The 908,070-nt window shown below is 70.0% G+C and carries 846 protein-coding genes, 6 tRNA genes, 1 other RNA gene, 10 pseudogenes and 3 riboswitches (3 of these 866 running past the window's edge); of the genes and pseudogenes, 410 read left to right on the forward strand and 453 right to left on the reverse strand.

What is annotated here, in order from left to right; translation table 11 throughout:
• The 3 genes in view from K1T34_RS12930 to K1T34_RS12940 are tightly spaced (at most 60 nt apart) and all read left to right on the forward strand, a layout consistent with a single transcriptional unit that may run on beyond the window.
• On the forward strand, positions 1-825 hold the 3' portion of the coding sequence (locus K1T34_RS12930) for a bifunctional salicylyl-CoA 5-hydroxylase/oxidoreductase (RefSeq protein WP_220244511.1). Its footprint begins 1,527 nt before the window's first position; only the last 825 of its 2,352 coding nucleotides appear in the window; the start codon falls outside the window, past its left edge; the stop codon is at positions 823-825.
• Positions 822-1,961: an acyl-CoA dehydrogenase family protein gene (locus tag K1T34_RS12935; protein ID WP_220244512.1), complete on the forward strand. Its 1,140-nt coding sequence runs from the start codon at positions 822-824 to the stop codon at positions 1,959-1,961. Before K1T34_RS12930 ends, K1T34_RS12935 begins: the two co-directional genes overlap by 4 nt.
• Before the next feature lie 60 nt (positions 1,962-2,021).
• Positions 2,022-2,753: a dienelactone hydrolase family protein gene (locus tag K1T34_RS12940; protein ID WP_220244513.1), complete on the forward strand. Its 732-nt coding sequence runs from the start codon at positions 2,022-2,024 to the stop codon at positions 2,751-2,753.
• A gap of 153 nt (positions 2,754-2,906) precedes the next feature.
• Here the strand turns inward: K1T34_RS12940 and K1T34_RS12945 are convergent, their stop codons facing one another.
• Entirely contained in the window at positions 2,907-3,620 is a 714-nt protein-coding gene (locus K1T34_RS12945; RefSeq protein ID WP_220244514.1) for a DUF2306 domain-containing protein, read from the reverse strand.
• Between the two features lie 187 nt (positions 3,621-3,807).
• Between K1T34_RS12945 and K1T34_RS12950 the strand changes: the two genes are divergently transcribed.
• On the forward strand, positions 3,808-4,647 hold the full coding sequence (locus tag K1T34_RS12950) for a TIGR03619 family F420-dependent LLM class oxidoreductase (protein WP_220244515.1): 840 nt from the start codon (positions 3,808-3,810) through the stop codon (positions 4,645-4,647).
• On the opposite strand, the gene K1T34_RS12955 is transcribed toward K1T34_RS12950, so the two are convergent.
• The 8 genes from K1T34_RS12955 to K1T34_RS12990 form a co-directional block, all read right to left on the reverse strand.
• Positions 4,638-4,991 carry a nuclear transport factor 2 family protein gene (locus K1T34_RS12955; protein ID WP_220244516.1) on the reverse strand — a complete coding sequence of 118 codons (354 nt, stop codon included), beginning with the start codon at positions 4,989-4,991 and terminating at the stop codon, positions 4,638-4,640. The two genes, K1T34_RS12950 and K1T34_RS12955, sit on opposite strands and share 10 nt — an antisense overlap.
• 158 nt (positions 4,992-5,149) lie before the next feature.
• Complete coding sequence (locus K1T34_RS12960; RefSeq protein ID WP_220244517.1) at positions 5,150-6,556, reverse strand: GH1 family beta-glucosidase; 1,407 nt, start codon at positions 6,554-6,556, stop codon at positions 5,150-5,152.
• A gap of 13 nt (positions 6,557-6,569) precedes the next feature.
• Positions 6,570-7,586, reverse strand: coding sequence for an ABC transporter ATP-binding protein (locus K1T34_RS12965; protein ID WP_255638477.1), 1,017 nt, complete (start codon positions 7,584-7,586; stop codon positions 6,570-6,572).
• Positions 7,583-8,581, reverse strand: coding sequence for an ABC transporter permease (locus K1T34_RS12970; RefSeq protein WP_220244518.1), 999 nt, complete (start codon positions 8,579-8,581; stop codon positions 7,583-7,585). The genes K1T34_RS12965 and K1T34_RS12970 overlap by 4 nt, the downstream gene beginning before the upstream one ends.
• 3 nt (positions 8,582-8,584) lie before the next feature.
• The gene (locus K1T34_RS12975) at positions 8,585-9,565 is read right to left on the reverse strand and encodes an ABC transporter permease (RefSeq protein ID WP_220244519.1); all 981 of its coding nucleotides are present in this window, start codon (positions 9,563-9,565) and stop codon (positions 8,585-8,587) included.
• The gene (locus K1T34_RS12980; RefSeq protein ID WP_370643818.1) at positions 9,562-10,578 is read right to left on the reverse strand and encodes an ABC transporter ATP-binding protein; all 1,017 of its coding nucleotides are present in this window, start codon (positions 10,576-10,578) and stop codon (positions 9,562-9,564) included. Before K1T34_RS12980 ends, K1T34_RS12975 begins: the two co-directional genes overlap by 4 nt.
• A 108-nt stretch (positions 10,579-10,686) precedes the next feature.
• Positions 10,687-12,357: an ABC transporter substrate-binding protein gene (locus tag K1T34_RS12985; RefSeq protein WP_255638479.1), complete on the reverse strand. Its 1,671-nt coding sequence runs from the start codon at positions 12,355-12,357 to the stop codon at positions 10,687-10,689.
• Positions 12,358-12,557: 200 nt separating this feature from the next.
• On the reverse strand, positions 12,558-13,754 hold the full coding sequence (locus K1T34_RS12990) for an ROK family transcriptional regulator (RefSeq protein ID WP_220244521.1): 1,197 nt from the start codon (positions 13,752-13,754) through the stop codon (positions 12,558-12,560).
• A 121-nt stretch (positions 13,755-13,875) separates the two neighbouring features.
• On the opposite strand from K1T34_RS12990, the gene K1T34_RS12995 reads away from it, so the two are divergent.
• From K1T34_RS12995 to K1T34_RS13015, 5 genes are all read left to right on the forward strand, one after another.
• Positions 13,876-15,126 (forward strand): ROK family transcriptional regulator, encoded by a 1,251-nt coding sequence (locus K1T34_RS12995; RefSeq protein ID WP_220244522.1) that lies wholly within the window; start codon positions 13,876-13,878, stop codon positions 15,124-15,126.
• A 366-nt stretch (positions 15,127-15,492) separates the two neighbouring features.
• The gene (locus K1T34_RS13000) at positions 15,493-16,737 is read left to right on the forward strand and encodes a glycoside hydrolase family 16 protein (protein ID WP_220244523.1); all 1,245 of its coding nucleotides are present in this window, start codon (positions 15,493-15,495) and stop codon (positions 16,735-16,737) included.
• 467 nt (positions 16,738-17,204) lie between these two features.
• Complete coding sequence (locus K1T34_RS54685; RefSeq protein ID WP_370643690.1) at positions 17,205-18,305, forward strand: ricin-type beta-trefoil lectin domain protein; 1,101 nt, start codon at positions 17,205-17,207, stop codon at positions 18,303-18,305.
• Positions 18,306-18,307: 2 nt separating this feature from the next.
• The gene (locus K1T34_RS13010) at positions 18,308-20,179 is read left to right on the forward strand and encodes a ricin-type beta-trefoil lectin domain protein (protein ID WP_255638480.1); all 1,872 of its coding nucleotides are present in this window, start codon (positions 18,308-18,310) and stop codon (positions 20,177-20,179) included.
• A gap of 19 nt (positions 20,180-20,198) precedes the next feature.
• A complete protein-coding gene (locus K1T34_RS13015) occupies positions 20,199-21,563 on the forward strand; it encodes a chitinase (protein ID WP_220244524.1) in 1,365 nt (454 codons plus the stop codon).
• Positions 21,564-22,175: 612 nt separating this feature from the next.
• Here the strand turns inward: K1T34_RS13015 and K1T34_RS13020 are convergent.
• Entirely contained in the window at positions 22,176-22,883 is a 708-nt protein-coding gene (locus tag K1T34_RS13020; RefSeq protein ID WP_255638481.1) for a GntR family transcriptional regulator, read from the reverse strand.
• A 123-nt stretch (positions 22,884-23,006) separates the two neighbouring features.
• Here K1T34_RS13020 and K1T34_RS13025 point away from each other — a divergent pair, with 123 nt between their 5' ends.
• The 6 genes from K1T34_RS13025 (at position 23,007) to K1T34_RS13050 (ending at position 28,280) form a co-directional block, all read left to right on the forward strand.
• Entirely contained in the window at positions 23,007-24,281 is a 1,275-nt protein-coding gene (locus K1T34_RS13025) for an MFS transporter (protein WP_220244525.1), read from the forward strand.
• Positions 24,278-25,072, forward strand: coding sequence for a putative hydro-lyase (locus tag K1T34_RS13030; RefSeq protein ID WP_220244526.1), 795 nt, complete (start codon positions 24,278-24,280; stop codon positions 25,070-25,072). Before K1T34_RS13025 ends, K1T34_RS13030 begins: the two co-directional genes overlap by 4 nt.
• Complete coding sequence (locus K1T34_RS13035) at positions 25,063-25,812, forward strand: LamB/YcsF family protein (protein ID WP_220244527.1); 750 nt, start codon at positions 25,063-25,065, stop codon at positions 25,810-25,812. The genes K1T34_RS13030 and K1T34_RS13035 overlap by 10 nt, the downstream gene beginning before the upstream one ends.
• A complete protein-coding gene (gene pxpB, locus K1T34_RS13040; protein WP_220244528.1) occupies positions 25,812-26,411 on the forward strand; it encodes a 5-oxoprolinase subunit PxpB in 600 nt (199 codons plus the stop codon). The genes K1T34_RS13035 and pxpB (K1T34_RS13040) overlap by 1 nt, the downstream gene beginning before the upstream one ends.
• The gene (locus K1T34_RS13045) at positions 26,411-27,277 is read left to right on the forward strand and encodes a biotin-dependent carboxyltransferase family protein (RefSeq protein ID WP_220244529.1); all 867 of its coding nucleotides are present in this window, start codon (positions 26,411-26,413) and stop codon (positions 27,275-27,277) included. The genes pxpB (K1T34_RS13040) and K1T34_RS13045 overlap by 1 nt, the downstream gene beginning before the upstream one ends.
• 415 nt (positions 27,278-27,692) lie before the next feature.
• Positions 27,693-28,280 (forward strand): helix-turn-helix domain-containing protein, encoded by a 588-nt coding sequence (locus K1T34_RS13050; RefSeq protein WP_220244530.1) that lies wholly within the window; start codon positions 27,693-27,695, stop codon positions 28,278-28,280.
• Here K1T34_RS13050 and K1T34_RS13055 read toward each other — a convergent pair.
• From K1T34_RS13055 to K1T34_RS13075, 6 genes are all read right to left on the reverse strand, one after another.
• Positions 28,249-28,869: an alpha-ketoglutarate-dependent dioxygenase AlkB gene (locus K1T34_RS13055; protein ID WP_220244531.1), complete on the reverse strand. Its 621-nt coding sequence runs from the start codon at positions 28,867-28,869 to the stop codon at positions 28,249-28,251. The genes K1T34_RS13050 and K1T34_RS13055 overlap by 32 nt on opposite strands.
• A 188-nt stretch (positions 28,870-29,057) precedes the next feature.
• Complete coding sequence (locus K1T34_RS13060) at positions 29,058-30,137, reverse strand: alcohol dehydrogenase catalytic domain-containing protein (protein ID WP_220244532.1); 1,080 nt, start codon at positions 30,135-30,137, stop codon at positions 29,058-29,060.
• A gap of 218 nt (positions 30,138-30,355) precedes the next feature.
• On the reverse strand, positions 30,356-30,688 hold the full coding sequence (locus K1T34_RS53265) for a transcriptional regulator (protein WP_255638482.1): 333 nt from the start codon (positions 30,686-30,688) through the stop codon (positions 30,356-30,358).
• A gap of 74 nt (positions 30,689-30,762) precedes the next feature.
• Positions 30,763-31,584 (reverse strand): LLM class flavin-dependent oxidoreductase, encoded by an 822-nt coding sequence (locus K1T34_RS13065; RefSeq protein WP_220244533.1) that lies wholly within the window; start codon positions 31,582-31,584, stop codon positions 30,763-30,765.
• Between the two features lie 88 nt (positions 31,585-31,672).
• The gene (locus K1T34_RS13070; protein WP_220244534.1) at positions 31,673-32,356 is read right to left on the reverse strand and encodes a metal-dependent transcriptional regulator; all 684 of its coding nucleotides are present in this window, start codon (positions 32,354-32,356) and stop codon (positions 31,673-31,675) included.
• A 110-nt stretch (positions 32,357-32,466) separates the two neighbouring features.
• The gene (locus K1T34_RS13075) at positions 32,467-32,907 is read right to left on the reverse strand and encodes a GNAT family N-acetyltransferase (protein ID WP_220244535.1); all 441 of its coding nucleotides are present in this window, start codon (positions 32,905-32,907) and stop codon (positions 32,467-32,469) included.
• A gap of 45 nt (positions 32,908-32,952) precedes the next feature.
• On the opposite strand from K1T34_RS13075, the gene K1T34_RS53270 reads away from it, so the two are divergent.
• Complete coding sequence (locus K1T34_RS53270; protein ID WP_255638483.1) at positions 32,953-33,282, forward strand: hypothetical protein; 330 nt, start codon at positions 32,953-32,955, stop codon at positions 33,280-33,282.
• Position 33,283: 1 nt separating this feature from the next.
• Here the strand turns inward: K1T34_RS53270 and K1T34_RS13085 are convergent, their stop codons facing one another.
• On the reverse strand, positions 33,284-34,900 hold the full coding sequence (locus K1T34_RS13085) for an amidohydrolase (RefSeq protein WP_220244536.1): 1,617 nt from the start codon (positions 34,898-34,900) through the stop codon (positions 33,284-33,286).
• Between the two features lie 47 nt (positions 34,901-34,947).
• Between K1T34_RS13085 and K1T34_RS13090 the strand changes: the two genes are divergently transcribed.
• From K1T34_RS13090 to K1T34_RS13105, 4 genes are read left to right on the forward strand one after another with little or no spacing between them, the layout of a single operon-like run.
• Positions 34,948-35,691: an enoyl-CoA hydratase/isomerase family protein gene (locus K1T34_RS13090; protein WP_220244537.1), complete on the forward strand. Its 744-nt coding sequence runs from the start codon at positions 34,948-34,950 to the stop codon at positions 35,689-35,691.
• Positions 35,688-37,220 (forward strand): ATP-dependent acyl-CoA ligase, encoded by a 1,533-nt coding sequence (locus K1T34_RS13095; RefSeq protein WP_220244538.1) that lies wholly within the window; start codon positions 35,688-35,690, stop codon positions 37,218-37,220. Before K1T34_RS13090 ends, K1T34_RS13095 begins: the two co-directional genes overlap by 4 nt.
• On the forward strand, positions 37,217-37,864 hold the full coding sequence (locus K1T34_RS13100) for a TetR/AcrR family transcriptional regulator (protein WP_220247172.1): 648 nt from the start codon (positions 37,217-37,219) through the stop codon (positions 37,862-37,864). Before K1T34_RS13095 ends, K1T34_RS13100 begins: the two co-directional genes overlap by 4 nt.
• Positions 37,865-37,910: 46 nt before the next feature.
• Complete coding sequence (locus K1T34_RS13105) at positions 37,911-38,234, forward strand: hypothetical protein (protein WP_220244539.1); 324 nt, start codon at positions 37,911-37,913, stop codon at positions 38,232-38,234.
• Between the two features lie 106 nt (positions 38,235-38,340).
• Here the strand turns inward: K1T34_RS13105 and K1T34_RS13110 are convergent, their stop codons facing one another.
• On the reverse strand, positions 38,341-39,510 hold the full coding sequence (locus tag K1T34_RS13110) for an acyl-CoA dehydrogenase family protein (protein ID WP_220244540.1): 1,170 nt from the start codon (positions 39,508-39,510) through the stop codon (positions 38,341-38,343).
• 147 nt (positions 39,511-39,657) lie between these two features.
• Between K1T34_RS13110 and K1T34_RS13115 the strand changes: the two genes are divergently transcribed.
• A complete protein-coding gene (locus tag K1T34_RS13115; RefSeq protein ID WP_220244541.1) occupies positions 39,658-40,347 on the forward strand; it encodes a 4'-phosphopantetheinyl transferase superfamily protein in 690 nt (229 codons plus the stop codon).
• A gap of 31 nt (positions 40,348-40,378) precedes the next feature.
• Here the strand turns inward: K1T34_RS13115 and K1T34_RS13120 are convergent, their stop codons facing one another.
• Together K1T34_RS13120 and mihF are read right to left on the reverse strand one after the other, a co-directional pair.
• The gene (locus K1T34_RS13120) at positions 40,379-41,533 is read right to left on the reverse strand and encodes an isochorismate synthase MenF (RefSeq protein ID WP_220244542.1); all 1,155 of its coding nucleotides are present in this window, start codon (positions 41,531-41,533) and stop codon (positions 40,379-40,381) included.
• A gap of 91 nt (positions 41,534-41,624) precedes the next feature.
• Entirely contained in the window at positions 41,625-41,936 is a 312-nt protein-coding gene (gene mihF, locus K1T34_RS13125) for an integration host factor, actinobacterial type (protein ID WP_220244543.1), read from the reverse strand.
• 463 nt (positions 41,937-42,399) lie between these two features.
• Between mihF and K1T34_RS13130 the strand changes: the two genes are divergently transcribed.
• The 7 genes from K1T34_RS13130 (at position 42,400) to K1T34_RS13160 (ending at position 50,159) form a co-directional block, all read left to right on the forward strand.
• Entirely contained in the window at positions 42,400-44,028 is a 1,629-nt protein-coding gene (locus K1T34_RS13130) for a long-chain fatty acid--CoA ligase (RefSeq protein WP_220244544.1), read from the forward strand.
• A gap of 100 nt (positions 44,029-44,128) precedes the next feature.
• Positions 44,129-45,433 carry an ABC transporter substrate-binding protein gene (locus K1T34_RS13135; protein ID WP_220244545.1) on the forward strand — a complete coding sequence of 435 codons (1,305 nt, stop codon included), beginning with the start codon at positions 44,129-44,131 and terminating at the stop codon, positions 45,431-45,433.
• Between the two features lie 7 nt (positions 45,434-45,440).
• Positions 45,441-46,373: a carbohydrate ABC transporter permease gene (locus tag K1T34_RS13140; protein ID WP_220244546.1), complete on the forward strand. Its 933-nt coding sequence runs from the start codon at positions 45,441-45,443 to the stop codon at positions 46,371-46,373.
• Between the two features lie 29 nt (positions 46,374-46,402).
• Positions 46,403-47,185, forward strand: coding sequence for a carbohydrate ABC transporter permease (locus K1T34_RS13145; RefSeq protein WP_220247173.1), 783 nt, complete (start codon positions 46,403-46,405; stop codon positions 47,183-47,185).
• Between the two features lie 150 nt (positions 47,186-47,335).
• Complete coding sequence (locus K1T34_RS13150) at positions 47,336-47,815, forward strand: DUF4190 domain-containing protein (RefSeq protein WP_255638484.1); 480 nt, start codon at positions 47,336-47,338, stop codon at positions 47,813-47,815.
• Between the two features lie 161 nt (positions 47,816-47,976).
• Positions 47,977-49,704 (forward strand): TIGR03767 family metallophosphoesterase, encoded by a 1,728-nt coding sequence (locus tag K1T34_RS13155; protein ID WP_220244547.1) that lies wholly within the window; start codon positions 47,977-47,979, stop codon positions 49,702-49,704.
• 53 nt (positions 49,705-49,757) lie between these two features.
• Entirely contained in the window at positions 49,758-50,159 is a 402-nt protein-coding gene (locus tag K1T34_RS13160) for a PaaI family thioesterase (RefSeq protein WP_220247175.1), read from the forward strand.
• Here the strand turns inward: K1T34_RS13160 and K1T34_RS13165 are convergent.
• A complete protein-coding gene (locus K1T34_RS13165; RefSeq protein ID WP_220244548.1) occupies positions 50,156-50,944 on the reverse strand; it encodes a hypothetical protein in 789 nt (262 codons plus the stop codon). The genes K1T34_RS13160 and K1T34_RS13165 overlap by 4 nt on opposite strands.
• A gap of 121 nt (positions 50,945-51,065) precedes the next feature.
• Here K1T34_RS13165 and K1T34_RS13170 point away from each other — a divergent pair, with 121 nt between their 5' ends.
• The 3 genes from K1T34_RS13170 to K1T34_RS13180 all read left to right on the forward strand — a co-directional run bounded on the left by K1T34_RS13170 (position 51,066) and on the right by K1T34_RS13180 (position 54,154).
• Complete coding sequence (locus tag K1T34_RS13170) at positions 51,066-52,328, forward strand: peptidase C39 family protein (RefSeq protein ID WP_220244549.1); 1,263 nt, start codon at positions 51,066-51,068, stop codon at positions 52,326-52,328.
• Positions 52,329-52,433: 105 nt separating this feature from the next.
• Positions 52,434-53,531 (forward strand): S-(hydroxymethyl)mycothiol dehydrogenase, encoded by a 1,098-nt coding sequence (locus tag K1T34_RS13175; protein ID WP_220244550.1) that lies wholly within the window; start codon positions 52,434-52,436, stop codon positions 53,529-53,531.
• Positions 53,528-54,154, forward strand: a complete 627-nt coding sequence (locus tag K1T34_RS13180; protein WP_370643819.1) for a gamma-glutamylcyclotransferase — start codon at positions 53,528-53,530, stop codon at positions 54,152-54,154. The genes K1T34_RS13175 and K1T34_RS13180 overlap by 4 nt, the downstream gene beginning before the upstream one ends.
• Here the strand turns inward: K1T34_RS13180 and K1T34_RS13185 are convergent.
• Positions 54,147-54,851: a class I SAM-dependent methyltransferase gene (locus K1T34_RS13185; RefSeq protein WP_255638485.1), complete on the reverse strand. Its 705-nt coding sequence runs from the start codon at positions 54,849-54,851 to the stop codon at positions 54,147-54,149. The two genes, K1T34_RS13180 and K1T34_RS13185, sit on opposite strands and share 8 nt — an antisense overlap.
• Before the next feature lie 28 nt (positions 54,852-54,879).
• Positions 54,880-56,490, reverse strand: a complete 1,611-nt coding sequence (locus K1T34_RS13190) for an FAD-binding oxidoreductase (protein WP_220244551.1) — start codon at positions 56,488-56,490, stop codon at positions 54,880-54,882.
• 16 nt (positions 56,491-56,506) lie between these two features.
• On the opposite strand from K1T34_RS13190, the gene K1T34_RS13195 reads away from it, so the two are divergent.
• The 5 genes from K1T34_RS13195 to K1T34_RS13215 all read left to right on the forward strand — a co-directional run bounded on the left by K1T34_RS13195 (position 56,507) and on the right by K1T34_RS13215 (position 62,249).
• On the forward strand, positions 56,507-57,151 hold the full coding sequence (locus K1T34_RS13195; protein WP_220244553.1) for a TetR/AcrR family transcriptional regulator: 645 nt from the start codon (positions 56,507-56,509) through the stop codon (positions 57,149-57,151).
• Between the two features lie 110 nt (positions 57,152-57,261).
• Positions 57,262-58,797: a glycerol-3-phosphate dehydrogenase/oxidase gene (locus K1T34_RS13200; RefSeq protein WP_220244554.1), complete on the forward strand. Its 1,536-nt coding sequence runs from the start codon at positions 57,262-57,264 to the stop codon at positions 58,795-58,797.
• Positions 58,798-58,884: 87 nt separating this feature from the next.
• On the forward strand, positions 58,885-59,796 hold the full coding sequence (locus tag K1T34_RS13205) for an ABC transporter ATP-binding protein (protein WP_220244556.1): 912 nt from the start codon (positions 58,885-58,887) through the stop codon (positions 59,794-59,796).
• Positions 59,793-60,986 (forward strand): ABC transporter permease, encoded by a 1,194-nt coding sequence (locus K1T34_RS13210; protein ID WP_220244558.1) that lies wholly within the window; start codon positions 59,793-59,795, stop codon positions 60,984-60,986. Before K1T34_RS13205 ends, K1T34_RS13210 begins: the two co-directional genes overlap by 4 nt.
• Before the next feature lie 96 nt (positions 60,987-61,082).
• Entirely contained in the window at positions 61,083-62,249 is a 1,167-nt protein-coding gene (locus K1T34_RS13215) for a serine hydrolase (RefSeq protein ID WP_255638486.1), read from the forward strand.
• Between the two features lie 57 nt (positions 62,250-62,306).
• On the opposite strand, the gene K1T34_RS13220 is transcribed toward K1T34_RS13215, so the two are convergent.
• The 4 genes from K1T34_RS13220 to K1T34_RS13235 all read right to left on the reverse strand — a co-directional run bounded on the left by K1T34_RS13220 (position 62,307) and on the right by K1T34_RS13235 (position 66,806).
• Positions 62,307-63,647, reverse strand: a complete 1,341-nt coding sequence (locus tag K1T34_RS13220) for a deoxyribodipyrimidine photo-lyase (RefSeq protein ID WP_220244559.1) — start codon at positions 63,645-63,647, stop codon at positions 62,307-62,309.
• A 71-nt stretch (positions 63,648-63,718) separates the two neighbouring features.
• A complete protein-coding gene (locus K1T34_RS13225; RefSeq protein WP_220244560.1) occupies positions 63,719-65,035 on the reverse strand; it encodes a citrate synthase in 1,317 nt (438 codons plus the stop codon).
• Between the two features lie 191 nt (positions 65,036-65,226).
• Positions 65,227-66,168 (reverse strand): carbohydrate kinase, encoded by a 942-nt coding sequence (locus K1T34_RS13230; RefSeq protein ID WP_220244561.1) that lies wholly within the window; start codon positions 66,166-66,168, stop codon positions 65,227-65,229.
• A 41-nt stretch (positions 66,169-66,209) separates the two neighbouring features.
• Positions 66,210-66,806, reverse strand: a complete 597-nt coding sequence (locus K1T34_RS13235) for a TetR/AcrR family transcriptional regulator (protein WP_220244562.1) — start codon at positions 66,804-66,806, stop codon at positions 66,210-66,212.
• Between the two features lie 126 nt (positions 66,807-66,932).
• On the opposite strand from K1T34_RS13235, the gene K1T34_RS13240 reads away from it, so the two are divergent.
• Positions 66,933-68,078, forward strand: coding sequence for an acyl-CoA dehydrogenase family protein (locus tag K1T34_RS13240; protein ID WP_220244563.1), 1,146 nt, complete (start codon positions 66,933-66,935; stop codon positions 68,076-68,078).
• Between the two features lie 51 nt (positions 68,079-68,129).
• Here the strand turns inward: K1T34_RS13240 and K1T34_RS13245 are convergent, their stop codons facing one another.
• Genes K1T34_RS13245 through K1T34_RS13255 form a run of 3 tightly spaced genes read right to left on the reverse strand, consistent with a single transcriptional unit; the run spans position 68,130 to position 70,752 of the window.
• On the reverse strand, positions 68,130-69,350 hold the full coding sequence (locus K1T34_RS13245; RefSeq protein ID WP_220244564.1) for an amidohydrolase: 1,221 nt from the start codon (positions 69,348-69,350) through the stop codon (positions 68,130-68,132).
• 11 nt (positions 69,351-69,361) lie between these two features.
• Positions 69,362-69,844 (reverse strand): GNAT family N-acetyltransferase, encoded by a 483-nt coding sequence (locus K1T34_RS13250; protein WP_370643820.1) that lies wholly within the window; start codon positions 69,842-69,844, stop codon positions 69,362-69,364.
• Between the two features lie 2 nt (positions 69,845-69,846).
• The gene (locus tag K1T34_RS13255; protein WP_220244566.1) at positions 69,847-70,752 is read right to left on the reverse strand and encodes an aldose 1-epimerase family protein; all 906 of its coding nucleotides are present in this window, start codon (positions 70,750-70,752) and stop codon (positions 69,847-69,849) included.
• 88 nt (positions 70,753-70,840) lie between these two features.
• Here K1T34_RS13255 and K1T34_RS13260 point away from each other — a divergent pair, with 88 nt between their 5' ends.
• The gene (locus tag K1T34_RS13260; RefSeq protein WP_220244567.1) at positions 70,841-71,419 is read left to right on the forward strand and encodes a TetR/AcrR family transcriptional regulator; all 579 of its coding nucleotides are present in this window, start codon (positions 70,841-70,843) and stop codon (positions 71,417-71,419) included.
• Complete coding sequence (locus K1T34_RS13265; RefSeq protein WP_220244568.1) at positions 71,419-72,228, forward strand: MBL fold metallo-hydrolase; 810 nt, start codon at positions 71,419-71,421, stop codon at positions 72,226-72,228. The genes K1T34_RS13260 and K1T34_RS13265 overlap by 1 nt, the downstream gene beginning before the upstream one ends.
• Here the strand turns inward: K1T34_RS13265 and K1T34_RS13270 are convergent.
• The 11 genes from K1T34_RS13270 to K1T34_RS13320 all read right to left on the reverse strand — a co-directional run bounded on the left by K1T34_RS13270 (position 72,206) and on the right by K1T34_RS13320 (position 82,189).
• Complete coding sequence (locus tag K1T34_RS13270; RefSeq protein WP_220244569.1) at positions 72,206-73,576, reverse strand: APC family permease; 1,371 nt, start codon at positions 73,574-73,576, stop codon at positions 72,206-72,208. The two genes, K1T34_RS13265 and K1T34_RS13270, sit on opposite strands and share 23 nt — an antisense overlap.
• A gap of 38 nt (positions 73,577-73,614) precedes the next feature.
• Positions 73,615-74,145, reverse strand: a complete 531-nt coding sequence (locus K1T34_RS13275) for a hypothetical protein (protein ID WP_220244570.1) — start codon at positions 74,143-74,145, stop codon at positions 73,615-73,617.
• Between the two features lie 24 nt (positions 74,146-74,169).
• Entirely contained in the window at positions 74,170-75,510 is a 1,341-nt protein-coding gene (locus tag K1T34_RS13280) for an MFS transporter (protein WP_220244571.1), read from the reverse strand.
• A 294-nt stretch (positions 75,511-75,804) separates the two neighbouring features.
• On the reverse strand, positions 75,805-76,488 hold the full coding sequence (gene pdxH / locus K1T34_RS13285) for a pyridoxamine 5'-phosphate oxidase (protein ID WP_220244572.1): 684 nt from the start codon (positions 76,486-76,488) through the stop codon (positions 75,805-75,807).
• Between the two features lie 160 nt (positions 76,489-76,648).
• A complete protein-coding gene (locus K1T34_RS13290) occupies positions 76,649-77,266 on the reverse strand; it encodes a TetR/AcrR family transcriptional regulator (protein WP_220244573.1) in 618 nt (205 codons plus the stop codon).
• Between the two features lie 498 nt (positions 77,267-77,764).
• On the reverse strand, positions 77,765-78,463 hold the full coding sequence (locus K1T34_RS13295; RefSeq protein WP_220244574.1) for an urease accessory protein UreD: 699 nt from the start codon (positions 78,461-78,463) through the stop codon (positions 77,765-77,767).
• The gene (gene ureG, locus K1T34_RS13300) at positions 78,460-79,173 is read right to left on the reverse strand and encodes an urease accessory protein UreG (protein ID WP_255638487.1); all 714 of its coding nucleotides are present in this window, start codon (positions 79,171-79,173) and stop codon (positions 78,460-78,462) included. The genes K1T34_RS13295 and ureG overlap by 4 nt, the downstream gene beginning before the upstream one ends.
• A complete protein-coding gene (locus K1T34_RS13305; protein WP_220244576.1) occupies positions 79,163-79,849 on the reverse strand; it encodes an urease accessory protein UreF in 687 nt (228 codons plus the stop codon). Before K1T34_RS13305 ends, ureG begins: the two co-directional genes overlap by 11 nt.
• On the reverse strand, positions 79,849-81,570 hold the full coding sequence (locus tag K1T34_RS13310; protein WP_220244577.1) for an urease subunit alpha: 1,722 nt from the start codon (positions 81,568-81,570) through the stop codon (positions 79,849-79,851). Before K1T34_RS13310 ends, K1T34_RS13305 begins: the two co-directional genes overlap by 1 nt.
• Position 81,571: 1 nt before the next feature.
• Entirely contained in the window at positions 81,572-81,877 is a 306-nt protein-coding gene (locus K1T34_RS13315) for an urease subunit beta (protein WP_220244578.1), read from the reverse strand.
• Between the two features lie 9 nt (positions 81,878-81,886).
• Positions 81,887-82,189, reverse strand: a complete 303-nt coding sequence (locus tag K1T34_RS13320) for an urease subunit gamma (protein WP_220244579.1) — start codon at positions 82,187-82,189, stop codon at positions 81,887-81,889.
• A 304-nt stretch (positions 82,190-82,493) separates the two neighbouring features.
• On the opposite strand from K1T34_RS13320, the gene K1T34_RS13325 reads away from it, so the two are divergent.
• On the forward strand, positions 82,494-83,639 hold the full coding sequence (locus K1T34_RS13325) for a citrate synthase 2 (protein WP_220244580.1): 1,146 nt from the start codon (positions 82,494-82,496) through the stop codon (positions 83,637-83,639).
• A 57-nt stretch (positions 83,640-83,696) separates the two neighbouring features.
• On the opposite strand, the gene K1T34_RS13330 is transcribed toward K1T34_RS13325, so the two are convergent.
• Both K1T34_RS13330 and K1T34_RS13335 read right to left on the reverse strand, forming a co-directional pair.
• Positions 83,697-84,284 (reverse strand): TetR/AcrR family transcriptional regulator, encoded by a 588-nt coding sequence (locus K1T34_RS13330; RefSeq protein ID WP_220247179.1) that lies wholly within the window; start codon positions 84,282-84,284, stop codon positions 83,697-83,699.
• A 14-nt stretch (positions 84,285-84,298) separates the two neighbouring features.
• Positions 84,299-86,017 (reverse strand): SDR family oxidoreductase, encoded by a 1,719-nt coding sequence (locus tag K1T34_RS13335; RefSeq protein WP_255638488.1) that lies wholly within the window; start codon positions 86,015-86,017, stop codon positions 84,299-84,301.
• A 214-nt stretch (positions 86,018-86,231) separates the two neighbouring features.
• Here K1T34_RS13335 and K1T34_RS13340 point away from each other — a divergent pair, with 214 nt between their 5' ends.
• The 7 genes from K1T34_RS13340 to sepH all read left to right on the forward strand — a co-directional run bounded on the left by K1T34_RS13340 (position 86,232) and on the right by sepH (position 93,422).
• Positions 86,232-87,071, forward strand: coding sequence for an ABC transporter ATP-binding protein (locus tag K1T34_RS13340; protein ID WP_220244581.1), 840 nt, complete (start codon positions 86,232-86,234; stop codon positions 87,069-87,071).
• Positions 87,068-87,883: an ABC transporter permease gene (locus K1T34_RS13345; protein WP_220244582.1), complete on the forward strand. Its 816-nt coding sequence runs from the start codon at positions 87,068-87,070 to the stop codon at positions 87,881-87,883. Before K1T34_RS13340 ends, K1T34_RS13345 begins: the two co-directional genes overlap by 4 nt.
• Positions 87,880-89,052, forward strand: coding sequence for a sensor histidine kinase (locus K1T34_RS13350; RefSeq protein WP_255638489.1), 1,173 nt, complete (start codon positions 87,880-87,882; stop codon positions 89,050-89,052). Before K1T34_RS13345 ends, K1T34_RS13350 begins: the two co-directional genes overlap by 4 nt.
• Positions 89,049-89,672, forward strand: coding sequence for a response regulator transcription factor (locus K1T34_RS13355; protein WP_220244584.1), 624 nt, complete (start codon positions 89,049-89,051; stop codon positions 89,670-89,672). Before K1T34_RS13350 ends, K1T34_RS13355 begins: the two co-directional genes overlap by 4 nt.
• A gap of 24 nt (positions 89,673-89,696) precedes the next feature.
• Positions 89,697-91,043 carry a serine hydrolase gene (locus tag K1T34_RS13360; RefSeq protein WP_220244585.1) on the forward strand — a complete coding sequence of 449 codons (1,347 nt, stop codon included), beginning with the start codon at positions 89,697-89,699 and terminating at the stop codon, positions 91,041-91,043.
• 116 nt (positions 91,044-91,159) lie between these two features.
• Positions 91,160-92,287 (forward strand): phosphoserine transaminase, encoded by a 1,128-nt coding sequence (gene serC / locus K1T34_RS13365; RefSeq protein ID WP_220244586.1) that lies wholly within the window; start codon positions 91,160-91,162, stop codon positions 92,285-92,287.
• Between the two features lie 286 nt (positions 92,288-92,573).
• Positions 92,574-93,422, forward strand: a complete 849-nt coding sequence (gene sepH / locus K1T34_RS13370; RefSeq protein WP_220244587.1) for a septation protein SepH — start codon at positions 92,574-92,576, stop codon at positions 93,420-93,422.
• Here sepH and K1T34_RS13375 read toward each other — a convergent pair.
• From K1T34_RS13375 to K1T34_RS13385, 3 genes are all read right to left on the reverse strand, one after another.
• The gene (locus K1T34_RS13375) at positions 93,419-93,775 is read right to left on the reverse strand and encodes an MmcQ/YjbR family DNA-binding protein (protein ID WP_220244588.1); all 357 of its coding nucleotides are present in this window, start codon (positions 93,773-93,775) and stop codon (positions 93,419-93,421) included. The genes sepH and K1T34_RS13375 overlap by 4 nt on opposite strands.
• Before the next feature lie 18 nt (positions 93,776-93,793).
• Positions 93,794-94,390 carry a DUF2537 domain-containing protein gene (locus K1T34_RS13380; protein ID WP_220247181.1) on the reverse strand — a complete coding sequence of 199 codons (597 nt, stop codon included), beginning with the start codon at positions 94,388-94,390 and terminating at the stop codon, positions 93,794-93,796.
• A gap of 392 nt (positions 94,391-94,782) precedes the next feature.
• A complete protein-coding gene (locus K1T34_RS13385; RefSeq protein WP_220244589.1) occupies positions 94,783-95,586 on the reverse strand; it encodes an RNA methyltransferase in 804 nt (267 codons plus the stop codon).
• A gap of 226 nt (positions 95,587-95,812) precedes the next feature.
• On the opposite strand from K1T34_RS13385, the gene K1T34_RS13390 reads away from it, so the two are divergent.
• From K1T34_RS13390 to K1T34_RS13410, 5 genes are all read left to right on the forward strand, one after another.
• Positions 95,813-97,312: a glutamate-cysteine ligase family protein gene (locus tag K1T34_RS13390; protein ID WP_220244590.1), complete on the forward strand. Its 1,500-nt coding sequence runs from the start codon at positions 95,813-95,815 to the stop codon at positions 97,310-97,312.
• 63 nt (positions 97,313-97,375) lie between these two features.
• On the forward strand, positions 97,376-97,993 hold the full coding sequence (locus K1T34_RS13395; RefSeq protein WP_220244591.1) for a TetR/AcrR family transcriptional regulator: 618 nt from the start codon (positions 97,376-97,378) through the stop codon (positions 97,991-97,993).
• Between the two features lie 66 nt (positions 97,994-98,059).
• Positions 98,060-98,743: a heme oxygenase (biliverdin-producing) gene (locus K1T34_RS13400; RefSeq protein ID WP_220244592.1), complete on the forward strand. Its 684-nt coding sequence runs from the start codon at positions 98,060-98,062 to the stop codon at positions 98,741-98,743.
• A gap of 194 nt (positions 98,744-98,937) precedes the next feature.
• Entirely contained in the window at positions 98,938-99,561 is a 624-nt protein-coding gene (locus K1T34_RS13405; RefSeq protein ID WP_220244593.1) for a superoxide dismutase, read from the forward strand.
• Between the two features lie 99 nt (positions 99,562-99,660).
• Positions 99,661-100,473, forward strand: coding sequence for an arylamine N-acetyltransferase (locus K1T34_RS13410; protein ID WP_220244594.1), 813 nt, complete (start codon positions 99,661-99,663; stop codon positions 100,471-100,473).
• A gap of 281 nt (positions 100,474-100,754) precedes the next feature.
• On the opposite strand, the gene K1T34_RS13415 is transcribed toward K1T34_RS13410, so the two are convergent.
• The 3 genes from K1T34_RS13415 to K1T34_RS13425 form a co-directional block, all read right to left on the reverse strand.
• On the reverse strand, positions 100,755-102,014 hold the full coding sequence (locus tag K1T34_RS13415; protein ID WP_220247182.1) for an MFS transporter: 1,260 nt from the start codon (positions 102,012-102,014) through the stop codon (positions 100,755-100,757).
• 209 nt (positions 102,015-102,223) lie between these two features.
• Positions 102,224-102,655, reverse strand: coding sequence for a MarR family winged helix-turn-helix transcriptional regulator (locus tag K1T34_RS13420; protein ID WP_220244595.1), 432 nt, complete (start codon positions 102,653-102,655; stop codon positions 102,224-102,226).
• A gap of 118 nt (positions 102,656-102,773) precedes the next feature.
• Positions 102,774-104,240, reverse strand: a complete 1,467-nt coding sequence (locus tag K1T34_RS13425; protein WP_220244596.1) for an NCS2 family permease — start codon at positions 104,238-104,240, stop codon at positions 102,774-102,776.
• Positions 104,241-104,347: 107 nt separating this feature from the next.
• Here K1T34_RS13425 and K1T34_RS13430 point away from each other — a divergent pair, with 107 nt between their 5' ends.
• Positions 104,348-104,575, forward strand: a complete 228-nt coding sequence (locus K1T34_RS13430; protein ID WP_220247183.1) for a DUF2530 domain-containing protein — start codon at positions 104,348-104,350, stop codon at positions 104,573-104,575.
• A 34-nt stretch (positions 104,576-104,609) separates the two neighbouring features.
• Here K1T34_RS13430 and K1T34_RS13435 read toward each other — a convergent pair whose 3' ends face one another.
• Positions 104,610-107,423, reverse strand: a complete 2,814-nt coding sequence (locus K1T34_RS13435) for a sacsin N-terminal ATP-binding-like domain-containing protein (protein WP_220244597.1) — start codon at positions 107,421-107,423, stop codon at positions 104,610-104,612.
• An 8-nt stretch (positions 107,424-107,431) separates the two neighbouring features.
• Positions 107,432-109,648 (reverse strand): DUF3027 domain-containing protein, encoded by a 2,217-nt coding sequence (locus K1T34_RS53275; RefSeq protein WP_255638490.1) that lies wholly within the window; start codon positions 109,646-109,648, stop codon positions 107,432-107,434.
• 50 nt (positions 109,649-109,698) lie between these two features.
• Here K1T34_RS53275 and K1T34_RS13445 point away from each other — a divergent pair, with 50 nt between their 5' ends.
• From K1T34_RS13445 to K1T34_RS13455, 3 genes are read left to right on the forward strand one after another with little or no spacing between them, the layout of a single operon-like run.
• The gene (locus tag K1T34_RS13445; protein WP_255638491.1) at positions 109,699-110,496 is read left to right on the forward strand and encodes a glutaminyl-peptide cyclotransferase; all 798 of its coding nucleotides are present in this window, start codon (positions 109,699-109,701) and stop codon (positions 110,494-110,496) included.
• A 38-nt stretch (positions 110,497-110,534) separates the two neighbouring features.
• Positions 110,535-112,535: an MFS transporter gene (locus K1T34_RS13450; RefSeq protein ID WP_220244598.1), complete on the forward strand. Its 2,001-nt coding sequence runs from the start codon at positions 110,535-110,537 to the stop codon at positions 112,533-112,535.
• Between the two features lie 10 nt (positions 112,536-112,545).
• Positions 112,546-113,022 carry a DUF2771 family protein gene (locus tag K1T34_RS13455; RefSeq protein WP_220244599.1) on the forward strand — a complete coding sequence of 159 codons (477 nt, stop codon included), beginning with the start codon at positions 112,546-112,548 and terminating at the stop codon, positions 113,020-113,022.
• Between the two features lie 58 nt (positions 113,023-113,080).
• Here K1T34_RS13455 and K1T34_RS13460 read toward each other — a convergent pair whose 3' ends face one another.
• Complete coding sequence (locus tag K1T34_RS13460) at positions 113,081-113,467, reverse strand: cold-shock protein (protein ID WP_220247185.1); 387 nt, start codon at positions 113,465-113,467, stop codon at positions 113,081-113,083.
• Positions 113,468-113,598: 131 nt separating this feature from the next.
• Here K1T34_RS13460 and K1T34_RS13465 point away from each other — a divergent pair, with 131 nt between their 5' ends.
• On the forward strand, positions 113,599-113,829 hold the full coding sequence (locus K1T34_RS13465) for a hypothetical protein (RefSeq protein WP_220244600.1): 231 nt from the start codon (positions 113,599-113,601) through the stop codon (positions 113,827-113,829).
• Between the two features lie 3 nt (positions 113,830-113,832).
• Here the strand turns inward: K1T34_RS13465 and K1T34_RS13470 are convergent, their stop codons facing one another.
• Positions 113,833-114,438: an HAD family hydrolase gene (locus K1T34_RS13470; RefSeq protein ID WP_220244601.1), complete on the reverse strand. Its 606-nt coding sequence runs from the start codon at positions 114,436-114,438 to the stop codon at positions 113,833-113,835.
• A gap of 102 nt (positions 114,439-114,540) precedes the next feature.
• Between K1T34_RS13470 and K1T34_RS13475 the strand changes: the two genes are divergently transcribed.
• Positions 114,541-115,161, forward strand: coding sequence for a TetR/AcrR family transcriptional regulator (locus K1T34_RS13475; RefSeq protein ID WP_220244602.1), 621 nt, complete (start codon positions 114,541-114,543; stop codon positions 115,159-115,161).
• A 16-nt stretch (positions 115,162-115,177) separates the two neighbouring features.
• Entirely contained in the window at positions 115,178-116,146 is a 969-nt protein-coding gene (locus K1T34_RS13480; protein WP_220244603.1) for a R2-like ligand-binding oxidase, read from the forward strand.
• A 109-nt stretch (positions 116,147-116,255) separates the two neighbouring features.
• Here K1T34_RS13480 and K1T34_RS13485 read toward each other — a convergent pair whose 3' ends face one another.
• Together K1T34_RS13485 and K1T34_RS13490 are read right to left on the reverse strand one after the other, a co-directional pair.
• Positions 116,256-117,314: a hypothetical protein gene (locus K1T34_RS13485; RefSeq protein ID WP_220244604.1), complete on the reverse strand. Its 1,059-nt coding sequence runs from the start codon at positions 117,312-117,314 to the stop codon at positions 116,256-116,258.
• Between the two features lie 63 nt (positions 117,315-117,377).
• The gene (locus K1T34_RS13490; protein ID WP_220244605.1) at positions 117,378-119,036 is read right to left on the reverse strand and encodes an AMP-binding protein; all 1,659 of its coding nucleotides are present in this window, start codon (positions 119,034-119,036) and stop codon (positions 117,378-117,380) included.
• A gap of 133 nt (positions 119,037-119,169) precedes the next feature.
• Between K1T34_RS13490 and K1T34_RS13495 the strand changes: the two genes are divergently transcribed.
• The 8 genes from K1T34_RS13495 (at position 119,170) to K1T34_RS13530 (ending at position 125,768) form a co-directional block, all read left to right on the forward strand.
• On the forward strand, positions 119,170-119,937 hold the full coding sequence (locus K1T34_RS13495) for an ESX secretion-associated protein EspG (protein ID WP_220244606.1): 768 nt from the start codon (positions 119,170-119,172) through the stop codon (positions 119,935-119,937).
• Positions 119,938-119,976: 39 nt separating this feature from the next.
• Complete coding sequence (locus tag K1T34_RS13500; RefSeq protein WP_220244607.1) at positions 119,977-120,612, forward strand: DUF3558 family protein; 636 nt, start codon at positions 119,977-119,979, stop codon at positions 120,610-120,612.
• 504 nt (positions 120,613-121,116) lie between these two features.
• On the forward strand, positions 121,117-121,512 hold the full coding sequence (locus K1T34_RS13505; protein ID WP_220244608.1) for a hypothetical protein: 396 nt from the start codon (positions 121,117-121,119) through the stop codon (positions 121,510-121,512).
• An 88-nt stretch (positions 121,513-121,600) separates the two neighbouring features.
• Entirely contained in the window at positions 121,601-122,152 is a 552-nt protein-coding gene (locus K1T34_RS13510) for a hypothetical protein (protein ID WP_220244609.1), read from the forward strand.
• 100 nt (positions 122,153-122,252) lie between these two features.
• Positions 122,253-122,729 carry a hypothetical protein gene (locus K1T34_RS13515; protein ID WP_220244610.1) on the forward strand — a complete coding sequence of 159 codons (477 nt, stop codon included), beginning with the start codon at positions 122,253-122,255 and terminating at the stop codon, positions 122,727-122,729.
• Positions 122,729-124,192, forward strand: coding sequence for a hypothetical protein (locus K1T34_RS54455; protein ID WP_220244611.1), 1,464 nt, complete (start codon positions 122,729-122,731; stop codon positions 124,190-124,192). The genes K1T34_RS13515 and K1T34_RS54455 overlap by 1 nt, the downstream gene beginning before the upstream one ends.
• A 392-nt stretch (positions 124,193-124,584) precedes the next feature.
• Positions 124,585-125,382, forward strand: coding sequence for a PhzF family phenazine biosynthesis protein (locus K1T34_RS13525; protein ID WP_220244612.1), 798 nt, complete (start codon positions 124,585-124,587; stop codon positions 125,380-125,382).
• The gene (locus K1T34_RS13530) at positions 125,382-125,768 is read left to right on the forward strand and encodes a YccF domain-containing protein (protein ID WP_220244613.1); all 387 of its coding nucleotides are present in this window, start codon (positions 125,382-125,384) and stop codon (positions 125,766-125,768) included. The genes K1T34_RS13525 and K1T34_RS13530 overlap by 1 nt, the downstream gene beginning before the upstream one ends.
• Here the strand turns inward: K1T34_RS13530 and K1T34_RS13535 are convergent.
• From K1T34_RS13535 to K1T34_RS13560, 6 genes are all read right to left on the reverse strand, one after another.
• Complete coding sequence (locus K1T34_RS13535; protein ID WP_220244614.1) at positions 125,752-126,546, reverse strand: metallophosphoesterase family protein; 795 nt, start codon at positions 126,544-126,546, stop codon at positions 125,752-125,754. The genes K1T34_RS13530 and K1T34_RS13535 overlap by 17 nt on opposite strands.
• Before the next feature lie 37 nt (positions 126,547-126,583).
• Positions 126,584-127,378 (reverse strand): HAD-IIA family hydrolase, encoded by a 795-nt coding sequence (locus tag K1T34_RS13540; RefSeq protein WP_220244615.1) that lies wholly within the window; start codon positions 127,376-127,378, stop codon positions 126,584-126,586.
• A 105-nt stretch (positions 127,379-127,483) separates the two neighbouring features.
• Positions 127,484-128,560 carry a sulfate/molybdate ABC transporter ATP-binding protein gene (locus K1T34_RS13545; protein WP_220244616.1) on the reverse strand — a complete coding sequence of 359 codons (1,077 nt, stop codon included), beginning with the start codon at positions 128,558-128,560 and terminating at the stop codon, positions 127,484-127,486.
• A complete protein-coding gene (locus K1T34_RS13550) occupies positions 128,557-129,315 on the reverse strand; it encodes an ABC transporter permease (RefSeq protein WP_255638758.1) in 759 nt (252 codons plus the stop codon). The genes K1T34_RS13545 and K1T34_RS13550 overlap by 4 nt, the downstream gene beginning before the upstream one ends.
• A gap of 64 nt (positions 129,316-129,379) precedes the next feature.
• On the reverse strand, positions 129,380-130,186 hold the full coding sequence (gene modA / locus K1T34_RS13555) for a molybdate ABC transporter substrate-binding protein (RefSeq protein ID WP_220244618.1): 807 nt from the start codon (positions 130,184-130,186) through the stop codon (positions 129,380-129,382).
• Complete coding sequence (locus tag K1T34_RS13560; RefSeq protein ID WP_220244619.1) at positions 130,183-130,587, reverse strand: molybdopterin-binding protein; 405 nt, start codon at positions 130,585-130,587, stop codon at positions 130,183-130,185. Before K1T34_RS13560 ends, modA begins: the two co-directional genes overlap by 4 nt.
• A gap of 433 nt (positions 130,588-131,020) precedes the next feature.
• On the opposite strand from K1T34_RS13560, the gene moaA reads away from it, so the two are divergent.
• From moaA to K1T34_RS13575, 3 genes are all read left to right on the forward strand, one after another.
• A complete protein-coding gene (gene moaA, locus K1T34_RS13565; protein WP_220244620.1) occupies positions 131,021-132,094 on the forward strand; it encodes a GTP 3',8-cyclase MoaA in 1,074 nt (357 codons plus the stop codon).
• A 25-nt stretch (positions 132,095-132,119) separates the two neighbouring features.
• The gene (locus K1T34_RS13570; protein WP_220244621.1) at positions 132,120-132,371 is read left to right on the forward strand and encodes a MoaD/ThiS family protein; all 252 of its coding nucleotides are present in this window, start codon (positions 132,120-132,122) and stop codon (positions 132,369-132,371) included.
• A gap of 668 nt (positions 132,372-133,039) precedes the next feature.
• On the forward strand, positions 133,040-133,690 hold the full coding sequence (locus K1T34_RS13575; protein ID WP_220244622.1) for a transglycosylase family protein: 651 nt from the start codon (positions 133,040-133,042) through the stop codon (positions 133,688-133,690).
• Between the two features lie 143 nt (positions 133,691-133,833).
• On the opposite strand, the gene K1T34_RS13580 is transcribed toward K1T34_RS13575, so the two are convergent.
• The 4 genes from K1T34_RS13580 to K1T34_RS13595 all read right to left on the reverse strand — a co-directional run bounded on the left by K1T34_RS13580 (position 133,834) and on the right by K1T34_RS13595 (position 137,131).
• Positions 133,834-134,865 carry a molybdenum cofactor biosynthesis protein MoaE gene (locus K1T34_RS13580; RefSeq protein ID WP_220244623.1) on the reverse strand — a complete coding sequence of 344 codons (1,032 nt, stop codon included), beginning with the start codon at positions 134,863-134,865 and terminating at the stop codon, positions 133,834-133,836.
• Positions 134,862-135,335: a cyclic pyranopterin monophosphate synthase MoaC gene (gene moaC, locus K1T34_RS13585; RefSeq protein ID WP_220244624.1), complete on the reverse strand. Its 474-nt coding sequence runs from the start codon at positions 135,333-135,335 to the stop codon at positions 134,862-134,864. The genes K1T34_RS13580 and moaC overlap by 4 nt, the downstream gene beginning before the upstream one ends.
• 89 nt (positions 135,336-135,424) lie before the next feature.
• Positions 135,425-136,822: an NAD-dependent malic enzyme gene (locus K1T34_RS13590; protein WP_220244625.1), complete on the reverse strand. Its 1,398-nt coding sequence runs from the start codon at positions 136,820-136,822 to the stop codon at positions 135,425-135,427.
• A gap of 126 nt (positions 136,823-136,948) precedes the next feature.
• Positions 136,949-137,131 carry a hypothetical protein gene (locus K1T34_RS13595; protein ID WP_220244626.1) on the reverse strand — a complete coding sequence of 61 codons (183 nt, stop codon included), beginning with the start codon at positions 137,129-137,131 and terminating at the stop codon, positions 136,949-136,951.
• A 92-nt stretch (positions 137,132-137,223) separates the two neighbouring features.
• Here K1T34_RS13595 and K1T34_RS13600 point away from each other — a divergent pair, with 92 nt between their 5' ends.
• Complete coding sequence (locus K1T34_RS13600; RefSeq protein ID WP_220244627.1) at positions 137,224-139,464, forward strand: helicase-associated domain-containing protein; 2,241 nt, start codon at positions 137,224-137,226, stop codon at positions 139,462-139,464.
• 36 nt (positions 139,465-139,500) lie between these two features.
• Here K1T34_RS13600 and K1T34_RS13605 read toward each other — a convergent pair whose 3' ends face one another.
• The 7 genes from K1T34_RS13605 to K1T34_RS13635 all read right to left on the reverse strand — a co-directional run bounded on the left by K1T34_RS13605 (position 139,501) and on the right by K1T34_RS13635 (position 148,018).
• Positions 139,501-140,445, reverse strand: a complete 945-nt coding sequence (locus K1T34_RS13605) for a methylenetetrahydrofolate reductase (RefSeq protein WP_220244628.1) — start codon at positions 140,443-140,445, stop codon at positions 139,501-139,503.
• Between the two features lie 43 nt (positions 140,446-140,488).
• A complete protein-coding gene (locus K1T34_RS53285; RefSeq protein WP_255638492.1) occupies positions 140,489-142,207 on the reverse strand; it encodes a DUF742 domain-containing protein in 1,719 nt (572 codons plus the stop codon).
• Positions 142,208-142,210: 3 nt separating this feature from the next.
• A complete protein-coding gene (locus K1T34_RS13615; RefSeq protein ID WP_220244629.1) occupies positions 142,211-142,636 on the reverse strand; it encodes a roadblock/LC7 domain-containing protein in 426 nt (141 codons plus the stop codon).
• Between the two features lie 393 nt (positions 142,637-143,029).
• On the reverse strand, positions 143,030-143,638 hold the full coding sequence (locus K1T34_RS13620) for an ATP/GTP-binding protein (RefSeq protein ID WP_220244630.1): 609 nt from the start codon (positions 143,636-143,638) through the stop codon (positions 143,030-143,032).
• Complete coding sequence (locus K1T34_RS13625; RefSeq protein ID WP_220244631.1) at positions 143,619-144,383, reverse strand: DUF742 domain-containing protein; 765 nt, start codon at positions 144,381-144,383, stop codon at positions 143,619-143,621. Before K1T34_RS13625 ends, K1T34_RS13620 begins: the two co-directional genes overlap by 20 nt.
• 27 nt (positions 144,384-144,410) lie before the next feature.
• Complete coding sequence (locus K1T34_RS13630; protein WP_370643691.1) at positions 144,411-144,887, reverse strand: roadblock/LC7 domain-containing protein; 477 nt, start codon at positions 144,885-144,887, stop codon at positions 144,411-144,413.
• Complete coding sequence (locus K1T34_RS13635) at positions 144,884-148,018, reverse strand: nitrate- and nitrite sensing domain-containing protein (protein WP_220244632.1); 3,135 nt, start codon at positions 148,016-148,018, stop codon at positions 144,884-144,886. Before K1T34_RS13635 ends, K1T34_RS13630 begins: the two co-directional genes overlap by 4 nt.
• A gap of 707 nt (positions 148,019-148,725) precedes the next feature.
• Between K1T34_RS13635 and K1T34_RS13640 the strand changes: the two genes are divergently transcribed.
• From K1T34_RS13640 to K1T34_RS13655, 4 genes are read left to right on the forward strand one after another with little or no spacing between them, the layout of a single operon-like run.
• Positions 148,726-149,688, forward strand: a complete 963-nt coding sequence (locus K1T34_RS13640) for an ABC transporter substrate-binding protein (RefSeq protein ID WP_220247187.1) — start codon at positions 148,726-148,728, stop codon at positions 149,686-149,688.
• A 1-nt stretch (position 149,689) separates the two neighbouring features.
• A complete protein-coding gene (locus tag K1T34_RS13645) occupies positions 149,690-150,457 on the forward strand; it encodes an ABC transporter permease (protein WP_220244633.1) in 768 nt (255 codons plus the stop codon).
• The gene (locus tag K1T34_RS13650) at positions 150,454-151,281 is read left to right on the forward strand and encodes an ABC transporter permease (protein WP_220244634.1); all 828 of its coding nucleotides are present in this window, start codon (positions 150,454-150,456) and stop codon (positions 151,279-151,281) included. The genes K1T34_RS13645 and K1T34_RS13650 overlap by 4 nt, the downstream gene beginning before the upstream one ends.
• A gap of 22 nt (positions 151,282-151,303) precedes the next feature.
• Positions 151,304-152,161, forward strand: coding sequence for an ABC transporter ATP-binding protein (locus K1T34_RS13655; RefSeq protein WP_220244635.1), 858 nt, complete (start codon positions 151,304-151,306; stop codon positions 152,159-152,161).
• Between the two features lie 51 nt (positions 152,162-152,212).
• Here the strand turns inward: K1T34_RS13655 and K1T34_RS13660 are convergent, their stop codons facing one another.
• From K1T34_RS13660 to K1T34_RS13680, 5 genes are all read right to left on the reverse strand, one after another.
• Complete coding sequence (locus tag K1T34_RS13660; RefSeq protein WP_220244636.1) at positions 152,213-153,430, reverse strand: acyl-CoA dehydrogenase family protein; 1,218 nt, start codon at positions 153,428-153,430, stop codon at positions 152,213-152,215.
• A 44-nt stretch (positions 153,431-153,474) separates the two neighbouring features.
• Entirely contained in the window at positions 153,475-155,058 is a 1,584-nt protein-coding gene (gene mdlC, locus K1T34_RS13665; protein WP_220244637.1) for a benzoylformate decarboxylase, read from the reverse strand.
• A 35-nt stretch (positions 155,059-155,093) separates the two neighbouring features.
• Positions 155,094-156,011, reverse strand: coding sequence for an SAM-dependent methyltransferase (locus K1T34_RS13670; protein ID WP_220244638.1), 918 nt, complete (start codon positions 156,009-156,011; stop codon positions 155,094-155,096).
• A gap of 200 nt (positions 156,012-156,211) precedes the next feature.
• On the reverse strand, positions 156,212-157,072 hold the full coding sequence (locus K1T34_RS13675) for a helix-turn-helix transcriptional regulator (RefSeq protein WP_220244639.1): 861 nt from the start codon (positions 157,070-157,072) through the stop codon (positions 156,212-156,214).
• Positions 157,073-157,204: 132 nt separating this feature from the next.
• On the reverse strand, positions 157,205-158,845 hold the full coding sequence (locus K1T34_RS13680; protein ID WP_220244640.1) for a protease pro-enzyme activation domain-containing protein: 1,641 nt from the start codon (positions 158,843-158,845) through the stop codon (positions 157,205-157,207).
• A gap of 306 nt (positions 158,846-159,151) precedes the next feature.
• On the opposite strand from K1T34_RS13680, the gene K1T34_RS13685 reads away from it, so the two are divergent.
• From K1T34_RS13685 to K1T34_RS13695, 3 genes are all read left to right on the forward strand, one after another.
• Positions 159,152-159,787 (forward strand): SDR family NAD(P)-dependent oxidoreductase, encoded by a 636-nt coding sequence (locus tag K1T34_RS13685; protein ID WP_220244641.1) that lies wholly within the window; start codon positions 159,152-159,154, stop codon positions 159,785-159,787.
• A complete protein-coding gene (locus tag K1T34_RS13690) occupies positions 159,727-160,137 on the forward strand; it encodes an SDR family NAD(P)-dependent oxidoreductase (RefSeq protein ID WP_220244642.1) in 411 nt (136 codons plus the stop codon). Before K1T34_RS13685 ends, K1T34_RS13690 begins: the two co-directional genes overlap by 61 nt.
• Before the next feature lie 184 nt (positions 160,138-160,321).
• On the forward strand, positions 160,322-160,906 hold the full coding sequence (locus K1T34_RS13695) for a sigma-70 family RNA polymerase sigma factor (RefSeq protein WP_220244643.1): 585 nt from the start codon (positions 160,322-160,324) through the stop codon (positions 160,904-160,906).
• A 253-nt stretch (positions 160,907-161,159) separates the two neighbouring features.
• On the opposite strand, the gene K1T34_RS13700 is transcribed toward K1T34_RS13695, so the two are convergent.
• The 4 genes from K1T34_RS13700 to K1T34_RS13715 form a co-directional block, all read right to left on the reverse strand.
• Positions 161,160-161,900, reverse strand: a complete 741-nt coding sequence (locus K1T34_RS13700) for a GAF and ANTAR domain-containing protein (protein WP_220244644.1) — start codon at positions 161,898-161,900, stop codon at positions 161,160-161,162.
• 24 nt (positions 161,901-161,924) lie between these two features.
• Positions 161,925-162,662, reverse strand: coding sequence for a hypothetical protein (locus K1T34_RS13705; protein ID WP_220244645.1), 738 nt, complete (start codon positions 162,660-162,662; stop codon positions 161,925-161,927).
• A 67-nt stretch (positions 162,663-162,729) separates the two neighbouring features.
• A complete protein-coding gene (locus K1T34_RS13710; protein WP_220244646.1) occupies positions 162,730-163,407 on the reverse strand; it encodes a copper homeostasis protein CutC in 678 nt (225 codons plus the stop codon).
• 15 nt (positions 163,408-163,422) lie between these two features.
• Entirely contained in the window at positions 163,423-166,239 is a 2,817-nt protein-coding gene (locus K1T34_RS13715; protein WP_220244647.1) for a nitrate- and nitrite sensing domain-containing protein, read from the reverse strand.
• A 197-nt stretch (positions 166,240-166,436) separates the two neighbouring features.
• On the opposite strand from K1T34_RS13715, the gene K1T34_RS13720 reads away from it, so the two are divergent.
• Positions 166,437-167,402: an ABC transporter substrate-binding protein gene (locus tag K1T34_RS13720; RefSeq protein ID WP_220244648.1), complete on the forward strand. Its 966-nt coding sequence runs from the start codon at positions 166,437-166,439 to the stop codon at positions 167,400-167,402.
• 13 nt (positions 167,403-167,415) lie between these two features.
• On the opposite strand, the gene K1T34_RS13725 is transcribed toward K1T34_RS13720, so the two are convergent.
• Positions 167,416-168,381 (reverse strand): IS481 family transposase, encoded by a 966-nt coding sequence (locus K1T34_RS13725; RefSeq protein WP_220244649.1) that lies wholly within the window; start codon positions 168,379-168,381, stop codon positions 167,416-167,418.
• A 104-nt stretch (positions 168,382-168,485) separates the two neighbouring features.
• Complete coding sequence (locus K1T34_RS13730; protein WP_220244650.1) at positions 168,486-169,124, reverse strand: hypothetical protein; 639 nt, start codon at positions 169,122-169,124, stop codon at positions 168,486-168,488.
• A gap of 89 nt (positions 169,125-169,213) precedes the next feature.
• On the opposite strand from K1T34_RS13730, the gene K1T34_RS13735 reads away from it, so the two are divergent.
• A complete protein-coding gene (locus tag K1T34_RS13735) occupies positions 169,214-170,860 on the forward strand; it encodes a DNA repair helicase XPB (RefSeq protein WP_220244651.1) in 1,647 nt (548 codons plus the stop codon).
• Here the strand turns inward: K1T34_RS13735 and K1T34_RS13740 are convergent, their stop codons facing one another.
• Entirely contained in the window at positions 170,861-171,307 is a 447-nt protein-coding gene (locus K1T34_RS13740; protein WP_220244652.1) for a nitroreductase family deazaflavin-dependent oxidoreductase, read from the reverse strand.
• A gap of 660 nt (positions 171,308-171,967) precedes the next feature.
• On the opposite strand from K1T34_RS13740, the gene K1T34_RS13745 reads away from it, so the two are divergent.
• The 3 genes from K1T34_RS13745 (at position 171,968) to K1T34_RS13750 (ending at position 174,205) form a co-directional block, all read left to right on the forward strand.
• Entirely contained in the window at positions 171,968-172,729 is a 762-nt protein-coding gene (locus K1T34_RS13745) for a DUF4253 domain-containing protein (protein WP_220244653.1), read from the forward strand.
• Positions 172,730-173,016: 287 nt separating this feature from the next.
• On the forward strand, positions 173,017-173,142 hold the full coding sequence (locus tag K1T34_RS53290; protein WP_255638493.1) for a hypothetical protein: 126 nt from the start codon (positions 173,017-173,019) through the stop codon (positions 173,140-173,142).
• 217 nt (positions 173,143-173,359) lie between these two features.
• Complete coding sequence (locus tag K1T34_RS13750) at positions 173,360-174,205, forward strand: DUF72 domain-containing protein (RefSeq protein ID WP_220244654.1); 846 nt, start codon at positions 173,360-173,362, stop codon at positions 174,203-174,205.
• A 371-nt stretch (positions 174,206-174,576) separates the two neighbouring features.
• Here the strand turns inward: K1T34_RS13750 and K1T34_RS13755 are convergent, their stop codons facing one another.
• The gene (locus K1T34_RS13755) at positions 174,577-177,330 is read right to left on the reverse strand and encodes an AfsR/SARP family transcriptional regulator (RefSeq protein WP_220244655.1); all 2,754 of its coding nucleotides are present in this window, start codon (positions 177,328-177,330) and stop codon (positions 174,577-174,579) included.
• Between the two features lie 57 nt (positions 177,331-177,387).
• On the opposite strand from K1T34_RS13755, the gene K1T34_RS13760 reads away from it, so the two are divergent.
• The gene (locus K1T34_RS13760; protein WP_220244656.1) at positions 177,388-178,323 is read left to right on the forward strand and encodes an o-succinylbenzoate synthase; all 936 of its coding nucleotides are present in this window, start codon (positions 177,388-177,390) and stop codon (positions 178,321-178,323) included.
• A gap of 332 nt (positions 178,324-178,655) precedes the next feature.
• Positions 178,656-178,877 carry a PspC domain-containing protein gene (locus K1T34_RS13765; RefSeq protein ID WP_220244657.1) on the forward strand — a complete coding sequence of 74 codons (222 nt, stop codon included), beginning with the start codon at positions 178,656-178,658 and terminating at the stop codon, positions 178,875-178,877.
• A 330-nt stretch (positions 178,878-179,207) separates the two neighbouring features.
• Here K1T34_RS13765 and groL read toward each other — a convergent pair whose 3' ends face one another.
• From groL to K1T34_RS13795, 8 genes are all read right to left on the reverse strand, one after another.
• A complete protein-coding gene (gene groL / locus K1T34_RS13770; protein ID WP_220244658.1) occupies positions 179,208-180,836 on the reverse strand; it encodes a chaperonin GroEL in 1,629 nt (542 codons plus the stop codon).
• Between the two features lie 274 nt (positions 180,837-181,110).
• A complete protein-coding gene (locus K1T34_RS53295) occupies positions 181,111-181,407 on the reverse strand; it encodes an alkyl sulfatase C-terminal domain-containing protein (RefSeq protein ID WP_255638759.1) in 297 nt (98 codons plus the stop codon).
• Positions 181,302-181,979 (reverse strand): alkyl sulfatase dimerization domain-containing protein, encoded by a 678-nt coding sequence (locus K1T34_RS53300; RefSeq protein ID WP_255638494.1) that lies wholly within the window; start codon positions 181,977-181,979, stop codon positions 181,302-181,304. The genes K1T34_RS53295 and K1T34_RS53300 overlap by 106 nt, the downstream gene beginning before the upstream one ends.
• Complete coding sequence (locus K1T34_RS53305; protein ID WP_255638495.1) at positions 181,976-182,908, reverse strand: MBL fold metallo-hydrolase; 933 nt, start codon at positions 182,906-182,908, stop codon at positions 181,976-181,978. The genes K1T34_RS53300 and K1T34_RS53305 overlap by 4 nt, the downstream gene beginning before the upstream one ends.
• An 87-nt stretch (positions 182,909-182,995) precedes the next feature.
• A complete protein-coding gene (locus K1T34_RS13780) occupies positions 182,996-184,741 on the reverse strand; it encodes a protein kinase (protein WP_255638496.1) in 1,746 nt (581 codons plus the stop codon).
• Positions 184,742-184,810: 69 nt separating this feature from the next.
• Positions 184,811-185,017, reverse strand: a complete 207-nt coding sequence (locus K1T34_RS13785; protein ID WP_220244659.1) for a cold-shock protein — start codon at positions 185,015-185,017, stop codon at positions 184,811-184,813.
• Between the two features lie 101 nt (positions 185,018-185,118).
• Complete coding sequence (locus tag K1T34_RS13790) at positions 185,119-185,742, reverse strand: AIM24 family protein (RefSeq protein WP_220244660.1); 624 nt, start codon at positions 185,740-185,742, stop codon at positions 185,119-185,121.
• 1 nt (position 185,743) lies between these two features.
• On the reverse strand, positions 185,744-186,148 hold the full coding sequence (locus K1T34_RS13795) for an AIM24 family protein (RefSeq protein WP_220244661.1): 405 nt from the start codon (positions 186,146-186,148) through the stop codon (positions 185,744-185,746).
• Between the two features lie 75 nt (positions 186,149-186,223).
• Between K1T34_RS13795 and glp the strand changes: the two genes are divergently transcribed.
• Positions 186,224-187,429, forward strand: a complete 1,206-nt coding sequence (gene glp, locus K1T34_RS13800; protein ID WP_220244662.1) for a gephyrin-like molybdotransferase Glp — start codon at positions 186,224-186,226, stop codon at positions 187,427-187,429.
• On the opposite strand, the gene K1T34_RS13805 is transcribed toward glp, so the two are convergent.
• Both K1T34_RS13805 and K1T34_RS13810 read right to left on the reverse strand, forming a co-directional pair.
• Positions 187,344-188,633 carry an MFS transporter gene (locus tag K1T34_RS13805; RefSeq protein WP_370643821.1) on the reverse strand — a complete coding sequence of 430 codons (1,290 nt, stop codon included), beginning with the start codon at positions 188,631-188,633 and terminating at the stop codon, positions 187,344-187,346. The two genes, glp and K1T34_RS13805, sit on opposite strands and share 86 nt — an antisense overlap.
• On the reverse strand, positions 188,633-189,199 hold the full coding sequence (locus tag K1T34_RS13810; protein ID WP_255638498.1) for a helix-turn-helix transcriptional regulator: 567 nt from the start codon (positions 189,197-189,199) through the stop codon (positions 188,633-188,635). The genes K1T34_RS13805 and K1T34_RS13810 overlap by 1 nt, the downstream gene beginning before the upstream one ends.
• A 76-nt stretch (positions 189,200-189,275) precedes the next feature.
• On the opposite strand from K1T34_RS13810, the gene K1T34_RS13815 reads away from it, so the two are divergent.
• Positions 189,276-189,596 (forward strand): GlsB/YeaQ/YmgE family stress response membrane protein, encoded by a 321-nt coding sequence (locus K1T34_RS13815; protein WP_220244663.1) that lies wholly within the window; start codon positions 189,276-189,278, stop codon positions 189,594-189,596.
• Positions 189,597-189,662: 66 nt separating this feature from the next.
• Here the strand turns inward: K1T34_RS13815 and K1T34_RS13820 are convergent, their stop codons facing one another.
• The gene (locus K1T34_RS13820) at positions 189,663-189,839 is read right to left on the reverse strand and encodes a hypothetical protein (protein ID WP_220244664.1); all 177 of its coding nucleotides are present in this window, start codon (positions 189,837-189,839) and stop codon (positions 189,663-189,665) included.
• 250 nt (positions 189,840-190,089) lie between these two features.
• Between K1T34_RS13820 and K1T34_RS13825 the strand changes: the two genes are divergently transcribed.
• The gene (locus K1T34_RS13825; protein ID WP_220244665.1) at positions 190,090-190,803 is read left to right on the forward strand and encodes a phosphatidylserine decarboxylase; all 714 of its coding nucleotides are present in this window, start codon (positions 190,090-190,092) and stop codon (positions 190,801-190,803) included.
• A 4-nt stretch (positions 190,804-190,807) separates the two neighbouring features.
• Positions 190,808-191,806, forward strand: coding sequence for a CDP-diacylglycerol--serine O-phosphatidyltransferase (gene pssA / locus K1T34_RS13830; RefSeq protein ID WP_220244666.1), 999 nt, complete (start codon positions 190,808-190,810; stop codon positions 191,804-191,806).
• A 10-nt stretch (positions 191,807-191,816) separates the two neighbouring features.
• Here the strand turns inward: pssA and K1T34_RS13835 are convergent, their stop codons facing one another.
• Positions 191,817-192,452 (reverse strand): TetR/AcrR family transcriptional regulator C-terminal domain-containing protein, encoded by a 636-nt coding sequence (locus tag K1T34_RS13835; protein ID WP_255638499.1) that lies wholly within the window; start codon positions 192,450-192,452, stop codon positions 191,817-191,819.
• A gap of 74 nt (positions 192,453-192,526) precedes the next feature.
• Between K1T34_RS13835 and K1T34_RS13840 the strand changes: the two genes are divergently transcribed.
• Together K1T34_RS13840 and K1T34_RS13845 are read left to right on the forward strand one after the other, a co-directional pair.
• Positions 192,527-193,150 (forward strand): nitroreductase family protein, encoded by a 624-nt coding sequence (locus K1T34_RS13840; RefSeq protein ID WP_220244667.1) that lies wholly within the window; start codon positions 192,527-192,529, stop codon positions 193,148-193,150.
• 5 nt (positions 193,151-193,155) lie between these two features.
• Complete coding sequence (locus tag K1T34_RS13845) at positions 193,156-195,435, forward strand: AAA family ATPase (protein WP_220244668.1); 2,280 nt, start codon at positions 193,156-193,158, stop codon at positions 195,433-195,435.
• Positions 195,436-195,481: 46 nt separating this feature from the next.
• Here K1T34_RS13845 and K1T34_RS13850 read toward each other — a convergent pair whose 3' ends face one another.
• Both K1T34_RS13850 and K1T34_RS13855 read right to left on the reverse strand, forming a co-directional pair.
• The gene (locus tag K1T34_RS13850; protein ID WP_220244669.1) at positions 195,482-196,159 is read right to left on the reverse strand and encodes a LytR C-terminal domain-containing protein; all 678 of its coding nucleotides are present in this window, start codon (positions 196,157-196,159) and stop codon (positions 195,482-195,484) included.
• On the reverse strand, positions 196,156-196,464 hold the full coding sequence (locus K1T34_RS13855; protein WP_220244670.1) for a DUF3263 domain-containing protein: 309 nt from the start codon (positions 196,462-196,464) through the stop codon (positions 196,156-196,158). Before K1T34_RS13855 ends, K1T34_RS13850 begins: the two co-directional genes overlap by 4 nt.
• A 139-nt stretch (positions 196,465-196,603) precedes the next feature.
• Here K1T34_RS13855 and K1T34_RS13860 point away from each other — a divergent pair, with 139 nt between their 5' ends.
• From K1T34_RS13860 to K1T34_RS13875, 4 genes are all read left to right on the forward strand, one after another.
• Entirely contained in the window at positions 196,604-197,173 is a 570-nt protein-coding gene (locus tag K1T34_RS13860) for a peptide deformylase (RefSeq protein WP_220244671.1), read from the forward strand.
• 773 nt (positions 197,174-197,946) lie between these two features.
• A riboswitch (TPP riboswitch) is annotated at positions 197,947-198,078 on the forward strand.
• Complete coding sequence (thiC, locus tag K1T34_RS13865; protein ID WP_220244672.1) at positions 198,072-199,715, forward strand: phosphomethylpyrimidine synthase ThiC; 1,644 nt, start codon at positions 198,072-198,074, stop codon at positions 199,713-199,715. (Overlaps the previous riboswitch by 7 nt.)
• Positions 199,716-199,742: 27 nt before the next feature.
• Positions 199,743-200,561: a bifunctional hydroxymethylpyrimidine kinase/phosphomethylpyrimidine kinase gene (gene thiD, locus K1T34_RS13870; RefSeq protein WP_220244673.1), complete on the forward strand. Its 819-nt coding sequence runs from the start codon at positions 199,743-199,745 to the stop codon at positions 200,559-200,561.
• Between the two features lie 17 nt (positions 200,562-200,578).
• The gene (locus K1T34_RS13875) at positions 200,579-200,791 is read left to right on the forward strand and encodes a hypothetical protein (protein ID WP_220247898.1); all 213 of its coding nucleotides are present in this window, start codon (positions 200,579-200,581) and stop codon (positions 200,789-200,791) included.
• Between the two features lie 55 nt (positions 200,792-200,846).
• On the opposite strand, the gene K1T34_RS13880 is transcribed toward K1T34_RS13875, so the two are convergent.
• Positions 200,847-201,242 carry a helix-turn-helix domain-containing protein gene (locus tag K1T34_RS13880; RefSeq protein WP_220244674.1) on the reverse strand — a complete coding sequence of 132 codons (396 nt, stop codon included), beginning with the start codon at positions 201,240-201,242 and terminating at the stop codon, positions 200,847-200,849.
• Positions 201,243-201,333: 91 nt separating this feature from the next.
• Here K1T34_RS13880 and K1T34_RS13885 point away from each other — a divergent pair, with 91 nt between their 5' ends.
• Positions 201,334-202,257 carry an NADP-dependent oxidoreductase gene (locus K1T34_RS13885; protein ID WP_220244675.1) on the forward strand — a complete coding sequence of 308 codons (924 nt, stop codon included), beginning with the start codon at positions 201,334-201,336 and terminating at the stop codon, positions 202,255-202,257.
• A 62-nt stretch (positions 202,258-202,319) separates the two neighbouring features.
• Here K1T34_RS13885 and K1T34_RS13890 read toward each other — a convergent pair whose 3' ends face one another.
• Positions 202,320-203,339 carry a phosphatidylinositol-specific phospholipase C domain-containing protein gene (locus K1T34_RS13890; protein WP_220244676.1) on the reverse strand — a complete coding sequence of 340 codons (1,020 nt, stop codon included), beginning with the start codon at positions 203,337-203,339 and terminating at the stop codon, positions 202,320-202,322.
• Positions 203,340-203,452: 113 nt separating this feature from the next.
• On the opposite strand from K1T34_RS13890, the gene thiD (K1T34_RS13895) reads away from it, so the two are divergent.
• The 3 genes from thiD (K1T34_RS13895) to K1T34_RS13905 all read left to right on the forward strand — a co-directional run bounded on the left by thiD (K1T34_RS13895) (position 203,453) and on the right by K1T34_RS13905 (position 206,639).
• Positions 203,453-204,286, forward strand: a complete 834-nt coding sequence (gene thiD / locus K1T34_RS13895) for a bifunctional hydroxymethylpyrimidine kinase/phosphomethylpyrimidine kinase (RefSeq protein WP_220244677.1) — start codon at positions 203,453-203,455, stop codon at positions 204,284-204,286.
• A 519-nt stretch (positions 204,287-204,805) separates the two neighbouring features.
• A complete protein-coding gene (locus K1T34_RS13900) occupies positions 204,806-205,909 on the forward strand; it encodes an ISAs1 family transposase (protein ID WP_370643822.1) in 1,104 nt (367 codons plus the stop codon).
• 166 nt (positions 205,910-206,075) lie between these two features.
• Complete coding sequence (locus tag K1T34_RS13905) at positions 206,076-206,639, forward strand: dihydrofolate reductase family protein (RefSeq protein ID WP_220244678.1); 564 nt, start codon at positions 206,076-206,078, stop codon at positions 206,637-206,639.
• Positions 206,640-206,762: 123 nt separating this feature from the next.
• On the opposite strand, the gene K1T34_RS13910 is transcribed toward K1T34_RS13905, so the two are convergent.
• The 4 genes from K1T34_RS13910 to thiO all read right to left on the reverse strand — a co-directional run bounded on the left by K1T34_RS13910 (position 206,763) and on the right by thiO (position 209,417).
• Positions 206,763-207,194, reverse strand: coding sequence for a MarR family winged helix-turn-helix transcriptional regulator (locus tag K1T34_RS13910; RefSeq protein WP_220244679.1), 432 nt, complete (start codon positions 207,192-207,194; stop codon positions 206,763-206,765).
• A gap of 188 nt (positions 207,195-207,382) precedes the next feature.
• On the reverse strand, positions 207,383-208,138 hold the full coding sequence (locus K1T34_RS13915; protein WP_220244680.1) for a thiazole synthase: 756 nt from the start codon (positions 208,136-208,138) through the stop codon (positions 207,383-207,385).
• 2 nt (positions 208,139-208,140) lie between these two features.
• Positions 208,141-208,341, reverse strand: coding sequence for a sulfur carrier protein ThiS (gene thiS, locus K1T34_RS13920; RefSeq protein ID WP_220244681.1), 201 nt, complete (start codon positions 208,339-208,341; stop codon positions 208,141-208,143).
• Positions 208,341-209,417, reverse strand: coding sequence for a glycine oxidase ThiO (gene thiO / locus K1T34_RS13925; RefSeq protein ID WP_220244682.1), 1,077 nt, complete (start codon positions 209,415-209,417; stop codon positions 208,341-208,343). The genes thiS and thiO overlap by 1 nt, the downstream gene beginning before the upstream one ends.
• Positions 209,411-209,516: riboswitch (TPP riboswitch) on the reverse strand. (Overlaps the previous gene by 7 nt.)
• 30 nt (positions 209,517-209,546) lie before the next feature.
• Between thiO and thiE the strand changes: the two genes are divergently transcribed.
• On the forward strand, positions 209,547-210,212 hold the full coding sequence (gene thiE, locus K1T34_RS13930) for a thiamine phosphate synthase (RefSeq protein WP_220244683.1): 666 nt from the start codon (positions 209,547-209,549) through the stop codon (positions 210,210-210,212).
• Here thiE and K1T34_RS13935 read toward each other — a convergent pair.
• Positions 210,209-211,012, reverse strand: a complete 804-nt coding sequence (locus K1T34_RS13935) for a hypothetical protein (RefSeq protein WP_220244684.1) — start codon at positions 211,010-211,012, stop codon at positions 210,209-210,211. The genes thiE and K1T34_RS13935 overlap by 4 nt on opposite strands.
• A 155-nt stretch (positions 211,013-211,167) precedes the next feature.
• Here K1T34_RS13935 and K1T34_RS13940 point away from each other — a divergent pair, with 155 nt between their 5' ends.
• On the forward strand, positions 211,168-212,112 hold the full coding sequence (locus K1T34_RS13940; RefSeq protein WP_220244685.1) for a threonine/serine dehydratase: 945 nt from the start codon (positions 211,168-211,170) through the stop codon (positions 212,110-212,112).
• A gap of 3 nt (positions 212,113-212,115) precedes the next feature.
• Here K1T34_RS13940 and K1T34_RS13945 read toward each other — a convergent pair whose 3' ends face one another.
• Both K1T34_RS13945 and K1T34_RS13950 read right to left on the reverse strand, forming a co-directional pair.
• The gene (locus K1T34_RS13945) at positions 212,116-213,588 is read right to left on the reverse strand and encodes an MFS transporter (protein ID WP_370643823.1); all 1,473 of its coding nucleotides are present in this window, start codon (positions 213,586-213,588) and stop codon (positions 212,116-212,118) included.
• A 194-nt stretch (positions 213,589-213,782) separates the two neighbouring features.
• Positions 213,783-214,538, reverse strand: a complete 756-nt coding sequence (locus tag K1T34_RS13950) for a GntR family transcriptional regulator (RefSeq protein ID WP_220244686.1) — start codon at positions 214,536-214,538, stop codon at positions 213,783-213,785.
• A 164-nt stretch (positions 214,539-214,702) separates the two neighbouring features.
• On the opposite strand from K1T34_RS13950, the gene K1T34_RS13955 reads away from it, so the two are divergent.
• Both K1T34_RS13955 and K1T34_RS13960 read left to right on the forward strand, forming a co-directional pair.
• Positions 214,703-215,746 carry an SIS domain-containing protein gene (locus tag K1T34_RS13955; RefSeq protein WP_220244687.1) on the forward strand — a complete coding sequence of 348 codons (1,044 nt, stop codon included), beginning with the start codon at positions 214,703-214,705 and terminating at the stop codon, positions 215,744-215,746.
• A complete protein-coding gene (locus tag K1T34_RS13960; RefSeq protein ID WP_220244688.1) occupies positions 215,743-216,744 on the forward strand; it encodes an N-acetylglucosamine kinase in 1,002 nt (333 codons plus the stop codon). The genes K1T34_RS13955 and K1T34_RS13960 overlap by 4 nt, the downstream gene beginning before the upstream one ends.
• 107 nt (positions 216,745-216,851) lie before the next feature.
• On the opposite strand, the gene K1T34_RS13965 is transcribed toward K1T34_RS13960, so the two are convergent.
• Positions 216,852-217,520, reverse strand: coding sequence for a DUF3159 domain-containing protein (locus K1T34_RS13965; RefSeq protein ID WP_220244689.1), 669 nt, complete (start codon positions 217,518-217,520; stop codon positions 216,852-216,854).
• A 276-nt stretch (positions 217,521-217,796) separates the two neighbouring features.
• Here K1T34_RS13965 and K1T34_RS13970 point away from each other — a divergent pair, with 276 nt between their 5' ends.
• From K1T34_RS13970 to K1T34_RS13995, 6 genes are all read left to right on the forward strand, one after another.
• Positions 217,797-218,624 (forward strand): SGNH/GDSL hydrolase family protein, encoded by an 828-nt coding sequence (locus tag K1T34_RS13970; RefSeq protein WP_220244690.1) that lies wholly within the window; start codon positions 217,797-217,799, stop codon positions 218,622-218,624.
• Positions 218,625-218,709: 85 nt separating this feature from the next.
• Positions 218,710-219,450 (forward strand): OmpA family protein, encoded by a 741-nt coding sequence (locus tag K1T34_RS13975; protein ID WP_255638502.1) that lies wholly within the window; start codon positions 218,710-218,712, stop codon positions 219,448-219,450.
• A 5-nt stretch (positions 219,451-219,455) separates the two neighbouring features.
• On the forward strand, positions 219,456-219,902 hold the full coding sequence (locus tag K1T34_RS13980) for a LapA family protein (RefSeq protein WP_220244691.1): 447 nt from the start codon (positions 219,456-219,458) through the stop codon (positions 219,900-219,902).
• A gap of 93 nt (positions 219,903-219,995) precedes the next feature.
• Positions 219,996-220,472, forward strand: coding sequence for a hypothetical protein (locus K1T34_RS13985; protein WP_220244692.1), 477 nt, complete (start codon positions 219,996-219,998; stop codon positions 220,470-220,472).
• The gene (locus tag K1T34_RS13990; protein WP_220244693.1) at positions 220,469-221,353 is read left to right on the forward strand and encodes a hypothetical protein; all 885 of its coding nucleotides are present in this window, start codon (positions 220,469-220,471) and stop codon (positions 221,351-221,353) included. Before K1T34_RS13985 ends, K1T34_RS13990 begins: the two co-directional genes overlap by 4 nt.
• A 552-nt stretch (positions 221,354-221,905) precedes the next feature.
• Positions 221,906-222,556, forward strand: coding sequence for a DUF4190 domain-containing protein (locus tag K1T34_RS13995; RefSeq protein WP_220244694.1), 651 nt, complete (start codon positions 221,906-221,908; stop codon positions 222,554-222,556).
• Between the two features lie 677 nt (positions 222,557-223,233).
• On the opposite strand, the gene K1T34_RS14000 is transcribed toward K1T34_RS13995, so the two are convergent.
• The 8 genes from K1T34_RS14000 to K1T34_RS14035 all read right to left on the reverse strand — a co-directional run bounded on the left by K1T34_RS14000 (position 223,234) and on the right by K1T34_RS14035 (position 235,358).
• Positions 223,234-225,996: an AfsR/SARP family transcriptional regulator gene (locus tag K1T34_RS14000; RefSeq protein ID WP_220244695.1), complete on the reverse strand. Its 2,763-nt coding sequence runs from the start codon at positions 225,994-225,996 to the stop codon at positions 223,234-223,236.
• A 476-nt stretch (positions 225,997-226,472) separates the two neighbouring features.
• Positions 226,473-227,375, reverse strand: a complete 903-nt coding sequence (gene thpD / locus K1T34_RS14005) for an ectoine hydroxylase (protein ID WP_220244696.1) — start codon at positions 227,373-227,375, stop codon at positions 226,473-226,475.
• 64 nt (positions 227,376-227,439) lie between these two features.
• A complete protein-coding gene (locus K1T34_RS14010; protein WP_220244697.1) occupies positions 227,440-227,835 on the reverse strand; it encodes an ectoine synthase in 396 nt (131 codons plus the stop codon).
• Between the two features lie 27 nt (positions 227,836-227,862).
• A complete protein-coding gene (gene ectB / locus K1T34_RS14015; RefSeq protein ID WP_220244698.1) occupies positions 227,863-229,113 on the reverse strand; it encodes a diaminobutyrate--2-oxoglutarate transaminase in 1,251 nt (416 codons plus the stop codon).
• A gap of 38 nt (positions 229,114-229,151) precedes the next feature.
• Positions 229,152-229,655 carry a diaminobutyrate acetyltransferase gene (ectA, locus tag K1T34_RS14020; RefSeq protein ID WP_220244699.1) on the reverse strand — a complete coding sequence of 168 codons (504 nt, stop codon included), beginning with the start codon at positions 229,653-229,655 and terminating at the stop codon, positions 229,152-229,154.
• Between the two features lie 259 nt (positions 229,656-229,914).
• A complete protein-coding gene (locus K1T34_RS14025) occupies positions 229,915-233,271 on the reverse strand; it encodes a patatin-like protein (protein WP_220244700.1) in 3,357 nt (1,118 codons plus the stop codon).
• A gap of 49 nt (positions 233,272-233,320) precedes the next feature.
• Positions 233,321-234,565 carry a DUF445 domain-containing protein gene (locus K1T34_RS14030; protein ID WP_220244701.1) on the reverse strand — a complete coding sequence of 415 codons (1,245 nt, stop codon included), beginning with the start codon at positions 234,563-234,565 and terminating at the stop codon, positions 233,321-233,323.
• Between the two features lies 1 nt (position 234,566).
• On the reverse strand, positions 234,567-235,358 hold the full coding sequence (locus tag K1T34_RS14035) for an Abi-alpha family protein (protein WP_255638503.1): 792 nt from the start codon (positions 235,356-235,358) through the stop codon (positions 234,567-234,569).
• Between the two features lie 76 nt (positions 235,359-235,434).
• Between K1T34_RS14035 and K1T34_RS14040 the strand changes: the two genes are divergently transcribed.
• A complete protein-coding gene (locus tag K1T34_RS14040; protein ID WP_220244703.1) occupies positions 235,435-236,292 on the forward strand; it encodes a maleylpyruvate isomerase family mycothiol-dependent enzyme in 858 nt (285 codons plus the stop codon).
• A 54-nt stretch (positions 236,293-236,346) separates the two neighbouring features.
• Here K1T34_RS14040 and K1T34_RS14045 read toward each other — a convergent pair whose 3' ends face one another.
• From K1T34_RS14045 to K1T34_RS14060, 4 genes are all read right to left on the reverse strand, one after another.
• Positions 236,347-236,691: a lipopolysaccharide assembly LapA domain-containing protein gene (locus tag K1T34_RS14045; protein ID WP_220244704.1), complete on the reverse strand. Its 345-nt coding sequence runs from the start codon at positions 236,689-236,691 to the stop codon at positions 236,347-236,349.
• A 68-nt stretch (positions 236,692-236,759) separates the two neighbouring features.
• Complete coding sequence (locus tag K1T34_RS14050; RefSeq protein ID WP_220244705.1) at positions 236,760-237,896, reverse strand: dipeptidase; 1,137 nt, start codon at positions 237,894-237,896, stop codon at positions 236,760-236,762.
• A gap of 10 nt (positions 237,897-237,906) precedes the next feature.
• On the reverse strand, positions 237,907-238,512 hold the full coding sequence (locus tag K1T34_RS14055; protein WP_220244706.1) for an alpha/beta hydrolase: 606 nt from the start codon (positions 238,510-238,512) through the stop codon (positions 237,907-237,909).
• On the reverse strand, positions 238,509-239,474 hold the full coding sequence (locus tag K1T34_RS14060; protein ID WP_220244707.1) for a ring-cleaving dioxygenase: 966 nt from the start codon (positions 239,472-239,474) through the stop codon (positions 238,509-238,511). The genes K1T34_RS14055 and K1T34_RS14060 overlap by 4 nt, the downstream gene beginning before the upstream one ends.
• Before the next feature lie 94 nt (positions 239,475-239,568).
• On the opposite strand from K1T34_RS14060, the gene K1T34_RS14065 reads away from it, so the two are divergent.
• Together K1T34_RS14065 and K1T34_RS14070 are read left to right on the forward strand one after the other, a co-directional pair.
• Positions 239,569-240,021: a MarR family winged helix-turn-helix transcriptional regulator gene (locus tag K1T34_RS14065; RefSeq protein WP_220244708.1), complete on the forward strand. Its 453-nt coding sequence runs from the start codon at positions 239,569-239,571 to the stop codon at positions 240,019-240,021.
• 74 nt (positions 240,022-240,095) lie between these two features.
• Entirely contained in the window at positions 240,096-240,449 is a 354-nt protein-coding gene (locus tag K1T34_RS14070) for a VOC family protein (protein ID WP_255638504.1), read from the forward strand.
• A gap of 45 nt (positions 240,450-240,494) precedes the next feature.
• On the opposite strand, the gene K1T34_RS14075 is transcribed toward K1T34_RS14070, so the two are convergent.
• From K1T34_RS14075 to K1T34_RS14110, 8 genes are all read right to left on the reverse strand, one after another.
• Positions 240,495-240,992 carry an RNA polymerase sigma factor gene (locus K1T34_RS14075; protein WP_220244710.1) on the reverse strand — a complete coding sequence of 166 codons (498 nt, stop codon included), beginning with the start codon at positions 240,990-240,992 and terminating at the stop codon, positions 240,495-240,497.
• A 122-nt stretch (positions 240,993-241,114) separates the two neighbouring features.
• The gene (locus tag K1T34_RS14080) at positions 241,115-241,969 is read right to left on the reverse strand and encodes an amidohydrolase family protein (protein WP_220244711.1); all 855 of its coding nucleotides are present in this window, start codon (positions 241,967-241,969) and stop codon (positions 241,115-241,117) included.
• Between the two features lie 13 nt (positions 241,970-241,982).
• Positions 241,983-243,548 (reverse strand): benzoate-CoA ligase family protein, encoded by a 1,566-nt coding sequence (locus K1T34_RS14085; RefSeq protein ID WP_220244712.1) that lies wholly within the window; start codon positions 243,546-243,548, stop codon positions 241,983-241,985.
• A gap of 10 nt (positions 243,549-243,558) precedes the next feature.
• Positions 243,559-244,980: a benzoyl-CoA 2,3-epoxidase subunit BoxB gene (gene boxB, locus K1T34_RS14090; RefSeq protein WP_220244713.1), complete on the reverse strand. Its 1,422-nt coding sequence runs from the start codon at positions 244,978-244,980 to the stop codon at positions 243,559-243,561.
• A gap of 5 nt (positions 244,981-244,985) precedes the next feature.
• A complete protein-coding gene (gene boxC, locus K1T34_RS14095; protein WP_220244714.1) occupies positions 244,986-246,641 on the reverse strand; it encodes a 2,3-epoxybenzoyl-CoA dihydrolase in 1,656 nt (551 codons plus the stop codon).
• A 31-nt stretch (positions 246,642-246,672) separates the two neighbouring features.
• Positions 246,673-247,101, reverse strand: coding sequence for a hypothetical protein (locus K1T34_RS14100; RefSeq protein ID WP_220244715.1), 429 nt, complete (start codon positions 247,099-247,101; stop codon positions 246,673-246,675).
• A 65-nt stretch (positions 247,102-247,166) separates the two neighbouring features.
• Entirely contained in the window at positions 247,167-248,069 is a 903-nt protein-coding gene (locus tag K1T34_RS14105) for a GNAT family N-acetyltransferase (protein WP_220244716.1), read from the reverse strand.
• Positions 248,070-248,222: 153 nt separating this feature from the next.
• Complete coding sequence (locus tag K1T34_RS14110) at positions 248,223-248,666, reverse strand: MarR family winged helix-turn-helix transcriptional regulator (RefSeq protein ID WP_220244717.1); 444 nt, start codon at positions 248,664-248,666, stop codon at positions 248,223-248,225.
• 48 nt (positions 248,667-248,714) lie between these two features.
• Between K1T34_RS14110 and K1T34_RS14115 the strand changes: the two genes are divergently transcribed.
• Both K1T34_RS14115 and K1T34_RS14120 read left to right on the forward strand, forming a co-directional pair.
• Positions 248,715-249,179: a DUF1579 family protein gene (locus K1T34_RS14115; RefSeq protein WP_220244718.1), complete on the forward strand. Its 465-nt coding sequence runs from the start codon at positions 248,715-248,717 to the stop codon at positions 249,177-249,179.
• Positions 249,180-249,187: 8 nt separating this feature from the next.
• Positions 249,188-250,048 (forward strand): alpha/beta fold hydrolase, encoded by an 861-nt coding sequence (locus K1T34_RS14120; protein WP_220244719.1) that lies wholly within the window; start codon positions 249,188-249,190, stop codon positions 250,046-250,048.
• A 224-nt stretch (positions 250,049-250,272) separates the two neighbouring features.
• Here the strand turns inward: K1T34_RS14120 and K1T34_RS14125 are convergent, their stop codons facing one another.
• Positions 250,273-250,701, reverse strand: a complete 429-nt coding sequence (locus K1T34_RS14125; RefSeq protein ID WP_220244720.1) for a hypothetical protein — start codon at positions 250,699-250,701, stop codon at positions 250,273-250,275.
• Positions 250,692-251,447, reverse strand: a complete 756-nt coding sequence (locus K1T34_RS14130) for a 2-keto-4-pentenoate hydratase (protein ID WP_370643824.1) — start codon at positions 251,445-251,447, stop codon at positions 250,692-250,694. The genes K1T34_RS14125 and K1T34_RS14130 overlap by 10 nt, the downstream gene beginning before the upstream one ends.
• A 181-nt stretch (positions 251,448-251,628) precedes the next feature.
• Here K1T34_RS14130 and K1T34_RS14135 point away from each other — a divergent pair, with 181 nt between their 5' ends.
• From K1T34_RS14135 to K1T34_RS14145, 3 genes are all read left to right on the forward strand, one after another.
• Positions 251,629-252,132, forward strand: a complete 504-nt coding sequence (locus tag K1T34_RS14135) for a VOC family protein (protein ID WP_220244721.1) — start codon at positions 251,629-251,631, stop codon at positions 252,130-252,132.
• A gap of 37 nt (positions 252,133-252,169) precedes the next feature.
• Complete coding sequence (locus K1T34_RS14140; RefSeq protein ID WP_220244722.1) at positions 252,170-252,571, forward strand: CoA-binding protein; 402 nt, start codon at positions 252,170-252,172, stop codon at positions 252,569-252,571.
• Positions 252,572-252,647: 76 nt separating this feature from the next.
• Positions 252,648-253,205: an NUDIX hydrolase gene (locus K1T34_RS14145; RefSeq protein WP_255638505.1), complete on the forward strand. Its 558-nt coding sequence runs from the start codon at positions 252,648-252,650 to the stop codon at positions 253,203-253,205.
• A gap of 6 nt (positions 253,206-253,211) precedes the next feature.
• Here the strand turns inward: K1T34_RS14145 and K1T34_RS14150 are convergent, their stop codons facing one another.
• The 4 genes from K1T34_RS14150 to K1T34_RS14165 all read right to left on the reverse strand — a co-directional run bounded on the left by K1T34_RS14150 (position 253,212) and on the right by K1T34_RS14165 (position 257,864).
• Positions 253,212-254,612 carry a phosphocholine-specific phospholipase C gene (locus K1T34_RS14150; RefSeq protein ID WP_220244723.1) on the reverse strand — a complete coding sequence of 467 codons (1,401 nt, stop codon included), beginning with the start codon at positions 254,610-254,612 and terminating at the stop codon, positions 253,212-253,214.
• The gene (locus K1T34_RS14155) at positions 254,609-255,751 is read right to left on the reverse strand and encodes an NHL repeat-containing protein (RefSeq protein ID WP_220244724.1); all 1,143 of its coding nucleotides are present in this window, start codon (positions 255,749-255,751) and stop codon (positions 254,609-254,611) included. The genes K1T34_RS14150 and K1T34_RS14155 overlap by 4 nt, the downstream gene beginning before the upstream one ends.
• A 68-nt stretch (positions 255,752-255,819) precedes the next feature.
• Positions 255,820-256,488, reverse strand: coding sequence for a response regulator transcription factor (locus K1T34_RS14160; RefSeq protein WP_220244725.1), 669 nt, complete (start codon positions 256,486-256,488; stop codon positions 255,820-255,822).
• A gap of 2 nt (positions 256,489-256,490) precedes the next feature.
• Positions 256,491-257,864 (reverse strand): cell wall metabolism sensor histidine kinase WalK, encoded by a 1,374-nt coding sequence (locus K1T34_RS14165; protein ID WP_220244726.1) that lies wholly within the window; start codon positions 257,862-257,864, stop codon positions 256,491-256,493.
• Between the two features lie 235 nt (positions 257,865-258,099).
• On the opposite strand from K1T34_RS14165, the gene K1T34_RS14170 reads away from it, so the two are divergent.
• The 3 genes from K1T34_RS14170 to K1T34_RS14180 all read left to right on the forward strand — a co-directional run bounded on the left by K1T34_RS14170 (position 258,100) and on the right by K1T34_RS14180 (position 261,878).
• A complete protein-coding gene (locus K1T34_RS14170) occupies positions 258,100-258,873 on the forward strand; it encodes an IclR family transcriptional regulator (protein WP_255638506.1) in 774 nt (257 codons plus the stop codon).
• A 342-nt stretch (positions 258,874-259,215) separates the two neighbouring features.
• A complete protein-coding gene (locus K1T34_RS14175; RefSeq protein WP_220244728.1) occupies positions 259,216-260,898 on the forward strand; it encodes an L-lactate permease in 1,683 nt (560 codons plus the stop codon).
• 110 nt (positions 260,899-261,008) lie between these two features.
• Positions 261,009-261,878, forward strand: a complete 870-nt coding sequence (locus K1T34_RS14180; protein WP_220244729.1) for a nuclease — start codon at positions 261,009-261,011, stop codon at positions 261,876-261,878.
• An 11-nt stretch (positions 261,879-261,889) separates the two neighbouring features.
• On the opposite strand, the gene K1T34_RS14185 is transcribed toward K1T34_RS14180, so the two are convergent.
• Genes K1T34_RS14185 through K1T34_RS14195 form a run of 3 tightly spaced genes read right to left on the reverse strand, consistent with a single transcriptional unit; the run spans position 261,890 to position 263,973 of the window.
• Positions 261,890-263,140, reverse strand: a complete 1,251-nt coding sequence (locus K1T34_RS14185) for an RNA polymerase sigma factor (RefSeq protein ID WP_255638507.1) — start codon at positions 263,138-263,140, stop codon at positions 261,890-261,892.
• Between the two features lie 54 nt (positions 263,141-263,194).
• The gene (locus K1T34_RS14190) at positions 263,195-263,545 is read right to left on the reverse strand and encodes a YciI family protein (protein WP_220244730.1); all 351 of its coding nucleotides are present in this window, start codon (positions 263,543-263,545) and stop codon (positions 263,195-263,197) included.
• Complete coding sequence (locus K1T34_RS14195; protein WP_220244731.1) at positions 263,545-263,973, reverse strand: YciI family protein; 429 nt, start codon at positions 263,971-263,973, stop codon at positions 263,545-263,547. The genes K1T34_RS14190 and K1T34_RS14195 overlap by 1 nt, the downstream gene beginning before the upstream one ends.
• A gap of 137 nt (positions 263,974-264,110) precedes the next feature.
• On the opposite strand from K1T34_RS14195, the gene K1T34_RS14200 reads away from it, so the two are divergent.
• The 6 genes from K1T34_RS14200 (at position 264,111) to K1T34_RS14225 (ending at position 269,495) form a co-directional block, all read left to right on the forward strand.
• Positions 264,111-265,133: a small ribosomal subunit Rsm22 family protein gene (locus K1T34_RS14200; RefSeq protein WP_220244732.1), complete on the forward strand. Its 1,023-nt coding sequence runs from the start codon at positions 264,111-264,113 to the stop codon at positions 265,131-265,133.
• 4 nt (positions 265,134-265,137) lie between these two features.
• Positions 265,138-265,725 carry a dihydrofolate reductase family protein gene (locus tag K1T34_RS14205; protein ID WP_220244733.1) on the forward strand — a complete coding sequence of 196 codons (588 nt, stop codon included), beginning with the start codon at positions 265,138-265,140 and terminating at the stop codon, positions 265,723-265,725.
• A 184-nt stretch (positions 265,726-265,909) separates the two neighbouring features.
• The gene (locus K1T34_RS14210) at positions 265,910-266,761 is read left to right on the forward strand and encodes an SDR family oxidoreductase (protein WP_220244734.1); all 852 of its coding nucleotides are present in this window, start codon (positions 265,910-265,912) and stop codon (positions 266,759-266,761) included.
• A 67-nt stretch (positions 266,762-266,828) separates the two neighbouring features.
• Positions 266,829-267,587 (forward strand): maleylpyruvate isomerase family mycothiol-dependent enzyme, encoded by a 759-nt coding sequence (locus K1T34_RS14215; RefSeq protein WP_220244735.1) that lies wholly within the window; start codon positions 266,829-266,831, stop codon positions 267,585-267,587.
• A gap of 82 nt (positions 267,588-267,669) precedes the next feature.
• Positions 267,670-268,830 (forward strand): sensor histidine kinase, encoded by a 1,161-nt coding sequence (locus K1T34_RS14220; RefSeq protein ID WP_220244736.1) that lies wholly within the window; start codon positions 267,670-267,672, stop codon positions 268,828-268,830.
• Between the two features lie 14 nt (positions 268,831-268,844).
• Positions 268,845-269,495 (forward strand): response regulator transcription factor, encoded by a 651-nt coding sequence (locus tag K1T34_RS14225; RefSeq protein ID WP_220244737.1) that lies wholly within the window; start codon positions 268,845-268,847, stop codon positions 269,493-269,495.
• On the opposite strand, the gene K1T34_RS14230 is transcribed toward K1T34_RS14225, so the two are convergent.
• Positions 269,376-269,963 carry an RDD family protein gene (locus K1T34_RS14230; RefSeq protein ID WP_255638508.1) on the reverse strand — a complete coding sequence of 196 codons (588 nt, stop codon included), beginning with the start codon at positions 269,961-269,963 and terminating at the stop codon, positions 269,376-269,378. The two genes, K1T34_RS14225 and K1T34_RS14230, sit on opposite strands and share 120 nt — an antisense overlap.
• Before the next feature lie 157 nt (positions 269,964-270,120).
• On the opposite strand from K1T34_RS14230, the gene K1T34_RS14235 reads away from it, so the two are divergent.
• Together K1T34_RS14235 and K1T34_RS14240 are read left to right on the forward strand one after the other, a co-directional pair.
• Entirely contained in the window at positions 270,121-271,800 is a 1,680-nt protein-coding gene (locus tag K1T34_RS14235) for an alpha/beta fold hydrolase (protein ID WP_255638509.1), read from the forward strand.
• A 2-nt stretch (positions 271,801-271,802) separates the two neighbouring features.
• Positions 271,803-272,012, forward strand: a complete 210-nt coding sequence (locus K1T34_RS14240; RefSeq protein WP_220244739.1) for a hypothetical protein — start codon at positions 271,803-271,805, stop codon at positions 272,010-272,012.
• Here the strand turns inward: K1T34_RS14240 and K1T34_RS14245 are convergent.
• The gene (locus K1T34_RS14245) at positions 272,000-273,271 is read right to left on the reverse strand and encodes a cytochrome P450 (protein WP_220244740.1); all 1,272 of its coding nucleotides are present in this window, start codon (positions 273,269-273,271) and stop codon (positions 272,000-272,002) included. The genes K1T34_RS14240 and K1T34_RS14245 overlap by 13 nt on opposite strands.
• A gap of 48 nt (positions 273,272-273,319) precedes the next feature.
• On the opposite strand from K1T34_RS14245, the gene K1T34_RS14250 reads away from it, so the two are divergent.
• Both K1T34_RS14250 and K1T34_RS14255 read left to right on the forward strand, forming a co-directional pair.
• Positions 273,320-274,057, forward strand: coding sequence for an alpha/beta fold hydrolase (locus K1T34_RS14250; RefSeq protein ID WP_220244741.1), 738 nt, complete (start codon positions 273,320-273,322; stop codon positions 274,055-274,057).
• 21 nt (positions 274,058-274,078) lie between these two features.
• Entirely contained in the window at positions 274,079-274,900 is an 822-nt protein-coding gene (locus K1T34_RS14255; protein WP_220244742.1) for an acyl-CoA thioesterase II, read from the forward strand.
• Here K1T34_RS14255 and K1T34_RS14260 read toward each other — a convergent pair.
• Positions 274,869-275,420 carry a hypothetical protein gene (locus K1T34_RS14260; RefSeq protein ID WP_220244743.1) on the reverse strand — a complete coding sequence of 184 codons (552 nt, stop codon included), beginning with the start codon at positions 275,418-275,420 and terminating at the stop codon, positions 274,869-274,871. The genes K1T34_RS14255 and K1T34_RS14260 overlap by 32 nt on opposite strands.
• A 128-nt stretch (positions 275,421-275,548) precedes the next feature.
• On the opposite strand from K1T34_RS14260, the gene K1T34_RS14265 reads away from it, so the two are divergent.
• Positions 275,549-275,824, forward strand: coding sequence for a hypothetical protein (locus K1T34_RS14265; RefSeq protein WP_255638510.1), 276 nt, complete (start codon positions 275,549-275,551; stop codon positions 275,822-275,824).
• Between the two features lie 154 nt (positions 275,825-275,978).
• On the opposite strand, the gene K1T34_RS14270 is transcribed toward K1T34_RS14265, so the two are convergent.
• From K1T34_RS14270 to K1T34_RS14285, 4 genes are all read right to left on the reverse strand, one after another.
• On the reverse strand, positions 275,979-276,614 hold the full coding sequence (locus tag K1T34_RS14270) for a response regulator transcription factor (RefSeq protein WP_220244744.1): 636 nt from the start codon (positions 276,612-276,614) through the stop codon (positions 275,979-275,981).
• On the reverse strand, positions 276,611-278,197 hold the full coding sequence (locus tag K1T34_RS14275) for a GAF domain-containing protein (RefSeq protein ID WP_220244745.1): 1,587 nt from the start codon (positions 278,195-278,197) through the stop codon (positions 276,611-276,613). The genes K1T34_RS14270 and K1T34_RS14275 overlap by 4 nt, the downstream gene beginning before the upstream one ends.
• A gap of 140 nt (positions 278,198-278,337) precedes the next feature.
• Positions 278,338-279,264, reverse strand: a complete 927-nt coding sequence (locus K1T34_RS14280) for a polysaccharide deacetylase (protein WP_220244746.1) — start codon at positions 279,262-279,264, stop codon at positions 278,338-278,340.
• A gap of 85 nt (positions 279,265-279,349) precedes the next feature.
• A complete protein-coding gene (locus K1T34_RS14285) occupies positions 279,350-281,647 on the reverse strand; it encodes a penicillin acylase family protein (RefSeq protein ID WP_255638511.1) in 2,298 nt (765 codons plus the stop codon).
• Between the two features lie 292 nt (positions 281,648-281,939).
• Between K1T34_RS14285 and K1T34_RS14290 the strand changes: the two genes are divergently transcribed.
• From K1T34_RS14290 to K1T34_RS14320, 7 genes are all read left to right on the forward strand, one after another.
• Positions 281,940-282,737, forward strand: a complete 798-nt coding sequence (locus tag K1T34_RS14290) for a DeoR/GlpR family DNA-binding transcription regulator (RefSeq protein ID WP_220244748.1) — start codon at positions 281,940-281,942, stop codon at positions 282,735-282,737.
• A gap of 123 nt (positions 282,738-282,860) precedes the next feature.
• Entirely contained in the window at positions 282,861-283,823 is a 963-nt protein-coding gene (locus K1T34_RS14295; protein WP_220244749.1) for a cyclase family protein, read from the forward strand.
• Positions 283,824-283,940: 117 nt separating this feature from the next.
• Positions 283,941-285,032, forward strand: coding sequence for a hypothetical protein (locus K1T34_RS14300; RefSeq protein ID WP_220244750.1), 1,092 nt, complete (start codon positions 283,941-283,943; stop codon positions 285,030-285,032).
• Between the two features lie 11 nt (positions 285,033-285,043).
• A complete protein-coding gene (locus tag K1T34_RS14305; protein WP_220244751.1) occupies positions 285,044-286,573 on the forward strand; it encodes a sugar ABC transporter ATP-binding protein in 1,530 nt (509 codons plus the stop codon).
• A complete protein-coding gene (locus K1T34_RS14310) occupies positions 286,573-287,652 on the forward strand; it encodes an ABC transporter permease (protein WP_220244752.1) in 1,080 nt (359 codons plus the stop codon). The genes K1T34_RS14305 and K1T34_RS14310 overlap by 1 nt, the downstream gene beginning before the upstream one ends.
• A gap of 28 nt (positions 287,653-287,680) precedes the next feature.
• A complete protein-coding gene (locus K1T34_RS14315; RefSeq protein ID WP_220244753.1) occupies positions 287,681-288,808 on the forward strand; it encodes a substrate-binding domain-containing protein in 1,128 nt (375 codons plus the stop codon).
• Complete coding sequence (locus K1T34_RS14320) at positions 288,805-289,767, forward strand: cyclase family protein (protein WP_220244754.1); 963 nt, start codon at positions 288,805-288,807, stop codon at positions 289,765-289,767. The genes K1T34_RS14315 and K1T34_RS14320 overlap by 4 nt, the downstream gene beginning before the upstream one ends.
• Before the next feature lie 125 nt (positions 289,768-289,892).
• Here the strand turns inward: K1T34_RS14320 and K1T34_RS14325 are convergent.
• A pseudogene (locus K1T34_RS14325) lies at positions 289,893-290,192 on the reverse strand (hypothetical protein); the annotation flags it as partial.
• A gap of 438 nt (positions 290,193-290,630) precedes the next feature.
• Between K1T34_RS14325 and K1T34_RS14330 the strand changes: the two are divergent.
• Positions 290,631-290,703: transfer RNA gene (locus K1T34_RS14330), tRNA-Thr, on the forward strand.
• Between the two features lie 49 nt (positions 290,704-290,752).
• Here K1T34_RS14330 and K1T34_RS14335 read toward each other — a convergent pair.
• Positions 290,753-291,280 carry an NlpC/P60 family protein gene (locus K1T34_RS14335; RefSeq protein ID WP_220244756.1) on the reverse strand — a complete coding sequence of 176 codons (528 nt, stop codon included), beginning with the start codon at positions 291,278-291,280 and terminating at the stop codon, positions 290,753-290,755.
• Positions 291,281-291,795: 515 nt separating this feature from the next.
• Between K1T34_RS14335 and K1T34_RS14340 the strand changes: the two genes are divergently transcribed.
• From K1T34_RS14340 to K1T34_RS14365, 6 genes are all read left to right on the forward strand, one after another.
• Positions 291,796-293,301 (forward strand): threonine/serine exporter ThrE family protein, encoded by a 1,506-nt coding sequence (locus K1T34_RS14340; protein ID WP_220247200.1) that lies wholly within the window; start codon positions 291,796-291,798, stop codon positions 293,299-293,301.
• 83 nt (positions 293,302-293,384) lie between these two features.
• Positions 293,385-294,827: a trehalose-6-phosphate synthase gene (locus K1T34_RS14345; protein ID WP_220244757.1), complete on the forward strand. Its 1,443-nt coding sequence runs from the start codon at positions 293,385-293,387 to the stop codon at positions 294,825-294,827.
• A gap of 35 nt (positions 294,828-294,862) precedes the next feature.
• The gene (otsB, locus tag K1T34_RS14350; protein WP_220244758.1) at positions 294,863-297,400 is read left to right on the forward strand and encodes a trehalose-phosphatase; all 2,538 of its coding nucleotides are present in this window, start codon (positions 294,863-294,865) and stop codon (positions 297,398-297,400) included.
• A gap of 152 nt (positions 297,401-297,552) precedes the next feature.
• Complete coding sequence (locus tag K1T34_RS14355) at positions 297,553-298,083, forward strand: hypothetical protein (RefSeq protein ID WP_220244759.1); 531 nt, start codon at positions 297,553-297,555, stop codon at positions 298,081-298,083.
• Between the two features lie 60 nt (positions 298,084-298,143).
• Positions 298,144-298,764 carry an RNA polymerase sigma factor gene (locus K1T34_RS14360; protein ID WP_220244760.1) on the forward strand — a complete coding sequence of 207 codons (621 nt, stop codon included), beginning with the start codon at positions 298,144-298,146 and terminating at the stop codon, positions 298,762-298,764.
• Positions 298,761-299,903, forward strand: a complete 1,143-nt coding sequence (locus K1T34_RS14365) for a hypothetical protein (protein ID WP_220244761.1) — start codon at positions 298,761-298,763, stop codon at positions 299,901-299,903. The genes K1T34_RS14360 and K1T34_RS14365 overlap by 4 nt, the downstream gene beginning before the upstream one ends.
• Here the strand turns inward: K1T34_RS14365 and radA are convergent, their stop codons facing one another.
• Entirely contained in the window at positions 299,904-301,265 is a 1,362-nt protein-coding gene (gene radA / locus K1T34_RS14370) for a DNA repair protein RadA (RefSeq protein WP_220244762.1), read from the reverse strand. It abuts the gene before it with no gap.
• A 35-nt stretch (positions 301,266-301,300) separates the two neighbouring features.
• The gene (locus tag K1T34_RS14375) at positions 301,301-301,939 is read right to left on the reverse strand and encodes a hypothetical protein (protein WP_220244763.1); all 639 of its coding nucleotides are present in this window, start codon (positions 301,937-301,939) and stop codon (positions 301,301-301,303) included.
• 286 nt (positions 301,940-302,225) lie between these two features.
• On the opposite strand from K1T34_RS14375, the gene K1T34_RS14380 reads away from it, so the two are divergent.
• From K1T34_RS14380 to K1T34_RS14415, 8 genes are all read left to right on the forward strand, one after another.
• On the forward strand, positions 302,226-302,717 hold the full coding sequence (locus K1T34_RS14380; protein ID WP_033294400.1) for a CarD family transcriptional regulator: 492 nt from the start codon (positions 302,226-302,228) through the stop codon (positions 302,715-302,717).
• A gap of 64 nt (positions 302,718-302,781) precedes the next feature.
• Positions 302,782-303,465 (forward strand): 2-C-methyl-D-erythritol 4-phosphate cytidylyltransferase, encoded by a 684-nt coding sequence (locus K1T34_RS14385; protein WP_255638512.1) that lies wholly within the window; start codon positions 302,782-302,784, stop codon positions 303,463-303,465.
• A 5-nt stretch (positions 303,466-303,470) separates the two neighbouring features.
• Complete coding sequence (ispF, locus tag K1T34_RS14390) at positions 303,471-303,935, forward strand: 2-C-methyl-D-erythritol 2,4-cyclodiphosphate synthase (RefSeq protein ID WP_220247202.1); 465 nt, start codon at positions 303,471-303,473, stop codon at positions 303,933-303,935.
• A gap of 492 nt (positions 303,936-304,427) precedes the next feature.
• Positions 304,428-305,114, forward strand: a complete 687-nt coding sequence (locus K1T34_RS14395; RefSeq protein WP_220244764.1) for an HAD family hydrolase — start codon at positions 304,428-304,430, stop codon at positions 305,112-305,114.
• Between the two features lie 42 nt (positions 305,115-305,156).
• Positions 305,157-306,545, forward strand: a complete 1,389-nt coding sequence (gene cysS / locus K1T34_RS14400) for a cysteine--tRNA ligase (protein WP_220244765.1) — start codon at positions 305,157-305,159, stop codon at positions 306,543-306,545.
• 37 nt (positions 306,546-306,582) lie between these two features.
• Positions 306,583-307,542, forward strand: coding sequence for a 23S rRNA (guanosine(2251)-2'-O)-methyltransferase RlmB (gene rlmB, locus K1T34_RS14405; RefSeq protein ID WP_220244766.1), 960 nt, complete (start codon positions 306,583-306,585; stop codon positions 307,540-307,542).
• Positions 307,543-307,735: 193 nt separating this feature from the next.
• Positions 307,736-309,169 (forward strand): MBOAT family protein, encoded by a 1,434-nt coding sequence (locus K1T34_RS14410; protein ID WP_220244767.1) that lies wholly within the window; start codon positions 307,736-307,738, stop codon positions 309,167-309,169.
• Positions 309,170-309,223: 54 nt separating this feature from the next.
• Positions 309,224-309,730: a TFIIB-type zinc ribbon-containing protein gene (locus tag K1T34_RS14415; protein WP_220244768.1), complete on the forward strand. Its 507-nt coding sequence runs from the start codon at positions 309,224-309,226 to the stop codon at positions 309,728-309,730.
• Here the strand turns inward: K1T34_RS14415 and K1T34_RS14420 are convergent.
• Positions 309,727-310,377 carry a class II aldolase/adducin family protein gene (locus tag K1T34_RS14420; RefSeq protein ID WP_220244769.1) on the reverse strand — a complete coding sequence of 217 codons (651 nt, stop codon included), beginning with the start codon at positions 310,375-310,377 and terminating at the stop codon, positions 309,727-309,729. The two genes, K1T34_RS14415 and K1T34_RS14420, sit on opposite strands and share 4 nt — an antisense overlap.
• Before the next feature lie 130 nt (positions 310,378-310,507).
• On the reverse strand, positions 310,508-311,647 hold the full coding sequence (locus K1T34_RS14425; protein ID WP_220244770.1) for a hypothetical protein: 1,140 nt from the start codon (positions 311,645-311,647) through the stop codon (positions 310,508-310,510).
• A 396-nt stretch (positions 311,648-312,043) separates the two neighbouring features.
• Here K1T34_RS14425 and K1T34_RS14430 point away from each other — a divergent pair, with 396 nt between their 5' ends.
• Genes K1T34_RS14430 through K1T34_RS14440 form a run of 3 tightly spaced genes read left to right on the forward strand, consistent with a single transcriptional unit; the run spans position 312,044 to position 315,857 of the window.
• Positions 312,044-313,219, forward strand: coding sequence for a DUF445 domain-containing protein (locus tag K1T34_RS14430; protein ID WP_220247203.1), 1,176 nt, complete (start codon positions 312,044-312,046; stop codon positions 313,217-313,219).
• A gap of 42 nt (positions 313,220-313,261) precedes the next feature.
• Positions 313,262-314,485, forward strand: a complete 1,224-nt coding sequence (locus K1T34_RS14435) for a DUF445 domain-containing protein (protein ID WP_220244771.1) — start codon at positions 313,262-313,264, stop codon at positions 314,483-314,485.
• Positions 314,486-314,537: 52 nt separating this feature from the next.
• Entirely contained in the window at positions 314,538-315,857 is a 1,320-nt protein-coding gene (locus K1T34_RS14440) for a hypothetical protein (RefSeq protein ID WP_220244772.1), read from the forward strand.
• A gap of 1 nt (position 315,858) precedes the next feature.
• Here the strand turns inward: K1T34_RS14440 and K1T34_RS14445 are convergent, their stop codons facing one another.
• Genes K1T34_RS14445 through K1T34_RS14455 form a run of 3 tightly spaced genes read right to left on the reverse strand, consistent with a single transcriptional unit; the run spans position 315,859 to position 318,500 of the window.
• On the reverse strand, positions 315,859-316,743 hold the full coding sequence (locus K1T34_RS14445) for a metal ABC transporter permease (RefSeq protein ID WP_220244773.1): 885 nt from the start codon (positions 316,741-316,743) through the stop codon (positions 315,859-315,861).
• Between the two features lie 3 nt (positions 316,744-316,746).
• Entirely contained in the window at positions 316,747-317,583 is an 837-nt protein-coding gene (locus tag K1T34_RS14450; protein WP_220244774.1) for a metal ABC transporter ATP-binding protein, read from the reverse strand.
• A complete protein-coding gene (locus K1T34_RS14455; RefSeq protein ID WP_220247204.1) occupies positions 317,583-318,500 on the reverse strand; it encodes a metal ABC transporter solute-binding protein, Zn/Mn family in 918 nt (305 codons plus the stop codon). Before K1T34_RS14455 ends, K1T34_RS14450 begins: the two co-directional genes overlap by 1 nt.
• Before the next feature lie 196 nt (positions 318,501-318,696).
• Between K1T34_RS14455 and K1T34_RS14460 the strand changes: the two genes are divergently transcribed.
• From K1T34_RS14460 to K1T34_RS14475, 4 genes are all read left to right on the forward strand, one after another.
• On the forward strand, positions 318,697-319,797 hold the full coding sequence (locus K1T34_RS14460; protein ID WP_220244775.1) for a LacI family DNA-binding transcriptional regulator: 1,101 nt from the start codon (positions 318,697-318,699) through the stop codon (positions 319,795-319,797).
• A 130-nt stretch (positions 319,798-319,927) separates the two neighbouring features.
• A complete protein-coding gene (locus K1T34_RS14465; protein ID WP_220244776.1) occupies positions 319,928-320,419 on the forward strand; it encodes a carbonic anhydrase in 492 nt (163 codons plus the stop codon).
• A gap of 24 nt (positions 320,420-320,443) precedes the next feature.
• Positions 320,444-321,319, forward strand: coding sequence for an A/G-specific adenine glycosylase (locus tag K1T34_RS14470; protein WP_304504316.1), 876 nt, complete (start codon positions 320,444-320,446; stop codon positions 321,317-321,319).
• A gap of 107 nt (positions 321,320-321,426) precedes the next feature.
• Positions 321,427-322,380 (forward strand): N-acetylmuramoyl-L-alanine amidase, encoded by a 954-nt coding sequence (locus tag K1T34_RS14475; protein ID WP_220244778.1) that lies wholly within the window; start codon positions 321,427-321,429, stop codon positions 322,378-322,380.
• Positions 322,381-322,434: 54 nt separating this feature from the next.
• On the opposite strand, the gene K1T34_RS14480 is transcribed toward K1T34_RS14475, so the two are convergent.
• On the reverse strand, positions 322,435-323,187 hold the full coding sequence (locus K1T34_RS14480) for an alpha/beta fold hydrolase (RefSeq protein WP_220244779.1): 753 nt from the start codon (positions 323,185-323,187) through the stop codon (positions 322,435-322,437).
• Between the two features lie 112 nt (positions 323,188-323,299).
• On the opposite strand from K1T34_RS14480, the gene K1T34_RS14485 reads away from it, so the two are divergent.
• Complete coding sequence (locus K1T34_RS14485) at positions 323,300-324,718, forward strand: M1 family metallopeptidase (protein WP_220244780.1); 1,419 nt, start codon at positions 323,300-323,302, stop codon at positions 324,716-324,718.
• 96 nt (positions 324,719-324,814) lie between these two features.
• Here K1T34_RS14485 and K1T34_RS14490 read toward each other — a convergent pair whose 3' ends face one another.
• Positions 324,815-326,212, reverse strand: a complete 1,398-nt coding sequence (locus tag K1T34_RS14490) for an ATP-binding protein (RefSeq protein WP_220244781.1) — start codon at positions 326,210-326,212, stop codon at positions 324,815-324,817.
• Between the two features lie 28 nt (positions 326,213-326,240).
• Positions 326,241-327,428, reverse strand: a complete 1,188-nt coding sequence (locus K1T34_RS14495; RefSeq protein ID WP_220244782.1) for an FAD-dependent monooxygenase — start codon at positions 327,426-327,428, stop codon at positions 326,241-326,243.
• Between the two features lie 102 nt (positions 327,429-327,530).
• Here K1T34_RS14495 and K1T34_RS14500 point away from each other — a divergent pair, with 102 nt between their 5' ends.
• Complete coding sequence (locus K1T34_RS14500; protein ID WP_220244783.1) at positions 327,531-327,839, forward strand: antibiotic biosynthesis monooxygenase; 309 nt, start codon at positions 327,531-327,533, stop codon at positions 327,837-327,839.
• On the forward strand, positions 327,832-328,635 hold the full coding sequence (locus K1T34_RS14505; RefSeq protein ID WP_220244784.1) for a Sir2 family NAD-dependent protein deacetylase: 804 nt from the start codon (positions 327,832-327,834) through the stop codon (positions 328,633-328,635). Before K1T34_RS14500 ends, K1T34_RS14505 begins: the two co-directional genes overlap by 8 nt.
• Here K1T34_RS14505 and K1T34_RS14510 read toward each other — a convergent pair.
• Both K1T34_RS14510 and K1T34_RS14515 read right to left on the reverse strand, forming a co-directional pair.
• Entirely contained in the window at positions 328,622-329,059 is a 438-nt protein-coding gene (locus K1T34_RS14510; RefSeq protein ID WP_255638513.1) for an acetyltransferase, read from the reverse strand. The genes K1T34_RS14505 and K1T34_RS14510 overlap by 14 nt on opposite strands.
• Positions 329,056-330,018 carry an endonuclease/exonuclease/phosphatase family protein gene (locus tag K1T34_RS14515; protein WP_220244785.1) on the reverse strand — a complete coding sequence of 321 codons (963 nt, stop codon included), beginning with the start codon at positions 330,016-330,018 and terminating at the stop codon, positions 329,056-329,058. The genes K1T34_RS14510 and K1T34_RS14515 overlap by 4 nt, the downstream gene beginning before the upstream one ends.
• 182 nt (positions 330,019-330,200) lie before the next feature.
• On the opposite strand from K1T34_RS14515, the gene K1T34_RS14520 reads away from it, so the two are divergent.
• Together K1T34_RS14520 and K1T34_RS14525 are read left to right on the forward strand one after the other, a co-directional pair.
• Positions 330,201-331,178, forward strand: a complete 978-nt coding sequence (locus tag K1T34_RS14520; protein WP_220244786.1) for an ATP-binding cassette domain-containing protein — start codon at positions 330,201-330,203, stop codon at positions 331,176-331,178.
• Positions 331,175-331,972 (forward strand): ABC transporter permease, encoded by a 798-nt coding sequence (locus tag K1T34_RS14525; RefSeq protein ID WP_220244787.1) that lies wholly within the window; start codon positions 331,175-331,177, stop codon positions 331,970-331,972. Before K1T34_RS14520 ends, K1T34_RS14525 begins: the two co-directional genes overlap by 4 nt.
• Positions 331,973-332,055: 83 nt before the next feature.
• On the opposite strand, the gene K1T34_RS14530 is transcribed toward K1T34_RS14525, so the two are convergent.
• Complete coding sequence (locus tag K1T34_RS14530) at positions 332,056-335,226, reverse strand: BTAD domain-containing putative transcriptional regulator (RefSeq protein WP_220244788.1); 3,171 nt, start codon at positions 335,224-335,226, stop codon at positions 332,056-332,058.
• A gap of 160 nt (positions 335,227-335,386) precedes the next feature.
• On the opposite strand from K1T34_RS14530, the gene K1T34_RS14535 reads away from it, so the two are divergent.
• Both K1T34_RS14535 and pcp read left to right on the forward strand, forming a co-directional pair.
• On the forward strand, positions 335,387-336,832 hold the full coding sequence (locus tag K1T34_RS14535) for a M1 family metallopeptidase (RefSeq protein WP_220244789.1): 1,446 nt from the start codon (positions 335,387-335,389) through the stop codon (positions 336,830-336,832).
• 72 nt (positions 336,833-336,904) lie between these two features.
• On the forward strand, positions 336,905-337,534 hold the full coding sequence (pcp, locus tag K1T34_RS14540; protein ID WP_220244790.1) for a pyroglutamyl-peptidase I: 630 nt from the start codon (positions 336,905-336,907) through the stop codon (positions 337,532-337,534).
• Here pcp and K1T34_RS14545 read toward each other — a convergent pair.
• Together K1T34_RS14545 and K1T34_RS14550 are read right to left on the reverse strand one after the other, a co-directional pair.
• On the reverse strand, positions 337,512-338,504 hold the full coding sequence (locus K1T34_RS14545) for a hypothetical protein (protein WP_220244791.1): 993 nt from the start codon (positions 338,502-338,504) through the stop codon (positions 337,512-337,514). The genes pcp and K1T34_RS14545 overlap by 23 nt on opposite strands.
• A 65-nt stretch (positions 338,505-338,569) precedes the next feature.
• Positions 338,570-341,116, reverse strand: a complete 2,547-nt coding sequence (locus K1T34_RS14550) for an ATP-dependent Clp protease ATP-binding subunit (RefSeq protein ID WP_220244792.1) — start codon at positions 341,114-341,116, stop codon at positions 338,570-338,572.
• A 368-nt stretch (positions 341,117-341,484) separates the two neighbouring features.
• Here K1T34_RS14550 and K1T34_RS14555 point away from each other — a divergent pair, with 368 nt between their 5' ends.
• Positions 341,485-342,309 (forward strand): (2Fe-2S)-binding protein, encoded by an 825-nt coding sequence (locus K1T34_RS14555; protein ID WP_220244793.1) that lies wholly within the window; start codon positions 341,485-341,487, stop codon positions 342,307-342,309.
• 7 nt (positions 342,310-342,316) lie between these two features.
• On the opposite strand, the gene K1T34_RS14560 is transcribed toward K1T34_RS14555, so the two are convergent.
• Complete coding sequence (locus K1T34_RS14560; RefSeq protein ID WP_370643693.1) at positions 342,317-342,784, reverse strand: TIGR03086 family metal-binding protein; 468 nt, start codon at positions 342,782-342,784, stop codon at positions 342,317-342,319.
• Between the two features lie 168 nt (positions 342,785-342,952).
• On the opposite strand from K1T34_RS14560, the gene K1T34_RS14565 reads away from it, so the two are divergent.
• A complete protein-coding gene (locus K1T34_RS14565) occupies positions 342,953-343,768 on the forward strand; it encodes an AraC family transcriptional regulator (protein WP_220244794.1) in 816 nt (271 codons plus the stop codon).
• A 129-nt stretch (positions 343,769-343,897) separates the two neighbouring features.
• Here K1T34_RS14565 and K1T34_RS14570 read toward each other — a convergent pair whose 3' ends face one another.
• Positions 343,898-344,251, reverse strand: coding sequence for an Lsr2 family protein (locus tag K1T34_RS14570; protein WP_220244795.1), 354 nt, complete (start codon positions 344,249-344,251; stop codon positions 343,898-343,900).
• 151 nt (positions 344,252-344,402) lie between these two features.
• Entirely contained in the window at positions 344,403-345,911 is a 1,509-nt protein-coding gene (gene lysS / locus K1T34_RS14575) for a lysine--tRNA ligase (protein WP_220244796.1), read from the reverse strand.
• Between the two features lie 94 nt (positions 345,912-346,005).
• Between lysS and K1T34_RS14580 the strand changes: the two genes are divergently transcribed.
• Both K1T34_RS14580 and K1T34_RS14585 read left to right on the forward strand, forming a co-directional pair.
• Positions 346,006-346,770: a class I SAM-dependent methyltransferase gene (locus tag K1T34_RS14580; RefSeq protein ID WP_255638514.1), complete on the forward strand. Its 765-nt coding sequence runs from the start codon at positions 346,006-346,008 to the stop codon at positions 346,768-346,770.
• A gap of 194 nt (positions 346,771-346,964) precedes the next feature.
• The gene (locus K1T34_RS14585) at positions 346,965-347,279 is read left to right on the forward strand and encodes a multidrug efflux SMR transporter (protein ID WP_220244798.1); all 315 of its coding nucleotides are present in this window, start codon (positions 346,965-346,967) and stop codon (positions 347,277-347,279) included.
• Here the strand turns inward: K1T34_RS14585 and K1T34_RS14590 are convergent.
• Positions 347,276-348,136 (reverse strand): sigma-70 family RNA polymerase sigma factor, encoded by an 861-nt coding sequence (locus tag K1T34_RS14590; RefSeq protein ID WP_220244799.1) that lies wholly within the window; start codon positions 348,134-348,136, stop codon positions 347,276-347,278. The genes K1T34_RS14585 and K1T34_RS14590 overlap by 4 nt on opposite strands.
• An 80-nt stretch (positions 348,137-348,216) precedes the next feature.
• On the opposite strand from K1T34_RS14590, the gene K1T34_RS14595 reads away from it, so the two are divergent.
• Positions 348,217-348,960: an SDR family oxidoreductase gene (locus K1T34_RS14595; RefSeq protein WP_220244800.1), complete on the forward strand. Its 744-nt coding sequence runs from the start codon at positions 348,217-348,219 to the stop codon at positions 348,958-348,960.
• Here K1T34_RS14595 and K1T34_RS14600 read toward each other — a convergent pair.
• From K1T34_RS14600 to K1T34_RS14630, 7 genes are all read right to left on the reverse strand, one after another.
• Complete coding sequence (locus tag K1T34_RS14600; protein ID WP_220244801.1) at positions 348,957-349,730, reverse strand: type III pantothenate kinase; 774 nt, start codon at positions 349,728-349,730, stop codon at positions 348,957-348,959. The two genes, K1T34_RS14595 and K1T34_RS14600, sit on opposite strands and share 4 nt — an antisense overlap.
• Positions 349,731-349,791: 61 nt before the next feature.
• On the reverse strand, positions 349,792-350,286 hold the full coding sequence (panD, locus tag K1T34_RS14605; protein WP_220244802.1) for an aspartate 1-decarboxylase: 495 nt from the start codon (positions 350,284-350,286) through the stop codon (positions 349,792-349,794).
• Positions 350,287-350,298: 12 nt separating this feature from the next.
• Positions 350,299-351,207, reverse strand: coding sequence for a pantoate--beta-alanine ligase (gene panC, locus K1T34_RS14610; RefSeq protein WP_220244803.1), 909 nt, complete (start codon positions 351,205-351,207; stop codon positions 350,299-350,301).
• Positions 351,204-352,106 carry a Rossmann-like and DUF2520 domain-containing protein gene (locus K1T34_RS14615; RefSeq protein WP_220244804.1) on the reverse strand — a complete coding sequence of 301 codons (903 nt, stop codon included), beginning with the start codon at positions 352,104-352,106 and terminating at the stop codon, positions 351,204-351,206. Before K1T34_RS14615 ends, panC begins: the two co-directional genes overlap by 4 nt.
• A gap of 262 nt (positions 352,107-352,368) precedes the next feature.
• Entirely contained in the window at positions 352,369-353,475 is a 1,107-nt protein-coding gene (locus K1T34_RS14620; RefSeq protein ID WP_220247206.1) for a PrsW family intramembrane metalloprotease, read from the reverse strand.
• Positions 353,476-353,986: 511 nt separating this feature from the next.
• Positions 353,987-355,777, reverse strand: a complete 1,791-nt coding sequence (locus tag K1T34_RS14625; protein ID WP_220244805.1) for a DUF6779 domain-containing protein — start codon at positions 355,775-355,777, stop codon at positions 353,987-353,989.
• A 69-nt stretch (positions 355,778-355,846) separates the two neighbouring features.
• Positions 355,847-356,308 carry a DUF3180 domain-containing protein gene (locus K1T34_RS14630; protein WP_220244806.1) on the reverse strand — a complete coding sequence of 154 codons (462 nt, stop codon included), beginning with the start codon at positions 356,306-356,308 and terminating at the stop codon, positions 355,847-355,849.
• A gap of 61 nt (positions 356,309-356,369) precedes the next feature.
• Between K1T34_RS14630 and K1T34_RS14635 the strand changes: the two genes are divergently transcribed.
• Complete coding sequence (locus tag K1T34_RS14635) at positions 356,370-357,305, forward strand: MerR family transcriptional regulator (protein ID WP_220244807.1); 936 nt, start codon at positions 356,370-356,372, stop codon at positions 357,303-357,305.
• Positions 357,306-357,366: 61 nt separating this feature from the next.
• Here the strand turns inward: K1T34_RS14635 and folK are convergent, their stop codons facing one another.
• The 13 genes from folK to dacB form a co-directional block, all read right to left on the reverse strand.
• On the reverse strand, positions 357,367-357,861 hold the full coding sequence (gene folK, locus K1T34_RS14640; protein ID WP_220244808.1) for a 2-amino-4-hydroxy-6-hydroxymethyldihydropteridine diphosphokinase: 495 nt from the start codon (positions 357,859-357,861) through the stop codon (positions 357,367-357,369).
• Positions 357,858-358,217, reverse strand: a complete 360-nt coding sequence (folB, locus tag K1T34_RS14645) for a dihydroneopterin aldolase (RefSeq protein ID WP_220244809.1) — start codon at positions 358,215-358,217, stop codon at positions 357,858-357,860. The genes folK and folB overlap by 4 nt, the downstream gene beginning before the upstream one ends.
• On the reverse strand, positions 358,210-359,016 hold the full coding sequence (gene folP / locus K1T34_RS14650; RefSeq protein ID WP_220247207.1) for a dihydropteroate synthase: 807 nt from the start codon (positions 359,014-359,016) through the stop codon (positions 358,210-358,212). Before folP ends, folB begins: the two co-directional genes overlap by 8 nt.
• Positions 359,017-359,051: 35 nt before the next feature.
• Positions 359,052-359,678, reverse strand: coding sequence for a GTP cyclohydrolase I FolE (gene folE / locus K1T34_RS14655; RefSeq protein WP_220244810.1), 627 nt, complete (start codon positions 359,676-359,678; stop codon positions 359,052-359,054).
• A complete protein-coding gene (gene ftsH, locus K1T34_RS14660) occupies positions 359,650-362,049 on the reverse strand; it encodes an ATP-dependent zinc metalloprotease FtsH (protein WP_220244811.1) in 2,400 nt (799 codons plus the stop codon). The genes folE and ftsH overlap by 29 nt, the downstream gene beginning before the upstream one ends.
• A gap of 200 nt (positions 362,050-362,249) precedes the next feature.
• On the reverse strand, positions 362,250-363,074 hold the full coding sequence (locus tag K1T34_RS14665) for an ESX secretion-associated protein EspG (protein WP_220244812.1): 825 nt from the start codon (positions 363,072-363,074) through the stop codon (positions 362,250-362,252).
• A gap of 98 nt (positions 363,075-363,172) precedes the next feature.
• Complete coding sequence (locus K1T34_RS14670) at positions 363,173-363,976, reverse strand: ESX secretion-associated protein EspG (protein WP_220244813.1); 804 nt, start codon at positions 363,974-363,976, stop codon at positions 363,173-363,175.
• A gap of 165 nt (positions 363,977-364,141) precedes the next feature.
• Complete coding sequence (locus K1T34_RS14675; protein WP_255638516.1) at positions 364,142-365,551, reverse strand: hypothetical protein; 1,410 nt, start codon at positions 365,549-365,551, stop codon at positions 364,142-364,144.
• Between the two features lie 19 nt (positions 365,552-365,570).
• On the reverse strand, positions 365,571-365,936 hold the full coding sequence (locus K1T34_RS14680) for a hypothetical protein (protein WP_220244814.1): 366 nt from the start codon (positions 365,934-365,936) through the stop codon (positions 365,571-365,573).
• A 195-nt stretch (positions 365,937-366,131) separates the two neighbouring features.
• Positions 366,132-366,683, reverse strand: coding sequence for a hypoxanthine phosphoribosyltransferase (gene hpt, locus K1T34_RS14685; RefSeq protein WP_220247209.1), 552 nt, complete (start codon positions 366,681-366,683; stop codon positions 366,132-366,134).
• 2 nt (positions 366,684-366,685) lie between these two features.
• Positions 366,686-367,660, reverse strand: a complete 975-nt coding sequence (tilS, locus tag K1T34_RS14690) for a tRNA lysidine(34) synthetase TilS (protein ID WP_220244815.1) — start codon at positions 367,658-367,660, stop codon at positions 366,686-366,688.
• A complete protein-coding gene (locus K1T34_RS14695; protein ID WP_220247210.1) occupies positions 367,657-368,673 on the reverse strand; it encodes a zinc-dependent metalloprotease in 1,017 nt (338 codons plus the stop codon). Before K1T34_RS14695 ends, tilS begins: the two co-directional genes overlap by 4 nt.
• Before the next feature lie 91 nt (positions 368,674-368,764).
• Positions 368,765-371,650 carry a D-alanyl-D-alanine carboxypeptidase/D-alanyl-D-alanine-endopeptidase gene (gene dacB / locus K1T34_RS14700; protein ID WP_255638517.1) on the reverse strand — a complete coding sequence of 962 codons (2,886 nt, stop codon included), beginning with the start codon at positions 371,648-371,650 and terminating at the stop codon, positions 368,765-368,767.
• 171 nt (positions 371,651-371,821) lie between these two features.
• Between dacB and K1T34_RS14705 the strand changes: the two genes are divergently transcribed.
• Entirely contained in the window at positions 371,822-372,337 is a 516-nt protein-coding gene (locus tag K1T34_RS14705; RefSeq protein WP_220244816.1) for an inorganic diphosphatase, read from the forward strand.
• Positions 372,338-372,407: 70 nt separating this feature from the next.
• Here the strand turns inward: K1T34_RS14705 and K1T34_RS14710 are convergent, their stop codons facing one another.
• The 5 genes from K1T34_RS14710 to K1T34_RS14730 all read right to left on the reverse strand — a co-directional run bounded on the left by K1T34_RS14710 (position 372,408) and on the right by K1T34_RS14730 (position 377,874).
• Complete coding sequence (locus tag K1T34_RS14710; RefSeq protein ID WP_220244817.1) at positions 372,408-374,042, reverse strand: MDR family MFS transporter; 1,635 nt, start codon at positions 374,040-374,042, stop codon at positions 372,408-372,410.
• 123 nt (positions 374,043-374,165) lie between these two features.
• On the reverse strand, positions 374,166-374,492 hold the full coding sequence (locus K1T34_RS14715; RefSeq protein ID WP_220244818.1) for a hypothetical protein: 327 nt from the start codon (positions 374,490-374,492) through the stop codon (positions 374,166-374,168).
• Between the two features lie 858 nt (positions 374,493-375,350).
• Entirely contained in the window at positions 375,351-376,625 is a 1,275-nt protein-coding gene (gene glyA / locus K1T34_RS14720) for a serine hydroxymethyltransferase (protein WP_220244819.1), read from the reverse strand.
• A 123-nt stretch (positions 376,626-376,748) separates the two neighbouring features.
• Positions 376,749-377,267 carry a gamma carbonic anhydrase family protein gene (locus tag K1T34_RS14725; RefSeq protein WP_220244820.1) on the reverse strand — a complete coding sequence of 173 codons (519 nt, stop codon included), beginning with the start codon at positions 377,265-377,267 and terminating at the stop codon, positions 376,749-376,751.
• A 19-nt stretch (positions 377,268-377,286) separates the two neighbouring features.
• Complete coding sequence (locus tag K1T34_RS14730) at positions 377,287-377,874, reverse strand: TetR/AcrR family transcriptional regulator (RefSeq protein WP_220244821.1); 588 nt, start codon at positions 377,872-377,874, stop codon at positions 377,287-377,289.
• Between the two features lie 122 nt (positions 377,875-377,996).
• Between K1T34_RS14730 and K1T34_RS14735 the strand changes: the two genes are divergently transcribed.
• Positions 377,997-378,455, forward strand: a complete 459-nt coding sequence (locus K1T34_RS14735) for a GreA/GreB family elongation factor (protein WP_220244822.1) — start codon at positions 377,997-377,999, stop codon at positions 378,453-378,455.
• Between the two features lie 73 nt (positions 378,456-378,528).
• Here K1T34_RS14735 and K1T34_RS14740 read toward each other — a convergent pair whose 3' ends face one another.
• Positions 378,529-378,957 carry a hypothetical protein gene (locus K1T34_RS14740; protein WP_220244823.1) on the reverse strand — a complete coding sequence of 143 codons (429 nt, stop codon included), beginning with the start codon at positions 378,955-378,957 and terminating at the stop codon, positions 378,529-378,531.
• Positions 378,958-379,105: 148 nt separating this feature from the next.
• A complete protein-coding gene (locus K1T34_RS14745; RefSeq protein WP_220244824.1) occupies positions 379,106-379,465 on the reverse strand; it encodes a hypothetical protein in 360 nt (119 codons plus the stop codon).
• 156 nt (positions 379,466-379,621) lie between these two features.
• Here K1T34_RS14745 and K1T34_RS14750 point away from each other — a divergent pair, with 156 nt between their 5' ends.
• Positions 379,622-380,518 carry a hypothetical protein gene (locus K1T34_RS14750; RefSeq protein WP_220244825.1) on the forward strand — a complete coding sequence of 299 codons (897 nt, stop codon included), beginning with the start codon at positions 379,622-379,624 and terminating at the stop codon, positions 380,516-380,518.
• Positions 380,519-380,654: 136 nt separating this feature from the next.
• Here K1T34_RS14750 and K1T34_RS14755 read toward each other — a convergent pair.
• Positions 380,655-380,728 (reverse strand) — tRNA-Thr (locus K1T34_RS14755).
• Positions 380,729-380,863: 135 nt separating this feature from the next.
• Here K1T34_RS14755 and K1T34_RS14760 point away from each other — a divergent pair.
• On the forward strand, positions 380,864-382,543 hold the full coding sequence (locus tag K1T34_RS14760) for a hypothetical protein (protein ID WP_220244826.1): 1,680 nt from the start codon (positions 380,864-380,866) through the stop codon (positions 382,541-382,543).
• A gap of 71 nt (positions 382,544-382,614) precedes the next feature.
• On the opposite strand, the gene K1T34_RS14765 is transcribed toward K1T34_RS14760, so the two are convergent.
• From K1T34_RS14765 to topA, 6 genes are all read right to left on the reverse strand, one after another.
• Positions 382,615-383,814: a DNA polymerase III subunit delta' gene (locus tag K1T34_RS14765; RefSeq protein ID WP_220244827.1), complete on the reverse strand. Its 1,200-nt coding sequence runs from the start codon at positions 383,812-383,814 to the stop codon at positions 382,615-382,617.
• A complete protein-coding gene (locus K1T34_RS14770; protein WP_220244828.1) occupies positions 383,811-385,976 on the reverse strand; it encodes a dTMP kinase in 2,166 nt (721 codons plus the stop codon). Before K1T34_RS14770 ends, K1T34_RS14765 begins: the two co-directional genes overlap by 4 nt.
• 140 nt (positions 385,977-386,116) lie before the next feature.
• Positions 386,117-386,749, reverse strand: coding sequence for a hypothetical protein (locus tag K1T34_RS14775; protein ID WP_255638518.1), 633 nt, complete (start codon positions 386,747-386,749; stop codon positions 386,117-386,119).
• Between the two features lie 751 nt (positions 386,750-387,500).
• Positions 387,501-388,154 (reverse strand): ESX secretion-associated protein EspG, encoded by a 654-nt coding sequence (locus K1T34_RS14780; RefSeq protein WP_255638763.1) that lies wholly within the window; start codon positions 388,152-388,154, stop codon positions 387,501-387,503.
• A gap of 753 nt (positions 388,155-388,907) precedes the next feature.
• Positions 388,908-390,047, reverse strand: coding sequence for an MFS transporter (locus K1T34_RS14785; RefSeq protein ID WP_220244830.1), 1,140 nt, complete (start codon positions 390,045-390,047; stop codon positions 388,908-388,910).
• Between the two features lie 73 nt (positions 390,048-390,120).
• Positions 390,121-393,009, reverse strand: a complete 2,889-nt coding sequence (topA, locus tag K1T34_RS14790) for a type I DNA topoisomerase (RefSeq protein ID WP_220244831.1) — start codon at positions 393,007-393,009, stop codon at positions 390,121-390,123.
• A 316-nt stretch (positions 393,010-393,325) separates the two neighbouring features.
• Here topA and K1T34_RS14795 point away from each other — a divergent pair, with 316 nt between their 5' ends.
• A complete protein-coding gene (locus K1T34_RS14795; RefSeq protein ID WP_220244832.1) occupies positions 393,326-394,141 on the forward strand; it encodes a serine protease in 816 nt (271 codons plus the stop codon).
• Here K1T34_RS14795 and K1T34_RS14800 read toward each other — a convergent pair.
• Both K1T34_RS14800 and K1T34_RS14805 read right to left on the reverse strand, forming a co-directional pair.
• A complete protein-coding gene (locus K1T34_RS14800) occupies positions 394,138-394,857 on the reverse strand; it encodes a hypothetical protein (protein WP_220244833.1) in 720 nt (239 codons plus the stop codon). The two genes, K1T34_RS14795 and K1T34_RS14800, sit on opposite strands and share 4 nt — an antisense overlap.
• A gap of 70 nt (positions 394,858-394,927) precedes the next feature.
• Entirely contained in the window at positions 394,928-396,247 is a 1,320-nt protein-coding gene (locus tag K1T34_RS14805) for an MFS transporter (RefSeq protein ID WP_220244834.1), read from the reverse strand.
• Positions 396,248-396,299: 52 nt separating this feature from the next.
• Here K1T34_RS14805 and K1T34_RS14810 point away from each other — a divergent pair, with 52 nt between their 5' ends.
• The gene (locus K1T34_RS14810) at positions 396,300-396,755 is read left to right on the forward strand and encodes a MarR family winged helix-turn-helix transcriptional regulator (RefSeq protein WP_255638519.1); all 456 of its coding nucleotides are present in this window, start codon (positions 396,300-396,302) and stop codon (positions 396,753-396,755) included.
• Between the two features lie 93 nt (positions 396,756-396,848).
• Here the strand turns inward: K1T34_RS14810 and K1T34_RS14815 are convergent, their stop codons facing one another.
• Complete coding sequence (locus K1T34_RS14815; protein ID WP_220244836.1) at positions 396,849-397,433, reverse strand: hypothetical protein; 585 nt, start codon at positions 397,431-397,433, stop codon at positions 396,849-396,851.
• Positions 397,434-397,596: 163 nt separating this feature from the next.
• Positions 397,597-399,858: a sodium-translocating pyrophosphatase gene (locus tag K1T34_RS14820; protein WP_220244837.1), complete on the reverse strand. Its 2,262-nt coding sequence runs from the start codon at positions 399,856-399,858 to the stop codon at positions 397,597-397,599.
• A gap of 275 nt (positions 399,859-400,133) precedes the next feature.
• Between K1T34_RS14820 and K1T34_RS14825 the strand changes: the two genes are divergently transcribed.
• Entirely contained in the window at positions 400,134-403,226 is a 3,093-nt protein-coding gene (locus K1T34_RS14825) for a DEAD/DEAH box helicase (protein ID WP_220244838.1), read from the forward strand.
• 42 nt (positions 403,227-403,268) lie between these two features.
• Here K1T34_RS14825 and K1T34_RS14830 read toward each other — a convergent pair whose 3' ends face one another.
• The 8 genes from K1T34_RS14830 to ssd all read right to left on the reverse strand — a co-directional run bounded on the left by K1T34_RS14830 (position 403,269) and on the right by ssd (position 409,224).
• On the reverse strand, positions 403,269-403,889 hold the full coding sequence (locus tag K1T34_RS14830; protein ID WP_220244839.1) for a bifunctional DNA primase/polymerase: 621 nt from the start codon (positions 403,887-403,889) through the stop codon (positions 403,269-403,271).
• A gap of 421 nt (positions 403,890-404,310) precedes the next feature.
• Complete coding sequence (locus K1T34_RS14835; RefSeq protein WP_220244840.1) at positions 404,311-404,661, reverse strand: Rv3654c family TadE-like protein; 351 nt, start codon at positions 404,659-404,661, stop codon at positions 404,311-404,313.
• Positions 404,658-404,996 carry a TadE family type IV pilus minor pilin gene (locus tag K1T34_RS14840; RefSeq protein WP_220244841.1) on the reverse strand — a complete coding sequence of 113 codons (339 nt, stop codon included), beginning with the start codon at positions 404,994-404,996 and terminating at the stop codon, positions 404,658-404,660. Before K1T34_RS14840 ends, K1T34_RS14835 begins: the two co-directional genes overlap by 4 nt.
• Positions 404,996-405,160, reverse strand: coding sequence for a DUF4244 domain-containing protein (locus tag K1T34_RS14845; RefSeq protein ID WP_220244842.1), 165 nt, complete (start codon positions 405,158-405,160; stop codon positions 404,996-404,998). Before K1T34_RS14845 ends, K1T34_RS14840 begins: the two co-directional genes overlap by 1 nt.
• A 31-nt stretch (positions 405,161-405,191) precedes the next feature.
• On the reverse strand, positions 405,192-405,884 hold the full coding sequence (locus K1T34_RS14850; protein ID WP_220244843.1) for a type II secretion system F family protein: 693 nt from the start codon (positions 405,882-405,884) through the stop codon (positions 405,192-405,194).
• Positions 405,881-406,633 carry a type II secretion system F family protein gene (locus K1T34_RS14855; RefSeq protein ID WP_220244844.1) on the reverse strand — a complete coding sequence of 251 codons (753 nt, stop codon included), beginning with the start codon at positions 406,631-406,633 and terminating at the stop codon, positions 405,881-405,883. Before K1T34_RS14855 ends, K1T34_RS14850 begins: the two co-directional genes overlap by 4 nt.
• A gap of 52 nt (positions 406,634-406,685) precedes the next feature.
• Positions 406,686-407,822, reverse strand: a complete 1,137-nt coding sequence (locus tag K1T34_RS14860) for a TadA family conjugal transfer-associated ATPase (RefSeq protein WP_220244845.1) — start codon at positions 407,820-407,822, stop codon at positions 406,686-406,688.
• Positions 407,823-408,162: 340 nt separating this feature from the next.
• Complete coding sequence (gene ssd, locus K1T34_RS14865; RefSeq protein WP_220244846.1) at positions 408,163-409,224, reverse strand: septum site-determining protein Ssd; 1,062 nt, start codon at positions 409,222-409,224, stop codon at positions 408,163-408,165.
• Between the two features lie 557 nt (positions 409,225-409,781).
• Here ssd and K1T34_RS14870 point away from each other — a divergent pair.
• The 7 genes from K1T34_RS14870 (at position 409,782) to K1T34_RS14900 (ending at position 419,466) form a co-directional block, all read left to right on the forward strand.
• Complete coding sequence (locus tag K1T34_RS14870; RefSeq protein ID WP_220244847.1) at positions 409,782-410,627, forward strand: HAD family phosphatase; 846 nt, start codon at positions 409,782-409,784, stop codon at positions 410,625-410,627.
• 543 nt (positions 410,628-411,170) lie between these two features.
• On the forward strand, positions 411,171-412,994 hold the full coding sequence (locus tag K1T34_RS14875) for a glycoside hydrolase family 3 protein (RefSeq protein WP_220244848.1): 1,824 nt from the start codon (positions 411,171-411,173) through the stop codon (positions 412,992-412,994).
• Positions 412,991-414,250, forward strand: a complete 1,260-nt coding sequence (locus K1T34_RS14880) for an exo-beta-N-acetylmuramidase NamZ domain-containing protein (RefSeq protein WP_220244849.1) — start codon at positions 412,991-412,993, stop codon at positions 414,248-414,250. Before K1T34_RS14875 ends, K1T34_RS14880 begins: the two co-directional genes overlap by 4 nt.
• Positions 414,251-414,261: 11 nt before the next feature.
• Positions 414,262-416,028 carry a serine hydrolase domain-containing protein gene (locus tag K1T34_RS14885; protein WP_220244850.1) on the forward strand — a complete coding sequence of 589 codons (1,767 nt, stop codon included), beginning with the start codon at positions 414,262-414,264 and terminating at the stop codon, positions 416,026-416,028.
• 211 nt (positions 416,029-416,239) lie between these two features.
• Complete coding sequence (locus tag K1T34_RS14890; RefSeq protein ID WP_255638520.1) at positions 416,240-417,241, forward strand: MurR/RpiR family transcriptional regulator; 1,002 nt, start codon at positions 416,240-416,242, stop codon at positions 417,239-417,241.
• Between the two features lie 17 nt (positions 417,242-417,258).
• A complete protein-coding gene (gene murQ, locus K1T34_RS14895; RefSeq protein WP_220244851.1) occupies positions 417,259-418,188 on the forward strand; it encodes an N-acetylmuramic acid 6-phosphate etherase in 930 nt (309 codons plus the stop codon).
• A gap of 177 nt (positions 418,189-418,365) precedes the next feature.
• Entirely contained in the window at positions 418,366-419,466 is a 1,101-nt protein-coding gene (locus tag K1T34_RS14900) for a HoxN/HupN/NixA family nickel/cobalt transporter (protein WP_220244852.1), read from the forward strand.
• Here K1T34_RS14900 and K1T34_RS14905 read toward each other — a convergent pair.
• From K1T34_RS14905 to K1T34_RS14925, 5 genes are all read right to left on the reverse strand, one after another.
• Positions 419,453-421,240: a GAF domain-containing protein gene (locus tag K1T34_RS14905; RefSeq protein WP_220244853.1), complete on the reverse strand. Its 1,788-nt coding sequence runs from the start codon at positions 421,238-421,240 to the stop codon at positions 419,453-419,455. The genes K1T34_RS14900 and K1T34_RS14905 overlap by 14 nt on opposite strands.
• Positions 421,237-422,553, reverse strand: a complete 1,317-nt coding sequence (locus K1T34_RS14910) for an MFS transporter (protein WP_220244854.1) — start codon at positions 422,551-422,553, stop codon at positions 421,237-421,239. Before K1T34_RS14910 ends, K1T34_RS14905 begins: the two co-directional genes overlap by 4 nt.
• A 32-nt stretch (positions 422,554-422,585) precedes the next feature.
• Positions 422,586-423,359: a 3-hydroxybutyrate dehydrogenase gene (locus K1T34_RS14915; protein ID WP_220244855.1), complete on the reverse strand. Its 774-nt coding sequence runs from the start codon at positions 423,357-423,359 to the stop codon at positions 422,586-422,588.
• An 88-nt stretch (positions 423,360-423,447) separates the two neighbouring features.
• The gene (locus tag K1T34_RS14920) at positions 423,448-424,170 is read right to left on the reverse strand and encodes an oxidoreductase (RefSeq protein ID WP_220244856.1); all 723 of its coding nucleotides are present in this window, start codon (positions 424,168-424,170) and stop codon (positions 423,448-423,450) included.
• Entirely contained in the window at positions 424,167-424,673 is a 507-nt protein-coding gene (locus K1T34_RS14925) for a phosphoribosyltransferase (RefSeq protein WP_220244857.1), read from the reverse strand. Before K1T34_RS14925 ends, K1T34_RS14920 begins: the two co-directional genes overlap by 4 nt.
• Positions 424,674-424,787: 114 nt before the next feature.
• Here K1T34_RS14925 and K1T34_RS14930 point away from each other — a divergent pair, with 114 nt between their 5' ends.
• The 3 genes from K1T34_RS14930 (at position 424,788) to K1T34_RS14940 (ending at position 428,094) form a co-directional block, all read left to right on the forward strand.
• Positions 424,788-425,369, forward strand: a complete 582-nt coding sequence (locus K1T34_RS14930) for a GNAT family N-acetyltransferase (protein WP_220244858.1) — start codon at positions 424,788-424,790, stop codon at positions 425,367-425,369.
• Between the two features lie 94 nt (positions 425,370-425,463).
• Positions 425,464-427,443 (forward strand): acetate--CoA ligase, encoded by a 1,980-nt coding sequence (acs, locus tag K1T34_RS14935; RefSeq protein WP_220244859.1) that lies wholly within the window; start codon positions 425,464-425,466, stop codon positions 427,441-427,443.
• 150 nt (positions 427,444-427,593) lie between these two features.
• A complete protein-coding gene (locus K1T34_RS14940; RefSeq protein WP_220244860.1) occupies positions 427,594-428,094 on the forward strand; it encodes a DUF6319 family protein in 501 nt (166 codons plus the stop codon).
• 45 nt (positions 428,095-428,139) lie between these two features.
• On the opposite strand, the gene K1T34_RS14945 is transcribed toward K1T34_RS14940, so the two are convergent.
• Positions 428,140-428,475 (reverse strand): cupin domain-containing protein, encoded by a 336-nt coding sequence (locus K1T34_RS14945; RefSeq protein ID WP_220244861.1) that lies wholly within the window; start codon positions 428,473-428,475, stop codon positions 428,140-428,142.
• A 123-nt stretch (positions 428,476-428,598) separates the two neighbouring features.
• Here K1T34_RS14945 and K1T34_RS54690 point away from each other — a divergent pair.
• Positions 428,599-428,754 (forward strand): annotated as a pseudogene (locus K1T34_RS54690) (DUF2848 family protein); the annotation flags it as partial.
• A 115-nt stretch (positions 428,755-428,869) separates the two neighbouring features.
• On the forward strand, positions 428,870-429,595 hold the full coding sequence (locus K1T34_RS14955) for a VIT family protein (protein WP_220244862.1): 726 nt from the start codon (positions 428,870-428,872) through the stop codon (positions 429,593-429,595).
• A gap of 3 nt (positions 429,596-429,598) precedes the next feature.
• Here the strand turns inward: K1T34_RS14955 and K1T34_RS14960 are convergent, their stop codons facing one another.
• Positions 429,599-431,056, reverse strand: a complete 1,458-nt coding sequence (locus tag K1T34_RS14960; protein ID WP_220244863.1) for a peptide MFS transporter — start codon at positions 431,054-431,056, stop codon at positions 429,599-429,601.
• 209 nt (positions 431,057-431,265) lie between these two features.
• Between K1T34_RS14960 and nhaA the strand changes: the two genes are divergently transcribed.
• The 3 genes from nhaA (at position 431,266) to K1T34_RS14975 (ending at position 434,087) form a co-directional block, all read left to right on the forward strand.
• Positions 431,266-432,459 carry a Na+/H+ antiporter NhaA gene (nhaA, locus tag K1T34_RS14965; protein WP_220244864.1) on the forward strand — a complete coding sequence of 398 codons (1,194 nt, stop codon included), beginning with the start codon at positions 431,266-431,268 and terminating at the stop codon, positions 432,457-432,459.
• A gap of 60 nt (positions 432,460-432,519) precedes the next feature.
• Positions 432,520-433,017 (forward strand): phage holin family protein, encoded by a 498-nt coding sequence (locus K1T34_RS14970; protein ID WP_220244865.1) that lies wholly within the window; start codon positions 432,520-432,522, stop codon positions 433,015-433,017.
• A 149-nt stretch (positions 433,018-433,166) separates the two neighbouring features.
• Positions 433,167-434,087 (forward strand): alpha/beta fold hydrolase, encoded by a 921-nt coding sequence (locus K1T34_RS14975; protein ID WP_220244866.1) that lies wholly within the window; start codon positions 433,167-433,169, stop codon positions 434,085-434,087.
• Position 434,088: 1 nt separating this feature from the next.
• On the opposite strand, the gene K1T34_RS14980 is transcribed toward K1T34_RS14975, so the two are convergent.
• Genes K1T34_RS14980 through nth form a run of 4 tightly spaced genes read right to left on the reverse strand, consistent with a single transcriptional unit; the run spans position 434,089 to position 437,261 of the window.
• Entirely contained in the window at positions 434,089-435,273 is a 1,185-nt protein-coding gene (locus tag K1T34_RS14980; protein ID WP_220244867.1) for a MarP family serine protease, read from the reverse strand.
• A gap of 4 nt (positions 435,274-435,277) precedes the next feature.
• The gene (locus tag K1T34_RS14985; RefSeq protein ID WP_220244868.1) at positions 435,278-435,982 is read right to left on the reverse strand and encodes a CoA pyrophosphatase; all 705 of its coding nucleotides are present in this window, start codon (positions 435,980-435,982) and stop codon (positions 435,278-435,280) included.
• Entirely contained in the window at positions 435,979-436,581 is a 603-nt protein-coding gene (locus K1T34_RS14990; RefSeq protein ID WP_220244869.1) for a TlpA disulfide reductase family protein, read from the reverse strand. The genes K1T34_RS14985 and K1T34_RS14990 overlap by 4 nt, the downstream gene beginning before the upstream one ends.
• Complete coding sequence (nth, locus tag K1T34_RS14995; RefSeq protein ID WP_220244870.1) at positions 436,578-437,261, reverse strand: endonuclease III; 684 nt, start codon at positions 437,259-437,261, stop codon at positions 436,578-436,580. The genes K1T34_RS14990 and nth overlap by 4 nt, the downstream gene beginning before the upstream one ends.
• 226 nt (positions 437,262-437,487) lie before the next feature.
• On the opposite strand from nth, the gene K1T34_RS15000 reads away from it, so the two are divergent.
• The 4 genes from K1T34_RS15000 (at position 437,488) to K1T34_RS15015 (ending at position 441,681) form a co-directional block, all read left to right on the forward strand.
• Positions 437,488-437,739: a hypothetical protein gene (locus K1T34_RS15000; protein ID WP_204092841.1), complete on the forward strand. Its 252-nt coding sequence runs from the start codon at positions 437,488-437,490 to the stop codon at positions 437,737-437,739.
• 159 nt (positions 437,740-437,898) lie between these two features.
• Positions 437,899-438,573, forward strand: coding sequence for a Crp/Fnr family transcriptional regulator (locus K1T34_RS15005; RefSeq protein ID WP_204092840.1), 675 nt, complete (start codon positions 437,899-437,901; stop codon positions 438,571-438,573).
• A gap of 713 nt (positions 438,574-439,286) precedes the next feature.
• Positions 439,287-440,549 carry an MFS transporter gene (locus K1T34_RS15010; protein WP_220244871.1) on the forward strand — a complete coding sequence of 421 codons (1,263 nt, stop codon included), beginning with the start codon at positions 439,287-439,289 and terminating at the stop codon, positions 440,547-440,549.
• Between the two features lie 64 nt (positions 440,550-440,613).
• Positions 440,614-441,681: a DNA polymerase III subunit beta gene (locus tag K1T34_RS15015; RefSeq protein ID WP_220244872.1), complete on the forward strand. Its 1,068-nt coding sequence runs from the start codon at positions 440,614-440,616 to the stop codon at positions 441,679-441,681.
• A 96-nt stretch (positions 441,682-441,777) separates the two neighbouring features.
• Here K1T34_RS15015 and K1T34_RS15020 read toward each other — a convergent pair whose 3' ends face one another.
• Positions 441,778-442,761, reverse strand: coding sequence for an Lrp/AsnC family transcriptional regulator (locus K1T34_RS15020; protein WP_220244873.1), 984 nt, complete (start codon positions 442,759-442,761; stop codon positions 441,778-441,780).
• A gap of 101 nt (positions 442,762-442,862) precedes the next feature.
• Between K1T34_RS15020 and K1T34_RS15025 the strand changes: the two genes are divergently transcribed.
• Both K1T34_RS15025 and K1T34_RS15030 read left to right on the forward strand, forming a co-directional pair.
• A complete protein-coding gene (locus tag K1T34_RS15025; protein ID WP_220244874.1) occupies positions 442,863-443,714 on the forward strand; it encodes a VOC family protein in 852 nt (283 codons plus the stop codon).
• A 5-nt stretch (positions 443,715-443,719) separates the two neighbouring features.
• Entirely contained in the window at positions 443,720-444,922 is a 1,203-nt protein-coding gene (locus K1T34_RS15030; protein ID WP_220244875.1) for a carboxylesterase family protein, read from the forward strand.
• A gap of 60 nt (positions 444,923-444,982) precedes the next feature.
• Here K1T34_RS15030 and K1T34_RS15035 read toward each other — a convergent pair whose 3' ends face one another.
• The 7 genes from K1T34_RS15035 to K1T34_RS15065 all read right to left on the reverse strand — a co-directional run bounded on the left by K1T34_RS15035 (position 444,983) and on the right by K1T34_RS15065 (position 449,391).
• Positions 444,983-445,237 carry a glutaredoxin domain-containing protein gene (locus tag K1T34_RS15035; protein WP_220244876.1) on the reverse strand — a complete coding sequence of 85 codons (255 nt, stop codon included), beginning with the start codon at positions 445,235-445,237 and terminating at the stop codon, positions 444,983-444,985.
• A complete protein-coding gene (locus K1T34_RS15040; RefSeq protein ID WP_220244877.1) occupies positions 445,234-446,007 on the reverse strand; it encodes an MBL fold metallo-hydrolase in 774 nt (257 codons plus the stop codon). Before K1T34_RS15040 ends, K1T34_RS15035 begins: the two co-directional genes overlap by 4 nt.
• A gap of 3 nt (positions 446,008-446,010) precedes the next feature.
• The gene (locus K1T34_RS15045; protein ID WP_220244878.1) at positions 446,011-446,835 is read right to left on the reverse strand and encodes an NUDIX domain-containing protein; all 825 of its coding nucleotides are present in this window, start codon (positions 446,833-446,835) and stop codon (positions 446,011-446,013) included.
• 115 nt (positions 446,836-446,950) lie between these two features.
• Positions 446,951-448,096 carry a hypothetical protein gene (locus tag K1T34_RS15050; protein WP_220244879.1) on the reverse strand — a complete coding sequence of 382 codons (1,146 nt, stop codon included), beginning with the start codon at positions 448,094-448,096 and terminating at the stop codon, positions 446,951-446,953.
• Between the two features lie 37 nt (positions 448,097-448,133).
• Complete coding sequence (locus K1T34_RS15055; protein WP_220244880.1) at positions 448,134-448,763, reverse strand: hypothetical protein; 630 nt, start codon at positions 448,761-448,763, stop codon at positions 448,134-448,136.
• Positions 448,763-449,218, reverse strand: coding sequence for a RidA family protein (locus K1T34_RS15060; protein WP_220244881.1), 456 nt, complete (start codon positions 449,216-449,218; stop codon positions 448,763-448,765). The genes K1T34_RS15055 and K1T34_RS15060 overlap by 1 nt, the downstream gene beginning before the upstream one ends.
• A gap of 11 nt (positions 449,219-449,229) precedes the next feature.
• Complete coding sequence (locus K1T34_RS15065; protein ID WP_006238837.1) at positions 449,230-449,391, reverse strand: DUF4177 domain-containing protein; 162 nt, start codon at positions 449,389-449,391, stop codon at positions 449,230-449,232.
• A 163-nt stretch (positions 449,392-449,554) separates the two neighbouring features.
• Between K1T34_RS15065 and K1T34_RS15070 the strand changes: the two genes are divergently transcribed.
• From K1T34_RS15070 to K1T34_RS15080, 3 genes are read left to right on the forward strand one after another with little or no spacing between them, the layout of a single operon-like run.
• Positions 449,555-449,803 (forward strand): hypothetical protein, encoded by a 249-nt coding sequence (locus K1T34_RS15070; protein ID WP_220244882.1) that lies wholly within the window; start codon positions 449,555-449,557, stop codon positions 449,801-449,803.
• A 22-nt stretch (positions 449,804-449,825) separates the two neighbouring features.
• Positions 449,826-450,830 (forward strand): ArsA-related P-loop ATPase, encoded by a 1,005-nt coding sequence (locus tag K1T34_RS15075; protein WP_220244883.1) that lies wholly within the window; start codon positions 449,826-449,828, stop codon positions 450,828-450,830.
• Entirely contained in the window at positions 450,830-451,954 is a 1,125-nt protein-coding gene (locus tag K1T34_RS15080) for an ArsA family ATPase (protein WP_220244884.1), read from the forward strand. The genes K1T34_RS15075 and K1T34_RS15080 overlap by 1 nt, the downstream gene beginning before the upstream one ends.
• Positions 451,955-451,996: 42 nt before the next feature.
• Here the strand turns inward: K1T34_RS15080 and K1T34_RS15085 are convergent, their stop codons facing one another.
• Positions 451,997-452,293: a WhiB family transcriptional regulator gene (locus K1T34_RS15085; RefSeq protein WP_220244885.1), complete on the reverse strand. Its 297-nt coding sequence runs from the start codon at positions 452,291-452,293 to the stop codon at positions 451,997-451,999.
• A gap of 344 nt (positions 452,294-452,637) precedes the next feature.
• Between K1T34_RS15085 and K1T34_RS15090 the strand changes: the two genes are divergently transcribed.
• Positions 452,638-454,785: a transglycosylase domain-containing protein gene (locus K1T34_RS15090; protein ID WP_220247214.1), complete on the forward strand. Its 2,148-nt coding sequence runs from the start codon at positions 452,638-452,640 to the stop codon at positions 454,783-454,785.
• Between the two features lie 76 nt (positions 454,786-454,861).
• On the opposite strand, the gene K1T34_RS15095 is transcribed toward K1T34_RS15090, so the two are convergent.
• On the reverse strand, positions 454,862-455,314 hold the full coding sequence (locus tag K1T34_RS15095) for a hypothetical protein (RefSeq protein ID WP_220244886.1): 453 nt from the start codon (positions 455,312-455,314) through the stop codon (positions 454,862-454,864).
• Positions 455,315-456,197: 883 nt separating this feature from the next.
• Here K1T34_RS15095 and K1T34_RS15100 point away from each other — a divergent pair.
• On the forward strand, positions 456,198-459,725 hold the full coding sequence (locus K1T34_RS15100; RefSeq protein WP_220244887.1) for an SGNH/GDSL hydrolase family protein: 3,528 nt from the start codon (positions 456,198-456,200) through the stop codon (positions 459,723-459,725).
• A 214-nt stretch (positions 459,726-459,939) separates the two neighbouring features.
• Positions 459,940-460,416 (forward strand): hypothetical protein, encoded by a 477-nt coding sequence (locus K1T34_RS15105; RefSeq protein WP_220244888.1) that lies wholly within the window; start codon positions 459,940-459,942, stop codon positions 460,414-460,416.
• A 60-nt stretch (positions 460,417-460,476) separates the two neighbouring features.
• Here the strand turns inward: K1T34_RS15105 and K1T34_RS15110 are convergent, their stop codons facing one another.
• The gene (locus tag K1T34_RS15110; protein WP_220244889.1) at positions 460,477-462,480 is read right to left on the reverse strand and encodes a serine/threonine-protein kinase; all 2,004 of its coding nucleotides are present in this window, start codon (positions 462,478-462,480) and stop codon (positions 460,477-460,479) included.
• Positions 462,481-462,663: 183 nt separating this feature from the next.
• On the opposite strand from K1T34_RS15110, the gene K1T34_RS15115 reads away from it, so the two are divergent.
• Positions 462,664-463,632, forward strand: coding sequence for a metallophosphoesterase (locus K1T34_RS15115; RefSeq protein WP_220244890.1), 969 nt, complete (start codon positions 462,664-462,666; stop codon positions 463,630-463,632).
• A gap of 29 nt (positions 463,633-463,661) precedes the next feature.
• Positions 463,662-463,735: transfer RNA gene (locus K1T34_RS15120), tRNA-Pro, on the forward strand.
• A 123-nt stretch (positions 463,736-463,858) separates the two neighbouring features.
• Here K1T34_RS15120 and K1T34_RS15125 read toward each other — a convergent pair.
• Entirely contained in the window at positions 463,859-464,545 is a 687-nt protein-coding gene (locus K1T34_RS15125; protein WP_220244891.1) for a methyltransferase domain-containing protein, read from the reverse strand.
• A 40-nt stretch (positions 464,546-464,585) separates the two neighbouring features.
• Between K1T34_RS15125 and K1T34_RS15130 the strand changes: the two genes are divergently transcribed.
• The 3 genes from K1T34_RS15130 (at position 464,586) to K1T34_RS53320 (ending at position 467,388) form a co-directional block, all read left to right on the forward strand.
• Positions 464,586-466,427: a prolyl oligopeptidase family serine peptidase gene (locus tag K1T34_RS15130; protein ID WP_220244892.1), complete on the forward strand. Its 1,842-nt coding sequence runs from the start codon at positions 464,586-464,588 to the stop codon at positions 466,425-466,427.
• 86 nt (positions 466,428-466,513) lie between these two features.
• Positions 466,514-467,026, forward strand: coding sequence for a hypothetical protein (locus tag K1T34_RS15135; protein WP_220244893.1), 513 nt, complete (start codon positions 466,514-466,516; stop codon positions 467,024-467,026).
• 230 nt (positions 467,027-467,256) lie between these two features.
• Complete coding sequence (locus tag K1T34_RS53320; RefSeq protein WP_255638522.1) at positions 467,257-467,388, forward strand: hypothetical protein; 132 nt, start codon at positions 467,257-467,259, stop codon at positions 467,386-467,388.
• A gap of 15 nt (positions 467,389-467,403) precedes the next feature.
• On the opposite strand, the gene K1T34_RS15140 is transcribed toward K1T34_RS53320, so the two are convergent.
• On the reverse strand, positions 467,404-468,030 hold the full coding sequence (locus K1T34_RS15140; protein WP_220244894.1) for a TIGR03085 family metal-binding protein: 627 nt from the start codon (positions 468,028-468,030) through the stop codon (positions 467,404-467,406).
• A gap of 72 nt (positions 468,031-468,102) precedes the next feature.
• Here K1T34_RS15140 and K1T34_RS15145 point away from each other — a divergent pair, with 72 nt between their 5' ends.
• Positions 468,103-469,170, forward strand: a complete 1,068-nt coding sequence (locus K1T34_RS15145) for an NADH:flavin oxidoreductase/NADH oxidase (protein ID WP_220244895.1) — start codon at positions 468,103-468,105, stop codon at positions 469,168-469,170.
• Positions 469,171-469,250: 80 nt separating this feature from the next.
• Here the strand turns inward: K1T34_RS15145 and K1T34_RS15150 are convergent, their stop codons facing one another.
• The 5 genes from K1T34_RS15150 to K1T34_RS15170 form a co-directional block, all read right to left on the reverse strand.
• Entirely contained in the window at positions 469,251-470,642 is a 1,392-nt protein-coding gene (locus tag K1T34_RS15150; RefSeq protein ID WP_220244896.1) for a glutamate decarboxylase, read from the reverse strand.
• Positions 470,643-470,705: 63 nt separating this feature from the next.
• Positions 470,706-472,187, reverse strand: coding sequence for a hypothetical protein (locus K1T34_RS15155; RefSeq protein WP_220244897.1), 1,482 nt, complete (start codon positions 472,185-472,187; stop codon positions 470,706-470,708).
• 209 nt (positions 472,188-472,396) lie between these two features.
• Positions 472,397-472,873 (reverse strand): Dps family protein, encoded by a 477-nt coding sequence (locus K1T34_RS15160; protein ID WP_220244898.1) that lies wholly within the window; start codon positions 472,871-472,873, stop codon positions 472,397-472,399.
• Between the two features lie 49 nt (positions 472,874-472,922).
• Positions 472,923-473,345 (reverse strand): organic hydroperoxide resistance protein, encoded by a 423-nt coding sequence (locus K1T34_RS15165; protein WP_220244899.1) that lies wholly within the window; start codon positions 473,343-473,345, stop codon positions 472,923-472,925.
• Between the two features lie 132 nt (positions 473,346-473,477).
• A complete protein-coding gene (locus K1T34_RS15170) occupies positions 473,478-474,044 on the reverse strand; it encodes an NADPH-dependent FMN reductase (protein ID WP_220244900.1) in 567 nt (188 codons plus the stop codon).
• Between the two features lie 121 nt (positions 474,045-474,165).
• Here K1T34_RS15170 and K1T34_RS15175 point away from each other — a divergent pair, with 121 nt between their 5' ends.
• The gene (locus tag K1T34_RS15175; protein WP_220244901.1) at positions 474,166-475,227 is read left to right on the forward strand and encodes an alpha/beta hydrolase; all 1,062 of its coding nucleotides are present in this window, start codon (positions 474,166-474,168) and stop codon (positions 475,225-475,227) included.
• A gap of 73 nt (positions 475,228-475,300) precedes the next feature.
• Here K1T34_RS15175 and K1T34_RS15180 read toward each other — a convergent pair whose 3' ends face one another.
• Together K1T34_RS15180 and K1T34_RS15185 are read right to left on the reverse strand one after the other, a co-directional pair.
• Positions 475,301-475,825 carry a hypothetical protein gene (locus K1T34_RS15180; protein WP_220244902.1) on the reverse strand — a complete coding sequence of 175 codons (525 nt, stop codon included), beginning with the start codon at positions 475,823-475,825 and terminating at the stop codon, positions 475,301-475,303.
• 490 nt (positions 475,826-476,315) lie between these two features.
• Entirely contained in the window at positions 476,316-476,909 is a 594-nt protein-coding gene (locus tag K1T34_RS15185) for a TetR family transcriptional regulator (protein ID WP_220244903.1), read from the reverse strand.
• Positions 476,910-477,063: 154 nt separating this feature from the next.
• Between K1T34_RS15185 and K1T34_RS15190 the strand changes: the two genes are divergently transcribed.
• On the forward strand, positions 477,064-478,221 hold the full coding sequence (locus K1T34_RS15190) for an MFS transporter (RefSeq protein WP_220247215.1): 1,158 nt from the start codon (positions 477,064-477,066) through the stop codon (positions 478,219-478,221).
• Positions 478,222-478,236: 15 nt separating this feature from the next.
• Here the strand turns inward: K1T34_RS15190 and K1T34_RS15195 are convergent, their stop codons facing one another.
• On the reverse strand, positions 478,237-478,614 hold the full coding sequence (locus tag K1T34_RS15195) for a hypothetical protein (RefSeq protein WP_220244904.1): 378 nt from the start codon (positions 478,612-478,614) through the stop codon (positions 478,237-478,239).
• Between the two features lie 50 nt (positions 478,615-478,664).
• Positions 478,665-479,855: an RtcB family protein gene (locus K1T34_RS15200; protein ID WP_220244905.1), complete on the reverse strand. Its 1,191-nt coding sequence runs from the start codon at positions 479,853-479,855 to the stop codon at positions 478,665-478,667.
• Between the two features lie 175 nt (positions 479,856-480,030).
• Here K1T34_RS15200 and K1T34_RS53325 point away from each other — a divergent pair, with 175 nt between their 5' ends.
• On the forward strand, positions 480,031-481,545 hold the full coding sequence (locus tag K1T34_RS53325; protein WP_255638523.1) for a M48 family metallopeptidase: 1,515 nt from the start codon (positions 480,031-480,033) through the stop codon (positions 481,543-481,545).
• Positions 481,546-481,611: 66 nt separating this feature from the next.
• A complete protein-coding gene (locus K1T34_RS15210; protein WP_220244906.1) occupies positions 481,612-482,835 on the forward strand; it encodes a hypothetical protein in 1,224 nt (407 codons plus the stop codon).
• A gap of 49 nt (positions 482,836-482,884) precedes the next feature.
• On the opposite strand, the gene K1T34_RS15215 is transcribed toward K1T34_RS15210, so the two are convergent.
• Entirely contained in the window at positions 482,885-483,925 is a 1,041-nt protein-coding gene (locus tag K1T34_RS15215) for an aspartate-semialdehyde dehydrogenase (protein ID WP_220244907.1), read from the reverse strand.
• Positions 483,925-485,190 carry an aspartate kinase gene (locus K1T34_RS15220; protein ID WP_220244908.1) on the reverse strand — a complete coding sequence of 422 codons (1,266 nt, stop codon included), beginning with the start codon at positions 485,188-485,190 and terminating at the stop codon, positions 483,925-483,927. Before K1T34_RS15220 ends, K1T34_RS15215 begins: the two co-directional genes overlap by 1 nt.
• Positions 485,191-485,424: 234 nt before the next feature.
• Here K1T34_RS15220 and K1T34_RS15225 point away from each other — a divergent pair, with 234 nt between their 5' ends.
• Positions 485,425-486,021 carry a nitroreductase family protein gene (locus K1T34_RS15225; protein ID WP_220244909.1) on the forward strand — a complete coding sequence of 199 codons (597 nt, stop codon included), beginning with the start codon at positions 485,425-485,427 and terminating at the stop codon, positions 486,019-486,021.
• 123 nt (positions 486,022-486,144) lie between these two features.
• Positions 486,145-486,825 (forward strand): hypothetical protein, encoded by a 681-nt coding sequence (locus K1T34_RS15230; RefSeq protein WP_220244910.1) that lies wholly within the window; start codon positions 486,145-486,147, stop codon positions 486,823-486,825.
• Between the two features lie 67 nt (positions 486,826-486,892).
• On the opposite strand, the gene K1T34_RS15235 is transcribed toward K1T34_RS15230, so the two are convergent.
• A complete protein-coding gene (locus K1T34_RS15235) occupies positions 486,893-487,273 on the reverse strand; it encodes a hypothetical protein (protein ID WP_220244911.1) in 381 nt (126 codons plus the stop codon).
• Positions 487,274-487,517: 244 nt separating this feature from the next.
• On the opposite strand from K1T34_RS15235, the gene leuA reads away from it, so the two are divergent.
• Complete coding sequence (gene leuA, locus K1T34_RS15240) at positions 487,518-489,305, forward strand: 2-isopropylmalate synthase (protein WP_220244912.1); 1,788 nt, start codon at positions 487,518-487,520, stop codon at positions 489,303-489,305.
• A gap of 10 nt (positions 489,306-489,315) precedes the next feature.
• A complete protein-coding gene (locus tag K1T34_RS15245) occupies positions 489,316-490,287 on the forward strand; it encodes a YafY family protein (protein ID WP_220244913.1) in 972 nt (323 codons plus the stop codon).
• A gap of 168 nt (positions 490,288-490,455) precedes the next feature.
• On the opposite strand, the gene K1T34_RS15250 is transcribed toward K1T34_RS15245, so the two are convergent.
• The gene (locus K1T34_RS15250) at positions 490,456-491,355 is read right to left on the reverse strand and encodes an SDR family oxidoreductase (RefSeq protein ID WP_220244914.1); all 900 of its coding nucleotides are present in this window, start codon (positions 491,353-491,355) and stop codon (positions 490,456-490,458) included.
• A gap of 129 nt (positions 491,356-491,484) precedes the next feature.
• Between K1T34_RS15250 and K1T34_RS15255 the strand changes: the two genes are divergently transcribed.
• Positions 491,485-492,033 (forward strand): DedA family protein, encoded by a 549-nt coding sequence (locus tag K1T34_RS15255; protein ID WP_220244915.1) that lies wholly within the window; start codon positions 491,485-491,487, stop codon positions 492,031-492,033.
• Here K1T34_RS15255 and K1T34_RS15260 read toward each other — a convergent pair.
• On the reverse strand, positions 492,030-492,935 hold the full coding sequence (locus K1T34_RS15260; protein WP_220244916.1) for a LysR family transcriptional regulator: 906 nt from the start codon (positions 492,933-492,935) through the stop codon (positions 492,030-492,032). The two genes, K1T34_RS15255 and K1T34_RS15260, sit on opposite strands and share 4 nt — an antisense overlap.
• Positions 492,936-493,122: 187 nt before the next feature.
• Between K1T34_RS15260 and K1T34_RS15265 the strand changes: the two genes are divergently transcribed.
• A complete protein-coding gene (locus tag K1T34_RS15265; protein WP_220244917.1) occupies positions 493,123-494,031 on the forward strand; it encodes an EamA family transporter in 909 nt (302 codons plus the stop codon).
• Here K1T34_RS15265 and K1T34_RS15270 read toward each other — a convergent pair.
• The gene (locus tag K1T34_RS15270; protein ID WP_255638524.1) at positions 494,014-495,174 is read right to left on the reverse strand and encodes an MFS transporter; all 1,161 of its coding nucleotides are present in this window, start codon (positions 495,172-495,174) and stop codon (positions 494,014-494,016) included. The genes K1T34_RS15265 and K1T34_RS15270 overlap by 18 nt on opposite strands.
• Before the next feature lie 89 nt (positions 495,175-495,263).
• Here K1T34_RS15270 and K1T34_RS15275 point away from each other — a divergent pair, with 89 nt between their 5' ends.
• Positions 495,264-495,836: a TetR/AcrR family transcriptional regulator gene (locus K1T34_RS15275; RefSeq protein ID WP_220244918.1), complete on the forward strand. Its 573-nt coding sequence runs from the start codon at positions 495,264-495,266 to the stop codon at positions 495,834-495,836.
• On the opposite strand, the gene K1T34_RS15280 is transcribed toward K1T34_RS15275, so the two are convergent.
• From K1T34_RS15280 to K1T34_RS15290, 3 genes are all read right to left on the reverse strand, one after another.
• Positions 495,833-496,474: a DedA family protein gene (locus tag K1T34_RS15280; RefSeq protein ID WP_220244919.1), complete on the reverse strand. Its 642-nt coding sequence runs from the start codon at positions 496,472-496,474 to the stop codon at positions 495,833-495,835. The two genes, K1T34_RS15275 and K1T34_RS15280, sit on opposite strands and share 4 nt — an antisense overlap.
• Positions 496,475-496,555: 81 nt before the next feature.
• Positions 496,556-497,779 (reverse strand): RNA polymerase sigma factor, encoded by a 1,224-nt coding sequence (locus K1T34_RS15285; RefSeq protein ID WP_220247899.1) that lies wholly within the window; start codon positions 497,777-497,779, stop codon positions 496,556-496,558.
• Positions 497,776-498,165: a YciI family protein gene (locus K1T34_RS15290; protein WP_220244920.1), complete on the reverse strand. Its 390-nt coding sequence runs from the start codon at positions 498,163-498,165 to the stop codon at positions 497,776-497,778. Before K1T34_RS15290 ends, K1T34_RS15285 begins: the two co-directional genes overlap by 4 nt.
• 99 nt (positions 498,166-498,264) lie before the next feature.
• Here K1T34_RS15290 and K1T34_RS15295 point away from each other — a divergent pair, with 99 nt between their 5' ends.
• Positions 498,265-498,687, forward strand: coding sequence for a nuclear transport factor 2 family protein (locus K1T34_RS15295; protein WP_220244921.1), 423 nt, complete (start codon positions 498,265-498,267; stop codon positions 498,685-498,687).
• A 52-nt stretch (positions 498,688-498,739) separates the two neighbouring features.
• Here K1T34_RS15295 and K1T34_RS15300 read toward each other — a convergent pair whose 3' ends face one another.
• The 11 genes from K1T34_RS15300 to K1T34_RS15350 form a co-directional block, all read right to left on the reverse strand.
• Positions 498,740-499,861: an ABC transporter ATP-binding protein gene (locus K1T34_RS15300; RefSeq protein ID WP_220244922.1), complete on the reverse strand. Its 1,122-nt coding sequence runs from the start codon at positions 499,859-499,861 to the stop codon at positions 498,740-498,742.
• Entirely contained in the window at positions 499,858-500,853 is a 996-nt protein-coding gene (locus K1T34_RS15305; RefSeq protein ID WP_220244923.1) for an ABC transporter ATP-binding protein, read from the reverse strand. Before K1T34_RS15305 ends, K1T34_RS15300 begins: the two co-directional genes overlap by 4 nt.
• A 3-nt stretch (positions 500,854-500,856) precedes the next feature.
• Positions 500,857-501,792: an ABC transporter permease gene (locus K1T34_RS15310; protein ID WP_220244924.1), complete on the reverse strand. Its 936-nt coding sequence runs from the start codon at positions 501,790-501,792 to the stop codon at positions 500,857-500,859.
• On the reverse strand, positions 501,789-502,790 hold the full coding sequence (locus K1T34_RS15315) for an ABC transporter permease (RefSeq protein WP_220244925.1): 1,002 nt from the start codon (positions 502,788-502,790) through the stop codon (positions 501,789-501,791). Before K1T34_RS15315 ends, K1T34_RS15310 begins: the two co-directional genes overlap by 4 nt.
• A gap of 91 nt (positions 502,791-502,881) precedes the next feature.
• Complete coding sequence (locus tag K1T34_RS15320; protein ID WP_220244926.1) at positions 502,882-504,552, reverse strand: ABC transporter substrate-binding protein; 1,671 nt, start codon at positions 504,550-504,552, stop codon at positions 502,882-502,884.
• A gap of 280 nt (positions 504,553-504,832) precedes the next feature.
• A complete protein-coding gene (locus K1T34_RS15325) occupies positions 504,833-505,312 on the reverse strand; it encodes a uridine kinase (protein ID WP_255638525.1) in 480 nt (159 codons plus the stop codon).
• Between the two features lie 44 nt (positions 505,313-505,356).
• Positions 505,357-505,794 (reverse strand): DUF2304 domain-containing protein, encoded by a 438-nt coding sequence (locus tag K1T34_RS15330; RefSeq protein ID WP_220244927.1) that lies wholly within the window; start codon positions 505,792-505,794, stop codon positions 505,357-505,359.
• Positions 505,795-505,803: 9 nt separating this feature from the next.
• Positions 505,804-506,550 (reverse strand): glycosyltransferase family 2 protein, encoded by a 747-nt coding sequence (locus K1T34_RS15335; RefSeq protein ID WP_255638526.1) that lies wholly within the window; start codon positions 506,548-506,550, stop codon positions 505,804-505,806.
• An 18-nt stretch (positions 506,551-506,568) separates the two neighbouring features.
• Positions 506,569-508,545: a DUF6541 family protein gene (locus tag K1T34_RS15340; protein ID WP_220244928.1), complete on the reverse strand. Its 1,977-nt coding sequence runs from the start codon at positions 508,543-508,545 to the stop codon at positions 506,569-506,571.
• A gap of 79 nt (positions 508,546-508,624) precedes the next feature.
• Positions 508,625-509,926 carry a lipopolysaccharide biosynthesis protein gene (locus K1T34_RS15345; protein WP_220244929.1) on the reverse strand — a complete coding sequence of 434 codons (1,302 nt, stop codon included), beginning with the start codon at positions 509,924-509,926 and terminating at the stop codon, positions 508,625-508,627.
• Between the two features lie 8 nt (positions 509,927-509,934).
• Positions 509,935-510,954: a glycosyltransferase family 2 protein gene (locus K1T34_RS15350; protein ID WP_220244930.1), complete on the reverse strand. Its 1,020-nt coding sequence runs from the start codon at positions 510,952-510,954 to the stop codon at positions 509,935-509,937.
• Positions 510,955-511,027: 73 nt separating this feature from the next.
• On the opposite strand from K1T34_RS15350, the gene K1T34_RS15355 reads away from it, so the two are divergent.
• Positions 511,028-512,137, forward strand: coding sequence for a UDP-N-acetylglucosamine 2-epimerase (locus K1T34_RS15355; protein ID WP_220244931.1), 1,110 nt, complete (start codon positions 511,028-511,030; stop codon positions 512,135-512,137).
• A gap of 67 nt (positions 512,138-512,204) precedes the next feature.
• On the opposite strand, the gene recR is transcribed toward K1T34_RS15355, so the two are convergent.
• Entirely contained in the window at positions 512,205-512,801 is a 597-nt protein-coding gene (gene recR, locus K1T34_RS15360; RefSeq protein WP_220244932.1) for a recombination mediator RecR, read from the reverse strand.
• A 3-nt stretch (positions 512,802-512,804) separates the two neighbouring features.
• Entirely contained in the window at positions 512,805-513,167 is a 363-nt protein-coding gene (locus K1T34_RS15365) for a YbaB/EbfC family nucleoid-associated protein (protein WP_220244933.1), read from the reverse strand.
• Positions 513,168-513,263: 96 nt separating this feature from the next.
• On the opposite strand from K1T34_RS15365, the gene K1T34_RS15370 reads away from it, so the two are divergent.
• The gene (locus tag K1T34_RS15370; protein ID WP_255638764.1) at positions 513,264-514,124 is read left to right on the forward strand and encodes an N-acetylmuramoyl-L-alanine amidase; all 861 of its coding nucleotides are present in this window, start codon (positions 513,264-513,266) and stop codon (positions 514,122-514,124) included.
• A 174-nt stretch (positions 514,125-514,298) separates the two neighbouring features.
• Here the strand turns inward: K1T34_RS15370 and K1T34_RS15375 are convergent, their stop codons facing one another.
• Genes K1T34_RS15375 through K1T34_RS54695 form a run of 3 tightly spaced genes read right to left on the reverse strand, consistent with a single transcriptional unit; the run spans position 514,299 to position 516,984 of the window.
• Positions 514,299-514,607, reverse strand: coding sequence for a hypothetical protein (locus tag K1T34_RS15375; RefSeq protein WP_220244934.1), 309 nt, complete (start codon positions 514,605-514,607; stop codon positions 514,299-514,301).
• 55 nt (positions 514,608-514,662) lie between these two features.
• The gene (locus tag K1T34_RS15380; RefSeq protein ID WP_220244935.1) at positions 514,663-516,816 is read right to left on the reverse strand and encodes a DNA polymerase III subunit gamma and tau; all 2,154 of its coding nucleotides are present in this window, start codon (positions 516,814-516,816) and stop codon (positions 514,663-514,665) included.
• Between the two features lie 45 nt (positions 516,817-516,861).
• A complete protein-coding gene (locus K1T34_RS54695; protein WP_266118246.1) occupies positions 516,862-516,984 on the reverse strand; it encodes a hypothetical protein in 123 nt (40 codons plus the stop codon).
• Positions 516,985-517,008: 24 nt separating this feature from the next.
• Between K1T34_RS54695 and K1T34_RS54700 the strand changes: the two are divergent.
• Positions 517,009-517,182 (forward strand): annotated as a pseudogene (locus K1T34_RS54700) (ALF repeat-containing protein); the annotation flags it as partial.
• A gap of 152 nt (positions 517,183-517,334) precedes the next feature.
• On the opposite strand, the gene K1T34_RS53335 reads toward K1T34_RS54700, so the two are convergent.
• The gene (locus K1T34_RS53335; protein WP_255638528.1) at positions 517,335-517,466 is read right to left on the reverse strand and encodes a hypothetical protein; all 132 of its coding nucleotides are present in this window, start codon (positions 517,464-517,466) and stop codon (positions 517,335-517,337) included.
• A gap of 124 nt (positions 517,467-517,590) precedes the next feature.
• On the opposite strand from K1T34_RS53335, the gene K1T34_RS53340 reads away from it, so the two are divergent.
• Positions 517,591-518,457: a spermidine synthase gene (locus tag K1T34_RS53340; protein WP_255638529.1), complete on the forward strand. Its 867-nt coding sequence runs from the start codon at positions 517,591-517,593 to the stop codon at positions 518,455-518,457.
• A gap of 26 nt (positions 518,458-518,483) precedes the next feature.
• On the opposite strand, the gene ffs is transcribed toward K1T34_RS53340, so the two are convergent.
• The 3 genes from ffs to K1T34_RS15400 form a co-directional block, all read right to left on the reverse strand.
• Positions 518,484-518,578, reverse strand: an RNA gene (gene ffs / locus K1T34_RS15390) — signal recognition particle sRNA small type.
• Between the two features lie 28 nt (positions 518,579-518,606).
• Entirely contained in the window at positions 518,607-519,035 is a 429-nt protein-coding gene (locus K1T34_RS15395; protein WP_220244937.1) for a roadblock/LC7 domain-containing protein, read from the reverse strand.
• A complete protein-coding gene (locus tag K1T34_RS15400) occupies positions 519,032-521,506 on the reverse strand; it encodes a nitrate- and nitrite sensing domain-containing protein (RefSeq protein WP_220244938.1) in 2,475 nt (824 codons plus the stop codon). The genes K1T34_RS15395 and K1T34_RS15400 overlap by 4 nt, the downstream gene beginning before the upstream one ends.
• Positions 521,507-521,742: 236 nt before the next feature.
• Between K1T34_RS15400 and K1T34_RS15405 the strand changes: the two genes are divergently transcribed.
• Positions 521,743-522,666, forward strand: coding sequence for a serine/threonine dehydratase (locus K1T34_RS15405; protein ID WP_220244939.1), 924 nt, complete (start codon positions 521,743-521,745; stop codon positions 522,664-522,666).
• Here the strand turns inward: K1T34_RS15405 and K1T34_RS15410 are convergent.
• The 3 genes from K1T34_RS15410 to K1T34_RS15420 all read right to left on the reverse strand — a co-directional run bounded on the left by K1T34_RS15410 (position 522,653) and on the right by K1T34_RS15420 (position 526,886).
• On the reverse strand, positions 522,653-524,569 hold the full coding sequence (locus tag K1T34_RS15410; protein WP_220244940.1) for a glycosyltransferase family 39 protein: 1,917 nt from the start codon (positions 524,567-524,569) through the stop codon (positions 522,653-522,655). The genes K1T34_RS15405 and K1T34_RS15410 overlap by 14 nt on opposite strands.
• Positions 524,570-524,635: 66 nt before the next feature.
• On the reverse strand, positions 524,636-526,159 hold the full coding sequence (locus K1T34_RS15415; RefSeq protein WP_220244941.1) for a cell wall metabolism sensor histidine kinase WalK: 1,524 nt from the start codon (positions 526,157-526,159) through the stop codon (positions 524,636-524,638).
• Positions 526,137-526,886, reverse strand: coding sequence for a response regulator transcription factor (locus K1T34_RS15420; protein ID WP_304504318.1), 750 nt, complete (start codon positions 526,884-526,886; stop codon positions 526,137-526,139). The genes K1T34_RS15415 and K1T34_RS15420 overlap by 23 nt, the downstream gene beginning before the upstream one ends.
• 176 nt (positions 526,887-527,062) lie before the next feature.
• On the opposite strand from K1T34_RS15420, the gene K1T34_RS15425 reads away from it, so the two are divergent.
• The 4 genes from K1T34_RS15425 (at position 527,063) to K1T34_RS15440 (ending at position 530,800) form a co-directional block, all read left to right on the forward strand.
• The gene (locus K1T34_RS15425) at positions 527,063-527,692 is read left to right on the forward strand and encodes a hypothetical protein (protein WP_220244942.1); all 630 of its coding nucleotides are present in this window, start codon (positions 527,063-527,065) and stop codon (positions 527,690-527,692) included.
• Positions 527,693-528,709: 1,017 nt separating this feature from the next.
• The gene (locus tag K1T34_RS15430) at positions 528,710-529,861 is read left to right on the forward strand and encodes a sensor histidine kinase (RefSeq protein WP_220244943.1); all 1,152 of its coding nucleotides are present in this window, start codon (positions 528,710-528,712) and stop codon (positions 529,859-529,861) included.
• A 70-nt stretch (positions 529,862-529,931) separates the two neighbouring features.
• Positions 529,932-530,594 carry a response regulator transcription factor gene (locus tag K1T34_RS15435; RefSeq protein ID WP_220244944.1) on the forward strand — a complete coding sequence of 221 codons (663 nt, stop codon included), beginning with the start codon at positions 529,932-529,934 and terminating at the stop codon, positions 530,592-530,594.
• A gap of 11 nt (positions 530,595-530,605) precedes the next feature.
• Entirely contained in the window at positions 530,606-530,800 is a 195-nt protein-coding gene (locus tag K1T34_RS15440) for a hypothetical protein (protein WP_220244945.1), read from the forward strand.
• A 1-nt stretch (position 530,801) separates the two neighbouring features.
• Here K1T34_RS15440 and K1T34_RS15445 read toward each other — a convergent pair whose 3' ends face one another.
• Positions 530,802-531,251: a nitroreductase family deazaflavin-dependent oxidoreductase gene (locus tag K1T34_RS15445; protein ID WP_220244946.1), complete on the reverse strand. Its 450-nt coding sequence runs from the start codon at positions 531,249-531,251 to the stop codon at positions 530,802-530,804.
• 126 nt (positions 531,252-531,377) lie between these two features.
• On the opposite strand from K1T34_RS15445, the gene K1T34_RS15450 reads away from it, so the two are divergent.
• Both K1T34_RS15450 and K1T34_RS15455 read left to right on the forward strand, forming a co-directional pair.
• Positions 531,378-532,055, forward strand: coding sequence for a TetR/AcrR family transcriptional regulator (locus K1T34_RS15450; RefSeq protein ID WP_220244947.1), 678 nt, complete (start codon positions 531,378-531,380; stop codon positions 532,053-532,055).
• Between the two features lie 98 nt (positions 532,056-532,153).
• Positions 532,154-533,674, forward strand: coding sequence for a 3-hydroxyacyl-CoA dehydrogenase (locus K1T34_RS15455; protein WP_220244948.1), 1,521 nt, complete (start codon positions 532,154-532,156; stop codon positions 533,672-533,674).
• 64 nt (positions 533,675-533,738) lie between these two features.
• Here K1T34_RS15455 and K1T34_RS15460 read toward each other — a convergent pair whose 3' ends face one another.
• Positions 533,739-534,185, reverse strand: coding sequence for a cupin domain-containing protein (locus K1T34_RS15460; protein WP_220244949.1), 447 nt, complete (start codon positions 534,183-534,185; stop codon positions 533,739-533,741).
• Positions 534,186-534,341: 156 nt separating this feature from the next.
• The gene (locus tag K1T34_RS15465; RefSeq protein WP_220244950.1) at positions 534,342-537,326 is read right to left on the reverse strand and encodes a PQQ-dependent sugar dehydrogenase; all 2,985 of its coding nucleotides are present in this window, start codon (positions 537,324-537,326) and stop codon (positions 534,342-534,344) included.
• Positions 537,327-537,573: 247 nt separating this feature from the next.
• Here K1T34_RS15465 and K1T34_RS15470 point away from each other — a divergent pair, with 247 nt between their 5' ends.
• Positions 537,574-538,860, forward strand: a complete 1,287-nt coding sequence (locus K1T34_RS15470; RefSeq protein ID WP_220244951.1) for an alpha/beta hydrolase — start codon at positions 537,574-537,576, stop codon at positions 538,858-538,860.
• 62 nt (positions 538,861-538,922) lie between these two features.
• Here the strand turns inward: K1T34_RS15470 and K1T34_RS15475 are convergent, their stop codons facing one another.
• Positions 538,923-539,594: a L,D-transpeptidase gene (locus K1T34_RS15475; protein WP_220244952.1), complete on the reverse strand. Its 672-nt coding sequence runs from the start codon at positions 539,592-539,594 to the stop codon at positions 538,923-538,925.
• Between the two features lie 212 nt (positions 539,595-539,806).
• Here K1T34_RS15475 and K1T34_RS15480 point away from each other — a divergent pair, with 212 nt between their 5' ends.
• Positions 539,807-540,313, forward strand: a complete 507-nt coding sequence (locus tag K1T34_RS15480; protein WP_220244953.1) for a hypothetical protein — start codon at positions 539,807-539,809, stop codon at positions 540,311-540,313.
• A gap of 49 nt (positions 540,314-540,362) precedes the next feature.
• Here K1T34_RS15480 and K1T34_RS15485 read toward each other — a convergent pair whose 3' ends face one another.
• On the reverse strand, positions 540,363-541,247 hold the full coding sequence (locus K1T34_RS15485) for a serine/threonine-protein kinase (protein WP_220244954.1): 885 nt from the start codon (positions 541,245-541,247) through the stop codon (positions 540,363-540,365).
• A 9-nt stretch (positions 541,248-541,256) separates the two neighbouring features.
• Positions 541,257-543,008, reverse strand: coding sequence for an N-6 DNA methylase (locus K1T34_RS15490; RefSeq protein WP_220244955.1), 1,752 nt, complete (start codon positions 543,006-543,008; stop codon positions 541,257-541,259).
• A gap of 77 nt (positions 543,009-543,085) precedes the next feature.
• Between K1T34_RS15490 and K1T34_RS15495 the strand changes: the two genes are divergently transcribed.
• The 6 genes from K1T34_RS15495 to K1T34_RS15520 all read left to right on the forward strand — a co-directional run bounded on the left by K1T34_RS15495 (position 543,086) and on the right by K1T34_RS15520 (position 548,212).
• Positions 543,086-543,835 (forward strand): PP2C family serine/threonine-protein phosphatase, encoded by a 750-nt coding sequence (locus tag K1T34_RS15495; RefSeq protein WP_220244956.1) that lies wholly within the window; start codon positions 543,086-543,088, stop codon positions 543,833-543,835.
• Between the two features lie 57 nt (positions 543,836-543,892).
• Positions 543,893-543,977: transfer RNA gene (locus K1T34_RS15500), tRNA-Ser, on the forward strand.
• A gap of 588 nt (positions 543,978-544,565) precedes the next feature.
• Positions 544,566-544,826 carry a hypothetical protein gene (locus K1T34_RS15505; RefSeq protein WP_220244957.1) on the forward strand — a complete coding sequence of 87 codons (261 nt, stop codon included), beginning with the start codon at positions 544,566-544,568 and terminating at the stop codon, positions 544,824-544,826.
• A 4-nt stretch (positions 544,827-544,830) separates the two neighbouring features.
• Positions 544,831-545,079, forward strand: a complete 249-nt coding sequence (locus tag K1T34_RS15510; protein WP_220244958.1) for a hypothetical protein — start codon at positions 544,831-544,833, stop codon at positions 545,077-545,079.
• 26 nt (positions 545,080-545,105) lie between these two features.
• A complete protein-coding gene (locus K1T34_RS15515) occupies positions 545,106-547,847 on the forward strand; it encodes an FtsK/SpoIIIE domain-containing protein (RefSeq protein WP_220244959.1) in 2,742 nt (913 codons plus the stop codon).
• Entirely contained in the window at positions 547,844-548,212 is a 369-nt protein-coding gene (locus K1T34_RS15520; protein WP_220244960.1) for a hypothetical protein, read from the forward strand. Before K1T34_RS15515 ends, K1T34_RS15520 begins: the two co-directional genes overlap by 4 nt.
• Positions 548,213-548,216: 4 nt before the next feature.
• On the opposite strand, the gene K1T34_RS15525 is transcribed toward K1T34_RS15520, so the two are convergent.
• The 3 genes from K1T34_RS15525 to K1T34_RS15535 form a co-directional block, all read right to left on the reverse strand.
• Positions 548,217-549,326: a trypsin-like serine protease gene (locus K1T34_RS15525; RefSeq protein ID WP_220244961.1), complete on the reverse strand. Its 1,110-nt coding sequence runs from the start codon at positions 549,324-549,326 to the stop codon at positions 548,217-548,219.
• Between the two features lie 112 nt (positions 549,327-549,438).
• On the reverse strand, positions 549,439-550,029 hold the full coding sequence (locus K1T34_RS15530; RefSeq protein ID WP_220244962.1) for a hypothetical protein: 591 nt from the start codon (positions 550,027-550,029) through the stop codon (positions 549,439-549,441).
• 78 nt (positions 550,030-550,107) lie between these two features.
• Positions 550,108-552,606, reverse strand: a complete 2,499-nt coding sequence (locus K1T34_RS15535) for an endonuclease/exonuclease/phosphatase family protein (protein WP_220244963.1) — start codon at positions 552,604-552,606, stop codon at positions 550,108-550,110.
• A gap of 105 nt (positions 552,607-552,711) precedes the next feature.
• On the opposite strand from K1T34_RS15535, the gene K1T34_RS15540 reads away from it, so the two are divergent.
• Positions 552,712-553,749: a CapA family protein gene (locus K1T34_RS15540; protein WP_220244964.1), complete on the forward strand. Its 1,038-nt coding sequence runs from the start codon at positions 552,712-552,714 to the stop codon at positions 553,747-553,749.
• A 334-nt stretch (positions 553,750-554,083) separates the two neighbouring features.
• On the opposite strand, the gene K1T34_RS15545 is transcribed toward K1T34_RS15540, so the two are convergent.
• Positions 554,084-554,512, reverse strand: a complete 429-nt coding sequence (locus K1T34_RS15545) for a limonene-1,2-epoxide hydrolase family protein (protein ID WP_220244965.1) — start codon at positions 554,510-554,512, stop codon at positions 554,084-554,086.
• A gap of 9 nt (positions 554,513-554,521) precedes the next feature.
• Complete coding sequence (locus tag K1T34_RS15550) at positions 554,522-555,445, reverse strand: TauD/TfdA family dioxygenase (RefSeq protein ID WP_220244966.1); 924 nt, start codon at positions 555,443-555,445, stop codon at positions 554,522-554,524.
• Positions 555,446-555,759: 314 nt separating this feature from the next.
• Between K1T34_RS15550 and K1T34_RS15555 the strand changes: the two genes are divergently transcribed.
• Both K1T34_RS15555 and K1T34_RS15560 read left to right on the forward strand, forming a co-directional pair.
• Positions 555,760-556,059, forward strand: a complete 300-nt coding sequence (locus K1T34_RS15555) for a hypothetical protein (RefSeq protein ID WP_220244967.1) — start codon at positions 555,760-555,762, stop codon at positions 556,057-556,059.
• Positions 556,059-556,631 (forward strand): hypothetical protein, encoded by a 573-nt coding sequence (locus tag K1T34_RS15560; RefSeq protein ID WP_220244968.1) that lies wholly within the window; start codon positions 556,059-556,061, stop codon positions 556,629-556,631. The genes K1T34_RS15555 and K1T34_RS15560 overlap by 1 nt, the downstream gene beginning before the upstream one ends.
• A gap of 760 nt (positions 556,632-557,391) precedes the next feature.
• On the opposite strand, the gene K1T34_RS15565 is transcribed toward K1T34_RS15560, so the two are convergent.
• From K1T34_RS15565 to K1T34_RS15575, 3 genes are all read right to left on the reverse strand, one after another.
• Positions 557,392-557,868 carry an NUDIX hydrolase gene (locus K1T34_RS15565; RefSeq protein ID WP_220244969.1) on the reverse strand — a complete coding sequence of 159 codons (477 nt, stop codon included), beginning with the start codon at positions 557,866-557,868 and terminating at the stop codon, positions 557,392-557,394.
• Positions 557,869-557,873: 5 nt separating this feature from the next.
• Positions 557,874-559,103, reverse strand: a complete 1,230-nt coding sequence (locus tag K1T34_RS15570) for a helix-turn-helix domain-containing protein (protein ID WP_220244970.1) — start codon at positions 559,101-559,103, stop codon at positions 557,874-557,876.
• 206 nt (positions 559,104-559,309) lie between these two features.
• Complete coding sequence (locus K1T34_RS15575) at positions 559,310-559,660, reverse strand: GntR family transcriptional regulator (RefSeq protein WP_220244971.1); 351 nt, start codon at positions 559,658-559,660, stop codon at positions 559,310-559,312.
• A 180-nt stretch (positions 559,661-559,840) separates the two neighbouring features.
• Between K1T34_RS15575 and K1T34_RS15580 the strand changes: the two genes are divergently transcribed.
• From K1T34_RS15580 to K1T34_RS15620, 9 genes are all read left to right on the forward strand, one after another.
• Positions 559,841-560,086 (forward strand): helix-turn-helix domain-containing protein, encoded by a 246-nt coding sequence (locus K1T34_RS15580; RefSeq protein WP_220244972.1) that lies wholly within the window; start codon positions 559,841-559,843, stop codon positions 560,084-560,086.
• Between the two features lie 3 nt (positions 560,087-560,089).
• Complete coding sequence (locus K1T34_RS15585; RefSeq protein ID WP_220244973.1) at positions 560,090-560,527, forward strand: hypothetical protein; 438 nt, start codon at positions 560,090-560,092, stop codon at positions 560,525-560,527.
• Positions 560,524-560,913: a hypothetical protein gene (locus tag K1T34_RS15590; RefSeq protein WP_220244974.1), complete on the forward strand. Its 390-nt coding sequence runs from the start codon at positions 560,524-560,526 to the stop codon at positions 560,911-560,913. The genes K1T34_RS15585 and K1T34_RS15590 overlap by 4 nt, the downstream gene beginning before the upstream one ends.
• Positions 560,914-561,011: 98 nt before the next feature.
• Positions 561,012-561,350: a hypothetical protein gene (locus K1T34_RS15595; RefSeq protein ID WP_220244975.1), complete on the forward strand. Its 339-nt coding sequence runs from the start codon at positions 561,012-561,014 to the stop codon at positions 561,348-561,350.
• Positions 561,351-561,508: 158 nt separating this feature from the next.
• Positions 561,509-562,771 (forward strand): AAA family ATPase, encoded by a 1,263-nt coding sequence (locus K1T34_RS15600; protein ID WP_220244976.1) that lies wholly within the window; start codon positions 561,509-561,511, stop codon positions 562,769-562,771.
• A gap of 334 nt (positions 562,772-563,105) precedes the next feature.
• Complete coding sequence (locus tag K1T34_RS15605) at positions 563,106-563,447, forward strand: hypothetical protein (protein ID WP_220244977.1); 342 nt, start codon at positions 563,106-563,108, stop codon at positions 563,445-563,447.
• A gap of 456 nt (positions 563,448-563,903) precedes the next feature.
• On the forward strand, positions 563,904-564,182 hold the full coding sequence (locus tag K1T34_RS15610; protein WP_220244978.1) for a hypothetical protein: 279 nt from the start codon (positions 563,904-563,906) through the stop codon (positions 564,180-564,182).
• A gap of 377 nt (positions 564,183-564,559) precedes the next feature.
• The gene (locus tag K1T34_RS15615) at positions 564,560-564,784 is read left to right on the forward strand and encodes a helix-turn-helix domain-containing protein (protein ID WP_220244979.1); all 225 of its coding nucleotides are present in this window, start codon (positions 564,560-564,562) and stop codon (positions 564,782-564,784) included.
• Positions 564,785-564,799: 15 nt separating this feature from the next.
• On the forward strand, positions 564,800-566,164 hold the full coding sequence (locus K1T34_RS15620; RefSeq protein ID WP_220244980.1) for a site-specific integrase: 1,365 nt from the start codon (positions 564,800-564,802) through the stop codon (positions 566,162-566,164).
• An 87-nt stretch (positions 566,165-566,251) separates the two neighbouring features.
• Here K1T34_RS15620 and K1T34_RS15625 read toward each other — a convergent pair.
• The 3 genes and pseudogenes from K1T34_RS15625 to K1T34_RS15635 form a co-directional block, all read right to left on the reverse strand.
• A tRNA-Ser gene (locus tag K1T34_RS15625) sits at positions 566,252-566,338 on the reverse strand.
• Positions 566,339-566,383: 45 nt separating this feature from the next.
• Positions 566,384-566,809, reverse strand: a pseudogene (locus K1T34_RS15630) (nucleoside deaminase); the annotation flags it as partial.
• A gap of 23 nt (positions 566,810-566,832) precedes the next feature.
• Positions 566,833-567,315, reverse strand: coding sequence for a tRNA adenosine deaminase-associated protein (locus tag K1T34_RS15635; protein ID WP_220244981.1), 483 nt, complete (start codon positions 567,313-567,315; stop codon positions 566,833-566,835).
• Positions 567,316-567,391: 76 nt separating this feature from the next.
• Between K1T34_RS15635 and K1T34_RS15640 the strand changes: the two genes are divergently transcribed.
• Entirely contained in the window at positions 567,392-568,624 is a 1,233-nt protein-coding gene (locus tag K1T34_RS15640) for a M20 family metallopeptidase (RefSeq protein ID WP_220244982.1), read from the forward strand.
• A 422-nt stretch (positions 568,625-569,046) separates the two neighbouring features.
• On the opposite strand, the gene K1T34_RS15645 is transcribed toward K1T34_RS15640, so the two are convergent.
• Positions 569,047-571,104 (reverse strand): phosphocholine-specific phospholipase C, encoded by a 2,058-nt coding sequence (locus K1T34_RS15645; protein WP_220244983.1) that lies wholly within the window; start codon positions 571,102-571,104, stop codon positions 569,047-569,049.
• 152 nt (positions 571,105-571,256) lie between these two features.
• Between K1T34_RS15645 and K1T34_RS15650 the strand changes: the two genes are divergently transcribed.
• From K1T34_RS15650 to K1T34_RS15675, 6 genes are all read left to right on the forward strand, one after another.
• Positions 571,257-571,727 (forward strand): heme-degrading domain-containing protein, encoded by a 471-nt coding sequence (locus K1T34_RS15650; protein WP_220244984.1) that lies wholly within the window; start codon positions 571,257-571,259, stop codon positions 571,725-571,727.
• 105 nt (positions 571,728-571,832) lie between these two features.
• Positions 571,833-572,294: a dihydrofolate reductase family protein gene (locus tag K1T34_RS15655; protein ID WP_220244985.1), complete on the forward strand. Its 462-nt coding sequence runs from the start codon at positions 571,833-571,835 to the stop codon at positions 572,292-572,294.
• A complete protein-coding gene (locus tag K1T34_RS15660) occupies positions 572,291-572,893 on the forward strand; it encodes a dihydrofolate reductase family protein (protein ID WP_220244986.1) in 603 nt (200 codons plus the stop codon). Before K1T34_RS15655 ends, K1T34_RS15660 begins: the two co-directional genes overlap by 4 nt.
• Before the next feature lie 58 nt (positions 572,894-572,951).
• The gene (locus K1T34_RS15665; protein WP_220244987.1) at positions 572,952-573,854 is read left to right on the forward strand and encodes a dihydrodipicolinate synthase family protein; all 903 of its coding nucleotides are present in this window, start codon (positions 572,952-572,954) and stop codon (positions 573,852-573,854) included.
• Positions 573,855-574,030: 176 nt separating this feature from the next.
• A complete protein-coding gene (locus K1T34_RS15670; RefSeq protein WP_220244988.1) occupies positions 574,031-575,080 on the forward strand; it encodes an acyl-CoA desaturase in 1,050 nt (349 codons plus the stop codon).
• Complete coding sequence (locus K1T34_RS15675; RefSeq protein WP_220244989.1) at positions 575,077-575,265, forward strand: RGCVC family protein; 189 nt, start codon at positions 575,077-575,079, stop codon at positions 575,263-575,265. The genes K1T34_RS15670 and K1T34_RS15675 overlap by 4 nt, the downstream gene beginning before the upstream one ends.
• A gap of 6 nt (positions 575,266-575,271) precedes the next feature.
• Here K1T34_RS15675 and K1T34_RS15680 read toward each other — a convergent pair whose 3' ends face one another.
• Positions 575,272-576,231: an RNA polymerase subunit sigma-70 gene (locus K1T34_RS15680; protein WP_255638531.1), complete on the reverse strand. Its 960-nt coding sequence runs from the start codon at positions 576,229-576,231 to the stop codon at positions 575,272-575,274.
• Between the two features lie 208 nt (positions 576,232-576,439).
• Here K1T34_RS15680 and lysA point away from each other — a divergent pair, with 208 nt between their 5' ends.
• The gene (gene lysA / locus K1T34_RS15685; protein ID WP_220244991.1) at positions 576,440-577,777 is read left to right on the forward strand and encodes a diaminopimelate decarboxylase; all 1,338 of its coding nucleotides are present in this window, start codon (positions 576,440-576,442) and stop codon (positions 577,775-577,777) included.
• A gap of 19 nt (positions 577,778-577,796) precedes the next feature.
• Here the strand turns inward: lysA and K1T34_RS15690 are convergent, their stop codons facing one another.
• From K1T34_RS15690 to K1T34_RS15700, 3 genes are read right to left on the reverse strand one after another with little or no spacing between them, the layout of a single operon-like run.
• Positions 577,797-578,255, reverse strand: coding sequence for a dihydrofolate reductase (locus tag K1T34_RS15690; RefSeq protein WP_220244992.1), 459 nt, complete (start codon positions 578,253-578,255; stop codon positions 577,797-577,799).
• Positions 578,252-579,049 (reverse strand): thymidylate synthase, encoded by a 798-nt coding sequence (locus tag K1T34_RS15695; protein WP_220244993.1) that lies wholly within the window; start codon positions 579,047-579,049, stop codon positions 578,252-578,254. Before K1T34_RS15695 ends, K1T34_RS15690 begins: the two co-directional genes overlap by 4 nt.
• Before the next feature lie 15 nt (positions 579,050-579,064).
• Complete coding sequence (locus K1T34_RS15700; RefSeq protein WP_220244994.1) at positions 579,065-580,606, reverse strand: APC family permease; 1,542 nt, start codon at positions 580,604-580,606, stop codon at positions 579,065-579,067.
• A 336-nt stretch (positions 580,607-580,942) separates the two neighbouring features.
• Here K1T34_RS15700 and K1T34_RS15705 point away from each other — a divergent pair, with 336 nt between their 5' ends.
• The gene (locus tag K1T34_RS15705; protein ID WP_220244995.1) at positions 580,943-581,440 is read left to right on the forward strand and encodes an Lrp/AsnC family transcriptional regulator; all 498 of its coding nucleotides are present in this window, start codon (positions 580,943-580,945) and stop codon (positions 581,438-581,440) included.
• A gap of 423 nt (positions 581,441-581,863) precedes the next feature.
• Here K1T34_RS15705 and K1T34_RS15710 read toward each other — a convergent pair whose 3' ends face one another.
• A complete protein-coding gene (locus K1T34_RS15710; protein ID WP_220247221.1) occupies positions 581,864-582,367 on the reverse strand; it encodes a DUF6328 family protein in 504 nt (167 codons plus the stop codon).
• Positions 582,368-582,697: 330 nt separating this feature from the next.
• On the opposite strand from K1T34_RS15710, the gene K1T34_RS15715 reads away from it, so the two are divergent.
• The gene (locus K1T34_RS15715; RefSeq protein WP_220244996.1) at positions 582,698-583,267 is read left to right on the forward strand and encodes a superoxide dismutase family protein; all 570 of its coding nucleotides are present in this window, start codon (positions 582,698-582,700) and stop codon (positions 583,265-583,267) included.
• Position 583,268: 1 nt separating this feature from the next.
• On the opposite strand, the gene K1T34_RS15720 is transcribed toward K1T34_RS15715, so the two are convergent.
• Positions 583,269-583,670, reverse strand: a complete 402-nt coding sequence (locus tag K1T34_RS15720) for a pyridoxamine 5'-phosphate oxidase family protein (protein WP_220244997.1) — start codon at positions 583,668-583,670, stop codon at positions 583,269-583,271.
• Between the two features lie 60 nt (positions 583,671-583,730).
• Positions 583,731-585,293, reverse strand: coding sequence for a DUF2339 domain-containing protein (locus tag K1T34_RS15725; RefSeq protein ID WP_255638765.1), 1,563 nt, complete (start codon positions 585,291-585,293; stop codon positions 583,731-583,733).
• Between the two features lie 713 nt (positions 585,294-586,006).
• Here K1T34_RS15725 and K1T34_RS15730 point away from each other — a divergent pair.
• Positions 586,007-586,300, forward strand: coding sequence for a hypothetical protein (locus tag K1T34_RS15730; RefSeq protein ID WP_220244999.1), 294 nt, complete (start codon positions 586,007-586,009; stop codon positions 586,298-586,300).
• 243 nt (positions 586,301-586,543) lie between these two features.
• Here the strand turns inward: K1T34_RS15730 and K1T34_RS15735 are convergent, their stop codons facing one another.
• On the reverse strand, positions 586,544-587,494 hold the full coding sequence (locus tag K1T34_RS15735; protein ID WP_255638532.1) for a Gfo/Idh/MocA family protein: 951 nt from the start codon (positions 587,492-587,494) through the stop codon (positions 586,544-586,546).
• Positions 587,495-587,568: 74 nt separating this feature from the next.
• On the opposite strand from K1T34_RS15735, the gene K1T34_RS15740 reads away from it, so the two are divergent.
• Positions 587,569-588,123: an isochorismatase family protein gene (locus K1T34_RS15740; RefSeq protein ID WP_220245000.1), complete on the forward strand. Its 555-nt coding sequence runs from the start codon at positions 587,569-587,571 to the stop codon at positions 588,121-588,123.
• An 11-nt stretch (positions 588,124-588,134) separates the two neighbouring features.
• On the opposite strand, the gene K1T34_RS15745 is transcribed toward K1T34_RS15740, so the two are convergent.
• On the reverse strand, positions 588,135-588,653 hold the full coding sequence (locus K1T34_RS15745; protein WP_220245001.1) for a 3,4-dihydroxy-2-butanone-4-phosphate synthase: 519 nt from the start codon (positions 588,651-588,653) through the stop codon (positions 588,135-588,137).
• Positions 588,653-589,444 (reverse strand): alpha/beta fold hydrolase, encoded by a 792-nt coding sequence (locus K1T34_RS15750; RefSeq protein WP_220245002.1) that lies wholly within the window; start codon positions 589,442-589,444, stop codon positions 588,653-588,655. Before K1T34_RS15750 ends, K1T34_RS15745 begins: the two co-directional genes overlap by 1 nt.
• A 182-nt stretch (positions 589,445-589,626) precedes the next feature.
• On the opposite strand from K1T34_RS15750, the gene K1T34_RS15755 reads away from it, so the two are divergent.
• Both K1T34_RS15755 and K1T34_RS15760 read left to right on the forward strand, forming a co-directional pair.
• A complete protein-coding gene (locus tag K1T34_RS15755) occupies positions 589,627-591,951 on the forward strand; it encodes a GAF domain-containing protein (protein ID WP_220245003.1) in 2,325 nt (774 codons plus the stop codon).
• Positions 591,948-593,852, forward strand: coding sequence for a GAF domain-containing protein (locus K1T34_RS15760; protein ID WP_220245005.1), 1,905 nt, complete (start codon positions 591,948-591,950; stop codon positions 593,850-593,852). Before K1T34_RS15755 ends, K1T34_RS15760 begins: the two co-directional genes overlap by 4 nt.
• Here the strand turns inward: K1T34_RS15760 and K1T34_RS15765 are convergent.
• Positions 593,794-595,329, reverse strand: a complete 1,536-nt coding sequence (locus tag K1T34_RS15765) for an AMP-binding protein (RefSeq protein ID WP_255638533.1) — start codon at positions 595,327-595,329, stop codon at positions 593,794-593,796. The genes K1T34_RS15760 and K1T34_RS15765 overlap by 59 nt on opposite strands.
• Positions 595,329-595,910, reverse strand: a complete 582-nt coding sequence (locus tag K1T34_RS15770; protein WP_255638534.1) for an NADPH-dependent FMN reductase — start codon at positions 595,908-595,910, stop codon at positions 595,329-595,331. The genes K1T34_RS15765 and K1T34_RS15770 overlap by 1 nt, the downstream gene beginning before the upstream one ends.
• A gap of 151 nt (positions 595,911-596,061) precedes the next feature.
• On the opposite strand from K1T34_RS15770, the gene K1T34_RS15775 reads away from it, so the two are divergent.
• Genes K1T34_RS15775 through K1T34_RS15790 form a run of 4 tightly spaced genes read left to right on the forward strand, consistent with a single transcriptional unit; the run spans position 596,062 to position 599,701 of the window.
• Positions 596,062-596,859, forward strand: a complete 798-nt coding sequence (locus K1T34_RS15775; RefSeq protein ID WP_220245006.1) for an SDR family NAD(P)-dependent oxidoreductase — start codon at positions 596,062-596,064, stop codon at positions 596,857-596,859.
• A gap of 17 nt (positions 596,860-596,876) precedes the next feature.
• A complete protein-coding gene (locus K1T34_RS15780; RefSeq protein WP_220245007.1) occupies positions 596,877-597,650 on the forward strand; it encodes an alpha/beta fold hydrolase in 774 nt (257 codons plus the stop codon).
• Positions 597,651-597,662: 12 nt separating this feature from the next.
• On the forward strand, positions 597,663-598,424 hold the full coding sequence (locus K1T34_RS15785) for an SDR family NAD(P)-dependent oxidoreductase (protein ID WP_220245008.1): 762 nt from the start codon (positions 597,663-597,665) through the stop codon (positions 598,422-598,424).
• Between the two features lie 32 nt (positions 598,425-598,456).
• A complete protein-coding gene (locus tag K1T34_RS15790) occupies positions 598,457-599,701 on the forward strand; it encodes an LLM class flavin-dependent oxidoreductase (RefSeq protein WP_220245009.1) in 1,245 nt (414 codons plus the stop codon).
• 57 nt (positions 599,702-599,758) lie between these two features.
• Here the strand turns inward: K1T34_RS15790 and K1T34_RS15795 are convergent, their stop codons facing one another.
• Positions 599,759-601,108: an MFS transporter gene (locus K1T34_RS15795; protein ID WP_220245010.1), complete on the reverse strand. Its 1,350-nt coding sequence runs from the start codon at positions 601,106-601,108 to the stop codon at positions 599,759-599,761.
• A gap of 360 nt (positions 601,109-601,468) precedes the next feature.
• Between K1T34_RS15795 and K1T34_RS15800 the strand changes: the two genes are divergently transcribed.
• The 4 genes from K1T34_RS15800 (at position 601,469) to dusB (ending at position 604,373) form a co-directional block, all read left to right on the forward strand.
• Entirely contained in the window at positions 601,469-602,509 is a 1,041-nt protein-coding gene (locus tag K1T34_RS15800; RefSeq protein ID WP_220245011.1) for a zinc-binding dehydrogenase, read from the forward strand.
• 90 nt (positions 602,510-602,599) lie between these two features.
• Entirely contained in the window at positions 602,600-602,815 is a 216-nt protein-coding gene (locus K1T34_RS15805) for a hypothetical protein (RefSeq protein ID WP_220245015.1), read from the forward strand.
• Entirely contained in the window at positions 602,812-603,189 is a 378-nt protein-coding gene (locus tag K1T34_RS15810) for a hypothetical protein (RefSeq protein WP_220245016.1), read from the forward strand. The genes K1T34_RS15805 and K1T34_RS15810 overlap by 4 nt, the downstream gene beginning before the upstream one ends.
• A 38-nt stretch (positions 603,190-603,227) precedes the next feature.
• The gene (dusB, locus tag K1T34_RS15815; protein WP_220245020.1) at positions 603,228-604,373 is read left to right on the forward strand and encodes a tRNA dihydrouridine synthase DusB; all 1,146 of its coding nucleotides are present in this window, start codon (positions 603,228-603,230) and stop codon (positions 604,371-604,373) included.
• Between the two features lie 148 nt (positions 604,374-604,521).
• On the opposite strand, the gene K1T34_RS54460 is transcribed toward dusB, so the two are convergent.
• On the reverse strand, positions 604,522-606,159 hold the full coding sequence (locus K1T34_RS54460) for an FAD-dependent monooxygenase (protein ID WP_304504319.1): 1,638 nt from the start codon (positions 606,157-606,159) through the stop codon (positions 604,522-604,524).
• Positions 606,160-606,222: 63 nt separating this feature from the next.
• Here K1T34_RS54460 and K1T34_RS15830 point away from each other — a divergent pair, with 63 nt between their 5' ends.
• Both K1T34_RS15830 and K1T34_RS15835 read left to right on the forward strand, forming a co-directional pair.
• Complete coding sequence (locus K1T34_RS15830) at positions 606,223-606,825, forward strand: TetR/AcrR family transcriptional regulator C-terminal domain-containing protein (RefSeq protein WP_220245024.1); 603 nt, start codon at positions 606,223-606,225, stop codon at positions 606,823-606,825.
• Between the two features lie 52 nt (positions 606,826-606,877).
• Positions 606,878-607,426: an SAM-dependent methyltransferase gene (locus tag K1T34_RS15835; protein ID WP_220245025.1), complete on the forward strand. Its 549-nt coding sequence runs from the start codon at positions 606,878-606,880 to the stop codon at positions 607,424-607,426.
• 116 nt (positions 607,427-607,542) lie between these two features.
• Here the strand turns inward: K1T34_RS15835 and K1T34_RS15840 are convergent, their stop codons facing one another.
• Together K1T34_RS15840 and K1T34_RS15845 are read right to left on the reverse strand one after the other, a co-directional pair.
• Positions 607,543-608,187, reverse strand: a complete 645-nt coding sequence (locus K1T34_RS15840) for a hypothetical protein (protein ID WP_220245026.1) — start codon at positions 608,185-608,187, stop codon at positions 607,543-607,545.
• Positions 608,188-608,434: 247 nt separating this feature from the next.
• Positions 608,435-608,857, reverse strand: coding sequence for an Hsp20/alpha crystallin family protein (locus tag K1T34_RS15845; RefSeq protein WP_220245027.1), 423 nt, complete (start codon positions 608,855-608,857; stop codon positions 608,435-608,437).
• 155 nt (positions 608,858-609,012) lie between these two features.
• Here K1T34_RS15845 and K1T34_RS15850 point away from each other — a divergent pair, with 155 nt between their 5' ends.
• The 5 genes from K1T34_RS15850 to K1T34_RS15870 are packed head-to-tail and all read left to right on the forward strand — an operon-like array spanning position 609,013 to position 613,625.
• Positions 609,013-609,705 (forward strand): GntR family transcriptional regulator, encoded by a 693-nt coding sequence (locus K1T34_RS15850; RefSeq protein ID WP_255638766.1) that lies wholly within the window; start codon positions 609,013-609,015, stop codon positions 609,703-609,705.
• Complete coding sequence (locus K1T34_RS15855; protein ID WP_220245029.1) at positions 609,702-610,691, forward strand: ADP-ribosylglycohydrolase family protein; 990 nt, start codon at positions 609,702-609,704, stop codon at positions 610,689-610,691. The genes K1T34_RS15850 and K1T34_RS15855 overlap by 4 nt, the downstream gene beginning before the upstream one ends.
• Positions 610,688-611,611 (forward strand): PfkB family carbohydrate kinase, encoded by a 924-nt coding sequence (locus tag K1T34_RS15860; protein WP_220245030.1) that lies wholly within the window; start codon positions 610,688-610,690, stop codon positions 611,609-611,611. The genes K1T34_RS15855 and K1T34_RS15860 overlap by 4 nt, the downstream gene beginning before the upstream one ends.
• A 23-nt stretch (positions 611,612-611,634) precedes the next feature.
• On the forward strand, positions 611,635-613,098 hold the full coding sequence (locus K1T34_RS15865) for a cytosine permease (RefSeq protein ID WP_220245031.1): 1,464 nt from the start codon (positions 611,635-611,637) through the stop codon (positions 613,096-613,098).
• Positions 613,095-613,625: a cysteine hydrolase family protein gene (locus K1T34_RS15870; protein WP_220245032.1), complete on the forward strand. Its 531-nt coding sequence runs from the start codon at positions 613,095-613,097 to the stop codon at positions 613,623-613,625. Before K1T34_RS15865 ends, K1T34_RS15870 begins: the two co-directional genes overlap by 4 nt.
• Positions 613,626-613,680: 55 nt before the next feature.
• Here the strand turns inward: K1T34_RS15870 and K1T34_RS15875 are convergent, their stop codons facing one another.
• From K1T34_RS15875 to K1T34_RS15890, 4 genes are all read right to left on the reverse strand, one after another.
• Entirely contained in the window at positions 613,681-615,123 is a 1,443-nt protein-coding gene (locus K1T34_RS15875) for an amino acid permease (protein ID WP_255638536.1), read from the reverse strand.
• Between the two features lie 217 nt (positions 615,124-615,340).
• Positions 615,341-616,243: an SDR family oxidoreductase gene (locus K1T34_RS15880; RefSeq protein WP_220245033.1), complete on the reverse strand. Its 903-nt coding sequence runs from the start codon at positions 616,241-616,243 to the stop codon at positions 615,341-615,343.
• A 19-nt stretch (positions 616,244-616,262) separates the two neighbouring features.
• On the reverse strand, positions 616,263-616,787 hold the full coding sequence (locus K1T34_RS15885; protein ID WP_220245034.1) for a type VII secretion system-associated protein: 525 nt from the start codon (positions 616,785-616,787) through the stop codon (positions 616,263-616,265).
• Positions 616,777-638,985, reverse strand: coding sequence for a TcdA/TcdB catalytic glycosyltransferase domain-containing protein (locus K1T34_RS15890; RefSeq protein ID WP_220245035.1), 22,209 nt, complete (start codon positions 638,983-638,985; stop codon positions 616,777-616,779). The genes K1T34_RS15885 and K1T34_RS15890 overlap by 11 nt, the downstream gene beginning before the upstream one ends.
• 130 nt (positions 638,986-639,115) lie before the next feature.
• Here K1T34_RS15890 and K1T34_RS15895 point away from each other — a divergent pair, with 130 nt between their 5' ends.
• Both K1T34_RS15895 and K1T34_RS54465 read left to right on the forward strand, forming a co-directional pair.
• Positions 639,116-640,030 carry a hypothetical protein gene (locus K1T34_RS15895; RefSeq protein WP_220245036.1) on the forward strand — a complete coding sequence of 305 codons (915 nt, stop codon included), beginning with the start codon at positions 639,116-639,118 and terminating at the stop codon, positions 640,028-640,030.
• 84 nt (positions 640,031-640,114) lie between these two features.
• Positions 640,115-642,778, forward strand: a complete 2,664-nt coding sequence (locus K1T34_RS54465) for a hypothetical protein (RefSeq protein WP_220245037.1) — start codon at positions 640,115-640,117, stop codon at positions 642,776-642,778.
• A gap of 78 nt (positions 642,779-642,856) precedes the next feature.
• Here the strand turns inward: K1T34_RS54465 and K1T34_RS15905 are convergent, their stop codons facing one another.
• The 11 genes from K1T34_RS15905 to K1T34_RS15955 all read right to left on the reverse strand — a co-directional run bounded on the left by K1T34_RS15905 (position 642,857) and on the right by K1T34_RS15955 (position 660,858).
• A complete protein-coding gene (locus tag K1T34_RS15905) occupies positions 642,857-643,297 on the reverse strand; it encodes a hypothetical protein (protein ID WP_220245038.1) in 441 nt (146 codons plus the stop codon).
• Positions 643,294-643,692: a YbaB/EbfC family nucleoid-associated protein gene (locus K1T34_RS15910; protein ID WP_220245039.1), complete on the reverse strand. Its 399-nt coding sequence runs from the start codon at positions 643,690-643,692 to the stop codon at positions 643,294-643,296. The genes K1T34_RS15905 and K1T34_RS15910 overlap by 4 nt, the downstream gene beginning before the upstream one ends.
• An 11-nt stretch (positions 643,693-643,703) precedes the next feature.
• Positions 643,704-647,030 carry a right-handed parallel beta-helix repeat-containing protein gene (locus K1T34_RS15915; protein WP_220245040.1) on the reverse strand — a complete coding sequence of 1,109 codons (3,327 nt, stop codon included), beginning with the start codon at positions 647,028-647,030 and terminating at the stop codon, positions 643,704-643,706.
• Positions 647,031-647,061: 31 nt separating this feature from the next.
• Positions 647,062-650,040 carry a hypothetical protein gene (locus K1T34_RS15920; RefSeq protein ID WP_220245041.1) on the reverse strand — a complete coding sequence of 993 codons (2,979 nt, stop codon included), beginning with the start codon at positions 650,038-650,040 and terminating at the stop codon, positions 647,062-647,064.
• Between the two features lie 76 nt (positions 650,041-650,116).
• Positions 650,117-650,386, reverse strand: coding sequence for a type VII secretion protein EccB (locus K1T34_RS15925; RefSeq protein ID WP_220245042.1), 270 nt, complete (start codon positions 650,384-650,386; stop codon positions 650,117-650,119).
• A gap of 15 nt (positions 650,387-650,401) precedes the next feature.
• Positions 650,402-651,778 (reverse strand): type VII secretion integral membrane protein EccD, encoded by a 1,377-nt coding sequence (gene eccD / locus K1T34_RS15930; protein WP_255638767.1) that lies wholly within the window; start codon positions 651,776-651,778, stop codon positions 650,402-650,404.
• Between the two features lie 64 nt (positions 651,779-651,842).
• Positions 651,843-655,844 (reverse strand): type VII secretion protein EccCa, encoded by a 4,002-nt coding sequence (eccCa, locus tag K1T34_RS15935; RefSeq protein ID WP_220245044.1) that lies wholly within the window; start codon positions 655,842-655,844, stop codon positions 651,843-651,845.
• A gap of 28 nt (positions 655,845-655,872) precedes the next feature.
• A complete protein-coding gene (locus tag K1T34_RS15940) occupies positions 655,873-659,460 on the reverse strand; it encodes a WXG100 family type VII secretion target (protein ID WP_220245045.1) in 3,588 nt (1,195 codons plus the stop codon).
• Between the two features lie 48 nt (positions 659,461-659,508).
• Positions 659,509-660,081, reverse strand: coding sequence for an ESX-1 secretion-associated protein (locus K1T34_RS15945; RefSeq protein ID WP_255638537.1), 573 nt, complete (start codon positions 660,079-660,081; stop codon positions 659,509-659,511).
• 95 nt (positions 660,082-660,176) lie between these two features.
• Positions 660,177-660,476 (reverse strand): WXG100 family type VII secretion target, encoded by a 300-nt coding sequence (locus tag K1T34_RS15950; RefSeq protein ID WP_220245046.1) that lies wholly within the window; start codon positions 660,474-660,476, stop codon positions 660,177-660,179.
• Positions 660,477-660,519: 43 nt separating this feature from the next.
• On the reverse strand, positions 660,520-660,858 hold the full coding sequence (locus K1T34_RS15955) for a WXG100 family type VII secretion target (protein ID WP_220245047.1): 339 nt from the start codon (positions 660,856-660,858) through the stop codon (positions 660,520-660,522).
• A gap of 380 nt (positions 660,859-661,238) precedes the next feature.
• Here K1T34_RS15955 and K1T34_RS15960 point away from each other — a divergent pair, with 380 nt between their 5' ends.
• From K1T34_RS15960 to K1T34_RS53360, 6 genes are all read left to right on the forward strand, one after another.
• The gene (locus K1T34_RS15960) at positions 661,239-662,072 is read left to right on the forward strand and encodes an alpha/beta fold hydrolase (protein ID WP_220245048.1); all 834 of its coding nucleotides are present in this window, start codon (positions 661,239-661,241) and stop codon (positions 662,070-662,072) included.
• Between the two features lie 500 nt (positions 662,073-662,572).
• The gene (gene idi / locus K1T34_RS15965; RefSeq protein WP_220245049.1) at positions 662,573-663,157 is read left to right on the forward strand and encodes an isopentenyl-diphosphate Delta-isomerase; all 585 of its coding nucleotides are present in this window, start codon (positions 662,573-662,575) and stop codon (positions 663,155-663,157) included.
• A 93-nt stretch (positions 663,158-663,250) separates the two neighbouring features.
• Positions 663,251-663,925 carry a GGDEF domain-containing protein gene (locus K1T34_RS15970; protein WP_220245050.1) on the forward strand — a complete coding sequence of 225 codons (675 nt, stop codon included), beginning with the start codon at positions 663,251-663,253 and terminating at the stop codon, positions 663,923-663,925.
• A gap of 229 nt (positions 663,926-664,154) precedes the next feature.
• The gene (locus tag K1T34_RS54470; protein ID WP_266118249.1) at positions 664,155-667,577 is read left to right on the forward strand and encodes an LCP family protein; all 3,423 of its coding nucleotides are present in this window, start codon (positions 664,155-664,157) and stop codon (positions 667,575-667,577) included.
• 83 nt (positions 667,578-667,660) lie between these two features.
• Positions 667,661-668,332, forward strand: coding sequence for a phosphate signaling complex protein PhoU (phoU, locus tag K1T34_RS15980; protein ID WP_220245051.1), 672 nt, complete (start codon positions 667,661-667,663; stop codon positions 668,330-668,332).
• Positions 668,333-668,393: 61 nt separating this feature from the next.
• Positions 668,394-668,528, forward strand: a complete 135-nt coding sequence (locus K1T34_RS53360) for a hypothetical protein (RefSeq protein ID WP_255638538.1) — start codon at positions 668,394-668,396, stop codon at positions 668,526-668,528.
• A 75-nt stretch (positions 668,529-668,603) separates the two neighbouring features.
• Here K1T34_RS53360 and pstB read toward each other — a convergent pair whose 3' ends face one another.
• The 6 genes from pstB to K1T34_RS16010 all read right to left on the reverse strand — a co-directional run bounded on the left by pstB (position 668,604) and on the right by K1T34_RS16010 (position 674,487).
• Positions 668,604-669,380, reverse strand: a complete 777-nt coding sequence (pstB, locus tag K1T34_RS15985) for a phosphate ABC transporter ATP-binding protein PstB (protein ID WP_220245052.1) — start codon at positions 669,378-669,380, stop codon at positions 668,604-668,606.
• Positions 669,381-669,383: 3 nt separating this feature from the next.
• Positions 669,384-670,298 carry a phosphate ABC transporter permease PstA gene (pstA, locus tag K1T34_RS15990; RefSeq protein WP_220245053.1) on the reverse strand — a complete coding sequence of 305 codons (915 nt, stop codon included), beginning with the start codon at positions 670,296-670,298 and terminating at the stop codon, positions 669,384-669,386.
• Between the two features lie 2 nt (positions 670,299-670,300).
• Positions 670,301-671,221, reverse strand: a complete 921-nt coding sequence (gene pstC / locus K1T34_RS15995; protein WP_220245054.1) for a phosphate ABC transporter permease subunit PstC — start codon at positions 671,219-671,221, stop codon at positions 670,301-670,303.
• A gap of 198 nt (positions 671,222-671,419) precedes the next feature.
• Positions 671,420-672,550 carry a phosphate ABC transporter substrate-binding protein PstS gene (pstS, locus tag K1T34_RS16000; RefSeq protein WP_220245055.1) on the reverse strand — a complete coding sequence of 377 codons (1,131 nt, stop codon included), beginning with the start codon at positions 672,548-672,550 and terminating at the stop codon, positions 671,420-671,422.
• A gap of 223 nt (positions 672,551-672,773) precedes the next feature.
• Complete coding sequence (mshD, locus tag K1T34_RS16005) at positions 672,774-673,688, reverse strand: mycothiol synthase (protein WP_370643703.1); 915 nt, start codon at positions 673,686-673,688, stop codon at positions 672,774-672,776.
• 61 nt (positions 673,689-673,749) lie between these two features.
• Positions 673,750-674,487: a response regulator transcription factor gene (locus K1T34_RS16010; RefSeq protein WP_220245056.1), complete on the reverse strand. Its 738-nt coding sequence runs from the start codon at positions 674,485-674,487 to the stop codon at positions 673,750-673,752.
• 177 nt (positions 674,488-674,664) lie between these two features.
• Between K1T34_RS16010 and K1T34_RS16015 the strand changes: the two genes are divergently transcribed.
• The 6 genes from K1T34_RS16015 to K1T34_RS16035 all read left to right on the forward strand — a co-directional run bounded on the left by K1T34_RS16015 (position 674,665) and on the right by K1T34_RS16035 (position 677,911).
• Entirely contained in the window at positions 674,665-675,564 is a 900-nt protein-coding gene (locus K1T34_RS16015) for a DUF2993 domain-containing protein (protein WP_220245057.1), read from the forward strand.
• A 7-nt stretch (positions 675,565-675,571) separates the two neighbouring features.
• Positions 675,572-676,018: a thioredoxin family protein gene (locus K1T34_RS16020; RefSeq protein ID WP_220245058.1), complete on the forward strand. Its 447-nt coding sequence runs from the start codon at positions 675,572-675,574 to the stop codon at positions 676,016-676,018.
• Between the two features lie 102 nt (positions 676,019-676,120).
• Complete coding sequence (locus K1T34_RS54705) at positions 676,121-676,219, forward strand: putative leader peptide (RefSeq protein ID WP_360585614.1); 99 nt, start codon at positions 676,121-676,123, stop codon at positions 676,217-676,219.
• A gap of 81 nt (positions 676,220-676,300) precedes the next feature.
• On the forward strand, positions 676,301-676,732 hold the full coding sequence (locus K1T34_RS16025; protein WP_220245059.1) for a DUF4395 domain-containing protein: 432 nt from the start codon (positions 676,301-676,303) through the stop codon (positions 676,730-676,732).
• 33 nt (positions 676,733-676,765) lie between these two features.
• A complete protein-coding gene (locus K1T34_RS16030; RefSeq protein WP_220245060.1) occupies positions 676,766-677,602 on the forward strand; it encodes a sulfurtransferase in 837 nt (278 codons plus the stop codon).
• Positions 677,603-677,911, forward strand: a complete 309-nt coding sequence (locus tag K1T34_RS16035) for a DUF1416 domain-containing protein (protein WP_220245061.1) — start codon at positions 677,603-677,605, stop codon at positions 677,909-677,911.
• Between the two features lie 117 nt (positions 677,912-678,028).
• Here K1T34_RS16035 and K1T34_RS54710 read toward each other — a convergent pair.
• A pseudogene (locus tag K1T34_RS54710) lies at positions 678,029-678,430 on the reverse strand (MerR family DNA-binding transcriptional regulator); the annotation flags it as partial.
• Positions 678,431-678,487: 57 nt separating this feature from the next.
• Between K1T34_RS54710 and K1T34_RS16045 the strand changes: the two are divergent.
• From K1T34_RS16045 to K1T34_RS16060, 4 genes are all read left to right on the forward strand, one after another.
• Positions 678,488-679,102 carry an FABP family protein gene (locus K1T34_RS16045; RefSeq protein ID WP_220245062.1) on the forward strand — a complete coding sequence of 205 codons (615 nt, stop codon included), beginning with the start codon at positions 678,488-678,490 and terminating at the stop codon, positions 679,100-679,102.
• Positions 679,103-679,431: 329 nt separating this feature from the next.
• The gene (gene pxpB, locus K1T34_RS16050) at positions 679,432-680,040 is read left to right on the forward strand and encodes a 5-oxoprolinase subunit PxpB (RefSeq protein WP_220245063.1); all 609 of its coding nucleotides are present in this window, start codon (positions 679,432-679,434) and stop codon (positions 680,038-680,040) included.
• Positions 680,040-680,888, forward strand: a complete 849-nt coding sequence (locus K1T34_RS16055) for a biotin-dependent carboxyltransferase family protein (RefSeq protein ID WP_220245064.1) — start codon at positions 680,040-680,042, stop codon at positions 680,886-680,888. The genes pxpB (K1T34_RS16050) and K1T34_RS16055 overlap by 1 nt, the downstream gene beginning before the upstream one ends.
• A 5-nt stretch (positions 680,889-680,893) precedes the next feature.
• On the forward strand, positions 680,894-681,337 hold the full coding sequence (locus tag K1T34_RS16060; protein WP_220247230.1) for a hypothetical protein: 444 nt from the start codon (positions 680,894-680,896) through the stop codon (positions 681,335-681,337).
• Here K1T34_RS16060 and K1T34_RS16065 read toward each other — a convergent pair.
• The gene (locus K1T34_RS16065; RefSeq protein ID WP_220245065.1) at positions 681,319-682,164 is read right to left on the reverse strand and encodes an aminodeoxychorismate lyase; all 846 of its coding nucleotides are present in this window, start codon (positions 682,162-682,164) and stop codon (positions 681,319-681,321) included. The genes K1T34_RS16060 and K1T34_RS16065 overlap by 19 nt on opposite strands.
• Before the next feature lie 31 nt (positions 682,165-682,195).
• Between K1T34_RS16065 and K1T34_RS16070 the strand changes: the two genes are divergently transcribed.
• From K1T34_RS16070 to K1T34_RS16080, 3 genes are read left to right on the forward strand one after another with little or no spacing between them, the layout of a single operon-like run.
• On the forward strand, positions 682,196-683,362 hold the full coding sequence (locus K1T34_RS16070; RefSeq protein ID WP_220245066.1) for a folate-binding protein YgfZ: 1,167 nt from the start codon (positions 682,196-682,198) through the stop codon (positions 683,360-683,362).
• A gap of 49 nt (positions 683,363-683,411) precedes the next feature.
• Positions 683,412-683,978, forward strand: a complete 567-nt coding sequence (locus K1T34_RS16075; RefSeq protein ID WP_220245067.1) for an aerial mycelium formation protein — start codon at positions 683,412-683,414, stop codon at positions 683,976-683,978.
• Positions 683,975-684,913, forward strand: coding sequence for an asparaginase (locus K1T34_RS16080; RefSeq protein ID WP_220245068.1), 939 nt, complete (start codon positions 683,975-683,977; stop codon positions 684,911-684,913). Before K1T34_RS16075 ends, K1T34_RS16080 begins: the two co-directional genes overlap by 4 nt.
• Here the strand turns inward: K1T34_RS16080 and K1T34_RS16085 are convergent.
• Positions 684,894-685,790: a hypothetical protein gene (locus K1T34_RS16085; protein WP_220245069.1), complete on the reverse strand. Its 897-nt coding sequence runs from the start codon at positions 685,788-685,790 to the stop codon at positions 684,894-684,896. The genes K1T34_RS16080 and K1T34_RS16085 overlap by 20 nt on opposite strands.
• A gap of 207 nt (positions 685,791-685,997) precedes the next feature.
• On the opposite strand from K1T34_RS16085, the gene K1T34_RS16090 reads away from it, so the two are divergent.
• Positions 685,998-686,186, forward strand: a complete 189-nt coding sequence (locus K1T34_RS16090) for a DUF3073 domain-containing protein (protein WP_220245070.1) — start codon at positions 685,998-686,000, stop codon at positions 686,184-686,186.
• Between the two features lie 103 nt (positions 686,187-686,289).
• Positions 686,290-687,144, forward strand: a complete 855-nt coding sequence (locus K1T34_RS16095; RefSeq protein ID WP_220245071.1) for a 3-hydroxybutyryl-CoA dehydrogenase — start codon at positions 686,290-686,292, stop codon at positions 687,142-687,144.
• Positions 687,145-687,177: 33 nt separating this feature from the next.
• Here K1T34_RS16095 and K1T34_RS16100 read toward each other — a convergent pair whose 3' ends face one another.
• From K1T34_RS16100 to K1T34_RS16115, 4 genes are read right to left on the reverse strand one after another with little or no spacing between them, the layout of a single operon-like run.
• Positions 687,178-687,963, reverse strand: coding sequence for an ECF transporter S component (locus tag K1T34_RS16100; RefSeq protein ID WP_220245072.1), 786 nt, complete (start codon positions 687,961-687,963; stop codon positions 687,178-687,180).
• Positions 687,960-689,558 carry an ABC transporter ATP-binding protein gene (locus K1T34_RS16105; RefSeq protein ID WP_220245073.1) on the reverse strand — a complete coding sequence of 533 codons (1,599 nt, stop codon included), beginning with the start codon at positions 689,556-689,558 and terminating at the stop codon, positions 687,960-687,962. Before K1T34_RS16105 ends, K1T34_RS16100 begins: the two co-directional genes overlap by 4 nt.
• On the reverse strand, positions 689,555-690,631 hold the full coding sequence (locus K1T34_RS16110; protein ID WP_220247231.1) for a CbiQ family ECF transporter T component: 1,077 nt from the start codon (positions 690,629-690,631) through the stop codon (positions 689,555-689,557). The genes K1T34_RS16105 and K1T34_RS16110 overlap by 4 nt, the downstream gene beginning before the upstream one ends.
• Complete coding sequence (locus tag K1T34_RS16115; RefSeq protein ID WP_220245074.1) at positions 690,621-691,265, reverse strand: hypothetical protein; 645 nt, start codon at positions 691,263-691,265, stop codon at positions 690,621-690,623. The genes K1T34_RS16110 and K1T34_RS16115 overlap by 11 nt, the downstream gene beginning before the upstream one ends.
• Positions 691,266-691,278: 13 nt before the next feature.
• Positions 691,279-691,414: riboswitch (cobalamin riboswitch) on the reverse strand.
• Between the two features lie 43 nt (positions 691,415-691,457).
• Between K1T34_RS16115 and K1T34_RS16120 the strand changes: the two genes are divergently transcribed.
• From K1T34_RS16120 to K1T34_RS16130, 3 genes are all read left to right on the forward strand, one after another.
• Positions 691,458-692,354, forward strand: coding sequence for a Gfo/Idh/MocA family protein (locus tag K1T34_RS16120; protein WP_220245075.1), 897 nt, complete (start codon positions 691,458-691,460; stop codon positions 692,352-692,354).
• A gap of 257 nt (positions 692,355-692,611) precedes the next feature.
• Complete coding sequence (locus K1T34_RS16125) at positions 692,612-693,271, forward strand: VanZ family protein (protein ID WP_220245076.1); 660 nt, start codon at positions 692,612-692,614, stop codon at positions 693,269-693,271.
• Positions 693,272-693,463: 192 nt separating this feature from the next.
• A complete protein-coding gene (locus K1T34_RS16130) occupies positions 693,464-694,207 on the forward strand; it encodes a GNAT family N-acetyltransferase (protein WP_220245077.1) in 744 nt (247 codons plus the stop codon).
• Here K1T34_RS16130 and arfB read toward each other — a convergent pair.
• The 7 genes from arfB to K1T34_RS16165 form a co-directional block, all read right to left on the reverse strand.
• Positions 694,204-694,632: an alternative ribosome rescue aminoacyl-tRNA hydrolase ArfB gene (arfB, locus tag K1T34_RS16135; protein WP_255638540.1), complete on the reverse strand. Its 429-nt coding sequence runs from the start codon at positions 694,630-694,632 to the stop codon at positions 694,204-694,206. The genes K1T34_RS16130 and arfB overlap by 4 nt on opposite strands.
• Before the next feature lie 35 nt (positions 694,633-694,667).
• Positions 694,668-695,738 carry a phosphoribosylformylglycinamidine cyclo-ligase gene (purM, locus tag K1T34_RS16140; RefSeq protein ID WP_220245078.1) on the reverse strand — a complete coding sequence of 357 codons (1,071 nt, stop codon included), beginning with the start codon at positions 695,736-695,738 and terminating at the stop codon, positions 694,668-694,670.
• Between the two features lie 30 nt (positions 695,739-695,768).
• Positions 695,769-697,295 carry an amidophosphoribosyltransferase gene (purF, locus tag K1T34_RS16145; protein ID WP_220245079.1) on the reverse strand — a complete coding sequence of 509 codons (1,527 nt, stop codon included), beginning with the start codon at positions 697,293-697,295 and terminating at the stop codon, positions 695,769-695,771.
• Positions 697,296-697,520: 225 nt separating this feature from the next.
• Positions 697,521-697,892 (reverse strand): hypothetical protein, encoded by a 372-nt coding sequence (locus tag K1T34_RS16150; RefSeq protein WP_220245080.1) that lies wholly within the window; start codon positions 697,890-697,892, stop codon positions 697,521-697,523.
• Entirely contained in the window at positions 697,879-698,118 is a 240-nt protein-coding gene (locus K1T34_RS16155; RefSeq protein WP_220245081.1) for a DUF397 domain-containing protein, read from the reverse strand. Before K1T34_RS16155 ends, K1T34_RS16150 begins: the two co-directional genes overlap by 14 nt.
• Positions 698,119-698,545: 427 nt before the next feature.
• Complete coding sequence (locus K1T34_RS16160) at positions 698,546-699,424, reverse strand: helix-turn-helix transcriptional regulator (RefSeq protein WP_220245082.1); 879 nt, start codon at positions 699,422-699,424, stop codon at positions 698,546-698,548.
• Between the two features lie 186 nt (positions 699,425-699,610).
• Positions 699,611-699,991 carry a sterol carrier family protein gene (locus K1T34_RS16165; RefSeq protein ID WP_220245083.1) on the reverse strand — a complete coding sequence of 127 codons (381 nt, stop codon included), beginning with the start codon at positions 699,989-699,991 and terminating at the stop codon, positions 699,611-699,613.
• A 58-nt stretch (positions 699,992-700,049) separates the two neighbouring features.
• Between K1T34_RS16165 and K1T34_RS16170 the strand changes: the two genes are divergently transcribed.
• The 5 genes from K1T34_RS16170 (at position 700,050) to K1T34_RS16190 (ending at position 704,995) form a co-directional block, all read left to right on the forward strand.
• Positions 700,050-700,727: a type VII secretion system-associated protein gene (locus tag K1T34_RS16170; RefSeq protein WP_220245084.1), complete on the forward strand. Its 678-nt coding sequence runs from the start codon at positions 700,050-700,052 to the stop codon at positions 700,725-700,727.
• A gap of 211 nt (positions 700,728-700,938) precedes the next feature.
• A complete protein-coding gene (locus K1T34_RS16175) occupies positions 700,939-701,754 on the forward strand; it encodes a lysozyme (RefSeq protein ID WP_220245085.1) in 816 nt (271 codons plus the stop codon).
• Between the two features lie 172 nt (positions 701,755-701,926).
• Complete coding sequence (locus K1T34_RS16180) at positions 701,927-702,823, forward strand: lysozyme (protein WP_220245086.1); 897 nt, start codon at positions 701,927-701,929, stop codon at positions 702,821-702,823.
• A gap of 216 nt (positions 702,824-703,039) precedes the next feature.
• Positions 703,040-703,915: a hypothetical protein gene (locus tag K1T34_RS16185; RefSeq protein ID WP_220245087.1), complete on the forward strand. Its 876-nt coding sequence runs from the start codon at positions 703,040-703,042 to the stop codon at positions 703,913-703,915.
• 3 nt (positions 703,916-703,918) lie between these two features.
• The gene (locus K1T34_RS16190; protein ID WP_220245088.1) at positions 703,919-704,995 is read left to right on the forward strand and encodes a pentapeptide repeat-containing protein; all 1,077 of its coding nucleotides are present in this window, start codon (positions 703,919-703,921) and stop codon (positions 704,993-704,995) included.
• Here the strand turns inward: K1T34_RS16190 and K1T34_RS16195 are convergent.
• On the reverse strand, positions 704,976-705,548 hold the full coding sequence (locus tag K1T34_RS16195) for a TetR/AcrR family transcriptional regulator (RefSeq protein WP_220245089.1): 573 nt from the start codon (positions 705,546-705,548) through the stop codon (positions 704,976-704,978). The two genes, K1T34_RS16190 and K1T34_RS16195, sit on opposite strands and share 20 nt — an antisense overlap.
• Before the next feature lie 112 nt (positions 705,549-705,660).
• Entirely contained in the window at positions 705,661-707,943 is a 2,283-nt protein-coding gene (gene purL, locus K1T34_RS16200; RefSeq protein WP_220245090.1) for a phosphoribosylformylglycinamidine synthase subunit PurL, read from the reverse strand.
• A 143-nt stretch (positions 707,944-708,086) separates the two neighbouring features.
• Between purL and K1T34_RS16205 the strand changes: the two genes are divergently transcribed.
• A complete protein-coding gene (locus K1T34_RS16205; protein WP_220245091.1) occupies positions 708,087-709,715 on the forward strand; it encodes an ABC transporter ATP-binding protein in 1,629 nt (542 codons plus the stop codon).
• On the forward strand, positions 709,712-711,451 hold the full coding sequence (locus tag K1T34_RS16210; RefSeq protein WP_220245092.1) for an ABC transporter ATP-binding protein: 1,740 nt from the start codon (positions 709,712-709,714) through the stop codon (positions 711,449-711,451). Before K1T34_RS16205 ends, K1T34_RS16210 begins: the two co-directional genes overlap by 4 nt.
• 196 nt (positions 711,452-711,647) lie before the next feature.
• Here the strand turns inward: K1T34_RS16210 and K1T34_RS16215 are convergent, their stop codons facing one another.
• Entirely contained in the window at positions 711,648-712,943 is a 1,296-nt protein-coding gene (locus K1T34_RS16215; RefSeq protein WP_220245093.1) for a serine hydrolase, read from the reverse strand.
• An 83-nt stretch (positions 712,944-713,026) separates the two neighbouring features.
• Between K1T34_RS16215 and K1T34_RS16220 the strand changes: the two genes are divergently transcribed.
• Together K1T34_RS16220 and K1T34_RS16225 are read left to right on the forward strand one after the other, a co-directional pair.
• Entirely contained in the window at positions 713,027-713,632 is a 606-nt protein-coding gene (locus K1T34_RS16220; RefSeq protein ID WP_220245094.1) for a TetR/AcrR family transcriptional regulator, read from the forward strand.
• Between the two features lie 183 nt (positions 713,633-713,815).
• A complete protein-coding gene (locus K1T34_RS16225; RefSeq protein WP_255638541.1) occupies positions 713,816-714,457 on the forward strand; it encodes a TIGR02452 family protein in 642 nt (213 codons plus the stop codon).
• Between the two features lies 1 nt (position 714,458).
• Here the strand turns inward: K1T34_RS16225 and purQ are convergent, their stop codons facing one another.
• Positions 714,459-715,136 (reverse strand): phosphoribosylformylglycinamidine synthase subunit PurQ, encoded by a 678-nt coding sequence (gene purQ, locus K1T34_RS16230; protein ID WP_220245095.1) that lies wholly within the window; start codon positions 715,134-715,136, stop codon positions 714,459-714,461.
• On the reverse strand, positions 715,133-715,372 hold the full coding sequence (purS, locus tag K1T34_RS16235) for a phosphoribosylformylglycinamidine synthase subunit PurS (RefSeq protein ID WP_204092648.1): 240 nt from the start codon (positions 715,370-715,372) through the stop codon (positions 715,133-715,135). Before purS ends, purQ begins: the two co-directional genes overlap by 4 nt.
• A gap of 218 nt (positions 715,373-715,590) precedes the next feature.
• Here purS and K1T34_RS16240 point away from each other — a divergent pair, with 218 nt between their 5' ends.
• From K1T34_RS16240 to K1T34_RS16255, 4 genes are all read left to right on the forward strand, one after another.
• The gene (locus K1T34_RS16240) at positions 715,591-717,177 is read left to right on the forward strand and encodes a GMC family oxidoreductase (protein WP_220245096.1); all 1,587 of its coding nucleotides are present in this window, start codon (positions 715,591-715,593) and stop codon (positions 717,175-717,177) included.
• A gap of 111 nt (positions 717,178-717,288) precedes the next feature.
• The gene (locus tag K1T34_RS16245) at positions 717,289-718,155 is read left to right on the forward strand and encodes an alpha/beta fold hydrolase (RefSeq protein WP_220245097.1); all 867 of its coding nucleotides are present in this window, start codon (positions 717,289-717,291) and stop codon (positions 718,153-718,155) included.
• Positions 718,098-718,421, forward strand: coding sequence for a nuclear transport factor 2 family protein (locus K1T34_RS16250; protein WP_255638769.1), 324 nt, complete (start codon positions 718,098-718,100; stop codon positions 718,419-718,421). Before K1T34_RS16245 ends, K1T34_RS16250 begins: the two co-directional genes overlap by 58 nt.
• Complete coding sequence (locus K1T34_RS16255) at positions 718,418-718,699, forward strand: hypothetical protein (RefSeq protein ID WP_220245099.1); 282 nt, start codon at positions 718,418-718,420, stop codon at positions 718,697-718,699. The genes K1T34_RS16250 and K1T34_RS16255 overlap by 4 nt, the downstream gene beginning before the upstream one ends.
• 7 nt (positions 718,700-718,706) lie before the next feature.
• Here the strand turns inward: K1T34_RS16255 and K1T34_RS16260 are convergent, their stop codons facing one another.
• Genes K1T34_RS16260 through K1T34_RS16270 form a run of 3 tightly spaced genes read right to left on the reverse strand, consistent with a single transcriptional unit; the run spans position 718,707 to position 722,623 of the window.
• Positions 718,707-719,870, reverse strand: coding sequence for an alpha-hydroxy-acid oxidizing protein (locus K1T34_RS16260; RefSeq protein WP_220245100.1), 1,164 nt, complete (start codon positions 719,868-719,870; stop codon positions 718,707-718,709).
• Positions 719,871-719,930: 60 nt separating this feature from the next.
• Positions 719,931-721,427: an aldehyde dehydrogenase family protein gene (locus K1T34_RS16265; protein WP_220245101.1), complete on the reverse strand. Its 1,497-nt coding sequence runs from the start codon at positions 721,425-721,427 to the stop codon at positions 719,931-719,933.
• Positions 721,424-722,623 carry an MFS transporter gene (locus K1T34_RS16270; protein WP_255638542.1) on the reverse strand — a complete coding sequence of 400 codons (1,200 nt, stop codon included), beginning with the start codon at positions 722,621-722,623 and terminating at the stop codon, positions 721,424-721,426. Before K1T34_RS16270 ends, K1T34_RS16265 begins: the two co-directional genes overlap by 4 nt.
• Before the next feature lie 306 nt (positions 722,624-722,929).
• Here K1T34_RS16270 and K1T34_RS16275 point away from each other — a divergent pair, with 306 nt between their 5' ends.
• A complete protein-coding gene (locus K1T34_RS16275) occupies positions 722,930-723,856 on the forward strand; it encodes a DUF5937 family protein (RefSeq protein ID WP_220245102.1) in 927 nt (308 codons plus the stop codon).
• Positions 723,857-723,884: 28 nt separating this feature from the next.
• A complete protein-coding gene (locus K1T34_RS16280; RefSeq protein ID WP_220245103.1) occupies positions 723,885-724,520 on the forward strand; it encodes an MBL fold metallo-hydrolase in 636 nt (211 codons plus the stop codon).
• A gap of 43 nt (positions 724,521-724,563) precedes the next feature.
• Here the strand turns inward: K1T34_RS16280 and K1T34_RS16285 are convergent, their stop codons facing one another.
• The 17 genes from K1T34_RS16285 to K1T34_RS16365 all read right to left on the reverse strand — a co-directional run bounded on the left by K1T34_RS16285 (position 724,564) and on the right by K1T34_RS16365 (position 740,298).
• Positions 724,564-725,157, reverse strand: coding sequence for a TetR/AcrR family transcriptional regulator (locus tag K1T34_RS16285; RefSeq protein ID WP_220245104.1), 594 nt, complete (start codon positions 725,155-725,157; stop codon positions 724,564-724,566).
• Entirely contained in the window at positions 725,154-725,756 is a 603-nt protein-coding gene (locus tag K1T34_RS16290; protein ID WP_220245105.1) for a hypothetical protein, read from the reverse strand. The genes K1T34_RS16285 and K1T34_RS16290 overlap by 4 nt, the downstream gene beginning before the upstream one ends.
• Positions 725,756-726,223 (reverse strand): (2Fe-2S)-binding protein, encoded by a 468-nt coding sequence (locus K1T34_RS16295; RefSeq protein ID WP_220245106.1) that lies wholly within the window; start codon positions 726,221-726,223, stop codon positions 725,756-725,758. Before K1T34_RS16295 ends, K1T34_RS16290 begins: the two co-directional genes overlap by 1 nt.
• Complete coding sequence (locus tag K1T34_RS16300; RefSeq protein ID WP_220245107.1) at positions 726,220-727,038, reverse strand: xanthine dehydrogenase family protein subunit M; 819 nt, start codon at positions 727,036-727,038, stop codon at positions 726,220-726,222. The genes K1T34_RS16295 and K1T34_RS16300 overlap by 4 nt, the downstream gene beginning before the upstream one ends.
• On the reverse strand, positions 727,035-727,709 hold the full coding sequence (locus K1T34_RS16305) for an enoyl-CoA hydratase (protein ID WP_220245108.1): 675 nt from the start codon (positions 727,707-727,709) through the stop codon (positions 727,035-727,037). The genes K1T34_RS16300 and K1T34_RS16305 overlap by 4 nt, the downstream gene beginning before the upstream one ends.
• The gene (locus K1T34_RS16310) at positions 727,706-730,033 is read right to left on the reverse strand and encodes a xanthine dehydrogenase family protein molybdopterin-binding subunit (RefSeq protein WP_220245109.1); all 2,328 of its coding nucleotides are present in this window, start codon (positions 730,031-730,033) and stop codon (positions 727,706-727,708) included. Before K1T34_RS16310 ends, K1T34_RS16305 begins: the two co-directional genes overlap by 4 nt.
• Before the next feature lie 5 nt (positions 730,034-730,038).
• Positions 730,039-730,803: an SDR family NAD(P)-dependent oxidoreductase gene (locus tag K1T34_RS16315; protein ID WP_220245110.1), complete on the reverse strand. Its 765-nt coding sequence runs from the start codon at positions 730,801-730,803 to the stop codon at positions 730,039-730,041.
• Positions 730,804-730,813: 10 nt separating this feature from the next.
• Positions 730,814-731,608: an MBL fold metallo-hydrolase gene (locus K1T34_RS16320; protein ID WP_220245111.1), complete on the reverse strand. Its 795-nt coding sequence runs from the start codon at positions 731,606-731,608 to the stop codon at positions 730,814-730,816.
• Entirely contained in the window at positions 731,605-732,693 is a 1,089-nt protein-coding gene (locus K1T34_RS16325) for a zinc-binding dehydrogenase (protein WP_255638543.1), read from the reverse strand. The genes K1T34_RS16320 and K1T34_RS16325 overlap by 4 nt, the downstream gene beginning before the upstream one ends.
• Positions 732,690-734,084 (reverse strand): aldehyde dehydrogenase family protein, encoded by a 1,395-nt coding sequence (locus tag K1T34_RS16330; protein WP_220245112.1) that lies wholly within the window; start codon positions 734,082-734,084, stop codon positions 732,690-732,692. The genes K1T34_RS16325 and K1T34_RS16330 overlap by 4 nt, the downstream gene beginning before the upstream one ends.
• Positions 734,081-734,686 carry an SRPBCC family protein gene (locus tag K1T34_RS16335; protein WP_220245113.1) on the reverse strand — a complete coding sequence of 202 codons (606 nt, stop codon included), beginning with the start codon at positions 734,684-734,686 and terminating at the stop codon, positions 734,081-734,083. Before K1T34_RS16335 ends, K1T34_RS16330 begins: the two co-directional genes overlap by 4 nt.
• 74 nt (positions 734,687-734,760) lie before the next feature.
• The gene (locus tag K1T34_RS16340) at positions 734,761-736,296 is read right to left on the reverse strand and encodes a class I adenylate-forming enzyme family protein (protein WP_220245114.1); all 1,536 of its coding nucleotides are present in this window, start codon (positions 736,294-736,296) and stop codon (positions 734,761-734,763) included.
• A 269-nt stretch (positions 736,297-736,565) separates the two neighbouring features.
• On the reverse strand, positions 736,566-737,141 hold the full coding sequence (locus K1T34_RS16345) for a TetR/AcrR family transcriptional regulator (RefSeq protein ID WP_220245115.1): 576 nt from the start codon (positions 737,139-737,141) through the stop codon (positions 736,566-736,568).
• A 38-nt stretch (positions 737,142-737,179) separates the two neighbouring features.
• Entirely contained in the window at positions 737,180-737,887 is a 708-nt protein-coding gene (locus tag K1T34_RS16350) for a DUF2334 domain-containing protein (protein WP_220245116.1), read from the reverse strand.
• Between the two features lie 75 nt (positions 737,888-737,962).
• Entirely contained in the window at positions 737,963-738,484 is a 522-nt protein-coding gene (locus K1T34_RS16355) for an NADPH-dependent FMN reductase (protein ID WP_255638544.1), read from the reverse strand.
• 63 nt (positions 738,485-738,547) lie between these two features.
• A complete protein-coding gene (locus K1T34_RS16360) occupies positions 738,548-739,381 on the reverse strand; it encodes a patatin-like phospholipase family protein (protein WP_220245117.1) in 834 nt (277 codons plus the stop codon).
• Positions 739,382-739,413: 32 nt separating this feature from the next.
• Positions 739,414-740,298, reverse strand: coding sequence for a phosphoribosylaminoimidazolesuccinocarboxamide synthase (locus K1T34_RS16365; RefSeq protein WP_220245118.1), 885 nt, complete (start codon positions 740,296-740,298; stop codon positions 739,414-739,416).
• Positions 740,299-740,345: 47 nt separating this feature from the next.
• Between K1T34_RS16365 and K1T34_RS16370 the strand changes: the two genes are divergently transcribed.
• Positions 740,346-741,137 carry an S-adenosyl-l-methionine hydroxide adenosyltransferase family protein gene (locus K1T34_RS16370; protein ID WP_220245119.1) on the forward strand — a complete coding sequence of 264 codons (792 nt, stop codon included), beginning with the start codon at positions 740,346-740,348 and terminating at the stop codon, positions 741,135-741,137.
• Positions 741,138-741,203: 66 nt separating this feature from the next.
• The gene (locus tag K1T34_RS16375; RefSeq protein ID WP_220245120.1) at positions 741,204-742,448 is read left to right on the forward strand and encodes a S9 family peptidase; all 1,245 of its coding nucleotides are present in this window, start codon (positions 741,204-741,206) and stop codon (positions 742,446-742,448) included.
• Here K1T34_RS16375 and K1T34_RS16380 read toward each other — a convergent pair.
• The 8 genes from K1T34_RS16380 to K1T34_RS16415 all read right to left on the reverse strand — a co-directional run bounded on the left by K1T34_RS16380 (position 742,384) and on the right by K1T34_RS16415 (position 750,292).
• On the reverse strand, positions 742,384-743,742 hold the full coding sequence (locus tag K1T34_RS16380; protein ID WP_220245121.1) for an FAD-binding oxidoreductase: 1,359 nt from the start codon (positions 743,740-743,742) through the stop codon (positions 742,384-742,386). The genes K1T34_RS16375 and K1T34_RS16380 overlap by 65 nt on opposite strands.
• A 133-nt stretch (positions 743,743-743,875) precedes the next feature.
• The gene (locus K1T34_RS16385) at positions 743,876-744,616 is read right to left on the reverse strand and encodes an amino acid ABC transporter ATP-binding protein (protein ID WP_304504320.1); all 741 of its coding nucleotides are present in this window, start codon (positions 744,614-744,616) and stop codon (positions 743,876-743,878) included.
• Positions 744,613-745,383: an amino acid ABC transporter permease gene (locus K1T34_RS16390; protein ID WP_220245122.1), complete on the reverse strand. Its 771-nt coding sequence runs from the start codon at positions 745,381-745,383 to the stop codon at positions 744,613-744,615. The genes K1T34_RS16385 and K1T34_RS16390 overlap by 4 nt, the downstream gene beginning before the upstream one ends.
• Positions 745,384-745,389: 6 nt before the next feature.
• Complete coding sequence (locus tag K1T34_RS16395) at positions 745,390-746,166, reverse strand: ABC transporter substrate-binding protein (RefSeq protein ID WP_220245123.1); 777 nt, start codon at positions 746,164-746,166, stop codon at positions 745,390-745,392.
• A gap of 48 nt (positions 746,167-746,214) precedes the next feature.
• Positions 746,215-747,018, reverse strand: a complete 804-nt coding sequence (locus tag K1T34_RS16400) for an ABC transporter substrate-binding protein (protein ID WP_220245124.1) — start codon at positions 747,016-747,018, stop codon at positions 746,215-746,217.
• A gap of 220 nt (positions 747,019-747,238) precedes the next feature.
• A complete protein-coding gene (locus tag K1T34_RS16405) occupies positions 747,239-748,345 on the reverse strand; it encodes an alpha/beta fold hydrolase (protein ID WP_220245125.1) in 1,107 nt (368 codons plus the stop codon).
• 92 nt (positions 748,346-748,437) lie between these two features.
• Positions 748,438-749,865 carry an adenylosuccinate lyase gene (gene purB, locus K1T34_RS16410; protein WP_220245126.1) on the reverse strand — a complete coding sequence of 476 codons (1,428 nt, stop codon included), beginning with the start codon at positions 749,863-749,865 and terminating at the stop codon, positions 748,438-748,440.
• Between the two features lie 148 nt (positions 749,866-750,013).
• Complete coding sequence (locus K1T34_RS16415) at positions 750,014-750,292, reverse strand: hypothetical protein (RefSeq protein ID WP_220245127.1); 279 nt, start codon at positions 750,290-750,292, stop codon at positions 750,014-750,016.
• A gap of 92 nt (positions 750,293-750,384) precedes the next feature.
• Between K1T34_RS16415 and K1T34_RS16420 the strand changes: the two are divergent.
• Positions 750,385-751,086: pseudogene (locus tag K1T34_RS16420) on the forward strand (SDR family NAD(P)-dependent oxidoreductase); the annotation flags it as partial.
• A 4-nt stretch (positions 751,087-751,090) separates the two neighbouring features.
• On the opposite strand, the gene K1T34_RS16425 reads toward K1T34_RS16420, so the two are convergent.
• Genes K1T34_RS16425 through K1T34_RS16440 form a run of 4 tightly spaced genes read right to left on the reverse strand, consistent with a single transcriptional unit; the run spans position 751,091 to position 755,947 of the window.
• The gene (locus K1T34_RS16425) at positions 751,091-751,981 is read right to left on the reverse strand and encodes a DUF4380 domain-containing protein (RefSeq protein WP_220245128.1); all 891 of its coding nucleotides are present in this window, start codon (positions 751,979-751,981) and stop codon (positions 751,091-751,093) included.
• On the reverse strand, positions 751,975-753,123 hold the full coding sequence (dgoD, locus tag K1T34_RS16430; RefSeq protein WP_220245129.1) for a galactonate dehydratase: 1,149 nt from the start codon (positions 753,121-753,123) through the stop codon (positions 751,975-751,977). The genes K1T34_RS16425 and dgoD overlap by 7 nt, the downstream gene beginning before the upstream one ends.
• Positions 753,124-753,151: 28 nt before the next feature.
• Positions 753,152-753,856, reverse strand: a complete 705-nt coding sequence (locus K1T34_RS16435) for an SDR family NAD(P)-dependent oxidoreductase (protein WP_220245130.1) — start codon at positions 753,854-753,856, stop codon at positions 753,152-753,154.
• 33 nt (positions 753,857-753,889) lie between these two features.
• Positions 753,890-755,947 carry a glycoside hydrolase family 27 protein gene (locus K1T34_RS16440; protein ID WP_220245131.1) on the reverse strand — a complete coding sequence of 686 codons (2,058 nt, stop codon included), beginning with the start codon at positions 755,945-755,947 and terminating at the stop codon, positions 753,890-753,892.
• A 188-nt stretch (positions 755,948-756,135) separates the two neighbouring features.
• Here K1T34_RS16440 and K1T34_RS16445 point away from each other — a divergent pair, with 188 nt between their 5' ends.
• From K1T34_RS16445 to K1T34_RS16455, 3 genes are read left to right on the forward strand one after another with little or no spacing between them, the layout of a single operon-like run.
• Positions 756,136-757,080: a sugar kinase gene (locus tag K1T34_RS16445; protein WP_220245132.1), complete on the forward strand. Its 945-nt coding sequence runs from the start codon at positions 756,136-756,138 to the stop codon at positions 757,078-757,080.
• The gene (locus tag K1T34_RS16450) at positions 757,077-757,691 is read left to right on the forward strand and encodes a bifunctional 4-hydroxy-2-oxoglutarate aldolase/2-dehydro-3-deoxy-phosphogluconate aldolase (protein ID WP_220245133.1); all 615 of its coding nucleotides are present in this window, start codon (positions 757,077-757,079) and stop codon (positions 757,689-757,691) included. The genes K1T34_RS16445 and K1T34_RS16450 overlap by 4 nt, the downstream gene beginning before the upstream one ends.
• Positions 757,688-758,692, forward strand: coding sequence for a beta-propeller fold lactonase family protein (locus K1T34_RS16455; protein WP_220245134.1), 1,005 nt, complete (start codon positions 757,688-757,690; stop codon positions 758,690-758,692). The genes K1T34_RS16450 and K1T34_RS16455 overlap by 4 nt, the downstream gene beginning before the upstream one ends.
• Before the next feature lie 57 nt (positions 758,693-758,749).
• Here the strand turns inward: K1T34_RS16455 and K1T34_RS16460 are convergent, their stop codons facing one another.
• The 4 genes from K1T34_RS16460 to K1T34_RS16475 are packed head-to-tail and all read right to left on the reverse strand — an operon-like array spanning position 758,750 to position 763,905.
• Positions 758,750-760,804, reverse strand: coding sequence for an alpha-galactosidase (locus K1T34_RS16460; RefSeq protein ID WP_220245135.1), 2,055 nt, complete (start codon positions 760,802-760,804; stop codon positions 758,750-758,752).
• Positions 760,801-761,688 carry a carbohydrate ABC transporter permease gene (locus K1T34_RS16465; protein ID WP_220245136.1) on the reverse strand — a complete coding sequence of 296 codons (888 nt, stop codon included), beginning with the start codon at positions 761,686-761,688 and terminating at the stop codon, positions 760,801-760,803. The genes K1T34_RS16460 and K1T34_RS16465 overlap by 4 nt, the downstream gene beginning before the upstream one ends.
• Before the next feature lie 2 nt (positions 761,689-761,690).
• A complete protein-coding gene (locus tag K1T34_RS16470) occupies positions 761,691-762,596 on the reverse strand; it encodes a carbohydrate ABC transporter permease (protein ID WP_220245137.1) in 906 nt (301 codons plus the stop codon).
• A gap of 1 nt (position 762,597) precedes the next feature.
• Entirely contained in the window at positions 762,598-763,905 is a 1,308-nt protein-coding gene (locus K1T34_RS16475; protein ID WP_220245138.1) for an ABC transporter substrate-binding protein, read from the reverse strand.
• 164 nt (positions 763,906-764,069) lie between these two features.
• Here K1T34_RS16475 and K1T34_RS16480 point away from each other — a divergent pair, with 164 nt between their 5' ends.
• Complete coding sequence (locus K1T34_RS16480) at positions 764,070-764,774, forward strand: FadR/GntR family transcriptional regulator (protein ID WP_220245139.1); 705 nt, start codon at positions 764,070-764,072, stop codon at positions 764,772-764,774.
• Positions 764,775-764,777: 3 nt separating this feature from the next.
• Here K1T34_RS16480 and K1T34_RS16485 read toward each other — a convergent pair whose 3' ends face one another.
• The 3 genes from K1T34_RS16485 to K1T34_RS16495 all read right to left on the reverse strand — a co-directional run bounded on the left by K1T34_RS16485 (position 764,778) and on the right by K1T34_RS16495 (position 766,618).
• Positions 764,778-765,377 carry a TetR/AcrR family transcriptional regulator gene (locus tag K1T34_RS16485; protein ID WP_220245140.1) on the reverse strand — a complete coding sequence of 200 codons (600 nt, stop codon included), beginning with the start codon at positions 765,375-765,377 and terminating at the stop codon, positions 764,778-764,780.
• A 37-nt stretch (positions 765,378-765,414) separates the two neighbouring features.
• Positions 765,415-765,738, reverse strand: coding sequence for a hypothetical protein (locus K1T34_RS53370; protein ID WP_255638545.1), 324 nt, complete (start codon positions 765,736-765,738; stop codon positions 765,415-765,417).
• A gap of 370 nt (positions 765,739-766,108) precedes the next feature.
• Positions 766,109-766,618 carry a SigE family RNA polymerase sigma factor gene (locus K1T34_RS16495; RefSeq protein WP_220245142.1) on the reverse strand — a complete coding sequence of 170 codons (510 nt, stop codon included), beginning with the start codon at positions 766,616-766,618 and terminating at the stop codon, positions 766,109-766,111.
• A gap of 137 nt (positions 766,619-766,755) precedes the next feature.
• Here K1T34_RS16495 and K1T34_RS16500 point away from each other — a divergent pair, with 137 nt between their 5' ends.
• From K1T34_RS16500 to K1T34_RS16510, 3 genes are all read left to right on the forward strand, one after another.
• Positions 766,756-767,775 (forward strand): low specificity L-threonine aldolase, encoded by a 1,020-nt coding sequence (locus tag K1T34_RS16500; RefSeq protein ID WP_220245143.1) that lies wholly within the window; start codon positions 766,756-766,758, stop codon positions 767,773-767,775.
• Positions 767,772-768,350: an HAD family phosphatase gene (locus tag K1T34_RS16505; protein ID WP_220245144.1), complete on the forward strand. Its 579-nt coding sequence runs from the start codon at positions 767,772-767,774 to the stop codon at positions 768,348-768,350. The genes K1T34_RS16500 and K1T34_RS16505 overlap by 4 nt, the downstream gene beginning before the upstream one ends.
• 92 nt (positions 768,351-768,442) lie before the next feature.
• The gene (locus tag K1T34_RS16510; protein ID WP_220245145.1) at positions 768,443-769,255 is read left to right on the forward strand and encodes an SAM-dependent methyltransferase; all 813 of its coding nucleotides are present in this window, start codon (positions 768,443-768,445) and stop codon (positions 769,253-769,255) included.
• Between the two features lie 14 nt (positions 769,256-769,269).
• On the opposite strand, the gene K1T34_RS16515 is transcribed toward K1T34_RS16510, so the two are convergent.
• From K1T34_RS16515 to purD, 11 genes and pseudogenes are all read right to left on the reverse strand, one after another.
• Positions 769,270-770,184 (reverse strand): alpha/beta hydrolase, encoded by a 915-nt coding sequence (locus K1T34_RS16515; protein ID WP_220245146.1) that lies wholly within the window; start codon positions 770,182-770,184, stop codon positions 769,270-769,272.
• 156 nt (positions 770,185-770,340) lie between these two features.
• A complete protein-coding gene (locus tag K1T34_RS16520) occupies positions 770,341-770,526 on the reverse strand; it encodes a hypothetical protein (protein ID WP_220245147.1) in 186 nt (61 codons plus the stop codon).
• Between the two features lie 122 nt (positions 770,527-770,648).
• Positions 770,649-771,815 carry an aminotransferase class I/II-fold pyridoxal phosphate-dependent enzyme gene (locus K1T34_RS16525; protein ID WP_220245148.1) on the reverse strand — a complete coding sequence of 389 codons (1,167 nt, stop codon included), beginning with the start codon at positions 771,813-771,815 and terminating at the stop codon, positions 770,649-770,651.
• 44 nt (positions 771,816-771,859) lie between these two features.
• Positions 771,860-772,075 (reverse strand): annotated as a pseudogene (locus K1T34_RS16530) (transglycosylase SLT domain-containing protein); the annotation flags it as partial.
• A 1,704-nt stretch (positions 772,076-773,779) separates the two neighbouring features.
• Positions 773,780-774,088: pseudogene (locus K1T34_RS54715) on the reverse strand (WXG100 family type VII secretion target); the annotation flags it as partial.
• A gap of 59 nt (positions 774,089-774,147) precedes the next feature.
• Complete coding sequence (locus K1T34_RS16540; protein WP_220245149.1) at positions 774,148-774,459, reverse strand: hypothetical protein; 312 nt, start codon at positions 774,457-774,459, stop codon at positions 774,148-774,150.
• Positions 774,460-774,602: 143 nt separating this feature from the next.
• Positions 774,603-775,361, reverse strand: a complete 759-nt coding sequence (locus K1T34_RS16545; protein ID WP_220245150.1) for an ESX secretion-associated protein EspG — start codon at positions 775,359-775,361, stop codon at positions 774,603-774,605.
• Entirely contained in the window at positions 775,358-776,941 is a 1,584-nt protein-coding gene (locus K1T34_RS16550; protein ID WP_220245151.1) for a hypothetical protein, read from the reverse strand. The genes K1T34_RS16545 and K1T34_RS16550 overlap by 4 nt, the downstream gene beginning before the upstream one ends.
• A gap of 8 nt (positions 776,942-776,949) precedes the next feature.
• The gene (locus K1T34_RS16555; RefSeq protein WP_255638546.1) at positions 776,950-777,561 is read right to left on the reverse strand and encodes a DUF3558 domain-containing protein; all 612 of its coding nucleotides are present in this window, start codon (positions 777,559-777,561) and stop codon (positions 776,950-776,952) included.
• A complete protein-coding gene (locus K1T34_RS16560; protein ID WP_220245152.1) occupies positions 777,542-777,931 on the reverse strand; it encodes a PE domain-containing protein in 390 nt (129 codons plus the stop codon). The genes K1T34_RS16555 and K1T34_RS16560 overlap by 20 nt, the downstream gene beginning before the upstream one ends.
• 88 nt (positions 777,932-778,019) lie before the next feature.
• The gene (gene purD / locus K1T34_RS16565) at positions 778,020-779,285 is read right to left on the reverse strand and encodes a phosphoribosylamine--glycine ligase (RefSeq protein WP_220245153.1); all 1,266 of its coding nucleotides are present in this window, start codon (positions 779,283-779,285) and stop codon (positions 778,020-778,022) included.
• Positions 779,286-779,504: 219 nt separating this feature from the next.
• On the opposite strand from purD, the gene K1T34_RS16570 reads away from it, so the two are divergent.
• The 6 genes from K1T34_RS16570 to K1T34_RS16595 all read left to right on the forward strand — a co-directional run bounded on the left by K1T34_RS16570 (position 779,505) and on the right by K1T34_RS16595 (position 786,060).
• Positions 779,505-780,635: a glycerophosphodiester phosphodiesterase gene (locus K1T34_RS16570; RefSeq protein ID WP_220245154.1), complete on the forward strand. Its 1,131-nt coding sequence runs from the start codon at positions 779,505-779,507 to the stop codon at positions 780,633-780,635.
• Between the two features lie 95 nt (positions 780,636-780,730).
• On the forward strand, positions 780,731-781,717 hold the full coding sequence (locus K1T34_RS16575) for a serine hydrolase (protein ID WP_220245155.1): 987 nt from the start codon (positions 780,731-780,733) through the stop codon (positions 781,715-781,717).
• Between the two features lie 75 nt (positions 781,718-781,792).
• Positions 781,793-783,337 carry an amino acid permease gene (locus K1T34_RS16580; RefSeq protein WP_220245156.1) on the forward strand — a complete coding sequence of 515 codons (1,545 nt, stop codon included), beginning with the start codon at positions 781,793-781,795 and terminating at the stop codon, positions 783,335-783,337.
• Positions 783,338-783,459: 122 nt separating this feature from the next.
• Entirely contained in the window at positions 783,460-783,909 is a 450-nt protein-coding gene (locus tag K1T34_RS16585) for an alpha/beta fold hydrolase (RefSeq protein WP_220245157.1), read from the forward strand.
• Positions 783,909-784,382: an alpha/beta hydrolase gene (locus K1T34_RS16590; RefSeq protein WP_220245158.1), complete on the forward strand. Its 474-nt coding sequence runs from the start codon at positions 783,909-783,911 to the stop codon at positions 784,380-784,382. Before K1T34_RS16585 ends, K1T34_RS16590 begins: the two co-directional genes overlap by 1 nt.
• Positions 784,383-784,419: 37 nt before the next feature.
• Positions 784,420-786,060: a Na+/H+ antiporter gene (locus tag K1T34_RS16595; RefSeq protein WP_220245159.1), complete on the forward strand. Its 1,641-nt coding sequence runs from the start codon at positions 784,420-784,422 to the stop codon at positions 786,058-786,060.
• 44 nt (positions 786,061-786,104) lie between these two features.
• On the opposite strand, the gene K1T34_RS16600 is transcribed toward K1T34_RS16595, so the two are convergent.
• Positions 786,105-787,391 carry an adenylosuccinate synthase gene (locus K1T34_RS16600; RefSeq protein ID WP_220245160.1) on the reverse strand — a complete coding sequence of 429 codons (1,287 nt, stop codon included), beginning with the start codon at positions 787,389-787,391 and terminating at the stop codon, positions 786,105-786,107.
• Between the two features lie 74 nt (positions 787,392-787,465).
• On the opposite strand from K1T34_RS16600, the gene K1T34_RS16605 reads away from it, so the two are divergent.
• The 5 genes from K1T34_RS16605 to K1T34_RS16625 all read left to right on the forward strand — a co-directional run bounded on the left by K1T34_RS16605 (position 787,466) and on the right by K1T34_RS16625 (position 791,205).
• Entirely contained in the window at positions 787,466-788,137 is a 672-nt protein-coding gene (locus K1T34_RS16605; RefSeq protein ID WP_255638547.1) for a hypothetical protein, read from the forward strand.
• Between the two features lie 147 nt (positions 788,138-788,284).
• Positions 788,285-788,923, forward strand: a complete 639-nt coding sequence (locus K1T34_RS16610) for an HNH endonuclease family protein (RefSeq protein WP_220245161.1) — start codon at positions 788,285-788,287, stop codon at positions 788,921-788,923.
• Positions 788,924-789,031: 108 nt separating this feature from the next.
• Positions 789,032-789,244, forward strand: coding sequence for a hypothetical protein (locus K1T34_RS16615; protein WP_220245162.1), 213 nt, complete (start codon positions 789,032-789,034; stop codon positions 789,242-789,244).
• Positions 789,245-790,390: 1,146 nt separating this feature from the next.
• Positions 790,391-790,774: a MarR family winged helix-turn-helix transcriptional regulator gene (locus K1T34_RS16620; RefSeq protein ID WP_220245163.1), complete on the forward strand. Its 384-nt coding sequence runs from the start codon at positions 790,391-790,393 to the stop codon at positions 790,772-790,774.
• Positions 790,771-791,205 (forward strand): SRPBCC family protein, encoded by a 435-nt coding sequence (locus K1T34_RS16625; protein WP_220245164.1) that lies wholly within the window; start codon positions 790,771-790,773, stop codon positions 791,203-791,205. The genes K1T34_RS16620 and K1T34_RS16625 overlap by 4 nt, the downstream gene beginning before the upstream one ends.
• Position 791,206: 1 nt before the next feature.
• Here the strand turns inward: K1T34_RS16625 and K1T34_RS16630 are convergent, their stop codons facing one another.
• From K1T34_RS16630 to K1T34_RS16680, 11 genes are all read right to left on the reverse strand, one after another.
• On the reverse strand, positions 791,207-793,033 hold the full coding sequence (locus K1T34_RS16630; RefSeq protein WP_220245165.1) for a GAF domain-containing protein: 1,827 nt from the start codon (positions 793,031-793,033) through the stop codon (positions 791,207-791,209).
• 51 nt (positions 793,034-793,084) lie between these two features.
• On the reverse strand, positions 793,085-794,308 hold the full coding sequence (locus K1T34_RS16635; RefSeq protein ID WP_255638548.1) for a bifunctional 3,4-dihydroxy-2-butanone-4-phosphate synthase/GTP cyclohydrolase II: 1,224 nt from the start codon (positions 794,306-794,308) through the stop codon (positions 793,085-793,087).
• Positions 794,309-794,325: 17 nt separating this feature from the next.
• Complete coding sequence (locus tag K1T34_RS16640) at positions 794,326-794,811, reverse strand: flavin reductase family protein (protein WP_220245166.1); 486 nt, start codon at positions 794,809-794,811, stop codon at positions 794,326-794,328.
• A gap of 83 nt (positions 794,812-794,894) precedes the next feature.
• Positions 794,895-795,983 carry an LLM class flavin-dependent oxidoreductase gene (locus tag K1T34_RS16645; protein WP_220245167.1) on the reverse strand — a complete coding sequence of 363 codons (1,089 nt, stop codon included), beginning with the start codon at positions 795,981-795,983 and terminating at the stop codon, positions 794,895-794,897.
• 149 nt (positions 795,984-796,132) lie between these two features.
• Positions 796,133-796,846, reverse strand: coding sequence for an SDR family NAD(P)-dependent oxidoreductase (locus tag K1T34_RS16650; protein WP_220245168.1), 714 nt, complete (start codon positions 796,844-796,846; stop codon positions 796,133-796,135).
• Positions 796,843-797,643, reverse strand: a complete 801-nt coding sequence (locus K1T34_RS16655) for an alpha/beta fold hydrolase (protein ID WP_220245169.1) — start codon at positions 797,641-797,643, stop codon at positions 796,843-796,845. The genes K1T34_RS16650 and K1T34_RS16655 overlap by 4 nt, the downstream gene beginning before the upstream one ends.
• Positions 797,644-797,671: 28 nt before the next feature.
• Positions 797,672-798,790 carry an LLM class flavin-dependent oxidoreductase gene (locus K1T34_RS16660; RefSeq protein WP_220245170.1) on the reverse strand — a complete coding sequence of 373 codons (1,119 nt, stop codon included), beginning with the start codon at positions 798,788-798,790 and terminating at the stop codon, positions 797,672-797,674.
• A complete protein-coding gene (locus K1T34_RS16665) occupies positions 798,787-800,358 on the reverse strand; it encodes a long-chain fatty acid--CoA ligase (protein WP_220245171.1) in 1,572 nt (523 codons plus the stop codon). The genes K1T34_RS16660 and K1T34_RS16665 overlap by 4 nt, the downstream gene beginning before the upstream one ends.
• On the reverse strand, positions 800,355-801,392 hold the full coding sequence (locus K1T34_RS16670) for an LLM class flavin-dependent oxidoreductase (RefSeq protein ID WP_220245172.1): 1,038 nt from the start codon (positions 801,390-801,392) through the stop codon (positions 800,355-800,357). The genes K1T34_RS16665 and K1T34_RS16670 overlap by 4 nt, the downstream gene beginning before the upstream one ends.
• Positions 801,393-801,496: 104 nt before the next feature.
• Positions 801,497-802,501 carry a phosphotransferase family protein gene (locus K1T34_RS16675; protein WP_220245173.1) on the reverse strand — a complete coding sequence of 335 codons (1,005 nt, stop codon included), beginning with the start codon at positions 802,499-802,501 and terminating at the stop codon, positions 801,497-801,499.
• Entirely contained in the window at positions 802,498-803,778 is a 1,281-nt protein-coding gene (locus K1T34_RS16680) for an acyl-CoA dehydrogenase family protein (RefSeq protein WP_220245174.1), read from the reverse strand. Before K1T34_RS16680 ends, K1T34_RS16675 begins: the two co-directional genes overlap by 4 nt.
• Before the next feature lie 204 nt (positions 803,779-803,982).
• Here K1T34_RS16680 and ribB point away from each other — a divergent pair, with 204 nt between their 5' ends.
• Together ribB and K1T34_RS16690 are read left to right on the forward strand one after the other, a co-directional pair.
• Entirely contained in the window at positions 803,983-804,630 is a 648-nt protein-coding gene (ribB, locus tag K1T34_RS16685) for a 3,4-dihydroxy-2-butanone-4-phosphate synthase (RefSeq protein ID WP_220245175.1), read from the forward strand.
• On the forward strand, positions 804,627-805,289 hold the full coding sequence (locus tag K1T34_RS16690; protein WP_220245176.1) for an HAD family phosphatase: 663 nt from the start codon (positions 804,627-804,629) through the stop codon (positions 805,287-805,289). The genes ribB and K1T34_RS16690 overlap by 4 nt, the downstream gene beginning before the upstream one ends.
• Before the next feature lie 13 nt (positions 805,290-805,302).
• Here the strand turns inward: K1T34_RS16690 and K1T34_RS16695 are convergent, their stop codons facing one another.
• Positions 805,303-805,860, reverse strand: a complete 558-nt coding sequence (locus tag K1T34_RS16695) for a hypothetical protein (RefSeq protein ID WP_220245177.1) — start codon at positions 805,858-805,860, stop codon at positions 805,303-805,305.
• Between the two features lie 272 nt (positions 805,861-806,132).
• Here K1T34_RS16695 and K1T34_RS16700 point away from each other — a divergent pair, with 272 nt between their 5' ends.
• Positions 806,133-807,428 carry a PQQ-binding-like beta-propeller repeat protein gene (locus K1T34_RS16700; protein ID WP_220245178.1) on the forward strand — a complete coding sequence of 432 codons (1,296 nt, stop codon included), beginning with the start codon at positions 806,133-806,135 and terminating at the stop codon, positions 807,426-807,428.
• A 61-nt stretch (positions 807,429-807,489) separates the two neighbouring features.
• Here K1T34_RS16700 and K1T34_RS16705 read toward each other — a convergent pair whose 3' ends face one another.
• On the reverse strand, positions 807,490-808,368 hold the full coding sequence (locus K1T34_RS16705; protein ID WP_220245179.1) for a LysR family transcriptional regulator: 879 nt from the start codon (positions 808,366-808,368) through the stop codon (positions 807,490-807,492).
• Between the two features lie 184 nt (positions 808,369-808,552).
• Between K1T34_RS16705 and K1T34_RS16710 the strand changes: the two genes are divergently transcribed.
• Both K1T34_RS16710 and K1T34_RS16715 read left to right on the forward strand, forming a co-directional pair.
• Entirely contained in the window at positions 808,553-809,893 is a 1,341-nt protein-coding gene (locus K1T34_RS16710; RefSeq protein ID WP_220245180.1) for an MFS transporter, read from the forward strand.
• Positions 809,890-810,937 (forward strand): annotated as a pseudogene (locus K1T34_RS16715) (IS481 family transposase). Before K1T34_RS16710 ends, K1T34_RS16715 begins: the two are co-directional and overlap by 4 nt.
• Here K1T34_RS16715 and K1T34_RS16720 read toward each other — a convergent pair.
• Entirely contained in the window at positions 810,880-812,781 is a 1,902-nt protein-coding gene (locus tag K1T34_RS16720) for an FAD/NAD(P)-binding domain-containing protein (RefSeq protein ID WP_220245181.1), read from the reverse strand. The pseudogene K1T34_RS16715 and the gene K1T34_RS16720 sit on opposite strands and share 58 nt — an antisense overlap.
• Positions 812,782-813,123: 342 nt before the next feature.
• On the opposite strand from K1T34_RS16720, the gene K1T34_RS16725 reads away from it, so the two are divergent.
• Complete coding sequence (locus tag K1T34_RS16725) at positions 813,124-814,383, forward strand: MFS transporter (RefSeq protein ID WP_220245182.1); 1,260 nt, start codon at positions 813,124-813,126, stop codon at positions 814,381-814,383.
• Between the two features lie 208 nt (positions 814,384-814,591).
• The gene (locus K1T34_RS16730) at positions 814,592-815,884 is read left to right on the forward strand and encodes a GGDEF domain-containing protein (RefSeq protein ID WP_220245183.1); all 1,293 of its coding nucleotides are present in this window, start codon (positions 814,592-814,594) and stop codon (positions 815,882-815,884) included.
• Positions 815,885-815,928: 44 nt separating this feature from the next.
• Here the strand turns inward: K1T34_RS16730 and K1T34_RS16735 are convergent, their stop codons facing one another.
• From K1T34_RS16735 to K1T34_RS16745, 3 genes are all read right to left on the reverse strand, one after another.
• Positions 815,929-816,573 carry a TetR/AcrR family transcriptional regulator gene (locus K1T34_RS16735; RefSeq protein WP_220247242.1) on the reverse strand — a complete coding sequence of 215 codons (645 nt, stop codon included), beginning with the start codon at positions 816,571-816,573 and terminating at the stop codon, positions 815,929-815,931.
• Between the two features lie 76 nt (positions 816,574-816,649).
• Complete coding sequence (locus K1T34_RS16740) at positions 816,650-818,536, reverse strand: ABC transporter ATP-binding protein (RefSeq protein ID WP_255638771.1); 1,887 nt, start codon at positions 818,534-818,536, stop codon at positions 816,650-816,652.
• A 62-nt stretch (positions 818,537-818,598) separates the two neighbouring features.
• Positions 818,599-819,165 carry a TetR/AcrR family transcriptional regulator gene (locus tag K1T34_RS16745; RefSeq protein ID WP_220247244.1) on the reverse strand — a complete coding sequence of 189 codons (567 nt, stop codon included), beginning with the start codon at positions 819,163-819,165 and terminating at the stop codon, positions 818,599-818,601.
• A gap of 256 nt (positions 819,166-819,421) precedes the next feature.
• Between K1T34_RS16745 and K1T34_RS16750 the strand changes: the two genes are divergently transcribed.
• The 4 genes from K1T34_RS16750 (at position 819,422) to K1T34_RS16765 (ending at position 821,447) form a co-directional block, all read left to right on the forward strand.
• Positions 819,422-820,285, forward strand: a complete 864-nt coding sequence (locus K1T34_RS16750) for a LuxR C-terminal-related transcriptional regulator (RefSeq protein ID WP_220245184.1) — start codon at positions 819,422-819,424, stop codon at positions 820,283-820,285.
• Between the two features lie 70 nt (positions 820,286-820,355).
• A complete protein-coding gene (locus tag K1T34_RS16755) occupies positions 820,356-820,727 on the forward strand; it encodes a hypothetical protein (protein ID WP_220245185.1) in 372 nt (123 codons plus the stop codon).
• A 15-nt stretch (positions 820,728-820,742) separates the two neighbouring features.
• Entirely contained in the window at positions 820,743-821,129 is a 387-nt protein-coding gene (locus K1T34_RS16760; protein WP_220245186.1) for a hypothetical protein, read from the forward strand.
• 12 nt (positions 821,130-821,141) lie between these two features.
• Entirely contained in the window at positions 821,142-821,447 is a 306-nt protein-coding gene (locus tag K1T34_RS16765) for a hypothetical protein (protein ID WP_220245187.1), read from the forward strand.
• Here the strand turns inward: K1T34_RS16765 and K1T34_RS16770 are convergent.
• From K1T34_RS16770 to pdhA, 3 genes are read right to left on the reverse strand one after another with little or no spacing between them, the layout of a single operon-like run.
• Positions 821,437-822,780, reverse strand: coding sequence for a dihydrolipoamide acetyltransferase family protein (locus K1T34_RS16770; protein WP_220245188.1), 1,344 nt, complete (start codon positions 822,778-822,780; stop codon positions 821,437-821,439). The two genes, K1T34_RS16765 and K1T34_RS16770, sit on opposite strands and share 11 nt — an antisense overlap.
• A gap of 16 nt (positions 822,781-822,796) precedes the next feature.
• On the reverse strand, positions 822,797-823,789 hold the full coding sequence (locus K1T34_RS16775) for an alpha-ketoacid dehydrogenase subunit beta (RefSeq protein WP_220245189.1): 993 nt from the start codon (positions 823,787-823,789) through the stop codon (positions 822,797-822,799).
• Positions 823,789-824,994: a pyruvate dehydrogenase (acetyl-transferring) E1 component subunit alpha gene (gene pdhA / locus K1T34_RS16780; protein ID WP_220245190.1), complete on the reverse strand. Its 1,206-nt coding sequence runs from the start codon at positions 824,992-824,994 to the stop codon at positions 823,789-823,791. The genes K1T34_RS16775 and pdhA overlap by 1 nt, the downstream gene beginning before the upstream one ends.
• Before the next feature lie 352 nt (positions 824,995-825,346).
• On the opposite strand from pdhA, the gene K1T34_RS16785 reads away from it, so the two are divergent.
• The 4 genes from K1T34_RS16785 to K1T34_RS16800 all read left to right on the forward strand — a co-directional run bounded on the left by K1T34_RS16785 (position 825,347) and on the right by K1T34_RS16800 (position 829,702).
• Entirely contained in the window at positions 825,347-826,777 is a 1,431-nt protein-coding gene (locus K1T34_RS16785; protein ID WP_220245191.1) for a M20/M25/M40 family metallo-hydrolase, read from the forward strand.
• Positions 826,778-827,030: 253 nt separating this feature from the next.
• Complete coding sequence (locus tag K1T34_RS16790) at positions 827,031-827,954, forward strand: ABC transporter substrate-binding protein (RefSeq protein WP_220247245.1); 924 nt, start codon at positions 827,031-827,033, stop codon at positions 827,952-827,954.
• A 24-nt stretch (positions 827,955-827,978) separates the two neighbouring features.
• Complete coding sequence (locus K1T34_RS16795) at positions 827,979-828,932, forward strand: amino acid ABC transporter permease (protein ID WP_220245192.1); 954 nt, start codon at positions 827,979-827,981, stop codon at positions 828,930-828,932.
• On the forward strand, positions 828,929-829,702 hold the full coding sequence (locus tag K1T34_RS16800) for an amino acid ABC transporter ATP-binding protein (RefSeq protein ID WP_220245193.1): 774 nt from the start codon (positions 828,929-828,931) through the stop codon (positions 829,700-829,702). The genes K1T34_RS16795 and K1T34_RS16800 overlap by 4 nt, the downstream gene beginning before the upstream one ends.
• A 70-nt stretch (positions 829,703-829,772) precedes the next feature.
• On the opposite strand, the gene K1T34_RS16805 is transcribed toward K1T34_RS16800, so the two are convergent.
• The 4 genes from K1T34_RS16805 to K1T34_RS16820 form a co-directional block, all read right to left on the reverse strand.
• Positions 829,773-830,519: an ESX secretion-associated protein EspG gene (locus K1T34_RS16805; protein ID WP_220245194.1), complete on the reverse strand. Its 747-nt coding sequence runs from the start codon at positions 830,517-830,519 to the stop codon at positions 829,773-829,775.
• Positions 830,520-830,803: 284 nt separating this feature from the next.
• A complete protein-coding gene (locus K1T34_RS16810; protein ID WP_220245195.1) occupies positions 830,804-832,054 on the reverse strand; it encodes a hypothetical protein in 1,251 nt (416 codons plus the stop codon).
• Positions 832,055-832,057: 3 nt separating this feature from the next.
• The gene (locus tag K1T34_RS16815) at positions 832,058-832,678 is read right to left on the reverse strand and encodes a DUF3558 domain-containing protein (RefSeq protein WP_220245196.1); all 621 of its coding nucleotides are present in this window, start codon (positions 832,676-832,678) and stop codon (positions 832,058-832,060) included.
• Positions 832,679-832,681: 3 nt separating this feature from the next.
• On the reverse strand, positions 832,682-833,188 hold the full coding sequence (locus K1T34_RS16820; RefSeq protein WP_220245197.1) for a PE domain-containing protein: 507 nt from the start codon (positions 833,186-833,188) through the stop codon (positions 832,682-832,684).
• A 286-nt stretch (positions 833,189-833,474) separates the two neighbouring features.
• On the opposite strand from K1T34_RS16820, the gene K1T34_RS16825 reads away from it, so the two are divergent.
• Positions 833,475-835,775: an oxidoreductase gene (locus K1T34_RS16825; RefSeq protein WP_220245198.1), complete on the forward strand. Its 2,301-nt coding sequence runs from the start codon at positions 833,475-833,477 to the stop codon at positions 835,773-835,775.
• Positions 835,776-835,782: 7 nt separating this feature from the next.
• On the opposite strand, the gene K1T34_RS16830 is transcribed toward K1T34_RS16825, so the two are convergent.
• Entirely contained in the window at positions 835,783-836,349 is a 567-nt protein-coding gene (locus K1T34_RS16830; protein WP_220245199.1) for a hypothetical protein, read from the reverse strand.
• 152 nt (positions 836,350-836,501) lie between these two features.
• Between K1T34_RS16830 and K1T34_RS16835 the strand changes: the two genes are divergently transcribed.
• Genes K1T34_RS16835 through K1T34_RS16845 form a run of 3 tightly spaced genes read left to right on the forward strand, consistent with a single transcriptional unit; the run spans position 836,502 to position 840,535 of the window.
• The gene (locus K1T34_RS16835) at positions 836,502-838,346 is read left to right on the forward strand and encodes an NHL domain-containing thioredoxin family protein (RefSeq protein WP_220245200.1); all 1,845 of its coding nucleotides are present in this window, start codon (positions 836,502-836,504) and stop codon (positions 838,344-838,346) included.
• A 39-nt stretch (positions 838,347-838,385) separates the two neighbouring features.
• Positions 838,386-838,679, forward strand: coding sequence for a co-chaperone GroES (locus tag K1T34_RS16840; protein WP_220247246.1), 294 nt, complete (start codon positions 838,386-838,388; stop codon positions 838,677-838,679).
• Positions 838,680-838,702: 23 nt separating this feature from the next.
• Entirely contained in the window at positions 838,703-840,535 is a 1,833-nt protein-coding gene (locus K1T34_RS16845; protein ID WP_255638550.1) for a VanW family protein, read from the forward strand.
• 55 nt (positions 840,536-840,590) lie between these two features.
• Here K1T34_RS16845 and K1T34_RS16850 read toward each other — a convergent pair whose 3' ends face one another.
• From K1T34_RS16850 to mug, 4 genes are all read right to left on the reverse strand, one after another.
• The gene (locus tag K1T34_RS16850) at positions 840,591-840,866 is read right to left on the reverse strand and encodes a GlsB/YeaQ/YmgE family stress response membrane protein (RefSeq protein ID WP_220245201.1); all 276 of its coding nucleotides are present in this window, start codon (positions 840,864-840,866) and stop codon (positions 840,591-840,593) included.
• A gap of 229 nt (positions 840,867-841,095) precedes the next feature.
• Positions 841,096-842,940 carry an acyl-CoA dehydrogenase gene (locus K1T34_RS16855; protein WP_220245202.1) on the reverse strand — a complete coding sequence of 615 codons (1,845 nt, stop codon included), beginning with the start codon at positions 842,938-842,940 and terminating at the stop codon, positions 841,096-841,098.
• A gap of 159 nt (positions 842,941-843,099) precedes the next feature.
• The gene (locus K1T34_RS16860; RefSeq protein ID WP_220245203.1) at positions 843,100-843,888 is read right to left on the reverse strand and encodes a response regulator transcription factor; all 789 of its coding nucleotides are present in this window, start codon (positions 843,886-843,888) and stop codon (positions 843,100-843,102) included.
• A gap of 294 nt (positions 843,889-844,182) precedes the next feature.
• On the reverse strand, positions 844,183-844,731 hold the full coding sequence (mug, locus tag K1T34_RS16865; RefSeq protein WP_220245204.1) for a G/U mismatch-specific DNA glycosylase: 549 nt from the start codon (positions 844,729-844,731) through the stop codon (positions 844,183-844,185).
• Between mug and K1T34_RS16870 the strand changes: the two genes are divergently transcribed.
• Together K1T34_RS16870 and K1T34_RS16875 are read left to right on the forward strand one after the other, a co-directional pair.
• Positions 844,724-845,419 carry a trans-aconitate 2-methyltransferase gene (locus K1T34_RS16870; protein WP_255638551.1) on the forward strand — a complete coding sequence of 232 codons (696 nt, stop codon included), beginning with the start codon at positions 844,724-844,726 and terminating at the stop codon, positions 845,417-845,419. The genes mug and K1T34_RS16870 overlap by 8 nt on opposite strands.
• 45 nt (positions 845,420-845,464) lie before the next feature.
• Positions 845,465-845,641: a hypothetical protein gene (locus K1T34_RS16875; protein WP_220245205.1), complete on the forward strand. Its 177-nt coding sequence runs from the start codon at positions 845,465-845,467 to the stop codon at positions 845,639-845,641.
• On the opposite strand, the gene K1T34_RS16880 is transcribed toward K1T34_RS16875, so the two are convergent.
• Positions 845,582-846,223, reverse strand: a complete 642-nt coding sequence (locus tag K1T34_RS16880; protein WP_220245206.1) for a VanZ family protein — start codon at positions 846,221-846,223, stop codon at positions 845,582-845,584. The two genes, K1T34_RS16875 and K1T34_RS16880, sit on opposite strands and share 60 nt — an antisense overlap.
• Before the next feature lie 91 nt (positions 846,224-846,314).
• Entirely contained in the window at positions 846,315-846,446 is a 132-nt protein-coding gene (locus K1T34_RS53375; RefSeq protein ID WP_255638552.1) for a hypothetical protein, read from the reverse strand.
• A gap of 214 nt (positions 846,447-846,660) precedes the next feature.
• On the opposite strand from K1T34_RS53375, the gene K1T34_RS16885 reads away from it, so the two are divergent.
• On the forward strand, positions 846,661-848,349 hold the full coding sequence (locus tag K1T34_RS16885) for a bifunctional UDP-sugar hydrolase/5'-nucleotidase (RefSeq protein ID WP_220245207.1): 1,689 nt from the start codon (positions 846,661-846,663) through the stop codon (positions 848,347-848,349).
• A gap of 95 nt (positions 848,350-848,444) precedes the next feature.
• Positions 848,445-848,768, forward strand: a complete 324-nt coding sequence (locus K1T34_RS16890) for an MmcQ/YjbR family DNA-binding protein (RefSeq protein ID WP_220245208.1) — start codon at positions 848,445-848,447, stop codon at positions 848,766-848,768.
• 1 nt (position 848,769) lies between these two features.
• On the opposite strand, the gene K1T34_RS16895 is transcribed toward K1T34_RS16890, so the two are convergent.
• The gene (locus K1T34_RS16895; RefSeq protein WP_220245209.1) at positions 848,770-849,300 is read right to left on the reverse strand and encodes a GNAT family N-acetyltransferase; all 531 of its coding nucleotides are present in this window, start codon (positions 849,298-849,300) and stop codon (positions 848,770-848,772) included.
• Between the two features lie 9 nt (positions 849,301-849,309).
• Positions 849,310-849,687 carry a nitroreductase family deazaflavin-dependent oxidoreductase gene (locus tag K1T34_RS16900; protein WP_220245210.1) on the reverse strand — a complete coding sequence of 126 codons (378 nt, stop codon included), beginning with the start codon at positions 849,685-849,687 and terminating at the stop codon, positions 849,310-849,312.
• 114 nt (positions 849,688-849,801) lie between these two features.
• On the opposite strand from K1T34_RS16900, the gene K1T34_RS16905 reads away from it, so the two are divergent.
• From K1T34_RS16905 to K1T34_RS16925, 5 genes are all read left to right on the forward strand, one after another.
• Positions 849,802-850,452, forward strand: coding sequence for a hypothetical protein (locus K1T34_RS16905; protein ID WP_220245211.1), 651 nt, complete (start codon positions 849,802-849,804; stop codon positions 850,450-850,452).
• Between the two features lie 111 nt (positions 850,453-850,563).
• Complete coding sequence (locus tag K1T34_RS16910) at positions 850,564-850,911, forward strand: YciI family protein (RefSeq protein ID WP_220245212.1); 348 nt, start codon at positions 850,564-850,566, stop codon at positions 850,909-850,911.
• Positions 850,908-852,101, forward strand: a complete 1,194-nt coding sequence (locus tag K1T34_RS16915) for an RNA polymerase sigma factor (RefSeq protein WP_220245213.1) — start codon at positions 850,908-850,910, stop codon at positions 852,099-852,101. Before K1T34_RS16910 ends, K1T34_RS16915 begins: the two co-directional genes overlap by 4 nt.
• Before the next feature lie 113 nt (positions 852,102-852,214).
• Complete coding sequence (locus K1T34_RS16920) at positions 852,215-852,607, forward strand: nuclear transport factor 2 family protein (RefSeq protein ID WP_220245214.1); 393 nt, start codon at positions 852,215-852,217, stop codon at positions 852,605-852,607.
• On the forward strand, positions 852,604-852,918 hold the full coding sequence (locus K1T34_RS16925; protein ID WP_220245215.1) for an antibiotic biosynthesis monooxygenase: 315 nt from the start codon (positions 852,604-852,606) through the stop codon (positions 852,916-852,918). The genes K1T34_RS16920 and K1T34_RS16925 overlap by 4 nt, the downstream gene beginning before the upstream one ends.
• 6 nt (positions 852,919-852,924) lie before the next feature.
• On the opposite strand, the gene K1T34_RS16930 is transcribed toward K1T34_RS16925, so the two are convergent.
• Positions 852,925-853,200, reverse strand: a complete 276-nt coding sequence (locus tag K1T34_RS16930; protein ID WP_220245216.1) for a hypothetical protein — start codon at positions 853,198-853,200, stop codon at positions 852,925-852,927.
• Between the two features lie 87 nt (positions 853,201-853,287).
• A tRNA-Gly gene (locus K1T34_RS16935) sits at positions 853,288-853,361 on the reverse strand.
• 119 nt (positions 853,362-853,480) lie between these two features.
• Between K1T34_RS16935 and K1T34_RS16940 the strand changes: the two genes are divergently transcribed.
• Positions 853,481-854,677 carry an oxygenase MpaB family protein gene (locus K1T34_RS16940; protein WP_220247249.1) on the forward strand — a complete coding sequence of 399 codons (1,197 nt, stop codon included), beginning with the start codon at positions 853,481-853,483 and terminating at the stop codon, positions 854,675-854,677.
• Positions 854,678-854,761: 84 nt separating this feature from the next.
• The gene (dcd, locus tag K1T34_RS16945) at positions 854,762-855,343 is read left to right on the forward strand and encodes a dCTP deaminase (protein ID WP_220245217.1); all 582 of its coding nucleotides are present in this window, start codon (positions 854,762-854,764) and stop codon (positions 855,341-855,343) included.
• Here the strand turns inward: dcd and K1T34_RS16950 are convergent.
• Positions 855,340-856,527: an NAD(P)/FAD-dependent oxidoreductase gene (locus tag K1T34_RS16950; protein ID WP_220245218.1), complete on the reverse strand. Its 1,188-nt coding sequence runs from the start codon at positions 856,525-856,527 to the stop codon at positions 855,340-855,342. The genes dcd and K1T34_RS16950 overlap by 4 nt on opposite strands.
• 87 nt (positions 856,528-856,614) lie before the next feature.
• Between K1T34_RS16950 and K1T34_RS16955 the strand changes: the two genes are divergently transcribed.
• From K1T34_RS16955 to K1T34_RS16965, 3 genes are all read left to right on the forward strand, one after another.
• The gene (locus tag K1T34_RS16955) at positions 856,615-857,085 is read left to right on the forward strand and encodes a MarR family winged helix-turn-helix transcriptional regulator (RefSeq protein WP_220245219.1); all 471 of its coding nucleotides are present in this window, start codon (positions 856,615-856,617) and stop codon (positions 857,083-857,085) included.
• 63 nt (positions 857,086-857,148) lie between these two features.
• Complete coding sequence (locus K1T34_RS54475) at positions 857,149-862,503, forward strand: DUF11 domain-containing protein (RefSeq protein WP_220245220.1); 5,355 nt, start codon at positions 857,149-857,151, stop codon at positions 862,501-862,503.
• A gap of 274 nt (positions 862,504-862,777) precedes the next feature.
• Positions 862,778-863,440 carry a CAP domain-containing protein gene (locus tag K1T34_RS16965; RefSeq protein ID WP_370643706.1) on the forward strand — a complete coding sequence of 221 codons (663 nt, stop codon included), beginning with the start codon at positions 862,778-862,780 and terminating at the stop codon, positions 863,438-863,440.
• A 14-nt stretch (positions 863,441-863,454) separates the two neighbouring features.
• Here the strand turns inward: K1T34_RS16965 and K1T34_RS16970 are convergent, their stop codons facing one another.
• From K1T34_RS16970 to K1T34_RS16985, 4 genes are all read right to left on the reverse strand, one after another.
• Positions 863,455-864,459 (reverse strand): cation diffusion facilitator family transporter, encoded by a 1,005-nt coding sequence (locus K1T34_RS16970; protein ID WP_220245222.1) that lies wholly within the window; start codon positions 864,457-864,459, stop codon positions 863,455-863,457.
• Between the two features lie 27 nt (positions 864,460-864,486).
• Complete coding sequence (locus tag K1T34_RS16975; protein ID WP_220245223.1) at positions 864,487-864,900, reverse strand: DUF742 domain-containing protein; 414 nt, start codon at positions 864,898-864,900, stop codon at positions 864,487-864,489.
• A 299-nt stretch (positions 864,901-865,199) separates the two neighbouring features.
• Positions 865,200-866,075 (reverse strand): hypothetical protein, encoded by an 876-nt coding sequence (locus tag K1T34_RS16980; RefSeq protein WP_220245224.1) that lies wholly within the window; start codon positions 866,073-866,075, stop codon positions 865,200-865,202.
• A 207-nt stretch (positions 866,076-866,282) separates the two neighbouring features.
• Positions 866,283-868,544: a (Fe-S)-binding protein gene (locus tag K1T34_RS16985; RefSeq protein WP_220245225.1), complete on the reverse strand. Its 2,262-nt coding sequence runs from the start codon at positions 868,542-868,544 to the stop codon at positions 866,283-866,285.
• Between the two features lie 178 nt (positions 868,545-868,722).
• On the opposite strand from K1T34_RS16985, the gene K1T34_RS16990 reads away from it, so the two are divergent.
• From K1T34_RS16990 to K1T34_RS17000, 3 genes are all read left to right on the forward strand, one after another.
• Positions 868,723-869,049: a multidrug efflux SMR transporter gene (locus K1T34_RS16990; protein ID WP_220245226.1), complete on the forward strand. Its 327-nt coding sequence runs from the start codon at positions 868,723-868,725 to the stop codon at positions 869,047-869,049.
• Positions 869,046-869,606, forward strand: coding sequence for a TetR/AcrR family transcriptional regulator (locus K1T34_RS16995; RefSeq protein ID WP_220245227.1), 561 nt, complete (start codon positions 869,046-869,048; stop codon positions 869,604-869,606). The genes K1T34_RS16990 and K1T34_RS16995 overlap by 4 nt, the downstream gene beginning before the upstream one ends.
• 111 nt (positions 869,607-869,717) lie before the next feature.
• A complete protein-coding gene (locus tag K1T34_RS17000; RefSeq protein ID WP_220245228.1) occupies positions 869,718-870,158 on the forward strand; it encodes a GNAT family N-acetyltransferase in 441 nt (146 codons plus the stop codon).
• Between the two features lie 17 nt (positions 870,159-870,175).
• Here the strand turns inward: K1T34_RS17000 and K1T34_RS17005 are convergent, their stop codons facing one another.
• The 3 genes from K1T34_RS17005 to K1T34_RS17015 form a co-directional block, all read right to left on the reverse strand.
• A complete protein-coding gene (locus K1T34_RS17005) occupies positions 870,176-870,955 on the reverse strand; it encodes an IclR family transcriptional regulator (RefSeq protein ID WP_370643825.1) in 780 nt (259 codons plus the stop codon).
• A gap of 281 nt (positions 870,956-871,236) precedes the next feature.
• Positions 871,237-872,136 carry an amidohydrolase family protein gene (locus tag K1T34_RS17010; protein WP_220245230.1) on the reverse strand — a complete coding sequence of 300 codons (900 nt, stop codon included), beginning with the start codon at positions 872,134-872,136 and terminating at the stop codon, positions 871,237-871,239.
• Between the two features lie 159 nt (positions 872,137-872,295).
• A complete protein-coding gene (locus K1T34_RS17015; RefSeq protein ID WP_220245231.1) occupies positions 872,296-872,835 on the reverse strand; it encodes a YbhB/YbcL family Raf kinase inhibitor-like protein in 540 nt (179 codons plus the stop codon).
• A gap of 172 nt (positions 872,836-873,007) precedes the next feature.
• Between K1T34_RS17015 and K1T34_RS17020 the strand changes: the two genes are divergently transcribed.
• The 7 genes from K1T34_RS17020 to K1T34_RS17050 all read left to right on the forward strand — a co-directional run bounded on the left by K1T34_RS17020 (position 873,008) and on the right by K1T34_RS17050 (position 879,435).
• Positions 873,008-873,781: a DUF4097 family beta strand repeat-containing protein gene (locus K1T34_RS17020; protein WP_220245232.1), complete on the forward strand. Its 774-nt coding sequence runs from the start codon at positions 873,008-873,010 to the stop codon at positions 873,779-873,781.
• 21 nt (positions 873,782-873,802) lie between these two features.
• Complete coding sequence (locus K1T34_RS17025) at positions 873,803-874,045, forward strand: hypothetical protein (RefSeq protein WP_220245233.1); 243 nt, start codon at positions 873,803-873,805, stop codon at positions 874,043-874,045.
• Entirely contained in the window at positions 874,042-875,046 is a 1,005-nt protein-coding gene (locus K1T34_RS17030; protein ID WP_220245234.1) for an alpha/beta fold hydrolase, read from the forward strand. The genes K1T34_RS17025 and K1T34_RS17030 overlap by 4 nt, the downstream gene beginning before the upstream one ends.
• 185 nt (positions 875,047-875,231) lie before the next feature.
• Positions 875,232-877,094: a molecular chaperone DnaK gene (gene dnaK, locus K1T34_RS17035; RefSeq protein WP_220245235.1), complete on the forward strand. Its 1,863-nt coding sequence runs from the start codon at positions 875,232-875,234 to the stop codon at positions 877,092-877,094.
• Complete coding sequence (gene grpE / locus K1T34_RS17040) at positions 877,091-877,786, forward strand: nucleotide exchange factor GrpE (RefSeq protein WP_220245236.1); 696 nt, start codon at positions 877,091-877,093, stop codon at positions 877,784-877,786. Before dnaK ends, grpE begins: the two co-directional genes overlap by 4 nt.
• A 33-nt stretch (positions 877,787-877,819) precedes the next feature.
• Complete coding sequence (gene dnaJ, locus K1T34_RS17045; protein ID WP_220245237.1) at positions 877,820-878,995, forward strand: molecular chaperone DnaJ; 1,176 nt, start codon at positions 877,820-877,822, stop codon at positions 878,993-878,995.
• A 5-nt stretch (positions 878,996-879,000) separates the two neighbouring features.
• Entirely contained in the window at positions 879,001-879,435 is a 435-nt protein-coding gene (locus K1T34_RS17050) for a heat shock protein transcriptional repressor HspR (protein ID WP_220245238.1), read from the forward strand.
• Positions 879,436-879,734: 299 nt separating this feature from the next.
• Here the strand turns inward: K1T34_RS17050 and K1T34_RS17055 are convergent, their stop codons facing one another.
• The 3 genes from K1T34_RS17055 to K1T34_RS17065 all read right to left on the reverse strand — a co-directional run bounded on the left by K1T34_RS17055 (position 879,735) and on the right by K1T34_RS17065 (position 883,054).
• Entirely contained in the window at positions 879,735-880,442 is a 708-nt protein-coding gene (locus K1T34_RS17055) for a dienelactone hydrolase family protein (RefSeq protein ID WP_220245239.1), read from the reverse strand.
• A gap of 11 nt (positions 880,443-880,453) precedes the next feature.
• Entirely contained in the window at positions 880,454-881,626 is a 1,173-nt protein-coding gene (locus tag K1T34_RS17060) for a globin domain-containing protein (RefSeq protein ID WP_220245240.1), read from the reverse strand.
• Between the two features lie 252 nt (positions 881,627-881,878).
• On the reverse strand, positions 881,879-883,054 hold the full coding sequence (locus K1T34_RS17065; RefSeq protein ID WP_220245241.1) for a globin domain-containing protein: 1,176 nt from the start codon (positions 883,052-883,054) through the stop codon (positions 881,879-881,881).
• A gap of 374 nt (positions 883,055-883,428) precedes the next feature.
• Here K1T34_RS17065 and K1T34_RS17070 point away from each other — a divergent pair, with 374 nt between their 5' ends.
• The 4 genes from K1T34_RS17070 (at position 883,429) to clpB (ending at position 890,197) form a co-directional block, all read left to right on the forward strand.
• A complete protein-coding gene (locus tag K1T34_RS17070) occupies positions 883,429-883,914 on the forward strand; it encodes a MarR family winged helix-turn-helix transcriptional regulator (protein WP_220245242.1) in 486 nt (161 codons plus the stop codon).
• 36 nt (positions 883,915-883,950) lie between these two features.
• Entirely contained in the window at positions 883,951-886,041 is a 2,091-nt protein-coding gene (locus tag K1T34_RS17075; protein ID WP_220247250.1) for an MFS transporter, read from the forward strand.
• A gap of 279 nt (positions 886,042-886,320) precedes the next feature.
• Positions 886,321-887,508, forward strand: a complete 1,188-nt coding sequence (locus K1T34_RS17080) for an MFS transporter (RefSeq protein ID WP_220245243.1) — start codon at positions 886,321-886,323, stop codon at positions 887,506-887,508.
• A gap of 94 nt (positions 887,509-887,602) precedes the next feature.
• A complete protein-coding gene (clpB, locus tag K1T34_RS17085) occupies positions 887,603-890,197 on the forward strand; it encodes an ATP-dependent chaperone ClpB (RefSeq protein ID WP_220245244.1) in 2,595 nt (864 codons plus the stop codon).
• Between the two features lie 689 nt (positions 890,198-890,886).
• Here clpB and K1T34_RS17090 read toward each other — a convergent pair.
• A complete protein-coding gene (locus tag K1T34_RS17090; protein WP_220245245.1) occupies positions 890,887-891,573 on the reverse strand; it encodes an SDR family oxidoreductase in 687 nt (228 codons plus the stop codon).
• A gap of 58 nt (positions 891,574-891,631) precedes the next feature.
• Here K1T34_RS17090 and K1T34_RS17095 point away from each other — a divergent pair, with 58 nt between their 5' ends.
• Together K1T34_RS17095 and K1T34_RS17100 are read left to right on the forward strand one after the other, a co-directional pair.
• Positions 891,632-892,072, forward strand: coding sequence for a MarR family winged helix-turn-helix transcriptional regulator (locus K1T34_RS17095; protein WP_220245246.1), 441 nt, complete (start codon positions 891,632-891,634; stop codon positions 892,070-892,072).
• Between the two features lie 100 nt (positions 892,073-892,172).
• Positions 892,173-892,832 (forward strand): annotated as a pseudogene (locus K1T34_RS17100) (hypothetical protein); the annotation flags it as partial.
• Positions 892,833-893,173: 341 nt separating this feature from the next.
• Here K1T34_RS17100 and K1T34_RS17105 read toward each other — a convergent pair.
• Positions 893,174-894,070, reverse strand: a complete 897-nt coding sequence (locus K1T34_RS17105) for a hypothetical protein (protein ID WP_220245247.1) — start codon at positions 894,068-894,070, stop codon at positions 893,174-893,176.
• A gap of 55 nt (positions 894,071-894,125) precedes the next feature.
• Between K1T34_RS17105 and K1T34_RS17110 the strand changes: the two genes are divergently transcribed.
• From K1T34_RS17110 to K1T34_RS17160, 11 genes are all read left to right on the forward strand, one after another.
• Complete coding sequence (locus K1T34_RS17110) at positions 894,126-894,893, forward strand: SDR family oxidoreductase (RefSeq protein WP_220245248.1); 768 nt, start codon at positions 894,126-894,128, stop codon at positions 894,891-894,893.
• A gap of 76 nt (positions 894,894-894,969) precedes the next feature.
• On the forward strand, positions 894,970-895,713 hold the full coding sequence (locus tag K1T34_RS17115; RefSeq protein ID WP_220245249.1) for an ABC transporter ATP-binding protein: 744 nt from the start codon (positions 894,970-894,972) through the stop codon (positions 895,711-895,713).
• On the forward strand, positions 895,713-898,211 hold the full coding sequence (locus tag K1T34_RS17120; protein WP_220245250.1) for an FtsX-like permease family protein: 2,499 nt from the start codon (positions 895,713-895,715) through the stop codon (positions 898,209-898,211). The genes K1T34_RS17115 and K1T34_RS17120 overlap by 1 nt, the downstream gene beginning before the upstream one ends.
• 39 nt (positions 898,212-898,250) lie before the next feature.
• Entirely contained in the window at positions 898,251-898,814 is a 564-nt protein-coding gene (pyrE, locus tag K1T34_RS17125) for an orotate phosphoribosyltransferase (RefSeq protein ID WP_220245251.1), read from the forward strand.
• 80 nt (positions 898,815-898,894) lie between these two features.
• Complete coding sequence (locus tag K1T34_RS17130) at positions 898,895-899,443, forward strand: RNA polymerase sigma factor (RefSeq protein WP_220245252.1); 549 nt, start codon at positions 898,895-898,897, stop codon at positions 899,441-899,443.
• Complete coding sequence (locus tag K1T34_RS17135) at positions 899,434-900,000, forward strand: Asp23/Gls24 family envelope stress response protein (protein WP_220245253.1); 567 nt, start codon at positions 899,434-899,436, stop codon at positions 899,998-900,000. Before K1T34_RS17130 ends, K1T34_RS17135 begins: the two co-directional genes overlap by 10 nt.
• A complete protein-coding gene (locus K1T34_RS17140) occupies positions 899,997-900,365 on the forward strand; it encodes an Asp23/Gls24 family envelope stress response protein (protein WP_220245254.1) in 369 nt (122 codons plus the stop codon). Before K1T34_RS17135 ends, K1T34_RS17140 begins: the two co-directional genes overlap by 4 nt.
• Entirely contained in the window at positions 900,362-900,619 is a 258-nt protein-coding gene (locus K1T34_RS17145) for a hypothetical protein (RefSeq protein ID WP_220245255.1), read from the forward strand. Before K1T34_RS17140 ends, K1T34_RS17145 begins: the two co-directional genes overlap by 4 nt.
• A 131-nt stretch (positions 900,620-900,750) precedes the next feature.
• A complete protein-coding gene (locus tag K1T34_RS17150) occupies positions 900,751-901,188 on the forward strand; it encodes an Asp23/Gls24 family envelope stress response protein (RefSeq protein ID WP_220245256.1) in 438 nt (145 codons plus the stop codon).
• Between the two features lie 169 nt (positions 901,189-901,357).
• On the forward strand, positions 901,358-901,756 hold the full coding sequence (locus tag K1T34_RS17155) for a DUF2784 domain-containing protein (protein ID WP_220245257.1): 399 nt from the start codon (positions 901,358-901,360) through the stop codon (positions 901,754-901,756).
• 16 nt (positions 901,757-901,772) lie between these two features.
• Positions 901,773-902,429: an RNA methyltransferase gene (locus tag K1T34_RS17160; RefSeq protein WP_220245258.1), complete on the forward strand. Its 657-nt coding sequence runs from the start codon at positions 901,773-901,775 to the stop codon at positions 902,427-902,429.
• A gap of 154 nt (positions 902,430-902,583) precedes the next feature.
• Here the strand turns inward: K1T34_RS17160 and K1T34_RS17165 are convergent, their stop codons facing one another.
• Positions 902,584-903,051, reverse strand: a complete 468-nt coding sequence (locus tag K1T34_RS17165; protein ID WP_220245259.1) for a hypothetical protein — start codon at positions 903,049-903,051, stop codon at positions 902,584-902,586.
• A gap of 132 nt (positions 903,052-903,183) precedes the next feature.
• Between K1T34_RS17165 and K1T34_RS17170 the strand changes: the two genes are divergently transcribed.
• Complete coding sequence (locus tag K1T34_RS17170; RefSeq protein ID WP_220245260.1) at positions 903,184-904,206, forward strand: glycoside hydrolase family 76 protein; 1,023 nt, start codon at positions 903,184-903,186, stop codon at positions 904,204-904,206.
• Between the two features lie 728 nt (positions 904,207-904,934).
• On the opposite strand, the gene K1T34_RS17175 is transcribed toward K1T34_RS17170, so the two are convergent.
• Positions 904,935-905,801 (reverse strand): LacI family DNA-binding transcriptional regulator, encoded by an 867-nt coding sequence (locus K1T34_RS17175; RefSeq protein ID WP_220245261.1) that lies wholly within the window; start codon positions 905,799-905,801, stop codon positions 904,935-904,937.
• 107 nt (positions 905,802-905,908) lie between these two features.
• A complete protein-coding gene (locus K1T34_RS17180) occupies positions 905,909-906,937 on the reverse strand; it encodes a LacI family DNA-binding transcriptional regulator (RefSeq protein WP_220245262.1) in 1,029 nt (342 codons plus the stop codon).
• Positions 906,938-907,047: 110 nt separating this feature from the next.
• On the opposite strand from K1T34_RS17180, the gene K1T34_RS17185 reads away from it, so the two are divergent.
• Positions 907,048-908,070, forward strand: the 5' portion of a protein-coding gene (locus K1T34_RS17185; RefSeq protein WP_220245263.1) for a substrate-binding domain-containing protein. Its footprint extends 3 nt past the window's final position; the window shows 1,023 of its 1,026 coding nt (coding positions 1-1,023); the start codon lies at positions 907,048-907,050; its stop codon lies beyond the right edge, outside the window.
• Position 908,070: a 1-nt sliver of an ABC transporter permease gene (locus tag K1T34_RS17190; RefSeq protein WP_220245264.1), read on the forward strand. The gene runs 995 nt beyond the window's last position; just 1 of its 996 coding nucleotides falls inside the window; only part of the start codon is in view: it crosses the right edge, with 1 base visible at position 908,070; the stop codon falls past the right edge of the window. The genes K1T34_RS17185 and K1T34_RS17190 overlap by 4 nt, the downstream gene beginning before the upstream one ends.

Consider the following 908,070-nt stretch of genomic DNA (forward strand, 5'->3'; position numbering starts at 1 on the left):
CCGTTGCCGGACGGCAACTGGGAGGTCTGCGGACCGTCGCCGTTGCCGTACCGGCCGGACAGCCAGACGCCGCGTGAGCTGAGCGTCGAGGAGCTGGCGGAGATCCGTGAGCAGTTCGTGGCTTCGGCGCGCTCGGCGGCGCGGGCCGGGTTCGACCTGCTGGAGCTGCACTGTGCACACGGGTATCTGCTGTCGTCGTTCATCTCGCCGCTCACGAACCAGCGGACCGACGAGTACGGCGGCTCGCTGGAGAACCGGCTGCGGTACCCCCTCGAGGTGTTCGACGCGGTGCGCGAGGTGTGGCCGGCCGAGCGGCCGATGACGGTCCGCATCTCGGCCAGCGACTGGTACGACGGCGGGATCGAGGCCGACGAGGCCGTCGCCATCGCGACGGCGTTCGCCGAGCACGGGGCCGCCGCGGTCGACGTGTCGACCGGGCAGGTGGTGAGCGAGGAGAAGCCGAAGTTCGGCCGCAGCTACCAGACGCCGTACGCCGACCGGATCCGCAACGAGGTGGGGCTCAAGTACGGCACGGCCGTGATCGCCGTCGGCGCGATCTCCTCGTACGACGACATGAACGCGCTCATCCTCGCCGGCCGCGCCGACCTGTGCGCACTCGGGCGCACGCACCTCTACGATCCACAGTGGACGTTGCACGCGGCGGCGGAGCAGGACTACGTGATGCCGTGGCCGAAGCCGTGGGCGGCCGGGAAGCGCCGGCCGCAAACAGGGCGCACCGACGGGCCGGAGCCACGGCTGGAACTCGTACGCACCGGTGGGCACCAGACCGCGCACGCCCGCTGGCGACCGGAAAGGGATCGATGAACGCCTTCGCACTGACGCCGGAACAGCAGGCTTTCACAGCGTCCGTTCGCACCATCGCCACGGAACAGCTGCGACCGCTCGCCGAGGCCGGCGAAGAAGGCGCGGTGAACCGGCCGCTGCTCAAGGCGATGGGCTCGCACGGTCTGCTGGCGCGGCTGTTCCCCGGCGTCTCGGCGGGTAACCCGACGCGCCAGGCCGCGGCGTTCGACCTGTGCCTGCTGCGCGAAGCGCTGGCGACCGTGAACACCGAGGCCGAGACGGCGCTCGCGTTGCAGGGACTGGGAAGCTACCCCGTGCTGCAGTCCGGAAAGGACGAACAGGTCGCGCGCTGGCTGCCGGCCGTAGCAGCGGGCGACGCGGTGGCGGCGTTCGCGCTGACCGAGCCCGACGCCGGTTCCGACGCGGCCGCCCTGCAGCTGGCGGCCGAGCCCGACGGCGACGGCTGGCGGCTCACCGGACAGAAGATGTGGATCTCCAACGCACCCGAGGCCGACTTCTACACCGTCTTCGCGCGCACGACGCCGGACGCCGGCTCGCGGGGTGTGAGCGCGTTCGTCGTGCCGGGCGACCGCGCGGGCCTGTCCGGTGAGCACCTCGACCTGGTCAGCCCGCACCCGATCGGCACGCTGGAGTTCGACGGCGTGCGCGTGCACCGCGACGAGCTGCTGGGCGAGGAGAACCGCGGCTTCGCCGTCGCGATGCGGACGCTGGACCTGTTCCGGCCGAGCGTCGGGGCGTTCGCGGTGGGGATGGCGCAGGCCGCTCTAGACGCGACCGTGGAGTACACGGGCTCACGCATTGCTTTCGGTGGGCCGCTGGCGAAGCAGCAGACCGTGGCGCACACGCTCGCGGAGATGGCGACGCGGACGGAGGCGGCGCGGCTGTTGGTCTACGCCGCGGCTTCCGCGTACGACGCGGGCGAGACCGGCCTGGCCGGTCGGGCGGCGATGGCGAAGCTTTTCGCGACGGAGTCGGCGCAGTACGTCGTGGATTCCGCAGTGCAGCTGCACGGCGCGCGGGCGCTGCGGCGGGGGCACCTGCTGGAGCACCTCTACCGGGAGGTCCGGGCGCCGCGGATCTACGAAGGCGCGTCGGAGATCCAGCGGACGATCATCGCGCGGTCGCTGCGCTCCTGAAGTTTCCGCTCAGCGCGATATCCGTGCTCCTGTTCCGGGGCGGCCGGTAGTTTTGGCGACATGTCGAGGATCGCGGTCACCATCACCACTCCGGACGGCCTCTGCACGGCCACACTGCACACGCCGCTGAGCGCCGGCCCCGCGGTGATCCTGTACGCCGACGCGGCCGGGGTTCGCGAGACGTTCGCCGAGATGGCGGACCGGCTCTGCGCGCTCGGCTACGCCGTCCTCCTGCCGGACGGCTACTACCGCACGCCATACGCGCCATTCGACGTCACCACGGTGTTCAGCGTGCCCTCGGAACGCGAGCGGCTGACGCAACTCGCGCGGAGCGTGACGGCGGAGATGGCGGTGCGCGACACGGGCGCGTACCTCGACTTCCTGTCCGGGCGCAGCGAAGTCGCAGGCTCGCTGGTGGGGACGACCGGGTACTGCATGGGAGGGCGGTTTTCGCTGTGGGCCGCCGCGCGTTTTCCGTCGCGCGTCGCGGCCGCCGCTTCGTTCCACGGCGGCAACCTCGCCGCCGACGATCCCGACAGCCCCCACCTGCTGGCCGACCGGATCCGCGCGTCCGTGCTGGTCGCGGCGGCGCAGGACGACAGTGCGTTCCCTCCTGAGCAGTTCGAGCGGCTGCGTGGGGCGTTCGTCGGCGAGGGTGTTCGGCACACTCTGGAGACGTATCCCGCCAAGCACGGGTTCGCGGTGCCGGACAACGACACGTACGACAGTGCCGCGGCGGAACGTCACTGGACCGCGCTGGCCGGGCTGTACGCGGAGAATTTGCCGCGCTAGGGGCGGAAAAGCGGACCGGCGTCCTTGGCGGTGGGCTGCGTTCCGACGAGCCGGACGGTCACCGGCAGGAGCGCGGCCTGCGCCAGCCGGGTGCGCGTCGTCCTCACCGGCGTTCCTGGTCGGGTAGAGCAGGCCGAGTCGCATGGGCCGAGGCTAGGCGGCGACGGCCTTCTTCGGCTTGCGCTCCAGCCACAGCTGGGCGCCGACCAGCGCGACCGTCCAGCTCACCCACGCGGCGATGGCCGCGACGGACTGCATGAACGCGACCTCGCTGCCGCCGAACGTGGTGGCCATCTGGGGTTCCAGGATGATGATCGCGATCGGCGAGATGAGCCGGTTGAGGATGATCGACATGGTCAGCGCGAAGCTGCGGATCATCCAGCGGCGGTGGTCACCGAAGCGACGGTCGCGGGCGGCGCGGTAGCCGGCCCAGGTGCAGCCGATCCAGATGACCGCGAGCATGACGTCACTGGCTCGCGTGGCGGGGCCGAAGGGGCTGGCCGCGCCGATCGTCAGGGCCATCACGCCCGAGGGCAGCACGCCGCCGAAGACGTAGGCGCGGCCGGCGTAGCGGTGCACCACCGGGAAGCGGCGGCGGATCCACGGCCAGATCTGGACGACCGCGCAGATCATCGCGATCGAGCCGAACACCACGTGGCCCACGAGGAACCAGTAGTGCGCGCCGAACCCGGCCGGGGCCGGGACGCGCGACTGCGCCGGGTCGAGCGCGAGGTAGGGCGGCAGCGAGTACGCCAGGAAGGCCACCACGACCAGCCCCAGAACCCCGATCCACGGGCGGCGCTTCTTCGTCGTGCGCGGCTGCTGCGCCGGCACCCGCGGTGGTCGCAGATCCGTCCCCGCCGTCATGGCCACTCTCCCTCGATCGTCACCTGATGCTCTACGAACGTAGGTCCGGCGGGGGTGGCTCAACCATGGTGCGCGCTGGCGTCGGCGGGGTGGGGACAGCCTTACCCTCGGCCGGGTGATCTTCGGACTTGCCTTGACGCGCAGGGCAACGTTTAGCGTCTCCGCCATCCACTCGAGCGGAGGCACGATGCAGTTCGCGGTCAGCTACAACCCGGCGTTCCACGGGCTCGGGGGCCTCGTGGCCTTCGCGCGCCACGCGGAGACGTGCGGCTTCGAGGGCCTCCTCCTGCCGGAACACCTGGCCTCGCGCCCGGGCGTCAAGCTCGGCGGGTGGGAGATCCCGCCGACGCTGCCCTACGCCGACCCGCTCGAATGCCTCGCGCACGTCGCCGCGGTCACCGACCGGCTGCTGCTCGGGACCGGGGTGCTGCTGCTGCCGTACCACCAGCCGGTCGCGCTGGCCAAACGCCTGGCCACGCTCGATGTCCTGTCCGGCGGCCGACTGCGGCTGGTGACAGTCGGCGTTGGCGCGCTGCCACACGAGGCTTCGGCGGCCGGGGTGGACTACCGGACGCGAGGCCGTCGTGCGGACGAGGCGCTCGACGTTCTCCGTCTACTGTGGACGGGCGGCCCCGAAGGCGTGGGCCATCACGGCGAATTCGTCGAGTTCGACGACCTCTGCAGCTACCCCAAACCGGTCGGCACCATCCCGATTCGCGTGGGCGGGTCCAGCCACGCCGCCGCGCGCCGGGCCGGGTTGCGCGGTGACGGCTGGTTCCCGGGCGGCTCGCTCACCCCTGACGACCGCGTCGCCTTGTTCGACCTGGTCCGTGCGACCGCAGAGAAGGCAGGCCGCCGCACACCGGACTACACGCGCTGGGGCTCGACCGAGCTCACGTCAGAGGGCATCGACGCGCTGGCCGCCGAAGGCGTGACCCGCGTGGTCGTCTCGGCCGGGAGCGCCGATCCGCAGGAACGGCTCGACGAGCTGTCCGCGTTCGCCGAACGGTTCGCCCTTCACGCGTAACTGGCGTGGGCGGCGATCACCCGCCAGCCGTCCGACGTGCGCAGCCACGTGCGGGTGTAGCGCATCCGCGCGGTGAACGGCTCACCGCCGAGCGAACCCGACAGACGGCCGAGAAACCACGTGACGCCGGTCGTCCCTTCCGAGAACACCCGCAGGTCTTCCTCCACGAGCTCGGTCAGGACCTCGCTGCCGCTGCGGTGACCAGCCAGGTCGTCGGCCTTCGAAGCGACCGAGCCGAACGTGAAGATCAGGCGGTCGTCCAGGAGTTCGTCGAGCGCACCGACATCACCGGCCAGCTGCGCGGCCTGGAGGCGGTGTTCGGCGTCGAGCAAGGTCGGGTCCACGGGGCGGCTCCTTCATCGGGCGGGAGAACGCCATCGTGGCTTGGAAACCTGCCGCGCGAAGGGAAGTTCGCGCAGAGCCGAAGTCGTTCAGCCCCCAACCGCGGCGAAGGGCACCTCGACGAGAATCGAGGTGCCCTTCTCTTCACCCCCGGGGTGAGTCAGGAACCGCGGACCCGCCGCACCGTGTCGCGGTAGAACAGGCCGCTCTGCTTGATCGTGCGCACCTGCGTTTCGTAGTCGACGCGCACGAGGCCGAAGCGCTTGGCATAGCCGTACGCCCACTCGAAGTTGTCCAGCAGAGACCACGCGAAGTAGCCCCGGATGTCCGCGCCTTCCAAACGTGCGGCAGCCACCGCGGCCAGGTGCGAAGCCAGGTAGGCCGTGCGGCCCTCGTCGCGGACGAAACCGTCGGCGTCGGGCGCGTCGTCGAACGCGGAGCCGTTTTCGGTGATGTACAGGGGCAAACCGGGGTAGTCGCGGCCGAGGCGGGTGAGCAGCTCGGTGAACTTGCCCGGCAGGATCTCCCAGCCCATGGCCGTGGTCGGCTCGCCGAACGGCACCGCGCGCTGCACCGGGAAGCCGTCCTCGCCGACGGTGCGGCCCTGCTCGTCGATGCCGGAGTACTGCTGGCCGAAGTAGTAGTTCACGCCCAGGAAGTCCAGCGGGGTCGAGATGACCGCGAGGTCACCGTCCTCAATGGGCAGTGAAGAACCGCGAACCGCCAGGTCCGCAACAACATCCGCCGGGTACTCACCGCGCACCAAGGGATCGAGGTAGACCCGCACGCCCATGCCGTCGGCGTTGCGCGCGGCCTCGCGGTCGAGCTCGCTGCCGGACGCGGCGTCGGACGTGCCCATGTTGAGCGTGATGCCGAACTGCGTACCCTCGGGTGCGGCCTCGCGCATGCGCTGCGTGGCCAGGCCGTGCCCGAGCAGCAGGTGGTGGATGGCCTTCATGCCGGCCGCGAAGTCGCGCCGGCCCGGGGCCATCACGCCGTGCACGTAGCCGTGCATCGCGGAGCACCACGGCTCGTTGAGCGTCGTCCAGTGGCGCACGCGGTCGGAAAGCCGGTCGAACACCAGCATCGAGTAGTCGGCGAAGCGGTACGCGGTATCGCGCGCCGGCCAGCCGCCCGCGTCTTCGAGCTCCTGCGGCAGGTCCCAGTGGTACAGCGTGAGCCACGGCGCGAGGTCCTTGGCCAGCAGCTCGTCCACGAGCCGGTCGTAGAACCCGAGACCGGCCTCGTTGACCGGGCCCTTGCCGTGCGGCTGCACGCGCGGCCACGCGACGGAGAAGCGGTAGGTGTCGGCGCCGAGCTCCTTGACGAGCCCCACGTCCTCCGGCATGCGGTGGTAGTGGTCGCACGCGACGTCGCCGTTGTCGTTGTTGTCGATCGCCCACGGGACCTGGCAAAAGGTGTCCCAGATGGACGGTGTGCGCCCGTCTTCGGCCACCGCGCCCTCGATCTGGTACGCGGCCGTCGCCACGCCCCACCGGAAGTCCGGCGGCAGCGAGTCGATCAGCGCCTGCTGCTCGCGGGTCGCAGCGTCGGTGGTCTCGGTCAAGGGGTCTCCTTATCTACGACTTGACGGCGGCGACGGGGTCGGCCGGGTGCAGCCAGCACGCCACGGTGCGCGCGGAATCGTCACGATCGGCAGGCACGCCGAGCACTGGCACCTCGGTGGTGCAGCGGTCGAACGCGTGCGGGCACCGCGGTGAGAACGCGCACCCGACCGGCAGCGACCGCGGGTCGGGCGGCGAACCGGGGATGCCGGTGAGCTCACGACGCGGCCCGCGCAGCGCGGGGAACGAGTGCAGCAGACCGTCGCTGTACGGGTGCAGCGAATCGCGGTACAGGTCCACTCCGCGGGCCTGCTCCACGATCCGGCCGCCGTACATGATCGCGATGCGGTCGGAGAACTCCACCAGCAGCGACAGGTCGTGGGTGATGAACAGGACCGAGAAGCCCAGCCGCTCACGCAGTTCCACGAGTTGCGCCAGGATCTGGCGCTGCATCACCACGTCGAGCGCCGTGGTGGGCTCGTCCATGATCACCACACGCGGCTCCAGCGCCAGCGCCATCGCGATCATCACGCGCTGGCGCATGCCGCCGGAAAGCTGGTGCGGGTACGCGTCGAGCCGGTCGGCCGCGATGCCCACCAGGCGCAGCAGCTCACGGGCCCGGGCGAGCCGGGCCGCCTTGGTGCTGCGCGGATCGTGGGCCTTGATCACGTCCATCAGCTGCACCGACACCTTGTGCACCGGGTTGAGCGAGTTCATCGCGCCCTGGAACACAATGGACGTTTCGGCCCAGCGGAAGTCGCGCAACTGCTTGGGAGTCAGCTTCAGCACGTCGTACGGCTCGCCGTCACCGGGGTGGTAGACCACGCTGCCGCCGCGGATCACCCCCGGCGGCGGGAGCAGCCGGGTCAGGCCGTAGGCCAAAGTGGATTTTCCGCTGCCGCTTTCGCCGGCCAGACCGAGCACCTCGCCGCGGTGCAGCGTCAGGTGCACGTCCTGCACCGCGTGCACGGCGTCGGCGCCGAGGCCGTAGTCGACGTCCAGGCCCTTGATCTCGAGTACGGGTTCGATCATTGTTTCTCCCGGCCGAGCACAGGCGTGAAGCCGACACGCAGGCGCACCGTCTTGCCCTCGGCGTTCTTCGCCTTGGTCTTGCCGCTCGACCGAAGCCGCGGGCTCACGAACTCGTCGATGCCGAAGTTCAGCAGCGACAATGCGGTGCCGAGGATCGCGATCGCGAGCCCCGCCGGCACGAACCACCACCACGCGCCCTGCGCCAGCGCTTGCTGGCTCTGTGCCCAGAACAGGATCGTGCCCCAGTTCCACTCCGAGAAGCTCGAGACGCCGACGAACGCCAGCGTGATCTCGGACATCACCGCGAACACCACCGTGCCCACGAAGCTCGACGCGATCACCGCGGTGAGGTTCGGCAGGATCTCGAAGAAGATGATCCGCCACGTTGACTCGCCGCTCGCGCGGGAAGCCTCGACGTATTCGCGACGGCGCAAGGAAAGCGTCTGCGCTCGCAGGATCCGCGCGCCCCAAGCCCACGAGGTGAGGCCGATGATCACGGCCACCAGGTAGTCGCCGCCGCTGGGCAGCGCCGTGCCGATGATGATGATCAGCGGCAGCGCCGGGATCACGAGGAACACATTGGACAATGCCGACAGGCCTTCACCCGGCGTCCCGCCGAGATACCCGGACGTGACACCGACGATCACGGCGAGGATCGTCGCCACGATGCCGGCCGTGAGCCCCACGAGCATCACGCTGCGCGTGCCCACGATGACCTGGCTGAAGATGTCCTGACCGAGGTGCGTGGTGCCGAACCAGTGTTTGCCCGAAGGAGATTCGAGCAGGTCGTTGCTGCGCGCGGACGGGTCGAACGGCGCGATCCACGGCCCGATGATCGCGATGACCACGAAGAAGGCCAGCACCACGAGCCCGGTGATCGTCTTGCCGCCGGTCAGGAACCGGAAGCGACGGCGTTTGGCCGCGGGCCCGGCGATCGCGTCGGCCGGGAGCGGCTCGGGCGCGGCGGCCTTGAGGTCGGCTACGGGAAGTGCCACGGCTCAGCCCTCCTTCCGGGTGCGCGGGTCGAGCACGAGGTAGGCGACGTCGGCGAGGAGATTCGCCACCAGCACCGAGAGCGTGATGATGAGGAAGATGCCCTGCATCAACGGGTAGTCCTGCGAACCGACGGCCTGGAACAGCTCGTAGCCGACGCCGGGGTAGGAGAACACGATCTCCACCAGCAGCGTGCCGCCCACGATGAAACCCAGCGCCAGCGCGAAACCCGACACGCTCGGCAGCAGCGCGTTGCGGGCGGCGTAGCTCACCATCACGCGGCGTTCCTTGAGGCCCTTGGCGTGCGCGACGGTGATGTAGTCCTCCGACGCGACGGTGACCATCATGTTGCGCATGCCGAGGATCCAGCTGCCCATGGAGCTGATGAGGATCGTGATCGCCGGCAGCAGGCTGTGCTGGATCGCGCTGCCGATGAAGTCGCCGCCCCACCCGGGCACCAGGCCCGGGTCGTAGCCGCCGGACGCCGGGAAGAAGCTGCCCGGGCCGGCCAGCAGCGTGATCGCGATCAGACCGAGCCAGAAGTACGGGATGGACGACAGGAACGTGGTGACGGGCAGCAGACCGTCCACCCAGGACCCGCGCCGCCAGCCGGCGACGACGCCGAGGCCGGTGCCGATCAGGAAGCCCACCACCGTGGTGAACCCGACGAGGATGATCGTCCACGGCAGACTGTCGCCGATCACCTCGGACACGGGCGAGGGGAAGAAGGTGAACGACAGCCCGAGGTCGCCGCGGAAGAGCTGTGCCCAGTAGTGGAAGTACTGGGTGATCAGGCTTTCGTTCTTGTCGAGTCCGAACAGGACGTACAGCGACTGGATCGCGTCCGCGCTGAGCGTGCCCTGGTTCTTCGTGATGAGCGACTGCACCGGGTCACCCGGGATCAGCCGCGGGATGAAGAAGTTGATCGTGACGGCGGCCCACGCGGTGAACAGGTAGAAGCCGAGCCGTTGGAGCAGGTACCTCACGGGCGCACCGCCGAGTCGTACAGCCAGCACGCGGCCCAGTGGCCGGGGGCGTCGTCCACCTCGAACCGCGGCGGGAGGTCGGTTTTGCAGCGTTCCATCGCCACGGGACACCGCGGGTGGAACCGGCAGCCCGACGGCGGCGCGATCAGGCTCGGCGGCTCGCCGGAACCCTTCTCCTTCGGCGCTTCACCCGGTGCGGCTTCCGTGCCCGGGTCGAGCCGGTCGGGGTCGGGTGCGGATTCGATCAGCAGCCGCGTGTACGGGTGGGCAGGCTGCTGCGTCACGGTCTCGGAGTCGCCGCCCTCGACCATGCGCCCGGCGTACATCACCAGCGTCTCGTCGGCGAAGTAGCGCGCCGACGCGATGTCGTGCGTGATGTAGAGGATCGCGAGATGCAGGCGTTCCTTCAGGTCCCGCAACAGGTTCAGCACGCCGAGGCGGATGGAGACGTCCAACATGGACACCGGCTCGTCGGCCAGCAGTGCCTCGGGGTCGGCGCCGAGCGCCCGCGCGATCGCGACGCGCTGGCGCTGGCCGCCGGAAAGCTCGTGGGGGAACTTGTCGACGTAGCGCTCCGGCGGGGTCAGCTGCACCCGCGTGAGCAGCTCGAACAGCGCCTGCTCCAGGTCGGCGCCCGCACGGTCGTGGATTTTCAACGCCCGCGTGAGGTGGTAGCGCACGGTGTGCACGGGGTTCAGCGACGCGAACGGGTCCTGGAAGATCATCTGGACCTTGCGGCAGTAAGCCCGGAAAGCCCTGCCGCCCTTCACGGTCGTGGACTTGCCGTGCAGCCGGATGTCGCCGCTCGTGCGCGGGTAGAGCTGGGCGAGCAGCCGCGCCACGGTCGACTTGCCCGAGCCGGACTCGCCCACCAGCGCGGTCACGCGGCCGCGTCGCAGCACCACGTCGACGTCGTCGACGGCCTGGACGCTGCGGCGCCCCTTCGTGAGCACCTCGCGCCCGCGCTTGCGCACGGGGAAGTGCTTGGTCAGCCCGGAGGCCTCGAGCACGATCGTGTCCGAGGCCCCGGTTTCGATCTCGCCGGCCGGGGAGGCCACCCCCGCCTCGAGCGAGGCGGAGGTGGCTTCCCGGGTGGCCACTGCGTTGTCCTCGGCCATAGATCAGGCCGCGGGCTTCAGGTGCATGACGATGTCCAGCGCGTTGCGCAGGGTCGGCTGCGCGGGGCCGTACGGGTTGGCTTCGTCGGGCCAGCCCGTCCAGTTCTTCGTGCTGTACTCGCCGCCGGAGTTGGCCGCCATGAGCGGAACCATCGGCTGCTGGTCGATCATGATCTGCTGCAACGTGTTCATCGCGGTGGCGCGGCTCGCGTCGTCGGCGGCGTTGGCGTAGGTCTCGAGTGCCTGGGTCGCCTGGTCGTTCTTGAAGCGGCCGTAGTTGCCGTTGATGCCGCCCTGGCCGGTCGGCTTGTAGCGGTTGCCGTCCATCACGTCGCGGTACAGGTCATACGGCGTGGCACCGTCGTTGGTCCAGTGCAGCAGACCCTCGAAGTCACCCGTGTCGACGGACTTCGTCCACGCGTCCTGGTTCATCTTCTCGACCGTGGCGGTGATGCCGATCTGCGACAGGTTGTCCTTGATGATCTCGAGGTCGGTGATGTAGTCCGACCAGCCCGAGGGCACCGTGAGCTTGAGGGTCACCGGCTTGCCGCTCGGGTCCACGAGCTGGTTGCCGTTGTAGGAGAAGCCCGCGCCGGTGAGCAGCGACTTGGCGCCCGGCACGTCGACCTTCACGGTCTGGCCCTTGTACTGCGACGCGATGAACGAGTCGCCCGCCGGCGTCGGGATGCCGGTGACCTGGTCGTTCTTCGGGTAGAAGTAGCCGGCCTCGCCCTGGTTGAAGATGTCGTCGCGGTTGATGACCTTGTTGATCGCCTGGCGCAGCTTCGCGTTGTTCCACGGCGCCTTCTCGGTGTTGAACCACAGGCCGTGCACCGCGAGCTGGGCCGGGAACCACAGCTTGTAGTGCTGCGGGTCCTTGTTGACGTAGACGGTCTTGTAGTTCGGGATGAAGACGAAGCTCCACTCGGCCGCACCGCTGGTGAGAGCGGCGACCTGCGCGTTGTTGTCGTTGTAGGAGGTGTAACGGATCTCCTTGACCGCCGGCGCCTGCTGCCAATAGCCGGTGCGCTGGCTCACGGTGATCGTCTGCGGGGTGAACGACTTCAGCGTGAACGGGCCGGTGCCCACCGGGTTCTTCACGGTGTCGGTGGACGGGTCCTTGATCTGTGACCAGATGTGCTTGGGCACCACGATCGTCTGCAGGATCTTGACCTGGTTCACGAACTGCGAGGTGTCGAAGCCCAGGGTGACCTGGTTTCCGCTCGCGGTGATGTCCTTATAGGGCACCGAGTCGATGTTCAGCGCCTTGTTGTCGCGCAGCAGCTGGAACGTGTAGGCCACGTCGTCGCCGGTCATCGGCGTGCCGTCGGAGAACCTGACTCCGTCGCGGATGGTCAGGACCAGCTTCTTGTAGTTGTCCGACCAGTCCCACTTCGTGGCCAGCCACGGCTTGCCGGCTTCCTGCGGCTTCACGCGGTTGAGCATCACGAGGGGCTCGTAGATCACGTAGCGGTACCCGAGCGACGCAGCCGCCGAGGTCTCCAGGAACGGGTTGTTGTTTTCGGCCTGCGGGCCGTTCGGCATGCCGACGTTCAGCACGGCCGCGGCGTTGCCGCCGCCACCCGCACTGCTCGAGCCGCCGCCACAAGCGGCGAGCACCGCGGCTGCCACCACGGCGACGAGCGCTGCGACGACGGAGCGCTTCACTCGCATTCGTCCTCCTAGGTCCTGGTGCTGCGGATTCCGCCCGCGCTCGGAGAGCTCGGTCCGGCCGCGCGACAGGAGGGAGTCAACCCGGGTGACTCGGGTCACGTCAATAACACGGCGGTAACATTTTGTGCCTAAGTTTAAGTACTGAAAGAAAGGCTCACGCTCGGTGTCCGCCTGTCGATCTCCTTGCGGGGCAAGGAGATTCAGCCGGCTGAACGCCCGCCCGACGCCAGCAGCGCCGCGATCGGCAACGTCGCCGCACCCAGCGCGACGGCCTCCGGGCCCAGCTCCCCGAGCTCGACCACGGTCGCCTCGGCGAGGTACCCGAGCGCGTGCCGGGCGGCGGCGTCGCGGACGTGCGGCAGGATCGCCGGGCCCATGATCGCTCCCGCCGAGCCTGCCAGCACAACCCGGTCGGGCGCCAGGAGGTTGATCAGATTGGCGATACCGATGCCCAGGTATTCACCCGTCGCGGCGAGTGTTTCGGCAGCTGGACCAGACCTTTCGGCCAGCGCGACGAGCCGGGCGAGCCGGCTCTCGCTGTCCGCGCCGGGCAGCGGCTGGGCGCCCGGGGTCTCGGCGTAGTGGCGGACCACGGCCTCGGTACCGACGTACGCCTCCAGGCACCCGCGCGAGCCGCAGCGGCAGGCGGCGCCCGCGGCCTGCACCACGGTGTGGCCCCACTCACTGGTCGTGATGCCGGGAAAAGACCCACCGTCGGTGACGAAAGCGGCACCGACGCCCACGCCGAGCAGCGCGATCACGGCGCGGTCGGCACCGCGGCCCGCGCCGAGCCACATTTCGGCCTGGCCGAGCGTGCGGGCGCGGTTGTCGAGGTGCAGCGGCGCGTCGGCGAACTGTGCGTGAGCGCGCAGCAGGTCGGCGAAGGCGACGCCGGCCCAGCCGAGCGTGGGGGCGTGCACGATGCCGCCGTCACGCACCGCGCCGGGCACGCCGACGCCCACGCCGAGCACACGAGACGCACCGGCCGAAAGCACCTCGGCGACGCCGGCCCGCGCGAGCTCCACCACTTCCGCCGGGTCGGGGTTGCTGCCCGCGAGCGGGTGCTGCACGGTCGCGAGAGTCCCCAGCGCGCAGTCGAAGAGCCCGGCGCGCACGTGGGTCTCGCCGACGTCGACGCCCACGACCTGCCCGTACTCGGGCCGGACGCGCGGCAGCGTGCGTGGCCTGCCACCATCGGACTCGACGGAACCGGCCTCGGCCACCACACCGTCGCCGATGAGCTCCGCGACCACGTTCGTCACGGTCGCGGGACTGAGCCCGGACTCGGCGACGAGTTCGAGCCGGCTGACCGGCCCCCTCAGGTAGAGCGACGACAGGAGCGCCGCGCGGTTGTGCCGCCTCAGATCACGGGTTGTCTGCCGGAGCACCCTCGTCACCTGGGGGATTCTGCCAGACGTCCATATGTTCGGGACTTAGTTCACTAGTTAATACATGGCCACAACTTACGGTGATCAGGCATCCTGGTGCCGGGAGAGTTCGAGGCCAGATGGGTGTCACATGGCGACCAAGCGCACGACCGTCCGAGATCTGCGGCGGCACAACCGTTCCCTGCTGCTGTCGAAACTGTACTTCGACGGCCCGCTGTCGCGGCACGAACTGAGCCAGCTCACCGGCCTTTCGGCGGCAACGGTCAGCAACGTGACCGCCGAGCTCGGCGAAGAGCGGCTCATCACCGAGGCCGGCCTGGTCGAATCCGACGGCGGACGGCCGCGCGTGCTGCTGCGCGTGGACCCGGCGTACGGCTACGTCGCGGGCGTCGACATCGGTGAGACGGGCGTGCGCGTGGAGCTGTTCGACCTCGCGATGCAGCGGCTGGCCACGGTCGAACACGAGCTGTCACCGGCGCGTACCGAACCGGCCACGGTCGTCGCGGCCGTCGTCTCCGGGTTGCGCGAGGTGATCGCGTCCGCCGGGGCCGAGGAGTCGGCCGTGATCGGCGTGGGCGTCGGTGTGCCCGGCACGGTCGAGCAGGGCGAACGCGTGCTGGTGCACGCGCCCACCGTCGGCTGGGATTCCGTCGCGCTGGCCGACGACCTGCGCGCGGCCGGCATCGAGCTGCCCGTGTTCGTCGACAACGGCGCCAAAACCCAGGGCCAGGCCGAGATGTGGTTCGGCGCCGGGCGCGGCGCGCGCCACGCGGTGATCGTGCTCATCGGCTCGGGCGTCGGCGCGGCCGTGATCGCCGACGGCGCCACCTACCGCGGCTCCACCAGCAGCGCCGGCGAGTGGGGCCACACCACCATCGTCTACGGCGGGCAGGCCTGCCGCTGCGGTTCGCACGGCTGCCTCGAGGCCTACATCGGCGCCGAGGCCGTGCTCGCGCGTTACCGCCGCGCCCGCGGCAAGCCCGTGCCCGGCGAGACCGAGCAGGACCAGTTCGCCGCTCTCCTCGCGTCGGCCGACCGCTCGAAGTCGGCCCAGAAGGTGCTCGAGGAGACGGCCGGCTACCTCGGCGCCGGCATCGCGAACCTGATCAACCTGTTCAACCCCGAGCGCATCGTCGTCGGCGGCTGGGCCGGCCTCGCCCTCGGCGAGCGCCTGCTGCCGCTGATCCGCTCCACCGCGTCGGCCCACGCGCTGAGCCACCCGTTCGGCGAGACCACGATCCAGCTCGGGTACCTCGGTCTCGACGCCGTCGCGACGGGCGCCGCCACCCTGCCCGTCGCCGACCTGCTGGAACAGGGCGCCGATCCACGGCTTCTGGTCAAGCCGGCCCCCGTGATCCGCTCGGGCGCCGGCGCGGCCTAGGACCCCGCTGTCACCCAGCGAACACTTCCGAGAACCCCAGGTGACCGGCCGGTGATCACTGTCCGCGCCTCCGTCGATCACCTGGGCGGTAACCGGCGGCCCTTAATTCGGGTTGAAAAAATTCTCACATCCGCCATTGCCGCAGTGGTACGGACCATGCATACTGCTTTTACTTTGTTGCCAGGCACAACAAAGTAGTCCGATTAGTCCGACCCCTGCCGCCGCCCGCCTGCGGTCCACCTCCGGAGTGGACACGAAGCGCTCGGCCGAGAACCGCACGGTCCCCCGCCGTGCCCTCCTCCGCCCCACCGCGTTTTCGTGCTGCGCGTGAAAGCGCGGTCCCCTCCGCAAGAAGAGGTGACAATGATGTCCATCTCACGTTCTCTGAGACGTTCCCGCTGGGCCGGGCTCTTCGCGGCCGCTTCACTGCTGGCCGTCGGAGTGCAGGCGACGCCCGCCGTCTTCGCGCCCACAGAAGCCGCGGCGGCGACCAGCTTCACCGACGACTTCAACGGGTCCGCAGGCAGCCCCGCCGACGGTTCGAAGTGGAACTATGAAACCGGCGACAACGTCAACAACCACGAGCGCCAGTACTACACGTCCGGCACGAACAACGCCGCACTCGACGGCCAGGGCCACCTCGTGATCACGGCCAAGCGCGAGAACCCGGGCAACTACAACTGCTGGTACGGCCGCTGCGAGTACACGTCCGCGCGCCTCAACACCTCCGGCAAGTTCAGCCAGGCCTACGGCCACTTCGAGACCCGCATGAAGCTCCCTCGCGGCCAGGGCATGTGGCCCGCGTTCTGGATGCTCGGCGGCGGCAACTGGCCGACCGACGGCGAGATCGACGTGATGGAGAACGTCGGCTTCGAGCCCAACACCGTGCACGGCACCATCCACGGCCCCGGCTACTCGGGCGCGGGCGGCATCGGCGCCGGCTACAGCGGCCCCAACTTCTCCGACGACTTCCACACCTACGCCGTGGACTGGTCACCCAACAAGATCGTCTGGACGGTCGACGGCAACGTCTACCAGACCCGCACGCCGGCCGACCTCAACGGCAACCGCTGGGTCTACGACCACAACTTCTTCATCATCATGAACCTCGCCGTGGGCGGCTACTGGCCGGGCGACCCCAACGGCAGCACGCAGTTCCCGCAGCAGCTGGTCGTCGACTACGTGCACGTGACCACGAGCACCGGCGGCGGCACCACGCCGCCGAGCGGGCGCACCGGCACGATCACCGGCATCGGCGGCAAGTGCGTCGACGTCGCGGGCGCCAGCAGCGCCAACAGCACACCGATCCAGATCACCGACTGCAACGGCAACGCCGCGCAGAACTGGACCGTCGGCAGCGACGGCACCCTGCGGGCGCTGGGCAAGTGCATGGACGTCACCGCCGCCGGCACGAACGACGGCACTCCCGTGCAGCTCTACGACTGCAACGGTTCCGGCGCCCAGCAGTGGGTGGTCACCGCGGCGCACGACATCGTGAACCCGGCCGCGAACAAGTGCCTCGACGCCACGGGCAACAGCTCGGCCAACGGCACCCGCCTGCAGATCTGGACCTGCACGGGCACGGCCAACCAGAAGTGGACCGCACCCTGATCCACTGACACCGGCGATACGCGTTGCGCCACAACGAGTTCCCGGTGCTTTGAAAGCCGCCGCGCGGGGCTGCTCGCCTCCTCTCCCTCCTCCGGCAGCCTCGCGCGGTGTTCCACTCGGGTCCCCACCGGCTCCCCCGTTCGCCCGGGTGACGTGATCCCGACCGGATCGCGTCACCCGGAGCCCCGGATCCCCACCGGCCCGCCTCCACCCGAGGCACCGCCGGGGCTTCCGCGAACGCGCTCGGTCCGCCCGTTCCCCACTGGCCTGGTCCCCACCGGGCTTTTCTCCCCTCCCCAAAACCGCCCGACGACAGCCCCCGCCCTCCCAAGGGGGGCGTCCCCATCCCATTCTACCGGCGAGGTCTGACAAGAAGTGGCCAAGCGGTCACACAGGGTCAAGTTATCCACAACTCGCCTCGCCTGTGGACAACCGAAATCTCCCTTCCCCCCAAGGAGAACCCCACCGTGCGGCGATTCCTCGTCGCGTTGGCAGGCTGTTTCCTGCTGACGCTTTCCTTCCTGTCCGCAACCTCAGCCTCAGCGGCACCGGCGGCACCGGCGACACCGGCGGCTCCCGCTGCACTCGCCGCCGCGCCCACCGCGGCCCAGCTGCTCGCGAAGACCAACTCGTGCCAGCAGATCTCCAACGGCAAGTACAGCTACGACGAAGGCGGCGCGGCCACCGTGCCCGTCTGTCAGTCCAGTGGTGCGGTGTTCTTCAAGGCCGACATGGACATCGACTGCGACGGCCAGCGGACGACGCAGTGCAACGAGAACACCGACTGCTGCTTCTACCCGGACACGGCCTTCCACACGTCCACCGACCAGCCGTTGAACGCGGCGCAGCTGCCCTACATCGTGCTGCCGCAGCCAACGTCCACTTGGGACTACCGCCAGTACGGGATCGACGGTGGCTCGGTGGTCGCCGTCATCTACAACAACAAAGTCACCTACGCGGTCGTCGGTGACACCGGCCCGACGAGCATCATCGGCGAGGCCTCCTACGCCACGGCCGTGAGCCTCGGCATCGACCCCGACCCGAGCACCGGCGGCACCGAGGGCCCGGTCACCTACGTCGTGTTCCCGAACACGCACGTGAACCCGATCGAGAACCACAACACTGCGGTGAGCGTCGGCGAGTCGTCGGCGAGCACCTGGGTCGGCGGCGGCCAGACCGACCCGCCGACGGGCGGCGCCGGCCAGATCACCGGCCTCGGCGGCAAGTGCGTGGACATCGCGGCGGCCAACAGCGCCAATGGGACCGCCGTGCAGCTGTATGACTGCAACGGCACCACCGCACAGCAGTGGACCGTCGGCTCCGACGGCACGATCCGCGCGCTCGGCAAGTGCCTCGACGCCGCCGGCACCGCAAACGGCACCAAGGCCCAGATCTGGGACTGCACCGGCGGCGCGGTCCAGCGCTGGAGCCGGAACTCGACCGGCAACCTCGTGAACGCCGCCTCCGGCAAGTGCCTCGACGCCACGGACAACAGCTCCGCCAACGGCACCCGCCTGCAGATCTGGACCTGCGCCGCCACCGCCAACCAGAAGTGGACGGTGTCGTAGGCATGCGCAAACGCCACCTGCTCCCACTGCTCGGCGCGGCGGCCCTGACACTGTCCACAATGGCCGTCCCGATCGCGCAAGCGGCCAACGAAACCGTGAACGTCTGGCTCACCACGACCGACGACTCCCGGGGCGTGAACGTGACCCGTGGCCTGCAGCAGCAGGCGCCGGTCTCGTTCTCGGCCGGCACGGGCAGCGGTCAGCAGACGATCAACGTCAACGAGAACACCACATACCAGCAGTTCGAAGGCGGCGGCGCGTCGTTCACCGACACCGCGGCGTGGCTGATGAACTCCTCCGGCGCGCTGTCGGTGAGCACCCGCAGCTCGGTGATGCAGAAACTCTTCGACCCGAACAACGGGATCGGCCTGAGCTTCCTGCGCAACCCGATCGGCGCGTCGGACCTCGCCCGGTTCAGCTACACGTTCGACGACGTGCCCGCCGGACAGACCGACCCGAACCTCACCCACTTCTCGATCGCCCACGACCAGGCCGATGTGCTGCCGCTGACGCAGCAGGCCAAGCAGCTCAACCCGCAGATGAAAATCATGGTGTCGCCGTGGAGCGCGCCGCCCTGGATGAAGGACAACGACAGCTACAACCTCGGCTGGGTCGAGTCCCAGTACTACAACGCCTACGCCCAGTACTTCGTCAAGTACCTCCAGGCCTACCGCAGCGCCGGCGTGCCGATCGACTACCTCTCCGTGTCGAATGAACCGACGTGCTGCAACGGCTACCCGTCCACGAACTGGAACGGCTCCGGCCTGGCCTTCTTCACGAAGAACAACCTGCTGCCGGCACTGCACACCGCGGGGCTGCCCACGAAGGTCCTCGCGCTCGACTGGAACTGGGACCAGTACCAGGCGTACGCGGCACCGACCATGGACGACGCCGCGATCCGCAACGATCCGAACTTCGGCGGCATGGCGTGGCACGGATACGGCGGCAACGTCGCGCAGCAGACGACCGTGCACAATCAGTACCCGAACGTGAACGCGTACTCGACCGAGCACTCCGGCGGCACCTGGATCGCCAACCAGCAGGCCGAGGACATGAACAACATCATCGACTACACCCGCAACTGGAGCCGGTCGGTCACCAAGTGGAGCCTTGCCGTGGACCAGAACATGGGTCCGCACAACGGCGGCTGCGGCACGTGCACCGGGCTCATCACCGTCCACAACGGAGACTCGCGCAACGGCCAGGTCGACTACACCGTCGAGTACTACACGATGGGCCACCTCACCAAGTTCGTGAAGCCGGGCGCCGTGCGGATCGACTCGAACGACAACGCCACCGTGCGCAACGTCGCATGGAAGAACCCGGACGGGTCCAAGGCACTCATCGCGTACAACTCGGGCACGGGCAACCAGAGCGTGCGCGTGAACTGGGGCGGGCAGTCGTTCACCTACACGCTGCCGGGACACACCTCGGCGACGTTCACGTGGAACGGCACGCAGGCGGGCGGGGGCACCACCACGCCGCCGACCGGCCGCACCGGCCAGATCACGGGGCTGGGCGGCAAGTGCCTCGACGTCGCGGGCGCCAACAGCGCCAACGGCACCGCCGTCGACCTCTACGACTGCAACGGCACGGGCGCACAGCAGTGGACCATCGGCTCCGACGGCACGATCCGGGCGCTGGGCAAGTGCCTCGACGTCAGCGCGGCGTCCACAACGGACGGTTCGAAAGTCCAGCTGTACGACTGCAACGGCACCGGCGCACAGCAATGGACGGCCAACTCGTCCCGCGACATCGTGAACACCGCCGCCAACAAGTGCCTCGACGCCACCGGAAACACCTCGGCCAACGGCACGCGCACGCAGATCTGGACGTGCACCGGCGCGGCCAACCAGAAGTGGACCGCACCGTAACCCTCCCCAGGAGTCCCCGATGAGAAGAAGAGTCCTCGCGGCGATCGGCGGCCTGCTCGCCGCCTCCGCCGTCACCCTGATCCCGGCCGACGCGCAGGCGGCGACCGGGCAGATCACCGGCCTCGGCGGCAAGTGCGTCGACGTCGCCGGCGCGAACAGCGCCAACGGTTCCGCCGTGCAGCTCTACGGCTGCAACGGAACCACGGCACAGCAGTGGAACGTCGGCTCCGACGGCACGATCCGGGCGCTCGGCAAATGCCTCGACGTGGCCTCGGCGGCCACCACCGACGGCGCCAAGGTGCAGCTGTACGACTGCAACGGCACCGGCGCGCAGCAGTGGACGGTCAGCGCCGCCCACGACATCGTGAACACGGCGGCCGACAAGTGTCTCGACGCCACCGGCAACAGCTCCGCCGATGGCACCCGGCTGCAGATCTGGACGTGCACCGGCACCGCCAACCAGAAGTGGACCGCGCCATCTGGCGGCGGCGACACGACCCCGCCGCCCTCCGCCGGCGCGATGGCCGTGGCCCCGTACATCTACAACGGCTGGGGCGCGCCTCCGAATCCGACCACGATCATGAACGCGACGGGCGTGAAGTGGTTCACGCTGGCGTTCGTGCTGTCCAACGGCTACTGCAACCCGCAGTGGGACGGCGCGCGTGCCCTCACCGGCGGCGTGGACCAGGGCACGATCAACACCGTGCGCGGCGCGGGCGGCGACGTGATCCCGTCGTTCGGCGGTTACAGCGGCAACAAGCTGGAGTCCTCGTGCGGCAGCGCGGGTGAGCTCGCGTCGGCGTACCAGAAGGTGATCAACGCCTACGGCCTCAAGGCGATCGACATCGACATCGAGGCCGACGCCTACAGCAACCCGACGGTGCAGCAGCGCACCGTCGACGCGCTGAAGACCGTGCGCGCCAACAATCCGGGCATCAAGATCTACGTCACGTTCGGCACGGGCACCAGCGGCCCGGACTCGAGCCTGGTCAACCGCGCGGCGCAGTCCGGCTTCGCGGCCGACGGCTGGGTCATCATGCCGTTCGACTTCGGCGGCGCCGGGCAGAACATGGGCACCCTCACCACGCGTGCGGCCGACGGGCTGAAGAACGTCGTCAAGAACGCCTTCGGCTACACCGACGACAACGCCTACCGGCACATGGGCATCTCGTCCATGAACGGCATCACCGACCAGAACGAAACGGTGACTGTGGCGGACTTCACCACCATCCTGGGTTACGCGAACCAGCACCACCTGTCGCGGCTGACGTTCTGGTCGGCCAACCGTGACCGGCCGTGCACGGGTGGTCCGGACGACAGCTGCTCGAAGGTCTCGCAGCAGCCGTGGGACTACACCAAGGTGTTCGCCCGGTACGCGGGCTGAGGATCCGAAGTGGACTGACCCGCAGTTACTAATCCGGACAAAAGTAGGCCGACCCCCCGCGCGCCACGTAACCGTTGCTACGAAGCCATTCGGCCGTGACTGTGGTCGGATTGGTAACTATCGGCACAGTACGCAACGGCGGACCGTGATCTCCCCCCGGGGACCACGGTTCGCCGTTGCTCCACCATCTCCACCATCTCCTGGCCACGCACGCCGGATCGGGCACTGGGGGCGACCATCCCGATTCGGTCTTCGCGAAGGCGCCCACACCCCGTCTGGGGGTTCCGGGGCCTGGGGTGCCATCGCTTCACGCGACCTGCTGAAGACGTTAATCAGGTGTCCGCGATCTTGACACCACCCAGACTACGGACGACCCGAACGGCCACAATCGGGTGCCCATCCGCACGAAAGCACGCTATGTAAGCAAGTGCTTCATCCCTTTTCCGACGGAAGTAGTGCCGTTCCTGCGTCGCGGACGCGCAACCCGTGGCAAACGTTTTCCATGGCGCAGCACACACTTTTCCGTTGGGTCATGGCGATTTTCGGGCCCCTGACACGGATCTCGCCCCGGCGCTAAACCGCGCGCAGTCCGGTTTGGACCACCACTGTGAGCTACAGACTCGCGCCGTCCGCCGAACGCTCCGAGTACGCCTCGACGAGCTGCGCTTCGGCGTCGGAGAGGTAAGCCGCGAGCAGTTTTTCCGCGCGCCGGCCGTCCCCTTCCCCGAGCGGCCCGAGCAGTTCGCGGTTGCGCGGCAGGTAGCGCTCGTGGAACCGCCGAGGGTCGGCCATCACGTGGAACACCAGCCGCAGCTCGGCCGTGAGGCCCTGCATGAGCTCGACCACGCGCTCGCTCCCGGTCAACGCGACGAGCTCACTGTGGAACCGGATGTTCGCCGTGCCGAGGTCCTGCCAACGGCCGGTTTCGGCCGCTTCGTCACCCTCGGCGACCGTGGCCGTGATCTTGTCGTAGGAGGTCGGCCGCTCGGTGATCCCGCGGACCGCGGCGCACTCGACGAGCTTGCGGACGCGGTAGATGTCGCGCACGTCGTCGACCGTCGGCACGCGGACGAAGACGCCGCGGTTGAGCTCGTGGGTGAGCAGCCGCTCGTGCGTGAGCAGGCGGAACGACTCGCGCAGCGTGTTGCGCGAGACGCCCAGCGCGTTGCCGATGTCCTGCTCCGACAGCCGGCTGCCGGGCAGGAAGAAGCCCTCGGCGATGCGCGTGCGCAGCACTGCGGCGACCCGCTCCGCTGTGCTCGTGCGGCTCAGCAGGCCGCGGTCGGCTTCCAGGCCCAGCGGGCTCTCGTCGGTGACCACGTCGCCCAGCGTAGCCGCAGGGTTGAGAACAATAAAATGAGAGACTTGTGGAATTGTTCAACAATCCGTACGGTGACTGACATGTGACTCGTGCCACTATGAGACTCTCCCTGCGAGGTACCCATGAACACGAACGTGACAGCAGGCACCACGAGTGCGGCCCGGCCGTTCGAGTGGTTCCGCTCCCTCGGACCCAAGGGCAAGCGCGCCTTCTTCGCCGCCTTCGGCGGTTACGGGCTCGACTCCTTCGACTACCAGACCCTGCCGTTCGGTCTGGCCGCCATCACGGCGTACTTCGGCATCTCCTCGGGCGAGGCCGGCCTGCTCAGCACGACCACGCTGGTCGTCTCCGCGATCGGCGGCATCGGCGCCGGCGTGCTGGCCGACCGCATCGGCCGTGTCCGCACGCTGCAGCTGACCATCGCGCTGTACACGGTCTTCACGGTGCTCTGCGGTTTCGCACCGAACTTCGAGACGCTGCTGGTGTTCCGCGGCCTGCAGGGCCTCGGCTTCGGTGGCGAGTGGGCCGTCGGCGCCGCGCTGGTCGCCGAGTACTGCTCGGCGCGCTACCGCGGCCGGACCGTCGCGTTCGTGCAGAGCGCGTGGGCCGTGGGCTGGGGCCTACTGGTGATCGTCTACACCGTGCTGTTCAGCGTGCTCGACGACGCCGTCGCGTGGCGCGTGCTGTTCTGGGTCGGTGCGCTGCCGGCGCTGCTGGTGCTGTGGGTGCGCCGCCGCGTGGCCGACGCCGAGCACGTGACCGAACGCCGCCTGACGACTCTGAAGATCAAGGCGCGCGGTTCGCTCGCGGGCATCTTTCGCCCCGGCCTGCTGCGCACCACGCTCTTCGCGGCGCTGCTCGCGACCGGTGTCCAGGGCGGGTACTACACGCTGTTCACGTGGATGCCCCAGTACCTCAAGACCTCCCGCGGCCTTTCCGTGGTCGGCACCGGCGGGTACTTCGCGCTGCTGATCCCCGGCGCGTTCATCGGCTACGTCTGCGGCGGGTACCTCGCGGACCTGTTGGGGCGCAAGCGAACCTTCCTGCTGTTCTCCGTGCTGTCGGCGGCGCTGATCGTGCTGTTCGTGCAACTGCCCTACGGCGCCAACGGCCTCATGCTGCTGATCAGCTTCCCGCTGGGCTTCTCGACGTCGGCGATCTTCAGCGGCTTCGGCGCGTACCTCGCGGAGCTGTACCCGACCGAGGTCCGGGCGACGGGCCAGGGCTTCACGTACAACTTCGGGCGCGCGGTGGGCGCCGCGTTCCCCGCGGTGGTCGGGTTCATGGGCGCGGGCGGCGCGATCGCGCTCGGCGCCGTCGGGTACGCGATCGCCGCGCTCGCGTTGCTGGGCCTGCCCGAAACCCGCGGACGGGAACTGACCGGGATCGGGTCATGACCACGTTCCGCGACCCCGCCACGCTGACGCCCGCCGAGGCCCGCGCGCTCTTCCGCGCGGGCACCGAGCGACCGACCGAGGGCTGGGCGCGGGGCTACGCGCAGGCCAACCTGATCGCCGTGCCGCAGGACTGGGCCGAAGACGTACTGCTGTTCTGCGCGCGCAACCCGCGCGCGTGCCCGGTGCTCGACGTCAGCCGGCCCGGCGACCCAGGCTCGCGGCTCGCGCCAGGCGCCGACCTGCGCACCGATCTGCCGCGCTACCGCGTGTGGCACAACGGGGTGCTGACCGGCGAGGTCGGCGACGCGACGGGCCTGTGGCGCAGCGACATGGTGGCGTTCTCCATCGGCTGCACCTACTCGTTCGAGGCGCCGCTGGTCGCGGGCGGCGTGCCCCTGCGGAACCTGACACAGGGGCGCGGCGTCGCGATGTACGTGACCGACCGGCCGTGCACGCCGGCCGGGCGGCTGCACGGACCGTTGGTGGTGACGATGCGGCCGGTCCCGGCCGAACTGCTCGACGAGGCCGTGCGGATCACCTCCGCGTCGCCCTCGCTGCCCGGCGCCCCGGTGCACGTCGGCGATCCGGCCGCGCTGGGCATCGCGGACCTGGCGCGTCCCGACTTCGGCGACGCCGTGGACCTGGAACCCGGTGACGTGCCGGTGTTCTGGGCCTGCGGCGTCACCCCCCAGGCGGCGGTGATGGCTTCGCGGCCGCCGTTCGCCATCACGCACGCGCCGGGGTACATGTTCTTGACAGACCAGCGCGAGACGGGAGAGACATGGATCTGAACAGCGACCTCGGCGAAGGCTTCGGTGCGTGGCGGATGGGCGACGACGAGGCGATGCTCGACATCGTGACCAGCGCGAACATCGCGTGCGGCTTCCACGCGGGCGACCCCGGCGTGATGCGGCGGGTGTGCGCCCGCGCGGCCGAGCGCGGCGTGACGATCGGGGCGCACGTGGGGTACCGCGACCTCGCCGGCTTCGGGCGGCGGGCGCTGGACATCTCGCCTGCGGATCTCACGGACGACGTGCTGTACCAAATCGGCGCGTTGGACGCGTTCGCGCGGGCGGCGGGGTCTTCGGTGAAGTACGTGAAGGCGCACGGTGCGCTGTACAACACGGCGGCGGTGGATCCGGCGCAGGCGGCGGCGCTCGTGGAGGGCGTGCGGCAGTTCGGCACCGGGTTGGCGCTGTTGTGTCCCCCGGACTCGGAGATGCTGCGCGCGGCTTCGGCGGCCGGGGTGACCGGGTACGCGGAGGCGTTCGCGGACCGGGCTTACACGCCGGAGGGGCAGCTCGTGTCGCGCAAGCTGCCGGGTGCGGTGCTGCACGACGCCGACCAGGTCGCCGCACGGGCCACGGCCATGGCGACGACGGGTTCGGTGATCGATGTGGCCGGCGGGAAGCTCGACCTACGGGCGGTTTCCCTTTGTGTGCACGGTGATACGCCGGGGGCCGTGGACATCGCGCGGCGGATTCGCGCTTCGTTGACGGAGGCGGGGGTCACGGTGGAGTCGTTCGTGTGATGGCCGTGTTGCCGTACGGCGGTTCCGCGGTTCTCGTGGAGGCTCAGGACGTGCTCGGGTTGCAGGCGGCGTTGGAGTCGGATCTGCCGGCCGGGGTGGTGGAGCTGGTGCCGGCCGCGCAGACGCTGTTGGTGCGGTTCGATCCTGCGGTGGTGGAGGTGGCTTCGTTGACGCGGTTGTTGTCTTCGGTGTCCACTGTGGATGTTGTCACCGGCTCTTCGGGTGCTGTCACCGTGCCGGTGCGATACGACGGGGCGGATCTCGCCGATGTCGCGGAGGCTTCGGGGTTGTCGGTGCGGGAGGTCGTGTCCTTGCACAGCTCGGCTTCGTACGTGGTGTCGTTCTGCGGCTTCGCGCCGGGCTTCGCTTACTTGACGGGCCTGGATCCCGCACTGCACCTGCCGCGCCGTTCCGTGCCACGCACCCGCGTGCCCGCCGGTTCGGTCGCCATCGCGGGCGAGTACTCGGCGGTCTACCCCCGCCCGTCCCCCGGTGGCTGGCACCTGGTGGGAACGACTTCGCTGCCGGTCTGGGACGTCGAGCGCGACCCGCCCAACCGGCTCACACCGGGCACGCGCGTGCGGTTCGAGGCGGTGTGATGACCGGGAAGGTGGAACTGCTCGCGACCGGTCCCTTCGCGACCGTTCAAGACCTGGGCCGGCCCGGTCTCGCCGCCGTCGGGGTCGGGCGGTCGGGGGCGGCGGACCGTTCGTCGTTGCGGCTGGCGAACCGGCTGGTCGGCAATCCCGAGACGCACGCGGCCCTGGAAGTGACGCTCGGCGGGTTGCGGCTGAGGGTCTCCGAAGCCGCGTTGGTCGCCGTCACCGGGGCGGAGGTCGCGGTGCGGGCCGGGCGGCGGGCGGCCGCACCGAACGGACCTATCGTGCTGCGAGCCGGCGAGGAGCTGGTGGTGGGCACGGCCACCCGCGGCCTGCGCTGCTACGTCGCCGTCCGCGGCGGTTTCGACGTGCGGCCGGTGCTCGGCGCGCGGGCCACCGACACCATGGGCGGTCTCGGGCCGCCGCCCCTGGCTCCGGGCATGACCCTTCCGGTGGGGGACGTCGTCGCCGGGCAGCCGGTCGTCGACCTGGCTCCCCTGGCCCGGCTTTCGGAAGAACCGGTCCTGCGCGTCACCCCCGGGCCGCGCCTCGACTGGTTCACGCGGACCGCACTGTCCACTTTGGTCACCTCCCGCTACACGGTGACCGCCGACCTCGACCGCGTCGGCGTCCGCCTCGACGGGCCGCCGCTCGACCGCGCTCGCACCGGCGAGCTGCCGCCGGAAGCCGCCGTGCCGGGCGCACTGCAGGTGCCACCCTCTGGCGTGCCGATCCTGTTCCTCGCCGACCACCCCGTGACCGGCGGTTATCCCGTGCCCGCCGTCGTCCGCGAACCCGACCTCGACGTCGCCGCGCAGCTGCGGCCCGGTCAGCGCGTGCGCTTCGCGCTGAGCCGCGAAGGCTGACACCAGGCAGAACACCGCCAGTGACACCTCGAGCACCGCCATTGCCACCGACGCCGCGACGTCCGGCCCGGCCGTGGTCACGTCGAACCATGCATCGACCAGCAGGAGCGCCCCCGTGGCGGCCGCAGGGACAGGCGCGCGGCGATCGCCGCGCAGCAGCCACCAGCCCGTGAGCAGCAGGCCGACCGACTCCAGCACGTCGAGCCCCACCCACGCGAGCCGCCAGTGCTGCGCCGCATACGTGTCGGGCAGAGTCGCGGCCAAGATTCCCAGCCACGGCAGCAATCCCGCTCCGGCGAGCGCCGGCACCCAACCCCGCTTCATGACTTCCCCCTTCGTCCCGGCCAGGCTAGTCAATTGCAGAGACTTTTTGCAAACTTTTTCTGCAATGGTTCTCTGCACTACGCTGAGTGGCATGGCGGAACCACCGGAACAGCGGGTCCTCACCGGCCCCGACCTCAAGGCCCTCCAGAAGGCACTGGCCAACCCGGTGCGCCGCGACATCCTCGGCTACCTGGGCAAACACGGCGAAGCGAATTCGACGAGCGTCGCCAAGGCGCTCGGCGAGAGCACGGGCACCACGAGCTACCACCTGCGCAAGCTCGCCGAGCAGAAGCTGATCGCCGAGATCGAGGAGCGCTCGGCAGGCCGCGAACGGTGGTGGCGCTCGATGATGACCAACATCTACACCCCGCCCGGCCTCGAACTGACCGACGACGAGCGCACGGCCGCCACGCAGATCGGCGCGCTGAAGATGAGCCACGACCTCGACCTCGTCGTCCGCGCATACGCCGGCTACGACAGTTCGGAAGGCTGGAACCAGATCTACCGGGCCGGACTCACGCTCACCAAAGACCAGGTGGAAGCGTTTGCGACCGACTTCCGGGCGCTGCTGTGGAAGTACACGATCGAAGCGGAGCCAGGCGCGCGGGACATGGCCATCCGGCTCGTCGTGCTCCCGGAGGACAACCTCACAAACCCGACACCCGCAACGTCAGATTGAGCCGCCCCGTCAGGCCCAGCGCCGGGTCGGCCGTGCCGGGCAGGGTGCGCGGCACGCCGTGGTACGCCAGCCGCGAAGGGCCGCCGAAGACGAACAGGTCGCCGGAGCGCAGCTCGATGTCCGTGTAGGGCCGGTTGCGGTTCTCGGTGTTGCCGAAGCGGAAGACGCAGGTGTCGCCGAGGCTCAGGGACACGACCGGCTCCAGGGAGCGCTCGTCCTTGTCCTGGTGCTGGCCCATTTTGGCCGCGGCGTCGTAGTAGTTCACGAGTGCGACGTCGGGGTCATAGCCGGCGTGGTCGCCGTACGCCGAGGCCACCGCGCGCCGGCCGAGGTCGCCGAGCCAGGGCGGGAACGGTTCCACCGGCGAGCCGTCCTCACGGGTGCGGGAGTAGCGGTACGGGAGCCAGTGCCAGCCGAGGCAGACCATGCGGACGGACATCACGCCGCCACTGGGCAGGCGAGTCTGGCGGTAGCCGCGCCAGCCACGGCAGGACTCGATGAGCGAGCGCTGTTCGTCGAGGTCGAGCCAGTCGGGGACGTGGACCGCGCCAGGCGCGAGTTCGACCCGGGGACGTGGCAGCAGTTCCATCGCGAACATTGTCGCATCGCACAGGCAGGGCTCGGCAGACCGCAGGAGCTACCCGAAGGGTCCAGCCGGGTGCTCCTGCGGCGGTACCCCTCGCCGTAACCGCCGCCTCGACACTCCCACATTCATGTGTAACAGGCCAGGTGTCGATCAGCTACAAGATGGACACGTGACGCGACGGTCGAGGGTCATCACCGTGCGTCGCCCGAACTCGCCCGCCCGAACTCGACAACGGTCACGCCGGCTCGCGCGGGCACGGGGTCGTTCATCGCGACCAGTGCGGCCGGCACGTCGTCGAGGCCGATCCGGGTGCCGATCAGGCCCGCGAGGTCGATGCCCGACCGCTCGACCACGCTCAGCAACTCCGGGTACTCGTGCGCCTGCAGGCCATGGATGCCCACGATCTCCAACTCGCCGCCGATCACGCGGTGCATCGGGATCGGCGCGACGCCCTGCGCGGGCGGCATCAGGCCCGCCTGCACGTGGCGGCCGCGTTTGCGCAGGCTGCCGACCGACGCGGCGCAGGTGGCCGGCGAGCCCAGGCAGTCGAGTGACACGTGGGTGCCACCGCCGGTCAGCGACCGGACGTGCTCGGCCAGCGCCTCCGGCCCCTCGAACACGCCCGCGTCGACGCTCAGCACCGCACCCGACCGCTCCGCGAGCGCCCGCGCGGCCGGCGAGACGTCCACGGCCACGACCTTCGCGCCCGCAGCCGCGGCCAGCAGCACGGCGGAGATCCCGACGCCGCCGCAGCCGTACACGGAAACCCACTGGCCCGCACGCACACCGCCCTGCCGCAGCACCGCGCGGAACGCCGTGCCGAAGCGGCAGCCGAGCGCCGCGGCCTCCGCCGCCGACATCGCGTCCGGCAGCGCGACGAGGTTGGCCTGCGCGTGCTCGATCGCCACGAGCTCCGCGAACGACCCCCAATGGGTGGCTCCCGGCTGGAACTCGTCGTCGCAGATCTGCTGGTCACCGCGCGCACACTGCGCACAGCTACCGCACGCGCACACGAACGGCACCGTCACCCGCGCGCCGACCTCCCAGCCGCGCACGCCCGCACCGATCGCCGCGATCCGCCCCGCCAGCTCGTGGCCGGCGACGTGCGGCAGCTTCACGGCCTCGTCGTGGCCCTGCCACGTGTGCCAGTCGCTGCGGCACACACCCGTGGCGTCCACCGCGATCACCACCCCACCGGGCGGCGCCACCGGATCCGGCACCTCGACCACCTGGGGCAGCACCCCGAATTGCTCGATCACGACCGCACGCATGGGATTGATCGTAGAGATCGACGACCCGCGCACTCACGCCCTGCTCGGATTGCTCCTGCCGCGCGCTTCCGCCCTGCCCCAACCCCTCAAACCCAGCCCCGGCGCGAGATCGATGCATCGTTGGCCTCGGCTCCGCCGAGGGGCGCGAGATCGCCTTTGAGCGATCTCGCGCGTGGGTCAAGTCACGGCGGGCGGGTCGCTGTGTTCCAGCTGCGAATTCAGCGGTGCAACTGCGCGCGCGAGCGTGGGGGCCCGAGCAACCTGCGCAGGGAATTTGGCGGCACCCCGACGATGTCTTCCAAATTCCTTAGGGCCTGCAACGATTCCGGCCGCTCCGGGCGGCACCGGCCCGACTGCCAGTGGCTCAATGTCGCGAGACTCAGGGAAGTTCCCCTGCCACGCAACCGATATCTGATCCTGTCCAGTCCCAGCCCCCTCGCCCTGATTGCCGCTCGCAGGGCGTCCGCGAACGGGCCGGCCTCGAGCAGCCGCCCGAGATCCCGTTCCGCCGTTTCCGCCCTGTCCATCGTCGACGTTCGCTGACCGGTCATCGCACACGCTCCGAACCATGTCGCTTCCCGAAACCTCGGAGCGTAGGCCGGACTCCACATGATCGGAAGGGCACTCACCCGCCTGCGGAGAGAGAACGAGCGATCTCCGCCAAGGGTTCTGCGTAGCCGGAATTCACGGTGACGTAGGAAATCCCCCACCGTTCGCGCCACCGGAGAAGAGTTTCCCTTGCCACACCAGGGTTTTCCGGCAGAACCGTGACGGCGCCGCGCTCGGCGAGCTCGGGAACATCCACTCCGGTGTACTTCGCGATGTGGGGTGCCGGCGCATTTCCGACGGCTATCAGATTCACCGAAAGTTCGATCGCCCCGAATCGCGTGCCCGCCATTTCGTGAAAGTTGTCCACAATAGAATCGGCTTCGGATTCCGTGGTCCGGGGTGCCCAGGACAGAGTGACCACATCGGCCTCGCGCGCGGCGAGCGCGAGCATCTTCGGCCCGCCGCCGGCGAGCAGCAGGCGCGGCCGCTCGGGCGTCTCCTTCAGGAACGCGATGGTGTCGGCCAGGCGCGCGATGCGCTCACCCGGCGACGCGAACTCCCGGCCGAGGCCGCGTGCGAACGCACCGGCGCCGGGCCGCCCGACGCCCAGGCCGAGCTCGAACCGGCCGCCCGTCACGCGGTGCAACGTGGACACCTGCCAGCCTAGCTGGCGAGCGTCACGGAACGGGTCGGCGAGCACGAAGGTACCCAGCGTGAGGCGGCTGGTGACGGCAGCGGCCGCGGGCACGAGCGTGAGCGGGTCGGCGTCGCCGACGGGGTCGGTGGCAAGCAGGGTGTCGAGGCCGAGCTCCTCGATCCGGCGAGCCTGGTCGGTCCAGGCCTTGAGGTCGGGGGCGTACCCGGCGACGATCCCGAAGCGGAACGGTTTGATGGTCATGGCGACCATCGTCGGCGCCGGCGGGGGTAGCCCACATCCGCCGAGGAGCGACACCGGCGCGTACGCCCGTCAGCGCAGCGGCTCAGCCTCAGCGCACGGCGACGGACAGCGCTTGCGCGATCTCCTTGCCGATCGCGTGCGTCGCCGCGTCCGGCGGCTGGCCCACCTTCACGACCATCGGCCCGCCGAACGGCTGGCGCTCCACCACCTCGATGCGCTCACCCAGGCCGATGGCGTGCTCGGTGAGGTAGCGCAGCAGCTCCGGGTCCGTGTCCCACACGCGCACGATCTCGCCGACGGCGCCGGGCGGCAGGTCGTCCAGGATGCGCATCGGCACCTCCTCGACGCTGCCGTCGGGGGCCGGGATGGGGTCGCCGTGCGGGTCGCGCAGGGGGTTGCCGAGCTTGACGGCGATGCGCTCGACCAGCCGGTCGGACACCGCGTGCTCCAGCGCGTCGGCCTCCGAGTGGACCTCGTCCCAGGTGTAGCCCAGCTCGGAGACGAGGTAGGTCTCGATCAGCCGGTGCCGGCGCAACACCGAGCGCGCCAGCAGCCGCCCCTCGGCGGTCAGCTCGATACCCCGGTAGGGCACGTGGGCCACCAGCCCGAGCTGCGAAAGCTTCGTGACCATGCCCGACGCCGACGACGGGCTCACCTCGAGCCGTCCCGCCAGCGTCGCGTTGGTCACGGCCTCACCGCGCTCGACGAGCCCGTAGATCACGCGCACGTAGTCCTCGACCGACGACGACCTCCGGACGGAACCATCTTCCATACCGCATACGATACGGGCTCACCCCTCACCGTCCGGACGCCGTGGGGCGCCCGAATGTGGTTCAACGCTGAACGACTCGGTCCGGACCAGCGTGGTCCGGACAGCGGCACTCACGGCCGCCAGCGGTACCGGATCCAGCCTGGCACGGGCTCCGCGCCCAGCTGCGTGTAGAACGCCTCGGCCTTCTCGTTGCTCGCCTGCATGTCCCACTCGACGCGGCCGGTGGTGCGCGAACGCAGCTCGTCGAGCAGCTCGCGGCCCAGCCCGTGGCGGCGGTGTTCGGGGCGGATGAACAGGTCGTCGAGCCAGATCCCCGGCCGAGCTTCCCACGTCGAGAAGTTCCAGCTGCAGAACGCGAAGCCCGCGACCACGTCCGGGCGGTCCGGCAGCGTCGCGAGGACGACCCATGCCTTGGGCTCGGGCCCGAACAGGTACCCGCTCATCTCGGCGCGGTCGAGCTTCAGGTCGTGCTTGTCCTCGTACACGGCGTGCTCTTCGATGAGCGCGCAGATCTCTTCGGCGTCTTCGAAGACGGCGTCGCGGACGGGCATGCGAGGAACCCCAATCTTGTCGGTGGTGGCGGTTACGGTGCGGACATGAGCCCCGAAGACCGATTCGAGGACCTGATCGACGAGCTGCTGGGCGGCGAAGACGCCGAGGGCGTCGAGCCGCCGCGGCCCGGAAGCGGGTTCGGGTCGAGTGCCCTGCGCGTGGACAACCGCATCTTCGCCATGCTCGTGCGCGGGCACCTCGTGGTAAAGCTGCCGAAGCGCCGCGTCGACGCGCTGGTGGCCGAGGGCCACGGCGTGCGGTTCGACGCGAACAAGGGCACGCCGATGAAGGAGTGGTTCACGCTCGACCAAGAGTCGTCGCTCGACTGGCCCGCGCTGGCGCGCGAAGCGTGTGCGTTCGTCGGCAAGCGATAGGTCACGATGCCTCGTAGCGCAGTTCGCCGCCCACGGCGGTGGCGAGCACGCGGAGATCGTCCATAGTGTCCATAGTGGACAGCGGGTCACCCGAAAGGACTGCGAAGTCCGCCAGCTTGCCCGGATCCAGCGTGCCGAGGTCGTGTTCGGCGAAGGTCGCGTACGCCGAGCCGTAGGTGTACGCGCGCAGCGCCTCCTGCGGGGTGAGCGCTTCCTCGGGCGAGAACGGCGCGCCCGACGACGTGCGCCGGCGCACCATGTCGGCCAGGCCCAGCAGCGGCGCGCCGTCGACGACCGGACGGTCGGAGCTCGCGGGCAGCACGCAGCCGGCGTCGAGGACGCTGCGCAGGCGGTAGCACCACGGCACCCGTGACTCGCCGAGCGCCGCGCGCATGCCGTCGCCCAGCTCGTTCACGAACCGGCCCTGCGGCGACGCGATGAGCCCCAGCCGAGCCAGGCGCGCCAGCTCCGCCGGCTGAAGCACCGCGCAGTGCTCGACGCGGTGCCGGTGGTCCTCGCGCGGCGAAGCGGCCAACGCGGCTTCGTACGCGTCGAGCACCACGGTGATGGCGCGGTCGCCGATGGCGTGCGTCGCGATCTGCCAGCCGGCGTCGTGCGCAAGGCGGATCGTGCGGGCCAGCTCCTCCTCCGGCACCTGGAAGTAGCCGCGGTTGCCCGGCTCGCCGGCGAACGGCTCGTGCATCGCGCAGGTGCGCCCGACCAGGGAACCGTCGGCGAAGAGCTTCATCGGCCCGACGCGCAGCCACTCGTCGCCGAAGCCCGTGCGCAGGCCCAAGTCGAGGCCGAACCCGGCGCCGTCCGACAGGTCGTGGAGCACGCTCGCGGCCACCATCACCGTGCTCCGCACGCGCAGCACCCCGCGTTCGCGCGCCAGCTGGTACGCGGCCAGCTCGGCGGGCGTCTCCCCGACCAGCCCGCCGCCGATGCCGGCCTCCTGCACGCTCGTGATGCCCTCGGCCAGGAACTGCTCGCTCGCGCGGTCGAGGCCGCGGACCACGGCATCGATCGGCGCCGGGTAGGTCAGCGGTCGCAGCAGGAGCTGGGCCTGCTCGCGCAACAGCCCGGTCGGCGACCCGGAAGCGTCGAGCACCACGTCGCCGCCCACCGGCACGTGCGCGAGGTCGAGCTGGTGCAGCACGGCGGAGTTGACCACGGTCATGTGCCCGGACGTGTGCTTGAGCCGCACGAGCATCCCGGGCGCGGCGCGGTCGAGGCCGTGGCGGTCGGGGTGCGCGCCGCCGGCCAGCTTGTTCTGGTCGTAACCGCTGCCGATGACCCAGCTGCCGGCGGGCAGCTCCGCGGCCCGGCGCGCCACGGCGTCGTAGACCTCCTCGACGGTGCGGCAGTCGCTCAGCGCCACGTCGTCCAGGCCCATGCCGAACCACGCCATGTGGTTGTGGGCGTCGTGGAACCCGGGCACCACGTACGCGCCGCCGAGGTCGATCCGCCGGCGCGCAGACAGCGCCTCGGCGTCCTCGCCCAGCGCCACGACCCGGCCATGCAGCACGGCGAGCGCACTGTCCCCGGTGGCGCTGTCCCCGATGGCGCTGTCCCCGGTGAGCAGCCGGGCGTTCTCGTACACCGCGTCGACCCGCATGAACGAGACCCTATCGATCGATCGATCGAACGTCTAGGCTCGCTGCCATGAGCACCGTGGACCTCGCCGTCGAGGGCGGCATCGCACACATCCGGCTGAACCGCCCCGAGCGGCTGAACGCCGTGGCGCCCGTTCTGGTGGACGACTTCCTGACCGCGCTGGACGGCGTCGCGCGCAGCACCGCCCGCGTGGTTCTGCTGTCCGGCAACGGCCGCGCCTTCTGCGCCGGCCACGACCTCAAGGAGCCGACGTCGGAAGGCGACTCGCGGGCCCGGCTCGACCGGCTGCAGGACGTGACTCGCAGGCTGCGCGCGCTGCCGCAGCCGGTGATCGCCGCCGTGCACGGCTACGCGCTCGGCGCCGGCGCGGAGTTCGCACTCGGCTGCGACCTGGTACTGGCCGCCGACGACGCCGTGTTCGGCTTCCCCGAGGTCTCGCTCGGGCTGAGCGTGACGGGCGCGGCCTCGCGCCTGCTGCCGCTGCTCGTCGGGCCCATGAAGGCCAAGGAACTGCTCCTGCTCGGCGAGCGCTTCGACGGCCTGCGCGCCCACGACCTGGGTCTGGTCAACGCCGCCGTGCCCGCCGCCGAGCTCATGACACTGGCGCTGGGCTGGGCCGAGAAGATCGCGCACCACCCCGCCGAGGCCGCCACCATGGCCAAGCGGGCGCTCGACTCCGGCATCGACCACGCACTGGAATCGGCCCTGGAGCTGGAGGTCAGCCACGCGCTGATCACCGAGCACTCGGCCGCCGTGCGCGAGTCCACCGAGGCGTTCCGGAGCCGTGCGTGAAGACCCTGCAGCAGGCCGACACCCTCGTGGCGCTGCTCGACCGCGCCGCGCAGCTGTGGCCGGAGCGCACCGCGTGGGTCTTCGACGCGACGGGCGAGCGGTTCACCTTCGCCGACGTCGACGAGCGCAGCGGCCGGTTCGCCGCCGCGTTGCACGAGCTGGGCGTGCGGCCCGGCGACCGCGTGGCCGTGATGCTGCGCAACCAGCCGGAGTTCCCGCTGCTGTGGCTCGCGCTGGCGAAACTCGGCGCGGTGCTGGTGCCGGTGAACACGAACTACCGCGAGTTCGACGGCGCCCACGTGCTGCGCCACTCCGGCGCGCGGTTCGCCGTGGCGGCCGACGAGTTCGTGGAGCTGCTGGAGAAGATCGCGCCGGACACCGCCGTGGAGCGGGTGCTGACGCCGGCGGATCTGCGGGCTTCGGACGCGAAGCCGGTCACGAACGTCGTCGCCGAGCAGCCCGTGAACATCCAGTACACCTCCGGCACCACCGGCGCCCCCAAGGGCTGTGTACTGCCGCACCGGTACTGGACCACGCTCGCCGTCAGCCTCGCCACGGAATTCCCCGCCGTCGGCGAAGAAGACATCCTCCTGACCGCCCAGCCGTTCCACTACATCGATCCACAGTGGAACGTCGCGTTGGGACTCGCGAGCGGCGCGACACTCGTGGTGCTCGACCGCTTCCACCCGTCCACGTTCTGGGCCAAGGTGCGCGAGTACGGCGTCACGTGGTTCTACTGCCTCGGCCTGATGCCGACACTCCTGCTGCGCCAGCCGCCGCACGAAAACGACCGCAACCACCGCGTCCGCGCGATCTGCGCGTCGGCCATCCCGCGCGAGCTGCACGCCGAGCTGGAACAGCGGTGGGGCGCGCCGTGGTACGAGGCGTTCGGCATGACGGAGACCGGCGGCGACATCCGCGTGCCAGAGGCCGACCACGACGTCGCCGTGGGCACCGGCTGCATCGGCCGGCCCAGCCGCGACCGCGAGGTGCTGATCGCCGACGAGCACGGGAAACCCCTGCCGCGCGGGGAAACCGGCGAGCTGCTCATCCGTGGTATCGGCCTGATGCACGGCTACCACGACGACGCGCAAGCCACCGCGCGCGCGTTCGCCGGCGGCTGGTTCCACACGGGCGACCTCGCGAGCATGGACGCCGAGGGCCGCGTGTTCTTCGCAGGCCGCACCAAGGACATGATCCGGCGCAGCGGCGAGAACGTCTCGGCCGACGAGGTGGAACGCGCGCTGCTGCTGCACCCCGCTGTGTGCCTGGCGGCCGTGCTCGCGGTGCCCGACGAGCTGCGCGGCGAAGAGGTGAAGGCCTACGTCGTCTGCGAAGGCGAGGTGGCGCCCGAAGAGCTCGCCGAGTTCTGCGCCGAGAAGCTGGCGTACTTCAAGGTGCCGCGCTTCTGGGCGTTCGCCGACGGACTGCCGCGCACCCCGTCCGAACGCATCGCGAAGGGCGAGCTGCGCAAGGTGGCGGACCTGCGCGCGGGCGCATGGGACCGGACCACGGGGACGTGGCTGTGAGCAGCGGCGAGCGTGTGCGCGCGGCGGCGGTGAAACTGTTCGCCGCCAAGGGTTTCCACGGCACGGGCATCCGCGACCTCGCGAGCGAGGCCGAGCTGTCGTCGGCGAGCTTGTACCACTACATGGGCACCAAGGAGGACCTGCTCGTCGAGATCATGACCACCGCGTTGCGGCGGCTGCTCGACGCGGCGGACAAGGCCACCGCCGGCGCGGCCGATCCCGTGGCGCGCCTGCGTTCGCTCGTCGCGCTGCACGTGCTCGCCCACGCCGCGCGGCCCGCCGAAACCCGCGTGGTGGACAACGAAGTCGACGCGCTTTCGGATGCCGCGCGTACGCGAGTCGTCGCTCTGCGGGACGAATACGAGGGTCTGTGGGCGCAGGCGATCTCCGACGGCGTGGCGGCGGGCGTGTTCCACACCGCCCACCCGGCTGTGACGCGCCTGGCACTGCTGGAGATGTGCAGCGGGGTGGCGCGCTGGTACTCGCCGCTGGGGCCGTTGTCGCTCGAAGGGCTGGCCACGCACTACGCGGAGCTGGCGCTGGGCGCACTCGGCCACCCCATTGCCGTAGCTGTTCCCGATCTGCGACAGTGCCTGGAAGTGGTCGCCCAGGTGTGGGACATGCCTGTTCAGCCGGGGTTTTAGCGACCTACGCCTTGCTGATTGGGCGAACGTGGGGGACGCTCGAAGGGTGACTGAGCAAACGATCCAACTGGAACTGGACGACTCGGGTCTCGCACCTAGCCTGCCCGCTCCAACAAACCCCCGCGACCAGGTACAGGATGTGCCGTATCGCCCGGTCGAGTTCCGTGACGACGATCTGCCGACCGCACTCGAACGCTGTGCCGTGTGGCTGCGTCAAGCTCAGGAGTGGCTCGGTGAACCGCTCGACGTGCTGGCGATTCACCTCGACTACGACGACCGCCAAGGTTCTCCCTACTACGACGTGAAGGTGCTCTGCAACGAAGAGGACTTGGCCGGCGTCCCCATCGCCCTCCGCAACAGCAGCAAGTGATTCGCTGAGAACACCATTCATCCCCTGAAGGCCTCGTGGCCGGACCGCGCGTCCCACCACGAGGCCTTCACGGTTTTCATGCCGTTTTCACACTCGGCTTTACGGCTCAGCCGAGCGCGCCGCCGACCTTCACGTGGCCCTTGAGGAGGTTGCGCGCGATGGTGCGGCGCTGGATCTCGTCGGTGCCTTCGTAGATGCGCAGCAGCCGCAGCTCGCGGTACCAGCGCTCCACCGGCAGCTCGCGCGTGTAGCCCATGCCGCCGTGGATCTGCAGCACGCGGTCCACGATCTCGTTGGCCTTCTGGCCGCCGTAGAGCTTCGCCATCGACTGCGCGTGGCGCGAGTCCATCTTCTGGTCGACCTGCCACGCGGCGTGCAGCACGAGCCAGCGCAACGCTTCGAGCTCCACCCCGGAGTCGGCGATCATCCACTGGATCGCCTGGCGTTCGGCGATCTTCTGCCCGAACGTCTCGCGCGTGTTGGCGTGCTCGATGGCCATGGAGATCAGGCGCTCGCACGAACCGATCGCGCGGGCGGGCAGCAGGTAGCGGCCCTGGCCGATCCACTGCATCGCCAGTTCGAAGCCGCGGCCCTCCTCACCGAGGATCTGCGACTCGGGCACGCGCACGTCCTGGAACACCAGCGCCGCCGGGCCCCACTCGCCCATCGTGTCGATGTACTCGGACTTCCAGCCCATCTCGCGGTCGACGAGGAAGCAGGTGACGCCGCCGTTGGCACCCTTTTCCGGGTCGGTGATGGCGAAGACCATCACGAAGTCGGCTTCGTTGCCGCCGGTGATGAAGGTCTTCTCGCCGTTGATGACCCAGTCGGAGCCGTCCTTGCGCGCGGTGGTGCGGATGGCCTTCGCGTCGGAGCCGGCGCCGGGTTCGGTGATGGCGAAGCACGACTTGCGCTCGCCGGAGATCGTCGGCAGCAGGTAGGTCTGCTTCTGCTCCTCGTTGGCGTGGAACAGGATGTTGTCCGCGGCGCCGCCGAAGCGGAACGGCACGAAGGTGCGACCCAGTTCGGCCTCCAGCAGCGCGGCCATCACGGCCGAGAGCCCCATGCCGCCGTACTCCTCCGGCGTGAGCACGCCCCAGAAGCCGGATTCCTTGGCCTTGAGCTGCAGCTCCGTCAGCTCCTCGGCCGTAACCCCCGGCCGGCCGGCGCGCTCGCGGCGAAGCACCTCCTGCTCACGCGGCACGAGCTCGCGCTGCACGAACGTGCGCACCCAGTCGCGCACTTCGCGTTCTTCGGTGCTCAGGGTGAAATCCATCGAGTCGTCCCTTTCCAAGCCGTCCGGCTAAGCGCTTGCTTAGCCGAGGGTACCGCGTGGTCTTGGGGTCCCCCTAGTACCTGGCCGGTTACCGTGACAACGCGCCCCGGCGCCGGGAAGATCGAGGGTGGACGAGGAGGGTGCCAGGTGACGCAGATCGTGGTCCGGTGGTCGGAGCCGCTCGAAGCGGAGGACCGCTTCCTTCGGCTGCTCGACGAGCTCGAGCGCGGCCGCTTCGAGGCCTACCGGCTGGAGCTGGACAAGCGCCGTTTCCTGACCGGCCGCGTACTGGCGAAGACGCTCACGGCGGCGCGCCTGGGCGTGCCGGTGGAGTCCGTGGTCTTCGACGCCACCTGCGAGGACTGCGGCAAGCCCCACGGCCGGCCCCGCGTGCCCGGCTCGGACCTGACGTTGTCCATTTCGCACTCGGGCCAGCTGATCGGTGTGGCGGCCACGGACGGCGTGCCGGTGGGGCTGGACGTCGAGACCTCTTCGCGCCGGGCCGACAAGTCGCTCATCGAGTACGCCCTGAGCCCGGCCGAACAGCAGGCCGTGGCGGAGCTGCCCGAAGCCTCGCGATCCGCTGCCTTCTTCGTTTACTGGACCCGCAAGGAGGCCGTCATGAAGGCCACCGGCAAGGGCCTGAAGATCCCGCTGCAGAGCATCACGTTCTCGCCCTACGACGCACCGGCCGAGCTCGTGTCCTCCGGCGACCCGGCGCTGGACCCGGCTCGCACCCGGCTGGCGGACCTCAAGGCGGCCGAGGGCCACCGCGCGGCCGTGGCTGCCCTCACCACGGAGGCGCTGGAGGTCACCGAGGAGCACTGGCTCCCCTGAGTGCCCCGAGCAGGCGGTGGGGTGGGGTGAGTCAGTCGAGACCCATCGCGCCCAGCAGGGTCCGGAACTTCGCGATCGTCTCGTCGAACTCCGCCTGCGGGTCCGACGCCGGCACGATCCCGCCGCCCGCGTACAGCCGCATCGACGTGTCCGCCACCTCCGCGCAGCGGATCGCCACGGCCCACTCGCCGTCGCCCACCGCGTCGACCCAGCCGACGCTGCCGGCGTAGTAGCCGCGGTCGAAGGGCTCCAGCTCTTGGACCAGGTCGCGCGCGGCAGCGGTCGGGGTGCCGCAGATGGCGGGCGTCGGGTGCAAGGCCGCGGCGAGGTCGAGGGCGGTGACGGCGCGGTCGACGAGCTCGCCGGTGATGGCCGTGCGCAGGTGCCAGATGGCGGGCGTCGACACGAGCTCCGGGGCCGGCGGCACGTCGAGCTTGCGGCAGAACGGCCGCAGGGCCTCCACGACGTAGTCGATCACCACGGCGTGCTCTTCCTGGTCCTTCGCGGACGCCAGGAGGGCCTCGCCGTTGGCGCGGTCCGCGACGGGATCCGCCGAGCGCGGCATGGACCCCGCGTGCGGGGTCGTGAACACGGAGTCGCCGGCGCGGGAGAGCAGCAGCTCGGGCGTGGCGCCCACGAGCGTGCGCCCGCCGGGCAGCTCGGCGGCGTAGGTGAAGTGGCGCGGGTTGCCGCGGGCCAGGTTGCGCACGATCTTCTCGACCGGCACCGGCGAGGCGAACTCGAGCTCCAGGGCCCGGGCGAGCACGGCTTTGCGCAGGCCACGGTCGCGCAGGGCCGCCACGGCGGCCCGCACGTTGGCCTTGTGGCCCTCCTCGGACGGCACCTCACGGGTGACGCTCGGGGCGGGCAGCTCTTCCGACGCGGCGACAGCACTGCCTTCGCCCTCGGCCTGCGCCCGGTGGACCGTGCGCGGCAGGACGAGATGACCCGGCGTGGTCGTGCCCGGGCCGGTGTCGAACGGCAGCGTCCCGACCGCGAGCGGCACGCCCGAGCTGGTCAGCTCTTCGGCCACGGTCCTGGCCAGCCGCCGTGGATCGGTATCGGTCACGACGGCGACCGAACCCTGGGCGAGGAGCGCTCGCCGGGCCGTCGCGAACAGGAAGTCGCCACGCTGGTAGCGGACGGTTGTCTCGACCGGGGTCGCCGGTGCGGTACTGGTCGTCACCGCTCCAGCGTCCCAGGATCCGGGAGCTCCGCGGGGAAAGTGTTGCCGGAAGAACACCTTCGGCGCACTTCCCCCGCGGGAGACCGGGTTCTTACTTCAGCGCGTCGATAAGAGCTTCGCGCTGGCGCTCGCCGAGGCCCGCGGCCCGGCGGTCGGGGTCGATCCCCGCCTGCTCGAGCAGCGCGGCGACCTTGACCGCGCCCAGGCCGGGAACGGCCTTGAGCAGCTGGGTGACCTTCGTCTTCCCGATGGTCTTGTTCTCCTTGGCCTGCTTGAGCACCTTCTCGATGCTCGTGGTGCCGGACTTGATCGACGCGAGCAGCTCCGAACGCGCCTTACGCGCCTCTGCCGCCTTGGCGAGGGCGTCGGCGCGCTGCTCCGGAGTCAACGTGGGCAGAGCCAACGTAGTGTCCTTTCCTCTCAGGTCTCCGCTTACGCGGCCGACGGCTTTTCTCCGATGCTTGCAAGCGCAAGCGCTGGCCAGCCGTCTCTTACCACGGCCCCAGTAAACGCCACACCCTCGAAGAGCGCGCAACCGACACGCACTTATCACCCTCCGACCACCCGGTGGGCAAGTCACGAGATGACCCCTCGCGGCCTGCGGAAACGTCAGACGTCCCTCGTTTTCGACACCATTACCTCACCCGAATGAGGCTCTATTTCGAGACGGTTACGACGCCATTTTTTGTTGTCCCGCAAGGAAAAGTCCGGTATTAAGTTGATCATGGACGCAGGAGGCCGCCACCCGATACGGGGATGGCCGTGACCGAACGGTTGCCCGAGTTGACCATGCCCCCGCGTCCCGTCCGCCGTTAGAGTCGGCGGCACCCCAGTTCACCGGCGAACGAGCACCACGGGAGTCACCCATGTTGAGCACGATGCAGGACGGGCAGCTTTCGCTGGCGAAGCTCCTGCGGCACGGCACGAAGGTGCACGCGAAGAGCGAAGTCATCACCTGGACCGGTTCAGAAGCCCGCCGGGAGACCTACGCCGAGCTCGGGCAGCACGCCGCCCGCCTGGCCAACGCGCTGCGCACCCTCGGCGTGACCGGCGACCAGCGCGTCGGCACGTTCATGTGGAACAACGCGGAGCACCTGGCCGCCTACCTCGCGGTGCCGGCCATGGGCGCGGTGCTGCACACCCTGAACATCCGCCTGTTCCCCGAGCAGCTCACCTTCGTCGCGAACCACGCCGAGGACCACGTGGTGATCGTCGACGGCACGCTGGTGCCGCTGCTGGCCAAGCAGCTGCCGCACTTCACCACGGTCAAGCACGTGATCGTGGCCAACGGCGACGCCTCGACGCTGGAGGCGCCCAACGGCATCACCGTGCACTCCTACGATGAGCTGCTGGCCGCCCAGCCGAGCGAGTTCGACTGGCCCGAGATCGACGAGCGTTCCGCCGCCGCGATGTGCTACACGTCCGGCACGACGGGCGACCCGAAGGGCGTCGTCTACTCGCACCGCTCGATCTGGCTGCACTCGATGCAGGTCTGCATGACCGACAGCATGCGGCTGGCCCAGGAGGACACCGCGCTGGCGATCGTGCCGATGTTCCACGCGATGTCGTGGGGCCTGCCCTACGCCGCGATGATGGTCGGCGCGTCGCTGCTCATGCCCGACCGCTTCCTGCAGCCGGCCCCGATCGCCGCGATGCTGGCGGCCGAGAAGCCGACGTTCGCGGCGGCCGTGCCCACGATCTGGCAGGGCCTGCTCGCCCACCTCGATGCGAACCCGCAGGACATCTCCCACGTGCGCGAGGTCGTGGTCGGCGGGTCGGCCGCGCCGCCTTCGCTGATGCACGCGTTCGAGGAGCGCTACGACGTGCCGATCCTGCACGCGTGGGGCATGACCGAGACGTCGCCGCTGGGCAGCGTCGCGCGTCCGCCGGGCAGCGCGACCGGCGAGGAGCGCTGGGCCTACCGCTACACGCAGGGCCGGTTCCCCGCGTCGGTGGCCGCGCGGCTCATCGGCGACAACGGCGAGGAACTGCCGTGGGACAACGACGCCGTGGGCGAGCTCGAGGTGCAGGGCCCGTGGATCGCCGGCGCCTACTACGGCGGCAACGCCATCGACCCGGACAAGTTCCACGACGGCTGGCTGCGCACGGGTGACGTCGGCAAGATCAGCCCCGACGGCTACCTCACCCTCACCGACCGCGCCAAGGACGTGATCAAGTCCGGCGGCGAGTGGATCTCGTCGGTCGACCTGGAGAACCAGGTCATGGGCCACCCCGCCGTCGCCGAGGCGGCCGTGGTCGGGATCCCCGACGAGAAGTGGGACGAGCGCCCGCTGGTGACCGTCGTGGTGAAGGAAGGCCAGAGCGTGACGGCCGAACAGCTGCGCGACTACCTGACCGACAAGGTCGCGAAGTGGCAGCTGCCGGAGAACTGGACCTTCGTGGACGAAGTGCCCAAGACCAGCGTCGGCAAGTTCGACAAGAAGCGCATCCGCGCGTCCTACTCAGAGGGAAAGCTCGACATCTCACAGCTCTAACGGGTAATTCTCCGGCGAGTCGCGGATGATCCGGCGCCTGTCTTGAGAGAGTCTTGCGCTCTCAAGACAGGCGTCGGAGCGCGTCGGAGGAAGTACGGGGATGCAGTCACGCAGCAGGAGGTCGTTCCTCACTCTCGCGGGAACGGCAGCAGTGGGCGCGGTCGCGGCCGCGTGTGGTTCGAACACCGGGCGCCCAGGCGACCCGCCGCCGTCCACCGCGATGTCGGCCGGACCGCCGCCGTCGAAACCGGCCGCGAAGGTGACGCTGCAGCAGTGGTACCACGCGTACGGCGAAGACGGCGTGCAGGACGCCGTGCGCGGCTACGCGGCCTCGTACCCGGGCGCGACCGTGAAGGTGCAGTGGAACCCGGGTGACTACGACTCGAAGATCGTGACCGCGCTGCAGAACAGCGCCGTGCCCGACGTGTTCGAGGCCCAGGTGAAGATCGACTGGGTGCGCCAGAACCAGGTCGTGGCGCTCGACGACCTCATCGGCCCGGTGAAGAACGACTTCAGCCCCGCCGTGCTGGCCGCGCAGACCGTGGAGGGCAAGGTCTACGGCATCCCGCAGGCCACCGACACGCAGGTGCTCTTCTACCGCCCGAGCCTGCTGCAGGCCGCGGGCGTGCAGCCGCCGCAGACCGTCGACGAGCTGGTGGACGCCGCCGGCAAGCTCTCGCGCGACGGCGTGAAGGGCTTGTTCGTGGGCAACGACGGCGGCGTCGCCACGCTGACCGGCCCGCTGCTGTGGTCGGCCGGGCTCGACTACCTCAAGCCCGGCGGCCGCGAGGTCGGCTTCGACGACCCGCGCGCGGCCACCGCGCTGGGCAAGCTGCGCGCGTTGAACGCCAACAGCTCCCTGCTGCTCGGCGCGCCCACCGACTGGTCCGACCCGGGCGCGTTCATCGACGGCCTGTGCGCGATGCAGTGGACCGGGCTGTGGAACATGCCGAAGATCCGCGACGCGTTCAACGACGACTTCGCCGTGCTGCCCTTCCCCAAGCTGGACAACAGCGGCGCCCCTTCGGTGCCCGTGGGCGCGTACGGCGCGATGGTCAACGCGAAGAGCAAGCACGTGGCCGAGGCCAAGGCGTTCGTGAAGTGGCTGTGGGTCGACCAGACGACCGACCAGCTGGAGTTCGCCACGCGCTTCGGGTTCCACGTGCCGGCGCGCCAGAGCCTCATCGACAAGGCCGACACGCTGCGCTCGGGCCCGGCCGCCGACGTCGCGCGGTTCGTGAAGGAGAACAGCCACCTCGTCGGCGGTCCCGTGTGGACCCAGCAGGCGAACACCGCGCTGTCCGACGCGGTCGCGAAGATCGCCAAGGAGGGCGCCGACCCGGTGGCGCAGACCAAGGCGGCGGTGACGGTCGCGCAGTCCGAGCTGAAGCGCTTGTTCGGGTGAAGCTGCTTTGAAAGCCCCAGCCCGGAAGACCCGGGACACGCTGGCGTTCTGGGGGTTCGTCGGCCCGTTCCTGATCGGGCTGGCCGTGTTCGCGTACCTGCCGATCGGCTGGAGCGTGTACCTGTCGTTCTTCGACGCGCGCAACACCGTGACGCCGAGCGTGTTCGTGGGGCTGGACAACTACGCGCACATGCTCACCGACGGGCCGTTCCTGGCCAGTCTCGGCACGTTCAGTGTGTTCGCGGTGGTGATCGTGCCGCTCACGTTCGTGCTGTCGCTCGCGCTCGCGGTCGGCGTGCACCAGCTGAGGTTCGCGCGCGCGTTCTTCCGCTCGGTGTTCTTCCTGCCCTTCGCTTGCTCGTACGTGGTGGCTTCGCTGATCTGGAAGACGTCGCTGTTCTCAGGGGTGCGCTACGGCCTGGCGAACACCGTGCTGGGCCTGTTCGGCGCCGATCCGGTGGCGTGGACGGGCACGGTCGACCCGCCGCTGTACTGGATCGTGCTGGTGACCGCGCGGCTGTGGCTGCAGCTGGGCTTCTACATGATCCTGTTCCTCGCCGCGCTGCAACGGATTCCGGTCCGGCTCTACGAAGCCGCGTGGCTCGACGGCGCGAAGCCGGGCTGGCAGGTGTTCCGCTACATCACGCTGCCACAGCTGCGCGCGACTTCCGTGGCCGTGCTGCTGCTGAACCTGATCAACGCGTACCAGGCGTTCGACGAGTTCTACAACATCATGGGCGACTCCCGTGGTTATCCACCGTTCGCGCGGCCGCCGCTGGTGTACCTCTACTACACGTCGCTGGGTTCGGGCGGCCAGGACCTGGGCCGCGGCAGCGCGGGCGCGGTGCTGCTGGCGCTGCTCATCGCGCTCGTGACGTTGTCGCAGGGCAGGCTGTTCCGCTTCGACCGTGGTGCCCTCTCGTCAACGGCGCTGTCGTGAAGGCCGCATTGCGCTGGACGGCGCTGATCGTGGCGGCGGTGCTGTTCCTGCTGCCGTTCTACCTGCTGCTGCGCAACGGGCTCGCCTCGCGCGCGGAGATCACGGCTCCTGATTGGACGCTGTGGCCTCGGCAGGTGCACTGGGAGAACTTCACGCGCCTGTTCTCGCTGGAGGACGTGCCGTTCGCGCGAAGCCTGCTCAACTCCGCGGTCGTGGCGACGCTGCAGACGTCGGGGCTGCTGGTGATCTGCTCACTCGCCGGCTACGGGTTCGCCCGGATCCCTTACCACCACTCGAAAACCGTGTTCTACGCGGTGCTCGCGACGCTGATGATCCCGACGTCGGTCACGTTCGTGCCGAGCTTCGTCGTGGTGTCCACGCTCGGCTGGCTCTCGGACCTGCGCGGCCTGGTGATCCCGGGGTTGTTCAGCGCGTTCAGCGCGTTCCTGTTCCGCCAGTACTTCCTGGACTTCCCGCGCGAGCTGGAGGAAGCCGGCCGCGTCGACGGGCTCACGCGCTGGGGCGTGTTCCGGCGCATCGTGGTGCCCAACTCGCGCGGCTTCTTCGCCGCGATCGCCGTGATCTCGGTGATCGGCAGCTGGAACGCGTTCCTGTGGCCGCTGATCATCGCGCAGTCGCCGGACTCGTGGACGGTGCAGGTGGCGCTGTCGGGCCTGCTGACCTCACAGAACCCGCAGCTGAACCTGCTCTTCCTGGCCGCGGCGGTGTCGATCCTGCCAATCGTGCTGCTGTTCGCCTTCCTGCAGCGTTACCTCGTGCGCGGGGTCACGGAGTCGGGTGTGAAGGGCTGAGCCGCCGCGGCAGCGGCACCGGCGGCTGCAGCGGCATTCGGGCTGACGCGCCACCCGATCGCGGCGGGTCAATCCGCCGATTCCGCCCCCAACGACCACCGCATCCCCCATAAGCTCTTTGTACCCGACGCCCGGAACCTGGAGCACCCGATGACCGATCCGTACCAGCAGCAGCCGCGCCAAGAGGGCCAGTACTACGGCGCCGACGGTTATCCGACGCCCCAGCAGCCCCCGCAGCAGCCCTCGGCGCCGCTGCCCGTGCCGTACTCCGCGCCGTATTCGGGGCCGTACCCGACGCCGTACTCGGGACCGCAGCCCATGCCGTACGGGCCGTTCCCGGGTTACGTACCGCTGCGGACGAGCGGCATGGCGATCGCGGGGATGATCATCGGGATCCTCGCGCTGATCACGTTCTGGGTGCCGTTCTGGGACGTGATCGCGGCGTTCACCGCGATCGGGCTGTCGTGGGCGGGCATGGTGCAGGCGCAGAAGCCCGGCTACGCGGGCCAGGGCATGGGCATCGCCGGGCTCGTCTGCGGAATCATCGCCGCGATCCCCGCGGTGATCTTCCTGGTGCTGTTCTTCACGGCGATCGCGGCGACGAGTACGTCGTGCGCGTTCTACTGCTGAAACTTTGCTTCTGAACCCACCTTCGTCGGGTAGTCGAACCGCGGTACCTGTGACAGAGTCAGCCGCACTGTCACGGTGAATGTGAGCGGGATTCATGTTTCGTTCACCGGAGGTCCACCGCCGTCCGGCAGCGTGCTGGGCAGCCGACACCGGGAGCGAAGATGGCCCAGCTGACCAGGCGGACTTTCACCGCGGCGGGTGCCGCGGGCGTGGGGTTGCTGCTGTGCACCCCGACCGCCAACGCGCTGGACCGGGCGCTCAAGCGCACGGCCTCGCGCACCGTCAGCACCACGGGCACGACCCTCGAACAGGTCGCCGCAGCCGTCTCCCCCGGTACAGCCACGTACTCCCGCCTCACCGGCGGCCCGGGCTGGCCGCTCGTGGTCCGCGGCGACCTCACCGCGCCGAAGGACGGCCGCGACGACCGGCGGACGGCGCTGGGCGCGTTCGTGCAGTTCACCGACCTGCACATCACCGACACCGAGTCGCCCGCGCGGTTCGAGTACCTGCACCCGTACGTCAGCTCGGCGCACCGGCCGCAGGAAGCCCTCGGCACGGCCGCGACGAGCGCGCTGGTGCAGCGGGTGAACAGCGTCGCGAAGGGACCGTTCACCGGCCGGCCGTTCGACTTCCTCGTGACCACCGGCGACAACACCGACAACCACGAGCTGCTGGAGCTCGACTGGTTCCTGACCAGCCTCAACGGCGGCGCCATCACGCCGAACTCCGGCGACCCCAGCCGGTACGAAGGCGTGCAGGCCTCGGGCAACGACGCGTTCTGGAACCCGTCGACCCCGCTCGCCGACGACTACTCGAAGAAGGGCTTCCCGCAGCTGCCGGGCCTGCTCGAAGCGGGCATCGCGCCGTTCACCGCGCCGGGGCTCGACGTGCCGTGGTTCTGCACGTTCGGCAACCACGACGACAGCGTGGTCGGCACGCTGCCGGAAGGTATCCCGGGCATCGAGAGCTGGTACACGAGCCGGTACAAGGTGATCGGCAAGGACGAGGACACCGCGAAGAAGCTCGGCGCGGCCATCAACAGCGGCAAGAGCGTGCCGCTGATCGAGCTGTTCGGCGGCACCGGCACGATCCGCGAGGTCACACCCGACGCGCGCCGGCGGCCGTTCACCACGGCGGAGTTCGTGACCGCGCATCTCGAGTCCGGCAACACCGGTCCGGGTCCGGTCGGCCACGGCTTCTCGGCGAACAACGCCGACGGTCGCAACGTCTACTACACGTTCCGCATCGCCCCTGGCGTCACCGGCATCAGCCTCGACACCACCACGCTGGGCGGTTTCGCGGACGGTTCGATCGGGCTCGGCCAGTTCAACTGGGTGGAGTCGACGCTCAAGCGCAACTCCTCGACGTACTACGACTTCTTCGGCCGCAAGGTCGCCCAATCGGTGACCGACGAGCTGTTCGTGCTGTTCAGCCACCACACGAGCGACACCATGGGCAACCTCCTGCCCGACTCGCGCCACCTGCTGGAGCCGCGCCTGAACGGCGACACGTTCGTGGGGCTGCTCAACCGCTTCCCGAACGTCGTGGCATGGGTCAACGGCCACACGCACCTCAACAAGATCACCCCGCACGTCGGCAAGACGCCCGCGCAGAGCTTCTGGGAGATCAACACCGCCTCCCACGTCGACTTCCCGCAGCACGCCCGCATCCTCGAACTGGCCGACAACGGCGACGGCACTCTGTCGATCTTCACCACGCTGATCGAGGCTTCCGCGCCCTACGCGGTGGACTACTCCGCGCGCACGCCTTCCGCCCTGGCTTCGCTGTACCGCGAGCTGTCATACAACGACATCCACGTGGACCTGGGCCGCGTCGGCTCGGCGGGCGACCACAACACCGAACTGCTGCTCACCAACCCGCTCGGTTGATTACCTCCCGGGTAATCGACGCGCCTCCCCCCGGCTGCGGTTAGGTCATGAACATGACCGACGCCGAGGGCACTTCGCTGTTCCACCAGACCATGCCGTTCGCCTCCCGGCTCGGCATCGAAGCCCTCTCGCACGCCCCCGACCTGGTCCGCAGCCGGCTGGCGTGGTCCGAGTCGCTGTGCACCCTCGGCGGCGTCCTGCACGGCGGCGCGCTCATGTCCCTGGCCGACGCGACCGGCGCCGTGTGCGCCTTCCTCAACCTCCCTTCGGGCGCTTCGGGCACCACGACCCTGGAGTCGAAGACCAACTTCCTGCGCGCCGTCCGTTCGGGGCATGCGATCGCGTCGTCCCGCCCGCTCCACGCGGGCCGCCGCGTGGTCGTCGTCGAGACGGAAATCCACGACGACGAGGGCAAGCTGGTCGCGAAAGTGACCCAGACGCAAGCGGTGCTCTAGGCGGCCCAGGGGAGCCGGATGGCTTCGATCTCGGTGTCGTTGAGCAGTGCTTCGATCAGCCCTGGTGAGCCGACGACTTTGGTGCCCCAGAGGTCGTAGTCGGTGCAGAGGCACCACGAGCGGTCTTCGGCCCAGAGGTTGGACGGGCTGAAGTCGGTCTCGGGGTCGTTGTAGAGGACCGCGGCGTCGCCGAGGCGCCCGGTGAGTACCCGGACCGTTTCGCAGTCCTCGAACCCGCGAGTCGCCGGGCCGAAGAAGGCAACGCACGGGGTGTCGGGACCGCTGTGTTCGGCGAGGAGGCCGATCAGCCGGGTCCAGGTCTCGCGATCCAGGCTGCCCTCGGTGGGCGGAATGATGCCAAGGGGCCAGCTGCGATCTTTCTTGGCCGAGGAAAAGCACCGGAAACAGGGCAGCAGCCCTTCCGGCACGATCGGATCGCCGACGCGTTCGGCGAGTTCCGCCCAGCGCAGCCGCCTCCAGCCGGGTCCCGGATGCTCCGGACGGCCCAGTCCACCGCCCATGGTCACCGAGACGGCGTCGAGGTCGAGGTCGCCGATGATGTGCGGTTCGACGACGCCCTCGGCGATCTGCGCCTGGTGGCGTTCGTGATAGGTGATGTCCGCCGGGCCTCGCTCGTGCTCGTAGATGGCGTTGAGCACCCAGGCCGCGTCCGGCATCGCCGGCTGCATGAATCCGGTCAGGCCGTCTTCGCCGGACAGCTCGCGCAGCCAGTCGACAGCAGCGGCCGGCGCGGGTAGCCACAGGTCGGTGAACGAATTCAGCACATCTCATTGTCCCGGCGACCACCACCGATTTCACAGCCTTGCTCTGGTCGGCTCTTTACGAACCTGTCCCAACCGGCGAAAATCTTTCGCTATCACTGGGGTCTCGGGGACGGAGCACGGCATGCGGGTGCGGAGCTTGATCACGCTATTGTCCATCGCCATGGTGACGGCAGGAGCGACGCAGGTCGCCGACGCGGCGCCGGCGCACCCGGCGAACGACGAGGCGATCAACTACCACGAGTGGTCCGGCGGGACGTTCTACGCGGGCCGGCTCGACGGGCTGGCGCTGGGCCGCGACGGGCTGCGCATCACGCGGCCCGCGGGCACCGTCGAGCACACCGAGCCGGGGCTGGGCACGTCGAGGACCTACGAGTACGGCTCGTGGACGTCGCCGGTGTTCCGGCAGGGGTTCGACGCGACGCAGCTCATCGCGTCGTGGAACGCGCAGACGCCGGCGAAGACGTGGCTGGAGGTCGAGGCGAAGGGCCGCACGTCGGCCGGCGTCGAGACGACCTGGTACGTGATGGGCCGCTGGGCCAGCGGCGACACCGACATCCAGCGCACGAGCGTCGACGGTCAGAGCGACGACAACGCGTCGGTGGACGTCGACACGCTGGCCACGAAGACCGGCGTCACGCTGCGTTCGTACCAGCTGCGTGTGAGCCTCTACCGCGAGGCGGGCACGCGGGTGACGCCGACGGTGTCCACGCTGGGCGCCGTGACCTCGAACGTCCCGGACCGCTTCGACGTGGCGGCCACCAAGCCGGGCCGCGCGCGGGGCATCGAGCTGAAGGTGCCGGCGTACGCGCAGAACATCCACAAAGGACAGTTCCCGCAGTACGGCGGCGGCGGTGAGGCCTGGTGCAGCCCGACGTCCACCGAGATGGTCGCCGAGTACTGGGGCAAGAAGCCGACCGCGCAGCAGATGAGCTGGATCCCTTCGGACTACCTCGACCCGTCCGTCGTCTACGCCGCGCGCAACACCTACGACTACGCCTACGACGGCACCGGCAACTGGCCGTTCAACACCGCGTACGCCGCTTCGCTCGGCCTGCGCGGCCACATCACGCGCCTGCACGACCTCAACGAGCTCGAGGACTACATCGCCCGCGGCATCCCCGTGATCACGTCGCAGTCGTTCCTCTCCGACGAGCTCGACGGTGCCGGCTACGGCACGTCCGGCCACATCATGGTCGTCGTCGGCTTCACCCAGGCCGGCGACGTGATCGTCAACGACCCGGCCTCCAGCACCGACGCACGCGTCCGCAACGTGTACAAGCGCGACCAGTTCGAGAAGATCTGGCAGCGCACGAAGCGCTACACGGCCGACGGCAGCGTGGCGAGCGGGCCGGGCGGAGTGGTGTACATCGTGACGCCGGCCTGAACGGGCTTTCCAGGAGTGGAAACCGACGCATCGTGGTATGGCCACGCGTGCATGTTCCGTGATTAGCTGCCCCGGCAAAGCAAGGGTGCCGGAAAGGGTGAGCGCATGCCGTACGAGGTCCAGGGAGTCGTGTCCCGCGCGAAGGGCGAGCCGGTGGCGCTCGAGACCGTGGTGGTGCCGGACCCGGGTCCGGGCGAGGCGGTCGTATCGGTGCAGGCCTGCGGGGTCTGCCACACCGACCTGCACTACCGCGAGGGCGGGATCAACGACGACTTCCCGTTCCTGCTCGGCCACGAGGCCGCGGGTCGGGTCGACAAGGTCGGTGCCGGGGTCACGGACATCGCGCCGGGCGACTACGTGATCCTCAACTGGCGCGCCGTCTGCGGCACCTGCCGGGCGTGCAAGCGCGGCAAGCCGTGGTACTGCTTCTCCACGTTCAACGCCGAGCAGCCGATGACGCTCACCGACGGCACGAAGCTGTCGCCCGCGCTGGGCATCGGGGCGTTCCTCGAGAAGACGCTCGTCCACAGTGGACAGTGCACGAAGGTGGACGAGCGGGCCGAACCCGCCGTGGCGGGCCTGCTCGGCTGCGGTGTGATGGCGGGCCTCGGCGCGGCCATCAACACCGGCGCCGTGACGCGCGGTGACTCCGTGGCCGTGATCGGCTGCGGCGGCGTGGGCGACGCGGCCATCGCCGGCGCCAACCTCGCGGGCGCGACCACGATCATCGCCATCGACACCGACGACCGGAAGCTCGAGTGGGCCAAGGGCTTCGGCGCCACGCACACCGTGAACAGCAAGGGCCTCAGCCAGGACGAGGTGGTGGCGGCCATGCAGGACGCCACGCGCTCGTTCGGCCCCGACGTGGTCATCGACGCCGTCGGCCGGCCCGAGACGTGGAAGCAGGCCTTCTACGGCCGCGACCTCGCGGGCACCGTCGTGCTGGTCGGCGTGCCGACGCCGGACATGCGCCTGAACGACCTGCCCCTCATCGACTTCTTCGGCCGTGGCGGCTCGCTAAAGTCGTCCTGGTACGGCGACTGCCTGCCCTCGCGCGACTTCCCCATGCTCGTGGACCTGTACCTGCAGGGCCGCCTGCCGCTGGACAAGTTCGTGACCGAGCGCATCGGCGTCGGCGACGTGGAGCGGGCGTTCGAGCGCATGCACCACGGCGACGTCCTGCGCAGCGTGGTGGAGTTCTGAGGCTTTTCACCGACGCCGACTACCCGGCCGTCCCCTACCCCGGGGCACGGCCGGGTACGTCGTTCGTCCACCTCGACGGCGTCGGGTGGTCGCTGGACACCGCGCCGGCCGGCTGGCGCGACCGGCTGCCCGTGCTGGCGTACGGGTCCAACGCTTGCCCGTCGAAGATCACGTGGCTGCGTGACGAGCTCGGCCTGACCGGTCCCGTCGTGGCGGCTCGCGTGCGCTGCACCGGCCTGGCCGCGGTGTGGGCCTCGGGCCTGCGCAAGGTCGACGACCAGCGCCCCGCCACCCTCACCGCACTGCCCGACGTCGAACACCACTTCCTGTGGTTCGTCACGCCCGAGCAGCGCGCGGTCCTCGACGTCTGCGAAGGCCGCGGCACCCGCTACCACCTCGCCCAGCTGGACGGCTACTCCGTCGAGACCTCCGATGGCACGCGTGTCGAGGGTGTCCACGCCTACGTCGGCGCCTCCGCCGTCCGCTACCCACTCCTCGTCGACGGCCACCCGGTCCGCGTCGCCGACGTCGCCCAGTCCGAAGCCGCCCTCCTCCTCGGCGACCCGGCGGGTGAGCACGGCCTGAAGTGCACGATTGTGGAGCCGGAGCAGATCTTCACCTGACGCGCGGGTCGGGAATCGCCCGGATGGCGAGGAACCCGGTCGGCTCGCAGGAAAGCCGCTCGTACCGCACGGGATCCACCTCGGCCCCGGCGACCTGCGGCCGAGGCTCGACCAGCCGCTCGATCAGGAACCCCGCCTCCCGCAGCTCGGCGCACGTGTCCTGAAGCGGCGAGAGCCAGAACCGCACGTGCCAGCCGTTGACCCACGTCTCCTCCACCACGCGCGGCTCGAAGTAGTTGCCACCGTGGCGAAGCCAGTCGGCCGTCGGGTGTATCCGCGAGAGCACCAGCGCACCACCGGGCCGCAGCACGCGGTGCAGCTCACGCAACATCGCGACCCGGTCGTCCACGTACTCGAAAACCAGCGCCAGCAAAACGAGATCCACCGACGCGTCGGCCAGCCAGCCGAGTGGCGCGCCGAGGTCGTGCACGCGGAACGCCGCGCCCGGCACCCGCGCCCGGCTCAGCTCCACCATGCGCGGGCTCAGGTCGAACCCGGTCACGCGCGCGCCCCGAGCCGCCAGCTCTTCCGCGTACAGCCCGGGGCCGCATGCGGCGTCGAGCACGTCGCGGCCGGCGACGTCACCGAGCAGCTCCAGGCAGGCGGGGCGGTCGACGTGCGCGTTGTAGAACCCGTCGCGGGCGTGGTCGAGGAACTCGTCGGCGAACTGTTCGTACTGCGGGAACGATCCGATCATGCCGGTCAGTCTTCCGGCCGCGCCCGAATCAGCCGAGCAGTTTTCCCGGGTTCAGGATCCCCGTCGGGTCGACCACGGACTTCGCGGCGCGCAGCACGGACAACCCCAGCGAGCCGATCTCCGGCTCCAAGTAAGGCGCGTGGTCGGCGCCCACGGCGTGGTGGTGGGTGATCGTGCCGAGGCCGACGATCGCCTCCGAGGCGGCGTGCTTGGCGCGCTGCCATTGGCCGACGGGGTCGGCGTCGTCGCGGGAGGTGAGGACCGTGAAGTACAGCGAAGCGCCCGTCTCGTAGACGTGCGAAACGTGGCACATCACGATCGCGCGGCCGAGCGAAGCCACGAGGGCCGCCCGGACGGCGTCGTGCAGGTCGTCCAGCCGAGACCAGTACGCGGCGGTCTCCAGGGTCTCGACGCACACCCCCAGGTCCATCAACGCGTCGCGCTGGCGCGGGCCCGAGAACCGGCCGTGCCGCCACGACTCGCCGAGCGCGGTGCCGATGCGCAGGGCGCCCGCGCGACGCAGGAACCGCGTCGTGCGGTGGCGGCGGGCCTGCACGTCCCTTTCCCAGCCGACGATCAGCAGACACGGGTGCTTCACACCCCGCGCGGTGAGGTACGCCCGCAGCGCGGACGTCTTCAGGCCAGCGTTCAGCGCGAACGACACCGCCGTCTCGTCCACATCGGACAGTCGCGTGACGTCGGCCGTCGCGTGGTTCTGGGCGAGGGTGCGCATGGCCTCAGAACCAAGATCCCAGCCGTCGATCACCCAGCCTTCGTACCGGCGCGCGACAGGCACCGGCCGCACCCGCAGAGCAACCTCCGTGATCACACCCAGCGTGCCTTCGCTGCCCACCGCGAGCTGCCGCAGATCCGGCCCCGCCGCCGACGCGGGCGCGACCCCGAGCCGCCATTCGCCCTGGGGCGTCGCCACGCGCACGCCCGCCACCATGTCCTCGAAGCGGCCGTAACCCGCCGACGCCTGCCCAGCCGAGCGCGTGGCCGCGAACCCGCCGATGGTCGCTCGCTCGAACGACTGCGGCACGTGGCCGAGGGTAAACCCGTGCTCACCCAGCAGCCGCTCGGCCTCGGGCCCGCGCACGCCGGCCTGCAGCACGGCCAGGTGCGACTGCTCGTCCACCGACACCAGCGCGTCGAGCCGCACCAGGTCGAGCGCGATCACGGCTTCCTTGTCGCCGCGCAGCGCCGCGACGCCGCCGACCACCGACGTGCCGCCGCCGAACGGCACGACCCCCACGTCGTGGCGCACGCAGACCTCGAGCACGGCCTGCACCTGCTCGGGCGAAGCGGGCAGCACCACCGCGTCGGGCGCCGGCACCGAGTCGCCGAGCCGGCGGTGCAGCAGGTCCAGATAGGACAGACCGCCCGCGCGCTCGAGGCGCGAGTCGGCGTCGACCAGCACGTTCTCCTCGCCGACCACGGCCGAAAGGTCCTCGCGAGCCTGGCCGGGAAGGGCAGAACCGGTCAGGTTCGGGACGAAATCCGGCTTACGCCCTCGATCAGCACCCACCGGGCCGATACGCTGGCCGAGCCACCGGACCGCCCGATCGGGCAGCGAGGCGGTGCCAGCGCCGTCGCCGGTCCACGACTGCCGGATACGGTGGTTTATGAGATCACTCACGACTACAGTGTGACATATGGACGTCAAACGTCACTCCCCACCGGGAGAGACTCCCTCGGCCCTCGCGGGGGCCCGCAGCCGCCAGACCTCAGCGCGCGTTGCCGACGACGTGCTGCTCGACGCCGCGCGCGAGTGCGTGCTCGCGGTCGGTGTCCGGCGCACCACGCTCGCCGAGATCGCGCGCACCGCGCGCGTGAGCCGCATGACCGTGTATCGCCGGTTCCCTGACGTACGCAGTGTGCTCGCCGCGCTGATGACGCGCGAGTTCAGCGGGCTGCTCCAACACGCCAGCCACGCGGGCGACGACGCGGCCAACACCCGCGAGCGCCTCGTGCTCATCGCGGCGGCCGGCGTCAGCGCACTCGCGGCCGACCCGCTGTTCCGCACGCTGCTCGACGTCGACCCGGAGCTCGTGCTGCCCTACATCGTGGAGCGGCTCGGGGCCACGCAGATCTTCGCCGAACAGGTGCTGCGCCAGCTGCTCGAGGCCGGGCACCGCGACGGTTCCGTGCGCCAGGCCGAGGTCACCGCGCAGGCGCGCTCGATCCTGCTGGTCGTGCAGTCGTTCGCGTTCTCACTGCGGCCCGCCACCGCGGACCTCGACGAGCAGGCGTTGCTCGACGAGTTCCGGTACCTCGTCGACGCGGCCCTCAAGCCATGAGCACCGCCGACGTTCTCCTCCCCGCGGAGGCGGCATGAGCACCGCCGACGCACTCCTCCCCGCGGAGGCGGCATGATCACCGCCGACGCACTCCTCCCCGCGGAGGCGGCATGAGCACCGGCTCGCTGAACGCACGCCGGCGCGAGCGTGAGCTGGACCGGCTCACGAACGGTGAGCGAGTCGATGTCATAGTGGTCGGCGGCGGCGTCACCGGCGCCGGCATCGCGCTCGACGCGGCGGCCCGCGGATTGTCGGTCGCGCTGGTCGAGGCCCACGACCTGGCATTCGGCACGTCACGCTGGTCGAGCAAGCTCGTGCACGGCGGCCTGCGCTACCTCGCGAAGGGCGAGTTCGGCCTCGCGCACGAAAGCGCTGTCGAGCGCGGGATCCTGATGACGCGCACGGCGCCACACCTCACGCGCGCGATGCCGCAGCTGTTCCCCTTGTACCCCAGTACTTCCCGCCCGCAGCAGGCCGTGATCGCCACCGGTCTGCGCGCGGGTGACGCGCTGCGCCGGACCGCGCGCACGCCATCGTCGGTGCTGCCGAGGCCCCGGCAGATCCCGGTGGCCGAGGCCGTGGCGCTGGCTCCGGGCCTCGCGCCCGCCGGTCTGCGCGGCGCGCTGCTCGCCTATGACGGCGCCCTCGTCGACGACGCGCGCCTGGTCGTGAACCTCGCCCGCACGGCCGCGATGCTGGGCGCGCGGATCCTCACGCACGTGGAAGCCGTGTCGCTTTCGGGCACCGGCGTGCGCGTGCGCGAAGGCTCGGCCGAGTACGAACTCCACGCGCGCCAGGTCGTCAACGCGACCGGTGTGTGGGCGGGCACGCTCACCGACGCCGTGCGGCTGCGGCCGTCGCGCGGTTCGCACCTGGTCCTCTCGCCGGGCGCCGCCGCGGTGGGCGGGACGTCGGTGAACGTCGCCGTGCCCGGGGAGAGCAACCGGTTCGTCTTCCTGCTCCCGCAGGTCGACGGCCGCGTCTACTTGGGACTCACCGACGAGCCCATCGAGGGTGAGATCCCGCCGGTGCCCGAGGTGCCGGAGTCCGATGTGGACTTCCTGCTGTCCGTGGCGTCCTCCGTGCTCGCCCGGCCGCTGTCCCGCGCCGATGTGATCGGCTCCTACGCCGGCCTGCGCCCCCTGGTCGCCGGCTCCGCCGGCAGCAGCGCCGATCTTTCGCGCAAACACGCCGTGGTCACCGGCACCGACGGCGTACTCACCGTGGTCGGCGGCAAGCTCACCACCTACCGCCGCATGGCCGAGGACGCCGTCGACGCCACGCTGGTGCACTCGGGCCTGCACGCCGGCCCGTCGCGCACCTCGCGGTTGCCGTTGCTGGGCGCCGCCCCACGCGCCCGGCTGTCCCTTGTGGACGCTCCGGCCCGCCTGGTCGCAAAGTACGGCACGGAAGCTCCCCGCGTCGCCGCCCTCGGCGAGGTCGACCGGACGTTCGCCGCCCCGCTGTTCGACGGCACGCAGATCACCGCGGCCGAGGTCGTCTGGGCCGTCCGCCACGAGGGCGCGCTGGACGTCGAAGACGTACTCGAACGCCGCACCCGCCTGTCGCTCGTCCCCGCCGAAGCCGACGCCGCGCGCGCCCGCGTGGCGGAGCTCGTGGAGAAGGCCCTGGCCGGACTGTCCTGAACACCGGGAGAGGACCCGCGCCGTTCGCTAGAGTTGGCGACGCGCGGCTCACCACTGTCCACACAGGTGTTCGGAGAGGGGGCGGTTTTGCCCGGAGGAGCACTCGAGATCGACGCGATCTCCAAGCGCTACGGCCGCAAGCTCGCCCTCGACGGCGTGACGTTCGATGTGCGGCCGGGTGAGCTGTTCGGCTTCGTCGGCAGCAACGGCGCCGGCAAGACCACCACCATGCGCATCGCGCTCGGCGTGCTCGCCGCCGACTCCGGGGAGGTCCGGTTCGCGGGCGAGCCGGTGACGCACGAAACCCGCACGCGCTTCGGGTACATGCCCGAGGAGCGCGGTTTGTACCCGAAGATGAAGGTGCTCGACCAGCTCGTCTTCCTCGCGGAGCTCCACGGCCTGAGCACCAACGACGCCCACCGCGCCACCGAGCTGTGGCTCGCGCGGCTCGGGCTGGGCGAGCGCCGCAAGGACGAGGTGCAGAAGCTCAGCCTCGGCAACCAGCAGCGCGTGCAGCTCGCGGCCGCGCTCGTGCACGACCCCGACGTGCTGGTGCTCGACGAGCCGTTCTCCGGCCTCGACCCGATCGCCGTCGACGTGATGAGCGTGGTGCTGCGGGAGAAGGCGGCCACCGGCGTGCCCGTGGTGTTCTCCAGCCACCAGCTCGACCTGGTCGAGCGCCTGTGCGACCGCGTCGGGATCATCCGCGACGGGCGCATGGTCGCCGTCGGCACGGTCGAGGACCTCACGCGCGGCGCCGGCAGCCGGCTCGTGGTCACGGCGCCGGGCGCGCGGCCCGGCTGGGCGTCGACCGTGCCCGGCGCGCGCGTGGTCGAGTCTTCCGGCGCGACGACGGTGCTGGAGCTGGCATCGAGCGCCGACGACCAGGCCGTGCTCGCCGCCGCGCTGGCCACCGGGCCGGTCACGGAGTTCAGCCGGCAGCGGCGATCGCTGACCGAGCTGTTCCGCGACGCCGTCGCCCAGGGAGGCCCGGCGTGAGCCGCATCAGCGCCGTGCGGGCCGTGCGGCTCGTGGCGAAACGCGAGGTGAACACGCGGCTGCGCACGCGAGCGTTCGTGGTCAGCACGGCGGTGTTGTTGCTGCTGCTTGTCGGATATGTTGCGCTGCAGGCGTTTCTCCTCGGGTCCGCCACCACGACCAAGGTCGCGCTGACCGGTCAGGCACAAGGGATCGCGCAGCAGCTACAGCTGGCCGGGAAGGCCGGCGGGGAGACGATCGACGTGGTCACCGTCGCGTCCGAACAGGACGGTCTTGCGCAGGTACGCAGCGGCGACGTCGACGCGCTCGTGTCCGGCAGCGCCTCGCGGCTGCGGGTCACCGTTAAGTCTACTGTGAACCCGACGCTGCAGCACACCCTCGACGGGATCGTTCAGCAGCAGGTGCTCGACGCACAGCTCTCGGCCGCACACCTCGACCCGGTCGCCGTGCACCAGGCGGTGTCCGCGGCCCACGTCGACGTGCTGCCGCTGGAGCAACGCGATCCGCGGGCCGGGCAGAAGCTCGTGGTCGGCGTGGTGGTGGCGGTGTTGCTGTACCTGAGCATCATCACGTACGGGATGCTCGTGGCTCAGGGCGTGGTCGAGGAGAAGTCGAGCCGGGTCGTGGAGATCCTGCTGGCGGCCGTGCGGCCGTGGCACCTGTTGCTGGGCAAGGTGATCGGGCTCGGGCTGGTCGGGCTGGCGCAGCTCGGGATCCTCGCCGTGGTCGGGCTCCTCGCGGCGCTGGGCACCGGTGTACTGGGGTCGATCTCGGGCATCGCCGTCGGCGCCGTGGTGTGGGGCGTCGTGTGGTACCTGCTCGGTTTCCTGCTCTACGCCATGATTTACGGCGCGGCGGGCTCGCTCGTCTCGCGCCAGGAAGACACGCAGACGGTGGTGGCGCCGGTGAACATCGCGCTGGTCATCGGGTTCGTAGCGGGCATCAACCTCCTCACGCAGTCACCCGACGGCGCGGCGACGAAGATCCTCTCGCTCATCCCGCTGCTGTCGCCGATCCTGATGCCGGCGCGCATTGCCACGGGTTCGGCCGAGCTGTGGGAGATCGTGCTGTCACTGGTGTTGACGGCGGCGCTGATCGCCCTCGTGACGTGGGTCGGGGCGCGGATCTACCGCAACGGCGTGCTGCGCGTGGGCAGCCGGCTGAAGCTGCTCGAGGCCCTGCGCGGCTGACAGTGCACGAATGACCCCGCCCGGCTGACCCTTAGGTAGCCGAGCCCGGGTTTCTCCCCGATGGCAGGTCGTTCGCGAGTCGAAAGACTCGCTGTCATGAAGAGAAACCCGCTGATCCGCATCGCCGCGGCCGCGAGCGCCGCCCTCCTGCTCACCGCCGCCGTGACCCCGGCCGCGCTCGCCGAGCCCGCCGCGCCGGGACATTCAGCGCCGGCGCGGTCCACGCTGCCGCCGATGAACCCGGCCTCGCTGGCGGGCGCCATCGCCGGCCTGCCCAACGCCCAGGCCACCGGCGCGCTCGTGCAGGTCCGCGGCTCGGCCGGCGCGTGGAGCGGCGTCTCCGGGACAGCCGACCTGAGCACCGGGGCACCCGTCCCGGCGAACGCGCACTTCCGCATCGGCAGCATCACCAAGACGTTCACTGCTGTCGTCGTACTGCAGCTCGCCGCCGAGCACCGCCTCGACCTCGACGCGCCCGTTCAGCGCTACCTACCGGGCCTGCTGCCGGCGAACTACCCGCGGATCACCGTCGCGCAGCTGCTCAACCACACCAGCGGCCTGCCCGGCGTCGACCTGCCCGAGGATCCACAGTGGATCGTCGACCACCGCTACACCGTCTTCACGCCGCAGCAGGTGCTGGCCACGGCGTTCCAGCACGACCTGGTCTTCGCGCCCGGCACGAGCCAGCAGTACACGAACACCAACTACCTCGTCGCCGGGCTGCTCGTCGAGAAGCTCACGCACCACTCCTACGGCGACGAGGTGCGCGACCGCATCCTGCGCCCGCTCGGCCTGCGCGACACCTCCGTGCCCGGCAACGACCCGAACCTGCCCGCGCCGTACGCCCACGGCTACCAGCTCGTGAACGGGCAGCTCGTGGACCTGACCCGCATGAACCAGTCCATCCCCTGGGCCGCGGGCGAGATGATCTCCACCACCGCCGACCTCGACAAGTTCCTGATCGCCCTCTTCCAGGGCCGGCTGGTGCCGAAACCCGTGCTGCAGCGCATGTTCACCGTGCCGGCCGTGACCACCTTCGGCACCGACGACCCCGCGATCTACAGCCAGGGCCTCATGACCGAGACCGTCAACGGCGTCACCGTCTGGGGCAAGACCGGCAGCCGCTACGGCTACACCAATGGCATCTGGGCCACCCGCGATCTGCAACGCAGGGTCGTCTACTCGATTAACACGGCCGACAAGGACTTCGACGGCCAGCCGGAGATCGTGCAGAAGCTCGCGCTCGCGATCGCCGGTCTCTGACCCTGAGTGGACGGCCCGGTCCGGGGGTCCGGGCCGTCCACTCAGGACCTCAGAACTTCAAGAGCCCGTGATCGCCCCATACCGCTGCAATGCCACCTGCCGCTCGTGCGCGTGATCCACCAACGGCTCCGGATAGCCCGACGGCCGATCCTTCAGCTTGTGCACCGCTTTCCCCGCCACCCCACGCAGCTCCGGCACATAACGCCGTACATAATCGCCGTCGGGATCGAACTTCTCCCCCTGCGTGGTCGGGTTGAAGACGCGGAAGTAAGGCGCCGCGTCGGTACCCGAGCCTGCGACCCACTGCCAGTTCAGCTGGTTGGACGCGAGATCGCCGTCCACCAGATGACGCATGAAGTGCCGCGCGCCCCACCACCAAGGCAAGTGCAGGTCCTTCACGAGGAAGCTCGCGACGACCATCCGGACCCGGTTGTGCATCCAGCCCTCGGCCAGCAGCTGGCGCATGCCGGCGTCGACGATCGGGTAGCCGGTGCGGCCGGCGCACCACGCGTCGAACGCGTCCGAATCGGAGTCGTGGTCCATGCGGTCGAAGCGAGAGTCGTAGTTTTCACGGGCGGTTTCGGGGCGGTGCCACAGAACATCCGCGTGGAACTCGCGCCAGCACAGCTCCGAGCGCAGCGCCTGGGCGCCGTCGCTGGAATCACCCGACAAGTCGGCGAGCATCGTGCGTGGATGGATGGCGCCCCAGCGCAGGTAGGGCGACATCCGCGTGGTGCCCGGACGGTCGGGGCGGTCGCGGTCGGTGGCATAGGAACGCACGCCCGAGTCCAGGAAATCGTGCCAAACCGAGAGTGCCGCCGGTTCGCCGGGCGCAGGCAACGCCATCTCCCCGAGGTCCGGAAGTGCGGGGAGCTTCCGCGACGCAGCAGGCGTCACCCAGTCCACAAGGGACGCACCCGTATCCGCCGACCGCCGCCAGCCGTGCCGTGTCCACGCGCGGTGGAACGGCGTGAACACCCGGTACGGATCACCGTCCGGTTTGGTCACCCGCCCCGGCGCCACCGCGTAGGGCGACCCGGTGACCACCCACGAAATGTCGTGCTCCGCCAAGGCTTCCGCCACGGCGGCGTCACGGCGCCGGCCATAAGGACCGGCATCGGCGCTGACGTGCACCGCCGAAGCGCCCACCGACCGCGCCACCCGCACGACTTCCCGCACCGGATCGCCGTGGACCACCATCAGCCGGCCGTCCAGCGCGGCGTCCAGCGATTCCAGACACCCCAACAGAAACGCCCGTCTCGGCGCGCCCGATGGCTTCAGCAGCTTCTCGTCCAGCACGTACAACGCCAGCACCGGCTCGCCGGCCTCCGCGGCCGCCAGCAGCGCCGCGTGGTCGCCGAGCCGCAGGTCTCGCCGGAACCACAGCAGGCTCGTCATACCCGCCAACGCTAAACGCCCCGCCGTGCGGCTGCACGGCGGGGCGTTCAGAACAGTCCAGAGCGGGGAACTCAGCGCTCCGAGATCGACTTGTAGTCGCGCGACGCGTGACCGGTGTAGATCTGGCGCGGGCGCCCGATCTTGGTCTGCGGGTCGTTGATCATCTCGCGCCAGTGCGCGATCCAGCCGGGGAGCCGGCCGAGCGCGAAGAGCACGGTGAAGAACTTCGTCGGGAACCCGAGCGCCCGGTAGATGAGGCCGGTGTAGAAGTCCACGTTCGGGTACAGCTTGCGCTCGACGAAGTAGTCGTCGGAAAGCGCCGTCTCCTCGAGCTTCTTGGCGATGTCGAGCAGCTGGTCGCCGCCCGCGATCTTGCCGAGGATCTCGTCGGCGGTGTTCTTGATGATCTTCGCGCGCGGGTCGTAGTTCTTGTAGACCCGGTGCCCGAAGCCCATGAGCTTGACACCCTTTTCCTTGTTCTTCACGCGGTTCACGAACGAGGCGACGTCGCCGCCCTCGTCGCGAATGCCCTCGAGCATGTCGAGAACGGCCGCGTTGGCACCGCCGTGGAGCGGGCCGAACAGCGCGTTGATGCCCGCCGAGATGCTGGCGAACAGGTTCGCCTCCGACGAGCCGACCAGACGCACCGTCGACGTCGAGCAGTTCTGCTCGTGGTCGGCATGCAGGATGAACAGCAGGTCGAGCGCCTTGGCGACGGCCGGGTCCACCTCGTACGGCTCCGCGGGGAAGCCGAAGGTCATCCGCAGGAAGTTCTCCACCAGGCCCAGCGAGTTGTCCGGGTACAGCAGCGGCTGGCCCACGGACTTCTTGTACGCGTAGGCAGCCAGGGTCGGCACCTTCGCGAGCAGGCGGATGGTGGACAGCTCCACGTTGGGCTCGTCGAACGGGTTCAGCGAGTCCTGGTAGAAGGTCGACAGCGCCGAGACCGCGCTCGAGAGCACGGGCATCGGGTGCGCGTCGCGCGGGAAGCCCGAGAAGAAGGCCTTGAGGTCCTCGTGCAGCAGCGTGTGCCGCTGGACCTTCTCGGTGAAGTCGGCGAGCTGGGCCTCGGTGGGCAGCTCACCGTAGATGAGCAGGTAGGACACCTCGATGAAGCTGGACTTCTCGGCGAGCTGCTCGATCGGGTACCCGCGGTAGCGCAGGATGCCAGCATCACCGTCGATGTAGGTGATGGCCGACGACGCGGCACCGGTGTTCACGAACCCGGGGTCGTAAGTGATGTACCCCGTCTGCGCGAGCAGCTTCCCCAGCTCGATCCCGGGTGCGCCCTCCACCGGGTGGACGACCTTGAATTCGTGCTCGCCACTCGGCAGGCGCAGCGTCGCGGTTTCGCCGCCGGACTGCCCCGCATTCGTCGCGTCGGACATGCAGGTCCCTCTCACGTTGGCACGGGCCGGCGGCGCCTGTACGTTCCACAGGTAGCCACGTGTTCACGCGAGGAAACACGCGCCTCGCTGCACACCGCCCCGCTGGGGTATGAATTCCCCCCTACGCTAGTCGAAATAAGGGTGTGCGCGCAGCCGCTGCGTTGCCCTCAATAGCCCCTTTGGGACCAGGTTCACACGGTGGAAGCCATTTCCCGCGCCGTCGGCGGCTCCGCGCCGCTGCGCGAGACGGTGATCGAGGCCGCTTTCGCGGCGTAGCCGAGAGCCTCGCGCCACGCGTCGGCGTCGAGTGCGGCCAGGTCACGGACCTCGCGGGTGTGCAACCACGCCAGCAGCGCGCCCTGAACGGTGTCGCCCGCCCCGATCGTGTCGACCACCGGTACCCGCCGCGAAGGCACGTGGGCCAGCTCACCTGCGGCGGTGATCACGGACAGCCCTTCGGCGCCGCGGGTCAGGACGACCGCGTCCACACCGGACTCGACCCACGTCTTCGCGGCCGCCACCGGATCGGCTCCTTCGGTGAGCCACGCCGCGTCGTCGTCGGAGATCTTCAGCAACCGGACATCGGGCAGCCACGACGCGAACCGTGCGCGGTAGGCGGCCGGGTCGGCGATGAGCGCCTCGCGGATGTTCGGGTCGAGCGCGGTGAGCGTGCCGCGCGCGGCCTCTCGGCGCAGCATCGCTTCGTACGCGCTGGCGCCGGGCTCCAGCACCAGGCCGAGCGTGCCGAGCGAAAGGGCGGTGGCGTCGTCGGGCAGCGTGCCCGGGTCGGTCACGAGCCGGTCGGCCGTGCCCTCGACGTAGAAGGTGTAGCGAGCGGCACCCGTTTGGTCCAGTGCCACCACGGCGAGCGTGGTCGGCTCGTCGCCGCGCTGCAGCAGCGAGGTGTCCACGCCGGAGTCGACGAGCCGGTCGACGAGCGCGACACCGAACCGGTCGGTGGACACGCGGGACAGGAAGGACGCCGGCACACCGAGCCGCGCGGCGGCCAGCGCGACGTTGTAGGGCCCGCCACCCAGCCGTGGCAGCAGAGCGCGCAGCCCACCGTCCACATTGGAGTCCAGCAGTTCACCCGGAACGAGGTCGACCAGCGCCTCTCCACCCACCACGATCACGAGCGCGAGTGTAGAGGACGGTTTCGTGACAAATCCTGTCCTCAGTCCTTGTTCAACCCACCGAGGAGGAGCTCGCCGAGCGCGGTGAACGCCTCGGCGTCGGACACGTCGGTGCGGCGTCCGAGCACCCCGGTCTGGATGCCCTCGACGATCAGCCCCGTCATCTCGGCGACGAGGCGGGCGTGCACGTCGCGGAACACACCGTCGGCCACGCCCTTGTCGATGAACGCGCGGATGCGGCGGGCGGCGGCGCGGCTGTTGAGCTGGTAGGTGTCGCGGGCCGGCTCGAACTGCGCGATGTCGGTCATGAAGGCGGGCGACGCGCGGTTCAGGTGCTCCGAGACGCCGGCGAGGTACTCCCCGATCAGCTTGCGCGCGTCGTCGATGCCCTCAATGCGGGTCTCGATGCGCTTCGCGGCGCCCCTGAAGAAGTGGGCGACGACCTTCACCGCGAGCTGCTCCTTGCTGGGGGCGAGCGCGTAGAGGGTCGACTTGGAGCAGCGCAGGCGGGCGGCCAGGTCGTCGAGCGTGAAGCCGGCGAAACCCTCCGCGAGGAACAGCGCCTCTAGCTCGGCGAGCAACGCCTGCTGCCGCGCCGTCGGGCGACGTCGGGCTTCGGGGTCAGACGGTACTGCCATCGGGGGGCCACCAGCTTTCCTGATCGCGTCACTATCCCTCATTAACGCAGGACAGCTCCCACCTCCGTACGGTACTCTCAAACGGCCCCCAGTACTGTTTTCAGTACTCCTGCCACTGGAGGAGCCATGCCGGCGGAACGTTTGCTGCCCACCCCCGAGGCCGAGGACCTGCTCGCGCTGGTCAGGGAGATCGCGCGCGACGAGTTGAAGCCCCGCGCCGCGGCGGCCGAGGAGGCTGAGGAGTTCCCGCGCGACGCGTTCACGCTGCTGGGCAAGTCCGGGCTGCTGGGGCTGCCGTACGCCGAGCGCTGGGGTGGCTCCGACCTGCCGTACGAGGTGTATCTGCAAGCGCTGGAGGAGATCTCCGCCGCGTGGATGACCGTCGGCGTGGGGCTGTCGGTGCACACGATGTCCTGCTACGCGCTGGCCCACCACGGGTCCGACGAGCAGCGCTCCCGCTGGCTGCCGGACATGCTCGGCGGCGCACTGCTGGGCGCCTACGCCCTGTCGGAGACGCAGGCCGGCTCCGACGCGGCCGCTTTGTCGACCCGCGCGCGCCGCGACGGCGACGACTACGTGGTCAACGGCACCAAGGCCTGGATCACCCACGCCGGCGCCGCCGACTTCTACACCACCATGGTCCGCACGAGCGACGACGGCGGCCACGGCATCTCGTGCCTGCTCGTCGACGCCGCCACTGCCGGTCTGTCCGCGGCTCCTCGCGAACGCAAGATGGGCCTCACGGGCTCCCCGACGGCGCAGATGATCTTCGACAACGCGCGGGTGCCGGTCTCCCGCCGGATCGGCGACGAGGGTTCCGGCCTGAAGATCGCCCTGTCGTCACTGAGCTCCGGCCGCCTCGGCATCGCCGCGTGCGCCGTGGGTCTGGCGCAGGCCGCGCTGGACGAGGCCGTGGCCTACGCCAAGGGCCGCACCCAGTTCGGCAAGCCGATCATCGAGTTCCAGGGCCTGGAGTTCCTGCTCGCCGACATGGCCGCCACCGTCGAATCCGCCCGCGCGACCTACCTCGACGCCGCCCGCCGCCGCGACCGCGGCCTCGACTTCCAGCGTCAGTCGTCCGTTGCGAAACTCGTCGCCACCGACGGCGCCATGCAGGTGACCACCGACGCCGTCCAGGTCCTCGGCGGCGCCGGCTATACGCGCGACTTCCCGGTCGAGCGATACATGCGCGAGGCGAAGGTCCCGCAGATCTTCGAGGGGACGAACCAGATCCAGCGGATGCTGATCGCGAGGGCGCTGAAGGCTGCCTGACCCCCGCTTCGTGGGTGCTGCCGGCCGAAGCGGGCAGCACCCACGCGCAGGTCAGCGGGTTTCGCGGTACCGGCGGTCCGCCGCGACGCCCTCGCCCGTGGACTCGTCGTAGTGGTAGACATCGCGGCCCCGGACGAAGACGCGCAGGGCGCGGTTCATGACGTCCAGCGGGTCGCCCGACCAGAGGACCACGTCGGCGTCCAGGCCGGGCGCCAGGGAGCCGATGCGGTCGTCCAGGCCCAGCATCTCGGCCGGGTGCACGGTGAGCGAGCGCAGCGCCGTCTCGGGGTCCAGGCCGTCCTTCACGGCGAGGGCGGCCTGGTAGACGAGGAAGTTGATCGGCACCACGGGGTGGTCGGTGGTGATGGCGATCTTCACGCCCGCGCGCGCCAGGATGCCGGCCGAGCGCAGGGAGCGGTTGCGCAGCTCGACCTTGGACTTGGTGGTGAACAGGGGGCCCAGGATGACGGGCACGCCGCGTTCGGCCAGCAGGTCGGCGATGAGGTGGCCCTCGGTGCCGTGGTTGATCACGAGCTTGTAGCCGAACTCGTCGGCCAGCCGGATGGCCGTGACCATGTCGTCGGCGCGGTGCACGTGCTGGTCCCAGTACAGCTCGCCGTCGAGGACCTTCGACAGCGTCTCGTGCGTCAGGTCGACCTCGTGCGGCTTGCCTTCCGCGAGGGCGTGCTCGCGCTTGGCCTGATAGTTGCGGGCCTTCGTGAACGCCTCACGCAGGATCGCGGCCACGCCGAGGCGGGTCGACGGCGTCTGCTTCTTGTCGCCGTACACGCGCTTCGGGTTCTCGCCCAGTGCGCTCTTCACGCTCACCTGCTCGGCGAACGTCATGTCCAGGATGCTGCGGCCCCACGTCTTCACGCCGATGGTCTGGCCGCCGATCGGGTTGCCCGACCCCGGCTTGATCACCACGCTCGTGACGCCGCCGGCCAGCGCGTCGTCGAAGCCCGGCTCGTACGGGTCGATGCCGTCGACCGCGCGGAAGCGCGCGCCGTTCGGGTCGGTCATCTCGTTGGTGTCGTTGCCGGCCCAGCCTTCGCCGTCCTCGTGGACGCCGAGGTGCGCGTGCGCGTCGATGAAGCCGGGCAGAACCCAGCTGCCGGACGCGTCGACGAGCTCGGCGTCCTCCGGCACGTCCACGTCGGCGGCGGCGCCGACCTGGACGATCCGGCCGTCTTCGATGAGCACGGTGCCGTCTTCGATGGGAGCCGAACCGACGGGGACGACGTAGCCCCCCACAATCGCCTTAGAAGCCATAGTTTGACACGCTAACGAATTGCCGCCGGTGCCCGCTCGCGGGGTTTCTCCAGGTGGATGAGCTCGTAGTCCGCCTCGGGGCTGCGGTGGGTCTCGCGGTAGCCCAGCTTCGCGTACAGCCGCAGCGGCCCGGCGGAACGTTCGCCGGTGAACAGCCGGAACCGCGCGACCTCCGCAGGTGCCAGCTCCTCCGCCACGAGCAGCAAAGCCGTGCCGAGGCCCTCGCCCTGCCGGTCCGGCGCCACGGCCAGCCGGCCGACCTCGCCGACGTCGCCGTTCACCCGGACCCGCACCGTCGCGATCAGCCGCGAGCCGGCGCGCACGCCCCACACCGGCAGCGACGGGTCGGCGAGCGCCGCGCGCACGCTCTCCAACGGCTCCACCAGCGGCGGGAGCTCGAAGTTGTCGTGCGCGCGGGCCTCGCTGAGGTACGCGGCGCGCTGCAGCGTGAGCAGCTCACCGGCGTCGGCCCCGGTCAGCAGCTCGGGCGACACGGTCACGGAACGCGGATGCCCCAGCTGCCCGACCACGACGTCGCGGGCTCCAGCTCGATCAGGTCGGTGCCGGTGTTGAGCGCGTCGGCCGGGCAGGTCATCGGCTCGAGCGCGACAGCGCGGCCACGGCCGGTCAGGTCGTCGGGCGTGAACACCTGCACCCAGCGGAAGTCGGGGCCGGTCCAGACCACCAGCCGCTGGTCCTCGTACGAGAGCACGTGGTGGTGCGTGCCGTCGTCGGCCAGGGAAAGCGAGCCGAACGCCGTGTCGAGGTCGACGCCCGCAAGCACCCGGCCGCTGCGGAAGTCGTACTCGGTGTCCGCGACATCCTGCTCGTCCGCGTACGGCATCTGCTGGTCACCGACGTACGGGCGCACGCGCGAAGCCGGCAGCGTGAGCGTGAGCTCGTCGGTCGGCACGTCGCCGATGCGGAAGTACGGGTGCGTGCCCACGCCAACGCCGATGGGTTGCTCACCCTCGTTGCGGATCTCGTGCGTGATCGTGAGCTCGCGCGGCTGCAGTTCGTAGGTGATGGTGGCGCGCAACGGCACCGGCCAGCCCGGCTGCACCTCGACGTCGACCGCGAGCGTGATCGACGATTCCGCGTGCTCCAGCAGCTCCCACTCCTTGTGGCGAGTGAGGCCGTGGATCGCGTTGCCACGCGCGGCTTCCGTGATCTCCAGCTGCTGCATCTCGCCCTGGAACTCCCACTCGCCGCCCTTCGTGCGGTTCGGCCACGGGAGCAGCACCTGGCCGAGGCCCTTCGGCGGCATCTCATCGGCCGCGTACTCCTCGACGTAGGGCACGCCGCCGACCTCGAACGCACGCAGGCCGGCACCGATCTCGGTGACGATGGCGCGCGCGTTGCCGCGGGTGATTTCGAACTGCTCTCCGGTGGGGTTGGCCATGCCGCAGACATTACCGGCGGACACCACGTGGATGCGGCCGGTCAAACTAACTAGACCGGTCGTCATAGTTTGAGCTACGGTGAGCCGCATGGTCCGCCGCACCGACTCCCGCCGCCGCATGCTCGACTCCGCCGCCGAGCTGTTCCAGGCGCAGGGTTACCACGCCACCGGCCTCACGCAGCTCGTCGCCGCGGGCGGAGCCCCGAAGGGCTCGCTGTACTTCCACTTCCCCGGCGGCAAGGAGCAGCTGGCGGCCGAGGCCGTACGGCTGTCGAGCGAACGGGTGGCCGACGTGCTGACCGCCGTGGTCGCGGCCGCGCCGGATCCGGCGTCGGCGATCGACGCGGTGGTCGACGCCTTGGCCGCCTCGCTCACCGAGTCCGACTTCCGGCGCGGGTGTCCACTTGCGACAGTCGCACTGGAGGCCGCCGCGGAGAGCGAACCGATCCGCGAGGCCTGCCAGGACGGTTACGCCGGCTGGCACACGCGGCTGGCCGAGTACTTCACCGCCCAGGGTCTTGCGGTTGACCGCGCTGCCTCCCTGGCCACCGTGGTGCTCGCGTCGATCGAAGGCGCGCTGCTGTTCGCCAAGACCCGCCGCGACGTCACGCCTCTTCGCGACATCGCCGCCCACCTGCACACCACCGTCGAGAGGGAGTTCGCCTGATGCGCGTGCACCACCTGAACTGCGGCACCATGACCCCGATCGGCGGCCGGCTCGTCGACGGCCGCCCCGGCCTGTTCCGGCACGCCACACTCGTGTGCCACTGCCTGCTGCTCGAGACCGCCACCGGCCTCGTCCTGATCGAGACGGGCATGGGCACGCCCGCCGTCGCCGACCCGGAACGCTGGCTGGGCCGCCGGTTCCTCACCCTGTCGAAGCCCGTGTCCCGGGCCGAGGAAACCGCCGTGAGCCAGATCCGCGCCCTCGGCCTCGACCCGGCCGACGTGCGCGACATCGTGCTGACCCACCTCGACCTCGACCACGCGGGCGGCCTCGTCGACTTCCCGCAGGCCCGCGTGCACGTCTACGCGGCCGAGCTGGCGGCATACCACGCGGGCAACCCGCGGTACCGGCGCGCGCAGCTCGCCCACGGTCCACAGTGGACGCCCTACGAAGACGCCGGCGACGACTGGTTCGGCTTCTCCGCCGTCCGCGAGCTCGACGGCGTGCCCGACGTCGCGCTGATCCCCCTGGCCGGCCACACCACCGGCCACGCCGGCGTCGCCGTCCACACCGACACCGGCTGGCTCCTCAACGCCGGCGACGCCTACTTCTACCACTCCGAAATCGACGAACCGGCCCGGATCCCGCCGGGCCTGAAGCTTTTCGAACGGTTGGTGCAGACAGTGCCCGAGCAGCGCATCGAGAACCAGCAGCGCCTCCGCGAGCTGCGGCTGACGAGCGACGTCACCATCTTCGCCGCCCACGACCTCACCGACTTCGAACGCCTCAGCCGACCGGCTCACGCTTGACGTCGCGCCGGTCAAGACCCCGCTTGACCAGCCAGTTCACGAACCACAGCACCACACCCACCCCGAGCAGGATGGCCGCCACGCGGTAGTCGCTCGCCGGGCGGCCCGACAGTGGGCTCACGAGGTAGAGGCAGAAGATCGCCGCGAGCACGGGGATCACGGTGGGCGCGCGGAAGTGCTTGTGCGCCACCTTGTCCTTGCGCAGCACGAGCAGTGCGACGTTGACGATGGCGAACACCACGAGCAGCAGCAACGCCGTGGTGCCGCCGAGCGCACTGATGTCCACAAAGGACACCAGGAGGATCGCGATGGCGCTCGTGAAGATGATCGACACCCACGGCGTGCGGCGCGTCGGGTGCACGCGGCCGAAGACCGACGGCAGCACGCGCTCGTTGGCAAGGCCGTAGAGCAGGCGGCTGGCCATGAGCATGTTGATCAGCGCCGAGTTGATGACCGCGAACAGGCCGATGGCCGAGAAGATTTCGCGCGGGAAGCCGGGGGCGCCGACGTCGAGCACGGTGAGCAGCGCGCTGCTCTTGGCCGCGGCCAGGTCGTCGGCCGGGACGAGCAGCGAGGATGTGATGGACACCAGCACGTAGATCGTCGCCGCGATGACCATGCCCCAGAGCATCGCCTTCGGGAAGATGCGGACCGGGTCGTGGCATTCCTCGGCCATGTTCACGGAGTCCTCGAAGCCGACCATCGCGAAGAAGGCCAGCGAGGTGGCCGACGTGATGGCCACCAGCCACGTCTTGTCAGCCGTGTTGATCTCGACCAGCCGCGAAGGTTCGCCGTCGCCGTTGATCACGGCCCACACGCCGACGCCGATGATGATCAGCAGACCGGACAGTTCGATGCAGGTGAGCACCGCGTTGGCCTTCACCGATTCGCCCACGCCGCGGAAGTTGATCAGTCCCAGCGCGATCACGAACACGATCCCGACCAGCACCATCGGCAGCTTCACGAACGCCGCCAGGTACGTCGCACCGAACGCGACCGCGGCCGACGACGCCGACGTGATGCCGGAGCACATCACCGCGAACGCGACCATGAACGTCAGGAACGGCACCCCGAACGCCTTGTTCGTGTACAGCGCGGCGCCCGCGGCCCGCGGATACTTGCCGACCAGCTCCAGGTAGCTGAACGCGGTCATGAACGCGACCACGAAAGCCAGCAGGAACGGCAGCCACAGCGCACCGCCGACCCGGCCGGCGACCTGGCCGGTCAGCGCGTAGATCCCCGTACCGATGATGTCGCCGACCACGAAGAACAACAGGAGCTTCGGCCCCATCACGCGCCGGAGACCCGGTCCACCCACCTGCGGACCGTCCGCCTCAACGTCCGTCATGGGCGAATAGTCTGCCTTGTCCGGCCGCCTCGCGAAAGTCAGACGGCGGTGACAGCCGTTTTGACCAGCGGAACCATCATCTGCTGGGTCATCTTCACCGGACCGGTGTAGTTGACGAGCACGGGCACGCCCTTGGCGATCTTGGCCGTGGCGAGCGTCGCGGTCTTCTGCTCGTCGATGTAGTACACGGCGCCGTTGGCGAAGCCCGGCACGTCGACGGCGCCCGGCTTGGCCTTCTTGATCGCCGCGACCATCTCGGCCGGGTCGGCCTGGCGGCCCTCGTACCGGGTCACGGCCAGCGCGCCGGCCTGCTTGTCGCCGACGAGGTATTCGCAGCTCGTGGCCTTGCCCCCGTTGGCGGCGTTTTCCTGGTTCGGGCCGACCTTCGACGTCACGCCGGGGATCTTGATCGCGTTGCCGACCTCGCTGGCCGACAGGAGCGAGCACGTCGAACCCGGCGGCGCGGGCGTCGTGGAAGACGGTTTCGGCGGAGCGGCCTGCTGCTCACCCGAGGAGCAGGCAGTGAGCGCGGCGGCGGTGAGCAACAGGGCGACCGGGTAAACACGCATGCCCGGCATGTTAGGCCGTTCGGACTATTCTCCCGCGACCGGTTCGGCACCCTTCGCCGCGACCGGCTCCGGCTTGGCCTCTCCCGTGGGCGCGCGATAGCGCCAGAACGCGGGCAGCACCAGCATCGCCGCGAGCACCAGCACGATCACCAGCAGCCCACCGCCCGTCGCGGCGGCTTCGGTGCCCCACTCGGCGCCGGCCCAGCCGTGCGTCAGGTCGGCCAGCCGCGGCCCGCCCGCGACGACGACCGTGAACACGCCCTGGAGGCGGCCGCGCATCTCGTCGGTGGTGGCGGTCTGCAGGATGGCCTGGCGGTAGACGGAGCTGACCATGTCGGCGCCGCCTGCCAGCGCCATGAAGATCACCGCGAGCCACAGCGAGTGCGCGAGCCCGAACGCCGCGACCGCCGCGCCCCACAGGCAGATCGAGACCACGACGGCCACGCCCTGCCGCGAAACGCGGTGCAGCCAGCCGGAGAACAGGCCGATCAGCATCGCGCCGGCCGGGAGTGCCGCGTAGAGCAGACCCAGCGCCGGACCGCCGCCCGGCGGGTCGCCGAACGTCCGCTCGGCCATCTCCGGGATCAGCGCGCGCGGCATGCCGGCGACCATCGCGATGATGTCGGCGACGAACGACGCGAGCAGCACCTTCTGCTTGGCCAGGTAGCGGAACCCGTCGACCACGTCGCCGAACCCCGCGCGCCGCGACGGCCCGTTCAGCGGCGGGATCGGCGGCAGCCGCCACACGGAGATGAGCGTGATCAGCAACGCGCACACGTCGACGAGGTACAGCGTCGACAGGCCGATCACGGGGATCAGCGCCCCACCGAACAGCGGCCCGAACACCGCGCCGAATGTCGACATCGTCGTGTTCAGCGCATTGGCTGACGGCAGGAGTTCAGGGGGCACCAGCCGCGCGACGACGGCGCCGCGCGTGGGCATGTTGATCGCGAAGAACGCCTGGTTGGCCGCGAGCAGCACCAGCACGAGCGTCACGGAGCGGAAGTTCGCGAAGGCCTGCAACCACAGCAGCGCCGAGGAGACCGCCACACCGATGTTCGTGACCAGCAGCAGCTTCCGCCGGTCGACCGCGTCGGCGATCGCCCCGCCCCACAACCCGAACACGAGCAGCGGCACCAGCGCCACGGCCCCGGTCAGCCCCACATACCCGGACGACCCCGTCAGGTCGAACACCTGCTTCGGCACCGCCACCGCCGTCAGCTGCGACCCGACCGCGGTCACCGCCGTCGACATCCACAACCGCCGGAACGCCGGAATCTTCAACGGCCGCGTATCGACCACGATGCGCCCGAGGACTCCCCGCGCCCCCCGACGAGGGCGCGCCGCCCCCGGATCAGAACTCACGACTCACTATCTTAGCCGCGCTAACTATCGCCCCGCGGGTGATTTTGATCGCCGGACATTCGTCCGGAATGCCGCTTTCAGTAGATCTCACCCACCACAACCCGGCAGCCGAACCCACCTACCCCACGGCCATCGATGCACCCAACTCACCCGTGCACCCAGACCCGCCCCTGCACCTCGATCCCCGCGCCCTTCACAATCAAAGATCGGGGTGCCCACCGCTCACCGGAACGGCGACGTACCCACCCTAAGCAACCAGCAGCCACCCACCCACTCAGCCAAAGAAGCGATGGATCAGGGAGCCAACCTCTCCACCTGCCACCCATCATCCGTCCGCCTGAACCTCAACCGGTCATGCATCCGGTCTTCCCGCCCCTGCCAGAACTCAACGAAGTCAGGCCGGATCCGCCAGCCACCCCAGTGCGGCGGCGCCGGAATCTGCTCCACATCCCCGAACCGCCGCTCGATCCCGCGCAGCGCGTTCTCCAACGCCCGCCGGCCGTCGACGATCCGCGACTGCGGCGAAGCCCAAGCCCCAAGCTGAGACCCGCGCGGACGCTGCGCCCAGTACGCGGCCGTCTCCGCGGAGCCGACCTTCTCCACCTCACCCCGCACCGTGACCTGCCGCTGCAGCGAGTACCAGGGGAACGTGGCCGACGCGTACCGCGTGGCCGTGAGGTCGTGACTCTTCGCCGACGTGTAGTTCGTGTAGAACACCACGCCGCGTTCGTCCAGCCCCTTGCACAGCACCGTGCGCGACGAGGGGTGACCCTCGTGGTCCGCCGTGGCGAGGACCATCGCGTTGGGTTCGGCGACGCCTTCGGAGATCGCCTGGCCCAGCCAGTTCTGCAGTTGCTCGGTCCAGGTGGCCGCGAGCGCCGTCTCGTCGAACGGAGCGCCGTCGTAGGCCACCCGCATCCCAGGCAGCCGGACCACCGCGTCGGCTACGTCGGCCACCTCGTCGGTCTCCGGCATCATGGGCCCCAACCTCCGTACCCCTGGTGAGGGTGTCGACTCATCGGTATCCGGAGACGGTATTGGCTCCTCAGCTGCGGCGAAACCCACCGAACGGTGACTCCTGCCACCCTCACCGGACCGGGTGGCGTAACCCGCGGTTAACCCCGTGGCCCCGAATCGATCAAGATCGCGTAATCGCCGCCAGCATCAACCCCCGCAGCTCGGTGCCGACGGCCTCTACCGGCAACGGCGGTTCGTGCGCCTGCCATTCGCGCAGCAGACCCGTGGCGGCGCCGACGAGCGCGATCGCCGTGAGCCGGTAGTCCCGATCGGGCGCGGCGCCGGCTTCGGCCGCGCGGCGCGCCTCCGTCTCGATGAACGTGGCCCAGCGGTCCACCCACACCTGGTGCTGCGCCTCCAGCTCCGGGCTCACGCCCACGGCCTCGACGTAGTTCAGCCGTGGCATGCGCGGGTCGATGGTCACGGTCGCGACGAAGACGTCGAGCAGCTTCGCGATGCGCGTCATCGCGTCGGCGTCCTTGACCTCCTCCAGCGCGGCGGAGACGTGCGTGAGCGCGAGCGAGTTGATCCGGTCGTGCAGGGTCCGCAGCACCTCTTCCTTGCTGCCGAACTCCTCGTAGAAATTCCGGGTGGAGACCCCGGCACGAGTACACAACTGGGTGATCTTCGCCTGCCGGAAGCCCGTCGAGGTGAACAGCTCCAGTGCGGCCGTCAGCAGCCGCTCCCGGCGCTCGGCGCGTCTCTGCTCCGGCGGGACGCCACCGTAGGTACGGGCCACCGGCCCTCCTTCCCGCCGCGCGCCGCCCAGGGGCGGCACCGACGTCCATCTTGTGAAAATCCCAATTACCGATCGAACGGACGCGGGAGCGCTTGAAAATTGATTCCGGTAATCGCGGTGGCCACTCCGCCGAGCATTCACGAAACGCGGCCCACGCGCACGGTCCGGCGGACGGTCGCGCCGTCGAACCCGCGGCGATCACGGTATCGAGCAGCGGAACACCGGCTCGCGCAGGCCCCATCACAGGCGATCACCGAACGCTAAGTCGTTGCCACCCCTGGGAATCGTCCCTGCACCTCGCGCTTGAACATTGTTCTGCACCGGTGCGTCACGGCGGCACGCGCCGATCCGCGGTCCGGCGTGCGCGACACAGCGCGGACGCCGCCGCGCGCTCGGTACCGACGTGGACTGGCAGGGCTTCCCCTCGCTGGAACACCGTGTCGGCGTTCCCGGTCGACGTGCGCTGGCTGGGCACGAAGTTTTAGCAGCCCAAGCGTTTCAAGGCAACAGCCGCAAAGCAACCACGGCGTCTTCCGCCAGCGCCGTGGTGAGCGTGACCCCGACGGCCGGCGAGGTGCACGCCCACCAGTCGCCCGAAGCCGTGGGACGCGCGGGAAAACCCACCTCGAGGTCCGTCGCGAGCACCCGCTTGCCCGCCAGCACCGCCAGTCCGCCGTCCAGCGCGGGGTCGCCGATCGTCTGCGTCTGGCGCAGCAGCGGCACTCCGCCGCGGAGCACGTGCGTGGACGTGGTGAGCCGGCCGGGCCGTTCGCCCGCGCGGCCCAGTACCAGGACTTCCCGGGTGTGGAAACGGGAATTTTCCCCGAGCCTCGCGTGCAGCACGGCCACGTGGTCCGCGCGGGCGGTGACGACCGTCGGCTCGGGCAGGTAGGCCAGCGAACCACCGTCGGCCACCTCGATGTCCACAGTGGACGAACTGCGGCCACCGGACGGCCCCGGCAACGCGAGCGTCGCCGCCACCCCGGACAGCCGCAGCTCCGCGCCGGGCCCGACGCGGACGTCGAGCAGCAGCTCGTCGCCGCCCAGCGGCGCGGTGGCGGAGCTGACGAGGTGCACCACGGCTTGCCGCCCGGTGCGGCGGCGCGGGAACAACGTCAGCGGCGCCATCGAGCGCAGCTCACGCAGCACCGTGCGGCCGTCCTCGAAGCACGCGACCACCCGCGCGTGGGCCTTCACCCCGCGCGCACCGGCAGCACCGACCGCACCCACTGCGCGACGGCGTGCGCGTCCGGCGTGTCCACGAGCGACTGCGCGATGACCGGCAGCTCGCCGCGCATGCGGTGCGCGTCGGAGGTCATCACGTCGAGGTCCGCGCCGACGAGGTGGGCGATGTCGATCTTGTTGATCACCAGCAGGTCGGCCGTCGTCACGCCGGGGCCGCCCTTGCGCGGCACCTTGTCGCCGCCGGCGACGTCGACCACGAACACCTGGCTGTCGGCGAGGCCGCGGCTGAACACGGCGGTGAGGTTGTCGCCGCCGCTCTCGATGATGACCAGGTCCAGACCGGGGAAGCGCTCCTCGAGCTGCTCGACCGCGTCGAGGTTGGCGGTGATGTCGTCGCGGATCGCGGTGTGCGGGCAGGCGCCGGTCTGCACGGCCGCGATGCGCTCGGGCGCGAGGACGCCGGCCTTGCGCAGGAAGTCGGCGTCTTCGGTGGTGTAGATGTCGTTGGTGACCACAGCGAGGTTGAGCTCACCGCCGAGCGCGCGGCACAGTGCCGCCGTCAACGCCGTCTTGCCGCTGCCGACGGGCCCGCCGATGCCGATGCGGTAAGCGCGCCCAGCCGTCGGGGCGGGTTCGTAGTGGTCCGGTTCGGTCTCCGTCGGATCGAAGCTGACCGGATGGGCGTGACCGTGACCATGACCGTGGCCGTGTTCAGCTGGCAAAGAGACGCACCTCTTCCTCGTGGTGCCGGGCATGCGCCTCGGCGAACAGGTCCAACGCGGGTGAGCCCGGCGCGGGCAGGTCCGCCGGGTCCAGCCCGGCGACGCCGGCGGCGGCCCCGGCCACGGCGCGCACCTCGGCGCCGAGCCGGGCCACCACGGCGTTGACGGCGAACGGGTCGAGCCCCAGCAGCCGCACGGCCGCGCTCGCCGGCCCGCTCACGGCCAGGTACGCCACGGCCGCCGCGGCCTCGGCCGGCTCGCCACCGGCGATGCCCACCAGCGCTCCGCAGACGATCGGGTGGTGCGGCCGCGGCGTCTCGGCGAGCAGCGTGGTCAGCACCGGCGACGGCCACGCGACGGCCCCGGCCCGTGCGGTGCCCCGGCCCTGGGCCCGCGACGCCACGCGTTGGGCCGGAGAGGGCGTGCGCGCGTCGAGCTCCTGGTCGAGCCGCCGCCAGTGTCCACTATGGACGCCACGGCCGGCGGCGTGGGCCGAGGCCGCGGCGAACGCGGCCGACAGCGCGCCCGCCGTGCGCAGGCGGCTGAGCAGGAAGCCCGGCAGGTCGGCCTCGGTCCTCACGAGCTTGCGGCTCACGGCTTCCTCCAGGCCGCCGGAGTGCACGTGGCCGCCCCCGGGGAACCGGGAGTCGGCGAGGATCAGCGCTGAGAGGTCCATCAGAACAAGAAGTAGCGTTGGGCCATCGGCAGCTCCGTCACCGGCATCGGCTCGATCAGCTCACCGTCCACGAGCACCGCGAAGCTGTCGGGCTCCACGCGCACGTCCGGGGTCGCGTCGTTGAGCACCATGTCGGCCTTGGTCCGCACCCGCGTGTTCGCGACGGCGACCAGCGGCCGGTTGATGCCGAACGTCTCCGCGAGCCCCGAATCGAGGGCCTCCGGCGCCACGAAATGGAGACTCGACGCGGCGGCCACCCGCGGCACGGCGCCGAACATCGGCCGCCCCAGCACCGGCTGCGGAGTGGGGATCGACGCGTTCGCGTCCCCCATCGCCGCCCACGCCGGGAAACCGCCCTTGAGCACCACGTGCGGGCGCACGCCGAAGAACTTCGGTTCCCACAGCACGAGGTCCGCGAGCTTGCCGACCTCCACCGAGCCGATCTCGTCGTCCATGCCGTGGGCGATGGCGGGGTTGATCGTGTACTTGGCGACATAACGACGCGCGCGCAGGTTGTCGGCCGCGCCGTCGCCGGGCAGGGCGCCGCGGCGGCGTTTCATCACGTGTGCGGTCTGCCAGGTCCGGATGATCACCTCGCCGATGCGGCCCATGGCCTGCGAGTCGGAGCTCATCATCGAGATGGCGCCGAGGTCGTGCAGCACGTCCTCGGCGGCGATGGTGCTCGGCCGGATCCGGCTCTCGGCGAACGCCAGGTCCTCGGGCACCGACGGGTTGAGGTGGTGGCAGACCACGAGCATGTCGAGGTGCTCGTCGAGCGTGTTGACGGTGTGCGGGCGCGTCGGGTTGGTCGAGGACGGCAGGATGTGGGGCAGCGAGACGACCTGGATGATGTCCGGCGCGTGGCCGCCGCCGGCGCCTTCGGTGTGGTACGCGTTGATCGAGCGGCCGCGGATCGCCTCCACAGTGGACTCGAGGAAGCCGGCCTCGTTCAGCGTGTCGGTGTGGATGGCCACCTGCACGCCGGACTCGTCGGCCACGGTGAGGCACGCGTCGATGGCGGCGGGGGTGGTGCCCCAGTCCTCGTGCAGCTTGAACCCGCCGGCACCGCCGGCCAGCTGTTCGCGCAGAGCCTCGTGCCGGACGGTGTTCCCCTTGCCCAGCAGCAGGACGTTGACCGGGTAACCGTCCATTGCGGACAGCATGCGGCCAAGGTTCCACGCGCCGGGCGTGACGGTGGTGGCCTTGGTTCCCTCGTTCGGCCCGGTGCCGCCACCCACGAGCGTGGTCAGGCCCGCGGCGAGCGCGGTGTCCACGAGCTGCGGGCAGACGAAGTGCACGTGGCAGTCGATGCCGCCCGCGGTGAGGATCTTCCCGTTGCCCGACAGGACTTCCGTCGCCGGACCGATCACGAGCGCCGGGTCGACACCGTCCATCGTGTCGGGGTTGCCGGCCTTGCCGATGCCGACGATCCGCCCGTCGCGCACGCCGACATCGGCCTTCACCACACCCCAGTGGTCGAGGATCACGGCACCGGTGATGACCAGGTCGGGGGCGCCTTCCGCGCGCGTGGCCATGCCCTGGCCCATCGACTCGCGGATGACCTTGCCGCCGCCGAAGAGCACCTCGTCGCCGGAACCCGACGGGCCCATCGACCGGTCTTCGGTCACCTCGATGAGCAGGTCCGTGTCGGCCAGCCGGATCCGATCACCGGTGGTCGGACCGAACAATTCCGCATAACGCTCACGATCGATTCGGGGCATTTCAGAACTCCCCGGCATATTCGGTGCGCAACCCCGGCACCCGCCGGTTTCCCCGCAGCGGAACAAGATCGACTTCCCGCTCCACGCCGGGCTCGAACCGCACCGACGTCCCGGCCGGCACGTCGAGCCGGTGCCCTCGCGCGGCTTCGCGGTCGAACTCCAGACCCGGGTTCACCGCCGCGAAGTGGTAGTGCGAACCCACCTGCACGGGCCGGTCACCGAGGTTGCGCACGAGCAGCCGCGCCCTCTCCCGTCCGGGGTTCAGCTCCACGGGCTCATCGCCGGGAATGATCTCGCCTGGCCGCACGCGCTTCTCCTAGACGATCGGGTCGTGCACGGTGACGAGTTTCGTCCCGTCCGGGAAAGTGGCCTCCACCTGCACGGAGTCGACCATTTCGGGCACTCCGGAAAGCACCTGCGCACGCGAGAGCACGCTGCGTCCGCTCGATGCGAGCTCGCTCACGGAAAGCCCGTCGCGCGCCCCTTCGAGCACGTGGTCGGTGATCAGCGCGACGGCCTCGGGGTAGTTCAGCAGCACGCCGCGGTCAAGCCGGCGGCGCGCGACATCGGCGGCGACGTGGACCAGCAGCTTGTCGCGTTCCTGCGGGCTCAGGTGCATGCGACAGGTTGTATCACCGGGCCCGCCGCGTCGCCGGGTTCGGAAACACAGGATTTACCTCCGGTACACCGCGCGTCTTCGGGCTCGGTCACAGCCCGTTGCCGAAGAACTTGCCGCGACACGCCTTCCTGGACTGAATCGTTCTCGGAATCGTGACCGAAACCACCACATCTTTCATTGCCCACGGCTCGGCAGAGGAGCAAAGTTTGTCCAAACGTGCGATGAGGCGCGCCGAGTTGCGTGTATCCCGTCAGCGCGAGTGGTCAGACAAAGCCGGGGAAATGCGCATCGAAAGGTTCGCGAAGTGACTACCTCCACCATCAAGCAGACGAACTCCGACCAGGCCGACGACGGCTTCCGCCCCGGCCTCGAAGGCGTGGTGGCGTTCCGCACCGAAATCGCCGAACCCGACCGGGACGGCGGCGCGCTGCGGTACCGCGGTGTCGACATCGAGGACCTCGCCGGCAAGGTGAGCTTCGGGGACGTGTGGGGCCTGCTCGTAGACGGCCGGTTCGGCAACGGGCTCCCGCCTGCCGAGCCGTTCCCGCTTCCGGTGCACACCGGCGACGTACGCGTGGACGTGCAGGCGGCGCTGCCGATGCTCGCGCCGATCTGGGGTTACGAACCGCTGCTCGACATCACCGACGAGCAGGCCCGCGACCAGCTCGCGCGCGCGTCGGTGATGGCGCTGTCCTACATCGCGCAGTCGGCGCGCGGCATTTCGCAGCCGGCCGTGCCGGAGTCGAAGGTCGACGAGGCCGCGACGATTACCGAGCGCTTCATGGTCCGATGGCGCGGCGAACCGGACCCGGCCCATGTGAAGGCGCTCGACGCCTACTGGGTCTCGGCCGCCGAGCACGGCCTCAACGCGTCGACCTTCACCGCGCGCGTGATCGCGTCGACGGGCGCCGACGTGGCCGCCGCGCTCTCGGGTGCCATCGGCGCGATGTCGGGCCCGCTGCACGGTGGTGCGCCCGCGCGCGTGCTGCCGATGATCGAAGAGGTCGAGCGGACCGGTGACGCCGCCGGCCTGGTCAAGGGCATCCTCGACCGCAAGGAACGCCTGATGGGCTTCGGCCACCGCGTGTACCGCGCGGAGGACCCGCGCGCCCGCGTGCTGCGCCGCACCTGCCAGGAGCTCGGCTCCGAGCGCTACGAGGTCGCCGCGGCGCTGGAGCAGGCCGCGCTGACCGAGCTGCGCGAGCGCCGCCCGGACCACCCGATCGAGACCAACGTGGAGTTCTGGGCCGCCGTGATCCTGGACTTCGCGAAGGTGCCGCCGCACATGATGCCCGCGATGTTCTCCTCCGCGCGCACCGCCGGCTGGGCGGCGCACATCCTGGAGCAGAAGCGGACCGGCCGCCTCGTGCGCCCGTCGGCGAAGTACGTGGGCCCGGAGCCCCGCAAGCCCGAGGACGTCGAGGGCTGGGAAACCGTCACCAAGCACTGACCCGCGTTTGGCGTGAAGGGCACTTCGAGGGACTCTCGAGGTGCCCTTCACGCCGTTTCACGGGGAAACGCGCGCCGGATCGTGGGCGGCGGTCGTGGTGAGCATCGCCGTGAGCTGGTCGACGAGCCAGCCGTCGAGGATTTCGCGGGGCACGTCGCGTTCCTGAAGCCACGACAGCAGCGCGCCCTCGACCACGGCCGTCCAGCACCGCAGTGTGAGCAGCACGAGTGGCGACGGCTCGGCGAGGCCCAGCGCGTCGAGGATCAGCTCCACGGAGCGGTTGCGCACCTCGTCGATGGCCGCGTCCGTCTCCGAGGTCGCGATCACGGAACCGCTGCGGAGCAAGGCGACGTAGCCCGCGCGGTAGTGGTCGGCCACGTCGATGAGGCTCCGCACGGCCGTGCGCAGCCGGTCCTCCGGCGGCCCTTTCTCGAGGTGCGCGAGGCCGTCGACGAGGCCGTCGGTCACCGTGCGCAGCGCCTCGACCTGCAGTTCGCGCAGGCTCGGAAAGTAGCGGTAGAACAGCGGCCGCGACACCTCGGCGTGCGCGACGATGTCGTCCACCGTAACCAGTTCCGGGGCGCGGCTGCCGAACAGGTCCAGCGCGGCGGCGATCAGGTCGTCGCGCCGGGCCTGCGGGGTCATCCGGCGCGGGCGGCTCACGGGGTGACGTCCAGTTTCGCCGCCGCGCGCAGCAGGCCGGGCGTGAGGCGTGACAGGACCAGCGCGACCTTCGCCTCCGGCGTCGACGGCTGGATCGCGCGGTCGCGCTCGACGGCCCGCAGGATGTCGCGCGCCACCTTCTCCGGGCCGAAGCCGCGCCGCGCGTAGAGCTTCGTCGACGCCTTCTGCCGCCGCGCTTCCTCGTCCGGTGCGACGCCGACGAATCGCGTGGTGCTGGTGATGTTGGTGTTCACCAGACCCGGGCAGATCGCCGTGACACCGATGCCGTCACCCGCCAGTTCCGCCCGGAGCCCGACGCTCAGCGCGAGCACGGCGGCTTTCGTCGTGCCATACGCGGTGAGCACCTTCGACGGCAGGTACGCGGCGGCTGACGCGAGGTTCACGATCTGCCCGCCCTCGGCGCGCTCGACCATCATCGGCGCGAACGCGCGGCACCCGTGGATCACGCCCCACAGGTTCACGTCCACCACCTTCTCCCAGTCGGCGAGCGACGTGGCCAGGAACGGCCCGGACATTCCGATCCCGGCGTTGTTCACCACGATGTCGGGCACCCCGAACTCCGCGCGCACCTGCTCGGCGAACCGGGCCACGGCGTCGCCGTCGGCAGCGTCCACTGTGTACTCGCCGGCTTCGACACCCTTGTCCCGCACCAGCTTCGCCGTCTCCGTCGCCGCGACCTCGTCCACGTCGGTGACGATCACGTCGGCACCTTCGTCGGCGAACGCCAGCGCGGTCGCGCGCCCGATGCCACTGCCGGCCCCGGTGACGACCACAAGCTGGTTGGCGAAGCGGCCACGCCCGGCGTCGCCGACGCGAGCGCGTTTCAACGCCCGGCTCTCCTCGCCGCCCTCGACGTGGTCGATCAGCTCCGCCGTCGCCGAGGCGATGACGTCCGGATTGCTGCGGGCGATCCAGTGCGAACCGGTCAGCCGCCGCACGCGCAGGTCCGGCACCCAGCGCGAGATCTCCGTCTGCAGCGGCGTGGTCACGAACGCGTCGCGCGACGGCGCGAGCACCTGCACCGGCACGTCGGCCGAACGCGGCGCGGGCCGGGAAAGGCGCGTGAACATGTTGGCGCGGTACAGCTTCAGCCCGTGCACGGCGTCGGCCGTCGAGATGTGTCCCTCGGCCGGGTCCAGCCGGCGGATCAACGCGGGCACGATCCCCGAGCGCCAGCCCAGCTCCGGCACGAGCGGGAGCTGGAAGAGCAGGATGTAGTACGAGTGCAGGAATTGCCTCAGTGCACGCGGCAGACCCGACGGCCGCCGCAGCTGCGAGCGGAACCACGCACCGGCGTGATCGAGGCTCGGGCCCGAGATCGACGTGTACGACGCGATCCGCCCGCGCAGCTCGTCGCCGGTGACCGCGTGCCAGGTCTGGATCGAGCCCCAGTCGTGGGCGAGCAGGTGGACCTTGCCGGTCGGCTGCACGGCGTCGACGACCGCGGCGAGGTCGGACGCGAGCTGGTCGAGGAGGTACGCGCTGCGCGCCTTCGGCTTGTCGGACTCGCCCGCACCGCGCACGTCGTAGACCACGACGCGGTGGCGGCGGCCGAGCTCGGCGGCCACGCCGTCCCACATCGAGCCGTTGTCCGGGTAGCCGTGCACGAGCACGACCGTGGGTCCGTCCGCGGCGCCGGTCACGCGGACCGAGAGGCGGACACCGTCACTGGCGGTCACCTGCTTGTGAGACATTCTGTCATGTTAGACAATTTGTCAATAGGGGCGGTTCACCTCGGCGGCGGTTGCCGTCTGCCGGGCGTTCGTGCAGTGGGTGATCTCCGGGGTTCGCAACGGCGTTTTCGCTGGTTCCACGGGAAACACCGGCTCGTGTCCACCGTTCGGTGGACAGCCGGATTCCACTGGCCGGACGTTCCGCGGCGACACTGCGTGGCCGCAGGATTGAGCCATGACCACAGCAGTGAGGGTGCGCGGACTGCGCAAGGAGTACCCCGGCCACGTCGCCGTGGGTGGGCTCGACCTCGACATCCACCACGGCGAGGTATTCGCGCTTCTGGGGCCCAACGGCGCGGGCAAGACCACCACCGTCGAGATCCTCGAAGGACACCGGCAGCGCACGTCCGGCGAAGCCGACGTGCTCGGCGAAGACCCCGGCAAGGCCGGCCGTGCGTGGCGCTCCCGGCTCGGCATCGTGCTGCAGACGGCGACCGACGCGGCGGAGTTGAGCGTCACGGAAACCGTGCGCCACTTCGCGAAGTACTACCCCAACCCGCGAGACCCGGAGGCGGTGATCGACCAGGTCGGCCTCACCGAGAAGGCCGGCGCCCGCGTGAAGTCGCTTTCGGGCGGGCAGCGCCGTCGCGTCGACGTAGCGCTCGGCATCATCGGCCGACCCGAGCTGCTCTTCCTCGACGAGCCCACCACGGGGTTCGACCCGGAGGCGCGGCGGCAGTTCTGGGGCCTGATCGAAGGTCTCGCGAAGGAGGGCACCACGATCCTGCTCACCTCGCACTACCTCGACGAGGTGGAGGCTCTGGCCGACCGGCTCGTGGTGATCGCCGACGGCAGCGCGGTCGCGGAGGGGACCCCGGAAACGCTCGGGGGCCGCGGCCAGGCCGAGGCAATCGTGCGGTGGAGCGACGAAACCGGGGAGCACGAGGAACGCACCGCGTACCCGACGAAACTCGTCACGCAGGTGTCCGGTGGGACGAGGGAGCTCACCGGCCTCACCGTGACGCGCCCCAGCCTGGAGGACATCTACCTTGAACTGATCGGGGAGAAATCGTGACCACCGCACTCGCCCTCCCGGGCACCTTCACCCTCGGCGCCGCGCGAGGCAGCTTCGAGCTGCGGCAGTTCTTCCGCAACAAGGAACAGGTGGTCTTCACCTTCTCCCTGCCCGCGGTGCTGATGATCCTGCTCGGGTCCATTCTGGACGGACCGACCGGACAGGCCGGCGTCTCGTCGGGACAGCTGCTCGCCGCGAGCATGATCGGCGCGGGCATCGTGTCGACATCGTTCAACAGCGTCGGCATCGGGATCGCGGCCGACCGCGAGGTGGGCGCGCTCAAACGCCTGCGCGGCACGCCGATGCCCGCCGCGTCGTACTTCATCGGCAAGATGATCATGGTGCTCGTGACGAGCGTGGCGCAGACGGTGATCATGGCCGCGGTCGCGATGCTGCTGTTCGGGCTGAAGCTGCCGGCCGACGGCGAGAAGTGGGCCACGCTGGTCTGGGTGATGCTGCTGGGCGTGATCTCCTCGACGCTGCTCGGCATCTCGATCAGCTCGCTCACCCGCACCGCCAACGGCACGGTGGCCGTGGTGCAATTGGTCTACCTGGTGCTGCAGTTCATCTCGGGCGTGTTCGTCACGCCGATCACGCACCTGCCGAAAATCATGGTCGACATCGCGTCCTTCTTCCCGCTGAAATGGATCTGCCAGGGTTTCCGGTCGGTCTTCCTCCCGGAGGCGGCCGCGAGTCAGGAGATGGCGGGGTCATGGGAACTTCCGATGGTGGCGCTGGTGCTCGGCGCCTGGTGCGTGGCTGGGCTCGTGCTCGCGAGGCTCACGTTCCGGTGGACGAACGAAGCGAAGTGACACCCCCGGACGACGCGTGGGAGCGCTCGTTCTGGGTCTGGGAGGTGCTGTTCGCGGTCGTCTACCTGGCGACCGCCCTCCTGGTGTTCTTCGACGACGTCTCCCTGGCGGAGAAGGTGGTCGCGGAGACCGTGCTCGCGGCGCTGCTGCTCGGCTACTTCGCGGCGGGGCGCCGGATCGTGCGCACCGACGACAACCCCGTTCCCCGCGCTGCCGCGACGAGTGTGCTCGTGGTGCTCGTGGCCACGGCGATCTTCTCCGACACCACGGCCTCGTTCATCCTGTTCATGGCGTGCCCGATGCTGTTCATGCTGCAGGAGATCCGCCCGGGCATCGTGCTCACGACGGTGCTGATCCTGCTGGACCCGGTAGCCGCAGTCGTCCGTGGCGGCTGGGAGAACCCGAGCCTGCCGATCCTGCTGCCGATGACCGCGATCCTCGTGGTGTTCAGCGTGCTGGCGGGCAAGTTCACCACCGACGTCATCAAGCAGAGCGCCGCGCGCGCCGAGCTCATCCGACAGCTGGAAGACAGCCAGGCCGAGGTCTCGCGGCTCTCGCGCGAAGCCGGCACGGCGGCCGAACGCGAACGCCTGGCGCGCGAAATCCACGACACGCTGGCGCAGGGGTTCACCAGCATCGTCACGCTCGCGCAGGCCATCGAGTCCGAACTGGACACCGACCTGGTGGCGGTCCGCCGGCACCTCGCGCTGGCGTCGTCCACGGCCCGCGAGAACCTCGCCGAGGCCCGCGCGATGGTTGCGGCTCTCGCACCTTCGGACCTCGCGGCCGGGACCCTCACCAACGCGGTGCGCCGCGCGGCCGAGCGCCTCGCCGACGAAGCCGGCCTCCACGTCGAGTACGAAGTGGACGATCCCCTGCCACCGCTGGCCATGGCGTCCGAGGTCGTGCTGCTGCGCGGCGCGCAGGAGGCGCTGGCCAACGTCCGCAAGCACTCGGGCGCCGACTCGGTGCTGGTGCGGTTGTCCGCTGTGGACGGAACGGTACGGTTGCGCGTGCGCGACGACGGCCGCGGCTTCTCCCCCGACGCGCCCACCGAGGGCTTCGGCCTGCGCGGGATGCGCTCACGCGTCGAGCAGGTGGGCGGCCGGCTGAGCCTGCGCGGCGGCGCGGACGGCGGTACGGAACTCGAGCTGGAGGTACCCGCGTGATCACGATCATGCTGGTCGACGACCACCCCGTGGTGCGCGAAGGCCTGCGCGGGATGCTCGAGGCCGAGGCCGATCTGACCGTCGTCGGTGAGGCGGGCTCGGGCCACGAAGCCATCGCGCTCGACCGCGTGAAGCAGCCCGACGTCGTGCTGATGGACCTGCGCATGCCGGGTCTCGACGGCGTCGGCGCGATCCGCGGCATCCTCAAGGAGACGCCGAAGCGGCGGATCGTCGTGCTCACCACGTATGAGACCGACGCCGACATCCTGCGGGCCGTCGAGGCGGGCGCAGCGGGGTACCTGCTCAAGGACGCGTCCCGCGCCGAGCTGGCCGGCGCGATCCGGGCGGCGGCGCGCGGCGAGACGGTGCTGGCGCCGTCGGTGGCGGGCAAGCTCGTGAACCGCGTGCGGAACCCGGAACCCGCGTCGCCGCTGTCGGCGCGCGAGGTCGAGGTGCTGCGGCTCGTCGCGAAGGGACTGACGAACGCCGAAATCGGGCGCTCGCTGCACATCGGCGAGGCGACGGTGAAAACGCACCTGCTGCGGGTGTTCGGCAAGCTCGGCGTGTCCGACCGCACCGCGGCCGTGACCACGGCTCTGGACCGGCAGCTGCTGGGCTGAGCCGCGCGGGGCAGAATGGCCCGCATGCTCGCTTCCACCGAACTCGCCCTGTACCGCCGGCTCGCGCGGGAGCAGGCGTCCTCCCGCACGCCGTCCCTCGTCGCCGCCGTGGTGCGCGACGGGAACCTCGTGTGGTCCGGCGCGCGCGGCCGCGTCGGCTCCGCGCGCCCCGACGACGACACGCAGTACCGCCTCGGCTCGATCACCAAGACGATGATCGCCACGGCCGTGCTGCGCCTGCGCGACGAGGGCCGGCTCGAGCTCACCGACCCGATCGAGAAGCACCTGCCCGGCACGGCGTTCGCCACGGCGACGGTGGCGCAGCTGCTCTCGCACACCTCCGGCCTCACGTCAGAGTCGCCGGGCCAGTGGTGGGAACGCACGCCGGGCGGCGACTGGGGCGCGCTCGTGGCGAGCCTCGACAAGGACGCGACGAAACTGCGTCCCGGCTTCAAGTTCCACTACTCCAACGTCGGCTTCGGCGTGCTGGGTGAGCTGGTGGCGCGCCTGCGTGGGAAGCCGTGGTTCGACGTCGTGCGCGAGGAGATCCTCACGCCGCTGGGCATGACCCGCACAACGCCGCACCCCCAGGGCGCGCACGCGGAGGGCTTCGCCGTGCACCCGTTCGCCGACGTCCTGCTGCCCGAGCCCTCGCCCGACGCCGGCGCGATGGCCCCGGCCGGCCAGCTCTGGTCGACGGTCAAGGACCTCGGCCGCTGGACCTCGTTCATCGGCGGCCACACCGGTGGCGTGCTGAGCGAGGACACCGTCGCCGAGATGCGGATGATGAACACCGTCGACGACACCGAGGTCTGGACCACGGGCTTCGGCCTCGGCGTGATGGTGGTGCGCTACGAGGGCCGCCACCTCGCGGGCCACACCGGCTCGATGCCGGGCTTCCTCGCCGCGTCGCTCGTCGACCCGGCCACCGGCACCGGCGCGCTGTGCCTCACCAACGCGACCGCGGGCGTCGGCATCACGCAGCTGACCCTCGACCTGCTCACGATGACCGACGAGCTCGAGCCCGCGCTGCCCGACGAGTGGGAGCCGTCCACTGTGGACCCGGCACTGCTCGCGCTCACGGGCCTGTGGCACTGGGGCCCGACGCCGTACCACCTGCGCGTGCTGGGGTCGGACCTCATCTCGCTCGACCCCGCCAACGGCGGCGGGCGCGCGTCCCGCTTCCGGCCCACCGGCCCGGACACCTGGCTCGGCCTCGACGGGTACTACACCGGCGAGACCCTCACCGTCGGCCGCGACGCGTCGGGCACGGCGAACCACCTCGACCTCGCGACGTTCATCTTCACCCGCACCCCGTACGACCCCGCCGCGCCGGTTCCGGGCGGTGTCGACGAGAACGGGTGGCGCTGAGCGTTCCGGCCTGGGTGTGTCCCGTTCGCCGGGAGCGGCCGGGGTGTCCGATTCCACATGTCGGACACCTCCCCACCGCATTGAGCAGGCGCATCCCGACCTGAGAGACTGCCCACATGACCGACGCAGCGGAGTTGAGCATCCCCGAAGACCTCAAGCCGGCCGATGGGCGCTTTGGTTGCGGACCGTCCAAGGTCCGTGACGAGCAGCTCGCCAAGCTGGCTGAGTCCGGCCACACCTACCTCGGCACGTCGCACCGCCAGAAGCCGGTGAAGTCGCTGGTCGGGCGCGTGCGCGCGGGGCTGTCCGAGCTGTTCTCCCTGCCGGAGGGCTATGAGGTCATCCTCGGCAACGGCGGCACCACCGCGTTCTGGGACGCCGCCGCGTTCGGGCTCGTGCGCGAGCGCGCGCAGCACTTCACCTACGGCGAGTTCTCCTCGAAGTTCGCGAGCGTCACGAACAAGGCGCCGTTCCTCGCCGACTCGATCATCGTGAAGGCGGAAGCGGGCAGCGCGCCCGACATCGCGTACGAAACCGGTGCCGACCTCGTCGGCTGGGCGCACAACGAAACCTCGACCGGTGTCGCGGTGCCGGTGCGTCGCCCCGAGGGCAGTGACGGCGCCCTGGTCGCGATCGACGCGACGTCCGGCGCCGGCGGCCTGCCGGTGAAGGCCGAGGACTTCGACGTCTACTACTTCGCGCCGCAGAAGTCCTTCGCGTCCGACGGTGGCCTGTGGATCGCCCTCGCTTCGCCGGCCGCGGTCGAGCGCATCGGCGAGCTGGGCGGCGGCGACCGCTGGATCCCCGAGTTCCTGTCGCTCACCACAGCACTGGACAACTCGCGCAAGGACCAGACGTACAACACCCCGGCCGTGGCCACGCTCTTCCTGCTCGCCGACCAGATCGAGTGGATGAACGGCCAGGGCGGGCTCGCCTGGACGACCGCGCGCACGCAGGACTCGTCGAACCGGCTCTACGAGTGGGCCGAGAAGACCTCCTACACCACGCCGTTCGTGAAGGACCCGGACCTGCGCTCGCAGGTCGTGGGCACCGTCGACTTCGCCGACGAGGTCGACGCCGCCGCCGTGGCCAAGGTGCTGCGCGCCAACGGCATCGTCGACACCGAGCCGTACCGCAAGCTGGGCCGCAACCAGCTGCGCGTCGGCCTGTTCCCGGCCATCGACCCCGACGACATCACGAAGCTCACGCAGAGCATCGAGTACGTCGTCGAGCGGCTGGGCTGAGTTCTGTACTGCGGAGTTCCGCACCGCTGAGTTCCGTACGCGACGGGCCCCTCTCACTCCGGGAGGGGCCCGTCGTGCGTTGCGCGACGAACACGGAACACCACTCATTCGTGACGGAACGTGGTCGGCGTGTCCCACGGGTGCCCGGTGAGCGGGCCCGGGAGGATGACGGAGACCGTCGCCAAAAAGGTGACGGTTGGGTGATGCATCGGCGCGCCTCGCACGTCAAGCCGACGCGCCGTTCTAACGTGAGCACCCACAAAGGTGAAGATCGGGGAGGCGAGAAATGCGGGCGCTACGGGTGGTCGGTCTGCACGAGGACGGCAAGTCCATCGTGCTCGAGGACCCGGCGAGCCGTACCCGCTTCCTGCTCCCGGCCGATGAAACACTGCGAGCGGCGGCTAGGGGGGACATCGCCCGGCTGGGCCAGATCGAAATCGAGTTGGAGAGCCAGATGCGGCCACGCGAGATCCAGGCGCGAATCCGCGCCGGCGAGTCCGTCGAACAGGTCGCGAGCGGCGCCGGCGTCTCGGCGCAGCGCGTGGAGAGGTACGCCTACCCCGTACTGCTGGAGCGCTCGCGCACGGCCGACCTCGCCCAGAGCGCCCACCCCGTCCGCGAAGACGGCCCCGACGTGCAGACGCTCGGTGAGGTGATCGCGTACGCGTTCGGCGTCCGCGGCCACGACTACAGCCAGGCCCGCTGGGACTCCTGGCGCGGCGACGACGGCAAGTGGGTCGTCGTCCTGCAGTGGAAGGCCGGGCGCTCCGACAACCGCGCCCACTGGTCCTTCTCGCCCGGCGCCCACGGCGGCACCGTGCACGCCCTCGACGAGAACGCCGAGGTGCTGCTCAACCCCAACTCCTACCGCCCGCCGCGCACGGTCCGCGCCCTCGACCCGGCGCGTGACGCCGTCGTGCAGCCGACGCTGGACTCGGCCGAGGACGAGCGGCTGGCGATCGAGGCGCCCACCGAGCCGCACGAGGAGGACGACGACACCCGGGAGATCCCGCGCGTCCCGTCCGACGACGAGGCCGCCGACGACGACCAGCCGCGCGCGAAGCCCAAGAAGAACCACCCCATCGTGCCTTCGTGGGAAGACGTCCTGCTGGGCGTGCGTTCCCAGCGCGGCTAGTCCTCGAGGAGCACGGCCAGCGACTTCGGCGCGACCAGCCGGTAGGCGTCGCGCACGATGTGGTCGATCTCGGCCCAGTCGACGTCCACGTCAAGGCGTACGCCGAGCCAGCCGCGGTGCCCGACGTAGGGCGGGCGGAAGAAGCGTTCCGGCTCGGTGCGCACGAGATCCTCCTGCGCACCGGGCGGCGCCGGGCACCAGAAGCCCAGGCGCCCGTCGTCGTGGTGGTGGTTCGCGAACGTCACGAACGTCTTCTTGCCGCGCACGAACCACGTCGGCTCGCCGTGGCTGAGCCGTTCGGTCGCCTCGGGCAGGGCGAGGCACAGCTTGCGCAACTCGTCGAGGGGCGCCATCGGGCCAGTATCGGCCGGTCAGAGCACGATCGCCAGCACACCCAGCCACGCCGCGATGATCCCGGCACTCGCGCCGTAGACCGCCCACCGCACGATCGGCAGCCGCCGCCCGAGCCACAGCGACGGCCCGATCCCTGCGGTCACCACGACCGACGCCACCAGCGCGATCCACTTGTTCGTCTCTTGCGCGAGCGTTCCTGCCAACGCCAGCATCGCCACGGCCACGAGCACCGCGGCGAACGCCGACACCGTCAGCCCGGTCACCCAAGGCGTCGGCTCAGTCGCGGCTCCAGGCACCCCACGCCGCCGCGCCACCACGCGCGCGGGCGGGTCGATCACCGTCTCGACGCCGGACACCGGATCCACGAACCGCACCGTCGTCCCCATCACCGTCGCCAGCCGCCCGGCCAGCTGCCGCCCCCGCTGCGACACGACGGACGTCGCGACCTCCGCGTCGCCCCCCGCCCGCGACACCGCCGACGCGACGCGTGCCCACTCGTGCAGCGCCTGCGCCAGGTCCGGCCCGATCGCCAACCGCCGCGGGTCGACTTCGCGCGCACCCTCGCCACCCGGGCCGGCGAGCACCGCGCGCTCGCCCCGGATCCGCAGCTCCACTGACGTCCTCCCGCTGGGCATTTCCCACCTGCAGGTGCTTGCCCTCGAACGCGACTGCGTCTGCCCGCACCTGCCCGCAGCAGCGTAAGCCCCGCGAGCCTCCCGGCGGGACCGGCACCCGGCGCGGAAACCGACCGAAATCAGAGCCGCACGTCGAGCAGCTCCTCCACGGCCGCGGCGACCTCGAAGTCGTCCGACTCCGTCGCGTAGATCAACAACCGGCGAAATCCGGCTCACCCGAATGTTGATCACCGCGCGAAAATAGCCGCGCCGGCCCGCCGATGCCAGGGACTGCCGCGCGGGCGGGGCCGGATGGGCCACGGTCGTTGACCGATCGACATCTCCGCCTGTGGTTACCGGCGCGAAATGGGTATCCCGGAAAGGTGAGCACCTCAACGCGTGGCGGCGACCTCGTGGAACGCGACCGCGGCGGCGGTGGCGACGTTCAGCGAGTCGACGCCCGGCACCATCTCGATGCGCACGACCAGATCCGCGGCCGTGATCGCCTCTTCAGTGAGCCCGGGTCCCTCGGCGCCGAGCATCAGCGCCACCCGCTCGCCGACCTTCTCGCGCAGTCCGCGCAGCGGAACGGATCCCGGCCGCGGTGTGAGCGCCGCCACGGTGAAACCGCTTACCCGCAAGAGGTTCAGTCCGTCGGGCCACCCGTCCAGCGGAGCGAAGGGCACGCGGAGCACGTGCCCCATCGACACGCGCACGCTGCGCCGGTACAGCGGATCCGAGCAGCCCGGCCCGAGCAGGACACCGTCGACACCGAGCGCGGACGCGTTGCGGAAGATCGAACCGAGGTTCTCGTGGTCGCCGACCCCTTCGAGCACGGCGAGCACTTGCGCCCCGGCGATGATCTCCGAAACCGCAGGCGGCGCCGGACGATCGGCCACCGCCAGCACCCCGCGGTTGAGGTGGAACCCCACCACGGAAGCCATCGTTGCCGCCGAAGTCACGTACGCGGGCGCGTCGACGCCGGAAAGGTCGAGGTCACGCACCCGCCGTTCCACGCCGAGCAACGCGCGCAGGGGGTACCGCGAAGCGAGCATCCGCTCGACCACCACGGTGCCTTCCGCGATCACGAGCCCCCGCCCACCGGGACGGTCCGGCCGCCGGTCCGCAGTGGACAAGTCGCGGAAATCGTCGAGCCGGGGATCTTCGGGATCCTCGGTGAAGATCAGTTCAGCCACACCGCACAGTGTGACATCCGCATGCCGGGACCCCGCCCGGTACAAAGCTGGTCCGAACGACCGGATAACTCTGGTACGAATGGGCCATTTTTGCGGACAGTCAACCTCCCGTGACGGAGAGCACCAGTTTGGCCGCTAGCCCGGATGCGCCGCTCTGTGCGACGGTTGGCGGCCTGGCAGTCCCCGCCCGGACACCCGCGGACAGCAGCCAAGGAGCGCGTCAGACATGGGTACCGACCTTTCGGCGAAACCTTTCGACCAGCTGGACCGAGGACGGTACCGCCGCAAAGTCCAACGCTGTCTCGACACGCTCGCCCGGATGCTCACGGACGGCAGTTTTTCCTTTCCCCGCAAGAATATCGGGCTCGAAGTGGAGCTGAACCTCGTCGATGGGCAACTGCGCCCGTCGATGACCAACACCGCGGTGCTGGAAGCGCTCGACGACCCGTCGTTCACCACCGAACTCGGGCAGCACAACCTCGAGCTGAACGTGCCGCCGCGCCCGCTCGCCGGCGATTCGGCTCTGCAGCTGGAAGACGATCTGCGCGCGTACCTCGGCAAAGCGTCCGCCAAGGCCGCCGACGCCGGTTCGACGCTCGCGATGATCGGGATCCTGCCGACACTGCGTCAAGAACACTTCGACCAGAAATGGCTCACCAACAACGCGCGGTATTCGTCGCTGAACGACCAGATCTTCGCCGCGCGCGGTGAGCGAATCGCGCTTTCCATGGACGGCGCCGCGCTTCCGGGCGAACAGCCCGAAAGGCTGCGCAGTTTCGCGGAATCCATCCTGCCGGAAGCCGCGTGCACGTCGGTTCAGCTGCATCTCCAGGTGGCGCCTGAGGAATTCGCGGCGCACTGGAACGCGGCGCAGTGCCTCGCCGGCGTGCAGACGGCGCTGGCCGCCAACTCGCCCTTCCTGCTGGGCAAGGCGTTGTGGCACGAGACGCGCATCCCGCTGTTCCAGCAGGCCACCGACACCCGCCCGGAAGAGCTGAAGAACCAGGGCGTTCGCCCGCGGGTGTGGTTCGGCGAGCGGTGGATCACGTCGATCTTCGACCTGTTCGAGGAGAACGTGCGGTACTTCCCCGGCCTGCTGCCGCAGACCGACACGGAAGACCCGATCGAGACGCTGGAGTCGGGCCAGGCGCCGAAGCTCACCGAGCTGCGCATGCACAACGGCACGATCTGGCGCTGGAACCGGCCGGTGTACGACGTCGTCGACGGCCTGCCGCACCTGCGCGTCGAGAACCGCGTGCTGCCGGCCGGGCCCACGGTCGTGGACATCGTGGCCAACGCCGCGTTCTTCTACGGCGCCCAGCGCGCGCTGGCCGAGCAGGAGCGACCGGTGTGGACGCAGATGTCGTTCCAGGCCGCGGAGGAGAACCTCTACGCGGGCGCGCGCAAGGGCTTCGAGGCGCAGCTGTACTGGCCGGGCATCGGGTGGATCCCGCCCGACGAGCTCGCGCTGCGCGTGCTCCTGCCGCTCGCCCACGAGGGCCTGCGCCGCTCCGGCGTGTCCGACGAGGCCCGCGTGAAATACCTCGGCGTGATCGAACGGCGCTGCCTCGCGCGGCGCAGCGGCGCCACCTGGCAGCGCGACTACGTGCTGCGCGCGCAGGACCGCGGCGCCGACCGCGAGACGGCGCTCAACCGCATGCTGGGCCGCTACCTCGAGCTCTCGGCCGCCGGCGAACCCGTGCACACCTGGTCGCTCACCGACTGAGTACGAGCCCCCGTTCGGCCTTATGGTGGCTGGAGCAGGTCTCAGGCAGGCAGGGGAACAACGGTGCCGAAGGTACTCGGCGGCTCGCTCGAAGCGCACCGGCGCGAGGTTCGCGCGCGGGTGTTCGAGGTGCTGCGCGCGCAGCTGTACGAGCGTGGCTTCGACGCGATCACGCTCGCCGGCGTCGCCGCCGAGGCCGGGCTGGGCCGCACCGCGCTGTACAACCACTTCCCCGACAAGGAAAGCCTGCTCGTCGCGTTCGTCGAGGATGAGGCGGCGCGCTACGTCGAGCGGCTGCGCGCGGCCGTGGAAGCCGAGACGGACCCGATCGCGCAGCTGGCGACGTTCGTCCGGCTGCAGTTGCGCGTGCTCGCCGAGCACCACCTGCCGCCCGGCGGCGCGCTGGAGTCGGCGCTCGCACCCGCGGCCTACCGGCGCATCAGCGCCCACGCCGACCCGATCACCGGGCAGCTGCGCGCGGTACTGCTCGCCGGCGTCGACGCGGGCAGCTGGCCCGCGCAGGACGTGGACGTGGTGGTCCCCATGATCACCGCGGCGCTGGGGACGCGGCAGGTGATCGACGTGCCCGCCGAGCGGCTGGCCGGCGTGATCGAGGCGGCCGTGCGGTTCGTCTTGCAGGCTGTCGGTTCGAGTGAACTTCCGGATCACCGTCCGATTTAGGGTAGCCTAAGCCCTCGTCGTGGCCTACGCTCTATCTGACAGCTTGTCAGAAAGAGGGAGGCCGCCATGTCGGTGACCACTGAGCTCGAAGCCCGGCCGTTCTCCGGACGGCTGCGGGAGTCGACCAGGGGCGTGCACGAGCGGGCCAACCACTCCACGTACATGAACGCGCTGCTCGGCGGCGAGCTCTCGCTGGAGGGCTACACGCAGCTCGCGATCCAGTACTACTTCATCTACCAGGCCATCGAGCGCGTCAGCGACACGATGACCGGCGACGCCGTCGGCCGCGAGTTCGTGTTCGACGAGCTGCGCCGGCTGCCCGCGCTCGAGCGCGACCTCGCGCGCCTCGCCGGCCCGGCCTGGCGCACCGAGATCCGGCCGCTCGCCAGCACCGAGGCGTACGCCGCGCGCATCGCCGAGGCCTCGGCGTGGGCCGGCGGGTACGTGGCGCACCACTACACGCGCTACCTGGGCGACATCGCCGGCGGTCAGATCATCCGGCGGCTGCTGGAGAAGAACTTCGACCTCGCCGAGGCGGGCTCGCTGTTCTACCACTTCGACGAGATCGGCAGCGCACCCGCGTTCCGCGACCGCTACCGCGCGAAGCTCGACGCCGCCCCGTGGGACGACGACGCCCGCGCCCGGGTGATCAACGAGACACTGGTCGCCTTCGAGCACAACGTCGCCGTGTTCGACGAGCTGGCGCTCGAACTGGACCGCTACCGGCTCGCCGGACGCCCGGGCGGATGAGGCTGATCACAAGAAGTTGACCTCCAGTTTGGTGGAGGTACAAAGCTCGGTTTCGCACCGTGCCCACCCGGGTACGCCGTAGTCGAACGAGTGGGTCCACCCTGTGGCACGGAGGCCGCCCCCGGTCGCCGCGAACCCGGGTGTGCTACTAGGTTCGGTAGTAGGAACTTGTGTCGAAGACTGAAGGAGGGCCAATGGCCCGGTACAACCTGCCCGATCTCGACTACGACTACAGCGCCCTCGCGCCCCACATCTCGGGTCAGATCAACGAGCTGCACCACAGCAAGCACCACGCGACCTACGTCAAGGGCGCGAACGACACCCTCGACAAGATCGCCGAGGCTCGCGAAGCCGGCGACTTCAGCAACATCGTCGGTCTCGAGACCACGCTGGCCTTCAACCTGGCCGGCCACGCGAACCACGTCGTCTGGTGGAAGATCCTTTCCCCGGAAGGCGGCGACAAGCCGACCGGTGAACTGGCCGCGGCGATCGACGAGGCGTTCGGCTCCTTCGACAAGTTCAAGGCGCAGTTCACCGCCGTCTCCACCACGATCCAGGGCAACGGCTGGGGCGCGCTCTCCTGGGACCCGATCGGCAAGACGCTGATCACCCAGCAGCTGCGCGACCACCACAACAACCTGATCCTGCCGACCACGCCGATCCTGCTGGTCGACGTGTGGGAGCACGCGTTCTACCTGGACTACAAGAACGTGAAGCCGGACTACGTCAAGGCCCTGTGGAACATTTTCAACTGGGCTGAGATCAGCAAGCGCTTCGACAACGCCGTCGCCGGCGGCAACGGCCTGCTGCTCAGCTGAGCCTGCTGCTTCGGCAAAAGCGGGGTTCTCCTTCACGGAGGGCCCCGTTTTTCGTTTCTCGCTTGACTTCGAGTGCACTCCAGGTGTGAGGCTGGGGTCATGGACGTCGACGCCTACCTCGCCCGCCTCGACCTCGCATTGCCCGCCAAGGCCGACCTCGCGGCCCTGCGGCAGCTGCAGGAGCGCCACCTCGAACGCGTGCCGTTCGAAAACCTGAGCGTGCACCTCGGTGAACCCATCGAGCTGGCCGAGGAAGCGCTGTTCGACAAGATCGTGCGCCGCCGGCGCGGCGGCTTCTGCTACGAGCTCAACGGGCTCTTCTCGGCCCTGCTGCGCGAGCTCGGCTTCGACGCCGCGTTGCGCGGCGCGCAGGTTTTCACCGACGAGGGCGAGCCAGGGCCGCCGCTGGACCACGCGACCGTGGTCGTGAAGCTCGACGGCGAGCATTGGCTGGTGGACGTCGGCTTCGGCCGCTTCAGCCGTGGCCCGCTGCGCCTGTCGGCCGTGGAGGTCCAGTCCGATCCGGACGGCGAGTTCCTCTTCCTGGACGCCCCGTTCGGCGACGTGGACGTGGTCATGGACGGCACGCCCGTCTACCGCCTGGAGGCGCGCACGCGGCCGCTGACGGACTTCGTGCCGATGGCGTGGTGGCAGTCGACGTCGCCGCTTTCGGGCTTCACCCGGCGGCTCACGTGCTCGCGCCCGACCTCCCAGGGCCGCGTGACGCTGTCGGGGAACCGGCTGATCGAAACGGTCGACGGCGTGCGCAACGAGGTACTGCTGGGCACCGACAACGCCGTGCGCACCGCGTACCGCGTGTACTTCGGCCTGGAGCTCTCGCGGCTGCCGACCCCACCAGGTGGGCACCTCTTGACGGAGCCCTCGGCCGACCCGACCATGAACCCGTCATGAGCCGGTGAAGGACGCTTTGCCCGAGACCCTCGTTTGTGAACCCTCGTAAATGAACGGAGCCCCGCTCCTGGGGTTCCCAGGGCGGGGCTCCGTCCGTTCCCGAACTGACTGCCGCTCCCACCACGAAGCGGACACATATGAGGTTAGCCTAACCTCAGCAGCCCCGGCAAGCCCTCTCTTGCGGAGACCCACCTCTCACTCGTCCGGGGGAGGGCGTGAAAAGTCCCTGAAATGCTTGAAGGGCACCCCGGCGAACCGAGATGCCCTTCGAAAGCCGCAGGTCAGACGCGTTCGCGCTTGAGCACACGCAGGCCGTTGCCGAAGCGGCGCACGGGCAGCGAGACGCCGCCTCGCCGGATAAGCACCAGAGCGCACACCACGGCGGCAATCAGCGAGATCGCGCCGCCGATGTAGAACGGCGAGCGGCCGCCGAACGCGTCGGCCATCCAGCCGGTCATCGGACCGCCGATCGGGTTGCCGCCGATGAGCACCAGCACGTAGATGCCCATCACGCGGCCGCGCATCTCGGGCGAGACGGACGTCTGCACCAGCGCGTTGGCCGTGTTCAGGAACGTGATGGTGGCGAAGCCGAGCGGGATGAGGCCGAGGCCGAAGGTCAGGTAGGTCGGCATGAACGCCGTGACGAACTCGAACAGGCCGAGCAGCGCGCCGGAGATCAGCATGAGCCGCACGCGGGGCCGGCTCTTGATCCCGCGGCGCGCGGACAACAGCGCGCCCACGAAGGTCCCCACGGCGACGAGCGTGGACAACAGACCGTAACCGTCGGCCTGGGTGTGGAAGACGTTGGCGGCGACGATCGGCAGCGACGTGAAGTAGGTGATGCCGAACGTGCTGACGAAGAACATCAGCACCATCACCGTGACCAGGTCGGAGCGGTGGCGCACATAGCGCAGGCCCTCCATGAGCTGGCCCTTCGCGCGGGGGATCGCGGGGCCGCGGAAAAGCTTGGCGGGGTTCATCATCGCCAGCCCGGTGACCACGGCGATCGTGCTCACCGCGTTGGCGATGAAGAGCCAGCCGGTGCCCACCCAGGTGATCGCGAACCCGGCGATGGCCGGGCCGACGATGCGCGCCAGGTTGAAGATCGACGAGTTCAGCGCCACGGCGTTGGCGATCTGGTCGCGGCCCACCATCTCGGCCACGAACGACTGCCGCGTCGGCACCTCCATCGCCGAGGTGATGCCGAGCATCATGCACAACAGGTACACGTGCCAGATCTGCACGACACCGGTCAGATTCAGCACGCCCAGCAACGTCGCCTGCAGGCAGTTGACGCTCTGGATGAGGATCAGCAGCCGCCGCTTGTCCACGCGGTCCGCGATCACGCCGGCCTGCAGCGACAGCAGCAGTGTCGGCGTGAACTGGAACGCGACGGCGATCCCCAGTGCGACCGGGTTGTTCCCCGAGAGCTGGAACACCAGCCAGTCCTGGGCAATGCGCTGCATCCAGGTGCCGACGTTGGAGATGACCTGGCCGGTGAAGAACAGCCGGTAGTTGCGCACGCGCAGCGACGCGAACATGCCCTTGCCGCGCTTCGGCTCCGCGGGTCTGTCGGGTTCGGCCGGCTCCTTGCGCACGCGATCGGCGCCGTCGGGCAGGCTCGGGGTGCGCTGTGTTGGGGTGCCGGGTGGTCCGGAGACAGGCGGGCTGGCCGGCTGTGGCGCCGTGTCCCGGGTAGCAATGGGTTCGGTCGTACGCTCTGCTTCGCTACCCGTGGTCGCCACCGGTGTTAGTTCCCCGCCATCCTGTCGATGATCTCAGCGGCGCGGGAGAGCACTTCCAGCTCTTCCTCGCCGAGTTCGGCCAGTTGCCGATCCAGCCACGCCTCCCGGACGGAAATGGCCTGCTTCACGTAGGCCATGCCGCTGTCGGACAGCTCCACGATGGCCTGCCGGCCATCCGTCGGGTGCGGGCGCCGCTCGACGAACCCCATCTCCTCGAGCGCGGCGATGACCCTCGTCATCGAGGGCGGCTGGACGCCTTCCTTGGCGGCCAGCTGACCAGGCGTCAGCGGGCCGCACTTGTGCAAGGTGGACAGCGCCGCGGTCTGCGTCAACGTCACGTCGTCGCCCACGCGCTGTGCCCGGAGCCGGCGGTTGAGCCGGACCACCGCGAGACGCAGGCGGCTCGCGAGGGAGCGCTCATGCGTGTCACCGGACATATAGTTAGCTTACCTCACGAAAATGGCGCCGGAGGGTGAACCCCGCCACCCTCCGCGATCACGCTCAGCTCAGCGCCGACCGCTTTCGGCACCGGTCAGTGCGACGCCCTTTCCACGCTCAGCTCAACGCGGCCTGGATCGGACCCACCGCGAAGTACGCCACGAACGCCACCGCGATCACCCACATCAGCGGGTGGACCTGGCGGGCCTTGCCGGTGGCGGCGCGGATGACGACGTAGCTCACGAAGCCCGCGCCGACGCCGTTGGCGATGGAGTAGGTGAACGGCATGACGACGATCGTCAGGAAGGCCGGCAGCGCGATCGAGAAGTCCGTGAAGTCGATTTCGCGGACCTGTCCCATCATCAGCGCGCCCACGACCACCAGCGCCGGCGCGGCGGCCTCGACGGGCACGATCTGGTAGAGCGGCGTCAGGAACATGGCGGCGAGGAAGAGCACGCCGGTGACGACGTTGGCGAGGCCCGTGCGTGCGCCCTCCGCGATGCCGGAGGCGGACTCGACGAAGACGGTGTTGGAGCTGGCCGAGCCGAAGCCACCGGCCGCGCCGGCGAGGCCTTCGACGAACAGGGCGCGCCCGACGCCTGCCAACTGGCCGTCCTTGCCGATCAGGCCGGCTTCCTTGCCGAGGCCGGTCATGGTGCCCATGGCGTCGAAGAAGTCGGCGAGCACGAGCGTGAACACGAGCAGGACGACGGTGATGATCGGCAGCCGCGTCCACGCGCCGAAGGACACGTCGCCGACCAGCGACAGGTCGGGGATACCGAGGACGTTCGACGGCAGCGCCGGGTAGCCGAGGTTCCAGCCCTTGGGATTGGTGCCGTTCGACGGACCGGCCTTCACGATCGCCTCGACGGCGATGGCCAGCACGGTCGAGCTCAGCACGCCGATGAGGATCGCGCCCTTGACCTTCTTCGCCACGAGGATCGCGGTGAGCAGCAGGCCGACCACGAACACGGCCGTCGGCCAGGAGGCGACCGAGCCGTTGATGCCGAGGCCGACCGGGACGGTGGTGTGCGCGTCGTCGGGCAGGCGGCGCACGAAACCGGCGTCGACAAGCCCGATGAGGCAGATGAACAGGCCGATGCCGACCGCGATCGCCGACTTGAGCGCCGGCGGCACCGCGCGGAACACGGCCGTGCGGAAGCCGGTGAGCACCAGCAGGACGATGATCACGCCCTCGATCACCACCAGGCCCATGGCCTCGGGCCAGGTCATCTGGGGTGCGAGCGTGACGGCGAGCAGGCTGTTGAGGCCCAGACCGGTGGCGATGGCGAACGGGTAGTTGGCGATCAGGCCCATCAGGATCGTCATCACACCGGCGACCAGCGCCGTCACCGCGGCCACGGCCGGCACGGGCAGGATGTGGCCGAGCACGTCGGCGTGCGCCGAGGGCGTGCCCGCGGCGAAGCTGCCGATGATGAGCGGGTTGAGCACCACGATGTAGGCCATGGTCACGAACGTGACGACGCCGCCGCGGATCTCCCGCCCGGCCGTGGAGCCGCGTTCGGTGATCTTGAAGAACCGGTCCAGAGTGGACACGGCCTCCCGCTCGCGCTGATCCGTCATGCCGTGCCCCTGTCTTGCTCGCTGCTGTCGTGCTCGTTGCGTGAACGCCCGGGGGTACCCTTCACCACGTGGATGAACCGATCAATCCCGCGGAGGTAACGGGCTCGTTGCGGCACACGCCGGACCTGCCCAAGCGCCTGACCGACCTGACCCCGGTGGTGATCGTAGGTACCTCGCTGTGGGCCGTCGCGCTGGTGGTGCTCTTTTTCGTCGCCGACGGTGTGTGGGTGTGGACGGCGTTCGCCGGGATCGTCCTGGGGTTCATCGGCTTCGGCATCATCTTCTGGCAGCGCGCGGCGGCCCGGCGGGGGTCGAAGTCGGCGCAGCGGCTGTAGTTCGGCACGGCGCCTCTAGGTCGACACAGCGCCTCTAGTTCAGGAACGTGTGCGGCGCCGGGTCGTCGAGCAGTGCGGTGATGCGGTAGCGCTCGGTCCAGTGGTCGGTGGCCCAGGCGAACGCGCGGGCCAGACCTTCTGACGTGTCGGCGGCGTGGAGCCGGTTGTCCTCGTCCGACCACCACGGGACGTCGGCGGTGGTGCCGTCGACGATCACGGTGAGCACATCGTGCAGCAGCGGGCCACCCTCGGGCACGGTGAGGCCGAGCTGGTCGGCGACGAGGCGGATCGCGGGCAGGTCGGCCCAGGCGACGTACTCGCCGGTGCTGGTCACCTCGTTCGGCAGGGCGCCGGCGAGAGGGACGTCGAGCAGTTCGGCGAGGTGTTCGGGGTCTTCGGGGGCGGCGATGATCTTGGTCGCCGGCAGCGCGGACGCCGGCCACGGGACGTCGAGGACCACGGCTTTGTCGGCGTCTGCCACGCTCGCGCCGGCCGTGCGGACGCGGACCGGGGCGTCGAGGTCGTCGACGTCCACGGGCGACTGGACGAGCGCGCGGTGGGCGCGCGCGGCGAGGCCCGGTGTGAGCGTGCGGGCGGGGTCGCCGAGGCGGTCGAGCAGGTCGGTGACGTCTTCGGCCGTCGCGAGGTCCAGCGTGGTCCGGACGCCGGCGGCCTGGAGCAGCTCGACGGAGAGCTCGAGGTCTGGCACCTCGTCGTAGAGGCCGGCGAGGTCGGCCGCGGCAGGCAGGCGCCAAGAGCCGGGGGCTTCGCCGGCGAGCAGGGCATAACGAGCGAGCCACCAGCCCGCGTGGCCTTCGGGCGCGTGCAGCGCCTGCCACGTCTCGGGCCGCGCGGCGATGAGGCGCAGCGCGGCGGGCCACGCGTCGTCGGCGACGAGGTCGAGGTCTCTGATCGCCAGGACAGTCGTTGGCGGGCGTTCGAACGAGTCCCACCACGAGTCTTCGTCGGGCAGGCCGTGGTCAGGCTCGTGCGGCTCCTCGTCGCGGACGACGGCGAACGAGTCGAGCACGCCGACCGCTTCGAGTGTCGGCTGTGGCCAGTCCTCGGCGAACTCCTCGTCGAGAACGGACAGGGCACCATCCTCTTCGAACACTTCGGAGTCGAACACGTCGAGAAGAGGAGACGAAGGCAGCACGAGCTCGTCGGCCCGGCGCCAGCCGTCTTCGGACGGGAGGGCAAGCGCACCGGCCCACTCCGGCGCGTCGTCACCGCACTCCGCGATCAGCCTCAGCACGGCACCCGCGAGGTTCATCCCGTCCAAACCGGACCGGACGTCTTCCACACTGCGTTCCACGGCGTACTGCACCTGCTCGGCTTCGAGCAGCTGGCGGGCGTCGGCATGCTTGGCGCCCAAGCGTTCCAGCAACGGGTGCGCCGCCGCGGGGTGCACGAGCCGCAGCCCCGGAACGTCCACATCGGACAGGAGTTCGAGCAGCTCGTTTGACCCGTCGAGCAGCAATGTGCCGCGCGCGCCGGGCAGCGTGCGTCCGTCGGACAGCGGCACCGGGAGCCCGTCGAGCTGTGCCGGCGACACGTCGTGCGTGTCCACAGCCACGGCGAGCGCCGCGTACAGTCGGTGCCACCACCCGGGTTCACGGTCGATCCCGGTGAGCACCTCCATCACGTCCTCGACGCCGATCGCCTGCGCCGACACGGGCTTCAGCACCCGCGCCGCCCCCGCCGGCGCGGCCACCAGGCCGGGCACGAGGTCGGCCAAGAGCGGCGGCAGGTCCGGCACGTCGACGTCGAGCACCTTCGCCTGCCGGCCGGACACCTCCTTGTTGTCCATAGTGGACAGCCACGGCTGCGTTGCCAGCTCGGCGAAAACCTGATCCCTCAGCTGCGCGTCCACTGTGGATCGCGGGAATCCGGCCTGGGGCACCAGCACGAACCGATGCTCCTGCGGCACAGCCCTGACGAGCCCGACGTATTTCTTCGCCGCCGCCGCGATCGCCTCATCCAGCGCCGCCCCGGGCAACACCCTCCGCCGCGACGGCTCCAGCGGCACGGGCGCGATCAACCGCGCCGGCAGCGACAACGCCTCATCCGTCGGCGTCGGCGCATGCAGCACGTCTTCGTCCAGCGGCTGCGGCACCCCGTCCACGTCGATCGGCACGGCCCAGCCCTCGCGAGTCAGCCACCTTCGACTCTTCTCGGGCCCGGCGATCTCAACCTGATCCGTGCCGGTGCGCGTCCAAACGCGACCGTCCACTTCAGCCTCACCCAACCACGGCAAGGCCAGCAGAAGGTCGGAAATCTCTTCCTCGAGGGCGTCCAGCAGCGCCTTCCCACTCTCCGGCTCCCGCAGCGGCAGCCGCACTTCGGTGTCGAACCCCTCCGGCGGTGCCTCCTCTGAAGGCCACGGCAGCCGCAGCACGGGCACATCCCCGTCCCGCCCGGCCGCCTCCCGCGTGCGCTCCGCGGAGAACCGCACCCCACCTCGCGCCGAAACGACCCGCGGCTCGTCGGACACGGTCAACACCGCCGCAAACCCGACGCCAAACCGCCCGACCGTGTCCAGCCGTTCCTTCGCCGACGCCCGCAACGACGCCAACGACTCCACACCCCGCGTATCCAGCGGCGCCCCGGTGTTGGCGAACCTCAGCTCACCGTCCACAACGGACACCCTGACCCGGCCGGGGGTCTCGGCCGCCTGCGCCGCGTCCGCCGCGTTCTGCGCCAGCTCCACGAACAGCCGATCGCGATACGCCCCAACCCTCAAGTCACGCTCGGCGTTGGTGTCCTCCACAAACCGCGTCGGCGAGTCCCGCCACGCGCGCAACATCGCCTCGCGCAGCCGCCCCGTCCCGAACGGATCCGCCCCCATGCCCTCATTCACCGGGGGCCGTCACCACTCTCAGTGCCCAGGTCACCCTCGCCGGCCTGTACTTCGGCTACGCGGTCCGCTTCGGTGGCCTGGCCAGCTTCGGCGGCGTGAGCCGCTTCGCCTGCTTCGGCAACCTGGCCCAGCTCGGCGGCTTCGGCCACCGTGCTGGCGTCGCTCGCGTCGCTGGCCTGGCCAGCTTCAGCGGCCGGGCTCGCTCCGATCGCTTCGGCATCTTCGCGCGCTTCGGCGACGTTGGTGGCTTCGGTCGCGTTCGTTGCGTCGGAGGGTTCGGCGGAATCGCCGGCAGCTTCCTCGAACGACTCCGCAGCCGACTCCTCGACCGTCGCCGCTTCCGGCGCCGCGCTCTCCGCGATCTCGTCGGCCGCGGAAACCGCCTGGGCCTCGGGCGCCGCAAGGTCGGCGACCGCTGTGGTTTCCGCGCCCGCGCCATCCGGAGCAGCCAGCTCGGTGGCAGCTTCCTCAGAAGCTCCGGCGTGAGCCTCGTCAGCCGGTTCCGAACCCTGCTCGGCGGTGTGATCCGCCCACAGCCCCACCGCTTCCCAGGCCGCAGCAGCTGGCTTAGCGGGGGCAACGACCTCGGGCTCCGAGGTCACAGCTGCGGAGTCCTCAACCGCATCGGCCGCCGGGGTAGCGGCGGGCTCGGCGGCGGGATCCGCCTCGGCCGCCGCAACTTCAGCGACCGAGTCAGCAGGCGCTTCTTCCACCGCCGGCTCGGCAGCTTCGACCTCAGGCGAGACAGCCGGGGGCGACCCCGCCGCTTCGGAGGCGGAAGCCGCCTCCGAAGCCGAGGCCGTCGCGGCCGGTTCGGCCGGTTCGGCCGAGGCAATCGCCTCCGGGTCCGCAGTCCCAGCCTCGGCGGCGGAAGCCGCCTCCGGAGCCGGGGTCATCGCAACCGGCTCGGCAGAGACAGTCGCCTCAGGCTGCGAGGTCGCGGCCGCAGTGTCGGCGGCTGCATCCGGCGCCGGGGCGACCGCGGTCGGCTCGGTGATCGAGTCGGCCGAAGCCTCGGCGTCCTGTTCGGCGGGCGCCGACTCGGGAGCTGAGGTCGTCGAAACCACCTCGGCTTCCGCGGGCGCAGCCGTGGTGTCGGAAGTTGCTTCCGGCTCCGGGGCAACCGCAGTCGGCTCGGCGACGGCGATCGAGTCCGCCGAAGCATCGGCGGCCGGCTCGGCAGAGACCGCGGCCTGCGAAGCGTCCGCTGCGATCGTGTCCGAAGAAGCGGCCGAAGCAGTCTCCGCAGCCGCGTTCGTCGCGAGAGTTTCACCGGCCGGGGTTTCGGTGATCCCAGCCGAGGCAGCCTCCCCGACAGCGACCTCAACAGCAGCAACCTCAGCAGCAGCCTCCGGCTCCACCGTCGCCGCGGTGGAAGCCTCTTCAGCAGCAGCCGACGAAGCCTCCGCAGCCACCTCTGACGACGAAGCAGCAGCCGCAGAGGCCTCAGGCTCACCATCCGACACAAAGTCGATCAACGAATCGTCATAAACCAGTTCCGCCACCGGGATCGACGAGGTGATCTCCACCTCCACCTCGGAATGCGCCCCACACCCGTACTCGACGTCCACCGCGTGGCCGTCCGCCGGGGCGATGTCGTTGGTGCACACCCCGAACGCTCCGCGCAGAGACCCGGCGAGCGGCACGAAAAACCCACAGGACCCACAAGTCGCCGGAGCGCTCCGGGCCATGTCGGAGCGCGGGCCGAACTCGCCGCCGTGCCAGCGGGTGGCGGCGTCCTGGCGGCCGTAGCGGGAGAGGACGTGGACGCGGCCCAGGCCGACGTCGTGGGCGACCTCTTCGACGGCCGGGTCGTCGGACTGCAGGTACGCGGGCGCGAGGCGCGGGTCGTCCTTGTCGGTGGGGAAGATGTCGCCCACGCCGAGGTCGCCGGCGCGCACGCGTTGCTCCCAGGGAACCCACGTGGGTGCGACCAGGGAGTCCGGGCCGGGCAGGAGGGCGAGCTCGCTCACGGTCACCGGCTCGTCCAGGCCGGCGACGGCGACCGTCACGGCCCAGCACCAGCCGTGGTAGCCGGGCACCGACGCCTCGAACAGGTGGGTCGCCGAGACGGCGTCCTCGGAGGTCACGGCGACGTGCTCGCCGACCTGCTCGGCCGGGGCGTCCGCCAGCACAGCTTCGCGCGCAAAGTCTTCCGCGTCCGCGAGCTTCCGCTGGATAGAGCCGTCGTCCAGGGTCAACAGCAACGTCATGGCCCCAATTGTGCCGCACGCATCCGCGCGGCCCGTGCCAGGCTGTTCCCGTGCGCACTCCCCTGACGCGAACCCCGTTGATCTGGCCGCTGCTGGCGGTGGCTCTGCTCGGCGGCTGCGCCGGCACGCAGGCGACACAACCCCCGCCCGAAGAGCTCACTGTGCAGGTGCTGCAGACGCTGCCGCACGACACGTCGGCCTTCACCGAGGGCCTCGAGTTCGCCGGCACGACGCTGTACGAGAGCCGCGGCCTCTCCGGCGCGTCCGCGCTCACCGCGGGCGCCGCCGGCCAGAAGCCCACCACGCGCGTGGCGCTGCCGTCGCCGCTGTTCGCGGAGGGCATCACGATCCTCGGGCCCAAGCTGTGGCAGCTGACCTGGCAGGACGGCTTCGCCATCGAACGCGATTCGAAAACCTTGGCCGAGCTGCGCCGCGTGCCCTTCGACGGCGAGGGCTGGGGCCTGTGCCACCAGCCCAGCGGCCGGCTGGTCATGAGCAACGGCACCTCGCAGCTCACGTTCCGTGACCCGCAGACGTTTGCGATCACCGGGAGCGTCGACGTCGGCGTGGACCAGCTCAACGAACTCGAGTGTGTCGGTGACACGGTGTACGCGAACGTGTGGAAAACCGGCACCATCCTGCGCATCGACTCCAAAACCGGACACATCACCGGACGCATTGACGCCGGCGGACTCCGCACCCCGGTCAACCCCGGAGAAGACGTGCTCAACGGCATCGCGGCCGTCCCCGGCACCGACGAATTCCTCGTCACGGGCAAGCTCTGGCCCGCGATGTACCGGGTGAAGTTCGTCCCCGCCGGCGCCGCCGGGACACAGAACGGCACGTGATCGGGCGGAACGGCACCCGGATGAGGCAGGATTGACGCGTGGCACTCTTCGGTTCGCACTCCGAACCCGACGGCACCTTCTCCGGGCGGTCGGGCAAGGGTCGCGGCCGGAAGTCCAAGCGCAAGTGGACGCCGGAGCCCAGCGCCGCCCAGGCCCGCTCCTGGCGCGACTCGCCGCAGCCCACCCGCGTCGACCCCGCCGCGCACCCGGTCGAACCACCGACCCGGGGCGTCGCGGCGGAACCCCCGACCCGGCGCGTCCCGGCCGACCCGCCGCGCGCACGGCCCGAGCGGCACGAAGAGCGGTACGAACCCCGCGCTCGTCCTGAGCGGCTCCCGCCCGAAGGCCGGGAGCCGCGCGCCCGAAGCCCGTTCTACGACGAGCCCCGCACCCCGACGGCCGACGAGGCCCCCACCGGCGCCGTCCCCCTCGGCCACCGACCGCCGCCACCCAGGGGCGCGCGGCCGTACCCGTCGCAAGACCGCCGCACCGAGCCCGTCCGGCCCCGCCAAGACAGCCCTCGGCCCGGCAGCAGCGAGTACGAGCACTACGACACCGGCGGCTACGCCGGCGAACCCCGCGTCGACCCCGAACGTGACGAGGAACTGCGCACCACCGCCGTCCCAGGTGCCGGCTCGATCCCGAAGCTGCCGAAGAAGATCACCGTCACGCGCGTCGCCGCGTTGCGCAGCCGGCAGCTGAGCGGACAGGCCATCGGCATGTTCCAGCGCGCCACCAAGGCCGACGGCGCGGACAAGTCGGGCCTCACGTCGCTGATGTACGCGGTGATGCTCAACTACGCCAGCGACGCCGCCATGGCCATCGCGCTCGCCAACACGCTCTTCTTCGCCGCCACCAGCGGCGAGAGCAAGGGCAAAGTGGCGCTGTACCTGCTGATCACCATCGCGCCGTTCGCGCTCGTCGCGCCCGTGATCGGCCCGGCGCTGGACAAGATCCAGCGCGGCCGCCGCCTCGCGATGTGCGTGGCCTCGATCGGCCAGGGCCTGATGGCCGTGGTCATGGCCCTGCACTTCGACGACTGGCTGCTCTACCCCGCCGCGCTCGGGATGATGGTGCTGTCGAAGTCGTTCACCGTGCTCAAGGCCGCCATCACGCCGCGCGTGGTGCCGCCGGAGATCACGCTGTCGAAGACCAACGCGCGGCTCACGATCTTCGGCCTCGTCGCCGCCGGCGTGTTCGGCGGGCTGGCCAGCGGTGTCAACGCGATCAGCGGTTCCGCCGGCGCGTTGTGGTTCACCGCGTTGATCTGCGTGGCCGCGGCCGTGCAGTCGATGCGGATCCCGTCGTGGGTCGAGGTGACCGAGGGCGAGGTGCCGACGTCGCTGTCGGCGCGGCCCGAACCGACGCAGAAGAAGCAGCGCCAGCCGATGGGCCGCCACATCGTGGTCGCCTTGTGGGGCAACGGATCCGTGCGCGTGCTCACCGGCTTCCTCATGATGTTCGCCGCGTTCGCGGTGAAGGCGCAGACGGAGGGCACGGGCCACAGCCCGTTCATGCAGCTGCTCCTGCTGGGCATCATCGGCGCCGCGGCCGGGGCGGGTGGCTTCGTCGGCAACGCGCTGGGCTCACGCCTGCAGTTCGGCGCGCCGGACCAGGTGATCGTGTGGTGCGTGGCCGCGTGCGCGGGTGTGACGCTCATCGCCACGCTCCTGCCCGGACTCGCGACGGCCGCGGTCGTCGGCCTCGTCGGCGCCACGGCGAGCGCGCTTGCGAAGATCAGCCTCGACGCCGTGATCCAGGAAGATCTGCCCGAGCAGTCGCGCGCGTCGGCGTTCGGGCGCTCGGAAACGGTGCTGCAGCTGGCCTGGTGCTTCGGTGGCGCCGTCGGTCTGCTGCTGCCGCCGACGTACTGGATCGGCTTCCTCGTGGTCACGGTGCTGCTCGGCGTCGGCCTCACGCAGACCTACCTCGTGCAGCGCGGCGGCTCGCTCGTGCCGGGACTGGGCGGAAACCGGCCACTGCGGCCCGAACCGACCGGCAGCTTCCCCGCGCAGGGCGCGTCCCGAGAGCGCCGGTAATCTTCGGACCATGCGACGTTCCCGATTGGTAGCCGTGCTCGCGGCCGGTGGTCTCGCCGTGGCCGGCTGCTCGGCGCCAGGGCCGGCCGAGGTGACGTTCTATGGCGATGGGCACACGATCAACGTCGGGCCGATCGGCAACTGCGACGTCAAGACCGGCATCTGCGCCGCCAACCCCGGCGCCGCGGGCACGCTGAAGCTGCGCCCGGGCAAGTCCGTGCAGATCTCCGTGCCGAAGGAGGTCGCGGAAGGTCCGTGGAAGGTGACGGTGCAGTTCGTCAACGGCAAGGGCCAGCCCCAGCCGTTGAAGGAAGACATCATCACCAGCGGCGACCGCTACGCCTACACCGCGACCCCGCCCACCAAGGACGACCAGATCGTGGTGGTGGAGATCGCGCAGGCCACCGTGGTCAGCCGCACGGGCGACCCCAACGACGCGGAGCCGATCACCTCGGCCCTGTGGTCGCTGCAGGTTCAGCCCGCCTGACGGCACGACGAGTGAAGGGCACCCGTCGAGGTGCCCTTTCACCGCAAAAGATGCAGGTTTAAGGGTCGATGTCCCGGGCGACCGCGCGCATGATCTCCGCGATCTGCTTGGTGTTCTTGCGATCCGGGTAGCGGTTGCGGCGCAAGTCCGGCTGGACCTTCAGCTCGAGGAGCTTGATCATGTCCTCGATCAGACCGTGCAGCTCCTCGGCGGGACGCCGGCGTGCTTCGGCGACCGACGGCGGCGGGTCCAGCAGCCGGACGGAGAGCGCCTGCGGCCCGCGACGGCCGTCGGCGACGCCGAACTCCAGCCGCTGCCCGGCCTTGAGCCCCTCGACGCCCTGCGGCAGCGCGGCCTTGCGGATGTAGACGTCGGCTCCGCCGTCCTGCGTGACGAACCCGAAACCCTTCTCCGCGTCGTACCACTTGACCTTGCCGGTCGGCACTTCCCTCACCAGTCCTTCTGCTGTGCTGCTCACGACGAACGCGCCCCGGGCGTACCCAGGGCGCGCGTCCGCTTAGCGTATCTCGCCACATGCCCTGGGGAGAAGCGGATACGGCCGTTACCCTCAGCGCCATGGACAACGCAGCAAAGCAGACCGCGGGCAAACCGATCCTCATGCGGATCGGGATCGGCCTGTTCGCCATCGGGCTGCTCGCCGTGCTGGCCGTCTTCGTGATGTTCGCCGCCGGTCTGGAGAACCTGCCGGTGTGGCTCAGCGCGGTGGCCGGCGTGGTGACGCCGCTGGGCCTGCTGCTCGGCCTGATCGCGCTGGTCCGCGAGGCGCGCGCCGGCAAGCACGGCTGAGCCTCAGAACGCGCGGGCGAACCACTCCGGGAACTGCGTCAGCGAGCCGAACACCACGTCGGCTCCCTCGGCGAGCAGTTCTTCCCTCGTGCACGGCCCGGTGGTGACGCCGACCGCGAGCGCGCCGGCCGCGCGGGCACCCCGGACGTCGCCGAGGTGATCTCCGACATACGCCCGCGCGTCGTGCTCCTTGAGCGCCACGGCTTTCTGCGTGGACCACAGCTCGCCCACGAGCTCGTCGACCTCAAGCCCGAGCGCCTCGACGTGCAGGCACGCGTTGGGCCCGTACTTGCCGGTGACCACGAGCGTGCGCCCGCCCGCCGCGCGCACGGCCTTCAGCGCTTCCGCCGCGCCCGGCAGCGCGACCGTGCTCGGCACGACGAGGCCGGGGTACAGCGCGCGGAACCGATCCACCAGGCCCGGGATCCGCTCCTCGGGCGCCTCGAAGCCGCGCAGGATGTCGTCGAGCGGCGGGCCGAGGTTGGCGGCGAAGTGGTCGCCGTCGAGCGGCAGGCCCGACTCCGCGCCCAGCGCGTTCATCGCCGCGACCATGCCCGGCCGCGGGTCGATCAGTGTCATGTCCAGGTCGAAGCCCACGGTGATGCCCACGTCCGCCACGGTAGCGGGGACCACCGACAGAACCGGCTTGTACATCCGATTGTGGTCAGTAAACCCTCTTGACACGACCGCGATCTGTGTCAAGCTGACGGTGTGACGAGCTTCACTGAGCGCACCAAGGCATCGCTGCGCGAAGCACTGCTCGACGCGGCCGCGGATCTGCTCCCCGACCGCGGCTACCAGGCGCTTCGCATGGCCGACGTCGCGGCGCGCGCCGGCGTGAGCAGGCAGACCGTCTACAACGAGTTCGGCAGCAAGGCGGCGCTCACGCAGGCCGTGGCGCTGCGTACGGCGGCGGAGTTCCTCGACGGCATCCGCCGCCGCTTCGAGAGCGCCGACGGGCTGATCCCCGGCATCCACGGCGCCGTCGTCTACACGATCGAGCACGCCCGCGAGAACCGGCTCGTCGCCGCCGCCCTCGGCACGGAGGCGGGCGAGGACCTGCTCCCCCTGCTCACCACCAAGGGCGAGCCCATCCTCACGGCCGCCGCCGACCTGGCGACCGAGCAGTACCGCTCGCTGGAGCCCCGCCTGTCGCAGAAGTCCGCCGCACTGCTGGCGGAGACCGTGGTGCGGCTGTCCCTGAGCCACCTGGTGCTGCCGACGCACGCCGCGACCGAGGCGGCCGACGCCGTGGTGGCGGTTCTGGCGCCGGCGATCGAAAACTTCCTTTCACCGACAGACTCGTCCACGGAATCGTCCACAATGGAGTGACACGAAGGGGCCGGACATGACGGACACGCTTCCCGAGCTGCGCAGCGGGTTTTCGTCGCTGCGCAAGGGTGGGCTCAACTGGGACTCGTTCCCGCTGCGCCTGTTCGTGAAGGGCAACAAGAAGTTCTGGAACCCCGCCGACCTCGACTTCAGCCGCGAACGCGAGGGCTGGGAGAGCCTGACGCCGGAGCAGCGCCGCTCGACGACATACCTCGTGGCGCAGTTCATCGCCGGCGAGGAGGCCGTGACGGAGGACATCCAGCCCTTCATGCGCGCGATGTCCTCGACCGGCCGATTCAGCGACGAGATGTACCTGACGCAGTTCTGCTTCGAGGAGGCCAAGCACGTCGAGGTCTTCCGCCGCTGGATGGACGCCGTCGGCCTCGACGAGGATCTGCACCCGTACGTCGCCGAAAACCCCCACTACCGCAAGCTTTTCTACGAAGAGCTGCCGCAGTCGCTGCGCGCCCTGGAGGACGATCCCAGTCCCCTCAACCAGATCCGCGCGAGCGTCACGTACAACCACGTGATCGAGGGCAGTCTCGCGTTGACGGGCTACTACTCGTGGCAGCTCATCTGCACCCAGAACCAGATCCTGCCCGGCATGCAGGACCTCGTCCGCCGCATCGGCGACGACGAACGCCGCCACATGGCGTGGGGCACCTTCACCTGCCGCCGCCACGTCGCCGCCGACGACTCGATGTGGGACGCAGTGCAGCAGCGCATGGGCGAACTGCTGCCGCACGCGCTCAACATGATCCAGTGGGTGCAGGACCAGTTCGAGGAAGTCCCGTTCGACAACGACCCGCAGGAGTTCGTCCAGTACGCGGCCGACCGCGCGCAACGGCGGTTGGGCGCCATCGAATCGGCCCGCGGGACGCCGGTGGAGCAGATCGACCTGGACTACTCGCCGGAGCAGCTGGAGGAGACCTTCGGGGAGGAAGACGAGAAGACGCTGGCGGAAGCCGCTGCAGCAGCTTCCTGACGCACAGGCCGTCCCCGACCCCTCGGGGACGGCCCGCCGCGTCACCTCCAGATGACGCCGTGCCAGACGTCGCCGTAAGACATCCCCGCGGTGACGCCGCGCGAGTTGATCAGCAGCGCCGCCGCGGAAGTGTGGCCCGGCAACGGTTCCAGCCTCGTGCGAGTGCCGTCCGGCGCCCACTTCGCGCCGACGCCCTCGGCCTGACCCACGATCGTGCCGGCGCGGTTGATGGCGTTGGCGGCCGCGTTGCGGGTGTCGCTCGGCAAGTACGTCGGGCGGCCCGCACGGTCCCATCGCGTCGCGTAGCTGCCGCCGAAGTCCGGGTCGACGATCCCGACGACGGTGCCGTTGTCGCTGATCCCCGACGTGTACCCCGAGCTCGGCGCTCGGTTCCACCCAGCGTCACAACGCGGCCCGAGGGGTCCCACCGCTTGGCGACGGGGTTGCCGCCGATCGTGATCGAGCCGGTGATCGTGCCGTCACGGGAGATCCCGACGACACGGCCGTACTCGCCCTCCGGTGTGAGGTCGGTGATCCGGCCGCGCTCGTCCCAGCGCACGACGTGGGTGTCGCCGCCCGCGTCGTCGGCGGTACCGGCGACGACGGCGACCGTCAGGCGTGATCTCGTCGGCCCACGTCGAGCCGCCGCCGGGCAGGCCGGGCAGCTCGCGGACGGTGCCGTCGCGCTCCCACAGCAGCGCGTGGGAAAAGTGCCGTCGTAGGAAGAACCCACGATGCGGCCGGTGTCGCTGATCGCGTCCGCGCCACCGCCCACGCCTGAGGTGGCCAGCTCCGTGACGGTGCCGTCAGCAGCCCAGCGAGCGGCGCGCTGAGCGCCTTGCCCGTCGTCGGCGACGCCGACGACCACGTCAGCCTGGTTCACCGCCACGGCCTGGCCCAGCGCGCCCCCGAGCGTCGGCAGCGCGGTGGCCTCGCCGGTGGTCGACCACTTCATCGGGTGGTACAGAATCCGCGTCTCACGCGGGTAGGACTCGCCCACGACGGTGCCGCGGTCGTTGATCGCCTCGATCCCGGTGTAGGTGTCGCCCGCCCGTGGCGCGAGCTCGATCGGCCCGGCCGGCGCGGCCATGGCGCCGGCCGCTGGTGCGAGCACGGTGATCGTCGCCGCCGCGACCCCCGCGGCGAACACTCTTCGGGTGACCTTCACGATGTTCCCCTTCGTCGGTCTCCGAGGGGGAACACGCGCGACCCTGTTGTCCGGTTGCCTGCCCTATGCGTGTTTCGCCGAAGCGGCGTCTTCGAGGCCCAGCAGCGTCACGGACTGCTCGCGCATCTCGACCTTGCGCACCTTGCCCGTAACGGTCATCGGGAACCCGTCGACGATGTGGACGTAGCGCGGGATCTTGTAGTGCGCCAGCTTGCCCTGCGAGAACTCGCGCACGGCCTCGGCGGTGAGCGGCTGCGCGCCCTCGCGCACCTGGATCCAGGCCATGAGCTCTTCGCCGTACTTGACGTCGGGCACGCCGATGACCTGTGCGTCGAGGACGTCCGGGTGCGTGTAGAGGAACTCCTCGATCTCGCGCGGGTACACGTTCTCGCCGCCGCGGATCACCATGTCCTTGATGCGGCCGGTGATGTTGAGGTAGCCGGCCTCGTCCATCACGGCGAGGTCGCCGGTGTGCATCCAGCGCGCGGCGTCGATCGCCTCGGCCGTCTTGTCGGGCTGTTCCCAGTAACCGAGCATCACGGAGTAGCCGCGCGTGCAGAGCTCGCCGGGCACGCCGCGCGGCAAGGTGAGGCCCGTCTCGGGATCGACCACTTTGGACTCGAGGTGCGGCCCGACGCGGCCGACCGTGGACACGCGGCGCTCCACCGAATCGTCCGCGCGCGTCTGTGTGGAGACCGGCGAGGTTTCCGTCATGCCGTAGCAGATCGACACTTCCGTCATGCCCATCCGGTCGATCACCTGCTTCATCACCTCGACCGGGCAAGGCGAGCCCGCCATGATCCCGGTGCGCAGCGACGACAGGTCGAACTCGCCGAAGTCCGCGTGGTTGAGCTCCGCGATGAACATCGTGGGCACGCCGTACAGCGACGTGCACCGCTCCGCCTCCACGGCCTCCAGCGTCGCCCGCGGGTCGAACGCCGGCGCCGGGATCACCATGCACGCGCCGTGGCTGGTGCACGCGAGGTTGCCCATCACCATGCCGAAGCAGTGGTAGAAGGGCACGGGGATGCACACGCGGTCTTCTTCGGTGTAGTTGCACAGCTCGCCGACGAAGTAGCCGTTGTTGAGGATGTTGTGGTGGGACAGCGTGGCACCCTTGGGGAAGCCCGTGGTGCCGGAGGTGTACTGGATGTTGATGGGGTCGTCGGCGCTCAGGTTTTTCTGGAGCTCGGCCAGGGCCTCCGGGTCGCCACCCGCACCCTTGGCCATGAGGTCCGTCCACGCGTCGGTGCCCAGCAGCACCACGACCTCGAGCCCCGCGCAGTTCGGCCGGACCTGCTCCACCATCGCCGCGTAGTCCGACGTCTTGAACTTGTCCGCCGCGACGAGCATCCGCACACCGGACTGGTTGAGCACGTACTCCAGCTCATGCGAGCGGTACGCGGGATTGATGTTGACGAGGATCGCGCCGATCTTGGCCGTCGCGTACTGGAGGAGCGTCCACTCCGCCCGGTTCGGCGACCAGATCCCGACGCGGTCCCCCTTGCCGATCCCGGTCGCGACGAGCCCGTGCGCGAGCTGGTCGACGTCCTTTTTGAGGTCGGCATACGACCATTTCGTGCCGGCCGCGCGGTCCACCATCGCGTCGCGCTCGGGAAACGCGGCCACGGTGCGGTCGAAGTTGTCCCCGATGGTGTCACCCAGCAGGGGGACGTCGGACGTCCCGGAGGCGTAACTGGGCAGGGCGGGCGCGTCGGGCATGGTTGCCTCCCGGTGGGGTCTTCGTCGACACCCGCGAGTCTAGGAACCCGGGGGTTCGACGACCACCCGGCCGGGCACCCACCTTCCGCTACGCTCGGTGCGGGTTCGTTTCACGAGGGGTTGGGGTTGGGCCGTGCCGGAGGAGTTCTCCCTGAGCTGGACCGAAGTCGACGTCGCCGTCCGCCGCAGTGGCCTGCCGGCTTCGTGGCACCCCTTTGAAATCCGCAGCCCTGGGCTGACTCTGGATGAGCACAAGCGGCTGTCGGATGAGGCATGGGCTTCGCTGCGTTCGCGGGGGTTGGCTCATGCGGACAAGCTGGACCATGACGTTCTGACTACCTTGCAGGCTTGGACGCGGCCTGAGGTGCTGATCATCGTCCGCGCCGCCGAGTTGCCTTCCGGGACGGTGCTGTACCGGGCCTGCATCGGCGAGGGGCTGGGGGTGTTTTCGTCGTCCGAGCCCGACGGGATCCGGTTCCAGCAGACGCGACCGGATCGGCTGGTGGAGACGGTGTTGAGCATGTTCCCGACCTATCCGCCACTGCCGGTTGCTCCGGTGTCTCTTACGCAGGCTCCGGCTCGGCATTCTTCAGATTCGGATGCTTCGGACTTTTCAGACCGGGATTTCACCTCGGCTCCGTCTCGCCGCGATCGGGACGCTCTGGGCTCTTACTCCCAGTGGCCCCTGCACCGGCATGGCACGGTGGAACTGTCCCTGCGCCCCCGCCACGGCACCCTCCGCCCCGTCTCGACGGCCACGTTCGTCGATACGGATGGCGGCCGGTACGTCACGTTCTCCGAGCCGCTCCGCGATGGGGGCTTCCGGCTGCGGTTCGTGCCATCTGACGGGTCTCACCTGCGAAGGTGGCTTTTTGAGACCATCGAAGAAGGGCTCCGGTAGGTCGCCTGCGATGTCGTGCGCTACCCGTAGTGTTCACCGGTGACCGGACCGATCCGTGGCTTCGTGACCTTCGTCGGCCTCGCCGCACTCGCCTGGGCACTGACCGCCTGCGACGGCTCAGTGGGAGGTAACCCCACTCCGGTAAGCCCATCCGGGTCCGCACCGAGCAGTGCACCCAGCTCGCAATCGGACACCCCCCTGGCCGGGATGAGCCCGTGCAAGACGCTGGACCAGGCACTCGCAGGGCAGGGATATTCACCCTCGACCCCGTCGATCGCCGATCCGGAACACGCTTGCGACACCGACAAGCCAGCACAAGACTATCTCGGCCTGGTTCTGCAGGACGGACAGAGCTACGACGCGAACCTCTCGAATCGGTCAAAGGCTCAAACCGGCGACGTTCGCGATCGACGGGCAATCCTCGAACTGGAGCCGACCGGACAAGAGGGCCTCTGCGCGGTCAGTATCGAAGTCAAGCCGAAGTCGCGTGCTCTCGTCTCCGCTTCGCTCGCCCCCGGAACCACCGACGCGGCTTGCGCCAGGGCCAGGGCTGTCGCCGAAGCGATCGAACTCCTCCCCCCCAAACGAGCTGACGGCCCAAACATCCATCCTGACGATCCGGCTGCTCGAACGCACTCGGCAGCAGGCCCGCGCCCAATGATCAGCTACTCGTAGTGTTCACCAGATGACCGGACCCAGCTCGAGACCAATCACCAGGCCGGCACCTGCGCCGTCAGCATTGAAGTCAAACCGAAATCCCGGGCAGTCGTGTTCGGAGCACTCACCTCGACCGACACTGACCAGGCGTGCATTCAAACGCGGAAGATCGCAGAGTCCGTGGCGCTCCTGCTCCCCAGCGAGGCGTGAACGATCAAAGCGTCGCGTCGACACCCACCACCCGCAGACGCCGGGCACGAGTGCCGGCTGCGTCGTACATACGGAGGCCGTCCCTACCGCATCACCCGCACCGACGCCAGGCCGCGGGCTCGCGTCCAACGATCACCCGCCCGTAGTGTTCACGCCGTGACCGGACCCACCCGTGGCCTCGTGGCTCTCGCCTGTCTCGGAACTCTGACACTCTCGCTCACCGCATGCGACGGCTCCTCCGTGGGCGGTACACCGGCACCGGCCTCGTCGTCAGCGCCGGTGCCGAGCAGTTCAGGAGCTTCGGACACTCCGTTGGCCGGACTCAGCACCTGCAAGACTCTCGACCAAGCGGTCGCCGGTCAGGGCTTCTCTGCCGCTCAAGCGTCGATCGCCGATCCAGAGCACGCATGCGACACGCAGCAAGAAGGGGCCGGCGTTTTCAGCCTGGGTCTACAGGACGGGGAGGCCTATGACACGAGCATCGCCAACCCCGCGAAAGCCACTTCCGGCAGCGTCCGCGCTCGACGAGCGATCCTCGAACGAGAGCCCACCCAGCAAACCGGCGTCTGCGCGGTCTCTATCGAGGTCAAGCCGAAATCACGAGCAACGATCGCTGTATCGTTCTCTCGGGGGACCACCGACGAAGCATGTACCAAGGCCAGGACCCTGGCCTCAGCGGTCGAACTGCTCCTGCCCAAGAACAGCTGACGATCCAGACTTCCACCCCGAACACCACCACAACTGTGTTCGGCAACAGGCTCGCGTCCGACGATCACCTACCCGTAGTGTTCACCGGGTGACCGGACCGATCCGTGGCTTCGTGACCTTCGTCGGCCTCGCCACTCTCGCCTGCGCCCTGACCGCCTGCGACGGCCCAGTGGGCGGCAACCCCACCCCAGTGAGCCCGTCAGGGTCCGCCTCGAGCAGTGCGCCGAGCACGCAGTCGGACACCCCGCTGGCGGGGATGAGCCCGTGCAAGACGCTCGACCAGGCCCTCGCCGGGCAGGGCTATCCGGCCTCCACGCCGTCGATCGCCGATCCGGAACATGGCTGCAGCACGGACAAGACCCAGGACAATCTCGGCCTGGTCTTGCAGGACGGGCAGAGCTACGACACGAACCTCTCGAACCCCTCGATGGCCCAACCCGGCCATGTCCGCACACGACGGGCAATCCTCGAACTGGAACCGACTCGTCAGGCCGGCCTCTGCGCCGTCAGGATCGAGGTCAAACCGAATTCTCGCGCCTTGGTCTCCGCGGCACTCACCAGCGGCAACACCGACGAAGCGTGCACAAGAGCCAGGAACGTTGCCGAAGCAGTCGAGCTTCTCCTGCCGAAGAACACGTGATGAAGGGTGCGCGGTTGTTCCGAACTCGCTGACAGCTCGCGGTGATCGATCTAGAGTGGGCGGGGGAGCACGTAGCGTAGGCAGGAGAGTGGTACAAGCGATGACGGGTGCATCCGACTTCGGCGGTCACCTCCCCGCCTCGACCAATTCCGGGCAGGACAACGTTCCGGATCTGTTGGTAAACCCTCTCGACACCGAGGGCGTACACCGCCTCAACGAAAGTGCCCAGAAGTTCACCGCACTCGCCAAAGGGGGCGGCTTCGCAGTCAACGAGGCCGGATTTCAGGCTTATAACAAGGTGTGCGATGACTTCCTTCACGGTTACACGGACATACAGCAAAACTTCTATCAGCTCTTGTCACGTGCCAAAATGGGTTCGAGCGACTACTCACACCAAGTCGCCGACTTCAACGTCAAGGTTGCAGGCGGTGACCCACAATCCTTGATCCCTAACCTTGAGCTGCTCAGGGAAAGCATCAAGCAAGTCCAGCAGGCTCTGCAGATCGCACGTGACAACTACCGCGAAGCCGACAGCGCCCACGCCCAGACATTCCGCAGCACCGGTGAGGCCAGCTGATGAGCGAACGCGCCCAACCCCGCGAGTACGAAGCCGACTACTACAGCCAAACTCACGCGGACCTGTCAAAAAAGGCAGCGCCCGGGCGTTTCGGCGCCGAGGATCAGCAAAACATCCGCGACTCGGTCGATCAGCGCACGGGCCAGGCGGCGTCGAACTACTCGGTCACCCAGGGTGATCAGCTGCTGCAAGGCCAAGCGACCCGCGGCGACGCCCCCGCCCCCAACGCGAACTACGCGGCGCACGATCACCAGCAGCTGTACGACATGGTGCACACGAACATGGACCCCGGCGAACTCGACGCCCGCGGGCGAGTCGCCAACGACCTCGGCAACTGGCTAGCCGCCGTGTCCAACTCGATCAACGACGCGGCCAACAGCAGCCAGATCGAGTGGCAGGGCTCGGGCGCGTCGCAGGCGCACAACTTCTTCCAGAACACCGCGACCTACGCTTCGAACACCGCGAGCGCCGCGCAGCTGAGCTCCAACCGCTACTCGCAGCAGGCCGCCGCGGCTGGGCACGCGCAGACGAACATGCCGGAGCCCGTCAAGTTCGACCAGCAGGCCGAGATGCAAAAGGCGACGCAGCAGTTGAGCGTCGCGGATCCCGCGGCCGCCGCGCAGACGATGAACGCCATCGCCGCCAAGCAGAAGCAGGCGGACGCCGCGCATCAGCAGGCCGTGCAGGTGATGCAGGGGCTGGACAACACGTACCACGAGACGTCCACGACCCAGCCCCAGTTCACGGCGCCGCCGCCGATCGGGGGTGGGGACGACAGCACCCACGCCAGCAGCGCCCAGCCCGGTGTCGGCCTCGGAGGGCACGCGGGTGCGTTGAGCAGTGGAGCCGGCAGCTTCGGGTCGCCCGGTGGAGGTGCGCCGGGAGGCGGCGGCCCCGGTGGCGGGGCGGCGGGCTTCAACGGCAACGCGTTCACTCCCGGCGCGGGCTCCAGCACCGGTGCCGGGTCCTTCGGTGGGCCTGGCGGCACTGGTGGCACTGGCTTCCGCCCGCCTGCGGGCGGCGGTGGCTTCGGGCGGCTGTCCCCGGACGCGTTGGCGTTCGGCGGGGGTGGGCCGGGCGGCGCCGGTGGCGCCGGCGACGAGACCCTGCGCGGCGGGCGGGCCGGCGGCGGAACCGGGCGATCCGGCGGCGGGTTCGCCGGCAGCCGCGTCTCCGGCGGTGGCGCGGCCGGCAAGGGCGCGGCGGGCGAAGGCGCCGAGTCCGGCAAGGGCGCAGGCGAGCGGCTCGAGCGTGGGGCGACCGCGGCGGCCAACGCGGGCAAAGCCGGGAAGGCCGGCGCAGGCGGAGCGGCCGGCGCCGCTGGGGCCGGCAAGAAGAAGGAAGACGACAAGGAGCACAAGAACAAGCTCCCCAACCAGGAAGACCCCGACGAGGTGTTCGAGGTTCGCCCCGAGCGCGGACCCGATGGGGAGAAGATCACACCGCCGGTCATCGGTGGGTGAGTAGAGGCTGACGGAGCGCGGCGCCACCTGAGGGTGGCGCCGCGTTGTGTTTCAGACAGTGTCGACGCCGGTGCGGCCGGGCGTGCACGGTCGACGCCGGTGCGGCCGCGAGTGAACGGTCGACGCGGGTGCGGCCGCGAGTGAACGTCGTGCGTCACACGAGTCCCGAGTGCACTGAGGCCCCGAAACGGCGCCTCACCAACGCGCGAGAGCCGAGTCCCGGAGTCACGATGACGCCGGCACAACCGCAGCAACCAGCGCTGCGAAGGCGAGCCCACCGCGAAGAAGCCCCGCGAGGCAAGAAGAGAACACCCAGGTCGACAAAGCGACACCACAAAATCCAGGGTAAAACCCTGACACCCCCACCCACCCCACCCCGGTACCGTCAAACCATGCGGTTCTACGTGGTCGATGCGTTCACCGGGGAGGCGTTCGCCGGGAACCCGGCCGGCGTGGTGGTCCTGGAGAGGGACGTGGACGCGGCCTGGATGCAGCAGGTCGCCGGCGAGATGAAGCACTCCGAGACAGCCTTCGTCCGGAAGAACGGCACCACGACGAGCCTTCGGTGGTTCACGCCGGCCACCGAGGTGGACTTGTGCGGTCACGCGACCATCGCGGCGACCCAGGTCCTCGGCGGAACCCAGACCTACGAGACCCGCAGCGGCATCCTCCGATGCACCAAGCACGAAGACGGCTGGATCGAGATGGACTTCCCCGTCGACGAGCCGCGGGAGACGCAAGAGGACGTCAGCCGCATCCTCGCCGACGAAGACGTGAAGCCGCTGTACGTCGGCCGCAGCAGGGAGAACCTGTTCGTCGAGCTCGAGACGCCGGAGCAGGTCGCCCGAGCCACACCGGACCTCACGGAGCTCAAGAGCACCTGGACCGGACGCATGATCATCACCGCGAGCGGCGACCCCGGCGAACCCAGCGAGACCGACGAAACCGGCGACAACACAGACTTCGTCAGCCGGTTCTTCGGCCCCGGCGTCGGTGTCGACGAAGACCCCGTCACCGGATCCGCCCACTGCGCCCTGGCGCCCTACTGGGCCAGGAAGCTGGGCAGAAAAGACCTGACCGGCAAGCAGATCTCCCAGCGTGGCGGGATCGTGAAAACCGAACTCGACAACGACCGCGTCCGCATCAGTGGGCGGGCGGTCACCGTGGTGAGTGGGGAGCTGCACGTCTGATGCGCCTGCTGCTGAACATCATCTGGCTCGTGCTCTGCGGATTCTGGATGGCCGTGGGCTACGTCCTCGCGGGCATCGTGTGCTGCATCCTGATCATCACCATCCCGTTCGGGCTGGCGTCGTTCCGGATCGCGAACTACGCGTTGTGGCCGTTCGGCCGGACGGTGGTCGACCGGCGCGACGCGGGTGTCGGGTCGGTGCTGGGCAACATCATCTGGTTCATCTTCGCCGGCCTGTGGCTGGCGATCGGCCACGTGGTCACCGGCATCGCGCTGTGCATCACGATCATCGGGATCCCGTTGGGGATCGCGAACTTCAAGTTGATCCCCGTGTCGCTGATGCCGCTGGGCAAGGAGATCGTCGACGTCCCTACGGCTCAGGCGTGAACGGCAAGGGCACCACGAGGCACGGGCCGCCCACGAACAAGCCGCCGTCGATGCCCAGGGCCTTGCCGCCGGCGTACAGGTAAGGCCCCTCGATCTGTGCCGGGTGGATGCCCAGCTGGTCGGCGATCACGCTGTGACCGTGGACGATCCGCGAACCGCCCAGGGCTTCCATCAACGCGTCCGCGTTCTCCTCGCCGGCCGGGCCGCGGAAGGCGTAGCGAGTGGTCATCCGGCGCCAGACGTCCCACCACGCCTCGATGTCGCTGCCGGTCAGGATTTCCCCCACCGACGCGTTGATCGACGTGATGTCCGAGCCCCAGTCGAGGTACTCCAGCGTGTCCGAATGCATCAGCAGGTGGTCGTCGACCAGCGCCACCAACGGACGCGCCGAAAGCCACTCGATGTGTTCCGGCGTCAGGCGGTCCTGATCGGACAGCAGGCCGCCGTTGATCTCCCAGCTGCGGGCGAAGCTGCGCGGCCCGAAGTCCGACGGCACCTGGCGGTCGCCGAAGTGGTACATCCCCAGGAGCAGGATCTCGTGGTTCCCCAGCAGCATCTGCACGGAGCCGCCCGCCTCCGGCGCCTGTTCCTGCAGCGAACGCACGAAGTCGATCACGCCGACGCCGTCGGGACCGCGGTCCACGAAGTCGCCGAGGAACCACAGCTGGTCTTCGGCGCCGCTCCACTTGCCGTCGCTGTCGACGAGCCCCTCGGCGCGCAGTGCGTCGGCCAGGGCGTCGCGGTGCCCGTGGACGTCGCCCACCACATACACGCTCATCGTTCGACGATAGGCCCTGCTCCGGCGCGCACGCCGGTCAGCCTTCGCCGAACGGGTCCAGGGTTCGCCCGATCAGGTCGGCGACCGAGTCGATCACCTTCGTCGGCCGGTACGGATAGCGTTCGGCCGACTCCGGAGTGGAAATCCCGGTGAGCACGAGGACCGTCTGCAGCCCCGCTTCGATGCCCGCGTGGATGTCGGTGTCCATGCGGTCGCCGATCATCAGCGTCGACTCCGAGTGCGCGCCGAGGCGCCGCAACGCCGAGCGCATCATCAGCGGGTTCGGTTTGCCCACAAAGTACGGCGAACGCCCGGTGGCCTTCTCGATCAGCGCCGCGACGGACCCGGTGGCCGGCAGCGAGCCCTCCATCGTCGGGCCGGTCGCGTCCGGGTTGGTGGCGATGAACTTCGCGCCGCCGTCGATCAGGCGGATGGCGTTGGTGATGGAACTGAAGCTGTACGTGCGGGTCTCGCCCAGCACCACGTAGTCCGGATCGCGTTCGGTCAGCACGTAACCGACCTCGTGCAACGCGGTGGTCAGCCCGGCCTCGCCGATCACGAACGCCGTGCCGCCCGGGCGCTGCGAGTCGAGGAACTGCGCCGTGGCCATCGCGGAGGTCCAGATCGACTCCTCCGGGATGTCGAGCCCGGTGCGCAGCAGCCGCGCCCGCAGGTCGCGCGGGGTGTAGATGGAGTTGTTCGTGAGCACCAGGAAGCCGATGCCGTTGTCCCGCAGCTCGCCGAGGAACTCGTCCGCGCGCGGCACGAGGTGCTCCTCGCGAACCAGGACGCCGTCCATGTCGCTCAGGTACGTCCAGCGTCCTTCAGTCACCCTCGCCGTCCTCTGTTCTGCGGTACTTGATCGAAACAGGCGCACCGTACCACGGCACCCCGCCACGGTGCGCCCGCAGAGGATTTCCATTGCGGCACAACGCAGTCAGGCTTGCGCGGGATGCACCGCCACCGTCGCGGCCTTCACCGACAGCGTCACGGACGAGCCCGGCTCCAGCTCCAGGTCGGCGACCGCCGCCGGCGTCAGGTCGGCGGTCAGGCCCTCGGCCCAGCCGCCGCCGGTCACGCGCAGCCGGATCACGGGCCCGTGCGGTTCCAGGGCCGCGACCAGGGCCTCGGCGGTGTTGCGCGGGCTGCCGTGGTGCTCGCCGTCGTGCGGGTACACGGCCACCGCGCTGGGCTCGAACACCGCGACCGCGGCCTCCCCCACCACGGCGTCCGGCGAAAGCAGCCCCGACACCAGGTCACCCGACTTCGTGCGCAGCCCCTCGGCCTCCGCGAGGCCCGCAACCAGGTTGAGCCCCGCGATCCGGGCCGTGAACGCCGTGCGCGGCGCGGCCAGCACCTCCCGTGTGGGCCCGCGTTCGACGATCCGCCCGCCCGACATCACGGCCACGTGGTCGGCCAGCGCGAGCGCGTCGAGCGGATCGTGCGTGACCAGCACCGTGGTCGGCCCGCCGCGCAGCACCCGCCGCAGCAGGCCGCGGATCGCGGGCGCCGCGTCCACGTCGAGAGCGGCGAACGGTTCGTCGAGCAGCAGCAGCGACGGCGTCGAAGCCAGCGCCCGCGCGATCGCCACCCGCTGCTGCTGGCCACCCGAGAGCTGGCCGGGCCGCCGGCGCGCGAACGCCGACGCGTCCACCTCCGCCAGCCACATCTGGGCCTCCTCCCGGGACTTCACCCTGCTCGCACCGGCCGAACGCGGGGCGAAAGCGACATTGTCCAAAGCGGACAGATGCGGGAACAGCAACGCGTCCTGCGACAGCAACCCGACCCCCCGCGCGTGCGGCGGCAGGTTCACCTTGTCCCCCGCCAGCACGCGGCCGGACAACGTGATGTCGGCCGACGTCACGGGCACGAGCCCGGCCAGGCCACCGAGCACAGTGGACTTTCCCGAGCCGTTCGGGCCGAGCAGCGCCAGCACCGTTCCCTCGGGCACGGTGAACTCGACGTCGAGGGAGAACGTGCCGCGCGAGAGCGCGATCCGAGCCGAGAGCGTCACCGGAAACCACCTTCGAACGACCGCGGCCGCGCCACCGCGATGACCACGATCGCCACCACGATCAGCAGCAACGCGAGCGCCACCGCGCTGTCGACGTCCACCTCGGCCTGCGTGTAGACCTCCAGTGGCAGCGTCCGCGTGACGCCTTCCAGGCTACCGGCGAACGTGATGGTCGCGCCGAACTCACCCAGCGCGCGGGCGAAGCTGAGCACCACGCCGGAGCCGAGCGCCGGCAGCAGCAGCGGCAGCGTCACGCGGCGGAACACCGTCCACGGCCGCGCGCCGAGCGTCGAAGCCACCTGCTCGTAACGGTCGCCGGAGCCGCGCAGCGCGCCTTCGAGGCTCACGACCAGGAACGGCATGGCCACGAACGTCTGCGCGATCACCACGGCCGCGGTCGTGAACGGGATCTGCTGGCCGGTCAACGCGTTGATCAGGATGCCGAGGAAACCCTTGCGTCCGAGCAGGTACAGCAACGCGAGGCCGCCGACCACGGGCGGGAGCACCAGCGGCAGCAGCACGATCGAGCGCAGCAGCCGCGTGCCGCGCACGCGCGAACGAGCCAGCACGACGGCCAGCGGCACACCGAGGATCACGCACGCCACCGTCGAGAGCAGCGCCGTGATCATCGACAGCTTGAGCGCGGCCAGCGACGATTCGGAGATCAGGAGAGACGGGAACCGGGCGACGTCCGAGCGCACGAGCAGCCCGACGACGGGCAGCACCACGAGCGCGAGCGCCACCACGGCGGGGATCCAGAGAACAAGGGGAACCCGCGAATGCGGCGGCCGTTGCTCGACCGCCGCACCGCGTCGCCCCTTACTGAGCCGGGCCAAACCCGATCTTGGTCAGCTCGGCCTTGCCCTGCGCGCCGAGCACGAAGTCGTTGAACTCCTTGGCCAGAGCGGCCTGCGGAGCGTCCTTCACGACGGCGATCGGGTAGTTGTTGATCGCGCCGGAAGCCTCCGGGAAGTCCACCTTGTCGACCTTGTCCGCGGCCGAGGTCGCGTCGGTGACGTAGACCAGGCCCGCGTCGGCATCACCCGACTGCACCTTCGCCAGCACCTGCTTGACGTCGGTCTCTTCGCTGGCCGGCTTCAGCGTCACGCCAGTGTTCGTCTCGACCTTCTTCGTCGCCGAGCCGCACGGCACCTGGGCCGCGCAGACGACGACGGTCAGGCCGGCCTTGTTCAGGTCGGCGAACGTCTTGATGCCCTTGGGGTTGCCCTTGGCCACGGCGATCGCCAGCTTGTTGGTGGCGAACACCGTCGGCTGGCCGTCGATCACCTCGCCCTGCGTGGCCTTGTCCATGTTGGCCTGGTCGGCGGAGGCGAACACGTCGGCCTTGGCCCCGTTGTCCAGCTTCTGCACGAGCGCCGACGAGCCCTCGTAGTCGAACTTGACGGTGACACCCGGGTGCGCCGCCTCGAACTCCTTGCCGAGCTCGTTGAACGACTCGGTGAGCGACGCGGCGGCGAACACCGTGAGCGTGCCCGTCGCGCTCGAGCCGGCGGGCGACGGCACCGCCGGGCCGCCGGAGCCCGGACTGGTGCTGGCCTCGTCGTTCGCGCTGCACGCACCGGCCAACAACGCGACCGCCGCTACGGCGATGGCGAGCTTCTTCATCTGTTTCCTTCCGGGGTCTCCACCACGACGGTGGTCGCCTTGACAACGGCCACCGCGAGCACACCCGGGCGCAACCCGAGCTCGCGGACGGCTTCTGAACTCATCAGTGACACCACTCGGTGCGCCCCGCACTGCAGCTCGACCTGTGCCATCACCTTGTCGGCGGTGACCTCGGTGACGAGCCCCACGAAGCGGTTGCGGGCGGAGCGGCCGACTGCCGACGGGTCCTCGGGACCGGCGGCCTGCGCGCGGGCGAACCCCGCCAGCTGGGCACCGTCGACGACCTTCCGGCCGGCGGCGTCGTCCGTCGCGGTCAACTGACCGCCGCGGACCCAGCGCCGGACGGTGTCGTCACTGACGCCGAGGAGCCGGGCGGCCTCGGACAACCGAAATTGCGGCATGGCCGGAAGATTATCGCCGCAGTTGAGGAAAAGCTACGTGAAACGTGAATTGTCGAGCACTTCGTTGTGTGACGCTTCAAGTATTGCGTTCTGGTAACGCTCGGGGTTTGCCCGGACGGTCCGCAGCCCTCGCCCGCGACCGCTGATCGAGTCGGCCGATGACCCACGTCACAGCCGGTGTGGACAGTCGGGTTCGCGCCGCAATCCGCCCCGCTGCCAGGAGTTCTGCGCCCCGTCCTGCGAGGTCGGGGGCGGTGCGGTCGATTCCGGACAGTCGCGCCGGCGCCGGCGCCGGCGCGCGAGCGGCCCGGCCGGGTCTGTGAGCGGGCGGTCACGAGGAGGTCACCGACGGCTCGCGAGAGGCCCTTCATCGGCCGACCCGGTGATAAGGACGAGTCGGCTTTTCAGGCGTTCACGAGTTAGGCTGTGCGTAATGACAGCAGTACATCTCGGGTTTCCTCGCGTCCCCGGTACACGAGGTTCGTCCGGCGCGCCCTCGGCACCCCGGCCCGATCATCCCGGCTTGCTCGACCAGTTCGGCCGCGTGGCCACGGATCTGCGGGTTTCGCTCACGGACCGCTGCAACCTGCGCTGCACGTACTGCATGCCCGCCGAAGGCCTCGACTGGATGCCCGGCGAGCAGGTGCTCAGCGACGACGAGCTGGTGCGGCTGATGCGCATCGCCGTCGAGACGCTGGGCGTCACCGACATCCGCCTGACCGGCGGCGAGCCGCTGCTGCGCCCGGGTCTGGAGGACATCGTGGCGCGGATCACCGCGCTCGAGCCTCGGCCGCGGGTTTCCATGACCACCAACGGGATCGGGCTCGCGAAACGGGCGAAGGGCCTCGCCGAGGCCGGCCTGGACCGGATCAACGTGTCGCTCGACACCGTGGATCGCGCCCTGTTCGAGCAGATCACCCGCCGCGACCGCCTCTCCCACGTGCTGGCGGGCCTCGCGGCCGCGCGCGACGCTGGGCTGGCGCCGGTGAAGGTCAACTCCGTGCTGATGCGCGGGCTCAACGACCACGACGCCGTGCCACTGCTGCGATTCTGCCTCGAAGAGGGCTACCACCTGCGGTTCATCGAGCAGATGCCGCTCGACGCGCAGCACGGCTGGAACCGCGGCGAGATGATCACGGCCGAAGAGATCCTGAGCATGCTGGGCGAGGAGTTCTCGCTGTCGCCGTTCCCGGCCGCCCGCGGCGGCGCGCCGGCCGAGCGGTGGCTGGTCGACGGCGGACCCGGCGACGTGGGTGTGATCGCGTCGGTGACCAGGCCGTTCTGCTCCGCGTGCGAGCGCACCCGGCTCACGGCCGACGGCGCGGTGCGCTCCTGTCTCTTCTCCAACGACGAGACGGACCTGCGCGCCCTCGTGCGCGCGGGCGCGCGCGATGAAGAGGTAGCGGACGCGTGGCGGGCCACGATGTGGGGCAAGCTCGCCGGCCACGAGATCAACGAAGCCGGGTTCGCGCAGCCGATCCGGCCCATGAGTGCGATCGGCGGATGACATGTCACCCCAGTCTCTGGAACCGATGACCGTGCTGGTCCGCTACTTCGCCTCCGCCCGCGCGGCGGCGGGAGTGGAAGAGGAGAAGCTGAAGCTTCCTGAGGGCTCGACCGTCGCGGACGCCGTCCGCCTGGTGCGCGAACTGCATCCGGGACCGCTGCCGCGCATCCTCGACGCGGCGAGCTTCCTGTTGAACGAGGTTGCCGTCCGTAATCAGAATCGCGCCCTCAGTGACGGAGCGCAACTCGACGTGCTCCCACCCTTCGCCGGCGGCTGACCCTCGCGAGACCCCGCCAGACCCGGCTCAGTGGCTCACTGGGCCCTTGAACCCTCCTGTCCGGCCATTTGGTCCGGACCACGCCGAGCGGCGCTCAAGGCGCCTTGAGCGGCCATTTTTGTCAATACCTACTCTCCGGAGTAGTTCGCTCACGGCGTATTCCCGGACACCCACAGAACCACTCGACGTGCACTGGCAGACTTCGCACTGAGTGGTTTAAGGTGCCCAACTCAAAGGCCGCGCGAATGGACCGTTGACGCCTTATCGACGTGATCCAAGCCTCACGATCTGTGAAATATCTCGGGCAGAAAACGGGCAGATAACGGCCCTCTGACCTGCGCAAACATGCCGATCGCGAGAGGTTGCGTGCTGTTACTGTGACGTAGGTCACATGCCGAATGATTTCCGATCACGGCTCTCATTACGTACCGTCGCTTTTCGGTTGGCCCCGACCAACCGAGCAAGACCGGGAATCCGTAGTGCCTAGCCCTGTCCAGCGGATCCCCGGACCCATACCCCGAGCGAAAGCATTTCCGGACAGGGACGAGGGGACGAAGACCGCGCGTCGTGCGCAGTCCGCGTCTGCCGCCCGGCAACGGGCGGACGGGCTCCCAACCCGGCCCTCAGCCTTCGGGCTCGTAGGCGCAGGAAAACCGAGAAGTATTCTCATGTCTTACCGAGGCAAGCACCGCAAGATGTCCGCCGCCACCCGCACCATCGCCCGCGTCGCTGTCGCGGGTATCGCGGTCGGCGCGCCCATCGCGATCGCCGCGACCCCCGCGTCGGCGACCAACTGGGACGCTGTCGCGCAGTGTGAGAGCAGCGGCAACTGGAACACCAACACCGGCAACGGCTACTACGGCGGCCTGCAGTTCACGCAGAGCACCTGGAAGGCCTACGGCGGCACCGGCAGCGCGTCGAGCGCTTCCCGTGAGCAGCAGATCGCCGTGGCCGAGCGCGTTCTCGCGGGTCAGGGCGGCGGCGCGTGGCCGAACTGCTACGGCAAGGGTGCCGGCGGCTCGACCGCCGCGCACAAGTCGACGAAGTCGACCAAGTCGACCTCGAAGTCGACTGCCAAGAAGTCGACGACCCCCAAGAAGAGCACGAGCGCCCCCAAGAAGGTCGCCAGCACTCCGGTCACCGGCGTGCCGAGCTCGAACCCGAACGGTGACTACACCGTCGTGTCCGGCGACAGCCTGTCGAAGATCGCCAAGCAGCTCAACGTTCAGGGTGGCTTCCAGAAGCTGCAGACCCTGAACAAGTCCTACATCCCGAACCCCGACCTGATCCTGGTCGGTCAGAAGATCGCCACCAAGTGACTCCTGACCTCCTCGTGAGGTCGTGAAGTCCTTCAGGGCGCAGCGTTCGGTTGGCTGTGATCCGACGAAAGGGCCCCACCGCGAATTTCCCCCGGCGGTGGGGCCCTTCGTGGGGTCTGACGAACGGCCATTGCCGCAGCGGATCAGGGTGAGTTGACCCATTCGTCGGAGCCGTCGGTGAAGTGCTGGTGCTTCCAGATCGGGAGCCGGGCCTTCACCTCGTCGACGAGCTCCGCGCAGGCCGAGAAGGCCTGGCCGCGGTGTTCGGCGGCGACAGCGCACGCCAGCGCCACGTCGCCGATGGCGAGCGGACCGACGCGGTGGCTCACGGCCACGGCGCGGACACCCGTCCAGCCCGTGGCGAGCTCGGTGACGACCTGGGCGAGCACCTCGCCCGCGGTGGGGTGGCCTTCGTAGACGAGGTCGAGCACGCCCTTGCCGCCGTCGTGGTCGCGCACGACCCCGCCGAAGGTGACGACGGCGCCGGCCGCGTCGTCCTCCACGAGGCGGGCGTGCTCGTCGACGGACAACAGCTGGTCGCTGACCTCCGCGCGGAGGATGCGGACCGCGGGTGTGCTCGGGGTCTTGGCTTCGAGCGGATCCGCCGGCAGCGAGTCCGCGGCGAGTGCGTCGGCGACGGACGCCGAGTTCTCCGTGGACTCAGCGGCTTGTTCGGCCTTGGCCAGCTCTTCTGAAGCAGGTCGTGGGTGGTCGCCGCCGGCGAGCTGGTCCACGGCGTGGTCGAGGATCCCCTCCAGCACGCCCAACCCGTCCTTCACGCCGCCGCGCGAGCCGGGCAGGTTGACGACGAGCGTGCGGCCCGCGACACCCGCGAGGCCGCGCGACAACACGGCCGTCGGCACGTGCGGCAGGCCCGCGGAGCGAATCGCGTCCGCGACGCCCGGAAGCTCGTAGTCCAGCACTTCGCGCGTGACGTCCGGAGTGCGGTCCGTCGGCGAAATGCCCGTGCCGCCTGTGGTCAGGACCACCGCGACGCCCTCGGAAACCGCCGCGCGCAAGGCGATCCCCACCGGTTCGCCGTCCTCGACGACCACCGGGCCGGGCACCGCATAACCGCGCGCCGCGAGCCACTCCACGAGCACCGGCCCGGTTTTGTCCTCGTAGACGCCCTTCGCGGCGCGGTTGGACGCCACGATCACCCGTGCCTCGCTCATGACTGCCGCTCCCACGTGCCGGTCTTGCCGCCGTCCTTGCGGATCAGCCGGACGTTGTCGAGCGTCGCGGCCGGATCCACGGCCTTGATCATGTCGTGCAGCGTGAGCCCCGCGACCGCGACGGCCGTGAGGGCCTCCATCTCGACGCCGGTGACGTCGGTGGTCTTCGCCGTCGCGCTGATGTGGACGGCGCTCCCGTCCAGTTCGAACTCCACCTTCACGCCGGACAACGCGATCTGGTGGCACAACGGGATGAGTTCCGGCACGCGCTTGGCGCCCATGATGCCGGCGATCCGGGCCGTCGCCAAGGCGTCGCCCTTCGGTAACCCGTTGGCGGACAACAGATCCACCACTTCGGCGGTGGTGTGCACCGTGCCGCCGGCGAGCGCTGTGCGCGCGGTCGCAGTCTTGCCGGAGACGTCGACCATCCGCGCGGCGCCGGTTTCGTCGACGTGGCTGAGTTCACTCACCCCACGAGGCTATGCCAGCGGTGTCCCGGCCGACAAAAAGGCCCCGTCACCGCGGTAAGCGATGACGGGGCCTCCAGGGCCTGAGGAACTCAGCCGGCCGTGGCCTCCGCGCGGACGGCCGCCTTCACGGCCTCCGCGACGGCCGGGGCCACCGCGTTGTCGAAGACGCTCGGCACGATGAACGACGCGTTGAGGCGGCTCTGGTCCACCACGTCGGCGATCGCGTCGGCGGCCGCCAGCAGCATGTTGTCGTCGATGTTGTGCGCGGCGGCGTCGAGCAGGCCGCGGAAGACGCCGGGGAACGCCAGCACGTTGTTGATCTGGTTCGGGAAGTCGCTGCGGCCGGTGGCGACCACGGCGGCGTGCTGCTGCGCCTCGAGCGGGTCGATCTCCGGGTCCGGGTTGGCCAGCGCGAAGACCACGGCGTCCTTGTTCATCGTCGCCACCTGCTCGGCGCCGAAGAGGTTCGGAGCGGAGACGCCGATGAAGACGTCGGCGCCGACCAGGGCCTTGTGCAGCGTGCCGGCCTGCTTGTCGCGGTTGGTGTGGTTCGCGATCCAGGTGAGGTTGTCGTCGAGGTTGCCGCGGTCCGGGTGGACGATGCCGTCGATGTCGGCGGCCACGATGTCACCCGGGTTCTTTTGCAGCAGCAGCCGGATGATCGCCGAGCCGGCCGCGCCGACGCCGCTGACCACGATCTTGCAGTCCTCGATCTCCTTGCCGACCACGCGCAGCGCGTTGCGCAGTGCCGCGACGACCACGATCGCCGTGCCGTGCTGGTCGTCGTGGAACACCGGGATGTCGAGCTGCTCACGCAGGCGCGCTTCGATCTCGAAGCAGCGCGGCGCGGCGATGTCCTCGAGGTTGATGCCCGCGTAGACCGGCGCGATCGCCTTGACGATCTTGATGATCTCCTCGGTGTCCTGCGTGTCCAGGCACACCGGCCACGCGTCGACGCCCGCGAACTTCTTGAACAGCGCGGCCTTGCCCTCCATCACGGGCAGCGCGGCGGCCGGGCCGATGTTGCCGAGGCCGAGCACGGCCGAGCCGTCCGTGACCACGGCCACGGTGTTGCGCTTGATGGTCAGGCGGCGCGCGTCCTCGGGGTTCGCGGCGATCGCCTGGCACACGCGGGCGACACCCGGCGTGTACGCGCGGGAGAGGTCGTCACGGTTGCGGAGCGCTACCTTGGGCGTGACCTCGATCTTGCCGCCGAGGTGGATCAGGAACGTCCGGTCGGAGACCTTGCGGACCTTCACGCCCGGCAGCGAGTCGAGCGCCTGGGTGATGTCCTGCGCGTGGTTCTCCGACAGCGCGTTGGCACTGATGTCGACCACGATCGTGTCGGCGTGCGACTCGACGACGTCGAACGCCGTGAGCACCCCGCCGACGCGGCCGACGGCGGTGGTGAGGTCACCGGCGGCCGTGGAGGAAGCCGGGGCCTCGACCCGGACGGTGATCGAATACCCGGGACCGGGAACCGGCATGGCACTAACTCCCCGCTGGGAAACCTGTGGCTAGGACACTTCGAACACTAGCCCCGTGACCGCCGCCACCTGACCCCAACCGGGTGACCGACCAGTAACTACGGTCGTTTCCCCAGAAGTGGGGAATCAGCGGTTGATTTCCGTCTCCGGGTGCACGTAGGGCACCGAGTCGAGCGGGAACGTCAGGTCGCCGAACGGCGACAGCGCGCCCTGACGGTCGGACGCGAGCTCCGACACGGGGTGCTCACCGTCTTCCGCCGGCCAGGTGGGGTCGATGCCCTTTTTCCTGCCGTTCTCGCCCTTCGCCACAACGCCCTCCATTGACCTGGTGCCGTCGGTTCGCCCACAGTCTGCCCGAACACCCCCGGCGCCCGCTCACCCGCCCGGTATCCTGGACGTCTATGCCCGCGACCTCTCTGGCGGACTGGCTGCGTGCGGAGTCCGACGACGCACTCGCCGACCTGCTGCGCACCCGTCGCGATCTGTCGACCCCGCCGCCTTCCGACACCACCGTGCTGGCCACGCGCGCCGGCACACCGGGCTCCGTCGCGCGAGCTTGCGAGGACCTCGACACGTTCACGTTGGCGGTGCTCGACGGCCTGCTCGTGGCGGGAGCGGACACCGCGCCGGTTTCGCTGGCTTCGGTCGCGGCACTGGTCGGAACAGACATTTCGGGCCCGCTGACGCGGTTGCGTGCGCGGGCGCTGGTGTGGGGCACGGACGACGAGCTGCGGGTGCCTCCGGCGGCGCGTGACGCGCTGGGGCCGTTCCCGGCGGGCCTCGGGGCGCCGTCGCCGGCGTTGGCGGCTTCCGACTTGGCGGCGCTGCTGGCGGAGGTCGGCGAGGACGAGCGCAAGGTGCTCACGGCGCTGGCCGCGGGCCCGCCGATCGGGCGCACGCGTGACGCGAGCTTCGACGTCTCGCTGTCCGACGCGGCCACGCCCGTACAGAAGCTGCTGGCGCGCTCGCTGTTGCTGCGCCGCGACGACCAGACGGTGGAGCTGCCGCGCGAGCTGGGGCTGTTGCTGCGCGGCGGGGCGGCGTTCGAGGCGGCCACACTGGTCGAGCCGAAGCTGCCCGTCCATCCACATCAGACGGACACTGTGGACTCCACGGCGGCCGGCGAGGCGATGGAGTTGTTGCGGCAGACGGAGACACTGCTGCGTTCCTGGTCGGCCACACCGCCGCCCGTGCTCAAGTCCGGCGGACTGGGCGTGCGGGAGCTGCGGAAGATGGCGAAGGACCTCGAGTCCGACGAGGCGCGCGCTTCCTTCGTCGCGGAGCTGGCCGTGGGCGCCGGCTTGGTGGCCGACAGCGAGGCGACGACGCCCGAGTGGGTGCCGACCACGCTCACGGATTCGTGGCTCGCGTCGCCGACGGTGCAGCGCTGGATGACGCTCGCGCAGGCGTGGCTGGAGCTGCCACGGCTGCCCGGGCTGGCCGGCGGGCGGGACGCGAAGGACAAGCCGATCGCGCCGTTGTCGGAGGATCTGCGTCGCCCGCTGGCGCCGGTTGCGCGCCGTCGGGTGCTGGTTGCTCTGGGGGATCTGGCGCCTGGCTCCGGCGTGAAGAGCGTGGACGAGCTGGTGGCCGTGCTCGCGTGGCGCGCGCCGCGGCGGGGCGGACGGCTGCGTGACGAGACCGTGCGCTGGACGATGGCCGAGGCGTCGGCGCTGGGCCTGGTCGGCCTGGGCGCGCTGACCACCGCCACTCGGCTGCTGCTGGAGGACGACCGCCCCGGCGCCGTCGAGGCGATGCACGACGCGCTGCCCAAGCCCGTCGACCACGTGCTGGTGCAGGCGGACCTCACGGTCGTCGCGCCGGGACCGCTCGAGCCCGAGCTGGCGACCGCCATGGCCGCCGTCGCCGACATCGAGTCGGCCGGGCACGCGACGGTCTACCGCGTCACCGAGCCGACCGTGCGCCGCGCCCTCGACACCGGCCGTACCGCCGACGAGCTGCACGCGCTGTTCCGCTCCAAGTCCGCCACCCCCGTGCCGCAGTCGCTCACGTACTTGATCGACGACGTCGCCCGCCGCCACGGCCGCCTCCGCGGCGGCGCCGCCGGGTCGTTCCTTCGTTGTGACGACGAGGCCTTGCTGGCCGAGGTCCTCGCCCACCCCGTCGCCGCGGAGTACGACCTGCGCATGATCGCGCCGACGGTCCTCATCAGCCCCGTGCCGCTCGGCGAAGTCCTGGAAGCCTTGCGCGGCGCGGGTTTCGCGCCCGCCGCCGAAGGCCCCGACGGCCGCGTCGTCGACATCCGCCCGTCCGGCCGCCGCCTCCCCGCGCGCGCCCGCGCGGCCCGCTCGCGCCCCGGCGAGCAGGCCGTCCTCACCGACGACCAGGCCACGCGCATCGTCGCCAACCTCCGCGCCGGCGACGCGGCCACCGCCCGCCGCCGCGGCTCCGCCGTCCGCGCCCACTCCGGCGGCGGCGCCGACACCACCGCAACACTGGACCTGCTCTCCCGCGCAACCCTCGAACGCCGCGAAGTGTGGATCGGCTTCGTCGACTCCCGCGGCACGGCCAGCCAACGCGTCGTCCGCCCGGTCCGCGTCGGCGGCGGCGTGCTGGAGGGGACGGATCACGAGCGGTACCCGTTGCACCGGATCACTTCGGCCGCGTTGGTGGAGGAGTAGGTCCTCCACCGTCCTCAGAGGTTGCGCCGCCCTGCCTCACGCGGATGGTCTGCCCCGTCCGAGCAGTCGGCTCAGTTCGCCGGCGAGGGCGACCGATGCCTCGATCTCGGCCTTGCGGATGGACACGCTTTCCACCAGGAAGCCGAAGGGCAGACCGAGTTTGCGGCAGAAGGCGGTCAGGTCGCGGGCGGTCGTCAGGCAGTGCTGGTAGGACTCGGCCAGTGTGTCATCGGCATGACGCAGGGAGTTTTCCAGCCAGCGTGGGACGTGGACGCCAAGCCACTTGAGGAAGGCCAGCGTCTTCACCGAGCCGCACACCGAGAGTGTGAACACGACGGGCTTCGGTTCCAGCTGCTGCTCGCGGCAGGCGTAGTAGTAGTCGGAGACCATGCTCTTCGCCGCGTCGGAGCTGTAGATCACCTGCGAAATGAAGTACGCGCAGCCCGCCTGCTGCTTGGTGATCAGTCGCCGGTGCTCGTCGGGGCGTTCGGTGATGGCGACGCCGCCGAGCAGCAGGTCCGGGCGGGCGTCCCGGCGCAGCGCCTGAGCCTGGGACAGGCGGGTCCGCACCTCCTTGTCCCTCGAAGACGCGCCGACGAACACAGTGAGCACGCGGTCAGAGTCGGCTGTCTGCAACCAGGTCCGCAGGTGCGCCTCGGTGTACTTGCCCACGCAGCGGTAGACGACCGCCGGCCGGTGCCACTCGCCGAGGTATTCCGCGTGGTACACGGCGGGATCAAGGGTCGGCAGGTAGGGGAACGGCCGCTCCGCCGGGTTGCGGTCGCTCTCGTCGTCGATGTCGTACAGCGCCAGACCGTCGACCTCGAGGGAGTCCAACCGCGCCAACGTCGCCGCGGTGATCTCCCGGATCCGCTCGGGATCGGTACTCAGACGGGGCGGCGTGATGCCGAACAGCAGGATCTCACTGCCGGCTTCGGTCACCAGCGTCCGGAGAGCGGCGCTGTCGCTGTGGTCCACCATGCGCGGAAGCTAGCAGCTTCATCCGTCGGACGGCGCTCCCCCGTCAGAGGTTGCGCAGGCCCCGCAGGACACGCTCCATGAAATCGCGCGAGGAGCGGTCGCCCAGGACGAGTTCGGTTTGGTGGATGAGGACCAGGCCGATGTCGGCCATGTCGCCGACCAGGATTTTCACCACGCCGAGGGGCAGGTGGAGGTGGGCGGCGATCTCGGCGACCGAGCGGGTGTCCAGGCAGAGGTCGCAGATGCGGCGGTGCTCGATGGAGCGCACGCCCCGGTAGCGGCGGCCGTCGTCGCTGGTGGAGACGAGGGCTTCGAGGGCGAGGTTGTGGTCGGAGCGGGTGCGGCCGCGGGTGCGGGCGTAGGGGCGGACGCGGGATTTGGCCGGTTTTGCCACCGGGGGCACGTCTTCGCGAGACCACGTCTGCTCGGACTCAGGTGAGTAGGGCTCGGCCGCGTACTGATCCTGGTGTGCCGCAACGGGTTCAGGCGCGTACTGCTCAGCCTCGGACTGGTGCGCGGCACGCTCGGGCGATTCCTGCTCAGCCGGGTACGAGTCAGGCGAGTACGGCTCAGCCGGGTACGAATCATGCTGCGGCACAACGGTTTCGGGCGCGCGGCGGCGGCCGGTGGTGCGCTCCGGGGGTTCGGCGAGGCGGTGCTGGGCGTCGGCAGGCGGGAGGTAGCCGACGTCGGCCGGGGTGGGGCGGTAGGGCCGGTCGCGGTCGGCGGTGTCGACGGCGGCGCGGCGGCCGCGCAGGTCCGAGTGCGAAGGCGCCACGACGGCGTGGCGGCCGGTCGACTCGGAGGCGGGCGCTTCGAAATAGCCCGAGGAATACTCGGTGGCAGACGTCTGGTGGTGCTCGGCGGGATACGACGCCGGTGCGGCAGAACGGTTGTAGTCCGTCGGATAACCGGCATCGGAAGCAGGAAGCTGGTGGTAGCCGGAGGGGTACGGCTGAGCCTGCTGATACCCGGAGGCGTGAGGATCCGAAGCGGGAGCCTGGTGATAGCCGGAGGGGTACGGCTCAACCTGCCGGTGTCCCGAGGCGTAAGGATCCGAGGCGGGAGCCTGCTGATACCCCGAGGCGTAAGCATCCGAAGCGGAAGTCTGGTGGTACCCCGAGGCGTAAGCATCCGAAGCGGGAGCCTGCCGGTACCCCGACGCGTAGTCGTCAGCAACCGGAGTCTGGTAATAACCCGAGGCGTACGCGGCATCCGTAGCAGGCGCCTGCTGGTAGCCAGCGGACTCCGGAACACGCTGGTACCCCGACGCATGAGCAGCATCCTGCTCATACCCGGCCCCACCCGCAGGCTCCTCCACCGCAGCCAAATGCCGCCGCTCCGGAGCCTGGTAATAAGCCGAGTCCTCCGGAACCTGACGGTCCTCGTGCGTCAAGTACGACTCGGCGTCGTAGTACCCCGAGGAAGTCCCGGTCTCCTCCCAGTACCCCGACTCCCCGTCCTCGACCCACTCGTACCCGTCATCGTCGTAGTGCTCAGAAGACGAAGGAGCAGCAGGAACAGGAGCAACCGGACGAACAGGAGCAGGCGGACGAACAGGAGCAACCGGACGAACAGGAGCAACCGGACGAACAGGAGCAGGCGGCGGGACAGCAGAAGCAGCGGGCCGCCGGTGCGGCAGCATCGTCTTCAGCGTGCTCAGCTCGAAATGGCTCGGCGAGTCCACGCCTTCACGGTCGGTGCCCTTGTGCAGCGCGTCCCAAGCGCCCGTGTCCTGTTCGCCGAAGCCGGAGATCCTCATGTACTAACCACGCACCCCGCCCTGGAGCTGGGCGCGCAGTTCGGGCGTGAGCTGCTGGCCGACGCGCTCCACGAGCAGCGTCATCTCGTACGCGACCGTGCCGATGTCGCACGTGGGGGCGGCCAGCACGGCCAGCGACGACCCATCGGACACCGACATCAGGAACAGGTACCCGAGCTCCATCTCGACCACGGTCTGGTTCACACCACCGGCCTCGAAACACCGCGCGGCGCCCTGCGTCAGGCTCACGAGGCCCGACGCGACGGCCGAGAGCTGCTCGGCGCGCTCCTGCGGCAGACCTTCCGACGGCGCGAGCAGGAGACCGTCGGCCGACACCAGCACGGCGTGGGCGGCGCCGGCCACCCGGCGCACGAAATCCGTGATCAGCCAGCTGAACGTGCCCTGGCCTTCCTGGCCGGAAACGGTCACTGTCCCTCCAAACTGGTCGAACACCGCCGAACACCGCCATGATCGCCGGGCGGGCGTGAAGACGCCGTTCCAGCGTATTCACCCGCCCGACACTGTCGAGCCCGCGTCGGGCGAGCACCCGTGCACTGTGCGTACCCATACGCACGCGCATCGCGCGAACCCATACGGGATCACGCATACGTGGGTCACTCGGTGGTGGCGCCGGCAACTGTGCGCAGCGGGGTGTCTGCGCAGGTCACCGGCCGTTCGGCTGCCCGTTCGGGCCTCGCCGGCCCCGACCGTACCGAAGAGCGGGCGGGGAGCCCTACCCCGGTCGGAGGCACCACTCCCCGAAGCGGGTGAAGCACGTGGAGTTCACTCCAACGGCCGCACCCGGTTTCGGGTACTGGGGTTCTAGCCTGCCCTCAGTGCCGTGTCGTGAGCGATGGCGTGCTGCACGACCGAGATCAGCACCTGCTTGGCGGAGTCACGCTCGCGCGCGTCGCAGGCCATGATCGGCACCGACGGGGAGATCGTCAGCGCGTGCCGGACGTCTTCGATCTGGTGGTGCAGCAACCGGTCGAAGCAGTTGATCGCGACCACGTACGGCAGTTTCCGGTTCTCGAAGAAGTCGATGGACGGGAACGCGTCGGCGAGCCGCCGCGTGTCCACCAGCACCACGGCCCCGATCGCACCGACGGCGAGGTCGTCCCACATGAACCAGAACCGGTGCTGGCCCGGCGTGCCGAACACGTACAGCACGAGGTCCGAGTCGAGCGAGATCCGGCCGAAGTCCATGGCGACCGTGGTGGTCGTCTTGTTCGGCGTGGCCGAAGTGTCGTCGTGGCCGACACTCGCCTCGGTCATCATGGCCTCGGTGGTCAGCGGGTCGATCTCCGAAATCGCCCCGACCATTGTCGTCTTGCCCGAACCGAACCCACCCGCGACCACGATCTTGGCCGACGAGGTCGGACCTGTCACCTGCGGTGTGTTCGCGTCGGAGTCAAATTCTCCGAAGCCCACTGAGCACCCTTTCCATGAACTCGATACTGGGGCGGTCGCCCGAGGAAGTGCTGCTGGTGGTGTGCACCAGCACCAGTCCGAGACCCGCCACGTCACCAATGAGCACCCGCACGACGCCGAGCGGCAGGCGCAGAAGCGCCGCCACCTCCGCGACCGAGCGGGTGTCGATGCACAGATCGCAGATGGACCGGTGCTCGGGCACGCGCACGCGGTCCAGCACGCGCCCCTGCTCGCTGGTCGAGACCAGGGCCTCGATCGCGAGGTCGTAGGTCGGCCTCGTCCGGCCGCGCGTGCGGAAGTACGGGCGCACGAGCCCGGACGTCTCCACCTCGGCCGCCGGAGGTTCGTCCACGTACTCGCCCGCGGCCTGCTGCGGCAGGGCTTCGGCGAGCTCGTTGGACGACGGTCCCGGCGAGCCGTCGCGCTGCGCGCTGAACGCCGCGAACTCCGCGGAGTCGTACAGCGGCCCGCTCGCGCCGCCGAACAGCTCGGCGCCCGGACCGCCCAGGAGGCGGTCGCGGTACTCGCCGGTGATCGGCTGCTGCCCGGCATTGGAGTCCGTCAGCCAGTTCGGCGGCTCCCGCACCGGATCCGCGTCGGATCCCGTGGCGCGCCGGGCGCGCCACTCGCGGTCCACTCGGTCCCGGAAGGACTTCCAGTCCTCCCGGCCTTCGTCCCGCTCGGCCCAACCGCCGGTGAAATCGTCACCGAGCCGGCCATCGCCCCTCAAGCGCCCGTCGTCCACGGTCTGCTCCTGAAGTTCCCGATCCGCCTAGCGGCGGATCGCAGCGCCCTGCAGTTGCGCGCGCATTTCCGGCGTCAGCTGCTGGCCGACTCGTTCGACCAGCAACGTCATCTCGTATACGACGAGACCGATGTCGCTGTCCGGCGCGCCCAGCACCGCGAGGCACGAGCCGTCGGAGACCGACATCAGGAAGAGGAAGCCGTTGGCCATCTCGACCACGGTCTGCGCGACCGGGCCGCCTTCGAACACCTTCGCCGCGCCGCGCGCCAGGCTGGTCAGCCCGGAGGCGACCGCCGCCAGCTGGTCGGCCCGGTCCTTCGGCAGCCCTCGCGAAGCCGCGAGCAGGAGCCCGTCGGCCGAAACGACCACCGCGTGGGCCGCGCCCGGAACCCGGTGGACGAAGTCCGTGATCAGCCACGCGAAGCTGCCCGCCACGCCGCCGCCGGCCCTGCCGTTCGGCTGCGCCGAGCCGCCCCCCGGCTGCACTGCACCCGCCCGTGTCACTGTCGCTCCTCACTGCTGTCGCTCACATACCCGGACCCGGTGACTCGTACGCCTTCGTCGTCGAGCCGGGCTTCGTCGGCCGGCCGTTCCTTCAAACTGTGCCGTCCGGAGGTGTACCCACGCTGGAAGCTTGCCATCCTGTTGCGGGCCGCGGCGGCCGAGCGGGTGATAGCACCCGTTCCGGGCAGACCGGAAGTCGCGTCGGTGAACGAATTGTGCTGGTCATCCGGTGCGGAGTCACCGCCGATCGAGCCCGGCACGAGGTACGCGTTGGGCACCCGCTTGGGCAGGCCCGCCGGCGTGATCTCCTCGGCCTTCTTCTCCAGCAGCGACTGCGCGGCCTGCCAGCCCTCGTCCGACGCGCTGCTCCAGCCGTCGTCGGAACCGGGGTAGAGAGGCGTTGCTTCGATCGGCTCCTCCTCACGGCTGTCGAAGGCGCCGCCGATCCCGGCCGGCTCGTCAGCCGCCACCGAGGCAGCCGAGAACCCGTTGGCCGCTGCGGCCTCGCGGGCCCCGGCGGCTTCCGGTTCGACCGGAGCCTCGGCCGGAGCCGCTTCGGCTGCCGGGGCGCCGAGCTCGTCGGCCGCACCGGGTTCACTGTCGTCGCTGCCCTCGCTGAACCACCGCGAAAGCACCGACTGGTAGATCGGCAGGCGCCGCGTGGGCACGTCGTCCTCAAGGGCCGACGCGCCGTCGTCCACGGCCGGCTCCTGCCGCTGCGGCTCCTCCGGCGCGACGTACTTCGGTTCGCGCTTCGGGAGCACCAGCGGCGGGAACTGGGTCTCCGCCAGGCTCGCACCATCCCCGTTGGGCTGCTGGGTGAGCGGGGCGAGATCCTCCGCCGTCGGCCACGCCGGCACCTCGGGCAGCGACGCCTCCGGGCTCAGGAACGGCCCGGCAGCGCGGTTTCCGGCCACGAGGTCGTCGAGGCTGATCGGCTGGTCGAGCGGCACGAGGCCACCATTGGACTGCGCCGGCACGGCCGGTGCGGGCGGAGCCGCGGGCGGTGCCGAAGGGGGCGGTGGCGTCGAGTCGAACTGCGAGTCGAACTGGTCGAACTGCTGCCGGTTGCCCGGCGGCAGGCTCGGGTGCGAGACCTCGTTGCGGTTCAGCGGCGGCGGCGTGTGGCGCGGCATGGGGTTGGCCACGCGCACCTGCGTGAGCAGCTCGGCCGGCACCACCACGCGGGCGATCACGCCGCCCTCGATGTCCTCGTTCTCGCGTAGCCGCACCTCGATGCCGTGGCGCTGGGCCAGGCGCGCGACCACGTACAGACCCATTCGCCGCGTCACCGACACGTCGAGGTCCGGCGGGTCGGCCAGGCGCTGGTTGACCTCCGCGAGGCGGTCCTCCGTCATGCCGACACCGTGGTCGGTGATCTGGATGGCCAGGGCCTTCTTGCGAGTCACCACAGCCCGCACTGTGACCTTCGTCTCCGGTTCGGAGAAGTAGGTCGCGTTGTCGAGCAGTTCGGCGAGCACGTGCACGAGGTCGTGGATCGCGAGGCCCTGCACGGCGACCTCGGGGACGATGCCGACCTCGATGCGGGCGTACTGCTCGATCTCCGACACCGCGGCGCCGATCACGTCGGCCGCCGGCACCGGCTTGGGCACGGACTTCGCGAGACCGGCGCCCGAGAGCACCAGCAGCGACTCACCGTTGCGCCGCAACCGGGTGGCGAGGTGGTCGAGCTCGAACAGGCTCGCCAAGTGGTCCGGGTCCTGCTCGTCGGCCTCGAGCCGGTCGATCACGCCGAGCTGGCGTTCCACCAGCCGCTGCGACCGCCGCGAGAGGTTCACGAAGATGCCGTTGACGTTCTCGCGCAGCAGGGCCTGTTCGGCGGCCATCTTCACGGCCTGGCCGTGGACCACGTCGAACGAGCGCGCCACTTCGCCGATCTCGTCGCGTGAGGTGACCGGAACCGGGTCGACGGCCTTCTTGGAGGCGTTGACCGGATCCGGATCGTCCAGAATGGACTGAACCGTCTCCGGCAGCCTCGTGTAGGCCACGTCGAGCGCCGTGGTCCGCAGCACGCGCAGCGGCCGCAGCATCAGGCGGGCGATCACGAGCATGAGGATCAGCGCCGCGATGAGCGCCGCGAGCACGATCACACCACCGACCCACGCCGAGCGCACGGCCGAGCTGGCCAGGTCGTCGGCTTGGGTGCGCAGCTGCGTGAGCAGGTTCGTCTCGACCGCGCGCATCTTGTCGGAGGCGACGGTGCTGTCCTGCCCGAGCTGCGTCGGGTCGATGTTGAGCGCTTCGCCTTGCTGCGCGAAGGAGAACGCCTGCGTCTGGATGCGGCGCCGGTCGTCGACCTCCGGGCCCGAGACGGTGTCGGAGTACAGCTGCACCTGGTCGTCGGTGGCGTTCGCGAGGAACGCCGCGATCGACGCGTCGCCACTGGCTTCGGCGGCGCGCGTCTCGTCGAGGAGGTCGCCGGGGAAGCCGTTGCGGAAGGCCGCGATCTCCAGGGCCGTGTCGCCGCGGAGCGTGAACTCCTTGGCCTCGCTGATGGCCTGGGTGCTGTTGCCCAGGCGCAGCAGGTCCCGGTCGGTGACCGCGGTGGTCACCTCGCGGCCCAGCTGGATCAGCGAGTTGAGGATGGAGGAATAGGTGTCCAGCACCGCGACGTCCGAGTAGGACGAGGAGCCCACGGCCGCGCGCAGCGGGCGCAGCGCGTCGAGGCGCTGGATTCCGCGGGCGTACCGATCAGCGGTGGCCTGGTCATCTGGATTCAAGTTGACCAACGAGTTGCGCAGGTCCTCGACGTCGTGGTCGACCTTCGCGATCTGCGCGTCGAGCCCGGTCTGGCGCAGCGCGTCGCCGGAGGAGATCCGCGCGACGGCGAGGCTGCGCTCGCCCTGCAGGTCGTGGATGACCGCGGTCACCTTGCCCGCGAACGCGACCTGGTCCGCGGTGTGGCCGAGCTGCACGGCCTGCTGCGCGTCGTCCGCCACCCGCAACGCGCCGAGCACCAGCGCGGTGAGCGTCGGGATGATCAGGATCAGGGCGAGCTTCGAGCGAAGCCGCCAGTTGTTCAGCGCGAAGACCGAACCCCGTCGTGCGGGATTCGCCCCACCTTCGCGCGCAGGGGCCCCTCCCACCCCCGCGGTGTCTTCGTTCGGCACCGCCGCACCACCATCTTCGTCGGGGCCCGAGGGACCCTGTGAGTTGAAGCCTGTCGTGCCCGCGACCACTACCCGCACGCTCCCGGCAGGCCGCCCGGCACCTCAGCGGCCCGGTGGGCCTGGGCCATTACACCCTTTCGGGGGAAAAGATCCACTTCCAGGTGCGGTTTCGCGCCGCCCTGGACGCGGAATCGGTTCAGTACTTGCATGGCGTTCGGTCCCCGCACTGGTCGATCACTGGTCCAATAGGCCTAAGCCACCAGTCCGCCGACGAGTGCCGGCCTGCGCAGAGTGCCTCTCAGCGAGGCTGACTCTCACTACATCGGTGGTCCACACCTCACACTGCCGGAGCAGAGGGTAGCGAACGACTCGGTGATTTGTAACCCTCTTGACAGCCGATCCAGAACACCCAAGTAGCGGATCAAGCCGATTCGTAGTTGGCTCCGACGTGCCGGATGATCTTCAACTCGACCACCTCGATCCCCTGATCGAGTGATTCACGCCACTGTCGGACCGTTGATGAACACCCATTGTGATGGATGCGGCGCTTCTCTACAGTAGCCGCGTGACTCCGGACAATGAGCCACACCCACCAAACCCAGCACGGTCAACACCCATGTGACCTCATTCTCCAAGGAGTGGCATTGTTTGAAACAGCCGGGAGCAGCCAGGCAAGACTCGGGCGCCGTGGCTTCCTCTCCCTCGCCATGGCGAGCGGCGTCGCACTGACCGCGAGCGGCTGCGGCCTGCTCGGGGGTTCGGACGACTCGGGCAGCACCAACGGCGCGTCGGGGCTCGAGAAGACGAAGATCAAGGTCTCGATCATGCCGACGATCGACGTCGCGCCGTTCCACCTCGCCGTGCAGAACGGCTACTTCAAGGACGAAGGCCTCGAGGTCGAGTCCGTCGACGCCGCCAGCGGTGACGCCTCCGTGACGAAGCTGATGTCCGGAGAGGTCGACATCGCGTACGCGAGCTACACGCCGTTCTTCATCGCGAAGAGCAAGGGCAACGCGGACATCAAGTTCGTGTCCGACGCCTCCTCCGCCGGCCCGAAGAGCACCGAGATCGTGGCCATGCCCAACGGTTCGGTGAAGAGCGTGCGCGACCTGGCGGGCAAGAAGATCGCCATCACCGCGCAGAACACCATTTGCGACACCCTGACCAAGTCCGTGATGCGCGACAACGGCGTGGACTTCTCCAAGGTGCAGTGGGTTTCCCTGCCGTTCCCGAGCATCGGCGCGGCCGTGAAGCGCGGCGACGTGGACGCGGGCTTCCTCACCGAGCCGTTCATCACAGGGTCGGCGAAGACCAACGGCACGGTGCCGATCATCGACACCGCGACCGGTGCCACGCAGGACTTCCCGACCGCGGGCTACGGCTCGCTGGGCAAGTTCACCTCGTCGAGCCCGAAGACCGTGGCGGCGTTCCAGCGGGCGATGCTGCGCGCCACCAAGGAATCCGCGGACCGCTCGAAGATCGAGCCGCTGATGGTGCAGTTCTCGAAGGTCGACGAGGCCACCGCCTCGCTCACCGCACTGCTCACCTTCCAGTCCACTCTGGACGCCCGTCGTCTGCAGCGCGTGCCGGACCTGCTGCAGCAGTTCGGGTCGATCCCGGCCAAGATCGACGTCGCGCAGATGATCGTGGCACAGCCGAGCGCTTCCTGACGTGCGACTCGTTCGGAACCTGGTCGGCCTGCTCGGCTTCCTCCTGATCTGGGAGGTCGTCGTGCGGGCCGGCCTGATCGACCAGAACGACGTGCCGCCGCCCACGATCGTGTTCGCGCGCATCGGCGAGCTGTTCGGCGACGCCGAGTTCGTGCGTGACGTGATCGCGTCCGTGCTCGCGTGGCTGATCGCGATGGCCATCTCCATCGTGATCGCGGTGCCGGCCGGGCTGGTGCTCGGCAGCGTGCGCTGGCTGCGCGACGCGACCAAGGCCATCGTCGAGTTCCTCCGGCCGATCCCTTCGGTGGCCTGGATCCCGCTGATCCTCATCGTGGTCGGCGGCGGGCCCGAAGCGAAGATCACGCTCGCGGTCTACGCGGCCGTGTGGCCGATCCTGTTCAACACGATCTACGCGATGGCCGAGATCGACCCGGTGCTCATCGAGACCGCGCGCTCCTACGGCACGCCGAAGTCGCGGCTGCTGACCTCGGTGGCGCTGCCGCACGCGGCGCCGTTCGTGTTCACCGGCATCCGGATGTCGGCGGCGATCTCGCTGATCCTGGTGATCAGCACGGAGTTCCTCGCCGGCGCGAAGCTGGGCATCGGGCAGTTCGTGCTCGAGGCGTCGTCCGGCTCCGGGCGGATGGACCTGGTGCTCGCGGGCACCGTCGTGGCCGGGGTGCTGGGATACCTCGCCAACGAAGGGCTCGAGCGGCTGGGCAAGCGGCTGTTCCGCTGGAGCAGCAACGACGAAGGGGACGTCGCGTGACCGTCGTCGGCAAACCGGTAGCCGCCGCGCGCGGCCGCGTGAGCCGCGGCCTGAGCGGCTTCGCGCGCAAGTGGCTGCTGTTCGTGGTGCTCGTGGTGATCTGGCAGGTCATCACGCAGTTCACGGAAAGCGTGTTCTTCCCGCCGCCCACCAAGATCGTCGCGGCGGCGGTGAAGCTGTGGTTCTCCGGCCCGGCCTCGCACGTTTTCCTCGGCCAGGCGGTGTTCGACCACATCCTGCCCAGCCTCGCGCGGGTGCTCGGCGGCTGGCTGCTCTCGGTGGTGCTGGGTGTCGCACTGGGAACAGCGCTCGGGCGCTCGAAGACCGGCATGGACTACGTGGGCCCGCTGTTCGCGTTCTTCCGCGCGATCCCGCCGCCGGCGCTGGTGCCGGTGTTCATCGTGTTGTTCCACATCGGACCGGGGATGCAGATCGCCACGATCATCTTCGGTTCCGTGTGGCCGATCGTGATGAACACGGTGGACGGCGTGCGCTCGGTCGACAAGGTGAAGGTGGAGACCGCGCGGGCGTTCCGCACGCCGCGGTTCTACTGGATCACCACGGTCGTGCTGCCGGCCGCGATGCCGAAGATCTTCGCGGGTCTGCGGCTCTCGCTGTCGATTTCGCTGATCCTCATGGCGATCTCGGAGCTCGTCGGCTCGCTCAACGGCATCGGCTACGCGCTGATCGCCGCCCAGCGCGCGTACGACTTCGACCAGATGTGGGCGTGGATCGTGCTGCTGGGCATCCTGGGTTACGGGTTCAACGCGGCCCTGCTCGCCGTCGAGCGCCGGGTGCTCAAGTGGCAGCCCGGCCGTCACTAGAACTTTCCGGAAGGTAGTCAGAATGTCGACCATGCTCGAGGTCTCCGACCTCAGCCACCGCTACGGCACGGGCGACAAGGCGCACGTCGCCGTGAACGAGCTGTCGTTCACCGTCGAGGCGGGCCAGCTGGCGTGCATCGTCGGCCCTTCGGGGTGCGGCAAGTCGACGCTGCTGCGCGCGATCGCGGGCCTGCTGCCGCCGTCGTCGGGCACCGTGAGCCTGCACGGCGACCTGGTCACCGGCGTGCCGGACGACCTCGCCGTGGTGTTCCAGGACTACAGCCGCTCGCTGTTCCCGTGGCTGACGGTGGGGAAGAACGTCGAATTCCCTTTGCGCTGGACCAAACTCGACAAGGCCGAACGGCGCAAGCGGGCCGCTTCGGCGCTCGAGGCCGTCGGGCTGGCCGGGGTCGGGGCGAAGTTCCCGTGGCAGCTTTCGGGCGGTATGCAGCAGCGCGTGTCGATCGCGCGGGCGCTGGCTTCGCGGCCGGCGCTGCTGATCATGGACGAGCCGTTCGCCTCCGTCGACGCGCAGACGCGCTTCGAGCTGGAGGACCTGCTGCGGCGGGTGCAGCGCGAGCAGGGCACCACGGTGCTGCTGGTGACGCACGACATCGACGAGAGCGTGTACCTGGGCGACCGGGTGCTCGTGCTGTCGAAGTCCCCGGCGTCGATCGTCGCCGACCTGCCCGTGGACCTGCCGGCGGAGCGGGACCAGATCACGACGCGGGAATCCCCCGAGTTCGTGACGCTGCGCGGCGAGGTGGCTCGGTTGCTGCACGGGCCGGCTTCGGCGGCGGTGGCGGGCGAAGCCGAGCGTGAGCTGGTGGAGTCCGAGGTCGCCGAAGAGGCCGCGGTGAAGGCCGAAGCCAAGAGCTGAGGATGTTCTTGCTGAACGGGGCACCCATGCCGGGTGCCCCGTTCTGGCGTCTCAGGCCTTCGCTCGCGAGTCCGGGCCGGTCTCGTCGGGGCCGATCTCCGGCAGCGTCCGCACGCCGAGCACGTTGGCGCCCACCAGCTTGCGCGTGGCGAGGTTGCCCATCGGCATGAACGTGCTCGCCTGCACGTCGCGCCACATCCGCTCGAACGGCAGCTTCTTCGTGTACGACATGCCGCCCAGCACGTCGACGAGGCGCTGCATCACCTGCACGGCGTTGTTGGCCGCCACGTACTTCACGACCGCGCAGCGGGCGACTCCGTCCTGCACGTCGCCGGTGAAGAGGCGCCGCGACATCACGTCTTCGGCGTGGCCGCGGATGAGCGCCCGCGAGCTGTCGAGGAGGATCTGGCACTCGCCGATCACGTCCTGCAGCACCGGATCGCCCGTCTTGCCGCGCTTCTGAAGCGAGCGCACGGTCCAGTCGAGCGCACCCGCCGCGACTCCCGTGTAGACGGCCGAGAACGCCGGCATCGCCCACGACCACACGGTTTCCAGCACCCGCGCGTCGAGGTGCTTCACCGGCAGCGAGTGGACGACGGCGCTGTCCTCGACGAACACCTTGGTGAGCTCGACGTCGTTGCTCTGCGTGCCGCGCATGCCCATGGTGTCCCAGGTCTGGTGGATCCGGACCCCGGGCTGGTCGAGGGCGATCTGGCACAGCAGCAGCCGTGGGCCGCCGTCGGCGTCTTCGTAGCGCGCAGTGGTGGAACAGTGCGTGGCCACGGCGGTGTTGGTGGCGAAGCTCTTGCGGCCCGTGAGCTCGAACCCGCCTTCGACGCGGACGGCCTCGGTGTTCGAGTCCGTCATGTCGTTGCGCAGGCCGGTTTCGCTGGTGACCGACGCCCAGATCAGCTCGCCCTCAGCCGCTTTCGTGAGCAGCTCGGCCAGGCGCGGCGACTGCGTGCGCCGCCAGACGCTCGCCCACTGCCCCAGCGGCGAGAGGTGCATCGTGAACGCCAGCGCGGTGGCGCCGTCGCCCATCGCCAGGCGCTCCAGCACGGGCAGGATCTCCGGCAGGCCCGCGCCGAAGCCGCCCAGCTCCTCCGGCACGGACAGGCGCAGGAAACCCGCTTCCCGCAGGTCGTCGTAGTTCTCGTGGGGGAAGGAGTTCTCGCGGTCGTGCAGGCTGGCGCGCTCGGCGAAGACGTCGGCGAGCTTGCCGGCCTGTGCGACGAGTTCCTGCTGTCCGGGAGTCAGTAGAGGCTGCACCCGGTCATCCAAACAGCGTCACCCGGTCGGGTCAATCGCGAAGATCAATACAGTTTCTGCGGATTCGGGTCCACCTTGACGTGCACGAGCGCGGGACCGTTTTCGGCGAGGGCTTCCGCCAGCGCGTCACGCAGGTCGGCGCCTTTCTCCACGGTCCGCGCCGGCACACCCATGCTCTGCGCTAGCTGCGCGAAGTCGATGCCGCCGAGCTCGGTGCCCGGCACCTTCTTGCCACCGGCCGACTCGCCGAGGATCCGCACGGCCGCGTACTGCGCGTTGTCCAGCACCACGAAGGTGACCGGCACGTTCTCGCGCGCGGCCGTCCACAGTGCCTGCACGCAGTACATGCTGGAGCCGTCGCCGAGGATCGCGACGACCTTGCGATCGGGCCGCCCCAGCGCCGCACCGACGGCCGCCGGGAGGCCGTAACCGAGTGTCCCGCTCGCGACGGTGAGGAACCCCGTGTCGGTGGAGGTGATCGGCAGGTGGTCGTGGAGGCAGTTGCGGTGGCTCGGCGTCTCCTCGACGACGATCGCGTTGTCCGGCAACAGATCCGCGACGGTGGCGTACGCGAAGTCCGGCGAGATCGGTGTGGTTTCGGCGGGCTTGGCAGGCTTTGCCGGTGGGGCTGGGATTTCGCGGCTCTTCGCGGTGACTTCTTGGGCGAGCGCCTGGATGGCGAGCTTCGGCGTGGAGCGGATGCCGGTGCCGTTGCCCGCGCGGGCCAGGATCTGCTCGTCGTCACTCACGAGGTACAGCGGCGGCAGCGGCTCCTCCGGCTCGCCGCGGTACACGTGGTAGGTGAAGGCGGGCGCGCCCAGCACCACCACGACGTCGTGCTCGCGCAGCGCCTCGGCCACCGCCTTGCGCTCGGGCTGCAGGAAGCCGAGGAACAGCGCGTGGTCCTCGGGGAACGAGCACCGCGACGACATCGGCGCGGCCCAGACCCCGGCCTTGAGCTTCTCGGCGAGCGCGACCACGTCCGGCACGGCGCCGTCCCCGTCCACACTGGCACCGACGACGAGCGCCGGGTTTTCTGCGTGGTCCAGGGCTTTCGCGAGCTCCTGGAGCGCCGCGGGATCGGGCGCGAAGCTCTGTGTCCTCCTGCCGACGGGCAGCGGCATGGTCGCCTCGGCGTCCCAGTCGTCCACAGGCACGGAGACGAACACCGGACCCTGCGGTGCCTGCGTCGCGATGTAGTACGCGTGCGCGATCGCCGCCGGCACGTCCTGCGCCCGCGCCGGCTCGATGCTCCACTTCACGTAGGGCTTCGGGAAGTTCGCCGCCTCGACGGCCCCCAGGAACGGCTCGTCCGGCAGCAGCGAACGAGTCTGCTGCCCTGCCAGCACGATCAGCGGCGCCCGGTCGCGGAAGGCGGTGAACACGTGGCCCAGCGAATGGCCCACGCCACCGGCCGAGTGCAGGTTCACGAGCACCGGCTTGCGCGTCGCCTGCGCGTACCCGTCCGCCATCGCCACGACGGCCGACTCCTGCAGCCCGAGGACGTAGGTGAAGTCGTCGGGCCACTCGGTCAGGAACGCGATCTCCGTGGTGCCGGGGTTGCCGAACACCGTGGTCAGGCCGAGGTTCCGGAGCAGTTCCCGCGTGGCGTCGCGAATCGTGCGCATGATCCGGAGGTTATCCCGGCTCCCGGCGGGTTGTCTCACCCACCCGAGTGAACATTGGTGCCGCTCACGTAGCGCACGTCGCTCAGGCGCAGCGAGTCGTCGTCCAGGGGCAGGCCGTTGGCGGACAAGAGTTCCGCGATCGTGGCGCCCGTCAGCTCCCAGCCGAGGCCGGCGAGGTAGGGCGCGGCTTCGTTGCGCTCACCGTAGTAGCGGACTTTCGCCATGTCCGTGTCGAACCCCTGCTCACGCCAGCGTTGCGCGATCTGGTTCAGGCCGGCCTTGGTCTTCTCCTCGTCGCCCGGCTTCGGGTTGGGCCTGCTCTCCGTCGCCACGCGGCTACCCGGCGCGCTGAGCTCGGTGATGGTGTCCAGCAGCCGATCCTGCGCCTCCGGCGGCAGGTACCCCAGCAGGCCTTCGGCACTCCACGCGGTCTTTTCGGCCACGTCGAACCCGTTGGCCCTCAGCGCGGCGGGCCAATCCTCACGCAGATCAATCCCGACGGCGCGACGCTCCGCGGCCGGCTCCGCGCCGAGTTCACCCAGGGCGCGGGTCTTGAACTCGATGACGTCGGGCTGGTCGAGCTCGTAGACGACCGTCTCTTTCGGCCACGGCAGCCGGTAGGCGCGGGAATCCAGGCCCGAGGCCAGGATCACGGCTTGCTTGATGCCCGCTTTGGTTGCTTCTCGGAAGAAATCGTCGTAGAACTTCCCGCGCACCTTGGCGACATCGATCGCCACCCGCCCGACCAGGTCCCCCGGCGGCTCTTCGCCACTCGCCAGCCTCGTCAGCAGGTCGATGCCCACCGCCCGCACGAGCGGCTCGGCGAACGGATCCGCGAACAGCGCGCCGTCCTCTCGCGTCGCGATCGCCCTCGCCGCCGCGGCCATGGTCGCCGTCGCGCCCACGCTGGACGCGAGGTCCCAGGTGTCTCCGTCTTGCCGGGTGGAAGTCATGCGCCGCCTTTGTCTTTTCGGGAACTCACAAGCCTTCTCTTGCACCGGGGGCAGCCACCCGCCGACACAAACCCCCGCCCTCCCTAGGGCGCGCCCATGTCCATCCTATCGGCCACCCCCGACAAAACCGGGCCGCAAGCCGATGAGGGCCCGAGTTGTCCACAACTCCGAGTCGCTGTGGATAACCGGCCCGGAGCAAGTCACAGCTCGGCGGTCGGCAGCTCCGCAGTCAGTTCGGCGAGCACCTTCTCGACGAGCCGGATGCTCGCCGCTTCGTCGAGAGCCAACGACAGCAACGTTTTGGCAACCTCCCGGTGAGCCGCAACCTCAGCCACCTCCGACGAATACGTTCCGCCGCCAAGCTGCTCCGCGTGCACGATCGCCGGCAGATTCTCGAAGTCGAGGATCACGAAGCAACCGAGCAAGCCACGGTGGTACCCAACGCGCTCCGGCACGATGCGAAGCGTGACGTTGCGCCGCGAGGCCATCTCGATCAAGTGCCGCAGCTGCCCGATCATGGTCGCCTTGCCGCCGACCTCGTTGTACAGCGCGCTGGCGCCGATGAGCGCGGTGAACTCCACCGGGCCGCGCAGCAGCTCACGACGAGCGACTCGGGTCAGGATCCGGACATCCAGCTCATCCCGGGAGATCCGGCGGTTGTCGAGGATCACCCGCGCATACTCGCCGGTCTGGAGCAGTCCCGGAACCAGGTTCAGCTGCCAGTTGAAGATAGCGGTGGCGGTCCGTTCGTACTCCGCGTAGGTCACGGCCAAGGGCGGCGCACCGGGAACCACATTCTCCAGCCAGTTCGGCTCGCGAGCGTGGCGTGCCATCAGCACCAGGCGCTCGCGTTCTTCCACTGTCAGGCGCAGGCATCCCGCCAGAGCCCCGACTTCGGACTCTTTGGGGACACGAATCCCCACTTCCCAGTTGTGCAGGTGACCCGCCGAGAGGTGAACCAGCCTGGCCAGCTCGCGCAGGCCCATACGACGTTCCTCGCGGGCCGCCTTCAACGAAAAGCCCAGCGCACGCGCCCGAGGCGTCGCGATCAATGTCGGCATTCGCGAATTGTGCCAGCAGAACGTGGCAACTTTCGAGACCTCCTTTCGGGCCTGCTGTACCCCGCCGCAAACATCGAAGCGGGGCCCTCCCCCGAAGGAAAGGGCCCCGCCGCAACGAAAAGAAGGAAAAACTCAGCCGATCAGACCCGAAAGCCCCGTGCCCTTGAACGAGCCCCAACCAGTCACCTGGTCATAACCCGTGCCGGCCGTGAAACCGGTGGTGCCGTTGAAGGTGTTGTTGCCCGTGGTCACGTCGTGGAAGCCCGTGGAGTACGAGGAACCGTCGCCGATGCTGTAGAAGGTCGGGTTCAGGTTGCCGAGGGAGCCGCCGTGGACCTGGTTCTGCAGGGCGGTGAAGGCGGCCCACAGCGGGGCCGCGCCGGAGGTGCCCCAGACGTTGCCGCTGCTGCCCTCGCTGACGATGGTGTACGCGGAGCCCGAAGCGGCGTCGCCGGCGACGTCGGGGACCTTGCGCTTCGTGGTGCTCTGCTGCGACTGCCAGGACGGCGCGTTGAACAGCGTCGAGATGCCGCCGCCGCCGGCGCCGGCCGAGGCGCCGTCGTTCCAGGCCTTCTCGCTGCTGTAGGCGTTGGCGGAAGTCACGGTGAGCTGGGTGCCGCCGACGCCGGTGACGTTGGGGCTGGACGCCGGGAAGTCGACGGCCTTCGAAAGGCTGCCGGTCTGGCGGGCGCAGTCGGTGGTGCCGTCGTCACCGGCGGCGGCGAAGTAGCTGATGCCCTCCGCGGTGCCGGAGGCGATCGCGTTGTTCACGCTGTTGGCGGCCGACGAACCCTCGGCCGACTCGCACGAGCCCCACGAGATGGAAACGACGTTGACCCGCGCGTCGGAGGCGATCTTCTGGTACATCGCCAGCTCGCCGGCGTTGGAGTTCGGGGCCTCGTAGACGAACGAGCTCACCTTCGAAGCGAGCGCGTGCACGACCTCGATGTCCAGGTCGACCTCGACCTCGCCGTCGCCCGGGCTCGAGTCGTAGTTGGCGCCGCTCACCGGGACGGTGGTGACAGTGCCGCCGGACAGGCCGTACTTCGAGTCGTAGCTGGTGATGTCGGACTTGCGGTAGCCGTCGAACTCGACGAAGCCGACGTTCACGCCCGAGCCCGTGGCCGAGAGGCCGCTGGTGGAGTACGCGGTCTTCAGGATGCTCGGCGTCACGGCCTTCACGACCTTCGGAGCGGCGGTGGTGGCCGAGTGCTCCTTCACGGCGTGGTTGTCGAGGCCGACCACGGCCTGCACCACCGAGGAAACGGAGGCGGGCAGCGCGGGGGCGGAGTCGTTGGCGAAGAACTTGCGGCCGTTGGTGGTGTCGGTGTAATTGCCGAGGCGGGTGTGGAATGTGGATTCCAGCTGTGCGGCCGAACCGGTGAACGTGATCGCCTGCCGGTTACCGGAAACCTCGATCCCCTTCGCGCCGTTTTGTTTCAGGAATGAAACAGCCTTCGCGACGTCAGCCTGCGTTGGGCCGAATGCCGTATTGAATTGCTCCGGAGTGAGGAAGTGGTGGTACTGCGGCGAGGCCGGGTTCTGGACGTCGGAGAGGAACTGCTGGAGGGCCTGCTGGTTGTGCAGCTTGAGCGACAGGGCGGCGTTGATCTGCTGGCCAGCGTCTACATCGCCACTGCGGGCGCTCGAGGTGAGCGGCGCGGTGTTGGCACTCATGGTGATCAAGGGATCGGCGTGGGCCACGCCGGCCAGTGAAAGGCACAGCAACGCCGGCAGCGGGACCGCTGCGGCGACGAGCTTGCGCAAGCGCATGGCAATTCCTCTCAAACGGTGGGGGACCTGACCGAAACACTCCGTGCCTCGACCTGGGAAGGAGCATAAGCCGCCGAGGAACCTACTTTTGGCTGAGCTTTTCACAGTCCGTTTATGTTTCACGAGAGCAATTTCGGCAGGTTTTCGCCGCGGCCGTCCTGAAACTGTGCCGGTTTCCGTAATACACCTTAAGACGGCTTTGGGGTAGTTCTCGATCGAACACATGTTCGTAGTCCGTTCGGGTATACGGACTGTCTGAACACTGCGCATGACGGGGCCGAGCGGTACACGCGGTTCTTCGCCGAGGTGCTGACCATCCGCCGGGCGAACGCGAAGGTGCTGGCGGCGTTGCGCGAAGTGGCCGGGTACGACCGGACCATCCGCGGGTTCCACTCCGCGGACCTCGAGGAGTTCGACGAGGCCGTGCTGCGGACCGTGGAGGAGCAGCAGCGCCGCGGCGCCACCGGCGAAGACGTGGCCGCGGTCGCCGCCAGCCGGGTGATCGTCTGGGGCGGTGGCGCGGCCATCGCCCGGCACATCGAGGTCGACGACGGCAGCGGCGACGCCGCGTTCGCCCGTGAGCTCGGCCGGATCTGGTGGTCGACCACCGCCGAGCTGCTGGCCCGCGCCGGCGCCCGCGTGGTGCTCACCGGCCGGTCGGCCGAATCGCTGCGCAAGGTCGCCGACAGCCTCCCCGGCGGCGCCGAGGTCATCGCGGCCGATCTGACCGCGCCGGGCGAGGCCAAGCGCGTGTTCGAGACCACGATCGGCCACGTCGGCCGCCTCGACGTGCTGGTCAACAACGAGGGCGCCGAGAACTTCACCCCGCCGACGAGGTCACCGAAGCCGACGAGCTGTGGCGGCTCAACAGCCGCGCGCCGATGCTGCTCGCCGGCCGCGCGGCCGCGCACATGGCCGAGCACGGTGGCGGCAGCATCGTGAACATCTCGTCGGCGATCGGCAGCGACCGCGCCATCGCCGGGCAGACGCTCTACGCCGTGACGAAGGGCGCCGTCGACAGCCTGACCCGCGCGCTCGCCGCGGAGTGGGGTCCGAAGGGGGTGCGGGTCAACGCCGTGCGCCCCGCGGTGACGCGCTCGGACATGTCCGCCGCGGTCTTCGCCAACCCGGAGCTGCAGGCGATGCTGACGGCGCAGTACGCGTTGTCGCGGCTCGGGGAGCCGGAGGACATCGCGGAGGCCATCCTGTTCTTCGCGAGTCCGGCGAGCTCGTTCGTGACCGGCCAGGTGCTGAGCGTCGACGGCGGCTGGGGCGCGGCCCTGGTGCACTGACGCGGTTTCCGCCAGTCCTCAACGAACGCTCCGCGCGGCGTCGGGTCTTTCCGATGGACAATCCCGGCCCCTCGGAGCAGGCTGTCGGAGGCTCGCGAAGCGTCCCCGGCCCCTGGCTGTCGAGCGTGCTCTCCCCGCCGCGCCACCTCGGTCCGGCGGCCCGCCCGACCTGGGAACGATGTGAATGGCCACCGACGACCGCGCGCCGTCGCCGCGCCCGGACAGCCGGCTCGTCGCGGCTGCCGTGGCGGGCGATCGCGCCGCCGTGGCCGAGCTCGTGGAGTTCTTGCGTCCCTTCGTGCTCCGCTACTGCCGCGGCCGGCTCGGCCTGGCCGGCAACGCCGAGGACTGTGCGCAGGAAGTGCTGATCGCGGTGCTCGTGGAGCTCCCGCGCTATCGGTACGAGACGGACAGCTTCCTGCCGTTCGTGTTCGGCATCGCGAGGAACAAGGTCGTCGACGAGTTCCGCCGCCGTTCCCGCAACCGCGCCGACCCGTATGCCGACGCCGGCGACGAGGACCGCCCCGGCCCCGACGAGTTCGCCCAGACCGACTCGCGGCTGCAGATCGAGGAGCTGCTGGGGCATCTGGCGCCGGAGCAGCGTGAATTGCTGACGCTGCGGGTCGTCCTCGGCTACTCGGCCGAGGAAACGGCCGCGGCGCTGGGATTTCCGAGCGCCGTGGCCGTGCGCGTGAGCCAGCACCGCGCGCTCACGAAGCTGCGCCGTTTGATCCACAACGGCCCGGAGCCGACGAAGAAGGACGACTGACGCGTCAATGCGGGCTCCCGGCCCGGCGATGCGAGAGCCTTCGGATCAGCCGCACACCCAGCACGAGCGGGTGCGCCGCGATCGAGGAAACCCCTCGCCGATTCCTCGAGAGCACGCCGAACTGAATACGCACGCCCATGGCGCGCCTCCTGCACCTGCCGGACCGGAACCGATTTCCGCCGAGGTCCAGGGCGAAGCAACCGACGTTAGCGCCGAAACACCGCTGTGCACTCCACCGACCGGTCGAAACGTTTCAGCGCGTCGGCGGGTTCAGGAACAGCTCCCGCACGGTCTCCGACCGGTTCACCACATCGGCCGCCACCAAACTCAGCTTCCGGCTGTTGCCCCGCGCAAACCGCCGCAACACCGTGAACGCCTCGTCCATCTCCACGTTCAGCCGTTCCGCGATGAAACCTTTCGCCTGCTCGATCACGACCCGGCTGCTCAACGCGGTCTGCAGCTGCTCGACGAGCACCTCGTGCTGCTGGATCGAGCGGGCCTGCAGCAGGCCGATCGTCGCGACGTCGACCATGGCGCGCGCGACCTGCAGGTTCTCCCTCGAAAGCTCGCCGGGGCGGGCTGAGAAGAGGTTGAGCGCGCCGATCACCTCGGAGCGCAGCCGCATCGGCAGCGCGTGCACCGAGTGGAAACCGTGGCCGACCGCGGCCGCGGCGAAGGCGGGCCAGCCGGCGTCGTCGAGCGCGAGGTCGGGCGCGCTCACGGGGGTGTGTGTGCGGAACGCGTCGAGGCAGGGGCCCTCGTCGCGTTGCAGCTGGAAGAGCTCCAGCAGGCGTACGTGCTCGTCGGAGCTGGCCACGAGCTGCAGCCCGCCGCTCGGGCCGGCCAGCAGGATGCCGGCGGCGTCCACCGGCAGCAACGCGACGCTGCGGGCAGCGAGGAGGTGGAGGAAATCGATCACGTCGAAGTCGTCGGTGAGCGTGTCCGCCAGTTCCACGAACGTGTCCACCAGCTGCCCGTCAGCCACCCGAACCATCTCCCACCTCACCGAACGCGAGTTTCACCGAGTTCCCCCTTCTCGTTCGAACCGCAATCGTCTGTTCACCACCTCGGCGGCGAGGTCGGACAGAGGGCGCTGCTCCGCGAACGCCCTCGCCCGCAACGCGGCGAACGCGTCGTCGAGACGGACGTCGAGCTGCGCCGCGACCATGCCCGTGGCCTGGTGGACCTGCGCCGCGCGCAGTGACAGGTCCACGGACTCGTCGCCCGCCATGCCGACTTGCTCGTCGAGCAAGAGAAGGAGCGTCAGTTCAGCGTAGGCCAATGCGTCGGCCAGCAAAACAGGCTCCAGCGGTATCGGAGCCTTTCGGTGGTATACGACCGTGCCCACGTCGACGAGCCCCACGCGCAGCGGCAGCACGAACTGCGCATGCACCCCGGTCTGCACGGCCAGCGGCGCGTACAGCGGCCAGCGGCGCGACTGTTCGGCCGCGTCGAAGTCACCCACCAGCACCGGCGAACGCAGCTCGCGCGCGCTGCGCACCGGGCCCTCCCCCACCATCACCTCGAGCTCCGCAAGCACGGTGGCGAGGTCGTCGGTGGCCACCCGCACCTCCTGGCTGCCCGGGCCGGTGCTCACCAGCACACTCGCCCCGGCAACGCCGAGCCACGCCACGGCCGATTCGCACAGGGCCATCACAGTGACGGTTGAGTGCAGCAGGTGCGCTTCGTCCTTGACCCGGTGCCAGGCGCGCGAAAGCGGGGTGTCGTCGCGTCTGCCGTCCTGACTAGCCTCCACGCCCCGCGCCTTCGGCTCGTACTGCCCGGACAAGCCACCCGAGCGGGAGACTTCTGCACACCCTAGCTCAGCTTTTGACGAGTTCAGCCCACTCCCGAACCGCCCCAGCGTCCACAGGGGACTCCCAGCCACCGGGCCGCACCGCGCTACCGACGTGAAACCCTCGCACTCCCCCGGCGCGCAGAAGGTGCACCTGCTGCGCGCGCAGGCCACCGCCGACGAGCAGCGAAGGGCCTTCAGTGCGCCGCGCGAGCCGCTGCAGCACGGAAAGCCCGCTCCCGACGCCGTGCGGGCTGCCGGCCGCGAGCACCGTGTCGCAGCCGAGATCGGCGAGCACGTCGAACGCGGCGAGCGGGTCGCGCGCGCGGTCGATGGCGCGGTGAAAGGTCCACGGCGCACCGTCGAGCTCCTTCAGCAGTGAGCGGCACGCGTCGACGTCGATCTCGTTGTCGTCGGTGAGGAAGCCGAACACGAACTCGCGCGCGCCGGCGGCCAGGAGCTTCGCGGTGTCGGCGCGCAGGGCCTCGAGGTCACCGGCGGCGAAACCGTCGCTGCCGCGCAGCATCACGCGCACCGGCAGGTCGGTGGCGGCGAGAACGTCGCGCACGGTCTGCTCCGAAGGCGTGAGCCCGTCCCGCGCCATGTCCGCGACCAGTTCGAGCCGGTCCGCCCCGCCTTCCTGAGCGCGCTGCGCGTCTTCCGGACCCAGCGCGATCACTTCCAGCAGGGCGGTCTTCGAGCTCATGGGTCATCCGTTCGATCAGGTCGTGGGGTTCTCGTCCCCCCGTGCGTGGCGGCCACGCCTGAACCCGCCTTGAAGGCTCGTCATCCGCTCGCGCACCGCTTCGGGGGAAAGCGAGAGTATCGGCCGCTGCTCGGGCACCTGCCCGGGGCTGGCCTGCATGCCGTCTTCGACTGCGTTCTCGGCTGCGTCCTCGGCTGCGTCCTCGGCTGCGTCCTCGACATCGGAGACGCGCAGGAACGGCCACGTGTCCTCGGCGCCGTCCTCCTGCTCCAGCTCGTCCGGGGTCGGCCACTCCGGCGGGGCCGGGCTCTCGTCCGGGTCGGTGGTCGGGAACTGCACGGCCGGGAAGGCCGGTTCGACGCGGTCCGGTTCCAGCACGGTGCGGGCGTGCCGTGCGGCCTGTTCGGGAGCTGGGGGTTCGCGTTCTGGCTGGAGTTCCGGTTCTGGCTGGAGTTCCGGTTCTGGCTGTGGTGCCGGTTCTGCCACGGGTTCCGCCACCGGCAACGGTTCCGGCGGCGCCGGCGCCCTTCCCTCGGGCGGCGGCGCAGCCGCGTCGAACCACCGCGACAACACGTCCCGGTACGCGGGCATCCGTTCCGTCGGCGCGTCCAGATCGAGGTGCGAACGGTCCTCCTGCGCCGGCCACGGCGGCGTGCTCTCCACCACCGGCGCGCGCCGCGGCGGACCCGGCTCGAGCACCGGAACGATCGGCGCCTCCACCGGAGCCTCGGCTTCTTCCTCGACAGCGGGTCCGGCGGAGGCGGCGACCAGCGGAGCCAACGGCGGCAGCAGCTCCGGCGTCGGCTCGGGTTCGGCGGCGGCGGGTGCGGGTGGCTCGGGCAGCGGCGGCGCGTCGACGATCAGTTCGGTGGGCACGAGCACCGTCGCGGTGATGCCGGTGCCTTCGGCCAGCCGCAGCGAGACGTCGATGTGGTGGCGCTGAGCCAGCGTCGCGACCACGTACAGGCCCATCCGGCGCGAGACCTCGACGTCGACGTCCGGCGGGTTGGCCAGGCGCGCGTTGGTGCGGTCGATCTCGGCCTGCGGCATGCCGGCGCCGCGGTCGGTGATCTCGATGCGCCAGTCACCGTCGGGGGTTTCGGCGCTTTCGACGGTGACGGTGGTTCGTTCCGACGAGTAGCGCGTGGCGTTCTCCAGCAGCTCGGACACCACGTGCACTAGGTCGTTCACGGCCTCGCCGCGCACCGCGAGCGTCGGCGCGGAGCCGAGCTCGATGCGCTGGTAATCCTCCACTTCGGACAGTGCGGCGCCCACGATCTCGTCGGCCACCACCGGTCCGCTGTCCTCGCGCACGAGGTCAGTGCCCGAGAGCACCAGCAGGTTCTCGCTGTTGCGGCGCATGCGCGTGGCGAGGTGGTCGAGCTCGAACAGGCCCGCGAGCGTGTCCGGGTCCTGCTCGCCGGCCTCCATGCGGTCGAGCACGGACAGCTGTCGTTCGACGAGATCTTGGCTTCGCTGGGAGAGGTTGACGAACATCGAGTTGACGTTCTCGCGCAGCATCGCCTGCTCGGCCGCCAGCCGCACGGCCTCTCCGTGGACCGCGTCGAACGCGCGCGCGACCTGGCCCACCTCTTCACGCGTGAACACCGGCACGGGCGCGACGGCCGCGCGGTGGCGCAGGTTCTCGGGCGCCGGGTCGGGATCGGTCAGCAGCCGCTGCACGGCCTCGGGCAGCCGGTGGTCGGCCACGTCCAGCGCCGTGCGCCGCAGCACGCGCAAGGGCCGCAGCAGCGAGCGCGCGATGACCACGGACAGGATGCCGGCCACGAGCAGCACGGCAAGCACGATGCCGCCGTCCCAGATCGTCGACGTGCGGGCGCGCGCGGCGAGCGAATCGGTCTGCTCCTGGAGCTGTACGAGCAGCGCTTCCTGCACCTGGTGGGCGAGGTTCACGGTGTAGGTGGCCGCGGTGTCCCACTGGTTGGGGTCCAGACCTTGCAGCGACTGGCCGTTCTCCGTGCGGGTCAGTGCCGACTCGACCATGTCGTTGCCGATGTCGACGACGAGGCCGATCACCGTGTCGTCGTACATCCGCTGCTGGTCGGGCGTCGCGAAGGTGCGGTAGTCGTTGCGCGCGGCGTTGAGCTCGGCCTCCGCGCCCAGCAGCGCACGCGTGCGGTCGCGGTTGAGGCTGCCCTCGGCGAGCGCCTCGGACATGATCGCGCGCTTGACCGACATCTGGTCCTTGATCCGCGCGAGGGCGTTGCCGGCCAGGCGAAGCCGGGCGAGATCGGGATCGGACACGTCGGCGGCGGCCATGTCGCTGATGTCGAGCAGGCCGGAGATCAGTTCGCTGTAGGAGCGGAGCACGGCGTCGGCGGGGAACGCGGAGTGTTCGGCGGAGTAGCGCAGGCCGCTGAGCACGCGCAGCCGGTCGTCGCTCTGCTGCAGGCTGCTGGCGGCCACGGCGTCGAGGCGCGGCTTGCTGTCGACGAGCGTCTTCTCGAACGTGCCGATCGCTTGGTCCACGCGCGTGCGCTGGCCCGTGAGGTCGGTGGTGGCGCCCTGGCGGTTGCCGGCGACGAACCGCACCGTGACGTCGCGCTCGCGCTGCAGCTGGTGCAGGACCTCGGCCACGGTGCTGTCCACGCGGCCGCGGGCGGCGAACTCGGCGAGCTGCTGGGCGTCGCGCAGGTCCGTGCTCACGCGCAGGCCCACCAGCCCGATCACGGCGAGCGCGGGGATGAGCAGGACGACGAAGAGCTTGGTCCGCAGGTGCCAGTTGCGAAGGCGCCAGCGGCCCCCGACCTGTCTGGCGGCAGCGGGATCCGTCGCGTCGCCCGTTCGGGGACGCTGGTCGCGACGGCTCACCTAAGCTTCCTTTTCCACCGCGGCACCTCATCCGCGGACGACATCGGGGGTGTCCGAATCGAGTCTACTCGGCAGTAACTTGGCTCGATCGGATCGGGAAGCCGCACTGGCGGGGTCACGGCCCTGTCGGGGATCGTATGGGCAGCGGCCCATACGATCCAGCGTGATGCCGAGATTCTCCCGGTAGGTGAGAGCGGATGAACGTGCGTGCACTGGTGTTGCCGCTGGTGGCGGTCTTGCTGGCCATCAGCGGCTGCTCGCTGTTCGATTCCGGTGACGCGGCGGCGCCGGCGCCATTGGAGCGGACCACTCTGCGCGTGGGCGTCGGCGGGCCGATCGACACCGCGCCGCTGCGCATCGCGGCGGCCGCCGGGAAGTTCCGCGAGGCCGGGCTGAACGTGACGCTCGTGGACCTCGGGACCCAGGACGGCCTGGCGAAACTCAGCTCCGGGCAGCTGGACGTGACGTTCGCCAGCGACGTGTCTCTCTTCCGCGCCGCCAACGCCGGAACCGCGTTGCAGCTGCAAGGCGAGGCGTACACGTCGGGCAACAACACGATCGCGCTGGTGACGCTGCCGAACTCCGACTACACCGAGCCGACGGCGAAGAAGTCGCCGAAGATCGCCGTGGACGACCTCGACGACATCGGCGCGCTCACCGCTCGTTCCGTGCTCGCGACTGCCGGCGTCGACGCGGCGAAGATCCACTTCGTGCCCGAGCCGTTCGACCGGATGCCCGACTCGCTGCAGGCCGGCGACGCCGACGCGGCGCTGATGGTGGAGCCGTACATCACCCGGGCGGAGAAGGAGCTCGGCGCGCAGATCCTCGCCGACGGGTCCAGTGGCGCCACCCTCGACTTCCCGGCTTCGGGCTACGCGACGACCGGCGCGTTCGCACGCGACAACCCGCGCACGCTGGCCGTCTTCCGGCGCGTGCTCATGCAGGCGCAGCAGACGGCCGCCGACCCGGCGATCGTCCGCGACGCGCTGCCCACGTTCTCCGACATCGACCCGACCACGGCGGCGCTGGTCTCGCTGGGCACCTACCCGACCACCCTGTCGGGCATCCGGCTGCAGCGCGTGGCCGACCTCATGCACACCTCGGGCCTGCTTCCGAGCCGGCTCGACGTGCAGGCGATGCTGCCGGAGGAGGACCAGCCCTAGATGTATTTGGCCATTAGGTTGGTGGCAGTCGGCTGGTGGGTGGGTGTCCGCCGAGTGCGCTGTGGCGGCGTTGAGTGTTGTAGTGCTCGAGCCAGGGTGCAAGGGCTGCGGTGCGGTCGGTGTTGCTGGTGAAGGCCTGGCGGTAGGCCCATTCGGTTTGCAGGGTGCGGTTGAGGCGCTCGACTTTGCCGTTCTGCCAGGGGCAGTGGGGTTTGATGAACTTCTGCCGGATGTTGTGCTCGGCGCAGACCTGGCGCAGGGACCAGCGGTAGGCCCAGGCGTTGTCGGTCATCAGCCGCTCGATGCGGGTGATGCCGTGGCCGGCGAAGTAGGTGATCGCCCGGTCGAGGAAGCCGGCGCAGGTTGGCCCTTTCTCGTCCGGGAGGATCTCGGAGTAGGCCAGGCGGGAGTGGTCATCGACCAGGGAGTGGACGTAGTCGTATCCGATCTTGGTGCTGCGGTCGCGGGTGGCTTCCCGCTGGGCCCGGCCGTGGGCTCGCCAGCCGCCGCCGTCGGGGATGCGGCCGATCTTCTTGACGTCCATGTGGACCAGCTCGCCGGGCCGGTCGCGTTCGTAGCGCACGGCGGTGGTCTTGCTGGCCCGGATCACCAGTCCGGTGATCGGGTCCAATGCGGCCAGCCGCGGGATCTGGTGGCGGGCCAGCACCCGTGACACCGTCCGTGTCGGGACACCGAGTTCGTGGCCTAGCCAGGCCGGGCCGCGGCGTTCCCGCTGCCGCAAGGTGATGATCTGCTGTTCGAGCTCGCTGGAGGTTTGCCGGGGAGAGGTGTGTGGGCGTGAGGATCGGTCCCGCAGCCCGGGTTCGCCTTCGGTGGCGTAACGCTCCAGCCAGGTCTTCACGCATTTACGGGAGATACCCATCGCGGCGGCGATGTGGGCTTGGGGCCAGCCCGCGTGGTGACGTTGGACGATCAGCAACCTGCCGAGGAACGTGGTCCGGGCGTTACGGTGAGACACGAGAGCCTCCGGTTGACGTGGGTCCTAGACAAGCCACACCTCAACCGGAGGCTCTCCCCACGTCAACCAGAACCTTCCGCTACCAACGTCCTGGCCAAATACACCTAGATGTTCTCGCCGGCGGGCTGCAGGCAGACCGTGCGCTCGGGCGGGCCGGCGTAGACGAGGGCGGTGTCGGCGGCGCCGCAGGAGTCCTCGTCACTGCTGCCCTGGTGGACGACCGCGCGGGCCTCGGCGTCGGGGTCGCTGCAGGTGACCTTGCTGATCTCGGCCTCGTCGTCGACGTCGCGCAGGCAGTCGCCGGACGAGACGTTGAGTGCCAGGCACAGCGTCTCGCGCGGCGCGCTGGTGCGGCTCGAGCTGCTGGAGCTGCTGGTGCCGCGGAAGAGCTGGAAGCGCACGTAGTCGCTGCCGTGGCAGCTCGAGGTGCCGTTTTCGACGTCGTCGACGCGGTAGGTGGCGCGCTGCTCGGAGCAGCTCACGCCGTGGTAACTCTGCGTGCCGACGCTCTCGTCGGAGAGATACAGGCAGCTGCCAGCCACCGGCGTGCCCGACGAGCGGGCGATCGCGGCCACGCCGAACGCGGCGAGCACGCCCACGCCGAGCGCCACCACGATTCCTGCTGCGACCAGCACCTTCGCGGTGCTCGAGAGCGCTCGGGGCGCGCCAGGCCGAGGCGGCATCGCGCCCGGCGGCTGGAACGGGTTGGCGGCCGACGGCACGCCGAACGGTGGTGTGGTCAAAGGTCCCCTCCAGCTTTTCCTGCCGATCATCTTGGCACCCTGACGGCCGCGACGGGAGGGGACGGCTCGGGGGAACGTATAAAGGACGGGTGACTGATGGCCCCCTGATCGTCCAGTCCGACAAGACCGTGCTGCTCGAGGTCGACAACCCTCAGGCCAACGACGCGCGGATCGCCATCGCGCCGTTCGCCGAGCTGGAACGCGCGCCCGAGCACGTGCACACGTACCGCATCACGCCACTGGCGTTGTGGAACGCGCGCGCCGCCGGCCACGACGCGGAGCAGGTGGTGGACGCGCTCACCACCTACTCGCGCTTCCCCGTGCCGCAGCCGCTGCTGATCGACGTGGTCGACGTGATGGGCCGCTTCGGGCGGCTGCAGATCACCAACGACCCGGCCCACGGCCTGGTGATGTCGACCACCGACCGCGCGGTGCTGGAAGAGGTGTCGCGGCACAAGAAGATCAACCCGATGCTCGGCGCGCGCATCGACGAGGACACGGTGCTCGTGCACCCGTCCGAACGCGGGCGGCTCAAGCAGGCGCTGCTGAAGGTCGGCTGGCCCGCGGAGGATCTCGCGGGTTACGTGGACGGCGAAGCGCACCCCATTGATCTCGACGAGCAGGACTGGCACCTGCGCGACTACCAGCGCCAGGCGGCGGAGGCCTTCTGGGCCGGCGGCTCGGGCGTGGTGGTTCTGCCTTGTGGCGCGGGCAAAACGCTGGTGGGCGCGGCGGCCATGGCGCACGCCAAGGCGACCACGCTGATCCTGGTGACCAACACCGTCGCGGGGCGGCAGTGGAAGCGCGAACTGGTGGCGCGCACGTCGCTGACCGAGGACGAGATCGGCGAGTACTCCGGTGAGAAGAAGGAGATCCGCCCGGTCACGATCGCGACGTACCAGGTCGTGACACGCAAGACCAGGGGCGAGTACCGGCACCTGGAGCTGTTCGACTCGCGGGACTGGGGCCTCGTTGTGTACGACGAGGTCCACCTGTTGCCGGCGCCCGTGTTCCGCATGACGGCGGATCTGCAGTCACGGCGTCGCCTGGGTTTGACGGCGACCCTGGTGCGCGAGGACGGCCGTGAGGGTGATGTCTTTTCGCTGATCGGACCCAAGCGCTACGACGTTCCGTGGCGGGACATCGAGGCGCAGGGGTGGATCGCGCCCGCGGAGTGCACCGAGGTCCGCGTGACCCTGACCGACGCCGAGCGGCTCGCGTACGCGACTTCGGAGCCGGACGAGCGGTACAAGCTCGCAGCGACGGCGATGACGAAAATGCCCGTGATCGAGTCCATTGTGGAGCGTCACGCCGGCGAGCCCACCCTGGTGATCGGGGCGTACCTGGACCAGCTGGAGATGCTGGGCGCGGAGCTGGACGCGCCCGTGATCCAGGGGTCGACGCGCAACAAGGAGCGGGAGGAGCTGTTCGACCGCTTCCGCCGCGGTGAGCTGCGGACCCTCGTGGTGTCGAAGGTGGCGAACTTCTCCATCGACCTGCCGGAAGCGTCGGTGGCCATCCAGATCTCGGGCACCTTCGGCTCCCGGCAGGAAGAGGCGCAGCGGCTCGGCCGGCTGCTGCGCCCCAAGGGCGACGGACGGCAGGCGCACTTCTATTCGATCGTTTCCCGGGACACAGTGGACACCGAGTACGCGGCGCACCGGCAACGGTTCTTGGCGGAGCAGGGGTACGCGTACCACATCGTGGATGCGGAGGACCTGCGCCGGCCGCTGTAGTCACCGGTTCGGCGTGAGCAGGACGATCGGGATGACGCGCTCGGTCTTCTGCGCGTATTCGTTGTACAGCGGGAAGATCTCGGCCATCTTCGGCCAGAGCGCCTCGCGCTCTTGGTTGCCGGCGATCCGGGCGCGCGCGTCGAACCTCCGCGCGCCGACCTGCACACCGACGCTCGGCTCGGCCTCGAGGTTCTTGAACCAGGCCGGGTGGTCGTCGTCCCCGCCCTTGGAGGCGACCACGACGAAGTCCTCGCCCTGCGTGCCGTAGATCAGGCAGGTGCGGCGGGGCTCGCCGGTCTTGCGGCCGGTGGTGGCGAGGATGAGGGTGTAGACGCCGTTCTGCTCGTGCCCCTCCTGGCCGCCCGAGCTCACGTACTTGCGCGTCTGCTCGGCCACCCAGTCCCACTTCGAGTCGGTAGCGCGGTCGATGTCCTCGGCGACGGCCATGGTGGTGGTCCTTTCTGGTGCTCTGCGGTGACGGCCCCGGCGGCCGCTCGTGCCCGGGAGACGGAGCCGGTGGCGGGTTCTCGACATCGGCTGGACGGGAAATTACCGGTTCTTCGCTCGTGGTGATCGGGTATCGCGCTGACCTGTGGGTTGGGTTCGCGCTTGCGGTCCGGTTGGTCTGGGCGGATGGCGTGGGTGCTGGCTCGGCTTGGGCTTGGGCTTGGGCTTGGGCTTGGAAGCCGAGCCCGGACCGCGGTGGCAATCGAAGATCGGAGCGCCCCTCACCGGACTGGTGCCACTCCGCGACTTGCCTGCGGTCGCCCCCACGCACCATGGCCGGCCCGGCCCTGCCCACCGCCGCGCATCCCATCCGCCATGTCCCGCACCGCTCGCCATCGCGCACCCCGCCCGCGATGAACGCGCTACCACCCCGTCGCCCCTGCGGTGCCTCACAGCGCCCAGTCGCCCGTGCGCAGCGAACTTTCGCATCACCCATCTGCCGCAGTGACCTCATCCGTCACAGCAGCCCCGCGTAATCCGCCCTAACCTGCAACTTTCCATATTCACTCGAACGGATGAGCGAAACTCTCCCTGGAAATTGTCGGTCCCTCGAACTACTGTTCGACAAGCAGGACCGAACACCAGTTCGAGGGGAAGCTCATGACGATCGCACCGTTCCGCCCCGGCCTCGGGGCACCGCCGGTCCAGACCTTGCCGCCCGGGCGGTGGCACGGGCGCATCTGGGTGTCCGAGGAGCCGCTCGCGCGGCCGCACCGGTACCTGGAGTGCGTCGCGGAGTTCGAGCGCTCCGGGCTCTGGCCCGTGCTCATCCCGCACGACCAGCGGTTCGCCGCGCGCGGAGAAGACTGGCTCGACGACCGCGGCCGCCTCACTCCGGCGGGCCACCGGGTCGACTCCGTGGACCCCGCCGACGCCCTCGCGCGCTGGTGGGACACCTCGTGCTGCGACGGCGCGTGCCTGCGCCCCTTCGGCACCCGCTTCCCCGGCCTCGCGCGCCGCTCGCACCGCCGCGCCGACCCCCTCGCCGAGGCGGGCAACACCGGCTCCATCCTGGCCAACCGCAGCGCCCACCGCCTCGGCCTGGTCCAGACCGACCGCCCGGCCGACATCCCCGCCCTCCTCGGCTGGACGGGCATGATCAAGTCCACCGACCAGGTCGCGGAGCTCTCGGCCGTCCTGCGCAGCTGGGAAGACCGCTTCGGCGCCACCCTGCTCTCCCTGGGCTTCGACTCCCTCACGCTGTCCGTCTCCGCCCCGCCGCGCACGCAGGCCCGCGCCCTCACCGTCGCGGCCGAGCACCGAGCCTTCAGCCTCCCCACGTACCTCTCCCAGCCCGGCACCCTCCGCGAGTACGCCAGCGGCCTCGTGCAGACCCGCCTATGGACCTTCTCGTGGGCCTGACGCCACCCCACCCGCGCCGGCAGGCCTCCCGGCCCCCGAGCCCAGCCGGCGCACCCACCTTCAGCCGGCGAGCCGCCCAGAGCAGCTCGCCGCCCCCATCACGAGCCGCGCCAGCCGGCCTCCCGATCCCCGAGTTCAGCGGGCGCACCCAGCTCCAGCCGACGAGCCGCCCGGGCACGCCCATCACCAGCCCACACCGGCGGGCCTCCCGATCCCCGAGCCCGGTCGACGCACCCACCTCCAGCCGACGAGCCGCCTGGGCAGGCCCATCGCCAGCGGTGCCGGGCGTGGCCGTCCGCCGGGCGCGCGCGGGCCCGGCCAATGCCGCGGCCCTGGGCGACCGGCGTCCGAAGGTCCTCGCGGCCGGGTTCCGCACCCGGCCGGGCAACTCCGGCCATAGCGCCACACCGTGATCCCCCGCAGCAGCCCACCTCACCGCGAGCTGCCTGCACGGCGGCGGGGCGAGGCAGTCCACCGCACTCTCCACCACACTGAGCAAGACAGGACGTGAGACAGATGTCCTCTCGGTTGGGTCGGTTGTCCCGAAGTCCGGTGCGGGTGTCCGGGCGGCGGTTGCGCGGGCGGGTTTACCGGAATCTGCCGAGGGGAATCACGCCGCGGAGAAGGGCGGTGAGGGAGATCGCCGGGATTCGGATCGGGACGTCGGGGTGGCGGTACCCGCCGTGGCGCCGCGAGTTCTACCCCGAGGGGCTGCCGCAGCGCCGCGAGCTGGAGTACCTGTCGCGGCGGCTGAACTCCGTGGAGCTCAACGGGTCGTTCTACTCACTGCAGACCCCCGACCGCTACACCGCCTGGGCCGACCAGACCCCGGCCGATTTCGTGTTCGCCGTGAAGGGCGGGCGCTTCATCACGCACCTCAAGCGGCTGCGTGACGTCGAACCTGCCGTCGCCAACTTCTTCGCGTCCGGCGTGCTCGCGCTCGGCGAAAAACTGGGCCCGGTCCTGTGGCAACTGCCCGCACGGCTCGAGTTCGACCCCGACCGCGTCGAGACCTTCCTCGGTCTGCTGCCCCGCACCACCACCGAAGCCGCCGCGCTCGGCGCGAAGCACGACGACAAGCTCAAGACCCCACCCCACCTCGAACCCGGCAAGAACCGGCCCATCCGGCACGCGCTCGAAGTCCGCCACCCCAGCTTCGTCACCCCGGAAGCCCTCGGCCTGCTCCGAGAAAACGACGTCGCCCTCGTCGTCGCCGACACCGCCGGCCGCTGGCCGTACCGCGAGGACCAGACCACGAACTTCACCTACATCCGCCTCCACGGCGACGTCGAGCTCTACACCAGCGGCTACACCGAATCCGCCCTGCGCACCTGGGCCACCAAGATCACCGCCTGGCACGCCGACGGCCACCGCGACGTCCACGTCTACTTCGACAACGACGTCAAAGTCGAAGCTCCCCGCAACGCCATCACCCTCTCGAACCTCCTGCACCTCAAGCCGCCACCGGCACAGTGAGCGCACAGTGAGCGCCATCCGGTTGGCTAAGGCGTACGGGTGCAGGTGGTCTGCCTGCTGTCTCTGGGGGTCGGCACGCAGACCACCGCACCACGTGCCCCTGGCAACTTGCCACGCCCCACGGCAATCCCCACCATGCCCGGCAACTCGCGACCCGAACCGGCAACTCCCGGCAAGCTCTGGCCAGCATCAATGCATCCGGCAACCTGCCAGGCACCGCGGCAACTCCCACGGCCTGACAAACCAGCGACAATCGCCAAGCCGAGTGGCAACTTGCCAAACCCCACAGCAACATTCCCCGCTGACCGGCACATCGCCTCCACCACCGGCATCCCGCCACACCGAACGGCAAGCCAGCCACAGCCGGCAGCTCAGCCCGAAACCATCGCAGCCAGCTTCGCCCGGACGTCCGCCGCGTCGGGGTGCGCGAGGTCGGTGAGGAGGTGGACCGAGCGGAGCCAGCAGTCGCGGGCGGCGGCGGGGTGGCCGAGGCGCAGGTGGGCCGTGCCGAGTTGGGCGAGGACGTCGGCGGCTTCGTAGTGCTCGTCCATCGCGAAGAACATGTCCACGGCGTCCGACATGCACTCGATGCCCTCAGCCGACCGGCCCACGCCGAGGAGGGCTTTGGCGCGGGTGGTCAGGGAGAAGCGGCCGTCACGAGGAGCAGGCGCCAAGGCCAATGCCTCGTCTGCCAAAGCCAAGGCACGCGGGAAATCCCCGAACCGGCAGCACAAATCCCCCAGCGCGCGCAGCACGTTGGCCTCGAAGCCGGTCATCCGCAGGTCCCGGACGATCTCCAGCGCCCGCGTGCCGTGGGCGAGCGCCGCGGGGAAGTCGGACGACGAATCGGCCGCCATGGCCAGGTTGTACAGCGCCCGCGCCTCGCCCTCGCGCGAGCCGAGCTCGCGTTGCAGCACCAGCGCCTGCTCGAGGTACCGCCGCGCCGACGGGTAATCGCGCACAACCCCGTCGATCACGCCGAGACAGTTGAGGATCCCGGCCTCGCCACCCCGATCGCCGGACAGCCTCGTGCCCCGCAGGGCCAGCTCGTTGAGCGCCCGCCAGTCGTCGACGCCGGCGCGCCCGGCGAAGTACGTGAACATCAGCCACGTGAGCTTCCAGCAATGCGCGTACTCCCGCAGCCGGAAAGCCAGATGCACAGCCGCGACGAGGTTCCCGTACTCCGCGCCGAACCACGCCAGCCCCGCGTGGTAGTCGGCGAACGCGAGTCCACCGTCCACACGCAACTCCAGCGACCCGTAGATCCGCTCGGGCCGCATCGCCCGCGAAGCGTTCAACGCCGAAGAAAGATAGAAATCCAACAGTCGCAACCGTGCCGCCGACGTCTCCTCGGCACTGTCCACATGGTACGCGAGCTCTGCCGCGTACGCCCGAATCAGATCGTGGAACTGGTAGCGGCCCGGCTGCGGCTGAGTGAGCAGGTGCGCGGACACCAGGGCGTCCAAAGCGGACCCCGGCGGCGACCCCAGCAGCACCTCGGCGACGGCAGGCGTCACATCCGGCCCCGACGGCAGGCCCAGTAACCGCAACAACCGCGCGGCAGCCGGTGGCAACGCTCGGTACGAGTACGAGAACACCGATCGGATGTTCGTCTCCTCGCCATCACCGAGGTCGAACAACCCGAGCCGATCAGGTTCGGCGTCCAACACATCTACAAAGGATCCCAGCGGGTAGTCCGGGAACTGCGCCGCCCGCACGGCCAGGATCCGGATCGCCAGCGGCAGCCCGCCGCAGTACTCCACAAAGCGTGACGTGGCAACAGGATCCGCGTTGACGCGGTCGAAGCCGATCGCCGAGGCCAGCAGCTCGACGGCGCCCGCCTCGTCCAGCTCCTCGAGCGCGATCCGGCGCGCGCCGTGCGTCGCGACGAGGCCGCGCAGCTGCCAGCGGCTCGTCACCACGACCAGGCAGCCCGGCCCCGGCAGCAGCGGCCGCACCTGCTCGGTGCTGTTGGCGTTGTCCAGTACCACGAGCAGCCGCCGCCCCGCCGTGTGCGTGCGCCACGTCGCGGCGCGACCGTCCACATCGGCCGGAATCTGGTCACCAGGGACACCCAGCGCCGACAGTAAAGTTTCCAGCGCCGCCATCAGCTCCACCGGATCGCCAGGACCGTACCCGCGCAGGTTCAGGAACACCTGTCCGCCCGGGAACCCATCCGCGATCTCGTGTGCGAAGTGGACGGACAGCGTGGTTTTCCCCATGCCACCCATGCCTTCAATGGAGGCGATAGGGGTCGACGTGCTGTCCTCCGCCGGAAGCAAAGCACGCAGCGCCTTCAAATCCGCCTCACGGCCGGCAAAAGCACCGAGGTCGGCAGGCAACTGGTGCGGCACCTGCGGCTCGACCGCCGGCTGATAAGGCGCCCCACCCAGCACGAGCCGGTGCACGCGTTGCAGGCCTGCCCCGGGATCGAGGCCAAGCTCCTCGGCGAGCACCGCGCTGATCCGCCGGTACACCTCGAGCGCCTCGGCCTGCCGTCCGGAATGGAACAACGCGAGTACGAGCTGCTCGTGCAGCCGTTCCCGTAACGGGTGTTCCCGGGTCAGCCGCGTCAGCTCCGGGACGACGGTGCCGAACTCGCCGACGGCGATCAACGCGTCGGCCCACAGCTCGCGCACGCGGGTGCGTTCCTCGGCGAGCTGGCCGGCCTCGTCGCGGTGCAGGGCGTCGGACTCGACGTTCTGCAGCGCCGGCCCGCGCCACTCCGCGAGTGCGTCGGCGAACAACCCCGCAGCACGACGGTGTTCGCCTTGTTCGAAAGCTGTCCTCCCCCGGGCTGTGAGTGTGCGAAAACGACCAAGATCCGTTGCCAACGGATCAAGATCCAGTAGATAACCACCACGCTCTGTGCGAATCGCAACACCTGGGCCTAGCGCGCGTCGCAGCCTCAGCACGTACGTCTGGAGGGCGCCCTTCGAACGGCGCTGGTCGTCGTTCCACAGCCAGCGGCCGAGCTCGTCCACGGACACCACGCGGTTGGCGCGCAGCAGCAGCCCGGCGAGCACGATCAGCGGGCGGCTCCCGCCCAGCGGCACGGCGCGGCCCCCGGCCACGACCTCGGCCGGGCCGAGCACCCGGAAGTCGAGGCCGTCCACACGTCTCATTCTGGCCGGTCGCCGCCCGATCGGCACGTGACTTCGCCAGTGGCATGATCTGCGGTGATGAAGGTCTACGCGCTGCCCCTGCACAACCGGTTCCGGGACATCACCGTCCGTGAAGGCGTCCTGTTCGAAGGACCCGCCGGGTGGGGTGAATTCTGCCCGTTCGCGGACTATTCGGACGCCGAGAGCGTGCCGTGGCTGGCGAGCGCCCTGGAGGCGAGCAAGCAGGGCTGGCCCGCCGCGGTGCGCGAACGTGTCGAGGTCAACACGACCGTCCCCGTCGTGCCGCCGGACCGCGCCCACGCGCTGGTCCGCGCCTCCGGCTGCCGCACGGCGAAGGTGAAGGTCGCCGACAAGCGCTCCACACTCGCCGACGACTGCGCCCGCCTCGAAGCCGTCCGCGACGCCCTCGGCCCGGCCGGCGCCATCCGCGTCGACGCCAACACGGCCTGGGACGTCGACACCGCCGTCACCGCGCTCGCCGCCCTCGACAAGGCCGCCGGCGGCCTCGAGTACGCCGAACAGCCATGCCGCACCATCGACGAGCTGGCCGCCGTCCGGCGCCGCGTGTCCGTGCGCATCGCCGCCGACGAGTCGATCCGCCGCGCCGAGGACCCGCTGAAGGTCGCCGTCGCCGGGGCCGCCGACATCGCCGTGCTGAAGGTCGCCCCCCTCGGCGGCGTGCGGCGCGCCCTGGAGGTGGCCGAGGCGTGCGGGCTGCCGTGCGTCGTGTCGTCCGCTGTCGAGACCAGCGTGGGCCTCGCCGCCGGCCTGGCCCTCGCGGGCGCCCTCCCGCAGCTCGACTTCGCCTGCGGCCTGGGCACGATGTCCCTGCTGACCGGCGACGTCAGCACGACGTCGCTGTCCCCCGTGGACGGTTACCTCCCGGTCCTGCCGCAGGCGCCGGTGCCGGATCGCTTCGAGGAGTTCGCCGCCGCGCCCGACGTCACCGAGGCCTGGCTGGCCCGGTTGGACCGGGTGCGCGCGCTGCGCTGACCTTCACCGCCACCAGCCCAGGTGAGCGGGGACCAGCCAAGCATCAGCCCACTCCTGGTCCGGTTCCTCCGGCAGCGGAGACCCCGCCAGCCACCAACGACTCCAGCTCACGCTCCAACTCCTCGGCGGCCACCAACGCCTCGGCTCGCGAGTGGCGGCCACGGCGGAGGTCGCGGAGGTCGCAGGCGAAACGCACACCGGCGCGGCAGGAGACGATGCAGTGAGCGTTGGCACCCGAATTTCCCCGACCCCGCCTCAGGGTCGGAGTCCAGGGTCGGGCTCCGGGCCGTTCCCCGATGTGCCGAGGGGCCACGCGGCGGAGTATTCATGGCATGACGAACAGCGTGTACACCCCGGAAACCAAGAAGCTCTTCCGCAGCCGCACCGACCGGATGTTGACCGGGGTCTGCGGGGGCTGGGCCGACTACCTCGGCGTCGACCCGACGATGGTCCGCATCGCGGTCGTGGCCGCGACGGTGCTGTCGGCCGGGATCATGTTGCCGGTTTACGTCGCCGCTGCCGTGTTGACGCCCGAAGCGACCCAAGCCGCCTGACCCGTCGCGGCCGGGGAGGGCCGCGGTACTGGGGGGAAGGGGTGGCACAACCAAGGGGGAGCGAACGGCCCGGGCGCGGGGAGCGCCCGGGCCGTTCGCTGTGTCCACATCGGACGAAACCAAAAAAATCCGGCGCCGGCGGCCACGAGCCGACGCCCACGCGAGCACGCCGGCCGACTTCCACACCGATGCCGCAGGACCGACCGGCCCGATCGAAGCCACACCCCGAAGCCCGACCGCAGGCACAAACCCGTGGCCAACAAAGGGAAAAGCCCGGACCACCGAAGTGGACCGGGCTTTTCCGGATCTAGCGTCAAACAGCAGCCGAACTCAGAAGTCCATGCCACCCATGCCGCCGGACGGGTCGGCCGGAGCGGCGGAAGCCTTCTCCGGCTTGTCCGCGACGACAGCCTCGGTGGTCAGGAACAGCGCCGCGATGGAGGCGGCGTTCTGGAGCGCGGAGCGGGTGACCTTCGTGGGGTCCGGCACGCCGGCGGCGAGCAGGTCCTCGTAGACACCGGTGGCGGCGTTGAGGCCGTGGCCCTGCGGGAGGGACTTGACCTTCTCCGCCACGACGCCGCCCTCGAGGCCGGCGTTGATGGCGATCTGCTTGAGCGGCGCCTCGACGGCGACCTTGACGATGTTGGCACCAGTGGCCTCGTCGCCCTCGAGCTTCAGGCCCGCGAAGGCAGCCTCGGCGGCCTGGATCAGAGCCACGCCACCACCGGCGACGATGCCCTCTTCCACGGCGGCCTTGGCGTTGCGCACCGCGTCCTCGATGCGGTGCTTGCGCTCCTTGAGCTCGACCTCCGTCGCGGCACCGGCCTTGATGACGGCGACGCCGCCGGCCAGCTTCGCGAGGCGCTCCTGCAGCTTCTCACGGTCGTAGTCGGAGTCCGAGTTCTCGATCTCCGCACGGATCTGGTTGACGCGACCCTGGATCTGGTCGGCGTCGCCCGCACCCTCGACGATCGTGGTCTCGTCGCGCGTGATCACGGCCTTGCGGGCGCGGCCCAGCAGCGACAGGTCCGCGTTCTCCAGCTTGAGGCCGACGTCCTCCGAGATCACCTGGCCACCGGACAGGATCGCGATGTCCTGCAGGATGGCCTTGCGGCGGTCACCGAAGCCCGGGGCCTTGACGGCGACGGACTTGAAGGTGCCGCGGATCTTGTTGACGACCAGGGTGGCAAGGGCTTCGCCCTCGACGTCCTCGGCGATGATCAGCAGCGGCTTGCCGGACTGGATGACCTTCTCCAGCAGCGGCAGAACGTCCTTGACGTTCGAGATCTTGGAACCGAAGAGGAGGATGTAGGGGTCCTCCAGCTCGGCTTCCTGGCGCTCCGGGTCGGTCACGAAGTAGCCCGACACGTAGCCCTTGTCGAAGCGCATGCCCTCGGTGAGCTCGAGCTCGAGGCCGAAGGTGTTGCTCTCCTCGACGGTGACGACGCCTTCCTTGCCGACCTTGTCCAGCGCCTCGGCGATCAGCTCGCCGATGGTGCGGTCAGCGGCAGAAATCGAGGCCGTAGCAGCGATCTGCTCCTTGGTCTCGATCTGGACGGCCATCTTGTGCAGCTGCTCGGTGATGGCCTCGACGGCCGCCTCGATGCCGCGCTTCAGGCTGATCGGGTCGGCACCCGCGGCAACGTTGCGCAGGCCCTCGCGCACGAGCGCCTGGGCGAGCACGGTGGCGGTGGTGGTGCCGTCACCCGCGACGTCGTCGGTCTTCTTGGCAACTTCCTTGACGAGCTCTGCCCCGATCTTCTCCCACGGGTCCTCGAGCTCGATCTCCTTGGCGATGGAGACACCGTCGTTGGTGATCGTCGGCGCGCCCCACTTCTTTTCGAGCACGACGTTGCGGCCACGCGGGCCGAGCGTCACCTTGACGGCTTCGGCGAGGATGTTGAGGCCGCGCTCAAGACCGCGGCGGGCGTCCTCGTCGAACGCGATCAGTTTGGCCATTGCGGTGTGGTCCTCCGGTATTGGGCGCCACCGCCGCGCTGCGTCGTCTCGAGCGTCTCAGCTCAAGACCCCGTCAGCGGCGGCAGCAGGACACGTCCTCGGCCAGGCTCGGTGCCCGCGACGGACGACTGACCTGGGCCAGCCTCACCGTCCCGACCTTCAAGCGCGCAGTCGGTGACCGCACGCTTGGCACTCAACGGCGTCGAGTGCCAATGCCGTGTTTAGCACTCCCACGGTGAGAGTGCAAGAACCGCAGGTCAGTGATCCACGCTTGTCACGGCGTGACGATGGCGAAGCCCGGGTCGTCCGAGTCGAGGAGCGCGAGCAGCCGCCCGAGGACGGCGGGGTCGCCGGTGTGGTCGAGGTCATCCGGGTCGCCGCCGGACAGGAGGCCGAGCAGCTGTTCCTTGGTCAACGTGAGGGTCAGGTCGACGTCCACGGCGGACGTCGGGTTCGCGGTCTGGATCAGCGCGCCGTTGGACAAGGTGGTGCGGATCGTGGTGGCGAGGTCGGTGAAGCGCCACTCGATGGTGAGCGGTTCGGCGGCGGCGCGGGGACCGTCGACGCGGATGGCGAGGGAGTCGAAGAGCGCTCGACCGTGAGCGCCGCCGTCATGCCGCCGCCGATGTCGAGGGGCGGCGGGGTGATGCCCTTGCGGAGCTCGAGCGCGCCGACGAGGTAGAAGTTGCGCCAGGTCGGGTTCTCGGCGCCGTAGCCGAGGCGCTGGTAGACCTCGGCCAGGGCGTTCTTGGCGACGGAGCTGTCCGGGTCGGCGAACACGGCGTGCTTGAGCAGTTCGGCGGCGAAGCGGAGGTCGCCGGCGTCCGCGTACTCCTGCGCCTTGCCGAGGACGGCGGCCACCCCGCCGAGGACGTCCACGTAGCGCGTGGCCAGTGCCTGCGGCGGGTGCTGCCACAGCGACGTGGGGTGGCCGTCGAACCAGCCGAGGTAACGCTGGTAGATCGCCTTGACGTTGTGGCTGACCGAGCCGTAGTAACCCCGCGCGTGCCACGCGTTCTCCAGCTCCGGCGGCAGTGTGAAGTCCTCGGCGATCTCGATGCCGGTGGCGCCCTGGTTGAGCAGGCGCAGGGTCTGGTCGTGCAGGTACGCGTAGAGATCTCGTTGCTGTGAAAGGAACTTCACCACGCGGGCGGTGTCCAGGTGGGCCAGTGGTGCGAGGCGAACGCCACGTCGGTGGCGGCGCCGAAGAGTTCGATCGCCTCGTCGAGGTAGTGGGCCCAGACGCGCGGGTCGCGGACCAGCGCGCCGCGCAGCGTGAGGAGGTTGTGCAGGTTGTGCGTGGCGTTCTCGGCCAGGCACAGGGCTCGGTGGTCCGGGAAGTGGAAGTTCATCTCGGCCGGCGCCTCGGTACCGGGCGTGAGCTGGAAGACGACGCGGACGCCGTCGAGTACCTCTTCCTGCCCGGTCGCGGTGATGTCGACGGTGGGCGCGAGCAACCCGAGCCGGCCCGTCGACGTGGCGATGCCGAGCCCGCCGCTGACCTGGCCGGTGGTGCTCACGTCGAGGGTGATGCCGTACATGTACGTGGCCCGGCGGCTCATCGCCGTGCCCGCGTACACGTTCTCCGCCACGGCGTCCTCGAGGAAGCCCGCCGGGGCGAGGATCGGGACGTCACCCGCGCCGCCGGGCAACACGCCCAGCACGCCGCCGAAGTGGTCGGCGTGCGAGTGCGTGTAGATGACGGCGGTGACCGGCCGGTCACCGCGATGGGCGCGGTAGAGGGCGATCGCGGCCGCCGCGCATTCCTCCGAGATCAGCGGGTCGATCACGATCACGCCGCGCCCGCCTTCGACGATCGTCATGTTGGAGATGTCGAAGCCACGGACCTGGTAGATGCCGGTGGTCACCTCGTACAACCCGTTGGTGCGGCACAGCTGCGCCTGCCGCCACAGGCTGGGGTTCACCGTGTCCGGGCAGTCGCCGTCGAGGTAGGCGTACGGGCGCAGGTCGAACACCGCGCGGCCGTCGGCGCCGGTGATGGTGACGGGGTCGAGCGTCGCGACGAACCCGCGTGCGGCGTCCTCGAAGTCCTGCCGGTCACCGAAATCCACGGCTGGCCCCCTCGACCTCCGGCGTGTCCCGGGAGTCGAACACAGCGGGAATTCGAGGTGGTCACCTGCCGGAGATGAGATCGCGGGTCAGCGGCTCGGCTGGATGGGGATCGACGCGGGCGGCGGGTTGAGCGACGGCGAGCCGGACTGCGAACCGCTGGGTCCGCCCGGGCCGACGGGGATGTTCGGCGCGGTCGTGGGGGTGGTCGTGCCGCCGCCGCTGTCGCCGCCGCCGAAGAGGAAGATCGCGCCGACGATCAGGCCGGCGAGCACGACGATCCCGAGGCCGATCCACAGCCACTTCCGGCCACCGCCGCTGCGCGACTGCTGGAACGCACCGGCGCCACCGGCGGGCGACGGCGGACGCAGCCGCATCGGGTCGCCGGGCGGGCCGTAACCCGGGTGCATGCCGGGGTAACCCTGTTGCTGGTTGGGGTAGCCCGGTTGTTGGTTGGAGTAGCCGGGCTGCGGGCCGGGTTGTCCCGGGTGACCGTGTTGGCCCGGATATCCGTGCGGTACTTGATGTCCTTGCGGCGGCATGCCGGGGTAGCCGTAGCCGGGGGGCGGGCCTTGCGGCGGGGCGCCGGGGGGCTGGCCGGGGTTCTGCGGGGCGCCGGACCAGCCGCCGGGGCCGGCCCACGGGTTTCCGTCGCCGGGTCCGCCTTGGCCGGGTGCGCCCTGGCCACCGGGTCCGGTTTGGCCTGGTCCACTTGGGACGCCAGGTCCGCCGGGTCCCGACCATTGGGCGCCGTGCGCCGGGTCGTTCCCCTGACCGCCGAGCCCACCGGGACCCTGCGGCCCGCCTTGGCCGTATCCCGGCTGTTGTCCGAAGGGCGGCACGCCGGCTCCCTCCCCCTGAGGACCGTGAGCACCCTGACTGCCCTGGCCACCGGCCGCACCCGGACCACCGAGACCACCCAAGCCGGACAGTCCGTTCTGCATCTCGGCCCCACCCGAACCCGGCGGCCCCGGCGGCGTGTCCGACGTCGCGAGCGGTCCCAGCGCCACGCGGGCGGCGGCGATCATCGCCACGCAGTTCGGGTACCGGTCGGCGGGGTTCTTCGCCATGCCCTTGCGGATCACGTCGTCGACGGCGGCGGGCAGCGCGACCACGTGCGAGACCGAGGGCGGCTCGCCGTTGAGGTGGCCCTTGATCACCGTCGGCACGTCGCCCTTGAACGGCGGGGTGCCGGTGAGGCACGCGAAGAGCACGCACGTCAGCGCGTATTGGTCGGTGCGCCCGTCGAGGGGCTCGCCGCGCAGGTGCTCGGGCGCGGCGTAGGTCGGGGAGCCCAGGAAGTCGCCGCCGCGCGTGCGGTGGCCGGTGGCGCCGCGGCGGGTGAGGCCGAAGTCGGCGACGTAGACGTGCTCGCGGGAGGTTTCCTTGCTGGTGACGAGCACGTTGGCGGGTTTCACGTCGAGGTGGACGAGGCCGCGGTTGTGCAGGGTGTCCAGCGCGTCGGCGACCTGATCGAGCAGCGCCAGGGCGCGCGCTGGCGCGATCGGGCCCGAAGAGATCAGCCCGGCGAGGTCGCCGCCGTCGACCATGCGCATGGCGATGTAGAGCATGCCTTCGAGCTCGCCGAAGTCGTACAGGGGCACGACGTTGGCGTGGTCGATCGCGGACGTGTTGCGGGCTTCGTCCACGAACCGCTCGCGGAACTCGGCGTCGGTGCCCAGGTGGTCGCCGATGACCTTCAGCGCCACCTTCCGGCCGAGCCGCACGTCGGTGGCCTGGTAGGTCACGCTCATGCCGCCCTTGCCGAGCACCGAGTCGATGCGGTAGTTGCCCAGCCGGCGACCGGTGAGGTCCCCCGACACATCGCCTGTCACGCTGCGCAGCTTAACGCCCTGCATTCCGCAGCGATGGGCGGTTCGCCCAACCGGTCGGCTACCCCGGAATCAGGAGACCTTGCGGACGTCCGCCGCCTGACTGCGGCCGTCGAGGCCGGATTGGACCTCGAACTCGACCCGGTCCCCTTCGTCGAGCGTCCGGAATCCTTCGGCCTGGATCGCCGAATAGTGGACGAACACATCAGGCCCTTCGGCGGATTCGATGAACCCGTAGCCCTTTTCCGAGTTGAACCATTTGACGGTGCCGACAGCCACGGCGCCCTCCCTCAGGACAAGATCCGCTGTCCGTAGCGGCTGGAAGTGCAGTTCACGCTACCGGAATTACGCCCCTCGGCAATGGTTGATTCGCAGATTCGTCAGCCCCGGGAAACCCGCCTGTTTCGCGCTTGCACGAGAACGGTGCCCGGTCCGGCGAAATCGAGGACCAGACCTTCGCCGGTACGCAGCGACTGGGGGCCGCTCGGGTCCACGGCGCGCAGCCGGCACTGCAGCGTGTCCGGGTAGGCCAGCACGTAGTCCGGTCGCACGGTGACCAACTCACCGGCCGACAGCTCGAACGAGTCGACGGGTCCCGGCGCGGTGAGCACGAGCGGACCGGTGCCGCTGTAGTGTTCGAGGAACCCGGCGTCGGCGCCGAAGAGCTGCTGCAACGGCGCCCACGTCTGGTCGTGACGCACGGAAGACGGCCGCGCGAGCACGGCGTCGCGGTGCACCGACCAGCCGGTATTGCCTGTGAGCTCCAGCGGGTAGACGTCGCCTGGCCCGAGCGGGGCGAGGTCGACCCAGCCGCCCTCGGCGGGCGCGGTGAACACGGAGACGCCGGGCTTGCGCGCGCCGCCCCGCGCCGACGGCGGAGCGCCTTCGCGCACGCCGAAGCTGGTCGCCAGCATCGTGTCCGACGCCGACTGCACGGCCTCGCCGGGCGCGAGGTGCACTCGCGCGACGCCGAAGTTCGGCGTGTGCCTCGTGTGGACGCGCATGTCAGCGGGAGGGGACGTGCGAAAGGATCCAGCTGATCAGCGAGGACGGGTTGCGCGTCTGCATGAGGATCTGGCCGGGGCCGGCGAAGTCGAACACGAAGCCTTCACCACTCTTCATCGACTGGATCACACCCTGCGCGACCTTGCGGAGCTGGTACTGGACAGTGTCGGCGTAGGCCACCACGTGACCGGTGCCGACGGTGATCGCCTCGCCCGGCCGCAGCGTGATGACGTCGAGGAACGCGCGGCCGAGGCCCTTCATGATCCCGCCGTTGGCCTGCGACTGGACGGTCACGCCGTAGCTGGTCGCCATCATCGCGCCCGACTCGACCTGCACCGGTTCACCCGGCGTCAGCTCCAGCCGCGCAACCGCGAACGACGGCTGGTGGCGGACTCGTACCTGCATCAGAACTCCCCTGATCCCCGACTCTTGCCGCGGGAGAGTGTTGCACGCCCGCGCGCGAGGGGGAGGATGGTCCGCGTGATCTCCGTCGATGCCTACCGCGAGACCGTGACCGAGCTGCTCGGCCGCACGCCCGTGACGACCCTGCCCCTCGCCGAAGCCGCCGGGTTCGTCCTGGCCGAGGACGTGCACGCGGGGGTGTCGCTGCCGCCGTTCGACAACTCCGCGATGGACGGCTACGCCGTGCGCGCAGCCGACGTCGCCGGTGCCAGCGCCGAGTCGCCCGTGACGCTGCCCATGGCCGACGACATCCCCGCCGGGCGCGTGGACGTCGCGACGCTGGAGCCGGGCACCGCGCACCGGATCATGACGGGCGCGCCGCTGCCGCCGGGTGCCGACGCGATCGTGATGGTGGAGGACACCGACGGCGGCACTGTCGACGTGCGGATCTCCAAGGCGGCGTCCTCGGGCGACCATGTGCGGCGCACCGGCGAGGACGTGGAGCGCGGCGTGGTGGCCCTGCGCGCCGGCACCGTGCTCGGCCACTCGCAGCTGGGCCTCGCGGCGGCCGTCGGGCTGGCCGAGCTGGCCGTGCACCGGCCGTTGTCCGTGCTCGTGGTGTCGACCGGCACGGAGCTCGTCGAGGCCCCGAACCCGTTGCGGCACGGGCAGATCTACGAATCCAACAGCGTGATGCTCGCCGCCGCGCTGCGCGAGTTGGGCTGCCGCGTCGCCGTGGTGCGCAGCGTGGTGGACGACGTCGAGGAGTTCCGCAAGATCATCGAGCCGAAGCTCGCGGACGCCGACTTGCTGATCACTTCCGGCGGCGTCAGCGCCGGGGCGTACGAGGTCGTCAAGGACGCGCTGACGGGCCAGGGCGTGCGGTTCCAGAAGATCGCCATCCAGCCCGGCGGGCCGCAGGGCTGCGGCCACTGGAACGGCGTGCCCGTGGTGACGCTGCCGGGCAACCCGGTGAGCGTGCTGGTGTCGTTCGAGGCCTTCCTGCGGCCGGCCTTGCTGTCGGCCATGGGCCACACGGACGTCGACCGCCGCCGGGTGCGCGCGCGGCTTTCGGAGGCGATGTCGTCGCCCAGCTCGCGGCGCCAGTTCCGCCGCGGCTTCTACACGCCGACCGAGGGCGAGGTGACCGGCGTGGTCGGACCGCGGGGCGGGCCGGGCTCGCACCTGCTGGCGGCGTTCACCCAGGCGAACTGCCTGATCGTGCTGCCGGAGGGGGTTGGTGAGGTGGCTGAAGGGACTGAAGTGGACGTGCTGCTGCTGTAGGGAAGTCCCTGTCGCGGCGCAGCGGGCTCTTGAGGAGGATCACCAGTGAGGCGAGCTGGACGCCGGCCATGATGAACATCGTCTCGCGCACACCCAGCGCTTCGCCGAGGACACCGCCGAGGAACGCGCCCAGCGGGATGGTGCCGTAGTTGACGACGGCGGAGCTCGCGGTGATGCGGCCGAAGAGCTCGGGTGGGCAGTAACGCTGGCGAAACGTCCCGGTGAGCACATTGGACCCGACCAATCCTCCGGTGACGGCGATGCCGGCCACGACGAAGCACGTGAGGCCATCCAGCGGGCCGATGAGCATCACCGGCGCAGCGAGCACTTCGCACAACAGGAACGCGCGCGCCGTTCCGAACCGACCGGCCAGCCTGGTTACGAGCAGCGCCCCGACGACCCCGCCGACCTCCACCAGCGCGAGCACCACTCCGATCGTGCCCACCCCGGCGCCGAGGTCGCGGGCGAGGAAAACGACTTGGATCGAGGCGTACCCGTCGAGCGCGAGGTTGGACGCCGCACCGAAGAGCACGAGCACCCGCAGGTACGGGTCATCGGCGACGAACCTCATCCCGTCGGCGACCTGGGTCCGCAGCCGGACCCGTTGCGTGACAACGGGTTTCGGCTCGACTCGGCGGATACCTTTGAGGCACAGGGCGGAGACGCCGAAGCTGACCGCATCGACGAGCACCCCGCTCACCGGCCCGAACGCGGCCGCCAGCACCCCGGCGAGCCCCGGCCCGCCGACCTGCGCGACCGATTCACTGCCGAGCAGCCGGGTGTTGGCCTTGAGTAGCTGGTCACCATCCACAATGGCCGGAAGATAACTGCGGTAGGCGACAGAGAAGAACACATTCGCGATACCACCAGCCAGCGCGGCTCCCAGGAGATACGGGACCGAGAGCACCCCTGCCACCTGCGCGAGCGGGACGCTCACGAACACAAGCATGGACACGGTGTTGCAGGCCACCATCACCGGTCGCTTCCGCACCCGGTCCACCCACGCGCCGGCGGGCAGCCCGACCACCAGCCACGGCAGCCACGCCACGGCGGTCAGCAGCGCCACCTCGAACGTCGAGGCCCGCAACCCCACGACAGCCACCAGCGGCAGCGCCGTCCCGGCGACGGCACTGCCCACCATGCTCACCGTCTCGCCGGCCCACAAGAGCCGGAAATCCCGGCCGAGCCGCTGAACCGCCTGAATCACGGCTGCGCGGGAAAGCCTCGGGCGAACAGGAAAACCGGGCGCCGCTCGACGTCGTCGTCCGGGGTCGGGCGTTCGGTGTACTCCGCGAACAGCGCAAGGACCCGAGAACTCAGCTCCATCACCTCCGCCGCCGACAGCCGGGCCCAGGTTTCGTTGGTGAACCAGGCGTCGCGCCACTTGGGGGGTTCCGTTTCCAGGTCCGAGAGCCACGAGCGGGACAGCGAAGCCTGCCGGTCGAGCGCGACGACCTCGGCCGCGTCGCCCACGGGGTCGCCGACGAAGTCCGAAGTGGACCAGGACAGGGCGCGCGAAGGGCGGCGCCACCAGCGTTCGCGGCGGTCGCGGGCGAGTTCGGGGGCCTCTTCGACCAGGCCGGCGGCCGAGAGGACCTTCAGGTGGTGCGAGATGTTGCCGACGGCGGAAGTCGTGCGTTCGGCCAGCATCGAAGCGGTGGCGGGGCCGTCGAGCTTCAGGATGTCGAGGAGTCGCCGACGCAAAGGGTGGGACATCGCGGCCAGCACGTGGGAGTCGCGGATCTGCTGGACCTCAACGGGATCAGACACAATCCACAAGAGTAGTTGCACAACCACAATTGCACAATATCCCTTGTGTAACCGCGCCCCAGGTATCCTCACCCACATGGGCTTCTTCACCTGGATCGTCTTCGGTGCGCTGGTCGGCTGGCTCGCGAACCTCGTCGTCGGCGGGCCGGACCGGCGCCGGCAGGGGTGCCTGGTCAGCGTGCTCGTCGGGGTGCTCGGGGCGGCTCTCGGCGGCTTCATCTACCGACTGGCGACGGGTGAGCAGCAGCGCTTCGAGTTCGACTTCCCGAGCTTCGGCGTCGCGATCCTGGGCGCGATCGTCCTGCTGGCTGTGCTGCGGCTGGTCAGCTCGATCGGCCGGCGGTCCAGGCGCGACGACTGGCCGCACGACAACTACCGGCGCGACAACTACAGGTGACCCGGTGACCGTTTGTAACGGTTTCCGCACGAACCGTCAGTAACCCCCGGAAACCGCCTAAACTGATCAGTTCCGCGTCCGGGTGCATGCGTCGTCGGGGGACGCATGCACCCGGCCCGCCCGGATCGCCTCCCGGACCACGCGCACAGCCTGCGCCGTGTCCACGAGCACGGGCATGGGCGCGGCGGAGATCTCCCGTCGCCACGCGCACAGCAGCTCGGTGAGCGGATCGGGTACGGACATCGCTTCCTCGGCGGACTCAGGCCCGGGCACGGCTCCCGAACGGCGGGTACTACTGAGAGTTGTCGAGGAATTCGATCAGTCGTTACCGGTTTGTGGGCACGCCCACCCGCGTCGGGGAAACCCTTACGGGGGAGCGGCCACCGGCCCTGGACGTGTCCGTCCGCCGACGGGCGGTAGCGTGGTGATTCCCAAATCGGACGTGAAACCCGTCCTCTCCCTCCGAACGCAACGAACAGCGGGGAACCGATCCATGAGCGGCAAGCCCACCGGCAATCCCCTCACGCACGCAGTGCAGCTCGCGCGGGAGACCATCCCGCCGATGCACCCCGCCGGACGCCCGTTCGTCTTCGGCGGGCTGGCGGCGACGCTGGTGCTGCGCCGGTTCTCCAAGCGCCTCGGTGTGGTCGGCGCGCTCGCGACCGCGGCCACCGCCGCGTTCTTCCGCGAGCCCGCCCGCGTCGCGCCGCAGCGGGACAACATCGCGGTGGCCTCGGCCGACGGTCTGGTGTCCCTCCTCGAGGAGGCCGTGCCGCCGCCCGAGCTGGGGCTGCCCGCCGAGCCGCGGATGCGCGTGAGCGTGTTCCTGTCGGTGTTCGACGTGCACGTCCAGCGGATCCCGGCCCCCGGCGTCATCGAGAAGGTGGCCTACCGGCCGGGCAAGTTCCTCTCCGCGGACCTGGACAAGGCGAGCGAGGACAACGAGCGCAACTCCGTGCTCATGCGCACCGTCGACGGCCACGAGCTCGTCGTCGTGCAGATCGCCGGCCTCGTCGCGCGCCGCATCCTGTGCGAGATCCACGAGGGCGACAAGGTGGCCGCGGGTGCCACCTACGGCATCATCCGGTTCGGCTCCCGTGTCGACCTCTACCTGCCGCCCGGCAGCCGCGTGCTCGTCGAGAAGGGCCAGCGCACGGTCGGCGGCGAGACGGTGATCGCCGAACTCCCGGCACTGGCAGAAGGCTGATCTCATGGTCCGCGTGACCACCCCGAGCATTCGGCTGCTGCCGAACGCCATCACGGTGCTGGCGCTGTGCGCCGGGCTGTCGTCCGTGCAGTTCGCGCTCACGGGCAACTACGCCATGGCCATCGCGGCCATCGGCATCGCGGCGGTGCTCGACAGCCTCGACGGGCGCATCGCGCGCCTGCTCGACGCCACGTCGAAGATGGGCGCCGAGCTCGACTCGCTGTCCGACGGCATCTCGTTCGGCGTGGCGCCGGCGCTGGTGCTGTACGTGTGGCAGTCGCACGGCGACCGCATCGGCTGGGTGGCTTCGCTGATCTTCGCCGTCTGCATGATCCTGCGCCTCGCTCGCTTCAACACCCTGCTCGACGTCACCGACAAGCCGCCGTACGCGGGGGAATTCTTCGTCGGCGTGCCCGCGCCGGCCGGCGGCCTCGTCGCCATGCTGCCGCTCATCGCGACGCTGCAGTGGGGCGAGGGCTGGTGGTCCGAGCAGTACGTGGTGATCGCCTGGACGATCGCCGTCGCCGCGCTGCTGATCAGCCGTATCCCGACGTTGTCGCTGAAGACCGTCAAGGTGCCCGCCAGGGCCATCGCGCCTCTGCTGGTGGGCGTCGGCCTGCTGGCCGCCGCGATCATCCAGTTCCCGTTGGTGGCGCTGGCCATCGCGCTGGTGCTGTACCTGCTTCACATCCCGTACGCGGTGTACCGGAACCGTTGGCTCGCCGCGCACCCCGAGGCGTGGACGGTCCCGCCGCGCGAACGCCGCGCCATCCGCCGTGCGCGTTCGCAGCGGCGCCTACGGCTGCGTCCGGCGTCTCGCCGGGTCGCGGGCGCGGCGATGCGCGCGGTGCGGCTGCCGCGCAACAGCTCGGACTTCGTGCGGGCGACGCGAGCGTTGCGGGACCGGGACCACTCGGGCACCGGCAATTCGAGCTCGAACTCGACTTCCGGCCCGAACCAGCGCCGCCGCAGCTGGCGGCGGATCGGGATCCGGCGCCGCTGACGCCGGTCGCCTAGCGGGCCGCCGCGCGCAGGCCGGTGAGCAGCAGGTCGAGCTGGTCGTGGAAGTCCTGCACGCAGTCGACGTCCGCCAGTGACGGCAGCACGCGGTACAGGTTCGGCAGTTCCTCCGGCGTGACCATGCGGCTGAACCAGTCGCCGACGGGCTCGTCCCGCTGGGCGACGCCCCCGGCGACGGAGTCGGCCAGCGCCGCGCCGAACGTGAGTCCCATCAACGACCGGTAGCCGCGGGCGGCGGCCTCCTCGTCGAGCCCGGCGTCGAGCAGCGCGCCCAGCAGGGCGTCGATCACGCGCAACGCACCGGGCGAGCGCGGGTTCGCCTCCTCGGCCGCCAGCGCGCGCACCACGGCCGGGTGCCGCGTGAACGCCGTGTAGAGGCCCTCGGCGAGCCGGCGGACGCGGATTTCCCAGCTCCACGACGGCACCGGCAGCGGCACGGACTCGAAGACGCGCGCGGTGAGCCCGTCGAGCAGGTCACCTTTGTTCTTTACGTGGTTGTAGAGCGACATCGCCTCGACGCCGAGGCGAGCCGCGAGCTTGCGCATCGACAGCGCGCCCATGCCGTCGGCGTCCACCAGGGCCAGCGCCTCGTCGAGGACCTTTTCCCGCGTCAGGGTTTCGCGCACCACGGCCGAATCGTAGCTTACGGCGTAAGTACTTACGGTGTACGCTTACGTTGTAAGTATCGATCTGGAGGGACGCCATGGACGCCAAAACACTGCTCACCACCACCCGGTCCGTCCGCCGCAAGCTGGACCTCGACCGTCCGGTCGACCCCGCGGTGATCGAAGACTGCCTGCGCATCGCCCAGCAGGCGCCCGCCGCCGGTGGGCTGCTGAAGGCGCAGCGCTGGGTCGCGGTGCTGGACCTGGAGCTGCGCGCCGAGGTCGCGGCGATCACCAGGAAGGCCGCGCACGAGGTGTGGCAGCACTACGCGCACCTGGCCGACACGAGCATGTTCGCCTCCGCCCGCCACCTCGTGGACAACCTCGACCGCGTGCCGGCGCTGGTGCTGCCGTGCATGCCGGGCCGGCCGCCGGCGTCGGCCGCGGAGCAGTCGTCGTTCTACGGCTCGATCTACCCCGCGATCTGGAGCTTCCAGCTCGCGCTGCGCACGCGCGGCCTCGCGAGCTCGCTGTGCAGCTACCACCTCGCCGGCCACGAGCCGGACGTCGCACGCCTGCTGGGGATCCCGGCCGACGTCACTCAGGTCGGCCTCATCGCCGTGGCGCACTCGACGCAGCGTGAGTTCTCCCCCGCCGCGCGACCACCGGTGGGCGAGATCCTGTCGTTCGACGCCTGGGCGGGGTCCGCGTCGCTAGGGTGAACGGCGTGAGCGACCCGCAGATCACGCTGACCGTCAGGCACACGCCGTCCGCGCTGGATTCCCGGCGCGGAGTCGTGCGGATGCACCCCGAGGTGCTCGACGCGCTGGGCCTGCGCGCCTGGGACGCCGTGCACCTCACCGGCGCCCGCCGCAGCGCCGCGCTCGCCGCGCCGGCCGAGGAGGGCACGCCGGGGGTGGTGCTGACCGACGACGTCACGATGTCGAACCTCGGCGTGTCCGAGGGGTCCGAGATCGTGGTGACGCCGGCCGACGTCGCGGCTGCGAAGACGGTGACGGTCTCCGGTTCGCGGCTGGCCAGCGTGTCCGTGCCGCCGCAGACGCTGCGGCTCGCGCTCACCGGAAAGGTGCTCACGCGGGGCGACGCCGTTTCGCTGCTCCCGCAGGACCTCGCACCGGCGCCGGGTTCGGACGTCGCGGCCGTGCGCGGGCAGCTGTCGCGCGCGATCGGCGCGACGTGGACCAACGAGCTGCTCACCGTCACCGCCACGGAGCCTGCGGGCGTGGTCGTGGTGGGACCGTCCACTGTGGTCAGCTGGCGCGACGGCGCCCGCACGGGCGAGACGCCGACCGACACCGTCCCCACGCGCAGCGCGACGGCCCTCGTCCGCAGCACGGCGGTGACGGCGGCCGAGGACTACCTCGACGCGGAGGTCGTCGAGGAGACGAAGCCGGAAGAGCTCGCGGAACCGATCCCACCCGTCGCCGATCTGGTCGGCGCGGAAGGGGCCGCGCGCAAGCTCGCCGAGTGGTTCGACCTGGCGTTCCGGCGGCCGGAGCTGCTCGAGCGGCTGGGCACGTCGGCGCACCTGGGCGTGCTGCTGTCCGGGCCGGAGGGTGTCGGCAAGGCGACGCTGGTGCGGTCCGTCGCGCAGGCCGAGAAGGTGCGCGTGGTGTCGCTGGTCGCGCCCAACATCGCCGTGCTGGAGCCGAACACGGCCCACGCCCGCCTGCGCGAGGCCGTGACCCGTGCTGCCGACGGCGACGGGCCCGGGGTTCTGCTGATCAACGACGTCGACGCGCTCCTGCCCGCCACGCAGCCGCCACCGGTGGCCACCGTCGTCCTGGAAGAACTGCGCGCGGCCATGCGCCGCGAGGGCATCGCCGTGGTGGCGACGACGCAGCGCGCCGAGTCCGTGGACCCGCGGCTGCGCACCGCCGACCTGCTCGATCGCGAGCTCGGCCTGCCGCTGCCCGACGCGAAAACCCGGGTGGAGCTGCTGCGGATCCTGCTGCGTGACGTGCCCGTGGAACCGGGCGCCGACCTGGGCGTGCTCGCCGAGAAGACGCCCGGGTTCGTCGCCGCCGACCTCATCGCCCTGCGCCGCGACGCCGCGCTGCGGGCCGCGCTTCGCCAGCGTGACGTCGCCGAGCCGCGGATCTCGGAGCACGACCTGCTCGACGCGCTCGCCACCGTCCGGCCGATCTCGCTGTCCACTTCGGACAACCTGGCCACGGGCGGGCTGACGCTCGACGACGTGGGCAACATGGTGGACGTCAAGCAGGCCCTCACTGAGACGGTGCTGTGGCCGCTGCGCTACCCGGATTCCTTCGCCCGCCTGGGCATCGACCCGCCGCGGGGCGTGCTGCTGTACGGCCCGCCCGGCGGCGGCAAGACGTTCCTCGTGCGCGCACTGGCCGGCACGGGCGCGCTCAACGTGTTCGCGATCAAGGGCGCCGAACTGCTGGACAAGTGGGTCGGCGAGTCGGAGCGGGCCGTGCGCGACCTGTTCCGGCGAGCCGCCGACGCCGCGCCGTCGCTGATCTTCCTGGACGAGATCGACGCGCTGGCGCCGCGACGCGGGCAGTCGTCCGACTCCGGGGTGGCCGACCGAGTGGTCGCCGCGCTGCTCACGGAGCTCGACGGCGTGGAGCCGATGCGCGAGGTCGTGGTGCTGGGCGCCACGAACCGGCCCGAACTCGTGGACCCGGCGCTGCTGCGGCCGGGCCGGCTGGAGCGGCGCATCTACGTGCCGCCGCCCGACGCCGAGTCGCGCACCGCGATCCTGAAGGCGACGTCGAAGAACACGCCGCTGGCGTCCGATGTGGATCTGGCGGCCATCGCGTCCACCCTGGACGGTTACTCCGCCGCCGACTGCGCCGCGCTCATCCGCGAGGCTGCGCTCACGGCGATGCGCGAGTCACTCGAGGCACACGTGGTCACCGCCGCCCACCTGGCGAAAGCACGCGAGGTCGTGCGGCCGTCGCTGGACCCGGCGCAGCTGGCGACGCTGCAGGCGTACGCGCAGGCGCAGCAGGAACGCTGACGAAAACGGACCCCACCTTCGCGGTGGGGCCCGTTGTTTTCGCTGGTCAGCTGCCCTTTGGGCTCTGGTAGTCCTTCGTGATGATCACTATCACGCCCGGGCTCGAGTTCTGGATGCCGTCGAACCGCGGCTGGGCCTGGAACCCGAACTCGGCGGCCAGCTGCTTCGCCGCGGCCTCCTCGTCGGTGCCCGGCCGGAAGTAGGCCGTGGTGTGCGGGATCACTCCCTGCGGGTAGTTGCCGACCTCGGGCACGTTCCAGCCCGACGCGCGGAAGTCGTCGGCGGCCTGCTCGGCGAGGTGCGGGATCGTGGAGTTGTTGTAGACCCGCACGGTCACCCACTTGTTGGACGCCTGCTGGTCGTTGCCCGGCTGCCCCGGCTGACCACCGGGCCGGCCAGGTTGGCCGGGCTGGCCCGGCTGTCCGCTGGGCTGACCAGGCTGGCTCGGCTGCCCCGACTGGCCGGCCGGCGGCGCCGAAGGTGCCGACGAAGCCGGTGAAGACGGGGCCGAAGACGAAGGCGGCGCCGCCGAGGACGACGAGCCCGGCGCCGGCTGCGACGACGAAGGCGACCCGCTCGAGCTGGTGGGCCCGGCGTTGTTGTCGCTCGATCCATTACCCGACAGCGCGGTGACGCCGCCGACGATCGCGGCGATCACGGCGACGCCGATGAGCGCGACGCCCGCGGCCCGCATGGGCCGGGACAGTCCCGAGAAGATGCTCATGACAGTTCGATCCCCAGCCGCCTGGCGCCGCGCTTGCGCTGCCGGGCGGCGCGCGTCTTGCGCAGCCGCTTCACCAGCATCGGGTCGGCCGCCATGGCCTCAGGCTTTTCCAGCAGTGTGTTCAACAGCTGGTAGTAACGGGTCGAGGACAGCGAGAACCGTTCCCGGATGGCGTTCTCCTTGGCACCGGCGTGCCGCCACCACTGACGTTCGAACGCGAGGATCTCCACCTCACGCTCGGTCAGGCCGCCCACAATCTCCGGCGGCGACGGCTGCTCTCCAGCCATCGACTCCGCGGCGTCCATGCGGTCCTCGCAATCGGTTTCGGCTGTCCTTCCGCGGGCGCCATTCAACCACGGAACCCAGGCTCGACATGGGCATCCGGCGCGGCGCGTCACGGTCCGATCCAGGTGTATCAGACGGGTCCGACTAAACTCGCTGCTCGTGACCGTCCACCCCATCCGCATCGCCGGCGATCCCGTGCTGCACCAGCCGACCCGTGAGGTCACGGAGTTCGACGAGCAGCTGCGCACGCTGACCGAGGACATGTTCGAGACGATGTACGCCGCCGAAGGCGTCGGCCTCGCGGCCAACCAGATCGGCCTCGACCTGCGCCTGTTCGTCTACGACTGCCCCGACGACGAGGGCGTCGAACACCGCGGCCTGGTGGTGAACCCCAAGCTGGAGACGTCCGAGGTCCCCGAGACCATGCCGGACCCGGACGACGACTGGGAGGGCTGCCTCTCGGTCCCCGGCGAGTCCTACCCCACCGGCCGCGCGTCGTGGGCGCGCGTGACCGGTTTCGACGTGACGGGTGAGCCGATCACCGTCGAGGGCACCGGCTACTTCGCCCGCTGCCTGCAGCACGAGACGGACCACCTCGACGGGTACCTGTACCTCGATCGCCTGGTGGGCCGCCACGCGCGGGCGGCGAAGAAGATGCTGAAGAAGAACAAATGGGGCGTGCCGGGGTTGAGCTGGCTGCCGCCGAAGGACGAGCCGGCCGAAGCCTGAGTTTCTTTGTCGACGAGTCTCCCGGTCCCGGGTTAGGGCCGGGAGATTCGTCGTTTCAGCGGGTCAGCGGCCGAGGAAATGCTCGCGCACGACGGCGGGGTTTTATCCCAGACCTGATCCGGCATGGTGTCTGACGAAGGCACCGAACGACGACGGTTCTCTTTTTCGCCCGAGGCTTTCCTGCGCAGCCGTGATCGGTGTTGCGCCGGCGCGTTTTTTGTTGCGGGGGGCGGGTTTTCTGTTGTTGTCCACAACTCGGCTTCGCTGTGGACAACTCGGCTTCGGAGATTATTTTGTCGGTGGGGAGCGGTAGACTGGCCAAGGGCCGTTCCCCCGAGGATGGGTGGGGGCTTTCCCAAGGTGAGTTACTGAGGACACAGGCGGCTTGGCCGCGATTTCCGGCGGTTGTGGGCCGGCGAGACGGTGAGCACGATCGGGGGCGTGGGCTCGTCAATGAAGACGGAGCCGTGCGCAACGGTGGACAGGTAATCGCGCCGGCCGCGGGAGTAGTCGGCGGAATCGCGCGGAATCCACGGAGAGCGGTGGCCTGGGGCCTCTTGACCGCTAAGGAACCGGAACCGGGCCGCGCTCATCGCCAACACCGCCACCAGTCCGGCGAGCAGAACTTTCCTCACGAGGCGCCCCGAAGTCGGCGCAGGTGACGGTCATGTGACCGCCTGTCGGCCGGATGCTCCGATCCGGTGAAGAACACACCGGACGCGGGGGTGGCTTGTGCTCGCATGATCCGCCGTGGCATGGTCGAGGGACAACCTCATAACCAACGCGGGAGCTCGCGCCTTGGCGGGCTGAGAGGGCGGCTGGTGTCTGTCTGTGGACACCCGGTGCCGCCGACCGCATGAACCTGACCGGGTAATGCCGGCGTAGGGAGTGAACGTCGTTGACGACGCTGGAGAACGAGCCTGCCATCACGCCTTCCGTGACCACGGGGCCGATCACCGGTTCGCACAAGGTCTACCACCGCACCGAATCGGGCCTGCGGGTTCCGGCGCGGCGCATCGACCTGTCGAACGGTGAGCACTTCGACGTGTACGACACGTCCGGGCCGTACACCGACCCGGACGCGAAGATCGACGTCCACAATGGACTTCACCCGCTGCGCACGGGCTGGGCCGACGGCCGCGCGCACAACACCCAGCTCGGCTGGGCGAAAGCGGGCGTGATCACGCGCGAGATGGAGTTCATCGCCGCGCGCGAGCGGTGCTCACCTGAGTTCGTGCGCGACGAGGTCGCGCGCGGGCGGGCGGTGATCCCCGCCAACCGCAAGCACCCGGAGAGCGAGCCGATGATCATCGGCAAGAAGTTCCTGGTGAAGATCAACGCGAACATGGGCAACTCGGCCGTCTGGTCCTCAGTGGAGGAAGAGGTCGACAAGATGGTGTGGGCCACCCGCTGGGGTGCCGACACGATCATGGACCTGTCCACCGGCAAGCGCATCCACGAGACGCGCGAGTGGATCGTCCGCAACTCCCCCGTGCCCGTGGGCACCGTGCCGATCTACCAGGCGCTGGAGAAGGTCGACGGGGAGCCGGAGAAGCTGTCGTGGGAGGTCTACCGCGACACGATCATCGAGCAGTGCGAGCAGGGTGTGGACTACGTCACCGTCCACGCGGGAGTGCTGCTGCGCTACATCCCCCTCACCGCCCGGCGCGTGACCGGAATCGTGAGCCGCGGCGGCTCGATCATGGCCGCGTGGTGCCTCGCGCACCACCAGGAATCCTTCCTGTACACGAACTTCGAGGAACTCTGCGCGATCCTGCGCAAGTACGACGTCACGTTCTCCCTCGGCGACGGCCTGCGCCCCGGCTCGATCGCCGACGCCAACGACCGCGCGCAGTTCGCCGAGCTCGAGACCCTCGGTGAGCTCACGCACATCGCGCGTGAGCACGACGTGCAGGTGATGATCGAGGGCCCCGGCCACGTGCCGATGCACAAGATCAAGGAGAACGTGGAGCTGGAGGAACAGCTCACCGGCGAGGCGCCGTTCTACACCCTCGGACCACTCGCGACGGACATCGCACCGGCGTACGACCACATCACCTCGGCCATCGGCGCGGCGCAGATCGGCTGGTACGGCACGGCGATGCTGTGCTACGTCACACCGAAGGAGCACCTCGGCCTGCCCAACCGCGACGACGTGAAGACCGGCGTGATCACCTACAAGATCGCCGCCCACTCCGCCGACCTCGCCAAGGGCCACCCCCACGCACACGAGTGGGACGACGAACTGTCCAAGGCCCGCTTCGAGTTCCGCTGGAACGACCAGTTCAACCTGGCGCTCGACCCCGACACCGCGCGCTCGTACCACGACGAGACGCTGCCCGCGGAGCCGGCGAAGACCGCGCACTTCTGCTCGATGTGCGGCCCGAAGTTCTGCTCGATGCGGATCACCCACGACGTGCGCAAGTACGCCGAGGAGCACGGGCTGTCCACTGTGGAGGCCATCGAGGCCGGCATGGCGGAGAAGTCGGCCGAGTTCGGCGAGCAGGGCAACAAGGTCTACCTCCCGGTCGTCGGGCAGTAGTTCCACCCGCTATTAGAGGCAGTAGTCATGACTGAAACACCCCGCACCGCCCTCACCATCGCCGGATCCGACTCCGGCGGTGGTGCGGGTGTGCAGGCCGACCTGCGTACGTTCTTCGCCCACGGCGTCCACGGGCTCGTCGCGCTCACGGCCGTCACAGTGCAGAACTCCCTCGGCGTGCAGGGCTTCACCGAGATCCCGGTCGACGTCGTCACGGCGCAGATCAAGGCCGTGGCCGGCGACATGGGCGTGAACGCGGCCAAGACCGGCATGCTCGCGACGGCCGGCATCATCCAGGCCGTGGCGAAGACGCTCGACGAGGTCCACATCGGACGCGACACGGACACGCCGTTCGTCGTCGACCCGGTGGCCGCGTCGATGACCGGCCACGCGCTGCTGCGCGAGGAGGCGCTGGAAGCCATCCGCACGGAGCTCTTCCCGCGCGCCACGCTGATCACGCCGAACCTCGACGAGGTGCGGCTGCTCACCGGCATCACGGTCACCGGCGCGGAAACCCAGCGCGCGGCGGCCGAGGCGTTGCTGGAGTTCGGCTCACGATGGGTGCTCGTGAAGGGCGGGCACCTCCACGAAGCCGAGGACTGCGTGGACCTGCTGACCGACGGAACGGACGTGCTGGAGCTCAGCGGCGTGCGCATCCACACCGACAACACCCACGGCGGCGGCGACACGATGGCCTCGGCCATCACGTCGTCGCTCGCCAAGGGCGCCGACGTGCCGACGGCCGTGACCGAGGCGAAGCAGTTCATCGAACGCTGCGTCGCCGAGGCTTATCCGCTCGGCGCCGGGGTGGGTCCGGTGTCCCCGTTCTGGCGGCTGGCCGACTGACCGGCCACACTGGACCCGTGACCGACGACGCCGCCGCCCGCGCACTGTGGGCCCAGATGCCTTTGGACCTGCAGTTCGAGGTCGACCAGCTGGTCTCGGCCAACAAACCGGCCGCGGCCCTCAAAGTGATCCGGAAATGGGGCCTGGACCCCAAACCGGGCATCGCCGAATCGCGTGCGGTGACCGACTACCGCAAGAGCGTGCTGAAGCCACCGCCGCGCTTCACCTGAGTCCGAACTGGACGTTCCGTGCGGTACGGGAGGAAAACTCCTGTACCGCGCGGGATCAGTTCACGGGTTCGAGCGAGCGCGTGTCGTAGGTGCTGCGCGCGTCGCGGATCCGGTCGAAGTTCGACTGCGACCACGTGCTCAGCGCCACCAGGTGTGCGCTGACCTCCGCGCCCATCGGGGTGAGCGCGTACTCCACCGTCGGCGGAGTGGTCGGGAAGACCTTGCGGCTGACGAAACCATCGCGTTCGAGGTTACGCAGGTTCTGCGTGAGCATCTTCTGGCTGATGCCGCCGACGGCGCGGCGCAGCTCGCCGAAGCGGTGCGGCCGCTGCTCCAGCACGCCGAGCACGAGGGCCGTCCACTTGTTCGCGAGCAGGTCGAGTACGTCGCGGCAGGGACAGCTCTTCAGGTAGACGTCCCAGGATCCGTCCTGGTCACAGGTGGTTTCCATCAGGTACCTACTTTACCGGGAAGTGCCTTCTGGCGAAAAGTGACTACGGGGCCGAGCATAGGGGACAACCGACCAGAAGGAGAGATCCGAGATGCGCGTGGTGACCCAGCGGGAATTCGGCGGCCCGGAGGTGCTGCGGGTGACCGAAACCGACCGTCCGGCGCCGGGCCCGACCGAGGTACTGGTGCGCGTGCACGCCGCCGGCGTCAACCCCGTCGACTGGAAGACGCGGGCGCACCAGGTGTTCCTGGGCGAGCCGCCGTACACGCTGGGCTGGGACGTGTCCGGCGTCGTCGAAGAGGTGGGTTTCGGGGCCACCGGGGTGAAGCAGGGCGACGAGGTGCTCGGCATGCCGTGGTTCCCGCGCGAGGCCGCGGCCTACGCGGAGTACGTGACTGCGCCATCGCACCAGTTCGTGCGCAAGCCGGCCGGGCTGTCGCACGCGGAGGCGGCCGGGTTGCCCCTGGCGGGGCTCACGGCGTGGCAGGCGTTGGTGGATGTGGCGGAAGTCCGGAGTGGACAGCGGGTGCTCGTGGACGCGGCCGCCGGCGGCGTTGGACACCTCGCCGTGCAGATCGCGAAGGCGCGCGGTGCATACGTGCTCGGCACGGCCAGCGCGGCGAAGCACGATTTCCTGCGGTCCCTGGGCGTGGACGAGCCGATTGATTACCGCGATGAGAACGCGGCGCCGGCGGATCTTGACGTCGTGCTCGGGCTCGTCGGCGAGGACAGCGACCTGCGCTGGCTGCCGTCGCTCAGGCCGGGCGGCCTGCTCGTCAGCGTGCCCGGCGGTGTCGGGGCGCGGGCACAGGAGGAGGCGGCCAAGCTGGGCGTGCAGACGGCGCCGATCCTCGTGGAGCCCGACCGCGTCGGGCTGCTCGGGCTGGTGGAGCTCGTCGAAGCCGGCCGGCTGAAGGTGCACGTGGACCAGACGTTCCCGCTCGAAGACGCGGCGAAGGCCCACGAGGTGGGCGAGGGCGGCCGAGTCACCGGGAAGCTGGTGCTCACCGTCTGATGTGGACGCACAGTGGCCCCTCGCGCCAACGAGGGGCCACTGTGGACTTTCTAGGGTGGAACTCAGCCGCGCGCGACAACCTGCGGCAGCACCGTGGTCAGGCCCGTCCAGTCGGACGTGACCACGGACGCGTGCTGCGCCGCCAGCTCGGCCACGCGCTGGTTGGCCTGGTCGACGGTCGGGTTGTGGTCGTCGATGGCCGGGGCGACGTTCTGGCCGTCGGTCATCACCACGTAGTAGTGGTTGGCGTCGTACCACCACGGGCCGGTCTGCGTGACCCACGCGTTGGCGTCGCCGTCGAAGACCACGAACCACGGCTTGAGGTTGGCCGCGTACTTGTCACGCGGGTCGCCGCCGACGGCGCCGTGCACGGTCGGGAAGATCTGGACGTCACCGAGCTTGCCCGCGTTCTTCTGCGCCAGCAGGTAGTTCGCGTATTCGACGTCGGTGTGCAGGGTGTCGGTGGGGTTCTGCTCCTCCACCGTGCCCGGGATGATCTCGGTCAGCACCTTGCCGTGCAAGGCGTCCACGCTCGGCCAGTTGTCCGCCTTGGCCGCGTCGTCCAGCGTCGCGTAGCTGCCGAGCAGGTCGGCCGGCTTGAAGACGGCGCTGCCGAGGTGGGCGCGGAACGCCGCGTCGAGCTCGTCCGGGCCCATGCCGGTGTTGTCCGAGAAACCGGTCTTCATCTCGAGCTTCAGCGTGAGCGGCGTGTGGTCCGGGTGGGCCGCGAGCCAGATGCGGATGTCGTCGAGGCAGTACTCGAGGTTCTTGTTCGTCCCGCCCTTGTAGAGATCGGCGGTCGTCGACGCGGCGACGCAGTTGTTGCTGTTGCCCAACGGGTTCGAGTGGCTCACCTTCCACTCGTGCGTGATGAAGTCCGGCCACACGTCGAGCTCGATCAGCGACGAGCCGTTGTCCAGCGCCTGAGCGAGGAACGGGTACGCGGCCGGGTCGTAGGTGTTGTGCACGCCGACCGTGGTCACGTGCGAGAGCTTCGGGCTGTCCGCGTTCGCCACGGCTGCCCCGGACAACGACGTGGCGACGAGCGCGCCGACCGCCACGACCACTGAAGCGAGTTTCATCCTGACCCCTTCACCCACCGATAGTGCGATGGCACTCACACTGTGCCACCGTGATGGACTGTGGATGAAGGACAGCTGACCAAATGGACTAGACCAGAAGTCGGAAAGTGCCCATGACTGAAAACCCGAGCCCGCCGTCGGCGTTGACCATCGCCGGTTCCGACTCCGGTGGCGCAGCCGGACTCCAGGCCGATTTGCGGACATTCCTCACTTGTGGGGTGCACGGACTCGTCGCCGTGACGGCCGTGACGGTGCAGAACACGTTGGGAGTCCACGATCGCGCGGACATCCCGCCGCACGTCGTCGCCGGCCAGATCGAGGCCGTCGCGTCGGACATGGGTGTGGGCGCGGCGAAAACGGGCATGCTCGCGTCGGCGCAGATCATCCACGCCGTGGCGACGGCTTGCGACAACGCGGGCATCGGGCGCGATCACGAGGTGCCGTTCGTGGTGGACCCGGTGGCGGCGTCGATGACCGGTCACCCGCTCTTCGACGCCGACGGGCTCTCCGCGCTGCGCGAGGAGCTGCTGCCGCGCGCGACCGTGCTGACGCCGAACCTCGACGAGGTGCGCTTGCTGACCGGCCTGACCGTGACCGACCGCGAAGGCATGCACACCGCGGCCGTGGCGCTGCACCGGCTGGGCCCGAAGTACGTGCTCGTGAAGAGCGGCCACCTCGTGTCCGACCCGGAGTGCGTCGACCTGCTCTTCGACGGCTCGACGTTCGTGGAGCTGCCCGGCCCGCGCTTCAACACCCCGCACACGCACGGCGCGGGCGACACCATGGCGTCGGCGCTGACGGCCGGGCTGGCGAAGGGGATGTCGGTCGTCGAGGCCGCGCGCTACGGCAAGTGGTTCGTGTCGCACGCGGTCGAACACTCGTACCCGATGGGGGCGAAGGTGGGGCCGGTGTCGGCGTTCTGGCGGCTCGCGCCGGAGGACCGTTAGCCGGTTGCCGCGGCGATGGTGTCGGCGCCGTTGGAGCCGTTGCCGGTGAAGCCGGATTCGACTTCACCGGCCCAGCGGAGCGCGCCAGTGCCGAAGACTTCGCAGGCCGAGCGGAACTCGCGTCGGCGCCGAAAGGATCGCGGGATTGGCTCGCTAGGGAATTGCCGACTACCACATCATCGGGCGCGCTTGCCGCCAAACCGCTGATTTGTCCACAGCCGAAACACCCGTCCCGAGGTTGTCCACAGATTCACCGAACCCCGTTTTCGGGCCGCTGACCTCGGTAGACTGGAACAGGGACGCCCCCCTTGGGAGGGCCAGGGTTCCGGCAAAGTCTTGTGGCCTGGGTGCAGGGCGGGCACGGCTCTTGGTGATCATGTGATTGTCTAGGTCCCATGATCGTGTGAGAGAGCCGTGCCCGCTGCGTCATCGTGCCTGATCCCTGCTGTGTTTGATCGTCTGACCCCGCTCATCACGGTGGACGCTGCTCCTGGATGGCCGGGTGACCTGCGCAAACACCTGGCCAGGGTGCCGGACCCGCGGCATCGGCGGGGGGTGCGGCATTCAATCGAATCGATTCTGGCGCTGACCGCGGTTGCGGTGGCGGCCGGGGCACGATCGTTCACCGCGATCGGGGAATGGGCCGCCGACGCACCGCAACACGTGCTGGCGCTACTGGGAACACGCTTCGATTCACGCGCGGACCGGTATGTGGCACCGGATGAAGCCACGCTGCGACGAGTGGCCGGCCGCCTCGACGGCGACATCCTCGACGACGTGATCAGTGCCTGGCTGGCCGACCACGATCCCGCCCAGCCCGGCCCCGACACCCTGCCACCGGCGATCGCGGTGGACGGGAAATCCCTGCGCGGCACCTTCGCCCGCACCGGCGGCGCCGGAGTGCACCTGCTCGCCGCCATCACCCACGACAACGCCATCGTGCTCGGGCAACGCCAAGTCCCGGCCGGGGCCAGCGAAATCACCTGGTTCCCCACACTGCTGGACACCATCGGCCTGACCGGGCGGGTCGTCACCGCCGACGCCCTGCACACCACCACCGCCCACGCCCGCTACCTCCACGCCCGCGGCGCCTACTACGTATTCACCGTCAAACAGAACCAGCAGCGCCTCTACACCCTGCCCTGGCACGACATCCCCACCCACGTCACCGAAGAACGCGGACACGGCCGCAGCGAACGCCGCACCACCCAGCTCGCGCCCCTCGGTGACTTCCTCGACTACCCCGCGATCGATTTCCCCCACGCCACCCACGCGTTCCTCATCGAGCGCTACACCACCCACCACACCAGCGGAAAACACACCGCCCACACCGCCCTGGGCATCACCAACATCACCGCCACCTGGGCCCACCCTGCCCACATCGGAGCCTACGTCCGCAACCACTGGCACATCGAAAACAAACTCCACTGGACCCGCGACGTCACCTACCAAGAAGACGCATCCCGAGCCCGCACCGGCACCGCACCCCGCGTCATGGCCACCCTCCGCAACCTCGCCACCAGCGCACTCCGCCACACAGGCTGGACCAACATCGCCGCAGGACTACGCCACATGACCCGAGACACCACCCGCCCACTCACCCTGCTCGGCATCCACCCCTAAACACCACAACGACTTTGCCGGAACCCTGCCTTGGGAGGGCGGGGGCACGTTGTCTTTCCGGGCGGCGGCGCAGCAGCAGTTCTGCGGGCCGAGAGCTCGCACCGATGAGAACCCCGGCGTCGCGCCGGTCTGTACGCCTAAGGCCGACCGACGGAAGGATGGCGTCATGCGGAAACTGATCTACGGTATGAACCTGAGCCTGGACGGCTACATCGCCGCGGCCGGCGGCGACCTTGGCTGGAGCGGGCCGAGTGACGAGCTGTTCCAGTGGTGGCTCGAGCAGGAGCAGGCGATCGACCTGTTCCTGTACGGGCGCAGGCTGTGGGAGACGATGAGTTCCTACTGGCCGACAGGTGACCAACAGCCGGGCGCCACTCCGGCGGAGATCGCGTTCGCGCGGAACTGGCGGGACACGCCGAAGGTGCTGTTCTCCTCCACGACGATCGACAAGGTCGACTGGAACACCCGCATGGTGACTGGCGACGCGATCGCCGAGATCACCCGGCTCAAGGCCGAGGACGGCGGGCCGATGAGGGTCGGTGGTGCAACGCTGGCCGGGGCGGCCATGCGGGCTGGGCTGGTCGATGAGTACGAGATCGTCACCCATCCGGTCCTGGTGGGTGGCGGCACGCCGTTCTTCACCACGCTTGACAGCTGGGTGAACCTGAACCTGGTGGAGACACGCACGTTTCCCGGTGGGGTGGTCCTGACCAGGTACGAGAGGCGTTGAGCGCGATTCCGCTGCGCGGGTCAGAACTCATCCGCGAGATCACGGCATGATGCGCCATCACCGACCGAGCCGCCGTCGTCCTGTCAGCGTGTATCACCTGGACACGCATTCAGGAGACGCGCCCTAGCTGTCGTCGGAGATCAGGGCCTCCAGGGCCGGCAACGCGATCGTGAGGGCTTCGCGGTATTCCGGGCTCAGCTTGTCGAGGCGGCGGTTCAGCTCCTGCACGCGCGTGGACCGCACGCCGGACACGAGCCGCTCGCCCTCCTCCGTCGCGCGGGCGAGCCAGGCGCGGCGGTCGACGGGGTCGGATTCGCGCGTGACGTAGCCCGCCTCGACGAGGGTGGCGATTATGCGCGACATCGTGGCCGCCGCGACGCCCTCCTTCGCGGCGAGGTCACCGAGGCGCAGCTGACCGAAGTGAACGAGCGTGGCAAGGGCCGAGATCGCGCCGTGGCCGGGCCCGGGGACCCCCGCCTGCCGCAACGAGCGCGACAGCCGCCCCACGGCCAGGTACAACCTGCCCGAGACGTCCTGGACCGAGGATAGAGTCACGGCTGGCTCCTCCTACCGCTGTTGCCCGCCGCCTTTGCGCCGGAAAGGTGTCGTCCACCATAAGGCCTGACGGTGCACGTTCGGCGTTAAGCGCGGACGAAATCACCAACCGGGTCGGCAAACGCGGCCCACTTGCACCAGGCGGCTTACCCGCGTTTACCCCGCCAGGGCGAAACCAGCCGCACACGTCAGCGGGGCGGGCTCGACGCGTGCGCCCAGAAGCGCTGCGGTACCCGGCCCGCGTCGCGCGCCAGGCGGCCCGCCTCGACGCCCGCGCGCATCGCCGCGGCCATGCGTTCCGGGTCCTTGGCGCGCGTCACGGCGGTGGACAGCAGTACCGCGTCGCAGCCGAGTTCCATGGCGAGGCAGGCATCGGAAGCGGTGCCGATGCCCGCGTCGAGGATGACGGGGACCATGGCGCGCGCGACGATGAGCTCGATGTTGTGCGGGTTGCGGATGCCGAGGCCTGTGCCGATCGGGGCGCCCAGGGGCATCACGGCGGCGCAGCCCGCCTCCTCGAGCCGAAGTGCGAGCACGGGGTCGTCGTTGGTGTACGCGAGCACGGTGAAGCCGTCGGCCGCCAGTTGCTCCGCGGCGTCCAGGGTTTCGAACGGGTCGGGCAGCAGGGTGCGGTCGTCGGCGTGGACCTCGAGCTTGATGAGGTCCGTGTCGAGGGCCTCGCGGGCCAGCTGGGCGGTCAGCACGGCCTCCGCGGCGGTGCGGCAGCCGGCGGTGTTGGGCAGCAGCTTGATCCCGAGGCGCCGCACGAGGCCGAGCACACCGGTGCCGCCGTCGGCGTCGGCTTTGCGCATGGCGACCGTCGTCAGCTCGGTGCCCGACGCGACCAGCGCGCGTTCCAGCACCGACAGGTTCCCGGCACCACCGGTCCCGATGATCAGCCTCGACGACAGCTTGTGTTCGCCGATGACCAGAGCGTCGTCCATCGTCAGCCTCCCTGCACCGCGGTCAGCACGTCGATGTTCGCGCCCTTCGGCACCACCGACGCCTCCCACTCGCCCCGGCGCACGACCTCGCCGTTCACCGCGACGGCAACGCCCTGGCGGGCCACGTCGAGTGCGTCGAGCACCTCGGACACGGTGGCGCCGTCGGGGAACTCGCGCCAGCTCCCGTTGACCTTGATCTCCATCAGACTCGCTCCTTCTGCAGCAAACGGGCGGGCGCGGCCGCCCCGATCTCGTCCGGTGGGGCCTCGCCGGCCAGCCACGCGACCACGGCGTCTGCGGTCACAGGGGCCATCAGCAGACCGTTGCGGTGGTGCCCCGTCGCCGCGTACACGCCTTCGCCGAGCTCGCCGATGTACGGCAGCGCGTCGCGGCTTCCCGCGCGCAGCCCGGCCGCGGTCTCGACGAGCTCGTACTCCATGATGCCCGGCAGGATCCGTTCGCCGCCTTCCAGCAGCTCCCGCACGCCACGCGCGGTCACGGTCTCGTCGAAGCCCGCTTCGTACTGCGTCGCGCCGAGCACCAGCTCGCCGTCAGCGCGCGGCACGAGGTAGATCGGCCGGCCCTCGACCATCGCGCGCACCGTGTACGGCGGGGGCGGCAGGCAGCCCCGACGCGGCCGCAGTCGCAGGATCTCGCCTTTGAGCGGCCGCACGGCGTCGGCCAGCAGCGGGTGCAGCTTGCCTGTCCACGCGCCGGCAGCCAGCACAACGGGACCGGTCACATCGTCGAGCGAAGTCACCCGCGACGCCGAGAACTCGACACCCCGCTTCGCGCACGCGGAGAGCAGCGCCGTCAGCAGCTTCCGGTTGTCGACAGCCAGGTCACCCGGCACGTGCAGCCCGCTACGCACCGCGCCCAGGCCCGGCGCGAGCCGCCGCGCCGCCCGCCCGGTGAGCCGCTCGACGTCACGGCCCAGCGAGGCCAGGTACTCCGCGAGGATGTCGAGGTGCCCGGCGTCGGCGCTGTCGAACGCGACCACGATCGTGCCGTGCGAAGCCAGCCCGGGGTCCGTGCCCTCCGCCGCGAGGTCCCGCGCGAACGCGGGCCAGCGCCGCAGCGACTCCTCGCCAAGGCTGAGCACGTGCTCCTCGCCCGGCCACGCCTCCGTGACCGGCGCGAGCATGCCGCCCGCCAGCCAGGACGCACCGCGCGCGGGGGCCGGGTCGACCACCGTGACGCGATGGCCGCGGGCCGCCGCGCGCCAAGCCGCGGACAGGCCGATGACACCACCGCCGACGATGGTGAGGGTCTCACTCATGGAATCACGCTCCCTGCGCCGGCATGACCCGGATCAGGTTCCACGGTCGGAGCGGCAGCTCCCTCTCAGCCCGTGCCTCGGGCTCCCGTGCGGACCACCCCACCGTAGCGCGCGGGTAACGTCCCCGCCATGCCCGCCCTGACCGGATCACAGATCCGCACCCGCCTGGCCGATTCGCGGCTGTACTTGTGCACCGACGCCCGCTCGTCGCGCGGCGACCTCGCCGAGTTCATCGACGCGGCGCTGGCCGGCGGCGTCGACATCGTGCAGCTGCGGGACAAGACGAACGGCGCCCCGCTCGAGGCCGCGCAGGAGATCGCGGCGCTCGAGGTGCTCGCCGAAGCGTGCGCGCGCCACGGTGCGCTGCTGTCGGTCAACGACCGCGCCGACGTCGCCCTCGCCGTGGGCGCCGACGTGCTGCACCTGGGTCAGGACGACATCCCCGTGCCGCTCGCGCGCCGCGTCCTTGGCGACGACGTGGTGATCGGCCGCTCCACCCACTCGATCGAGCAGGCCACGGCGGCCGCCGCCGAGGACGGCGTGGACTACTTCTGCACCGGCCCGTGCTGGCCGACGCCGACCAAGCCCGGCCGGCACGCACCCGGCCTGGACCTGGTCCGGGCCACCGCGAAAACCGGTACCGACCGGCCGTGGTTCGCGATCGGCGGCATCGACACCGAGCGGCTGCCGGAGGTGCTGGCCGCCGGGGCGTCGCGGATCGTGGTGGTCCGCGCCATCATCGACGCCGAGGACCCGAAGGCGGCCGCGGAAACGCTGAAGTCCCAGCTCGCTTAGGGCGACGGCGTCCCCGACGGCGCACCCTTCGTCTGCGGCGCGCTCGGCGTGGTCGACGCCCCACCCGTGCTCGACGGCGGCGGCGTGTCACTCACCGAGCTCTGCGACGTCGGCGATTCGCTCGTGGACGTGCTCGACGACGAGGACGAGGGCGGCGGCGTGTTCGACTCGGTCTCGCTGGGCGGCGCGTTGTTCTCCGAGGTCGCGGGCGGGTTGTCGTCCTGCTTCTGCTGCTGGCTCGTGCCCGGGTTCCCGTGGTTGAAGACGCCGGATCCCACCTCGCCGTGCAAGGCCAGCTCCGCCCCCACCGCCACGGCGATCGCGATGGCCGTCGCGACCACGCTCGTGCCGATGATCAGCGGCCAGCGCAGCTTCCTCAGCTTGTCGGCGAACGATTCCGAAGGCTCGTCCGGCTGCGTCTGATCCGGCCCCGTGAGCTTCGAGATCCGCACCGTCGGCATCTCCGACGGGTCGAGCGGCATCAGCACGGTCGGCATCTGCGCCGGGTCGTCGACCGGCGAGAGGCCCGGCCTGCTGCCCCTGCGCTGCCCCGCCGTCACGAGCACCGCGCGCGCCCTCAGCGCGGCCTCGCGAGTGCGCTGCAGCGAACGCAGGTACAGCTCGGCGCCGACCGTGGTGATCACGCTCGCCACCCCGGCCCCCACGACGGTCCCCGCCACGCCCAGCGTCGAACCCAGCAACGCGGCCGTGACGGCGGCCAGTGCCGTCGCCACCACCTGTGCCGGGCGGAAGCTCTTCTTCTCGCCCTGCTCCGATGTCTTTTCCCGCTGCTGACTCATGATCCCGATCTACTAGTACCCGCGCGATTTCCCCTGTGGTGTTCAACGAGTAAGTCGCGCGAGGAACTCCCCGCGTTGCCCATCCGTGAGCGAGGACACGTTGACCGTCCACAGTGGATAGACTATGGCTCACACTTTCCTGACATACTCACCACATGCGATTGGTGACGATCTCCGAAATCGAGGCCGCGGCGAAGCGGGTAGCCGACCACGCCGTGCGCACTCCGCTGCTGCGCCAGCACTGGGCCGAAGGCGAGCTGTGGCTCAAACCCGAGAGCCTGCAACAGATCGGCGCGTTCAAGATCCGCGGCGCGTACAACGCGATCGCCTCACTCGACGACGCGCAGCGCGCACGCGGCGTCGTCTCGTACTCCAGCGGTAACCACGCGCAGGCGGTCGCCTACTCCGCGAACGCCTTCGGCATCCCCGCCGTGATCGTGGTGCCGGACGTGGCGCCGCGGCTCAAGGTCGAGGCCACCCGGAGCTGGGGCGCCGAGGTGATCGAGGTGCCGATCGCCGAGCAGGAGCCGGTCGCGTCGGCGCTGGCGAAGGAGCGCGGGCTCACTTACATCCCGCCGTTCGACCACCTCGACGTGATCGCCGGGCAGGGCACCGCGGGCCTGGAAATCGCCACCGACCTGCCGGACGTCGACACCGTGCTCGTGCCGGTGAGCGGCGGCGGGCTCGCCTCGGGTGTCGGCACGGCGATCAAGGCGCTGTGCCCCGGAGCGAAGGTCATCGCCGTCGAGCCCGAGCTGGCCGGCGACACCGCCGAGAGCCTGCGCGCCGGCCGCCGCATCGAGTGGCCGATGGAGCAGCGCGCCCGCACGATCGCCGACGGCCTGCGCGCCCAGCCGTCGGACCTGACGTTCGCGCACTTGCAGAGCGTGCTCGACGGCATCGTCACCGTGACCGAGGACGAGATCCGCGACGCCACGCGCGTGCTGGCCCGGCGGGCCCGGATCGTGGCCGAGCCCAGCGGGGCGACGGCCACCGCCGCGTTCCTGCACCACGCCGGCGAGCTGCCGGGCGGCAAGACGGTGTCGGTGATCTCCGGCGGCAACGTCGACCCGGAACTGCTGGCCGAACTGCTCGCGTAGGCGTCAGTCGCGCGCCGGGCCCGGGCGGACGTGGGTCGGCGGTCCGTCCACCCCGCACGAGAAGCACTCGCCGAGGTGAGGCGACTCGTCGTCCACGGTCCGCTTGGCCTCGGGCCCGGCCGCGCCACCGGAGGCGTCTCCGGAATCGTCCGGCGAACCGAGCACGCCGTTGTGAATCCCCAACGCGATGAGGCCTCCTGCGATCGCCAGGACGGCGCAGATGAGCAGTGCCATGCGCCAGCCGGCCGTCAGCGCGACGGGGTCGCGGTAGGCCGAACCGGTGAGTCCGGCCGCCGCGGGGAGCACCGCGACCGCAAGAAGACCACCCGTTCGGGCGATCGCGTTGTTCACTCCGGACGCGACACCGGCGAAGCGGTCGGGGGCTGCGGCGAGCACCGTCGCGGTCACCGGCGCCACCGTGCACGCCAGTCCGAGGCCGAACACGACCACCGCGGGGAAGACCGAACCGAGGTACGAGGACCCCGGTCCGACGCGGATCAGCAGCAGCATGCCGATGCCGATCACGATGGGTCCGACCACCAGCTGCAGGCGCGGGCCGATGCGCTGGGCCAGCGCGCCCGAGCGGCCCGAGAGCAGCAGCATGATGATCGTGATCGGCAGCCCGGCAAGGCCCGCGAGCGTCGGCGGGTAGTTCAGGGAGACCTGCAGCTGCAGGACCAGCAGCATCATCACGGCGCCGAGGGCGGCGTAGACCACGAACGTGAGCGCGTTGGACAGCGTGAACGTCCGGTCGCGGAAGAGGCTGGGCGGCACGAGCGGTTCGCGGGAGTGGTGCTGCAGCCAGAGGAACACGCCCAGCCCGGCGATGCCGGCGACCAGCGCGATCAGCACGATCGGGTCACCGATGCCGCGGCCAGGCGCTTCGACCAGCGCTCCGGTTATCCCCGCGAGCCCGATCGCGCCTGTCGCGGCGGCGGTGAAGTCCGGGTGGCCGGTGGCCGTCTCGTCGCGCGACTCGGGCACGAACTTGAGCGCCATCAGCACCACGACGATGGCCAGCGGCAGGTTGATCAGGAACGCCAGCCGCCAGGACCAGACCTGCACCAGCACGCCGCCGAGCAGCGGTCCGACCGCGGCGGCCAGACCACCCAGTCCGGACCACGCGCCGATCGCGCGCGCCCGGTCGTTGTGTCTGAACGACGACTGCAGGATCGCGAGTGAGCCGGGGGTGAGCAGCGCGCCGCCGATGCCCTGGATGATCCGGAAGATCACCAGTTCCGTGGTCGAGGTGGCGATCGCGCACAGCGCCGAGGCGATGCCGAACCAGACCACGCCGATCAGGTACATGCGGCGCCGGCCGTAGCGGTCGCCGAGGGAGCCCGCGACGAGGATCAACGCGGCGAGCGCCAGCATGTAGCCGTCGAGGATCCACTGCAGGCCGGCGACGGTGGCGCCGAGCTCCTCGCCGATCCGGGGCAGCGCGACATTGACGATCGTCCCGTCGAGCATGGCCATGCTCGAGCCGAGGATCGTCGTCCACAGCACCCCGCGGGCCAAGGGGGTGCCCCAGCGAATACCGCTGTCGGTTGTCGTCACCGTGCGATCACCGCGCACGCTCGAAGCTCATGCGCACACGGTGTCGCGACGCCGGTCCGGGCGCAACCACCCACGCCCGGCCCGGCGACTGCTCGCGGGCCCGCCGGCCCCGCTCACGGCAGCAGCGTCGTGACGAACTTGTAGCGGTCGCCGCGGTAGACCGAGCGCGCGAACTCCACCGGCTTGCCGTCGGTGGCGAACGAGTGCCGTGTCAGCATCATCACCGGCATGCCGACGTCCGCGCCGAGCATCTCGGCTTCCTCCGGACCGGCGAGCGACGTCTCGATCGTCTCCTCCGCGCGCTCGAGTTCGACGCCGTAGTGCTCACGAAGCACTGCGTAGAGCGACCCGCCGGCCGAAATGTGCTTGCGCAGCCCACGGAAGCGGCCCAGCGGCAGGTGCGTCGTCTCCAACGCCATCGGCTGGGCGTCCGCCAACCGGAGGCGGCGAAGGCGAAGAATTTTCGCACCTTGCCGGATCCCGAGCAGTTTCGCGAGTTCGCCCTCCACGGGCAACTCCTCGATTTCGAGGAGTTTCGACGACGGCTTCAGGCCCTGCTTGCGCATGTCCTCCGTGTACGAGGACAGCTGCAGCCGCTGCGCGAGCTTCGGCTCGGCCGCGAACGTGCCCTTCCCTTGAACGCGGTGCAAGCGCCCTTCGGCCGTCAGGTCCGCCAGCGCCTGCCGCACGGTGGTGCGCGACACGGTGAACTCGCCCGCCAGCGCCCGTTCCGTCGGGATCGGCGAGCCCGGCGGCAGAGCGTCGAGCAGATCCAGCAGGTGCTGTTTCAGCGCCCAGTACTTGGGTTCGCGCTGCCCGCGCACACCCGCCGTGGTCCCCGCCTCACTCGCGGGGGATGTCTCCAACATGACCGGCTCCCTCAGCTTTCCCTCACTATCGCCACTATCGCGCCACTTCCCCGTCAAGAAACGTACCCTTCACCACAAACGCTCCGCCCGGCTAGCATTGGTCTAGACCTGACCGCACGCCGCTCAGCACACCCGGGGCTCCGGTCCCGGCGGAGAGGAAAGTGATGACCCAACAACATCCCGGCGAGCACATGGCCGCGGAAATCTCGGAGCAGCCTGCCGTACTGGCCGGGCTGGTCGAGCGGCAGGGCGAAATAGCCGAAGTAGCTGAAAAGATTTCACAAAAGCCGCCCCGTTTCGCTTTGCTCGCCGCACGGGGTTCGAGTGACCACGCTGCTTTGTACGCCAAGTACCTGATCGAGGTACTCCTGGGGCTTCCCGCGGGTCTCGTGTCACCGTCCACCACGACGCTCTACGGCGCACGGCCAGACCTGAAGGACGTGCTCTTCGTCACCGTGAGCCAGAGCGGCGGCTCGCCCGACCTCATCGAGGTCACCGAAGCGGCCCGGCGCCAGGGTGCGCTCACGGTGTCGGTCACGAACACGCCGGACTCGCCGCTGCGCGCGGCGGCCGAGCTGGGCGTGGACATCGGCGCCGGTCTGGAGAAGGCGGTCGCCGCGACCAAGACGTACTCCGCGACGCTGCTCGCGCTGTACCTGTTCATCGACGCCGTGCGCGGCGGCAAGGCGGCCGACGCGCAGAAGCTCGGCGACCTCGCCCAGCAGACGCTCGACGGCGCGGCCGAAGGCGTGCAGCGCGCGGTGGACCGCTACCGCTTCGTGGACCGTGTACTCACCACCGGTCGCGGTTACTCGTACGCGACGGCGCTCGAGGGTTCGCTGAAGCTGGCGGAGACGAGCTACCTCGCCGCCCGCGCGTACAGCGGCGCGGACCTGCTCCACGGCCCGGTCGCGGCCGTCGACGGCGAGACCGCCGTGCTCGCGGTGACGAGCGCGGGCCACGGCGGCGAGGCGATGGGCGAGGTGCTCGAGGCCGTCGGCAAGCGCGGCGCCGACGTGCTGGCGGTCGGATCCGCGTCGGCCGACGTGCCGGCGGCACTGCGGATCCCCGTGGCGGAGACGGCCGAGGAGCTCGCGCCGATCCTGGAGATCCTGCCGATCCAGCGGATCGCGCTCGGGCTTTCGCTCGCGCGCGGCGGTGACCCGGACAGCCCGCGTGGGCTGCTGAAGGTGACCAAGACCCGGTGAGTCTCGTCGTGGGCGTGGACGCCGGTGGCACGTCGACGCGAGCGATCGCGGTCGACGCCGCCGGCGCCGTGCTCGGCTCGGCGACGGCCGGCGGTGCCAACCCCAACTCGCACCCGCCTGCGGAGGCGGCCGCGCGCATCGCCTCGGCGATCGAGCGGGCGCTGGGCGGGCGCACGGACGTGCGCGCCGCCGTGGTCGGACTGGCCGGGGTGAGCAAGCTGTCCGACCCCGCCGTCGCGGCGGTGTTCGCCGGGGCGTGGGCACGGATCGGTTTGGACGGTGCGGTTCGGACGGTGGCCGACGCCGAAGTCGCGTACGCGTCGGCGACGTCGGCCCCCGACGGCACCGTGCTCGTGGCGGGTACCGGCTCGATCGCCGGCCGCATCCGCGGACGGCGGATGACCGCCACCGCGGGCGGCTACGGCTGGCTGCTCGGCGACGAGGGCTCGGCGTTCTGGCTCGGGCGAGAGGCGGTGCGATCCACTTTGGAGGCGCTCGGCCGCGGGGCGGAGCTCACCGGGCTGCCGGGCGCCGTGCTCGCCGAGGCGTTCGGACCGTCTCCTGTGGACTCCCGGGACGACGTGGCCACTTCAGACAATCACGATTTCCCTAATTCGCTTGTCACGGAAGCGAATCGGTTGGCCACGGTGCGTGCGCTCATCATGAAGGTCAACGCCGAAGCGCCCGTCCGGCTCGCTCGGTTCGCGCCCCTCGTGAGCGCCGCGGCGGCCGCCGGAGAAGCCTCCGCAACGGAAATCGTGGCCAGGGCAGCCGATCTTCTGGTCGCCACGGCCCTCGCCACGCGCGACCCGGGCGAGAAAACTCCCGTGGTGCTCGTCGGCAGCGTCCTTACAGGAACCGGTCCGGTGGGACCGCTCGTGAAGGCCGGGCTGGCCGGGCTCGACGTGCTGACCAGCTCCGACGGAGTGCTCGGCGCCGCGTGGCTGGCCGCCGTCGACGCCTGGGGAGAGACCGCGGTGCGGCCTTCGGCAAGGTGAATACGACCAAAACCTGGTTCGAAGTGTCCAAACCGTCGACTCAACCCCTCCGGTCCGGGTACCGTAGGCATCGGCCCCCGGACCCTCCCCCCTCGCCGGGGGCCGCCTTATGTCCTGGGTCCGTCTTCCGGACCCGGTTCCGGCGTGAGCCGCAGGCCCGGGTGCCCGGCCGGCAACGCCTTGTACAGAACCCAGCCGCTCACTGCCACGGTCGCCGCGACCAGTGGCCACGAGAGCGCGGTGCGCGCGATGCCGAGAGCCACCACCTCCCCGGCCCACCACAGCAGGCCGTAGACCACCACGCGGATCAAGTACTGCAGCACCCACACCCAGCTCGCCCACGAATACGCGCGCAGTAGTGCGGGGTCACGGCGCCAGCGCGTCTTCTGTCCGATCAGGAGCCCCACGATCACACCCAGCAGCGGCCAGCGCACCACGATGCTGGCGGCGAAGAGCAGGGCGCTCGCGGCGTTGGAGAGCAGCTGCAGCAGGAAAAAGTCCTCCGCGCGGCCGGTGTGCAACGCGATGAGCGCGGCGATCACCACGGCCGCGAGGCTCACGACGACGGCGCGCGCCTTGTCGCCGCGGATCAGCCGGTAGGCGCCGAGGGCCACCGCGACCCCGATGGCGACGATCGCGCCCCACGAGATCGACTGCCCGGTGGCCAGCCAGCCGACCACGAAGGCCACCGGCGGGATGCTGGCGTCGATCGCCCCACGGCGGCCACCGAGGATCTGCGCGAGCGACTCGCGCGCAGGCGTCGTCTCGTCCGTCACATCCCCAGCCTGCCGGATACCGGGGTGGCAGGCCCGAAGCGGGAGACCTTCGCCACACAGCGTGTCCGTTCAGTGCTCGACTGAGCGGTTCATCACCCCGGATCGAGGTGAAATTCGCGTAATACGGGCGCGCGAGGAGACGAGAAGGTAAGAGACTGTGCCTTCCGGCTGAATCAGGGGTGGCAGCCGGGAAGGTACGGGGACGTCCGATTGTTAGTTGTGGTGTACAACTTAACGCGGGGTAGGCGCGGTCAGTCCGGGGAAGGGGATCCCAGCGTGTACGGAATCGACAGCTACGTGGCCATCGGTGACAGCTTCACCGAAGGCCTCAACGACGAGCTGCCCGACGGCTCGTTCCGGGGCTGGGCCGATCGGCTCGCCGAGATGCTCGCCGGGGGGCGGCCGGACTTCCAGTACGCCAACTTGTCGCTGCGCGGCAAAATGCTCGACGAGATCATGGACGAGCAGCTGCCGATCGCGCTCGAGATCAAGCCCGACCTGGTCACGCTGTGCGCGGGCGGCAACGACGTGATCGTGCCGGGCGCGGACGTCGACGCCATCGCGGCCCGCTTCGAGGCCGGCGTGGTGAAGCTGCGCGAGGCCGGCATCCCCGTCGTGATCTTCAACGGTCCCGACACCAAGGCGCTCTCGGTGATGAGCGTGCTGCGCGGCAAGATCGGCATCTACAACACGTATCTGTGGGCGATCGCGGCCCGCCACGGCGCGACGATGGTCGACCTCTGGACCATGGGGCCGCTGCACGACCGCCGCGCCTGGAGCGACGACCGCCTGCACTTCACGCCCGACGCGCACCGCCGCATCGCGCTGCTGACCGCCGAGGTGCTCGGCCTGCCCGTGATCGAGGACTGGCGCGAGCCGTACCCGCCGACCGCGGAGCCGGCCACGTGGATCACCTCGCGGCGCTCGGACCTCAACTGGACCAAGGCGCACCTGCTGCCGTGGATCCGCCGCCAGCTCAAGGGCGAGTCGATGGGTGACGGGCTGTCACCGAAGCGGCCGCAGCTCTCGCCGCTGGTGCAGGCCGAGGCCGCCGCGCTGGAGCTCGACGTGCGCGACTTCCAGGGCAACGCCACCGCGTCCTGACCACCGGCACAGTTCGGGCGAGCGCCACCCGAATGGCGCGCCCGACCAGGTCGCCAACGGGCCGTGACCGGCCTATGGTCCCTTTATGTCCGGTGCTCGCGGTTGGCTCCGCCTGATCCCCGTCGCGCTGCTGGTCACGGCAGTGCTCGCCGGGGTGGTCACGTGGGTGCGGGCTGACGGGATCGAAGGCGACCTCGCCGGACGATCACGCTCCGCGCTCGCCGCTGCCGGGATCCGGGGCGGCGACGTGTCGTTCTCGGGCCGGCAGGCGACGTTGTCGGGTTTCCCGGCGGACCAGGCCGGGCGTGCGCTGGGGATCGTGCAGGGCGTCGAAGGGGTCGAGTCCGCGGAGGTTTCCGGTGGGGCGGCCCCGAAGCCGCCGTCCGTGACACCCACACCGCCTTCGACGACGAGTCCGCCGCGCAGTAGCAGCAGCGCGCCGCCGAGCACGACTTCGTCCGCGCCGCCGACCGATCGCGCCGGGGTTCAGAAGGAACTGGACGCGCAGCTGGCGGACACGCCGATCGAGTTCAAGCCGAACACCGCGCAGCTCACACCGGCGGGGACGCAGGCGGCGCGCGCCGTCGCGAAGCTGCTGAAGGGCGCGCCCGACGACCTGCGCTACCGCATCACCGGGCACGTCGCCGCGGGTCCGGGCGGGCGCGCGGCGGCGGTCCGGCTTTCGCAGACCCGGGCGCGAGCGGTGATGCGGATGCTGACGGCCGGCGGAGTGCCGGCGAACCGGCTGCTCGTACGGGGAAGTGGCACGGCCGCGCCGGGCGAAGGTGGGGACCGGCGCGTCGAGATCACAGTCGAAGAGAGGTGATGGGGATGCTCTGGCTCTTCGGGCAGATTTGGCTGTGGCTGCTCATCGCGTTCCTGCTGGGGGCGCTGGTGATGTGGCTGATCATGCGGGCGGGACGGCCGAAGCGTTCTCGTGAGCCTGCCGCTTCGGCTGCGGGCGCGGGCTCGACGTCGGGTTCGTTGCCTGCCGTCCCGGAGCCGAGCGACGCCGAGCGGACCCAGTACATCCCGGTGCCGACCTACGACTACGACGAGCAACCCGAACGGGTCTACAACGACTACCCCGCGGTGGACCCGGACGAGCCGTACGCCCCGGACGAGCCCTCCGGTCACCGCATCGGGCGACTGCCGGACCCTGAACCGCACCTCTCGGGTGACCTGAACTGGCCGGCCGCCGAGGAGCCCGCGGACGAGTGGCCGCACAACGACGAGCCCCGCGAGTCCGCGCCGCGCCGACCTGGGCGAGGTGGCTGACACCCACCTGGTAAGTTCGGCTACGCACTGTGAGCAATGGTGTGAGCGGGAGCCGTGAGCCTCTCGTCGAGGTTCGCGAGGTCAGGAGGTCCGATGGCGCTCCCGCACTGGACGCCGCAGAACCTGCTGCCGCCGGGCCGTCACCAGGCCGATCTCGCCGACGTCTACGAGCGGCTCGTGTTCGACGCCCCGCACCAGAACGATCGCGAGATCCTGTTCAGCGCGCTCAACGCCTACCTCGGCGTCGCCCGTCAGGTGATCTCTTCGGGCCGCGCGTGGATCGGCGGCGCGTTCGTGACGCGCACGGGCCACCCGCCGCGCGGCCTCGACGTGGTGCTGCTGCCCGACGAGTGGGGCGCGCTCAAGCGGCTCGACGACGAGGGGCGAACGGCACTGTACGGCCTGCTCACGCTGCGCGGAGTCATCGTCGGGCAGCCCGCGATGTACCTCGAGCAGGTGCAGCCGGTGGGCGGGATGCTCGACGGGTTCCTGTGCCGTCCCGGCGACGAGGACGTGTGGGAGACCGTGTGGGCCGAAGGCGGCAAGGGGTTCCCGGAGATGGTCTGGTGAGGAACGAGTTCCGGCGCATCGCCGACGAGATCCCCGGCGGCACCTGGCTCGACGACCTCGCGCGCGCGTCGGCGATGGCGGCCAACGCGAAGTTCGAGCGCACGTCGCGCTCGCCGCTGCTGCACGTGTCGGTGATCGGCGAGACGCACATCGACGCGTACACGTTCTCCGACATCAGCCGCGCGCTGCAGGACGCGACGGCGAAGATCGGGCACATCATCCGCAACCCGTCCAACGAGGTCACCTTCGTCCAGCAGGCCGACCGCGACAAGGCGCCGCTGATCCAGAAGGGCCAGGCGGGCAACGCGATCTTCTTCGGCTTCCCGGAGCCGGCGCTCGACGACGCGCTGATCCACGACGGCATCGAGACGCTGTCCGAGCGCGCGGTCAAGGAGCTCTGCGATTTCCTGCCCGCCAACGGTTCCGACGACGGCGCGCTCGACGCGGTGCTGCTGCAGCGCGACACCGTGCGCAACGCGGTGAGCGACATCGTCAACGCGGTGAGCAAGCACGCCGGCATCGGCATGGCGCTCACGCCCACCGCGGGCGAGCACGTGACGCGCAGCGTGACGACCGAGCAGGCCCGGATCCTGCGCGACAGCCTGCGCGAGTCGCGCGAGGCCGTGGGCTACGAGACCGTCTCCGGCCGCCTCGACGGCGTCCGCACGCGGCGTCGGATCTTTTATCTGGAGCGCGAGTCCGGCGGCACGATCCAGGGCGCCGTCGCCGAGGACCTGCTCGACCAGATCAAGGAGAACCTCGACCGCCCGGTGACCGCCCGCCTGCGCGTGGTCCGGACGACGACCATCGACGGCCGCCGCGGCCGCCCGGTGCACGAACTGCTCGAGATCACGCCCGAAGTGAGCTTGTTCGACCACTGATTTCGCGCGGTTTGTTCATCAATCATGCCGATAATCGGTATACGCGGCGCATGCTCAATTGTGGGTTCCCTCGACCAACCAGGTCACTTGCTGGGGCACAGGATAGTAAATGACCGGTGTGTGTACGGCGAGGTGAATAGATGACGTTTTCTGCTACGTAACGATTTCGCCTTCCACTGGTCGGCGTGGGTTAACGTCGTCGCACTTCGACCCGGAAGGCCCCCACGCATGACCTCCCCCGACCCGCGGCACCCGCCCGCCCCCGCGCGCCACGGCCGCTCTTCCGGACGTGCTTCCGCGCCGCCTGGCACCGGTTCCGAAGACCGGGCCCGGGACGGTTCGCGTGGCGCCGCCGAGGGTCATGATTCTGCGGATTCTTCACGGCGGGACAGGGGATCTGCGGATTCCCGCACTGCCGCTTCACACGGTGGCGGATCCGGATCTTCCGGCGATGGTGCCCGCCGTCGTGGACCTTCGGATTCCGGCGCGTGGCGAGCCGAACCCGCCGCCTCCGCCCACCGCGGCGGCTCCTCGGACTCCGGCTCCTGGCGGGTGATCCCGCCCGATCCCCGGCTCGCGGCCGCACCCGGTGGCGTCCTGCCCACGCCGCCGAACCGCACTCCACCCAAGCCGAAGCCGAACGTGCTCGGCATCGTCGGCCTGGTTCTCGGCCTGGTCGCGATCGGAGCGGCGATCGCGGCGGACTACGGCTTCGTCGCGTGGCCGCTCGCGGGCGTCGGGCTGGTGCTGGGGATCGTCGGCACGGTCCAGTCCACGCGCGGCAAAGCGGCCGGCCGGGGCATCGCGGTGACGGCGGTGATCGTCGCGGTGATCGCGGCCCTGCTGTCGGCCACGATGGTGCTGTTCCCGTCGGTCTTCGGCACCAGCAGCGCCGGCGACCTCCACATCCCGCCGACCCCGGGCGACGAACACAACGTCGACTTCGTCGTCACCTCCGCCGGCGGCGCCACCGTCCGCTACGGCACGCTCAACGACCAGCGCACCGAGTCGGCCCCCGCGAGCACCGACCAGTGGCACGGCCACGGCTCCTTCAGCGGCGGCACCCCGATCCTCAGCCTGACCGCCGACACCGCCAACGCCAGCGTCGTGAACCAGATCTCCTGCACGATCCTGGTGGACGGCAAGACGGTGGCCGACAGCAGTGGTTCGACCATCGCGCTGTGCACGGCGAACGTGGGGTGAGATCGGGCCGGGTTTCGCTGGGGACGTCCGGTTCGATCGCTCGGCCCCGCGATGCTCGACTGCCCGCCCCCAGGTGCTCCCGTCGCCTCGGGGCCTGGCGGCCGGCCGGCCTACCCCCAAGTCGGCCGGCCAACCGCCGCCGAGCCGCTCCTGGCGGCTCTTCCGGACCCGCCGCACGCGACTGCGGACCCGCGGCGCCAGCTTCACAGCCTGCCCCTCCCCTAGGGCTCCGCCGACACCGCCTTCGACCCTACGCGGCCCACACCCTCGGACGCTAAGAAACCACTAAGTATGCCCAGCCAGGGTATCCCCGACCTGCGCAAACGCAGGTGAACGCTGTGCAAGAAACCTCTTGCGCAACCCTCGCGGGCCGATCTTCAACCGATCTCCACACGCCGACGGTCGGCGACTCCCAGCGCCCGGCAGACCTCCGGCCCCGACAGACAGCCCCCGCCCTCCCGAGGGGGGCGTCCCCAAGCCCATTCTATCGGCGGCCTCCGACAAAAACGCTGGCCAGGCCGCCAAGGGGGCGAGTTGTCCACAACTCCGAGATGGGTGTGGACAACTTCGGAGAGGGCCCAGGAGGCGACGTGCAGATGCGCCGCGGAAGTGGTGAATGCGTAGGTCATCGGCAGGTAGCCGAGTGATCAGCGAATCGGTCGAACCAGTCAAACCGCTCACTCCAGCTCAGCAGCCTCCGCCTGCACTTCCGGAACCTGAGCCGGATTCACCCGCCCGTACAGCACCGCCGCCAAGGCGTACTGCTCCCGAGCCAACCCCGCTGTCGCCGGCGAAGCGCGCAAGATCCGTGCCAGAGTCACCCGAAGGATCGCCTCGTGAAGGTCGAACCCGCGGGCGTGCGCGAGATCGATCCCCTCCCACGCATAACGCGACGCAGTAGCCGAGTCCCCCAAGCGTTGCGACAGGTCGGCCAGGTTGTTCAGCGAAACCACCGCGTAGCTGTCGTTCCCCAGCTCCCGGTCGATCGCCAGCGAAGCCAGCTCATGCACCACGGCGTCCTCGAAGCGGCCGGCGCGCTTCTCCGTCTCGGCGCAGTTGTTCAGCGCCTGCCCCCGCAGCTCGAGGTCGCCGGTGCGCTCGGTTTCGGCGATGGCCTCCAGCAGGCGGGAGATGCCTTCGTCGTGGCGGGACAGCAGGGACAGCACGCTGCCGAGGTGGATGTTGGCGACCGTGACGGAGCGTTTGTCACCGAGCTTCACAGCGAGGTCCAGGGCGCGTTCGGCGTCGGCGGGCCGGGCCTGGGGCAGCTCGAACGTCAGGGCGATGGCGCAGCGCGAGATGAGCATCCAGCACTGGCCAAGGGTCTCGCCGGAAGCCTCGGCGGCGGCCAGGCCCAGGTCGACGAGGCGGGTCCACTCGTCCAAGAGGGGCCAGACCACTCGGTAGGTGTGCGAAACCCGTGCGAGGCGCCAGACGTCGCCGTACAACGCGGCGGAATACGCGGCGTCCAGCACCACCAGGAGATTGGGCCACTCGGCCTCGAACCAGTCCTGGGCCTCGTCGAACGTGTTCAGCTCCGGGAGGGCGTCGGCGGGCAGCAGGTCCGTCAGGTCGAGCGGGTCGACTATGCGCAGCATTCGACGGCGGGCCGTGTCGGAGGCGGCCTGGTAGAAGTGCACGGCGCGGACCAGGACCGCTTCCGTCGAACCACTGTCCAGTTCGGACTCCGCGAGCTCCCTCAGGTAGAGCCGCACCAAATCGTGGGGTGCGAAGACGTCGCGGGCCGTCTCGGTCAGCAGGTTGTGCGCCGCCAGGGTGCGCAGGGCGCGGCGCGCGCGGTCGACGGGCATCGACGCCACCGCGGCCGCCAGGTGAGGGCCGACGCGGCGGACCGGCAGGACGCCCAGCTGCAGCAGGAGACGCGCCAGGTCCGAAGGGAGGCCGCGGAAGGAGACGTCGAACGCGGCACGCACGCCGCCGTCGGCGCCGTCGACCTCCAGAGCGGCGAGGCGGGTGCGTTCGTTGCCCAGCTCGTCGACGAGGTCCTGAGCGGTCCACTGTGGACTTGAGGACAACCGCGCGCCGGCGATGCGCAGGGCCAGCGGCAGGTAGCCGCACAAGCGCGCCAGGGCGTGGTTCAGGTCGAAATCCGCGGGCCCGGCCAGCTCTTCGATCAGGCGCACCGCGTCGTCGGGCGCCAAAGTGCCCAGAACACGCAGCCGCGCCGCGTTCGACACGGCCAGGCCTTCGAGCTTCGACCGGCTCGTCACCACGGTCATCGACCGCGAACCCGGCGGCAGCAACGGCCGCACCTGCTCGGCGGAGCGCGCGTCATCCAGCAGCACCAGCATGCGGCGGCCCGCGATGAGCGACCGGTACAGCGCGACGCGTTCGTGCAGCTGCTCTGGCACATCACCCGTCGCGACGCCCAGGCCGAGCAGGAACTGCGTGAGCAGCTCCGCGGGCTCCAGCGGCGCGTGCCGCGGGTCGAAACCGTGCAGGGAAGCGAACAACACGCCGTCCGGGAAGCGCGCTGCCGCGCGGTGGGCCCACCACACCACCAGCGCGCTCTTGCCGACGCCGGGCGTCCCGGACACCACCGCGACGGTGCTCTCGCCGGTCTGGGCGAGGCCGTCCAGCCACGCCAGCTCGGCGTCGCGGCCGGCGAGCGAAGGCACCGCGGCCGGCAGTTGTGAAGGCGCTTTCACGAGCGCGGAGGCTTCGGGGACGGCGACGTTCAGGTTGTCGTTGAGCACGCGCTCGTGCAGCCACCGCAGGTCGCCACCCGGTTCGACGCCGAGCGTGCGCAGCGTGGCGCGCGAGACCGTGCGGTAGAGCTCCAGCGCGTCGCCGCGGCGGCCGGCGTAGTAGAGCGCGCGCATGAGCTGCCCGGCCGTGCGCTCGGCCAGCGGGTCGGCGCGCACGAGCGGGCTGAGCTCCACGATCAGCTCGTTGTGGCGGCCCAGCTCCAGGTCGGCGTCCACGCGCGCGCCGTGGACCGCGAGGCGCAGGTCCTCAAGTTCGGGCGCCCGCACCGAATCGGGCACGCCGGACAGTGCGGGTCCCCGCCACAGAGCCAAAGCCGAGCCCAGCAGCGTCGACGCCTGCTCCGGCGGCTCCAGCACGGCGCTGTCCAGCAGGGCCCGGGCGTGGTGCACGTCGACGCGCGCCGGATCCACCGCGAGCTGGTAGCCGGGCGGGCTGGTGAGGATTTCCGCGACGGAGTCACCTCCCAGGTCGCGCAGCACGCGGCGCAGGTGCGAGACGTTGCCGTGCACGATCGTCCGCGCGGTGGCGGGCGGGTCGTGGCCCCACAGCGCGTCGATGATCTCCTCGAGCGGTACGACCTTGCCGACCTTCAACGCCAGCAGCGCGAGCAGGCCTTTCACACCGGGACCGCCGATGGAAACTGCACGTGCACCGTCGAGGAGTGTGACGGGGCCGAGCAGCTGCACGTGCGCGCCCGCGTTTTCGGCCATGCTCGCGCGCACCTCCCCGGTTGGTTCCGGCGTCTCCCCCGCCAGGAGGCACAACCTACCGTGGTGTTGAGCTGACAGACACAACTCTTTCGTGAACTCCACACGCCGGACACCCACGTGTCAGTCGCTGTTTCCTCGGCTGTGCGCACGGTTTTCCCGCCCGAGCAGCGGCCGTAGCCCGAATGTCGTAACGGACTTAGCCCCGGGCAAAACGAATCCGGCCCCGCACCATCAGTCCCGATCTGATGGTGCGGGGCCGGACTCGGTGACGTCGGCTGGGCCGCCAGGGGGCGCGGTCCACCCGACCTCAATGCTGCCCGGGCGGGACGGGTGGGCTCACCCCGAGCTAGGAACCCGGACTGCCACGGACAGCTCCTCCGCGACGGACCCACGAGGCCCGTGCGGAGTGGCGACAAAGTAACAGGGTGCACATTCACGGCTACGGGCGACCCGCCGCCGCGCGGAGGTAACCCTCGTCACCGGCGCACCGGGGTGGCGTCGCGGCCGGCGATGAACGACGGCCTCGGGCTGGCTGCCGCGAAAGGTTCCTGTAGCGCGTTCTCGACGCTGTTGAACACCAGGAAGATGTTCGAGCGCGGGTACGGCGTGATGTTGTTCGACGACCCGTGCATCACGTTGGAGTCGAACCACAACGCCGTGCCCGCCGTGCCGGTGAACTGGTCGATGCCGCACTCGGCCGCCATCTTCGTGATGTCGTCCTCGGCCGGCACACCGACGCGCTGGTCCTTGAGCGAGCTCTTGTAGTTGTCGTCCGGCGTCTCGCCCGCGCACTGCACGAATGTGCGCTGCGAGCCCGGCATGACCATGAGCCCGCCGTTGTACGGGTAGTTGTCCGTGAGCGCGATCGAGCAGCTGACGGCCCGCGGCGTCGGCATGCCGTCCTCGGCGTGCCACGTCTCGAAGTCCGAATGCCAGTAGAACCCCGTGCCCTTGAAGCCCGGCATGTAGTTCACGCGGCTCTGGTGGATGTAGACGTCCGAGCCCAGCATCTGCCGGGCCCGGTCGAGGACCCGCGGGTCGCGCACGAGCTCCGCGATCAGGTCCGAGATCACGTGGACGTCGAAGATGGACCGGACCTCGCCGGTCCTCGACTCGGTGATCACCCGCTCGTCGGCCCGCAGCTCCTGATCGGAGGACAGCCGCACGAGCTCCTGCCAGTACGTCTGGACCTCACCGGGCGAGAGCAGGCCTTCGTCGACGGTGTAGCCCTTGGCCTCGTGGTTGGCCAGGGTCGCGGCGTCGATGGGACCGTCTGCCTCGGTACCCCACACCGTGGGGTGCACGCGCGGAAGTTGCTCCGGCGTACCGGCGATCCGGGTCGGGTACCCGTCTTCGACCCGGGTGTCCGTCAGCGTCACAGTTGCTCTCCTCCTGGTTCTCGCGTTCGTTCGGCGTGGTGGTCGCGGCAGCAGCCGGGAAGGCTCAGGCGGTTTCTTCGACGATGAGCGGGTACACGCCGTTCTCGTCGTGCACCTCGCGGCCGGTGACCGGCGGGTTGAACACGCACACGCACTTGATCTCGGTCTTGGGCCGGACCTGGTGCTTGTCGTGGTCGTTGAGCACGTAGATGGTGCCGGGCGCCAGCGGGAAGACCTCGCCGGTCGCCTTGTTCTCCACCTCGCCCTCGCCGGAGGTGATGAACACGGCCTCGATGTGGTTGGCGTACCAGAAGTCGTTCACCGTGCCCGCGTACAGCGTGGTCTCGTGCACCGAGAAGCCCAGACCCTCCTTGGCGAGGATGATGCGCTTGCTGCGCCAGTTGGGCGTCTTGATGTCGGCGTCGGTGTCGGTGACTTCGTTGAGCGTGCGGACCAGCAAAGGTCGCTCCTTACCTGTTGTTCGGGATTACTTGAGGACGGCGGCGATGGAGTCGTTGATGATCGACAGGCCCTGCGTGAGCTCGTCGTCGGTCAGCGTCAGCGGCGGCAGGAGCTTCATGACCTCACCGTCGGGCCCGGACGTCTCCATCAGCAGGCCGCGCTCGAACGCTTCCTTGCACACCGCGCCGGCCAGGTCGCCGTTCGCGAACTCGATGCCGCGCGCGAGGCCGCGGCCCTTCGCCACCAGGTTGGCGTCCGGGTAGGCCTCCACGATGTCCTTGAAGGCGGCGGCGATGCGCTCACCCTTGGCCTTCGTGGACTTCTCGAGCTCGTCGTCGCTCCAGTAGAGGTTGATCGCCTCGGTGGCGGTCACGAACGCGGGGCTGACGCCGCGGAACGTGCCGTTGTGCTCGCCGGGCTCCCAGACGTCGAGCTCCGGCTTGATGAGCGTGAGCGCCATCGGGAGGCCGTAGCCGCCGATGGACTTCGACAGGCAGACGATGTCGGGCTTGATGCCCGCGTCCTCGAAGCTGAAGAACGGGCCGGTGCGGCCGCAGCCCATCTGCACGTCGTCGAGGATCAGCAGGATGTCGTGGCTCTCGCACAGGTCCGAGAGGCCCTTGAGCCAGGCGAGGCGCGCGGCGTTGATGCCGCCCTCGCCCTGCACGCCCTCCACGATCACGGCGGCGGGCTCGTTCAGGCCGCTGCCGGAGTCTTCGAGCAGCTTCTCGAAGTAGAGGAAGTCGGGGATCGTGCCGTCGAAGTAGCGGTCGTACGGCATCGGGGTGGCGTGCACGAGCGGGACGCCGGCGCCGCCGCGCTTCATCGAGTTGCCCGTGACCGACAGCGCACCGAGCGTCATGCCGTGGAACGCGTTGGTGAAGTTGATGACCGACTCCTTGCCGGTCACCTTGCGCGCGAGCTTCAGCGCGGCTTCCACCGCGTTGGCGCCACCGGGACCGGGGAAGACGATCTTGTAGTCCAGCTCGCGCGGCGCGAGGATCTTCTGCTGGAACGCCTCCAGGAAATCGCGCTTGGCCACGGTGTACATGTCGAGCGCGTGGGTCACGCCGTCGCGCTGGATGTAGTCGATCAGCGCGGCCTTGAGCTTCGGGTTGTTGTGGCCGTAGTTGAGTGCGCCGGCACCCGCGAAGAAATCGAGGTAGGCCTTGCCGTCCTCGTCGTACAGCCAGCTGCCCTGCGCGCGGTCGAAGACGACCGGCCACCCCCTGCTGTAACTTCGGACTTCTGATTCGAGCTCTTCGAAGATGCTCATGACGTTTCTTTGCTCCTACTCGACCCGAAATTCACGGCTTATTGACGGATCAACGGCCCGATGCGGTAAAGGTTTTCGGGCTCGTGCCCACCTTCGCCATCTTCCGGGAAATCTTCGGCTTCGAACAGCCTGCTGCTCTTCAGCGTGGCGTTCCACCGCTTCGCGAACGACGCGAAGAGACGGATCGAAGCCTCGTTGTCAGGGGTGATCGTGGTTTCGAGGAAACGCACCCCGTCGTCGACCAGGCGGGCGTACAAGGCGTCGAGCAACTGCCCGGCCAGGCCTTTCCCGCGCTGCGAAGAGTCGACCGCGACCTGCCACACGAGCGCGACGTCGGGCTCGGACGGCCTCCGGTAGGCGATGACAAAACCCACCGCCTCCGCCTCGACTCGGGCGACCACCGAACTCTCCGCGAAATCGCGACACCACAGCAGGTATGCATACGGAGAGTTGAGATCAAGCTTCTGCGAATCGCGCGCGATTCGCCAGAGGGCGGCGCCATCGGCCTTGGTCGGGGGTTCGATCAAGTGCTTTCCGGACATACTCAGGAAACGTAACAGAGAATTTTCACGCCGCCAGCGACGCGCGCCACGCCCACCCTGCTCACCTGCGGGGACGTGAAATGTTCGGTGAGGAGCCCCACAAACACGTTTGATCGACAGCGTCTCGGGGCAAGACGTGGGATTGGACCGCTCGCCGTGGCGAGCGGCCTGTACTCCCCGACCATGACGCGTCACGCGGTTCGGCGCAAGACGGATGAACACCGCCCCTGACCAGACGGCGCGTCTCGGCCGTGACCACTCAGGTGCGGCGGGTGATCCCGCTGCCCTTGACCTGGCGCCGAGTACTCCGCGTGCGCGTGCGGCGGCGCAGTGCGGCGATCGGCGTCCACACGGCGGGCAGCACGAGCAGCAGCACCACGAGCAGCCACCACACGGGCGCCTCGCCGCGGCGCCAGCCCGCGACCACCGTGCCGAGCCAGCCGAACATCGGCTGCGCCAGCGGCGGCAGGAACGCCGCGAACAGCAACGCCGCCACCACCAGCACGCACAGCAGCGTGAGCACCATGCGCCACGTGCGTTTCAGCGTCAGCAGGCTCACCACGAGGAACACGACCGCACCGGCGGCCACGGGCGGGCCGACCCACTGCAGCACCTGGCCGCCGTTGCCGCCGAGCACGAGGCCCGCCACGGCCGTCACAGCTGCCGCGATGAGGTTCCACGGGCGCCCGAGCTTCGACGCGCCCTGCGTGACCCACCACGCGCTGCGCCCGGTCGCCTGGGCCACCTTCGCGGCGGGCTGCAGCGACGTCGGCACGCGGGTGGCGCCCGCGGCGGCGTTGACGCCCGTCGCGCCGGCCTTCACGAGCGTTTTGGTGAGCAGCATCGTGCCGCGTTCGCCTTCGAAGCGTTCGGCTGAGACCTGGCAGGCCTGGAACGCGCGTTGTGTCGCGGCGGCGTCCGCGGGCGGCGTGGCCATGACCGTGCGGAAGACCGCGGACGGCTTGCCGTTGCCCTCGGCCGCGTCGTCGGCCGCCTGCTTGGCGACGACCGGCAGCTCCTCGCGCGCGATCTCCAGCTGGCGGCCGCGCGCGAGCACCATCGACGTCACCGGCAGGCTGGTCGGCAGGTCGTCGCTGAACGCCGCGTCCGCCAGCTGCGCGTCGAGGCCCAGGAAGGCGAGCTCCTCGCCGAGCTGCGCGACGAGCGACTGCACGTCGGCGGCCGGCACGTTGTCGGCCACACTCGGCAGCTGCCAGCCGACCGCGGTGAACGCCTCGCGCACCTCGGCGCGGAACGCCTCCGGGCCGACGACGTTGCGCAGCACCCGCAGCCGATGCGGGTCGAGCAGGCACTGCACGAGCCAGCCGACGGCGTCGACGCGGCCCCACATCCAGTCGTTCGCGCGCCACGAGGACTTGTAGAACGCGCCGAAGTAGTCGGCCTGCAGGCCGGTGAGCTTGTCCCAGCCGCGCTGGCGACCGAGGTCGAGCAGCGTGCGGGAATCGGCGCTGACCTGCACCAGGTCCACGCGCTGGTCGACCGACGGCGGTTGCGCGAGCAGGCCGCGGGTGGCGACGTGCAGGAGGATCAGGCGGGACATCAGGGTGTGGTCGTTGACGGACTGGGCCGGGTCGTTGGACTGGGCCGGGTGCGTGGGCTGCACTGCAACCGCGGCCTGCGCCGGGTCGTCGGGCGGGGCTGCGTCCTCCGGCTGGGCTACGACCGCGGGCTGCGGCGCCACCGCGGGCTGCACTGCGACCGCAAGCTGCGCTGGTTCCGTGGGCTGTACTGCCACCGCAGGCTGGGCTGCGACCGCAAGCTGCGCTGGGACCGCACGCTGGGCTGCGTCGCCCTGGCGCGCCGGGTCCTCCGGCTGAGCCGGATCCTGAGCCGGATCCTCGGCCAGGCCGAACCAGCCGACCAGCGTCGTGACGGTGTCGACGGCGTCGGCCACCACGCCGGCGACCTCGGCGTCCAGCTTGGCCCCGTCGGTCTGCTGCGGCGGCGCCTGCCCGTTCATCTTCAGCACCGCCGCCGTCGCCAGCGGGTCGCTCGCCAGCTCCCGCAGCACCGGCGCCGCGTCGCGTAGCGCGCCCGTGACCAGGGGCCACGCTTCGCGCAGCGCGTCCGACTTGCCCAGCTGAGCCCATTCCCGCGCCAGCTGCGCGATCCAGTCGGCCGCCGAGGTGCCCGCGGCCGGCGGTTCGTGTTTCGCCACCCACGGCGAGATGCGGATGCCCCGCGCGGCCTTGCTGCGCGCCGCGTGCAGGCGTGCGCGGACGTCGTTGAGCGTCGCGGCCTGCTGCCCGTCCGGGCAGAGGTGGAACGCGGCGTTGACCAGCTGCAGGCCCGTGGCAACCGAATCGTCGAGCGCCGTGGTGCGGAAGGCGGCGAGGTCCTCGACCTGGCACCCGGCTCCCGGCGCCTTCGCCGGCATGCCGTGCCGGAGACCGTCGGCTGCTACCGAGCGCAGTTCCGTCGAAATCCCCTTGGCCCAGCCTGGATCCTTGCTATCCACAGTGGACAGCGCGTAGTACCGCGTGGCCGTGCGCACCAGCTCGGCCGCGTCCTCGGCGACGCGCCGGTCGAGGTAGGCCGCCATCACGCGGCGGTCCACCAGTTCGCCGCCGCGAAGTCCCAGCGCGGCAAGGGAAACGCGAGTGTCGCGGGTGGCGACCACGGCGTCGTTGTGCGCGGTGAGCTCCTCCAGATCGGAGCTGATCGTCTGGTTGATCACCGTCGAGACGACCTTCGCCAGCGCCGCGCCCAGCAGTGGCGGGTTCGCCGGATCCACCGGCACCGCGGCCGCCTCGGCCTCGACGGTGGGCACCACGTAGAGCAGCAGCCGCCGCACGTCCGACGAAGACGGCAGCTCGAAGATCTCCCGCAACGCCGGGCGCAGCGGCTTGTTCACGAGCACGCCGCCGTCGGTGAGCCAGTGCGAGCGCGTGAGCTCGGTGTAGTCCGTCATGTCCGGGTGCTGCCGGTCCGCGACCCGAGGGCCGACCGGCAGCCGCGCCAGCTCGAACGCGCCGGGGAACGACGCGGTCGAGCGCGCCGCGAGCGCGAGCGGCGCCGTGACCTGGTTGTTCCACAGTGGACCGACGAAGCGGAACAGCATGCGGTGCTCGGTGTCGCGCACGAGGTTGCCGAGCGCGTCGTCGTAGCGCACGGTCTCACCGTCGATCATCGTGCCGGGCAGCAGCAGCGTCATGTCCGGCGCCTCGGCCGGCGTCGTGCCGCCCGAGACGATCGCGCGGAACGCGCCGTCGAGGCAACCCAGGAACTGGTCGCCGTCGAGCAGTGAGCGCGGCTGCGCCTCCTTCGGGTCGCGGATCAGGTTCGCCAGCGAGGCGTCGGCCACCAGCGCGTCGCGCAACGGCGCCGGCGAAGACCGGAACGCCTCTGCCAGCCCGAGCCCCGCCGCGCCGACGCCGCCGGCGCTCGTCCCGGTGAGCACGTCGAGGCGCACCTTCGCGCGCAGCAGGTCGAGCAGCTTCCGGTACCCACCACTCGGCTCGGAAGAGCGCGACGCCTGCAACAGCTTCGACGTCTCGGCGGCCACCCCGCTCATCCACACGGCCAGGCTCGCGCCCCCGACCATGGTCATCGCGAGCCGGATCTCCTGCGGCCACGGAGCCGCTCCCTCGCCCATGCCGCACCCCTCGACGTCCCGCCCCGACGGCAGCACCCTAGCGGCGCGCTCAGGAGGCGAGGTGCTCCAGCAGCAGAACTTGGCCCTCTCCTACACAAAACCCGAGTACAGCGCCCGTCGCGATGAGGATCCACTCGTCCTGCTGGAACGCCGGGCGCAGCAGCTGCTCGAATTCCTCGGGCGAGAGCTCCTTCATCTTGGTGACGAGCACGTTGCGAATGTCCATCGCGTCGGTGGCGTAGTCCTCGATGTAGCGCATCGTGTCGGGCAGGCGCGCCATGATCTGCTCGGAGATCGCGAACTTCACGTCCTGGTAGCGGCGGCTGCCGATGGCGAACACCAGCAGCGGCTTCGCGACGTTCGCCGCGCGGCCGATCTCGGCGTCGAGCTGGCGCTGGATCAACGCAAGCACCCGGTCGGACAGCGGACCCTGCAGGATCGCCTCGATCACGTTATGCGGCGTGATGATCTCCTTGGCGATCAGCGCGCCGTACGCCTCGGCCACCTCCGCGCGCCGCTTGAGGAACAGGCCCTGCCACCGCACGCCGAAGTACCGCTTCGGCTCCAGCGGGTAGAAGATCATGCGCAGCGCGAGCCAATCGGTGAACCAGCCCGTGAAGAGCCCGAACAACGGCATGATCAGCGGGAACTTGAACAGCACCCACGCCACCATCTGGATCACGCCGATCAGCCCGCCGAACACCAGGCCCGAGCGCGCGATGAACTTGAACTCCTGCTCGCCCGCCTCCTGGAAGATCCGGTTGAGCAGACGCTTGTCCTTTACCAGGCTGGTGACGACCATGCCCTTGAGGTCGAACACACTGTCCACATCGGACTTGATGAGCTCCAGCACGGCCTTGACCATGTGCGGCGACTCGGTCTGCACGCGCTGGATCACCAGCCGCTGCACACCCACCGGCAGCGATTCCCACAGCCCCGGCTGGTAATGACCCGCGACCTCGCGCACGATGTCCTCGACCGCCGCCTGCAACGGTTTCTCGATCTCCCGCGCGATCCGCTCGGCGTCGAGCCGCGCGACGATCTCGGCCGGCTTGATGAGCTGCTCGGTCATCGTGTCGCACGCGATGCTCGCCATGCGCGCCGCGCGTTTCGGCACGATGCCCTGCCAGCCGAGGAACGGCTTGATCCCGAGGAACTCCACGGGCTGGAACATCATGCGGATCGCCACGAGCTTCGTGCCGTACCCGATGAGGGCGGCGACGACGGGGATCGAAACGTAGAGCGGCCAGTGGCGGGCGAAGTCGTCGAGCAGGCCCGAAAGGAAAGCGCCCACGCTAGCCGAGGCTCGGGTCGCAGGCCTGCCAGAACTGAGCCCCGAGCCGGGAGATGTGCACGGTCCGGCGGATCACCTTGACCCGCTTCACCTGCTTCTCCACCTCACGCACGGTCTCGTCGGTCAGGAGGATCTCGTACTGCGTCTCCAGCGCCGGCACCTCTTCGTCGAGGTCGACGAGGCCCAGCCCGATCAGCCGCGTGAGGTAACCGGGCACCTGGTCGGGCAGCGACACCCCGGCCGCCTTGCCGACAGTCGAGGCGTTGCGCAGCACGATCCGGCCCGCGCCGCCGAGGTTCGTGCGCTCGGCGACGTCGATGGCGGGGAACGGCGAACCGTCGGACAGCGCGGCGAGGATGCGCGCCTCGTCGGGCGTGAGCTGGCGCAGGATGATCGCGTAGAAGTACTCGCGGGCGCGCTCGCGGCCGAAGCCGATGGAGTGGTTGAGCAGCTCGGCCATCGCCGCGCGAAGCGGCTCTTCGTGCTCGCGGGCGGGCACCAGCGTCACGGTGGACTCGACCACGCGGCCGCCTCCGTCACCGCGGTTCATGGCAGACGCCGCGGTGAGCGCCGCGTGGTAGGGGTCGTCGACCTCGTCGAGGCGGCGGCGGAGCTCGCTCAGCAGGCTGCGCTCCACGTGCCGGATCCCGCGCTCGGCCTGGTCCACCCCGGGCAGCTTGCGCGTGAGCCCGAACCCGGTGCGCGCGGCCCAGCCGGCCAGCTGCCCGGCGCGGCGGGCCACGTTGACCACGTCGTCGGCCGAGCCTCGGCCGTGCGGTCGCTGACTGTCCACAGGAGTGCTCCCCTCGTGCTCCGCGCTGATGCTACCTGCGGGTAGGCGATGCGGCCCCGTGATCGTCCGGTGTTGGATGGCGCGCATGACCGCCACCGCCTGGGGACCGCCGATCGACGTCCTCCCGCTGTTCGCCCGCGAGGAACAAGCCCTGGTCAGCGTGCTCACCGACCTCGACGCCGACCAGTGGGCCGCGCCGACGGCGTGCCCCGGCTGGACCGTGCACGACGTGGCCGCCCACATCCTGGGCGACAAGCTCGGGCGGCTTTCCCGGGACCGCGACGGCTACCACGTCGACGAGCCCCGCGAGGCCGAGCCGTTCCCGTCGTTTCTGCACCGGATCAACGACGAGTGGGTGCGCGCGTGCCGCCGGCTCTCGCCCGAGGTGCTGTTCGCGCTGCTCGTGGACAGCACGGCGCAGCTCACCGACATGTGGAAGCGCCACGACCTCGACGAGCTGGGCGGGCCCGTCACGTGGGCGGGCCCGGAGCCGGCGCCGCTGTGGCTCGACGTGGCGCGCGAGTACACGGAGCTGTGGGTGCACCAGCAGCAGATCCGCGAAGCCGTGGGCGCGACGCTGCTCGACGAGCCCGAGTTCCGGGCGCCGGTGGTGGACACGTTCATGCGCGCCCTGCCGCACACGCTGCGCGGCGTGGAAGCCCGCAGCGGTCGCCAGGTCGGCTACACCGTCACTGGACCGAGCGGTGGCCAGTGGACCGCCCGCGCTTCGGCAGCGTCGGCGGCAGGGTGGACGCTCGACCGGGCCGCGCCGACCTCACGCAGCCCGCTGGCGTCGGTGACCACGGACGCGGACACCTTCTGGCGGCTGTGCACGCGCATGGTGAAACCCGCCGACGTCGAGGATCGCGTGACGGTGAACGGCGACGAAATCGTTTGCGCGACGATGCTCGAGATGATCTCGATCATCGCTTGACACAGATTTACCCCGTGGATGTCGCGGCTGCGGCATCCACCCTGACCGCCCCGATCAGCGCTGCCGCTGACGCTTGGTCTGCTTCCTCAGCTGCATGATCCGGGCACCGCCGACCAGGCCGATCACCACCATGCCGCCGAGCGCGGCCAGGAGCATCGCGATGCCGAGCGGCAGGTTGCCCGCCATGCCGAGGAAGTGCACCGTGACGCTGTCGAGGTTCTGCAGGATGAACACCAGCAGGAACGCCAGCAGCACGATGGCCACGACCGCCGAGATCCAGGCCCCGCTGACCCGGGTGGGCCTGCGTTTCGTGGTCGAGGGAGGTGCGGTCGTGATCGGGTCGGTCCCGGGCATCTCGACACCCGGCACCTCAGGGTTGTCACTTCGCGCGTGGGACATGCCCTGATTGTCCGCCCGCGGTCAGCCGATCGCCGGTTCTGAAACCCTAACGGGTGAGTACCGGTGTTTCAGTGCTTGAGGTCGACCTCGCGCAGCACCCGCAGCGAGTTGCGGCCGGCGAGCTTCGCGCAGTCCTCGTCGCTCCAGCCGCGTTCCATCAGGGCGGCGAACAGCACCGGGTACTTCGAGACGTCTTCCATCCCTTCCGGGAGCGTGCCGACGCCGTCGTAGTCGCCGCCGAGGCCGATGTGGTCGATGCCGGCGACCTCGCGTGCGTGCTCGACGTGCGCGACAACGTCGGCGACGGTCGCCTTCGGCTTCGCCGGCCCGTCCCACGCCTCGGCGAAGCGCCCGCGCTGCCCGAGGTCGCGGAACTCCTGGCCGGCGGCGGCCATCGCGGCCTTGAGCTGCTCGTCCCACGCGGAGACGGCCGGGGAGATGAAGGCGGGCACGAAGGTGATCATGGCGACGCCGCCGTTGCCGGGCAGCTGCGCGAGGACGTCGTCGGGGATGTTGCGCGGGTGGTCGTTCACGGCGATGCACGAGGAGTGGCTGAAGATCACCGGCGCGGTGCTGACCTCCAGCGCGGCGCGCATGGTGCTCGGCGCGACGTGCGAAAGGTCGACCAGCATGCCGATCTCGTTCATCGTCCGCACGACCTCACGGCCGAAGTCGGTGAGGCCGTCGTGCGCCGGTTCGTCCGTGCCGGAATCGGCCCACGGGGTGTTGAAGTTGTGCGTGAGCGTCATGTACCGCACGCCGAGACGGCGCAGGATCCGCAGCACGCCCAGGGATTCGTTGATGCTGTGGCCGCCTTCGGCGCCGAGCAGCGACGCGATCTTGCCGGCGGCGAACGCGGCTTCGGCCTCGTCGGCCGTGGTGACGAGCTCAAGCCGGTCGGGATAGCGCTGCGCGAGCTGGTGCACGAGCTCGATCTGCTCCAGCACGGCGGTCACGGCGCTGTCGCCCGCGAGCTGGCACGGCACATAGACCGACCAGAACTGCATGCTGAGCTTTCCGTCGGCCAGCTTGGGGAAATCGGTGTGCAGCGACGGCTGGCGCACGGTCAGGTCGAGCGCCGCGGCCGCGGCTGCGGGGTCGGGTCCACCCTGCAGCCGCAGCTCCCACGGCAGGTCGTTGTGACCGTCGGACAGGATCGTGGTGCTCAGCAGGTTCGTCGCACGTTCGAGTGCCCCAGAAGTCATGGGCTCGACCCTAGCGAGCGAGCCACTCCCGGGCCGCGCGGACGCCGTCGAGCGTGATCTGGTGCCCGCCGGGCTGGCGGTGCGTGGTCACTTCGGCGCCCCGCTCCTTGAGCAAGCGGATGTACTCCTCGGTGGAAGCCAAGGGGGCCATCGGGTCCTGCTCTCCGTTGGAGAGGAACACGCGGGTGCCCGAAAGGTCGTGGCCGGGCGGTTGCGGGACCGGGGACATTCCGGAGAACAGCGCGGCTTCCGCGAGGACTTCCGGACGCAGGAGCGTGACCGCGGCGGCGATGTTGGCGCCGTTGGAGAAGCCGACGGCCACGAGGCGGCGGTTTTTCAGGTCGTACTCACCCTTGGCCGCCTCGACGAAATCGGCGAGGTCGTTGGCGCGCTTGACGACGTCCTCGTAGTCGAAGACGCCCTCGGCGAGCCGGCGGAACCACCGTGCGGCACCGAACTCCGACACCGGGCCCGCCGGGGCGAGCGTGGCCGAGCCGGGGCTCAGCTCGCGGGCGAGCCCGAGCAGGTCGTCGGGGCCGCCACCGGTGCCGTGGAGCAGGAGCAACACGGGCTTGTCCGGCTCGCCTTCCGCGTACTTGTGCTCGAAGGTGCTCACTTCTGCTCCGGGTTGTTTTCGCTGGGGAGGTTCAGCTTGGGCAGCATGTGCTCGATCTCGTCGCGGCGCGGTTCCAGCCACGGCGGGAGCTTCAGCGCGCGGCCGAGCTCGAGCAGCGGCTCGTCGTACGTGAAGCCGGGCGCGTCCGTGGCCACTTCGAGCAGCGTGCCGCCGGGCTCGCGGAAGTAGATGGAGCGGAAGTACTGGCGGTCCAAAATGGACGTGACGTTGACGCCCTTGTCCACGAGCTCCTCGCGCCAGGCCGCCTGCGTCGGCTCGTCGGGCGCGCGCCAGGCCACGTGGTGCACGGTGCCGGTGGCGACGAGGCCGCGCGGAGTCTCCGGTGTCACGAGCACGTCGACGAGCGCGCCGGGGCCACCTTCACCCGCCTCGAAACGGAAGCGGTTGCCGTCCTGGCTGTGGAAGGAAAGGCCGAGGCCGTCGGTGAACATGCCGGCCGTGGCGTCCTCTTTGGACACCGAGAGCGTGACGGAGTGCAGGCCGCGGATGGCGTTCTCCGCCGGGACGAGCTTCGTGTCCCACGGGTCGCGCGGGTCGCCCTGCGGGTGCGCGACGAGGGCGATCTGCAGACCGTCGGGATCGCGGAAGGTCAGGGTTTCCTCGTTGTCGGCGTTGCGGATCTGGCTCGTCTCCACGCCCTGCGTCTTCAGGTGCTGCTGCCACCAGCCGAGCGAGGTCTCCGGCACGGAGAACGCCGTGGTCGTCGCCTGGCCGGTGCCCAGGCGACCGGCGGGCGCGTCGGACCAGGGGAAGAAGGTGATCAGCGAGCCCGGCTTGCCGGACTGGTCGCCGTAGTAGAGGTGGTAGGTGCCCGGATCGTCGAAGTTGACGGTGGTCTTCACCAGCCGCAGCCCCAGGGTCCGGAGGTAGAAGTCGACGTTGCGCTGCGGGTTGCCGCCGATGGCGGTGACGTGGTGCAACCCGCTCGTTTTGATGGACATCAGGTCTCCTCGGGTGCTGTTGCTCAACGCTAACCCGCAAAACCTCTCGCGCGCAAGATATATTCCGGTGAGACTGTGCGGTAGCGTGTGCGCCGTGACACCTGACCCGCGCACGGACGACGACGAGATCGTGACCTGGTGGGGCCTCGTGATCGAGGGCTACCTCGCCACGCAGGACAAGCTGATGGGCGAGATCGCCGATCGCTTCGGCCTCGCGCCCGCGTCGTTCGACATCCTGCTGAGACTCGTGCGCTCGCCCGACCACCGCATGCCGATGACCCGCCTGGCCACCGAGGCCGCGCTCTCCAGCGGCGGCTTCACCAAGGTCGCCGACCGCCTGGTCGCCGCGGACCTCATCTGCCGCATCCCCAGCCCGGACGACCGTCGCGTCACATTCGCCTCCCTGACCGAACACGGCCTCGACGTGGCCCTGAAGGCCCGCTCGGCCTGCGCGGAAATCCTGCGCCGCATCGTCCTGAGCCCCCTGGGCGACGACGCGGCGGCTCTCGCCGCCGCCATGCGCACCCTGCGCTCGGCCAACGGCTGAAAAACGCGCCCTACCGACGTTTTGCCTGGTCGGCGCATGCTGCTGACATGCTTACCGACTCGACCATCACCACCATGCTCCCGGTGTCCGACGCCACCCGCGCCGCCCACTTCTACACCGACTCCCTCGGCCTCGCCCCGGTGAACACCGGCGAGGACGGGACTCAGTACTTCGCCGCGGGGGCCGGGACGATCGGCCTTCGGCTGATGCCCGAGGGGACGCAGAGCCCCAACACCGCGTTGAGCTTCGAGGTCGTCGACCTGCCGGCGGAGATGACGGTGCTGGAGCGGCGGGGGGTGACGTTCCAGGATGTCGACGTGGAGGGGCTGAAGACTGTCGACCACGTGGCGCAGGTGGGGCATGAGAGGGCTGCGTGGTTCTCGGATTCGGAGGGGAACGTTTTGTGTCTGCATGAGATTTTGGATTGATTTTGGGTTGTTGAGCTGCGGTTTTGCGCGGGTGGGCGAGTTCCCTCACGGGTAGGTGTACCCCTGCGCAGTGAGCCGATACCTCAACACGGCAAGACACCGGCTCCGCACCTTGCCCAGGCTGCTCGGCGAAATCCCCAGCTCAGCCGCCACCTCACGCACCGACAGCTCAGGCCGATGCGCCAGCAGCCACACCAGCCGTCGGTGGCGGTCCGGCAGGCTGTCGACCGTGCGCCACAGGGCGGTGGCCACGTCGTTGTCCAGCGCGGCCGCTTCCGGAGACTCGGCGCCCGCCGGGGCAAACGCCGCCTCGACCTCCGCCGACCGCGCCCGCCGGCCGACAGCGCGGATGGCGTGGCGCCGGGCGACGGTGGTCAGCCAGGCGCCGAGGCGTGTGCGCTCGTGCACGGCGTCCGGCCGCCCGAGGAACTCGGCCCACGCCGTCTGGCACGCGTCCTCCGCGTCGCCGCGCAGCCCCGGGTCGGCGGCCACCACGCGTACGACAAGCTCCGAAATCCGGCGTAACTCCCCGTCCTCGGCCATGCCCACGTCCTTTCGTCCGCAAACGCAGACGAACTGACCACCCCCGCCGGCTCCCGATCACCGGAACGACCGCCGAATCGGGCGACTCCGCGTATCCGCAGGTCACCCCGGTGCACGTGGCGCTACTTCAACCCCGGCATCAGCTTCAGCGCATTACCCGCCAGCACGTCCCCCAGCGTTTCCTCCGGCAGGCCCAGCCCGGCGATCGACCGGACGTTCACGGCGGTTCCCGGCACTCCCGGCCAGTCCGTGCCGAAGATCCACTTGCGGGCCAGCCGCGGGAGGTCGAAGCGGGCGTAGTAGTCCGGGAGTTTCTTGGGCGGCAGGCCGGCGAGGTCGAGCCAGACGTTGGGGCGCGACTGGGCCATGAAGGCCGCGGTGTCGTACCACCAGCCGCGGCCGCCGTGGGCGAAGACGAAGTTCACGGCCGGGAAGTCTTCGACCACGTCGGACAGCAGGGCGGGGTCGCCGAAGCTCGCGCGGGCGCCCGGGAACACCGACAGGCCCGAGTGCAGAACGACGGGCACGCCGACGGATGCGCACAGCTCGTAGACGGGGTACAGCTCCTTGTCCGCGGGCGAAAAGCCGCCGTGGACGGGGTGGAGCTTCAGCGCGACGGCGCCCAGGTCCAGCTGGCGGGCGACCTCGTCACGAAGCGGGTGGTGCAGGTGCGGATTTACGTTCGCTACCAACCGAAACCGCGAAGGGTTGCACGCGACCAGCGGCAGGTTGTCCTCGATCGGCTGGATGCCGGTGGCGCGCGGGCTGTACTCGCAGAACAGCAGCACGCGGTCGACGCCCTCGGAGTCCATCAGCTCGTCCATCGCGGCGGGGATCACCGAACCCGCGTCGTCGTAGACCGTGCGCCACGGGTACGTGCCGGCGAAGTCGCGGGCCCAGTCCATCCAGGCCGGTTTGAGCGTGGGCAGCCGGGGGGTGTGGACGTGGGCGTCGACCACGAAGCGACCGTCGATCATGCCGGCCAGTCGATCACGGTTTCGCGGGAACCACGAGCAGCGACTCGCGCACCTGGTCGCGGATCACATTGCGCCGGATCTTGCCCGTCGCGGTCTTCGGCAGCTCCGGCAGCTCCACGACACCGCGCGGACGCTTGAACGCCGCCAGACCCGCGCGGCAGAACTCGATCAGCACATCCGGGTCCACGGCGAAACCGGGCGCCGCGACGACGCACGCCACCGGCTTGTCGAGGCCGTCCGCGTCCGGCGCGGCCACCACGGCCACCTCGGCGACGGACGGGTGCTGCAGCAGCCGTTCCTCCACTTCGGACGGTGACACCCAGATCCCGCCCGCCTTCAGCATGTCGCCGAAGCGGCCCAGGCAAGTCAGGGTGTCGTCCTCGTTGCGGACGTAGCTGTCGCCCGTGCGCAGCCATTCGCCCTGGAACACGCGCTTGGTGGTCTCGTACCGCGCCCAGTAGCCCATCGCCGTCGACGGGCCCGAAACGAACAGCTCGCCCGGCTGCCCGGGGCCCTCGATGAGCGCGCCGTTCTCGTCGCGGATCTCCACGGCGTAGCCCGGCACGGCGGTGCCCGTGCTGCCCGGCCGGATCGAGCCCGGGCGGTTGGACAGGAAGATGTGCAACGCTTCCGTAGAGCCGATCCCGTCGAGGATCTCGACGCCGAAGCGGTCGCGGAAGCGCGTGAAAATGGTGGCGGGCAACGGTTCCCCGGCCGACACCGCGAACCGAACCGAGGCGAACGAGTCGTCCGGCACGTCGCTGGCCAGCACGCCGGCGAAGAACGTCGGCACGCCGAAGAACAACGTCGGCTTGTCGGCGCGAGCGCGGGCGGCGAACAAGGCCGGCGTCGGCCGCGCCGGTTCCAGCAGGGTCGTGCCGCCGGCGGCGAGCGGGAAGAACGCGGAGTTCCCCAAGCCGTAGGCGAAAAACAGCTTCGGCACGGACAGGAACCGGTCACTCGAAGCCGTCGCCAGGACGGAGTGCGCGTACGTCTCGCACACCGCGCGGATGCTCGCGTGCCGGTGCATCGCGCCCTTCGGCTGGCCCGTCGTGCCCGACGTGTACAGCCACAGCGCGGGCGAATCCTCCCACGTGCGAGCGGGTTCCAGGTCCACATCGTCCACAGTGGTCAATTCGGCCCACGCGTGCGTGGCCACACCCGAGGGGAACGCCGCCGCCTCCGCGCGGTCCAGCACCACGTCGGTGACCTCCGGCGCGGCCGCCAGCGCGCCGACGGCCTGCGCGGCGAACTCCCCGGACACGCACAGCACGCGCGCCCGCGAGTCGGCCAGGACCTTGCCCAGCTCGAGGCCCGTGACCATCGTGGACACCGGCACCGCGACGGCGCCGGCCAGCATCGTGCCGAGGATGCCCGTGAGCAGCTCGACGTCGTCGACCATGCAGAACATCACGCGCTCTTCCGGGCGCACGCCCAGGGAACGCAGGCCCGACGCGAACCGGTAGGCCTCGTCGGTCAGCTCGGCGTAGCTCAGGGTCCGCCGCGCGGAGACGACGGCGGGTGCGTCGGGACGCCCCTGGGCCAGCAGGTACTCGGCGGCGTTGAACCCGCTGCTCATGGGGCCCCCTCTAGGTGAGGTGCACGTACTCGTAGTCGAACGGTTTGCCGTTGATGCCCTGCCTCGGCGGCGCGACCCAGCTGGCGATCTTCCCGCGCTCGTACACCGGATGCATGAGCGAGCGGACGAACGTCAGGTCCTCGGTCGTCGGCAGCCACCGGTGCCGGCTGGCCTCCCACGTGGCCTCGTCGACGATGTTGCCGTCGGGAGTGATGTGGTGGCCGGAGTTTATGCCGACCTCGCGGTTGAAACCAGGGTGCGGCAGCTTGAAGCGGAAGTCGAGGTCCGCGTCCGCGAGGATCTTGTTCCAGCGGTTCACGCCGGTCTGGCAGTCGGCCGTGTACTCGCCGCGCAGGTCGAGGTTCAGCAGCAGGATGGCCTGCAGCTCGTCGGAGGTCCACGTGCCGTCGCCGTTGGGGCGGTCGAGGTCGCGGCTGTCCTCGGTGAGCTTGTGGTCGTCCTTGCGGCGCGTCTCCTGCCAGCGGCCCTTGAGGCCCGCGGTGTAGTAGTTCGCGGCGTTCGTGGAGGTCTCACTGCCGAACAGGTCGAGCGACACCGTGTAGTGGAAGTTCAGGTACCGCTGGATGATGTCGAGCGGGATGCCGCCGTGCGAGGCGATGTCGAGCGTGTCGTGCTCGCGGATGAGATCCGCGGACCGCTGCACCACGCGGTCGACACCCGTGGTGCCGACGAACATGTGGTGCGCCTCTTCCTTCAGCATGAACTCGCACGTGCGCGAGAGCGGGTCGAAGGAAGACTCCTTCAACGTCCCGAGCTGGTACTTCCCGTCGCGGTCGGTGAAGTAGGTGAACATGAAGAAGGCCAGCCAGTCGGCCGTTTCCTCGTTGAACGCGCCCAGGATGCGCGGTGCGTCGGGGCTGCCGGAGTTGCGCAGCAGCAGACCTTCCGCCTCGTCACGGCCTTCGCGGCCGAAGTACGCGTGCAGCAGGTAGACCATCGCCCACAGGTGCCGGCCCTCTTCGACGTTGACCTGGAACAGGTTCCGCAGGTCGTACAGGCTCGGCGCGGTCAGGCCCAGCAGCCGCTGCTGCTCGACCGACGCCGGCTCGGTGTCGCCCTGGATCACGATCAGGCGCTGCAGGTCGGCGCGGTACTCACCGGGCACCTGCTGCCACACGGACTCGCCCTTGTGCTCCCCGAACGCGATGCGCCGGTCGGGGTCGCGTTCGGCGAGGAAGATGCCCCAGCGGTAGTCCGGCACGTTCACGTGGTCGAAGTGCGCCCAGCCCTCCCGCCCGACGCTCACGGCCGTGCGCAGGTAGACGCCGTGCGTCTGCAGGGTGGGACCCATCTCGCCCCACCAGTTCATGAACTTCGGCTGCCAGCCTTCCAGCGCCCGCTGCAACCTCCGGTCGTCGGCGAGGTTGACGTTGTTGGGGATCTTGGCGTCGTAGTCGATCCGCTCGGGCATCTCGGTCAGACCCGCTTCCTGTCGAAGATCGCTTTCTGGCCCGTACCGTAGCGGCGCAGCGCGCCTTCGGGACCAGACGCGTTAGGTCGGGTGAAGATCCAGTTCTGCCACGCGGTGAGGCGGCCGAAGATCTTCGTTTCGATCGTTTCCGGGCCGACGAACCGGTGGTTCGCCTCCATCCCGGTGAGCGCGTCGGGGCTCAGCGAGGCGCGGCCCTCCAGCGCGATCCGGATCTCGTCCTCCCAGTCGAGGTCGTCCGGCGCGTCGGTGACCAGGCCCAGCTCCACGGTCTCGGCCGGCGTCAGCGCGTGGTCGCGCTCGCGCACGAGCCACGCGAGGTGGTCGTCGTCGCCGTAGAACCGCGACTGCAGGCGGGTGAGGCCGTTGCCCATGGGGAACGGGCCGAAGTTGGCTTCCGACAAGGTGATCGACGCGCGTTCTTCACTGTCTTCGTCGTCGATGGGCGGACCGTCCAGGATGTACTGGCGGTCGGCGGCCAGCGCGAGCTCCAGCAGCACGCCGGCGAAGCAGCTGCCCGGCTCGATGAGCGCGATGAGCGTGCGGCTGGTGACGTCGAGACGCTTCAGCGTGCGCTTGTAGTAGTGCAGGATTTCGTTGCTCAGCCAGTCTTTCGCGCCGAGCACCTGCTGCTCGTGGGCCAAGACGCCGGCCGGGTCGCCTTCGGTGCGCAGGACCCAGGTGCCGAGCTCGGTTTCGTTGGCGCGCAAGCGGAGGATCGCGTCGTCGAGCTCGCGGGTGAGGCGCAGCAGCCAGCCGTCGGCACCCTCGGCGTGCAGGTCACCGGGTTCGCCCTCGGGGCCGCGGACGGTGATCGTCGCGAGCGAGGCGGGGCGGTCGAAGGTGATGTCGACAAAGCGGTACTTGATGCCGTCGTCGGTGACCTCCGGGTTCAGCGGCGTGAGCCACACGCCCTGGTCACCCGGCAGGCGCTCGGACTCGGCAGCCAGCTCTCGAGCCCTGGCCAGCACGGATTCGCGGAACCCCACGCGGGGCACGAGCTCGTCGACCAGCCGCCAGTCGACGGCGGTCTTGCCCTTCACACCGTCCGAGCGCGTGGCGAACACGTCGGCGAGGTCGCGGCGCACCCGGCGCTTGTCGACCACGCGCGTGAGGCCGCCGGTGCCGGGCAGCACGCCGAGCAGCGGCACCTCGGGCAGCGCGACCGTCGACGAGTTGTCGTCCACGAGCAGGATCTTCTCGCACGCGAGCGCGATCTCGTAGCCGCCACCCGCGCAGCTCCCGTTGACCGCGGCCAGGTACCGCTGACCGGAGAACTCGGTGGCGTCCTCGATGCCGTTGCGGGTTTCGTTGGTGAACTTGCAGAAGTTCACCTTCCACTCGTGCGCCGACGACGCGAGCATCCGGATGTTGGCCCCGGCACAGAACACCTTGTCCTTGGCACTCGTCACGATCACGGCTTTGACGCCGGGGTGCTCGAAGCGCAGGCGCTGCGTGGCGTCGTAGAACTCGATGTCCACGCCGAGGTCGTAGGAGTTCAGCTTCAGCTCGTAGCCCGGCACGAGGCCGCCTTGCTCGTCGACGTCCATCTCGAGCCAGGCGACCTCGCCGTCGACGTCGAGCTTCCAGTGCCGGTAGGTGTCCGGGTGGCGCTCGAACGTCACAGTCGTGGTGGTGGTCACTCCCTGATTGTCTACATATTGCTGACTAGCGTCAATGTTGTGTAGACGCTTGATCGGCGATACTCACCCGGTTGAGCTGCGCCGCCGCCCAGGACACGAAGAGCCACAACGCTATCGCGGCCGCCGTGTCGGTGAAGATCGTCGCGAACCAGAACGCCGGGATCTGCGGCACGCCGACCAGGAAGTGACCCGCGCTGACCAGGCCACCCAGCGAGCAGACCAGCAGAAACCCCAACGCCCGCCAGTACCGCCCGCGGACGTAGTAGCGGTAGCCGGCCAGCCCGAACCCCGTGAACAGCACCCACCCGAACGCGACGACGATCTGCGCCGCGAGCACGGGGATCCCCGGGATCTGCGGGTAGTCCTGCGCGCGGATGACGTTGTGCGCGTAGTGGAACGTGGTCGTGAGCAGCGTGAACGCGAGGATCACGCGGAGTGCGGTGAGACCTCTGTCAGGCATAACCGATCGCCCCCTGTGCGATTTGATAGATCGCTCTAGCGAGAAGGGTAACGCCGGTCCGCCGCTCACACCAGATCAATGCGGTGGTACTTCACCGGATACCCGGCCTTCGCGAACGCCGCCGCCATGGGTTTGTTCGTGACGTCCGTGGCGGCGACGATCGTCTCGGCGCCGTGCCCGACCAGCTCGTGCGTGGCCTCGACGAGCAGGTCGTAGGCGTAGTTATGGCCACGCTGCTCCGGCACGACACCGACGTACGCGACGATCGGGACCGTCGGGTTGCGAGCGGGAATGGTGAGGCCGACGAGGTCACCTTCGGGCGTGTACGCGAGGCGCCACCAGTCGCGCGGGCTCGGCAGCCGGCGCAGAAGGTCGAGGTCTTCCTGCGCCGCCGCGTCGAGGCCGTGCTCGGCGGTGGTGCGGCGGACATGCGCGTCGAGGCTGCCCTGGTGGACGCGGCGGAAGACCGCGAGGATCTTGTCGTCTTGCGGCTCTGCCCGGAACTCGAGGCGACGGGGTCGTTCCGGGAGGCCGTCGGCGACGGTCCAGGTGTAGCGGTAGCGCTCGACGAGCACCTCCATCCCCGCGGCTTCCGCGGCCTCGATGCGGGTTTCGACCTCGGGTTTGACGGCTGGGTCGTCACGCCAGCCGGGCGGGACGGTCAGGGAGTACTCGGCACGGAACGGCGCTTGGCGGAGGACTTCCACGCCGGCGTCAAAGTCGGTGAAGTCGAACCAGTCGAGGGCCAGGGGCGCTTCGTCGTTTTTGCTCGCCCACCAGGCCGCGCGTGCCACGGGTTTGCCGTTTCGGGCGGCGATCCAGGTCCACTCGGGACGGTATTCGCCGTGTTGGGCCATTTCTTCGTAGTCCCGCCCGAGCAGGGCGCTGCCCACACACTGGGTTGCAGGGAGGTTGGTGAACAGGTGTTCCTCACCCGCGACGAGCGGGCGCACGACCAGATCGGTCATGAGATTCCTTCCGGGAGTTCCGCGCTCCCGTCAGGCCCTCGGCACCCTCAGCCGGAGGTGGGAACGCGTGATCGAGTAGCCGAACATGGCGTCCACCTCCTTTCCGTTCGTGAGGGTGCTGGGCGGTACTCAACCGGGCGGGGGCTGGGGTGGTCAACCGGTTTTCACCTCGGCGAGGCGCTCGCGCAGGCGGTGGAGCGTGCGCAGCGTGATCTCGAGGTCTTCGGGTGACAACCCGGCGGCCACGGCGTCGGCCCACCGGACACGGCGGGTCTCCAGTTCACGGAGAGCCTTCCGCGCCGCAGGGGTCAGGTGGAGCAGGGGCGCGCGGGCGTCAGTGGGGTTCGGCGCTCGGGTGAGCATTCCGTTGCGCAGCAAGCGGTTCACCGTTTCCTGCACGCTCTGCCGGCGCAGGCCCCGGCGGCGGGCGAGGTCGGCGGCCGTGGTGGGGCCGTCTTCGAGGAAGCCGAGGACCTGCCACTGGGCGGCAGTGAGGCCGGCCGGGGCGGTGAGGGCGTCGCCGGTGGTGAGGAGGGTGCCGTTGGTCAGGAAGACGTCGTTGACGAGCTGGGTGAGGCGCTGCGCCCGGTCGGTCATGCGTGCTAGCGTCTCATATTGACAGGCACCTGTCGAAAGGGGAACGGCATGGAGATGCCACGAAGAGGCGACGCGCACGAGGCACTGGGCGCGCTGGTCGGGGACTGGGCGGGCGTTGAGGAGCTCGCGGCGTCGCCATGGGCGCCCGCGGCCACCGCGAAGGCCACAGCCAGTTACCGAGCCGCGCTGGACGGGTTCGCGGTGGTGCAGGAGTACGTCCAGACGCGCGAGGACGGCAGCAACTTCCTGGGCCACAACGTTTTCACCGTCGACCCGGCCACGCAGGAAACGCTCTGGTACGGCTTCGACAGCTACGGCTTCCCGCCCGGCGAGCCCGGCCGCGGTGGGTGGCGCGAAGGGACCCTCCACCTCGAGAAGCGCACCCCGCGTGGCGTCGCGTGGCATCGGCTCCAACCGGAAGGCGACACACTCATCCACGAGATCGACGTGAAGATGGGCGACGCCGCGGAGTTCAGCCCGTTCCTCCGAGCCCGCTACGCACGTACGCGGTAAGAAGGGGCATGAGTGAGTCGACCACCCAGGCCAACGGCGTAACCCTCTGCCACGAGGAGTTCGGCGCCGCGACGGCCCCGCCGCTGGTGCTGATCATGGGCCTCGCCGCGCCGATGACCTGGTGGGACGACGACTTCTGCGAGCAGCTCGCCGGCCGGGGCTTCCGCGTGGTCCGCTTCGACAACCGCGACGCCGGGCGCTCGCAGCGCATGTCCGGGCGCGCCGACGTCGTGCGCGCCTACCTGCTGCGCGCGGCGCCGTACTCGGTGGCCGACATGGCCGACGACACCGCCGGCCTGCTCGACGCCCTCGGCATCGAGCGCGCCCACGTCGTCGGCGCGTCGCTGGGCGGCATGATCGCGCAGACGCTCGCCATCCGGCACCCGGGCCGCGTCCGGTCGCTGACGTCGATCATGTCCACCACCGGCAACCGCCTGATCGGCCACCCGAGCCCGCGCGCCGCTGCGTCGATGCTGGCGCCGCAGCCGCGCAGCCGCGAGGAGTACGTCGAGCTGCTGGTCAAGACGTTCCGCCTCATCGGCTCCCCCGGCTACCCCTTCGACGAGAAACGCATCCGCGAACGCGCCGAACGCACCTTCGACCGCGGCGTCAACCCGGGCGGCGCCGCGCGCCAGCTCGCCGCGATCCTCTCGACCCGCGACCGCACGGCCGCCCTGCGCCGCCTCGCCCTCCCGTCCCTCGTCATCCACGGCGCGCGCGACCCGCTCGTCCACGTCTCCGGCGGCCGCGCCACGGCCCGCGCTCTTCGCGCCGACCTCGACGTCGTCCCGGGCATGGGCCACGACCTGCCGGAACCCGTGTGGCCCCGCGTGCTGGACGGCATCGCGCGGGTGGCGGCACAGGCCTGACTCACTGCGCCACCAACCCACCGTCCACGGCCCACGCCTGCCCCGTCACGAAGGACGCCCGGTCGGACAGCAGTCAGGCCACCGCCTTTCACTGCTGAAGACCGGCTGCAGGAGCTTGCGCAGCCGGCGGCCCCGCGAGCCTCGACGGCCGCGCGAACCTCGTCTGTCCTGTATGGACACTCGGATCGGGCACGAGGTGCGCCCGTGCGCGTTGTCGGCGGTGCCTAGAGCGTGATCACACCCAGGTGCGTGAAGTGCGTGGCCAGCCGGAAATCGGGACGGACCTCGACCGGTTCGATGAGGCCATCGGTCATCACGAGCAGGCCTTCCTCCGCGTCGACACCGGCCAGCGCCTGCGCCGGGTGGCCCACCGCGGCCCCCGTAGCCGTGTCCACGATCTGGCCGTCGACTTCCAGCAGCACGGCTTCCAGCGTGAGGTCGAGTCCGTCCGGCGAGACCCCGACGCGGCCGAGCCGGACGGCCGTGACGGCACCGTCGTCGAGCAGCGCAACGCCGCCGTACACGCGCGAGACGGCTTCGAGCGCGGTCACCCCGGGACCCACCACACCCTGAACCAGCCGGAAAACCAGCACCGGCTGCACCCGCATCCCGGCGGCCACGGGAGCCGTGAGCATCTCGTCCGTCAACAGCACGCGTCCTCCTCGGCCGCGAACACCGCGGTCACACTGCCGAGCCCGGCCATCGTCGCGACGACCGTGTCCCCCGGCCCCACCGGAAACGCGCGCGTCATCGATCCCGGCAGCACCACGTGCCCCGGCTCCAGCGTCACGCCGAGCGGGCCGACGGTGTTGGCCAGCCACACGAGCGCGTTCACCGGCGAACCCAGCACGGCGCCGCCGGCGCCGGTCGCGGCGAGCGTGCCGTTCACGTGCAGGGTGCAGCCGGTGAGCCGTAGGTCCACGTCAGCCAGGGCCGTAGGGCGGCTGCCGAGCAGGACACCGCCGGACGAGGCGTTGTCGGCGATCGTGTCGAACAGCGAAATGCGCCAGTCGCGGATGCGCGAGTCGACGATCTCCAGCGCCGGCAGCACGAAGTCGACGGCACGCACGGCGTCGGCCACCGTCACACCCGGCCCACGCAGGGGCGCGCCGAGTACGAACGCGACCTCCGGCTCGATCCGCGGCTGCAGGAACAGGCCCGCGGGGATGGGCTGGTGTTCGAGGTGGAACATCGAGGCGGTGAGGTGACCGTAGTCGGGCTGGTCCACGCCCATCTGCCGCTGCATCGCGGCCGACGCGAGCCCCACCTTGTGACCGCGCACGACGTCGCCGGCCTCGACCCAGCGGCGCACGAGCTCGAGCTGGATCCGGTAGGCGTCCTCGGCCGTCCCACCCGCGAACGGCTCGACGGGCTCGCGCCGTTCGTGGGCCCGGACCAGGCTGTCGACGACTTCGCGCAGGTGCTCCACGCCGTCGAACTCTCCCGGACCGGCCGGTGCCGACCAAGGCGTTCGTTCCGCTGGACGGCACGCCGAAATATCTCGCGAAGAAACTTCTTGCGCGCGAGAGATTGGGAGAGTAGGTTTTGAAGCATCAGCCCCAGAGAGGACGTGACCGGAAATGGCACCAACCGAGACAGACGTCGCGAAGCTCACCGAAGCCCGCGACCAGCTGCGGGACAAGCACCTCCACCCGGCCGCCGTCCGGCCCACGACCGCGGGCCGCGGCATCCACCACACCGCGCTGCTCTCCAGTGACGTCGAGCGGACGATCAACTTCTACCAGGACGTGCTCGGCTTCCCGCTCACCGAACTGATCGAGAACCGGGACTACCCGGGCTCCAGCCACTTCTTCTTCGACGTCGGCAACGGCAACGCGGTCGCCTTCTTCGACCTGCCGGGTCTCGACCTCGGCCCGTACGCGGAGGTCCTCGGCGGCCTGCACCACCTCGCGCTCTCGCTGACGCCGGAGAACTGGGCCGGCGCGCGCGACCGCCTCGACAAGGCGGGCGTGAAGTACCTGGAGGAGAGCGGCACGTCCATCTACTTCACCGACCCCGACGGCGCGCGTATCGAGCTCATCGCCGACAACCTCGGTGAGATGTACGGCTCGAAGATCGGCTGACGCGGAATCCTCCTCTTTCGAACGGCGTTCAACCGACATGCAACCTGAAGAAATCCTCGCGAACGCCACGACGATCGCGGTGGTCGGCCTGAGCCGCGACCCGGCGAAGGCCGCGCACGGGGTGCCGGCCACGCTGCAGGCCCACGGTTTCCGCATCATCCCCGTGCACCCGTCGGCCACAGAGCTGCTCGGCGAGAAGGTCTACCGGTCCCTGAAGGACATCCCGGAGCCGGTGGACCTCGTCGACGTCTTCCGCCCGGCCGCCGAGGCCCCGGGGATCGCGGCCGACGCCGTCGCCATCGGTGCGAAAGCGCTGTGGCTGCAGCAGGGCATCGTCTCCGCCGAGGCGAAGCGCATCGCTGAGGAGGGCGGGCTCGAGTACGTGGAGAACCGCTGCACCGCGGTGGTCCGCGCGGTCGCCGCGATCTCGAAGAACTGATCGCGGCCGGCCTAGGGCATCATCAACGCGTAGCAGCGTCCGCCGGCCGAGGCGCGCTCCTGGCCGGCGAGGCACCGTGACCGACGAACAGCCCCACCACCGCGGCGACCGGGCCGTTTTCGCCGAAGACCTGCGTGCCGACGGGGAACCGGAGGCCGAGTTCAACCCCGGCATCGCCGGGCGGCTGCCGCGGAAGAACGTCGCCGCCGGCGCGCTCGTGCGCGACGATCAGGGCCGGGTGCTGTTCGTCGACCCGACCTACAAGCCGTTCCTGGAGATCCCCGGGGGCATGGTCGAGGACGACGAGTCCCCGCTCGCCGCCTGCCACCGTGAGGTCCGTGAGGAGCTCGGCCTCGAGCTCACGCTGGGGCGGCTGCTGCTCGTCGACTGGATGCCGACCCACGGCGTCTGGCGCGACAGCCTGCAGCTGATCTTCGACGGCGGCACCCTCAGCCGCGCGCAGATCCGGGCCATCGACCCGGCCGGCGACGAGCTCGGCGGCTTCGAGTTCCTGGGCCTGGACGCGGCCAGGCCACGGCTGCGGCCGTCCAAGGCCAGGCGCGTGGCATTGGCGCATCAAGCCCTGCTCTCCGGCGAGACTTGCTACGGAGAGTTCGGCCGCCCAGCGCAGTAGAGCAGCTCAGTTCGGCATCGACTGCGGCCCCGTCGGGACCGACGGCGCCGGGTTGTCGCGGACCTGGACCTGCGCCTGCAGCAGGTCCGCCGTCGTCGCCGGATAGTGCAACGCGCGGTTGTCGCGCGGGTAGCGCGAAGGCTGCCGGTCGAACCGGAACGCCGACGTCAGGTCACCGACCGTACGGCGGCGCCAAGCGCTGATGTGCGGCTCCCGCACGCCGAACCGCGCTTCCAGCAGCCGGATCAACGACGTGTGGTCGAACGTCTCCGAGCTCACGTACCCGCCGGCCGTCCACGGCGACACCACCACGGTCGGCACGCGGAACCCGAGGCCGATCGGCACGCCGCCGACGAACTCGTCCGGCGTGCCGGCGGGCGGGGTCGGCGGGGCGACGTGGTCGAAGTACCCGTCGTTCTCGTCGTAGGTGAGGATGAACGCCGTCTTGGCCCACACGTCCGGGTTGGCGGCGATCGCGTCCAGTTTCGACGCGATGTACTGCGCGCCCGCCGCGGGCATCCAGTTCGGGTGCTCGGTCTGCGCCGAGGGCGCCACCAGCCACGAAACGGCGGGCAGGTTGTCGTTGCGGGCGTCGTACTCGAACCAGCCCGCCGACTTCTTCACCATCGCGTTCTTGTGGAGCGGCGACGACTTCGGCGCGTCCGCGAACTGGCGGAACCAGGCCAGCGCGTTGTCGTCGTAGTTGGCCTCCTCCTGGTAGATCCGCCAGGAAACGCCGGCCTCGGTGAGCCGCTCCGGGTAGGTCTTCCAGGACAGCGCCGGGTTGTCCGACGACATGAAGTTGGTGTTCGCGGGTCCGCCGGCGGTGCCGTGCGGGTCGATCCAGCCGGTCCACATGTAGAGCCGGTTGGGGTTCGTCGGGCCGATCACCGAGCAGTGGTAGTGGTCGCAGACCGTGAACGCCTCGGCGAGCGCGAAGTGGAACGGGATGTCGTCGCGATCGTAGTAGGCCATGGTCTTGGCGCCCTTGGCCTCGATCCAGCGGTCCATCTTCCCGTTGTTCCACGCGGTGTGCTGGTCGGTCCAGTCGTGCGGGAGGCCGGGTGTGGCCTGCGCGCTCGTCTCGCGCGTGTTGTAGCGGAACGGCAGCAGGTAGCCGTCCGGGTGGCCGCTGTAGGGCTGCTGGAAGACGGAGTTGCCGCCGGCGAGTTTCAACGCGTGCGGGTCGGCGAAGCCGCGCACACCGTCCATGGTGCCGAAGTAGTGGTCGAACGAGCGGTTCTCCTGCATCAGGATCACGATGTGCTCGATGTCCTCGAGCCTGCCCGGCCGGCGCGCGGGCTCGGCCAGCGCCTTGCGGACGTTCGCCGGCAGCGCGAGCGATCCGGCGGCTGCCGCGGCGGCCGCGGCAGCGCCCAGAACCCGGCGCCGGGTGAACTCGCTCACGCTCTCACTCCAAAGTGGACGATACGATCGTTTCCCGTGTCCGCCACGAAGATCCGGCCCTGCGCGTCCACGGCCACGCCGAGCGGGAAGCTCAAGGCACCGGGCCCGTCGGTGCCGAACTCGGCGCGGTACGGGCCGGTGGTGCGGAACTGCGCGACCCAGCCGTAGTCGGGGACGGTCACGTACGCGTCGCCCTGGGTGTTGAGCGCGACGCCCGCGGGGTTGGACAGGCCGCCGAACTCGCTGTTCTGGCCGCCGCCGATCGAGCCGATCGCCTTGCCGTCGCCGGAGTAGTGCACGACCGCGACGCTGCCGCTCGCAGCGCGGCCGTTCTGCACGATCCACGCGCCGCCCGCGCCGTCGCTGACGATGCCCTGCGGCGAGCTGACCTTCTCGGTGATGTCGGTGAGCGCCTTGCCCGTGTGGGTGTCGAAGCGGGCCACGCGCTGGTGGCCGGTGTCCGAGACGAGCAGCCGGCCCGCGGTGTCGATGGCGACGCCACGCGGGTTGTCGAGCTTGCCGGCGCCGTACTCGCGCGCGAAGCCGCCCCACCAGGAGTACTGGACAACGCGGTTGTTGCCGGTGTCGGCCACGTAGACGTTGCCCGCGTGGTCCACGGCCACGGCCTGCGGCGCCTTGAACCGGCCGGCGAGTACGCGCACCAGCCGGCCGTCGCGAGTGAAGGCCTGCACGCGGTCGTTGCCGGTGTCGGCGACCCAGACCTGGCCCCGCGCGTCGACCGTGAGGCCGGCCGGGCTGCTGAACTGCGACGGTCCGGGGCCGCTGCGGCCGAACGCGCCCTGGTACACGGGCGGCGGCGTCTGCGGCGTCGGACGTACGACGAAGCGCACGGGTTCGGCGAGCCAGGCGTAGCCGTCGTTCGCGAGGTAGAACGCGAGGTAGTTCCCGGGGCCGAGAGAGCCGGTGGAGAACGAGACGGTGCCGGTCGCGAGCGGGGTGTACTCCCACAGCGTCGACGGGCCGACGTAGGACTGGTCGACGGGACCGCCGCCCGGGTCGGAGTAGAGCCCGACCCAGTTCTTCGGGGTCACCGACGACTGGGGCGTCGTGTAGGTGAAGGTGATCAGCTCGCCCTGCTCCACGGAGGGCGCACTGCTGACCAGGGTGCCGGTAGCCACGGGCACAGCATCCACTGGCACGGTCGTACCAGGAAAGCCGGGGTGGTGGGTGTTCAGGAAGAGTTCGCTCAGGTGACGAGCCGGTAGCCGACCCCGCGCACGGTCTCGATGGTGTGGGTGCCGAACGGGGCGTCGATCTTGCGCCGGAGGTAGCCGACGTAGACCTCGACCACGTTCTCGTCGCCCTCGTAGTGCGCGTCCCAAACGTGACCGAGGATCTCGTTCTTCGTCAGCGCAGCGCCCCGGCGGCGGAGCAGGAACTCGAGCAGACCGAACTCGCGGGCGGTCAGGTCGATCCGCCGCTCTCCCCTGTGGACGGTGCGGGCGGCGGGGTCGAGTTTGAGGTCGCCGGCCGCGAGCACGGCGGGGCGGGCGGGGGCACCTCGTCTGAGCAGGGCCCGAAGGCGGGCGACGAGGACGACGAAGGAGAATGGTTTGGACAGGTAGTCGTCGGCGCCGAGGTCGAACGCGTCGGCCTCGTCGTACTCGCCGTCCTTGGCGGTGAGCATGAGGACGGGCGTCCAATTCTCCCTGGCCCGCAGGCGTTTGAGGACTTCGTAGCCGGAGAGCTCGGGGAGCATGATGTCGAGCACGACGGTGTCGTAGTCGTGCTCGGTGGCCGACCACAGGCCGTCGGGTCCGGTGTGGACGACGTCGACGGTGAACCCCTCCGCGACGAGTCCCCGGCGCAGGGTTTCGGCGAGCTCGCGCTCGTCCTCGACAATCAGCAGCCGCACGGTCAGTCCTCCTCGAGGCAGGGCAGTTCGATCCGGAAGTGCGCACCCGGGTAGCTGGGGTCGGTGACGTCCACATAGGACGCGTGGCCGCCGTGGCGCGCGGCGATGCCCGCGACGATCGGGAGGCCTAGGCCGGTGCCGCCGTGGCCGCGCTGTCGCGAGGCGTCGAGCCGGACGAACCGTTCGAAGACGCGCTCGCGGTCTTCGGGCGCGACGCCGGGGCCGTCGTCGCTGACCTCGACCACGGCGGTGTTTTCGTGGACCCAGCTGGCGATGCGGACGCGTTCGCGGGCGTGGCCGCGGGCGTTGTCGACGAGGTTGCGCACGGCCCGCCTCAGCTGTGCTTCGCTGCCGCGGACTTTGGCCGGCCCGGCACGGACCTCGATCGTGACGGGACCTTCCGCGCGGATGCGCCTGCCCTCGGCGCGGACGATGTCGTCGAGGTCCACTTCGGTCGTGGCGGGGCGGTCGGTGGTGTCGTCGGTGCGGGCGAGCATGAGGAGGTCGTCGACGAGCTCACGCAGGCGCGCGGTTTCCCGGGTGATCACGGGGACGAGCTCACCGGTCGTCTCGGGGTGGCGGCCGGAGACGTCGAGGGCGGTGCTGATCGTCGAGAGTGGACTGCGGAGCTCGTGGCTGGCGTCCGCGACGAACCTGCGTTGCGCGGCTTGGGCGGAGTGCAGCCGGGTGAGCATCTCGTTGAGGGTCACGGCGAGGCGGTGGACCTCGTCGTTGCCGGGTGGCAATGGGACTCTCGCGGCGAGGTCCCTTGTGGACACTTCGGCGACGGTGCGGCGCATACGTTCCACCGGCCGCAGCGCCGCGCCGACGGATCGGTGGACGGCGAATCCGGCGATGGCGAGGACGGGCAGGGAAATCAGGGCCAGCAGAAGGGTGAGCCGGGTTGAGGCTTCGGTGACGGGTTCGAGGGATCTCGCCGAGATGACGGTGTAAGGCCCACCCGGTCCCCTGACGCCTTGGGAAACGACGCGGTAGTCGGCGCCGTCGCCGTTCAGGTCCAGCGGCAGGGTTTCGACGGTTTCCCGGCCGGGCTCGGGCCGGTCCGAGGTCAGGGGCGGATGGCCGGTGATGGCGGGGTCGCCGGCGATGGGCGTGCCGACCTTGTCGAGCACCTGCGTGACAGCCTCGGTGTCGCCGGTGCTGGCGACGTCGCTGGCGGAGAGGTCGCGTGAGCCTTCGCGGACGAGCTGGATGGCGACCTGCCGGCCAGTGCTGCGCGCACTCTCCGTCACGCTACGGTCGAGCGACTCTTCGAGCAGCACGACGACGACCACGCACGCCACCGCGATGGCCAACGCCAGCACCACCACCGCGACGGCCGTGGTCCGCATCCGGACGCCGATCACCGCTCGCACGTACGCAGGGTAACGATTTCCGGGCCGGGTGCCGGCGGCTGTCCTATTCGGACTCGTGAATGATTTGTTAGTCGTCCTAACGATCGGAGGTTGAACCATTCAGGCCAACCTTGACCTGCCGCAATACGAAAGTAGGTCAAGATCTTCCGTCCATACATCCGAGGTGTTAGCGTCCAACCCCGCTTAGCGGAAACACGTGCCGATGAGCGGGAATTTGGGCGAAGGGGCGAACGGCGTGACGGAACGAGGGCTGGACCAGAGCGGCACGCTGGAGCGAGGGCTCGCGGTGCTGGAACACGTGGGGCAGCACCAGGAGATTTCCACCAACGCGATCGCAAGGCAACTGGGGCTCTCGCGAAGCGCGGCGTACCGCATCGTCGGCACCCTCAAGCGGCTCGAATACCTCGAAGCGGACACCGTGACCGGCCGCGTGCGCCTCGGCACGCGGCTCGTCGAGCTCGGCGCCCGCGCGATGGCCGCGACCGACCTGCACCGCTGCGCGCCGCGCTACCTGGCGTCGCTGGCCGAACGTTCGGGCGAGACGACCTACCTCGCCGTGCCCGACAACGACACCATGGTCTACGTCGCGACCGAGCGCAGCGCCAGCGCCGTCACGCTCGCCTGCCGTCTCGGCACGCGCCGCCCCCAGCACGCGACCTCGCTGGGCAAGGCGTGGCTCGCGGCGTTGCCGGAGATGGACCGGGTGGAGCGCGTGCGCCGCATGAAGCTCGACAGCCTCACCCTCAAGACCATCATCGATCCCGGCCGGCTCCTCGACGACCTCGCCCGCACGAGCCGCCGCGGGTGGGCCATCGACGACGTCGAGAACGAGCCTGACGTGGGTTGCGTCGCCGCCGCCGTCCGCGACCACTCCGGGCGGCCCATCGCGGCGATCAGCGTGGCCGGTCCGGCGCCCCGGGTGCTGCGCCGCGTGGAGGAACTGGGCGCGACCGTGGCGGGGACGGCTGCGGCGCTTTCGCTTCGGCTGGGGTACGTCCGGAGCCGGTAGGGCTCCCCGTCTCGTCCCAGCCCAGCTCCGGCTCGGCTTCGGTCCACCCACGACCGACACATCAAGCCGGCTGCCACCGCGACCGGCTCGACCCTCCGCCGGGCTCGTGCCGCGGCAACTCCGCGCACCCCAGCCCGAACCGGCCGGACACACGCCAAACCGGTCGCCGTCGTGACCAGTAGACCCGCCTCACCCCAGGCTCGGCACCGGCCGCAGCCGAAACACCCGCCGCCAGCGTAGGCCGGCTCGGCGTCCGCCGTGGTCGGCAGGAAACGAAACCCCTGGGTCTCCCGGAACCGCCGCCGTCGGGAGGGCCGGACGGATCAGCGAAGGGGCTGACGCGTGACCTGGATCCAGGATTACCAACCGGCGGGCGGGCTGTGGGTGTCCGCGGTGCTCGCCGCGCTGCCGATCATCGTGTTGCTGGTGGCGCTGGGCGTCGTGAAGCTGTCGGCGCACCTGTCGGCGGCGTTGGCGCTCATCACGGCGCTCGAGGTGGCGCTGCTGCTCTACCGGATGCCGGCGGGGCTCGCGCTCGACTCGGCTGTGATGGGCGTGGTCTTCGGCGTGTGGTCGGTGGCGTGGATCGCGTTCCACGCCGTGTACTTCCACAACGTCACGGTGACCACGGGCCGCTTCGACAGCATCAAGCGCGTGCTCGCCGGGTTCAGTGAGGACCGGCGGCTGCAGGCATTGCTGATCGCGTTCAGTTTCGGCGCGCTGCTGGAGGGCGTCGCGGGTGGTGGGTCGCCGATCGCGATCACGGCGGCGATGATGGCGGCGCTCGGCTTCCCGCCGGTGAAGGCCGTGGTGCTGGCGTTGCTGGCGAACACCGCGCCGGTGGCTTTCGGAGGGCTCGGCAACCCGTTGATCGTGCTGGGCCGCCTGACCGGGCCGATCATGCACCTCAAGCCGGAAGAGGCGACGGCCGCGTTTTCGTCGATGGTCGGGCGGCAGGTGCAGTTCCTGGCGGTGATCATCCCGGCGTTCCTGATCGTCGTGCTGGCCGGCTGGAAGAAGATGCTGGAGGTCTGGCCCGCCGTCGTCACGGCCGGGCTGGCGTTCGCGCTCATGCAGTTCGCGGCGTCGAACTACATCAGCGCGAGCCTCGTCGACGTGCTCGCCGCCCTCGCCGCGATGGCCGCGCTGTACGTGCTCACGCGGTTCTGGCAGCCGAGGACCGTGTGGCGTTTCGAGGGCGAGGAACCCGTCAAGTCGACGAGCCTGGGCGCGGCGAAGTCCGAACGCGGTGCGCTCTACGCCTGGATGCCGTACGTGATCCTGATCCTCGCGATCTTCCTGTCGCGCATCGGCACGATCTTCGCGCACCTGCCCGTGTGGTTGGACCTCACGAAGCTGCTGCACAAGGCCGACTGGGTGTTCGCGTGGCCGGGGCTGCACAACCACGTGATCCAGCACGCGCCGATCACACCGAAGGACACGCCGTACGCGGCGACGTTCACCGTCGACTTCCTCTTCTCCCCCGGCACGATCGCGCTCATCGCCACGGTGATCGCCGGCTTCGCGATGGGCGCCCGGCCGAAGCAACTGGTGCAGACGTACCGCAGCACGCTGCACCAGATGCGCTGGGCGCTGGCGACGATCTTCATGATCCTGGCCATCGCGTTCGTGATGAACTACTCCGGCGCCACGCAGACGCTCGGCCTCGCGCTGGCCACGACAGGCGTGCTGTTCCCGATCTTCTCCGCCTACATCGGCTGGCTCGGCGTGTTCCTGACCGGCTCCGACGCGTCGACCAACAGCCTTTTCGGGCCCATGCAAGTGATCTCCGCGCAGCAGCTGCACCTCAACCCCGTGCTGGCCGGCGCCACGAACACCTCCGGCGGCGTGATGGGCAAGATGATCTCGCCGCAGAACCTGTCGATCGGCGCGACGGCGATCGGGCAGAGCGGCAAGGAAGGAGCACTGTTGCGCCAGACGTTCCTGTGGTCGCTCGCCCTCACCGCCGTGGTCGGCGTGATCTCACTGCTGCAGGCGACCGTACTCGGTTTCATGATCCCCTGACACGGTTTGCGCGTTTCCCGGCAACCAGTCACCGTCCACTGTGGGCGGTGACTGGGCTGTCCGGATGAAAACCGGACACACCCGGCTCCGCGCGACCTACCGTGGTGCACATGCCACTGACGCTGATCAAAGGCACGTTCCAGCTCCTCGGTGCCGCACCGGACGGCGACTCCGTGCGGTTCTACCCCGACGACCCTTCCGCCACGAAGAAGGCCGGCCTGCGCGTCCGCCTCAACTCCCGCGGCGGTATGCAGCTGCGCCTCGACGCAATCGACGCGCTCGAGACCCACTACCGTCCACGCGGCGGCGAGATGCTGCACCAGCCCGCCGGGCTCGGCGACGCCGCGGCCGACCGGCTCGTGTCACTGCTGGGTTTCACGTCCGTCACGCGGGACGAAGGCGGCGTCGTCACGGCGGCGAAACCGGAGAAAGTCGCGGGGCACATCCTCACGCGCTTCGCCGACAAGTACGGCCGCGCGGTCGCGTTCGCCTTCCCGGGTCAGCGACCCGGCCGTTCGGTGGACGGCAGCGAGGTGTTCCTCGATGCGAAAACGGTGAAGAACTCGGTGAATTTCCAGTTGATTTCGGAGGGTCTCACGTATCCGACGTTCTATTCGCTGTTGTACGTCGATCTGCGCCAGGCGCTGGCCGACGCTGCCTCGTCCGCGCGAGCGTCGGGGAGCGGTGTGTGGGCAACGGACGTGACCACTGAGGGTTTTCGGCTCCGGTCTCGGGCTCAGCTGCAGGATGAGCTCGTGCTGCTGCCCAAGCTGTTCCGCCGACTGGCCGATTACCTTGCTCTGGACGAGACGGGCGGCGTCTCGCTGGCCGGCTTCGCCCACTTCCTCGACACGCGCGACGACCGGTTGTTCACCGTCCCGGACGGACAGTCGACGGAGCTCGCGACTCTGGTGGAGGTGAAGCGGCAGACGGTGAAGCTGGTGGTGCCGCCGGAACGGATCGTGTTCGTGGAAGCGTAAACAACGCGAGATCAGCAAGCCGCCGCGCGGTCGAGCAGCAGAGTGCGCTCGCGGGCGTTCCCCGTCATGTCCGCCGCGCGTTCGAACTCCGCCTTCGCTTCGGCCCGACGGCCCAGCTTCACCAGAAAATCCCCCCGGACACTCGGCAGGAGGTGGTAGTTCTTCAACGCCGGCTCGTCCTTCAGCTTGTCCACAAGCTCCAAGCCGGCCTCCGGACCTTCAGCCATCGACACCGCCACCGCCCGGTTCAGCTCGATCACCGGCGAAGGCGTCAGCTGCGCAAGCCCCGTGTACAACGCGGCGATCCGCGCCCAATCCGTTTCCTCCGGCACCCGCGCCCGGGCATGACACGCGGCGATCGCCGCCTGCGCCGAATAGGGCCCGTAAGCACCCTCGGCCAGTTCCTCAGAACGAGCCAACGCCGCAAGCCCACGACGGATCAGCAACTGGTCCCAACGACCCCGATCCTGCTCCATCAACAACACCGGCTCCCCGGACGGCCCGGTCCGCGCGGCCGACCGCGAAGCCTGGATCTCCAGCAGCGCCGCCAACCCGTGGACCTCGGGTTCCGTTGGCATGAGCCCCGTGAGCACGCGGGCCAGCCGGAGGGCGTCTTCGCACAGGGCGGGGCGCAGCCAGTCGTCGCCGTGGGTGGCGGAGTAGCCCTCGTTGAAGATCAGGTAGATGACTTCCAGCACGGACGACAGGCGGGCCATGCGCTCTTCGCCGACGGGGACCTCGAAGGGCACCTTCGCGTCGGCCAGCGATTTCTTCGCGCGTACGATCCGTTGCGCCACAGTGGATTCCTTGACGAGGAACGCGCGGGCGATCTCGTCGGTGGTGAGGCCGCCGAGCATGCGCAGCGTGAGGGCGACGCGCGCCGGTGTGGGCAGCACCGGGTGGCACGCGGTGAAGACCAACCGGAGGATGTCGTCCTCGATGTGTTCCTCGTCGAGGACCGCGTCGAAGTCGTCGAGGTCCGGCTCGAAGACCTGCTGCTCGCGGCCGAGCTCGTCGAGCTTGCGGCCGAACGTCTCGTTGCGGCGGAACTGGTCGATGGCGCGGCGTTTGGCCGTGGTCATCAACCACGCGCCGGGGTTGCGCGGCACACCGGTCTCCGGCCACTGCTCCAGCGCGGCGACCAGCGCGTCCTGCGCGAGCTCCTCCGCGAGCCCGACGTCGCGCATCATCCGCGCGAGGCCCGCGATCACCCGCGCCGACTCGATCCGCCAGACCGCCTCCACGGCACCGTGCGTCTCCACGGGCCCATCAGACAGGCTGGCCCGCCCGAGAGCAAGCCTCGGGCGGGCGCGGCGTCACGGAACGAGCGGCCTGATCTCGACGACCCCCGCCTGCAGGTCGGGGTTGGGCGCGCGCTTGAGCAGCTCGACGATCTCCGCCACCGACTCCCCCTGCAGGACCCACAGCCCGGCCACGAGCTCCTTCGTCTCCGCGAACGGCCCGTCGACCACCTGCGGCTGCGGCTCGCCGTCGAAGTAGACCAACCGCGCGCCCTTCGAGCTGGGGGCGAGGCCCTCGGCCTGCACGAGGTGCCCCGACGCCGCCAGCTCGTCGTTGAACTTCCCCATCTGCGCCATCAGCTCGGCGCTCGGCATGACCCCCGCCTCGGAGTCGGCGTTGGCCTTGACCATCACGAGGAAGCGCATCAGGCGTTCTTCGCCGCTTCCGCGCGCAGCTTCTCCTCGGCCTCACGCAGCTCCGGCGTCAGGTTGTCGCCGAAGTCCTCGGCCTCGGCGATGCGCCGGATCTCGATCTCGTGGTGCGCGCCGTCCGTGTTGGGCACGCGCTTCACCCACTCGATGACCTCTTCCTTCGACTTCACCTGCAGGATCCAGAAGCCGGCCACGAGCTCCTTGCTCTCGGCGAACGGGCCGTCGATCACGGTCGGCTCGGTGTTGCCCGCGAAGCGCACGCGCGCACCCTCCGAGCTCGGCAGGAGCCCCTCACCGGCGAGCATCACGCCCGCCTTCACGAGTTCCTCGTTGAACTTGCCCATCTCGGTGAGCATTTCCGTCGTGGGCACCGAGTTGGCCTCGGACTCTTCGCTCGCCTTCATGATCACCATGAACCGCATTTGGGAGATCCTCTCTTTTCGGTTTTGCCGTCACCCCTGCGTCGAACGGGCGGCCGCTGGATCGACAAGGCGCCCGAACTTTTTTTCCCGCGGCCGAAACTAGCAGGTCAGGCGCCCGCTTGGGGGACAAATCGGGCATGGGAGAATTCTCCGTCGTGGCGCACCTTCCCAACGACCTGCGAACCGCCCTCGACCACGAGCTCGGCCGCTTCCCCGAATCCCGGCTCGCCCAGGCGGTCGACAAGCTCAGCTCGCGCTACCGCTCCGGCGAAGCCGCGACGTCGCCGATCCTCACCTCGGAGCTCGACGTCGCCGCCTACGCGGGTTACCGCATGCCGGCGACGTACGCGGCCGTCAGCTCCGTGCTCAGTGAAGTGGCGGCGGCCGCGCCCGAGTTCGCGCCGCGCACGCAGCTCGACGTCGGTGGCGGCACGGGCGCGGCGATCTGGGCCGCGGCCCGCGCGTGGCCGACGCTGGAAAAGTGCACGGTCGTCGAGCAGGTCGCCGGCGCACTCACCCTGGGCCGGAAACTCGCGGCGAGCGCCGCGGACGCGGCGGTCCGCGGGGCGACGTGGCAGCGCGGGCTGATCGATCCGTCGTCGCCGCTGCCGGCCGCCGACCTGGTGACACTGTCGTACGTCCTGGGCGAGCTGCCGGAACGCACGCGCGACGAGGTGGTGCGCTGGCTCGCCGCGTCGGGTGGTGCGGTGGCGCTGATCGAGCCCGGCACGCCCGCCGGGTTCGCCCGCATCCGCGCGGCGCGCGACGTGCTGCGCGGCCTCGGCCACACGGTGCTCGCGCCGTGCCCGCACGACGGCGAGTGCCCCGTCAAACCCGGCGAGGACTGGTGTCACTTCGCCGCGCGCCTGCCGCGAAGTGGCGTGCACCGGCGCATCAAGGCGGGCACGCTGGGGTTCGAGGACGAGAAGTTCTCCTACGTCGTCGCGGCGCCGGCGGGCGTCGCGGCCGACCGCGCCGACGCGCGGATCCTGCGGCACCCGCGCAAGCACAAGGGCTTCGTGCAGCTCGACCTGTGTACGGTGGATGGCCTCGCTTCCGGCGTCACCGTGTCCAAACGCCACGGCCCCCGCTACCGCGCCGCGCGCGACGCGGAATGGGGCGACGCTTGGACCACGAACACCGGGACCACGAAGGAGTAGTCCGATGGGGAAGGTTGTCGCGGAGATCAGCATGTCGCTCGACGGGGTCGTCGCCGGCCCGGGCACGGACACCGACAACCGCCTCGGCCGCGACGGCGAGCTGCTGCACACCTGGATGGCCCACGGCACCGAGGCCGACCACGACGTGATGGCCGGGTTTTTCACCGGCACCGGCGCGTTCGTGCTCGGGCGCACCACGTTCGACATGGGCATCGACGTCTGGGGCCCGGACGGCGCCTTCGAGCGGCCGGCGTTCGTCCTCACCCACCGCGCGGCCGAGCCGCTGGAGCGCGGAAAGACCACGTTCACCTTCGTCACCGACGGCCCGGAAGCCGCGCTGACTCAAGCCCGAGAAGCCGCGGGCGAACACGATGTCGTGCTGATGAGCGGCTCGGCGATCAGCCAGTACCTGCGCCTCGGCCTCGTCGACGAGCTGCGGCTGCACCTCGTGCCCTTGCTGTTCGGCGACGGCGTGCGGCTGTTCGACGACCTCGCCGACCACCGCGTGGCACTGGAGCGCACCGACGCCGTCACCACGCCGACGATGACGCACCTGACCTACCGCGTCACCTCTCTCGAACGCACGGCGTAGCCGCCGGTGCCCGAGTGAGTAGCACAGTCGTGCCTTTCCCGGGCCCGGGAAGGAAAAGCCTGAGGCCGACGGACACAACGTGTTCCCGAAAGCCTCCGCCACCACGCTGCCGGTGCCGCCGCGGACCCGCTCCTCCTAGCCTCGCGCCCGGCTTCCCCCACCGCGCGAGTTCCTGGAGTTGCAGATGAGTGCTGTCCGTCGCTGGTTCGTCACCGGGGCCTCCCGCGGCTTGGGCCGGGCGCTGACCGAGGTCGTGCTCGATCGCGGCGACCGGGTCGTCGCCGCGGTCCGGCGGCCCGAGAGCGTGGCCGACCTCGAGCAGAAGTACGGCTCGCAGATCGAGGTCGAGCAGCTCGACGTCAGCGACCTCCCGGCGATCGACGAGGTCCTCGGCCGGGTGCTGGCCCGCGGGCCGCTCGACGTGGTCGTGAACAACGCCGGCTTCGGCGTGATCGGGGCCCTCGAGGACCAGAGCCCCGAGCTCGTGCAGAGCCAGCTCACCACGATGCTGCACGCGCCGATCGCGATCACGCGCGCCGTGCTGCCCGCGCTGCGCGAGCACGGCGGCGGGCACATCTTCCAGATCTCCAGCATGGGTGGCCAGATGACCTTCCCCGGCAACACCGTCTACAACGCGGTCAAGTGGGGTCTGGAGGGTTTCAGCGAGTCGCTCGCCCAGGACGTGGCCCAGTTCGGCATCCGCGTCACGATCGTCGAGCCGGGTGCCATCCGCACCGACTTCCACCACGCGGCGAGCTTCCCCGAGGGAAATCCGGCCTACCAGGAAGGCGCGGTCGCGGCCGTGCGCGGCTACTTCCGCACAGCGGGCCTCGACCTCTACCAGGGCGACGCCGGCAAGGTCGCCGGCGCGATCCACGATCTCAGCACCCAGGAGAACCCGCCGCTGCGGGTTCCGCTGGGCAGCGATGCCTTCGACGCGTTGTCCGCCACGCTGCAGGGCCGCCTCGACGCCCTCGCGCCGCTGGAGACGCTCGCCCGGTCCGTGGCCATCGACCCGGCGCCGGAAGAATCCTGAGCCACCGTGTCCGGTCGGCGGCACCGGCGCCGACTCCGTGGTGAAGCGAACCGAAAGGACGACCACCATGGATTTCGAACGCCGGGCCGCCGAGATCGTGGCGCAGACCGAGCTGCTGCAGGCCACCGCGAAAGGCGCTGACCTCGCGACGCGGATCGCGGCGTGCCCGGACTGGAGCCTGGGCCAGCTGCTCAACCACGTCGGCGCGGGGCACCGGTACGCCGAGGGAATCGTGCGCACGCGCGCGTCCGAGGCCCCCGCCGATGACTACCTGCGTAACCCGGGCCACGAAGTCCGGCCGGGCAGCTGGCTCACCGACGGCGCCCGGGCCCTGGCGACGACCTTGCGCGAAGCCGGGCCCGACGCCGAGGTCTGGACCCCCGTCCCCGCCGGCGCGCCGCGAGCCGCCTTCTACGCCCGCCGCTTCCTGCACGAGACGGCCATGCACCGCGCCGACGTGACGCTCGCCCTCGGGCGGAGCTTCACGCTCGACGGCGACGTCGCCCACGACATCCTGGACGAGTGGCTGGAACTCGGCTCCCTGCCGGTGATGTTCGACTACTTCCCCGAACGCCGCGCGCTGCAGGGACCCGGCCACACGATCCACCTCGCGCCGACGGACCACGCGGCGTCGTGGACCGTCGACCTCACCGGCGACCTGCCCGCGTGGCACCCCGGCACCGTCGGGAACCCGGCCGTGACCGTCGAGGCGCCGCTGACCGACCTGCTGCTGATCATCTATGCCCGCGTGCCCGCCACCACCGCGAAGCTCACGGGCGACACGGAGTTCCTCGGCACCTGGCTGTCGCTGGTGAGTTTCGGCTGAACGCCCGGCTCAGCCTCACGGCCGAGGCGCTTCGCACCCGCGCAGGAGGCGAAGCGCGCCCCGGCACGAGACGATCAGGACCATGACCACCCAGCGCGTGGGCCCGCGCATCGCCCTGGTCGCCGAGATCGCGGCGCTCGGCGTGCTCGTGGTGCTCGACGCCGTGGTGTTCGCGCGCTCCGGCTCGGCACAGGGCACGCTCGCGCTGATCGCCGTGGACTTCGCGCCCGGGCTGGGGCCCGTGGTGGCCGTGCTCGCGGTGCTGCGCCGCCGTTTCCCGGATCACGTCGCGCTCGTGGCGACGGCGGTTTCGTGCCTGTCGCTGCTCGGCACGGCCGTCACGGCGGGCGTCGCGGCGCTCGGGCAACGGCTGCCGGTGCAGCCCAGCGGTGCGGAGGCGCTCGCGATCGCGCTGGTAGTCGGTGCGTGCTGCCACCGGCTGCAACGCCCGCCCGCCGCGACGTTGTCCGTCCTCGGCGGGATCGCGGCCGTGACGGCGCCGGTGTTCCGCTACGGCATCGGCTCGCCCGCGGCGCTGTTCTCGGCCGCCGCGGCCGTCGCGTGGGGTGCGGCGCTCGCGATCGGCCTGCTGCTGCGCGACGCCGACGCGCGGGCCCGCGCCGAAGCCGTCGAGGTGCGCGCGGCGGAGCGGCTGAACCTCGCGCGCGAGCTGCACGACCTGGTCGCGCACCAGATCACCGGCATCGTCGTGCGCGTGCAGGCCGCGCACCGCGTGACCGAACGGCAAGGCGGCGACACCAGCGCGTTCTCCGAGATCGAGCAGGCGGGCGCGGAGGCGCTGGCGTCGATGCGCCGACTTGTCGGCACGCTACGCACTGACGGGGAGAACTTGTTCAGTCCACCGTCCGGGCTCGCTTCGGCCGTGGACCGCGCGGTGCCCGACGACGGCACCGTCACCCTCGACGTGCCCGACGACCTCGGCGGCCTCAGCGCGACGCCCGAGGTCGTGACCACCGTCCACCGCCTGATCACCGAGGCCCTCACCAACGTCCGCCGCCACGCGCCGCGCGCCACCGACGTGCGCGTGAGCGTGCGCCGTGACCAGCGCGACCTCGTGGTGGAGGTCGGCAACGACGGCGCCGCCAAGCCCACGCGTCCCGGCGGCTACGGCTTGATCGGCATGATCGAACGCGTCACCGCCGTCGGCGGTACGGTTTCCGCGGGCCCGGCGGCCGGGCACCGCTGGCTGGTGGCCGCGCGGCTGCCGCTCGAAACAGCCTGAGCAGGAGGAACCCCGTGCCGGTGACCGTGTTGATCGCCGACGACCAGGCGATGGTCCGCACCGGCTTCCGGCTCATCCTCGAAGGCGAGCCCGACATCGAGGTGGTCGGCGAGGCCGCCGACGGTCAAGACGCCGTACGGCTGGCGCGGCAGCTGCGTCCCGACGTCACGCTGATGGACATCCGCATGCCCGGCGTCGACGGGCTGCAGGCCACGAAACTCCTGGCCGGTCCCGACGTCGCCGATCCGCTGCACGTCGTGATGGTCACGACCTTCGGGCTCGACGAGAACGTCCACGCGGCCCTGCGCGCGGGCGCGTGCGGATTTCTCTTGAAGGACGCGGGCGCGACGCTGCTGATCGAGGCCGTGCACGCCGCTGCGCACGGCGAAGCGCTCGTCTCCCCGGCCATCACCACGCGGTTGCTGGCCCATTTCGTCGGCAGCGCCGGCAAAGAACGGTCCGAACCGGACAGTCCGCTCACGAACCGCGAGCTCGACGTGGTGAAAGCCGTGGCGGGCGGCCAGACCAACGCCGAGATCTGCGAGTCACTCGTCCTGTCGCTCTCCACCGTGAAGACTCACCTCGCGGCCGCCCAGCGCAAGCTTCGGGCTCGCAACCGCACCGAGATCGCCATCTGGGCCTGGGAGACCGGGCTCGTCCGCTGAGGCCGAGGTCGAGGCCGGGACACGCGCCGGTACTCGCACTACCAGCGTTCCCGCGACCAGGTCACCAAGGCGTTGCCGGCGCGGGCTGACCAGCATGATCACCACGCCCGCGAGGCCCCAGCAGAACCCGTCCACCACCATCAGCACCGCGCGGATCACGTAGGCGCGCAACGGCGGCTGCCCGCCGTCCGGCAGCACCACACGGATCCGCAGCCAGCGCATCGCCGGCGTCTGGCCGCCGTGGCGGTGCGGCCACCAGATCTCGAGGTACAGACTCGCGATGGTCCAGATCCCGAACGTCGTGAACGCCACGATCTTGATGAACGTGAGCAGCGAGCCGGGCGGGGGCACGTAGAGCACGACAAGCACCGCGACCACCGCCACGGGCACGGTGGCGAGCAGCTGGTCGAGCACGCGCTGCACGACCCGTCGGCCCACCACGCCGGGGCCGGGCGCGGGAATGGTCATGCCGCCAGTTTCCCCGCTGCGGCAGCACCGCGCGCGTTGGCCCGCCTCGTTCGCACGGCCGAGGCGGCACCGGAAGTTCGTACCCGAGGCTGATCGCCGGCGTCCGCGCGCGCACGAGACTCGACGGCAAGCGGATCACGGACGAAAGGACTTCCCGGTGCGAACTCCCAGCGCAGTACTGGTCGCGGCGGTCATCACCGCCACCGCGGCAGCCACGGTCCCGGCGGTGGCGACCGCGGCCGAAGACCCCTACACAAGCCAGAAAATCACGTGGGGCGACTGCGCGTTCAAACCGGCCACCGGGGCGAAACCCGCACAATGCGCCGAAATCACCGTTCCGCGCGACTGGGCGAACCCGTCCGCGGGCACCGACCTCAAGGTGTCGATCAGCCGCGTCGCGGCGACCGGTGACCGGCAGGGTGCGATCCTCGTGAACCCCGGCGGCCCGGGCGGGCAGGGCACCTCGCTGGCCGGCCAGCTCGCCGGGCTCGAGCCGACCGTCAACGCGCAGTACGACTTCATCGGCATGGATCCGCGCGGCACCGGCCAGGAAGGCAGCAGCGACAAGGGTTTGTCGTGCCAGGTACCAACGGGCCGGCTGCCCGGCACCGCCCTCGACGCCCGTGACCGCTCCGCCGCCAGCATCGCGGCGCATCAGGCGACGCCGCGTGCGATCGCCGAGGCCTGCCAGAGCGACGCGCTCACGCCGTACATCACGACGTGGCAGACCACACACGACATGGACCTGATCCGCACGCTGCTGGGCGACCAGCAGCTCGACTACCTCGGCTACTCCTACGGCACCTGGCTCGGCGCGAAGTACGCGTCGATGTTCCCCGACCACGCGGGCAAGATCGTCCTCGACTCCAGCGTGAACTTCGAAGGCCGCCTGCAGGCCGACTTCGAGGCCTTCCCCGTGGTCGACCAGCGCCAGTTCGACGACGTGTACGTGCCGTGGCTCTCGCGCCAGTTCCCTGACCAGCTGGGCAAAACGCCGGAAGCGGTGAAACAGAAGTACGAACAGGTGCGCGCGTACTACGCGGGCAAGGACATGTCACCCGACAACTTCGACCACATCTTCGTCGGCAACGGCAGCAAACTGCAGTGGCTGCTCGCCGCGCTGGTCTTCACGCAGGGCGCAGCCGCGCTGGACGGCACCGTCCCGGCGCCGCCGAAGGACCTCGCGGCCGACCTCGACGCCGAGTCGCGCACCGCGTTCGGCGTGCCGGCCGCGGACCTGACCGTGGCGAAGGTCGTCGCGGCGACGCCCGACTACGTGCCGGTGGGCGGCACCCGCTACGCCGTGGCCTGCGGTGACCAGCCGACGCGGTCGGCGGCCTGGTACAAGAACCTCAGCGACCGCCAAGGTCCCGTCGACCCGCTGTACGGCTGGTCCTACGGGCTCAGCGAGCCGTGCGGCTACTGGTCAGAAGCGCCGCAGCACGAACTGCCGGACCTGCCGGCGTCGGTCGCGAGCCACGTTCTCGTGGTGCAGGGCGAGTTCGATCCGCAGACCGGCTACGAGCAGGGCCGCGCCGGGGCTCGTGCGGCCGGCGTGCCGCTGATCTCCGTGGACGACGCGCCCTTCCACGGCGAGTACGCGATCAACGGCAACCCGTGCGTCGACGGGCTCGTGAACACCTTCCTCACCAAGAACTCACGGCCCGCCTCGACCACATGCCCCGGTGTGCCACTGCCCGGCGAGGACGAGGTGCACCCCGTGGCCGGGCCGGTCGACCACCACGCCGGCGGCGTCGCGACCGAGGTGCGCGACGCGCTTTCGCACCTGCGCCAGAACGTGCAGGACCTGATCCGCGACCTCAACTCCGGGAGCTAGACATGGGACTTCGGTGGCTTCCCCGCACGCGGGGCACGGCTTGGGCGTACCTCGTGATCGGTTTGGTGATGCTGGGTCTGCTGATCGTGGAGCTGTCCACGGGTTTCGCCGGGGATTCCCTCGTGCAGTACGGAATCCTGGCGTTCATCTTCCTCGGGTTCACGTCGACGGGCGTCGCCAAGCTCGTCCTGACGCGCGGTCATCCCCACTGAATGGGGAGGCTCTTGAGGCCGTTCTGGAAGTTCGACCGCAGCCGCCGCGGTTCGCCCGCGAGACGGACTTCGCCGAGCTGCTCCAGGACGGCCTCGAAGAGCGCCCGCATCTGCACGCGCGCCAGGTGCGAGCCGAGGCAGAAGTGCGGGCCGTGGCCGAACGTCAGGTGCTCGCTCGGCGCGCGCGTGACGTCGAACGCGTCGGGGTCGGCGAACACGGTCTCGTCGCGGTTGGCCGAGGAGAACCAGACCACGACCTTGTCGCCGGCCTTGATGTCCACATCGGACAGCCGGGTGTCCTCGGTGGCCGTGCGACGGAAGTGCATGACGGGCGTCCACCAGCGCAGCATCTCCTCGACGGCGCCCGGCAGCAGCGAGCGGTCGTCGAGGAGCTTGCGGTACTGCTCCGGGTGCCGCAGGAGCGCGGCGAGCCCGCCGGGCAAGCCGTTTCGCAGGGTTTCGTTGCCCGCCACGGAAAACAGCCAGAACAGGTTCTCGAACTCCGCGATCGAGACGCGGCCGCCGTCGTCGTCGACGTGCTGCATGAGGTTGCTCATCACGTCGTCGCCGGGGTGGCTGCGTTTGTACGCGCCGAGGGCGTTGGCGTATGCGTAGAGGTCCGGCATCCCGGCGCGCGTGCGCGGATCGGGCATCGAGCCGTCCGGCCCCGGTTCGGGCCGCACGGCGAGGGCGGCGCGGGCGAGGTCCGTGACATCTTCCGGCCGGACGGTGGCGCTCACCGCGTACTCGGCGTCCTGGAAGCCGATCACGCGGTTGCTCCAGTCGAACATCAGCCGCCGGTCTTGCTCGGGCACGCCGAACACCTCGGCCAGCGTGAGCAGCGGCAGGTCGGCGGCCACGTCCTTGGCGAAATCGCACTCGCCGCGGTCCGCGACGGCCGCGACCAGGTCGTGGGCCCAGCCCTCGATGCGCTCGGTGAGCCGGCCGATCGCGCGCGGCGTGAACGCCTTGGTCAGCAGCCCGCGCAGCCGGCCGTGCTCGGGCGGGTCCATGTTCAGCATCATGCGCCGCACGTAGCCGAGGTCCTCGGGCGTCGCGGGGTCGCGGATCTGCGTGCCGCCGAGCTGCGACGAGAACGTGGCGGGGTTGCGCAGCACGTCGCGCGCATCGGAGTGGCGCAGCACGGCCCAGAAGTCGCCGACGCGCGTCACCGGCGTCTCGCGCCGCAGCTTCGCGAGCACGTCGTAGGGCACGCCTTCGACGTAGGTGTCCGGGTCGGCGATCAGGGCACTCGACACGGTCTCGACCCTAGCCCCGGAACCCGTGGGTGGGGAAAGATCCGACTGGTGGAAACGCTGAAGCTGCGCACCGACGGGTCCGGCGAGCCCGCCGTGCTGCTGCTCCACGGCCTGGGTGCGACCGGCGCGGTGTGGGACGGGCTGGCCGAACTGCTGGACCGGCGCGTGCTCGCGCCCGACCTGCCCGGTCACGGTGGTTCGGCGCCGTTGCCGGCTTACTCGTTCCCGGCGATGGCGGGCGCGGTGGCCACCGGGTTGGGTGCCGCCGGGCCGGTGGTCGTCGTGGGTCATTCCCTGGGTGGCGTGGTGGCCCTGGAGCTGGCTTCCGGGCGGCACGGTCTGGACGTCGCCGGGGTGCTGGCGCTGGGCGTCAAGGTGGAGTGGAGCGCCGAGGACCTGGAGCGCGCCGCCGCGATGGCCGCGCGTCCGCCGCGGTTGTTCGCCTCGCGGGAAGACGCCGAGGTCGCGTACCTGAAGGTCGCCGGGCTCGCGGGCCTGGCGCCCGCCGATCCCGGTGGCGTGACGGAGACCGCCGACGGTTGGCGCTTGGCGTTGGACTCCGCCGCGTTCGGCGTGGGCGCGCCGGACATGCCGCGGTTGCTGGCCGAGGCGACGTGCCCCGTCGTGCTCGCCGCCGGCGCCGACGACCCGATGTCACGCCCCGAGCAGCTGCGCGCGCTGGCTGCCGACTCCGTCACATTGACGGGGCTCGGGCACAACGCCCACGTGGAGAAACCCGCCGCACTGCTGCCGTTGTTGACGCAGCTCACGGGGCGTGCGGAGTGAGCGGTCGCTTAGGATGACGGGGTGATCACCGACCCCGTACACCCCGGCATCGACCAGCTCCTCAAGCTGGAACCGCTCGAGCGCAACCTCTTCCGTGGCACCAGCCACGAGGGTTCGCCGCAACGAGCGTTCGGCGGGCAGGTGGCGGCGCAGGCGCTCACCGCGGCGGGCGCGACCGTGCCCGAGGACCGGCACGTGCACTCCCTGCACGGCTACTTCATCCGCGGCGGCCGCACGGACCTGCCGATCGTCTATGAGGTGGAGCGCACGCGCGACGGCGGCTCGTTCACCACCCGGCGCGTGGCGGCGATCCAGAACGGCGAGACGATCTTCAGCCTCTCGGCGTCGTTCCAGAAACCGGCCGGCAGCAGCGAACACCAGGCCCGCATGCCCGAGGTCCCGGCGCCCGACGACGTCGAGGTCCGCGACGAGGACGAGCTGCCGATCATGCTGTCGGTGATCGAGGCACGATTCATCAGTGACCCGGCAGCGGGGCTGCCGGACGTCGGCAGCGGGCCGCGCCAGCGCATCTGGGTGCGCGCGAAGGGCCGGCTGCCGGACAACCCGCTGGCGCACGTGTGCGCGCTCACCTACATCTCCGACATCCGCCTCGCGGGCACGGCGGCGCTGCCCCACCGCGACGAGCCGGGCCGCGCGCAGCTGACCTCACTCGACCACGCCGTGTGGTTCCACCGCCCGTTCCGCGCCGACGAGTGGCTGCTGTTCGACATGGAGAGCCGCAGCTTCACCAACGAGCGCGGCCTCACCCACGGCGAGTTCTACACCACCGACGGCCGGCTGGTGGCCTCCGTCACGCAGGAAGTCCTGCTGCGGCGGCGGTGAGCTCACCGTCCTTGATGGACACTCCATTGAGGACCTTCGTGAGCGCCAGCATCTCGAGCACCGCGAGCAGCGTGTTGGCCACGGCCAGCACCAGGTACACGCCGGCCTGCAGCGAGAGCGTGAACGGGTGCAGCCCCGACGCCCCCGCCAGCAGCACGAAGTGACACACCGCGACGAGGACCAGCGACGCGGCGGAGAGCACCCCCAGCGCGAACAGCAGCCCCCGCAGTACGCGCGTGCGACGCCAGCGCAGGCGGCCGGTCTTCACGAGGTCGGGCGTGCTGACCATCACGAGGCCGCAGCCGTAGCCGCAGAAGCCGCCCAGCACGCCGCCGCCGGCGACCAGCGCCGTGGTGGTGTGGTACGACACGGGCACGCGGTACGCGGCCAGGATCGCGGCAACGCAGACCAGCAGGCCGAGCGGCAGGTGCGGCCACCCGAACCAGGGCAGCCTCCGCTCCATGCGGACGATCGTCGGCAGGTCGACATCACGGTACGACCCGGAGTCAAGCAGGGGCATCTCGCCATTCCTGTTCTTCCGGTGATCGGCGCAGCCTAGGCCAGCGCGCGCCCGGCCGCAAAAACGCGGGTCAGGCGCTCGTCCACGGTGGACGGTTTTTTGTCGGTGGTCGTCGCTAGGGTTCCCGTATGAGTTCCGAGGAAAACTCCGCTCTCGAAAACGCCGCTTGGGGGAACGCCGTGGGGAACACGATGGGCAACGCTGTGGACGAGGTTGCCGCCGAAGATCTGACGCAGGGCCAGTGGTTCTGGCACGTCCCCGTCCCTGGGCTCACGGGCTGGCCCCTGCAGGTCGCCACCGCCGAACTCCTGGACGACGCCGTGCGCATCATCACCACCGACGAGGTCCGCGAACTCGTGTCCTACGCCCGCGACCGCCGCGTCCGCCTGGCCGTCGCTTCCTGACACCCGACGGCCGGAAAGCTTTCGTTGCCACGGGTTTCCGGCCCGCACGTGGTGATTCGACGGATGTCGGTCCAGCACGATTCGATTCAGCAAGATCAATTGCAACGCCCCGGCCCTTCACGGTTCGAGCCGGTCCCTTCGGGCCGGCCCGCCGTCAATCCAGCAAATGCAGGTCCGAAGCGAGCCGCACCAGTTCGGCGCGACGGTGGACGTCGTGGCGGCGCAGCATGGACGCGATGTGGTACTTCACCGTGTGCGGGCTGAGGTGCAGGTGTTCGCCGATCTCGTGGTTGTTCTCGCCCCGGCTGATGCCGTGGACGATGTCCAGTTCGCGACTACTGAAGGCGGGTGGCGCGGCGTCCCCGCGGGCGCGGCGGTGTAGGAGTTCGCTGGCGATCCGCGGTTCGAACCAGCTCCCCCTAGTGGTGATCTCGCGCAGGATCCCCGGCACGCGCCCGACCGACGTCTCCTTCAGCAGGTAACCCGCGGCGCCCGCCTCGATGGCCTTGGCGAGGAGTTCGCCGTTGCCGTATGCGCTGAACATCACCACGGACAGCGCCGGGTACCGGCCGGTGAACGTTCGGCACAGGTCGATCCCGTTGCCACCGTCGCGTTCACCGATGCGGAGGTCGAGGATGGCGACCGCGGGCTGAACCTGTTCCACCAGCACCTCGCCGTCGGTGACGGTGGTGGCGCCGCCGAGGAATTCGAGGTCGGGTTCGCGTTCGGCCATGGCGCGCAGGCCGTCGTGGATGACCTCGTGGTCGTCGATCACGCAGAACCGGATCACGACGGCACCGGCCAGACCGGGATCGTCGCCTCGACCACGGTGCCGCGGACCGGCGCCGGGTGCACGGCGAGCGAACCGCCGAGCGACTCGACGGCCGAGCCCATCGCCCGCATCCCGAAGTGGCCGGCCGCCGGGCTGCGGGCGGCGTCGTCGAATGTGCCGTTGTCCGTGACCTGCAGGCTCACCACGCGCGAAACCGCCGTCACCACCCGGACCGCGAGCCGGTCGCAGCCCGAGTGCTGCTCGGCATTGGCCACGGCCTCCTGGCCCACCCGCACCAACGCCTCGGCCACCTCCCGGGCCACGTCCACGTCGTCACCCTCGAGCTCCAGGCTGCGCGGCACCCCGCGGTCGGGCAGGCCGTCGATCCGTTCCAGCACCTCCGAAGCCTGCATCACGCCCGCACCGCTCCCGACGACCAGGGTGCCCAGCTCACCGCGCAACCGCGCCAGGCAAGCCTCGGCCGCGTGCGCGATCGCCGCCAGCCGCGTCGCGGTCTCCGGGTCTGTCGCCGCAAAGCCCGCCTGCTCGGCCTCGAACCCGATCGTCACCAGCCCCCGCACCACGGAATCGTGCAGGTCGTACGCCACGCGCTCACGCACCGATCGCTCCACCGCCTCGGCCCGATGCCCTTCGCTGAGCCGCCGTCGCAACCCGAGCGAAGCGTGGCCCGCGAACTCCTCGAGCAGGTCCTCGTCGACGGACGTGAACGCGCGCATCCGCCGGTCGCCGACGTACAGCACCGCCGCGATCTCCCGGCCCACCAGCACCGGAACCGCCATCGCCGAGATGATCCCCTCGTCACGCGTTTCGCTCACGGGCGCGGCCTGCAGCCGCGCGTCGGCCGCGTAGTTGGCCGACCGGATGGGTTTGCCCAGCTCGCGCGCCAGCCCGCCGAGGCCTTGGCCGAGCTGCACGCGCAGGCTGCGGAACGCCGGCGTCCGGATCCCCAGCACCTGGTCGAACACGAACGTCCCCGGCCCGCCGTCGGGCACGGCGAGGTAGGCGACCTCCGACCGCAGCAAGTCCCGCGCCGACGTCAGCACCGCCGACAACACCGCCGGCACGTTCGGGCCGTCCACCGCCGCTTCGGCCACCAGCCGCGCCGCACCCCGCAGCGAGCGGTTCAGCTGCACCGCCCCCGACCGGCGCGCCTCGCGCAACGCCCGGGCGATCGTCGAACGGTAGTGCTTGCGCAGCGCGTCGTCCGCCAGCGAAGCCGGGTCGGGCACCGGCGCGCCGGCGGTCCCGACGATCACGGCGCCGACGCCATACGCGTCACGCCACGGCACCACCACACACGCACCGAGCCGCACCGCGTGGCGGCGCAGCTTCGACCGGATCTCCAGCTCCACCAGCGACGCCGGCTCGTGGCGCGGCAGCTCCTGGTTGACGACCACGGGCTCGTTGGGCAGGAACCAGTCGGCGGTGCCCGACAGCACGACGTGCGGCGGACCGCTGCGCCGGGCCTCGTAGACGACCAGCGCGACGTCGGCCGCGAGCAGCTCGCGGATCTCGTCGAGGATCGGGCGCAAGGCGTCGTCGATCGCCTGCAGGCCACCACCGTCGACGAGGTAGTCCACGAGCGTTCGTCCTCTCTGCTCGCCCGCCAGCGTCCCACACCCACCGGGGCCCGTCACGGCTCCGGCCGTGCGGAAACGGCCCGGACCGGCGCGTTTCACCGGTCCGGGCCCGTCTCGACGACCCGGGTTCAGCAGGTGGCTCAGCCCTGGCGGGCCCAGCTCGAGTCCGCAGGCGGGGGCTCCACGCCACGGACGTCCGGCAGCGCCATCAGCCGCTCGTCCTCCTCGTCGTCCACCCACGCGCGGGCGATCTCGTCGCACGTGGCGAACCAGACGCCGTCGTGGGAAACGATGTGCTCGACGAGCTTTTCGTACCAGAGCATGTTGTGCGCCTGGCCGATGATCTGCGGGTGCACGCACGAGGCGAACACGGGGTTGGGCACGCGCTCGTAGGCGTAGTCGAAGATGTCGCGCCAGCGGCGGAAGATCGTCTCCGTGTCCTGCATGCCGGTCGACACGCCGGTGTAGGCGAGCGGCGGGAAGTCGTCGAGGTACCAGTTGACCGGGATCTCGATCACGGAGCTGGCCTTGCCCGCGACGTTGCCCTTCTCCCAGTTGATCTGCCAGCGCTGCGGGTGGTAGGGCACGAGGTCGCGCGCCATCAGGCTGGTGTCGTAGCGGAAGCCGGACTCCTCGATGATGTCGAGCGTGTTCTCGCTGTAGTCCCAGTACGGCGACCGGTAGCCCGTCGGGCGGATGCCGAGCACGTTCTTGTACGTGGCGAACGCCAGGTCCACTAGCCGGCGCTCGGTGTCGCGCTCGATGCCCGGCGGGATCTCGTGGTAGTAGCCGTGGTGGCCGAACTCGTGGCCCGCCTCCAGCACCGCCTTGCACTGCTCGGGGAAGGTGTCCACGGAGTGGCCCGGCGTGAACCACGTCGTGGTGATGTCGAAGCGCTTGTACAGCTCCAAAAGCCGCGGCACGCCGACCTCGGCGCCGAACTGGCCGCGCGACATGAACGACGGGCTGGGCCGGTTGAACCCGCCGAGCCACAGCGACTGCGCGTCGAAGTCGGTGCCGAGGTTCACGGCGATCTTCTTGCCGGGCGGGAGTTGCAGGTGACCCATGGGTCCTCCTCTTGTGTCGGACGGTGTTGTGTCGGGCGATGGTGCGTCGGACTGTCTTGCGTCAAACTGTGCGTTCACAGGGTTTTCAGGCGGGCGGATTCAGCTCGATGACGGTTTCGGCCTCCGCGTCGATCCGTTCCCGGCTGTAGAGCAGCGGGAACGCCTCCCCGCGGGCCCACGGTGCGAACAGGTCGGTCAGGTGCGGGTCGTCGAGCCGGCCGGACTGGCCCGGCGCGTTCATGGCGAGCGAGGAGTCCCACTCGCCGACGTCGACGACGATCCGGAACGTCGCGCCGGCCGACTGCACGAAATTCGGGCCGTACGCGGTGTTCCCGACGGTGTCGCCGCTGCCGCCGCGCGGAAGCGGTTCAGTGGCGAGCCGGTCTTCGGGCAGGTTGCCGAGCAGGGCCTTCAGCGGGTGCTGCGCGCGAGCCACGTGCAGCCGGCCCCACGCCCACGCATCGCGGTCGACGCCGAGCAGGCCTTCGAGCTCGGCCACGGCGGCGGGCAGGGTCTTGGCGACGATCTCGCCCAGTGCCTCGGAGTTCTCGACCAGTTCGAGGTCGATGCGCGCGTCGGCCAGGAGGTCCTCGGCGGGTGAGATGCGCGTGGCCGTCGCGTCGGCCTGGTCCCCGACCAGCGGTTCCAGCGCCCGGGCCAGCAGCTCGGGCCGCAGGTGGCGGCGGTACCAGACCTCGAACAGCGCGGCGGCCGCGGAATCCGGCGCCAGCACGGCGTCCCAGCCGGTGAGCAGGTCCAGCCCGTCGACGGCCACGCTCAGTTCCCGCAGCCGCGCCACGATCCGGCGCGCGGGCACGGACAGGAAGTCGCTCTGCAGGTCGACCATGCTCTGCGGGGTGGCGTCGGTGGTCTGCGCGAGGACCTCGTCGATGCGGTGCTTGCGGTAGGGCGCGTACCAGTCGTAGGTGATGTGCCGGTCGGGCGGGTAGTCGGCGGGCAGGTTCATTTCGTTGGCCGTGGCCAGGAATCCCGCCTCCGGGTCGAGGGTGCCGGGCAGCTGGTCGGTGTCGTAGAAGCCGGCCCACTCGTAACGGCCGTCGCCCGGCACGGGCAGTGTGCCGTCCCAGTTGGGCCGGATCGGGGTGAGACCGCCGGTCTGCCAGGCGATGCGGCCCGACGGGTCGGCGTAGACCTGGTTCTCCGGCGGCGCGCCCCAGCGGTTCATGGCGGCCGAGAACTCGTCCCAGTCCCCGGCGCGCATGTAGTCCATGCTGCCGAGGTAGGGCGCCATGCCGGCCTCGAGCCAGGCGGCGCGGACCGCGAACGCCGTGTTCCGCTCGGGATCCTGGTACACGACCGGGCCGTGGCGGGTGAAGAGCAGCTCGGCCTCCACCGGCTCGCCGTCGCGTACGGCGATGGTCTCGGTGACGCGCCGCATCGGTTCCCAGCGGCCGTCGTAGCGGTAGCTCGTCGGGTCGGCGGGATCGGTTTCGTAGACGTAGAGGTCTTCCTGGTCGATCGCGAAGATGGTGAGCCCGAAAGCGATCCGGCCGTTGTGGCCGATCGAAATGCCGGGCAGCGCGGGCTCGCCGCCGCCGATCACGTCGAAGCCCGGCGCGTTGAGGTGCGCGATGTAGCGCAGGCCGGGCAACGCGGCGGCCGCGCGGTGCGGGTCGTTGGCCAGCAGCGGCCGGCCCGAGCGTGTCCGCGAACCGGCGAGGACCCAGTTGTTGCTGCCCTCCGGCAACACGTCGCCCTGCGGGTCCTGCGGTGCGGGCGGCGCGAACCCGGGCGCGGTCGTCGCGAGGTCGTAGACGCGCAGCACGTCGTCGGGGATCGCGGCGAGGTCGAGCCCCTCGGGGATCTCCACCGGCCGCCACGGTTCGCGCCGCCTTCGCAGCTCCTCGGCCTCCGCCGGCAGGTCACGCAGGGTGCGAGCGCGGGCGACCTCCTCGCGGACGTTGTAGAACAGGCCGTGGCTGCGGATGCGAGCCACGTCTTCGGGTGCCCACAGCGCCGGCTCGTAACCGAGCTCCCGGAACTCGGCGGGCAGCAGCTCGGGGTTCTGGCGCGTGAGCTCCACGAACGCGTTGACGCCTTCGACGAACGCCGTCGTCGCGCGTTTCGTGTCCGAGCCGTACGCGAGCCATTCGCGGTGCATGTCGCCGCGGTAGAGGAACAGCCGCGCCGCACGGTCCCGCTCCACATGCTCGGGCCCGAAGACCTCGGCCAGGCGGCCGAGGCCGCGCCGGCGCCAGAAGTCGATCTGCCACAACCGGTCACGGGCAGCGTTGAAGCCCTGGGCGCGGAACGCGTCGTAGGTGCTGGCCGCGTAGATGTGCGGCACACCCCAGCGGTCGACCACGATCTCCGCGGGCGCCGTCAGCCCGGGCAGCGTGTGGGAAATTCGATCAGGTGCCACCACGGTTTCTCCCGTCTCGTCATCGAGGTGGCCGCAGTCAAGCAGCCGGGGCGGTCGCCGCGTCGGCAGAAGTTCGCGGCCGGGCGGGTGGTGGCCGACTACCCGTTCGGCTAACCACCGGAGGCGAACAAAAAGCCGCGGAACCGCACCGGCTTTCGGGCCTGGACGATGGTGGTTGCTCCTGGGCGCCGTTCGCGGCTAATGTTCGATTATTGACATTGACTAACATCACACCCAGGGTCGACGGGCGCGTGCCACGATCGCGCGCGGGGCGCCGGTCCGGAGGAGCGCCATGCCCCCTGAGCCCGCCCAGGAGAGGCGCAGCCGCCTCGTCGAACGCATGGAGGAGCAGGGTTTCTGCACGATCGCCGAGCTTTCGGAGGCACTCGGCGTCTCGGAGATGACCGTCCGGCGCGACGTCCGCCTGCTCGTCCGCGAGGGCCGCATGCGCAGCGTGCACGGCGGTGTCACCACGCTGCCCGCGAGCGCGATCGGCGGCACCGACTTCCAAGCCCGATCCGGGCGCCACCGAGCGGCGAAAAGAGCGATCGCGCGCCGGGCGATCGAGCTGCTGCCCCACGGTGGCGCGGTCGCCTTCGACGCCGGCACCACCACCAACGAGGTCGCGAACCTGCTCCCGCCGACGCTGCGGCTGCAGGTCGTCACGGCGTCGCTGCCGATCATCAACACCTTGCCGGGCAAGGAGAACCTCGACGTGATCAGCCTCGGGGGCACCCTGCACCCGAGCTCGCAGTCGTTCGCCGGACCCATGACGATCGCCGCCATCGGGGAGCTGCGGGTGCGCACCCTGCTGCTCGCCGCGTCGGGCCTCACCGCCGAGGGCGTGTACTGCGGCAACCACTTCGACGCGGTGTCGAAGCGCGCACTCGTCGACGCCGCCGACGAAGTGATCCTGGTGGCCGACTCGAGCAAGTTCGCCCTCTCGGCGATGGTGCGGGCCTGTTCCCTCGACGACGTCGACGTGCTCGTGACCGACGACGGTCTGTCCGAAATGCACCAAAAGGTGTTAGCGGAGCACCACGTGCAGGTCATCACGGTGCCCGTCGACGAGGACCACGCCTTCACCTGACCTCGGGTTGGTACTTTCCTGTCACGCCGATGTTAGTTTATTGACATCACTGCCCCGGCCACTTATGTTCGCTGCACAGCACCAGCGCGAGCCCGACAGTGACGTCAAGGAGCGTGGTCCGTCGTGAGCGATCAGCCGGTGAAACAGCTTTCCGAGATCCTGTCCGGGGCCCCGACGAACTGGGGCCGCTGGGGCGCGGACGACGAGATCGGGGCCTTGAACCTGTTGGGCCCCAAGGAAGTTCTCGCGGCCGCGGCCTGTCTGCGGCAGGGCCGGGTGTTCACCCTCCAGACCCGCATGTGCGACCCGGCGGGCGACCCGTTCGCACCGCACCGGCAGCGGCCGGTGCGGGTCAACGTCCAAGATCAAGGCACCTGGCGCGGTGGCCTGGCGCCGGACATCCCCGGCGGCGGCCGGTTCGCCGACGACTACCTCACCACCCACGTGCAGGGCTCCACCAACTACGACGCGCTCGGCCACGTCTGGTACGACGACCGGCTCTTCAACGGCTACGACGCCGACTCGACCATCGGCGGCCTCGTCCGCGACAGCATCCTGCCGATCGCCGAGCACGGCGTCGTCGGCCGCGGAGTGCTCATCGACCTCGCCCGTCATCGCGGTAAGCGCTATCTCGACAGCGGCGAAACCTACACCCACCACGACCTCGAGGCCGCGGCCGAACGGCAGGGCGTCGAGCTGCGCAAGCGCGACATCCTGCTGGTCCGGACCGGCCGCACGGTCTTCTTCCGCGAGACGCCCACCGCCGAGTTCCACAAGAGCTGGCCAGAACCGGGACTCGTCTACTCACCCGGGCTCGCCGAGTGGTTCCACGAGCAGGAGATTCCGAATATCGGCTCCGACACCATCGGCGTCGAGACCTCCCTCGACCCCGAAACCGGGGCGAAACTGCTGGTGCACAGCGCGCTCATGCGCAACCTCGGTGTGCTGTTCCTCGAGATCTGCGACCTCGAAGACCTCGCCGAAGATTGCGCGGCCGACGGCCAGTGGGACTTCTTCTACGTCGCCGCGCCGCTCAAGATCGTGCACGCCACCGGTGGCCCGGTGAACCCCGTCGCCATCAAGTAAGACCCACCGAAAACCTTCGCGCAGGAACGGTTCCCCGTCCGGGAACCGGCGATCCGCCCCGCGCGCACACCGGAACACGCACACCGGAAGACCAGGAAACGGAGAGGACGGCTCGTGATGAGCGTTGCCCAGGAAACCCGTGACCAGAACGCCGTGTCGGAGCAGGAGATCAGGGCGGCGCAGGAAAGCCTGCGCAAGGTCCGCGCCCGCGGGGTGCGGTGGCTGCTCGACCACGTCGCCGACGACGGCAAGCCCGCCGCGGCCGACATCCGCAACGGCTACTACCGGATGCCGTGGGTCTTCGCGGTCGTCGGCGAGCGCGAGGTAGCGGCCCGCGTGCTGTCGTGGATCGAACGCAACACCCTGACCGCGCAGGGAGATCTGCGCGAGGGCGTGCCGCGCGAGGCGTTCGTGCACCGGTGGGCGACCTACCCGCACTCGCTGCTGGCCCACGGCGCGTGGGCGCTGGAGCGCTACGACACCGCGCTCGCGCTCGTGGACACGATGCGCACCACCTTCCAGGACCCCGAGACCGGCGGGTCCTACATGGAGCGTCCGGAAGCCCGCACGGGCCGGCAGTTCATCTTCCCCACCGCCCAGATGGGCTTGGCCGCGCTCGCGAGTGGACAGTCCGATGTGGCCGACGGCGCGTTCGGCTGGTTCGACCGGCTGTGGGCCGCGCAGCCGGAGCTGCCGGACGTGCTCTACGCCTCGTGGGGCCCGCAGGGCCTGCGCACCGTGGCCGACCACGACGACGAGTTCATCAGCAAGATCGACTTCCGCAAGCCGCGCCAGGCTTTTTACGCCCCGGGCATCAGCGCGGCGTTCCTCACGCGCTACTACATGGTCACCCGCAACGAGCGGGCGAAGGAGATCGCCACCGGCATCTTGAAGCTGTCGGCCAATGGGACCCAGGACCAGTACAACTGGTGGGAATCCATGCAGATCTGCAAGTTCGGCTGGGGCTCGGCGATGGCGGCCGAGATCGACCCCACCGGCGACCACCTCAAGCACGTGGTGCGCATGGCTCGCTGGTACGTCGAGTCGCAGGGCGAGGACGGCAGCTGGGTACCGAGCGGATTCCTCGTGCCCGAGCCCAACGACAGCCACGCCATCGAGAAGACCACCGAGCACACGCTGTGGGTGAGCATGATGCTGGCGACCCTCGCCGGCGCCGCCACGCGGGGCCCCGTGGCCGCCGGCCGCTGACCGGACGCGTCATGACCACATCGGACACTCTGCTCGCCGTGCGCGACCTGTCGAAGACCTTCGGCGGCACCAGGGCGCTTCGCGAGGTCGACCTCGACGTGGGCCGCGGCGAGATCCACGGTCTCGCCGGGCACAACGGATCGGGCAAGTCGACGCTGATCAAGACCCTCGCCGGGTTCCAGGACGCCGATCCCGGCTGCGGCGCCCGTGCGTGGCTCGACGGCGACGAGCTCGACCTCACGGCGTCGGCCGGCGGCGCGCGGCACCCGCGGATGCGGTTCGTGCACCAGGATCTCGGCCTGGTTCTGCAGCTCAACGCCGTGGAGAACCTCGCACTGCGGTCCGGCTTCGCCCGCACGCGGCTGCGGACGATCCGGTGGGACCGGCAGGAGGCCGAGGCGCGCGAGCTGATCGCGCGCCTCGGGATCGAGCTCGACGTGCGGGCCCCGTTGTCCGAGACGACCCCGATCGAGCGGACCGGGGTCGCGATCGCGGCCGCGTTGCAGGGCTGGGAGACCGGCCCGGCCCTGCTGGTGCTCGACGAGCCGACGGCGGTGCTGCCGCCGAACGAGGCGCACCGGCTCTTCGAGATCGTCGAGGAGGTCCGCCGCCAAGGCGCGAGCGTGCTCTACGTGACCCACCGGCTGGACGAGATGTTCGAGATCTGCGACCGGGTCACCGTGTTCCGCGGCGGCCGGCGCGTCGCCACCCGCGACGTCGCGGGGCTCGACCGGCCGGGTCTGGTGGAGCTGATGCTCGGCGACGAGGTCTCCCACAACGTCACACCCGCCGCCGCACCGGCGCCCGAGGTGCCGGATGTGCTCGAAGTGCGCGGGCTGTCCGGCCGATACCTCACCGGGGCCGCGCTGCGGCTGCGGGCCGGCGAGGTGCTCGGCCTCGCGGGGCTGCCCGGGTCCGGTCGCGACGAGCTGCCCTACGCGCTCGCCGGGGCCCTGCAGTACCCCGTCGCCGGCGAATACCGGACGTCGGACGAGAGCGGGTGGAACCGGCTCGGCCGCGGTGGTGTGCCGAGCTGCTCGCTGGTCCCGGCCGACCGCGGGGCCGAGGGGATCATCGGCGAGTTTTCCGTGCGGGAGAACCTGACGCTGTCGATCGTGCCGCGCATCGCCTCCGCGGGCGTCCTCGGACGCCGACGCGAATCCCGCGTGACCGACGACTGGATCGGGCGGCTGCGGGTGAAGTCGGAAAGCCGGGACTCCGCCATCACCACGCTCTCGGGCGGCAACCAGCAGAAGGTGCTCGTGGGGCGCTGTCTCGCGCAGGAACCGGCGATCCTGCTGCTGTGCGAACCGACCGCCGGCGTCGACATCGGCACCCGGCGCGCGCTGTACGCGCTGATCAATGAACGCGTCGCGCAAGGGCTCAGCGTGATCGTGTCGTCGACCGACGTCGGCGACCTGCTCGGCCTGTGCAGCCGCGTGCTGGTCTTCGACCGGGGCGCCGTGGTGGGTGAGCTCGCCGGGACGGCGATCACCGAGAAGGCCCTCGTCCTCGCAATGGAAGGAATCGCCGCCCCGTGATGAGCAGACTGCCGACCACCGAACCGGACGCGCCGCCGAGCACCGCGGACGGCGCGCTCCCGGCCGCGCCGCACCACGGCCGCAACGTGGCCCACTACCTGAGCTTCAAGCGGATCGGCGCGGTGTACCTGCTGGTCCTCGCGATCGTGCTGTTCACCGTGAAGCTCGGCGGGGTGTTCTTCGCCGGGGCGACCGTGAAACAGGTCGTGGACAACTACTCGATCACCGCCATGGCCGCGCTCGCGCTCGTGGTGCCGCTTTCGGCGGGGGTGTTCGACCTTTCGTTCGCGTACACGATGTCGCTGACCGGCGTGACCACCGCGTACCTGGTGGTGCACGCGGGCATGGGGCTCGGCGGCGCGATCGTCGTCGCGATGCTCGTGGCGCTCGTGGTGGGCCTGGTCAACGCGTTCGTGGTGGTGGTGCTCAAGATCGACTCGCTGATCGGCACGCTCGGCACCGGCTCGCTGATCCAGGCGGCCAACACGTTCATCACCGGTGATTCGCCGATCAACGACGACAAACTCACCGCACCGGGCTACGCGCACATCGCGCAGGCGAGCTGGGCCGGGATCACGATCCCCGTGGTCTACGCGATCGTGCTCGCGGCCGTGATCTGGCACGTCCAGGAGCACACCGTGACCGGCCGCCGGTTGTACGCGACCGGCTTCAACGAGCGCGCCGCGCGGCTCGCCGGCGTGCCGACCTTCCGGCTGCGGTTCCTTTCGCTCGTCGCGGGAGCGCTGATCGCCGGGTTCACCGGGATCGTGCTGGGCTCGTCGGTCGGTTCGGGCGACCCCGCGTCCGGCACGCCGTACCTGCTGCCGGCGTTCGCCGCGGTGTTCCTCGGCGCGACGCAGTTCAAGGAGGGCCGCTTCAACGCGGGCGGCACGGTGCTCGCCGTGGTGCTGCTGGGCACCGGCGACACCGGACTGGCGCTGGCCGGCGCCGCCACCTGGGCGTCCAACACCTTCACCGGCATCGTGCTGATCGCCGCGCTCGCGGTCACCGGCAAGCAGCGCGGCACGCTGCGCGGCATCAAACGCCGCCTACGCCGTACCACCGAGCCCGTTTCCTGAGCTTTCCCCGTCGACAAAGGAGTCGTTCATGCTCGGAAAACCCTTGCGCGGCAAGATGTTCGCGCTCATGGCCGCGGCGCTCGCCGTCGCCGGACTGGTCTCGGCCTGCGGTTCGGGCGGCGCCGGCGCGTCGGCCGGCACCAGCGGTGCGAAGGCCGATCTCACGCAGGCCAAGCAGATCCTCGCCGCCGCGTCGCAGCGGCCGACCAAGATCCAGGTCACCGACCCGATCGGCAAACCCGTACCCGCGGGCAAGAAGATCGCGTTCGTCAGCTGCGGGCTGCCCGAGTGCGTGCTGCAGGGCGAGGTGATCAAGAAGGCGACGGACCTGCTGGGCTGGTCGCTCACCACGATCAACACCAACGGCACCCCGCAGGGCTTCCAGAACGCGTTCGACACGATCCTGCGCCAGAAGGTCGACGGGGTCATCTACAACGCGATCGACAAGTCCGTGATCCGCTCGCAGCTCGGGCAGCTGCAGTCGCAGGGTGCGATCACCGGCGCGTGCTGCCAGCTCGACCCGGTGGGCGACGGCATCACCTACGTGATCGACACCCCGGACGACAACTCGCCCAAGGGCAAGATCGACGCCGCGTGGGCCGTGGTCAACGGCGGCGACAGCGCTTCGGTGCTGTACGCGAACATCCCCGACTTCAAGATCCTCAGCTCGATCAAGTCCGGCCTGCAGACCAACCTCAAGACCCTGTGCCCCGGCTGCACGTTCGACTCGATCGACCTGCCGCTGACGTCGCTGGGCAAGGACGCGCCCAACCGCATGGTGTCCTACCTGCGCAGCCACCCGAAGACCAAGTTCGTGGTCCTCGCCGACGACGCGGCAGGCGTCGGTCTGCCCGCGGCGCTGAAGGCCGCGGGCCTCGACGACGTCAAGGTCTTCGGCCAGGCCCCGTACGGCGCTTCGCTGGGCTACCTGAAGAACGGCACCGAGGCCGGCGCGATCCCGTACGACCTCTACGGCGACATGTGGGCGATCGTCGACAGCATGGCCCGCAAGTTCGCCGGCGTCGCGGTGCCGACCATCCACCCACCGATGTGGGTCGTCACCAAGGACAACTACCCCACCGAGGCCGGCAGCGAGCTGTTCCCGATCGTCGCCGACTACGACAAGCAGTACGCCGCGCTGTGGGGCAAGGCGTGACGGACGAGGTCCCGGCCGTGGCGCACCTGCTCGCGGGTGCGCCACGGAACTGGGGCCGCTGGGGCGAGGACGACGAGGTGGGCACCCTCAACCACCTCGGCCCGGCGGAGGTGCTCGCCGGGCTCGGGACGGTCCGCCAGGGCCGGGTGTTCACGTTGCAGACGCCGATGTTCCACGAGCACGGCGACCCGTCCTCGCCCGCGCGGGCGGCGCCGCGGCGGTACATGGTGCAGGACCAGGGTTCCTGGTACGCCCCCGAACCACCGGACCTGCCCGGCGGCGCGCGGTACGCGGACGACGTCGTCGTGAGCCACCTGCAGGGCTCGACGCAGTACGACGCGCTCGGCCACGTCTGGTACGACGACACGCTTTACAACGGCTACGACGCCGCGACCACGATCGGCGGCCTGCGCAAGGCGAGCGTGCTGCCGATCGCCGAACGCGGCGTCGTCGGCCGCGGGGTGCTCGTGGACATGGCCGGGTTCCGCGGCAAACGCCACCTGGACCGCGACGAGACCTTCACCCACGAGGACCTCGCCGCCGCGGCCGCCGCGCAGGGCGTGGAGATCCGGCCGCACGACGTGCTGCTGATCAACACGGGCTGGCTGGAGTTCTTCTACTCCGTGCCACGGGAGGAGTTCTTCGGCGAGTCCTATCAGGAACCGGGATTGGTCTACACCCCTGAGCTGGCCGAGTGGTTCCAGACCATGGAGATCGCCAACCTCGCCACCGACACGATCGGCAACGAGGTGCTCATCGACCCGCGCAACGGCACCACGTTGCTCGTCCACTGTGCACTGATGCGCAACCTCGGCCTGGTGTTCACCGAGATCTGCGACCTGCGCGCACTGGTCGCCGACTGCCGCGCCGACGGCCAGTGGGACTTCCTCTACGCGGCGGCACCGCTGAAGGTGGTGGGCGGGACGGGTTCTCCGGTGAACCCGATCGTGGTCAAGTAGGGGCAGCGGGCGGGTGCCGCCCGCTGCCCAAGACCGGCTCAGCCGGCCCCGGCGGCTCCGGCGGAACTCGGGCCGGCTTCCGCGTTCGCGCTGCCGCGCAGGGGCATCGGCTGCCAGTTCAAGCCGTTCCCCAGGGTCTCCGACTGCGCTTTGATCTGGTCCGGGTTGCCGGTCAGCCCGTTGAGCGCCTCCTTGAGCGGGCCCACGTGCTCCAGCAACCACCCGACACCGGCCGCCAGAGCCGCGCCGAACGGGTCCATCGCCACTGACAACGCGTCGAGCGCGGTCGCCACCGCCCCCATCGCGACCGACGCCCAGTCACCCGACTCGATCGCCGAGGACAGACCATTCGCCGACTCCAGCAGCGAGATGCCCGAATAGGCCTTCGTCGAATTTTGCGTCGGTACGACGAGTGGGTTGCTCACCGTGAGGCCACCTTTTCCCCCGAAACGAGGGGATGACGGCAAACCGGTTCCGGCAACGGTGCTAGACACGTTCGTACACGTGAACATGGCTGACGGGCATCGTTTTCTACCGGTTCACCGCGCCGCGGGGAATATCCCGGACGCGGTCAAGCAACAGCCGGCTCTCACCATTGCGGTGTGGCCCGGCTCACTTCTCGGGCTCGCGGGAAAACGGGAACCCCCGCTTTCGACAACTGCGAGGACCCAGAATCACGTCGGCCTCGGCCAAGTTTTCGAACCCGGCCGAGGCCGACGTGAACAACTGACCCGCGTGCTCGAGGCCCGGGGGACGTGGACCTGCGAGCGCCGCGGCGCGTGGTGACCGGCCCGGGAAGCTCGCTCCCGCGGCCGGAGGCCGGGCACCACACCGATATACTTTCGCGGCCTGGTTCAGGCGCTGCCGGCATAGCTCAGTTGGTAGAGCAACCGCCTTGTAAGCGGTAGGTCAGGGGTTCAAGTCCCCTTGCCGGCTCCTTCCGCCCCACAGGTCGCTGATCTGTCTCGGGGCAGTTCGAGACCCGTCAGACGCGGCGGGCGTTGTGGAACGGCATCGAGGCCAGCGGCGACAGCTTCACCGGAACTCCGGGCCGGCTGGCGTGCAGGACCATGCCGCCGCCGGCGTAGATGCCGACGTGGCTCACGGGCGTGTAGAAGAACACCAGGTCACCGGGCTGCAGTGCGGCCTTGGAGACGGCGACGCCCGCCGTGGACTGCAGCCGCGAGCTGTGCGGCAACGCGACGCCGACCTGCTTGAACGCCCACACGACGAGGCCGGAGCAGTCGTAGGCGTTCGGACCGGCCGCGCCCCAGACGTAGGGCTTGCCCTGCTGGGTCAGCGCGCGGCCGAGCGCAGAGGCGCCAACCCGAGCGCTGGCCGACGCGGAGGCGGCCGGGGCGGCGGTCGCGGCGGACGCGGTGCTCGCGAGGACCGGGCCGGCGGTGGCCGACATCGCGGCGGCAAGTGCGGTCGCCGTCAGGGCGGCGCGGACGAAGCGCCGTTTGCGTGACGGCGCGGCATCGGATCGAACTTCGAATCGGTGTAGTGCCATTTCGGGGTAGAGCTCCTTCGGGGGAGGAGAGCGAATCACAGGTAACCGTGAGAACACGGGCACATTACGAAACGAAATACGAGAATGCACCAAAGAGTGATCAGTGGCACAGATCAACAATTCTTGCCTGCCGGTCAGTGCAAATACCGAGTGGTATCAGTCGCAATTTACCGGCAGTCAAAACCCGCTCCACCAGCGCGGATGCACCCAAAAAGCCGCTCGCGAAATTCAGTCAGCGGAATTCCGTGAAGCACATTTTGGAACCGGTTTCACCAGGAATTCCGCGCTCACGGCCCGCGCCGGCCGGCACACCCGGCGCAAACCCGCTCCAGACCACCCCGAACCCCCAGCTCAACCGCCGAAAACGAGCGCCCCGGACGACCCTGCGAGACGATCGAGGGCAGACGTGGTGCACACCACTTCCGGATCAGTGCAACGGTCGGGACGCGTCGGCCGATGGTCCCCGGGAACGTCGAGGAGAACGACGCCAGACGGACGAGGAGGTGGGATCGATCATTAAGATCAACGAACGCGCCGACCAGGGGATTCACCGCAGACGATGGCCGATCCTGGAGCCTCCCCGGCCGAGCTCGAACCAGCGGCACCGGCCGAATCTCCTGCGGCGGCGCGCGTGGCACATCCTCGAGGCGCCGACGGCGGAACAGCCGGCCGTCGAAAGCGGAGAGACGCTGGGCCCGCAGCCGCCCGACGACGCGACGGTCAACTTCGTCCTCGACCTGACGCTGCGCATCGGCGAGGTGCAGATGGCCAGCGGCGCCGGTGCGTCCGACGTCACCGCCACGATCCTCGCGCTCACCGCCGCGCTCGGGCTGCCCCACTGCGAGGTCGACGTGATCTTCACGTCGATCACCGTCACGTGCCACCGCGGCACGGACCTGGCGCCCGTCACCGCGTTGCGAGTGGTCCGTTCGCGCAGCCTCGACTACACACGGCTTACGCAGGCCGAGATCCTCGTGCGCAAGATCGTCCGCGGCAACATGGGCGCCGAGGAAGCGCACACGGAACTGGAGCGCATCACGGCCGCGCCGCACCCGTACCCGCGCTGGGTCGCCACGATCGCGTGGGGCGGGCTGGCCGCGTTCATCACGCTGCTGCTCGGCGGCGGCCCCGACGTGGCCGTGGTGGCGTTCGTGATCTCCTCGGTGGTCGACCGGCTCGGCCGGCTGCTCAACCGCTACCACCTGCCGTTCTTCTTCCAGCAGGTCGTCGGCGGGCTCGTCGCGACGCTGTCCGCGATGGCGATCGTGAGCAGCAACGTCCTCACCACCGACCGCCCGACGCTCGTGGTCGCCGCGGCCGTCACGGTGCTGCTGTCCGGGCTGTCCACCGTCTCGGCGGTGCAGGACGCGATCACCGGCTACAACGTCACGGCCGCCGGCCGCACGATGGAGACCGCGCTGATGTCCGCGGGCCTGATCACCGGCGTGGTGCTGGCGCTGAAGATCGCCGTGATGCTCGGCCTGCCGAGCACGCCGCTGCCGGAGGTCATCAACTCGACCCCTCAGCAGCTGCCTATCGTGGTCGTCACCGGCGCCGGCGCGGCCGCTTGCTTCGCGCTGGCCTCCTACTCGACGCTGCGCGCGCTGCTGGTCGCCGCGGCGGCGGGTGCCATCGGCGCACTCGTTTACGGCTCGCTGATGCTCACGCAGTTCGACGCGGTGAGCTCGTCGGCCATCGCGGCCACGCTCGTCGGCTTCTGCGGCGGCCTGCTCGCCCGTCGGCTGCAGGTCACCCCTCTCGTCGTGGCCGTGTCCGGTATCACTCCCCTGCTGCCCGGCCTGTCCACCTATCGTGGTCTATACCAATTGGGGGTCGAGCCCGGCGGCAACATCTCGTCGCTGATGACCGCCGTCGCCATCGGGCTCGCGCTGGCAGCGGGCGTTGTCCTGGGTGAATACCTCGCGCAACCCGTCCGGATGCGGCTCGGGCGGCTCGAACGCAAGCTCGCCGGACCGCGGATGGCGGGACCGCTGGAGCCGCCGGAGCGGCGTCTGGAGTAAGCGGTTGATCACCGGCCGGTCGCCTGGCGCGCGCTAGGGTTTCACTGGGGCCGCGACCCGCGGATGACGAGGGAGCAGCTGTAGTGACTGTCGAGCAGAAGACCGCACCGTCCGCCGATTTCGTCGTGGTGGCCAACCGGCTGCCCGTCGACCTGGAGCGCGCTTCGGACGGCGGCCAGCGCTGGACGGCGAGCCCCGGCGGGCTCGTCTCGGCGCTCGAACCGTTCCTGCGCTCGCGCAAAGGCGCATGGGTCGGCTGGCCCGGCGTCCCCGACGTCGACGTCGAGGAGTTCGACGACGACGGCCTGGTCCTGCACCCCGTCACCCTCACCTCCGCCGAGGTCCGTGACTACTACGAAGGCTTCTCCAACGCCACGCTCTGGCCGCTCTACCACGACGTCGTCGCGCCGCCGGTGTTCGACCGCACGTGGTGGGACAGCTACGTGAAGGTCAACCGCCGCTTCGCCGAGGCCAGCGCCCAGGTCGCGGCCCAGGGCGCGACGGTGTGGATCCAGGACTACCAGCTGCAGCTCGTGCCCACGATGCTGCGCGAGCTGCGCCCCGACCTGCGCATCGGCTTCTTCCTGCACATCCCGTTCCCGCCCGTCGAGCTGTTCATGCAGCTGCCGTGGCGCGCCGAGATCGTGCGCGGGCTCATCGGCGCCGACCTCATCGGCTTCCACCGCCCCGGCGGCGCGCAGAACTTCCTGTGGCTGGCCCGCCAGCTCGTCGGCCTCGAGCCGACGCGCGGCGCCGTCGGCGTGCGGTCACGGCCCGGCATGGTGCAGGTCGGCGACCGCACCGTGCGCGTCGGCGCGTTCCCGATCTCGATCGACGCCGCCGGCCTCGACACCCTCGCGCGCAGCAAGGGCGTGGTCGAGCGCGCCAAGCAGATCCGCCGCGACCTCGGCAACCCGAAGGCGGTGATGCTCGGCGTCGACCGCCTCGACTACACCAAGGGCATCGACCTGCGGCTACAGGCGCTGCACGAGCTGCTGCACGAGGAGCGCATGCTGCCCGAGGACGTCGCCTTCGTGCAGCTGGCCACGCCGAGCCGCGAACGCGTGGAGCACTACCAGCGCATGCGCGGCGAGATCGAGCAGATGGTCGGCCGCATCAACGGCGAGTTCGCGCGTGTCGGTCACCCGGTCGTGCACTACCTGCACCAGTCCGTGAACCGCACCGAGCTGGCCGCCTTCTTCTCCGCCGCCGACGTGATGGTGGTAACGCCGCTGCGCGACGGGATGAATCTCGTCTGCAAGGAATACGTCGCCTGCCGCCACGATCTCGGGGGCGCGCTCGTGCTCAGCGAGTTCGCCGGCGCGGCCGCCGAACTGACCAGCGCGTTCCTGGTCAACCCCCATGATCTGGACGGGGTGAAGAACGCGTTGGTGGCTGCTATTACGCTCGACCCCGCCGAGGGCCGACGCAGGATGCGCGCCATGCGTCGACAGGTCCTCACCCACGACGTCGACCGGTGGGCGCGCTCGTTCCTGCAGGCGCTGGGTGCGGAGCCGGTCGACTGACCTCCCCCGTACCGCGCTGGACCTCCTGAGGAGGAGTGTTGACCGCCGAGGCGTTGCCTGCGGAGCTACGGCGCGCGATCGTGCAGATCGCCCGTACCCCGCGCCTGCTGGTCGCCTGCGACTACGACGGCACGTTGGCCCCCATCACCGCCAACCCCGACGAGGCCCGGCCGCTGCCGGAGTCCGTCGGTGCACTCAGATCTCTCGCCGGCCTGCACGAGACCACCACAGCCGTCATCTCGGGTCGCGCGCTGCGTGACCTGGCGACGCTGTCGCGCCTGCCCGCCGAAGTGAACCTCGTGGGCAGCCACGGCTCCGAGTTCGACATCGGGTTCATCCACGCCCTCGACGAGAAGGCGCGTGCGCTGCACCGCCGGCTCGAGGCGGAGCTGGAGAACCTGGTGCTCGACGTGCCGGGCGTGTCGCTCGAGGTCAAGCCCGCGAGCATCGCGGTGCACGTGCGCCGAGCCGAGCACGAGGCCGGTCGCCGTGTGCTCGCCGACGTGCACGAAGGCCCGTCGACCTGGGAAGGCGTGTCGACCACCGACGGCAAGGAGGTGGTGGAGCTCGCGGTCGTCCAGACGGACAAGGGCCGCGCGCTCGACACCCTGCGCCACCAGGTGGGCGCCACCGCCGCCATCTTCCTTGGCGACGACGTGACCGACGAGAAGGCGTTCGCGCGCCTGTCGGGCCCCGACCTGGGCATCAAGGTGGGCGAGGGCGAGACGCTCGCGACCTACCGCGTGCCCGACACCGTCGACGTCGCGCTGGTTCTCGGGTTCCTCCTGGAGGAACGGCGGAACTGGCTCTACGGCGAGTCGGCTCCGCCCATCGAGCGGCTGTCGATGCTGGCCAACGAGCGCTCCGTCGCGCTCGTGACGCCGGACGCGAAGCTCACGTGGCTGTGCCACCCCGGCCCCGACGCGCCTGCCGTGTTCGCCGACCTGCTCGGCGGCCCCGGTGCGGGAGCCTTCTCGATCAAGCCGCACCGCAACGGCCTGCCGCTGGGCCAGCGCTACCTGCCGAACACGATGACGGTCGAGACGCGCTGGTCGCGCCTGCTCGTGACCGACTACCTCGAGCCGGAAAGCCCTTCGCACCGCACGGACATCGTGCGCGTGATCTCGGGCGAGACGGCGGCGGACGTGCTGTTCGCGCCGCGGCCGGAGTTCGGCGGTGTGCCCGTGAAGCTGGTCGCCGAGGGCGACGGGCTGCGGGTGCTGGGCACGTCGGAGCCGTTCGTGCTCCGCTCGCCGGGCGTGGCGTGGACCATCACGTCCGACGGCCTGCACGACACCGCCACGGCGCTCGTGCAGCCGACACCGGACAACCCTGTGGTGCTCGAACTCCGTTGCGGCACCACGGATCTCGGCGCCCACGAACTGTCCGAAATAGACCGTCGCGACCGCGCGGGCCGCTACTGGAGCGACTGGGCGGCGAAGCTCAAGCTGCCGACGGTGCAGGCCGAGCTGGTGCGCCGCTCTGCGCTCACACTGCGCGGTCTGGTCAACACCGACACCGGTGGTGTCCTGGCGGCGGCGACGTCTTCGCTGCCCGAGGAGATCGGCGGCGTCCGCAACTGGGACTACCGCTACTGCTGGATCCGCGACGCGTCCATGACCGTGCGCGAGCTGGTGCACCTCGGGTCCAACGAGGAGGCCGAGGGCTACCTGCAGTGGCTCCACGGCGTGCTGTCCACTTTGGCCGGTCCGGAGCGCCTGCACCCGCTGTACACGCTGGCCGGCAGCGTGATCGGCGCTGAGGCCGTGATCGAGTCGCTGCCCGGATACGCCGGTTCGCGCCCCGTGCGCGTCGGCAACCTGGCCAACCACCAGGTGCAGCTCGACGTGTTCGGCCCGGTCGTGGAGCTCGTGGTCACCCTGGCCGACGCGCGCGGCGAGCTGCGCGACGAGGACTGGCAGATGGTGCGCGCGATGGCCGAGGCCGTCACGCGGCGCTGGAACGAGCCGGACCACGGCATCTGGGAAGAGCGGCACGTGCCGCGCCACCGGGTGTACTCGCGGGTGATGTGCTGGGTCACGATCGACCGCGCGGTGAAGCTCGGCCACGAGTACGGCCGCGACGTGCCGGCCGCGTGGCCGGAGCTGCGTGAGCAGATCAAGGCCGACGTGCTGGCACACGGCTGGAACGACGAGGTCCAGGCGTTCACCACGGCGTACGACGGCACCGACCTCGATGCCGCGTCGCTGTTCGTGGGCCTCACCGGCCTGATCGACCCGGCCGACGAGCGCTTCCAGCGCACGGTGACCGCGATCGAGGCCGAGCTGCGCAGCGGTTCCACGGTGTACCGCTACCGCCGCGACGACGGCCTGCCCGGCGGCGAAGGCGGGTTCCACATCTGCGCCGCGTGGCTGATCGAGGCGTACCTCATCACCGGCCGCCGCAACGAGGCCGAGGAGCTGTTCACGCAGATCGTCGCCTCGGCCGGCCCCACGGGCCTGCTGCCGGAGCAGTACGACCCGATCGCCGAGCGTTCGCTGGGCAACCACCCGCAGGCGTACTCGCACATCGGCCTCATCCGGTGCGCGAACCTGCTCGCCGAGAAGCTGTGAACACCTGTCACCGGCCTAACCGCGTTAGCACAGGTCGGTGACAAGTGCCGTGAAGGTCACCTTGAGAGACCTACCGTCCCTTAAGGTGACCTTCACGAGCATTTGCACGTTCATTCGGCGCTCGGACGCAGGTCGGTGCAGGAGGTGACGGGATGAAGCAGTACTACGGCGAAGCCACGGACTACGCCCCGCTGCCCCCGCTCTTCGCCCGCCGCGTGCGCACCGGCTCCGTGGTCACCGGCATCGCGCTGCTGGCCGGCACCGCGTTCGTGTTCGGCGTGACGGCGTTCGTCAACCGCCCGCTGCACGGGCACAGCCTCCCCGACGCCCCTGTCGGCGTCATCGGACTGCTGCTGCCGACGCTCGCGGTGGTGATGACGGCCATCGTCGTGTTCGCCTGCCGCAGCTGCCTGCGGGGCGACTACCTCGTGGTCGCCCGCGCCCGAGCCGCGCGCACGGCGCTGATCACCTGCTTCACGGCTACGGTCGTCACCTGCCTGCTCGCCCTCACCGCGTCGGCGCTCGTGGACCTGTGGAGCGACCACGACCGCTTCGGCGCGACGGACGTGCTGGCCACCTTCGCCAACTTCGCTCTGGGCCTGCTCGGCTACGCGGCAGGCCTGTTCTACGTCCGCCCGTCCGTCACGACGCTGGAGAAGTTCAGCGACCACCCGATATGGTGACTCCGGTCACTCCGTGAACGCCGCTGTGAACGCTGTGGAGCTCTGCGGGCAACACTGGGCATGCAGGTGATCCACGACGGTCCGGAGGCGGCGTTGCCGGACTCGTTCGACCGTCCCGACCTGGGCGTTCCCGATCCGGCGCCTGTGTTCGGGCGGCTCTTCGACGCACACTCGCGCCAGCTGCACCGCTACCTCGCGCGCCGCGTCGGCGATGATGCCGCCCACGATCTCGTGGCCGAGACGTTCCTCGTCGCGCTGCGGCGGCGCGAGTCGTACCGGCCGGACCTGGGCACGGCGCGCTCGTGGCTGTACGGGATCGCGACGAACCTGCTGCGCCACCACATCCGCAGCGAGACGCGGGCGCTGAGGGCGACCGCGCGGCTCGCGGCGGTCGGCGAGCACTCCACGGCCGGGCACGACGGCCGCGTCGCCGAGCAGGTGGACGCGCAGACCCGCGCGGCGCAGCTCGCCGGCGCGCTGGCGAAGCTCAACGCCGCCGACCGCGACACGCTGCTGCTCGTGTCGTGGGCCGGGCTCGAGCCGACGGAGGTCGCCGAAGCCCTGGGTGTGCCGCCTGGCACGATCCGCTCGCGGCTGCACCGCATCCGGCGCTGGCTTCGGGCCAACGCCGCGTTCGTCCAGAGCACCACCGAGATCGCCGAGGAGGCGAAGGAACTGTGAACGACGACAATGTGCGCCACCTGTGGTCCGACGCCGAGCTCGACGAAGCCCTCGACGCCCTGCACCCCCACGTCCGCACCGACCCCGCGGAGCTGGACCGCGCCCGCGCGACGCTGCTGCGGGCCGCCGCCGCCGAAACCGGCCGCGCGCACATCGCCCCACCGGCGAAGAAGAAGCCTGGCGGCACGTGGCGCTGGATCGCCGTGGCCGCGGCCGTCGCCGTCGTGACCGGTGGTGTGGTCGTGGCCCGCGAGGTGGTCGAGCGTCCCGCCACGGTCGCCCCGGCCGCCACGGCGACCACCGACGTGCAGCCCGGTCCCGGTCAGTACACCCACGTGACCAACACCTACACGGACATCGAGTGGGTGGCCGACCGCAGTGCGTTCGCCGTGCAGCAGAAGGTCGAGTTCTGGATCCCCGCCGACCGGTCGGACCTGTGGATGCGCAAGTGGACCCGCGATGGCGGCCCGGTGGTCATCACGGGCCTGCCGTCCGACCAGGCAAGCCTGCCCGGCCCGGACTCCACCACGCAGATCGCCCCGGGCGGCGACTTCGAGCAGCCGTTCCCCTACCCCGGCGGCTGGAACACCGACGTCCCCGCCGGTTGGTACCGGCCGACCCCGGCGTTCGTCGCGAACCTGCCGACGGAGCGGGGGCCGCTGCTGAAGGAGGTCTCGTCCGCGTACCCGCCGCCCCGGCGATTGGACTACCTCACGGACGTCCTCCCGCCGATGCAGTCGTACCCCGGCCTCTTCCAGCTAGCAGCCGGCCCGACGTCCACGGCGAAGACACCGCTGCCGCCCACCGCCGGGTCCGCGGTCGCGGCCTACGCCGGGCCAGGCAACACCCAGATGCGCCTGCTCACCGTGCTCGCCTCGGGGCTCGCGCCGCGCCCGGTGCGCGCGGCGATCATCGACCTCCTTCGCAGCCAGGCCACGTCGTGGAGCGAGGGAGGCGGCATCGACAACTGCCTGGTCAGCTACGGCAACCACCACCTGGTCGTCACCATCGACAACTCGACTTCCCAGCTGCTCAGTGCGAGCGACGTCACGAACCAGAACTTCTACGGGATCCACCCGGGCGAGACGCTCAGCGACGCGAAGTTCAGCTTCGAGATCACCAGCCAGTTCGGGTCGTGATCACTTCGCGTGGTTGGCGGCGTTGAGGGCACTGGCGACGTCGCCCACTTCGAGGGCACGGATGCCGTCGGGCAGCTTGCCGGAGTCGGGTGGCACGAGGGCGTGGGTGTAGCCGAGCCGCGCGGCTTCGGCGAGGCGGCGCGCGACGTTGGGCACCCGGCGCACCTCTCCGGCCAGCCCGACCTCGCCGACGGCCACCAGCCGCTGGGACAACGCGACGTCGTGCATCGACGACGTCAGCGCCAGGACCAGCGCCAGGTCGATCGAGGGCTCGGTGATCTTCATCCCACCGACCGTGGCGACGTAGACGTCCTTGTCGCCCAGCTTCAGCCGGCCGCGTTTCTCCAGCACGGCGAGGACCATGGCCACGCGCGAGGAGTCGAGGCCGCTCACCGCGCGCCTGGGCTGCGGCATGCTCGTGCTCGACACCAGCGCCTGCACCTCGCCCAGCAGTGGCCGTTTGCCCTCCATGGCGACCGTGATGGCCGTGCCCGGCACCGGTTCGGCGGTGCGGCTCATGAACAGCCCGGACGGGTCGGGCACGCCGACGATGCCGCCCTCGGTGAGCTCGAAGCAGCCGATCTCGTCGGCCGCGCCGAAGCGGTTCTTGATGCCGCGCACCATGCGCAGCGTCGAATGCTTGTCGCCCTCGAACTGCAGCACGACGTCGACGAGGTGCTCCAGCACGCGCGGGCCGGCGACCGAGCCGTCCTTCGTCACGTGGCCCACCAGCACCACGGGCAGCCCGCGTTCCTTGGCGACCGCCACGAGCCCCGCCGCGACGGCGCGCACCTGCGTGACCCCGCCCGGCGAGCCCTCCACCTGCGGTGACGCCATCGTCTGCACCGAGTCGACGATCAGCACGCCCGGCTTCACGGCGTCGATGTGGCCCAGGACCGCCGACAGGTCGCTCTCGGCCGCGAGGAACATCTCGCCGTGCACGTTGCCCGTGCGCTCGGCGCGCAGCCGGACCTGCCCGGCCGACTCCTCACCCGTGACGTACAGGGAGCGCCCGGCCGTTTTGGCCCACTGGAACGCCACTTCGAGCAGCAGGGTCGACTTGCCGACACCGGGTTCGCCGGCCAGCAGCACCACGGCGCCGGGCACGAGCCCGCCACCGAGCACGCGGTCCAGTTCGGAAACGCCCGTCGCCTTCGCGCGGGCCGTCTCGACGTCGACCTCGCCGATGGGCCGCGCGGGCGCGCTGGGCGCACCCGCGGCCACTCGCGTGATCGCCGGTTTGACCCCGCCCCGCTCTTCGAGCGAGCCCCAGGCCTGGCACTCCGGACAGCGGCCGAGCCACTTCGCGGCTTCGTACCCGCATTCCGCGCACCGGTAGACGGTGTTGGTCTTCTTCACCACGCGCCGAGGCTATCGGCGGGCACCGACAAAAACCGTCAGGGTTCGACGTGTGCCGGCGCGGCGACCGGCATCGCGACGGTGATCGGGCCCGCGTTGCGGAAGGTGAAGGTGACGTTGATCGTCATTCCCGGCCACAGCGGCTGCGTGAGGTCCTGCAGCACGACCGTGCCCTGGTTCAGCTTCGTGGCCGCGCCGCCGTCACCAGGGGACGCACTGCTCGTGGCGGTCGGAGCGTCCGAGGAGGTGTCGCTGGACGGCGTGGAGGCGGAGCTCGACGTGGTCGGCGCCGCCTGTTCGTTGGTCGACTCGACGGCGTCGTCCGGGCCGATGACCAGCGTGTGGCCGGCGACGATGTCGGTGGCGCCGCTGATCTGCGCCGGCGACTTCGTGCCCTCCGAGCTGACCGAGACGAGCTGGTCGTCCTGGGCGCCCTGGTTGACGATCGTGAGCGTGAGCGGCGCGGGCTGGCCGGCCGAGTAGGCGGCGCCCTGCGCGGGGTACTGGACGGCGGCGTCACGCAACACCAGCGTCTTCACCTGCGCGTACGTGCCGTTGACCGCAGGCTGCTGCGTGTCGGTCTGGGTGATCTGGCCGGCCCCGCAACCGGCGAGCACGAGCGCGGCACCGAGCGCCGACACACCTGCGCCGAGCACGCGACGTTTCTGCAGCCTCACGTCGGAGTCCTTCCATCTCACGGCCTCGTCACGACGAAGACTAGCCGGGCGCCGCCGCGCGCGCGGAACCGGTGGGCCCCAACGGGTGCGCCACGACCCAAGATCAACCGTCCAATTAGGATTTCGCACCTGCCGATCAATGGCTTCCCCATTACCTGCATGAGCACGGGCGATTCAGGTTTGTCAACCCCCGCCAAGCCGCTGACCTGCGACGACGATCCCGGGCCGCTAGGTGGCCATCTGAAGACCGTGCTAAGATGGAATCAGCGAAAGGGGCAGAGGACACATGGTTTTCAAGGTCGGAGAGACCGTCGTCTACCCGCACCACGGTGCCGCACTCATCGAAGCCATCGAGACCCGCGTGATCAAGGGCGAGGAGAAGAAGTACCTCGTCCTCAAAGTCGCGCAAGGGGATCTTACGGTTCGCGTGCCTGCTGACAACGCCGAGATCGTCGGTGTGCGTGATGTCGTCGGGCAAGAAGGACTGGACAAGGTTTTCGACGTACTGCGTGCTCCCCACACCGAAGAGCCCACGAACTGGTCTCGTCGGTACAAGGCCAACCTGGAGAAGCTCGCCTCCGGCGACGTGAACAAGGTGGCCGAAGTGGTGCGCGACCTCTGGCGGCGAGAGAAGGACCGCGGACTTTCAGCCGGCGAGAAGCGCATGCTGGCGAAGGCGCGGCAAATTCTGGTCAGCGAGCTCGCGCTCGCGGAAGGCACCGACGAGGACAAGGCGGAAACACTCCTCGACGAAGTTCTGGAAACCGCGACGGTCTGACCCCCTGGGTCATCCGGCTCCCGGCGGAGGCACCGGGCAGCCACTTCTCTACGATCACGACTCGATGAACCAGCAGGTGCAGAGCGTCGCGTTCGTGACTGTCGCACACCACATCGCCGATGAAGAGCGTGCTCTCACGACGGTGAACGGTGAAGTTCTTCTCAAGCACACCGTGCGGGGGCTACTCGGGACACCGGAGCTCGATCTGGTGGTCGTGTCAGCCCCTTCTCGGTGTGCTGAGTCGTTTTCGGACGCCCTTTCAGACGCACTTTCGGACCTCGTTTCCGAGCTGTCCGATCGCTGCCGGTTCGTCCCCGGTGCGTCGCTCCGGCAGGTTTTCCCCGCCGTCGAGCCTTTGCTTTCCCCTGGTGCGGTGGTTCTCGTTCACGACGCCCTGCGCGCCTTCACTCCACAACGGACTGTCCGTGATGTACTGACCACGGTCCGTGCAGGTGCGTCTGTCGTAGTCCCGGTGCTCCCGATGGCGGACACCGTGAAGGCGACCGACGCCGGCTTGATCACCGCCACCGTCGACCGCGACGGCCTGCGCACCGCCCAGACCCCCGTCGGCTTCTCGCTCGACGCGTTTCGCGCGGCACTCGCCGAAAGCCCGGACCCGGGCCTCGGCTCCGTGTCCGGCGCGATCACCGTCCCCGGCGATCCCGACGCCATGCGCGTCGCGAGCGCCTTCGAACTCACGCTCGCCGAAGCCCTCGTGGCCGGCGGCGACCAGGAGGCCCCGCTGTGACCGACCTGCGTGTGGGCAACGGCGTCGACGTCCACCCCATCGAACCCGGCCGCGACTGCTGGATGGCCGGCCTGCTGTGGCCCGGCGTCGACGGCTGCGCCGGCCACTCCGACGGCGACGTCGCCTCCCACGCCCTCTGCGACGCCCTGCTGTCCGCCGCCGGCCTCGGCGACCTCGGCGCCGTCTTCGGCACCGGCGACCCCCGCATGGACGGCGCCCACGGCACCGACATGCTCGCCGAAGTCCGCACCCTGATCGAGGCCGAGGGCTGGCGCGTCGCCAACGCCACCGTCCAGATCATCGGCAACCACCCCCGCGTCGGCAAACGCCGCGCCGAGGCCCAAAACGCCCTCGGCGCGGCCATCGGCGCCCCGGTCAGCGTCTCCGGCACCACCACGGACGGACTAGGCCTCACCGGCCGCGGCGAAGGCATCGCCGCCCTCGCCACCGCCCTCCTCCTCCGCGACTGACCCCTCCCCAGTCCGCTCGACCGCTCCGCCACTTCTCTCACCTTCGCGCGCCCCAATGCGGCGTTGGTTGCACCCAATGCACCCAACGCGGCGTTCGTTGCGCCCAACGCACCGAACGCCACATTGGGGCGCTTTGACGACCCCCACCCACCACCACCCGCCCAACCAACTCACCACCCACCCAGGCCGCGTCCACCCTCCCCACCGCCGCCCAACCACGCGACGAAACCCCGCACCCAGACCCGCCCCGGCACCCCGATCCGAAGCCCCTTTGCGGCCGGCGAGCTTGTGTCAAGGCACGCTTTCCCGCCTTGACACAAGCTCACCGGCCGTCAACACAATCCAGCTTCGGGGTGCACGCCCAACGCAACACGCCCTGCGAGGCCCCGAACCCGCATACCCCACCGCAACCCGCCCCGCGAGGACCGAGAACCCACCCCACACAAACCCGACGCCGCTCCCGCGAGAACCAGATCTAGATAAAGTGACCACGTGGCCATCAACGCAGTCCTTTTCGACTTCTCCGGCACCCTCTTCCGACTGGAGCAGGACTCCTCCTGGCTCACCGACGTCATCGACGACCACGGCCAGACCCTCGACCTCGAAGCCCAGACCGAGCTCATGCGCCGCATGACCGCCCCCGTCGGCCAGGTCGTCGAACTCGACGCCGAATACCGACAGGCCTGGAACGACCGAGACCTGGACCCCGACCTCCACCGCAAGGTCTATCTCGAAGTCCTCTCCCGCTCCGGCGTCCCCCACCGCGACCAGGCCGAAGCCCTCTACAATCGCCTGATCACCCCCAGCGAATGGACGCCTTACCCCGACACCGAAGCCGCCCTCAAACTCGGCGCCGCGGGCGGCCGCAAGGTCGGCGTCCTCAGCAACATCGCCTTCGACATCCGCCCCGCCTTCACGCAGCGCGGCTGGGACACCCACGTCTCGTCGTTCGTGCTGTCCTTCGAGGTCGGAGCCGTCAAACCGCAGCCGGAGATCTTCCGCGCCGCCATCGACCAGCTGGGCGTCGGCGCCGAAGAGACCCTGATGATCGGCGACAGCGAAGATGCCGACGGCGGTGCCCGCGCGCTGGGCTGCGCGTTCGAGCTCGTCGACCCGCTGCCCACCGCCGAACGACCGGACGCACTTCTCGGGGCTTTGCGCAAGCACGACGTCTTTTGACGTCTTGCGACGTCGCCCACACCGACCCCGTACCCTTTATGGGTGGCCCTACACCTGTTCGACACCGCGACCCGTGCCTCTCGGGAGTTCGTTCCCGTCCGGAGCGGAACGGCGTCCATCTACCTGTGTGGCGCCACGGTGCAGGGCGTGCCCCACATCGGGCACGTGCGGGGAGTGCTGAACTACGACGTCCTGCGGCGCTGGCTGCTCCACAGTGGACTCGACGTGCTCCTGGTCCGCAACGTCACCGACATCGACGACAAGATCCTCACCAAGGCCGCCGAAGCGGGCCGGCCGTGGTGGGAGTGGGCGACCAAGCACGAGCGCGCGTTCGAGAAGGCCTACGACGACCTTGGCTGCCTCCCGCCGTCGGTCAACCCGCGCGCGACCGGGCACATCACGCAGATGATCACGCTCATGCAGCGGCTGATCGACAGCGGCCACGCGTATGCGGCCGAAGGTGACGTCTACTTCTCCGTGAAGTCGTTCGACGGCTATGGCAAGCTCTCGGGCCAGCAGCTCGACGAGGTGCAGCAGGGCGAGACACCGACCCGCGGCAAGCTCGATTCACGCGACTTCACGCTGTGGAAGAGCGCGAAGCCGGGCGAGCCGTCGTGGCCGACGCCGTGGGGCGACGGGCGGCCGGGCTGGCACCTGGAGTGCTCGGCGATGTCGACCAACTACCTCGGCCCGGAGTTCGACATCCACGGCGGCGGCGTCGACCTGGTCTTCCCGCACCACGAGAACGAGCGCGCGCAGTCGAACGCCGTCGGCGACCCGTTCGCGCGGTACTGGCTGCACAACGCGTGGGTGACGATGTCCGGCGAGAAGATGTCGAAGTCGCTGGGCAACACCGTGTCGATCCCGGCGATGCTGGAGCGCTACCGCGCGCCCGAGCTGCGTTACTACCTCGTGCAGCCGCATTACCGCTCCACTGTCGAGTACTCCGACAACGCGGTCGCTGAGGCGGCGCAGGGTTACCGCCGCATCGAGGCGTTCCTGCGGCGCGCGGCGGCGGCCGGCGAGGTGCTCGCAGGCGCCGTGCAGCCGGACTTCGCCACCGCGATGGACGACGACCTGGCCACGCCGGCCGCGTTCGCCGTGGTGCACAACACGGTGCGCGACGGTAATGCCGCGCTCGACGCGGGCGATACCCCCAAGGCACTCGAGCTGGCTTCGTCGGTGCGCGCGATGACCGACGTGCTCGGCGTCGATCCGCTCTCGGACCGCTGGGCCGACGGCGGCGGCAGCGAGACCCCCGTCCGCGAAGCGCTCGACGAACTCGTACAAGGCCTGCTGGCCGAACGCCAGGAGGCGCGCGCCGCGAAGGACTTCGCGCGCGCGGACGCCGCCCGTGACCGCCTCACGCAGGCGGGCATCGTGGTTGAAGACACCCCGAACGGTCCGCAGTGGACGGTCAGGAACTCCTGATCCGTTCCACTGCGGTGGATTAAGGACTCGGTTACACATGGCAGGGAACTCACGGCGTCAGGGCGCCGTCCGCAAGACCGGCACCAAGAAGGGCCAGGTCGTCGGCTCCGGCGGACAGCGGCGCAAGGCGCTCGAGGGCAAGGGCCCCACGCCGAAGGCCGAGGACCGGCCCGGGCACAAGGCGTACCGCTCCGCCAACGCCGCGAAGACGCGGGAGCAGGCGCGGCAGAAGAAGGCCGACCGTCCGGAGCTCATCGCCGGCCGCAACCCGGTCGTCGAGGCCCTGCGCGCCGACGTCCCGGGCGTCGCGCTGTATGTCGCGGTGAACATCGAGATCGACGACCGCGTGAACGAGGCCGTGCGCCTCGCGGCCGACAAGGGCATCTCCATCCTGGAGATCCCGCGCGAGGAGCTCGACCGCAAGACCAACCGCGCCATGCACCAGGGCCTGGGCCTTCAGGTGCCGCCGTTCGAGTACGCCCACCCGGACGACCTCATGGAAGCCGCGCGCGACTCGGGCAGCACCCCGCTGTTCGTCGCGCTGGACGGCGTGACGGACCCGCGCAACCTCGGCGCGGTCATCCGGTCGGCCGCCGCGTTCGGCGCTCACGGCGTGCTCCTGCCCGAACGTCGCAGCGCCGGCATGACGGCCGTCGCGTGGCGAACGAGCGCCGGCACGGCCGCCAAGCTCCCCATCGCCGTCGCGACGAACCTCACGCGCCAGTTGAAGGCGTGGGCGTCGAAGGGCCTGATGATCGTGGGCCTCGACGCGGACGGCACCGTGGACATCGATTCCCTGGAGCTCGCGGCAGACCCGCTGGTCATCGTCCTTGGCTCCGAGGGCCGCGGCCTGTCGCGCCTGGTGCGCGAGACCTGCGACGCCACGGTGTCCATCCCGATGGCGGCGGGCGTCGAGTCCCTGAACGCCTCGGTGGCCGCCGGCGTGCTGCTGGCGGAGGTCGCGCGCCGTCGCCGTGCGGCGGGCCGGCTGAGCTGACGTTTCTTCGACCACTGCCGGGCTGCCTGTCATCGGGCGGCCCGGCAGCGGTCTGAACCCTTCGGTACGACCGGTCCGGTTGCCCCTTCGGCTATCACCCTCAGTGATTCGCGTCGGGATCCGCTGGCCTTCACTCCACCGGGCCACCCGCTCGGGCTAAGGTCAGCTCCGGAACCGAGGGGGTCCGTCACCGATGTCGTTCGTTTCGCCGCTGTTCTTGTGGTACTTCATGCCCGCGGTGCTGATCGCCGTGCTGGTGTGCCCGCGCAGCTGGCGCAACGGCATCGTCGCGGTGGCGAGCCTGCTGTTCTACACGATCGGCGCCGGTCCGTACCTGTTCCTGCTGCTCGGCTGCATGGCCGTCAACTTCCTCGCCGGCCCGTCGCTCGAACCCAGCCCCTGGGACGTCCGCAGCTCGCGGCGCAAGCGGATCCTCATCGGACTCGTCACGCTCGACGTGCTGGTGCTCGTCATCTGGAAGTACGCGGGCTTCGCGACGCAGCAGATCGCGGCCGTCGCGCACTGGTTCGGCGGTGATGTCGGCGTCGCGAGCATCGTGGTGCCGATCGGCATCTCGTTCTACACGTTCCACCACATTTCGTACGTCGTGGACATCTACCGCGGCGAGCGTCGCGCGCTTCGCAACCCCGTGTCATTCGCGGCATACATCGCGATGTTCCCGCAGCTCATCGCCGGTCCCATCGTGCGCTACCGCGAGATCGCGGACCAGCTGCCGCAGCAGCGTTCCCACCGCCTCGACGACATCGCCGCCGGCTTCCCGCGGTTCGCGCTGGGCCTCTGCAAGAAGTCCATCGTCGCCGACTCGCTCAGCCCGATGGTCGAAGCGTGCTTCTCCACGCCCCCCGACCAGATGACCTTCGCGACGGCCTGGCTCGGCGCTATCGGCTACACGCTGCAGCTGTTCTTCGACTTCTCGGGCTACTCGGACATGGCCATCGGCCTCGGCCGCATGCTGGGCTTCCGCCTCCCGGAGAACTTCGCGCGACCGTACTCGTCGGTCACCATCACGGAATTCTGGCGCCGCTGGCACATGTCCCTGTCCCGCTGGTTCCGCGACTACGTCTACATCCCCCTCGGCGGCAACCGCTCAGGCGCCGGCAAGACCTACCGCAACCTCTGCATCGTCTTCGTACTGACCGGTTTCTGGCACGGCGCCCAATGGACCTTCCTGGTCTGGGGCTGCTACCACGGCGCCCTCCTGGTCATCGAACGCCGCTTCAACCTGGGCGACACCCCGGCCGGCCCGGCCGCCCGCATCGCCCGCCGGGTGCTGACCCTGGTCCTCGTGGTGTTCGGCTGGGTGTTCTTCCGCTCCACCGACCTGCCGCACGCGCTGAGCATGATCGGCCACATGCTCCTGCCGGACTTCGGCGGGCTCGGCGATGTGGTCTCGAGCGCGCTGACGAACCAGCGGTTGGTGATTTTGCTCTTGGCGCTGACGGTGTTTGTGCTGCCGGCGCATCCCGTTACGGGACCGCTGCTGGAGTCTTCGCGCACGCGTCCGGCGACAGCTTTGCGGGTGGGCGTGATGACGGCCGGGTTGGTTTATGCCGCGATTCTGGTGGCGACGGGGACGTTCAGTCCGTTCTTGTACTACCAGTTCTAGCCGCGCGAAAATTCGCAATGGGAATCGGCGGCTGTCTGCGCACCCTGTACCTCCGTGGGCAACGAAGGGTCCAGCGTGACAGCCGATCAGCAGCGGTTCCGCGATCAGCGGCTGACCGCATGGCATTTCGCCGCCGGTGAGGTGCTGGTGCGCTGCCCGCGGTGTGCGGAATGCGCCAGGGTGGTTGTCGTGCCGGGGGTGGGTGCGGAGCTGCGGGAGGCCCGACGGCTGGTGTGTGGGCGGTGCGGGTATCTCCGGGACCAGACCGGTGGGACGCGATATGGGCCGGTGCCGACTGGGCCCGTGCGCGATCCGTATCTGAGGGAGCCGCTGTGGCTGCAAGGCGATTGCGGCGGGAATGTGCTGTGGGCGTACAACGAAGCGCACCTTGATTATCTCGAGGCCTTTGTCGGTGCGAGGCTTCGGGAGAAGGTCGTTGTCGGCGAGGGTGAGTGGCGGCGGCGGATGACGATGGTCGCCAAGCTGCCGGCATGGCTCAAGTCGGCGAAGAATCGCGAAAGTGTGCTGCGCGGAATTCAGCGGATGCGGGCAACGCTTTAGCCCTGGCCGTAACCGCGAAGTTTTTCCACCACATGCTCAATCTCAGCCGCCGGCAACAAAGCCGGGGTACCGGACGAGCGGGCCAACAGCCACACCTGACAGAGCCACTCCAATTGCTGAGCACGGTCATAAGCCGCAGCCAGTGTGGACCCGTAGGTGACCGTGCCGTGGTTGGCCAGCAGGCAGCCCCGGCGAGCCTCCAGCGCCGGGAGGATGTGGGCGGCAAGAGCGTGAGTGCCGTAGGTCGCGTAGGGGGCGACGCGGATGGTGGGGCCGAGGGTGGCCACCAGGTAGTGGATGGGCGGGAGCTCGTCGACCAGCGTCGACGCGGCGGTGGCGTGGGCGGAGTGCGTGTGGACGACCGCGTTCACCGGGGCGCCGTCGGGGTCGGTGGCGTGGTTGTAGATGGTCAGGTGCATGGGCAGTTCGCTGGTGGGCCGGAGACTGCCATCGACGAGCTCTCCGTCCAAGCCGACGATCGGGATGTCGGCCGGCTGCAAAGTCGCGTAGTCCACACCGGTGGGGGTGACGGCGACGAGGGCGCCGTCGCGGATGGAGAGGTTGCCGGAGGTGGCGACGACGAGGCCGTCCGACGCCAGGCGGCGGGCGTAGGTGCACAGCGCCGCGCGTTCGTCTTCGAGGATCAAGAGACAAAACCTCCGCAACCGGCGCTGGTGGATATCGACATTCTCGGGGCGAACATCCGTGCGGCGGGAATCGGCGACCCTGAAAAAAGAGCGGGCCCACCAAGTGTGGTGGGCCCGCGGAAGGGTGGGGTCAGCGAGCGGCGACGTCCTCCGACCCAAAGGCAGCGTCCTCAACGGACTCCGGCTCCGTAGCCGCCTGGTCCGCCGGGTTCAGCAGGCGCAGGGCTTCCTGAACGGCGACATTCGTAGCGGCCAATCGGTCCGCCACCCGCGAGCGCAGGTCGAGCGCCAGGGTGCGGGCTTCGGTGGCCTCGGTCTGCTTCTGGAGGGCGTCGGCGAGGGCGGTGTCCGTCTGGGAGCGCTTGGCGGCGATCTCCTCGGACGCGGCACGGTCGGCTTCGGCGCGGGCGGCGGCGGAGGCGGCTTCGGCGGCGGCGTCGGCCTCGACGCGGGCGCGGGTGGCCGATTCGTCGGCTTCGGCGCGGGCGCGGGCGGCGGCTTCGTCGGCTTCGGTGCGGGCGCGATCGGCGGTGGCCGTGCGGGTCGCGATGTCTTCATTCGCGGCAGCGGTCCGCGTGGCGATGTCTTCGTTGGCGGCGGCCGTCCGCGAAGAAATGTCCTCGTCCGCGGCAGCGGTGCGCGTGGCGATGTCTTCGTCAGCCGCAGCCGTGCGCGTAGCGATATCTTCATTCGCCGCAGCCGTGCGCGAAGCGATGTCCTCGTCGGCAGTCCGGGTCCGACGCTCGATGTCCGCGTCCGCGGCAGCCGTGCGCTGGTCGATGTCAGCCTCGGCCGAAGCGATGCGCGACGCGATGTCCGCCTGCGCCTCCGTAAGCAGCCGCTCGCGCTCGGCTTCCGCTTCCTTGCCCAGACGCTCGACGGTCCGCTGCGACTCGTGCGCGTATTTGTCCGCCTCGGCGCGGGTGGCGGCGGCGTCGGCTTCGGCCGCGGCGCGGAGGTCGGCGATTTCTTCCTCGGCGAGCTGCATCATCATGCGCACGCGCTCGGCCATCGCTCCGGCGCCGGACGGGCTCGAGCTCAGCCGCACAAGGGCGGCCTTCGTCTCGGACAGCTCGTTCTGCGTAGTGGTGAGGGCCTTGGACAGCTCACCGGCCGTCGCGATGGCGTCATCGCGGCTGTGGGACGTCTCCCTCAGCTCGCGCGCGAGCGCGGTGAGCCGCTCGTCGACCTGGCGCTGGTTGTAACCCCTGACCGCGACTGCGAACGGGGCGCTCTTGGGAGTGGCTTCGGACTTCTCAGGCGCGACCATCGGGCCACCTTAGTGAGGGCAGGTCCGTGTTTACGTACCGCCAAACGGCTGCATTACAAAATGCGCTACCCCCGGTCACGCATGGCATCGCAGACGAGGAGGGACGACGGGGATAACAACACGGAAACAGCGGGAGACCGGAATGGACAGTCCGAAACAACGCGCCGGATCGATCTTCGGCCCGACCAGCACGAGCCCGGCGAATACGTGGCCCCGACAAGCCACCACCGTCGATCCGCAGTCGAGCCGGCCCGAAGCCCACCCCACAGCCGAGCCGGCCCGAACCGGTGAACGCCCGACGCGGCTCCCCGGCGCACTGCCCGCCGCCCGCTACCGTGCGCGTGAGCGCGACACGGGGAGGCAAGCGCGGTGCACCACTGGCAGGTCTACGCGACGATGCCCTTCATCGCCGCGCTGATCGGCTACGTCACCAAGCGCGTGGCCATCGAAATGATGTTCCGGCCCGTCGAGTTCGCCGGCGTCAAACCGTTCCTCGGCTGGCAGGGCGTGCTGCCCGCGAACGCCGAACGCATGGCGACGACCGCGACGGAAATGCTCACCACGAACCTCGTCGACCCGAAGGAGATTTTCGCGCGCCTCGACCCCGCGCAGGTCGCCAAGGAAATCGAAGAACCGCTGCTCGAAGTCGTCGAAGACGTCACGCGCGAGGTCATGGAGACCTACCAGCCGCGGTTGTGGGAGGTGCTGCCCACGACCGCGCAGCAGCTGCTGCTCAAGCGCGTTCAGGCCGAAGCGCCGCGCGCGATCACCAAGATCATGCGGGAAATCGCGGCCGACATCGAAGACGTGCTCGACCTCAAGCACATGGTCGTGACCAACCTCGTGCGCGACAAGGCGCTCCTCAACCGCCTGATCCGCGACATCTCGAAACCCGAAATGCGGTTCATCGCGCGTTCCGGAATCGTGTTCGGCTTCATTCTCGGCTGCGTTCAGCTGCTCGTGTGGACGTTCACGAAATCGCCGATCGTGCTGCCACTGTTCGGTCTCGGCATCGGCTGGTTCACCGACTGGCTCGCCCTGAAAATGATCTTCCTGCCTCGCGAGCCGAAACGGTTCTTGGGCCTCTTTACATGGCAAGGCGTGTTCCAGAAACGCCGCGACCAGGTCGCCGCCGACTACGGCGACATGATCGCCCGCGAGATCATCACCGTGCCCAACCTGCTGGAAGCCGTCCTGCGCGGCCCGAAGTCCGACCGCCTGTTCACCATGATCACGCGGGAAGTGCAGAAGACGATCGACGCGCAGGCGAGCGTGGTGAAACCGTTCGTCGCGATCGCCATCGGCACGAAGCGCTTTCAGGAAATGAAGCAGACGGCCGCCGCGATCGCCGCGCGGCGCGTACCCGAGACGATCCGCCACGCCGAGGACTACGCCGTGAACGCGCTCGACGTGCGCAACACGATCGTCGACCGGATGCGCAAACTCACCCCGCTGGAATTCGAACAACTGCTGCGCCCGGCGTTCCGGCAGGACGAATGGAAGCTGATCGCGGTCGGTGCGGTCATCGGTGGGCTGGTCGGCGAGCTCCAGGCGCTGGCCCTGCTGCACTGACAACTGCGATACGGTTTCTCCGGCGAGTGGAGGGAGGCCGGTTTGGACGCAGTCCTCGACGACCTCGCGCGGCACTGGCCGGTCTACGCCACGATGCCGTTCATCGCCGCGCTCATCGGCTACGTCACCAAGCGCGTCGCGATCGAGATGATGTTCCGCCCGCTCGAATTCGTCGGGATCAAGCCGTTTCTCGGCTGGCAGGGCGTGGTGCCCAAGCACGGCGGCCGGATGGCGGCCATCGCCACCGAACTGCTGACCACGAACCTGCTCGACCTCAAGGAGATCTTCGAGAAGATCGACCCGGTCATCGTCACGCGCGAGCTGGAGCAGCCGATGCTGCGGGCCGTCGACGCGATCGCGCGCGACGTGCTGGAGGAGCACCACCCGCGCCTGTGGGAAGTTCTGCCGACGCTCGCGCAGGAGCTGCTGATCAAGCAGGTCCAGGCCAACGCGCCGCGGCTCGTGCGCGAATTCCTGGAGGACGTGCGCGACAACCTCGACGAAGTGCTCGACGTGCGGCACATGACCGTCGAAAGCCTCACCCGCGACAAGGCCCTGCTCGTGCGCCTGATCCGCGAGACCTCGCGGCCCGAGATGGCCTTCATCGCCCGCGCCGGCATCTTCTTCGGGTTCGGCCTCGGCATCGTGCAGGCGATCGTGTGGGCGTTGACGCTCGAGCCGCTCGTGCTGCCGATCTTCGGCGGCTGCATCGGCCTGTTCACCGACTGGCTCGCGATCAAGATGATCTTCCTGCCCCGCGAACCCGTGCGCGTCGGCCGGGTGATCCTGCAGGGCAAGTTCCAGCGCCGCCGCGCGGAGGTCGCCCGGCAGTACGGCGAGCTCATCGCCGGCGAAGTCCTGACCACGGCGAACCTGCTCGAAGCCCTGCTGCGCGGCCCGAAGTCCGACCGGCTCGTAGCCATGGTCGAACGCGCGGTGAGCCATGCCGTCGACGAGCAGGCCAGCCTCGCGAAGCCCGTGCTCACGCTGGCCGTCGGCGGGCGCCGGCTGCAAGAGATGAAGCACGAGGCCGCGCGGCGGGCGCTGGCGGAGCTGCCGCAGACCGTCCGCTACGCCGAGGGCTACCTCACACAGGCCATGGACGTCGCCAAGGTCATCGAGCAGCGCATGCTCGCGATGACGCCCGTGGAGTTCGAAGGGCTGCTGCGCCCGGCGTTCCGCCAGGACGAGTGGAAGCTGATCGCCGTGGGTGGCGTGATCGGGTTCATCGTCGGTGAGCTGCAGGTCCTGCTCATGCTCGGCTGACTTTTCGGTGGTTGCCCACACCGCGTTCACTCGAAGTGGCTACCGTGATCGAGTGGCGTCCGAACCCCATCAGCTGCCAGCCGTCCACGAGGCGTACCTGCCCCGCGAGCACGCGCTGCACCGTCCGCGGCACGGCAAGCGGCAGCTCACAGCGCTGATCTGCGCGCTGCTGTTCTTCACCACGCCCACAATGCTGTGGGTGTTCGGGGTGCGCCCGACCGAGATCGAGAACCACAAGCTCGCGGGTTTCCCCAGCATCGGAGACGGCTTCGGCTTCTTCACCGGCCTGCCGACGTGGGCTGTCGACCAGCTGTCCTTCCGCGCGAGCGCCATCAACGCGGCCGACGGCGTCAGCCAAGCGATCTTCGGCGAGGACGCGCCGCTCGACCAGGGCTCGTCGTCCGACTCCGGCCCCATCCCCGCGCCGCCGCTGCAGCAGCCGGGCGCGCCCAACCAGGGTCCGGCCGCGCCGAGCCTGCCGGGCAGCAACCAGGCCGGCTACCGCAAGGTCGTGCAGGGCCTCGACGGCTGGCTGTACTACGGCTACGACGCCGAGTCGAAGTGCACGCCCACGCAGGACATCGACACGACGCTGAAGAAGGTCAACGAGCTGCGCACCGCTGTCGAGGCGTCCGGGCGCAAGTTCATCTTCGTGGTGACGCCGGACAAGACGACGATGGTGCCCCAGTTCCTGCCCGACAGCTTCCCGGGCAAGGAGTGCTCGCAGGCGGCCGCGCCGAACGACTGGTACAAGATGACCACCGTCGGCCACTCGCTGGACCTGCGCCCGGCGCTCGCCGCGTCCGCCGCCCGCGTGGGCCACCCGATCTACGCCCCCAACGACACGCACTGGCGTGACGAAGGCGGCCTCGTCCTCACGCGGACCCTCGCCGAGACCGTGCAGCCCGGCGTGACCACGAGCTGGCTGTCCACTCCGGACGGTGTGTACGACGCCGTCGCCGACCTGCCGCTGCTGATCGGCAAGTCGGGCACCAAGTCGAACACGCAGTACAGCCTGAAGCCCGACGGCGTCACCGACCGCGCGGCGGGTTTCCTCGCCAACATCGACCAGCCCGTGCACCACAACTCGCCCCCGCTGGTGGGCACGATCGCCAAGCCCACGCTCATCTACGGCGACTCCTTCAGCCTCGCGTCCTCGCGCTACCTCTCCGCGGCTTTCACGAACCTGACCTACCTCGCCTACTCAACCGACAAAACTCCCCAGGCGCAGGCGGTCAACGAGTTCGTGAACTCGCAGGTGGTCGTCCTGCAGGCCGTGGAACGCAACGTCGCGGGCGGCCTGGTGCCGTTCACGGACGACGGCTTCATCAACGCGGTGAAGACGGCGATGGCCGCGCACCCCGTCGGGTAGGTCAGACGGCCACGGGTGTCCGCTCGGCCGGAGCGGTCACGCGGACGCCGGTGCGGCGGTCGCGAGCCCAGGAGATGGCGCGGCAGATCAGGTAGATCAAGAACGAGATGGCCGTGACGAAGGCGCTCACCGGTTTGCCCGGGGCCAGCGACAGGATGATGCCGCCCAGGGCCGCGACCTCCGCGAAGATCACCGACAGCACCGTCGCGCGCAACGGGCTCGCCGTGACGCGGGCGGCGGCCGCGGCGGGCGTCACCATCAGGGCGACCACCAGCAGCGACCCGACGATCTGCACGCTCAGCGCCGTCGCGACACCGACGAGCAGGGAGAACACCACCGTCAGCGTCTTCACCGGCACGCCGCGCGCGACGGCGACGTTGCGGTCCACGCTGGCGAACAGCAGTGGCCGGTAAACGCACGCCAGCACGGCCAGCACGGCGACGGCCGAGATCACGAGCGACGTCAGGTTCGTCGAGTCCACAGTGATGATCTGGCCCGTGAGAATGCCGAACTTGTTGGCCGACCGTCCCTTGTAGAACGACAGCAGCAACACGCCCATGCCGAGGCCGAAGGACAGGATCACACCGATCACGGAGTCGCGGTCGGCGTCGCGGGTGCCGAGGATGCCCAGCAGCAGGGCGGCGGCCACCGCGCCGAGAAGCGCCCCGTACTCGACGCCGACGCCGATCAGCAGCGCGCCCGCTGCGCCGGTGAAGGCCAGCTCAGACGTGCCGTGCACCGCGAAGGACATGCGGCGCATCACGATCAGCGGACCGAGGATGCCGGCGAGCAGCCCGAGCACGGCGGCCGCGATGAGCGCCGTCTGCACGCCGTCCAGCTCGGTGATCAGCTCCCACGTCTTGGCGAAGTCGAACATGCCGTCCAAGGCTCAGCCCACTGCTTCCTGCTCGTGGTGGTGCGGTTGGTCTTCGCACAGGGAGCTCTGCGAACCCGCGATGTGGATCTGCCCGCCGACGCGCAGCACCTCGACGCGGGTGCCGTACAGCTCGGACAGCGTCTCGGAGTTCATCACCTCGTCGGGCTTGCCGACGCGGAACGAGCCGTTGACCAGGTATAACACGCGGTCGACGAACTGCAGCACCGGGTTGATCTCGTGCGTCACGAACAGCACGGCCGTGTCCGCCGTGCGCCGGCGCCGGTCGATCAGCTCGCTGACCGCGCGCTGGTGCGCGAGGTCGAGCGAAAGGAGCGGTTCGTCGCACAGCAATACGGACGGGTCACCGACCAGCGACTGCGCCACCCGGAGGCGTTGCTGCTCACCGCCGGAAAGCCGCCCGATCGGCTGCTTCGCGTACGCCGTGCCACCGACGGCCTCGATCGCCTCCGCGACGCGACGCCGGCGGTCGCGCATGCCGAACACGCCGGTCCCCCAGCGGTGCCCGTCGAGGCCCAGCCCCACGAGGTCGACGCCACGCAGGGTCAGGCCGTCGTCGATCGCGCGCTGCTGCGGGATGTAGCCGACCTTGCGGTTGGCGCCGCCCGGGCGGCCGCCGGCGATCTCGACGCTGCCGGCCGAGAGGCTCTGCATGCCGAGCAACGCCTTGAGCAGGCTGCTCTTGCCGGACCCGTTAGGACCGAGGATCGCGAGGAACTCGCCCTGCTCGACGTCGAGGTCGAGCCCGGACCAGAGGGTGCGGCTGCCGAACGCCAGGCCCGCCCCGCGGACGCGAACCGCGGGGCGAACCGTCGAGAGCGCGGCGGACATCAGCTGTTCAGAGCCCCGGACAGCGAGTCCACTTCCTTGGTCATCCAGTCAATGTAACCCGTGACGTCGGCAGGCAGCGTCTCGGCTACGTCGACCACGGCGACGTTCGACGCCTTCGCATCCGACACCACCTGCTGGGTCAGCGGGGTAACCGTCTGGACGTTGTTGATCAGGGCCTTGACCTGCTTGTTCTTGATGAGCTGGGTGAAGTCGTTGACGGCCGTGGCGGGCACGTCGGTCTCGTTCTCGACCGCGTCGGAGAAGGCCTTCGGCGTCGCGTCGGTGATCTTCGCGGTCTCGAGCAGGTAGTGCGCCACGGGCTCGGTCACCACGACCTTGGTGCCCGGGTGCGCGGCGCCGACGGCTTCCGTCTTCTTGACCAACGCGTCGACCTGGCCCTTGAACGCCTTGGCGTTGTCGTCGAAGGTCTGCTTCGACGCCGGCTGGATCGCGCTGAGCGCCGAGGCGACCTGGTCGGCCACCTTCTCCACGCCCGGCAGGTCGAACCAGACGTGCTCGTTCTCGTCGCCGGTCGCGGCGATGTCGTAGGCCACGAGCTTCTTCGCGCCGTCCGCCTGGTCGGCCAGCTTGCCGAAGAAGTCGTCGTAGCCGCCGCCGTTGGCGAGCGTGAGCTGCGCGTTCTTGGCCGCCAGCGCGTCGTCGGCCGTGGACTCGTACGAGTGCGGGTCGGCCGTCGGGTCGTGGATGATCGACTTGACAGCCACCTTGTCACCGCCGACGGCCGTGACGACGCTGCCCCACACGTCCGTCGCCGCGACGACGTTGATCTGGCCCGTCGTGGAACCAGAGCCGGAACCGGTGCCGGAGCCCGAGTCGGTGCTGGAGCACGCGCTGAGCGCGAACACGGTCAGAGCCGAAGCGGCGGCGAGCACGCCGCGGGCGCGGCGGGTACTCAGGCGGGAACTCATCGAAGACTCTCCTGGGTCGAACCGATCAGCTAATGGAAATCGTTGTCAGATTCACTTTACCCCATCCGAATGACAGTGCCCGCTCCACCGGGTGGCAGAAGGCCCGTCCGTCACTCAGCGGATCGAGACACTCACCACAGGGGTGTCGCTTCTGGAAAACGATCTGAACCGTTACGGTTTGCGGATGGGCCGTCCTATTCGCACCCGGAGGCAGGCGACATTGGCGTCGCTGGCGGCGGAGCTCGGGGTGTCCAGGACCACCGTGTCCAACGCGTACAACCGCCCCGACCAGCTGTCTCCCGAACTTCGCCGGCGCATCCTCGAGACCGCCCGCCGCCTCGGTTACCCCGGCCCGGACCCGGTAGCGCGTTCGCTGCGCACGCGCAAGGCCGGCGCCGTCGGGCTGCTGCTCACCGAGAACCTGTCGTACGCGTTCCGTGACCCGGCGGCGGTCGGTGTGCTCGAAGGCCTCGCCCTCGCCTGCGAGGACGCCGGGGTCGGCCTGCACCTGGTGCCCGCGAGCCCCGGCCGCGAAGACGTCGCCGCCGTACACCGCGCCGGCGTCGACGGATTTGTCGTCTACTCCGTACCCGACGACGACCCGCACTTGGCCGCGGTGCTGGAGCGGCCCGTCCCCACGGTGATCATCGACCAGCCGCGCATCGAAGGCGTGGACCGCGTCGGCCCCGACGACGCGGCCGCCGTCACGCGCCTGGCCGAGCACCTCGTTTCGCTCGGCCACCGGCAGGTCGGCGTGCTGTGCATGCGCCTGGCGCGCGAGCGCAACGACGACTTCGTGACCGCGCAGCGCCAGAGCAGCGCCCATTTCCACGTGCAGCGCATCCGCCTCGAAGCCCTGGCCACGGCGTTCTCTGCGGCCGGCGTTGATTGGGCCACCGTGCCCGTAGTCGAGCGCTTCGACCACACCGTCGACGACGGCGCTACCGGCGCCCGCCAGCTGCTCGACGCGTACCCGCAGGTCACGGCCGTGATCTGCACGTCGGACATCCTCGCGCTCGGCGCGCTGGCCGAAGCCGAGCGACGGGGCCTGCGCGTGCCGCTCGACCTCACCGTGACCGGCTTCGACGGCATCGCCGAGGCCGAGCGCCTCGGGCTCACCACCGTGCACCAGCCCGTGCTCGAGAAGGGCAAGGTCGCGGGGCGGCTGCTGCTCGGCTCGGCCGAGCGTGTGGGCCCGAAGGTGATCACGCTGCCCACCGAGCTGCGGCTCGGGCGCACGTCGGCGCCGCCGCGGACCGTCGAGGAGCCGTGGTTCGGGGGCTGACCTCCGGCAGCAGGGGGAATGCCCCTGTTTTCCGGTGACTTCGGACCTATCCCGTTGTAACGGGCGCTCCGGACGGGTTCCATGGGAGGGACCGCCCGCATAGTCGGGGAAGCGTGGCCGAAAGGTGACCATGACCTCCATCGACGTTCTTCTCAAGCGCAACGAGGAACTCGGCAACGTCGTGCCGGGCGACCGCTCCTCGCCCAAGCCTTCACTGCACGTGGCCATCCTGACCTGCATGGACGCGCGCGTGCGCGTGTTCGAGATCTTCGGCCTCATCCAAGGTGAGTCCCACGTGCTGCGCAACGCGGGCGGCGTGGTCACCGACGACATGATCCGTTCCCTCGCCCTCAGCCAGCGCAAGCTCGGCACGCGCGAGGTCCTGATCGTGCAGCACACCAACTGCGGCCTCTCGACCGTGACCGAGGACGACTTCAAGGACGAGCTCGAACAGGCCACGGGCCTGCGGCCGACCTGGTCGGTGGAGGCGTTCCGCAATGTCGAGGACAGCGTGCGCGTGTCGATGGAGCGCGTGCGCCGCAGCGACTTCCTGCCGCACACCGACAACGTGCGCGGATTCGTCTACGACGTGAAGACCGGGAGCCTGACCGAGGTCGTCTGAGCCGCGTCGGTTTCAATGGTCGGCGTGGCTGTGGACGCGGACGTTCTGATCGACTGGTTCGACACACACGGGCGAGACCTGCCGTGGCGGGAGCCGGAGTGCTCCGCGTGGGGCGTGCTGGTGAGCGAGATCATGCTGCAGCAGACGCCGGTCGCGCGCGTGCAGCCGATCTGGCTCGAGTGGATGGCGCGCTGGCCCGTGCCCTCGGCGCTGGCCGCGGAGACCACCGGCGAGGTCGTGCGCGCGTGGGGCAAGCTCGGTTACCCGCGCCGCGCCCTGCGGCTGCACGCGGCGGCCACGGTGATCGCGGCCGAGCACGGCGACGTCGTGCCGTCCGATGTGGACACCCTGCTCGCGCTGCCCGGCATCGGCGCGTACACGGCGCGGGCCGTGGCGGCCTTCGCCTACGGCAAGCGGGCGCCGGTCGTCGACACGAACGTGCGGCGCGTGGTCGCGCGGGCGGTGCACGGCGCCGGCGACGCGGGTCCGGCGTCGAACACGCGCGACATGGCCGACGTCGAGGCGCTGCTGCCGGGCGAAGACGCGCCGGCGGCGAAGCTGTCGGCCGCGTTGATGGAACTGGGCGCGCTGATCTGCACCGCGCGTGCACCGCGCTGCGCCGACTGCCCAGTGTTCGACATCTGCTCGTGGCAGCACAACGGCCGGCCGGAGTACGCGGGGCCGGCCAAGCCCGTGCAGAAGTTCGCGGGCACCGACCGGCAGGTGCGCGGCCTGCTGCTCGACGTGCTGCGCGGCAGCGAGGGGCCCGTCGAGAAGGCGCGGCTGGACATCGTGTGGCACGAGGCCGGGCAGCGCGACCGGTGCCTCGATTCGTTGCTGGTCGACGGCCTGCTGGAGCAGACGGACAGCGGGCTGTTCGCACTGCCGGGTGAGCACTGACGGACTGGTTCTCACGGGGTACGACGAAAGTCGGCAAAAAGTTGTCATGAGCTCCGTGGCGGGTTAGCTTTCCCCCGACGTTCTCTGTTCCGGCGGAGGAGATTCACATGGGGGAAGCCACTCGCCGTGCCGTGCTCAAGGGCGGGCTCACGGTCACCGCGGCGGGCGCGTTCGGCCTGTTCGCGACACGGACGGCGACGGCGGTGACCGCGCCGCAGATCCACCCGACGCACGCGTGGAACGCGCGGCCCGCGACGGGCGCGATCGTGGTGGAGAACCACAAGCCGACCTACATCGTGGTGCACCACACCGTCGATCCGGGCAACAACACCGACTATTCGCTGGCCCACGCGTTGCAGATCTCGCGCGACATCCAGAACTTCCACATGGACACCCGCGGCTGGATCGACACGGGCCAGCAGTTCACGAACAGCCGCGGCGGCTACGTGACGGAAGGCCGGCACCGCAGCCTCGAGATCCTGCGCGGCGGCAAGCAGCACGTGCAGGGCGCGAATGTCGGCAACCACAACAGCGAATGCCTCGGGATCGAGAACGAGGGCCTGTACAGCACGGTCGACGTGCCGGTGGCGTTGTGGAATTCACTGGTCTCGCTGGTCGCCTACATCGCCGACCAATACGGGATTTCGCCGAGTTTCATCAAGGGCCACCGGGATTTCAACTCCACGGAGTGCTGCGGGCAGGTGCTCTACGACCGGCTTCCGGAGCTGCGGACGGCCGTTTCCCGGGTGCTCGGTGTCGCGGCTTCGCGGGCGGAGGTGCCGGAGTGGCCGTTGCTGAAGCCCGGCGACGTTGGGCCTCGCGTGCTTACAGCACAACGATTCTTGCGCGCTTCGGGTTACGGCGTGCCGACCGATGGTGTGTTTGGACAGTCCACAACAGACGCCGTGACTGTTCTGGCGTCCTCTCACGGGCTGCCCCGCGACAGCTGCACGGCGGCGCGGGCGGCGGACGAGTCGGGGTTCCTCGGCTCGGACGTGTGGCCGCTCATCGTGCCGCCGGGGAAGTCCGCCGCCGCGTGGCGGGTGGAACTCGCCCACTGACCCCGGCGGGTCACGCGGTCCGGCGAGGGCGGTCCGCGTGACCCGCCGGCTTGCTCAGAGTCCGGCGAGGAACGCTTCCACCGCACCACGGTAGATTTCCGGTGCCTCGACGTGGGGCAGGTGTGCCGAGCCGAGGATGACGAGGTGTTTCGCGCCCGGCACCCGTTCGGCGACCTGTGCTTGCTGTCCGGCCGGCATGGCCGTGTGCTCGCCTTCGACGAGGAGCAGGGGGCATTCCATCGAGTCCACAATGGACCAGTAGTCGCGGCGGCCCCATTCGGCGGCGATCTCGTAGAGGTTTGCCAGGTTCGCGATCAGGTGGTAGCCGTCTTCGCGTTCCTCGACGCATTCGGTGAAGTAGTCGCCCGCGGTGCCGAAGAACTCGCGGACGTGGGCGAGTGATTCGAACGGCACCGGCCAGCTGTCGAAGTAGCCGCGCCAGGTCTCGACGGTGCGGCCGCGCTGGTCGGGCGCGAAGTCCTCGCTCACGACCGCGCGTACCAGCTCCGGATACTTGGCCGCCGTCGCCCAGGCGTGGAGGCCGCCCATGGAATGGCCGATCAGCACGGACGGGCCAATCTCGCCCAGGACCTCGGCGATGTCCTCGGCGAACTGCTCCGTGGTCCACGGTCCGGTGTGCGGCGCGCGGCCGTGACCGCGGGCGTCGAGGGCGTGGACGGAGCCGTAGGGCTTGAGCCACTGGGCGACCGGCCACCACGTGCGGGCGCGGCCCATCAAGCCGTGCAGCAGGAGCACCGACATGCCCGTGGTGTCGTCGCCGCCGAAGTGGATCAGCCCAGGTCGCATGGAGACTCCTGCCGTTTCGTCCGGTAGCCAATCACACCCGAACAGGCACATGTGGCGAAGCCACTCCTTTGAGGGTGGTGGCGGGGAGGACGGTTGGAAATAGGGTGAAACGATGCGCAGCCACCGAACCGCCGTCTTCGCCCTCGCCGGTGTGCTCGCGCTCTCCGCGTGCAGTGCGGACAATCCGGACACCGCGCCACTGCATCCGTCCGCTGGGGCGCGCGGCGCCGGCGATCCGTACTACCCCGAAGACGGCAACGGCGGTTACGACGCGCTCGACTACCACGTCGACGTCGGCTACGACCCCGCGAGCGGCCACCTCGACGGCGACACGACCGTGACGGCGAAGGCCACGCAGGACCTCAGCCGGTTCAACCTGGACCTGCGGGGGCTCGACGTCGCATCGGTCGAGGTCGACGGGAAACCGGCGAAGTTCAGCCGGGAGAAGGACTTCGAGCTGGTGATCACGCCGCCGCAGCCGTTGCGGGCGGGCTCGACCTATCGCACGCGCGTGCGGTACTCCGGCGACCCGTCGAACACCGAGCACGACGGCGGCAGCGAGACCGGCTGGAGCCGCTCGTCCGACGGCGGCGCGTTCATGGTGGGCGAGCCGCATTCGGCGGCGTTCTGGTACCCGGTGAACGAAACCCCGCGTGACAAGGCGACGTTCAGCGTGACCGCGCACGTGCCGGACGGCTGGACGGTGATTTCCAACGGCCGTGAGCAGAGCAGTTCTTCGGCCGGCGGCAAGACGACCACGACGTGGACCGAGCCGAACCCGGTCGCCAGCTACCTCACGACGATCGCGATCGACAAGTTCACGGTGAAGCGCTCTTCGCTGCCCGACGGCACGCCCGTGGTGTCGGCGTACGCGCCGGGCGCCGAGTCGCTCGAGGCCAGCGGCGACCGGCTGCCCGACATCCTGGGGTTCCTGAGCAGCAAGTTCGGCCCGTACCCGCAGAGCGCCGCCGGCGGCATCTACCTCGCGGAGGACATCCACTTCTCACTGGAGACGCAGACGCGCCCGACGTACGCGAAGTGGGCCGACGTCCTCACCCTCGTCCACGAGAACGCCCACCAGTGGTTCGGCGACTCCGTGTCGCTCGACTCGTGGTCGGACGTCTGCCTCAACGAGTGCTTCGCGTCGTACGCCCAGTGGCTCTGGTCCGAACGCGAGGGCCAAAACCTCGACGATCGCTACCGCGCGGCCCTCGAAATCACCCACGCCAGCACGGACTTCTGGAACCGCAAACTCGTCGACCCAGGCCCCGGCCACGAGTTCGGAGCCGTGTACGACAAGGGCATCCTCGCCCTGCACGCCCTGCGCCGCCGCATGGGCGACGGCCCGTTCTCCACCCTGCTGCGCGACTGGCCCGCCGAGCACCGCCACGCCAACGCCGCGTGGGCCGACTTCACGAAACTCGTGAACCACCTGGCGGGCCAAGACCTGAGCCCCTTCCTGGACGACTGGTTCCGCACGGCGAAACTCCCGTCGGACGAGGATCTCTACCCGGGCACACTCCACCCGTGAGCTGGGCTTTTGTCTCGCGCCGACCATGACCGCCGGCCCGCCACGCTGCGGCCCCGAGCGTCGCCGGCGCGGACTATCCCGCGCCGACCACAACCACTAGCCCTGCCGCCCCTGAGCCGAGGCGCCCAGCAGCGACCTGGTCAGCGCGTTGCGCGCGTCAGTCATCTCCGCCAGCGCACCGCCCAACTCGGCATCGCCGACGACAGCCTCGGCGTCAGGGTTGGTGGTGAGGCTGCGCAGCGTCGCGCGGCGGAGGAGTTCCTTCACGAACGACGCCGTGACTCCCTCGGTCGCCTCGACGATCGGGGCGAGGTCGGCCGTCACCTTGAGGCCGCGGGAGTACAGCTCGAGCAGCGCGGCGCGGCCGGCGGCGTCGGGCAGCGGGATCTCGACGGCGAGGTCGACCCGGCCCGGCCGGTCGGCCAGCGCTTTCTCCAGGTCGCCGGCGCGGTTGGTGGTGAGGAGGAAGGTGACGTCGGCGTCTCCGCCGACGCCGTCCATGGCGTCGAGCAGGCTGAACAGCAATGGCGTGCCGCCGCGGGAGTGGTCGCGGTCCTCGGCGATGAGGTCGACGTCCTCCAGCACGACGACGCTGGGCTGCAGCCGGCGCGCGAGCGTCGCGGCCTTCGAGACGAAGCGCATCGCCGAGCCGGTGAGGATGACGACCGTGCTGCCGGGCAGCCGTCCCATCAGGTAGCGGACGGTGTGCGTCTTCCCGGTGCCCGGCGGGCCGTGCAGCAGCACGCCGCGCTTGAGGTGCTGTCCGGCCGCCAGCAGGCGTTCGCCGTGTTCCGCGATGCCGAGTGTGTGCCGCTCGACCGCGTCGAGCACACCTTCGGGCAGCACCACCTCTTCCGGACCGATCGCGGGCCGGGGCAGGAAGGTGAGCAGCTCGTTGCCGCGGTGCTCGCTCACGCCGAACGCCAGCACGTGGCCGCGCAACACGTCGTGCTCCGCGATCAGCTGCTCGATGCGGTCGCGCGTGGCCGTCGCCGCGGCGCGCTCCCCGGCGATCACCTCCAGGCGGCAGTACATCTGCCCGTACTGCTGGTTCGTCCCCCGCACGCCGACGATCACCGGCGTCCCGTCGGGCGCGGCCGTCCCCACCAGCCCCAGCTGCACGACCTCCGCCGCCGCGTCGGGCCCGATCGTCGCGGTCGTGTAGTCGACGGCCCCCAGCTCGTACAACTGGTGGTTCCGCGCGGCGAACAGCATGCCCACCAGGTCCTCGTGGCCACGCTGCCCGCCCGCGATCCCGAACCAGTCCGTCTGCACACCGCGCTCGGCGAGGTACGCGTCGACGCCCGCCTGGATGTTGGCGTGCTCCCAGTCCTCGTAGTTGCGCGTCACCACCAGCGCCTGCGTCAGCGCCACCCCGAGGTGCCCGGTGACGCGGTCGATCAGCTCGTTGGCCTGCCGCGAGCCGACCGCGTCGGCCGTGGCTTTGATGATGCGCTGCAGGTCGCGTGCGAGTGCTTCGTGATCTTCCCCCATGTACCCCAGAGTGGCATGAATCACCCAGTCAGGCCACCGACGTCAGGTACCGCGAGTAGTCCGGCAGATCGAAGCCGTTCAGCACCGCGAGCATCGAGCCGAACAGCAGGCGCTCCGGCAGGTGCGGCAGAAGACGCATGCCCACCTGCTGCAGGCGAACGCCAAGGGCGCTCGAAGGCGACCCGGCGCGCGCGTTGGTGCGGCCCATCTTCTGGTTCGCCAGGACCCACGGCCGGAGGCGGTTCTCGTATGCAGCCAATGCAGCTGGGACATCCGGCGCGGCCGCGAGCTCGCCGGCCAGGACGTAGCCGCCGACCAGGGCCAGGCTGGTGCCTTGGCCGGACGAGGGTGAGGCGCAGAAGGCGGCGTCACCGAGCAAGCCGACGCGGCCGCGGGACCACGACGGGAGGTGGACCTGGCTGACGGAGTCGAAGTAGAAGTCGGCAGCGTCGTCGAGTTGCGACACCGGCTCAGCGGCCTCCCAGCCCAAGCCCGACAGCCGGGAGCGCGCCAAAGACTTCTGCCAGCCGATGTCCCGGTAGTCGTGGTGGAGGTCGTCGGCATGGAACGACGCGAAGGCCATGAAAGCCTGGTTCGAGTTGATCGTGCGGACGCCGATGCTGCGGCCCGGCGCGTTGTGCACCAGCGACCAGTTCTCCAGACCCAGGTGGTTGCGTGCGGTCCAAAACGCCAGGTAGCGGCCCAGGTGCCGCAACGGCACGTCGCCGAACAGCAGAGAGCGCACCCCCGAGTGGAGGCCGTCGGCGCCGATCACGGCGTCGAAGACCCGGCAGCCGCCGGATTCGAAAGTGACGTGGACGCCGTCGGACTGCTCGTCGAGCAAGACAATCCGGTCGCCGTAGAGGTACTCGTTGTCCGTCGCCTCCCGAAGGACGCGAGCGATGTCCCCGCGGAGGATTTCGATTTCCGCGATCGGGCCGTCGCCGCCGAACTGGTCGACGGTGAGGGTGGCCCGACGGCGGCCCGAGGCGTCGACGAGAGAAAGGCCACCCGTGTCGGTGCAGGCGGCGCGGATTTGCTCCAGCAGGCCCATTCGATCCGCGGCGACTTTCCCCACGCCGCGCAGGTCCACGGCCTGCCCACCCGGCCGCGGCGCGGGCGCGCGTTCGACCAGCGTCGCCTCGATACCGTAGCGGTGCAGCCAGAACGCCAGCGCCGGGCCGGCGATGCTCGCCCCCGAGATCAGAACCCGCATGGTGTGCCCCCATCCCACGAATGCCTACCCAAACATGATAGCCACACCTATTTGACAGTTACTACCACTTTCTCGCACGGAAGACGGAAGTAGGCTGGAGCCATGGCAGTGGTGAAGATCAACGCGATCGAGGTCCCCGAAGGCGCCGGCCCCGAGCTGGAGAAGCGGTTCGCCGCGCGGCTGCACGCCGTCGACAGCCAGGCCGGGTTCCTCGGCTTCGAGCTCCTCCGCCCGGTTTCCGGCGAGACGCGCTACTTCGTCTACACGAAGTGGGAGTCGGAGGAGCACTACCAGGCGTGGGCGGCCGGCCCCGCGCGCGAGGCCCACGCGGGCGAGCGCGCGAAGCCGGTGTCGTCGGGTGCGAGCCTGCTCGAGTTCGAGGTCGTCCAGGCTTCGAAGCCGGGTGAGTGACGACCTCGCCCGAGCGGCCGAACTGATCCACGGTGCCGGCGCGCTGCTCGTGTGCGCCGGCGCCGGGATGGGCGTCGATTCCGGCCTGCCCGATTTCCGCGGCGACGAGGGCTTTTGGCGCGCGTACCCGCGATACGCCGGGCTCGGCCTCAGCTTCGAGGAGCTGGCCGACCCGCGGCACTTCGCCGACGACCCCGAGCTGGCCTGGGGGTTCTACGGCCACCGGCTCGACCTCTACCGGAAGACGGTGCCGCACCGGGGTTTCGAGCTGCTGCGCGAATGGGGCGACCGGAAGCCCGGCGGGGTCCGCGTCTTCACGTCCAATGTGGACGGCCAGTTCCAGGTCGCGGGCTTCGGCCACGTCGCCGAGGCCCACGGGTCCATCCACCACCTGCAGTGCCTCGACGGCTGCACGGACGACATCTGGCCGGCCACCGACGTCCACGTCGACCTCGACGAAACGACCATGCGCGCCCGCCCACCCCTGCCGAGCTGCCCGCGCTGCGGCGGCCTCGCCCGGCCCAACATCCTGATGTTCGGCGACTTCGAGTGGGTCCCGACGCGCAGCCAGGCACAGCTCGACGAGCTCACCGCCTGGCGCCGCGGCCGGCGCGACCTCACCGTGGTCGAGCTCGGCGCGGGCCAGGCCGTGCCGACCGTCCGCCGCTACGCCGAGCTGGCGAGCGCCGCGACGGGCGCGCTCGTTCGCATCAACCCGCGCGAGCCGCAGATCCGCCACGGCCGCGGCGTGTCGATCGCGGCCGGCGCGCTGCAGTCGTTGCTCAAGCTTGCCTGAGGTGCAGCAAAGGGAACGGCCGGCCCTCGGAGTCCGTCGCCGAGCGGCCGGCGATCACGAACCCTTGGTGCAGGTAAAACCCGAGCGCCTGCGAGTTCTGCTCGTTGACGTCGAGCGTCAGCGATGGAGACGCCGACAAAGCCGCCTGCAACAGTGCGGACCCAACCCCCTCGCCGCGGTGATCGGCGTGCACGAACAGCATTTCCAAGCTCCCGGAAGCGATCCCGGAAAACCCCGCGGCAACACCGTCCACAGTGGCCACGGTCAGCTCCACCCGCGGGAAGTATCCGGGCACCCGCGAAGCGTAGAACGAAACGTCGGCGGCGGTCAGGAAATCGTGCGTCGCCTTGACCGCACTGCGCCAGATCGCCAGCAGCTCCGGGTATTCGTCCGGGCCCGAGACCGGACGCAGCGAGATCGTCACGGCAACCGCACCTGGGCGTACACAGCGCGGTGGTCGGTTCCGGGCACGTCGAAAACCCGGTAGTCCTCGACGGCCGCACGCTTGTCCACCAGCACGTGGTCCAGCGTAACGAGCGGCGTGGCATCAGCGGGCCACGTGGGCTGCAGGCCGTCGCCGCGTTCGTCGGCGGCGTCGTGGTAGCCGCGCGACAGCACGGTGGCCAGGGCCGCGTGGTCGAGGGTCGCGTTGAAGTCGCCGGCCAGGATGCGCAGGCCGTGCTCGCCGGCGGCGCGCGAAAGGTCCTTCGTCTCGCGTTCCCATTGGTCGACGCCCGTGTCCGGCGACTGCGGGTGCACCGCGACGAGCTCCACCACCGTGCCGCCGCCGAGGTCGGCTTCCGCGCTGGGCTGCTTCGCGGTGGAATCGCCCGTGTAGTTCTCCTCGGTGAGCGGGTAGCGCGACACGATGCCCGACCCGTCCGCGCCCGGCGCCGCGTGCAGCACCCGGTAGGGCAGCAGGCCGAACAGCCCCGCCTTGTCCAAAGCGGACACTTCGGCCGACGTCATCTCCAAGAGGTTCAGCACGTCGACCCGGTTGTCGCGCACCAGCTTCACGATCGCGGCAGCGTCGGCCCGGCCGAGGTACAGGTTCGCCGACATCACGCGCAGCGATTTCCCCGCCACGGTCGGTTGCTCGTCGGCCATCACGCGCGGCGCCACGAAAACGGCCAGCAGGATCGCCAGCGCCAGCGCGATTCCACCGATCCACCACCGGCGCAGTACCAGCGAAACACCGCCCAGCAGCGCTCCGTACACGACCGCGTACGGGGTGAGCGCGAGCAGCACGAGTGTGTACCAGCCGCCGTCGTACCCGACCGTGCGCAGCGCCGCGATCGCCAGCAGGGGCACGCCGAACAGCAGCAAAACGCCCGTGACCAGCTGGTTCCGTGGCCGCGCCCGCACCTGGTCGTTGATCACCATGGGCCGAGTATGCCGACTCCGGCCGGGCAAGCGCGCCCCGGACACCGCACCTCCACAACACCTCCGCAACTCCTGACAGCGGAAGACAGGTCCGCGACAGGCGCTGTCAGCGTGCTGTGCGCGCCCTGACAGGCCGGCCGTCCACTGTGTTGCTCGGAGGGCGACAGCAGGAGGAGGACCACATGTCGTTTGCGATCAAGGCCGAGGGCCTGGTCAAGCAGTTCGGGGAGACCAAGGCGCTGGACGGGGTGGATCTGGAGGTCCCGTTCGGCAAGGTGGTGGGGGTGCTCGGGCCCAACGGCGCGGGCAAGACGACGGCCGTGCGCATCCTGGCCACACTCATCAAGCCCGACGCCGGGCACGCCACGGTCGGGGGTTTCGACGTGGTGCAGGACCCGGTGCGGGTGCGCTCGCTGATCGGGCTCACCGGCCAGTACGCGTCCGTCGACGAAGACCTCAACGGCATCGAGAACCTGGTGCTGATCGGCCGGCTGCTCGACCTGTCACGGGCCGACGCGAAGGCCCGGGCGAAGGAGCTGCTGGAGCGCTTCGAGCTGTCCGACGCCGCCAAGCGCCCGATCCGCACCTATTCCGGCGGCATGCGCCGGCGGATCGACCTCGCCGCGAGCCTCGTCGGGCGGCCCGAGGTGCTCTACCTCGACGAGCCCACCACCGGGCTCGACCCGCACGCCCGCAACGAGGTGTGGGCCGTGGTCCGCGGCCTCGTCGCCGACGGCGCGACGGTGCTGCTCACCACGCAGTACCTGGAGGAAGCCGACCAGCTGGCCGACAAGATCACCGTGTTCGACCACGGCCACGTGGTCGCCGACGGCCGCGCCGACGAGCTCAAGCGCCGCGTCGGCGGCCAGACGCTGCAGGTGCGCCCGACGTCGCTCGCCGACCTCGACGCCGTCGCCCGCATCCTGGGCGAGATCACCGGCGTCCGGCCGACGCGTGACAACGACACGGGCCTGCTCACCGCGCCGGTTTCCGACCCGGTGCTGCTGTCCACGCTCGTGCGCAAGCTCGACGAGGCCGGCATCACCTCCGACGAGCTCGCGCTGCGGCTGCCGAGCCTCGACGAGGTGTTCCTGGCCCTGACCGGCCGCTCCGCCGAACCGACCACTGCCGACGCCCAGCTCGAAGGGAGCCTCGCGTGACCACGCTCGCGCTCGATCCGCCCCGCCGCATCAGCCCGGTGAAAGGCACGCAGCACGCACTTTCCCTGGCCTGGCGCGGAATCCTGAAGATCCGCAAGAACCCGGAGCAGCTGGCCGATGTGACGCTGATGCCGATCATCTTCCTGCTGATGTTCACCTACCTGTTCGGCAACGCGCTGGGCGGGTCCATCTCGAACTACCTGCAGAGCCTGGTGCCCGGCCTGGTCGTGATGAACATCCTGCAAGCCAGCCTGACCGTGGGCGTGCAGCTGAACACCGACGTCACCAAGGGCGTGTTCGACCGGTTCCGCAGCATGCCGATCGCGCGCTCGGCGCCGTTGGTCGGCGCGGTGCTGGCGGACCTCGTGCGCTACGTCGTGTGCCTGGCCGTGCTGATGGTCGTCGCGACGGTGATGGGCTACCGCATCGAGACGGGGCCGATGCAGTTCCTGGCCGCGATCCTGCTGGTGCTGGCGTTCGGGCTGTGCTTCTGCTGGGGCTCGGTGTTCGTCGGGATGCTGATGAAGTCGCCGGGTGCCGCGCAGGGCCTGATGTTCGTGTTCATCATGCCGCTCACCTTCGGCAGCAACGTGTTCGTCTCCACCGCCACGATGCCGGGGTGGCTGCGGGCCTGGGCGGACATCAGCCCGGTGAGCCTGATGGCCAACGCGTTGCGGGGCTTGATGAACGGCGGCGCGGTCGCCGGACCGCTCGGCGGGGCGCTGGCGTGGATGGTCGGGGCCGTGGTGGTGTTCTTCCCGCTCGCGACCTGGGCCTACCGCCGCCGGGTCTGAGCGACTGTCGAAAAAGGACCACAACAGAAGATGGGGGCACTCGGTCCCCTTCACCGCGGGGGTGGTGGAGGGGACCGAGCTCGTCAGAAGCCGGCTTCCTCGGCGAGCCAGGCAATTCCATCGGCTCGATCCATCGCGCGAGTGTCCGCGACGATCTCCGCGTAACGATCCGCGCCCAGCTTCTCCTCGAGCCCGGCGATCAGCGCGAGCACTTCCGGGCTCCCGAGGTCGAACTCGCCGCGGATCAACGCGGTCAGCGCCAACGCGCGCGCCGCCGTCTCGAAGTGACCCTGCTTGTAGCGGATCTCCGCGAAGACTTCCACGATCCTCGCCACGTCGGGCATGTCGACGCGCTCCACAGTAGAGCGGATGGCGGCCGCGGCGTGCGGCGCGGCTTCGTCCGGTTTATCCGCCGCCAACGCGATCCTGGCGTTGACCATGCCGAACCACTCGTCCTCGAAGTTGCCGGGGAACGGCCAATCGTCCCGGCTTCGCGAGATGTGCTCGCCGACGGTCCGCGCCTCGTCGAGCCGGCCCTCGCGGATCAGCAGTTCCAGCCGACCGAACGCGAGGATCAGGCTCAGCTGCCGGATCCCGCTGTTCTCGGCATAGCGTTCTGCCGCGGTCAGCTCGCGCCACGCGCCTGCGTAATCGCCACTGCGCGAGCGTTCCACGGCGAGCCGCCACCACTGCTGGATGACGTCGTCGTGCGACCGGAGCTCCATCGCCAGCCGCAGGCCTTCGGTGTATGCCGCGATGGCCCCGGCGTGGTCACCGCGCTGGGACAGGCTGGCGGCGCGGAAGCTGAACGTCATCGCCAGGCCCCAGCGGTCGCCGATCTCGAGGAAACCGGCGTGGGCTTGCTCGCGGGCGCGGGCGGAACCCTCCAGGTCGCCCTCGTCGGCGAGCAGGAAGCTCTCGGCCCAGCTCCCGGCAGCCCGGCCCCACGCGTCGTCACCGTCGACGGCGCGCTGGATCTCCCGGCGGGCGACGTCGCGGTGGCCGCTGAGGAACGCGACCATCGGCACCGCGAGCGCGAGCCACGGATTGCCCTTCACCGCGCCCGTGCGCACGCACTCCTCGATCAGGTCAGCGGCGTCCGCCAGCGCCTGCGGTCCGGTCATCATGTGCATCATCAGCTGACTCAGCCGCAGGCTGGCGGATACGTCCGGCGCCAGGCGGTCGCCGAAGGCGAGCACGTCGACCACGAAGCGCTCCGCGCGTTCGCTCTGGCCCAGGATCGACAGGTACCAGAACATGCCGTAGAGCAGGCGGCCGGCGGAATCCACGTCCTCGGACTCGATGGCGGCGCGCAGTGCCGCAGTGAGGTTGTCGTTCTCGTGCTCGAAAACCGCGATCGCGGCGAGCTGCTCGCGGGTGCGCAGGAGGGGCTCGGTGCGTTCGACGAGGTCGACGAGGTCGCGCACCATGGCCGCGGACAGCCGCTCGGTCTCCCCCGACGCGGTGAGCCGCTCGGTGGCGTACACCCGCAGCGTCTCCAGCATGCGGTACCGCCCGCCGACGGTGTCCACAATGGATTTCTCGACGAGGGAACCCAGCACGTACACCACGTCTTCGGCGGGCAGGAGCTCGCCGTCGGCGCAGACGGCGGTCACGGCGTCCTCGTCGAACGTCGCCGCGAACACGGCCAGCCGCCGCGCCAGGGCGAGCTCCGCGTCGGTGAGCAGGTCCCAGCTCCACTCCACGACGGCGCGCAGTGTGCGTTGCCGCGGCAGAGCCGTACGGCTGCCGGAGGTGAGCAGGCGGAAGCGGTCGTCGAGGCGTTCGGCGATGCTCGTGACGGGCATCGAACGCAGGCGCGCCGCCGCCAGCTCCAGCGCCAGCGGCATGCCGTCGAGACGGCGGCAGATCTGCGTCACGGCGTCCACTGTGGACTCGTCGAGCGTGAAGTCCGGCCGCACGGCGATGGCGCGGTCGAGGAACAGGCGCGCGGAGTCGAGCGCACCCACCTCGCCCGGCGGCGTCGACTCGGCCGGCACGGGCAGCGGGCCGAGCGGGCACAGCGCCTCGCCGGTGATGGCGAGCGGTTCGCGGCTGGTGGCCAGGATGCGCAGCGCCGGCACGCGGCGCAGCAGGTCGTCGGCCAGCTGCGCGGCGACCTCGACCACGTGCTCGCAGTTGTCCAGCACCAGCAGGGTTTCCCCGCCGCTCAGCGCCTCGACGGCGTGCTCGAACAGGTCGATCGGCTTGCGCAGCACCTCGGTTTCGGTGGCGCGCATGTCGCGGATCCCCAACGCGGTGAGCAGCGCGCCGAGCACATCGTCGGCGTCGCGGACACCGGCGAGCGGCACGAACCACACGCGCCCGGGCCCGTGCACCGGGTGGCGCGCCGCGGCCTCGGTCGCCAGGCGCGTCTTGCCCGCACCGCCCGGGCCGACGAGCGTGACGAGCCGGGAGCCGTCGAGCAGCTCCGACAGCTGTTTGAGCTCGTCGCCGCGGCCGACGAAGCTCGTGAGGCGCACCGGCAGCCGGTCGGTGACCGTCGCGGCGGGCGCGAGCTCGCCGCGCAACGCCTGCAGGTGGATCTCCTGCAGCTCGGCCGACGGGTCCACGCCCAGCTCGTCGGCCAGCGTCGCGCGGATCGTGCCGTACGCGGCGAGCGCGTCGGCCTGCCGCCCGGCCGAGCACAGCGCGCGGATGCGCAGTCCGGCGAGCCGTTCACGCAACGGGTGGGCCTCGGCGGCCGCGGTGAGGTCGGCGAGCACGTCGGCGTGGCGGCCCAGGCGCAGCTCGGCGTCGAAGCGATCCTCGGCGGCCTCCGTGCGCAGCTCCTCCAGCCGCGTCGCGGGCGCGGCGGCGAACGGCGCGTCGAGCACGTCCGCCAGCGCGGCGCCGTGCCAGAGGTCCAGAGCAGTGCGCAGCAGCTCGGCCGCGCGCGAGTCGCGGCTCGCCGAAAGCTCCCGGCGGCCCTCGGCCGCGAGCCGCTCGAACCGGTGCGCGTCGACGGTGTCCGCGGCCAGCGCGAGCCGGTAGCCGCCGGCGCCGGACTCCAGCTCGGCCCCGGCCGGCCGCAGCGCGCGGCGCAGGCGCGAGACCAGCGACTGCAGCGCGTTGGCGGCGTCGGCGGGCGGCTCGGTGCCCCACAGGCCGTCGATGAGCACCTCGGCCGGCACCGCGCGGCCGGCGTCGAGCGCGAGCCGGGCCAAGAGCATGCGAAGGCGCGCACCGCCGATGTCCACCGGGGTGCCGTCGTCGCAGGCCGCCCGCAGCGGACCCAGTAGCGCCACGCGCATGGCACCAGCTTTCCAGACGGATGCTGAGGACGGGTCCGAACGGCCGCAGGGGAACCGACGGAAGTGTGGACTTTCAGGACAAAACACCACCAGTCGCCATCAACGGCCCTTCACGGCGATACGTTGCAAACGGTTTCCCGAGCAGCAGACAGGAGCGTTTATGAGACTGCAGCACCGCTGGCGTCGCCCGGCAGTGACGGTCGTCGCCACGCTGGCCGCGCTGAGCCTGGGCGGCGGCATCGCCTCCGCAGGGCAGGACGGGTACGGCTGGGGCACCCCGGGTGCCGACGGAGCGGGCGACAGCTACTACCCGCAAGACGGCAACGGCGGCTACGACGTCGCCGACTACAACCTTGCCGTGACCTACGCGCCGGACAGCCACCAGCTCACCGGCGTGCAGACGATCAGCGCGCGGGCCACCCAGACGCTGAGCTCGTTCAACCTCGACCTCAACGGCCTCACCGTCGACTCGGTGAAGGTCAACGGCCTGAAGGCCAAGTTCACCCGCAGCGGCGACCACGAGCTCACGATCACCCCGTTGCTCCCGCTGTTGCGCGGCCTGCCGTTCCGCACCGTGATCAGCTACCACGGCGTGCCGGCCCCGATCAGCGACCCGTTGCTGGGCAACAACGGCTGGCAGTACGCCAAGAACGGCGGCGCGTTCGCCGCCGGAGAGCCGAAGTCGGCCAGCACCTGGTACCCGGTGAACGACACCCCCCTGGACAAGGCGACCTTCCACCTCGCCATCACCGTCCCCGACGAGTGGGGTGTGATCGCGAACGGCCGTGAGCTGGGCACGCACAAGACGGCGAAGGGCACCACGCACGTGTGGGCCGAGACCACGCCCGCCGTGCCGTACATGACCACGGTCGCCATCGACAAGTGGACGTTCGACAAGCGCAAGCGCAAGGACGGCACGCCGATCGTCAGCGCGTTCGCGCCCGGCACGCCCGATTCGACCAAGCAGGCCGACGCGCGGCTACCGGAGATCCTCGACTTCCTGGAGTCGAAGTTCGGCAAGTACCCCGTGGACGCCGCCGGCGGCATCTACCTGGCCGAGCCCATCGGGTTCTCGCTGGAGACCATGAGCCGGCCGATCTACTCGGGCCGCGCGGGCAACGTCGACACGATCGTCCACGAGAACGCCCACCAGTGGTACGGCGACACCGTGGCCGTGGACCACTGGAAGGACGTCTGCCTCAACGAGTGCTTCGCCTCCTACGCCGAATGGCTGTGGGACGAGGCCAAGAACGGCGTGAACCTCGACGACCAGTACCGGCAGCAGGTCGCCACCGCGTCCGACCGGTTCTGGAACGGCAAGCTCTACGACATGGGCCCGGGCAACGAGTTCACCTACGTGTACTCCAAGGGCCCGGTCGCGCTGCACGCCCTGAGCAAGTACATGGGCGAGGCCGCGTTCGACAAGGTGCTCAAGACGTGGAACTCGTTGCACCGCAACGGCAACGCGAGCATGCAGGAGTTCCAGAAGTACTGCGAGTCCGTGTCGCACAAGGATCTGCAGGGCTTCTTCGACGCCTGGATCTACGGCTCGGGCAAGCCGGCTGATCAGTACCTGTACCCGGGCGACCTGAAGCCCGCTGCTTGATCTGTACCTTTCGTGAAGGCCTCCCCGGTCTGCCCGGGGAGGCCTTCACTGCTTCGCGAGGGGAGTTTCGGCATGACTGTGTTGCTCACGGGGTTCGCGCCGTTCGGCGGCTCGGCCACGAATCCCTCGTGGCAGGCGGCGCGGCTGGTGGCCGCTCGGCGGGACGACGTGGTCGCTGTGGAACTGCCGGTGGAGTTCGGCGCGTCGTTGCCGGCCTTGCGTGCGGCGATCGAGCAGCACCGGCCGAGTCTCGTGGTGTGTGCGGGAGAAGCGGGTGGGCGCAGCGCGGTGACGCCGGAGCGAGTGGCGATCAACCTGATCGACGCGCGGATTCCCGACAACGCCGGCGACCGGCCCGTCGACGTGCCGGTGATCGCGGACGGCCCGACGGCCTACTTCACCACGTTGCCGGTCAAGGCGGCGGTGGCGGCAATCCAGGCGAAGGGCGTGCCGGCGGCGGTGTCGCACACGGCGGGAACCTATGTGTGCAACCAGGTCTTCTACGGCCTGATGCACTTGCTCGCGAACGACTTCCCCACGCTCCGGGGCGGATTCGTCCACGTGCCGTCGACACCGGAGCAGGTCGGGGCGGGTAGTCCGTCACTCGACGTGCAGCAGTCGGCGGAAGCGTTGGACGCCGTGATCACGACCGCGCTGACCACCGCGGACGACCTCGATGTCAGCGCCGGAACGTTGAACTGAGCCTCGGGAACGGTGCCTCCCGGTCCACCCGGAGCCGGTCGTAGAAGTCGGTGAACTCCACAGCCGTCTTCGCGTGGCGCGCGACCACCGACGCCACGGATTCCGGCAGCGGCAGCTCCCCGGCGGCCGCGCGCCGGACCGCGGCCACCCGCTCGGCCCGGTCCCAGGTGCCGCATACCTCCGTGACCAGCCACTGCGTCAAGTACATGGCCAAGTACGCGGAATCGTGCTCGAGGGTGAGCTCGGCGAACGCGCGCTCCTCGGCACTCAGGTCGAACCGCGTGGCGAAGGCGAGTCCGAAGTCGGTCAGGTAGACCCGCTCGCCGTCGGTGAGGAAGTTGCCGAAGTGGGTGTCGAAGTGCAGCACGCCTTGGGCCTTCAGGAAAGCAGCCGTCTCGAACAACTGCTGTTCGACGCGCTCGGCCTGGTCGAGTTGCGCGGGCAGCCAGGCGTGCAGCGTCGTCGGGAAGTACTCGCAGAACAGCACCACGCTCGCTTCGGCAGCCTCCAGCTCCTCCAGCCGCCGGCGCACGGCCGAAGAACCGCCCCAGTACTCGACGTCCTCTTCGAGCGGACGATCGGGAACCCGGTTGGCGCGCAGTGGCAGCACGCGCCAGTGGTGCAGCAGCGGGAAGTACTCGCACTCACCGCCGAGCACCCAGCCGGTGGCCATGACGTGCAGCGCCAGCTCCCGCCACGCCGAGCCCTCCGGCGAGCCGAGGCCGTAGTGGCAGAACACCGGCAGGTCGTAGAGATTGGCCGTGGAGTGCGGATGCCGGAGTTCGAGCTCCGTCAGCGGCACCCGTTTCGCGAACACCGGCGTGCCGTCGACGTCGAGCCGCACGCCCGTGCCGCCGATGCCTTCGGACACGACCTCGGCGTCCGCGAGCCGTTCGGTGAGCTGCCGGTCGCTCAGCAGCGCCAGCGCCGTGGACACGCGCAGGTGGTTCGTGAGTCGTGAGTCCCCCATGGACTCGACGATACGGAGAAGGGCGGCTCCCCGTGGGGAACCGCCCTTCTCACCTCGTCAAGCGATCAGTCGTTCTCGGTGTCGTGCTCCGAGGCGCCGATGCTGACCGGCGGCGCGTCCGGAACCGAGGACGGGCGCTTCTCACCGCGGAAGGTGAAGTGCGCTTCGTCGTCGCGGTCCTCGGGGTTGCCGCTCCAGCCCTCGACGTCGACCAGGATGATCTGACCGGCCTCGATCTCGCCGAAGAGGATCTTCTCCGACAGCTGGTCCTCGATCTCGCGCTGGATCGTGCGACGCAGGGGCCGCGCGCCGAGCACGGGGTCGAAGCCCCGCTTGGCCAAGAGGGCCTTGGCCTTCTCGGTCAGCTCGATCTCCATGTCCTTGGCCTTGAGCTGCTTCTCCACCCGCCCGATCATCAGGTCGACCATCATGATGATCTGTTCCTGCGTGAGCTGGTGGAAGACGATGATGTCGTCGATCCGGTTCAGGAACTCGGGCCGGAAATGCTTCTTCATCTCCTCGTTGACCTTCTGCTTCATCTTCTCGTAGCGGTTGGTGATGTCCGCTCCGGAAGAGAAGCCGAGGCTCACGGACTTGGAGATGTCCGAGGTGCCCAGGTTCGAGGTGAAGATCAGGACCGTGTTCTTGAAGTCGACGGTGCGACCCTGGCCGTCGGTGAGGCGGCCGTCTTCGAGCACCTGCAGGAGCGTGTTGTAGATCTCCTGGTGCGCCTTCTCGATCTCGTCGAAGAGCACCACCGAGAACGGCTTGCGCCGCACCTTCTCGGTCAGCTGCCCGCCCTCTTCGTAGCCGACGTAGCCCGGAGGGGCACCGAAGAGCCGCGAAGCGGTGTAGCGGTCGTGGAACTCACCCATGTCGATCTGGATGAGCGCGTCGTCCTCGCCGAACAGGAAGGCCGCCAGCGCCTTGGAGAGCTCGGTCTTACCGACACCGGACGGGCCGGCGAAGATGAACGAGCCCGACGGGCGCTTCGGGTCCTTCAGACCGGCACGCGTACGGCGGATCGCCTGGGAGACGGCCTTGACCGCGTCCTCCTGGCCGATGATGCGCTTGTGGAGCTCGTCCTCCATGCGCAGCAGCCGGGTGGTCTCCTCCTCGGTGAGCTTGAACACCGGAATGCCGGTCCAGTTGGCCAGCACCTCCGCGATCTGCTCGTCGTCCACCTCGGCGACGACGTCGAGGTCGCCGTCCTTCCACTGCTTCTCGCGCTCGCCCTTCTGGCCGAGGAGGGTCTTCTCCTCGTCACGCAGGCGCGCGGCCCGCTCGAAGTCCTGCGCGTCGATCGCGGACTCCTTGTCGCGGCGGACGTCGGCGATCTTCTCGTCGAACTCGCGCAGGTCCGGCGGCGCGGTCATGCGGCGGATGCGCATGCGGGCGCCGGCCTCGTCGATGAGGTCGATGGCCTTGTCCGGCAGGAACCGGTCGTTGATGTAGCGGTCGGCCAGCGTGGCGGCCGCGACCAGCGCCGAGTCGGTGATCGAGACGCGGTGGTGCGCCTCGTACCGGTCGCGCAGGCCCTTGAGGATCTCGATCGTGTGCTCGAGCGACGGCTCGCCGACCTGGATCGGCTGGAAGCGGCGCTCCAGCGCGGCGTCCTTCTCGATGTACTTGCGGTACTCCTCGAGCGTGGTCGCACCGATCGTCTGCAGCTCACCGCGGGCCAGCATCGGCTTCAGGATCGAAGCCGCGTCGATGGCACCCTCGGCGGCACCCGCGCCGACGAGCGTGTGGAGCTCGTCGATGAACAGGATGATGTCGCCGCGGGTCTTGATCTCCTTGAGCACCTTCTTCAGGCGCTCTTCGAAGTCACCGCGGTAGCGGGAGCCGGCGACCAGAGAGCCCAGGTCCAGCGTGTAGAGCTGCTTGTCCTTGAGCGTCTCGGGCACCTCGCCCTTGACGATGCTCTGGGCAAGGCCCTCGACGACGGCCGTCTTGCCGACGCCCGGCTCGCCGATGAGCACCGGGTTGTTCTTGGTGCGGCGGGACAGCACCTGCATGACCCGCTCGATCTCCTTGCCGCGCCCGATGACCGGGTCGAGCTTGCCCTCGCGGGCGAGCACGGTCATGTTGCGGCCGAACTGGTCGAGCACCAGCGACGACGACGGGGTGCCCTCGCCGCGGCCCGAGCCGCTCTCGGTGGACTTCTCGCCGGTCTGGTAACCCGACAGAAGCTGCAGCACCTGCTGGCGCACCCGGTTGAGGTCCGCGCCGAGCTTGACGAGCACCTGTGCGGCGACGCCCTCACCCTCGCGGATCAGGCCGAGCAGGATGTGCTCGGTACCGATGTAGTTGTGGCCGAGCTGCAGCGCTTCGCGCAGCGACAGCTCAAGCACCTTCTTGGCCCGCGGCGTGAACGGGATGTGCCCGCTCGGCGCCTGCTGACCCTGGCCGATGATCTCTTCGACCTGCTGGCGCACTCCCTCGAGGGCAATGCCCAGCGACTCGAGCGCCTTGGCGGCGACACCCTCACCCTCGTGGATCAGACCCAGGAGGATGTGCTCGGTGCCGATGTAGTTGTGGTTGAGCATCCGGGCCTCTTCTTGGGCCAGGACGACCACCCGCCTCGCGCGGTCGGTGAACCTCTCAAACATGCGCACTCCCTCGACTGCTGCGTCGGCGGCCCGTTGCCGGCGCGGATTCACACCCGCGTCGGACAGCACCGTGAGACCACTGTAGTAGCCAAGCGGTCGCGCTTGCGTACCACTACGGCTTGCGGTGGCCTTTCAACACCCGGCCGGCGACCCGTCCGGTCACCATCCAACATCCGGTTGCCCTGCACCTTTACTTCTTCTCGAACGTACGGCCCCGCGTTCGGATTCCGCCCGCACCCCCCTGTCCGCTCAGCGCGAACACATCCGGGAGCTGGCCGTTTCCACCAGGTGGGCACCCGATTGGCGCAACCGCGAAATCTCTGTAAGGTTAGGCACGCCTAATCAGTTCGGCCGGTAAGGAGGCCGCGGTGAACCAGCAGCGGTCTTCCAGGGATGCCAGCGACGTCGGAGACGGCCTCGCCAGTTCGCTCCTGCGGGTCGGGGGGCTGCAGGAGCGCGGTGAGCTGCGGCGAGACGTCCCGACCGGGTGGTTCCACTGCGCTGAGCTGCTCGAACACCCCGAGCTTTTCACCGAATGGCGTGAACGGCTGGAAAAGTGGCTTCTCCACAACCACGGCGCCGCGCCCGAGCGCACGGCCGCGAGTTACGTCATGTCGTGGTACCTGCACGTGCCCGCGTACGTCGGCGCGCTGCTGCTGCACCACGAACGCCGTGTGCCGTCACTCAAACCCGAGCAGCTCGCCTTCGGCCTCGGCGACGACCGTCCGCACCCCGAGGGCATGGCCGTGCTGGGCGACAGCTTCTACTGCCTGCCCACCGACCCCGGCTCCGCTCGCCCGGAAGCGACGGTCGTGGCCGACGAACGCGCGCTGGCCGGCGTGCTGCGCGCCCAGTTCGTGGCGCACGCCACACGCTTCGTGCGTGCGTACGCGCCGAGCAGCCGGCTGGGCCGCCGCATGTTGTGGGCCGCGGCCACCGACGCGCTGGACAACTCGCTGTGGTGGGCCGGCCGTCAGGGCGGGACGCCGGACGCGGAAGGCGCCGGTGTCGCCGACGCCGCGTTGGTGCTGGACGACCGGTACCGCCCGCTGACCTCCGCCTCGACCCTGCGCATGGCCGTGGACGCCGATGGGCACCGCGCCTGGGAACGGCGGCGGGAGAGCTGCTGCTTCTCCTACCTGCTGCCGGGCGAGGCCGAGTGCGAGGAATGCCCGCGCGTCTGCTCGCGATAAGCGCAGGTCACACACGCCTGGCCGGGTTGCGGCCCGAAGCGCCCAGCGCGCGGCTCAGCGCCGGAGCCTCGGCCGGAACCGGTACCTCGGGGCCGTAGACGCCCATCGCCCGTGCCTGCTCGCCCATGGCGACGGCGGACGCCCGCACGGCTTCCGCGGCCTCGTCGGTGCAGTTCAGCGGCGTGCCGGCCGCGCGGGCGAGGTCCCAGCCGTGGATCACGAACTCGCCGAGCACCATGTCGCCGACGACGGCCGCGGGCATCGTGGCCGAGCCGAGCGTCACCAGGCCTTCCCACGCGGCTGCGGGCGCGAAGGCGTCAACGAGGTCTTCGGTCTGCTTCCCCAGTGTTGCGAGCCAGTCTTCGCCGACGAGGACGGCGTCGGCTTCTGTGCCGGTTGCCGTGTACGTCTCGCGCCGGCCGGCAGCAGCGAGCCAGGGACCCCAGTAGAGGAGGTGGTTGAGCAGGCCGCGCACGTCGTAGCCGGTACGGGGTGGGCGCCGTGAGCGGTTTCGCGGCGGCCGCCACGCGCAGGAACTCGGCCGCGGCCGGGCGCAGCAGGGCTGAGTGGTCGGTCATCCGCGAAGCCAAGCACGGCGGGTGACGGCCGTCTTGAACGTACGCGACGCACTAGCGTGAAGCGCATGCGCCGGATCCCGCGCGGCATCGTCGACGAGCACGTGGCCCGCACGAAGTTCACGCTCGCCCGTCACGCGCCGGCGCCCGCGCTCACCGAGTTCGTCGACTACCACTGGGTGCTGCACTGGGACCTCGACGGCTTCCACGACCAGCACGTGCTGCCCAACATCGCGGTGCACGTGACCTTCTTCCCCGGCGCGTGCGGCGTCTACGGCCCCGGCCACACCCTGTTCACGCACCGGCTCGAGGGCCGCGCACACGGCCTCGGCGTGCGGTTCCGGCCGGGGTGCTTCCGCCCATTCCTCGGCGCGCCCGTGCGGATCCTCACGGACCGATCCGTACCGCTGGAGGACGTCTTCGGCCGCGGCGGCACCGAAGCGGCCGAATCGGCGCGAAATGCGAGTGGCGATCAGGAAATGATCGCTGCAGTCGACAACTTGCTGATCGCAAAGCACTCGGCTCTTCCACCCGCCGCGCGGACGGCCGCCGCGGCGGTGGAAACAATCGCGGGGGATCCGGAAATCACGCGCGTCGATCAACTCGCCGCGAGCGCCGGCTTGTCCGCACGTGCACTTCAGCGGCTGTTCGCGGAACACGTCGGCTGCACGCCCAAGTGGGCGATCCGGATATACCGCCTGAACGACGCCGCGCGCAACCTCGCCGACGCCGACAGTCCCGATTTGACGGACCTCGCCGCCCGGCTCGGCTATAGCGATCAACCTCACTTCACCCGCGATTTCCGGGCGGTGACCGGATCCTCGCCCGGCGAGTTCGCCCGGTCGGCTCGCCGAGCCGTCCCGGTGCAGAACGAGCGTTCTTGAACACTCCGCCGCGGTGAACACAAGCCGCTGAAGTCGCCGAACGCCCCGGGGTCAATCCGACCGGACAGAAACCGGACAAGCAAAACGGCCGCCGGAATCAATCCGGCGGCCGCCTCCTCGTTGTGCCCCTCAGTTCTTCTGGTGGTAGGCCTCCACGACCTCCGACGGGATCCGGCCCCGGTCGGAAACCGCGAAACCGTTCTTGCGCGCCCAGGCGCGAATGGCCTGGTTCTGCTCGCGGTCGACCGTGGCCGGGCGGGCCGAGGCCTTCGCACCAGCGATCGGGCGCAGCGCGGCACGCTTGCGGCCGCCGGCGCGGCGGGCGTGCTCCACGTACTGGGCCAGTGCGTCGCGCAGCTCTTCGGCGTTTTCCGAGGAGAGGTCGATCTGGTAGGTCACACCGTCCAAACCGAACTCGACGGTCTCTTCGGCCTCACTGCCGTCGAGGTCATCGACCAGGGAGACGAGCACCTTCTGTGCCATCTGATTCCTCCTGCGGGGCTTACGCGAATGATCTGGTTACGGGGCGAGCCCCGGGACAGAAGTCTTTGTCACTCACATTAATACCCGCTCATCCCCCGGCGTGCAAATCTCGTTTGAGATAAACCCCGCCGGTTCCTACCGTCGGGTGGGGTTATTCAGGCCGCACGAGGGGGAAGAGGATCGTCTCCCGGATACCGAGACCGGTCAGAGCCATGAGCAGCCGGTCGACTCCCATTCCGACACCGCCGCTCGGCGGCATTCCGTACTCCAGGGCGCGAAGGAAATCCTCGTCGAGACGCATGGCCTCGCTATCACCCTGTGCCGCCAGGAGGGACTGTTCGGTGAGGCGCTCCCGCTCCACGACCGGATCCACCAGCTCGGAGTAACCCGTGGCGAGTTCGAAACCGCGCACGTAGAGGTCCCACTTCTCCGCGACCCCGGCCCGGCTGCGGTGCTGCCTGGTCAGAGGGGATGTCTCGAGCGGAAAATCACGCACAAATGTGGGCGCGGTGAGATCGTCGCCCACGAGGTGTTCCCACAGTTCTTCGACAAGTTTGCCGTGGGTGAGCTTCGGGTCCACCTCGATCTCGCGCGCCTGGGCGATCTTGTGCAACCGCTCGGCGGGAGTCTCGGGTGACACTTCTTCACCCAATGCCTCCGACAGCGACTCGTACATGCCGAGTGTCGTCCATTCGCCGGAAAGGTCGTACTCCGTTCCGTCGACGAGGGTGACGACCTGGGTGCCCAGCACGTTCTCCGCGGCCTCCTGGATGAGTTCGCGGGTCATCACGGCATTCGTGTCGTACGTGGCGTAGGCCTCGTAGTACTCCAGCATCGCGAACTCGGGCGAGTGCGAGGAGTCGCTGCCCTCGTTGCGGAAGTTGCGGTTGATCTCGAAAACCTTCTCGATCCCGCCGACCACGCAGCGCTTGAGGTAGAGCTCCGGCGCGATGCGCAGGTACAGCTCGAGGTCGAACGCATTCGAATGCGTGACGAATGGCCTGGCCGCGGCGCCGCCGTGCAGCGTCTGCAGCATCGGCGTCTCGACCTCGGTGAATCCGCGGCGGTGGAACGACTCGCGCAGCGAACGCACCACGCCGGCGCGAGTGCGCACCACATCGCGGGCCCGATCGCGCAGAATCAAGTCGACATAACGCTGCCGGATTCGCGTTTCCTCGGCGAGGTCGGAGTGCGTGTTGGGCAGCGGCCGCAGAGCCTTCGATGTGAGCTGCCACTTGTCGGCCATCACGGAAAGCTCACCGCGCTTGGAAGTGATCACCTCGCCGGCGACGAATACGTGGTCACCGAGATCGACATCGCTCTTCCACGACGCGAGCGACCCCTCACCGACCTTCGCGAGGCTGAGCATCGCCTGCAGTTCCGTGCCGTCGCCCTCACGAAGAGTGGCGAAACACAGTTTGCCCGTATTGCGCAGAAACATCACCCGGCCGGTGACGCCGACCGTCTGACCAGTGGCGGTGTCGGGTGCGAGATCTGTGTGCGCGGCCCGGATCTCGGCGAGCGAGTGAGTGCGGGGAACCTCAACGGGGTAAGGATCGACACCCTCCGCGATTATCCGGTCGCGCTTGTCCCGGCGCACCCGCATCTGTTCGGGCAGGTCGTCTTCGGGCAGCGCGTCGGGCGCGGGGAATTCGGTCATGGCCCATAGCGTACGAACCCGCTGGTCGGCGACGCCAACCGGATTACCCTTCGAGGCACCGGCGCTGCCTTTTCCCGTATTAGTCTCGGTTCTCGTGACCGATCCCACATATGACCAGGAACTCCACGCCCGCCGCGCCTCGTCGTTCGGCGGCCACGCCGCCGCCTACGCCGAGCACCGGCCCGACTACCCGCAGGCCGCCGTGGAATGGGGGCTCGCCGGCGCCGCGCACGACGCGCGCGACGTGCTCGACCTCGCCGCCGGCACCGGAAAGCTCACGCAGGGGCTGGTCGACCTCGGCCTCACCGTGACCGCGGTCGAGCCCGACGAGGGCATGCTCGCCCAGCTTTCCAAGCTGCTGCCGGACACGACGGCGCTCATGGGCAAGGCCGAGGACATCCCGCTGGCCGACGAGTCCGTCGACGCGGTGTTCATCGGACAGGCGCTGCACTGGTTCGATCTCGAGCCCGCGTTCGCGGAAATCCGCCGCGTGCTGCGCCCGGGAGGGGTCGTCGTGGCGCTGTGGAACCACGACGACGCGACGGTGGAGTGGGTGGTCGAGTTCTCGAGGCTCGTGCGCACGGGCGTGAGCCGCCTGTTCCGCGACGAGAACGAGCGCCTGTCGGCAGCCGGCTTCGAGCCGTTCGAGGACCACGAGTTCCCGCACACGCACCGCCGCACGATCGACTCGCTGCTCGCGACCGTCGGCACGCACTCGAACCTGATCGTCGCCGATCCGGCCGAACGCGACGCGGCGCTGGCGGCCGCGCGCGAACACCTGCTGTCGGTGCCGGAGGCGGGCGCGGGCGAGTTCGACTACCCCCTGGTGACGACGGTGTTCCGCGCCCGCAAGAGCTGACCCACGACGCGAGATCGCGCCGGTTTCTTCCGTCCCGATGTGGTCGGCCCCCCGGGGCCGATCATGTCGGGAGGGAAGGAGCCGGCTCAAAGGCGATCTCGCACGCCCCGGCGGAGCCGGGGCCGAAGACACCGCGTCGTACCCGGTCAGGACAAGACGGCGCAGTGAATTCATCACTGCGAAAGGTTCTGATCATGGCTTGGGTTGTTCTCGTCTTCGCCGGCGTCCTGGAGACCGTCTGGGCGGCCGCGCTGTCGGCCACCAAGGGCTTCACGAAACTGTGGCCGACGGTGGTCTTCCTCGTCGCCCTCATCGCCAGCATGGGTGGTCTCGCGTACGCGCTGCGCAGCATTCCCCTCGGCACCGGTTACGCGGTGTGGGTCGGCATCGGTGCCGTGGGGACCGCCGTCTACGGCATCTTCGCCCTCCACGACCCCGCGACGATCGGCCGCATCGCGTGCCTGGTGCTGATCGTCGCCGGGGTCGTGGGGTTGAAGGTGCTGCACTAGAAAACTGAAATCTCCAACGCGCGGAGGCGCTCGGGGTCGCCGATCACGTCGATGGCCGTGATGCGGTCGCCGTCGAAGGTGAACGTGAGCACGACCTCCAGGCGGCCGCGCGGCGCGAGCACGAGCGCGGGAGAGCCGTCGACCAGCGCCACCTGCGTGCCCCGCGCGCGTTCCGAAGCGAGCAGCGCGCCCTTGCTCACGCTGCGGACCCCGCGCAGCACCACGGGCGCCGGAGCTCCCGAAACGGCGGCGTCGGCCTGCAGCACCACGTCGGGGTCGAGCAGCTGCAGCAGCGCCTCGAAGTCGCCGCTGCGCGCGGCCGCCAGATAGGCCTCGACGGCCCGGCGGCTGCGAGGGACGTCGGCAGCCGGCTGCTCGCCCCGGACCCGGCGCCGGGCGCGGCTGGCCAGCTGGCGCACGGCGGCGGGCGTACGATCGAGCATCGTGGCGATGTCCTCGAACGGCACCGCGAACATGTCGTGCAGCACGAACGCGATGCGCTCGGCCGGGCCCAGCGAGTCGAGCACGACCAGCAACGCGAGCCCCACCGAGTCGGCGAGCTGCGCTTCTGCCTCGAGGTCGAAGTCGTCGCCTCGCTCGAAGACCTGGGCGTCGAGCGAGTCCTCACGCCGGCGTTCGCGCGTGCGCAGCTGGTTGAGGCACTGGCGCGAGACGACCGTGGTGAGCCAGGCGGGCAGGCTCTCGATCTCGGCCGAGTCGACGCCGTCGAGCCGCAGCCACGCTTCCTGCACGGCGTCCTCGGCCTCGCTCAGCGAGCCCAGCATGCGGTACGCGACGCCACGCAGCCGCGGGCGGTTCTCCTCGAACTGCTGCGCCAACCGGGCCTTTTCGTCCACGTGTCACATTCCTCCGTCGCGCGGGTTCACCGAAGTAGACACCGACAATCCCGGTCACGTGACCGGAACGGAGGAACCCGATGAGCACGATCCTCGTCACCGGCGGCACCGGCACGCTCGGCACTCTCGTCACCCCGCTGCTGCGGGACGCGAAGCTGCGCGTCCTGAGCCGGCACGCCCACGAACCCGCCGACGGCATCGAGTACTTCGCCTGCGACCTGCTCAGCGGCGAAGGCCTCGAAGCCGCGGTCGACGGCGTGGACGTGGTGCTGCACCTGGCCGGCGGGCCCAAAGGCGACGACGTGGCCACCGCGAACCTGGTGAAAGCCGCCAAGCGCGTGGGGGTGGGCCACTTCGTGCTCATCTCGGTGATCGCCGCGGACCGCGTGCCGCTGGGCTACTTCACGCGCAAGTTCGAGGCGGAGAAGACCGTGATCGCCTCGGGTCTGCCGTGGACGATCTTGCGCGCCGCCCAGTTCCACGGCTTCTGCCTCGACGCCGTGCGCGCCGCCGCGAAACTGCCCCTCGTCCCCGTGCCGGGCGGCATGCGGTTCCAGCCGGTGGACGCCCACGACGTCGCGGCTCGCCTCGCCGAACTGACCCTCGCCGCGCCCGCCGGCCGCGTCCCCGACCTGGCGGGCCCGAAGGTCTACGCCATGCGCGAGCTCGTCGAGGATTACTTGCGGGCCAACGGAAAGCGCCGCCCCAAGCTGCCCGTCCGCCTGCCGGGCAAGGCCGGCCGCGCCTACCGCGCGGGCGACAACCTCAACCTCGACGCGGAAACCGGCACCCGCACGTGGGAGGAATTCCTGGCGAAGATCTAGCGCACGTTGCGTTCATAAACCAACCGCAAGCCCAGCAACGTCAAATCGGGGACGTGTTCCTTGATCGTCTCCGATTCGCCGATCACCAACGGCGCGAGGCCGCCGGTCGCGATCACCGCGACCGGCTCGGTTTCCTCGCTGCGCAGCTCACGCACGATGCGTTTGACGAGGCCGTCGACCTGGCCCGCGAAGCCGTAGAGGATGCCGGACTGCAGACATTCCACGGTGTTCTTGCCGATGACCGACCGCGGCGGCACGAGCTCCACCTTGCGCAACGCGGCGGCGCGGGCGGCGAGCGCGTCCACGGAGATGTCGATGCCGGGGGCGAACGCGCCGCCGAGGAACTCGCCCTTGGCGGAGATGGCGTCGACGTTCGTGGACGTGCCGAAGTCGACCACCACGCACGCGGTGGCGTGCAGGTGGTGGGCGGCGAGGGTGTTCACGAGCCGGTCGGCGCCCACCTCCTTGGGGTTGTCCACCAGCAGCGGCACGCCCGTGCGCACGCCGGGCTCCACCACGATCTTCGGCAGCCGCGAGTAGTAACGCCCCAGCATCACCCGCAATTCGCGCAGCACGGCGGGCACTGTGGACAGTGCGCTGATGCCGGTGATCGCGTCAGCGTTCGGGCCGAGCAAGCCGCGCATGGTGAGCGCGAGCTCGTCGGCGGTCATGCGCGCGTCGGTGCGCATGCGCCAGTCGCCGACGAGCCGCTGCCCCTCGTACAGGCCGAGGACGATGTTGGTGTTGCCGACGTCGACGGTGAGCAGCAACGCGGACTTCCTTTACTGCGGCCCCGGTCTCGCCGCCGACTCAGTGGATCACAGCAATGACTTAGCTTTCCGCGTGCAGCAACGCGTCGAGGCGGCGCGCGTCCGCGGTTTCGGCCACGGGAAAGGCGATCGTGTCCTCCTCGGGCAGCGTGACGGTGCCGCTCAGCAGCCCCGACCCTTCCGGCGCGTGGGCCGGGTCGGTTCCGCGTTCGACGATCTGGTTGTCCTCGTCGACGAAGATCACCCGCGGCTCGTAGTTCAGCGCCTCCACGCTGTCCATCTGGCCGTAGGAGATGAGGATGACAAGGTCACCGGGGTGCACCAGGTGCGCCGCGGCGCCGTTGATGCCGAGCACGCCGCTGCCCCGCTCGCCCTTGATCACGTAGGTCTCGAGCCGGGCCCCGTTCGTGACGTCCACAATGGACACCTGTTCGCCCGGCAGGAGGTCGGCGGCCTCCATCAGGTCCTCGTCTACGGTCACGGACCCCACGTAGTGCAGATCCGCCTGCGTCACGGTGGCCCGGTGGATCTTCGACTTCAGCATCGTGCGGTACATCGTGGACTCTCCCTATTCCCCTGCGTCCAGATCCACACTCGGATGGTCCACAGCCCGTCCGAGCAGCACTCCCACGTTGTCGATCAGCCGGGTGCTCCCCACCCGGGCGGCGATCAACAACCGTGCCTCACCGTCGACGGGCGCCGGCCCGAGATCGGTTCCCCTCAGCTCCAGGTAGTCCACCTCCACCTGCGGACGCTCGGCGAGCGTCCGGCGAGCCAGGTCCAGCACCGCTTCGGCCCCGTCGCGGCCGACGTGCGCCCCCGCGGTCAGCGCCGCGGAAAGCACCACGGCGTCCTCCCGCTGCTCCGGCGTGAGGTACGCGTTGCGAGAAGACAGTGCGAGCCCGTCGCGCTCGCGGACCGTCGGCACCCCGATCACGCGGGTGTCGATGTTCAGGTCGGCCACCATCTTCTTGATCAGCACCAGCTGCTGGTAGTCCTTCTCCCCGAAGAACGCGTAGTCCGGGCGCAGCAGGTTGAACAGCTTCGCGACGACGGTGAGCACCCCGGTGAAGTGCCCGGGCCGCACGGCGCCTTCCAGCTCGTCGCCGAGCGGGCCGGGGTGCACGGTGACCATCGCGTTCTCGGTGTACAGGTCGCTCGCCTTCGGCGTGAAGGCCAGCTCGACGCCGGCTTCGCCCAGCGTCGCGAGGTCCTCCTCCATGCGCCGCGGGTACGCCTCGAAATCCTCGCCCGCGCCGAACTGCAGCGGGTTCACGAAGATCGACGCGGCCACGATTGTGTTCGGCAGGCGCTTCGCGCGGCGCATCAGCTCGCGGTGGCCGGCGTGCAACGCGCCCATCGTGGGCACGAGCGCCACCTTGTGGCCGACGCTGCGCAGCGCGCGCGTCACCTGGCTGATGTGCTCGGGCGGCTGGTACGCGTTGAGCGTGGCGCGCTTGAACTTCGGTGTGGTCACGGGGTCTGCCCTTCGGCGGGGTCGTCGAGGAGGTCGGTCAGCTCGGCGGCGGTCGCCGCGTCGAGCAGGCCGGCGGCGCGGGACCGCTCGGCCGTGCGCCGGGCCAGTGCCCGGTAGGCCGGGGCGATCGCCGGCGCCGAGTCCGAGAGCACGGTGAGGTGCTTGCGGACGGTGCCGAGATCACCACGCGCCACCGGGCCGGTGAGGGCGCGGTCGCCGTGGCGCAGCACATTATCCAATGCGGCCGACAGCAGTGGTGCGACGAGTCGTTCCGAATGCCCGATTCCGGCTTCACGGAGCATCTCCGTGCAGTCGGCGACGAGCGTCATCAGGTGGTTGGCGCCGTGCGAGAGCGCCGCGTGGTAGAGCGCGCGGGCGGCCTCGGGGATGCGCACCGGCTCGGTGCCCATCTCCACAGCCAGCGCCTCGCCGACGTTCCAGGCCACCTCGTCGTCGGGCGCCGCGGTGACGCCGATGCTGGCGGTGCTGAGGCGTTCGAGGTCCTCGGCGCGGCCGGTGAACGTGAGCACGGGGTGCAGCGCGAGCGCCAGCGCGCCGGCCTGCGCGGCGGGCTTCAGGACGTCGACTCCGTGGGCACCGGAGGTGTGGACGACGATCTGGCCCGGCCGCAGCGACTCCGTCGCCACGAGCCCCCGGACCATGCCCTCGAGGGCGTCGTCGGGCAGCGCGAGCAGCACCAGGTCGGCGCGGCGGACGACCTCGTCGGGCGGCAGCAGGGGGACGTCGGGCAGCAGGCGTTCGGCCCGCGCCAGCGACTCGGCCGACAGGCCGGAGGCGGCGACCACCGTGTGCCCGGCCCTGGCCAGTGCGGCGCCGAGGACGCTGCCCACCCGGCCGGCCGAGACCACGCCCACCGCGAGGCGGGCCGGTCGGTTCATGGCGTGCGCCTGTGGACGCTCATGGCTCGAAACTCCTTGGCTCGTTCCAGTCCCGCTCTTCCGTCGCGGGTACCAGACGACGGCGCGAGAGTAGCCCCGTCGCGTCCGGATGGCGGAGCTCTGGTGACGAGCTTCACCCGGTCGTTCAATCGCGGAGGTAATTTAATCGCGTCTCGGGGATCTGCGTGGCGGAGGGCCGCCACACCCCCGCTGAGCACGGGTTTTTCGGCTCGATCGAGCTACCCCGCGAGGGGGATGACGATCATCGCGGCTCGCCCGCGGTGGCGAGGCGCACGGCGTCGGCCCGCGCAGTTTTGAGGGTGCGCAGCAGCTCTTCCTGACGCTGCTGGTCCTCTTCACTGCGGATGCTGTTGCGCCCCAGGAACGCGAGCTCCGAAACGCTCGCCTGGTACACCCCGACCGCCCGCGCCGCCGCTCTGCCGGACTCGCGTCTGGCCTGTCTGCGCCACGCGCGGCGCCCCGGGAGACTCGCCAGCAGGCTGACCTCGGACTTCGCGATCCACCGGTCGGCCACCATCTTCGGCAACGCGGCCGCCACGATGCGTTGTTCGCGCCGCCGTTGCAGCACGATCACGTAGACCACGCCGATGAACAGCGGCACCATGATCAGGAAGTACACGGTGAGGAACGCCTTCGAGCCGCCGAGCGTGGCCGCGCTGTTCCACAGCGCGTGGAGGCAGACGCCCGCGAGGTACCCGGTCAGCGGCGCGACGACCCGCAGCCACCGCTGCCGCGTGCGTGCCGCCACCCCGAAACCGATGCCCGCCATCACAGCGAACAACGGGTGCGTGAACGGCGACAGCACCCCGCGCAGGAAGAACGCGGCGAGCACGCCGGCGTTGGCGCCGTTGCCGAAGCCGTACTCGGCGAACGCGCGGCCGAAGTAGTAGATGTTCTCGGTGAACGCGAAGCCGGCCGCCGAGAAGCCCGCGTAGACGATCCCGTCGACCACCCCGTCGAACTCCGCGCTGCGGCGCCAGAAGATGAGCAGCACGAAGGCGTCCTTCGCCGCTTCTTCCACCAGCGGAGCGGAGACGAGCGCGCTCACCTTGGAGCCGTTGCCACTGCCGAGCAGGATGTCGCCCACGGCCTCGGCGCCGCTGTTGATGACCAGCGCGGTGATCGTCGCGATGCACGCGCCCCACGCGAAAGCCAGCAACAGCAACTTCGCGGGCTCCGGCTCCCACCGGTCCACCCACAGGAACCCCGCGACCACCACCGCGACCGGCACGAGCGCCGCCAGCACCCCGATGGACACCGCCCCCACGCCGACGCGCGCCGTGGCCAGCCCGAACAGGAACAGGCCACACAACGCCACGACGATCAACCCGACCACGGGCAACAACACCGTGACCCGACGCGGAAGGCGAGCACCGGGTCTCGCCGCTGAGCCCTTCGTGGTGGGGAGGGTTCCGTTCACGAGCGGTCACCATACGGGGGTGAGGTGTGTGGTGCTGGCTGTGGCTCTTCGCGGCCGCGGTTTTTCCTGGGTGGGCAACGGCTGTGCGGGTGTCGCCGCTCATCTCGCGGCGGCCGGATGTTTCCGGCCGACGGGGCCACGAGCACCGAATCCGGCTCGGCCCGCACCCGCGTTCACCGGCTCCGGCCACGGCTGCTGCGAGCGGCTCCCCGGGTTCGAAGCCACTGCGCGGCCGAGGTTTGGCTTCTCGCGCCGCGACGAATCCGGCTCGAACCGACGACCGCGCTCTCCGGTTCCGGCCACAGCCGCCGCGCTTCCCGGCGCTGCGCGACCGAGGTTTCGTCAGCAAAGACTGCGCGGCGGCGTGAGGCCTGCGGAAGGCTGGTACACAGCGAAAAGCCCCGGCCCAATCATGCTGAGCCGGGGCTTTCCGGGACGTTCAGTCCTCTGCGCGACGACGACGCCGCGGCGCTGATTCCGCAGCGCCATTGGCGGCCAGGAGTTCCGTGACCGACCGGCCCGCCGTGTGGGAGCCACTCGCGGGAGCGGCGTCGGCGGCGCGGCGGCCGCGGGAGGGGGTGTCCTCCGGGGCCTCCACGGGGGGCAGGTTGCGGCGGCTCTGCGAAGCCCGCTCGTTGACCACGCCTTCCCACGCGGGGCGCTCGCCGTCCGGGCGACGGCGACGGCCGCTGCCGGGCGTTTCGGCCGGCTCGTCGTCGGAGCGGCGGCGGCGACCGCCGGAGATCTTGGCGGCGCTGCTGCGGACCGACTCCGGCAAGGTCGGGTTGACCGGCTCCTCGGGTTCGTCGCCCGAGTTCGAGTGAGCCCCGTGCCTCGTCGACGGCGCGGAGTCGGCCAGGGGCGACAGGTCCGCACGCGAGAACTGCTCCAGGCGCGAAGGCTTGCGCTGGCCCGGTTCCGCGTGCGACGGCTCCGGAGTTTCCGCCACGGGCGGGAGGTCGGTGCGTGAAGCGGTGGCTTCGCGGGGATTCGGCGGGGTGTCGCCGGAGGGGCGACGGCGCTCGCCGAAGTCGGCGGACGCGTCCCACGCCGGCTTCCACGTGCCCGTGGACTCGCCGGTCGGCTGGTCCTGGCGGCTCACGCGGGGCAGGTCGGGCCGGGACACCTCGGCGTGCGAGACCGGGGGTTCGACACGTCGCAGGTCCGGTCGCGACGCCTCGGCGCGCGACACCGGCGGCTCGACGCGACGCAAGTCCGGCCGCGACACCTCAGCGCGCGACACGGGCGGCTCCACCTGGCGCATGCCCGGGCGCGAAACCTCGGCCCGCGGCACCTGGCGCGTTTCCTCGAGCGACTCGGGCTTCGAGACCGGCGCGACGGTGCGCGTCGGCTGCGACTCGGCCGCGGCCGCCTGGCGACGCGCGGCTTCGGCGCGCAGCTCGGCGGCCTTCACGGCGCGCGCGGCGGCCGACTCGGGCTCGGGTTGGGACGACGGCTGCGGAGCCGGCTTCGGCCGGTTCTGCTTCGGCCGCGCGAGCTGCTGCGTGCGCTGGGTGTTCAGCGCAGCGGGCGGTTTGCCGTTCGGCCCCTGGCCCTGACCGGGACCGTGCTGACCCGGCTGGCCCGAGCCGTTGGCGGGCTTGCGCCGCCGGTCGGTGCCAGGGGTGTCGAGCACGCGGTCCATCAGCTCGGTGGGCCGGTCGTTGCTGACCTCGACCACAGGGTTCTTCGGCGCCATCAGCTGCGCGGGCTTCTTGCCGTTGCCGTTCTTCGACTCCGAGCCTGCCGACACGAGCCGCTGGTCGTCGTTGAGCGAGCGCATGCGCGTGGCCTGCGCGGTGAGCGCGACGCGTTCCAGCAGCACCTCGCCACCGAACAGCGACTGCAGGCTCTCGCGCAGCGCCGACACTTCGGCGCGCAACGCATCGAGCTCTTCGCGCGACTTGACCTCCGCGGTCTCCCTCGTCTCGGCTTCGATCTCCAGCTCGTACTCACGCCGAGCCGCGATCTCGCGTTCCAGTTCCAGTTCGTATACCGCCTGCGCCTCGGCGACCGCGTCCTCGCTGTGCGCCGCGTGCTTGCGATACCTCACGGCGAGGAAGGCGCCGATCAAGGCGGCCCAAAGGGCTGCGACGATTCCCAACCGGAGGAACCGGAGGTCGTCGCTGAGCACCAGTGCGAGAGTGGCTCCGATGGCGAGGACGAATCCGACGACGAGCCACGGCCTACCCAGAAGGCGGCCGCGCGAGTCGTCACCCACGCCGGTCATGACAGACACCGTACCTTCTAGTGACCCGAACGAGACCTAGTCGGTACTTCGAGCGGCAGGATCTGGTCGTTAACCGGTCGTCGGACGATTGTCCTGGCGCTCGTCGCCGGGAGGGGTCCGGCAGGAGTGCTCGAGCCACAAAGCCGCAGCTACGAGCATCGCGGAGCACACCGCACCGACCACCGCGGCACGGGTGTCGAAGACGCTGGCGACGAGTTCGTCACGTCGGGGAAAAACATACGCGAACGCCGCCAGCCAACCCCCTGTCATGAAGGATCCGGCCAACGAAGACGCCTTCGCGAGCGCTACTGAGCGTGCAATGCCGATCGAGGCCGTCACCCGTCCGGCCTTGATTCTCGACCTGATCGTGTAAGCCATGATCGCCTCGATCACAGCGAGTACTGCGAACGTGACTCCTGCCAGCGTCGGGAGTCGGGGCAGATCACCGTAGGCGAGCTGAAAGACGACGTAGACCAGGACAAGGCCGAGGACCGCGGCCACCACCAGCTCACGGGGCCGGGTGAAGTGCATGGGGTCTACCGTACCGAGAAGCCTTGACCCTCCAGTGACTGGAGACTCCACCATGCGTCGTGTGGGTGCCACCGCGGTCTTCACGATCGGCGAGCTGTCCCGGCGGACGGGACTGCCGGTCAAGACCATCCGCTTCTACTCCGACGAGGGCCTGCTCCCGCCCACGGAGCGCACCGACGCCGGCTACCGGCTGTACGACGCGCACGCGCTCGCACGGCTGGAGCTGGTGCGGACGCTGCGTGAGCTGGGGCTCGGCCTCGCCGACGTCGCTCGCGCCCTCGAGCGCGAGTCGTCGGTGCGCGACCTGGCCGTGCGCCACGTCGAGGCCCTCGACGAGCAGATCCGCAGGCTCCGGCTGCGCCGGGCCGTGCTGCGGGCGGTGGCGAAACGCGATTCCGAACTGGAGGAAGTGAAGCTGATGAACCGCCTCGCACAGATGTCCGACGAAGAGCGCAAGCGTCTCGTCGACGAGTTCTGGGCCGAGATGACCAAGGGCCTCGCCGTGGACCCCGAGTTCTACGACCGCATGGGCTCGGCCAAGCCCGAGCTGCCGGACGACCCGTCGCCCGAGCAGCTGGAGGCCTGGCTGGAGTTCGCCGAGCTCGTGCAGGACCCGGAGTTCCGGCGCCTGATCCGCGGCATGAGCGAACGCCACGCGGCCGACCGCGACGCCGGTGCGTCGACCGAGGTCACGCAAGCCCAGCGCGACAACTGGTTCGCCTGGTCCGCGGACGCCCGCGCCGCCCTCGACGCGGGTCTGGGCGCGGACTCACCGGAGGGCCGCGCCTTGGCCACAACCATCGCCGTCGCCTCGGCCGGCCCGGACGACGACCCGGCGGACCCCGCGTTCCGCCGCGCCCTGGCCGACAAGTTCGCCTCCGGCGGCGATCCCCGGGCCGAGCGTTACTGGCAGCTACTGGCGATCATCAACGGCTGGCCGCCGATCCCGAGCGCCCAGCCCGAGGTCGGCTTCATGCTGGCGACGCTGCGTAGCTGAGTGCGTACCTGAGTGAGTGCGTTACCGCCGAATCGGTGAACGGCGGGCGAACGGCGCCGAGTCACCGAAGCCGCAGGTCCGGCCGGAGGACGACACCCGCTTTGTCGTCCTCCGGCCGAGCCCGCAAGAGATCCGCGACGGGACCGTGGAGCGGCAACACCGCATCCGGCTCGATTTCCAACCATGGGATCAGCACGCTCGCGCGGTCCGGCGTACCCGGGTGCGGCAGGAGCAGGCGCGGGTCGTCGGACTTCACGGCGTCGACGGTCACCACGTCGACGTCGAGGGTCCGCGGGCCCCAGCGCAGCTCGCGGACGCGGCCGGCCGCCTGTTCCGCGGCCTGGGCCGTGGCGAGCCAGGCCCAGTGGTCGCGCGCGGGGTCGTCGACGACGCACACGGCGTTGAGGAAGTCGGGCTGGTCTTCGACGCCCCACGGCTTCGTCTCGTACACGCTCGACACGGACACCAGCGCCGGCCCGACGGTGTCCAGCGCGATGCGCAGGTAGGCCAGCCGGTCGCCGAGGTTGGAGCCGAGCGAGAGGACGGCGCGGCTCACCGCTCGCGCCGGACGGTGACCGCGACGTCGTCGAACGTCAGCGGGATCGGCGCCGCCGGCTTGTGCACCGTGACCTCGACGGCGCTCAGCCGCGAGTCGCGCATGACCTCGTCGGCGATCTTGCCCGCGACGCTCTCGATGAGGTCGTACGGCTCGCCCGCCACGATCCCGGCGGCCAACTCGGCGAGCTCGCCGTAGTGCAGCGTCTTGGTCAGGTCGTCGGACGCGGCGGCCGGCCCGAGGTCCAGCCACGCGGTGACGTCGACGACGAACTCCTGCCCGTCGCGCTTCTCGTGCTCGAACACGCCGTGGCGGCCAAACACCCGCAGCCCCGTCAACGTGATGCGATCAGCCATCGGCCCGCCCCTTCCGCCACGCGGCCGCGACGGCGACCGCGTCGAGCGACGCGCCCACCTCGTGCACGCGCACTCCCCACGCCCCGGCCGCGGCGGCCAGCGCGGAAATCGCGGCGGTGGCGTTCTCGCGCCCGTCCGGCGGCCGCGGCTCACCGTCCTTTTCGGCCAGCAGCCGCCCGAGGAACCGTTTGCGCGAAGCCCCGACGAGCACCGGGAAACCCAGTGACAGTACTGAATCCAGGCCGTGCAGCAGCGCCCAGTCGTGCTCGGCGTGCTTCGCGAACCCGAGCCCCGGGTCGAGCACGATCGCGCTTTCGTCGACGCCGGCGGCGAGCGCATCGTCCACTCTGGACTGAAGCTCGCTGCGCACCTCGGCCACGACGTCGTTGTACGTCGCGAGCTTGGTCATGTCCTTGCTGTGCCCCCGCCAGTGCATCAGCACCCACGGCACGCGGCACTGCGCGGCGACGCGTCCCATGTTCGCGTCGGCGAGCCCGCCGGACACGTCGTTGATCACCCGCGCCCCCGCCTCGACGGCCGCCTCCGCGACGGAAGCACGCGTCGTGTCCACGGACAGCGCGACACCTTCGGACGCCAGCTGCCGGATCACCGGCAGCACCCGCGCGGCCTCGGTCTCCGCGTCCACGCGCAACGCCCCCGGCCGCGTCGACTCGCCACCGACGTCGATCAGGTCCGCGCCGCGCGCCCACATGTCGCGGGCGTGCTCGAGCGCCTGGTCGAGGTCGAGGTAGCGGCCGCCGTCGGAGAACGAATCGGGCGTCACGTTCAGCACGCCCATCACGGCGCACCGCCCGGGCCGGGGCAGGCCCGAGATCACGGGCGCCGCCCCTTGATCAGCTCGATCGCCTCCGCGCGCGACGTCGCCGACGTCCGCATCAGCCCTCGCACCGCCGACGTCACCGTCAGCGAACCCGGCTTGCGGATGCCGCGCATCGACATGCAGAGGTGCTCGGCCTCCATCACCACGATGACGCCGCGCGGCTCCAGCTTGCGATCCAGCGCGTCGGCGACCTGCGACGTCAGCCGTTCCTGGACCTGCGGCCGCTTCGCGTAGAGATCGACGAGCCGGGCGAGCTTGGACAGCCCGGTGACCTTGCCGTTGGCGTTCGGGATGTACCCGACGTGGGCGACGCCGTGGAACGGCAGCAGGTGGTGTTCACAGTTCGAGTACATCGGGATGTCAGTGACGAGCACGAGCTCCTCGTGCGCTTCATCGAACGTCTTCGCGAGCACTTCGTCTGGATCGGTGTACAGCCCGCCGAACATCTCGCGGTACGCGCGGGCCACGCGGGCCGGCGTGTCACGCAGGCCGTCGCGGTCGGGGTTCTCGCCGCAGGCCAGCAGGAGTTCCCGGACAGCACGCTCCGCCCGGTCCTGGTCGAAGACCGGGACCGGGCGGAGGCCGTCGTTGCTAGTGCTTGTCTGGTCCGTCCACGTCACGCCGCTGCTGCCCCTCGTCCGGCTGCTGGCCGTTCGCGCCGTCGGCGAACCAGCCCTGCTCACGCGGACGGTCTTCGGCTGGGCGCCAAGGCTGGCTGCCCGGGGATGTCGCCGGGGTCCAGCCCGGAGGCGCCCCGTAGTTGGGCGGACCGCTCTGCGTACCGCTCGGGCCACCCGGGTAGTAGCCGCCTGCCGGACCGCCCGGCTGCTGACCACCATACGACTGGGGCCAGCGACCCGTGCCGTTCGGCCCACCGTTCGGACGGCCGCCGTTGGGCGGCGGAGCGTACGGGTTGGCGTTCGGGTCGGGCGGCGTCGGCGGTGCGTACGGCGGCCCACCGGGGAGGTCACCCGCGCCCGCGGCGGTGCCGACAGGCGTCGGCTCCGGCTGCAGGACCGGCTTCTCCTTCTCCGGCGGGGGCCACGGCTCGCCGCGTTCCATCGCCAGCTCGCCCGGGGTCTTGATGGGCGGCTTGTCCGACGGGGTGCGCTCCCCGAACTCGTTGAAGACGGTGATGTGCGGGCGCTTCTCGACGGTCGCGAAGATCCGCTCGAGGTCCTTGCGCTGCAGCGTCTCCTTCTCGAGCAGCTCCAGCACCAGGTTGTCGAGCACGTCGCGGTAGGTGTTGAGCACGTGCCACGCCTCGGTGTGCGCCGTCTCGATGAGCTTGCGCACCTCCTCGTCGATCTCGTGCGCCACCTCGAGCGAGTAGTCGGCCTGCCGGCCCGCGGAGCGGCCAAGGAACGGGTCACCCTGCTCCTGGCCGTACTTCACGGCGCCGAGCCGCGCGCTCATGCCGTACTCGGTGACCATGGAGCGGGCGATCTTCGTGGCCTGCTCGATGTCGGAGGAGGCACCGGTGGTGGGCTCGTGGAACACGAGCTCCTCCGCCGTGCGGCCACCCATCGCGAACACCAGGCGGCCGATCATCTCCGACCGGGTCATCAGCTGCTTGTCGTCCTCCGGCACGAGCAGGGCGTGGCCGCCGGTGCGCCCGCGCGGGAGGATCGTGAGCTTGTACACGGGCTCGATGTCCGGCATCGCCCACGCGGCGAGCGCGTGCCCGCCCTCGTGGTAGGCCGTGATCTTCTTCTCCTTCTCGGAGATGATCCGGCTCTTGCGCGCCGGCCCGCCGACCACACGGTCGACCGACTCTTCGAGCTCGACTTCGCCGATCACGTGCCCGTTCTTGCGGGCGGTGAGCAACGCGGCTTCGTTCAGCACGTTGGCCAGGTCCGCACCCGACATGCCGACGGTGCGCTTGGCGAGGCCGGTCAGATCCACGCCCTGCGCGATCGGCTTGCCCTTGGAGTGCACATCGAGGATCGCCTTGCGGCCGCGCAGGTCCGGCGCCGACACGGGGATCTGGCGGTCGAACCGGCCCGGGCGCAGCAGCGCCGGGTCGAGGATGTCGGGCCGGTTGGTGGCCGCGATCAGGATGATGCCGCCGCGGGCGTCGAAGCCGTCCATCTCGACGAGGAGCTGGTTCAGCGTCTGCTCGCGCTCGTCGTGCCCGCCGCCGAGGCCGGCACCGCGCTGACGGCCCACCGCGTCGATCTCGTCGACGAAGATGATGCACGGCGCGTTCTGCTTGGCCTGCTCGAACAGGTCGCGGACACGGGACGCGCCCACACCGACGAACATCTCGACGAAGTCGGAACCGGAGATCGTGTAGAACGGCACGCCCGCTTCACCGGCGACGGCTCGCGCGAGCAGCGTCTTACCGGTACCGGGCGGCCCGTAGAGCAGCACGCCCTTGGGGATCTTCGCTCCGAGTGCCTGGTAGCGCGCCGGGTTCTGCAGGAAGTCCTTGATCTCGTACAGCTCTTCGACGGCTTCGTCCGCGCCCGCCACGTCACCGAACGTGGTCTTCGGCATGTCCTTGTTCAGCTGCTTGGCCTTGGACTTGCCGAAGTTGAGGACGCGATTGCCGCCGCCCTGCGCGTTGTTCATCATCCACATGAGCAGGCCCAGCACGAGGGCCAGCGGGATGGCGAAGATGAGGATCTGCGTCAGGATGCTCTGCTGCGTCACCTTGGTGTCGAACTTGATCGGCTGCTTGTCGAGCGTCGCGGAGTTGAGCTCGTTGTAGATCTCCTGAGCCGCGTTCGCCGGGTACTGCGCGACGATCTGGTCAGTCTGGGTGCCGTTGACGTCGATCTTCTGAGTCAAGGACAGCTTGACCTGCTGTTCCTTGTCCTCGATGCTGGCTTCCTTGACGTGGTGCGCATTGATCTGTGCGTTCGCCACGGAGATCGGAGCCTGGGTGTAGCCACGATCGCTGTCGAAGATCGTGTTGTAGGCGAACAACGCCAGCAACCCTGCGACGATCCACAGCAGTGGGTTCCTGAGCACGCTCTTCCGGTTCATACGACTCGGCCCTTGCGGCCTCGACCCTCCCTGGTTGGGCGGCTCCTGTGATACCCGCCATCACGATCTTGACAACCCGTGGTGCCCGGGCCAGTCCCACCAGGGTACCGCCCGTCCGGACGATCGACCCTTGTGAGCCTCACGCAGGTCAACGGGCGATACAGCACGAGGGTTCCCGGATGGTGCCGGTTCGCGTCACCCTAGCGTGTGTCGGCGGCCACTGAAGCCACCATCTCACCGAGTCGCGTGCGCAGCGTCATCGGGTCCGCGGGCGCCACCGTCACCCATTCGCGGCCGTCGGATCCCGCTCGCGACAGGCTGAGGTAACGGCCCGTGGCGGTGTCGAACCAGCCCAGCACGCGGGACCGCTGCCGGGCTCCGAGCTGGGTACGGCTGTTCGCGGCCAGCTGACCGCCGCGCAGCCGCGGCTGGCCGGAGATGAGCGCGTACGTCTCGCGCGGGTCGACCGTCGCGCGCTCGCTCAGCGACTGGCGCTTCGCCCGTCGCCCCTTCTCCTCCGCCGCGCCGAGGCCGCCGGCCGCGACGGGCACGCGGATCGGGCGTGTGTGCAACGCCTCGTCCAGCGGGAGTGTGACGGATGCCTCGCTGCCGCGGCGGCCGCCGGGCAGCAGGTCGACGATCGTGGAGACCAGGCCGTCGGCGGGGGTCTCGCGCAGCCAGATGCCGTCGGCGTCCTGGATGGCCACCACGCCGGCGGCCCGCCCGTCACCCGCGGCGAGCAGCGCGACGGGGTGGGCCTGGAACTCGGGGATGTGCAGCGCGTCGAGCGTGATCGGCGCGCGGGCGAGCAGGTTCAGCCACTCGTCCACGGGCGGTTCGAGGCGGCCTCGGGCGTCACGGACGCCCCGCGCCTTGAGCTCGACGTCGACCCGGTGCCGCAGCGAAACGCGTTCGTCTTCAGTGGCACCGTGCGAGCGCACGCGCAGCGGGTAGGGCAGCTCGCCGAGTCCCGCGGACTCCCAGAGGAAGTCGAACGCCAACGGCGAGAAGAACTCTTGGTGCATGCGGTGGTGCTCACCCTCCAGGATCGATCTCTTGCTCAGCGTAGCGCGAGCGTGCCCCGGGCAGGAACGGCCTGAAGTGCTGAACTACCAGCAGCTCCTCAGAACGCCGCCGCGCTTTCCTGCCCCGCCGCGCCGGCCATCATCTCGCCGAGGCGGTGCCGCAGGGTCGCGGCGTCGGCCGGCGCGATGGTGATCCAGTCGCGGCCGTCGCGGCCGCGGGTGGCCTGTGTGAAGTAGCGGCCGGTCTCGGTGTCGAACCAGCTGAGCACCGGCGACCGGCTGCGCCCGCCGAGGCGGTTGCGCGCGTTGGCGCCGATCTGCCCGCCGCGCAGCCGGGGCTGGGCGTGCAGGCGGGCCAGTGCCTTGCGGTCCTCGTCCACGCTCGCGCGGCCCGAGGCGTCGACCTGGTTGCCACGGCGCTGCATGAAGTCGACGCCGGAGCTGCCCACGAGCTGCTCCAGCGGCACCGTGATCGACTTCTCCGTGCCGCGCGGGGCGCCCGGCAGGAGCGAGACGATGGCGGTGGCCAAGCCGTCGGCCGGGCACGGCTGCAGGTGCAAGCCGCGCTGGTCCTGCACGGCCAGCAGGCCCTGCTCGCCGACGAGGCCGGCGACGGCCAGCAGCGGTTCGGCGTTGGGATCGAGCAGCTGCACCGTGTCGAGGCTCGTGTCGGGCGCGGCGAGGATGCCGAAGTACTCCTCGACGTGCGGCGCGGGCCGGCCGCGGCCGTCGGCGAGATCGCGCTGGACCAGGCCGCCGAGCGTGCGCGCTCGCAGTGCGTCGCGCTCATCGACGGTGGCGCCGTGCGAACGGATCCGCAGCGGGTAGGGCAGCTCACCCAGCGCGGCCGACTCCCACAGGAAGTCCACCTCGAGCGGGGTGAGCAGCTCCGCGTTCGGCATCGACCAAACCCCCAAACCCCGTGTCACACCTTGTGTTCAGGACGTTGTGTTCAAGACATTTTCGGTGGTGCTGCGCCGTGTTCCAAACAGCCGTGTTCTAAACAGCCGCGTTCGAGACAAACGCGGGCGCGCGGCCGGAAAGGCCACGCGCCCGCGGGAAGTGCGTCAGTTGTCGTCGTCGTCCGACCAGGCACCGATCACCGGCGGAGGCGTGGCCTCGTTGGCGCCGAAGGCGTCGTCCGGGTCCGGCTCGATGAGGAAGGACGCGTGGGTGTGCTCCTGGTCCTCCTGGCCCTGGCCGCCGTGGGCACCCATGCCGCCGCCCATGCCGCCACCCATCGGGTTCATGCCCGGCGGGTTCTGGCCACCGATCGTGCCGCCGGCCGAGACCACGCCCTGCTGCTGCGCGGGCGCGGCGCCCTGGGCACTCTGGTGCTCGGCGGCCGCCGACGTGCTCTCCTCGTTCTTGCGCGCGCCACTGCGCGAGCCCTGCCCGAGCTTGCCGCCCGCGAAGCCGGCACCGCCGCCCAGCGCGCTCAGGCCGAGTGCCGAAGCGGCACCGCCACCGCCACCGCCACCGGCGGACACGGCCGGTGTGGCAGGAGCCGGGGCCGGGGCCGGAGCGGGCGCGGCACCCGCGCCGGCTCCCGCCGACGCGGCCATGCCGCCGTCGAAGCCGGACGTGCCGTAGGTGCCCGAGTTGCCGGTGACCAGAGGGCCACCCGCACCGGACGCCCCCGCGGCCGCGCCGCTGCCGGAGTGGCCCGTGTAGCCCGTGCCACCGCCGACGGCGTAGCTGCCGGCACCGAGGGTACCGGCGCCGACCGGCGCCGCGATCGTGCCGACGTTGCCGAAGTCGTTGCCGTTGAAGTGCGAGGGCGTGGGCTTCATGCCGAGCGAGTCAGGGCCGAAGCTCGGGGTCGTGTTGTCGACCTCTTTCATCGACTGCGTGTAGGCGTTGAAGAACGCGACCTGCTGGGCCTTGACGTCGTTGGCGGCGTCGGCCTGGGCCTTCTGGTCGGCGGCCAGCGCGGCGGGACCGCCGGCCAGCGCCGCGGACATGGCCTGCTTCGGGTCGTAGTCGAGCGGCGCCGGCATCTTCTTGACTTCGGCGGCGGCCGCGGCCTGCTTCGCGAGGCGGTCGGCCATCGTGTGCGCGGCGTCGGAGGCCTGCGTGCCCGAGTTGGCGATGGACACGAGCGCGCCCTGCGCACCCGCGGCACCGTCGCCGACCCACGCGTTGCCGAGCTCGGCGACCGCGTTGAACAGGTCGTCGGACGCCGTCTTCAGCTCGGTGCCGTGCTTGGTCCAGTGCTGCCCGGTGGCCTCGGCCGTGCCCGGGTCGTTGTCGGTGATCGCGCCGTTGTAGAGCTGGTGGCTCTCCTGCGCGTTCCAGTTGGGCGGGTTGGCGATCGCGCGGTCGCCGCCCATCTCGAACCCGCCGGCGCGACCGCGCGCGGAGTCGACGATGTTCTGCGAGACCGAGTTGTCGCCGAGTTGCACCGCGGACCCGCTGGCGGGCACGTTCTGCGCCGGCGGCTGCTGGCCGTTGCTGCTGTCTTGGTTTCCAGCCATGACTTCGTGATCCCCCTCGTCAGGCCTTGCGGAACGGGTCGGCCGCGGACTGGTCGAACTCGTGGTAGCGCGCCATCGCCGTGAGGATGCCCTGCTCCGCCGCCTCGTACTGGCTCAGCAGGTTCTGCAGGGCCGAGGAATAGGAGTCGCCACCGCCGTCGGCGCGCTGGACGAACTTCTCGGCCATCGCCTGGCCGACGGGGTTGGCGCCGAGCTTCGGCGGCTGCGCCAGCGAGCCCGCGCTGTTGAGCAGGGCTTCGACCGCGTCCTTGCCCGTGCGGATCTTGTTGAGCGCGGTCTGTGCGGCGTCCGGGTCGATGCCGACCTGGCCGTTGACAGCGGCGCTCTTGAACGCGTTGGCATCGGCCAAGCTGCTGTTGCCCATTGCCCTCTCTCCGTTCCCCCGCGCGAGCTCCCCGCTCGCTTGGCATAGGTCTTCGCATAGGTTAACGCACCAGGTCTGCACCTATGACGCGATCGGCGAACCCCAGGTTCCCCGCCGTGTGTGATCGCCGCAACACCGCCGGCGCGTTACCACCTCTGACACGTCCGAAAGCCCCGCGAGGTTCACCGCCGGGCTTCAGGACGTGTAGACGTGCGGGTCCAGTGTGCCGATGTAGGGCAGGTCGCGGTAGCGCTCGGCGTAGTCGAGGCCGTAACCGACGACGAACTCGTTGGGGATGTCGAAGCCGATGTACTTCACCGGCACGTCGACCTTCACGGCCTCGGGCTTGCGCAGCAGCGAGACGACCTCGAGCGACGCGGGGTTGCGGCTCGCGAGGTTCTTCAGCAGCCACGAGAGCGTGAGGCCGGAGTCGACGATGTCCTCGACGATCAGCACGTCGCGCCCCGCGATGTCGCGGTCGAGGTCCTTGAGGATGCGCACCACACCCGACGACGAGGTCGAGGAGCCGTAGGACGACACGGCCATGAACTCCAGCTGCGTCGGCACCGGCAGAGCGCGGGCGAAGTCGGTCATGAACATCACGGCACCCTTGAGCACGCCCACCAGGAGGAGATCACCCTGGCCGTTTTCGGGGTAGTCCGCGGCGATCTTGGCCGCCAGCTCCGCGATCTTGTCCTTGATCTGCTGCTCGGTGATGAGCACGGAGGCGATCTCGCCCTCGTACACGGTCATTCCCCTCGGGTGGTGGGTTCGAGTCCGGACAGCGAGAGCCTGCCACGGCACCGGCGCGCCTCCAAGTTGCCCGGCAGCCAGACGCCGCCCTGCCCGCGCCAGCGGGCCACGAGCGCGTCGACCGAGCGCAGGTGCGCGTCGGTCAGTTCCCGCACGCCCGAGCCCAGCAGCCACCTGCGGAGAACCCGTCTGCGCAGTGCCGCGGGCTCGCCCTCGAGCACCGTCACGTCCAGCCCTTCGGGCCCTCCCGCGCGGGTGAGAATCCTGTCCGCCACTGTGTCCAACGCCTCGGTGTCGTCACGCAGCTGTGCGGCCGTTCGGGCCAATGCCGCCGCGACGCCGCCGGCGAGCACCTCTTCCAGCAGCGGCAGCACTTCCGCGCGCAGGCGGACGCGGGTGAAGCGCGGATCGGCGTTGTGCGGGTCCTGCCAGGGTTCGAGGCCGAGCTCGGCGCAGGCACCGCGGGTCTGCTCGCGCGTGACGCCCAGCAGCGGCCGGCCCCACGGCGGGTCGAGCGGGCGCATGCCGGCCAGCGACCGCGGTCCGGAGCCACGGCCGAGGCCGAGCAGCACCGTTTCGGCTTGGTCGTCGAGGGTGTGGCCGAGGAGCACGAGTCCTTCTTCGCCGCCGGGCAGCGCTGCGCGCAGCGCGCGGTACCTCGCGGTGCGCGCGGCGGCTTCGGGACCGCCCTTGCCCGTGACGTGCACGGTAAGGATTTCCGCCTCGTCCACGCCGAGCTCCTTCACGGCCGCGGCGGCTCGCGCGGCGACTTCCGCGGAGCCGTCCTGAAGCCCGTGATCGACGATCAGCGCGCGCGTGCGCAGCTTCCGGTGGCGCGCGACGTACGCCGTGGCTTCCGCCAGGGCAAGGGAATCCGCCCCGCCCGAGACGGCGACGCATACCTCCGGCGGCGGCGCGTGCGTCGCGAGGAACTCCCGCACGGCCCGGCGGACCGCCGCGAGCGCGCTCACCCGTGCAGGCGCCGCACCCAGGCCGCCGGATCGCTGATCTCGGCCCGGGTCGGCAGCGTGTTCGGCGAGCGCCAGACCGCGTTGAACCCCTCCATGCCGACGGCGTTCACCACGTGCTTCGTGAACTTCGCGCCTTCTTCGTACTGGCGGATCTTCGCGTCAAGCCCGAGCAACGCGCGCAGCATGCGGTCGAAGACACCGCCGCCCTGGCGACGGGCGCTGAAACGCGAGCGGATCACCTCGACGCTGGGCACGACCCGCGGGCCGACGGCGTCCATCACGTAGTCGGCGTGGCCTTCGAGCAGGGTCGACAGGGCCAGCAGCCGATCGAAGATCGCGCGTTCCGCGGGCGACTGCAGCAGTTCCGCGATGCCGACGCCCTTGCCCCGCTGCTTGAGCGCCTCGGGCAGGCGCCCGACGAGGTCCGAAAGGCCGTCGGCGGAATGGCCCGCGATGCCGGTGACGAGGCGTTCGACCTCGTCGGCGAAGTAGTCGCGCAGCCACCGCACGGCCGTGAACTGCAGCCGGTGCGTGCACTCGTGCAGGCACACCCACAGCCGGAAGTCGGGCGCGTGCACCTTCATCGCGCGCTCTGCGGCGACGACGTTGGGCGCGACGAGCAGCAGCTGCCCTTCGCGCTCGGGGCCGCCGAAGGGGTCGTACTGGCCGAGCACGCGCGAAGCGAGGAACGACAGCACCAGCCCCGTCTGCACGCCCGCGCCCGACGCCAGGATCGGGCCGAGCGGGCCGCCCTGCGCTTCGGGCAGCGCGCGGCCTGTGAGCGCTTCGAGCCCCGACGCGGCGGAACGCACCCAGCCGGGCCGGTCGACGACCGTGCCCGGCAGCAGTGGCAGGTCCTTGCCCAGGCCCGTCAGCTCCCGCACGTGGCCCTCGGCCTCGGCCGTGAGGTCACGCAGGTCGGTGACCGCGCGCGCGGCCTCTTCCTTGGGCACCTGCGGACCACCGCGCACCAACCGCGCTCCGGTGGACGCCGCGAGGTCCCAGTCGACCATCGGCCGCCGTGGGGTCTCGGTTTCCTGGCTCACCTGTCCGACGCTACCTGCACAAGGGCACTTTGCCCGACTGAATCCGGCACCGATTCGCCTAGTTGCAGCCACACTTCCGCAGGGTGGTGGCCAGCACGTCGAGCGCGGCCTGCCCCGGGTTCTTCTCCGAGCCGTTGGACATGAACGCGAACGCGAGCACGCGGTTGTCGCTGTCGAGCACGTAGCCGGCGAGGGTGTTGACGCCGGTGAGCGTGCCCGTCTTCGCCCGGACCCAGCCCTTGCCCGCGGCCGAGTTCGGCGTCGCGTAGCGGGTGGCGAGCGTGCCGGCGGGGCTGCCGGCCACGGGCAGGCCCGCGAGCAACGGGCGCAGCTTCGGGGTGTCCGGGTTCTTGCCGTCCGGTGCCGCGGCCTCGGCGAGCACCTGCGCGAGCAGCCGCGCGGGTACCTTGTTCTGGTTGGACAGGCCGCTCGTGTCGGACAGCTGCAGGCCCGTGACGTCGAACCCGTGGTCGGCCAGCACCTTCTTCACCGACGCGGCCGCGCCGGAGAACGACGCCTCGGCGCCCGCGGTGATGGCGACCTGGCGGCCGAGAGCGTCGGCGAGGACGTTGTCGGAGATCTGCAGGAGCGCGTACGCCAGGTCCGGCAACGGCGCCGACTGCACCTGCGCGACGACCTTCGCATCGGCAGGCGCCTTCGCGGTGCCGGCGGCCTGCGCGCCGAGCTTGTCGGCGACGAGCTGGGTGAGCGTGGTCGCCGGGTTGCCCGAGCGCGGCGTCTCGTCGACCGACGGGTTGAGGCGGCCGCCGTCGGCCATCGCGGGCACGATCGGCGCGCCGTAGGTCGACGGCGCGTCGCCGGGCTCCCAGCCCGGGGCGGTGGTGGGGCCCGAGTAGGCGCTGACGTCGACCTGCACCTTCTGGACGTTCGGGTCGGCCTTCTTGATCTGGGCGACGAGGTCGTCCACGTGGGCCGCGCCGGGGTAGAGCGGCGAGTCGGTGCCGATGGGCAGCGCCGTGAGCGACGGGTCGCCACCGCCGACGATGATCACCGTGCCGGGCGACGAGCCCTGCACGACCTTGGTGACGATCCGCTTCGTCGGGTCCATCGACAGCAGCGCGGCCGACACCGTGAGGATCTTCGTGGTCGACGCCGGCGTCAGCGGAGTGGTCGAGCTGTGGTCCCACAGGACGGAGCCGTTGGCGGGGTCGATCACGCTGCCGCTGAGCTGCGAGAGCGCCGACGCTCCAGACGGTCCGGCCAGGGCGGAAGCGACGCCGTTCGCCGACGGGCCCTGGCCCGAGGTGTCAGGGCCGTGCAGCGCGAGGGTCACGGACGCGGGGTCGGGGCTGTCGCCCTTCGGCGCGTTGGGCGCCCACGGCAGGCCGAGCTTGTTGGACACCTGCGGCATCGCGGACGCGACCCCGGCCGCCGCGAGCACCAGCACCACGACGACGCCGAGGACGACGAACTTCTTCTTGCCCTTCTTGGCTTTCGGCTCTTTCGGCGGGGTGTCCCGCTGCGGCTCGCTGTGGGGCGGCTCCTGGTCGTCGTAGCCGCCGGCGAAGCCTTCGGCGGGGCGCTCGATGCCGACGGTCGACTCCGCCGGGAACTGCTCACCCGACGGTTCGATGCGCACCGGGCGGGCCTGCGTCCCCGACGCCGGGGGGACCGCGCCGCGCGGCGGCTCGGGGAGGCCGCGGGGGTTGTCGGGCTTGTCCTGGGACCAGGGGCCCTGGTTCTGGAGGCTGTCCCACTGGGGTGCGTCCCGGGGGCCTTCGGGTTCGTTGCCGCCCTGGGCGGTGTGGAAGACGTCCCAACGTTCTTCGCGTGGGGACTCGGTGTTCTGGCGCTGGGGTTCTTGGCGCTGGGGTTCTTCGCGCTTCTGCTCGTTGCGGAAGACGTCCCATTTGGACACGTCGATGTACTCGGTGCCGCTCTCGCTGTTGGCGGCGCCGCTGTCTTCGCTCGCCTCTTCCTCCGGCGGCTCCGCGGCCACGGACTCGAACATCGACCCGACGCGGCGCGGCTCTTCGCTCCGGTTCTGGTCGCCACGGTTCTGGTCGCCACGGTTCTGGTCGCCACGGTTCTCGTCGCCGCGGGTCTCGTCACTGCGGCTCTGATCACCGTCGCCCGGGCGCGCGGGTCGCTCCACCGGCACCCAGGGCACGCCGGGCGGCGGCACCCGAAGCTGCTGAGTGGCCTGGTCGGACGGCGTCTCCTGCGACCGTTCCGACGAGGACTGCTCTTTGCCCTGCTGGCTCTGTGTCTGCGGCCGCTGGCCCTCCGAGCGATCCAGCTGCAGCCCTTGCGACCACGGGCCTTGCTGTTGGCCTTGCTGACCCTGACCTTGCTGCTGGCCCCACGGCGCGTGGCCGGACTGCTGCTGACCCGGCCCCTGCTGCGTCTGCCGGCCCTGCTGGAGCTGGCCGCCCTGACTCTGCTGACCGAACAGGCCCTGCCCCGGCTGGGACTGGCTCCTCTCGCCCTGCGACTGCTGCCCCGGTGCCTGCTGGTTCTGAGACTGCTGGTTCTGGGGCTGCCGGACTCGCGGCTGCTCACCTGGCCGCGGCCCGAGCCGGTCGGCGAGGTCCTGCCGCGGCTGTCCCGGCTGCCGCATCTGCCCGGACTGCCCCGGCTGGCTCTGCGGCCCCGACTGTCCCTGCGGCCCCGACTGCGGCTGCTGTCCCTGCGGCGGCTGCTGCCCCGGCTGTCCACCTCGGTCACCAGCCGGGCGCGGCTCGACCGGAGTGTTCAGTCCCGGAATCAGTTCAGGAGCCACGTTCGGCTTGAACCACGACCCCGGCGGACGCCCGCCGGCGCCGGGTGAAGAACCGGCGGGAGGTGTGACGTTCGGCACGGCGAGCTGGTCCGTGACGGTCTGGCCGGGCTTGGGGATGGGAAAGCGCGCGGTCGCCCCACCGCCGCGCGACGACGTGTCCTCGTCACCATCGGGCCACATCGGCTGGTCGTTGTCCGACACCCACCACTCCTTCTCACCTGCCCGGAAGGGGCCAAGGTCACATGCTGCCTAGCCGACATCCACGGGACCCGGCGGCAGCGCGTAGTCCACACTAGTGACGTCAATGAGGTGATTACGGTTGCCGCCCACGACGTGTGGGATACCGAGATTCGAGAAGCAGCGAGGACGGCCGTGGAGTTCGACGTCACGATCGAAATCCCCAAGGGGGAGCGCAACAAGTACGAGGTCGACCACAAGACCGGTCGCATCAAGCTGGACCGGACCTTGTTCACGGCGACGCAGTACCCGGCGGACTACGGCTTCATCGACGACACGCTCGGCCAGGACGGCGACCCGCTCGACGTGCTCGTGCTGGTGCAGGAGCCGACGTTCCCGGGCTGCTTGATCCGCTGCCGCGCCATCGGCATGTTCCGCATGACCGACGAAAAGGGTCCGGACGACAAGGTGCTGGCCATCCCGACCAACGACCCGCGCCTTGAGCACCTGCGCGACATCCACCACCTCAACGAGTTCCACAAGCTCGAGATCCAGCACTTCTTCGAGGTCTACAAGGACCTCGAGCCGGGTAAGAGCGTCGAGGGTTCGTCGTGGGTGGGCCGCGCGGAGGCCGAGGCCGAGATTTCGCGGTCGTACCAGCGGGAGCAGGACCGGCTGGCGAAGGAAGAGGTCGAGGGTCCCGCTCACTGAGAGCGACCGAGAACGCGCGAAAGGGCCGTTCACCCCGAGCTGGGGTGAACGGCCCTTTCGTTGATCTATTTCAGTGCGCCAGCGCGAGCGCTTCCTGCTCCGAGCGCTGCTCCATCGCCGACTTGTCCGAAAGCGGCTTCTCCTTGAGCAGCCAGACCAGGGCGAACCCGACCGTCAGCACAATCCCGCCGACCAGGAACACCGTGCTCATCGAGCCGGCGAACCCGTCGAGGATCGGGCGGGCCAGCACCGGGTCGAGGTGGGCGAGGAACGAGGTGTCGTTCACGTCGACGCCGCCGTTCGCCATCTGCTGGGCGAACTCCGGGTGCTGGGCGAGCGCCGCGACGTACGACGGGGTCGCCATCGCCGAGCGCACCGCCGCCGCGATCCGGTCACCGACCGTGCCGAACAGGATCGAGAGGAACACCGCGGTCCCCGCCGTGCCGCCGATCTGGCGGAAGAACGTGGCCGACGAGGTCGCGACGCCGATGTCCTGCGGGGCGACGTCGTTGGTCGCGGCGAGCTGCAGCGTCTGCATCGAGGCGCCCAGGCCCAGGCCGATCACGAACGCGATCGCCATCACGACGCCCAGCGGCGTGGCCGCGCCGATCGTCGACAGCCCGAACAGCGCCGCCGCCATCAGCCCCAGACCAGCCACGGCGAAGACCTTGTAGCGGCCGGTCCGCGAGATCACCGCGCCGGAGCCGAGGCTCGCGACCATGATCCCGAGGGTGAGCGGCAGCATCTGCAGGCCCGCCTGCGTCGGCGTCGCGCCCTTCACGATCTGCAGGTACAGCGGCAGCGACATCATCGCGCCGAACATGCCCGCGCCCTGGATCACCGTGACGAGCGTGGCCACCCGGAACACCGGCCGGCGGAACAGCCGCAACGGCAGCAGAGCCGCGTCGCCCATCCTGCGTTCCTGCAGGATGAACAGGACGACCCCGACGAGCCCGATCGCGTACATGCCGAGCGACGCGGGCGAACCCCAGCCCCACTCGCGCCCCTGCTCGGCGACGACCAGCAGCGGCACCAGGCCCAGCGTCAGCGCTCCGGCGCCGAGGAAGTCCACACGCTGCTGCACGCGGGTGTGCGGGAGGTTCAGCACCTTGCTCACCACGACCAGCGCGGCCAGGGCAATCGGGACGTTGACCAGGAAGACCCAGCGCCAGCCCGTGACCCCCGCGAAGGAGTCCAGCCCCGCGAAGAACCCGCCGACGACCGGTCCCGCCACGCTCGAGATCCCGAACACGGCCATGAAGTAGCCCTGGTACTTGCTGCGCTCGCGCGGCGCCGTGATGTCCGTGATGATCGCCAGCGCCAGCGACATCAGCCCACCGGCGCCGAGACCCTGGAACGCGCGGAACGCGGCCAGCTCGTACATCGAGCTCGCGAACCCGCTGGCCAGCGAGCCGGCGAGGAACAGCGAGATCGCCGTGAGGTACATGGGTTTGCGCCCGAACAGGTCGGACAGCTTGCCGTAGAGCGGCGTCGAGAGCGTCGCGGTGATCAGGTAGGCCGTGGTGGCCCACGCCTGCAGGCTCTGGCCGTGCAGCTCGTCCGCGATCGTCTTCATCGCCGACGACACGATGGTCTGGTCCAGCGCGGCCAGGAACATGCCGAGCATCAGCCCGGACAGCACGGTGAGGATCTGCCGGTGCGACAGCTTGCCGGTGCCCCCTTCCGCGGTGATGGTGGCGGTCATCTTGGTACTCCCTCAAGTCCGGTCGAGCAGTTGCTTGTATCCATCAACTACTTTCAGGGTGCAACTGTTCCCGGGAAGCTTGCATGAGGCAAGTAAATAAGGTGTGACGCTGGTCGCAGGGAGTTAGAGGTGGGCCTCGAGCTGGGCGAAGTCGGCTTCACGCATGGGCCTCGCGTGGCCCGGCCGGGGGCTTCGGGGCTCGCTCCTCAGCGCCGCGGGCACCTCGGCAAGCCCAAGCCGCAGCGCCACGGCGATGCGGTGGTTGCCGTCGAGGACTCCGAGCTCCTCGTTGAACCCCAGCCTGAGCGGCGTCGGAATCCCCCGCCGCGCGATATCCCCGGTCAACTCGTCCAGGCGGCGCGGGGTGTCGACCAACGCGGACCCGACCAGCTCCCGGTCGACGGCGCAGTACCGCACGACGAGCTCGGTCGGCAGCAACAGAGGCGGCATCGGCTCATCATCGCGCGCAGCCGGCCAACGCCCCGATCGCGACGGCTCCGCTCTCGGGCGCCGGCTGGTCCGTTCGCCACGCGAAAGGTCCCCTCGCGACGCCGACACAGAACGAACGGTCCCCTCACCCCGCCCGCTCAGCGCGACCGGTCAACCCGCCCCACCAACACGCCACCAACGGTCCCCTCGCACCGGTACCTCAGCACGAGTGGACCCCTGCGCCCACGCGCCCCGACACGAGCCAGTCCTCTCATGCACCGGCGCGACCGGCCCGCTCAGGCAGGAGAACCCGCACGAAAGCACCGTTCGCGCCATGTTGGCGCCGCGAAGGGACCTATCGCGCAACCGCTGGCATCGCGAAGGTCCCACTCACACCGCCGACACCGAACCACCAGCCCTCCTTGCCAATCACTCCCTGCGCGAAGGGTCCCCTCGCGCAAGCGTGGAGTGTGGAAGGCCCTCTCGCGCCAAGCGCGCGGCGCGAAGGATCCCCTCCCTCCACGCCTAGCCCTCGCGCGAGAGGCCCACTCGCACCAGGCCCACACCAAGAGCGGTTCTCTCGTGACGTCGGCTCCGCACGAAAGGCCCACTCGCACCGGCGGCACAGCCCAAAGGTCCCCTCGCGCGGAAGGCTTGGCGCAAACGGTCCCCCCGCCACGCCGACACCCGCACCAACGATCCACCCACGCCACGTCCGCAGTGCGAAAGGCACTCTCGCACCTAGTACGCAGCGCGAAAGGTCCCATCGCACCACCGGCACGGCACCAGAGGACCCCTCGCACCGAACCAACAGCGCAAAAGGTCCCCCCGCACCAACCACCATTGCGCGAGGGGACCATTCGCTCAGCGAAAGCAGCGTCAGGCGACGTAACCCGGAATCGGGAACGGCGTCAGAAACTCCCGGATCTCAGCAGCGATCCGGTCCAACTCCGCCTCCGGAGAAGAAGAAGCAGCTGCCGCGACCACCGTGCGGTCGATCCACTCCGCCACCTGCACCTGGTGCTCCGGCAGCAACCCCCGCGTCGTGATGGCCGAGGTGCCCAGCCGGATGCCCGACGGGTCGAACGGCTTGCGCGGGTCGAACGGCACCGTGTTGTAGTTCAGCTCGATCCCGGCGCGGTCCAGGGCCTGAGCGGCAGGCTTGCCGGCCACGTTCTTGTTCGTCAGGTCGATCAGCAGCAGGTGGTTGTCCGTGCCGCCGGAAACGAGGTCGTAGCCGCGGTCGAGCAAGGCCGAAGCCAACGCAGCGGCGTTCGCCACGATCGTCTGCGCGTAAGTAGCGAACGAGGGCTGCTGCGCCTCCCCCAGCGCAACGGCGATGGCCGCCGTCGTGTGGTTGTGGGGGCCGCCCTGCAGACCGGGGAACACGGCCTTGTCGATCGCCTTGGCGTGAGCAGCGTCCGACATGATCATCGCACCACGCGGGCCGCGCAGGGTTTTGTGCGTGGTGGTCGTAATAACACCGGCGTGGCCCACCGGCGACGGGTGCGCCCCGCCCGCGATGAGGCCGGCGATGTGGGCGATGTCGGCCACCAGGACGGCGTCGACCTCGCGCGCGATTTCCGCGAAGCGCGGGAAGTCGATCGTCCGCGGAATGGCCGTGCCACCACAGAAAATCAGCTTCGGCCGGTGCTCCAGAGCCAGGTCGCGCACCTGGTCGAAGTCGACGCGGCCGGTTTCCTTGCGCACGCCGTAGCGGACCGGGTTGAACCACTTGCCCGTCGCGGACACGGACCAGCCGTGAGTCAGGTGGCCACCGTCGGGCAGGGCCATGCCGAGCACGGTGTCGCCGGGCTGGGCGAAGGCCAGGTACACGGCAAGGTTGGCCGGGGAGCCGGAGTACGGCTGCACGTTGGCATGGTCCACGCCGAACACGGCCTTCGCGCGCTCGATCGCCAGGTTCTCGATGGGGTCGATGAACTGCTGGCCCTCGTAGTAGCGCTTGCCGGCGTAGCCCTCGGAGTACTTGTTGGTGAGCACGGTGCCGGTGGCCTCGAGCACCGCGCGCGAGACGTAGTTCTCCGACGCGATCAGGCGGATCTTGTCGTGCTGGCGCTTCGCTTCGTCCTCGACGAGCCCGGCGATCTGCGGGTCGGCGGCGGCGAGCGTGGAAAGGGCGGGCTGATGTGTCATCACGTCTCCGGCTCTAAACCGGCCGGGCACCCAGGCGCGCGGTGCCGGCCTCGTCGTCGCTTCCCGGTGGTGCTCCACCTCTGATGGCGCCAGTCGCAGCTGTGTGCCGGAGTTTAGTGCACGTCAGACGGGCTTGGAGCCCTCCCGGTGCCGTCGCGCGAGGTCCTGGTAGATCCCGGCGTTGTGCTCCACCCACATCCGCGCCGAGTCGGTGAGCGGCACGAACTTCTTGGCCGGGCTGCCCATCGCGATCACTTCTTCGGGCACCTCCGTGCCGGGCGTCACCGTCGAGCCCGCGGCGATCAGCGACCGCGCTCCGATCACGGACCTGTCGAGCACCGTCGACCCGTTGCCGATCAGCGCCTGTTCGCCGATCGTGCAGTCGTGGACCAGGCACTGGTGCCCGACGGTCACGTTCTTCCCGATCTCCGTCAGCGTGCCCCCGCAGTGGATCACCGAGTTGTCCTGCACGTTCGCACCCTCGCGGATCACGATCGGCCCGAAGTCGGCGCGGATCACGGCGCCGTACCAAACCGATGCGTCCTTCTCGACGGTCACGTCGCCGATCAGGGTGGCGGTGGGGGCGATCCAGGCGTCCGGGTGGACCTGCGGGCTGGCGCCCTCGAAGGAGAACAGAGGCATGCCAGCACCCTAAGCGGCGTCAGCGATAACCGGCGAAGCAGAGCGCCTCGACGTCGCCGCGCAGGCTCTCGACCGGCCGCGGCCGCACCCGCTGCTGCACCACGGCGCCGAGCAGGTAGCTGAGCAGCGCGCGGGCGCGCGCCCGCGGGTCGTCGACGTCGAGCGGCGCCAGCAGCTCCGCGAACAGCTCGGTGATCGACGTCAGCATCGCGTCGATCGCCTGCGGGTGCTGCGCGCGCCCGGCCGCGATCCAGTACTCGAACCACAGGAACGCGCCGTTGGGCCGCTCCGCGAACTCCGCCAGGTACGCCTTGGTCACCTCGAACAGGCGCTCGCGCGGGTCGGCGAACTTCTCCCCGACGGCGCGCAGGTCCGTGGCGAACGTGGTGATGTGGGCGGCCATCGCGCGGTCGATGAGCACGTCGATATCCGCGAAGTAGTAGTGGATCGCGCTCTTCGTGAGCGGGCCCGCGTCGGCGATCGCGCGTACTGTGCACCCGGCGAGCCCGTCTCTGGCGAGCACGACTCGTGCGGCCTCGACGATCTGCTCCTGCTTCTGCAGCTGGTTGGGCGACAGCTGGGCGCTGCGGCCGGGTACGGCGGTCACGGTGATCCTCGTTACGTTATTCAGGACGACAGGCCCGAATCCTAGGGCAGACGTCCCATCGTGCCCTCTCGGGTGAAAAAGCGGATTGGCCACCCCGGTCCGCACAGCGGACAATGCCCGGCATGGTGATCTCAGGGGACAAGGGGCTCAGCGAGGCGGCGCGCCGCCAGCTGGAGAAGGAAATAGCCGATCTGCGCGCACAACGAGCGGCGCTCGCACCGCAGCTCGGCGAGCAGGAACGCACAGGGGACGCGGCCGACCAGGCCGACGTGATCGACCGGGCCGAGGCCGCCGCGCGGCTGGAGCGCCAGATCTCCGACGTCGCCGCCAAGCTCGAACACGGCGCCTACAACAGCAATCTGCTCCCCGACGGCACGCGCGTCTCGCTGCGCTTCGCCGACGGTGACGAGGAAGTGCTCAACGTCGTCACCATCCCAGGCGAGGACGTCGACTCGCTGACTTCGGACAGCCCGCTGGGTCTCGCCCTGGTCGGCGCCAAGGCCGGCGACAAGATCACCTACCGCACCCCGCGCGGCGAAGCCTCCGCCACGGTGATCGAGCTGACCCCGCCGGAGGACTGACCACTTCGGACACCACGGATCGGGCTGCCGGGCATCACGCCTCGGCAGCCCGATCCGTCTTTTTATGCGGCTCTCAGCGACGCTGATCGAGCGTCTCCGGTTTGTAGGCGTAGATCAGGCCCTGGTCGGCGATGACGTGCCAGTCGGTGTCGCAGACGCGGTCGGTGCGGTGCTCCTGGCCGGCGGGCCACCAGTCGGCCGACAGGGTCGCGCGGGTCGCCGCCGCGGGACCCTTGACGCACGTCGCGGGCAAGCCCGAGGCACCCGGGGTGTAGCGCAGGATCCGTTCGGACCCGGTGGTGCGGATGACCTCCGTGACGGCCGTCGCGTCGTCGGGGATCCAGGACGGCAGGCGCGCGTCGGTGTCGGCCTTGCCGATGGCGCCGGTGTCGTACGAGACGTTCTTGACGTGCTCCGGCCCGTCCGGCGCACACGCGGTGACGGTCGCCAGTGCCGCCGCGATCGCCGCGAACCAGATCGCGGTTTTCCCGATTTCGTTCATGCCACCGAGTCAATCCGGGCCCCGGAGGACCGGCATCGGCTTTCCGGTCCGAAGCCACAGGCCGGATGGCCGAGTCAGGCGGCCCCGGCGCGTGATCCACGTCGCGCTCCGCGAGCGGAAGTCATGCAACGGCTCTCGTCGGGCCGTTTCATGGGGCGTCCCCCACCAGTCTCCACTGTGGATAGTGAGGTCCACCGGCACCGGCGACACCACTGGACACGGCCGGCTCGACGGACCACCAGAAGGCAGCCAGTGTGTCGACGCCGTGGATCAGCACGGCCTGCTTGAGCAACGCACTGCGCCGCGGCCCGCCGCGTACCAGCAGCAGGTTGAACCCGAGGACCAGCGTCCGGATGTCGAACATCCGCGCCGGGTAGACGAACGTCTTGTCGTCGTCCATCGCGCTGCCCAGCTGCTTCGCCATCTCCTCCGGCGCGACCAAACCGGGGGCGCCGTTGAAGATGCGGATGAGGGACAGCACCGTGGCCGTAGCCCGCCTGATCGCCATGTCGGGCCTTCGGAATCGTGCACTGAGAACCGCTCGAGCGATCCGCGCGGGGCTTACCGGGCTTGATCAGCTTCATTTTGCGGCTTTACGCCCCATTCGCGCGTCGACGTGCTAGACAAGCCGGATGCCGAGAACCTTTGCCTTCCAGGAGATCCGGTGAACGACGATGTGTCCCGGAACCTCGTCGTCTTCCGGATCAAAGGCTTCGCCGAGCCGGTGCTGGCCGACGCGCCCACGAAGGCCGACGACGCCGTCGAGCAGGCTTGGGCGAGCGTTCGGCAGCAGCACAAGGTGCGCGCGTCCGCGGTTTCGGCGGTGTACAGCGAATGGCAGCCCTCCGCGGCTGATCAGAAGTTCATGGCCAAGCAGTTCCGGAAGGCCGAGTGCACCTACAGTTTCGCCCGGCCCGCTCCCGATGACTGGGAGCGAGCGTTCGCCGAAGCACGGTCCGTGATGGCTGAAACGCACGAAGCACGGCAGCAGGAGAACGCCGAGGAACTATTGCCGGTGTTGTGGAGTGCGTCCTCGCCTCGCGCCGGGTTGCTCGACACACTGCCGCACCAGCCGTTGGTGCCCGGCCGGCTGTCGGTCGCGCTCGCGGTGGTGGCGCGGACCCCGCAGGGCAAGATCGGGATGCGGCACGTCACCCGGCACCAGCACGAGGAGATGGGCGCACCGCCGCTCGAGAAGCTGTTCGACGTCGGGTACGGCGCCCTGGCCCGCGGCCTGAAGTTCGAGGTCCGCCGTTCGGGCAAGGAGGTGCTGGTGTCGGTCGCCAGGGACAACCTGATGGCGGCCTCCGCGCTCGCCCTGCCCGACCTGCACGCCCAGCTGTCCCGGCACCTCGGTGCGGGCGACCTGCTCGTCGGCCTGACCTGCCCGGACGAGATGTTCGTCGCCAGGGAGGGAAGCGGCTTGGCGGACACCATCCGGGAGCAGGTGCTCGGTTCGCCGTACGAGACCACGGAGCTGGTCCCGTCGGTGCTGCGGCTCGGCCCCGGCGGGCTGGAGCTACTCGCCGAACGGGGCGCCGGGGCAGGTCCGCACAGCTGAGAGTGCGGCGCCGTCACGAGAGATCAGGTGTCCCCTTGACGGGTGAACTTGGCGATCAACAAGACAAGGCGTCTTAGACACTCATTACAAAAATCAGGGCCCATCCGAGGTGTCTCGGATGGGCCCTGACCTGCGGAGCCGCCTAGGGGAATCGAACCCCTGACCTATTCATTACGAGTGAATCGCTCTGGCCGACTGAGCTAAGGCGGCATGCCGGGTGGCTAGCGCCGTCCGACGGGAACAAGTGTAGCGGAGGCCGTGGGCGTCACCTTGCGGGGGCCGCGTCGTTAGGGTCCTATGACCTCGGTCTCACTCCCCGATCGGCCTACCCGGAGGACTCGGCACATGCGGCGAAGACTGCCCCGCACGGTGGCCCTGCCCGCGGCAGCGGCGTTGCTGCTGCTCATCGCCGCGCCGGCGAGCGCCCAGGAGATCCCGACGACGCCGATCCCGCAGCCGGCGAACCCGTCGCAGCCCCCGGCGTCCGCGCCGATCGGGCCGCAGCCGCTCGGCCACGCGGTGGGCGACGCGGGCACGGCGCTGGGCGTGCTGCGCCTGCTGCCGAACTCCGTGCCGACGTCGACGATCCTGCCCGGCTTCGGGCAGACGCTGCCGAAGCAGTCTGCGCTGGAGGCCGGGATGGGCCTGTCGAGCGCGTCAGCGAACTCCGAGGCGTACCTGGCGTACGAGAAGTCGATCGCGCAGGCGTCACCGTTCGGGGTGGCTGTGGGGGGCCAGGCACCGCAGACGCCGGGCTCCGTGGTGCAGACCGCGCTGCCGGACAACCCGCAGCCGCTGTCCGGCGGGCTCAACGCGCCGTCGAACCCGCTGCTGAACATCGGCGTGCTGAACGGCACCGCGCACGCCCGCTGGAGTGACTCGCTGGGCCCGTGCGTGGGCACGATCGCCGACGCGAGCACGTCGGTGGCGAGCCTTTCGCTGCTGAACGTGATCCCGTCGCTGCCGCAGATCCCGTTGCTGGGCCAGGGTGGACTGAACCTGCCGCAGGGCACGCAGCTCGCGCAGGGCTTCGACCCGGCCAAGGGCCTGCAGAGCCTCGGCGGCCTCCTGTCGGGCGGCGGCCAGACCGCGGCCAACGGCACCGGTTCGCTGCTGAGCCTGCCGAACACGCTGTCGTCGCGTTCGCAGGTGAAGCTCGTGGACATCCCGGGGTCGAAGAACAAGGCGGTGCAGTCGACCTCGACGCTGCAGGCCGCCGACATCGACATCCTCAAGGGCACGCCGCTGGAGCTGTCGATCAAGGCCGCCAGCCAGCCGACGCTCACGGTCACCTCGACCGGCGACGAGAAGACCTCGAAGGTCGACTACACCGCGCCCGTACTGACCATCGAGGCCGGCGGCAAGACCCTGTACACGCTCGACGCGGCGCACCCGACCAAGGACATCCCGATCGGCCTGCCGCTCGCGGGCCTGAGCGACAAATTCGGGCAGCTCAACTCGATCCCCGTGGTCGGCGGCCTCGTGTCCACGCTGACGAAGGGCATCCAGCAGGTCGGCGACACCGCGGGCACCGTCCTCGACCTCGGCGTCCTCCGGCTGTCGATCGCCGGTCTGGACCAGAAAGGCTCCGTCGCGACGACGCCGTACAAGGGCTACCAGCTCGGCGCCTCGGCGCGGCTGTTCGACCTCCAGGTGCTCCCGACGAAGAACCTGAAAACCCTGCTCCCCGCCGGCGCCGGCGACAACCTCCCGTCGTCCCTGGCGCAGCTGTCCCTTGGCGAACAGGTCGCCCGCGCCTACGCCCCCACCGGCGGCGTCGTCTGCGGCACGGCCACCACACCCCCGCCCGCGGCCGGCGGCCCGGCACCCAAGGGCCCGATCAAGAACCTCGCGTACACGGGCACGGCGTACGACACCGTGCCGCTCTTCTGGGCGGGTACGGCGATGCTGCTGCTCGGCGTCGTGATGGTCGCGGCTTTCCCCAACCGCCGCCGGATCGCCGCGCCGGTGAAGCTCCACTCCGACGACGCTCCGCGCAAACCGTCACCACATCCGCGCGACTGATCCCCGGGGGTTCGTGAGAACGGCCCGATCACCTTTAGTGGGTGACCGGGCCGTTGTCGTTTGCTGAGCAGTCAGCCCTGGCGCAGCGTCGTCACCATGGCTTCCACGGCGATGCGCGGCTTGACGTTCAGCTCGATCGCCTCGCGGCATTCGAGGACGGCTTCCAGGCGGCGCAGCGTGGATTCCGGCGTCCAGGCCCCGGCGGCGGCGCGGATGTCGTCGGCGTGGTCCGGGTGGTTGAGGGTCGCGCCGGAGTGGGTGGTGGTGACGAGGACGTCGCGGTAGAAGCCGGCGAGGTCGACGAGCGCGAGGTCGAGCGTGTCGCGCTGGGTGCGGGTCGCGCGGGACTTCTGGCGTTTTTCGAGCTGCTTCACGGCGGCCTCGGCGGCGCGCTTGGCACCGGCGACGCCCTTGCCGATGCCGTCGCCGCCCATGGCGGTGCGCAGCTCGGAGCGTTCGTTCTCGTCGCGGGCCTTGCTCTCCTCGCCGGCGTCGGCTTCCGCGGCGCTGATCAGCTGGTCGGCGCTGGTGAAGACGTCGGCGGGGCGGCGCAGGCCGGTCGGGATCCGCAGCACGGTGGCGCGGCGCTGGCGCGCGGAGTCGTCCGTGGCGAGCCGGCGCGCGCGGCCGACGTGGCCGCCGCAGACCGACGCGGCCCACTGCGCGAGCTCGGGATCGACACCGTCGCGCGCGATCAGCACCTGCGCGATGGCCTCGGGCGGCGGCGTCCGCAGCGTCACCACACGGCAGCGCGAGCGGATGGTCACCGACACGTCGTCCGGGTGGTCCGACGGCGCGCACAGCAGGAACACCGTGCGCCCCGGCGGCTCCTCGACGGCCTTGAGCAACGCGTTGGACGCGCCCTCCGTGAGCCGGTCGGCGTCCTCGATGATCACGATCTGCCAATCGCCCGTGGTCGGGCGCCGCGCGGCGGCCTGCACCAGCGCGCGCATCTCCGCGACCGAGATCGACAGGCCTTCGGGCACCACGAGCCGGACGTCGGCGTGAGTGCCCGCCATCGTCGTGCGGCAGCCGGGGCACGCGCCGCAGCCTGTGCCGGTGCTGCACTGCAACGCGGCCGCGAACGTGCGCGCCGCGACCGAACGGCCGGACCCCGGTGGGCCCGTGATCAGCCACGCGTGCGTCATCGCACCCGGCGGAGCAGGCTCCCCCGCCACGATCTTCGCGGCCGCCGTCGAAGCCGACGACAACGTTTCGACCGCCGGCTCCTGGCCCACGAGCTCGGCCCAGACGCCGATCGGCCCGGTCACTTGGCGTCCACTTCGGACACTTCCTGCGCGGGCGCGAGCTCGGCTTCCGCGACGGCACCTTCGACGACGTCGGCCGTCGCCACCGCGTGGGTGCTGTGGTCCAGCTCCGGACGCTCGGCCGGCTCCAACGGCGCGAGCCCGGACAGGCGGCCGACGAACACCGCGAGCACGGCCGTGCGGACGCGTGCGGCGACCTCGTCGTCGGTGCCGTCGGCATCGACGACCACGTAGCGGTCGGGGTCGGCCGCGGCCATCTCGGCGAGCAGGTGCTGCACGCGCCACTGGTCGTTCACCGACACCGACGAGTTCTGGTCGCGCTGCCCCGGCTCGGCGTCGAGCAGCACCGTGAGGTCGGGGCGCAGCTTGCCCGTCGCCCAGTCGGCCAGGCCCTCGAGCTCACCGACGTCGAGGCCGGCGATCGTGCACAGGTGGGCGAGCGGCGAGTCGACAAAGCGCTCCATGACCACCACGGACCCGGCGTCGAGTGCCGGCTGGATCTCGCGTTCGACCAGCTCCGCGCGCACGGCCGCGGCGACAAGCGCCTGGGCCCGCGCGCCCGTGAGCGACGCGTCGGAGATCAGCGAACGGAATCGCCGCTCGTCGAGCGCGGGATCGGCGGCGAGCACCACGGGCCGGGTGCCGGTGCCGAGCCAACGCGAAAGGCGCGCGGCCTGGCTGGCCGTGTTGATGGCCGTGGTGCCTTCAAGTGCGATGAGGAAACCGTTCACGCGCCGGGGCGCGCGGCGCAGGGCATTGCGCAGGTCGGTGAGGATCTTCTCGCTGCGGCGATCGTCCATCTGCCGGTAGGCGATCACGCCGAGCAGCACCGCGAGCAGGCCGCCGCCGATCATCACCGGGCGCGTGCCGTCGATGGTGACGGGGCTGCCCCACACGTTGATCTGGTGCGGCCGGACCAGGCCGATCAACGCCGGCGTGACGATCGTCGAGCCGAACAGCACGATCTTCAGCATCGACTGGTAGATCGCGTTGACCCGGCCGCGGATCGCGTCTTCGACCCGCGAGCCGATGATCGTGACGCCGGTGAGGAACGCGATGCCGGCGCAGAAGCCGGTGAGCGCCACGGCGATCACGGAGATCGCGAGGTGCGGCGACAACGCGATGATCACCAGCGAGAGCCCGGCCACGACGATCGAGATGCCGAACAGCCGGTCGTGCGGCAGCCGCCGCGCGAGTTTGGGCGCGAGGGCCATACCTGTGGCGAGGCCGAGGAACACGGCCAGCACCAGCAGGTTGAACGCCGCGTCGCCCGCGAGCAGCGACGACGAGTACGGCTTGGCCGACGCCACCACCGCCCCGCCCGCGGCGAACGCTCCGAACGCACCGATCAGCAGCCCGCGCACCAAGGGCGTGCTCCTCACGAAGCGCAGGCCGTCGCGCACCATGTCGCCGAAGCCGAACTTCTCTTCGTCGGCGTTCTTGACCTTCTGGTCGGGCAGCTTGTGGACGTCGCGCAGCGAGAGCTCGGGAATCCGCGTGGCGATGAGGATGCCGCTGGTCAGGTAGAGCAGGCCGTTGATGACGACGACGATCTTCGCGATGTAGAGGTCGGCCGTCGAGCCCTGGAACAGGTGGAACGTGGTGTTCGCGCCCAGGATGAGGGCGTTGGCGCCGGCGGCGGTGATCACGGCGAGGCCGTAGGTCATCACGAGGCCGAGTTGGTTGGCCGTCTCGACCTGGTCCGGGCGGCGCAGCAGGTTGGGCACCGCCGCGTCCTTCGACGGGATCCACATGATCGAGCAGCAGCCGACCAGGAAGTTCGCGACGAACAGCCACCACGGCGCGCCGACGATGGCGATCGACAGCAGGAAACCGCAGCGCAGGAAGTCGCAGACGACCATCACCTTGCGGCGGTCGAAGCGGTCGGCGAGGATGCCGCCGATCGGCGCGAACAGCAGGCCGGGCAACAGGTTCGTGAGCACCACGCCGACGAACGCGAAATTCTGCGCGGTGTAGTTGCTGAGCAGTTTCGTGCTCAGGCTCGTGAGAGCCAGCAGGTTCAACCAGTCGGCGACACTGCACAGGTACGTGACGCCCCACAGCCGACGGAATGGTCTGATCGCCAGCACCCGACGGACGCGGTGGATCGTGGACGCCTCGGCACTCGCCGAACCGTCCGATCCGGCGCCGGGTACCGACCGCACGCCTTCGCTGATACGCCCACCCCACTCGTCACGGCGGCGTCGGGAAACCCAGTTTCGGATCCCCCGACCGTGTCGTCAGGGTAGCCCGATCGCCGATCCGGACACGGCACCGGCCCGGGTGTGGCGGCGGTGGAGCGACGTCAGCTGAACAGGCCCGTCACACTGCTGACCAGGCTCGACACCATGTACAGCGCGATCACGACGAACACGACGAGCAGCACGACCGCGAGGATCACACCCGCCGCGCTCGTCGACGGACGGCCCAGGTTCGGCATCCCGATGTTCGGCAGACCGCGCCTTTTGGCCTGCCGTTCGGCTAGTTCGGCCTCGATGTCGTCGTCGGCGACCTCGGCTTTCGCCTTCGGCCGGGGCCGCGGCACCCGCTTGAGCAGCTGCGGCGCACGCGTGGGCCACGTCCGCTGCCGCGGCAGCAACCCGAGCGGCACACCGTCGGGCTTCTCCTCGGCCGGCTGGATCGGCTGCGGCGTACGCGCGGCCTCCTCCCGCAGCGCGGCCTCGACCATCCGCTTCACGGCTTCGGGGTCGTGCTGCACGGGCCGCGCGGTCGGCAACGGCCGCGCCTCGTCGACCGCGGGCGCCGCCTCGGCCGCCGTGACCAGCCCGGCGAGCGGATCGGCGAACCGCTCCCCGCCGATGCTGCCGTCCAACGTCCCATCGCGCTCCGGCAGCGGGGCGCTGCGGGCGTTGATGCCGGGGGCGCTTTGCGTGCCTTGGGGGGCATTGAAGAAAGGAGCCCCACCGCTCGTGCTCATGGTGACCACCTCACTACGGAATGTCCTCGCCTTCCAGTGTCGGCGACACTACCGGCTCCCGCATCCGCCCAATGGCCGCAGAGACGCTCGCGCCCACGCCGCCGACCGGACGGTCCCGCAGCAGTTTGCAGGCCACGGCCACCCCGGTCGACCGCCGAAAGCGACGTCCAGGGGTGATACCGGTCACGAGATCGGGCACTCTTCGTAATCGATCGTGGCCGGCGCCCTGAGGCCCGGCGGGCCATTTCACGCGCGACGGCGGTCGGCAGCGCCGGTTCGGCCGACGATGGGGCCGGGCTCACCCGCCTGGCGACCCGCTCCGCGACAGTCCGCGGCGCCAGTTCGGCCAGCGATGGAGCCGAGGCTCACCCGCCCGGCGAGCCATTTTCGGCGCGACGGCAGTCGACCCCTCCGTCACGGCCGGCAATCAGGCCGCGCTGACCCGCCTGGCGAACCCCGCTCCACGACAGTCCGCGCCGCCGGTTCCGGCGATCAGGCCGCGCTCAGCCGCCCGGCGAACCCGCCTCCGCGAGGCTCTGCGGCGCCGGTTCAGTTGGATGCCTTGCCCGCCCGCGCGCCGGCACGGCGAAATCCGCCGGGCCAGTACCAGCGAGCCGAGCGCGAAGCACAAGCCAAGCGCCGCTGCGGCGCGCGCTCGGCTCCAGCGGCTCAAACCGCAAGGCGCCCTCAACGCACGTCCCACGTACCTCCGTTCCCGGTCTCCGAATGCCCAGGTCGGGCGTCGTGTCGGTCAGGCATGGTTGCGCACCGCTTCGACGATCCACGCCTCCGCCGTGCTGCGAGTGGCCGGTTGCCAGGTCATGAGCCAGCCGCCGTCGGGGCGGGGGGCGGCGCGGAACTGGTAGCGGCCCTGGTCGTTGTCGACGAGGCCGAAGGCGCCGTGCGGGTACTCGGCGAGGACGGCGTCGCGGACGGCCAGGTCGACGAGGACCGTGCCGAGGCGCGGGCGGGCGACCGCGGCGCGGATGACGTCGAGCGAGCCCCACGCGGCGCGCGGGACGAGGCCACTGCGGTCGGTCTCGATGCGGACGGCCGGCCCCGGCCCCGGCGGACGGTCCGGCAACCCGTCGAACACCCAGCCCGGCAGGGCGCTGAGCAGACCGGAACGCAGCCGCGCGCGACGGCCCAGCTTGCTCATCACCGTGGTGTAGTCCTCGTCGCCGAAGAAGCGGACCTCCCACGGCTCCGGGCGCGCCGGGAAGACACCGGTCACCACGCCGCGGATGAAACCGCCCCGCAGCACGCGGTAGAGCCCGACGGCCTCCGGCGTCACCTCGCCCTCGGGCACCAGGCCGAGCTCGGACATGCCCGCCACGAACCGCGTGTACTGCTCGATCTCCTCGATCAACGCCGGCACCAGCGTGGGCCCGAACGACTGCCGCACCTGGTCGGCCAGGCTCAGCTCCTCCGACTCCGAAGAACCGGAAGAACCCGACGAGCCCGAAGACCCCTCAGCACCGCCGGCCCCGGAAGCTCCCGAGTCACCCCGCGACCCGGACTCGCCCGAACGACCCGAGCCATCGCGAGAACTCCCGCCGCCGCCAGGTCCCGAGGCGCCCCGAGAGTCCCAGGCGCCAGACTGCCCCGGCCCCTCCGAACCCCGACCACCCGAACTACCGGACGAACCCGAGCCGCCCTGAGACTCCGAGCCGCGAAAGAAGCCCACACCTCCATCGGCACTCGAGCCTCCCCGAGCGCCCGATCCACCGGAGCCTGAACCTGAAGAGGCCTCCTCATCGCCACCGGGACCAGAACTGGGCGAAGGGCCCCGGCCACCGAAGGGACCACCGGAGCCCAGAGAACCCGCGCCCCGAGGGCCCGAGCCCCGAGAACCCGACCCCGGAGACCCCGAACCATCACGGGACCCCGAGCCACGAGGACCCCGGCCCCCAGGCGGCCCGGAACCGCGGGAACCAGAACCACCCACCCCCTCCAGCACCGGCGGCACCGTGAACTGCGGGTCGTAGAACTCCATCACCGACGGCCGCTCCGGTACCTCGGCCCGGAGCGGCGCGATGACTTCGTCGATGACGTCGAAGACTGCGGTCGCTGAACTCACCCTTGCATTGAACACCCTGGCACCGACAATTTTTCGAACTTTTGTTCGACTCGCCGGGACGTTGCGCCGAACGGTCGGTCAGCGGGCCGGAACCGGGGCCGCCCGCATGGTCGGTGCCAGGAAGTACACCGCCACCACCAGCGCCCCGACCACGCCCAGAGTCCAGTGCAGCCCGATGCCGCCGGCCAGGGCACCGACGAGGACCGGGCCGACGAGGAAGCCGAAGTAGCCGCACGCCGCCACGGCCGCGATCGCGCGGCCCGGCGCAAGGGGCTGCTTACGGCCGGCCGCGCTCCACGCCAGGGGCACCATGCCCGAGACGCCGAGCCCCACCACGGCGAACCCGGCGACCGCGAACCCCGGCACCGGCACCGCCACCACCAGCAAGAACCCGACCACAGTCACCAAGGTCACCACCCGCATGAAAGGCACCACGCCGAACCGCGCCACCAGCCGGTCGGCCACCACCCGCACCGCGATCATCGTGATCGAGAACGCGAAGTACCCCAGCGATGCCAACGCAGCCGACGCGACCGTGACCTCCCGCAGGTAAACCGCGCTCCAGTCGTTCACCGTCCCCTCGGCCACGAACCCGCAGAACGCGATCACCCCGAGCGGGATCAGCGCCTTGCCCGGCAGCGCGAACGCCGCGTCGCCCTGGCCGCGGTCGGCGCCCGGCAGGAAGCGCGTCGACGCCGCCAGCGCGACCACCAGCAGCACCACGCCCGTCACGGTGAAGTGCACCCCGATCGGCACGCGCTCCAGCAGCGCCCCGGCGCCGGAACCCAGCAGCCCGCCGATGTTCCAGAACGCGTGGAACCCGGCGAAGATCGGCCGCCCGTACGCCTCCTCGACGCGCGCGGCGTGGGCGTTCATCGACACGTCGAGCAGGCTGTTGCCCATCCCGAGCACCACGAGCGCACCCACGAAAGCGACCAGGTTCGTTGCCAGCGCGGCCAGCGGCAGGCCCGCGCACAGCACCGTGGCGCCGACCACGACACCCCGACGGCTGCCGATCTTCGTGAGCAACGGCCCGGCCGCCACCAGCGCCACCACAGACCCCGCCGCGAGGCCGAACAGGCCGATCGCCAGCTGTCCCGCGCTCAGTCCCGCGTGGGCCCGGGCCGCCGGGATTCGCGCGGCCCACGTGGCGAACGCCGCCCCGCACACCGCGAACACCACCGAAACCGCCGCCCGCGCACGCCGCGTCTCCTGCATCGAATACGTCCCCCAGACGCGAAGAAGGGACCACCCGAAACGTCTCGGGTGGCCCCGACGGAAACTCCGCCTGCTACTTGGCCTTCGCAGTGCTCGCCTTCTTCGCGGGCGCCTTCTTGGCCGTCGTCGACTTCGCCGCGGCGGCCGACTTCGTGGCCGAAGCCGACTTCGCCGCCGTCGACTTCGCCGGCGCCTTGCGCGTCGTCGTGGTGCGGCGCTTCGGGGCCGGGCCCTTCGCCCGCTTCTCCGCCAGCAGCTCCGCGCCACGCTCGGCCGTCAGCTCCTCGATGCTGTCGGACTTCCGCAGCGTCGCGTTGTATTCGCCGTCGGTGACGTACGGGCCGAAGCGCCCGTCCTTGACCACCATCGGCTTGCCCGACACGGGGTCGTCACCGAGCTCCTTGAGCGGCGGCTTCGCCGTGGCCGACCGGCCGCGCTGCTTCGGCTCCGAGTAGATCTTCAGCGCCTCTTCCAGCGTGATCGAGAACAGCTGGTCCTCGGTCTGGATCGAGCGCGAGTCGGTGCCCTTCTTCAGGTACGGCCCGTAGCGCCCGTTCTGCGCGGTGATCTCGTCACCCGACTCCGGGTCCTTGCCCACCACACGCGGCAGCGACAGCAGCTTCAGCGCGTCCTCGAGCGTCATCGTCTCGATGGTCATCGACTTGAACAACGAGCCCGTACGCGGCTTCGGCGCCTTCGCCTTCGCGGCCTTCTTCTGCGCAGCCGTCGCGCCCTCGGGCAGCGGCTCAGCCTCGGGCAGCACCTCGGTGACGTACGGGCCGAAGCGGCCTTCCTTCGCCACGATCTCGTGCCCACTCACCGGATCGACGCCCAGCTGACGGCCTTCCTGCGGCGTCGCGAAGAGCTTCTCCGCGAGCTCCGACGTCAGCTCGTCCGGCGGCAGGTCCTCGGGCAGGTTGGCGCGCTGCGACTGGCCGTCGACCTCACGCTCGAGGTACGGCCCGTAGCGGCCCACGCGCACGACGACCTTGTGCCCGTCGGCGTCGTTGAAAAGCGGGATCGAGTTGATCTCGCGCGCGTCGATGCCCTCGACACTGCCGTCGACCAGCTTCTTCAGCCCACCGAGTCGCCCGACCGAGCCCTCCACGCCGAAGTCGCCGCCGAAGTAGAACTTCGAGAGCCACTGCACGCGGTGCTCGTCGCCGTTGGCGATGCGGTCGAGCTCGTCCTCGAGACCGGCGGTGAAGTTGTAGTCCACCAGGCGTTCGAAGTGCCGTTCCATCAGGCCGATCACCGCGAACGCGACCCACGAGGGAATCAGGGCGGAGCCCTTCTTCCACACGTAGCCGCGGTCCTGGATCGTCTTGATGATCGACGCGTACGTCGACGGGCGGCCGATGCCCAGCTCCTCCAGCTTGCTCACGAGGCTCGGCTCGGAGTAGCGCGCGGGCGGCGAGGTGGTGTGGCCGTCGGCCGAAAGGTCGGCGGCGGTCAGCGCCTGGTCCTTCACCAGCACCGGCAGGCGGCTCTGCTTATCGTCCGCCTCGCCGCCGGCCTCGGTGTCGACAGCCTCGACGTAGGCCTTCAGGAAGCCGGCGAACGTGATCGTGCGGCCCGACGCGGCGAAGGTGCACTCCTCACCCGACGTCGTGGTACCGACGATGCGCACTGACATCGTGGTGCCCTTCGCGTCGGCCATCTGCGACGCGATCGTGCGCTGCCAGATCATCTCGTACAGGCGGAACTCGTCGGAGTCCAGCTCGCCCGCGACCTGGCCCGGCGTGCGGAACACCTCGCCCGACGGCCGGATCGCTTCGTGGGCTTCCTGCGCGTTCTTCACCTTGCGCGTGTACTGGCGCGGCGAAGACGGCACGTACTCCTTGCCGTACAGCTGCGTGGCCTGGCTGCGGGCGGCCGAGATCGCCGACTCCGACAGCGTGGTCGAGTCGGTACGCATATAGGTGATGTAACCGTTTTCGTACAGCTTCTGCGCGATCCGCATCGTGCGCTCGGAGGTGAACCGCAGCTTGCGGCCCGCTTCCTGCTGCAGCGTCGAGGTCATGAAGGGCGCGTACGGCTTCCGCGTGTACGGCTTCTCCTCGACGCTGGACACGGTGAAGTCGCGGTTGGCCAGCGCCTGCGTCAGGGCCTGTGCCTCGGCCTCGCCGAGCACGCGGATCTCCTTGGCCGTGCCCTTGAGCTGGCCGTTGGAGTCGAAGTCGCGGCCGGTGGCCAGGCGGGCGCCGTCGACGCCGACCAGGCGCGCCGGGAACGTCTGCGGCGAAGCGTCTTCGCCGGCGTCCATCGTCGCGGAGATGTCCCAATAGGAAGCCGAGGTGAAGCGCATGCGCTCCCGCTCACGCTCGACCACGATCCGCGTCGCCACGGACTGCACGCGGCCTGCCGAGAGCTTCGGCATGACCTTCTTCCACAGCACCGGCGAGACCTCGTAGCCGTAGAGGCGGTCGAGGATGCGGCGGGTCTCCTGCGCGTCGACGAGGTCGACGTCGAGCTCGCGGGTCGCGTCGGCCGCCGCGCGGATCGCCTGCTCGGTGACCTCGTGGAACACCATGCGGCGCACGGGCACCTTGGGCTTGAGCGTCTCGAGCAGGTGCCACGCGATGGCTTCGCCCTCGCGGTCGGGGTCCGTGGCGAGGTAGAGCTCGTCGACGTCCTTCAGCAGGCCCTTGAGCTCCGTGACCTTGGACTTCTTGTCCGGCGTGACGATGTAGAGCGGCTTGAAGTCGTTGTCGATGTCCACGCCGAGGCGCGCCCACGACTCGCCCTTGTACTGGGCCGGCACGTCGGCCGCGCCGCGCGGAAGGTCGCGGATGTGCCCGACGGAGGACTCGACGACATAGTTGCCGCCGAGGTACGGGGCGATCTTGCGGGCCTTAGTAGGCGACTCGACGATCACCAGCCGCCGAGTCCCGGCGCCGTTCGTCCCGGTGCCGTCCTTCTTGGTCCGTGCTCCTGCCACGCTGCCCTGCTCTCCACTCATCCCCGCGCCATCGCCCTCGATGGCTGCGGCACTCCTTTACCCCTCCGCGAGGGGTGCTGCGCCCGCGTCTTCGACCTGCCAGTGTGCACGCCCGCACCGGCCGCGCAGCGGCTAGGTGGCCTGACACGCCGCCGGGCCCCTGCCCGTCGGATCGCCTTTGACCTCGGCGATGTTTCCTCTCCACACCTAGCACGTGATTCCGGACACGTGCCGTGCAGGGTATCTCGCGATCACGCCGATACCCTCCGTTCGACGGTGGTGGACCTGACGTCGGCACCGCTTCACTTACTACCTCGTCGAGCCGAAAGGAACCACCATGACCCGACGTCTGCTCGGTGCCGCGGCCGTGGCCGTGGCCGCGTTCGCCCTGGTCACCGCCCCTGAGGCGAGCGCCGCGACCACCACGTTCTCCGGCACGGTGGCGCTGTCCAACTGCTCCGGCTCGGTCGTCAAACCGGCCGGCACGCCGGACACGGCGCCCGCACTCGTACTTTCCAACGGTCACTGCCTGGAGTCGGGTTTCCCCGATCCCGGCGAGGTCATCGTCGGTCAGCGGTCCACTCGCACCTTCAGCCTTCTGTCGTCCGACGGCAAAAGTTCACTCGGGACGCTGAAGGCCAAGAAGGTCGTGTACGCGACCATGACCGACACCGACGTGTCGCTGTACCAGCTCGACACCACCTACGCCCAGATCAAGCAGAAGTACCGGGTCTCCCCGCTCGAGCTCGTCTCGGCGCACCCGACCGCGGGCACGCACATCGACGTGGTCTCGGGCTACTGGAAGACCATCTACTCCTGCTCGATCGACGGGTTCGTGAACGAGCTTCACGAAAATGGCTGGGTGTGGAAGGACTCGATCCGCTACACGCCCGAGTGCACGACCGTCGGCGGCACGTCCGGCTCCCCGATCGTCGAGACCGCGACCGGCAAGGTCATCGGCGTGAACAACACGTCGAACGACGACGGCCAGCGCTGCACGCTCGACAACCCGTGCGAGGTCGACGGGTCCGGGAACGTGACCGTGCATCCCGGCACCAAGTACGGCGAGGAGACGTTCGGCATTCCCGCGTGTCTGACGACGGCGAGCGAGATCGACCTCAATCGGGTCGGCTGCACGTTGCCGAAGCCTTAACCGACTGCCTCCAGGACGTCACCCAGCAAATACTGAAGGGGACTCCCGCCGCCTCCGCCGCGGCGTGAGTCCCCTTCGGTGCGTTCTGGCCGCGTTTCCTCGCGGAGTTCCGGCAGTTCGGGCCACGCGTCCTCCGCGCCCGCAGGCGCCTCGCCGATGAGCTCCAGCAGCCCGTCGAGCCTGCGCCGCCCGGTCAACCGCGCGGCGGGCTCTTCGGCCTTCGGCCCCAGCAACCGCGCGTGGACGCCCAGTGGCGCCAGCGCGGCCAGCAGATCGTCGTGCAGGTGCGGCGCCAGCGGGTCCATGCCGAGCAGGTAGCCCGACGGCCCCTGCCGCCCTGCCGCCAGGGCCCACATGCGCAGCATCGCGCCGCTCAACCGGAAGCCTTCGGGCAGCGCTTTGCCCGAATCGTCTTCGGACGGACCCGAGCAGCCCCGGCGCAGCCACTGCACGGACAGCGGAAGGAGGTCGACGCGGAACGACGTGCGCACCTGCGGCCGCCCGCACTCCCGCACCGCCACCTGCGCGTCGGCCCCACGCCGGCGGCACTCGCGCGCCAGCACCCGGGCGCGCCACTGCTCGTCGACGTTCACGGACAGCCGCGCTGCCGTGCGCCCGAAGCCGGTGATCTGTCCTTGGCAGCACAGCAGGCCGGCCAGGTCCGCAACCCCCGGGCCGCTCGCCTCCGCCGAGAACAGCGAGATCGTCCGATCCACGCGGATCATGATAGAACACAAGTTCGATCGGACGCGAGGGTTAGGCGGCGGATTTTCGCCGATCGGGCGATCATGCCGCCACGCAGTCGTCGGCGGCGCGGGGAGCGGCGAACACGGCGACCAACAGGGCTGCGGCGGCCACGAGGAACACCGCAGGCAGCGTGAGCAGGCCGAAGATCGCGATCCCGAGCGAACCGCCGATCTGGCGCGCGAAGGTGAGTGTGGCCATCCCGGCGCCGAGGATGTCCGGTGGTGCCCACGTCTGCGCCAGCAAGGTGTAGGCCTGCATTGACAGCCCGAGCGCGGCGCCGCTGCACGCGAGCCCCACGACGACGGCGACCAACCGCGTCGGGCCGGGCTGGAGGAGCGGGAGTGCCGCAGTGGCAAGGAGCCCGGCCACGCCGAGGACCAGGCCGAACCGACCCCACACCGTGACGCGCGGCCATCGGCGGGCGAGCAGCGCGAACCCGGTGGTCACCAGCACCTGCCCGACGCTCATCGGCACGAGCAGCAGGCCCGTGGCCGCCGGACGCGCGACGCCGATGGCCAGTGGGACATAGGTGAAGCTGCCGAACAGCGCCACGCCGGTCAGGAAGGTGACGGCGACAACCCTCGCGAGGCGGGCGTCGGCGAACAGCCGCGGCGAGACCAGTGGCGCGGCCGCACGCCGTTCGACCTGCACGACGGCGACCGTCGCGGCTAGTGCGACAGCGACCAGCACGGGCGCCCACCCCGGTGTCGCACCACTGCCGAGCACGACGACACAACCACCGACGACCGCGACCAGAACCGCGCCCGTCCAGTCGAACCGGATTCGGCCCGCGCGCCACGTGCCCGGCACCGAACACACCCCGAGAAACAGAGCCACAACGCAGATCGGCAGGTTGATCAGAAAGATCGACCACCAGCCCGCGACGGCCGCCAAGAGGCCGCCCAGCGGAGCACCACCGATCGACGACAACGCGAACACGGCTGTCAGCCAGCCTTGCCGCCGCACCAGTTCGACTCGGTCGAACAGCTCCGCCATTGCCGCCACCGCGGCCACGATCAGCCCGCTCCCACCCAGCCCCTGCACCGCGCGAAACGCGATCAACGCGACCAGATCCGACGCCAAGGCGCACGCCACCGACCCGACGGCGAACGCTGTTACCGAGCCGACGAACATGCGCCGCCGCCCCCAACGGTCACCGAGGCTGCCGTGCACCGGCGTGGCGACCGCGACCGCCAGCAGGTACGCCGCCGTCACCCCGCCCACCGCACCCGGATCGCCCAGGTCAGCGCCGATGGACGGCAGTGCCGCGACCACCACGCTGGTATCGAGCGAAGCCATCAGCAGCCCCAGCACGAGCGCGGCGAAGGCGGCGTCGCGACCGCGGAGAAGTCCATGCATATCGCACACGTTATGCATGCGGATCGCACGCAGTCAAGATAGGGTGGAACCCGTGACGCCACCCCTCACCGAAGCCGGCCCCGCGTTGTTCCGCCTGGTCAGGCACTGGTCCCGGCGCTGGACCCTGCGCACGTCGACCGAGCTCACGGGCGAGATGCGCCACGTGCAGCACATCCTCGCGGTCGAGGCCGTCGACACGGGCAGCGAGCACACCGACGAGGTGACCGTCGCGACCGTCGCGCACCACCTCGGGCTCGACCACTCCGGCGCCAGCCGCATGGTCCGCGACGCGACCGCCGCCGGCTACCTCACCCGCGGCACGTCGGGCCAGGACCGGCGGCGCGCGTCGCTGCAGCTCACCGACACCGGGCGCGAACTGCTCAACGCCTCGCACCAATGGCAGCGCAGAACGTTCAACGACCTCACCGCCACCTGGTCGGCCACCGACCGGCAACGCTTCGCCGGATACCTGATTCGCTTGACGAGCGAGCTCGACCTGGAGAGCTAGCGAGTCCTGTCACCGCCGGGCGTCGCTGGAGCTCACAGCCACCCAGACCGCAGCTGACCGCCGACTACCCGCACGCCTCGCCGAAAAGCCCCGTCAGCGCGGCGCCGGCGGCACCACGAGCTGCTGGCAGTCCGGCGCCCGCTTCCCCGCGGCCGAGAGCTCCGGCGTCGCGTTGAGGCCTTCGAGGACGTTGAGGGCGGCGACGTCGTCGAGGGTGGCGCGGGCGTCACCGAGGGCGGTTTTGGTGGCGGAGGCGTCGGTGGCTGTGTCGAGGCGTTCGCGGGCGGTGTCGGCGCGCGAGCGGACGGAGGCGAACTGCTTGAGCAGGTCACCGCGCGCTTGGTCGTCGCCGGGGAGGGGCGGCGGGCCGACGCGGTCGAGGCCGTCGACGGTCTGGTCGATGCCGTCGACGACGGACGACAGGAGCCGGCTCGACGTGCGGGAAGCCTGTTCGGGCGAGCTCGGGTCGATCTCGGGCAGGTTCGCGAGCGTGCGCACGAGGTGGGTGACCGCCGAGCAGTAGCCGTCGGCCCATCTCGCGGCCGGATCGGCCTGGCTGGAGGTGTCCGCCTGCCCACCGCTGTGGGTCTGCGACACCGGCGGCTGCTGCCCGCAGGCGGCAAGGCCGATCCCGAGTGCCGTGACCAGCGCGGCTAGAACGGTCGACCGCGGCCGCACCGCGACACCTCCTGCTCGTCGACGTCCAGGTGCCCCCGACCGTACCGATCCGAGAATCATTCGCAAGTCACCCACTGGAGTGCGGGAAGAATTCCCGACACGCCGGAGCCCGGCGCGCGAACAGCGCGCCGGGCCCCGGACGGGTTTCGCATTGAACAGCGGATCAGGCTTTCGCTTCCGCCGGGGTGTTCTCGATGACCGTGCCGCGCCGCTTGGACACGACGACCGCCGCGACGATGACCGCGAGCGCGACGACCGCGATCACGATGCGCCACGTGGTGTTGGCGCCGCCGCCCAGGCTCAGGGTGACGACCGCGGGCGCAATCAGCACGGAGACCAGGTTCATCACCTTGATCAGCGGGTTGATGGCCGGGCCGGCGGTGTCCTTGAACGGGTCACCGACGGTGTCACCGATGATGGTGGCCTCGTGCGCGTCCGAACCCTTGCCGCCGTGGTTGCCGTCCTCCACGAGCTTCTTGGCGTTGTCCCAGGCGCCACCGGAGTTGGCCAGGAAGATCGCCATCAGCGTGCCGGTCGCGATCGCGCCGGCCAGGTAGCCGGCGAGCGCCTCGGTGCCGAGGCCGAAGCCCACGGCGATCGGGGCGAACACCGCCAGCAGACCCGGCGTGGCGAGCTCACGCAGGGAATCGCGCGTGACGATGTCCACGACCTTGCCGTACTCGGGCCGCGTGGTGCCCTCCATGATCCCGGCGATCTCGCGGAACTGGCGGCGCACTTCCTGCACCACCGCGCCGGCCGCACGCGAAACCGCGTTGACGGCGAGACCCGAGAACAGGAACACGACGGCCGCGCCGACGATGACACCGACCAGCGTCTTCGGGCTGACGATGTTCGCGACGAACTCGCCCGTGCCGCCCACAGCCTTCGTGATCGCGTCCGAATAGGACCCGAACAGCGCCGTGGCCGCGAGGACCGCGGTGGCGATCGCGATGCCCTTGGTGATGGCCTTGGTGGTGTTGCCCACCGCGTCCAGCTCGGTCAGGATCTGCGCGGCCTTCTCGTCGACGTCGCCCGACATCTCGGCGATGCCCTGCGCGTTGTCGGAGACCGGGCCGAAGGTGTCCATCGCGACGATGACGCCGACGGTGGTCAGCAGGCCAGTGCCGGCGAGCGCGACGGCGAACAGCGCGATGCCGCCACCGAGCAGGTACGCGCCGAACACGGCCGCGCCGATCACGAGCGCGGTGTACACGGCTGACTCGAAACCGACCGAGATGCCGGACAGGATCACCGTGGCGGCACCGGTTTCCGACGTCCTGGCGACGTCCTGCACCGGCTTGTTCTCCGTGCCGGTGTAGTAACCCGTGAGCTTCAGGATGATCGCGGCGAGCACGATGCCGATGATCACGGCGACGGTGGCGATGACTGCCGGGTTACCGCTGTTGCCCGCGAACTCCGCACCGAAGTCGGAGAAGCTGCTCGGCAGGTACACGAAGGCCGCGATGGCCGACAGCACCGCGGAGATCACCGCGGAGATGTAGAACGAGCGGTTGATCGTGACGAGACCACCCTCGCCCGCGCGCGCCTTCGTGATGTACACGCCGATGACGGCCGTGACGACACCGATGGCCGGCACGATGAGCGGGAAGATCAGGCCGCTGGAGCCGAAGGCGGAGCTGCCCAGGATCAGCGCGGCGACGAGCATGACCGCGTAGGACTCGAAGAGGTCCGCCGCCATGCCGGCGCAGTCACCGACGTTGTCACCGACGTTGTCGGCGATCGTCGCGGCGTTGCGCGGGTCGTCCTCGGGGATGCCCTGCTCGACCTTGCCGACCAGGTCGGCGCCGACGTCGGCGGCCTTCGTGAAGATGCCGCCGCCGACACGCATGAACATCGCGATCAACGCGGCGCCGAACCCGAAGCCCTCCAACACCTTCGGGGCCTGGCCCGTGTAGACGAGCACCACGACCGCGGCACCGAACAGGCCGAGGCCGACGGTGATCATGCCGACCACACCACCGGTGCGGAACGCCACGCGCATCGCGATCTCGCGGCCGCCTTCCTCGCGCGACGCGGCCGCCACGCGCAGGTTCGCCTGCGTCGCGAGCCACATGCCGAGGTAGCCGATGGTGAACGAGAACACCGCGCCGACGAGGAAGAAGATCGAGCGGCCGATGCGCTCGTTCCAGTCGTCCGCGGGGAGTGCGAAGAGCAGCAGGAACACGATTACGCCGAAGACGGCGAGGGTGTTGCGCTGCCGCTTCAGGTATGCGGCCGCACCTTCCTGCACCGCCTTGGCGATGTCCTGCATCTTGGCGGTGCCCTGGCCCGCGGCCAGCACCTCCCTGAGCAGCACGTAACCGATGGCGAGTGCGGCAAGGGCGACCACGGCGACCACACCTACGATGGTGTAGCCACCCCCGGAGAGCGTGAGACCGCCCTCCGCGAGGAACTGCCGGGACATTCGTCCTCCTGGGAACGCCGTTGGCCAATGCGGACTCGTCGTACCCGGCGTGCCTGCACTGGCATGGATCTGTACCGAGCGACACGCTAGCCGTGCGGGCAATGCACGTCTCACATGACGATCGCCACAGAGGGTGTGGATTGCGGGAGTGTATTGGTAGTGCTCAGCGGGCCTGCAACGCGTCCCGGTCACGGTACGTTCCGTGACCTTGTGTGATTGCTCACTTGATCGATCTCGCGCCGGTTCTGTCGGTGCCCTGTGCGAAGCTTCGGCACGTGGTCGAGCGAGGACGGAGGCTGCTCAGCCGGGTCACGGCGGGGGTCCCGGTGAACGAGAACCCGGTCACGCACGTGGCCGAGCTTCCCGCGCGGGCAGCCGGTTTCGCGGCGTGGCCGGAGTGGGCCGCGCCGTCGGTCGTGTCGGCGTTCGCGGGTTCCGGAGTGGAGACTCCCTGGAAACACCAGGTAGAGGCGGCTTCGCTGGCTCACACGGGGTCCCACGTGGTGGTGTCGACGGGCACGGCTTCGGGGAAGTCGTTGGCGTACCAGCTGCCGGTGCTGTCCTCACTGGCCACGGGCTCCGCGGCGACCGCGTTGTACCTCTCGCCCACCAAGGCGCTGGGCGCTGACCAGCTGCGTTCGGTGTCCTCTTTGGACGTCCCCGGGGTGCGGGCGGCGTCGTACGACGGCGACACCCCGATGACCGAGCGCGACTGGGTGCGCGCGCACGCGAACTGGGTGTTCACGAACCCGGACATGCTCCACCGCGGGATCCTGTCTTCGCATTCGCGGTGGACCCGGTTTTTCAAGAACCTGGCCTACGTGGTGGTCGACGAGTGCCACAGCTACCGCGGGGTGTTCGGTTCGCACGTCGCGCTGCTGCTGCGCCGGCTGCGGCGGGTGGCGGCGCACTACGGGGCGTCGCCGGTGTTCGTGCTGGCGTCGGCGACCACGGCTTCGCCGGCGGAGTTCGCTTCGCGGCTGACGGGGCTGCCCTGCGCGGCGGTCACTGAAGACGCTTCGCCGCGAGGCGCGCGGACGGTCGCGTTGTGGGAGCCCCCGCTGCTCGACGAGCTGACGGGCGAGAACGGCGCGCCGGTGCGACGTTCGGCGGGCGTGGAGACGGCGCGGATCCTCACGGACCTGGTGGTGGAGGGCGCGCGTTCGCTGGCTTTCGTGCGCTCACGCCGCGGGGCGGAGCTCACGGCATTGGGCGCGCGGCGCCTTTTGTCCGAAGTGGACCCGGCGTTGGCGGAAACCGTTGCCGCGTACCGATCTGGCTTCTTGCCCGAGGAGCGTCGAGCGCTGGAGGCCGCCTTGCTGTCCGGCCGGTTGTTGGGGGTGGCGACCACCAACGCGCTGGAGCTCGGTGTCGACATCGCGGGCCTCGACGCCGTGGTGCTCGCCGGTTACCCGGGCACGCTGGCGTCGTTCTGGCAGCAGGCCGGCCGCGCGGGCCGCTCGGGCGACGAGGCCCTGGTCGTGTTCGTGGCGCGCGACGATCCACTCGACACCTACCTCGTGCACCACCCGGCGGCGCTGCTAGAGCGTCCGGTGGAGACGGCCGTGCTGGACCCGACGAACCCCTATGTGCTCGGGCCGCAGCTCGCGTGCGCGGTGGCGGAGCTGCCGTTGACGGAACCGGAGCTGGAATCGTTCGGCGGTCCGGCCGCCCGCGCGGTGCTCGCGGACCTGGCTGAGGAGAAGCTGCTGCGCCGCCGTTCCAGCGGCTGGTACTGGACCGCTCGCGAACGCCCCCACGCGGAAGTCGGCATCCGCGGCTCGGGCGGCGACCAGATCGCGGTGGTGGAGGCGGATTCCGGCCGCATGCTCGGCACCGTTGACCCGGGTTCGGCTTGCTACGCCGTGCACCCGGGTGCGGTGTACCTGCACCAGGGTTCGTCGTACGTCGTCGACGAGCTCGACCTCGAGACCGGCCTCGCCCTCGTGCACGCCGAGGACCCGGACTGGCACACGTCGCCGCGGGAGGTCGTGGACATCTCGGTGCTGTCCACGCAGGAACAGTGCTCCCACGGCGGTGTCACGGTGTGCCTGGGCGAGGTGGCGGTGACGTCGCAGGTCGTCGGCTACCTGCGCCGCCGCCCGTCGGGTGAGGTCCTGGACCACACGCCACTGGACCTGCCGGAACAAAGCCTGCACACGCGCGCCGTCTGGTACACGGTGACGAGCGACTTGCTCGGCCCTGCGCATCGGGTGGGGACCGGGGGTGCTCTTGGCGCGGCTCGGGCCGGGACCGTCGCGCCGGTGGGGACCGGGGGCGCTCGGGTCGAGGCCGAGGACGTGGAGCCGGCGGGGATCGGCGGCGCGCCATCGGCACAGCCTCCTGGTGCCACCGAGCCTGGGGCCGCTCCGGTCGCGGCCGCAGGGAAGGCGGCCTCCGACGCCGCGGCTTCGGCGCGGGTGGAACGCGGCCGAGTGGAGCCTGAAGCTTCGGACACCGAGCGCACGGCTTCGAAGCCAGCTGCCCACGGCCAGGCAAAGCTTGAGCCAGGCGAGCCTGGCACCGCGGCTTCGGGCGCTCGCGCGCCGAAGCCCGCGGAAGGCAACCGTTCCGGCAGTAGCCCGGTGGGGCCGGAGCCGGCGGAGCGATTGTCTCGGGAGGACGACGAGGGCGAGCCGGTACAGGAGTCGCAGGCGGCGCAGGTGGCATCGGCGGGGACCGGGGGTGCTCTGGGCGCGGCTCGGGCCGGGACCGTCGCGCCGGTGGGGACCGGGGGCGCTCGGGTCGAGGCCGAGAGCGTGGAGTCGGCGGGGACCGGAGGTGCTCTGGGCGACATCGCGGGTGCGGCCGTCGTATCGGCGGGGACCGGGGGTGCTGAGGGCGGGGCTGGTGCTGAAGCTCGGGCCGGGGCCGTCGCGCCGGTGGGGACCGGGGGCGCTCGGGTCGGGGCCGAGGGTGAGGCGCCGGTGGGGACCGGGGGTGCTGGCAGAGCACCGGGGGGCGCCGGATTGGTTCCGGCGCGCGTCCCCGGTGCCCTGCATGCCGCCGAGCACGCGGCGATCGGCCTGCTACCGCTGTTCGCTACGTGCGACCGCTGGGACATCGGCGGGGTGTCTACCGCGTGGCACGAGGACACCGGGGAGGCAACGGTGTTCGTGCACGATGGGCATCCCGGGGGTGCGGGATTTGCCGACCGCGGTTATGCCGCGATTGTCCCGTGGCTGGCCGCAACGCGGGAGGCGATCATCTCCTGCGAGTGCCCGACGGGCTGCCCGTCCTGCGTTCAGTCGCCGAAGTGCGGGAACGGCAACGAACCGCTGGACAAGGCAGGGGCAGTGGCCGTACTGGATACCGTGCTTGGGGCTTTGCGTCAGCACGGGGAGCAGTGCGGCCACGGTGGTGCGTGAAATCTCTTCAGTTGTCGACGCTGCTTGCCGGGGTCGAACCGGTCAGGCAGCGGTGGTCTCCGCGAGCAGCGGGGCGTGCTCGTCAGCGAGGGCGCGCATGAGCACGTCGTGCACCTCGGCCGGGTCGGGCAGCTGCCAGCCGCACACCTCGGGCTTCACGCGCCAGTGCACGACACCGTGCTGGAACGGCGACGGCGGCAGCGGGATGTAGCTACCGGCACCGTGCCACTGCACGGACGCCTGCTCGGCGAGCTCGGCCGGGATGCCGTCGGCGGGCGTGGTGAGGAAGAGCCAGCGGCCGTTGGGCATCGCGACGATCGGCGCGGGGTGCCCGAGAGCACGCAGCAGGCGGGCGGCGCGCTTGCCCAGCTCGTCGTCGACCTCGATGGCGTCGACGACCGTGCCCGTGGCCACGAGCAGGCTGTGGGTGCGGCTGGAGAACCAGGTGGCGACCTCGTGGGCGTGGGTGCCGACCAGCTCGCGCCAGTCGTCCCGCACCGGCACCGGCCGGCGCCACGTGAGGTCGTCGCCCTCACCGGTGATCGGCGCCGGGGTCGCCCCCGGGAGCACCGGCCAGCCGCGCCAGGCGAGGCCGATCGCCTCCGCACGAAGTTCGATGCGGAAGGCGCTCCGCCAGCTGTCCGGCCAATTCGCGTCCAACATTGCTTTCCTGCCTTCAAGGTCCGGTTTCGCGCCACCCGGGTCGGGGCCGTTGGTGGCGCACGTCTCACTAAACGGCAATTTGCACATTGCGCGGAAGAGCCGCGCGACAACCGGTGGTTACTGGGCGATGAACGCCAGGTAGTCCACCGCTCGGCCGATAACGGACAGCCGATGATCGGCCGTTGAGACCCCGCTGAGGCCCCCCAGCACGCGGGTTGACACTTTCACCGCCCTTCGCGGCCGCTGTGGCGCACCACGTCGTTTAGGCCGTTGACCAGCTGCTTTAACCGCTCGCCGTTCGTCAGCTACCGCTGCTCGTGGCTGTTCGCCGCTCGTCGAGACAGTGCGTCTGATTGCCCCGGCGATGATCAACACCGGGCGCCACTCGTCGTAACGGCGGCTGGACGAGCGGTGGCGGGCGTCACTCCGGGAGGCCGACGGGGCCGGCCCGGGCCCGCGCCGAGGGCGGCGGCAAGCCGGGGACCGGCGGCGCCGCTCGCACCTCGACGAGGGCGTCGCGCTCGTGCCAACTGCAGGCGATGACGACCGCGCCCTGATGGTCGGCCACTTCGCGAGCGCGGTCGCAGGCCCGGGCGGGCCCGTCGGCGGCGTGCGCGGCTGCGGCCAGCGCGCCGAGGTCAGCGGCGGCTTCCACTCGGTGCCGGGCTGCCACGGCCGCGCCGAGCCAGCAGCCCGCCGCGGCGAGGCCGACGAGCGCGGCGATCACGATCGCCGTCCACACGGTGGCGACGCCGTCGTCGTTGTCCTTCATTGCTGCGCTCCGGGTTCGGCGACGGCGTAGGCGCTGGCGTCCAGGTGGAAGCCGGTGAGCGTGTCGGTGGTGACCTCGGCGGTGATGCCGTCGCCGGACCGGCGGATGGTGAGGCGCGCGCCGCGGGGCGCGATCGTCTGCACGACGGCCTCGGCCGCACCGGGCTGTCCGGCGGCGGCCAGGCGCGCGGCTTCGCGGGCGGCGTCGAGGCACTGGATGTGCCCGAGCACCGCGGCGAGGCCGGCGAGCAGCAGAGCCACCACGGCCGTGAGCGCGCCCAGCGAAAGGGCGGCTTCGACCGTGACCATGCCGCCGTCCCGGCGACGGCCGGCCATCAGGTCGCCACCGTGAGGGCCCGCTGCACGAGACCCGACAGCGCCGTGCTGATCGAGTCGCCGCTGAGCAGCACGAACAGCGCGAGCGCGAACGCCGCCGCGGCCACTGTGCCGATGGCGTACTCCGCCGTGGTGGTGCCCTCGTCTCCGGGGAGGAAGTGCATGGTCGGTCCTTTCTGTCCATTGTGGATTCATCTACAACACGCTCCCGATCCGCTCGGCCAGGCCGAGCACCACCGGCAGCATGCCGAGCACGAAGAACGCGGGAAGGAAACAGAGCCCCACCGGCAGCGCCAGCGCGACCCCGGCCCGTTCCGCGCGTTCCTCGGCCTCGACGCCGATCCCGTCGCGCAGGCGGCGGGAGACTTCGTCGGCCGTCGCGGCGAGCGCCGCGCCGGACCGGGCCGTACGGGTCGCGGCGACTGACAGCTCCTCGAACCCGGGCCGGGTTTTGAGCTGGGCCCAGGCTTCGGCCGGTCCCGCGCCGAGGGCGAGGAGGTTGGCGGTGGCTTTCATGGCGGTCGACGTGTGCTCGGGCGCGGTGGCGCTGACGGCTTCGAGGGCCGTCGGCACCGGCAGGCCCGTGCGGAGGCAGGCGCCGAGGAGGTCGAGGGTGGCGGCGGAGTTCAGGCGCTCGGTGACGTCGTCGCGGGGTTTCGGTCGGCGGGAGCGGTGGAGGAGCCACCAGGCTGTTGCTCCCGCCAGTGCGCCACCCGTAATTCCGGCGACTACGGCTACCGATGCGCCGGCCACTGCGGCGGCGAGGGCGTGTCTCGTGCCGAGGCTCGGGAGTGTCGGTCGCCATGTGGTTGGTGGCGCGAGGCTCCGCGGCTTCGGCGCGCTGGGCCAGACGAGGAGCGCGACGGCGGCGAGGACGTACGGCGTCATCGGACCTCCCGGCGGCCGGTGAGCACGCGGGACCACGCGGTGCCCGCCCAGAGGAGTGCGGCGCCCGCCACCAGGAACAGCTGCCCGAGGACGGTCTGGGTGAGCACGGTCAGCGGCTCGGCGCCGATGGCCTGCCCCATGGCGAGGCAGAGGACGGGCAGCCCGGTCAGCACGGTCGCGCTCATCCGCGGGCCGGCCATCTTGGCGTGCAACCGCCGGGCGTACAGGGTGGCGGCGTCGACGTCGCGGCGAGTGGCGTCGAGGGTGTCGGCGATGGGGAGGCCGTGCCTGCGGGCGAGGGTCCAGGCCGCTGCGAGTTCCGGGAGTTCCGGGGATTCGAGTGCGCCGTCGAGTCTTGCGGCGGTGGCCAGGTTGGTGAGCTCGCCGGCCAGAGCGGGGACGGCTTCGGCGGCCGCTTCTGCCGCGAGTACCGGATGAGCGCCGGCCCGCAGCTCGGCGACCATCGTGCGGAGCGCGGCCGAGGTCTGCTCGGCTCGGGCGAGCCCCGCGGAGGTTTCCCTTCTGCTGCGCCGTTCCTGCCTTGCCGCCACGGTGATCAACGCGGTCGCCATTGCGGCTCCGACTCCGGCGAGCGGAAGAGCGAGGAGCGTCGGCAACACCCAGACGGCTTGGCGCGGTGGCGTGGGGATGGTGAGCCGTCGCCGCGGTGGTGCCTTCAGCCGGGTCGGCAGGGTCGGCCAGGTGAGGAGAGCGGTGCCGAAGCAGAGGAACGGCCAGGCGGTGATCACGCGGTCGTCTCCTCTGCGCTGAAGGGTCTGGTCGCTCGCGAGCAGGTCGGGATCACGCGGTCGTCTCCTCGAAGAGGGGGCGGTAAGGGGTCCAGTGGCCGTCGCGCCAGATGGGGGTGGTGTGGGTGGTCGCGGTGGTGCGGTGGAGGGTCGCGATTTCGGTGAGGCGGCGGGCGCCGGTGGGGTCACGGCGGAGGTGGAGGACGACGCGGATGGCGGCGGCCAGCTGGCTGTGGAGGGCGTCGCCGGTGAGGCCGCCCAGGGAGGCGAGCGCTTCGAGGCGTGCGGGGACCTCGGAGGGTGAGTTGGCGTGGAGGGTGCAGGCGCCGCCGTCGTGGCCGGTGTTGAGGGCGTTGAGCAGGGAGCAGACTTCGGCGCCGCGGACTTCACCGACCACCAGGCGGTCGGGGCGCATGCGCAGCGCCTGGCGGACGAGCTCGGGCAGCTCGACGGCGCCGGCGCCTTCGACGTTGGCCGGGCGCGCGACGAGGCTGACGAACTGCGGGTGCGCGGGGCGCAGTTCGCCGGCGTCCTCGACGCAGATGATGCGTTCGCGCGGGCTGACTTCGGCGAGGAGTGCACTGAGGAGGGTCGTCTTGCCGGCACCGGTGCCGCCCGTGACCAGGAACGCGAGGCGGCGCGTGATGATCGAGCGGAGGATGTCGGCGCCTTCTTCGTTGACGACGCCGAGTGCGGTCAGGGTGTCGAGCGTGTGCGTCGCGGGGCGGAGGACGCGCAGGGACAGGCAGGTGCCGTGGGGCGCGATCGGCGGCAGGACGGCGTGGACACGGACGTGCCCGCCCGGGACGGGGAGCCAACCGTCCACATAGGGCTGCGCGTCGTCGAGGCGCCGGCCCGCCGCGAGAGCGAGGCGCTGCGCCAGCCGGCGAACGGCTTCTTCATCGGCAAAGCGGACGTCGGTGCGGGTCAGGCCGGAGTCGCCGTCGGTCCAGGTCTGGTCGGGCGCCGTGACGAGAACGTCGGTGACGGTGGGGTCCTCCAAGAGCGGCGCGAGAGGACCGGCGCCGACGAACTCGTCGTGGGCCTGGCGGACGGCGTCGAGGACCCCGTCGTGGCTGAGGGTGCCGCCGGCTTCCGCGCGCACGGCCTCCGCGACGGCGACGGGGTCCGCGAGGCGGCTCTCACCGGCGAGCCGATTGCGGACACGCTCGACGAATTCGGTGGTCATGTCGGTGGCTTCGGGTAAGTGGGCATGGCTGGGCTCCAGAGGCGACGCACGATGGATGGGTTGGTGGTAAAGGGAAAGGACAAGGACCACGCGATCTGCCGAGTGCAGGCGAGCCATGTCGGGCGCACCGAGCGGGCGCCGACCGGAACGACGGACGACTTACTTCACACGGCAGCTCGGGCTACGGCCCGCACCGCAGCGCGTGCCTCAACCGGACGGCATGGTCGCGGCACGAGCGCCAAGGCGGAGGCGAACCGAGGGCGGATTTCGGCAAATGACGTCGGCCCACCACGCCGCCGCCTACGGGGTAGTCGACCGCCCCTGCAACCTCGACCCCATCTCAAGCCGCCGCAGGGAGGGCGGCCGACGATGGGTGGAGTTCGGCGAGGACGGCACGCGCCGCGGTGACCAGGGCTCCCTTGGGTGGGAGGTCGAACTCGCCCGTTTCGAGGGTGGCGGCGACGCGGCGTTCGGGTGGCAAGGTGGCGAGCAGGGGTGGGCCGAGGAGCGCCGTGGTGCGGGATGGGGGTGCGCCGGCGTGGGGGTGTCCACTTGCGACAATGGCGAGCCGGTCGGCGTGGGGCCTGAGGAGGTCGAGGACCTGCCGTGCGGCCATGCAGGCGCGGAATTCGACCGGGACGACCAAGACCACCAGGTCCGCGAGAGAGGCGACGGCCAAGGCGCCCTCGTCGAGGTGGCGGGGCAGGTCGCAGACGACAGTGCGGCCCGAGCGGCGACCGGCGGTGACGACGGCGGAAAGGGCGCGCGGGTCGGGGCCGGGGCCGGTGCGGCCGCAAGCCAGCACGGGCAGGGTGCCATGGCGAGGGAGGGCATCGACCAGAGACGGCAGCGAGACGCGGCCGGACAACCGGACGTCGGGCCAGCGGTGGCCGGGAGTGTTTTCCAAGCCCAGTGGGAGATCCAGGCCGCCGCCCAGGGGATCGCAGTCGACGAGCAGCGCCAGGCCGGCTCGGTCCGCTTCGACGGCCGTGGCTGCCGCCAGCACGGAAGCACCCGCGCCGCCGCGACCGCCGAGGAAGGCGAGGACCGGGCCGGGGTGTTCGGCGGGGGCGTCGGCGACGTCGGCGAAAGCCACTGTCAGGTCGGATTCGTCGTCGGGCAGGCACAGGACCCGCCGGGCGCCGACGAGGGCCGCGCGACGCCAGGACTCGACGTCCACCGCGCCTTTCGACACCACCAAAACGCCGTCGCGACGAGGTAAGTGCAGGTCGTCGGCGGAGTCCTCGTCGATCACGACCAGCGGTGCCCGCGTCCAGCGTGGACGCGCGGCCGCGAGATCCGGTGCGCGGTCGAGCTCGCAGCCGGCGACCGCGGCGACGCGCAGGATCTCGTCGAGCACCGCGCCGTCGGCGGCGACGACAAGTGGACGTGCGGTTCTCATGAAGGCCTCCCCCTTGCGGAGCGGAACCCGGGCCACGTGGACCGGGTCCCACCAAGATCGCCCGGCCCGGACGCGACGGCAATGGCCAACCGCGCAGCCTGTGGACAACCTGTGGCTTGTGGACAACTTCCCGCCGAAACGGCTCGGCGCGGAGTTCCGGTCGGATCGATGAGGCACAATGCGCGACCAGCCGTGACCCCTGAACCGGGGAATTCCAGGCAATCTCGTAATTGCCACGAAAAACATCCTGGCGATCCGCGAACGCGGAGGAAGAAATGCACTACCCCCAGAAAAGAGGGCGGCCCTCGCCAGGGGGGAGGGACGAGGGCCGCCGGTGGGTTCAGCCCCGGGGGGTCGGACTGAACCGGCCCGGTTGGACACCGGGTTCCCACACTGTAACTCCCCCGGGCACCGGTTGGCGCCGCAATCGACACCTACGATTCGGTAACGGCATCCAAAGCCGGATGTAGTGTCCTGTCATGGATTTTCCGCCGGGCGGGCGCGCCGGTGTTCGATCAACGCGAGTACGCGGGCGCCGCTTCTCCTATCCTGATCACGTGGCCGAACCCAGCACCGCGCCGCCGCGCGAATCCCACCCCGAAGAACCCCGGCGAGCCGTCGCCGCGTTCTTCGATCTCGACAAGACCATCATCGCTTCTTCCAGCGCGCTGGCGTTCAGCAAACCATTACTCAGAGAAGGGCTGATCAACCGCCGAGCCGCTTTACGTAGTGCGTACGCACAACTCGTCTTCTCCCTAGCAGGTGCCGACGCCGACAAGACCGAACGCATGCGCGCCGAGGTTTCGAAGCTCTGCGCCGGCTGGGATGTCGCCCAGGTTTCCGCGATCGTGCGAGAAACGCTCCACGACGTGGTGGACCCCCTCGTGTACGTCGAGGCCACCGATCTCATCAACCGCCACCTCGCCGACGGCCACGACGTCGTCGTCCTCTCCGCCACCGGTGAAGAGGTCGCCGCACCCGTCGCCGCGATGCTCGGCGCCACGCGTTGCGTCGCCACGCGCATGGAGATCGCCGACGGGCGCTACACCGGCGAAGTCGCCTTCTACTGCTACGGCGACAACAAAGCTGTCGCCGCGAAGCAGCTCTCCGCGACGTACGGGTACGACCTCGCCGAGTGCTTCGCCTACACCGATTCGAGCACCGACATTCCGCTCCTGGAGACCGTCGGCCACCCGCACGCCGTGAACCCCGACAAGCTCCTGCGGCGCGAAGCCGGCGAACGCGGCTGGCCGATCCTCACGTTCGAACGCCCGATGTCACTGCGCAGCCGGATCCCCGCCCGTTCCGCGGGCATGGTCGCGCTCGGCGTGGGCGCCTTCGCGGCGGGCGCCACCTGGTACAGCCTGAGTCGTCGCCGACGGTTCCGAACGCCCCCGCGCTAGGCACCCACACGGCGGTACCGGGACCCGTTTTCTTAAGCGTAGAGCGGAATCGGCCGTTGCTCAGGGTGTGTGCATCACCGGATCGAGCCTCTTTTACCGGTGCACCCGTCCACGCTCTTGAAGTGACCGGGCTCACGGCGTAGAAAGTAGGTGCGGACGTTGAGCCGGCCAGGGCAGAGGTAGAAGAGAAGCCTCTGTCACCCCGGGCAACCTCCGTGCGCGGACTCCGGGTACCCACGCGCAGCGCGCCGCGGGAGGCTCGTCGTCTAGGGACTGCGTACCGGGACGCCGGACGCCGAGTCCATGAAGGTACGACCAGAGTTGCACGCTTGGTCGCCCGAGATGTTCCGCGCTTGCAGGCGGCGCCCGCCGGCTTCGGCCGACGGGCGCCGCCAGTGTTTCCACCACAAATTCCCAGGTGAAACCCCACGTTCCTGCGCTCGGCCGATGGACAACGCCCAAGCCGGTGAGTAGCTTCCCGATACCGGCGCCGCCAGGTGGACTTCTCACCACCCGCGGCGCACGACACTGGGAGGCCCTTTCGTGACGACCCGACTCGCGCGTACGCGCCCGCGGAGGATCCATGCGCTCGCCGTCCCCCTCGCGGGGCTCCTCGCCGTCGCCGGAATCGGCGCGACCGCTTCAGGCAGCACACCGGACGCGAAAGCGATGACGTCTCTCGACGCCGCCGCCCAGCAGGCGCTCCACGGCCTCAGCCTCGAGGAAAAAGTCGGGCAGCTGTTCGTCACCTGGGTGAACGGCAAGTCCGCCGATGAGGTCAACCCCAAGAACCAGACGGACTTCGGCGTCGACACGCCCGCCGAGGTCGTCCGCAAGTACCACCTCGGCGGCGTCATCTACTTCAACAACGACACCCGCGACAACTTCGACACCCCGACGCAGGTCGCGAAGCTCTCCAACGGCCTGCAGCAGGCCGCGATCTCCAGCGGCGCCCACATCCCGTTGCAGATCGGCACTGACCAGGAGGGCGGCACTGTCACCCGGATGGGCGCTCCGGCCACGGAGTTCCCCAACTCCATGGCCATCGCCGCCGGCCGCAGCACCGACAGCGCGACGCAGGCGGCCACGATCATCGGCCACGAACTGCGCGCCGTCGGCATCAACCAGGACTTCGCGCCCGACTCCGATGTGAACTCCAACCCGGCCAACCCGGTGATCGGCGTGCGCTCGTTCGCCGGCCAGCCGGGGCTCGCGAGCCAGTTCGTGACGGCCGAGGTCAAGGGCTACCAGAACTCCGGCCCGTCCTTCGAAACCGTTTCCTCCACGGCAAAACACTTCCCCGGCCACGGCGACGCCGCCACCGACAGCCACACCGGCCTGCCACGCATCGACCGCACCGAGGACGAGTGGCGCAAGATCGACGTGCCCCCGTTCAAGGCCGCCATCGCCGCGGGCATCGACTCGATCATGAGCGCCCACATCCAGTTCCCGAGCCTCGACCCGTCGGGTGAGCCGGCCACGCTGTCGAAGCCGATCATCACCGGCAAGCTGCGCAACGAACTGGGTTACGACGGCGTGGTGATCACCGACGCGCTGGAGATGCAGGGAGTGCGCGAGCTCCACAGCGACGCCGAAATCCCTGTGCTGGCACTGAAAGCCGGCATCGACCAGCTGCTCATGCCGGTGCACCTCGACGTCGCGATCAACTCCGTGATCTCCGCCGTGAAGTCCGGCGACCTGCCGATGCAGCGGATCGACCAGAGCGTGCTGCGGGTGCTCAAGCTGAAGCTCAAGCGCGGCATTCTCACCGCGCCGTTCGACAACCCGGCGCTCGTCGCCAAGAAGGTCGGCACGCCGGCGCACCTCGCCACCGCGCAGGGCATCGCCGACCGCTCGATCACCGCGATCGCCAACGACGCGGGTGTGCTGCCGCTCAAGCAGAAGCCCGCCACCGCGCTCGTCACCGGCTGGGGCGTGGCCAGCACTCAGACGCTCGCCGACCGCCTCACCGCCCACGGCACCCAGGCGACCGCGTTGCAGACCGGGCAGACCCCGTCGGACGACCTCATCGCCCAGGCCGCCGCGGCCGCCGCGAAGACCGACCTCGTCGTGGTGCTCACGAACAACCTCGGCGGATTTCCCTTGCAGAATAAGCTTTTGCAGTCGTTGATGGACACCGGCAAGCCCGTGGTCGCCGTCGCCGCGCAGATCCCGTACGACGCCGGGTACGCCAACCCCGTGCCCACGTGGCTCGCGACCTACGGCTACATCACGCCGTCGCTCGAGGCGCTCGCGAAGGTCGTGCTCGGCGAGACGAAGCCGAGCGGCAAGCTGCCCGTCGACGTCCCCGCGGGCGCCGACGTGAACACCGTCAAGTACCCCTTCGGACACGGGCTGAGCTGGTGAACATCAACCGCAGGAAGTTCCTCGCCGTCCCCGCGCTCGCCGTCCCGGTGCTCGCGGGCGGCTCGGCCGTCGCGCAAGCAACACCGGCAGCGCACCACCAAAAAGTGCTCACCGGCGCCGAACAACTCGCCGCCCAGCACTGGCGCCCGCTCTCCGGCCGTAAGCTCGGGGTGCTGTCCAACCCGACCGGCGTGCTCGCGAGCGGCGACCACATCGTCGACGACATGGTCGCCGCCGGGGTCCGCCCCGTCGCCGCCTTCGGCCCCGAACACGGCTTCCGCGGCAGCGCGCAGGCCGGCGGTTCCGAAGGCGACTACACGGATCCGCGCACCGGCATCCCCGTGTACGACGCGTACGGCGCCGACGCGGCAAAGCTCGCGACACTGTTCACCAAGGCCGGCCTCGACACCGTTGTGTTCGACATCGCCGACGTCGGCGCCCGCTTCTACACCTACATCTGGTCGCTCTACACGGCGATGGTCGCGGCGGCGAAGGTCGGCGCGGCGTTCGTGGTGCTCGACCGGCCGAACCCGATCGGCGGCCGCCTCGCCGGCCCGGTGCTCGACCCGAAGTTCGCCTCCGGCGTCGGCCGCAAGCCGATCGCGCAGCAGCACGGCATGACTGTCGGCGAGCTGGCGCGGCTGTTCAATTCCGAGTTCCTGCCCGGCGAAGGCGTGAAGCCGGTGAAGCTGGACGTCGTCGAAGTCCGCGGCTGGCGGCGAGACATGCTGTTCGCCGAAACCGGTCTCGACTGGGTCATGCCGAGCCCGAACATGCCGACGCCGGACACCGCGATCGTCTACCCCGGCACCTGCCTGTTCGAAGGCACGCTGTTCGCGGAGGGCCGTGGCACCACGCGGCCGTTCGAGATCATCGGCGCTCCGGGCGTCGACTGGCACTGGCGCGACAAGCTCGAAGCGCTCGACCTGCCGGGCGCGCGCTTCCGTGAGACGTACTTCGTCCCCACGTTCAGCAAGTTCGTGAACGAGACCTGCGGCGGCGTGCAGCTCACCGTGACCGATCGAGGAGCGTTCGACGCGATCACCACGGCCGTCGCGATGCTCGTGACCGCGAAGCAGGTCGCGCCGCAAACGTTTGGCTGGCGGCCCGACCACGCCATCGACTTGCTGTCGGGTTCCGACCGGCTGCGCACCATGATCGACGCCGGCGCCGGGGTCGACGAGGTCACCGGCGCCTGGCGCGCCGAGCTCGCCGCGTTCGACCGCAAACGCCGGCCTTACCTGATCTATCGCTGAGGAGAGCGGTCATGCGTGCTAGGAAGGTGCTCGCCGCGACGGTCGTTGTGCTGGTCGCGGCAACGTCGACCGCAGGAGCCGCCGCCATCGCCACCACGACGCAGCACGACCCGCTCGCCGGGCGCTTCGACGTGGTGCGACACGGCTTCGCGGCGCCGCCGACGACGTTGCGCGAAGGCAAGCCGTCCGACGTCGGACTCGACGCCGGACCGATCAAGTCCGCCGAGCAGTTCCTGGCGAGCTGGACGCAGCCCGACGCGTCCGGCCACCCGCACTTCTCCGGCGCCGTCGGCCTGCTCGCCCACGACGGCGTGGTCGTCGACCGCTACGCCGTCGGCGGCGCGCTGAGGTACGCCGACGCGGCGGGTACCGAGCTGCCGAAGGACCAGCAGGTCCCGATGCGGAACGACACGATCTTCGACATGGCGTCGGTCTCGAAGCTGTTCACCTCGATCGCCGCGCTGCAGCTGGTGGAGCAGGGCAAACTCGACGTCAACGCACCCGTCGTGCGCTACCTGCCCGAGTTCGGCGTGAACGGCAAGGAAGCCGTGACGATCGAGCAGCTGCTCACGCACACGTCCGGCTTCGACGCCGACCCCGTGCCGTCGCTGTGGCAGGGCTATCCGGACATCCCGTCACGCCGCAAGGCCGTGCTCGACAGCCCGCTGAAGAACGCGCCGGGCACGACTTATCTCTACTCCGACCTCAACATGCTCACCCTCGGCTTCGTCATCGAGAAGCTCACCGGGCAGACGCTGGACAAAGTGGTGCACGACCGCATCACCGCGCCGCTGGGCATGGTCGACACCGGCTACAACCCGCCCGCGTCGAAGCTGAACCGCGTCGCCGCGACCGAGTACGAGGCCGACCCGCCACGCGGGCTCGTGCGCGGCCAGGTGCACGACGAGAACGCGTGGTCCCTCGGCGGCGTCGCCGGGCACGCCGGCGTGTTCTCCACCGCGAGCGACCTGGCGATCCTCTGCCAGACGATCCTCAACGGCGGCACTTACCGGGGCAAGCGCATCCTGCGGCCGGACACCGTCGAGACGATGCTGACCAACTACAACCAGCGCTTCCCCGACGACGCCCACGGCCTCGGGTTCGAGCTCGACCAGCCCTGGTACATGGGTGCGCTTTCCTCACCGGTGACGGCGGGCCACACCGGATTCACCGGGACGACGCTGGTCATCGACCCGGAATCGCGGTCGTTCGCGTTGTTGCTGACCAACCGAGTGCACCCGAGTCGTAACTGGGGCTCCATCAACACGGCCCGCCAGGTCTGGGCCACATCGCTGGCCCAAGCCATGGCCGTGAAGCCCGTTCAGGGCCGCGACGCGTGGTTCGCGGGCCTCGGCGACAAGTCGACGGCTACGCTGAGTACGCAGCCCTTGACACCGCGATCCGGCGGCCCTCTGCAGGTCTCCTTCTACGCCTTTGTGGATACGGAAGGTCCGACTGATCCACTTCAGCTGGAATCGTCCTCGGACGGCGTCAATTGGCAACCAGTCGCCGTTCATGCAAACGGAGCAGGCACACCCCCCGGACAGGTGACGTCGCTCTCAGGCCACGGACACCGTGCCTGGTGGCGCGTGACGGCAGAAGTACCGGCCTCGAGCGTTACGACCCTGCGCTGGCGTTACAACACCGACGCGAGTTACACCGGACGCGGAGTTTCTGTCGACGGTGTGAAAGTCACCGAACGCGGCCGGACAGTTCTCGATGGTGAGCGGAATCCGTCGGCACTCACCGCGACCGGGTGGATTTTGAGCGCTCGGTGACCGGGCTGTCGCGCAGCGCCGAACTGGCCCTCCCACTCAGCGATCCGAAGCCTTTTGCGGGGCGACACTAAGTTGCCAAGTCGTTAGCTTGAGCTCGTTAACAAGGTCGACCTGGTTAGCGACTTTCTGGTCAACGATTAATCGCAAAACGAAGTCCGCAGACACGGACGGGTTGCGATCCTGCCGAAGGATGTGGGTAGCCTTGTCGCAAATGCCAACGGTTAGTAACTTTCCGACGGTGGACGATGCCGATTCCGTAACCATCCCGGCACCGTCCGAGCAAACCCCAGCTCAGGCCACTGTGCGTGACGCCGATGCGAGCCCGCTGGTCCGCATCCGCTCGCTGCTGCCAGGGCTCGCCCGCGCCGAGCAGCGGGTGGCGAAGGTGGTGCTGGAGGACCCCGCGACGGTCGCGCGCCGGAGCATCACCGAGGTCGCCCTCGCCGCCAGCACCAGCGAGACCACGGTCACGCGGTTCTGCAAGGCCGTCGGCGTCGGCGGGTACCCGCAGCTGCGCATCGCGCTGGCCGCGGACACCGCGCGCACCGAGGCGAGAACCACGCGCAACCTCGGCGGCGAGATCAGCCCGGAGGACGACCTCGCGGCCGTGATCGGCAAGGTCAGCTTCGCCGACGCGCGCGCCGTCGAGGAGACGGCCGACCAGCTCGACGTCGCGACGATGCAGCGCGTGATCGACCTCTTGGCCGAAGCCGGCCGCGTGGACGTCTACGGCGTGGGCGCGAGCGCCTTCGTGGCCGCCGACCTGCAGCAGAAGCTGCACCGCATCGGCCGCGTGAGCTTCTCGTGGTCCGACACGCACATCATGCTCACCTCGGCCGCGGTCCTCAGCCCCGGCGACGTCGCGATCGGCGTCTCCCACACGGGCGCGACCACCGACACCGTGGAGGCCCTGCGGGTCGCGCGCGAGCACGGCGCGGTCACCGTCGCGGTCACGAACTTCCCGCGCTCGCCGATCACGGAGGTCGCCGACCACGTGCTCACCACGGCCGCGCGCGAAACCACCTTCCGTTCCGGGGCCACGGCGAGCCGCATCGCTCAGCTCACCGTGATCGACTGCCTGTTCATCGGGGTCGCGCAGCGGCACATGGACGCCTCCGTCAGCGCGCTGGACGCGACGAGGGACGCGGTCGGCTCGCACCGGCTCGGGGTCAGGCCCGACGGTCGCCGCCGTCCGCGGGAAACCGGTAAGTGAACCGAGAAACGAGGCGCATGATGTCCGTCCCCACGCAGGCGGTACACGTCGATTCGCCGACCGAGCAGCGCAACCCCCGCACGGTGGACATCGACCTGATGTCCACCATGGGGATCCTCAGCGCCATCAACGCCGAGGACCGCCGGGTGCCCGACGCGGTGGCCGCGGTGCTGCCGCAGCTGGCGCGCGCGGTCGACTACGCCGTGGAAGCCCTGCGGGGCGGCGGCCGCGTGCACTACGTCGGGGCGGGCACGTCAGGCCGCCTGGCGACGCTGGACGCGGCCGAGCTCGTGCCGACGTTCAACGTGCCGCCGGACCTCTTCGTCGCGCACCACGCGGGCGGCGAGAAGGCCCTGCGGCAGGCGGTGGAGAACGCCGAGGACAACGACGAGGCCGGCGCGGCCGAGCTCGCTGCCGTGGTGCAGCCGGGCGACTTCGTGCTCGGCCTCGCCGCCTCCGGGCGCACGCCGTTCGTACTCGGCGCGCTCGAGGCGTCGAGCCGCCTCGGCGCGCACACGGGGCTGGTCTCGGCCAACCCGCGCGCGTCGAAGCCGGCCGGCGTCGACGTGCTCATCGCCGTGGCCACCGGCCCGGAGGTGATCGCCGGCTCGACCCGGATGAAGGCGGGCACGGCGCAGAAGCTGATCCTCACGGCGTTCTCCACGGCCACGATGATCAAGCTGGGGAAGACCTACTCGAACCTGATGGTCAGCATGCGGGCCACGAACGCGAAGCTGCGCGGCCGCACGATCCGCATCCTGCAGGAAGCCACGGGCCTGACCATGGCCGACTGCTCCGACGCCCTGACCGAGGCCGGCGGCGACCTCAAGACGGCCCTCGTGCACCTGCTGTCGGGCTCCGACGTCGAACGCTCCGCGGCGGCGCTGGCTGCCAGCGGCGGCCACGTCCGCAAGGCACTCGCCTCGCTGCACTTGCGCGCGGGTTGAGTTGTCCCGGTAAATACGACTGCTTGAGCTCTGCGGGGAGCGCAAGCACCTTGCTTGAAACGGACGAAGAGCCCCTCATCTCCTGGTGAGGGGCTCTTTTGTGAACCTGCGCTTATTGCGGTTCACCTGTTCACCTGCCTAACCTCTCAGGTGTTGTCTGCGAGGGAGGGCAGGTCGATGACCGGGGTGAAGGAACCGACCCGCGCCAGGCAGCCGCTGTCGAGGCGAGAGTGGGGGTCGCTCTCCGGGATGGCGGCGGTGATCCTGCTGCTGAACCTCGTGGGCTGGGGCGTGCTCGTGCTGTTCATCGCGCCGCACCACTACGACCTGGGGGCGTCGGGTGTGTTCGGGATCGGGTTGGGGGTCACGGCGTTCACGCTCGGCATGCGCCACGCGTTCGACGCGGACCACATCGCGGCGATCGACAACACCACGCGCAAGCTGATGGCCGAGGGCCAGCGGCCGCTGTCGGTCGGGTTCTGGTTCTCGCTGGGGCACTCGACGATCGTGTTCGGCCTCTGCCTGCTGCTCTCGCTGGGCGTGCGCGCGGTCGCCGGGCAGCTCGAGGACGACTCGTCGGCGCTGCACCAGACCACCGGCCTCATCGGTACGTCGGTTTCAGGCGTTTTCCTTTATTTGATCGGGATCATCAACCTCGTGGCGCTCGTCGGGATCCTCCGGGTTTTCGCGCGGATGCGCCGCGGTGAACTGGACGAAGCCGCGCTGGAACGCCAACTCGACAAGCGTGGCTTCATGAATCGCCTGCTGCGCGGCGCGACGAAGGCCGTGCGCAAGCCGTGGCACATCTACCCCGTCGGTGTCCTTTTCGGACTCGGGTTCGACACCGCGACGGAGATCGGGCTGCTGGTCCTCGCGGCCGGCGCGGCGGCGTTCGCACTGCCCTGGTACGCGATCCTCGTGCTGCCCGTGCTCTTCGCCGCGGGCATGAGCCTGTTCGACGCCGCCGACGGGGTGTTCATGAACTTCGCCTACGGCTGGGCGTTTTCGCGCCCGATCCGGAAGGTCTACTACAACATCACCGTCACCGCGCTGTCCGTGGCGGTGGCGCTGGTCATCGGCACGATCGAGCTCGTGTCGATCCTCGCCGAGCAGCTCGACATCACGCACGGGCCGCTCGCCACCATCGCCGAGGTCAACCTCGACTACGTCGGGTTCGCGATCGTCGGGCTGTTCATCCTCACGTGGCTGGTCGCGCTCGCCGTGTGGCGGTTCGGGCGCATCGAGGAGAAGTGGTCGGCGCGGCTCACTGACCACTGAGCCGCGCGACGCGCAGCGCGAGCTGGATCTCCAACGCGCGTTCCGGCTCGCGCCAGTCGTCGCCCAGCAGCGCGGAGACGCGGTCGAGGCGCTGCACCACGGTGTTCACGTGGACGTGCAGCTCGTCCTTGGCGCGCGCCAGGTTGCCGCCGGCCGCGAAGTACGCGCGCAGCGTGCCGACGAGGTCGGTGCCGCGGCGGGAGTCGTAGTCCAGGACCGGGCCGAGCGTGGCCGTGACGTAGGCGGCCAGGTCGGCGTGGCGGCCGAGCAGCACGCCGAGGAAGCCCAGCTCGGCCATCGCCGCGCCGTCGCCTTCGCGACCCAGGGCGAGCAGCGTGCTGACGCAACGAACCGCCTCGGCGTACGCGTGGGCGAGCGCGGCGGGACCTTTCGCGGGGCCTGCGGCACCGACCGTCACCGGACAGTCCACAACGGACTGAAGCTCACGGGCCACCTTGGCCGCCCCGACACCGTCCGGCGCGAGCGCGACCACCTGTTCCGCGTGCACACCCACCAGGTCGCCGTACCGCGCGCAAGCCGATGCGAGGCCACGGCGGGAAATCCCGGGCGCGTGGGCGACGAACACCACGTGCGGCGCCGACAAGTCGACACCCAGCCGCCGCGCGCGGGCCGTCAGCGAGGCCGGGTTGCGCGCCGGTGCCGTCAGCAGGTCCGTGAGCAGCTCGCCGCGCACCTCGTCCTCGGCCTGTGCGACGGACCGGCGCAGCATCAGCAGCAACGCCGTGACCACGGCCGCGCGCTCGAACAACCGCCGGTCCGCACCCGCCAGCTCCGGCCGGCCCGCCAGCGTGAGGCTGCCCAGCAGCTCCTGACCGGCCCGCACCGCGCACACCCAGGTGTCCGATGTGGACTCCGCGCGCCCGCTGCCGCGCGAAGAAGCCACCGCCGGCGCGTCGAACGACAGCAACGAGCCCGCCAGCAAGTCCCCCGAAGCGTCGTGGACGGCGATCTCGCCACGCAGCACGCCCGCCACCTCCGCGGCGACTTCCGGCAGGTCACCACCCCTGAGCACGAGGTCCATCAGGCGGTCGTGAGCTTCGTCGGCGCGGCGCATGGTCGCGTTCACGGCGTTGAGCTCGGCGGCCGAGCGGCGCGTCTCGTCGAGCAGGTGCGCGCTGTCCAGGGCGATCGCCGCGTGGTTGGCCAGCGACGACAGCAGCGCGACCTCCGCCGTCGAGAACTCGCGCGGCGCGCGGTCCGACGCGTAGAGCACGCCCAGCACCTTGCCGCCGATGGCCAGCGGCACGCCGAGGATTGCCGTGAGGCCCTCCTCCAGCACGCCGGTGTCGATGGGTGAGGTGTGGCGGAAGCGCGCGTCGGCGAAGTAGTCCGCGGTGGCGTACGGCCGCGCGGTCTGGGCCACGAGCCCGCCGAGCCCCTCGCCCATGCCGAGCACGATCTGCTGGAACAACGCGGAAACCGAGCCGTCCGTGACACGGATGTAGGTCTTGCCGGCGGCCTCGTCGTTCAGGCTCAGGTACGACACGTCGACGCCGAGCAGAGTCCGCGCCCGCCGCACGATCGAGCGCAGCACCGCGTCCGGGTCACGCAGCCGCGCGAGGTCGCTCGCGGTGTCGAACAACGCCGTGAGCTCGGCTTCCCGCCGCTGGTGCTCGGTGAGCGTCTCGCGCACGCGCAGCGCGAGCTCGGTCGCGTCGGCGCCGGACTCGCGCGCGGCGTGCGCCAGCTGCTCGCTGCTCGCCCCGGCGGCGAGCAGCTCGAGCAACCGGCGGTAGGGATCCACACAGGTCATGCTGTCACTGAGCGCCGTTCGGCGGGAGCCTCCTCCAGCGATTCACCGCGCGTCTCCCGCGCGCCGAGCAGGGCCAGCACCGACAGCACGCACATCGCGGCGACGTAGACCGAAACCGGCAGCGTCGAGTGGTACGCCTGGAACAGCGCCACGGCGACGAGCGGTGCGATCGCGCCCGCCGCGATCGACGACAGCTGCCCGCCCACCGAAAGGCCCGTGTAGCGCACGCGGGTGGGGAACTGCTCGGCGAAGAACGCCGCCTGCGGTCCGTACATCGCGCCGTGCACCACGAGCCCGATGGTCGCCGCACCGATCACCGCGCCCGTCGTGCGCAGGTCCAGCAGCCAGAAGAAGCCGAACGCCCACGCGGCCATCCCGACCACGCCGAACAAGTACACCGGCTTGCGGCCGATCTTGTCGGAGAGCAAGCCCCACAAGGGAATCGTCACGAAGTGCATGGCCGAGGCGACCAGCACGGCGGTGAGCCCGGTCGCCTTCGGCAGGCCGAGCCCGGTGGTGACGTAGACGAGGATGAACGCCGTGATCACGTAGTACGACACGTTCTCCGCAAGCCGCGCGCCGAACGTCACGACCAGCCCGCGCAGGTGCCCGCGGAACACGTCGACGATCGGCGTGGCTTCCTCCTCCCCGGCCGCGGCCTTCGCGGCGAGGAACACCGGCGACTCCGCGACGGCCAGCCGCACCCACAGCCCGATCGCCACAAGCACGCCCGACAGCAGGAACGGGATGCGCCAGCCCCACGCGTTGAACGTCGCGTCGGACTGCACGGAGGCGAGGATCGCCAGCACCGCCGTGGCCAGCAGGTTCCCGGCCGGCACGCCGGTCTGCGGCCACGACGCCCAGAAACCGCGCCGGCGGTCGTCGCCGTGCTCGGACACGAGCAGCACCGCGCCACCCCACTCGCCGCCGAGCGCGAAGCCCTGCACGAGCCGCAGCAGCGTCAACAGGATCGGGGCGAGGACGCCGACCGCGCCGTACGTGGGCAGCACGCCCATGAGGAACGTCGAGCCGCCCATCATCACCAGGCTCACCACGAGCAGGCGCTTACGCCCGATGCGGTCGCCGAAGTGGCCGAACACGAGCCCGCCGACGGGTCGAGCGAGGAAGCCGACCGCGTAGGTCAGCAGTGCGAGCAGCGTGCCGGTGAGCGGGTCGGCGTTCGGGAAGAACAGCTTGTTGAACACGAGCGCGGCGGCCGAGGTGTAGAGGAAGAAGTCGTACCACTCCACGGTGGTGCCGATCAGGCTCGCGCCGACCACGCGCAGCAGGCCTGCCCGGGTTGGTGTTGTCACTGCACACTCCACTTCGTTGTGGGGACGGGGGTTCAGGCGGCCGACCAGCCGCCGTCCAGGGGCAGCGACGCGCCCGTGACGTGCCCGGCGTGCTCGCCGCACAGCCACACCACGAGGTCGGCGACGTCCGCCGGTTCGATGAGCCGTTTGATCGCCGCGCGCCGCAGCAGCACCTGCTCCACTACCTCGTCGGCATCGAGGCCGTGCTCGGCGGCCTGCGCGTCGATCTGGCCGGTGACGAGCGGCGTACGGACGTAGCCGGGATTGACGCAGTTGGACGTCACGCCGTGCTCCGCACCCTCGAGAGCGGCCACTTTGGACAGTCCCTCGAGGGCGTGTTTCGCCGTGACGTACGCGGCTTTGAACGGGCTGGCGCGCAGGCCGTGCACGCTGGAGACGTTGACGATCCGCCCCCAGCCGCGCGCGTACATCGCCGGCAGCGACCGGCGGATCAGCAGGAACGGCGCCGTCACCATCAGCGCCTGGATCCGCGCGAACTGCTCGGGCGGGAACTCGGGCAGCGCGGCCACGTGCTGGAACCCGGCGTTGTTCACGAGCACGTCCAGCTCGGCGGGCAACGCGTCGATCACCGCGGGGTCGGTGAGGTCACCGACGTGCGCCCAGCCGCCGATCTCGGCCGCGGCCGCTTCGGCACCGCGCGCGTCGAGGTCGACGATGTGCACCTTCGCCCCGGCCGCGGCCAACGCGCGAACGCAGGCGAGCCCGATTCCGCTCGCACCGCCGGTCACGAGGGCGACGCGGCCATCAAGGTCGCCCTGTGAGCTGTGACGTACCCCACTGGTCATGGGCTACGAGGTTAGGTCTCGCCCACCTCGCCGACCATGTGTCCGGCCACCACAGCCTGGCAAGATCCAGTGTGCCCGGACCACAGCCCTAACCGGCGGCGGACGAAATGCTGCGAGCCTCCCGCGCACCCGCCTCGAACGCCTCACAGCAGAACAGCAGCCACTCCCGCACCCCGTCCGTCGTCCCGGCGGCGAAGCCGGAAGCGAGCTCGACGTACTTCGGCACGCGCCGGAAGAACGCCACCTCCGGCACGGTCAGCGCCTTCGGGTCCAGGCCCGTCGCGATCATCGACAGGCGCGCCGCCGCGCGGGCGACCACGCCGTCGGCCGAGCCGAACGGGCGCAGGGCCAGCAGCTCGCCGTGCACCACGGCCGTGAGCACCGGCCCGGGCACGGACGTCGCGCCCGTGACGAGCTGGGCCAGCAGCTCCAGGCGCTCGCCTCCGGCAAGGGGCCGGCCGAGTGTGTCGGGATCTTCGACGACGTCGGCCGCGGCCAGGACGTGCAGGCGGGCCAGCGCCTGCAACGGCGCGCGCCGCCAGGTGGGCAGGAGTGGTTCCAGCGACTCGGCCACGCGCAGGGCGCCGGCGAGCAGGGGGTCGGCGACCGCGCCGTCGGCGGGCAGTTCGGGGTTCGCGCCGTCGATGCCGGCCGACGCTCGCGCGGCGCGCACCGACGCCTCGGCGGCCGTCTCCGCGCCTCCGCGCAGGTTGGCGGGCAGGCGGTGCACGGCGAACACCGCGTCCTGCGCCGCCTTGGCCGCGGCGGCGACGCCGGCGAGCTCCAGCAGCGGCTTGAGCGGGTCGCTCATGCGTCGAGCACCTGCCCGGCGCGCTTGACGACCGGCGGCAGGACCGACCACGGGAAGTTGATCCAGCGATCGGTGCGGCGCCACACGTACTCGCTGGTGACCGTCGAATGCGGCTTCTCGTAGATCACGGCACAGCGCACGTCGGCCACGTGGTCGGCGCAGAAGTCGCGCACGAGCTTGAGCGTGGCGCCGGTGTCGGCCACGTCGTCGGCGACGAGCACCCTCTTGTTGCTCAGGTCCACGACGTTCGGCACCGGCGGCAGCATCACCGGCAGATCGAGGCGCTGGTCGACGCCGGTGTAGAACTCCACGTTCATCACGTGCAGGTTCTTCACGTCCAGCGCGTAGCCCAGCGCGCCGGCGACGAAGAGCCCGCCGCGGGCGATGGAGAGGATGAGGTCGGGCTCGAAGCCGTCGGCGGCGACCTGCTCGGCGAGCTCCCTGCTGGCGGTGCCGAACAACTCCCAGGTGAGCTCTTCCCGCGCCGCGCCGTCTTCAGCCATGCCCATGCCTCTCCTAGGTCGTTCCCGCGAGCATAAGCAACCGGAAAGTGGTCTGGAGAAATGATCGAGAAATGGCTATCGGGCACGACCACTTGACGCCGTAGCTTGGGTTTCGTGAGCGACTGGAACGATCACCCGACCCTGTCCGGCACCCACGTGCGCCTCGAGCCCCTCGGCGCGGACCACGCGAAGGGCCTGTTCGAGGTCGGCCAGGATCCCGCGATCTGGGCCTGGTTGAGCATCCGGCAGTTCGAGACCTCGGCCGACGCCGAGCGGTTCGTCGAAGCCGCCACAGCCGATCCCGACCGCCGCGCATGGGCGCAGATCGACGTCGCCACCGGCCTCGTCGCCGGCACCACGTCGTACTACCAGGTCGCGGCGAAGCACCGGATCCTCTCGATCGGGCACACCTGGATCAGCCCGCGCTGGCAGCGCACCGGGCTCAACACCGAGGCCAAGTTCCTGTTGCTGCGCAACGCTTTCGAGGTGCTCGGCGCCCAGCGGGTGGCATGGGAGACCGACAGCCGCAACCTGCGCTCGCAACGCGCCATCGAGCGGCTCGGCGCGCTGCGCGAGGGCGTGCTGCGGGCCCACCGGATCCGTCCGGACGGCACTTCGCGCGACACGGTGGTGTACTCGATGACGGAAGCTGAATGGCCCGGCGCACGCGCCCGGCTGCTGGCCCGCCTCGCCTGAGGGCTCGCCCACACGGCTGCATCCTTGTCGTGAGCGGACTAACGTCGCTAGCGTGCCGTGAGCCGCGGGTTCGCACTACAGGAGGCCTTGCACCATGACCGAGCAGTCCCCAGCGCTGGACAACCTGCTCACCGAGAGCCGCACCTTCCCACCGAGCGACGAGTTCGCCGCTCAGGCCAACGCCAAGGCCGATACCTACGAGAAGGCGGACGCGGACCGGGAGCAGTTCTGGGCCGAGCAGGCCGAGCGCCTGAGCTGGGACACGAAGTGGACCCGGGTACTGGACTGGACCAATGCGCCCTTCGCGAAGTGGTTCGTCGGCGGCAAGCTCAACGTCGCCTACAACTGCGTCGACCGGCACGTCGAGTCCGGCCACGGCGACCAGGTCGCCATCCACTGGGTCGGCGAGCCCGGCGACACCCGTGACATCACCTACGCGCAGCTGAAGGACGAGGTCTCCAAAGCCGCCAACGCGCTGACCTCGCTCGGCGTGACCGCCGGCGACGTCGTGGCGATCCAGCTGCAGATGATCCCCGAGGCGATCTTCGCGATGCTCGCGTGCGCCCGCCTCGGCGCGCTGCACAACGTGGTGTTCGGCGGCTTCTCCCCGACCGCGCTGCGCGCCCGCGTGGACGACGCGTCGGCGAAGATCGTGATCACCTCCGACGGCCAGTACCGCCGCGGCAAGGCCGCCGCGATGAAGGCCAATGTGGACGAGGCGCTCGAGGGCGCCGAGACCGTGGAGAAGGTCATCGTGGTCCGCCGCACCGGCAGCGACCTCGCGGGCGAGGTGCCGTGGACCGACGGGCGCGACCTGTGGTGGCACGAGCTCGTCGACGGGCAGTCGGCCGAGCACACGCCCGAGGCGTTCGACAGCGAGCACCCGCTGTTCATCCTCTACACCTCCGGCACCACCGGGCGCCCGAAGGGCATCCTGCACACCTCCGGCGGCTACCTCACGCAGGCCGCGTACACGCACCACAACGTGTTCGACCACAAGCCGGGCGAGGACGTGTACTGGTGCACGGCCGACATCGGCTGGATCACCGGCCACAGCTACATCGTCTACGGGCCGCTGGCCAACCGCGTCACGCAGGTCGTGTACGAAGGCACGCCGAACACCCCGCACGAGGGCCGGCACTGGGAGATCGTGCAGAAGTACAAGGTCTCCATCTACTACACCGCGCCGACGCTGATCCGCACGTTCATGAAGTGGGGCGCGGAGATCCCGGCGAAGTACGACCTCACGTCGCTGCGCGTGCTCGGCAGCGTCGGCGAGCCGATCAACCCCGAGGCGTGGATCTGGTACCGCGAGACCATCGGCGCGAACAAGGCGCCGATCGTCGACACGTGGTGGCAGACCGAGACCGGCGGGATCATGATCTCGCCGCTGCCGGGCGTCACGTCCACCAAGCCGGGTTCGGCCCAGCGCGCGCTGCCGGGCATCTCGGCGAAGGTCGTGGACGACCAGGGCAACGAGGTCGGCAAGGGCGGCGGCGGGTACCTGGTGCTCGACAAGCCGTGGCCGGGCATGCTGCGCGGCGTGTGGGGCGACGAGGAGCGCTTCCGCGAGACGTACTGGTCGCGCTTCGCCGCCCAGGGCTTCTACTTCGCCGGCGACGGCGCCAAGTACGACGCCGACGGTGACATCTGGCTGCTCGGCCGCGTCGACGACGTGATGAACGTGTCGGGCCACCGCATCTCGACCACCGAGGTCGAGTCGGCGCTGGTCTCGCACCCGACGGTGGCCGAGGCGGCCGTGGTCGGCGCGACCGACCCGACGACCGGGCAGGGCATCGTGGCGTTCGTGATCCTGCGCGGCAACGCCGTCGATGGTGGTGACGAGGCCGTGCAGGAGCTGCGCAACCACGTCGCGAAGGAGATCGGCCCGATCGCGAAGCCGCGCCAGATCATGGTCGTGCCGGAGCTGCCGAAGACGCGCTCGGGCAAGATCATGCGCCGCCTGCTGCGCGACGTCGCGGAGAACCGGGCGATCGGCGACGTCACGACGCTCGCGGACTCGTCGGTGATGGACCTGATCTCCTCCGGCCTGCAGTCGGGCAAGGAGGAGTAGGCACCGCGAGGTAGGTTCTGTCCGCGAGGAAGGGGCTCTCCCGCCGGGAGGGCCCCTTTCCTGCTGACTACCCCGAATGGCGGACATCGAACGCATGTTCTAAGATGTGCCGCTGTACCCACCCCAGATCCGGGCAAGGAGACGACACGAATGACCGTGGAAGCCTTGACGCACGACGAGGACACCGCGGCCGAAGCGGCGACGACCGAGGCAGCCGCTGCCTCGGCGCAGGCCGCCGACGCCCCGGAGGTCACCGAGCCCACTGAGACCACTGCCTCACCTGCGTCGTCTTCCGATTCAGACGAGGCCGCCCCGGCCGCTGAAGAGGCGCCGAAGCCGAAGCGCGGCCGGCCGAAGGCCGCCGCGTCCACCGCGAAGAAGACCCGCACGGTGGAGCTCATCCTCACCGTCACCGGCACGGCCGACGGCGAGTGGCAGGCCGAGCTCAAGAACGGCAGCAAGTGGGTCGCGAAGGGCCTGGAGATCCCGGCCGCCGCCGTCTCGCGCGCGGCGAAGGAGCTGCACGCGGACCTGTCGGGCCCGATCGACGAGGTCATCAACCAGGCCCGCGAGGCGCAGGCCGCGAAGGTCGCGCAGCTTGAGGCCGAGCTGGAAGCCGCCAAGGCGGCCCTGGCGGAGCTCGACGCCTGAGTTCTTGTTCCGCGAAAAGGCCCGGCATTCTTTGCCGGGCTTTTTTCACGCCAGGGGCGAGTTTTTCGGCAGCGGCGCTTTGAACTCGAGCCAGCGACTGTCCACAATGGCGTGAACTTGGTGGTCGACTCCGCGCGGGTGGACCACGGTGTCGCCGGGGCCGAACTCTCCCGGCACGCCCCCGACCACACCGGACAGCCGACCTTCGAGCACGTAGATGACGCTGTCGTGGTCGTGACTGTGCACAGGCGACCCGACGCCGGCCGGGTAGCGGATCTCGTACACGAGCCCGTGCGCGGCGCGTTCTCTCTCGCGGACGAAGGCGGTGCCGCCGGTCAGCTGTCGCCCTTCCACAGTGGACACTTCGAGCCATTCGCTCATTCCGCCGCCTTCCGGGCACCTCGGGCACTCCCGCCACCAGCAACATATACTCCATGTATACAACGGCCATCGCAAGACTCCCGGAGGTTCCCGGCGCACTTCACCCTTCGAGACGGTTCCGAAATCACCACGCCCGTCCACACCCTGCTCAACGCCGGGTACGCCGGCCGCAGCCAGGACGACGTGGCGGCGCACGTGAAGGAGCTGGCGGAGCTCGGCGTGCCCGCGCCTTCGGTGACGCCGGCGCTGTACCCGGTGGCGCCGTACCTCGCGCAGCAGGCCGGCGCCGATCGGCTGACATTCAAAGGATAGGCACAATTAAATAAGGAAACCCTTCCTTGATGTAATTCACTGGACAGAGGCGCTCGCCCGAATTTCGTGTTTCACTATTCCCGTGACCGAAACGGTGGACGCGACTGATTCCCACTCGCACGAGCCCCACGACGACCTTGGCGGCAAGCTGAACTGGCTGCGCGCCGGTGTTCTCGGGGCCAACGACGGGATCGTGTCCGTCGCGGGCATCGTGGTAGGCGTCGCAGGGGCGACCACGAGCCGCACCGCGATCCTCACCGCCGGAATTGCCGGACTGGTGGCCGGTGCGTTTTCGATGGCCGGTGGGGAATACGTGAGCGTGAGCACGCAGCGCGACACCGAACGCGCGTTGCTGCAGCTCGAGAAGCAAGAGCTGAAAGCGATGCCCGAGGCCGAGGAACGCGAGCTCGCCGAGATCTACGAGGGCAAGGGCCTGTCCCGGGAACTCGCCGCGGAGGTCGCGCGCGAGCTGACCCGCAAGGACGCGTTCCACGCCCACGCCGAGGCCGAACTGGGCATCGACCCGGACAACCTCACCAACCCGTGGCAGGCGGCCTGGGCTTCGCTGATCGCGTTCTCCGTCGGCGCGCTGCTGCCGCTGCTGTCCATCGCCTGGACGGCGGTGCCGGAGCGCGTGTGGGCGTGCGCGCTGGCCGTGGTCGTGGGCCTCACGCTCACCGGCTTCGTGAGCGCGCGCCTGGGCAACGCGCAGGTGGGGCGCGCGATCGCGCGCAACGTGGGCGTCGGCGCCCTCACCATGCTCGTCACCTACTTCGTGGGAGTGCTGTTCGGCACCACGATCGGCTAGCAGCTAGTGCACGCCCTTCATCAGCCGCCGGATGAACGGGATCAGCGCGAGCAGGACCAGGCCGATCACGATCGCGACCACGCCGATGATGCTGAAGTACGGCGTCTCGTCGTGCACGTCGTAGGACTCCGCGAGCTTGCCCGACATAGCGGTGCCCAGCGAGACCGACAGGAAGTTCAGCGCCACCATCTGCGTCCGGAACGCCTTGGGCGCGAGCTTCGTCGACAGCGACAGCCCGACCGGCGACAGCATCAGCTCCGCGATCGTGAACACCAGGAGGATCCCGGCGAGCGCGATCAGCGGGCTGCCGTTCACGCCGGTGCCGGTCATCGGCAGGAACAGCAGGAACGCGAGACCCATCAGCACCGTGCCCAGCACGAACTTCATCGGCGTCGACGGCTGCTTCGGCCCCAGCTTCGTCCAGATCGCGGCGACGATCGGCGCGAAGATGATGATGAACACCGGGTTGATCGAGTTGACCCACGACACCGGCATGTCCCAGCCGAACAGGTTCCGGTCGAGGCGCTGGTCGCTGTAGACCGAGACGACCGTGGACTGCTGCTGGTACAGCGAGAAGAACGCGGCGCTCGCGATGTACATCGGGATGAACGAGAACACGCGGCTGCGCTCGTCGGACGTGATCTTGCGGCTGGTCAGGATGACCACGAAGTACACCACCGAGATCGCGACGACCACGTAGACGACCACGTCGGCCAGGTTCGACGGCCCGACCACGCCGGACATGATCAGCGCGACGACCGCGACCACGATCACCACGGCGACACCGATCGCCGTCCAGCGCTGCGAAGGCTGCAGGGGGTTCGGGATCTCCGACGCCTTCTCGCCCAGGTTCTTGCGGCCGAGCGTGTACTGGGTCAGGCCGAGCGCCATGCCGATCGCGGCGAGCCCGAAGCCCAGGTGGAAGCCGACCTCCGACTGCGCGAGCCCGGTGAGCAGCGGGCCGATGAAGCCACCCAGGTTGATGCCCATGTAAAAGATCGTGAAGCCGGCGTCGCGGCGCTCGTCGCCCTCGGCGTAGAGGGTGCCGACCACGGCGGTCGCGTTGGCCTTGAGGCCGCCCGAACCGATCGCGACGCACGCGAGGCCCACGCCGATGCCGGTCAGGCCCGGCAGCAGCGCCAGCGCGATGTGGCCGATCATCACCAGCACGGCGCTGTAGAACAGCGTGCGCTCGGAACCGAGCAGGCGGTCGGCCACCCACGCGCCGATCACGGTGGCGAGGTAGACCGTGCCGCCGTACGCGCCGACGACGCCGAGCGCGTCGCCTTGGTCGATGCCGAGCCCACCCTGGTCGGCCTTGTAGTACAGGTAGATGGCGAGGATGCCGAGCATCCCGTAGTAGGAGAACCGCTCCCACATCTCGACGCCGAAGAGGTTCGCCAGCCCTCGTGGGTGCCCGAAGAACCTCGTGTCGTGCTGGGCCTCGGTAGAGGTACTCACAACTGTCTCGTCCTTGTCCTAGACAACGTTGTCGTTTCCGATTCGCATGCTAGAAGGCGAATGGGTGAACAGAAAACCGGACCGGGTGTGGTGAGCGTCATCGAACTCCCGGGCCGGCTCGGACGGGCGCTAAAATGGCGGCAAAAGGTGCGCCGGGAAGCCTGGTCGGCGATGTTTGTGACGATTGCCGCACCTGGAGGACTCCGCCCATGACCGCTTCCCGCCCGGCCCGCGCCGCCGCCGAGTTCGCCCGCTACCTGCGCACTGAGACCACCGGCGGGATCATCCTGCTCGCCGCCACTGCCGTAGCGCTGATCTTGGCCAACTCACCGGCCGATGACGTCTACCGGGCCGTGCGCGACTTCCACGTCGGCCCCGAGTTCCTGCACCTGAACCTGTCGATCGGCGACTGGGCGAAGGACGGGCTGCTCGCCTTGTTCTTCTTCGTCGCCGGGCTGGAGCTCAAGCGCGAGCTCGTGGTGGGTGAGCTCTCGCGCTTCAAGCAGGCAGTGCTGCCGGTGATCGCGGCCGTCGGCGGGATGGTCGTGCCGGCGCTCATCGCACTGGCGGTCGGCTGGGGGACGCCGGGAATCGACCGCGCGTGGGCGATCCCCGTGGCCACGGACATCGCGTTCGCGCTCGGCGTGCTCGCGCTGACGGCATCGAACCTGCCGAGCAGCGCGCGGGTCTTCCTGCTTTCGCTGGCGGTGGTCGACGACCTCGGCGCGATCCTCGTGATCGCGATCGTCTTCACCACGGGCTTCGACCTCGTGGCCGCTGCCGTCGCCGTGGTGGCGCTGGCGCTCTACTGGTTCCTGCAGCACAAACGCGTGCGCACGGCCTGGTTGTACGTGCCGCTCGCGGTGGTCACCTGGGTGGCGGTGCACTCGACGGGCATCCACGCGACCATCGCCGGCGTCGCGCTCGGGCTGCTCACGCGCGTGAAACCCGACGAAGGCGAGGACGAGGCGCCGGCGGTGCGGCTGGAGCACCGGCTCCAGCCGTGGTCGGCGGCTGTCGCGGTGCCCGTGTTCGCGCTGTTCGCCGCGGGGATCTCGGTGAGCGGGCACGCGTTGGGCCAGGTCTTCACCACCGCGTTGCCGCTGGCTGTCCTGTTGGGACTGGTCGTGGGCAAGTTCGTCGGCATCCTCGGCGCGAGCGTGCTGGCGGTGAAGCTGGGCGTCGCGGAAAAACCCACCGGCATGGGCTGGCGTGATCTCTCGGCGCTGGCTGCTCTAGGCGGCGTCGGCTTCACGGTGAGCCTGCTGATCGCAGACCTCGCGCTCGACGAACCGGAGACCGAACTGGCCAAGGCGGCGGTGCTGATCGCGTCGGCCGTCGCGTCGCTGACGGCGGCCGCGCTGCTGCTGCGACGCAACCGGGCGCACGCGAGAGCGGACTGATCCCCGACACTCCCGACGGTCCGCCGCGCTTGGGGAACGGGTACGTGGCACGATGACCCGGTGACCAGCCCCAAACACGAACGCACCGGCCCCGACGGCGTGGGGGCCGTGCCCTACCTGCCCCTGTCGAGCGACGAGGAGGCCGCGGCGGCGGAACAGTCCATCGGCAAACTCGTCGGCGACGCCACCCAGCACCTGTCGACGCTGGTCAGGGCCGAGGTCGAGCTGGCGAAGTCGGAGCTGGTCGGCGAGATGAAGAAGGGGCTCAAGGGAGCCGTCTACTTCCTCATCGCCCTCGCCGTGGGGCTCTACAGCTCGTACTTCCTGTTCCTGTTCATCGCCGAGATCCTGTCGGACTGGTGGGGCATCCGCTGGCCGGCGTTCCTCACCGTGTTCGTCCTGATGCTGCTCACCACCGCCGTCACGGCCTTCCTCGGCTGGCGCAAGGTGAAGAAGCTGAAGGCGCCCGAGCGCACGATCGACAGCGTCAAGGAGACGGCCGCGGCCCTCAAGCCGCGTCGCGCCACCGAAGACGACCTGCCCGCGACGCGTTCCTGACCCGGCACCGCATCCCAGGCTGCGTTACTGATCCGGCCAAAAGTAGGCCGACCCCACCCGTCACGTAACCGTTGCGACGAAGCCATTCGGCCGTGACTGTGGTCGGATTGGTAACCATCGGCACAGTATCGGCTGAAGCGGAGCCCGCAGTGCAGCGCACGCCCGACCCGTCGATCGTCCGGATCGACGGTCCGTGGACGCACCGCGACGTCTCGGCCAACGGCATCCGCCTGCACGTCGCCGAGCTCGGCGACGGACCACTGGTACTGCTGCTGCACGGCTTCGGCGAGTTCTGGTGGACCTGGCACCACCAGCTGCGTGGCCTCGCGGACGCCGGTTTCCGCGCCGTCGCCGTGGACCTGCGTGGCTACGGCGACTCCGACAAGCCCCCGCGCGGCTACGACGCGTGGACGCTGGCTGGCGACGTCGGCGGCCTGATCAAGGCCCTCGGCGCCCGCCGCGCGCACCTCGTCGGCCACGCTTGGGGCGGCATGCTCGCCTGGACGGTCGCCTCGCTGCACCCCCGCCTCGTGTCTTCGGTGACGGCCGTCGGCGCCGCGCACCCGCTCGCGCTGAAGTCCGCCGTGCTGCGTTCGCCCCGCCGCCAGGGACGCGCGGCCGGGCACCTGTTCCGGTTCCAGGTGCCGATGGCGCCGGAGAAGTGGCTGGTGCGCGACGACGCCGCCAACGTGGAGTCGTTGTTCCACAGCTGGTCCGGCCCGGTCTGGCGGTCCTCTTCGGACTTCACCGACACGGTCGACCGGTTCCGCCAGGCGATGCTGATCCCGGGCGTCGCACACTCCGCGCTGGAGTACTACCGCTGGGCCTTCCGCGCGCAGTTCCGCGGCGAGGGCCGCCGCTTCACCGACGCCGTGGGCAAACGCGTCGCCGCGCCCGTGCTGCAACTGCACGGCGCCGTGGACACGTGCATCGTCCCGGAGACCGCACGCGCGTCCGTGCATTGGGCCGGGCCGCACGGCGAGCCCCGCGTCTGGCCCGGCGTCGGCCACTTCCCGCACCTGGAGGAGCCGGACCGCGTGACGAAATCCGTTGTGGACTTCGTGAGCTGACTCAGCTCGCGCAGGCGCCCGTGCTCACGTTCGTCGTCTGCGACGGCGCCGCCGCGACCTCCGCGCGCACCTGTTCCGCGGTCAGGGTGAAGCCCGTGTCCGGATCTTCCACCGCCGCGCCGAAGACGACGCCGATCACGTCGCCGTCGGGGGTGATCATGGGGCCGCCGGAGTTGCCGCTGCGGATGCCCGCGCGAATGGTGAACACGTCGCGCTGCACGGTGTTGGCGTCGTAGATGTCGGGGCCGCGCAGGTTGATGCGGCCGCGCACGCGGGCGGCGGTGGACGTGTACGGGCCGTCGAGCGGGTAGCCGAGCACGATGGCGTTGTCGCCGGCGCGCGCGGTTTCCTGCGCGAACGGCAACGCGGGCGCGGACAGGCCCGGCACGGCCAGCACGGCGATGTCGACCTCGGGGTTGAAGTACACGACGCGCGCCCGGTAGTCGCCGCGCGTGGACTCGATGCCGACCTCGTTCGTGCCCGCGACCACGTGCGCGTTGGTCATCACGCGCTGCGGCGCGATCACGAAACCGCTGCCCTCCAGCGATTTCGAGCACGACGGCGCGTTGCCGCGGATCTTCACCACGCTCGGGTGCACCCGGCGCGCGACCGCGCTGATGTTCATCGACGTGTCCGGCGGCGCGGCGTCGGCGGCGGGCGCCTTTTCGAACGGCGAGAGCGCCGACGGGAAACCCGACGCGTCGAGCAGCTTGCGCAGGTCGCTCGGCAGGCCCTGGGCCTCGGCCGGCATCAGGTTGTTGACCTCGCCCAGCACGACCGACGAGTTGATCGACTTGGCGAGCCCAGGGATGACCGACACGGTGGTGAGCGGGTTCGCGACCAGCCACGCCACCACGAAAACCGCCGCGGCCTGGACGATCGCACCCAGCGTCTTGTCCACTCCGGACAGCTTGTCGGGGTTGATCTTCTGGCGCAGCTTGCGCCCGATCCACACCCCGAGCGTTTCGCCGAGCACCACGAGGAACACCACCACGGCGAGCGCGAAGGCCACCTTCGCCACGGGGTTGTCGAACAGTTCGATCACGAACGGCGCCAGCTTCACGCCGAGCACCGCCCCGATGGCGACCCCGATCAGCGCGGGCAGCGCGACGATCACGCCCTGGAACGCCCCCGAAACAGCCGCCAGCACCGCCAGCACCAGCACGAGGACATCGACCCAGTTCACGCCGTCACTCCCCGATCGCCTCTCCCCGCGCCACGTTGCGGGCCCGGTGTTCGGCCAACGCTACGTCAAGGTCGCGCACGTCGCCGGTGTCCCAGTCGCGCTCCCAGCCGCCGAGCGAAAGCAGCACCGACAGCAGGCCGGCGGTGAAGCCCCAGATGAACAGGCCGTCGACGTCGAAGCCCGGGCCCTTCCACGACGCACCACGCTTCTGGACCATGAACCGGTTCGCCGGATCGGCGAGGTCTGAGAGCGCAACGCGCGCGACAGCGGCCGTCTCGCCGAGGTCGACGGCGTGCACGGGCGAAGGCGTGTGCCAATAGGCGAGCACAGGCGTCACGGCGAAGCGCGACACCGGCACGGGCAGCTCCGGCAGGATCGCGATCGGCAGGATGCCCCCCGGGTCCACGCCAGTCTCCTCCTCGGCCTCGCGCAGGGCGGTGCCGACGGGTCCGCCGTCGCCGTCCTCCGCGCCGCCGCCCGGAAACGCGACCTGGCCCGCGTGCGAGCCGAGCGTGTCGGCGCGGCGCTGCAACAGCACGTCGGGACCGTCGGCGCGTTCGCCGAAGAGGATCAGCACGGCGGCCGAGCGCGTGAGCGACTCGTCGACGGTGAAGCGGGTGAAGGTGCGGCTCTCGACCTCAGCGGACACCTTCACCAGCGGCCGCAGCCATTCGGGCACGGCTTCGGGGTCGACGAGGGGACCGGTCATGAGAAGTCCTTCACAGCTGCGCGCACCTGGTCGGTGCTGTCGAACGTGCGGGGGCTGGAGATGAAGCGCACTTGACCGTCGGGGGTGACGAGGTAGGACGCGGGCAGGTTCGAGGGCACTTTCAGCGCGGTGCGGATCGGACCGGTCTGGCCGTCGCCGTCGTACAGCGAGGGCAGGTGGACGCCGATGTCTTGCAGCAAGCCGAGTCCGTCGGCGGCCGGGCTGGCGATCTGTACGCCGATGACCCGCACGGCGCCGGGCTCCGCGGCGTAGGTCTGCAGCACGGGCAGCTCGGTGCGGCACGCCACGCACCACGAGGCCCACACGTTCACCAGCGTCGGGCCGCCGGCGAGCACCTTGCCGACGTCGACGCGCGAGCCGTCGCCGAGGCAGTCGGCCTGGATACCGGACAGCTCGCCGACAGCGGGTCCGGGCGACGGCGGCGGGCAGGCCTGCAGCGCGGCCTTCGCGCGTACGCCGGCGAGGTCACCGGTCGCCGCGGGCGCGTCCTTCGAGCCGCCACGCGTCGTGAGCACGGCGACCAGCACCGCGACCACCAGGACCGCGACGCCGAGTGCCCATTTGGTGACCGTGGTCACCCGCGCGCCGCCAGCTCGAGGATGTGCTCACGCTCCTCGCCCTTGACGAGCTTCGCGGCGACCTCGAACTCCGTGGGTCCCAGTCCGTAGGACGGGCAGTCCTTCTTCAGCGGGCACGCGCCGCACGCGGGCTTGCGCGAGTGGCACACGCGCCGGCCGTGGAAGATCACCCGGTGGGACAGCATCGTCCACTCCTTGCGCGGGATCAGCTCCCCCACGGCGTGCTCGACCTTCACCGGGTCTTCCTCGGCCGTCCAGCCCCAGCGGCGCACGAGGCGGCCGAAGTGGGTGTCGACCGTGATTCCCGGCACGTCGAACGCGTTGCCGAGCACGACGTTGGCCGTTTTGCGCCCGACCCCGGGCAGCGTCACGAGGTCGTCGAGCTTCTTGGGCACCTCGCCGTCGAAGCGCTCCACGAGCGCTGCGCCCAGCCCCATCACCGAGTTGGCCTTGGCCCTGAAAAACCCGGTGGGCCTCAGGAACTCCTCGAGCTCGGTGCGATCGGCGCCCGCGTAGGCGGCCGCCGTGGGATAGCGCTTGAACAACGCGGGCGTGACCAGGTTCACCCGCACGTCGGTGGTCTGCGCGGAAAGCACCACCGCGACCAGCAGTTCCAGCGGATTCGTGAAGTCCAGCTCGGCTTTCGCGTCGGGATACACCTCGTCGAGGCAACGCTTCATACGCCGGGCGCGTCTCACCAAGGCAAGCCGGCTTTCACCGGCGCCCTCGCGGGGGGCGTTCGTGACGGCAGGTGGCACCCCGATAGCCTACGGGCGCGTCGGACGAGCCGGGCGGGAGCACCCGCCGGTGGACGGCCGACACGCCAGAGCACCACCTCGGCGCACCGTGTGCCGCGAGGAGCGAGGATCTGGAGTCGATGCTTACTTTCCGTAGTGGATGTGTGTCATGACCGCGTGGTTCGTGATTCTGGTCCCACTGGTGATCATGTTCTTCGCTCTCTTCATGGAGCGGGTGGAAAGCCGCCTCAAGCACGTCGCGGTGCAGGAGAACGAGGTCGAGGAGTTCCTGGAGCAGGCTCAACCCAACGAGGTCAGGGCCCTCTACGGCCACGGGATCGGCCGTGCTCTTGAGCTGTTTCGGCTCCGCAGGCTGGGCGGACGGGCAGCCAGGCTTCGCGCGCGCCGCGTGCGGAGTTAGGCTCCCTGTTCGTGCGAGATCGTCTCCGGCTGCCGCGCCCCGCGCGGCGAGCCGACGGGCGATCTCGCCGACACGCCCTAGACTGACGCGAAAGTGATCGGCGACACGGCCTTCGACCTGCGGAGGAAGTGATCGTTTCTCGACGAGGAGGCACCCGAGGTGGACGAAACCCTGGCCCGTGCGGGCATTTTCCAGGGTGTTGAGCCTGCAGCCGCTGAGGCTCTGGCCCAGACCTTGGAATCCGTGGAGTTTCCCCGCGGCCATGTCATCTTCAGCGAGGGTGAGCCGGGCGACAAGCTGTACATCATCCAGTCCGGCAAGGTGAAGATCGGCCGCAAGTCGCCGGACGGCCGCGAGAACCTGTTGGGCATCTTCGGCCCGTCGGACATGTTCGGCGAGCTGTCCATCTTCGACCCGGGCCCGCGCACGTCGAGTGCGACCACGGTCACCGAGGTCCGCGCCGTCACCATGGACCGCCCGGCCCTGCGCCAGTGGATCTCGACGCGGCCGGAGATCGCGGAGCAGCTGCTGCGCGTCGTGGCCCGCAGGCTGCGCCGGACCAACAACATGGTCGCCGAGCTGATCTTCACCGACGTGCCCGGCCGCGTGGCCCGCGCGCTCCTGCAGCTCGCGCAGCGCTTCGGCAGCCAGGAGGCCGGCCTGCTGCGCGTGACCCACGACCTCACGCAGGAGGAGATCGCCCAGTACGTCGGCGCCTCCCGCGAGACCGTCAACAAGGCCCTCGCCGACTTCGCCCACCGCGGCTGGCTGCGGCTGGAAGGCAAGAGCGTCCTCATCCTCGACCCGGAGCGCCTCGCCCGCCGCGCGCGGTGACTTTGGCCTCGGCTCCGCCGAGGCGTGCGAGATCGCGCCGACTTCTTCCCTCCCGGTTTTCGCGCGGCCCCTGAGCCGCGCGAAAACCGCTCAATCCAGAAGCCGGCGCGATCTCGCGGCTGTGGTCACCACGCCCCCACTCTTCGTTGAACGAAGGCCACCCTCGCCCCTACCGGCGCCGGGTGGCTTTCGTCGCTTCTGAGGCTTTTGGGGCTACAGCTGGGCTCCAGACTTTATGGGCGTCCCCCACACGAGCGGCATCCGGCCGACCTGGCCGTGTCGCGGCGCGTTTTTCTTCCACAACAGGGAAACTGAGTGGACCACCCGGCGCGATCCCGCACGCCCTGGCGGAGCCAGGGCAAACGACAGGGAGCCGGGCGCCACCCCCGACGTGGCGCACCGGCTCCTTGCCTCGCGCGGACCATCCCCCGACGACCCGCGCTCCCCGCCCTCCGGTTCAGGCCCCGACCCGTATGCCGGAGGGAGCTGGGATGTGCTGTTTCTCAACCATCATGGCCACTACCCACGAATTCAAGGCCATTCACTCTCAAGGACGCCGCTTCGGCCGTTTCGTTGCACGAGTTCACTGAGAATCCATAGAGCGTTACAGGATCGAGACCTCTGCGGCGTAACCGAAGCCGTTCGATGGAGGTGACGCACCTGACCGCAAAACAACTGGTACTTCCGTACCACTCGCAGGCATACTGGTACGCGTGTCCCACTCTGCTCCCTCCGAAGGTCGCACCACACTCGCCGACTACCGTGCCGCGCTGAGGGCCCCCGGCTCTCGCCGCCCGGTCGTCGCGTCGGTGCTCGCCCGCTTGCCGATCGCGATGATCGGCATCTCGGCGCTGCTCTACGTGCAGCGCGAGACCGGCTCGTTCGCCGCCGCCGGGCTGGTTTCCGCCAGCTCGCTCGCCGGCGTGTCCGTGGGCGCGGTGGTGCAGGGGCGCCTCATCGACCGCTACGGGCCGACGCGTCCGCTGCTGGTCACGGTGGGACTGTTCGCGCTGTCGATGGTCGCGCTGGCCCTGGCGATCGAGGCCCACGCGCCGACGTTTCTGCTGGTCGCGCTGGCCGCCGCCACGGGTCTGTCGGAGCCGATGATCGGATCGGCCTCGCGTGCGTTGTGGACGAAGCTGCTTCCGGAAGGCCCCGCGCGCAACGCGGCCTTCTCGTACGAAGCGATCAGCATGGAGGTTTTCTTCATTCTCGGCCCGGGCATCGCGGGTCTGCTGATCACGGCGCCGTGGGCCGGCACGGGCATGGTCGTGGGTGCCGCGGCGATGGTCACCGGCGCGACGGTGTTCGCACTGAGCCCCGCCGTGCGCGCTTGGGGTCCTGCTCCGCGCGCGAAGACGCGGCTGTTGGGTGCGCTGGCGAGCCCCGGCATGCGGACGCTCGCCGTGGCCGCGCTGGGCTTCGGTGTGGTGATCGGGTTCGTCGAGGTGGCCGTGCCGGCCGCCGCGACGGAGTCCGGCCACGCGGCGTTGAGCGGGCTGCTGCTTTCGGCGTGGTCGCTGACGTCGGTGGCGTTCGGCGTGGCGTACAGCCTGCATCCGTGGCCGCGCCGGCTGGGCCTGCGCCTGCCCGCGTTGCTGGGCGGGTTCGGCGCGCTGGTGGCACTGCTGGCGCTGCCGTCGTCGCTGTGGGCGCTGGCGCTGCTGATGCTGCTGGCGGGCGCGATGATCACGCCGCAGTCGACCACGCACTCGACGGCGATCGAGACCGTCGCGCCGCGCGGTACGGCCGCGGAGGCCTTCGGCTGGGTCCTCACGGCGGTGACGCTGGGGCTGGCCGCGGGCCAGTCGGTGAGCGGTTACCTGGTCGAGCACTCAGGTCCGAGCGCGTCGTTCCTGGCCGCCGGCGTGGCCGGGGTGGCGCTGGCGATCGTGGTGTGGCTGATGCGCGGCACGGTGCGCGCGCCGGCCGCGGAGCCGACCGACTCGGGTGAGCTCGTGGGCGCCCGCCACTGACGTTTCAGCAGTTCAGCGGCATCGTAGCCGGTTTTTGTCGGTGGCCCGCGCTAGCTTCGCGGACATGGATCTGACGTCACCGGCGCGGCCGCTGTCCACGGCCGTGAACGCCGCCGCGCGCCTGCTCCCGAGGCAGGCCGCGCTGCGGCTGTGCACTGACGCGGACGGGCTCGAGGTCGCCGGCAGCGACCGCGACCTGTCCGTGCGCTTGGCATGCCCGGCGACATCCCACACCGATGGGGAGGTGCTCGTGCCGGCGGCGCCGCTGGCCGAGACGCTGAAGATGCTGGACGTCGACCAGGTGCGCCTGGTCGTCGAAGGCAGCCGGCTGGCGGTGCGCGTGGAAGGGGCGCGCTTCGCCTTGCCGCTGCTGGACCGGGGTGCGCTCGTGGAGCCCGCGCAGCCACCTCGGTTGTCCGAAGTGGACGGGGAGCTCCTGGCGGCCGCGGTCCGCACGGTCGCGGGCACGGCCGCGAAGGACGATCCACTGCCGGTCTTCACGGGCGTGCGCGTGCAGAGCTCCGGTGACACGCTCGTGCTCACCGCCTCGGACCGCTACCGGATGGCCGTGGCGCGCGTGCCGTTGCGAGCGGCGTGGGGGCCGCTCGACGTGCTCGTGCCCGCGCGCCTGCTGGCCGAGGCCACGCGCCACGCCACCGGCACCCTCACCCTCCAAGCCGACAGCGGCCACTTCGGCCTGTCCTGGGCCGGCGGCACTGTCACCACCGCAGTCCTCGACGCGGGGTTCCTGTCGGCCGACGCCATCCCGTCCGGCGACGTCGACACGGAGGTCGAGCTGCCCGCCGACGCCCTCGCCGCGGCCATCCGCCGCGTCGGCGTCTACGCCGAAGACCGCCGCGTGCTGACCCTCGGGGTGGGCGACGCACACGTCCGCCTCGCCAGCACCCGCGCCGACACAGGCGAAGCCGAGGAAACCCTGAAGGCAAACGTTTGCGGCGGCCGCACCTCGCCGTCGTTCCAGGCGCGTTACCTGCTGGACGCCCTCGCGCCGTTCGCGGACTCCACCGTGCGGCTGTCGATCCAGCCGGGGCTGCGCGCGTGCGTCTTGACGGCGGCGGAGGCGCAGGAGGTGAGCCTCACGTACTACCTCATGCCGATGCTGCCCCGCTGAGGCAGTCGGGGCGCACCCCCCGCGGGCTTTCCGCGACCTCATCGACTGCTCGCTGCACGTACGAGGTCACCGCCCAGCAGGTCGTCGACCGCCGAATCAGGGCGCGACCCAGCTGCCGGAGCGTTTGATCGTCCGGATCATCGGCGCCGTCTCGACCTGGTGGACGCCGGGGAGGGCGCCGAGGCGCGTGGCGAGGAAGTCGTAGAGGGCGTCGTCGTCGCGGCAGCCGATGCTGAGGGTCAGGTTGGTCGGACCGGTGGTGGCGGCGACGAGCGCGACTTCCGGGTAGGTCGCCACCTCGCGGGCGACGGCGTCGAGGCGGGACGGGGTGACGCCAAGCCACAGCAGGGCCGACAGGGATGCGCCGAGCAGGGCGGCGTCGACCTCGACGTCGAAGTAGAGGGCGCCCGTGGCGCGCAGGTGCTCGAGGCGGCGGCGGACGGTCGTTTCGGAGCGTCCCGACGCGGCGGCGAGGGTGGCCAGCGAAGCGCGGCCGTCGTGGGCCAGGGCGGCGAAGAGGGCGTCGTCACCGGGTTCCAGGCGCGGCGAAACGGTGCTTCCACTGGTGCGGCCGTCCCAGACGGGGGTCAGGGCGGCGACCTGAGCGGCGTCCAACGCACTCGCCCGGCCCGGCCAGCCCGCCGGACCACCGGCGAAGCGACGCAGCAATCGATGCGCCGTCACGGACACCACGCGCGGCGTGCGCGGCAGCTGCCCGAGCAACAGGCCCTCGTCGGCCTCCTGCCGGGGCGCCGAGGTGTAGCAGGCGATCTCCGTACCGCCGGACGTCAGGCTGACCCACGACGTGTCGTCGCGCCGCGCCAGCGCCGTGGCGATCACGCCGGCCGCGTCGGGCATGCAGCGCACGCGAAGCAGCCACTGCACGCGCCCGAGCTTCGTCACCTCCGGCACACCCACGACCCGCACCACCCCCGTCGAGCGCAGCCGGTGGTAGCGGCGCGCCACGGTCTGGTCCGACACGCCCAGCACCTCGGCCAGGCGGCTGAACGGCACGCGCCCGTCGAGCTGGAACGCGTGCGTCAGCCGGCGGTCGAGGTCGTCGAGCTGAGGTGAATCCACCGGATCAGCCTATTCCCTGTCGGATTTCAAGCATCTGGAGCGAATGAGCAGCCTGAACCACCAGCACGGACGAGAGTCGGGGTCACCGGAAGGAGCCGCGAATGAACCTCGACCACACCGTCTTCCTGGCCCAGCGCTACGAGCGCGTCTGGCAGCTCTACGAGCAGCTCGGCTTCACCCTCAGCCCGCCGTCGCGCCACTTCGCCGCGGGCACCAGCGGCAGCGAGCCGACGCTCAGCTGCACGGCGAACCGCTGCACCTACTTCGGCGACTCGTTCGTCGAGCTGATCGGCATCGTCGAAGCGAAGGCGGGCGACCCGTGGCACGTGCTGCCGATCGTCGCGCGCGGCGACGGCCTGCACGGCGTGTCCTTCGGCGTCCCCGACACCGAGGCCGCCGAGCGCCGGCTGCGCGAAGCCGGCCTGTCGAAGTCCGGCGTGCTTTCCCTGCAACGAGACGTCGACACCCCCGAAGGACCCCGCACCGCGCGGTTCCGCAGCGTCCACCTGCTCCGCGACCGCACGCCGGAAGGCATCCTGCACACGGCCGAGCACCTCACGCCGGAGTACGTGTTCCAGCCGCAGTTCCTCAGCCATGCCAACACGGCGAAAGGCCTCGACAGCGTCCAGCTCGTCGTCGCCGACGCCGACCTGCCCGCCTACACCCGACGCTACGAACAAATCCTCGACCAGAAGCCCACCAACAACTCCTTCGCCCTGAGCACAGGACGGCTCGACCTCGTCCCCGCGACCCGGCTCGACGACGTCCTCCCGGGCGAGCAGGCGCCCCGCCTGCCGTACTTCGCGGCGCAGACCGTCGCCGTCGAAACCCTCACTCCCGCAAGGAAACTTGCCGCCGACGCCGGCCTCCCCACTGTCGATCTTCGCGACGGCGGCTTTTTCGTCCCCGCCGCCCACGCGGGCGGTGCGGCCCTCGGTTTCGTGGAAAGGTGAACGTGATGATCATCGAGACGACCGCCGGCTTGGTCCGCGGCGCCGGCGGCGCGTTCCGCGGCATCCCCTACGCCCGTCAGGAACGCTTCCAGCTGCCGGCCGAAGCCCCCGCGTGGACAGGCGTGCGCGACGCGCTGGAACCCGGCCCGGCGGCGGTCCAGCTGCCGTCGCGGCTCGAGCCCGTCGTCGGGCCGATGACGCTGGCGCAGTCGGAGGATTGCCTGTCGCTCAACGTCTTCACGCCCTCGACCACCGGCTCGCGCCCGGTCCTGGTGTGGATCCACGGCGGCGCGTTCCTCACCGGCTCAGGCGGCCAGGGCTGGTACGACGGCACGCGCCTCGCGAACGAGGCCGACGTCGTCGTGGTCTCCCTCAACTACCGCCTCGGCGTGTTCGGCTTCCTGCCGCTCGACGGCGTCGCGCCGCCCAACCTCGGCATCGCCGACCAGCTCGCCGCGCTGGAGTGGGTGCGCGACAACGCGGCGGCCTTCGGCGGCGACCCGTCACGCGTCACGCTCGCCGGCCAGTCGGCGGGCGCGCAGTCGACGCTCACCCTCTGGTCCGCGGCTCGCGCGCAGGGCCTGGTGCACCAGATCGGGCTGCAGAGCGCGCCGGTCGGACTGCCGCCGCAGACCCCGGACGAAGCCGCGGGCTGGGCGGAGAAGTACCTCCACGCCCTCGGCGCGAGCACCGCGGAAGAGCTCATCAAGATGCCCGCCACGCAGCTGATCGACGGCCTCAAGACACTCGCTGCCCAGGTCAAGACCGGGATCGTGCCGCCGTTCCAGCTCGTCGCCGACCACGACCCCGTGGCCGAAGACCTGATCGCCGCCGCGAAACCCGGCCGCGCGCTCGTCAGCTGGACTCGCGACGAAGTCCGCGCCTACGATCCCGCGGCGCCCCAAGCACAAGTCGACCAGCAGACGGCCGCCCTCTTCAGCGGCGACCTCCCACGGCTGACCAAGCAACTCGGCGAAGACGCGACCCTCATGCGCTTCGACTGGTCCGCCCCCGGCAACCCGTACGGCGCCTGCCACTGCCTCGACGTCCCGTTCCTCTTCGGCACGCACGACGCCGCGCCGGAAGCCGCCTGCCTCGCGGGTGCCCCGGAAGGCCTGCCCGAGATCAACGACCTCCGCCGAGTGTGGGCCCAGTTCCTCCACGGCGAACGCCCGGTCGTCGACACCCCGCTGCTCACCGCGTTCTGATCAGTTCCGAGTGCGACAAGGGCCGCTCACCAGCCCGGTGAGCGGCCCTTCCCCAAGCCGTCAGGCCGCCGAAGCAGCCTTCACCGCCGCCTCGACCTCGGCGAACGACGGGTTCACCATCGCGGTCGACCCGACGATCACCGTCGGCACGGTCTCGTTGCCGTTCGCCACCTCGCGCACGCGCTCGGCCGCACCCGGCTCCTCCCAGATGTTGATCTCCTTGACGTTCAGGCCGCTCGCCATCAGCGGCCGCCGCAGCGCCGCGCAGAAGCCGCAGCCCGGCCGCCAGTAGAACTCGACCTCGACGTCACTCATCGCCCGTCCTCCGAAGCACGTAGGTAGTCCAGCTGCGCCCGCACGCTCATTTCGGCAGGCGCCCACAGCGCCCGGTCGACGTCCGCATAGACCACCTCGACCACCTGTCGTGGCGAAGCGTCGGCCCCGAGCACCTTCAAGGCGGAACGCACCTGGTCCAGCCGCTGTTCCCGGTGGGCCAGGTATTCGCGCGCGGTCGCGGGCAGATCCGCCAGCTCCGGGCCGTGGCCGGGCAGGCCGGGCGTGCCGTCGGGCAGCTCGATGAGCTTGCTCAACGAGCGCAGGTAGTCGCCGAGGTCCTTGAGCACGGTCGTGCCGCGCCCGAGGATCGTGTCGCCGGTCAGGATCTGGCCGGCGACGTGCAGGGAGACGGAGTCGTCGGTGTGCCCGGGCGTGTGCAGCACGCGGAACTCGAGCCCGCCCGCGGTGAACACCTCACCATCGGCCAAGGCCGAAGCGCCGACGCACAGCGAAGCGTCGAACGCCCGAATCGGAGCGCCCACGCGCTCGGCGAACCACGGCGCGCCCTCGGCGTGGTCGGCGTGGTGGTGGGTCAGCACCACGAGCTCGACGGCGCCGATGGCCGCGAGCTTCTCCAGGTGCTCCAGGTCGTGGTACCCGGGGTCGACAACCACGCCGGCCGACGCGTCCGGACCACGCAGGAACCAGCTGTTCGTGCCCTCGAGCGTCATCGTCGACGGGTTGTTCTCCAGCAGCACCTGCGCGGTCTCGGAGACGCGGCGAAGCACGCCGTACGCGGGAGCAGTCACCGGTCAGACCTCCGTCGGGTCGAGGACGACGCGGAAGCGGTCGCCTTCCTTGATGAGCGTCGGCATGGTCCGCACGATCTCGCGCGGAGCCGCCAGCAGGGCTTCGGCCGTGGCGAACTCGTCGATCTCGACGAGCGTGAGCCACGTCGGGGGCATCAGCATGCGGCGGCCTTCGCGGGCGTCGCCGATCGCGGCCGACGGGCGCTGCCAACCCGTGGCGTGTGCCTCGGAGGTCGCGCCGTCCGCGCGCTGGCCTTCGGGCAGCTTCGCGGAGAAGAAGCGGGTGTCGTAGCGGCGCGGTTCCTGCGGCGGCGTGACCCAGTGGGCGAACGGTCGCAGCAGGTCCGCTCGCAGCGTCAGCCCGGCGTCGGCGAGGAACGCGGCGAGCGAGATTTCCCGGCTCTCCAAGGCTTTCCGGGCTTCGGCGTACGGCGCGACATCGGCGACCACCGCGTCTTCCGTGCCCGCCAGCAATACGCCGGACTCCTCGAACGTCTCGCGCACGGCCGCGCACACGAGCGCGCGGGCGAGGCTCTCGTCGCACGTGAACTGCGCGGCCCACCAGCTCGGCGGCGGTCCGGCCCACGCGACGGACGCGTCGGCGTCGCGCGGATCCACCCCGCCGCCGGGGAACACGGTCATGCCGCCGGCGAAGGGCATGCCCTTCACGCGGTGTTGCAGGAAGACTTCGAGACCGTCCGCGCCGTCGCGGGTGAGGATCACCGTGGCGGCGTCCTTGGGCTTCACGGGTGGGCCGTCGGCGTTCGCCCTCGTGCTGACTCCGGCCCCTACGGGGATGTCGAAAAGGAACTCACGCGGCCGATCCACCGAGGCAACATACCTCGCACCAGTGACCTCACGCCCACAAGTTGTGACATGTCACCGACGCACCGCAGCCCCGGACCCACGCGGGGCCCGGGGCTGCGATAAGAACGTCAGAACCTCAGGACGACGACCAGCGGTCGCCACCCGAACGGGACGCACCGTTGAGCCGCAACCGGGCCGCCTCGGCGCGTTCGCGCTCGGCCAGCTCCTCGTGCAGCTCGCGCAGCAGCGCGCGGTCGCGCTCCGACAGGCTCGGGTCGTCCAGATCCAGCGCCGGCAGCTCCACGACCTCGTGCATGCTCGGCTTGCCCGCGGCGATCTCGCGGCCCTTCTCAGGGTCCTCGGCCAGCGCCTGACGCAGCTGGGCGACCTCGGCCGGCGTCAGGTCGGCGGTGCGCTCGGCGCGCGTCTCCGACCGCGACTTGCGCGAGTTGTCCACCTGCGGGGTGGGCGCGTTCTGCACGATCGGCACCACGGGGGCGACGGCCTCGGGCGCCTGCCGGATGCTGTGCCGGCTCGGGGCCTCCATCACCACCGGCTCAACCACGGGCGTCGGCACCGGGGTGGGTGCCGGAGCCGGAGCCGGTGGCGGGGTCACGACCGGCTCGGGCCGGTAGTCCGAGGTCGTCGTGTGCGTGCTGCCGGTGACCCACACCGGCGTGGCGACGGACGCGGCCGACTGGTGGTAGGCGGACCGCGCGACACCCGGGCCGCTGACCTCGACGACCGAGCGGATGCCGGCGCGGCGCAGGGCCGTGTCGACGCGGAACGCGACCGCGGGCGGGTTGCCCTCCGGGCCCAGCTCCACCAGCACCACGCGCTGCGGCAGCGCACCCGGCACGGAACCCGCCGGGGTGTTGCGCCACACCGCGTGCACCGAGCGGACGTCCGGCAGCACCTGCAAGGTGCGGTCGAGCGCCTCGGCCAGCCCGAACTCCGGCTGGTTGTCGCCGGTGAAGCGGTGGCTGTGGACCTGCTCGGCCTCGTCGACCAGCAGGTCGTTGGCGAGCGTCGCGTCCGACCGGCTCATCTCGAGCACCAGCGCCAGCTCGCGCTGCTCCGCCGAGCTGACGGTGATGCGGCCCGCGATGAGCGTGCCGGTCGTCAGTTCCACGGCTTCGTCGATGTGCGCGCGGGCGATCAGCTCGCGCGCTTCGGTGAGCGCGCTGTCGTCGATGCGGCCCGCCAGGGCCAGCAACAAGTTGTGCAGGCGCAGGGGCACCGAGAACCCGTCCATAGGCGGGCCTTCGTGAACCTCCACCATTGCTCTGCTCCTCCCAGCTCGCCTGGCGGCTCGAGCGTTAAGCGGCGACGAGTCGATTACCGGAACCCGCGGCGCCGACGCAGACCAGCTCGGAATTGGCGAGCGCGGCCCGGTGGTACCCAGGAAGGTCGAAGCGCGGTGGGATGACCTCGACGCTCGGTTCCTCGTCCCCCAGCACCCGCAGCACGCGCTGCAGTTCGCCGGTGAGCCTCGGCAGCCCGGACGTCGCCGTCACCAGCAGGACTCGCTTGGCCCCACCCTCACCGACCACACCGAGGTGTCGCCAGCTTTGCCGCACTTCCCCCACGTCCGCGCGTCCTCGCAACGTTGCGTGGAGCAAGACGGACACAGAGTCGACTGAGTTCACCCATTCGGGCGCACTCGGTGTGAATGTGTACCTGGTCTCGGTGACGTCGTCTACCCCCAGGGTGGAACTCACCTGGTGCCAGTCGGCGCCGTGCGGGATCAGACCCGCGACGAGCAGGCGGTACTCGGTTTGGTCCAAATCGATCCTGTGCTTAAGCAAAGACCTGGGCAGCGTGCGCGCGAGTGTCCCCATCGCGCCCTCGCCCAGCCAGTCGCGGAACCGCCACAGGAGCTGGTCGGGCGTGCGGCCCGCGAGCCGGATCAGCAGCTCGTGCAGGGACTGTTCGATGTCGGGGTCCATCACTTCACCTCCACGATCAATTCGACCTCCACAGGCGCCCCGATGGGCAGCTCCGCGACGCCGACGGCCGAGCGGGCGTGCTTGCCCGCGTCGCCGAAGATCTCGCCGAGCAGCTCGGACGCACCGTTGATCACCGCGGGCTGGCCGGTGAAGCCCTCGGCGGAGGCGACGAAGCCGACCACCTTGACGATCCGCGTCACCGAGTCGATGCCCACGAGCGCGTGCACCGCGGCCAGCGCGTTGAGCACGGAGGTGCGGGCGTGGCCCTTGGCCTCTTCGGGGCTGACCTCCGCGCCGACCTTGCCGGTCGCGGCGAGCGTGCCGTCGACGAAGGGCAGCTGGCCGGAGGTGTAGACGTGCGAGCCGCTCTGCACGGCCGGCACGTAGGCGGCCAGCGGCGCGGCGACGCCGGGCAGTTCGATGCCGAGCTCGGCGAGCCGGGAAGTCCAGGTCACGACGGGTCCCCTCAGTTCTTCGGGCGCTTGAGGTACGCGACGTGCTGCTCGCCGCTCGGGTTCGGCAACACGGTGACCAGTTCCCAGCCGTCCTCGCCCCACTGGTCGAGGATCTGCTTCGTCGCGTGGATCAGCAGGGGGACGGTCGCGTACTCCCATTTGGTGGCGCTCATGACCCGGGAGCGTAGCCAAGCGGGCAAGGGCGGTCATGGCCACCGCCGTCGAACGGCCGGGCCGCTCAGGGGAACACAGGTGCACCCGTCCAGGTGAACGACTCACCGACCGTCGGTGAATGTGGTCCACTTCACACCGGCGGCACTCGCTAGCGTGGGGGTTGTGGAGACGTGGCGGATCGTCGCGACCGCCTTGCTCGCCGCGGCCGGGCTGCCGCTCGTGCTCGTGGTGATGGCCAAGGTGCGCGACCACGTGAACAGCTCGGCCCGGGTCGCGGTCGGCGGCGCGATCACGTTCACGGCGCTGGTGGTGGTGGCCGTGCTCACGCTCACCGTGCTGCCCGGCGCGCTCACCTGGATCCTCGTCGCGGCGGTCGCGGCTGCGGTCGGCGTCATGGTGCTCGCCAGCTGAGCGCCGGTTTAGTGTTGACGGTGTGACCACACCCTCCGCCGGCTGGCCCGACGAGCTCACCCGGGCCCGGCTGCACTTCGTCACCGGCAAGGGCGGCACCGGCAAAACCACCCTCGCCGCGGCGCTTGGTCTGGCCCTCGCGCGCGAGGGCCGCCGGGTGCTGCTGATCGAGGTCGAGGGCCGCCAGGGCATCGCCCAGCTCTTCGACACGGAGCCGCTGCCGTACGCGGAGCAGCGCATCGCGTCCGTCCCCGGCGGGGGCGAGCTGCGCGCGCTGCACATCGACGTCGAGGCCGCGCTGCTCGAGTACTTCGAGATGTTCTACAACCTGGGCTTCGCCGGCCGGACGCTGCGGCGGATGGGCGCGATCGAGTTCGCGACCACGCTCGCGCCGGGTCTTCGTGACGTCCTGCTCACCGGGAAGATCAAGGAGTGCGTCGGCCGCACGGAGTCCGACGGCCGCCACACCTACGACGCCGTGGTGGTCGACTCGCCGCCCACCGGCCGCGTGGTCAAGTTCCTCGACGTCACCAAGGCCCTGACCGACCTCGCCAAGACCGGCCCGATCCGCGGCCAGGCCGACGGCGTCGTGCGGCTGCTGCACTCGGGCGAGACCGCCATCCACCTCACCACGCTGCTGGAGGAGATGCCGGTGCGCGAGACGGTGGAGGCCGTGGCGGAGCTCGACGGCGCCGACCTGCGCCCCGGCGCGGTACTGGTCAACCGCGTGCGCCCGCCGCGTCTGCCAGCGCGTTCCGTCACGGCGGCCGCCGACGGTCGCGTCGACGCCGTCCGCGTGCGCTCGGGCCTCGCGTCGGCCGGGCTGAAGCTGCCGGACGAGACGCTCGACGCGCTGGTGGAGGAGACCGTGGAGCACGCCGTGCGCGTGGCCGCCGAGCAGCGGGCGCGTGAGCAGCTCGCCGAGGCGGACCTGCCGACGCTGGAGCTGCCGGAGGTCACCGACGGCGTGGACGTGGCGTCGCTCTACGACCTCGCGGAAGCGCTGCTGGACCAGGGGGTGCGCTGATGACGCTGATCGACGTCGACGCCCTGCTCGACGACCCGGAGAGCCGCGTGATCGTGTGCTGCGGCTCCGGTGGCGTCGGCAAGACGACCACCGCGGCGGCGCTCGCGTTGCGCGCGGCCGAGCGCGGCCGGCAGACGGTGGTCCTGACCATCGACCCGGCGCGCCGGCTGGCACAGGCGCTGGGGCTGCGCGAACTGGGCAACCACCCGCGTCAGGTGCGGGCGGAAGGGTTCGAGCCCAAGGGCGAGCTGTGGGCGATGATGCTCGACATGCGCCGCACGTTCGACGACATGGTGCGCGTGCACGCCGGCCCGGAGCGCGCGGAGCAGCTGCTGCAGAATCCCTTCTACCAGACCATTTCCACGTCGTTCTCCGGCACGCAGGAGTACATGGCGATGGAGAAGCTGGGCCAGCTCGCCGCCACCGACGACTGGGACCTGATCATCGTCGACACGCCGCCGAGCCGCTCGGCGCTCGACTTCCTGGACGCGCCGACGCGCCTGTCCAGCGCGCTCGACGGGCGCATGATCCGGCTGCTGACCGGCCCCGCGAAGGCGGGCGGCTGGGGGCTGCGCAAGGTCGTCAGCGCGGGGTTCTCGATGTTCGCGAAGGCCGTGTCCACGATCATCGGCGGGCAGCTGCTGGCCGACGCGTCGGCGTTCATGCAGGCCTTCGACAGCATGTTCGGCGGGTTCCGCGAGCGGGCGCGCAAAACGGCGGAGCTGCTGCGCTCCAGCGGCACGTCGTTCCTCGTGATCGCCGCGCCGGAGCCCGACGCGCTGCGCGAGGCTTCGTACTTCGTCGAGCGGCTCGCGGGTGAGTCGATGCCGCTCGCGGGTCTCGTCGCGAACCGGACACACCCGGTGCTCGCGTCGCTTTCGGCATCGGAGGCGATCGCGGCCGCGGAGTCGTTGCAGAAGGGCGGCACGAGCGCGCCGCTGGCCGAGGCCGTGCTGCGGCTACACGCCGACCGTGTGGCGCTGGCCGAGCGGGAGAACCGGCTGCTGGCGCGGTTCACGAAAGCACATCCTGAAGTGCCGCTGGTGCGAGTGCCGGCGTTGGCCGGTGACGTGCACGACCTCGAAGGTCTGCGCGACATCGGGACCAAGCTCGTGAGTGACTGAGCCCGTGAGTGACTGAGCTCGGCTCAGCCACTCACGAGCCGGTCAGCTGACCTGCGCGCTTTCCACCGCGTCACGCTTTGCGGCTTCCAGCAGCTCGGCCCAGCTGGTGACGTCGGAACGCCGGCGCAGCAATGCGCGGCGCTCGCGTTCGGTCATGCCACCCCAGACACCGAAACTGATCCGGCCGTCGAGTGCCTCGGCGAGGCATTCCGTGCGAACCGGGCACCCCATGCACACGGCTTTCGCCCGGTTCTGCTCGGCGCCGCGCACGAAGAGCCCGTCGGGATCTGCATCCCGGCATGACGCGCTCATGCGCCAGCTCGACTGGTTGGTCTCCATACCCCCAGCTCCCTACCCTGGTGTTCGACACCAGCGAAGGTGAAGCTCCCGCTCCCACCCCCGCGAGCGTGTCTCCCTCTGCTCTCACGTCGGTGACGGCACCTCCCCGGTGCCGCTGCCGCCGTTCGGTCCAGAGGAGCTCCCACTCGCACTGGGCCGTCGGTCGGCAAAAAATCTTTCGTGAGACGTTGACGGACTGTAGGGGCCCGCGGTTCCCCCCGCCAAGACCTAGCATGCATTCCGTTACCGGAAGTCACCTCATGGGGTCCGTTTTGTCACGGCTGTCGACCCCTGGCGGGTGTGAGGTAACGGGAGCACAACCGGCCTTCAGTACCCTGGCCTTCGTGCGCAAAACGGACGGTCTCTTCAAGCTCATCGGCCTCTGTCTGCTCGCGGGGGTGCTGGTCGCCGGAATCCTGTTCCCCGTGGTGGGCGCGGCCGGTGTGGCGTCGAACCAGGCGAGCGAGACGGTGGAGAAGACATCGTCCGACCTCGCCGACATCCCGCCGCCCCTGGTGACGACGATCACCGACTCGGGCGGCAAGCCCATCGCGACGCTGTACGACCAGTACCGCATCCCGGTGGCGGCCGACGAGATCAACGAGGCCATGCAGTGGGCCCTGGTGTCGGTGGAGGACAAGCGCTTCTACGAGCACCACGGCGTCGACTGGCAGGGCACGCTGCGCGCGGCCGTGTCCAACAGCACCGGCGGCGACACGCAGGGTGCCTCGACGCTCACGCAGCAGTACGTGAAGAACTACTTGATCAACGTGGTCTATCGAGGCGACAAGGTCGGCCAGGAGAAGGCACAGGAGCAGACGCTCGCGCGCAAGCTCAAGGAAGCGCGGATCGCCATTCAGCTCGAGACGAAGCTGTCGAAGCAGCAGATCCTGGCCGGGTACCTGAACATCGTCGAGTTCTCGCGCCAGATCTTCGGCATCGGCGCCGCCGCGCACGCGTACTTCAACACCACGCCCGAGAAACTGACGGTGCCCCAGGCGGCGCTGCTCGCGGGCCTCGTGAACAACCCGATCAACGACGACCCGTGGAAGCACCCGGACAAGGCCACCGTTCGCCGCAACCTCGTGCTCGACCGCATGGTGGACAACAGGAAGCTCGCGAAGGACGATGCGGAGCGCTTCAAGGCGTTGCCGCTGGGCGTGGTCCCCGACGCCCCCGCCAAGCCCGCGTCGAACTGCACCGGCGCCGGCCCGGAGAACGGCTTCTTCTGCCAGTACGTCGAGGACTACCTGCTGAAGGCGGGCTTCACGAAGGACGACCTGTACACGGGTGGGTACACGATCAAGACCACCCTGGACGAAAAGGCCAACCACGAGGCGAAGGTCTCGGCGGAGACGCAGGTCAAGAAGACGCAGAAAAACGTGGCGAACACGCTTTCGTTGGTGCGTCCCGGGAAAACGCGACATGAAGTGGTGGCGCTGGCGGCGAACCGGGATTACGGGATCGACGCGGATCAGGGACAGACGACGTTTGCACTGCCGTCCGGTGTGTACAACACGGGTGGGGCGGGGTCGAGCTACAAGATCTTCACAACGGCTGCTGTGTTGGATAAGGGAATCGCGGGGATCTACAGCAACATCCCTGTCGGGGACGGCTATACGTCGCACGTGTTCCCCGGTGGCGGTGACCAGTGCCCGCCCACCGGCCTGCCGTACCGCTCCCGCTGGTACTGCGTGGGCAACGCCGGACACTACGGCGCCTCGAACACGCTTCAGGGCGCATTGGCGACTTCGCCGAACACCGCTTTCGTGGCACTGGAGGACAGGCTGGGCAGCACCGCGCCCGGCATCGACATGGCTGTCCGGCTCGGCATGCGCAACACGATGGCAAGCAACACCGGCGGCGGCCCGGTGGACCCGAAGGACCCGGCCAAGAGCGTGAGCCAGGCCAAGGCATACGGGCCGGACGACAAGACACCCGGCTTCGGCGCGTTCACACTCGGCTTCAGCCCGACCAGCGGCTTGGAAATGGCGAACGTCGCGGCAACTCTCCTGAGCGGCGGCGTCTGGTGCCCGCCCACGCCGCTGGCAGGGATCGCAGACCGCAACGGGAAAGCAGTGCCGTACAAGGAAGAGGCATGCAGCCAGGCCGTGCCCGAGGGCCTGGCCAACACAATGGTCGTCGGCATGAGCAGGGACGACCAGCCCGGCGGCACTTCAGCCAAGGCCGCAGCCGCAGTGGACTGGAACCGCCCCATCCTGGGCAAGACCGGCACGACTCAGAACAACGGCTCTGCAACCTTCGTCGCCGGCACGCCCCAGATGGCCGGCGCCGCCATGGTCTTCCGCCCCGAAGGCGGCACCGGTGGCCTCTGCTACAACGGCGTCGGCAACGTCACTGCTTGCAACAAGGGCAACATGTTCGGTGGCCTCAGCCCGGCCCAAACCTGGTTCGGCGCGATGAAGAACATCATGGCCGACCAGCCGATCGCCCAGCTGCCACCCGAGGATCCGAAGTACACCGGTCGCTAGTGCGCATCACTCCCTCGCTGACGGCGACGGATCCGAGCATCTCCGGCCCGGATCCGTCGCCGTCGTTCATCTCACGTCAGATCCCCTCGACACCATTACAGGTGCGAACGGGCAATTGGTTGCTGGGGTAGTCGATGTAGTAGTTCGCAATCCAGGCTTGATATGCATACGCACCTGCGGGAACGTGCGTGTCAACCAACACCCAATAAGGATTTCCACCGATCGTCTGACCTGCGCGCTGGCAGATCACATCCAGACCCCAGTCCTGGCTGACCTTACCGATGACCCAGTCACAATTGGTTGTCGACGGGTAGTTCGCGCACTGAGACCAATGCAACTCGCCACCACCACGGGCGTTCACATCGGCCGCCCAAGTGTGGTACGCGGCATTCACCGATCGAGCAGATTGCGGCACCGCCGTGTCAGCCGAGCTTTCACCGACAACAGCAGTCGTCAAGAGCCCCGCCGCGAGTGAAACGACTCCCATCGCAGTCAAAAGTCTTCGCGTCAGACGTGCACCAAAAGACATTGATCCCTCCCAATTTCAACATTATGAAATTCTGCAAAAGACGTAACGCAAAGAGAGCGAAGACCAAATGCGCAGCAATGTAGCGTCTTTCGCCAACTGATTCACCCATAAAGGACGTCCATGATCAATACTCCAGTCGGGTGGCGGAAAAATGTCCGAAAACTTACCAAAGTCGCAACGCTGATCACTCCAACGGACTCTTGATCAAGACCCGACCTCCGGCTTTACTCGACAAGCTCGCTGTTCGCGCAGCAGCCACATGACACCCGGTCCAGGGAGGAGGCCGGGTAGTCCTCGCATTCTCAAACTGACGTCCGGCCCGGCACTTTGGCGCGCCGAATGCATCCGCCACGCGCGAAGAAACGTCACGTGTGAAATCGCAGTCGTGGACACAGCCGAACCTTCGCGCCTGAGGCACAAGGGCCAGCAACCCCCGAACGGGATTGGCTCAGATGCACAATCCCGATCGCGTGTGCGACGCGTCCCGCGCCGCACACCCACCAAGGAAGGCGCATCCCATGAACCGTGCTCGTCGGAGATCGCGTTGGGCGGCCGTCTTGGCGGCAGCCGGCTTGGTCTGCGGGCTGGCAAGCCCGCAAGCCTCCGCGGCCCCCGCCCGAACAGAACCCACCGCGACGCCAGCCCAAATTCGTGATTCCGTACCTCCGGCCGACCGGTCCGCCGTGCTCGGCACGGGCTGGACCGAATCAGCCGACCGCGCGGTGACCACTGCGGGCGACACCTCCGGGTTCCATGTCCTCGTGGCCGACGCGAAAGACGGCTACGCCTGGCGCACTGCCGCAACGCTCACTGAACCAGTTCCGAGACCAGCGAATGGATCGGACAGGATTGCGTCACCGCGTCTGGCCGGTTCGCTGCAGTCGTGTACGCACCGCGTGAAGCGGTCAACCACGAAGACCTGTTTCGGGCCGGAGGTCTCACCGCCATTGTCGACTTGAGCAGCGGCGGTGTCCACAAACTGCCTTTCACAGTAAACCTCGCCTATTACAACCCTGGCTGCGGCGCGGGCGACGAGGTCGTCTTCACCCGAAATTTCACCGCCGGCGATACCTACAAGTCGCAGCTCGTCACTGTGAACGCCGCCACCGCGAAGACGGTCCGACAGGTCGACGCGACTGGCCAGGTCACGTCCGCAGTGCCCTTCGGGGACGGCGTTCTTGCCGCCGCCGCGGATGGCCTCGCCACCGTGAGCGCCGACGGGACGCTGAAGCATGTCGCGGATACCACCGACACACCTTTCCGTCTGAGTGCGGACAAGGACGGCGGGGTCGGTTACGAGATCCGAACGCCGGCCGGTACTGAGATTCACCGGTACACCAAAACCGGCGACGCCCGGATCGCTCTGGCGCCACTGGACTCCGTACGGGTGAGCCAGATCGCCGGACGTGTGACCGTGCAAGGTCCGGCAGCGACGCGACTGAGGGTGCCGCTGCCGCGCGACTGGCAGGCCGCCGACGTGCCGATCGACGCCGATCTTTCGACGACAGGCTCACTCGCGGTCCTGTCGGCGACCAACGTCGAGAGCGCGCCGGACCATCCTGGCGACCCGACGCCAGTAACGATCAGCACCCAGGTACTGAAAACTGGTGCCCGGCCGCAGTTCGCGGTGCACCCCAACGCCCTGATGCCGTCGGCTGGGCGAGCTGTCTCGCCCGCAATCGGCACACCGTCGACAGGGGGAAAGAAATCCGCCGCGGTCGATCCATCTACCACCACGACCGACCCTGACCGGGCGTGCGCAGTTCCCCGCAACGACCCCAAGATCCAGTCACTGCAGCCCACGCCCGAGATGGGCGAGTGGGCCGCTGATCTGGCCGTGAAGGGACAGTTGACAATCCAACGCCCAACGGGCTGGAACGGGTCGACGTTGCCGGCATACAGCCCGGAAGGCATGTTCGCGATGCACAAACTCGTCGGCGGCGGACAGGTTCCCGCACAGGTGCTGCTCGGAGTCATGGCGCAAGAGTCGAACATCTGGCAGTCCGGCATGGACACCGTTGATGGTGAGAGCGGCAACTTCAACCAGGGTGGCTTCTACGGCAAAGGTGTCGGCGTCGATCGCGTTGACTTCGGCAATGTCGATTGTGGCTACGGCGCGACCCAAGTGACGACTGGCATGACGATAGCCGAAGGAACTTCCGTATATAAGCCGAATGAACAGGTCGCGCTGACCGTCGACTACGCGGCCAATATCGCCGCCGGCCTGAACATCCTCATCGACAAATGGAATCAGATGAAACAGCTCGGGATCGTCGTCAACGACGGCGACCCCAGCAAGATCGAAAACTGGTGGTACGCACTCTGGGCCTACAACAGTGGCTGGCACGCACCGGGTGAAGCAGGCTCAAACGGCGCCTACGGCCTCGGCTGGAGCAACAACATGGCCAACGAGGATTACCCCGCTGACCGCGACGGCTTCCTCGACGCCAGCTACGACGACGCAAAATACCCCAACCACTGGACGTATCCTGAGCGCGTACTCGGTTGGGCGAAGCACCCACTGCTCCGGCTTGATTGGAAGGCAGGCACGTATGGTGCCGCCTATCGGCCTGCGCTCTGGCCGAACAGCGGCACGCCCCAGCGACCGCCGCTGGGCACGTTCTGCACCGCCTCAGTGCAATGCGACATGAACCAGATCCACAAGCCGGCGCAGTACCCCAGCGACCCTGGCAGCCATTGCCTGCGTGATGACCTGCGTTGCTGGTGGCACACGTCCACGAGCTGGACAAACTGCCCGACCGCATGCGGCGGCGAGAACGTGCACTACGCGCCCGGTACACCCGAACCGGCTCTCCCGGCCTCACAGTTGCTGTATCGGCCGGACTGCTCCGGTGCCTCGACGTTGCCATCCAATGCACTGATCATCGACGATGTGCCGGCTGATGTCACAACAGCTCGCGGTTGCGCCAAGAACTGGACCAATCACGGTTCACTCACCTTCAAATTCGCAGCGGACAACACCGGCCATTACCCGTCTAAGATCGACTTCCATCAGATCGACGGCGGGTTCGGCGGGCACATGTGGAGTGCTCATGCGTGGAACGAGGACAGCCCGAACAGCGCCATACACCGGATCACTGGTACGTGGACCCTCGACCGGCAGATCAGTGGTTGGGCTCGTGTGCTCGTGTATATCCCTGATCACCGAGCCCGCACGCCGCAGGCGTCCTACACGGTAAACGGCTCGGACTCCACTTCGCCCACGCGCTCAATTGTCGAAGGCAACTATCTCGACGACGAGCGCAACCCGGCACCTGGGCACTGGGAGTCTCTCGGCGCGTTCAACTTCCACGGCACCCCGAGCGTGTCGCTGGACAACTTCATCCACTCGCCAGTCGACAACACCTGGGAGGACGACATCCGGGACGTGCCCTGGGACGCGCTCGCCTTCCAGCCGCTGCCGGGCAAGCCGGGCGACCAACTGGTCGCACTCGGCGATTCCTACGCCTCGGGTGAGGGAGCCAGCGGTGACCCGGTGAACGGCGCCTGGAGCTACTACCGTTCCAGCGACCACGACGGCCGTGACGGCCACGGCGACAACCCCAAGCTGCGCGACGCGTGCCACCGCTCGCCAAACGCGTGGGCCCGGCAGATGGTGACTCCTGCCAACCCTGGCCGCACAGTCGGGTCACGCATGGACTCGTTTGACGTCTCGCTGGATTACCACATGTCCGCCTGCTCCGGCGCGACCACAGACATGCTCCTGCCGGTTCACGGTCCGGGTGATTCAGGCCAGTACCAAGAGGGCAGGCAGCTTGACCAGGGTTACCTCGACCAGAACACGTCGTTGGTGACCTTCTCCATCGGTGGCAACGACGCCCGATTCACGCCGCTGCTCCAGCAGTGCATCACTTCGATTTCGCTGTGCCAAGACGAGGTCTTCCAGAACGACGGCGAACCACTCTCGTCGGCCGAACCGAAGGTGATCGACGGGATCGGCGCAAAGCTGCGAAACGTACTCGACGCGGTCAAGCTCAAGGCACCCAACGCCCGGATCTTGGTAATGGGCTACCCGATCTTGTTCGAACTGTCCGGAGAATGCATTCCGGGCATCGGCACCGAGGAGGCACCGTGGATCACCGAGATGAACAACCGTCTCGACGACGTACTCGGCTCGGCAGTGGCGAGCGCGAAGTCAGCCGGGACAAACGCGGTCTGGGCTGATCCGCGAGCGGCTTTCAAGGGCCGAGGTGCGTGCGGTGACGACGCCGCCGGAGCACCAGAAGGCACCGAGGTCATCCACCGGATCGTGTTGTCGCTGACGCGCGGGGACAGCCCAATCTTCCAGTTGGGGACGATCGGGGTTGTATCGCAGCAGACTCTGCATCCGACGGTCCAGGGTGCTCAGGTCTACGCGAGTGTCGCTTCGTCGACGCTCGCGGCTGCGTAATCCGCAGCCAGAGACCAAGCTCCACGGCCACGAGGGGCCGCAGGCATCGAACTGCGGCCCCTTCCGGCTTGGACGTCGCGACGAGAGTGCAGTGGTCCGGGCTGCGAAACAGCCCCTCGGCTCCTTCCACGGCGGAGGAATGCCCGCGGTGCGTCAGCCCCCTTGAGCTCCGCGATCGTCACCAGACCAGACGTCGTGGCATTACAATTTCGGAGTGATGCGCTTGCGAAGGATGCTGGCCGGCGCGTGCGGCCTGATGGTGCTGGCGGTATGCGGTACCGCCTGTGCCAGTCCGGCTGACAAGCTACAACCGATTGCCACGAGCGCCGTGCGGGAGAAGGCTTCAGGCGCGCTCGGCGAGTTGCGCGGCGCAACTCCGCGCACACCAGAGTCGATTGAGCGGGCCGTCGCGAATGTCCTGCTCAAATGGAACACTGGTGGTGCCACTGTGCTGCTCGAGAAGGACGTCCCGGTCACCGGCCGGTTCACCGCCCGCTTTGCGTTTCTCGCGTTGGTGGGTGATGGTTTCGTCGGACAGTACGTGCAGTACGCGGTGCGGCTCTGCGTGTCCTACTCCGGCGAGGTGGGTCGAATCGGCTCAGTGGAAATGGCCGACCTGACCTGCCCCCCTGGCTTGCCCGACCCGAGTGACAGCGTGCCGGTGGATCGGGACGTCAAGCTCACCGGCTGACTGCCACCCTGTTCTCCACGGTTACTCAGAAGGAGGGTCACCGGGTGAGCCGGCGCGGCGTCAGAACTTCGGCAGGTCTTGAAGGATGACCTCGTTCCACCAGAGGTACATCCGGTCGCGCTCCTGGGGCGTCGACACGCCGTCGAAGACGAGGACGCCGAGGGTGTGGGTGCGGGCGTCCGTGTAGACGAACGTGTCGTCGTAGCAGGTGATGAAATCGCCGGCGTGGGGAACGTTGGCACCGGACCGGTTGTAGGAGCCCCAGATTCCGGGGTGTTTCACGGGGTCGCAGCCGCCGTGGTCGTCGTCGCGAGTGAGGTCGCGGAGCTGAACCATGCCTTCGAAGAAGGCGGCCATCGTGGCTTCGTCGGGGAACTGGTTGAAGTGCGCCTGAGTCGGCTGGTGGAGCATGACGTTTCCGGACCGGAAATCGCCGGCGAGCGACTTCGTGCAGTACGCCGCGCCGGTCGCGCCCTGCACCGGTTGGGCCGACGTGCAACCGCCGCCCTGGTAGGTGGCCGGCACCGGCACATTCCCGTTGGGCGCGTTCGCTGACTTCGGCGGGCCGCTCGACGACGACGGAGGGCTGGACGGACTACTCGGGGTGGTGGTCTCGTTGTCCGTGCTGGGCGGACCCGGCGCACTCGACGACGGCGTCGACGGCGGGGTCGACGTGCCGCCACCCGCCTCGGCTTGGCCCTGGCTGCGGATGATCAGCACCGTCGCGACGACCGCGACCACCACCACGACCGCCACCACCGCCGTGATCACTGCCCCCTTGCGCGACTTCCGCGGTGGCACCGGCGCCGGCCGCGTCGGCGGAGGCGGCCCGCCCTGCCACGACGGCGCCCCGGAAGCCAAGGGGATCGGCGTGTTCAACGATGTCGCCGGAACGCCCGCGGACGTCGCGGGACCGTTCGGGAAGGCGTGCCCACCGGTGAACACCCCCGACGGCGGCCCGGCCCACGTGCTCGGCCCAGCCGAAAACCCGGGCGGTGGCGTACTCGGCGCTCCGGCGAGCGTGTCGGGAAGGACCGCACTCGGAGGCGGAGTGCTCGGCGCTCCGGCACCCAACCCAGCCGACCCCGAATCCGGCCCGGCAGCCGAGCCGGAAACCGATCCAGGCGCACCCGGCGCCCCGGCTGATCCGGAACCCGCCGCAGCCGACCCCGGCCCCGGCGAGCCGCCGCCAAGCTCCCCCCGCTGCCAAACCGGCGCACTCGTCTCCGCACTCAACGCCGTCGGCCCCGACGCGTCCGCCAGCGCCGCGGTCACCGCCGCCGCGAAGGCGCCCGCTGTCGGGTAGCGGTCGGCGGGTTCCTTCGCCATCCCCCGTGACACCACGTCGTCGAGAGCGCGCGGCAGGTCCCGTCGCGCGGCGGACAGGAGTGGCGGCGGAGCGGTCAGGTGAGCGCCCATCTGTGCCACGGCGCCGTCCACCGGAAACGGCCGATGGCCTGTCAGGCACTCGTAGAACACGCAAGCCAGCGCGTACACGTCGACGGACCCGTCGAGCGGCTTGTCGCCAAATCGCTCCGGCGCCATGTAGTCCAGGGTGCCGATCACGTTGCCCGTGCCCGTGATCGACGTCACGGCGCCCGACATCGAGCGGGCGATGCCGAAGTCGACCAAATACACAAAATCACCGTCGGTGACGAGGATGTTCGACGTCTTCACGTCGCGGTGCACGAGGCCGTCGGCGTGGGCGGCGTCGAGCGCGCTCGCGACCTGCGTGATCAGGCCGGCCGCGCGTACGGCGGTCAACGGTCCCACCGCGATCAGGTCTTTCAGGTCCTGGCCCTCGACCAGGCGCATGTCGAGGTAGAGCCGGCCGTCGATCTCGCCGTACGCGTGGATCGGGATGACGTGCGGCTCGCGCAGCCGCGCCACCACCTGCGACTCGCGCCGGAAGCGCGCGCGAAACGCCTCGTCGGCCACGTACGCGTCGGAAAGCCGCTTCAGCGCGACGACGCGGTCGTGCGTGGTGTCGTAGGCGCGGTGCACCTCGCCCATCCCGCCGCGGCCCAGCAACGCCTCGATCCGGTACGGCCCGAACTGTTCCATCGTTCTCCCCAAGCCCCCCGGCTTGTCACCCGTACTCGGGCCGACGCAGATGCTAACCAGCCCGTTCCCAGGAACCGGCCGGTGTCACCCAACTGTTGAGCACGCGATCGGATACCAAAAGCACGCTCGGTGATCATCGCTGCCCGCAAGCCCAGGAACACGCCGACCACGTATCCTCGCCTTGTGAGCACGCTCAGTAACACCAGTACCGCCAAGAAGCTCGCTGTGGGGACCCTCGCGCTCGGGACCGCGACACTCGGTTACGCCGTGGGCGTCGAACGACGGCGGTTCACCCTCCGCACGGCCGAGCTGCCCGTGCTGGCGCCCGGCTCGAAGCCGTTCACGATCCTGCACGTCTCCGACCTGCACATGCTCCCCGGACACCGCGCGAAACAACGCTGGGTGGCCGCGCTGGACCGGCTCGAACCCGACCTCGTCGTGAACACCGGCGACAACCTCTCGCACCGCACGGCCGTGCCGTCGGTGCTGCGCGCGCTCGGCCCGCTGCTCGACCGGCCCGGCGTGTTCGTCTTCGGCAGCAACGACTACTACGCGCCCAAGCCGAAGAACCCCGCCCGCTACCTCATGCCGAAGGGCAAGAAGAAGCGCATCCACGGCACGAAGCTCCCGTGGCGCGATCTGCGCGCGGCGTTCGTCGAGCACGGCTGGACCGACCTCACCCACTCGCGCCACACGCTCGACGTCGCGGGCCAGGCCGTGTTCGCCGCCGGTCTCGACGACCCGCACCTGCACCGCGACCGTTACCGCGAGATCGCCGGCCCGGCTGACGCGGGCGCCGTCGTCCGCCTCGGTGTCACGCACTCGCCCGAGCCGCGCGTGCTCGACCCGTTCGCCACGGACGGTTACGACCTTGTCCTCGCCGGCCACACTCACGGCGGCCAGCTGCGCTTGCCCGGCTACGGCGCCCTCGTGACCAACTGCGAGCTCGACCGCACCCGCGCCCGCGGCGCCTCCCGCTGGGGCGCGCACATGTGGCTGCACGTCTCGGCGGGCTTGGGCACGTCGCCGTACGCGCCCGCGCGCTTCGCCTGCCCGCCGGAAGCGAGCCTGTTGACGCTGGTTCCGCGCGGATCCGGGGCCGCCGAAAGCCGTAAGGCAACCCCGCGCAAACCCGCTCGGACCGTCAGCTAAACTTCTCCACGACCCGTTAAGCAGTACCTCGGGGTGTGGCGCAGCTTGGTAGCGTGCCTCGTTCGGGTCGAGGAGGTCGTGGGTTCGAATCCCGCCACCCCGACGTTAAGGAAGGCCCTCGTCTCGCGACGGGGGCCTTCCTTCGTTTCGCGTGTGATCTCCGGGGATCGAACCCCCAGACCCCCGCCAGGGAGGCTCCGCCCCCTGGACCCCCGAAGACGGTGTGTCACTTCGTGGCGGTGAGTTCCGTCCAGCACTGGAGGAAGTCGCCGGGGCCGGCCGTGCGCGTCCAGGAGTAGGCCGAGCGCGCGGCGGACGTGAGCTGGTCGCGGTCCGGGTGGTCCAGATCCGCGAGCGCCGTGGCCAGTGCCTGCTCGACGAACGACGCCAGATCCCGGTACGCCAGGTCGGAGCGGTGCCGGGTCCGCGCGACGACCTCGGTGAAGCCACTGTCGGACACCTGGTCGGCAATGGTCCGGCCCGCGAACGGGTTGGCGCCGGAACGCCGCAGCAGCAGGTAGTAGCCGCGCAGGGCCGCGTCGACGTTGGCCGATTTCGGGCGCAGCCGCGCGCGGCCCCAGTCCGAAGTGGACAGCGCCAGCCGGCCACCCGGCCGGAGCACGCGGTGCAGCTCGGCGAGCACTCCCGCGGGGTCAGGCAGGCGTTCGAGTAGGGCGTGGGAGAAGGCGACGTCGGCGGACGACGTGGGGAACGGCAGGTCGAGCGGGTCGGTCACGACGTAGTCCACTGTGGACTGGCCGCTCCCGAAACCCAGCGTGATCGTGCCGTGCCCGCAGCCCAGGTCGACCACCCGCATGCCCGGCGTGAAGAGCGCCTGCGCGAACGCCGCCCGCTCCACCGCCGTGCGTGCCGCACTCCTCGACGCCGCGTCCCGCGTGTATCCCTCCAGCACCCGGCACACAGTACGGCCACCAGGGTGGCAGGATCGAGGGGTGAGCACGCAGTCAGGCAACAAATATCCGCCCGCGGTGGTCCCCGACCGCCTGTTCGCCGACGCCGACGCCGAGTCCCGCTGGCGAGCCCGCTTCCACTCGGCCCGCATCTCTGTGCCCGAATGGGCCCGCGACGCCCCCGACGCCAACGTGTACGTCTCCAACGCCAGCGGCGTCTGGGAGGTCTACGCGTGGGATCGCGCCACCGACAGTCACCGCCGCGTCACCGACCGGCCCAACGGCACCCTGCACGCCACCCCCGCCCCCGACGGCTCGGCCGTCTGGTGGTTCGACGACACCGACGGCGACGAGTTCGGCTCCTGGGTGAGCCAGCCGTTCGACGGCGACAACTCGGCCGCCACCAAACCGCTGCCCGAGGTCCACGACGGCTACCCCGCCGGCCTCGAGCTCGGCTCGCGCGTGATCGCGGTCGGCGTCTCGACCGACGACGGCAGCGCGCTGTTCGCGAAGATCGGCGACAAGACCGAGCGTTTCTACAGCCACCCGGACGACGCCGGCATCGCGTCGCTCTCTCGTGACGAGAGCTTGGTGGCGATCTCACATTCCGAACACGGCGACTCACGCCATCCCGCGCTGCGCGTGCTGGCCACCGACGGCTTCACGACCGTCGCGGAGAAGTACGACGGCGAGGGCAAGGGCCTTTCGGCGCTGGAGTTCTCGCCGCTGCCCGGCGACCAGCGGCTGCTCGTGCTGCACGAGCGGCGCGGCCGGGAGGAGCTGCTGATCTGGGACGTCCGCGCGGACACCGAGACGGAGCTCGAGATCGACCTGCCCGGCGAGGTCGTGGCCGACTGGTACCCCGATGCCCGCGCGCTGCTGGTGGTGCACTTCCACCAGGGCCGCAGCTCGCTGTACCGATTCGACCTCGACGACGGTTCGCTGTCCTCTGTGGACACCCCGGCCGGCCGGATCGGCGGCGCGGGTGTGCGGCCCGACGGCAGCATCGAGTACTCGTGGTCCAGCGCCGCGGAGCCGACGGCGGTGCGCAGCCGCGCGACCGACGGCACCGACGCCGTGCTGCTGGCGCCGCCGGGTGACCAGGCGCCCGGTTCGTCGCCGGTGACCGACGCGTTCGTAGAGGGCGTCGGCGGGCAGATCCACGCGCTGGTGTCGCGTCCCGCCGGCGCGCCCGACGGCCCGTTGCCCACGGTGTTCTCTCTGCACGGCGGCCCGCACGCCGCCGACGAGGACCGCTTCTCCGCCTACCGCGCCACGTGGCTCGACGCCGGCTTCGCCGTGGTCGAGGTCAACTACCGCGGCTCCACCGGCTACGGCTCCGCGTGGCGCGACGCCATCGAGGGCCGGCCGGGCCTCACGGAGCTCGAAGACGTCGCGGCGGTGCACGACTGGGCTGTCGAAAGTGGACTGTCCGACAAGGACAAGTGCGTCGTCAACGGCGCCTCCTGGGGCGGCTACCTGTCCCTGCTCGCGCTCGGCACCCAGCCCACGCGCTGGGCGGCGGGCGTCGCGGGCGTGCCGGTAGCCGACTACGTCGCCGCGTACGAGGACGAGATGGAGCAGCTGCGCTCTTTCGATCGCGCTCTGTTCGGCGGCGCACCCGAGGATGTGCCAGCGGTGTACAAGGAATGTTCGCCGATTACCTACGTGAACGCCGTCGCCGCCCCCGTGCTGATCCTCGCGGGCGACAACGACCCGCGCTGCCCCATCCGCCAGATCGAGAACTACCTCGACCGCCTGGGCGCCCGCGACGCGCCCCACGAGTTCTACCGCTACGACGCCGGCCACGGCTCCCTCGTGATCGCCGAGACGATCAAGCAGACGTCGATCGAAGTGGATTTCGCGTTGCGCGCTTTGCGGTGATTTGCCCCTGGCCGGAGCCCCTTCCGCGGGCTCCGGCCAGGGAAATTCGCTTGGTTCCGGGCTTTCCGGGGTTGATGCTTCGGCCTGTGGACCTGGTGTTCGAGCACGACCCCCGCGGCGAGACCTTCACGCGCATCACCCGCGAAGACGGGGTTGTGCTCGGGTTACCTTCGTATTCGCGCAAGTTTCGCGTCCCGCATGACCTCGCGCACGCCGCCGTGGAACGCTCGCTGGGTTTGCCCGGCGGCATCTTCGGCTGCATCGCGGCGGGCGGCGTGTTCGACAATATGAGTGTGCTACAGGGGAAACCACGCCACGACGCCCGGGAGCGCAGCCGCCGGGTACTGAAGGCGGCTTCGGGATCCATCGCGGTGGCCGAGAGCCTGGTCGGCGTACTGCATCACGCGGTGGAACATCGCCGGCGCCCGCCTTTTGCCGCTGCGCGAGAGGCTTGGGGTGTCATTCGGGCGGAGCCGTATCCCTTTGGTGATGCCGATATCCGCGGGGCGGTGGAGTTGTTGGCGGAGCTGGTTGATGTGTGGAGTCGTCAGGCGGAGCCGTTGGAGTTTCGGTGGCCTTCGCGGCTGCGGGCTGGGTAGGTGTTTTGTTCTTGACTCCGCCGTCCGGCTTCGTGATCGGCTGCCGGACAACTCCGCTGAGCTGCCTGATTGACCTCGTGTCGAGGTATCACCCGCGTGCGGTCCGAGCCCTTCGCACGCGCGGTTGCGCGAGTTGTCCACAACTGTGGCGACCTGTGGACAACTTGCCTGATCAGCAGGTTTTGTCGTCCCACCCCGGTAAAATGGATCATGGGGCGCATTGGATCGGGATGCCGGTCGAATCGGTGGGACAGATGAACTTCCGGGCGTCCTCCGGCAGCATCACCACGTTGCGCGAAGACGACTACTTCCACGGCCACCAGCTCGTCAGCCTCGGCGACACTCGCCACCTCGACGTCTGAGCGGCCGTACCCGGGTCACATACCGCGGCTGAGTGCCTGCAGCCGGTCGACCGCCGCGGGGTCACCGTCGTAGGTGAGGTGGACGGCGTCGCGGCCGAAGACGAACAGCAGGAGGTCCACGGGGTCGCCCGTGACGGTCACGACGGGGTCGCCGGACTTGACCTGGGCGGAGCGGCGGTCGGTGTGGCGCAGGACGACGCCGACGGGGGCCTTGCGCAGGTTGAGCTTCGCGGACTGGCGCGCGAGGCGCCAGGCGGCCTCGTCGCGAGGCGGGTCGGCCGGGCGGGGTTCCCAGCCGGGCTGGGCGCGGCGGACGTCTTCGTGGTGGACGAGGAACTCGGCGCCGTTGGTGAGCTCGTCGAGCGGGCCGATGGCCATGGGCCAGTACCAGGCCGGGCCGCGGCGGACCTGGTCGACGAGGGCGGGCCACGGCTTGGCCGCGTAGCCGTCCTGCACGCGCTTGGTGTAGCCGGCGAGTGCGGGCACCATGATGCCCGGCGACGCGTCGAGGCGGTGTTCGCGCACGATGAGGTGGGCCGCGAGATCGCGCGTCGCCCAGCCTTCGCACAGGGTCGGGGCGTCGGGGCCGACCTCTTCGAAGAGTGTGCTCAACGCCTGGCGTTCGTCTGCGGCAAGACCCATGCCTCAGACATTACTCGCGAGTACGCCCCCGCGCCGGGACGAGACGACCACCACTGGGTGTTTCATCGAATCGTGAGCCGACTCTTCGAACCCCTTTCCCTGCGGGGCCTGACGCTGCCGAACCGCGCGTGGGTCTCGCCCATGTGCCAGTACTCCGCCACCGACGGCGTGCCCGACGACTGGCACCTCGTCCACCTGGGACAGTTCGCCGTAGGCGGCGCCGGGCTCATTCTCACCGAAGCCAGCGCCGTCACCCCGGAAGGCCGGATCAGCCCGCAGGACACGGGCATCTGGAACGACGAGCAGGTCGCCGCCTGGCGCCGGATCACCGACTTCGTGCACGCGCGCGGCACGGCGATCGGCATGCAGCTCGGGCACGCCGGGCGCAAGGCGTCCACGAGACGGCCGTGGGAGGGCACCGGCAGCGTGCCCGCGTCCGACGGCGGCTGGCAGAGCGTCGGCGCCGACGACCAGCCCTTCGGCGACTACGCCCCCGCCCGTCCGCTGACCACCGACGAGGTCGCGCGCATCCCTGCCGACTTCGCCGCCGGCGCCCGTCGCGCGCTCACCGCCGGCTTCGACGTACTCGAGCTGCACCTCGCGCACGGCTACCTCGGCCACCAGTTCCTCTCGCCGCTGTCCAACTCCCGCACCGACCGCTACGGCGGCGACTTCGAGGGCCGCACCCGCCTCGCGCTCGAGATCACCGAGGCCGTGCGCGAGGAGATCGGCCCCGACGTGCCCCTGTTCGCCCGCATCTCCGCCAGCGACTGGGCCGACGGCGGCTGGTCCCCCGACGACTCCGTGCACCTCGTGAAGCTCCTGGCCGACCGCGGCACCGACCTCGTCGACGTCTCCTCCGGCGGAAATGTGCCTCACCCCCGCATCCCCGTCGGCCCGGGTTACCAGGTGCCGTTCGCCGAACGCATCCGCCGCGAGACCGCTGTGCCCACCGGCGCCGTCGGCATGATCACCGAACCGGAGCAAGCGGAACAAATCGTCGCCACCGGCTCGGCCGACGCGGTGTTCCTCGCACGCGCCCTTCTGCGTGACCCGCACTGGCCGCAACGCGCGGCGCACGCGCTGGGCGCCGAGGTGAAGTGGGCGGACCAGTACCTGCGGGCGAAGCCGCGCCGCTGACCCGGCCCGTGAACGTCTGACCGACGCGGGATCCATCGCCGGACGCGGGCCGCACTCGCGATTGAGTGCGGCCCGCCGCGTTAGTGGTGGAAGGCCGTCGAGGTGGCCGCGTCGTGCTGGGGTTCGGTTTGGCGTTCCAGCTCGGGCAGGGTCCGGCGGAGGTCCTCGAGCAGGAGATCGGCCAGGTCGTGGGTGAAGCCGTTGCGGACGACAACGCGCAGCACCGCCAGGTCGGTTCGCTTCTCCGGGAAGGTGTAGGCCGGGACGAGCCAGCCGCGTTCGCGGAGTCTGCGAGACACGTCGAAGACGTCGTAGCCGGTGACTTCGGGCTTCGTCGTGAAGGCGAAGACCGGGAGCTGGTCGCCGCGGGTCAGCAGCTGGAACGGGCCCAGGTCGGCGATCGCGTCGGACAGGTGGAGCGCGACGTCGCGCGAGGCCTGCTGCACGGCGCGGAAGCCTTCACGCCCGAGGCGGACGAACGTGTAGTACTGCGCCGCTACTTCGGCGCCGGGGCGGGAGAAGTTCAGCGCGAACGTGGGCATGTCGCCGCCGAGGTAATTGACGTTGAAGACCAGCTCCTCCGGCAGCGCCTCGCGGTCGCGCCACACGACCCAGCCGACGCCGGGGTACACCAGGCCGTACTTGTGGCCCGAGGTGTTGATCGACGCGACGCGCGGCAGGCGGAAGTCCCACTCCAGGTCCTCGTCGAGGAACGGCGCGATCATCGCGCCCGACGCGCCGTCGACGTGGACGGGGATGTCCCAGCCGGTGCGGCCCTGCAGGTCGTCGAGCGCGGCGGCGATCTCCGCGACGGGCTCGTAGCTGCCGTCGAAAGTGGACCCGAGGATCGCGACGACGCCGATGGTGTTCTCGTCGCAGCGCTTCACCGCCTCCTCGGCGGACAGGTGCAGGCGGTTGCCGTCCATGGGCACCAGGCGCGGCTCGACCTCCCAGAACTCGCAGAACTTGTCCCAGCACACCTGCACATTCACGCCCATCACCAGGTTGGGCTTCCCGGTACGGCCGAGCTTCGTCCAGCGCCGCTTCAGCGCCATCCCGGCGAGCATGCACGCCTCTGACGAGCCCGTGGTCGAGCAGCCCATGATGTCCGTGGGGTCGGGTGCGTGCCACAGGTCGGCGAGGATGTTCACGCAGCGCCGCTCGAGCTCGGCCGTCTGCGGGTACTCGTCCTTGTCGATCATGTTCTTGTCGACGCACTCGGCCATCAGGTCGCGGGCCTGTGGCTCCATCCACGTGGTGACGAACGTGGCCAGGTTGAGCCGCGCGTTGCCGTCGAGCATCAGCTCGTCGCGCACGAGCTGCAACGCGGTGTCCGGCGGCAGCGACGTGTCGCGAAGCTTGTTGTGCGGCATCACGAAGTCGGCCGCCAGGGCGGGATTCGCCCCTGCGTACATGGGGTTCGTGCCCGATTGACGGTTCGATCCGTTCTGTTCCCCGCTGTGCAGCACCATGCTTGCGACCGTACTGCCGCACCCCGGCCCGCGACAGCACACGACACCCGGCCGGGCGGCCCGTCAGCCCAGCGGCTCCACCTCCAGCACCTGCGCTTCGGGGCCGCACCGGAAGACCAGGCCGGCTTCGGTCCGGTCCAGCGTTGAAAGTTCAACCCCGTCGAGGCGGGCCCTGAATGCCCCGGGGATACGGCCGATCGTCACGGTCCCCTCACCCGGCACGTCCGGCGTGCGCCGCAGCCGGGCGAGCAGCACGCCGTCGACGACCTCCGCCTGGCTGACCTCGACGTCGCGATCGACGACGGTCAGCGCCGGTTCCGCGAAATGGCTCGCCGGCCACGGATTGGTGTAGAGACCCCAGAGGCCGTCCGGGGTGTTGAGGCGGGCGTAGCCGAGCAGGACGTTGCCGCTCATCGGCTCGATGTCGGTGCGGTTGCCGTCGGCGTCGGCCGGGGTGTCGTTGCGCGGGTAGTACAGACCGCCTTCGCGCCAGGTCGGGTTCATGAAGCGGTCGGCGTGCGCGAGCAGGCTCTCGAGCGTGGTGCCGTCACCCATCTCCGACGCCCACGCCGCCACCCAGCCGAAGTCGCACGTGTCCGTGATGACGGGCTGGCCCATCACTTCCCGTGCCGGCGCCGAGCGGACGGACAGGGTCCCGTGCGGCCCGTCGACGAGGAACCGCTTGACCTGCTCCGGGTATCCGTCGTGGACGAAGTCGCGGTTCCACATGTTCATCAGCGCGCCGCACCACGCGTCCACCCACGGCGACGGCGCTTCGTTCGGCCGCACGCGCTTGGAGTCGGCGGTGATCATCATGTTGTAGTGGCCCGATTCGTCGAGCCGGCCGAAGTCGGCCCACGCGCGTTCGTAGCCGGCCACGACCTCTTCGGCGCGATTGCCGCCGGTGATCAGGTCGTGGAGGCGGAAGCCGAGGATGGCGGGCTGGTTGCAGATCTGGAACACGCAGTTGGGCTCGCACGCCACGCCCAGGTAGCCGTTTTCCACCATCTGCCAGTAGATGTGGTCGTTGAGCGACTCGCGGTCGTACGGGAACCGCTTCTCCTCGCCACCCCAGAAGTACGACCAGTGCTGGAACGTCAGCGACCCCGGCGCCGCGAACTCGTCGGCGGCGAAGAGGTAGTCGTGCAGCAGCGCCATCGACTGCACGTACGCGCTGTACATGATGTTGTCGCGCACCACGGGATCCCACTCCTCCTTGAGATCCCCGAGGTGCGCGTTGACCACCGCCCCGCCGCGGCTGACGTCGCGCCAGTACAGCCATACCTCCGGCAGCAGGATCTTCTCGACGAGCCGCCGCAGCGTTGCCCGGAACAACCCCGGCGCGGCGGGCAGCCGGTGCCGGTGCGTTAGCGCCAGCGCGTACGCCATGTACGCGAGCTGGAAGCGGTAGCCGCCGAAGTCGTCCTGGCCGGTTCCCTTGCCCTGCATGAAGGACCAGTCGTTGCGGAACTGGCGGGAGAGGTTGTCGAAGTGCCTGAGATGACCGAGTTGCTGCCGATCCAGCGGCGGGTGGAGAGCGGGCATGTCCTCAAGTGAACACGGAAGCGGGCGGAAAAGCCCGTGTCAGATGGCGCGAAATGCTGTTATGGCACGAACGGGCCGGTCGTGCCATGGCGGCTACCGTGCGTTTACGGCGCGAAGCGATGCGCGCGCCGCGAAGCGCACAACGGGCGCCGTCTCCACGAAAAAAGGCCGCCCACCCCGAAGGGTGAGCGGCCCGTGAACAAGATCCGTCAGGCCTGCTGCGCCTGCCACATCCAGTGCGCCTCTTCCAAGGCGCGCGTGATTTCGATCAGCAGGTCCTGCGTGACCAGGTCGCTCTTGTCGGTCTCGTCGATGCGCTTGCGGAGGCGCTGGATGAGCGTCGCCAGGATGTCGACGATGGCGGCCACCGTGGTCTCCACCGACTGCCAGTTGTCGGGGTAGTCCGGGACGCCCGAGCTCTCGACGACGGTCTTCGCCTTGCCGTTGGGCGAGACGCCGATGGCGTTGGCACGCTCGGCGACCTCGTCGGTGTACTGGCGAGCAGTCGCGACGAGCTCGTCGAGCTGCAGGTGGGCGCTGCGGAAGTTCTTGCCCACGACGTTCCAGTGGGCCTGCTTCGCGATCAGCGAAAGGTCCACGAGGTCGACGAGCGTCGCTTGCAGGGCGTTGCCCGTGATCTCCTTGTCGGCGTCACTGAGCGGGCTCTTGATGGGAGAGTTGACCATCGGGGGTTTCCTTCCTGTGTCGTGGTGGCGGAAGCAGGCGCCGAACGCGTCAGACCGTGGTGGTGAGCCCGACCTCGATATTGCCCCGGGTCGCGTTCGAGTACGGGCACACCTGGTGCGCCTGCGCCACGAGCTCATCGGCCTGGGCCTTGTCCATACCGGGCAGCGCGACGTTCAGCACGACGCCCAGCTTGAAGCCCACTTCCTGCTTGTACAGGCTGACCTCGGCGGTCACCGTCGACTCCGGCAACTGCACCTTCCCCGCGCGCGCCACGGCCTGCAGCGCGCTGTGGAAGCACGCCGAATAGCCGGCGGCGAACAGCTGCTCGGGGTTGGTCTTGTCACCGCCCGGGCCGCCCATTTCCTTCGGCACTGCCAGCGACTCGTCGATGACCCCGTCGGACGAGGTCACCTCGCCGTTGCGGCCCGCGCCTCGCGCGGTCGCGGCCGCGGTGTAGATCGCGTCAGCCATTCTTTCGCCTACCTCCTCGTCGGGACGCCTCGCTCAGCGTCTCATCGATAACAACGTTCCGCATCAGCGGAACCTTGCCACCGCATGGCAGGCATCACGCCGGGGAATACCCGGCGTCCGGCCGATGAAACCTCAGCGCGACAGGGTGAACTCGGCCACCTGGCGGCCGATCAGGCGCAGCGTGCGCACGCTCTTGTCGTCGGACGCGCCGCCGGACTCGTCGAACTTGGTCTCGGCGGAGTTGATCGAACCACCCAGCGGGGTGGGCCAGCCGCGCAGCGCGTGCGTGATCGTGCGCAGCTGGTCGAGCGTGGTGACGGCGGCCTGCCACCCGAAGGCGACGGCGGCGAGGCCGACCGGGCGTCCTTCGAGGTAGGGGCGGGTGTCTTCGCGCAGGTCCTCGACGTAGTCCAGGGCGTTCTTGACCAGCCCGGACAGCGCGCCGTGGTAGCCGGGCGAGACCACGATCAGGCCGTCGGCGCGGCGGATGCTCTCGATCAGCCGCCTCGCGCGGTCGTCGCGCTCGCCTGCGGCGGTGTCGTAGAACGGCAGCACGAGCTCAGGCCCGGGGATCAGCTCGGTGTCGACCCCCAGCTCGGCCGCCGAGTCCAGCGCGATCCGCAGGGCGCGCTCGGACTGCGAGCCGTCGCGCAGTGAACCGCCGATCCCGAGCACCCTGACCGCTTTGGCTGAAGTCACGTCCCCGAGGCTAACCCCTCGACTTAAGTGGAGGACCAGGATTTGGGACGGAGTTCTCGATCACAGCTGGACCCACTATCTACTGACAAGTAACGTCGGGGTCCACAGCCGAGGAGGAACGATGGCGATCCCGCTCCAGGTCCGCACCCAGGCCGCCGCCGCGCAGCTGGTCTTCTGGCTGCCCCGGCCCGTCCGGCGGCTCATCGCCGGCCCGCCGCTGCGCCGCGACGGGCAGGAACTCGCCCTCGACGCGCAGCTCCTGCTGCGGTTGCAGCAGCTCACCGGCACCGCGCTCGTCGGCGAGACGGTCGAGGGCTCGCGGCTCGGGCTGGAGCTCGGCCGCCACCTGGTGAGCGGCAAGACGATCGAGCCCGTGGCCGTGCGCGACGTGGTGATCCCGTCCGGCGACGCGTCGCTCGACGCCACCCTCTACACGCCCGCGGGGCTGCCCGAACCGTCCGGGCTGCTCGTGTTCTTCCACGGCGGAGGCTGGGTCGTCGGCTCGCGCGCCACGCACGACAACGCCGCGCGCTACCTCGCGAAGCACGCCGGCGTGCGCGTGCTGTCGGTGGAGTACCGGATGGCGCCGGAACACCCGTTCCCGACTCCGTTCGAAGACGCGCTGGCGGCGTTCGACTACGCCCACGCCAACGCGGCCGAGCTCGGCGCGGACGCCGACCGCATCGCCGTGGGCGGCGACAGCGCGGGCGGCAACCTCTCCGCCGCGTTGACTCTGGCGGCGGTCCGGCGCGGCGGCCCGGCGCCGGCGTTCCAGCTGCTGATCTACCCCGCGGTGGACTTCACGACGCGCCGCCGCTCGCGCGAGATCTTCGGCGAGAAGTTGTTCCTCACCGACGAGTCGATGACCTGGTTCGAGGACCACTACGTCCCGGCCGGCACCGACAAGGCCGACCCGCGCCTGTCACCCCTCGTCGCGACCGACCACAGTGGACTGCCCCCGGCGTTCATCATGACCGCGGGCTTCGACCCGCTGCGCGACGAGGGCGAGGCGTACGCGGAGAAGCTGCGCGACGCCGGAGTCTCGGTCGCGGTGAGCCGCCAGCCGGACCTGATCCACGGCTTCCTGAACTTCACCGGCGTCGGCTCCCGTTTCCGCGAGGCGACGGCCGAGCTGGCCGGCGCGCTGCGGCTGGGGTTGGCGCGGCAGCAGAAGGAGAAATAGCCCCGGAAACCACCGGAGCCTGGTGCGGCGAACCGCACCAGGCTCCGAAAACCCCGTGTTCCGGGGGTGGTTGCTACGCGCCCGGGACGGGCAACGGCGGCACCGGCAGCGGAGGCACCGGCAGAGAGCCGAGCAGTCCGCCCAGGATGCCGGTGACGGCACCCAGCAGGGCCTTGAGCAGGTCGCTCACGATCTTCAGCGGACCTGGCAGGTCCGGGATCGGCGGGAGCGGCAGCGGCGGGAGCTGACGCGGCGACGCCGACGGGTCGGACAGCAGGCGGCTGGACTCGTCCGCACGGCCCTTGGCCGCCGACGAGAGCTGCTGCGTCTCCGACTGGATCGTGTAGCGCTTGCCCGCGGCGAGGTCGCCGAGGACAGGGCTGAGCTTGTCCAGGTCGGCACGCGTCAGACCGACGTTGCCGGCGTACGCGGCCTTCGTCAGGTCGTCTCGCATCTGGAGCACCTGCGCGCCGACCGCTTCGGTGGACGACGAGCCCTTGCCACCCGCAGGGCTCGCCGAGGCCATCCCCGAGGTGCCGACGGCCAGCAGACTGCCGGCGGCTACCAAGGCGATGATCCGCCCAATCTTGCCTTTCATTCCTTACCTCCTGGCCTCTGGAGACCTGACGGGTAAATCGATACCCGCCGTGTCGACCCAGCACCAGCCGATCACCGGATAGGGACGTTTTCTAACCCTTACGTGCCGAATCCGTCTTTCGGGAACATGCCCGCAATTGATTAACGTGGACGGCTTGCCCATCCCCCTGAAGATCATCATGACCGATCATGAATCAGACTCGGAGTAGCCGTCCGCCACGAATGGCCCTTCCGCTCACCCACACAGGTGTATTGCGTGATCGTTTACCCTCATCACTCCGTCGGACCGCGTGTCTCCACTGCTCCGGTCGGGGTTCCCCCACGCACGCACCGCCACAGGTGGAGTAGCCGGGTCACGGCCAGATCTCCGGCGTGGAGACCAGCGGAAACAGCGCACGAATGCGCACTGAACCACGCGAACCGAGGTCAACACATGAATGCGCAAAAACATTCGCGAATTGTTTCGCGTCAAGAACAAGAGTTGCGCCGATTCAGAGCGGCAGGCCTTCTTCGAGGTGCGTGAACGCGCGTTCCAGCAGCGCGACGAAATCGACGCTCTGATCCGCCGCGGCCGCCAGCGCCGTGGAGAGGATGACGCCGACGACCGCGCCCGCCCAGTTGCGCACCTCGAAGTCGCCGCGGGCACGACCGGTCCGTTCGGCCGCCAGCTCGACGAGCATCGTGATGCCCGAGACGTAGTTGTCCATCACCTTCGCGCGCAGCTCCGGCACGGAGAACACGAGCAGCTGCCGGCGCCGCTCCTCGGCCCACACCTCGGGCGGCAGGCTGTCGTACACCTCGCGCAGCGTCGCGCGGACGACCCCGAGCAGCGTCAGGTCCTCGGGCTGCCGGCGGGCGGCCTCGACGAGCAGCGGGTCGATGCGGTCGTAGAGGACCGTCGCCTCCTTCGTCGGGAAGTAGCGGAAGAACGTGCTCGGCGAGATGTCCGCGGCCGCCGCGATCTGCTCGACGGTGGTCGTCGCGTAGCCCTGCTCCTGGAACAGCCGCAGCGCGTGCCGCTGGATCGCTTCGCGCGTGCGGGCCTTCTTGCGTTCGCGCAGGCCTGTCGGTTCAGCCGGGGTCATGCGGCGATTGTCGCGGTCGCTCTCGTTTGACAGCAACTGTCACGAAGATCGCCCCCAAACAAGTTGCACGCGCGTACCAGGATTTGCTCTCATGAGGTACGTGCCCTTCGAGCCGTACCGCCAGGTGTTGACCCTGTCCCGAGTCCGTCCGTCGATGGCGCTGATGTTCTTCGCGCGCCTGCCCATGACGATGACCGGCGTCACGCTCACCCTGTACGTGGTCACCAACCTGGGCCACGGCTACGGCGCGGCCGGCATCGTCGGCGCCGCCACCACGCTGGGCATGGCGCTGGGCGCGCCACTGCTCGGGCGCACGATCGACCGCTACGGCCTGCGTCCGGTGGTCGCCGTCTGCGGCGTCGCGTCCACGGCCTTCTGGGTCGCGGCGCCCCACCTTTCCTACGCGGTGCTGGTGGCGTGCGCGCTGCCCGCCGGGTTCCTGTCCGTGCCCGCGGGCTCGCTGGCGCGCCAGATCCTGGCTGCGCTCGTGCCGGCCGAGCACCGGCGGGCGGCGTACTCGCTCGACACGATCCTGGTCGAGGCGTCGTTCATGATCGGCCCGGCGGCCGGCATCGCGGCGATCACGTCGCTGTCGGCCACATTCACGCTCAGCGGCATCGGCGTGCTCTTCGGCGGCACGGCGTTGCTCATCTTCCTGCTCAACCCGCCCATCCGGAACGAGGACGAGCTCGCCCCCGTCGGCTCCGTCCGGCCGCCGCTGCGGTCGTGGCTCACCGGCCGCCTGCTCGCGACGCTGCTGGTGGCCGCGGGCGCCCTGTTCTGCCTGGTCGGTACGGAGGTGGCGACGCTGGCGGCGCTGCGCTCCCACGGTGACGTCGGCTGGACCGGCCTGGTCATCGCGGTGATGTGCGCGGCGTCGATGCTCGGCGGGATCGTGCACGGCGCCGTGAAGAAGTCGCTGCCGCAGGGGGTGCTGATGCTGCTGCTCGCGGCACTGGTGCTGCCGGTGGGGCTGGCGGACCAGCCGTGGTGGCTGCTGATGCTCGTGCTGATCCCCACGAACCTGCTCTGCGCGCCGACGCTGGCCGCCACCACGGAAACGGTGAGCGCCATCGCGCCCCCCGCCGTGCGCGGCGAGGCGATGGGGCTGCAGGACGCGTCGACGCGGCTCGGGCTGGCTGCGGGCAGCCCAGTGGTGGGCTTCGCGATCGACCACTCGAGCCCGGCGTGGGGCTTCGTCGCCGCGGGTGCCGGTGGTTTGGTCCTGGCCGCGGCGGGCCTGCTGTGGACGCACCGGCGCCGGTCAGCGACGGCGCCGGTGATGGCCGCGGCCGTGCAGGCGCGTCGCTGAACCAGCCGATAGAGCTCAGCTACACGCCTTGCGCAGTGCGTCGAGCTTCGCGACGTTCCGCTTGGCCCACGCGGCGACCACACCGGCGTCCTGGATGTGCTCCTTCTGCACCTCGACGTAGGAGTCCGCCATGCCGAGCAGCGCGTTCTTCACGTCCTGCTCCTGCACGTCGGCCGCCAGCGCGCGCAGGCGTTGTTCCTTGTCCTGCGCGCGGGCCTTCAGCTTGTCGGGGTCGACCAGCGGATTGAGGTCCGCCAGCCCCAGCGCCTGCGTGCACGCGCTGACCTTGTCGGCCGTCGAGTTGGCCGTGTCCACCGCCGAGTTGACCTGGTCGCACCCGGCCAGCAACGTTCCGGCGGCCGCCAGCGCGACCACCGCTCCCCACCTCGTCATGGATCCAGCGTAGCGGGCTCGCGGGGCCAGAACCGGCCCCGCGAGCACCTTCACCCCTTCACGCAGACGACCTGCTTGAGGTGCGCCACGACCTCCACGAGATCGGTCTGAGCCTCGATCACCGCGTCGATGTCCTTGTAGGCCGCCGGGATCTCGTCGACCACGCCGGTGTCCTTGCGGCACTCGACGCCGTCGGTCTGGGCCGCGAGGTCGGCCGCGGTGAAGGTCTTGCGCGCCTTCGTCCGCGACATCCGCCGCCCCGCGCCGTGCGAAGCCGACTCGAACGACGCCGTGTTCCCGAGCCCGCGCACGATGTACGAGCCGGTGCCCATGCTGCCCGGGATGATCCCGAGGTCACCCGCGCCGGCCCGGATCGCGCCCTTGCGGGTCACGAGCAGGTCGACGCCGTCGTAGGTCTCCTCGGCGACGTAGTTGTGGTGGCAGCTGATCGCGTCGTCGAACGTGGTCCCCGGGATCACCTCGGCGACGGCGAGCTTGACCAGCGCCACCATCGTGGCCCGGTTGCGCGCCGCGTAGTCCTGCGCCCAGAACAGGTCACGCCGGTAGGCCGCCATCTCGGGCGTGCCCGCGACGAACACGGCCAGGTCGCGGTCGGGCAGGTCCGCGTTGTGCGGCAGCTTGCGCGCCACGGCCATATGCCGCTCCGCGAGCTCCTTGCCGATGTTGCGCGAACCCGAGTGCAGCATCAGCCACACGCGGCCCTCGTCGGCGCCGCCCTGTTCGAGGCAGACCTCGATGAAGTGGTTCCCACCGCCGAGGCTTCCGACCTGGCGCGCCGCGCGGTCGTGCAGGCCCTGCACGCCCTCGTGGAGGTCGCCGAACGACTTCCAGAACGCGTCCCAGGCGCCCACGCCGTGGACCTTCGCGGGGTTCACGGGCGTCTTGTGCAGCCCGAACCCCACCGGCACGGCCGACTCGATCCGCCGCCGCAGCCGGCCGAGGTCGTCGGGCAGGTCCGCCGCGGTCAGCGACGTGCGCACCGCACTCATCCCGCACCCGATGTCGACGCCCACCGCCGCCGGCGACACCGCGTCACGCATGGCGATCACGCTGCCCACGGTGGCGCCCTTGCCGTAGTGGACGTCCGGCATCACCGCGACGCCGTGCACCCAAGGCAGATTGGCGACGTTGTGCAGCTGGCGCATGGCTTGTTCCTCGACCGACGTGGGGTCGGCCCACATCCGGATCGGGACGCGAGCACCGTCTACCGCCGTGTACATGACTTTCCTTTCCTGGCTGGGATTCTTCGAAGAGCATCCCCCGGGACGACGAGGTGGCGCCACGGGTTTTCGCCCTGGCGGATTCGTGGACGAAACGAAATCGTGGCTCCCGGCGATATCGGGCACGATGACCGGCCAGGCGACCGAAGCGCCCCATGGGAGGAACCGTCCGTCCATGAAGACCTCTTTTCGAGCGCTGGCCGCCGTCGTCCTGCTGGCCGGGTTTCCGGTGCTGGTGCTCGCGCTCGTCGCCGGGATCGTCGTGGTGGAGGTGTTCGCGTTCCGCAACCGGCTTTCCCACGGGCTGGAGTTCGCCGTCTTCGCCGCGCCCGCGACATACGTGCTGTTGCGGGCGCTGTTCACCTTCGACCGCACAGGCGACGCCCCGGGTCTTCCGGTCACCGTGGAGGCGCAACCCGAGTTGTGGGCCCTGGTCCGCGAACTGGCCGAAGCCGTCGGGACCGCGCCGCCCGACGAGATCCGGATCATGAACCGGGCGAACGCGGCGGTGTTCGAGCGAACGCGCTGGTTCGGGCTGCGCGTCACGGGGCGCACGCTCTTCATCGGTGCCCCGCTGTTCGCGGGCCTGCGTGTGGCCGAGCTGCGGGCCGTGCTCGGCCACGAGTTCGCGCACTACAGCAACCGCGACACCCGGTTCGCCGGCGCGACCTACCGCGGCCGGGTGGCGATCCTACGGGTCCTGAGTGGACTCGACGGGGCAATGCCCGATGTGACGCTGTTCGGCCTGCCACCGGACGCCGACGTCACGAGGGCCGACTTCATCCCCGACCGCGAGATCGACGAGGCCCGGCAGGCGCTCGTGACCGGTGGCTGGCAGCCGGCGGCGCAACTGCTCTCCGAGATCGGCACCGACTGGGACCGGCGCGTCACTCTCGTGCGCCACCTCGGTGAGGTCGTCGCGAACGACGAGATCGGGCTGGACCACTGGCAGAGCGAGCGGCCGGGCGACGCGGACGCCGCCGCCGTCAACGCCGAGAGTCTCGTGCAGCTGGCCTGGCAGGTCCGCAGCGGGCTGGGGGCCGAGCACGTGAGCCGCGAGCAGTTCCAGAAGTTCTTCGCCATCCTCGAGTCCGCCGTGCCCGCGGCGAGTGAGGCGGCGGTGCTGGCGCCCGAAGACCCCACGCCGTGGGTGACGATGCTGGCCGTCGCTCGCGGCCGGCAGTACGACAACGACGCGTTCCGCGAGGTGTGGGAGCAGCTGGTCGCCCGCGACCCGGTGAACCTGCCCGCGCACAGTTCCGCGCTGCAGTACTGGTGCGAGAAGTGGTTCGGGTCGCACGAGCTGATGTGGGCGTTCGCCGAGGAAGGCGCGGCGAAGCACCCGAAGCTGGCGGTTCTGCCGCTCGCCGCGGCGCACGAGGCGGAGTACCGCGGGGTCGAGGACGCGTGGCGGCACCCGCTGGTCGCGCCGGCCGTCGACCGGCTGCTGCCCTGGCTCGAAGGCGAGGGCCGCGACGCGCCGGGCACGGCGACGAGCCGGGCGTACGCCGCGCGGGCGCTGGTGGAGCTCGGGCGTGGCGAAGAGGCCGTGGAACAGTTCCGGCACCTCGGCGTGCACGCGGACGCCAATATGTGGGCGTACGGCAAGAAGGGACCGATCGTGGAGTTCCGGAAGATCCGGTACCTGGCCTGTCACCTCGCCGAAAAGGCGAAGTCCACAGTGGACTGACGGAAACGTTGTCCCCGCCACGAGCGATATCCGACAGGACCGAGCTCGGCTGGGGAGGAGGTCCGGATGGCGCTGCGTGCCGTGGGGCTCCTGGTCGCGTTCTGGCTGGCGGTGGTCCTCCTCGTCGGCGGGTTCGTCGCGGCGGAGGTCGTGCTGTGCGTGGCGATGTCCCCCGCGTCGCTGGCCTTGCTCGTCGTGGTGCCGGGACTCGCGACACTCGTGACGGCGATGTGCTCGCGCGCCGGCCCCACGCCGACGATCCGGCTCACGCCCGCTTCGACGCGGCTGTGGGAGCTGGTGCACTCCGCGGCGGACGACGTCGGCGTCGAGGCTCCGACGTCCGTCCAGCTCGATGCCGGCGTCGCGGTAGGGCTCGCGTCGCGCCGTCGGCTCGTCATCGGAGTCCCGTTGCTCGCGGCGGTGAACCCGGAGCAGCTGAGCGCGTTGGTGCGTCGCGCGCTCGGCGAGGACGTCCGCTTCCGGCCGGCGATCGCGTGGGGAGTGCGGTTCCTCTCCCGCACGCGCGACAGCCTGGCCCACACGCCGCGCTGGAACGCGCCGGCCCGGCCCGCGGTGCGGGCCTTCACCGGGTACTACCTGCGCGTCGCCGAACAAGCGCTGGCCGCGCCGGACTCGGCGGAGGTGCGGTGGGAACGCGAGGTGATCGAAGAGCTCTGGGAGCTGTTCCTGGTCCGCTACGCCGCGCTCGGCCTGCGCGCGGGATTCCTGCCGGCGCGGCCGATGGCGGGCTTCCGGCAGCTGCTCGACGCCGAGCTCCCTCTCGGCGACGAGGCTCGGGCCAGCGCGCTGCTCGCCGACGACGAGACGCTCGACCACGCCTTCGCGAAGCTGCTGTCCGAGGAGCAGCGCGCCATGCCGCGCGCGGACTGGGACACGCTCGCCGATCTGTCCCAGCGGCACGAGGTCACGCGCTCGGCCCAGGAGGTCCTCGGCGGCCTCACCCTCGGGGCGGCGCTCGACCGGCTGGCCGCGGGTGAACTCGCGTTCCTCGCCGAGCCCGGCGCCGCGGACGTCGTGGCTTCCGTCCGCTACCGCCTGGCCCTCGTCGTCACGGCGGCCCTGGCGGACGTCGGAGTCGTCCGCTGGCGCATGGCGTGGCCCTGGCCGCCGGAGCTGGTCGTGGACGATCCGGGAGCGGAGGCGATCACGACCGCACTCGACGAAGCCGCAGCGCTGACGCCGGAGGTGTTGCCGCTGCGGATGCTGCTCGTGGTTTCCGGTGTGTCGCCGGACTTCCGGCCGGTTCGGCAGCTGAGCTCGCCCCGATGAGACAGGGCCGCCTTCCCGGAGGAAGACGGCCCTGTGTCACTCGAGAAAATCAGCGGTTGCTCGCCACCAGCTCCGCGATCTGCACCGCGTTCAACGCCGCACCCTTGCGCAGGTTGTCCGTCGCCACGAACAGGGCCAGGCCGCGGCCGTCCGGCACACCGGGATCGGAGCGGATGCGGCCGACGAAGCTCGGGTCCTTGCCCGCGGCCTGCAGCGGCGTGGGCACGTCCGAGAGCTGCACGCCGGGCGCGACCGACAGCAATTCCGTGGCCCGCTCCACCGAGATGGGCTGCGCGAACTCGACGTTGATCGACAGCGCGTGGCCGGAGAACACCGGGACCCGGACGCACGTGCCGGACACGAGCAGCTCCGGCAGGCCAAGGATCTTACGGCTTTCGTTGCGCAGCTTCTGCTCCTCGTCCGTCTCGAACGAGCCGTCGTCGACGACGGAGCCGGCCATCGGCAGGACGTTGAACGCGATGGGCGCCACGTACTTGGCCGGGGCCGGGAAGTCCACGGCGGAACCGTCGTGGGTCAGGGCCGCGGCGCGGGAGGCGACGGCGTTGACCTGGGCGGCCAGCTCGTCGACGCCGGCGAGGCCGCTGCCGGACACGGCCTGGTACGTGCTCGTGATCAAGCGCAGCAGGCCGGCCTCGTCGTGCAGCGGCTTGAGCACCGGCATGGCCGCCATGGTGGTGCAGTTGGGGTTCGCGATGATCCCCTTGCGCGCCTCCTTGATGGCTTCCGGGTTGACCTCGCTGACGACCAGCGGCACGTCCGGGTCGCGGCGGAAGGCCGACGAGTTGTCGATCACCGTCACACCCGCGGCGGAGAAGCGCGGCGACTGCTCACGCGAAGTCGAGCCGCCCGCGGAGAACAAGGCGATGTCCAAACCGGACGGATCCGCGATGGCGGTGTCCTCGACCGTGATCTCCTCGCCCTGCCACGGAAGCTTCGTTCCCGCTGACCGGGACGACGCGAAGTACCGCATCTCGTCCACCGGGAAACCGCGCTCCGCCAGCAGCTTCCGCATCACACCGCCGACCTGGCCGGTCGCCCCGACCACCCCGACGCGCAGACCGTTGCTCATCAGCGACCACTCCCCGCATACACGACGGCTTCTTCGTCGCCGCCGAGCTCGAACGCCTCGTGGATCGCGCGCACGGCGTCGTCGAGCTGCGCGTCGCGGATCAGCACCGAGATGCGGATCTCCGAGGTGTTGATGATTTCGATGTTGACGCCCGACTGCGCGAGCGCCTCGCAGAACGTCGCCGTGACACCGGGGTGCGAGCGCATCCCCGCGCCGACGAGCGAGACCTTGCCGACGTGGTCGTCGTACAGCACGGTCTCGAAGCCGATCTCGCCCTTGACCTTCTCGAGCTCCTGCACGGCCTTGGCGCCGTTGGCCTTCGACAGCGTGAACGTGATGTCGGTGCGACCCGAGATCGTGCTGGACACGTTCTGCAGCACCATGTCGATGTCGATCTCCGCGTCGGCGATCACGCGGAAGATCCGGGCGGCCGCCCCGGCGTGGTCCGGCACGCCGGTGACCGTGATCTTGGCCTCCGAACGGTCGTGTGCCACACCGGTGATCAGCGCTTGTTCCACGGGGATCTCCTCGATTGACCCGGTCACGGTGGTGCCCGGCTTGTCGCTGTAGGAAGAGCGGACTCGGATCGGCACGCCGTAGCGGCGCGCGTACTCGACCGAACGCAGGTGCAGGATCTTCGAACCGCTCGCGGCGAGCTCCAGCATCTCCTCGTACGGGATCGTGTCGAGTTTCCGCGCGTCCGGCACGATCCGCGGGTCGGCGGAGTACACACCGTCCACATCGGAATAGATCTCGCACACGTCGGCGCCCAGCGCGGCGGCGAGCGCGACGGCGGTCGTGTCCGAACCGCCGCGGCCGAGCGTCGTGATGTCCTTGGTGTCCTGGGAAACGCCCTGGAACCCGGCCACCAGGGCGATGTAGCCCTGCTCGAGCGCCTCCGTGACGCGGCTCGGCGTCACGTCGATGATGCGCGCGTTGCCGTGCACCGACGTCGTGACGACACCCGCCTGCGAACCGGTGAACGACCACGCCTCGGCGCCGTGCGCGGAAATCGCCATCGCGACCAGGGCGTTCGAAATGCGCTCACCGGCCGTGAGCAGCATGTCCATCTCCCGCTCCGGCGGCGCGGGGTTCACCTGCTGCGCCAGGTCGAGCAGCTCGTCGGTGGTGTCACCCATCGCCGAGCACACCACCACGACGTCGTTGCCCGCCTTCTTGGTGGCGACGATGCGTTCGGCGACGCGCTTGATCCGGTCGGCACTTTCCAGCGACGAGCCACCGTACTTCTGGACCACGAGGGCCACAGCCCGAACCTCCTTGACGGGCCGGGTCTGCTCCTGGTGGGCACCGAGGAGCCCCCGCGTCCCTTCACTTGGGCGAAAGCCTACCGGGGCCGAGGGCGCTCGCCACTCAATCGAGTGGCGGCGCACACCGATCGAGGGTGTGTCGGAAGTAAATCTTCCTTAACACCACCGAAATGTTCGAAGCCCTTCCTCCGGAGTGATGGAGAGCACTCCCGCCGTACTACGGTGCGGGACGTGCGCAAACCCGCCGAGACGAGCGTCCCCGTGAGCCAGGCCGTCGCCGAGCGCTGGAGCCCCCGCGCCTTCGACGCGACCGCCGAGGTGTCCCCGCAGGAACTGACCACTTTGCTGGAGGCCGCACGCTGGGCGCCGTCCTTCGGCAACACCCAGCCCGCGCGCTACCTCGTTGGCCGGCGCGGCGACCCCACGTTCACCCGGATCCTGGCCGCGTTGAACACCGGCAACCAGGCGTGGGCGTTCCGCGCGGGTGTGCTGCTCGTCGGCGTGATGGTGACCACCAACGAGAAGGGCGAGGTCCCCTACGCCGAGTACGGCCTCGGCCTGGCGAGCGAGAACCTGGTGCTGCAGGCCGTGGAGCTCGGCCTGATCGCGCACCAGATGGCGGGCTTCTCCGCCGACGCGGTCCGCTCGTCGTTCGGGTTGCCGGACGCCGCCGTGCCGCGGGTGGCCATCGCGGTGGGCCACGCCGCCGAGGCCGCCGTGCTGGAGGACGAGCGGCGCATCGAGCGGGAGCTGAAGCCGCGGCAGCGCATTCCGCTGAGTGAGTTCGCGTTCAGTGGTGAATGGGGCACGCCCGCGCTGGGTGATTGACGCGCGGCACGACTGATCGCATTCACTTCGCACCGCTAAGTAATGTCGCTCGATCAGGGAACCGCTGATCGGGGCACCGCATCGAAGCCCGCACACACTGGGTGGACATGAGGAGAGAACGACATGCGTAGTCGTGTGCTGGCGGTCCTGGGGGTCTCCGCGGCGGTACTGACGCTGGCCGGCTGTGCGAGTGAGACGGGCGGCACGCCTTCGGCCGCGTCCGGCGCCCCCGCGCCGAGCCAGAGCAGCAGCAGCGCGAGCGCTCCCGAGACGAGCAGCTCCGCGTCGTCGGGCGGCACGGGGAACACGTCGTCGGCCGGCGGTTTCACCCAGCAGGGCACCAAGCTGAAGCTGGGCGACAAGGCGATCGTGCCGTTCAAGTCGGAGGACAAGACGGGCTCGATCGGTGTCACGGTGAAGTCGATCGACAAGGGCACCGAGGCCGACCTCGCGCCGCTCGACCTGGGCGACAAGGCGAAGGGCATGACGCCGTACTACGTGCGCGTCACCGTCTCGAACGAGAGTGGCACGGACTTCTCCTACAGCTCGCTCGGGCTGATGAACGCCCTGCTCCCCGACGGTTCCGAAGCGCAGGGCGTGTCCGTGATCGGCACGTTCGACAAGTGCGACAGCGGCGACGCGGGCAAGGACTTCACCACGAAGGGCGCCACGTACGAAAGCTGCGTGCTCGCGGTGGCGCAGGCCGGCACGACGGTGACCGGCGCGTCGTACGACGAGGGTGACTACAGCGACCAGGCTCCGGGCACGGACTACGGCAGCAAGCCGATCACCTGGCAGAGCTGAACCGGGCAATCCTGAACCCGTGCGAACGGGCCGTTCGCGCCACGGCGGGAACGGCCCGTGACCGCGGTCAGGAAGAGATCCCGCCGCCGATGCGGCGGAGGATCTTCGCGACGATCCCGGACACCACGAGCCAGAAGATCGCCGCGATGCCGTAGTTGACCAGCACCCTGAGTTTCGCATCACTCGGGGTGAAGAGGTCCTTGAAGCCGATCGAGAGGCCGTCGGCCCAGCTTCGGACGAACGAGACGATTCCGTTGCCCGGATTGGCCTCGCCGACGGTGAAGATCACGTGCAGCACGAGGATCGCGGCGAAGATCAGCCCGACCCACCGCACGAGCGTGGCGAGGAAGGAAAACGCCTGCTCACGGGTGCGTCGCCAGTCGATCTCGGCGCGCTTCGGCCGCGACTCGGTCTCCGTGTCGGGTGCCTGTTCGGCGTGCTCGCCCATGCTCGGCAGTCTGACACGTCACACCCCCGCCCGCTACCCGCTGGTAACACCCGGCGGGCACCGGAAGTAACAGTTCGATCGCGGAGGTGACTTCACAACGGCCGCGTTCCGTGGTTAAGGTGACTTCGTGGCGCGTGCTCTCCTGCTTCGCTGCCGCGACGGGGCCTGACCAGACCGGCTCCTCGTCGCGGGGCTTTGTGGTGCCGGTCGTAAGCACCCACCTCGTCAGGAGACGTCTTCACCCATGGCCACGAACGACCCCCGCACGAGCACTTCCCGCGTTCGCACGCCGTCGCGCCCGGCGCCCGCGGACCAGCCCCGCTGGAACCCGCAACGCGGCACGTCGATGCCCGTCCACCGCTACAAGCCCTGGTACGAGCTGATCGAGAACATCGAGCTGCCCGACCGCACCTGGCCCGAGAAGCGCATCGAGCGCGCGCCGCTGTGGTGCGCGGTGGACCTGCGTGACGGCAACCAGGCCCTGATCGACCCGATGTCGCCGGCGCGCAAGCGCAAGTTCTTCGACCTGCTCGTACGCATGGGTTACAAGGAGATCGAGGTCGGGTTCCCCGCCGCGTCGCAGACGGACTTCGACTTCGTCCGCGAGATCATCGACGAGGGCGCGATCCCGGACGACGTGAGCATCCAGGTGCTGACCCAGTGCCGTCCGGAGCTGATCGAGCGCACGTTCAAGTCGCTTGAGGGCGCGCCGCGCGCGATCGTGCACATCTACAACTCGACGTCGATCCTGCAGCGCCGCGTGGTGTTCCGTGAGGAGCGCGAGGGCATCAAGAAGATCGCGACGCAGGCCGCGGAGATGGTCGTCGAGCTGGCCGCGAAGCAGCCGGATACCGACTTCCGCTTCCAGTACTCGCCGGAGTCCTACACCGGCACGGAGCTGTCGTACGCGCTCGAGGTCTGCAACGCCGTCACCGAGATCTGGCAACCGACGCCGGAGAAGCCGGTGATCCTGAACCTGCCGGCGACCGTCGAGATGGCGACGCCGAACGTCTACGCCGACTCGATCGAGTGGATGAGCCGCAACCTGGAGCGCCGCGACTCGGTGATCCTGTCGCTGCACCCGCACAACGACCGCGGCACCGGCATCGCCGCCGCCGAGCTGGGCTACCAGGCGGGCGCCGACCGCATCGAGGGCTGCCTGTTCGGCAACGGCGAACGCACCGGCAACGTCGACCTCGTCGCGCTGGGCATGAACCTGTTCAGCCAGGGCATCGACCCGCAGATCGACTTCTCGGACATCGACGAGATCAAGCGCACCGTCGAGTACTGCAACCAGCTGCCCGTGGCCGAGCGCACGCCGTGGGGCGGTGACCTGGTGTTCACCGCGTTCTCCGGCAGCCACCAGGACGCGATCAACAAGGGTCTCGACGCGATGAAGGACGCCGCCGACAAGGCCGGCGTACCCGTGGACGAGTACCCGTGGGAGGTCCCGTACCTGCCGATCGACCCGAAGGACGTCGGCCGCACGTACGAGGCCGTGATCCGCGTGAACTCGCAGTCGGGCAAGGGCGGCGTCGCCTACATCATGAAGGCCGAGCACCAGCTCGACCTGCCGCGGCGCCTGCAGATCGAGTTCTCCAAGGTGGTCCAGGCCTACACCGACACCGAGGGCGGCGAGGTCGACCCGGCCACGATGTGGAACGCGTTCTCCAAGGAGTACCTGGAGTCGCGCACCCCGCTGGAGCTGGTGCGCCAGCGCGTGACCGACAACGGCGGCGGCGAGTACGACATCGAGGCCACGGTGACCGTCGAGGGCGACGAGCACGACATCACCGGCCGCGGCAACGGTCCCATCGCGGCGTTCTTCGACGCGCTGTCGACTGTCGGCTTCGACCTGCGGCTCCTGGACTACAGCGAGCACACCCTGACCCCGGGCGACGACTCGCGCGCCGCGTCGTACATCGAATGCGCGATCTCCGACCGCGTGTTCTGGGGCGTGGGCATCGACCCGTCGATCGTGACGTCGTCGCTGCGCGCGGTGGTGAGCGCGGTCAACCGCGCGAACCGCTGATGTCGTTGCGGTGAAAGCGGAGAGGCTGGTCGCGCTGCTGTTCACGCTGCAGCGCCGCCGCAGCGCGACCGCCTCTGAGCTCGCCGCGGAGCTGGGCGTTTCGGAACGCACGATGCACCGCGATCTGGCGGCCTTGCGGGACGCCGGCGTTCCACTGTGGACGGAGCAGGGCCGGCACGGCGGCTTCCGTCTCGTCGACGGTTGGCGGGCGGGGCTCGACGGGCTGACCGCGCGGGAAGCCGTGGCGCTGTTCGCGTTGGGCGCGCCGGAAGCGTTGGCGGGGCTGGGGTTGGACACCGCCGGGAGTGCCGCGCGGGCGAAGGTTTCAGCGGGGATGCCGGCCGAGCTGCGAGAGCACGCGGCGCTGGTGGCCGGGCGGTTTCACCTCGATGCGCCGGGGTGGTTCGGTGGCGCTGACCAGCCGGCGGCGTTGAGCACGGTTTCGCGCGCGGTCTGGACTCAGCGGCGGCTCGCGATTTCCTATCAGCGCAAGGACAAAGTCGCCTGCCGGGTGCTGGAGCCGTTGGGGCTCGTGTTGAAGGCGGGGGTCTGGTACCTGGTGGCGCGGGTCGAGAACGCCTACCGCACGTATCGCGTCTCCCGGATCCTTGACGCCGACGATCTCGCCGAAGAGTTCGACCGCCCCGCCGATTTCGACCTCTCGACATGGTGGCGCACTTCTTCCGCGACCTTCGAGCAAGTCTCCCGCCCAGTGCGGGTGCGAGCCCGCCTGAACCGCCTCGCCGTCCGCGAACTCCGCCGCGTCTTCGGCGGCGAACACCTCGCGGACACCGTCCTCTCCCTGGCCGAACCAGACTCCGACGGCTGGGCGCCGGCGGAACTCGCGCTTGAGGGCGGCGAGATCGCCCTCGGTCAACTGGTGGCCCTCAGCCCCGGCATCGAAGTCCTCGACCCGCCGGACCTCCGCGCCGCCCTGGCCGACATCGGCACCGAACTCGCCGCCCGCAACGCTCCGCGATAACCGCCTTATCGGCCGGTTTGCCCCCCACCGGCCCGGAGACAGGCCCCCGCCCTCCCAGGGGGCGCGCCCATGTCCATTCTATCGGCCACCCCCGACAAAACCTGGTGGTCGCGCCGTTGAAGGCCCAGCTGTCCACAACTCGACTCGCCTGTGGACAACCGCCAACGCTCAGCGGTAGCCGCTCACGTCCGCCGGCTTGCCGGCGTCCGCCACCTCCACCAGGTAGCGCCACGCGTCCGGGCGGCTGCCGTCCACGTCGTCGATCGAGTAGGCCTGGGCGAGTTGGCCACTGCTCACGGTTTGGCCCGACCAGCGAGCGCGGTCCGGGTCCGCGGCCAGCGCGACGATCGCCCGGCCGCCGTAGGCCGGGGATTCCGAGATGGCGAAGTGCGGCACCTCCGCCACCGCGTCTCGCCACGTGGCTTCCGTGACGCCGTAGATCTCCAGCATGGCCTCGGAACGCAGGTAGCCCGGGGTGAACGCGACGGCCGTGCAGCCGAACGGCGCCAGCTCGGCCGCCTCGCCGATCGCCAGCGGGTGGGCCGAGGACTTCGCCAGGTAGAACGGCAGCGAGGTCCCCGCCCGATACCGCGCGTTGTACGACGCGGTTCCGTCCGTCAGCTCCACCACCAGGCCACCCGGGCGGTCGATCATCAGCGGCAGCAGGTAGTGGCTGGTGATGAGGTGTGCGTCGATCGCCAGGCGGATCATGCGCAGGCCCGCGTCCAGCGAGTGTTCCCAGACGGGTTTGCCCCATTCCAGGTGGCGGTCGCCGCCCCAGAGGCCGTTGACGAGGATGTCCAGGTGGTCCAGCCGAGACGCCAGAGCCGCGACCTCGGAGGGCACCAGGTGGTCGACCCGGATGGCCTCGCCGCGGCCACCCGCCTCCTCGATCAGAGAAACCGTCTCCTCGATCGTCTCCGGACGGTCCACTTCGGACCGCGCAGAGCCCGAAGTACGGCCGGTCACGTAAACGAAGGCCCCCGCCCGCCCCAGCTCCACGGCGATCGCGCGGCTGGCACCGCGCGTGCCACCCGCGACGAGGGCGATCTTTCCCAAAAGGTTCATACGGACCACCGTCGCGGTTAACCATGACACCCGCTGGCATGGTTAGCCCAAGCTGTGTACCGCCTGTGCCTTTCTGTGAGTACTCGGTGAACGGGACTCATCCGCCCGCGCACGGCGGTTAATGGGAGTGTGGACGCAACGACAGCAGGGCTCGTGGTGCTGTTCGTCGTCTCGCTGGTGCCCCTGCTGCCCACCGAGGTGACGATCCTCGGCATGGGCATCGCGGCCGCGCAAGGCGGGACGTCGCTGGCCGTGGTGATCGCCGTCGCCACCGCCGGGTGCCTGGTGGGCGACCAGGCCCTCTACGCGCTGGGCCGCTTCGGCGGCGCGCGCGTGCTCGAACGCCTCAGCCGGCGCCGCAAGATGGCCGCCGGCCTGGCCTGGCTCGACGGCCGCCTCCAACGCCATCCGCGCCCGATCCTGGTCGTCGCCCGCTGGCTGCCCTCGGGCGGCACGGTCGGCGCGCTGCTGGCCGGCTCGCTGCGCTGGCCGATGGGCGAGTTCTTCAGCGCGTCGGCGATCGGCATCACGCTGTGGACCTCGTACGTCGCCTTCCTGGGTTACGCCGGCGGCGAGCTCATCGACGAGCCGGTGGTCAGCATGCTGCTCTCCTTCGGCGTCGCGACGCTGCTGGGCGTGGCGATCACGTTCGGCGTCCGCCGCGGCGCCCGGAGCTAGCCCGTCAACGCCGCCACTTCCTCGCGCAGCTGGGCGATCACCGTCGCCACCGCCGGCCGCGACAACGCACCCCGCCGGCACACCACCTCGACCAGCCGGGCAGCGCGGATCCCCGCCAGCGGACGCCCGACCAGACCACTGCCCCGCCGCGTGTCCATCGTGTAGCGCGGCAGCAGCGCGATGCCGTGGCCCGCCGCGACGAGCCGCTCGGTGATGCGGAAATCGTTGATGCGCTGGACGATCTGCGGCCGCACCCCCGTCCGCACGGTCAGCGACCGCAGCACGTCGTCCACCGGAAATCCGTGGTCCACGGAGATCCAGCGTTCGTCGGCGAGGTCCGCGAGATCCACCCGGCGCCGCCGCGCCAATACGTGCCCCGCCGGCAACGCGACGTCCAGCGGCTCCCGCAGCAGCGGCACCACCTCGAGCCGGTCGGAGGTGAACTCGCCGGCGTGCTCGTCCCGGTGCGTCACGACCACGTCGTAGTCCGCGACCAGTCCCGGCACGTCCGAAGGCGTCATGTCGACATCGCGGACGTCCACCTCCAGACCGTCGAACGCCGCGACGCGCGTGAGCAGCCCCGGCAACAGCATCAGGCCCGCCGACTGGAAAATCGCGATCCGCACCCGCCCGCGCGGCGCACTTCGGTACGTGTCGAGCTCGGATTCCGCCCGATCCAGCGCGGCGAGCACCTCGTCGGCGCGCGCGACGAGCGCCCGGCCGGCGTCGGTGAGCCGCAGACCTCGGCCGTCCGGCTCGGTCAGCGGCAGGCCGACCTCCGTCTGAAGCGCACGCAGCTGCTGCGACACCGCCGAAGGGGTGCAGTGCAGCGCCCTCGCCGCAGCCGTCACGCTGCCGCGGTCCGCGAACTCCCGCAATGTCCGGAGTCTTCCGAGGTCCACCATGTCCACCTTTACCGATCCGACCAGAAGCAGGCGGGTACCCAACCGGACGTCACGTCTCTGGCAACCATTCCCGCCGTGACTGTGGTCGGGTCGGTAAACAACAACACAGTGTGAAGGAGGGCTACATGGTCAGTGCAGTTTTTCTCGCTGGTCCTTCACGATCCGTGCCTGCACAGTGGAGGACATGCCCGCACGTGACCGTCTCCTCGCTGTGCTCGTCGCCGTGCTGTGGGGCTGCAACTTCCTCGCCATCCACGCCGCGCTGGGTCAGTTCCCGCCGATGTTCGCCGGCGCGCTGCGGTTCGCGCTGATCGCGATCCCGACGATCCTGTTCGTGCCGTGGCCCAAGGTGAAGCTGCGCTACCTGCTCGGCTACGGCATCGGGTTCGGCACCGGCCAGTTCGCGTTCCTGTTCGTCGCCATGGACCTCGGCATGCCGACGGGCCTGGCCTCGCTGGTGCTGCAGGCGTCCGCGCCGTTCACCGTGCTGCTCGGCGCCGTGCTCCTGCGCGAACGCGTGTCCGGCCGCCAGCTCACCGGCATCCTGCTGGCCGTCGCCGGCATGACGGCGATCGCGTGGCAGCAGTCCTCGCACGCCGCGCTGCTGCCGGTGATCCTGACGCTGCTGGCCGCGCTGAGCTGGGCGTTCGGCAACCTCGCGGTGCGCCGCGCGACGCCCGACAACCCAGTGCACCTCATGCTGTGGATGTCCGTGGTGCCGCCGCTGCCGATGCTGGCGCTGTCGTTCGTCTTCGAAGGCCCGACGGCCGGCTGGCACTCGCTCACGACGCTCGGCACCACCACCGGCCTGATCGGCGTCGCGGGCATGGCCTACGTGATCGTGTTCGGCACCGTCGTGGGCTCCGGCATCTGGACGACACTCATGAAGCACCACCCCGCCGGCGTCGTCGCGCCGTTCTCGCTGCTCGTGCCGGTGGTCGGGCTCACGGCGTCGTACTTCGTGCTCGACGAGGTGCCGACCGTGCTCGAGATCGTCTCCGCGGCCGTGGTCATCGGTGGGGTGCTGCTGGGGAGTTTTCGCCGCAAGCCCGTGGAGCTGCCCGACGAAGATCTGCTACCCGCCGGGGCCTGAGGCAGGCGGGGCGAGGCGGGCGTCGAGCTCGCTCCACGCGGCGAGCGCCACCAGCCCGGCCAGCCCGAACACCGCGGGCAGGCCGATTCCGGACGCCGCCGCGCCGGCCAAGGGTGACGCCGCGGTCTGCCCGACGCCGAGGCCGACGAACGACCAGGTGACCCCGCGAGCCGGACGGGTGGGGAACAGGCGGGCGGCCCACAGGATGCACAGCCCGGTCAGGGCCATGTACGTGCTGCCGAACAGTGCGCTGGAAACCAGCGCGCCAGGCAGGCTCGGTCGCGGCAGAGCGAGCAGCGCGAGGCCGGCCGCCGCCAGCGTCCACGTGACGAGGTTGGCAGTCCGCAGCCCGACGCGCTCGGCGGCCCGCCCGGCCAGCCCGCCGAGCAGCCCGGCCACGCCGATCGTGAACCAGCACCAGGTCGCCGCGGTCGGGCTCAGGCCCGTCGCGGTGAGCCGGGAACTGGAGAACGTCCAGTACGGCGCGCTCGTCGCTCCGATGAGGACGGAGTTGACCACGAGCGGGACCAGGCCGTGAACCGGCGTGGACTTCGCCGGGAGCTCGGCGGACGCGGGCGGGCGCGGCAACGTCCGCCAGGCGAGCACCGTCATCGCCGCGGCGAGCACGGCGAAGCCCGCCCAGATCGAGGACCAGCCGAACGCCAGCAGCGGCGTGAACGCCGACGCGGCCAGACCGAGCCCGGTCCCGGTGTTGGCCCAGGTCTGCGCCCGGACCCGGTGGCGCGTCCCGACGGTTTCCCCGATCAGCTGCGCGACGCCGGGCGAGACCAGCCCCGCGCTCCCGCCCGCGAGGACGATCCCGCCACCGAACACGGCCACGTTCGGCGCGGCGGCCATGAGCCCGAGCCCCACCGCCGCCAACGCGCCGGCCAGCAGCACGGTGGCGCGCGCGGACGGCGTGGCCGTGCGCAGGGACAGCAGCAGCCCGACGCCGTAGCCCGCGGTGGACAGTCCGCCGAGCACGCCGACGCCGACGGTCGTGAGCCCGAACGTCTCGCCGAACCGGGGCACGAACAGCCCGTAGGCGTAGCGCGCGAACCCGTAGCAGAGCGCGATCACGCCGGCGCCGACCGCGGCGGTGGACCACCACCGCGCGGTTGTCTCCTCACTGATCCCGACCACGCTCGCAACCAAACAGACAGGTCTGTCTGTTGTCAACCGATGCTAGTATTTGGGCTGGTCAAAACAAGACCGAACAGTCTGGAGGAGTTGTGAGCCGGACCCGGCCCGGCGACGCTGGAGCCAAGGTGCTCAAGGCGGCGTCGACGTTGTTCTACCGCGACGGCATCCACGCCGTGGGCGTCGACACCGTGGCGGCCGAGGCGGGCGTGACGAAGGCCGCGCTCTACGGCAACTTCGGTTCGAAGAGCCGGCTCGTCGTCGCTTACCTGCGCGAGCGGGACCGGCAGTGGCAGGAGGAGATCGACCGGATCACGGCCGGGCACACAGATCGGGCCGACCGGGTCCTGGCGGTGTTCGACGCCTACGAAGCCTGGCTCTCCCGCGACGGGTTCCGCGGCTGCGGCTTCCTCAACGCCACCTCGGAGTTCCCCGATCCGGCCGACCCGGTGCGCGAAGTCGTCCGCCACCACAAGACCGCGCTGCACGGCTACCTGCTGACGCAGCTCCGCCGCATCAGGCCCGAGCCCGCCGAAACCCTGGCCGACGAGCTGATGCTGTTGCTGGAAGGCGCCGCGGTCACGTCGGTCGTCACCCAGGCCTCGCGGCCGTTCCACACGGCGAAGCGGCTCGCGTCGACGCTGATCTCCCTGCCGGCGAACTAGGCGACCGCGTCGTCCTTCTGCTCCGCCGGCACCTCGTGGTTGCGCGACATGCGCTTCTTCAGCACCAGCGTCACGGCCACGCCGATCACCAGCGCCGCGCCGAGGCCGGCCCACTGGAAGCCCTTGAGCCACTTGTCCGCGACCACGCCGAGGTAGTAGATCAACGCGGTGGTGCCGCCGGCCCAGACGATGCCGCCGAGCGCGTTGGCGATGAGGAAGCGCGGGTAGTGCATGTTCAGCGAACCGGCGAGCGGGCCGGCGAGGATGCGCAGCACGGCGACGAAGCGGCCGAAGAACACGGCCCACATACCGCGTTTGTGGAACATCCGTTCCGCGTTTGCGATGTGCTCCTGCCCGAAGTGTTTGGGGAACTTCCGGCCGGCCCAGTCGAAGAGGCGTTTACCGCCCTTGCGGCCGATCAGGTACCCGATGCTGTCGCCGATGATGGCACCCGCTGTGGCCAGGACACCGATCCACAGCGGGTTGAGACCACTGTGCGAGGAGGCGAGCAGCGCCGCGCTCACGAGCACGATCTCGCCGGGCAGCGGGATCCCGAGGCTCTCGACCATCACGACGAGCCCCACGAGGAGGTAGACCGACAGCGGAGGGATCGCCTCCAGCACGTGGTCGATGTTCACTGCGCCTACCCCCTGCGGCTTGCCGGTTTTGTGCCTGCTCTCCGCAGACTACCGGGGGCCCTGGTCCGCGGGCGTCACCCTTCAGTCGGGGGCCGGGTCCGACTTGAGTAAGGGTTTTCCGGACATATCGGATAAAGCTCTCGCTTCAAGGTGCCTACGCTCGGGCAAGCTCAACGTCCGCCGGGCCGCCGCGGCGTAGAACTCCCGGGCGGCTTCGAGATCACCCGCGAGTTCCAGCAGGTGCGCGCGGACGACGTCGACGCGGTAGTGGTCCGGCGGTTCGGCGGCGTCGAGCTCGGCCAGCGCGACGGCCGGGCCTTCGACCATCGCGAGCGCCACGAGCCGGTTGAGCGTCACCATCGGTCCCGGCGCGACCTGGCGCAGCAGGTCGTAGAGCAGCAGGATCTGGGGCCAGTCGGTGTCCTCGGCCGAAACCGCCTCGTCGTGGACGGCGGCGATCGCGGCCTGCAGCTGGTACGGACCGACCGACGCGGTCGCGAGCGCGTGGGTGATCAGCGCCGTGCCCTCGGCGATGGCGTCGGCGTCCCACCGCGAACGGTCCTGCTCCGCGAGGGGGACCATCGTGCCGTCGGGCCCCAGGCGAGCGGCTCGGCGCGCGCCGGTGAGCAGCATCAACGCGAGCAAGCCGGTCACCTCACCATCGTCAGGGAGCTCGGCGTGCAGCTGCCGCGTGAGCCGGATGGCCTCGGCCGTGAGCTCCACGCGGTCGACGGCCGAGCCCGCGCTGGCCGTGTGCCCCTCCGTGAAGACCAGGTACAGCACCTGCAGCACGGCGGCGACGCGAGCGGGCCGCTCGTCCGCCGGCGGCAGGCTGAACGACGTGCCCTTCACCTTCTGCTTCGCGCGGCTGATGCGCTGGCCGATCGTCGGCTCCGGCACGAGGAACGCCCGCGCGATCTCGGCCGTCGTCAGGCCGCCGACCGCGCGCAACGTCAGCGCGACCTGCGAAGGCCGCGTCAACGCCGGGTGGCAGCAGAGCAGCAGCAACGTGAGCGTGTCGTCCACGGCCGGCACCGGATCCGGGTCGGGTGGCGCCAGCGCGGCCATCGTCTCCTCACGCCGCTGCCGGGCGGATTCGCTGCGCCACAGCTCGATCCGCCGCCGCGAAGCCGTGGTGATGAGCCACGCCTTCGGGTTGTCCGGCACACCGTCGCGCTGCCACTGCACCGCGGCGGCGAGGAGGGCCTCCTGCACGGCGTCCTCGCACGTGTCGAACCCGCCGTAGCGGCGCACGAGCGCGGTGAGGACCTGCGGCGCCAGCTCGCGCAGGAGGCCCTCGATCACAGGTCCGCCAGGTCGAAGTCCACGTCGCCGGTCAGGCCCATCACGGGCCGGACCTCGATCGTCGCGTACGGCGCCTCCGGGATCCGCGCCGCGATCTCCAGCGCGCGCTCCTCGGAGTCGCATTCCAGCAGGTAGAAGCCGGCGAGCTGCTCCTTGATCTCCGCGAACGGGCCGTCGGTGGTGCTCACCTCGTCGTCGCGCACGATGACCTGCTTCGTGAGCTCGGGCGCGGCCAGCCGTTCGGACACGATGCGCTCGCCGGAACCGTCGAGGTCGTCGTTGAACTCGACGTACGCGCGCAGGCCCGCGGCCTTCTGCTCGTCACTCATCCCCGCCCACGCGGCGCGCGAAGCCAGGTTGCCGTAGATCAGGACCAGGTACTTCATCGGGTGCCTCCTCGAAATCGTCGTCACCCGAGATGTCGAAGCCACGCGGACGGCTTCGACGTCCCCGGTGAAACCCGAAGAACCCAAGGAGAGCACAGAATGTCCGAGAACGAGATCCGCGACCTGCTGGCCGAGCGCACCGCGGCCATGTACGCCAAGGACCCCGCGCGCCTGGTGGCGGGCTACGCCGAGGGTGCCGTGAAGTTCGACCTGGCGCCGCCGCTGCGCACCACCGGCGCGTCCGCTGAGTTCCTCACGAAGTGGTTCGGCACGTTCGACAGCCCGGTGACCTACGAGTACACCGAGGTCGAAGTGACCGAGTCCGGCGACCTGGCCTTCACCACGGCGCTGGCGAAGATGTCGGCCGTGCCGGCGGGGATGAGCGAACCGTTCACGCTGTGGTTCCGCTCGACGCTGGCCTTCCGTCGCGTCGACGGCGCGTGGCGGATCGTGCACGAGCACAGCTCGACGCCGTTCCACATGGACGGTTCGTTCCGGGCGGCCATCGATCTGCAGCCGTGAAACGCGGTGAAGGGCACCTCGAGGAGATCGAGGTGCCCTTCACGCCCGGCGATTACAGGATTTCGGTGACCGAGCCGATGTCCGGCGCCGCGTCCGGGTTGAGCACCCCGGTGAGCTCCACCAGTTCGGGCTCCACGTCGTGCGGCTGGATGCGGCCGTCGCGGATTTCCTCGGCGTAGTGGCAGGCCACGCGGTGCCCGGCGCCGATCTCGCGCAGCTGCGGCCGGTCGGTGTCGCACAGGCTCGGCTGCCGCCACGGGCAGCGTGTGTGGAAACGGCAGCCGGTCGGCGGGTTCGCCGGCGAAGGCAGGTCGCCCGCGAGCAGGATCTGCTCCCGGGTGTCCTCCACGAGCGGGTCCGGCACGGGAATCGCCGAAAGCAGCGCCCGCGTGTACGGGTGCAGCGGGTTCTCGTACAGCTCCGCCGAGGTGGTCTCCTCCACCAGCGCGCCCAGGTACATCACGCCGATGCGGTCGGAGATGTGCCGGACGACGGCGAGGTCGTGGGCGATCACCACATACGTCAGGCCCAGCTCGTTCTGCAGGTCTTCCAGCAGGTTCACGACCTGCGCCTGCACCGACACGTCGAGCGCGGAAACCGGCTCGTCGGCCACGATCAGGTCCGGCTCCACGGCCAGCGCCCGCGCGATGCCGATGCGCTGGCGCTGCCCGCCCGAGAACTCGTGCGGGTACTTGCGCAGCGCCGTCTCCGGCAGGCCGACCGCGCCCAGCAGCTCACGCAGCCGCTGGTCCGTCGCTGCCTTGTCCTTGGCCAGCCCGTGCGCGCGCATGCCTTCGAGCAGGATGGACTCCACCGGCTGCCGAGGGTCCAAACTGGACATCGGGTCCTGGAAGATCATCTGCATGCGCCGGCGCGCCTTGCGCAGCTTCTCGCCCTTGAGCTGGGCGACGTCCGTGCCGTCGAACACGACCTTGCCGGCCGTCGGCTCGTTGAGCCGCAAGATCGCGCGGCCCAAAGTGGACTTGCCGCAGCCGGACTCGCCGACCAGCCCGTAGGTCTCGCCGCGGCGGATCGACAGGTCGACCCCGTCCACCGCGTACACGTGCCCGACGGTGCGGTCGACCACGATGCCGCGCTTGATCGGGAAGTGCACCTTGAGGTCGGTGACCTCCAGCAGGATGTCGTCCTGCGGCTCGTCGAGCACCTCGGTCATCGGATCCCTCCTGCGGTGGCCACGGCGGGCTTCACCGGGTTGTGGCAGCGCAGCAGGCCGTTGCGATCGGGGACGAGCTGCGGCGAACGCTCCTGGCAGACCTCCAGCGCGTGGGGGCAGCGCGGCGCGAAGGCGCACCCGCCGTCCCACGGGATGTTGTCGGACACGGAGCCGGGGATCGGCACGAGCTTCTCGCCCCGGCCCACGTCGAGGCGCGGGATCGAGGCCAGCAGCCCGTGGGTGTACGGGTGCCTCGGCTCGGCGAACAGCGCGTGGCGCTCGGCGCGCTCCACGATTTTGCCGCCGTAGAGCACGTTGACCTCGTCGCAGAGGCCGGCGACGACACCGAGGTCGTGCGTGATCATGATCAGCGCGGTGCCGGTGTCCTGCACGAGCTCGCGCAGCAGCGCGAGGATCTGCGCCTGGATGGTCACGTCGAGCGCGGTCGTCGGCTCGTCGGCGATGAGCAGCCGCGGCCGGCACGCGAGCGCGATCGCGATGAGCGCGCGCTGGCGCATCCCGCCCGAAAGCTGGTGCGGGTACTCGGAAAGCCGCCGCGTCGGGTCGGGGATGCCGACCTTGTCGAGCAGGTCCGCGGCCTCGACTTTCGCCTTGCTGCGCGACATCCCGCGGTGGCGTTCGAGCACCTCGGTGATCTGCAGCCCGATCGGGATCACGGGGTTGAGCGAGGACAGCGGGTCCTGGAACACCATGCCCAGGTCGCGCCCGCGCCGGTCGCGCATGTCGCGGTCGGAGATCTTCAGCAGGTCGGTGCCCTCGAACGACACCGAACCGCTGACCTTGTTGCCGCGCCTGGCCAGCAGCCGCATGATCGCCAGCGACGTCACGGACTTGCCGCAGCCGGACTCGCCCACGAGCCCCACCGTCTGGCCGGGTTCGACGTCGAAGCTGACGCCGTCGACCGCGGTGAACGGCTTCTCACCGCGGCGCTGGAACACGACCGTGAGGTCGCGGACTTCGAGGAGTGCCATGGGTTACCGCCGGTTCTTCGGGTCGAGGGCGTCACGCAGGGACTCGCCGAGCAGCGTGAACCCGAGCGCCACCACGATGATCGCGATGGCCGGGTAGTATGCGAGCTCCGGGCGGATGTCGAGGAACTGGCGCGAGGCGTTGCCCAGCATCAGCCCCCACTCCGCACGCGTCGGGTCCGGGTCGCCCAGGCCGAGGAACGACAGCGCCGCGGCCTCCAGGATCGCGGTGGCCAGCGTGAGCGTGGCCTGCACGATCACGGGGCCCAGCGAGTTGGGCAGCATGTGGCGGAAGACGATCGTGCCGCGTTTGACGCCGAGCGACGTCGCGGCCAGCACGTGGTCGGCTTCCCGTTGCGCCAGCATGGAACCGCGCAGCAGCCGCGCGAAGATCGGCACGCCGATGATCGACACGGCCAGGATCACCGTCCACTGGCTCGGCTTCGCGAACAGCGCCGCGATCGAGATCGCCAGCAGCAGCGAGGGGAACGACAGCAGCACGTCGACCAGTCGCATGAGGACGGTGTCGACCCAGCCGCCGAACGCACCCGCGAGACCGCCGATGAGCACCCCGATCAGCACGCCGATCACGGTGGCGAGCACGCCGACGATCAGCGTCTGCTGCGCACCAACGAGGAGCCGGGACAGGAAGTCGCGGCCGAAGTCGTCGACACCGAGTGGGAAGCCAGGGCTCGGGCCGGGGATGATGCCCTTGCCGAGCTCGACCTGGTCCTGCAGGTAACGGATCTGCGGGTCCTTCGGCGCGAGCAGCGGCGCGAAGATGGCCAGCAGGAGGAACAGCAGCGTGATCACGCCACCGGTGATGGCGACGGGGCTGCGGAGCATGCGCCGGAACGCTTCGGCCCCGAGGCTCCGCCCACTCGCCGACGCCTTGGCGAGCTTGTCGATCGGCTCTTTCTTCTTGGCAAGCAAAGTGTTCATCGCACACGCACCCTCGGGTCGATGATCCCGTACGAGATGTCGACCAGCATGTTCACCAGCACGTACACCAGAGCCCCGAACAGCAGCAGCGCCTGCAGCCGGGGGTAGTCACGCCGTTCGATGCCCTCGGCCAGCAGGAAGCCGAGGCCGCGGAAGTTGAAGACCCGCTCGGTCAGCACCGCGCCGCCGAGCAGCGCACCAGTCTGCAGGCCGATGGTCGTGACCACCGGCAGCAAAGCGTTGCGCAGCACGTGGCGGCGCCGGATCACCGACTGCGTCAGGCCTTTGGAGTTGGCCGTGCGGAGGAAGTCTTCGTTGAACACGTCGAGCACCGAGGCGCGGGTGATGCGCGTGATCACCGCGAGCGGGATGGTCGCCAGCGCGAACGCCGGCAGGATCAGGTGCTTGATCGCGTCCCAGACGGCGTCCCACTCGCTCGTCATGATGCCGTCGAGGATGGCGAAGTTGGTGATGCTCGTGGCGTCGATGCCGGGCGCCTGCCGGCCCTGCGACGGCAGCCCGAGCGGAGCGGCCAGCAGGTCCTGCATCGCGTAGCCGAGGAAGAACACCGGCACCGCGACGCCGACCAACGTCAGCACGATGATGACGTTGTCGGGGACGCCACCGCGGAAGCGGGCGGCGATGTAACCGAAGGGCACGCCGAGGACGATCGCGATGATCATCGCGGAAAGCCCGAGCTCGATGGTGGCGGGGAGGAACGTGCCGATCTCGCCCATCACCGGCTGGGCCGAGACGAGCGAGTTGCCGAAGTCCCCGGTGAGGGCGCGGCCGAGGAACTTGAAGTACTGCAGGATGATCGGCTGGTCCAGGCCGAGCACGTGGTTGAGGCTGGCGATCTTCTCCGGCGTCGCCTTGTCACCCAGGAGCGCGGCCGCAGGACCGCCTGGCAGGGAACGCAACCACGCGAAGACCAGGATGGACAGGATGAGAAGCGTCGGAATCGCTTGTAGCACCCGACGCACTAGGAAACGGAGCACTTGTAGTCCTTTGTGTACAGCCCGGGAACGTGGGCAAAGGGGGCAGGCGCGGTAGCGCCTACCCCCCAGCCCGGCTGCTCAGCGGAGCACGTCAGCCGATCGTGACGTTGTTGAAGCGTTCGTCGGTGAGCGGGCTGGCCACCACACCCTTGATCTTGGGTCCGACCACGATCGCCGGCGTCGGGTAGGCGATCGGGATGGCGGGCAGGTAGTCCATGATCATCTTGTTCACGTTCTGGTACGCCTTGGCGTGCGCGTCACCGGCCGGCGAACCGTCCGCCTGCGCGAGGGCGTTGAACAGCTCGGGGTTGTTGAACCCGAACTCCTTCTTCTCGCGGCCGAAGAACGTGCCGACGAAGTTGCCGGCGTCGTTGTAGTCACCGGTCCAGCCGAGCAGGTGCAGGTCCTGCTTGCCGAACTTCTGCACGTCGTCCTTGTAACCGCCGTTCCACGGCTCGGCCACCGGCTGGATGGTGATGCCGATGTTCTTCAGGTCCTCGGAGATCGAGGTGAACGTGTCGGCCGGGTTCGGCATGTAGGGCCGGGTGACCTCGGTCGGGTAGTAGAACTTCAGCGTCAGGTTGCTGGCGCCGGCCTCGGCGAGCAGCTGCTTGGCCTTCGCCGGGTCGTACGGGTACTTGGTGACGTCGTCGGTGTAGCCCGAGATGGCCTTCGGCACGAACTCGGTGGCGACCTCGGAACCCTCGGCCAGCTTCGACTTCACGAACTGCTCGCGGTTGATGCCGTAGGCCAGCGCCTGGCGCACCCGCGGGTCCTTGAGCTTCGGGTTGCCGGACTGGTTGATACCCAGGTACAGCACGTTGAACGACGGGCGGATGAGGACCTGCTCACCCTCGTTGCGCAGCAACCCGTAGTCCTGAGGAGCCGGGAAGTCGTAGCCCTGGATGTCGCCGGCCTTCAGGGCTTGCTTGCGGGCGTTCTCGTCGGGGATGACCTTGAAGACGAGCTTGTCGAGCTTCGCCGGCTCGGTGCTGGAGTCGTTGCGCACCAGCGTGATCTCGCCCTTGCCCTGGTCCCAGCTGTCGAACTTGAACGGGCCGGTGCCGGTCACGTGCTTGTAGGCATAGTCGCTGTAGGTGAAGGAGTCACCGGACTGCGTGACCTTGTCCGCGTCGTACTGCTTCAGCGCGGTCGGGCTCTGCATCGCGAACGAGGGCAGCGTGAACGCGGCGGGGAACGCACCCTTGGCCTTGTTCAGGTTGATGACCGCGGTCGACGGGTCCTTCGCCTCGCAGCTCTTGTAGACGGGGTCGCCGCTCGCGTCGCCTTCGTTGTGGGCGAAGCCCTCGAAGACGTCGCCGTAGTAGATCATCTGGCTCTGGGCGGCGGCGCCCTTCATGTTGTACCAGCGGTCGAAGTTGTAGCAGACCGCGCTGGCGTCGAAGGCGGTGCCGTCGCTGAACTTCACGCCCTGTTTGAGAGTGAAGGTCCAGGTCTTGCCGTCGTTGCTCGGCTCCCACTTCGTGGCGAGCGAGGGCTCCAGCTCGGCGGTGCCCTGCTTGTTCTGGATCAGCGTGTCCAGCATCTGCCGGGTGATCCGGAACGTCTCGCCGTCGTCGTTGAACGCCGGGTCGAACATCTTCGGGTTGCCGGTGTCACCGAAGACCATCGTGCCGCCGGTGCCACCACCTCCGGCCTCGTCGCGCTTCGACTCCGCGCACGCGGTGAGCGAGACCGCGAGCACCCCGGCGAACCCGATCAGGGCCGCACGACGTGTTCGGGTCAGGCGCAATTGCTGCATCTGGCACCCCTTGGGAGATGTTCGGTCAAGAACCGTCCGGTCGGTCAGGAACAACTCGGACGATCGGTGTGCTCGCCGACACTAGCGGGAACTCGGCTTGCACTTAAGCACGTGAGGTTACGATCGCGCTACGTAAGGGCCAAACTCACCGCAATGTGTCGAGAATTATGTACGCAACGTGACGAATTTTGTCGCATTGGTACGTAGAGTGGCACTATGGCCACTCGAATGGCCTAGTACCGAAGGTGGTTTTCGGGTCGTTTCGGACGCGCGGTGACGATCAAGGCAGTCTGGTTTGTGCCGATTCGGGTGTGCCGTCGACGGCGAACCAACCTTGTTCGAACAACTGCCAGCGACGCAGGTGCGCGCGCGACGCTTCACCGTCACGGGCCACGGCGCGTTCCAGCCGTTCCGCCGCCGTGCCGCCCTCGATCCAGCACAGGTGCGACAACCTCGGACGCATCGAACGGCGGCCACTCGACACGCCCTCCAGCACCAGAACCCCAGGCACCCCAACGGTCACGAGTTCACCCGGCCGTGGTTCCCCGGAGGTCCAGTCCACCCGCCGGTACTCGCCGGCGCGCCCGGCTGAAAGCGGTTCGAGCACGCCACGCTCGAGCTGTGGCCACCACGCCACGGGGTTGTCCCAGGTCGCGAACGCGTCGGTGCTCACGAGCGCGGCCCGCGTCCCCAGCTCGGCAACCACAGCCTCGGCGAGCGTCGACTTGCCGGCCCCGGAAGGCCCGTCGATCGCGAGCACACGAACGCCGCCCAGCCGAGGCGGGGCGGCGAGCAGTGCGGAAATCAGCGAACGCGTGCGGCGCTCACTTCGGGCAGGCCCTTCACGTCGTCGGGCGTGGCCGTCTTGACCTCCAGCGCCGCGATGCGGGCTTCGAGCTCCCGCTTGGTGTCCTCGAGCTCGCAGCGCAGCAGCGCTGTCTCCTCGACAGAGGTCCGGACCTCTTCCTCCAGGTGCCCGACCTCGGTGGACAGGTGCAGCGCGACGAGAGCCAGGACGACGCCGGCCAGGAAGAAGACCAGGTTCGAGGGTGTTTCGACGCCGGTCGCCCGGGCGAGAAACTGAGCCGCGGAGGGCACAGCGGCGAGGATGACCACGCCGACCGCCAGTACGAGCCAGATGCCCGCGTACTTCTCGCGTAGCTTCCGCCGCCGCATCATCTCGACGACGACGAACAGCACGAGACACGCGATGACGATGCTCAGTACGCGCCAGCCTGCCATGTGGTCCCCTTACGCAGCGTCGGACGAGTCGACGGACGGACGACGACGGACAAGTGCGAGCAGCAGTGCCAGACCTGCACGGCCCAGGTACACGGCTGATTTCACCGGCGAGTGGCTCGGCGTGCCACCGGCGCGTTCGCGCATGACGACCGGGATCTCCGCGATCGTGAGCTTCGCCCTGATCGCCATGACCAGGGACTCGACCGTGTCACCCAGGTACTCCGCCGGGTAGTACGCGGCGAAGAGCCGGATCGCCCGGGGCCCCATGGCCTTGAAACCGGACGTGACGTCACTGAGTTTGCTTCCGGCGAGACGACTGAACACGAGGGACAGCACCACCATCGCGTACTTGCGAGGGCCGCTGGCCTTGTACGCACCCTTACCGGCGAACCGGGAGCCGATCGCAATGTCGGCGCCTTCGTCGAGAGCCTGCAGGAGCGCGCCGACCTCGTCCGGGTCGTGCTGCCCGTCGGCGTCGACCTGGACGACGACGTCGTATCCGCGGGCGACGGCGTAGCGGAAACCGGTCCGCATCGCCCCGCCCACACCCAGGTTGACCGACAGCCGGGCGACCTCCGCACCGGCGGCTCGCGCCAGCTCCGAGGTCCGGTCCTTCGAGCCGTCGTCCACCACGAGCACATCCATGCCCGGCAAAGACTGCTTGACGTGGGAGATCACGGCCCCGACACTCGCCTGCTCATTGAGCGCCGGCATCACGATGAGTACTCGGCGGGTGCTCAAGGACGTGCTGGACACGGAGATCACCTTAGCTTCTCACTGCCCGTGAGCGTCGTCGGACCCGGAGCCGGGCGTCGTGGCACCTGACGCGACCACACCGGACTGGCCTTCGATCTGGTAGATCGTGGCGCCGTCGTTGTGGAAGACCTCACGGAAATCGGGACCAGAGGTGATGTCCGCCACTCCGACCGATTGCTCGGCTGTCGGCGTGGCCATTCCCTTCCCCACGATGACGTAGCGCACGTGCAGGTCGGTGAGGTCCTTGCGCACCTCGGGGAACTGCTCGATGTCGTCGAGCCAGACGCTGAGGTATCCCGCCTTGGTGTCGGGTGTCGCACCGTAGAAGTTCCACTCCACCGGCATCACGCCGGCAAGCGCGTACATCCAGGCCGACCCGTCGGCCTTGTTGTTCATCACGTGTTCGCCGGGAACGGTGTGTGCCGCAAGCCACGCGTACGCGGCTTCTTCGTCCTTCGAAACCGTCGGCCCGTTCCCGTAGTTGATTTCGAGCCGGGCGGTGTTGCGTCCGATGTAGCCACCGCGGCTGAGCCCGCCGGCCACCACGCCGAGCAGGAGCAGGCCGACCAGCGAGAGCGTCGCGGGCGCCAGCGGCACCCGGTTGCCGACCTTCCCGGCGAACCAGGCGGATGCGGTGTGCGCGAACTCGCCGAACGCGACGGCGCCGGCCAGCGGAACGAGCGCGGCGATGCGCCAGTGGTCGTTGTAGAACGGGCCGGTGATGGTCTCGATGAGCGGCGTCTCGAGCGACACCGTGGCCGCGAACAGCCCGCCGAAGACGATGTACGCGCCCACCATCCACATCATCCGGCGATGCCGGACCAGCAGGACGATCCCGATGAACGCGGGCACCCCGATCCACCACTGCGGGAAATTGGCCATCGGGGAGAAGGTGATGGTCTCGCCCAGTCCTCCGCTGACGGTGGCTTCCGAAGCCCACGTCGCGCTCGTGACGCCGCCCGCGTTGTACAGCGAGGGCAACACGAGCGGAAGGCCGAACACGGCCGCGAGGACGACCGTCGCGATCAGGGTGGATGCCGAGCGGCGCCAGTCGATCTTCTCCCAGCGGAACAGCACCGCGACCAGGATGAGGATGAAGTAGACGGCGATCACGAAAATCAGGCTCGTGTGCAGGCCGGCGAGCCCGGCCACACCGACGCCGACCGCGACCGGGCCCGTGATCCCGTGCGGCCTCAGCAGGTGCTTCGCCAGGGCGAGCATCGCGGGCAACATCGCGACACCGGCGACGTAGGGCCACAGCGGTCCGCGCCACAGCGAGTCGTACGGGAAAGAGGTGAACCACGTCGTGACGGCGGCAGCGGCAGCGACACCCAGCGGAGGCATCTTCCACGCGTGGCACATCGCCGCGACGCCGAGCGGCACGGCAAGGATGACCGCCAGGACGGCCAGGTTGAGCGTGGGCATCATCGTCAGCCCGCCCGTGCCGAAGACCAGGGCGAGCAGCGCGTGGTAGGTGTCCGGGTAGAAGTAGTCCGTTTGGTTCGGCAGGTTCGCGATCGTGCCCACAGTGGACGGCCGCGCGTCACCGTGCTCCGCGATCCAGCGGACGAGGTTGCCGTGGAACGGGGCGTCCCAGCCCTGCTGGACGCTGTCGATCCCGTTCGTGCCGCGGAAGAACGTCACCGCGCCGACCGCCATTCCGGCGAGGACACCGAGACCCATCAGGACGTGGTCGCGCACGGGCAACCGCGCTTCCGGCTCTTCGGCCACGCGTTCCGGGTGCCGGCGCGCGGTGAACCGGTGCGCCGCGAAAGACAGTCCGAAACCGACGGCGGAGAGCACCAGCGTCCACAGCGCGACGTCGAGCATCGACCAGCGGATGCCGAACCCGCCGAGCACCGGGACGCCGAGGGCGACGATGCCGAATGTCATCAGCGGAGCGGCCGCAGCAAGCGTCCACCCCCTGAGCCGGATGGCGGCACCGAAGACGAGCCCGGGCAGCCAGAACGCCACTAACACCAAGAGAACGTTCATCGAATTCGGTGTCCAACCTGATCTGCGCTTGATCCCGACGCATTCACGGGCGTGATTCCGCGGTCACACTACTGCGACCCTACGAAGACGCTTCACCGGTGCCCGAAGTTGCCTCCACCGGCGATTTCCCGAGCACGAAGGCGAGCACGACGACGAGCCCGACGGTCGGCGCGGCCGCCAGCGCGATGACCGCGCGAAGCACGGTGTCGCCCGGCAACACCAGCAGCAGCACCGACGCAGTCGCGGCGACCACCGCCCAGGTGACCAGCACGCGCCGAGCCTGCGTCCGCGCGATGAGCACGGCGGTGAGCAACTGCATCGGCACCAGTAGCACCGACGACCACACGAGTCCCGCGACGGCCCAGCCGTCCACTTGGTAGCCCGCGCCGTTGACGAACTGCACGGCCCACGGCCCGATCAGCGCGCCGACGACGGCACCCAGTGCGGCCAGCGCCAGCGACGCGAGCGTGCCCAGCGACAGCACCCGGCGCAGCCGGTGGCGTCCCTCCGCGCTGGTGGACAACCGCACGACGAACGGCACGGCGAGCGACTGCACGGGTCCGATCAAGGTGAGCGGCAGCCTGGCGATGACGAGCGCGGCGAACAACGCGCCGATCCGGTCGCGGTCCCCACCGGGGGCGAGCAGGCCGACCAGCGCCGGGTAGCCCGTGATGACGCTGGCCGTCAGCGCGGCGCCGAGCAGGAGCATCAGCATCCGGCGTAGCGTCACAGACCAGCCGTCGCCATCCGCGTGCAGGTCGACCAGGCTGCGCGCCTGCCGGATGAACAGCAGCCAGGCGAAGGAGCCGGCCGCGACCGCGAGCGCCAGCGACACGAGATTGTAAGCCGTCGCGACCACGAGGGCGCCGAGCACGAGGGCGCGCACTGCCGGCTCGGCCACCACCAGCCAGGAGAAGTGCTTGACCTGGTGTTGCCCGATCAGCAGCCCGCGGGTCCCGAACTGGCAGGCGAACGCGATGCCGCCGGCCAGGACGATCAGCGCCAGCTCCCACGTGCCGTGGAACAGCCGCTCGTTGACCGGCGGGATGAGCAGGCACAGGCCGAACAGGGCTGCCACCGCGGCGCCGGTCGCCACCGCTCGCAGCGCACCGCGTCCCGCGAGACCGCCGGTGAGGCCTGCCACCGCGGACTGGCGCGAAAGCTCCTGCTCCAGTGGCGACAGCGCGCTGCCGAGCCCCATGAGGAGGCCCCAGAACGTCACGAAGGTCGCGTACTGGTCCGGCGGCAGCAACCGGGCACAGGCGACGGTGAGGACGTAGCCGAGGCCGATCGACACGATCAGCGAGCCGCCGAGCTTGCCCGCGGTCCCGCGAGCGCCACCGCCCGGGGCCTTGGTGCCCGATTCCTGCGCTTCGCTCACCGGCGAGCTCATCGGCGGCGCAGGATCGTCCGCAGCGCGAGGTACAAGCCCCGCACGACCCCCGCGCCGAAGCCGGTCGCGAACACCGGCAGCAGGGTGGTGACCGCTCGGGCCTCCGCGTTCGTGGCGCCGCAGCGCTTCACCGCGGCACCGGCCGCGACCGCCCCTGCCACCCCCACGACGGCTGCGGTTTTGGGCTTCTTGGCGGCGAGGCCGAGTCCGACGACACCGACGGCGAGCGCACCGAACAACGCGTTTCGGGCCACGCCCGGAGAAGCGAGGTACGAATCGACATAGGTGGTGCCACGAAAGAATGATTGAGAGTAGAATTTTTTGAACGAGTCGCGCCCGTGATACGTCGCCGACAGGTCCGGTGCGAGGAAAATCCGCTCGCGTTCCGCAATCCAGCGCAGCATCCGGGTGTCGTCACTGGCGAACCGGATGTCGTCGAACAAAGACGCGAACGCGACCACGGAACCTTCGAGGAGCTCGCGGCGCGCGCAGAAAAACGTGGTGCCCTTGGGGTACACGTCGAAGTCTTCGATACCGAAGGACATCAGCCGCGGGTTCGCGCAGTAACGCCGCCACGGAACCTTGACCAGACCTGCCATGAAGCCCGCGTAAGGATTGTGTTCCGATGCGACGTTGATGTGGCCGTTCCACACCGCGCGCTCGGGATGTTCGACCAGCTGATCGCGCAGAAAAGTGAGGCTGTGCTGGTCGACGATCACCCGGCTGTCCAGCAGCATGATCCAGTCTCCGGAAGCCTTGGACATGCCGGCGCGGCGGGCTTCAAACCGGCCGCCGTTCGCCTGGCTGAGCACAGTGATCCCGTGTCGTTCGCGCAGTTCGGTGAGCTTTTCGGCGGTGGCGTCCGTGCTTCCGTCGTCGACCACGAGGATCTCGACCGGCCACTGCGCCGCCTCCGCGGAGGCGACCAGCGCGCCGACGGAGCGACTGATCCAGTCCTGCTCGTTGTAGACCGGAATCACGACGCTGAGCGAGGGGAGGAGCGGGTTCGCACTCACCGGGCCGAGGCTACCCTGTGCCCCGGGGCCGGACGTGCCCAGTATCCTTCGGGCACCGGCAAACCGACCAGAAATGGGCCTTACGGTGATTTCCTTCATTCTCGGCACCACCGCGGAACTGATCAAGATCGCGCCGGTCTACCACGGGATCGCCGAACGCGGCATGAGGCCGAAGATCTGGTTCACCGCGCAGCACGTGGACGAGGTCGCCGACGTGCTGTCGGACCTCAAGCTGCCCGAGCCCGACGTGTGGCTCGTGCCGGAGGACAAGGCCCACAACCTGGAGTCGCCGGCGCAGGTGCCGGCCTGGGCCGCGCAGGTGCTGCGCACCGCGTGGAGCCGCCGCGCCGAGCTGCGCGCCGCGCTGAACGAGGACGGCCGTCCGCCGCTCGTGCTGGTGCACGGCGACACCTTCACCACGCCGTACGGCTCGCTGATCGGCAAGCGCATCCTCAAGTCGCGGGTCGGGCACGTCGAGGCGGGCGCGCGGTCGGGCAGCATCCTGTCGCCGCTGCCGGAAGAGCTGAACCGCAAGATCGCGGCGAAGATCGTGGACATGCACTTCGCGCCGAGCGCGCGTGAGGTGAACAACCTGCGCCACGCGCGCGGTGTCGTCGTCGACACCGAGGCAAACACCGCGATCGACGCGATGCGCCTGGCCATCAACCAACCGCTGGACGTGCCGAACCTGCCGGAGAAGTTCGGTCTGGCCACTCTGCACCGCTTCGAGCTCGTCTCGCGCGCGGACAAGTACCGCGAGGCGCTGGAGATCCTGCGCGAGCAGAGCCGCAAGATGCCGATCCTGTACATGGCGGGCGCGCCGGAGCGGGAGAAGATCCGGTCGCTGGGCCTGGACAACCTGTTCGACGACAAGTTCATCGCGCAGCCCAAGATGCGTTACCTGAAGTTCCTGCCGCTGGTGGCGCGCGCCGAGTACGTCGTCACCGACTCCGGCGGCCTCTCGGCCGAGTGCTACTACCTCGGCCTGCCTTGCGCGGTGCACCGCGAGCGCACGGAAACCCCGCAGCACCTGGGCGAAACCGTGGTTCTGACGGAGATGCGCGGCGACAAGCTGCAGAACTTCCTGGACACGTACCAGAACCGCCGCGGTGAGTCCTGGATGGACAAGTACCACCCGTCCGACATCATCGTCGACACGCTGGCGCAGCTCGGCTACTGCTGAACCACAGCAACGCGAAACGGCCCCTTCACCGCGGTGAAGGGGCCGTTTGCTGTTGTCTACACAGTTACTACAGAGCCCGCCGGCCGGACAACGCACGGCCGAGGGTCAGCTCGTCGGCGAACTCCAGGTCGCCGCCCATCGGCAGGCCCGAAGCCAGCCGCGTGACGGACAGGCCCGGGAAGTCGCGCAGCATGCGGACCAGGTACGTGGCCGTGGCCTCGCCCTCGGTGTTGGGGTCCGTGGCGATGATGATCTCGCTGATGTCCGCCGCACCGATGCGCTTGAGCAGCTCACGCATGCGCAGCTGCTCCGGCCCGATGCCCGACAACGGGTCGAGCGCCCCGCCCAGGACGTGGTAGCGGCCCTTGAACTCGCGCGTGCGCTCCACGGCCAAGACGTCCTTCGGCTCCTCGACCACGCAGATCACCGTGAGGTCGCGGCGCTCGTCCCGGCAGATGCGGCAGGTCTGCTGTTCGGAGACGTTGCCGCAGATCTCGCAGAACTGCACGCCTTCCTTGACCTTGCCGAGCACGTCCTGCAGCCGCCCGATGTCGGCGGGATCCGTTGCCAGGAGGTGGAAAGCGATGCGCTGGGCGCTCTTCGGCCCGACCCCGGGCAGCCGCCCGAGCTCGTCGATCAGGTCCTGGACCACACCCTCGTACAAGGGTCAGCCGCCGAACCCGAGGCTGCCGAGGTCCGGCATCCCGCCACCGCCGCCGAGGCCGCCGGCCAGGGGGCCGAGCTTCTGCTCGGTGAGCTTCTGCGCGTTGGCCGACGCGTCGCGCACCGCGGCGACCACGAGGTCGGCCAGGGTCTCGACGTCGTCCGGGTCGACCACCTTGGGGTCGATCACGAGGTTCTTGAGCTGGCTGTCGCCGGACACCGTCGCGGTGACCAGGCCGCCGCCCGCGGTGCCCGTGACCTCGGTGTTCGCGAGCTCCTCCTGCGCCTGCACGAGCTGCTGCTGCATCTGCTGCGCCTGCTGCATGATCTGCGACAGATCGAAGCCGCCGCCGCCGGGTTGCACCATGATCGCTCTCGATCCTTCCGCCACTGGGTGTTCCTCCCCAGCGTAGCCGCGTCGCCGCGCTGCCTGCCCAGGCGCCACGCGCACGCCTGTGGCACGGTGGTCGCCGTGCGCGTGAACCCTCTCCCGCTGGTGGCCGGCCTGGTGCTGCTCACGGCGTGTTCCGGTGGTGGCGGGACGCCGGCCGCGGCGCCCGCGGTCACCCCGGTGACCACCTCTTCACCGGCTGTCGTGTCGTCGTCTTCGGTGGCTTCACCGCCGCCAGTGCCGTCGACGTCCTCGTCTTCGGCCAAGCCCGCCGTACCGGCGGTGACGGGCAAGGTCGTGGTGCTGGACCCCGGCCACAACGGCGGCAACGCGTCGCACCCGAAGGACATCAACCGCAGCGTCCCGGCCGGACGCGGCGAGATGAAACCGTGCAACACGACCGGCACGGCCACCAACGCGGGATACTCCGAGCACGCGTTCAACTTCGCGGTGGCGCAGGAGGTCGGGAACGCGTTGGCGGCCAAGGGGATCAAGGTCGTCTACACCCGCACGAACGACACCGGCGTGGGCCCATGCGTCGATCGCCGCGCGGACATCGGCAACTCCGCCGGCGCCGACGCGGTCGTCTCCATCCACGCCGACGGCTCCACCTCCGCGGGCGCGCACGGGTTCCACGTCGCGTACTCCTCGCCGCCACTGAACGCGGCCCAGGGCGCTCCGTCGACGCGGCTCGCCCACGCCCTGCGCGACGGGCTTCGCGCCGACGGCTTCACCACGTCCACCTACATCGGCAGCGCGGGCCTGTCCGCCCGCTCCGACCTCGGCGGGCTGAACCTCTCGACCCGCCCGACGGTGCTCGTCGAGTGCGGCAACATGCGCAACTCCGCGGAGGCCACGCTGATGTCGTCGGCTGCCGGGCGCGCGAAGTACGCGGCCGCCATCGCCGAGGCGATCGAGGCCTACCTCGCCTGACACGCGAGGGGTCCAGCGTGTCTCCAAACCGTTGAGTGAGGCGCGCGGCAGACTCGCCGCCCGCTGGCCGCCGCGGTCACTGCCTGGCGGTGTCACGACGGCAAGCAATTGCAGGCGGTTACGGCCGACATCTGGGTACCGTCATCGTTTGGCTTCGCAGCTGGGCCGCAGCCGTCAGTAGAGCTCGACTTCCCAGCTTTCAAATTCTGGTTCGCCCGGCGGCGCGTTCCCGGTGCAGTACCGGTAGATCCACACCGCGGCTCGCCGCTCGGCGTACTCCTCGTTCACGGGTTCGCCCTGATCGTCGAGTTCCAGGACGTTGGCGAAGATCGCGAACAAGGCCTCCATCTGGCTTGGGGAGTTGCGCAGATGGTCCCAGTAGTCGATCCCGTCGAGAAGCGGATGCCCGACCGAGCCGCGCGCAACCCAGCCCGCGAAACGCCGCAGCGCGCCCGATGCCCCGTGGGACAGTCTCGTGGTCACAGCCGAGACTGTAGGGCTATCGGCGGTTGCTGCGCCGCACGTTCAGAGACACGCCCTAGTCGAGCGGGCGCGCACCCAGGTGGTCGGAGATGAGCTTGCGGGCGATCTCGTCCGGGTCCTCGTCCGCGGGCGGCGGGGGCGGCGGCGGGACGGGGCTCGAGTCCTCCGAGTAGATGTCGTCATCCTCGTCCGAGGGTTCGGGCGGGAGCGGGATGTCCGGCTCGGCGGTGGCGACCTTCGGGCGCGCCGGGGGTTCCGGGGCGCGCGGGTGCTCGGGCGCGGCCTGTTGCTGCTGCGGTGCGGGGGCCGCGGCGGCAGGGGCGGACGGAGCGGCGGATGGGCGCGTGAACGAACGCTCCGGCGTGGCCGGGGCCTGCTGGCGCTGGGGCGCGGCGGCGCGAGACGGCGCGGCGGCCGCGGTGGCGCCATGGACGCAGCGGACCTGCCAGTCGCCACCCAGCACGTCGGACAGGGCGCCCGCGATCTTGCGCGCGTTGTCCTGGTCGGACAGGCGCTTGGCGAGGGGCTCGGACTTGTGCGTGAGCGTGACGCTCGTGCCCTCGACGTCGACGACGGTCGCCTGCGTGAGCATCGCTTCGAGGCTGCGGCCGCCGGCCAATTTGCGCAGCGCGGCCAGCAGCTGCGGCCAGACGTTGCGGATCGCGGCGGCGTCGAAGCCACCTTCGGACGCGGCCGGTGCGGCGGGGGCTGACGGTTCGGGAGCCGGTTCCGCCGCAGCCGCGGGGGTGCCGCCTGGCGTCCGCGGGGTGCCCCAGCCGTCGTCGGACGGAGTCGGGGCCGCGGGTGCGGCGGCGACCGGGGCGGGCTCTTCCGCCGGACGCACCGGAGCCGGAGCCGGAGCCGGCGCGGCAGGCCGGGACGGAGCCGGAGCAGCCACGGGAGCCTGAGCCCGAACAGGCGGCTCGGCAGCCGGAGCGGCGGCAGGCGCCGCGGAAGCCGGACGCTGCGAAGGGCGCTGGAACTGGGGCTCCGCCGCGGGAGCCGAACGCAGCTGCGGCTCGACACCCGCCTCACCACCACCGGCGACGACGACGGCGCGGCGTTCGAGCCGCTCGATCCGTGCCAGCAAAGCATTTTCCGCCTCCGTGACCGAAGGCAGCAGCATCCGCGCGCACAGCAGTTCGAGCACGAGCCGCGGCGACGTCGCACCGCGCATCTCGAGAAGTCCATTGTGGACGATGTCGGCGTAGCGCGACAGCGTGCCGAGACCGATGCGTTCGGACTGCGCGCTCATCCGCCCGAGCTCCTCGGCGGGCGCGGACACCAGACCGCGCTCGCCCGCCTCGGGCACCGAGCGCATCAGCACGAGGTCGCGCAGGCGGTCGAGCAGGTCGGTGGCGAAGCGGCGCGGGTCGTGGCCGGCGTCGGCGAGCTTCTCGACCGTGCTGAACACCGTTGCCGCGTCTTCGGCCGACAGCGCGTCGACCATGTCGTCGATCAGCGCGACGTCGGTGACACCGAGCAGCGACACCGCGCGCGGGTACGTGACGCCCTCGGGCCCCGCGCCGGCCAGCAGCTGGTCGAGCACTGACTGCGTGTCCCGCGCCGAGCCGCCGCCCGCGCGGATCACCAGCGGGTACACGGCGGGCTCGACCTGCGCGCCCTCGGCCGCGACGTTGCGCTCCAGCAACGCGCGCATCGAGCTCGGCGGGATCAGGCGGAACGGGTAGTGGTGCGTCCGCGAGCGGATGGTGGTGAGGACCTTCTCCGGCTCGGTCGTCGCGAAGATGAAGATCAGGTGCTCGGGCGGCTCTTCCACGATCTTCAGCAGGGCGTTGAAGCCCTGCGTGGTGACCATGTGCGCCTCGTCGATGATGAACACGCGGTAGCGCGATTCGGCGGGCGCGTAGAACGCCTTGTCCCGCAGCTCGCGGGCGTCGTCGACACCACCGTGGCTGGCGGCGTCGAGCTCCGTGACGTCGACGCTGCCCGGCCCCTCGGGCGCCAGCGCGCGGCATGAGTTGCACTTGCCGCACGGGTCCGGCGTCGGGCCTTCGACGCAGTTCAGCGACCGCGCCATGATCCGCGCACTCGACGTCTTGCCGCAGCCGCGCGGGCCGGAGAAGAGGTACGCGTGGTTGATACGGCCCGCCGCCAGCGCGGTCCGCAGCGGTTCGGTCACATGCTCCTGGCCGACGACCTCGGCGAAGGTCGCCGGACGGTACTTGCGGTACAGCGCGAGAGCCACTCCGCGAGAGTACCGGCACCGACCGACAACCTTCGCCGGGCCAGGTCAGCGCACCGAGGCGGCCGCCTTCGCCGCGTCCGCGACCAGCGCGTTCACCGCGGCGACGTGCGCGGCGGTCGTCGCGTCACGCTGCTGCGCGCGGGGCACCTCGTGCGCGTCCCCCTTCACGATCGGTCCGTGGTCAACCAGGCCATGTCCGCGGGCGGCCCCAGCGTAAAGCGGGCGGCGCAGATCGCGCTCGACGGCACCCCGGCCGACCGGCACGAGTTCCTGCAGAGCGGCCTCGCCCAGGCCCAGGCCGACGACGACCGTGTGCGCGCGACGCTGGTCATGTCCGCCGGCGGGCCCGAGGTCCACGCGGCCGGGCAGCAGGCGCTGAGCGGCACGATCGAGGACGTCCGTTACTTCCTCGACGTGTGGAGCGGGGTCGCCGCGGCCGGCGACACCGAGATCACGGCCGTGACGCACCAGCGCGACCTCGCACGCAAGGCCGCGGATTTCCACTTCGAGGCCCAGTCTCAGGCGGCGGCCGAGTCGGACAGCGCCACGGCCTGCGCACGGTCACTGAGTACGTCGGCGCTCGCCGGCGTGGCGACCCCCAGCCCGAGCGCCAGCACAGCCCCGGCGACGAGCAGTCTTGTCCCGTTCAACGGTTTCCCCCACATCGGTAAAGGATCTTCCGAACCCTTATCGGCGTGGACGCGAAGGCGTTTCAGGTCTGCCCGAAACCGCCACAAGTACGCTCGGACAGACTCGTCCGAAGAGAGGAACCCCGTGAGCCGTTCTGCCCGCAGCCGCGACAAGGGCGGGCCGCGGCCGGGCAAGTACCCGGTGCGGTTCGGCACGGCCGAGCTGCTCGCCGACGCGGATCGGCCCCACGCGTGGCTCATCTCGGTCGACGGCGTCGCGCAGTCCTACGTCGACCTCGACGACCCGACGAACCTGGAGTTCGACTACGTCCGGCGGCTTGGCGACGTCGTCGACTGCCTGCCCGAAGGGCCGCTCGACGCGCTGCACGTGGGCGGCGCCGGCTGCACCCTCGCCCGCTACATCGCGGCGACGCGGACGGGGTCGCGGCAGCTGGTGTTCGACGCGGACGGACCGTTGATCGAGCTGGTGCGCGAACAGCTCGACCTGCGCAGCGTGCCGCGGTTGAAGGTGCGGATCGAGGGCGGGCGCGAGGGCGTGGCGTCCCGGCACGACGCGTCGGCGGACCTCGTGGTGGTGGACGCGTTCGAGCGGGCGTCGCTCGCGGGCGGCCTCGCGACGGTGGAGTTCGTGACCGACGTGGCGCGCGTGCTGCGCGGCGGCGGCGCGATGCTGGCGAACATCACCGACGGGCCCGGGCTCGCGTTCGTGCGGCGGTTCCTGGCGACAGTCGGTGAGGTGTTCTCCCACGTCGCGCTGCTGGCCGAGCCCGGGGTGCTGCGCGGGCGGCGCTTCGGCAACGTCGTGGTGGCGGCTTCGCGCGCCGAACTGGCGGTGGACGTCCTGACGCGCAAGGCGGCTTCGTCGGCGTACCCGGCGCGCTGCGTTTCCGGTGACGAGCTGCGGAAGCTGCGGGGGAAGGCGCTGCCGGTGCGGGACGCCGAGCCGCTCGCCTCGCCGGTGCCGCCGGAGGACGTGCTCGGGCTGTTCTGAAGGCCTTGAAAACCTGGCCCCGAAAATAAAGGGGACCCCGCGCACCCGTCAGAGCCTGCTTATCCTTGCTGCCTTCCGGCCCTGGGGAGGTTCACAGGGTGGACGCCGCGCGGGGTCCGTTGTCCAGTGTAGCGGAGGCGAACCGGCGCCTAGCTGCCGACCGCTTGTTTGAGCTCCTCGATGAGCGCCGGCGTCAGGACCTCGGTGGCGCGGTTGGCGAACATCGCCATCTCGTACGCGATCGTGCCCAGGCTGGCCTGTTTGTTGGCCAGCACGCCGAGCGAGCACCCGACGCTGATGGTGCAGACCAGCAGGTAACCGCGCTCGAGTTCGACGATCACCTTGTCCGGCGAGCCCAGCGGGTGGCTGTCGGCGACGCCCTGGGCGAGGCCGAGCATGGCGGACGAGATGGCGGCCAGACGATCGGCGTTGGCGCGTTCGAGTTCCTGGGACATGGCGATGAGCAGGCCGTCGGACGACACCGCGAGGGCGGCGATCGCACCGGCGGTGTGGAGTGCGAAGCGGTTGACCAGCCAGTTGAAGTTCTGGGCTTCGGCGCTGACGTCCGGGATCGTCATGTCTCTCCTCCTGCGTTGGCGGTGGCGGTGGCTCGCGACGCGTCTGCCTTGGCCACGCCGTCGGAGTACGAATCGAAGACTGCCCGTTCCGCGGCCGGGTCACGCAGACCGCGGCGGACGGCGCGCAGCGGGGTGCGGATGGTCTGCTGCGCCTTGAGGCCCGGGGCCAGCTGAGCGCCGGGGACGCGGCGGGTCAGCTCCTGGTCCAGCGGAGCGAACTGCTGCGTGGTGAGGCCGTGCACGGCGGACTTCGTGCGTTCGAGCTTCGCCGCCAGCTCCTTCGCGCGGGCGACGGCGGTTTCCACCGTCTGCTGCGCCGGCACGGGCGGGTCGGCGGACAACGAGGTGGCGAGGTCGTCGCCGTCGAGGGTGAAGTCGGGTGCGGGCGGCTGGTCGGGTTCGGTGTCAGGCCACTCCGGCTCGGGTTCCGGGTCGCGGAACCAGGTGAAGCCGAGCGACGCCGTCTCCAGGCCCGCGATCGCGGGCGCCGGCAGGGGTTCGGGCACGCGGCCCGCGTCGAACAGCCCCGCGGCTTCGGCTGCCGGCGCCGATTCCACCGGCTTGTCCTCGACCGGCGCGTCCATGCGGTCGAACTGCCCGGCGGGCACGGTGACGCGCGCGGTGACCCCGCCCGTGTCCGGCGTCGAGGTGAGTTCGACCCCCAGTGCGTGGCGCCGCGCGAGACGGCCGGCGACGAACAGGCCGAGGACGCTCGTCGGTGCGAGTTCGAGGCGTTCGCGCTCCAGCAGACGCCGGTTCTCCTGCGCCAGCGTTTCCGCGGCCATGCCGATGCCGTGGTCGACGATCGCCACGACGAGGTCGCCGGACGCCAGGAACTCCGTCTCGACCTCGACGCTCGTGGTCGGCGCGGAGAACGAAGCCGCGTTCTCCAGCAGCTCCGCGAAAAGCCGGACGAGGTCGGCGCCGAGCGAAGACGTGAGCTGCACGTCGGGCAGCTCCCCCAGCCGCACACGCGGGAAGTCCTCGATCTCCGCCAGCGCCGCGCGCACAGCCGTGGACAGCTGGATCGGGCCGGCGATGGGGTTCTCGTCGTGGGTGCCGGAGATGACCAGCAGGTTGTCGGCCGTGCGGCGCAGGCGCGCGGACAGGTGGTCGAGCCGGAACAGCCCCGCGAGGGCGCGCGCATCCTGCTCATGGCGTTCGAGCTCGTCGACGAGCGCGAGCTGGCGGCCGACGAGGTTCTGTGTGCGCTTCGCGACGTTCGCGAACATCAGGCTCGTGTTGCGCCGCGTGAGCGTCTGGCGCTCGACCAGGGCGGCGGCGGTGGTCTGGACCCGGTTGAACGCGGTGGCGAGCTCGCCGAGCTCGTCGTCGGAAGCGACGTCGATGGTCGCCAGGCGGGGCGCTTGGTCGTCGTCGGCCTCGGTGTCGACGACGCGCACGAGCTCGGCGTCGGCCAGGTCGGCGACGGAGGTGGCAGCCGACGTGAGGCGGCGCAGCGGGTCGGCGATCGAGCGGCTCACGGCCAGCGCGAGGAACGCGACGAGTCCGAAGAGGACGGCCGCGCCGCCGCCGACCAGCCAGGCCAGCCGGGTCGCCGCGGCCGCACGGTCACCCGCCGCGGCGTTGATCTCAGCTGTCACGCGGTCCTGCGCGGTGCGGCGCTCGGCGGCCTGCTGCTGGCCGGCCGCGACGACGTCGTGCACGTAGGGCTCGGCCTGATCGTCCGGCCCGGGCAGCTGCGTGGCGAGCTGGTCGACGCGGTGGGCGGCCTCACCGGAGTCGACTTCGGCCAGGAGCGCGGCCTGGTCGTGGCCGGCCAGCTGCGTGAAGCGGTCGGCGTGCACCTGGGCGCGCTGGGTCGCTTCGTCCAGGAGGGACTGTCCGGCCGACTGCGACTGTGCCGACACGACCAAGGCGATGACGCGCAGTGACTCTTCTTCGTCGGCACGCAGGAGCGCTTCGAGCGCGGAGAGCTGACGGGCGCCCTCGGCGTCGGCGGCCGTGCGCGGCACGAGCTGCAGCGCGTCGATCAGGGCGCTCACCACGGTGTCGTACGTGCGGGCGATGCGTTCGGCGGAAATGCTGCGGTGCAAGGTGTTCCGCCGCTCGTCGCCCAGGGAACCGACGCGCGTGAGCGCCGTCTTCAGCTCGGCCGGTGCGTTGGCGCCGAGCGCGGTGCGGACCTGGCCGACGGTCGCGTCGACGGTCTGCTGCTGGCGCACGAGGTCGGTGTCGGCCGTCGAGGGCGACGCCACGAAGGCGGCGGCGAGCACGCCCTCGCGCTGCACCTGCCAGACGAGCCCGCTGAGCTCCTGGGTGTTCCACGCGGCCCGCACGGTGTCGTCGGCCGAGGCGACGCTGCCGGTCTGCTTGACCACGAACGGCACGGAGACCAGCAGCACGGCGGCCAGCGGCGGCAGGAGCAACAGGTTGAGCTTGCCGCGGATGCCGAGTCTCGACAGCGCCCGCGCACCGGCCCACCGGGGCCGGGTCCTGCCGTGGCGCATCAGCGTCACCTTCCCGTTCCTCCGCTCACGGCACCGCGGGCGGACTTCTGTACACAAAGGAGCAAGACCGAACGGATGACACCGCGAAGGAGGACCATGCATGGAACCCGACACGCACAGTGAGACCCGTACCGTAACGGACAAGGGGTGGCCGGCCCCTGGCTCTTCCGCGCGAGAGCTTAGCGACTGGCACAAGATCCCGACAACGCTTCAAGACCGCGTGTCCCACGACGAAGATGGACGGTATGAGCACACCACCGCGTACACCGACGCCCGCCGACGTGGCCGCAGCCGCGAATCGCATCCGGCCACACGTTCGGAGGACGCCTCAGCTACGGACCGAAATCGACGGTCGGCCCGTGGTGTTCAAACTGGAGCACCTCCAGCGCAGTGGTTCGTTCAAGCTGCGTGGCGCCGTCAACGCGCTGCTCGCCGGACCGGCCCCGCGCCGCGTCGTCACGGCTTCGGGCGGCAACCACGGCCTCGGCGTCGCGACGGCCGCGCAGGCGCTGGGCCTGCCCGCGGTCGTGTACGTGCCGGAGTCCGTCCCGGCCGCGAAGGCCGCGGGGATCGAGGCCGCGGGCGCGAAGCTGATCCGCCACGGCGCGACGTACGCGGAGGCGGCGGCCGCGGCGCTGGCTGTCGGCGACGAACCCGGCACGCGCTACCTGTCCGCCTACGACGACCCCGACGTGGTCGCCGGCCAGGGCACGGTCACGGCCGAGATCGTCGCGGACGACCCGGACGTCGACGCAGTGGTGGTCGCGGTCGGCGGTGGCGGGCTCGCCGCGGGCACGGCGCTGGCGGCGAACCGCCGGCAGGTGTTCGCCGTCGAACCGGAGCGCTGCCAGGCGCTGCACGCCGCGCTCGAGGCCGGTCAGCCGGTGGACGTCACGCTCGACTCCGTGGCCGCCTCGGCGCTCGGCGCGACCCGCGTGGGCGAAGTGCCCTTCCGGATCCTGAACGCCCCGAACGTCACGTCCGTACTGGTCAGCGACGCCGAACTGCTCGCCGCGCGCGACCGGCTCTGGGCCGAGTTCCGCCTGGCCGTGGAGCCGGCCGCGGCGGTCCCGCTCGCGGCGTGGCTCGCCGGTCGCGTGCCCGCCGCGCGGCCCTGCTTCGTCCTCTGTGGAGCGAACACGAGCGTTACTTTCGCGTGAGGTCGTAGACGGTTGCGCCGTCGACGGTCGTGGCGGGGAAGTTCTGCTCGACCCAAGTGGTGATCTGCCCGGCCGTGCCGCGGTTGCCACCGAAGCCACCGAAGCCACCGCGGCCGTTGGCTCCGCCCACGAAGTAGTGCACCTCGCCGGCGCCGACGTACTGCTGGAACTGCGCGAGCGTCGGCGCCGGGTCGCTGCCGCTGAAGCCGCCGATGGCCATCACGGGCTTGCCGCTGCTCAGCGCGAGCCCGGCCGACTGCATGGCGCCGGTCTGCGCGGCGGCCCACTTCGTGGTGGTCGTCTGGAGGAGCCGATCGAGTTCCACTGTGGACGTCGTGGCCCCACCGAAGCCGCCTCGGAACCCGCCGCCGCGCTGGCTCGCCGGCCCGGACGACGGCTGGCCGCCGGTGTGCGCGGTCGCGGCCGTGACGACGGTGAACGACGCCGTGCCGAGCAGTGCCGCCACGAGTCCGAGGACGGCGACCACAGGGGCGGCGCGGCGGAGCGAGTCGGCGCCGAAGAGCACGGCCGCCGTGCCGAGCGCGCCCAGCACGAGCAGGGTGTAGCGCAGCCACGGTTGCCAGTCGGGCGTACGCGCGAGCAGGATGAACGCCCAGATGACCGAGCTCGCGAGCATCAGCGCGAGCACCGCGCGCGGGGCGAAGTGCGCACGGCCGTGCCACAGCTCGCGGGCCGCGATGCCGATCGTCGCGGCGATGCCGGGCGCGAGCGCGACCGTGTAGTACGGGTGGATGATCCCGCTCATGTAGCTGAACACCACGACGGAGACGACCATCCAGCCGCCCCACAGCAGCAGCGCGGCGCGCGTGCGGTCGGTGCGCGGGGCGCGGTGGGTGAACCACAGTCCGGCGACGAGCCCGATCAACGCTGCGGGCAGCAGCCACGACGCCTCGCCGCCGAACTGCTCGGTGAACAACCGCGTCAGGCCCGTGCCTCCTCCGAAGCCGCGGAAGCCTCCACCACCGCCGGCGCGGCTCGGCAGGTCGAAGCCGGCGGGCAGCTCAGGCCGGGTGCCACCACCGGCCCCGCCGCGGCCCTGGCCGAAGATCCGGCCCAGGCCGTTGTAACCGAAGGCCAGCTCCAGCACGCTGTTGTTCGTCGAACCGCTGATGTACGGCCGGTCGGCGGCGGGCCACAGCGCGACGGCCAGCACCCACCACCCCGCCGACACAAGCACCGCACCGGCCGCGGCGAGCAGCTGCCACACCCGCCGGCCGAGCGACGTCGGCGCCGCCACCGCGTACGCGAGCACGAACGCCGGCAGCACCAGGAACGCCTGCAGCATCTTGTCGAGGAACCCGAACCCGATCGCGACGCCGGCGAGCAACAGCCACTTCGTGCTCGCCCGCTCCAGCGCGCGCACCACGCAGTAACCGCCGGCGACCAGGAGCAGCACGAGGAACGCGTCGGGGTTGTCGAAGCGGAACATCAGGGCGGCGACCGGCGTCAGCGCGAGCGCGGAGCCCGCGAGCAACCCGGCGCCCGGGCCGGACAGCCGGCGTACCGCGAGGTAGAGCAGGCCGACGGACGCGACGCCCGCCAGCGCGTCGGGCACCAGCATGCTCCAGCTGGAGAAGCCGAAGATCCGGCCAGAAAGCCCCATGACCCACAGCGAGAACGGCGGTTTGTCGACGGTGACCACGTTGCCCGGATCGAGCGAGCCGAAGAACCACGCCTTCCAGCTCTCGGTGCCGGCCTGCACGGCCATGGCGTAGAAGTCGTTGCCCCAGCCCGAAATCGCGACATCGGTGACATACAGCGCAGCGGTCGCGACCAGGAGCACCGCGACCGCCGGCCGCACCCATCTGGGCCCCTGAACGGGCGGTGCCGCGTCGGTCGGGTCCACTGTGGTCGGTCCGGACGCGGTGAGGGCACTCGTCATGCGGCCATGCTCACGACGGGGTTTGTGGCTCACATGTGCGCTTGCTGTGCACGTCCTGTGAGAAATTCACGACCGGGTGATAGCAGGGTCACGAAACTCTGGGAACATTGCGACAAACTCTGTTCGTCCGGGCTCACTGAACACCGAGACGCGACCGCTGTGCGCGGCCACGACGGCGGCGACGATGGCCAGGCCGAGTCCGGTGCTGCCGGCCGCGCGGGAGCGTGAGTTGTCGCCGCGGGCGAAGCGTTCGAACACGTCCGGCAGGATTTCCGGCGGGATGCCGGGGCCGTCGTCGAGCACCGAGAGCCGCACCCAGCCATCCTTTGTGGACAGACCCGTGGTCACGGTGGTACCGGGCGGGGTGTGGGTGCGGGCGTTGCCCAGGAGGTTGAGCACGACCTGGTGCAGCTGGCCGGCGTCGCCGTGCACGCTGATGGGCTCGCCGGGCGCCTCGAGCCGCCACTTGTGACCGGGACCGGCCACGTGGGAGTCGGCGACGGCGTCGGCCACCAGGCGCGAGAGGTCCACCGGCTCGGGCACGACGGGTCGGCCCGAGTCGAGCCGGGCGAGCAGCAGCAGGTCCTCCACCAGCGTCGTCATGCGCGCCGACTCGGATTCGACGCGGTTCATGGCGAACGCGACGTCGGGCGGCACCTGCTCCTTGCTGCGGCGCGTGAGCTCCGCGTAGCCGCGGATGGCGGCCAGCGGCGTGCGCAGCTCGTGGCTCGCGTCGGCGACGAACTGGCGCACGCGGCTTTCGCTGGCCTGGCGGGCTTTCAGCGCGTTGGCGATGTGGCCGAGCATGCGGTTGAGCGCGAAGCCGACCTTGCCGACCTCGGTGCGCGGGTCGGTGTCCACTTCGGGCACCCGCTCCGACAGCGCCACCTCGCCGCGGTCGAGCTGCAGCTCCGACACGCGCGACGCGGTGGCGGCCAGCCGGTCGAGCGGCGCCATGGTGCGCCGGATCGTGACGGCGCCCGCGACGCCGGCCACGATGATGCCGCCGAGCGCCACACCGCCGAAGATGAACCCCAAGCGCCACAACGTGTCCGTGACGTCCGAGAGCGGCAGGCCGACCACGGAGAAGTCACCCGACGGGGAGAACGACGCGATCACCCGGTACTCGCCGAGGTCGCCGCCGAGGTCGATCGTGCGGCGGTGGCCGTCGGGCGGCAGGCCGAGCAGCATCTTCTGCTGCGCGGTGGAGACCGACTGCAGCGGCGGCTTGACCTTCGACGGCGTGGCGGAGCCGAAGTTGAGCACGGCCGCGCGCACCGCGCCGTTGTGGACCTGGACGGCGAGCGTGCCGTCGCCTTGGCCGAGCACGCGCAGCGGGTCGGGTGGCGGTTTGTCGCCGTAGATCCACGGTGGACGGTCGCCGCTGCGGAACCCGCGGTCGGTCGCCGCGGCGAGGCGTTTGTCCAGCTGGCCGACCAGGAAGTCCTGCAGCGCGAACTCCGTGACCACGCCGACCACCAGGCAGACGAGCGCCAGCAGCGCCGCCAGCTGCACGATCAGCCGGCGCCGCAGCGACCACGGCCGGCGCGCGCGGCCCGGGGGCGCGTCAGCCGGCGGGCTTGAGGACATACCCCGCGCCGCGCATCGTGTGGATCATGGGCTCGCGGTCGGCGTCGATCTTCTTGCGGAGGTAGGAGATGTAGAGCTCGACGATATTGGCTTGGCCGCCGAAGTCGTAGCTCCACACGCGGTCGAGGATCTGCGCCTTGCTCAGCACGCGCTTGGGGTTGCGCATGAGGTAGCGCAGAAGCTCGAACTCCGTGGCGGTGAGCGGCACGAGGTCGCCGCCGCGGTGGACCTCGCGGCTGTCCTCGTCGAGTGTCAGGTCGCCGACCACGAGCTGGGAGCCGCTGGCGCCGGTGACCCCGTTGGCGCGTCTGAGGAGGGCGCGCAGCCGGAGCGCGACCTCTTCGAGGCTGAAAGGTTTGGTGACGTAGTCGTCGCCGCCCGCGGTGAGACCGGCGATGCGGTCTTCGACGGCGTCCTTGGCGGTGAGGAACAGCACCGGCAGGAACGGCGCCTCGGCGCGCATGCGGCGCAGCACTTCGAGACCGTCGAAGTCGGGCAGCATCACGTCGAGCACCACGGCGTCGGGCCGGAAGTCTCGCGCCACGCGGACGGCCTCCGTGCCGTCGCCCGCGCTGCGCACCTCCCAGCCCTCCATGCGCAGCGCCATGGCGACGAGCTCGGCCAGGGTCGACTCGTCGTCCACCACCAGCACGCGCACCGGGCTGCCGTCGGCGCGGCGCAGCTCGTCCTTGCCCCGGCCGGGCGACGTCGCGTTCATACCGCTCATGGTGCCATCCTCGGGCCCGGTGTTCAGGCCGAGCTGTGCGGTGACTGTGCATTTCCTGTGCGCGTGTTCAGCCATTCGTGGCCCTCTTGCACAGCGTCAACCCACTCCGGACACAGCTCCCGCACAGCGGCGGCCGCGACTCTCGGTCGGACAGTCAAGACGCGGAGGAAAACACCATGACGACCGATCCAGCACAGGGCGCCACCTGGGGCGCACCTGGCGGCGAGCCACCGGCGGCCCCGAAGAAGTCGTGGTCGGGCCGCAAAACGGCGATCGCCGCGGGCGTCGCGGTGGTCATCGCCGTGGGCGGCGGCCTCGCGATCTGGGCGGGCACGAGCTCCAATGACGCTTCCGCACAGCAGGGCCCCGGCGGCTTCGGCGGCCCCGGTGGTCAAGGCGGCCCGGGCGGTTTCGCCGGCCGCGGCCCCGGCGGCCCGGGCGGCTTCGGCGGCTTCGGGGGCGCCGCCGCCCTGCGCGACGCCCTCCACGGCGACTTCGTCGTCACCGACCCCGCCGGCGGCTACACCACCGAACGCCTCCAGACCGGCGCCATCACCGAGATCAGCGCGACGTCCGTCACCCTGACCAGCAAGGACGGCTACAAGCAGACCTACGTCCTCGACTCCTCCACCCAGAAGTCCGCCACGACCCCCAAGACCGGCGACAACGTCACCGTCATCGCCAAGGTCAACGGCACCACCGCCACCGCCACCTCCCTGGAATCCGCCACCGCCGCCACCCAACGCGGCGGCCAACCGGGCGGCACCGGACAGCCAGGCCAGGGCCGCCGCCGCTACGGCAACTGACCCGGCTCCCCCTCGACGCCGGCGCCGGCGTCACCTCCCGACCGCCATCGGGGGTGACGCCGGCGTCGTCGTTTCCGGCGCGATCGATCCCCTCGCGCCGCGGTCTCCCGCACGACCGGTCCACTCGCGCCCCTGAGACGGCACGATCGGTCTCCTCGCACAGCAAACTCGGCGCGACGGAAGCCCTCGCATCACCAGCCCCGCACGACGGGTCCATTCGCGACGCGCGGCGCGAGCGGTCCACTCGCGAGCCCGACGTGACAGGCCGCCGTGCGGCGAGCTCGGCATCAGAAGTCCGCGCGCACCACCGAAGCGGCACGACGGGTCCCGTCGCGGGCCCCGGCTCGGCACGAGCCGTCCCATCGCGACCCGCCAGCACACGACGACCGGTCCAGCCGCGTCACCGACCTGACCCGCCCGGTCCACTCACCATGAACCCGGCGCGACCGGTCCCTTCGCACGGCAAAGTCCGGCACGACGGGTCCAGTGGCGCGGCAAGTCCGGCACGACGGGTCAAGTGGCGCGGTAATCCCGGCATGATCAGTCCTCTCCGCACCATCGAGCCGGCACGACCGGTTCACTGGCGCGGCGGCCCGGCGTGGAGAGCCCACTCGCGCCGCGGAACCGGCGTGACCGGTCCACTCGCGCCCCTAAGACGGCACGATCGGTCCACTCGCGCCCGTCAGACAGCACGATCGGTCCACTCGCACAGCAAACTCGGCGCGACTGGTCCCACCGGCCGAGATGCACGACCGGTCCACTCGCGAAATCAGCCCGGCCCCAGCGGTCTACTCGCGCAGCCCAAACCCGGCCCGAGCGGTCCGCTCGCGCTGCCATCCCGGCTCCACTGGTCCACTCGCGCAGCCGACCCAGGCGCGACTGGTCCCACCACTCAGCCAACCCGACCCCACCGGTCCCCTCGCGCAGCCACCTCCCGCAACCAACCCCGCACCACCAAACGCGCACCCCCTCCCCAAACCACACCAAAACCCCGCCACCGATGCGTAAGTTGGCCAAGTGCGCGACATCAACGGGTCACTGGCACGGCAATCCCTGCTGGTGGCCCTCGTCTGCCTGGTCTGCGACGTCTCCCTCTTCACCCTCCGCGGCCCCCTGCCCGAAGCCGGCTGGCGGGGCTGGGTGGTCCTCGCCGGCGCGGTCATCGTGGACGCAGCCCTGGCCGGAGCGGCCAGATACTCCGGCTGGGTAGCAGCCGGTCACGCCGCGCTTTTCGTCGCCGCCCCGCTGCTCCTCTGCACCTGCACCGGATTCGTGGTCGGCAACAACGCGGGCATCCTCGTCGCCGGGTATCGGGCTGGGGCGTGGTTGCGGGTGGGGCCGGCGGTGGTGGCGCTGGCGGCGATGCTGGCGGGCGTCGGCGCGGGGGAGCTGCTCGGCGGTGGCCGGGGCTCGAATCCGGCGCTCATCGCGATCAGCATGGCCGTCTCGGCGGTGCTGCCGTGGCTCGTCGGGCGGTACACGACCGCCCGCGGTGCGTACATAGCCGACCTCGAGCGCGAAGCCGAAGAGCGCCGACGGCACGAAGCCGAAGCCGTCCGCAGGGCCGTCCTCGAGGAGCGCGAGACCATCGCCCGCGATCTGCACGACGTGATCTCCCACCACGTCAGCGCGATCGGCGTCCACGCCGGCGCCGCGCGGCTCGGGCTGCCCGAAGGAGACAGCCCGGTCCGGACCTCGCTCGGAGCCGTCGAGTCAGCGAGCCGCTCCGCGATGGCCGACCTGCGCCGCCTGCTGGATCTGCTGCACGCGCGCGGCGACGAAGCCGCGCAGCCCGGGCTGGACAACCTCGACGAGCTGCTCGACACCGTCCGCGCCGCGGGTCTGCCTGTGCGCCTCACAGTGCACGGCGACGTGCGCGAAGTCCCCGGCTCGCTCGACGTCGCCCTCTACCGCATCGCGCAGGAAGCGCTCACGAACGCGTTGCGCCACGGCACCGGGCCCGTCGAGCTGGAGCTGGACCACCGGCGCACCGAGATCGTCCTCACCGTCGCCAACGAGACCGGCAGGCCCGCAACATCACGAGACGGCGCCCACCGCGGCCTCGCCGGCATTCGCCAGCGCGTGACGCTCTTCGGCGGCGAAGTCACCTACGGCCAAAAAGACACCACTTGGCAGGTCAAGGCCAGCTTCCCTCTGGAGGTGGCATGAGCACACAATCGCGCCGGCCCGCTCATGCCGCCGGCCGGGTGCGGGTGTGCCGCAAGACACAGGAGGTCGCATGATCCGCGTGCTGCTCGCCGACGACCACGCCATGTTCCGCTCCGGCATGCGCGCCCTCCTCGACACGCAGCCCGACTTCGAGTGCGTCGGCGAAGCGGCCGACGGGCGTGAAGCCGTGGCGGAAACCCAGCGCCTCAAGCCGGACGTCGCGGTCCTCGACGTCCGCATGCCCCGCCTCGACGGCCTCGCCGCCACCGAGGCCATCCTCGCTACCCCCGGCAACGACACCCGCGTGCTGGTCCTGACCACCTACGACGCCGACGAGTACGTCTACCGCGCCCTGCGCGCCGGCGCCAGCGGCTTCCTGCTCAAGAGCCTGGCCCCCGAGGAGCTGGTGGCCGCCATGCGCGTCGCGGCGCGGGGTGACGCGTTGATCGACCCGTCCGTCACGCGCCGGCTCGTGGCCGGCTTCGCCGCCAGCCTCGAGCCCCGCGCCGCCGAGCCGCCGGAGCTGGCGCGACTCACGTCCCGCGAACGCGAGGTGCTCCTTCTCATAGCCGACGCGCGCAGCAACGCGGAGATCGCACGCCAGCTTCACGTCGGCGAGGAGACTGTGAAGACGCACGTCTCGCGCGTGCTCGCGAAGCTCGGCCTGCGCGATCGCGTGCACGCCGTCGTCTACGCCTACCGCAACGACCTGGTCGCGAAAGAGGCCACCTAGGAGGAACCGTCGTGAAACGCTGGATCACGCTGGCCATCGGCGCGGTGCTGGTGCTGGTGGGGGCCGTCTGGGTCCTGCAGGGCGCCGGCGTCATCACCGGCAGCTTCATGACCGGTCAGAAGATGTGGTTCCTGATCGGGCTGGTCGCGATCCTCGTCGGGGTCGTGGTCGTCGCCGCCACAGCTCGGCGGACCACGAAGAAGTAGCTCAGGCGGGCATCAGTTCGAAGATGGGGTAGCCCGGCGCGATCTCGCGCAGCTTCTCCTCCGGCGCCTTGGCGTCCACACCGTCGAAGAACACGCCGACCTCGAACTTCCAGCGCTTGAGGTACGCGCGCAGCAGCACGGGCTTCTCGTCGTCGGTCAGCTCGCGGTAGGTGAAGCCCTCCACGCGCTTGCCGACGCGCAGCTGCCCCTCGCCGGCCACGCGCAGGTTGCGCACCCACTGCGTCTCGCCGCGCGGCGCGACCAGGTAGCGGCCGCCCTCGAACGGCAGGAGGTTCACCGGCACCTCGCGGATCTCGCCGGTCTTGCGGCCACGGACCATCAGCACGCGGCTGCCCACCACGCTCACACCCCGCTTGGTCAGCCACTGCACGAAGTTGTTGAACGAGTTGGTGGCCTTGGCGGGCTTGATGTAGCGCTTCTCGGTGTTCATCTCACGACCTCCAGTTTTTCGAGAGCAATGCTCTCCGTTGAGATCAGTGAACACCACATCGCGCTCAGCGTCAAGAGCAGTGCTCTCCATTTTGTGCAACGCTCTCGAAGTGGCACACTGGTCCCCATGACCGCCACCAAGACCGCCCGCGAACGCGCCCGCGCCGAGCTGACGCGGGAGATCAAGGATGAAGCCCGCCGCCAGCTGGCCGAGGTCGGCGCGCACGGGTTGTCACTGCGCGCGGTCGCGCGTGAGCTGGGCATGGTGTCCTCGGCGCTCTACCGCTACTTCCCCAGCCGCGACCGGCTGCTCACCGAGCTGATCATCGACGCCTACGACGCCGTCGGCGAGGCCGCGGAGAAGGCCGACCCGGGCACCGGCGGCCCGCGCGAGCGCTGGCGCGCCGTCTGGCAGGCCACCCGCGCGTGGGCCAAGGCGCACCCGCACGAGTACGCGCTGATCTACGGCTCGCCGATCCCCGGCTACCAGGCGCCGCAGGACACGATCGTGCCCGCCGCGCGCGTGGCGCAGGCGATGGCGAAGGTGCTGCTCGAGGCCGATCCGCACGAGCCGGCCGTCACGGCGCCGATGTCCGCCGAGCTGCGCGGGCAGGCCGAGGGGCTGGCCCGGGATCTGGGCACGAACGCGCCGGCCGAGGTCGTGACCCGGCTGATCGGCGCGTGGACGCAGCTGTTCGGCGCGATCAGCTTCGAGCTGTTCGGGCAGTACGTGGGCAGCGTCGACCCGTCCGACGCCTACTTCGAGCACCTCACCGGACAGATGGCCGACTTCGTGGGGCTGTGAAGCCGGGAAGCTGTGAACTAGCCCTCCCAGGACGGTTCATCGACTGCGGAGAGACGGTACGTTCGCGCGTAACGACTTCGTGGGGAAGGTGGTTCGACGTGGCGGGATGGGCCGAGCGGGTCAGCAGGGTCCGGGTGGTCGGGACCGGCGTGATGGGGCGCGGCATCGCCCAGCTCGCCGCGACCGGCGGGGTCACGGTCGAGCTCGCCGACCTCGACCTCGACGCGGTGCGCTCGGCGCTCGACCACGTGCACAGCATGCTCGACAAGCTGGTCACCAAGGGCCGCCTGTCCGAGGACGAGGGGCGCGCCGCCAAGGAGCGCCTGGTGATGGTGGACGCGCCGTCCGCGCCGGCCCAGAACGTGGACCTCGTGATCGAGGCCGTGCGCGAGGACCTCGAGGCCAAGCGCGTGCTGTTCGGCAAGCTCGAGCAGGTCTGCCGGCCCGACACGGTGTTCGCCACCAACACGAGCTCGCTGTCGGTCACGGAGATCGCCGCGGGCCTGAGCGATCCGACGCGCGTCGTCGGCCTGCACTTCTTCAACCCCGTGCCGCTGATGCGGCTGGTCGAGGTCGTCCCCGGCGTCCGCACGGTCGAGTGGCTGCCCGAAGAGGCGCTGAAACTGGTACGCCGCTGGGGCCACGAACCCGTGCTCGCGAAGGACGCGCCGGGCTTCCTGGTCAACCACGCCGGGCGCGGCCTGAACACCGAGGCGCTGCAGATCCTGTCCGAGTCGGTCGCCGAGCCGGTCGATGTCGACCGCATCGCGCGCGACGTGCTGGGGCTCAAGCTCGGGCCGTTCGAGCTGCTCGATCTCACCGGCCTCGACGTCTCCCACGCCGTGCTCGAAAGCATCTGGAGCGGCTTCCACTCCGAGCCGCGGCTGCGCCCGTCGTGGCTGACGCGCCCGCGCGTGGCGGCGGGGCTGTTCGGGCGCAAGAACGGCGAGGGCTTCTACCGCTACGTCGACGGCAAGCAGGAGGTCGCGCCTGAACCGGCTGCGCCGCCGGCCCCGGACAAGCCCGTGTTCACCGCCGAGGAACGCCTCGGCCGCCTGCTCAACGGCGCCGGCGTGCAGGTCGTCGCCGACGCGTACCCCGACGCCGTGCTGCTGGTGGCCTTGCGCGGCGAGTCCACTTTGGACGCCGCCGCCCGAGCCGGCCTGCCCGCCTCGCGCGTCTGCGGCGTGGACGCCTTGAGCGGCTACCAAGGCCGCCTCACCCTGTCCGTCCACCCGGGACTCGACCCCGCCGCGGGCCGCGCCGCCTGGGGCGCTTTGGCCGCCACGGGCCAACCGGTGACCATCGTCCAGGACGGCCCCGCACCCGTCGCGCAACGCTTGCTGGCCTCGATCGTCAACACGGCGTGCTACATCGCGGCCCAGAACCTCGCCGACCCGGCCGACATCGACACCGCCGTCCGCCTCGGCCTCGGCTACCCGCGCGGCCCCCTGGAATGGGGCGACCTCGTCGGCGCGGACAAGGTGCTGCGCGTCCTCACCGGTCTGCACCAGTCCACAGGGGACCCGCGCTACCGGCCGAGCAGCTGGCTGATCGAACGCGTCGCGCTCGGCCTGCCGCTCACCTCGAAGGGCACGCGGCCCGCCGACCTCCTCTGAACCACAGGAACCGCGGGAACCGCGGGTGCCGCCCCGACCGCGGCACCCCCGGTTCCGGCGCGGGTCAGTCGAAGCTGCAGCCCGGGTTCGGCGCGTCGTCCGAGAGCGGCGCGCCGTGGGGCAGGACGTAGAGGACTTCCAGCACCATCGGCGTGGTGCCTTCGTTGCGTCCTTCGTGGACGTGGTCGGCGCCGGCGGGTTCCATGATGCTGTCGCCCTTGTTGTAGACCCCGTCGACGGAACAGTCGGACTTGTAGTGGGTCAGCGTCCCGGAGAGGACCTTGCCGTAGAGGTTGCCTTCGTGGCTGTGCCAGCCGGTGGTGCCGGGACTGGTGGGGCTGCCCGGGGCGATCGTGATCTTGCGAAGCACGTAGTCGGTGTTGCCGACCGTCCACTGTGCGATGACGGTCGCGCTGACGCCCCGGCCAGGGGTGGCGGATGCGACGGCGGGCGTGAACAACGCGGTGAGGGCGGCAACGCCGGCGACGGCGGCCAGGGCGAACTTGCGCATGGAAGACCTCTCTCGTGATCTTCCGCGAAGCTACCTCACGAACCCTTGTCTGAAAGTTCCTTACTTCCCGGCTTTGCGGGCAATTCCCACCCTTCGGAACGCCACAATGGACAGATCACCCACGCCGCTGCTCCCGGCGTGGGTGACGTCCACCACTCACCAGCGCCGGTCCACCGGGCCGCCAGTCGGCGTCCACACGATGTACCCGCCCTGGAAATCGCTGCGATAGCCGGTGCCGTAGCGGTACTCGTCCGACGTCGGCAGTCCCAGGTACGACTTCTCCCACCCGAGCGCGGCCCAGCGTTTGCGGATCTCGCCCTTCACGTTGTGCGCGCCCGTCGCCGGGCTCCAGTAGACCGACGCGTTGCCGGTGAAGTGGTTGTAGCGCGCGGCTCCGTTGGGCGTCGCGGTTTCGTCCGTGGTCGGGTAGCCGAAGCCGCGCTCCCAGCCGTACGCCGCCCACTTCTGCTTGATCGCGCCACCGATCTCGTGCGCGCCCGTCGACGGCGTCCAGTAGATCGAAGCGCCACCGGTGAAGTGGTTGTACCGGCCGACGCCGTCCGGGGTCACCGATTCGTCAGTGGTCGGATAACCGAGGACGCGTTCCCAGCCGTACGCGGCCCACTTCTGCTTGATCGCCCCGTTGATCCAGTGCGCACCTGTCGCCACGGTGTAGTAGATCGAGCCGCCGCCGCTGAAGTGGTTGTAGCGGCCCACTCCGTCGGGCGTGCCGGCCTCGTCGTTGATCGGGTAGCCCATGGTCTTTTCCCAGCCCAGCGCCGCCCACTTCGCCCGGATCAAGCCCTGGATCGAGTGCGCGCCCGTCGACGGCGTCCAGTAGATCGACGCCGCCTGCGTACCCGGCGTGCCCTGCAGGTGATTGAAGCGGCCGACGCCGTCGGGGGTCGGCGTCTCGTCGGTCACCGGCGGCCCGTAGGCCTGGTGCCCGCCGATCGCGAGGTACTCGGCGAGGAGCTGACCACCGATCTCGCGCACGCCGGTGGCCGCTGTCCAGTACAGGCGGGCGTTGGCGTACGGGCGGTAGTGCACCGGGCCGTCGATCACCTCGAGACCGGTCGCTGCGCCGACGAGCGTGCGCAGCGCGGGTTCCCCGGCGTAGCGCTGGTCGATCGCGGTCGCGTAGTTCACCGTCAGCGTCGTGTCGCTCGCGCCGACGGTGATCGACCACGAAGCGGTGGCCGGCCCGCCCTGCCAGCCGGTGAACTTCGACGCGCCGTCGCTGCCCAGCGGCGCCGCCGTCACGTCGAAGGTCGCGCCTTCGGTGACCATCGCGCTGCTCACGCCGCCCTCGCTGGGGATGCTGAGCGCGGCCGGCTGCGTGCTCACGAGCGTGAGCCGGTGCTGGCGCGGCATGGCGACGTACGTCTTGCTCGCCTTCACGCCGGCGCTGTCGGTGACCGTCGCGGTGAACTCCATGCGCGAGTCGGTGTGGTCGGTGAACGGCACGGAGAGCGACGGTCCGGTGGCGCCGTCGTCGGGGTGCACGTGGCACGCGCCGAGGTCGGGACAGTGCCGGATCAGCGACGTCCACGTGACGGGCAGGGTGCCGTCCTCTTCGTCGGTGGCCGTGGCCGTCAGCGAAACCGGCTCCCCGACGGCGAACGTCTTGTCCGGAGTGGACAGTTCCAGGTCCGGTGAATGGTTGCCCGGCGCGACCGCGATCGTCGTGGTCCCCTTGGCACCCAAGGGGTCCTGGGCGGTGAGCGTGGCCGTGAACGACGCTCCCGCGCCGTACTGGTGGCTCGTCGTGACTCCCGTCGCCGTGGTGCCGTCGCCGAAGTTCCAGGTGTAGGTGATCGCGTCGCCGTCGAAGTCGTAGGAACCACTGGCGTCGAAGGAAACCGTACGCGTGTCGGGATCGGTCGACGACGTCGCCACCGCGACCGGCGCCGCGTTGTTCGTCGAGTAGCTCAGGCGGCGCAGGCGGCTGCCGTTGAGATCGGCGAACACGATGTCGCCGTTGGGCGCCGCGGAGATCCGCGTGACGCCGCCGATGTTCGCGAACGGCGGCGGGTTCACCGGCTCCTGCGTGAGGACACCCTGCGCGTTGTACTTGAGCGTCCACAGCTTCTGGCCCGCGTAGTCACCGAAGAAATACGCGCCCTGGTACGCGGCCGGGTACGTCGTTCCATTGTAGACAACGCCGCCGGTGACACTGTTGCCGTTCGTCGGCCCGGTGCCGTGCTGGTGTTCCCACAGCGGCGGCGTGTTCACGACGTGGGCGCAGCGCGCGTCGGTGCTGTAGCCCGGCGTCGGGTGGTTGCCCTCCCAGCACGGCCACGCGAGGTTCGCGCCGGGCTGCACCACGTCGATCTCTTCCCACAGGAACCAGCCGACGTCGCCCACCACGGGCAGCCCGCTCTTCGGGTCGAGCGTGAAGCGGAACGGGTTGCGGAATCCGCTCGCGAACACCTTGCTGCGCGTGGAATCCGGGGCCGAAGCCGTGTAGTACGGGTTGCTCGGCACACCCTTGCCGTCCGGCGTGATGTGCAGGATCTTGCCGGACGGCGTGTCGAGGTCCAGCGCCGCGAAAGCGACCTCGTTGGTCTTGCCCGCGTCGCCGTTGTCGCCCGCGGAGTACCAGAGCGTGCCGTCGGGCGCGGGGATCACGGTGTCGAGACCGTGGATGTAGTACTGACTGCCGGGCAGCTCGAAGATCACCTTCTCGCCGGTGAGCCCGGCGGGGTGGCCCGAACCGTCGAGGGTCACGGTGAAGCGCGCGGCGCGCAGCACGTACTGGCCGCCGCCCGTGCTCACGGCGCGGTTGAGGTAGATCTGGTGCGACGTCGCGTAGTCCGGGGCGAGCGCGACGCTCGTGAGCCCCATGTCGCCCTGCGTCTCGACCGGGAAGTTCGCGATCCGTACGGGGGCGCCCGAGCCGTCGGCCGGGACCCAGTTGACGGCACCGCTCTTGCCCAGCGCCAGCACGCTGTCGTCGGGCAGCCACGCGAAGTCGGTGAAGTCGTAGGGCGAGAGCCCGGTGGGCGTGTCCCGCAGCACGAAGCCGGCAGGCAAGGTCGGCGCAACGTCGTCGGCCGCTGCTACCGACGCAGTGATCGGGACCAGCGCCACGGCCAGCACGGCGGCCGTCAGCAGCGAGCGGAGCTTGTTCCAGGCCATTCGATGCCCCTTCGTGAGTGATCGGTTATCGCTCACGAAGAGGACGTTGTTACCACATCCGGGTGAATCGCGTTAAGTACCCGCACCGGACCACGGAGGTCACCCGGACCTGCGAACGCTGTGAATATTCGAACACCTGAGCCCGCCCCGGATGGTTGATATTTGTCTACAAATAACCATCAAGACGTCAGTTGAGTGTAGAAAATTTACGCCTGCTCCACCACGACCCCACAACGAGGTGATGATCGTGAGGCGTTCCCGGTTCAAACTCGCGCACGCGGCACTGGCCACCCTGACCGTCCTCGGTCTCGGCACCGGCCTGGCCTCGAGCGCGTCGGCCGAAACGTTCCCCGTCTCCAACTCCCAGCTTCCGCTCTCGCCCGGCTGCAGCTTCGTCGACACGACGGTGCCGAGTGAAGTGCTCAACCACCAGTTGGTTCCGCTGCCCGTCGGCTCGTTCACGGCGCCGCCGGAGCTGACCATCCACGGCCGGCTGTGCCTGCCGGCGTCCGGCGCCGCGAAGACGGTGATGCTGGCGCTGCACGGCATCACCTACACCAACCAGTACTGGGACTCCGGCTACCAGCCCGAGACCTACTCGTTCGTCCGGCAGATGACCGCGGCCGGCTACGGCGTGTTCGCCATCGACCGCCTCGGCTACGGCAAGAGCGCCCACCCGTCGGGCGCGCTGGTCACGCTCGACGTGCAGGCGGAGGTCGCGCACCAGGTGCTCCAACAGCTGCGTGCGGGCGAGATCGGCGGCTCGCCGTTCCAGCACGTGATCCTGGTCGGGCACTCCTACGGCACGGCGACGTCGTGGCTGGAGTCCTCGATCTACAACGACGCCGACGCCGTGATCGGCACCGGCTGGGGCTCGAGCATCCAGCTCGACCCGCTGGTCCGGTTCTTCAGCGGCTTCGCGCGCAACCCGGCGATGATCGACGCCAAGACGGCGTCCGCCGTCGGCCTCGACCCGACGTACTTCACGCCGCCGGCGGGCGGACGTGATCAGGACTTCCTCTACGTGTTGTCCAATGTCGATCAAGGAATGATCGATTACGACCAGAACGTGTTGCGCGACACCGTGACGCTCGGCGAGGGCTCGACGTTCATCAACCGCTACAACAAGCTCTCCCTCGGCGCGATCCCCAGCACCGGGCAGGAGCTGTCGCTGCCGCTGTCCACGCACACCGAGCAGATCCGGATCCCGATGTTCCTCGTGGACGGTGAGAAGGACCTGTTCTTCTGCGGCCCCGGCGCCGCGCACTGCGCCTCGAGCCAGGCGCTGCAGAAGGAGGAGGCGCAGTACTTCGCGCCGGCCGCGTGCATCCGGGCCGCGGTGACCCCGGCCGCCGGGCACGACCTCAACCTGCAGCGCAACGCCCCGGACACCTACCGGACGATCCGGACGTGGGCGGACCAGGCCGTCGGGCCGGACGGTTCGCAGGCGGCGGCGTATCGCTCGAGCTGCCAGGCGTACTCCGGGACGAACGGCACGAGCGGTCCCGCCGTGTTCGGGCCCTTGGCTGCGTAAGAACAAAAAGAAGTGGGGGCGCCGGTTCGACCGACGCCCCCACTTCGCTTTTCACCCACCCGTCAGGGCACGACCTGCACGACGTCGCCGACGTGGAGGGTGTTGAAGAACTTGAGCGACGACGTCGCCGAGAGGTGCACGCAGCCGTGGGAGTACGTCTTCAGGCTGCCGGTGTGGAAGGCGTCGCCGGGGTAGAAGAAGACCGAGTTCGGCATGGGCGCGTTGTCGAACTCGCGGCTGTAGTGCATCTTCTCCTTCGACAGCACGCGGAACGAGCCCGTCGGCGTCGCGTAGCCCTTGCGGCCCGGCAGCATCGAGACGGGGCCGTAGATCACCTTGCCGTCCTGCAGCAGCCACGCCTTGTGCGCCGAGATGTCCACGCACGCGGCCGTGCCCGACGCGGCGGCGGCCTTGGCGCACGGCACGTTGGCCGTGGTCGTCGCCGGCTTCGGCTTGGTCGTGGTGGGCTTCGGTTTGGTGCTGCTCGGCTTGGTGCTCGTCGGCTTGGGCTTCGACGTGCTCGTGGCCGGCGAGCTGGTGGTGGCCGGGGCACTGCTCGTGGTCGCGGGCGCGCTGCTCGACGTGGCCACCGAGGTCGTCGGCGCGCCGCCGCCGGCACCGGCCTCCACCGCGCCGCCGCCGGTCACGTTGGCGGGCGACGCACCGCCGCCGGAACACGCGGCGAGCACGAACGCACTGGCCACGGCCGCGATCCCCACCAGAAGCCTCTTCACGATCCGGTACCCCCAGGGTCGAACTCGTCAGTCGAACTTGTCACGGGGATAGACGACCGTCCCCCGGTGGTGGTTGCGGTCCCAAGGTCACGATTTCGCGCGGCTCCACCCCCGGGTGGACGCGAGGATCCACCCGGAACCCGCCCGTGAGCCGACGAAACGGCAGGTCGGAAGGACGAATCTGGGTGTCACCACCGACCAAGGAGCCCCCGATGAACCCGCTGACCATCCTCGCCTACCTCGCCATCGCGGCCCTCGTCCTCTACCGCGTGGTCTACAAGCAGCTGCGCGGCACGCTGCTGAGCCGGAAGTCGCTGGTCACGACGCCGCTCGTGCTCAGCGCCATCGGCGTGTTCACCACGGCCCAGGCGCTGCCGAAGGCGAGCACCGGCGAGCTCGCGCTGCTCGGCGCGGACATCGCGGTGCTGGTCGTCCTTGGACTCGCCCGCAGCGCCAGCACCACGCTCACTGCGCGCGGCACCACGACGTTCCAGAAGGGCTCGGCGCTGACCCTCGTGCTGTGGCTCGCGACCATCGGCGCCCGCGTCGGCTTCGGCTTCCTCGGCGGCTACCTGGGCTTCGGCAGCGGCCTCACCTCGGCGTCGATCCTGCTGACGCTGGGCCTGAGCATCGGCGTCCAGAACGCGCTGACCTACTACCGCATCCAGCAGCGCGGCCTGCCGCTGGCCGAGCAGGGCCGGCCGGCGGTCCGGGCCTGACGTCTTCGCCGCGAAATCCTCCCGACCGCACCAGGGCCGGGAGGTTTCGTCATCCCCGGACCTGCGCCACCACGCGGGCGTACATCCGCGCGGGACTCGGCACCGCGTGCAGGAAACCCGGCAACGGCGGCAGATCACGGACGAACGGGCCCAGGCGCGCGTACAACGCGTCGGCCCCGGACGGGCGGTCCGCCGGGTCTTTCGCGAGGGTCGCCGCGAGCAGGGCGTTGAGCGCGGCGGGGACCCCCGACACGGCGGCGGGCGCGTCCTTCACCTGCTTCTCGAACACGGCGTACGCGGTGGGACCGGTGAAGAGCTGGCGACCGGTGAGCATCTCGTGCAACGCGCAGCCCAGCGCATACAGGTCGCTCCGCGGCTCAGCGAGGCCGCGCTGGATCTGCTCCGGCGCCATGTACGACGGTGTACCCAGCAGCTGACCGGCGCGAGTGAAGCGGGCGACGTCGGCTTCACGCAGCACGGCGAGGCCGAAGTCCATCACCTTCACGCTGCCATCGGGGCACAGCATGAGGTTGGCGGGCTTGAGGTCGCGGTGGCAGACGGACCGGGCGTGGGCCGCCGCCAGCACGGCGGCCGTCTGCGCCGCGATCGCCGCGGCCCACGGCACCGGCAGCGGGCCGTGCTCGGCGAGGAGATCGGCGACCGTGACGCCGTCGACGAACTGCATGACCTGGAACAACCGGTCGTCGTGGGTGCCGAAGTCGTACAACGTGGGGACGCCGGCGTGGTCGAGCGTCGCGAGGATGCGGGCTTCGCGGGCGAAGCGTTCTTCGAGCTCTTCGTCGCGGCCGGGCAGGCGCAGCAGCTTGATGGCGACGCGCCGGTCGAGCCGCCGGTCGTGCCCGCGGTGCACCGCGCCCATCCCGCCGCGGCCCAGTGGCAGCTCATCGACCTCGTAGCGATCGGCGATGAGCATGGGTTCCCTTCAGGCGCCGGGCCGCAGCCGTCCTTCGGCGAGCGCCGCAAAGCCTAGCCGGACCAGGTCACGGCCGATTTCCGCCGTCTCCCGCAGCGCCCGGTCGAACTCGGCGAGGGCGCGGAAGGCGGCGCCGTACGAGCGTTGCTCGGCGAGCGGGTAGCGCGGCACTCTGAGGCGCCTCGCGTCGATGCGGGTCGAGGCGCTGTGCACGGGGAAATCGGCCGCGCGCAGGCAGCCGGCGAGGAACTCGGCGTCGAGGCGGGCGGGATCCACGCGGTAGAGCGAAAGCGCGGGGCCGAGCCGCACGGGCTGTCCACTGTGGACTTTGACGGCGCCGGTGACGGACGCGATCACGTCGCCTTCGTGCGCGATCACGGCCGTGTCGTCGGGGGCCGCGTAGCCGGTGGGGGCGCGGCCGGCCAGGACGTCGTCGGGGGTCAGGACGGGTTCGTCGCCGTCGCCGGTCCGCGCGGGTGCGTGGTGGATCTCCAGCGCGCCTGCCTTCACCAGCTCGCCGACGGTGGTGTGCGACGGTTCCTCGCCCGTCGGCTGCAGCGGCGGGAGCTCGAGGCCGACGCGGCCGAAAAGCCGTTGTGCGGCAAGGAAAGCCTCGCCGAGGTCTTCGCGGGCGGTGCGGCGCTGGGCGGGAGTGAGGTCGACGTCGTCGTCGAGGAGGTCGATGATGCGTTCGCCGGTGCCGTTGTCGAGGTGGTCGCGCCACAGGGCTTCGGCGTCGTCGACGGTCGTCTCGGCGATCAGCGCGGTGGCGGGCGCGCGGCTGCCGGGCTCGGGTCTCGTCAGCAGCCAGAGGTCGGCGCCGGGGGCGAGCGTGAGCACTGCGCGCAGGGCGCCGGCGCGCAGGAGGTTGGCGCGGATGCGTTTGCCGCTGCGCCGGCCGGCGGCGGCGCCGGGCATGAGGATGGCGACGGTGCCGCCGGGTTTCACGCGCGCGAGGCAGTGCTGCACCCACGCGAGCTCCGACTCCCCGCGCGGCGGCAGCCCGTACTCCCAGCGCGGGTCGCCGACCAGCTCTTCGTGGCCCCACGCGCGTTCGTTGAACGGCGGGTCGCAGAGGACCACGTCGGCCTGCTGGCCGGTGAAGGCGTCTTCACGGAGGGAGTCGCCGGCGTGAACTTCGGTGTCGGCGCCGTGGAGACGCAGGCGCAGGGCGGCGATGCGGGCAGTGGTGGGGTCGCTGTCCTGGCCCTGGGCGCGGGTGGCCTCGGCGGCGTCGGCGGCGATTAGCAGGGACCCGAAGCCGCACGCCGGGTCGAGCACGGTGGTCCCCTTCGCGCCGGCGAGGCGGACCATCAGGCTCGCGTACGCGGGGGGCGTCGGCGAGACGCGGCGGGCGCGGGCTTCGAAGTAGCGTTCGCAGAGCTGCTCGAACGTCCAGGTCGCGCCGTTCGTCGTGGCCACCTCGGCGAGGAGGGCGAGCAACTCCGGGTCGTCCGTGGGACGTTCGGTGGCGTGGGCGAGGTACTCACCGGCGTCGGCGACGCGAGTGTCCAGCTCGAGGTCGTCGCCGAGGGCGCGCAGCCGTTGCCACGCCAGGTCGATCGGCGCGAGCTCCACGGGCCGGCCGCGGCCGGCCAACCAGGCCTGCACCTCGGGCAGCGAGAACAGCGGGCTGGACGCGGTGCCGCCGACCGGGCGCGGGAAGTCGTCGTGGCGCCGCCGCCAGTTGCTCACCGCGGCGCGGCGCACCCCCGCGAGCCGGGCGATGTCGGCGGCGCTGACCGTCGCGGTGTCGTCCATGACCAGCACGATAGCTGATGACCAGAGTTTCCAGCGTTTTGCTTGTTAACTCAGTCAACCAATGGTTTCATGGTGACATGGCCACCAACCAGACCCGGTTCACCCTGCGCTACGCCGCGGGTTCCGACACCGGGCGCCGACGCTCGATCAACGAGGACTCCGTCTACGCCAGCGGACGCCTGCTCGCCGTGGCCGACGGTATCGGTGGTCAGCCCCACGGGGAAGTGGCCAGTGCCACTGCGGTCGGCGTGCTCGCGAGCCTGGACTCCGAGCTGCGCTCGCTCGACCTCACCTCGCTCGACCTCCAGAGCACCCTCGCCGACGGCGTCCGGCGCGTCGGCGAGCGCCTCGCCGAGGTCGCCGAGCAGGACCCCGCCACCCACGGCATGGGCACCACGCTCACCACCCTGCTCTTCGACGGCGTCCACTTCGCCGCCGCCCACATCGGCGACTCCCGCGGCTACCTCCTGCGCGACGGCGAGCTGCACCGCATCACGCGCGACCACACCCTCGTCCAGGCCCTCGTCGAAGACGGCCGCATCTCCCAGGCCGAAGCCATCGACCACCCGCGCCGCTCGCTGCTCATGAAGGCGCTGCAGAGCACCGGCTCGGGCGACCCGGACGTCTGGGAGTTCACCCCCCTCGCCGACGACCGCCTCCTGCTCTGCTCCGACGGCCTCACCGCCGGCGCCGGCGAACCCGCCATCGCCGAGACCCTGGCCGCCGGCACCCCCGGCGAAGCCGTCCCCGCCCTCATCACCCTCGCCAACGACGGCGGCGGCCCCGACAACATCACCATCGTCGTCGCCGACGTCGTCCCCGCCTGATCGCCACCCCCGGCCCACCTGCGGGACCGCACCACCCCATCCGGTACCCTTCTCCACGGAGGATTGGCCGAGCGGCCTAAGGCGCACGCTTGGAAAGCGTGTTGGGTTCACGCCCTCGCAGGTTCGAATCCTGTATCCTCCGCCGCGATAACAGGCGAAACGCCGGGCAGCTTTCACGAGCTGCCCGGCGTTTTGTCGTTCGCGGGCTCCGGCCGAAGCGCCACTCTTGTTGCGTAGCCACGATTCCTCACCGCGCGTGATCGGCGCGCGAAGAGGACCAAGCGGCACACCACTTCCGAAAACGCGAATTTCCTTTCATATACCCGTTTTCTCCTGTGCACGTCCACCTGGAGGCCGTTGCCGAAGCGTTGCTGATCGACGCCCGCGCAGGCCGGGGGCTACCCGAGGACCTCCGAAACCCACCCCGACCGCACCCGCTAGTCTCCTCCGCAGACTCGATCGTAGAAGTTCGGAGAGGTTCATCGGTGTCACGAATACCGGCCTGACCTGGGCGCGGCCACACGCGCGCGAGCCTCGAAAACCGCAGGTCACCATGGCTGGAACGCGGTTCGGGGGTCCCGTCACCAACCGCTGCCCGCGAGGCCCCGGACGTCACCCACGTCCGGGGCCTTGTCGATTCTCCCCCAGTTCCTCACTTACCGAAGACACCTGATCACGCTAAGTTTGTACGTGGTCGTTCCAGCCCCGACGCACCGAGGAGTCCGCCCCCATGCCCGGAGTGGAAGAGATCCGCGCTGGCATCGCGCTCGCGAACGAGAAGGCGTCCGCGAGCATCGCCGCCCTGCAGCAGGCAGCGCAATCTCTCGAAGAAGCCCAGTTGTCGCTTTCCCAGGCGACGCAGGGCAGCAGTCAGCACGAGGTCAACCAGGCCCACGGTCTGCTGGCCGAAGCGCTGAACGGAATCACCGGGATGCAAAGCACCATCCAGGCCAGTATTTCGTCGGCCGACTCCTACTCGGCCCGGTTGTAGCTCCATGTCGGGACTCGCCGAGATCCACCAGTTGCTCACCGCCGCGATGGCGGGCCTCACCGACGGGCGCGCCCACGCCGAGCGGGCCAAGTCCCTGCTCGGGGACGCCCGCAGAGCGCTCGTCGACGCACAGGCGAAAGCCGATCCTTGGCTGCCGACGCAACTGGACCAGGCCGACGAGGGACTCGACCATCTCCTCACCCGCCTAGCCGCCGCCGACGATCTGGTGAGCGGATACCAGTCACGCCTGTAGGGACGAAAGCGTCATGAGCGACACCGATGGCCAGTAAATCCGCCGAGCAGCGCAACCGCGTTCAGACGGCGCTGGACCGGGTCCGGCACCAGATCGGGCTCGTGCTCGGTGCCGCCGCCGGCGCCCGCGAAGCCGCGGAGGCCGACGTGGCGCGGCTCGCTCTCGAACAGGAAATCGTGCGGGTCGGCATGAATCACGCCGACGCCGAGCAGCAGACGGAATGGGCGCGGCACCCGGCCGCGCACGAGGTTTTCGCTTCGCTCGGCGGCGTGCGCAACGCGTTCTACACCGACTGGAGCTCGGGCCCGGGCGCCCTGCGGGACCTGGTGACGGCCAACGCACCGGGTCCCGCGGGGCGGCCGCCGAGCGAATGGCTCGGCCGGGTGGGGACCAACCCCGGCATCACCGCGCCGGGGCTGTGGCGCGTGGGCTCGGCGACGGCGGCCGGCCGCGACATCTCGCGGACGTTCGACGTCGCCGTGCCCCTGCTCGACGAGTCGCACCTGCAGATCACCTCGGCGCCCAAAACGCGTCCGGTGATCGACGGGATCGTGCAGAACCTGCTGATGCGGGTGCTCTCGACGTTCGAGCCCGGCGCCGTGAAGATCCACCTCTGGGACATCGGGCAGCTCACCGCGATCCTGCCCGACCTCTACCCGATCAGCCGCACCAGCGCGCTTTCGCTCTACGACCCGACGCGGCTGGAAGACCTCCTCGACGAGCTGGCCGGCCACATCCGCCGCATCCACGCCACCGGCATGCAGGCCGGGCACACGTCGCTGCGGGAGCTGCGGCGCGCCAGCAACCAGCGCGTGGAGCCGTACCGGATCGCGGTGCTCTACGGCAACGGCGAGACGCTGGAACCCGAGCTCGCGCGCGACCTCAAGCGCGTGGCCAGCGGCGCGCTCGCCGCCGGAATCTGCCTCATCCTCATCGACGTGCCCACGGCCGTGAGCGCGTCGATCGAATCGCTGAGCCTGCTCGACGAGCGGCGCGCGATCAGCAGCATGACCGGCACCGACCTAGTCGTGGACCTCGATCCGCCGTTGCCTTCCGGACAGGTGATCCGGGCGGCCGGGCGGATCGCGGAAGCGTTGATCGCCAAGCAAGGCGGGCCGCGCTCGTTCGCCGACCTGCTGCCCACGGAGTTCGACCAGGAGAGCTCGGCGCGGGAGCTGCGGGCGCCCGTCGGGTTCTACGAGGGCGAGGCCGTCGAGGTCGTGATCGGCGACGCGAGCCCGCACGCCCTGATCGGCGGGCCGAGCGGTTCCGGTAAGACGAACTTCCTGTACTCGCTGCTCGGCAGCCTCGCCGCGCGCTACACGCCGGACGAGCTGGCGCTGTACCTGCTGGACTTCAAGGAAGGCGTGTCGTTCGCGGGCCTCGCGCCCGGCCGCAAGGACGCGAGCTGGCTGCCGCACGCGAAGCTCGTGGGTGTCAACGTGAACACCGACCGCGAGTTCGGCCTGGCGCTGCTGCGCTTCCTCGCCGACGAGCTGCGCCGGCGTTCGGCCGCCGCCAAGGAACACGAGGTCACGAACCTGGCCGACCTGCGCGAGCAGGACCCGGGCGGGCACTGGCCGCGGATCGTCGCCGTGATCGACGAGTTCCAGTACCTGTTCGCCGGTCGCGACCAGGTCACCGCCACGGCCACGCAGCTGCTGGAGGACATCGCGCGGCGCGGGCGTTCGCAGGGCATCCACCTCGTCCTCGCGAGCCAGGACGTCGCGGGCATCGAGGCGTTCTGGGGCAAGCCTGCGGTGTTCGAGCAGTGCACGCTGCGCATCGCGATGCCGAAGGCGCGGCGCGTGCTGGCGGAGACGAACAACGCGGCGGTGTCCGCGCCGAAGTGGCACGCCGTGATCAACCACGACTCCGGTGTCGCGCACGGCAACCTGCTGGCACACATCCCCGACGCGAGCAGCCGCAACGTGTTCGTGGAGCTGCAGCACAAGCTGTGGGAGCTCTACTCAGGACGCTTCGCGCGCCCCCGGCTGTTCGACGGCGCGCATTCCCCGGTGCTGGAACAGTTCCCGGCGTACACGGAACTCAAGCCGACCTCGCGCCCGCGCGCGCTGCTGGGCCAGTCGATCGACGTGACGGAGGCCGCACAGGGTGTGGAGCTGCCCCGCGCGCCTGGCCGCAACATCGCGGTACTGGGCGGCGCGTCGGCGGAGGCACTGTCCATCATGGACTCCGCGGCGCGGTCGCTGGCGCGGCAGTACGAGATCGGCGAGGTCGAGTTCGTGCTGTACTGCCCGATCGAGGCGTGCGCGCCGGCCGTCCTGGAGCTGACGGAACGGCTGCGCGCCGAGGGCCACGTGACAGATTTGATCGATGACCTGACGGCTTTGCTGGCCTCCATTGTGGACGGGGAACTCGGCGGCCCGTCGCGGATCCTGCTGCTGTACGGAGTGGACGCCGCGTTGCCCACACTGGAGACCAAGGCCCCCGGCCAGCTCAAGAGCGGCCTCGACCACCTGCGCACGGTGCTCAAGACGGGCCCGAGCCACGGCGTGCACACTATCGGCTGGTGGCGCAGCATCGCGCGTCTCAAGGACACGCTCGGCTTCGGCGGCACCGACGACATCGGCACCTGGGCGGCGCTCGACGTGCAGGGCAACGAGCTCTCCCCGTTCGCCGCCGGCCAGGTCGTGCACTGGTCGCCACGCCAGGGCCGCGCGTTGTTCTTCGACCGCACCACGCACGGCGCCCCCGAAGTCATCATCCCCTTCCAGCGCCCCGAGCAGACGGGAGACCCGGCATGACGGACGACGCCAGCGCGGCCATGCGCTACAAGGAAATCGTCGGCCTGGCCCGCGGCTCGGCCGACAACCTGCGCGCCTGGGAGCTCGCCCGCGCCGACGAGATCGACCACCAGCTCGCCGACGCGCACGCCGCCGTCTCCGCCGCGAAGGAACGCGAGGAGAAGGCGGCCGAACGCGCTTCCCGCTGGTGGAAGATGGCCCTGCACAACGTCGCCCGGCTCACCTTCCTCGAGCCGGCCGACGACCCGCAGCCGGTGTCGACGGCGCGGCCGCAGTACCTGGACCGGTATCTCGAGGAAGTGAAGCCGTCGTACCAGGAGCTGGTGCAGGCGGTGCTGGCGCTGGGGTGGCGAGCGAAACGCTGATTCGTCAGATGACGTCGGCGTAGAGCACGACGGTGCCGCCCGCAGTACTGGCCGTGACGCCGCAGTCCAGCTTGTGGGCCGCGAGGTCGGGGGTGACGGCGAGCTGGGGGTTCGTGGCGCCCTCGATCGGGATGTAGAACTCGAAGCCGTTGGAGGGGTCGACCTTGTTGGAGTACCAGGCGTAGTCCACCTTGGCCGGTGTGCCGTTGGTCCACTTCGGAGCGTCACAGGTGAGCGTGTTGCCTGCGGCTTTGGTTCCGGCGATCGTGGGGTCCACCTGAGTCATCGGTGCCAGCGGCGGCCTCGGCTGCGTCAGGAAGGAACGCAACGCGGCCGCGTCGGCGAACCCGTTGGCGGTCGGCTCGCCGCACTGCTTACCGGCGACCTCACCGGCGAAGCTGACGACGCCGACGAGCCGGCCGTCCTGAACCAGCGGACCGCCGCTGTCGCCGGAACAGACTGTGGCCGCAGCCTGCGTACACAGCACCGACGGCCCGTCGACCACGTCCTGGCTCCCGAACGACTGCCCGCACGCCTGGTCGTCGATCACCTTGAGCTGCGCGTGCGCGAGCTGGTCACCGAGCGCGGGCAGCGGGTCCTTCGGGTCCGGTGTTTTGGTGAGCCCGTGCCCGTAGACGTCCACAGTGGAGCCTGGCTTCGGCGCCCTGTTGGCCACCGGCAACGTCGGAATGTCGAACACCGGACGCGCCAGCTTGATCAGCGCGACATCGTCGGCGGCACTGGCCTTCGAGTAGTCCTCCGGCGCCTTCGGCGACGGGATCAGCCGAAACCCCGGGTCGACCGACCACCCCTCGATCGGCACGATCCGCCCGGGATCCGTCGACAGCGTCCCACCCCCGAGGTGCACCTCGAAGTGCGTGGGGTCCACGTGGTCGAGGCAGTGCGCCGCCGTCACCACCCGATCCGGCGCGATCAACGCGCCGCCGCAACTTTCCCGCTGCACCAAGGGCTCGTCACCCTTGAACACGACCGTCGCCATCCACGGCGCCGCGCCGTCGGCCGCGGGCTCCCCACCGGACACCGCCATGGCGGGCGCCGCCACCACCGTGCCGGCCACCAGAACAGCCGCGCCCACGGTCAAAATCCTGCGCATTCGGACCTCCTCATCGGTTGGTCCGAACGTACGAATCGCGCGGCTGCCGGGACAACATGCGGCGGGCTGATCACCACGTACGCCTTTCGACTACGGGTTGCTCGCCGATCGGCTAGGCGTTCCAGACCACCGCGTCGGTCACCAGGTCCGAGGCCGCCGACACCTTCACCGTCAGCCGGAACGGGCGGCCCTTGGCGGTGATCCCGCAGACGATGCTGCCGGCGTGCAGCGAGTCGAGCTGGTTCGTGCCGTCGGCCGCGGCCAGCCGGCTGCAATCGTCGCGACCGGGCACGCCGTCGTCGACCCAGACGCGCATCCTGCTCTCGCCGGTGGTGAAGAGGTCGGAGCCGAAGTGGTCCGCGATGTCGTTCTCGTCGCCTTCCGCGGGCGGGTTGAGGTCGAGGTTGATGCTGCCGAACGTGACCGGGCCCGTGAAGTACGCGTCCGGCGCGTTGCTCGGCGAGGAACGCGGCGACGCGTGGCCGTTCGAAACCGGCGCACCGGCCGTCACCGTGACGGTCGCGGTCACCGGCGCCGGCTGCGCGGGCGTGCTCGGCGCACTGGCCCGCCCGACGAAGAACCCGGCCCCGGTCAGCGCCGTGACCAGCGCGGCGATCGCGGTGATCCACTGGTGCCCGAGCGTGCCCCAGCCGGTTTTCTTGGCCTCGCCCTCGTCTGCCACCGCGCCCCCGTTCGCTTGCAAGGAGCCAATTCTAGCCACCCCGAACACACCGAAGGCCACCATTCGCGGAGAATGGTGGCCTTCGGTGTGTATCAAGAACTACTTACGCGGAGCTGTCCGCCCCAACAACTGGTCCAGGTAGTCCAGCAGGTCGTAAGCCAGGTCCTCCAGCTTGTTCCCCGTCGACGGCCGGAACCGCACGATCTGCGGGTCGTGGTCGCTGGCCTGGTCGGCGAACTCGGCGTTGATGTGGACCACGTCGTAGTCCACGCCGCGAAGAGCCGGCGCGGCCAGGATGTGATCCAGCACCTGCGACTGGCCCTCGAACACGTAGCTGTACCGCTCGGCGGCGGGCAGCGTCGCGATGAGGTCCTTCAGGCCACCGGACGTCAGCTGGGCCAGCGCCGGCGAGAACTGGTAGTCGTTCAGGTCGCCGGCGACCACCACGTTGGCGTTGCGGTCAGCCGAAAGCAGCTGCGAGACGAAACCCTTCAGCACGGTCGCCTGCTTCTGACGCTGCACCTCGGAGCTGCGTACCGGCGGCTGGAACCGGCCGTGCGTCGGCTGGTCGCCGCCCTTGGAGTTGAAGTGGTTGGCGATCACGAACACCGTGCGGCCCTGGAAGACGAACTCGCCGGCCAGCGGCTTGCGGCTGTCGGTCCACGCGTCGTTCGTCGGGTCGACGCGGCCCGGAGACTGCGTCAGGTGCACCTTGCCGTGGTCCTTCACGACACCCACCGAGGACAGCGCGCTGCCACCCGGACGGTCCACGAAGGACACTCGCGCCGGGTTGAACAGGAAGCCCACGCGGATGTTGCCGCCCGGCTCGCCGCCGTCCTCGTCGTTGGTCGGGTCGATCTCGCGCCACTGGTAGTGCGGGCCGCCCGCCGCGATGATCGCGTCGGTGAACTTCTTGAGCGTCACGTCGGCGGCGACCACACCGTCGTTGGTGGCGCCGTCGTTGTCCTGAATCTCCTCCAGGGTCACGACGTCCGGCGCGGCCAGGTTGTCGACGATGCCGTGCGCGAGCTGCGCGAACTTCGTGTCCGGGTCGGACGGCGCGAGGTTCTCGACGTTGTACGTCGCCACCGCGAGCTGGCCGGGACGCTGGCGCGCAGTGACCTCCTTCTGAAGGTGGTTGTCCTTCGCCGGACCCATCTGCGACGCGAAGAGCGTGTAGCCGCCGAAGCTGCTGTACTCCACGGGGCCTGATGTCGTCCCGGTGAGCACGTCACCGGTGTTGACCTTCGGGAACGGCTGCTGGTCGAACGGGATGATCGACTGGACCTTCAGCACACCGGTGTTGATCTTGTCGTAGCCGAGGTAGACCGTGCCGCCGCGCGGCGTCGGGTTCTGCTGCGGCTTCGTCGTCACGTAGAGCTCGTCGAAGTCGTTGCTCGGGCCGACCACGCGGGCGTCGGAGATGCTGATGATCTCGCTCTCGTGAGACTCCCAGAAGTCCAGCGCGTACTTCGCCGGCTCCAGCGGCAGCGCCTCGATGTTGCCGCCGGCGTTGGGCGCGAGCACGTCCGGGATCTGGTCGGGCGTGATCTTCGTGGGCGCGGGCAACGGGTTTCCGTGCGTGCCGACCGTCCACTGTGCACTGGAAAGCTCGGTGAGCGACTGGTAGTTCGACGTCGCCGGGGCGTCCGGGTAGAACTCCTTCACCGTGCCGGCCGCGGTCACCGCGTCGCCGACGGCGACGGCGGGCGTGGTCGAGCCGGTGAACACGAACAGGCCCTCGCTGGTTCGCGGGTCACTGTCGGGGTTCGGGTCGGTCAGCCAGAAGCCGCGCGACGAACCGAAGGTGCGCACGGCCGTCACGATGCCCGTGACGTCGCTGACCTTCTTGTCCTTGAGCGGCGAGATCCGCGTGGTGCCCTGGATGTCGTGGATCTTCGCGGGGGTGCCCGGGTCGACGGGGCCGGTGTCGCCGCCGCCGGCCGTCTCGCCCTTGGAGTTGGTGGGCGTCGGGTCGCCGACGGTGAAGTCGGCGCTGTTGTTGTCCGTGTCGGCGAGCGACGCGGCGCGCGCGGCCGAGGTCGTGTTCGACAGGGCGGCGGTCGGCGTGCCCTCGCGGACCACGGCGTCCCCGAAGCCGACGAGGTCCTTGACCTGCGGGTCGGCGGCGCAGTCGGCGGCGGTCTTGCAGGTCAGCGCGGTGGAGCCGTTGACAAGCGCGATCGTGCCGGCGGTCCCGGACATCGCGATGGTCCCGGTCGCGTCCGGGGTGGGCAGTGCGACGGTGCCGCCGGTGCCCTTCGACTCCTGGACGAGGTAACGTCCACCCGCGGCGACCGAGCCGGCGAGCTTCGTGACCTGCCACGTGCTCGACGCGCTGGCCGTGGCCGGCAGGTACTGCACGCTGTAGCCGTCGAGCGCGAGCGGCGCGCCACCGTGGTTCGCGAGCTCCACGAAGTCGTTGGTGAGCGTGGCGCCGGAGTTGCCGCCGCCGCCGTAGACCTCGGCGACGACCGCGTCCGCGCTGGGTGCGGCGAGTGCGGCGGGAGCGCCGCTCACCACCAAGCCCGCGACGGCAGCGGCGGTCAGCACGCTCTTTCTTCGACCGGATATGGTCACCCTGAGTCCCCTTTGCATGAACGGTCGACGCATCGTCCCCCGAACAAGCGAAGGGTAGGAAGACTAAGAGGCAACGATTCGTAACGAGTTCGCGGAATTACCTCCGAGGGACGGGTTGACACAGTGATCTCTCTCGTACTCGGCGGAGACGTCAACGTGCAGGGCCGAAGCGAGCCGAAAACGGCATTCCGGGCGTTGGCTCCGTTGCTGAGCGGGGCCGACGTGCGTTTTGTCAACCTCGAGGGCCCGCTGTCGGGATCGATGGGTGACCACGGCGGTCTGGACATCCCGCACAAGCCGAATTGGCGCCATTCCGCGCCGGAAATGGTCGAGGCGCTCACCGCGGTCGGCATCGACGTGGTGTCGGTGGCCAACAACGTGACGTTCCCGCCGCCGGCCATGCTCGCCAGCCTGTCGGTGCTGGAGAAGGCCGGCATCGCCTACTGCGGCGGTGGTGCGAACCTCACCGCCGCGCACACGCCGGCCGTGATCGAACGGGCCGATCGCCGCGTCGCCTTCCTCGCGTTCACGTCGCTGTGCTGGCCGGTCGGCCAGGAGGCGAAGGCCGATTCGGCGGGCGTCGCGGTGGCCGGCGCGTACACCTCGTACCAGCCGGATCCGCGGGTGCTCGACGTGCCGGGCCGGCCGCCGATCGTCCACACCACCCCGGTGCCGGCGGACCTGGAACGCCTGGTCGCCGACGTCCACCGCGCCCGCGCGGCGGCCGACCACGTGGTCGTGTCGATGCACTGGGGACTGCCGGGCGACGAGCTCACCGAGTACCAGATCGTCTACGCCCACGCGATCATCGACGCGGGCGCCGACCTCGTGGTGGGCCACGGGCCGCACAGCATCCAGGCCGTCGAGGTCTACCGCGGCCGCCCGATCCTCTACAGCCTCGGCAACCTCGTGTTCGACTGGCCCGCGATGCGCGGCCGCCACGTCGACGGGCTGCTCGCCGGGTGCCTGCTCGGCGACCGGCCGCGGCTCGAGCTGATCCCCGTGCGCCGCGGCGAGGACAACGAGTGCGTGCCGTTGGCCGGCGAAGCGGCGGCGCAGGTGCTGCGGCACGTGGCCGAACTGTCGGCGCGCCGGTCCACAAAGGTGGCCGTGGGAACCGGGATCGGCACCGTCGAAGGATTTCTCGCGCCGAAGCGCTGAGGGCGTTTCCCCAGGGTCGTCACCCGGACGGCCTATCTGCCTTAAATGCAGGTCAAGCTTTGGCGCGGTCGGTTTGCGGCGGAGGTACCTTTACTCGCGAGCCCACGAGAATGTGGCCCAGACCACTTCCCGGGAGCTCACGGGTCGCACACCGCGGGGGGAGGCGACACGATCACATGGGGGTTGATCGTGTTCGGCTCGCGCGGTTTCGCGCCCCGCTGGGGTACGCCGCGGACGCGGGATCTTCCGTTTCTCCCGCGACCGCGGCGTCCGCGAAAAGTTTGCCCCGGGGGTTCGTGGGCGGTGCGGCTCGGCGGCTTGGCGGCCGCACCGCTCACGAACGGGCCTTGCCGATGAGCGTCTTCGCTCCGGCCACCGCCGCGCGTCCGGCGCCCTTCGCGCTGGCCGCGAGGAACGTCGTCCAGTCGAAGTAGTCGCGCCACAGCACGATCCGGCCGTTCTCGATCTCGAAGGTGCCGCACACCCAGAACTCCACCGCGAACGAGCCGCGGCGCAGCACATCGGTGCGTTCGGTGAGCACGACGTTGCCGTCGGCGGCGATGTGGTGCGTGCGCGCTTCGAACCCGGTACCGAACCGGGTCAGCATGCGCAGCTGCTTCTCCACGGCCGCGAGGCCGTGGGCGGCCGGGAGCGGCACGTTCTGGTAGGTGATGTCGACTGCGACGTGGTTCAGCGCCCGCTCGACGTCCATGTCCTCGAGAGCCTGCAGGAACGCGGTGACCACGGCCTTGGGTTCGCTCATACGACCAGGTTAAGCCCCGAACGGCCGGTCGCCCACGATGGCGACGCGTTCGGCCACCCGGTTGTGGGGGTGGTAGTCGTTCACGGCGTAGTGCTGGGTGGCGCGGTTGTCCCAGAACGCCACGGCGTCACGGGTCCAGCGGAAGCGCACCTGGTACTCGGGCATGTGGGCCTGGAGGAAGAGGTAGCGGAGCAGGCGGTCGCTCTCCGGTTTGCCGAGGCCGACGACGTGGGTGGTGAAGGCCTGGTTCACGAACAGCGTCCGCCGGCCCGTCTCGGGGTGGACCCGGACGATCGGGTGCTCGACGGGCGGGAAGCGGTTCCGGTGGGCGGCCAGCAGGTCCGGGTCGGTGAAGCGTTCGAAGCCGGGCACGAAATCGTGGACGGCGGTGAGTCCGTCTATGCGTTCGCGCACGTCGGCGGGCAGGTTGTCGTAGGCAGCGGCCATGTCGGCCCACATCGTGTCGCCGCCGACCGGCGGGACCTCCACCAGCCGGAGGACGGAGCCGAGCGCGGGTGCGGGGCGCCAGGTGACGTCGGTGTGCCAGATGTTCTCGTAGCCCGGCATGCCCGCGGTGCGGGTGAAGCGGACGACTTCGTTGTTGTCGCCTTGCGGGATGAAGGGGTTGGTTTCCAACGCTCCCCAGTGGGAAGCGAACACGCACTGTTGTTCCGACGTCATTTTCTGTTCGCGGAAGAACAGCACCTTCCACTCCAGCAACGCGCGGTTCAGCTCTTCGCGAACCTGGGGGGTCAATGACGCTCCGAGGCCGACACCCTCGATTTCGGCCCCGATCACCCGGCCGAGAGGACGGAGGGTGAACAGTTCGTAGGGGCGTTCTTCGACGCCTTCGGGTAGCCGGCGCAGCACGCGCGGGCCTTCGAGGATGCCGTCGGCGGGGGTGGCCGACGACCGCAGGAAGTCGATCGACATCAAGCCCTTCGGGTGGGCGAATCGGCTTGGTTGAGCGAAGTTCGGCCGATCGGAGTGACTTGCCGCGTCGACCGGAGCGCGGCTGTGCCTGCGCCGGGAAGGCGGCCGGGTCGGCTGCGCGGGCGGGTGGCTGGCATGGGCGCGATGGTCGTCAGCGCTGCCGAGCGGGGTCAAGGCTCTTCACGATGTGGAACAGTCCTACGCCCGGCCGAGTGACCACACAGGACGTGATGAGGTTAGATCTCCCCCTACAGGGTGACGAGGTGGGGGCCTGGCCACCTTGAACTGGTTTGTTCCGGGAAGGGGAGGTCGCCATGGCGAGCTCGACGAGTGAGCGGCTGCGCGCCGCGGCCGACGCGCTGGACAAGGCTGCGGCCGATGCCGACCAGGCGGCCGGCCGTTTCGCCGAGGCGCGCCTGGAGTCCACGCCGTTCGGCATCTCCGCGCCGGCGCGCGAGCTGGCCTCGCGCTGGGAGGCCGCGCTGGCCGCCCGCGACGTCGACGCCCGCGTGCTGGGCGACGCGACGTCCGACCTCGCCGGCCGGCTGCGCATGGCGGCGGGCGGGCACGCGGAGAAGATCCGCCCCGCGGTGGCGACGGCGCTGTTCACCTGATGCCCTTCCTGCACCCGGCCCTGGAGAAAGCCGCCGCGACCCTCGAGCCGCTGCGGAAGGCGGGCGCGCGCCTCGGCGCCCCGGACCCCGTGGCCGCGCTGCAGCAGATCGACTGCTCACCCCCCGCCATCCGCGAGTCGGCCCGCACCCTGTCGACCGGCCGCGATGTCCTGGTCACCGCCCGCCTCGCCTTCGAAAGCGGCGCCCACCGCGCGGAACGGCGCTGGGGCGGCGAGCCCGCCGCCCTGTTCCGCACTCGCGCCGACGAGCTCGACGTGCACTACCGGCAGGCCGCCGAAGCCGCCGCCCGCACGGCCGCCGTCGGGCTGGACTTGGCCGATCTGCTCGACCGGCTCGCGGCGGAGACGGCCGCTCAGGTCACTTGCGTCGCGGGGTCAGCCGCGACGTCCGCGGTGGCGGTACTGGCGGGGGACCGCTCGACAGAGGCGGTGCAACCGGTGATCGAGGCGTGCGCGGCGGTCGTGCGGGCCGTGGAAACCGGGGTGTCGACGATCATGGAGACGATCTCGTTCCTGGAGCCGTTCGGCACACCCGTTCTGCCGTTCGACTGAGTCCCCGGCTTCCGCCCGCGTCCGCCGGCAAATCGGTACGCCGCAACCGAACGCCCGCCGACCGGCTGCGCTGACGGCAGCTCGACCTGAGCACAACTACCGGATTTGTCTTTCAACGACGGCCATCCGCCACAGTGACCAACCCGCGGCAGGTGACCACCACCGGGGGTCCGGGGGCAACGCCCTCCGGGCGGGGCCTGGGGGTTGCACCCCCAGAAACACAGCGAGCGAGCTACCTCGACGCTTTCCGTCGACATAGCTCGCCCACTCGCGAGCGGTGGCGGTGGGATTTGAACCCACGGACGGGATTAACCGTCACACGATTTCGAGTTCCGATCCGGGCTGTTCAGCTCCGTTTAACGAGCACCAATCCCCTGGTCACGTGCGACACCGGCAACTGCGGCGGCAGCTCGAACCGACTCGAACTGAGACCAGAACTGAGACCACGGCTCCAGGAGGGCACTGCGCTGCCTTTAAGAGCGCAAGAGCGTAAGGGCGCAAGAGTGGAGAGGTATAGGCGGCTGCGCCCTTGCTTTTGCGCCCTTACCGTTTGTGCTGGTCACGGGCTTTCGGTCCAAGAGCGCAGGGCAAGGGCGCAGGGCGCTCCCCCTCTCCCGGTTGCGCCCTTGCGCCCTTGTGCCCTTGTGCCCTCAGCCAGGGAACGCAAGGGCGCAACAGCCCGAGGGTGGAGAGGTAGGGCGGTTGCGCCTTGCTCGTGCACTCTTGCCGTTACAAGGCCCTGGCCAGCACAAACCACAGGTCAGCCAGCCTCTTCAAGAACTAGCTCGCCATGCTCCAGGTAGAGCGTCGTACCGGTCACGTGCGCCTGGTACGCGCGGTTCAGTCTGCGAGCGAGACGCGGAATCAGGTAGTCGGACAGCTTGTCGATCGGGACCCACTCCCAGTGGTCGAGTTCGACACCGTCAAGGACTATGGCACTCTCATCGGCACCAAGATCGCCACACCCGAAGACATAAAGGATCTTGTCGCCTTCCGACTCACTGGGAGCCCAGTCATGCACGAGCAGCCGCCGAGCTGCTCGATCTAGGCCGATCTCCTCGCGCAGCTCCCGTGCGCAGGCCGCCGCCGGCGACTCACGCCGATCGACGTAGCCGCCTGGGATATCCCAGCGGTTCCCGTACGTCTTCCGGACCAGCAGAACGCGGTTTCCGTCTACGAACAACGCCCCGGCGGCAATCCGGGGCGTTGCGAACTTGTCCGTTGGGTCGTCTGTCACACGGGTCAGCCTACGACGTGCATCCGCGTGGCGAGCTGGTGCAGCTCGAAGCCCGGCTTCCCGTGAGCGTTGCGAACCCACGTGATGACCAGCTGCCTGCTCAGGTAGTGATGCCTGACCTGGTCGGGCGCCATCCGCTCCGCGTTCAGCACCGTAGCAACCGCGGCATCGTGGCGGCCGGAGACGTGGAAGGCGCGGGCAACGTCCAGCATGTGCCGCACTCGCCGTTCAACCGGCAACGCTGCCGTGTCCAACTCTGGGCCAATATCGAGCGCGACTTGCACGTCCCCGAGTTCCATCGCCGTGTTCACGCGATGAATCGCGACGTTCGTTGGCCCAAATGCCGTCCAGAGGTGATTTCCGTCAACGCCAAGACGTCGGGCGGCCTCATCAGCCTCAGCCAAGTACCCGCGCGTCGCTGCCCTATCTTCAGAGCGCGCAGCCGCCATTGACCCGACCAAAAGCAGCGTTCCGTAAGCCGAAATTACGTCGCCGTCGCCGTCATTTAGGTGTGGCTGCAAGTACGCGGCGGTCGCCTCTGTGAGAGACATTGCCGGTTGGTGGTGACCGGTCGACAAAAGTGCGAAGGCCACCGACCGGAAAAGTGATCCGGTAATTGCGTAGCTCTCCGACTGCTGGGCGGCTGCCAGGCCGCGCTCAGCCGCCATCCACGCAAGGTCAGCCTCGCCGATCTTCGTAAGCACCGACGCCGCGGCCTGGTAGCTCAAGGCCAGCAACTCGTGAGCACGCAGGCGATCGTCCCCGTCGTACTGGCGCGCGGCGAGCAGTGCGTCCGCGAGCAGAAGCGGTGCCCGACCAGCGGCGTACGCGAAGCGCGACCCTTGATATGCATCGAAGACCGAGCGCAGCTCGCGGGCGAGTTCGTCGAGTGCCGGCGGTTCCGCGTCCGACTTCGGAGCGGTCAGGATTGGCGTGAGCTGGCTGTAGTCCATGAGGGCTGCCCGGAGCGCTGGCACCGTCGCCGTGCCGCTGTCTGGGGTCCAGTCCAGCAAGGTCGGCTCGCCGATGAGGTCCCCGAGCGCGACGTCTAGCGCATCCGCGAGGCTGCGGATCACGGACAGACGGTCCAGCTCGATCCGATTGTTCTCCGCCTTGCCCAGCCAGTCGCTCGTACGGCCAACCAGTCCGGCAAGCGCCTCTTGCGACATGCCACGACGGCGCCGGTACCACGCGACGCGTTCTCCGATGGTCAGGTTCTCGCTGATTCCTCGCATGTCCCCACCCTCTCGCGCAGCTGCGCCAGCTACCCGGAAAGTTCTTCCGGGTAGGCCCCGGAACGTTTTTCCGGGTTCATGCACCCTGTCGGGCCGAAGCTACTTCCATGAGACGCCAGCGACACCAGCGCACTGGAACCGACCATGCGGCACCGTCGGCAATTCTGGCCACGGGCAACCTATGCGAAAACTCGCCGGAACGTCAGTCAGGGCGCAAGCCCAAGCTTGCGCTCGACCGCGAGGAGCCGCCTCTCAAGGTCCGCAAGGTCCACGCTGTTCGGTGCACCACCGGGCGAGGTCTCCGCCACGGGCACCGCGGCCCCGGACGCGCGCACAAAGGTGCCCTGCCCTTGTCGCGTGACGATCAGCTGCTCGTCCTGCAAGAGCGTGTAGGCACGCTTCACCGTCCCCACCGACACACCGAACTCGTCAGCGATTGCCTGGTGCGGCGGAAACTTATCCCCCTGCCGGTAGGTCTCCGCCCGGAGCGCCTCCCGAAGTCGGCCGGCCACTTGCAGGTAGGGCGCTCGGGAGTCAGCCGGATCGAGTTTGTCCATGTCAGACAGGGTACGCGACTTAGTCAACTACTCCGTCCAGGTGACAACAGTCGAGAACTATTGGCGACGTTGTCTACGTTGGCTAACGTCTCTGGTGTCGCAGAGAGCGCACACAACGCAAGCGGCCCCGGCGGTGCTGGAACACCGGCCGGGGCCTACATCGAAACCTTGGGAGCCACGATGCAGGTCGAGGATAACGGCATCTACCGCGTGAAGTTCGTCGCTGGGCTGCTGGACGTGCACCGCTCGACGGTCTACCGGGCTATCGAGTCCGGCCAGCTGGAAGTGCTGCGGGTCGGCACGGGCAAGGGCGCGCTGCGCATCAAGGGGTTCTCGCTCAACAACTGGATCGCCGCCTGCTCCGAGGGCGGCGCGACCCCGGCCGCCGACAACGCGACGGGCGACAACGCGGCGGAGGTGGCCTGAATCATGGCGACGACGACGCACATGGGACACGCGCTGATGGCTGGTGTGGCGACGGAGTTCATCCCGACCCACCGGCAGGACAACGACACCCGGGTTGTGATGAACCTCGGGCTGGTCGTACCGGTCTCGGTCGAAGACCTGGTCGCGGTGCTGTGGGCGGCCACCAAGGGCGAGGGCCGCGACGACGTGGCCGCCGCGCTCGCGGACACCGCCTACATCCGGGGCGCCATGGCCGAGATGCTGTTCGGGATCGGCGGCGACGGCATGGAAGCTGCGCGCATCGAGCTGGACGCGGCCAAGCCGGGCAGCTGGGACACCGAACGCGCCGAGATGATCCGCCCGGTCGTGGCCGAGCTGGTCGCCGCGCACGCCGCCGCCCGTCGTACCCGCACGGCGCGGCAGGTCCCGCACCCGCGCACCTCCGGCGAGGTGACCCAGTGACCACCGGGTTCGCCACCTACGACCACGGCCACCGCCTCGCACCCGCCGAACCCGCCACCGCCCTGGACGGCACGGCAGTGGAGCGGCTGGGAATGTGGCCAGCCGACGCGCCCGCCCCATGGGTGCTCACCGTCGACGAGGTCGCGCTCGCCATCGCGCACAGCGGCGAGGAGATCGGCCGCTACGGCCTGCTCACCAACGAAGCCGCCGACGCGACCGTGCGCGGCGTCCGGATCTGCGGGCGCGGCCAGCTGGCCTGCGCCGCCCAGCGACTGCGCGAGGGCAACGAGCTCGACGCGTTCCCCGCCGATGCCCACCCGTACCGCTGCCAGGTCGCCGCGCAGGAACTATGCCGCAAGGCCCACCGCGACCGCCCGCCCCTGTAGCACCCGGCCGGCCACCGGGCCGTCGCCGACCACCTTTCCCTGTTCCTGTCCCGGGCATCCCTGTGCCCTCACCCCCGCGCCCCGTTGGAGGCAACCCGATGGCATCCGCACCCCGCGACCCCTACCGCCGGACCGGGCACACCCCGCCCGCCCAACTGCCCGCCGCGCGGGGCGGGCTGTGCGAGGACCTGTCGCTGATCATCACCGACGGGACCCGCTTCTACGTGCCCGTGTTCGACGTCGACCCCGCCACCGGCCGCGCCGAATTCCTCGGCATCGCCCTCTACGAACCGACCGACCTCGACGGCCGCGCCGCCCTCGCCGAGACCGTCGCCAAGGCCCGCCGCGACGGGACCGACATCGTCCCGGTCCCGGTCCCGCTCCGTGCTCCCGGTCCGGGTCCGGGGCCGGTTCCCCAGCCCCGGACCGGGGCCTGAGTCCGATGGACCCGGACCCGTCCGGACCGGGTCAAACAGGCCCGGGACCAGCACGAGTACACCCACGGTCCGCCCGGACCGGACCGAGTCCGGCACGACCACCGCAAGGGAGTTCGCCAGTGACCCACCCCGCGACCAACGGGCGCACCCTGTGGCCCGTGAACGGACCCGTCACCGGGGTTCACGAATTGGACCCCGAGCCGTTCCCAGACCCGGTTGAGGACCCGTACGAGACCGCGCCGGTCGCCATGCGGCACGTGGTACTCACCCCCGCGTCGGACATCGACCCGGAACCGACGTACTGGCTGTGGGACGACCGCATCCCCCAAGGCATGATCACCGTCGGCCCCGGTCGGGAAGGGATCGGCAAGTCCCTGTTCTGCGCGTGGCTGGCCGCCCGGGTCACCCTCGGCGAGCTACCTGGCGTGCACTTCGGGCACCCGAAAAGCGTCATCTACGCGGCGACCGAGGACAGCTGGGAACACACCCTGGCCGGGCGGTTGCTGGTCGCCGGGGCGGACATGGCCCGGGTGTACCGGGTCGAGGTCGAACAGCCCAATGGTGCGTCCGTGCCGCTGTCACTGCCTGGCGACTGCCAGCGCATGGCCACCGCGATCACCGGGGCCGACGTGGCGTTGCTCGTGGTCGATCCGCTCATCTCCGCGATCGACCTGTCGATCAACGTCAACCAGGATCGCGACCTGCGCCGGGCGCTGGAACCCCTGGCTCGGCTCGCCGCCGACACCGGGTGCGCGGTGTTCGGCCTGGCCCACTTCAACAAGGCCAGCGGGCTCGACCCGATGAGCCGGATCATGGGCGGCCGCGCGTTCGGGGCCGTGGCCCGCGCGGGCATCGCCTTCGCCCGCGACACCATCGCCGACGACGGCTCGTGCGTGATCTCCCAGATCAAGAACAACGTCGGCCCGACCGCCTTGCCCTCCCTGCGTTACCTCGTGGAACCGGTCGAGGTCGCCACCGCCAAAGGCCCCGCCACCTGGGGACGGCTGGTCATGGTCGGCGAGACCGACACCCACGTCCGGCAGCTGATGGACGAGACGCCCCCGACCAAGGAGGAAACCAGCCACCGCAAGGACCGCGACCAGGCCCGGGATTGGCTGCTGGAGCTGCTCGACCAGCGCGGCGAACCCGTCCCCGGCCACCACGGCAAGGGCTTGCTCTCGGCCGAGATCTACGCCGAGGGCGCCGAAGTCGGCCCGTGGAGCGAAGACCAGCTCAAGAACGCCAAGAAGAACACCCCCATCGAGGCCCGCAGGGTCAGCGGCGCCTGGTACTGGCTGCTGCCCGGCCCGGCACCGGAAGAGGAGCGCAAGGGCGCAAGGGCGCAACCGGGAGAGGGGGAGCGCCCTGCGCCCTTGCCCTGCGCTCTTCCACCGAAAGGCCGTGACCAGCACAAACGGTAAGAGCGCAAAGCAAGAGCGCAACCGCCTATACCTCTCCACTCTTGCGCCCTTGCGCTCTTACGCCCTTACCAACTCACCACCGCGAAGGAGACAGCCCGCCACCGCCGGGTGAGCTCGCACGGCCTGCGACGCACAGCCCGAAAACCGGGGTCCAGCGGCCCCGCCAGGACCCGACTCACTCGCCTCACCCAGCTCACCCCGACTCACTTTCCGCAGGTCAGACACCACAAACGCCCGACTCACCCCGGAGTGCGTCAACTCACCCGCCCACCCGCGAACTCACCCCGAAACTCACCCACCAACTCACCCAGACTCACCCGCGAAAGAGGCCGTCATGACCGCCACCCGTGTGCTGGAGCGCTACGGCACCCTCGCCCTGGTCCGCTTCACCAGCCTGCTTCTGGTCTTCACCGGCCTGCACCTGGCCCGGCTCCCGTTCCTCGCCGTCGCCCGCGTCCTCGGCTGGGCCATGACCGTCCTCGACACCGAACTGTCCACCCCGCCCGCGCCGCGCACCGCCCGACACCACTGGGGCGACCGGTGGGGCGAGGCGATCCCCAGCACCCGCCGCCGACGCCGACGGGCGAGCGCCGGCCACCGCCCGGATTACGGACCCGCGCACCACCCGACATCCCGGAATCCGGGGGTCGGCTGGCCTGATCCGGTGATGCCGTAACCCGCCACCGGCCGGGGGAACCAGCAGGGGAACCGGCCCGCACGGAGAAGCATTCGCTTCTCCTGGCTCCCCTCCCTGGCTCCCCAAGCCGACCAGCGCGAACCCGCCCGGAGGGGAGAAAGGGGAGCGGGGGAACGACCCGACCGCAGCCGTCCGGGAGGCCAGGAAACCGGGCCGACACCACCCTGTCGCCGCTTCCCCTCCGTAGGGAACGGCGAGGGAATCGCCGAGGGAGCCGCCAGCAGGCGAGGGAATTTTCCCTCCACGCCTCCCTAACCCATTCCCTAAGCCTGACCAGCGAAAACACTCCCGGAAGGGAACAAGGGAGCGAGGGAATCGGAGGGAATCGCCCCTCCACAACCCCGGAAAACGGCCCTGCCGACCACCTCGCCCCGATTCCCTCCCTACCCCGCCGCCACTCCACAACGGCCCGAAACTCAGAAGGAGGCTCCGCCCATGTCTCACGCGTCGGCCACCGCCCGCCTCACCGACCGCAGCGCCGCCCGGCTGCACCAGCTGGCCGGCCACGCCATCGCCCGCATTGACGGCATCGTCGCCCGGCTCGACCACACCGCCGAACGCCTCGCCGCCAGTGGCTCCCTCATCGGGCCGCCAGTGGATCGCGGCGCGCGCGGTGGATTCCCACTGCCCACCCACTCCACCCGATCCACTGGGCACGACCAGGCCGAACCCGCCGCCAGTGGCTCAGTGGACACCCGCCAGAGACAGCGCTGAAACCCCGCCCAACGGGCCACCAGCCGAGCAGGCCACGGCCCACTCACTGAGCCACCCCCCACCTGCCAGCACTCCCGACCCAGCCACCTCACCAAGGCTGGCAGGAGGGGGGGCAGCCCACCGGCGAATGAGTCCGCCCGCCCGCCGCGCACACGACGAAAACCGGCCCCCACAGCCACGCCAGCCAGGCCAGCTCATCCGCCTCATTCAGCTCATTCCAGCTCATTTTCCCTGGTCAAGACCCGAAATGAGGAACTCATCCGCCGAATGAGGCAACTCATTCGCCCACAGCCGAACTCATCCCGACCTCATCCACCAACTCATCCGCCCCGCCGACCCGGAAACCCCCGACCGGCCACACCCGGAAGGACCCGACCATGACCGCGCACCTGACCCACGTCCCGGACCGCACCTCCGCCGACGCCTACACACTCCTCTCCGTCGAAGCCGCCGCCCAACGACTCAGCATCGGCCGCACCACCATGTACGGCCTGATCAAGACCGGCCAGATCGCCAGCATCCGCATCGGCCACCTACGACGAGTGCCAGCCACCGCCATCACCGACTACATCAACCAGCTCACCGCCGCTCAGGCGGCCTGACCGAAAGGGCCTTACATGCCAAGGAAAAAGCGCTCCGAGGGTGAGCGTGCAGCAAACGGCGAAAGCACCATCTACCTGGGCAGCGATGGCCGCTGGCACGGCCGCGTAACGATGGGCATCGGCGACGACGGGAAGCCGGATCGCCGTCACGTGTCGCGAAAAGACGAAGACGCAGTAAAGGACGCCGTAAAGGAACTCGAAAAGCAGCGCGACAACGGAACAGCACGAAAGCCCGGAAAGGGTTGGACTGTCGAGACTTGGCTGACGCACTGGGTCGAGAACATCGCGGCACCGTCCGTGCGGACGACGACGATGGTTGGTTACCGCGCGTCGGTATACAAGCACCTGATCCCGAAAGTCGGTGCCCACAAGCTGCACAAGCTGCAACCGGAGCATTTGGAAGCCGCGTACCGGAAAATGATGCAAGGTGGACTCAAAGCGTCCACCGCGCATCTCGCTCACCGCACCGTTCGGGCGGCACTGAACGAGGCCGTTCGACGACGGCACATCGTCATCAACCCGGCCCGGATCGCGAAGGCACCTCGTGTCGAAGAGGAGGAAATCATCCCGTTTACGCGGGACGAGGCAAAGCAGCTGATCCGGGCAGCGGCCGAGATCCGGAATGGCACACGGTTCGTCGTCGCACTCGCGCTCGGGCTCCGCCGCGGTGAAGCCCTTGGCCTCAAATGGGAGGACATTTCCCTGTCCTGGAAGCACGGATGCCCGAAAGGCAACACGTGCCGCCAGACGCTCCAGGCCAATGAGTGCCCGAACAGGCGAGGCGCCGGGACAATGAGGATCCGCCGTTCCATCGGCCAGCACAACTGGCAGCACGGCTGTACGACCGAGAAACCGTGCGGGCACCAATTCGGCGCGTTCTGCCCGAAGCGCTGGGGCGGTGGGCTCGTGGTCGGCGAGGTGAAGTCGCGCGCCGGTCGGCGCACGATCGGCATTCCGCACCAGCTCGCCGAACAGCTCGACGCGCACCGCGAAGGGCAGGAGGTCGAGCGCGAGCAAGCGGGAGACCTGTGGGAGGGCGGTGACTGGGTGTTCGCCACACCCATCGGCCGGCCGACTCATCCGACGCCGGATAACCGATCTTGGAAAGCCTTGCTCGCACACGCTGGCGTCCGGGACGGACGGCTGCACGATCTCCGCCACACGGCGGCCACCGTGCTGCTTGAGCTCAAGGTGCCACTGCCCGCCGTGATGGAGCTGATGGGCTGGTCAAACGCGGCCGTGGCGAAGCGGTACATGCACGTCACGAGCGAGTTCACGGCCGCGATCGCGGACCAGGTAGGCAACCACGTCTGGGCCGTTGACGATGAGGGAGAGGAGGACGACGAGGACGGCCCGGACGGCGTCCCTGTGCCCGCGTAGCGGGTACAACTGAGACCAGAACTGAGACCACACAGCAGAACGCCCGGCGACCCTGTGAGGGTTGCCGGGCGTTCTGGCTGGTAAGAGCGGTGGCGGTGGGATTTGAACCCACGGACGGGATTAACCGTCACACGATTTCGAGTCGTGCTCCTTCGGCCGCTCGGACACGCCACCGCCGAGAACAATACCGGAGGCCGAAGGCACGACGTCGGCGGGGTGGCGGCGGGTGGCGAAGTACGTCTCGAGCAGCTCGGCGCACTCCGCGGCCAGCACACCGCCGTGGACTTCGGGGCGGTGGTTGAGCCGGCGGTCGCGCACGACGTCCCACAGGGAGGACACGGCGCCGGTCTTGGGCTCCCACGCGCCGAACACCAGGCGGGCCACGCGGGCGAGCACGAGGGCGCCCGCGCACATCGTGCATGGTTCCAACGTCACGGCGAGCGTGCAGCCCTCCAGGCGCCACCCGTCGCCGTGGACGCGGGCGGCCGCGCGCAGGGCGAGGATCTCCGCGTGGGCGGTGGGGTCGCCGAGCTCGACGCGGGCGTTGCGGGCCGCGGCGAGAGGCCTTCCGTCAGGGCCGAACACCACGGCGCCGATGGGCACATCGGCGCCTGGACCGCGCGCGGCTTCGAGCGCCGCCTGCACGGCTTCGGTGTCGGCCGGGCGTCTCAGAGCTCGTCCAGAAGTTTCGAGAACTCGGCCGCGAAGCCGCAGCGCTGAGCGACCATCTGGAGCTGCTCGTCGGGGTAGAGATCCACCTCTCCGACGATAACTTCAAGCTCGCCGCCCGGCAGTCCGAGATCGGTGAGGATGTCGAGGTCGCCTTCGGGCCAGACGGCGTCGTCGTCCTCGTCGGGAGGGTCGACGCGCAGGACGTCGAGCACGTCCGCGGCGATGTCGTAGTCGAGCGCCGCCGCGGCGTCCGACAGCAACAGCGACGGCCCCCGCGGGCTCGGCCGCACGATCACGAAGAACTCGTCGTCCACCGCCAGGAGCCCGAACGCCGCGCCGGTCGAGCGGAGTTTCCCCAGCTCGGTGATCGCCGCGTCGAGCTCCGTGAGCGCCGCGGGATCGAGCGCACTGCACCGCCACCGACCGTCTTCTCGGACCACTGCCATCGCGAAGCCCGTGACCGGCTCTTGCACCGCCATGCGCACACCGTATTCCGCCACCGATGCGAGCGCACGCACGGTGCACCCGAAGCGTCCGTGGTGCCACTATCGAGCCATGACCGGACCCACCGACCTGCCGACTCTCCCGGACACCCGCCTCGACGGGCTGCTCGACGCCGCGCGGGAGCTGCAGGACCGCACCGTCGCGTTGCGCCGCGCTCTGCACCGCCGGCCGGAGCAGGGGCTCCAGCTGCCCCAGACGCAGGAAGCCATCCGTTCGGCCCTGGCCGACCTGCCGCTTTCCGTGACCGAAGGCCGCTCCACGACGTCGCTCACCGCCGTGCTGCGCGGCGCGCGCCCGGGCCCGGCCGTGCTGCTGCGCGGGGACATGGACGCGTTGCCGCTGCACGAGGACACCGGCCTCGAGTTCTCGTCCGAGGTCGACGACTCCATGCACGCCTGCGGGCACGACACCCACGTCGCCATGCTCGCCTCCGCCGCCCGCCTGCTGGCCTCGCGCGTCGACTCCTTGGCCGGCTCCGTGGTCTTCATGTTCCAGCCCGGCGAGGAAGGCCACCACGGCGCGCGTTTCATGATCCACGAGGGCGTGCTCGACGCCGCCGGCCCGCGCGTCTCACAGGCCTTCGGCCTCCACATGATGGCCAACACGCCCACCGGCCTCCTCCAGGTCCGCGGCGGCGCGATGATGGCGTCCGCCGACACCTTCCGCGTCGACGTCACCGGCCGCGGCGGCCACGGGTCCGCCCCGCAGGAAGCCATCGACCCCGTCCCCGCGGCGGCCGCGATGGTCGGCGCCCTGCAGACGATGGTCACCCGCCGCATCGGCGTCTTCGACCCCGCCGTGATCTCCGTGACCCGCATCGAGGCCGGCACGACCACGAACATCATCCCCGAGACGGCCGTGCTCGAAGGGACCATCCGCACCCTGTCGGAAGCCACGCGCGCCGTGGTCCGGACCGAGCTGCCCCGCGTCTGCGAGTCCATCGGGGCGGCCCACGGCTGCCGCGTCCTGGCCGACATCGAGCCGGGCTACCCGCCGACCGTGAACGACGCCGCGGTGGCCGCCGAGGTGCTGGCCCTTGGCGCGACGGTGCTCGGCGAGGAGAACGTCCAGGAGATCCCGCACCCGATCATGGGGGCGGAGGACTTTTCGTATGTACTGCAACGGGTTCCGGGGGCGTTCGCGTTCCTCGGGGCCTGCCCGCCGGGGCTTTCGCCCTCGGACGCTCCCGCGAATCACTCGAACCGGGTGATCTTCGACGAGGCCGCGATGCCGGCTGGGGTGGCGATGTATGCGGCGTTCGCGTTGAACGCTTTGCGGGGCTGACGCCTCACGAGGGGGCCATTCGCTGGGCGAACGGTCCCCTCGTGCCGGTTCATGTGCGCGAACGGTCCAGTCGCGCAGTCGCGCAGTCACGCCGGCGCGAGGGGACCACTCGCGGCGTCGAGACTGGCACGAAGCGACCACTCGCTCCGCTGCTGTGGCACGAGAGGTCCCCTCGCCCGCGCTCGGTGCGCCGCGACCGGACCGCTCGCACTCAATCGACGGCACGAACGGTCCCGTCGCGTCTCAGCCAGCGCACGAGTGGTCCAGTCGCACCCACAGGTTGGGCACGAAAGGTCCCCTCGCGGCGCAACCCGCGCGCGAAAGGTCCAGTCACGCCGCCGAGCGCGCGAGAGGTCCAGTCATGCGCGAGCGCCGCGCGAGGGGACCCTTCGCCCAGCGAACGGTCCCCTCGCGCAGCCAGATCAAGCCGTCCTGCTCGGCTGCCCGTTCTCCAGGTGCCCGGCGAACCGCCGATGCCACTCCGGGTGCCCGACGAGCGACAGCTGCACGTCGTACCAGCCGGAATGGTCGGTCAGCGCATCAACGGAAAGCGTGTGCGAACCGTGCGCACCCACCACAAAGCCGGGGCGCCCCTTCACCGTCAACGTCGCCGGCCGAGACGTGGAATTCGTCACCTTTACCTGGAAAACCGGGTGCGCGGCCGAACCCGAAATGGAAGCCGTGACCTCCACCCCCGAAGTCGACGAATCCCCTGACGCCTCCACCACAAATCCATTAGGTCCGTGAACCGCGATGTCATAAGAACCGGAAAACGCAATCTTCCCAGCAGCAGAACCACCACCGGAAACGTCGAACCGCTGCGAAACCCCACCGGCGTGATAAGCGTAAGAAGCCAACTGCAAACCAGCCGCCCCGTGGTTCGACGCCTGCAAAGCCAGCGACCCCGCACCCACCGAAACAAAAGCCACCGGCTGGTAAGGCAACGCCCGCGCCGGAGCCGTACCGCGCTCCTGTTCCGGCATTGCCTGCTGCCCTGTCAGCGGGGGCGCCGGCTTGGGCAGCTTCGTCTGCGTCCGGTCCGCTTCGGCACGCAACGCCGTCGCGTCCGGCAGCGTGGGGATGGAAACATCCCGACGCGAAAAGTCGAAGCAGCTGGTCAGGTCACCGCAGATCTCGCGGCGCCACGCCGAGATGTTGGGCTCGCGCACACCCGTCCACGTCTCCAGGAACCGCAGCACGGACGTGTGGTCGAAGACCTGCGAGTTCACGAACCCGCCGCGGCTCCACGGCGAGATCACTGTCATCGGCACGCGCGGGCCGAGGCCGATCGGCGCCAGTGCGCCCGTCCCGACGCCGCCGGGGCCCGACGGCTGGTTCACCGGCAGCAGTTCGCCCGGCGTCCCGGCCGGAGCGCACGGCGGCACGACGTGGTCGAAGAACCCGTCGTTCTCGTCGTAGTTGATCAGGACCACAGTGGACTCCCACAGCTTCGGGTTGTCCCACAACGCCTTCAGCACGCGCTGCGTGTATGCCGCGCCGTCGACCGGCCGCGCGGCCGGGTGTTCGCAGTACGCGTACGGCGCCACCACCCACGAAACCACCGGCAGCGTGCCCGCCTTGCAGTCCGCCACGAACTGCTGCAGCACGTGGTCGACGTTCTTGCCCTGCCCCGAATCCGCCTTCCACTGTGTGCGCAGGCTGGCCCGCTCGGCGAGCTGGCGCTTCTTCGGGTCCGCCGACGCCAGCGCGTCATGGTACTGCTGGAACAACCACAGTGGATTGTCGCCGTAGTCGCCGACGTACCCGTCCGCGCCGTCGCCGACCTCGTCGTTCGCGTAGACCTGCCAGGAGATCCCGGCGGCCTGCAGGCGCTCGGGGTAGGTCGTCCAGCGGTAGACGGGCTTGTAGTCGTCCGGGTTCCACGTCGCGGGGCCGCCGAGCGCGCCGTCCGGGTCGATCATGCCCGTCCAGTGGTAGAGGCGGTTGGGCGTAGTCGGGCCCTGCAGCGAGCAGAAGTAGTTGTCGCACAGGGTGAACGCGCTCGCGAGCGCCCGGTGGAACGGCAGGTCGTCGCGGTTGAAGTAGCTCATGGTCATCTCGGTCTTCGCCGGGACCCACGCGTCGTAGGCGCCGTTGGCCCACGCCTGGTGCGTGGTGGCCCAGTCGTGCGCGAGGTCGCCGAGGTCCTGGCCGTCGACGAGCGCGGTGTCGACGTGGAACGGCAGCAGGTGGCCGCCGTCGGTGCGCTTCGCGTCGGGCTGGCGGAACACGTCACGCACCGCCGCGGTGTCGCCGAAGCCGCGGACGCCGGCCGCCGTGCCGTAGTAGTGGTCGAACGACCGGTTCTCCTGCATGAGCACCACGACGTGCTCGACGTCGTCGAGGCTGCCGCGCCGCCGGGGGCCCGCGGCCGCCTCAGCGAACGCGCCGCCGAGACCCGCCGCCGCGCCTGCCATGCCGGCCGCCGCCGCGCCGCCGAGAACCGAGCGACGGCTCAGCCGCCCTTCCGCCTGCCCCATCCGTACCTCCTCGTCCGGAATGTGCGTGACGGAGATCCACATCACGCGCGGCAAGCAGCCTTCCCCAGGTCACGGCACACGACAAGCAGCCGAATGTGAACCGCGGCTGAACACGGTGGCAATTACACAACAGTGTTGATTTAATATCGGACATGACGACCGAAACCGAGCTCATGCAGGAGCTCCTCGAGCAGGAGAGCCGGCTGGTGTTCCCCCGGTTCGACAACGAGACCGCCCTCGCACTCGGCCAGCACCTGCTCGCCGCGGCGCGCGAACGCGCCCTACCCGTCACGATCTCCGTGCGCAGAAACGGACAGCGGTTGTTCCACGCCGCACTCCCGGGAACATCGGCCGACAACGACGCCTGGATCGACCGCAAGAGCCGCGTCGTCGACCGCTACGGGCACAGCTCGTTCCTCGTGGGCACGCAGTTCCGTGCGAAGGGCAGCAGCTTCGAGGCCGACTCGCGCCTCAACCCCGACCTGTACGCGGCCCACGGTGGCGTGTTCCCGGTGCTGGTCAAGGACGTCGGGCCGGTCGGCACGGTCGGCGTCTCGGGCCTGCCGCAGGCCGACGACCACGCGTTCGTGGTCGAGCAACTCGCCGCGTTCCTCGCCGACTGAAAAACCCGGCACAAAAACTGGTAGCCCGCGCACAAGAAGTTGTCGATTCGGCGCATCCCTCGTTCGACGGTTCACCACAGACCCGACGAACGAGGGAGACGACCGATGGGCAAGCTAATCGTCACGGCGTTCCTGACCCTGGACGGCGTGGTGCGCGGACCGGGTCACGTCGACGCGCAGATGGGCGCGGCCCTGGCCCGCTGGCAGCGCCGTGCGTCGGCGTTCCTGCAGGTCAAGAACATCGCCGACTACTGCCCGAGCACCGGTGACCTGCCGAGGCACGTCGTCTCCGGCAACCTCGCCGCCGAGATCCGCCGATTGAAGGCCCGCTACGACGGCGAGCTGCAGCTCCACGCCAGCGGCAGCCTCGTGGCCGAGCTCGACGACCTCGTCGACGAGTACCGGCTGCTCGTCTTCCCCGTCGTCCTCGGCGAAGGCCACCCGCTGTTCCCCGCCGGCGCGCACCCACTCGCACTGCGCCCGCTGTCGACGAGCGCGACGAGCACCGGCGTCGTGATCCAGGAGTACGCGGCCGCGGGCGCGCCGACCTTCGGGTCGATGGCATGACCACGCTCACCGCCACCACGTTCGTCTCCCTCGACGGAGTGGTGCAGGGCCCGGGCACGCCCACCGAGGACCCGCGCGGCGGCTTCGACCTCGGCGGCTGGCTCACGCCGTACTACGACGCGGTGATGGCCGAGTACACCGCCGACTGGTTCTCGCGTGCCGACGCGTTCCTACTCGGGCGCCGCACGTACGAGATCTTCGCGGGCTACTGGCCCTCCGTCGGCGGCTCCGACCCGGTGGCGGGACCGCTCAATACGTTGCCGAAGTACGTCGCTTCGCGCACGCTCACGCGTTCGTCGTGGCAGGGCACGGCGTTCCTGCGCGACGACGTCGTGCGGGCCGTGACCGAGCTCAAGGCCGAGCCCGGGCGGGAGCTGCAGGTGCACGGCAGCGGCGATCTGCTCCAGACGCTGATGGCCGCCGGCCTGGTCGACGAGCACCGCGTGTGGGTGTTCCCCGTGGTGTTGGGAAAGGGACAACGGCTGTTCCGGCCGGGAACACCGCGCCGCGCACTCGAGCTCATCGAACACCGCACGACCGGCAAGGGCGTCTCCGTGCAGGTCTACCGGACCGCCCGACCCGAAGATCAGGACGCTTGACCCACCACCCCGTGCTACCCTCTGCGCCGTCACATCATATATCAGATCGGACACACCAGTGGCGTTCGAAGTGCAGAAACGGCGGTTGGCGGGCGTCGTCGCGATCCCCGTGACGCCGTTCAACGGGAGTGGCGGGGTCGAGGCGGAGACGTACGGCCGGCTCGTCGAGCGGCTGGTGACAAACGGCGTCGAGGTGGTCACGCCCAACGGCAACACCGGCGAGTTCTACGCGCTCGACGAGCACGAGACCCGGCTGTGCCTCGAGGTCGCCGTGAAGGCGGCGCGGGAGGCGAGCGTGCTGGCCGGCGTCGGGCACGACGTGCGCACGGCCGTCAAGGCGGCCCGGCACGCGCGCGACACCGGTGCCGACCTGGTGATGATCCACCAGCCGGTGCACCCGTACGTCTCACGCGAGGGCTGGGTCGAGTACCACCGCGCGATCGCGTCGGCCGTGCCGGAGGTGGGCGTGGTGCTGTACGTGCGCAACCCCGATATCGGCGGCGAAGAGCTCGCGCGCCTCGCCGACGCCGCGCCGAATGTGATCGGTGTGAAGTACGCGGTGTCAGATCCCGTGCGTTTTGCAACAGTTTCGCGTGACGCCGGCCTCGAACGGTTCGTGTGGATCGCAGGGCTGGCCGAACTTTCGGCGCCGGGTTATTTCGCCGTGGGCGCGCAGGGGTTCACGTCGGGGCTGGTGAACGTCGCGCCGCGCATCTCGCTCGATCTGTTCGCCCGGCTGCGCGAGCGCGATTTCGCCGGTGCCATGCGGCTGTGGGAACTGATCCGGCCGTTCGAACAGCTGCGCGCGGCCGAACACAACGCCAACAACGTGAGCGTCGTCAAGGACGCGTTGTCACAACTCGGCCTCTGCCGGCCCGACGTGCGCCCGCCGAGCCGGCTGCTGACCGCGGCCGAGCGCGAGCGGATTTTCAGCCTGCTGTCGTCGTGGGGACTTTCGTAAGGTTTCTCGACAGCTGTGGGCAATTGCCTTCGCAAGCCAAGGGTGAGAGGGTGGGTACAGGCTGCGGTGCCACCGCGGCCAGGCCCCAGCGCCCTTCTCCCGGACTGGACCCGGACCCGTCGTGGCCGGAAACCGTCGCTGGACAAGCGATTCGCCTGAACCAGAGCGGTGCTGGCATGACTTCGTCCTCAACTTTCGACGCCACAGAACCGTCCACCGGAAGCGATTTTGCCGAACTTTCCCGGCTGATCAAGGCGGCCGGCCTGCTCAAGCGCCGCCGTGCCGCCTACGGAGTCCGCATCGGCCTCAACCTCGCTGCCTTCGCGGGCGGCTGGGTGGCGTTCGCGTTCCTCGGCGACTCCTGGTGGCAGCTTTTCCTCGCTGCCTTCTTCGCGATGATGTTCGCGCAGCTGGCCTTCATCGGCCACGACGCCGGCCACAAGCAGATCTTCTCCAGCCGCAAGGCCAACGACGCCACCGGACTCGTCCACGGTGGACTCACCGGGCTCAGCTACGGCTGGTGGATCGCCACCCACAACCGCCACCACGCCAACCCGAACCACGAGGACGAGGACCCGGACGTCGACATCGCCGCGCTCGCGTTCTCGCGTGCGCAGAGCCACGAAAAGCGCGGTTTCCTGCGCTGGGTGGCGAAGTACCAGGCGTTCTTGTTCTTCCCGCTGCTGCTGCTCGAAGGCCTCAATCTGCACGTGTCGAGCGTTCGCGCCGTGTGGGCCGGTGACATGCGCCGGCACAAGCTCGAGTCGGTGTTGCTGATCGGGCACCTGGTGGCGTACCTGGCCGCGGTGTTCATCGTGTTGTCACCGCTGACGGGCCTGGTGTTCATCGTCGTACACCAGTTCCTGTGGGGTTTGTACATGGGATGTTCGTTCGCTCCCAACCACAAGGGCATGGAAATGCTCACGACGGGCCACAAGCTCGACTTCCTGCGCAAGCAGGTGCTGACGTCGCGCAACATCCGCGGCGGCGTCGTCGTCGACTTCGCCCTCGGCGGCCTCAACTACCAGATCGAGCACCACCTCTTCCCGAGCATGGCTCGCGGGAACCTGAAGCACGCGCAGGTGATCGTGCGCGAGTTCTGCGCCCGCCACGGGATTTCCTACGCCCAGTGCGGCTGGGCGCGCTCCTACGGCTACGTGCTCGAACACCTCCACTCCGTCGGCGCCCCACTGCGCGAGCGCGCGCCGGAGCCGGCCACGTCATGACTTCCGCCGAACACGAGACCCCGGCGGAAGTCCGGCCCGAGACGTCCTGCCCCAGCTGCCCGCACCCGCTCGAGGAGCACGACGTGATCGCCCGCAGGTACTGCGCGGCGACCGCGGCGGGCCACTCCGCCGAGCGCGGCTGCGTGTGCGGCGCCGCGAAAAAAGCCCAGCACCGAGGACGCTGACCAGCGTCAGTCGAGTGGCAGCGTTTGCGGGAAGTCGAACAGCTCGAACACCACCGGGGCGAATGTTGTCACTTCAGCGACATTCCCTCGTGCGATTCGCAACACGTTGAGCCCGAAGGCCCGGAAGGCACCGTCGAGCCGGAGGTAGGTCGCGAGCGCCGGGAGGCCGTTGGCCCGCGTTGCCAGCACGTGGAACGCCACGGCGTCCGGGCCGCGCAACGCGGGCGCCCAGCCTTCGAGCACAGTCTCTCGGCCCGCGTACCAAGTCGGCTCCGCGCCGACGTGCCCGCCGGCGCCCGGGGCGTGACTGCAGCGGACGTCTTCGCGCAACAACGAAGCGAACGCCTCTTCGTCGTGATCCACCAACGCCGCCATGTACCGCGCCACCACAGCGCGTTCCTCGTCGCTGCCCTCGGACGACCACTCCGTCCGCCGCTGCGGCAGGTGCTCCTTCAGCGACGCCCGCCCCTGCAGCACGGCGGTGTTGATCGACGCCGGCGTCGTCTCGAGCGCCGCCGCCGTCTCGCGGGCCGACCAGCCGAGCACGTCGCGCAGCACCACCGCCGCACGGCGGCGTGGGGACAGGTGCTGGATCGCCGCGAGGAAAGCCAGCTCCACCGTCTCGCGCGCGACCACCTCGCCGAGCACGTCGTCGGGCACCGGCTGCAGCCATGGCACCGCGACGTCCGGCCGCGGCGCCAGATCGGAACCGCCGGCCGTCGGCAAGTCCAGCACCGGCAGCTCACGCGGGTGTGCGGTGAGGTGATCCAGGCACGCGTGCGTCGCGATGCGATACAGCCACGCGCGCAGGCCGGCGCGGCCGTCGTAGGTGCCGCGGCCGCGCCACGCGCGCAGCAGCGTCTCCTGCACCAGGTCCTCGGCCTCGTCGAAGGAACCGAGCAGCCGGTAGCAGTGCACCCGCAGCTCGTGGCGGTGCGTCTCGGTTTCGGTCGCGAAGTCCGTCATCTCTTCAACCATGTCCCATGAGACGGGACGCGGCGGGAGAAATCGACTCTTCGCAGGTCAAACGGAATGTGGCCGAAGTTACTCGCGCGTTAAAAGCGTGTCAGCGCGGCCGGGCGGAGCGTCAGGGTGGTGTTCACGGCTGGGGCGAATCGAACACCACCGCAGTGTGCTGACGGTGTCCGAATTCGCACATCGTCCGGAGGTCACCGTGACACTCAGCGAGCTCCTCCCCAGCCTCGGTTGTGAGGCCGCCGACCATCTCGAGCCGGGGCTCTGGCCGCGCAGCACCTGCCTCGGCGAAGGCGGTGAGCTGATCTTCGCGGGTGCTCCGGTGAGCCACCTGGCCAACCGGTTCGGGACCCCGGCGTACCTCATCGACGAGGCCCAAGTGCGCGACACCGCGCGCGCCTACCGCCGTGCCCTGCCGGAGGCTGAGGTGGCCTTCGCGAGCAAGGCGCTGTGTACGCGAGCCGTGGTGCGCTGGATGGCGGAGGAAGGCCTCTCGCTGGACACGTGTTCGGCGGGCGAGCTCGCCGTCGCGCGGTCCGTCGGCTTCCCCGCCGAGCGGATCCTGTTGCACGGCAACGCGAAAACCCCCGAAGACCTCAAGGCCGCGCTGGAGTACGGCGTGCGCCGCATCGTGCTCGACTCGCTCGACGAGATCGAGCAGCTCGGCGCACTGGCCCACGGCGCGCAGCAGGTCATGATCCGCGTGACGCCCGGCGTCTCCGGCGACACCCACGCGGCGATCACCACCGGCACCGAAGGGCAGAAGTTCGGCTTCTCGCTGCGCCCGGACGTCCGCGACAACGTGGACCGCGCCGTCGCCGCCGTGCTCGCGCAGCCCGGGCTCAGGCTGGTCGGGCTGCACTGCCACATCGGCTCGCAGGTCGCGCGCGTCGACCGGTACGAGGAGGCGGCGCGACGCATGGTGGAGGTGCTGGTGCGCGTGCGCGACCAGTACGGCGTCACCCTGGGCGAGCTGGACCTCGGCGGCGGCCACGCCGTGCCCTACCTCGACCGCGAGGCGTCGTTCGATCTCGACGGCTACGCGCGTCGGCTCCGGGTCGCGCTGGCCTATGAATGCTCGTCGCACGACTTTCCCTTGCCCCGCTTGACGATCGAGCCCGGCCGCGCGATCGTCGGCCCCGCCGGGATCACGGTGTACCGGGTGTGCGCGGTGAAGCGCGGCAGCCGGACGTTCGTCGCCGTCGACGGCGGCATGAGCGACAACGCGCGCCCCGCCCTGTACGGCGCCCGCTACACCGCGCGACTCGTCGGGCGGCGCACGAAGGCCGCGCGCACGCCGATGACCGTGGTCGGCCGCCACTGCGAGTCGGGTGACGTGCTGGCCGACGACGTCTGCCTGCCCGACGACGTGCACGCCGGCGACCTGCTGGCCGTGCCGTGCACCGGCGCGTACCACCACTCGCTGGCTTCGAACTACAACCTCGTGGGCCGCCCGCCGCTCATCGGCGTGCGCGACGGCTTCGCGAAGCTGCTCGTGCCCCGCGAAACCGAGGAGGACCTGCTGCGGCGCTGCTGAAGCGAGCCGGTTGCTGACCTCAGCCCCAGGTCAGCAACCGGTAGTGCAGCCCCGTCGACGATTCCTGCCACTCGCCGGTGGAGTCCGGCGCCCGCCCGACCTCGGGCGCGTACGTGTCGCCCTCGAAGTGCTCCTGGATCTCCGTGACCACGATCCGGTCTGCGAACGGCAGCGCCGCCCGGTACACGGCCTCGCCGCCCATCACCCACACGTCCCCGGACACCGCGGCGAACGCCTGCGCCAATTCGGGAAACGTCTCGACGCCTTCCTGCGGCGTGCGCGAAAGTACGAGGTTGCGCCGGCCGGGCAACGGCCGGAACCTCGGCGGCAGTGACTCCCAGGTCCGGCGGCCCATCAGCACAGTCGCGCCCGAGGTCAGCTCGCGAAAGTGCTTGAGGTCCTCCGGCAGGCGCCACGGCAGCGCGCCGTCACGGCCGATGACACCGTTGGACGACTGCGCCCATTCGACCCCGATCACACCGCCACCGGCGCCTTGATGCCGGGGTGGGGGTCGTAACCGTCGACCGAGATGTGCTCGTAGGTGTAGTCGAACAGGCTGTCGGCCGGCTTCAGGCTCAGCGTCGGGAACGGCCGCGCGTCGCGTGCGAGCTGCGTGCGGACCTGGTCGACGTGGTTGTCGTAGACGTGGCAGTCTCCGCCGGTCCACACGAAGTCGCCGACGCGCAGGCCCACCTGCTCGGCGATCATGTGGGTGAGCAGGGCGTAGCTGGCGATGTTGAACGGCACGCCGAGAAAAAGGTCCGCGCTGCGCTGGTAAAGCTGGCAGGACAGCTCGCCGTCGGCGACGTAGAACTGGAAGAACGCGTGGCACGGCGGCAGCGCCATGCGCGGGATGTCGGCGACGTTCCACGCGGACACGATCATGCGCCGCGAGTCGGGGTTCTCGTGCAGCGTCTTGAGCACTTCGCTGATCTGGTCGACGTGCGCGCCGTCCGGGGTCGGCCACGAGCGCCATTGGACGCCGTAGACCGGACCGAGGTCGCCCTCGGGGGAGGCCCACTCGTCCCAGATCGTGACGCCGTTGTCCTGCAGCCAGCGGACGTTGGAGTCGCCGCGCAGGAACCACAGCAGCTCGTAGGCGATCGAGCGGAAGTGGACCTTCTTCGTGGTGACCAGCGGGAAGCCGTCGGCCAGCCGGTAGCGCAGCTGGTGCCCGAAGATCGACCGCGTGCCGGTGCCGGTGCGGTCCTGCTTGCGGGCGCCCGTGTCGAGCACGTGGCGGAGCAGGTCTTCGTACTGTGTGTCCGGCATGCCCACCAGCCTAAATCAGACCTCGATGGCTTCGCCGTCACGCGCCACCGACCCGCGGGGCAGGCGTCGGCCGGCAAAGAACTCGCGGCACACGCGGTGCACGGCGAACATCAGCGGGAACCCGATCAGGATCGACACGACCCCGATCACCGCGACGCCGCCGATGCCGAACACCGTGGTCTCCCCCGCGTCCGGCTTCGCGTATTCGATGACCGCGAGCACCAGCACGGCCAGGAAGAACACCGCGCCGACGAACGGCAACACCCCGCGCAGGAAGAAGTGGCGCAGGCTGGCCAGCAGGGTCTCGCGGAACACCCAGACGCACGCGAGGGCCGTCATCGTGTACTCGATCGCGATGGTCAGGCCGACGGCGTCGACCGAGTCCGAGAGCACGTTGTCGCTCCACACCGCGAGCAGCACGTAGAGCACGAGCGAGACGAGGCCGAACGCCCAGGTGGAGACCGAAGGCGTCTGATACTTCGGGTGCACGCGGCCGAAGACCTTGGGCAGCGCGCCGTGGCTCGCCATCGACAGCGTGGTGCGCGCGGCGGGCATGATCGTCGCCTGGCTGGTGGCGGCGCCGCTGGTGAGCACGGAGACGATGAGCAGTAGGCCCATCACCTTGCCGAGCCCGGAGCCGCCGAACACCGCGCCGCCGAGGCCGGCCAGCACGTCGTCGGAGTTGGCCTCGTTGCCCAGGCCGATGCCGCTCTCCCCGACGCCGGCGAACGCGAGCGCGGCGACCGTGACGAGCAGGTAGTTGAGCACGAGCAGCACCGTCGAGAGCACGGCGGCGCGGCCGGGCGCGCGGCGCGGATCGGCCGACTCCTCGTTGACCGACAGCGAGCTTTCCCAGCCCCAGTAGATGAACACGGCCAACAGCACCGCCGACACGGCCGTGCCGAGCCCGACCCCGTTGGGCCACAGCCAGCTCCACTGCGGGTGGCTTGCCTGCGGACCAGCGCTGCCCTCGTAGACGCGGACGAGGGCGACGACGGAGAAGACGATGAGCACGGCGAGCTCGATGCCCAGCAGGATCCACTGGGCGCGTGCGGACACCTCGATGCCGCGGTAGCACAGGTAGCAGAGCGCGAGCAGCCACGCGCAGCCGATGGCGGTGGTCACGGCGCGGTTGTCCGCGAGGCTGTCCGCGCCCAGCAGGAGCAGCGTGTAGCGGCCGGTGAGCGCCGACTGGCTGCTCATGACCAGCAGCTGCGCGACGGTGACCACCCAGCCCGTCATCCAGCCCGCGCGGCTGCCGAACGCGCGCGTCGCCCAGGTGAAGTTGGTGCCGCAGTCGGGTTCGGCGGTGTTGAGCTCGCGGAACGCGACGGCCACGAAGAGGACGGGGATGAACGACAGGAGGATGAACGCGGCGGCCTTGAAGCCGGCGCCCGCGAGCACGATGAAGCCGAGCGTCGCGGCGATCGAGTACGCCGGGGCCGTCGACGACATCCCGATGACCATCGCCGACACCATGCCCAGAGCCCCTGTCCGGAGTCCTTTGGCCGGCACGGCCGGGGCGGGGTGTGCGCCGAGTGCGACGGCTTCGGGCATGACCGGTCCTCCTTACGCGGGGGGTGGGATTTTGGTCAGACCCTCCAGGCCTTCGTTAGGCCTTCCGGGTCTTTCTCGTTCTTTCGGGGCCCTTCTGGGCCGTTCACAGCCGCCAGACGGTACCGGGTAGGCGCTCGAGCCCGGCACTCCGTGTGCGCCGTTGCACATCCGCACGCCGAAAACATCACCTCGGCGGCGCCTTGACCGCTGATTTCGGCGTCGTCGTCGGCCCGGCCGGGGAATCACGTAAATCCCGAAACAAACTCCTGTTCGGGCGCGAGGACAGATACGCTGCGCGCCTAAGGAATCACATGCCGAAACACAGGGAGGGACGGCATGGGTGACGGAAACCATACGAAGGTCGAGGAGCAACGCCCGCCGAAGGCGTTGGACGGCACAGACAGAACCTTGATCGCCCTACTCCAGAACGACGGCCGCGCCTCGTTCACCGCACTGGCCAAAGCAGTCGGACTCTCCGAGGGCGCCGTGCGCCAGCGGGTCCAACGCCTGCTGCGCGACGACATGATGCAGATCGTCGCCGTGACGGCCCCCGAAAACGTCGACTTGACCCGCCAGGCCATGATCGGCATCACTGTAAGCGGCGACCCGCGCGAGGTCGCCAACCGCCTGTCGGACCTCTCCGACGTCCACCAGGTGGTCCTCTGCGCCGGCCGCTTCGACCTCCTGGCGTCCCTTCTCTGCCGCGACGACGAGCACCTGCTGGCCGTCCTGGGAGACCACGTGCGCCCCATCCCCGGGGTGACCTCCACGGAGCTGTTCGTGTACCTGAAGCTGGCCAAGCAGAACTACGCGTGGGGCAACCTGACTGTGTGAGGTTTTGCGCCGCGTTTCTCGGATGAGGCCGGGTCCCCGCCTCAGTTCCGAGCTTTTTGCCGCTGTGACTGGGTGTTTGAGGTGGGCTTCCGGCTCCGGCCTCTTGCCCCCAGCGCTTCCCCGCTCACGACACACCCCCCGCCCCCCAGACAGGGTTCCGGCAAAGTCGTCGTCGGGTTCGCACCGACCCGATGCGCGCGCTGCGGCGGGCATGCATGGCGTTGAGGTCGCGTTGGTGCGATGGGTCCCTCTCGCGCTCGCAGGTTGTGCGAGCGGTCCTGTCGCGGCGGGATCACTCTCGAGCTGTTCCGGCCTCCCGCTGTAGCCCCGCGCCGGCGGTCCCCGCAGAGCCCGGCGCCCGCAAGGTCTCGCCGTGCCGCCCCGCCGGCACCGGAGCCCCAACGGGCACGGCTCGTCGGCCGGTCAGCCCTGCCGGTCGCGCTCCGGCCGCGGCGGATTGGCAGGGATCGGATCGTCCTTGGGGAGGCGCAGCGGGACGACGAACCACAACAAGCCGAACAGCAGGACCGTGAAGCCGCCCGCGGCGATGAGAGCGGCGGTACCGTAGACGACGCTCGCGATGAGGGCGACCGTCAGCGTGACCGCCCCGGCGAGGCAGCCGAAGCCGACCAGCACGACGCGGTTGCCGACGCGCAGGATCTCGTCGCGGCGACCCGTGCGGAACAGCAGCCGATGCCACGCCGCGGGCGCGGTGAGCAGCGCCGTCGCGGCGACCGCCAGCAGCACCGCGACCATGTGCAGCATCTTCTCGAGCCCACTGGCCGCCTGGAACCGGTCGGTGAACACGACCGCCAGCAGGAACCCGAACAGGATCTGCACCCCGGCCTGCGCGACGCGCAGCTCCTGAAGCAGCTCGCCGACGTTGCGCTGCAGCTTCTGGTTGCGCGTCTCCCCGGTGTGCTCCATGTCGCGGTTGTCGATGACCTCGTCGGCCTCCACCGGCGGTGCACCGTCGGTGGTCGCACCGAGGCCGGCCCCACGGCGGAATTCGGCTCCTGCGGGGTCTGCCGAGGACGGGTTGGCTCGGCGCTGCTCGTCGGGATCAGTCATCGGATGGGCTCCAGGGTTGGCTTCCTGCCGAAACACTAAGCCCGACCGCCAGGCCCCGCCCTCCCCGCGAACCTGGCCGACCGGCCTGTGCAGGATTCACCCGACGCTGCCCACGACGGGGGAACTGCTCACACGTTCGGGTGGCGCCCGTGGCGTCGCAGTCCGCGCGCTGGCTAGAGAGTGACCATGCGAATCGCTCCCACACTCCTTTCCACTGCTCTCGTCGCCGGCTTGGCCGGCCTCTCCGGCGCCACCGCCGAAGCGGCAACCCCGGTGCACTTCACCTCCACGCACGGCACCTTCACCGGGTACGCCCCCGGCGCCCACGCCGTGACCTATCGCACCGACCTCGTCCCGGGCGGCGCGCAGGCCCACGTGTTCGGCACGTCCGCACGGGCCACCGGCACCACCACCGTGCTCGTGGTCACCGGCCTGCTGCCGAACCACCAGTACGGCGCCCACGCCCACGCGAACGCGTGCGGCCCCACCGGCGACGACGCCGGCCCGCACTTCCAGCACACGCCGGACCCGGTGAAGCCATCGCTCGACCCCGCCTACGCGAACCCGCGCAACGAGATCTGGCTCGACTTCACTACCGACCGTTCCGGCACGGGTCACGCAAAGTCCACTGTGGACTGGAAGTTCGGCTCACGACGCGCGCACTCCGTGGTGATCCACGAAACCCACACGCACACCGACCCCGGTCACGCCGGTACCGCGGGCGCCCGGCTGGCCTGCCTGGACGTCGGGTTCTGACCTAGAACCCCCAAGAGCGCTCCGAGACGATGCGGACGCGCACCGAGAACGACGCGTCGAACGCGGCCGCGTCGGCGTATCCGACGCCGGCGTAGGACGGCTCGTACTTGTCGAGGTAGCCCGGCGCTTCGGAGGGTTTGCCCTCGTCGACGTGGGCGCGGCCGTTGACGACGAGGATGCTTCCACCGTTTTCATCGCTGTTGAGATGGAAGCTCACCTCCGGGCTGCCGGCGATGTGGCGGAGCTTGGCGGTATCGGGCTGGCTGAACACCAGGATGTCGTCGCCGTCGAGGACGAACCACACCGGGCGTGGTGCGGGGCGTCCCTTCGGCGTGATGGTGGTCAGCCAGCCCACGGGCTCGCCGGCGCGCTTGATCAGGTTCGGGTCGGGTGTGTACGGCATCTTCGATCTCCCCTCGGAAGTGGTGAGATCAAGAGAACCACAACCCACCGACAGTTTCCGCTAGCGCGAGGCGACCATCCGCGCATATCGGCTCCCTGCAAGCAAAAGAACGAGACCGGCGCCGAGAAATGCACCCACTCGGGCGAGCCCGTCGAGCGCCGCGAGGTCGAACAGCACCAGCTTCGCGACCGCGGCGGCGACCAACACCAGACCCACCACGCGAAGCGCGACGACAGCGATACCGCGCAGAAGCAGGACGAAGGCGGCGACCGTCCAGGAAACGGTGATCAACGCGTGGCCCAGCAGGAAACCGGATCGGCCGGGAACCGCCAGGAGTGCCGCGCACAGGACCAGGCCGGCTGCACCGTAGAGGGCTGCGAGTCCGCCGGGAAGCCACGGCAAAAGCTTGCTGGGCTTGAGGATTTCGAGACGCACAGCCGCCCAGGTCAACGCGATCGCGGCACCCAGCATGAGCGCGGCCGCGGCGAGTGCGGCGAGCAGGTCGGCGGTCGTGTGCGGACGCGGGACGACGAGCAGCGCCGGCGTCACGTCCACGACGATCGCGACAAGCCCGCCGATCACCGCGAAAGCCAGCGAACCCCCTAGTGCGAAACGGTTCCTCGTGTAGCGAGCGGCGAACGCGAGCGCCACGGCTTCGCCCAGCAACACCGCACTCCCGTCGAATTCCGTGACAGTGGCCTGCAAAGCGGCAACCAGACCGGCGACACCTGCGACGGTCCCGGCTTGGCCACGCACGAGCGGCCATGTCGCGACAAGGACAACCGCCAGCGCACCCGCCAACAGCGCGGCCTGCGTCTTCGGAAGCACCACCGCGGCGGCCAACACGGGCAGTGGCGCGACGGCGAGTACGGCCAGCAAAGTCGGATCGTTTTCCTTGCGGCGCAACATGATCAGCGAAATCGCAGCGCTCACGAAGCCGGCGGCCACCGCGACGCCGGTGTTCTGCGTGTGCAGCGCGGTGCCGATCAGCGACGCTGTCAAGGGCGGAATTGCCGAAGTGAGCGAAAGGGACCACCACGACCGTCGCAACTGGACGGGCACCGTCGCGATCTGGATTATGAGCAAGAAGGTCACGAGTTCCGGCGTGAAGCCCTGGGTGATCACGGGTGCGCACACGCCGCACGCGACAACAACGGAACTGGCGAGCAGAGGGGAATCCCACATGACGGCGAGCAACAGCCCGCCCACCGCGGTCACGAGCCCGACGGCGAGGCCCGCGGGAATGGGCAGGAACTCGTACAGGGAGGTGGCGGCTATCGCGTCGAGGTAAAGCGTCGCGATCCCCGTCGCGGCAAGGGCGAACGCACCGGTGCGCGCGGCCGGCTTGCGATGCAGCCACGCCCCCGCGCCGACGAGCGCCGCACCGAACACGGCCCCCACGAGCACCCGCGGCAACGGCCCCAGCCACCCACGCTGCACCGCGAGCACCAGCAGCAGCACGACACCCAGCAACGTCACGGCCCCACCGACCCACGCGAGCAACCGCGACCCGGCGCCCTCCTTGCCGAGCCGCTCGCTCAGCGTGGGCGACGGGATGTAGGGCGGGAGGGGGTTGGTCTGGGGGTAGGGCTGCTGCGCGTACGGCTGGGGTGCGGGCGGCATCGGGTAGGCGTAAGGGCCTGGGTAGGGCTGGTAGGCGGGGCCGTACGGCGCGTACGGCTGAGAGCCGGCCTGGGGGTGCGTTGACTGCGGGCCTACCTGGGACGGCTGGTGTGGTCCGGCTTGGTAGGTCGGCGGCGGAGCTGCCTGGGGTGACTGGTCTGGTCCGGCTTGGTAGGTCGGCTGCGGAGCTGCCTGGGGTGACGCCGGGTGTGAGGCAGTCTGAGCCTGCGGCTGCTCGCCGCCGGGCTGCTGCGGACTGGGCTGCGCTTGTGCGGCCGGCTGCGGGGTGGCCTGCGCCTGCGCAGCGGCCGACGAAGGGTGCGCGTGTCCGGGCTGGCTTGGGTCCTGGACCTCCTGGACCGCAGCGGGCTGCCGCGTCTCGGTGGGCGTCACCGGCCGACCCGGCGGCACTAACGGCTGAGAGGTGGGCTTGACCAGCGGGTTGACCGACCCACCCTGCTGAGCCGGGTCCGCGGTCGACGTGCCGGGCGCCCCGGCGACGCGGAGTTCGGTGCCGACGGCGGCGATGTGCCGGCCGAGGTCGTCGAGGGCGTCGGCGAGGCGGTGCAGCGTGGCGGCGTCCGTGGTCATGCGGTCAGGGTCGGGGACGGGTGGTGGTGATCGGATCCGTAGCACTACTCAACCCCGGACACGGGACGGTTGCGATCACCCCGGCCAGTCTTCGCGACGAAGGCCCGGCGACGAGGAGCGGCGTGGACGATCAGCCGCTGAACGACCTCGCCGAGCTGGCCGAGGTGCTCCGACCGCACGAACCAGGCGCTGCGACGTTCCTCCGGACGCACCACGAACGGCTCGTGCACGCGAAGACCCCGCTCGAACGGCGGCGCGAGCTGAGGCCGTTGCTCGGGCTGTTCCGCGGCGCGGCGGGAAGCTCCAACGACCTCTCCTTCCACGACCACGGCGACCTTCTGCCCGAGAACGCACGCATGGAAGAACTGTGGGCCGCCGTCGCGCGGCAGGCTCGCGAGAAGCTGGACCACCGCTAAGGCGTGGCCAGCGGGCGCGCCTCACACCTGCTGCGAGGTTCCCGCGCAGGTCACCGTCCGCTCCCCGGATGGACGGGAGAGGCCCTGCGCTCCGTGGCTGAAGCGAAGTCGCCGCACCGGTCGCCCCGGTTGGCAGCCAAGTCCCGAACACAGGCCGCCACACTTCGCGGCCTACAGCGGTTCTGCGGGGCTATCCGCAGCCCTCCCGAGCGTTGGATAGCCCCGAGACCGGAGACCGGACCGTCAGCCGGCTTGAGCGATCACCTCGTCCATCGTCGCCATGATCGAGATGGTTTCGTCGAGCGGCATCAGTGGGCTTTCCAGAGCGCCGGCCGCGAGGAGGCGGGCGACCTCGTCGGCCTGGTGACGGAGGCCCCGGCCGGGGTCGGTGTGGGTGTGGCGGACGGGAGTGCCGCCGCGCGGGGTGACGGTGAAGGAGGCCGGAGCGTAAAAGGCGCCTTCGATGTCCAGGCGGGCGTCGGTGCCGACGATGGAGGCCGTGGTGGGTGAGGCGGCGCGGAGGGTGCAGTTGAGGACCGCGTGGGCGCCGCTGTCGTAGCCGAAGAGCATGGACGTCTGGGCGTCGACGCCGGTGAACGCCGGCGAGACGATCGAGGCCACGCGCGACGGCGTCCCGAGGATCATCGACGCGAACGAAACCGGGTAGACGCCCAGGTCGAGCAGCGCGCCGCCGCCGAGGGACGGGGCGAAGAGGCGGAAGCCGGCGTCCTCGGCGAACCACTGGCCGTGGTCGGCGGAGACGGTGACGATGTCGCCGAGCTCCGGGAGCAGGCTGCGGACGTGGTGGATGTGCGGCAGGAAGCGCGTCCACATCGCTTCCATCAGGAACAGTCCGCGTTCGCGGGCGAAGGAGACCAGCGAACGGGCCTCGTCGGCGTTCATGGTGAACGGCTTCTCCACCAGCACTGGTTTGCCGGCGGACAGCGCGAGCATGGCGTTGTCGTGGTGCATCGGGTGCGGGGTGGCGACGTAGACGACGTCGACGTCCGGGTCCTCCGCAAGCGCCTTGTAGCTGGCGTGGCGGGTGGGGATGCCGAGACGGTCTGCGAAAGCGCCGGCGCTCTCCTGGCTGCGTGAGCCGACGGCGGCGACCACGCCGGAATCGGTGAGCTTCAGGTCCTCCGCAAAGGCGCCGGCGATGCCGCCCGTACCCATGATTCCCCAGCGCAGCATGCGTCCTCCACGTTTTCGCCCGAAACTGTCGGACCCAACACATACCATCGACCCACCCGAACGGAGGAGGCGCCATGACCACACTCGCCAACCGCCCGAAGACCGGCCTGCTCGTGATCGATGTGCAGAACGGCGTGGTCGACCACGCCCACGAGCGTGACAAGGTCGTCGCCAACATCGGCGTGCTCGTCGACAAAGCCCGCGCCGCCGACGTGGACGTGGTGTGGGTGCAGCACAACAGCGACCACATGCGGCGTGACAGCGAGAAGTGGCAGTACGTGCCGGAGCTCGTCCGGCGGGACTCGGAAGCGTTGGTCCAGAAGACCTACCCCGACTCGTTCGAGGAAACCGACCTCGAGTCAGTGCTGGCCGAGCGCGGGATCGGGCGCCTGTTCGTCTCGGGGGCGCAGACGGACCAGTGCATCCGCTCGACCCTCCACGGCGCCATCGCGCGCGGCTACGACGCCACCCTCGTCGGCGACGCGCACACCACCGAAGACCTCTCGGAGTACGGCGCGCCGACACCCGACAAGGTCGTCGCACACACGAACCTGTACTGGAGTTACCACACGGCGCCCGGCCGGACGGCCGGCACGGTGGCCACCAAGGAGGTCGACTTCACAGCCTGACCTGCGCGAAGTCAGAACACCTCCGCTGCCGAGACCCTCGGCAGGCCGGCGAGTGCCGGCTCCTCGCCCTCGACCGCGGCCAGCACCGCCGCCGCGGCGAGGCCGGCTCGACGGCACAGTTCCACGGCCGCTTCCGCCACGCCCGTGCAGCCGGGGCGCGCCAGGATTGGGACGACGTGGCCGGGCCGGGTGAGGTCGGTCCACGTCGTGGTCGGGGCCGCAAGGGTGCGCGCGGTCAGGGCACGGTCGTGGGCGGAGATGCCGGTGGTGGTGCCGTCGGCGGCGTCCACGGAGACGGCGAACGGCGGGCAGTCGGTGTCGTCGGAGGGGAGCAGCGGGATGCGCAGGGCGCGCAGCCGCTCGCGCGGGAGGGCAACGCAGGCGAAACCGCTGGTGTAGCGGATGAGGAAGGCCATCGACGCGGTGGTCACCAGCTCGGCCGAGAGGACCAGGCAGTCGTCGAGCAGCACCGGTTCGCCGCGGCCCAGGGCCGCGAGCGCTCCGACGTCCAGATCGGCGGCGAGGCTCATCAGCCCAGGTAGTCCGTGATCGCGGCGAGGGTGTCGTCCGGGTACTCCAGGAGCATGGCGTGGCCTCCGCGAGGCAGGACCCGCAGCGAAGCGTTCGGCAGCAGCGAAGCCATTTCCACGGACTGCGACACAGGCGTCAGGACGTCTTCGGCGCCGGCCAGCACGAGGGTCGGGGTCAGAGCCGAAGGCAGGTCCGGGCGGGAGTCGTAGCCGCGCAGGCCCGCGGCTTGCGCTTCGAAGCCCTCCAGCGACGTCGGGTACGGGTCGTCCGCCGCCAGTTTCGCCTGGGCAGCAAGGGTTTCGTGGTCCGACAACACGCGGGCGGTGAAGGCCCAGGCCATGCCGATGACGCCGACGGCCAGCGGGTCCACGTCGGCTCGGCGGAGGGCGAGGCCGGCGTCGAGCCAGGCGTGCTGGATGGGGGTGTACGACGGGAAACCGTTGAGCAGCACGGCTTTCGACAGGATCGAACCGTGGTGGATCAGCATCGACTGCAGCACCGACGCGCCCAATGACCAGCCGACGGCGGCGACCGGACCGAGGTCCAGGAACTGCACCAGCGCGGCCGCGTCGTCGGCCAGCGTGTCCACCGCGTACGGACCCGGGGGCACCGCGCTGCGGCCGACGCCCCGGTTGTCGAAGGTGATCACGGTGAACCGGCGGCTCAGTTCGGGCACCGCGCCCGCCCACGCGCTCGAGTTGGCGCCGAGGCCGGCGATGAGCAGCAGCGGCGGGCCTTCGCCTGCGGTGTCGTAGTGGAGGGTCACGCCGTTCACGGTCGCTGTCGCCAAGGGGCACCGTCCTCTCGAAGACACGAGCATCCGGCCGCGCCGGGTCGCGCGACAACGGGAGGATGTACACGAGCCGCACATCGGACGTGGGTGAACGCACACGCACTGCGCCATCCAGCGGCTTTTGGTCGACGGGGCCTCACATCTGTGGTCAAGATGTCAACAGGCACCGAGGAGACGAGATGGACACCAACGGCGGTGTGACCACCACGGAACGGGACCTGGCCAGGCTGCTGCACTTGCTCGCCGACGAAACCGGCGCGACGGGCGAGTTCGACCGGCTCGGCGAGGACCTGGCGGGCGAGGGTGATGGGGAGCTCGTCGCCCTCACGCTGACCAGGGCCGCGCGCATCCGCGGGCTGCTCGCCGACCGCAAGCGCCGCGAGCGGGAGATGCAGGCGCTGCTCGACACGGCCAGTGACCTCGCCTCGGTGCGCGAGGTCGACGCCGCGCTCGACGCGATCGTCGCCCGCGCGCGACGGCTACTCGGCACGGACGCTGCGTACATGGCGCTCGTCGATCCGGAGACGGGCGACGCGTACATGCGCGTCACGCTCGGCACGATCACGCGGCCCATCGAATCGCTGCGGCAGCCGCCCGGGTATGGCGTCGGCGGCTGGGTCGCGCAGGAAGGCCGCCCGTTCGCCACCGCCAACTATCTGCGCGACGACCGGATCCGCCGCAAGCACTCCGTCGCGTCGGCCGTGGCGGAGGACGGGATCGTGAGCATCCTCGGCGTCCCGATGCGCGTGGGTGCGGAAGTGATCGGCGTTCTGTTCGGAGCCAACCGCGACGAGCGAACATTCGCACAATCCGAGATCGATCTGCTGGGCTCGCTGGCGGATCACGCTGCGATCGTGTTGGAAAACGCACGCCTTTTCGCAGCCACGAAGGCGACCGCCGAAGAGCTGACCGTCGCCAACGACCAGCTCGCCCGCCACAACAAAGCCCTCGAACAGGCAGCGACGGCCCACGAACAGCTGATGGCGATGGTTCTGCGCCGCGCCGACTTGGCCGAGCTGGTGGCCGCCGTCGCGGAGACACTTGACGGCGCGGTTCTGGCGGCCGAGCCCGACGGCACACCGCTGGCGAAGGCCGGTCCCGCGGAGTTGCTGGACCGGCTGCCGGACCTACCACCTGACGACCCCGGGCCCTCCCGCGCACAGGACGTACGACCAAGCGCGCGAAGGATGCCTTCGCTCACTACCCAACCCGACAGCACACCGGTGGTGGAGACCTGCGTACCGGAGCCGGCCGCCCAGTCGCCTGCCGAGCCGGGAACCGACCGAGGCCGCGAGCGGGACCGCAACGCGCGGAAGGGGACCGTACTCGCCGCGGAAGCCGATGGAATGCCCCTGGTGGAGGACGGCCTGGCGGATCCGGCTGAGCTGTCTGGGGAATCCGTAAGCGAGCTGGGCCGACGCCCGACCGGGTTCGCCGACGAGCCCGACCAGACCGGCGAGCCCGAGAAGGCGGGACTGCCTGAGCCTCAGCCCAACGAGGCCGATGAACCCGACAAGGCCGGGCCACCTGAGCGGGCGGCCGGCGAACCTGGGCCCGGGCGGGTGCGGGACTTGGGTCGGCGCGCCTGGACGGTGCCTGTACGGGCCGGCGGCGAGACGTTCGGACATCTGGTGTTCGCAGGGCGCGTGGAGCCGTTGGACACCGACAAGCGGATCCTCGAGCGGTCGGCGCAGACGGCGGCGCTGTTGTTGCTGGTCGAACGTCAGATGTCCGCCGCCGAACAGCAAGTGCGCGGGCAGGTGGTGGATGAGTTGCTTGCCGAACGTGAGCCGGATTGGGTGGCGTTGCGGAGGCGCGCGAAGGTGTCCGGCGCCATCGACTTTTCCGTGCGGCAGACGGTTCTCGTGTTGTCCGCGACAGGCACTACGAGGAGACGTCTGCTGAGGGCTGCCGCCGATTACGTGCGGGCGCACGGCGGTGTGGCGACCGAGCACGGTGGGCATGTCGTGTTGCTGGTCCCCTGCGCCGACGCGACGGCCGCCGTGAGAGCGGCAAGAAAGCACCTCGAGCGCGCGACCGGCGGCACCGTCACCGCGGGTGTGGCGGGACCCGCCGCGACCGCGCCCGTCGTGCGGAGCCTGCATCGGGAAGCCGAGCGTTGCCACCGGTTGCTCGTCGCGCTCGGGCGCGCGGGCACCGCCGCCAGCCTGGCGGACCTCGGGGTGCTCGGCCTGGTGCTCGACGGCGCCTCGCGCGAACACGTCCGCCGGCTCGTCGAGGACAGCGCCGGCCCGATCCTGGCCTACGACACCGAACACGGCTCCCTGCTCGCCGAAACCCTCGACGGCTACTTCGCCGCCGGCGAGAACCCGCGCGCCGCCGCGCGCCGGCTGCAGGTGCACGCCAACACCGTCTACCAGCGCCTCGACCGCGTCGACCAAGTGCTCGGGCATCGCCGTTGGCGCGAGCCCGCGGGCGCGCTCACGCTGCGCATCGCCCTGCAACTCCGGCGCGTAATCGACCAGATCCCGGTGGTGTCATGACAGCGGAAGCGCTCGCCAGGTCCACAGTAGACACTCCGGCCGAAGTCCTCGCCCACCTCACCTCCCTGCTCGCCGAAGAGGCGCCCGCCACTGATTTCGAAGCCGTCGAGGCGCACGTCCGGGCACTTCCCGAAGGCGACCGGAAGAACCTTTTGCGGCAAGCGATCGCCGACGCCCGCACCGTCCGCGGCATCCTCGCCCGCCGCGCGCAGCGCGAACGCGAAACCCAAGCCCTGTACGAAACCGCGCGCGACCTGACCTCGCTGCGAGACGTCGACGAGGTGCTCAGCGCCATCGTCGACCGCGTCCGCCGCCTGCTGGCCACCGACTCCACCTACATCGCCCTCATCGACGACGACACCGGCGACGCCTACATGCGCGTCACTTCCGGCACGGTCACGGCGCCGATCCGCTCGGTGCGCCAACGGCCCGGCTCAGGCGTCGGCGGCCGCGTGATCGCGACCGGACGTCCGTTCGCCACCACCAATTACCTCACCGACCCACGCATCCGCCGAGAGACTCAGGTGGCGAGCGCCGTCGGGGAAGACGGTGTGGTGAGCATCGCCGGTGTGCCGATGAAACTCGGACAACGGGTGATCGGTGCGTTGTTCGCAGCCGATCGTCACGAGCGAATATTCGATCAGCACGACATCGCTTTGTTGACCTCGCTCGCACACCACGCGTCGGTGGTGATCGACAACGCGCGGCTGTTCGGCCAGCTCGGCAGCACCACGGAGGAGCTGCGCGAAACCCACGCGCAAATGTCCGAACAACGCCACGCGCTCGAGCTCGCCGGCACCGCCCACGAGCTCCTGATGCCGCTCGCGCTCGCAGGCGCCGACCTCGGCGAAGTGGCCGACACGATGGCGCGGTTGCTCGACGGCACTGTCGCCCTCGAGACCGGCACCGACCGCGTCGCCGCGACCGCGCCCGGCGGGATCCCGGTCGAGGCCGTGTTCCGCACCGGCACCGTCGTGCCGCTGCGCGCCGGCGGCGAGACGCACGGGCGGCTGTACTTCGGCCGCACCCAGCCGCTGACCGAAACCGAACTCGGCACACTCGAACGCGCGGCACAAACCGCAACACTCCTGGTACTTCTCGAACGCCAGACGGCAACAGTCGAACAAGACCTGCGCCACGAGCTGGTGGAAGACCTCCTCGGTGAACGCGAACCCGACTGGGACTCCATCACGCGGCGTGCGAAAAGGTTCACCGTCCTGGTGGAAAACGAACCTCACGTGATCGTCGTGGTATCAAGCGATGCGCCAGAACTCACCACAGCCGTCGAATGCGCCGCCACCCGGCGCGGCGGCCTCGCGAGCGAAGTGGACGGTCACCTCGTCCTGATCCTTCCCGGGTGCGAGGCCGGCGCCATCGCCCGGGCCGTCGCGGCCGAGCTCGACGCGAGCACCCCCGTCACCGCCGGAGCCGCCGGCCCGGCCCACGACCTCCAGGCGCTGCGCACCACCCACCACCAAGCCCTGCGCTGCCACCGCCTTTTACTGGCCCTCGGCCGAAAAGGCAGCGGCGCCGGCCTCGACGAGCTCGGCGTCGTCGGCGTAGTCCTCGACAACGTCGGCCCCGACCAACTGCACCGCGTCGTCCGCCGGGCCCTGGGACCGCTGCTCGACTACGACTCCGAACACCGCTCGTCCCTGCTGGCCACCGTCGAGTGCTACTTCGACCGCGGCCAGAGCCCACCCGCCGCGGCCCGCGCGCTCGGCATCCACGTCAACACGCTCTACCAGCGCCTCGACCGCATCGACCACGTGCTCGACGGAGCCGGCTGGCGCGACCCCGAAAACACCCTCGACCTGCAGGTCGCCCTGCAGCTCTACCGGCTCATGCCGGACCCCGCCGCGCCCGCTCCCGCAGCACGAACTTCTGCACCTTCCCGGTAGACGTCTTCGGCAGCTCACCGAACTCCACCGACTTCGGCGCCTTGAACCGCGCCAACCGCGACCGCACGTGGGCCACGATCTCCTCCTCCGTCGCCGACGCGCCCGCGTGCAGCGTCACGTACGCCGCCGGCACCTCGCCCCAGTGCTCGTGCGGCGCGGCGACCACCGCGACCTCCAGCACGGCCGGGTGGTCCGCGATCGCCTGCTCCACCTCGACGGACGCGATGTTCTCGCCACCGGAGATGATCACGTCCTTGCTGCGGTCGCGCAGTTCCACGTACCCGTCGGGATGCAGAACGCCCAGGTCACCGGTGCGGAACCAACCGTCGGGCGCGGCCGCGCGCGTGGCCTCGGGGTCTTTGAAATAGCCGAGCATCACGTTGTTGCCCCGCAACGCGATCTCGCCGACCGTCACTCCGTCGGCGGGCACGTCCACCCCGTCGGCGCCGATCACCCGTACGACGCAGGCGATCATGTTCCCCACGCCCTGCCGTGCCTTCATCCGTGACTGCGCCGCCGCGTCGAGGTCGTTCCACTCCGGACGCCAGTCGCAGATCATCGCCGGTCCGAAGGTTTCCGTGAGTCCGTACAGATGCGTCACGTCGAAACCCAGCTCACCCATGCGCCGCAGGATCGCCGGCGACGGTGGAGCGCCACCGGTCGCCACGCGCACCGTTGGTGTGACCGGTGCGGCTTCTTGTGCGTAAGCCAACATCGACAACACCGTGGGCGCGCCGTTGAGGTGGGTGACGCCCTCCTCGCGGATCAGCCGCCACACCTCGGCGGGCTCGACCTTCGGCAGGCACACGTGCGTCGCCGCGGCCGCAGTGACGGCCCAGGGGAAACACCAGCCGTTGCAGTGGAACATCGGCAGTGTCCACAAATGCACACAAGATGGTGACAATCCCACGTGACCCACCATCGCCAACGCCTGCAAGTACGCGCCGCGGTGGTGGTACAACACGCCTTTCGGCCGACCGGTGGTGCCGGACGTGTAGTTGATCGACAGCACCGCCCGCTCGTCGTCGGGCGTCAACGCCAGCGGGGCAGCGGCCGCGAGCAACGCCTCGTACTCGTCCCCGGCCCGGATCCGCCGCACCCCGCTGACACTCGACAACACCTCGTCCACCAGCGGGTCGAACACCGGATCGTGCACCAGCACCGACGCCTCGGAATGCTCCAGGATGTACGCGACCTCGCGCGCCGACAGCCGCGTATTCACCGCCACCAGCGGCACTCCCGCCCACGGCACACCGAAGTTGGCCTCCACCAACACGTGCGTATTCGGCGCCAGTACCGCCACCGGACGCCCACCGGCCAACGGCGCCAGCGCCCCCGCCAGCCGACGACACCGGTCGTGCAGCTCCGCGTACGTCCACCGAGAAGCGCCGTCCACCACCGCGACCCGAGAACCGTGCGCCGCCGCCGCACGGTCCAGATAGGACAGTGGCGTCAGCGGTTCGAACGAGAGCTCCATCAGGCGACCCGCGCCGCGGCGACGAGACCCGCGAACCGCACCACCTCGTCGGCCACCAGTTGCAGCTGCTGCACCACACGCGGCTGGTCACAGGCGCCGTCGGCGAACTGCGTCTCCAGCGAGTTCACCACCGCGCCGTACGGCGTGACCCAGCCGCGCAACGCGTGCACCACCGAGCGCAACGCGCCCAGCGTCGTCACCCCCGCCTGCCACCCGTGCGCCGCCACGACCAGCCCGACCGCCCGGTCGGCGAGGTACGACAACGGGTCCTCACGCATGTCCTCCACGTAGTCCAGAGCGTTCTTGACCAGCCCCGACATCGACCCGTGGTAGCCGGGCGAGGCGATGATCACCCCGTCGGCCCGGCGCAGGTGGTCGACGAGCTCGCGCGCCACCGCACCGCCGTCGCCGCCCGGCGCGTACATCGGCAGCTGGGCCAACGAAGCCCCGGCGAACGCGTGCGTGGTCGCGCCCAGCTCTTGCGCGTGCCGCAACGCGATCCGCAGCGACTGCTCACTCGACGATCCGGGACGCACGGTGCCCCCGAGGCCCACGACGTGCAGCTGTCCAGCTCGTTCCACGATCCACCACCCGTCACTCGCGCTGACTCGGCCACCTCATCGTCAGCGGGAGCCCGGCGCCGCGGCAATGGGAATCCGCACATGCCGCGGGCCGGCAGCGCGCACGAACTTCCGTTGTCGCACCCGCGTGCCACAGGTCACAGTCGAGCGCATGGTCATGGCACTGGAGAACAAGATCGCCGTCGTCACGGGCGGCGCGAGCGGCATCGGCCGGGCCACCGCGGTGCGCTTCGCGCGCGAGGGCGCACACGTGGTGATCGGCGACGTGCAAGATGCGAGCGAAACCTTACGGCTGGTGGAAGAAATTGGCCAAAAGGCTGTGTACAAACGAACAGACACCACCAGCGAAGCCGACTGCGACGCCCTCGTCGCCGCGGCGGTGGCCGAGTTCGGCCGGGTCGACGTCGGCGTGGCGGCCGCGGGCATCGCGACCGCGGCGGGGATGAGCAACGTCGAGACCCGCGCGCAGAACGGCGACGCGACGCACGTGGTGAACCTGGCGACGGAGGCGTTCCGGCGGGTCCTGGACGTCAACGTGCTGGGCGTGATGATGACCGACCGCGCGCTCGCCCGGCAGATGCTCGAGCAGGGTGACGGGGGTTCGATCATCAACATCGCCTCGAGCGCGGCGAAGATCCCGCTCGCCGGCGCGGCGCCCTACTGCACGTCGAAAGCCGGCGTCTGGATGCTCACCAAGGTCCTCGGCCTCGAGCTCGCCACCACCGGCGTCCGCGTGAACGCCGTGGGACCCGGCTACACGGCCACGCCGATGATCGCCGGCATCGAGGACAACGAGGCGGCCTACTCCTCGGCGATGAGCATCACGCCGATGAACCGCCTCGGCACCGCCGACGAGCAGGCGAACGCGGTGCTGTGGCTCGCGTCCGCCGAATCGTCGTTCGTCACCGGCCAGATGCTGCACCCGGCGGGCGGCCAGTTCACCGACTGAGGAATGGAGGTTCCCGCATGACAACTCTGGACATCGCAGGCATCGGGCGGTTCGAGGTCGACCTCTGGGAGGACGGCAGCGGGTCGCCCCTGCTGTACCTGCACGGGTACGAGCGCCACCCCGGCGGCGCCGGGTTCCTGAAGCGGCTCGCCGAGTCCCGGCGGGTGCTCGCGCCCGAGCTGCCGGGCTACGGCAAGTCGACCGGGTTCGAGCACTTCACCGACGTGCTCGACGTCGCCCTGTTCCACCGCGAACTGGTCCGTTCCTGGGGACTGGAGCAGGTGGATGTCGTCGGGCACTCGCTCGGCGGAATGTTCGCAGCCGAACTCGCCGTGATCGCTCCCCAACTCGTACGGCGGCTCGTGCTGGTGGATCCGTTCGGAATCTGGCTTGACGACCAGCCTTCGCTCGACCCGTTCGGCGCGGCCGCCGGCGTGAAGGCCGCCAAGTGGCACGCCGGTCCGCCCGAGCAGGAGCCGACGAACTTCGTGCCCGACCCCGAAGACCCCCACGCGGGGATCCTGTTCTCCGCCCGCAACCTCGGCTCGGCCACGAAGTTCATGTGGCCCATCGCCGACCGAGGCCTGCGGCGCCGGCTCCCGCTGATCTCCGCGCCGACGCTCGTGGTCAACGGCGCGTCCGACGGCCTCGTCACCACCGCGTACGCCGAGGAGTTCGCGCGGCTCGTGCCCGACGCCAAGGTCACCGTGATCGACGAGGCCGGGCACTACCCGATGGTCGAGCAGGAAGACGAGTTCGTGTCCGTGGTCACCGCTTTCCTGGATTCCTGAGAGGACGTCGAAATGGGCAGGGTAGACGGCAAGGTCGCACTGGTCACCGGGGGCGCGGCGGGCATCGGCCGCGAGACCGCGTACACGCTCGCGCGTGAAGGCGCGACCGTGGTGGTCGCGGACATCAACGAGGACGGCGCCAAGCTCGTGGCCGAGAAGATCGGCGACGCGGCGAGCGCCGTGCGATTCGACGCCACAGATCAGCAGTCCGTTGAGGACATGGTCGCCGCGGTGATCGAACGCCATGGCCGCGTGGACGTGATCCACAACAACGCCGCGCTCGTGGGTCCCGACGCGTGGTTCGGCGACACCACGGTGATCGACACGGACATCGCGCTGTGGGACCGGGCGTTCGCCACAAACGTACGGAGCATCTTCCTGGTGTGCAAATTCGCACTTCCGCACATGGTCGAGGCCGGCCGGGGCGGTTCGATTGTGAACATGGCATCGATCGGCGGGTTGCGCGGGAGCGCCGGGCTCACTGCGTACGGCACCACCAAGGCCGCCGTTGTCGGGCTGACGCGGTACATCGCGGCGCAGCACGGACGTCAGGGCATCCGCTGCAACGCGATCGCCCCGGGCGTGATCCAGACCCAGCAGCTGCTCGACGCTGTGCCCGATCTCCCGGAGAAGTCGCTGGCCGGCACCGCGTCGCCGCGCGCCGGGCTGCCGTCGGACATCGCGAACATGGTGCTGTACCTGGCTTCCGACGAGTCGGCGTTCGTCAACGGCGAGACCTACCGCGTCGACGGCGGCTCCATGGCAGCGGGCTGAACCCCCTACTCCTTCGAAAGGCAGGTACGCACGTGAAGTTCCACTGGTTCGCGCAGCAGTACTACACCAAGCTCCCCGACGACTACGGCAGCACCGTACACAGCTCGTGGGTCACGCCTCCGGCGTCGGTGGCCGACCCGTCGCAGGTGCACGAGGATTACCACACCTACCTGCGCCTGATGCAGCAGGCCGACGGCCTCGGCTGGGACTCCCTGTTGTTGAACGAACACCATCAAACATCACTCGCGATGACGCCGTCGCCCAACCTGATCGCCGCCGTCCTCGCCGGAACCACGCAGAACTCCGCGATCGCGCTGTGCGGCAACTCGCTGGCGCTGTACAACCCGCCGGTGCGCGTGGCCGAGGAGATCGCGATGCTCGACTGCCTCTCCGGCGGCCGCATCATCGCCGGCATGGTGTTCGGCACTCCCATGGACACGGGCTTCTCGTACGGCGTCCCGCCGATCGAGCTCCGCGACCGCTTCCACGAAGCCCGCGACCTCATCACCCGCGCGTGGAAGGCCGAGGAACCGTTCCCCTTCAACGGGAAGTACACCAAACTGCGCTACGTCAACACGTGGCCGCGGCCGGTGCAGGACGAGATTCCTGTGTGGATTCCGGGCAGCGGCAGCGTGGAGACGTGGGACGTGGTCAACGCCTTCAACTACTGCTACGGCTACCTCTCGTTCAGCGGCAAGCAGAGCGCCGAGCCGATCGTGAAGGGCTTCTGGGACTACACCGAGCAGCAGGGCGCCGACACGAACCCGAACCGCATGGCGTTCACGCAGATCATCTGCTGCGCCGACAGCGACGCCGAGGCCGAGCGGCTCTACGGCGACGCCGTGAAGTACTTCTACCGCCAGAACCCGACGGCACTGGAGTTCGCGACACCGCCGGGCTACAACTCGCTGCCGTCGATCCGGGCCAACCTTACGCGGGCGCGCACGATGTCCAATGAGGAACGCATGAAGGCCCAGAACGGCGAACTGTCCTTCTGGGAGTATGACGAGCTCGGCTACATCATCGCCGGCACGCCGGAGCGGGTGGAGCAGCGCGTGCGCGACCTCGTGACGGATCTGCGGATCGGCCAGCTCATCACGTGCATGCACGTGGGCAACCTGCCCGAAGAGGTCGCGGCGATGAACAACCAGCTGTTCGGCACTCAGGTGATCCCGAAGCTGCGGGACATCTGGGCCGGCCTCGAGGACCGCTGGACACCCAAGGTGAGCCAGCAGCGGATTGCGGAACGCTTCCCCTCCGCGGTCACCGCGGGCTGAACCGCCGAAGGGGCTTCCCCGCGCGGTGCGGGGAAGCCCTTCTTCAGCGCTTGTGCGTCAGGACACCGGATCGGTGGTCCGGGCCGGCAGCGTCGGCTCGAGGTCACCCGCCACGGCCTGGTGCACTCGTACCTCTTTGGACAGAAGGACCGGGATGATGGACACGGCGAACAGAATCGCACCGACGATCCAGATGGTGTCGAGCTGGCCGCGGCCCGACACCGAAGTGTCGATCCACTTCCCGCTCTGGTCGGTGATCACCCAGCCGACCGCGACCTGCATGGCCGCCGACGCGCCGTTGAGCGTGCCGGTGACCTCCGGCCGGGCGATGCCGGACCAGTAGCTGTTGACCGTGCCCCAGAACATCGGATCGCAGAGGAAGGCGAAGGCCCCGATGAAGAATCCCCACAGGACCCACGTCGAGTCGTGCAGCAGCACACCCATCAGGAACCCGACCGCGCCACAGGCCGGGCCGAGCACCAGCCACGGCCGCGTGCGGCCGCCGAAGAACCGGGACACCAGTGTTCCATTGATGAGTCCGAAGAGGACCGGGACGATCGCGATGAGCGGGCTGACCCAAGCCACCGTGTCGGGGTTGACCTTGTCGAGGGTGATCAGGCCGTAGGGCAGCCACGGTCCCGAAAGCCACGTCGGGGTCGTCGCCAGCGCGGTCGCGATGATCATCGTGAGGATACTGCGGTTCTTGAGCGCTCCCAGCAGTTCGCGGAAGCTCAGCTTCTCGCGGACCTCGACCCCGCGATGTTCGGCGTGGATGCTCGCGATCTCTTCAGGCGTGATCCCGCGCAGCTTCTCGGGTTTGTTGGCGGTGAACAGAACCAGCATCACCAGCGCCGGCACACCCAGCGCCGCCACCACGATGAACGCGTCCCTCCAGGACAGGTGATTCGCCAGCGGCAGCGCGATCGCCGGTGCGAGCACACCGGCGATGAGGGTCGAGCTCATCCACGTCGACGTCGCCCTGGCGCCGAGCGCGCCAGGGAACCACACGGAAAGGAGCCGTTGTGAAGGGGCCCAGGAGAATCCGAAGAAGACGCCGAAGATCAGGTTCCGCCACCACATCTCGTTGTAGGTGTGGACGAACGCCATCGTCGCCGAGAGCACTGTGACGCCGGAGATGCAGATGATGAGCATCTGCTTGGCGCCGAGGCGGTCGGCGAGGATGCCGGCGAGCAGGAGCAGGGGGAAGTACCCCAGCAGGTAGCTCGCCGTGACGCTCGAGATCTGACTCGGCGAGAGGTGCAGGTCGGTGGACCAGAACGGGTTGAGCAGGCTGAACTTCGCGCTGTCCAGCCAGACCACGAAGTTGACGATCAGGATGCTCGCGAGCATGAGCCCGCGTTTGCCCGTGAAGAGCTTGGGGCGGGTTACCGGTGCGGGGAACGACATGACAGACCCTCCGGACACAGGGGTGCGGATGCAGGTGATGGATAGGGAGGCGGAACTGGTGCCTCAGCCGAAGTACTCCCGACCGACTAGTCGGTTCGAGACAGCTTGCGCCCGGGTTCAGAGTGTGTCAAGCGCCACTTCGGAGCTTCTCGATTCAGCACAAAGTTCTTGTGCAGCAACGGGTTTCTTGATCTTTCTGGATTCACCCGTGCGGCGCAACGCGTGATTACCATTGGTCGATGTTCAGGGTTTGTTGCGGTGCCGATGTTTCCATCCCGGCCACAAAGGACTTTCTTTTGCGTTGGGCCAGGGCCGTTTCCGATACAGGTTTTCCGAGGTAAATCCACTTAGGAGGTTGTTGTGCGCGTAGTCACTTGGCAGGCGGTTGAAACCTTGTCCCTCGACGAGGTCGACGCACCGACGTGCGGACCGTCCGATGTGGTCCTGTCTGTCGGGGCGTGCGGGATCTGCGGTTCGGATGTGCACTCCTACACCGAGGGCATGTGGATCGCGCCCGGCGTGCCGCTCGGGCACGAGTACGCGGGGACGGTGACCGCGGCGGGGTCTGCCGTGGCCGGCTTGCGCGTCGGCGACCGGGTCGCGGTGAATCCGGCGGCGCCGTGCGGGTCTTGTCCGCGGTGTTCGGAAGGCCGGCAGAACCTGTGCTCTGGCGGGTCAGGTCACTCCGGCGGGTTCGGGGACCAGGTGCTGGTGCGGAACGCCTTGGTGGGGCAGCACTTGTTCGTACTTCCTGGCGACTTTCCGTTGGAGGAGGCTTCTTTTCTGGAGCCGCTTTCGGTGGCCGTGCGGGCCGTGCACCACGCCGCGCCGCCGTTGGACGAGCCGATCGTGGTGTTCGGCTTGGGAACAATCGGACAATGCGTGGTGCAAGTCCTCCTCGCGGCAGGAGCCCGTGATGTGATCGTGGTGGATACTTCACATCGGCGCCTCGCGGCCGCCGTGTCCGCCGGGGCGCACGAGGCGTTGAACCCCTCGACGGACGATGTGGGCGCCTCCCTGTTCGCCTCGCGCGGCACGACTTCGTCGCCCTACCAACCTCGTTCGGGTGCGATCGGGGCGGTGTTCGAATGCTCCGGTGCTGCTCCTGTGTTGCCGCTGGCGTTCTCCCTGGCCCGCGCCGCCGCGCCGATCGCCGCGATCGCGCTCGCGGCTCACCCGTTGAGCATCCCGGTCGACGACCTGGTGCAGAAGGAGCTCCGCCTGCTCGGCAGCTTCGCCTACACCCCGCGCGACTGCCAGGAGGCGTTCGAGCTGCTCGTGTCGCGACGGGTGGACGTCCGGCCGCTCATCTCGCACCGCTTCGCGCTGGCGGACATCACGGCGGCGTTCGAGGCGCAGCGGGATACAGGGGCGTCGATCAAGGTGGTGGTATCGCCGTGATGCCTGGTCAGCAAGGTCAACTTCATTCGATCGAGGCTATTGTCTAGTCCGCCGTTGACGGTTGCGTCTAGCCCTGACTAGACATATCATGTGAAGAGACGTGAGGTCATCAAGAAGATCGCGGCTGCGGCAAAGAAGCAGGGGACGGAGTGGGTCTTGGTACGAGAAGGTGCCAACCACACTGTCTACGCGTTGGATGGAGTGGTGATCCCCATCCCGCGCCACACCGAGCTGGGCGAGGTCTTCGCGGTGGACATCTTCAAAGAGTGCGAGGGGATTCTGGGGAAGGGATGGTGGAGGAAATGAAGACCTATCACGCTGACGTCACCCGGGACGGAAGGTTCTGGCTCATCCGGGTCCGCGAGATCAACCGATCCACTCAGGCGCTCCGCTACAAAGACGTCGCAGCGATGGCGAGCGAGCTCATCGAGATCATGGATGAGCTTCGCAGCGACGAATACGACCTCCACCTGACGGTGCAGCTGCCGGACTCGGTGAAAGATCACCAGGCCCGCGCAGAGGTGCTCCGAGAGGAAGCCCAGCGCAAGCAAGCCGAAGCTGCTGCGGAGAACCGGGCAGCCGTGCAAGAGCTGCTCGCTTTGGGGCTTTCGCAGCGTGAGGCCGGCGACGTGCTTGGGGTCTCGTTCCAGCGGGTCAGTCAGTTGGCGAAGTCGTCTTGACCTGCCCCTCCTCGACGTGATCGACACCACAAGCGACAATGGAGGACGTGACCGCCACCTTGAGCAAGCCCGCCCTGCAGATCGGCCCCTACCAGGTCGATCCGCCGGTCGTGTTGGCGCCGATGGCGGGGATCACGAACGTCGCGTTCCGGCAGTTGTGCGCGGAGTACGGGGCGGGCATCTACGTGTGCGAGATGATCACCGCGCGGGCCGTCGTGGAGCGGCACCCCGGGACGATGCACATGATGACCTTCGGCGAGCACGAGAAGCCCAGGTCCATGCAGCTTTACGGCGTGGATCCGAAGACGATGCGCGAGGCCGTGAAGATCATCACCGGTGAGGGGCTCGCGGACCACATCGACTCGAACTTCGGGTGTCCCGTCGCGAAGGTGACGCGCAAGGGCGGCGGGGCGGCGCTGCCGTTCAAGCGGAAGCTGTTCGCGGACATCGTGCGCGAATCGGCCGCGGCGGCTGCCGAGGCGGGGGTGCCGTTCACGGTCAAGTTCCGCGTGGGCATCGACGACGACCATCGCACGTTCCTCGACGCCGGGCGCATCGCCGAGGCCGAGGGCGCGGCGGCGGTCAGCCTGCACGCGCGTACGGCCGCGCAGCGCTACTCCGGCCAGGCCGACTGGTCGAAGATCGCCGAGCTCAAGCACGCCGTGACCAGCATTCCCGTGCTGGGCAACGGTGACATCTTCTCCGCCGCCGACGCGCTGCGCATGGTCGACGAGACCGGCTGCGACGGTGTGGTCGTCGGCCGCGGGTGCCTCGGGCGGCCGTGGCTGTTCGGGGAGCTGGAGGCGGCGTTCGCGGGGCGCGAGATCCCGGCCGGGCCGAACCTGGGCGAGGTCGCACGGGTGCTGCGCCGGCACGCGGAGCTGCTGGTGGCGCACGACGGGGCGACCAAGGCGTTGCGTGATCTGCGCAAGCACATGGCGTGGTACTTCATGGGCTTCGCCGTGGGGGCCGAGCTGCGGCGCGGGTTCGCGATGGTGTCGAGCCTCGACGAGCTCGACGACCTCATCGCGCGCCTCGACTTCGACGCGCCGTTCCCGGAGAACGCCGATGGTCCCCGGGGGCGCCAGGGTTCGCCTGGCAAGGTGACGCTGCCGCACGGTTGGCTGAACGACCCGGATGACGACTGTGTGCCTGAGGCTGAGGACATGCATTCGGGCGGGTGAGCCTGGTTTTAGGTTTTAGGTTTTAGGTTTTGGGCTTTGGGCTTTGGGTTTCGGGTGTCGCGGGCCGGTGTTGGTCGCCGACGGAATTCGAACACTGCGTGTCGCAAAATCCGCGGCCGGTGAGGGCATTCGCACTTCGCTGAGCTGATCATGGTGCTGGAAACCACGTATCGAGTGCGAGTTGCAACGACTCGCTGTCCCCTTCTGCCCAGGCGATGATGCCGTCGGGGCGGAGGAGGTGCGGGCCGATGTTGGTCACTGGGAGGATTTCAACACGGTTTGTCGCATAATTCGCGAAAGCTTGAGTCTCGGGCGTGAGCAGGAGCAGGCCACGGCCGGAGCACAGGTGTTCGTGCAGTTTGGAGTGGACGCCGTGGTCGTCGACGAGGTCCAGGTCGGGCGAGTGGAGGCCGACGGGTTCGGTGGCGGGGTACGGCAGCTCGTAACGATGGTCCACACCGGACAGTAGAGCGCTGAAATACCGGTTCGCTGCGGGGATTTCCATGAGGTCGCTGACGATGTCGCGCAGGGCGTCGACGTGGGGACCGGGGGCCAGGAGGGCCGACTGCGCGCGGGTGTTGTGCAGGACTGCCGCCGCGGCGGGGTGGCGTTCGCGGGTGTAGGTGTCGAGGAGTGACTCGGGCGCGGCGCCGCGGATTACGGCGGCGAGTTTCCAGCCCAGGTTCATCGCGTCGAGCAGGCCAAGGTTCAGGCCTTGGCCGCCGCTGGGCGAGTGCACGTGGGCGGCGTCGCCGGCCAGCAGGATTCGGCCGTGGCGGTAGGTGTCGGCTTGGCGGGCCTGGTCGGTGAAGTCGCGGGGTTCGCGGACGTCGTCGACGGTGACGTCGGCGCCGGTGACGCGATGGATGGCGGCGGCCAACTCGGCGGGAGTGACCGGGCCACGGTTGTCGGCCGGGATGGCGTGGTGGCCTTCGCCGGCCGAATTGGCCGAGGTCACCGGGGCGGCATCACTCGGCACGGTCGCCGGTGTGAATGGAGTGTCCTCTCTGGCCCATCCGGCGGGAGCTGCTGGGCGGCAATCGCCGGTCGAGGTGGTGAAGGTGACCAGGCCACCGCCCGCCGCCGGGGTGGTGGTGCCGGACGGCGCGACAGGGGTGACAGTGGCGGAGCCGGCGAGTTCCGTGACACCGGCGAGGGAGCCGCCGTGGAGGAAGGTGCCGGTGGGGTAGCGGCCGGGGGCTGGGACGGGGCCGGTGAATGTGGCGGCGCCGGCGATGGTGCGGAGGAGGGGTGGCGTGCCGGGGAAGGCGAAGGGTGTGAGCTTTCGGACGCGGCTGTGTGCGCCGTCGCACCCGACTAGGTAGTGGGCGCGCAGACGGTGTTCGCCGGTGGACGTGTGGGTGAGGACGGTGACGCTGTCGGCACCGGGTTCCAGGGCGACGACGTCGTGACCTCGGAGGATCCGTGCGCCGAGGGATTCGGCGTGGGTGGTGAGGAGGCGTTCCAGGTCGGGCTGCCAGATGCGCGTGCCGCGGCGGAGTGGGTCTGGGGCGAGTTTGTGGATGTTCGCGAAGTGGCCCAGCTCGGTGCCGTGGTCGCGAGTGAAGTCGCGGGCGCCGTCGGGGTCCGCGGCCGACAGGTGGGGGCCGAGGCCGCGGCGCCAGAGGGCTTCGGTGGCCAGGGGGCCGATGCCGCGGGCCTTGCGATCACGCGAGGGTTCGGTGAGGCGTTCCAGCACCACGGCGCGGCCGCCGCCCAGCTGGACCTCGGCGGCGAGGAAGAGGCCGACGGGGCCGGCTCCGACGATGACGACGTCTGCGTCCATGCGAAGTCTCCTTAACTTGTTAAGTGCTACTCTGCACCTGAACTAGTTAAGGAGTCAAGGAGCATGCCGATCGACGTGCCGGACGCGGTGCGCACCGCGTTGACCCAGTTGGAGCAGGACGGGCTCGACAAGCTCACCGTCCGGCGGCTCGCCGGCGAGCTCGGCGTCAAGGCGCCCGCGCTGTACTGGCACTTCAGCAGCAAACGCGCGCTGCTCGACCACATGACCGACGCGATCGTCGAGCCGGTCCTCGGCCGGCTGCCGGAAAAGACCGTGCCCTGGCTCGAGTGGCTGGAGGAAGCGGGCAAAGCGCTGCACACCGCGCTCCTCGGCCACCGCGACGGGCCCAGCATCGCGATCGGCGCCGACCTGAGTGTGGCCCGATCGCTGGGTGAGTTCGCGGAGCGCGCCGTCGAGGTCTTGCACCGGGCGGGGTTCCCGCTCGCCGACGCGACGCGGGCGGCGGGGGTGTTCGTCCACTTCGTCCTCGGCCGCGCGGTCGAGGACCAGACCAGGCCCGACGAAACCGTGCAGATCCCGTTTCCCTTGATGGCACAAGGCTTACGCGACCGCCAAGCCGCCGGTGCCACCCCGGCGGACGACTTCCGCTACGCGCTCGGCGTCGTCCTCGCCGGGCTGAACGCGACCCGCCCCGCGGCCCCCTGAGTTGCCCCGGCGGCTACTCCCGGTGTGACTGCCGACACGGAGGACGAGCGCGATGTCGCCGAACGCCGCTGGTGCCGATGCGGTCGTCTACGTCGACAACGACCCCGTGATCACCGCCCACGGCCGCGCGCTGCTGGAGGAGAACGAGCTCACGCGCTACGTCGAGGGCGACATCTTCGACCCGCGCTCGATCCTCGACAACGAGACCGTGCGCACCCACCTCGACTGGCACCAGCCGATCGCGCTCTCGCAGATCGCGACGCTGCACCACCACAAAGGCGAGCGCAGCGCGCCGGCCGAGGTGATGCGCGAATACATCGACGCTCTGCCGCGCGGGTCCTACGTGATCATCTCCCACCTGCTCGACCCGGAATCCGAGGACACCGCGGTGATGCGCGAACTCGAACAGGCCGTCGCGCGCGGCTCGCTGGGCGGCGCGACGTGGCGCACGCGCACCGAAATCGAGGAGTTGTTCGACGGGCTGGAGATGGTTGATCCCGGCATCACCGAACTCGTGCGCTGGTGGCCGGACGGCCCGCAGCTCAAGCCGCTCACGGTCGCCCACCGGATCACCGCCGGCGGGATCGGGCGCAAGCTCTGACCTGCGGTTTCCCCTGTTCTCCACAAGCTGTCCCCAGGTTGTCCACAGGGGGTTGTGGATAAACAGCGAAAGGCCACTCCGGACGTCGGAGTGGCCTTTTCGCGAGCGGGGAAAGATCAGCCGGCCGCACCAATCAGCACCGACTGCACCTGACCGAAGCCGAGGGCGGCGAGGTCGGCGACGTCGTGGGTGACGACCAGCGACTTGCCCGTCAGGTTCGGGCCGGTGTAGAGCGTCAAGGTGCCGGAGACGAACTGGATCGAGCCGGTTGCCGGGATGTTGATGTTGACCTTGTCGCCCACGTTGCCGTTGATGCCCTGCGAGCCCTGCGGCTCCGAGAAGTTCTTGCCCGAGTCGATGATCGCGCTGGCGCCGGCGACGGGCGGCTTCGCGGGGGCGTTGTCACCGATGAAGATGGACTGGACGTGGGCGAAGCCGGCGCCGAAGGTGGCCGGGATGTTGGCGACGCTGTCGGTGAGGACCGCGGCGTCGCCGGTCTTGCAGTCCGCGCCGGTCCACAGGGTCATCGTGCCGCCGAAGCTCTGCAGCGAACCGGTGGCGGGGATGTTGACAGTGATGCACTCGCCGCCGTTGCCGCCGATGCCCTGGGAGCCCTGCGGTTCCGAGAAGTTGATGCCCGAGTCGAGGATGCCGCTCGCCCCGGAGGCGGCGGGTGAAGCGGAGGCGATGCCGGCACCGCCGAGCACCGCGCCGGCGACGGCACCGAAGGCGGCCAGGGAGAGAACAGTCTTGCGCAGCATGGGATTCTCCAGAACCTTGTCGGGTTTCCCGGCTCCGCACCTCGGTGCCGGACACCCGCAGACACGGGTCCCATCCGGTGAACGGTTCACGATCTTGATGTGACGGCCGCCACACCGCACCGTGAAGGCAAGACAGGGCAACGTACTTGCCCGGAAGAATCCATGGCAGAAATATCCACTGTGGACAGACATGATTCGGCCCCGTCGTCCCAAGAGGAGCGACGGGGCCGCGAAATGGTTCTGGAACTCAGTTCTCGAGCTGCTGCGGCTCGCCACCGACGGTGATCTTGCGCGGCTGGGCCTTCTCGGCCACCGGGATGCGCAGGGTCAGCACACCGTCGACGTACTCCGCGGCGACGCGGTCGGTGTCGAGGGTGTCACCGAGGGCGAGGCGGCGCGAAACCTTGCCGCGCGAACGCTCGGAGACCTGCACGCGGGCGTCCTCACCGAAGGCGGCGGCGCGCTCGGCCTTCACGGTCAGCACGTTGCGCTCCACGCTCACGTCGATCGACTCGCGGGCCACGCCCGGGAGGTCGAACTGCACGACGTACTCGTCACCGTTGCGGTAGGCGTCCATCGGCATCGTGCGCGGCGAGCTGGCGGGCTGGCCGGCGAAGAACTGCTGGGTCAGGCGGTCGAACTGGGCGAACGGGTCGGTCCGGATCAACATCTGCGTTCCTCCTTCAGGTGGCCTCGATCAGCTCCTGGGCGGCTGACCGGACCTTACGAAGTTGACAACGACCAACTCAACTTAGTTGTTCCCGATAGACGCACATCACAGCCGAGACTTGTCAGGCGGTCACCACCGGGTGTACAGGTATGAACATGTACGTGGGCGGAAAGAAACAGAAGCTCGTCGGCGACCTCGCCGAGCTCATCCGCTCGGGCCGGCTCGCCCACGGGGACCAGCTGCCGGGTGAGCACCAGCTCGCCGAGCAGTACCAGGTCAGCCGCGGGACTGTGCGCAGCGCGCTGGTGGAATTGCAACATCAAGCGCTCATTTCCACCCACGCCGGCGTGGGGTCGTTCGTGACGTTCGACGGGGTCACGCTCGACCAGGGCATCGGCTGGGCCCGCGCGCTCGCCGACTCCGGCGCGCCCGTGACCACCGAGCTGCTCGGTATCACCGAGGTCGAGGACGCCGAACTCACCCGCCGGTTCACCACGCCGAAGTTCGTGCGCGTGAAACGGCTGCGCCGCGACGAGACCGGCCGCGGCGTCTCCCTCGAAGAAGCCACCCTTCCGCCCGTCGGCTCGCTGGCCGAGCTGCGCCTGGTCGACAGCTCCATCACGGCCACCCTGCGCGAAGCCGGCCTGCAGCCCGTCGGCGGCGACCAGTGGATCACCGCCCAGCCGCTCGACGCCGCTTCGGCCGCGCTGCTCGGCCGCCCGGCCGGAGAGCTGTTCCTCAAGGCCACGCGCACGTCGCTCGACGTGGATGCCCGCCTCGTCGAGCACGTCGTGAGCCTGCTCGATCCCGCGCGCTTCAGCTTCCACCTCTCCTTCGGCCGACGATGAGCCCCCGAGACCGCGCGCTCGCCGCGCTGACCGGACTGGCCGTGGGTGACGCACTCGGCATGCCGACGCAGTCGATGTGCCGCGCGGAGATCCGCGCCGCGTACGGCGAGATCGACGGTTTCCGTGATGCGATCGCCGACCAGCCCATCGCGCCCGGCCTGCCCGCGGGCACGATCACCGACGACACCGAGCAGGCCCTGCTGCTGGCGCGCCTGCTCGTGGCCGGCGGCGGCCACGTCGAGCCGCGCGTGTTCGCCGACGCGTTGCTGGCCTGGGAAGCCGACATGATCCGCCGCGGTTCGGCCGATCTGCTCGGGCCGTCGACGAAAAAAGCGTTGTCATTGCTGGAAAACGGCGTCCCCCCGGAAGAGGCCGGCCGCGGCGGCACGACCAACGGCGCCGCCATGCGCGTGACCCCGGTCGGCATCGCGACCCCGGTCGACGACCTGACCACGCTCGTCGACGCCGTGGCCGAGACCGCGCGCGTCACGCACAACACCTCCCTCGGCCTCGCCGCCGCGGCCGCCGTCGCCGCCGCGGTGTCGGCGGGTGTGGACGGAGCGAACCGCATGGACGCCTTCGACCTGGCCGAACACGCGGCCGCCCTCGGCGCGGTGCGAGGCCACTGGAGCGCGGGCGGCAGCGTCGCCGCGCGCATCCACTGGGCCCGCGACTGGGTGCGGGGCCTGCGACGCACGGAGCTGGACGACGCCGTGGCCGACGTGATCGGCACTTCCGTGTCCGCGCAGGAGTCCGTGGTCGCCGCGTTCGCGCTGGCCGAGGTGCTCGACCCGGCCGAAGCGCTGACGACGGCCGCGAGGCTGGGCGGCGACACCGACACCGTCGCCGCGATCTGCGGGGCGCTGCTCGGCGCGTGCGGCGAAGAGGTCCCCGCCGAGCTGGCCGAAACCGTGGTCAGGGTGAACGGTCTCGACCTCGGTCCGCTCGTCGACGGCCTCGTCACCGTGCGCAGGACCATCTCGTGAGCCGGTTGATCCACACAGGACAAGTCGTGGTCGACCTCGTCCTCACCGTGCCGCGGCTGCCGGCACCGGGCGGCGACGTGCTGGCGACGTCCACGAACCTGCTGCCCGGCGGCGGGTTCAACGTGATGGCCGCGGCCGCGCGCTCGGGCGCAGAGGTCGTCTACGCCGGCACGCACGGCACCGGCAGCTTCGGCGACCTCGTGCGCGCCGCGCTGGAGACCGAAGGCATCACGGTCGCGCAGGAGCCCACGTTCAGCGGCGACACCGGCGTCGTCGTGGCGCTCGTGGATCCCTCGGGCGAGCGGACGTTCGCCACCGGCACCGGCGCCGAGGGCCGGCTGCGCGCCGACCAGCTCGCGCGCGTCGCCGCCGCGCCCGACGACCTCGTCTACGTAACCGGCTACAGCCTCCTGCACGCCGCCAACCGCGAAGCCCTGCTGCGCTGGCTGCCGGACCTGCCGGGTTCGCGGGTGCTGTTCGACCCCGGCCCGCTGGTGTCCGAACTGGACCCGCGCACCCTCGGCACCCTGTTGTCCACGGTGGACATCATCAGCTGCAACGCCCGCGAGGCCGAGTCGCTCGACGTCACCGCGCTCGCCGAGAGCACGACCGTGATCGTCCGCGATGGCCCCGCCGGCTGCACGATCCACCACGGCGGCGAGATCACCCGGGTCGACGGCTTCCCCGTCACCGCGGTCGACACGAACGGCGCCGGTGACACCCACTGCGGCGTCCTGGCCGCCGAGCTCCTGCGCGGCGCCGACCTGCCGAACGCAGCTCGCCGCGCCAACGCCGCGGCCGCGATGTCCGTAATCCGACGCGGACCCGCCACCGCGCCAACATGCGCGGAACTGAACGAGTTCTGGCGGAATATTGACGGCGACACGGGCGACTTCTACCGTCGCATCGATCAAATATGAACAGGTTCAGATAGGCGGGCACCATGGCCAGGACCGAACAACAGGCACCGGAAACAAGCACCCGGCTCAAGGTCGAGACACACGGCATCAACGTGATCGGCGACGCCGAGCGCCGGGGCCGGCCAAGGGATCTGTTCTGGCCGTGGTTCGGCGCCAACGTGTCGATCCTGGGGCTCAGCTACGGCTCGTTCGCGCTCGGGTTCGGGATCTCGTTCTGGCAGGCGACGATCGCCGGCGTGATAGGGATCGTGTTCTCGTTCCTGCTTTGCGGCTTCATCGCGGTGGCGGGCAAACGCGGCTCCGCGCCGACGATGACGCTCTCGCGCGCGGCGTTCGGCGTGCGCGGCAACCACCTGCCGTCGGCGATCTCGTGGATCCTCACCGTCGGCTGGGAGACGGTGCTGACCGCGCTCGCGACCATGGCCACCGCGACGGTGTTCGAGCGGCTCGGCTGGGGCGGCGGCGGCACGACGAAGGTGATCGCGCTGATCGTGGTCGCCGGGCTCACCGTGCTCAGCGGCGTGATGGGCTTCGACCTGATCATGCGGCTGCAGCCGATCATCACGTGGATCACCGGCGTGCTGACCGTGGTCTACGTGATCCTGGTGGCCGGCCACGTGCACTGGTCGGCGGTGAGCGCGGTGCCCGCCGGCTCGGCGCAGGAGTTCATCGGCGCGCTCGTGTTCCTGATGACGGGCTTCGGGCTCGGCTGGGTCAACGCGGCGGCCGACTACTCGCGCTACCTGCCGCGCTCGTCGTCCGGACGCGGCGTGATCGGCTGGACGACGTTCGGCGCGTCGGTGGCGCCGCTCGTGCTGCTGGTGTTCGGACTGCTGCTGGCAGGTTCGTCGCCGGAACTGAACTCGAGCATCGCGGCGGACCCGATCGGCGCGCTGACCACGATCCTGCCACTGTGGTTCCTGGTGCCGTTCGCGATCGTCGCCGTGCTCGGCCTGGTGGGCGGCGCCGTGCTGGACATCTACTCCTCAGGCCTGTCGCTGCTGTCCGCGGGCCTGCGGATCCCGCGCTACGTCGCGGCGCTGATCGACGGCGTGATCATGATCGCCGGCACCGTCTACATCGTCTTCTTCGGCGGCACTTTCCTCGGCCAGTTCCAGGGTTTCCTCACCACGCTCGGCGTACCCGTGGCCGCGTGGTGCGGCGTGATGCTCGCGGACGTGCTGCTGCGCCGCCGCGACTACGCCGAAGCCGACCTCTACGACCGCCGCGGCCGTTACGGCGACGTGCGCTTCGGGCCCATCACCCTGATCGTCGTCGCGACGGCCGTCGGCTGGGGTCTGGTCACCAACGCGTCGGCGAGCTGGCTGCACTGGCAGGGTTACCTGCTGGCGCCGTTCGGCCTCGGCGGCCGCGAGGGATCGTGGGCGTTCGCCAACCTCGGCGTGCTGGTGGCACTGGCGCTCGGTTTCGTGGTGACGCTGCTGGTCAGCCGCTCGCGCGTGCGCGCGCAGGAGGCCGCCGCATGAAGCCGCTGCTGGGGGTGATCGACCTGCAGAACATCTTCGGCGACCCGTCGAGCGGCTGGTTCACTCCGGGGTTCGCGTCGATCCTGCCTCAGGTGCGGCGGCTGGTGGACGCGTTCGGGCCGCGGGTGGCGTTCACGCGATTCCTGGCTCCGGAGAAGCCGACTGGGGCATGGGTGAAGTACTACGAACAGTGGCCGTTCGCCTTGCAGCCAACGGATTCGCGGGCGTACGCGGTGGTCGACGAGTTCCCCGTTAAGTCCACTGTGGACGCTTACACCTTCGGCAAGTGGACGCCCGAGATGGCCGACCTGGTCGGCGACGGCGGTCTCGTGCTCGCCGGCGTCTCCACGGACTGCTGCGTCCTCTCCACCGCCCTGGCCGCCGCCGACGCGGGCGTCCCGGTGACCGTGGTGTCCGACGCGTGCGCGGGAGTGTCGGACGAAAGCCACGCGCAGACGCTGACGATCCTGCGGCTGTACGGCCCGTTGGTCGAGGTCAGGACGACGGACGAGGTGCTGGCCCACTGAAACTGGGCCTCCGGCGGAGAAAACCGCGCCGGAGGCCCAGGAGATCAAGGCAAACCTACGTCAGCTCATCCTGCCGCTCTGCCGCGATCCGGCGGACGCGGCCACGGACACCGAGCCAGCCGGCGACCAGAACCAACGCCAGCACAGGAATGCTGTAGATCAGAATCCGCCCGGTCGTGCCGCCCCACCAGCTCATCGTGAGAACCAGCAGGAGGAACGCCAGCGTCACGTAGTTCGTATACGGCGCCCCAGGCAGGCGATACGAAGGCCGGGACATCTCTCCGCGCGCGGCCTTGCGAGTCATCGCCAGGTGACAGATCACGATCATCGACCACATGCCGATGATGCCCAGCGCCGAGAACTCCAGCGCGACCTCGAAGGCCTCCCCCGGCACCACCAAATTGAGCACCACGCCGAGCACGTACACCGCCGCGGTCAGGAGCACGCCGCCGAAGGGGACGCCGCTCTTGCTCATCTTCGAGGTGAACTTCGGGGCCGAGCCGGCGATCGAGAGCGACCGCAGGATGCGCCCGGTGGAGTACAGGCCGGAGTTCACGCTGGACAGCGCCGCGGTCAGCACGATGACGTCCATGATGCCGCCGGCCGCGGGGATGCCGAGCTTGGAGAAGAACGTGACGAACGGGCTCTCCCCGCTCTTGTAGGCCGTCCACGGCAGCACCATCACCAGCAGCAGCACCGAACCCACGTAGAAGATGCCGATGCGCCAGGCGACGGAGTTGACGGCCTTCGGGATGACCTTGCGCGGGTTGGCGGTTTCGCCGGCGGTCACGCCGACCATCTCGACACCGGAGTACGCGAACACGACACCCTGCAGGATCAGCAACGCGGGCAGCACGCCGGTCGGGAACACGCCGCCATTGCTGGTGATCAGGCTCGGGCCGGTCACCACGCCGTCGACGGGCGTCCGGCTGATCAGCACGAAGATCGCCACGACCATGAACACCACGAGCGCGAGGACCTTGATGGCGGCGAACCAGAACTCGAGTTCGCCGAACAGCTTCACCGAGACCATGTTCACCGCGAGGATCGCGAACAACGCGATGAGCGCGGGAATCCATTGCTGCAGGTCCGGCCAGAAGAACTGCGTGTACTTGGCCACCGCGGTCACGTCGGCGACGCCCGCCGTGGCCCAGTTCAGGAAGTACATCCAGCCCGCGAAGAACGCGGCTTTCTCGCCGAGGAATTCACGCGAATAGGACACAAAGGATCCGGAAGACGGCCGGTGCATCACCAGTTCGCCCATCGCGCGGACCACGAAGAACGCGATGATCCCGGCGACCGCGTAGACGACGGCCAGCGCCGGACCGGTGCTGTGCAGGCGCGAGCCGGCGCCCAGGAACAGGCCGGTCCCGATGGCGCCACCGATGGCGATCATCTGGACCTGACGGTTCTTCAGTCCTTTGTGGTACCCGGCTTCCTCGTGCTTGAACGAGGTTTCCGGCGGCTCGGCGACCGCCGTCTGATCCGAGGGCGACATGTGATTCCCCTGTTCTGACAACAAAGTGCGTGTCGTGACGCAGGGTCGGCCGACCACTGTGTCGTGCCAGATCATGATGTGGTCGGACCGCATCCGGCCGCAACGGGAGCGGCGATAACTTAGGGTTGATTTGAGCTGCGAACCTCAAGCCATTCTCAAATGTGCCCGATAATGCCGAAATTCACGGACTCCCGTACCGGAAAACGCGAAACGCGTTTCAAGCCCAGCTGTCCGGCTGCGAGCCATCGACATCGGTGAAGCCGTACTCACGCGCCAGCTCCGCCGAGCTCACCGACCGCTGGTTCCACCGCGCGCGCTCCGGGTCCGCGGCCAGCGCCGCCACCGCGCGGCCCACGTAGCGCGGCGACTCGGACTGCGCGAAGGGCGGCGGGGCGGTCGGAAGGCCGTCCGGGCGCCCGGAATCCAGCGCGGCGCGCCAGTTTTCCTCCGTGACGCCGTAGTTGTCGAGCATCATCTCCGAACGCAGCCAGCCCGGCGTGATCGCGACGGCCGTGCCGCCGTGCGCCGCGAGCTCGTGGCCCTGCGAGAACGCGAGACGGTTCACCGAGGCCTTCGCGAGGTCGTAGAACACGGAGATCCGGTACTGGGAAGCGTTGTACTCCAGCGTGCCGTCGGTGACCTCGACGAGGAGCCCGCCGCGTTGCGAAACGAGCAGCGGCAACAGGTAGTGCGAGGTCACGAGGTGCGTTTCCACGCCAAGGCGCAGGATCCGCAGGCCGTCGTCGAGGTCGTGCTCCCAGATCGGCGTGTTCCAGTCGGCCGGGCCGCCCTTGAGCCGCTCGGCGCCCCAGATGTCGTTGACCAGCACGTCGAGCCGGCCGTGTTCACGGCGCACGCGCTCGGCCAGCACGCGCACCTGCTCGTGGTCGAGGTGGTCGACCTGCCTGGGCACGCCGGTGCCGCCGAGGCTGGTGACGAGCGCGGCCGTCTCCTCGATCGTCTCGGGGCGGTCGTAGTCGGAGTGGCCGTCGCGTTCCCAGCTGCTGCGGCCGGTGCAGATCACCGTCGCGCCGGCCTCGCCGAGGGCCGCCGCGATGCCGCGCCCGGCGCCGCGGGTCGCGCCGGCCACCAGGACTACCCGGTTCCGGAGATCAGCCATCACACCGAGTGTGACACGGTCAGCCGGCCAGCGCGTCCCGGACGGTGTCGGCCAGCAGGCGGGCGCACCCGGGGGCGCCGGGGTTCAGCAGCAGGTCAACGCCGTTGTGAGCCTCGAGCAACGCGGGCAGGTCACGCGCGGCGACGGGCAGCCAGCCGGCCGCGCGGACGCGGGTGCGGTGCACCGGGGCCGTGGTGGCGAGCACGCACGGGATGTTGTCCGGCGACGGCGCCACCAGCGGCTCGTCGTCCACGTCGAGGGCGACCGACACGGTCGACTCCCGCAGGATCGCGGCGAGCTGGTCGGCGTCGGCGTCACCGCGGGCGACCAGGCGGAGCACGGCGTCGAGCGGGTCGCTCGGCGAGCCAGGACCCGAGGGTTCGTAGGCGGGGTTCGCCTCGAAGCGGCCGACCGCGCCGTCCTCACCGGCGAGCCAGCCGCCCACGACGGCGGCCAGCGGCGGGGCCGCGACCTCGGCGCCGTCGTCGGTGGACGAAGGCGCCCACGCCGGATCGACGAGCAGCACCCATTGGTCATTCGCCATCGCCGGCGCCTCCTCTGTTCGCATGCGGCTCGCCCACCGAGGCGAGGAAGGCGTCCTCCGACTCACTCACCTTGGCCAGCATCGCGTCCTGCTTCGCCGCCTGCTCCTTCATCCGCGCGGCGTACTGCCGGATGTGCTCGGCGGTGCGCCAGCGATTCAGCCACGCCAGGCTGCTCAGGTGCAGGCGCCGCATCACCCACAGCGTGTCGCGGGTCCGCTCCACGCGCTGCTCGAACGTACCCGGCCCGCCGCGCCAGCCCTCCAGCGCGCCGCGCACGGCTTCCTTCAGCACGTCCGGCGCGAGCTTTTCCGAGGCGAACGAGCGGATCGCCGTGGCGAGGTCGCGGGCGTAGGACTCGGCGTCCGCGTGGCCCAGGATCTTGCGGAACTGGCCGAGGAGCAGGCCGTTGTCCAGCGCGGCATCGAGGGAGCCGTGGCGGTCGAGGACCTCGACGGCGTCGGCGGCCCGGCCGACGTCCGTGCCGTGGGCGACCTCGTTGGCCAGGTCCAGCAGCGCTTCCGCGGCACGGCCGGGCTTGGCGAGCAGGGTGTCGGCGACGCCGTGGAGCTGCAGGAGCGTGTATTCCTCGGCCAGGCCCACGGCGACGGCGGTTTCGGCGGCGGACAGCGTGGACGGTGCCGCGTTGGCAGGCAGCGAGATCGTCGCCATGGCCTCGGTACCCGAGCCGGTGGTCACGATCGAGGCCGCCGCGTGGGGTGTGGCACCGGCCGGCGTCAGCTCCGCCAGCAAAGCCTGGACCTGCGCGACGAACTGGGCGCGCACGTCGTCCGGGCCGCTCACCTGGACGCGAGGTGCCGGCAGTCCGTCGGCCGTGCGTTCCACTGTGGACTCCGCGATCCATCGCGCGACGGACTCGTCGAGCGGCAGCGACACCGGTTCGAAGTCGAAGTCGCTCGCCGGGCCGGGCTCGGTGTTCAGGCGCACGGGCCGGGACACCGAGCCGTCGCGCCAGACGCCCTTGCCCGTCACCGTGAATCGCTCGCGCGCCGACTCCGGCAGCCGGACCTGCTGCCAGCGTCCGTCGACGAGCCGGTGGTCGATCACGTGCGGCACGTCGACGTTGTGCGACGCCAGCTCCAGCGCCGCCGTCCACAGGAGATCGGGCTGCTCGTGGCGGGCCACGACGTCGGCGGCAGCCGTGAGGTCGAGCGCCATCCCGCCCGAACGCAACGCGCTGACCGCGCCGCTGAGCAGCGCCAGCGTGCCGGTGCGGTCGTCGAGGCTCACCGGGCCGGCCGGAATCGACGGCCGGTACCACCAGCCGTGTTCGGCGGCCTGGCCGAGCTCGGCGATCGTGCGCCGGTCGTCTTCGGTCAGCGCGTGGTCACCGGAAACCAGGTAGGAGACGGCCGGGAAGGTGTCCACGACGTTGTCGGGCGAGGGCGTCGGCGTGGCGTGCACCGGAAGGTCCATTCCGGACGAACGCACGTGCTGCGTGAACTCGTCCGCCAGCGCACCCGACACGAGCACGAGCGTCGGCGGCCGGTCGGACGATTGCATCAGCTCGGCGCTGCCTTCGGGCGTGGTGTCGATCTTCGTGACCACACCGGGCTTCGCACCGCGGTAGCCACCGAACGGTGCCGAATCCGAGGAGTACGGCTGCCCGTCGACACCACCGAACACGGCGGGAGCAGCCGGTGAGTCAAGCGAGAACTCCACCGCGCCACCCCGGACCGGCCGGAACGACACGGTGACACCCGAACCCTCGGCGACCCGGATCTTCACCGGCACTCGCGCCAGCAGGTCGCGATCACCCAGCTCACGCCCGAGGTGCCCGGCCAGCTCCCGCGCGGCCTCGCGTGCCTGCGCACGGTCACCACCGGTCACGTGGATCGCGGGCAGCTCGCCCTCCACCGCCCGCAACGCCCGCGCCAGCTCCCGCGCGCCGGTCTCCACAGGAGTGTCCATATCGGACACCAACACAGCGTCGTCCGGGTTCCGCAGCGTGGCCCCGTGCTGGACCTCACCCAGGGTGCGGTGCACCCGGTCGGGATCGATGTCCAGCAGAGCCCGCGCGGAAGCCGGCAGCCGCACGTCGTGGTCGGTCCCGGTGTAGGTGTGCTGGTCGGTCACCGTGCGCACGAGCGGCGCCAGGTCCGGGTCCGCCGCGAGGAACGCCAGCGCCGCGTCCCACACCAGGTCCGGGTCAGCGTGGCGGTGCACGGCCGGCTCGACCGCGGTCAGGTGCAGGTCACCGGCACGGTTGTACAGCCCGCGCACCAGGCTCTGCACCACGTGCTGGGTCAGCTCCAGCGTCTCGTCGCGCCCCGACACCGGTCGCGTCCCCGCGGCGGGCGGCTTGAGCCAGCTGCCGTCGCTGTTCATCCGGATGTCGGTCATCTCCGGCAGGTCGAACGCCGACGGCAGGCCGATGCGCCGCGCGGTGCCCGACAGCGCAGAGGGCCCGGTGCGAACGATGATCGAGTTGCGGTGCACGCGCCCCTGCGGCATTTGGAAGAACGCCGGCGGGAGGTCGTACGCCTCGGGCGGCAGGAGGTTGCGCTGCGTCTTGCCGTAGTTCTCGCGCACGACGTCGAGGTGCACGCGCGCGAACGGGTGCCCCTTGCTCATCGCGAACGCCGAGTTGGCCACGTTCATGCCGATGCGGTGCGTCGCGTAGCCCTCGCGCGAGGTCGCCGCGTGGAACAGGTCCTCGAGGCTTTCCACCACGTTGTCGCCGTCGGTGTAGAGGCCACCGAAGCGGTTCATCAGCTCCATGCGCAGGATGTCGCTGGCCGCCGCGTAGCCCGGACCGGTCAGCTTTCCGGTCTCGGAGTGGTAGAACTCGTTGAGCAGCATGGGGTTCTCGCTCGAGAACACCTCGTCGACGTTCACCAGCCGCACGTGGTGCTGCTGCGCCCAGTTCACGAAGTCACGCACGTCGGCGAGCGGGTCGGGGCCTTCAGCCGGCGGCTCGGTCGTCAGCGCGAGCTCGATCTGCGAACGCGGGACGTCCGTCCACAGCACCGGCACGACGCCGTCGTGCAGCCGCGCGGCGGCGCCGCCGAAGTTCTCGCGGAACGCGCTCATCGTGCCGGCGTCGCGCAGCGGCCCGCCGAGCCAGATGGCGTGCATGAGCAGCGGCGTCGACGTGGTCTTTGCCAACGGCTCGACGTCGCCGGGCGCCCACGCGGACAGCCGGTCGTCGGCGCGCGTGTGCTCGATCGTCCAGTCCCTGAGGTCGGGCAGGTTCGCCGGGTCGGCCTGATCGCGCAGCACGGGCACGCCCTGGGTGAGGTCGAGCGTGTCCAGCAGCGCGAGGCCCTGGCCCGCGGTGAGGTTCGAGTAGTCGTGGCCACGCAGGAAGCCGGGCGGCTCCGGCGCGCGGTAGAGGCCGAACAGGTCAGGCCCGAGCAGTGGCGCGCCGTCGGGCGCCGGGCCGTGGTTGGCCGAGATCGCGCGCAGGTCCCGGGTGAGCTCGGCGGCGGAGGTGTACGGCGGCACCTCGTCGGGCTCTGAGTCCGCCATCGTCGCTCGCAGGTACTCGTTGACCACGGCGGCAAGCAGCTCGGGATCCTCGTGCCGGCCGAGCAGCGCCTGCACCTCGTCGTCGGGCGCACGGTCGTAGACGGCGTTCACGACCTCGGCCGCCAGGTACAGCGTGCGGGCGCGGTCGGCGAGGCGGACCGGGCCTCCCGTGGCGGGAACCCGGGCGTAGCGCCAGTTCTTGAGCAACGCGTTCGTGAGTTCGTCGACCACGGCGTCGGCGTCGAGCGGACGGCCGAGCGTCTCCCAGTGCCCGCCGCGGACCACGGCGGTGAACGCGTCGTCGCGGGCGCCGAAGAGCGGGGCCGACGGTTCGTCGTCAGGGCTGTCGTCGCGGTGGTTGGCCAGCACGGAATCCGTCGCCGCGTGCACGATCGACGGCCCGCCACGGGTTTCGAGCGCCGCCTGGAAGTCGTGCGCGACCCCGCCGGGGCCGAGCCGACGGGCCGCCGCGCACTGGAACAGCGTAACCGAATCCGGCTGCGCGTCGGCGAACTCAGGCGACGCCGTGACAATCTGGGCGAGCGTCTCGCCGTCGACGTAGACCTCGCGCCGCGTGCCGTCCGGGCCGGTCACGGCGACCTTCACGCGGGTTTCCTCGCCGTGGCCGGTGACGAGGAACGTCCGGCCCTCGGCCAGTTCGTCGGCCCACGGTGTGCGCACGGGGATGCCGCCGTCGCCGGGGCCGCGGCCGCGCAGGTCGTTCGCCGCGCCGGTGGCGAAGGCGCGCATCTCGTCCGGATCGGCTTCGACCACGAGATTCTCGCCCCGGGTCTGCCGCAGCCAGGTCTGAACCTTCGCGGCCTCGGCGGATTCGAGGAACGTCAGCCCGCGCGCGGTGCCGGTGTGGTCGGTCAGCACGGTCGTGGTGACCGCGCCGGGCGCGAAGTCGATCGTCACGCCCGGTTCGCCGACGACCTCGCCGGTCAGGCGCGTGTGGTCGGCGTGCACCAGGTGGTCGAACGCCAGGTCACCGAAGCCGCGCTCGCCCAGCAGGCGCGTGACGTCGGCCTTGAAGTGGTCCACGCGGTCCGCGGGCACGGTGACCGGCGGCAGCGGCTCGCCGTCGAGGTGGTGCTCGGCGAGCGTCTCGGCGTAGTGCGCGGCGTCGGGCCGCGAGTGCGTGGTCTCGCGCGCCGGACCCTCGGTCCACGCGGGGTTGAGCCGAGCGGGCCGGGCCAGCTCGTCGGTGCTCCAGGTGCCCTTGCCCGTCACCGTGATCAGGCCACGCGCCATCGGCGGCAGCGACACGCGTGTCCATTCGCCGGTGTCCGGGTCGCGGCGGACGTCGACGACGGTGTGCACCGGCGTGTTGCCCGAGGCCAGGTGCGTGAGCACAGCCGAGTAGACGACGTCGGGCCGTTCGTGGCGGGCCACGAGGTCGTGGACGTCGGTGAGCCGCAGCTCGCCGGTGCGGGCGGCGGTGTCGGCCAGTTGCCGCTCCACAGTGGACGCCAGCGCGAGCGTGCCGTCGTGGTCCGCCAGCGAGATCGGCCCGGCCGGCGGTTCGGTGCGGAGGCCGGTGTCGAGCTCGTGCACGAGGGCGACGATCGTCTCGTCACCCGGAGTGCCGCCGAACGTCCGGAAGTGCCCGCCGTCCGTGACCGTGGTGAACGCGCCGGTGGAGCCGAGCGCCTTGCCCAGCGTCGCGGTGTCGCGGCCGAACAGTGTCGGTTTCGTCGGCGCGTGCACCGTCGCCGGCCCACCGAGGTCGCTCAGCGCGCGCTGGAAGTCGCGGGCCACTCCGCCGGGGCCGTCGGTCTGGCCGGTGCTGCACGCGATGAGCGTGACCGACGACTTCGGCCCGGCCTGCGCGAACGGCGCCGAGTTCGCGACGATCCGCGCGAACGTCCGACCATCCACCCGCACGGTCTGCCCGCCGACCAGCGTCAGCTTCACCGACTGTGGTTTGCCGTGGGCGAAGACGAAGAACGTGTCGCCGGTGTCGGTGCCCCACGGCGCGGGCGACTTCGCGGCCCAGTCACCGAATTGGCGTCCGCCCAGGTCAGGCGTGGTGCCGTTGCGGCGAGCCTCGGCAACGACCGGGTCGAGGGTCTTCGACATCACGCCCTCGTCGAGTGAGGAGACCTCACCGGAGTTGTCGGCGACCCAGTCGTGCTCGACCGCGGACGTCTGCTCCACGGCCGGCAGGAACGACACCGCGACGACCTTGCCCGAGCGGTCCGTGACCTGGTGCAGCTGAACGTCGCTGACGTCGAAGTCATACGGCCGGTCCGCGTTGACGTCCCAGCCCGAGATCGTCGCGGGCCCAGTGTCGGACTCGGTGTCCGGGGCCTCGACAACGTGCTCGGTCGAGCGCGGGTCGAAGCGGGACTCGACCTTCTTGGCCGGCCACACGTGCGTGGCGAGCCGCCAGTCGACCTCTTCCTTGGCCTGCCACCACTTCTTGCGCGCCTCGTCGGCCTTCTCACGGGCCTCCCGGACCTGGCGCAGCGCGTCTTCACGGCGGGAGGTGAAGTCGGAGCTGTCTTTGCGGTAGGAGTTGAGGACGTTGGCCAGCTGCTCCGCGCGGTCCTGCGCGTCCTGGCGGCGCCGCACGAGCGCGGGCTGCGCGGTGCGGATGTCGCGCACGCCCTGCTCGGCGCGGGAGACCTGGTCCAGCAGCTGCTGCCGCTCGGGCGAGCCCTCGTCGGTGACCGACGCCAGGGCCAGCGCCTGTTCGGAGACGTCCTGCAGCCGCGTGATCTCGGCGTTGCCCTCGCGCAGCTCACGGCCGGCGTCCTTGGCGTCGTTCTCCGCGTCGGCCAGCGCCTGGCGCAGCTCGCGCACGGGGTCGGCGTCGGTCTCGACGGCCAGCCCGTTCGCGTCCTTGGTCAACGTCTTGACGCTGTCGCGCTCGTCGAGCCAGCGGTCGTCGGCCTCGTGCTGGGCCGTCTCCACGGCCTCCTCCGCCTTGCGCCAGTCCGAGGCCGCGTCCTTCACCGTGTCCTGCGCCTTGGTGATCGCGTCCGGCAGCGCTTCGCCCAGCAGCTTTTCGACGTCCACATCGGACATGCGGACCAGCGCCGAAGCCGGCACCTTCACCTCGACCGCCGCCGTGCGGCCCCCACCGAGGTCGGCGACCACCCGGTACTCCACGTCGAACCCGACGAGCCCGCTGCGGCCCTTGGGCTTCGCGACGGTGGACCGCTGTCCACCCGCGACAGTCGCGGTCGGATCGCTCATCGCGGCGGGGTTGCGGATGTCCGCGCCGCTCCACGAGTGCGAGTTGTCCTTCGGGTCGGTGACGCCGCCGACGCCGGGCATGTACTGGTTCTCGCCGCTGAGGGCTTCCTTCGCCTCGCCCGTGAACGTGGCCGTGGTCTGGTCGGTGCGCTCCAGCTTCACGGTGTCACTCAGGGCCGTGAGGTCCGGATTGGCCAGGCGCGAGTAGACCTTCACGCTGCCGTGGCCGTTCTTGATCAGCGACGCTTCGTGCAGGTCGGGCGCGGCGAGCGGGCCGTCGAGCATGCTCGGCAGGTGGCCCTGGAGGATCTCGTTGGTCAGCGACGTGACCAACGTGTTGTTGGCGCCGGTGCCCCGGCTGGTGAGGCCGTTACCGGCGCCGGCGAGCCGCAGCGCGCGCTCGGCCCCGGCCTGCACCGCGGCCGACCCGCGCACGCCCTCGGTGTGCGCCGACGGCGGCAGCTTGCCCACGCCCTGCGCCTGCCATTCGGCGAGCCTCTCGGGTGTCGTGTCGGCGGCGGTGAGCTCGGTGGTGCGCGGCTCGTGGGCCTCCGGCGTCTGACCCTCGGTGCTGATCTTGTGGTCATCGGCCGCGGAGCGCACGGTCACGTTCACGTTCTGCTCGGTGACCGGGTACGTCTTACCGCCGCGCTGCACCACGAGCTCGAACTTCACCTGGTGGCGGTAGCGCACGGCCGGGCCGCTCTGCGAAGCCTTGGAGCCCTTGGTCGTCGCGGTGGCCGACACCGTCTGGTCGGTTTTGGTCTTCGAGCCGGACACGCCGAGCGTGAGACCCTCGTAGCCGCTCACGTCCGGCTTGGTGTCGCTGAACAGGCCGCGCCCGGCGCCGCGGAACTGGCCGCCGTAGGACGAGCCGTGGCCGGCGTTCTCCTTGTCCGTCACGGCGGCGCTCACGACGTGGTCGATCTCGCCGCCATCGTGGACGACGTCGAGGAACTCGGTGTCGGTGATCGTCGCCTTGAGCAGCACCTGGTAGGTGTCGGTGGACAGCACGCCGGCGTCGTGCAGCAGCAGGGGCGCGCCACCGTCGAGTGCACTGTCCACAAGGGACGTGACGGCGTCGGGCGAGGCGAGGTCGAGCGTGCGCTGCAGGTTGGTCATCGAGTCGTCGAGCACCGATTTCGGCAGCAGCTTGTCGCCGGTGCGGCCCAGCGCGGTGCGGGCGTCGCGCACGAGCTGCGACAGGTCGGGCGCGTCCTCGACCACGGCGGCGCCCAGCGCGCTGGAGTCGCGGCCGACCAGCGCGGGCGGCGCCATCTTGCCCGGCGGCTCGGTGCGTGGCTCGACCTTCGGCAGCAGGCCCTGCTCGCGAGCCTGGTCCTCGGACATGCGCACGTACACCGCACCAGGCAGCTTCACGTCGGCGCCGGCACGTGAGGTCGAGCCGTTGACCAGGCTCTCCTGGCGCGTCTCGGCGACCAGCCGCACGTCGGCGTCGTACTGCACGAGCACGGTGCGACCCTTGGCGTTGGCGCGGTTGAGGTGGTCGACGCTCGCGCTGACCTCCGTCGAGCCGCCCGACGTGCGCGTCCACGGGCTCCACTTGGCCGACGCGTAGACCTGGCCCTGACCGTGGGCGGTGGCCATGCTGCCGTCCGGCCGGATGGTGACGCCGAGCTGCACGTTGCCCTCGAGCGCCTGCTTGTGCGTCTGCTCGAACGCGGCCTTCGCGCCACCGGCGAACGTGGTCTCGCTACCGCCCGCGTCGGACGCCACGACGACCTTCGGGTTGCTGAGCGCCACGTTCATGCCGAGCCCGCCGACGCGGTCGGCCACGCGCCGCTCGTAGCGGAAGCCGCCGGCCCGCGCGCCCTGGCGCAGGAACTTCGGCAGTCCGCCGCGGAACGTCTCGGGCGAGAACATGCGGTCGACGCGCTTGCGGGCCTCGCCGCCGGACAGGCCGAGCACGCCGTCGCCGTCGGAGGCCCGCTCCAGCTGGCGCAGGGCCTCGTCACGCAGGGCCTCGGTGTTCGTGAACGCCTCGACGTGCAGGAACTTCGGCTGGTCCGGCTTGGGGCCGGCCAGCATGTCCTCGATCGTCGGGGTGTCGTTCTTGTTCAGCACGGTGGTGCCGGGCTTGCCGGGCAGGAAGTCGCCGGGGTCCTTCTTCAGTGCGGAACCGTCGTTGACCCACAGGTCGACCTTGCCGGAGATCTTCGGCAGCGCCGGGTCGCCGGTCTTGGCCACAGTGGACACCTTGGGCGTCACGCGGAACGGCGAACCCGGCGTCAGGCGCTTCACCCACGGGCGGTTGCGGGTGTAGCTGGTGATCTCGACCTCGAACTCCACGTCGTGCTCGAACACCTGCGAGTCGGGGCTGCCGGAAAGGCTCGTGGTGGTCGTGACGGTGGGGCCGCCGGAGTTCTTCCAGCTGTACGCGTCGGAGTACTGGATCGGCACCACCGCGGGGCTGATGCTGGAGGTCGCGATCGACGTGGGCTGCGGGATGACCATGCGGCCTTCCAGCCCGACCGACCAGCTCTTGTCCACAGTGGTCGCACTGCTCAGCGACGGCGCCGTGGCGACCGAGCCCTTGACCGAGCGTCCGGTGGCCTGTCCGAGGTGCCGGCCCGGCGAAAGCTTGGCCTTCACCGTGACGCTGAGGTACTCGTCGGTGAACAGGCCGCGCCGCTTCAGCTGCACGGACACGCCGGGGCCGAGCAGAGTGTCCATTTTGGCCTTGAGCGCCGCGGGCGAGAATGTGGCCGTAAGCTTGCGCAGGTTGGCGAAGCGCTCGGCGATGTCGCGGCTGGAGCTCTTGTCGTCGGCCTGGAACTTGTCCCAGCGCGGCAGGAACTTCGCCATGCCAGGCCGGTCGCGCAGCGCGTTTTCGATCTGCGGCTGCACCTTCGCGGCCGGCGTGAACGAGCCCGTGCGCACGTGGCCCGCGGCGGCGGCCGCGGCGAGGTAGGGCGGCTCGTAGCGCTTGCCGACGTCGGTGAGCTTGTCTCGCGTGTCCGCCGGCACGGGCAGGCCTTGGGCCTTCGCCTCGGGCAGTCCCATACGGACGTACGCGGTGGCCTCGACGGTCTCGACCTCTCCGGCCGAGGTGACGACGTCGACGTCCACCTTCACCTTGTAGATCCCGATGTCGCCCTTGGCCTCGACCGTGTTCTTCGCCGTGACGCTGGTGCCACCCGTCGCCGTCTCTGTGACCTTCGACGAGACTGACCCGCTGACGCCGACGAGCCCACCGACCTTGCCCGGCAGGTAAGAGCCACCGCCGACCGTGACGGACAGGTCCATTCCGGACTTCGACGCCGCTGCCGTCGCCCCGCCGTTCACCGACGAGTCGTTGAACCGCAGCTCGCTGTCCCCCGGCACCACGCCGACGAGCTCGACGTCCTTCGGCCGCGCCTGCAGCTGCACGGCGTCGCGGTGGCTGCCGTGGGGGCTGAGCAGGTCGTTGGACACGACCGGGCCGCCCTGCAACGCCGTACCGAGGACACTGCGGATGCCACCGCCGCTGACGAACTCGCGCAACGCCTGACGCCCCGGCGCGCCGAACTTCGTGACCGACGGGTGCAGCCGCTTGGCCACCTTGTCGAACAGCGCCTGCTCGTCGAGCAGCACGGCCTCGGGCGCGAGCAGCTCGATGTTCTCGGCCCAGTCGGGCTCAGGGTCGCCCTTGGCTTCGGCGTCCGGCTTGAGGTTGCCGAGGTCCTGCGACCACAGCAGCGAGACCTTTCCGTCCACAGTGGACCCAGTGAGCCCGCCGACCTGGTCGGTGACGGCGATCGAGTACCTCACGTTGACGTCGGCACCGTCCACGTCGCCGGCCGAGCGCACCACCCGCTGCTCGGTGCCCGTGACGGTGGACGTGTGCGTCTGCGCCGCCGTCGCGAGCTGCACCATGGGCGCGACCGACACGTAGGCGCCGGGCGGGATCAGCGCGAAGTACGACGTGCCGACGGTCCGCGCGATCGTGTCGTTCTGGCCTTCGGCGTGCGTGGCCTGCGTCTGGTCGTTGACGTCACTGATCGTGGCGTGCGGCTGCTTCGCGATCCCGTCGGCCGGCACCGCGTCCAGGTCGAGCTCGGCCCGCACGTGGACCTCGAACCACTTCTCGCCGACGCGCACCATGGACTTGCGGCCCAGGCCGAGGAACGACTCGAAGGCGGCGCTGTCGAGCGTGCCGGTGATGGCCTCGATGCCCACCGGGTCCGGCGGGTTCCTGCGGGAGTCGAGTGACGTGACCAGGCGCTTGATGGTGTCGCCGACCTGCTTCACGCCCTGCGGGTTCATCGGCACGAGCGAGCCGAGGGCCTCGCCCTTCTTGGCGTACTCAGGCAGCCGGTCGGTGAGCGAGCGGGTGTCGGGCGCCGGATCGTCGTCGGCGACGGTGACGACGCGCTCCTGCTCTTCCTGGTCCCGCCGCACGTCGTCGTCGAACAGCTGCTTGAGCTCGTCGTACTTCCGCGCGTAGTCCGGGTCGTACTCGAAGCGGTGGCCACCGTCCGTGGTGACGAGCGGGCCGTTCTTCCGCTCCTCCTTGATCCCCGACAGGGCCGACTTGGCGCCAAAGGGCTCGACCTTGCCATTGTGGACGAAGTGGCTGTCGGCGTAGTACGACGAGAAATCCGCCTGGTAGTACTGGTGGAACTCGTCGAACAGCTTCTTCACATCGGCGGCCCGCACCGGCCCGCCGCCGGGCCGGCCGACGTCCTTCGCGAGGTTCTCGATGAAATCGTGCACCTGCTGGGCGCTGACGTCCTTGCCGCGGAAGTAGAAGCCGAACGGGTCGGCGTCGACCATTTCGCGGGCGATGCGGAAATCGCGGGCGGAGTTCCACAGGCCTTCGTGGCGGTTCATCTGCTCGACGGCGCCGCGGTGCTCCGGCTCGTTGTCGTGCTGCTCCTGCCCGGCGCCGTACTGGTTCTTGGAGTTCTCCTTCTCCATGTCGTGGAACAGGATCGCCTTGGCCAGCGTCTCGCGGGGCACGAACCGGTCGGCGTCGTGTTCGCCGCGGGTCAGGCGCAGGTACTGGTTGAGCACCATCTGGGCGTGTTCCCCGAAGGTGTTCGGGTTCGTCTTGGTCCCGGTGCGGTAGCGGTTGTGCTTGCCCTCGGCCTTCACGACCTCGTTGAACTTGCGCACGATCGACTCGTGGGTGTCGGGCTTGCTGCCGTCCGGCCGGCTGTCGAGCCGGGTGACGAGGTGGTCGAGGATCCGCTCGGCACCGCGGTGGTCGTCGTCGGTCTTCGCCAGCTCGTCGCCGATCACGGTGTCCAGGCCGCGGCCGATGTTCTGGTGCCGGCCGAACTCACCGGCCGGGTGGAACTGCGTGTGGCCGCGGGTCGCGCCCTGCGACCAGGCGCCGTAGTCGTTGTCGAACGTCTTCGAGTCGACCTGCTTGGTGGCGGGGTCGTAGGCGTTCTCGCGGGTGTTGAAGTCGACCTTCACGCGCTTCTCGTCGGTGGCGATGGCCGCGCCGATCTCCGCCTGGGTGGCGTAGTCGGGCACCTTCGCCATGAACGCGTCGACGTCTTCCTGCGTCACGGGCTTGAACTCGATGCCCTTGACCGTGTCGGGATTGAGCACCCTCGCGGCTTCGTCGGCGAGGGCCTCGCGCTGCGCGGTGGTGGTGAACTTGAGCACGGGGTCCTTGTCCATGCTCGTGCGCACCTTGGCCGCCGCGTCCTGCAGGCCGTTCTCGAACACTTCCTGCAGCTGCTTCTGGTCGAGGCCGACGAGGTGCTGCGTTGTCACGTCGGAGACGGCGTCGGGCAGCACGCCGGCGGACAGTCGCTGCTTCACGGTCCCCCGGTCGAACCCGAGGCCGGAGTCCCTGGCGTCCTGGGCCAGGTCGGCGTTCTTCAGAGCCGCCGAGACCTCGGCCGCGACGGCGTCGGCGCGGTTGCCGGCGAAGTAATTCTTCTTCGCGCCCTCGTTGTTCGCGAACCCTTGCTCGACCTTGTCGTTGAACTTCCCGCCGGTGACGGTGAACTGCTGTTTCACGGCGTTCTCGACGGCCGTGGTCAGCTTCTGCTTGAAGCTGTCGACCCCGCGATTCGCGCCCAGGGAATCGAGCGCCGTGGTCACCAGCTGGTCGGCCGTGTTCTTGGCGATGGCGGCCACGAGCTCCTCGTTCGCCATCACCTCGCGCATCTTGGCGATCGTCTCGATCTTGGCGTCGGGCGAGACGAACTTGGTGACCGGGTCGGTGTGCAGCGCCCGGAACTCCTTGTTGACGACGTCCTTGAGGATGCCGCCGAGGTTCTTCGCGGCCGTCAGAACCTCGTCGCGCACCTTGATGCCGTCGAGTGCCACCGTGTCCGGGCCTCGGTCGAGCTTCTCGCCGAGTGTGCGGCCGATCCCGTCGGTGAGCTGCTTGACGACCGAACCGGACGGGCCGCGGGTGTTGAGGAAGACGTTGAGGTCCTGGCGGCGCTGCTCGACGGTGCTCGGCGGGGCCGACTTCCCACCGTCCTTGCCGGGCTTCTCCTTGTCACCGGGAATCGAGTCGGAATGCGGCGTGAAGTACGCGTCCCAGGATTTCCCACCCTTCAGTTCCTGGTGCGTGTGGTAGAGGTCCGACAGCTTCGTGGCCAACGCCCGCAGATCCTGCGGGTCGTTGCGGAAGTACTTGCGGTCCTGGCCCTTGTCCGTCGTCCAGCCGAACCACGGGTCGTTGTCCTTGCCCAGCGCGTCGGACTGGAAGCCGGGCGGCAGGCCGAGCCGCGAGTAGAGGTCGGCGATGTCCTCCTGGCGGCCGGCCAGCTCGGAGTGGTCGTAGGTCTGGTTGGCGGAGTAGGTGACGAGCGAACCTTTGAGCGCGGCGTCGCGCATGGCGGTGAAGTGCTCGCCGCGCAGGCCGAACTGGTTGACGTCACCGGTCTGGTCCACGTTCATGGCGAGCTTGTTGTCCGGCAGCGCCTCGACCGTCGCTTCGCGGCTGACCTTGGTGAATGTGTCGAGCGGCACCAGGAACGAGCGCAGCACCGGCTGCATGCCCGGCTGGAAGTTCGGGTCGGTCTCGTACTTCGACGTCCACTGCACCGCGCGCATGGGCCGCCCGCCGCCGACCCAGAAGATGTCGGCCTTGCCGGCGCCGCCGAAGACGTTGACGTTGCCCTCGTCGTCCTGGTGCACGTCCTTGAACGACCCGGGCTTCGCGGGATTGAGCACCGCGGTGTACATCCGCACGTACTGCTCGCCGCGGATCGTCTCGATCTCGAACTCGCCGCGGTTGAGGACCTTGCGCTTCTCGCGGTCGAACGTGTTGGCCGCGAGGTCCTTCTTCGTCAGCACGACCGACGGGCCGGGGTAGCTGACGTTCTGGCGTCCGATGTGGACGTTTTCCTTCGTGCCGAGGTAGCTGTCCTTTCCGTCCACTTCGGCCTTGGCGATGTGGACCGGGCGGCCGGTTTCGGGGCCGTGGCTGGTCCAGGTGCCGTTCTGTTCCAGGACGTGGACGCGGAGGTTGGCGGCGCGGGCGATGGCGTCGAGGTCGGTGTCGGTGTTGGCGCGAAGATTCGTGGTGATGCGCTGGTGTTCCCTGGGCGCGTCCTGCGAGATGCTCGCGATGACGGCGCTGCGGAAGTTGTCGGGGCCTTCGTGGCCGCCGACGTAGACGCCCTCGATGCCGTGGGTGCCGAGCATCGTGCCCTGCGCGGGGCGCAGGACGTCGCGGGGGATCACGGTGCCGTGCTGCACGGGGAGGGGTTTGCCGTTGATGTCGACCGTGATGGTCGGGGCCTCGGTCGGGGTGTGGAGGTTGGGCTTGTCCTTTGCGGACTCGCCCGTCTGCTGCGGCGGCTGGTACGGGCGGTTCGGCTTCGCGTCCGGGTCACCGAGGTGGTGGTCGTGGATCACGGCCTGGTTCGAGAGGTCCTCGATCTTCGCCAGGTTGTCGTCGGTGAGCGACGTGTCGGACCAGGCGTCGCGGCCCATCACGCCGGGTTGGTCGGTGCGGTTGAACAACAGCGTGTCGTTCCGGTAGCCCTCTCCGAGGCCGAGGAAGTGCATGACCTCGTGGGTGAGACCCGTGGGGTTGTCGTTGACGTCCCAGTTGGTCTGGTTGGTGCGAGGGGCCTTGTGGTCCCGCTTTGAATCCACAGTGGTGTCGTGGACGTTGACCGGAACGCTGCGTGACGGGTCCGAGGTCCAGTTGTCGTCGTTGGCGTCGACGGTGTCGTTCGCACGGGCGTCGACCCGCACGTGGAGCTGGTCGCCGTTGGGCAGGCGGTAGTGCTGGTTGACGGTGTTGTCGAGGTGGTTCTGCAGGTCTTGTGCGAGCTGGTTGCGCTGGTCGATCGAGACGGAGTTCGACGACGACGTGAGGTCCAGCGGCACGGTGAACTCGCGCACCCAGGTGCCGGGTGACGTCTCGAAGCGGCGCACGTCGTAGCGGACGTGGGTGGCCGTGCCCTGGAGCTGGCCGTGCTTGAGGCCGTCTCCGGAGAACTGCTGCGCGATCGCCTTTTTCGGGTCGAACCGCTCGGCCACCAGCCGTGACGATGGCGCCGTGTCGCGGCGGTTGCCCCAGTTCTTCGGGCCCGGCAGGTCCTTCGGCGACTGGCCTGGGTTCGGCCGGTTGTTGTCGCTGTGCGGTTTCGGCGGCGCGTCTGTCGGCGTGTGGCGGCTGTCGAGGGCATGCCGCGTGAAGTCCTGGAAGTTGCGCAGGTGGTCGATCGGGTACCCGCCGCGGGAGGCGTTCTCGATCTGCTGCTCGACGTGGTGATCGATTGCGCGCAGATCGGCGTTCGAAATCGAACGCCAGCCACGCGCCGACGGGTCGGCCGGCAGCGTGAGCGCCTTCGCGGTCAGCGCGGCCGTGCGGTTCTGCTCCAGCGTGGCCAGCCGGTTTTCCAGCTGCGTGCGGCGGGTCGCGTTGCGGGTGGTGGCGAGCCCGTCGCGCGCCGCCTGCACGCGGACGTCGTAGTCGCCGGGGCGCGAGAGGTCGATCAGCTTGTCGATCACGGCCGAACGGCCAGGGTCGTCGGAGTAGACGGACTTCAGGTTCCGCAGGCCGTCGCTGTTGATGCCGTACAGCGACGCTTCGAACGCGTCGAGCGCGCCGTCGGTGTCGGTGTCGGCGAGGTTCCCGGGCAGGTCGACGTCGCGGCCGGGCACGTGTTCGGCTGCGCGGTCGTGCACCGCGGTGCCGGGCTGGATGAACGGCCGGTTCACCGGGTCACGCCTGGGCGCGCTGGTCGAGGGCTCGTTCTGTGGGCTGGGGGCGCCGCGCAGGTCGCGGCTGAAGTCCAGGAAGCGTTGCAGGTGCTCGGTCGGGTGCCCGCCTGCCTGCGCGTCGCGGATCTGGGTCTCGACGTGCTGCTCGACGTCGGCCAGGTCCTGCGGCGTGAACGAAGCCCAGCCCCGCGCCGACGGATCGGCCGGCAGGCTCAGCGCGTTCACTGTCAGCACCGCCACGCGGTCGCGACGCAGCTGGTCGGCGCGGTCGCGGTGGTGCTGAGCCTCCTGGTCGAGCCGGCGCGCCTCGGCCTCGCGGTTGTCCTGGTCGCGGCGCGCCGAGGCGAACTTGAGCGCCTTGGGAAGGAGGTCGGACTTCGACGTGAGCGCCTCCCGGTTGCGCCGCGCGTCGTCCAGCATCTGCTCGACGTCGGCGAGCCGGCGCTGGAAGCCACCCGGACTGCGGGTGATGCGGGCGAAGTCGTCCATCCGCCGGATCAGGGGCAGGCGGTCCGGGTCGTTCGAGTACTTGGCCGACAGCTCGGCGAGGCCCGCGCGGTCCATCCCGTACAGCGACGCTTCGAAGGACTTCACCGAACCTTCGACGACCGGGTCGAAGCCGCCGGGGACGCGCAGGTCGCGGTCGGCTGCCGTCGTGCTGTCCTGCTGCTGGGTCAGGGCCGAGGGGCCGGGGCGCATGAACGGCTGCGTCTCGGGGTCGTGTTCCAGCGAGCGGGCCGGAGGCGGCGGGGTCGGCTGGTTCTCGGGCTGTGCGTGCGGTTCCGGCTGCGTGTCCTGGTGAGTGTCTGTGTCCTGGTTCGGGTCCGGCTCGGGAGTGACGTCTCCCGTGTTGCCCGTGCGGACGTTGTTGACGTTCTCCCACAACGAGTCCAGGTGTTCCGTCGGGTACCCGCCGGCGCGCGCGTTGAGGATCAGGTCGCCGACGTGGTCCTCGATCGCCTGCAGGTCGTCGGGGTGGAACGCGTTCCACTCGTTCGACGTCAGGTCCGGCGGCAGTCCCAGCGCGTGGACGGTCAGGGCCTCGAGCCGCAGGTCCTGGGCCTGGGCGAGTCGTGACTGGGCGTCGTCGAGGAAGCCCTGCAGCAGGTTCCGCATCTCGGGGCTGGGGTTGCCCTGCAGGTCGCGCGTCCACTGGTCGACTTCCGTGCGCAGGTCCTGCAGGTGCTCGTCTATCCCGACGCCCATGCGCGCCTGGCTGGTGACGTCGATCATCCGCTCGAGCTGGTCGATCTGCTTCGGATCGGTCTGTGCCGAGACGAGCTCGGTCAGCTGCTCCGGATTGCGGCCGTAGAGTGACGCGGGGAAACCGAGCTCGCGGTTGCGAGCGTTGCGGCGCATCTGCGCCAGCTCATCGTCGATCTGCTTGATGCGTTCGACGCGGGTCTGCCGCTCCTCGTTGGACTTCTTCCAGTCCTGATAGCGCGTGTGCACGTCGGCGGCCTTCTCGACGCGGCCGCTGTAGTCGGGGTGGGTCGCCAGCTTGAGGTTGCGCTGGTAGCGGGCGACGAGGTCCTCGCTGAGGCGGATGTTCTTCGCGAGGTCGGCGATCTCCTGCGACGCCTCCGTCGAGCCGAAGAAGCTGCGCAGCTGACGGCCGGCCGAGTTCCACGTCGAGTTCGCCTGCCGGAACGCGTCGAGGTCTTCCTCCGCTTTGCGCACCTCGTCGGCGAAGGAATCCAGGCCACCGCGGCGGACCTGCCGCACGGCCTCGCGCATGTCCGGCTCCTGCTGCACGCGGGTGTGCAGCGATTTGAGCGCGGAGGCGTCGAAGCCGGCCTTCTCGGCGGCGTCGATCTTGCGCGTGAGGTGGTTGTCGAGGCGGTCGAGGGTGTCGGCGCTGAGGTGTTCGAGGCCGTCGGCGTTCTCGCCGGCGACGTGGTTGTCGAGCAGGTTCAGCACTTCGAGGGCGCGCTGGTCGTCGGTGAGCGCTTCGATGCGTTCGGTGTAATCGGTGCTGAGCGTCTGGTAGGCGGTGATGTCGGCGTTGAGCCGCTGCTGCGCGGCCTGCTCGCGGGGGCTCTGGAACCGTTGCGGGGTCCAGGACCGCTGGCCCTTCGCGGTCTTGAGCTGCTGGTCGAAGCCGTTGCGCTTGTCGGTGAGCTCGCGGATCAACGCGTCCGGGCCGCCGGGGTGCGCGACCGCGTGTTTGAGGCGCAACATCCGTTGTGCACCGGCGAACAGCGCGGGATCCTGGCGGCCGGACACGTCCGCGGCGACGTCGGTGAGCTGGTCGACGTTCATGCCCTCGAGCACGGCGTTGAACCCGTCGCGCAGGTCCTTGCGGGTCGGCTCGCCAAGCGCCGAGTAACGGCCGTTCTGCGACCCGATCTCCACGCGCGGGCCGCTCGCCGGACCGTGGTCGGTGCGGGTGCCGCCGGAATCGACGACGAGGTGCACGCCGAGCGCGTGGGCGATCGTGTCGGGCAGGTGCGAGCCGACGTGGGAATCGTGCCAGGACTGGTTTTCCAGGCCCTGGGTCACGAGGTCGGCGGAGGTGGGCAGGGTGGCGGTCTCGGTGACCTGGTTGGTGAGGTGGTCGAGGAGATCGCGGTCGCCGTGGGTGAGGCCGTCGGGGTCGATCGCCGCGCGCGTGACCTGCCAGTGCTTCGCCGACGGTTCCGCGAGCTTGTCGGCGAGGTTGCCGCGCCACTGGTCGGTGTGGGCGTCGCCGGTGAGGTTCGGGTCGGTCGGGGCGAGGTCGGGGGCGATCTTCGCGAGCTGGTCGGTGTCGAGGTGCTGGGCGGCCCAGAGGGAGAGGCCGTCGGGGTTGAGGCCTTCGAAGTCGAAGTTGCCCGGGTTGGCGCGGACGTTCGCGATTACGTCATCCACAGTGGACTTGACGTCGGTCTTACTCACGAACGGTGCCCCGTTGCCGACGGGAGCGTGCTGGAACGCGGAGCTGCGCAGGACGGACTCGACCAGGCCGACGTTGTCGGTGTTGGGCTGGTGCTGCTGCAACGGCCGCGGGTTGTCGTTCGGGGTGTTCGGTCGAGTGTCGAAGCTGCCCGGGACGACGTGGTCGTCGGTGTCCTCATCGGACTGGTTCGGGTTCGGCGCTTCCGCGGGGGTGTGGAGGTTGGGCTTGTCCTTTGCAGACTCGCCCGTGTGCTGCGGTGGCTGGTACGGACGGTTCGGTTTCGCGTCCGGGCTGTCCAGGTGGTGGTCGTGCATCACCGCCTGGTTGGAGATGTCCTCGATCTTGGCCAGGTTGTCGTCGGTGAGCGATGAGTCGCTCCACGCGTTGCGGCCCATCACACCGGGCTGGTCGGTGCGGTTGAACAGCAGGGTGTTGTTCTTGTAACCCTCGCCCAGCCCGATGAAGTGCATGATCTCGTGTGTGAGACCGGCGCTGTTGTCGTTGACGTCCCAGTTGGTCTGGTTCGTCCGCGGAGTTTTCTTGTCCTGCTTCGAATCCACAGTGGAGTCGTGGACGTTGACCGGCACTCCGCGTGACGGGTCGGCGGTCCAGCTGTCGTCATCCAGGTCGACGTTGTCGTTCGCGCGGGCATCGACGGTGACGTGCAGCTGGTCGCCGTTCGGGAGGTGGTAGTGCTGGTTGACGGTGTTGTCCAGGTGGTTCTGGAGGTCCTGCGCGAGCTGGTTGCGTGCGTCCGTCGAGACGGAGTTCGTCGACGACGTGAGGTCCAGCGGCACGGTGAGCTCGCGCACCCAGTTTCCCGGGGAGGTCTCGAACCGGCGCACGTCGTAGCGGATGTGCATCACGGCGCCCTCGAGCTGGCCGTCCTTCAGGCCGTCGCGGTTGCCGGAGAACTGTTGCGCGATCGCCTTCTTCGGGTCGAACCGCTCCAGCACGAGCCGCGATGACGGCGCGGTGTCGCGTCGGTTGCCCCAGTCCTTCGGACCGGGCAGATCCTTGGGCGACTGCCCCGGGTTCGGCTGGTTGCTGTCGCCGTGCGGCTTCGGCGGCGCGTCCGAGGGCGAGAACGGCGCCGGCGGGCGGCCGTTGACCATCATGTTCGTGACGGTCTCGAGCAGGTTGTCGAGGTGCTCGGTCGGGTTCCCGCCGAGCTGCCCGGCGGTGATCTGCTGCGCGACGTGGTTGGCGATCCCCGGCAGGTCCTGGTCGCCGACCTGGCGCCAGCCCCACGACTTCGGGTCGTTGCCGACGTGCAGCCCGTAGACGGTGAGCACGGCGGCGCGGTTCTGGTTGAGCTGTTCGACCTGCTGGTTGAGGCGGTCGAGGCGCCGGTTGAGGAACTCACGCTGCTGGTTGCGCTCCGCCTGGTCGCGGATCATCGAGTCCGTCTTCAGGCTGTTGGGCAGCTGGTCCTTGACGTTCTTGAGGCCCTGCAGGTCTTTGGTGACGTCGTCGATCGAGGTCTGCAGGTTCTTCAGGTGGCCGTCGAGACCGCCTTCGGAGAGGGCGATCTTGTCGTACTTGAGGATCTTCTGGACCTCGGGGAGCCGCATGGGGTCGTCGAGGTGGAGGGTGTGGAGCGCGCTGAGGCCCGAGCGGTCCATGCCGTAGAGGGAGGACTCGAAGACTTCGCGTTCGAGGTCGGGGCCGAGGTCGGCGGGGGTCGGGTCCGGGTTGTTGTCCGGGTTCTGGTCCTGGTCCTGAGTGGAGTCCTCGTCGGCGTTCTGGTTCTGGTCCGTGTCCGTTGTGGACTTCGGGTCGGGCGTCGGACCGTCGACCGGCTTGATGTCCGGCGTGGACTGCGGGTCCGGGTTCCGGTTGGCCGCGAGTGCTGCCTTTTCCGCTGCCGCCTTGGCTTTCCCCTCCGTGGTCAACGTCTCCAGGTGCTGCATGTTCTTGAAGATGCGCGCACTGCGGGAGATGCGGGTGCCGTAGTCGGGGTTCTTGATCAGGTCGATCTTGCGCTGCAGATCCGACAGGTGGTCCTCGGTCTGGCTGATCTCCCGGTCGAGCTGGGCGCGGTAGTCGGCGTTCTCCTTCGTGTCGAGGTGGTTGAGGAAGCTCCACAGGCCCGTGTCGAGCGCGACGTTCTTCTGGTCCTCGCGCAGGCTTTCCAGGTTGTCGGCGGTCTGCTCGGCGAGGTTCTCGAAGTGCTGGGTGCCCGTGACCGGGATGTTGTTCACGAGCTGGCGCACGGTCGGCTCGTCCTGCACGCGCTGCTGCAGCGTCTTCAGGTGCGTGGTGTCGAAGCCGGCCTTGGTGGCGGCGTCGACTTGCTGGTTGAGGTGCGTGTCGAGCGACTTGAGCTGGTTGGGCCGGAGCCGGGAGAGGTTGTCGGCGTCGGGGCCGTCGACGTGCTGGTCGAGCAGGTACAGGTTGTCGAGGGTCCGCTTGTCGGCCGCCAGCAGCAGGATGCGGCTCGTGAGCTCCTCTTGCATCTGCTCGAGGCTGGTGATCAGCTGTTCGCGCTGGTCGCGCGTGTCCTGGTCTTCGCCGAGGAAGCGCTTGGCCAGGGTGTTGCCCTCGGCCTTGAGGTCGCCGATGCGGGTGGTGACGTCGTTTCGCCTGTCCCGCAACGCCTTCGTGAACTCGTTCGGGCCGCCGGGATAGGCCACGGCCTGCTTGAGGCGCAGGATGCGTTTGGCGCCGTCGAGGAAGTCTTTGTTGAGGTCGTTGGTCAGGACGTCGGAGTTGCCCTGGACCAGCGCCTGCCGCATGCGCTCGAAGCGCGCGGCGGGGTCGTTGATGTCGCTGTCGCGCTGGTTCGTCGCGAGGTCCACGACGATGTCGCGCACCTGGTCGGCGTCGAGGTCGCTCAGCGCCGCCTCGAACCCGCGCACCATCTCCCGCCGCGTCGGCCCGCCCAGCGCCCCGAACTGCCCGTCCTGGTTGCGAACGCGCACCTCGGGATTGTTCTCACTCCCATAGCGCGACGTATGATCCGGCCCGCCCCGCTCCACGATCAACCGCACGTCCAACGCATGCGCCACCGCCTGCGGCAACCGCTTCCCGACGACGGAGTCATGCCACGCCGGCGTCTGCAACCCCTTGACGACCAGGTCCGCGGACGTCGGCAGCTTGCCGTTCTCGGTGACCTCGGTGGTGATGTGGTCCAGCACCTGACGGTCGCCGTCGGACAGCTTGCTGCTCACCGCGGTGCGCACATCCTGCCACCGCTTGCCCGACGGCCCGGCCAGGTCTTGAGACACGGCCTTACGCCAGTTGCGAATGTGCGTGGCGCCGTCGGCGTCTTTCTGCTCCGGCTCCAGATCCGGCGCGACGTCCTTGAGCTGACGGGAGTCGAGGCTCTTGACCGCCCAGTCGCCGAGGCCGTTGGGCTTGAGCGAGGTGAAGTCGAAGTTGCCGGGGTTCTCGGTGACCTTGGTGATGAGCGAGTCGGTCGCGGTTTTGATGTCGGCTTTGGTGAGGAAGGGTTTCGCACTGTCCACTTTGGCGGATTGGAAGTGCGCGCTGCGGAGTGCTGCTTCGACTAGGCCGGTGTCGCGGGTGCTCTGGTCCTTCTTGGCGGGGCCCTGCTTGCTCGGTGCTTCGGCGGGGGTGTGGCGGTTGCGGCGGGGGGTGGGGTTCGGGTTCTGGTTGGCGGCTGGGTTCTGGTTGGCGTTGGTGTTTGTCTCGGGGTTGGTGTTGGTCTTGGTGTCCCCGTCCGGCGTGGGGTCGGACTTGATGTCAGTGGCCGAGTCCTGCTTGGGGTCGGCGTTCGTCTCGGTCGCCGGGTCAGCGTTCGGCTCGGTCTTGACTTCAGTCGCCGAGTCGACAGCGGTCTCGGACTTGGTGTCTGTGGCCAGATCCTGCTTCGGATCGACGTTGATGTCGGTAGCCGAGTCGGAGCCGGTCTCGGTCTTGATGTCCGGCGCCGGGGCCGGCTCGGTCTTGACGTCGGTGGTCGAGTCGGGATCGACCGCGATTTTCGTCTCCGCACTGGGCGAGGGTTCGGTCTTGATGTTCGTCGCCAGGTCGGAGTCGGTGGTGATGGCCGGGGCGGGGGTGGGCTCGGTGTTGAGCGCGGTGGCCGGGGCCGGCGTTGGGCTGGTGCCGATCTTTGGCGCGGGAGCCGGGGTGGTGTTCGGCTCGGTGTCGGTATCCGTGTCCGGGTTGGAGTCGGATTTCGGATTCGGCGACTTCGAGCTGGTGTCGGCCTTGGGGCCGGTGGTGATCGGCTTCGGTGAGGCGGTGTTCGTGGAGGGGGCCGGGGTCGGTGAGGTGTTCAGCGACGTTGGCACTGGGGTCGGCGAGACGTTCGGGTTCGTCGCCAGGTTCGGGTTCGGCGAGAAGTTCTCGCTCGACTTGGGAGCCGGCGAGGTGTTCTCGGCCGGAGTCGGCGAGGGCGAGGTGTTCTGGTTTGGCGCCGGCGTGGGGGTGAGGTTCTGGGGTGCGGGCGTCGGGGAGGTGTTCGGTTGGGCGGCCGGGGTGAGGTTCGGGCCGTCGGTGCTGGTCTTGGTGTTCGGGTTGGTGGAGATGTTCCCCGGGGTCTGATCGGGTCCCGAAGTCGACCTGACGCCACCGACACTGCCGGCCACCGGAGGCGGCACCGACTTGGTCGAGGTTGGGTCGGAGGTCGTGTTCGGGGTGGTCTTGGTGTTGCCGGTGGTGTTCGGGTTCGCGTTGGTGTTGGTGCCGGTGTTGTTGTTCGAACCTGTGTTGGTACCGGAGGTGGTGTTCGAGCCGGCGCCGGTGTTGCTATTCGAACTTGCGTTGGTGCCCGAGGTGGTGTTCGGACCGGTACCAGTGTTGTTATTCGGACCCGCGTTGGTGTTCGGACCTGCGCCGATGTTGCTGTTCGAACCCACGGTGCCCGAGGTGGTGTTCGGAGCCGTGGCGGTGTTGGTGTTCGGCCCCGTGGTGGTGCCGGCGGTGTTGTTTGGCCCACTGGTGATGTTGTTGTTCGAACTTGTGTTGCCCGAGGTCGTGTTCGGGCTGGTGTTGATGTTGCTGTTCGAACTCGCGTTGGTGCCCGAGGTGTTCGGGCCTGTGCCGGTGTTGCTGGTGTTGGGGCTGGTGGTGGTGTTCGGGGCCTGGGTGGCGTTGCCGTTGGTGGGGGTGTTGGGCGGAGCGCCGGTGTTCTGGTTGCCGCCGAAGCCGGGGAGGCCGGGGTCGTTCTGGGTGGCCGAGTGGTCGCCAGCGGTGACGGGCGGTGGGGTGGCTGTGTTGCCGGTGTCGGAGTTCACGCCGCCCGGGACCGAGGGCGGTGGGACCGGGCTGCCGGTGTTGACTGAGTTCGGCGCTGATGGCGGTGGTACCGAAGTGTCGCCGATGTTGTTTGTGCCGGTTTTGGTGCCGGAGCCGTTCGCGCCGGTGTCGCCCGTGCCGCTGTTGGTGTTGCCGGTGCCCGTGCTTCCCGGACCGGTGTTGGTGTTGCCGGTGCCCGTGCTTCCCGGACCGGTGTTGGTGTTGCCGGTGCCTGTGTTGGTGGAGCCGGTGTTACCCGTGCCGGTGTTCGTGTTACCCGTGCCGGTGTTGCCCGCGCCCGTGTTTGTGTTGCCAGTGCCCGTGTTTGTGTTGCCAGTGCCCGTGTTGCCTGCGCCTGCGTTCGGGTTGACGGTGGAGCCGGTGTTTCCGGTGCCGGTGTTGCTGTTGGCGCCGGAGTTGTCGCCGCTGGTGTTTCCGGCTCCGGTGTTGCCGGTCGAGCCGGTGTTGCCAGTTCCGGTGTTTGTGTTGCCTGGGCTGGAGTTGTCGCCGCTCGTATTTCCGGTGTCAGTGTTGCCAGTGTTGCTCCCACCGGCGTTGCCGGCGTCACCGGGCCCGGCGTTGCCGGTATTACCTGCACCCGTGTTTCCGGTGTTACCGGCACCGGCGTTGCCAGCGTTTCCGGCGCTCGCGTTGCCCGTGTTGCCGCCCCCGGCGTTGCCGGTATTTCCTGCACCGGCGTTGCCGGAACTGCCGACGCCGGTGTTGCCTGTGTTGCCTGCGCCGGTGTTGCCAGTGTTCTCGGCGCCAGCGTTGCCCGTGTTCCCGGCGCCGGCGTTGCCCGCGTTCCCAGTCCCGGTGTTGCCAGAGCCCGAGTTCGCGCCGCTGCCGGTGTTTGCGCCGCCGGTTGCGCCGTTGCCCGAGTTGGTTCCGCCGGAGGAGTTGGTGCCACCGGTTGCGCCGCCGCTGGTGTTCGCGCCCCCAGTGTTGCCGCCGCCGGTGTTGCCGGAGCCGGAGTTGGCGCCGCCAGTGTCGCCGCCCGTGTCGCCGGAGCCCGAGTTGGCGCCGGAGCCGTTGTTGCCAGCAGAGCCGCCGGAGCCAACCGAGCCACCGGAACCACCAGAGCCGTTGCCGCCAGAACCACCGGCGGCAGGAGGTGGAGGCGGAGGCACCGACAGGTTCCCCAAACCCGGATTCCCGTTGATCCCACCCAGGTCGCCCGGGCCGTTCGGGCCCTTGGCCGTCGGGCCGTCGCCGCCGCCGTTGAGTTTGTCGTGGAGGGACTGGCCGGCGTGGTGGGCGCCGTGGGAGGCGGCGCCGGAGAGGCCGCCGTTGAGGGCGCCCCAGCCGAGGCTGTCGGTGTCGCCGCCGAAGATGGCGGCGCCGGCGCCGCCGACGACGACTTCGGTGGTGGCTTCGTTGGCGGCGGCGCCCCAGACGTTCTTGCCGAACTTGGTGCCGAACTTGTTGTCGAACTTGTTCATGGCGCCGTGGAAGTTGTGGGCGAACGCGCCGCCGATGCCGCCCAGGACGCCGGACTGCATGATGGCCTTGCCGTCGAGGCCGTGGCGGTTGCCCTGCGCGATCTGGATGACCTGCGCGAGCATCTCTTCCGCGATCTCTTCCGCCGCCTCCTCCGCGGCGGCCTCCGCGAGGTGCGTCGCGAGGTTCATCAGGCGCTGCATGAGCGTCCGCTCGATCTCCACGATGGCGGTGCGCCCTGCCGCGAAGATCTCCGGCACCAGCGGCATCGTGAACGGGTTCGACATCGCCCAGATGATGTCGGCGGCCGTGATCGCGATGGCGATCAACATGCTGTACTTGGACTTCTCGACGTCGAGCGCCTGCGCCCGCAACGCCTGCGCCTGGCCCTGCGCGGCCGCGATGAAGTCCGTGCCCATCGTGCCGAGGTTGTTGGCGAAGTCGACGAAGTTCTTCTGCACGTCGCCGCCGACGTTCGCGGCCACGCGGCCCGCGATCTGGTTGAAGCCGGTGCCCGCTTCGGCCACGCGCCGGGCGACGTCGTCCCACTCGTCGGCCAGCGCGCGCATGGCGTCCTCGTCGCCCTGCGGCCAGGCGTCACCCGCGATGATGTAGAAGATCCAGTTCAGGCTCGGATCCACCATCAGGCTCACCGCGGGTTCACCCCCTCGACAAAACGGGTCTACAAAGGACTCAGTGCGCGGGCTTCGACGGAATCGTCGGCTTCAGCGCGGTGCCTTCACGCGCCTGCAACGGCGCGGTCGGACCGCCGTCGCCACCACTGTTGACGTCCGTGTTCAGCTGCGTGAAGTCCGTCCGCAACGATCCCGCGAGCTCCGTCGCGCCCTCGTCGACGTCGCGGAACGAGTCGGCCATGTCGCGCACCGCCGTGGTCGTGCCGTCCACGGCCTTGGCCCACGCGTCGAGTCCGTTGTAGATCTTGCCGGCCGCCGCGAGGTGCACGTTGGCGAAGTTCGAGCCGTTCTTGTCATTGCCGGTCGCCGCGAGAACGGTGCTCGGGTTGGTCAGGGCCTGCACGCGCTGAGCCAGGCTCCGCAGCTCGCCCGCCTTCTGGGCGAAGCCGTTGGCGCTGTTGGTGAGTCCGTCCGCGTCGACGAAGAATTCGTCAGTCATGCCTGGGGCCCTTCCTCCATGCCGGGAACACGTCCCGAGAACAACGCCCGCACGTCCACGCGGCCGCTCATCAAGTCCTGCGCCGAGAGCCCGGGCGGCAGCATCGGTGCCATCGCCTCCGCCGAGGCGCTGATCGACTTCTGCCGCGCCTCCTCGACCGTTTTCACGATCACCGCCGCCAGCTCGGCCGGCGCCATCCTCTTGTACACACTGGTGGGGAAGGAAAGTTCGGTCAGCTCACCGGTGCGCGACACCGTCGCGGTCACCTCGCGCCGCGCCGACGTGGCGCTGGTCGTGAGCGAATCCACCTGCTTGCGGTTCTCCTCGAACCGATCACGCTGCTGCTGGTAGGCGCCCATGGCGTCGTCCAGCATCTTCTGGTACGGCGAACTCATGCGTTACCTCCTCAGCCGACCGACGCCAGGCCCGGGCCCAGCGCCAGCGCTCCGGTCTCAGGTGGACGGATCCCGCGCAGGTCCGCGGCCGCGAGCGTGCGCGACGCGGCCGCCACCGACAACGTCCGCGCCAGCTCGTGAGCCGCGTGCACGGTGTGCTCCGAAGCCGACGCCAGCTCGTGGGCCAGCGCGTCCCGGACGTCGTCAGGGACGTCGTGACCGCGCCGCACCAGCAGCCGCACGGCGATCTCCGCCAGTTCGTCCACTGTGTACTCGCCGAGCTCCCACCCGACGGTGAACGAGCTCCGCAACGCGGGCACCACACCCAGCAGCGCGGCCACCCGCTGCGTCTGCCCGGTCAGCACCACCACCGGGTCAGCCGGACGGCGCGTCACGGCCTCTGCGACAGCCTCGACGACCTCCGCGCCCGAGCTGTGCGTCGCGATCTCCCAGTCACCGTCCACATCGAGCACGAGCACGCCGCCACTGGCGTCGTTCATGGCTGTGCGCACGAGGTGCTCGGCCTGCCCCGGCCAGCGCGGGTACAGGTCGGCGGCCACCGAGCAACGCACGAGCTGCCCGACGTTCACCAGCCCCAGCTCCGCCAGGCTCAACGCGTACAGCTTCGCGAACTCGGCCCGCCCGGACCCGCGTTCGCCGCTGATCACCAGGTTCGCCAGGTGCCCGAGCGGCTGCCGCTCCTGCTTCAGCCCGCCCAGGCGCACCAGCTGGCGCTGCGCGTTCTCCCGCACTCCGGTCTGGCCGACGAGGGTCCGCAGCCGGCTCCAGCCCGTGCTCGCACCGACGGCCGCCGCCGGGTCCGAACCCACCGACACCGCCGCGGCCGCCGCCGACGGCAGCTGCACCAGCTCCGCCCGCAGGTCCTCGGCCGTCAGCCGGTTGAGCTCCGAGTCCTTCGACGGCGGCTGCAACGCCAGCCGCGAAGCCTGGTTGTTCACCATCGCCTCGAACAGCTTGCGCGCCACACGGCCGTTACCGAACGTCGCGTCCTTCGGCACCCGCTCGAAGTACTCGCGCAGCGCCTGCAGAGCGTCGTCGGTCAGCTCGTAGTAGTGCTTGCGCGTCAAGCCCGTCGTGATCGTGACCAGCTCGTCGACGCTGTAGTTCGGGAACTCGATCGTGCGCGTGAACCGCGACGCCAGACCGGGGTTGGACTGCAGGAACAGATCCATCTGCTCCGAGTACCCCGCGACGATCACCACCAGCGAATCACGCTGGTCTTCCATGATCTTCATCAGCGCGTCGATGGCTTCCTGACCGAAGTCCGGACCGGACCCACCCGAACCCGCGGCCAGCGTGTACGCCTCGTCGATGAACAGCACGCCACCGATGGCCTTCTCGACCACCTCGGTGGTCTTGATCGCCGTCGAACCGATGTACTGGCCCACCAGATCCTGGCGCGCGACCTCGATCATGTGACCCTTGGACAGGATGCCCAGCTCCGCCAGCACCGTGCCGTACAGGCGCGCGACCGTGGTCTTACCGGTACCGGGAGGGCCCGCGAACACGAGGTGGCGGCTCATCGGCGGCATCGGCAGCCCCATGCGCTCACGCATCTGGGACATCTTGATCAGGTTGATCAGGCCGGTGACCTCCTTCTTCACCCCGGCCAGACCCACCAGGGACTCCAGGTCACCCAGCGGCCCGTCCAGCACCTCACCCGCGGCGTCGCTCACGCTCTGCGGGCCGGTCGGCTGGTCGGGCGTCGACGGGAACTCCGAGGACAACCCGCTCGGCGAAGAGGATTCCGCGCGCGCCTGGTCGGTGCTCACGTTCTCCACCGTCGCCTGGTCGTCCTCAAGACGATGCACGGCCTCGCCGCCCGCGTCGTTGACCACACAGTCGCGGATCGTCACCGGCTCGCGCGTCTCGACGAGGAACCCGTCGCCACCCGCGCCAAGCACCTCGCACTCGACGAGCGATCCGCGCGAACCCTCTTCCAGCACCACACCGTTGCGCTTGGCGCTGCGCACGCGGCACCGCGAAGCACTCAGCACGGAGCCGCCCGCGACGGTGATCCCGTCGGCCTTCGCCTCGGCGATTTCACAGTCTTGCAACGAACTTTCGGCCGGGCCCGACACACGAAGGCCGCCGCCGCGCACCAGCACCGAGGTGAGCGACGACGGCGTGCTCGCCCCGAGCGTCACGGCGTGTTCGGCGGTCGAGCCCACTCTGACGTCGGCCACGGTCACCCGCGCCGACTCCGTGGCCTCCAGGCCCGCCTCGCGGCCGGTCTCGATCGACGCGTCGGCCAGTTCCATTCGCGACTGTCCGGAAAGGACAATGCCGGGCCCGGCTTCGGTGTTCAGCCGCAGGCCGGTGATCTTCACGGCCGCCTCGGCGTTCACGAGCACCGCCGTCTGCGTCGAACCGCGCACGGTCGCGCGCTCGAACTTCGGCGTCGCCTCACCGTCGACGAGGATCGCGACCGGCGACCCCTCGAACGTGCAGTCCACGAACTGCGGCGCCGCGTTCGCCGTCGCCTGCACCGCGTTGCGCTCGGCACCGGAGAACACGCACTCGCGCAGCAGCGGCGCCGACGACCCGGCCACGTGCGCCGCCTGCATCGGCGCGGCGACGAACTGTGAACTCGCCACCGAGATCCGGCCCTGACTCGTGAGATAAAGGTCAACATTTGCGCTTTCACGCACAGTGAGGCCCGTGATTGTTGCGCGACCCTGTTGTTCCACCACCATCGCGGGTTTTTGTGCGCCGGTGATCTCGCAGTGTTCGATTACTGCCACCGCCTCGCCGTTCACGCAGATCCCGTTGCCCTGCGGGCGGCGCACCGCACACCGGCGCAGCACCACGGACCCGACCTCGGCCACCACGATCCCCGACGACGCCGCGTCGACGATCTCCGTGTCCTCGATCGTGCTCTGCGCGGGCGAAGCCACGACCACGCCGGCGCCCGCCGAGCTCGTCACCGTGCAGCCGCGCAGCGCGAGCTGGCCCTGCAGGCGCGCGAGCAGCGTCGCCCAGGACGCACCGGAGATCCGGCAGCCGTCCAGCGCCGCTTCGCCGCGCACCACGTCGACGGCCACGAGGTTGCTGTCGGTGCTGGTGAGCGTGAACCCGCGCAGCTGCACGGCCTCGGCGTTGGCGACGAGGACGCTGCCCTCGCTCGCCACGACCTCGACGGTGCCCGCACCCTGCTCGGCGACCAGCGAAACCATCCGGTCCACCACGAGGTTCTCCTCGTAGCGACCCGGGTTCACGCTGATCGTGGCCCCCGGCTGCGCCTGCGCCAGCGCGGCGCCGATGGTCGGGAACGCCCCCGGCCGATCACCGCCGACCACGAGCAACTGTCGGTTCATCGATTTCGCCTCTCCCGCCTCGACACCACGCTCACACCAGCCCCGGGAGCGCCCCGAACCGCGGCGCGGACACCTCGGCGATCGGGTCCCGGCCCTCGGCCTCGGCCCACACCTCGAGCTCCCGGCGCAGCGACACCAGCGCCAGCTCGTCGAGCGAGATCCGGTCGGACGCGACCTTGCCGGTCTCGTCCACCTCGCTCGACGTCAGTTCCCGCAGCAGCACCAGCCCGCGCGCGCCCTCGGCAGGCTCGCGCAGGTCCAGCACCTTGAAACTCGTGCCGGGCACGAACAGCACCCGGTTCTCCACGCCACCGGCGGTGGGTTCCAGCAGCTTCGTGCGGCGGGCCGTGATCGACCAGACCAGCAGGTCGGTGTCGCCGTCCAAAGTGGACGACGGCTGCGTGAGCGTGTTGAGGAAACCCCACTCGGTGAGCACCTTCTGCGAGCGGAACAGGTCCCACTCGGACTTCGACACGGACGTCGCGAACGTCGCCGGCCCGCGGTGCGAGGGCAGCCGGCTCAGGCCCGCGACCACGCAGCGCGCGATGGGCACGTGCGGCCCGTTGACGCCGGTGCGCAGCGCGCCGTCGATGGCCGCGCCCTTGGCCGAGAGGTACAGCTGCACGGCGACCGCGTCGGTGAGCACCTCCGCCGACGACGTCGACAGCGCCCCCTGGAACCCTGGGTGCTCGGACAGGATGCGGGCCACGGCGTTGGACATCAGGCCGTACTCCGCGCCGAGCGACTTGCGCAGCCACTCGCGTTCCTTCTCGGCGCCACGCTTGGGCAGCAGCGCCGTCGCCTCGGCACCCGGGGTGGGCTGCAGGCGCGCCTCGCCCTTCTCGGCCGGAACGACCGGGGCGACCGGCTCGGCGACGGCTTCGATGGCCTGAGCGTTCTCGCTGGTCTCAGCGTTCTCGGTGTTCTCGGTGTTCTCGGTGTTCTCGGTGTTCTCGGTGTTCTCGGTGTTGGTCTCGACGGGAACGACCGGTCCCTGCACGGTCGGCGCGTCGACCGACGGCGGCGCCACGGGCGGCATCCCCACGCCAGGCGACATTCCGGCGGGCGGAGTGGCAGCCGGCGGCATCCCGGCCGGAGGCCTGGCCGCGGGCGGCATCCCCACGGGCGGGGTGGCGGCCGGCGGCATCGACACGGGCACAGCGGCCAGACCGGGCGGAGCCACCGGAGCCGACGGCATCCCCACCGGCGGCGCGGCAGGCGGAATCGGCGCGGGCGGGGCAGCCGGACCCGAGAACCCGGTCGGCGCACCGAGAACCGGCACGCCCGGGCCCGCGAAACCGCCGGGCGCCCCGAACTTCGGCGGCGCCGACGGACCCGCGAACGCAACCGGAACCTCGCCCTGAGGCACCGTGGGGCCGACCGGACCCGCGAACCCGGCACCGTGCCGGCCCGCCGGCTTGTCGTCCTGCCCGTCCCCGAACGGACCGCTCGAGGACTCCTCCACCGGCACCATCGGCGGCCGAGCCGATGTGATCGTGATCGGGCTGCCGACCCCGGCCAGCGACCGCGGCACCCCGACACCCGGGTCGAGGCGCTGCGTGATCGTCGGCTCGGACCGCAGCAACGCCGGCGCCGGCGTGACGTCCACCTCGAGGTCAACGGGCGCGGCCGGCTTGTAACCGCCGGGCATCACGACCTCGGTCGGGCCGGCCTCCAGCAACGCTGGGGCCGGAGCCGCGTCACCCTGCTCGATCGCCGCCAGCGCCTTGGTTGTCACCTGCACCCGGCCGCGCTCGGCCAGCAGCGCGTGCGCGGGCAGGACGCGGCTCATGCGCCGCGTGTTCTCGTCGAGCCGCGCGAGCACGTCCTGGGCCAGCATCCGCATGCGGTCCGCGGCGTCTTCGCTCGTCGCGTCGAAAGTCAGGTTGTTGATCGAGTTGTCCAGCGTCAGCGAGCGCACGGCCGGGGTGTCGCGGCCGTCGTGCGGCGAGCGCACCAGCAGGCCGGACTGCACGACCTCGATCACGGCGTCGGGCGAGTACCAGTACACGGCCGGGGCGACCTCGTTGAGGCCGTGGATCGGCGGGCGGTGGCTGATCAGGCGCGGCGCCTGCACCGGCCCGCCCTGCACGCGCGGCTGGTAGCCGATCTCGCGCACGAACGTGGTCCAGCCCAGCCGGCCGTCGAACAGCACCGTGCGCACGTCGACCAGCTGCGGCGACCCGACGGGCAGGCCGGTGTAGAACGCGACCTCCTTGCCCAGCAGGTCGGCCAGCGCCTGGCCCAGCGACGTCCCGGCCGGCACCGACATCGGGCCGTACTGCACGAACCGGGCGTTGGCCCGCACGTTCTCCGGCAACCGCACCCACAGGCGGGCCGCGTCGTCGAGCGTCAGCGGCGGGCAGCCGGGGCAGCCCAGCACGATCGTCATCGTGTCGTGCTGCGCGGGCAGGCCCTTGACCAGCGCCGCGCGGTGGGCGCGCTGTCCCTGGTCGAAGCCGACCGGCCGCACCCACAGCCCACCCGGCAACGGCTCCGCGACCCCGCGCGAACTCGTGGACGTCAGCTCCGCCGTGAGCCCGGAGTCCCACGACGGCCGAGGGAACCGCTTGGCCTCCCACTTCGGCGCGCGCCCCGGCTGGAACTTCACCCAGCCGCTGCCGCGTCCGGAGTGGACGAACAGGGCACCGCCGGCGCTCGGGATCACCGAACCGTCAGGGGCGAGCACCGTGCGGTTGATCCGCTCCGACAGCCACTGCCCGGCCAGCGCCGACGTCTCGCGTGAACGTCCGCCGATCACGAGCCGCACGCCGCGACGGCGCCGCGGCAGGACCTTCGCCACCGACTCCCACAGCGAGATCGGCGAGTCCACCGGCAGGTCCACGACGACCAGGTCGTGCTCGGTGTCGGCCGCGACGCCCAGCGCGAGCGCCTGGGCCTCGTCGGTCATCCCGGTCGCGGGGTGGACGACAAGAGCGTTCCCGACCGTCTGCTTGTCGAGGGTGGTACCGGAGGCACCGGTCCCGCGACGCACCAGCGAGAGGTCCATGTTCACCTTCGTCCTTCCTACCGGCACCGGCCCGAGCTCCCGGCACAGCTGTCACGTGCGGCGTAGGTCTATCGGTTCACGTCGGGATGCGCACCGTGTGGGACGGCCCGCCGGTGCCCCCCACTGGTGCAGACGGCGCACTCCCGCCGGTGTGATGCGCGATCAGGCCGTAGACGAAAAACCCGACCACGATCAGCAGGGCCAGCAGCGCGCCGCCGAGCAGCCCGTTCCAGGTCCGCTTGGCCGGCACGTCGAGGTGGCTCGCGTCGCCCAGCACCAGGGCCGAGGTCATCCGTCCGATGAGGAACGAATACGCCTCGACGTGGTCCTTCTGCGTCTGCACCATGTCAGCTCACCCCGTTCACGCCGTGAGCCCGGTCGCCCAGCCGTAGACCCCGAACAGCTGCAGCAGGATCGGGATCACCGCCACCGCGCTCAACGTCTCGGTCCAGTTGGCCAGGTGGCCCCAGATCGGCAGCAGGCGCCGCGGCGGCGGCCGCAGCATCGCCAGCACCAGCAGGAAGAACACCAGCGCCAGCCCGCCGGCCGACACCCCGCGCCAGTTGGCCGCCATCGGGTCGACCAGCGACAACGCGAGCAGCACCAGCCCGACCGAGCCGGCGATCGACAGCGGCACCCGCTGCCACGCGCCGAGCAGCGCGCGCGAGCGCATCAGCACCGCCGCGGCCACCAGGAACGCCAGCAGCTTCGGGAACAGGTCCTGCTCCGCGAGGAACGGGAACGCGCAGGTGAACACGACCGCCGACGCGATGCAGAAGATCGTGAGGTAACCGTCGGCGTAGGCGGTCTGCCGCACCATCTGCTCCGCGGGCGCGGGCTCGATGTCGTACTGCAGCTCCGACGCGGTGCGCGGCAGCTGCGGGCCGCGGATGCGCGCGAACCGGATGCCGATGCGCGGAGCGAAGACGAGCACCGCGATGAGTACGGCCGACACGAGGCCGGCCGTCTGGGTCGTGGTCAGCCCGGCACCGAGGTGCAGCCACATCGAGAGGGCGCCGGCGACACCCGTCGCCACCACCGCGCCGAACGGCACGAACGGCAGCCCCGGCGACCACGCGGCGCGCCCGCCGATGAGCAGGCCACCGGCCAGCGCGAACGTCAGCGAGCCAACGAGGATCGGCGCGCCCTGCAGGTCGAACGCGGCGCCGACCCCGGCCACGCCCACGGCACCGGCGATGGCCGCGAACCCGCAGCCGCCGAGGCCGAGCAGCAAGAGCAGCGCGTTGTCTTCGGAGCGCACGCCACACGCGACCGCGGACACGACCAGACCCAGCGCCACGACGGCGGTCCCGATCGCCGACAGGCCCAGCGGACCCGGCATGAGCAGGATCCACGCCAGCACGACCTGCGCGAAGATCGCGAAGCCGAGGAACAGCCAGCGGTTGAACTCCGGCTTCCAGCGGCCGGGCTGACGGCTGACCGCGGTGGCCATGCCGTCGGCGATGTCGTCGAAGTCGAGCTCCGGCAGCGGGTCCAGGCGGGGGCGGAGGTGGAACTCCTCGCCCTCCTTCCAGTCCAGCGACTCCGGCGTGCCGGCCGCGTCGAGCGGGGCCTCACCGAGGCGCTGCAGCACCCACGTGTCGGCCAGGTCCTCGCGGCCGCCGGTGTGGCGCAGCAGCACCGGCAGCAGGCTCGTGAGCGGCACCGACATCGGCACGGCCAGGTCGGCCCGCCCCTGCGGCCCGTACACCGTGATCCGGCAGAGCTCGCCCTGCATGGCTGTCAACGTCGGCTCCTTCCAGCGCGCGCGTTGTCATCGGAAGCGCTGTCGTCGTAAGTGCTCATCGCAGGCCGCCCACCAGCTGCTGCTGCTCGGCTTCCGCGCCCAGCGGCACGTAACCCGTCTGCACGAGCTTCACGCCGCGGCGGGTGACCAGCTGCGCGCGGCCCGCGGGCAGGTTGCGCGGGGTCGCCTCGCCGAGGAACTTGCCTTCTTCCTTGGGGTAGGAGAAGACCACGCCGGGGCTGCCGAGCTCCCACGCCCGGCGGATCACCGGGTCGCTCAGCGCCCGCATCGCACCGGAGGTGCTGCGCGCGACGATGAGGTGGAACCCGATGTAAGAGCCTTGGGAAAGCAGCGACAGCAACGGCTCCAGCGGCGAGCCCATTCCGCCGGTGAGCAGCTGGTAGTCGTCGACCACGAAGAACAGCCTCGGCCCCGTCCACCAGTCGCGGCGCTTGAGCCGGTCCGCGGTGATGGACTGGTCCGGCACGCGCGGGGTGAGCGACACGCTCGCCTGCGCGGCGAGCTCCTGCAACGCCTCCGTGGTGGTGGCGTAGCCGACGCGGTAGGCCTCGGGGACCTCCGTGTCGAGCGTGCGGCTCGGGTCGGCGAGCACGATCTTCGCCTCGCTCGGCTGGTAGCGCGCGAGCACCGAGCGGATGACCAGCCGCAGCAGGTTGGTCTTGCCGGTCTCGTTGTCGCCGAAGGTGAGCAGGTGCGGCGTGGCCTCGAAGTTGTGCCACACGGGCAGCAGCCGCTGCTCGTCCTGGCCCAGAGCGATCCGCAGGTCGCCGTCCGGCCGGGGGAGCTCGCTGATCGGCAACGTGTTCGGCAGCATCCGCACCGCCGGCGCCTTGCGGCCCGGCCAGAACGTGTGCACCTCTTCGGCCACGGCCTTGGTCGCCGCCGCCAGGTCGTCGGTCGCCGAGCTGCCGTCCATGCGCGGCAGGGCCGCCAGGAAGTGCAGCCCGTCCGGCGTCATGCCGCGGCCGGGCTGGTTCGGCACCGTCTTGGCCTTGCGCGAGCCGATCTCCGACTCCATCGGGTCACCCAGGCGCAGCTCGAACCGGGTCTGCAGCAGGTCGCGCAGGTACGGACGGATCTCCGACCAGCGCGTGGACGCGATCACCACGTGGATGCCGAACGACAGACCGCGCGAGGCCAGCTCGCCGATCTTCTGCTCCAGCTCCGAGTAGTCGTTCTTGAGGCTGTACCAGCCGTCGATGACCAGGAAGACGTCGCCGAACGGGTCGTCGATCTGGCCGCGCCGGCGCAGCTGCCGGTAGACCTCCATCGACTCGACCCCACGCTCGGAGAACACGTTCTCGCGGTACTCCATGATCTGCGAGATCTCTTCGATGGTCCGCACCACGCGGTCACGCTCGAGGCGCGTGGCGACCGAGCCGACGTGCGGCAGGCCGTTGATCGACATGATGCCGCCACCACCGAAGTCCAGCCCATAGAACTGGACTTCCTGCGGCGTGTGCGTCATCGCCAGTGCCAGCACGAGGGTGCGGACGATGGTCGACTTGCCCGTCTTCGGGCCACCCACCACGGCCACGTGGCCCGCGGCACTGGACAGGTCGGCCATCAGCAGCTCGCGCACCTGCTCGAACGGCCGGTCGATCATGCCCATCGGCACCCGCAGGCGACCGTGGTGCGCCGGGTCCTGCACGCTCATGCCGCGCACCGGGTCGGGCAGCACGCTGGGCAGCAGCGAGTCGAGGCTCGGCGACTCCGCCAGCGGCGGCAGCCACACCTGCCGCGCCGCCGGACCCGCGCCCGTGAGCCGGTCGACGAACACGTCGGCCAGCGTCGGGCCGACCGGCGCCGCGTCGAGAGCGTCCACATCGGACATCTTCTTCTCGGCGGGGTCCGGCTCGTCGTCGCGGATGATGAACCGGCTCGGGCGCGACTGGGTGAAGAACGGAACCACCTCGCGGCTCACGCGCGCGGCGTCCGAGTGGCCCTCGCCGCCGCCGGCGGGCACGGGACCGGACACGTACGCGGCCTTGAACCGCACCAGGTTCGTCGTGTCGATCTTGAGGAAACCGTTGCCCGGCTCCGAAGGCAGCTCATACGCGCTGCCGACCCCGATCACACTGCGCGACTCCATCGAGGAGAACGTGCGCAGCGCGATCCGGTAGGACAGGTGGCCCTCCACGCGGTGGATGCGGCCCTCGTCCAGCCGCTGCGACGCGAGCAGCAGGTGCACACCGAGGCTCCGGCCCAGCCGCCCGACCGAGACGAACAGCTCCATGAACTCCGGCTTCGCGCTCAACAGCTCGGAGAACTCGTCCACCACCAGGAACAACGTCGGCATCGGCGCCAGCTGCTCACCGGCCGCGCGCGCCTTCTCGTACTCGTACAACGACGGATAACCGCTGGCACGCAACTGTTCCTGTCGACGCACCATCTCACCGTTGAGCGAGTCCTGCATACGGTCGACCAGCGGCAGCTCGTCGGCCAGGTTGGTGATCATCGCGGAGGTGTGCGGCAGCCGGTCCATCCCCAGGAACGTCGCGCCACCCTTGAAGTCCACCAGCACGAAGTTCAAGATCTCCGACGAGTGCGTCGCCGCCAGCCCCAGCACCAGCGTGCGCAGCAGCTCCGACTTGCCCGAACCCGTCGCGCCGATCAGCATGCCGTGCGGGCCCATGCCGCCCTGCGCCGATTCCTTCAGGTCCAGCTCGACGATCTCGCCCTCTTCGGTCACGCCGATCGGGACCGACATCCGCGCCCGCTGCACCGCGCGCGGCCGCCACTGGGCCGGGATGTCGAACGTGTGCACGTCCTTGATGTTCAGCAACGCCGTCAACCCGAAGTCGCTTTCCAGCGGCTGCTCCGCGATCTCCAACGTGCCACTCGTGCGCTTCGGCGCCAGCAACCGCGCCAGGCCCTCGGCCTGCGTCACCGACAGCTCGTCGCGCAACGCCGAACCCGCGCCCGTGCCGGCGGGAAACTCGACGAGGTCGTCCTTCGTCGTCAGCCGCAGCACCTTCGGGCCACCGGGCAGCGCGCCCGTGACGTCGAGCAGCACCACGTTGCGCAGACCCGCGCCCACCAGCCGCGACGACTCCGGGATCGGCGCCAGGTGCGCCACGATCACCACGAGCGGCTCGGTCGTGGTCGGACCCACTGCCTTGTCGTGGTCGTCGCGGTCGGCGACGTCCGGGCCCAGGATGTCCATCAGCTCGTCGTGATCCGTCGCCAGCAACCGCAACGGACCTGCCGGATCGCGGAACGTCGGGTGGTTGTTGTGCGGCATCCATTTCACCCAGTCCCACTGCGACTGGGCGGCCTCGGTCGTCAACACCGCCACGCGCAGCTCATCCGGCGAGTGGAACGTGATCAGCTGCGCGAGCATCGCCCGCACCAGACCGACGGCGGCCTCGGGGTCGCCGTCGAACTCCACGCTCGTGAAGCTGCGCAGCCCCACCGCCGTCGGAATGCCCGACAACGTCCGGTACGTCTCGGTGAAGCGCCGCAAGGAGATCGCCGACAGCGGATCCAGGTCCTCGATCGGCTTCGTCACCGGCGGCATCAGCTCCAGCGCCGACTGCTGCGACCCCAGCCCGATGCGCACGCGGCCGAAGTCGTCGTGGCTCACCCGCCGTTCCCACAGCCGCGGCCCCATAGCCAGCGACCACAGCGAATCCGGCGACGGGTTGTTCCACGCCACCGCCCGCCGCTGGTGCTCCGCCGTCGACCGGGCGCGCTCGCGGACCTGCGCGATGTAACGCAGGTAGTCGCGCCGCTCGGCCTTCATCTTCCGCTTGCGCTCACCCGCCGCCCGCGACAGCTGGCCCAGGCTCATGGCCATCATCGACACGCCCATGCCGCCACCGAGCACGTACGTCATCGGCGAGCTGCCGCCGACGCCCGAGAACGCCAGGATCATCACCATCGACCCGATGCCCATCGGCAGCATCATCAACAGCGAGTTGAAGTCCCGGGCCGCCGGCTCGGCGAGCACCGGCGGCTCCTGCAGGTCTTCCTGCCCCTCGGGCAGCTCCGGACCCGCGACCCGCGGGCCACGCTTGACCGTCTCAGTACTCACCGGTGCACCTCCTTCCGAACGTTCCCCGTCACTCGAGCACGCCCGAAGGCCGGCTCGCCGGGCGACCCCACGCGGACTCGTCCTGGCTCAGCAGGTCCGCCATCGTGCGTTCGGCCTCTTCTTCCTCTTCGCCCTCTTCGACTTCCGCAGTGTCCTCTTCGGACTCGAGCTCGTAGGGGTCGGGTCCGCCGTTCGTGGGCAACTCGTCGGCGAAGAACTCGCCCTGGCCGGTCCGCACCCGCTGGTACGTCGCGAGGTGCGGCGAGTCCTCCGTGCCACCCGCCGGGCGCCACGGCTTGTCCGAGCGCTCCACCAAGTCGGTGACGAAGTCCTCCTCCCGCTCCTCGCGCTGCGCGAACACCGAGGAAGGCAGCAGGCCCGGCAGGAAGTCGGCCGTGCCGGCGTCCCACGCCGAGGTGTCCACGACCTCCGCGGCCTGGACCACAGCGATGCGCACCTCGTCGGGCTCGCCACCGCCGACGCCGCCCGCGGTCGCGCCTTCGCGGTCGTCGTGCTTGTCGTTGTGCTGCTCGGAGTTCTGCGTGTTCGGGGCCGATTGCGTGGCGGGGGTCGCCGGGGTCGCGGCCGAGCCGGCCACACCCCAGCCCGCCTGCACGGGCGGCACCACGACGGGGACGGCCGGGACCGCGCTCGTCGCCCAGCCAGCCGAGCCGGCTGCCGGCTGGTCGCCGGTGCCCCAGCCCGTGACGGGGGCCGGGTCGTCGGGGGTCGCCGTCTCGACCGGGGTGGCTTCGACGGGCGCCGGGTGGACCGGCGTCGGGTGGACCGGAGTGGCGTCGACCGGCACCGGGGTGACCGGAGTGATGTCCACCGGCACCGGCGCGGCAGGCACCGGGTCGGGCTGCGTCGACCACGACGTCGCGGGCGCCGCCGGGGTGTCGCTGAGCACGGCCGGGTCGCCGGCGCCCGCCGGGACCTGGCCGTTCGTCCACGGCTGCGTGGTGGCGTCGAGCAGGCTCGCGGAGTCGGGCCGGTCGGTCGCGGTGCCCGTCGGCGCCGGGCCGCCCATGCCGTTCTGCGGCGGGGCGGCCATGCCCGGCGTGCCGGTGTTGTCGGTGTCGTGCACGGCGAGCGTGTCGAGGCCGTCCACAGAGGACAGTGCCGGCGGCGCCCAGTCGGCCGACTTCGACGGCGGGGTGTCCCCGAACGAGTTCGGGTCACCGACACCGGCCGACGAGTTCGCCAGCCACGCGTTGTCCACGCCACCGAGCAGACCGGCCGAGTCGGGCCGGTCGGCGGCCGGCGCGTTCGCACCCGCCCCGCCTCCCGCGCCACCCGGCGGCATCATCGGCATGCCCGAGCCCGCGCCACCGGCGCCGACCTGGCCGGGACCGTTCGTCCCGTTCGGGTCGGCCAGCGACTGAGGCAGGTCCGGCGGCGGCACGAGGTTGCTCGAGTCGAGCCCCTTCACGCCGTCGATCCCGCCGCCGTCACCGGCACCACCGAGGTCACCGACACCGCCGACGCCCGCGTCCGCTCCGGGCGGCGGAGCCCACGACGCCGACTTGAGCGGCGGCGTCTCCCCGAACGAGGTCGGGTCGCCGATGCCCTGCGGGACGTCGGTGAGCCACGGCTTGTCGATGCCCCCGAGCAGACCCGCGGAGTCGGGCCGCTCGCTGCCCTGGTTGCCCAGGCCGCCCGCGCCACCACCCGCGCCGCCCGGCGGCATCATCGGCGTGCCCGAGCCCGCACCGCCGGCACCGACCTGGCCGGGACCGTTCGTCCCGTTCGGGTCCGCCAGCGACTGAGGCAGGTCCGGCGGCGGCACGAGGTTGCTGGAGTCCAGCCCCTTGATCCCACCGGGACCGTCCGAGCCCGCGCCACCGAGGCCGCCGACGCCGTCGAGGTTCGCACCACCCGCGCCGCCGGTCCCACCGGCGTCACCGGGCGGCGGCGCCCACGAAGCGTGGCTCAGCGGCGGGGTCTCGCCGAGCGAGGTCGGGTCGCCGATGCCCTTCGGGATGTCCGAGAGCCACGGCTTGTCCACGCCACCGAGCAGGCCCGCGGAGTCGGGCCGCTCGCTGCCCTGGTTGCCCAGACCACCGGCACCACCCGCGCCGGTCGGCGGCGGCATCATCGACGGCGGCGGAATGGCGCCCTGGTTGCCGTTGTTGCTGCCGTCCTGCAAGCCCGGCGGCAGGTCCGACGGGTTCAGCGCGTTGCTCGACAGGTTGTTGCCCAGGCCGGCGCTGCCCGGCGGCGGCGTGAGGGCCGGCGGTTTGATGTCGCCGAGACCACCACCGCCACCTGTGCTGCCGGGGCCACCGCCGCCCTTGACGTCACCGGGCGGCGGCGTGAGCGCGGGCGGCTTGATGTCGGCGAGGTTGGTCCCGCCGTTGTTTGCGCCGTTGTTGCTGCCCGTCGAGCCGGGCGGCGGCGTCAGGTTGGGCGAGGTGAACGGGGGCAGGTTGCCCAGACCACCGTTCTGGCCACCGTTCTGCCCGCCGTCGTCGCCACCGATCGAGCCCGGGGGCGGCGGCAGGTTCGGCGACGTGAGCGGAGGCGGCGTGGTGTCGAAGTTGCTCAGCCCGGCACCACCGGGCCCGCCACCGGGACCACCGCCACCGGACGTGTCGAGGTTGGGCGGCGCCACGTTGAGGTTCTGGAACGGCGGCGGGTCGCCGGCACCGGTGTCACCGCCACCGAGGTCACCGGGAGGCGGCGGGATGGCCGCGGCGTTGAGGGGCGGCGGGTTGCCGGCGCCACCGGTCCCGTCACCGCCACCGGTGTCACCCGGGGGCGGCGGGATGTTCGGCGGCGGGACATTGCCCGCGCCACCACCGCCGTCGCCACCACCGGCACCCCCGCCGGGAGGCGGGATGTCGGCGGGCGGCGGGATGTTCGGGGGCGGCGGCAGGTTGTCGCCGCCGCCGGGCGGCGGGACGTTCGGCGGCGGGGGCGGCGGGGCCTGGCCGGGCGGCGGCGGGGTGTAGCTGGAGGTCGCGACGGTGTTGTACTTCCCGGCGAGCTGGTTGCCGACCTGACGCATGTCGTTGGTCATCATCTCGACCGCGTCGGGGAACTGCGAGATGAAGGCCCGCCCGTCGCCGAGCACCTTGCCGCGCGCGATGATCTGCTCGGCGTAGTAACTGTCGATGTAGCGAAGGGTGTTCTGCGCCCACTGCAGGTAGGCGGCGGAGTTCACGAGCTGGGTCGGGATGTCGCGCGCACCGCCACCGCCGTCGGTGATCATGTGCACGAGGGCGTCGAACTTACCGCTCAGGTTGGCGGCCAGGACCTTGAAGTTGTCGGCGGCGGTGCCCTTCCACGGCCCGTCGTCGCCCGCGAGAGCGGCGGTCTGGTCCTTGATGGCTTGGGAGATGGCGGCGAGGTTCAGCTGCGTCGTCTGGAACACGCCGGCGGCGGCCTGCAGCGACTGCCAGTTGACGTTGCCGTAGGCCCGGTCCAGATTGTCCTGACCGCCGGTCATCGAACCGCCGCCGAGGATGGCGGCCTCGATCTGCTTCCAGGTCAGCCCGTCGAAGTCCTTGCCGGGGTCCCCGGTGGTGTTCGATTTCCCGTTGCTGCTGGAATCGGGCCAGATGCCGTCGTCGTCCTGCTGGAACCCGTTGCTGTTATTCGGGTTGTCTGCCATCTTCCCTCGTTCGCCTCGAACCTGGGACCGCCGCCCCCGTGGGACCGGTCAGCTGTGCTTGTTGCCCGCGTTGTTGATTTCGTTGCTGACGTTGCCGAAGTACTGGTTGTACTTGTCCATCGTCATGTTGTTGGCCTCGTCCGCGTCGTCGTAGGCCTTCGACGCCGTGTTCACGGCTTCGGAAAGGTCGTGCAGCGACGTGATGAGGTCCTGGATCGTGGCGCGCGTGGTGTCGCGCACCCCGCCCGGCCCGACGATCGGCTGGGTGATCTTGCCGTTGGCGGTGGCGAAGATACCGGGCTTGACGGTGATGCCGTCGAGCTGGCCGGGCAGGTCCTTGAGCGGGCCGTCGGCGAGGGTCTGCATGTTCGTGGCGAACGTGCGCATCGCCTCGGTGTTGACCGTGGTCACGCCCTTGCCGGGGCGGTCGGCGCCACCGGGGACCGCGGGCGGCGTGGTGACGTTGCCCTGCGGGATCCACTGGTTGTCGACCGGCGGCGGGGTCTGGTCACCAGGGCTCTTGAACGGGCCGCTCGTCGACGCCGGGGTGTTGTTCCCGTCGCCGTTGATGGAGTCCATCACTGTCTTCGCCGATTCGAAGACGACTGGGTCGAATGCCATGAGTGCTCACTGTCCTTTCAGGTCTGCGGACCCGGTGGGGACACCGAGGGCGCGGCGGGTGACCCACCGCGCCCCGGGGACCCGCGACGCCGGCATCAGCGCTGCGCGAACCGCTGCGCGTTGCCGCTCTCGGTGGTCGAGGTGCCCTCGTTGATGTGCGACAGGGTCTGCGAAGCGGCGTCGAGGGCCTGCGGCAGGACCTGGGCCTGCTGGTGGCACCACTCGTAGGTCGACTGGAACTCGTCGGCCGCCGAACCGGTCCAGTGCTCGCGCTGCGCCTGGATCTTGCTGTGCATCTCTTCCAGCAGCGAGGTGATCTGCTGCGCCTGCTGCTTGGCCGTGTTGACGGTGTCGCCCATCACGGCGAAGTTGATCTGGAAGTTGCCCAGAGCCATGGATCTGTCCTCTCAGGAGAAAGCTGGGTTGGTTTCGAGCAGATCAGAAGCCGTTGAGGCCGCCGCCGCCGATGGCAGCGGCCTGCGCGCGAGCCGTCGAGGTGTTGTCCTCGTCGCCGCGGTCGTAGTCCGCCGCGCCCTGCGTGACGTGCTCGGAAAGCGTGGTCAGGCGCTGCACGATCTTCTTCACCGTGTTGTCGAACTCGCCCATGGCCTGGTGGAAGATCGTGGCGGAGTCCGACCGCCAGGTGCCGAGCAGTTCCTGCATGGTCGAGTCCACCTGGCCCCCGGTGCTCGTGATCCCGTCACCGGTGCTGGTGATCGTGCTCGCACCCTGACGCATGATCCCGGTATCGACCTTGGCGCCGTCCTGCGAAGCCATGCTCTTCTCCTCTGGTTGGATTTTTCTTCGATTGTCGACATGTAGTCGAAGCTGCTCTCCGCCAACACGACGTCGTCGTGAGGACGGTTCATCGCAAATGCCGTGACGCCGCTTCACACTTCCGAGGTTCGAGAAGGCTTACCGGAGCCGGCGAGGTAACGGTAAGTGAGTGCGCGACACCCTGCGGTCTGTTGTTCCCTTATGGACACCACGTCGCGGACGCGGGGGCAACAGCGTTCACGACCGGACAAACAGGACATGCCCAGCAAGGCCCGGGTGCGGCTGACCGGATCGGTCCGCTCCTTGCCCTTTTTTCCGCCCAGGTCTGCATGAGAGGCCATCGCCGGAAAGTGTCGGTGCGCCCCCGTAGAGTGCGAGCCGTGATCGACCAGCTCACCATCCCGACCGAAGCCGGCTCCTTCGACGCGATCGCCTCCGGACCCGAGGACGGTCGCCCCGTGCTGCTGCTCCACGGTTTCCCCGAGGCCGCCGTGGAGTGGGAACACCAGGTCGCGACCCTCGGCGTGCTCGGCTACCGCGCCGTGGCACCCGACCAGCGGGGGTACTCGCCGGACGTTCGACCAGAACAACCGGCGGAGTACGGTATTTCTACCCTGGTGGACGACGCCGTGGCAATGGCGGATGCGTTGGAGTGGCCGAAGTTCGACCTCGTCGGGCACGACTGGGGCGGGGCCGTCGCGTGGTGGACCGCGGACGCGCACCCCGGCCGGCTGCGCAGCCTCGCCGTGGTGTCCACCCCCCACCCCGCGGCTCTCGCGGCGGCGATGAAGACCGACGAGGACCAGCACCTGCGCTCGGCGTACATGACGGAGTGGCGAGCGACCCCGGCCACGGAGCGGAAGATGCTCGCCGAGGGCGCCCGCGCGCTGCGCGACATCTTCGAGCGCCGCATCCCGCCGAGCCGGATCGACGAGTACGTGCGGCGCCTCGAGGAACCGGGCGCGCTCACGGCCGCGCTGAACTGGTACCGCGGCGGCCGGCCGGGCGGGAAGATCGGCAAGATCGGCGTGCCGACGCTCTACGTGTGGTCCACCGAGGACGTCGCGTTCGGTTCCACGGCGGCGCTCGACACCGGCAACTGGGTCACCGGGCCGTACCGGTTCGAGATGCTCGAGGACGTGTCCCACTGGGTCGCCGAAGAAGCCCCCGAGGCCCTCACCTCCCTCATCGTGGAGCACCTCGGCAGCCACTGACGAAGGAGCCGGCCCGGGTTTCGTTGGCACAGGGGAATTATTACTGACATCCGTCCAATTCGGACCGCTGGACAAGATCGTTCACCCGAGGCGGTCATACGCTGACCTGCGGGCCGGCGGCTGTCACGGACTGTGCTGTTCGACGTGTTCGCCGGGGACGGTTTGTGTTGTCGATTTTCGCTCTGGGGTAGGGATTTCCCGTTGGTCGCCGGGTTTCCAGGCTCGCGGCAACCGTGCGTCAAGAGCCGGCCCGATAGTTCACCCGAGACGGGCCAAACGGCGGATCGAGGGCGCCGGCGGTGACGGATCGTGTCGGTCGATGAGACTCGGCGCCGTTTTGTCCACTTCGGACTCAATGGTTCACCCGAGGAGGTCACCCGGAGGCGCGGCGGGCCGCGGCGGTCACGCACCGTGCCGCCCGGCCACCCGAAACGGGATGAACGGCACGGCCACCCGCCTTGCGGTACCTCGTCCGTGGAGCTCTGGTGTTCAGTGGTCACGTGGACACCATCACCGAATCCGAGTCCGAGCGCGTCGTCTTCGTCACGGAGGACGGCGTGCCGACGGGAGAGACCGGGCCGAAGCTCGCGAGCCACCACGGCGAGACGCGGCTGCACCTCGCGTTCTCGTGTTACGTACTGCGCCGTTCGGACCAGGCGTTGCTGATCACGCAACGAGCACTGGACAAGAAGGTGTGGCCGGGGGTGTGGACCAACAGCGTCTGCGGGCACCCCGCGCCGGGCGAGTCGCTGCCCGACGCCGTGCGCCGGCGCGCGGCGTACGAGATCGGGCTGCCGGAGCTGCAGGACCTGGAGTGCGTGCTGCCGAAGTACCGGTACCGGACGCCGCCGTTCCAGGGGATCGTGGAGAACGAGTTCTGCCCGGTGTTCGTCGCGTGGGTCGATCGCGACCCCGAGCCGAACCCCGAGGAAGTCGGTGGCTGGCGGTGGGTCTCGTGGACCGATTACGCACAGTTGCTCGAAGGCACTGGGGTAAACGTGAGTTACTGGGCCAAAGACCAGTACGCGCAGCTCAAGGGGAAGAAGCCGTTTTCGTCGTTGGGGCAACAGAACTTCGGTGCGTGACAAAACCGGGCCCCAGTCGTCCACTTGAGCGATATTCGCTTTCGCGCGTACCGATGCCTCAAGACACCGCTCCTTTAAGACGACAACCATGAGGTGGCGGAGGTGGGTGTGGCGGCCGAGGACGAGCTCACGGCGGGTGCACCCGCTCCGGATCTGCTGAGCCTGCACGAGTCCATCGCCGGCATGTTCGCCAAGCAGGGCGACTGGCGCCGGGCGTACGAGCACCTGCGGTGCGCGCTCGACATCGCGCGGGCCGGCAGTCTCCGGGACACGCTGACGTCGAGTTACAACCGCCGTTACCTCGACCAGCGCCTGCCCGGGTTGCCGGCCGCACGCGGTCTGGCCGTCGCGCTGATCGACCTCGACCGGTTCAAGCACGTGAATGACACGTACGGTCACCTACTCGGCGATCGGGTGCTGTGCCGCGTCGCCGACCTCCTGCAGGAAGAGCTGCCGCCCGACGGGTTCTGCGCGCGCTACGGCGGCGAGGAGTTCGCGCTCGTGCTGCCGGGCGTCGACGCGCCCAGGGCCGTGCGGATCGTCGAGGCCGCCCGCACGCGGGTCGCCCGTCACCCCTGGTCAGAACTTCAGCCCGGCTTGAGAGTCACCATCAGCGCGGGCCTGGCGCACGCTTCCGCCGGCCCGGTGTCCGCCCAGCGGCAACTCCTGCGCGCGGACAACCTCCTGTACGCGGCGAAACGCGCGGGGCGCAACAAAGTCGCCTATCACGACCGCGAAACGACGCGCGTCATTACCCACTCTGAGTAACGTAAACGCGAGCTTACTCTCATTCGCTTGCTCCAATCTTCACCTGTTCGTCCGCTTCGGGCCGTCTTGGGTCGACACATGGTGAAGAAATTCGCGGGAGGGTGTCGTCACGAACGGCGGGTATCCGTACGATAACGAAAACCTCCCGAGGAACGACGTGCCCTGGGAGAGCCGGAACGAAAGGCCCCGCCGCCGGTTCGTAAGCGCCCGAAGTGCGAAAGGAGTCCGAGTGCCCGACGATCGCCCCCTTCCCGGCACCGGTCGCCACTCGGACAACGGCACTCCCCACACCCGCGCCGGCCGCCGCCGCTCCATGGAAACCCAGGGCGGCATCAGCGTCTCCGACGTCGTGGCCCGCCACACCGGCGAACGCCCGACCTTCGACACGGAAGACTCGGACCCGGGCTCGCGGCGCGCGGAACCCGGAACGCGGTCGAACGGCAGCTCGCACCTGGCGGAGTCGAACGGCAGCTCCCACCTGCGCGGCCCCAACGGCTACTCTGCCGCGCCCGGCTCCCGCCCGGGCTCGCGCCGCGCCGACGACGCCGACTTCGATGGCGGCTCACACCTCGCGGAGTCCAACGGCAGCTCCCGGCTGGGCGGCCCCGGCAGCTCACACTCGGCACAGTCCAACGGCAGCTCCCGGCTGGGCGGCCCCGGCAGCTCACACCTCGCGGACGAGACCTACTCGACCTCTTCCCGCTCTCGCCGCGCCGAGCAGCCGCCACCCCGCGGCCGCCGCGCCCGCCCCGACGACGACCCGCCCGCCGCACCTTCGGCGGGCGGCCCCGTGCCACACGCGGATTCGCCGGGCCGGACCTCGCACGCCGCGGATGCCCCGGAGCCGGCCCCCTCGCGCGGGCCCCGCCGGGCCGCACCGGAACCGCCTTCCCCGCGCCGCCCGACGACCTCGCAGCCACTCCCCACCGGCCGCCGCCGCGCCCCGGAACCCCCGGCGCCCGGAGGCAGCCACGCCGTGCCCGACGACGAGCCGGACTTCTCGGACCTCCCGGCCGCCGAACCTCCCGGCCGCCACGGCACTTCCGCACCGTCCGAGCCCCCGAACGGCCGCCCCCGCGGCCGCACCCCGGGCCCGACGGGCGCCGCCCCGCTACCCCCGGCCGAACGCCCCGCCCGCCCCAACGGCCAGCGCCCCGGCCCGAACGGCATGCCAGGCGCCGGCGGCGTTGCCGCACCGAATGGCAACCAGGGCCCGAATGGCATGCCTCCTGCCAACGGCATGCCACGGCCCAACGGCGCCGCCGGTCCGAACGGCAAGCCGGGTCCCCATGGCAAGCCGAGCCCCCAGACCGGCACGAATGGCATGGGGCCGAACGGCGCCGCCGGCCCCAATGGCAAGCCCGGCCCGAATGGCATGCCTGCGCCCGTGCCAGGCGCAGGCGGTCCTGCCGGCCCCCATGGCACGTCCGCGCCGAATGGCACGTCCGGCCCCCATCGCGTGCCAGGAGCTGCCGGCGCCAATGGCAAGGCAGGCCCCAATGGCATGTCGACGGCCAACGGCATGCCGCGGCCCGGCGGTCCTGCCGGGCCCAATGGCAAGGACGGGCCCAGTGGCAAGCCTGCGCCTCAAACCGGGCCGAATGGCAACCCCGCGGGCAACGGCGTGCCAGGTGGCAACGGCGTCGCCAGGCCCGATGGCAAGGACGGGCCCAGCGGCACGCCAGGGCCTCAAGCTGGGCCGAATGGCAAGGCCGGGCCGAATGGCAGCGGCATGCCGGGGGCCAACGGCGGTGCCGGGCTCAATGGCAAGGCGAGTCCCAACGGCAAGCCGGGACCGAACGGTATGCCTGGCCCCGGCGGGATGCCGGGACCGGATGGTCTTGCGGGGGCGAATGGCAAGCCGGGGTCGAATGGCACGTCCGGGCCGCACGGTGTCCCGGGGGCCAACGGTGCTGCCGGGCTGAATGGCAAGGCCGGGGCGAATGGCAAGCGGCGGCCCCAAGCCGGTGCGAACGGCCGGCCCGGGCCGAACGGCGCCGACAACGGCAAATCCGGCTTGCCCGGCACAGACCGAGGTCTCGCGGCCGACGGGTTCGACGAGAACGACCAAAGCGCCGAAGCCGACCAGAACAACCAAGCCGCCTCGGGGGCCCAGCGCACTCAGCTCACCTCCCCCGTCGGGGAGCGCACCCGGCTCACCCCTCCCGTCGACGGCAAACGTCCGCCCCGCCAGCGCCGCCCACCCGCGCGCCCCGCCGGGGTGCCCGCGCGGTCGGAGCTCGATCCGTTGACCATGACGGACGAGATGGAGGCGATCGACGAGGCCACGCAGTACCGCCGGAAGATCGACCACACCCTCGCACGCTTCTCCGCTGCCCACGACGAGATGCTGGCGGAGGAGGACAAGCGGCGCGAGCGGATGGCGCGGCTGACCGCGAGGCCCGTCGCGTTGTTCGAGCAGACGCGCACCGCCCTGCAGCGCGTGGTGGCGCCTACGGGGATCTACAAGGCGATTCCCGCGGAAGCCGAAGCCGAGGCAGACGACGAGAATCCCGAAGAGCGCGCCCCGCAAACCCGCTTGCAGGAGAAGAAGCAGCGCCACAACGAGCGGGCCGTCCGGATCGGGCGGATCGTGCTCATCGTGCTGGCCGTGCTGGTCTTCCTGGGCACCGGCGTGGCCTGGGGGGCGGTGAACTGGTTCGACGCCAAGTTCACCCAGGTCGCCGCGCTCGACGAGAACTCCTCCGACATCCGCAACGCCGACGCCCAGGCCAACGACGAGAACTTCCTCATGGTCGGCTCCGACAGCCGCGACGGCGCCTCGGCGGAAGAAGGCGTCGGCACGGCCGAGAGCAACCCCGGCGCCCGCTCGGACACCGTGATGGTCGCCCACGTGCCGGCCGACCGGAAGCGCGTGGTCGTGGTGTCGTTCCCGCGCGACCTCGAGATCAACCGGCCCGACTGCAACCGTTGGGACCCCTCGAAGGCCGTCACCACCGACGAGGTCGTGTCGGGCCAGAGCATCGCGAAGCTCAACACCGCGTACGCCGTGGGTGGCCCGCAGTGCGTCACGAAGGTGATCCAGAAGATCACCGGCCTGCGCATCAACCACTTCGTGGGCATCGACTTCAACGGCTTCAAGGACATGGTCGACGCGGTCCACGGCGTCACCATCAACAACGAGAAGCCCATCGACGACGAGGTGCTCGGCAAGGTCCTGCTCGAGACCGGTGACGTCACCATCTCCGGCGACCAGGCCCTGAACTACGTGCGCGCCCGGCACGTGAAGGGCGACCCGACGTCCGACTACGGCCGCATCAAGCGGCAGCAGGCGTTCATCGGGGCGCTGCTGAAGAAGGTCATGTCGTCCGACGTGGTCCTCGACCCGGGCAAGCTCTCCGGCTTCATCACGGCGTTCGCGAAGGCCACTTTCGGCGACAACCTCGGTGTGCAGCAGATGATGACGCTCGCCCAGTCTATGCGCGGCGTGGACCCGTCCAAGATCAACTTCATGACCGTGCCCACCACCGGCACCGCCAACAAGCGCGGCAACGAGGTCCTCGTGCAGTCCAGAACGGACTCGCTCTTCGACGCCCTGCGCGACAACACCCCGCTGCCCGGCGAAAAGACCACCACCGCGGCCAACGCGGGCAACTCGGCCAAGACCGACAGCAGCACCGCCGAAGGCTGAGCCACGGGATTCGTTAGACCGGATTCACGTGCGGTTCACCCTACGATGCGGTATTCGGACAACGCGCGTCGTAGGGTGTCTCCATGCGTGAGGCTTACCATGTCGAACTCGAACAGCTCGCCGAGAACCTGGCCGCCATGTCGGCTCAGGTCGCCGAGGCGATGGAGCTGGCCACCAAGGCACTGCTGGAGGTCGACCTGGGCCTCGCGGAGCAGGTGATCAGCGACGACGCGAAGGTCGACGACGCGCGCGCCGAGTGCGAGGAGCAGGCCTACGCGCTGCTCGCTCTCCAGGCGCCCGTCGCCACGGATCTGCGCACCGTGCTCGCCGCCATCCACGCCGCAGAGAGCCTCGAGCGCATGGGCGACCTCGCCCTGCACGTCGCCAAGGCCGCACGGCGTCGCCACCCCGAGGCGGTGCTGCCGGAGTCGGTGAGGCCCTACTTCATCGAGATGGGCCGCGCCGCGGTGAAGCTCGCGCGCCAGGCCGAGCAGGTCATCAAGTCCAAGGACGTCAACGCCGCCAAGGACCTCGAGACCGAGGACGACCAGGTCGACGACATCCACCGTCACCTGTTCACCGTGCTGATGGACCGCGAGTGGCCCTACGGTGTCGCCACGGCCGTCGATGTCACGCTGCTCGGCCGCTTCTACGAGCGCTACGCCGACCACGCAGTCTCGGTCGCCAAGCGCATGATCTTCGTGGTCACCGGCCGCATGCCGGGCTACGACTCCGACGAGGACCTCAACGTCTGATCTCGCGGTCAGTCCACAAAGGCTCTTCGATCAGAAGGCGGGTCGACCGTCCACTTTGATCTTGGCCCGACGCTGGTTTCTCCTCGCTGACACCGGATTCCGCGACAACGCGACGCTGGACAAGGTCGTCGGTGCCAACGCCGCGGTCATCGCCGCCGTCAACGCGGCCCGGCAGGCCATCGCCCACGACTGCTGAGCAACGACAAACGAGAACGGCTCCTCCGTCCACATCGGACGGAGGAGCCGTTTTGTCGCGGACCGAAGCGAACGATCAGCCGAAGCGGCCCGAGATGTAGTCCTCGGTCGCCTTCTCGTCCGGGTTGGAGAAGATCTTCTCCGTGTCGTTCAGCTCGACCAGCCGGCCGGGCTGGCCGACGCCGGCCAGGTTGAAGAACGCCGTCTGGTCGGAAACACGAGCCGCCTGCTGCATGTTGTGCGTGACGATGACGATCGTGTACTCCTTCTTGAGCTCACCGATCAGGTCCTCGATGGCGAGGGTCGAGATCGGGTCGAGCGCGGAGCACGGCTCGTCCATCAGGAGCACGTCGGGCTGCACCGCGATGGCGCGGGCGATGCAGAGCCGCTGCTGCTGACCACCGGAGAGGCTGCCGCCCGGCTTGTTGAGCCGGTCCTTGACCTCGTTCCACAGGTTGGCACCGCGCAGCGCGCGCTCGGCGATCTCGTCGAGCTGCTTGCGGTTCTTGGTGCCGCCCAGGCGAAGCCCGGCCACCACGTTGTCCTTGATCGACATCGTGGGGAACGGGTTGGGGCGCTGGAACACCATGCCGATCGTGCGGCGCACCTGCACCGGGTCCACCGCGGACGCGTAGATGTCCTCGCCGTCGAGCAGCACCTCGCCCTCGACGCGCGCACCCGGGATGACCTCGTGCATCCGGTTGAGCGTGCGCAGCACGGTCGACTTACCGCAGCCCGACGGCCCGATGAACGCGGTGACGTTGCGCGGCGGCACGTTCAGCGTGACGCTGTCCACGGCGTGGAACTTGCCGTAGTAGATGTCTACGTCCTTGACGTCGATTCGCTTGGCCATGACTCACTTCTTCTTCGGGGCGAGGAGCCGGGAGAGCAGGGTGGCGAGCAAGTTCAGGATCGCGATGATGATGACCAGCGTCAACGCCGCGCCCCAGATCCGGTCGAAGCCGACGCTCCCGGGGTCGAGCGAGTTGGTCACGCGCTCGTTGTTCATCACCAGCGGCAGTGCGGCCTGCTCGCCGTCGAAGGGGTTCCAGTTCACGTAGGCCGAGTAGCCCACGAGGACCAGCAGCGGCGCCGTCTCGCCCATCACGCGGGCGAGCGCCATCATGATGCCGCCGATGATGCCGGACAACGCCGTCGGCAGCACGATCTTCATGATCGTCTTCCACTTCGGCACGCCCAGCGCGTAGGACGCCTCGCGCAGGTCGTCCGGCACGATCCGCAGCATCTCCTCCGACGAGCGGACGACCACCGGGATCATGAGCAGCACCAGCGCCAGCGACACCGCGAACCCACTGCGCGGCAGGCCGAGCGTGGTGATCCACAGCGCGTAGATGAACAGCGCGGCCACGATCGAGGGGACACCGGAGAGGATGTCGACCATGAACGTGGTGGCCTTCGCGAGCTTGCCGCGGCCGTACTCCACCAGGTAGATCGACACCAGCAGGCCGATGGGCACCGCGATGATCGCGCAGATCAGGCCCTGCTCCAGCGTGCCGATGATCGCGTGCAGCACACCGCCGCCGACCTCGTCGCTCAGCACGGAGCCGAAGTCCTCGGTCCACCAGTTCGAGAACGGGATCCGCTTGATGCCGTTGACGACCACGGTGTAAAGCACCCACACCAGCGGCACCACGGCGATCAGGAACGCCAGCCACACGAGCACGGTGGCGAGACCGTTCTTGGCCTTGCGGGCCAGGCTGACCTGCTGGAACGCGGGGGTCACAGCGGGACGTTCGAGCGTTGTGGACATGCTCAGTCCCCCTTCTTGCTGATGACGGAGCGGGCGGCGAAGTTCACCAGGAACGTCAGCACGAACAGCACCAGACCGGCGGCGATGTACGCGCCGGCCGAGGTGGCGTTGTTGAACTCGCTGTAGTTCGCGGCGATCTTCGACGCGAACGTCGCACCGCCGTCGAAGAGGCTCCAGTCGAAGTTGCGGCCCTGCGGGATGAGCAGGATGACCGCGAGCGCGATGGTCTCACCGAGCGCGCGGCCGAGGCCCAGCATCGACGCGCCGACGTAACCGGCCTTGCCGAACGGCAGCACCGTGGTGCGGATGACCTCCCAGCGGGTGGCCCCCAGCGCCAGCGCGCCTTCGATGTGCGGGGTCGGCGTGCGCTCGAAGACCTCGCGCGAGAGCGACGTGATGATCGGCAGGATCATCACCGCCAGCACGATGCCGGCCGTGAAAATCGTGCCGCGCACGTTGGGCTGCACGTTGCCCGGCGCGAAGAGCGGGAACCACGAGAACGTGGAGTTCACCCACAGCGAGAACGGCTCGATCGCCGGGGCGAACACGATGATGCCCCACAGGCCGAAGATGATCGACGGCACGGCGGCCAGCAGGTCGATCACGTAGGCGAACCCGCGGGCGAGCCGCTTCGGCGCGTACTGGGTGAGGAACAGGGCGATGCCGAGCGACACCGGCATGGCGATGATCAGCGCCACCACGGAGGTGGCCACGGTGACCTCGAACAGGTCGGCAATGCCGAACGCCATGTTCTCCGGGTCGTTCGTCGACCACCCGTGGTTGAACAGGAAGTTGACCTTGTCGACCCGCAGCGCCGGGATGGCCTGGATGATCAGGAAGATCCCGATCAGGCCGATCAGAGCCACGATGAAGATGCCGGCCCCGGTGGTCAGGTTCTGGAAGATGCGGTCACCGGCCCGCACCTTCTTCGGCTTCTCCTGCGCGGGTGGCCTTTCGGGCGCCGGCGCGGATGTTGTGTCCGAAATCGGATCCTCCGGGAACGCTCGGGCGGACGACGAACGCCCACCGGGGGTGCCGGTGGGCGTTCGCGTCGAGGATGACTCGCTCATCGACTGGTTAGGTCCTGCGTGTACTTGTTATTCAGCCAAGTCGAGGATAAGTCAGGAGATCGCCTTGACGGCGGTCAGCACCTTGTCCTGCAGGCTCTGCGGGATCGGCACGTAGCCCTTGCTCGACAGCTGCTGCTGGCCGGTCGTCGCCGACGTGGTCAGGAACGCCTTGACGGCCTTCGAGACGTCCGGGTTCGAGTACTTCGAGCACACCAGCTCGTAGGTCGTGAGCAGCAGCGGGTAGGCACCGGCGACGTTGCTCGCGTAGATCTTGTTCAGGTCGAGCGCGAGGTCGTTGGAGCCCGGGTTCAGGAAGGTCGCGGAGTCGAGGGACTTCGCGACGTTCTCGGCGGACAGCTCGACGCCGCCGGAGCCGCTGTCGATCAGGGCCGGGGTGACGCCGTCCTTGGCGAACGCGCCCTCCACGTACGTGATCGAGCCGTCGGCACCCTTGACCGTGGTGGCGACACCGTTCGAGCCGGAAGCACCGTTACCGACGCCACCGTTGAACTTCTTGCCCGCGCCCTTGGTCCAGTCGGCCTTGGCAGCCGCGCCGAGGTACTTCTGGAAGTTGTCGGTGGTGCCCGACTCGTCCGAGCGGGAGACGACCTGGATCGCCTTGTCCGGGAAGGTGAAGCTCTCGTTGCCCTTGATCGCCTTGATGGCCGGGTCGTTCCACTTCGTGATGCCACCGCTGAAGATCTTCGCGATCACGGACGGCGTGAGAACGAGCTTGTCGACACCCGACAGGTGGTAACCGACGGCCACCGGGCCGACGACCATCGGGATGTTCCACGCCGGGGAGGCGCAGCGCTTGTTGGCGGCCTCGAGGTCGGCGCCGGTGGCCGGGGAGTCCGTGCCGCCGAAGTCGACCTGGTTGCCGTTGAACTGCTTGACACCCGCGCCCGAGCCGCTGGCGGTGTAGTTGACCTGCTGGCCACTGCACTGCTTGCCGTAGGCGAGCTTGAAGACGTCGATGGCGTTGTTCTGAGCCGTCGAGCCCTCACCGGACAGCGGGCTCTTGCCACCGCAGTCGACCTGCGCGGTGCCGGTGGCGGCGGGGGCGGCGGCCGAGCTGGAGTTGCTGCTGTTGCTCGCCGCAGGGTCGCTACCACAGGCAGCGAGCACCAGGGCGGCGCTCGCCACGATGCCCACGGCACCAAGGGGCCGCATGATCTTCACTGCATTTCCTCCACTCGGAGACTTCGCCGGATCGGCGCGCGTCTCAGCGCGCCGGATCCGGACATTAGGCAGCCCCGATGGACGGTCCCCCTTGCTCACATGAACGCAAAGTGAACAAGGCACCGTATGTGAGCAGGGCGACTACGCCGAAAGGGTGTCGTGTCCCTGCCGTGACCTGCATGTACGCAGAAAGTAACACGGGGCATGCCCCCGTCGACGGTGACTACCGACCGTACTGAACGTCGGTTTCGAAACGCGTGAACCCCAGTTTCGAATAGACCGTCAGTGCCGGTGCGTTGTCGCCCTCGACGTAAAGGATTACTCGGCGTAATCCCTTCTCGCGCAAGTACCTTAGGCCCGCGAGTGTCAGCGCCTTACCGAGACCGCCACCCTGTGTGCCCGGATCGACGCCCACGACGTAGACCTCCCCGACCGGCTCACCGCCGAAGCGGCCGGGCACGGGCTCGTGCACCTTCGTCCAGTGGAAGCCGACAACGTCGCCGTTCTCGTTCTCCGCCAGGAAGAAACCGGCCGGGTCGAACCACGGCTGCCGTTCTTCGGCGCGCAGCTCGTCGACGCTGAACGCGCCCTGCTCCGGGTGCCAGTCGAACGCGCGGGCGTTGACGGCGATCATGGCCTCTTCGTCCTGCCCCGGCACGAAGGTGCGCAGCCGCAGGCCTTCGCGCAGCACGGGTTCGGGCCAGTCGGCGCCTTCGACCTCGACGTGCAGGATCAGCAGCTCGCGCTGCCGGCCGAGGCCGAAGTCCTTCGCCAGGGCGGCGGCCGCGGCGCTGTCCCCGTGGGCCCAGACGCGGGCGCCCTCGGCGGCCTTCGCGTCGAGCTCGCGGGCCAGCGCGGTGCCGACACCGCGGCGGCGGTAGTCGGGGTGCACCACGACCTCCGCAACTTGGCGGCCGTAGGAGTCGCCCTCGGTGTCGAGGTGCGCGTAGCCGGCGGGCTTGCCGTCGAGGCGCGCGAGCAGGTGCAGCCCGCCCGCGAACTCGCGCGGCAACGGACCGGTCGCGTCGACCTCGGGCCGCCCGTCGGCCGCCTTCGCCGCGAGCAGCACCTCACGCACCGCTTCCGCCGCGTCAGCCCCGAGTTCGGCCGTCCAGCCCGTCAGCTCTGTTTCCGCCACGAAGCCGACATTACCCACGCGCAGCGCCGCGTGAAGGGGCTCGTTGGGGGAATCACGCGCGTCAGCGGTTGATGTACTCGGGCACGGATTCGATGGCCGGCGCCGGCTGCTTCGGACCGGACTTCGCCGGGCGCTCGAACTTGTAGCCGACATTGCGGACGGTGCCGATCATCTGCTCGTGCTCCGGGCCCAGCTTGGCGCGCAGGCGCCGCACGTGGACGTCGACCGTGCGCGTGCCGCCGAAGAAGTCGTAACCCCAGACCTCCTGCAGCAGCTGCGCGCGGGTGAAGACACGCCCGGCGTGCTGCGCGAGGTACTTCAGGAGCTCGAACTCCTTGTACGTGAGCTCGAGGGTGCGCTTGCGCAGGCGTGCGGTGTAGGTGGCCTCGTCGATCACGAGGTCGCCCACGCGCAGCTCGGCCTCGACCTGGCCGGAGACGCCGTCGCGGGTCGTCACGAGCCGCAGGCGCGCGTCGACTTCGGCAGGGCCCGCGGTCGGCAGGAGGATGTCGTCGGTGCGCCACTCGGAGCTCACGGCCACCAGGCCGCCTTCGCCGACGACGGCGATCACGGGCGTGCTCGCCTCGTCGTCGCCGGCGCCCTTGAGCAGGCGGCAGAGGCTCTTCGCCGAGGCGAGGTCGCTGCGGGCGTCGAGCAGGATGACGTCGCGGTGCCCGGCGTCGAGCAGGGCCGTCACCTCGGGCTCGCGGACGCGTACGGTGTGGGGCAGCAGATCCAGCGCGGGAAGCACAGAGGTGGGGTCGGCTTCCGCGGTAAGTACCAGAAGGTCCAGGCTCATGGAGCCACACCGCCTTCACAAAGTCAGGGCCTGGCGCACGGCCTCGAACGTGGGCCTCGGTCGATGCTGAGTGAGAATACCGGGTGAACAACACGTCACCTAGCTCGTGCTGGATCGATCACACCTGGCCGAACCCCAGGAAGCGCCCCGGCCCCGACGAACAGGAGAACCGACGCGATGGTGAGCAGGCCCGTGACGCGGGACGACCGACCGGCTCCTCGGCCGGACAACCGGCGTCGCGGACGGCGCGTCCGCCGCTGGGTAATCGTGCTCGGGGTCATCGTGATCCTGCTGGTCGGAGCCGATTTCGGGGCCGCCGCGTTCGCCGAGCACACGATCTCCCAGAAGGCGCGCGAGCAGCTCGGCCTGACCGACGACCCGTCGGTCGACATCCACGGTTTCCCGTTCCTCACGCAGGCGCTCTCGGGTGACTACAGTCACATCACCGTATCGGCCGACGGCGTACCCGTGGGCGGTGAGCTGCGCGATCTTGGCGTGAGCGCCGAACTCGAAGACGTAACAGCGCCGTTGTCGGACCTCACCGCGGGCAACACGAAAAACGTGAAGATCGGCAAGCTCACCGGCGCCGTGACGATCAAGGCGTCGGACATCGCGCGCATCTCGCCGCTGGACAAGATCCAGAACCTGCGCATCGACCAGAGCACCGAGGCCTACGTCAAGTACGGCGACACCGACCAGGGCCAGGAGCCGGACCCGACCCCCACCAACGCGGCGGGCGAGCCGGAGGACGGCAACACCGCCGGCATGCGCCTGTCGGGTGACGTGCAGGTGGCCGGTCAGAAGGTGGAGATCTTCTGCTTCGCGCTGATCGAGCTCAAGGACAAGACGATCACGATCACCCCCCACCGGCTGCAGTTCGGGAATGACCACGAGACCACCGTCGTTCCGGAGTCAGTGCAGAAGGCTCTCCTGCCGAACTTCCGCGCCTCGATCGACACGGGCACGCTGCCGCTCTCGGTCACCCCGACCGCGGTGCGCGTGGACAGCGGTTCCGTGACGATCACGGGCGAGGCGACCAACGTGAACTTCTCGGACCTGACGACGTCGAAGGGGTGAGTGCCCGGTGACCGGAGTCTGGGTGCTGCTGGCCACGCTGGTGGTCGCGGTTCTGGCCGGCCTGCTGCTGAAGGCCCGCAACGGACGGGTGCGCGCGGCCAAACCGGCTGCCGCGGCCCGCGACCTCGCCCAACTGCCCGCTCCGGTCGCCGAAGCGCTCGACCCGGCCTCGGCCGTCACGCTCGTGCAGATCTCCACCACGTTCTGCGCGCCGTGCCGCCACACGCGCGCGATCCTGTCGGCGCTGGCCGACAAGACCGAGGGGCTGCACCACGTCGACCTCGACGTGACCGAACAGCCCGAGGTCGCCCACGCCCTGTCCGTGCTGCGCACCCCCACCACGCTCGCGCTGACCGCCGACGGCCGCGAGCTGCTGCGCGTGGGCGGCGTGCCAAAGGGCCCGGAGCTGCTCGAAGCCCTGCGTCCGCACCTGGCCGAAGCCGACGTTCGCTGACCGGCGGAGACCGCCTCACCGGCTGTTTCCCAATGGGCGGGACTCGTCCCAAGGTATGAACGCGGTTCCCAGCCGGTTGGAGCACTGAGTACCCTCGCTGACGTGGACGAGCTGCCCATCACCCTCCTGACGCAGCGCCGCGCGGTGGATTTGTGCCGCGTGCGCAGCAGCTTGTGTCCGCGCTCGTCGCGCCGGCACTGAAGCACGTCGTCCGCCGGTTTTCGCACGCTCTACCGTCCGTGCTCTCGCACGCCCCTCGCCTCGCCCTCAGCAGGAGGAACCATGCCCGCCGGACCGGCTGTCGACCCGCGTGGCCCGCGGTTCGCCGCGATCATCACCACCGTCGTGCTCGCCGTGGTGCTCGTGACGCAGTGGTGGCCGCTGCTGGCCCTGCAGACCGTGATCTTCGCGATCGGCGCGTTCGTCGGTCTGAAGCCGGCGCCGTACTCCGTGCTGTACCGCGCGCTCGTCGCGCCGCGGCTCGGCCCGCCGACCGAGCGCGAGGACGCGGCGCCGCTGCGGTTCGCGCAGGCCGTGGGCTTCGTGTTCGCGCTCGTGGGCACGATCGGCTTCGTCGCCGGCGTGGCCCCGCTCGGCATCGTCGCGACGGCGTTCGCGCTGTTCGCCGCGTTCCTCAACGGCGCGTTCAACTTCTGCCTCGGCTGCGAGATGTACCTGCTGCTCAAGCGCTTCAGCCCCGCGCGGGCTTCCTAGCAGTTCCAAACCCCAGAAGGAGAGTTCGCTTCCATGAGCCGTGAAGACGCCCTGGTCACCACTCAGTGGGCCGAGGAGAACCTGGACACACCCGGCGTGGTGTTCGTCGAGGTCGACGAGGACACGACCGCCTACGACGCCGGGCACATCCGCGGTGCGGTGAAGCTCGACTGGCGCAACGACCTGCAGGACGGCGTGCGCCGTGACTTCGTGAACAAGGCCGCGTTCGAGAAGCTGCTCTCGGAGAAGGGCATCTCGGACGACGACCGCGTGGTCCTCTACGGCGGCAACAACAACTGGTTCGCCGCCTACGCATACTGGTACTTCAAGCTCTACGGCCACCAGAACGTGCAGCTGCTCGACGGCGGCCGCAAGAAGTGGGAGCTCGACGGCCGTGAGCTCAACGCCGACGACGTGAAGCGCGACGCCACCGAGTATCACGCCACCGAACAGGACCTCTCGCTGCGCGCGTTCCGCGACGAGGTCGTGGAGGCCATCGGTGCGAAGAACTTCGTCGACGTGCGTTCGCCCGACGAGTTCTCCGGCAAGCTGCTCGCCCCGGCGCACCTGCCGCAGGAGCAGTCCCAGGTGCCGGGCCACATCCCGGGCGCGCTGAACGTGCCGTGGGCCAAGGTCGCCAACGAGGACGGCACCTTCAAGACCGAGAACGAGATCAAGGACCTCTATACCGAGGCCGGCATCGACGACGCGAAGGCGACCATCGCGTACTGCCGCATCGGTGAGCGTTCGTCCATCGCGTGGTTCGCGCTGCACGAGCTGCTCGGCTACTCCGACGTGAAGAACTACGACGGTTCGTGGACGGAATACGGCTCGCTGGTCGGCGTGCCGGTCGAGTTGGGAGCGAAATAGATGGCTGACGACGGTTGCGGCGCCCCGGTCCAGGTGGCCACGCCCGCTGACTTCGACACCAACGGTCAGGTCGTGCTGGCCGGCAAGGTGACCGGCTCCGACGGCCCGCTGGGCGGCGCGTTCGTGCGCCTGCTCGACGGCGGCGGCGACTTCACCGGCGAGGTGGTCGCCTCGCCCGAGGGCGACTTCCGCTTCTACGCCGCGCCGGGCTCGTGGACGGTGCGCGCGCTGCACCGCACGGGCAACGGCGAGGCCTCCGTCACCGCCGAAGGCCCGGGTCTGCACCAGCTGGCGATCTCGGTCGGCTGACTCGCTTTTCCGTGAAGGGGCCCCAGGGATTTTTCCTGGGGCCCCTTCACTTTTGATCAGCGCGATGTCGTCGAGGCTGAGCAAACCCGTGTCCTGCAACATCTTCACGATGGTCAGCCGGTGCAGCTCGGCCTCGCCGTAGAGGCGTTTGCCCGAGCGGCGCGTGGCCGGGCGCACGAGCCCGCGTTCGTCCCAGTAGCGCGGCGCCGACACCGCGACGCCGAGCTTCGCGGCCGTCTCTCCGATGGACCACATCCCGGCGGACCGTCGGCCACCGTCAACGCCGCCCGCCAGACGGGCACGGCCCTCGGGGTGGCCGCGCTCGGCGCCCTCCTCGCGGACGGCGCGAACCTGGCGGCCGGGCTGCACGCGGCCATGGCCGTGGCCGGTGGCGTGCTGCTCGTCGTGACTGTGCTCACCGCGACGACCCTGCGCGGAGCCTGAGTGCCCCGGGCCGACTATTGTCCTCGCTGTGGAGACCCTGTTTACGATCCTGCTGGCCCTGGCGGCAGTCGCCATCGTGTGGTTCGCCTGCTATGTCGTCTACCGGCTGTACGCCGACCAGCGCTGAGCACCATGACCGCCAGTGGCGACGACGCCATCGCGGCCGCGGAGGAGCGCGCGGCGAGCACCCGCGCGCGCAACCTGCCGTTGTGGGACGACCTGCCCATCCCCAACGACACGGCCAACCTGCGCGAGGGCCCGAACCTGAACGACGCGTGCCTTGCGCTGCTGCCGATGGTCGGCGTCTGGCGCGGTGAGGGCGAGGTCGACTACCCCACCATCGAGGGGCCGGTCAAGTTCGCGCAGCAGCTCACCATCGCGCACGACGGCCGCCCGTTCCTCACGCACGAGGCCCGCGCGTGGCTGCTCGACGACGAGGGCAACGTCATCCGCCCCGCCGCCCGCGAGAGCGGGTTCTGGCGGCCGAAGGAGGACGACACGATCGAGCTGCTGCTCACGCACAGTTCCGGCATCGTGGAGCTCTACTACGGCAAGCCGCGCAACCAGACGTCGTGGGAGCTGGGCACCGACGCGGTGATCCGCACGGCCACGGCCAAGGACGTCACCGCGGCGCAGCGGCTCTACGGCCTCATCGAAGGCAGCCTCGGCTACGTCGAGGAGCGCGCGATGATGGGCCAGGAGATGCAGCCGCACGTGTCGGCTCTGCTGCACCGCGTCGTGGGCTGAGCAGGGCCGTTGCCAATCCGCCAAAAGCAGGCCGACCCCCACGCGGCACGTAACCGTTGCTACGAAGCCATTCGGCCGTGACTGTGGTCGGATTGGTAACGATCGGCACGGTTACCAATCCGGCCAAAAGCAGGCCGGCCCCCGCGCGGCACGTAACCGTTGCTGCGATGCCATTCGGCCGTGACTGTGGTCGGATTGGTAACGATCGGCACGGTTACCAATCCGACCAAAAGTAGGCCGGCCCCCGCGCGGCACGTAACCGTTGCTGCGATGCCATTCGGCCGTGACTGTGGTCGGATTGGTAACGATCGGCACAGTACGCTCTGTCCATGCTCTGGCGGCCCTGCGGCGAGCACGCCGCCCTGCTCGACTGCGACTCGCTCGCGCAGATGACCGCCGCCCGGGCCACGGTCGAGGCCGCCGGCGTCGACGGGATCGCCGACCTCGTGCCCGGGGCCCGCAGCCTGCTGGTGGTGGCGGAGCCCGGGTCACCCGCGCTCAAGTCGGTGCGGGAGCTGCTCGACGGCGCCGACCTCACGCACCCGCCCGCCGGGTCGCCGCGTGAGGTCACGCTGGACGTCCACTACGACGGCGAGGACCTGCCGCTCGTGGCGCGCGATGCCGGGGTCTCCGAGGCCGACGTCGTCAAGCTGCACACCGAAGCCCAGTACACCGTCGCGTTCACCGGCTTCGCGCCCGGTTTCGGCTACCTGACCGGGCTGCCGGACGCACTGCGGCAACCCCGGCTCGAGTCCCCGCGCACGAAGGTCCCCGCCGGGTCCGTGGGCATCGGGGGCGAGTTCACCGGCGTCTACCCGCGCGAGTCACCCGGGGGCTGGCGGCTGCTCGGGCACACCGACGCGACGCTGTTCGACCCGGCCGCCGAGCGGCCCGCGCTGTTCGCGCCCGGTGACCGCGTGCGCTTCCGGAGCGCGTGATGCGCGCGCTGGAGATCGTCCACACGGGACCGCTCGCGCTGGTGCAGGACCTCGGCCGGCCCGGATACGCGCACCTCGGCGTGCCCCCTTCCGGTGCTCTCGACGTCGCCGCCCTGCGCCTCGGCAACCGCCTGGTCGGCAACCCCGAGGACGCGGCCGGGATCGAAGCGTTGCTGGGTGGGCTTACCGTGCGGGCGACGGCGCCGTGCACGGTCGCCGTGACCGGACCCCTCGTGCCGGTGCAGGTGGACGACCGGCACGTCGGCTCCCACTCGGCCGTCTCGCTACGGGAGGGGCAAACGCTTGCGCTCGGTCACCCGTCGGCCGGTTTGCGCAGCTACGTGGCGGTTTCGGGCGGGATCGCCGTCGAGCCGGTGCTGGGCAGCCGCTCGCGGGACGTCCTGTCGGGCATCGGGCCGGAACCGCTGGAAGACGGCGTTTCGCTGCCGCTCGGCGCGGTCACCGGAGTGCCGGCGGGAGCCGACGTGGTGGTCGCCCCCGCGGCACCCGAGCGGCTCGTCGTGCCCGTGGTCCTCGGCCCGCGCGACGACTGGTTCACCGACCTCGTCGAGGGCCTCGGCGCGTGGTGGACGGTGACGCCGCAGTCCAACCGCGTCGGCCTGCGCCTCGACGGCCCGCCGCTGCGGCGCGCGAACACCGCCGAACTGCCCAGCGAGGGCCTCCTGACCGGCGCGATCCAGGTCCCGCCGAGCGGCCTGCCCGTCGTTTTCCTCGCCGACCACCCCACGACCGGCGGCTACCCGGTGGCCGCAGTGGTGAGACGCGGGTCACTCGGCGCACTCGCTCAGGCACGCCCTGGAACCTCTGTGCGGTTCCGCTCGTCTTGATGAGCGTGGAACGGGTAACGGTCGCGGGTGGGACAGGTGTCCTGGAGCTGAACAGGGTCCTGGAACGAAACGGTGGCACGCAGATGGAGCTGCCGCAGTCGTTGCGCATCGCGCTGGCCACGGGTCAGCTGCGCCGTCCGCTGGCCGAGACCCTGCGCGACCTGCTGGCCCTGCTCGTCGACGGGTGTTACCAGGTCGACGGCCCCGCCCGTCTCGACGCCGACGAGCCCCTCGTGCCCACCGCGACCTGGCCGCCCGACGACGAAGCGCGCGTCGCCTACTACCGCACCGCGATCCGGACCGGCCACCGTCCCGTGGCCGTCGTGCTGTCGGGCACCCGGCCGTTGATCCTGGTCGGGCACCACAAGATCGCCGCCTACGAGGCCGAAGGCGTGCGCGCGTCCGCCGTGGTGATCAGCGAGGCGCCGGCTCAGTACTCGCCTTCGTAGGCCGCCACCAGCTCGCGGTGCAGCTCCGCCGAGCCGGGCAGGGCGGTGCCGTCCAGCGTGTGCACGCGGGTGACGAGCCGGACCGACGACGCGAGGAACACTCCGTCGGCCGTCGCCAGGTCGGCGGCGGAGAACGGCTCCACCTTCACCGTCCAGCCCGCCTTCTCCGCACCGCGGAACAGCGCCGCCTGCGTGGTGCCCGGCAGGATCCCGACGGTGGACGGCGGCGTGTAGAGCGTGCGCTCGCGGGCCAGTACGACCGTGGACGTCGGGCCTTCCAGCACGGAACCGTCGGCAGCGGTGAAGATCACATCCTGTGCGCCACGACGGCCTGCCTCGCGCAGGGCGGCCATGTTCACGGCGTACGAAACGGTCTTCGCGCCCAGCAGCAGCCACGGCGCGCGCTCGGCGACCTCGGGTCCGAAGCCGCGTTCCAGTGTCACCGCGGCGACGCCCTCGGCGCGGGCGCGGCGCACCTTCTCGTCGATCTCCATGCCGATGGCGAACGCGGTCGGCGTGCCGGCCGGATCGCCGTCGACACCCCGCGTGAACACGAGTTTCAACGCGATTTCCCGACCACCGGCCCAGTTGTCGATCACGGCGCGGGCGGCCGTCTCGAAGGCGGCGAGGTCGGGCGCCGGCAGCTCCAGCATCGCCGCGGAACGGGCGAGTCGGTCGAGGTGCGGGCGCAGTTCCCGCGGTTTTTTATCAGCCACGAGGATGGTCTCGAACACCCCGTCTCCGCGCAGCAAACCGAGGTCGTCCACACGAATGTGGGCGGCTTCGGGGTCGGCCAGGGTTCCATCGAGGAAGGCGAGGACGCGCATAGTGTCACGGTACTCACCTAGTCTTGTGGTTATGGCCTACCGCTCGCCGTTGCTCGAAGCCCCCCGCTCGATCGCCGCGCCTGACGGACACCCCGAGGCGGGAGTTCCGTGGCACTGGGGCGATCCGTTCGCCGAGCAGCGCACCGCCGCCCGCGGCGTGGTCGTGATCGACCGCTCGCACCGCGAAGTCCTGGCTGTTTCAGGCGAAGAACGCTTGAGCTGGCTGCACCTCGTGATCTCCCAGCACGTGACGGAGCTGCCCGAAGGGTCCGGCACCGAAGCCCTCGTGCTCGACAGCCAGGGTCACGTCGACACGCACTTCGTGCTGGCACACCTCGACGGCACCGTCTGGCTCGACAGCGACCCCGGCCCCGTCGCGACGAGCGCACTGCCCAAGGGCGGCAAGCAGACGTTGCGTGAATACCTCGAGGCGATGAAGTTCTGGTCGAAGGTCGAGATCCGCGACGCCACAACGGAACTCGCCGTCCTCACCGTGCTCGGGCCCGAGTCCGAACGCGTGCTCACCGCGGTCGGGGTGGAGGTCGGCACCGAGCCGTATTCCGTGTCGGCGTTGCCCGGCGGCGGTTTCGCGCGCCGCATGCCGTGGCCGTCTCGGTCCAGTGTGGACCTTCTTGTGCCGCGCGAAGAGCTCGCGACGTGGTGGCAGCGCCTCACCGACGCGGGCGCGCGCCCGGCCGGCAGCTGGACGTTCGACGCGCTGCGCGTGGAATCGCGGCACCCGCGGGTCGGCGTGGACACCGACGACCGCGCCATCCCGCACGAGGTCGGCTGGATCGGCAGCGCCGCCCACGTGGCGAAGGGCTGCTACCGCGGCCAGGAAACCGTCGCGAAGGTGCACAACGTCGGGCGCCCGCCGCGCTACCTCGCGCTGCTGCACCTCGACGGTTCACCCGAGATCACGCCCGAAACAGGTGACCCGGTGCGCCTTGGCGAACGCGTGGTGGGCCGCGTGGGCACCGTCGTGCAGCACCACGAGCTCGGCCCGATCGCGCTGGCCCTGGTCAAGCGCTCCGTGCCCGCGGGCGCGGAACTGCTGGCCGGCCTGGGGAAAGACGACGCGGCCGAGGATTCTGAAAACAACACTGACCGCACCGTTCAGGCCATCGTGGACCCGGACTCCGTGCCGGGTGAGCACGCCGCCCCTGGTCGGGAGGCCGCACAACGGTTGCGGGGCTGAAGTGAACCCGGCGGTAGCATTGTCGGGGAATCTAGAGCAGGATGTGCCCGTGATCGAAGTGCGTCCCGGTGGGCGACGGCGGATCGACCGCGTCCTCGCCCCGGGATACCTCACCGGACTCGGCGACCTGCCGCTGCCGGTGCTGCGCGAACGCCGTGACGAGGCCGCGCAGGAGGAGACCGACCTCTCGTACCTGCGCCGGCTGCTGCACGCGCGGATCGACATCGTGCGCGCGGAGCAGCAGCGCCGGTCGTCCGGTGGCGTCAACAGCATCGTCGACCAGCTCGCCACGATCCTCGCCGACAACGCGCTCGGGCCCGCCACCGGTTCCGGGCGCCACCAGCAGCTCGAACCCTCGCGTGCCGGCGAGCACCGCCGCCACGCCGAGGCGCTGATCGGCGACACGGACCTCACCGACGTCGGCACGCTGTCCGACGGCAAGCTCGCCTCCGCGCTCGACACGTACGCCACCGAGGAGTCTTCGGTGTCCACGTTCCGGCGTCAGGTGCAAGGCGTGATGGACACCCTCAACGCCGAGATCGCCGGCCGCTACCAGCGCGGCTCCGCGACCGTCGACGAGCTGCTCGACTCCGAGCTCGGACGCACCGAAGAGTGACGGAACCGGTTCTCGTCGAGGTCGAGCGGTCCGGCCTCGTGGAAAGCGTGCACCGCGGTTCGCTCGTGATCACGGCGCCGGACGGCAGCGTGATCCACGAGGTCGGCGGCGTGACGAGTCCGGTGTTCCCGCGGTCGTCGACCAAACCCCTGCAGGGTGTCGGCATGCTGCGCGCCGGCCTGGACCACGACGGCGCGGACCTCGCGCTGGCCTGCGGTTCCCACTCCGGCGAGGCCGGCCACGTCGAGCGCGTCGCGGCAATGCTCGCGGCGGCCGGCCTCGACGAGTCGGCGCTGGCCTGCCCGCCCGCGTACCCGCTGCACGAGCCGACGATGCACGCGGCGACCGAACCGCTGCGCGTCACGATGAACTGCTCCGGCAAGCACGCCGGCATGCTCGCCACCTGCGTCGCCGCGGGCTGGCCGACCGACGGTTACGAGCAGTCGGGCCACCCGTTGCAGAAGGCACTCGCCGACACCGTGGTGGAGCTGACCGGGGAACCGATCGCCACCACCGGCGTCGACGGCTGCGGTGCGCCGCTGTTCGCCTACTCGCTCACCGGCCTGGCGCGGGCGTTCGGTCGGTTGGTGCGGGCTTCTGCGGGGTCCGAAGAGCTGCGCGTCGCCGACGCCATGCGCGCGCACCCGTGGCTGGTCGCCGGCACGGACCGGGAGGACACCGCGCTGATGGGCGCGGTGCCGGGGCTGCTGTCGAAGATCGGCGCCGAGGGCGTGCTGGCGTTCGCGCTGGCCGACGGCACGGCGGTGGCGCTGAAGATGTCGGACGGCGCGAAGCGCGGCTGCGCGCCGCTGGCCGTGGCGGTGCTCGCGTACCTGGGCGTGGACGTTTCCGACCTCGAAGCCCTCGCGAACCCGCCCGTGCTCGGGGGTGGCCGGCCCGTGGGCCGGCTGCGCGTCAGTTGGAGCGCTCCCTAGCCGCGAGGTCGCCCCAGAACTCGCGCAGCTCGGAGAACAGCTCGGCCAGCTCCTCGACGTTGCCGGTGCGCAGGGCCTCGAGGATGTCGTGGACCTCCTCGGCCGTGGTGTCGGACTCGAGGATCGCATCGGCGAACAGCTGTACCAGGCCGCCGTAGTCCAGTTCCACTACGGAGTCGGGGTCGAAGCTCTCCAGCCACTGGCGCGTCTGCGACAGCACGCGGCCCGGACCGGAGTCGCCGAACGCGGCCTCGATCAGCTCGCCGGCCTCGACCGCGCGGGTCAGCGCGTCGGACATCGACATGCGCCACGAAAGCTCGCGCACCGGATCGTCCTGGCCGGAGCCGAGCACGAGCTTGCGCTCGTCGGGGTCGACGAGGACGAACCACGGCAGCGGCACGGTCCAGGTGGTGGTGAGCGTGTGGGCGGCGGCCGTGGTCAGGTCGGCCATCGCGGCCTTCGTGCGCGAGCGGGCGCGGTCGGCCGAGACCCCGCCGGCGTCGAGCACGGCGTTCTTCAACGCCGGGGTCGCGTCGCCGAGGAACGTCACCAGCGCGGCGGCCGCGCGGGCGCGCAGTTCGAGCGGGCAGACGAACGGGCCGGCGCCGGGGTGCCCGGCCGGCACCTCCGCCGGGTCGAGCACGAGGACGTCGGTCAGCAAGCTCGGCGCGGGCCGGCCGTCGGCGAGCTCCGCGGGCAGCAACCGGGCGGGCGCGGCGGCCTGTGACTTGAGCCACACGGCCTGCTCGCGTTCGCCGATCGCGGCTCGGCGCAGCTTCGCCGCGGCGACGGCTTCACGCAGGCGGTCGTCGGGCGGGTCACCGAGCGCGAGCAGGGGTTCGTACACCCTCAGATACGCCACGAAGGGACGGAGCACCTGAGCATCGTGGCACGCCCACCTGCGCGGATCACCCCCGACAGGCCGGTAACCAGCGTCCGGCGGACACTGTCGCCACCGGCACACCGTGCCACGTCGCATCGAACCCCCGGGACACGGTACGGTGTGACCAGGAAAGAACTGTCGAGACGATGCGGGGCCGCCGATTCCCCCGGCCGCCCCGCCCCTGTGCGAGGGGGTCGAGCCATGGGGCGCGGCCGGGCTAAGGCCAAGCAGACGAAGGTGGCGCGCGAGCTCAAGTACAGCTCCCACGACACCGATTTCGATGCTTTGCAGCGCGAGCTGTCGAGTGATTCCTCTCCCGGCAACGGGCATGAGGACGAGGACGACAACGAGGACCCGTACGACGACGGGTACGACGAATACCGGCGTTGAGCAGACGCGAGACGCGAGGGTGGAGTCCGGGCACTGCCCGGCACCACCCTCGCGCGTCGCGTGCTGCCCATTTTCTGTGCCTGCGTGACGAAGGAGCTAGCCGGTGACAGACATTCAGCGAGTCGGCGTTGTGGGTGCCGGGCAGATGGGCTCGGGCATCGCCGAGGTGCACGCCAAGTCGGGTTTCGACGTGGTGATCACCGAGGTCAGCCGGCCTGCTCTCGACGCCGGCAAGGCGCGCATCGAGAAGTCGCTGCAGCGGGGCGTGAAGAACGGCAAGCTGTCGCCCGAGGACGCCGATGCGGCGCTGGGCCGGCTGCGCTTCACCACGGAGCTGGCCGAGCTCGCCGACCGTGACCTCGTGATCGAGGCGATCCTCGAGCAGGAACAGGCCAAGGTCGACGTTTTCGGGCAGCTCGACAAGATCGTCTCCCGGGAAGACGCGATCTTCGCGTCCAACACCTCGTCGATCCCGATCGTGAAGATCGCCATGGCCACGAACCGGCCGCAGCAGGTCGTCGGCATCCACTTCTTCAACCCCGTGCCGGTGCTGCCACTGGTGGAGCTGGTCCCGTCGCTGCTGACGGGCGACGACACGGCCCGCCGCGCCGAGGAGCACGCCGGGGCCTTGGGCAAGACGGTGATCCGCGCCCAGGACCGCGCCGGCTTCATCGTCAACTCGCTTTTGGTGCCCTACCTGCTCTCGGCGATCCGCATGGTCGAGTCCGGCTTCGCCACCGCCGAGGACATCGACCGCGGCATGGAGCTCGGCACCGCCCACCCGATGGGCCCGCTGCGCCTGTCGGACCTCATCGGCCTCGACACCGTGAAGGCCATCGCGGACTCGATGTACGACGAGTTCAAGGAGCCCCTCTACGCGGCCCCGCCGCTTCTCCTGCGCATGGTCGACGCGGGTCTGATGGGCAAGAAGTCCGGTCGGGGCTTCTACACCTACTGATTTTCGACGTGCTCGACGAGGCCAGGCGTTCGCTCAGGGTCGGGTGAACGCCGCTCGCCGAGCCGCGCGGCGCAGGATCGTGAGGATGGCCGGGCCCAGGACCAGGATCGCGACGAGGTTGGTGATCGCGCGGCCCGTGTCCCAGCCGAGTGTGGACGTCAGCACGGTGAAGACCAGGAACCGGTGCAGGTTCGCGCCCAGCGGCGCGCCCGGCACGAAGTCCAGCGCCGACGTGCCCGCGAGGAACGGCCACGTGAACATGCTCATCGCGAGCCCGTAGAAGTACGCGGCCACCACGCCGTAGACGGCGAGCAGCGCGATCTCCCAGCGGCCGCGCACACCCCGCGGCAGCAGCCCCGCACCCAGGCCGACCAGCGAAGACGCGAGCATCTGGAACGGCAGCCACGGCCCGACGCCGCCCGTGAGCAGCGCGGACGCGAAGAGCGAGGTCGCGCCCAGCACGAAGCCGAAGCCCGGGCCGAAGACGCGACCGGCGAGCACGAGCAGGAAGAACACCAGCTCGATGCCGCCCGTGCCGGCGCCGAGCGGCCGCAGCGCCGCGTCGACCGCGGACAGGACACCGAGTAGCGCCAGCGCCTTCGCGTCGAGGCCGCCGCTGGACAGTTCGGCGAGCAGGATCAGGATCAGCACCGGCAGGGTCGCCATGAAGATGAACGGCGCGTCGGCCGTGTGGCCCGAAGGCGGCGTGGACACGAAGAGCGGCCAGCAGAACATCGCCAGGCCGAGGACCACGGCGAGCACGAGCACGGCGGCGGTTCGCAGCCGGATCCGCACGGCGGGCCCGAGGAAGTCCGTCACCTCAGCGCCTGCTCGACCTCGGCGACCGTCAGCCATTCCTGCGGCGCCAGGACCTTCGCGACCTGCGGTGCGAACGCCGGGGACGACACGACGACGTCGGCAGTCGGGCCGTCGGCCACGACCTCGCCTTCGGCCAGCACCACCACGCGGTGCGCGGCCACGGCGACGAACTCGACGTCGTGCGTGGCCAGCAGGATCGCGTGGTCTTCGGCGGCCAACGCGGCCAGCACCGAGGCGAAGTGGCGCTTCGCGGGGTAGTCCAGGCCGCGCGTCGGCTCGTCGAGCAGGACAACGGGCGGCGCGGCGGCCAGCTGCACGGCCAGCACCAGCGCGAGCCGTTGTCCTTCCGAGAGGTCACGAGGGTTCGCAGCCGCGGAGACACCCGAAACCAGCCGGTCCAGCAGTGTCCGGGCCGTGCCCGCGGCGGCGCCCGATTCGACGTCCGCCTGCCGGCACTCGGCGGCCACAGAGTCGAGGTACAGCAGGTCGGACGGCGTCTGCGGCACCAGCCCGACACGCGACCGCGCCGCCCGCGGCCGCACCGACGCCGGGTCCGCCCCCAGCACGTCGACGGTCCCGCCCGAGCGCGGCCCACTGCCCTGCAGCGCCCACAGCAGCGAAGACTTGCCAGACCCGTTGCGCCCCATCAGCGCGACGACCTCGCCCCGGCCCAGCCGCAGGTCCACCCCACACACGGCCGCTACGCCCCCGTAGCGCACCTGCACCCCCTGCGCGGTGAGTGCGTCCTCCGCAGGCACGCCGGCCGCGGCCGGGCGGGTCACCGACGAGAGCCGCTCCCGCAACGGCCCGGCCCGCCGTCGCGCGTCCCGCACCGAGAGCGGCAGCGGCGACCAGCCCGCGAAGCGGCCGAGCTCCACGATCGGCGGCGCCACGTCGGCGTCTGCGAACACCTCCGCCGGCGGTCCGGACCGCACGGAACCGTCGCCCGGCAGGTAAAGCAGCCGGTCGGCGTACTGCGCCACGCGCTCCATCCGGTGCTCCGCGACGACGACCGTGGTGCCGAGGTCGTGGACCAGCCGCGTGATCGCGGCCAGCACCTCCTCGGCGGCCGTCGGGTCGAGGGCGGACGTCGGCTCGTCCAGCACGAGCACGCGCGGGTGCGCCGTCAGCACGGACCCGATCGCCACGCGCTGCTGCTGTCCGCCCGAAAGCGTCCGAAGTGGACGGTCGCGCAGCTCGGCGATGCCCAGCAGGTCGAGCGTCTCCTCCACGCGCTTGCGCATGACGTCGGGCGCCACGGCCAGCTGCTCCATCGCGTACGCGAGCTCTTCCTCGACGGTGTCCGTGACGAACCCCGCGAGCGGGTCCTGCCCCACGACGCCGACCACGGAGGCCAGCTCACGCGGCGGGTGCGTGGCCGTGTCCAGGCCGTCGACGAGCACACGCCCGGCCAGCGTCCCGCCGGTGAAGTGGGGCACGAGCCCGTTGATTGCGCCGAGAAACGTCGACTTGCCGACCCCCGTGCGTCCGGCCACGAGGCACAGCTCGCCTTCCTCCACCACGAGGTCGACGCCGCGCAGCACCGGTGAGGAAGCTCCGTCATAGGTGACGGTGACCTGTGAAAACTCGATCATCGTGCCACCTGGGCGACCGGCAGCGGCCGCGGCGCGAGCCACGCCGGCAACACCGCGATCAACACGGCCAACGTCGGCAGCAAGGGCAACGTCGGCCAGCTCGGCGGGCTCACCGACGTGGCCAGCTGCGCCGGCGGAGCAGCCAGCAGCAGCCCCGCCGACGCGACTCCGCACAGCACCACCAACGTCTCCGGCAACCGCCACGGATCAGGCCGGTACGCCGTCCGCTGGATCCGCCGCCCGCCCAGCACGAACCCGGCGGACGCCACGGCCAAGCCCGCCACCAGCATCGGCACGCCGAGCCAGCTCGACGACCCGTCGAGCACCCCGTACACCCCGACGGCGACCCCGAACAGCCCCGCGAGGACGCAGGTCGCGATCAGCACGCGCACGCGCTGCGCGAGGTAGCCGCGCCGGCCGTAGCCGCGCGAGTCCATGGCCGCTGCCAGCAGGAGCGAGCGGTCCATCGCGTCCGCGAGCACCGGCACGAAAACCCCCTTCACGAACCTCAGGCCCCGCCCGCGGGCCGCCCGCAGCCGCCGCGCGCGCCGCACTCGCTGCACGCTCTCCACCAGCTGCGGCGCCACCGAAAGCGCCACCGTGACGGCCGTGCTGACCTCGGCCAACGCGCCGGGCACGGCCTTGAGCAGGCGTTTCGGGTTGGCCAACGCGTTGGCGGCGCCGACGCAGAGCACGATCGTGGCGAGCCGCAGCCCGTCGTAGAAGCCGCCGAGCAGCTCCTCGGCCGACGTCGGCCCCAGCAGCTCGATCCCGGCGGCCGCGGCGGGCAGCGGGATCGCCGGCAGCGTGAAGAGCACGTGGCCACCGTCCTCGCCGCCGATGAGGATGCGGAACAGCACGCGTGACACCACGATCACGCCCGCGACCAGCGCGTACACGCGAAAAGCCAGCGCCCACGGCGCGTCGCCCCGGCGGTTCACCACCACGAACCCGGCCACGGCGATCACCAGCGTGAGCAGCAGCGGGTTGGTGGTGCGGCTGGCGGCGACGGCGAGCGCGAGCGCCCACACCCACCACGCGCCCGGGTGCAGAGCCCGCGCGTTACCGGGCAGCACGCCTGCGCCGCAGCCCGACGACCACACCCGCGACGACGAGCACCGCGATCACGACGAGCCCGATCACCAGGCTCCACGGGAAGCCGTTGCCGCCGGGATCCGTAGCCGCGGCCGCGGGAACAGGCGCGTTGGCCTTCCGCACCGGTGCCACCCGCGGCGGCGGATAGTCCTGGAAGGACTTGTTGTGCGCGAACGACCAGCCCTCGAAACTCCCGGCCGGCGGCTTCCAGCCCTGCACGCCGACCTGGCTCGAAGCCCACTTGCCACCGTCGGTCGCCGTCCAGAAGCTCCACGACGCGCTCTCGGGCGGCATCCCCGAGCACGACTGGTCGGCCGGTTTGCCCTCGATCTTGCAGATCAGCGCCAGGCCGTACTTGCCGACGCCCGCGAGGTCGAGGCCCGCGTTCTGCATGGCCGCCACGCCGTCGGCCTGCGGCCCGGGCGCGCAGCGGATCAGGGTGTCGCCGCCGAGATCCTGGAAGTCGACGACCACCGTCACGCCCGTGGCGTCGGGGCAGTACCCCGCGGTGCCCTTCCCGGGCACGGTCGCAGTGGCGGTACTCGCGCCGGACAGACCGGCGGTGACCAGGAGCGCGGCCACGGCAAGGAGCCGGGCAGGGAACAACTGCATCGTTGATGAACCTCGCATCGAGTCGGACCACGGCGGGCGATCCGGCTCACGGCCGCACGGGCGGCCGCTCACGGTTGCGGGTCAGCGCCGGATTCCCACCGGCTTCCCCCGATCGTGGTGTACAGCTGACCGACGTTAACCCACCGGAGGTACCCGCCGGAAGCGGCGCCGGACACACCTACACTTCCGGGCGTGGACGTCGGACAGCTGCGCATCGGCCTCGTCGGAACCGGTCCCTGGGCGACCACGGTGCACGCGCCGGGCCTGACCGAACACCCCGGCACCGAGCTCACCGCCGTGTGGGCGCGCCGCATCACCAGCGCCCGTCCGCTGGCCGAGGCCCACGGAGCCGTCGGCACCGACGATCTCGAGGAGCTGTTCTCGCTGGTCGACGCCCTCGCCTTCGCCGTGCCGCCCGCCGTGCAGGCGGAGATCGCGACGCGCGCGGCCGAGGCCGGCAAGCACCTGATCCTCGAGAAGCCCATCGCCGCCGACCTGGCGAGCGCGCAGCGGCTGGCCGACGCCGTGGACAAAGCCGGCGTCGCGTCGCTCGTGATGCTCACGCTGCGGTTCTCCCAGCAGACGCGCGAGTGGCTCGACGGCCTCGCCGCCTCGGGCGGCTGGCGCGGCGGTGGCGCGCGCTGGCTGTCGGGCGCGCTGCTCGGCGGGCAGTACTCGACCTCGGCCTGGCGCCTCGACGCGTCCGGCGGCGCGCTAGCCGACATCGGCCCGCACGCGTTCGACCTGCTCGACGCCGCCCTCGGCCGCATCACCGACGTGCTCGCGGCCCACCGCGGCCCCGATGACCTGTGGCAGCTGATGTTCGCCCACGAGGGCGGCGCCACGAGCACCGCGACGCTGTCGCTGCGGCTGCCGGTTCAGCCGACCGTCGTCGAGGTCGCGGTCTACGGCGAGCACGGCTACCGGACACTCGGCCGCAAGCCAGGCACCGCCGCGGAGTCCTACACGGCCTTGCTGGACGACTTCGCGGCCATGGTCACGAGTGGAACGACCACGCATCCGTGCGACGTCCACCGTGGCCTGCACCTGTCCGCGCTCATCGAGAAGGCGCGCGAGCTCGCCGGGTAGTACACAGGCTCGAACCCTTGTTTTCCGTTGTGGACAAGGCTTTTCACCAAGTCGGCGAAATCCTTCCACAGGGTTGTCCACAGCATCCACTATGGACGGTCCGCGCCTCGACCGAACCACGGGAAGCCGTTTCGCGCCACCGGAAAGATCACCGAATAGTGCGGCCCGCTGAGCATGCCGACTCGAACCGGCGATGCGAAGGTTGATCTTGGGAAGGCGGGAAGAAACAGTTCAGAGGGGTTCGAGAAGGGAAGCGCATGGGCGCCTTGCTGCGCGCTTTCTGGGGGATCATCCCGATCACGGCCATCGCGCTGCCGTACGCGCTGCTCTGCTGGCCCTTGCTCGCCGCACGGAGGCGGCGAAGAAGCAGCGGCATCAGCCTCGGCCACGCGTCGGCGACCGCGGCCGTCGACGTGACGGCGGTGACGATCGGCGCGCTCGTGCTCTGCCTGGTCATCATGCCCGTCGGCGCCGCTTCGGGGAGCACGCTCGATCTCGTGCCCGGTGCCGACCTCTCCGCCGCGCTGTCCGACGACGGTTCGCTCTGGCAAGTCGTCGGCAACCTGCTGCTCCTGTGTCCGCTGGGCGCGCTCGCGCCGCTGCGCCTGCGCCGGCTGCGGTCGCTCAGCCGGATCGCGCTCACCGCCTTGAGCTCGTCCGTGCTGGTGGAGGCCACGCAGTTCCTCATCCACAGCGGCCGCGTGACCTCGACCGACGACGTGCTGCTCAACACCATCGGCGCCACGCTCGGCGCCGCCCTGACCCGCCGCGGCTGGCGCTACTTCGACGTGGTGCCCGTGGTCGCGATCCCGCAGCAGGTGCGGCGGACCGTCTGCAACGCGCCTGTCCGCCTGCGCGTGCCGCGTTCGGTGTGGGACACGCGCTACGCCGGGATGAGCCACCGCGAACGGCGCTGAGTTAAATCGGTTGCCCCCGCTGGGACACTGAAAGCTCTCGGATCTTCGGACGAAGGAACGCCTATGTTTGCCGCCGCTGCTCGCGACGGCCGAGGTCAGGCCTGACGCGAGCCCGTCAGCCGTCCTTCCCATGCCCTGCCCTTCTCGGCAGCGCGCGTGGGTCTCCTTCGACCCCGAAAGGGATCACCCAGCATGTCCGCCCTTCAGGCGTATGTCCGTGCCACCGCACCCCGAGGCCGTGACGTCGAACGGATCGGCCCGTTCCTCGCGACCTTCTCCCGCACCACCGGCCACCCGATGCTCAACTACGCGATCCCCGACGACGGCGCCGAGCCGTCACCGGCGGAGATCACTGCGCTGACCGAGGCGTACGCGGGCCGCGGCCTGCAGCCCCGGCTGGAGTTCTTCACCGAAGCCGCGCCCGGCCTGGAGAAACTCCTCGTCGCGCGGGGGTACTCGCTCGAGCGGCGCATCCCGCTCATGACCTGCACCCCGGCCGACTTCGTGGACCACCCGGCACCCGCCGGGATCGTGCTCCGTGTTCCCGAGACCGACACCGACCTGCGCAGCCTGCGTTCGGCGCAGAACGTGGCCTTCGGCGCGTCCCCGGAGGTGTCCGACGCGGAGCTGGCGACCACCCGCTCGTTCGGCGATCGCGCCGTGCGCGCCGAGGACACCGCGACGGGCGCGGTGATCGGCGGCGGGTTCGCGCTGGACATCGTGGACGGCGCGGCCGAGATCGCCGGCATCGCCGTCGCCGAGGCCTACCGCCGCCGGGGAATCGCCGCCGCGATCACGGCGCACCTCACCCGCCTGGTCCACGAGCGAGGCGGCCCCACGGCCTTCCTCACCCCGGGCGACCTGGGCATCGCCACGGTCTACCGCCGCGTCGGCTACCAGCCGGCCGGCGAGTGCGTGCACCTGTCGGTGAGCTAGTCGTCGAACCGGCCGCCGCGGCCGCGTTTCACGTCGCTGCGGCGTTTCTTCGCGGCCAGGCGGCGTTCCTTCGAACCCCGGGAGGGTTTGGTGGGACGTCGCTTGGCCGGCGGCGGCGCGGAAGCCTTGAGCAGCAGGTCGGCGAGGCGTTCGCGGGCGGCGTCGCGGTTCTGCAGCTGCGAACGCTGCTCGCTGGCCGCGATGGTGATCACGCCGTCGACCAGGCGACCGGCCAGCCGCGCCACGATCCGTTCGCGCAACGGCTCCGGGATCACCGCCGACCGCGCGACGTCGAACGAGAGCTCCACGCGCGAGTCGGTGGTGTTCACGCCCTGCCCGCCCGGTCCGGACGACCGGGAGAAGCGCTCGCTCAACTCGGCCGCCGGAATCACGAACCGGGAGCCGATCACCACGTCCTCTGCCACGTCGTCCAGTCTTCCAGCCGCGACAACCGCGTTTTCTAGAACCGCGGGTGGTCGCCCGAGAGCACGGCGCGCGGGCCGTCGGGGTTGTCGGCCGGCTGCACGTCGCCGAGGATCCACGCCGGCACGTGGCGCGCGGTCAGCACGGCCAGCGCCCGGTCGACGTCCTCGGCCGACACGATCGCGACCATGCCGACGCCCATGTTGAACGTCTTCTCCAGCTCGGCGCGCTCGACCTTGCCCCGCTGGCCGATCAGGGCGAACACCGGTTCCGGCGTCCACGTGCCGCGCTCCAGCCGTGCGACGAGGCCCCGCGGCATCACGCGCGCGAGGTTCGCCTCGAGGCCGCCGCCGGTGATGTGCGCGAACGTGCGAACCTCGGTCTCGGCGGCCAGCGCCAGGCAGTCCTTGGCGTAGATCTTCGTCGGCTCCAGCAGCTCCTCGCCGAGGGTGCGGCCGAACTCCTCGACGTGCCCTTCGAGCGGCATGCGCGCGATGTCCAGCAGCACGTGGCGGGCCAGCGAGTAGCCGTTGGAGTGCAGGCCCGAGGAACCCATGGCCAGCACGACGTCGCCAGGGCGCACCTTCTCTGGCGTGAGCAGCGCGGACGCCTCGACCACGCCGACGCCGGTGGCCGAGATGTCGTAGTCGTGCTCGCCCATCAGGCCCGGGTGCTCGGCCGTCTCGCCGCCGAGCAGCGCGCAGCCGGCCTGCACGCAGCCCTCGGCGATGCCGCCGACGAGCGCCGCGATCATCTCCGGGACGACCTTGCCGACGGCGATGTAGTCCTGCAGGAACAGCGGCTCGGCGCCGGTCACGACCAGGTCGTCGACGACCATGGCCACCAGGTCGATGCCCACGGTGTCGTGCTTGTCCAGAGCCTGCGCGACCGCGATCTTGGTGCCCACGCCGTCGGTGGACGACGCGAGCACCGGCTCCTTCCACTTGTCGAGCTTGAGCGAGAACAGCCCCGCGAACCCGCCGACGCCACCGCGCACCTCGGGGCGGGTGGCGCGCTCGGCGTGGGGCTTGAGCAGCTCGACGGCCTGGTCACCGGCTTCGATGCTGACACCGGCGGCTGCGTACGTGGCGCTCGTGGACTCGCTCACGGAAGCGGACTCCCTACTGGACAAATCTGACTAGGGACGCCGGACGGCGTCTTCGGCACCGTACCCGGCCGGGCTGACCGGAGTCGCTTTGCCATTGACCGAATCCATGCTTTCCAGCAGGTGCTTGCCGATCAACGCGTCATCCGGCAGGTCGATGGGGTATTCGCCGGAGAAGCACGCGGTGCACAGGCGCGACTTCGGCTGCTCCGAGGCCGCGACCAGGCCGTCGAGCGAGATGTAGCCCAGCGAGTCGGCTCCGATCGAGCGGCGGATGCCGTCGAGGTCGACGCCGTTGGCCACGAGCTCGGCGCGCGAGGCGAAGTCGATGCCGTAGAAGCACGGCCAGCGCACGGGCGGCGAGGCGATCCGCACGTGGACCTCGAGCGCGCCGGCCTCCCGAAGCATGCGCACGAGCGCGCGCTGCGTGTTGCCGCGGACGATCGAATCGTCGACCACGACCAGGCGCTTGCCGCGGATCACGTCGCGCAGCGGGTTGAGCTTCAGCCGGATGCCCAGCTGGCGGATCGTCTGCGACGGCTGGATGAACGTGCGCCCGACGTAGGCGTTTTTCACCAGGCCGGTGCCGTACGGGATACCCGAACCCTGCGCGTAGCCGATCGCGGCCGGCGTGCCGGACTCCGGCACTGGCATGACCAGGTCGGCGTCGGCCGGGTGCTCGCCGGCGAGCCGGCGGCCGATCTCCACGCGCGTGGCGTGCACGCTGCGGCCGGCGATCGTGGTGTCGGGGCGGGCGAGGTAGACGTACTCGAACACGCAGCCCTTGGGCTCCGGGTTCGCGAACCGCGACGAGCGCAGGCCTTCCGCGTCGATGGCGATGAGCTCACCCGGCTCGACCTCGCGCACGAACGACGCGCCGCAGATGTCCAGCGCGGCCGTCTCGCTCGCCACGACCCAGCCGCGCTCCAGGCGGCCGAGCACGAGCGGGTGCACGCCGTGGGGGTCGCGGGCGGCGTAGAGGGTGTTCTCGTCGGCGAAGACCAGGCAGAACGCGCCCTTCAGCGTCGGCAGCAGCTCCATGGCCGCGGCCTCGATGCCCTTGTCGGCCGCGTTGGCTGCGAGCAGGCCGCAGACGAGGTCGGAGTCGCTGGACGAGCCGGTGAGGCCCGCGTGCGGTTTGAGGCCGGCGGCCTTCGTGCGGTCGCGCAGCTCGGCGGTGTTGACGAGGTTGCCGTTGTGCGCGAACGACAGGCCGCTGCCGGTGGCCGTGGTGCGGAAGATCGGCTGCGCGTTCTCCCAGATCGTGGCGCCGGTCGTGGAGTAGCGGCAGTGCCCGACGGCGATGTGGCCCTGCAGCGACTGCAGCACCTGCTCGTCGAACACCTGGCTGACCAGGCCGAGGTCCTTGAAGACCACGATCTGCGAGCCGTCGGAGACCGAGATGCCGGCCGCCTCCTGCCCGCGGTGCTGCAGCGCGTACAGGCCGTAGTAGGTCAGCTTGGCGACCTCTTCCCCAGGAGCCCAGACGCCGAAGACGCCACACTCCTCGCGGGGTTCCGGGTCGGGCTGGTCAGGAAGGGCGGAGGGGTCGGAAACCACCGAGGTGCTCCCAGGAAGACGTGGGCGGGCCAAGTCCAAGTGTAAGGGGTGTGAAGGCCGGTCTGGCCGTGCGCGACGTGGTTCTCCCCACTTCACGGGCTTGTGACGACCGCCCGGGGAGAGCCGTGCTCGCGTTGTGGATCTTGGTTCTCGACCCCGAACGTGAACCAGGCCCCGCACGACGTGGCTGTCCACATCGCACGGGGCCTGAAGATCAAGGGTGTCTCAGCGGGCCGCGAGCCACTTCGAGGTGCCACCGCGCCCGGGCACCCAGCACCCCTTGGCGGGGGCGAGCGCCTCGGTTTCCTCATCGGGGAGCGCGAGCACTTCGGTCAGCACCTCGGCGACTTCACCGCGGCGGCGCCACAGCCACTTCTCGGGCTCGAAGACGTTGTCCTCAGTCCCCGGCACCCGCGTGGCGACCGCGTCGTCCTCGGCGTTGAGCCGGACGACGTCCACCACGTTGTCGTGGACCCGGACGCCGACCACGGCTTCGAACTCGCCGTTGGCGTCCGTCTGGTGCACGAACTGGTACCCGCGGCCGATGAGCTCCTGGAGACCGGTTTCGACGGTCTCCAGCGCGTCAGCCGAGGACATCGTCGAATTCGCCGTCCTTCGCGCCGGCGAGGAACGCGGCCATCTCCGCACGGGTGTACACGAGCGCCGGGCCGGTCGGGAAGCGGGAGTTGCGCATCGCGATCTCGCCGGACGCCAGCGGAGCGACCTCCACGCAGTTGCCCACAGCGCCGCTGTAGCTCGCCTTGCGCCACTGGGCGCCGGTCAGACGATCGGCCGGAATGCCGTTCTCGAACCGCTCAGCCATGATCCCCACCTTCCGGGACGGTGAAAAGCTCAGGAATCTGCACGTGCATCTACCTGTGACTGGGACGCTAGCACGCGCTCATGCAGCGGTAAATGCACGTGCAGAAGTTTCTGCAAGTTTCTCACTGCGTGACGACAGACTTCAGTAGAAAGTCCCGGTCGGACGATCACATCGCCACTCGAAGGGGTGAAAAATCACGCTGGGTCGCTGTTGACGCCGGGAAAGTGGCGCTGAGCGAAAATCCGACAAACCGGCGATCCCAGCGGGTGAACAGCCGCAACAGCGTGTGAGCGCCGAGATTTCAGCGACCGTCGGTTCGACGCTCTGTGGGCGCCTCGACGCCCGGCAAAGTGACATGACGCCGGCACGCCCGCAACGCGGCCGAGGACCGCTCAGCGGCTCAGGCAGACCACGAACTCGGCGAGACTCAGATCTCCGCGCGCCGCTTGGCCAACCGAGCCCGGCTGCGCTCCGGCGTCTCCGCGTCGACGGCCAGCAGGTCGAGCGCGCGGCCGTACTTTTCGATCTCGTCGCGCTTGTCGAGGTAATGGGCGCCCGTGAGGTACTCGATGTAGGCGATGTTCGGCAGTTCCGACTCGGCGAAGCGCAGCAGCGTGAATGCGTGCTCGGCCGACAGACCGCTGCGGCAGTAGGGGAGGACCTGCACCGACACGTGCGGCAACGTGGTGACCTCGAGCAAGTACTCGAGCTGCTGCTTGAGCACCTTCGGCCCGCCGATCGGCCGGTAGAGCACCGACTCGTCGAGGACCGCCCACACGCGGGGCGCGTCGGGCCTGGCCAGCATCTTCTGGCGGCGCATGCGCAGGGCCACGAGCTGGTCGACCTTCTCGTCGGCCATCTCGGGGCGGCCGTGGCTGAAGATCGCGCGGGCGTAGGGCTCGATCTGCAGCAGGCCGGAGACGAACAGCGGTTCCCAGATCTGGATGCGCGACGCGGCTTCTTCCAGGCCGACGAGGTCGGTGAACCAGCCGGGCACGGTGTCGCCGAACTTGCGCCACCAGCCGGCCTCGTTCGACTGCTTGACCATGTCGAGGAAGGCGCGGCGCTCTTCGTCGTCCGCGACGCCGTACATGGTGAGCAGGTCGGCGACGTCGCGTTCCTTGAAACCGACGCGGCCGAGCTCGAGGCGGGAGATCTTGGACTCGGAACCACGGATGTTGTAGCCCGCTTGCTGACGCGTGATCCCGGCTTCCTCACGCAGCTTGCGCAGCTGCGAGCCGAGGATCATCCGGCGCGCTGTCGGGCCGAGACTCTGCTCGCCACCGGACGCGTTCACCGCGTTCATGACCGGGACCTTCCGTACGCCGCTCGTTTACCTGGGGGATTCCAGCCCGACTACCCAAAGTACACGTACAGAGCCAACCCGTATAGCACGGCTCGGCACGCGTCGGGTTTGTCGTCACGATTCTACGGAGAGTCGGCACCCGACGACACAGCCAGGTGAGTAATCACCGGTCAAGGCCCCAGGTGGTCAGAGCCGGACCACGGGGAGCCAGTGTGAAAGGTCGGCCCGCGAGCCCGAGGCCGTCACTCGCGCCGCGTCGAGGGCGCTGGGCCAATCGAGAAGGCCCGTCGCCAGTTCGAGCCACGTGCGGGGGTCGGTTTCGATCACGTTCGGTGGCGTGCCCCGGGTGTGGCGGGGACCCTCGACGCACTGCACGGCGGCGAACGGCGGCACGCGCACTTCGACGCTGCGCCCGGGCGCGTCGGCGGCGAGCGCCTTGAGGCTCAGCCGCACCGCGGCGGCCAGCTCGGGCCGCGCCGGATCCGGCCCGTCACCTCGCAACCAGCCCGAAACGGCCAGCACCGCCGCCCGTAACTCAGCGGGATCGACCGAACGCGAAGAGGCCATAGCCCAACAGTAGAGTGACGTCGGACGAACATTCAGCACCCGGCAGCGAGGGACGGCGATGGCGCAGCGGGACGAGGCAGATCGGATGGTTTCCCCGACCACCCCCGCGGCGCGCCGCGGCAAACCGGAGGGCAAACCCGCCACCGCCGGGCGGCACGGCCGGCGCGGACCGCAGGGCAAACCCGAAATCACCCCCGAGATGCGGGCCAACGCGCGCGCCAACCCCAACAGCTGGCTCTACGTCATCGACGAGGCCTTCGACCCGGGTGGCCCCGTGCCGTCGTGGGCCGTCGTGGGCGCGTACCCGGTGAACGCCTCGGGCGACGTCGTGCAGGACTTCCACCCCAACGATCGCTACCGGCCCTCGCCGAAGGCGCTCGGCTACCCCGAGCCCGGCACGGAGCTCGAGCGGCTGCTGCAACTCGTGCGCACCGAGCACCGCCCGGCCGAAGACCTGCCGAAGGTCATCCTCGACTCGACGCTGTTCGTCTACGCCATGTCCCCCGTGCAGCGCACGGTCATCGGCTTCCACAACACCGACGGCCGCGTGATGGTCCCCGCCTACACCGCCAAGTCGCTCGTGCCGCGCGAGTGGCCGCACGCGCGCGCCGTGCTGGGGCGCGACATCGTCGGCCTGCTCGCCGGACACCCCGTGGCCATCAACCCGCACGACGGCATCACCGCCGTCGTGCCGGCCGAGCACCTGCTGAAGGCACTGGCCGAAGAACGGCGCTGAGTTCCACTCCGGCTGAGACATTTCGAAACAGCCCGTTGTCCCGAGTGGACAGCGGGCTTTTTCGTACCCGCGACCCGTCACCCTCACGGATCCCGACCCCACCCCGACCTGCGGTCATCACTCCATCAGGTGATCACCGAGTCGCCGGAACGGCGGCTTGCGGGCATCGTTTGCCTTCGTTGGAGTACACGCGTCCGGTTGGGAGCCCAGGGTGAAGCGTCGTAATCCGCTGCTGCGCTGGAGCGCCACCGTGTGGAGCGCCGCGGTCGTTTCCGGGCTCGCGCTGTGCACCCCGGCCACGGCCGCGCCGAGCTACGAAGGCGCCGACGACCACTACGCCGGCTCGCAGATCGAGAAGTACGAGGGCGTCGCCGGCGCGCCGAACGTCGAGTACACCGCGATCGACCAGGTCCTCGGTCACGACGTGAGCGGCCACCAGGGCGCGGTGGACTGGACCGCGGCCGCGAAGGCCGGCGCGAGGTTCGTCTACGTGAAGGCCACCGAGGGCACGGGTTTCGTCAACCCGCAGTTCGCCCAGCAGTACAACGGTTCGTACCAGGCCGGGATCATCCGCGGTTCGTACCACTTCGCGCGCCCCGACGTGTCCGACGGCGCGACGCAGGCCAACTACTTCCTCGCCCACGGCGGCGGCTGGTCCGCGGACGGCAAAACGCTGCCGGGCGCGCTCGACGCGGAGTACAACCCCTACGGCGAGACCTGTTACGGCAAGGACCCCGCCGGCATGGTCGCGTGGATCCGGTCCTTCTCGGACACTTACCGGGCACGAACCGGGCGCCTGCCCACCATCTACACGTCCACGAGCTGGTGGAAACGCTGCACCGGCAACAGCCCTGCGCTCGGCGCGAATCCACTGTGGCTCGCGCGCTACAACACACAGATCGGCGAGCTGCCGGCCGGCTGGCACAGCCAGGCGATCTGGCAGTTCGCGGACACGGGTTCGCTGCCGGGAGACCAGAACTGGCTCAACGGTCCCCTCGCAACCCTCCGCGATCTGGCAATCGGGTGAACATTCGTTACGACGCTGGGAATAAGTAGTCATCTACCGATGAAAATCACCCAGGCGACCTTTTAACTTCACGGATCTTGCTGACAAACCGAAGGACGTCATCAAGAATCTCCCCCGGGCGGCTACCTGCAATAGCCGCCCTCAGCGAGGGTATCTGTGAAGGGATTCAACGATGTCCACTTCCCGAAGAGGACGGCGGGCGACCCTGCTCTCCGTCCTGGCCATCCCCACCGTGGCGCTCCTGCTCGGCTCCACGGCCCAGGCAACGGCCGCTCCTTACAACCCGGACCAATCGGCCAGTGAGATTACTGCGATAAACGCCGACATTCAGGCGCACAACCACGAACTGGGGTCCCAAATCCGCCGGGTGGAGGGCGATTCCTCAACACCGGCGTCCAAAGTCGCCGCCCAGAAGCCGCAGCTCGCGGCCGCCATCCCGAACCAGGCCCTGGCCACTGTGCCGGGCATGGACGTCGCCAGCTACCAGGGCAACGTCAACTGGGCGAGCTGGTGGAACCAGGGCAAACGGTTCGTCTGGACCAAGGCGACGGAGAGCACGAGCTACACCAACCCGTATTTCGCCCAGCAGTACAACGGTTCGTACAACCAGGGCTTCATCCGCGGCGCGTACCACTTCGCCACCCCGAACACCTCCAGCGGAGCGGCGCAGGCGACCTACTTCGTCGCCCACGGCGGCGGGTGGTCCAAGGACGGCAAAACCCTGCCGGGCGCGCTCGACATGGAGTACAACCCGTACGGCGCCACTTGTTACGGCCTGAGCCAGGCCGCGATGGGCTCGTGGATCCGCGCCTTCCACGACACCTACCACGCCAAGACCGGCCGTTGGCCCGTCATCTACACCTCGGCGAGCTGGTGGAACCAGTGCGTGGGCACGTCGCAGAACTTCTCGTCCACGGTGCCGCTCTGGGTCGCGCGGTACGCGTCGTCAGCCGGCGCGCTGCCGAACGGCTGGGGCTACTACACCGTCTGGCAGTACACCTCGAGCCCGCTCGACCAGGACACCTTCAACGGTGCCCTCGACCGGGTCCAGGCTCTGGCCAACGGCTGATCCACTCCTGGGTGACAGCTGATTCACCACTGATTCACGCCTGAGGTTCCCGGCCGCCCCTACCTGCGGGGCGGCCGGGAGCTTCGTTCTCGTCACGTCTTTTGTGCAGTGGCTCCCGACCTTGCAGAATGCACCTCACGTGGGGAGGAACCGCCGGCGCTCGCCGGTCGTCAGACCACGGCGCGAAACGGTGCACCAGGAAGGGCGGAACCGGAGATGACCTACCCACCGCAGCCAGGGCAGGGCGGCCAGCCGGACCCCTACGGCCAGGGCTGGCAGCAGCCCGGCACGGGCGGGGTTCCCCAGCAGCCGGGGTGGGATCCGAACGCGCAGCAGCAGCCGGGCCAGCAGCCCGGGTGGGACCCCAACGCGCAGCAGGGCGGCCAGCAGCAGGGCTGGGACCCGAACACGCAGCAGCAGTACCCGGGGCAGCAGCCGTACGGCCAGCCGTACCAGCAGCAGTACCCGGGCACCCAGCAGTATCCGCAGCAGGGCTGGGACCCGAACCAGCCGTACGGCGGCGGGTACGGCGGTGGCCCCCAGCCGCCGAAGAACAACAAGACCGGGCTGTGGATCGGCATCGCCGTGGCCGTGGTGGTCGTAGTGGCGCTGGGCATCACCGGATTCGTCGCACCCGGTTTCTTCCTGAGCAAGGACTCGGGTTCCACGGCGCAGACGCAGAACCAGGTGCCGCCGCCCGCGCAGTCGTCGCGGCCGCAGCTGCCCACCGGCGAACCGTCGGAGCCGGGCCTGCCGACCGACGAGACCGACATCCCCGGCACCGGTGGTGGCGGCAACACGCCGGCCGAGGGCAAGCAGGCCGTGGACGCGTTCGTCGCGAAGATCAACGCCAAGGACGGCGCGGGCGCCACGGCGATGACCTGCCAGGGCAGCGAAGCGTTCTCCAAGGACAGCATCGACGAGGCCACCACCGGCACCCCGCAGCTCAAGGTCGAGAGCTACGACGGCACCGCGACCGTCACGGCCAACCTCGACGGCAGCCTGTCCGGAAAGGACGCCAACGGCTCGGTGATCGCCACCAGCGTCGGCGGCAACTGGTGCATCGGGTTCTTCTTCGTCATCGCCTTCTGATCGGTGCGGTCCCCACTGCTCTGGACGTTCGTCGCGTCCGTGCTGCTGCTGTGCGGGGTCGGGGGCTGGCTGCTCACCGACCCCGCCACGAGCCGCAGCGATGCCCTGAAAACGGCCGGTCTGGCCGGCGGCGCCGTCGTGGCGCTCTACGCGCTGTGGCTCAACGACCGGCGCCGCCGCGTCGAAGAGGCGCGCCAGGAGATCGAGCGGCAGCGCCACGACCTGGAGATGCGCCGGGCCGAACAGGACCGTGAGCGCGTGTCCGACGAGCGGTTCGCCAAGTCGGTGGAGCTGCTCGGGCACGAGGCCGACCAGGTGCGCGTCGGTGCGCTGCACGCGTTGGCGGGTCTGGCGCGCAGCCGGCCGACGTACACGCAGACCGTGCTCGACGTGCTGTGCGCCTATCTGCGGCGGCCGTTCAAGCACGCGCGGTACGAGGATCCCGAGGCCGGCGACGGGCCCGAGGTCGAGCGAGAGCTCCAAGTCCGCCTGACCGCGCAGCGGCTCGTCGCCGAGCTGCTGCCGTGGGCGTCCGAAGTGGACGCTCCGAGCTACGACCTCGACCTCACCGGCGCGGTGCTGGAGTACCTCGACCTGTCCCGCCGCAAGATCGGCCGGCTGCTGCTGCGCTACGCGTCGCTGCACAGCAGCACGAACCTGAGCGGCTGCGTGATCACGGACCGGGCGTACTTCACCGCCGCCGGCACCGGCAACGGCCGCCTGATCGGCAACTTCCGATGCCGCGGCACGAAGTTCCTGGACTACGCGTGGTTCAGCGGCACGGTGTTCGCCGAGAACGCCGACTTCACGGAGACGACGTTCGCCGGGCGCACCGCGTTCAAGGACGCCGTGTTCACCAAGGACGCCGTGTTCACCGACGCGGCCTTCGACGACTCACTCGACCTGCGCCACGCGTCCTTCGGCGGCCACGCCGACCTACGCTTCGCGCGCGTGCCCGAGCACCTTTCGCTCTACAACACGAAGGTTTTGTCCACAAAGGACAATCAACTACCCGACGGCTGGCTGCTCGAACCCCTCGGCGACGACGGCGCCGCGCGCCTCACCGTGCCGGCGAGCTGACCGCCTCGATCGCCTCGTCGAGCAACTCGCCCAACGGTTTCCCGCCCGCCACGCGCGTCCACTCGTAGCCCGTGACGTCCAAACAGGACAGTGCGGCCGAGCCCAGCGCGTGGGCCGCGAACTCGTCGCCACCCAGCCGCTCGGCCAGCACCGGCACCAGCACTTCCTGCCACTGCAAGTGCTTGCGCAGCAACGCCGTGCGCAACGCGGGCGTCTCGGCCAGCATCGTCGCGCGAGGCAGCCCCGCGGCCTCCAGCGACTCCACGCACACCTGCAGCGCCGCGCGCAACGCCGGCCACGGCGCCTCGTCGGCGGGCCGCGCTTCGAGAGCCGCGGCCAGCTCGTGCCCGAGCTCCATCAGGTTGCCGACGACCATATCTTCCTTGCCGGCGAAGTACCGGAAGACGGTGCGCGTCGACACCCCCACGGCGGCCGCGATCTGGCCCACGGTCGTGCCCTCGAAACCCTGCTCGGTGAACAGATCCATCGCCTTCGCGGCGATCTCCGCAGTGACCGCCCTGCGCGTGACCTCGCGCAACCCTTCGCCGACCATGCGGCCGAGTCTAGCCGAGACACATCTGTCAGTCACTGACAAGCGGGACACGGCTCAAGCGAAGGGCCGCTCCCCGGTGTCTGGGAAGCGGCCCTTTCTGCGATCAAGAACTTCAGTCAAACAACGCCGGCAGCGTCTTCTCCCAGGTCTCGCGCAGCTCGTCGAGCGAGAACTCCGTGATGTCCTGCAGCTCGAGCGCACGGGAGTCCGGGTCGACGACGCCGGTCTTGCGCCACGGCAGCCCGCGCGCGGTGCACATCTCCGTGAACCGCAGCTCCTCTGTGCGCGGCACCGCCACGAGCACGCGGCCCGAGGACTCGGAGAACAGCTGCACGAACGGGTCCTGGTCGCGATCGAGGAACACCCGCGCACCGCACTGTCCGATGAGGACAGTCTCGACCAGGGCCTGCGCCAGACCACCGTCGGCGAGGTCGTGGGCGGCGGAGATCATGCCGTCGCGCGAGCCGGCGACGAGGATCTCGCCGATGAGCTTCTCGCGGGCCAGGTCGACGCGCGGCGGCACGCCGCCGAGGTGGCCGTGCAGCTCGCGCGCCCACGCGGAACCGTCGAGCTCGTCGTGGGTGTCGCCGAGCAGCAGCAGCGTCTCGCCGGCCTCCGCGCCGATGCCAGTGGGGATGCGGCGGGTGACGTCGTCGATCACACCGAGCACGGCGATCACCGGCGTCGGCAGGATGGCCGTGTCGCCGGTCTGGTTGAAGAAGCTCACGTTGCCGCCGGTGACCGGGATGCCCAGCTCGACGCACGCGTCGGCCAGACCGTGCACGGCCTGCTCGAATTGCCACATCACGGCCGGGTCGGTCGGGGCGCCGAAGTTCAGGCAGTCGGACACCGCGACCGGCGTCGCACCGCCCGTGGCGACGTTGCGGTACGCCTCGGCGAGCGCGAGCTGCGCGCCGCGGTACGGGTCGAGGTAGACGAACTTCGCGTTGCAGTCGGTGGACACCGACACGCCGCGGCCGCTCTCCTCGTCGATGCGGATCATGCCGGAGTCCGACGGCTGAGCGAGCACGGAGTTGCCGCGCACGTAGCGGTCGTACTGCGCCGTGACCCATTCCTTCGACGCCTGGTTCGGCGACGCGATGAGCTTGAGCAAGTCGGCCCGCAGCTCTTCGGGGGTCGACGGCCGGGGCAGCGAGGCCGACGTGTCGGCGATCAGCGCGTCCTGGCTCGCCGGGCGCTGGATCGGGCGGTCGTAGACCGGGCCCTGGTGCGCGACGGTGTGGGCCGGGACGTCGACCACGACCTCGTCGTGCCAGGTGATCACGAGGTTGTCGCCGTCGGTGACCTCGCCGATGTCGGTGGCGATCACGTCCCACTTGGCGCACACGGCCATGAACGCCTCGACGTTCTCCGGCGAGACGACCGCGCACATGCGCTCCTGCGACTCGCTCGAGAGCACCTCCGCCGGCGTCATGCCAGTGGCGCGCAGCGGCACGCGGTCGAGGTAGACGTGCATGCCGCCGTCACCCGCGGCCGCGAGCTCCGACGTCGCGCAGGACAGCCCGGCGCCGCCGAGGTCCTGGATGCCGACGACGAGCTTCTCCTTGAACAGGTCGAGGCAGCACTCGATGAGCACCTTCTCGGTGAACGGGTCGCCGACCTGCACGCTGGGCAGCTTGCGCCGGCCGGCCGCGGTCTCGTCACCGGAGAACGTGTCGCTCGCCAGCACGGACACGCCACCGATGCCGTCGAGGCCGGTGCGCGCGCCGAACAGGATGATCTTGTTGCCCGTGCCCGAAGCGAAGGCGAGGTGCAGGTCCTCGACGCGCATGGCGCCGACACACAGGGCGTTGACCAGCGGGTTGCCACTGTACGACGGGTCGAACACCAGCTCGCCGCCGATGTTCGGCAGGCCCAGGCAGTTGCCGTAGCCGCCGACGCCGGCGACCACTCCGGGCAGCACGCGCTTGGTGTCGGGCGCGTCGGCCGGGCCGAAGCGCAGCGCGTCGGCCACCGCGAGCGGACGGGCACCCATGGCCATGATGTCGCGCACGATGCCGCCGACGCCCGTCGCGGCGCCCTGGTAAGGCTCCACATAGGACGGGTGGTTGTGGCTTTCGACCTTGAAGGTGACCGCCCAGCCGTCGCCGATGTCGACCACGCCGGCGTTCTCGCCGATGCCCGCGAGCATCTTCGACTTCATCTCGTCGGTGGCCGTCTCACCGAAGTAGCCGAGGTGCTTCTTCGAGGACTTGTACGAGCAGTGCTCGCTCCACATGACCGAGTACATCGCCAGCTCGGCGTCGGTGGGCCGGCGGCCGAGGATCTCGCGGATGCGCGCGTACTCGTCTTCGGCCAGGCCGAGCTCGACGTACGGCTGCGTGGTGTCGGGGGTCTCCGCGGCCCGCGCGGTGGTGTCAACGGTGCTGGTCACGGTGTCCGTGTCAGGGTTCGCCACACCTCCAAGACTACGTGTCGGCCGGGTCACACCCTCAGTGGCATCCCCCGGTCATCCGCCGTTCGCCAGGGGATAAATCAGTCGCGCGGGCCGTGTGAAGCGGCTTACCGTCGACAATCGTGCTCTCCGCCACATATCCCTTCGCCTCGCCTCGGCTGCCCGCACGGCCGACGGCCGGCCGCTATCTGCTCGCGGTGCTGCGTTCGCGCCCGTGGCTGGTGGTGACGGCCGCGTTCACGGGCGCCTGCTGGTCGCTGCCCAGCGCGCTGCTGCCGCTGGTGATCGGCCGCGGCATCGACGCCATCGCGGCGGGCGACACCGGCGCGATCTGGCGCTGGGCGCTGGTGGCGGCCGGGCTGGGCGTGTTCCAGGCGGGTTTCGGCACGTGGCTGCACTTCACGTCGTACGGCATGTGGATCCACGGCGCGGGCACCACGCAGCGCCTGGTCACCACGCACACCACGCGCCTGGGCGCGACCCTGCGCGAGGCGACGACGACCGGCAACGTCGTGGCGGTGACGTCGTCGGACATCAACTGGATCGGCAACACCTACGAGGTGATCGGCCGGACCGTGGGTTCGGTGGTGGCGTTCGTGGTGATCGGCATCGCGATGCTGGGCTCGTCGCCGCTGCTGGGCGTCGTCGCGCTGGTCGGCGTGCCACTGGCGGTGCTCGGGATCGGGCCGCTGCTGAAGCCGTTGCAGAAGCGCAAGACGGTGCAGCGCGAGAACCTCAGCGACGTCAACGCGCTGGGCGCCGACATCGTGTCCGGCCTGCGGATCCTGCGTGGGGTCGGGGGCGAGCGGCGGTTCCTGAAGCGGTTCCACGACGCGAGCCAGCTGGTGCGCCGCTCGGGCGTGGAGGTCGGGCGCGCGGAGGCGTGGCTGGCCGCGGCGGCGATCGTGCTGCCGGGCCTGGTCACCGTGGCGATCACGTGGCTGGGCGCGCGGCTCGCGCTCGACGGCACGATCGGCGTGGGCGAGCTGGTGGCGTTCTACGGGGTCTCGGCGTTCCTGGTGGTGCCCGTGGACACGGCGACGGAGGCCGTGAGCGCGGTCAGCTCCGGGCTCGTGTCGGCGCGCAAGATCTGCGCGCTGCTGTCGCTGCGGCCTCGGCTGGCCGAGCCGGCGTCACCGGTGCCGCTGCCCGCCGGGCCGCTCGACCTGGTGGACACCGAGACCGGCATCCACCTCGAGGCGGGCAAGCTCACCGTCGTCGACCTCGGGGCCGACGCGGAGACGCTGGCCGACCGCCTGGCGCGGTTCACGGACGCCGCCGAGCCCGTGCTGGTCGGCGGCGTGCCCGTGGACCAGGTCGCGTTGGCGGAGCTGCGGGCGCGGGTGGTGTACGCGCACAACCAGGACCTGTGGTTCTCAGGTGTGCTGCGCGAACAGCTGAGTTCCGCGCTGCCGAGTGACGTGAGCGTGGAAGCGGCCCTGTACGCGGCCGACGCCGACGACATCATCGAGGCGCTGCCCCGGGGTGTCGACGAGCTGATCGGCGAGCGCGGGCGCGAGGTGTCGGGCGGCCAGCGGCAGCGGCTGAGCCTGGCGCGGGCGCTCGCGACGGACGCCGACGTGCTGCTGCTCGACGAGCCGACCTCGGCCGTCGACGCGCACACGGAGGCCAGGATCACCCAGCGCGTCGCGGACCTGCGGCGCGGGAAGACGACCGTGGTGTTCAGCCAGAGTCCACTGTGGACTCACGTGGCGGACGAGGTCGTGAGCGGAAAAGCGGTGACGGTGTGAAACGGCTCCCCCTCGCGTCGGGTCGCGACGTGCGGCGCTGGGCGGCGCGCACGGCCGCCGAGCACCGGCGCGAGTTCTCGGTGATGCTCGGACTGTTCTGCCTCGCGACACTGATCGGGCTGGCCGGGCCGCAGCTGCTCGGCCTGCTCGTGCAGGGCGTCGTCGACGGCAGCAGCACGGTGCGCGTCGACCTGCTGGCCATGGGTTTCGTGGTGGCGCTGGTGCTGCAGGCCTGGGCGAAGAAGGCGGCGCGCCTGCGTGGCCGGATGTTCGGCGAGCGCGTGCTGGCGCAGACGCGCGAACGGTTCGTGGCCAACTCCCTGAGCCTGCCGCTCGGCACGGTCGAGGCCGCCGGCACCGGCGACCTGCTCAGCCGCGCGACGAGCGACATCAGCCGCCTCGACCACGCCGTGCGCTTCGCGGCGCCGGAGATCCTGATCGCGGTGGTGACGGTGCTGCTGACCACGGTCGCGATGATCATCACGTCGCCGCTGCTGGCGCTGGCGCTGCTCGTGGCGCTGCCGCTGCTGGTACCCGTGAACATCTGGTACCAGCGCCGGATCCCCAAGCTGATGGCCTGGATGCTCGACCGCTGGGGCGACCTGCAGTCGGCCACGCACGAGACCGTGGAGGGCGCGCGGACCACCGAGGCCCTGAGCCTCACCGACCGCCGCATCCGCCTCGGCCGCGACGCCCTGGACGAGGCCGTGCTCGGCGAGCGCCGGATGCGCGCGCTGCAGCTGCGGTGGCTGCCGTCGCTGGAGATCAGCTACGTGCTGCCGATCGCCGCGATGCTGGGCCTCGGGTTCTTCGCGTACTCGCAGGGCTGGGCCCAGCTCGGCACGATCACCACGATGCTCGCCTACGCCCAGGCGATGACGGCGCCATTGAACGAGGCGCTGTTCTGGATGGAGGACCTGCAGGTGGCGCTGGCGGCGGCGCGGCGGATCCTGGGTGTGCAGCCTGCTCCGGCGCGCTCTGAGGTGACCACGGTGCCGGCCGGGCGCGACATCGAGGTGCGCGACGTCCACTTCGGGTACACAGCCGATCGCGAGGTGCTGCACGGGATCGACTTGTCGGTGCCGCGGGGCGAGCGGTTGGCGATCGTCGGGCCTTCGGGTGCCGGCAAGTCGACGCTGGGCCGGCTGCTTGCGGGCATCTCGGCGCCGACGTCGGGCTCGATTCGCGTTGGTGGCACGGAGGTTTCTTCGCTGGCGGAGGATCTGCTGCGCGGCGAGGTGCTGCTGCTGACGCAGGAGCACCACACGTTCTCGGGTTCGTTGCGGGAGAACCTGTCCCTACCGGCACGTCGTGATGGCGGGGACTGGACGGACGCGGAACTCCTGGCCGCGTTGACTTCGGCGGGTGCGGCGGACTGGTTCGCCTCCCTGCCGAACGGCTTGGACACGCGGCTGGGCTCCGGCGCGTACGCGGTCCCAGCGGCGTTGGCTCAGCAGCTGGCTCTGGCGCGGGTCGTCCTGGCGGACCCGCACACGCTGGTGCTGGACGAGGCGACTTCGTTGCTGGACACGGGTTCCGCGCGTGAGCTGGAGCGGTCGCTGAACGCCGTGCTGGAGGGCCGCACGGTGATCGCCATCGCCCACCGCCTCCACACGGCCGCCGCGGCCGACCGCGTCGCCGTGGTCGAGGGCGGGCGGATCACGGAGCTGGGCTCGCACTCGGAACTGCTGGCGGCCGACGGCCCGTACGCACGGTTGGTGGCAGCCGCGACGTAACCGGTCGCGCGCGTCGGCACGCAGCAGGTTCCCCAGTACAACCAGGGAATCGACTCATGGGTGGTCGGCGACACGCTGGTCGTCGTCAACGATCAGAAACCGTCCCGCCCGCCGACGGCAAGGTCTAAACCCGCCGCCGCGCGATGGACACGACTACAACAGTTACAACGACGCGATGATCTTCCGCCTCGGCTGATCAGCCGGGCTGCCGGCAGATCAGTACGTTGCAGTTCGCGTTGGGCGCCAGATCCCGCAGCAGCACGGCCGGATCCAGGTAGTTGACCGGGTTCACGTCCAGGTCCAGCGGCGGCGTGCGGAACGGCCCGGGGTCAGGCACGGGCGTGTCCTGGACGCCGCGCAGCAGGATGCGGAAGAAGTTGTAGTACAGGTCCGACCCGGACGGCGACGAGCTGAGCAGGCCGGCCAGGTTCGGTGCCGTGTCGCCGAGCACGCCGGTCCAGGTGACGGTGATGCCGAGGCTCGGGATCATGAAGTTGTTCTGCTGCAACGCGCCGACCATCGCGAACAGGTCGTCGGGGGCGCTGCCGATCATCGGGCCCGCCACCGTCTGCGCGTGGGGGAAGTTGGCCGATGTGCACGAGCTGCCGCCGTTGTGCCAGAACAGGAATCCGTAACACGGGTTGGTGGGCGTGTTCGCCCTGGCCTGGGTGATGTAGCCGCTGGAGAGGATGCGCTGCCCGCGCCAGCGGCCGTCGTGCTGCATCAGCAGCCCGAGCTTCGCGAACTGCGCCGGCGGGATGAACAGGTTGGTGTAGCCGTAGCTGTTTCCGGCCTGGTCGCGCAGCCAGAGGTAGCTGCCCCGCGGAATGCCGAGCGGGTCGAACAGCTCCCGCTGCGCGAAGTCCTGCAGATCCTCGCCGACGGCGCGCTGGAGCACCGCCGCGAGCAGGTCGGGCGTGCGCTGGCTGTACTCGAAGTGCGTGCCCGGCTCGTGGGTGAGCGGCTGGGCCATCGCCTCCTGTGCGACGTCGGGATCGAGGCCGATGGACGCCAGCTCCGCCAGGATCGACTCGTCGAGCCCGGAGGTCTGGGTGAGCAGATCGCGGATCGTGATGGCGCGGTGCGCCGCGTCGCCCATGCCCGCGGGCAGGTACTTGCCGATCGGGTCGTCGAGCCCGATCCGGTGCTGGTCGTAGGCGATGCCGGTGAGGATCGAGACGACCGACTTCGTGGCGCTGAAGATTTCCATCGGCACCTGGTCGGTGACCGGGTCGAGCAGGCCGCGGCCGATCCGGCAGTCGTCGCGGAAGATCTGGACGGACGCGCGCAGGTGGGTCTGTGCGTAGGCCACCGCGGCGTCGACCGCGGCGGGGTCCATCGCCTCCTCGGCGGGCGAAGCCATCGCGAAAGCCGTCCCCTCGGCTGGGAGCTCGCAGCCCTTCCTCGGCCCGGCGGTCGCCGTGCCGGGGGCGACCAGAGCCGCCGCCAGCAGCAGTGCCGCGGTGAATGAGGTGACCAGGCGTCGACGCATACCGGCGCTCCTTTGTGCTTGACCTGGCGGTAAAGCTAGCGCAGCTTTACCGCCAGGTAAAGCCGGGCGGATATGCTTGCCGGATGAACCGCTCCACCCGCGCCCGCCCCACCGACGACGAGCTGCTCGATGCCGCCAGGACGGTTTTCGTGGACTGCGGCTTCCGCGCCACCACCATGAACGCGATCGCGGACCGCAGCGGTTCGACGAAACCCACGCTTTACGCCCACTTCGGCGACAAGAACACCCTCTACCGACGCCTGCTGGACCGCGAGGCGGCGGCCTGCAGAGCGCGGCTGTTCGCCGAGTACGAACGCAACGACGGCCTCGGCCTGCGCACCCAGGTCGCCGCCGACACCCAGGCCCTGTTCGACTACGCGGCCGCCGAACCGGACGGCTTCCGCCTCCTGTTCGGCGTCGACATCACCAGCGACACGATCGCCGTGCGCGAGCTCCTCCTCGCCGACATCGACGAACAGGTCACCCGTCGCATCCGCGCCTACCTCACCGCCCGCGGCCTACCCGCACGCGACGACGAACGCCGGCTCGCCAACATCCTCGTCGGCGTCGCCACGACCTCCGCCCGCCACGCGATCGACCACGGCCTCGACCTGACGTCGGCGGCTCGGCTCGCCGCGGATTTCTCCACGGCGGCGCTGGTCAACCTTCCAGCCGTGCCATCGAGCTGAACGGCGAGACAGACCCCCGCCCTCCCTGGGGGGCGCGCCCATGTCCATTTTATCGGCCAGCACCGACAAGAAGCGCCGCTGAAGCTACCAACGACGGAGCTGTCCACAACGCGGCCAGGTTGTGGACAACCGCGGAAGTACCTGTCTGAACAGGCAAAGAGCGCGCCTACGCCCGTCGGCACCGTGCCCGCCGCCACCGCGACCCCGCAGATCGAGGTCACCAACGAGTCCAGCGTCGCCGCGGCGCGACAGCTCGGCGGTGACGTCGCCTGCCTGGTGTTCGCCTCCGCGCGCAACCCCGGCGGAGGATTCCTGAACGGTGCCCAAGCGCAGGAAGAGGCGATCGCCTGCAGCTCGGCGCTCTACGCGTGCCTGCTCGAAGCGCGGGAGTTCTACGAGTATCACCGCGCGAACACCGACCTCCGCTACAGCGACCGCGTCATCCACTCGCCGGGCGTGCCGGTGTTCCGCGACGACCACGGTGCCCTGCTGCCCGAGGCGACAACCGTCTCGTTCCTGACCGCGGCCGCCCCCAACCTGGGGGCGATCAAGCGCAACCAGCCAGAGCACGAAGCCTCCGTGCCGGCCGTCCTGGAGCGGCGGGCCGAGCGCGTCGTGGAGATCGCCGCGAGCCACGGGCACCGCAAGCTCGTGCTGGGTGCGTGGGGTTGCGGGGTGTTCGAGAACGATCCGGCGGTGGTGGCGAGCGCGTTCCGGAAGGCTCTCGCCGCCCGGCCGCACTTCGAGCACGTCACCTTCGCCGTGCTGGACCGGCGTGCGGGCGAACCGGCCTACGCCGCGTTCGCCCGCACGTTCGGCCGGTGAATCAGGCCTTCGCGAACGCGTCGACCGCGCTCAGGAACATGCCGAGCCCGTCGTCCGACGGTCCGGTCAGCGCGTCGATCGCGTGTTCCGGGTGGGGCATGAGGCCGACGATGCGGCCGTTTTCGCTGCGGACGCCCGCGATGTCGTTGCGGGAGCCGTTGGGGTTGCCGTCCACGTAGCGGAACGCGACGCGGCCCTCGGCTTCCAGCATGTCCAAAGTGGACTGGTCGGCCATGTAGCAGCCGTCGTTGTTCTTGAGCGGGATGAGGATCTCCGCGCCCTTGTCGTAGCGACTGGTCCACGCCGTGGTGTTGTCGTCGACGCGCAGCCATTGGTCGCGGCACACGAAGTGCAGGCCGACGTTGCGGATCATCGCGCCGGGCAGCAGGCCGGCTTCGCAGAGGATCTGGAAGCCGTTGCAGATGCCGAGGACCGGCATGCCCTTGCGGGCGGCGTCAATGACCGACGTCATCACCGGCGCGAAGCGGGCGATCACGCCGGCGCGCAGGTAGTCGCCGTAGGAGAAGCCGCCGGGGACTACCACGCCGTCGACGCCGCGCAGGTCGGCGTCGGCGTGCCACAGGGGCACGGCCTCGGCGTCGGCGTAGCGGACCGCGCGGGCGGCGTCGCCGTCGTCGAGCGTGCCCGGGAAGGTGATGACGCCGATGCGCGCGCTCACGCGTCCACCCGGCGGATGGTCCACTGCTCGATCACGGGGTTCGCGAGGAAGCCCTCGGCGATCTTGGCGAGCGTCTCGTCGTCGACGGTGTCGTCGACTTCGAGCTCGAAGTGCTTGCCCTGGCGCACTTCCGTGACGCCGGTGAAGCCCAGACGCGGCAGCGCACGGGCCACCGCCTGGCCCTGCGGGTCGAGGATTTCGGGCTTCGGCATGACGTCGACGACGACTCGGGCCACGGCAGGCTGCTCCTTATTCACGCAGGTCGTGGGGTACGGGCCGAGCGTACTTGACCCGTGGCGCCCGGCGCCCGTCCGGTGCCGCGCACAGAAGCGCAGGTCACAACTGGCCCGCGCCGCGAGGGGAGAGGATGCTGCTCGCGGGGCCTTTCCCCGGCCCGCGTGCTGGGCCATGATGAGTCGTTGACAGCACGCCAACATGAGCAGCTGGAGGCATCGTGGCCGGTCAGGACTCGTTCGACTACGTCATCGTCGGCGCGGGCAGCGCGGGCTGCGTACTGGCGGCCCGGCTGAGTGAGGACCCGGCCGCTCGGGTGCTGCTGCTCGAGGCCGGCGGCGAGGACACCGCCGACGAGATCCACATCCCGGCCGCGTTCGCGTCGCTGTTCAAGACGCGCTGGGACTGGAACTACGAGACCGTCGAGCAGAAGCACACCGGCAAGCCCGCCTACTGGCCGCGCGGCAAGATGCTCGGCGGCAGCTCGTCGATCAACGCCATGATCTACATCCGTGGCAACCGCGCCGACTACGACGGCTGGCGCGATTCCCACGGCGCCACCGGCTGGGGCTGGGACGACGTGCTGCCGTACTTCAAGCGCGCCGAGGGCAACCAGCGCCTCGGCGGAGCGCTGCACGGCACCGACGGCCCGCTGCAGGTCGAAGACCGTCGCTTCACCCACGAGCTCTCGAGCGCGTGGGTCGACAGCGCCGTGGCCTGGGGCTTGAAGCGCACCGACGACTTCAACGGCGAGACCCAGGAAGGCGCCGGCGTCTACCAGGTCACCTGCAAGCGCGGGCGGCGCTGGTCCACCGCCGACGCGTACCTGCGGCCCGCGTTGACCCGGCCGAACCTGACTGTCCACACCCACGCGCAGGCCACGCGGGTGGTGTTCGAGGGCACTCGCGCGGTGGGGGTGACCTACCTGCACAAGGGCGTCGAGATCACGGCGCGCGCCGACGCGGAGGTGCTGCTGTCGGGGGGCGCGGTGAACTCGCCGCAGCTGCTGATGCTGTCCGGCGTCGGGCCGGCGGAGCACCTTCGTGAGCTGGGGATCGACGTCGTCGCCGGGCTGGCGGGCGTCGGTTCGAACCTGCACGACCACCCGGCGGCCGGGATCATCTGGTCGACCAAGGGCACCACCGACCTCGTCGACGCGGCCACACCGGCGGGCCTCATCCGCTGGCAGCTGACGCGGCGCGGGCCGCTCGCGTCGAACATCGGCGAGGCCGGGGCGTTCTTCCCGACCCGCGACGGTCTCGCCGCTCCCGACATGCAGATCCACGTCGCGCCGACGTTGTTCTACGACAACGGTTTCCGCGAGCCCACCGTCCCTGGCTTCACCTCGGCGGCGACCTTGGTCGACGTCGCCAGCCGCGGCCGGTTGCGGCTGAAGTCGGCGAATCCCTTGTGGAAGCCGGAAATCGACCCGGCTTACTACGCGGAGCCGATCGACCTGGACATCATGAAGACGGCGCTGCGGTCACTGATCGACATCGGCAAGTCGGGGCCGCTCGCGCGGTTCCTGGACAAACCCTTCCTGCCCACGACCCACGACCTCTCCGACGACGCCCTCACCGACCACATCCGCGAGAACACCCAAACGCTCTACCACCCGGTGGGCACCTGCGCGATGGGCTCGGACGAGCTCGCGGTGGTCGACCCTTCACTGAAGGTGCGCGGGGTGGAGGGCCTGCGCGTCGTCGACGCCTCGGTGATGCCGGTGGTGCCGCGCGGCAACACGAACGCCCCGACGATCATGGTGGCGGAAAAGGCCGCCGACTTGATCCGGGGCCGTTCGGCTTAGGTCGGACCCAGCCAGTTGTCCCCAGTTTGCGCCCAGATAGGTCGGACCTAGGCAGTTGCCCCCAGCTGGGTCCGACCCAGCCAGTTGTCCCCAGCTGGGTCAAACCGATCCTTGGGTTCGCCCCAGGTACTTGTCCCAGCCTGCTCGGACCAAGCGGTTGCCTCGCTGGCCGAGAAGTGGCGCACGATCGACGACTACGAGGTGCGCATCGACCGCCGCCGGCAGATCGTGCTCGAGCTGGGTCTCGGACCGATCAACCTGGTCGGCATGGATGTGGGCGGCATGGTGGTCTACGCGTACGCGTCACGGCACCCTGACGAGGTCCGCCGACTGGTGCTCTCCGAGACGCTGATCCCCGGCTTCGGCCTCGAGGAGATGATGAACCCGTCCGCCGAAGGCGGCACGTATGGCTTCGGCTTCCACGGCCAGGTCGATCTCGCCACGTTCCTCACGCAGGGCAAGGAAACCGAGTACCTCACACCGTTCTACCGGCTGACCTCGGTGCGGCCGGACGCCGAGGAATACGGCGCCGCCCACTATCTGCCGCATTTCACCGGCCCGAACGGCATCCGCGGCGGCTTCCAGCACTACGGCGCCATGATCGAGGACGGCAAGGCCAACCGGGCCGAGTTCACGACCCGGCTCCCGATGCCTGTGCTGGTGCTCAACGGCGACCACGGCTACTACCGCGGCCAGCTGCTGGCCGGCGCCCGACAGGTGGCCGAGAACATCGAAACCGATGTCATTGCGCAGGCTTCCCACGCGTACGCGTTCGACAACCCGCAGGCCACCGCCGAGCGATTCCGCCGATTCTTCGCGGTGTCCGATACCGAGCGGCTGGTCATCGTCGACGAGATCCGCCAGTTCATGGCCCGGTATGCCTCTACGCCGACCACAAACAGTTCGACCAGCTCGCGCGGCTGTTCGCACCGGAGGCGACCTTCACGATCCATGACCCGCAAGGCGTCCAGGTCATGAAGATGACCGGCCCGAAGGAGATCGAGGACGTCATCACCACCAGCGTCGGCGACGCCACCGCGATCCACCACCTGTTCTCCTTCACCACCGAGGTCTACTCGCCGGTGGCTGCGTCCTCGACCGTCAACATGGAGGACTGGATCGACGACAGCACCCTCAAGGTGCGCGGCTACGGTCACTATCACGGCGAGTTCGCCAAGGTCGATGGCTCCTGGCGGATAGAGAAGTTCGTCCAGACCCGCCTGCGCACGGATGTGCTCCCGTGAGCGCACTGGGCGCCAGCGGCATCGACGTGTTCCCGCTCAACCTCGGCGGCAATAAGCCTCTGCTACACCCACAACGACGACCCGGACACGCCGATCGCGAAGACGCCGCCGCTTTCGACACCCTCGTGCGGGCGCGCGAAGTACGGGCGATCGGCGTGTCCGACTACAGCGGCGCCCGGATCCGAGAATGGCTCCAGGCCGCCTGCCGCGGCGGCTGGTCCTACTATCCCCACTTAGGTCGGACCCAACCAGCTGTCCACAGCCTGGCCACAACCTAGGTCCGACCTAACCAACCTTCCGCAGGCTGTCGCGCGTGAGGTCGGCGAGCGTCGGGTAGCCGTCGACCGCCATGATCAGGTCGGCTTCGGCGAGGAGGCTGCGGAGGACGTGGACGGCGCCGTCGACGCCGCCCAGCGCGAGGCCCCAGACGTAGGGCCGGCCGACCCCCACTGCCCGCGCGCCCAGCGCCAGCGCCTTGATGACGTCCGCGCCCGAGCGAACCCCGGAGTCGAACAGCACCGGCGTGTCGCCGGAAGCGTCGACCACGCCGGCGAGGCAGTCGAGCGCCGGGAGCCCACCGTTCGCCTGGCGCCCGCCGTGGTTGGAGCAGTAGATCCCGTCGACCCCGCCGTCGATGGCGCGCCGCGCGTCGTCCGGGTGCTGGATGCCCTTCACGATCAGCGGCAACGACGTCAGCGACCGCAGCCACGGCAGGTCGTCCCAGGTCAGTGGGTTGCCGAACAGCTGGGCCCACAGCCCGACGGCCGCCATCGGGTCCTCCTCGGGCGCCTTGCCGAGGAGGCGCCGGAACACGGGATCCGTGAAGTAGTTCGCGAGACAATGACCGCGCAACTGCGGGAAGTTCGACGTGCTCAGGTCGCGCGGGCGCCACCCGGTGACCCACGTGTCGAGCGTGACCACGATCCCCTTGAACCCCGCCGTCTCGGCGCGCTGCACCAAAGACGCGGCCAGGTCGCGGTCAGTCGGCGTGTAGAGCTGGAAGAACCCGGGCGTCTCCCCGAACTCGCCCGCGACCTGGTCCATCGGGTCGGCCGAGAGCGTCGACGCGACCATCGGCACGCCCGTGCGCGCGGCGGCGCGGGCGGTGGCGAGGTCGCCGTGGCCATCCTGCGTGCAGATGCCGACCACGCCCACCGGCGCCATGAACAGCGGCGACGCCAGCTTCAGCCCGAACAGGTCCACCGACAGGTCGCGTTCCTTGGCCCCGACGAACATCCGCGGCACCAGGCCCCAGCGCTCGAACGCGTCGACGTTGCCGCGCTGAGTCGCCTCGTCGCCGGCACCACCGGCCACATAGGACAGCACCGAGGGCGGGAGTGCCTGCGCGGCACGGGCTTCGAGGTCGGCGTAGACCATCGGCATGGTCGGGACGCGGCCGGTGAGCCCGGCGAAGTAGATCTCGTTCTGGAAATCGCCGTAACGCGTCATTCGGGCTCTTTCTGGGCTCGGGAGGACCGCACCCCGGCGTTCCGGGGCGCGGTCCAGACCCTAGCGCTTGCCGTGCATGACCGTGATGAGCTTGGCAACCAATGCGTCGGTCGATTCCTTGCGGCTGAAGGAAGTCAGGGTGATCGGCGCGGTGAAGCGCTGCCGCGCGACGGCCTTGGTCCGGGCGAACTCGCGCAGGCCCTCCGGCCCGTGGATGCGGCCGAAGCCCGAGTCGCCGACGCCGCCGAAGGGCAGCGACGCGATGCCGGCGAACGAGAGCGGCGCGTTGATCGACGTCATGCCGGTGCGCAGCCGCGTGGCGAGCTCGACGCCGCGGGACTTCGAGAACACGGTGGAACCGAGGCCGTACGTGGTGGCGTTGGCTTTGTCCACAGCCTCGTCCATGTCGCGGACCTTGGCGATGGTGACCGTCGGGCCGAACGTCTCCTCGCGCACGGCTTCGGAGTCTTCCGGCACGTCGACGAGAATGGTGGGTTGGGCATAACGATCGCCGACGCTGTCTACACCCCCGAGCACCGCGCGGCCGCCGCGTTCGAGGGCGTCGGCGATGTGGCGGCGGATCACGGCAAGCTGTGAGGGCATGGTGACGGGGCCGTACTGGGCGTCCTCGTCGGAGCCGGCGCGCACGTTCTGCGACTTTTCCACGACCTTGGCGACGAATTCGTCGTGCACGCGCTCGTGGACGTACACCCGCTCGACACCGATGCAGGTCTGGCCGGAGTTGGAGAAGGCGCCCCAGACGGTGGCGTCGGCGGCGGCGTCGAGGTTGGCGTCGGCGTCCACGAGCACGGGGTCTTTTCCGCCGGCCTCGATCACGACCGGCGTGAGCGTGTTGGCCGCCGCGGCCATGATCTTCTTGCCGGTGGCCGTCGAACCGGTGAACGCGATCTTGTCCACACCCGACGTCACGAGCGCGCCACCGGTCTCACCGAACCCGGTGATCAGCTGCAGCACCGGCTGCTCCGGCACGACCTCGGCGAACGCGTCGACCAGCCACTTGCCGACGCCCGGGGTGTACTCGCTGGGCTTGAAGACCACGGCGTTGCCGGCGGCGAGCGCGTAGGTGACCGAGCCGAGCGGCGTGTACACAGGGTAGTTCCACGGGCCGATCACGCCGACGACGCCGAGGGGCCGGTACTCCACCGTCGCCGCCTGGTTCGACATCAGCAGGCCCGCCGAGCGGCGCTGGCGGCCGAGGTATTTGCGCGCGTGCTTCGAGGCCCACGCGATGTGCTCGATGGCGAGCACGGACTCGAGCTGGGCGTCGGCGATCGGCTTGCCCGTCTCGTCGCGCACGACCTGGCACAGCTGCGGCAGGCGGCGCGTGATCACGCCCTTCCACTGCCGCAGCCGGTCGGCGCGCCCCGCGAAGCCCAGCCCGTCCCACCACTCCGCCGCCACGCGCGCCCGCTCGACCGCCGCGCGCACGTCTTCGGCGGTGTGCACCGGGTACGTGCCCACGACCTCGTCGGTCGCCGGGCTGAGTGAATCGAAGGTCTCACCGACCGAGGTCGGCTTCGGCTGGACGGCGGTCATCGGCGTCTCCCCTGCTCTTCGGCGTTGTGGTTCAGGCTACGAGGTTGCTGACGCAGTGCCAATAGTCGCCCGACGCTCCCGTCAGCATCGCACCTGCGGGCACCACGGGGAAAGGGTCGTCGAGACCACCCGATCGTGACCGCGGCCGCGACGCCCAGCAGCGGCGCCAGCCACAACGGCAGCACCCCCACGGCCAGCGACCCGAGCCCGAACCCGCACGACTGCACCGTGACCGAGACCGAGAAGCCTTCCGACCTGCGGTTCTCCGGCAGCAGTCGCTGCATGTTCACGGACGCGATCGTCACGAGCGGTCCGGTCGCGCCGCCGATCAGCACGACTCCGGTGATCAAGCCCACCCAGCCGAGGTTGGCCGCGACGAGCGTCCCGCCGGCCACGAAGGCGGCGAGGAACAGCCTCGGCCCCCGATCACGGCCGCGCCACGCGTAGACCGCGCTGCCGGCGATGCTCGCGCCACACAGCAGGGCGACGACTCCCGGCGCCGCCGCGGGCGGTGCGTTGAGTCGCTCGACCAGGGGCAGCGGCGCGACCTCGATCGTCGACAGCAACAGCCCGACGGTGAACTGACACCCGAGCCAGGGCAGGCAGGCTTTGAGGGGCACCTTGGTTCTTGCTTTGGTCCGTGGTTTGACGACCCGCCGGGGCACCAGACACGCGGCGGTGGCTGCCGCGCCGGCCATCGCGAACAACGGCACGAAAGGACCACTCACACTCGCCACGGCCACCAGCACCGGCCCGGCCACCAACACCCCGTCGAGAATCATCGCGTCGACGGCGACGGCCCTGGTGAGCTGGTGTTCGTCGACGATCGCCGCCAGCAACGCCCTGAACCCACCCGCGACCCCACCTCCTGCCAATCCCGGCAGGACCACGAGCGCGATCAGCGTTGCTTCGTTCACGTTGGCCTCGGCCGCCATCGCCACGGCGGCCAGCCCCACCGCGACCACCGCGAGCAGCGTCCTGAGGCCGCGCGCCGTCCCCACCCGATCCAGCAACCTCCCCACCGGCACCGCCCCCGCCATCTCGGCCACGACGAACACCGCCATCAACACACCCCCGAACCGATACGACCCGGTCACCGCCGCCGCCACCGTCGTGAACGCGAGCGGCGCCATCCCTGCGGGCAACCGCGCCAACTGAACCCCTGCTGACCAGCGCCAATACGTGGTGGTGAACATGCTGCTGAGCCTGGTTCCGCGGGCGCCTTGCCGGAACTGATTCGTTTTTGGCCGAATGTTGTGGGTGGCTTCTCGAGTTATCCACAGGGTGTGGCGAGTTGTGGACAACCAGTGGCCCGGGCGAGCCTTTTGTCCGTTTCTGTCGTCGCCACCCGATAGAATGGGTCTGGGGACGCCCCCCTTGGGAGGGCGGGGGTCTGTCCCGGGAGGGCGGGGGTCTGTCCCGGGAGGGCGGGGGTCTGTCCCGGGAGGGATGGGGCAGCGCAAGCAGCGTGTGGCCGCTGACGTTCGGGTATATCCGAATCCATGGTCGAGTTGGTCCTCAGCACCGCCGGAGTCCGGTTCGCGATCTCGCCGCTCGAGGAGGTCATCGGGGTGGTGCGCGGGTGGGTGGGGAGGCGCCGGTTGCCCGGAGGGGTCGAGTGGCTGGGTAAGGAGCGGCTGGACGTGCCGGAGTTGGCGGCGGTGCTCGGGGCGCGGCACTACATCACGGAGTTCCTCTCACCACCACCGGCGACGCCCGAGACCACAGCCGACGAGCAGTTGACCGTGGTCAGGGGGACGCCGCCGGGGCAGGTGCGGGTCGAGCTGGGGATGGTGGACGCCGACCTGACGAAGCTGCCGCGGGATCCGGCCGCGGCGCGGGACCTGCTGGCGGAGCAGCTCGAGACCGTGTGGCATCACACCGTCGAGCCGGAGTGGGCGCGGATGCGGGAGGTGCTCGCGGCGGACATCGCGTACCGGACGCGGCGGCTGGGTGAGCAGGGCGTGGCGGGGGTGTTCGAGGGGCTGCACCCGAAGGTGCGGGTCACCAAGGACTCCGTGCTGGTCGACATAGCGGCACGGCAGCGACTCACACTCGACGAGCGGGGGCTGCTGCTGGTGCCGAGCGTGTTCGCGTGGCCGTCGGTCGGGGTGGTGACCGTGGCGCCGTGGCAGCCGACGTTGTTGTACCCCGCGAGGGGTGTGGCCGGCCTGTGGACGGAGCCGGCGGCGGCGCCGGGGGCGCTGGCCGGAGTGGTGGGGCGGACGAAGGCGATGTTGCTCACCACGTTGGACCGGCCGGCCACCACCACGGAGCTCGCCGTGCGGCTCGGGCTGGCAAAGGGGACCGTTTCCGCGCACCTCACGGCGTTGCGGGCCGCGGGCCTGACCGCGACGACGCGCCAGGGCCACCGGGTGCTCTACCGGCGGACCGAGCTTGGCGACGCGCTCTGCGCGGGCATAGGGTGAATGTGACCATGTGTGAAGGAGAATCCTGATGCGGATCGTCCATTTCGGACACGCCTGTGTACTTCTGGAAACCGACGGCGAGCGGATCCTGATCGACCCGGGCGCGTTCTCCACCGACTTCGAGCGCGAGCGCGAGCTGTCGGCCGTCCTCATCACCCACCAGCACTTCGACCACATCGACGGCGAGCGCCTGCCGAAGGTGCTGGCGGCGAACCCGGACGCGAAGCTGATCGTCGACCCGGGCTCGGTCGAGACCGTGCAGAAGCTGAACCTGCAGTACGAGGTCGCGAACGTCGGTGACGCCTTCGAGATCGGCGGCACCGCGGTGAACGTGGTGGGCGGTGAGCACGCCGTCATCCACAGCGACATCCCCGTGATCCCGAACATCGGCTTCGTGCTGGACCACGGCGCCTTCTACCACCCGGGCGACTCGTTCTTCGTGCCCGAGCAGAAGATCGACGTGCTCGGCCTGCCGACGGGCGCGCCGTGGCTCAAGGCCGGCGAGGCGGTGGACTTCCTGCGGGCGGTCGCGCCGCGCAAGTCCGTGCCGATCCACGAGGCGGTGCTGTCGAGCCCCGCGCTGCACTACGGCCTGTTCGAGAACCTCGCGCCGCAGGGCACCGAGGTGAAGGTCGTCGAGCGCGGCGTCGCCACCGACCTCTGAGGACACTCCGGGGTGGTGACCGACGGGTGACCACCCCGGGAGCTCAGGGTCGCGAACCCACGATCTGCAGTGCGAACCGGCTGTACTCGTCGGCGACGGCGTCGGCCGGCATCGGTCCGTCGTCGCGGAACCAGCGGGCGATGCTCACGCACATCTCGCGGATCGCGAACGACGCCAGCGCGGGCGAGCCCACGTGGAACACCCCCGCGTCGACGCCACCGGCGATGATCCCGCGGAAGGCGTGCTCGTGCCGGCGGCGCCGGTCCTGGAACCGCGTGCGATGTGGTTCGCCGAGACAATCGGTGTCGCGGTTGACCACCAGCGCCTCGCGCCGGTGGGTCGCGTGGCGGAACGCGTACACGCGGGTGGCGCGCGCGAGCTGGGTTGGCCAATCGCCGTCTTCGCCGGTCACGCGCTCGAAGTCGTCGAGCACCGCGGCGGTCGTGCAGTCCACAATGGCGCGCAGCAAGTCTTCCTTGGACCGCATGTGGTTGTAGAGGCTCGGGGTACGGATCCGCAGCACGTCGGCGATCTGGCTGAGCGCGGTGCCGTGGTAACCGCGTTCGGCGAACAGCGTGAGCGCCGTGTCCAGCACCACTTCTTCGCTGACCGCAGCGCGCGTTTGGCCTGCCGTCACCAGTTCCTCCCCCGCACGAGCGCGCCGAAACCGGCGAACTCGGCATCCGTCAGCGGCCGGTCGACCGGGAACACGACCTCGTCCGCCACGAACTCCCGCCGCTGCGTCACCACGACGGAGCTGGTCGGCACCGGTCGGCCGAGCGCGGCGCAGCGGGCGGCCAGGTCGTCCGGTTCGCCCGGAACGTCCGTGGTCTGCCGGCACGACGCGAACTCCGCCGCCAATCGCACGGTACCCCGGCCGCCGGCCACCGTGATCGGCACCGGGCCCAGTGCCCCGAGTACTTCCTCGGCCAGGCGGGCATGCGCGGTGATCGAACCGAACGGGCCGTCGTCGTCATCGGCCGGACGCAGCCCGAGCACGAAGCGGCCGTCGCTGAGGTACTGGACGGTCCGTGCGCCGGGCAGCACCTCCGCGGGCCGAGGCGCAACGAAACAGCAGATCTCAGCCGAGGTGGTCTCCACCGCCAGAGCCGCGCACAACGCGAGATCGCCGTCGACGTAGAAGGTCGCGCAGCCGTGGCGCTCGAGCACTCGCCACGTCTCCCGCGCGGCCGAGGCCGGCACGTCGGCCAGCCGCAGCCAGGCGGCGGTTCTCATCACGGGTTCAGCTCCTGCGCCGCGGCCTCCACCGCGTCGACGATCCCGACGTACCCGGTGCACCGGCAGATGTTGCCGGACATCTCCTCCCGGATGCGTTCCCGGCAGGGCGCGGGTTCGCGGTCCAGCAGGTCCAGCGCCGTCATCAACATGCCGGGTGTGCAGAATCCACATTGGAGCCCGTGCTTCGCGCAGAACGCTTCCTGCAACGGGTGCAGCGTGCCGTCGTCGGCCGCGAGGCCCTCGACCGTGCTGACGGAACACCCGTCCGCCTGCACGGCGAGCATCAGGCACGCGCGCACGGGCTCGCCGTCCACCAGCACGGTGCACGCGCCGCACACGCCGTGCTCGCAGCCCAGGTGCGTGCCGGTCAGGCCGAGGTCCTCGCGCAACGCGTCGGCGAGCGTCCGGCGCGGCTCGACGTCGACGTCGTAACGGGTTCCGTTGACGCTGAACTCGGCTCTCATGCCGCGGCTCGCTTCCCGTGAGGTGCCAGGGCACGGCGGACGAACTCCGCCGTCATCGCCCGCCGGTAGTCCGACGACGCGTGGATGTCGCTCTGCGGCTGGGTTTCCGCAGCGGCGGCCGCGGCGACGGCATCGACATCGGCGCCGTCGTTCAGCAGCTGCTCGGCCTCCGCCGGACGCAGCGGTACCCCTCCGACGCCGCCGATCGCGAGCCGCCACCGACCGTCCACTTCGGCCGCGACCACGAGCACGAGCCCGAAGTCACCGTGCCGTCGGGAAAACTCGGCGAACCCCCACCTCGACGGCACCGGCAGGTCTACCGCGGTGATCATCTCGTCCTCGGCCAGCGTGGTTTCCAGTGGCCCCGCGAAAAACGAGGTCGCCGTCTCCACGCGCACACCACCTGGCCCGGCAATGTGGACGGTCGCTTCCAGCGCGGCGGCCACCACCGGGAGCTCAGCCGACGGGTCGGCGTGCGCGATGCTGCCGCCGCTCGTGCCGCGCGAGCGGATCGCCGTGTGCCCGATCCAACGTGCGGCCTCGGCGAGGAGCGGGTGGTGCGGTTGCTCGATCAGCCGCGCGTGCCGGACCAGCGCGCCGAGCCGGACGCCTTCGCCGGTGGGCGTGATCGTGGCCAATCCGGGGATCCGGTTGACGTCGACCAGGACCTGCGGGCGCGCCATGCGCAACGCGAGCACCGGCATCAGGCTCTGGCCGCCGGCGAGGATTTTGCCGTCGCCGTCGGCCTCGGCCAACGTGCGCACGGCCTCGTCGACGCTGTGCGCCCGGACGTAGTCGAACGGTGCCGGTTTCACTTCGACACCTCCCGGGGCCAGCTTTCCTCGAACGCAGTGTCCAACGTGGAATCCCACGGCGCGCCTTCGAACAGCGTGTCCAGCGCCTGTTTCGAATACTTCAGAGACGATGGCGCGAACTCGGCGATCTCGGCGGCCCACTCCAACGCGGCATCGAGGTCACCCAGGCGGTCGACGAGTCCACGGTGAAAAGCAAGACCAGCGTCCAGCCGGTCACCACCCAGCAGCATCGCCCGGGCGGCCCCTCCGCCGGCCAGTAACGCCAGGCGGCGGACCGTCCATGGGTCCACGACCAGGCCGTTGCGCGCGGTCGGTACCGCGAACACCGCGGACGGCGCCGCCACCCGCAGGTCACAGGCGATCGCGAGCTGCGTGCCGGCGCCGATCGCGGGCCCGTTGACGGCCGCGAGCACGGGCACGGGCAGCGCCGCGACGCTGCGCAGCGCGCCGTACAGCGCCGTGCGGAACCCGTCGCCGTAAACGCCACCGAGGTCGGCCCCTGCGCAGAAGCTCGTACCCCGGCCGGTGATCACCAGCGCGCGCACCCGCGGGCCGACGTCCAGAACTGCTTTGCGCAGGTCGACACAGTGCTCGACGTCCAGCGCGTTGCGCCGCTCGTGCCGGTCGAGGGCGATGACACCGACCTCGCCGTGGATCTCGGTGGTGATCATCGCAGTGCCTCCCAGATCGCGCCCGGCGTCAGCGGCAGGTGTGGGACCTGCACGCCGAGCGCGTCGGTGACCGCGCCCGCGAGCACCGCGTTCGGCCCGAGCGTGCCGCCCTCGCCGACTCCGCGGACGCCGAGCGGGTTGTCCGCGGGGTGCGAAAGGTGACCGATCACGAGCTCGGGCACCTCGGCGCTGGTCGGCATGAGGTAGTCCATCAGGGTGCCCGTGGACAGGTTGCCGCCCTCGTCGTAGATCAGGTGCTCGTACAGCGCGCCGCCGATGCCCTGCGCGATCGAGCCGGCGATCTGACCTTCGACGACCTGCGGGTTGATGACCGTGCCGGCGTCCTCGACGCACACGTACTTGAGGATCTTCAGCTCACCCGTCGCCCGGTCCACCTCGACGACCGCGGCCTGCGCGCCGGCCGCGAAGGCTCCGCGGATCGGGTCGTAGAACTGCGTGGCCTCCAGTCCCGGCTCGATGCCCTGCGGCAACCGGTTGGACTCCAGGTACGCGACGCGCGCCAGCTCGGCCAGCGTGCCGACGGGTTTGGCCTCGCCAGCGACGCGCACGTCACCGTTCACGAGGCCGAGATCGTCTACATTGGCCTCGTACAGTTCGGCCGCGAGCCGGAGGATCTTCTCCCGCACGGTGACCGCCGAGCGGTGCGCCGCACCACCGCCGATCACGGCCTGCCGCGAGGAGAACGCACCGAAGCCCCACAGTGATTCGTTCGTGTCGCCGATCCGGACGTCGACGTCCGCATAGGACACTCCGACGGCGTCCGCGACGATCTGTGCCACGGTCGTCTCGAGTCCCTGCCCCTGCGACGTCACGCCGGACAGCACGGTCACCCGGCCGTCGGGGTTCACGCGCACGGTGCACGCGTCGTGGCCGGTGCGGAAGGGCATCCGCGGGCCGGCCGCGGCCGCGCGGCCCAAGCCGGTGAGCTCGTTGTAGCAGGCCAGCCCGAGACCGATCGGGTTCTCGCCGGCCGACCGACGCCGGGCTTGTTCCGCGCGGAAGTCCTCGTACCCGATGGACTCCACGGCCTTCTCCAGGCACTCGCCGTACCAGCCGGAGTCGTCGACCAGCCGCGACGGCATCCGGTACGGGATCTCCTCCGGCGTGATCAGGTTCCGCCGTCGAATGTCCAAAGCGGACATCCCGAGCTCGGCCGCCGCCGCGTCGAGCACCGACTCCATCGCGAACACGCTCGCCGGCCGTGCGACACCCCGGTAGGGCCCGGACGGCGCCGTGTTCGTCGCGACCCCGCGCACGGTGCAGCGGTAGTGCTGCAACCGGTACGGCCCGGACAGCAGGCCGCCGGCCATCAGCGGCTCGATCCCCGCCGTCCACGGGTACACCGAATATGCGCCGACGTTGCACGTCACGTCCGCATCGAGCGCCACCAGTTCACCGTCGGACCGGAACCCCGCCTTCACGACGTAGCGGTGATCACGCGCGTGCGTGGCCGCGAGCAGGTGCTCCGCGCGGTCCTCGACCCACTTCACCGGCACCCCGCGCAGCTGCCGCGCGATCAGGCACAACGCGACGTCTTCGGGATACACCACGGCTTTCACGCCGAAACCGCCGCCGACGTCGGGCGCGATCACCCGCACGTTGCCCTCGGGGATGCCCAGCAGGTCGGCGATCATGTTGCGTGCGATGTGCGGCACCTGCGTGCCCGACCACAGCGTGAGCCGGTCGTCCGCCGGGTCCCACTGCGCGACGCCCGCGCGGCACTCCATCGGGTTGCCCGCGTGGCGGTTGGTGATCAGCTCGCGCTCGACCACGAGGTCCGCGCCGGCCAGCGCGTCCGGCACCTCGCCGGTGTCGAAAGTGCGCTCCAGCAGGACGTTGTCCGGCGCGTCGGCGTGCAGCGGCTCGGTCGGCGGCAGCCAGGCGGTGATGTTCACCGGCAGCGGTTCGTAGTCGACGTCGATGAGCTCCAGCGCGTCTTCGGCGCGGTAGCGGTCGTCGGCGACGACGGCGGCCACCGGCTCGCCCGCGAACCGCACCTTCTCCCGTGCCAGCAAAGGCTGCTCGGTCTCCACATAGGACGGCAGCGCCGATAGCGCTCGCAATGGCACAGCGGCGAACTCCGGCTGGTCGCCGGTGAACACGTGCACGCGCGGGAGCTCGCGAGCGGCAGACGCGTCAACCCGCGTGATCCGGGCGTGGCCGAACGGGCTGCGCAGGAACGCGACGTGGCGCATCCGCGGCAGCTGCAGGTCGGAGACGTACCGCCCACGCCCGGTGATCAGCCGTGCGTCTTCCTTGCGCCGCACGACCTTCCCGACGGCGCCGGCAGGGTTCTCCTCCATGGTCGTCACGGCATCGTGTAGCCGCCGTTGACCGACACGATCTGTCCCGTGGTCCAGGACGAGAGCGGGGAGGCCAGCAGCAGCACGGTCGGGGTGACGTCCTCGGCGCGCCCCAGGCGGCGCAACGGGTAGGCCGACAGGATCTTCTTCATCTTGGCGTCGTCCGCGTGTCCTGTGTGGTCGTCCAAACTGGACGTCTGAACGAGCGCGATGGAAACAGCGTTGGCGCGGATTCCGTGGCGGGCCAGCTCCTTGGCGAGCGACTTGGTGAGGCCGACCGTGGTCGAGCGCGTGGTGGCCGTGACCAGTAGCCGTGACTCGCCGACGCGGCCGGAATCGCCCATGAGGTTCACGATGGCGCCGCCACCGCCGTCGACCATCTGCTTCGCGACGGCCTGGGTGATCCGCAGCGTGCCCTCCACCGTCACACCGATCTGTGGCGCCCAGTCTTCTTCCGTGGTCTCGAGGAACGGCTTGCTCTGCGTGGCCGCGGCGTTGTTGACCAGCACGTCGATCGAACCGAGTTGCGCCACCACGTCGTCGACGGCCGTGCGCACCGAGTGGCCGTCACGCAGGTTCGCGCCCACTGCGATGGCCTTCACACCGAGCGCGGCCGCTTCCTTCGCTGCGGCTTCGGCGCCGTCGGAGGAGGTGTTGTAGTGGAACGCGACGTTGGCGCCTTCGCCGGCGAACGCCATCCCGATCGCGCGGCCGAGCCCCTGGCCGGCGCCGGTGACCAGCACGTTCTTGCCGCTGAGCTTGAGGTCCATGGGTTCCCTTTCAGATGAGCTCGAACCGGCGCTCGCCGGAGACGGTCACGACGCGACCGAACCGCAGGCCCGGGAAGTGCGCGCCGGCCACCGCGTCGGAGCTGTCGGTGAGCTCCTCGATCAAGCCGGCGCGCACCTTCCGCGCGGCCGTGCGGTCGACGTCGAAGATCGCCTCCCACGTCGGGTCGGTGAGCTCCACTGTGGAGTGTGCGACGTCGCCGAGCAGCAGCGCACGTTCGCCTTCGCTCGAGACCACGAAGATCGTGGAGCCGGGTGTGTGGCCGGGCACGTGCCGGGTGTCGAGGCCGGGCGCGAGCGTGGTGTCCGCTTCGAACGGTTCCAGCCGCTCGGCCAGCGGCGACAGCTTGCGCACCGCGCCGGGTTCGGCGTCCGGGCCGTCCACGAAGTGCGCCCAGTCGGCCGCGTGCACACGGTAGGTCGCGTTCGGGAACACGACCTGGCCCTTCTTGGTGGCCCAGCCGACGTGGTCGAAGTGCAGGTGCGTGAACACGACGTCGGTCACGTCGTCGGGAGCGACGCCGTGTTCACGCAGGCTCTCGAGGAACTGCCCGCCGTGGTACTTGTCGTTGTCGATCGTGCCGACACCGGCGTCGATCAGCACCACGCGGTCGCCGGTGCGCAGCAGGAACCCGCCGAGCGTGAGGTCGAGGTCGCCGCGCTCGTCGAGAAAGTGCTCGTGACAGGCCCACGCGTCGGGCACGTCCGGACGTACGAGGACTTCCCGGGCGGGCTCGCGGCCGTAGCCGTCGTAGACCGGTTCGATGGTGAGCGCTCCGACCTTCATGCCGGCACCACCAGCGTCCGCACGCCCTGACCGGCGGCCATGTCGGCGAGCGCGTTCTCGATGTCGCCGAGTCCACCGTGGCCGGTCACCATCGCGGCGAGGTCGAGCCGTCCACTTCGGACGTCTTCGAAGTACCTCGGCAGGTCGTGGGCCGCGTCGAGCGAGCCGGCGACGCAGCCGACGAGGGTGCGGGCGAAGTGGAACAGTTCGAGCGCGCTGAACGACACGAGGTCGTCCTTGCCGCCGACACCGACCACGCACGCTGTGCCGCCGCGGCGCGTCATGCCCCACGCGTCGCGGATCGTGCGGGCGGAGCCGACGCAGTCGAACGCGTAGTCCACGCCTTCGCCGCCGGTCAGGGCGCGCACGGCTTTTTTCGTGGTGTCGTCGGCCGGGACGAAGTGGTCGGCGCCGAGTTTCGTGGCGTAGGCCGCCTTGTCGGGGTTGCGGTCGACGGCGATGATCGTGCGGGCGCCCGCAAGCTTCGCGCCCTGGATCGCCGCCAAGCCCACGCCGCCGAGACCCACGACCAGCACCGACGAGTCCGGCTGGACGCGCGCGGTCTTGGTGACGGCCCCGACGCCGGTGGTCACGGCGCAGCCGAGCAACGCGGCGTCGGCGGAGCTGATGTCGTCGGGCACCTTCACGGCCGCGGCAGCCGGGACCACGGTCTGCTCGGCGAAGGAACCGACAGTCAGGCCTGCGTAGACAGGGTTTCCGTCCGCGTCCGACGCGTACGGTTCGCTGCCACGCGCGGCCCCGTTGACGCACAGGTGCGCCTCACCTCGTCCACAGTGGACGCAGTCGCCGCACGGCGTGATCCACAGCAGGATCACGCGATCGCCTTCGGCCAGGTCCGTGACTTCGGCGCCGGCCTCCAGCACCGTTCCGCACGCCTCGTGCCCGAGCACGGCCGGGAGCTGCTGCTCGAGCACGCCGCGGGCCAGTGACAGGTCGGAGTGGCAGACGCCGGTGGCGTCGATGCGCACCCGCACGTCACCCGGGCCGACATCGCGCAGGCGGATGCGTTCGACGGTCATCGGAGCGCCGGTTTCCCGGAGCACCAACGCGTTCACTTCGGTCACAGCTGCACCGCCTTGATCTCGAGGACGTCGGAAATGCCGTAGTCGCCGATCTCCCGACCGATGCCCGACGCCTTGTACCCGCCGAACGGCGCGCGCGGGTTGAACGGCGCCGCATTGACGTCGACCTGACCGGTGCGGATGCGCGCGGCGTACTCCAGCGCGTGGTCCGGGTCACCGGTCCACAGTGCACCCCCGAGGCCGTAGCGCGAGTTGTTGGCGATGGCGATGGCGTGGTCGTCGGACTCCGCGGACAGGATAGCCAGCACAGGGCCGAAGACCTCTTCCTGCGCGAGGCGGGAGTCCGGATCCACGCCACTGTAGACGGTCGGGGTGACGTAGTGGCCACGCTCTGGCAGCTCGACCGGCCCGGTGATCACGCGGGCCTCACCCGAGCCGAGGAAGCTCTCGACCTCCTTGCGCTGCCCGGCCGAGATCAGCGGCCCGAGCCGCTCGCCAGGCACGTACTTCGCGGACGCGGCGGCCGCCAGCTCCTCGACCTGCTGCAAGCGGTCGGCCGGCACGATCAGCCGCGAGAGCGCGGTGCACGTCTGGCCGCCGTTGAGGTAGCAGTTGGCCACGGTGACCTTCACGGCCTTGGCCAGCAGCGCGTCGTCCACATCGGACAGCACGACGCTCGCGGACTTCCCGCCCAGTTCCAGCGTGACACCCTTGATCGTCTCCGCCGCCGCGGCCGCGACCTGTGCCCCCACCGGCGTCGAGCCGGTGAAGGACACGTGGTCGACGCTCGCGCTGCGCGTGAGCTGGTCACCGACGTCGCCGCCGCTGCCGGTGACCAGGTTGATCACGCCGGCCGGGAACCCCGCGGCGTCGAAGGCACGCATCAGCTCGAACGCGGTGAGCGGCGTCAGCGCGGCGGGTTTGAGCACCACGGTGCAGCCGGCCGCCAGCGCCGGGACCACCTTGACCACGATCTGGTGCAGCGGCAGGTTCCACGGCGTGATCGCGGCGACGACACCGACGGGCTCGCGCACGATCACGGAGTTGCCCAGCTTGCTCCGGAAGGGAAACTCTTCCAGCGCGTCGGCCGTCTGAGCCAGCACCGCGAGCGGAGTGTCCACATGCAACTTCCGCGCCACCGGCGGTGGCGAGCCCTGTTCGAGCGTGATGAGCTCGGCGAATCGGTCGGCGCGCTGGGTGATCACGTCGTGCAGGCGGCGCAGCGCGGCGGCCCGCTCGGCGACCGGGGTGGTGGCCCAGCCGTCGAACGCCGCGTTGGCCGAGGCCACGGCCAGGTTGACGACGGCGGGCGAGGCCTGCGTGACGACACCCGCGAGCTCCTCGGTGGCCGGGTTCTCGACCTCGCAGTCGGTGCCACCGCCGGCGATCCACTGGCCACCGACGTAGAGGTGGGGTTCACGAACCACGGTCACTGCGCCGCCTTTCCCTTGCGCGCCTGGAGGATTACGAGCACGACGAGCAGCAGCGCGACGGCCGCGACGGGCACCGCGCGCTTGGCGACCGTGCCGCCGACGCTCGCCATCACGTCGAGCGGTTCGACGTCGTCGAGGTTCACGGGCTTGACCGGCGCGGCGCTCGCGACTTCCGCTTCCAGGCGTTGGACGAACTGGCCGAGCAGCTTGCCGGTGACGTCGGCGATCACGCCGCGGCCGAACTGCGCGACCCGCCCGGACAGCGCCAGGTCGGTGCGCACGTCGACCTTCGTCCCGCTGCCCTGCGCGGTGAGCGTGGCGGTGACGGTCGCGGCCGCGTTGCCCTGGCCGCCGGCGTCCTTGCCCTCGGCCCGCAGCACCGCGCGGTGGGCGCCGTCGTCCCTCTCGACGAAGCGCGCCGTGCCCTGGTACTTCGCGGAAACGGGGCCCACCTTGATCTTCACCGCGCCGCGGTACACGCCGTCTTCGACACCGAGCAGGGCCGCGCCGGGCATGCAGGGCGCGACGCGTTCGAGGTCGGTCAGCACGCGCCAAGCGGCGTCGACCGGCAGGTCCACGGTGAAGGTGTTCGAGAGGTCCACGTGCACCACCTTACTAATTAACGTTAGTTCGCAGCGTAGGGGCAGGGCTCGGTACGGTCAACCCGCGGCCGGAATCAGGCGTCGACCAGGCGTTCCTGCAGGCGGAAGCGCATGACCTTGCCGGAGCCGGTGCGGGGGATGGCGTCGATTTCGAGGATTTGCTCGGGCACCTTGAAGTGCGAGAGCTCCTGCGCGCAAGCGGCGCGCAGCGTCGCCACGTCGAGGTCGCCGGGTTGTTCGGGCACGACGAACGCCACCGGCACCTCGCCGAGGTCGGCGTGCTTGCGCGCGACGACGGCGGCGTCGGCCACGCCGGGCACCTTCAACAACACGGCTTCCACCTCGGCGGGGTAGATGTTCTCGCCGCCGCGGATGATGAGCTCCTTGGTGCGGCCGGAAATCGTGAGGAAGCCGTTGGCGTCACGGCGGCCGAGGTCGCCGGTGCGGTACCAGCCGAGCCGCAGCACTTCGGCGCTGGCCTCGGCGCGGTTGTGGTAGCCCCGCATGATGTTCGGGCCGCTGACCCACAGCTCGCCCTCTTCGCCGACGCCGACGTCCTCGCCGGTCACGGGGTCAACGAGGCGCACGCCGACGCCGGGCAGCGGCAGCCCGCACGAACCGAGGACCCGTCCGCCGTCCGGGGTGTTCATGGTGACCATTGTGGACGTTTCGGTGATGCCGTAGCCCTCCAGCAGCTGCACACCGAACGCCTCCTCGAACTCGGCGTTGAGCGCCGCCGGCATGATCGCGCCGGCCGACACGCACATGCGCAGCGTGGTGCTGCGCCACTGCGTGCCGCGGACGCCGTGCAGCAGGTACTGGAACATCGTGGGCACGCCGGGCATCAGCGTGAACGGCTCTTGTTCGAGCAGTTCGAGCACGCGGGGCGTGGAGAAGCGCGGCAAGATCCGCTCCGTCGCGCCGACGGCGAAGACGCCGAGCACGCATAGATCCAGAGCGTAGGAGTGGAACAGCGGCAGCGGGCAGAGCACCCGGTCGGCCGACGTGAGGCCCACGATCGGGGCCCAGCACGCGGCGACCACCCACAGACAGCTGCGCTGCGTGAGCAGCACACCCTTGGGGCGACCGGTGGTGCCGGACGTGTAGAGCATCCACGCGACGTCGTCGAGCCCGAGGTCGTCCCGGGGCGCGGATTTCGGTTCAGTGGTGGCGAGGTATTCGTAGTTCTCTTCGGGTGCTTCGTTTTCCGTGACCAGCACGACCAGCGCTTCCCGGCCTTCGACCATGGCGCGAACGTGCTCGACGTGCGCGTCGTCGGTGATCACGACGCGCGCCTCACTGTCGGCGAGCTGGTACGCGACCTCCGCGGGCGCGGCGTTGGGGTTCACGCACACGCCGACCGCGCCGAGCCGCGTGGTCGCGAGGTACGCCTCGGCCGTCTCGACGCTGTTTTCCAGGTAGATCAGCACCCGCGCACCCCGGGCCACGCCGCGATCCACGAGGTTCCCGGCGAGCCGTCGGGTGCGCTCGGCCAGCTCCCCGTAGGTCACCGCCCGGCGATCGTCGTAGAACGCGACCTTGCCCCCGAAGCGCGCCGCGTGCCCGACCAGCAGCTGAGGGATGGGACGGATCAACTCGACTCTGAGCATCGACATCTCCACCGCGAGGTTAACTAATGATAGTTAGTTGATGGAGTGTAGGGAGGAGGGGCGGCGGGGGCAAGGTGCGGTCGGGTGGGGATTCGGGTGGTTTGGCCGAGGGACAGGTGCGCGGCGCGTGGCCTTCCACCCAGGCCGGTGTTGGCGGGCGAAATCGGAGTCGCGGCGCGGTCGCGCGGGGCTTGCGGTCAGGTCGCGGCACTCGCCGAAAACTCGGCGAGGTGGTCAGGCGAAGCAGGTGTGCGTCGGCGAAAGAATCCTCAGGCGAGGCCCGCGACGCGCAATGCGTACTCGCTGTACTTGTCCGCCACAGCCTCCGCCGACAGGGGCCCGTCTTCGTGGAACCAGCGAGCGATGCTGACGCACATCTCCAGGATGCCGAACGCCGCGAGCGTCGCGGATTCCTCGTCGGTGGGGCCGGCCTGTTCGATGAGGGTGCGGAAGGCCTGGGCGTGGCGGCGGCGCAGCTCGAGGACGGCCGTGCGGGCGGGATCTTCGAGGCTGGCGATGTCGCGGTTGACGATGAGGGCTTCGCGGCGGTGGGTGGCGTGGCGAAGGGCGTAGACGCGAGTGGCGCGGCGGAGGCGTTCGGCGACGTCGTCGATGCCGGCGACGGCGGACTCGTAGTCGGCCCAGACCTGTTCGGTGGTGTCGGCGACGATGTCGCGCAGGAGGTCCTGCTTGGCGCGCATGTGGTTGTACAGGCTGGGCGTGCGGATGCCGAGCGCCGCGGCGATCTGGCTGAGCGCGGTGCCGTGGTAGCCGCGTTCGGCGAACAGGGTGAGGGCGGCGTCGCGGACTGCCGCCGGGCTCACCGTGGTCTTCGTTTCCGCCATGCGGCCCATGATTCCAGCCGCGGGCTTGGCGCGTGGGGTCAGGCGGCGGCCGCGCGGCGCAGTGAACCGTAGGTGCTGCCGAAGGCGCGGTTTTCGATGGCGACGTCGACCGCGTCGAGCAGGGCCTGGCGCAGACCGGGGCGCGTGAGGTCGGCGGCGTCGATGCCGAGGCGCACCAGGCCGCCGCGGCGGGCGGCGCGGGCCGAGGCCAGCACGAGGGCGAAGCAGCGGACCGTCTCGGTGCGGTGCGACTGGCTCGTGAACTCCTGCACGCGGGCCCGGAGCACCTCGCCCGTCACGAGGTCACGGACGGAACCCGCGTCGGCGCAGAGCGTGAACCCGTGTTCCCGCAACGCTTGCAGCGTGCCCTGCGAGGCGAGCCAGCGCGGCGGCGCGAAGCCGTCGACGGCAACGCCGGTGGTGTCGAGCGCGGCCTTGGCGGCGATCAGGCGCAAGCGCGCCTCGTGCGCGGGCAGCGCGGCGAACTCCGCGCGACGGCCGAGCTGGACGGTGCGGTGCGTCGGCATGATGCGGTGGTCGTAGCCGTGCAGCAGCACCGAATCCCCCGCGGCGGCACGCGTGCGCACCCAGGCGGTCACCGGGCCGTCCTCGGTCCGCGCGACGTGCAGGATCGACAGCGGCACCCGCCGCCGCTCCAGCTCCGACGCGAGGTCGGCGCAGCGGTGCAGCGTGCGCGGGGTGGCCCCGGACAGCGATACCAGCAGGCGAGCATCCACGTGTCCCATTGCGCCTCAGCCCGGTGGCGCCTGCCTGACAACGCCGTGAACTGCGCAGAAAGGACACATGAGAGTTGCGCGGTGTCAGGCTTTGGTGGCCTCCACCAACCTGCTCACGGCCATCGCGATCCGGCCCCGCAGGTCGGGGTCGGTGATGACTCCGTCGGACACGGTGTGGCGCGGGATGGGGATGCGCGCGCAGGCGTCTTCGACGATGCGCGCGCCGGCGTAGGTGAGGACTTTGCGCAGCGATTCGTGGGCATCCGCGCCGCCGGTGGGGGCCGCGACGGACGACGCGTTGATCCACGACACGGGCTTGCCGTAGATCTCACCGCCGCCGACGGTCCAGTCCAGCACGTTCTTGAACGACCCCGGCAGGCCGCCCGCGTACTCCGGCGTGCAGATCAGCACGCCGTCGGCCGCACCGACCTCCGCGCGCAACGCCACGACGGCCGGCTGCAGGGGGTCTTGGTCGTCGTCGGGGTTGAAGTGGGGGAGGTCGCCGAGGCCCGCGTAGACCTTGGACTCGGTGAACCCCGCAGCGGTCCCGATCACCGCCGCGTTCACCGAACCGCCCCGCAGACTGCCGCAGATGAGCAGGATCACGGACGCCAGTCTGCCAGTGAAAGTCGGGTCGGCTGCCTGTTTTCTGCCTCACTCATGAAGCGATCACGACCAGACGATCTCCAAGCCCTTCCCCTGCGCCCGCCCTGCCTCGGCGGACGGGCGGCGCGTCGCCGGGTCCAGGGGGTTCTGGCCGATCGCCGCGAGGGAGGCCTCGTCGGGTTCCACCACGGCCACCGAGGAGCCGCCGGCGCGCAGCGACGCCACGACGTCCGCGAAGGGCTTCTCCGTAGGAAAGACATCGGCCGAGCCCAGGGGCATGACCACCAGCACCCGGTCGTAGCCCGCCGCGTAGTCGGCGTTGTCCGCGGACCGCACGCCGCCGTCGACGTAGCGATGGCCCTCGAGGGAGACCGGCGGCCAGATGCCCGGGACGGCGCAGCTGGCGGCCACGGCGTCGACCAGCGACACGCCCGAGTCGTTGCGGAAGACGCGGGGCTCGCCGGAGAGCGCGTCGACCGCCACGATCGCCAACGCGCGGGTGGGCCACTCGTGCGACGGGAGCCGCGCCTCGATCACCGAGCGGCGGCGCGACTCGGGCACCGTGGAGGCCGACAGCGCGAACTCGCCGACCGCGCGCCGGACCTCGAGAACCGAGCCGGCCGAAACCGCGGCGCCGAACTGCTCGCCGAACTTCTCCAGGTCCACCTCGACCGGGATCTCCGGGGACTGACGCGCGGGGTCCGTCTGCCGGACGTACAGCTCGCCCAGGCTCAACCCGCTGCCGATCTGCGCGGCGACGGTGGAGCCCGCCGACGTGCCGACGATCAGGTCCGCTCCACTGACGTCACGCCCCGCGTCGGCAAGGCCCGCCAGCAGGCCCGTCATCCACGCGATCCCCGCGACCCCGCCGCCGCCCAGTACCAAAGCCTCGCTCATGTGATCCAGTCTGCCAGCGCCCACCGACAGTTTCAGGCGCCCGGCCAGTCGGCCAGCGAAAGCCCGCTGATCCGCTCGTAGGCCTCGACGTAACGGGCACGCGTGGCGGCCACGACGTCGTCCGGCAGCGGCGGCGGCTGGGTGTTCGACGCGCGGTCCCAGCCGGACGGACCGGTGAGCCAGTCGCGCACGTACTGCTTGTCGAACGACGGCTGGGCGTGGCCGGGCTCGTAGCCGTCGGCCGGCCAGTAGCGCGACGAGTCGGGCGTGAGGACCTCGTCGGCGAGGACGAGCCGACCCTCGGCGTCGAGGCCGAACTCGAACTTCGTGTCCGCCAGCAGGATGCCGCGCTCGGCCGCGAACTCGGCGCCGCGGCGGTAGATGGCCAGCGTCGCGTCGCGGACCTCGGTCGCCCGCGCCAAGCCGATCTGCGCGGCGACCGTTTCGAACGACACGTTCTCGTCGTGCTCACCCAGCTCGGCCTTCGTGGCCGGCGTGAAAATGGGCGAGGGCAACCGTGCCGACTCGACCAGGCCGCCCGGCAGCTCGACGCCGCAGACCGAGCCGGTGCGCTGGTAGTCCGCGAAGCCGGATCCCGTGAGATACCCGCGCGCGACGGCCTCCACCGGCAGCATGTCCAGGCGCCGCACGAGCAGCGCCCGGCCCAGGACCTCGGCGGGGATGCGCGGGTCGTCCCAGGCCACGAGGTGGTTCGGGATGAGGTCGGCGAGCTGGGTGAACCAGAACACGCTCATCGCCGTGAGGACGCGCCCCTTGTCGGGGATGGGCGTGTCCAGCACGAAGTCGTAGGCCGAGATGCGGTCGGACGTGACCAGCAACAGGTGGTCGTCCCCCACGGCGTAGAGCTCCCGGACCTTGCCGGCGGCGATCTTCGGGTATTCGGCGAGCTTCGTCACGGCTGCACCCTAACCCGAGGCCCCGGGGACCGAGGATGATGCAGGTCATGCGCTACCGCTGGATCTCGTTCACCACCGACTACGGCCTGCGCGACGGCTTCGTCGCGGCCTGCCACGGGGTGATCGCGCGCCTGGCGCCCGACGTGCGCGTGCTCGACGTGACGCACCTCGTACCGCCGCAGCAGGTGCGCCCAGGCGCGGCGGTGCTGGCGCAGACCGTGCCGTCGCTGCCGGACGCCGTGCACCTGGCCGTGGTGGACCCCGGTGTGGGAACCGCAAGGCGAAGCATCGTCGTCGTCACCCACCGAGGCCCGCTGGTCGGGCCCGACAACGGCCTGCTCCTGCCCGCCGCGGCCGCGCTCGGCGGCGTGATCGAGGCCTACGAGATCGACGTGCCCGACCCGGCGTCGGCGACCTTCCACGGCCGTGACGTGTTCGCCCCCGCCGCCGCCCGCCTCGCGCTCGGGGCCGAACCCGCGAGCTTCGGGCCCGAGGTCGACGACCTGGTCCGGCTGCCTGAGCCGTTGATCGCCGCGTTCCCCGGGAAGCTCGTGTCGGACGTGCTGACGGTCGACCACTTCGGCAACGTCCAGCTGGCCGCCACCCCCGCCGACCTCGAGCTGACCGGCCTGAGGGGCGGCGTCACGGTCCACAGCGAACGCGTCGCGGTGTCGGCGACGATCGGGCGGACGTTCGGCGACGTGCCCCCAGGCACGAACCTGGTTTTCACCGACTCCGCCGGCCACCTGGCCGTCGCCGTGAACGGCGGATCCGCTGCTGCGGTGCTGAATCTGGGCGCCGCCGAGGAATGCACGATCACCGCTTCCCCCGTCGGCTGAGCAAAACCTCGCCTTGTCAACGTCCGCACCGAGAGGCGAGTGTGGACGAAAGATGGGGAGGCACAAGTGGTGGCGTTGGTTTCCCACGGCAACAAGGTCATTTCCGCGGGATTCTTCCGCGACGACGAGCTCGATTTCGCCACGCGCGGAGTGCTCGGCCGCGCCGTGCGCGGGGCGAGTGAGGTCGGTGAGGTGCTGGCGACGATCGCCCGCGTCGACCGGGCGACGGACTGGGCGCCCGAATGGGAGCGGACGGCGGCCCGAGTGCAGGAAGAAGCCGCGAAGGCGCGCGAAGCCGGGCACCTGGTCAGCGCCGGCTCCCACTACCTGCGAGCGGCGACGTACTGGGCCTGCGTCGTCGACGGACTGTCCACAGGGGACGACACGGCTGCGCTGAAGGAAGCGTTCAAGTCCCACCGGGAATGCTGGGAAGCCGTCGTGGATTGCTCCGACGGCGCCTTCCTCCGCGTCCCGGTTCCCTACGAAGGCACGGAGCTGCCCGGTTACCTCCTGCGCCCCGACGCGTCCGGCACCTCGCGCCCGACGCTGGTCATCACCAACGGCAGCGACGGCGCCCTCAGTGACCTGTGGACCTCCGCCGCGGCCGGTGCGCTGGCCCGCGGCTGGAACGCGTTCCTCTACGACGGCCCCGGCCAGCAGTCGATGCTGTTCGAGCGCGAAACCTGTTTCCGTCACGACTGGGAAGCCGTGCTGACCCCGGTCGTCGACACGCTCGTCGACCGTCCGGACGTCGCCGAGCTCGCCGGCTACGGCATCAGCCAGGCCGGTTACTGGCTGCCCCGCGCGCTCGCGTTCGAGCACCGCCTGGCCGCCGCGGTGATCGACCCGGGCGTGGTCGACGTGTCGACTTCCTGGACGAGCCACCTGTCCAGGAGCATGCGGACCGCGCTGGCGCACGGCGAGCGCGACGCGTTCAACCGCGACATGGGCCTGGCCGTCCGCCTGCCGGGCCTGCGCCGCACTCTGACGTTCCGGGCGCGGCCCTACTCGCACGAAGACTGGTACGACCTCTTCAAAGCCGTCGAGAAGTACCAGCTGGACGAGGAAACCGTCGCCGCCATCAGCACGCCCCTGCTCATCACCGACCCGGACGACGAGCAGTTCTGGCCCGGCCAGTCCAGCCGGCTCGCCGAGCTCGTGCGCGGGCGCGGCGGCCGCGCCGACCTGCTGCGGTTCACCGTGGAGGAGGGCGCCAACGAGCACGTGCAGCCGATGGGCCGGCTGCTCACCGAGAACCGGATGTTCGACTGGCTCGAAGAGCTGGTGCGCCCACGGCCGGGGCGAAGCTGAACACGTCACCCGGATCCCAGACGTCCTTGAGGCGCGCGAGCTCCGCGGCCGTGGCCGGTTCGTAGCAGGACGACGCGTCGGTGTGGCTCGTCGGCAGGAACGTCCTCAGTGGACCGCCGGAGCTCCACTCCGAGACGGCTTCGTACACGTGCGACTGCGACCCGGGTGCGGCGCCGGGGTGAGCCGACGTGAACAGGTTCAGCCGCGCCGCGCGGTGCCCGACGGCGTCCGCGACCTCGGGTTCGTCGGCCAGCGCGCCGCCGAGGTGGCGCAGCTCCAGCATGAACGGCGCGCGCGGATCCACGAGCGACGGCACGACCTCCAGTGCGTCCTCGCTGGTCAGCGCGAGGCTCTCGCTGTCGACCGGCATCGGGCCCACCGGGTCGGCGTGGATCGAGCCGAGGTCGGTCATCGGCATCATCGTCACCGTGTCGAGGAACGGGCCCGCCGTGACCAGCGGCTCGACGAAGCGCCGGCCGGCGTCCGCGGCGCCGAGGTAGGCCACGCGCAGGTGGCAGCAGAACCGGCCCCGCAGCGGTTCGGGCACGCCCCGCGCGTCCGGGAAGGCAAGGAACGCGAGCGACAGGCTCAGCTCCCGCGGCGCCGTCGCCAGGCTCGACCGGAACCGCTCGATGACCACCGGGGCGCGCTCGGTGGTGAAGAACAGGCTGCCGCCGTAGAGCTCGCGCAGCGGCACCAGGCTGGTTTCCAGCGCGGTGACCGCGGCGAGGTTACCGCCACCACCGCGCAGGGCACGGAACAGCTCGGGGTGCTGCTTGGCCGTCACGGTGAGCTCGCGGCCGTCCGCCGTGACTATCTCGAAGCGGCGTACGTGGTCGGCGGCGTAACCGTGACGCCGGCCGAGCATGCCGAGGCCACCGCCGAGGCTGTAGGAGACGTAGCCGACGCCGGGTGCGGACCCGACCGGCGCGGTCAGGCCGTGTGCGGCAGTGGCGACGAGGACGTCGCGCGCCGTCGCCCCGGCCGAAACGCGCGCGACCCGCCGCCGCGGGTCGACCTCGACCCGGTTCAGGCCCCGCGTGGTGACGAGCAGGCCGCCGCCCATCGAGCGGTGCGCGCCGTGGCCGGTCGACTGCACGTCGACGGCCAACCCGTGCTCCGCGGCGAAGCGCACGCTCGCGACCAGGTCGGATTCGGCCGCGGCCGCCACCACCACCTCGGGCCGGTGGTCGAGCGCGAGGTTGAACCCGCCCCGTTCCCGGTCGTACCCCACGTCGCCTGGAAAATAGACCCCGCCCTTGACCTGCGCGGCGAGCTCCCCGGCTCCACCCATCTCGTCGTCCTCGCTCTCGCCTCGAGCGTGAATGCGATGAAGTGCGGGGCCGAGACTACGCTCACGAACTCTCCGGTCAAGTCACCGAATTTCGTGATACGCGCGATCAATTCGGGGAAATTGCCGAGAGCGCTCAGAGCACCTGCGAAAGGAACTGCTGCAACCGCGGGCTGCGCGGGTTTTCGAAGATTTGGTCCGGGCTGCCCTGCTCCACGATCCGGCCGGCGTCCATGAACGCCACTTCATCGGCGACGCTGCGCGCGAAGCCCATTTCATGCGTCACCACGATCAACGTGAGGCCGCGCGAAGCCAGGCCCGCCATCAGGTTCAGCACGCCCTTGACCAGCTCGGGGTCCAGCGCGGAGGTGGCCTCGTCGAACAGCATCACCTCGGGGTCCATCGCCAGCGCCCGCGCGATGGCCACGCGCTGCTGCTGCCCGCCCGACAGCGCCGACGGCCGATACGGCGCCTTGTCCTCCAGGCCGACCTCGGCCAGCCGCGCCTGCGCGATCGCCGTGGCCTCCTCTTTGGACAGTCGCTTCACGCTCCGCAAAGGCAGCACGATGTTGTCCAGCACGCTGCGGTGCCCGAACAGGTTGAAGTGCTGGAACACCATGCCCACGCGCTGGCGCAGCGCGTCGGGGTTCGAGTGGATCACGCTGGTGCCGTCGAGCAGCAGGTCGCCGCTGTCGGGTTCCTGCAGGCGGTTGACGCAGCGCAGCAGCGTGGACTTGCCCGAGCCGGACGGGCCGATGACGCACGTGGTGCGGCCGCTGGCCACATTCAGGTCCACGCCGCGCAGGACTTCGAGCGTGCCGAAGCTGACGTGGATGTCGCGCAGCTCCACACTGGACGAACGCACGGCGGTGGTCACAGGCTCACCCTTTCGGTGTTCACGAGCGTCAGGCTGCTGCCGCCGCCGTCGTCGCCGGGGTCGGCGCGGACCTTGCGGCCGGTCTGCAGGCGCTTGTCGATGTAGTTCACCAGGTGTGTGAGCGGCACGGTGATCACGAGGTACACCACGCCGGCCGCCACCAGCGGCGAGAGGTTGCCCGTGTTGGCGGCCAGGTCCTGGCCGATGCGGAACAGCTCGCGCTGCGAGGTGAGGAACCCGAGGAAGTACACCAGCGTCGAATCCTTCACCAGCGCGATGAACTGGTTCACCAGCGCGGGCAGCACGCGGCGCACGCCCTGCGGGATCACCACCAGCAGCATCGCCTTGGTGTAGGTCATGCCCAGCGCGCGGCTGGCCTCCAGCTGTCCTTTTTCGACACTCTGGATGCCCGCGCGGAAGATCTCACCGATGTAGGCCGCCGCGATCAGGCTCAGCGCGGTGATGCCCAGCGGGTACGGGTTGTGGCCGACGATCGGCCGCGCGAGCGTGCCGAGACCCTGGCCGATCACGAGGATCGTCAGGATCGCCGGCAGGCCGCGGAAGATGTCGGTGTACACGCGCGCGGGCCAGCGCAGCCAGACCTTCTTGGACAGTCCCATCACCGCCAGCACCATGCCGAGCACGGTGCCGATGACCGCCGACACCCCGGCGAGGATCAGCGTGTTGACCAGGCCTGTCTTCAGCAGGTCGGGGAAGACCTGCCAGATGTAGTCCCAGTTGAGAAACGTGTCGAGAAACTGATCCATCGTGAACTACTGCCCCGTGGCGAACTCGGTGGGCACCGGCTCGTTCGGCTCGAACTGCTGATGCACCTTCTTCCAGGTGCCGTCGGCAACGGCCTTCTTGATGCCGTCGTTGAGCTTGTTCAGCAGGTCGGTGTTGCCCTTCTTCACGGCGTACCCGTGCGGGATCGTCGTGGTGATCGTCTTGGTGACCTTCAGGCCCGGGTTCTTCGCCGAGTAGTCCTCGGCCGAGGCCGCGTCGAACACCGCGCCGTCGATCGCCGACGACTTCAGTGCGCTCAGCGCCGCGGCGTCGTTCGGGAAGCGCACCGCCTGGGCCTTGGGCGCGTTGGCCGCGAGCCAGGTGTCGGAGACGGTGCCCTGCACCACGCCGATCCGCTTGCCCGCCAAGGAGTTCTCGTCGGTGATGCCCGCCGCATCCTTCGCCTCGATCCCGAGCGACTGGTAGTTGTACGGGTCGGAGAACGCCACGGTCTGCTTGCGCGCGTCGGTCTGCGCGATGCCCGCGCTGCCGATGTCGAACGTGCCGTTGGCGACCTGGCCCAGCAGCGCGGAGAAGTCGACCGCGACGAACTCGACCTTCAGGTTCTCCTTGGCCGCGATGTCCTTCAGCAGCTCGTTGTCGAACCCGGTGAACTGGCCGTTCTCCTGGTAGGCGTTGGGCCGCGAGTCGCTCAGCGTGCCGACCCGCAGGGTGTCACCACCGCTGCCGCTGCCACCGCCGCACGCGGTGAGCGTGGCGAGCAGGGCCGCCGCCGTGACGGCTGTGATCAATGTCTTCTTCATGTCACTCCTCAGCTTCCCGGCCGGAACCGTCGATGCAGGATAGGACAGTCACGCGTTCTTCACCGGCAGACCGGGACCGCCCTTGGCGAGCTCCGCGGCCACGGGCGCCTGCTTGAAGAACTGGGCGTGCAGGCGGGCGACGGTGCCGTCCGCGATGGCCTTCGCGAGGCCATCGTTGAGCTTGTTCAGCAGGTCCGGATCGGACTTCGCCACCGCGTAGGCCGAAGGCGTGTCCTTGTCCAGCACGGTGTAGCCGAACTCGAGCGGCACGCTTGGGTTCTGGTCGAGGTACTTCTGGCCGATGTCCTTCGGCACCACCCAGCCGTCGAGGCCGCCGTCGCGCAGCTGCGCGAAACCCGCGTTGTAGTCGGGGAATCGCACGACCTCGGCGCCCGCGAGCTTGCCCGCGAACTCGTCCTGCACCGACCCCTGCACCACGCCGAGGCGCTTGCCCGAGAAAGCGCTCGCGTCGGCGAGGTTCGCGCCCTTCTTGCTGACAACGGTGGTGTAGCTGGTGTCATAGCCGTTGGAGAAAGCGACGGTCTTCTTGCGCGCGGTGGTGGCGGAGATCGTGGAGCTGCCGATGTCGAGCTGCCCGCCCGCGACCTTGGCGAGCAAGCCGGAGAACTCGGTACCGACGAACTCGACCTGGAAGCCTTCGCGCTTGGCGATGTCGCGCAGCAGCTCATTGTCGTAGCCGGTGAACTGGCCGTTTTCGAGGTAGATGCTCGGCGGCGCGTCCGTGAGGGTGCCGACGCGCAGCGTCTGGCCCGACGCGTCCGACGAGCCGCACGCGGTGAGCGTGACGGCGGAGGCGACTACGACGGCGAGAGTGCTGAGGAGCTTGCGCATGACTTCTTCCTGGCTCACGGACATGAAAAACGCCAGGCCGCGGGGTGCGGCCTGGCGCTTCCGGGTTCTGCGTCCGAGATTAGGGATTTCGCCCGATCGGGTAACTTCGTCTCAGTACGTGGACTTCGTGCCCGCGGTCACAGGAATTCGCGCCGGCGCCGGTGGAGCCGGAATCGGTTTCCCGTTAAGCGGGACTCGCCGCGCTCGTGGATGAGGTGGATCACGGCATCGGGCCGGTCTCCGCGCACTGCGCTTTGCCGCCGTCGAAAGTGGATTGCAGCCACGACAGGTACAACGCGTTCGCAGCCGGCGCGGCGAGCTCCTCCTGGATCGCGTGCCCGCTGCCGGCGACCAGGTGGGTGGCGAGGCACGCGTTCGGCAGCAGCTTCTTCTCGTAGCTCTGGAACGCGGGCGCGCCACCGCACTGCGCAGTCGGTGCCGGCGGCGCGCCCACAGGATTGCCCTCGCAGTAGTGGCGATCGAATTGGCCGACGGCGACCAGCGCCGGCACCGTGATCCGGGCCGCCTGCGCTGCCGCGGCGGCGCCCTGCGGCCGGGAGGACAGCTCGGTGTCGGAGAGGATCCCCTGGTGGGCGCCGATCACCGGCAGCGCCTTCGGGTCGGTGCCCGGGCCGTGGACGAGGCCGATCTGCTCGACCTTGTCCGGCAGCACCGTCACGTACCCGTCGTCCAGCCCTCGCCACCGAGTCCCGACGGTCCGCGCGGGCACCTGGTAGAGCTTGTCGAGCTGAAGGGTTTCCGGGGTCACGGCGGCGCCGTACCCGGTGAGGATCAGCGCGTCGAGCACTCCGGCGTGCCTCGCCGCGACGCCGGCCAGCGTGCCGGAACCCAGCGAGTGCCCGATGCCCACGACGGTGTGCCAGGTGGTGCCGAACTGCTGGATGTCGCTGTGCAACGCCGTCGCCACCTGGTCCACAGTGGACACTTGCCCGTCGTAGGTCACCGATGTGCTCGAAGCGGGCACGGTCGAGCGGCCGGTGCCGAGCCGGTCGAGCGCGTAGGTGGCGTAGCCCTTGGCCAGGGCCGCGCGGACGAGGCTGTTGGAGCGCAGCTCGGGCAGTTCCCAGTAGTCGGCGTTCTCCCCGCCCCCGGCGACGAGCAGCAGCACGGTGCCGTTGCCGCTCGGGGGCGTGCACAAATCACCGGTGAGCTGTCCCGGCGCGGCCACGCCGGGGACCGAGACGGGGGTCTTCACCACCCGGCACGCCGGCACCGGGGCGGCCGGTGCCGGCGGCGGACTGCTCGAACACGCGGCAGCCAGCACGGCGGTGAGCAGGAGAACCAGGGCACGGCAAGCGAGGGGCATCGTCGACTCTCTTCTGTCGCCAGTGCCCAGAGGCTAGGAAACGGCCTCGCTCCGCAGTAGCCGGATTTTCCGTCGGGTCCTGTCAGCTCCGCTTACAGGATCGGCCCCGGCGCGTACTGCGCCGCGTCCGGGAAGCGCTCCAGCACGGTCTCCACGCGCCGCGCCACCTCCTCGACCTGCGCCGGCGCCACGCCCGTGAACGAGATCCGGTCGGCGAGGAGTTTGTCCAGGTCGCCGCGATCCAACGGCAAGCGCGAGTCGGCCGCCAGCCGGTCGAGCAGGTCGTTCTCGGCGCCGCGCTCGCGCATCGCCAGGGCCACGCCGACGGCGTTCTCCTTGATCGCCTCGTGGGCCGTCTCACGACCGACGCCGCCGCGCACGGCCGCCATCAGCACCTTCGTGGTGGCGAGGAACGGCAGGTAGCGATCGAGCTCACGCTCGATCACGGCCGGGAAGGCGCCAAACTCGGCCAGCACGGTGAGGAAGGTCTCCAGCAGGCCGTCGAGCGCGAAGAACGCGTCGGGCAGCGCGACGCGGCGCACGACCGAGTCGGACACGTCGCCCTCGTTCCACTGATCACCCGCGAGCTCGCCGATCATCGACAGGTGCCCGCGCAGCACGACGGCCAGACCGTTGACCCGCTCGCACGAGCGCGTGTTCATCTTGTGCGGCATGGCCGACGAGCCGACCTGGCCGGGCTTGAAGCCCTCGGTCACGAGCTCGTGGCCGGCCATCAGGCGAATCGTCTTGGCGAGGCTCGACGGCGCCGCCGCCAGCTGCACCAGCGTGGACAGCACGTCGAAGTCGAGCGAACGCGGGTAGACCTGCCCGACGCTCACGAAGTGGTTGCGGAACCCGAGGTGCTCGGCGATCTTGGACTCCAGGAGGTCCAAAGTGGACTCGTCGCCCAGGAGGTCGAGCATGTCCTGCGCCGTGCCGACCGGGCCCTTGATGCCCCGCAGCGGGTAGCGCTCGATGAGGTTGTCCAGGCGGGAGAACGCGACCAGCAGCTCGTCGGCGGCGGTCGCGAACCGCTTGCCGAGCGTGGTGGCCTGCGCGGCGACGTTGTGCGAGCGCCCGGCCATCACCAGGTCCGAGCGCTCCACGGCCAATGCGGCCAGCCGCGCCAGCACCGCGGCGACGCGGCTGCGCATGAGCTCCAGCGACCGCAGCTGCTGCAGCTGCTCCACGTTCTCCGTGAGGTCGCGCGAGGTCATGCCCTTGTGCACGTGCTCGTGGCCGGCGAGGGCGTTGAACTCCTCGATGCGGGCCTTCACGTCGTGGCGCGTCACACGCTCGCGCTCGGCGATCGACTCGAGGTTCACGTCGTCGATCACGCGCTCGTAGTCCGCGAGCACACCTTCGGGCACCTCGACGCCCAGCTCGTTCTGCGCGCGGAGCACGGCGAGCCACAGCTGCCGCTCCAGCACCACCTTCTGCTCGGGCGACCACAGCCGCACCAGCTCGGGCGACGCGTAGCGGGCGGCGAGCACGTTGGGAATCCGGGGCTTGTCCGTCACGCGGCCACGATACCCGTGCAGGTCAGAGGTGGGCGGGGCCGGTGGGATCCAGACGGCTCCCACCGGTTCGGCCTCGCGAAGGCCTCGGCACCCCGTGCACCGAGCCGGCGGAGAGCCTCGCACAGCCGACGGCGGGGACGCGAGGGAATTACAACGCGAAGAGCCGCTCGAAAGCCGCGGCGACCGCCTCCGGAAGCGTTTCGGGCGAACTGAAGGCCTGCGTGTAGCCGGCGTCGTAACACGCTGTCGCGACGTGGGCGGCCTGCCTCGCCACGAGCGGCGCCGCACCTTGTTCGACCAGCGCCGCGTCCAGCGCGTCGCTGTACCCGCGCTCCTTGACCAAGCTGCACGCCTGCAGCTGAGGCGTCTCGGCGATCAGCTCGGTGACGGTGACCTGGTCGAAGCCGTGTTCAGCGAACAACGCCACGGCGGCTTGGCGGATGGCTTCGCGGGTCTCCGTTCGCTTCGCCTCGCGAACCGAGCCGGCGGCCGGGTGGGGCGTCGGGTGGGGCGCGGGCCAGCCGAGGGCTGGGTGCCGCGGCGGCCCGGCACCTCGCGGCGGTCGGCGCCGACGTCGCGTTCGCCTACGTGCAGTCGGCCGACAAGGCGAAAGCCGTTGCCGAGGAAGTGCGGGCGCTGGGCGTCGAGGGCGAGGTCTTCCAGGCCGACCAAGGCGACGTCGCGCAGGTCAACGCCATGGTCGACGCGGTCGCCGAGCGGTTCGGCCGCATCGATGTCCTGGTCAACAGCGCGGGCACGCTCATCGGCGGCACCACGGGCACCATCGCGCAGGCCGACCGCGAGCGGATCTGGGCGGTCAACGTCCTCGGCCTGGTCGCCGCCACCGAACGCGTGCTCGCCCACATGCCCGACGGCGGCCGCGTCATCAGCCTCGGCTCCATTGCCGGGGAACGCGCCTACACCGCCGGGCTCGCCGACTACAGCGCGACCAAGGCGGCCGTGAGCGGCTACACGCGCTCGTGGGCGCACGAGCTCGCGCCGCGCCGGATCACCGTCAACACCGTCGTGTCGGGCTTCGCCGAGACGGACATGGGCATCCCGCACGACTCCCCGCTGGGGCAGCGCGTCCTCGCGGACCTGCCCTTCGGCCGCTACACCACCGCGGACGAGGTCGCCGCCCTGATCACGTTCCTCGCCGGGCCCGCCGCCTCCTACATCACCGGCAGTGACCTGCGCGTCGACGGCGGCTGGAACGCCTGAGCCGTCAGCCCGAAACGGTTCCGGTCACGGTCAGCGATGTCGTCTCACCGGGAGCGAGCGTGGTCAGCGGGCCGAGCGCCTCCAGCTCCACGATGCGCGCCGGCGGATCGAGGTCGCCCAGGTCGGCGAGGGGTTCCGGCAGCGGGTGCTCCAGCCAGATCTCGAGCGGCGAACCCGCGTCGGGGTACTCCGCGGCCGGGTCGACGTCGAAGGACAGCGTGAGCGTGGTCTCACCGACGGTGCACGAGACCCGGCCCGCGGTGTCCGGCACTCCGAGCTTGCCGACGACGTCCTGCGGCGGCACCACGAGCGTGCCACCGTCCACTGTGTACTCGGGATTTCCGGTGCCTGCCACGAGCTCCACGACAGCCGGCGTGCGCATGCCCGCGAGCCCGGCCGTGACGGTGCCGCCGCCCGGGAGCTGGGTGACGTTCCACAGTGCCCAGCGCACCGGCCCCTCGGAGCAGTTCGCCGCGGTGAGCCGCAGCGTGTACGAAGCGCCGGAGCCCAGCGTCAGCTCGCGCGTGAACCGCAGGCCCGTGCGGGGTTCGACGCCACTGGTCAGGGTGACCGACAGCTCGGTGAGGCCCGAGACGGAGTAGGGGCCCGAGTCCAGCACGGGGTCCGGCGGCCCCGCCCACTGGCCGGGCCCTTCCCAGCCCTGCGGCGCGGGCCAGGTCTTGTCGCCGCCGTAGTTGACCCAGTCGCCCATCCGGCCGGAGTTCGGGGCCAGGACGTGGCCGTCGAGCGGCTGCAGGTCGGGACTCAGCAACGCCGGGTTGCGCCACAGGAGCTCGATGCCTTCGTGTGTCACCGACAACAGCCGCCCGCCCAGCGCCGGGACGACGCCGAGGCGCAGCACGCCGTTGTCGAGCCACACGACGTCGGTCACCATTCGGCGAGCCCGCCGTCGTCCAGGCGCCACACGGGCGAACGCCAGTGGTGGCCGACCTCGTCGGCGCGGCGCACGGCTTGCTCGTCGACCTCGATGCCGAGGCCGGGCGCGGTCGGCCGCGCGGCGTAGCCGTCGGTGAAGCGGAACAGTGCGGAGTCGGTCAGGTAGCTCAGCGCCTCGGTGCCCTGGTGGTAGTGCATGCCCAGACTCTGTTCCTGGATCAGGAAGTTCGGCGTCGCGAAGGCCACCTGCATCGACGCCGCCAGCGAGATCGGGCCGAGCGGACAGTGCGGCGCCATGCTCGCGCCGTAGACCTCGGCCAGCGCGGCGATGCGCCGCAGCTCCGAGATGCCGCCGGCGTGCGACGGGTCGGGCTGCACCACCGCGACGCCCGCGTCGAGCACCGGCTTGAACTCCCAGCGCGAATACAGCCGTTCGCCGACCGCGATCGGCACCGTCGACGCGGCGACGACCGACGCCAACGCGCCACCCTGCGTCTCCGGCAGTACCGGCTCCTCGACGAACATCGGCTGGACCTCTTCGAGCATCTTCACCAGCCGGCGCGCCATCGCGGGCGAGACGCGGCCGTGGAAGTCGATGGCGAGATCGCGCTCCGGGCCCAGCGCCTCACGCGCCTCACGCGCCCTGGCCAGCGCCGCGTTGGCTTCCGCGGGTGACGCGATGGGCGCGAGCGGTCCCGCCACATTCATCTTCACTGCCGTGAAACCGGCCTCCACCTGCGCGGACACGGCGTCGAAAATGCCCGAAGGACGGTCGCCGCCCACCCACGAATACACGCGCACGCGGTCGCGCACGGGCCCGCCGAGCAGCTCGTGCACCGGCACCCCGTGCACCTTGCCGGCGATGTCCCACAGCGCGTGGTCGAAGCCCGCGAGCGCGCTGGAGAGCACGGGCCCGCCGCGGTAGAACCCGCCGCGGCGCAAGGTCTGCCAGTGGTCCTCGATGCGCAGCGGGTCCTGGCCGACGACGAGCTCGGCCATCTCGTGCACCGCCGCGCGCACCGTCTCGGCGCGGCCCTCGACCACGGGCTCGCCCCAGCCGGAGATGCCCTCGTCGGTGTTCACCTTCAGGAACAACCAACGTGGTGCGACGAGGAACGTCTCGATACCGGTGATCTTCACCTGGCCCCCATTTCCTATGAGACGCGGTCTAAGCGGAATCCTTGGCAGCCGACCAGCCGCCGTCGACGGTCAGGTCGGCGCCCGTGACGAACGAGGCCGCCGGCGAGAGCAGGAACGCGATCACCGCGGCGACCTCGCCCGGGTCGCCCAGCCGCCCGGCAGGGGTCGCCCGCGCGCTGCGTTCGATGTCCTCTTCGGTGAGCCGGTCCCACGCCTGCGTGCGCACGGGTCCGGGCAGCACCGAGTTCACGCGCACCTCGGGCGCGTACTCCACGGCGAGCTGGCGCGCCAGCGAAACCAGCGCGCCCTTGCTCGCCGCGTACGCCGGGTGGCCCGGCAGGCCGAACCGCGCGTGCACCGAAGACACCAGTACGACGGAACCCCGCCGGGCTCGAAGCGTTGGCAGGCACGCCTTCACCGCGAGGTAGGAACCGGTGAGGTTCACGTCGAGCTGGTGCTGCCACTGCTCCCGCGGCATCTCGTGCAGCGGGCCGGTCGTCGGCACGTACGCGTTGCTGACCAGGGCATCTACCTCGCCGGCCAGCTCGACGACCTGCGCCCAGGTCTCGTCGGCGGTCACGTCGCCGCGCACGCCGGCGAGGTCGTCGGGGAGGGGGGCGAGGTCCACACCCACGACGCGGTAGCCGTCGGCCTGCAGCCGCCGCGCTGTCGCCGCGCCGATGCCTGACGCGGCACCGGTCACCACGGCCGTCGGGTTGTCTGGTGTGGACATCGCCAAATCCTCCTCGTGCTCAGAGCCTGGTGCTCAGAGCTTGTCTACGCGGACATGGTCGTCCGGACCACGCACTCCGAGCCAGACGCCATTCGCGTCAGCCGCACCGCCGAGGGTGCCCACGACGTTGCCGGACGGGTACTTCGGCTGCTTGAACCAGCCGGCCCACGTGGTGCCGTTGCGGTCGTTCTGCCACAGCGTGTAGTCGCTGGCCAGCGCGAACACCGAGACCTTGTCGCCCTGCGCCACGAGCGTGGGGCTGCTGGAGATGGTGCCGCCGATGTTCGTCCAGTCCGACCACGCGCCGCCGGCGTCGCGGGTGCGGACCCACACGCCGTCGTCCGGGGTGCGAACGGCGACCGTGGTGCCGGTCGTCGAGGTCGCGGCGCCGGGGCGGCCGTAGATCTGCGCGTCGTTGGGCGAGCCGAGCGAGGACCAGCGGCCGTCAGTGGTGCGGGTCCAGACCTTTCCGTCGGTGCCGCGGGTGTAGAGCGTGCCGTCGGCTGTCACGGACGGCGAGTCGGTGAGGTTCCCGCCGAGCCGGTGCCAGGCGCCCCAGCGCTTTCCGTCGTAGGTCAGCTGCCACACGGCGTTGTCCAGACCACGGACGTAGACGTCGATGTTCGAGCCGTGCGCGTTGGCGGCCGGCTGGCCGAGGAACGGGCCGCCGATGACCGAGGCGCCCTTGCCGAGGCCCTGCGTCTGCAGCACGCCGAGCGGGCCACGGGTGAACGTGACGGTCTTGTCGCCGGTGCGCACCACGGCCGGGCTGGCCGAAGCGCCGCTCGCGACGCTGGTGCCGGGCACCAGGTCCGTGCCGTGCAGCTTCAGGAACGCCGTGCCGTGCGCGGGAACCGTGACGGTGTACGTGCCGGTCGCCGTGCCACGGTCGGCGCGGGCGCGCAGGTCGCGGATCGAGACGTTGCCGGTGAGGCCGGCGTCGGCGAAGTTCAGCGTCATCTGCGTGTCCGCGTCACCGCGGTTGAGCAGCACGACCGCCCGGTCGCCGTCCTTCGACAGGCGCTTGCTGTAGGTGTCCGTGGAGCCGTTGTTGGCCACCCGGACACCCTGGATTCCGAGCTTGTCCTGGTCGACGGCGATGATCTCGGGGTTCTTCAGCGTGTCGATCATCGACTGCGGCAGCGTGCGCGGGTCGGAGCCGATGATGAGCGGGGAAGCCATTTCCGCCCACAGCACGAGCTGGGTGGTCGACTCCTCCTCGTTCATCTCGAGGGTGCCCTGCTCCGTCTTGCGCATCGGGATCAGGAAGTCGGGGTCGTTCCAGTGCCCCGGCCCGTTGGCCTCGGGGTGCGCCGCGTTGACGTCGGCGTTGCGCAGCATGTCCTTGTAGATCCCCTCGTACGGGGTTCCGAAGGCCACGTCGGTGTTGGTGCGCCACGAATCGGCCACGAGCGGGCCGAAGGTGTAGGACACGCCGGCGGTCTGGCTCGGCGTGTGCGGCACGCCCCAGTCGTCGGTCACCGGGTTGCAGATGTTCAGGATCATCTTGCGGCCCGCCTTCTGCAGGGCCGCGCTGAACTCGGTGTACGCCTTCGCCGGGTCGAGGTTGTTCGCGATGCCGCAGAGGAAGTCGACCTTGATCGCGTCGAACTTCCACGTGGCGAAGCGTTTCGTGTCCTGCTCGTAGTAGCCCTGGCTGCCCGCGGCGCAGTTCTTGCCGTCGGACGGGCCGGCGTCGGTGTAGATGCCGGCGAGCAGGCCGCGGTCGTGGATGTACTTGACCAGCGCGTCCATGCCGGAGGGGAAGCGCGCGGGGTCGGGCACGAGGTTGCCGCTCGCGTCACGCGGGTCCTTGGCGTTCCAGCCGCCGTCGATCCAGACGTACTTGTAGCCGGCCTTGGCCAGGCCGCTGGAGACGAGGTAGTCGGCGACGCCCTTCACGCCGGCCTCGGTCACGGTCGGCATGCCGAAGTAGTTGTTCCAGCCCATGTACGGCGTCTGCGCCAGACCGGAGTTGTAGTAGTCCGGGGCGCCCTGGTCGGCCGCGGTGGTCTGCTGCGGGAAGAGCGAGGCCGGGGCCGCGGAAGCGGGGGTCGCGAGCCCGAGCACGGTGGCGGCGGCCGCGGCCACCGCCGTGATCGTGAGTGCTCTGCGGGATCTGCGTGGGGAGCGCGGGAGCATTGTGGCGACACCTTTCGTCGTCGAAACAGCGCCGAAGGGGGCCGTGATCTTCCGGCCCGCGAGCAGCATGCCGGGGCCGCGGAGGTCGCGTCAAGAATAAATCCTAAATTAAGATTTCACGCGGTATGCTTCCCGCGATGAACGACATCGAAGTCCTCACCCTGGGCGAAGCGATGCGGCTGCTGCTCGCGGAACCCGGCGTCGCGCTGCGGCGCGCGCACACCTTCCAGGCTTCCGTGGCCGGGGCCGAAGCCAACGTGTCGGTCGGCCTCGCGCGTCTTGGCCACCGCGTGCGCTGGCTCAGCCGCGTCGGCGACGACTCGTCCGGCGCGGCCGTGCTGAGCGCGCTGCGGGCCGAGGGCGTGGACGTCTCGGGCGTCGAGGTGGACCCGGCCGGGTTCACGGGACTGCTGCTGCGCGACGACACCCCGGGCCGCGGCATCGACGTGCAGTACCACCGCGCGGGTTCGGCGGCGTGCTCGCTCTCCGCCGACTACGTCCGGGCCGCGGGCCTCGGTGGTGCGCGGCTCGTGCTGGTCTCGGGGATCACGGCGATGCTGTCGCTGTCCGCGCGCGACGCCGTGCTGGCCTTGTTCGAGCTGGCGCGCGCGGAGGGGGCGACGATCGCGTTCGACCCCAACGTGCGGCTCAAGCTCGCGTCGCCGGCGCAGTGGCGCGAGACCGTGGGACCGCTGCTGCACCAGGCGGATCTGGTGTTCGCCGGTGAAGACGAGCTGGAACTGCTCGACGCGACGGCGCCCGAGCTGATCGCCAAGGGCGTCGGCACTGTTGTGGTGAAGCAGCGCGACAAGGTGGCGCGCGCGGTCACGGCCGAGTACGAGTGGAGCCAGGAAACCCTGGTCACGCACGTCGTCGACCCGGTGGGCGCGGGCGACGCGCTCACGTCCGGCTACCTGTCGTCCTGGCTGCGCGGCGGTTCGCCCGCCGAGGCGCTGCTGGCCGGTGCGGTGTCGGCGGCGCTGGTCGTCGGCACGCGGACGGATCTGGAAGGACTGCCCGACCGGGCCGAACTGGCCCGCACGAGCGCCGCCCTCGGTGGCGGCGAGGAGGTACACCGATGAGCTACCGCTGGGAGATCACGCACGCGGCCCTGCGCCAGGGAGTGGTGGGCATCGTGCGGACCGCGGATGCCGCGTCCGCCGTGGTCGCCGCTCGTGCGGCCTTGGACGCGGGCCTGCGGTCGATCGAGGTCCCGCTCACCAACTCCGGTGCACTGGCGGCGATCGAGGAGCTCACTGCCGCGTACCCCGACGCCACGATCGGGGCGGGCACGGTGCTCGACGAGGCCTCGGCCGTGCTCGCGATCCGCGCGGGGGCGCGGTTCCTGGTGTCGCCCAACGTCGAGGCCGCCGTGATCCGCACCGGTCACCGGTACGGCGCGGCCGCGTTCCCGGGCGCGGGTTCCGTCACGGAAATCGTGCGGGCGCTCGAAGAAGGCGCCGACGCGGTGAAGGTCTTCCCGGCCACTGCGCTGGGCCCGCGGTGGGTCAAGGACGTGCGCGCGGCGCTGCCCCAGGCGCCGCTCGTGCCGACGGGTGGAATCGCTCCCGAGGACGTGCCAGAGTGGCTCGCGGCGGGCGCGGTCGCGGTCGGCATGGGTTCGGCGCTCACGCGCGGGACCGCCGAGGACATCCGCGCCCGGGTGGCCGCGATGGTGAGGGAGGGCTCGTGACGGACGTCGTACTGGTCGGCTGCTACACCGCCGAGATGGGCGGGAAGGGCGGCGGGATCTCCACGTTCCGCCGCGATTCCGCCGGTCTTGTTCTCGACTCCACGCTGGAGCTGCGGTCGCCGTCGTGGCTGGTCAAGCACCCGACGTTGCCGGTGCTGTACACGACCAACGAGACCGACTCCGGCGCCGTCTCGTCAGTGTCGCTTGTGGACGGTGCGCTGACCGTGCTGGATTCCGAGGTGCCGAGCGGCGGCGCGCACCCGTGCCACCTCGCGGTGACACCGGACGGCCGGTTCCTGTTGTGCGCCAACTACACCGGGGGCAGTCTCGCGGTGTTCGGGCTGTCGGCCGAAGGGCGGATCACGGGCCGGACGGATCTGGTGCAGCACAGTGGGACCGGGCCGAACGAGGTGCGCCAGGAAGCCGCTCACGTCCACATGGCGGTGCCGAGCGCCGACGGGTCCATCGTGAGTGCCGTCGACCTGGGGACGGACGAGATCCGCAGCTACACGCTGTCCGATGCCGGTGAGCTGACGCCGCTCGCCGTGTCGAAGCTACCGGCGGGCAGTGGTCCGCGGCAGCTCGTGCGGATTCCGGGCTCTGACCTGGCCTACGTGGCCTGTGAGCTGTCCAGTGCGGTGCTGACGGTCCGGGAGACGTCGCCGGGCGCGTTCGAGGTGGTCTCTTCTACACCGGCCACGCACGGTGCGCTTGAGGGCGAGAACATCGTGGCGCACCTGGAGATCCTGGACTCGGGCGTGTACCTGTCGAACCGTGGCGCGGACTGCGTCACGTCGTTCTCCGGCTCTCCGCTCGCGGCCGTCGCGGACCAGGCTTGTGGTGCGCACCCTCGGCACTTCGCCGTGGTGGACGGGGTTTGTTACGTCGCGGCGCAGTTCGACGACGTGCTGACCGCGTTCCCGCTCGACGAGCTGGGCAAGGCCGAGGTCGTGAAGATCCCGACGGGGTCGCCGAGCTTCGTGCTGCCGCTGAGTTTCTGATCGGACGCGGAAAACGCCCTGCCGGCCCAGTCAAGCCGGCAGGGCGTTTCGCTGTGTTCAGACCTGGATGAGGACGAACACGTCTGCGTCGTGCTGCGCGGTCCACTCGACGGGCAGACCCACGTGCACGAGGTGCGCACCGGAGTACTCCACGCCGGCCTCGTCGCGGTAGGTGGCGGCCGCGTCGAGCCCGCACAGCTTGATGCGCGACGAACGGCCCGGCACGAGCGGCGTGCCCGCCAGCTGCCCGGTGCTCCAGGCGAGCACCACGGTCTGGTCGCCGAGCGTGTACTGGCTGGCCGCCGTGGGTGCCGCAGGTCCGGAAAGGATGCGGCACCGTCCGGTGTGGAGGATCGGCCGCAACTCCTTGTACCGCTCGATCAACTCCGCGGCTTCCGACCGCTGGTCGGCATTCCAGTGCGACAGGTCGGCCCCGATGCCCAGCACGCCCGCCATCGCGAGCACGAACCGGAACCGCAGCGAGCGCGGCCGCGGGTCGAACACGCCGGGTGCGTCGGTGACCCACGAGCTCATCAGGTGCGGCGCGTGCATCAGCAGGAACCCGTCCTGGATCCGCAGCCGGTCCAGCGGCGCGGTGTTGTCGCTGGGCCACACGACATCGCTGCGCGACACCGTCGCCAGGTCCGTGCGGCCACCGCCGCCGGCGCACGACTCGACGATGAGGTCGGGGTACGTCGTGCGCAAGTGGTCGAGCAGCCGGTGGTAGTTGGCGACGTGCTCGGCGTCGAGGTCCGCCGCCGGCGCGCCGGGTCGGCCGCGTTCGGTCGGCGGGCGGTTCATGTCCCACTTGAGATAGGAGATCGGGTACGCGGTGAGCAGCTCGTCGAGCACTCCGCGCACGTATTCGAACACCTCGGTCTTGCCGAGGTCGAGCAGGAGCTGGTTGCGGATCAGCGTCGCGGGGCGGCCGTCGAGGCGGTAGACCCAGTCGGGGTGTTCCGCGTAGAGCTTCGACTTCGGGCTGATCGCCTCGGGCTCCACCCACAGGCCGAAGTCCAGGCCCAGCGCGCGCACGGAGTCGACGAACGCGCCGAAGCCGCCCTCGAACGACGACTGCTCCGGCGTCCAGTCGCCCAGGCCGCCGGTGTCGTCGTCGCGGCCGACGAACCAGCCGTCGTCCACCACGAACAGCTCCACGCCCAGGTCCGCGGCCTGCTTGGCGAGGTCGAGCTGCCGCGCGCCGTTGACCTCGAAACCGGTGGCTTCCCAGGAGTTGTAGAGCACCGGCCGGCGCTTCTCGAGCCGCGGCCCGGCAAGCTTGCGCGAGTACGCGTGCCACACGTCGGCCAGCCCGGCGAGGCCGTCCACACTGGACGCCAGTGCCAGCTCCGGAGTGGACAGTTCGGCACCGGGCTGGAGCAGGATCGGGCCGGGATTGGCCAGCCGGCCCGCGCGCACGCGCGTGAGCCCACTCGGCTCGATCTCGGCGTCGAGCTCCCACGAACCCGACCAGGCCAGGGAAACGCCGTACGCGGGACCGTCTGGCGAGCCCGCGTCCTGCACCGCGAGCCACGGCACGTACTGGTGACCCGGCACGCCGAAGCGGCTCTCCATGCGAAATCCGCCCGCTTCGAGCACGGTCGAGCGGCGCGTGAACTCCTGCGCCCACTGCCCGGTCAGGTAGGTCAGCCGCGCGCCGTCAGGCCCGGTCGGCACGCACACGCCCGCCGAACCGAGCCGGTCGACCTCGATGGCCGCGCCGCCGGTGTTCGTGAACTCGACCCACCGGCACAGCACATCGGTACCCGGTTCCGCGCGGTAACACTGCACCGCCCGCAGCCCGGTCACCTCGTCGACAAAAGCCAGCCGCAGCAACGTTTCCGTGGACTCGTCGGCGTCGAAGCGCCACCACGAATCCCCCGCCACGACGAGGTCCGCGCCCGAGAACGGTCGCAGCCCGCGCGGCGCGTACTCCACCGGAGCCGCGTCCGCGTCGGTGATGAAGTGCACGTCACCGCGGTTGGCCAGCGGCGACGGACCACGCTCGACGCCGCGCGGACCCCACGCGACGAGCTCCAGCCACCGGTTACCCGGCTCCAGCGTGACGGTGTACGAAGTGGACTCGAGTTCGAGCGTCCACTGTTGGTTCACTTGATCGCCCCGATCGCGAGCCCGGAGATGAAGTGCTTCTGGAACCGCAGGAACACGGCCACGGTCGGCACTGCGGCGATCACCGAACCCGCCGCGATCACGTTCCAGTTGGACACGTACTGGCCCTGCAGGCCGAGCAACGCCGGCGTCACCGGCATCACGGTTTCGGTGCGCAGCACGGTGATCGACCACAGCAGGTCGTTGAACGTCCAGGTGAACGCCAGCGCGCCGAGCGCCGCCAGCGCCGGACGCGTCATCGGCAGGATGATGCGCCAGAAGATGGTGATCGGCCCGGCGCCGTCGATCAGCGCCGCCTGCTGGATCTCGTCCGGGATGGACCGCATGAAACCCTGCAGCACGAACGTGTAGAAGCCTAGCCCGAAGCCGACCTGCACGATGATCAGCGCGGTGAGCGTGTCGTAGATACCGAGCAGCTCGGACAGCTTCGACACCGGCACCAGCAGGATCTGCGGCGGCAGCAGATTGCCCGACAGCATCACGAGGATGATCGTGCGCCGGAACGGGATCTGGAACCGGCTCAGCGCGAACGCCGCGGCCGACGCGAGCAGCAGCGACAGCAGCACGGTCGGGATCGTGACGATGAAGCTGTTGAGCATCGCGTGGCCACCGCCGCCGACGCCCCACGCCTCACCGAACGAGCTGAGGTCGAACGAGTGCGGCAGCGCGCCGAGGCCGTTGCTCGCGATGTCCGAAAAGGACCGGACGCTGGTCGTGATGACCAGCACGATCGGTAGCAGCCACAGGACGGACAGGCCGCCGGCCAGCAGGTGGAAGCCGAACGTGCGGCGTGCGCGCTGGTGGTTGGGCTTGGCAGGAACTCGTTCCTCCGGCGCGGCAGGGGGTGCCGGCCGGGTCGTGGTCACGCTCACTGGTCCTCCCGGAACGCTCGCACGAGGTAGGTCACGATCACACCGAAGGCGAGGACGAAGATCACCACGGCCAGTGCGGACGCGTAACCGAGCCGCAGCGACTGGAACGCGGTCGAGTACATGTAGGTGCTCAGCAGCTCGGACGAGTGGTACGGCCCGCCCTTCGTCATCGACCACACCACGTCGAACGACCGCAGCGAGTCGATGATGATCACCGACAGGACCACGGAGTTGACGCTGCGCAGCTGCGGCCACGTCACGTGGCGGAACTGCTGCCACCCCGTGGCACCGTCCAATTTGGCCGCCTCGTACAGCGCGGGGTCGATGCCCTTGAGGCCGGCCAGGTACAGCACCATCACGTAACCGAGCTGGCGCCACAACGCCGGCACGAGCACCGCGTAAAGCGCGGTGTCGGGATCGGCGAGCCACGAGTGTTTCCAGCTGTCCAGACCGATCGCGCCGAGGACGTTGTTGAACACGCCGTCCGGCTGGTAGATCGCCTGCCAGATCAGAGCCGTGGCGACGAGCGAGAACACCACGGGCGTGAACAGCGCGGCCCGGTAGAACCCGACGCCCTTGCGCTCGCGGTTGAGCAGCATGGCGAGCCCGAGCCCGCCCGCAGCCGACAACCCGCCGAACAGCACGATCCAGATCACCGTGTCGAGCGCGGCCGTGCCGAAGATGTCATCGGACAACATCTCGGCGTAGTTGTCGAGCCCCACGAACGTCGGCGCGGAGACCCCGTCCCAGTTGGTCAGCGACAGGTAGAACCCCTGCAGCGCCGGCCAGAAGACCCAGAAGCCCTCGACGGCCACGGGCACGAGCACGAACAGGAGCAGCGTCGGCGGCACGCGGCGGACCGCGCGCCGTCGACGCTTCACCGGGGCAGCGAGCACCGCCATGTCAGGACTGCCCCTGCCAGACCTTCGCCGCGGCCGTCTGCCAGTCGCTCAGGATCGAGTCGAGCTCGTTGGGCTTCTGGATGAAGCGGATCAGGGCGGCGTCGGCCGTCGGCTGCAGCGCGTCGGAGGAGTCGCGGTTGAAGAACTGCGTGAGCTCCTTGGCCTCGTCGAGCATCTTCTTGCCCTTCACGACCAGCGGCGTGCCGTTGTTCTTCGCCGACGGGTTCGCGGGCAGCACCGTGCCGGAGGAGTTCTTGATGTAGAGCTCCTGCGCCTCGGCCGTGGCCACGTACTTGAACCACTCCTTGACCTCGGCCACGTGCGGCGAGCGAGCGCTGGCGAAGAAGCCGTCGGTCGGGCCCTCCTCGGCGACGGGCACGCTCGGGTCGAGGATCGGGAACTGGAAGAAGTCGAGGTCGTCCAGCGCGTCCTTCGGAGCGGCGTCGGCGAAGAAGGTGCCGGTGAGCACCATGCCGGTCTTGCCCTGCAGCAGCACGGTGGTGGCGTCCTGGAACGCGAGCGCCGTGCCGTTCGGGTCGGTGTAGGGCAGCGCCTGACGCCACGGGTCGAAGATCTTCTTGACCTTCGGGTCGTCGAAGCGGCCGCGGCCGGCGAGCAGGTCCCGGTGGAACTGCGCGCCGTTGATGCGGATGTTGAGATAGTCGAACCACGCCGAGGCGGTCCACTGGGTACCGCCGCCCGCGCCGAGGCCGATGGGCGAGATGCCCTTGCCCTTCAACGTCTCGCACAGCGCGAGGAACTCAGTCCAGGTGCTCGGCGGCGTCACGCCCCACTTGGCGAAGTTGGACTTGCGGTAGAAGAAGCCCCAGAAGTAGTAGCTCGTGGGCACGAACACCTGGTGGCCCGCGCCGTCGCCGGAGAGGCTGCGCATGGCCGGGGTGTAGTTGCCCATCGTCTGCCACACGTCGCCGACGTCGAGCAGCAGGCCCTTCTTGGCGTAGCCCGACAGCAGCGAACCCGGGTACCAGGTGAAGCTGTCGGGCGGGTTCGCCGAGGTCAGGTAGCTCGGCAGCTGCGTGCGGAAGGTTTCCGACGCGACGGTGTTGACCGTCGCGGTCGCGCCGCCCTTGTCGCCGAACGCCTTGGCGAGCGCCTCGATCGCGACCTTCGCCTGCGGCGAGGAGAGGTTCGACTGGACGGTGACCGCACCGGCGGCCTGTTTCACCGGGCCGTTGGAGGCCGAAGTGGCGCATGCGGCGAGAAAGCTGCTCGAACCGAGCGCGCCCAGGCCGACGATGCCGGCGTTGCGCAGGAAATGACGGCGGGACAGGCCTTCTGCAGTCGTCATCGCTGTGACCCCTTTGTCTGAATGGAGCGTCGCTCCCCTGCGGGGGAGTGACTGCTGGCACAGACTTGCAACCGGGCTGGCGGCTGTCAAGATGTATTCATAATTTATGACGTAATCGCGTCCGAGGTAGGATGACTCCGCACTGCCGACTGAGGGGACCTCCATTGTCCGAACACCGGCCCCGCGGTCTGCACGGACAGACCGTGGAGACGCTCGCCGCGCGGATCCTGTCCGACGAGTGGGGCGAGGGCACCGTGCTCGACCTGCCCGCGCTTCGCGAAGAGCTCGACATCAGCCTCACCGCCCTGCGCGAGGCGCTGAAAGTGCTGGCAGCCAAGGGAATGATCGACGCCCGCCAGAAGCGCGGCACCTTCGTCCAGCCGCGCGAGCAGTGGAACATGCTCGACACCGACGTCATGCGCTGGCAAACCGCGGCCAGCGACGACCCGGGCCTGCTCGACGAGCTGACCGAGGTCCGCACCGTCGTCGAACCCGCCGCCGCGCGCATCGCCGCCGAACGCGCGGATCCCGCCGACCTGGCCGCCCTGCAAGCCGCCCTCGACGACATGACCACCGCCGGCGACGACCCCGAAGCCAGCGTCCGCGCCGATCTGACCTTCCACCGCGCCCTGATGACCGCGACGCACAACAACTTCCTCCTTCAGGTGGAACGCGTCATCGCGATCGGCCTGGCGGAGCGGGACAAGCTGGTGCACGGGTCGGGACCGTCGGACAACCCCGTGCCGTCACACCGCAAGGTCCTGGACGCGATCCTGGCGCGCGATCCGGGGGCGGCGGAGAGTGCGATGTTCGCGTTGGTGACGAAGTCCCGGGACGACTTGGACAAGGCGAAGAAGTCGCGGCGCTAGGGGTCAGCTTTCGGCGAGCGCGGCCTGCAACATCCTCGCCGCCGCAGCACGAGGAGCCGGGTCCACCGCGATCAAGGCGTTCACCACCGCGCCGTCGACGAGGGCCACCAGCTTCTCCAGCTCCACGCCGTCCACCGGCGTCCCCGAGCGGGTGAAGATCTCTACCAGCAGCTCGTTCAACTGGTCCGACAACGTCCGCATCAACGGCCTCAAGTACGGCCGCCGCCCGGTGGCCACCAGGCGCTCGTACCGCAGCAGCACCGCCTCCGCGTCGGCCTCCGGGTCGCCGGAAGGCGGGCCCAGCAGGAGGTCCAGCACCAGCTCCACCGTCGCCGAGACGCCGCGGTTGCGGGTCGCCAGCTCCTCCAGCTGCTGCCGCCCGTTGGCCAGCTCCACCTGCGAGTGGTGCTCGACCGCCGCGGTCACCAGGTCCTCGAGCGAGTCGAAGTAGTACGTCGTGGACGCGAGCGGCAGGCCGGCCCGCTCGGCGACGGCCCGGTGGCGCACCGCGTCGAACCCGCCTTCGGCCAGCAGCTCCGCCGCGGCTTCGACGAGGGTGGCTCGCCGGCGCTCGCCCTTCGGGGTGGTTGCTGCTGCCGTCATGGCCGGTCATTCTGCCAGCCGCCCCATCAACCGCCCGTCAGAACCGGGGGGCCAGCGATGCGGCGAAGCGCGCCAGGTCACCGGCGTACGGCGCGGGGTGCCCGAACATCCCCGGCACACTCACCAGCACGAGGGTCCCGCCCGTACCGGTGGCGGCACGCTCAGTCACCGCACCCGCCGACTGCACCGGGTAGGTCACCGGCGCCCCGCGCGGGAACACGGCCGCGGAGATCGAGCCGTCCGGCAGGGGGAACCCGGCTCCGCGGGCACCCGTCGTACAGATGCTGCCCTGGGAGGCTTCCGTGGCGGTGAAGTGACCTGGGAGCTCGCCAGCGAGGGCTGTGGCGAGCTCCCAGTCCACCTTTTCGCACCCAGAGGCGCCTTCGACCCGAGGGCCGGTCCTCCCGTCTCCACTGCCTCCCTGCTGAGGTGGCAGAGCCGGGAAGTTCCCCTCCCCAGTACCCAAAGGACGCGCAGCCGACGCACCGGGTTGCGCGGGAGCTTCGGCCGAATTCATGACAGCGGCGGAATCGGGCTTACCGCCCGTTCCGGTCACGAGCCCGTAGGCGCCGAAGCCCACCAAAGCCAGTACAACGGCGCTCCCACCAGCGGCAATGCGGTTGCGGCGGCGCAGCGTCAGCCGGCGCGACTCGCGGACGACGTCGTCCTTCGTGAAAGACGGAGGCGGCACCGCACCGGGCAGGCCGGAGAACAACGACTCCGCGTCATGCTCATCCATTGGCCTCCACCTCCCGTTCCAGCACCTGTCGCAGGTTCGCCAGGCCCCGTGCGGTCTGGCTCTTCACGTTGCCCTCGCTGCAGCCCAGCGCCTTCGCCGCGGCAGTCACGTCCAGGCCCTCGAAGAACCGCAGCACGAGCACCGCGCGTTGCTTCGGCGGCACTTCCTTCAGCGCCGCCAGCAGGTCTTCCCTCGTCGCGACGCGCTCGGCCAGGCCGGGCGTGTCCGGCATCGGTTCCGGCATGACGTCGGCCTGCCACTCCCGGCGCCACGGCCGGCGCGACTCGTCGATGACGGCGCGCACGAGCGTTTTGCGCACATACGCGTCGGTCGCGGCGCGGTCCCTGATCTTCTTCCACCTCCGGTGCAGGGCGACGAACGCCGTCTGGGCGAGGTCGTCGGCCTTGTGCCAATCGCCACAGAGCAAGTACGCGGTCCGGCGCACGGCGTCCCGCTTCGCGGAGAAGTACTCCGCGAACTCGTCTTCGTCGCGCTGGTCCACGCGGTCCGCTGCTCCGCTCTTCTGCTCATCCGTCCTCAAGGACGGAACCGGGGGCGTCCACGGTTGCACGAGACTGCCGATTCCTTCCACCCCCCGCCGCATTGATCGCGCGGGTGGCGGTGTGATGTGATCGCGGCGTGACCTCGACTCCGCTCGATTTCCGCTCCGACACCGTCACCCGCCCGGATCGGCGCATGCGGGCCGCCATGGCCGAGGCCGAGGTCGACGACAACGTGATCGGCACCGACCCGACCATCGCCCAGCTCGAAGAGCGCGCCGCCGCGACGCTCGGCATGCCCGCCGCGCTGTGGACGCCGAGCGGGACCATGGCGAACCTCATCGCGCTGTCCGTGCACCTCAAGCGCGGCGACCGCTTCCTCGCGACGCGCGGCGCCCACGTGCTCACCAACGAGCTCGGCTCCGCCGCGTGGCTCGCCGGCGGCATGCCCGACATCCTGGAGCACGACGCCGGCCCCGGCCGCCCGACGCCCGAGCTGTTGCGCGCCTCCATCGGCAACCCCGGCCCGTATTTCACGCTGCGCACCACGCTGCTGTGCCTGGAGAACACGCACAATGCGGCCGGCGGCGCCGTCACCCCGCCCGAGGAGCACGCGCGGCTGGTCGCCGTCGCGAAGGAGGCCGGGCTCAACGTCCACCTCGACGGCGCCCGCATCTGGCACGCGGCCGTCGCGCTGGGTGTGCCGCCGGCGACGCTGACCGTCGGCGTCGACAGCGTGAGCGCGTGCTTCAGCAAGGGCCTCGGCGCGCCGGTCGGCTCGGTCGTCGCGGGCAGCGTCGAGTTCGTGGAGCAGGCGCGCCGGATGCGCCAGATGCTCGGCGGCGGCGTGCGCCAGGGCGGCATTCTCGCCGCGGCCTGCCTGGTCGCGCTGGAGAACGTCGGCGAGCTGGCCGAGACCCACGAGCGGGCCCGGCGCCTGGCCGCGGGCCTGGCCGAGCACGGCTGGGGCGTCGCCACGCCGGACACCAACATCGTGCTCGCCGAGGTCCCCGACCTGGGCGTGGCCCTGGAGTGGCTCGGTTCGCTCGGCATCCAGGCGCTGCCGATGGCCGGCAAGGTGCGCTTCGTGCTGCACCGCGATCTCGAACCCACCGCCGTCGAAGACGCGCTGCAGCGCATCAAGGCGGGCGCGCGATGAACTGGATCGTCTTCGATTACGGCGAGGTCCTCTGCACGCGCACCACCGCGCTGCCGAAGCTCGCGGCCACGATGGGCGTGCCCGCCGAGGAGTTCGAGCCCGTGTACTGGGCGGTGCGCGAGCCGTACGACCGCGGGTCGAGCGACCTCGCGTACTGGACGTCGATCGGCGACCGCCTGGGTGCCCACGTGGACGACACGATGTCGGAGGAGCTCACGGCCATCGACGTCGCAGGCTGGTCGAACCTGGCGCCGTCGTCGCTGGAGCTGCTCGAAGCGCTGTCGGAGGCCGGGGCCGCGCTGGCGCTGCTGTCGAACGCGCCTTCGTCGTTCGGCAAGTGGGTGCGCGAGCAGAAGTGGGCGAAGCTGTTCCGCGTCACGCTGTTCTCGGGTGACGTGAAACTCGCCAAGCCCGACGCCGAGATCTTCCGGCTGCTGCTGGAAAAACTCGACGCGAAGCCGGAGGAGTGCCTGTTCTTCGACGACCGCGAGTCCAATGTGGAGGGAGCGCGCGCCGTCGGCATCCGGGCGCAGCTGTGGGACGGCGCCGAGGCCGCCCGCGCCGCGCTCGACTGAGGCCTCACCTTCGCGACCCGGCCGCCCACTCGGCGTCAACTCGATCACCTAAGCTATGCGCGTCCTGACCGATCTTCTCCGGTAGGTGCACTGTGGCCGACCACCTCGCGCCGGTCGACTTCGACCGGCCGAGCAACGCGCGGGTGTACGACGCCCTGATGGGCGGCCGTGACCACTACGCCGCCGACCGCGCCGTGCTGCGCCAGATCCTGGAGCTCGCGCCGGCCGCGCAGACGATGGCGCAGGAAGTGCGGCAGTGGCTGGTGCGCGCGGTGCGGATGCTCACCGACCGCCTGGGTATCGACCAGTTCCTCGACCTCGGTTCGGGCTTTCCGACGGTGGAGAACACGCACCAGGTCGCCCAGCGCGTGAACCCCGAGGCGCACGTGGTCTACGTCGACCACGACCCGGTGGTGCAGGCCCACGGCCGCGCGGTGCTGGCGGAGAACGACTACACCCACATGGTCGGCGCCGACCTGCTCGACCACGAGCGCACGCTGGCGCACCCGGACGTGACGGCTCACCTGGACTTCGAGCGTCCGCTGGGCCTCATCCTGTGCGCGGTGGTGCACCACATCCCCGACTTCGCCGTGGCGCAGGCGGTGGTGAAGGCCTACGTCGACGCGCTCGCGCCCGGCTCGTACCTCGTGCTGCTGCACCAGTACAACCCCGCGGACGGCAGTGCGGCCGCCGAGCTGGCGACCTCACTGCAAGCCCGCTTCGCCACCACCGGCCTCGACACGCTCTACCGCACGCGCGAGCAGATCACGTCGCTGTTCGACGGGCTGGAGCTCCTGCCGCCCGGCCTGACCCACCCGCACCTGTGGTGGCCGGGCGGCCCGCGCCTGGCGCCGCTCACGCCGACGAACTTCACGACGCTGGCCGGGGTGGCGCGGGTTCCTTAGTCCACTGTGGAGCGTCAGGCTCGCCGGAAACACGAGTCGACGAAGTCGAAGATCAGCTTTTCCACCTGGTCCTTGGTTTTGGGGTCCCGCAGCATGTCCGTGCCGTGGGTCCCGCCGGGCAGGATCTCCAGGTGCTTGTCGGCCGCGGGCGCTCCGGACGCTTCGTAGAGCTTCTTCACCTCGCCGATCATGTTGCCGCTGTAGTCGTCCGGCTCGACGGCGAAGAACGCCGGCTTGGTGACCTTGCGGATGGCCGCCACCGAGTCACCACCGCAGTTGCTCGGCGAGGACAGGATCAGCAGGCCCACGAGCTGCGGTTCCTTGGCCGCGAGCCGCGCGGCCGAGCTGCCGCCGCAAGAAGCGCCGCCCAGCAGCATCGACTTCGCGCCGCAGCGGTGCAGCTCGGCGAGCGCGGCGCTGGTGTCGGTGTCGAAGTTGCCGGTTATGGAGCCGTTGTTCTTCTGCGCCGCGCCGTGGCCGCGGTACTCGAACACCATCACGTGGTAGCCCTTGGCGGCGAGCTTCTCCGCGGTGCCCAGCCACGAGCAGATGTAGTAGCCGGACTCGTGGTCGAGGAGGATCCCGCGGTCACCGGACCCCAGCTCGATCGCCGGCAGGTGGAAGCCGTCCGAGGTGGTGAGGCTGAGCACCTGCGGGTCGAACCGGTCGGGCACACAGGTGTTGACGGGGAAACCCTGCGCGGTCTTGCGCGTACGCTCCGGCACGGTGACCTCGTACGGCGGCGGCGGGGTGGCGGGCAGCCGTTGCGTGGAGGTGACCGGCGCTGTTGTTGAGGCCTGCTGCGTCGAGGTCTGCTGCGCCGACTGGTCAGGGGCGTTGGCGGTGGCGTTGGTGTTGGCCGAGCAGGCCGTGACGGCGAGCGCACACAGCAGAGCCAGCAGCGACCCGGCGGTTCGAGTGGTGGTCATCGGTCCTTCTTCGGCGGAGCGGTACGCGCTCCACGGTGGCGGACCGATGTGAGGAAGCGATGAGGATCACGTCAGGGTGCGAACACGCCGATGCGGCGCCCAGCCGTCGTGGCCGGTCGCCGCACCGAAGGTCGGGGCCCCCTGAAGTCCGAGCTGTCAGCGCCCGATGCGCTTCGCGTCCTTCTTGCCGCTGATCGCGCCGTAGGCCGCGGTGCCCAGGAACACCACGCCGCCGATGATCGCGATCCACAGCACGGCCTTGAACACGAAGCCGATCACCGCGCCGAGGACCATGAAGGCGATCCAGGCGACGATGAGCCCTCCGACGATCTTCCAGAACATGGCTCCTCCATGACGTTTCCGCGCCACGCCGGCCCGGTGCTGTCCAGCGTGCCACCCGCGGCGCGAAAACTCTCTCGTCCAGGCCAACGTTCAGGGGGATATCCGGGTTCCCCCTGACCGGTTCACCTGAGCCATTCCCCCAGGCGGCGGACCCCTTCGTCGACGTCCTCGGTGGCCCCCGCGAACGAGAACCGCACGAACTTCCCGCCGTCCACCGGGTCGAAGTCCACCCCCGGCGCGATGGCCACACCCGTGTCGGCGAGCAGGCGCTGGCACCAGCTGAGGCTGTCGTTGGTGTACGCGGAGACGTCGGCGTACGCGTAGAAGGCCCCTTCGGCGGGGGCGAGCTTGTCGAGACCGATTTTCTTGAGCCCGGCGAACAGCCGATCCCGGTTGCGGCGGTAGTGCTCCACGTGCGCGTCGGCCTCCGCGTACGACTCCGGCGTGAACGCCGCGACGGCCGCGTGCTGCGCGATCGCGGGCGGGCAGATCGTGAAGTTGCCCGTGAGCACGTCCACCGCCCGGTGCAACCGCTGCGGCACGAGCATCCAGCCCAGCCGCCAGCCCGTCATGGCGAAGTACTTCGAGAACGAGCCCAGCACGAGCGCTTCGCGGCCGTACTGCCACGCGCAGTCGAGCTGCTTCTCGTAGGAAATGCCGTGGTAGATCTCGTCACTGACCAGCTGCACCCCGTGGGACGCGCACCAGCCGGAGATGGCCGCCAGCTCCCCGGGCGGCAGGACCGTGCCCGTCGGGTTGCTGGGGCTCGCCACGATCAGCCCGTCGAGCGGCCCCAGCTCGTCGAGGAGATCGACGGTGGGCTGGAAGTTGGTCTCCACGGTCGTCGCGAACTCCACGACCTCGCAGCCCAGGACCTTCAGCAGGTTCCGGTACGCCGGGTAGCCCGGCCGCGCCATCGCCACGCGCGCCCCGGGGTCGAACGCGCTGAGGAAGCTCAGCAGGAAGCCACCAGAGGAGCCGGTGGTCATCACCACGTCCTGCGCGGTCACGTCGACGTCGTACATCCTGCGGTAATGCCCCGCGACGGCCTCACGCAGCTCCGGAATGCCGAGCTGCTCGGTGTAGCCCAGCGTGTGCTCGTCCAACGCCGCCTTCGCCGCCCGCCTCACCGCTCCCGGCGCGGCCGCCGACGGCTGCCCCGCCGCCAGCGACACCAGGTCCCCGTGACTGCGCTGCCTCGCCTGCGCCGCGGACAGCACGTCCATCACGTGGAACGGGGGAACACCGGCCCGCAGCGCGGGCCCACCGAAAGCACCGATGTCGACCATGCGGCCAGGCTAACCTGGGGCGGCGATGCCGTGCCTATCGCTGGTCAGTACCCGCGGTACGCCCCACCGTGCGCCATCGCCGCGATACCGGGCACGTTGCCCATCGACCCGTACCGGTCGAGCGAGTACCGCACCCCGGCGATGATGTTGTCGACCGGGTTGTAGATGTTGTCGTGCCCCGGCAGCTTGTGCGCCTGGAACGTCGAGTCGATGCACTGCATCAGGCCCTTGGACGGGTGCCCGGCGGCCGCGTTGGAGTTCCCGGTGAGGAACACGTGGTCGCCCTCGCGCGCGGTCCAGGTGCCGAGCTCGGTCGTCACGCACCAGACGTCGGCGCGCCCGGCCGGCTCACGGTGCAGGAACGCCCCGGTGACCACCGGGTTGTTCGCCCGCACGGCAGCCTCGCGGCGCCACGTCTCATGCTCACCCGTGCGATCGGTGACCGACACACGCGGCCGAGCGCCGGAGAGGTAGACGGCCAGCGTGATCGCCTCGAGCACCTCGCCCGGCGCCTGGTAGATCGTGACCTTCGGCTTGGTGTACCCGGGGCGCAGGTGCCGCGTGCCCTCCGCGTCGGTCACGGCCTCCAGCCACGCTTCACGCTGCGCGGTCGACATCGCCAGAACCTGTCGCACAGCCTCGGACTTCGGATTTCCCGCGCGGTGCAACAGGTCCTGCGCGTAGTCGTAGTCGATCCGGAACTGGTGCCGGGGTCCGCAGCCACCGCGGTCGTCGACGTACACCGCGTGCGGCACGCCGTCGAGCAGCTCATGCAGCTTCGCCACCATGTCCTTTTTGGACTGTACGATCGAGATCGTCGGCCGGTGGCGGCGCGTCTCGACGTGGCCGTCACCCGCGATCCAGCCGAGGATCGCCGCCTCGCGCACCGTCACGTCGAGCGCCGAGTCCGTGTCGGCGGGTGCCGCGAGCAGGATCCGGTCACGACTGCCGACCTCGTCGGTCGTCACGAAGCGAGCTTCGTCGGCGTGGACGTTGCGCTGCGCTGCCGCGACCACACCGTGGATCTTGCTGCGGTGCACAGCCACCCCGTTCGCGGGCGCGGTGCTCGCGCGCGGTTCCCACCCGCATTCCGGGCAGACAACCAGACCGTCGTTGGCGACCGCGACCCGCGGCAGGTTCAGCCAGCGGTGGTTCGGCGTGGTGGTCGCCGCCCAGCGCGAGTTGGCCAGGGTGACGAGCGACGCGTTCTCGTGGTGGACCACGCGCGTGACACGGGTCCACTCGCTGCGCCGGGTCTGCGGGTTGTAGCCGATGGTCTCGTCGCCGACCTCGACGTCGTGGTGCTTCAGCAGCCCACGCCGCGTGAGGATGGCCGTGTCCAGCGGCACGCAGTCCCAGTTGTTGATCGCGTTGGGGTTACCGCCCGATTCGTGCTGGATGATCGCCCAGATGTTCTTGACGTCGGCTTCCGTGACGTTCACGCCGTTGGCCTGAAGGATCTTGATGGCCTCGTCGATCCACTCCTGCACGTTGCCCGGAGGCGGGGACCCGGGCGGGCCGCCACTGGGGCCGAGGCCGCCGCCCCCACCGCCACCGCCGCCTCCTCCGCCGCCCCCACCGCCGTGGTGGGAGGGGGTGTGGAGGCCGCCGGTGCTCTGGGGGACGGTGCCGTCCTTGCCGGGCAGGGGGACCTTGTCGTAACCGCCCTCGATCTGGGTTTTCATGAGGGTCTGCGACTGGCCGATCATGGTGTTGGCCTGGGTCAGCAGTCCCTGCACTTCGCCGTCGTACTGCGTCGTCAGGTTGTTGATGTCCGTCTTCGCCGTCGCCTTGATCTGCTCGACGGTCGGGCTCGGTCCGGGCTTCTTCTCGTCTGCCGCGGTCTTGGCCGCGGCTGCCGCGGCGTTCATGTCCGTCTGGGCCTTCTGGTTGCGGGCGTTGACCGCCTTCTCCGCATCCCCGAGCTTGCCCTGAGTGACCTTGGACTTGATGTCGGCGAGGTTCTTCGCCAGGTTCGTCAGGTCGGTCGCCACGTCGCCGAGGTGGGCCTCGACCTTGGCGCCCGCGCTGCGGACGGTGCGGACGTAGTCGAAGAAACTGTCGGCCGCGCCGCCGGACCAGACGCTGCTGTCGAGCGCCTTCGTGGTGTTGTCCAGTGCCTGCGAGTGGTCGGCCGCGTCGGTGGCGGCGCCGCGGAACTGATCGGCCGCCTTGTTGATGGCGTCCACGTTGAGTTTGGCGACTTGGTCTACCTTGTCCGTGAACGCTTTCCAATTGTCCGGAGTCCCGGCACCGACCCCATCCAAAGCCACTTGACGCTCCCCCTGCTTTTGTTCCCGCGAGCCTGCTTTGTCCTATTTGCGGCAGTGCCTCAGCTGTCGACGTGAACGGTGAGGTCGCTCTTGCCGACCTCGTCCATTTCGGTCATCAGACCGGCGGCCTTGCGCATGGCGAACGCAAGCGCGTCCATGTGCTGGCCCGCGGCGTCGAACTGGCTGTGCACACCGTTCTTGAACTCACCGACTGCGCTGTGGGCGTCCTGCGAGCCGGGCATCCCGCCGAACGGGCTGTCCTTTTCGTGGTCCATGCCGGTGAGCTTTTCCTTGGACTTCTGGTATTCGTCCTTCAGCTTCTCGACCTGTCGCGCCGCGATGGCCATCGAGTCGACGTCGTAGACAGCCACGGTCCGCTCTCCCCTTCACGAAAACCAACATCCGACCGATCAGACGTGGGCATGACCAGGTCGGTTCCCGGCCCACTTTAAGACCTCGGCCGCACTCCCGGTACGGATCTTCGACGAATCCACCCCGGCGTGCCAGGAACGGTTCACAAACCCGCCTGCAGCTCGTGCACCCGCTCCACAAGCACCGCGTTGTCCGCCGGCGTGACCGTGGCCCACGTGTGGCCGTCGGAGTCGTCGGTGAGCTGGAAGAGGTAGCGGCCCGCGTCGGTGTCGAAGAAGGCCGTGGGGTGGGGCGAGCGGCGGATAGTGCCGTCGCGGAGGGTGCGTTCGGCGGTGAACTGGCCGCGGGCTTCCTGGCCGAGCAGCATGCCGGCGAGCTCCTGGGCTTCCCACAGGGCGAGGCCGTGGTCCTCCAGCACCGTGACCAGGGCTTTCGGGTCGCCGCCGGCTTTGGTGTCGGCGGCGACCAGGGTCGCGTGGGGCACGGACACGCTCTGGCCGACGCCTGCGGACAGCTCCCCGGCGACGGGCACGGCGGCTTCGGCCAGCGCGCCCTCGTCGGCGGGGATGAGCCAGACCTCGTCGCGGTCGACGACGGCGAGCACGGCCTGGCTGCCGCGGCTGACGGCGCGCCCGTGGATCTCGCGGTCGGCCCAGACCCAGACGTCGAGGGCGTACTGCGGGCGTGACAGCAGGTGCAGCTGGTCGAACAGCTCGCCCGACGCGCGGCGCCCGCGCGCGAGGCGGCGGCGCGAAAGTCCCTCCCATACCTGTTCGATCAACGCAGCGCGTTCGGAATGGGTGCGGCCCGGTGAGGGCACGCCGAGCGCGGCCGGGCGGCGGCCCAGCTCGAGCGACTCCCACAGGACGTCGAACTCGAGCGTCGAGAGGACGAGGTTCACGCGTCGTCGCCGATCACGTCGTCGGAGACCAGGCGGGGGTCGGTGAAGAGGTCCTTGTCGTCGACGCCGAAGCGGCGCACGTGGTCCGCGTCGTCCTCGTTCTGCGTGGCCGCGGGGGCGAGGAACTTCGCGTCGCCCGAGGGCTGCTTGGGCTCGATCTGCTCGGTCTTGCGGAGCGCGATCGCCTCTTCCTCCGGCAACTCCACCGGAAGCGGACGCACGGGGCCCTTCGATGGTGCACCACCGAAACCCCGGCCCTGCCGTTCGCGATCGCCGGCCAGCGCACCGCCGGCCACGCCCGCGCCGAGCGCCGCGGCACCCGCGCCGAGCTCACCGGCCGACGCACCCGGCCGCGGCGGCGCGGCGGGACCGCCGACGCTCTCCTCCGGCACGACGGGTGACTGCGGACCACTGCCGACCATCCGGCCCCGGCTCAACGCCGGGTCGCCACCACCGGTCCCGCCGCCAGTCCCGCCGGCCGGACCGCGGCCGAGCACAGCGTCAGGCCCGGTCGACGAACCACCCGGCGCAGCACCACCAGAACCAGCACCACCGCCAAAACCAGGGCCGGCACCAGGCCGGCCCTCGAAACCAGCACCGAAACCGGGCCCACCACCCCGAACCGGCCCACCGAACCCGGGCCGTCCAGGCGCCTCCGGCTGACCGCCACCCCGCGGCATTTCCCAACCAGGCGGAGGCGGTGGCGTCGAAGGCCGGCCAGAGACGGGCCGAGAAACAGGCCGACCGGGAGCCGAAGCCGGCGCTGTGTACCCAGCCGACCCACCCGATCCTCCCGAACCGGCCGACCCACCAGCGCGCGGCGGCACCGCGATCCCGTACGCCGGCGTCGGCGGATCCACCGCCACCCGGTTCGCCATGGGCTGCACCACCGACGGATCCACGTGCCGCGACTGCACCGACGCCGAAGCCGGCCGCACGCCACCGTCCGGCGTCACGTCGACCGCCGAACCCGCCAGGTCGAGCACGCTTTTGCGCCCGTCCGGCTGCGTCATCGACAGCGACTGCGGCTGGCTCAACGGCTCCGACGACAGCAGGTTCTCGCCGCTCTGCTGCGCGTACGCGTTCAACGCCTCGAGCGCCTGGCTTCGTGCGTTCTGCGCGGTGTCGACCGCCGTCGCGTGGTCGGTCTCGAAGCCGATGAGGCTCAGCACGGAGTCGCCGAGCGTGTAGCCGCCGGCGCCCTTCATCAGGGTGGCGGGGTCGGGCAGCTTGAACTTGGTGCGGTTGAAGGCCTCGCCCTGGGCGAAGAGCAGCTCGGCGGTGTTCGACACCTTCCGCATGGCGTCCTGGGAGAACCCGGCCTGGTCGGTGAACACCTGCCCGGCCGCACCGCCCGCCTGGCTCTGCCACTCGACGCCGAGCTGCGTCAGCTGCGTGCGCAGCGCCTGGTCGGTCTCGGCGAGCGCGGTCGCGACGGCCTTCAGCGCGTCCACGGCCGTGCCGATGCTGCCGATGCCGTCGCCGTCGGAGAACTTCCGGATCTCGTCCGCGAGGGACGTGTCCGTCCACCCGTCGAAGCGCTGGTCGCGGATCTTGCCCGCGAGGTCGGAGATCTCCACGCGCCCTCCTAGGTCCGTGTCTTGAGGTACTGCAGCGCGAGGTCGGCCGCCTGCGTCGCCTGATCGCACAGCTGCTGCTGGGTGAACGCGCCGGCGGTGACCGCAAACGCTTGCGCCGCCAGCGTCTGGCCCTTCGCGACGCCGACGAGCGCCTCGCAGTCCGACGGCGTGCCGGCCGCGCGGTAGTTCGTGAGCGCCGGGTAGCCCTCGACCGCGAACGGCGCCGTGGTCATGCTGTTCTTCCGCCGCGCGCCGGTGAGCCACTCCTGCAGGTCGGCGGTGACGGTGCGCAGGTGGTACGCGTGGAACGGCTCGGTCTTGTCCGCGTCGAACACGCACGTGGGGCCGTCCTGCGGATCCGCGGCCTTGCGCGGCACGGCGTTGACCTGCAGCTCGTCGAGCTGCGCCTGGCCCAGCAGGTCGCACGGGTCCACGCCGGTGAGCGAGAGGTCGGCCGGGCGCGACGGCAACTGGGAAGCCTTCGCTGCCTGCGAAGCCGAGCTCACCGCGGTCTGCACCGGCACAGCCGTGCCGGCATCGCCGGACGAACACCCGGCCACGCCGAGCGCGAGCACCGCGGCCGCGCTGAAAGACAGAGCGCTAGTGGATGCCGTGCGCACCACGGTCCCCGAACGCCGCGGCCTTGTCGTCCTCGCTCGCCTGGTACGTCTGCGCCGCGCCCCGCAGCTGTTCGCCGAGGCGGCGCAGGTTGGCGACGTACGCCCGCGCTTCGGCCGCGTAGGAGTGATCACCTTCCGCGACGATCATGTTCCACGCCGCCACGGAGTTCACGCTCACCGCGTCGGCCGAGGGCGTGTCGATGCGCAGCTCGCCCAGGCGGGTGAGCAGCTTGTCCTCGAGCGCGTTGGCCTGCTCGTCGACGGCCTTCGCCACGTCCAGCAGTTTCTCCGGCGCCACGATGAGGTCCGCGACGCCGGGCGCGGCCGGGACGGACGACGCCAAGTCGGACAGCGGACTGCTTCCCGCCATAACGCTCCCCCTCGGTGATGTCTACGGACAGTGACCGTTCGGCCCCGCTACGAGGCTACCAACCGCCGGGTGATCGGGAAGCGAAAACTCAGGCGTTCACCGGCATGGTGATGTCACCGTTGGCCGCTTTGAGCGCGATGTCGGTGCGGTGGTGCGAGCCCGCGAGGTGCACGCGCTCCACCGTCTCGTACGCGTGCTTGCGCGCCGACTTGAGCGACTTGCCCGTGCCGACCACGGACAACACGCGCCCGCCCGCCGACACCACGGCGCCGTCCTCGCGCCGCCGCGTGCCCGCGTGCAGCACGCCTTCGAACTCGCCGCCGGTGATCACGTCGCCGGTGCGTGGCTTGCCGGGGTAGCCGTCGGCCGCGATCACGACCGTCACGGCCGCGCCGCCCGACCACTCCAGCGGCGGCTGCTGCGCGAGCTTGCCGGTCGCCGTCGCGTGCATCAGGCCGGCCAGCGGCGTGCGCAGCAGCGCCAGCACGACCTGGGTCTCCGGGTCGCCGAAGCGGCAGTTGAACTCGATGACCTGCGGGCCCTCGGACGTCAGCGCGAGGCCGGCGTAGAGCAGGCCGGAGAAGGTGGCGCCGCGCGCGTCGAGCTCGTCGACCACGGGCTGCACGATGCGGGCGACCACGTCGTCCACCAGGCCTTCCGGAGCCCACGGCAGCGGGGCGTACGCGCCCATGCCGCCGGTGTTCGGGCCCGCGTCGTCGTCGCCGACGCGCTTGAAGTCCTGCGCGGGCAGCAGCGGGACCACGGTGCGGCCGTCGACGAAGCAGAACAGCGAGGCCTCCGGTCCGTCCAGAAAGGACTCCAGGAGGACGGGGTGGCCACCGTCGAGGAGCATCAGGGCGTGCTTGCGCGCGACCTCGACGTCCTGCGTGACGACCACGCCCTTGCCGGCCGCGAGGCCGTCGTCCTTCACGACCCAGGTGGGGCCGAAGCGCTGCAGCGCGGCGTCGAGGCGCGCCGGCGTGTCCACGACCTCGCTGCGCGCGGTGGGGACGTTCGCGGCGGCCATCACGTCCTTGGCGAACGCCTTCGAGCCCTCGATGCGCGCGGCCGTGGCCGACGGTCCGAAGCAGGCGATGCCCGCCTTCCGCACCGCGTCGGCGACGCCCGCGACCAGCGGGACCTCGGGGCCGACCACCACGAGGTCGGCCTTCCACTCACTCGCCAGGGCAGCGACCGCTTCGGGATCAGCCGGTTCGACACCCATCTGCTCGGCGACCGCGGCTGTCCCGGCGTTGCCGGGCGCGCAGGCGAGCGCAGTGACGGCGGGATCGCCGGACACCGCGAGGACAAGTGCATGCTCCCGGGCGCCGGACCCGATTACCAGTACGCGCACGCCGAACAGGGTAACGGGCTCGGGTGGGCGTGGGCATTTCGCCGTCCGCGAGCGGTCTGCGCAGCACTGTCCGAAAGCGGATTCCATGCACCGTTTACCGGCTTGTCAGCCCCTTGTCCGTCCTGTGCCGCCCGCCCGACGCTTGCGGCCGTGAGGGTGGCGCGGTAGTCGTGGCAAACCCGTCGTAAAGGACGGATGCCCGGTAGAGAAAGGTCCTCCATGAAGCGCAAACGCGTGGGTGTGCTCGCCCTGTCCGGACTCGCCCTGCTCGGGGTCGCGAGCCTGGCGATCGGTCCCGCCACGGCGGCCCAGCAGCAGGTGGCGGGCACGGCGGCGCACGGGCACGATGACCCCGTGATCGTCGGACACCGGGGCGCGCCCGGCTACCGCCCGGAGCACACGCTCGCCTCCTACGAACTGGCGTTCCGCATGGGCGTGGACTTCGTCGACGTCGACCTCGTGCCGACCAAGGACGGCCAGCTCGTCGCGCGGCACGAGCCGGAGATCGGCGGCACCACTGACGTCGCGGACCACAAGGAGTTCGCCTCGCGCAAGGCCACCAAGGTCATCGACGGCGTCACGATGACCGGCTGGTTCACCGAGGACTTCACGCTCGCGGAGCTCAAGACGCTGCGCGCGAAGGAGCGGATCCCGGAGAACCGCCCGAACAACCAGCTCTACAACGGCCGCTTCCAGATCGCGACCTACCAGGAGGTCATCGACCTCACGCGGCGGCTCGGCAAGGAGCTGCACCGCACGCTGGGCACCTACCCCGAGGTCAAGCACTCGACGTACTTCAAGTCGATCGGCAACCCGACCGAGCCGAAGCTCGTCGCGTTCCTCAACCGCAACGGCCTCAACCGCTCCGACGCGCCGGTGATCATCCAGTCGTTCGAGGTGACGAACCTCAAGGAGCTGCACAAGCAGGTGCGGGTGCCGCTGCTGCAGCTGACCGAGGCCTCCGGTGCGCCGGCCGACTTCGTGGCCGCCGGTGACAAGCGCACGTACGCCGACATCGTGACGCCGGCCGGTCTGCGTGAGGTCGCGAAGTACGCGAAGTACCTCGGCCCGGACAAGGCGCAGATCATCCCGCGCGACGCTTCGGACAACCTGGGCAAGCCGACCTCGCTGGTCGCCGACGCGCATCGCGTTGGCCTGAAGGTGCAGCCGTACACCTTCCGCAACGAGAACCCGTTCCTGCCGGCGAACCTGCGTTCGTCCGCCGGCCCGACGGCGTTCGGCAACGTGTTCGCGGAGGAGGCGGCGTTCTTCAAGGCCGGCGTGGACGGCTTCTTCGCCGACCAGGCGGACACGGCGCTGGAGTCGCTGCACGATTTCCTGGGTCACTGATTTTTCTTTTGCAGCAAAGCTTTCAGCAGGCCCGTTCACCCGATGGTGGACGGGCCTGCTGTTTTTTGTCGGTACGGGTTCCTACTGTTGTCGGCATGGTTCTTGGGGAGGAGATCGACCGGCTGGCGCGCGACACCGGGTTTTCCGGCGTCGTGTCCGTCAGCCGAGGCAGCGAGGTGGTGCTCGCGCGTGCGTACGGCTTGGCGCACCGCGGGTACGGCGTACCGAACACAGTGGACACACGGTTCGCGATCGCCAGTGGTACCAAGGGTTTGACCGCTCTTGTCGTGGTGAGCTTGATCGTCGAGGGCAAGCTGGCTTTGGGCACTCGAGTGCGCGCCCTGCTGCGCGCGGACCTGCCGTTGATCGACTCTTCGGTCACGGTGGAGCACCTGCTCGCCCACCGCTCGGGCATCGGCGACTATTGCGACGAGGACGCCTTGCCACCGGCGCAACCACAGTCGTTCACGTCGGCGGCGGCGTATTTGCCTGCGCTGGAGGGGTTCCCGCAACGGTTTCCGCCGGGGTCGCAGTTCTGCTACAACAACGGCGGGTTCGCGGTACTGGCTCTGGTGGCGGAACGGGCCGCGGGTGTGCCATTCGCGGATCTGGTTGCTTCGCGTGTCACTGCTCCCGCCGGGATGGGGCACACGTCGTTCCTCTGGTCGGACCAGTTGCCCGGCGATGCGGCCACGGGGTACCTGGAAGACGGGCGCACCAACGTGTTCAGCCTCCCCGCGGTGGGCAGTGGTGATGGCGGGATCTACTCGTCGGCCGGAGATTTCGCCGCGTTCTGGGCCGCGCTGCATGCCGGCCGGATCGCGCCGCCGGAGTGGGTGGCCCGGATGACGGCCGTGGTCAGCGCCGAAACCTCGACCCGCGAACAGCTCCGCTACGGGCTCGGCTTCTGGCTCCCACCCGACGACACCACGGTGATGCTGGAGGGCTACGACTACGGCGTCTCGTTCCGCAGCGTCTCGCGCCCGTCCGACGGCCTGGTGTTCACCGTTGTTTCCAACACTTCCGAGGGTGCGTGGCCGCTGACCAGGTGGCTCGGAGGGCAGTTGGTGGCGGAACCTTGACACCCGTAGACGCGCCGGGCTAGCTTCTCCGGAACTTCAAAGGTCTGTCCACATACCTTTCAGGTGGGGTGCCCGATGGATGTCTCCGACCAGCAGACCGCCGAACCCGACCGCCACGACGAGGACAGCGCCCGGCTGCACGCACTGGGGTATGCGCAGGAGCTCAAGCGCACGATGTCGTCGTTCTCGAACTTCGCGGTGTCGTTCACGATCATCTCGATCCTGTCCGGATGTCTTACGCTGTACGGCTTCGGCATGAAGACCGGCGGGCCCGTGGCGATGATCTGGGGGTGGCCGCTCGTCGGCCTCTTCGTGATCCTCGTGGGGCTCGGCATGGCGGAGGTGTGCTCCAGCTACCCGACGGCCGGTGGTCTGTACTACTGGGCGGCGAAGCTGGCGACGCGCAACGGGCCGGCGTGGTCGTGGTTCACCGGGTGGTTCAACCTGATCGGCCAGATCGCCGTGACGGCGGGCATCGACTTCGGGGCGGCGCTGTTCCTGAACGCGTTCCTCGACCTGCAGTGGGGCTACTCCGCGACGCCGGGCCACACGATCCTGCTGCTGGCGATCATCCTGGTGGTGCACGGGGCGCTGAACACGTTCGGCGTGCGCGTGGTGGCGATCCTCAACAGCGTGAGCGTGTGGTGGCACCTGATCGGGGTGCTGGTGATCGTCGGCGTGCTCGTGTTCGTGCCGGCCAAGCACCAGGAAGCGTCGTTCGTGTTCGGGCACTTCGCCAACGAGACGGGCTGGAGCTCGTCGGTGTACGTGTTCGCGCTCGGGTTGCTGCTGGCGCAGTACACGCTGACCGGCTACGACGCGTCGGCGCACATGACGGAGGAGACCAAGAACGCCGCGAAGGCCGGGCCGCGCGGGATCATCAACTCGATCCTTGTGTCGCTCGTCGCGGGGTGGGTGCTGCTGATCGGGCTCACGTTCGCCATCCAGGACTACGACGGCGCCGTCAACTCGGCCACGGGTGTGCCGCCGGCGCAGATCTTCATCGACGCCACCGGCGCGGTCACGGGCAAGTTCCTGCTGCTGATCTGCATCGGCGCGCAGCTGTTCTGCGGCATGGCCTCGGTGACGGCCAACTCGCGGATGATCTACGCGTTCGCCCGCGACGGCGCCATCCCCGGCTCGAAGATCTGGCACCGCATCAACAAGCGCACGCAGACGCCGACCAACGCCGTGTGGCTCGCGGCGGGCGGCGCGCTGATCCTCGCGCTGCCGTACCTGTGGAGCGCCACGGCGTACGCGGCGGTCACGTCGATCGCGACCGTCGGGCTGTACGTGGCGTACGTGATCCCCGTGTTCCTGCGGGTACGACGCGGCGACAGCTTCGAGAAGGGGCCGTGGAACCTCGGGCGCTGGGGCAAGCCGATCGGCATCGTCGCGACGGCGTGGGTCGTGGTGATCTTCGTGCTGTTCATGCTGCCGCAGGGCTCGCCGATCACAGTCGACTCGTTCAACTACACGCCGATCGCGTTCCTGATCGTGCTCGGCGGCGCGGCCCTGTGGTGGGTCGTGTCGGCGCGCAAGTGGTTCACGGGCCCGAAGGTGCAGGGATCCACAGCGGAACTGGAAGCCGTCGAACGGGAGCTCAAAGAACTGGGATAGACCCGGGATCAACCCGGGAAAACCATCACCCTCACGATCTCGCGCATCGCCGGCACGAAACACCAACCGCTGGCCATCGGCCCGGGTGGGCCCGGCGGATCCGGCCTCGACCAGCCGAGCGTGTGGTCGACCACGGCCGTCGGGAAGCGGCTGCTGAGCCAGTACGACCTCATCGGCTTCGACGACCGCGGCATCGGCAACTCAACTCCAGTCCTCTGTGGACTGTCCGCGCCGACCGCGCCCCCACCCTCGCCGACCCGTACCCGGCGCCCGATGGCGACATCGGCACCAACGTCGCCTACGCCCGCCGCGTCGCCGACACCTGTGCGAAGAACGCCGTCGCCTACCTGCCGTACCTCGACACCAAGAGCGTCGCCCAGGACATGGACCGCATCCGCCAAGCACTGGGCGCGCGGCAGCTGAACTACTACCGCACGTCCTACGGCACCTACCGCGGCGCCGTCTACGCGTCGATGTTCCCGCGGAACACCGGCAAGATCGTGCTCGACAGCAGCACGCTCTGCCGCCGTTCCTCGAGAAGCCGGCGACCTACCCCGTCATCGCTACCCTGATGGCCCTCGGCGACGGCCAGGACCTGCCGTTCGGCACCACCTTCACCCAGCCGATCCCGGACAACTTCGCCAGCAACCAGTACGCCCTCCTCTGCGGTGACGCGCCCGTCTCCCGCAACCCGGCGTCGTACGCCGCCGCCGTCCGGAAGGAAGGCCAGGCCCACCCCCTCACCAACGGCATGCCCGCCGACATCTGGCCGTGCGCCTTCTGGCCGCGCGACGCCGTGCACGAGCCCGTGCCCATCACGGCGAACGGCCCGCGCAACGTCCTGATGCTCCAGAACCACGCCGACCCCTCCACGGCCTACTCCGGCGCCCTGCGGATGCGCGCCGCCCTCGGCCACCGCGCGGAGCTGACCACGATCGACGACGTCGGCCACGGTGTGGACCTCAGCAACGCGTGCACCGCCGGGCGGCTTACCGAATTCCTCCTCGAAGATCACCTGCCCGGGCGCGACACGACCTGCCCGTGACCCGTCATCCGAGATCAACCTGGGTGAAGATGCGGGCATGGAGACCCTCACGCTGGTCGGAGTCCTCGCCGGCTCGCTCGGCCTGACCGCGCTCGCCCGGCGCTACAACGTGTCGGCGCCGCTGCTGATCGTCGCGGTCGCGCTGGGGGTCGCGCTGATCCCCGGCGTGCCACGGATCGAGCTGGAGCCCGAGCTGATCCTCACGGTGGTGCTGCCGCCGCTGCTCTACTCGACGTCGCTCGACAGCTCGCTCACCCACTTCCGCGCGAACCTGCGCCCGATCATCGGGCTGGGGGTGGTGCTGGTGGTGGTCACGGCCGTGGTCGTCGCGTTCGTGGTGCACCTGCTGCTGCCCGACCTGCCGTGGGCGTCGGCGCTGGTGCTCGGGGCCGTCGTGGCGCCACCGGACGCCGTGACCGCCGTGGCGATCGGGCGCAAGCTCGGCCTGCCGCGCGGGATCATGACCGTGCTGACCGGCGAAAGCCTGGTCAACGACGCCGCCGCGCTCACGCTGTACAAGGTCGCGCTCGCCGCCGTCGCGGGCACGGCCGGGTCGATCGGCCACGGCCTGGGCGTGTTCGCGGTGGCGACGGTGCTCGGCATCGCCGTGGGCCTCGTGGCCGGGTTCGTGGTGGTGTTCATCCGCTCGCGGCTCGAAGACCCGCTGCTGGAGTCGGCGTTCGGAATCATCGTGCCGTTCGCGGCCTACGTGACGGCCGAGCACCTGCACCCGTTCGGCTCGGAGTTCAGCGGCTCGGGCGTGCTCGCCGTGGTCACGGCCGGCCTGTACCTCGGGCAACGGTCGCTGCGCGCGTCCCCGGCCACGCGCATGCAGGACCGGTCCGTGTGGACGTCGATCGACGTGCTGCTCGAAGCGCTGGTGTTCGCGTTGATGGGCCTGCAGCTGCCGTTCGTGCTCGACGGCGCCGACCGCGCGGCGCGCGACAACGGCACCCTCACGATCGTCGCCATCGTGGTGCTGCTGGTGACGATGGCCGTGCGGATCCCCGCGGTGTTCCTGTCGAGCTACCTGCCGAGAACACTGCGGCTGTTCGGCCGCACGCGAGACTCGGCTTCGTGGCAGGCGCTGGCCGTGGTGTCGTGGACCGGGATGCGCGGCGTGGTCACGCTCGCCGCGGCGTCGGCCGTGCCGTTCGGCACGCCGGGGCGCCCGGAGATCCAGCTGTTCGCGTTCACGGTCGCCGTCGGCACGGTGCTGATCCAGGGCCTCACGTTGCCGCCGTTGATCCGCTGGCTCAAGGTGCAGGACCCGGCCGAGGCCGCACGCGACCAGGCCGAGGAGCTGGCCGCGCGGGAAGTCGCGCAGAAGGCGGCGCACGCGCGGTTGAAGGAGATCACGCAGGCGGCGATGTCGAAAGCGGACCTGCCACCGGACCGCATGAAGCGGCTCGAAGAACGTCTGGAACGGCTCGTCGACACCCGCTACCGCTTCGCGCGGGCCGCGATCACGCTGTCCGGCGAGGAACGCAGCGCCAGCCCGCAGGCCAAGTTCGCGCAGGCCCGGCGTGAGCTGCTGATCACCCAGCGCGCGGCGATGATCACGGAGAACCGCGCCGGGCGCCTCGACGACGAGGTGCTGCGCAAGGTCCTCGTCGAGCTGGACCTCGAAGAGCTCTCCGCCACCAACACCCTCACCAACCGGATGGGCATGGGCTGACGGGCGTTCGGTCGAGAACGCCCGTCAGCTCAGCGAAGACTCCGTCAGACGAACTCGTGCCGCACGATCGTCTGCTCGCGACCCGGACCCACGCCGATCGCCGAGATCCGCGCACCCGAGAGCTCCTCGAGACGCTCCACATAGGACCGGGCGTTGGCCGGCAGCTCGTCGAACGTCCGGCAGCTCGAGATGTCCTCGAACCAGCCCGGCAGCTCTTCGTACACCGGCACGGCGTGGTGCACGTCGGTCTGCGTCATCGGCATGTCGTGGGTGCGGCGGCCGTCCACGTCGTAGCCGACGCACACCGGCACCTTCTCCAGGCCCGACAGCACGTCGAGCTTGGTGAGGAAGTAGTCGGTGATCCCGTTGACGCGCACGGCGTAGCGGGCGATCACGGCGTCGAACCAGCCGGTGCGCCGCGAACGGCCGGTGGTCACGCCGAACTCGCCGCCCTGCTTGCGCAGGTACTCGCCGGCCTCGTCGTCGAGCTCCGTCGGGAACGGCCCCGAGCCGACGCGCGTCGTGTAGGCCTTCAGGATGCCCAGCACGGTGGTGATGCGGCCCGGGCCGATGCCCGAACCCGCGCTCGCGCCGCCCGACGTCGGGTTCGACGACGTGACGAACGGGTACGTGCCGTGGTCCACGTCGAGCAGCGTGCCCTGCGAACCCTCCAGCAGCACGGTCTCGCCGCGCTCGAGGGCCTGGTTGAGCTGCAGCCGCGTGTCGGCGATCCGGTGCGCGAACTTCTCGCCGGCGGCGAGCACCTCGTCGGCGACCTGGTTCGCGTCGAGCGCCTTGCGGTTGTAGACCTTCACCAGAACCTGGTTCTTGAACTCCAGGGCGGCTTCGACCTTCTGGCGGAAGATCTTCTCGTCGAGCAGGTCCTGCACGCGGACGCCGACTCGGGCGATCTTGTCCTGGTAGCACGGCCCGATGCCACGGCCGGTGGTGCCGATCTTGCGGCTGCCCAAGTAGCGCTCGGTGACTTTGTCGATGGCCACGTGGTACGGCATGATCAAGTGCGCGTCGGCCGAGATCCGCAGCCCGCTCGTGTCGACGCCGCGTTCCTCCAGACCCGCGAGCTCGTCGAGCAGCACGCCCGGGTCGACCACCACACCGTTGCCGATGACGTTGGTCACCCCCGGCGTGAGGATCCCGGACGGGATGAGGTGGAGGGCGAAGTTCTCGCCGTTGGGAAGGACGACGGTGTGGCCGGCGTTGTTGCCGCCCTGGTACCGGACGACCCACTGCACACGGTCACCGAGCAGGTCGGTCGCCTTGCCCTTGCCTTCGTCCCCCCACTGGGCACCGATCAGCACGATCGCCGGCATGTGACACTCCAGGTGTTCGGCAACAGGGAAAGTGTCCCGATGGGACACGGGGTGGCGCTGGGAAATGCCGGTGCATGACTGTAACGGAGGACGTGCGCGTGCGCGGAATCGTGGTGGCCTGCGGTGATGATCCGCACTCGTTCACGGGCCTCCCGAACGTCTCCATCGTGCGCGTTTCAGCGCTTCCGGGCAAGACGGAAATCGATCCCTTGCTGGGGAAACACGAGCGCCTGATCGTCGCGGGGACCGACGCCGACCTCTCGGCGGTGCTCGTGCGATTGCTGCGTACCGATCGGGTGTCGGGCGTGTCGGTCGGGTTCGTGCCGTCCGAGTCCGGTTCGGCCGTCGCGGCGCTCTGGGGACTGCCCACAGACCCCGTCAAAGCGCTCGAAATCGCCCTCGACGGTTCGGCCTCCGACGTGCCGCTCGTGCGCGATGACACCGGCGGGATCCTGGCCGGGCTCGCCACTCTACGTAACGTCCAGGGCCAGGCGTACTGCGACGAGCACCTGGCGTTCGACGGCGCCGCGGCCGCCGTGGAGGTGTCCTCGGACGAGAACGGCCTGGTCGCGCGGGTGACGCGCGGGAAGCTCGTGAAGCGCACCACGGTGTTCCACGGCCGCGCCTTCCAGCTCGGCTGCCTGCCGACCACTTCGCTCGTGAGCGACGGCGTCGCGCACCCGCGCGAGGTCACCAAGCGGACCTGGTACCGGCACACCGAGGACCTGCGCCTGATCCGACCGTGACCGGTTTCATCCGATAGTTCTGCGCCAGGTGGCCTAACAGCACTTTCTGTTCACTGAAGGTCTGTTACATGTCACCCGTAAGTGTTGCTTGCGCCACTTCCGTGGTCGAAGGTGAATCAGTCCCACACTCGACACGGAGGCAGCAATATGCCCACAGCGCGTAGTGTCCGAAACTCCTTGGCCATCCTCGTCGGCGTGACGCTGCTCGGCGGCACGATGGTCGGCATCGCCGACGCGACCCCGCCCGGCATCCCGTCGGCCGCGACGGCCAAGAGCGAGCTCGCCGGCCTCACCGTGAAAGCCGACGGCTCACTGACCGGCTACAGCCGCGACAAGTTCCCGCACTGGATCCAGCAGGGGAACAACTGCGACACCCGTGAGGTCGTGCTCAAGCGCGACGGCACGAACGTCGTCACCAACTCCAGCTGCACCGCCACCTCGGGCACGTGGGTCTCGCCCTACGACGGCGCGACCTGGACCGCGGCGTCCGATGTGGACATCGACCACGTCGTGCCGCTGGCCGACGCGTGGCGCACCGGTGCTTCGTCGTGGACCACGGCGCAACGCCAGGCCTACGCCAACGACCTGTCCGACCCGCAGCTGATCGCCGTGACGGACAACGTCAACCAGCAGAAGGGCGACAAGTCGCCGGACCAGTGGAAGCCGCCGTCCACGGGCTACTGGTGCACCTACGCCCGCATGTGGGTCGCGGTGAAGTCGAAGTTCGACCTCACGGTGAACTCCGCCGAGAAGTCCGCGCTGACGGACATGCTCGGCCGCTGCTGAGGTCTTTGTCGAGGTGTTTCGCGCGGGGCCGGGATCGGTTCTGGGTCTGGGGTTCAACGGCCGATCACCCCGGTCCCCGCCCCGCGCGGAACCCTACGGACGGTGGTAGTGCGAGCACGTTCTGCCGGCACCGTCACCAACCCGGCCAACTGCGGCGGCTACGTCGACATGCCGCGCCTGCAGTCGACGATCCGCTCGCTCACCACGAAGTACCCGGACTTCGGCGGCGTCGACGGGTGGGAGTACTTCAACTCGTTGCCGGGCGGCACGGGTGCGCCTTGGCAGTGGGTGCAGCAAGTCGCGCCGGTTGTGAAGGGCTGATCTGGGGGCCGGTCGCTGGTGGCTGTGTCTGGTCTTCGGGTTGTGCCCGAGTAAGTCTGGCTGATCTCCGCAGTTACCCCTACGCCTCGGAGGTCAAGCAGCTTCAAGGACCTCGGCTTCGGCTTCACTCGCGCCGACCCCACGGGCTTCCGCTTCGCCACGCGGTGGTTGATGGTGCTCGGCCCCCCGGTCTTCCCCGTCGCCTCCGCGAAGGCCGGTCCGACTTCTGGGGCCCATACGCCAGTTCGTGGCGCACCCGCTGGCACATCAAGGGCCGCGCAGGGCCCGCACGCGGGCGAGATGGCGCGGACGCACGCCTTCTGCTGGCTGATGCCCTGGCGTGCTCGGGGCTGATGCTCCTGGAACTCTCGCAGGCCGACTACTTGCCCATCTGGCACACCCTGGCGACCACCTTCGCCTGGCCCCTCGCGGCAATCTACGCGGCGGCCAAGGTGCTGGAGTACTACCGGAAACACTGGGGCCCCTCCGTGCGAGGTGGGGTGGCGGGGTCGGGTTTCCGCGAGGCGGGGAGTTCGCTCCGGCCGCGCTGCTCGCGACTGACGGCCAACTTCCCTTCCCCGCAGCAGATATGCGCCACCGCCGGCAGCCAGACAGCCCCCGCCCTCCCCAAGGGGGGCGTCCCCATTCCAGTCTATCGTTGCTGGGCCCCGAAAAGCGGATCGGAGTGAATCTGTGGACAACTCCGGTCACGAGCGAAGCCCTGTGCACAACTCCGCTCGCGCGCAAAGCGCTGTGCACAACCTCCGGTCACGCGCAAAGCCCTGTGGACACCTCCGGCTCCAAACGGGCACTCTGGGCAACTCCGGTTCCGAGCCGTGCGTCGGGATTCTGACAACCCGCGCTCACACCGCCACCGCGGTCCGGCCAGCTATGCGGAGCACCGCGGGAGCGGCCTGATCAATCAGCGCACGGTGAACAAGCTGTCCCGCCCGGCCGCGGATCGTGCAGTCCTCCCAGCGCCCTTGACGCCGGAGCCACACAGGCGTGTAATGGTGTCACGACATACATGTCACGACACCGAATGAAGGAGGCCAAGTGCGAAGGGCCGAGCAACTCCGCTACCTCATCCTCGCGGCACAGCGGGAAGGGAACCGACAGCTGACAGTGCGGCTGGGGGAGATCGGGGTGACGCCGGCGCAGTCGGAGGTGTTGCGGATCCTCGCGGGGCACGGGCCGATGGCGTTGCGGGAGCTCGGGGAGATGCTCGTGTGCGACACCGGGGCGAGTCCGAGCCGGATCGTGGACAGGTTGGTGGGGGCGGGGCTCGTGGAGCGGGCCGCGAGTGAGCGGGATCGGCGGCAGGTGCGGTTGGAGCTCACCAAAACGGGGCGCGACAAGGCTGAGCGCGTCGCCGAGATCGAGGATCAGCTGTACGACCAGCTCGACAGGGCGGCCAAAGGAACTGACGTCGAAGCGTTTCTCGAGTTCCTCAAGAAGTTTACCCAGGAATCACCGGCAGGGCGAGCGTTCGAGAACCGCCTTGCCGCCGAAGGAAGGAAAACGAAATGACTTTCGAGCTAACCATAAATATAAACGCATCACCCAAAGAGGTATTCGAGTTCGTAGCTGATTTCACGACCATGCCGCAGTGGTATTCAGCTGTGCAGCGGGTCGACCGGACAGGAGAGAACACAGGGATCGGGACACGCTACGAGGTCCACCGGAACCTGCCCGGAGGGCCTGCCCGAAACGAGGTGGAAATAACCGAACTCACCCCCGAAAAGGAAGTCACGTTCACGTCGCTCAGCGGCCCGACTCCGTTCGTCTACCGCTACAAAGTCGAGCCCGCACAGAACAGGACCAAGCTCACCCTGGAAGGAACCATCAGCGGAGCCGGACTCCCCGGCCCGGCCGCGCTACTCGGGCCCCTGGCCGAAAAGCTGTTCAAACGAGGAATGCAAGACAACCTCGGCACCCTCGCCAAAATCCTGCAAAAATAACTCACCAGCCGGCCAGATCCAAGATCTGAAAAGCGATCCGCGACTGCAGCAGACAATCCAGCGCACCCGGATCCTGCCCGATGAGTTTCCCGATCTTCGCCAGCCGGTACCGGATCGTGTTCTCGTGCACGCCCAGCTCCAACGCCGTGCCCTGAACGCGCCCCTCCGCAGCCACAAAAGCCCGCCACGTCTCCAGCAACGACGAGTCCGCCTCCCGCAACGGGCGGATCGTCTCGTGCGCGAACTGCACGGCCTCCTTCACCCGCCCGCTGGACGCGACGAGCCGGAACAACCCCAGCTCAGTCACCGTCACCACGCCGCCGGACCAGCCGAACGACGTGGCCAGCTCATCGATCTCCCGCAATTCCCTGTGCGCCAAAGGGAAATCTTCCGGCGAACGGCACACCCCCGAGATCACCGCGGTCCGCACCCGCAGGCGTGGGCCCACAGCCAAGCGCACCTCGTCGACGGCGGCGCGCAAGTCCCGAGGTTCGGAGCCGTCGGGCAGCGAAAGCAACGCCACCACCGCGCCCGGCAAACTCACCGCGGCAGGTTCCGACACCGACAAAACCGTGGCCAGAGAACGGATCACCAGCTTCCGCCCCACCGAAACACTCACGTTCTGGCTCGCGTTGTCCAACGCGAACCGCACCAGCACGTGCGGCTGAGCCAGATTCACCCCGAACTGCGGACCCCGCCGTGCCAGCTGCTCGGCATCGCGGGTGCGGTGCAGCAAATCCGACAGGAAGTCCTCCCGTGCCTGCCCCTCCGCCTCCGCCTGGCGCCGTTCGGACAGCACCTGCAACGACAGCACCGTCGCCCCGTGTTCGGCGAGCTTCGTGTCCAGCTCCTCCAGCCCGCGTCCGACCTCGACGATCCCGAGGTACCCGCTGGGCTGACCCTCGATGATCAGCCGGCACATCAGGTGCCGGCGCCCGACCCACACGGCGGGCGTCGGCGGCACGATCGTCGACGGGCAGCTCGCGCTGAGTGACGCCAGCGCCTGCTTCACCGACGGCAGCTCGCGGATTCGCTGAGCCAGCTCCGGCGGCTGAGTCATCTTCAACCCCGCAGGTGCGGACCACGCCAGCACCTGGAAATCCTCGTTGTACAGCACCACGGGCTTCGCCGAGAGCTCACCGAGCAGCGTCACCACGGTCTGGATGCTCGCGCCGTCGAGCACGGCGTTGGTCAGCTTCTGGTGCACGTCCGCCAGATAGGCCAAGGTGTTCTTCTGCCGCACGACCTCGGCGGCCTTGTTCTTCAGGTGCGCGTTCAGCATGGCCTGCCGCAGGAACAACGCGCCCAGCCGGGCGAACAGCTCCGCGAGCGCCACGTCTTCGTCGGCGTACACGTGGTCCTTCTGCACGTTGTCGACGAAGATCAGGCCGATCACCTTGCCGTCGAACACGAGCGGTACGCCGAGCATCGCGCGCACGTGCCAGTGCTCCATGGTGCGGCGGTGCGGGCGCGGGTCGCGCGGCACGTCGGAGATGAGCACGGGCGCGGCGGACTCGATGACCTCGCGGCTGAACCGGTCGCCCCGGATGCCGGCCTCCTGCGCCTGCACGGCGGCCGAGATGTCGCCCTCGCTCTCGCAGTAGCCGGCGGCGCCGCGGAACCGGCCGTCACCGTCGCGCAGGTACACCGAACAGCGCGTGACGCCCAGCAGGTGGCACAGCTGCTTGCCGAGCAGGCCCAGCAGATCCTCGAGCCGCGTGGTGGTGATGGCCTCGGTCGTGATCTCGCTGAACGCGGCGATGACCTCACGCTCACGGTGCGACGGGTCCACGGGGCGCGCCAGGGACCGAACCGAAGCATCGCGCATGGGATCCGCCTTCACCGTTGAAATCCGGACTCCGTCTGAGGGTGCCTTACCTCACCCGCTCCCGTCCATGCCCGAAGCGAGTACGCCCAGGTCATGGCCCATGCGCTCCTGCTTGGTCCGCAGGTAACGCACGTTGTGTGGCGTCTGCGTCACGGGCAGGCGCACCCGCCCGACGATGTCGAGCGCGTAGCCCTCGAGCCCGCCGTACTTGGCCGGGTTGTTCGTGATGAGCCGCATCCGGCGAACGCCGAGGTCGGTCAGGATCTGGGCCCCGATGCCGTAGCTGCGCGAATCGACCGGCAGGCCTTGCGCGAGGTTGGCCTCGACGGTGTCCAGACCCTGCTCCTGCAGCGCGTACGCGTGGATCTTGTGCGCCAGCCCGATCCCGCGGCCCTCGTGGCCACGCAGGTAGATGACCGCCCCGGCGCCCTCAGCCGCGATCTCCCGCAGCGCGTACTCCAGCTGTGCACCGCAGTCGCACCGCAGCGAGCCCAGGATGTCGCCGGTGAGGCATTCGCTGTGCACCCTGACCAGGGCACCGGCAGACGACTGCCCGGCCGCCGCGACGTCGCCGCGCACCAACGCGAGGTGCTCCGTGCCGTCGAGCACGGACCGGTACGCGACCGCGCGGAAGTCGCCGAACGCCGTCGGCATGGCCGCGCTCGCCACGGGCTCCACCAGGCGTTCCGTCGCCCCGCGGTAGCGCACGAGGTCGGCGATCCGCAGCAACGGCAGGTCGAACCGCCGAGCGAACTCCTCCACCGCGGTGCCGCGCAACATCGACCCGTCGTCGGCCACGAGCTCGCTGATCACGCCGACGTCACCCGCGCCGGCCATCGCCAGCAGGTCGACGGCCGCCTCCGTGTGCCCGGCCCGCACCAGCACGCCGCCTTCGCGCGCCCGCAGCGGGAACACGTGGCCGGGCCGGCGCAGCTCACCGGGTTTCGTGGCCGGGTCCGCGAGCGCCCGCACGGTCGTGGTCCGGTCCGCGGCCGACACGCCCGTGCCGCTCGCCAGGTGGTCGACGCTCACCGTGAACGCCGTGCCGTGCGCGTCGGTGTTGTCCGCGACCATCTGCCGCAGCCGCAACGCGTCCGCGCGCTCGCCGGGCATCGGCGCGCAGACGATGCCCGTGGTGTGCCGCACGAGGAACGCCATCTGCTCAGCGGTCATCGTCCGCGCGGCACCGACGAGGTCACCCTCGTTCTCGCGGTCGGCGTCGTCGACGACCACGACCAGCCGGCCCTGCGCCAACGCCGCGACGGCGTGCTGCACTTGCTCGCCGGGCGCCCTCAGTCGTCTGTCCGCGTGTGGGTGCCGAAGGTGCGCGCGTGGTAGGTCAACGGCGCGAGCGGCCGCGAGTCTGCCGCCTCCACCAGGCCGAGCGCGACCACGTGGTCACCACCTTCGATGAACTTCTCGACGGTGCACGCCACCCAGCCGGACGAGCCCGCGAGCCGCGGCAGGTCGTCCTCGAGCTCCCAGGTGACGCCGTCGAACTTGGCCATTCCCTTGCGGGCGAAGCGTTTCGCGAGCTTCGCCTGGCGGCTTTCCAACACGTTCAACCCGAAGCGCCCGGCTCGCCGCACCACCGCCAACAGGTCCGACGTGCGGTCGAGCGACACGAGCACCATCGGCGGGTCCATCGAGAGCGACGCGAACGCGCTCACCGTCGTGCCGTGCGGCCGCGTGCCGTCGAGGGCGGTCACCACCGAAACCGGGGTGCACACGCCCGACATCACTTCGCGGAACTGCTCGGCGAATGCCGGTCTGGTCACGGTTTCCATCCAGCTCCAGTCCGAAAGCCCGAAGGTCCGAGAAGGTGCCGTGGCCCGAGCGGAACCCGGGCCACGGCCCGGCCTCACACCCCCGCGGGCGCGCGCGAGGACATCTTGTGCAGCTGCGGCACCACCTTCTCGCCGAACAGCCGCATGCTCGCCTCCGCCTTGTCCAGCGGCAGGCCGCCGAAGCAGAACGCGGCGTTGGCCATCAACTCGCCGCCCTGCGCGCGCCGAGCGGCGTACTTCTCCACGATCTCCTCGGGTGTGCCCCAGATGTTCGCGTCGACGTACGCGCTCGCCGCCGTTTCCATGCCCGCCTCGCGGATCATGTCGGCGCCGGCCTGGTAGGCCTCGTAACCCTTCGTCTCACGCCAGTGCGAGCCGGCGAAGTCGTAGTGCTTGATCACCGACAGGAAGTAGCGCGAGATGTGCTCGTGCGCGATGCGTTTCGCCTCTTCAGGGTCTTCGTGGCAGTACACGAAGTCCTGGATCAGCGGCGCGCCCGGCTCGGTGCCGTGCTTCTCGCGGTGCAGGCCGCGCCAGCGGTCGATCGCCTCGAGGTGCTGGGCGAAGTCGTACTGCATGAACGTCATCATCTGCGCGCCCAGCTCCGCGACGGCCGGGATCGAGTCGGGCGACATCGCGACGCCGAAGATCCGGCCTTCCCACGAGTGCCCGGCCAGTCCGGGGCGGACGGTGACGCGCGGCTGCTTGTAGTACTTGCCGTCGTTCTCGACATACCCGTTCTGCAGCCCGCGGATGATCATCGCGGCGGCCTCGTCGAAGCGCTCGCGCGACTCGTTCATGTCGACGCGGAAGCCCTCGTACTCCATCTTCGCCAGGCCGCGGCCCATGCCGAGCAGCAGGCGCCCGTTGGACATGTGGTCGAGCATGATGGCCTTCTCCACCACGCGGAGCGGGTCGTTCCAGGGCAGGATGACCGCGCCCGTGCCGAGCTTGATCTTCGACGTGCGCCCGGCGAGGTAGGCCATGATCTGGAGGTTGTCCGGGCACATCGAGTAGTCGTCGAAGTGGTGCTCGGCCGACCAGACGGAGTCGAAGCCGTACTGCTCGCCCAGCACGCCCATCTCGAGCTCGCGCGTGAAGACCTCGTGGTCGCTGACGTCCTCGAACCAGTTCTGGAAGACCAGCAGCATTCCGACGTCCATGGGTGGTTCTCCTTCTTCGTGGGGGTGGTCGGTGTTCTCCGTCTACGGGTGGGGCGTGCCCTGGTTCGTTTTCCGACGCTAACCAGGACCGGGCGCGGGAAGAACGCTCTTCACGTGCGGCTGTTGGAGGTCCACACAAAACGCGCGGGTCAGCCGCCGCCGAATGTGGCGAGCAGACCGCCGTCGACGGGCACGGTCGCGCCCGTCATGTACGTCGAGCGCGCCACGGCCACGATGACCTCGGCGATCTCGGCCGTCGTCCCGATGCGTCCGGCGGGAATCTTGTCGACGATGCTCTTGCGGGCCCGATCGCTGAGCCCCGCGGTCATGTCGGTGTCCACAAAGCCCGGGACCACGAGGTTCACGCGCACACCTCGCGGAGCGAGCTCCACGGCGAGCACCTGCGTCAGCCCCGACAGCCCCGCCTTCGCCGAGCCGTACGCGACGTCGCCGGGAAAACCACGCAACCCGACGACCGCGCCGACGTTGACGATCGCCGAACCGCGCGCCAGTTTGGGCACCACCGCGCGGCAGACCTCGAACGCGCCGGTGAGGTTCGTGGCGAGCACCTCGTCCCACGCGGATCTGGCGAGCGCGTCGATGCGGCGGCCGCGGTGCACGCCGGCGCTGTTGACCACCACGTCGATCGAGCCGAACCGCTCGGTCACGGCCTCGACGCAGCGGTGGATCGAGTCCTCGTCGGTCACGTCGCCCTTGACCTCGAGCACGCGGTTCGGCACCGCCGGCGGCGAGGAGCCGGCCGAACGCGCCAGCGACGCCACGTTGTCACCCGCGGCGGCGACGTGGTCGACGACGGCGCGGCCGATTCCGCGCGAACCGCCGGTGACGAGCCAGGTGGTCATCGGTTCAGGAAGCCGGTGAGCTCGGCGAGGTAGGTGTCGCGGTCCTCCAGGAACGGCGCGTGGCCGGCGTTGGGGAATTCCACAAGCCGCGCGTCGGAGCACAGGTCACGCGCGGCTTCGGCGCCGGAGAAGGGCACGAAGGCGTCCTTGCGCCCGTGCAGGAACAGCACGGGAACGCCGAGCCCGCCGAGGATCTTGCGCTGGTCGAGCTCGGCCAAGTCCAGCAGGGATTCGTCGCCGATCGGGCCCATCTCCATGAACATCCCCCACAGCCAGGTGAGCGTGTCGGCCGTTTGCGGCTCGGCGCACACGGCTTCGGCGACGCCCTTGAACGTGTTCGCGCGGTCAGCCGCGGCCGCACCCAGCACGGCCTTCACGTCGTCGACCCCACCGCCGTGCGGCCAGTCCGAAGTGGACGTGTAACGGGGGGTGGCGCCACCGGTCAAGACCAACCCCGAGCAGTTCGAGCCCAGCTTCGCGGCCGCGTCGACGGCGACCGCGCCGCCGAGCGACCAGCCGTTGACCACGGGCGCACGCAGGCCGAGGTGCTCCACGAGCCGCACGACGTCGGAGCCGAGCGCGGAGATCGTGACGTCGGAGAAATCGTTGTCCGAGCGGCCGCACGCGCGCTGGTCCAGCAGCACGACCTCGTTACCGTTGGCGCGCAAGGCCGGCGCGGTCGTGTCCCAGCAGCGTGCGGTCGCGCCCCAGCCGTGGATCAGCACGATCGGGCGGCCCGAGCCCCGGTGGCGCTCGAAGTACACCCGCCGGCCGTCTTCGACCTCTAGGTAGCCCATGGGATCTCGCCTCTCTCCTCGATGAAACTCAATGGATGGCAGCGACTTCTGCGCGCAACGCCCGCGGCACGACCGGCGGCCGGTCGCGGAAGCGGGGCAGCACGTGCTCGGCGAACAGTTCCAGCGAGTGCAGCACCTTTTCGTGCGCGAGGCCACCGATGCGCATCCAGCAGATGAGGTGCTGCAGCCCGGTTTCCTCGTACAGCGTCTCGATCTCGGCGACCAGCCCCGCCGGGTCACCCACGTAGACCACGCCGCTCTCCCGCAGCCCGTCGAGCGTCGGCCCGCCCGCTTCCTCCGACGCGGCAACGAGTTCCGCGTAACGCTCGTAGGTATGCGGTGCCCGGGGCCCGCTCGGCACGAGGTCGAGCACGTGGCGGTAGTACCAGGACAGCGGTTCGGCGACGTTCGCCAGTGCTTCCTCGGTGGTGTCGGCGAGGTGGACCTGCCAGTTCATCGGGAAGTCGAGCGACAGCGGGTCGCGGCCGCCGGTGATGAGCGAACGCTTGATGTCCACCACCAGCCGGTTCAGCTCCGGCAACGTCATCAACGTCGGCGTCACCAGCAGGTTGTACCCCTGCGCGGCCGCCAGGTGGAACGTCTCGGGGCTGATCGACGCGACGTAGATCGGCGGGGTCGGGCGCTGCACCGGCGTGGGCCGGCAGTCGACCTCGGTCAGGTCGAAGTGCTTGCCGTGAAAGGAGAACGGCTCGCCCGCGCGCTTGCTCCACAGGCCGCGCACGATTTCCAGCGCCTCGTCGAACACCTCGCGGCTCACGTCCTGGCGGTCGCCGACGCCCATGTTGTGGAACTCGCCCGGCTGGTAGCCGCGGCCGGCGCCGAAATCGAGCCGACCGTTCGACAGCACGTCGACCATCGCGTAGTCCTCGGCCACGCGCACCGGCCAATCGAAGGTCAGGTTGCTGACGGCGATGCCGATGCGCATCCGGCTCGTGCGCTCGGCCACCGCGGCGGCCGCGACCTGCGGCGACGGCATCGAGCCGTAGTCGCTGCCGTGGTGCTCGGCGAGCCACACCTCGTCGAACCCGAGCTGCTCGGCGTACGCGATCTGCGCGAGCATCTCCTCGTACGCGCGGCGGAAGTCGTGGTCGCGGCACTCGAGGACATAGAAGACGCCGAACTTCATCCGGCACCCCCCGCGGCCACTTTCGCGCGCAGCACCTTCTTGTCGATCTTGCCGACGCTCGTGCGCGGCAGTTCCCCGACCACGAGCACGCCCTCGGGCAGCCACCAGCGCGGCACGCGTTCACGCAGGTCAGCGAGGATTTCCGCCGACGTGTCCGCACGGCCGGGTTCGAGCACGACGAGCGCGTACGGCCGTTCCTGCCAACGCTCGTGCGCAACGGCGACCACAGCGGCCTCGGCCACGGCGGGGTTGGCCGTGAGCGCCTGCTCCAGCGCGACGGAACTGATCCACTCACCACCGCTCTTGATCAGGTCCTTGGCGCGGTCGACGATTTCCAGGTACCCGTCGGCGTCGATGGTCGCGATGTCACCGGTGCGCAGCCAGCCGTCGGCGAAGCTGTCCGGGTGCTCGTCGCGGAAGTACTGCGTGGCGACCCACGGCCCGCGGATCAGCAGCTCACCGCGCGAAACGCCGTCGTGGGGCCGGTCGGTGCCGTCTTCGCCGACGAGCCGCCAGCGCAGGCCGGGCAGCAGCCGGCCCTGCTTGCGGACGCTGCGGCGCCGTTCGGCCGGATCCGTCACGGTCGGCAGCGGCCGCGAGAACGTGCCCATCGGCGAGATCTCCGTCATCCCCCAGCCCTGGAACGACGGGATGCCGAGCTCGTCGAGGGCGCGCAGCAGCTCGTCGTCCGGGGGCGAGCCGCCGAGCACGAGCGCGCGCAGACTGCTCAGATCGGCGCCGGTCGCGGCGACGTGACGGACGAGGTCGGCCGCGACGGTCGGCACCATGCCCGTGTAGGTCACGCGCTCGGCCTCGACGATTTTCGCGATCTCGGCCGGCACCGGGTGGGGACCGGGCAGCACCTGCTTCGCGCCCGTCATGAGCGCGGCGAACGGGATGCCCCACGCGTTGGCGTGGAACATCGGCACGACGTGGAGCACGGTGTCGCGCTCGCTGATCGCGTGGCCGTCGGCGAGGCAGGCGGCGAAGGTGTGCAGGTAGAGCGACCGGTGCGAGTAGCCGACGCCCTTCGGCGGGCCCGTGGTGCCGGAGGTGTAGCAGAGCGCGGCGAGATCGTTTTCGTCGATCTGCGGCGAGTTCTCGAAGGGCAGCCCCTCGGATACGAGGTCCTCGTAGGTGAGTACCCCAGGCGCGGAGCCGTCGGTGGCGACAACGAGCATCGCCGGCCGCTCCGCCCGCGCCACCTCCAGCCGGGGCAGCAGCGACAGATCGGCGAACACCACGACGTCCTCGGCGTGGCCCAGCACGTACGCGATCTCCGTCGGCTCGAGCCGCAGGTTCACCGTGTGCAGCACGGCGCCCGCGAGCGGCACGGCGAAGTACAGCTCGAGGTGGCGGTGGTGGTTCCAGGCGAGGGTGGCGACCCGGTCACCGGGCCGCACCCCCAGCCTGACCAGGGCGCCGGCGAGCGCGACGACGCGTTGGTGGAAATCCCGGTTGGTGTACCGGTGCGTCTCGGCACCGCCGCCGTACTCCACGATCTCCTGGGCGGGGAAGAACTCCCGCGCGCGGTGCAGGAGGTCGGTGAACACGAGCGGCTGGTTCACCCCGCCACCCCCGCCTTCTCGCCCAGCCGCTCCCGAACCTGCGGCACGACCTTCGTGGCCAGCAGCTCGATGCGCGCCGAACCGCTGTCCACCGGCTCGCCGGGCAGCTGCGCCCAGAAGTGCACGTCCTTGATCTGCGGCTTGTCCTTCAGCAGCGCCGTCAGCTCGTCGACGGCCGTGGCCACGTCCCACAGCTGGAACGCGCCACCTTCGACGATCTGGTCCGCGTTCTCGAACTTCGGCACCACGTCGGGCGGGCCGAAGGCGCCCCACTCGATGTAGTTGTTGAGCTGGTACAACGCGTACTGCCCGATCCGCGCCCACTCGCGCTCCGGGTCCTCGGCGATCACAGCCCACTGGCCGGCGAAGATCTGGCCGTCGGCCGAGGACCTGCCCACGCGGTCCATCGCGTCCAAATAGGACTGCTGGTGCACGTTCTGGGTGCTGAGGAACCCGTCGGAGATGCGGGCCGCGCGCTCGATCGCCGGGTCGGCCATCGCGCCCACGAGCAGCTTCGGGAGGACCTCCGGCTTCGGCGTGATCCGCACCGACGGCAGCGAGAACCGCTTGCCCTCGAATGGTTTCTCCTCACCCGACCACGCCTGGCGGATCACCGCCACGCTCTCTTCGAGCAGGCTCGGCCGGTGCTTGAGGTTGCGGTCGAACGCCGCGAACTCCGGCGCCCAGTAACCCTGGCCGAGCCCGAGGTCGAAGCGGCCGCCGGTGAGCAGCGACAGCGTCGCGGCGTCCTCGGCGAGGCGCACGGGGTTGTGCAGCGGCGCGATCACGAGGTTCGTGCCGATGCGCATGGTCTTCGTGCGCTCGCCGATCGCCGCGGCCAACGTGTACGGCGAGGGCGTGTAGCCGTCCTCGCAGAAGTGGTGCTCGGTCAGCCAGACCGAGCCGATCCCGACGCTCTCCGCCCACGCGAGCTGGTCCAGCGCTTCGCGGTACAGCGTGGAAAAGGGCCGGAACCACTGCTCGGGGTTGCGGAAGTCGTACCAGAGCCCGAAATTGACGCTTTGCTCGGTCACGCCGTCTCCTTTGTCGACGTAGCGGCTGGTTGTCTCCCACCGTGCTCAGCCGGCCGGCGGCAGGCCAGCCCCGATCGCGCGGGCCGTTGTGGCTCGCTCCAACGTCACGGCGTCACCCCCGCCGTGTCGAGGGCCTCGTCGAGGAGCGCGGGCACGTCGTGCTCCAGCGCGGCGGCGTAGGCGCTGGTGAGATCTCCAGTGAGGAACTGCGACCACGCGGCCTCGACGATCGCGGCGAGCTTGAACAGCGCGAGGCACTGGTAGTAGCGGATCTGCGGGAGCTCGCGGCCGACGAGCTGCTCGTAGCGCTGGACCAGGTGCTCGCGCGGCGGCGCGCCGGGGGCCCGGGACACGCCCTGGACGGCGGGCATCGCACTGCCGCGGCCACCCCACAACGCGAGCAGCAACCCCAGGTCGAGCAGGGGATCGCCGATCGTGGCCATCTCCCAGTCGATCACGGCTTTCAGGCGCGGTTCGTGCACGGAGAAGAGGCAGTTGTCGAGGTGGAAATCGCCGTGCAGCAGCGCGGGTTCGCTCGGCTCCGGCTTGTTCTGCTCCAGCCACGCGGCGATCTTCGGCATCGCCGGCAGCGGCCGCCGCGCGATGCCTTCCCACTGCCGGTACCAGCGCTCGACCTGCCGATCGAGGAAGTTCTCCGGCCGCCCGAACCCGGTCAGCCCGGCGGCTTGCCAGTCGAGCGTGTGGACAGCGGCGAGCGCGTCGACGACCTCGTCGGCCACCTGCGTCAGGTCCTTCGCGGGGTAGGGCAGCGTGTCCGTGATCGACACCGAGTCGGCCACGTGCTCCATGATCAGGAACGGCGCCAGCGTCTGCTCGGGGTCCTCGCACAACGCGATGGGCTTCGGCGCGGGGACTTTCGTGGGAGCCAATGCGGTCAGCAGCCGGTGCTCCCGCGCAACGCTGTGCGCCGACGCCGACAACGCGTGATCGGGCGGCCGGCGCAGGACGTAACTGGTGCCGTCGCCGGTGAGCAGGCACGTCTCGTTGGAGTTCCCGCCGGTCAGTTTCCGCAGCTCCCACGGCCCGGGGTCGCCCGTGTGCGCGGTGAGCCAGCCGGCCGGCGACCGGTCCAGCAGCCGCGTGCTCACTGGGCCGCCGTGAACTCTTCGAGCCGGTCACGGAACTTCTCCAGCGCCGCGGCCCGCCGCGTCGGGATGTGCTCCGTCGGCACCTTCGCCGGCTGGTACTTCTTGAGCAGCCGCCGCGCGACGGTCACCCGGTGCACCTCGTCGGGCCCGTCGTAGATGCGCGCCGCGCGGGCCCAGCGGTACATCTGCTCCAACGGCATGTCCGTGGAGAAGCCGAGCGAGCCGTGGACCTGGATGGCGCGGTCGATCACGTCGTGCAGCACCGTCGCGCCGTGGTACTTGATCATCGCGATCTCGGTGCGCGCGGCCTGCGCGCCGACCTGGTCGATCCGCCACGCTGTCTGCAGCGTCAGCAGCCGTGCGGACTCGATCTGCGCGGCGCTGTCGGCGACCCAGTTCTGCACCGTCTGCTTGTCCGCAAGCGGTCCACCGTGGACGTCGATGCTCACCGCGCGTTCGCACAACATGTCGAACGCCCGCCGGCACACACCCACCCACCGCATGCAGTGGTGGATCCGCCCGGGCCCGAGCCGCTTCTGCGCCAACGCGAACGCCTCACCGCGCTCACCCAGCAGGTTCTCCTTCGGCACGCGGACGCCTTCGTACCCGACCTCGCAGTGCGACCAGATGGGGTTCTTGTGGTCCGGGTCGTTCATCAGCCCGATCTCGCGCGTCGTGATCCCCCGCGCGGTGGTGGGCACGATCAGCATCGACATCCGGTGGTACGGGTCGGCGTCGGGCTCCGTCACCGCCATCACGATGTGGAAATCCGCCCGCGACGCGTTGCCGACGAACCACTTCGCACCGTCGAGCACCCACTCGTCGCCCTCGAGCCGGGCCGCGGTGGTGAACTGCCGCGGGTCGGACCCGGTGCCCTGCTCCGTCATGGAGAACGCGGAGAGCAGCTCGCCGTCGAGCAGGGGCCGCATCCAGCGCGTCTTCTGGTCTTCAGTGCCCGCGATCGCCAGCAGCTCCGCGTTGCCCGAGTCCGGCGCCTGGCACCCGAAGACGTAGGGCGCGTACTCGCTGGTCCCGAGGATCTCGTGCAACAGGCCGAGCTTCAGCTGCCCGTAGCCCTGGCCGCCCAGCTCGGGCCCCAGGTGCGCGGCCCAGAGGCCGTTGTCCTTCACGGCCTGCTGCAACGGCGTCGCGACCCGCCGGAACCCCGCGTGGTCCAGCCCCAGCACCTCCAGCGGGTAGATCTCGGCGCGTACGAACTCCCGCGCCCAGTCCAGCTTCGCCGCGAACTCCGGTTCCGTGGAGAAGTCCCAGGTCATCTGCCGCCCTTCCGGTTCGCCGTACGCCCCTCACGCTAGGAAGGGCGCGCCGGGCGAACCAGCCGTGCGACGGCGGGCCGTTGTGGATTTCCACAGCGGCTGCTCCACCCGGCGCAATCGGGCGTCACCCGACGGGAGCCGGTACCCGACCGTGGAGTGGCTCGTCCCGGTGACCGGGACAACGCGACCTTAAAGTCGGCGACCATGATCCCCGCACAACTTCGCCCTTCGTCCGGATTGGACACCGTCGCCGCCGCGCTCCTGGACCTCCGGTCCGGCCGGCCGGTGATCGTCGTCGACGACGAGGACCGCGAAAACGAGGGCGACCTCATCATGGCCGCCGAACACGCCACTCCCCAGGCCCTCGCCTTTTACCTGCGCCACACCAGCGGACTGGTCTGCGCGCCGATGACTCCGGAGATCGCGGACCGGTTGCGGCTGCCGCCGATGGTGCAGGCCAACGAAGACCCCGCGGGCACTGCCTACACCGTGTCGGTCGACGCCGCGGCAGGCATCGAATCCGGCATCTCCGCGGCAGACCGCGCACACACCCTGCGCCTGCTCGCCGACCCCGCCACCACGCCCGGCGCGCTGTGCCGGCCGGGGCACGTGTTCCCCCTGCGCGCGCGGGCCGGTGGCCTCGCCGAACGCCGCGGCCACACCGAGGCGTCCGTCGAGCTGATGCGGCTGGCCGGGCTCGCGCCGGTGGCCGTGATCAGCGAGGTGTGCAACGACGACGGCAGCGTCGCCCGCCTGCCTCAGCTGCGCGCGCTCGCCGACCGGCTGTGGCTCAAGGTCACATCGATCGAGCAGATCTGCGCCTTCGCGCCCCAGCCCGCGGCGGCCCGGTGACGCTCACCGCCACGGTCTTCGACCTCGACGAGACGCTGGTCGACAGCGCCACCACTTGGAACCGGGTCTTCGCCGCGGTCGCCACCCGCCACGGGGAGGCGTGGACCCCCGCCGACTGGGCCGCGATCCAGGGCAAGAGCACCGCGCACTGGGCCGCGTACCTCGCTTCTCGCTGCGCCGGCCTCACGCCGGAGTCCGCCGTCGCCGAATGCGTCGACGGCATGGTCTCGGCTGTTCGGCGCGGCGAGTTCGGCCTGGTCCCCGACGCCGCCGACCTCGTCGCCACGGCGGCTGAACTGGGCCCGGTCGCCCTGGTCTCCGCCTCACCCCGCCCCTACGTCGAGGCCGCGATCACCACGTTCGGCCTCCCTTTCCGCACCACGGTGACGGGCGACGACGTCACCCGCGGCAAACCCGCGCCCGACCCGTACCTGCTCGCCGCACAGCGCCTCGGCCTGGCTCCGGCGCAGTGCCTCGCCGTCGAGGACTCGAGCTCCGGCATCCGCTCGGCCCACGCGGCCGGCATGACCGTGCTCGCCATCCCCAACCCGACCGCCGCACGCGACTGCGCGGCGCTCGCCCTCGCCGCCCACCACGCCACCGACGCCTACATCGCGGCGAAGACCGTGGACCAGCTGCTGCGGGCGGCCGGCCGGTAGTCCGGCTCGGCGCTCAGTCGGTGACGAACCACTGGCCGCCGCGGTACTCCAGCGTGACGTCGCCCAGGTCGCTGTCGGTGAACTTCACCGCGGCCCGCACCGCGGCGGCCGGGATCTCCACCTTCGTCGAGCTGTCCTCCGTGACGCGGGCCCGGTCGACGGTCGCGCTCTGCAGGGCCTTCTTCTGCGCGGGGGAGATCATCTGGAACATCATCGGGAACGTCTGCTCGCACGGTCCCCACCCTTCGTCCTGCGCCTTCTTGGCGGCCGGCGCCGCGATCTCGCACGCCGTCGCGAGGTCCTGCTTGCCGACCGCGTGCAGATAGGTCTCGTAGCGCGCGACCGCGCCGGCCGCGGACTTCTCCGCGGTAGCCGACTGCGACGACGTGGCCGGCGACGACGAGGTGGCCGGCTGCGTCGAGGTCGACGGCGGCGCGGACGAGGTGGCCGTGGACGGTGGCGCCGGGCTGCTCGACGCAGCCGGCGCCGCCGAGCCGGCGACGCCGCTCGAGCATCCGGCGATCAGCAGGGCAGCACCCGTGGTCAGGACGAGGAGTGCGCGAGCGGACATGGGGGCACCTTTCGGATCAGGAAGAACATCCGGAGGGTAAGGGACCGCGGATGGCCTGTGGGGCGGAACCGGAAAGCCCGACGATTCGTCACACGGAGGCGGGTTTCACCGCGAGATCTTCGCCGACACACCGCCCTGATCAGGAAATAGTGACACATTCGTGTGAACTGCCACATTGCGCGCATCCGCTCGGCTATGGTGCGGCGGTCGAAGCAGTGGACCTTGGGGGAAGGCAGGCGCACATGCGACGAGCTTTGGTCATCGTGGCGTGTTTGGGGACAGCGATCACGGTCGCCGGCTGCGGCGGCGGCACGAACGACGGCACCGCTTCGGCGCCGTCCGGTTCAGCACCCGCCGCGCAGCAACCAGCATCCACCGAGCCCGCGGCCACGACCGCCGATCCGCCGACCGCGTTCGACGCCGGCGCCGGCGCCGGCGCCGGCCTGCCCGCCGAGGCACTGCGCGCCAACGTCGCCGGCAGCGTCGTGTCGACGTTCACGACCTTGCGCGACCGCACCGCCTACATCATCACGCCGACCGCGCTCAACGCGGTGGACGTGCTGACCGGCCGGCAGAAGTGGACCGTCGCGGTCGCCGGCAAGCCCGGCGACCCGTACAACCAGAGCACGCCGTTCGTGAACGAGACCGGACCGCGCCCGCCGGCCGTCGGCGACAAGCTCGCGGTCGGCGCCGTTCCGGTCCTCATGCCGGAACAAGGCACCACCCCGTCCTACATCACGCTGTCGGTGGTCGCCGCCGACAAGGAAACCGGCACCAAGGCCTGGCAGGCGGACATCAAGGTGTCCGACGACCAGTACGCCGACGCCGGCAACGCCGTCACCCAGGTCGTCGCCGTCACCGACAAGGCCGTCGTCGCGAGCTACAGCCAGGACGAGGACCACGTGACTGCCGCGCTCGACCCGGCCACCGGCAAAACCCTGTGGCAGCGCAAGGACTACGTGGCCGGCAGCCTCCACGGCGACGTCCTCGTCGGCACCGACTTCAACGTGCCCGAGAACTCCTCGATGACCCAGGCCACCGCGCTCGACCTGCTCACCGGACAGCAGAAGTGGATCGGTGCGCGCGAGTCCTACGGGCTCACGATGGTCCAGGCCGATCCGGCGCTCGTGGTGGCCAACCGCACCGACTACGGCTCCGGCCATTCGTTCCTGCTGTTCCTCGACCCCGCCACCGGCGCCGAGAAGGCCAAGATCGAAGGCGCGCGCGGCTTCGGCTCCCAGGCCTACGGCGACTGCCTCTACGACCAGCAGTCCGTGCTGACGTGTGAAGAAGACGGCGTGCTCACCGGCTACGACGCCAAGACCGCCGCCAAGCTGTGGAGCCTGCCGGACCAGGCCACCAACCGCGTCGCGCCGAGCGTCACCGTCGCCTGGCACGGCGCCCTGTACGGCAAAACCCAAGGCGGCCAGCCGATCGTGCTGGACGCCAAAACCGGCAAGGACTTGTCCACGGAGAACGTCGGCGCCGCCCCGGTCTTGGTCAGCGAGTACGCCGGCATCGGGGCCGACCAGGACGGAGCGCCCAAGGCTTATCCGGTCAAGAAGTGAGCTGACCGCCTGGTTGTTGCCGGCCAACAGGTTGTTGACCATGCAACGCTGACTCCGTGCCTTACGCCTGGGTGAGTGCGTAGAGGAGGTGGCGGAGCGCGTTCGCGTCCTCGTGGTCTTCGCGCCAGATGAGTCGCAGCTGCAGCGGAGGTGCGTGCACGTCGAGCTTTGCGAGCCGTCGCGAGCCGAAGTCAGCGTGGACTGCGAACTCGGGCAGTAGCGCGATCCCGCGACCGGTGGCGACCCATTCACGGACCTGCGCAAGTCCGCCGACGGCGGTCAGATCGACGTCGGGGCCGAGCCATCGCTTGGTGGCCATCCAGAACGAGCAGCGGGCTTCCCTGCCGATCAGACCTCCTGTCTGCTGGATCTCCTGCATCGTGACCGGATGCCCGAGGAGTGGATGATCTGGCGGGACCACCACAGTCATGGGGACCTCACGGACGTCGAGATACTCCAGGGCTGAGGCAGGTTGGGCGAACCCAAGATCCCCAACGCGTTCCCCGGCGTCGAGGAGTACCGCGACGTCGATCTCGTCGCGATCGAGCGCGTCGAGGAGCCGAGCGCGGTCGGGATCGGGGCGTAGGTGCACTTGGAGGTCCGGCCGCGCTCGGCGAAGGTCGTCCAAGACAGCGGGTAGGAGTTCGTCCGCGATCGAGGCCTGGGCTCCCACGGTGAGTCCTGGAGCGGCATGAAGTTGCTCGGCCGCGACATCGAGTGCCTCAAGCGCTTCGCCTGCGCAGATGAGATAGGCACGGCCGGCTGTGGTCGGATTCATGCCGGTCCGATCGCGTGTGAACAACGGGACCCCGAGCTCGCCTTCGAGCCGGCGTATCCGATCAGAGATCGAGGACGGCGCAAGGCCCAGGACTGCTGCCGTCTGGTTGACCGTTCGATGCTGGACTAGCGCGATCGCCGTGCGCAGTTGGTCGAAGTCCACACGCTCACTCTAGGCGGGTGTTCGGATATTCCGAATGCCGATGCGGTGGTGGCGGTCGAACCGAACCCTGCGAAAGCGGACTCTCCTCTCTCGACGAATCATTCTCGCCGGACCAAGGAGATCCATGCCAGAAGTATCAGCCAAGTCCGCCAGGCGCCAGCAGCGTCGGCCAATACCGCAGCTCGTGGGCATCTCGCTGGCTTACTTCATGGTGCTGCTGGACACCACGGTGCTTGCCGTGGCCGAGCCCAGCATCATGGCCTCACTACACATCGACGTCGTTGGCGTTGGGTGGGCAACCACGATCTACACCATGGCGCTGGCATCCGCCTTGGTCTTCGGCGGCAGCCTGGCCGACCGCTGGGGGGCCCACCGACTCTTCATCGGCGGTGTAATGGGCTTCGGCGCGACGTCCTTGGGCTGCGCGCTCGCGCCCACGCTGTCGGTTCTCCTGGTGTTCCGGGCCATGTTGGGGCTGTTCGCCGCAGCCATCATCCCGAGCTCACTGAGTCTGATCGCCAGCCTGTACCTCGACCCAGTGCGCCGCGGGAGCGCCATCAGCGCGTGGGCCGCGATCAGCGGCGTAGCGATGGCTGCCGGGCCCGTACTCGGCGGGTGGCTCATCGCCGTCGATGGTTGGCGGGCAGTCTTCGTGATCAACGCTCCAATGGCCCTTGTCGTCTTGGCACTCTGCCGGACGTCCATCGCGCGCACGCGGCACGCACGCGCCATCTCCTGGCTACCGCACCTCGGACTGGCAGCAACGTTGGCCACCGCAACGCTCTCATTCACCCAGGCAGGGCAACGCTCCTGGCTTCTGGCCGCGGTATTCGGTCTCATCGCCGTGGGGCTCGCGTATGGCACGACTGTGGTAGATCGAACCTCGCCCGCACCGCTGGTCCCGGCGGCACTGCGCGGTAACCGTCCGGTGTGGACGGCCTTCGGATGGGGCGCCGCGGTCAACTACGCCCTGACCACGGTGATCTTCTCTATCCCGCTCCTCCTGCACACGAACGCAGAGGCAGCCGGAGCAACGCTGCTGCCGATGACCTTGCTGGTCGCCCTGAACCCGCTGCTCACCGGGCGCATCGTCGCCGCCTACGGACCCCTACGGCCGATCCGGATGGGCTTTGTCGCCTTCCCAGTGGGGCTGTGTCTAGTCGCGGTTGCAACGGCAGTCCAGCATCAACCGGTCGTCCTCGCCCTCGGGCTCTTGCTATCCGGGCTCGGAGTGTCCTGGACACTGCCCGCCTTGGTCGGCTTCGCTGTCAACCACGCCGCCCCCGAAGCCGCCGGCTCAATCGGCGGCATCCTCAACTCCACCCGACAAGCCGGCGCCACCATCGCCGCCGCCCTCGCTAGCGCCATGCTGACTCAGCACCACAGCAACACCGCCTCGGCCCTGCCGTTCCTGATCGCGGCGGCAGTCTGCGCGCTCGGCCTCCTCACCGCCACGACGCAGCGCGTTGCCCGCACAGGAGCGCCATCCGTCGTCCGGACGAACGCAGCGGACAACCAGACATGACCCACGCCAACGCACCTTTGTCCACTGAAGGCCGCCGGCGGCTCGTTGTCCGCTGTCGCACCGACCGATCACTCACGTCGCCGCCGAGATGGGCATCTCGCGGGCATGCGCGTCGAAGTGGGTCAACCGCTACCGCCGCTACGGCGAACTCGGTCTCCTGGATCGCCCCTCGACGCCGAACCGTCAGCCGGCAGCCATCCCAAGCGAGGTGGTTAGCCGGATCGAAGAGATGCGGCATACTCACAAGTGGTCGGCTGCCCGCATCACCCACGAACTCGCCGCCGACGGAATCGTCATCTCCCGACGAACAGTCACACGCCACCTTGCGGCACTCGGGCTGAACCAGCGCCGCTTCATCGACCCGAACGGCGAGAACAACCGCGAGATCCGCAAGATCATCGCCCGCCGTCCCGGGCACATGGTCCATATCGATGTGAAGAAGGTAGGCCGGATTCCCGATGGCAGCGGCTGACGCGCTCATGGTCGGGAAGTGATCGAACTAAGGCTGCGGAGCGCATGAAGGCGAAGACGAAACGGCGTGGATACGTCTATCTGCGCTCCGCGATCGATGGCTACTCACGCCTCGCCTACACCGAAGCCCTCGCGGACGAGAAGGCCGCCACCGCGATCGAGTTCATGCACCGGGCCCGGGTCCGGTTCGCCGCGCACGGCATCACCCGGATCGAACGGATCGTCACCGACAACGGAGCCTGCTACCGCTCAGAGGCCTTCGCTCGGGCGTTGCTCGGCTCGCGAGAGCAGCGGATCACGCCGTACACGCCGCGGCACAACGGGAAGCTGGAACGCTACAACCGGATCATCTCCGAGGAGTTCCTCTACGCCCGCACCCGGACCTCAGAAGACCAACGCGCAGAAGCCCTCAAGATCTGGAACGTCCACTACAGCTACCACCGACCCCGCGGCTCTGCCGACGGAGAGCCGCCAGCCTCGCGGCTACGCGAAGGCGTCAGCAAGGTCCTGGCCTCCTACACCTGGTCCTCCGGTGACAGCCGGAGCAATTCCCGTGCCAGTGCGTCGTTCTGACGGAACATGATCGCGTTCGTCCGGGGCCGCGTGAACGCCCCGGGCGAACGGATGCTCGTGTGCACGCCCATGGCGAACCGGCGCGGGTGCGGGGTGCCCGCGGCGTCGACCAGGCGCGAATCCGTGATGCGCGTGGCGATCCGGCCCGACGGCTGGTCGTCGCCCGCCGCGTCGGGAACGGTTTCCTCGACCAACGCGCCGGCGTCGCGCATCTGGCGGAGCAAGGTGTCGAATACGCGCGGCACACTCGCTTCCGGCAGCCGCGCCTCGATCAACGTCCGGGCCCGGACCACGTCGGGGAAACTCGAACTCGACGCGGCGAAAACCCCCGCCGATTCGTCCGCCGTCACCAGTAAATCCGCGCCCAGGAACGAAATCAGCCCGGCGTCGGCCAGGGCCAGCAATTCCTCCAACCGGCGCGGCGGCGGCCCGCTCGCGTAGTAGGAAAAGAACCCGCGGAACCAGCCGTCCATGTCCGAGACCTGCGACGCCGCCGAAAGCCGGCCCGTCATCAGCAAGGCCGGCAGCTGTCCGACCACCGACAACAACGCCATGAACGCCCCGAGATCCGCGCTGAACCGCTGATCCGCGCGCCGCGCGAGATCGGCCTCCACGTACTCCCGGACGACCTTTCCGAATTCCTCCGGGGATTCGAAATGCGCGCCACCGAACGGCCGATCCAACCGCTCCAGGTCAAGCCGGTCCTGTTCGGCCGGCACCGCGGAGACAACCAGCGCGTCCATTTCGGACGCCCCCCAGTCCAGATCCGCGAACCGATCCGCGAACACCGCGAAATCCATCAGGACCCGCGAGGGATGACCGGTGAACAGCTCCGTGTAATACGCCCACGCCAGTTCCTTGGCGATCAACGGCCACACATCCGCGCGGAAGTCGATCGGCCCCGGCTTCGCGCACAGCGCCTCGATCGCGTAGGAATCGAAGAACCTGGGCAGCTGCAACGGTTTCCCGCGCAACCGGTACCCCGTCTTCGCGTGATACGGGACCCCGCGCCGCGAGCCGACGTGGAGCACCGGCTCGGCGCCGCTGGGGTGGTAACGCAGGCCGCCGCCGGGCAGGTCCTCGAAGCGGCCGCCGCGGCCCTCGGTGAGCAGGAGCATGAGGTCGACGAACGCGAGCCCGAACCCGCGCACCAGCACGGACTCACCCGCCGGCACGCCGGAGTAGTCGACGTCGGCGGTGTAGCCGGCCGGGTAATACGCCAGGTCGTGTCGCTCGGCGAACGACTCCAGCGCGCTCTCGGCCGGGTCCGGCGTCGCGTCGAGGTGGCCGACGGTTAGGAGCACGGCGTCGGCTGTCACTACCTCACCGTTGTCGAGGCGCACGCGCTGCGGCGGCCCGTCGTCGATCGCGACGGCCGAGCTCGCGTGCTCCACCACCTCGATCCCCGGCGGCAGCTCGGCGAGCACCTTCTCGTAGAACCACCTCAAGTACAGGCTCTGCAGCCGCCGCGTCGGGAAGTCCGTGCTGGTGAGCGCGTCGAACTCCGCACGCAGGTCTTCGGGCACGGGGAAGGACAAAGAGCCCGAACGGACCTCGCGGGCCCACTCGATGAGCGACGGCCCGGGCGCGACCGGTCCCGCCATGCGCACCGAGTCGTCCGTGTACATCGTGACGTCCTCGGGCATGGAGTTCATGCGCAGCAGCGGCGACTGCTCGTAGCGCCACACGCGGCCCGGCCCCACGGGGAACGGGTCGATCAGGTGCACCACGAAGCGCCGGTCGCCGAGCAGTTCGGGTGCGTTGACGGAGAGCCGCTCCAGGACGCCGACCCCGCGAGGTCCGGCGCCCACGACGGCGAGCGTGAACGTCGGGTGATCGGCCACGGACTCGAAGCTACGCCGTAAGGCGGCCACGAAGTGGCGCTCCCACAGTGCGGACACCGGTGCAACTGCACTATGCAGGGCGGCATCCGGGCGAGTGTGGCGCAGGCCACATCACGCTACCCTCGTGATCTTGCCGGTGCTCGGCGCTATGGTCTGGACACTCGGAGAACTGTCTGTGACCCGTTGGATACCGGCGAAAGAACCTAGAGATTCACCAACAGTCACGAGACACTGACCTTGGCAACTCACGTTTTGTGATTGGCTCGTGACCACGAGGTCCTAAAGTCACCGCCTGATCACCGTGCGGAACCGTCCGCACACGAATGTCGGGGAGAAGCACGCATGACGGCAGCACCGGGACGGGTGACGTTCCGCGAGGTCTTCGGGGTCGCCGAGTTCCGCGCGATGTGGTTCGGCGAGCTGCTGTCGATCGCCGGCGACCAGCTGGCCCGCGTCGCGCTGTCCGTGCTGGTCTACGCCACTACACAGTCGGCCACGCTCACCGGCCTCACCTACGCGCTGACGTTCTTCCCGTCCCTGCTCGGCGGCATCTTCCTCACCGGCATCGCCGATCGCTTCTCCCGGCGCACGGTGATGGTGGCGGTCGACTCCGCGCGAGCCGCACTGATCCTGCTGGTGGCCATCCCCGGGCTGCCGTTCTGGGTCCTGTGCGTGCTCGTCGGCTGCGTCTCACTGCTGAACCCGCCGTTCAAGGCGTCCCAGCTGGCTCTCCTGCCGCAGGTGCTCGAAGGCGACCGGTTCGTTGTCGGCATGGGCATCCGCAGCATGACGGTGCAGTCGGCCCAGCTGCTCGGTTTCGCCGGCGGTGGCGCGCTGCTGCTGGCGGTCGACCCGCGCCTGGCGCTGGTCCTCGACGCCGGCACGTTCGTGCTCTCGGCCCTGTTCATCCGCTTCGGTGTGAAGGCGCGCCCCGCGGCCGCGACCGGGGAGAAGCGCAAGCCGTTCCTCGCGTCGCTGAGCGCGGGCGGCAAGGTCGGCTTCGCGACCTCGGCGCTGCGTTCGCTGATGCTGTTCACCTGGCTGGCCGGCCTGATGCCGGTGTACGAGGGCATCGCGGCGCCCTACGTCGCGTCGTCCGGCGGCGGCCCCGAGGTGATCGGCCTGCTGCTGGCCGCCGACCCGGTGGGCAGCGTGATCTTCACCTTCATCTACACGCGCTGGGTGCCCGCCGAGGTGCGGCCGAAGCTGATCGGGCCGATGACGGCGCTCGCCGCGATCCCGCTCCTGCTCTGCTTCCTGCAGCCGGGGCCCGTCGCGTCGATCATCCTGTTCGTGATCTCCGGCGGGTTCGGCACGATCGCGTTGCTGCAGGCCACGGCCTCGCTGACCGTCGCGGTGCCCGACGAGACCCGGGCGCAGACGATGGGCCTGTCCAACACGGGCCTGACGACCACGATGGGCGTGGTTCCCCTGATCGGCGGAGTGATCGCCGACCACCTGACCGCCCAGACGACTGTCGGGATCTTCGGGTTCGTCGGACTTCTGATTACGATTCCGCTAACGATCATGTGGCAGAGGACGTTCTCCGCCCGGACGAGCGAGGGTACGGCGAAGGAAGCCACACGCGCCGAGCATGCGTGACATGCTCCGCGCGTGGGCTCTGACCTGCGCGACCTTGCGGTGCTGCTACGCGGTCACTGGTCCTTGCTGCGCATAGCTGGTCACCCTTCATCCGGCGTGTTCGGGAAAAAGGTACACACCTAAGGCCCTTGTGGACAGGCGGCAAACGGCCTGAAACTGTGCGTGAGGAGAGTGTCACCGGACATTCGCGCAAGGGTTTGGGGGAAAAATGGTCACATCGGGGGAATGGTCTGGACGGGGCCTGATTGGTTCCGTGGCGGGCTGGGCGCTGTGGTCGCGGCCGCGACGGTGGATCGCCGTCACGCTCACGAGCATGGTCGTCGCCGTGGTCCTGGCGGTCGTGAGCAGCGTGCTGGTCCCGGTCACCGCGGCTCAGCTGGAGCTGTTCGCGCTGATCACAGGCCTGGCCGTCGCCCAGACCGAGATCACCCGGCAGATCGAGCGCCAGCGCCGGATGCTCAGCCGGGGCCCGCACATCAACGTGACCTCCGTGTGGCTGCTGCCCGCCGCGCTGCTGGTGCCGCCGCAGCTCGTGGCCGCGCTGGCCGTTCTGCTCTACGTCTACCTCGCGTTCCGGAGCTGGAATGGCACCCGTCCGGGTGAGGCGCACCGCGTCGCGGCGAACGCGACGACCATGATCCTTTCCGGTTTCGGCGCCGCGCTCGCCGGTCACCTCACGGGCAGCCAGGGTGTCGCGATGGTCGCCGCCGCCGCGCTCGGCTACTTCGTCGTGAACACCGCGCTGACCGGCCTCGGCCTGTACCTCGCCGACCCGGCGAAGGCAACCCCCGCGTCCTGCCTCGGCACCATGGACGACAACGTCCTCGAGGCGTCGATCCTGTGCGTCGGCGGTCTGCTGACCATGGTGCTCACCAACGAGCCGCTGCTGTCGGTGCTGGTGATCCTGCCCCTGTACGTGCTGCAGCGCTCGGTGCTGATCAAGCGCCTCGAGGAGCTCGCGACCACGGACCAGAAGACGCAGCTGCTCAACGCCACCACCTGGCAGGACGGCGCACAGCGCGAGGTCTCCCGCGCCGAGCGCGAGAACGGCAGCTTCGGTGCGCTGATGATCGACCTCGACCACTTCAAGTCCATCAACGACACCTTCGGCCACCTCGCGGGCGACGACGTGCTCAAGGCCGTCGCCGCCGCCGTCAAGCAGGAGACACGCGCCCACGACCTGGTCGGCCGCTTCGGCGGCGAGGAGTTCGTGGCGCTGCTGCCCTCGACGTCGAAGGAAGACGCGATCGTCACGGCGGAACGCATCCGCCGGCGCATCAGCGAGCTCGTGATCCAGACGCGCACCAACGAAGGCGAGGCCGTCGCGATCTCCGAGCGCACGGCGTCGATCGGCGTCGCGTCGTTCCCCATGGACGGCACGAGCGTCGATGAAGTCATGGCTTCCGCGGACGCCGCCGTGTACGCGGCGAAACATGGCGGCCGCAACCGGGTGATCGGCGCGGTTTCTTCGCCGGTCCGGGAGCTCGCGGCCGTCGCGTAGCTCGGCATGGGGTCCGGCCGGCTTCCTCCCCCGAGCCGGCCGGACTACCGCAGCCTTTCGATCACATCCGCCGCCTGGGTCTGCAGCCTCAGCACCCCACCGACGGTGAACTCCGTGAGCAGGTCCACCAACGCGTCCTGGGCCGGCGGGTCACCTTCCCAGGACACTTGGACCAACGCTTCGGTCATCGCGAAGTACAGCGTCACCAGCGCTTTGTCGGCCCGCCCCGAGTCCACGCCGTACGCCGCCCAACGCTTGCGGCTCGCCTCCGCGTAGATCACGGCCAGCCGCTCCCGCAGCCTCGTCAGCGCCGGATTCCCCGCCCGCTCGGCCTCTCTGAGGACGGGAAACGAGTGTGGGTCCTCCTCGACGAACCGGAACATGTTCGCGTAGTTCGCCCTCGCCCACGCCCGCAGATCCGGCTCGGACGCATCCCTCGCCGGCGCCCCGATCGCTTCGAACGCCCTCTCTTCAGCGGCCCCGACCACCTCGGCGAACAGATTCTTCCGTTCCCCGAACTGCTCGTAGACCGCTTGCCGCGACACCCCCGCGGCCCTCGCGATCTCCTCGATCGTCGCCGCCTCGAACCCATGCCGCGCCACGGCCTCCGTGGCCGCCCGCACGACCCGGCCGCGCTGCTCCGCCACGGGCAACTTCCGCGGCCTCCCACGCTGCGCGGGGCTCGACATCGGTGCGCTCACCTCGCGTGCTTCCTCCCTGCGCTCTCGTCCTGGTTCAAGCATGCTGCACCACACCCGGCGACCATCACACCAGATAGGCCTGCGCCTGCAACGTGAACAGTTCCGCGTATCCCGCCTGAGCCGCCATCAGCTCCTCGTGCGTGCCGTACTCGGCGACCTTGCCGTGGTCCAGCAGGAGAATGCGTTCGGCCTGGCGGACGGTGGAGAAGCGGTGCGAGATGTACAGCGTCGTGCGGCCGGCCGCGAGGGACCGCAGGCGCGTGAACAGATCGTGTTCGGCCTGGGCGTCGAGGGCGGATGTCGGTTCGTCGAGGATCAGGATCGGGGCCTCGCGCTGGAAGGCGCGGGCGAGGGCGATCTTCTGCCACTCACCGCCGGACAGCGAGACGCCCTGGTCGAACCATCGACCCAGAGGCGAGTCGTAGCCGGACGGCAGGCGTTCGATGCGTTCGTCCGCGCCGGCGCGGCGGGCGGAGTCCTCGATGTGGGGGCGGTCTTCCAGCCGGTGGAGGTCGCCGAGGCCGATGTTCTCGGCCGCCGTTCCTTGGTACGTCACGTAGTCCTGGAACATCGCGCTGATCTGGGTGCGCAGCTCGTCCGGGTCGTACGAGCGGATGTCGACGCCGTCGAGCAGGATGCGGCCGCCGGTGGGGTCGTAGAGCCGGCACAACAGCTTGAACAGGGTCGACTTGCCCGCGCCGTTGCGGCCGACCACCGCCACCGTCTCGCCCGGCCGGATGTCGAACGAAACCCCGTCCAGGGCCGGTTCCTCGGCGCCCGGGTAGCTGAAGCTCACCGACTCGAAGGTGATGTGTCCCTCCACAGTGGACGGCAAGGGCCGCGGCGAGGCGGGCGCCACGATCTCCGGCTCCGTGTCCAGGAACCGGTACAACGTGTCCAGGTACAGATTGTTCTCGTACATCCCCGAAAACGCCGTGAACAAGCCCGAAACCGAAGCCTGCACCGACGTCGCCGCGGCCGTGTACAGCGCCAGGTCGCCCAGCGTCAGGCGCCCGCCGACGGCCTCCAAAGCGATGTACAACGCGATCGCCGAGCCGGCCAGCGTCGACAACAGCCCCCACGACGTCGAGCTGACGTTGCGGCGAACCGTCAGCCGCCGTTGCCGCTCGTACGACACCACGCCGAGCCGCCGGAACCTCTCAACGAAGTACGGCCCGAGGCCGAACAGCTTGGTCTCCTTCGCGTACGTGTCCGTGGTGACCAGCGACGACAGGTAATCCATCCGCCGCTTGATCGGCGACATCAGGAACGTCAGCCAGAACGCGCGCGACCCGTACTTCGACTGCGTGATGAACGCCGGGATCGGCGCGAGCAGCGCCACCAGCGCCAGCAACGGGCTGATCGACACCAGCAGCGCGATCATGCTCGAGAACGTGATCGCCGTGCGCACCAGCCCCAGCGCCGAGTTCATCATCGACAACGGCCGCGTCGGCGCCTCCTGCGCAGCCTGGCGCAGCATGTCGTACGACGTCGAACCCTCGAAGTACGCCAGCTGCAGCTTGCTCGCGTGGTCCATGACCTGGTGCCGGATCGTGAGCGTCATCCGCTCTTGCAGGAGCGTCTGCGCGATCGACGTGATCGCGCTGCTGATCGCGGTCGCGGCCAGCACGCCGAACTGGAACAGCGTGATCCGCACGATGTCGTCGATCGAGCCCTTGTGCTGGATGGCGGCGACCACGGCGTCCAGCAGCAGCTTCGCGATGTACGCCGTGGCCGTCGGCAGGAGGCCGGACAGCAGCGTGACCAGCGCCAGCAGGATGGTGAGCGTCGGGCTGGCCTGCCAGGTCAGCCGCACGACCTTCGGCAGGCCGCGGACGGTGCCGGACACCGACGTCTTCATCCGCTTGAACCGCGACTTCAGGTCTTTGGGTTGGTCCGGCTGCGGGGGTTCCGGGATGTCGACCGGTCCCGTCAGGCCACTGTCGGGCACCGTCTGCGCCGGCCTGCGCCCCCGGCCGCCGGGCCGTCCGCCCGGGATGAACCCGCCTGGGATCACGCGGACACCGCGCCGTGCAGGAAAACGTCGATCATCTCCGTGGTTTCCGGCGAACCGGGCATCGGCCGGCTCTGCGCGAAAAGCATCGAGAGGAACAAGGAAGCGGCCTTGTTCACCGGCAGCCGCAGGCGGTCGGTGTCCGGGACGAACAGCTCACGGACGGCTCGGTGCATCGCCTCGAACGACTCGCGCCGGCTGTCGCCGGTCACCGACTTGCGGTTGCGCGCCTCCTCCGGCGGCGTCCGTCCCTTCATGGTCGCGGCCATCACGGCACCGACTCGCTGCAGGTGCGCGGTCAGTGCGTCGACGGCTTCCATCAGCCGCTTCTCCAACGGCAGCTCACTCGGGATCTCCCCGATCATCTCCAACGCCTCCCCAGGGTCGAGCGCGGCTTCCACACACGCGTCGAACAGCTCGTCCTTGTCGGTGAAAACGCGGAAGATGGTGCCCTCGCCGATGCCGGCCGCGCGGGCGATCTGCGCGGTGGTGACCCCCCGGCCGTGTTCCACGACCAGCGGGAGCACCGCGCGCACGATCATCCGGCGGCGGTCGTCGGGCGCCATCCCCGGCGCACGTTTCCTCGTCTCCATGCCGACCAAGCTACGGAGTGAGTACTCACTCCGTCAACCCGGTAACGCGGCGCGAGGTGCCGTCGACTTAGGGACTCACATCCGCCGACCCGAGGAGCGCCGGTGCGCGGCAAGCCGTTCGACGAGCCCACAGTGGGACGCCTGCCGCCAGGCGCGCGAGGTCCTGTCCGCCGAGGCCGAGAAGAGCCACCACGCGCTGTACGCCAAGCTGCGCGAGATCGTCAGTGGCGTGCTGCGGCTCGACGCGTTCTTCGTCGCCCTCTTCCGCGACGCCGGCCACGTGCTCTACGCCTACCAGTACGACGGCGCCGAGTACGCGCTCCCGGGCGTCCGGCCGGTCAACCCCGAAGGCCCCACGGGCTGGGTGCGCGCCCACAACCGCTCCTACACCTACCGCACCGACGCCGGCGCCATCCTCAACCGCGGCATCCCTTGGGGCGACAAGGAACGCCGTTCGGCCGACGCGCTCGTCGTCCCGATGCGCCGCACGCACACCGGCGAGGTGATCGGCGTCGTCTCGGCCCAGACCTACACCGCCGGCAGCTACGGCGACGCCGAACTCGCCGCGCTGGAGTGGCTCGCCGAGATGGTCGCCCGGATCCTGTCGGCCGAGGACGAGGACCGCGAGCTGCTGGCCCGGCTCGACGACGGGCACCGGCCGGCCGCCGAACGCTTGCTCGGACGGACGGTGTCGGCGCTGGTCGTGGAGCGCGTCGCCGTGGTCTGGCAGGCGGCGGCGCAGCTCGCGAGCGAGCTGGAGTCGGAGGGCCACCGCCTCGGGCCGCGGGCGCGTGACCTGGTGCGCGAGTGCGAGCGGCTCCAGATGGACTCCGCGGAGATCGAGTTCGCCGGTTACCGAGAGGCGGCGGCGCGGTTCGACTCGCTGAGCCGGCGCGAGCGTGACGTCGCCGAGCTGATGGGCTTGAGCGACAGCGAAATCGCCGCACAGCTGTACGTCGCCCGCTCCACAGTGAAGACCCACGTGCGCAGCATCCTGCGCAAGTACGGCGCCAAACACCGTTCGACGGTCGTCGAGGAAGTCTCCACCTACCTCGGTTACGCCCGTGAGCGAGGCGGCTCATCCTCGGGATGAACAGGGGCCGCCATATTTTTCATCCTCGCGCCGAGAGAATCGTTGTGGTATCGCGGATAACATGGTGCCGGTGCGCGTGGAAAACGGCTCCGTGTGGAGTGTTCTGCTCGAATTCCTGATCGCTCTCTGGTGGTTCTTCGTCGCGATCGGAATTGCCAAGTTCCTCGTTGTTCCCCTCGCCAAATGGATGCTCGTCACCGTTTTCGAGTCACTCAAAGGCGCCTCGGGTGCCGGCCGGACGGTGCGCCGGCTGCTCGCCTTTCCCATCACGGGTTTGCTGAGCACGCAACGCAAAGCGCGCGGTGGCCACCGGGACAGCCGGCTCGACCTCTTCACCGTGGACTTGGTTTTCGGTGTGGTCGTGAGCGGTTTTCTCCAGGGGATCCTGCTGACCGCGGTGTCGACCATCGTGGTGGTCGTTCTTTGTTTTCTGATCTTCTGAACGGAGGGGTGAATCTTGGCGGTCGACGAGTTGGCGCCGAGCGGCCGGAATGTGCCGTTCGAGGTTCAGGACGCGAATGGGAATCTGCCGGCGAGCGGCAGTGCCGATCTCGCGGAGGTCGCGGTCAGCGCGATCGCCCACGCTCTCGGCTTCCCGACGGCCGCACTCGTGCGTTCGGTCGTGGTGGTGGTCGCGCGAACCTACTCCGAGATCAAGGTGGAGCTGCAGGGGCAGCGGGTGGACCGGCGGATCAAGCTGCAGACGATGACCATCGAGCGGTTCTACACCGCCATGGCGCGCGTGGACGCCGATCCCTACTGGCACCCGGAAGCGAAAGCGACCCTCGCCGAGGCCCTGGCGGCGGAGATGAAGCAGGAAATCGCCAGGCTGCTCCGAAGCTAGAGAGGAACTGCGATGTCCGAACTGATCAGGAGGACCGGGGCCGAGGTCGAGCGCCGGCCGCCGGAGAGGGCGGTGGAGCTCGCCGCGACTGCGCACCGCAAGGTCGTGGTCAAGCGTCAGGAACTCCGCGTGGCGCTGAGCATCGCCGAGCGGACCGCGGAAGCGCCTGCTGGACGAAATGGCGGCGCGCCGGCGTCCGCCGACGGCGATCGAAGCGAGGGGTGGGGTCCTGCGCGGCCTGTGGCGCAGGATCCGGTGAACCGGTTGCGGCCCGGAAACCACCGGGCCGCAACCGTGCCGGAACGGCTCAGTACGTGATCGCCACGGCCGGGTCGGCGAGCAGCGCGCCGACGTCGGCGAGGAACTCCGAGCCCTGCTGGCCGTCGACCACGCGGTGGTCGAAGCTCAGCGACAGCTGCATCACCTTGCGGACCTTGATTTCGCCGTCCACGACCCACGGGGTGTCGCGGATCGCGCCGACCGCCAGGATCGCCGACTCGCCCGGGTTGATGATGGGCGTGCCGGTGTCGACGCCGAAGACGCCGACGTTGGTGATCGTGAACGTGCCGTTGGCCATCGCCGCGGGCGTGGTCTTGCCCTCGCGCGCGACGTCGGTGAGCTCGGTCAGCGCGACGGCCAGCTGCTTGAGCGACATCGCGTCGGCGTCGAAGATCTTCGGCACCACGAGCCCGCGCGGGGTCGCCGCGGCGATGCCCAGGTGCACGTAGTCCTTGTAGACGATCTCTTGCGCCGCCTCGTCCCACACCGCGTTGACGTCGGGCGTGCGCTTCGCCGCGAGGCACACGGCCTTGGCGGCGAACGCGAGCGGCGTCAGCTTTACGCCGCTGAACTCACGCGACTTCTTGAGCTTCTCGCGCAGCTCCATCATCGGCGTGACGTCGACGGTCAGGAACTCCGTGACGTGCGGTGCCGTGTAGGCGCTCTGGACCATCGCGGCGGCGGTGGCCTTGCGGACGCCCTTGATCGGTACGCGACGTTCGCGGGTGGCGGCGTCGTAACTGATGTCCACAGTGGACGCCACAGCGGCTGCCGGGGCAGAGCCGTTTGCTGCGCGCTCGACGTCTTCACGCGTGATGACGCCACCGTCGGCGGTGCCGGTGACCGCGTAGAGGTCGATGCCGAGGTCCTTGGCGAGCCTGCGCACCGGCGGCTTGGCCAGCGGCACGTAACCACCAACCGGAGCCACCGGAGTCACGGCCACCGGAGCCACGGCCACGGGAGCAGGCGCCACAGGCGCAGGGGCCGGCGGAGCGGCAACAGCCACCGGAGCGGCCTTGCGCGCCCGCCGTTTCGTCTCCACCGCCTTGGAGCCGTAGCCGACCAGAGGCTTCATCTCCTCCTCGGCCGCAGCTTCCGGAGCAGCAGCCGGCGCCGCCTTCCCGCCCGGATCGACGTCCAAGGTCAGCAACGGAGCCCCGACCTCGACCGTCTGCCCCACCTCGACGAGCAGCTCGGTGATCACCCCGGCCCACGGGATCGGCAGCTCGACGGCGGCCTTCGCGGTCTCGACCTCGACCACGATCTGGTTGACCGTGACCGCGTCGCCCGGCTTCACGTGCCAGGCGAGGATGTCGGCCTCGGTCAGCCCCTCTGCCGTGTCCGACAGGGGGAACTGTTTGTACTCAGGCATTTCAGCGAGTGCCCCCTTACCAGTTCAGCGAGCGGTCGACGGCGTGCAGCACCCGGTCCAGGTCGGGGAGGTAGTACTCCTCGAGCTTGGCCGGCGGGTACGGCGTGTCGAAACCGGCGACGCGCAGGACGGGGGACTCCAGGGAGTAGAAACACTCCTGCTGCACGCGGGCCGCGATCTCCGAGGTCAGCGACGACTCGGACGGCGCCTCGCTCACGGCGATCAGCCGGCCGGTTTTGCGCACCGACTCGAACACCGGACCCAGGTCGAGCGGCGAGAGCGTGCGCAGGTCGATGACCTCGAGCGACTTGCCCTCGTCCTCGGCGGCCCCGGCGGCGTCGAGCGCCACCTTCACCGACGGACCGTAGGCGACGACGGTCGCGGTGGTCCCCTCGCGCACCACGCGCGAGCCGAACACCCGGCCCGGCGACGCGTCGGTGTCGACCTCCATCTTCAGCGCGCCCGAGTGGTAGAGCTTCTTGGGCTCGAAGAAGAGGATCGGGTCGTCGGAGCGGATGGCCTCCTGGATGCCCCAGTAGGCGTCGACCGCGTTGGACACCGAGACGACCTTCAGGCCGGCGATGTGCGAGAACAGCGACTCGGGCGACTCCGAGTGGTGCTCCACCGCGCCGATCCCGCCGCCGAACGGCACGCGGATCACCACGGGCATCTTGATCTTGCCCTGCGTGCGGTAGTGCAGCTTCGCCAGCTGCGAGGAGATCTGGTCGAACCCGGGGAAGATGAAGCCTTCGAACTGGATCTCGCACACGGGCCGGAACCCGCGCACGGCCAGGCCCACGGCGGTGCCGATGATGCCCGACTCGGCCAGCGGCGTGTCGAGCACGCGCTGCTCGCCGAAGTCCTTCTGCAGGCCGTCGGTGATGCGGAAGACGCCGCCGAGCTTGCCCACGTCCTCACCCATGATCAGGACCTTCGGGTCCTCTTCCATCGCTCGGCGCAGGCCGAGGTTGATGGCCTTGCCGATCGTGAGCTTCTGCGGTTCGGCCATCAGTGCTCACCCGCCGTCGCGAAACCGTCCAAATAGGACAGGAACTCTTTTTGCTGCGCTTCGAGAGCCGGTGAGGACTCGGCGTAGACGTTGGCGAAGATCCGCTCGGGCGGCGGCTCCGGCATGTTGAACGTGTAGTCGCGAAGCTGCGTCGCGAACTCGTCGGCTTCGGCCTGCACCTGGTCGAAGAAGTCGTGGTCCGCACCGCCGCCGCGCGCGAGGTAGGCGCGCACGCGCTCGATCGGGTCCTTGAGCTTCCACTCCTCCAGCTCGTCCGAGAGCCGGTAGCGGGTGGGGTCGTCGGTGGTGGTGTGGGCGTCCATCCGGTAGGTGAAGGCCTCGATCAGCACCGGGCCGTTGCCGTGCCGGCACTCCTCCAGCGCCCACCGGGTGACGGCGAGGCAGGCGAGCACGTCGTTGCCGTCCACGCGGATGCCGGGGAAGCCGTAGCCGCGGGCGCGCTGGTACAGCGGCAGGCGCGACTGGCGCTCGGTCGGCTCGGAGATGGCCCACTGGTTGTTCTGGCAGAAGAAGACGAGCGGCGCATCGTAGACGGCGGCCCAGACGAAGCCTTCGTGCACGTCGCCCTGCGAAGTGGCGCCGTCGCCGAAGTAGCAGATCGTGGCTTCACCGTCGTCGTCGCCGACTTTGCCCTCGAACTTCTGGCCCATCGCGTAACCGGCGGCGTTGAGCACCTGGTTGCCGATGACGATCGTGTACGGGTGGAAACGGTGTGCGGCGAAGTCCCAGCCACCCTGGTCGGTGCACCGGAAGATGCCGAGCAGCTCACGCAGGTCCACGCCACGCGTGTACGCGACACCGTGCTCGCGGTAGCTCGGGAACGCCATGTCCGTGGGCTTCAGCGCGCGGCCGGAGCCGATCTGCGCGGCCTCCTGGCCCAGCAGCGGGACCCAGATCCCCAGCTGCCCCTGGCGCTGCATCGCGTTGGCCTCGCGGTCGGCGCGGCGCACCAGCACCATGTCGCGGTACAGGTTGCGCAGCGCCTCGTCGTCGACGTCCGCGACGTACTTGTCGAACCGCGGCGACGGGATTCGCTGACCTTCGGGGGTGAGCAGCTGAGTCAGCTCAGCGCCACCTTCGCTCGTTGCTCGCAGACCCGCGATCACCTGTTCGGGCGAGGGCTTGGCCGCTACGGCGGCGGGCCCGTCTCCAGGTTCGGGGTGCGTCCACTGTTCGGACGGCATGCGCAGTATCTCCTCGGTGTCGGCGCCGCGGTGGCCGCTTGTGGCGGCCACAGCGACTGCACCGGCGGGGACCTACGCCCCGGATTCGGGGCGTCTGGCCACCGTCGGCGTTGACGGTTCTCGTCGCCATCCTGGCACGAAGCCGCGCGCGATGGTGAACCGCGGATGCTGATTTGTTGCTGAGATCCGGGCGCCTGAACAGGCAAAACGCTGGGAAATCCGAGTATGGGACGAACGATGATCGGGAATCCGCACCGCTGCCCACCAGGCGTCACCGGTCGGGCACCGGTCGCGTCCGGGTGGCGGGTTTCACCGACTCGGCAGCGGTCGTGACGTCGGTCACCGTGGCAGGATGGCCGGCGTGGAACAGAAATCCGTACGTGAAACCGTCGTCTCGACGTGGATCAACGACGTCGTGCCGAGCCTGTCCGGTCTCGTCGCGATCCCGGCGTTGTCCCCGGCGTTCGACGCGGACTGGGCCGCGAGCGGTCACCTCGCCGCGGCCGTCGAACACGTGAAGACGTTCATCGCCGGGCGTGACCTGCCGGGTGTGTCGATCGACGTCGTGCAGCTCGAGGGGCGTTCCCCGCTGCTGTTCGTGGACGTGCCCGCCACCGCGGGCGCCACGGACAAGCCGACCGTGCTGATGTACGGCCACCTCGACAAGCAGCCCCCGGTCGGCGGCTGGTCCGAGGGCCTCGACCCGTGGACGCCGGTGATCCGCGACGGCCGCCTCTACGGCCGCGGCTCCGTCGACGACGGCTACTCCGGCTACGCGGCCGTGTCCGCGCTGGAGGCCGTGCGCGCGGCCGGCGGCGAGCACGCGCACACCGTGGTGCTGCTGGAGACGGGTGAGGAGTCGGGCAGCCCCGACCTGCCCGCGTACGTCGAGCACCTGAGCTCGCGTCTTGGCGAGGTCGGCCTCGTCGTCTGCCTCGACGCGGGTGGCATGGACTACGAGCGGCTGTGGCTGACCACAAGCCTGCGCGGCATGCTGCACCTCACCGTCACGGTGCAGCTGCTCGCGACGGCCCAGCACTCCGGCCTGGCCAGCGGCGTGGTCGCTTCGTCGTTCCGCGTGCTACGGCAGCTGCTGGAGCGCATCGAGAACGGCGAGACGGGCGAGATCAAGCTCACGGAGCTCAACGTCGAGGTGCCGGCGAGCCGGCTGGCCGAGATCGAGGCCGTGGCCGAGGTGGCGCCGGAGAAGCTGCAGACCGCGTTCCCGCTGGTCAGCGGCGGTCGGACGATGTCGGAAGACGCGCTGGAGCTGCTGCTGAACAACTACTGGCGGCCCACGTTGTCGATCATCGGCGCCGACGGCTTCCCGCTGCCCGCCAACGCCGGCAACGTGCTGCGCGAGAGCACCACGCTCACGCTGAGCTTCCGCCTGCCGCCCACGGCTGAGGCGGCTCCTGCGTTGGCCGCCGTGAAGCGCGTGCTGACCACGGACGTGCCGTACGGCGCTTCGGTGACCATCCACGAAGACGCGCAGGCCGAGAACGGCTGGAACGCGCCCGAGGAGGCGCCGTGGCTCTCGGCCGCGCTGCGCCGCGTCAGCGACGAGGTGTTCGGCCGCCCCCACCGCGCCGCCGGCATGGGCGGGTCGATCCCCTTCATGGGCCTGCTCGGCGAGAAGTACCCGCAGGCACAGTTCCTGGTCACGGGCGCGTGCGGCGCCGACTCGAACATCCACGTGCCGGACGAGTGGCTGAACCTGGACTACGCGCAGCAGGTCACGGAGGCCGTCGCGCACATCTTGGACGCGCACGCACGGAGCTGAGGTTGTGGTGAAAAGTCCCGGCGCCGGTTGGTCGGTGCCGGGACTTTCCCAACCGTGGGTGCTCCACAGTAGACGCCCTGTGGTTTGGACCACACACTGTTCGCGTCTCAGCTGGTACCGGGAGTCACGACTGCATAGGGTGAAACTGCGCCGTAACGTACGGGTGCTGTGCTTACCCGCTTTCGAGTGGCAATATGCGTGCTCTCGACAGTTGAGAACTACGAGGAGTGACGAAGTGGCCCGAGGACACCAGATGAAGGCGCTCGCCCTTCTCCCGGCTTTCGCGCTGGTCGGCCTGACCATGGCCTGCGGCGCGGGCGGCAGTGGCGCGGGCGATGCGGGAAGTGCAAGCTCGTCGGCGACGGCTCCTGGGGGCTCGTCGGACATCCCAGCCGTGGCCAAGGACGACAAGCTCGCCGCGATGGTGCCGGCTTCGGTCACCAGCGACGGCAAGATCCTGGTCGGTCAGGACCAGAGCTATCCGCCCAACGAATTCCAGGACGAGAGCGGCAAGGTCACCGGCTTCGACGTCGATCTGGGCACCGCGATCGGGCAGAAGCTGGGGCTGCAGATGGAGTTCCAGAACTCCGCCTTCGACGGCATCATCCCTGGCATCCAGGCCGGCAAGTACGAGCTCGCGATGTCGTCGTTCAGCATCAACCCGGAGCGGCTGCAGACGGTTGACATGGTCAGCTACTACAAGGCCGGCACGTCGCTCGCCGTCCTGAAGGGCAACCCGGACGGCCTGAACCTCGACGACCTCTGCGGCAAGAAGATGGGCGTGCAGAAGGGCACCACACAGGTCGACGACCTGCAGACGCGCTCCGACGCCTGCGTCAAGGCGGGCAAGCCGGCCATCGACGTCACGCAGCTGCAGGCGCAGACGGACGTCAACCTGGCGCTGACGGCCAAGCGCGTGCAGGGCGAGCTGGCCGACTCCCCGGTGATCGACTACGCCGTGAAGCAGACCGGCGGGGCTCTGGAGGTCGTCGGCGCGCCGTACGACACCGCGCCCTACGGCATCGTGCTCAAAAAGGACAGCGGCGACTACACGAAGGCCGTGCAGCAGGCCGTGCAGGCGCTGATCGACGACGGCACGTACAAGAAGATCCTCGACAAGTGGGGCCTGTCCGGTGCGGGCGCCGTGACCACGTCGGAGATCAACCCGGCTTCCTGAAGCCGTAGATAGGACGTAGTTCTCGTGCCCAGTAACTTCGAGGCTCCTCCGACCGTGGAGGCGCCGGCCGACACGACACCCATCAAGGCCGTCCCAGTGCGCCACTACGGGCGCTGGGTGGCCGGGGTGATCATTCTGTTCCTGGCGTTCATCGTCGTGCGCAGCGTTGTCACCAACGTCAACCTGGACTGGCCGACGGTGTGGGCCTACATGTTCAACGACCGTGTGCTGCGCGGCCTGCAGAACACGTTGATCCTCACGGTCATCTCGATGGCCATCGGCATCGTCGGTGGCGTGCTGCTCGCGGTGATGCGCCTTTCGCCGAACCCGTTGATGAAGGGTGCGGCGGGAATCTACGTCTGGTTGTTCCGCGGCACCCCGCTGATCACGCAGCTGGTGTTCTGGAACTTCCTGGCGTTCGCGTACCCGCGGCTCGGCCTCGGCATCCCGTTCGGCCCCGAGTTCGTTTCGTGGGACACCAACACGCTGATCAACCAGTTCACGGCTTCGCTGCTCGGCCTCGGCCTGAACGAGGCCGCGTACATGGCGGAGATCGTGCGCGGTGGCATCCAGTCGATCGACGCCGGCCAGCTCGAAGCGTCGTCGGCCCTGGGGATGAAGCGCACGACCACGTTGCGGCGCATCATCCTTCCCCAGGCGATGCGCGTGATCATCCCGCCGACGGGCAACGAGACGATCTCGATGCTCAAGACCACATCGCTGGTCGTCGTGATCGGGTACTTCGAGCTGATGGTCGCGGTGCAGACCATCTACGCGCAGAACTTCAAGACCATTCCGCTGCTGCTGGTGGCGGTGATCTGGTACCTGATCATGACGTCGATCCTCACCGTCGCCCAGTACTTCATCGAACGCCACTTCGCTCGCGGGACCACGCGCGGGATCACTGACAAGAACAGGTGGGGCACTCGGATGTTCGGGTTCCGCGTCGGGCGCCAGGGCAGCGGAGGTGTCGGATGACCGCGGTCGTTTCCGCGCAGAAGATCTGCAAGAGCTTCGGTTCGCTGGACGTGCTGAAAGGTATCGACCTCGAAGTCCACGAACGCGAAGTGTTGTGCCTCATCGGCCCTTCAGGCTCGGGCAAGTCCACCCTCCTGCGCTGCATCAACCACCTCGAGAAAATCGACGCAGGCCGTTTGTACGTCGACGGCGTCCTCGTCGGCTATCGGCAGCGGGGCGACAAACTCCACGAACTGCGGGAAAAAGAGGTCGCCTTCCAGCGCAAGGACATCGGCATGGTGTTCCAGCGCTTCAACCTCTTCCCCCACATGACCGCGCTCGAGAACGTCATGGAGGCCCCGGTCCAGGTCCGCCGCGAACCCCGCTCCGAGGTCCGCCAGCGCGCCCTGGAACTCCTCGAGCGCGTCGGCCTGGGTGACAAAGCGGCTTCGTACCCGGCTCAGCTCTCCGGCGGCCAGCAGCAACGCGTCGCCATCGCCCGCGCGCTGGCCATGCAACCCAAACTGATGCTCTTCGACGAACCCACGTCCGCCCTGGACCCGGAACTCGTCGGCGACGTCCTGGGCGTCATGCGCCAACTGGCCAAAGACGGCATGACCATGGTCGTGGTCACCCACGAAATGCAGTTCGCCCGCGAGGTGGCCGACAAGGTCCTCTTCATGGACGGCGGCGTGGTCGTCGAGGCCGGCCCACCCGCCCAGGTAATCGGCGCCCCGCAACACCAGCGCACGAAGGAATTCTTGGCCCGGGTCCTGAGCCCGAACGCTTGATCGCCGGTGTGGCCGCTTCCCCACGGGGAGGCGGCCACACTGCTGTTCCGGGGTCAGCGCGCGGGAACCTTCAGCGTCCGCTGCGCAGCTCGTTCTCCAGCTGCTGCACCTTCTTCACGAGGTCCTGCGGCCCCGCCCCGGCCAGGCTGATCCACCCGGACTTGTCCACCCCGAACAGAATCCGCCCCTGCTCGGTGTCAATCCATCCCGGCGGATTCTCATTCCGCAAGCGCTTTCCCCGACTGTCCCTGACCGCGACGTACAGCCGCCCGAAATACGTCTTCGGCGCCCGCAGCCACTGCACCACCTGCTTGGCGTCGCGGATACTCGGACTGGTGCCGCTCGGAATCACACCACTCTTGATCATGTTCAGATCCGCGTCGGAACAGTTCAGCGACGCGATCCGCGCCGCCGGCGCCTCCGGCAGCAGCAGCGCGAACTCGCGCGCCAACGCCTCCGCCGACACAGGCGCGATGTAGAGCACCTGGTTCACCGTCACCACGCTCACCGCGTCCCGCCCACTCGCCGCGGCGCGCACGGTCCGCTCGCCCTTGTCCGACTTCACCCACGAGTAGTACTCGACCCCCGGACGCTGCAGCAGGTGCAACACCTCTACGAAATCGTCGTCCAGCCGGCCGCCGCGGATCAGCCCCCGCTGGCTGAGCTCGGCATCCGTGTCGGCCGCCAGCCGCTTCCGCTCGTCCGGCGAGTACCACAGCGCGCCCCGCACCAGCGTCGGGTGGATGTCGCCAAGGTTGAGCCGCTCGAGCAGCACCTCGTACGTCTGCAGGCTCAACTCCACCGGCTTGCGCAGCACTTTCTCACTCCCCCTTTGTCAGACTTCGGCCGGCGTCGACGGGATGACCACGTCGTTCCTGTTGCTTGCCTGCGGAAAGCGGCCGCTCGCCACTTCGTCCGTCTGGCATCGCTGCCGTGCCTCCCCGCACGGGCCGCTCCAGCTCGGGTGCGGCCTACCCTCTGTTCAAGTCCCGCTTCGCTAGGTGACTTTAACAGGATTCATCCGCTCCGAAGCGCGCTTCCCTCAAGATCACCCGCCTCAGTGGGGCGGTCGGCCACCCGCCGTCCGCCCCTGGCGCTTTCCTACGCCCCGATCACCGGCGGAGTGGGCTTGTTGCCGTCGTACCCGCCGAAGATGGAGTCCGGATCCTCTTCGGACAGGAGGATCTTGCGCTGGTGCTCCTCGTCCTCGGTCCCCTTGCCGCCCTTGGCACCGCCGGCACCCATGCCGCCGCCCATGCCGGGCTGGCCCTTGGCACCGGCCGCACCCATCCCGCCGGGCCTCGCGGCACCTGCACCTTCGCCCATCGCGCCGGCACCAGTGCCCGCGCCTGCACCGACGCCACGTCCGGCTCCGGCCGCGCCACCGGATGCCCCACCACCGCCGGGCCCGAAGCCACTGCCGCTGCCGCTGCCACCGGGACCGAAGCCGCCCCGGCCGCCGCCCGGCCCGAAGCCGCCCCCGCCGCCGAATCCGCCGACCGGCCCGAACCCGGGACCGAAGCCGCTGCTGTTGCCACCGCCGGGCCCGTTGACCCCAACCCCACCGGGCCCCTGCCACGACGATGATCCGGGTCCACCCTGCGTCTGCGTCGGCCCTGCGAACGCGGCACTCGTGGTGTCATTCGCCGCCGGCGTGTTCACACCGGCTGTCGAGTGCCCCGGCGGGGGCGGCGCGTGGTAGCCAGCCGCTCCGGGAGGCGCCGAGTAGGTGCTGGGGCCGGGCCTGTAGCCGCCGGAATGCCCGGACGAGTGGCCGCCGCTGCCGGAACTGTGGGGACCACCGGACGTCACCGGAGTGACTTGAGCAGGCGTGATCCCCCCGGCGGAGACGTTGGGGTCGTGGGCTGCTGGATAGTCCGGTGCGAGTGTCGTCCGGCGCGGCTGGGTGCTCTGGTAGTACGGCTCGTAGAGGTCGACGTTGAATTTAGTGTCGGCATCGAACTTCGCTGCCGTCTTCTCGTCGTCGCTCGCGCCGAACGACAGCCAGTCTTCCGGCGTGTTGTCGTTGGCCCTGTCCTTCGGCACGTCCCTCGCGTTGTCGCGAACGTAGACGAATGCCGAAGATTGCTCCTGCATCGAGCGCTGAGCTCGATCGAGGTTCTCAGCAGTGATCTGTGAGGACTGGATCAACGGGGACAAACCCGCAGTCCCGCTGTCGGCGGCTTGCCCTTTCCAGAACGCACTCAATGCGGTCTGACCTTGGACCATTGTTTGGCTGATGTTCTCGTGAATGGTCTTCAACTTCGAGGAAGCGCCTTGAGCGCGGTCGAGCGTGTCAGTCTTCCCGGGGTCGTGAATCAGCGTGAAGATGTCGAAGCCACTGTAAGTCATGGCCTACATACCCTTCAGATGTCCGATAAGGATGCCGGCGAACTTCGTCGCCGTTGCACACGGGTTGTCGATCTGCGGGTTTCCCGTATCCAAGCGGGCGATGATCGTGTAGACAAGGTCGTTCCGCACGCCCACGGCGAGCGTGCACTTACCCGAAGTCTCGCCGCCGTTCGTGTAAACGACCGCCGGGTAGCCTTCGACGCTCGGCTGGGGCTCGAAGGTGGTGAGACCACCGTGGCCTTGCTGGTAGTAGATTCCACTGAGACCGTTGGTGTTTCCGGTAGCGAGACCGGCGGCGATGTTGCCGTACTGGTTCGTGTACACCCAGACGCATTCTTTGCCGAGGCCGTCGAGGTCATCTACTCGACTGCTCGCCACTTTGCCACCAAGAGATTCGACCTCCGCCTGAGTGGCGGCACCGCACGGATCCGACTCGACCTTGGAGGTATCGGTGATCGGGTTGGCGACGTTCGGGGCTCCGTTCGCCGGAAGATTACTTCCTGAAGGGGCAGCCGACGAGGGCGCCGGCGTCGTGGCGTTTCCCGACTTCTCGCCGCTGCACCCGGTCAAGAGCAGTGCTGCGACACCCAGTGCGACGGCGCCAATTCGGGTCCGGTAGTGCATGGTTCAGTCGGCCTTTCCGCTGCTCTTCAGGGCGTCGATCGCTGCTTGGTCCTGATTTTGATAAGCTTTTTGAATATCGATCAGCGTGTCGCGGTACGCCTTAGTGTATTCGAGCGCTGATGCCAAAAACTGTTGATAGGATCGTCCGGACTCGTTTGCCGTAGCCGCATACTGCGTGCTGCCGATCTCTTTTCCGGGAGGCTGGATGCCTGCCAAGTAATCAGCCTCATTGGCGGCGGTCGTGTAGTCACCCTGGACGGTGTCGTCGAGTTGCTGGATCACCTTGTCCATCGCCTCGGGATCAAACTCCCAGCTGCCGTTACCGGATGCGGCGGCGAAGTCGGCCTTGGCCTGTCCGGCACCGAGCGCCTTGTAGTCCGGAGGCTGGGCAGGTGTCGGTGCCGCCGTCGAGCCTGGCAGCAGTCCGGAGTTCGAGGGCGGGGCCTGCTGCCCCGGCGTCAAGTTCTCGTTGTAGACGCCCTGCAGTCCGCCCTGGTTTCCGTCTGGCATGTCGTGCCTCCCCGCACGGGCCGCTCCGGTCCGGGGTGCGGCCTACCCTCTGTTCAGCTCTAGCTCCAGTTAGTGACCTTAACAGGGACGACTCGTCCACAGGATCGGTTCCCGCAAGATCACCCCGGCGATGGCAGGAGCTCGTCCGGCGTTGAAAAAGGCCACCAAGGGTGATCAACAACCAACAACCGGTCAGCAGCCGTCCGGGCTACTCCGTTAGGCCGCTTGCGCCCCCGGGCGGGTTCCGATTCGCTGGGACACGACACCGCGGCGATGAAGGGGGCACGTGCCGACCGACACGACACTGCCGCCGCTGGATCCGTTTGCCGGGGTGCCCGACAAGAGGTACGAGGTGAAGGCCGCGGACCTGCTGAAACCCGGCACGGGCGGGATTCTCAGGTGGCGCAGGCAGGCGACCAACGCGCCGATCGTGCAGGTCGAGGACGCGTACATCACCGGGACGTTCGACCTCCGGGCCGCCGAGCTGGGGTACCTGTTCCGTTTCGAGCGGTGCCGGTTCGAGTTTCCGCCGGACGTGCGGGAGGCGAACGTGCTCGGGCTCGTCTTCCGGAAGTGCTGGTTGCCGGGGCTCAAGGCGCGCAACCTGCGTAGCCGCAACGACGTTCGGCTCATCCGGAGTGTGGTGGAGGTCGGGCCGGAGGACAGTGAGATCCCCGAGACCACGATCATGCGCGGCGACGACCGCGAGCGCGGCATGCCCAACGCCGCCGTGAACCTCACCGACGCCGTGATCGAGGGCTCGGTCGTGCTCACGCGCACGACCATCAAGCACCCCCACGGCAAAGCGATCCAGGCCGACCGCCTCGTGATCACGGGCGCGCTGCTCGCGTACCGCATGGTGGCGCGCGGCGAGGTGCGCGTGCCGGGCATGCGCACGGGCGGCAACGTGAACTTCTCCGGCGCGACGTTCGACAACCCCGACGGCTTCGCGTTCAACGGCAACGGCATCCACATCGGCGGCAGCCTGCTGTGCGAAGTGGACAACTACGGTCCGGCCGCCGAGCGGAAGCGATTCACCGCCAAGGGCATCATGTATTTCCCTAGCGCCACTGTGGACAGTGACATCGTGCTGCGGGAGGCAAAAATCACCGTGGACCAGCGCGGGCCGGTGGCCGTGGACGCGTGGAAGTCGAACGACCCGTACCTCGACCCGCGGCCCGCGCTCGTCGCCGATCGGCTGAAGGTCGACGGCAACCTGGAGCTGTCCGACGGGCTGCAGGCGTTCGGCACCCTGCGCATGGTCAACGCGCGCATCGGCGGCTCGCTCAGGCTGGCCGGCGCGGAGATCAAGATGGCGCGCGGCCGCGCGACGCCGTACTACGACCGCGCGCTGCACCTCGACGGGTCGACCATCGGCGGCGACGTCGAGGCCACCAGCCTGCGCGTGCCCGTGGGGCAGCTGCGCATGGCCGACGTGCAGATCGGCGGCAACTTCCTCGCGTGGAACTCGATGTTCCTGCACCCCGGGCGCGACGTCTTCTCCGCGCGCCGAGCCAAGATCGCAGGCAACTTCCAGCTCACCGACGCGACGTTGCAGGGCACCGTGCGCCTGCAGGGCGTCGTGGTGGGCGGCAGCGTGAACCTCTACGGCAGCAAGCTCACCGAGCCGGGGCAGCGCACGTCGTCGAGCTTCTCGCTGGACGTCCGGACCGCGCGAATCGGCCGTGACCTGGTGCTGACGGAGAACAAGGACCGCGCGTTCGTCGCGGAGGGCGGCGTCAACCTCGACGGCGCGCAGATCGCGCGGCGCCTCGAGCTCGGCGGCGCACAGCTCGGATCCCTTCCGTCGCACGGGATCGCGCTCGACGCGAGCGACGTGACGGCCGACGAGTTCCTTTTCGGCTTCCGCACGCCGCCCGCGGGACGCGTCGTGCTGCGGCGCGCGCACTGCGGGACCCTCGGCGACACGGAGGAGTTCTGGGCCGCCGAGGATGGCATCGAGCTCGACGACTTCCGTTACGACGCCCTGAAACGCGGCATCCCCCTCGACGACGACCGCGCGCTGGACCATCGCATCGCGTTGCTGAGCAAAGCCATGCGCGGCTACCGCCCAGGCCCGTACGACCAGCTCGCCGCGACCCTGCGCGCGGCCGGCAACGAAGAACACGCCTCGACGGTCGGGTTGCGCAAGCAGCAGTTCCGCTACGAAGCGCTCGCGAAGGGGTTCAAGATCTTCGGCCCCGGCGTGCGGCTGTGGAGCTTCCTGCAACGCTCGATGGTCGGCTACGGCTACCGGCCCGTTCGCGCGCTCGGCTGGCTGCTGACGTTGCTGGTGCTCGGCAGCCTGTGGTTCGGCCTCGGCAGCGACGACTGCGTGCAGAACCCCGGCCGCTACGCAGTGAGCGGGCCGCGCTGCCTGGTCAACCAGCAGGACACGGGGCTGCAGTGGAACCCGGTGATCTACACGGCCGACCTGCTGGTGCCGATCGTCGACTTCGGCAACAAGTCGCGCTGGTACATGCACGGCGCGGACAACTGGGTGGCCGCCGGCTTCACCGTCTCTGGCTGGCTGCTCGCGACGACCGTCGCGGCCGGCTTCGGCCGCATGGTGCGCCGCGACAGCTGAACAAACCTCACTCCGACAGCCCCGACCAGAACGCCACCTCGCGCGCGTCGGCCGGCTCTTCGGCCAACGGCGCGCCGCCGAACTCGTGGCGCAGGTAACCGCGCAGGTCCCAGCCGTAAACCACCACGTCAGCGTGGTAAACGGACAGCACCGGATACCCCGACGCGCCCGCGATCGCCGGCAGGTAGCGGTGTCCGCAGACCGGCACCAGCTGCGGCACGGCGGCGAGACATCGCTGGGCGCAGGCCAGCGCGTTGGAGAGCACCCTGGGCCGCTCGCCCCACGACGGGTGCCAGAAGCCGTTGTGCTCGACCTCGTACAGCAGCCCGTCGACGGGCCAGTCGAGGCGTTTGCGCAGGTGGTCGGGGTTACCGTGCAGCCAATCGGGCCACCGGTCGCCCACCGGCACGCCCGCGGTGAGGAACGCCCGGTGGTCCAGGGAGAACCGGAAGCCGAACTGGGCTTCGACGTCGGTGAGCTCGGCTTCCGACAAGCCCGGACGCAGGGGTTCCCCGAGGCTTTCCTGCAGCGTGCGGGCCTCCTCCACCGTGAGGACTTGCTGGACGTGTGACATACGAAGAAGCGTACGTACCGCCCACACAGCCTCGCGCGTCCTTTTCCGCCGCTTTGACGGTTGGACAACAACCCTCCCTCGGCGGGGTGAGGTTCTTCTCTCAGACCGTGGTTGACGGAACACACCACAGCCACTTGTAGTTCACTCGTCGCGTGAGTTCCGCACAGGCGCGAGTACGCGCACCCGAACTGACCGGCGACGTCTGGCTCAACACCGGCGGCCGGCGACTCTCCCTCGCGGAGTTGCGCGGGCGGATCGTGCTGCTCGACTTCTGGACCAGTGGCTGCGTCAACTGCCTGCACGTGCTCGATGAGCTGCGCCCGCTCGAGGAGGAGTACGTCGACGTCCTGGTCACCGTGGGGGTGCACTCGCCGAAGTTCCTGCACGAGGGCGAGCGCGCGTCGATCGAGGCGGCCGTGCGCCGCTACGAGGTGCACCACCCCGTGGTGAACGACCCGAAGATGGAGCTGTGGTCGCAGTACGCCGTGCGCGCGTGGCCGACGCTGGTGGTCGTCGACCCCGAGGGCTATGTCGTGCACGTCGCCGCGGGGGAGGGGCACGGCGAAGCGCTGCGACGCGTCGTGGCGGATCTCGTGGCGAAGCACGCCGCGAAGGGCACGCTGCGACGCGGCGGCAACCCGTACGTGCCGGTCGAAGAGCAGCAGACGGAGCTGCGCTTTCCGAGCAAGGCCGTCGCCACGGCGGAGGGCCGCATCCTCGTCGCCGACACCGGGCACCACTCCGTGGTCGAGTTCGCGTCCGACGGCGAGACCGTGATCCGCCGCTTCGGCAGCGGCGAGCGCGGCGCGCAGGACGGGCCGTTCGACCTCGCCACCTTCACCGAACCGTCCGGTATCGCGCTGCTGCCCAACGAGGTCGCCCAGCGCGCCGGCTACCACGCCGTCGTCGCCGACACCGCGGGTCATCGGCTGCGCGGCATCGACCTCAACACCGGCGACGTCACCACGGTCGCCGGCACCGGCAACCAGTGGCGCAACGGCACCGACACCGGCAAAGCCCTCGACACCGACCTCACGAGCCCGTGGGACGTCGCGTGGTGGGCGCCCGCCGGCGGCGTCGTGGTCGCCATGGCCGGCAACCACACGCTCAGCGTTTTCGACCCGATCTCCGGCGGCATCCGCCGCTTCGCCGGGACGACCGTTGAAGGCCTCAAAGACGGCGAAGTGAGCGAAGCGTTCTTCGCGCAGACGTCCGGCCTCGCGCCCGACGGCGACAAGCTGTGGCTCGTCGACGCGGAAACCTCGGCGCTGCGGTGGATCGAGCCCGAGGGCGAGACGTTCACCGTGCACACCGCCGTCGGCACCGACCTGTTCTCCTTCGGCCACGCCGACGGCTCGGCCGAAGAAGCGCTGCTGCAGCACCCGCTGGGCCTGGCCGTGCTGCCCGGCGACCGCATCGCGATCGCCGACACCTACAACGGCGCCGTCCGCCGCTACGACCCGTTCACGCGCGAGGTCACCACGCTCGCCACCGGCCTCGCCGAGCCGCAGGGCCTGCTGCTGCACGACGGTGAGCTGCTCGTCGTCGAGTCGGCCGGCAACCGTCTCGCGCCGGTCGGAGCCCAGGTCACGACCGTGGCCGGCGAGAAGAACGCGGTCCGCCGCCCGCCGACGGTGCTCGCGACCGGCGATGTCGAGTTCGCCGTGGTCTTCACGCCGCCGCCGGGGGAGAAGCTCGACGACCGCTACGGGCCGTCCACGCGGCTGGAGGTCAGCGCGTCGCCGCCCGAGCTGCTCGCCGACGGCGCCGGAATCGGCACCGACCTCACCCGCCGCATCCGGTTCGCCGACGGCGTAACGGAAGGCGTGCTGCAGGTCGTCGCCCAGGCGGCCAGCTGCGACGAGGGCGGCGAGCACCCCGCGTGCCGCATCACGCGGCAGGACTGGGGTGTGCCGGTGCGCTTCGAGAACGGTGGTGAGCGCACGCTCAGCCTGGTCATGGCGGGTGAGCCGAAGGCGGTGGCACCCGGTCAGTAGCATGGGGGCGTGCCTGACAAGCCCAAGCTCCAGATCCAGATGCTGCAGGACCGCGTGCTCGTGCGCCTGTCGCCGGAGGAGGGCGAACGCCGCAGCAGCGGCGGAATCGTGATCCCCGCGACCGCGCAGGTGGCCCGCAGGCTCGCCTGGGGTGATGTACTGGGCGTCGGCAACAGCGTGCGCAACGTCAAGCAGGGCGATCGCGTGCTCTTCAACCCGGAGGACCAGCTCGAGGTCGAGATCCAGGGTGAGGGCCATTTCGTGCTGCGCGAGCGGGATGTCCACGCCGTCGCCACCGAGCGGACCGAACACGGCACGGGGCTCTACCTGTAGCTCCCGGCCACGGGAGGGCAGGCGTGCGCGAAGACGACACACCGCAGGACCTCTTCATCGACGACCTGCTGCCCCAACGCGACGAAGACGACCTCGCCACGGAGATCTTCGCCGTCGTCGACGGACCCCGGCCACGGGAAACCCCGCACAAGAAGCTGCGCAAGGGTGTCGCCCGCACCTTCATGATCGTCGGCTGCCTGCTCGGGCTCTTCGTGCTGCTGTACGCGATCGATCTGGTCACCAGCGCCGGCGACGTGCCGCGCGGCGTGCTCGTGGCGGGCGTCGACGTCGGGGGCCTCTCCCACACTGACGCCGAGGCCAAGCTGCGCGCGGACCTGCAGCCGAGGCTGACGGCGCCGGTCACCGTGCACGCGGGCGACGTCACGACGTCGATGGTGCCCGCGGAATCCGGCCTCGGCCTCGACTGGCCGGGCACGCTCGCCCAGGCCGGGCACCAGCCGTTGAGCCCCATCACGCGGTTCCTGTCGTTCTTCACCACGCGCGACGTCGGCGTGGTCACGAGGTCGGACCAGGAGCAGGTGGCGCAGGCGCTGACCGGGCTCGCGGCCGACAAGCTCAACCATCCGCTGGTCGAAGGCAGTATCGGGTTCCAGCCGGGAGCTGACGGCACTGTCACGCCGTACCCCGTGGAGCCGCGCCAGGGCCAGGAGCTCACCGACGTGCGCGCGGCCGCGCAGACCGCGGCCGACCAGTGGCTCGTACCGGGTGGCGTCACGTTGGGGATGGCCGTGACGCCGGCGAAGGCGACGTCGAACGGCGTCCACGCGCTGCTCGACCAGGTCGTCGCCCCGGCCGTCGCGGCGCCGGTGATGCTGCACGGACAGGGCAAGGACGTCGCGCTGAAACCGGCGGCCATCGCGTCGTCGTTCCAGTTCGCGCCGCGCGACGGCGGCTCGCTCGAGCTGCGCATCGACCAGCGCAAGCTGCAGCAGGCCGTGGAGAAGGACCTCACGACGACCGAGACCGACGGGCGCAACGCGGAAATCGTGTTCACCTCGGGCGCGCCGACCGTCAACCCGTCCCAAGACGCCCGGAAGATCAACTGGGCCAACACTTTCAAGTCGCTCACGGCCGTGCTCGCCAAGCCGACGGGGCGCGACCTGCCGGTGGCCTACGACGCCACGAAGCCGAGCCTCTCCACCGACGCGGCCGACGCGCTGGGCATCAAGGAGGTGATCGGCGAGTTCACGACGAGCGGGTTCTCCGGCCCCGCGGCCACGAACATCCAGACGCTCGCCGAACGCGTCTCCGGCGCCATCGTGAAACCCGGCGACACGTTCAGCCTCGGCGCCCGCTCGGGCGCGCGGACCGCGGCCGACGGGTACGTCAGCGCGCCCGCGAACGAAGACGGCACCGGTCCTTCCGTGGTGGGCGGCGGGGTTTCGCAGCTCGCGTCCACTTTGTACAACGCGGCGTATCTGGCCGGCCTCGGCGACGGCGGCCACCTCGCCCACGACCATTACTTCGACCGCTACCCCGCCGGCCGCGACGCGAAAGCCATCGACGACGCGGGGAACCCGGTTGAGCTGAAGATCACCGACAACGACGACACGGGCTTCGCGATCCAGGCCAGCGTCAGCGGGGATTCCGTGACCGTGCGGATCTGGGGCACGAAGCACTACCTCGTCGAGGGCCGCACCGGCGGGATGTCGGACGAGGTGTCACCGACCGTCCAGTTCGGACCCGGGCCCGACGGCGCGTGCCGGCCGTCCATCGGCGCGCCGGGCTTCAGCGTGTCCGACACGCGCGTGTTCCACGACCTGGCGACGGGCAACGAGGTCCGCGAGGAAACGCGCAACACCACGTACTCACCGCAGCCGATCGTCATCTGCTGACAGCGTCCACACCGGACGGAACGGCCCGGCCCGCAGAAGGGGCCGGGCCGCGAAGTCACCTGTTGATACTTCGCCTGCTCCACAGGCTCGCGACCAAGGCCACGCCGAGTGCGGCGACACCGACCTGGGTGATGATTTCGAGCCAGTCGATACCGCTCGTGTCGGCGTATCCGATGCCGCGCGCGATGGCGCTGCCGACGAAGGCGGCTGCGATGCCCACGAGGAGCATCAGCCAGATCGGGATGTTCTGTTTGCCGGGCACGACCAAGCGGCCGAGCAGGCCGAGGATCAAGCCGATCACGATGGCGCTGATGATGCCTGAGACGGTCATCGAAACTCCTCTGCCAGATGGGTTCCGGGCCGAGCCGCGGACTCGGCGTCCGGATGCCCTGGGAACGGACGGCCGAAACTTGAGACCACGGCGAAATCACCCACCTGGCACCAGCGTGCCGTGACCCGCGGCGGGAGCTCTCACCCGCAGCGGGCGAAGTCACCCGAAGAAACACGGATGCCCCCGGCCCGAGATGGGCCGAGGGCATCCGCAGGGGAACGGGAAGGGCTTAGAAAGCCGCCTCGTCCAGCTCCATCAGCGCGTTGTCGGCGCCTTCGACGATCGTGCGGCGTGAGGACAGCTCCGGCAGCACGGACTTCGCGAAGAACGACGCCACGGCCACCTTGCCCTCGTAGAAGGCCACGTCCTTGGCCGCCGCGCCCGCGTCGAGCTTGGCGATCGCGACCTCGGCCTGCTTGAGCAGCTGCCAGCCCACCAGCAGGTCGCCCATCGACATCAGCAGCCGCACGGTGTGCTGGCCGACCTTGTTGATGCTCTGCGGGTCTTCCTGCGAAGCGGTGAGGAAGCCGATCATCGCGCCGAGCATGCCCTGCGAGTCTTCGAGAGCCTGCTTCAGCAGCGTGCGCTCGTTCTTGAGCCGGCCGTTGCCCGCCTCGGACTCGATGAACTTCGTGATCTCACCGGCCAGGAACGCGAGCGCCTGACCCTTGTCGCGCACGATCTTCCGGAAGAAGAAGTCGAGCGACTGGATGGCCGTGGTGCCCTCGTAGAGCGAGTCGATCTTCGCGTCGCGGATGTACTGCTCGATGGGGTAGTCCTGCAGGAAGCCGGACCCGCCGAGCGTCTGCAGCGACTGCACGAGCTGCTCGGTGGCGCGCTCGGATCCGACGCCCTTGACGACCGGCAGCAGCAGGTCGTTGATGCCGTGCGCCAGCTTCAGTGCGGCCTCATCACCGTCCTGCGTCCACAGCTGGTCCTGGAACGACGCCGTGTACAGGTAGACGGCGCGCAGGCCCTCCGCGTACGCCTTCTGCAGCATCAGCGAACGGCGCACGTCCGGGTGGTGCGTGATGGTGACGCGCGGCGCGGCCTTGTTGAGCATGTTCGGCAGGTCGGCGCCCTGCACGCGCTCCTTGGCGTAGCCGAGCGCGTTGAGGTAACCGGTCGACAGCGTGGCGATGGCCTTGGTGCCCACCATCATCCGGGCGTACTCGATGACCTGGAACATCTGCGCGATGCCGTTGTGCACCTCGCCGAGCAGCCAGCCCTTGGCCGGGGTGCCGTGCTGGCCGAAGGTCAGCTCGCACGTGGTGGACGCCTTGATGCCCATCTTGTGCTCGACGTTCGTCACGAAGGCGCCGTTGCGCTCGCCCAGCTCACCGGTCTCGGAGTCGAAATGGAACTTCGGCACGAGGAACAGCGACAGGCCCTTGGTGCCCGGCTTGGTCTCGATGCCGGGACCCTCGGGGCGCGCCAGCACGAGGTGCATGATGTTTTCGCTCATGTCGTGCTCGGCGGAGGTGATGAACCGCTTCACGCCGTCGATGTGCCAGGAGCCGTCCTCCTGCTTGACGGCCTTGGTGCGGCCGGCGCCGACGTCGGAGCCCGCGTCGGGCTCGGTCAGCACCATCGTGGCGCCCCACTGGCGGTCGATCATGAGCTGCGCCCAGCGCTTCTGCTCTTCGGTGCCGTTGTTGTTCACGATCATGGCGAAGTTCGGGCCCGCCATGTACATGAACAGCGGTGCGTTGGCGCCGAGGATCAGCTCGGACGCGGCCCACTGCACCGTGGGGGGCAGGCCGAAGCCGCCGAGGTCGTTGGTGAGGCCGAGGCGCCACCACTCGCCGTCCAGGAGCTGCTTGTAGCTCTTCTTGAACGGCTCGGGGATCTTCACGCTGAAGGTCTTGGGGTCGTACACCGGCGGGTTGCGGTCCGCGTCGGCGTAGGACTCGGCGAGCGGGCCGGTGGCGAGCTTGTTCAGCTCCGAGAGCACGCCGCGCGCGGTCTCCTCGTCCGACTCGGCCAGCACGCCCTTGCCAAGGCGGTCCTGCACGCCGAGTACCTCGAAGAGGTTGAACTCCAGGTCTCGGACGTTGCTCTTGTAGTGGCCCATGTCGTCACTCCGTGTCGTGTTCGGCTTTCCGGCCGGGCACATGTTCCCTTACTCGCCGGTAACTTCAGGATATTACCTACGAGTAACTGGAGCAAGCGGTTCCCCTCTTCCAGGGGTGTGGATTCAGCCGAAAAACCGACATCGACCAGGAAGCCGACCTCAGGGCGTGCCGCGCGCCACGGCGCGGTCGGCGGGCACGGGCGTGTGGGCGTCGTCAGTGTGAGGCACGAGGATGCCGCTGCGGAACGCGATGGTCACGGCGTGTGTGCGATCGCGCGCGGTCAGCTTGCGCAGGATGCTCTTCACGTGCGTCCGGACCGTTTCGACGGAGAGGAACAGCAGCTTCGCGATCGCCGAGTTCTCCAGGCCCTCGGCCACGAGCTGCAGCACCTGGTACTCGCGGCGCGACAGCGGCATCGCGCCCTTCGGCTGAGTGAGGTGCTCCTCGGCCGGCGCCGCCCTGGGGGACGGCTGCCGCTTGGGCCGCGCGGTGAGCGCCGCCAGCGCCGGGTCGATGTAGCGCCGGTCGGTGTGCGCGCGCCGGACGGCTTCCGCCAGCCGCCGCGGATCCACCGCCCGCGGCACGATCGCGTGCACGCCCGCCGCGATGGCCGTGGCGAGGTACTGCTGCGTGCGGTTGACGTCGCGCACCAGCGTCACCAGCACCACGGCGGGGTCGCCGGAGTTGAGCAGCTTCGTGAGGTGGCAGTGGGGATCCAGCGCCGAGTCGAGGATCACGACGTCGGGACGCACCTGCTCGCACAGCTGCATCGCGGCGTGGTGGCTGGCCGCCTGGCCCGCCCAGTGCAGCCCCGGCGTCCGGTGGACCATCGACGCGAGTCCCTCGCGGAAGATCGGGATGGGATCGACGACAGCCACCCCCAGGCTGCGGTTCGCGGTCGGTTGTCCGGGCACAGCCGGCGTTCGGTGGGGCTCGATGCCGCGCATCTCGGGCCTCCGTCTTCCAGGTCGTTCCCGGGTCGCCGGACGCCCGCGCACGCCCCCCGGCGTGCCGTCCTGGCACCACCCGATCCCCCCTGCTGGGATCGGACAGGAATGACACCTTGTCCTTGATTCGACTCCTTCCGAAGGCGGTTGTGACGCGGTTTCCCCCTCATGGCCGTATCGGCCGGTTGCAGCAAACTCTCCGTAGAAAAAGGTTCGTGATCTGCGGCTTTTTGGCTCTGTACTGCAGCGGTGGCTCGCCCGTTTACTACTGAGGGTGTAGCCGAAAGATGGTCGCTACGTGACTACCCGTGCACGCAGCGCGGCGAACTCGCTCGCGAGGCCGGCGGGCGTCCAGTGGGCGTTGAGGCCGCTCGGGTTGGGCAGGACCCAGACGCCGGTCTCGCCGATCACGCGCTCTTGGGGGCCGACTTTGGCTTTCTTCTCGCCGAACGCGGTGCGGTAGGCGGTGATCCCCAGCACGGCCAGCCAGCGGGGTTTGTTCTCGAGGACTTTGTCGACCAGCGTCTTGCCACCTTCGCGCAGCTCGTCGCCGGTCAGCTCGTCCGCCCTGGCGGTGGTCCGTGCGACGACGTTGGTGATCCCGAGGTCGAGGTCGAGGAGCTCGTGCTGCTCACTCGGGTCCAGCAGCCGCGGCGTGAAGCCCCCGGCGTGCAGAGCGGGCCAGAAGCGGTTGCCGGGCCTCGCGAAGTGCAGCCCCAGCGCGCCCGAGTAGAGCCCGGGGTTGATCCCGCAGAACAGCACGTCCAACCCGGGCGCGATGACGTCGGGGATGACCGCGTCTTGCGCGGCGGCGAGCTGGTCTTTGGTGGGTCGGATGGGCATGGGTCCAGTTTCGGGCACGCTGTTCGGCATGACGCCCGACGGTTGCTCTGTCGACCTCTACCTGCGGCTGACCGCGGCCGGCGAACCGGAGATCGTCCACGGCGCCGCGCCAGACGCCGCGTCGATCCTGGAGCTGGGCAGCGGCTGCGGACGCGTGACGCACCCGTTGCTGGAACTCGGCCACGCCGTGGTCGCGGTCGACGAGTCTCCGGAGATGCTCTCCCACATCCGCGGGGCGGAAACGGTCTGCACGCGGATCGGCGACCTGCGGCTGGAGCGCGAGTTCGACGTGGTCCTGCTGGGCAGCCACCTGGTCAACACGGCCGATTCCGCGGAGTGCCACGCGCTGCTCGCGGCGGCCCGGCGGCACCTCGCGCCCGGGGGCCGGCTGCTCGTCGAGTGGCACCCGCCGGAGTGGTTCGACCACGTGGCCGACGGGCCGGGCGGGCTCCTCGGGGAGGTCGCCGTTTCGCTGCACGACGTCGTCCGCGAGGGCGATCTGCTGTCCGCGGCGGTGCGCTACCGAGCCGCCGAACGGGTGTGGCACCAAGAATTCACCTGCCGGCGGCTGGCTTTTCCCGAGCTGTCCGAGGCGCTGACCTCGGCCGATCTGACCTTCGGCGAGTGGCTGACCGCTGACCGGGATTGGTTCTCGGCACGCGGGGTAGCGGATCAGGTACCGATCTAGGTAGCCTGTGTGATCTCTCGCACAACGTCGTAGGGAGGAGCCCGCGTGCAGCTTTGGGTTGTCCTCGCACTGGTGGCCCTCATTCTGGCAGCCGCCTCGCTGATCGTGGTTCTGGAAGACCGGCGCGCCGCCAAGCGGGCGGCGCTGCGGCGCAAGGCGCGGCTAGCGCGTCTGGGCGAAGTCGATCCGCTCGCGCCCGGCCGCCTGAGCGTGGATCGCTGAAGGGATTCCGCGCAGGGCGAGCAGCAGGGCGCCGAAGAGCCAGCCGAGGCCGGCGCCGAAGGTGTTGGTCATGAGGTCGTCGACGTCGAAGATGCGGTAGACGAACGGCGCCGTCCCGAAGTTCGCGGTGAGCTGCGTGATCTCGATGGCCAGTGACACCGCCGCGCCCACGGCCAGCGCGCCGACGAGGCCGCGGCGCCACAGGATGCGGGCGAAGATCCCGAGCGGCACGAAGAGCAGCACGTTGAGCGCGGCCTGCTGGAACGTCTGCGTGCTGAACCAGTGCGCCGCCGAAAGACCGTGCTTCACCAGCTCCGTGTGGATGTCGGCGATCCACTGGAACGGCCGCAGCTGCACCGTCTGCTCGAGGTGCCGGCCGTTCGCGCTCGGCAGCGGCAGGAAGACGACCGCGAGCGCCATGCACGCGTAGAAGACGACCGCCGCCGTGGTCACGAGGCCGCGCAGCCGCGGGCGGCCGTAGCGCGCCAGCTGCAGCACGAGCTGCGGGACGAGCAGCGTGCCCCACAGCGCGAGGAATCCGATGAATCCGTACTGCAGAGCCGTGACCTGTGCGTTCGTCATGCCGAGAACGTTATGGATCTTGGGGGTCACGCCACTTCGGTCGAAGAGCCGGACGGAATCCGGCCGGATCGGCCATCTGGCCGAGGGCGACTTAAGCCGATCGGTCAGGCTCCTCGTCGCGCTGCTCGTCCTCGGCTCGCTCCGACCGCCACGCCGCGAAGACCGTGCCACCGACGAGCAGGGCGACGACCACGATCACGGTCACGACGATCTGCAGTTCCACTGTGACTCCCGGGGTTCGGCCGGTTGATCGCTGCCTGGGGGCTGCGCGTTACGCCGGGCAGCCCCGGTGCACCGAACCGGACACCCGAGCGAAAACGCCGGGTGACATTTGCCCATCACCCTCCTTTTTCCTCTGGTGAGGTCTCTCCCGTTTGGGCAGACTGCACCGCCGTGTGCCCGTTCCAGGGGACGACGGGCGCGAAATCGGAGGAAACATGAGGCTCTTCACCCGGCTCGCGGTCACCGCCGCGGCCGCATTGGCCACTGTGGCCGTCACGAGCGTGCCGGCGTCGGCCGCGCAGACCACGGACGTCCGGATCATCACGCTGAACGACCTGCACGGCAACCTCGAGCCGCCGGCGGGTTCGGCCGGCAAGGTGTTCATGTCCGACGGGACCAGTGTGGACGCGGGCGGCGCGGCGTACGTGGCGACGCACGTGAAGCAGCTCGAGTCGCAGGTGCGCAACTCGATGGTGCTCTCGGCGGGCGACAACGTGGGTGCGTCGCCGGTGATCTCGGCGCTGTTCCACGACGAGCCGACCATCGACTTCCTCAACGAGCTGGGCGTGAAGGCCTCCGCGGTCGGCAACCACGAGTTCGACGAGGGTTACCAGGAACTGCTGCGCATGCAGTTCGGCGGCTGCAACAAGACCGACGGCTGCCAGTTCCACCCGACGTACCAGGGCGCGAACTTCCCGATCCTCGGGTCCAATGTGTACTTCACGAACGGCCTGCCCGCGCTGCTGCCGTTCTCGGTGCAGTTCTCCGGCGGCGTGCCGATCGGCATCATCGGCGCCACGCTGAAGGACCTGCCCTCGGTCGTCACGCCCGACGCCATCAAGGGCCTCAAGTTCGGCGACGAGGCGCAGGCCATCAACCGCACGGCCAATCTGCTCGACCTGCTGGGCATCAAGGCCCAGGTCGTGCTGCTGCACCAGGGTGACGAGACGCTGCCGGGCTCCGGCCCCAACGACTGCAAGGTGGCGCCGGGCGGCGAGGCCGACGTCATCGCCAAGAACGTGAGCCCGAAGGTCGACGCGATCTTCACCGGCCACAGCCACCAGCAGTACAACTGCGTGATCAACGACCCCGCGGGCCAGCCTCGCCCAGTGATCCAGGGCGCGTCGTTCGGCCGGCTGCTGTCCGTCGTGGACCTGAAGATCGACCTGCGCACGCGCGACGTCATCCGGTCGCAGACCAAGGCGCACAACGAGATCGTGACCCGCGACGTGACGCCGGACCCGGCCGTGACCAAGCTCGTGGACGAGGCCAAGACCAAGTCGGGCCCGATCGCCAACAAGCAGGTCGGCACCATCACCGCGGACCTCACCGCGGCCGGCGCGCCCTCGGGTGAGTCGACGATGGGCGACGTGATCGCCGATGCGCAGCTCGAAGGCACCAAGTCCAACAACGCGGTCGTCGCCATCACCAACCCCGGCGGCATCCGCGCGGACCTGAACTACGCGTCTTCGCCCAACGGCGAGGGCGACGGCGTGGTCACCTACGGCGAGGCGTTCACCGTGCAGCCGTTCGCGAACATCATGCAGACGATCACGCTCACCGGCGCGAACCTGAAGAACGTGCTGGAACAGCAGTGGGGCCAGCCGGGCGGCACCAAGATCCTGCAGATCTCGAGCAGCCTGCACTACACCTACTCGGCCTCGGCGCCAATCGGTTCGCGCGTCTCGAACATCACCGTGAACGGCACGCCGGTGGACCCGGCCGCGACGTTCCGCGTGTCGGTGAACAACTTCCTCGCCGCGGGCGGCGACGGGTTCACCGAGTTCACGAAGGGCACCGACCTCGCGGGCGGTCCGGTGGACCTCGACGCGCTGATCGCGTACCTCGGCGCGCACCCGGGCGTCACCCCGCCGCCGGCGGACCGGATCACGATGGTTCCGTAGTCGGTTGTTTGAAGTGGCCCCGCCCCTCGCTCGTTGAGGGGCGGGGCTCTCGTTTTTCCAAGCTTTCGTGCGTTCGGAAGCGCACGATGGGACCCATGACGACCTGGGAAGACGTGGTGGCACTCGCGGCGGAGCTGCCGGAGACCGAGGAGTCCACCTGGTACCGCACGCCCGCGTTGAAGGTCGCGGGCAAGGGCTTCGCGCGCCTGCGCAGCGAAGCCGAGGGCGGCGTGGTCCTGTTCTGCGGCCTCGACGAGAAGGAAGCCCTCCTCGCGTCCGGCGACCCGGCGTATTTCACGACGCCGCACTACGACGGTTACGGCTCGATCCTCGTCGACCTGGAACGGGTGGATCCGGTGCAGCTGAAGGAACTCCTGGTGGAGTCGTGGCGACGGAAGGCGCCGCGCAAGCTGCTGTGAATCAGTCGACCAGCTCGCGTTCCAGCAGGCTCATCAGGTACATGTCGTGGTACTTCCCGTCGCTGCCGCGGAAGCATTCGCGGTGCCTGCCGTCCTCGACGAAGCCGGCCTTGTGGTAGACGTGGCGCGCGCGTTCGTTCTCGGCGACGACCCACAGGGCGATGAGGTGCAGGCGCATCACGTTGAAGCCGTAGCGGCACATCAGCCGCAGCGCTTCGGTGCCGTAACCGCCGTTCCAGTGGTCCTTCTCGCCGATGTAGATGTCCAGCTCCGCGCGCCCGGTCTCCGGCGTGGCGTCGCGCAGATCGGTCACGCCGATCAACGCGCCCGACGCCACGGATTCGATGCCGCACACCACGTGGGCGTAGGTGTTGACCGGGCGTTCCTCGCAACGCTTGCGCACCTGGTCGAGCGAACGCGGGTACGAGCTGTCCATCCACTGCCCGACCTCGGGGTCGTGGATCCAGCGGTGGAGCGACTCCGCGTCCGTCGTCTCGAGCGCCCGTAGCCGCACCAGCTTGCCCGTGAGCACCGCTCCCCCTCACTCCCGCCGCAGCAGCAGGAAGTCCTCGACCCCGACGAGCCCGAGGAACTGGCGCACCCCGGGCGGCATGGGACGGCGGGACCCATCATGCACGAGCCGTGGATCACTGACGCGCCATTTTCGGCCGCGCGTGACGATCTCCGCGTGGCCCGCGGCCAGCACGTTCTTGACCCAGTCGGTGTCGGGGCCATAGGTGAGGGCGACGACGAACCCGTCATCGGTGCGGAACACGTTGAGCGGAGTGCGGAACTCCTTGCCGGACCGGCGGCCCTGGTGCACGACCATCCCGAAGCCGGGCAGCCACCCGACGAACGGTCCCGTGACGCGGTTGGTCACCACGCGGTTGAAGTGGGCGAGACGTTCTGGCAGCACCATCCGTCCAGCGTAATCCAACGTCCGTGGAATTAGCGCGTTTTCGGGCCGGTGCGAGGCCGTTTCGCACATCTGGTGGGATGTTCGCGGACGCAGGCACGACGCGGGGAGAAGAACATGTCGAACGACTGGCCGCTGCGACAGGACCCTGAGTCGCCCGTGATCTTCGCGCGGGCGTTGCTGGAGGACCCCTCGCAGCTCGCGTTCGTGGTCCTCGACGATGACGACGACTGGTTCATCAGCGACGGCGCCGAGTTCGACGAGGACATGGACGTCAACCGCGAGCAGTTCGGCGCGGTCTCGCTGCGCGAAGCCGTGGAGCTGGTCCCGCAGCTCACGGCGCTGGCGTCGCTGCCAACGGGCATGGCGGCCGACTGGGACCCCGAGCGTTCGGCGTGGCTGCTGAGCTCCGTCGCCGACTCCGACGACGAGGCCGAGGACCGCGAGATCCGCGACGCGCGCATCGCCGCGTGGCAGCACCCGGGCTCGCCGGTGGACGAGGTTCAGTTGTCGACCGGGCTCACCGAGATCGTGACCGGTGGTGACGCGCCCGTTCGCGCCGTGCGCCAGGTGGTGCGCGAGGGTGACGGCACGTGGCTCTTCGTGGGCTTCGAGGTGCCGGAAGCCGAAGACTTCGAGGTCGAGGGCCTGGAGCTGGAGCACGTGGTGAGCCTGTACCCGGACGTCGTGAACGTGCTTCAGGCCGCGCCCGGCCAGGTCTTCGACCGCGCCGAGCCGGGTGCCGAGTGGGAGCTCGTCGAGGGCTGAAAGAGGGCTGAAAGTTTTTCCGCGGCGATTGTCCTGGCGCGGCGGGGGCCATTCGTCCTTAGAGTGTTAGCCGGCGAACGGCGCCGGTCCGGACACTCACCAGGAGCAGCCATGCCCACCTATGCCGCGCTCATCTACTCCGCCGATGTGGACCCGACGCAGCCCGAAGCCGCGTCGATGATGAAGGACTACAACGAGTTCGGTGCGGCGGCCGCCGCCGTCATCCGTGGCGGCAACGCCCTGTACCCGACCGCGACGGCCACCACCGTCCGCGTGAACGGCGGCAAGGGCGGCGACATCGTGACCAGTGACGGCCCGTACGCCGAGACGAAGGAAGCCCTCACCGGCTTCTACCTCATCGAATGCGCCGACCTCGACGAAGCCGTCAAGGTCGCCGCCCAGATCCCGGCCGCGTGGGACGGCGCCATCGAGGTGCGCCCGATCGTCGAGTTCTCGTGACGTTCGCCGGTGACACGCTGGCGCGGCTCATCCGGGATGAGGGGACCCGGGTGCTCGCCACGCTCGTGCGGGTCATCGGCAGCGTGGACCTGGCCGAGGACGCGGTGCAGGACGCCGTCGTGCGGGCGCTCGAAACGTGGCCGCGCGACGGCGTCCCGGACAACCCGCGGGCCTGGCTGCTCGTGACGGCGCGGCGACGCGCCGTCGACGTGCTGCGCCGCGAGGCCAAGCGCGTCGGGAAGGAGGCGGACGCGATGCCGCTCGCCGACGAAGATCCGCCGCCTTCCGTGATCCGCGACGACTTGCTGCGCCTCGTGTTCACCTGCTGCCACCCGTGTCTGTCGGTGGACGCGCAGGTCGCTTTGTCGTTGCGGACGCTCGGCGGTTTGTCGACCGCCGAGGTCGCGCGCGGCCTGCGCCTGCCCGAGGCGACGGCGGCGAAGCGGCTGACGCGGGCGAAGCAGAAGATCGCGACGGCGGGGATCCCGTACCGCGTGCCGGCGGCGGAGGAGCTGCCTGAGCGGCTTTCCGGTGTGGCGGCGACCGTGTACCTGATCTTCAACGAGGGGTACGCGGGCGTGCGCGCTCCGCTGGTCGACGAGGCCGTGCGGCTGGCGCGGCTGCTCGCGTCGCTGATGCCGGACGAGCCGACGGTGCTGGGGCTGCTGGCGTTGCTGTTGCTGCACGACGCGCGCCGGTGCACGCGCGTCGCCGACGACGGTTTACCCGTGCTGCTGGCCGATCAGGACCGTTCGCTGTGGGACGCCGTGCTGATCCAGGAGGGCGTTTTGCTGGTGGGGCTCGCTTTGCGGCGGACGCCTTCCGTGCCCAATCCTTACGTGGTGGAAGCGGCGATCGCGGCCTGTCACGCCTTGGCGCCGACGTACGAGTCGACCAACTGGGACGCCGTGATCTCTTGGTATGACGTGCTTTTCACCGTCCGCCCGAGCCCGGTGGTGTCACTGAACCGCGCCGCCGCGATCGCCGAACGTGACGGCGCCGCCGTGGCCCTGCCGCTCGTGGACGCGCTGGACGTCCTGGCGGACTACCCCTGGTGGCACGCGACGCGCGCGGAACTGTTGCACCGCTTGGGGAATCGCTCTGCGGCTCTGACTGCTGTGGCCAGCGCCGAAGCGGCGGGCCTTGGTGCCGGCCACGCGGCCTTGCTGCGTCGCCGAGCAGGTGAATAGGGCGGCCTTGACACGTTCGCGGCGCGGCGCGTTCGATGGTGACACGCCCTGCGGCCGGTGAGCACGCCCGCACCCAGGGCGCCCAGCTTTTTCTTTGCAGAGGGGGCCCCACGATGGCCGAACACCCCAACGCGACACTCATCCGCCGCGGCTACGCGGCCTTCTCCGCCGGCGACGTCGAGGCCCTGTCCGAGCTCATCGCCGCCGACGCCGTGCAACACATGCCGGGCCACAACGTCTTTTCCGGCGAGCACAAGGGCCGCGACGCGATCCTGTCGATGTACGGCGAACTCGCCACCCGCAGCGACGGCACCCTCCGCGTGGCCCTCGAGGAGGTCTACGCGAACGACGACGAGGTCGTCACGGTCTACCACTCCACCGGCACCCGCGGCGACAAACACCTCGACACCCGTCACGCGCTGGTGTTCAGGATGCGCGACGGCCAAGCGGTCGACCTGCTGGACGTCTCCCACGACGAATCCTCCGACGACGCCTTCTGGGCGTGATCACGATGTCCGTGCTGATGCTCCTACGCGTCCCCGGCAACGGCGCCCAGTTCGAGAAGGCCGCCGCCTCCGACCCCGCCCGCATGTCGACCATCATCGCCTCCGCCCGCGCCCACGGCCTGCAGTCCCACCACTTCTGGGCCGACGACAAGGACCTCCTGGTTGTCGACGTCTGGCCCGACGAGGCCTCGTTCCAGGCCTTCTTCTCCTCCGAAAGCGACCGCATCGGCGCCTTGATGGCGGCGGCCGGCATCACCACCCAGCCGGAGATCACCTTCTACCGCAAACTCGACGTCGGCGACGACGTGTGAGTCTGTCTATTGTGGATCGATCTTCTTGGTGAGCCCGACCCACGTCCCGCTCCACCCACTCGAGACGGCGATTTCTTCGAGGGCGCCGGTGGGGAGGAAGAGTTCTCTGAGTCGTTGTTCTGCTTTTGGGTCACGTTGTCGGATGCGCTCTTTGAGCTGTTCCAACTCGACTATGGCGTCGTCCACGGAGCGGTAGCTGCTCCAGGACGTGTCGTGCTCGCCGGTGCGGAGGATGTGCAGGAGGTCGTTGATGACTTCGCAGAGCTGCTCGCCACGCGTCATGGGTGGGATTATCCCCTTGCGGTGGGTGGCGGTGAAATAGCAGTGAGGGTGTTTTCCGATAATCGGAAAACACCCTCACTGCATTTATGGAGCGGATGACGGGAATCGAACCCGCGTATTCAGCTTGGGAAGCTGATGTTCTACCATTGAACTACATCCGCAGTGCCTCGTCAGCTTACACGGGAGCGTGGTCGGTGTGTCCAGTGGGGCGTGGGTTGACGGCGCCGGGGGCAAGTGACAACACTTGTTTTCGGACGGGGTGGCGGCGCCGGAGGTGGATGTGGTGGACGACCCGGTGTTGTTCCGGCAAGGCGGGTTTCGGCTGGTCGCGCGGTTGCGCGGGGTCGAGGGGCTGCGCGCCGGGGACGAGCAGGTGCAGCGGCTGAGGGAGTTCGCGCAGCGGCAGGACGCGCCGGCGGATGCGTTGGTGGAGTGGTTCGGGCGGGATGCCGGGAATCGGGCGCGGTTCGAGCAGGCGTTGGTGCATGGGGTAGGCCCGGAGAGCGACGCTGAGCTGCGGGAGTTCATGGCGGGCGTCGAGGCGACGCCGTATTGGGTGGATCGCGCGAGGCTGGAGCGTGGGGCGCGGGCGATCACGCGCGCGGGGTTGCTGGGGCTGTTTCCGCTGGGCGACATGTCGTTGATGGGCGGATATCTGGCGTCGCGGGCGACGAAGGCGTTGGTGGGGACCGGGGAGATCAAGAACCGGGCGCCGAAGCGGCTGGTGGAGACGGCCGCGTGGTGGATCGACGTCACCACGCCCGGGGCGATGGACCGGACCGCGGCCGGGTTCCGGGCGGCGGTGCGGATCCGCGTGGTGCACGCGCACGTGCGGCGGGCGATGAACCAGCGCGAGGACTGGGACTACGAGCAGTGGGACCGGCCCGTCAACCAGGTCCAGACCGCGGGCACGTTGCTGCTGTTTTCGCTGGTCTACGTCTTCGGCACACAGCTGCTCGGCCTCCGCTACACCGAACGCGAGCGCGCGGACATCCTGCACCTGTGGCGCTACATCGGCTGGCTGATGGGCGTCGACGAGGAACTCCTCCCCGCCGACGAGGGCGACGCCTGGCGCCTGCTCTGGCTCCTCGCCGCGACCGAGTTCATCCCCGACGACGACTCGAAACGCCTGGCCAAGGCCCTCGTCGAGAGCCACGCCGCGATCGGTGAGGGGCGTGGGGCGGCGGGCAAGGTGCTGGCGCACGTGAACGTCTCGGTGCACTCCGCGATCAGCCGGCTGGTGCTCGGCAAGGAGAACGCCGATTTCCTGGAGCTGCCGGACGACCCGGTCGCCCAGGCCGCGGTCGTGGCGGTGGCCGGGGTGAACTTCGCGGCGGAGACGGCCCGGCGGTTCATCCCGGGAGCGACGGCGCTGCAGGAGCTGCTCGGCGGGCTGGGGCGCCGGCGGTATCTGAAGCGGGTGCACGAGGTGTTCAAGGCGGATACGTCGTACGGGAGCGATGAGCGCGCGGCCTGAGTTCAGTTACCGTCTGAACCGGAATAGTTATCATCTGAACCAGCCTGATCCCACCTGGTTCAAAGCAGACGTTAGGCTGCGTCCGTGCTGCTCAGTGACCGTGACCTCCGCAAAGAGCTCGACGCCGGCCGGCTCGGGATTGATCCGTTTGATGCCGCGATGGTCCAGCCGTCGAGCATCGATGTGCGGTTGGATCGGTTCTTCCGGGTGTTCGACAACAGCAAGTACACGCACATCGACCCGCAGTTGCAGCAGGACGAGCTGACCTCGCTGGTCGAGAAGGAGGGCGAGGAGCCCTTCGTGCTGCACCCGGGCGAGTTCGTGCTCGGGTCGACGTACGAGATGGTCACGTTGGCCGACGACCTCGCCGGACGGCTCGAAGGCAAGTCGTCGCTGGGGCGGTTGGGGTTGCTGACGCACTCGACCGCGGGGTTCATCGACCCCGGCTTCTCGGGGCACATCACGCTCGAGCTGTCGAACGTCGCGAACCTGCCGATCACGCTGTGGCCCGGCATGAAGATCGGCCAGCTGTGCATCTTCCGCCTGTCCAGCTCGGCGGAGTTCCCGTACGGCTCGAAGGAAGCGGGCTCCCGCTACCAGGGCCAGCGCGGGCCGACGCCGAGCCGGGCGTACAAGAACTTCCACCGCGTGGATACCTGGCGCTAGACCGACACCGGGGCCGCCCAGTCGATGCGGTGGTTCCACATGAACGCGTTGGGGTCGTCGCCACCGGCGGTCTTCATCGCGCGCCGGATGAAGAAGTCGCGGACGACGCGGCCGAAGAAGCCCGGTGATTTGTCGTCGCCGTTGCGTTTTCCCTGGGCCACCACCGCTTCCACGCGTGAGCGGCGCAAGGTCTCGAACGTCGACAGCGCGGCGGCCGGAGCGACGTCGCGCAGGCATTGCGCCAGCGTGACGGCGTCCTCGATCGCCATCGACGCGCCCTGGCCGGCGGCCGGTGAAGTCGCGTGGGCGGCGTCGCCGATGATGCCGATGCGGCCGCGGTGCCAGACCGGCACGGACGGGAAGTCGTAGGTCGACCACGGGGCGTAGAGGTGCTCTGTGGCGCCGATGATCTCGGCGGCGCGAGTGCGGTCACCGCGCACCAGGTCCAGCAGTTCGGCGCGCCAGTGAGCACCGCTCGGGACCGGCGACGACGGCGTCGGCTCGGTCGCGCGCGGCACGTTGGCGAACCACCACACCGAACCGTCCGGGTGCACCACGTGCGCGAAGAACACCTTGCGGCCGAACACCATGTGCATCACGCCCGGTTCGTCGTCGAGCCGCACACCCGTGGTGAAGCCGCCGGTGTTGAGCAGCGGGACGTACCGCGGCGCGGGCGCGGCCGGGTCGAGGATCCGGCGCACGGTGGACCGCAGGCCGTCCGCACCGATCAGCAGGTCGCCGGACTCCGACGAGCCGTCGGCGAACACCGCGGTGACCTCGGCCGACGTCTGCGAGGCGTCCGTGAGCCGCCGGCCGAACTCCGTGCGCACCCCGCGTCTGGCGGCCTCGTCGCGCAGCGCGACGTAGAGGTCCGAGCGGCGCACGGTCTGGCTCACCGTGCCGTCCGGCAGCGGCCCGCCCAACGGGAACTCGGCCAGCCGCTTGCCGTCGCCGAGCCCGACGCTCATCCTCGGCGTGTCGAACCCCAGGCCCTTGACCAGGTCTTTCAGCCCGAACGGCGCCAGCGCGTCGAGCCCGTTCACGGCCAGCGTGAGGAACGCGCCGACCCCCTCGGCCGTGCGGTCGTACGCCTCGAACAGCACCGGCTCGTGGCCCACCTCGTGCAGCGCGATCGCCGTGATCGTGCCCGCGATACCCCCGCCCGCGATCAACACCCGTGACATCCTTCACCCCTCGTATAGTTCATGGTCTCGAATATTTCGATACTTCGAATAATACTGCCAACCGAAGGATGCGCTAGGCTGCCCGTCGTGTCAAGCGAGCACGAGAAACTGGTCGACCAGCTGCTGCTCAAGTCGCGGGAGCTGTCCACGGAGACGGTCATGTTCCACACCGCGATCGCGATCCTGCGCGACCTCTCCGCGGTCGAGAGCAAGGTGCTCGACTACGTCGCGCGCCTCGGCCCGCTCACGCCGAAGGAGCTCGCGGAGTACGCGGGCCTGGCGCCGGCGTCGATCACCGCGCTGATCGACCGGCTCGAGCGCAAGCAGATGGTCACCCGCTCGCCGCACCCGGACGATCGGCGGAAGGTGCTTGTCGGCGTGGAGGAGGAGACGATCGAGCGGGCCGTGTCCCTGTGGGACCACATCGTGGCCGCGACGCGTGAGCTCGCGAACGACTACTCCGAAGGTGAACTCCGAACGGTGATCGGGTTCCTCGAAAGAGCCGCGGCGGTCACCCACGAGTCGACCTTGCGCCTCACCAGTCGCTCGCTGGAGTGAGTTGCGGCCACGGCCGGGTTGGAAAACGCGATTCGTTCACCGGTTCGTGGAAAGCTCGCGAACATGGGCTCGGCCGGGAAACGTCTGCTCGCGGTACTCGGCCTCCTGGCCACCTTTGTCATGCCCGCGCAGGCGGACACCGTCAAGGGATTGCAGCAGAATTACCACCAAGTGGTGTACGGCGATTTCCTCTACGCCGGCAACAGCGTGGTCGAGTGCACGCCGAGTGCCGCCGACTGCGCGAAAGCCGCCAGTCGCGAGACGAAGAAGCCCGCCGGCGATTTCGCGTTGCGATGGTCCGATGTGGACTCCGACGCGAGCACGTTCGACTCCTCCACCGCGTCGGTCACGATCCCACCGGGCGCGAAGGTCGCGTTCGCGCGGCTGAGCTGGGGTGGCACGAGGACAGCGTGCGCGAGTCCCGCCGGCGCGCCGAAGACGCAGGCCGTGCAGTTTTCCGTTGGCGCAGCCAAGGCCGACGTCACGCCCGGGTCCTACGCCGAGGACGCCAAGTTCTACTCCGCCTACGCCGACGTGACCGGTCAGTTCGCGACAGCCCCGACCGGCGCGCCGCTCACCCTCACCGCCGCCAACGTCTGGACCACCGCCGGCCGCGAGTGCGGCGGGGGCTGGTCGGTGGCGATCGTCTTCTCCTACCCCGCGCGCGATCCGCAGTACGCGCCGGCCAAGCGCGCGATTTACGTCTACGACGGTCACGTGCCGCAGGGCGCGAACGGCCCCGCCACGACCACCACCGTCACCGGTTTCCGCGCGGCCTCGGCCGACGCTCACGTCGGCGTGACCGCCGAAGGCGGCGACTGGGGCACGACGGGTGACCGCTTCCTCATCAACGACAAACCCGTCGCCGAACCCGGCACCGGCGCGTCCGACAACTTCTTCGTTGCCAGCACCGACAACGCCGCGAAGCCCGATGTCAAAAACACCTTCGGAATCGACGCGAAAGCGTTCAGCAGCGACGCCGTGCCCAGCGCTGCGACCAGCGCGAAGCTCGCGTTCAGCACTACCGGCGACGATTTCGTCGCGCAGAACCTCGTGTTCTCCGTGCCCGTGCCGGATCTACAGCTCGTGACCCACGCCGATCCGCCGCGCGCGCACGCGGGCGGCCAGGTCACCGTGACGGTCGGTGTCACCAACCCGAACGACACCGCGGCCACCGGCGTCGAGGTGACCGACGAGCGCTTTTCCTCCTGTGCCAAGAAGATCGGCGAGCTCGCCGCGGGCGCGACCACGGGTTACCAGTGCACGGTGACCGCCCCGGACGGCGACGTCACGAGCGCCGCGAAGGTCACCGGCACCAGCACGCTCGGCGACGCACTCGACGGCAGCGCGACCACTCGCGTCGACGTCGTGCACCCGGCGATCACGCTCGCGCAGCAGGCCGACAAGGCGGCTTATCGCACCGGCGACCCCGTGACGTTCACGGTCACCGCCACCAACACCGGTGACGTGCCGCTCCACGACGTCGCCGTGACGGACGCGAAGGTCGGCGCGTGCGCGCGCACGATCGGGACACTCGCGCCGGGCCAGCACACCACCGGTACCTGCACGGCGAAGGCGCCGGTGCCCGACACCAGCGCTTCGGTTGCCGGAACCGATCCGCTGGGCAAGACGGTGACGGCCAACGCCGACGCCGACGTCCCCCTCATCGCGCCCGCGCTGGACGTCACCAAGACGGTGGACCCCGCCGTCGTCCACGCCGGTGAGCCGGCGACCTGGACGATCACCGTGCGCAACACCGGCGACAGCCCGCTGAACCCCGTGGTCGTCACCGACGCCACCACGCCGGCGTGCTCGCGGACGTTCGGCGCGCTCGCCGCCGGCGCCCAGCAGAGCTTCCCGTGCGTGGCGAACCCCGCATTGACCACGACGAACACCGTGACGGCGACCGGCACCGACCTGTCCGGCCAGCCCGTCACCGACACCGCGTCGGCCACGGCGAAGGTGATCCACCCGGCGTTGTCGCTCACGAAGACGGCCGCGCCGGCGCAGGTGCGCGAGGGGGACCGCGTGACCTTCACCGTCACGCTGAAGAACACCGGTGACGCGCCGCTCGACGGCGTCGCGGTGGCCGACGACCGCACACCCGGCTGTGTGCGGAAGTTCGGCACGCTCGCCCCGCAGGCCACGCAGACCTACCAGTGCGATTTGCTCGCGCCGGGCGACGACTTCACCGATCCCGCCGTCGCGACCGGCAAGGATGAGCTGGGCAAACAGCTCAGCGTGACGGCCGACGCGCCAGTCGACGTCATCCACCCCGCCGTCGCGGTCACGGAATCCGCCGCACCCGCGCAGGTACGCGAAGGGGACCGCGTGGCCTTCAGCGTCACGGTGAGCAACACCGGTGACGTCCCACTGGAGAAGCTCGCCGTGACCAGCGGTAAGGTTCCCGACTGCGCCAAGAAGCTCGGAACCCTGGCACCGCAAGGGAAACAGACCTTCACCTGCACCACGGTGGCCGGAACGGACGGCTTCACCAACTCCGTCACCGTCACGGGAACGGACCCGACCGCCCGCACCGTCACGGCGTCGGCCGACGCGAAGTTCACCGTCCAGCACCCGGCCGTCACGCTCGCCACCACCGTCCAAGGTGGACCCTTCCGCGAGCACGACAGCGTGCCTATCCAGGTCACCGTCAAGAACACCGGCGACACCCCCCTCACGAAACCCCACGTCACCACCGCGGCCCGCGCCGACGCGTGCACGCAGGACCACGACACCCTGACACCCGGTGCCACCTGGACCTTCAACTGCACCACCACCGCACCCGCCGACGACGTCACCGAATCGCTCACCGTCACCGCCACCCCACCGGTGGGACCGCTCGTGTCGGCGAGCGCCGAGGCCGCCATCGACGTGATCCACCCGGCCATCGCCGTCACGCAGACGGTCACGCCGACGGTCGTGCGGCCCGGCGAGCCGGCGACGTTCACGATCACCGCCACCAACACGGGCGACGCCGAACTACACGACGTCACCATCGAAGACCCAGCAGCACCCGAATGCGCCCACCGCCTCGGAACCCTGGCCCCGCAGGCGAAACAGAACTACACCTGCACCCACTCCGCCGGCGACGACCTCACCAGCACCGCGAAAGCCACCGGCACCGATCCGTCGAACCGCCCGGTCACCGCGACCGCCGGCGCGCACCTCGACGTGATCCACCCCGCCGTCACGATCACCCAGTCGGCAAAGCCGCAGCAAGTGCGTGAAGGGGACCAAGTCACCTTCACGATCACAGCGAGCAACACCGGCGACGTTCCGCTCACCAACGTGTCCATTGTGGACGACAAGACCCCGGCCTGCGCCCGCACGGACGGCAACACCCTCGCCCCCGGCGCCACCGACCACTACACCTGCACGACCGATGCCGGCTCCGACGGCTACACCAACACCGCGAAAGTCACCGCCACCGACCCACTCGGCGGCACCGTCACCGCGACAGCCGACGCCGCGTTCACCGTCGTCCACCCCGGCCTCTCGCTCACCCGCACCGTGCACGGCGGTCCCTTTCACGCCGGCGACGCCGTGACCACCACACTCACCGTCACCAACACCGGCGACTCACCGGTCACCGCTGTGCAAGTAGCCGACGACCGAGTACCGGCGTGCGCCAAGACCTTCGACACCCTCGCCCCCGGTGCGACCCAGTCCTACGATTGCACCTCACCCGCCCCCGCCGACGACGCCGTGTTCACCGCACGAGTCACCGGCACCCCCACCACCGGCCCCGCACTCACCGCGGCCGCCGACGCGAAGATCGACGTGATCCACCCGGCGCTCACCGTGAAACCCGTTGCCGCACAAGCACAAGCGCGGCCCGGCGACGACGTCACGATCACCGTCACCGTCGCCAACACCGGTGACACCCCGCTGACGAAAATCACCCTCACCGGCTGCGCCCACACCCTCGACCAGTTGGCCACCGGCGCCGCCGCCACCTACACCTGCACCGTCAAAGCCGCGCCCGACGACTTCACCACCACCGTCAACGCCACGGCCAACGACCCGACGACCCGCCCCGTGACCGCGTCCGGCACCACGAACGTCGACGTGATCCACCCCGAGCTCGCGATCATGGCCGACGCCGAGCCGTACCAGGTCCGCGAAGGCGACACCGTCACATTCTCCTTGCTGGTTAAGAACGTCGGCGACGTACCGCTGACCAAGGTGTCCGTTGTGGACGATCACACCGCCGCCTGCGCCCGCGACTTCGCCACCCTCGCGCCCGACGCCGAGGAGACCTACACCTGCACGACGGTCGCGGGCAAGACCGGTTTCACCAGCACCACCAAGGCCACCGGCACCGATCCGACACAACGCACGGTGACGTCATCGGCGCAAGCGTCGTTCGAGGTGCTGCAACCGAAACTCACCGTCACGAAAACCAGCGCCGAAGGTCCCTTCGCCCCCGACGACTCCGTGCGCTTCGACCTCGTCCTCACCAACACCGGCGACACCGAACTGCACGACGTCCACGTCACCGACCCCCAGGCTCCCGAATGCACGCGGACCTTCTCGACGCTGCCCGTCAACGGCATCCAGCGCTACCCGTGCACCACCACCGCGACCGGCACGACCACCGACACCACTCAGGTCACCGCCACCCCGACCCGCGGCGCCCCCATCACCACCACCGCGAACGCGCCCGTCCCCGTGATCCACCCCGGACTCACCGTCAGGACCGATCACCTCGACCAGCCCATCCGTTCCGGTGACCCTGTGACGTACCTGACGACCGTCCGCAACACCGGAGACGCAGCACTGCACGACGTGACCGTTCGCGCCACCGACGCGGCCTGCGCGTTCACGCTGCCCAGACTCGAGCCCGACGCCGAAACCCTCCGCGCCTGCACCCTCACAGCCCAAACGACCGCCGTCACCGACACCACCGCCACCGCTCACGACCCCGCCGGCCACCAGCTCACGGCGACCACCACCACGACCACCAACGTCGAGAACTCCGCTGCCCCCAAGCGGGCCCGACCCACCCCACGCCCAGCCCTCAACCTCACCGAACAAGCCGACCCCACCGCGAACCCCGGCGACACCGTCACGTTCCTCGTCACCGCCGCCAACACCGGCACCACCCCGCTCACACTCGACGGCCACCACCTCGACCCCGGCAGCCGGCGCGAATGGACCCGCACCGCCACCGCACCCCGCGCAGGCACGCTCACCGACGCCGTCGAAGTCACGGCCCAACCCGACGCCGAAAAACCGCTCACCGTCCGAGCCGCCGCGACCGTCCGGATCCTCGACCCCCACGCCCGAACGACCGCACAAACGCAGCCGATCCCCGGCCCCGATCCGGACCGAACCACCGACGCGTTGGTCAGCCTCGCCCTCCTCGCCGCAGGTGCGCTCCTCCTGCGCGTCACCCGCAGGCCACGAGCGTGAGTTGAGTCTCCCCAAGCTCTTCAGACCCGAGCGCGCACCGGGAGATCACCATCCCCCTGCACCAGGAAACCCCCGCACCACGTGATCATTTCCCAGGCTTGATCAAATAAAGCGCTGCGCCTTTCGGGGGTAACGGTCGTAATCGGTTCGTGATATTTTCTCGCCCGTGTCCCCCATTGGTGCGCGTGGTCGAGTGGTTTTGGTGTCACTGAGTGTTCTTCTCGGCGGTTTCTCCGCCGCCGGGGGGACAGCGTGGCTCCACGACAGACCCAGCGTGGCGACGCTCAGTAGCTCCGCCACAGGTCAGTCCGACCCGCTGTCCGGCGTACCGCCGGTCGATCCCTACGCGAAGCAGCCGTCGTCGTCCACTCCGGGCGGCACCCCGGCCGCGGGCGGCGCGGGCGGCACCCCGACGTCCGGTTCGACCGCCCCCACGACGCCGACCTCCGCCGGCCCCGGCCCCACGTCGACGCCCGCGTCCGGCACCCCGGGCACCGGCACCCCCGCGCCGCCCAAGCCGAATCCCAAGACCACCCCGACGTCGACGACCCCGGCCCGCACCACGAACCCCTCGATGGCAGGCCAGATTGTGGACCTCGTGAACGACGAGCGCGCCAAGGCCGGCTGCGACCCCGTCGCCGAGGAGTCACACCTCGACCAGGCCGCGCAGGACCACAGCGACGACATGTCGGCCCGCAACTACTTCTCGCACGACACGCCTGAGGGCAAGCACTTCGACGAGCGCATCCGCGACTCCGGCTACAGCAAGCCGGGTGCCGAGAACATCGCGAAGGGCGCGACGAGCGCGAAGCAGGTGATGCAGCTGTGGATGAACTCCAGCGGCCACCGCGCGAACATCCTCAACTGCTCGCTGACCAAGCTCGGCGTCGGCGTGACCACCGCCGGCTGGTACTGGACACAGGACTTCGGGTACTGAAAACCCGGCAAGACCTACTGCGAATCCTCGATCGGCTGCGTGGTCAAGTCGCCGTAGCGCGCCAGCACCGCCGCCCGCAGGTTCGGATCCGACCGCGGCACCGGCTCGATGAACACCTCGGTGACGTCGTGGAAGCCCTCGGTCAGCTCGCCCGCGATCCGCACGCAGGCGACCTCGACGTCGGCCGCACCCAGTGAATCGTCGAAGTCCACGCGGGCACACACCAGCACCTGGTCGGTACCCATCAGCATCGTCTGCAAGTCCACCAGCGCCTCGATCTCCGGCGCCGACACGAGGTGGTCGCGCACTCCGCGCACGATCCGCGGGTCCGCCTGCCGGCCGACAAGCAGGCCCCGGTTGGTGCGCCCCAGCAGGTACGCGACGCACGCGAGCAGCAGTCCGATGAGGATCGACGCGATGCCGTCCCACACCGACGAGCCCGTGAGCTGGTGCAACCCGATGCCGGCGAACGCGAGCAGCAGACCGATCAACGCGGCCGAGTCCTCGAACAGCACGGTCTTCGGCGCGGGGTCGTCGATCATGCGCAGGTAGGTGAAGAACGAACGCCGCTCCTGCCGGGACTCCTTGCGCACCTGCCGGATCGCCTGCAGCCACGACACGCCTTCGAGGACGAACGCGATGCCCAGCACCGCGTAGCCGACGATCGGGTTCGTCTGGTCTTCGCTTTCGCCGAACACGGTGGTGAAGCCCTCGTACAGCGCGAACATCGCGCCCGAGGCGAAGATCGAGACGGCCGCCAGCAGCGACCAGAAGTAGCGCTCCTTGCCGTAGCCGAACGGGTGGACCCGGTCGGCGGGGCGCTCCGAACGCTTGAGCGCGGTGAGCAGCAGGACCTCGGTGATGGTGTCGGCGAAGGAGTGCGCGGCCTCCGACAGCATCGCGCCCGAGCCGGTGATGATCCCGGCGATCAACTTCAGGATGGCGATGGCCAGGTTCACGCCGCCGGCCAGCAGCACCGTGAGGGTGCTCTCACCGCCCGATTCCTCTTGCTCGCTCACGCGCAGAAGACTAGCCGCGCGGGTGGGTCAGAGTCGGTTGAGACCCGAAAGCACTCGCTCCATGAGCGCGATCGCCGGCCGGCCGTCCTCTTTGCGCTGCGGCGCGTGGATCGTCACGAGGCCGAGCTCGGCCAGGTCGTCGAGCAGAACCCGGGCGACGCCGAGGGGAACGCTCAACGTGGCGGCGACCTCCGCCACCGACCGCGGGTACAGGCACAGCGACCGCACGATCCGAAACTCGCCCTTCACCTGAGGCGAGTGCCAGCGCGGGTCCCGGGCGTTGGCCTTCACGAGCGCCTCGATGGCGAGGTTGCGGCGGGAGTGCGTGCGACCGCGGGTGAGGACGTACGGCCGGACGAGTGTCCGCGGGCCGGGGACCGGCGATGGGTCGGAGACCCATCCGTCGCCCACCACGGGCTCGCCCGCGAACTCCTCGGGCACTTCGCTCGGCCAAACGGGTTCGGGGGTCCGGCCCGGCGCGACGCTGACTCGCCCGGAAGGCGAAAAGGGGGTGCCCGAGTGGCCGGTGTAACCAGGTCCGCTGTACCCGTTCGCCACGTCGCGCCCCCTTATATCGGTAGCCGAATTCGCTTCCCGCAAGCGGCGTCGATCGCGAGGAACCGTAGATTACGCCCGTTGTCCTGTCTGTCATCGGCAATGTGACGAAGCCGGACCAGAGGTGCAGAAATTGTGCACGGTAAACGTTTTCGTGGCATTCCGGTACGCCCGTGCCTCTTGTGTCAAACGTTTACCGGAATTCGCCGACGGGCCGTGAGCGCGAGTACCGAAAGCGTCGCGGCCACGAGGACCACCTGTTCGATCAGCGCGACCGGGTTGCCCGCGGCGGTCAGCAGACCGACCCAGCAGTACGTGACAATCGCGCCTGCTGCCAGGGAAAACGCGGACGGACGGCAGCGCACGGCGTACGCGACCACGGCCGCTTCGAGCGCCAGCATCAACGCGACCGTGCCCCACGAATGGAGCAGCGCGGTCTTGTCCACCAGGTGGAACAGCGTGCTCGCCCCCAGTCCGACGGCGAACCCGGCCCACGCCGAGCCCCGCGTGTCAAGGGTTCGGACGGGCAGGCGCAAGGCAAACACTACGAGCGCCACGGCCACCACGGCCGCGCCGACCAGCTGTCCGGGCGCCGCGAGGAACGCCGGAGTTCCCATCATGCGAGACACCAGGAACGTCCCCGCCGCGCCGACGAGCAGCGCGCAGGTCCACGCCACCGTGCCCGGCCGGCGCAGCCACGGCTCGCGCCCGAAGAACGCCTCCCCGATCGCGATCGGCGAAGCGATGCTCCAGACCACGTGCAGCGTCAGCACGAACACCGTCCACTGGCCACCGATGCCGAGCACCGGCACGTGCGCGGGGCCCAGGAGGTCGAGGCCGAGGTAGTGCGGGTTGAACAACGTTTGCGTGAGCAGGCCTTCTTCGACGACGCCGAAGGCCAGCGCGAGCGTGAGGATCGTCGGCCAGCCCCGGCCGCGGCGGCGCGCGACCTCGCGGATCAGCACCGCGGCCGAGCCGTAGAGCGCCACGAACATCGCGAACATGCCGAGCTGCTGGGTGATCAAAACCTCGCCAGGCCGCCTGGCCAGGTATTTGATCACCGAGCAGGAATTCGGCGACGAACGGGGAGAACAGAGCGAGCGCGGCGACCGCCGTCTTGCGAAATGGCATGAAGTGATCGTGTCGCTCTGCGAGCATTCGTACACGGGCCGTTAATCACGACTGTTCCCGTGACAAATGATCGAGAAACGCCCCTTTCATGATGGCGAACCATCACGAAAGGGGCGTTCATTCCAGTTTGGGATCGGCTATTCGGCCGAAGCCGGCTGCTCCTCGTCCGCCCCTTCTGCCGGGGTGTCCTCCAGTGACGGCGCCCCTGTCGCCACCAAGGCGGTCTCCGGCTTGCGCTTCACGGACGTGAGCAGCAGCTGAGCGACGTCCACGACCTCGACCCGCTCGCTCGCGAGGCCGTCGCTCTGTCGCGCGGTCACGCCGTCGGTGAGCATCACGCGGCAGAACGGGCAGCCGGTCGCGATCTTCGACGGCGCGGTGCCGAGCGCCTCGTCCACGCGCTCGACGTTGATCCGCTTGCCGATCTTCTCCTCCATCCACATCCGCGCGCCGCCGGCGCCGCAGCACATGGACCGGTCGCCGTGGCGCGGCATCTCGCGCAGCTTCGCGCCCGAGGCCCCGACGAGCTCACGCGGAGCGTCGTAGACCTTGTTGTGGCGGCCCAGGTAGCACGGGTCGTGGTAGGTGACGTCCTCCGCAACGGGCGCGACCGGCGTCAGGTACTTCTCCCGCACCAGGCGGTTGAGCAGCTGCGTGTGGTGCACGACGTCGAACTGGCCTCCCAGCTCCGGGTACTCGTTGGCGAGCGTGTTGAAGCAGTGGGCGCAGGTCACCACGACCTTGCGCGCCTTGCGCTCGCGGCCCTCGAACACCGAGTTGAGGACCTCGACGTTCTGCTGCGCCAGCATCTGGAACAGGAACTCGTTGCCCGCGCGCCGCGCCGGGTCACCGGTGCACGACTCCTCCGAGCCGAGCACGGTGTACTTCACGCCCGCGATGTGCAGCAGCTCGGCCACGGCACGCGTGGTCTTCTTCGCGCGGTCCTCGAACGCGCCGGCGCAGCCGACCCAGAACAGGTACTCCGCGTCGCCCAGATCGCCCTCGAACACCGGCACCTCGAAGTCGAGGTCCTCCGTCCACTGGAGACGGTCCTTGGCGTTCTGGCCCCACGGGTTGCCCTTGTTCTCCAGGTTCTTGAACATGCCGTTGAGCTCGGTGGGGAACGAAGACTCGATCATCACCTGGTAGCGGCGCATGTCCACGATGTGGTCGACGTGCTCGATGTCCACCGGGCACTGCTCGACGCACGCGCCACAGGAAGTGCAGGACCACAGCATGTCGGGGTCGATCACGCCACCGTCTTCGGCGCCGCCGATCAGCGGCCGCTCCGATTCGGCCAGCGCCAGCACGTCGATGCCGGCATGCGGGTTGTCGCCGGTCAGGCCGATCTCGTCACCGGCCATGTCCCGCTTGCCGCCGGCGAGCAGGTACGGCGCCTTCGCGTACGCGTGGTCGCGCAGCTGTGTGATCAGCAGCTTCGGCGACAGCGGCTTGCCCGTGTTCCACGCGGGGCACTGCGACTGGCAACGGCCGCACTCGGTGCAGGTGGAGAAGTCGAGCCAGCCCTTCCAGCTGAAGTCCTCGACCTTGCCGACGCCGAACGTGTCCTCGTCCGGATCGGCCTCCTCGAGGTCGAGCACCTTGCCCTTGCTCATCATCGGCTTCACCGCGCCGAGCGCGACGCCGCCGTCGTCCTCGCGCTTGAAGTAGATGTTGAAGAACGCGCTGAAGCGGTGCCACGCGATGCCCATGGTCATCGTGCGGGCCACCACGATCAGCCACACCGTGGCGCTCATCAGCTTGATGAACGCGAACACCGACACGAGCGCGGCGCTGGCAGGCAGCGCGTGCGACAGCGGGTTGGACACGAAGGCGGCCCACGTCGGCGTCTCGTGCACGCCCATCGCGGCCTTCGCCGCGCGCACGCCGATGATGCCGATGCCCTCGATGATCACCACGGCCTCGACGAAGTAGGCCCACTTGAAGTTCGAGCCTGCGAAGCGCGACTGCCGGTCGGCGCGGCGCGGGTGGTTGGCCTGGCGGATGATCACCAGGCCGATGCCGCCGACGATCGTGCCCACGCCGAGCAGCTCCATGAGCAGGCTCCACAGCGACCAGTCCTCGAGGACCGGCCAGCCCCACGTCGGCACGAACACCTCGCCGTAGGCCTCGAACAGCGCGAGCGACCCGATGAGGAAGCCCCACATCACCATCCAGTGCCAGGGCGCGACCTGACGGAACTTCGCCATGCGCGTGTGCGCGGCGAACTCCTTGATCAGGGTTCCGAGCCGCGGCATGAACGGGCCGTTGCGCGTCGGGTCGGGCTGGCCCAGCCGGATCACCCGCACGAAGCGGGCGATGGTGGCGATGAACAGTCCCCAGGCGAAGATGCCCAGGAGGACCGAGATCCCCCCGAGCGTCAGCTCTACAGCGCCCATCGTCGGGTGCCTTTCGTCCGGTGTGGTGGTGCCGGTGCCTGTGCGTTTCTCACAGCGCCGGTGCCGAGCAGGGTAACGCTTCTTACTGATGGGTAACTGGTTGGCAGCGCCCAAGTCCCACCGATGTGGTGCACGCCTCGCTGGCTAGTGAGACGATCGTTCAGGTAGTTTTGTCCTCATGGGTGCTTACTTGTACCTCGCTTTGGCGATTGCCGCAGAAGTGACGGCCACCGTTTCCCTGAAGCTCTCCGAGGGCTTCACGAAAGTCGTGCCGTCCGCGCTGGTCGCCGTCGGGTACGGCGTAGCGTTCTTCGCACTTTCCCGCGTGCTGAAGTCGGGGTTGCCGCTCGGCATCGCGTACGCGGTGTGGGCCGCCGTCGGCGTGGCGCTCGTGGCGATCATCGGGGTCCTGTTCCTCAAGGAACCGATCAACCTGGTGATGGCCGGCGGGCTCGTGCTCGTGATCGGCGGAGTGGTGCTGATCGAGGTCGGGAGCAACCAGTGAAGATCCAAGTCGACGGCCGCAAGGCGCGCGGCGAGAAGCGGCGCGCGGAGATCATCGCGGCCACCCTGCGGGTGATCGAGCGCAACGGCGTCGCCGGCGTCACGCACCGCACGGTGGCGGTGGAGGCCGACGTGCCCACCGCGTCGACCACGTACCACTTCGCCTCGCTCGACGACCTGCTCGTGGCCACTCTCATCTCCTGCGCGCGCGACATGGCCACCGAGGTCTACTGGATGATCGACCGCGCCCGATCGCGCGGCAGCCGCGGCGCCGAAGAGGTCGCCGGCCTGCTCGCGGAGGCACTCGGGCCGCGCCGCGGCCGCACGATGGCCGAGTACGAGCTGTACCTGCTGGCCGCGCGCAAACCCGAGCTGCGCCCGGCCGCGCGGCGCTGGCTCGACGTCCTCACGTCCATGGTCCGCCACGACAACGAGGTCGCGTTCCGGGTTTTCCTCGCCGGCATCGACGGCCTGCTGATCCAGGGCCTGATCGACGACGAACCGCCGTCGGCCGAAGAGCTGCGGCCCGTGGTGGACTACCTGCTCAAGCCGCGGTGACTGTGCTGTTGGTTACCAATCCGACCACAGTCACGGCGGGAACAGTCGCCAGCCGCGGTCAGGTCCGGTTGCGTGCCCGCCTACTTCTGGCCGGATTGGTAACTTGCGGGTATGCGGATCGCAGGCGACTACGAACTCGACGACGACCCCGGCCGGCTCGACCTCGACGTGCTGTGGAAGTTCCTCTCCACCGAGGCCTACTGGGGCCGCTGGCGCACGCGTGATCAGGTCGAGGCGGCCGTCGCCGGGTCGTGGCGTGTGGTCGGCGCGTACGAGCGCGCCACCGGCCGCCAGGTCGGCTTCGCGCGGGCGATCTCCGACGGCGTGACGTCGGCCTACCTCGCCGACGTGTTCGTGGTCGAGGACGCACGTGGTTCGGGGCTGGGCAAGGAGATCGTGCGCGAGATGATCGACAACGGCCCGGGCGCCGGCATGCGCTGGATGCTGCACACAGCCGACGCGCACGGGCTGTACCGGCAGTTCGGGTTCGGCGAGCACACCAAGGGGCGGTTCCTCGAACGCGAGGGGGCCAACCGGGAAGCACTACGGTAGACCGGTCGGTCGAATTTTCAGTTGTCCTTGGCGGACAACAACTTCGAGAAGTGCGCCGCCCCGGCACGCGCGGCGCGTTCGAGGTCCGAGCGGCGGTCGACGAACTGGTGCACCGGCACAGAGAACGCGACCGCGCCCGTCACGCGTTGCTCGGTGTCGAGCACCGGCGCGGACAAGCACGCGAGCTGGGGCTGGAACTCCTCGATCTCCAGCGCGATCCCCGAGCGCGCCACGGTTTCGAGCTCCGTCTCGAGGTCGCGTGACGTCACGCGGGTGCGGTCGGTGAGGCGAGGCATGCCCGCGCCGGCGAGGTAGTCGCGGCGCTCGCGCGCGGGCAGCGACGCGAGCATCACCTTGCCGAACGCGGTGGCGTGCGCGGCTTCGTGGAAACCGAAGTCGAGCGGCTGGGCGCGCGGGAACTCCGGCGAGTCGGCGACGGCCGCGACGACGACGTCGGTGTCGCGAAAGACCGTGTAGTACGCGGGCGCGCTCACGCGCAGGTGCAGCTGGTGAAGGCCGTCGCGCAACTGGTGGTCGACGTCGAGCTCGCCGAGCAGGCTGTGGTAGAGGCCGCCGACCTTGTAGCCGAGGCCGAACCCGCGGCCGTGACCGAGGCGGATCAAATAGCCTTCGTGGACCAGCGTGTTGAGCAGGTGGTAGGTGGTCGAGAGCTTGTAGCCGGCGCGCCGGGCCACGGCTTTGGCCGCGATGCCGTCGCCGGCGCCGGCCACGATCTCGAGCACGCGCAGCGCCCGCTGCGCCGAACCGATCAGCCCGCTGGGTTCCTTCTCGGTGATGTCGTCGTCGGAAAGCGGCAGGGCGGGTTCGGACACAGCGGCACCTCCGTGAAACCGTTCGGCAGTGAACGGGCGATCACATGCGCCCACCACCATACGTGCTCCGAACGGCTCAAGTGGAGCACCCGGTCGGCAACGATTCCGACGTCGCCGCGGGTGCTCACACCGACCGGGCCTCGGCTTCACCCGGTGAGATCAGTGCAGGTCGTCCGCCGACGGGCCGTGGTGACTCCGGCGGACCGGGATCTCGGCCCACTGGACCGAACGGGTGAGTCCCGGCGTCACACCGGTACTTTCGAGTTCGAACCGATCTCGGCCGCCGCCTCGGTGGTCCCGCAGCCGTCTGGCACCTCGAGGTCGTACAGGCGAGCCGCGTTGAGGCCGAGGATCTTCTTCTTCACGTCCGTGGTGAGCTCGCCGTACTCGTCCTGGAAGTCCTCCGGCATCTCGAAGTCCACAAAGGACTCGATTAGCCACTTCGGGTGCTGGAGCCCGTAGTCGCTGGCGAACGTGATCCGGTTCTCGTCCATCCAATAGAGCAGCTCGCCGATGATCTCGGCGAACTGGCGCGGCCGGGTGAGGATGGCGGGCAACGCGAGCGCGAGGCCGGCATACACGTTCGGCTCCTGCGTGGCGATCCAGCAGAAGTCCTGCAGCCGCGCCAAGCCCACGTGCTCGACGATGAAGCGCAGGTCCGGGAACGCCGCGGCGACCTCGTCGAGGCCGGCGGCGTCGAAGGCCGCGGACGCGTCGGAGCCGCCCGTGCCATCCGAGCCGTCGCGGTCGAGCGGGCGGATCGAGGGGGCGGCGTGGAGGTGGATGTTGCGGATGCTGAGCTCCTGGCACTTCTCCAGGAAGCGGTAGGAGCACGGGTCCGACAGCTGCCGGCCCGCCTGTTCGGTGGTAACGAGCTTGACGCCCTTGAGGTTCCCGGCGACCGGCTCGAGGCCGGCGACGGTGAACCGGCCGGGGTACCGCTCGGTGAACGCGCTCCCGGGTGCCGCGCCGTCGGGGTCGGCGGTGGCGGCGGGCTGGAAGATCGCGTGGTCCACGTACCCGGTTTCGAACAGGTCGTGGACGATCGTTTCCTCGCTCTGGTGGCGAAACCCGACTTCCGTCGGCTTCCAGAAGTGCACGTGACCGTCGACGATGAAGTAGCGCTCGCCGTCCTTTTCGTACATCGGTGCCGGCTCCCTTGCGGTACGAGGTACGTGCTGATGTGCAGCTTCCGATCGTCTTCCCCTGCGAGGGAGCGGGTCAACGGCAGTGATTCCACCTGTCGGAAAAACACCACAGGGCCACCGCGAGCGAACCCGCGGTGGCCCTGCTATCGACGAAACTCAGCCCTTGTTCTCGTAGACCGCCGTGATCGTGGCGCGAGCCAGGGTGTGGCCGAACAGGTTGAAGCCGAGGAACGCGGGCGTGGCGTCGCCGTCGATCTCCAGGGAGTCGACGTCGAGCGCGTGCACCACGAAGTAGTAGCGGTGCGGGCCGTGCCCGGGCGGCGGGGCGGCGCCGAGGAACTGCTTCACGCCGCCGTCACCCTTCAGAGTGACAGCGCCCTCGGGCAGGCCGGAGCCGTTCGCGTCGCCGGCGTCGGCGGCCAGCTCGGTGACCGACGCGGGGACGTTGAACACGGCCCAGTGCCAGAAGCCGCTCGCGGTCGGGGCGTCGGGGTCGTACACCGTGACCGCGAAGCTGCGCGTGCCCTCGGGGAAGCCCTCCCACGACAGCTGCGGCGACCGGTCTTCGCCACCGGCGCCGAAGATGCCGGACAGGTGCGGCGTCGTGAGCGTCTCGCCCTCGGCGATGTCTGTGCTGCGCAGCGTGAACGACGGCAAAGACGGCAGGAAATCGTAGGGATTGGGCGATTGAGGCATCAATCCTCCTGAACGCGTTGATCTTGGAAGTCCAGTCGGACTCCAGGCTATGACCCTGACCCGGACCCCGGCACCTCAGGGATGTTTCGGGGGGTTTACCGGATGTCGCGGCACCCGTGCCCCTCCTACCGTTTGCGGCAGACGGATGAGCGGTACTGAGGGGACGGACACCATGGCACGCCCGCTTCTGGCACTGGGTGGCGTAGTTCTGATCGGCGTGGGAGTGGCCATCGCGCTCGGCTGGGGGCTGGGCAGCACGGTGGAGCGCAGCGCGACGGTCTCGCAGCAGATCCGCGGCGTGAAGCTCGACGCGGACTCCGGCGACATCCGGATCCGCACCGGTTCCGGCCCGATCTCTGTGCACCAGAAGCTGCACTACAACTTCCGCGGCGAGCCGGGCGACGCCTTCCGGGTGGAGGGCGACCAGCTCGTGCTCGGCGACTGCGGCCGCAACTGCACCGCCGACTTCGACGTCGTCGTGCCGGCCGGGCTGCCCGTCATGGGCAAGGCGGATTCGGGCGAGGTGGATCTCACAGGCGTCGCGAGCGTCGACGTCACCGCCGACTCCGGGAGCGCGCACGTGGCGGACGTCGCGGGGCTGGTGAACCTGCGGCTCGACAGCGGTTCGATCGACCTGCAGAACGTCGGGCCGGTGCAGCTGCACAGCGACTCCGGCCACGTGAAGGCCGAGGGGGTGCGCGGCCCGGTCGACGTCTCCGCCGACAGCGGCAGCGTCGAGCTGGCCCTGGCCACGCCCAACGACGTGAAGGTGCACGCCGACTCCGGCAGCGTCGACGTGCGGGTGCCGGACGGGTCGTACAGGGTGATCGGGGACACCGACAGCGGGCACCGAACCGTGCAGATCCCCACGTCGAACAGCGCCGGCCAGACGAACACGCTCGACCTCAACACCTCCAGCGGCAGCGTCACCGTCAAGGCCGCCTGACACTTTCGGGGGAACATTCACATGCGCAAGATCGAGAACCGGGTCCTGGCGGCCGTGCTGGCCGGGGCGGTGGGGGCGTTCGTCGTGACGGCGAGCCTGGGCCTGGCGGCCAAGCCCGAGGCGACGACGCCGGTACCCACGCCCGTCGCGGTGGTCCAGGTGACGGCGCCGGCCGGTGACGTGCGGCTGGCGGAGACGGTGATCGTGCGGGACGAGGGGTCCCACCGCGCCGCGCGGCCGGTCGTCCCGGCTCGTCCGGCATGAAGCTGATCGCTGCCGCTGTCCTGCTCTTCCTGAGCAGATTTCCTTCCACCGCAACGGAATTCACCGCGTTGGTCGAGCACAACCGGGCCGTCGGCGAGACCTGCCTGGCGAAGACCGGGCCGTTGCTCGGACACGTCGACACGCTCAGCGCGGCCGAAGACGTGGACGCGATCCGCGTCGCGCTGGGCGAGCAGCGGATCTCGTGGCTCGGCGTCTCCTACGGCACCGAGCTCGGGGCCGCGTACGCCGCGGCGCATCCGGACCGCGTGCGTGCGATGGTGCTGGACGGCGCGATCGACCACGGCCGGCCGCCGCGGCAGTCGATCGTGGCGGAGGCCGCGGCGACGGAGGACTCGCTGGTGCGGTTCGCGTCGTGGTGCCGCACCTCGACGGAATGCGCCCTGCACGGTCAGGACGTGCTGGCCTACTACGACAACCTGGTCGCCCACGGCGCCTGGTCGAGCGGGCTCGGTCGCGTGGCCGACGGTGAGGAGCTGTCCTCTGGCGTCTACGGCTACCTCTACGTAAGAGACCAGTGGCCCGAGCTCGGCCGTGCGCTGGCCGCCGCGAGCGCGGACGCCGCCCAGCTGACCTCGGCCGCGCAGTTCTTCTCGCCGAGCTACGGCATGTACCGCGCCATCGGCTGCCAGGACTTCCCGTCGCTGTTCACCGGCATCGCGGACCTTCGCGCGACCGCCGCCGTGGTCAAGACGGTCGCCCCGCACAGCTGGCGCTACTCGGGGTGGTGGAACTTCGCGAGCGGGTGCGCGGGCTGGCCGCTGCCGGCGAGGAACCCGCCGCACCCCGATCGGGTGCACGGCACTCCGCCGATCCTCGTCGTCGGCGGCGCCCACGACCCGGCGACGCCGCTGGCGTGGGCCAGGGGGCTCGCGGCGGACGTCGACGGCTCCGGCCTGCTGAACTCCGCGTGCGCGCGAGCGGCGGAGACGAAGTACCTGGTGAGCGGCCTCACACCCCCTCTCGGCACGATCTGCCGGTGAGCCCGGGAACAAGAGCCACTACCCCTTCGTTAGCCTGATACGAAGGTTGAGTGCAGCTGACTCAAGTCTGGCTTGACGAAGCTCACGAAGGACCGATAGAACTTGCCAGGGGTCCGCTCAAGGCGGACCCGAAACGTGCAGGTCACGAACATAGCAGCAGAGCTGCCAACACAGGAGGAAGCACCATGGCGCGAGCGGTCGGCATCGACCTCGGCACGACCAACTCGGTCGTAGCCGTCCTTGAGGGCGGCGAGCCGACGGTCATCGCCAACTCGGAAGGCTCCCGGACCACCCCGTCCATCGTCGCGTTCGCCAAGAACGGTGAAGTGCTCACCGGTCAGTCGGCGAAGAACCAGGCCGTCACGAACGTCGACCGCACCATCCGGTCCGTCAAGCGGCACATCGGTACCGACTGGAACACCGAGATCGACGGCAAGAACTACACGCCGCAGGAGATCAGCGCGCGCGTGCTGATGAAGCTGAAGCGCGACGCCGAGTCGTACCTGGGCGAGGAGATCACCGACGCGGTGATCACCGTCCCGGCGTACTTCGAGGACGCCCAGCGGCAGGCCACCAAGGAGGCCGGGCAGATCGCCGGCCTGAACGTGCTCCGCATCGTCAACGAGCCGACCGCCGCCGCGCTGGCGTACGGCCTGGACAAGGGCGAGAAGGAACAGACCATCCTGGTCTTCGACCTCGGTGGCGGTACGTTCGACGTGTCGCTGCTGGAGATCGGCGAGGGTGTCGTCGAGGTGCGTGCGACTTCCGGTGACAACCACCTCGGTGGTGACGACTGGGACGAGCGCATCGTCAAGTGGCTGGTCGACAAGTTCAAGGCCTCCAACGGCATCGACCTGACCAAGGACAAGATGGCCCTGCAGCGCATCCGCGAGGCGGCCGAGAAGGCGAAGATCGAGCTGTCGAGCTCCAACTCCGCCGGCATCAACCTGCCCTACATCACGGTCGACGCCGACAAGAACCCGCTGTTCCTCGACGAGCAGCTCTCGCGCGCCGAGTTCCAGAAGATCACCGTGGACCTGCTCGAGCGCACCCGCAACCCGTTCAACAACGTGATCCGCGACGCCGGCATCGCCGTCGGCGACATCGACCACGTCGTGCTCGTGGGTGGTTCCACCCGCATGCCGGCCGTGTCGGACCTGGTCAAGGAGCTGACCGGCGGGCGCGAGCCGAACAAGGGCGTGAACCCGGACGAGGTCGTGGCCGTGGGTGCCGCGCTGCAGGCCGGTGTCCTCAAGGGTGAGGTCAAGGACGTCCTGCTGCTGGACGTGACCCCGCTTTCGCTGGGCATCGAGACCAAGGGTGGCGTGTTCACCAAGCTCATCGAGCGCAACACCACGATCCCGACCAAGCGTTCGGAGATCTTCTCCACCGCGGACGACAACCAGCCGTCGGTGCAGATCCAGGTGTTCCAGGGTGAGCGCGAGATCGCGGCGCACAACAAGAAGCTCGGCATGTTCGAGCTGACCGGTCTCCCGCCGGCCCCGCGTGGCGTGCCGCAGATCGAGGTCACCTTCGACATCGACGCCAACGGCATCGTGCACGTGACCGCGAAGGACCTGGGCACGAACAAGGAACAGTCGATGACGATCACCGGTGGCTCCGCGCTGCCGAAGGACGACATCGACCGCATGGTCAAGGACGCCGAGGCCCACGCCGAGGAAGACAAGAAGCGCCGCGAGGAAGCGGAGACCCGCAACCAGGCGGAGACTCTCGTCTACCAGACCGAGAAGTTCGTCAAGGACAACGAGGACAAGCTGCCCGAGGACCTCAAGGGCAAGGTCAAGACCGCCATCGACGAGGCCAACGAGGCGCTCAAGGGCACCGACTCGGCCAAGATCCGCGAGTCCATCGAGAAGCTGAACACGGCTTCGCAGGAGCTGGGCACCGCGCTCTACGCCAACCAGGGTGCCAACCCCGGTGCCGACGGTGCCGCTCCGGGTGCCGACGCCGGTTCCGCCGGTGGGGCGCAGGACAAGGCCGATGACGTGGTCGACGCCGAGATCGTGGAAGAGGACGAGAAGAAGTGACCCCACGACACTCCGAAGCCGAGGGCCGGGGCCCCGAGGAACCGGTGGTCGTGCGTGACCGGCGGCGGGTCGACCCGCAGACCGGTGAGGTTCGTCCTCCTGCCCCGGAAGAAGTTCAGGTCGACGAGGCGCCCGCGCACCACGCGGGCCCCTCGCTCGGCGACTCGGTGGACGACGCGGTCACGATCGCGTCCGACGTCGAGAAGCAGCTGGCCGAGCGCACGGCCGACCTGCAGCGCCTGCAGGCGGAGTACGCCAACTACCGCAAGCGCGTGGACCGCGACCGCGAGGCCGTGGTGCTGGGCGCCAAGGCCTCGGTGGTCGGCGAGCTGCTCCCGCTGCTCGACGACCTCGAGCGGGCGGAGCAGCACGGTGACCTCACCGGTGCGTTCAAGGCGGTCGGCGACAAGCTGGTGAGCGGCTTGCAGCGCGCCGGTCTCGAGTCGTTCGGCTCGGAGGGCGAGCCCTTCGACCCGAGCGTGCACGAGGCCGTGCAGCACAACACCTCGCCGGACGTGGCTGGTCCGACGGTCACCGTGGTCATGCGCCGCGGTTACCGCTTCGGCGACCGGGTCCTGCGGGCGGCGCTGGTCGGGGTCACCGACCACGAGCCGGCCGCGGCACCGGTCGACCCGCCCGTCGGCGGCGAGCTGCCGCTGGACGGGTCGATCGATGAGCCGAACCAGCAGTAACAACCGTTTCGTAGCGAAAGGAGGAGGCACCCGATGAGTGCTCGGGAGTGGATGGGCAAGGACTTCTACAAAGAGCTGGGTGTCTCCTCCGACGCCACTGCGGACGAGATCAAGAAGGCGTATCGCAAGCTGGCCAAGGAGAATCACCCGGACGCCAACGCGGGCAACACCACGGCCGAGAACAAGTTCAAGGCCGTGTCCGAGGCGTACGGCGTGCTGTCCGACGCGGCCAAGCGCAAGGAGTACGACGAGGCCCAGCGCCTCTTCGGCTCCGGTGGTTTCGGCGGGTTCCCGGGCGGCGCCGGCGGTACGGGCGGCTTCGACATGGGCGACATCTTCGGCCAGGCCGGCGCTGCCCAGCAGGGCGGTTTCGGCGGGCTCGGCGACATCCTGGGCGGCATCTTCGGCCGTCAGGGCCGGGCCGGCGGGGCCGCGTCGGCCAACCGGCCGCAGCGCGGCGCCGACGTCGAGACCGACGTGCGGATCGACTTCACCGAGGCGGTCAAGGGCGCGACCCTGCCGCTGCGGCTGTCGAGCCCCGCGACGTGCTCGACGTGTGGCGGCAACGGCGCGAAGCCGGGCACCTCGCCGCGCCAGTGCCCGACGTGTGGCGGTTCGGGTCTCGTCAGCCGCAGCCAGGGTGCGTTCGCGTTCTCCGAGCCGTGCCGCGATTGCCGCGGCCGCGGCCAGATCATCGACGACCCGTGCCCGGAGTGCGGCGGCGAGGGCATCAGCACCCGCACCCGCACGCTGACCGTGCGCATCCCGCCGGGCGTCGACGACGACCAGCGGATCCGGTTGGCGAGCCAGGGCGAGCCCGGCCGTGGTGGCGCGCAGGCCGGTGACCTGTACGTGCGCGTGCACGTGGCACCGCACAGGCTGTTCGGGCGCAAGGACCTCGACCTGACCCTGACCGTGCCGGTCGACTTCACCGAGCTCGCGCTGGGCACCACGATCACGGTGCCGACGCTCGAGGGCAAGGTGTCACTGAAGGTGCCCGCGGGTACCGCGAGTGGCCGAGTGTTGCGCGTACGCGGAAAGGGCATTCAGAAGCGGGACGGTTCGCAGGGTGATCTGCTCGTGACCCTGCAGGCGTCGGTCCCCGCCAAACTGGACGACAAGGCGCGCGAGGCCCTCGAGGCCTACGCGGAGGCGATGAAGGGCCACGACCCGCGGCCTGAGGTGACCGAGATGCTCGAAGGCAGGTGAGGGTGATGTTCGGCGGAATCCCGGGACTCCCGCACGGCGCGGACGAGGACACCCCCGTGTTCGTGATCTCCGTGGCAGCCCAGCTCTCGGGCCTCCACGCGCAAACCCTGCGCTCCTACGACCGCCAGGGCCTGGTCTCCCCGGGCCGCACCTCCGGCGGCGGCCGGCGCTACTCCATGCGCGACATCGCCCTGCTGCGCGAGGTCCAGCGCCTCTCGCAGGAGGACGGGGTCAACCTGGCGGGCGTCAAGCGGATCATCGAGCTGGAAAACCAGGTCGACGCCCTGCGGGCACGGGTGCACGAGCTCACCGAGGAGCTGGCGTCCGCGTACGCCGCCGCCGAACAAGCCGCCGCCGCGGTGCACGCTTCGTACCGGAAGGACCTGGTGCCGATGCGGCAGCAGACGTCTTTGGTGGTGTGGAAGCCGAAGCGCCGCTGAGGTTTTTGGGACAGCCCCTTCGTCACCGGGTCGGTGGTGGAGGGGCTGTTTCGCGTTCTGGCTCGGGTGGCCTTTCGTGCGGGTCGCCTTTCGTGCGGGTGGCCGCGGTGGGAGCAGTCCTCTCGTTCCGGTCCGCGGCTGGTCCCTTCGCACGCCGTCTGCGGCGCGAGCGGTCCCCTCGCCACGGGGTCCGGACGCGAGTGGACCGGTGGCGCTCGTCAAACGTGCGCGACTGGTCCGTTCGCACCGAATGCGCGGGCGCGAGGGGACCTTTTGTGCAGCAACGAAACCAGGCGGCGTCAGGCGTCCGAAGGCGGCTTCAGGTACTCCCCGAAGAACGTCATCACGCGCTGCCAAGCGTCGCGGTCCGAGGGTTCGTGGTACCCGAACCCCACCACCTTCGCGAAGGCCGCCACGGGCGCCGGGCCCATCTTGTTCGCGAAGCTGTGCCCCGCGTCGGGGTATTCCTTCACGTCGTGCGGCACGTTGCGTTCCGTCAGGGCCGTGGAGAGCTTCGCGGCGGCACCACGCAGCGAGGGGTCTCGGCGGCCGAAGCTCGCCACCACCGGGCAAGCATCGTCCAAAACGGACAAATCCTTCGGCAGCTGGCCGTAGTACGGCGCCGAAACGTCGAACGACCGCGAAGCCGCCACCAGCGCGAAGCCGCCGCCCAGGCAATAGCCGGCGATGCCGACCTTTCCGGAGCAGTCCTCCCGCGAAGACACCAGCACGCGCGCTGCCTCGATGTCGTCGAAGGCGCGGCCGTTACGCGCGAACATGTCCTTGAAGACCTGCCGCACGCAGCGGAACATGCCGCCGCGCGAATACAGGTTCGGACTGAGCGCCAGGTACCCCGCCGCGGCGAAGCGGTCGGTGATGTTGCGCGCGTCCTTGGTCAGGCCGATGGCGTCGTGGATGATCACGACGGCCGGGAAGGGGCCGGGGCCGGCCGGCGTTGCCAGGTAGCCGTCGATGTCGCCGGCCGGGGTGGGGATCGTGATCTCCATGGACCAGCACATTAGTCCAAAGTGAACGGGTCATACCGGATTCGCTCGAGGTCCACTCCTGCGGCCAGCAGTTTCGCGATCGTGCCGCGGATCATGTCCGGCGAGCCCGCCACCAGCACCTCGCGGTCCTTCCAGGCGCCACGCTGCGTCACCGCCGTGGCCAGCGTTCCTCGGTCGCCGCCGGGGACGGCGCCCTGTTCGGTGACGGGGGTGACGGTGAGCCACGGCGACGTGACGGCCAGGCGGCGCAGCTCGTCGAGCGCGTACAGCTCACCCGGCTTGCGGCCGCCGAAGAACAGGTGGACGGGCGGGTTGCGCTTCCAGCGGGACAAGTCGTCGAGGATCGCCATCAGCGGCGCGACGCCGGTGCCGCCCGCGATCATCAGCAGCGGCCGCTGTTCGGCGGTCGGCACGACGGACAGCGCACCCAGCGAAGGTCCCAACCGCCAGACGTCGCCGGCGTGCGTGTGGTTCACGATCGCCCGCGAGACCCACCCGCCGGCGACCGCGCGCACGTGGAAGGTGAGCAGGCCGTCGTCGCGCGGCGCCGTCGCCATGGACAGGTACCGCCACAGCCGCGGCCGCTGCGGCACCTCGACGCTCACGTAGCCGCCGGAGCGATACGGCAGCAGCTGCTCCGTACGCACCCGCACCAGGGCGACGTCAGCCGAGAGTTTCCGGTGCTCCAGCACCGTTCCGCTCCACGACGCGGGCCCCGTCTCCTGCGCCGCGGCTTTGCGCATCGTCTCGGAGATCAACTGGTACGCCGACGTCCACGCCGTTTCCACCTCGGGCGTCCACGATTTGCCGAGAAATCGTTTCATCGCGCTGATCAACGCGGTTCCGACGGCGTCGTAGTGACGCGTCACCACGTCGAACTTCCGGTGGTCGCGGCCCAGTTGACCGAGGAACGTGGTGAGTTCGTCAGGTCTGTCCACCATCTGCACCACGTACACGAGCGCCCGCAACAATCTGCTCCGCTGTGTGGTCATCGTCACCGGGAACAGATCACGGGCATCCGGTGCGATCACGAACAGCGCCCCGTAGAAGTACTGCGCCAGCTCCTCGGCTTTCGGCTCCACCAGTGCGAAACTCTCGCGGATCACCCGCGCCGTCTCGGAACCGGGCAGCGGTCTGCGCACCGCGGCGCGAGCAAGGTCGATCTTCACGGATTCAGCACTCATCGGGAACGGTTTTCTCCAGTCATGCCAAGCAGTTTCAGTCTTCACGCGGCTTTGCGTACGCGTGCCGCCCCCGAGGAATCCCGACTGTAGGCGCCACTGGAGAAAAACGGGTGTAGTTAACGCCGTTCCCGCTCGAACGGAGCAATTATCGACACTGCTGGTAAACCCTGTCTGGCGCTCTGTGAAAATGATCTTCCGCGGTTTCCCTTGGCAGAGAACGCTTTTCGTGGGCCGATAGCCGCCCACCGCGGATCAGTCGATGGTGAACGGGTCGTATTGGATCTGGCCCAGCACGCTGCCGGCGACCAACATGCGGGAAACCGTCGCGCGAATCATCGAGGGAGAACCCGACACGAGGATGTCGTGGTCGGGCCAAGCTCCGTACCGCGTAACCGCTTCCGCCAAGGTCCCCTGCTCGCAACCGGGCAGGTGGTCGCCGCGTTCGACGACCGGAACCACGGTCAGCCACGGGTTCGTGGACGACAGTGCGCGCAGCTCCTCGAGGTCGTAGAGGTCCTCTCGCGCCGGCCCGCCGTAGAACAGCCGCGTCTTGGGGTTCTCGCCCCACATCGCCAGGTGGTCGAGGATCGAGCGCAGCGGCGCGACACCGGTTCCGCCCGCGACCATCACGACGCCGCGGGACCGTTCGCGGTCCACAGCCATGCGCCCCAGCGGCGGGCCGAGCCGCCAGACGTCCCCGGGCTGCGTGTGGCTCACGATCGCGCGCGAGACCCAGCCACCGTCGACGGCGCGCACGTGGAACTCGATGCCGCCGTCCTCACGCGGCGCGTTGGCCGGCGAGAGGTAGCGCCACAGCCGCGGACGTTGCGGCACCTCCACGCTCATGTACTGCCCCGGCAGGTACGGCACGGGCTGCTCGGGCAGCAGCCGCACCAGCGCCAGGTCCCACGTCAACCGCCGGTGCTCGACCACGGTCGCGTGCCACGACGCCGGGTTCACATCGGCGGCCGCGGCCTCCTGCATCGCGCGCGCGACGATCGTGAACGCCTCGGCCCACGCCCGCTCCACCGGCGCGGTCCACTGCGGTCCGAGGTGGTTCTTCAGCGCGGCCAACAACGCCGTGCCCACGGCCTCGTAGTGCCGCGGGATCACGCCGAACTTGCGGTGGTCGCGCCCGAGCTGGCGCAGAAACGGCACGAGGTCGTCGGGCCGGTCCACCATCTGCACGATGTGCACCAGCGCGCGCACGAGCCGCCCGCGCTGCACCTCCATGTTGATGGGGAAGAAGTCGCGCGTGACCGGGGCGAGCGTGAACAGCATCCCGTAGAAGAACTGCGAGATCTCCGGGATGAAGGGCTCGGACATCGCCCAGGTGTCACGGATCAGCCGCACCATCGCGGCCACGGCGGCAGGCGTCTCGCGGGGCGCCGCCGAGCGGGGGATCGGGCTGATCGAATCGGCTGTCATCGAGTGTCGTTCGCAGGTCGGGGGCGGTTCGGGGACTCGGGCGGAGCGATCACGGGCGAGTGGCGGGCCGGTGGATCCACTCCGGCTCGGGCCGGCCTCTGCGGTCGGTGCCGAGGGAATTCACCACTGTCCCACCTCGTTCCCCTCAATAGTCTTCAGGACGTTGTCGTTGCGTCCCCTGACCGCGGCTCGTCCGCAGAGTAGCCGCCCTGCGGCCCTTTGCCAGCAACGTTGCTCCGGTCGGGTTACCGGCGGGTTGACGGGCGTGGGGCAAGTCACCGGATAGATAGTTGCCCTACGCAACCATCAGTCATAAACTTGTATGGCACAACCAAGTGGGCGCTCGAACAGTGTCCGGCCCGGGAGGAAAGCCCATGAGCTCTGCCGACGACGTCAGGGTCGAACTGATGCGCGAGCTCCGGTCCGCTTCACAGCTGCAGCACCTGTGGATCATGCAGGCCTGGGAAGCCGAACCCGGCCTCCACCCGGCCGCCGGGATGCTGCTGTCGGACCTCGCGAAGCACGGTGAAGCCCGGCCCTCCGAGCTGGCCAAGCGCAAGCTCGTGGACCTCTCGGTGGTCAGCCGCCAGATTTCGCAGCTGCAGGCCGCGGGCCTGGTCGACCGCCGCCCCGCCCCGGAGGACGGGCGCGCGTCGCTGATCAGCATCTCCGAGAAGGGGCTCGCCGAGGTCGAGAAGTGGCGGCTTCGCTACATCGCGTTCTTCGAGAAGGCCCTCGGCGGTTGGGACGAAGAGCGGATCGCCGACCTGACGACCCGGCTCGCGGAATTGAACAACGGTCTTCGCGCCGTGCTCGGGCCCCCCGAGTGCGCCGTGGACCAGGCGGAAGTCGGGAAGTGACGAACGAAGTTGAGTACCAACCTCGCCGGTGAGCAGATGAGCCACCGGCAGATCATGAAGGCCTTCTCGGGCCTGCTGCTCGCTCTGCTGGTGGCAATCCTGTCGTCGACGATCGTGTCCAACGCGCTGCCGACCATCCTCGCCGACCTGCACGGTTCCCAGAGCCAGTACACGTGGGTGGTCACCGCGACGTTGCTGACGTCGACCGCGACCACCCCGATCTGGGGCAAGCTGTCCGACCTGTTCAGCAAGAAGTTGCTGTACCAGCTGGCGATCGTGATCTTCACGATCGGCTCGGCGCTTGGCGGCATCTCGCAGTCGATGCCGGAACTGATCGCGTTCCGCGCGCTGCAGGGCGTGGGCCTCGGTGGCCTCCAGGCCCTGATCCAGGTCGTGATCGCCGCGATGATCGCCCCGCGCGAACGCGGCCGCTACTCGGGCTACACGGGCGCGGTCTTCGCTGTCGCCACTGCCGCCGGGCCGCTGATCGGCGGCCTGATCGTGGACTCGCCGCTCGGCTGGCGCTGGTGCTTCTGGGTTTGCGTGCCCATCGCCGTGATCGCGTTCGTGGTCCTCGGCCGCACGCTGCACCTGCCCGTGCTCAAGCGCAAGGTGCGCATCGACTGGCTGGGCGCGACCCTGCTCGTCGGTGGCGTGGCCCTGGTGCTGATCTGGGTTTCCCTGGCCGGCTCGACCTTCGCGTGGGCTTCGTGGACGAGCGTGGCGTACGTCGGCGGCGCTGCCGTGGCGCTCGCGCTGGCGGTGCTCGTGGAATCGCGCGCCGCCGAGCCGGTGGTGCCGCTGCGCCTGTTCCGCAACCGCACCTTCACGCTTTCGGTGCTCGGCTCGCTGGCCGTGGGCACCGCGCTGTTCGGCGGTTCGGTCTTCCTCGGGCAGTACTACCAGATCTCGCGCGGCTTCTCGCCGACGCACGCGGGCCTGATGACGCTGCCACTCGTGCTCGGCCTGGCCGTCGCGTCGACGACCGCCGGACAGGTCATCTCGCGCACGGGCCGCACGAAGCCGTTCATGATTGCCGGCGGGATCTTGCTGCCGGCCGGGCTCTTCCTGCTCAGCACGGTGGATCACACGACGAACCTGACGCTGATGGGCGGGTACCTCGCCATGGTCGGCATCGGGCTCGGGTTCCTCCTGCAGAACCTGGTGCTCGTCGTGCAGAACACCGTGGCCATGAAGGACATGGGTTCCTCGTCGTCGGTGGTCACGTTCTTCCGCTCGCTCGGCGGCGCCGCCGGCGTTTCGGCGCTCGGCGCGGTGCTCTCGACGAAGGTCGCTTCGAACATCACGTCGTCGCTGACCAGCCTCGGCCTCCCGGCCGGCGACGCGGTGCACGGCGGTGGCGGCACGTTCGACATCGACGGCCTGCCCGCCGCGCTTCAGCCGATCGTCCGCGCGGCGTTCGGCGACGCGACCGGCACGGTGTTCCTGTTCGCCGGCTTCATCGCCGTGGGGACGCTGCTGGCGGTGGTTTTCATGAAGGAGGTCCCCTTGCGCCGGACTCTCGACGCCGACACCACTCCGGTCGTGGCGCCCTCGGCCTCGGCCCAGGCCGACGTGACGACGGCCCTGCGCGGCCGCGTCCTCGACGCCGACGGCCGCCCCGTCTCGGGTGTCGTGCTCACGCTCACGGACGCGTCGGGCCGCCAGGTCGACGTCGGCCGCAGCGCCCGCAACGGCGAGTTCGCCCTGGCGGCGGGCTCGACCGGCGAGTACGTGCTGCTCGCGACGGCCGGCTCGCTCCCGCCGGCCGTGTCCACGGTGCGCCTCACCGGCACACCGGCGTGGCACGACCTGCTCCTCGGCGGCACGGGCGGCGTGACCGGCCGCGTCCGCACGGCCGGGCGCCACGCCGCGGTCTCCGGCGCGGCCCTGACGCTCACCGACAGCACCGGCACGGTCGTCGGCTCCGGCCTGAGCGGCAGCGCCGGCGCGTACGACCTCGACGGCGTGCCGGCGGGCGCGTACACGCTGACGGTCACCGCGTACGGCCACGCGCCACACGCCGAGCCGCTCGCGGTGAACCTCGGCACCCCGGCCCACCACGACGTGGTGCTGGAGACCGAGCCGGAGTTCGCGCGTCACAGTGGCACGTTGAACCTCGGCTGACTCTCGGCTCCGCTGGGAGAAACGCTTGAGCCCCGGCCCCCTACACCGGGGCCCAAGCGTTTGCAGGCGGGAGTGGCTCAGGCGTCGGGCGTGGTCTGCGTGCAGTTCCCATGCCCGGCAAGCTAGTTCGACCACGCCGGGACCCCTCCCCGGTCAACCGGACGGACGCCGTCCGCCGCTTCCGGGTAAGCCCGCTCTACCGCCAGTGGCATTCGGCGGCTCGCGAAGTCTCCTTCCGGCCCTGACCTCGGGTCCTGCCCCGGCGGTAGCGTCCAGGACGTGACGCGGAGCCGGGTCGCGTTGTTGTGCGCGCTGGGGATCGACAACTTCGGCTCTGGCCTGTTCCTGCCACTGGCGCTGGTCTACGTGACGCGCGTGGTCGGCGTCCCGCTCGCGTTGGCGGGCACGGCCGTGACGCTCGGGACGGTGGCGGGACTCGTCGTGCCGCCGCTCGCGGGCCGGCTCGTGGACCGCACGGGGCCACGCGCGGTGATCGTCGGCGCGCAGCTGCTGCAGGCGGCGGGGGCGGCGGCGTACCTGATCGCCGACGGCGTCACCGCGGTCGTCGTGGCGGCGGTCCTGCTGGCCGCCGGACAGCAGCTCTTCTACAGCTCGCTCTACGCGCTGATCGCCGACGTCGCCGGTGACGTGCCGAAGGACCGGCCGTTCGCCGAGGTCGGCATGGTGCGGGCGGGCGGTTTCGGGCTCGGCGCGCTGACGTCGTCGGGAATCCTGATGTGGATCGGCGACGGCGGGTACAGCGTGGCGCTGGCGGTGGACGTCGTGACGTTCGTGGTGGCCGCCGTGCTCATCGCGGGGGTTGTGCGGCCGCAGCGGCGAAGCACGTCGTACCCGAAGACGCGCAGCGGAGTGCTGCGCAACCGGCCGTACCTGGCGTTGATCCTGTTCAGCGGAATGTTCGGGCTGTCGCTGGACTTCTTCCTGATCGGCACGCCGGTGTTCGTGCTCGACCTGCTCCACGGCCCGCGCTGGCTGCCGGGCGCGATCCTGTTCCTGCTCACGGTGGTCACCAGCGTCGGCGGCACCGTCGCGCTGCGGCTCACGCGCCGGCTCAACCGCGTCGCGGCGATGCGCGGCGGCTCGGCACTATTCGCCGCGTGGTGCGTGGTCAGCCTTGGCGTGCTGGTCGTGCCGCGCAGCTGGCAGGTGGTGTACTTGCTGGCCGCGACGCTCGTCTACGCCGCGGGCGACCTGGTCTTCGGGCCGCGCTCGGGCGCGCTCGCCGAGGCCGCGGCCCCGCCGGAAGCGAAGGGCCGGTACCTGGCAGCGTTCCAGTACGCGTTCACCGTCGCGCAGGTGCTGGCGCCGGCGGTGGTGGCACTGTTCTCCGTGTCGGCGTGGTTACCTTGGGTGCTGGTCGGCACTTGCGCTTGCCTCGCCGTCGCGGGCCTGGGCAGGCTGGGACCGAGGCTTCCGGCGGACGCGGTGACGCCGGTTCAGAGTTGAGCGGAACAGACTCAAGTTTTCTGACGTTGTACAAGTCGATGGTCCTTGGTCAGGGCTGTCACCTGGACTTTTCACAGAGCGCATGAGGTGAGGGATGGACGCTTTCAACCCGACCACGAAGACCCAGCAGGCGATCTCGTCGGCGGCACAGGCGGCCACGATGGCCGGCAACCCGCACGTTTCGGCCGCCCACCTGCTGGGCGCCCTGCTGGCGCAGGGTGAGGGACTGACCGCACCACTGCTGACCGCGGTCGGGGCCGACCCGGAGGTGGTGCACAAGGAGCTCGACCCGATCGTCCACGCGCTGCCGTCCGCGACGGGCGCCACCGTATCGAGCCCGCAGTTCGACACGAACGGCGTGAAGTCGCTGACGCAGGCGCAGAAGCTCGCCACCGAACTCGGCGACGAGTACGTGTCGACCGAGCACCTGCTCGTCGGCCTCGCCACCGAGGGTGGCCAGGTGGCCGACCTGCTCAAGCGTCACGGCGCGACGCCCGAGGCGTTGCGTGAGGCGTTCGCGAAGGTGCGCGGCTCCGCGCGCATCACGAGCCCCGACCCGGAGAGCACGTTCAAGGCGCTGGAGAAGTACGGCGTCGACCTGACCGATCGGGCCCGCGCGGGTGAGCTCGACCCGGTCATCGGGCGCGACACGGAGATCCGCCGTGTCGTGCAGGTGCTTTCGCGGCGGACCAAGAACAACCCGGTGCTGATCGGTGAGCCGGGCGTCGGCAAGACGGCGATCGTCGAGGGCCTGGCCCAGCGGATCGTCGCCGGTGACGTGCCCGAATCGTTGCGGGGCAAGCGCGTGGTTGCCCTGGACCTCGGGTCGATGGTGGCCGGCGCAAAGTACCGCGGCGAGTTCGAGGAGCGGCTGAAGGCCGTGCTCAAGGAGATCACGGACTCGGCCGGCCAGGTCATCACCTTCATCGACGAGCTGCACACGATCGTCGGCGCCGGTGCCACCGGCGAGGGCGCGATGGACGCGGGCAACATGATCAAGCCGATGCTCGCGCGCGGTGAGCTGCGGATGGTCGGCGCGACCACGCTCGACGAGTACCGCCAGCACATCGAGAAGGACGCGGCTCTGGAGCGGCGCTTCCAGCAGGTGCTGGTGGGCGAGCCGTCGCCGGAGGACACGATCGCGATCCTGCGTGGGCTCAAGGAGCGCTACGAGGTGCACCACGGTGTCCGCATCACGGACGCCGCGCTGGTGGCCGCCGCGACGCTGTCCGACCGCTACATCACCGCGCGGTTCCTGCCGGACAAGGCGATCGACCTCGTCGACGAGGCTGCCTCCAAGCTGCGCATGGAGATCGACTCGCGCCCCGTCGAGATCGACGAGGTGGAGCGCGCCGTGCGGCGCATGGAGATCGAGGAGATGGCGCTGTCCAAAGAGGACGATGCCGCCTCTCTCGAACGGTTGTCCGCGTTGCGTGCCGAGCTGGCGGAGAAGCGGGAGACGCTGACCGCGTTGACCGCGCGCTGGCAGAACGAGAAGGGTTCGATCGAGCGCGTCCGCGAGCTCAAGGAGCAGCTGGAGCAGCTGCGCGGCGAGTCGGAGCGCGCCGAGCGCGACGGTGACCTGGGCAAGGCCGCCGAGCTGCGCTACGGCCGGATCCCGGCGCTGGAGAAGGAGTTCGAGGCGGCCACGGCCGCGTCGGAGGTCAGCCAGCAGAACGTGATGCTGAAGGAAGAGGTCGGCGCGGACGACGTCGCCGACGTGGTCAGCGCGTGGACCGGCATCCCCGCCGGCCGGTTGCTCGAGGGCGAGACGGGCAAGCTGCTCCGCATGGAGGAGGAGCTCGGCCGCCGCGTGATCGGGCAGGAGCAGGCAGTGCAGGTCGTGTCCGACGCCGTGCGGCGGGCGCGGGCCGGTGTCGCCGACCCCGACCGTCCGACGGGTTCGTTCCTGTTCCTCGGGCCGACCGGCGTCGGCAAGACGGAGCTGGCGAAGGGCCTGGCCGAGTTCCTGTTCGACGACGAACGCGCGATGCAGCGCATCGACATGAGCGAGTACTCCGAGAAGCACTCGGTGGCACGGCTCGTGGGTGCCCCGCCGGGCTACGTCGGCTACGACCAGGGCGGCCAGCTCACCGAGGCCGTCCGGCGCCGCCCCTACACGGTCGTGCTGCTGGACGAGGTCGAGAAGGCGCACCCCGACGTGTTCGACGTGCTCCTGCAGGTCCTCGACGACGGCAGGCTCACCGACGGCCAGGGCCGGACGGTGGACTTCCGCAACACCATCCTCATCCTGACGTCGAACCTCGGCTCCCAGGCCATCGCCGACCCGTCGCTGGACGAGAACCAGCGTCGCGACGCGGTGCTGGAGAGCGTGCAGCGGCAGTTCAAGCCGGAGTTCCTGAACCGGCTGGACGACATCGTGGTGTTCCACGCCCTCGGCACGGAACAGCTGACGTCCATTGTGGACATCCAGGTCGCACGGCTCGCGGCTCGTCTGGCCCAGCGGCGGCTGCACCTGGAGGTCACCGATGGGGCGCGCGAATGGCTGGCTTTGAACGGCTTTGACCCGATCTATGGGGCCCGGCCGTTGCGTCGGCTGGTGCAGTCCGCGATTGGTGACCAGCTGGCCAAGAAGCTGCTGTCGGGGGATATCCGCGATGGTGACACTGTGCGGGTGGACATCCCGCAGCTGGAGGCCGCAGACACGCTGACGGTTGAGCGCGTCTGACGGCTGCTGGTTCTGAACGGCCCTTCCACTTCGGTGGGAGGGCTGTTCTGCGTTTGTGGGGTGGTTCGGTTGGGTTGCGCCGGGGAGGTTCGTTTCGCCTGGGGGAGCGAGTGGACCGGTAATGCCGCGGCGCTGGGGGCGAACGGTCCTTTCGCGTGGGCTTGGCGGCGCGAGTGGTCAGCTGGTATCTCCGCCGCCGCACAAGTGGACCGCTCGCGTGGACCCGACGCCCCGTTTCTCGGCGGGACCGCTCGCGCGGCGCGGACCGATTGCGCTCGGCGGCGGGACGCGAGTGGACCGTTTGTGCTCGGCGGCGCGGCGCGAGTGGTCCTTTCGCGCGGGCTCGGCGGCGAGCGCGAGTGGACCGATCGTGCCGTGTTTCGGTGGCGAGTGGTCCTTTCGCATGGGCTTGGTGTGGTGAACGGGCCGTTCGTGCCGGAGCTACCGCACGACAAGACCGCTCGAACCGAGCCGAGGGACGTGCGCGACGGGACCGATCACGCCGCGCGGCGCGGCGAGCGGACCGGCCGCGCTCCCCGATGGGGCGCGAGTGGACCGGCCGCGCTCGGCGGCGCGGCACGAATGGACCGTTTGTGCTCAGCGGCGGGCGCGAGTGGACCCATCGTGCCGCCGTTCGGTGGCGAGTGGTCCCTTCGCGCGGGCTCGGCGTCGTGATCGGTCCGATTCCGTCACCAGGCGAGTTCGCGCCGGTCCTGGAAAGACTTGCCCGTCGGGCCGTCCGGCCCCATCGTGGCGAGCCGGATGGCTTCCACGGCGCCCTCCGCGGGCGTGCGCGTGCCACGGAAGCCGTTGAAGTCCGTGGCCACATGCCCGGGGCAGGCGGAGTTGACCTTGATCGCGGTATCGGCCAGTTCGTGGGCGTAGTGGGCGGTCAGAGCGTTCAGCGCGGTTTTCGAGCTCGAGTACGGCATCGACGGCTGCCCGACCCACGCGCCCGGCTCAGCGAGGGAGCCGCGCAAGCTCGAGACCATCACGATGCGGCCGGCGGCCGATTCGCGCAGCAGCGGCAGGAAGGCGTTGGTCACGCGGACGACGCCGAACACGTTGGTCTCGTAGACCTGGCGCATCGCGGCGACGTCCTCCTGGGATGGCAGGCCATAGCCGCCGGTGTTGGTGCCGGCGTTGTTGACCAGCACGTCGAGGCGGCCGATCGTCCGCACGGCGGCGGCGACCTGCTCGTCCGAAGTCACGTCGAGCTGGACGAAGCGGCCGCCGATCTCCGCCGCGCCAGCAGTGCCGCGGGACCGGTCGCGGGCGCCGAGCCACACGTCGAAACCGCGGGCGGCCAGGCCGGCCGCGATCGCCTTGCCGATGCCTTTGCCCGCGCCGGTCACGAGAGCAGTGGGTGTTGTCATGACAACACCGTATCTCGAAGAGTGTTGTCATGACAACGTGGCAGTACAGTGACCCGCTGTGGATCGGCTGGCCGGCGACGAGCTGGAGTTCTGGCACGCGTTCAAGCACGCGGCGGAGTCGGTGCGCGCCCGCGTCGCGGAGGACATCGCGGCGGCGACGGGACTGTCCGATCCGGACTTCGGCGTGCTCACGCGCCTGGCGGACCACGCGGGGCGGCTGCGGCAGAACCAGCTCGCCGAGTCGATGGGCTGGCACCGCAGCCGGCTGTCGCACCACCTGACGCGGATGGAGCAGCGCGGGCTCGTCGAGCGGCAGCCCGCGGACGACGGCGTCGAGGTCCTGCTCACGGAGTTCGGCCGGGCGGAGGCGGAGCGGGCGCGGCCCGTGCACGCCGCCGCCGTGCGGGAGCACCTGCTCGCACCGCTGGACAAGGACGACGTCGCGACCGTGAAAGCGGCGCTCGACCGCCTGCGAACCGTGAAAAAGCCCAGCGATTAACCGATTTGTCGACCCGGTGCGAGGGGCCGTCTCGAAAGGGGCGCGCCGACACGGTGCGGGCGTTCGGGTGTAACGGCCGAGCAGCGATACCCTCACCGTCGTGGGTATCTCGGCGTGGATCTGGTTCGTCATCGCCGCCGTCGCGCTGGTGGCGGGGCTCGGCCTGCTCGCGGCCGACCGGGCCAAGGAAGGCTCGCGCAATCGCGAGCGCATGCGCTGGGCCCAGTTGCGCGGCTGGCAGTTCGTGGAGGAGGACGAGCGGCTGCCCCGGCAGTGGTCGGGCGGCGCGATCGGCTACTTCGGCGCCGACGCGGCCGTGAACGTCGTCGCAGGCTCCACCTTCACCTCCGACGGCCGCCGCCCGGTGTTCATCTTCGACATCGAGTCCGAAGGCCAGATCCCGGCGACGGTCGTGGCCGTGCGCTGCAACAAGACGCACCGCGTGCCGGTCGAGATGTGGCTGTCGAGCGTGCCGTTCCAGCGCGACAACATGCCCGAGATGCTCGGCCCGATCGGCCAGCGCTACGCCTTCGCCGACGACTCCGAAGGCGCCCGCGCGGTCATCACCCAGGAACTCGTCGACGCGGCCGACCAGCTCGGCGGCGACGTCGGCGTCGCGTGGCTCGAGAACGAATGGGTGCTGGCGAGCGTCGTGCCCAACGCCGGGCCGTCCCGGCTCGAACGCCTCCTGCGCGACCTCGGCGAGATCGCCGACATCGTCGACCCCTTCGACGAGGACTACGACACCGGCCGCACCTGGACCCCCGCCGCCGGCACACCCGCGCCCGGGGCAGCTGCCACGGCGTCTGCTTCGGAGCCCCGCTCGGCCACCCGCGCCCCGTCCCCGGCGGACACCCGCGCGACCACCCCGGTCGACACCCGCGCGACGACCCCCGTCGAAACCCGCCCGGCCGACGCCCCGACCCCGCCCGAGCCCCGCACCCCCTCCACCGGCCCGAGCACCTACGGCTCCGTCCCGGCCACCCCGTCGGCGAAACCGGACCCGGACGTCGACGAAGACTGATCACGAACGCGAAAACGGCCGCCCCGAAAGGCGGCCGTTTTTCATGTCCGGCTCAACCCAGCACCTTCAGGCCAGTCTCAACCCAACGGCGCCGTGGAAAACACCACATCCGGCACCACCGGAGTCCCGAACGCCGTCACCCCCACCGACTGCGTCTGCCCGACGCGCGGTGAAACCGAAGTCCCTGTCGAAACCCGTGCCGAAGCCGCGTCCGCCGCGGCGAACTCGCCGCGGAAACCGTTGCTCGACAACGACTGCGTGGTCAGCAGGAAGCCCGAAACCGGCCCGACGTCCGCCGTGGCGAGGTGTCGCCGGCCGACGTCGGAGAAGTCCAGCGAGCCGACGAACCGACCCGTCCCGTGCTGCTCCGAATTGGCCACCAGCGAACCCAGCCCGCCGAAGTCCACGGCGTGGCCGGACGTCCGGTGCACCCCCACGCCATCGCCGAGATCGCCGGCGAAGCGCCCGGCGCCGACGTCGCCGGAGGAATCGGTGAGGACGTCGACGCCGTAGGGCAGCCAGGCGCCCTCCGCTGTGGCAGCACCAAGACCGGAGCCCGGCGAGGAAGACGTGACCCGCGACGAGTTCCCCGCCATCAGCCGCACCGGCGAGCCCGCTCGGAGTTCGTGGCGCTGTGACTGCGAAAAACCGTTTGTCGTTTTCACCGCTGTGAGTGAATCCGAAGGGCCGTAACCGGTGGTGTCGGTCGCCGCCTGCGTCGCGGAAGAAGCCGCCGACACCGGCAACCCCCGCGTCGCCACGGAGGTGTCGCGCACGACGCCCACCGCTGCCGCCGAGGAGTGCACGGAGTGGTCGAGACTGCCGTGCTGCTGCAGGTCCAGCGGCAGGCCGTCGAGGGGAAGAGTGGGATCGGCCAGCGCGGACGCGGGGCCGGCGAGCAGCAGTGCGAGGGGTGCCGCACCGGCGGCCACCTTCGGGAGGTAGCCGGGCATTCGCTGGGTGTGCTTGCCCATGGGCCGGACCATACTTCGCCAGTGGGACAAACGCGACTGCAGGTAGGTTCGCCCCATGACCGTCACCGCCGTGATCACCGGAGCCACCGCGGGCATCGGAGCTCAGTTCGCGCGCACGCTCGCCGCCGAGAAACACGACCTCGTGCTCGTCGCCCGCGACCGGGGGCGCCTCGAGGCGTTCGCCAAGCAATTGGCAGAACGCCATCAAGTCGACACGGAGGTTCTCCCTGCCGATCTGTCCGAAGTAGACGGACGCGCGAAGGTCGAGGAGCGACTCACCGAAAAACCAGTAGACCTGCTGATCAACAACGCCGGATTCGGCCTCTCCGGCGACTTCTGGAAGATCTCCCCCGATGCGCTGCAGCGCCAGCTCGACGTGAACGTCACCGCCGTCCTGCGCCTCACCCGCGCCGCGCTGCCCGGCATGGTCGAGCGCGGCCACGGCGACATCATCAACGTCTCCAGCGTCGCCGGCTTCTTCTCCGGCCGGGGCTCGACCTACACGGCCAGCAAGAACTGGGTCACGTCGTTCACCGAAGGCGTCGCGACCTCACTGCCACCCGGCGTACGGATGATGGCCCTGTGCCCCGGCTTCACCACCACGGAGTTCCACGAGCGCGCAGGCCTGGAGAAGGAAGGCCCGAAGGCGTTCTGGCTCGGCGTCGAGCAGGTCGTGGACGAAGCGCTCACGGACCTGCGCCGCGGCAAGGTGATCTCCGTGCCGAGCCTGCAGTACAAGGCGCTGGTCGCAGTCACCGGCCTGCTGCCACGCGGGGTGCTGCGCCGGCTCTCGGCCGGGTTCGGCAACCGGAGCCGCACGTGAGGTAGGGCTGCCCCCACCCCTACCCGGCGAGCTGGCACCAGGGTGCGAACCGCCTTCGCTGCCTAGCGTTTTCCCCATGACGGATGAGGCAGTGCGGCTACAGGCCGTGCGGAAGGACTACGGCCGGGTCACCGCGCTGGCGGGCGTCGACCTGGTGTTCCCGCGCGGCGGGTTCACCGCCGTGATGGGGCCTTCGGGCTCGGGCAAGAGCACGTTCCTGCACTGCGCCGCGGGCCTCGACCGCCCCACCGCCGGCTCGGTGCACCTCGACGGCCAGGACCTCGCGAAGCTGTCGGAGACGCAGCTGACGAAGCTGCGCCGCGACCGGATCGGTTTCGTGTTCCAGGCCTTCAACCTCCTGCCCGCGCTGACGGTCGAGCAGAACGTCGTGCTCCCGCTGCGCCTGGCCGGCCGCCGCGTCGACCGCAAGGTGGTGACGCGCATGCTCACGCACGTCGGCCTCGCCGACCGGCGCCGGCACCACCCGGGCGAGCTGTCCGGCGGCCAGCAGCAGCGCGTGGCCATCGCGCGGGCGCTCGTGGCGCGCCCGGCCGTGCTCTTCGCCGACGAGCCCACCGGCGCCCTCGACACGCGCACCGCGGCCGAAGTCCTTGCCCTGCTGCGGGATTCCGTGCGCGGCGAGCTCACCGTCGTGATGGTGACGCACGACCCGGTCGCCGCCGCGCACGCCGACCGCGTGGTCTTCCTCGCCGACGGCCGCGTCGCCGGCGAGCTCGCCCACCCGACACCCGACGCCGTCGCCGCACGCATGACTCACCTCGGCGCGTGGGCCGGCGCTGTCGCGGTCGGTGGTGCGTGATGTTCCGGCTCGCGCTGCGCACGCTTCGGTTGCGCAAAGGTGGTTTCCTCGCGACGTTCGTGGCCGCGTTCCTCGGCGCGGTGATCGTGTCGGCGTGCGGTGGCCTGATGGAGACGGGCATCCGCGCCGACGCGCCCCCGCGGCGGCTGGCGGCCGCGCCGATCGTCGTGGCGGGGCAGCAGGAGATCCGGCTGCCCAAACGCGATCCGGGCGAGGGCAAGCTCAAGACCGAAGCTGTCGCGCTGCCGGAGACCGTGCGCCTGGATCCGGCACTGGCCGACAAGATCCGTGCGACGCCCGGTGTGTCCACCGTGGTCAGTGACGTCAACGTTCCCGTTGCGCTGCCGCAAGGACCGGCAACCGGCCACGCGTGGGATTCCGCCGTTCTCACGCCGTTCACGCTCACTTCCGGCCACGCTCCCGGCGACGGCGAGATCGTCGTCGCCGACGTGGCCGCGAAACCCGGCGACACCATCCAGCTCGCCGCCCGTGGCACCACTGGCACCTACCGGGTCGCCGGCGTCGCCACCGCGTCGACGACCACGCCCACGATCTTCTTCACCGCCGCCGAAGCCGCGCGCCTGGCCGGAAACCAGGTCGCCGACTTCGGCGTGTTCACCAACGAAGACCCCGTCACCGTCGCCGCGCGCCTGAATCTCGGCGACGGGGTCGTCGCGCTCACCGGCGACGACCGCGGCCACGCCGAGTTCCCGCAGGCCGACGCCAGCGGCACCAACCTCGTGGTCCTCTCCGCCGTCTCCGGTGGCCTCTCCGTGCTCGTCGCACTCTTCGTCGTCGCCAGCACCTTGGGCCTCGCGACGCAGCAGCGCCGCCGGGAATTGGCTCTGCTGCGCGCAATCGGCACGACTCCGCGTCAGCTGCGCCGGATGGTGCTCGGCGAAGCCGTGGCGATCGGCCTGCTCGCGATCGCCGTGGCCGCCGCGCTCGGCCCGCTGCTCGGCCGCTGGCTCTTCGGCCGTCTGACGAACGCCGGCGTCGTACCCGACGTCGTGCGCTTCCACCAAGGCTGGCTGCCGATGGTCGTCGCCGCCGGCGCGACACTGCTCGCCGTGGTGCTCGCGGCCGTGGTCGCGGCCCGGCGCGTGAGCCGGATCCGGCCGACGGAGGCGCTGGCCGAGGCCGCTGTCGAACGCCGGTGGCTCACGCCGTTGCGGCTGATCGTCGCCGTGCTCTGCTTCGGTGGTGGGACGGCGCTCGGAATCGTGACGCTCGCGGTGATGACCGGTCCCATCGCGGCGAGCACGGCGGGACCCGCGGTGATGCTGTGGGCGATCGGCGTCGCGGCGATCAGCCCCGGCGTCACGAAGCTCATGGCGATGCTGCTGCACGCGCCGGTCCGCCTGCTCGGCGGCGTCACCGGCTGGCTGGCGATGGCCAACACGCGGGCCGCGGCCACGAAGGTGTCGGGCGCGGTCACGCCGATCATGCTGGCCGTCGGCATCGCGACCGCCAACATCTACCTGCAGACGACCACACAAGCCGTGTCGCAGCAGGCCTTCACCGAAGACCTGCGCGCCGACGCCGTGGTCGCCGCCCCGGCCGGCGTCAGCCCCGAGCTCCTCCGGCGCGTGCAGGACGCACCGGGCGTCGTCGCCGCGTCGGAGTACGTGACCAGCACGGTCTTCGTCACCGCGCCCTACGACGACAGCCAGGACGACGACGGCCACGCAGCCCTCGGCCTCACTGCCGGCAGCGCCGCGCAGACGACGTCGACGAAGGTCGCCGCAGGCAGCCTCGACGCGCTCACCGGCGACGCCGTCGCGTTGCCCGCGAGCGTGGCCACGGAGCTGCACCGCGGAGTCGGCGACGTCGTCACGCTCCGCCTCGGAGACGGGCACGAGGTGACCGTTCGCGTCGTCGCGCTCGTCGACCAGCGCGCCGGCTTCGAGACGCTGCTGTTCCCCGCCGGCCTGCTCGCCGCCCACACCACCGCGGGCCTCGCGCCGCAGGTGCTCGTGCGCGCCGCACCCGGCGTCGACCAGGCGCGGCTCACGACGAGCCTCACCACGGCCACCGCCGGCCAACCCGTGTCCGTCGGCGACCGCGAGTCGCTGCTCGCCGCCCACGCGACCGGTGACGCGGTTGGCGCGTGGGTCAACTACCTGATGATCGGGATGATCATCGGCTACACCGTGATCTCCGTGGTGAACACGCTCGTGATGGCCACCGCGCGCCGTCGCCGCGAGTTCGGTCTGCAGCGCCTCGGCGGCTTCACGCGTACGCAAGTGCTGCGCATGGCGGGCGTCGAAGGCGGACTGATCGCGACGATCGGCGTGGTGCTCGGCACGGTCGTCTCCGCGGGTGCGATCGTGCCGTTCTGCCTGGTGGCCACGGGTTCGCCGCTGCCGACCGGGCCGATCGGGATCTACCTCACCGTGGTCGCGACCGCCGCCGTGCTCGCGCTGGTGGCGTCGCTGGTGCCCGCCTGGGTGGCCACGCGGGCGCGGCCCGTGACGGCCGTCGCGCTCGGCGAGTGACGAGCGGGCTTGTCGGTGGCGTGTGTAAGACTCTCGGCCGTGGCGTACCCCGGGTTGGATCAAAGTGCGAAGCTCGAACTGGCCAGGCTGGTCAGCGAACTGGCCGTGGTGCACGGCAAGGTGACCCTATCGTCGGGCAAGGAAGCCGACTACTACGTCGATCTCCGCCGGGCGACCCTGCACCACGCGGCGGCGCCGCTCATCGGGAAGCTGCTGCGGCAGCTCACGGCCGACTGGGACTACGTCGCCGCCGGCGGCCTCACCCTCGGCGCCGACCCGGTCGCGCTGGCGATGCTGCACTCCGCCGCGAGCGACGGGATGGTGCTCGACGCCTTCGTCGTCCGCAAGGCGGTGAAGGAGCACGGCATGCAGCGCCGCATCGAGGGCGTGGAGGTGCGCGGGCAGCGCGTGCTGGCCGTCGAGGACACCTCGACCACGGGCGGCAGCGTGCTCACGGCCATCGAGGCGCTGCGCGAGGCCGGGGCGGTCGTCGCGGGCGTCGCCACGGTGGTCGACCGCGACACGGGTGCACGCGAGGCCATCGAGAAGGAAGGCCTCGAGTACCGCTACCTGCTGAACAAGGACGACCTCGGCCTGAGCTGAGCGCGATTCTCGGAGATCACCGAGAATGCGTGCGTGACGAACACCCCCTCGCCGGTGTCCCCCTGGTGGAAGGGGGTGCCGTGACCACGACGGAGCTCGACGACGCGACGCTGGTCGGCCGCGCCCGCGACGGCGACGTGCGGGCGTACGAACAGCTCGTGCTGCGCTACCAGGCGCCCATGTTCCGGCTCGCGGTGAAGATGCTCAACCACCGCGGCGACGCCGAGGACGTGGTGCAGGAGGTGTTCCTCGGCGCGTGGCGCAAGCTCGCGCAACTGCAGGACGACAGCGCGTTCGTCGGCTGGCTCTACCGCAGCACGGCGAACCGCTGCCTCAACGTGATCCGCGCGCGCCGTCCGCAGGCCGACGTCGACCTCGAGCTGGCGGAGTCGCCGCGCATCGACGGGCAGCCCGAGCACGCGGCGCAGGTCAGCGGGCAGCTCGAGGCGCTCAACGCGGCGTTGCAGCAGCTCACGCCGCCGCAACGCGTGTGCTGGCTCCTGTGTGAGGTCCACGGCCGCTCCTACGACGAGATCGCCGAGGTCGTCGGGGTGAACGCCGCGGCCGTCCGGGGCCGCATCGCCCGGGCTCGGGCGCAGCTGGCGGAGGTGATGAAGCCGTGGCGGTGAACGAGACCGGCACAGATTACGAACTGCCGTGCGGCCGAGACCTGGACGCGCTCTGGGACCGGCTCGACTCGGTCGACGCGCACGAGGCGACCTGCCCGCACTGCGGAACCGCGCGCGAGAGCCTGCTGGCCCTGCGTTCGGCGACGGCCGAGCTCGTCGCCGAGCCCGATCCGGTGCCACCGGGCCTGGTGGGACGCATCATGTCGGCCGTGCGGGCCGAGGCGCGGCGCGGGCAGATGCTCGACCTGCCGACGCCGGAGCCGGGCCGGGTGGAGGTGAGCGAGGCGGCTGTGGCCGTGGTGCTGCGCTACGCCGCCGACTCCGCGGGTGACGTCCGGGCCCGCCGCTGCCGCGTGCGCACGGTCGGGATCGCTTCCGACGGGGGTGGGATCGTCGAGGTCGAGCTCACGCTCGCGGTGCGGCTGGGGAACGTCGACGGTGCCGAGACGTTGGCCCGGGTACGCGAACGCGTCACGGCCGCGGCCGCGGCGCGCGTCGGGCTGACGCTCGCGAAGCTGGACCTGCTGGTCGAGGACGTGTACGAGGACGGGGAATGACGGGCGATGCCGAGTACGTGATCGCGGACCCGGTGGTCGCGAGCGTCGCGGCCCGGGCCGCGCTCGACACCCCCGGCGTCGTGCGGCTGGAGCCGGGCCTGCGCGGCCTCGTCACGGCGTGGACGCGGGCGGCGCGCGGGCGGTGGCAGGGGCTGGATCCGGCGCCGATCGACGGCGTGCGCGTGCGCGGCGTCGAGGGTGGGCTGTCGGTGGAAGTCGACCTGGTGACGTCGGCGTTCGACCAGGCCGCCGCCGTGGGGCGGGCGGTGCAGCGGTCGGTGACGCGCGTCGTGGCCGAGCAGACGGGGCTGGCAGTCCACGCCGTGGTGGTGTCCATTGTGGATATCGAGCTGGAGCGCCGGTGAGCGTCGCCGACGGCATCGTCGCGGCGCTCGCCGACGTGGAGGGGCTGCGGCCGGCGGTCCAGCGGAGTTGGGGTTCTGCGGTGGACTTGACGCCGGGCGCGGTGCAGGTCCGGCTGATCGCCACGCGCCTGCCGCTGCCGCCGTTGCTGGCGCGCGCGGCGGCCGTGGTGCGGCCGGCGCTGGCGGACACGGAGTGGGCGGGCGCGACGCTGCGGCTGATCGTCACCGACGTCGACGCCGGCGCGTTTTCCTGAGCGCTGTGCTTTCCTGAGCCCCGCGTCACACAATCGGGTCGTGACGATCACCGGGCCGTTGTGTCGAAGCGGTGACGGGGCAGGAAAGCCTTGTCCCGCCTCGCTTCCCAACCTACTGAGGGAGAAGTTCGATGACTGCCGCAGAGAAGACCGTTGACCTCGTGGTGGCTCCTGGCCTCGTGACCGACCAGGGCACTACGACGATCGCCGACGTGGTCGTGCAGAAGATCGCCGGCCTCGCCACGCGTGAGGTGCCGGGCGTCCACGCGCTGGGCGGCGGCGCGGCGCGGGCGCTGGGCGCGCTGCGCGACCGCATCCCGGGCGCGTCCGCGAGTGCGGGCCAGGGCGTGGCCGTGGAGGTCGGCGAGAAGCAGGCGGCGGTGGACCTGGAGATCGTCGTCGAGTACGGCGTGCCGATCGCGGACCTCTCGCGCCAGGTGCGACGCAGCGTGATCGGCGCGATCGAGCGCATGACGGGCCTGGAGGTCGTCGAGGTGAACATCAACGTCGGCGATGTGTACATCCCGAGTGCGGACGAAGAGCCCATCACGAGTGATCGGGTGCGCTGAGGGACCTTTCCGGCGCGGGGCTCGTACCCGGAGTGACCACTCCGTTACCCCTCGGGTGAACGCGTTGCTCCCCTGGGTGGAACATCACAGCGAGTGAGGAATTTTCGCCCGCCGGGGCACGGTTACCGGAGTAACGTCGCTGGTAGAAGCCGGGGGAAAGGGGGCGGTGGTGAGCGCTTCGGTTGCGCATTTCCTCGCCGACGTGACGGTGGCGGTGCACATCCTCGCCCTCTTGTTCATCGGACTCGGCGGTTTCCTCGCGTGGCGCTGGCCGCGGGTCGCTCTCGTGCACGTGTTTTTCGCGGCCTGGGGCGTGCTGGTGAACGTCACCCCGGTCCCGTGTCCCCTGACCGCGGCGGAGAACTTCTTCCGTCACCAGCAAGGACTTGGTGACCTGCCGGGCGGGTTCAACGCCTACTACCTGTACGACACGGTCGTACCGCGCTCGCTGCTGCCGGCCGTCGCCGTGATTGCCTTGGCCCTGGTGATCTTCTCGTACGTCGGCGCCTACCACCGCTGGCGCCACCGCCACGACGACACTCCGGCTCACCGCGTCCGCCTGGGCTGAGCGAGAATCGTCACTCGTGACGGAAGATCCCGAGGCCGGGCCCACCGAGTGGGTGGGTCGTGAGCCGGTTGGTGTGGGTCCGTGGGTGGGCGAGTGGCCTTCGGATCCGCGGTACGACCCTGAGCTGCTGGAGCACGGCGATCGTCGGAACGTGGTGGATGCGTACCGGTATTGGCGCCGTTCGGCCATCGTGTCCGATGTGGATGCTCGGCGGCATCCGTTCCACGTGGCGATCGAGAACTTCCAGCATGACCACAACATCGGGACGGTTGTTCGGACGGCCAATGCCTTCGCTGCTGCCGAGGTGCACATCGTGGGGCGCCGGCGGTGGAACCGTCGCGGGGCGATGGTGACGGATCGGTATCAGCATTTGCGGCATCATGAGGATGTTGCGGGGTTGGTGTCTTTCGCTGCTTCTGCCGGGTTGGCCGTGGTGGCGGTGGACAACACGCCTGGGTCGGTGCCGGTGGAGGTGGCTTCGCTGCCGCGGGAGTGTGTGCTGCTGTTCGGGCAGGAGGGGCCTGGGCTGTCAGAGGAGGCTCAGGCTGCTGCTTCGATGGTGGTGTCGATTGCGCAGTTCGGTAGTACGCGGTCGATTAATGCCGGAGTTGCGGCGGGGATTGTCATGCATGCTTGGGTGAGGGAGCATGCGGATTTGTCTCGGTCTTGGTGATTCCGGCGGAAAACTCCGATTTCAGTGTTACGACGGTCTGGACCACGTGGCAGGGCGGAAGACTCGCCTTGACGCGTGGTCCAGACCGATAGCCGCCGGCGCTGCGAACGGGGCCGCGGCGGCGCCGGCTGGTCAGCTGGCTGGGCTCAGTTTGTCAGCGCTGGGCCGGAGCCGGAGCGGAGACACCAGTGCGGCGCTGAGCGGGAGCCGGTGCGGAGACGCCGGTCCGACGCGTGGGAGTAGCCGCACTGCCGCGCTGCGCCGGAGCGGTGACGCCGGTGCGGCGGGTGGCCTCCGGTGCGGTGCCGCGCTGAGCGGGAGCCGGTGCGGCGACGCCGGCCCGACGCGCGGGAGCAGCCGCGCTGGCGCGCTGGGCCGGGGCGGAGACGCCGGTGCGGCCGGCAGGGGCCGGTGCCGCCCGGCGCTGGACCGGAGCAGCCGTGCCACGCGGGGCGGGGGCGGTGCCGCGTTCGGCGGGCGCGGGCGCGGCGGTGCGCTGAGCGGCAACCGGAGCCGGAGCGCCGGCGGGCGCCGCGTTGGCGGCCGGGCCGAACAGCGCGAGCGCGCCGCAGGCGGCGGCCAGGCCGATGAGACCGGAAACGGTGAGCTTCTTGGCGTTCATGATGTTCTCCCCGACTGTCGAGTGGATCTTGCGCACCACCGAACGTAGGGGCGGGTTGTCAGGAACCGGTTTCAATCGGGTCAGGCCGGGATCAGGGGGCGCCATCCTGCGCGAACGGGCAGAATCGCGGGTATGAGCGTCGACCGGGTTGGGCGGGCGGCTGCGGCGGAGCGCGCCGTGCGGGGGCGGCACCTGCGGCGCGTCTGGGGCGTGCCCGGGACGGTGCTGGGGCGCAGCGGCTGGCCGCCGACCGCCGGGCAGCGGCTGCACTGGCACTGGAACTACTGGTGGCAGGCACATTTGCTGGACAGCCTCGTCGACGCCCAGCTGCGCGACCCCCAGCCCGAGCGCGCGAAGGTGATCGGGCAGTTCGTGAAGTCCGTGCACTTGCGCAACTTCGGCAAGTGGATCAACGACTACTACGACGACATCGCCTGGCTCGGCCTTGCCCTGCAACGCGTCCGCGCGCTGGGCCTGTCCGATGTGGACCGCGCCATCTCGGACATCGACGCCCAGCTCCACGAAGGCTGGACCGACGACGCCGGCGGCGGCATCTGGTGGCGCCGCGGCGACACGTTCAAGAACACCCCCGCCAACGGTCCCGCTGCCATCTTCCACGCCCGCGAAGGCGACATCACCCGCGCGCGCGACCTGACGAAATGGCTCACCGACACCCTCGTCGACCCCACAACCGGCCTCGTCTGGGACGGCCTCCGCGTCGACACCGGCGAACTCGCCAAGCACATCTTCACCTACTGCCAAGGCGTCTACCTGGGCGCGTGCCTCGAACAGTCCGATGTGGAATCCGCCTCGCGCACCGTCCGCGCCATCGCCGGCCACCTCGCCCCCGGCGGCATCCTCCGCGGCCAAAACGGCGGCGACGGCGGTCTCTTCGCCGCCATCGCCGCCCGCTACCTCGCCCTCGCCGTGCCGCACCTGCCCACCCCGGAAGCCGCCACCGCCCGCACCCTCGTCCTCACCACCGCGGACGCCTGCTGGTCCGGCGCCACCCCGACGCCCTCCGGCCCCCTGTTCAGCGCCGAATGGGCCAACCCCGCACCTTCAAACCCGCCACCCCCCGACGCCCCCGAACGCGACCTGTCCGTCCAAACCGGAGCGTGGATGCTCCTCGAAGCCGCCGCGACGCTCGCGTAACCGCCGTCGTGCTACACAGACTGCTGTGACCCCGCCGCTGGAGGCCGGCTTTTGGGCGGAGCGATCATCGATCGAACGTCTGACGATGGCCTTCCTTCCACCACAACTTTCCGCGACCTGCGGCAACGCTGATCTCGCCCTTGAACCTGACTGCGGCAACTCGCTCCTAGCCATGCCTCTCTCCCTTGTGTGCAGCCACTTTCAGCGAGTTGGCCCCAGTTGTCCACAGGCGCCCTGAGTTGTGGACAACTAGCACCCTTTGGGCCCTGACCAGCCGTTTTCGTCAGGTTGCCCCGGTAGAATGGGCATGGGAGCGCCCCCCAGGGAGGGTGGGGGTTGTCTGTCGGGGGTGGGCCCTGCTGCAGCAAGGGAAAATGGTCTGGCAGGAGCTTGTGGAGCGCGGTGCCGGGGCGGTCGGGTGCGGCCGCGGGGGCGTGGAGAGCGAAGTGCGGTGGGGGCGAAGGTAAAGCCGTCGACGCCGGCAAGTGTCGTTCGAACCCGGAAGTCCGAAGCAGAAGCGAAAGCGGAGAAGTTGGAAGAACTGCATGCGAGAGCCGCGCCGCCGATGCGATCGGGCGCGGAGACCCCCAGGAGCTCAGGAACCGCAAGAGGGCCGGTCGAAGAGCCGGCCGGCCAGCGCGCTCGGAGCTACCTGACGGAAGCCCGGAGGCTCGGCAGCTGGTGTGAGAACCGGGCTGTCGACGCGATCACGCGAGAGAAGCAGAACCTCAGCAGCCGCACGAAGCGCGGTGCAAGAACCGCGGCGCCAACCGCACCGCTTCAGGACGGCGGTCCGGCTCCTGCACCCGCGCCATCAACAGCTGCACCGCCCGCCGGCCGATTTCCGAGATGGGCTGGGCCATCGTGGTGATGGCGGGGGAGACCGTGCGGGCCCAAGCCATGTCGCCGAAGCCGACGACGGCGAGTTCGGCGCCGATGCGGATGCCGCGGCGGTGGGCTTCCCATTGGACGCCCATGAGCATGGACTCGCCGGCGACCACGACAGCGCTGGGGGAGGGCCAGCCGTCCAGGAGTTTGGCGGCGGCGCGGGCCGCGCCGCCCGGGGAGGACATGCCGCAGGCGACGAGTTCGGGGTTGTAGCGCAGGCCGGTGCGGTCGAGGCCGAGGCGGTAGCCCAGAGTGCGTTCTTCGCTGACGGCCGAGTCGGCGGCGCCGGTGATCATGGCGATGCGGCGGTGCCGACGCGAAGCCAGGTGCTCGACCAGCGAAGACACCGCCTGGATGTTCTCCGAGCCCACCTGGTCGACGTCGTTGCGGCCGGCGATGCGATCAACCAGCACTGTGGGGACGCCCATGCGCACGAGACCGTTGATGACCGCGTCGTCGCCGGGGGCCGGAACCAGCAAGACCCCGTCGACCCGGTCGGCCCGCAGCGCACGCACCACGGCCGCCTCTTCGGCCACCGAATCGTGCGTGTCGGCGAGCATCAGGTCGCAGCCGGCGCGCGCGGCGGCGCCGCGGATCGCGCGCAGCAGATCGCCCGTGTACGGGTTCGCGTGCATGCCCAGGGCAACACCGAACCGGTGGGTGACCGGCGTGTCCCAAACAGGGATCTCCGGCGCCAGAGCGGTCATGTCCGTGGCTCTCGTCGTCGTGCTTACCCAACGGTAACCGCTCGGGGGGCCCCGCCGAGCTGCGCGAGAGGCGATCCACCCCAAGAATCACCAGTGTGAGTGAACGGTCAGGCCGCCCCGGGGCACCCGCACGACTGTCGGTGGCGCAGCGTGGGCGGCAGCCGGACGGTCTCTGCCGCGCGCGTCGGCTCGGCGAGGCGGGCCAGCAGCAGCTGCACGGCGCGGCGGCCGATCTCCTCGATCGGCTGCGCCATGGTGGTCAGCGGGGGGTCCACCAGGTCGGCCCACTCGACGTCGTCGTACACGACCACCGGCAGGTCACGGCCGATGCGCAGGCCGCGCCGGCGGGCCTCGTGCAGGACGCCGACCATCATGCTGTCGTTGGCCACCACCAGCGCCGTCGGTGGTTCCGGCAGTGCCAGCAACGTGCTCAACGCCAGCGCGCCACCGTCGCGGTGCGAGTTCCCGCAGGCCACGAGGTCAGGCGACCACGCGAGCCCCGAACGGCCCAAGCCCAGCCGGTAGCCGAGCACGCGCTCGTCGCTGGTCGTGAGGCCCGGCGCGCCGGAGATCATGCCGATCCGCCGGTGTCCGAGCGACGCCAGGTGAGCGGTCAAAGCCGACGTCGCCTGAATGTTCTCCGCCCCGACCTGGTCGACGTCGGTGCGGGTCGAGAGCCGGTCGATGAGCACCGTCGGCACGTCCAGCGACACCAGTTCACCAATCACAGGACCGTCGCCCGGGGAGGGAGTCACCAGCAGGCCGTCGACGCGACGGGATCGCAGGGCCCGCACCACGTCACGCTCGGTCGCCGCCGTGTCGTGCGTGTCGGCGAGCAGCACCGTGTAGCCGTTGGCCGAAGCCTCCCGTTCGATCGCCTGCATCAGGGCCGCGAAGTACGGGTTGGCCACCAGCGAGACCGCCATGCCGATCGAGCGCGTACCGCCCGTGACCAGGGAACGAGCGATCGCGTCACCGGTGTAGCCGGTGGTCTCGATGGCCCGCAGCACCGCGGCCTTCGTGTCCTCCGCGACGGCGCGCGTGCCGTTGACGACGTGGGAAACCGTCGTGATCGACACCCCGGCGAGCTCCGCGATGTCGCGCTGGGTGGGCCGGGAGGAGCGGGTTTGTGGCATGTCAGTCCTTAACCAGGTTCACTCGCAAGCGTTTGCGCAAACGCTTGCGACGTGACATGAGTCTGTCTACCTTGCCGACCATCGGCAACCTCGCAGGAGGGTATTCATCCATGAGACAGCGCAGTCTCACCGCGCTGGCGTTGGCCGCCGTGGTCGGCACCGTGCTAGGCACCACCGGCTGCACGGTCGAGCGCCACTGGGGCGGCAACACAACGCCGGCCGGCAGCGGTAAGGCCAAGGTCGGGCTGGTCACCAAGACCGACACCAACCCGTACTTCGTCGAACTGCGCAACGCGGCAAGCGCGGCCGCGAAGGCCAACGGCGCCGACTTCAGCGCGCTCGCCGGCCAGTTCGACGGCGACAACGACGGCCAGGTCCGGGCCATCGAAAACCTCATGCAGCAGGGCGTGAACACGATCCTGATCACCCCGAGCTCGTCCACCGGCGTGCTCAAGGCGATCAAGGACGCGCGCGACGCCGGCGTGCTCGTGATCGCGCTCGACACCGCCACCGAGCCGGCCGACGCCGTCGACGCCACCTTCGCCACCGACAACTTCGCGGCCGGCCAGCAGCAAGGGGCTTACGTGAAAGCCGCGCTCAAGGGCGTCGACCCCAAGCTGCTGATGGTTGACGGGACCGCCGGCTCCTCCGTCGACACCGAGCGTCACGGCGGTTTCCTCAAGGGCATCGGCCTCACGGACTCCTCGCCCGAGATCAAGGGCCACACCCCCGCCAACGGCGACCAGAGCCTCGCGCAACAGGGCATGGAGAACCTGTTGCAGCGCAGCACGGACATCAACGTCGTCTACTCCATGAACGAACCCATGGGCCGCGGCGCGTACGCCGCGCTGAAGGCCCGCGGCCTCACCGACCGCATCGTGATGGGCTCGATCGACGGCGGCTGCGAAGGCGTGCAGAACGTCAAGGACGGCCTCTACGCGGCCACCGTGATGCAGTTCCCGAAGAAGATGGCCGAACAGGGCGTGCTCGCCGCCGTCGACTACGCGAAGACCGGCAAGAAGCCCACGGGCTTCGTGAACACCGGCTCCACCGTGATCACCGACAAGCCGATGCCGGGTGTCCCCAGCCAGAACACCACGTGGGGCCTGCAGAACTGCTGGGGAGGCGCGAAA

The organism is Amycolatopsis sp. DSM 110486, assembly GCF_019468465.1.
In the GTDB taxonomy this organism is placed as follows: Bacteria; Actinomycetota; Actinomycetes; order Mycobacteriales; family Pseudonocardiaceae; genus Amycolatopsis.

What these genes read in the sequence shown, in the direction of transcription:
- K1T34_RS15480 (WP_220244953.1), top strand. Translation starts at nt 539,807, where the DNA reads ATGAACCCGCTGACCATCCTCGCCTACCTCGCCATCGCGGCCCTCGTC.
- K1T34_RS13245 (WP_220244564.1), bottom strand. Translation starts at nt 69,350, where the DNA reads ATGGCTTCTAAGGCGATTGTGGGGGGCTACGTCGTCCCCGTCGGTTCG.
- K1T34_RS15655 (WP_220244985.1), top strand. Translation starts at nt 571,833, where the DNA reads ATGGGCAAGCTAATCGTCACGGCGTTCCTGACCCTGGACGGCGTGGTG.
- K1T34_RS15855 (WP_220245029.1), top strand. Translation starts at nt 609,702, where the DNA reads ATGAGCCCCCGAGACCGCGCGCTCGCCGCGCTGACCGGACTGGCCGTG.
- K1T34_RS14310 (WP_220244752.1), top strand. Translation starts at nt 286,573, where the DNA reads ATGAGCAGACTGCCGACCACCGAACCGGACGCGCCGCCGAGCACCGCG.
- K1T34_RS15705 (WP_220244995.1), top strand. Translation starts at nt 580,943, where the DNA reads ATGGGTGACGGAAACCATACGAAGGTCGAGGAGCAACGCCCGCCGAAG.
- K1T34_RS15250 (WP_220244914.1), bottom strand. Translation starts at nt 491,355, where the DNA reads ATGAACCTTTTGGGAAAGATCGCCCTCGTCGCGGGTGGCACGCGCGGT.
- K1T34_RS15740 (WP_220245000.1), top strand. Translation starts at nt 587,569, where the DNA reads ATGACCACACTCGCCAACCGCCCGAAGACCGGCCTGCTCGTGATCGAT.
- K1T34_RS12950 (WP_220244515.1), top strand. Translation starts at nt 3,808, where the DNA reads ATGCAGTTCGCGGTCAGCTACAACCCGGCGTTCCACGGGCTCGGGGGC.
- K1T34_RS14265 (WP_255638510.1), top strand. Translation starts at nt 275,549, where the DNA reads ATGAGTTCCGAGGAAAACTCCGCTCTCGAAAACGCCGCTTGGGGGAAC.
- K1T34_RS16930 (WP_220245216.1), bottom strand. Translation starts at nt 853,200, where the DNA reads ATGACGCGTGGCGAGCAGCTCTGCGAAGTCATCAACGACCTCCTGCAC.
- K1T34_RS17000 (WP_220245228.1), top strand. Translation starts at nt 869,718, where the DNA reads ATGCGGATCGCAGGCGACTACGAACTCGACGACGACCCCGGCCGGCTC.
- K1T34_RS16390 (WP_220245122.1), bottom strand. Translation starts at nt 745,383, where the DNA reads ATGGATCAGTTTCTCGACACGTTTCTCAACTGGGACTACATCTGGCAG.
- K1T34_RS17150 (WP_220245256.1), top strand. Translation starts at nt 900,751, where the DNA reads ATGACTGCCGCAGAGAAGACCGTTGACCTCGTGGTGGCTCCTGGCCTC.
- leuA (WP_220244912.1), top strand. Translation starts at nt 487,518, where the DNA reads ATGGCCACGAACGACCCCCGCACGAGCACTTCCCGCGTTCGCACGCCG.
- K1T34_RS53275 (WP_255638490.1), bottom strand. Translation starts at nt 109,648, where the DNA reads ATGACGTTGCTGTTGACCCTGGACGACGGCTCTATCCAGCGGAAGCTC.
- K1T34_RS13085 (WP_220244536.1), bottom strand. Translation starts at nt 34,900, where the DNA reads ATGCGGGTCGACGCGGTGTACGAGAACGCCCGGCTGCTCACCGGGGAC.
- K1T34_RS53265 (WP_255638482.1), bottom strand. Translation starts at nt 30,688, where the DNA reads ATGACCGGTCAGCGAACGTCGACGATGGACAGGGCGGAAACGGCGGAA.
- K1T34_RS17070 (WP_220245242.1), top strand. Translation starts at nt 883,429, where the DNA reads ATGAGCTCTGCCGACGACGTCAGGGTCGAACTGATGCGCGAGCTCCGG.
- K1T34_RS16590 (WP_220245158.1), top strand. Translation starts at nt 783,909, where the DNA reads ATGGCCCTCGGCGACGGCCAGGACCTGCCGTTCGGCACCACCTTCACC.
- panD (WP_220244802.1), bottom strand. Translation starts at nt 350,286, where the DNA reads ATGTACCGCACGATGCTGAAGTCGAAGATCCACCGGGCCACCGTGACG.
- K1T34_RS14485 (WP_220244780.1), top strand. Translation starts at nt 323,300, where the DNA reads ATGCGCAGCCACCGAACCGCCGTCTTCGCCCTCGCCGGTGTGCTCGCG.
- K1T34_RS15605 (WP_220244977.1), top strand. Translation starts at nt 563,106, where the DNA reads ATGACCGCCACCCGTGTGCTGGAGCGCTACGGCACCCTCGCCCTGGTC.
- ribB (WP_220245175.1), top strand. Translation starts at nt 803,983, where the DNA reads ATGATCCCCGCACAACTTCGCCCTTCGTCCGGATTGGACACCGTCGCC.
- K1T34_RS15795 (WP_220245010.1), bottom strand. Translation starts at nt 601,108, where the DNA reads ATGTCGTTCCCCGCACCGGTAACCCGCCCCAAGCTCTTCACGGGCAAA.
- K1T34_RS53320 (WP_255638522.1), top strand. Translation starts at nt 467,257, where the DNA reads ATGCCGGTCGAATCGGTGGGACAGATGAACTTCCGGGCGTCCTCCGGC.
- K1T34_RS13950 (WP_220244686.1), bottom strand. Translation starts at nt 214,538, where the DNA reads ATGTTGGAGACATCCCCCGCGAGTGAGGCGGGGACCACGGCGGGTGTG.
- K1T34_RS15140 (WP_220244894.1), bottom strand. Translation starts at nt 468,030, where the DNA reads ATGGGTCTTGCCGCAGACGAACGCCAGGCGTTGAGCACACTCTTCGAA.
- K1T34_RS14195 (WP_220244731.1), bottom strand. Translation starts at nt 263,973, where the DNA reads ATGCGGTTCATGGTGATCATGAAGGCGAGCGAAGAGTCCGAGGCCAAC.
- K1T34_RS12965 (WP_255638477.1), bottom strand. Translation starts at nt 7,586, where the DNA reads ATGATCGAACCCGTACTCGAGATCAAGGGCCTGGACGTCGACTACGGC.
- K1T34_RS14795 (WP_220244832.1), top strand. Translation starts at nt 393,326, where the DNA reads ATGACCCGACGTCTGCTCGGTGCCGCGGCCGTGGCCGTGGCCGCGTTC.
- K1T34_RS12995 (WP_220244522.1), top strand. Translation starts at nt 13,876, where the DNA reads ATGGCGACCAAGCGCACGACCGTCCGAGATCTGCGGCGGCACAACCGT.
- K1T34_RS16485 (WP_220245140.1), bottom strand. Translation starts at nt 765,377, where the DNA reads ATGACGGCAGCAGCAACCACCCCGAAGGGCGAGCGCCGGCGAGCCACC.
- K1T34_RS16790 (WP_220247245.1), top strand. Translation starts at nt 827,031, where the DNA reads ATGAAGGCGCTCGCCCTTCTCCCGGCTTTCGCGCTGGTCGGCCTGACC.
- K1T34_RS16150 (WP_220245080.1), bottom strand. Translation starts at nt 697,892, where the DNA reads ATGTCCTCGGCTGACGCGCTGGAGACCGTCGAAACCGGTCTCCAGGAG.
- K1T34_RS16165 (WP_220245083.1), bottom strand. Translation starts at nt 699,991, where the DNA reads ATGGCCTCTTCGCGTTCGGTCGATCCCGCTGAGTTACGGGCGGCGGTG.
- K1T34_RS14520 (WP_220244786.1), top strand. Translation starts at nt 330,201, where the DNA reads ATGTCGTTTGCGATCAAGGCCGAGGGCCTGGTCAAGCAGTTCGGGGAG.
- K1T34_RS15015 (WP_220244872.1), top strand. Translation starts at nt 440,614, where the DNA reads ATGGATCTGACGTCACCGGCGCGGCCGCTGTCCACGGCCGTGAACGCC.
- K1T34_RS15095 (WP_220244886.1), bottom strand. Translation starts at nt 455,314, where the DNA reads ATGTCTTTTGGTGCACGTCTGACGCGAAGACTTTTGACTGCGATGGGA.
- K1T34_RS14985 (WP_220244868.1), bottom strand. Translation starts at nt 435,982, where the DNA reads ATGACCGGTCCCCTCGTCGACCCCGAAGCCGTGCCCGAATGGCTGCGG.
- K1T34_RS16570 (WP_220245154.1), top strand. Translation starts at nt 779,505, where the DNA reads ATGAAGCGCAAACGCGTGGGTGTGCTCGCCCTGTCCGGACTCGCCCTG.
- K1T34_RS14670 (WP_220244813.1), bottom strand. Translation starts at nt 363,976, where the DNA reads ATGCCGAACGCGGAGCTGCTCACCCCGCTCGAGGTGGACTTCCTGTGG.
- K1T34_RS13215 (WP_255638486.1), top strand. Translation starts at nt 61,083, where the DNA reads ATGAAGAGAAACCCGCTGATCCGCATCGCCGCGGCCGCGAGCGCCGCC.
- K1T34_RS13765 (WP_220244657.1), top strand. Translation starts at nt 178,656, where the DNA reads ATGACGAACAGCGTGTACACCCCGGAAACCAAGAAGCTCTTCCGCAGC.
- K1T34_RS16170 (WP_220245084.1), top strand. Translation starts at nt 700,050, where the DNA reads ATGGCGCAGCGGGACGAGGCAGATCGGATGGTTTCCCCGACCACCCCC.
- K1T34_RS16680 (WP_220245174.1), bottom strand. Translation starts at nt 803,778, where the DNA reads ATGACCTGGGACTTCTCCACGGAACCGGAGTTCGCGGCGAAGCTGGAC.
- K1T34_RS15885 (WP_220245034.1), bottom strand. Translation starts at nt 616,787, where the DNA reads ATGGCGAATGACCAATGGGTGCTGCTCGTCGATCCGGCGTGGGCGCCT.
- K1T34_RS16770 (WP_220245188.1), bottom strand. Translation starts at nt 822,780, where the DNA reads ATGCCTGAGTACAAACAGTTCCCCCTGTCGGACACGGCAGAGGGGCTG.
- K1T34_RS16580 (WP_220245156.1), top strand. Translation starts at nt 781,793, where the DNA reads ATGGATGTCTCCGACCAGCAGACCGCCGAACCCGACCGCCACGACGAG.
- K1T34_RS13090 (WP_220244537.1), top strand. Translation starts at nt 34,948, where the DNA reads ATGAGCACCGTGGACCTCGCCGTCGAGGGCGGCATCGCACACATCCGG.
- K1T34_RS15835 (WP_220245025.1), top strand. Translation starts at nt 606,878, where the DNA reads ATGTCGCCGAACGCCGCTGGTGCCGATGCGGTCGTCTACGTCGACAAC.
- K1T34_RS14915 (WP_220244855.1), bottom strand. Translation starts at nt 423,359, where the DNA reads ATGACCAGTGGGGTACGTCACAGCTCACAGGGCGACCTTGATGGCCGC.
- K1T34_RS13175 (WP_220244550.1), top strand. Translation starts at nt 52,434, where the DNA reads ATGCCGTACGAGGTCCAGGGAGTCGTGTCCCGCGCGAAGGGCGAGCCG.
- K1T34_RS13690 (WP_220244642.1), top strand. Translation starts at nt 159,727, where the DNA reads ATGCTGCTCGCCGGCCGCGCGGCCGCGCACATGGCCGAGCACGGTGGC.
- K1T34_RS15485 (WP_220244954.1), bottom strand. Translation starts at nt 541,247, where the DNA reads ATGCTCATCGCCGATCGCTACGAGGTCGATGAGCTGCCACTGGGCCGC.
- K1T34_RS15415 (WP_220244941.1), bottom strand. Translation starts at nt 526,159, where the DNA reads ATGTCCTCAAGCCCGCCGGCTGACGCGCCCCCGGGCCGCGCGCGCCGG.
- K1T34_RS15305 (WP_220244923.1), bottom strand. Translation starts at nt 500,853, where the DNA reads ATGGCACTCCTCGAAGTCCGCGACCTCACGGTCGTGTTCCAGCGCCGC.
- K1T34_RS16905 (WP_220245211.1), top strand. Translation starts at nt 849,802, where the DNA reads ATGTCGAACGACTGGCCGCTGCGACAGGACCCTGAGTCGCCCGTGATC.
- glyA (WP_220244819.1), bottom strand. Translation starts at nt 376,625, where the DNA reads ATGACACATCAGCCCGCCCTTTCCACGCTCGCCGCCGCCGACCCGCAG.
- K1T34_RS13265 (WP_220244568.1), top strand. Translation starts at nt 71,419, where the DNA reads ATGCGCGTGCACCACCTGAACTGCGGCACCATGACCCCGATCGGCGGC.
- K1T34_RS15615 (WP_220244979.1), top strand. Translation starts at nt 564,560, where the DNA reads ATGACCGCGCACCTGACCCACGTCCCGGACCGCACCTCCGCCGACGCC.
- K1T34_RS53285 (WP_255638492.1), bottom strand. Translation starts at nt 142,207, where the DNA reads ATGAGGATCTCCGGCTTCGGCGAACAGGACACGGGCGCTTGGGACGCG.
- K1T34_RS17115 (WP_220245249.1), top strand. Translation starts at nt 894,970, where the DNA reads ATGACGGATGAGGCAGTGCGGCTACAGGCCGTGCGGAAGGACTACGGC.
- K1T34_RS14120 (WP_220244719.1), top strand. Translation starts at nt 249,188, where the DNA reads ATGAGTGAGTCGACCACCCAGGCCAACGGCGTAACCCTCTGCCACGAG.
- K1T34_RS16950 (WP_220245218.1), bottom strand. Translation starts at nt 856,527, where the DNA reads ATGTCACGGGTGTTGATCGCGGGCGGGGGTATCGCGGGCACGATCACG.
- K1T34_RS15695 (WP_220244993.1), bottom strand. Translation starts at nt 579,049, where the DNA reads ATGCCGGACACACAGTACGAAGACCTGCTCCGCCACGTGCTCGACACG.
- K1T34_RS16310 (WP_220245109.1), bottom strand. Translation starts at nt 730,033, where the DNA reads ATGGAGGAGAACCCTGCCGGCGCCGTCGGGAAGGTCGTGCGGCGCAAG.
- eccD (WP_255638767.1), bottom strand. Translation starts at nt 651,778, where the DNA reads ATGCAGGGCGAGCTCTGCCGGATCACGGTGTACGGGCCGCAGGGGCGG.
- K1T34_RS14805 (WP_220244834.1), bottom strand. Translation starts at nt 396,247, where the DNA reads ATGCATGGACTTCTCCGCGGTCGCGACGCCGCCTTCGCCGCGCTCGTG.
- K1T34_RS13200 (WP_220244554.1), top strand. Translation starts at nt 57,262, where the DNA reads ATGAGCACCGGCTCGCTGAACGCACGCCGGCGCGAGCGTGAGCTGGAC.
- K1T34_RS15660 (WP_220244986.1), top strand. Translation starts at nt 572,291, where the DNA reads ATGACCACGCTCACCGCCACCACGTTCGTCTCCCTCGACGGAGTGGTG.
- K1T34_RS16350 (WP_220245116.1), bottom strand. Translation starts at nt 737,887, where the DNA reads ATGGGACACGTGGATGCTCGCCTGCTGGTATCGCTGTCCGGGGCCACC.
- K1T34_RS14080 (WP_220244711.1), bottom strand. Translation starts at nt 241,969, where the DNA reads ATGATCGACGGTCGCTTCGTGGTCGACGCCCACGTCCACACCCCCCGG.
- ssd (WP_220244846.1), bottom strand. Translation starts at nt 409,224, where the DNA reads ATGAGAACCGCACGTCCACTTGTCGTCGCCGCCGACGGCGCGGTGCTC.
- K1T34_RS16030 (WP_220245060.1), top strand. Translation starts at nt 676,766, where the DNA reads ATGAGCCGTGAAGACGCCCTGGTCACCACTCAGTGGGCCGAGGAGAAC.
- K1T34_RS15055 (WP_220244880.1), bottom strand. Translation starts at nt 448,763, where the DNA reads ATGGACCCCGACATCGAACAGTCCCTGCACGAGCTGCTGATCCGGCTC.
- K1T34_RS16840 (WP_220247246.1), top strand. Translation starts at nt 838,386, where the DNA reads ATGCTGCAGGACCGCGTGCTCGTGCGCCTGTCGCCGGAGGAGGGCGAA.
- thiS (WP_220244681.1), bottom strand. Translation starts at nt 208,341, where the DNA reads ATGGAGATCAAGGTCAACGGGAGCTGGCGCGAGTTCCCCGACGGCGCC.
- K1T34_RS15080 (WP_220244884.1), top strand. Translation starts at nt 450,830, where the DNA reads ATGACGCTGATCGACGTCGACGCCCTGCTCGACGACCCGGAGAGCCGC.
- K1T34_RS14890 (WP_255638520.1), top strand. Translation starts at nt 416,240, where the DNA reads ATGCCAACGGTTAGTAACTTTCCGACGGTGGACGATGCCGATTCCGTA.
- K1T34_RS16220 (WP_220245094.1), top strand. Translation starts at nt 713,027, where the DNA reads ATGAACCGCTCCACCCGCGCCCGCCCCACCGACGACGAGCTGCTCGAT.
- K1T34_RS13150 (WP_255638484.1), top strand. Translation starts at nt 47,336, where the DNA reads ATGACCGATCCGTACCAGCAGCAGCCGCGCCAAGAGGGCCAGTACTAC.
- K1T34_RS13070 (WP_220244534.1), bottom strand. Translation starts at nt 32,356, where the DNA reads ATGGAAGATGGTTCCGTCCGGAGGTCGTCGTCGGTCGAGGACTACGTG.
- K1T34_RS16025 (WP_220245059.1), top strand. Translation starts at nt 676,301, where the DNA reads ATGCCCGCCGGACCGGCTGTCGACCCGCGTGGCCCGCGGTTCGCCGCG.
- K1T34_RS14550 (WP_220244792.1), bottom strand. Translation starts at nt 341,116, where the DNA reads ATGTTTGAGAGGTTCACCGACCGCGCGAGGCGGGTGGTCGTCCTGGCC.
- K1T34_RS13255 (WP_220244566.1), bottom strand. Translation starts at nt 70,752, where the DNA reads ATGGCCAACCCCACCGGAGAGCAGTTCGAAATCACCCGCGGCAACGCG.
- K1T34_RS15150 (WP_220244896.1), bottom strand. Translation starts at nt 470,642, where the DNA reads ATGGTGCTGCACAGCGGGGAACAGAACGGATCGAACCGTCAATCGGGC.
- groL (WP_220244658.1), bottom strand. Translation starts at nt 180,836, where the DNA reads ATGGCCAAACTGATCGCGTTCGACGAGGACGCCCGCCGCGGTCTTGAG.
- K1T34_RS15700 (WP_220244994.1), bottom strand. Translation starts at nt 580,606, where the DNA reads ATGCCCGAAGCCGTCGCACTCGGCGCACACCCCGCCCCGGCCGTGCCG.
- K1T34_RS15680 (WP_255638531.1), bottom strand. Translation starts at nt 576,231, where the DNA reads ATGACGGACTTCGCGACCGAAACCGAGACGCACCGCCACGAGCTGCGG.
- K1T34_RS16360 (WP_220245117.1), bottom strand. Translation starts at nt 739,381, where the DNA reads ATGAGCGAGGCTTTGGTACTGGGCGGCGGCGGGGTCGCGGGGATCGCG.
- K1T34_RS14835 (WP_220244840.1), bottom strand. Translation starts at nt 404,661, where the DNA reads ATGAAGGACAACGACGACGGCGTCGCCACCGTGTGGACGGCGATCGTG.
- K1T34_RS16320 (WP_220245111.1), bottom strand. Translation starts at nt 731,608, where the DNA reads ATGAAGGTCGGAGCGCTCACCATCGAACCGGTCTACGACGGCTACGGC.
- K1T34_RS15925 (WP_220245042.1), bottom strand. Translation starts at nt 650,386, where the DNA reads ATGGTGCAGACGCAGAAGGACCACGTCGAGGCGTATTCGTTCCTCATC.
- K1T34_RS15945 (WP_255638537.1), bottom strand. Translation starts at nt 660,081, where the DNA reads ATGGCATTCGACCCAGTCGTCTTCGAATCGGCGAAGACAGTGATGGAC.
- dnaK (WP_220245235.1), top strand. Translation starts at nt 875,232, where the DNA reads ATGGCGCGAGCGGTCGGCATCGACCTCGGCACGACCAACTCGGTCGTA.
- K1T34_RS13400 (WP_220244592.1), top strand. Translation starts at nt 98,060, where the DNA reads ATGTCGGTGACCACTGAGCTCGAAGCCCGGCCGTTCTCCGGACGGCTG.
- K1T34_RS15265 (WP_220244917.1), top strand. Translation starts at nt 493,123, where the DNA reads ATGCCCGCACGTGACCGTCTCCTCGCTGTGCTCGTCGCCGTGCTGTGG.
- K1T34_RS13855 (WP_220244670.1), bottom strand. Translation starts at nt 196,464, where the DNA reads ATGGACGCCGCGGAGTCGATGGCTGGAGAGCAGCCGTCGCCGCCGGAG.
- K1T34_RS14060 (WP_220244707.1), bottom strand. Translation starts at nt 239,474, where the DNA reads ATGTCCATCAAAACGAGCGGGTTGCACCACGTCACCGCCATCGGCGGC.
- K1T34_RS16900 (WP_220245210.1), bottom strand. Translation starts at nt 849,687, where the DNA reads ATGGTGCTGCCAGAACGTCTCGCCCACTTCAACCGCGTGGTGACCAAC.
- mug (WP_220245204.1), bottom strand. Translation starts at nt 844,731, where the DNA reads ATGCCCATCCGACCCACCAAAGACCAGCTCGCCGCCGCGCAAGACGCG.
- K1T34_RS15340 (WP_220244928.1), bottom strand. Translation starts at nt 508,545, where the DNA reads ATGAACGTTCTCTTGGTGTTAGTGGCGTTCTGGCTGCCCGGGCTCGTC.
- K1T34_RS13455 (WP_220244599.1), top strand. Translation starts at nt 112,546, where the DNA reads ATGCGACGTTCCCGATTGGTAGCCGTGCTCGCGGCCGGTGGTCTCGCC.
- K1T34_RS13045 (WP_220244529.1), top strand. Translation starts at nt 26,411, where the DNA reads ATGACCGGGAAGGTGGAACTGCTCGCGACCGGTCCCTTCGCGACCGTT.
- pssA (WP_220244666.1), top strand. Translation starts at nt 190,808, where the DNA reads ATGGTCCGCGTGACCACCCCGAGCATTCGGCTGCTGCCGAACGCCATC.
- K1T34_RS14570 (WP_220244795.1), bottom strand. Translation starts at nt 344,251, where the DNA reads ATGGCACAGAAGGTGCTCGTCTCCCTGGTCGATGACCTCGACGGCAGT.
- K1T34_RS16765 (WP_220245187.1), top strand. Translation starts at nt 821,142, where the DNA reads ATGTCCGAACTGATCAGGAGGACCGGGGCCGAGGTCGAGCGCCGGCCG.
- K1T34_RS16380 (WP_220245121.1), bottom strand. Translation starts at nt 743,742, where the DNA reads ATGGGTGGAGCCGGGGAGCTCGCCGCGCAGGTCAAGGGCGGGGTCTAT.
- K1T34_RS13160 (WP_220247175.1), top strand. Translation starts at nt 49,758, where the DNA reads ATGACCGACGCCGAGGGCACTTCGCTGTTCCACCAGACCATGCCGTTC.
- K1T34_RS13155 (WP_220244547.1), top strand. Translation starts at nt 47,977, where the DNA reads ATGGCCCAGCTGACCAGGCGGACTTTCACCGCGGCGGGTGCCGCGGGC.
- K1T34_RS14465 (WP_220244776.1), top strand. Translation starts at nt 319,928, where the DNA reads ATGACCTCCATCGACGTTCTTCTCAAGCGCAACGAGGAACTCGGCAAC.
- K1T34_RS13000 (WP_220244523.1), top strand. Translation starts at nt 15,493, where the DNA reads ATGTCCATCTCACGTTCTCTGAGACGTTCCCGCTGGGCCGGGCTCTTC.
- K1T34_RS14305 (WP_220244751.1), top strand. Translation starts at nt 285,044, where the DNA reads ATGACCACATCGGACACTCTGCTCGCCGTGCGCGACCTGTCGAAGACC.
- K1T34_RS15435 (WP_220244944.1), top strand. Translation starts at nt 529,932, where the DNA reads ATGATCCGCGTGCTGCTCGCCGACGACCACGCCATGTTCCGCTCCGGC.
- K1T34_RS13840 (WP_220244667.1), top strand. Translation starts at nt 192,527, where the DNA reads ATGGACGCCAAAACACTGCTCACCACCACCCGGTCCGTCCGCCGCAAG.
- K1T34_RS13055 (WP_220244531.1), bottom strand. Translation starts at nt 28,869, where the DNA reads ATGGAACTGCTGCCACGTCCCCGGGTCGAACTCGCGCCTGGCGCGGTC.
- K1T34_RS15570 (WP_220244970.1), bottom strand. Translation starts at nt 559,103, where the DNA reads ATGCGAGGAATCAGCGAGAACCTGACCATCGGAGAACGCGTCGCGTGG.
- K1T34_RS15445 (WP_220244946.1), bottom strand. Translation starts at nt 531,251, where the DNA reads ATGAACACCGAGAAGCGCTACATCAAGCCCGCCAAGGCCACCAACTCG.
- K1T34_RS16910 (WP_220245212.1), top strand. Translation starts at nt 850,564, where the DNA reads ATGCCCACCTATGCCGCGCTCATCTACTCCGCCGATGTGGACCCGACG.
- K1T34_RS13035 (WP_220244527.1), top strand. Translation starts at nt 25,063, where the DNA reads ATGGATCTGAACAGCGACCTCGGCGAAGGCTTCGGTGCGTGGCGGATG.
- K1T34_RS13275 (WP_220244570.1), bottom strand. Translation starts at nt 74,145, where the DNA reads ATGCGTGTTTACCCGGTCGCCCTGTTGCTCACCGCCGCCGCGCTCACT.
- K1T34_RS13220 (WP_220244559.1), bottom strand. Translation starts at nt 63,647, where the DNA reads ATGACGAGCCTGCTGTGGTTCCGGCGAGACCTGCGGCTCGGCGACCAC.
- K1T34_RS13170 (WP_220244549.1), top strand. Translation starts at nt 51,066, where the DNA reads ATGCGGGTGCGGAGCTTGATCACGCTATTGTCCATCGCCATGGTGACG.
- K1T34_RS16885 (WP_220245207.1), top strand. Translation starts at nt 846,661, where the DNA reads ATGAGGCTCTTCACCCGGCTCGCGGTCACCGCCGCGGCCGCATTGGCC.
- K1T34_RS14425 (WP_220244770.1), bottom strand. Translation starts at nt 311,647, where the DNA reads ATGGTCGCGCCTGAGAAGTCCGAAGCCACTCCCAAGAGCGCCCCGTTC.
- K1T34_RS15410 (WP_220244940.1), bottom strand. Translation starts at nt 524,569, where the DNA reads ATGACGAGTGCCCTCACCGCGTCCGGACCGACCACAGTGGACCCGACC.
- K1T34_RS54455 (WP_220244611.1), top strand. Translation starts at nt 122,729, where the DNA reads ATGAGCGAACGCGCCCAACCCCGCGAGTACGAAGCCGACTACTACAGC.
- K1T34_RS14615 (WP_220244804.1), bottom strand. Translation starts at nt 352,106, where the DNA reads ATGAACCGACCGGCCCGCCTCGCGGTGGGCGTGGTCTCGGCCGGCCGG.
- K1T34_RS14430 (WP_220247203.1), top strand. Translation starts at nt 312,044, where the DNA reads ATGCCCTTCATCGCCGCGCTGATCGGCTACGTCACCAAGCGCGTGGCC.
- K1T34_RS13425 (WP_220244596.1), bottom strand. Translation starts at nt 104,240, where the DNA reads ATGACGGATCAGCGCGAGCGGGAGGCCGTGTCCACTCTGGACCGGTTC.
- K1T34_RS16055 (WP_220245064.1), top strand. Translation starts at nt 680,040, where the DNA reads ATGCGCGCGCTGGAGATCGTCCACACGGGACCGCTCGCGCTGGTGCAG.
- K1T34_RS12945 (WP_220244514.1), bottom strand. Translation starts at nt 3,620, where the DNA reads ATGACGGCGGGGACGGATCTGCGACCACCGCGGGTGCCGGCGCAGCAG.
- K1T34_RS13695 (WP_220244643.1), top strand. Translation starts at nt 160,322, where the DNA reads ATGGCCACCGACGACCGCGCGCCGTCGCCGCGCCCGGACAGCCGGCTC.
- K1T34_RS16820 (WP_220245197.1), bottom strand. Translation starts at nt 833,188, where the DNA reads ATGCCAGACGGAAACCAGGGCGGACTGCAGGGCGTCTACAACGAGAAC.
- K1T34_RS16395 (WP_220245123.1), bottom strand. Translation starts at nt 746,166, where the DNA reads ATGAAGAAGACATTGATCACAGCCGTCACGGCGGCGGCCCTGCTCGCC.
- K1T34_RS16850 (WP_220245201.1), bottom strand. Translation starts at nt 840,866, where the DNA reads ATGACCGTCTCAGGCATCATCAGCGCCATCGTGATCGGCTTGATCCTC.
- K1T34_RS14200 (WP_220244732.1), top strand. Translation starts at nt 264,111, where the DNA reads ATGGGAGAATTCTCCGTCGTGGCGCACCTTCCCAACGACCTGCGAACC.
- K1T34_RS14885 (WP_220244850.1), top strand. Translation starts at nt 414,262, where the DNA reads ATGCGTGCTAGGAAGGTGCTCGCCGCGACGGTCGTTGTGCTGGTCGCG.
- K1T34_RS15535 (WP_220244963.1), bottom strand. Translation starts at nt 552,606, where the DNA reads ATGCAAAGGGGACTCAGGGTGACCATATCCGGTCGAAGAAAGAGCGTG.
- K1T34_RS15870 (WP_220245032.1), top strand. Translation starts at nt 613,095, where the DNA reads ATGAAGCCGCTGCTGGGGGTGATCGACCTGCAGAACATCTTCGGCGAC.
- K1T34_RS15525 (WP_220244961.1), bottom strand. Translation starts at nt 549,326, where the DNA reads ATGCGCAGGATTTTGACCGTGGGCGCGGCTGTTCTGGTGGCCGGCACG.
- K1T34_RS15620 (WP_220244980.1), top strand. Translation starts at nt 564,800, where the DNA reads ATGCCAAGGAAAAAGCGCTCCGAGGGTGAGCGTGCAGCAAACGGCGAA.
- K1T34_RS13480 (WP_220244603.1), top strand. Translation starts at nt 115,178, where the DNA reads ATGACGGACACGCTTCCCGAGCTGCGCAGCGGGTTTTCGTCGCTGCGC.
- K1T34_RS14000 (WP_220244695.1), bottom strand. Translation starts at nt 225,996, where the DNA reads ATGGCCGAAAACGCGGGCGCGCACGTGCAGCTGCTCGGCCCCGTCACA.
- thiD (WP_220244677.1), top strand. Translation starts at nt 203,453, where the DNA reads ATGACTGAAAACCCGAGCCCGCCGTCGGCGTTGACCATCGCCGGTTCC.
- K1T34_RS13030 (WP_220244526.1), top strand. Translation starts at nt 24,278, where the DNA reads ATGACCACGTTCCGCGACCCCGCCACGCTGACGCCCGCCGAGGCCCGC.
- sepH (WP_220244587.1), top strand. Translation starts at nt 92,574, where the DNA reads ATGCGGGCGCTACGGGTGGTCGGTCTGCACGAGGACGGCAAGTCCATC.
- K1T34_RS14565 (WP_220244794.1), top strand. Translation starts at nt 342,953, where the DNA reads ATGCGCCGGATCCCGCGCGGCATCGTCGACGAGCACGTGGCCCGCACG.
- K1T34_RS13940 (WP_220244685.1), top strand. Translation starts at nt 211,168, where the DNA reads ATGCGATTGGTGACGATCTCCGAAATCGAGGCCGCGGCGAAGCGGGTA.
- K1T34_RS14040 (WP_220244703.1), top strand. Translation starts at nt 235,435, where the DNA reads ATGGCGCGCATGACCGCCACCGCCTGGGGACCGCCGATCGACGTCCTC.
- K1T34_RS13955 (WP_220244687.1), top strand. Translation starts at nt 214,703, where the DNA reads ATGACCCAACAACATCCCGGCGAGCACATGGCCGCGGAAATCTCGGAG.
- K1T34_RS14945 (WP_220244861.1), bottom strand. Translation starts at nt 428,475, where the DNA reads ATGAGCGAATGGCTCGAAGTGTCCACTGTGGAAGGGCGACAGCTGACC.
- K1T34_RS13135 (WP_220244545.1), top strand. Translation starts at nt 44,129, where the DNA reads ATGCAGTCACGCAGCAGGAGGTCGTTCCTCACTCTCGCGGGAACGGCA.
- pstA (WP_220245053.1), bottom strand. Translation starts at nt 670,298, where the DNA reads ATGTCCACAACGCTCGAACGTCCCGCTGTGACCCCCGCGTTCCAGCAG.
- K1T34_RS14785 (WP_220244830.1), bottom strand. Translation starts at nt 390,047, where the DNA reads ATGCAGGAGACGCGGCGTGCGCGGGCGGCGGTTTCGGTGGTGTTCGCG.
- K1T34_RS14115 (WP_220244718.1), top strand. Translation starts at nt 248,715, where the DNA reads ATGGAGATGCCACGAAGAGGCGACGCGCACGAGGCACTGGGCGCGCTG.
- K1T34_RS16525 (WP_220245148.1), bottom strand. Translation starts at nt 771,815, where the DNA reads ATGGTCGACATCGGTGCTTTCGGTGGGCCCGCGCTGCGGGCCGGTGTT.
- K1T34_RS14300 (WP_220244750.1), top strand. Translation starts at nt 283,941, where the DNA reads ATGAGCGTTGCCCAGGAAACCCGTGACCAGAACGCCGTGTCGGAGCAG.
- K1T34_RS14355 (WP_220244759.1), top strand. Translation starts at nt 297,553, where the DNA reads ATGAAGCAGTACTACGGCGAAGCCACGGACTACGCCCCGCTGCCCCCG.
- K1T34_RS16600 (WP_220245160.1), bottom strand. Translation starts at nt 787,391, where the DNA reads ATGCCGGCGATCGTGCTGATCGGTGCCCAGTGGGGGGACGAAGGCAAG.
- K1T34_RS16070 (WP_220245066.1), top strand. Translation starts at nt 682,196, where the DNA reads ATGGCCTACCGCTCGCCGTTGCTCGAAGCCCCCCGCTCGATCGCCGCG.
- K1T34_RS14075 (WP_220244710.1), bottom strand. Translation starts at nt 240,992, where the DNA reads ATGGCCGAGGACGGGGAGTTACGCCGGATTTCGGAGCTTGTCGTACGC.
- K1T34_RS14100 (WP_220244715.1), bottom strand. Translation starts at nt 247,101, where the DNA reads ATGCCTGACAGAGGTCTCACCGCACTCCGCGTGATCCTCGCGTTCACG.
- K1T34_RS54475 (WP_220245220.1), top strand. Translation starts at nt 857,149, where the DNA reads ATGGGCTCGGCCGGGAAACGTCTGCTCGCGGTACTCGGCCTCCTGGCC.
- modA (WP_220244618.1), bottom strand. Translation starts at nt 130,186, where the DNA reads ATGAAGAAGCTCGCCATCGCCGTAGCGGCGGTCGCGTTGTTGGCCGGT.
- K1T34_RS15465 (WP_220244950.1), bottom strand. Translation starts at nt 537,326, where the DNA reads ATGGCCTGGAACAAGCTCCGCTCGCTGCTGACGGCCGCCGTGCTGGCC.
- K1T34_RS15230 (WP_220244910.1), top strand. Translation starts at nt 486,145, where the DNA reads ATGCGTAGTCGTGTGCTGGCGGTCCTGGGGGTCTCCGCGGCGGTACTG.
- K1T34_RS15330 (WP_220244927.1), bottom strand. Translation starts at nt 505,794, where the DNA reads ATGGCAGGCTGGCGCGTACTGAGCATCGTCATCGCGTGTCTCGTGCTG.
- K1T34_RS16215 (WP_220245093.1), bottom strand. Translation starts at nt 712,943, where the DNA reads ATGCGTCGACGCCTGGTCACCTCATTCACCGCGGCACTGCTGCTGGCG.
- K1T34_RS16810 (WP_220245195.1), bottom strand. Translation starts at nt 832,054, where the DNA reads ATGACTTACAGTGGCTTCGACATCTTCACGCTGATTCACGACCCCGGG.
- K1T34_RS16090 (WP_220245070.1), top strand. Translation starts at nt 685,998, where the DNA reads ATGGGGCGCGGCCGGGCTAAGGCCAAGCAGACGAAGGTGGCGCGCGAG.
- K1T34_RS17165 (WP_220245259.1), bottom strand. Translation starts at nt 903,051, where the DNA reads ATGAACGCCAAGAAGCTCACCGTTTCCGGTCTCATCGGCCTGGCCGCC.
- K1T34_RS13640 (WP_220247187.1), top strand. Translation starts at nt 148,726, where the DNA reads ATGGCGAGCGGCGTCGCACTGACCGCGAGCGGCTGCGGCCTGCTCGGG.
- K1T34_RS16315 (WP_220245110.1), bottom strand. Translation starts at nt 730,803, where the DNA reads ATGGACCTCAAGCTCAGCGGCAAGAACGTGCTGGTCACCGGCGCCGGC.
- K1T34_RS13905 (WP_220244678.1), top strand. Translation starts at nt 206,076, where the DNA reads ATGCGGAAACTGATCTACGGTATGAACCTGAGCCTGGACGGCTACATC.
- K1T34_RS14900 (WP_220244852.1), top strand. Translation starts at nt 418,366, where the DNA reads ATGACCGGGGTGAAGGAACCGACCCGCGCCAGGCAGCCGCTGTCGAGG.
- K1T34_RS13240 (WP_220244563.1), top strand. Translation starts at nt 66,933, where the DNA reads ATGCCGGCGGAACGTTTGCTGCCCACCCCCGAGGCCGAGGACCTGCTC.
- K1T34_RS16660 (WP_220245170.1), bottom strand. Translation starts at nt 798,790, where the DNA reads ATGAAGTTCGGCGTCTTCTATGTCCTCGAGTGCCGCGACCACGACTTC.
- K1T34_RS14335 (WP_220244756.1), bottom strand. Translation starts at nt 291,280, where the DNA reads ATGGCACTACACCGATTCGAAGTTCGATCCGATGCCGCGCCGTCACGC.
- K1T34_RS15635 (WP_220244981.1), bottom strand. Translation starts at nt 567,315, where the DNA reads ATGGCGGTGCAAGAGCCGGTCACGGGCTTCGCGATGGCAGTGGTCCGA.
- K1T34_RS14460 (WP_220244775.1), top strand. Translation starts at nt 318,697, where the DNA reads ATGGGCCGTCCTATTCGCACCCGGAGGCAGGCGACATTGGCGTCGCTG.
- K1T34_RS13850 (WP_220244669.1), bottom strand. Translation starts at nt 196,159, where the DNA reads ATGAGCATCTTCTCGGGACTGTCCCGGCCCATGCGGGCCGCGGGCGTC.
- K1T34_RS16745 (WP_220247244.1), bottom strand. Translation starts at nt 819,165, where the DNA reads ATGGCGCCCGACGACCGCCGCCGGATGATCGTGCGCGCGGTGCTCCCG.
- K1T34_RS14695 (WP_220247210.1), bottom strand. Translation starts at nt 368,673, where the DNA reads ATGGTCGACTGGGACCTCGCGGCGTCCACCGGAGCGCGGTTGGTGCGC.
- K1T34_RS15295 (WP_220244921.1), top strand. Translation starts at nt 498,265, where the DNA reads ATGTCCGAGAACGAGATCCGCGACCTGCTGGCCGAGCGCACCGCGGCC.
- K1T34_RS16195 (WP_220245089.1), bottom strand. Translation starts at nt 705,548, where the DNA reads ATGGTCGGCGAAGGGTTGCGCGAGGTCACGCGCAGGGCGGTCACTGCG.
- K1T34_RS13890 (WP_220244676.1), bottom strand. Translation starts at nt 203,339, where the DNA reads ATGAAACTCGCTTCAGTGGTCGTGGCGGTCGGCGCGCTCGTCGCCACG.
- K1T34_RS15180 (WP_220244902.1), bottom strand. Translation starts at nt 475,825, where the DNA reads ATGAAAGGCAAGATTGGGCGGATCATCGCCTTGGTAGCCGCCGGCAGT.
- K1T34_RS16305 (WP_220245108.1), bottom strand. Translation starts at nt 727,709, where the DNA reads ATGATCACCACCGAGATCCACGGCGAGGTCGGTGTCATCGCCCTCGAC.
- K1T34_RS16990 (WP_220245226.1), top strand. Translation starts at nt 868,723, where the DNA reads ATGGGTGCTTACTTGTACCTCGCTTTGGCGATTGCCGCAGAAGTGACG.
- K1T34_RS14710 (WP_220244817.1), bottom strand. Translation starts at nt 374,042, where the DNA reads ATGACCGCCACCATCACCGCGGAAGGGGGCACCGGCAAGCTGTCGCAC.
- K1T34_RS15575 (WP_220244971.1), bottom strand. Translation starts at nt 559,660, where the DNA reads ATGGACAAACTCGATCCGGCTGACTCCCGAGCGCCCTACCTGCAAGTG.
- K1T34_RS15950 (WP_220245046.1), bottom strand. Translation starts at nt 660,476, where the DNA reads ATGGCTCTGGGCAACTTCCAGATCAACTTCGCCGTGATGGGCGACACC.
- K1T34_RS15920 (WP_220245041.1), bottom strand. Translation starts at nt 650,040, where the DNA reads ATGGACCTCTCGCTGGTGCGTCGCGGGACCGGTGCCTCCGGTACCACC.
- K1T34_RS15595 (WP_220244975.1), top strand. Translation starts at nt 561,012, where the DNA reads ATGGCATCCGCACCCCGCGACCCCTACCGCCGGACCGGGCACACCCCG.
- K1T34_RS15720 (WP_220244997.1), bottom strand. Translation starts at nt 583,670, where the DNA reads ATGCCGTACACACCCGACCCGAACCTGATCAAGCGCGCCGGCGAGCCC.
- K1T34_RS15200 (WP_220244905.1), bottom strand. Translation starts at nt 479,855, where the DNA reads ATGTACACGGCGGTAGACGGTGCTCGCGTCCCGATCCGGATGTGGGCC.
- K1T34_RS14745 (WP_220244824.1), bottom strand. Translation starts at nt 379,465, where the DNA reads ATGGCGATCAGGCGGGCTACGGCCACGGTGCTGTCCCTCATCCGCATC.
- K1T34_RS15670 (WP_220244988.1), top strand. Translation starts at nt 574,031, where the DNA reads ATGACTTCGTCCTCAACTTTCGACGCCACAGAACCGTCCACCGGAAGC.
- K1T34_RS15235 (WP_220244911.1), bottom strand. Translation starts at nt 487,273, where the DNA reads ATGGGCGAGCACGCCGAACAGGCACCCGACACGGAGACCGAGTCGCGG.
- K1T34_RS16265 (WP_220245101.1), bottom strand. Translation starts at nt 721,427, where the DNA reads ATGACCGCCGTCCAGCCGAAGCCGACCTCGGTCGGTGAGACCTTCGAT.
- dnaJ (WP_220245237.1), top strand. Translation starts at nt 877,820, where the DNA reads ATGAGTGCTCGGGAGTGGATGGGCAAGGACTTCTACAAAGAGCTGGGT.
- K1T34_RS16270 (WP_255638542.1), bottom strand. Translation starts at nt 722,623, where the DNA reads ATGTTCACCACCACGTATTGGCGCTGGTCAGCAGGGGTTCAGTTGGCG.
- K1T34_RS14215 (WP_220244735.1), top strand. Translation starts at nt 266,829, where the DNA reads ATGGATTTCGAACGCCGGGCCGCCGAGATCGTGGCGCAGACCGAGCTG.
- K1T34_RS15210 (WP_220244906.1), top strand. Translation starts at nt 481,612, where the DNA reads ATGGCGCTGCGTGCCGTGGGGCTCCTGGTCGCGTTCTGGCTGGCGGTG.
- K1T34_RS15585 (WP_220244973.1), top strand. Translation starts at nt 560,090, where the DNA reads ATGGCGACGACGACGCACATGGGACACGCGCTGATGGCTGGTGTGGCG.
- K1T34_RS16630 (WP_220245165.1), bottom strand. Translation starts at nt 793,033, where the DNA reads ATGCGCGATGCTTCGGTTCGGTCCCTGGCGCGCCCCGTGGACCCGTCG.
- K1T34_RS14190 (WP_220244730.1), bottom strand. Translation starts at nt 263,545, where the DNA reads ATGCGCTTCCTCGTGATGGTCAAGGCCAACGCCGACTCCGAGGCGGGG.
- pxpB (WP_220245063.1), top strand. Translation starts at nt 679,432, where the DNA reads ATGCTCTGGCGGCCCTGCGGCGAGCACGCCGCCCTGCTCGACTGCGAC.
- nhaA (WP_220244864.1), top strand. Translation starts at nt 431,266, where the DNA reads ATGACCGCTTCCCGCCCGGCCCGCGCCGCCGCCGAGTTCGCCCGCTAC.
- K1T34_RS17175 (WP_220245261.1), bottom strand. Translation starts at nt 905,801, where the DNA reads ATGACCGCTCTGGCGCCGGAGATCCCTGTTTGGGACACGCCGGTCACC.
- K1T34_RS15300 (WP_220244922.1), bottom strand. Translation starts at nt 499,861, where the DNA reads ATGACCGAGGTGCTCGACGAGCCGCAGGACGACATCCTGCTGGAGGTC.
- K1T34_RS13310 (WP_220244577.1), bottom strand. Translation starts at nt 81,570, where the DNA reads ATGCCCCGAATCGATCGTGAGCGTTATGCGGAATTGTTCGGTCCGACC.
- K1T34_RS15875 (WP_255638536.1), bottom strand. Translation starts at nt 615,123, where the DNA reads ATGTCGCCCTCGGATCAGACGGCGGTCGCCGAGCCGCCGGAAACCTCG.
- K1T34_RS13745 (WP_220244653.1), top strand. Translation starts at nt 171,968, where the DNA reads ATGACGATCGCACCGTTCCGCCCCGGCCTCGGGGCACCGCCGGTCCAG.
- K1T34_RS14260 (WP_220244743.1), bottom strand. Translation starts at nt 275,420, where the DNA reads ATGCCCCTGCTTGACTCCGGGTCGTACCGTGATGTCGACCTGCCGACG.
- K1T34_RS13305 (WP_220244576.1), bottom strand. Translation starts at nt 79,849, where the DNA reads ATGGACCTCTCAGCGCTGATCCTCGCCGACTCCCGGTTCCCCGGGGGC.
- K1T34_RS14830 (WP_220244839.1), bottom strand. Translation starts at nt 403,889, where the DNA reads ATGTTGGACGCGAATTGGCCGGACAGCTGGCGGAGCGCCTTCCGCATC.
- K1T34_RS16470 (WP_220245137.1), bottom strand. Translation starts at nt 762,596, where the DNA reads ATGGCGGTGCTCGCTGCCCCGGTGAAGCGTCGACGGCGCGCGGTCCGC.
- K1T34_RS13815 (WP_220244663.1), top strand. Translation starts at nt 189,276, where the DNA reads ATGGGCTTCTTCACCTGGATCGTCTTCGGTGCGCTGGTCGGCTGGCTC.
- K1T34_RS16180 (WP_220245086.1), top strand. Translation starts at nt 701,927, where the DNA reads ATGTCCACTTCCCGAAGAGGACGGCGGGCGACCCTGCTCTCCGTCCTG.
- K1T34_RS15510 (WP_220244958.1), top strand. Translation starts at nt 544,831, where the DNA reads ATGTCGGGACTCGCCGAGATCCACCAGTTGCTCACCGCCGCGATGGCG.
- K1T34_RS16725 (WP_220245182.1), top strand. Translation starts at nt 813,124, where the DNA reads ATGACGGCAGCACCGGGACGGGTGACGTTCCGCGAGGTCTTCGGGGTC.
- K1T34_RS15780 (WP_220245007.1), top strand. Translation starts at nt 596,877, where the DNA reads ATGACAACTCTGGACATCGCAGGCATCGGGCGGTTCGAGGTCGACCTC.
- thiO (WP_220244682.1), bottom strand. Translation starts at nt 209,417, where the DNA reads ATGAGTGAGACCCTCACCATCGTCGGCGGTGGTGTCATCGGCCTGTCC.
- K1T34_RS16105 (WP_220245073.1), bottom strand. Translation starts at nt 689,558, where the DNA reads ATGATCGAGTTTTCACAGGTCACCGTCACCTATGACGGAGCTTCCTCA.
- K1T34_RS16605 (WP_255638547.1), top strand. Translation starts at nt 787,466, where the DNA reads ATGACTGTAACGGAGGACGTGCGCGTGCGCGGAATCGTGGTGGCCTGC.
- acs (WP_220244859.1), top strand. Translation starts at nt 425,464, where the DNA reads ATGACCGAGCAGTCCCCAGCGCTGGACAACCTGCTCACCGAGAGCCGC.
- K1T34_RS15460 (WP_220244949.1), bottom strand. Translation starts at nt 534,185, where the DNA reads ATGCGCAAGTTCGCCCTGGCCGCCGTCGCCGGCGTTGCCGCCCTCACC.
- K1T34_RS16445 (WP_220245132.1), top strand. Translation starts at nt 756,136, where the DNA reads ATGAACGACATCGAAGTCCTCACCCTGGGCGAAGCGATGCGGCTGCTG.
- K1T34_RS13375 (WP_220244588.1), bottom strand. Translation starts at nt 93,775, where the DNA reads ATGGCGCCCCTCGACGAGTTGCGCAAGCTGTGCCTCGCCCTGCCCGAG.
- K1T34_RS16735 (WP_220247242.1), bottom strand. Translation starts at nt 816,573, where the DNA reads ATGTCGAGCCCCGCGCAGCGTGGGAGGCCGCGGAAGTTGCCCGTGGCG.
- serC (WP_220244586.1), top strand. Translation starts at nt 91,160, where the DNA reads ATGACCGACGCAGCGGAGTTGAGCATCCCCGAAGACCTCAAGCCGGCC.
- K1T34_RS13825 (WP_220244665.1), top strand. Translation starts at nt 190,090, where the DNA reads ATGAGCGGCAAGCCCACCGGCAATCCCCTCACGCACGCAGTGCAGCTC.
- K1T34_RS16260 (WP_220245100.1), bottom strand. Translation starts at nt 719,870, where the DNA reads ATGACGCGTTACGGCGATTTCCAGAACGAGATCTACTTCGCCGGGCTC.
- K1T34_RS13340 (WP_220244581.1), top strand. Translation starts at nt 86,232, where the DNA reads ATGACCACAGCAGTGAGGGTGCGCGGACTGCGCAAGGAGTACCCCGGC.
- K1T34_RS13980 (WP_220244691.1), top strand. Translation starts at nt 219,456, where the DNA reads ATGCTCTGGCTCTTCGGGCAGATTTGGCTGTGGCTGCTCATCGCGTTC.
- K1T34_RS14495 (WP_220244782.1), bottom strand. Translation starts at nt 327,428, where the DNA reads ATGCGGGTTCTGATCTCGGGGGCGAGCATCGCCGGCCCGGCGCTGGCG.
- K1T34_RS14140 (WP_220244722.1), top strand. Translation starts at nt 252,170, where the DNA reads ATGCAACCTGAAGAAATCCTCGCGAACGCCACGACGATCGCGGTGGTC.
- K1T34_RS14820 (WP_220244837.1), bottom strand. Translation starts at nt 399,858, where the DNA reads ATGTCCCGGCAGTTCCTCGCGGAGGGCGGTCTCACGCTCTCCGGGGGT.
- K1T34_RS16010 (WP_220245056.1), bottom strand. Translation starts at nt 674,487, where the DNA reads ATGAGCCTGGACCTTCTGGTACTTACCGCGGAAGCCGACCCCACCTCT.
- K1T34_RS13795 (WP_220244661.1), bottom strand. Translation starts at nt 186,148, where the DNA reads ATGCAGGTACGAGTCCGCCACCAGCCGTCGTTCGCGGTTGCGCGGCTG.
- K1T34_RS15745 (WP_220245001.1), bottom strand. Translation starts at nt 588,653, where the DNA reads ATGAGCCTCGCCGCCGATCTGGACGTCGGAGCGCTCGCGGCCCTGGGC.
- K1T34_RS16290 (WP_220245105.1), bottom strand. Translation starts at nt 725,756, where the DNA reads ATGAGAACCGCCGCCTGGCTGCGGCTGGCCGACGTGCCGGCCTCGGCC.
- K1T34_RS12935 (WP_220244512.1), top strand. Translation starts at nt 822, where the DNA reads ATGAACGCCTTCGCACTGACGCCGGAACAGCAGGCTTTCACAGCGTCC.
- K1T34_RS16520 (WP_220245147.1), bottom strand. Translation starts at nt 770,526, where the DNA reads ATGTTCTGGAAGATCGTCGGAGGGCTCATCGTCGCCTGGATCGCCTTC.
- K1T34_RS16815 (WP_220245196.1), bottom strand. Translation starts at nt 832,678, where the DNA reads ATGCACTACCGGACCCGAATTGGCGCCGTCGCACTGGGTGTCGCAGCA.
- K1T34_RS12940 (WP_220244513.1), top strand. Translation starts at nt 2,022, where the DNA reads ATGTCGAGGATCGCGGTCACCATCACCACTCCGGACGGCCTCTGCACG.
- nth (WP_220244870.1), bottom strand. Translation starts at nt 437,261, where the DNA reads ATGAAGCGTTGCCTCGACGAGGTGTATCCCGACGCGAAAGCCGAGCTG.
- K1T34_RS13130 (WP_220244544.1), top strand. Translation starts at nt 42,400, where the DNA reads ATGTTGAGCACGATGCAGGACGGGCAGCTTTCGCTGGCGAAGCTCCTG.
- K1T34_RS14595 (WP_220244800.1), top strand. Translation starts at nt 348,217, where the DNA reads ATGAGCACGATCCTCGTCACCGGCGGCACCGGCACGCTCGGCACTCTC.
- K1T34_RS13655 (WP_220244635.1), top strand. Translation starts at nt 151,304, where the DNA reads ATGTCGACCATGCTCGAGGTCTCCGACCTCAGCCACCGCTACGGCACG.
- K1T34_RS14385 (WP_255638512.1), top strand. Translation starts at nt 302,782, where the DNA reads ATGAACCAGCAGGTGCAGAGCGTCGCGTTCGTGACTGTCGCACACCAC.
- K1T34_RS13060 (WP_220244532.1), bottom strand. Translation starts at nt 30,137, where the DNA reads ATGCGTGCGGTCGTGATCGAGCAATTCGGGGTGCTGCCCCAGGTGGTC.
- K1T34_RS14045 (WP_220244704.1), bottom strand. Translation starts at nt 236,691, where the DNA reads ATGTCCCACGCGCGAAGTGACAACCCTGAGGTGCCGGGTGTCGAGATG.
- K1T34_RS13700 (WP_220244644.1), bottom strand. Translation starts at nt 161,900, where the DNA reads ATGGTTCGGGTGGCTGACGGGCAGCTGGTGGACACGTTCGTGGAACTG.
- K1T34_RS15810 (WP_220245016.1), top strand. Translation starts at nt 602,812, where the DNA reads ATGAAGACCTATCACGCTGACGTCACCCGGGACGGAAGGTTCTGGCTC.
- K1T34_RS13885 (WP_220244675.1), top strand. Translation starts at nt 201,334, where the DNA reads ATGCGCGTGGTGACCCAGCGGGAATTCGGCGGCCCGGAGGTGCTGCGG.
- K1T34_RS14135 (WP_220244721.1), top strand. Translation starts at nt 251,629, where the DNA reads ATGGCACCAACCGAGACAGACGTCGCGAAGCTCACCGAAGCCCGCGAC.
- ectA (WP_220244699.1), bottom strand. Translation starts at nt 229,655, where the DNA reads ATGTCCGGAAAGCACTTGATCGAACCCCCGACCAAGGCCGATGGCGCC.
- K1T34_RS14180 (WP_220244729.1), top strand. Translation starts at nt 261,009, where the DNA reads ATGCCACTGACGCTGATCAAAGGCACGTTCCAGCTCCTCGGTGCCGCA.
- K1T34_RS17020 (WP_220245232.1), top strand. Translation starts at nt 873,008, where the DNA reads ATGGCACGCCCGCTTCTGGCACTGGGTGGCGTAGTTCTGATCGGCGTG.
- K1T34_RS15865 (WP_220245031.1), top strand. Translation starts at nt 611,635, where the DNA reads ATGGCCAGGACCGAACAACAGGCACCGGAAACAAGCACCCGGCTCAAG.
- K1T34_RS15715 (WP_220244996.1), top strand. Translation starts at nt 582,698, where the DNA reads ATGCGAATCGCTCCCACACTCCTTTCCACTGCTCTCGTCGCCGGCTTG.
- K1T34_RS14845 (WP_220244842.1), bottom strand. Translation starts at nt 405,160, where the DNA reads ATGCACTTCCTCCCCGGAGACGAGGGCACCACCACGGCGGAGTACGCC.
- K1T34_RS15675 (WP_220244989.1), top strand. Translation starts at nt 575,077, where the DNA reads ATGACTTCCGCCGAACACGAGACCCCGGCGGAAGTCCGGCCCGAGACG.
- K1T34_RS16610 (WP_220245161.1), top strand. Translation starts at nt 788,285, where the DNA reads ATGCCCACAGCGCGTAGTGTCCGAAACTCCTTGGCCATCCTCGTCGGC.
- K1T34_RS16625 (WP_220245164.1), top strand. Translation starts at nt 790,771, where the DNA reads ATGACTTTCGAGCTAACCATAAATATAAACGCATCACCCAAAGAGGTA.
- K1T34_RS14290 (WP_220244748.1), top strand. Translation starts at nt 281,940, where the DNA reads ATGCCCCCTGAGCCCGCCCAGGAGAGGCGCAGCCGCCTCGTCGAACGC.
- K1T34_RS14025 (WP_220244700.1), bottom strand. Translation starts at nt 233,271, where the DNA reads ATGGGCGAGGGAGCGGCTCCGTGGCCGCAGGAGATCCGGCTCGCGATG.
- K1T34_RS15195 (WP_220244904.1), bottom strand. Translation starts at nt 478,614, where the DNA reads ATGACGAGGTGGGGAGCGGTGGTCGCGCTGGCGGCCGCCGGAACGTTG.
- K1T34_RS16400 (WP_220245124.1), bottom strand. Translation starts at nt 747,018, where the DNA reads ATGCGCAAGCTCCTCAGCACTCTCGCCGTCGTAGTCGCCTCCGCCGTC.
- K1T34_RS13740 (WP_220244652.1), bottom strand. Translation starts at nt 171,307, where the DNA reads ATGGCCGTCGCCGAGGACATCGACCGCGCTACCGACTCGAAGTGGGAC.
- K1T34_RS14940 (WP_220244860.1), top strand. Translation starts at nt 427,594, where the DNA reads ATGACCGTGGAAGCCTTGACGCACGACGAGGACACCGCGGCCGAAGCG.
- K1T34_RS13975 (WP_255638502.1), top strand. Translation starts at nt 218,710, where the DNA reads ATGTCCGGTGCTCGCGGTTGGCTCCGCCTGATCCCCGTCGCGCTGCTG.
- K1T34_RS14715 (WP_220244818.1), bottom strand. Translation starts at nt 374,492, where the DNA reads ATGCCGCCTCTGTTGCTGCCGACCGAGCTCGTCGTGCGGTACTGCGCC.
- K1T34_RS13185 (WP_255638485.1), bottom strand. Translation starts at nt 54,851, where the DNA reads ATGATCGGATCGTTCCCGCAGTACGAACAGTTCGCCGACGAGTTCCTC.
- K1T34_RS15190 (WP_220247215.1), top strand. Translation starts at nt 477,064, where the DNA reads ATGGCGCTGATGTTCTTCGCGCGCCTGCCCATGACGATGACCGGCGTC.
- K1T34_RS14110 (WP_220244717.1), bottom strand. Translation starts at nt 248,666, where the DNA reads ATGACCGACCGGGCGCAGCGCCTCACCCAGCTCGTCAACGACGTCTTC.
- K1T34_RS14280 (WP_220244746.1), bottom strand. Translation starts at nt 279,264, where the DNA reads ATGGGTCACCTGCAACTCCCGCCCGGCAAGAAGATCGCCGTGAACCTC.
- K1T34_RS14625 (WP_220244805.1), bottom strand. Translation starts at nt 355,777, where the DNA reads ATGACCGGCGTGGGTGACGACTCGCGCGGCCGCCTTCTGGGTAGGCCG.
- K1T34_RS14760 (WP_220244826.1), top strand. Translation starts at nt 380,864, where the DNA reads ATGCGGCGAAGACTGCCCCGCACGGTGGCCCTGCCCGCGGCAGCGGCG.
- K1T34_RS16870 (WP_255638551.1), top strand. Translation starts at nt 844,724, where the DNA reads ATGGGCATGGGTCCAGTTTCGGGCACGCTGTTCGGCATGACGCCCGAC.
- K1T34_RS16775 (WP_220245189.1), bottom strand. Translation starts at nt 823,789, where the DNA reads ATGGCCGAACCGCAGAAGCTCACGATCGGCAAGGCCATCAACCTCGGC.
- K1T34_RS15785 (WP_220245008.1), top strand. Translation starts at nt 597,663, where the DNA reads ATGGGCAGGGTAGACGGCAAGGTCGCACTGGTCACCGGGGGCGCGGCG.
- K1T34_RS15365 (WP_220244933.1), bottom strand. Translation starts at nt 513,167, where the DNA reads ATGGTGCAACCCGGCGGCGGCGGCTTCGATCTGTCGCAGATCATGCAG.
- K1T34_RS16920 (WP_220245214.1), top strand. Translation starts at nt 852,215, where the DNA reads ATGGCCGAACACCCCAACGCGACACTCATCCGCCGCGGCTACGCGGCC.
- K1T34_RS14775 (WP_255638518.1), bottom strand. Translation starts at nt 386,749, where the DNA reads ATGAGCACGAGCGGTGGGGCTCCTTTCTTCAATGCCCCCCAAGGCACG.
- K1T34_RS16650 (WP_220245168.1), bottom strand. Translation starts at nt 796,846, where the DNA reads ATGACCACCTGGCTCGTCACCGGCGGTTCGCGCGGAATCGGCCGCGCC.
- K1T34_RS17055 (WP_220245239.1), bottom strand. Translation starts at nt 880,442, where the DNA reads ATGGAGATCACGATCCCCACCCCGGCCGGCGACATCGACGGCTACCTG.
- K1T34_RS13985 (WP_220244692.1), top strand. Translation starts at nt 219,996, where the DNA reads ATGGCGCTCCCGCACTGGACGCCGCAGAACCTGCTGCCGCCGGGCCGT.
- K1T34_RS16155 (WP_220245081.1), bottom strand. Translation starts at nt 698,118, where the DNA reads ATGGCTGAGCGGTTCGAGAACGGCATTCCGGCCGATCGTCTGACCGGC.
- K1T34_RS14735 (WP_220244822.1), top strand. Translation starts at nt 377,997, where the DNA reads ATGGTGATCTCAGGGGACAAGGGGCTCAGCGAGGCGGCGCGCCGCCAG.
- K1T34_RS13050 (WP_220244530.1), top strand. Translation starts at nt 27,693, where the DNA reads ATGGCGGAACCACCGGAACAGCGGGTCCTCACCGGCCCCGACCTCAAG.
- K1T34_RS17050 (WP_220245238.1), top strand. Translation starts at nt 879,001, where the DNA reads ATGTTCGGCGGAATCCCGGGACTCCCGCACGGCGCGGACGAGGACACC.
- K1T34_RS13320 (WP_220244579.1), bottom strand. Translation starts at nt 82,189, where the DNA reads ATGCACCTGAGCCCGCAGGAACGCGACAAGCTGCTGGTCCACGTCGCC.
- K1T34_RS13110 (WP_220244540.1), bottom strand. Translation starts at nt 39,510, where the DNA reads ATGGATTTCACCCTGAGCACCGAAGAACGCGAAGTGCGCGACTGGGTG.
- K1T34_RS14050 (WP_220244705.1), bottom strand. Translation starts at nt 237,896, where the DNA reads ATGACTTCTGGGGCACTCGAACGTGCGACGAACCTGCTGAGCACCACG.
- K1T34_RS16985 (WP_220245225.1), bottom strand. Translation starts at nt 868,544, where the DNA reads ATGGGCGCTGTAGAGCTGACGCTCGGGGGGATCTCGGTCCTCCTGGGC.
- K1T34_RS14450 (WP_220244774.1), bottom strand. Translation starts at nt 317,583, where the DNA reads ATGTCCGCCGCGCTCTCGACGGTTCGCCCCGCGGTTCGCGTCCGCGGG.
- K1T34_RS15840 (WP_220245026.1), bottom strand. Translation starts at nt 608,187, where the DNA reads ATGCTGCGCAAGACTGTTCTCTCCCTGGCCGCCTTCGGTGCCGTCGCC.
- K1T34_RS14240 (WP_220244739.1), top strand. Translation starts at nt 271,803, where the DNA reads ATGGGACTTCGGTGGCTTCCCCGCACGCGGGGCACGGCTTGGGCGTAC.
- K1T34_RS14480 (WP_220244779.1), bottom strand. Translation starts at nt 323,187, where the DNA reads ATGCGACCTGGGCTGATCCACTTCGGCGGCGACGACACCACGGGCATG.
- K1T34_RS17015 (WP_220245231.1), bottom strand. Translation starts at nt 872,835, where the DNA reads ATGCCTCAATCGCCCAATCCCTACGATTTCCTGCCGTCTTTGCCGTCG.
- boxB (WP_220244713.1), bottom strand. Translation starts at nt 244,980, where the DNA reads ATGCCCGAGCGGATCGACTACGACGCCAAGATCCCCAACAACGTCAAC.
- K1T34_RS13945 (WP_370643823.1), bottom strand. Translation starts at nt 213,588, where the DNA reads ATGGCCATGCTCGACGGGACGATCGTCAATGTCGCGCTGCCCCGGATC.
- K1T34_RS13435 (WP_220244597.1), bottom strand. Translation starts at nt 107,423, where the DNA reads ATGGGGGCGGATCCGTTCGGGACGGGGCGGCTGCGCGAGGCGATGTTG.
- K1T34_RS15355 (WP_220244931.1), top strand. Translation starts at nt 511,028, where the DNA reads ATGGGCCTTACGGTGATTTCCTTCATTCTCGGCACCACCGCGGAACTG.
- K1T34_RS15910 (WP_220245039.1), bottom strand. Translation starts at nt 643,692, where the DNA reads ATGAGTTCGCCGTACCAGAAGATGCTGGACGACGCCATGGGCGCCTAC.
- K1T34_RS14680 (WP_220244814.1), bottom strand. Translation starts at nt 365,936, where the DNA reads ATGGGCAACAGCAGCTTGGCCGATGCCAACGCGTTCAAGAGCGCCGCT.
- K1T34_RS16130 (WP_220245077.1), top strand. Translation starts at nt 693,464, where the DNA reads ATGTCCGCCCTTCAGGCGTATGTCCGTGCCACCGCACCCCGAGGCCGT.
- K1T34_RS16115 (WP_220245074.1), bottom strand. Translation starts at nt 691,265, where the DNA reads ATGCAGTTGTTCCCTGCCCGGCTCCTTGCCGTGGCCGCGCTCCTGGTC.
- K1T34_RS15085 (WP_220244885.1), bottom strand. Translation starts at nt 452,293, where the DNA reads ATGGAGACCAACCAGTCGAGCTGGCGCATGAGCGCGTCATGCCGGGAT.
- K1T34_RS14850 (WP_220244843.1), bottom strand. Translation starts at nt 405,884, where the DNA reads ATGACGCCGTACGTCCTCGCCGCCGTCGCGCTCCTCGTCTGGCCCAGC.
- K1T34_RS16800 (WP_220245193.1), top strand. Translation starts at nt 828,929, where the DNA reads ATGACCGCGGTCGTTTCCGCGCAGAAGATCTGCAAGAGCTTCGGTTCG.
- K1T34_RS14530 (WP_220244788.1), bottom strand. Translation starts at nt 335,226, where the DNA reads ATGCGCGTGGCGCTACTGGGTCCGCTGCGGGCGGCCTGCGACGACGGC.
- K1T34_RS15845 (WP_220245027.1), bottom strand. Translation starts at nt 608,857, where the DNA reads ATGTTGATCCGGACCGACCCGTTCGCCCAGTTCGACCGCCTGACCCAG.
- K1T34_RS14535 (WP_220244789.1), top strand. Translation starts at nt 335,387, where the DNA reads ATGAGACTGCAGCACCGCTGGCGTCGCCCGGCAGTGACGGTCGTCGCC.
- K1T34_RS16340 (WP_220245114.1), bottom strand. Translation starts at nt 736,296, where the DNA reads ATGCTCAGAGTCGAGTTGATCCGTCCCATCCCTCAGCTGCTGGTCGGG.
- phoU (WP_220245051.1), top strand. Translation starts at nt 667,661, where the DNA reads ATGCGTGAGGCTTACCATGTCGAACTCGAACAGCTCGCCGAGAACCTG.
- K1T34_RS14105 (WP_220244716.1), bottom strand. Translation starts at nt 248,069, where the DNA reads ATGACCGATCTGGTCGTGCGCCCGCTCGTCGCGGGTGAGGAACACCTG.
- K1T34_RS15110 (WP_220244889.1), bottom strand. Translation starts at nt 462,480, where the DNA reads ATGGAACAGTTCGGGCCGTACCGGATCGAGGCGTTGCTGGGCCGCGGC.
- K1T34_RS13605 (WP_220244628.1), bottom strand. Translation starts at nt 140,445, where the DNA reads ATGGTGGACCACAGCGACAGCGCCGCTCTCCGGACGCTGGTGACCGAA.
- K1T34_RS15940 (WP_220245045.1), bottom strand. Translation starts at nt 659,460, where the DNA reads ATGGCAGACAACCCGAATAACAGCAACGGGTTCCAGCAGGACGACGAC.
- K1T34_RS13335 (WP_255638488.1), bottom strand. Translation starts at nt 86,017, where the DNA reads ATGTCTCACAAGCAGGTGACCGCCAGTGACGGTGTCCGCCTCTCGGTC.
- K1T34_RS16655 (WP_220245169.1), bottom strand. Translation starts at nt 797,643, where the DNA reads ATGGGCTACCTAGAGGTCGAAGACGGCCGGCGGGTGTACTTCGAGCGC.
- K1T34_RS14315 (WP_220244753.1), top strand. Translation starts at nt 287,681, where the DNA reads ATGCTCGGAAAACCCTTGCGCGGCAAGATGTTCGCGCTCATGGCCGCG.
- K1T34_RS13680 (WP_220244640.1), bottom strand. Translation starts at nt 158,845, where the DNA reads ATGCGCTTGCGCAAGCTCGTCGCCGCAGCGGTCCCGCTGCCGGCGTTG.
- rlmB (WP_220244766.1), top strand. Translation starts at nt 306,583, where the DNA reads ATGGCAGGGAACTCACGGCGTCAGGGCGCCGTCCGCAAGACCGGCACC.
- K1T34_RS17110 (WP_220245248.1), top strand. Translation starts at nt 894,126, where the DNA reads ATGACCGTCACCGCCGTGATCACCGGAGCCACCGCGGGCATCGGAGCT.
- K1T34_RS15765 (WP_255638533.1), bottom strand. Translation starts at nt 595,329, where the DNA reads ATGGAGCTCTCGTTCGAACCGCTGACGCCACTGTCCTATCTGGACCGT.
- K1T34_RS17090 (WP_220245245.1), bottom strand. Translation starts at nt 891,573, where the DNA reads ATGACAACACCCACTGCTCTCGTGACCGGCGCGGGCAAAGGCATCGGC.
- K1T34_RS14725 (WP_220244820.1), bottom strand. Translation starts at nt 377,267, where the DNA reads ATGCCTCTGTTCTCCTTCGAGGGCGCCAGCCCGCAGGTCCACCCGGAC.
- murQ (WP_220244851.1), top strand. Translation starts at nt 417,259, where the DNA reads ATGATGTCCGTCCCCACGCAGGCGGTACACGTCGATTCGCCGACCGAG.
- K1T34_RS15915 (WP_220245040.1), bottom strand. Translation starts at nt 647,030, where the DNA reads ATGAACCGACAGTTGCTCGTGGTCGGCGGTGATCGGCCGGGGGCGTTC.
- K1T34_RS17140 (WP_220245254.1), top strand. Translation starts at nt 899,997, where the DNA reads ATGACGGGCGATGCCGAGTACGTGATCGCGGACCCGGTGGTCGCGAGC.
- K1T34_RS13195 (WP_220244553.1), top strand. Translation starts at nt 56,507, where the DNA reads ATGGACGTCAAACGTCACTCCCCACCGGGAGAGACTCCCTCGGCCCTC.
- K1T34_RS15175 (WP_220244901.1), top strand. Translation starts at nt 474,166, where the DNA reads ATGGCGATCCCGCTCCAGGTCCGCACCCAGGCCGCCGCCGCGCAGCTG.
- K1T34_RS14220 (WP_220244736.1), top strand. Translation starts at nt 267,670, where the DNA reads ATGACCACCCAGCGCGTGGGCCCGCGCATCGCCCTGGTCGCCGAGATC.
- K1T34_RS13235 (WP_220244562.1), bottom strand. Translation starts at nt 66,806, where the DNA reads ATGGCAGTACCGTCTGACCCCGAAGCCCGACGTCGCCCGACGGCGCGG.
- K1T34_RS13015 (WP_220244524.1), top strand. Translation starts at nt 20,199, where the DNA reads ATGAGAAGAAGAGTCCTCGCGGCGATCGGCGGCCTGCTCGCCGCCTCC.
- K1T34_RS13410 (WP_220244594.1), top strand. Translation starts at nt 99,661, where the DNA reads ATGGACGTCGACGCCTACCTCGCCCGCCTCGACCTCGCATTGCCCGCC.
- K1T34_RS13260 (WP_220244567.1), top strand. Translation starts at nt 70,841, where the DNA reads ATGGTCCGCCGCACCGACTCCCGCCGCCGCATGCTCGACTCCGCCGCC.
- K1T34_RS16045 (WP_220245062.1), top strand. Translation starts at nt 678,488, where the DNA reads ATGACCGCCAGTGGCGACGACGCCATCGCGGCCGCGGAGGAGCGCGCG.
- K1T34_RS15400 (WP_220244938.1), bottom strand. Translation starts at nt 521,506, where the DNA reads ATGCGCCACGGCAGGACCCGGCCCCGGTGGGCCGGTGCGCGGGCGCTG.
- K1T34_RS13515 (WP_220244610.1), top strand. Translation starts at nt 122,253, where the DNA reads ATGACGGGTGCATCCGACTTCGGCGGTCACCTCCCCGCCTCGACCAAT.
- K1T34_RS15215 (WP_220244907.1), bottom strand. Translation starts at nt 483,925, where the DNA reads ATGAGCAACGGTCTGCGCGTCGGGGTGGTCGGGGCGACCGGCCAGGTC.
- K1T34_RS14210 (WP_220244734.1), top strand. Translation starts at nt 265,910, where the DNA reads ATGAGTGCTGTCCGTCGCTGGTTCGTCACCGGGGCCTCCCGCGGCTTG.
- K1T34_RS53270 (WP_255638483.1), top strand. Translation starts at nt 32,953, where the DNA reads ATGAGCCCCGAAGACCGATTCGAGGACCTGATCGACGAGCTGCTGGGC.
- K1T34_RS15580 (WP_220244972.1), top strand. Translation starts at nt 559,841, where the DNA reads ATGCAGGTCGAGGATAACGGCATCTACCGCGTGAAGTTCGTCGCTGGG.
- K1T34_RS15395 (WP_220244937.1), bottom strand. Translation starts at nt 519,035, where the DNA reads ATGACGATCCCGGACGTCAGCGCCGAAGCCCAGAACTTCAACTGGCTG.
- K1T34_RS15495 (WP_220244956.1), top strand. Translation starts at nt 543,086, where the DNA reads ATGGCCACCAACCAGACCCGGTTCACCCTGCGCTACGCCGCGGGTTCC.
- K1T34_RS15520 (WP_220244960.1), top strand. Translation starts at nt 547,844, where the DNA reads ATGACGGACGACGCCAGCGCGGCCATGCGCTACAAGGAAATCGTCGGC.
- K1T34_RS16405 (WP_220245125.1), bottom strand. Translation starts at nt 748,345, where the DNA reads ATGCCCCTCGCTTGCCGTGCCCTGGTTCTCCTGCTCACCGCCGTGCTG.
- K1T34_RS15490 (WP_220244955.1), bottom strand. Translation starts at nt 543,008, where the DNA reads ATGGACGACACCGCGACGGTCAGCGCCGCCGACATCGCCCGGCTCGCG.
- K1T34_RS14925 (WP_220244857.1), bottom strand. Translation starts at nt 424,673, where the DNA reads ATGGCTGAAGACGGCGCGGCGCGGGAAGAGCTCACCTGGGAGTTGTTC.
- K1T34_RS13075 (WP_220244535.1), bottom strand. Translation starts at nt 32,907, where the DNA reads ATGCCCGTCCGCGACGCCGTCTTCGAAGACGCCGAAGAGATCTGCGCG.
- K1T34_RS15185 (WP_220244903.1), bottom strand. Translation starts at nt 476,909, where the DNA reads ATGACCCCGGCTGAACCGACAGGCCTGCGCGAACGCAAGAAGGCCCGC.
- K1T34_RS14085 (WP_220244712.1), bottom strand. Translation starts at nt 243,548, where the DNA reads ATGAGCAGCGGGTTCAACGCCGCCGAGTACCTGCTGGCCCAGGGGCGT.
- K1T34_RS15880 (WP_220245033.1), bottom strand. Translation starts at nt 616,243, where the DNA reads ATGGCTGATCTCCGGAACCGGGTAGTCCTGGTGGCCGGCGCGACCCGC.
- K1T34_RS15610 (WP_220244978.1), top strand. Translation starts at nt 563,904, where the DNA reads ATGTCTCACGCGTCGGCCACCGCCCGCCTCACCGACCGCAGCGCCGCC.
- ftsH (WP_220244811.1), bottom strand. Translation starts at nt 362,049, where the DNA reads ATGAACCGGAAGAGCGTGCTCAGGAACCCACTGCTGTGGATCGTCGCA.
- K1T34_RS13760 (WP_220244656.1), top strand. Translation starts at nt 177,388, where the DNA reads ATGAAGGTCTACGCGCTGCCCCTGCACAACCGGTTCCGGGACATCACC.
- K1T34_RS15065 (WP_006238837.1), bottom strand. Translation starts at nt 449,391, where the DNA reads ATGAGCGCCACCAAATGGGAGTACGCGACCGTCCCCCTGCTGATCCAC.
- K1T34_RS15160 (WP_220244898.1), bottom strand. Translation starts at nt 472,873, where the DNA reads ATGGTCAACTCTCCCATCAAGAGCCCGCTCAGTGACGCCGACAAGGAG.
- K1T34_RS16295 (WP_220245106.1), bottom strand. Translation starts at nt 726,223, where the DNA reads ATGAGAGCCGAGTTCAGCGTCAACGGAACCCGTTACGACGTCGACGTC.
- K1T34_RS15450 (WP_220244947.1), top strand. Translation starts at nt 531,378, where the DNA reads ATGACCGCCACCAAGACCGCCCGCGAACGCGCCCGCGCCGAGCTGACG.
- K1T34_RS16125 (WP_220245076.1), top strand. Translation starts at nt 692,612, where the DNA reads ATGGGCGCCTTGCTGCGCGCTTTCTGGGGGATCATCCCGATCACGGCC.
- K1T34_RS13530 (WP_220244613.1), top strand. Translation starts at nt 125,382, where the DNA reads ATGCGCCTGCTGCTGAACATCATCTGGCTCGTGCTCTGCGGATTCTGG.
- K1T34_RS15775 (WP_220245006.1), top strand. Translation starts at nt 596,062, where the DNA reads ATGGTCATGGCACTGGAGAACAAGATCGCCGTCGTCACGGGCGGCGCG.
- K1T34_RS13675 (WP_220244639.1), bottom strand. Translation starts at nt 157,072, where the DNA reads ATGCCGACATTGATCGCGACGCCTCGGGCGCGTGCGCTGGGCTTTTCG.
- K1T34_RS13465 (WP_220244600.1), top strand. Translation starts at nt 113,599, where the DNA reads ATGGACAACGCAGCAAAGCAGACCGCGGGCAAACCGATCCTCATGCGG.
- K1T34_RS13270 (WP_220244569.1), bottom strand. Translation starts at nt 73,576, where the DNA reads ATGACGGACGTTGAGGCGGACGGTCCGCAGGTGGGTGGACCGGGTCTC.
- K1T34_RS14665 (WP_220244812.1), bottom strand. Translation starts at nt 363,074, where the DNA reads ATGCACCAAGAGTTCTTCTCGCCGTTGGCGTTCGACTTCCTCTGGGAG.
- K1T34_RS14585 (WP_220244798.1), top strand. Translation starts at nt 346,965, where the DNA reads ATGGCTTGGGTTGTTCTCGTCTTCGCCGGCGTCCTGGAGACCGTCTGG.
- K1T34_RS17060 (WP_220245240.1), bottom strand. Translation starts at nt 881,626, where the DNA reads ATGAGTGCTGAATCCGTGAAGATCGACCTTGCTCGCGCCGCGGTGCGC.
- K1T34_RS13405 (WP_220244593.1), top strand. Translation starts at nt 98,938, where the DNA reads ATGGCCCGGTACAACCTGCCCGATCTCGACTACGACTACAGCGCCCTC.
- K1T34_RS15755 (WP_220245003.1), top strand. Translation starts at nt 589,627, where the DNA reads ATGGACACCAACGGCGGTGTGACCACCACGGAACGGGACCTGGCCAGG.
- K1T34_RS15035 (WP_220244876.1), bottom strand. Translation starts at nt 445,237, where the DNA reads ATGAGTGACGTCGAGGTCGAGTTCTACTGGCGGCCGGGCTGCGGCTTC.
- K1T34_RS14740 (WP_220244823.1), bottom strand. Translation starts at nt 378,957, where the DNA reads ATGAACGAAATCGGGAAAACCGCGATCTGGTTCGCGGCGATCGCGGCG.
- K1T34_RS14205 (WP_220244733.1), top strand. Translation starts at nt 265,138, where the DNA reads ATGGGGAAGGTTGTCGCGGAGATCAGCATGTCGCTCGACGGGGTCGTC.
- K1T34_RS13710 (WP_220244646.1), bottom strand. Translation starts at nt 163,407, where the DNA reads ATGAGCTCGAAGACCGCCCTGCTGGAAGTGATCGCGCTGGGTCCGGAA.
- K1T34_RS15850 (WP_255638766.1), top strand. Translation starts at nt 609,013, where the DNA reads ATGTACGTGGGCGGAAAGAAACAGAAGCTCGTCGGCGACCTCGCCGAG.
- K1T34_RS16065 (WP_220245065.1), bottom strand. Translation starts at nt 682,164, where the DNA reads ATGCGCGTCCTCGCCTTCCTCGATGGAACCCTGGCCGACCCCGAAGCC.
- pstB (WP_220245052.1), bottom strand. Translation starts at nt 669,380, where the DNA reads ATGGCCAAGCGAATCGACGTCAAGGACGTAGACATCTACTACGGCAAG.
- K1T34_RS14920 (WP_220244856.1), bottom strand. Translation starts at nt 424,170, where the DNA reads ATGAGCGACCCGCTCAAGCCGCTGCTGGAGCTCGCCGGCGTCGCCGCC.
- K1T34_RS13560 (WP_220244619.1), bottom strand. Translation starts at nt 130,587, where the DNA reads ATGCCGCAATTTCGGTTGTCCGAGGCCGCCCGGCTCCTCGGCGTCAGT.
- K1T34_RS15710 (WP_220247221.1), bottom strand. Translation starts at nt 582,367, where the DNA reads ATGGAGCACACCGGGGAGACGCGCAACCAGAAGCTGCAGCGCAACGTC.
- K1T34_RS14515 (WP_220244785.1), bottom strand. Translation starts at nt 330,018, where the DNA reads ATGGTGATCAACGACCAGGTGCGGGCGCGGCCACGGAACCAGCTGGTC.
- K1T34_RS15030 (WP_220244875.1), top strand. Translation starts at nt 443,720, where the DNA reads ATGATCATCGAGACGACCGCCGGCTTGGTCCGCGGCGCCGGCGGCGCG.
- K1T34_RS13600 (WP_220244627.1), top strand. Translation starts at nt 137,224, where the DNA reads ATGCCCGCGACCTCTCTGGCGGACTGGCTGCGTGCGGAGTCCGACGAC.
- K1T34_RS17030 (WP_220245234.1), top strand. Translation starts at nt 874,042, where the DNA reads ATGAAGCTGATCGCTGCCGCTGTCCTGCTCTTCCTGAGCAGATTTCCT.
- K1T34_RS16730 (WP_220245183.1), top strand. Translation starts at nt 814,592, where the DNA reads ATGGTCACATCGGGGGAATGGTCTGGACGGGGCCTGATTGGTTCCGTG.
- K1T34_RS16645 (WP_220245167.1), bottom strand. Translation starts at nt 795,983, where the DNA reads ATGGACGTCGGAATGCTGCTGGTCTTCCAGAACTGGTTCGAGGACGTC.
- K1T34_RS13010 (WP_255638480.1), top strand. Translation starts at nt 18,308, where the DNA reads ATGCGCAAACGCCACCTGCTCCCACTGCTCGGCGCGGCGGCCCTGACA.
- K1T34_RS17025 (WP_220245233.1), top strand. Translation starts at nt 873,803, where the DNA reads ATGCGCAAGATCGAGAACCGGGTCCTGGCGGCCGTGCTGGCCGGGGCG.
- K1T34_RS16880 (WP_220245206.1), bottom strand. Translation starts at nt 846,223, where the DNA reads ATGACGAACGCACAGGTCACGGCTCTGCAGTACGGATTCATCGGATTC.
- K1T34_RS13575 (WP_220244622.1), top strand. Translation starts at nt 133,040, where the DNA reads ATGTCTTACCGAGGCAAGCACCGCAAGATGTCCGCCGCCACCCGCACC.
- K1T34_RS16160 (WP_220245082.1), bottom strand. Translation starts at nt 699,424, where the DNA reads ATGAACGCGGTGAACGCGTCCGGTGGCGAGCAGAGTCTCGGCCCGACA.
- K1T34_RS16345 (WP_220245115.1), bottom strand. Translation starts at nt 737,141, where the DNA reads ATGGCGGAAACGAAGACCACGGTGAGCCCGGCGGCAGTCCGCGACGCC.
- K1T34_RS16450 (WP_220245133.1), top strand. Translation starts at nt 757,077, where the DNA reads ATGAGCTACCGCTGGGAGATCACGCACGCGGCCCTGCGCCAGGGAGTG.
- folB (WP_220244809.1), bottom strand. Translation starts at nt 358,217, where the DNA reads ATGGCTGATCGCATCACGTTGACGGGGCTGCGGGTGTTTGGCCGCCAC.
- K1T34_RS13525 (WP_220244612.1), top strand. Translation starts at nt 124,585, where the DNA reads ATGCGGTTCTACGTGGTCGATGCGTTCACCGGGGAGGCGTTCGCCGGG.
- dusB (WP_220245020.1), top strand. Translation starts at nt 603,228, where the DNA reads ATGGAGGACGTGACCGCCACCTTGAGCAAGCCCGCCCTGCAGATCGGC.
- K1T34_RS16855 (WP_220245202.1), bottom strand. Translation starts at nt 842,940, where the DNA reads ATGGGCCACTACAAGAGCAACGTCCGAGACCTGGAGTTCAACCTCTTC.
- K1T34_RS15640 (WP_220244982.1), top strand. Translation starts at nt 567,392, where the DNA reads ATGACCGGACCCACCGACCTGCCGACTCTCCCGGACACCCGCCTCGAC.
- K1T34_RS15735 (WP_255638532.1), bottom strand. Translation starts at nt 587,494, where the DNA reads ATGCTGCGCTGGGGAATCATGGGTACGGGCGGCATCGCCGGCGCCTTT.
- K1T34_RS15515 (WP_220244959.1), top strand. Translation starts at nt 545,106, where the DNA reads ATGGCCAGTAAATCCGCCGAGCAGCGCAACCGCGTTCAGACGGCGCTG.
- K1T34_RS13415 (WP_220247182.1), bottom strand. Translation starts at nt 102,014, where the DNA reads ATGTTCGCGTCGCTGCGCGTGCGCAACTACCGGCTGTTCTTCACCGGC.
- K1T34_RS15725 (WP_255638765.1), bottom strand. Translation starts at nt 585,293, where the DNA reads ATGCCGCCCGCACCCCAGCCGTACGCGCAGCAGCCCTACCCCCAGACC.
- K1T34_RS15000 (WP_204092841.1), top strand. Translation starts at nt 437,488, where the DNA reads ATGACCGCGTGGTTCGTGATTCTGGTCCCACTGGTGATCATGTTCTTC.
- K1T34_RS16425 (WP_220245128.1), bottom strand. Translation starts at nt 751,981, where the DNA reads ATGGTGACCGACGTCGTGTGGCTCGACAACGGCGTGCTGCGCCTCGGC.
- K1T34_RS15320 (WP_220244926.1), bottom strand. Translation starts at nt 504,552, where the DNA reads ATGCAGCAATTGCGCCTGACCCGAACACGTCGTGCGGCCCTGATCGGG.
- K1T34_RS13420 (WP_220244595.1), bottom strand. Translation starts at nt 102,655, where the DNA reads ATGTCCGGTGACACGCATGAGCGCTCCCTCGCGAGCCGCCTGCGTCTC.
- K1T34_RS16890 (WP_220245208.1), top strand. Translation starts at nt 848,445, where the DNA reads ATGACGACCTGGGAAGACGTGGTGGCACTCGCGGCGGAGCTGCCGGAG.
- K1T34_RS16370 (WP_220245119.1), top strand. Translation starts at nt 740,346, where the DNA reads ATGCGCTACCGCTGGATCTCGTTCACCACCGACTACGGCCTGCGCGAC.
- K1T34_RS13360 (WP_220244585.1), top strand. Translation starts at nt 89,697, where the DNA reads ATGCTCGCTTCCACCGAACTCGCCCTGTACCGCCGGCTCGCGCGGGAG.
- K1T34_RS15560 (WP_220244968.1), top strand. Translation starts at nt 556,059, where the DNA reads ATGCCCTTCCTGCACCCGGCCCTGGAGAAAGCCGCCGCGACCCTCGAG.
- K1T34_RS17170 (WP_220245260.1), top strand. Translation starts at nt 903,184, where the DNA reads ATGAGCGTCGACCGGGTTGGGCGGGCGGCTGCGGCGGAGCGCGCCGTG.
- K1T34_RS15025 (WP_220244874.1), top strand. Translation starts at nt 442,863, where the DNA reads ATGAACCTCGACCACACCGTCTTCCTGGCCCAGCGCTACGAGCGCGTC.
- K1T34_RS17065 (WP_220245241.1), bottom strand. Translation starts at nt 883,054, where the DNA reads ATGACAGCCGATTCGATCAGCCCGATCCCCCGCTCGGCGGCGCCCCGC.
- K1T34_RS15545 (WP_220244965.1), bottom strand. Translation starts at nt 554,512, where the DNA reads ATGAGCGAACCCAAGGCCGTGGTCACCGCGTTCCTGCAGGCTCTCGAG.
- K1T34_RS14905 (WP_220244853.1), bottom strand. Translation starts at nt 421,240, where the DNA reads ATGACCTGTGTGGATCCCTACCGCCGGTTGCTCGAGCTGCTCGCCGCC.
- thiD (WP_220244673.1), top strand. Translation starts at nt 199,743, where the DNA reads ATGACTGAAACACCCCGCACCGCCCTCACCATCGCCGGATCCGACTCC.
- K1T34_RS15905 (WP_220245038.1), bottom strand. Translation starts at nt 643,297, where the DNA reads ATGACTGACGAATTCTTCGTCGACGCGGACGGACTCACCAACAGCGCC.
- K1T34_RS16595 (WP_220245159.1), top strand. Translation starts at nt 784,420, where the DNA reads ATGGAGACCCTCACGCTGGTCGGAGTCCTCGCCGGCTCGCTCGGCCTG.
- K1T34_RS15405 (WP_220244939.1), top strand. Translation starts at nt 521,743, where the DNA reads ATGGACGGTATGAGCACACCACCGCGTACACCGACGCCCGCCGACGTG.
- K1T34_RS14380 (WP_033294400.1), top strand. Translation starts at nt 302,226, where the DNA reads ATGGTTTTCAAGGTCGGAGAGACCGTCGTCTACCCGCACCACGGTGCC.
- K1T34_RS13820 (WP_220244664.1), bottom strand. Translation starts at nt 189,839, where the DNA reads ATGTCCGTACCCGATCCGCTCACCGAGCTGCTGTGCGCGTGGCGACGG.
- pdxH (WP_220244572.1), bottom strand. Translation starts at nt 76,488, where the DNA reads ATGATGCCGGAGACCGACGAGGTGGCCGACGTAGCCGACGCGGTGGTC.
- K1T34_RS15310 (WP_220244924.1), bottom strand. Translation starts at nt 501,792, where the DNA reads ATGAACACTTTGCTTGCCAAGAAGAAAGAGCCGATCGACAAGCTCGCC.
- K1T34_RS15425 (WP_220244942.1), top strand. Translation starts at nt 527,063, where the DNA reads ATGACGACCGATCCAGCACAGGGCGCCACCTGGGGCGCACCTGGCGGC.
- K1T34_RS14490 (WP_220244781.1), bottom strand. Translation starts at nt 326,212, where the DNA reads ATGGGGGAAGATCACGAAGCACTCGCACGCGACCTGCAGCGCATCATC.
- K1T34_RS13535 (WP_220244614.1), bottom strand. Translation starts at nt 126,546, where the DNA reads ATGAGCGTGTATGTGGTGGGCGACGTCCACGGGCACCGCGACGCCCTG.
- K1T34_RS16830 (WP_220245199.1), bottom strand. Translation starts at nt 836,349, where the DNA reads ATGTCACACGTCCAGCAAGTCCTCACGGTGGAGGAGGCCCGCACGCTG.
- K1T34_RS17075 (WP_220247250.1), top strand. Translation starts at nt 883,951, where the DNA reads ATGAGCCACCGGCAGATCATGAAGGCCTTCTCGGGCCTGCTGCTCGCT.
- K1T34_RS16695 (WP_220245177.1), bottom strand. Translation starts at nt 805,860, where the DNA reads ATGTCCGCTCGCGCACTCCTCGTCCTGACCACGGGTGCTGCCCTGCTG.
- K1T34_RS13590 (WP_220244625.1), bottom strand. Translation starts at nt 136,822, where the DNA reads ATGCCGGTTCCCGGTCCCGGGTATTCGATCACCGTCCGGGTCGAGGCC.
- K1T34_RS16860 (WP_220245203.1), bottom strand. Translation starts at nt 843,888, where the DNA reads ATGCGCGGCATCGAGCCCCACCGAACGCCGGCTGTGCCCGGACAACCG.
- folP (WP_220247207.1), bottom strand. Translation starts at nt 359,016, where the DNA reads ATGGGCGTGCTGAACGTGACGCCCGATTCGTTCTCCGACGGCGGCCGC.
- thiE (WP_220244683.1), top strand. Translation starts at nt 209,547, where the DNA reads ATGCCCGCCCTGACCGGATCACAGATCCGCACCCGCCTGGCCGATTCG.
- K1T34_RS14675 (WP_255638516.1), bottom strand. Translation starts at nt 365,551, where the DNA reads ATGGCTGGAAACCAAGACAGCAGCAACGGCCAGCAGCCGCCGGCGCAG.
- K1T34_RS16475 (WP_220245138.1), bottom strand. Translation starts at nt 763,905, where the DNA reads ATGACGACTGCAGAAGGCCTGTCCCGCCGTCATTTCCTGCGCAACGCC.
- K1T34_RS13670 (WP_220244638.1), bottom strand. Translation starts at nt 156,011, where the DNA reads ATGACTTCCACCCGGCAAGACGGAGACACCTGGGACCTCGCGTCCAGC.
- K1T34_RS14840 (WP_220244841.1), bottom strand. Translation starts at nt 404,996, where the DNA reads ATGGCCGGCCGTCGCCGGGACGGCGGCATGGTCACGGTCGAAGCCGCC.
- K1T34_RS13755 (WP_220244655.1), bottom strand. Translation starts at nt 177,330, where the DNA reads ATGAGACGTGTGGACGGCCTCGACTTCCGGGTGCTCGGCCCGGCCGAG.
- K1T34_RS15505 (WP_220244957.1), top strand. Translation starts at nt 544,566, where the DNA reads ATGCCCGGAGTGGAAGAGATCCGCGCTGGCATCGCGCTCGCGAACGAG.
- K1T34_RS13330 (WP_220247179.1), bottom strand. Translation starts at nt 84,284, where the DNA reads ATGACCCCGCAGGCCCGGCGCGACGACCTGATCGCCGCCGCGCTGGAC.
- K1T34_RS13570 (WP_220244621.1), top strand. Translation starts at nt 132,120, where the DNA reads ATGACCGTGCTGGTCCGCTACTTCGCCTCCGCCCGCGCGGCGGCGGGA.
- K1T34_RS13720 (WP_220244648.1), top strand. Translation starts at nt 166,437, where the DNA reads ATGAACGTGCGTGCACTGGTGTTGCCGCTGGTGGCGGTCTTGCTGGCC.
- K1T34_RS13915 (WP_220244680.1), bottom strand. Translation starts at nt 208,138, where the DNA reads ATGGACGACGCTCTGGTCATCGGCGAACACAAGCTGTCGTCGAGGCTG.
- K1T34_RS13580 (WP_220244623.1), bottom strand. Translation starts at nt 134,865, where the DNA reads ATGAGCGAGGCACGGGTGATCGTGGCGTCCAACCGCGCCGCGAAGGGC.
- K1T34_RS17010 (WP_220245230.1), bottom strand. Translation starts at nt 872,136, where the DNA reads ATGTACGAAAAGGACGGCGAGCGCTACTTCATCGTCGACGGTCACGTG.
- K1T34_RS14630 (WP_220244806.1), bottom strand. Translation starts at nt 356,308, where the DNA reads ATGCACTTCACCCGGCCCCGTGAGCTGGTGGTGGCCGCGGTCCTCGGC.
- K1T34_RS12985 (WP_255638479.1), bottom strand. Translation starts at nt 12,357, where the DNA reads ATGCGAGTGAAGCGCTCCGTCGTCGCAGCGCTCGTCGCCGTGGTGGCA.
- K1T34_RS16015 (WP_220245057.1), top strand. Translation starts at nt 674,665, where the DNA reads ATGGTGAGCAGGCCCGTGACGCGGGACGACCGACCGGCTCCTCGGCCG.
- K1T34_RS13880 (WP_220244674.1), bottom strand. Translation starts at nt 201,242, where the DNA reads ATGGAAACCACCTGTGACCAGGACGGATCCTGGGACGTCTACCTGAAG.
- K1T34_RS14360 (WP_220244760.1), top strand. Translation starts at nt 298,144, where the DNA reads ATGCAGGTGATCCACGACGGTCCGGAGGCGGCGTTGCCGGACTCGTTC.
- K1T34_RS15050 (WP_220244879.1), bottom strand. Translation starts at nt 448,096, where the DNA reads ATGGTGGAGGTTCACGAAGGCCCGCCTATGGACGGGTTCTCGGTGCCC.
- K1T34_RS16575 (WP_220245155.1), top strand. Translation starts at nt 780,731, where the DNA reads ATGGTTCTTGGGGAGGAGATCGACCGGCTGGCGCGCGACACCGGGTTT.
- K1T34_RS17105 (WP_220245247.1), bottom strand. Translation starts at nt 894,070, where the DNA reads ATGGGCAAGCACACCCAGCGAATGCCCGGCTACCTCCCGAAGGTGGCC.
- K1T34_RS13935 (WP_220244684.1), bottom strand. Translation starts at nt 211,012, where the DNA reads ATGAGTCAGCAGCGGGAAAAGACATCGGAGCAGGGCGAGAAGAAGAGC.
- K1T34_RS14545 (WP_220244791.1), bottom strand. Translation starts at nt 338,504, where the DNA reads ATGGGGGACTCACGACTCACGAACCACCTGCGCGTGTCCACGGCGCTG.
- K1T34_RS14475 (WP_220244778.1), top strand. Translation starts at nt 321,427, where the DNA reads ATGGGGGAAGCCACTCGCCGTGCCGTGCTCAAGGGCGGGCTCACGGTC.
- K1T34_RS14230 (WP_255638508.1), bottom strand. Translation starts at nt 269,963, where the DNA reads ATGACCATTCCCGCGCCCGGCCCCGGCGTGGTGGGCCGACGGGTCGTG.
- K1T34_RS15955 (WP_220245047.1), bottom strand. Translation starts at nt 660,858, where the DNA reads ATGGCTTCGCAGGACGGCGCCAAGGTCGATACCGGGATCATGCGTCAG.
- mdlC (WP_220244637.1), bottom strand. Translation starts at nt 155,058, where the DNA reads ATGCGCACGATTCGCGACGCCACGCGGGAACTGCTCCGGAACCTCGGC.
- K1T34_RS13790 (WP_220244660.1), bottom strand. Translation starts at nt 185,742, where the DNA reads ATGCGCGTCCACACGAGGCACACGCCGAACTTCGGCGTCGCGCGAGTG.
- K1T34_RS15650 (WP_220244984.1), top strand. Translation starts at nt 571,257, where the DNA reads ATGACGACCGAAACCGAGCTCATGCAGGAGCTCCTCGAGCAGGAGAGC.
- K1T34_RS16505 (WP_220245144.1), top strand. Translation starts at nt 767,772, where the DNA reads ATGAACTGGATCGTCTTCGATTACGGCGAGGTCCTCTGCACGCGCACC.
- pxpB (WP_220244528.1), top strand. Translation starts at nt 25,812, where the DNA reads ATGGCCGTGTTGCCGTACGGCGGTTCCGCGGTTCTCGTGGAGGCTCAG.
- moaA (WP_220244620.1), top strand. Translation starts at nt 131,021, where the DNA reads ATGACAGCAGTACATCTCGGGTTTCCTCGCGTCCCCGGTACACGAGGT.
- K1T34_RS15155 (WP_220244897.1), bottom strand. Translation starts at nt 472,187, where the DNA reads ATGCCCGCTCTCCACCCGCCGCTGGATCGGCAGCAACTCGGTCATCTC.
- K1T34_RS13025 (WP_220244525.1), top strand. Translation starts at nt 23,007, where the DNA reads ATGAACACGAACGTGACAGCAGGCACCACGAGTGCGGCCCGGCCGTTC.
- K1T34_RS15165 (WP_220244899.1), bottom strand. Translation starts at nt 473,345, where the DNA reads ATGGCTGACGCGATCTACACCGCGGCCGCGACCGCGCGAGGCGCGGGC.
- K1T34_RS14070 (WP_255638504.1), top strand. Translation starts at nt 240,096, where the DNA reads ATGCTCCCGGTGTCCGACGCCACCCGCGCCGCCCACTTCTACACCGAC.
- K1T34_RS16185 (WP_220245087.1), top strand. Translation starts at nt 703,040, where the DNA reads ATGACCTACCCACCGCAGCCAGGGCAGGGCGGCCAGCCGGACCCCTAC.
- K1T34_RS14860 (WP_220244845.1), bottom strand. Translation starts at nt 407,822, where the DNA reads ATGACCACCGAATTCGTCGAGCGTGTCCGCAATCGGCTCGCCGGTGAG.
- K1T34_RS15290 (WP_220244920.1), bottom strand. Translation starts at nt 498,165, where the DNA reads ATGAAGTACCTGGTCCTGATCTACGGCAACCTGGCTTCGCGCGCCGCG.
- K1T34_RS53325 (WP_255638523.1), top strand. Translation starts at nt 480,031, where the DNA reads ATGAAGACCTCTTTTCGAGCGCTGGCCGCCGTCGTCCTGCTGGCCGGG.
- K1T34_RS15550 (WP_220244966.1), bottom strand. Translation starts at nt 555,445, where the DNA reads ATGTCGATCGACTTCCTGCGGTCGTCGGCCACCCCCGCCGACGGCATC.
- K1T34_RS13225 (WP_220244560.1), bottom strand. Translation starts at nt 65,035, where the DNA reads ATGTCCGACGCGACGAATGCGGGGCAGTCCGGCGGCGAAACCGCGACG.
- K1T34_RS16035 (WP_220245061.1), top strand. Translation starts at nt 677,603, where the DNA reads ATGGCTGACGACGGTTGCGGCGCCCCGGTCCAGGTGGCCACGCCCGCT.
- K1T34_RS13065 (WP_220244533.1), bottom strand. Translation starts at nt 31,584, where the DNA reads ATGACCATCAAACCGTTCCGCTTCGGGATCGTCGCCGGGTACGCCCCC.
- K1T34_RS17120 (WP_220245250.1), top strand. Translation starts at nt 895,713, where the DNA reads ATGTTCCGGCTCGCGCTGCGCACGCTTCGGTTGCGCAAAGGTGGTTTC.
- K1T34_RS15555 (WP_220244967.1), top strand. Translation starts at nt 555,760, where the DNA reads ATGGCGAGCTCGACGAGTGAGCGGCTGCGCGCCGCGGCCGACGCGCTG.
- K1T34_RS17180 (WP_220245262.1), bottom strand. Translation starts at nt 906,937, where the DNA reads ATGCCACAAACCCGCTCCTCCCGGCCCACCCAGCGCGACATCGCGGAG.
- ectB (WP_220244698.1), bottom strand. Translation starts at nt 229,113, where the DNA reads ATGAGCATCTTCGAAGAGCTCGAATCAGAAGTCCGAAGTTACAGCAGG.
- K1T34_RS54460 (WP_304504319.1), bottom strand. Translation starts at nt 606,159, where the DNA reads ATGGACGCAGACGTCGTCATCGTCGGAGCCGGCCCCGTCGGCCTCTTC.
- K1T34_RS15645 (WP_220244983.1), bottom strand. Translation starts at nt 571,104, where the DNA reads ATGGGGCAGGCGGAAGGGCGGCTGAGCCGTCGCTCGGTTCTCGGCGGC.
- K1T34_RS16275 (WP_220245102.1), top strand. Translation starts at nt 722,930, where the DNA reads ATGGTCGAGTTGGTCCTCAGCACCGCCGGAGTCCGGTTCGCGATCTCG.
- topA (WP_220244831.1), bottom strand. Translation starts at nt 393,009, where the DNA reads ATGAGTGGAGAGCAGGGCAGCGTGGCAGGAGCACGGACCAAGAAGGAC.
- K1T34_RS16435 (WP_220245130.1), bottom strand. Translation starts at nt 753,856, where the DNA reads ATGTCCACACCAGACAACCCGACGGCCGTGGTGACCGGTGCCGCGTCA.
- K1T34_RS13490 (WP_220244605.1), bottom strand. Translation starts at nt 119,036, where the DNA reads ATGCCCGACGCGCCCGCCCTGCCCAGTTACGCCTCCGGGACGTCCGAC.
- K1T34_RS16280 (WP_220245103.1), top strand. Translation starts at nt 723,885, where the DNA reads ATGCGGATCGTCCATTTCGGACACGCCTGTGTACTTCTGGAAACCGAC.
- K1T34_RS13390 (WP_220244590.1), top strand. Translation starts at nt 95,813, where the DNA reads ATGGGTACCGACCTTTCGGCGAAACCTTTCGACCAGCTGGACCGAGGA.
- pcp (WP_220244790.1), top strand. Translation starts at nt 336,905, where the DNA reads ATGACTGTGTTGCTCACGGGGTTCGCGCCGTTCGGCGGCTCGGCCACG.
- K1T34_RS15760 (WP_220245005.1), top strand. Translation starts at nt 591,948, where the DNA reads ATGACAGCGGAAGCGCTCGCCAGGTCCACAGTAGACACTCCGGCCGAA.
- K1T34_RS14410 (WP_220244767.1), top strand. Translation starts at nt 307,736, where the DNA reads ATGTCGTTCGTTTCGCCGCTGTTCTTGTGGTACTTCATGCCCGCGGTG.
- K1T34_RS16560 (WP_220245152.1), bottom strand. Translation starts at nt 777,931, where the DNA reads ATGGCGGGAAGCAGTCCGCTGTCCGACTTGGCGTCGTCCGTCCCGGCC.
- K1T34_RS16515 (WP_220245146.1), bottom strand. Translation starts at nt 770,184, where the DNA reads ATGACCACCACTCGAACCGCCGGGTCGCTGCTGGCTCTGCTGTGTGCG.
- K1T34_RS15420 (WP_304504318.1), bottom strand. Translation starts at nt 526,886, where the DNA reads ATGAGCGGTATGAACGCGACGTCGCCCGGCCGGGGCAAGGACGAGCTG.
- K1T34_RS16785 (WP_220245191.1), top strand. Translation starts at nt 825,347, where the DNA reads ATGGCCGGCGTGGAACAGAAATCCGTACGTGAAACCGTCGTCTCGACG.
- K1T34_RS14500 (WP_220244783.1), top strand. Translation starts at nt 327,531, where the DNA reads ATGGCAGTGGTGAAGATCAACGCGATCGAGGTCCCCGAAGGCGCCGGC.
- pdhA (WP_220245190.1), bottom strand. Translation starts at nt 824,994, where the DNA reads ATGCCGTCCGAACAGTGGACGCACCCCGAACCTGGAGACGGGCCCGCC.
- clpB (WP_220245244.1), top strand. Translation starts at nt 887,603, where the DNA reads ATGGACGCTTTCAACCCGACCACGAAGACCCAGCAGGCGATCTCGTCG.
- K1T34_RS15830 (WP_220245024.1), top strand. Translation starts at nt 606,223, where the DNA reads ATGCCGATCGACGTGCCGGACGCGGTGCGCACCGCGTTGACCCAGTTG.
- lysS (WP_220244796.1), bottom strand. Translation starts at nt 345,911, where the DNA reads ATGACCGAATTCCCCGCGCCCGACGCGCTGCCCGAAGACGACCTGCCC.